This is a genomic window from Pseudarthrobacter sp. SORGH_AS 212 (assembly GCF_030818145.1).
Taxonomy (GTDB): domain Bacteria; phylum Actinomycetota; class Actinomycetes; order Actinomycetales; family Micrococcaceae; genus Arthrobacter.
In genome coordinates this window covers 3,201,087-4,123,832 of the sequence record NZ_JAUTAA010000001.1, presented here as the reverse complement: position 1 = coordinate 4,123,832, position 922,746 = coordinate 3,201,087, and the positions used below count along the sequence as shown (strand labels likewise).

At 66.2% G+C, this 922,746-nt stretch carries 824 protein-coding genes, 19 tRNA genes, 2 other RNA genes, 22 pseudogenes and 5 riboswitches (1 of these 872 cut by a window edge); of the genes and pseudogenes, 308 read left to right on the top strand and 559 right to left on the bottom strand.

The window, feature by feature from the left end; genetic code table 11:
• The 11 genes from aroB to QE394_RS18900 form a co-directional block, all read right to left on the bottom strand.
• Nucleotides 1–133, bottom strand: the 5' end (the start) of a protein-coding gene (gene aroB / locus QE394_RS18950; protein ID WP_056079427.1) for a 3-dehydroquinate synthase. The gene continues 959 nt to the left of window position 1, outside the view; only the first 133 of its 1,092 coding nucleotides appear in the window; its start codon is at nt 131–133; its stop codon lies off the left edge, out of view.
• Entirely contained in the window at nt 130–699 is a 570-nt protein-coding gene (locus QE394_RS18945; RefSeq protein ID WP_349035258.1) for a shikimate kinase, read from the bottom strand. Before QE394_RS18945 ends, aroB begins: the two co-directional genes overlap by 4 nt.
• On the bottom strand, nt 699–1,898 hold the full coding sequence (gene aroC, locus QE394_RS18940; RefSeq protein ID WP_056079429.1) for a chorismate synthase: 1,200 nt from the start codon (nt 1,896–1,898) through the stop codon (nt 699–701). Before aroC ends, QE394_RS18945 begins: the two co-directional genes overlap by 1 nt.
• Before the next feature lie 26 nt (nt 1,899–1,924).
• A complete protein-coding gene (locus QE394_RS18935; protein ID WP_349035257.1) occupies nt 1,925–2,785 on the bottom strand; it encodes a shikimate dehydrogenase in 861 nt (286 codons plus the stop codon).
• Nucleotides 2,782–4,578 carry an endolytic transglycosylase MltG gene (mltG, locus tag QE394_RS18930; protein ID WP_349035256.1) on the bottom strand — a complete coding sequence of 599 codons (1,797 nt, stop codon included), beginning with the start codon at nt 4,576–4,578 and terminating at the stop codon, nt 2,782–2,784. The genes QE394_RS18935 and mltG overlap by 4 nt, the downstream gene beginning before the upstream one ends.
• Complete coding sequence (ruvX, locus tag QE394_RS18925; RefSeq protein WP_349035255.1) at nt 4,575–5,171, bottom strand: Holliday junction resolvase RuvX; 597 nt, start codon at nt 5,169–5,171, stop codon at nt 4,575–4,577. Before ruvX ends, mltG begins: the two co-directional genes overlap by 4 nt.
• A gap of 1 nt (nt 5,172) precedes the next feature.
• Nucleotides 5,173–7,857, bottom strand: a complete 2,685-nt coding sequence (gene alaS / locus QE394_RS18920) for an alanine--tRNA ligase (RefSeq protein ID WP_056079943.1) — start codon at nt 7,855–7,857, stop codon at nt 5,173–5,175.
• Between the two features lie 112 nt (nt 7,858–7,969).
• Nucleotides 7,970–8,200 (bottom strand): DUF6167 family protein, encoded by a 231-nt coding sequence (locus QE394_RS18915; protein WP_015937208.1) that lies wholly within the window; start codon nt 8,198–8,200, stop codon nt 7,970–7,972.
• Nucleotides 8,201–8,216: 16 nt separating this feature from the next.
• Nucleotides 8,217–8,591: a DUF948 domain-containing protein gene (locus QE394_RS18910; protein WP_015937209.1), complete on the bottom strand. Its 375-nt coding sequence runs from the start codon at nt 8,589–8,591 to the stop codon at nt 8,217–8,219.
• 144 nt (nt 8,592–8,735) lie between these two features.
• The gene (gene rpsD, locus QE394_RS18905) at nt 8,736–9,362 is read right to left on the bottom strand and encodes a 30S ribosomal protein S4 (protein WP_015937210.1); all 627 of its coding nucleotides are present in this window, start codon (nt 9,360–9,362) and stop codon (nt 8,736–8,738) included.
• Between the two features lie 172 nt (nt 9,363–9,534).
• Nucleotides 9,535–10,935 carry a replication-associated recombination protein A gene (locus QE394_RS18900; RefSeq protein ID WP_349035254.1) on the bottom strand — a complete coding sequence of 467 codons (1,401 nt, stop codon included), beginning with the start codon at nt 10,933–10,935 and terminating at the stop codon, nt 9,535–9,537.
• A 67-nt stretch (nt 10,936–11,002) separates the two neighbouring features.
• On the opposite strand from QE394_RS18900, the gene QE394_RS18895 reads away from it, so the two are divergent.
• Entirely contained in the window at nt 11,003–11,677 is a 675-nt protein-coding gene (locus QE394_RS18895) for an acVLRF1 family peptidyl-tRNA hydrolase (protein WP_349035253.1), read from the top strand.
• Between the two features lie 99 nt (nt 11,678–11,776).
• Here the strand turns inward: QE394_RS18895 and QE394_RS18890 are convergent, their stop codons facing one another.
• From QE394_RS18890 to hisS, 3 genes are all read right to left on the bottom strand, one after another.
• Nucleotides 11,777–12,595 (bottom strand): GNAT family N-acetyltransferase, encoded by an 819-nt coding sequence (locus tag QE394_RS18890; RefSeq protein ID WP_261619688.1) that lies wholly within the window; start codon nt 12,593–12,595, stop codon nt 11,777–11,779.
• Nucleotides 12,596–12,679: 84 nt separating this feature from the next.
• The gene (gene aspS / locus QE394_RS18885; protein ID WP_056079447.1) at nt 12,680–14,479 is read right to left on the bottom strand and encodes an aspartate--tRNA ligase; all 1,800 of its coding nucleotides are present in this window, start codon (nt 14,477–14,479) and stop codon (nt 12,680–12,682) included.
• Nucleotides 14,480–14,628: 149 nt separating this feature from the next.
• Entirely contained in the window at nt 14,629–16,002 is a 1,374-nt protein-coding gene (gene hisS / locus QE394_RS18880; RefSeq protein WP_261619690.1) for a histidine--tRNA ligase, read from the bottom strand.
• A gap of 246 nt (nt 16,003–16,248) precedes the next feature.
• Here hisS and QE394_RS18875 point away from each other — a divergent pair, with 246 nt between their 5' ends.
• From QE394_RS18875 to QE394_RS18865, 3 genes are all read left to right on the top strand, one after another.
• Complete coding sequence (locus QE394_RS18875; protein WP_056079453.1) at nt 16,249–17,055, top strand: peptidylprolyl isomerase; 807 nt, start codon at nt 16,249–16,251, stop codon at nt 17,053–17,055.
• 67 nt (nt 17,056–17,122) lie between these two features.
• Entirely contained in the window at nt 17,123–18,688 is a 1,566-nt protein-coding gene (locus QE394_RS18870; protein WP_349035252.1) for a DUF349 domain-containing protein, read from the top strand.
• Between the two features lie 308 nt (nt 18,689–18,996).
• The gene (locus tag QE394_RS18865) at nt 18,997–19,530 is read left to right on the top strand and encodes a type IV toxin-antitoxin system AbiEi family antitoxin (protein WP_349035251.1); all 534 of its coding nucleotides are present in this window, start codon (nt 18,997–18,999) and stop codon (nt 19,528–19,530) included.
• Here the strand turns inward: QE394_RS18865 and QE394_RS18860 are convergent.
• From QE394_RS18860 to pdxT, 9 genes are all read right to left on the bottom strand, one after another.
• The gene (locus QE394_RS18860; protein ID WP_315967726.1) at nt 19,411–21,801 is read right to left on the bottom strand and encodes a bifunctional (p)ppGpp synthetase/guanosine-3',5'-bis(diphosphate) 3'-pyrophosphohydrolase; all 2,391 of its coding nucleotides are present in this window, start codon (nt 21,799–21,801) and stop codon (nt 19,411–19,413) included. The genes QE394_RS18865 and QE394_RS18860 overlap by 120 nt on opposite strands.
• A 161-nt stretch (nt 21,802–21,962) precedes the next feature.
• On the bottom strand, nt 21,963–22,979 hold the full coding sequence (gene secF, locus QE394_RS18855; RefSeq protein WP_349035250.1) for a protein translocase subunit SecF: 1,017 nt from the start codon (nt 22,977–22,979) through the stop codon (nt 21,963–21,965).
• The gene (gene secD / locus QE394_RS18850) at nt 22,979–24,736 is read right to left on the bottom strand and encodes a protein translocase subunit SecD (protein WP_056079466.1); all 1,758 of its coding nucleotides are present in this window, start codon (nt 24,734–24,736) and stop codon (nt 22,979–22,981) included. Before secD ends, secF begins: the two co-directional genes overlap by 1 nt.
• Nucleotides 24,737–24,829: 93 nt before the next feature.
• A complete protein-coding gene (gene yajC / locus QE394_RS18845; protein ID WP_056079469.1) occupies nt 24,830–25,258 on the bottom strand; it encodes a preprotein translocase subunit YajC in 429 nt (142 codons plus the stop codon).
• Nucleotides 25,259–25,466: 208 nt separating this feature from the next.
• Nucleotides 25,467–26,552 carry a Holliday junction branch migration DNA helicase RuvB gene (gene ruvB / locus QE394_RS18840; RefSeq protein ID WP_261619696.1) on the bottom strand — a complete coding sequence of 362 codons (1,086 nt, stop codon included), beginning with the start codon at nt 26,550–26,552 and terminating at the stop codon, nt 25,467–25,469.
• Nucleotides 26,545–27,186, bottom strand: coding sequence for a Holliday junction branch migration protein RuvA (gene ruvA, locus QE394_RS18835; protein WP_056079476.1), 642 nt, complete (start codon nt 27,184–27,186; stop codon nt 26,545–26,547). The genes ruvB and ruvA overlap by 8 nt, the downstream gene beginning before the upstream one ends.
• Before the next feature lie 99 nt (nt 27,187–27,285).
• Nucleotides 27,286–27,864, bottom strand: coding sequence for a crossover junction endodeoxyribonuclease RuvC (ruvC, locus tag QE394_RS18830; protein WP_261619698.1), 579 nt, complete (start codon nt 27,862–27,864; stop codon nt 27,286–27,288).
• A 65-nt stretch (nt 27,865–27,929) separates the two neighbouring features.
• Nucleotides 27,930–28,685 (bottom strand): YebC/PmpR family DNA-binding transcriptional regulator, encoded by a 756-nt coding sequence (locus tag QE394_RS18825; protein WP_056079481.1) that lies wholly within the window; start codon nt 28,683–28,685, stop codon nt 27,930–27,932.
• 3 nt (nt 28,686–28,688) lie between these two features.
• Entirely contained in the window at nt 28,689–29,399 is a 711-nt protein-coding gene (gene pdxT / locus QE394_RS18820) for a pyridoxal 5'-phosphate synthase glutaminase subunit PdxT (RefSeq protein ID WP_349035249.1), read from the bottom strand.
• A gap of 90 nt (nt 29,400–29,489) precedes the next feature.
• Here pdxT and QE394_RS18815 point away from each other — a divergent pair, with 90 nt between their 5' ends.
• Together QE394_RS18815 and QE394_RS18810 are read left to right on the top strand one after the other, a co-directional pair.
• Nucleotides 29,490–30,782, top strand: a complete 1,293-nt coding sequence (locus QE394_RS18815; protein ID WP_349035248.1) for a MurT ligase domain-containing protein — start codon at nt 29,490–29,492, stop codon at nt 30,780–30,782.
• A complete protein-coding gene (locus QE394_RS18810) occupies nt 30,779–31,543 on the top strand; it encodes a glutamine amidotransferase (protein ID WP_349035247.1) in 765 nt (254 codons plus the stop codon). Before QE394_RS18815 ends, QE394_RS18810 begins: the two co-directional genes overlap by 4 nt.
• 59 nt (nt 31,544–31,602) lie before the next feature.
• On the opposite strand, the gene QE394_RS18805 is transcribed toward QE394_RS18810, so the two are convergent.
• Nucleotides 31,603–32,913, bottom strand: coding sequence for a CapA family protein (locus QE394_RS18805; RefSeq protein ID WP_349035246.1), 1,311 nt, complete (start codon nt 32,911–32,913; stop codon nt 31,603–31,605).
• A gap of 84 nt (nt 32,914–32,997) precedes the next feature.
• On the opposite strand from QE394_RS18805, the gene QE394_RS18800 reads away from it, so the two are divergent.
• Entirely contained in the window at nt 32,998–35,010 is a 2,013-nt protein-coding gene (locus tag QE394_RS18800; protein WP_349035245.1) for a M3 family metallopeptidase, read from the top strand.
• A gap of 229 nt (nt 35,011–35,239) precedes the next feature.
• Here the strand turns inward: QE394_RS18800 and pdxS are convergent, their stop codons facing one another.
• The 6 genes and pseudogenes from pdxS to QE394_RS18770 form a co-directional block, all read right to left on the bottom strand.
• A complete protein-coding gene (pdxS, locus tag QE394_RS18795; RefSeq protein WP_056079494.1) occupies nt 35,240–36,166 on the bottom strand; it encodes a pyridoxal 5'-phosphate synthase lyase subunit PdxS in 927 nt (308 codons plus the stop codon).
• 139 nt (nt 36,167–36,305) lie between these two features.
• On the bottom strand, nt 36,306–36,935 hold the full coding sequence (pgsA, locus tag QE394_RS18790; protein WP_056079497.1) for a phosphatidylinositol phosphate synthase: 630 nt from the start codon (nt 36,933–36,935) through the stop codon (nt 36,306–36,308).
• On the bottom strand, nt 36,925–37,512 hold the full coding sequence (locus tag QE394_RS18785) for an HIT domain-containing protein (protein ID WP_056079499.1): 588 nt from the start codon (nt 37,510–37,512) through the stop codon (nt 36,925–36,927). The genes pgsA and QE394_RS18785 overlap by 11 nt, the downstream gene beginning before the upstream one ends.
• A 16-nt stretch (nt 37,513–37,528) precedes the next feature.
• Entirely contained in the window at nt 37,529–39,538 is a 2,010-nt protein-coding gene (gene thrS, locus QE394_RS18780; protein ID WP_056079502.1) for a threonine--tRNA ligase, read from the bottom strand.
• 128 nt (nt 39,539–39,666) lie between these two features.
• Nucleotides 39,667–43,152: a DNA polymerase III subunit alpha gene (gene dnaE / locus QE394_RS18775; protein ID WP_349035244.1), complete on the bottom strand. Its 3,486-nt coding sequence runs from the start codon at nt 43,150–43,152 to the stop codon at nt 39,667–39,669.
• A pseudogene (locus QE394_RS18770) lies at nt 43,149–43,497 on the bottom strand (DUF6504 family protein). Before QE394_RS18770 ends, dnaE begins: the two are co-directional and overlap by 4 nt.
• Before the next feature lie 149 nt (nt 43,498–43,646).
• Between QE394_RS18770 and QE394_RS18765 the strand changes: the two are divergent.
• Nucleotides 43,647–44,036 (top strand): hypothetical protein, encoded by a 390-nt coding sequence (locus tag QE394_RS18765; protein WP_015937238.1) that lies wholly within the window; start codon nt 43,647–43,649, stop codon nt 44,034–44,036.
• A 50-nt stretch (nt 44,037–44,086) separates the two neighbouring features.
• Here the strand turns inward: QE394_RS18765 and QE394_RS18760 are convergent, their stop codons facing one another.
• The gene (locus QE394_RS18760) at nt 44,087–44,410 is read right to left on the bottom strand and encodes a chorismate mutase (protein ID WP_056079511.1); all 324 of its coding nucleotides are present in this window, start codon (nt 44,408–44,410) and stop codon (nt 44,087–44,089) included.
• A 19-nt stretch (nt 44,411–44,429) separates the two neighbouring features.
• Here QE394_RS18760 and QE394_RS18755 point away from each other — a divergent pair, with 19 nt between their 5' ends.
• Nucleotides 44,430–44,852 carry a VOC family protein gene (locus QE394_RS18755; RefSeq protein WP_056079514.1) on the top strand — a complete coding sequence of 141 codons (423 nt, stop codon included), beginning with the start codon at nt 44,430–44,432 and terminating at the stop codon, nt 44,850–44,852.
• 24 nt (nt 44,853–44,876) lie between these two features.
• On the opposite strand, the gene QE394_RS18750 is transcribed toward QE394_RS18755, so the two are convergent.
• On the bottom strand, nt 44,877–45,638 hold the full coding sequence (locus QE394_RS18750) for an SOS response-associated peptidase (protein ID WP_082497381.1): 762 nt from the start codon (nt 45,636–45,638) through the stop codon (nt 44,877–44,879).
• 131 nt (nt 45,639–45,769) lie between these two features.
• Between QE394_RS18750 and QE394_RS18745 the strand changes: the two genes are divergently transcribed.
• On the top strand, nt 45,770–46,027 hold the full coding sequence (locus tag QE394_RS18745; protein WP_056079518.1) for a mycoredoxin: 258 nt from the start codon (nt 45,770–45,772) through the stop codon (nt 46,025–46,027).
• 76 nt (nt 46,028–46,103) lie between these two features.
• Here QE394_RS18745 and QE394_RS18740 read toward each other — a convergent pair whose 3' ends face one another.
• The 4 genes from QE394_RS18740 to QE394_RS18725 all read right to left on the bottom strand — a co-directional run bounded on the left by QE394_RS18740 (nt 46,104) and on the right by QE394_RS18725 (nt 50,127).
• Nucleotides 46,104–46,847, bottom strand: a complete 744-nt coding sequence (locus QE394_RS18740; protein WP_349035243.1) for a lipoate--protein ligase family protein — start codon at nt 46,845–46,847, stop codon at nt 46,104–46,106.
• A 128-nt stretch (nt 46,848–46,975) separates the two neighbouring features.
• Nucleotides 46,976–48,688 (bottom strand): AarF/UbiB family protein, encoded by a 1,713-nt coding sequence (locus QE394_RS18735; RefSeq protein ID WP_349035242.1) that lies wholly within the window; start codon nt 48,686–48,688, stop codon nt 46,976–46,978.
• 5 nt (nt 48,689–48,693) lie between these two features.
• Nucleotides 48,694–49,236: a PadR family transcriptional regulator gene (locus QE394_RS18730; RefSeq protein WP_349035241.1), complete on the bottom strand. Its 543-nt coding sequence runs from the start codon at nt 49,234–49,236 to the stop codon at nt 48,694–48,696.
• 87 nt (nt 49,237–49,323) lie between these two features.
• Complete coding sequence (locus QE394_RS18725) at nt 49,324–50,127, bottom strand: thioesterase family protein (RefSeq protein ID WP_056079530.1); 804 nt, start codon at nt 50,125–50,127, stop codon at nt 49,324–49,326.
• A gap of 159 nt (nt 50,128–50,286) precedes the next feature.
• Here QE394_RS18725 and QE394_RS18720 point away from each other — a divergent pair, with 159 nt between their 5' ends.
• Entirely contained in the window at nt 50,287–50,964 is a 678-nt protein-coding gene (locus tag QE394_RS18720) for an endonuclease/exonuclease/phosphatase family protein (RefSeq protein ID WP_045732507.1), read from the top strand.
• On the opposite strand, the gene QE394_RS18715 is transcribed toward QE394_RS18720, so the two are convergent.
• Both QE394_RS18715 and QE394_RS18710 read right to left on the bottom strand, forming a co-directional pair.
• Entirely contained in the window at nt 50,961–51,458 is a 498-nt protein-coding gene (locus QE394_RS18715) for an NUDIX hydrolase (protein ID WP_056079532.1), read from the bottom strand. The genes QE394_RS18720 and QE394_RS18715 overlap by 4 nt on opposite strands.
• 49 nt (nt 51,459–51,507) lie before the next feature.
• Nucleotides 51,508–51,699, bottom strand: a complete 192-nt coding sequence (locus tag QE394_RS18710) for a DUF1918 domain-containing protein (RefSeq protein WP_015937249.1) — start codon at nt 51,697–51,699, stop codon at nt 51,508–51,510.
• Between the two features lie 73 nt (nt 51,700–51,772).
• On the opposite strand from QE394_RS18710, the gene QE394_RS18705 reads away from it, so the two are divergent.
• A complete protein-coding gene (locus tag QE394_RS18705; RefSeq protein ID WP_156368386.1) occupies nt 51,773–52,279 on the top strand; it encodes a metallophosphoesterase in 507 nt (168 codons plus the stop codon).
• A 91-nt stretch (nt 52,280–52,370) separates the two neighbouring features.
• Nucleotides 52,371–53,264, top strand: coding sequence for a glucose 1-dehydrogenase (locus QE394_RS18700; RefSeq protein ID WP_056079535.1), 894 nt, complete (start codon nt 52,371–52,373; stop codon nt 53,262–53,264).
• 3 nt (nt 53,265–53,267) lie between these two features.
• On the opposite strand, the gene QE394_RS18695 is transcribed toward QE394_RS18700, so the two are convergent.
• The 5 genes from QE394_RS18695 to QE394_RS18675 are packed head-to-tail and all read right to left on the bottom strand — an operon-like array spanning nt 53,268 to nt 55,938.
• Complete coding sequence (locus QE394_RS18695; RefSeq protein WP_261619711.1) at nt 53,268–53,708, bottom strand: DUF1810 domain-containing protein; 441 nt, start codon at nt 53,706–53,708, stop codon at nt 53,268–53,270.
• Between the two features lie 2 nt (nt 53,709–53,710).
• Nucleotides 53,711–54,241 (bottom strand): DNA alkylation repair protein, encoded by a 531-nt coding sequence (locus tag QE394_RS18690; protein ID WP_261619712.1) that lies wholly within the window; start codon nt 54,239–54,241, stop codon nt 53,711–53,713.
• Nucleotides 54,238–54,594, bottom strand: a complete 357-nt coding sequence (locus QE394_RS18685) for a TraR/DksA C4-type zinc finger protein (RefSeq protein ID WP_261619713.1) — start codon at nt 54,592–54,594, stop codon at nt 54,238–54,240. The genes QE394_RS18690 and QE394_RS18685 overlap by 4 nt, the downstream gene beginning before the upstream one ends.
• A 20-nt stretch (nt 54,595–54,614) precedes the next feature.
• A complete protein-coding gene (locus QE394_RS18680) occupies nt 54,615–55,556 on the bottom strand; it encodes a lytic transglycosylase domain-containing protein (protein ID WP_349035240.1) in 942 nt (313 codons plus the stop codon).
• Nucleotides 55,495–55,938 carry a hypothetical protein gene (locus tag QE394_RS18675; protein ID WP_349035239.1) on the bottom strand — a complete coding sequence of 148 codons (444 nt, stop codon included), beginning with the start codon at nt 55,936–55,938 and terminating at the stop codon, nt 55,495–55,497. The genes QE394_RS18680 and QE394_RS18675 overlap by 62 nt, the downstream gene beginning before the upstream one ends.
• 101 nt (nt 55,939–56,039) lie before the next feature.
• Between QE394_RS18675 and QE394_RS18670 the strand changes: the two genes are divergently transcribed.
• Both QE394_RS18670 and QE394_RS18665 read left to right on the top strand, forming a co-directional pair.
• Complete coding sequence (locus QE394_RS18670) at nt 56,040–56,996, top strand: hypothetical protein (RefSeq protein ID WP_349035238.1); 957 nt, start codon at nt 56,040–56,042, stop codon at nt 56,994–56,996.
• Between the two features lie 185 nt (nt 56,997–57,181).
• A riboswitch (cyclic di-AMP (ydaO/yuaA leader) is annotated at nt 57,182–57,354 on the top strand.
• Between the two features lie 3 nt (nt 57,355–57,357).
• Nucleotides 57,358–58,203 (top strand): LysM peptidoglycan-binding domain-containing protein, encoded by an 846-nt coding sequence (locus QE394_RS18665; protein ID WP_056079563.1) that lies wholly within the window; start codon nt 57,358–57,360, stop codon nt 58,201–58,203.
• Between the two features lie 92 nt (nt 58,204–58,295).
• On the opposite strand, the gene QE394_RS18660 is transcribed toward QE394_RS18665, so the two are convergent.
• The 4 genes from QE394_RS18660 to QE394_RS18645 are packed head-to-tail and all read right to left on the bottom strand — an operon-like array spanning nt 58,296 to nt 61,679.
• On the bottom strand, nt 58,296–59,771 hold the full coding sequence (locus QE394_RS18660; protein ID WP_349035237.1) for a protein adenylyltransferase SelO: 1,476 nt from the start codon (nt 59,769–59,771) through the stop codon (nt 58,296–58,298).
• A complete protein-coding gene (locus tag QE394_RS18655) occupies nt 59,768–60,694 on the bottom strand; it encodes a ribonuclease Z (protein ID WP_349035440.1) in 927 nt (308 codons plus the stop codon). The genes QE394_RS18660 and QE394_RS18655 overlap by 4 nt, the downstream gene beginning before the upstream one ends.
• The gene (locus tag QE394_RS18650; protein WP_349035236.1) at nt 60,687–61,211 is read right to left on the bottom strand and encodes a DUF664 domain-containing protein; all 525 of its coding nucleotides are present in this window, start codon (nt 61,209–61,211) and stop codon (nt 60,687–60,689) included. Before QE394_RS18650 ends, QE394_RS18655 begins: the two co-directional genes overlap by 8 nt.
• Before the next feature lie 36 nt (nt 61,212–61,247).
• Nucleotides 61,248–61,679, bottom strand: coding sequence for a hypothetical protein (locus tag QE394_RS18645; RefSeq protein WP_056079570.1), 432 nt, complete (start codon nt 61,677–61,679; stop codon nt 61,248–61,250).
• A gap of 255 nt (nt 61,680–61,934) precedes the next feature.
• On the opposite strand from QE394_RS18645, the gene QE394_RS18640 reads away from it, so the two are divergent.
• The 3 genes from QE394_RS18640 to QE394_RS18630 all read left to right on the top strand — a co-directional run bounded on the left by QE394_RS18640 (nt 61,935) and on the right by QE394_RS18630 (nt 64,912).
• Nucleotides 61,935–62,801: a universal stress protein gene (locus tag QE394_RS18640; protein WP_349035235.1), complete on the top strand. Its 867-nt coding sequence runs from the start codon at nt 61,935–61,937 to the stop codon at nt 62,799–62,801.
• Between the two features lie 80 nt (nt 62,802–62,881).
• Nucleotides 62,882–64,402, top strand: coding sequence for a DUF4389 domain-containing protein (locus QE394_RS18635; protein WP_349035234.1), 1,521 nt, complete (start codon nt 62,882–62,884; stop codon nt 64,400–64,402).
• 51 nt (nt 64,403–64,453) lie between these two features.
• Entirely contained in the window at nt 64,454–64,912 is a 459-nt protein-coding gene (locus tag QE394_RS18630; protein ID WP_349035233.1) for a universal stress protein, read from the top strand.
• Between the two features lie 22 nt (nt 64,913–64,934).
• Here the strand turns inward: QE394_RS18630 and QE394_RS18625 are convergent, their stop codons facing one another.
• The gene (locus tag QE394_RS18625) at nt 64,935–65,384 is read right to left on the bottom strand and encodes a universal stress protein (protein WP_056079582.1); all 450 of its coding nucleotides are present in this window, start codon (nt 65,382–65,384) and stop codon (nt 64,935–64,937) included.
• A gap of 232 nt (nt 65,385–65,616) precedes the next feature.
• On the opposite strand from QE394_RS18625, the gene QE394_RS18620 reads away from it, so the two are divergent.
• Nucleotides 65,617–66,297: a response regulator transcription factor gene (locus QE394_RS18620; protein ID WP_349035232.1), complete on the top strand. Its 681-nt coding sequence runs from the start codon at nt 65,617–65,619 to the stop codon at nt 66,295–66,297.
• 15 nt (nt 66,298–66,312) lie between these two features.
• Here QE394_RS18620 and QE394_RS18615 read toward each other — a convergent pair whose 3' ends face one another.
• The gene (locus tag QE394_RS18615) at nt 66,313–67,965 is read right to left on the bottom strand and encodes a GAF domain-containing protein (protein WP_349035439.1); all 1,653 of its coding nucleotides are present in this window, start codon (nt 67,963–67,965) and stop codon (nt 66,313–66,315) included.
• Between the two features lie 247 nt (nt 67,966–68,212).
• Between QE394_RS18615 and QE394_RS18610 the strand changes: the two genes are divergently transcribed.
• The gene (locus QE394_RS18610) at nt 68,213–68,671 is read left to right on the top strand and encodes a pyridoxamine 5'-phosphate oxidase family protein (RefSeq protein WP_056079590.1); all 459 of its coding nucleotides are present in this window, start codon (nt 68,213–68,215) and stop codon (nt 68,669–68,671) included.
• Nucleotides 68,672–68,719: 48 nt separating this feature from the next.
• Nucleotides 68,720–69,586, top strand: coding sequence for a universal stress protein (locus tag QE394_RS18605; RefSeq protein ID WP_056079593.1), 867 nt, complete (start codon nt 68,720–68,722; stop codon nt 69,584–69,586).
• Nucleotides 69,587–69,645: 59 nt separating this feature from the next.
• Here the strand turns inward: QE394_RS18605 and QE394_RS18600 are convergent, their stop codons facing one another.
• The 7 genes from QE394_RS18600 to QE394_RS18570 all read right to left on the bottom strand — a co-directional run bounded on the left by QE394_RS18600 (nt 69,646) and on the right by QE394_RS18570 (nt 81,860).
• A complete protein-coding gene (locus tag QE394_RS18600; protein ID WP_268157421.1) occupies nt 69,646–70,671 on the bottom strand; it encodes an ATP-dependent 6-phosphofructokinase in 1,026 nt (341 codons plus the stop codon).
• A complete protein-coding gene (locus QE394_RS18595; RefSeq protein ID WP_349035231.1) occupies nt 70,668–73,862 on the bottom strand; it encodes an HAD-IA family hydrolase in 3,195 nt (1,064 codons plus the stop codon). The genes QE394_RS18600 and QE394_RS18595 overlap by 4 nt, the downstream gene beginning before the upstream one ends.
• A gap of 42 nt (nt 73,863–73,904) precedes the next feature.
• Entirely contained in the window at nt 73,905–76,322 is a 2,418-nt protein-coding gene (gene ppsA / locus QE394_RS18590) for a phosphoenolpyruvate synthase (RefSeq protein ID WP_268157417.1), read from the bottom strand.
• Between the two features lie 55 nt (nt 76,323–76,377).
• Nucleotides 76,378–78,933, bottom strand: coding sequence for a cation-transporting P-type ATPase (locus tag QE394_RS18585; RefSeq protein ID WP_349035438.1), 2,556 nt, complete (start codon nt 78,931–78,933; stop codon nt 76,378–76,380).
• Nucleotides 78,933–79,394: a universal stress protein gene (locus QE394_RS18580; protein ID WP_349035230.1), complete on the bottom strand. Its 462-nt coding sequence runs from the start codon at nt 79,392–79,394 to the stop codon at nt 78,933–78,935. The genes QE394_RS18585 and QE394_RS18580 overlap by 1 nt, the downstream gene beginning before the upstream one ends.
• Nucleotides 79,395–79,441: 47 nt before the next feature.
• The gene (locus QE394_RS18575) at nt 79,442–81,304 is read right to left on the bottom strand and encodes a heavy metal translocating P-type ATPase (RefSeq protein ID WP_349035437.1); all 1,863 of its coding nucleotides are present in this window, start codon (nt 81,302–81,304) and stop codon (nt 79,442–79,444) included.
• Between the two features lie 85 nt (nt 81,305–81,389).
• On the bottom strand, nt 81,390–81,860 hold the full coding sequence (locus tag QE394_RS18570; protein WP_349035229.1) for a pyridoxamine 5'-phosphate oxidase family protein: 471 nt from the start codon (nt 81,858–81,860) through the stop codon (nt 81,390–81,392).
• Nucleotides 81,861–81,995: 135 nt separating this feature from the next.
• Between QE394_RS18570 and QE394_RS18565 the strand changes: the two genes are divergently transcribed.
• From QE394_RS18565 to QE394_RS18550, 4 genes are all read left to right on the top strand, one after another.
• Nucleotides 81,996–82,466 (top strand): pyridoxamine 5'-phosphate oxidase family protein, encoded by a 471-nt coding sequence (locus tag QE394_RS18565; protein ID WP_349035228.1) that lies wholly within the window; start codon nt 81,996–81,998, stop codon nt 82,464–82,466.
• 4 nt (nt 82,467–82,470) lie between these two features.
• A complete protein-coding gene (locus QE394_RS18560; protein WP_056079625.1) occupies nt 82,471–82,851 on the top strand; it encodes a DUF5655 domain-containing protein in 381 nt (126 codons plus the stop codon).
• Nucleotides 82,852–82,940: 89 nt separating this feature from the next.
• Nucleotides 82,941–83,441, top strand: a complete 501-nt coding sequence (locus QE394_RS18555; protein ID WP_349035227.1) for a GyrI-like domain-containing protein — start codon at nt 82,941–82,943, stop codon at nt 83,439–83,441.
• A gap of 5 nt (nt 83,442–83,446) precedes the next feature.
• Nucleotides 83,447–84,202: a DUF4386 family protein gene (locus QE394_RS18550; RefSeq protein ID WP_056079631.1), complete on the top strand. Its 756-nt coding sequence runs from the start codon at nt 83,447–83,449 to the stop codon at nt 84,200–84,202.
• On the opposite strand, the gene QE394_RS18545 is transcribed toward QE394_RS18550, so the two are convergent.
• Nucleotides 84,199–84,636: a DUF1003 domain-containing protein gene (locus QE394_RS18545; RefSeq protein ID WP_349035226.1), complete on the bottom strand. Its 438-nt coding sequence runs from the start codon at nt 84,634–84,636 to the stop codon at nt 84,199–84,201. The genes QE394_RS18550 and QE394_RS18545 overlap by 4 nt on opposite strands.
• Before the next feature lie 97 nt (nt 84,637–84,733).
• Nucleotides 84,734–86,224, bottom strand: coding sequence for a DUF5129 domain-containing protein (locus QE394_RS18540; RefSeq protein ID WP_349035225.1), 1,491 nt, complete (start codon nt 86,222–86,224; stop codon nt 84,734–84,736).
• 328 nt (nt 86,225–86,552) lie between these two features.
• On the opposite strand from QE394_RS18540, the gene QE394_RS18535 reads away from it, so the two are divergent.
• Nucleotides 86,553–87,608, top strand: a complete 1,056-nt coding sequence (locus QE394_RS18535; RefSeq protein ID WP_349035224.1) for a zinc-dependent alcohol dehydrogenase family protein — start codon at nt 86,553–86,555, stop codon at nt 87,606–87,608.
• Nucleotides 87,609–87,683: 75 nt separating this feature from the next.
• Here QE394_RS18535 and QE394_RS18530 read toward each other — a convergent pair whose 3' ends face one another.
• Nucleotides 87,684–87,956, bottom strand: a complete 273-nt coding sequence (locus tag QE394_RS18530) for a hypothetical protein (protein ID WP_349035436.1) — start codon at nt 87,954–87,956, stop codon at nt 87,684–87,686.
• 38 nt (nt 87,957–87,994) lie between these two features.
• Nucleotides 87,995–89,179: an SPFH domain-containing protein gene (locus QE394_RS18525; protein ID WP_349035223.1), complete on the bottom strand. Its 1,185-nt coding sequence runs from the start codon at nt 89,177–89,179 to the stop codon at nt 87,995–87,997.
• Between the two features lie 261 nt (nt 89,180–89,440).
• Between QE394_RS18525 and QE394_RS18520 the strand changes: the two genes are divergently transcribed.
• The 6 genes from QE394_RS18520 to QE394_RS18495 all read left to right on the top strand — a co-directional run bounded on the left by QE394_RS18520 (nt 89,441) and on the right by QE394_RS18495 (nt 95,776).
• Entirely contained in the window at nt 89,441–90,472 is a 1,032-nt protein-coding gene (locus QE394_RS18520) for an NADPH:quinone reductase (protein ID WP_349035222.1), read from the top strand.
• Between the two features lie 99 nt (nt 90,473–90,571).
• The gene (locus QE394_RS18515; protein ID WP_349035221.1) at nt 90,572–92,341 is read left to right on the top strand and encodes a penicillin-binding protein 2; all 1,770 of its coding nucleotides are present in this window, start codon (nt 90,572–90,574) and stop codon (nt 92,339–92,341) included.
• A 47-nt stretch (nt 92,342–92,388) separates the two neighbouring features.
• Nucleotides 92,389–93,081: a histidine phosphatase family protein gene (locus QE394_RS18510; RefSeq protein ID WP_056079649.1), complete on the top strand. Its 693-nt coding sequence runs from the start codon at nt 92,389–92,391 to the stop codon at nt 93,079–93,081.
• 23 nt (nt 93,082–93,104) lie between these two features.
• Complete coding sequence (locus QE394_RS18505; protein ID WP_349035220.1) at nt 93,105–93,662, top strand: DUF3090 domain-containing protein; 558 nt, start codon at nt 93,105–93,107, stop codon at nt 93,660–93,662.
• A complete protein-coding gene (locus QE394_RS18500) occupies nt 93,662–94,426 on the top strand; it encodes an SCO1664 family protein (RefSeq protein WP_349035219.1) in 765 nt (254 codons plus the stop codon). The genes QE394_RS18505 and QE394_RS18500 overlap by 1 nt, the downstream gene beginning before the upstream one ends.
• A 453-nt stretch (nt 94,427–94,879) precedes the next feature.
• Nucleotides 94,880–95,776, top strand: a complete 897-nt coding sequence (locus QE394_RS18495; RefSeq protein WP_349035435.1) for an NmrA family NAD(P)-binding protein — start codon at nt 94,880–94,882, stop codon at nt 95,774–95,776.
• A gap of 125 nt (nt 95,777–95,901) precedes the next feature.
• Here QE394_RS18495 and nrdF read toward each other — a convergent pair whose 3' ends face one another.
• The 7 genes from nrdF to QE394_RS18460 all read right to left on the bottom strand — a co-directional run bounded on the left by nrdF (nt 95,902) and on the right by QE394_RS18460 (nt 103,876).
• Nucleotides 95,902–96,876 (bottom strand): class 1b ribonucleoside-diphosphate reductase subunit beta, encoded by a 975-nt coding sequence (nrdF, locus tag QE394_RS18490; protein ID WP_056079660.1) that lies wholly within the window; start codon nt 96,874–96,876, stop codon nt 95,902–95,904.
• A gap of 98 nt (nt 96,877–96,974) precedes the next feature.
• Nucleotides 96,975–99,095 carry a class 1b ribonucleoside-diphosphate reductase subunit alpha gene (gene nrdE / locus QE394_RS18485; RefSeq protein ID WP_056079966.1) on the bottom strand — a complete coding sequence of 707 codons (2,121 nt, stop codon included), beginning with the start codon at nt 99,093–99,095 and terminating at the stop codon, nt 96,975–96,977.
• Between the two features lie 20 nt (nt 99,096–99,115).
• Nucleotides 99,116–99,586, bottom strand: coding sequence for a class Ib ribonucleoside-diphosphate reductase assembly flavoprotein NrdI (gene nrdI, locus QE394_RS18480; RefSeq protein ID WP_056079970.1), 471 nt, complete (start codon nt 99,584–99,586; stop codon nt 99,116–99,118).
• A 103-nt stretch (nt 99,587–99,689) separates the two neighbouring features.
• Complete coding sequence (gene nrdH, locus QE394_RS18475; RefSeq protein ID WP_015937305.1) at nt 99,690–99,935, bottom strand: glutaredoxin-like protein NrdH; 246 nt, start codon at nt 99,933–99,935, stop codon at nt 99,690–99,692.
• 397 nt (nt 99,936–100,332) lie between these two features.
• Nucleotides 100,333–101,703, bottom strand: coding sequence for a class I SAM-dependent methyltransferase (locus QE394_RS18470; RefSeq protein WP_349035218.1), 1,371 nt, complete (start codon nt 101,701–101,703; stop codon nt 100,333–100,335).
• Nucleotides 101,700–102,464, bottom strand: coding sequence for a DUF1365 domain-containing protein (locus QE394_RS18465; RefSeq protein ID WP_056079976.1), 765 nt, complete (start codon nt 102,462–102,464; stop codon nt 101,700–101,702). The genes QE394_RS18470 and QE394_RS18465 overlap by 4 nt, the downstream gene beginning before the upstream one ends.
• Nucleotides 102,465–102,478: 14 nt before the next feature.
• The gene (locus tag QE394_RS18460; RefSeq protein ID WP_349035217.1) at nt 102,479–103,876 is read right to left on the bottom strand and encodes an FAD-dependent oxidoreductase; all 1,398 of its coding nucleotides are present in this window, start codon (nt 103,874–103,876) and stop codon (nt 102,479–102,481) included.
• A 138-nt stretch (nt 103,877–104,014) separates the two neighbouring features.
• Here QE394_RS18460 and QE394_RS18455 point away from each other — a divergent pair, with 138 nt between their 5' ends.
• Nucleotides 104,015–104,932, top strand: coding sequence for a LysR family transcriptional regulator (locus QE394_RS18455; protein WP_349035216.1), 918 nt, complete (start codon nt 104,015–104,017; stop codon nt 104,930–104,932).
• A 45-nt stretch (nt 104,933–104,977) separates the two neighbouring features.
• Complete coding sequence (locus QE394_RS18450) at nt 104,978–105,484, top strand: DUF2004 domain-containing protein (protein WP_056079669.1); 507 nt, start codon at nt 104,978–104,980, stop codon at nt 105,482–105,484.
• 123 nt (nt 105,485–105,607) lie between these two features.
• Here QE394_RS18450 and metE read toward each other — a convergent pair whose 3' ends face one another.
• The 8 genes from metE to QE394_RS18410 all read right to left on the bottom strand — a co-directional run bounded on the left by metE (nt 105,608) and on the right by QE394_RS18410 (nt 114,590).
• Complete coding sequence (gene metE / locus QE394_RS18445) at nt 105,608–107,947, bottom strand: 5-methyltetrahydropteroyltriglutamate--homocysteine S-methyltransferase (RefSeq protein ID WP_349035215.1); 2,340 nt, start codon at nt 107,945–107,947, stop codon at nt 105,608–105,610.
• Nucleotides 107,948–108,110: 163 nt separating this feature from the next.
• Nucleotides 108,111–109,073: a methylenetetrahydrofolate reductase gene (locus tag QE394_RS18440; protein ID WP_349035214.1), complete on the bottom strand. Its 963-nt coding sequence runs from the start codon at nt 109,071–109,073 to the stop codon at nt 108,111–108,113.
• Nucleotides 109,074–109,419: 346 nt separating this feature from the next.
• Nucleotides 109,420–110,274, bottom strand: a complete 855-nt coding sequence (locus QE394_RS18435) for a hypothetical protein (RefSeq protein WP_349035213.1) — start codon at nt 110,272–110,274, stop codon at nt 109,420–109,422.
• On the bottom strand, nt 110,271–111,221 hold the full coding sequence (locus QE394_RS18430) for a vWA domain-containing protein (RefSeq protein ID WP_349035212.1): 951 nt from the start codon (nt 111,219–111,221) through the stop codon (nt 110,271–110,273). Before QE394_RS18430 ends, QE394_RS18435 begins: the two co-directional genes overlap by 4 nt.
• Nucleotides 111,218–112,228 carry a hypothetical protein gene (locus tag QE394_RS18425; protein ID WP_349035211.1) on the bottom strand — a complete coding sequence of 337 codons (1,011 nt, stop codon included), beginning with the start codon at nt 112,226–112,228 and terminating at the stop codon, nt 111,218–111,220. Before QE394_RS18425 ends, QE394_RS18430 begins: the two co-directional genes overlap by 4 nt.
• Nucleotides 112,219–112,689, bottom strand: coding sequence for a hypothetical protein (locus QE394_RS18420; protein WP_349035210.1), 471 nt, complete (start codon nt 112,687–112,689; stop codon nt 112,219–112,221). The genes QE394_RS18425 and QE394_RS18420 overlap by 10 nt, the downstream gene beginning before the upstream one ends.
• Nucleotides 112,679–113,572 carry a DUF58 domain-containing protein gene (locus tag QE394_RS18415; RefSeq protein ID WP_349035209.1) on the bottom strand — a complete coding sequence of 298 codons (894 nt, stop codon included), beginning with the start codon at nt 113,570–113,572 and terminating at the stop codon, nt 112,679–112,681. Before QE394_RS18415 ends, QE394_RS18420 begins: the two co-directional genes overlap by 11 nt.
• A 10-nt stretch (nt 113,573–113,582) precedes the next feature.
• Nucleotides 113,583–114,590: a MoxR family ATPase gene (locus QE394_RS18410; RefSeq protein ID WP_056079688.1), complete on the bottom strand. Its 1,008-nt coding sequence runs from the start codon at nt 114,588–114,590 to the stop codon at nt 113,583–113,585.
• A gap of 151 nt (nt 114,591–114,741) precedes the next feature.
• On the opposite strand from QE394_RS18410, the gene QE394_RS18405 reads away from it, so the two are divergent.
• Nucleotides 114,742–114,945: a hypothetical protein gene (locus QE394_RS18405; protein WP_056079693.1), complete on the top strand. Its 204-nt coding sequence runs from the start codon at nt 114,742–114,744 to the stop codon at nt 114,943–114,945.
• 20 nt (nt 114,946–114,965) lie between these two features.
• On the opposite strand, the gene QE394_RS18400 is transcribed toward QE394_RS18405, so the two are convergent.
• From QE394_RS18400 to QE394_RS18390, 3 genes are all read right to left on the bottom strand, one after another.
• A complete protein-coding gene (locus QE394_RS18400; RefSeq protein WP_056079696.1) occupies nt 114,966–116,168 on the bottom strand; it encodes an ROK family transcriptional regulator in 1,203 nt (400 codons plus the stop codon).
• Nucleotides 116,169–116,332: 164 nt separating this feature from the next.
• The gene (locus tag QE394_RS18395) at nt 116,333–117,505 is read right to left on the bottom strand and encodes a methyltransferase (protein ID WP_349035208.1); all 1,173 of its coding nucleotides are present in this window, start codon (nt 117,503–117,505) and stop codon (nt 116,333–116,335) included.
• A 73-nt stretch (nt 117,506–117,578) separates the two neighbouring features.
• Complete coding sequence (locus tag QE394_RS18390; RefSeq protein ID WP_349035207.1) at nt 117,579–118,661, bottom strand: FAD-dependent oxidoreductase; 1,083 nt, start codon at nt 118,659–118,661, stop codon at nt 117,579–117,581.
• An 80-nt stretch (nt 118,662–118,741) separates the two neighbouring features.
• Between QE394_RS18390 and QE394_RS18385 the strand changes: the two genes are divergently transcribed.
• On the top strand, nt 118,742–120,094 hold the full coding sequence (locus tag QE394_RS18385; protein ID WP_349035206.1) for a class I SAM-dependent methyltransferase: 1,353 nt from the start codon (nt 118,742–118,744) through the stop codon (nt 120,092–120,094).
• Nucleotides 120,095–120,153: 59 nt separating this feature from the next.
• Here QE394_RS18385 and QE394_RS18380 read toward each other — a convergent pair.
• From QE394_RS18380 to QE394_RS18320, 13 genes are all read right to left on the bottom strand, one after another.
• A tRNA-Ala gene (locus tag QE394_RS18380) sits at nt 120,154–120,226 on the bottom strand.
• Nucleotides 120,227–120,435: 209 nt separating this feature from the next.
• Nucleotides 120,436–120,508 (bottom strand) — tRNA-Ala (locus QE394_RS18375).
• A 114-nt stretch (nt 120,509–120,622) separates the two neighbouring features.
• Nucleotides 120,623–121,012, bottom strand: coding sequence for a ribosome silencing factor (gene rsfS, locus QE394_RS18370; RefSeq protein ID WP_056079707.1), 390 nt, complete (start codon nt 121,010–121,012; stop codon nt 120,623–120,625).
• 37 nt (nt 121,013–121,049) lie between these two features.
• The gene (locus QE394_RS18365) at nt 121,050–122,495 is read right to left on the bottom strand and encodes a hypothetical protein (RefSeq protein WP_056079712.1); all 1,446 of its coding nucleotides are present in this window, start codon (nt 122,493–122,495) and stop codon (nt 121,050–121,052) included.
• 7 nt (nt 122,496–122,502) lie between these two features.
• The gene (nadD, locus tag QE394_RS18360) at nt 122,503–123,153 is read right to left on the bottom strand and encodes a nicotinate-nucleotide adenylyltransferase (protein WP_268157358.1); all 651 of its coding nucleotides are present in this window, start codon (nt 123,151–123,153) and stop codon (nt 122,503–122,505) included.
• Nucleotides 123,154–123,166: 13 nt separating this feature from the next.
• Nucleotides 123,167–123,406: a hypothetical protein gene (locus tag QE394_RS18355; RefSeq protein ID WP_056079715.1), complete on the bottom strand. Its 240-nt coding sequence runs from the start codon at nt 123,404–123,406 to the stop codon at nt 123,167–123,169.
• Nucleotides 123,407–123,485: 79 nt separating this feature from the next.
• A complete protein-coding gene (locus QE394_RS18350) occupies nt 123,486–124,865 on the bottom strand; it encodes a glutamate-5-semialdehyde dehydrogenase (protein WP_349035205.1) in 1,380 nt (459 codons plus the stop codon).
• A 26-nt stretch (nt 124,866–124,891) separates the two neighbouring features.
• Nucleotides 124,892–126,043, bottom strand: coding sequence for a glutamate 5-kinase (proB, locus tag QE394_RS18345; protein WP_268157354.1), 1,152 nt, complete (start codon nt 126,041–126,043; stop codon nt 124,892–124,894).
• Nucleotides 126,033–127,622 carry a GTPase ObgE gene (gene obgE / locus QE394_RS18340; protein ID WP_056079722.1) on the bottom strand — a complete coding sequence of 530 codons (1,590 nt, stop codon included), beginning with the start codon at nt 127,620–127,622 and terminating at the stop codon, nt 126,033–126,035. Before obgE ends, proB begins: the two co-directional genes overlap by 11 nt.
• Nucleotides 127,623–127,735: 113 nt before the next feature.
• On the bottom strand, nt 127,736–127,999 hold the full coding sequence (rpmA, locus tag QE394_RS18335; RefSeq protein WP_009372867.1) for a 50S ribosomal protein L27: 264 nt from the start codon (nt 127,997–127,999) through the stop codon (nt 127,736–127,738).
• A gap of 60 nt (nt 128,000–128,059) precedes the next feature.
• On the bottom strand, nt 128,060–128,368 hold the full coding sequence (rplU, locus tag QE394_RS18330) for a 50S ribosomal protein L21 (protein WP_015937330.1): 309 nt from the start codon (nt 128,366–128,368) through the stop codon (nt 128,060–128,062).
• 334 nt (nt 128,369–128,702) lie between these two features.
• Nucleotides 128,703–130,232, bottom strand: a complete 1,530-nt coding sequence (gene thiD / locus QE394_RS18325) for a bifunctional hydroxymethylpyrimidine kinase/phosphomethylpyrimidine kinase (RefSeq protein WP_349035434.1) — start codon at nt 130,230–130,232, stop codon at nt 128,703–128,705.
• A gap of 8 nt (nt 130,233–130,240) precedes the next feature.
• A riboswitch (TPP riboswitch) is annotated at nt 130,241–130,339 on the bottom strand.
• A 143-nt stretch (nt 130,340–130,482) separates the two neighbouring features.
• The gene (locus QE394_RS18320) at nt 130,483–133,914 is read right to left on the bottom strand and encodes an Rne/Rng family ribonuclease (protein WP_349035204.1); all 3,432 of its coding nucleotides are present in this window, start codon (nt 133,912–133,914) and stop codon (nt 130,483–130,485) included.
• Nucleotides 133,915–134,352: 438 nt separating this feature from the next.
• Here QE394_RS18320 and QE394_RS18315 point away from each other — a divergent pair, with 438 nt between their 5' ends.
• Nucleotides 134,353–135,024: a vitamin K epoxide reductase family protein gene (locus tag QE394_RS18315; RefSeq protein ID WP_349035203.1), complete on the top strand. Its 672-nt coding sequence runs from the start codon at nt 134,353–134,355 to the stop codon at nt 135,022–135,024.
• 99 nt (nt 135,025–135,123) lie between these two features.
• Here the strand turns inward: QE394_RS18315 and ndk are convergent, their stop codons facing one another.
• The 4 genes from ndk to ileS are packed head-to-tail and all read right to left on the bottom strand — an operon-like array spanning nt 135,124 to nt 140,763.
• Complete coding sequence (ndk, locus tag QE394_RS18310) at nt 135,124–135,537, bottom strand: nucleoside-diphosphate kinase (protein WP_056079733.1); 414 nt, start codon at nt 135,535–135,537, stop codon at nt 135,124–135,126.
• 51 nt (nt 135,538–135,588) lie between these two features.
• The gene (locus tag QE394_RS18305; protein ID WP_056079736.1) at nt 135,589–136,047 is read right to left on the bottom strand and encodes a DUF4233 domain-containing protein; all 459 of its coding nucleotides are present in this window, start codon (nt 136,045–136,047) and stop codon (nt 135,589–135,591) included.
• Nucleotides 136,048–136,050: 3 nt separating this feature from the next.
• Nucleotides 136,051–137,409 carry a folylpolyglutamate synthase/dihydrofolate synthase family protein gene (locus QE394_RS18300; RefSeq protein WP_056079738.1) on the bottom strand — a complete coding sequence of 453 codons (1,359 nt, stop codon included), beginning with the start codon at nt 137,407–137,409 and terminating at the stop codon, nt 136,051–136,053.
• A 3-nt stretch (nt 137,410–137,412) separates the two neighbouring features.
• The gene (ileS, locus tag QE394_RS18295) at nt 137,413–140,763 is read right to left on the bottom strand and encodes an isoleucine--tRNA ligase (protein ID WP_349035202.1); all 3,351 of its coding nucleotides are present in this window, start codon (nt 140,761–140,763) and stop codon (nt 137,413–137,415) included.
• Between the two features lie 379 nt (nt 140,764–141,142).
• Here ileS and QE394_RS18290 point away from each other — a divergent pair, with 379 nt between their 5' ends.
• The gene (locus tag QE394_RS18290) at nt 141,143–142,186 is read left to right on the top strand and encodes an endonuclease/exonuclease/phosphatase family protein (protein ID WP_349035201.1); all 1,044 of its coding nucleotides are present in this window, start codon (nt 141,143–141,145) and stop codon (nt 142,184–142,186) included.
• 46 nt (nt 142,187–142,232) lie between these two features.
• Here QE394_RS18290 and QE394_RS18285 read toward each other — a convergent pair whose 3' ends face one another.
• Nucleotides 142,233–142,994 (bottom strand): SDR family oxidoreductase, encoded by a 762-nt coding sequence (locus QE394_RS18285; RefSeq protein ID WP_349035200.1) that lies wholly within the window; start codon nt 142,992–142,994, stop codon nt 142,233–142,235.
• Nucleotides 142,995–143,144: 150 nt separating this feature from the next.
• Here QE394_RS18285 and valS point away from each other — a divergent pair, with 150 nt between their 5' ends.
• Nucleotides 143,145–145,763, top strand: a complete 2,619-nt coding sequence (valS, locus tag QE394_RS18280; protein WP_349035199.1) for a valine--tRNA ligase — start codon at nt 143,145–143,147, stop codon at nt 145,761–145,763.
• Between the two features lie 346 nt (nt 145,764–146,109).
• Here valS and QE394_RS18275 read toward each other — a convergent pair whose 3' ends face one another.
• The 6 genes from QE394_RS18275 to QE394_RS18250 form a co-directional block, all read right to left on the bottom strand.
• The gene (locus tag QE394_RS18275; RefSeq protein ID WP_349035198.1) at nt 146,110–146,724 is read right to left on the bottom strand and encodes a DsbA family protein; all 615 of its coding nucleotides are present in this window, start codon (nt 146,722–146,724) and stop codon (nt 146,110–146,112) included.
• A 73-nt stretch (nt 146,725–146,797) separates the two neighbouring features.
• Nucleotides 146,798–148,078, bottom strand: coding sequence for an ATP-dependent Clp protease ATP-binding subunit ClpX (gene clpX / locus QE394_RS18270; protein WP_349035197.1), 1,281 nt, complete (start codon nt 148,076–148,078; stop codon nt 146,798–146,800).
• 176 nt (nt 148,079–148,254) lie between these two features.
• A complete protein-coding gene (locus tag QE394_RS18265) occupies nt 148,255–148,914 on the bottom strand; it encodes an ATP-dependent Clp protease proteolytic subunit (RefSeq protein ID WP_056079759.1) in 660 nt (219 codons plus the stop codon).
• A gap of 40 nt (nt 148,915–148,954) precedes the next feature.
• A complete protein-coding gene (locus QE394_RS18260) occupies nt 148,955–149,575 on the bottom strand; it encodes an ATP-dependent Clp protease proteolytic subunit (RefSeq protein WP_015937344.1) in 621 nt (206 codons plus the stop codon).
• 234 nt (nt 149,576–149,809) lie between these two features.
• A complete protein-coding gene (gene tig / locus QE394_RS18255) occupies nt 149,810–151,210 on the bottom strand; it encodes a trigger factor (protein WP_349035196.1) in 1,401 nt (466 codons plus the stop codon).
• An 82-nt stretch (nt 151,211–151,292) separates the two neighbouring features.
• Nucleotides 151,293–151,367: transfer RNA gene (locus QE394_RS18250), tRNA-Pro, on the bottom strand.
• A 130-nt stretch (nt 151,368–151,497) separates the two neighbouring features.
• On the opposite strand from QE394_RS18250, the gene QE394_RS18245 reads away from it, so the two are divergent.
• Nucleotides 151,498–151,571 (top strand) — tRNA-Gly (locus QE394_RS18245).
• A 153-nt stretch (nt 151,572–151,724) separates the two neighbouring features.
• On the opposite strand, the gene QE394_RS18240 is transcribed toward QE394_RS18245, so the two are convergent.
• The 3 genes from QE394_RS18240 to QE394_RS18230 all read right to left on the bottom strand — a co-directional run bounded on the left by QE394_RS18240 (nt 151,725) and on the right by QE394_RS18230 (nt 154,271).
• Nucleotides 151,725–152,678 (bottom strand): DNA-formamidopyrimidine glycosylase family protein, encoded by a 954-nt coding sequence (locus QE394_RS18240; protein ID WP_349035195.1) that lies wholly within the window; start codon nt 152,676–152,678, stop codon nt 151,725–151,727.
• On the bottom strand, nt 152,678–153,172 hold the full coding sequence (locus tag QE394_RS18235) for a ribose-5-phosphate isomerase (protein ID WP_056079767.1): 495 nt from the start codon (nt 153,170–153,172) through the stop codon (nt 152,678–152,680). Before QE394_RS18235 ends, QE394_RS18240 begins: the two co-directional genes overlap by 1 nt.
• A gap of 79 nt (nt 153,173–153,251) precedes the next feature.
• Nucleotides 153,252–154,271 carry a hypothetical protein gene (locus QE394_RS18230; RefSeq protein WP_261619099.1) on the bottom strand — a complete coding sequence of 340 codons (1,020 nt, stop codon included), beginning with the start codon at nt 154,269–154,271 and terminating at the stop codon, nt 153,252–153,254.
• Nucleotides 154,272–154,447: 176 nt separating this feature from the next.
• On the opposite strand from QE394_RS18230, the gene pepN reads away from it, so the two are divergent.
• Together pepN and QE394_RS18220 are read left to right on the top strand one after the other, a co-directional pair.
• Entirely contained in the window at nt 154,448–157,000 is a 2,553-nt protein-coding gene (pepN, locus tag QE394_RS18225; protein WP_056079773.1) for an aminopeptidase N, read from the top strand.
• A gap of 18 nt (nt 157,001–157,018) precedes the next feature.
• The gene (locus tag QE394_RS18220) at nt 157,019–157,492 is read left to right on the top strand and encodes an OsmC family protein (protein WP_261619098.1); all 474 of its coding nucleotides are present in this window, start codon (nt 157,019–157,021) and stop codon (nt 157,490–157,492) included.
• On the opposite strand, the gene QE394_RS18215 is transcribed toward QE394_RS18220, so the two are convergent.
• On the bottom strand, nt 157,489–158,505 hold the full coding sequence (locus QE394_RS18215; protein ID WP_349035194.1) for an NAD-dependent epimerase/dehydratase family protein: 1,017 nt from the start codon (nt 158,503–158,505) through the stop codon (nt 157,489–157,491). The genes QE394_RS18220 and QE394_RS18215 overlap by 4 nt on opposite strands.
• A 66-nt stretch (nt 158,506–158,571) precedes the next feature.
• Here QE394_RS18215 and QE394_RS18210 point away from each other — a divergent pair, with 66 nt between their 5' ends.
• Together QE394_RS18210 and QE394_RS18205 are read left to right on the top strand one after the other, a co-directional pair.
• On the top strand, nt 158,572–159,258 hold the full coding sequence (locus QE394_RS18210; RefSeq protein WP_056079782.1) for a mechanosensitive ion channel domain-containing protein: 687 nt from the start codon (nt 158,572–158,574) through the stop codon (nt 159,256–159,258).
• 2 nt (nt 159,259–159,260) lie between these two features.
• Nucleotides 159,261–159,710 (top strand): globin, encoded by a 450-nt coding sequence (locus QE394_RS18205; protein WP_056079785.1) that lies wholly within the window; start codon nt 159,261–159,263, stop codon nt 159,708–159,710.
• A 4-nt stretch (nt 159,711–159,714) separates the two neighbouring features.
• On the opposite strand, the gene QE394_RS18200 is transcribed toward QE394_RS18205, so the two are convergent.
• Complete coding sequence (locus QE394_RS18200; protein ID WP_056079790.1) at nt 159,715–160,374, bottom strand: hypothetical protein; 660 nt, start codon at nt 160,372–160,374, stop codon at nt 159,715–159,717.
• 63 nt (nt 160,375–160,437) lie between these two features.
• Between QE394_RS18200 and QE394_RS18195 the strand changes: the two genes are divergently transcribed.
• Nucleotides 160,438–161,418, top strand: coding sequence for an acyl-CoA thioesterase II (locus QE394_RS18195; protein ID WP_056079793.1), 981 nt, complete (start codon nt 160,438–160,440; stop codon nt 161,416–161,418).
• Nucleotides 161,419–161,547: 129 nt separating this feature from the next.
• Here QE394_RS18195 and ettA read toward each other — a convergent pair whose 3' ends face one another.
• The 3 genes from ettA to QE394_RS18180 form a co-directional block, all read right to left on the bottom strand.
• Complete coding sequence (gene ettA, locus QE394_RS18190; protein ID WP_056079796.1) at nt 161,548–163,230, bottom strand: energy-dependent translational throttle protein EttA; 1,683 nt, start codon at nt 163,228–163,230, stop codon at nt 161,548–161,550.
• Nucleotides 163,231–163,291: 61 nt separating this feature from the next.
• A complete protein-coding gene (locus QE394_RS18185; RefSeq protein ID WP_349035193.1) occupies nt 163,292–163,711 on the bottom strand; it encodes a hypothetical protein in 420 nt (139 codons plus the stop codon).
• 313 nt (nt 163,712–164,024) lie between these two features.
• Nucleotides 164,025–164,579 (bottom strand): single-stranded DNA-binding protein, encoded by a 555-nt coding sequence (locus tag QE394_RS18180; RefSeq protein WP_349035192.1) that lies wholly within the window; start codon nt 164,577–164,579, stop codon nt 164,025–164,027.
• Between the two features lie 207 nt (nt 164,580–164,786).
• Between QE394_RS18180 and QE394_RS18175 the strand changes: the two genes are divergently transcribed.
• Nucleotides 164,787–164,859 (top strand) — tRNA-Arg (locus QE394_RS18175).
• A 145-nt stretch (nt 164,860–165,004) separates the two neighbouring features.
• Here the strand turns inward: QE394_RS18175 and QE394_RS18170 are convergent.
• Complete coding sequence (locus QE394_RS18170) at nt 165,005–166,180, bottom strand: ROK family transcriptional regulator (RefSeq protein WP_349035433.1); 1,176 nt, start codon at nt 166,178–166,180, stop codon at nt 165,005–165,007.
• 196 nt (nt 166,181–166,376) lie between these two features.
• Between QE394_RS18170 and xylA the strand changes: the two genes are divergently transcribed.
• Both xylA and QE394_RS18160 read left to right on the top strand, forming a co-directional pair.
• Nucleotides 166,377–167,564, top strand: a complete 1,188-nt coding sequence (gene xylA / locus QE394_RS18165) for a xylose isomerase (protein ID WP_349035191.1) — start codon at nt 166,377–166,379, stop codon at nt 167,562–167,564.
• 78 nt (nt 167,565–167,642) lie between these two features.
• Nucleotides 167,643–169,064, top strand: a complete 1,422-nt coding sequence (locus QE394_RS18160) for an FGGY family carbohydrate kinase (RefSeq protein WP_349035190.1) — start codon at nt 167,643–167,645, stop codon at nt 169,062–169,064.
• A gap of 134 nt (nt 169,065–169,198) precedes the next feature.
• Here the strand turns inward: QE394_RS18160 and QE394_RS18155 are convergent, their stop codons facing one another.
• Genes QE394_RS18155 through QE394_RS18145 form a run of 3 tightly spaced genes read right to left on the bottom strand, consistent with a single transcriptional unit; the run spans nt 169,199 to nt 172,418 of the window.
• A complete protein-coding gene (locus QE394_RS18155; RefSeq protein WP_349035189.1) occupies nt 169,199–170,038 on the bottom strand; it encodes a sugar phosphate isomerase/epimerase family protein in 840 nt (279 codons plus the stop codon).
• Nucleotides 170,035–171,249, bottom strand: a complete 1,215-nt coding sequence (locus tag QE394_RS18150; RefSeq protein WP_349035188.1) for a dihydrodipicolinate synthase family protein — start codon at nt 171,247–171,249, stop codon at nt 170,035–170,037. The genes QE394_RS18155 and QE394_RS18150 overlap by 4 nt, the downstream gene beginning before the upstream one ends.
• Entirely contained in the window at nt 171,249–172,418 is a 1,170-nt protein-coding gene (locus QE394_RS18145) for a Gfo/Idh/MocA family oxidoreductase (protein WP_056079820.1), read from the bottom strand. Before QE394_RS18145 ends, QE394_RS18150 begins: the two co-directional genes overlap by 1 nt.
• 169 nt (nt 172,419–172,587) lie before the next feature.
• On the opposite strand from QE394_RS18145, the gene QE394_RS18140 reads away from it, so the two are divergent.
• Genes QE394_RS18140 through QE394_RS18130 form a run of 3 tightly spaced genes read left to right on the top strand, consistent with a single transcriptional unit; the run spans nt 172,588 to nt 175,226 of the window.
• Nucleotides 172,588–173,676: a LacI family DNA-binding transcriptional regulator gene (locus tag QE394_RS18140; RefSeq protein WP_056079823.1), complete on the top strand. Its 1,089-nt coding sequence runs from the start codon at nt 172,588–172,590 to the stop codon at nt 173,674–173,676.
• Nucleotides 173,676–174,452, top strand: coding sequence for an alpha/beta hydrolase (locus tag QE394_RS18135; RefSeq protein WP_056079825.1), 777 nt, complete (start codon nt 173,676–173,678; stop codon nt 174,450–174,452). The genes QE394_RS18140 and QE394_RS18135 overlap by 1 nt, the downstream gene beginning before the upstream one ends.
• 60 nt (nt 174,453–174,512) lie before the next feature.
• Nucleotides 174,513–175,226: a DNA alkylation repair protein gene (locus tag QE394_RS18130; RefSeq protein WP_349035187.1), complete on the top strand. Its 714-nt coding sequence runs from the start codon at nt 174,513–174,515 to the stop codon at nt 175,224–175,226.
• On the opposite strand, the gene mptB is transcribed toward QE394_RS18130, so the two are convergent.
• Entirely contained in the window at nt 175,223–176,749 is a 1,527-nt protein-coding gene (gene mptB / locus QE394_RS18125; protein ID WP_349035432.1) for a polyprenol phosphomannose-dependent alpha 1,6 mannosyltransferase MptB, read from the bottom strand. The genes QE394_RS18130 and mptB overlap by 4 nt on opposite strands.
• A 186-nt stretch (nt 176,750–176,935) precedes the next feature.
• On the opposite strand from mptB, the gene orn reads away from it, so the two are divergent.
• The 3 genes from orn to def all read left to right on the top strand — a co-directional run bounded on the left by orn (nt 176,936) and on the right by def (nt 178,471).
• Nucleotides 176,936–177,562: an oligoribonuclease gene (gene orn / locus QE394_RS18120; RefSeq protein ID WP_082497387.1), complete on the top strand. Its 627-nt coding sequence runs from the start codon at nt 176,936–176,938 to the stop codon at nt 177,560–177,562.
• A 129-nt stretch (nt 177,563–177,691) separates the two neighbouring features.
• Nucleotides 177,692–177,764 (top strand) — tRNA-His (locus QE394_RS18115).
• Between the two features lie 134 nt (nt 177,765–177,898).
• Nucleotides 177,899–178,471 carry a peptide deformylase gene (def, locus tag QE394_RS18110; RefSeq protein WP_261619018.1) on the top strand — a complete coding sequence of 191 codons (573 nt, stop codon included), beginning with the start codon at nt 177,899–177,901 and terminating at the stop codon, nt 178,469–178,471.
• 17 nt (nt 178,472–178,488) lie between these two features.
• Here the strand turns inward: def and QE394_RS18105 are convergent, their stop codons facing one another.
• The 5 genes from QE394_RS18105 to rnpB form a co-directional block, all read right to left on the bottom strand.
• On the bottom strand, nt 178,489–179,286 hold the full coding sequence (locus QE394_RS18105; RefSeq protein ID WP_261619017.1) for an HNH endonuclease family protein: 798 nt from the start codon (nt 179,284–179,286) through the stop codon (nt 178,489–178,491).
• Between the two features lie 113 nt (nt 179,287–179,399).
• Entirely contained in the window at nt 179,400–179,609 is a 210-nt protein-coding gene (locus tag QE394_RS18100; RefSeq protein ID WP_056079844.1) for a hypothetical protein, read from the bottom strand.
• Nucleotides 179,610–179,684: 75 nt separating this feature from the next.
• Entirely contained in the window at nt 179,685–181,163 is a 1,479-nt protein-coding gene (locus QE394_RS18095) for a glyceraldehyde-3-phosphate dehydrogenase (RefSeq protein ID WP_082497388.1), read from the bottom strand.
• A gap of 239 nt (nt 181,164–181,402) precedes the next feature.
• A complete protein-coding gene (locus tag QE394_RS18090) occupies nt 181,403–181,945 on the bottom strand; it encodes a TspO/MBR family protein (RefSeq protein WP_261619016.1) in 543 nt (180 codons plus the stop codon).
• A gap of 44 nt (nt 181,946–181,989) precedes the next feature.
• An RNA gene (rnpB, locus tag QE394_RS18085) (RNase P RNA component class A) lies at nt 181,990–182,375 on the bottom strand.
• A gap of 56 nt (nt 182,376–182,431) precedes the next feature.
• On the opposite strand from rnpB, the gene QE394_RS18080 reads away from it, so the two are divergent.
• Nucleotides 182,432–183,196 (top strand): peroxide stress protein YaaA, encoded by a 765-nt coding sequence (locus tag QE394_RS18080; protein ID WP_056079854.1) that lies wholly within the window; start codon nt 182,432–182,434, stop codon nt 183,194–183,196.
• Between the two features lie 79 nt (nt 183,197–183,275).
• Here QE394_RS18080 and QE394_RS18075 read toward each other — a convergent pair whose 3' ends face one another.
• Both QE394_RS18075 and QE394_RS18070 read right to left on the bottom strand, forming a co-directional pair.
• On the bottom strand, nt 183,276–184,013 hold the full coding sequence (locus QE394_RS18075) for a C4-type zinc ribbon domain-containing protein (protein WP_056079856.1): 738 nt from the start codon (nt 184,011–184,013) through the stop codon (nt 183,276–183,278).
• A 104-nt stretch (nt 184,014–184,117) separates the two neighbouring features.
• Entirely contained in the window at nt 184,118–185,032 is a 915-nt protein-coding gene (locus QE394_RS18070; protein ID WP_349035431.1) for a Nif3-like dinuclear metal center hexameric protein, read from the bottom strand.
• A gap of 110 nt (nt 185,033–185,142) precedes the next feature.
• On the opposite strand from QE394_RS18070, the gene msrA reads away from it, so the two are divergent.
• The 3 genes from msrA (at nt 185,143) to epsC (ending at nt 187,293) form a co-directional block, all read left to right on the top strand.
• The gene (msrA, locus tag QE394_RS18065) at nt 185,143–185,667 is read left to right on the top strand and encodes a peptide-methionine (S)-S-oxide reductase MsrA (protein WP_261619014.1); all 525 of its coding nucleotides are present in this window, start codon (nt 185,143–185,145) and stop codon (nt 185,665–185,667) included.
• 64 nt (nt 185,668–185,731) lie between these two features.
• Nucleotides 185,732–186,667: a cysteine synthase A gene (gene cysK, locus QE394_RS18060; RefSeq protein ID WP_056079866.1), complete on the top strand. Its 936-nt coding sequence runs from the start codon at nt 185,732–185,734 to the stop codon at nt 186,665–186,667.
• A gap of 41 nt (nt 186,668–186,708) precedes the next feature.
• The gene (gene epsC / locus QE394_RS18055; RefSeq protein WP_056079868.1) at nt 186,709–187,293 is read left to right on the top strand and encodes a serine O-acetyltransferase EpsC; all 585 of its coding nucleotides are present in this window, start codon (nt 186,709–186,711) and stop codon (nt 187,291–187,293) included.
• A gap of 114 nt (nt 187,294–187,407) precedes the next feature.
• On the opposite strand, the gene gndA is transcribed toward epsC, so the two are convergent.
• Nucleotides 187,408–188,844 (bottom strand): NADP-dependent phosphogluconate dehydrogenase, encoded by a 1,437-nt coding sequence (gene gndA, locus QE394_RS18050; RefSeq protein ID WP_056079871.1) that lies wholly within the window; start codon nt 188,842–188,844, stop codon nt 187,408–187,410.
• A gap of 202 nt (nt 188,845–189,046) precedes the next feature.
• On the opposite strand from gndA, the gene QE394_RS18045 reads away from it, so the two are divergent.
• Nucleotides 189,047–189,772, top strand: a complete 726-nt coding sequence (locus QE394_RS18045) for an FCD domain-containing protein (protein WP_056079873.1) — start codon at nt 189,047–189,049, stop codon at nt 189,770–189,772.
• Between the two features lie 184 nt (nt 189,773–189,956).
• Here the strand turns inward: QE394_RS18045 and QE394_RS18040 are convergent, their stop codons facing one another.
• The 5 genes from QE394_RS18040 to QE394_RS18020 form a co-directional block, all read right to left on the bottom strand.
• Complete coding sequence (locus QE394_RS18040; protein WP_056079985.1) at nt 189,957–190,247, bottom strand: hypothetical protein; 291 nt, start codon at nt 190,245–190,247, stop codon at nt 189,957–189,959.
• A 122-nt stretch (nt 190,248–190,369) separates the two neighbouring features.
• A tRNA-Val gene (locus QE394_RS18035) sits at nt 190,370–190,445 on the bottom strand.
• A gap of 114 nt (nt 190,446–190,559) precedes the next feature.
• On the bottom strand, nt 190,560–191,480 hold the full coding sequence (locus QE394_RS18030; RefSeq protein ID WP_156368388.1) for a Sir2 family NAD-dependent protein deacetylase: 921 nt from the start codon (nt 191,478–191,480) through the stop codon (nt 190,560–190,562).
• A gap of 5 nt (nt 191,481–191,485) precedes the next feature.
• Nucleotides 191,486–191,977 (bottom strand): peroxiredoxin, encoded by a 492-nt coding sequence (locus tag QE394_RS18025; protein ID WP_056079876.1) that lies wholly within the window; start codon nt 191,975–191,977, stop codon nt 191,486–191,488.
• Complete coding sequence (locus QE394_RS18020; protein ID WP_015937387.1) at nt 191,974–192,393, bottom strand: DUF3052 domain-containing protein; 420 nt, start codon at nt 192,391–192,393, stop codon at nt 191,974–191,976. Before QE394_RS18020 ends, QE394_RS18025 begins: the two co-directional genes overlap by 4 nt.
• A 427-nt stretch (nt 192,394–192,820) precedes the next feature.
• Between QE394_RS18020 and aceE the strand changes: the two genes are divergently transcribed.
• From aceE to fabF, 6 genes are all read left to right on the top strand, one after another.
• Nucleotides 192,821–195,562: a pyruvate dehydrogenase (acetyl-transferring), homodimeric type gene (aceE, locus tag QE394_RS18015; RefSeq protein ID WP_349035186.1), complete on the top strand. Its 2,742-nt coding sequence runs from the start codon at nt 192,821–192,823 to the stop codon at nt 195,560–195,562.
• A gap of 213 nt (nt 195,563–195,775) precedes the next feature.
• Complete coding sequence (locus QE394_RS18010) at nt 195,776–197,032, top strand: helix-turn-helix domain-containing protein (protein WP_349035185.1); 1,257 nt, start codon at nt 195,776–195,778, stop codon at nt 197,030–197,032.
• 88 nt (nt 197,033–197,120) lie between these two features.
• Nucleotides 197,121–198,050: an ACP S-malonyltransferase gene (locus tag QE394_RS18005; protein ID WP_200937956.1), complete on the top strand. Its 930-nt coding sequence runs from the start codon at nt 197,121–197,123 to the stop codon at nt 198,048–198,050.
• On the top strand, nt 198,047–199,108 hold the full coding sequence (locus QE394_RS18000; RefSeq protein ID WP_349035184.1) for a beta-ketoacyl-ACP synthase III: 1,062 nt from the start codon (nt 198,047–198,049) through the stop codon (nt 199,106–199,108). Before QE394_RS18005 ends, QE394_RS18000 begins: the two co-directional genes overlap by 4 nt.
• Nucleotides 199,109–199,191: 83 nt before the next feature.
• The gene (locus tag QE394_RS17995; protein ID WP_009359314.1) at nt 199,192–199,437 is read left to right on the top strand and encodes an acyl carrier protein; all 246 of its coding nucleotides are present in this window, start codon (nt 199,192–199,194) and stop codon (nt 199,435–199,437) included.
• A 189-nt stretch (nt 199,438–199,626) separates the two neighbouring features.
• Nucleotides 199,627–200,862 (top strand): beta-ketoacyl-ACP synthase II, encoded by a 1,236-nt coding sequence (gene fabF / locus QE394_RS17990; protein WP_056085364.1) that lies wholly within the window; start codon nt 199,627–199,629, stop codon nt 200,860–200,862.
• Between the two features lie 120 nt (nt 200,863–200,982).
• Here fabF and QE394_RS17985 read toward each other — a convergent pair whose 3' ends face one another.
• The 17 genes from QE394_RS17985 to QE394_RS17905 form a co-directional block, all read right to left on the bottom strand.
• Nucleotides 200,983–201,486, bottom strand: a complete 504-nt coding sequence (locus QE394_RS17985; RefSeq protein WP_015937393.1) for a DUF3145 domain-containing protein — start codon at nt 201,484–201,486, stop codon at nt 200,983–200,985.
• A 245-nt stretch (nt 201,487–201,731) separates the two neighbouring features.
• Nucleotides 201,732–202,619 (bottom strand): tyrosine recombinase XerC, encoded by an 888-nt coding sequence (locus tag QE394_RS17980; protein WP_349035183.1) that lies wholly within the window; start codon nt 202,617–202,619, stop codon nt 201,732–201,734.
• 167 nt (nt 202,620–202,786) lie between these two features.
• Complete coding sequence (dprA, locus tag QE394_RS17975; RefSeq protein ID WP_349035182.1) at nt 202,787–203,971, bottom strand: DNA-processing protein DprA; 1,185 nt, start codon at nt 203,969–203,971, stop codon at nt 202,787–202,789.
• Between the two features lie 20 nt (nt 203,972–203,991).
• The gene (locus QE394_RS17970; protein WP_349035181.1) at nt 203,992–205,536 is read right to left on the bottom strand and encodes a YifB family Mg chelatase-like AAA ATPase; all 1,545 of its coding nucleotides are present in this window, start codon (nt 205,534–205,536) and stop codon (nt 203,992–203,994) included.
• Nucleotides 205,537–205,893, bottom strand: coding sequence for a YraN family protein (locus tag QE394_RS17965; protein ID WP_056085361.1), 357 nt, complete (start codon nt 205,891–205,893; stop codon nt 205,537–205,539).
• Between the two features lie 148 nt (nt 205,894–206,041).
• Nucleotides 206,042–206,368, bottom strand: a complete 327-nt coding sequence (locus QE394_RS17960; protein WP_015937397.1) for a DUF2469 domain-containing protein — start codon at nt 206,366–206,368, stop codon at nt 206,042–206,044.
• 79 nt (nt 206,369–206,447) lie between these two features.
• Nucleotides 206,448–207,230, bottom strand: coding sequence for a ribonuclease HII (locus tag QE394_RS17955; protein ID WP_056085358.1), 783 nt, complete (start codon nt 207,228–207,230; stop codon nt 206,448–206,450).
• 2 nt (nt 207,231–207,232) lie between these two features.
• Entirely contained in the window at nt 207,233–208,108 is an 876-nt protein-coding gene (gene lepB, locus QE394_RS17950) for a signal peptidase I (RefSeq protein WP_056085356.1), read from the bottom strand.
• Nucleotides 208,109–208,786, bottom strand: coding sequence for a signal peptidase I (lepB, locus tag QE394_RS17945; protein WP_056085354.1), 678 nt, complete (start codon nt 208,784–208,786; stop codon nt 208,109–208,111).
• Nucleotides 208,787–208,871: 85 nt separating this feature from the next.
• Entirely contained in the window at nt 208,872–209,231 is a 360-nt protein-coding gene (gene rplS / locus QE394_RS17940; protein WP_015937401.1) for a 50S ribosomal protein L19, read from the bottom strand.
• A gap of 237 nt (nt 209,232–209,468) precedes the next feature.
• A complete protein-coding gene (gene trmD, locus QE394_RS17935) occupies nt 209,469–210,278 on the bottom strand; it encodes a tRNA (guanosine(37)-N1)-methyltransferase TrmD (protein WP_349035180.1) in 810 nt (269 codons plus the stop codon).
• Nucleotides 210,279–210,824 (bottom strand): ribosome maturation factor RimM, encoded by a 546-nt coding sequence (rimM, locus tag QE394_RS17930; protein WP_156368487.1) that lies wholly within the window; start codon nt 210,822–210,824, stop codon nt 210,279–210,281.
• 108 nt (nt 210,825–210,932) lie between these two features.
• Nucleotides 210,933–211,175, bottom strand: coding sequence for an RNA-binding protein (locus QE394_RS17925; RefSeq protein ID WP_015937404.1), 243 nt, complete (start codon nt 211,173–211,175; stop codon nt 210,933–210,935).
• A 1-nt stretch (nt 211,176) separates the two neighbouring features.
• On the bottom strand, nt 211,177–211,587 hold the full coding sequence (gene rpsP, locus QE394_RS17920) for a 30S ribosomal protein S16 (protein ID WP_056085347.1): 411 nt from the start codon (nt 211,585–211,587) through the stop codon (nt 211,177–211,179).
• Between the two features lie 225 nt (nt 211,588–211,812).
• Nucleotides 211,813–212,253, bottom strand: coding sequence for a hypothetical protein (locus QE394_RS17915; RefSeq protein WP_056085345.1), 441 nt, complete (start codon nt 212,251–212,253; stop codon nt 211,813–211,815).
• A 96-nt stretch (nt 212,254–212,349) separates the two neighbouring features.
• Nucleotides 212,350–213,225, bottom strand: a complete 876-nt coding sequence (locus QE394_RS17910; protein ID WP_349035179.1) for a VOC family protein — start codon at nt 213,223–213,225, stop codon at nt 212,350–212,352.
• A 68-nt stretch (nt 213,226–213,293) separates the two neighbouring features.
• Nucleotides 213,294–214,412: an amidohydrolase family protein gene (locus QE394_RS17905; protein WP_349035178.1), complete on the bottom strand. Its 1,119-nt coding sequence runs from the start codon at nt 214,410–214,412 to the stop codon at nt 213,294–213,296.
• A gap of 92 nt (nt 214,413–214,504) precedes the next feature.
• Nucleotides 214,505–214,612, top strand: a riboswitch (TPP riboswitch).
• Between QE394_RS17905 and thiC the strand changes: the two genes are divergently transcribed.
• Entirely contained in the window at nt 214,607–216,436 is a 1,830-nt protein-coding gene (gene thiC / locus QE394_RS17900; protein WP_349035177.1) for a phosphomethylpyrimidine synthase ThiC, read from the top strand. It overlaps the preceding riboswitch by 6 nt.
• A 45-nt stretch (nt 216,437–216,481) precedes the next feature.
• Here thiC and QE394_RS17895 read toward each other — a convergent pair whose 3' ends face one another.
• Together QE394_RS17895 and ffh are read right to left on the bottom strand one after the other, a co-directional pair.
• Nucleotides 216,482–217,216, bottom strand: a complete 735-nt coding sequence (locus QE394_RS17895; RefSeq protein ID WP_349035176.1) for an alpha/beta hydrolase — start codon at nt 217,214–217,216, stop codon at nt 216,482–216,484.
• 105 nt (nt 217,217–217,321) lie between these two features.
• A complete protein-coding gene (gene ffh / locus QE394_RS17890) occupies nt 217,322–218,905 on the bottom strand; it encodes a signal recognition particle protein (RefSeq protein WP_056085337.1) in 1,584 nt (527 codons plus the stop codon).
• 84 nt (nt 218,906–218,989) lie between these two features.
• On the opposite strand from ffh, the gene QE394_RS17885 reads away from it, so the two are divergent.
• Complete coding sequence (locus tag QE394_RS17885) at nt 218,990–220,393, top strand: glucose-6-phosphate dehydrogenase (RefSeq protein WP_349035175.1); 1,404 nt, start codon at nt 218,990–218,992, stop codon at nt 220,391–220,393.
• A gap of 132 nt (nt 220,394–220,525) precedes the next feature.
• On the opposite strand, the gene QE394_RS17880 is transcribed toward QE394_RS17885, so the two are convergent.
• Together QE394_RS17880 and QE394_RS17875 are read right to left on the bottom strand one after the other, a co-directional pair.
• Nucleotides 220,526–220,864, bottom strand: a complete 339-nt coding sequence (locus tag QE394_RS17880; protein WP_015937412.1) for a P-II family nitrogen regulator — start codon at nt 220,862–220,864, stop codon at nt 220,526–220,528.
• The gene (locus tag QE394_RS17875) at nt 220,861–222,219 is read right to left on the bottom strand and encodes an ammonium transporter (RefSeq protein WP_056085333.1); all 1,359 of its coding nucleotides are present in this window, start codon (nt 222,217–222,219) and stop codon (nt 220,861–220,863) included. The genes QE394_RS17880 and QE394_RS17875 overlap by 4 nt, the downstream gene beginning before the upstream one ends.
• Nucleotides 222,220–222,446: 227 nt before the next feature.
• Here QE394_RS17875 and QE394_RS17870 point away from each other — a divergent pair, with 227 nt between their 5' ends.
• Complete coding sequence (locus QE394_RS17870; protein WP_349035430.1) at nt 222,447–223,712, top strand: MFS transporter; 1,266 nt, start codon at nt 222,447–222,449, stop codon at nt 223,710–223,712.
• A gap of 3 nt (nt 223,713–223,715) precedes the next feature.
• On the opposite strand, the gene ftsY is transcribed toward QE394_RS17870, so the two are convergent.
• From ftsY to coaD, 7 genes are all read right to left on the bottom strand, one after another.
• A complete protein-coding gene (ftsY, locus tag QE394_RS17865; RefSeq protein ID WP_056085331.1) occupies nt 223,716–224,930 on the bottom strand; it encodes a signal recognition particle-docking protein FtsY in 1,215 nt (404 codons plus the stop codon).
• 112 nt (nt 224,931–225,042) lie between these two features.
• On the bottom strand, nt 225,043–228,630 hold the full coding sequence (gene smc / locus QE394_RS17860) for a chromosome segregation protein SMC (protein ID WP_349035174.1): 3,588 nt from the start codon (nt 228,628–228,630) through the stop codon (nt 225,043–225,045).
• Between the two features lie 153 nt (nt 228,631–228,783).
• On the bottom strand, nt 228,784–229,755 hold the full coding sequence (mutM, locus tag QE394_RS17855) for a bifunctional DNA-formamidopyrimidine glycosylase/DNA-(apurinic or apyrimidinic site) lyase (RefSeq protein ID WP_349035173.1): 972 nt from the start codon (nt 229,753–229,755) through the stop codon (nt 228,784–228,786).
• A 6-nt stretch (nt 229,756–229,761) separates the two neighbouring features.
• Nucleotides 229,762–230,496 (bottom strand): ribonuclease III, encoded by a 735-nt coding sequence (gene rnc / locus QE394_RS17850; protein WP_056085327.1) that lies wholly within the window; start codon nt 230,494–230,496, stop codon nt 229,762–229,764.
• A 20-nt stretch (nt 230,497–230,516) separates the two neighbouring features.
• Entirely contained in the window at nt 230,517–230,720 is a 204-nt protein-coding gene (rpmF, locus tag QE394_RS17845) for a 50S ribosomal protein L32 (RefSeq protein WP_009356569.1), read from the bottom strand.
• 36 nt (nt 230,721–230,756) lie between these two features.
• Nucleotides 230,757–231,281, bottom strand: a complete 525-nt coding sequence (locus QE394_RS17840; protein ID WP_082497511.1) for a DUF177 domain-containing protein — start codon at nt 231,279–231,281, stop codon at nt 230,757–230,759.
• 122 nt (nt 231,282–231,403) lie between these two features.
• On the bottom strand, nt 231,404–231,904 hold the full coding sequence (gene coaD / locus QE394_RS17835; protein WP_349035172.1) for a pantetheine-phosphate adenylyltransferase: 501 nt from the start codon (nt 231,902–231,904) through the stop codon (nt 231,404–231,406).
• A gap of 43 nt (nt 231,905–231,947) precedes the next feature.
• On the opposite strand from coaD, the pseudogene QE394_RS17830 reads away from it, so the two are divergent.
• Nucleotides 231,948–233,178 (top strand): annotated as a pseudogene (locus tag QE394_RS17830) (aminotransferase class I/II-fold pyridoxal phosphate-dependent enzyme).
• On the top strand, nt 233,178–233,966 hold the full coding sequence (locus QE394_RS17825; RefSeq protein WP_349035171.1) for a fused MFS/spermidine synthase: 789 nt from the start codon (nt 233,178–233,180) through the stop codon (nt 233,964–233,966). Before QE394_RS17830 ends, QE394_RS17825 begins: the two are co-directional and overlap by 1 nt.
• A 45-nt stretch (nt 233,967–234,011) precedes the next feature.
• Here QE394_RS17825 and rsmD read toward each other — a convergent pair whose 3' ends face one another.
• From rsmD to thiL, 4 genes are read right to left on the bottom strand one after another with little or no spacing between them, the layout of a single operon-like run.
• On the bottom strand, nt 234,012–234,626 hold the full coding sequence (gene rsmD / locus QE394_RS17820; RefSeq protein ID WP_056085317.1) for a 16S rRNA (guanine(966)-N(2))-methyltransferase RsmD: 615 nt from the start codon (nt 234,624–234,626) through the stop codon (nt 234,012–234,014).
• 51 nt (nt 234,627–234,677) lie between these two features.
• Complete coding sequence (locus QE394_RS17815) at nt 234,678–236,951, bottom strand: ATP-dependent DNA helicase RecG (protein ID WP_056085428.1); 2,274 nt, start codon at nt 236,949–236,951, stop codon at nt 234,678–234,680.
• Nucleotides 236,941–237,933, bottom strand: a complete 993-nt coding sequence (locus QE394_RS17810) for a DAK2 domain-containing protein (protein WP_056085315.1) — start codon at nt 237,931–237,933, stop codon at nt 236,941–236,943. The genes QE394_RS17815 and QE394_RS17810 overlap by 11 nt, the downstream gene beginning before the upstream one ends.
• A gap of 22 nt (nt 237,934–237,955) precedes the next feature.
• Nucleotides 237,956–238,984, bottom strand: a complete 1,029-nt coding sequence (thiL, locus tag QE394_RS17805) for a thiamine-phosphate kinase (RefSeq protein ID WP_349035170.1) — start codon at nt 238,982–238,984, stop codon at nt 237,956–237,958.
• A 146-nt stretch (nt 238,985–239,130) separates the two neighbouring features.
• Between thiL and QE394_RS17800 the strand changes: the two genes are divergently transcribed.
• Nucleotides 239,131–239,634 carry a DUF3515 domain-containing protein gene (locus tag QE394_RS17800; protein ID WP_349035169.1) on the top strand — a complete coding sequence of 168 codons (504 nt, stop codon included), beginning with the start codon at nt 239,131–239,133 and terminating at the stop codon, nt 239,632–239,634.
• A gap of 38 nt (nt 239,635–239,672) precedes the next feature.
• Here the strand turns inward: QE394_RS17800 and QE394_RS17795 are convergent, their stop codons facing one another.
• The 6 genes from QE394_RS17795 to leuC all read right to left on the bottom strand — a co-directional run bounded on the left by QE394_RS17795 (nt 239,673) and on the right by leuC (nt 246,201).
• The gene (locus QE394_RS17795; protein WP_056085310.1) at nt 239,673–240,821 is read right to left on the bottom strand and encodes a D-alanine--D-alanine ligase family protein; all 1,149 of its coding nucleotides are present in this window, start codon (nt 240,819–240,821) and stop codon (nt 239,673–239,675) included.
• A 2-nt stretch (nt 240,822–240,823) separates the two neighbouring features.
• Nucleotides 240,824–241,870, bottom strand: a complete 1,047-nt coding sequence (locus QE394_RS17790) for an NAD(P)H-dependent glycerol-3-phosphate dehydrogenase (protein WP_056085308.1) — start codon at nt 241,868–241,870, stop codon at nt 240,824–240,826.
• Complete coding sequence (locus QE394_RS17785; protein WP_056085307.1) at nt 241,867–242,640, bottom strand: lysophospholipid acyltransferase family protein; 774 nt, start codon at nt 242,638–242,640, stop codon at nt 241,867–241,869. Before QE394_RS17785 ends, QE394_RS17790 begins: the two co-directional genes overlap by 4 nt.
• A 9-nt stretch (nt 242,641–242,649) precedes the next feature.
• Nucleotides 242,650–243,975, bottom strand: coding sequence for a UDP-N-acetylglucosamine 1-carboxyvinyltransferase (gene murA, locus QE394_RS17780; RefSeq protein WP_056085304.1), 1,326 nt, complete (start codon nt 243,973–243,975; stop codon nt 242,650–242,652).
• Nucleotides 243,976–244,134: 159 nt separating this feature from the next.
• Nucleotides 244,135–244,737 (bottom strand): 3-isopropylmalate dehydratase small subunit, encoded by a 603-nt coding sequence (gene leuD / locus QE394_RS17775; protein ID WP_056085303.1) that lies wholly within the window; start codon nt 244,735–244,737, stop codon nt 244,135–244,137.
• A gap of 9 nt (nt 244,738–244,746) precedes the next feature.
• On the bottom strand, nt 244,747–246,201 hold the full coding sequence (gene leuC / locus QE394_RS17770) for a 3-isopropylmalate dehydratase large subunit (RefSeq protein WP_261619574.1): 1,455 nt from the start codon (nt 246,199–246,201) through the stop codon (nt 244,747–244,749).
• 113 nt (nt 246,202–246,314) lie between these two features.
• Between leuC and QE394_RS17765 the strand changes: the two genes are divergently transcribed.
• Together QE394_RS17765 and QE394_RS17760 are read left to right on the top strand one after the other, a co-directional pair.
• Nucleotides 246,315–247,034 carry an IclR family transcriptional regulator gene (locus tag QE394_RS17765; RefSeq protein WP_009356552.1) on the top strand — a complete coding sequence of 240 codons (720 nt, stop codon included), beginning with the start codon at nt 246,315–246,317 and terminating at the stop codon, nt 247,032–247,034.
• A 56-nt stretch (nt 247,035–247,090) separates the two neighbouring features.
• The gene (locus QE394_RS17760) at nt 247,091–247,645 is read left to right on the top strand and encodes a DUF1697 domain-containing protein (protein WP_349035168.1); all 555 of its coding nucleotides are present in this window, start codon (nt 247,091–247,093) and stop codon (nt 247,643–247,645) included.
• A 15-nt stretch (nt 247,646–247,660) separates the two neighbouring features.
• Here QE394_RS17760 and QE394_RS17755 read toward each other — a convergent pair whose 3' ends face one another.
• The 8 genes from QE394_RS17755 to QE394_RS17720 all read right to left on the bottom strand — a co-directional run bounded on the left by QE394_RS17755 (nt 247,661) and on the right by QE394_RS17720 (nt 255,824).
• Nucleotides 247,661–249,274, bottom strand: coding sequence for a GTPase (locus QE394_RS17755; RefSeq protein WP_349035167.1), 1,614 nt, complete (start codon nt 249,272–249,274; stop codon nt 247,661–247,663).
• On the bottom strand, nt 249,271–250,986 hold the full coding sequence (locus QE394_RS17750; protein ID WP_349035429.1) for a dynamin family protein: 1,716 nt from the start codon (nt 250,984–250,986) through the stop codon (nt 249,271–249,273). The genes QE394_RS17755 and QE394_RS17750 overlap by 4 nt, the downstream gene beginning before the upstream one ends.
• Before the next feature lie 151 nt (nt 250,987–251,137).
• Nucleotides 251,138–251,213 (bottom strand) — tRNA-Glu (locus QE394_RS17745).
• 127 nt (nt 251,214–251,340) lie between these two features.
• A tRNA-Gln gene (locus QE394_RS17740) sits at nt 251,341–251,412 on the bottom strand.
• A gap of 493 nt (nt 251,413–251,905) precedes the next feature.
• Nucleotides 251,906–252,652, bottom strand: a complete 747-nt coding sequence (locus tag QE394_RS17735) for an HAD family hydrolase (RefSeq protein WP_056085297.1) — start codon at nt 252,650–252,652, stop codon at nt 251,906–251,908.
• On the bottom strand, nt 252,652–254,166 hold the full coding sequence (gene gltX / locus QE394_RS17730; protein WP_268157198.1) for a glutamate--tRNA ligase: 1,515 nt from the start codon (nt 254,164–254,166) through the stop codon (nt 252,652–252,654). Before gltX ends, QE394_RS17735 begins: the two co-directional genes overlap by 1 nt.
• 50 nt (nt 254,167–254,216) lie before the next feature.
• Nucleotides 254,217–254,993, bottom strand: a complete 777-nt coding sequence (locus QE394_RS17725) for a fumarylacetoacetate hydrolase family protein (protein WP_056085293.1) — start codon at nt 254,991–254,993, stop codon at nt 254,217–254,219.
• 3 nt (nt 254,994–254,996) lie between these two features.
• Complete coding sequence (locus tag QE394_RS17720; protein WP_056085291.1) at nt 254,997–255,824, bottom strand: MBL fold metallo-hydrolase; 828 nt, start codon at nt 255,822–255,824, stop codon at nt 254,997–254,999.
• A 119-nt stretch (nt 255,825–255,943) separates the two neighbouring features.
• Between QE394_RS17720 and QE394_RS17715 the strand changes: the two genes are divergently transcribed.
• A complete protein-coding gene (locus tag QE394_RS17715) occupies nt 255,944–256,537 on the top strand; it encodes a hypothetical protein (RefSeq protein WP_056085289.1) in 594 nt (197 codons plus the stop codon).
• A 185-nt stretch (nt 256,538–256,722) separates the two neighbouring features.
• On the opposite strand, the gene QE394_RS17710 is transcribed toward QE394_RS17715, so the two are convergent.
• Both QE394_RS17710 and QE394_RS17705 read right to left on the bottom strand, forming a co-directional pair.
• Entirely contained in the window at nt 256,723–257,835 is a 1,113-nt protein-coding gene (locus QE394_RS17710) for a branched-chain amino acid aminotransferase (protein ID WP_056085287.1), read from the bottom strand.
• A gap of 104 nt (nt 257,836–257,939) precedes the next feature.
• Nucleotides 257,940–258,992: a 3-isopropylmalate dehydrogenase gene (locus QE394_RS17705; protein WP_015937447.1), complete on the bottom strand. Its 1,053-nt coding sequence runs from the start codon at nt 258,990–258,992 to the stop codon at nt 257,940–257,942.
• 152 nt (nt 258,993–259,144) lie between these two features.
• On the opposite strand from QE394_RS17705, the gene QE394_RS17700 reads away from it, so the two are divergent.
• From QE394_RS17700 to QE394_RS17685, 4 genes are all read left to right on the top strand, one after another.
• Nucleotides 259,145–260,338 (top strand): histidine kinase, encoded by a 1,194-nt coding sequence (locus tag QE394_RS17700; protein ID WP_349035166.1) that lies wholly within the window; start codon nt 259,145–259,147, stop codon nt 260,336–260,338.
• 3 nt (nt 260,339–260,341) lie between these two features.
• The gene (locus QE394_RS17695) at nt 260,342–261,070 is read left to right on the top strand and encodes a response regulator transcription factor (RefSeq protein ID WP_056085283.1); all 729 of its coding nucleotides are present in this window, start codon (nt 260,342–260,344) and stop codon (nt 261,068–261,070) included.
• Between the two features lie 102 nt (nt 261,071–261,172).
• A complete protein-coding gene (locus tag QE394_RS17690) occupies nt 261,173–261,949 on the top strand; it encodes an ABC transporter ATP-binding protein (protein WP_349035165.1) in 777 nt (258 codons plus the stop codon).
• A 2-nt stretch (nt 261,950–261,951) separates the two neighbouring features.
• Nucleotides 261,952–264,447: an ABC transporter permease gene (locus tag QE394_RS17685; protein WP_349035164.1), complete on the top strand. Its 2,496-nt coding sequence runs from the start codon at nt 261,952–261,954 to the stop codon at nt 264,445–264,447.
• Between the two features lie 71 nt (nt 264,448–264,518).
• Here QE394_RS17685 and metG read toward each other — a convergent pair whose 3' ends face one another.
• The 8 genes from metG to ilvD all read right to left on the bottom strand — a co-directional run bounded on the left by metG (nt 264,519) and on the right by ilvD (nt 277,250).
• Nucleotides 264,519–266,078: a methionine--tRNA ligase gene (gene metG, locus QE394_RS17680; RefSeq protein ID WP_349035163.1), complete on the bottom strand. Its 1,560-nt coding sequence runs from the start codon at nt 266,076–266,078 to the stop codon at nt 264,519–264,521.
• Between the two features lie 34 nt (nt 266,079–266,112).
• Nucleotides 266,113–266,868 carry an ATP-binding cassette domain-containing protein gene (locus QE394_RS17675; RefSeq protein ID WP_091721010.1) on the bottom strand — a complete coding sequence of 252 codons (756 nt, stop codon included), beginning with the start codon at nt 266,866–266,868 and terminating at the stop codon, nt 266,113–266,115.
• Nucleotides 266,865–269,660, bottom strand: a complete 2,796-nt coding sequence (locus tag QE394_RS17670) for an ABC transporter permease (RefSeq protein ID WP_056085274.1) — start codon at nt 269,658–269,660, stop codon at nt 266,865–266,867. The genes QE394_RS17675 and QE394_RS17670 overlap by 4 nt, the downstream gene beginning before the upstream one ends.
• 229 nt (nt 269,661–269,889) lie before the next feature.
• Entirely contained in the window at nt 269,890–271,479 is a 1,590-nt protein-coding gene (gene serA, locus QE394_RS17665) for a phosphoglycerate dehydrogenase (RefSeq protein ID WP_056085272.1), read from the bottom strand.
• Nucleotides 271,480–271,624: 145 nt separating this feature from the next.
• A complete protein-coding gene (gene ilvC / locus QE394_RS17660) occupies nt 271,625–272,650 on the bottom strand; it encodes a ketol-acid reductoisomerase (protein ID WP_056085271.1) in 1,026 nt (341 codons plus the stop codon).
• Nucleotides 272,651–272,735: 85 nt separating this feature from the next.
• Nucleotides 272,736–273,248, bottom strand: coding sequence for an acetolactate synthase small subunit (ilvN, locus tag QE394_RS17655; protein WP_056085269.1), 513 nt, complete (start codon nt 273,246–273,248; stop codon nt 272,736–272,738).
• 2 nt (nt 273,249–273,250) lie between these two features.
• Nucleotides 273,251–275,158, bottom strand: a complete 1,908-nt coding sequence (locus QE394_RS17650; protein WP_091721016.1) for an acetolactate synthase large subunit — start codon at nt 275,156–275,158, stop codon at nt 273,251–273,253.
• A 373-nt stretch (nt 275,159–275,531) separates the two neighbouring features.
• On the bottom strand, nt 275,532–277,250 hold the full coding sequence (ilvD, locus tag QE394_RS17645) for a dihydroxy-acid dehydratase (protein ID WP_056085264.1): 1,719 nt from the start codon (nt 277,248–277,250) through the stop codon (nt 275,532–275,534).
• A 245-nt stretch (nt 277,251–277,495) separates the two neighbouring features.
• On the opposite strand from ilvD, the gene QE394_RS17640 reads away from it, so the two are divergent.
• The 3 genes from QE394_RS17640 to QE394_RS17630 all read left to right on the top strand — a co-directional run bounded on the left by QE394_RS17640 (nt 277,496) and on the right by QE394_RS17630 (nt 279,087).
• Entirely contained in the window at nt 277,496–278,371 is an 876-nt protein-coding gene (locus QE394_RS17640) for a hypothetical protein (RefSeq protein WP_349035162.1), read from the top strand.
• Nucleotides 278,337–278,708: a hypothetical protein gene (locus QE394_RS17635; protein WP_349035161.1), complete on the top strand. Its 372-nt coding sequence runs from the start codon at nt 278,337–278,339 to the stop codon at nt 278,706–278,708. The genes QE394_RS17640 and QE394_RS17635 overlap by 35 nt, the downstream gene beginning before the upstream one ends.
• A 303-nt stretch (nt 278,709–279,011) precedes the next feature.
• Nucleotides 279,012–279,087, top strand: a tRNA-Lys gene (locus QE394_RS17630).
• A 205-nt stretch (nt 279,088–279,292) separates the two neighbouring features.
• Here QE394_RS17630 and QE394_RS17625 read toward each other — a convergent pair.
• Nucleotides 279,293–279,751 (bottom strand): MarR family transcriptional regulator, encoded by a 459-nt coding sequence (locus QE394_RS17625; RefSeq protein WP_015937461.1) that lies wholly within the window; start codon nt 279,749–279,751, stop codon nt 279,293–279,295.
• Nucleotides 279,752–279,847: 96 nt separating this feature from the next.
• On the opposite strand from QE394_RS17625, the gene bcp reads away from it, so the two are divergent.
• The 8 genes and pseudogenes from bcp (at nt 279,848) to QE394_RS17585 (ending at nt 289,824) form a co-directional block, all read left to right on the top strand.
• Complete coding sequence (gene bcp, locus QE394_RS17620) at nt 279,848–280,321, top strand: thioredoxin-dependent thiol peroxidase (protein ID WP_349035160.1); 474 nt, start codon at nt 279,848–279,850, stop codon at nt 280,319–280,321.
• A gap of 93 nt (nt 280,322–280,414) precedes the next feature.
• Nucleotides 280,415–280,496, top strand: a tRNA-Leu gene (locus QE394_RS17615).
• A gap of 218 nt (nt 280,497–280,714) precedes the next feature.
• The gene (locus QE394_RS17610) at nt 280,715–281,404 is read left to right on the top strand and encodes a fasciclin domain-containing protein (protein WP_056085259.1); all 690 of its coding nucleotides are present in this window, start codon (nt 280,715–280,717) and stop codon (nt 281,402–281,404) included.
• A gap of 181 nt (nt 281,405–281,585) precedes the next feature.
• Nucleotides 281,586–283,256 (top strand): ABC transporter substrate-binding protein, encoded by a 1,671-nt coding sequence (locus QE394_RS17605; protein ID WP_235501606.1) that lies wholly within the window; start codon nt 281,586–281,588, stop codon nt 283,254–283,256.
• Between the two features lie 79 nt (nt 283,257–283,335).
• Nucleotides 283,336–284,838, top strand: coding sequence for a malate:quinone oxidoreductase (locus QE394_RS17600; RefSeq protein ID WP_349035159.1), 1,503 nt, complete (start codon nt 283,336–283,338; stop codon nt 284,836–284,838).
• Nucleotides 284,839–284,901: 63 nt separating this feature from the next.
• Nucleotides 284,902–288,132: pseudogene (locus QE394_RS17595) on the top strand (efflux RND transporter permease subunit).
• A 115-nt stretch (nt 288,133–288,247) separates the two neighbouring features.
• The gene (locus tag QE394_RS17590) at nt 288,248–289,357 is read left to right on the top strand and encodes an LLM class flavin-dependent oxidoreductase (RefSeq protein ID WP_349035158.1); all 1,110 of its coding nucleotides are present in this window, start codon (nt 288,248–288,250) and stop codon (nt 289,355–289,357) included.
• On the top strand, nt 289,357–289,824 hold the full coding sequence (locus QE394_RS17585; RefSeq protein ID WP_056085250.1) for a MarR family transcriptional regulator: 468 nt from the start codon (nt 289,357–289,359) through the stop codon (nt 289,822–289,824). The genes QE394_RS17590 and QE394_RS17585 overlap by 1 nt, the downstream gene beginning before the upstream one ends.
• A 51-nt stretch (nt 289,825–289,875) precedes the next feature.
• Here QE394_RS17585 and QE394_RS17580 read toward each other — a convergent pair whose 3' ends face one another.
• Both QE394_RS17580 and QE394_RS17575 read right to left on the bottom strand, forming a co-directional pair.
• Nucleotides 289,876–290,682 carry a transglutaminase family protein gene (locus QE394_RS17580; protein WP_056085248.1) on the bottom strand — a complete coding sequence of 269 codons (807 nt, stop codon included), beginning with the start codon at nt 290,680–290,682 and terminating at the stop codon, nt 289,876–289,878.
• 70 nt (nt 290,683–290,752) lie between these two features.
• Entirely contained in the window at nt 290,753–291,616 is an 864-nt protein-coding gene (locus QE394_RS17575) for a hypothetical protein (RefSeq protein ID WP_349035157.1), read from the bottom strand.
• Nucleotides 291,617–291,794: 178 nt separating this feature from the next.
• Between QE394_RS17575 and QE394_RS17570 the strand changes: the two genes are divergently transcribed.
• Both QE394_RS17570 and QE394_RS17565 read left to right on the top strand, forming a co-directional pair.
• Nucleotides 291,795–292,457 (top strand): DUF1684 domain-containing protein, encoded by a 663-nt coding sequence (locus QE394_RS17570; protein WP_056085243.1) that lies wholly within the window; start codon nt 291,795–291,797, stop codon nt 292,455–292,457.
• Nucleotides 292,458–292,558: 101 nt separating this feature from the next.
• On the top strand, nt 292,559–293,050 hold the full coding sequence (locus QE394_RS17565) for a GtrA family protein (protein WP_056085240.1): 492 nt from the start codon (nt 292,559–292,561) through the stop codon (nt 293,048–293,050).
• 13 nt (nt 293,051–293,063) lie between these two features.
• Here QE394_RS17565 and QE394_RS17560 read toward each other — a convergent pair.
• From QE394_RS17560 to QE394_RS17540, 5 genes and pseudogenes are all read right to left on the bottom strand, one after another.
• Nucleotides 293,064–294,223, bottom strand: a pseudogene (locus QE394_RS17560) (cysteine desulfurase family protein).
• Nucleotides 294,224–294,227: 4 nt separating this feature from the next.
• The gene (nadC, locus tag QE394_RS17555; protein ID WP_349035156.1) at nt 294,228–295,142 is read right to left on the bottom strand and encodes a carboxylating nicotinate-nucleotide diphosphorylase; all 915 of its coding nucleotides are present in this window, start codon (nt 295,140–295,142) and stop codon (nt 294,228–294,230) included.
• Complete coding sequence (locus QE394_RS17550) at nt 295,135–296,931, bottom strand: FAD-dependent oxidoreductase (protein ID WP_349035155.1); 1,797 nt, start codon at nt 296,929–296,931, stop codon at nt 295,135–295,137. The genes nadC and QE394_RS17550 overlap by 8 nt, the downstream gene beginning before the upstream one ends.
• On the bottom strand, nt 296,931–298,232 hold the full coding sequence (gene nadA / locus QE394_RS17545; protein WP_349035154.1) for a quinolinate synthase NadA: 1,302 nt from the start codon (nt 298,230–298,232) through the stop codon (nt 296,931–296,933). The genes QE394_RS17550 and nadA overlap by 1 nt, the downstream gene beginning before the upstream one ends.
• Complete coding sequence (locus tag QE394_RS17540) at nt 298,229–298,939, bottom strand: NUDIX domain-containing protein (RefSeq protein ID WP_349035153.1); 711 nt, start codon at nt 298,937–298,939, stop codon at nt 298,229–298,231. Before QE394_RS17540 ends, nadA begins: the two co-directional genes overlap by 4 nt.
• Nucleotides 298,940–299,175: 236 nt before the next feature.
• On the opposite strand from QE394_RS17540, the gene QE394_RS17535 reads away from it, so the two are divergent.
• The 3 genes from QE394_RS17535 to QE394_RS17525 all read left to right on the top strand — a co-directional run bounded on the left by QE394_RS17535 (nt 299,176) and on the right by QE394_RS17525 (nt 302,234).
• A complete protein-coding gene (locus QE394_RS17535) occupies nt 299,176–300,552 on the top strand; it encodes an amino acid permease (RefSeq protein ID WP_056085230.1) in 1,377 nt (458 codons plus the stop codon).
• A 108-nt stretch (nt 300,553–300,660) separates the two neighbouring features.
• Nucleotides 300,661–301,488, top strand: coding sequence for an alpha/beta fold hydrolase (locus QE394_RS17530; RefSeq protein ID WP_268157150.1), 828 nt, complete (start codon nt 300,661–300,663; stop codon nt 301,486–301,488).
• A 98-nt stretch (nt 301,489–301,586) separates the two neighbouring features.
• The gene (locus QE394_RS17525; RefSeq protein ID WP_349035152.1) at nt 301,587–302,234 is read left to right on the top strand and encodes a phosphoribosyltransferase family protein; all 648 of its coding nucleotides are present in this window, start codon (nt 301,587–301,589) and stop codon (nt 302,232–302,234) included.
• A gap of 123 nt (nt 302,235–302,357) precedes the next feature.
• Here QE394_RS17525 and QE394_RS17520 read toward each other — a convergent pair whose 3' ends face one another.
• Nucleotides 302,358–303,692, bottom strand: a complete 1,335-nt coding sequence (locus QE394_RS17520; protein WP_056085224.1) for an MFS transporter — start codon at nt 303,690–303,692, stop codon at nt 302,358–302,360.
• A gap of 277 nt (nt 303,693–303,969) precedes the next feature.
• Here QE394_RS17520 and QE394_RS17515 point away from each other — a divergent pair, with 277 nt between their 5' ends.
• The gene (locus QE394_RS17515) at nt 303,970–304,704 is read left to right on the top strand and encodes an IclR family transcriptional regulator (protein ID WP_082497512.1); all 735 of its coding nucleotides are present in this window, start codon (nt 303,970–303,972) and stop codon (nt 304,702–304,704) included.
• A gap of 41 nt (nt 304,705–304,745) precedes the next feature.
• On the opposite strand, the gene QE394_RS17510 is transcribed toward QE394_RS17515, so the two are convergent.
• From QE394_RS17510 to QE394_RS17495, 4 genes are all read right to left on the bottom strand, one after another.
• The gene (locus QE394_RS17510) at nt 304,746–306,026 is read right to left on the bottom strand and encodes an MFS transporter (protein WP_349035151.1); all 1,281 of its coding nucleotides are present in this window, start codon (nt 306,024–306,026) and stop codon (nt 304,746–304,748) included.
• 174 nt (nt 306,027–306,200) lie between these two features.
• The gene (locus QE394_RS17505; RefSeq protein ID WP_261619556.1) at nt 306,201–309,278 is read right to left on the bottom strand and encodes an SMC family ATPase; all 3,078 of its coding nucleotides are present in this window, start codon (nt 309,276–309,278) and stop codon (nt 306,201–306,203) included.
• Nucleotides 309,275–310,453, bottom strand: coding sequence for an exonuclease SbcCD subunit D (locus tag QE394_RS17500; RefSeq protein ID WP_349035150.1), 1,179 nt, complete (start codon nt 310,451–310,453; stop codon nt 309,275–309,277). Before QE394_RS17500 ends, QE394_RS17505 begins: the two co-directional genes overlap by 4 nt.
• Nucleotides 310,454–310,531: 78 nt before the next feature.
• Nucleotides 310,532–311,488, bottom strand: coding sequence for an aquaporin (locus tag QE394_RS17495; protein WP_261619554.1), 957 nt, complete (start codon nt 311,486–311,488; stop codon nt 310,532–310,534).
• Between the two features lie 177 nt (nt 311,489–311,665).
• On the opposite strand from QE394_RS17495, the pseudogene QE394_RS17490 reads away from it, so the two are divergent.
• A pseudogene (locus QE394_RS17490) lies at nt 311,666–312,749 on the top strand (ADP-ribosylglycohydrolase family protein).
• On the opposite strand, the gene QE394_RS17485 reads toward QE394_RS17490, so the two are convergent.
• Together QE394_RS17485 and QE394_RS17480 are read right to left on the bottom strand one after the other, a co-directional pair.
• Complete coding sequence (locus tag QE394_RS17485) at nt 312,730–313,206, bottom strand: DUF4395 domain-containing protein (protein ID WP_349035149.1); 477 nt, start codon at nt 313,204–313,206, stop codon at nt 312,730–312,732. The pseudogene QE394_RS17490 and the gene QE394_RS17485 overlap by 20 nt on opposite strands.
• Nucleotides 313,207–313,324: 118 nt before the next feature.
• A complete protein-coding gene (locus QE394_RS17480) occupies nt 313,325–314,335 on the bottom strand; it encodes an exonuclease domain-containing protein (protein WP_261619551.1) in 1,011 nt (336 codons plus the stop codon).
• 108 nt (nt 314,336–314,443) lie between these two features.
• Here QE394_RS17480 and QE394_RS17475 point away from each other — a divergent pair, with 108 nt between their 5' ends.
• On the top strand, nt 314,444–315,220 hold the full coding sequence (locus QE394_RS17475; RefSeq protein ID WP_056085420.1) for a VTT domain-containing protein: 777 nt from the start codon (nt 314,444–314,446) through the stop codon (nt 315,218–315,220).
• Between the two features lie 88 nt (nt 315,221–315,308).
• On the opposite strand, the gene rdgB is transcribed toward QE394_RS17475, so the two are convergent.
• From rdgB to clpS, 6 genes are all read right to left on the bottom strand, one after another.
• Nucleotides 315,309–315,962 carry an RdgB/HAM1 family non-canonical purine NTP pyrophosphatase gene (gene rdgB, locus QE394_RS17470; RefSeq protein ID WP_056085208.1) on the bottom strand — a complete coding sequence of 218 codons (654 nt, stop codon included), beginning with the start codon at nt 315,960–315,962 and terminating at the stop codon, nt 315,309–315,311.
• Nucleotides 315,959–316,717 (bottom strand): ribonuclease PH, encoded by a 759-nt coding sequence (gene rph, locus QE394_RS17465; RefSeq protein ID WP_349035148.1) that lies wholly within the window; start codon nt 316,715–316,717, stop codon nt 315,959–315,961. The genes rdgB and rph overlap by 4 nt, the downstream gene beginning before the upstream one ends.
• Nucleotides 316,718–316,781: 64 nt before the next feature.
• Entirely contained in the window at nt 316,782–317,579 is a 798-nt protein-coding gene (locus tag QE394_RS17460; protein ID WP_056085206.1) for an MBL fold metallo-hydrolase, read from the bottom strand.
• Nucleotides 317,576–318,655: a glutamate racemase gene (gene murI, locus QE394_RS17455; RefSeq protein WP_056085418.1), complete on the bottom strand. Its 1,080-nt coding sequence runs from the start codon at nt 318,653–318,655 to the stop codon at nt 317,576–317,578. Before murI ends, QE394_RS17460 begins: the two co-directional genes overlap by 4 nt.
• Nucleotides 318,656–318,721: 66 nt before the next feature.
• Nucleotides 318,722–319,288 (bottom strand): DUF2017 domain-containing protein, encoded by a 567-nt coding sequence (locus QE394_RS17450; RefSeq protein WP_056085203.1) that lies wholly within the window; start codon nt 319,286–319,288, stop codon nt 318,722–318,724.
• Nucleotides 319,281–319,643: an ATP-dependent Clp protease adapter ClpS gene (gene clpS / locus QE394_RS17445; protein ID WP_056085202.1), complete on the bottom strand. Its 363-nt coding sequence runs from the start codon at nt 319,641–319,643 to the stop codon at nt 319,281–319,283. Before clpS ends, QE394_RS17450 begins: the two co-directional genes overlap by 8 nt.
• Before the next feature lie 38 nt (nt 319,644–319,681).
• Here clpS and QE394_RS17440 point away from each other — a divergent pair, with 38 nt between their 5' ends.
• On the top strand, nt 319,682–321,010 hold the full coding sequence (locus tag QE394_RS17440) for a nicotinate phosphoribosyltransferase (RefSeq protein ID WP_349035147.1): 1,329 nt from the start codon (nt 319,682–319,684) through the stop codon (nt 321,008–321,010).
• 9 nt (nt 321,011–321,019) lie between these two features.
• Nucleotides 321,020–321,643: an isochorismatase family protein gene (locus QE394_RS17435; protein ID WP_349035146.1), complete on the top strand. Its 624-nt coding sequence runs from the start codon at nt 321,020–321,022 to the stop codon at nt 321,641–321,643.
• A 61-nt stretch (nt 321,644–321,704) separates the two neighbouring features.
• Here QE394_RS17435 and QE394_RS17430 read toward each other — a convergent pair whose 3' ends face one another.
• From QE394_RS17430 to QE394_RS17390, 9 genes and pseudogenes are all read right to left on the bottom strand, one after another.
• Complete coding sequence (locus tag QE394_RS17430; protein WP_056085197.1) at nt 321,705–323,486, bottom strand: DEAD/DEAH box helicase; 1,782 nt, start codon at nt 323,484–323,486, stop codon at nt 321,705–321,707.
• The gene (locus tag QE394_RS17425) at nt 323,486–323,827 is read right to left on the bottom strand and encodes a DUF3039 domain-containing protein (RefSeq protein WP_015937500.1); all 342 of its coding nucleotides are present in this window, start codon (nt 323,825–323,827) and stop codon (nt 323,486–323,488) included. Before QE394_RS17425 ends, QE394_RS17430 begins: the two co-directional genes overlap by 1 nt.
• A 131-nt stretch (nt 323,828–323,958) precedes the next feature.
• Nucleotides 323,959–324,738: a glucosamine-6-phosphate deaminase gene (gene nagB / locus QE394_RS17420; protein ID WP_056085195.1), complete on the bottom strand. Its 780-nt coding sequence runs from the start codon at nt 324,736–324,738 to the stop codon at nt 323,959–323,961.
• Between the two features lie 27 nt (nt 324,739–324,765).
• Nucleotides 324,766–326,338 (bottom strand): annotated as a pseudogene (locus QE394_RS17415) (transporter).
• Nucleotides 326,320–327,138, bottom strand: coding sequence for an ABC transporter ATP-binding protein (locus tag QE394_RS17410; protein ID WP_056085191.1), 819 nt, complete (start codon nt 327,136–327,138; stop codon nt 326,320–326,322). The pseudogene QE394_RS17415 and the gene QE394_RS17410 overlap by 19 nt, the downstream one beginning before the upstream one ends.
• Before the next feature lie 88 nt (nt 327,139–327,226).
• A complete protein-coding gene (locus QE394_RS17405) occupies nt 327,227–327,568 on the bottom strand; it encodes a DUF3253 domain-containing protein (RefSeq protein ID WP_200937944.1) in 342 nt (113 codons plus the stop codon).
• 11 nt (nt 327,569–327,579) lie between these two features.
• Nucleotides 327,580–328,677 (bottom strand): NADH:flavin oxidoreductase/NADH oxidase, encoded by a 1,098-nt coding sequence (locus QE394_RS17400; protein WP_349035145.1) that lies wholly within the window; start codon nt 328,675–328,677, stop codon nt 327,580–327,582.
• On the bottom strand, nt 328,677–329,687 hold the full coding sequence (locus QE394_RS17395; protein ID WP_056085187.1) for a tetratricopeptide repeat protein: 1,011 nt from the start codon (nt 329,685–329,687) through the stop codon (nt 328,677–328,679). Before QE394_RS17395 ends, QE394_RS17400 begins: the two co-directional genes overlap by 1 nt.
• Nucleotides 329,688–329,756: 69 nt before the next feature.
• The gene (locus tag QE394_RS17390) at nt 329,757–331,460 is read right to left on the bottom strand and encodes a hypothetical protein (RefSeq protein WP_261619542.1); all 1,704 of its coding nucleotides are present in this window, start codon (nt 331,458–331,460) and stop codon (nt 329,757–329,759) included.
• A gap of 202 nt (nt 331,461–331,662) precedes the next feature.
• On the opposite strand from QE394_RS17390, the gene QE394_RS17385 reads away from it, so the two are divergent.
• Complete coding sequence (locus QE394_RS17385) at nt 331,663–332,973, top strand: AI-2E family transporter (protein WP_056085182.1); 1,311 nt, start codon at nt 331,663–331,665, stop codon at nt 332,971–332,973.
• Between the two features lie 36 nt (nt 332,974–333,009).
• On the opposite strand, the gene QE394_RS17380 is transcribed toward QE394_RS17385, so the two are convergent.
• On the bottom strand, nt 333,010–333,810 hold the full coding sequence (locus QE394_RS17380) for an alpha/beta fold hydrolase (RefSeq protein ID WP_349035144.1): 801 nt from the start codon (nt 333,808–333,810) through the stop codon (nt 333,010–333,012).
• 71 nt (nt 333,811–333,881) lie between these two features.
• Nucleotides 333,882–334,235 (bottom strand): hypothetical protein, encoded by a 354-nt coding sequence (locus tag QE394_RS17375; protein ID WP_056085177.1) that lies wholly within the window; start codon nt 334,233–334,235, stop codon nt 333,882–333,884.
• A 117-nt stretch (nt 334,236–334,352) separates the two neighbouring features.
• On the opposite strand from QE394_RS17375, the gene nucS reads away from it, so the two are divergent.
• Together nucS and QE394_RS17365 are read left to right on the top strand one after the other, a co-directional pair.
• A complete protein-coding gene (gene nucS / locus QE394_RS17370; protein WP_349035143.1) occupies nt 334,353–335,048 on the top strand; it encodes an endonuclease NucS in 696 nt (231 codons plus the stop codon).
• 296 nt (nt 335,049–335,344) lie between these two features.
• Nucleotides 335,345–335,548, top strand: a complete 204-nt coding sequence (locus QE394_RS17365) for a cold-shock protein (RefSeq protein WP_011692441.1) — start codon at nt 335,345–335,347, stop codon at nt 335,546–335,548.
• A gap of 157 nt (nt 335,549–335,705) precedes the next feature.
• Here QE394_RS17365 and QE394_RS17360 read toward each other — a convergent pair whose 3' ends face one another.
• The 14 genes and pseudogenes from QE394_RS17360 to QE394_RS17295 form a co-directional block, all read right to left on the bottom strand.
• Complete coding sequence (locus QE394_RS17360; RefSeq protein ID WP_349035142.1) at nt 335,706–338,240, bottom strand: DUF2156 domain-containing protein; 2,535 nt, start codon at nt 338,238–338,240, stop codon at nt 335,706–335,708.
• Nucleotides 338,237–339,547, bottom strand: coding sequence for an alpha/beta hydrolase-fold protein (locus tag QE394_RS17355; protein ID WP_349035141.1), 1,311 nt, complete (start codon nt 339,545–339,547; stop codon nt 338,237–338,239). Before QE394_RS17355 ends, QE394_RS17360 begins: the two co-directional genes overlap by 4 nt.
• 4 nt (nt 339,548–339,551) lie before the next feature.
• On the bottom strand, nt 339,552–339,983 hold the full coding sequence (locus tag QE394_RS17350) for a DUF2550 domain-containing protein (protein ID WP_056085174.1): 432 nt from the start codon (nt 339,981–339,983) through the stop codon (nt 339,552–339,554).
• A 10-nt stretch (nt 339,984–339,993) separates the two neighbouring features.
• A complete protein-coding gene (locus QE394_RS17345; protein ID WP_015937515.1) occupies nt 339,994–340,278 on the bottom strand; it encodes a F0F1 ATP synthase subunit epsilon in 285 nt (94 codons plus the stop codon).
• A gap of 1 nt (nt 340,279) precedes the next feature.
• Nucleotides 340,280–341,734, bottom strand: a complete 1,455-nt coding sequence (gene atpD, locus QE394_RS17340; RefSeq protein WP_015937516.1) for a F0F1 ATP synthase subunit beta — start codon at nt 341,732–341,734, stop codon at nt 340,280–340,282.
• Nucleotides 341,735–341,817: 83 nt separating this feature from the next.
• Nucleotides 341,818–342,708 carry a F0F1 ATP synthase subunit gamma gene (locus QE394_RS17335; protein WP_056085172.1) on the bottom strand — a complete coding sequence of 297 codons (891 nt, stop codon included), beginning with the start codon at nt 342,706–342,708 and terminating at the stop codon, nt 341,818–341,820.
• A 73-nt stretch (nt 342,709–342,781) separates the two neighbouring features.
• Entirely contained in the window at nt 342,782–344,419 is a 1,638-nt protein-coding gene (gene atpA, locus QE394_RS17330) for a F0F1 ATP synthase subunit alpha (RefSeq protein ID WP_056085170.1), read from the bottom strand.
• Nucleotides 344,420–344,496: 77 nt separating this feature from the next.
• Nucleotides 344,497–345,324, bottom strand: a complete 828-nt coding sequence (locus QE394_RS17325) for a F0F1 ATP synthase subunit delta (protein ID WP_056085168.1) — start codon at nt 345,322–345,324, stop codon at nt 344,497–344,499.
• Nucleotides 345,324–345,878, bottom strand: coding sequence for a F0F1 ATP synthase subunit B (locus tag QE394_RS17320; protein ID WP_056085167.1), 555 nt, complete (start codon nt 345,876–345,878; stop codon nt 345,324–345,326). Before QE394_RS17320 ends, QE394_RS17325 begins: the two co-directional genes overlap by 1 nt.
• A 51-nt stretch (nt 345,879–345,929) precedes the next feature.
• Nucleotides 345,930–346,148, bottom strand: coding sequence for an ATP synthase F0 subunit C (gene atpE, locus QE394_RS17315; protein ID WP_011775261.1), 219 nt, complete (start codon nt 346,146–346,148; stop codon nt 345,930–345,932).
• 95 nt (nt 346,149–346,243) lie between these two features.
• Nucleotides 346,244–347,045: pseudogene (gene atpB, locus QE394_RS17310) on the bottom strand (F0F1 ATP synthase subunit A).
• An 81-nt stretch (nt 347,046–347,126) separates the two neighbouring features.
• The gene (locus QE394_RS17305; RefSeq protein ID WP_056085163.1) at nt 347,127–347,465 is read right to left on the bottom strand and encodes an AtpZ/AtpI family protein; all 339 of its coding nucleotides are present in this window, start codon (nt 347,463–347,465) and stop codon (nt 347,127–347,129) included.
• Nucleotides 347,458–347,940, bottom strand: coding sequence for a hypothetical protein (locus tag QE394_RS17300; RefSeq protein WP_261619536.1), 483 nt, complete (start codon nt 347,938–347,940; stop codon nt 347,458–347,460). The genes QE394_RS17305 and QE394_RS17300 overlap by 8 nt, the downstream gene beginning before the upstream one ends.
• A 105-nt stretch (nt 347,941–348,045) precedes the next feature.
• A complete protein-coding gene (locus QE394_RS17295) occupies nt 348,046–349,158 on the bottom strand; it encodes an MraY family glycosyltransferase (RefSeq protein WP_056085160.1) in 1,113 nt (370 codons plus the stop codon).
• 289 nt (nt 349,159–349,447) lie between these two features.
• Between QE394_RS17295 and QE394_RS17290 the strand changes: the two genes are divergently transcribed.
• Complete coding sequence (locus QE394_RS17290) at nt 349,448–350,344, top strand: glycosyltransferase (RefSeq protein ID WP_056085157.1); 897 nt, start codon at nt 349,448–349,450, stop codon at nt 350,342–350,344.
• Between the two features lie 36 nt (nt 350,345–350,380).
• On the opposite strand, the gene QE394_RS17285 is transcribed toward QE394_RS17290, so the two are convergent.
• The 10 genes from QE394_RS17285 to argS form a co-directional block, all read right to left on the bottom strand.
• Nucleotides 350,381–351,139, bottom strand: a complete 759-nt coding sequence (locus tag QE394_RS17285) for a WecB/TagA/CpsF family glycosyltransferase (protein WP_349035140.1) — start codon at nt 351,137–351,139, stop codon at nt 350,381–350,383.
• The gene (locus QE394_RS17280; RefSeq protein WP_349035139.1) at nt 351,139–352,011 is read right to left on the bottom strand and encodes an L-threonylcarbamoyladenylate synthase; all 873 of its coding nucleotides are present in this window, start codon (nt 352,009–352,011) and stop codon (nt 351,139–351,141) included. The genes QE394_RS17285 and QE394_RS17280 overlap by 1 nt, the downstream gene beginning before the upstream one ends.
• 12 nt (nt 352,012–352,023) lie before the next feature.
• Nucleotides 352,024–352,890, bottom strand: coding sequence for a peptide chain release factor N(5)-glutamine methyltransferase (prmC, locus tag QE394_RS17275; RefSeq protein WP_268157085.1), 867 nt, complete (start codon nt 352,888–352,890; stop codon nt 352,024–352,026).
• 8 nt (nt 352,891–352,898) lie between these two features.
• Nucleotides 352,899–353,972 (bottom strand): peptide chain release factor 1, encoded by a 1,074-nt coding sequence (prfA, locus tag QE394_RS17270; protein ID WP_056085149.1) that lies wholly within the window; start codon nt 353,970–353,972, stop codon nt 352,899–352,901.
• A 199-nt stretch (nt 353,973–354,171) separates the two neighbouring features.
• On the bottom strand, nt 354,172–356,343 hold the full coding sequence (gene rho, locus QE394_RS17265; protein ID WP_349035138.1) for a transcription termination factor Rho: 2,172 nt from the start codon (nt 356,341–356,343) through the stop codon (nt 354,172–354,174).
• 292 nt (nt 356,344–356,635) lie between these two features.
• A complete protein-coding gene (thrB, locus tag QE394_RS17260; protein ID WP_056085144.1) occupies nt 356,636–357,610 on the bottom strand; it encodes a homoserine kinase in 975 nt (324 codons plus the stop codon).
• Nucleotides 357,611–357,612: 2 nt separating this feature from the next.
• Entirely contained in the window at nt 357,613–358,719 is a 1,107-nt protein-coding gene (gene thrC, locus QE394_RS17255; RefSeq protein WP_349035137.1) for a threonine synthase, read from the bottom strand.
• A complete protein-coding gene (locus QE394_RS17250) occupies nt 358,720–360,036 on the bottom strand; it encodes a homoserine dehydrogenase (RefSeq protein ID WP_349035136.1) in 1,317 nt (438 codons plus the stop codon).
• A complete protein-coding gene (gene lysA, locus QE394_RS17245; RefSeq protein WP_349035135.1) occupies nt 360,037–361,524 on the bottom strand; it encodes a diaminopimelate decarboxylase in 1,488 nt (495 codons plus the stop codon).
• Nucleotides 361,525–361,529: 5 nt separating this feature from the next.
• Nucleotides 361,530–363,194, bottom strand: a complete 1,665-nt coding sequence (gene argS, locus QE394_RS17240) for an arginine--tRNA ligase (RefSeq protein ID WP_056085138.1) — start codon at nt 363,192–363,194, stop codon at nt 361,530–361,532.
• A 187-nt stretch (nt 363,195–363,381) separates the two neighbouring features.
• Between argS and QE394_RS17235 the strand changes: the two genes are divergently transcribed.
• From QE394_RS17235 to QE394_RS17210, 6 genes are all read left to right on the top strand, one after another.
• Nucleotides 363,382–363,870 (top strand): FMN-binding protein, encoded by a 489-nt coding sequence (locus tag QE394_RS17235; protein ID WP_056085136.1) that lies wholly within the window; start codon nt 363,382–363,384, stop codon nt 363,868–363,870.
• 3 nt (nt 363,871–363,873) lie between these two features.
• The gene (locus QE394_RS17230; protein WP_349035134.1) at nt 363,874–364,746 is read left to right on the top strand and encodes an FAD:protein FMN transferase; all 873 of its coding nucleotides are present in this window, start codon (nt 363,874–363,876) and stop codon (nt 364,744–364,746) included.
• Nucleotides 364,743–366,287: an oxidoreductase gene (locus tag QE394_RS17225; RefSeq protein ID WP_349035133.1), complete on the top strand. Its 1,545-nt coding sequence runs from the start codon at nt 364,743–364,745 to the stop codon at nt 366,285–366,287. The genes QE394_RS17230 and QE394_RS17225 overlap by 4 nt, the downstream gene beginning before the upstream one ends.
• Nucleotides 366,288–366,447: 160 nt before the next feature.
• A tRNA-Arg gene (locus tag QE394_RS17220) sits at nt 366,448–366,520 on the top strand.
• A gap of 187 nt (nt 366,521–366,707) precedes the next feature.
• Nucleotides 366,708–367,760: a M4 family metallopeptidase gene (locus tag QE394_RS17215; RefSeq protein ID WP_349035132.1), complete on the top strand. Its 1,053-nt coding sequence runs from the start codon at nt 366,708–366,710 to the stop codon at nt 367,758–367,760.
• A gap of 61 nt (nt 367,761–367,821) precedes the next feature.
• Nucleotides 367,822–368,154, top strand: coding sequence for a protealysin inhibitor emfourin (locus QE394_RS17210; protein WP_056085126.1), 333 nt, complete (start codon nt 367,822–367,824; stop codon nt 368,152–368,154).
• Nucleotide 368,155: 1 nt separating this feature from the next.
• On the opposite strand, the gene QE394_RS17205 is transcribed toward QE394_RS17210, so the two are convergent.
• Nucleotides 368,156–369,124 (bottom strand): helix-turn-helix domain-containing protein, encoded by a 969-nt coding sequence (locus QE394_RS17205; protein WP_349035131.1) that lies wholly within the window; start codon nt 369,122–369,124, stop codon nt 368,156–368,158.
• A gap of 81 nt (nt 369,125–369,205) precedes the next feature.
• On the opposite strand from QE394_RS17205, the gene QE394_RS17200 reads away from it, so the two are divergent.
• The 3 genes from QE394_RS17200 to QE394_RS17190 all read left to right on the top strand — a co-directional run bounded on the left by QE394_RS17200 (nt 369,206) and on the right by QE394_RS17190 (nt 374,467).
• Nucleotides 369,206–369,373: a hypothetical protein gene (locus tag QE394_RS17200; RefSeq protein ID WP_200937942.1), complete on the top strand. Its 168-nt coding sequence runs from the start codon at nt 369,206–369,208 to the stop codon at nt 369,371–369,373.
• A 69-nt stretch (nt 369,374–369,442) separates the two neighbouring features.
• On the top strand, nt 369,443–373,453 hold the full coding sequence (hrpA, locus tag QE394_RS17195) for an ATP-dependent RNA helicase HrpA (RefSeq protein ID WP_349035130.1): 4,011 nt from the start codon (nt 369,443–369,445) through the stop codon (nt 373,451–373,453).
• A 30-nt stretch (nt 373,454–373,483) separates the two neighbouring features.
• Nucleotides 373,484–374,467: a beta-ketoacyl-ACP synthase III gene (locus QE394_RS17190; protein ID WP_056085120.1), complete on the top strand. Its 984-nt coding sequence runs from the start codon at nt 373,484–373,486 to the stop codon at nt 374,465–374,467.
• A 54-nt stretch (nt 374,468–374,521) separates the two neighbouring features.
• On the opposite strand, the gene QE394_RS17185 is transcribed toward QE394_RS17190, so the two are convergent.
• From QE394_RS17185 to QE394_RS17175, 3 genes are read right to left on the bottom strand one after another with little or no spacing between them, the layout of a single operon-like run.
• On the bottom strand, nt 374,522–374,950 hold the full coding sequence (locus QE394_RS17185; RefSeq protein ID WP_056085118.1) for an HIT family protein: 429 nt from the start codon (nt 374,948–374,950) through the stop codon (nt 374,522–374,524).
• Complete coding sequence (locus tag QE394_RS17180; protein WP_349035129.1) at nt 374,947–376,119, bottom strand: NAD(P)-dependent alcohol dehydrogenase; 1,173 nt, start codon at nt 376,117–376,119, stop codon at nt 374,947–374,949. Before QE394_RS17180 ends, QE394_RS17185 begins: the two co-directional genes overlap by 4 nt.
• Nucleotides 376,116–377,012, bottom strand: coding sequence for a sulfurtransferase (locus QE394_RS17175; RefSeq protein ID WP_349035128.1), 897 nt, complete (start codon nt 377,010–377,012; stop codon nt 376,116–376,118). The genes QE394_RS17180 and QE394_RS17175 overlap by 4 nt, the downstream gene beginning before the upstream one ends.
• Before the next feature lie 173 nt (nt 377,013–377,185).
• Here QE394_RS17175 and QE394_RS17170 point away from each other — a divergent pair, with 173 nt between their 5' ends.
• Nucleotides 377,186–378,235: a PLP-dependent cysteine synthase family protein gene (locus QE394_RS17170; RefSeq protein ID WP_349035428.1), complete on the top strand. Its 1,050-nt coding sequence runs from the start codon at nt 377,186–377,188 to the stop codon at nt 378,233–378,235.
• Here QE394_RS17170 and QE394_RS17165 read toward each other — a convergent pair.
• Complete coding sequence (locus QE394_RS17165; protein ID WP_056085112.1) at nt 378,232–378,888, bottom strand: MBL fold metallo-hydrolase; 657 nt, start codon at nt 378,886–378,888, stop codon at nt 378,232–378,234. The genes QE394_RS17170 and QE394_RS17165 overlap by 4 nt on opposite strands.
• A 95-nt stretch (nt 378,889–378,983) precedes the next feature.
• Here QE394_RS17165 and QE394_RS17160 point away from each other — a divergent pair, with 95 nt between their 5' ends.
• On the top strand, nt 378,984–379,448 hold the full coding sequence (locus QE394_RS17160) for a Fur family transcriptional regulator (protein ID WP_349035427.1): 465 nt from the start codon (nt 378,984–378,986) through the stop codon (nt 379,446–379,448).
• A 27-nt stretch (nt 379,449–379,475) separates the two neighbouring features.
• Here QE394_RS17160 and QE394_RS17155 read toward each other — a convergent pair whose 3' ends face one another.
• From QE394_RS17155 to QE394_RS17135, 5 genes are all read right to left on the bottom strand, one after another.
• A complete protein-coding gene (locus tag QE394_RS17155; protein WP_056085109.1) occupies nt 379,476–380,351 on the bottom strand; it encodes a metal ABC transporter permease in 876 nt (291 codons plus the stop codon).
• Nucleotides 380,351–381,166 (bottom strand): metal ABC transporter ATP-binding protein, encoded by an 816-nt coding sequence (locus tag QE394_RS17150; protein WP_056085107.1) that lies wholly within the window; start codon nt 381,164–381,166, stop codon nt 380,351–380,353. The genes QE394_RS17155 and QE394_RS17150 overlap by 1 nt, the downstream gene beginning before the upstream one ends.
• Nucleotides 381,167–382,153 carry a zinc ABC transporter substrate-binding protein gene (locus tag QE394_RS17145; protein WP_349035127.1) on the bottom strand — a complete coding sequence of 329 codons (987 nt, stop codon included), beginning with the start codon at nt 382,151–382,153 and terminating at the stop codon, nt 381,167–381,169.
• A 133-nt stretch (nt 382,154–382,286) separates the two neighbouring features.
• Nucleotides 382,287–383,357 (bottom strand): hemolysin family protein, encoded by a 1,071-nt coding sequence (locus QE394_RS17140; RefSeq protein WP_056085102.1) that lies wholly within the window; start codon nt 383,355–383,357, stop codon nt 382,287–382,289.
• Nucleotides 383,354–384,685 (bottom strand): hemolysin family protein, encoded by a 1,332-nt coding sequence (locus QE394_RS17135; RefSeq protein WP_349035126.1) that lies wholly within the window; start codon nt 384,683–384,685, stop codon nt 383,354–383,356. Before QE394_RS17135 ends, QE394_RS17140 begins: the two co-directional genes overlap by 4 nt.
• A 518-nt stretch (nt 384,686–385,203) precedes the next feature.
• Between QE394_RS17135 and QE394_RS17130 the strand changes: the two are divergent.
• The 4 genes and pseudogenes from QE394_RS17130 to QE394_RS17115 all read left to right on the top strand — a co-directional run bounded on the left by QE394_RS17130 (nt 385,204) and on the right by QE394_RS17115 (nt 391,279).
• A pseudogene (locus tag QE394_RS17130) lies at nt 385,204–389,005 on the top strand (multifunctional oxoglutarate decarboxylase/oxoglutarate dehydrogenase thiamine pyrophosphate-binding subunit/dihydrolipoyllysine-residue succinyltransferase subunit).
• 149 nt (nt 389,006–389,154) lie between these two features.
• Nucleotides 389,155–389,754 carry a GDSL-type esterase/lipase family protein gene (locus tag QE394_RS17125; RefSeq protein ID WP_056085096.1) on the top strand — a complete coding sequence of 200 codons (600 nt, stop codon included), beginning with the start codon at nt 389,155–389,157 and terminating at the stop codon, nt 389,752–389,754.
• 83 nt (nt 389,755–389,837) lie between these two features.
• Nucleotides 389,838–390,665, top strand: a complete 828-nt coding sequence (locus tag QE394_RS17120) for a DUF4097 domain-containing protein (protein WP_261619216.1) — start codon at nt 389,838–389,840, stop codon at nt 390,663–390,665.
• A complete protein-coding gene (locus QE394_RS17115; protein WP_349035125.1) occupies nt 390,665–391,279 on the top strand; it encodes a PadR family transcriptional regulator in 615 nt (204 codons plus the stop codon). Before QE394_RS17120 ends, QE394_RS17115 begins: the two co-directional genes overlap by 1 nt.
• A gap of 354 nt (nt 391,280–391,633) precedes the next feature.
• Here the strand turns inward: QE394_RS17115 and rsrA are convergent, their stop codons facing one another.
• Both rsrA and QE394_RS17105 read right to left on the bottom strand, forming a co-directional pair.
• Nucleotides 391,634–391,894 carry a mycothiol system anti-sigma-R factor gene (gene rsrA / locus QE394_RS17110; RefSeq protein WP_056085089.1) on the bottom strand — a complete coding sequence of 87 codons (261 nt, stop codon included), beginning with the start codon at nt 391,892–391,894 and terminating at the stop codon, nt 391,634–391,636.
• The gene (locus QE394_RS17105; protein ID WP_235501605.1) at nt 391,891–392,655 is read right to left on the bottom strand and encodes a sigma-70 family RNA polymerase sigma factor; all 765 of its coding nucleotides are present in this window, start codon (nt 392,653–392,655) and stop codon (nt 391,891–391,893) included. The genes rsrA and QE394_RS17105 overlap by 4 nt, the downstream gene beginning before the upstream one ends.
• A 295-nt stretch (nt 392,656–392,950) precedes the next feature.
• Between QE394_RS17105 and QE394_RS17100 the strand changes: the two genes are divergently transcribed.
• The 10 genes from QE394_RS17100 to QE394_RS17055 all read left to right on the top strand — a co-directional run bounded on the left by QE394_RS17100 (nt 392,951) and on the right by QE394_RS17055 (nt 401,508).
• Nucleotides 392,951–393,499 (top strand): DoxX family protein, encoded by a 549-nt coding sequence (locus QE394_RS17100; protein WP_056085088.1) that lies wholly within the window; start codon nt 392,951–392,953, stop codon nt 393,497–393,499.
• A 5-nt stretch (nt 393,500–393,504) separates the two neighbouring features.
• Nucleotides 393,505–394,932, top strand: a complete 1,428-nt coding sequence (gene aroA, locus QE394_RS17095; RefSeq protein WP_268157049.1) for a 3-phosphoshikimate 1-carboxyvinyltransferase — start codon at nt 393,505–393,507, stop codon at nt 394,930–394,932.
• Nucleotides 394,916–396,031: a ribosome small subunit-dependent GTPase A gene (locus tag QE394_RS17090; RefSeq protein WP_261619214.1), complete on the top strand. Its 1,116-nt coding sequence runs from the start codon at nt 394,916–394,918 to the stop codon at nt 396,029–396,031. Before aroA ends, QE394_RS17090 begins: the two co-directional genes overlap by 17 nt.
• A 61-nt stretch (nt 396,032–396,092) precedes the next feature.
• Nucleotides 396,093–396,905: a histidinol-phosphatase gene (gene hisN / locus QE394_RS17085; protein WP_015937565.1), complete on the top strand. Its 813-nt coding sequence runs from the start codon at nt 396,093–396,095 to the stop codon at nt 396,903–396,905.
• Between the two features lie 161 nt (nt 396,906–397,066).
• Nucleotides 397,067–397,180: riboswitch (SAM riboswitch) on the top strand.
• A gap of 38 nt (nt 397,181–397,218) precedes the next feature.
• Nucleotides 397,219–398,637 carry an aminotransferase class V-fold PLP-dependent enzyme gene (locus tag QE394_RS17080; RefSeq protein ID WP_349035124.1) on the top strand — a complete coding sequence of 473 codons (1,419 nt, stop codon included), beginning with the start codon at nt 397,219–397,221 and terminating at the stop codon, nt 398,635–398,637.
• Nucleotides 398,638–398,714: 77 nt separating this feature from the next.
• The gene (locus QE394_RS17075) at nt 398,715–399,473 is read left to right on the top strand and encodes a methyltransferase domain-containing protein (protein WP_349035123.1); all 759 of its coding nucleotides are present in this window, start codon (nt 398,715–398,717) and stop codon (nt 399,471–399,473) included.
• A gap of 45 nt (nt 399,474–399,518) precedes the next feature.
• Complete coding sequence (locus QE394_RS17070; RefSeq protein ID WP_056085076.1) at nt 399,519–400,232, top strand: metal-dependent transcriptional regulator; 714 nt, start codon at nt 399,519–399,521, stop codon at nt 400,230–400,232.
• Between the two features lie 15 nt (nt 400,233–400,247).
• The gene (locus QE394_RS17065; protein ID WP_056085074.1) at nt 400,248–400,682 is read left to right on the top strand and encodes a CrcB family protein; all 435 of its coding nucleotides are present in this window, start codon (nt 400,248–400,250) and stop codon (nt 400,680–400,682) included.
• Nucleotides 400,679–401,080 carry a CrcB family protein gene (locus QE394_RS17060; RefSeq protein ID WP_056085072.1) on the top strand — a complete coding sequence of 134 codons (402 nt, stop codon included), beginning with the start codon at nt 400,679–400,681 and terminating at the stop codon, nt 401,078–401,080. The genes QE394_RS17065 and QE394_RS17060 overlap by 4 nt, the downstream gene beginning before the upstream one ends.
• Nucleotides 401,081–401,130: 50 nt before the next feature.
• Complete coding sequence (locus QE394_RS17055; RefSeq protein ID WP_349035122.1) at nt 401,131–401,508, top strand: hypothetical protein; 378 nt, start codon at nt 401,131–401,133, stop codon at nt 401,506–401,508.
• Between the two features lie 15 nt (nt 401,509–401,523).
• On the opposite strand, the gene QE394_RS17050 is transcribed toward QE394_RS17055, so the two are convergent.
• A complete protein-coding gene (locus tag QE394_RS17050) occupies nt 401,524–402,507 on the bottom strand; it encodes a trypsin-like peptidase domain-containing protein (RefSeq protein ID WP_349035121.1) in 984 nt (327 codons plus the stop codon).
• 398 nt (nt 402,508–402,905) lie between these two features.
• Between QE394_RS17050 and QE394_RS17045 the strand changes: the two genes are divergently transcribed.
• On the top strand, nt 402,906–405,056 hold the full coding sequence (locus QE394_RS17045) for an acyltransferase family protein (RefSeq protein ID WP_349035120.1): 2,151 nt from the start codon (nt 402,906–402,908) through the stop codon (nt 405,054–405,056).
• 177 nt (nt 405,057–405,233) lie between these two features.
• On the opposite strand, the gene ssrA is transcribed toward QE394_RS17045, so the two are convergent.
• The 14 genes and pseudogenes from ssrA to QE394_RS16975 all read right to left on the bottom strand — a co-directional run bounded on the left by ssrA (nt 405,234) and on the right by QE394_RS16975 (nt 416,119).
• Nucleotides 405,234–405,602: a transfer-messenger RNA gene (ssrA, locus tag QE394_RS17040) on the bottom strand.
• A 100-nt stretch (nt 405,603–405,702) separates the two neighbouring features.
• Entirely contained in the window at nt 405,703–406,179 is a 477-nt protein-coding gene (gene smpB, locus QE394_RS17035; RefSeq protein ID WP_015937574.1) for an SsrA-binding protein SmpB, read from the bottom strand.
• An 83-nt stretch (nt 406,180–406,262) separates the two neighbouring features.
• Nucleotides 406,263–407,688: pseudogene (locus tag QE394_RS17030) on the bottom strand (peptidoglycan DD-metalloendopeptidase family protein).
• A 27-nt stretch (nt 407,689–407,715) separates the two neighbouring features.
• Nucleotides 407,716–408,630 carry a permease-like cell division protein FtsX gene (gene ftsX, locus QE394_RS17025; RefSeq protein ID WP_015937576.1) on the bottom strand — a complete coding sequence of 305 codons (915 nt, stop codon included), beginning with the start codon at nt 408,628–408,630 and terminating at the stop codon, nt 407,716–407,718.
• Nucleotides 408,627–409,415 (bottom strand): cell division ATP-binding protein FtsE, encoded by a 789-nt coding sequence (ftsE, locus tag QE394_RS17020; RefSeq protein WP_349035119.1) that lies wholly within the window; start codon nt 409,413–409,415, stop codon nt 408,627–408,629. Before ftsE ends, ftsX begins: the two co-directional genes overlap by 4 nt.
• 183 nt (nt 409,416–409,598) lie before the next feature.
• Nucleotides 409,599–410,714, bottom strand: coding sequence for a peptide chain release factor 2 (gene prfB, locus QE394_RS17015; protein WP_261619205.1), 1,116 nt, complete (start codon nt 410,712–410,714; stop codon nt 409,599–409,601).
• A 67-nt stretch (nt 410,715–410,781) separates the two neighbouring features.
• A complete protein-coding gene (locus QE394_RS17010) occupies nt 410,782–411,225 on the bottom strand; it encodes a pilus assembly protein TadG-related protein (RefSeq protein ID WP_349035118.1) in 444 nt (147 codons plus the stop codon).
• On the bottom strand, nt 411,222–411,743 hold the full coding sequence (locus tag QE394_RS17005) for a hypothetical protein (protein WP_056085053.1): 522 nt from the start codon (nt 411,741–411,743) through the stop codon (nt 411,222–411,224). Before QE394_RS17005 ends, QE394_RS17010 begins: the two co-directional genes overlap by 4 nt.
• Nucleotides 411,724–412,140 carry a TadE family protein gene (locus tag QE394_RS17000; protein WP_349035117.1) on the bottom strand — a complete coding sequence of 139 codons (417 nt, stop codon included), beginning with the start codon at nt 412,138–412,140 and terminating at the stop codon, nt 411,724–411,726. Before QE394_RS17000 ends, QE394_RS17005 begins: the two co-directional genes overlap by 20 nt.
• 4 nt (nt 412,141–412,144) lie before the next feature.
• The gene (locus tag QE394_RS16995; RefSeq protein ID WP_056085047.1) at nt 412,145–412,438 is read right to left on the bottom strand and encodes a hypothetical protein; all 294 of its coding nucleotides are present in this window, start codon (nt 412,436–412,438) and stop codon (nt 412,145–412,147) included.
• Between the two features lie 88 nt (nt 412,439–412,526).
• Entirely contained in the window at nt 412,527–413,465 is a 939-nt protein-coding gene (locus QE394_RS16990) for a type II secretion system F family protein (protein ID WP_349035116.1), read from the bottom strand.
• Entirely contained in the window at nt 413,462–414,319 is an 858-nt protein-coding gene (locus QE394_RS16985; protein ID WP_349035115.1) for a type II secretion system F family protein, read from the bottom strand. The genes QE394_RS16990 and QE394_RS16985 overlap by 4 nt, the downstream gene beginning before the upstream one ends.
• On the bottom strand, nt 414,316–415,539 hold the full coding sequence (locus tag QE394_RS16980; RefSeq protein WP_349035114.1) for an ATPase, T2SS/T4P/T4SS family: 1,224 nt from the start codon (nt 415,537–415,539) through the stop codon (nt 414,316–414,318). Before QE394_RS16980 ends, QE394_RS16985 begins: the two co-directional genes overlap by 4 nt.
• 313 nt (nt 415,540–415,852) lie before the next feature.
• A complete protein-coding gene (locus QE394_RS16975) occupies nt 415,853–416,119 on the bottom strand; it encodes a hypothetical protein (protein ID WP_261619201.1) in 267 nt (88 codons plus the stop codon).
• A 124-nt stretch (nt 416,120–416,243) separates the two neighbouring features.
• Between QE394_RS16975 and QE394_RS16970 the strand changes: the two genes are divergently transcribed.
• Entirely contained in the window at nt 416,244–418,643 is a 2,400-nt protein-coding gene (locus QE394_RS16970) for a lysozyme (protein ID WP_349035426.1), read from the top strand.
• Between the two features lie 64 nt (nt 418,644–418,707).
• Here the strand turns inward: QE394_RS16970 and rfbA are convergent, their stop codons facing one another.
• Complete coding sequence (gene rfbA / locus QE394_RS16965; RefSeq protein ID WP_349035113.1) at nt 418,708–419,580, bottom strand: glucose-1-phosphate thymidylyltransferase RfbA; 873 nt, start codon at nt 419,578–419,580, stop codon at nt 418,708–418,710.
• Between the two features lie 55 nt (nt 419,581–419,635).
• Between rfbA and rfbB the strand changes: the two genes are divergently transcribed.
• Genes rfbB through QE394_RS16945 form a run of 4 tightly spaced genes read left to right on the top strand, consistent with a single transcriptional unit; the run spans nt 419,636 to nt 423,209 of the window.
• Nucleotides 419,636–420,634, top strand: coding sequence for a dTDP-glucose 4,6-dehydratase (rfbB, locus tag QE394_RS16960; RefSeq protein WP_091721403.1), 999 nt, complete (start codon nt 419,636–419,638; stop codon nt 420,632–420,634).
• Between the two features lie 3 nt (nt 420,635–420,637).
• On the top strand, nt 420,638–422,062 hold the full coding sequence (locus tag QE394_RS16955) for a bifunctional dTDP-4-dehydrorhamnose 3,5-epimerase family protein/NAD(P)-dependent oxidoreductase (RefSeq protein WP_056085035.1): 1,425 nt from the start codon (nt 420,638–420,640) through the stop codon (nt 422,060–422,062).
• Entirely contained in the window at nt 422,059–422,790 is a 732-nt protein-coding gene (locus QE394_RS16950; RefSeq protein ID WP_056085032.1) for a glycosyltransferase family 2 protein, read from the top strand. The genes QE394_RS16955 and QE394_RS16950 overlap by 4 nt, the downstream gene beginning before the upstream one ends.
• A gap of 8 nt (nt 422,791–422,798) precedes the next feature.
• Nucleotides 422,799–423,209, top strand: a complete 411-nt coding sequence (locus QE394_RS16945) for a DUF2304 domain-containing protein (protein WP_056085031.1) — start codon at nt 422,799–422,801, stop codon at nt 423,207–423,209.
• A 55-nt stretch (nt 423,210–423,264) separates the two neighbouring features.
• Here the strand turns inward: QE394_RS16945 and QE394_RS16940 are convergent, their stop codons facing one another.
• Nucleotides 423,265–424,146, bottom strand: a complete 882-nt coding sequence (locus QE394_RS16940) for a glycosyltransferase (protein ID WP_056085029.1) — start codon at nt 424,144–424,146, stop codon at nt 423,265–423,267.
• A gap of 241 nt (nt 424,147–424,387) precedes the next feature.
• Between QE394_RS16940 and QE394_RS16935 the strand changes: the two genes are divergently transcribed.
• The 4 genes from QE394_RS16935 to QE394_RS16920 all read left to right on the top strand — a co-directional run bounded on the left by QE394_RS16935 (nt 424,388) and on the right by QE394_RS16920 (nt 428,507).
• Entirely contained in the window at nt 424,388–425,317 is a 930-nt protein-coding gene (locus tag QE394_RS16935) for a glycosyltransferase (protein ID WP_056085027.1), read from the top strand.
• Nucleotides 425,314–426,057 (top strand): glycosyltransferase family 2 protein, encoded by a 744-nt coding sequence (locus QE394_RS16930; RefSeq protein WP_268157014.1) that lies wholly within the window; start codon nt 425,314–425,316, stop codon nt 426,055–426,057. Before QE394_RS16935 ends, QE394_RS16930 begins: the two co-directional genes overlap by 4 nt.
• Entirely contained in the window at nt 426,054–427,112 is a 1,059-nt protein-coding gene (locus QE394_RS16925; protein WP_349035112.1) for a glycosyltransferase, read from the top strand. Before QE394_RS16930 ends, QE394_RS16925 begins: the two co-directional genes overlap by 4 nt.
• Before the next feature lie 183 nt (nt 427,113–427,295).
• On the top strand, nt 427,296–428,507 hold the full coding sequence (locus QE394_RS16920; RefSeq protein ID WP_056085023.1) for a hypothetical protein: 1,212 nt from the start codon (nt 427,296–427,298) through the stop codon (nt 428,505–428,507).
• 60 nt (nt 428,508–428,567) lie between these two features.
• On the opposite strand, the gene QE394_RS16915 is transcribed toward QE394_RS16920, so the two are convergent.
• The 5 genes and pseudogenes from QE394_RS16915 to glf form a co-directional block, all read right to left on the bottom strand.
• Nucleotides 428,568–430,583 (bottom strand): DUF6541 family protein, encoded by a 2,016-nt coding sequence (locus tag QE394_RS16915; RefSeq protein WP_349035111.1) that lies wholly within the window; start codon nt 430,581–430,583, stop codon nt 428,568–428,570.
• A 113-nt stretch (nt 430,584–430,696) separates the two neighbouring features.
• A pseudogene (locus QE394_RS16910) lies at nt 430,697–431,423 on the bottom strand (ABC transporter ATP-binding protein).
• A complete protein-coding gene (locus QE394_RS16905) occupies nt 431,424–432,305 on the bottom strand; it encodes an ABC transporter permease (RefSeq protein ID WP_056085018.1) in 882 nt (293 codons plus the stop codon).
• Nucleotides 432,302–434,326 carry a glycosyltransferase gene (locus QE394_RS16900; protein WP_349035110.1) on the bottom strand — a complete coding sequence of 675 codons (2,025 nt, stop codon included), beginning with the start codon at nt 434,324–434,326 and terminating at the stop codon, nt 432,302–432,304. Before QE394_RS16900 ends, QE394_RS16905 begins: the two co-directional genes overlap by 4 nt.
• Nucleotides 434,323–435,510, bottom strand: a complete 1,188-nt coding sequence (gene glf / locus QE394_RS16895) for a UDP-galactopyranose mutase (protein WP_043794670.1) — start codon at nt 435,508–435,510, stop codon at nt 434,323–434,325. The genes QE394_RS16900 and glf overlap by 4 nt, the downstream gene beginning before the upstream one ends.
• Nucleotides 435,511–435,744: 234 nt before the next feature.
• Here glf and QE394_RS16890 point away from each other — a divergent pair, with 234 nt between their 5' ends.
• Nucleotides 435,745–439,818 carry an FtsK/SpoIIIE domain-containing protein gene (locus QE394_RS16890; RefSeq protein ID WP_349035109.1) on the top strand — a complete coding sequence of 1,358 codons (4,074 nt, stop codon included), beginning with the start codon at nt 435,745–435,747 and terminating at the stop codon, nt 439,816–439,818.
• Here the strand turns inward: QE394_RS16890 and QE394_RS16885 are convergent.
• Nucleotides 439,779–440,177 (bottom strand): hypothetical protein, encoded by a 399-nt coding sequence (locus QE394_RS16885; RefSeq protein WP_261619230.1) that lies wholly within the window; start codon nt 440,175–440,177, stop codon nt 439,779–439,781. The genes QE394_RS16890 and QE394_RS16885 overlap by 40 nt on opposite strands.
• Nucleotides 440,178–440,498: 321 nt before the next feature.
• Here QE394_RS16885 and QE394_RS16880 point away from each other — a divergent pair, with 321 nt between their 5' ends.
• Complete coding sequence (locus QE394_RS16880) at nt 440,499–440,747, top strand: WhiB family transcriptional regulator (RefSeq protein WP_015937605.1); 249 nt, start codon at nt 440,499–440,501, stop codon at nt 440,745–440,747.
• Between the two features lie 135 nt (nt 440,748–440,882).
• Here the strand turns inward: QE394_RS16880 and QE394_RS16875 are convergent, their stop codons facing one another.
• From QE394_RS16875 to QE394_RS16860, 4 genes are read right to left on the bottom strand one after another with little or no spacing between them, the layout of a single operon-like run.
• Nucleotides 440,883–442,355 (bottom strand): PAS domain-containing sensor histidine kinase, encoded by a 1,473-nt coding sequence (locus tag QE394_RS16875; protein ID WP_261619191.1) that lies wholly within the window; start codon nt 442,353–442,355, stop codon nt 440,883–440,885.
• Nucleotides 442,356–442,383: 28 nt separating this feature from the next.
• Nucleotides 442,384–447,237: an NAD-glutamate dehydrogenase gene (locus QE394_RS16870; protein WP_268157000.1), complete on the bottom strand. Its 4,854-nt coding sequence runs from the start codon at nt 447,235–447,237 to the stop codon at nt 442,384–442,386.
• Nucleotides 447,238–447,294: 57 nt separating this feature from the next.
• Nucleotides 447,295–448,602, bottom strand: a complete 1,308-nt coding sequence (locus QE394_RS16865) for a P-loop NTPase (RefSeq protein ID WP_268156998.1) — start codon at nt 448,600–448,602, stop codon at nt 447,295–447,297.
• Nucleotides 448,599–449,240, bottom strand: a complete 642-nt coding sequence (locus tag QE394_RS16860) for a hypothetical protein (protein ID WP_056085000.1) — start codon at nt 449,238–449,240, stop codon at nt 448,599–448,601. Before QE394_RS16860 ends, QE394_RS16865 begins: the two co-directional genes overlap by 4 nt.
• A gap of 153 nt (nt 449,241–449,393) precedes the next feature.
• Between QE394_RS16860 and QE394_RS16855 the strand changes: the two genes are divergently transcribed.
• Entirely contained in the window at nt 449,394–449,609 is a 216-nt protein-coding gene (locus QE394_RS16855) for a helix-turn-helix domain-containing protein (RefSeq protein WP_045729765.1), read from the top strand.
• A 48-nt stretch (nt 449,610–449,657) separates the two neighbouring features.
• Here the strand turns inward: QE394_RS16855 and QE394_RS16850 are convergent, their stop codons facing one another.
• Nucleotides 449,658–450,227: a hypothetical protein gene (locus tag QE394_RS16850; RefSeq protein ID WP_268156995.1), complete on the bottom strand. Its 570-nt coding sequence runs from the start codon at nt 450,225–450,227 to the stop codon at nt 449,658–449,660.
• A 140-nt stretch (nt 450,228–450,367) separates the two neighbouring features.
• On the opposite strand from QE394_RS16850, the gene QE394_RS16845 reads away from it, so the two are divergent.
• Nucleotides 450,368–451,324: a hypothetical protein gene (locus QE394_RS16845; protein ID WP_349035108.1), complete on the top strand. Its 957-nt coding sequence runs from the start codon at nt 450,368–450,370 to the stop codon at nt 451,322–451,324.
• 55 nt (nt 451,325–451,379) lie between these two features.
• Complete coding sequence (locus QE394_RS16840) at nt 451,380–451,922, top strand: Rv3235 family protein (protein ID WP_056084990.1); 543 nt, start codon at nt 451,380–451,382, stop codon at nt 451,920–451,922.
• 102 nt (nt 451,923–452,024) lie between these two features.
• Here the strand turns inward: QE394_RS16840 and secA are convergent, their stop codons facing one another.
• The 8 genes from secA to QE394_RS16800 form a co-directional block, all read right to left on the bottom strand.
• A complete protein-coding gene (secA, locus tag QE394_RS16835) occupies nt 452,025–454,775 on the bottom strand; it encodes a preprotein translocase subunit SecA (RefSeq protein ID WP_349035107.1) in 2,751 nt (916 codons plus the stop codon).
• Nucleotides 454,776–454,857: 82 nt separating this feature from the next.
• Nucleotides 454,858–456,099 carry a crosslink repair DNA glycosylase YcaQ family protein gene (locus tag QE394_RS16830; protein WP_349035106.1) on the bottom strand — a complete coding sequence of 414 codons (1,242 nt, stop codon included), beginning with the start codon at nt 456,097–456,099 and terminating at the stop codon, nt 454,858–454,860.
• Between the two features lie 32 nt (nt 456,100–456,131).
• Nucleotides 456,132–456,857, bottom strand: a complete 726-nt coding sequence (gene raiA, locus QE394_RS16825) for a ribosome-associated translation inhibitor RaiA (protein WP_056085400.1) — start codon at nt 456,855–456,857, stop codon at nt 456,132–456,134.
• 199 nt (nt 456,858–457,056) lie between these two features.
• Nucleotides 457,057–457,905 (bottom strand): phosphoribosyltransferase family protein, encoded by an 849-nt coding sequence (locus tag QE394_RS16820; protein WP_261619185.1) that lies wholly within the window; start codon nt 457,903–457,905, stop codon nt 457,057–457,059.
• A gap of 103 nt (nt 457,906–458,008) precedes the next feature.
• Nucleotides 458,009–459,724 carry an LpqB family beta-propeller domain-containing protein gene (locus QE394_RS16815; protein ID WP_056084978.1) on the bottom strand — a complete coding sequence of 572 codons (1,716 nt, stop codon included), beginning with the start codon at nt 459,722–459,724 and terminating at the stop codon, nt 458,009–458,011.
• Nucleotides 459,721–461,514 (bottom strand): MtrAB system histidine kinase MtrB, encoded by a 1,794-nt coding sequence (mtrB, locus tag QE394_RS16810; RefSeq protein WP_349035425.1) that lies wholly within the window; start codon nt 461,512–461,514, stop codon nt 459,721–459,723. The genes QE394_RS16815 and mtrB overlap by 4 nt, the downstream gene beginning before the upstream one ends.
• A gap of 160 nt (nt 461,515–461,674) precedes the next feature.
• Nucleotides 461,675–462,349, bottom strand: coding sequence for an MtrAB system response regulator MtrA (mtrA, locus tag QE394_RS16805; RefSeq protein WP_015937620.1), 675 nt, complete (start codon nt 462,347–462,349; stop codon nt 461,675–461,677).
• Between the two features lie 615 nt (nt 462,350–462,964).
• Nucleotides 462,965–463,201 carry a hypothetical protein gene (locus QE394_RS16800; protein WP_349035105.1) on the bottom strand — a complete coding sequence of 79 codons (237 nt, stop codon included), beginning with the start codon at nt 463,199–463,201 and terminating at the stop codon, nt 462,965–462,967.
• 140 nt (nt 463,202–463,341) lie between these two features.
• On the opposite strand from QE394_RS16800, the gene QE394_RS16795 reads away from it, so the two are divergent.
• The 6 genes and pseudogenes from QE394_RS16795 (at nt 463,342) to QE394_RS16770 (ending at nt 468,919) form a co-directional block, all read left to right on the top strand.
• Nucleotides 463,342–464,022 (top strand): hypothetical protein, encoded by a 681-nt coding sequence (locus tag QE394_RS16795; RefSeq protein ID WP_349035104.1) that lies wholly within the window; start codon nt 463,342–463,344, stop codon nt 464,020–464,022.
• The gene (locus QE394_RS16790) at nt 464,012–464,659 is read left to right on the top strand and encodes a DUF4129 domain-containing protein (RefSeq protein WP_056084975.1); all 648 of its coding nucleotides are present in this window, start codon (nt 464,012–464,014) and stop codon (nt 464,657–464,659) included. The genes QE394_RS16795 and QE394_RS16790 overlap by 11 nt, the downstream gene beginning before the upstream one ends.
• Nucleotides 464,656–465,852: a DUF4350 domain-containing protein gene (locus QE394_RS16785; RefSeq protein WP_349035103.1), complete on the top strand. Its 1,197-nt coding sequence runs from the start codon at nt 464,656–464,658 to the stop codon at nt 465,850–465,852. The genes QE394_RS16790 and QE394_RS16785 overlap by 4 nt, the downstream gene beginning before the upstream one ends.
• 36 nt (nt 465,853–465,888) lie before the next feature.
• Nucleotides 465,889–466,846: pseudogene (locus QE394_RS16780) on the top strand (MoxR family ATPase).
• Nucleotides 466,846–468,138, top strand: coding sequence for a DUF58 domain-containing protein (locus tag QE394_RS16775; RefSeq protein ID WP_056084966.1), 1,293 nt, complete (start codon nt 466,846–466,848; stop codon nt 468,136–468,138). Before QE394_RS16780 ends, QE394_RS16775 begins: the two are co-directional and overlap by 1 nt.
• Before the next feature lie 31 nt (nt 468,139–468,169).
• Nucleotides 468,170–468,919 carry a DUF4166 domain-containing protein gene (locus QE394_RS16770; RefSeq protein ID WP_261619181.1) on the top strand — a complete coding sequence of 250 codons (750 nt, stop codon included), beginning with the start codon at nt 468,170–468,172 and terminating at the stop codon, nt 468,917–468,919.
• A gap of 20 nt (nt 468,920–468,939) precedes the next feature.
• Here QE394_RS16770 and QE394_RS16765 read toward each other — a convergent pair whose 3' ends face one another.
• The 9 genes and pseudogenes from QE394_RS16765 to QE394_RS16725 all read right to left on the bottom strand — a co-directional run bounded on the left by QE394_RS16765 (nt 468,940) and on the right by QE394_RS16725 (nt 479,594).
• Nucleotides 468,940–470,004 carry a hypothetical protein gene (locus tag QE394_RS16765; RefSeq protein WP_349035102.1) on the bottom strand — a complete coding sequence of 355 codons (1,065 nt, stop codon included), beginning with the start codon at nt 470,002–470,004 and terminating at the stop codon, nt 468,940–468,942.
• The gene (locus tag QE394_RS16760) at nt 470,001–470,408 is read right to left on the bottom strand and encodes a chorismate mutase (protein WP_056084961.1); all 408 of its coding nucleotides are present in this window, start codon (nt 470,406–470,408) and stop codon (nt 470,001–470,003) included. Before QE394_RS16760 ends, QE394_RS16765 begins: the two co-directional genes overlap by 4 nt.
• A gap of 98 nt (nt 470,409–470,506) precedes the next feature.
• The gene (locus tag QE394_RS16755; protein ID WP_056084958.1) at nt 470,507–472,222 is read right to left on the bottom strand and encodes an ABC transporter ATP-binding protein; all 1,716 of its coding nucleotides are present in this window, start codon (nt 472,220–472,222) and stop codon (nt 470,507–470,509) included.
• Nucleotides 472,219–473,245 (bottom strand): annotated as a pseudogene (locus tag QE394_RS16750) (ABC transporter permease). Before QE394_RS16750 ends, QE394_RS16755 begins: the two are co-directional and overlap by 4 nt.
• 2 nt (nt 473,246–473,247) lie before the next feature.
• Nucleotides 473,248–474,339 carry an ABC transporter permease gene (locus tag QE394_RS16745; RefSeq protein WP_056084952.1) on the bottom strand — a complete coding sequence of 364 codons (1,092 nt, stop codon included), beginning with the start codon at nt 474,337–474,339 and terminating at the stop codon, nt 473,248–473,250.
• Nucleotides 474,340–474,461: 122 nt separating this feature from the next.
• On the bottom strand, nt 474,462–476,093 hold the full coding sequence (locus QE394_RS16740) for an ABC transporter substrate-binding protein (protein ID WP_349035101.1): 1,632 nt from the start codon (nt 476,091–476,093) through the stop codon (nt 474,462–474,464).
• A 269-nt stretch (nt 476,094–476,362) separates the two neighbouring features.
• Entirely contained in the window at nt 476,363–477,499 is a 1,137-nt protein-coding gene (mnmA, locus tag QE394_RS16735) for a tRNA 2-thiouridine(34) synthase MnmA (protein ID WP_082497507.1), read from the bottom strand.
• A gap of 142 nt (nt 477,500–477,641) precedes the next feature.
• Nucleotides 477,642–478,865, bottom strand: a complete 1,224-nt coding sequence (locus tag QE394_RS16730; RefSeq protein ID WP_056084946.1) for a cysteine desulfurase family protein — start codon at nt 478,863–478,865, stop codon at nt 477,642–477,644.
• A gap of 9 nt (nt 478,866–478,874) precedes the next feature.
• Nucleotides 478,875–479,594, bottom strand: coding sequence for a helix-turn-helix domain-containing protein (locus QE394_RS16725; protein WP_349035100.1), 720 nt, complete (start codon nt 479,592–479,594; stop codon nt 478,875–478,877).
• Nucleotides 479,595–479,681: 87 nt separating this feature from the next.
• Between QE394_RS16725 and QE394_RS16720 the strand changes: the two genes are divergently transcribed.
• Nucleotides 479,682–480,140, top strand: a complete 459-nt coding sequence (locus QE394_RS16720) for a hypothetical protein (RefSeq protein WP_261619176.1) — start codon at nt 479,682–479,684, stop codon at nt 480,138–480,140.
• On the opposite strand, the gene QE394_RS16715 is transcribed toward QE394_RS16720, so the two are convergent.
• Nucleotides 480,137–480,838 carry a hypothetical protein gene (locus QE394_RS16715; protein WP_261619175.1) on the bottom strand — a complete coding sequence of 234 codons (702 nt, stop codon included), beginning with the start codon at nt 480,836–480,838 and terminating at the stop codon, nt 480,137–480,139. The genes QE394_RS16720 and QE394_RS16715 overlap by 4 nt on opposite strands.
• 201 nt (nt 480,839–481,039) lie before the next feature.
• Here QE394_RS16715 and QE394_RS16710 point away from each other — a divergent pair, with 201 nt between their 5' ends.
• The 4 genes from QE394_RS16710 to QE394_RS16695 all read left to right on the top strand — a co-directional run bounded on the left by QE394_RS16710 (nt 481,040) and on the right by QE394_RS16695 (nt 484,135).
• Complete coding sequence (locus QE394_RS16710; protein ID WP_268156964.1) at nt 481,040–481,984, top strand: J domain-containing protein; 945 nt, start codon at nt 481,040–481,042, stop codon at nt 481,982–481,984.
• A 22-nt stretch (nt 481,985–482,006) separates the two neighbouring features.
• Nucleotides 482,007–482,474, top strand: coding sequence for a tRNA (cytidine(34)-2'-O)-methyltransferase (locus QE394_RS16705; protein ID WP_056085388.1), 468 nt, complete (start codon nt 482,007–482,009; stop codon nt 482,472–482,474).
• A gap of 220 nt (nt 482,475–482,694) precedes the next feature.
• Nucleotides 482,695–483,303, top strand: coding sequence for a sigma-70 family RNA polymerase sigma factor (locus tag QE394_RS16700; protein WP_349035099.1), 609 nt, complete (start codon nt 482,695–482,697; stop codon nt 483,301–483,303).
• A 1-nt stretch (nt 483,304) separates the two neighbouring features.
• A complete protein-coding gene (locus QE394_RS16695) occupies nt 483,305–484,135 on the top strand; it encodes an anti-sigma factor (protein ID WP_268156962.1) in 831 nt (276 codons plus the stop codon).
• Between the two features lie 63 nt (nt 484,136–484,198).
• On the opposite strand, the gene QE394_RS16690 is transcribed toward QE394_RS16695, so the two are convergent.
• The 4 genes from QE394_RS16690 to QE394_RS16675 all read right to left on the bottom strand — a co-directional run bounded on the left by QE394_RS16690 (nt 484,199) and on the right by QE394_RS16675 (nt 488,675).
• Nucleotides 484,199–484,978, bottom strand: coding sequence for a PIG-L deacetylase family protein (locus tag QE394_RS16690; protein ID WP_056084931.1), 780 nt, complete (start codon nt 484,976–484,978; stop codon nt 484,199–484,201).
• Between the two features lie 2 nt (nt 484,979–484,980).
• Nucleotides 484,981–485,931, bottom strand: coding sequence for an electron transfer flavoprotein subunit alpha/FixB family protein (locus tag QE394_RS16685; RefSeq protein ID WP_268156959.1), 951 nt, complete (start codon nt 485,929–485,931; stop codon nt 484,981–484,983).
• A 13-nt stretch (nt 485,932–485,944) separates the two neighbouring features.
• Nucleotides 485,945–486,736, bottom strand: coding sequence for an electron transfer flavoprotein subunit beta/FixA family protein (locus QE394_RS16680; RefSeq protein WP_015937642.1), 792 nt, complete (start codon nt 486,734–486,736; stop codon nt 485,945–485,947).
• Between the two features lie 271 nt (nt 486,737–487,007).
• Nucleotides 487,008–488,675 (bottom strand): trypsin-like peptidase domain-containing protein, encoded by a 1,668-nt coding sequence (locus QE394_RS16675; RefSeq protein ID WP_268156957.1) that lies wholly within the window; start codon nt 488,673–488,675, stop codon nt 487,008–487,010.
• Between the two features lie 310 nt (nt 488,676–488,985).
• On the opposite strand from QE394_RS16675, the gene QE394_RS16670 reads away from it, so the two are divergent.
• From QE394_RS16670 to QE394_RS16660, 3 genes are all read left to right on the top strand, one after another.
• Nucleotides 488,986–491,046: a TPM domain-containing protein gene (locus QE394_RS16670; protein ID WP_056085383.1), complete on the top strand. Its 2,061-nt coding sequence runs from the start codon at nt 488,986–488,988 to the stop codon at nt 491,044–491,046.
• Nucleotides 491,047–491,153: 107 nt separating this feature from the next.
• Complete coding sequence (locus tag QE394_RS16665) at nt 491,154–491,945, top strand: PspA/IM30 family protein (protein ID WP_056084922.1); 792 nt, start codon at nt 491,154–491,156, stop codon at nt 491,943–491,945.
• An 88-nt stretch (nt 491,946–492,033) separates the two neighbouring features.
• Nucleotides 492,034–493,461, top strand: coding sequence for a deoxyribodipyrimidine photo-lyase (locus QE394_RS16660; RefSeq protein ID WP_268156953.1), 1,428 nt, complete (start codon nt 492,034–492,036; stop codon nt 493,459–493,461).
• A 22-nt stretch (nt 493,462–493,483) separates the two neighbouring features.
• Here QE394_RS16660 and QE394_RS16655 read toward each other — a convergent pair whose 3' ends face one another.
• The 5 genes from QE394_RS16655 to QE394_RS16635 all read right to left on the bottom strand — a co-directional run bounded on the left by QE394_RS16655 (nt 493,484) and on the right by QE394_RS16635 (nt 499,187).
• On the bottom strand, nt 493,484–494,416 hold the full coding sequence (locus tag QE394_RS16655) for a cytochrome b/b6 domain-containing protein (protein WP_056084918.1): 933 nt from the start codon (nt 494,414–494,416) through the stop codon (nt 493,484–493,486).
• 140 nt (nt 494,417–494,556) lie between these two features.
• Nucleotides 494,557–494,630, bottom strand: a tRNA-Met gene (locus tag QE394_RS16650).
• 161 nt (nt 494,631–494,791) lie between these two features.
• A tRNA-Met gene (locus tag QE394_RS16645) sits at nt 494,792–494,865 on the bottom strand.
• A gap of 170 nt (nt 494,866–495,035) precedes the next feature.
• Entirely contained in the window at nt 495,036–497,993 is a 2,958-nt protein-coding gene (locus tag QE394_RS16640; protein WP_200937957.1) for a UPF0182 family protein, read from the bottom strand.
• Nucleotides 497,994–498,158: 165 nt separating this feature from the next.
• Entirely contained in the window at nt 498,159–499,187 is a 1,029-nt protein-coding gene (locus QE394_RS16635; protein ID WP_349035424.1) for a S16 family serine protease, read from the bottom strand.
• Between the two features lie 297 nt (nt 499,188–499,484).
• Here QE394_RS16635 and QE394_RS16630 point away from each other — a divergent pair, with 297 nt between their 5' ends.
• On the top strand, nt 499,485–500,996 hold the full coding sequence (locus QE394_RS16630) for a zinc-dependent metalloprotease (RefSeq protein ID WP_349035098.1): 1,512 nt from the start codon (nt 499,485–499,487) through the stop codon (nt 500,994–500,996).
• Between the two features lie 30 nt (nt 500,997–501,026).
• On the opposite strand, the gene QE394_RS16625 is transcribed toward QE394_RS16630, so the two are convergent.
• From QE394_RS16625 to nudC, 3 genes are all read right to left on the bottom strand, one after another.
• Nucleotides 501,027–501,638, bottom strand: a complete 612-nt coding sequence (locus tag QE394_RS16625) for a M48 family metallopeptidase (RefSeq protein ID WP_349035097.1) — start codon at nt 501,636–501,638, stop codon at nt 501,027–501,029.
• Nucleotides 501,639–501,658: 20 nt separating this feature from the next.
• Nucleotides 501,659–503,812 carry an ATP-dependent DNA helicase UvrD2 gene (locus QE394_RS16620; protein ID WP_349035096.1) on the bottom strand — a complete coding sequence of 718 codons (2,154 nt, stop codon included), beginning with the start codon at nt 503,810–503,812 and terminating at the stop codon, nt 501,659–501,661.
• Nucleotides 503,813–503,878: 66 nt separating this feature from the next.
• Nucleotides 503,879–504,937 (bottom strand): NAD(+) diphosphatase, encoded by a 1,059-nt coding sequence (gene nudC / locus QE394_RS16615; RefSeq protein ID WP_056084903.1) that lies wholly within the window; start codon nt 504,935–504,937, stop codon nt 503,879–503,881.
• A 133-nt stretch (nt 504,938–505,070) separates the two neighbouring features.
• On the opposite strand from nudC, the gene QE394_RS16610 reads away from it, so the two are divergent.
• Nucleotides 505,071–506,411: a macrolide 2'-phosphotransferase gene (locus QE394_RS16610; protein WP_261619165.1), complete on the top strand. Its 1,341-nt coding sequence runs from the start codon at nt 505,071–505,073 to the stop codon at nt 506,409–506,411.
• 30 nt (nt 506,412–506,441) lie between these two features.
• Here QE394_RS16610 and QE394_RS16605 read toward each other — a convergent pair whose 3' ends face one another.
• From QE394_RS16605 to QE394_RS16595, 3 genes are all read right to left on the bottom strand, one after another.
• Entirely contained in the window at nt 506,442–509,945 is a 3,504-nt protein-coding gene (locus QE394_RS16605; protein WP_261619164.1) for an ATP-dependent DNA helicase, read from the bottom strand.
• The gene (locus QE394_RS16600; RefSeq protein WP_349035423.1) at nt 509,942–513,133 is read right to left on the bottom strand and encodes an ATP-dependent DNA helicase; all 3,192 of its coding nucleotides are present in this window, start codon (nt 513,131–513,133) and stop codon (nt 509,942–509,944) included. The genes QE394_RS16605 and QE394_RS16600 overlap by 4 nt, the downstream gene beginning before the upstream one ends.
• A gap of 155 nt (nt 513,134–513,288) precedes the next feature.
• Nucleotides 513,289–513,705 carry an MGMT family protein gene (locus QE394_RS16595; protein ID WP_349035095.1) on the bottom strand — a complete coding sequence of 139 codons (417 nt, stop codon included), beginning with the start codon at nt 513,703–513,705 and terminating at the stop codon, nt 513,289–513,291.
• Nucleotides 513,706–513,768: 63 nt separating this feature from the next.
• Between QE394_RS16595 and QE394_RS16590 the strand changes: the two genes are divergently transcribed.
• The 4 genes from QE394_RS16590 to QE394_RS16575 all read left to right on the top strand — a co-directional run bounded on the left by QE394_RS16590 (nt 513,769) and on the right by QE394_RS16575 (nt 517,252).
• Nucleotides 513,769–514,479, top strand: coding sequence for a 3'-5' exonuclease (locus QE394_RS16590; RefSeq protein WP_015937658.1), 711 nt, complete (start codon nt 513,769–513,771; stop codon nt 514,477–514,479).
• A 322-nt stretch (nt 514,480–514,801) separates the two neighbouring features.
• Nucleotides 514,802–515,737, top strand: a complete 936-nt coding sequence (locus QE394_RS16585) for an ABC transporter substrate-binding protein (protein WP_056084890.1) — start codon at nt 514,802–514,804, stop codon at nt 515,735–515,737.
• Nucleotides 515,738–515,753: 16 nt separating this feature from the next.
• Complete coding sequence (locus QE394_RS16580) at nt 515,754–516,518, top strand: amino acid ABC transporter permease (protein ID WP_056084887.1); 765 nt, start codon at nt 515,754–515,756, stop codon at nt 516,516–516,518.
• A complete protein-coding gene (locus QE394_RS16575; protein ID WP_056084884.1) occupies nt 516,515–517,252 on the top strand; it encodes an amino acid ABC transporter ATP-binding protein in 738 nt (245 codons plus the stop codon). The genes QE394_RS16580 and QE394_RS16575 overlap by 4 nt, the downstream gene beginning before the upstream one ends.
• 243 nt (nt 517,253–517,495) lie before the next feature.
• Here the strand turns inward: QE394_RS16575 and hemL are convergent, their stop codons facing one another.
• The 10 genes from hemL to hemE form a co-directional block, all read right to left on the bottom strand.
• Entirely contained in the window at nt 517,496–518,827 is a 1,332-nt protein-coding gene (gene hemL / locus QE394_RS16570; protein WP_056084883.1) for a glutamate-1-semialdehyde 2,1-aminomutase, read from the bottom strand.
• Between the two features lie 103 nt (nt 518,828–518,930).
• Nucleotides 518,931–520,034, bottom strand: coding sequence for an LLM class flavin-dependent oxidoreductase (locus QE394_RS16565; RefSeq protein WP_349035094.1), 1,104 nt, complete (start codon nt 520,032–520,034; stop codon nt 518,931–518,933).
• Complete coding sequence (gene hemB, locus QE394_RS16560) at nt 520,031–521,014, bottom strand: porphobilinogen synthase (RefSeq protein ID WP_261619162.1); 984 nt, start codon at nt 521,012–521,014, stop codon at nt 520,031–520,033. The genes QE394_RS16565 and hemB overlap by 4 nt, the downstream gene beginning before the upstream one ends.
• A 56-nt stretch (nt 521,015–521,070) precedes the next feature.
• Complete coding sequence (locus QE394_RS16555; protein WP_349035093.1) at nt 521,071–521,931, bottom strand: uroporphyrinogen-III synthase; 861 nt, start codon at nt 521,929–521,931, stop codon at nt 521,071–521,073.
• Nucleotides 521,932–521,944: 13 nt separating this feature from the next.
• Nucleotides 521,945–522,943, bottom strand: a complete 999-nt coding sequence (hemC, locus tag QE394_RS16550; protein ID WP_056084876.1) for a hydroxymethylbilane synthase — start codon at nt 522,941–522,943, stop codon at nt 521,945–521,947.
• Nucleotides 522,940–524,205, bottom strand: coding sequence for a ferrochelatase (locus QE394_RS16545; protein ID WP_349035092.1), 1,266 nt, complete (start codon nt 524,203–524,205; stop codon nt 522,940–522,942). Before QE394_RS16545 ends, hemC begins: the two co-directional genes overlap by 4 nt.
• Complete coding sequence (gene hemQ, locus QE394_RS16540) at nt 524,202–524,903, bottom strand: hydrogen peroxide-dependent heme synthase (protein WP_056084871.1); 702 nt, start codon at nt 524,901–524,903, stop codon at nt 524,202–524,204. The genes QE394_RS16545 and hemQ overlap by 4 nt, the downstream gene beginning before the upstream one ends.
• A 112-nt stretch (nt 524,904–525,015) precedes the next feature.
• On the bottom strand, nt 525,016–526,017 hold the full coding sequence (locus QE394_RS16535; RefSeq protein ID WP_349035091.1) for a hypothetical protein: 1,002 nt from the start codon (nt 526,015–526,017) through the stop codon (nt 525,016–525,018).
• A 111-nt stretch (nt 526,018–526,128) separates the two neighbouring features.
• On the bottom strand, nt 526,129–527,559 hold the full coding sequence (hemG, locus tag QE394_RS16530) for a protoporphyrinogen oxidase (protein ID WP_349035090.1): 1,431 nt from the start codon (nt 527,557–527,559) through the stop codon (nt 526,129–526,131).
• Nucleotides 527,560–527,563: 4 nt separating this feature from the next.
• Nucleotides 527,564–528,658, bottom strand: coding sequence for a uroporphyrinogen decarboxylase (hemE, locus tag QE394_RS16525; protein WP_056085376.1), 1,095 nt, complete (start codon nt 528,656–528,658; stop codon nt 527,564–527,566).
• Between the two features lie 158 nt (nt 528,659–528,816).
• Between hemE and QE394_RS16520 the strand changes: the two genes are divergently transcribed.
• The gene (locus QE394_RS16520; RefSeq protein ID WP_349035089.1) at nt 528,817–530,142 is read left to right on the top strand and encodes a glutamyl-tRNA reductase; all 1,326 of its coding nucleotides are present in this window, start codon (nt 528,817–528,819) and stop codon (nt 530,140–530,142) included.
• Nucleotides 530,143–530,216: 74 nt separating this feature from the next.
• On the opposite strand, the gene moeB is transcribed toward QE394_RS16520, so the two are convergent.
• Nucleotides 530,217–531,416 carry a molybdopterin-synthase adenylyltransferase MoeB gene (moeB, locus tag QE394_RS16515; RefSeq protein ID WP_349035088.1) on the bottom strand — a complete coding sequence of 400 codons (1,200 nt, stop codon included), beginning with the start codon at nt 531,414–531,416 and terminating at the stop codon, nt 530,217–530,219.
• A gap of 84 nt (nt 531,417–531,500) precedes the next feature.
• Between moeB and QE394_RS16510 the strand changes: the two genes are divergently transcribed.
• From QE394_RS16510 to QE394_RS16500, 3 genes are read left to right on the top strand one after another with little or no spacing between them, the layout of a single operon-like run.
• Nucleotides 531,501–532,166: a TetR/AcrR family transcriptional regulator gene (locus QE394_RS16510; protein ID WP_056084851.1), complete on the top strand. Its 666-nt coding sequence runs from the start codon at nt 531,501–531,503 to the stop codon at nt 532,164–532,166.
• A gap of 48 nt (nt 532,167–532,214) precedes the next feature.
• Nucleotides 532,215–532,439 carry a DUF3107 domain-containing protein gene (locus tag QE394_RS16505; protein WP_056084849.1) on the top strand — a complete coding sequence of 75 codons (225 nt, stop codon included), beginning with the start codon at nt 532,215–532,217 and terminating at the stop codon, nt 532,437–532,439.
• Between the two features lie 37 nt (nt 532,440–532,476).
• Nucleotides 532,477–532,779, top strand: a complete 303-nt coding sequence (locus tag QE394_RS16500) for a hypothetical protein (protein WP_056084847.1) — start codon at nt 532,477–532,479, stop codon at nt 532,777–532,779.
• Nucleotides 532,780–532,894: 115 nt separating this feature from the next.
• On the opposite strand, the gene QE394_RS16495 is transcribed toward QE394_RS16500, so the two are convergent.
• The 3 genes from QE394_RS16495 to QE394_RS16485 all read right to left on the bottom strand — a co-directional run bounded on the left by QE394_RS16495 (nt 532,895) and on the right by QE394_RS16485 (nt 535,291).
• Nucleotides 532,895–533,707, bottom strand: a complete 813-nt coding sequence (locus QE394_RS16495) for a thiazole synthase (RefSeq protein ID WP_056074946.1) — start codon at nt 533,705–533,707, stop codon at nt 532,895–532,897.
• Between the two features lie 4 nt (nt 533,708–533,711).
• Nucleotides 533,712–533,948, bottom strand: a complete 237-nt coding sequence (thiS, locus tag QE394_RS16490) for a sulfur carrier protein ThiS (RefSeq protein ID WP_056074948.1) — start codon at nt 533,946–533,948, stop codon at nt 533,712–533,714.
• Complete coding sequence (locus QE394_RS16485) at nt 533,945–535,291, bottom strand: FAD-dependent oxidoreductase (protein ID WP_349035087.1); 1,347 nt, start codon at nt 535,289–535,291, stop codon at nt 533,945–533,947. Before QE394_RS16485 ends, thiS begins: the two co-directional genes overlap by 4 nt.
• A riboswitch (TPP riboswitch) is annotated at nt 535,285–535,403 on the bottom strand. Its footprint overlaps the gene before it by 7 nt.
• Nucleotides 535,404–535,430: 27 nt before the next feature.
• Between QE394_RS16485 and thiE the strand changes: the two genes are divergently transcribed.
• From thiE to QE394_RS16465, 4 genes and pseudogenes are all read left to right on the top strand, one after another.
• A complete protein-coding gene (gene thiE, locus QE394_RS16480; RefSeq protein ID WP_200937633.1) occupies nt 535,431–536,153 on the top strand; it encodes a thiamine phosphate synthase in 723 nt (240 codons plus the stop codon).
• 51 nt (nt 536,154–536,204) lie between these two features.
• Nucleotides 536,205–537,718 (top strand): annotated as a pseudogene (locus QE394_RS16475) (RNB domain-containing ribonuclease).
• A gap of 300 nt (nt 537,719–538,018) precedes the next feature.
• On the top strand, nt 538,019–539,695 hold the full coding sequence (locus tag QE394_RS16470; RefSeq protein ID WP_349035086.1) for a DEAD/DEAH box helicase: 1,677 nt from the start codon (nt 538,019–538,021) through the stop codon (nt 539,693–539,695).
• Between the two features lie 9 nt (nt 539,696–539,704).
• Nucleotides 539,705–540,577, top strand: a complete 873-nt coding sequence (locus QE394_RS16465) for a site-specific DNA-methyltransferase (RefSeq protein ID WP_261618766.1) — start codon at nt 539,705–539,707, stop codon at nt 540,575–540,577.
• Between the two features lie 69 nt (nt 540,578–540,646).
• Here QE394_RS16465 and QE394_RS16460 read toward each other — a convergent pair whose 3' ends face one another.
• Nucleotides 540,647–541,495 carry a PHP domain-containing protein gene (locus QE394_RS16460; RefSeq protein ID WP_056074963.1) on the bottom strand — a complete coding sequence of 283 codons (849 nt, stop codon included), beginning with the start codon at nt 541,493–541,495 and terminating at the stop codon, nt 540,647–540,649.
• A gap of 79 nt (nt 541,496–541,574) precedes the next feature.
• On the opposite strand from QE394_RS16460, the gene QE394_RS16455 reads away from it, so the two are divergent.
• Nucleotides 541,575–543,170: an aminopeptidase P family protein gene (locus QE394_RS16455; RefSeq protein ID WP_349035085.1), complete on the top strand. Its 1,596-nt coding sequence runs from the start codon at nt 541,575–541,577 to the stop codon at nt 543,168–543,170.
• 82 nt (nt 543,171–543,252) lie between these two features.
• Here QE394_RS16455 and QE394_RS16450 read toward each other — a convergent pair whose 3' ends face one another.
• Nucleotides 543,253–544,245: a general stress protein gene (locus QE394_RS16450; RefSeq protein ID WP_349035084.1), complete on the bottom strand. Its 993-nt coding sequence runs from the start codon at nt 544,243–544,245 to the stop codon at nt 543,253–543,255.
• Between the two features lie 77 nt (nt 544,246–544,322).
• Between QE394_RS16450 and QE394_RS16445 the strand changes: the two genes are divergently transcribed.
• Genes QE394_RS16445 through QE394_RS16435 form a run of 3 tightly spaced genes read left to right on the top strand, consistent with a single transcriptional unit; the run spans nt 544,323 to nt 547,452 of the window.
• Nucleotides 544,323–545,606, top strand: coding sequence for a CBS domain-containing protein (locus QE394_RS16445; RefSeq protein ID WP_015937687.1), 1,284 nt, complete (start codon nt 544,323–544,325; stop codon nt 545,604–545,606).
• Entirely contained in the window at nt 545,590–546,297 is a 708-nt protein-coding gene (locus QE394_RS16440; RefSeq protein WP_268156891.1) for a DUF1003 domain-containing protein, read from the top strand. Before QE394_RS16445 ends, QE394_RS16440 begins: the two co-directional genes overlap by 17 nt.
• A gap of 9 nt (nt 546,298–546,306) precedes the next feature.
• Entirely contained in the window at nt 546,307–547,452 is a 1,146-nt protein-coding gene (locus QE394_RS16435) for an Mrp/NBP35 family ATP-binding protein (protein WP_349035083.1), read from the top strand.
• A gap of 23 nt (nt 547,453–547,475) precedes the next feature.
• On the opposite strand, the gene QE394_RS16430 is transcribed toward QE394_RS16435, so the two are convergent.
• From QE394_RS16430 to sigE, 3 genes are all read right to left on the bottom strand, one after another.
• Nucleotides 547,476–547,889, bottom strand: a complete 414-nt coding sequence (locus QE394_RS16430; protein WP_056074974.1) for a hypothetical protein — start codon at nt 547,887–547,889, stop codon at nt 547,476–547,478.
• A 69-nt stretch (nt 547,890–547,958) separates the two neighbouring features.
• Nucleotides 547,959–548,822, bottom strand: coding sequence for a hypothetical protein (locus QE394_RS16425; RefSeq protein ID WP_056074978.1), 864 nt, complete (start codon nt 548,820–548,822; stop codon nt 547,959–547,961).
• 7 nt (nt 548,823–548,829) lie between these two features.
• Nucleotides 548,830–549,444, bottom strand: coding sequence for an RNA polymerase sigma factor SigE (sigE, locus tag QE394_RS16420; protein WP_045729696.1), 615 nt, complete (start codon nt 549,442–549,444; stop codon nt 548,830–548,832).
• A 228-nt stretch (nt 549,445–549,672) separates the two neighbouring features.
• Here sigE and QE394_RS16415 point away from each other — a divergent pair, with 228 nt between their 5' ends.
• Complete coding sequence (locus QE394_RS16415; RefSeq protein WP_056074981.1) at nt 549,673–550,305, top strand: O-methyltransferase; 633 nt, start codon at nt 549,673–549,675, stop codon at nt 550,303–550,305.
• A gap of 113 nt (nt 550,306–550,418) precedes the next feature.
• Here QE394_RS16415 and QE394_RS16410 read toward each other — a convergent pair whose 3' ends face one another.
• The 4 genes from QE394_RS16410 to QE394_RS16395 all read right to left on the bottom strand — a co-directional run bounded on the left by QE394_RS16410 (nt 550,419) and on the right by QE394_RS16395 (nt 553,323).
• Nucleotides 550,419–550,586 carry a DUF3117 domain-containing protein gene (locus QE394_RS16410; protein WP_009357720.1) on the bottom strand — a complete coding sequence of 56 codons (168 nt, stop codon included), beginning with the start codon at nt 550,584–550,586 and terminating at the stop codon, nt 550,419–550,421.
• Nucleotides 550,587–550,819: 233 nt separating this feature from the next.
• Nucleotides 550,820–552,079 carry a hypothetical protein gene (locus tag QE394_RS16405; RefSeq protein ID WP_056074991.1) on the bottom strand — a complete coding sequence of 420 codons (1,260 nt, stop codon included), beginning with the start codon at nt 552,077–552,079 and terminating at the stop codon, nt 550,820–550,822.
• Nucleotides 552,076–552,501, bottom strand: coding sequence for a DivIVA domain-containing protein (locus QE394_RS16400; protein WP_349035082.1), 426 nt, complete (start codon nt 552,499–552,501; stop codon nt 552,076–552,078). Before QE394_RS16400 ends, QE394_RS16405 begins: the two co-directional genes overlap by 4 nt.
• A gap of 39 nt (nt 552,502–552,540) precedes the next feature.
• On the bottom strand, nt 552,541–553,323 hold the full coding sequence (locus QE394_RS16395) for a TIGR00730 family Rossman fold protein (RefSeq protein WP_056074997.1): 783 nt from the start codon (nt 553,321–553,323) through the stop codon (nt 552,541–552,543).
• A gap of 116 nt (nt 553,324–553,439) precedes the next feature.
• On the opposite strand from QE394_RS16395, the gene QE394_RS16390 reads away from it, so the two are divergent.
• The 4 genes from QE394_RS16390 to QE394_RS16375 all read left to right on the top strand — a co-directional run bounded on the left by QE394_RS16390 (nt 553,440) and on the right by QE394_RS16375 (nt 556,726).
• The gene (locus QE394_RS16390) at nt 553,440–554,195 is read left to right on the top strand and encodes an amino acid ABC transporter ATP-binding protein (protein ID WP_056074999.1); all 756 of its coding nucleotides are present in this window, start codon (nt 553,440–553,442) and stop codon (nt 554,193–554,195) included.
• Between the two features lie 70 nt (nt 554,196–554,265).
• Entirely contained in the window at nt 554,266–555,153 is an 888-nt protein-coding gene (locus tag QE394_RS16385) for a glutamate ABC transporter substrate-binding protein (RefSeq protein WP_056075001.1), read from the top strand.
• An 86-nt stretch (nt 555,154–555,239) separates the two neighbouring features.
• Entirely contained in the window at nt 555,240–555,890 is a 651-nt protein-coding gene (locus tag QE394_RS16380; RefSeq protein ID WP_056075004.1) for an amino acid ABC transporter permease, read from the top strand.
• Nucleotides 555,887–556,726: an amino acid ABC transporter permease gene (locus tag QE394_RS16375; protein WP_056075009.1), complete on the top strand. Its 840-nt coding sequence runs from the start codon at nt 555,887–555,889 to the stop codon at nt 556,724–556,726. The genes QE394_RS16380 and QE394_RS16375 overlap by 4 nt, the downstream gene beginning before the upstream one ends.
• A 94-nt stretch (nt 556,727–556,820) precedes the next feature.
• Here QE394_RS16375 and dapE read toward each other — a convergent pair whose 3' ends face one another.
• The gene (gene dapE, locus QE394_RS16370; RefSeq protein ID WP_261618762.1) at nt 556,821–557,957 is read right to left on the bottom strand and encodes a succinyl-diaminopimelate desuccinylase; all 1,137 of its coding nucleotides are present in this window, start codon (nt 557,955–557,957) and stop codon (nt 556,821–556,823) included.
• Nucleotides 557,958–558,008: 51 nt separating this feature from the next.
• Here dapE and dapD point away from each other — a divergent pair, with 51 nt between their 5' ends.
• Both dapD and QE394_RS16360 read left to right on the top strand, forming a co-directional pair.
• Entirely contained in the window at nt 558,009–559,049 is a 1,041-nt protein-coding gene (gene dapD / locus QE394_RS16365) for a 2,3,4,5-tetrahydropyridine-2,6-dicarboxylate N-succinyltransferase (RefSeq protein ID WP_349035081.1), read from the top strand.
• Nucleotides 559,050–559,056: 7 nt separating this feature from the next.
• Entirely contained in the window at nt 559,057–559,914 is an 858-nt protein-coding gene (locus QE394_RS16360) for a hypothetical protein (protein ID WP_349035080.1), read from the top strand.
• Nucleotides 559,915–559,928: 14 nt separating this feature from the next.
• On the opposite strand, the gene QE394_RS16355 is transcribed toward QE394_RS16360, so the two are convergent.
• A complete protein-coding gene (locus QE394_RS16355) occupies nt 559,929–560,540 on the bottom strand; it encodes a hypothetical protein (RefSeq protein ID WP_056075023.1) in 612 nt (203 codons plus the stop codon).
• Nucleotides 560,541–560,633: 93 nt separating this feature from the next.
• Nucleotides 560,634–561,251 (bottom strand): TetR family transcriptional regulator C-terminal domain-containing protein, encoded by a 618-nt coding sequence (locus tag QE394_RS16350; RefSeq protein WP_056075026.1) that lies wholly within the window; start codon nt 561,249–561,251, stop codon nt 560,634–560,636.
• Between the two features lie 104 nt (nt 561,252–561,355).
• Here QE394_RS16350 and galE point away from each other — a divergent pair, with 104 nt between their 5' ends.
• Nucleotides 561,356–562,369 carry a UDP-glucose 4-epimerase GalE gene (galE, locus tag QE394_RS16345; protein WP_015937706.1) on the top strand — a complete coding sequence of 338 codons (1,014 nt, stop codon included), beginning with the start codon at nt 561,356–561,358 and terminating at the stop codon, nt 562,367–562,369.
• An 89-nt stretch (nt 562,370–562,458) separates the two neighbouring features.
• Here the strand turns inward: galE and QE394_RS16340 are convergent, their stop codons facing one another.
• From QE394_RS16340 to fdxA, 3 genes are all read right to left on the bottom strand, one after another.
• Nucleotides 562,459–563,745, bottom strand: coding sequence for a citrate synthase (locus QE394_RS16340; protein WP_349035079.1), 1,287 nt, complete (start codon nt 563,743–563,745; stop codon nt 562,459–562,461).
• Between the two features lie 249 nt (nt 563,746–563,994).
• Complete coding sequence (dapC, locus tag QE394_RS16335) at nt 563,995–565,134, bottom strand: succinyldiaminopimelate transaminase (protein WP_261618759.1); 1,140 nt, start codon at nt 565,132–565,134, stop codon at nt 563,995–563,997.
• Between the two features lie 13 nt (nt 565,135–565,147).
• Nucleotides 565,148–565,474, bottom strand: coding sequence for a ferredoxin (gene fdxA, locus QE394_RS16330; RefSeq protein WP_009356972.1), 327 nt, complete (start codon nt 565,472–565,474; stop codon nt 565,148–565,150).
• Between the two features lie 133 nt (nt 565,475–565,607).
• Here fdxA and QE394_RS16325 point away from each other — a divergent pair, with 133 nt between their 5' ends.
• Nucleotides 565,608–565,847: a hypothetical protein gene (locus tag QE394_RS16325; RefSeq protein WP_082497259.1), complete on the top strand. Its 240-nt coding sequence runs from the start codon at nt 565,608–565,610 to the stop codon at nt 565,845–565,847.
• Nucleotides 565,848–565,983: 136 nt separating this feature from the next.
• Here the strand turns inward: QE394_RS16325 and typA are convergent, their stop codons facing one another.
• Nucleotides 565,984–567,912, bottom strand: a complete 1,929-nt coding sequence (gene typA, locus QE394_RS16320; protein ID WP_056075034.1) for a translational GTPase TypA — start codon at nt 567,910–567,912, stop codon at nt 565,984–565,986.
• 271 nt (nt 567,913–568,183) lie between these two features.
• Between typA and QE394_RS16315 the strand changes: the two genes are divergently transcribed.
• Entirely contained in the window at nt 568,184–569,098 is a 915-nt protein-coding gene (locus tag QE394_RS16315) for an SGNH/GDSL hydrolase family protein (RefSeq protein ID WP_261618757.1), read from the top strand.
• A 61-nt stretch (nt 569,099–569,159) separates the two neighbouring features.
• On the opposite strand, the gene QE394_RS16310 is transcribed toward QE394_RS16315, so the two are convergent.
• The 6 genes and pseudogenes from QE394_RS16310 to QE394_RS16285 form a co-directional block, all read right to left on the bottom strand.
• Nucleotides 569,160–570,866 (bottom strand): ABC transporter ATP-binding protein, encoded by a 1,707-nt coding sequence (locus QE394_RS16310; RefSeq protein WP_261618756.1) that lies wholly within the window; start codon nt 570,864–570,866, stop codon nt 569,160–569,162.
• An 11-nt stretch (nt 570,867–570,877) separates the two neighbouring features.
• Nucleotides 570,878–571,822, bottom strand: coding sequence for an ABC transporter permease (locus QE394_RS16305; RefSeq protein WP_056075044.1), 945 nt, complete (start codon nt 571,820–571,822; stop codon nt 570,878–570,880).
• On the bottom strand, nt 571,812–572,741 hold the full coding sequence (locus QE394_RS16300; RefSeq protein ID WP_056075047.1) for an ABC transporter permease: 930 nt from the start codon (nt 572,739–572,741) through the stop codon (nt 571,812–571,814). Before QE394_RS16300 ends, QE394_RS16305 begins: the two co-directional genes overlap by 11 nt.
• Nucleotides 572,742–572,865: 124 nt before the next feature.
• Nucleotides 572,866–574,552, bottom strand: a pseudogene (locus QE394_RS16295) (ABC transporter substrate-binding protein).
• A gap of 269 nt (nt 574,553–574,821) precedes the next feature.
• A complete protein-coding gene (locus tag QE394_RS16290) occupies nt 574,822–576,600 on the bottom strand; it encodes an ABC transporter family substrate-binding protein (RefSeq protein WP_349035078.1) in 1,779 nt (592 codons plus the stop codon).
• A 114-nt stretch (nt 576,601–576,714) separates the two neighbouring features.
• Nucleotides 576,715–578,328 carry a cryptochrome/photolyase family protein gene (locus QE394_RS16285; protein WP_349035077.1) on the bottom strand — a complete coding sequence of 538 codons (1,614 nt, stop codon included), beginning with the start codon at nt 578,326–578,328 and terminating at the stop codon, nt 576,715–576,717.
• A 152-nt stretch (nt 578,329–578,480) separates the two neighbouring features.
• Between QE394_RS16285 and QE394_RS16280 the strand changes: the two genes are divergently transcribed.
• Nucleotides 578,481–579,524 carry an LLM class flavin-dependent oxidoreductase gene (locus QE394_RS16280; RefSeq protein ID WP_349035076.1) on the top strand — a complete coding sequence of 348 codons (1,044 nt, stop codon included), beginning with the start codon at nt 578,481–578,483 and terminating at the stop codon, nt 579,522–579,524.
• A gap of 5 nt (nt 579,525–579,529) precedes the next feature.
• On the opposite strand, the gene QE394_RS16275 is transcribed toward QE394_RS16280, so the two are convergent.
• Together QE394_RS16275 and ychF are read right to left on the bottom strand one after the other, a co-directional pair.
• Nucleotides 579,530–580,183, bottom strand: a complete 654-nt coding sequence (locus QE394_RS16275; protein ID WP_349035075.1) for an SDR family NAD(P)-dependent oxidoreductase — start codon at nt 580,181–580,183, stop codon at nt 579,530–579,532.
• A 179-nt stretch (nt 580,184–580,362) separates the two neighbouring features.
• Nucleotides 580,363–581,448: a redox-regulated ATPase YchF gene (gene ychF, locus QE394_RS16270; protein WP_056076350.1), complete on the bottom strand. Its 1,086-nt coding sequence runs from the start codon at nt 581,446–581,448 to the stop codon at nt 580,363–580,365.
• Between the two features lie 90 nt (nt 581,449–581,538).
• Between ychF and QE394_RS16265 the strand changes: the two genes are divergently transcribed.
• Nucleotides 581,539–582,780: a DNA recombination protein RmuC gene (locus QE394_RS16265; RefSeq protein ID WP_349035074.1), complete on the top strand. Its 1,242-nt coding sequence runs from the start codon at nt 581,539–581,541 to the stop codon at nt 582,778–582,780.
• A gap of 11 nt (nt 582,781–582,791) precedes the next feature.
• Here the strand turns inward: QE394_RS16265 and QE394_RS16260 are convergent, their stop codons facing one another.
• Entirely contained in the window at nt 582,792–583,871 is a 1,080-nt protein-coding gene (locus QE394_RS16260; protein WP_056075073.1) for a 4-hydroxy-3-methylbut-2-enyl diphosphate reductase, read from the bottom strand.
• A 9-nt stretch (nt 583,872–583,880) separates the two neighbouring features.
• Nucleotides 583,881–584,732, bottom strand: a complete 852-nt coding sequence (locus QE394_RS16255) for a hypothetical protein (RefSeq protein ID WP_349035073.1) — start codon at nt 584,730–584,732, stop codon at nt 583,881–583,883.
• 221 nt (nt 584,733–584,953) lie between these two features.
• Between QE394_RS16255 and xseA the strand changes: the two genes are divergently transcribed.
• Nucleotides 584,954–586,300 carry an exodeoxyribonuclease VII large subunit gene (gene xseA / locus QE394_RS16250; RefSeq protein WP_349035072.1) on the top strand — a complete coding sequence of 449 codons (1,347 nt, stop codon included), beginning with the start codon at nt 584,954–584,956 and terminating at the stop codon, nt 586,298–586,300.
• Complete coding sequence (locus QE394_RS16245; protein WP_056075081.1) at nt 586,297–586,515, top strand: exodeoxyribonuclease VII small subunit; 219 nt, start codon at nt 586,297–586,299, stop codon at nt 586,513–586,515. The genes xseA and QE394_RS16245 overlap by 4 nt, the downstream gene beginning before the upstream one ends.
• A gap of 25 nt (nt 586,516–586,540) precedes the next feature.
• On the opposite strand, the gene QE394_RS16240 is transcribed toward QE394_RS16245, so the two are convergent.
• From QE394_RS16240 to QE394_RS16215, 6 genes are all read right to left on the bottom strand, one after another.
• A complete protein-coding gene (locus QE394_RS16240) occupies nt 586,541–587,395 on the bottom strand; it encodes a polyphosphate kinase 2 family protein (protein ID WP_056075084.1) in 855 nt (284 codons plus the stop codon).
• A gap of 49 nt (nt 587,396–587,444) precedes the next feature.
• On the bottom strand, nt 587,445–588,665 hold the full coding sequence (locus QE394_RS16235; protein WP_349035071.1) for a pyridoxal phosphate-dependent aminotransferase: 1,221 nt from the start codon (nt 588,663–588,665) through the stop codon (nt 587,445–587,447).
• Between the two features lie 133 nt (nt 588,666–588,798).
• Complete coding sequence (locus QE394_RS16230; RefSeq protein ID WP_056075089.1) at nt 588,799–589,761, bottom strand: ABC transporter substrate-binding protein; 963 nt, start codon at nt 589,759–589,761, stop codon at nt 588,799–588,801.
• Nucleotides 589,758–590,504: an ABC transporter permease gene (locus tag QE394_RS16225; RefSeq protein WP_056075092.1), complete on the bottom strand. Its 747-nt coding sequence runs from the start codon at nt 590,502–590,504 to the stop codon at nt 589,758–589,760. Before QE394_RS16225 ends, QE394_RS16230 begins: the two co-directional genes overlap by 4 nt.
• Nucleotides 590,501–591,226, bottom strand: coding sequence for an ABC transporter permease (locus QE394_RS16220; RefSeq protein ID WP_349035070.1), 726 nt, complete (start codon nt 591,224–591,226; stop codon nt 590,501–590,503). The genes QE394_RS16225 and QE394_RS16220 overlap by 4 nt, the downstream gene beginning before the upstream one ends.
• Nucleotides 591,226–592,326, bottom strand: coding sequence for an ATP-binding cassette domain-containing protein (locus QE394_RS16215; RefSeq protein ID WP_349035069.1), 1,101 nt, complete (start codon nt 592,324–592,326; stop codon nt 591,226–591,228). The genes QE394_RS16220 and QE394_RS16215 overlap by 1 nt, the downstream gene beginning before the upstream one ends.
• Before the next feature lie 218 nt (nt 592,327–592,544).
• On the opposite strand from QE394_RS16215, the pseudogene QE394_RS16210 reads away from it, so the two are divergent.
• A pseudogene (locus QE394_RS16210) lies at nt 592,545–593,565 on the top strand (pirin family protein).
• A gap of 19 nt (nt 593,566–593,584) precedes the next feature.
• On the opposite strand, the gene QE394_RS16205 reads toward QE394_RS16210, so the two are convergent.
• Entirely contained in the window at nt 593,585–594,535 is a 951-nt protein-coding gene (locus tag QE394_RS16205; protein ID WP_349035068.1) for a BadF/BadG/BcrA/BcrD ATPase family protein, read from the bottom strand.
• 71 nt (nt 594,536–594,606) lie between these two features.
• On the bottom strand, nt 594,607–595,584 hold the full coding sequence (locus QE394_RS16200) for a LysR family transcriptional regulator (RefSeq protein WP_349035422.1): 978 nt from the start codon (nt 595,582–595,584) through the stop codon (nt 594,607–594,609).
• 94 nt (nt 595,585–595,678) lie between these two features.
• Here QE394_RS16200 and QE394_RS16195 point away from each other — a divergent pair, with 94 nt between their 5' ends.
• Together QE394_RS16195 and QE394_RS16190 are read left to right on the top strand one after the other, a co-directional pair.
• Nucleotides 595,679–596,923, top strand: a complete 1,245-nt coding sequence (locus QE394_RS16195) for an MFS transporter (RefSeq protein ID WP_349035067.1) — start codon at nt 595,679–595,681, stop codon at nt 596,921–596,923.
• A gap of 155 nt (nt 596,924–597,078) precedes the next feature.
• Nucleotides 597,079–597,576 carry an Lrp/AsnC family transcriptional regulator gene (locus QE394_RS16190; RefSeq protein WP_056076353.1) on the top strand — a complete coding sequence of 166 codons (498 nt, stop codon included), beginning with the start codon at nt 597,079–597,081 and terminating at the stop codon, nt 597,574–597,576.
• Nucleotides 597,577–597,589: 13 nt separating this feature from the next.
• Here the strand turns inward: QE394_RS16190 and QE394_RS16185 are convergent, their stop codons facing one another.
• Nucleotides 597,590–598,828 (bottom strand): MFS transporter, encoded by a 1,239-nt coding sequence (locus tag QE394_RS16185; protein WP_056075112.1) that lies wholly within the window; start codon nt 598,826–598,828, stop codon nt 597,590–597,592.
• A 169-nt stretch (nt 598,829–598,997) separates the two neighbouring features.
• On the opposite strand from QE394_RS16185, the gene QE394_RS16180 reads away from it, so the two are divergent.
• Both QE394_RS16180 and corA read left to right on the top strand, forming a co-directional pair.
• Entirely contained in the window at nt 598,998–599,483 is a 486-nt protein-coding gene (locus QE394_RS16180; RefSeq protein WP_056075115.1) for an Lrp/AsnC family transcriptional regulator, read from the top strand.
• A gap of 10 nt (nt 599,484–599,493) precedes the next feature.
• Complete coding sequence (corA, locus tag QE394_RS16175) at nt 599,494–600,489, top strand: magnesium/cobalt transporter CorA (protein WP_056075119.1); 996 nt, start codon at nt 599,494–599,496, stop codon at nt 600,487–600,489.
• 39 nt (nt 600,490–600,528) lie between these two features.
• Here corA and QE394_RS16170 read toward each other — a convergent pair whose 3' ends face one another.
• From QE394_RS16170 to galU, 7 genes are all read right to left on the bottom strand, one after another.
• Nucleotides 600,529–601,284 carry an NUDIX hydrolase gene (locus tag QE394_RS16170; RefSeq protein ID WP_349035066.1) on the bottom strand — a complete coding sequence of 252 codons (756 nt, stop codon included), beginning with the start codon at nt 601,282–601,284 and terminating at the stop codon, nt 600,529–600,531.
• Nucleotides 601,281–602,387 carry an AAA family ATPase gene (locus QE394_RS16165; RefSeq protein ID WP_349035065.1) on the bottom strand — a complete coding sequence of 369 codons (1,107 nt, stop codon included), beginning with the start codon at nt 602,385–602,387 and terminating at the stop codon, nt 601,281–601,283. The genes QE394_RS16170 and QE394_RS16165 overlap by 4 nt, the downstream gene beginning before the upstream one ends.
• 2 nt (nt 602,388–602,389) lie before the next feature.
• On the bottom strand, nt 602,390–603,052 hold the full coding sequence (gene pnuC, locus QE394_RS16160; RefSeq protein ID WP_349035064.1) for a nicotinamide riboside transporter PnuC: 663 nt from the start codon (nt 603,050–603,052) through the stop codon (nt 602,390–602,392).
• 167 nt (nt 603,053–603,219) lie between these two features.
• Nucleotides 603,220–603,292, bottom strand: a tRNA-Ala gene (locus tag QE394_RS16155).
• 132 nt (nt 603,293–603,424) lie between these two features.
• Nucleotides 603,425–604,366, bottom strand: coding sequence for a hypothetical protein (locus tag QE394_RS16150; RefSeq protein ID WP_349035421.1), 942 nt, complete (start codon nt 604,364–604,366; stop codon nt 603,425–603,427).
• 105 nt (nt 604,367–604,471) lie between these two features.
• Nucleotides 604,472–605,092 carry a GNAT family protein gene (locus tag QE394_RS16145; RefSeq protein ID WP_349035063.1) on the bottom strand — a complete coding sequence of 207 codons (621 nt, stop codon included), beginning with the start codon at nt 605,090–605,092 and terminating at the stop codon, nt 604,472–604,474.
• Nucleotides 605,093–605,096: 4 nt separating this feature from the next.
• Complete coding sequence (gene galU / locus QE394_RS16140) at nt 605,097–606,002, bottom strand: UTP--glucose-1-phosphate uridylyltransferase GalU (protein ID WP_268156816.1); 906 nt, start codon at nt 606,000–606,002, stop codon at nt 605,097–605,099.
• 103 nt (nt 606,003–606,105) lie between these two features.
• On the opposite strand from galU, the gene QE394_RS16135 reads away from it, so the two are divergent.
• From QE394_RS16135 to QE394_RS16125, 3 genes are all read left to right on the top strand, one after another.
• Entirely contained in the window at nt 606,106–606,726 is a 621-nt protein-coding gene (locus QE394_RS16135) for a 5-formyltetrahydrofolate cyclo-ligase (RefSeq protein WP_056075140.1), read from the top strand.
• A gap of 122 nt (nt 606,727–606,848) precedes the next feature.
• Nucleotides 606,849–607,109 carry an FmdB family zinc ribbon protein gene (locus QE394_RS16130; RefSeq protein ID WP_056075143.1) on the top strand — a complete coding sequence of 87 codons (261 nt, stop codon included), beginning with the start codon at nt 606,849–606,851 and terminating at the stop codon, nt 607,107–607,109.
• A 130-nt stretch (nt 607,110–607,239) separates the two neighbouring features.
• A complete protein-coding gene (locus QE394_RS16125) occupies nt 607,240–607,896 on the top strand; it encodes an SAF domain-containing protein (protein WP_349035062.1) in 657 nt (218 codons plus the stop codon).
• A 128-nt stretch (nt 607,897–608,024) separates the two neighbouring features.
• Here QE394_RS16125 and QE394_RS16120 read toward each other — a convergent pair.
• The 7 genes and pseudogenes from QE394_RS16120 to QE394_RS16090 form a co-directional block, all read right to left on the bottom strand.
• Nucleotides 608,025–612,279: pseudogene (locus QE394_RS16120) on the bottom strand (AAA family ATPase).
• A gap of 170 nt (nt 612,280–612,449) precedes the next feature.
• Entirely contained in the window at nt 612,450–614,039 is a 1,590-nt protein-coding gene (guaA, locus tag QE394_RS16115) for a glutamine-hydrolyzing GMP synthase (RefSeq protein WP_056075153.1), read from the bottom strand.
• Between the two features lie 146 nt (nt 614,040–614,185).
• Nucleotides 614,186–614,689 carry a DUF3817 domain-containing protein gene (locus QE394_RS16110; protein WP_056075156.1) on the bottom strand — a complete coding sequence of 168 codons (504 nt, stop codon included), beginning with the start codon at nt 614,687–614,689 and terminating at the stop codon, nt 614,186–614,188.
• Entirely contained in the window at nt 614,686–615,549 is an 864-nt protein-coding gene (locus tag QE394_RS16105) for an SURF1 family protein (RefSeq protein WP_056075159.1), read from the bottom strand. Before QE394_RS16105 ends, QE394_RS16110 begins: the two co-directional genes overlap by 4 nt.
• A 71-nt stretch (nt 615,550–615,620) precedes the next feature.
• A complete protein-coding gene (locus tag QE394_RS16100; protein ID WP_056075161.1) occupies nt 615,621–616,109 on the bottom strand; it encodes a PTS sugar transporter subunit IIA in 489 nt (162 codons plus the stop codon).
• Nucleotides 616,110–616,148: 39 nt separating this feature from the next.
• Nucleotides 616,149–617,890, bottom strand: a pseudogene (locus QE394_RS16095) (glycerol-3-phosphate dehydrogenase/oxidase).
• Between the two features lie 105 nt (nt 617,891–617,995).
• On the bottom strand, nt 617,996–619,132 hold the full coding sequence (locus QE394_RS16090) for a GuaB3 family IMP dehydrogenase-related protein (RefSeq protein WP_056075168.1): 1,137 nt from the start codon (nt 619,130–619,132) through the stop codon (nt 617,996–617,998).
• 172 nt (nt 619,133–619,304) lie between these two features.
• On the opposite strand from QE394_RS16090, the gene QE394_RS16085 reads away from it, so the two are divergent.
• The 4 genes from QE394_RS16085 to QE394_RS16070 are packed head-to-tail and all read left to right on the top strand — an operon-like array spanning nt 619,305 to nt 622,168.
• Nucleotides 619,305–620,198 carry a hypothetical protein gene (locus tag QE394_RS16085; protein WP_349035061.1) on the top strand — a complete coding sequence of 298 codons (894 nt, stop codon included), beginning with the start codon at nt 619,305–619,307 and terminating at the stop codon, nt 620,196–620,198.
• Between the two features lie 51 nt (nt 620,199–620,249).
• Nucleotides 620,250–620,882: a hypothetical protein gene (locus QE394_RS16080; protein ID WP_349035060.1), complete on the top strand. Its 633-nt coding sequence runs from the start codon at nt 620,250–620,252 to the stop codon at nt 620,880–620,882.
• The gene (locus tag QE394_RS16075; protein ID WP_056075175.1) at nt 620,879–621,526 is read left to right on the top strand and encodes a hypothetical protein; all 648 of its coding nucleotides are present in this window, start codon (nt 620,879–620,881) and stop codon (nt 621,524–621,526) included. The genes QE394_RS16080 and QE394_RS16075 overlap by 4 nt, the downstream gene beginning before the upstream one ends.
• Nucleotides 621,527–621,547: 21 nt before the next feature.
• Nucleotides 621,548–622,168, top strand: a complete 621-nt coding sequence (locus tag QE394_RS16070) for a hypothetical protein (protein WP_349035059.1) — start codon at nt 621,548–621,550, stop codon at nt 622,166–622,168.
• Between the two features lies 1 nt (nt 622,169).
• On the opposite strand, the gene QE394_RS16065 is transcribed toward QE394_RS16070, so the two are convergent.
• From QE394_RS16065 to QE394_RS16035, 7 genes are all read right to left on the bottom strand, one after another.
• The gene (locus tag QE394_RS16065) at nt 622,170–624,029 is read right to left on the bottom strand and encodes an ABC transporter ATP-binding protein (RefSeq protein WP_349035058.1); all 1,860 of its coding nucleotides are present in this window, start codon (nt 624,027–624,029) and stop codon (nt 622,170–622,172) included.
• Nucleotides 624,030–624,118: 89 nt separating this feature from the next.
• Nucleotides 624,119–625,630: an IMP dehydrogenase gene (gene guaB / locus QE394_RS16060; RefSeq protein ID WP_056075184.1), complete on the bottom strand. Its 1,512-nt coding sequence runs from the start codon at nt 625,628–625,630 to the stop codon at nt 624,119–624,121.
• Nucleotides 625,631–625,877: 247 nt separating this feature from the next.
• Nucleotides 625,878–627,941, bottom strand: coding sequence for an acyltransferase family protein (locus tag QE394_RS16055; RefSeq protein WP_349035057.1), 2,064 nt, complete (start codon nt 627,939–627,941; stop codon nt 625,878–625,880).
• Nucleotides 627,938–630,001 (bottom strand): acyltransferase family protein, encoded by a 2,064-nt coding sequence (locus tag QE394_RS16050; protein WP_349035056.1) that lies wholly within the window; start codon nt 629,999–630,001, stop codon nt 627,938–627,940. Before QE394_RS16050 ends, QE394_RS16055 begins: the two co-directional genes overlap by 4 nt.
• 37 nt (nt 630,002–630,038) lie before the next feature.
• On the bottom strand, nt 630,039–631,175 hold the full coding sequence (locus QE394_RS16045; RefSeq protein WP_349035055.1) for an NAD(P)-binding domain-containing protein: 1,137 nt from the start codon (nt 631,173–631,175) through the stop codon (nt 630,039–630,041).
• Nucleotides 631,176–631,268: 93 nt separating this feature from the next.
• Nucleotides 631,269–632,915: a response regulator transcription factor gene (locus tag QE394_RS16040; protein ID WP_349035054.1), complete on the bottom strand. Its 1,647-nt coding sequence runs from the start codon at nt 632,913–632,915 to the stop codon at nt 631,269–631,271.
• Nucleotides 632,916–633,037: 122 nt separating this feature from the next.
• The gene (locus QE394_RS16035; RefSeq protein ID WP_056075194.1) at nt 633,038–634,561 is read right to left on the bottom strand and encodes an ATP-dependent DNA ligase; all 1,524 of its coding nucleotides are present in this window, start codon (nt 634,559–634,561) and stop codon (nt 633,038–633,040) included.
• Nucleotides 634,562–634,625: 64 nt separating this feature from the next.
• Between QE394_RS16035 and QE394_RS16030 the strand changes: the two genes are divergently transcribed.
• On the top strand, nt 634,626–635,228 hold the full coding sequence (locus QE394_RS16030) for a dihydrofolate reductase family protein (protein WP_056075197.1): 603 nt from the start codon (nt 634,626–634,628) through the stop codon (nt 635,226–635,228).
• Nucleotides 635,229–635,365: 137 nt separating this feature from the next.
• Here QE394_RS16030 and groL read toward each other — a convergent pair whose 3' ends face one another.
• Entirely contained in the window at nt 635,366–636,976 is a 1,611-nt protein-coding gene (groL, locus tag QE394_RS16025) for a chaperonin GroEL (protein WP_056075200.1), read from the bottom strand.
• An 80-nt stretch (nt 636,977–637,056) separates the two neighbouring features.
• Nucleotides 637,057–637,350 (bottom strand): co-chaperone GroES, encoded by a 294-nt coding sequence (gene groES / locus QE394_RS16020; protein ID WP_003805290.1) that lies wholly within the window; start codon nt 637,348–637,350, stop codon nt 637,057–637,059.
• Between the two features lie 224 nt (nt 637,351–637,574).
• Here groES and QE394_RS16015 point away from each other — a divergent pair, with 224 nt between their 5' ends.
• Nucleotides 637,575–638,504 carry a DMT family transporter gene (locus QE394_RS16015; protein WP_091721818.1) on the top strand — a complete coding sequence of 310 codons (930 nt, stop codon included), beginning with the start codon at nt 637,575–637,577 and terminating at the stop codon, nt 638,502–638,504.
• Here QE394_RS16015 and QE394_RS16010 read toward each other — a convergent pair.
• Nucleotides 638,432–638,809: a hypothetical protein gene (locus tag QE394_RS16010; protein WP_082497262.1), complete on the bottom strand. Its 378-nt coding sequence runs from the start codon at nt 638,807–638,809 to the stop codon at nt 638,432–638,434. The two genes, QE394_RS16015 and QE394_RS16010, sit on opposite strands and share 73 nt — an antisense overlap.
• A gap of 53 nt (nt 638,810–638,862) precedes the next feature.
• Between QE394_RS16010 and QE394_RS16005 the strand changes: the two genes are divergently transcribed.
• On the top strand, nt 638,863–640,098 hold the full coding sequence (locus QE394_RS16005; RefSeq protein ID WP_091721820.1) for a class I SAM-dependent methyltransferase: 1,236 nt from the start codon (nt 638,863–638,865) through the stop codon (nt 640,096–640,098).
• 3 nt (nt 640,099–640,101) lie between these two features.
• Here the strand turns inward: QE394_RS16005 and QE394_RS16000 are convergent, their stop codons facing one another.
• Together QE394_RS16000 and QE394_RS15995 are read right to left on the bottom strand one after the other, a co-directional pair.
• Nucleotides 640,102–640,920, bottom strand: a complete 819-nt coding sequence (locus QE394_RS16000; protein ID WP_349035053.1) for a shikimate 5-dehydrogenase — start codon at nt 640,918–640,920, stop codon at nt 640,102–640,104.
• A 27-nt stretch (nt 640,921–640,947) separates the two neighbouring features.
• Nucleotides 640,948–642,378, bottom strand: a complete 1,431-nt coding sequence (locus tag QE394_RS15995; RefSeq protein WP_349035420.1) for a glycoside hydrolase family 3 N-terminal domain-containing protein — start codon at nt 642,376–642,378, stop codon at nt 640,948–640,950.
• A gap of 399 nt (nt 642,379–642,777) precedes the next feature.
• Between QE394_RS15995 and QE394_RS15990 the strand changes: the two genes are divergently transcribed.
• Nucleotides 642,778–643,929, top strand: coding sequence for a glutamate--cysteine ligase (locus QE394_RS15990; protein WP_056075210.1), 1,152 nt, complete (start codon nt 642,778–642,780; stop codon nt 643,927–643,929).
• A 13-nt stretch (nt 643,930–643,942) separates the two neighbouring features.
• Here the strand turns inward: QE394_RS15990 and tsaD are convergent, their stop codons facing one another.
• From tsaD to QE394_RS15960, 6 genes are all read right to left on the bottom strand, one after another.
• Complete coding sequence (tsaD, locus tag QE394_RS15985; RefSeq protein WP_349035052.1) at nt 643,943–645,034, bottom strand: tRNA (adenosine(37)-N6)-threonylcarbamoyltransferase complex transferase subunit TsaD; 1,092 nt, start codon at nt 645,032–645,034, stop codon at nt 643,943–643,945.
• Nucleotides 645,031–645,522: a ribosomal protein S18-alanine N-acetyltransferase gene (gene rimI, locus QE394_RS15980; protein WP_268160639.1), complete on the bottom strand. Its 492-nt coding sequence runs from the start codon at nt 645,520–645,522 to the stop codon at nt 645,031–645,033. Before rimI ends, tsaD begins: the two co-directional genes overlap by 4 nt.
• 44 nt (nt 645,523–645,566) lie before the next feature.
• Nucleotides 645,567–646,238, bottom strand: coding sequence for a tRNA (adenosine(37)-N6)-threonylcarbamoyltransferase complex dimerization subunit type 1 TsaB (tsaB, locus tag QE394_RS15975; protein WP_056075216.1), 672 nt, complete (start codon nt 646,236–646,238; stop codon nt 645,567–645,569).
• Nucleotides 646,238–646,882 (bottom strand): tRNA (adenosine(37)-N6)-threonylcarbamoyltransferase complex ATPase subunit type 1 TsaE, encoded by a 645-nt coding sequence (gene tsaE, locus QE394_RS15970; protein WP_056075219.1) that lies wholly within the window; start codon nt 646,880–646,882, stop codon nt 646,238–646,240. Before tsaE ends, tsaB begins: the two co-directional genes overlap by 1 nt.
• The gene (gene alr, locus QE394_RS15965; protein WP_349035051.1) at nt 646,879–648,111 is read right to left on the bottom strand and encodes an alanine racemase; all 1,233 of its coding nucleotides are present in this window, start codon (nt 648,109–648,111) and stop codon (nt 646,879–646,881) included. The genes tsaE and alr overlap by 4 nt, the downstream gene beginning before the upstream one ends.
• Nucleotides 648,112–648,216: 105 nt before the next feature.
• On the bottom strand, nt 648,217–649,308 hold the full coding sequence (locus QE394_RS15960; protein ID WP_056076375.1) for a carbohydrate kinase family protein: 1,092 nt from the start codon (nt 649,306–649,308) through the stop codon (nt 648,217–648,219).
• A 70-nt stretch (nt 649,309–649,378) separates the two neighbouring features.
• On the opposite strand from QE394_RS15960, the gene QE394_RS15955 reads away from it, so the two are divergent.
• From QE394_RS15955 to QE394_RS15945, 3 genes are all read left to right on the top strand, one after another.
• Nucleotides 649,379–650,776, top strand: a complete 1,398-nt coding sequence (locus tag QE394_RS15955; RefSeq protein WP_349035050.1) for a 6-phospho-beta-glucosidase — start codon at nt 649,379–649,381, stop codon at nt 650,774–650,776.
• An 87-nt stretch (nt 650,777–650,863) separates the two neighbouring features.
• A complete protein-coding gene (gene mshA, locus QE394_RS15950; RefSeq protein WP_056075228.1) occupies nt 650,864–652,126 on the top strand; it encodes a D-inositol-3-phosphate glycosyltransferase in 1,263 nt (420 codons plus the stop codon).
• 4 nt (nt 652,127–652,130) lie between these two features.
• Complete coding sequence (locus QE394_RS15945) at nt 652,131–653,807, top strand: formate--tetrahydrofolate ligase (protein ID WP_349035049.1); 1,677 nt, start codon at nt 652,131–652,133, stop codon at nt 653,805–653,807.
• 171 nt (nt 653,808–653,978) lie between these two features.
• Here QE394_RS15945 and QE394_RS15940 read toward each other — a convergent pair whose 3' ends face one another.
• A complete protein-coding gene (locus QE394_RS15940; protein ID WP_349035048.1) occupies nt 653,979–654,500 on the bottom strand; it encodes a DUF2306 domain-containing protein in 522 nt (173 codons plus the stop codon).
• An 81-nt stretch (nt 654,501–654,581) separates the two neighbouring features.
• Between QE394_RS15940 and QE394_RS15935 the strand changes: the two genes are divergently transcribed.
• Complete coding sequence (locus tag QE394_RS15935; protein ID WP_349035047.1) at nt 654,582–655,196, top strand: MerR family transcriptional regulator; 615 nt, start codon at nt 654,582–654,584, stop codon at nt 655,194–655,196.
• 84 nt (nt 655,197–655,280) lie between these two features.
• Here QE394_RS15935 and QE394_RS15930 read toward each other — a convergent pair whose 3' ends face one another.
• The 8 genes from QE394_RS15930 to glmS form a co-directional block, all read right to left on the bottom strand.
• Nucleotides 655,281–656,366: an inositol-3-phosphate synthase gene (locus tag QE394_RS15930; RefSeq protein ID WP_056075239.1), complete on the bottom strand. Its 1,086-nt coding sequence runs from the start codon at nt 656,364–656,366 to the stop codon at nt 655,281–655,283.
• Nucleotides 656,367–656,527: 161 nt separating this feature from the next.
• Complete coding sequence (gene mgrA, locus QE394_RS15925; RefSeq protein ID WP_349035046.1) at nt 656,528–657,568, bottom strand: L-glyceraldehyde 3-phosphate reductase; 1,041 nt, start codon at nt 657,566–657,568, stop codon at nt 656,528–656,530.
• Nucleotides 657,569–657,683: 115 nt separating this feature from the next.
• The gene (gene treZ, locus QE394_RS15920; RefSeq protein WP_349035045.1) at nt 657,684–659,453 is read right to left on the bottom strand and encodes a malto-oligosyltrehalose trehalohydrolase; all 1,770 of its coding nucleotides are present in this window, start codon (nt 659,451–659,453) and stop codon (nt 657,684–657,686) included.
• Complete coding sequence (gene treY / locus QE394_RS15915; protein ID WP_349035044.1) at nt 659,450–661,780, bottom strand: malto-oligosyltrehalose synthase; 2,331 nt, start codon at nt 661,778–661,780, stop codon at nt 659,450–659,452. Before treY ends, treZ begins: the two co-directional genes overlap by 4 nt.
• On the bottom strand, nt 661,777–664,035 hold the full coding sequence (gene glgX, locus QE394_RS15910; RefSeq protein WP_349035043.1) for a glycogen debranching protein GlgX: 2,259 nt from the start codon (nt 664,033–664,035) through the stop codon (nt 661,777–661,779). Before glgX ends, treY begins: the two co-directional genes overlap by 4 nt.
• Before the next feature lie 69 nt (nt 664,036–664,104).
• On the bottom strand, nt 664,105–665,715 hold the full coding sequence (locus QE394_RS15905; RefSeq protein ID WP_349035042.1) for an NAD(P)H-hydrate epimerase: 1,611 nt from the start codon (nt 665,713–665,715) through the stop codon (nt 664,105–664,107).
• Between the two features lie 29 nt (nt 665,716–665,744).
• Nucleotides 665,745–666,092, bottom strand: a complete 348-nt coding sequence (locus QE394_RS15900) for a holo-ACP synthase (protein ID WP_013601780.1) — start codon at nt 666,090–666,092, stop codon at nt 665,745–665,747.
• A 4-nt stretch (nt 666,093–666,096) separates the two neighbouring features.
• Nucleotides 666,097–667,989 carry a glutamine--fructose-6-phosphate transaminase (isomerizing) gene (gene glmS, locus QE394_RS15895; protein WP_349035041.1) on the bottom strand — a complete coding sequence of 631 codons (1,893 nt, stop codon included), beginning with the start codon at nt 667,987–667,989 and terminating at the stop codon, nt 666,097–666,099.
• Between the two features lie 103 nt (nt 667,990–668,092).
• On the opposite strand from glmS, the gene coaA reads away from it, so the two are divergent.
• The 3 genes from coaA (at nt 668,093) to mscL (ending at nt 670,446) form a co-directional block, all read left to right on the top strand.
• Nucleotides 668,093–669,088: a type I pantothenate kinase gene (gene coaA / locus QE394_RS15890; protein ID WP_200937636.1), complete on the top strand. Its 996-nt coding sequence runs from the start codon at nt 668,093–668,095 to the stop codon at nt 669,086–669,088.
• A gap of 5 nt (nt 669,089–669,093) precedes the next feature.
• On the top strand, nt 669,094–669,966 hold the full coding sequence (locus tag QE394_RS15885) for a M15 family metallopeptidase (protein ID WP_349035040.1): 873 nt from the start codon (nt 669,094–669,096) through the stop codon (nt 669,964–669,966).
• 90 nt (nt 669,967–670,056) lie between these two features.
• Complete coding sequence (gene mscL / locus QE394_RS15880) at nt 670,057–670,446, top strand: large conductance mechanosensitive channel protein MscL (RefSeq protein WP_056075270.1); 390 nt, start codon at nt 670,057–670,059, stop codon at nt 670,444–670,446.
• A 59-nt stretch (nt 670,447–670,505) separates the two neighbouring features.
• Here mscL and glmM read toward each other — a convergent pair whose 3' ends face one another.
• The 3 genes from glmM to rplM form a co-directional block, all read right to left on the bottom strand.
• Nucleotides 670,506–671,867, bottom strand: a complete 1,362-nt coding sequence (gene glmM / locus QE394_RS15875) for a phosphoglucosamine mutase (RefSeq protein ID WP_349035039.1) — start codon at nt 671,865–671,867, stop codon at nt 670,506–670,508.
• Between the two features lie 136 nt (nt 671,868–672,003).
• The gene (gene rpsI / locus QE394_RS15870; RefSeq protein WP_056075274.1) at nt 672,004–672,510 is read right to left on the bottom strand and encodes a 30S ribosomal protein S9; all 507 of its coding nucleotides are present in this window, start codon (nt 672,508–672,510) and stop codon (nt 672,004–672,006) included.
• Nucleotides 672,511–672,549: 39 nt separating this feature from the next.
• Nucleotides 672,550–672,993: a 50S ribosomal protein L13 gene (rplM, locus tag QE394_RS15865; protein ID WP_015937805.1), complete on the bottom strand. Its 444-nt coding sequence runs from the start codon at nt 672,991–672,993 to the stop codon at nt 672,550–672,552.
• Nucleotides 672,994–673,401: 408 nt separating this feature from the next.
• Here rplM and QE394_RS15860 point away from each other — a divergent pair, with 408 nt between their 5' ends.
• The 18 genes from QE394_RS15860 (at nt 673,402) to QE394_RS15775 (ending at nt 689,007) form a co-directional block, all read left to right on the top strand.
• The gene (locus tag QE394_RS15860; RefSeq protein ID WP_349035419.1) at nt 673,402–673,941 is read left to right on the top strand and encodes a prepilin peptidase; all 540 of its coding nucleotides are present in this window, start codon (nt 673,402–673,404) and stop codon (nt 673,939–673,941) included.
• 279 nt (nt 673,942–674,220) lie between these two features.
• The gene (locus tag QE394_RS15855; RefSeq protein WP_056075279.1) at nt 674,221–674,442 is read left to right on the top strand and encodes a Flp family type IVb pilin; all 222 of its coding nucleotides are present in this window, start codon (nt 674,221–674,223) and stop codon (nt 674,440–674,442) included.
• A gap of 98 nt (nt 674,443–674,540) precedes the next feature.
• The gene (locus QE394_RS15850) at nt 674,541–674,915 is read left to right on the top strand and encodes a TadE family protein (protein WP_056075281.1); all 375 of its coding nucleotides are present in this window, start codon (nt 674,541–674,543) and stop codon (nt 674,913–674,915) included.
• Nucleotides 674,903–675,931, top strand: coding sequence for a TadE/TadG family type IV pilus assembly protein (locus tag QE394_RS15845; protein ID WP_349035038.1), 1,029 nt, complete (start codon nt 674,903–674,905; stop codon nt 675,929–675,931). Before QE394_RS15850 ends, QE394_RS15845 begins: the two co-directional genes overlap by 13 nt.
• Before the next feature lie 19 nt (nt 675,932–675,950).
• A complete protein-coding gene (locus tag QE394_RS15840; RefSeq protein ID WP_349035037.1) occupies nt 675,951–676,718 on the top strand; it encodes an RcpC/CpaB family pilus assembly protein in 768 nt (255 codons plus the stop codon).
• Nucleotides 676,715–677,914 carry an AAA family ATPase gene (locus tag QE394_RS15835; RefSeq protein WP_349035036.1) on the top strand — a complete coding sequence of 400 codons (1,200 nt, stop codon included), beginning with the start codon at nt 676,715–676,717 and terminating at the stop codon, nt 677,912–677,914. Before QE394_RS15840 ends, QE394_RS15835 begins: the two co-directional genes overlap by 4 nt.
• Nucleotides 677,911–679,368, top strand: a complete 1,458-nt coding sequence (locus QE394_RS15830) for a CpaF family protein (RefSeq protein WP_349035035.1) — start codon at nt 677,911–677,913, stop codon at nt 679,366–679,368. Before QE394_RS15835 ends, QE394_RS15830 begins: the two co-directional genes overlap by 4 nt.
• Nucleotides 679,368–680,318: a type II secretion system F family protein gene (locus tag QE394_RS15825; RefSeq protein ID WP_349035034.1), complete on the top strand. Its 951-nt coding sequence runs from the start codon at nt 679,368–679,370 to the stop codon at nt 680,316–680,318. Before QE394_RS15830 ends, QE394_RS15825 begins: the two co-directional genes overlap by 1 nt.
• Nucleotides 680,319–680,328: 10 nt before the next feature.
• On the top strand, nt 680,329–681,201 hold the full coding sequence (locus tag QE394_RS15820; RefSeq protein WP_349035033.1) for a type II secretion system F family protein: 873 nt from the start codon (nt 680,329–680,331) through the stop codon (nt 681,199–681,201).
• A 284-nt stretch (nt 681,202–681,485) separates the two neighbouring features.
• On the top strand, nt 681,486–681,704 hold the full coding sequence (locus QE394_RS15815) for a Flp family type IVb pilin (protein ID WP_349035032.1): 219 nt from the start codon (nt 681,486–681,488) through the stop codon (nt 681,702–681,704).
• Nucleotides 681,705–681,795: 91 nt separating this feature from the next.
• On the top strand, nt 681,796–682,170 hold the full coding sequence (locus tag QE394_RS15810; RefSeq protein WP_349035031.1) for a TadE/TadG family type IV pilus assembly protein: 375 nt from the start codon (nt 681,796–681,798) through the stop codon (nt 682,168–682,170).
• Nucleotides 682,158–683,114 (top strand): pilus assembly protein TadG-related protein, encoded by a 957-nt coding sequence (locus QE394_RS15805; protein ID WP_349035030.1) that lies wholly within the window; start codon nt 682,158–682,160, stop codon nt 683,112–683,114. Before QE394_RS15810 ends, QE394_RS15805 begins: the two co-directional genes overlap by 13 nt.
• A 24-nt stretch (nt 683,115–683,138) precedes the next feature.
• Nucleotides 683,139–683,891 (top strand): RcpC/CpaB family pilus assembly protein, encoded by a 753-nt coding sequence (locus QE394_RS15800; protein WP_349035029.1) that lies wholly within the window; start codon nt 683,139–683,141, stop codon nt 683,889–683,891.
• Complete coding sequence (locus QE394_RS15795) at nt 683,888–685,081, top strand: AAA family ATPase (protein ID WP_349035028.1); 1,194 nt, start codon at nt 683,888–683,890, stop codon at nt 685,079–685,081. The genes QE394_RS15800 and QE394_RS15795 overlap by 4 nt, the downstream gene beginning before the upstream one ends.
• Nucleotides 685,081–686,580 (top strand): CpaF family protein, encoded by a 1,500-nt coding sequence (locus QE394_RS15790; protein WP_349035027.1) that lies wholly within the window; start codon nt 685,081–685,083, stop codon nt 686,578–686,580. The genes QE394_RS15795 and QE394_RS15790 overlap by 1 nt, the downstream gene beginning before the upstream one ends.
• The gene (locus QE394_RS15785) at nt 686,580–687,512 is read left to right on the top strand and encodes a type II secretion system F family protein (protein WP_349035026.1); all 933 of its coding nucleotides are present in this window, start codon (nt 686,580–686,582) and stop codon (nt 687,510–687,512) included. Before QE394_RS15790 ends, QE394_RS15785 begins: the two co-directional genes overlap by 1 nt.
• 8 nt (nt 687,513–687,520) lie before the next feature.
• On the top strand, nt 687,521–688,405 hold the full coding sequence (locus QE394_RS15780; protein ID WP_349035025.1) for a type II secretion system F family protein: 885 nt from the start codon (nt 687,521–687,523) through the stop codon (nt 688,403–688,405).
• A 92-nt stretch (nt 688,406–688,497) separates the two neighbouring features.
• On the top strand, nt 688,498–689,007 hold the full coding sequence (locus QE394_RS15775) for a hypothetical protein (RefSeq protein WP_056075326.1): 510 nt from the start codon (nt 688,498–688,500) through the stop codon (nt 689,005–689,007).
• Here QE394_RS15775 and QE394_RS15770 read toward each other — a convergent pair.
• A complete protein-coding gene (locus QE394_RS15770) occupies nt 689,004–689,798 on the bottom strand; it encodes a response regulator transcription factor (protein WP_349035024.1) in 795 nt (264 codons plus the stop codon). The genes QE394_RS15775 and QE394_RS15770 overlap by 4 nt on opposite strands.
• Before the next feature lie 257 nt (nt 689,799–690,055).
• Here QE394_RS15770 and QE394_RS15765 point away from each other — a divergent pair, with 257 nt between their 5' ends.
• Nucleotides 690,056–691,723, top strand: a complete 1,668-nt coding sequence (locus tag QE394_RS15765) for an ATP-binding protein (RefSeq protein ID WP_349035023.1) — start codon at nt 690,056–690,058, stop codon at nt 691,721–691,723.
• Nucleotides 691,724–691,793: 70 nt separating this feature from the next.
• Here the strand turns inward: QE394_RS15765 and truA are convergent, their stop codons facing one another.
• The 8 genes from truA to QE394_RS15725 form a co-directional block, all read right to left on the bottom strand.
• Nucleotides 691,794–692,687: a tRNA pseudouridine(38-40) synthase TruA gene (truA, locus tag QE394_RS15760; protein WP_349035022.1), complete on the bottom strand. Its 894-nt coding sequence runs from the start codon at nt 692,685–692,687 to the stop codon at nt 691,794–691,796.
• 32 nt (nt 692,688–692,719) lie between these two features.
• Nucleotides 692,720–693,307, bottom strand: coding sequence for a 50S ribosomal protein L17 (gene rplQ, locus QE394_RS15755; protein ID WP_056075337.1), 588 nt, complete (start codon nt 693,305–693,307; stop codon nt 692,720–692,722).
• Between the two features lie 69 nt (nt 693,308–693,376).
• The gene (locus tag QE394_RS15750) at nt 693,377–694,387 is read right to left on the bottom strand and encodes a DNA-directed RNA polymerase subunit alpha (protein ID WP_013601812.1); all 1,011 of its coding nucleotides are present in this window, start codon (nt 694,385–694,387) and stop codon (nt 693,377–693,379) included.
• A gap of 127 nt (nt 694,388–694,514) precedes the next feature.
• Nucleotides 694,515–694,916 carry a 30S ribosomal protein S11 gene (gene rpsK, locus QE394_RS15745; protein ID WP_009358720.1) on the bottom strand — a complete coding sequence of 134 codons (402 nt, stop codon included), beginning with the start codon at nt 694,914–694,916 and terminating at the stop codon, nt 694,515–694,517.
• Between the two features lie 54 nt (nt 694,917–694,970).
• Nucleotides 694,971–695,345: a 30S ribosomal protein S13 gene (gene rpsM / locus QE394_RS15740; RefSeq protein WP_003803743.1), complete on the bottom strand. Its 375-nt coding sequence runs from the start codon at nt 695,343–695,345 to the stop codon at nt 694,971–694,973.
• A 185-nt stretch (nt 695,346–695,530) separates the two neighbouring features.
• Nucleotides 695,531–695,644 (bottom strand): 50S ribosomal protein L36, encoded by a 114-nt coding sequence (gene rpmJ / locus QE394_RS15735; protein WP_009358722.1) that lies wholly within the window; start codon nt 695,642–695,644, stop codon nt 695,531–695,533.
• Nucleotides 695,645–695,713: 69 nt separating this feature from the next.
• Nucleotides 695,714–695,935, bottom strand: a complete 222-nt coding sequence (gene infA, locus QE394_RS15730; RefSeq protein ID WP_009358723.1) for a translation initiation factor IF-1 — start codon at nt 695,933–695,935, stop codon at nt 695,714–695,716.
• Nucleotides 695,936–696,102: 167 nt separating this feature from the next.
• On the bottom strand, nt 696,103–697,161 hold the full coding sequence (locus QE394_RS15725; protein WP_349035021.1) for a P1 family peptidase: 1,059 nt from the start codon (nt 697,159–697,161) through the stop codon (nt 696,103–696,105).
• 176 nt (nt 697,162–697,337) lie between these two features.
• On the opposite strand from QE394_RS15725, the gene QE394_RS15720 reads away from it, so the two are divergent.
• The 5 genes from QE394_RS15720 (at nt 697,338) to QE394_RS15700 (ending at nt 701,543) form a co-directional block, all read left to right on the top strand.
• Nucleotides 697,338–698,300, top strand: a complete 963-nt coding sequence (locus QE394_RS15720) for a sugar ABC transporter permease (protein ID WP_200937640.1) — start codon at nt 697,338–697,340, stop codon at nt 698,298–698,300.
• On the top strand, nt 698,297–699,211 hold the full coding sequence (locus QE394_RS15715) for a carbohydrate ABC transporter permease (RefSeq protein WP_349035020.1): 915 nt from the start codon (nt 698,297–698,299) through the stop codon (nt 699,209–699,211). The genes QE394_RS15720 and QE394_RS15715 overlap by 4 nt, the downstream gene beginning before the upstream one ends.
• A 106-nt stretch (nt 699,212–699,317) precedes the next feature.
• Nucleotides 699,318–700,676 carry an ABC transporter substrate-binding protein gene (locus QE394_RS15710; protein ID WP_261618686.1) on the top strand — a complete coding sequence of 453 codons (1,359 nt, stop codon included), beginning with the start codon at nt 699,318–699,320 and terminating at the stop codon, nt 700,674–700,676.
• 97 nt (nt 700,677–700,773) lie between these two features.
• Nucleotides 700,774–701,265, top strand: coding sequence for a DUF2975 domain-containing protein (locus QE394_RS15705; RefSeq protein ID WP_349035019.1), 492 nt, complete (start codon nt 700,774–700,776; stop codon nt 701,263–701,265).
• The gene (locus tag QE394_RS15700) at nt 701,265–701,543 is read left to right on the top strand and encodes a helix-turn-helix transcriptional regulator (RefSeq protein WP_349035018.1); all 279 of its coding nucleotides are present in this window, start codon (nt 701,265–701,267) and stop codon (nt 701,541–701,543) included. Before QE394_RS15705 ends, QE394_RS15700 begins: the two co-directional genes overlap by 1 nt.
• Before the next feature lie 58 nt (nt 701,544–701,601).
• Here the strand turns inward: QE394_RS15700 and map (QE394_RS15695) are convergent, their stop codons facing one another.
• The 23 genes from map (QE394_RS15695) to rpsJ form a co-directional block, all read right to left on the bottom strand.
• The gene (map, locus tag QE394_RS15695) at nt 701,602–702,429 is read right to left on the bottom strand and encodes a type I methionyl aminopeptidase (protein WP_349035017.1); all 828 of its coding nucleotides are present in this window, start codon (nt 702,427–702,429) and stop codon (nt 701,602–701,604) included.
• Nucleotides 702,430–702,502: 73 nt separating this feature from the next.
• Nucleotides 702,503–703,072 (bottom strand): adenylate kinase, encoded by a 570-nt coding sequence (locus tag QE394_RS15690; RefSeq protein ID WP_171908938.1) that lies wholly within the window; start codon nt 703,070–703,072, stop codon nt 702,503–702,505.
• A 5-nt stretch (nt 703,073–703,077) separates the two neighbouring features.
• Entirely contained in the window at nt 703,078–704,388 is a 1,311-nt protein-coding gene (gene secY / locus QE394_RS15685; RefSeq protein ID WP_349035016.1) for a preprotein translocase subunit SecY, read from the bottom strand.
• A gap of 228 nt (nt 704,389–704,616) precedes the next feature.
• On the bottom strand, nt 704,617–705,102 hold the full coding sequence (rplO, locus tag QE394_RS15680) for a 50S ribosomal protein L15 (RefSeq protein WP_056075360.1): 486 nt from the start codon (nt 705,100–705,102) through the stop codon (nt 704,617–704,619).
• Nucleotides 705,103–705,309 (bottom strand): 50S ribosomal protein L30, encoded by a 207-nt coding sequence (gene rpmD / locus QE394_RS15675; protein WP_056075363.1) that lies wholly within the window; start codon nt 705,307–705,309, stop codon nt 705,103–705,105.
• 2 nt (nt 705,310–705,311) lie between these two features.
• Nucleotides 705,312–706,028, bottom strand: a complete 717-nt coding sequence (gene rpsE, locus QE394_RS15670; protein ID WP_015937840.1) for a 30S ribosomal protein S5 — start codon at nt 706,026–706,028, stop codon at nt 705,312–705,314.
• On the bottom strand, nt 706,025–706,408 hold the full coding sequence (gene rplR, locus QE394_RS15665; protein ID WP_015937841.1) for a 50S ribosomal protein L18: 384 nt from the start codon (nt 706,406–706,408) through the stop codon (nt 706,025–706,027). The genes rpsE and rplR overlap by 4 nt, the downstream gene beginning before the upstream one ends.
• Before the next feature lie 2 nt (nt 706,409–706,410).
• Nucleotides 706,411–706,947 (bottom strand): 50S ribosomal protein L6, encoded by a 537-nt coding sequence (rplF, locus tag QE394_RS15660; protein ID WP_056075367.1) that lies wholly within the window; start codon nt 706,945–706,947, stop codon nt 706,411–706,413.
• A gap of 18 nt (nt 706,948–706,965) precedes the next feature.
• Entirely contained in the window at nt 706,966–707,364 is a 399-nt protein-coding gene (rpsH, locus tag QE394_RS15655) for a 30S ribosomal protein S8 (RefSeq protein ID WP_015937843.1), read from the bottom strand.
• A 79-nt stretch (nt 707,365–707,443) separates the two neighbouring features.
• A complete protein-coding gene (gene rplE, locus QE394_RS15650) occupies nt 707,444–708,025 on the bottom strand; it encodes a 50S ribosomal protein L5 (RefSeq protein ID WP_015937844.1) in 582 nt (193 codons plus the stop codon).
• Complete coding sequence (gene rplX / locus QE394_RS15645; RefSeq protein ID WP_015937845.1) at nt 708,025–708,387, bottom strand: 50S ribosomal protein L24; 363 nt, start codon at nt 708,385–708,387, stop codon at nt 708,025–708,027. Before rplX ends, rplE begins: the two co-directional genes overlap by 1 nt.
• Before the next feature lie 3 nt (nt 708,388–708,390).
• Nucleotides 708,391–708,759: a 50S ribosomal protein L14 gene (rplN, locus tag QE394_RS15640; protein WP_003803789.1), complete on the bottom strand. Its 369-nt coding sequence runs from the start codon at nt 708,757–708,759 to the stop codon at nt 708,391–708,393.
• Nucleotides 708,760–709,227: 468 nt separating this feature from the next.
• Nucleotides 709,228–709,533 carry a 30S ribosomal protein S17 gene (rpsQ, locus tag QE394_RS15635; RefSeq protein WP_015937846.1) on the bottom strand — a complete coding sequence of 102 codons (306 nt, stop codon included), beginning with the start codon at nt 709,531–709,533 and terminating at the stop codon, nt 709,228–709,230.
• A complete protein-coding gene (gene rpmC, locus QE394_RS15630; RefSeq protein ID WP_015937847.1) occupies nt 709,530–709,859 on the bottom strand; it encodes a 50S ribosomal protein L29 in 330 nt (109 codons plus the stop codon). Before rpmC ends, rpsQ begins: the two co-directional genes overlap by 4 nt.
• A 2-nt stretch (nt 709,860–709,861) precedes the next feature.
• Complete coding sequence (gene rplP / locus QE394_RS15625; RefSeq protein WP_015937848.1) at nt 709,862–710,278, bottom strand: 50S ribosomal protein L16; 417 nt, start codon at nt 710,276–710,278, stop codon at nt 709,862–709,864.
• The gene (rpsC, locus tag QE394_RS15620; protein ID WP_056075369.1) at nt 710,279–711,109 is read right to left on the bottom strand and encodes a 30S ribosomal protein S3; all 831 of its coding nucleotides are present in this window, start codon (nt 711,107–711,109) and stop codon (nt 710,279–710,281) included. It abuts the gene before it with no gap.
• Complete coding sequence (gene rplV / locus QE394_RS15615) at nt 711,110–711,475, bottom strand: 50S ribosomal protein L22 (protein ID WP_009358304.1); 366 nt, start codon at nt 711,473–711,475, stop codon at nt 711,110–711,112.
• Nucleotides 711,476–711,513: 38 nt separating this feature from the next.
• Nucleotides 711,514–711,795, bottom strand: a complete 282-nt coding sequence (gene rpsS, locus QE394_RS15610) for a 30S ribosomal protein S19 (RefSeq protein WP_003803803.1) — start codon at nt 711,793–711,795, stop codon at nt 711,514–711,516.
• A gap of 12 nt (nt 711,796–711,807) precedes the next feature.
• A complete protein-coding gene (gene rplB, locus QE394_RS15605; protein WP_015937850.1) occupies nt 711,808–712,647 on the bottom strand; it encodes a 50S ribosomal protein L2 in 840 nt (279 codons plus the stop codon).
• Between the two features lie 29 nt (nt 712,648–712,676).
• On the bottom strand, nt 712,677–712,982 hold the full coding sequence (rplW, locus tag QE394_RS15600) for a 50S ribosomal protein L23 (RefSeq protein ID WP_056075372.1): 306 nt from the start codon (nt 712,980–712,982) through the stop codon (nt 712,677–712,679).
• On the bottom strand, nt 712,979–713,599 hold the full coding sequence (gene rplD, locus QE394_RS15595) for a 50S ribosomal protein L4 (RefSeq protein WP_056075375.1): 621 nt from the start codon (nt 713,597–713,599) through the stop codon (nt 712,979–712,981). The genes rplW and rplD overlap by 4 nt, the downstream gene beginning before the upstream one ends.
• A 4-nt stretch (nt 713,600–713,603) precedes the next feature.
• On the bottom strand, nt 713,604–714,254 hold the full coding sequence (rplC, locus tag QE394_RS15590; RefSeq protein WP_015937852.1) for a 50S ribosomal protein L3: 651 nt from the start codon (nt 714,252–714,254) through the stop codon (nt 713,604–713,606).
• 17 nt (nt 714,255–714,271) lie between these two features.
• Entirely contained in the window at nt 714,272–714,580 is a 309-nt protein-coding gene (gene rpsJ, locus QE394_RS15585) for a 30S ribosomal protein S10 (RefSeq protein ID WP_003803825.1), read from the bottom strand.
• 433 nt (nt 714,581–715,013) lie between these two features.
• Between rpsJ and QE394_RS15580 the strand changes: the two genes are divergently transcribed.
• Nucleotides 715,014–716,453: a GH1 family beta-glucosidase gene (locus QE394_RS15580; RefSeq protein ID WP_349035015.1), complete on the top strand. Its 1,440-nt coding sequence runs from the start codon at nt 715,014–715,016 to the stop codon at nt 716,451–716,453.
• Between the two features lie 57 nt (nt 716,454–716,510).
• On the opposite strand, the gene QE394_RS15575 is transcribed toward QE394_RS15580, so the two are convergent.
• The 9 genes from QE394_RS15575 to QE394_RS15535 form a co-directional block, all read right to left on the bottom strand.
• Nucleotides 716,511–716,636: a hypothetical protein gene (locus tag QE394_RS15575; RefSeq protein ID WP_261618682.1), complete on the bottom strand. Its 126-nt coding sequence runs from the start codon at nt 716,634–716,636 to the stop codon at nt 716,511–716,513.
• 29 nt (nt 716,637–716,665) lie between these two features.
• Nucleotides 716,666–720,862, bottom strand: a complete 4,197-nt coding sequence (locus QE394_RS15570) for a hypothetical protein (protein WP_349035014.1) — start codon at nt 720,860–720,862, stop codon at nt 716,666–716,668.
• Between the two features lie 152 nt (nt 720,863–721,014).
• Nucleotides 721,015–722,205, bottom strand: coding sequence for an elongation factor Tu (gene tuf / locus QE394_RS15565; protein WP_056075385.1), 1,191 nt, complete (start codon nt 722,203–722,205; stop codon nt 721,015–721,017).
• Between the two features lie 263 nt (nt 722,206–722,468).
• Nucleotides 722,469–724,583 carry an elongation factor G gene (gene fusA, locus QE394_RS15560; protein WP_056075388.1) on the bottom strand — a complete coding sequence of 705 codons (2,115 nt, stop codon included), beginning with the start codon at nt 724,581–724,583 and terminating at the stop codon, nt 722,469–722,471.
• A 69-nt stretch (nt 724,584–724,652) separates the two neighbouring features.
• Complete coding sequence (rpsG, locus tag QE394_RS15555; protein WP_013601837.1) at nt 724,653–725,123, bottom strand: 30S ribosomal protein S7; 471 nt, start codon at nt 725,121–725,123, stop codon at nt 724,653–724,655.
• A 1-nt stretch (nt 725,124) separates the two neighbouring features.
• Complete coding sequence (gene rpsL / locus QE394_RS15550) at nt 725,125–725,499, bottom strand: 30S ribosomal protein S12 (RefSeq protein ID WP_011692814.1); 375 nt, start codon at nt 725,497–725,499, stop codon at nt 725,125–725,127.
• 421 nt (nt 725,500–725,920) lie between these two features.
• Nucleotides 725,921–729,820 carry a DNA-directed RNA polymerase subunit beta' gene (locus QE394_RS15545; protein ID WP_056075391.1) on the bottom strand — a complete coding sequence of 1,300 codons (3,900 nt, stop codon included), beginning with the start codon at nt 729,818–729,820 and terminating at the stop codon, nt 725,921–725,923.
• 100 nt (nt 729,821–729,920) lie between these two features.
• The gene (gene rpoB / locus QE394_RS15540; protein ID WP_056075394.1) at nt 729,921–733,430 is read right to left on the bottom strand and encodes a DNA-directed RNA polymerase subunit beta; all 3,510 of its coding nucleotides are present in this window, start codon (nt 733,428–733,430) and stop codon (nt 729,921–729,923) included.
• 306 nt (nt 733,431–733,736) lie between these two features.
• On the bottom strand, nt 733,737–734,210 hold the full coding sequence (locus QE394_RS15535) for a hypothetical protein (protein ID WP_082497265.1): 474 nt from the start codon (nt 734,208–734,210) through the stop codon (nt 733,737–733,739).
• A 247-nt stretch (nt 734,211–734,457) separates the two neighbouring features.
• Here QE394_RS15535 and QE394_RS15530 point away from each other — a divergent pair, with 247 nt between their 5' ends.
• Complete coding sequence (locus tag QE394_RS15530) at nt 734,458–735,657, top strand: acetyl-CoA C-acetyltransferase (protein WP_056075397.1); 1,200 nt, start codon at nt 734,458–734,460, stop codon at nt 735,655–735,657.
• Nucleotides 735,657–736,160: a YbaK/EbsC family protein gene (locus tag QE394_RS15525; protein WP_056075399.1), complete on the top strand. Its 504-nt coding sequence runs from the start codon at nt 735,657–735,659 to the stop codon at nt 736,158–736,160. The genes QE394_RS15530 and QE394_RS15525 overlap by 1 nt, the downstream gene beginning before the upstream one ends.
• Before the next feature lie 125 nt (nt 736,161–736,285).
• Here QE394_RS15525 and rplL read toward each other — a convergent pair whose 3' ends face one another.
• From rplL to QE394_RS15480, 9 genes are all read right to left on the bottom strand, one after another.
• Entirely contained in the window at nt 736,286–736,663 is a 378-nt protein-coding gene (gene rplL, locus QE394_RS15520) for a 50S ribosomal protein L7/L12 (protein WP_056075402.1), read from the bottom strand.
• Between the two features lie 77 nt (nt 736,664–736,740).
• The gene (gene rplJ, locus QE394_RS15515; RefSeq protein WP_056075405.1) at nt 736,741–737,334 is read right to left on the bottom strand and encodes a 50S ribosomal protein L10; all 594 of its coding nucleotides are present in this window, start codon (nt 737,332–737,334) and stop codon (nt 736,741–736,743) included.
• Nucleotides 737,335–737,625: 291 nt separating this feature from the next.
• A complete protein-coding gene (locus tag QE394_RS15510) occupies nt 737,626–738,744 on the bottom strand; it encodes a GNAT family N-acetyltransferase (protein ID WP_056075408.1) in 1,119 nt (372 codons plus the stop codon).
• Between the two features lie 8 nt (nt 738,745–738,752).
• Entirely contained in the window at nt 738,753–739,895 is a 1,143-nt protein-coding gene (locus QE394_RS15505) for a GNAT family N-acetyltransferase (protein ID WP_349035013.1), read from the bottom strand.
• A gap of 111 nt (nt 739,896–740,006) precedes the next feature.
• Nucleotides 740,007–740,714: a 50S ribosomal protein L1 gene (gene rplA / locus QE394_RS15500; RefSeq protein WP_015937867.1), complete on the bottom strand. Its 708-nt coding sequence runs from the start codon at nt 740,712–740,714 to the stop codon at nt 740,007–740,009.
• Between the two features lie 178 nt (nt 740,715–740,892).
• Nucleotides 740,893–741,324, bottom strand: coding sequence for a 50S ribosomal protein L11 (rplK, locus tag QE394_RS15495; RefSeq protein ID WP_003803853.1), 432 nt, complete (start codon nt 741,322–741,324; stop codon nt 740,893–740,895).
• A 128-nt stretch (nt 741,325–741,452) separates the two neighbouring features.
• A complete protein-coding gene (gene nusG / locus QE394_RS15490) occupies nt 741,453–742,256 on the bottom strand; it encodes a transcription termination/antitermination protein NusG (protein ID WP_045729566.1) in 804 nt (267 codons plus the stop codon).
• Nucleotides 742,257–742,370: 114 nt separating this feature from the next.
• Nucleotides 742,371–742,655, bottom strand: coding sequence for a preprotein translocase subunit SecE (secE, locus tag QE394_RS15485; RefSeq protein WP_043794078.1), 285 nt, complete (start codon nt 742,653–742,655; stop codon nt 742,371–742,373).
• Between the two features lie 83 nt (nt 742,656–742,738).
• Nucleotides 742,739–742,811, bottom strand: a tRNA-Trp gene (locus QE394_RS15480).
• Between the two features lie 275 nt (nt 742,812–743,086).
• Between QE394_RS15480 and QE394_RS15475 the strand changes: the two genes are divergently transcribed.
• On the top strand, nt 743,087–744,304 hold the full coding sequence (locus tag QE394_RS15475; protein ID WP_056075418.1) for a pyridoxal phosphate-dependent aminotransferase: 1,218 nt from the start codon (nt 743,087–743,089) through the stop codon (nt 744,302–744,304).
• 135 nt (nt 744,305–744,439) lie between these two features.
• On the opposite strand, the gene QE394_RS15470 is transcribed toward QE394_RS15475, so the two are convergent.
• Together QE394_RS15470 and QE394_RS15465 are read right to left on the bottom strand one after the other, a co-directional pair.
• Nucleotides 744,440–745,120 carry a response regulator transcription factor gene (locus QE394_RS15470; protein ID WP_261619234.1) on the bottom strand — a complete coding sequence of 227 codons (681 nt, stop codon included), beginning with the start codon at nt 745,118–745,120 and terminating at the stop codon, nt 744,440–744,442.
• Complete coding sequence (locus QE394_RS15465; RefSeq protein WP_349035012.1) at nt 745,117–746,562, bottom strand: PspC domain-containing protein; 1,446 nt, start codon at nt 746,560–746,562, stop codon at nt 745,117–745,119. Before QE394_RS15465 ends, QE394_RS15470 begins: the two co-directional genes overlap by 4 nt.
• A gap of 125 nt (nt 746,563–746,687) precedes the next feature.
• Between QE394_RS15465 and QE394_RS15460 the strand changes: the two genes are divergently transcribed.
• From QE394_RS15460 to QE394_RS15435, 6 genes are all read left to right on the top strand, one after another.
• The gene (locus QE394_RS15460; protein WP_349035011.1) at nt 746,688–746,885 is read left to right on the top strand and encodes a hypothetical protein; all 198 of its coding nucleotides are present in this window, start codon (nt 746,688–746,690) and stop codon (nt 746,883–746,885) included.
• A 130-nt stretch (nt 746,886–747,015) separates the two neighbouring features.
• Nucleotides 747,016–748,302, top strand: coding sequence for a PspC domain-containing protein (locus QE394_RS15455; RefSeq protein WP_349035010.1), 1,287 nt, complete (start codon nt 747,016–747,018; stop codon nt 748,300–748,302).
• 1 nt (nt 748,303) lies between these two features.
• The gene (locus QE394_RS15450) at nt 748,304–748,603 is read left to right on the top strand and encodes a hypothetical protein (RefSeq protein ID WP_056075427.1); all 300 of its coding nucleotides are present in this window, start codon (nt 748,304–748,306) and stop codon (nt 748,601–748,603) included.
• A 3-nt stretch (nt 748,604–748,606) separates the two neighbouring features.
• Entirely contained in the window at nt 748,607–748,858 is a 252-nt protein-coding gene (locus QE394_RS15445; protein WP_091722012.1) for a PspC domain-containing protein, read from the top strand.
• 192 nt (nt 748,859–749,050) lie between these two features.
• Nucleotides 749,051–750,076, top strand: a complete 1,026-nt coding sequence (locus QE394_RS15440; protein ID WP_015937876.1) for an ATP-dependent 6-phosphofructokinase — start codon at nt 749,051–749,053, stop codon at nt 750,074–750,076.
• Between the two features lie 68 nt (nt 750,077–750,144).
• Nucleotides 750,145–750,861 (top strand): GNAT family N-acetyltransferase, encoded by a 717-nt coding sequence (locus QE394_RS15435; RefSeq protein WP_261619238.1) that lies wholly within the window; start codon nt 750,145–750,147, stop codon nt 750,859–750,861.
• Here QE394_RS15435 and QE394_RS15430 read toward each other — a convergent pair.
• The 6 genes from QE394_RS15430 to QE394_RS15405 form a co-directional block, all read right to left on the bottom strand.
• Nucleotides 750,823–752,352 (bottom strand): DHA2 family efflux MFS transporter permease subunit, encoded by a 1,530-nt coding sequence (locus tag QE394_RS15430; RefSeq protein ID WP_261619239.1) that lies wholly within the window; start codon nt 752,350–752,352, stop codon nt 750,823–750,825. The genes QE394_RS15435 and QE394_RS15430 overlap by 39 nt on opposite strands.
• Before the next feature lie 49 nt (nt 752,353–752,401).
• Nucleotides 752,402–752,830 (bottom strand): ankyrin repeat domain-containing protein, encoded by a 429-nt coding sequence (locus tag QE394_RS15425; RefSeq protein WP_056075439.1) that lies wholly within the window; start codon nt 752,828–752,830, stop codon nt 752,402–752,404.
• Entirely contained in the window at nt 752,827–753,912 is a 1,086-nt protein-coding gene (locus tag QE394_RS15420) for a folate-binding protein (protein ID WP_349035009.1), read from the bottom strand. Before QE394_RS15420 ends, QE394_RS15425 begins: the two co-directional genes overlap by 4 nt.
• 118 nt (nt 753,913–754,030) lie before the next feature.
• Nucleotides 754,031–754,753, bottom strand: a complete 723-nt coding sequence (locus QE394_RS15415; RefSeq protein ID WP_349035008.1) for a flavodoxin family protein — start codon at nt 754,751–754,753, stop codon at nt 754,031–754,033.
• A 30-nt stretch (nt 754,754–754,783) separates the two neighbouring features.
• A complete protein-coding gene (locus QE394_RS15410) occupies nt 754,784–755,392 on the bottom strand; it encodes an FABP family protein (protein WP_015937882.1) in 609 nt (202 codons plus the stop codon).
• A 170-nt stretch (nt 755,393–755,562) separates the two neighbouring features.
• Nucleotides 755,563–756,330 (bottom strand): hypothetical protein, encoded by a 768-nt coding sequence (locus QE394_RS15405; RefSeq protein ID WP_056075448.1) that lies wholly within the window; start codon nt 756,328–756,330, stop codon nt 755,563–755,565.
• A 246-nt stretch (nt 756,331–756,576) separates the two neighbouring features.
• On the opposite strand from QE394_RS15405, the gene QE394_RS15400 reads away from it, so the two are divergent.
• The 11 genes from QE394_RS15400 (at nt 756,577) to asd (ending at nt 767,048) form a co-directional block, all read left to right on the top strand.
• A complete protein-coding gene (locus QE394_RS15400; RefSeq protein ID WP_056075452.1) occupies nt 756,577–757,275 on the top strand; it encodes a response regulator transcription factor in 699 nt (232 codons plus the stop codon).
• A 31-nt stretch (nt 757,276–757,306) separates the two neighbouring features.
• Nucleotides 757,307–758,278, top strand: a complete 972-nt coding sequence (gene mshD, locus QE394_RS15395) for a mycothiol synthase (protein ID WP_056075456.1) — start codon at nt 757,307–757,309, stop codon at nt 758,276–758,278.
• A 130-nt stretch (nt 758,279–758,408) separates the two neighbouring features.
• On the top strand, nt 758,409–760,658 hold the full coding sequence (locus QE394_RS15390; protein WP_056075459.1) for an RNA degradosome polyphosphate kinase: 2,250 nt from the start codon (nt 758,409–758,411) through the stop codon (nt 760,656–760,658).
• Between the two features lie 10 nt (nt 760,659–760,668).
• Entirely contained in the window at nt 760,669–761,637 is a 969-nt protein-coding gene (locus QE394_RS15385) for an NUDIX hydrolase (protein ID WP_056075462.1), read from the top strand.
• Nucleotides 761,638–761,754: 117 nt separating this feature from the next.
• The gene (locus tag QE394_RS15380; RefSeq protein ID WP_349035007.1) at nt 761,755–763,341 is read left to right on the top strand and encodes a hypothetical protein; all 1,587 of its coding nucleotides are present in this window, start codon (nt 761,755–761,757) and stop codon (nt 763,339–763,341) included.
• Nucleotides 763,338–763,742, top strand: a complete 405-nt coding sequence (locus QE394_RS15375) for a GntR family transcriptional regulator (protein ID WP_056075468.1) — start codon at nt 763,338–763,340, stop codon at nt 763,740–763,742. Before QE394_RS15380 ends, QE394_RS15375 begins: the two co-directional genes overlap by 4 nt.
• On the top strand, nt 763,732–764,226 hold the full coding sequence (locus QE394_RS15370; RefSeq protein WP_056075471.1) for a DUF1648 domain-containing protein: 495 nt from the start codon (nt 763,732–763,734) through the stop codon (nt 764,224–764,226). The genes QE394_RS15375 and QE394_RS15370 overlap by 11 nt, the downstream gene beginning before the upstream one ends.
• 9 nt (nt 764,227–764,235) lie before the next feature.
• Nucleotides 764,236–765,039 carry a thymidylate synthase gene (locus tag QE394_RS15365; protein ID WP_015937891.1) on the top strand — a complete coding sequence of 268 codons (804 nt, stop codon included), beginning with the start codon at nt 764,236–764,238 and terminating at the stop codon, nt 765,037–765,039.
• Nucleotides 765,036–765,620: a dihydrofolate reductase gene (locus tag QE394_RS15360; protein WP_056075474.1), complete on the top strand. Its 585-nt coding sequence runs from the start codon at nt 765,036–765,038 to the stop codon at nt 765,618–765,620. The genes QE394_RS15365 and QE394_RS15360 overlap by 4 nt, the downstream gene beginning before the upstream one ends.
• A 4-nt stretch (nt 765,621–765,624) precedes the next feature.
• Nucleotides 765,625–765,843 (top strand): NF038396 family protein, encoded by a 219-nt coding sequence (locus QE394_RS15355; protein WP_056075477.1) that lies wholly within the window; start codon nt 765,625–765,627, stop codon nt 765,841–765,843.
• A 62-nt stretch (nt 765,844–765,905) separates the two neighbouring features.
• Entirely contained in the window at nt 765,906–767,048 is a 1,143-nt protein-coding gene (gene asd / locus QE394_RS15350) for an aspartate-semialdehyde dehydrogenase (protein WP_268156608.1), read from the top strand.
• Nucleotides 767,049–767,144: 96 nt separating this feature from the next.
• Here asd and QE394_RS15345 read toward each other — a convergent pair whose 3' ends face one another.
• Nucleotides 767,145–768,281 carry a winged helix DNA-binding domain-containing protein gene (locus tag QE394_RS15345; RefSeq protein WP_349035006.1) on the bottom strand — a complete coding sequence of 379 codons (1,137 nt, stop codon included), beginning with the start codon at nt 768,279–768,281 and terminating at the stop codon, nt 767,145–767,147.
• A gap of 54 nt (nt 768,282–768,335) precedes the next feature.
• Here QE394_RS15345 and QE394_RS15340 point away from each other — a divergent pair, with 54 nt between their 5' ends.
• The gene (locus QE394_RS15340; protein WP_156368299.1) at nt 768,336–768,836 is read left to right on the top strand and encodes a hypothetical protein; all 501 of its coding nucleotides are present in this window, start codon (nt 768,336–768,338) and stop codon (nt 768,834–768,836) included.
• Here the strand turns inward: QE394_RS15340 and QE394_RS15335 are convergent.
• The 17 genes and pseudogenes from QE394_RS15335 to QE394_RS15255 all read right to left on the bottom strand — a co-directional run bounded on the left by QE394_RS15335 (nt 768,817) and on the right by QE394_RS15255 (nt 784,918).
• Nucleotides 768,817–769,884 (bottom strand): UDP-N-acetylmuramate dehydrogenase, encoded by a 1,068-nt coding sequence (locus QE394_RS15335; protein ID WP_349035005.1) that lies wholly within the window; start codon nt 769,882–769,884, stop codon nt 768,817–768,819. The genes QE394_RS15340 and QE394_RS15335 overlap by 20 nt on opposite strands.
• 61 nt (nt 769,885–769,945) lie before the next feature.
• Nucleotides 769,946–771,220, bottom strand: a complete 1,275-nt coding sequence (locus tag QE394_RS15330; RefSeq protein WP_349035004.1) for an MFS transporter — start codon at nt 771,218–771,220, stop codon at nt 769,946–769,948.
• Nucleotides 771,221–771,230: 10 nt separating this feature from the next.
• A complete protein-coding gene (locus QE394_RS15325; protein ID WP_261619247.1) occupies nt 771,231–771,668 on the bottom strand; it encodes a MaoC family dehydratase in 438 nt (145 codons plus the stop codon).
• 2 nt (nt 771,669–771,670) lie between these two features.
• Nucleotides 771,671–772,132 carry a MaoC family dehydratase N-terminal domain-containing protein gene (locus QE394_RS15320; RefSeq protein WP_056075499.1) on the bottom strand — a complete coding sequence of 154 codons (462 nt, stop codon included), beginning with the start codon at nt 772,130–772,132 and terminating at the stop codon, nt 771,671–771,673.
• 62 nt (nt 772,133–772,194) lie between these two features.
• Complete coding sequence (locus tag QE394_RS15315) at nt 772,195–772,419, bottom strand: DUF3188 domain-containing protein (RefSeq protein ID WP_045729544.1); 225 nt, start codon at nt 772,417–772,419, stop codon at nt 772,195–772,197.
• Nucleotides 772,413–773,420, bottom strand: coding sequence for a DUF2797 domain-containing protein (locus QE394_RS15310; protein WP_349035003.1), 1,008 nt, complete (start codon nt 773,418–773,420; stop codon nt 772,413–772,415). The genes QE394_RS15315 and QE394_RS15310 overlap by 7 nt, the downstream gene beginning before the upstream one ends.
• 29 nt (nt 773,421–773,449) lie before the next feature.
• On the bottom strand, nt 773,450–774,313 hold the full coding sequence (locus QE394_RS15305) for a CoA ester lyase (protein ID WP_056075502.1): 864 nt from the start codon (nt 774,311–774,313) through the stop codon (nt 773,450–773,452).
• A 171-nt stretch (nt 774,314–774,484) separates the two neighbouring features.
• The gene (locus QE394_RS15300; RefSeq protein ID WP_349035002.1) at nt 774,485–775,426 is read right to left on the bottom strand and encodes an aldo/keto reductase; all 942 of its coding nucleotides are present in this window, start codon (nt 775,424–775,426) and stop codon (nt 774,485–774,487) included.
• 34 nt (nt 775,427–775,460) lie between these two features.
• Nucleotides 775,461–777,173, bottom strand: a complete 1,713-nt coding sequence (locus QE394_RS15295) for a glycoside hydrolase family 13 protein (RefSeq protein WP_056075508.1) — start codon at nt 777,171–777,173, stop codon at nt 775,461–775,463.
• A 139-nt stretch (nt 777,174–777,312) separates the two neighbouring features.
• Nucleotides 777,313–778,884 carry a Na+/H+ antiporter gene (locus tag QE394_RS15290; protein ID WP_349035001.1) on the bottom strand — a complete coding sequence of 524 codons (1,572 nt, stop codon included), beginning with the start codon at nt 778,882–778,884 and terminating at the stop codon, nt 777,313–777,315.
• A gap of 16 nt (nt 778,885–778,900) precedes the next feature.
• Nucleotides 778,901–779,557, bottom strand: coding sequence for an SDR family oxidoreductase (locus QE394_RS15285; RefSeq protein ID WP_056075514.1), 657 nt, complete (start codon nt 779,555–779,557; stop codon nt 778,901–778,903).
• A gap of 16 nt (nt 779,558–779,573) precedes the next feature.
• Nucleotides 779,574–780,149: a dihydrofolate reductase family protein gene (locus QE394_RS15280; protein WP_349035000.1), complete on the bottom strand. Its 576-nt coding sequence runs from the start codon at nt 780,147–780,149 to the stop codon at nt 779,574–779,576.
• 172 nt (nt 780,150–780,321) lie between these two features.
• On the bottom strand, nt 780,322–781,137 hold the full coding sequence (yidC, locus tag QE394_RS15275) for a membrane protein insertase YidC (RefSeq protein ID WP_349034999.1): 816 nt from the start codon (nt 781,135–781,137) through the stop codon (nt 780,322–780,324).
• Nucleotides 781,138–781,203: 66 nt separating this feature from the next.
• Nucleotides 781,204–781,277: transfer RNA gene (locus QE394_RS15270), tRNA-Met, on the bottom strand.
• Between the two features lie 61 nt (nt 781,278–781,338).
• Nucleotides 781,339–781,410: transfer RNA gene (locus QE394_RS15265), tRNA-Thr, on the bottom strand.
• 368 nt (nt 781,411–781,778) lie between these two features.
• Complete coding sequence (locus QE394_RS15260; protein WP_349034998.1) at nt 781,779–783,857, bottom strand: DEAD/DEAH box helicase; 2,079 nt, start codon at nt 783,855–783,857, stop codon at nt 781,779–781,781.
• Nucleotides 783,858–784,260: 403 nt separating this feature from the next.
• Nucleotides 784,261–784,918 (bottom strand): annotated as a pseudogene (locus QE394_RS15255) (MOSC domain-containing protein).
• A gap of 158 nt (nt 784,919–785,076) precedes the next feature.
• Between QE394_RS15255 and QE394_RS15250 the strand changes: the two are divergent.
• Genes QE394_RS15250 through QE394_RS15235 form a run of 4 tightly spaced genes read left to right on the top strand, consistent with a single transcriptional unit; the run spans nt 785,077 to nt 789,600 of the window.
• On the top strand, nt 785,077–785,709 hold the full coding sequence (locus QE394_RS15250; protein WP_268156582.1) for a Tat pathway signal protein: 633 nt from the start codon (nt 785,077–785,079) through the stop codon (nt 785,707–785,709).
• 2 nt (nt 785,710–785,711) lie between these two features.
• The gene (locus QE394_RS15245) at nt 785,712–786,923 is read left to right on the top strand and encodes a glutathionylspermidine synthase family protein (RefSeq protein ID WP_056075530.1); all 1,212 of its coding nucleotides are present in this window, start codon (nt 785,712–785,714) and stop codon (nt 786,921–786,923) included.
• A complete protein-coding gene (locus QE394_RS15240) occupies nt 786,920–788,413 on the top strand; it encodes an APC family permease (RefSeq protein WP_349034997.1) in 1,494 nt (497 codons plus the stop codon). Before QE394_RS15245 ends, QE394_RS15240 begins: the two co-directional genes overlap by 4 nt.
• Nucleotides 788,410–789,600 carry an acyl-CoA dehydrogenase family protein gene (locus tag QE394_RS15235; protein ID WP_349034996.1) on the top strand — a complete coding sequence of 397 codons (1,191 nt, stop codon included), beginning with the start codon at nt 788,410–788,412 and terminating at the stop codon, nt 789,598–789,600. Before QE394_RS15240 ends, QE394_RS15235 begins: the two co-directional genes overlap by 4 nt.
• A gap of 127 nt (nt 789,601–789,727) precedes the next feature.
• Here QE394_RS15235 and QE394_RS15230 read toward each other — a convergent pair whose 3' ends face one another.
• From QE394_RS15230 to QE394_RS15210, 5 genes are all read right to left on the bottom strand, one after another.
• Nucleotides 789,728–790,498 carry an SDR family oxidoreductase gene (locus QE394_RS15230; protein ID WP_349034995.1) on the bottom strand — a complete coding sequence of 257 codons (771 nt, stop codon included), beginning with the start codon at nt 790,496–790,498 and terminating at the stop codon, nt 789,728–789,730.
• A 36-nt stretch (nt 790,499–790,534) separates the two neighbouring features.
• The gene (locus tag QE394_RS15225) at nt 790,535–791,932 is read right to left on the bottom strand and encodes an MFS transporter (protein ID WP_349034994.1); all 1,398 of its coding nucleotides are present in this window, start codon (nt 791,930–791,932) and stop codon (nt 790,535–790,537) included.
• Complete coding sequence (locus QE394_RS15220; RefSeq protein ID WP_349034993.1) at nt 791,929–792,435, bottom strand: helix-turn-helix domain-containing protein; 507 nt, start codon at nt 792,433–792,435, stop codon at nt 791,929–791,931. Before QE394_RS15220 ends, QE394_RS15225 begins: the two co-directional genes overlap by 4 nt.
• Before the next feature lie 38 nt (nt 792,436–792,473).
• Nucleotides 792,474–793,637, bottom strand: a complete 1,164-nt coding sequence (locus QE394_RS15215) for a cystathionine gamma-synthase (RefSeq protein ID WP_056075543.1) — start codon at nt 793,635–793,637, stop codon at nt 792,474–792,476.
• Between the two features lie 67 nt (nt 793,638–793,704).
• Nucleotides 793,705–795,090 (bottom strand): cystathionine beta-synthase, encoded by a 1,386-nt coding sequence (locus QE394_RS15210; RefSeq protein WP_056075546.1) that lies wholly within the window; start codon nt 795,088–795,090, stop codon nt 793,705–793,707.
• A 59-nt stretch (nt 795,091–795,149) separates the two neighbouring features.
• Here QE394_RS15210 and QE394_RS15205 point away from each other — a divergent pair, with 59 nt between their 5' ends.
• Nucleotides 795,150–796,337 (top strand): SLC13 family permease, encoded by a 1,188-nt coding sequence (locus tag QE394_RS15205; RefSeq protein ID WP_268156573.1) that lies wholly within the window; start codon nt 795,150–795,152, stop codon nt 796,335–796,337.
• Between the two features lie 3 nt (nt 796,338–796,340).
• On the opposite strand, the gene QE394_RS15200 is transcribed toward QE394_RS15205, so the two are convergent.
• A complete protein-coding gene (locus QE394_RS15200; RefSeq protein WP_261619258.1) occupies nt 796,341–796,763 on the bottom strand; it encodes a VOC family protein in 423 nt (140 codons plus the stop codon).
• A 120-nt stretch (nt 796,764–796,883) separates the two neighbouring features.
• On the opposite strand from QE394_RS15200, the gene QE394_RS15195 reads away from it, so the two are divergent.
• Entirely contained in the window at nt 796,884–797,894 is a 1,011-nt protein-coding gene (locus tag QE394_RS15195) for a 3-methyladenine DNA glycosylase (protein ID WP_349034992.1), read from the top strand.
• A 48-nt stretch (nt 797,895–797,942) separates the two neighbouring features.
• On the top strand, nt 797,943–798,497 hold the full coding sequence (locus tag QE394_RS15190) for a hypothetical protein (protein WP_261619260.1): 555 nt from the start codon (nt 797,943–797,945) through the stop codon (nt 798,495–798,497).
• A gap of 27 nt (nt 798,498–798,524) precedes the next feature.
• On the opposite strand, the gene QE394_RS15185 is transcribed toward QE394_RS15190, so the two are convergent.
• Nucleotides 798,525–800,201 carry an AMP-binding protein gene (locus QE394_RS15185; protein WP_056075562.1) on the bottom strand — a complete coding sequence of 559 codons (1,677 nt, stop codon included), beginning with the start codon at nt 800,199–800,201 and terminating at the stop codon, nt 798,525–798,527.
• A gap of 102 nt (nt 800,202–800,303) precedes the next feature.
• Here QE394_RS15185 and QE394_RS15180 point away from each other — a divergent pair, with 102 nt between their 5' ends.
• Nucleotides 800,304–800,582, top strand: a complete 279-nt coding sequence (locus tag QE394_RS15180; RefSeq protein ID WP_261619261.1) for an antibiotic biosynthesis monooxygenase — start codon at nt 800,304–800,306, stop codon at nt 800,580–800,582.
• A 68-nt stretch (nt 800,583–800,650) separates the two neighbouring features.
• Here the strand turns inward: QE394_RS15180 and QE394_RS15175 are convergent, their stop codons facing one another.
• A complete protein-coding gene (locus QE394_RS15175; RefSeq protein WP_015937931.1) occupies nt 800,651–801,073 on the bottom strand; it encodes a thioredoxin family protein in 423 nt (140 codons plus the stop codon).
• Between the two features lie 147 nt (nt 801,074–801,220).
• On the opposite strand from QE394_RS15175, the gene QE394_RS15170 reads away from it, so the two are divergent.
• Nucleotides 801,221–802,144: an ABC transporter ATP-binding protein gene (locus QE394_RS15170; protein WP_261619262.1), complete on the top strand. Its 924-nt coding sequence runs from the start codon at nt 801,221–801,223 to the stop codon at nt 802,142–802,144.
• On the top strand, nt 802,141–802,953 hold the full coding sequence (locus QE394_RS15165; protein ID WP_056075568.1) for an ABC transporter permease subunit: 813 nt from the start codon (nt 802,141–802,143) through the stop codon (nt 802,951–802,953). The genes QE394_RS15170 and QE394_RS15165 overlap by 4 nt, the downstream gene beginning before the upstream one ends.
• A 49-nt stretch (nt 802,954–803,002) precedes the next feature.
• Here QE394_RS15165 and QE394_RS15160 read toward each other — a convergent pair whose 3' ends face one another.
• Nucleotides 803,003–803,548 carry an acyl-CoA thioesterase gene (locus tag QE394_RS15160; protein ID WP_349034991.1) on the bottom strand — a complete coding sequence of 182 codons (546 nt, stop codon included), beginning with the start codon at nt 803,546–803,548 and terminating at the stop codon, nt 803,003–803,005.
• Between the two features lie 85 nt (nt 803,549–803,633).
• Between QE394_RS15160 and QE394_RS15155 the strand changes: the two genes are divergently transcribed.
• A complete protein-coding gene (locus QE394_RS15155) occupies nt 803,634–804,368 on the top strand; it encodes a potassium channel family protein (protein ID WP_349034990.1) in 735 nt (244 codons plus the stop codon).
• A gap of 347 nt (nt 804,369–804,715) precedes the next feature.
• Nucleotides 804,716–805,739 (top strand): annotated as a pseudogene (locus QE394_RS15150) (LysM domain-containing protein).
• 96 nt (nt 805,740–805,835) lie between these two features.
• On the opposite strand, the gene QE394_RS15145 reads toward QE394_RS15150, so the two are convergent.
• From QE394_RS15145 to QE394_RS15135, 3 genes are all read right to left on the bottom strand, one after another.
• Entirely contained in the window at nt 805,836–806,261 is a 426-nt protein-coding gene (locus QE394_RS15145) for a CBS domain-containing protein (RefSeq protein ID WP_045729515.1), read from the bottom strand.
• Between the two features lie 198 nt (nt 806,262–806,459).
• Nucleotides 806,460–806,541 (bottom strand) — tRNA-Tyr (locus QE394_RS15140).
• A gap of 179 nt (nt 806,542–806,720) precedes the next feature.
• Nucleotides 806,721–806,975: a hypothetical protein gene (locus tag QE394_RS15135; protein ID WP_056075580.1), complete on the bottom strand. Its 255-nt coding sequence runs from the start codon at nt 806,973–806,975 to the stop codon at nt 806,721–806,723.
• 185 nt (nt 806,976–807,160) lie between these two features.
• On the opposite strand from QE394_RS15135, the gene QE394_RS15130 reads away from it, so the two are divergent.
• Nucleotides 807,161–807,652: a YajQ family cyclic di-GMP-binding protein gene (locus QE394_RS15130; protein ID WP_056075583.1), complete on the top strand. Its 492-nt coding sequence runs from the start codon at nt 807,161–807,163 to the stop codon at nt 807,650–807,652.
• 178 nt (nt 807,653–807,830) lie between these two features.
• Here the strand turns inward: QE394_RS15130 and htpX are convergent, their stop codons facing one another.
• Both htpX and QE394_RS15120 read right to left on the bottom strand, forming a co-directional pair.
• A complete protein-coding gene (gene htpX, locus QE394_RS15125) occupies nt 807,831–808,700 on the bottom strand; it encodes a zinc metalloprotease HtpX (RefSeq protein WP_349034989.1) in 870 nt (289 codons plus the stop codon).
• A gap of 28 nt (nt 808,701–808,728) precedes the next feature.
• Nucleotides 808,729–810,001 (bottom strand): annotated as a pseudogene (locus QE394_RS15120) (MFS transporter).
• A gap of 116 nt (nt 810,002–810,117) precedes the next feature.
• Here QE394_RS15120 and QE394_RS15115 point away from each other — a divergent pair.
• From QE394_RS15115 to QE394_RS15105, 3 genes are all read left to right on the top strand, one after another.
• Entirely contained in the window at nt 810,118–810,603 is a 486-nt protein-coding gene (locus QE394_RS15115; RefSeq protein WP_056076397.1) for a Fur family transcriptional regulator, read from the top strand.
• A 7-nt stretch (nt 810,604–810,610) separates the two neighbouring features.
• Nucleotides 810,611–812,092 (top strand): catalase, encoded by a 1,482-nt coding sequence (locus tag QE394_RS15110; RefSeq protein ID WP_056075591.1) that lies wholly within the window; start codon nt 810,611–810,613, stop codon nt 812,090–812,092.
• Nucleotides 812,093–812,266: 174 nt separating this feature from the next.
• Nucleotides 812,267–812,902, top strand: coding sequence for a DUF2461 domain-containing protein (locus tag QE394_RS15105; protein WP_349034988.1), 636 nt, complete (start codon nt 812,267–812,269; stop codon nt 812,900–812,902).
• 3 nt (nt 812,903–812,905) lie between these two features.
• Here QE394_RS15105 and QE394_RS15100 read toward each other — a convergent pair whose 3' ends face one another.
• From QE394_RS15100 to QE394_RS15065, 8 genes are all read right to left on the bottom strand, one after another.
• Entirely contained in the window at nt 812,906–813,505 is a 600-nt protein-coding gene (locus QE394_RS15100; RefSeq protein ID WP_056075597.1) for a TetR/AcrR family transcriptional regulator, read from the bottom strand.
• An 89-nt stretch (nt 813,506–813,594) separates the two neighbouring features.
• Nucleotides 813,595–815,169: an amino acid permease gene (locus QE394_RS15095; RefSeq protein ID WP_349034987.1), complete on the bottom strand. Its 1,575-nt coding sequence runs from the start codon at nt 815,167–815,169 to the stop codon at nt 813,595–813,597.
• Between the two features lie 192 nt (nt 815,170–815,361).
• Nucleotides 815,362–815,769 (bottom strand): DUF779 domain-containing protein, encoded by a 408-nt coding sequence (locus tag QE394_RS15090; RefSeq protein WP_056075604.1) that lies wholly within the window; start codon nt 815,767–815,769, stop codon nt 815,362–815,364.
• Nucleotides 815,769–816,791, bottom strand: coding sequence for an alcohol dehydrogenase AdhP (adhP, locus tag QE394_RS15085; RefSeq protein ID WP_349034986.1), 1,023 nt, complete (start codon nt 816,789–816,791; stop codon nt 815,769–815,771). The genes QE394_RS15090 and adhP overlap by 1 nt, the downstream gene beginning before the upstream one ends.
• Before the next feature lie 37 nt (nt 816,792–816,828).
• Nucleotides 816,829–818,352, bottom strand: a complete 1,524-nt coding sequence (locus QE394_RS15080; protein ID WP_349034985.1) for an aldehyde dehydrogenase family protein — start codon at nt 818,350–818,352, stop codon at nt 816,829–816,831.
• Nucleotides 818,353–818,500: 148 nt separating this feature from the next.
• Nucleotides 818,501–819,847: a GAF domain-containing protein gene (locus tag QE394_RS15075; protein WP_349034984.1), complete on the bottom strand. Its 1,347-nt coding sequence runs from the start codon at nt 819,845–819,847 to the stop codon at nt 818,501–818,503.
• Nucleotides 819,848–819,958: 111 nt separating this feature from the next.
• A complete protein-coding gene (locus QE394_RS15070) occupies nt 819,959–821,401 on the bottom strand; it encodes an FAD-dependent oxidoreductase (protein WP_349034983.1) in 1,443 nt (480 codons plus the stop codon).
• An 82-nt stretch (nt 821,402–821,483) separates the two neighbouring features.
• On the bottom strand, nt 821,484–822,482 hold the full coding sequence (locus QE394_RS15065) for a DNA topoisomerase IB (protein ID WP_349034982.1): 999 nt from the start codon (nt 822,480–822,482) through the stop codon (nt 821,484–821,486).
• 104 nt (nt 822,483–822,586) lie between these two features.
• On the opposite strand from QE394_RS15065, the gene rarD reads away from it, so the two are divergent.
• Complete coding sequence (gene rarD / locus QE394_RS15060) at nt 822,587–823,612, top strand: EamA family transporter RarD (RefSeq protein WP_349034981.1); 1,026 nt, start codon at nt 822,587–822,589, stop codon at nt 823,610–823,612.
• Between the two features lie 10 nt (nt 823,613–823,622).
• Here the strand turns inward: rarD and QE394_RS15055 are convergent, their stop codons facing one another.
• The 8 genes and pseudogenes from QE394_RS15055 to QE394_RS15020 form a co-directional block, all read right to left on the bottom strand.
• Nucleotides 823,623–824,315 carry an endo-1,4-beta-xylanase gene (locus QE394_RS15055; RefSeq protein WP_349034980.1) on the bottom strand — a complete coding sequence of 231 codons (693 nt, stop codon included), beginning with the start codon at nt 824,313–824,315 and terminating at the stop codon, nt 823,623–823,625.
• A 103-nt stretch (nt 824,316–824,418) separates the two neighbouring features.
• A pseudogene (locus QE394_RS15050) lies at nt 824,419–825,309 on the bottom strand (glycoside hydrolase); the annotation flags it as partial.
• A 42-nt stretch (nt 825,310–825,351) separates the two neighbouring features.
• Entirely contained in the window at nt 825,352–827,142 is a 1,791-nt protein-coding gene (locus QE394_RS15045; protein WP_349034979.1) for a polysaccharide deacetylase family protein, read from the bottom strand.
• Nucleotides 827,143–827,199: 57 nt separating this feature from the next.
• Nucleotides 827,200–829,002 carry a polysaccharide deacetylase family protein gene (locus QE394_RS15040; protein ID WP_156368301.1) on the bottom strand — a complete coding sequence of 601 codons (1,803 nt, stop codon included), beginning with the start codon at nt 829,000–829,002 and terminating at the stop codon, nt 827,200–827,202.
• Nucleotides 828,992–830,329 carry a glycosyltransferase family 2 protein gene (locus QE394_RS15035; protein WP_056075628.1) on the bottom strand — a complete coding sequence of 446 codons (1,338 nt, stop codon included), beginning with the start codon at nt 830,327–830,329 and terminating at the stop codon, nt 828,992–828,994. The genes QE394_RS15040 and QE394_RS15035 overlap by 11 nt, the downstream gene beginning before the upstream one ends.
• Nucleotides 830,330–830,331: 2 nt before the next feature.
• Entirely contained in the window at nt 830,332–830,820 is a 489-nt protein-coding gene (locus tag QE394_RS15030) for a hypothetical protein (RefSeq protein ID WP_349034978.1), read from the bottom strand.
• A 515-nt stretch (nt 830,821–831,335) separates the two neighbouring features.
• On the bottom strand, nt 831,336–832,706 hold the full coding sequence (gabT, locus tag QE394_RS15025; RefSeq protein WP_349034977.1) for a 4-aminobutyrate--2-oxoglutarate transaminase: 1,371 nt from the start codon (nt 832,704–832,706) through the stop codon (nt 831,336–831,338).
• Nucleotides 832,707–832,719: 13 nt separating this feature from the next.
• Nucleotides 832,720–834,150 carry an aminobutyraldehyde dehydrogenase gene (locus tag QE394_RS15020; protein ID WP_056076399.1) on the bottom strand — a complete coding sequence of 477 codons (1,431 nt, stop codon included), beginning with the start codon at nt 834,148–834,150 and terminating at the stop codon, nt 832,720–832,722.
• A 166-nt stretch (nt 834,151–834,316) separates the two neighbouring features.
• On the opposite strand from QE394_RS15020, the gene QE394_RS15015 reads away from it, so the two are divergent.
• The gene (locus QE394_RS15015; RefSeq protein ID WP_261619272.1) at nt 834,317–835,753 is read left to right on the top strand and encodes a PucR family transcriptional regulator; all 1,437 of its coding nucleotides are present in this window, start codon (nt 834,317–834,319) and stop codon (nt 835,751–835,753) included.
• Between the two features lie 36 nt (nt 835,754–835,789).
• Here the strand turns inward: QE394_RS15015 and QE394_RS15010 are convergent, their stop codons facing one another.
• Nucleotides 835,790–836,086, bottom strand: a complete 297-nt coding sequence (locus QE394_RS15010; protein ID WP_056075641.1) for a helix-turn-helix transcriptional regulator — start codon at nt 836,084–836,086, stop codon at nt 835,790–835,792.
• Nucleotides 836,087–836,199: 113 nt separating this feature from the next.
• Between QE394_RS15010 and map (QE394_RS15005) the strand changes: the two genes are divergently transcribed.
• Entirely contained in the window at nt 836,200–836,982 is a 783-nt protein-coding gene (gene map, locus QE394_RS15005; RefSeq protein WP_349034976.1) for a type I methionyl aminopeptidase, read from the top strand.
• A gap of 74 nt (nt 836,983–837,056) precedes the next feature.
• Here map (QE394_RS15005) and QE394_RS15000 read toward each other — a convergent pair whose 3' ends face one another.
• A complete protein-coding gene (locus QE394_RS15000) occupies nt 837,057–838,670 on the bottom strand; it encodes a CYTH and CHAD domain-containing protein (RefSeq protein WP_349034975.1) in 1,614 nt (537 codons plus the stop codon).
• A gap of 150 nt (nt 838,671–838,820) precedes the next feature.
• On the opposite strand from QE394_RS15000, the gene QE394_RS14995 reads away from it, so the two are divergent.
• The 3 genes from QE394_RS14995 to QE394_RS14985 all read left to right on the top strand — a co-directional run bounded on the left by QE394_RS14995 (nt 838,821) and on the right by QE394_RS14985 (nt 842,093).
• A complete protein-coding gene (locus QE394_RS14995; RefSeq protein ID WP_349034974.1) occupies nt 838,821–840,170 on the top strand; it encodes an MFS transporter in 1,350 nt (449 codons plus the stop codon).
• A 6-nt stretch (nt 840,171–840,176) separates the two neighbouring features.
• Nucleotides 840,177–840,857, top strand: a complete 681-nt coding sequence (locus QE394_RS14990) for a FadR/GntR family transcriptional regulator (protein ID WP_268156526.1) — start codon at nt 840,177–840,179, stop codon at nt 840,855–840,857.
• A gap of 105 nt (nt 840,858–840,962) precedes the next feature.
• The gene (locus QE394_RS14985) at nt 840,963–842,093 is read left to right on the top strand and encodes an AI-2E family transporter (protein ID WP_056075652.1); all 1,131 of its coding nucleotides are present in this window, start codon (nt 840,963–840,965) and stop codon (nt 842,091–842,093) included.
• 200 nt (nt 842,094–842,293) lie between these two features.
• On the opposite strand, the gene QE394_RS14980 is transcribed toward QE394_RS14985, so the two are convergent.
• A complete protein-coding gene (locus tag QE394_RS14980; protein WP_349034973.1) occupies nt 842,294–842,830 on the bottom strand; it encodes a hypothetical protein in 537 nt (178 codons plus the stop codon).
• Nucleotides 842,831–842,986: 156 nt separating this feature from the next.
• On the opposite strand from QE394_RS14980, the gene QE394_RS14975 reads away from it, so the two are divergent.
• Genes QE394_RS14975 through QE394_RS14965 form a run of 3 tightly spaced genes read left to right on the top strand, consistent with a single transcriptional unit; the run spans nt 842,987 to nt 845,360 of the window.
• On the top strand, nt 842,987–843,277 hold the full coding sequence (locus QE394_RS14975; protein ID WP_056075655.1) for a hypothetical protein: 291 nt from the start codon (nt 842,987–842,989) through the stop codon (nt 843,275–843,277).
• Between the two features lie 3 nt (nt 843,278–843,280).
• Nucleotides 843,281–844,111, top strand: coding sequence for a DUF1206 domain-containing protein (locus QE394_RS14970; protein ID WP_349034972.1), 831 nt, complete (start codon nt 843,281–843,283; stop codon nt 844,109–844,111).
• 28 nt (nt 844,112–844,139) lie between these two features.
• Nucleotides 844,140–845,360: an SRPBCC family protein gene (locus tag QE394_RS14965; RefSeq protein WP_349034971.1), complete on the top strand. Its 1,221-nt coding sequence runs from the start codon at nt 844,140–844,142 to the stop codon at nt 845,358–845,360.
• A gap of 84 nt (nt 845,361–845,444) precedes the next feature.
• On the opposite strand, the gene QE394_RS14960 is transcribed toward QE394_RS14965, so the two are convergent.
• The 3 genes from QE394_RS14960 to QE394_RS14950 all read right to left on the bottom strand — a co-directional run bounded on the left by QE394_RS14960 (nt 845,445) and on the right by QE394_RS14950 (nt 849,088).
• Nucleotides 845,445–846,911 (bottom strand): FAD-dependent oxidoreductase, encoded by a 1,467-nt coding sequence (locus QE394_RS14960; RefSeq protein ID WP_056075661.1) that lies wholly within the window; start codon nt 846,909–846,911, stop codon nt 845,445–845,447.
• Nucleotides 846,912–847,008: 97 nt separating this feature from the next.
• Entirely contained in the window at nt 847,009–848,271 is a 1,263-nt protein-coding gene (gene cobA / locus QE394_RS14955) for a uroporphyrinogen-III C-methyltransferase (RefSeq protein WP_056075664.1), read from the bottom strand.
• A 199-nt stretch (nt 848,272–848,470) separates the two neighbouring features.
• Entirely contained in the window at nt 848,471–849,088 is a 618-nt protein-coding gene (locus QE394_RS14950; protein ID WP_349034970.1) for a TetR/AcrR family transcriptional regulator, read from the bottom strand.
• 26 nt (nt 849,089–849,114) lie between these two features.
• Between QE394_RS14950 and QE394_RS14945 the strand changes: the two genes are divergently transcribed.
• Complete coding sequence (locus QE394_RS14945) at nt 849,115–849,681, top strand: cupin domain-containing protein (RefSeq protein WP_235501269.1); 567 nt, start codon at nt 849,115–849,117, stop codon at nt 849,679–849,681.
• On the opposite strand, the gene QE394_RS14940 is transcribed toward QE394_RS14945, so the two are convergent.
• The 4 genes and pseudogenes from QE394_RS14940 to QE394_RS14925 all read right to left on the bottom strand — a co-directional run bounded on the left by QE394_RS14940 (nt 849,678) and on the right by QE394_RS14925 (nt 853,156).
• Entirely contained in the window at nt 849,678–850,127 is a 450-nt protein-coding gene (locus QE394_RS14940) for an SRPBCC family protein (protein WP_349034969.1), read from the bottom strand. The two genes, QE394_RS14945 and QE394_RS14940, sit on opposite strands and share 4 nt — an antisense overlap.
• A gap of 194 nt (nt 850,128–850,321) precedes the next feature.
• Nucleotides 850,322–851,276: pseudogene (locus QE394_RS14935) on the bottom strand (ABC transporter permease).
• Nucleotides 851,266–851,991: an ABC transporter ATP-binding protein gene (locus QE394_RS14930; protein WP_056075674.1), complete on the bottom strand. Its 726-nt coding sequence runs from the start codon at nt 851,989–851,991 to the stop codon at nt 851,266–851,268. The pseudogene QE394_RS14935 and the gene QE394_RS14930 overlap by 11 nt, the downstream one beginning before the upstream one ends.
• A gap of 28 nt (nt 851,992–852,019) precedes the next feature.
• Nucleotides 852,020–853,156, bottom strand: a complete 1,137-nt coding sequence (locus tag QE394_RS14925) for an ABC transporter substrate-binding protein (protein WP_349035418.1) — start codon at nt 853,154–853,156, stop codon at nt 852,020–852,022.
• 294 nt (nt 853,157–853,450) lie between these two features.
• On the opposite strand from QE394_RS14925, the gene QE394_RS14920 reads away from it, so the two are divergent.
• Complete coding sequence (locus QE394_RS14920; RefSeq protein ID WP_349034968.1) at nt 853,451–853,888, top strand: SRPBCC family protein; 438 nt, start codon at nt 853,451–853,453, stop codon at nt 853,886–853,888.
• 89 nt (nt 853,889–853,977) lie between these two features.
• On the opposite strand, the gene QE394_RS14915 is transcribed toward QE394_RS14920, so the two are convergent.
• The 5 genes from QE394_RS14915 to QE394_RS14895 all read right to left on the bottom strand — a co-directional run bounded on the left by QE394_RS14915 (nt 853,978) and on the right by QE394_RS14895 (nt 859,800).
• Nucleotides 853,978–855,393, bottom strand: a complete 1,416-nt coding sequence (locus tag QE394_RS14915; protein WP_056075683.1) for a GTP-binding protein — start codon at nt 855,391–855,393, stop codon at nt 853,978–853,980.
• A complete protein-coding gene (gene cysD, locus QE394_RS14910) occupies nt 855,393–856,340 on the bottom strand; it encodes a sulfate adenylyltransferase subunit CysD (RefSeq protein ID WP_056075686.1) in 948 nt (315 codons plus the stop codon). The genes QE394_RS14915 and cysD overlap by 1 nt, the downstream gene beginning before the upstream one ends.
• On the bottom strand, nt 856,337–857,038 hold the full coding sequence (locus QE394_RS14905; RefSeq protein ID WP_349035417.1) for a phosphoadenylyl-sulfate reductase: 702 nt from the start codon (nt 857,036–857,038) through the stop codon (nt 856,337–856,339). Before QE394_RS14905 ends, cysD begins: the two co-directional genes overlap by 4 nt.
• 101 nt (nt 857,039–857,139) lie before the next feature.
• Entirely contained in the window at nt 857,140–858,876 is a 1,737-nt protein-coding gene (locus tag QE394_RS14900; protein WP_349034967.1) for a nitrite/sulfite reductase, read from the bottom strand.
• Between the two features lie 54 nt (nt 858,877–858,930).
• Nucleotides 858,931–859,800 (bottom strand): CbiX/SirB N-terminal domain-containing protein, encoded by an 870-nt coding sequence (locus QE394_RS14895; protein WP_349034966.1) that lies wholly within the window; start codon nt 859,798–859,800, stop codon nt 858,931–858,933.
• Between the two features lie 60 nt (nt 859,801–859,860).
• Between QE394_RS14895 and QE394_RS14890 the strand changes: the two genes are divergently transcribed.
• Both QE394_RS14890 and QE394_RS14885 read left to right on the top strand, forming a co-directional pair.
• Nucleotides 859,861–860,514, top strand: a complete 654-nt coding sequence (locus QE394_RS14890) for a trimeric intracellular cation channel family protein (protein ID WP_056075696.1) — start codon at nt 859,861–859,863, stop codon at nt 860,512–860,514.
• Nucleotides 860,515–860,564: 50 nt separating this feature from the next.
• Nucleotides 860,565–860,990, top strand: coding sequence for a hypothetical protein (locus tag QE394_RS14885; RefSeq protein ID WP_015937984.1), 426 nt, complete (start codon nt 860,565–860,567; stop codon nt 860,988–860,990).
• A 141-nt stretch (nt 860,991–861,131) separates the two neighbouring features.
• On the opposite strand, the gene QE394_RS14880 is transcribed toward QE394_RS14885, so the two are convergent.
• The 4 genes from QE394_RS14880 to QE394_RS14865 all read right to left on the bottom strand — a co-directional run bounded on the left by QE394_RS14880 (nt 861,132) and on the right by QE394_RS14865 (nt 865,609).
• Complete coding sequence (locus tag QE394_RS14880) at nt 861,132–861,947, bottom strand: type IV toxin-antitoxin system AbiEi family antitoxin domain-containing protein (RefSeq protein WP_349034965.1); 816 nt, start codon at nt 861,945–861,947, stop codon at nt 861,132–861,134.
• 456 nt (nt 861,948–862,403) lie between these two features.
• A complete protein-coding gene (locus QE394_RS14875) occupies nt 862,404–863,504 on the bottom strand; it encodes a polyprenyl synthetase family protein (RefSeq protein WP_056075701.1) in 1,101 nt (366 codons plus the stop codon).
• Nucleotides 863,501–864,832 carry a geranylgeranyl reductase family protein gene (locus tag QE394_RS14870; RefSeq protein WP_349034964.1) on the bottom strand — a complete coding sequence of 444 codons (1,332 nt, stop codon included), beginning with the start codon at nt 864,830–864,832 and terminating at the stop codon, nt 863,501–863,503. Before QE394_RS14870 ends, QE394_RS14875 begins: the two co-directional genes overlap by 4 nt.
• A gap of 3 nt (nt 864,833–864,835) precedes the next feature.
• A complete protein-coding gene (locus QE394_RS14865; RefSeq protein WP_349034963.1) occupies nt 864,836–865,609 on the bottom strand; it encodes a demethylmenaquinone methyltransferase in 774 nt (257 codons plus the stop codon).
• Nucleotides 865,610–865,726: 117 nt separating this feature from the next.
• On the opposite strand from QE394_RS14865, the gene QE394_RS14860 reads away from it, so the two are divergent.
• From QE394_RS14860 to QE394_RS14835, 6 genes are all read left to right on the top strand, one after another.
• Nucleotides 865,727–867,175 carry an isochorismate synthase gene (locus tag QE394_RS14860; RefSeq protein ID WP_349034962.1) on the top strand — a complete coding sequence of 483 codons (1,449 nt, stop codon included), beginning with the start codon at nt 865,727–865,729 and terminating at the stop codon, nt 867,173–867,175.
• 168 nt (nt 867,176–867,343) lie between these two features.
• Nucleotides 867,344–868,144 carry an ABC transporter substrate-binding protein gene (locus QE394_RS14855; RefSeq protein WP_056075711.1) on the top strand — a complete coding sequence of 267 codons (801 nt, stop codon included), beginning with the start codon at nt 867,344–867,346 and terminating at the stop codon, nt 868,142–868,144.
• Between the two features lie 116 nt (nt 868,145–868,260).
• Nucleotides 868,261–869,052, top strand: a complete 792-nt coding sequence (locus QE394_RS14850) for an amino acid ABC transporter permease (RefSeq protein WP_015937991.1) — start codon at nt 868,261–868,263, stop codon at nt 869,050–869,052.
• An 11-nt stretch (nt 869,053–869,063) separates the two neighbouring features.
• Nucleotides 869,064–869,852 carry an amino acid ABC transporter ATP-binding protein gene (locus QE394_RS14845; protein WP_349034961.1) on the top strand — a complete coding sequence of 263 codons (789 nt, stop codon included), beginning with the start codon at nt 869,064–869,066 and terminating at the stop codon, nt 869,850–869,852.
• Between the two features lie 281 nt (nt 869,853–870,133).
• On the top strand, nt 870,134–871,345 hold the full coding sequence (locus QE394_RS14840; RefSeq protein WP_349034960.1) for an aminotransferase class I/II-fold pyridoxal phosphate-dependent enzyme: 1,212 nt from the start codon (nt 870,134–870,136) through the stop codon (nt 871,343–871,345).
• A 29-nt stretch (nt 871,346–871,374) separates the two neighbouring features.
• Entirely contained in the window at nt 871,375–872,202 is an 828-nt protein-coding gene (locus QE394_RS14835) for a VOC family protein (protein WP_349034959.1), read from the top strand.
• Between the two features lie 17 nt (nt 872,203–872,219).
• Here QE394_RS14835 and menD read toward each other — a convergent pair whose 3' ends face one another.
• The 4 genes from menD to QE394_RS14815 all read right to left on the bottom strand — a co-directional run bounded on the left by menD (nt 872,220) and on the right by QE394_RS14815 (nt 878,510).
• Nucleotides 872,220–873,911 (bottom strand): 2-succinyl-5-enolpyruvyl-6-hydroxy-3-cyclohexene-1-carboxylic-acid synthase, encoded by a 1,692-nt coding sequence (gene menD, locus QE394_RS14830; RefSeq protein ID WP_349035416.1) that lies wholly within the window; start codon nt 873,909–873,911, stop codon nt 872,220–872,222.
• 312 nt (nt 873,912–874,223) lie between these two features.
• Complete coding sequence (locus QE394_RS14825) at nt 874,224–876,305, bottom strand: PhoX family phosphatase (protein ID WP_349034958.1); 2,082 nt, start codon at nt 876,303–876,305, stop codon at nt 874,224–874,226.
• A 121-nt stretch (nt 876,306–876,426) separates the two neighbouring features.
• Nucleotides 876,427–877,428: an o-succinylbenzoate synthase gene (locus tag QE394_RS14820; protein ID WP_349034957.1), complete on the bottom strand. Its 1,002-nt coding sequence runs from the start codon at nt 877,426–877,428 to the stop codon at nt 876,427–876,429.
• Nucleotides 877,429–877,493: 65 nt separating this feature from the next.
• Complete coding sequence (locus QE394_RS14815) at nt 877,494–878,510, bottom strand: magnesium and cobalt transport protein CorA (protein ID WP_056075730.1); 1,017 nt, start codon at nt 878,508–878,510, stop codon at nt 877,494–877,496.
• 125 nt (nt 878,511–878,635) lie between these two features.
• Here QE394_RS14815 and QE394_RS14810 point away from each other — a divergent pair, with 125 nt between their 5' ends.
• From QE394_RS14810 to QE394_RS14795, 4 genes are all read left to right on the top strand, one after another.
• Nucleotides 878,636–878,983 (top strand): metalloregulator ArsR/SmtB family transcription factor, encoded by a 348-nt coding sequence (locus QE394_RS14810; protein ID WP_349034956.1) that lies wholly within the window; start codon nt 878,636–878,638, stop codon nt 878,981–878,983.
• Nucleotides 878,984–878,994: 11 nt separating this feature from the next.
• A complete protein-coding gene (locus QE394_RS14805; RefSeq protein ID WP_349034955.1) occupies nt 878,995–879,504 on the top strand; it encodes an SRPBCC family protein in 510 nt (169 codons plus the stop codon).
• Between the two features lie 48 nt (nt 879,505–879,552).
• Nucleotides 879,553–880,740, top strand: a complete 1,188-nt coding sequence (locus QE394_RS14800) for an MFS transporter (protein ID WP_349034954.1) — start codon at nt 879,553–879,555, stop codon at nt 880,738–880,740.
• Nucleotides 880,741–880,808: 68 nt separating this feature from the next.
• Nucleotides 880,809–881,699 (top strand): phosphatase PAP2 family protein, encoded by an 891-nt coding sequence (locus QE394_RS14795; protein WP_056075739.1) that lies wholly within the window; start codon nt 880,809–880,811, stop codon nt 881,697–881,699.
• Nucleotides 881,700–882,261: 562 nt separating this feature from the next.
• Here QE394_RS14795 and QE394_RS14790 read toward each other — a convergent pair.
• The 7 genes from QE394_RS14790 to QE394_RS14760 form a co-directional block, all read right to left on the bottom strand.
• Nucleotides 882,262–882,744 (bottom strand): hypothetical protein, encoded by a 483-nt coding sequence (locus QE394_RS14790; protein WP_056075742.1) that lies wholly within the window; start codon nt 882,742–882,744, stop codon nt 882,262–882,264.
• Entirely contained in the window at nt 882,745–883,398 is a 654-nt protein-coding gene (locus QE394_RS14785) for a signal peptidase I (protein WP_349034953.1), read from the bottom strand.
• The gene (locus tag QE394_RS14780) at nt 883,388–883,993 is read right to left on the bottom strand and encodes a hypothetical protein (protein ID WP_349034952.1); all 606 of its coding nucleotides are present in this window, start codon (nt 883,991–883,993) and stop codon (nt 883,388–883,390) included. The genes QE394_RS14785 and QE394_RS14780 overlap by 11 nt, the downstream gene beginning before the upstream one ends.
• A 70-nt stretch (nt 883,994–884,063) precedes the next feature.
• The gene (locus QE394_RS14775) at nt 884,064–884,603 is read right to left on the bottom strand and encodes an alternate-type signal peptide domain-containing protein (RefSeq protein ID WP_349034951.1); all 540 of its coding nucleotides are present in this window, start codon (nt 884,601–884,603) and stop codon (nt 884,064–884,066) included.
• 172 nt (nt 884,604–884,775) lie between these two features.
• Nucleotides 884,776–885,492: an alpha/beta hydrolase gene (locus QE394_RS14770; protein ID WP_349034950.1), complete on the bottom strand. Its 717-nt coding sequence runs from the start codon at nt 885,490–885,492 to the stop codon at nt 884,776–884,778.
• 127 nt (nt 885,493–885,619) lie between these two features.
• On the bottom strand, nt 885,620–886,834 hold the full coding sequence (locus tag QE394_RS14765; RefSeq protein ID WP_349034949.1) for an FAD-dependent oxidoreductase: 1,215 nt from the start codon (nt 886,832–886,834) through the stop codon (nt 885,620–885,622).
• Between the two features lie 88 nt (nt 886,835–886,922).
• Nucleotides 886,923–888,140, bottom strand: a complete 1,218-nt coding sequence (locus QE394_RS14760; protein WP_349034948.1) for an MFS transporter — start codon at nt 888,138–888,140, stop codon at nt 886,923–886,925.
• 206 nt (nt 888,141–888,346) lie between these two features.
• On the opposite strand from QE394_RS14760, the gene QE394_RS14755 reads away from it, so the two are divergent.
• Nucleotides 888,347–888,712, top strand: a complete 366-nt coding sequence (locus QE394_RS14755) for a hypothetical protein (protein WP_349034947.1) — start codon at nt 888,347–888,349, stop codon at nt 888,710–888,712.
• Between the two features lie 154 nt (nt 888,713–888,866).
• The gene (locus QE394_RS14750; RefSeq protein ID WP_349034946.1) at nt 888,867–889,190 is read left to right on the top strand and encodes a hypothetical protein; all 324 of its coding nucleotides are present in this window, start codon (nt 888,867–888,869) and stop codon (nt 889,188–889,190) included.
• A gap of 147 nt (nt 889,191–889,337) precedes the next feature.
• On the opposite strand, the gene QE394_RS14745 is transcribed toward QE394_RS14750, so the two are convergent.
• The 6 genes from QE394_RS14745 to aztB form a co-directional block, all read right to left on the bottom strand.
• Nucleotides 889,338–891,089 carry an EAL domain-containing protein gene (locus QE394_RS14745; protein WP_349034945.1) on the bottom strand — a complete coding sequence of 584 codons (1,752 nt, stop codon included), beginning with the start codon at nt 891,087–891,089 and terminating at the stop codon, nt 889,338–889,340.
• Nucleotides 891,086–891,916 carry an alpha/beta hydrolase gene (locus tag QE394_RS14740; RefSeq protein ID WP_056075771.1) on the bottom strand — a complete coding sequence of 277 codons (831 nt, stop codon included), beginning with the start codon at nt 891,914–891,916 and terminating at the stop codon, nt 891,086–891,088. Before QE394_RS14740 ends, QE394_RS14745 begins: the two co-directional genes overlap by 4 nt.
• Before the next feature lie 145 nt (nt 891,917–892,061).
• Nucleotides 892,062–893,273 (bottom strand): zinc metallochaperone AztD, encoded by a 1,212-nt coding sequence (aztD, locus tag QE394_RS14735; RefSeq protein ID WP_349034944.1) that lies wholly within the window; start codon nt 893,271–893,273, stop codon nt 892,062–892,064.
• 67 nt (nt 893,274–893,340) lie between these two features.
• Nucleotides 893,341–894,318: a zinc ABC transporter substrate-binding protein AztC gene (gene aztC, locus QE394_RS14730; protein ID WP_349034943.1), complete on the bottom strand. Its 978-nt coding sequence runs from the start codon at nt 894,316–894,318 to the stop codon at nt 893,341–893,343.
• Nucleotides 894,315–895,532, bottom strand: a complete 1,218-nt coding sequence (locus QE394_RS14725; protein ID WP_349034942.1) for a hypothetical protein — start codon at nt 895,530–895,532, stop codon at nt 894,315–894,317. Before QE394_RS14725 ends, aztC begins: the two co-directional genes overlap by 4 nt.
• On the bottom strand, nt 895,510–896,418 hold the full coding sequence (gene aztB / locus QE394_RS14720; RefSeq protein ID WP_349034941.1) for a zinc ABC transporter permease AztB: 909 nt from the start codon (nt 896,416–896,418) through the stop codon (nt 895,510–895,512). The genes QE394_RS14725 and aztB overlap by 23 nt, the downstream gene beginning before the upstream one ends.
• A gap of 47 nt (nt 896,419–896,465) precedes the next feature.
• Between aztB and aztA the strand changes: the two genes are divergently transcribed.
• On the top strand, nt 896,466–897,110 hold the full coding sequence (aztA, locus tag QE394_RS14715; RefSeq protein ID WP_349034940.1) for a zinc ABC transporter ATP-binding protein AztA: 645 nt from the start codon (nt 896,466–896,468) through the stop codon (nt 897,108–897,110).
• A 227-nt stretch (nt 897,111–897,337) separates the two neighbouring features.
• A complete protein-coding gene (locus QE394_RS14710) occupies nt 897,338–898,714 on the top strand; it encodes a potassium transporter TrkG (RefSeq protein WP_349035415.1) in 1,377 nt (458 codons plus the stop codon).
• Here QE394_RS14710 and QE394_RS14705 read toward each other — a convergent pair.
• The 4 genes from QE394_RS14705 to QE394_RS14690 form a co-directional block, all read right to left on the bottom strand.
• A complete protein-coding gene (locus QE394_RS14705) occupies nt 898,704–899,171 on the bottom strand; it encodes an Hpt domain-containing protein (RefSeq protein WP_349034939.1) in 468 nt (155 codons plus the stop codon). The two genes, QE394_RS14710 and QE394_RS14705, sit on opposite strands and share 11 nt — an antisense overlap.
• 147 nt (nt 899,172–899,318) lie before the next feature.
• Nucleotides 899,319–899,876, bottom strand: coding sequence for a signal peptidase I (gene lepB, locus QE394_RS14700; protein WP_349034938.1), 558 nt, complete (start codon nt 899,874–899,876; stop codon nt 899,319–899,321).
• Nucleotides 899,873–901,483 (bottom strand): multicopper oxidase domain-containing protein, encoded by a 1,611-nt coding sequence (locus QE394_RS14695; RefSeq protein ID WP_349034937.1) that lies wholly within the window; start codon nt 901,481–901,483, stop codon nt 899,873–899,875. The genes lepB (QE394_RS14700) and QE394_RS14695 overlap by 4 nt, the downstream gene beginning before the upstream one ends.
• A gap of 114 nt (nt 901,484–901,597) precedes the next feature.
• The gene (locus tag QE394_RS14690) at nt 901,598–902,110 is read right to left on the bottom strand and encodes a hypothetical protein (protein WP_349034936.1); all 513 of its coding nucleotides are present in this window, start codon (nt 902,108–902,110) and stop codon (nt 901,598–901,600) included.
• Nucleotides 902,111–902,299: 189 nt separating this feature from the next.
• Between QE394_RS14690 and QE394_RS14685 the strand changes: the two genes are divergently transcribed.
• Nucleotides 902,300–904,582, top strand: coding sequence for a fibronectin type III domain-containing protein (locus QE394_RS14685; RefSeq protein WP_349034935.1), 2,283 nt, complete (start codon nt 902,300–902,302; stop codon nt 904,580–904,582).
• Between the two features lie 154 nt (nt 904,583–904,736).
• On the opposite strand, the gene QE394_RS14680 is transcribed toward QE394_RS14685, so the two are convergent.
• A complete protein-coding gene (locus QE394_RS14680) occupies nt 904,737–906,146 on the bottom strand; it encodes a sensor histidine kinase (protein WP_349034934.1) in 1,410 nt (469 codons plus the stop codon).
• A 15-nt stretch (nt 906,147–906,161) separates the two neighbouring features.
• Nucleotides 906,162–907,514: a BTAD domain-containing putative transcriptional regulator gene (locus QE394_RS14675; RefSeq protein ID WP_349034933.1), complete on the bottom strand. Its 1,353-nt coding sequence runs from the start codon at nt 907,512–907,514 to the stop codon at nt 906,162–906,164.
• Nucleotides 907,515–907,903: 389 nt separating this feature from the next.
• Here QE394_RS14675 and QE394_RS14670 point away from each other — a divergent pair, with 389 nt between their 5' ends.
• The 4 genes from QE394_RS14670 to QE394_RS14655 all read left to right on the top strand — a co-directional run bounded on the left by QE394_RS14670 (nt 907,904) and on the right by QE394_RS14655 (nt 916,180).
• Nucleotides 907,904–909,457, top strand: coding sequence for a HAMP domain-containing sensor histidine kinase (locus QE394_RS14670; RefSeq protein WP_349034932.1), 1,554 nt, complete (start codon nt 907,904–907,906; stop codon nt 909,455–909,457).
• Nucleotides 909,442–910,140: a response regulator transcription factor gene (locus QE394_RS14665; RefSeq protein WP_349034931.1), complete on the top strand. Its 699-nt coding sequence runs from the start codon at nt 909,442–909,444 to the stop codon at nt 910,138–910,140. Before QE394_RS14670 ends, QE394_RS14665 begins: the two co-directional genes overlap by 16 nt.
• A gap of 112 nt (nt 910,141–910,252) precedes the next feature.
• Complete coding sequence (locus tag QE394_RS14660; protein ID WP_349034930.1) at nt 910,253–910,783, top strand: hypothetical protein; 531 nt, start codon at nt 910,253–910,255, stop codon at nt 910,781–910,783.
• Nucleotides 910,784–910,885: 102 nt separating this feature from the next.
• The gene (locus QE394_RS14655) at nt 910,886–916,180 is read left to right on the top strand and encodes a peroxidase family protein (protein WP_349034929.1); all 5,295 of its coding nucleotides are present in this window, start codon (nt 910,886–910,888) and stop codon (nt 916,178–916,180) included.
• A gap of 8 nt (nt 916,181–916,188) precedes the next feature.
• Here the strand turns inward: QE394_RS14655 and QE394_RS14650 are convergent, their stop codons facing one another.
• From QE394_RS14650 to QE394_RS14640, 3 genes are all read right to left on the bottom strand, one after another.
• The gene (locus QE394_RS14650; protein WP_349034928.1) at nt 916,189–917,559 is read right to left on the bottom strand and encodes an MFS transporter; all 1,371 of its coding nucleotides are present in this window, start codon (nt 917,557–917,559) and stop codon (nt 916,189–916,191) included.
• 92 nt (nt 917,560–917,651) lie between these two features.
• Nucleotides 917,652–918,842, bottom strand: a complete 1,191-nt coding sequence (locus QE394_RS14645; protein WP_349034927.1) for a HipA domain-containing protein — start codon at nt 918,840–918,842, stop codon at nt 917,652–917,654.
• A complete protein-coding gene (locus QE394_RS14640) occupies nt 918,835–919,038 on the bottom strand; it encodes a helix-turn-helix transcriptional regulator (protein ID WP_261619929.1) in 204 nt (67 codons plus the stop codon). The genes QE394_RS14645 and QE394_RS14640 overlap by 8 nt, the downstream gene beginning before the upstream one ends.
• A gap of 183 nt (nt 919,039–919,221) precedes the next feature.
• On the opposite strand from QE394_RS14640, the gene QE394_RS14635 reads away from it, so the two are divergent.
• Complete coding sequence (locus tag QE394_RS14635; protein WP_349034926.1) at nt 919,222–919,968, top strand: NAD(P)H-binding protein; 747 nt, start codon at nt 919,222–919,224, stop codon at nt 919,966–919,968.
• Nucleotides 919,969–919,990: 22 nt separating this feature from the next.
• On the opposite strand, the gene QE394_RS14630 is transcribed toward QE394_RS14635, so the two are convergent.
• Complete coding sequence (locus tag QE394_RS14630; protein ID WP_349034925.1) at nt 919,991–921,259, bottom strand: glycosyl hydrolase; 1,269 nt, start codon at nt 921,257–921,259, stop codon at nt 919,991–919,993.
• 202 nt (nt 921,260–921,461) lie between these two features.
• Between QE394_RS14630 and QE394_RS14625 the strand changes: the two genes are divergently transcribed.
• Nucleotides 921,462–922,223 carry an ANTAR domain-containing protein gene (locus QE394_RS14625; protein WP_349034924.1) on the top strand — a complete coding sequence of 254 codons (762 nt, stop codon included), beginning with the start codon at nt 921,462–921,464 and terminating at the stop codon, nt 922,221–922,223.
• A gap of 344 nt (nt 922,224–922,567) precedes the next feature.
• On the opposite strand, the gene QE394_RS14620 is transcribed toward QE394_RS14625, so the two are convergent.
• Nucleotides 922,568–922,705 carry a hypothetical protein gene (locus tag QE394_RS14620; protein ID WP_156368304.1) on the bottom strand — a complete coding sequence of 46 codons (138 nt, stop codon included), beginning with the start codon at nt 922,703–922,705 and terminating at the stop codon, nt 922,568–922,570.
• Between the last annotated feature and the right edge of the window lie 41 nt (nt 922,706–922,746).

Genomic DNA, 922,746 nt, shown 5'->3' with positions numbered 1-922,746 from the left:
TGACCAGCACGCGCCGCACCCGCTCCCCCAGGATTTCCGGAAGGGTTCCCAGCAGGCCCCGCCCCACCACAACGTCGTAGTTGTTGGCTGCGGATTCACCGGTGACCTTGATGACTGTTGATGAGGTGTTCACTTTTCAACTTCCTGTTTGGCAGCTGCGTAGTTGTGCAGCGCTGCTTCCAGCCGGTTGCCGAGCTCGGATACCGAGCCCTGGCGCACGTCCAGGGTGATGTCTGCAAGCCTCTCGTAGACCGGCTTGCGGGCGGCGAACATTTCTGTCCAGCGCCCCATGGCGTCCCCTGCCAGCAGGGGACGCCCGGAGTTGCGGGCAATGCGGGCAGCAACGGTATTCGCATCGCATTCGAGGTAGACCACTGTGCAGCGTCCAATCAGCTGCTGCGTTCCCGAGTCCAAAACAGCGCCCCCGCCGAGTGAGATCACCGTGGCAGTGCCTTCGGCCGCTTCAACGGTGGAGGCAACAGCACGGGCCTCGATCTCGCGGAAGGCGCGTTCGCCCCGGCCGGTGAAGATGTCGGCGATGGAGCCGTGGCCCGCCACGATCACGGCATCCGTGTCTACGAACGGTGCACCGAGTTGTTGGGCCAGTTGCTGTCCGATGGCGGATTTGCCCACGGCCATAGGGCCGATCAGGACGATCGGCCGGTTACCGACGGGCCCGGCACTGCTCTGGGCGGGCACTACTGGCCGATCGAGTCCAGGGACGCCGGAATGTTGTCCAGGTAACCCTTGATGTTGCGGGCGGTCTCTGCCACGGAGTCCCCGCCGAATTTCTCGGTCACGGCTTCGGCCAGGACCAGGGCCACCATGGCCTCGGCAACCACGCCTGCGGCCGGAACGGCACAGACGTCAGAGCGCTGGTGATGGGCCTTGGCCGGTTCGCCGGTGCTGACGTCGATCGTTTTCAGGGCACGGGGCACCGTGGCAATCGGCTTCATCGCTGCGCGGACACGCAGGACGTCCCCGATGCTCATGCCGCCTTCAATGCCGCCTGCCCTGTTGCTGGTACGCACGATCCGGCCGTCTTCATCCCGCACGATTTCGTCGTGGGCCGCAGAGCCGCGGCGGGCAGCAGTCCGGAATCCGTCGCCCACTTCCACGCCCTTGATGGCCTGGATGCCCATGAGGGCAGCAGCCAGGCGGGAATCCAGCCGGCGGTCCCAGTGGACGTAGCTGCCCAGTCCGGGCGGCAGGCCGTACGCCAGGACCTCCACCACGCCACCCAAGGTTTCGCCTTCCTTGTGGGCGGCGTCCACCTCGGCAACCATGGCGTCGGAGGTTTCCCGGTCGAAGCAGCGCAGTGGATCGGCGTCCAGGGCGATGACATCTGCCGGCTCCGGGAGCGGCCGGCCGTCGGGAACGGATACGCTGGCGATGGACACGGTGTGGCTGACGAGCTCGATGCCGAGGTGCTTGAGGAACCGGGCGGCGACGGTACCCATGGCCACCCGGGTGGCGGTCTCGCGGGCGCTGGCACGTTCCAGTACGGGACGGGCTTCATCGAAGCCGTATTTCTGCATGCCGGTGAAGTCCGCGTGGCCGGGACGCGGGCGGGTCAGGGGCGCATTTCGCGCCTGGTCTGCAAGCAGTTCCGGATCCACCGGATCCGGCGCCATGATCTGCTCCCACTTGGGCCATTCGGTGTTTCCCACCTGGACAGCCACGGGACCGCCCTGGGTCACACCGTGCCTGACGCCGCCCAGGATGGTGACGACGTCCTGCTCGAACTTCATCCGGGCACCGCGGCCGTATCCGAGGCGGCGGCGGGCCAGGGAGTCAGCGATGTGCCCGCTGGTGATTTCAACACCGGCGGGGACGCCTTCAATAATTCCCATCAGAGCCGGACCATGGGATTCACCGGCAGTCAACCAACGCAACATATCTTCCATCCTGCCACGTAGGGCGGTTACAAAGCCCGTCGGGGAAGGCCGACTGAGGCGCACATCACATCTATGACAGCTGCGTTAACGTCATCCCCGCGTCCTGTGAAAAGGCGCACCTGTTCCACTGCCTGGTACAGCAGCATCTCCAGTCCGGGGACCACCGCACCGCCGCCCGCCTGCCATACGGAGGCGATCAGGCTGGGCCAGGGGTCGTAGGCAACATCCAGCAGGACGCCCGGGGTTGCCGTTTTCAGGGCGGCTATCTCGGCGGCAAGGCCGTCCGCCGCCCGGGGCGGCAACGTGGAAATGACGACGTCGGCAGCAGCCGTGCGCAGCACGGATTCGGCCAGCGTCAGCACCTCAAGGTTGACGCCGGCGTTTGCGGCCGCTGTACGGACGTCTGCAGTGCGGGCAGGGTCCCGTACGAAGATCTGCACACGGCTGGTTCCGAGCTCCCGCAGTGCGGCGACCGCGGACGCCGCGGTGCCTCCGCCGCCGAGGATGACTGCGGAGGGTGCGGTAGTCGCTCCCGCCTGCCGGAGGGCATTGACTATTCCAGCCACGTCCGTGTTGGAGCCGATGGCCCGCGGCCCCTGTCCGTTGTCCTCAAAGGAAACGGTATTGACCACGCCGAGGGTCCGGGCGATGCCGCGGACCTCGTCCACATGGTCCAGCATGGCGGTCTTCAACGGCATGGTGACCGAAAGTCCGCACCATCCCCGTTGGTGGCGGACCTGCCCCATCAGGCCCGGAAGGAGCTGCTCGGTGACGTCGATTGCCGTGTAGCTGATGTCTGCATCCAACTGCCGGTAGGCAGCAAGATGCAGGGCCGGGGACTTTGAATGGCTGATCGGGTGCCCCAGCACTGCGGCCCGCAAGGTCATGTGCAGCGGCCCGCGTTCGCCCGGCACCAGGAGTTGTACTGCTCCACGTAGACATTGTGTTCGGCCAGGGTTTTGGCGAACTTGGTCTCCTTGGTGTCCAGGTTGACCGTCACCCAGAAGAGGTAGTCGTTGGTCTTGGGCCTGGCGGCGGCGTCGATGGCAGTCTTGCCCGGCGAGCCGATGGGTCCCGGAGGCAGCCCGGGGTTCGCATACGTGTTGTACGGGTTGGACTTGTCCTGGCGCTGCTCGTCCGTGAAGTTGTAGCTCTTCGTCCCAAGCCCGTACGTGACGGCCGAGTCGACCTGCAGGAAGCCGCCGGTCTGGTCGTTGGGCTTGAGCCGGTTGTAGATGGCTCCGGCGACGTCACCGTATTCGGCCTGGCCGCCTTCGGCCTGGACAATGCTGGCCACGATCACGGACTGGTACTGCTTGGCAGGATCGGTGATGCCCTGTGACACCAGCTCGTCCACGGTCACCTTGACCAGGGCCTGCAGGATGTCCTTGGCGGACGTGCCCAGCGGGAAGCGGTGCTCGCCCGGCGCAAGGTAGCCCTCCAGGTTCTTGGCGTTTGCCGGCAAGCCGAACTGCGCCGGCTCGTTGCTGATCGCCTGGAGTTGCTGGATCGATATGCCGGAACCTTCGGAGATGGCCTGGAGGGACTCATTGACCCGCAGGCCCGCACTGAGGGCGAAGTAGATCACCTTGCCCTTGTCCTGGCCAAGGAGGACGTCGACTGCGTCCTTGTTCTTCATTTCAGACTTGAAGGTGTAGTCACCCGGCGCCAGCGTGCCGCCCGAAGCGCTGAACGCCTGAAGGAACGTGTCAGCGTTGGCCACGACGCCTTTGTTTTCGAGGTCCATGGCCACGGACCGGGTGCCTTCCCCGTTGTCCACGGTTACCTGGACCTGGCCCGAGCCTGGGCCCGGGAAATCGCTGGCTTTGGTGCTGCCGAGGAGGGGTTTGAGGAATTGCGCACCAACGGCCACGGCGGTAACGAAAACGGCGAGGGTGAGGAAAAGCGCCAGCAGCCGGCGGCGGCGGCGGACCTTCTTGGAGGGCCTGCCCACTACCTGGGTTGCCGGTGAACCGGCGATGAGGCTGTGCGCTGCGGTATCGGCATGGTGCACGTCCTCCGGGTGGCCGGTGTGGTGGCCGGCCTCTTCGGCGTGGAGGCCGTGGTGGTAGTCGGCGTCGCCGTGGGCCGGACCGTAATGGGCGTTGTCGTGGTACTCGTGACCGTCCGGGTACTGGGCCGGGTCAGCGTAGTGCGGGTCTCCCGCGTACTCATGAACGTCAGTCGCCGGGTGTTCCCCGGCCGCATGCAGGTCCTGGTGGTCGTCGGCAGCGAACACTTCGCCGTGCCGCGACCCGGGTTCGTGGGGGTCACTCACGTTGTCCGCGACGGGTTCAGGCTGCTCAGGCGCACCGTGTGCGGCGGGGTCCTGCTGTGCGGCACCATGGTGACCTCCGTCGTCGGGCGTTCCGTTGCCAGGTATCCCGTGGTCAGGCGTCCTGTTGTCCGGGGCTGTTTCCTGGATGGAAGGGGGCACGGCCGGTGCGGCCGGCAACGGCGCTGCGGCAGTGGGGCCGGTGGCCGGCTGCGCGGGGACGGCGGGAGGATCTGCGGGCTGCGGGGGCACGTCGGCACCAGTCTCGTAGGCCTGCTCAGGGACAGCGCCCTGGCCGCCGGTGTCGAGGCTCTTTTCCCGTGCCCGGATCTCCTTGCGCGTCAGCGGCCTCCCTCCCCCGGAGTCCAGGGGCCCTGAGGCGTCGTCAATGTTGGCAGGGCTCACTGTTGCCTTCCATTATCTGAAAATCGGGCCGTATCCGGGGTGGCGCGGACGGACTCATCCGCCCCGCTGTCCCCCAGGTCCACGGACGGGAATGGCGCTGCCACGCGTGAGCCGACATCCGCTCCCCGGGCTTTCTGCATGTCGATGGCGTGCTGCAGGATGCCTGCCGCCGCGACCTGATCAACTACTTTACGGTGGTTCCTGCTGCTCATGCCAGCTTCGTGCAGGTTGCGGTGCGCCGTGACGCTACTGAGCCGCTCGTCAACCATGTTGACCGGAACGTCCAGGCGGCGGGCGGCGAGCTCGGCCGCCAGCAGCCGGGCATAGTCGGACGCCATCCTGGCCGAGGCGTGTTCCTCGCCCTTCATGGTGCGGGGCATGCCCACGATGACCTGCACAGCTCCCAGCTCCTCCGCCAGCTCCGCGATCAGGCGAACGTCGGAGTTCTTCTTGGTGTTCCGGTCCAGGGTCTTGTACGGCGTGGCCAGGATGGAGTCACGGTCACAGATGGCCACCCCCACCCGGACCGTGCCAACGTCTACCCCCAGTTTGACGCCCTGGGGGTAGCCGCCGGCGGTTGCGGGATCGGTCATGTCAGGACTGGCGCCGCTCGACTGCGTCCAGGATTGCCGCCAGCGCGGCGCCCACCTTGCCTGCATCGGTGCCGCCGCCCTGCGCGACATCGTCCTTGCCGCCGCCGCCGCCGCCGAGGACTCCGGCAGCCAGGCGGACCAGGGCCCCTGCCTTGACTCCGGCGTTCCGGGCGGCTTCGTTGGTGGCTACCAGGACGAGCGGACGGTCGTTGGCCACGCCCGCAACAGCCACTGCAGCCGGTGATGAGCCCAGGCGGTTGCGGAGGTCCAGCGCCAGGCCGCGGATGTCGTCGGCGCCGCTGACGGAACCGGCGTCATGGGCGATGACGCTGACGCCTGCTGCGTCCCTGGCGCTGTTGACCAGCTGGGCCGCTGCGGCTGCCAGCTGTTCCTTGCGGAGCCGGTCCAGTTCCTTTTCCGTGGCTTTGAGCTTGGCAAGCGTTGCGGAGATCCGGTCAGCCAGCTGCCCGGACGGCACCTTCAGGAGGTCGGTGAGCTCGGTGACGAGTGCCCGTTCGGCCGCGAGGTGCCGGAAGGCCTCCATGCCCACGAAGGCTTCCACGCGGCGGTTTCCGGAGCCTACAGACTGTTCGCCCAGCAGGGAAAGGCTGCCGATCAGCGAGGTGTTGGCTACGTGCGTTCCGCCGCACAGCTCACGGGACCAGGCGCCGTCGATCTCGACGACGCGGACTTCGCTGCCGTAGTTCTCGCCGAACAAAGCCATCGCGCCCAGGGCCTTGGCCTCCGCGAGGCCCATGACCTTTGTTTGCACCGCGTAGTTGTTGCGGATGGCCAGGTTGGAAACCTCTTCGATTTCTGACCGGGTTGCGGTGCTCAGGCCCTCGCCCCAGGCGAAGTCGAACCGCAGGTAGCCGGCTTTGTTGAAGGATCCGCGCTGGGTGGCTTCCGGGCCGAGGATCTGGTGCAGGGCGGCGTGCACGATGTGCGTGCCCGTGTGCGCCTGCTCGGCGGCGTGGCGCCGTTCGCGGTCGACGGCGGCGCGCACCAGCGAGTCGGCGCCGATTTCACCTTCGCGGACAATCGCCTTGTGCACGCTCAGGCCCTTGATGGGGCGCTGGACGTCCAGGACCTCGACCACGAAGCCGTCGCCGGTGATGAGGCCGGTATCGGCGGCCTGGCCGCCGGCCTCGGCGTAGAACGGTGTTTCCGACAGGACGAGTTCGATCTCGTCGCCGGTGGCTGCCTGCTGGACCGGACGGCCGCCGGTGAGCAGCCCGCGGACGCGGGATTCGCCGTCGAGCTCGGTGTACCCGGTGAAGACCGTCTCGCCCTGGGCCAGGATCTCCTGGAACGCGCTGAGATCGGCATGGCCGCCCTTCTTGCCCTTGGCGTCGGCCTGGGCACGCTGGCGCTGTTCCTGCATCAGGCTGCGGAAGGCGGCCTCGTCAACCTTCAGCCCGGCTTCCTCGGCCATTTCCAGGGTGAGGTCAATGGGGAAGCCGTAGGTGTCGTGGAGGGCGAAGGCATCCTCGCCGGAAAGCTGCTTGTTGGCTGCTTTGGACTCCTTGACTGCGTCCTCGAGCCTCGCCGTGCCGGACGCAATGGTCCGCAGGAAGGCCTTTTCTTCGGCGTAGGCAATCCGGCTGATCCTCGCGAAGTCCGTGTCGACGACGGGGTAGACGCCCTTCATGGCGTCACGCGAGGCCGGCAACAGGTCCGGGAGGCACGCCTGCTCGACGCCGAGGAGGCGCATGGACCGCACGGCACGGCGGATCAGGCGGCGCAGGACGTAGCCACGCCCCTCGTTCGAAGGGGTTACGCCGTCGGAAATCAGCATCAGGGCGGACCGGATGTGGTCACCCACAACCCGCATCCGGACATCGTCCGTGTGGTGGGGGTCATCCGGGGTTTCGGCGGAGGTGTATTCCTTGCCGGAGAGTTCGGCGGCCTTGTCAATGACGGGACGGACCTGGTCCGTCTCGTACATGTTCTCGACACCCTGGAGGATCATGGCCAGGCGCTCCATGCCCAGGCCGGTGTCGATGTTCTTCTTGGGCAGCTCACCCACGATGTCGAAGTCGTCCTTGGAACGGACGTTGTCGATCTGGTACTGCATGAACACAAGGTTCCAGATTTCGATGTACCGCGTCTCGTCAGCGAGCGGGCCGCCTTCGATGCCGTAGGCGGGCCCACGGTCGTAGTAGATCTCTGAGCAGGGGCCGGCCGGGCCGGGCTGGCCGGTGTTCCAGTAGTTGTCGGCTTTGCCCATCTTCTGGATGCGCTCCGCGGGAACGCCGGTGTTCTTCAGCCACAGTTCTTTGGCTTCATCGTCTTCCTCATAGACCGTCACCCACAGGAGCTCGGGCGGCAGGCCGTACCCGCCGTCGTCAACGCTGGTGGTGAGCAGCTCCCAGGCGAACTTGATGGCGTCTTCCTTGAAGTAGTCGCCAAAGGAGAAGTTGCCGCACATCTGGAAGAAGGTGCCGTGCCGGGCGGTCTTGCCCACTTCCTCGATATCGCCGGTGCGGATGCACTTCTGGACGCTCGTGGCCCGGGTGTAGGGCGCCTCTTCGCGGGCTGTGAGGTAGGGGATGAAAGGCACCATGCCGGCCACAGTGAACAGCAGCGACGGGTCGCTGGACACCAGCGATGCGGAGGGAACCGCCGTGTGGCCCTTGCTGACAAAAAAGTCCACCCAGCGCTTGGTGATCTCCTGCGATTTCATGAGCTGTTTCATACCCTTCTTGGTCCGCGGTTGACCACGCGGAAAGTTCGTTCAGGCGGCAGGGCCTGGTCGGGTTCCCTGCCGGGTTGTTGCGGGCTGATGGCCCGGGGCGTCAGCTGCGGACCAGGTCCGCGGTTTCGACGCCGAGCGCACTCCGCAGGTCGGTTTCGCGTTCCTGCATTCCGGCGCGGACGGCATCGGCGAAGTCATAGACGCCGTCAGCCAGCCTGCCTACAGCCCTGTTGAGGCCTTCCGGGCCCAAAGCGGACTGGGCCTCAGTGACCTTGCGGAAGGCGATAACGCCGATGGCCACGCCGATTCCCATCCAGACAAGTCGTTTCATGGTGTACTTTCGGGGCTTAGCGGCTGCGGCGGCCGGTGGAGGGCTTCTTGCGGTTGGAGAGCGCACTGCGGACGCCGTAGCTGAACGCGGCCACCTTGATCAGCGGCGAACCTACGGTGGCAGCCACCAGCGACGACAACGCTGAAAGGTTGGCGGAAGCATCAGAGACATTGGACGAAATGCCGTCCACCTTCTTCAGCTGCTGGTTGGTGGTGGTCACAGTGGCCGTGACCTCATCCATCAGGGGCGTCGCGCCGTCGCTCAGTGACCGGATGGACGTCCGCACCTCGTCTAACACCTTGCCCAGCTTGAGGATGGGCACAGCGAGCAGCAGCACCAGGAGTGCAAACACTCCGGCAGCGACCAGGCCGGCGATATCGCCACCAGTCATAGACGTTCATCTCCTTGAAATTCTGTGGACCGGAACCATCCTGTGCACCCCGCGAACCGCGCCGGGCAGATGTCCCCCAAGTACCTTACATACAAAGAAGCCCGTGGCGCTTGCCACGGGCTTCTTTGGATACGCTGCTGGTATTTAGCGTGCGTAGAATTCGACGACGAGCTGCTCTTCGCAGGTCACCGGGATTTCAGAGCGCTTGGGGCGGCGGACCAGGCGGGCCTGCAGTGCCTCAAGCTTGACGTCCAGGTAGGCCGGGACGGCAGGCAGGACATCGCGGTGTGCGCCGGCTGCTGCAACCTGGAGCGGAACCATGGTCTCGCTGCGGCTGTGGACGTGGACCAGCTGGCCCTCGCCGACGCGGAACGACGGACGGTCAACGCGGATGCCGTCAACCAGGATGTGGCGGTGCACAACCAGCTGGCGGGCCTGGGCGATGGTGCGGGCGAAACCGGCACGCAGGACCAGGGCGTCAAGGCGCATTTCGAGCAGTTCGATGAGGTTTTCACCGGTCAGGCCCTTGGTGCGGCGGGCTTCCTCGAAGGCACGGGTCATCTGTGCTTCGCGGATGCCGTACTGGGCGCGCAGGCGCTGCTTTTCGCGCAGACGTACGGCGTAGTCGGAGTCCTGCTTCTTGCGGGCACGGCCATGCTCACCGGGGCCGTACGGGCGGCGCTCCATGTACTTGGCGGCTTTGGGGGTCAGAGCAATGCCGAGGGACCGCGAGAGGCGGGCCTGACGGCGAGCACGAGTGTTGTTAGCCACTTGTGTCCTTCCAATATCTGCGGTGTGTCAGTGTTACTGGCCTCCTTGATGGAGAGCATCGGCCAACCGCTGCCTTTTGCTACTGGGCGCAGGGCACAGTTCCATCGAACAAAAATTTCGGTGGATTGTGCGTCCGTGCCTTGCCAGACAAACATCTACCTTAGCACGGCGGTTACTTGCCCCGGACAATCTTCCGCAGCCGCTCCAGCCTGGCGGCGATGTCGCGTTCAGCGCCGTTGCCGGTGGGCTGGTAATAGTCCCGGCCCACCAGATCGTCCGGCGGATACTGCTGCGCAGCCACGGCGTGCGGAGCGTCGTGGGCGTATTTGTAGCCTTTACCGTGCCCCAGCTGTTTGGAACCCGGGTAGTGCGAGTCCCTCAGGTGGGGCGGGATGCCGTTGCCCATGCCGGCGCGTACGTCGGCGACGGCCTTGTTGATGCCCATGTAGGCGGCGTTCGATTTTGGCGCCGTCGCAAGGTGGACCACCGCCTCGGCCAGGATGATCCGGCCCTCCGGCATGCCGATCAGCTGCACTGCCTGGGCGGCGGCCACGGCTGTCTGCAACGCCGTGGGATCGGCCATGCCCACGTCCTCGGCCGCTGAGATGACGATGCGGCGGGCCACGAACCGCGGGTCCTCGCCGGCCTCAAGCATGCGCGCCAGGTAGTGGAGGGCGGCGTCAACGTCGGAGCCGCGGATGGATTTGATGAAGGCACTGGCGACGTCATAATGCTGGTCGCCCGCCCGGTCGTAGCGGACGGCTGCGACGTCCAGGGCCCGTTCGGTGTGCTTGAGTTCCACGGTCACCGGCCCGGCTTCGGCGTCATCGGCGTCACCGAATGCCACGCCGGCCGCGGCTTCCAGGGCGGTAAGGGCACGGCGGGCGTCGCCGCCGGACAGCCGGACCAGGTGCGCCAAGGCTTCGGGGTCCAGTTCAACCTTGCCTTCCAGTCCGCGGGAGTCCGCCACGGCGCGGCTGAGCAGCCCTTCGATGTCCGCGTCGGTGAGCGGCTTGAGGGTCAGCAGCAGGGACCGGGAAAGGAGCGGCGATACCACCGAGAAGGACGGGTTTTCGGTGGTGGCGGCCACCAGGACCACCCAACGGTTTTCCACCCCAGGCAGGAGAGCGTCCTGCTGGGCCTTGTTGAACCGGTGGATCTCGTCAAGGAACAGCACCGTGGTGGTCTTGTACAGGTCACGGGCAGTCAGGGCGTCGTCCATGACGCGGCGGACGTCCTTGACGCCGGCGGTAATCGCGGAGAGCTCCACGAACTTGCGGCCCGGCCCGCGGGCGATCACATGGGCCAGCGTGGTTTTTCCCGTCCCCGGCGGTCCCCACAGGATCAGCGAACTTGGTCCGGCCGGTCCGGCGGCGTCGGCTCCGGCTGCCAGCTGGCGCAGCGGCGACCCCTGGCCCAGCAGGTGCTGCTGGCCCACAACGTCGTCGAGGGTGCGGGGCCGCATGCGGACGGCCAGCGGACTGCGTGGTGAGGAGCTCGCGGGTGCGCTGCCCGCGGCGGCCGAATCGCCGTCGTCGTCATTGCCTTGCCCCGGCCCAAAGAGATCATCCACATAGATAGGCTACTTCCAGTCACCCGGCGATCCCGCCACAGCTATCCGGAAGGAACCCGAACCTGCCATGACCATCAATGCCGCCGGCAGCGGACGCTCCCCCTCGGTCCGGACTGCGTTTGTTTCCGGTTCACGGCTGGCCGGCTGGACCGGGCGGTTCGCCGGCAGCCACGACGGTTTCGTACTAAGGGAAGACGACGACGGCGTGCGGCTCCTGGCGGGTGACGGCGCCGAAGCGCTCCTTGAAGCTCCCTGGCCCGCCCATGGGCGGCCAGGACGGGGAGCCGGCCCGCTGGAACGCCTCGCGTCGCTGGCCGCCCAGCCACGCCGGTGCGGCCTGCTCCTGGTCAGGCGCGGCGGCTATGGTGTCGGCATTGCCACCGAGGGCCTCTTGCTGGCCTCGAAGGCGGGCACCAGGTATGTCCAGTCCCGCACCGCGGCCGGCGGGCAGTCACAGCAGCGGTTTGCCCGGCGCCGGTCCAACCAGGCTGACGCCCTGGTGGATGCCGTGGCGTTGCAGGCCGCCCAGGTGTTTGCGGCCGAACCCTTCGAATATGTCTGCCCGGGTGGGGACAGGGCCCTCGCCGAAGCGGTCCTGGGACACCCGGCGCTGGCCAGATGGGCCGGCCTGCACCGCCTGGCGTACCTGGATGTGCCGGAGCCACGGGCCGCCGTCGTTAAAAAGGCCGCCTTCGACGCCTGTTCCATCCGGATCACCGTCGCGGACCCGCCAGGGCTGTAGCTTCCGCCATTCGACTGTGCCCGTGCACGCACGACGTTCCGCAAATCATCCGGGCAGGGAGCCGTCGAACCGGGTTGACGGGCCGTGACGGTGCTTGGGTCAGCAGCCGGTCAGCTGCCGCTTGGGCCGTTCCTGGCGGTAAGCGTAGCGGCCGGTTTCCCGGAATCCGGCGTTGGCGTACAGCGCCTGGGCTCCGTGGTTCGCTGCGGTGACGAGCAGCCAGTACCCGGCAAGGTCCCGCTCCGCCCCCGCCGTGAGGAGCGCATCCAGGACGGCGGTCCCGTAACCGCGTCGGCGTGCCTCGGGGCTCGTCGCCATGGAGTACAGGCCGCCCCGCGCCCCTGGCCCGGTGTCCGGAAGGGCAAGGCGTCCGACGGCGGCGGGCCGGCCCGCGCTGTCCCGGACCAGGGCGTATACGGCAGGGCAGCCCTGGAGGATGGTCCGGGCGATGGCCAGCGCGTCGTCACCCCCGCGTCCGTCCACCGCCCACCACACGGCAAGCCATTCGGCAGAGGGAACAGAATCGAGCTCGACGGCAGGTCGCCGCTCCCTAATCCGGGCCTGCCGCCATGGCCCCCGGGTCATGATCAGGGTTTCGGACTGCGTGGTGAAGCCCTGCATGTCCAGGAAGGAATTGAGGGCATCCGCTTCGGCGGTTGCGGTGACCTGGAAGATCAGGGGCAGCCGGCGGCTGCGGTACCAGGACCGGGCGTCCCGCAGCAGGCCGCTAAGCTCCGGCTCCCCTGCGCCGCTGGCCGGCCTCGGCCAGACCGAATTTGCCCGCTGGGTCACTCCCCCGGCGGCACGAAGAACCCAGGGGCCCAGGTCATGGCGCTCCGGCGCAGGCCACGCCGCATCCATGGCGGCTTCGAGGCCAGGGAATCCGGCGACGTCGTCGTCAAGGGCGGTGGTGGACACGGCGTTCTCCTCCGAGGTGGGTCAAGCAGGGGCAGGAGGCGCCCCGACGAATCCGGGGAGCCTCCTGCCGCTCAGCGAGGTGCGTTATTTGACCGCTTCGGCTTTCCTGGCCTCGACGGGCTTGACCGCCTCAGGCTTGAAATCGACACCGGCCTCCTTGCGCTGCTGTGCGGTGATAGGTGCCGGGGCAGCGGTCAGCGGATCGAAACCACCGCCTGACTTCGGGAAGGCAATGACGTCGCGGATGGACTCGACACCGGCCAGCAGCGAAACCACCCGGTCCCAGCCGAACGCGATGCCGCCGTGCGGGGGCGCTCCGTACTTGAAGCCTTCGAGGAGGAACCCGAACTTGGTCTGGGCGTCTTCCTTGTCCAGCCCCATCAGTTCGAAAACGCGTTCCTGCACGTCACGCTGGTGGATACGGATGGAACCGCCGCCAATCTCGTTGCCGTTACAGACGATGTCGTAGGCGTAGGACAGGGCAGACTCGGGGTCCTTGTCAAAGGTGTCGAGGAACTCCGGCTTGGGCGAGGTAAAGGCGTGGTGCACAGCGGTCCACTGGCCTGCGCCCACTGCGACGTCGCCCGAAGCGACGGCGGCAGCAGCCGGCTCAAACATCGGTGCGTCGACAACCCAGCAGAAAGCCCAGTCCTTGGGATCGATCAGGCCGGTGCGGTGGCCGATTTCAACGCGGGCAGCACCCAGCAGTGCACGGGACGGGGTCTTTTCGCCGGCGGCGAAGAAGATGCAGTCGCCGGGCTTGGCGCCGACGGCGTCGGCCAGGCCAGCGCGTTCGGTGTCGGTCAGGTTCTTCGCGACCGGACCGGCGAGCTCGCCGTCTTCCTTGTAAAGGACGTACGCCAGGCCCTTGGCCCCGCGCTGCTTGGCCCACTCCTGCCAGGCATCAAGTGCACGGCGCGCCTGCGAAGCTCCGCCCGGCATGACCACGGCGCCAACATAGGGCGCCTTGAAAACGCCGAAGTTGGTGTCCTTGAAGAACTCCGTGAGCTCCGTCAGTTCCTGGCCGAAGCGGAGATCGGGCTTGTCCGAACCGTAGCGGGCCATCGCGTCCGCATAGGTGATGCGCTGGATAGGCGTGGGAATCTCCACGCCGATGAGCTTCCAGACAGCCTTGACGATGTTCTCGCCGAGGCGGATGACGTCGTCCTGGTCCACGAAGCTGGCCTCAATGTCCAGCTGGGTGAATTCCGGCTGGCGGTCCGCGCGGAAGTCCTCGTCGCGGTAGCAGCGGGCAATCTGGTAGTACTTCTCGAAACCGCCCACCTGCAGCAACTGCTTGAACAGCTGCGGCGACTGCGGAAGGGCGTACCAAGAGCCCGGTGCCAGGCGGGCCGGAACCAGGAAGTCTCGGGCACCTTCGGGCGTGGACCGGGTCAGCGTGGGCGTCTCGATCTCCACGTAACCTTCGTCGTGGAGCAAGTCGCGGGCCACCCGGTTGGCTTCGGAGCGCAGCCGGATGTTGCGGCTGGGGCCGGGGCGGCGGAGATCAAGGTAGCGGTGCTTCAGGCGGGCTTCCTCGCCCACTTCCACGTGCTCGTCGATTTGGAACGGCAGCGGATCGGAGGTGTTGAGCACCGTGACGTCCTCGGCGATGACTTCGATCTCACCCGTGCCAAGCGCAGGGTTTTCGTTGCCCTCGGGGCGCTTGGAGACGGTGCCGGTCACCTGCAGGACGTACTCGTTGCGCAGCCCGTGGAACACTTCCTCCTCGCGGACCACAATCTGTGCCACGCCGGACGCATCACGCAGGTCCACGAAGGCCACACCACCGTGGTCACGGCGGCGGCCTACCCAGCCGGCCAGGGTTACGGTTTGTCCAATGTGCTCGGAACGAAGGGATCCGAGGTCATGTGTGCGAAGCACAGCACACCTTTCTAGAGGAAGCAGCGGGAAAACTTAGGGAATAGGTCTCGATGGTTCCGGGACCGGTTCCGTCCGAGTTTACCCGTAGGACGGAAGCCGACGTCCACGGGCGGAGCTCCGGCAGGACGGAGGGCAGCGAGGAGCCCTGCTCAGGGGACCTGGGCAGGAACGGCGTCGGCGGTTGCCACCTGCACCACGAGGTCGGCGGCCGGCGGCATCCACGTCTCCGGGGCGGCCACTACCTGTTCACCGGACCGGATGTCCTTGACCTGGTGAGTGCCGTCGTCGTCCGTGAACCAGACGAACGGGATGCCCCGGCGGTCCGCGAACTTGATCTGCTTGCCGAACTTTTCGGCCTTGGCGGCCACCTCGGTGGGAATCCCCCGGCTGCGCAACTGCGCGGCGACGTCCTGCGCAGCGCCCCAGCTGTCGTCGTGCGCGAGGGCCACAAGGACCGCCGTGGGCACGGAACGGGAGGCTTTGGCCAGCTCCTGGCTCAGGATGCGCGAAACCAGCCGGGTCACGCCGATGGACAGGCCGACGCCGGGGAACTTCCGGTTGCCTTTGGAAGCCAGGGCGTCGTACCTGCCGCCCGAGCAGATGGAACCCAGCTGCTCGTGTCCCACCAGGACGGTCTCCACCACGGTGCCCGTGTAGTAGTCCAGGCCGCGGGCAATACTAAGGTCCGCCAGCACCTTGCCGGGTGCGCGCTGGACGGCGGCGTCGATGACCTGCTCCAGCTCGTTAAGCCCCTCGTCGAGCAGGTCGTTGCTGACGCCGAGGGCACGGACCTGGGCCACGAAGGACGTGTCCGCGGTACGGATGCCGGCAAGCTGCAGGGCCTTCTGTGCCTGCTCATCGGTGGCGCCGAGTTCGGATTTCAGGAGTTCGGCAACCTTGGCCGGACCGATCTTTTCCAGCTTGTCGATGCTGCGCAGGACGCCCGCGGTGTCCGTCAGGCCGATGCCGCGGTAGAAGCCCTCGGCCAGTTTGCGGTTGTTGACCCGGAGCTGGAAGTCCGGGATGGGAAGCGCACTGAGTGCCTCGGCGATGACCAGGGCGATTTCAACGTCATAGCGGAACGGCAGCTCGCCATCGCCCACGACGTCGATGTCCGCCTGGGTGAATTCACGGGCGCGGCCTTCCTGGGGGCGTTCGCCGCGCCAGACCTTCTGGATCTGGTACCGCCGGAAGGGGAAGGCCAGGTAGCCGGCGTTTTCAACAACGTAGCGGGCGAAGGGAACCGTCAGGTCGAAGTGCAGCGCCAGCGCGTGCTGGTCGGCTTTGCCGCCCCGGTCCGGAGTCCCGGCCTCATCGTCCTGGAGCCGGCTGAGCCCGTAGACTTCCTTGTCGATCTCGCCCTTGCGCAGCAGCTGTCCCACCGTTTCCACCGAACGCGTCTCAATCGAGGCGAAGCCGTGCAGCTCAAAGACACGGCGCAGGGTATCCAGGACATGCAGCTCCACCAGCCGCTCCTCGGGAAGCCACTCGGGGAATCCGGACAGGGAGGCGGTGCGTGCCATGGAAGTTCTCTCCTCTTAAGGTGCCGGACGCCAGCCGCGTCCCGCCCGTCGGGGGCGCCCTGCGGCGGCTGTCCAGCCAGTCATGCATAAACTATGTGCGGCAGTCAGTTTATGCGTCATCGGTGTGCATCTCTAATACGCCGGACCTGCAGGGCCTGGCGGTCAGGGGACTGCGCCCGGTGCCACCACGGACCCTGGCGCAACCAGGCAGTACAGAGACAACACAGCCACACATAAGGAGGAGCCTTGGCGGCCAGTTCACGCAGTGCCCGCGAAGCAAAACGGCGTATCCATCAGATGGAGGCCAAACGCGAGCTGAGGCGGGACCAGGAACAGCGGCGCAAGCGCGACAACCTGATCGCCGCCGGCGCCGGAACCGCAGCCGTGGTGCTCGCCGTCGTGCTTCAGCTGACGGCCTTCGCCGGCAACCCCACCGAAGATGAGTTTGCTGCCACCGAAGCCGGCCTCACCAACCCGTCGGCGTCGGCCACTCCGTCAGCACCGGCAACTAACGGGCCCAACATTCCGGCCGCCGACACCGCGGCGGGGAAGACGTTCACCGGGGACCTCGTGCTGAACGGCAAGCCACTGGGCGTCGAACTCAACGGAACCACCGCACCGCAGGCCGCCGCGGTCTTCAAGTCCCTCAGCGACGAGGGCTTCTACAACGGCAAGAGCTGCCACCGCCTCACCACCTCGGATGCCTTCGGGGTGCTGCAGTGCGGCTCCGCGAACGGCGACGGGCAGGGCGATCCCAACTACACGTGGGGCCCCCTGGAAAACACCCCGGCGGACAACTCCTACCCGGCCGGAACCATTGCCGTGGCACGGAGCGGCAACAACGCCTACGGCAACGGAACGCAGTTCTTCATCGTCTACAAAGACACGAACATTCCAGCTGATTCCGCCGGTGGCTACACCGTGGTGGGCAAGGTGACCTCAGGCCTGGACGTGGTGACCGGCATCGCTGCCGAAGGGATCACCCCGGGCAGCAGCGACACGGACGGCGCGCCCGTTCAAGCAGTCACGATAGACTCGTTTTCTCTGAAGTAGGAAGCCCGGCCATGGCGGCCGCGGTGCAGGACGTGAGCAGTTCCCTCCAAGCGAAAGACTTTTAGCGGTGACAGACAGTCAGAAATCCGACGAAACAGCAGCAGACGTGACCGACGCGGCGGCTCCCGCCACGGACGCAGAAACTGCAGCAACCAGCGCAACGGCCCCGGAAGCCGCGACCGAAGGCGTGGAGGAGGCCAGCGCACAGGCAGAACAGCCCGCCGAGGCTCCTGCCCCGGACGCAGAACCGGCAGCCCCTGCCCCGTCTCCGGCACCCGGACCCCGGCCTTCGGCCCCGTCCCCTGCAGCTTTCGCCTCACGTCCCAAGCCGGCGGCTGCTGCACCGGCCGCTGCCGTGGCACCTGCGGCACCAGCCACCTCGCCTGCTGAGGCAGCCAAATGGGGACGCGTGGAAGGCGACGGCCACGTCTTCCTGACGATCGACGGCGGAGAACACGCCGTCGGGCAGTACCCGGGCGTCAGCGATGACGAAGCGCTGGCTTACTTCGCGCGGAAGTACGACGACGTCGTGGCCCAGATCGTGCTCCTTGAACAGCGCGTAAGCTCCAAGGCGCCCAGCACCGACATGCAGAAAACTGTCACCCACCTGCACGAACAGCTTGCGGAACGCAACATGGTGGGCGACCTCCGGGCGGCCGAAGCCCGGTTGGACACCCTGGCAACCCACATTGCCGAGCTGGAAAAGACGGAAAAGGCAGAGCACGACGCCGTCCGGGCGGCTGAACTTGCAGCCCGCGAAGCCATCGTGTCCGAGGCCGAGGAGATCTCCGGGCAGGACCCGGCGCAGACCCAGTGGAAGACCTCAAGTGCCCGGATGAACGAGCTGTTCGAGAACTGGAAGGCCGCACAGAAGAGCGGCGTCCGGTTGGGCCGCAGCAACGAGGACGCCCTCTGGAAGCGCTTCAGGGCGGCCCGCACCGTGTTTGACCGGCACCGCCGCGCCTACTTCTCCCAGTTGGACAGCAACAACTCCGCTGCGAAGACCGCCAAGGAAAAGCTGATTTCCGAGGCTGAGGCCCTGTCCAGCTCCACCGACTGGGGCTACGCCGCGGGCGAATACCGCCGCCTCATGGACCAGTGGAAGGCATCACCCCGCGCCAGCCGCAAGGACGATGACGCACTGTGGGCACGTTTCCGTGCCGCGCAGGATGTCTTCTTCACGTCCCGGCAGGCTGCCAACGACGAGATCGACCAGGAATACTCCGCAAACCTGACGGTCAAGGAAGCCCTCCTGGCCGAGGCCAACACGATCCTCCCGATCAAGGACCTGGCGGGTGCCAAGAAGGCGCTTCAGTCCGTCCGTGACCGGTGGGAAGAGGCAGGAAAGGTCCCGCGGGCCGACATGGGCAGGATCGAAGCCGGGCTGCGCAAGGTCGAAGACGCCGTCCGGCAGGCCGAAGAAGAACAGTGGCAGCGTTCGAACCCCGAGCGCAAGGCGCGTACCAACAGTGCCCTGTCACAGCTCGAGAGCGCCATTGCCGGCCTGCAGGATGACCTTGCCAAGGCAGAACAGAGCGGTGACGAGCGCAAGATCAAGGCAGCCAGGGAAGCCCTTGAGGCACGCCAGGCCTGGCTCGACCAGATCCAGCGTTCCGCCAGCGAATTGAGCTGACGCCTTTCCTGTTTGACGACGCCGCAGGCCCGGTTCCGGTTATCCACATAACCCGAATCGGGCCTGCGTGTATCAGGACCTCCTTGGCAGGATGGAGGAATGGCCTCACCATCTGATTCCACGCCGGCCGGAGCTGGGTTGGAGTATCCGCCACCGCACACCACACGGCCCCGGCGCGGTTCCCGGAACTCTATGCGCCCGGGCGGCCTTTCGCCTGGCCAGAACTGCAGTCACTGGCCGCCGACGGGATCCTGGCCCGCTTCCATCAGCATGGCTACACCCTCCCGGGATCTGCCGCCTCTGCCCAATTGCGTGCCCGTGCTGCCGCCGGCTCCGTGCCGTCCCAGGTCCGGCAGCGCGTCGTGGCGGGACGGATGACTGCAGCCTGGATCTACGGCTGTGCTGACGAGCCGGACCGCCTTGCCCTCCTGGTGGACGCCAAGCGCCGCGTCTCGAGCCTGCGGAATACCCGGGGCTGCACGCTGCACGAGGTGAAGCTGGGTCCCTTCGACGTGGTCAGCATGGGCGGACTTATGGTGTCCAGCCCCCTGCGGACCGCTCTGGATATCGCCCTGCACGTGGACGCCGAACGTGCCGTTCCCACGCTGGCGAACCTGCTGGCCCGCCCCGAAAAGGACGTGCGATTACGGCTGCTGGTGCTCGCGATCGAGGCGACCCCGCGCGTGCCGCATAAAAAGGCGGCACTGGAAAAGCTTTCCCGGCTAGCTCCGGCGCTTGTTCCCGGTGGTGCGGTAGACATCAAAGACCCCGTCGATCCGGCGGACGGCGCTGAGGACGTGGCTGAGGTACTTGGGGTCACCCATCTCGAAAGCAAACTTTGAAATGGCAACCCTGTCGGTGGAGGTGTGGACACTGGCGGCCAGGATATTCACATGGTTTTCCGACAGGATCCGCGTCACGTCCGAGAGCAGTGACTTGCGGTCGAGCGCCTCAACCTGGATTTCCACCAGGAATACGCTGGACTGGGTGGGTGCCCAATCCACGTCAACAATCCTGTCCGGCTGATCCTTGAGGTCCGAGATGTTGGTGCAGTCTGTGCGGTGCACAGACACCCCTGACCCCCGTGTGACAAAGCCGAGGATGGGATCCGGCGGCACGGGCGTGCAACAACGTGCCAGTTTGACCCACACATCACCCACACCGCGGACCACAACACCGGAATCGGAGAACCGTGCCTTGGTGACCTGGGTGGGAATGCTGACTTCGCTGATGTCGTCGTCGGCGTTTTCGGTGCCGCCGAGGCTTTCGACAAGCTTCTCCATGACCGACTGCGCGGACGTGTGGCCGTCTCCCACACCGGCGTACAGGCCGGAAATATCCACGTACTTGAATTCTTCGGCCACGGCGGCGAGGGCCTCGTGCGTCATCAGCCGCTGCAGCGGCAGATTCTGCTTCCGCATGGCACGGGTCAGCAGCTCCTTGCCGCGGTCAATCGCCTCTTCGCGGCGTTCCTTGCTGAACCACTGGCGGATCTTGTTCCGTGCCCGGGCGCTCTTGACGAAGTGTTGCCAGTCCTGGCTGGGCCCTGCGCCTTCCGCCTTGGAGGTGAAGATCTCCACCCAGTCGCCGTGGCTGAGTTCACTGTTGAGGGGAACCAGTTTCCCGTTGACGCGGGCACCGATGGTGCGGTGCCCCACCTCGGTGTGGACCGCGTAGGCGAAGTCCACCGGTGTGGATCCGGCAGGCAGCGCCATGACCTCACCCTTGGGCGTGAAGACGAAAACTTCACGGGCGTTGATCTCGAATCGGAGCGAATCGAGGAACTCGCCCGGATCGGAGGTCTCCTGCTGCCAGTCAACCAGGGAACGCAGCCACCCCATATCGCCGTCCCGGGGGCTCCCCGGGCCCACCGCCGTGCGGTTGGGCTGGTCCTTGTACTTCCAGTGTGCAGCCACGCCGTACTCTGCGCGGCGGTGCATTTCATGGGTGCGGATCTGGATTTCCACGGGCTTGCCGCCGGGGCCGATGACCGTGGTGTGCAGCGACTGGTACATGTTGAACTTGGGCATCGCAATGTAGTCCTTGAACCTGCCGGGCAGCGGGTTCCAGCGCGAGTGCATGGTGCCGAGTGCGGCGTAACAGTCCCGGACGGAGTCAACGAGGACCCGGACGCCCATGAGGTCGTTGATGTCGTCGAAGTCCTTGTCCCTGACGATCATCTTCTGGTAGATCGAGTAGTAGTGCTTGGGGCGGCCCGTGATGGTCGCCTTGATCTTGGCCGTACGGAGGTCGTCGGTGATCTGGTCGCGGATGACGCCGAGGCTCTTCTCACGCTCCGGGGTCCTGTCCCCCACCATCCGGACAATCTCTTCGTAGACCTTCGGATACAGCGCTGCGAAGGACAGGTCTTCGAGTTCCCACTTGATGGTGTTCATGCCCAGGCGGTGTGCCAGCGGCGCGAAGATTTCGAGTGTTTCGCGGGCCTTGCGGGCGGACGATTCGGCGGAGACGAACCGCCATGTCCTGGCGTTGTGCAGCCGGTCCGCGAGCTTGATCATGAGCACCCGGATGTCCTTGGCCATGGCTACGACCATTTTGCGGACGGTCTCGGACTGTGCTGCCTCGCCGAAGCTGACCTTGTCCAGCTTGGTCACGCCGTCCACCAGCATGGCCACTTCGGGACCGAAATCACGCTTCAGGTCCGCCAGGGTGTAAGGGGTGTCCTCAACGGTGTCGTGCAGGAGGGCCGCCGCCAGGGTGGTCCCGCTCAAACCGAGTTCGGCAAGAATGGTGGCCACCGCCACCGGGTGGGTGATGTAGGGGTCGCCGCTCTTGCGTTTCTGTCCCCGGTGGCTGCGTTCAGCGACATCGAATGCGCGCTGGATGAGGTCGAAGTCCTCTTTGGGGTTGTTGGCCCGGACGGTGCGCAGCAGCGGCTCAAGGATGGGTGAATAGGTGGCGGCGCCACGGCCGGTCAGGCGGGCAAGCCTTGAACGGGTGCGCTCCCTGCGGCCGGGGAACGTGGCGCGGGTGCCGGAGTTGTCGACCGGCACCAGGGATCCGGGGCGCGCCGATGCAGCCACCCCGGTATGGCCACCGGTGGAATTGTTTTCTCCCTGAGCCGTTGGCGCCGACGCCGAACGTTCTTCCAATGAAGCACCCCTCACCACCGTCTTAATTACCTCAGTCTATTCCTCCGCACGCAGAGATTTATAACCGGGGCACTTAAACGACCACGGGCCGGACAGTGTGATTTCCACACCGTCCGGCCCGTGGCCGGGAACACCGGCTGGACCGGCGCGGGTTATGTCGATCAGGCCTGGGCAGGCTCCGTTGAAGCGTTGCGTTCGGCGGAGCTGCTGCGCCGCTGCTCCACACGCCGGGCCTGCTTGACCAGGTCCGGTTCGTTCTGCCGCAGCCAGGCGTACATCGGCGCCGCCACGAAGATGGTGGCCGTCGTACCGATCAGGATTCCCACGAACAGTGCGAGCGACAGGTCGCGCAGTGTTCCCGCGCCCAGAAGGCCGGCGCCGATGAACAGGATGGCGCCCACCGGGAGGATCGCCACCATCATGGTGTTGATGGAACGCACCAGCGTCTGGTTCACGGCAAGGTTGACTTCCTCGGCGAACGTGCGGCGGGTTGAGGAGTCAATCTCCGCCGTGTTCTCGCGGATCTTGTCGAAGACCACCACGGTGTCGTAGAGGGAGTAGCTGAGCACCGTCAGGAACCCGATGATGGCGGACGGGGTCACCTCAAAATCGCTGAGGGCGTAGACGCCGGCGGTGATGAACATGGTGACGAGCATGCCGGCGAGGGCCGAGACGGACATTTTCCACGTACGGAAGTACAGGGCCATCAGCACGGCCGCCAGGAGGACGAAAACCACCAGGCCGATCAGGGCCTGCTTGGTGACGTCGGCACCCCAGGTGGGTCCCACGAACGTGGAGGTAACTTCGTTCTCGGTCACACCGTAGGCGGTGTGCAGTCCCTCCTTGATGCGCAGCGTCTCGTCATCCGTGAGCTTGTCCGTCTGGATGCGCATGGTGGTTCCGGCCACGTTGGCCACACGCGGAACACTGCCGGCCACAACATCCGTGACGGCCTTCTCCCCCACCGTGGCGTCCGTGGTCTTCACGTTGGAGACCGTGAATTCCGAGCCGCCCCGGAACTCGATACCCAGGTTGAACCCGCCCTTGGCGACAGGAATGATGATGGACAGCGCCACACCCACCAGCGCGATCAGGAACCAGATTTTCTTGGATCCCACGAATTCGTAGGAGCGCTTCCCGGTGTAGAGCTCGTTGCCGAAATTGGCGAAGCCTGACATTACTTGTTCTCCTTCGCAGCGGTCTTCGAGGAACCGGCGAGCTGTTCCTGCTTCTCCGCCAGCCGCCGTTCGGCAATGGTCATCCTGCGTTCCGCTTCCGCGGCGGCTCCCGCATTCTTGGCACGGACATTGGCCGGACGGTCTTCGGGGGTCCGGACGCGGCCGGCACCGCGGTAGAGCGGTACGGCGCCGAGGCGCTTGGGGTCAAGCCCGGAGAACCGGTGGCCTTCGCCGAAGAAGCGCGTCCGCGCCAGCAGCTGCAGCGTCGGGTGGGTGAACATGAAGACCACAATGAGGTCGGCGATGGCGGTCAGGCCGAGCGTGAAGGCGAAGCCCCGCACGTTGCCCACCGCGACGAAGTAGAGGACCAGCGCGGCCAGCAGGTTGACGGCCTTGGAGGCGAGCACGGTGCGCTTGGCCCGCTTCCAGCCGTTCTCGACGGCGGAGACCAGGCCGCGTCCTTCACGCAGCTCATCGCGGATACGTTCGAAGTAGACGATGAACGAGTCAGCCGTCTGGCCGATGGCCACGATGATGCCCGCAACGCCGGCCAGGGACAGACGGTAATTTTCCGTCCAGCCCAGGATGGCGATGGCCAGGTACGTCAGGACGCCTGCCACCACCAGCGAGGCGATGGTCACGAAGCCCAGGGCACGGTACTGGAAGAGCGAATAGACCACCACCAGGAGCAGGCCGATGAGGCCGGCCAGCAGGCCCATGCGCAACTGCTCGCCACCCAGGGTCGCCGAGATCTGCTGTTCACTCTGGATCTCGAAGCTGATGGGGAGGGCGCCGAAGCGCAGCTGGTCCGACAGTGCCTTCGCTGTCTGCTCGGTGAAGCCGCCCGTGATCTGCGGACGGCCGTCCGTGATGACAGCCAGTGAACGCGGAGCGGAAATGACCTGGTCGTCGAGGACGATGGCGAACTGTGCCTTGGGGTCGTTGCCCGACTCGCCGCCGGCGGCCACGTAGAACTGGTTGAGGCGCTCGGTGACCTCCTTGAACTTCGCGGTACCTTCCTCATTGAACTGGATGTTGACTGCCCAGTCGTTGGTGACGGCTCCCTGGGCGCCCTGCTGCAGCTGGAACGAGGAAGTGACGATGTTGCTGCCCTTCACCTCGACAGGTCCCAGGATGTACTTGATGGCCGGGCTCGTGTCCGTTGCCGGTTCACACGTGACCAGCGGCTTGGTCGGATCCGAACGCTCGGCCTTCTCGGCTGAGGCGTTGTCACAGTCCAGGGCCTCGAACTCGCGGTAGATTTCCGGCGTGATCCAGTTGATGTCGCTGCTGTTGGCGGGCGCCGCGGTTGGCTTGGGCAGCTGATCCTCGGGTGCCCGGGACTCCTCCGGAACAACAGCTCCGGCTCCGTTCAGGAGCACGGGCCGGAAGTTCATGTCCGCGGATGCCTGGATGAGGTCGCGGGTGGCAGTGGACGGCGTGCCGGGGAGGCTCACCACCACGTTGCGGCCTGACTGCGTGCTGATTTCCGCTTCGGCCACGCCGGAACCGTCAACGCGTTGGCGGATGATTGCCACGGCCTGGTTCAGCTGTTCCTCATTAATGTCAGAACCGCCCTCGACCTTTGGCGCCAGGATCATCTGGGTACCGCCTTCGAGGTCAAGTGCCAGCTTGGGCGACCAGCTTGCCTGTCCGGCGGCGGTGCCGGCGGCCAGGACGGCGGTCAACGCGGCGATGATTACGCCCAGCCAGACCAGGACCCTGAGGCCGGGTTTCTTGGGGCCAGTTCGTGCCATTGTCGATCTTTCTCTTATTCACGGAGGAACCGCCGGTGCGCATGTGCACCGGCGGTTGTCCGCAGCGGTAGAGGGGTTAAGGTGCCGGAAGGACTAGCTGTCCTTCTTGCCCTCATCGTTGAGGCGCTTCAGGGTTTCGTCCGGGGTCTCGGCCGGGAACGCTGTTGTCTCGGCGGCCGTGGCCGGCGCAGCCGTGGTGCCGGCGGCTTCCGGAGCGGTCAGGGACGAGGCATCGTCCGGTACGGCGGGAGCAACGGCTTCCGGCGCAACGGCCGGTTCCATCACCTTGGTGACGGACTGCCGGTGCACGGTGGCCAGGTTGCCCGGCGAGAGTTCCAGGGTGACCTTGTTTTCGGCCTCATCGATGTCAACGATCCGGCCGAAGAGTCCGAAGCTGGTCATGACATCGACGCCCGGGCCGAACTTCGACTGGAGCTCCGCCTGCTGCTGCTGCGTCTTCTTGTTGCGGCGGAACATCATGAAGATGAACACGCCGAGCATGACGAACAGGAGAATTGACATTGGATCCAAGGGGAATTCCGTCCTTTGTGGTACCTGGCTGGTTTTCCGGCAGCGCCGGACTTTGTCTGTGCCGGGCGGAACAGTCATGGAAGCCGATCCCTGACGGACCTCCTGCACCGGCAGCGCGGCCAACAGGCCATGCGCACAACAAAGACCCGAACGTGCCGAGCGTCATACCAGTCTAAGGGGAAAAGCTGGAGGGAGCCTGTTATTGGCTCTCCGGGGCCCAGTCCCCCGGGACCTCGGCACCCGTTTCGCGGTCAAAGAGATCCAGCTGTTCCTGGCCGAACACGCCGGCGGGGATGGCGTAGCCAAGGTGTGTCCAGGCCGGCGCCATGGCGATGCGGCCACGCGGGGTGCGGCCCAGGAGACCTTCGCGGACGAGGAACGGCTCCGCCACCGTCTCCACTGTTTCGGTTTCTTCGCCGACGGCGATCGCAAGGGTGGAGAGCCCCACGGGCCCCCCGCCGAACTTGGTGATCAGCGCCTCAAGGACGGAACGGTCCAGCCGGTCGAGCCCCTTCTTGTCCACCTCATACATGTCGAGTGCTGCCGACGCGGACCGGGCATCGATCTGGTCTACTCCGTGCACCAGGGCCCAGTCGCGCACGCGGCGCAGCAGCCGGTTGGCGATGCGGGGCGTGCCCCGGGACCGGCCCGCGATCTCGCTGAAGCCGGCAGAATTGACCTTCAGGTCCAGCAGGCCGGCGGAACGCCGCAGGACAAGTTCGAGCTCCGGAACCGAGTAGAACTCAAGATGGCCGGTGAAACCGAAGCGGTCCCGCAGCGGACCGGGAAGCAGCCCGGCCCGGGTGGTGGCACCCACCAGAGTGAACGGGGGAAGTTCCAGCGGGATGGCGGTGGCGCCCGCGCCCTTGCCCACCACGATGTCCACACGGAAATCCTCCATGGCCATGTAGAGCATTTCCTCGGCCGGCCTGGACATGCGGTGGATTTCGTCGAGGAAGAGGACCTCGCCCTCGGACAGCGAGGACAGGATGGCGGCGAGGTCTCCGGCATGTTGGATGGCGGGGCCGCTGCTGATGCGCAGCGGTGCGTTCATTTCCGCCGCCACAATCATGGCGAGGGTGGTCTTGCCGAGACCCGGCGGACCCGAAAAGAGCACGTGGTCGGCGCTGCGGCCGCGCATGCGGGACGCCTTCAGGACCAGGGACAGCTGCTTCCGCACGCGGTGCTGGCCCACGAAGTCGTCCAGGTTCTTGGGGCGGAGCGCGGCTTCAATGGCGCGTTCCTCAGGCTCCTCCCCCGCTGCCACCAGTGACGGTTCAGCCACGGCTGCCTACGCGGTTGCCTGCCCGCGCACCGTCCTGGCCGAGCCAGCGGAGGGTGGTCCGGAGGATTTCCGGGACGTTGCCGCGGAAGGACACTTCGGGCTCGTCCGCCAGGGCCTTGTCGATGCTCGACGACGCGTCCTTTTCGGACCAGCCCAGGCTGGTCATGGCGGCAACCACCTGCGGTTTCCAGCTGGCCTCCGCCGCGGTGGTGGCGGCAGCGGGAGCCGTGCCGTGCGGAACAAGCTTGCCTGCCAGCTCAAGGACAATCCGTCCCGCTACCTTCGGACCGATCCCGGGAACCTTGGTGAAGGTCTTGTTGTCGCCGGTATGCGCCGCAACGCGGATCGCCTCAGGTTCATGGACCGCCAAAACGGCCAGTGCGAGGCGCGGGCCCACGCCGCTCACACTCAGCAGGACCTCGAAAACTTCACGTTCGTCGTCGTCCGCAAAACCAAACAGCGTCATCGAATCTTCACGGACGATCAGGGAGGTGAAAACTTTTCCCTCTTCGCCAACGTGGAGCCTGCTGAGGGTTTGGGGGGTGGCGTAGACGCTCATGCCCGCACCGTTCAAGTCGATGACGGCCGTGGACAGGCCTACGTGCGCTACGGTTCCGCGGAGGAAACTGATCAAGGCCTGGCTCCTGCTTGTGCTGCCGGCCGCCGCCTGGCAAGAGGCGGAGCCCGGTTATCCGAACATATTTACGAATACCCTAGCAAGCTGCAGGGACATTCAGCGTGCGCGGCGCGCCTTCGCTTCGGCCTCGGCCCATGCCCGCTGGGCCGGTGTCAGTGCCGAACTGCCCGGACCGGTGGTGGCAACCGATGCCCCGCTTCCGGCGCGCCAGGCGTGCGTGATGGCCAGTGCCAGGGCGTCCGCGGCATCGGCCGGACGGGGCGGCGCGTCGAGGCGGAGGATCTTGGTGACCAGCTTGGTCACAGCGTCCTTGTTCGACGAGCCACTGCCCGTTACGGCGGCCTTGACCTCCGACGGCGTATGGAGCGCCACCGGGATCCCCCGCCGCGCCGCTGCTGCAATCACGACGCCGGAGGCCTGCGCCACACCCATCACGGTGCTGACGTTCAACTGCGAGAAAACCCGTTCGACGGCGAGCACCTGGGGCTCATAGCGGTCAAGCCATTCGTCGATGGCAGTCGCGATCACAAGCAGCCGCTGGTCCAGGGATTCGTCGGGCGAGGTGCCGACGACGCCGACGGCCACCATGGTGGCCCGCCGGTTCCGCTCGACGTCCACCACCCCGATGCCGCAGCGGGTCAGGCCTGGGTCCACGCCCAGGACACGGAGCGTCATGGGGACGGAGTATGGCGGGATGGGCGCTGCTGCGGCGGGCGCAGGTCAGCTGGCAAAGCCGCCGCTCACTCTGATTCCAGGGCGGCTTGGACTTCATCGCTGAGATCGGCGTTGCTGTAGACGTTCTGCACGTCGTCCAGCTCTTCGAGGGCGTCGGCCAGCTTCAGGAACTTCCGCGCTCCGTCGACGTCCAGCTCCACCTGCATGGACGGAACGAACTCCACTTCATCGGTGTCGTACTCGATGCCGGCGTCCTTGAGGGCTTCGCGGATGGCCGGAAGGTCCCCCGGCTCGGAGTGGATCTCAAATGATTCGCCGTTGTCCTTGACCTCTTCGGCGCCGGCGTCCAGGACGGCCATGAGGACGTCGTCTTCGCCCAGGCCGTTCTTGGGCAGGTTCACCACGCCCTTGCGGTTGAACAGGTAGCTGACGGACCCGGGATCGGCGATGGTGCCACCGTTACGGGAGATGGCGAGGCGGACCTCGGATGCCGCGCGGTTCTTGTTGTCGGTGAGGCACTCGATCAGCAGGGCGGAACCCTGCGGGCCGCGGGCTTCGTACATGATTTCGGTATAGTCCACCACTTCGCCGGTGAGCCCGGCGCCGCGCTTGATGGCGCGGTCGATGTTGTCGTTGGGGACCGAAGTCTTCTTCGCCTTGGTGACAGCCAGTTCAAGGCCGGGGTTGCCGGCCAGGTCCGGTCCGCCCATGCGGGCGGCAACTTCGATGTTCTTGATCAGCTTGGCGAAGGACTTTGCGCGGCGGCTGTCAATGATCGCCTTTTTGTGCTTGGTCGTCGCCCATTTGGAGTGGCCTGACATGCTTTACGCTTCTCCTCTGATCATGCGGATAAAAAGTTCGTGTACGCGTTTCTCCCCGGTCACTTCCGGATGGAAGGAGGTGGCCAGCAGCCGGCCGGAACGCACTGCGACAATTCTAGCCGCCCCGGGCAGCGCGGCGCTGTGGGATGCATGCTCGGGATCGGCTGGTTCAACCTGGGCCAGGATTTCCACCCCGGGGCCCACACGCTCCACCCATGGACCGCGGATGAAGACGGCATGGACCGGAGCCACACCGGCGTCGGTGGCGCTGAAGTCCAGGCCTTTGAAGTCCAGGTCCGTCTCGAAGGATTCCCGCTGGCGTCCGAAGGCGTTGCGGCGGACGGTCATGTCCAGCCCGCCGAATGTCTGCTGGGGAGCGCCCGAAAGGTCTGTGGCGGGGTCGGCAATGTCCGAGGCCAGCAGGATCATGCCTGCGCAGGAACCGTAAACCGGCAGTCCGCCGGCGATGCGTTCACGCAGTGGTTCCGCCAGCCCGAAGGCACGCGCGAGTTTGTCGATGGCTGTGGACTCGCCGCCCGGGATGATGAGCCCATCCAGGCCGTCGAGTTCCTGGGGACGCCGGACGCTGACCCCCTCGGCGCCGGATTCCGCGGCGGCACGGAGATGCTCGCGGAAGTCGCCCTGAAGCGCCAGGACGCCGATCCGAAGGCCCGGGCCCACGCGTGCGGAATCGGCGGAAAGGGAGTTTGTCATCCGTCCAGCATACGGGCCCGCTGCTGTCCACCCGCCCGGCGCGGGTCACACTCCGGCGGTTGCATGCCGCGGCTGGGATATATTCGAATCATGTCCTTCCTCAGTGTTCCGCTCGGCAAACTGGTGCGCCGGGTATCCCGGCTTCGAGGCGGCGGGTCCGCGCTTCCGGGGCTCATCGTCGAAAAGATCGACCCCGGTTTCATGCGGCGGACACTCACCACGCTGCCGCACGGTGTGGCAGTCGTCAGCGGCACGAACGGCAAGACCACCACTACCAAGATGGTGGTGGAGCTGCTGGAAAGCCAGGGCCTGAAGGTCTTTACGAACCGCACTGGCAGCAACTTCACCCGCGGCGTAGCCGCCGCCCTGCTCGGCGAGGTTGACTGGCGCGGGCGGCTGAACGCCGACGTCGCGGTCCTCGAGCTCGACGAGGCGCACGCCGTGCACTTCGTGAACAGCGTGCCGCCGAAGTACTGCCTGCTGCTGAACGTCCTGCGCGACCAGCTGGACCGGTTCGGCGAGATCGACAAGACAGCCCAGCTCCTGCAGCACATCGCGGCTAAGACCACCGGGACCGTGGTGCTGAACCGCGAAGACCCGAGGGTGGCCAGGATCGCGGAAACCCTCACGGGCCAGGAGGTCCGGTATTTCGGCCTGGACGACTCGCTGCTGGGGACGTTCCCCAACGACGACGATATGCGCGCCGCTCCGGGCAGCCCCGCGCCGGCGGGCCTCCCGGAGAAGCCCGCGGCCGACGTCGTGCTTCGCAAAGTGGGTGCGGACACGGCCGAGTTTGAGTACGACGGCGGTACCGTCAGTACCGCGATGAAGCTCCGCGGGGTGTACAACATCTTCAACGCAGCCGCGGCGCTGACCCTGGCGCGCGGCATTTGCGGCGGAGCCGCAGCGGATACCGACCATGGGACCCTCCTGGCGGCGCTGTCCCAGGTGGCGCCTGCCTTCGGCCGCGGTGAAAGCCTCACGGTGGAAGGCCAGCCCCTGGACCTGGTACTGGTGAAGAACCCCAGCGGTTTCCGCCTTGGCCTGAAGTCCTTCCCGGCGGGCGGCTACGCCACCATGATCGCCATCAACGACAACTACGCCGACGGCCGGGATATGTCCTGGCTGTGGGACGTGGAGTTCGATTCCCTCCGGGACGGCGGCGTAGACCAGCTGACCGGTTCCCGCGCCTACGACATGGCATTGCGCCTGCAGTATGACGACGTCCGCATCGGAGCTGTTGAACCTGACATTGCGCCGGCCCTCGCCGCTTTTATCCGGGGGGCGAAAGGCCAGCCCAAGCGCATTTTCTGTACTTATACGGCCATGCTCGCCATCCGCCGCGAACTGTCGAAGATCACCACTGTGGAGGTTGTCTCTTGAGCCAGGAAACTCCGGGTACATCCGGTCCGGCGCCCGCCGGCAGCAAGGGCACCCTCAGGGTGGTCCAGCTCTACCCGCGCGACATGAACATCTACGGCGACTGGGGCAACGCCCTGGTGCTGCAGCAACGTATCCGGTGGCATGGGTATACGCCCGAACTGCTGGAATACAACGTGGGCGACACCTTCCCTGACGATGTGGACATTATTGTGGGCGGCGGCGGCCAGGACAGCGGTCAGCTGGTCATCCAGGACGACCTGCAGGCCCGGGCGGATTCCCTTAAGGAGCTCGCCGAAGACGGAACACCGATGCTGGTGATTTGCGGCCTGTACCAGCTCTTCGGCCGGTTCTTCAAGACCAGGACCGGCTCGGTGATTCCGGGAATCGGTATCCTCGACGTCGAAACGCATGGCACCGATGAGCGCCTGATCGGTAACGTCAAGGTGGCCACCTCCGAATTCGGCGAGGTGCTGGGCTACGAAAACCACAGCGGCCAGACCACCCTTGGGGGCGGGGTCCGCCCGCTTGGCACCGTGGCGAAGGGAACAGGCAACAACAGCAACGACGGCCACGAAGGCGCCCGCTACCGCAACATTGTGGCCAGTTACCTGCACGGCTCGCTGCTTCCGAAGAACCCGGCCATCGCGGATTTCCTGATCCGCACAGCGGCTGAACGCAAGTTTGGGGCTTTCGAGCCCGGCCTCCCGGACGACCGGTACGCGGAACTCGCACGGGACCACGCGGCACGCAGGCCGCGCTGATCCGCCGGGCCTAGGGTTCTCCCCTTGGCTTCTGGGCGGCCGCCACTCTTAGGCGGCCTTCAGGGTTCGAGGGTGATGAGGAGTTCATGGGCGCCGGCAGCTGCGGCGCCCATGGAGTCGACCACTCCAACGGTCCGCTGCCGCGTGGCGGCGTCAGCCCCTGTCCCGGCGCACGGCCCCTGAGGCGCATCTGCGGCCACCGAACACCACCGGTAGGGAATCCCAAGCATGACGGTCGGCGTCCATGCCAAGTCCGTGACTGTCCAGATTCCGGCGGCGTCCTGGCCGAACTGTACGCGAACCAGCAGGCCCTCGTTTTTGGCTGGATGCGTAGGAGCAACGTCCGTGATCCCGCTCCCCAGTCCGTAGGCGATCCAGGTGCCCTTGTAGTTCTCGATGGGCAGCACCGCCTGGGAGTGGCCATAGACCAGGTTGAACTGCCCACTGTCCGCCAGCGCACGCGCTGCCTCGGTTTGTTGGGCGCCAGGGGTGCCGGCGTTCCCGGTGTGCGCGTCTCCTGCGTACATGGCACCAATCACGACGTCGGCGCCCAGCGTCCGCGCCTTCCTGGCCTTGGCAATCATGGCGCTGGGGTCCAGCACGTCCACCTGCCACGGGTATTCCGGAGTCTTCCCATTGAGGCCGAAGGTTGCCTCGATGACAGCCACCTTCGCCGCAGGGGTCTGCATGATGAGGATCTGTTGGGACTCTGTGGCGGTGCGGTAGGAACCGGTGTGTTTCAGGCCGGCCGCGTCCAGGGCGTCCACGGTCCGCAGGAGTCCGTCGGTACTGCGGTCGAGAATGTGGTCGCCCGCGGTGGTGCAGGCCTGGTAGCCCACATCCTTCGCGGCAGTGACGATCTGCGGCGGTACATTGAACGAGGGGTGGCCGGCAAACGGCCCGTCCGGTTTTGCCACGGGGCTCCCCTGGTGGCAGATGGCCAGGTCAGCCCTCTCCAGGTAGCGACGTTGCCCCTCCAGCATCGGCAGGAATTCCAAGCCTGGCTTCCCGGCGGCAGCGGCTTCCTTCTGCACCTCCTGCCAGATCCCACTGTGGACCAGCATGCCGCCGGTGACCACCACTGACGCGCAGCGCAGCACCGGGCACCGCGGGCCCTTGCCCGGTGTCGGCGAAGGGGCGGGGGCTGTCGGGGCACCGGAAGCCGTGGACGGCATTCCGGGGTAAGCGCTATTGGTGGGCCCGGTGCCAGCGGCAGACTCGCCGGAGCCGCCCCCTTGCGCCATCATCCCGCACCCGGCGAGCGGACCGGCCACGAGCAGCAGGGACGCGACCGACACAGCGCGGATCCGGTGGCGCAGCCTGACACCCGCGTGGGAGCGCGCAGGAGCCCTCCCGGTACTTTTCCCCATACCGCCAAGTCTAAGAATGGCCAGCCTTCGGAGCGGGCATTTGGCTGCATTGAGAAGCGTGCCCTCATGTGAAAGGTTTTCATCATGACTAACCCCCTGCTGGCTCCCAGCCCCCTGCCGTACGGGCTTCCGCCCTTCGCCCGCATCGACGCCGCCCATTACGCCGAGGCCATCGAAGCGGGCCTGTCTGAGCATCTCGCTGAAATAGACCGCATTGCGCAGAATCCGGAGGTGCCCACCTTCGAGAACACCGCTGTGGCGATGGAGCAGTCAGGGCGGTTGCTGGACCGCGCAGCCGCCTCCTTCTTCACCCTGGTCTCGGCGGATGCTTCGCCGGAGATCAGGGAACTGGAAACGAAGTTCTCACCCCGGTTTTCGGCCCACCAGGATGAGCTCTTCCTGAACCATGCACTGTATGAGCGTTTCCGCGGCATCGACACCTCTGCATGTGACCCCGAGTCGGTCCGGCTGGTGGATGAGTACCTGAAGGAGTTCCGGCAAACGGGTATCCAGCTCGATCCCGCCGGACAGGACCGGCTCAGGGCCGTTAACGCAGAGCTTGCCCGGCTGGGCACGGAGTTCGGCCAGCGCGTCAAGGAGGGGATGAAGGCCGCGGCGCTCCTCGTCGTGGATGCGGAAGAACTTGCCGGCCTGCCCGCCGACGACGTCGCCGCCGCGGCTGAAGCGGCCCGGGCAGCAGGACATGAGGGGCAGTTCCTGCTGGGGCTTATCCAGCCAAGCAACCAGCCTGCCCTTGCCTCACTCACGGTCCGGGCCGTCCGCCGTCGGCTGTTCGAAGCGTCTGTTGCCCGGGGCAGCAGCGGCGGCACCCTGGATGTCCTGGCCCTGGCCAGGTCCATGGCCCGGCTGCGCGCAGAGAAAGCCACGCTGCTGGGTTTTGCGAATTACGCGGAACTGGTGGCAGACCGCCAGACGGCGCCCGACTTCGAAGCGGTGCAGTCCATGCTGAACCGGATGGCTCCCGCCGCTATCCGCAACGCGGACCGTGAAGCGGCTGCCCTGGCCGAATCCGCGGGCCATGCCCTGGAACCATGGGACTGGGCCTTCTACTCAGCGAAGGTCCGACGGGAGAAGTACAGCGTGGACGGGCAGGCCCTCCGCCCCTACTTCGAGCTGGAGCGCGTGCTGCGGGACGGCGTCTTCTTTGCGGCCGGATCCCTGTACGGCATCAGCTTCCATGAGCGGGAGGACCTTGCCGGCTATCATCCCGACGTGCGGGTCTGGGAGGTCAGGGACTCCGACGGCGGCGGGCTGGGGCTGTTCCTGGGTGACTACTATTCCCGCGAATCCAAGCGGGGCGGTGCATGGATGAACTCACTGGTGGACCAGAACGCCCTGCTGGGCACCAGGCCCGTGGTGATGAACACACTCAACATCGCCAAACCCGCGCCCGGTGAACCGACACTCCTGACACTTGACGAGGTGCGGACCGTCTTCCACGAGTTCGGCCACGCGCTGCACGGGCTCTTCTCCGACGTGACCTACCCGCGGTTCTCCGGGACTGCCGTCCCCCGCGATTTCGTGGAATTCCCTTCGCAGGTCAATGAAATGTGGATCATGTGGCCGGAGGTCCTCGCGAACTACGCCCGCCACCATGCCACCGGCGAACCGCTGCCGCAGCATGTTGCGGACCGGCTGGAGGAGTCCAGGCTTTGGGGCGAAGGGTTTGCCACCACGGAGTATCTGGGCGCTGCCTTGCTGGACCTGGCGTGGCACGTGCTGGAGCAGGATGCCGTCCCGGACGACGCCCTCACGTTTGAGGCGAAGTCCCTCGCCGCTGCGGGCATCACGCACGCCCTCATCCCTCCGCGGTACCGGACCGGCTACTTCCAGCACATTTTTGCCGGCGCGGGCTACGCCGCCGGCTACTATTCCTACATCTGGAGCGAGGTCCTGGACGCCGAGACGGTGGACTGGTTCACGGAAAACGGCGGCCTCACCAGGGCCAACGGCGACCGGTTCCGGCAGGAACTGCTCTCGCGCGGCAACAGCCGCGACCCCCTGGAGTCCTTCCGGATCCTCCGCGGCCGCGACGCCAAACTCGAGCCCCTGCTGAAGCGCCGCGGCCTGGACTAGCCAAGCTCCCTATCCCACCCCACTTAAAGAAGTACGACGCCGGTCCCCCACCAAAAAAAGGTGAGGAACCGGCGTCGTAAGTTACAGCAAAAAGCAGGCGACGGGCGGTGCGGTCCGGCAGCGTGCGTAAAAGGGGCCCCGCCCCGAACTACCGCCAGTATGGCGGCAGCGGGAGGCGGGGAATAGCACGCAGAGGATCTCGCCGCCCGTCGTTACAACGGGCTGAGACTTACCAGCCGCGCTCAGCGAGGCGGTGCGGCTGGGGGATCTCGTCGACGTTGATGCCCACCATGGCTTCGCCGAGGCCGCGGGAGGCCTTGGCGATGACGTCGGGGTCATCGAAGAAAGTGGTGGCCTTCACGACGGCGGCCGCGCGCTGGGCGGGGTTGCCGGACTTGAAGATGCCGGAGCCGACGAACACGCCGTCAGCGCCGAGCTGCATCATCATGGCGGCGTCGGCCGGGGTGGCGATGCCGCCGGCGGTGAACAGCACCACGGGGAGCTTGCCGGCAGCGGCAACTTCCTTGACCAGTTCGTACGGGGCCTGCAGTTCCTTGGCCGCGACGTAGAGTTCGTCCTCGGGCAGGGCTGCGAGCTTGGCGATCTCGGAGCGGATCTGGCGCATGTGGCCGGTGGCGTTGGAGACGTCGCCCGTGCCCGCTTCGCCCTTGGACCGGATCATCGCCGCGCCTTCGTTGATGCGGCGCAGGGCCTCACCAAGGTTGGTGGCGCCACAGACGAAGGGAACCTTGAAGTTCCACTTGTCGATGTGGTTGACGTAGTCGGCCGGGGTGAGGACCTCGGACTCGTCAATGTAGTCCACGCCGAGGGACTGCAGGACCTGGGCTTCGACAAAGTGACCGATGCGGGCCTTCGCCATGACCGGAATGGACACGGCGTCGATGATGGCGTCGATCATGTCCGGGTCGGACATGCGCGACACGCCGCCCTGGGCGCGGATATCGGCCGGAACGCGTTCCAGGGCCATGACTGCAACAGCACCGGCGTCTTCGGCGATGCGGGCCTGTTCAACGTTGACGACGTCCATGATGACGCCGCCCTTGAGCATCTCAGCCATGCCGCGCTTTACGCGGTTGCTGCCCGTGACGCTGTTCGCGGACGAACCGGCCTCGTTGCTTACATCTGGTGTAGACACAAAAACCCCTATGGGTAGATAGACGATCTTCGCCGGGTATGCAGGCGGGCATGCTGATGCCGGACTCTACACACACGGATTGCCGGGTCCATTGACCGGGCAATCCTTATAGTAGTCCCCCGGCGGCCAGCCGCGGCAATTACGTTTCGTCCGCGGGAAGCGGTTGTGCCAGGGCCTGCCGGCGCACGGAAGAAACGCGCTGGATGATCGTCACGAAGCTCGCCAGCGCCAGCAGCACCAGTGTCACGAGGAGCACCACCGGCGGCAGTCCCACGCCGGTGAGGCCAGTGACCACCAGGACGGAGACGAGCCGCTCGGCCCGCTCCGCGATGCCGACATTTGCCGTGTAGCCAAGTGATTCGGCCTTGGCCCGCGCATATGAGACCACCATGCCCAGGACCAGGCAGACCATGGCCGCCACGGCGATGGCAGCATTTTGCCCGCCCGTGAAGAACCACACCGCCAGCCCGGCGAAGAGCGCACCGTCCGCGACGCGGTCCAGGGTGGAGTCCAGGAAGTTGCCCCAGCGGCTCTTGACGTCCTGCATGCGGGCCATGATGCCGTCCAGGACATCGGAAAAGATGAAGGCCGTGATGAAGACTGTGCCCCAGAACAGGTGCCCGAGGGGATAGAACACCAGGGCACCCACGGCGACACCCGCGGTTCCGATGACTGTTACGGCGTCGGGCGAGACACCCAGGCGCAGGAGCCAGCGGGCCAGCGGGGTGAAAAGCGCGGTAAAGAAGCCGCGGGCGTGCCTATTCAGCATCAGTCTCCCCGGGCCAGGCGTCGGCCACCATTTGCCGGACCTCATCGAGGGTCTGGGTGATGGCCTTGGTCTGGGCAATGATGGGGAAGAAGTTCCCGTCGCCGCCCCAGCGCGGAACAATGTGCTGGTGCAGGTGGGCGGCGATACCGGCACCGCCCACCACACCCTGGTTCATGCCCAGGTTGAATCCGCCCGGGTTGGACACCTTTCGCAGGACGCGCATCGCCGTCTGGGTCAGGTCGGCGAATTCGGCAGTTTCCTCCACTGTCAGGTCCGTGTAGTCCGGTACGTGCCGGTACGGGCAGACCAGCAGGTGCCCCGGGTTGTACGGAAAGAGATTCAGCACGACGTAGCAGGTTTTCCCCCGGTACACGATGAGGGCGTCCTCGTCGGTTCGGCCCGGGCCCACGCAGAACGGGCAGTCATTCTCATTCTTGAACTGGTGCTGCCCGCCCTTGATGTAGGCCATCCGGTGCGGAGTCCACAGGCGCTGGAAAGCGTCCGGGACACCGGCCAGGGCAAAGTCGTCGGTTACACCGGCATCCCCTGGATACCCGGCGCCTGTGTTCTCCTCCACGGTGCTGTTCCGTTCGCTAGCTGGTCCGGTTACGGACGGCTTCGGTGATCCGCTTGACTGCCTCGGCCACCGGCACGCCGTTGTCCTGGCTGCCGTCCCGGAACCGGAAGGAAACCGCGCCGGCTTCAGCGTCGTCTCCGCCGGCGATCAGCACGAACGGGATCTTGTCCTTGCTGGCGGTGCGGATCTTCTTCGGGAAGCGGTCCGAGGTAGTATCCACCTCGGCACGGATACCGGCCGCCTTCAGCTGGTCGACGACGTCGAACATGTACTCGTTGAAGGTCTCCGCCACCGGGATGCCCACCACCTGGACGGGTGCCAGCCATGCCGGGAAGGCACCGGCGTAGTGTTCGGTGAGGACGCCCATGAACCGCTCCACCGAGCCGAAAAGCGCACGGTGGATCATCACGGGACGCTGCCGGCTGCCGTCGGCGGCCTGGAATTCAAGTTCGAAGCGTTCGGGCAGGTTGAAGTCCAGCTGGATGGTGGACATCTGCCAGGTGCGGCCCAGGGCGTCCTTGGCCTGCACGGAGATCTTGGGGCCGTAGAACGCGGCTCCACCCGGATCCGGCACGAGCTCCAGTCCCGATTCCTGGGCCACCTCGGCCAGGGTGCGGGTGGCTTCCTCCCACGCAGCGTCCTCGCCGACATACTTTTCCGGATCCTTGGTGGACAGCTCCAGGTAGAAGTCGTTGAGGCCGTAGTCCTTGAGCAGGTCCAGGACGAAGGTGAGCGTCTTGGTGAGCTCGTCCTTCATCTGTTCGCGGGTGCAGTAGATGTGGGCATCGTCCTGTGTCATCCCGCGGACGCGGGTCAGGCCGTGGACCACGCCGGACTTCTCGTACCGGTAGACAGACCCGAACTCAAACAGGCGAAGCGGAAGTTCGCGGTACGAGCGGCCCCGGGAACGGAAGATCAGGTTGTGCATGGGGCAGTTCATCGGCTTCAGGTAATAGTCCTGGCCGGGCTTGCGGACCGTGCCGTCCTCATTGAGCTCGGCGTCGACGTGCATCGCCGGGAACATGCCCTCCTTGTACCAGTCCAGGTGCCCGGAAACTTCGTACAGGTGGCCCTTGGTGATGTGCGGGGTGTAGACGAACTCGTAGCCGGCCTCGACGTGCCGTTGCCGGGAGTAGTCCTCCATCTCCTTGCGGATGATGCCGCCCTTGGGGTGGAACACGGGTAGGCCCGAGCCCAGCTCATCCGGGAAGGAGAACAGGTCAAGCTCGGAACCGAGCTTGCGGTGGTCACGCCGCTCGGCCTCGGCGATGCGTTCCTGGTAGGCCTTGAGGGCGTCCTTGGTGGGCCAGGCAGTGCCGTAGATGCGCTGCAGCTGCTGGTTCTTCTGGTTGCCCAGCCAGTAGGCGGAAGAGGAACGGGTCAGGGCGAAGGCGTTGGAAATGAGCTTGGTGTTGGGCAGGTGCGGGCCACGGCAGAGGTCGCACCAGACCGTGGTGCCTTCCTTGCGCTCCACATTGTCGTAGATGGTGATGTCGCCGGCGCCAACCTCGACGTTCACGCCTTCGCCGGCCTCGGCGGCTTCGTTTTTCTTGCCCAGCAGCTCAAGCTTGTACGGCTCGTTCTTCATGGCGTCGCGGGCTTCGTCCTCGCTGACAACGCGGCGGACGAACTTCTGGTTCTGGTTGATGATCTTCTGCATCATCTTCTCGAGGGTCTTGAGGTCCTCGGGAGTGAAGGGTTCAGCGACATCGAAGTCGAAGTAGAAGCCATCGGTGATGTAGGGGCCGATGCCGAGTTTGGCGTCGGGGCGCAGTTGCTGGACGGCCTGGGCCATGACGTGGGCGGTGGAGTGGCGCAGGACGTTCAGACCGTCCGGGGATTCGATGGTGACGCCTTCCACCTCGGCACCTTCGGGCAGTTCCTGGTCCAGGTCCTTGAGTTCGCCATTAACGCGGGCCACGACAACTTCGCGGCGCTCAAAGAAGAGTTCCGCACCGGTTGTCCCGGTAGTCACCTTGGTCTCTTCGCCATCGACGAGAAGGGTGATCTGCTGGGCATCTGACACGGGTGTCTCCTATTCAAAGTTGAGGCTTCATAGCTTGTGGCGTACGGGGACCACAGCCAGCCACCGTCAATGCTATCGGTTCGGCGGAGGGCCGACCAACGCGGCACACGGCTGGGGGAAAGCCGAAGTCAGCCGTTGAAACCGGTGATGGCAAGGCTCCTGGCAATGCCGTCCAGCGGGTGCGCCACGTCCTGGAAGGGAGTTTCCGACGCCGGGAACGGCAGCGTTTCGGGCCTGCTGAGGTCCCACGCCATGCTGGCGCTTAGGCTGATTCCCCGCGGGCCGGTCCTGCGGGTGGTGCCCCGGATCAGCAGCATCCGCGTGCCGAACAGGAGCGGGCCGGCGCTTTCCTGGGCTTCGTGGAAGAACACTGAATCGATGCATCCGGTACCGTCGTCGATGCTGATGAACACCACGCGCCTGCCCCCACGCATCGGAGGCGTCTGGGTGGCGACCCGGACGCCGGCCACCAGCACTTCGGTTCCGTTCCGCAGTCCCAGCAGCTTGTCAGCCGTAGTGACGCCCAGCCTTTCCAGGACGGGGCGGTGGCTGTCCATCAGGTGGGTGCTGACATCTACAGCCATCAGGTCAAGTTCAGCCCGAACGGTTTCCACCAGGGTCGGTTGGGGCAGCCCGGGTTTGACGTTGCGCAACTCAATATCGCCCAGCGGGAAGGACAGCTGCCCTTCCAGCACGTCGGTGCCCTTCCGGCTTCCTGAGACCTGGAGTTGTTGCAGGTGCTGTACGAGGTCGGCCCGGTTGGCAGTTCCTCCTGCCTCCCGGTGGAGGGAATCGAACGCGCCAAGCTGGGCAAGCCGCTTGATGCTGGGCTTGCTGATCCTTGAACGCGACCGAAGGTCCGCGAGCGAGTCAAAGGGCTGCCCGGCAACGATCCGCTTAAGTTCAGTTGCCGTAAGCCCGTAGATGCCTTTCAGGCTGAGCCGTATCCCCAGCTTTCCGGAATCGGCTCCGGACAGGATCCGTTCCACCCGGTATTCGTCCTTGCTCCGGTTGATGTCCAGGGGAAGGATGGGAATGCCCAGGCGCCGTGCTTCAGCGACCAGCAACCGTTTGGGGTACATGCCGGGGTCGTGTTCCCACAGCCCCGCCAGGAAGGCTTCCGGGTGGTGTGTTTTGAGCCAGGCGGACTGGTACGTGGGAACGGCAAAGGCGGCGCCGTGGGCCTTGCAGAACCCGAAGCTTCCAAAGGCCTTCAGGGTTCCCCATACTTTGTCCACTACCTCAGGGGCATACCCTTCGGCGCGGGCCGCCTTGCGGAAGAACTCCTCCACAGCGGGTTCGCGGTTTTCATTGCCCAGGGCACGGCGAAACTCGTCGGCACGGGCAAGCCCACAGTGGGTCATGACGTCGAAGGTCTTGAGGATCTGTTCATGGAACACCGTGACCCCGTGGGTTTCGGCGAGTACTGGCTTGAGGTCCGGGTGGGGATATACCTCGGGGGCGAAGCCGTGCCGGTGCTCCAGGAAGGGCCGGACCATGTCTGACTTCATGGGCCCGGGCCGGAACAGGGAAATGTCGATGATGAGGTCGTTGAATTCCCGGGGTGCCATTTTGCCGATCAGTTCCCGCTGGCCGGGTGATTCGATCTGGAAACATCCGAGTGTATGGGTACTCCTGATGAGTTCGAACGTGGCTTCGTCATCCAGCGGAACAGCATTGAGATCGATCCGGCCGTTGGCGGCAATGTAGTCAGGGCCAGCCCCTTCCGGACCGGGCGCATGGTGCCCTGCTGCCACAACGTCGCCCTTGGAGGGATGGATCCGGATGATCTCACGGACGGCAAACGCCATGGCGCTCTGCATCCTGACGCCCAGGACATCAAGTTTCAGCATTCCCATGGGATCCATGTCATGTTTGTCGAACTGGCTCATGGGCAGCCCCAACCCGCTGGGCTGGACCGGGGTGCGGTCCAGCAGGGTGGCGTCACCCAGGATTACTCCGCAGGGGTGCATGGAGATATGGCGGGGCAACCGGTCAAGGCGCTCAGTCAGGTCAACCAGGAGATCCAGTTGCTGGTTGCCGTCCGTGTCCCGTTGTTCCACACGGCCGGCGAAATCGCGCAGTTCAGGTTTTTCCTGGAGCGCTTCCCGGAATTTTCCTGCGGAAAAGCGCCACAGCTGCTTGGCGATCTCGCCCACCTCGTCGCCGTCCATGCCCAGTGCGAGACCGGCGTCGCGGACTGCTCCCCTGGCCCTGTATCCGTTTTGCATGCTCATCAACGTGACCCGCTCAGCTCCGAACCGTTCGAAGATTTTTCGGTAGACGTTGTGGCGTTCGGCGCTTTCGACGTCGATGTCGATATCAGGCAGCGTGGCCCTGTCCTGGGACAGGAAGCGCTCAAAGATCAGGTCGTGCTGCAACGGATTTACCTGGCTGACGTCAATCAGGTAGTTGACCAGGCTGGAAGCGCCCGAGCCCCTTGCTGCGGCGCGGACTCCCATGTCCTGGATCATCCGGGAGACCTCAGCCACCGTCAGGAAGTAGGAGGAGAAGTTGAGGTTGCGGATGATCCTCAGCTCATGCTCGAGCCTTGTGAGCATGGCTTGCTCCGCGGTACCGGTAATGCCCGGGAACCGCCTGGCGATTCCGGCATGGCACCGTTGGACCAGTTCCATGGCGGGGTCCTGGTCGATCCCGATGATGGATGCTTCCGGCACAACCGGCTGCTTCCACCCCATGTCACTGGTTGGATCGATCCGGCAGGCATCGGCGAGCGCCTCGGTCTGTGCAAGGAGTTGCGTGAGGTCTGCGGCGCCGTAGCCTGCCGCGGAAATGATTTCCTGGGCAAGCCGGCGCATATGGCCTGAGGTTTTCAGCCACCCCTGGCCGGTGGGCTGCAGGAGGGGTTCGCCGGCAAGTTCAGGCAGTGATTTGAGCGTGCGGGCGGAGTCGAGGACGTCTGCGGTGGGTGCTCCGTCCGCTCCGCAGTACCGGACGGCATTGGTGAGGACCGCAGGAACACGGTGTTCTTCGGCGAGGCGGAGCATCCTTACCGCGTGGGCGGTGCTCAAGGGTGAGCCGGGGGCGCTGAGCTGGGAAACAATCTCTGCCACCACGGTCCCTGTGGGCATGGTATCGAGCCATTGCTTGAACAGGGTGCGTGGGCGAAGGTACCGCCTTCCGCCCATGGCGCGTCCAACATCGGAATCTGGCCCAATGAGGACCACCAGGACCGGTTTGAGCGTTTGGGGGTCGAGGGTCCTTGAAGCCAGCTCTGCCCGGGTAACGGCCACGGGGACGGTACCTCCTGCCTTGCCGGAAGTCCTGGAGTGGGCGTCCGAGATCAGCCGGCAGAGCGCCCTGTAGCCGGCCCCGTTGTTGTGCCCCTTGGCGAGTACAACAACCCGTCCGGCGACATCTGTGCGGCGGTCGCCGTCGTCGTCAAGCACCGCAAGGTCCACCCCAACAATGGGGTCGAGCCCCGCGGCCATGCAGGCCTTGAGGTGCTTGATGGTGCCGTATAGACCGTCGCGGTCTGTGCAGGCCAGCGCTGAAGCGCCGTCGTCAGCGGCGGCCTGGGCCAATTCCTCCGGCCAGGAGACTCCATAGTGCGCGCTGAAGGCGGTGGAGACATGCAGGTGCGTGAAACTCATGCTGTTCTGGGTCGAAGGGCGTCGTGGATGCGCAGGAGCCGCCACTTGCCGCTGCGGTTGTGCCTGGTGAGGTCCAGCGTGAGTGGTTCAATGGGCTGGCTTTCCATGCCGGAGGGACGCCCTGGCGACATCCGGGGCAGGACCTGAACCCGCCAGATTTCGTGGTCCACCATGCCGGGCCCGCTTCCCAGGGGAAACCCGGCTTTCCTCCGCCCACCACTGGCGGCGTTCGTACCATCGGAGGGGTTCGGCACAGATGTCGTACGTACGCCCGGACCATACAAGGCTCCGGGGAAGGCCGTCGGGGGTGCAGGCGACATCAACTGATTCGCTGAACATGCCCATGGCGCCTCCGGGACTGGCTGGTACTGCAAACTGGGATATTGATTCGAATATGTGTTCGAATAATTCCAGTCTACGCCCGGCTCCACCCAATGCATAGAATCGCGGTTCAGGGGGTGGACTGACAGTTCGGCAGGGAGCAGGATGGGTGCATGAGCACCTCTGACGCACTCCTCAAACAAGTCAGCATCAAGGCACAGGACTCCACGCTGGTGGCCACGTTCGATATAGATGGCAACATTCCCGGTTCCGGCGCCTACGTGGTGGGTCTCGTGGCGGCGAGTCCGGACTACTCATCCCAGCGCCGGCTGGGCATTGAATTCATGAACGGGGAGGCCATAGCCTTCTTTTCGTTTAACCACGAACAGAACTGTGAGGAGAACTATGACCTGGGCGGCGTCAGCCATTCAGGCAGCACCATCACAGGTAACTTTCCCATGGCAGCAATCAATGGCCTCGGCAAGGGCCATGTGATGACAGGCTTCAGCGAGGCTGACGGCCGGGACTTCCAGTCCGGCGTGAAGGTGGACGAAAACCTCTAGGGCTCCCCGCAGCGTTACAGCTGCAGGGGAAGGGATGTGACCCGGGAGGGTCAGCCGTTGTCTTCGTGGTGGACCCGCAGCTCCAGTTCGATGAATCCGGAGATCATGGCCCGGTACGTCGCTTCCACGATGTCCGGGTCGATGTCCTTCTTGTTAGCTGCCGAGCGGACATGCTGGATGATTTTCTCCACGCGGTCTGGGGCGCGGACTTCGGCGTCGTCACCCTTGAGGGTGCCGGCGATCCTGATCAGGCGTTCGCGGCGCGCAATAAGGGTGACGATTTGATCATCCACCTCATCCACGGCAATTCGGACTGCGGCGAGCTGTTCCTTGTCGGCCAGTGCATCCCGGTCGTTTCCTTGAATTGTTGCCATCTTCTGACAGTATCGAAGCATGCAACCCAGAGTCGACTTCATCTCGCTAGGTGTCCGCAGTGTTCCGGCCTCCCGGGCCTTTTATGTCGATGGCCTCGGGTGGCCTGTTCACCGTGAGGTTGCCGGCGAAGTGGTTTTTATCCAGGCCAACCACGGCCTGGTGCTTTCCCTGTGGGATGCGGGCCAGATGCACGCCGAGGCCGGGGTCGATGCTCCCGGCCCGGTCCCCTGCATCACCCTGAGCCATAATGTGCACGGCGCCGATGAGGTGGACCGGGTCCTGGACGAGGCGAAGGCCGCCGGCGCGACAGTCACCGGCGACCCGGTCACCCAGCCGTGGGGCGGCTACACAGGGTATTTCTCTGATCCGGACGGGTTCCGCTGGGAAGTTGCGTACAACCCCACCTGGGCCGTGGACGACGACGGGACGGTCACCGTCTAAGTTCCGCCAGGACGGTCAGGGCTGCTAAAAGAGGGCCTCCACGGGCCGGATGAGTTCCGGCCCGTTGTTGCGGACGTTGCCCACCTCTTTGCCCACGGACTCCACGTGCCAGTCGGCGGCCACATCCTTGACCGCGGACCGCACCATATCCACCAGGGCGGCGGCGTCGTCAGCCTGGGGATCCAGCCAGGCCTGCATGGTGTCCCTGTCCATGGGCAGCGGCACCCGGTCGTGAAGGGCGGTCAGTTTCCCGAACACGGTTGATTCGGAGCCCGGCGGCGGGGTGTCCGCCGTAAGGATGGACGTGGAAAGCACCCACTGGCCGGGCTCGCCAGCCGGTACCGACGGATCGCGCCACCATTCGTAGAGGCCGGCGAAGGCCAGTCCCCTGCCTGCGCCGGGGTGCACATAATACGGCTGCTTGGACTTTCCAGGGCCCTGCTTCCACTCGTAGTAGCCGTCGGCGGGTACGGCGCAGCGCCGTGCCCTGACCGCCTTCCGGAATGCGGGCTTTTCCAGCACTGATTCACTGCGGGCGTTGATCATTTTGGACCCGATGCCCGGGTCCTTGGCCCAGGAGGGAACCAGGCCCCAGCGGGCGACGTGCAGCTGGCGGACCTGCCGGGCGTCCGTGCCGTCCTCTATCAGCCGCTCCAGGACGATGGGGACGGCATCGGTGGGGGCTACATTCCACGACGGCGGAATGCTCACCTCGTCCTCCAGTTCGGCGTCGAACTCTGCCAGGAGGTCCCCCACGGCGCGTGCCATTACGTAGCGTCCACACATGGCTCCAGCATGCCATCGGCGCCACATACTGTCATCCGGGCAGCCCCTCCGCGGCCGGACGCCGGGGAATACCGGTGGGCACGCTACCGTTGTCCCGAACGAAACCTTCACCCAACCCAGAGGAGAACCCTGTGGATTTCACTCCCGAAACCGGCACCATCACCATGTTTTCCACCACCTGGTGCGGCTACTGCAACCGGCTGAAAAAGCAGCTCGACGCGCAAGGCATCGGTTACACCGAAATCAACATCGAGGAAGTGGACGGTACCGCCGAGCTCGTGGAGCAGATCAACGGCGGCAACCGCACCGTGCCCACCGTCCTGTTCCCGGACGGTACGGCGGCCACCAATCCGTCCGCTGCAGAGGTCAAGAACCGCCTGGCGGCCTAGTCCAGGACGGTGCAGCCAACCGGGACATTCCTCCCCCGCCGCCGCACCTGAAGGCTGGCGATCCAGGAGACGCGGGTCATGCCCCCAGGCCGCCGAACGGCGCCGAAGCCAGGGTGGCATGGCCCGCGTACGTTTCGAGCAGGGCATCGGTGACTGCTTCCACCGTCAGCCCGGGGACAAGGTCATCCGCCGCGCCGGCCGTGGCGGGGTCCCAGTCGAGGCCGAGCGCAGCGTAGCTGTCGGTCAGGACCTTCCGGATTGGTGCGGAGTCCTCCACCACGATGACCGAGCTGAAGAGCCAGCCGCCGGCCACCACCCGCTGCGCCGTGCCTACCAGTTTGATGCGGGACCCGTCAGTGGCGGCCGTGCCGTGCACGCTGAACTCGCCGGGGCAGTATTCCCCCGGGATTTCCCCAACGGCTGCGTTCACGCCCACCATTCGCAGGGCGTCTGCGAAGAGCTCTCCGAAGTAGCCGAAGCGGCTTTTGGAACCAGCGATGGCATCGACATCGGGCTCGATGTGGTCTACCACCAGGGTGCCCTGGTGGTAGGCGGCCGCGCGGCCGCCGGCCCGGCGGACCAGGGGTTCGAAGCCGTTGTCGCGGCATGCCTGGGCGGCGGCCCCAAACCCGGGCAGCCGGGTGTCACGCTGGCCGAAGGCCACCGTGGGCGCCGGGCGGTACAGCCGAAGGGTGGGGCCTATACTTCCGTTGCGCGCCCTGGCGAGCAGCTCAAGGCCGAACTCAAGGTCACGGGCGGCACCGAGCGAGACGTCCTGCCGGACCACGGTCAAGGTTCCGGAGTCAGGGTGGTGGGCCATGGCACTGGGCTCCCTTGGTCGTCATGATGCTGTTCCTTGACCCTGCCGCGGCGGTGCCGGACGGGCCCAACCTAGGGTACGCCGTCGTGCGCCCTGCCAGGTGCCCGACCCACCGGCCAGGCGCCCGGCTACCGCCCCCTCCGCCCCACCCAGGCGCCGTGGAGCAGCGGAACCGCTGACGCTGCCATCATGACGGTGCCGAGGACGGAATCGTCGGCCCGGACCACGGTCCCGGCGATGAGCAGCGCCGAGAAGACCACGGCCGACGCCGTCCGGCGGGCCGTGCGGTCCAGCCTTGCCACCTGCCGCTCCAGCCGGGGGTTGGCAACAGACACGTTCCCTTCACCGATGCGGGTGATCAGGTCGTCCACCCTCTCCGGCAGCCGCAACGCAAGTCCCGCAGCCCCGGCCACCTGCCGGGCGGCGTCCTGAACGATGTTTCCGCCCTCTTCCCGCAGCAGGCGGGCAGCATAAGGCTCTACCGAGTCCCACAGGTTGAAGCGCTCATCCAGCGAGCTGCACACCCCCGAAGTGAGGGACATGGCCCGGATGATCAGCAGGAAGTTCTCGGGAAGCTGGAACGGCAGGGAGCGGACAACTTCGCCGAATTCCTCCGCGAAGTCGCGGAATTCGCGGGGGTCCACCTCGCGGAGCTCTGCGAAGCCCATCCCGCCAAACCGGGCAAACAGGTGCGTCATGGCCCGTTCCAGCTCCACGGTGTCCGCCGACGGCACCAGCACGCCGACGCCGCGGATGGCAGCAACCAGTCCCTTGCCGTCGCGGGCTGCGGCCGCGATCAAAAGCTTGCGCAGGCCGCTGCGCGTGGAGGGGGTTACCTCGCCCATCATGCCGAAGTCGATGAAAGTCAGTTTCCAGGGATGGCCGCCGGAACCGGGCTGGACGGGCGTGACGAAAATGTTGCCCGGGTGCGGGTCGGCGTGGAAGAAGCCGTTGGTGAACAGCTGGTCAAACATGACCGAGGCGAACACCGGCGCCACCTCTGCGGGATCGATGCCTGCCGCCCGGAGCGCGTCCGTGTCCGTGATCTTGATGGCTGTGACATCCTCCAGGGTGAGCACGCGGCGGGTGCACCGCTCCCAGGCGGGACGTGGCACGTGGACCCGAACGTCGCCTGCGAAGTCCGCTGCAAACCGCTCGGCACTGGCAGCCTCGTGAAGGTAGTCGATCTCCTCGAGGCTGGTCTGCGCAAATTCCTCCACCAGGGCCGGCATGTCGGCGCGGTCGGCCACGATCCGGAAGTGGCTGAGCCAGCCGCCCACCTTCCGCAGGGCCGCGAGGTCGCCGGCGACGATCGCTTCAATGCCCGGACGCTGCACTTTGACCACCACGTCCTTGACCCCGGCCACCTCTGCGTCGGCAGGCAGCAGCCGCGCCCGGTGCGCCTGGCCGAGGGAGGCTGCGGCCAGGGGCTCCTCCTCGAACATGGCGAACACCTCGTCAAGGGGGAAGCCCAGCTCCGAGGAGGCAAGGGCCCGGATGGCCGGGAACGCGACAGGTGGCACCTCGTCCTGCAGGCCTTGGAGTTCCTCGGTGATTTCCGGCGGGAGGACATCAAGCCGGGACGACAGGAACTGGCCCACCTTGATCATGAGGCCGCCGAGCTCCACAGCCAGTGCATGGAAACGGCGGGCGAAGCGCTGCATCCTGGCCGGGCGCGTCCGCTCAGCAACGCGGGCCAGCCCTATCCGGGGCAGCAGCAGCTCGTACCACCACACGGCGGCCAGGTGCCGTGCGGCAAAGCGCAGGATGCGGCGGTAGCGGGAACGGACATGGCCCGGGAGTACAGCCGGGCCCACCTGCCGGCGAGGGCCGGAAGCCACCCCCGTCAGTCCTGGGCGAGGATCGAGTACATCCGCCGGCGTGCCTCGTCCAGCACTGCCACGGCTTGCTTCACCTGCTCCGGGGTGCCGGTCCGTCCCACTTGCGCCGCTGCCTGGGCCAGTTCAACGCCTGCCTTGGGAAGGGCAGCGAATCCGGTTGTGGATTGCGGCCCCGCCCCTGCCCAGGGATTCGATGCGGCACTGCCGTCCGCCTCGTCCCGGCCGGATTCGGTCAGGGAGTAGATCTTCCGGCCGTTGGATTCCTCCGCCCTGATCACACCCTCATCAGCGAGCAACTGCAGGGTGGGGTAGACAGAGCCGGCGCTGGGCTTCCAACTCCCGCCGCTGCGCTCCTCAATCTCGCGGATGATCTGGTAGCCGTGCATGGGCCGCTCGGCCAGCAGGGCAAGCACCGCCGCCCGCACCTCGCCTTTGCCCGCCCTGGTGCCTTCCGGCTTTTCGAAGCGTGAACGGAAGTCCTCGATGGCCTGCCAGAGGCCATCGATGTTGTTGCTGCCGAATCCATATCCCGGGTATGAGCCACGCATGGGGGTCTCCTCTGGAGATCGTGAACGATATACAACGACACAGTTAACGATACGTCTGGAAGTCCGTGGCAGCCATGGGGCTGACGTTCAGGTTTGGCGCAGGGTGAGAATCTGTTCAGCCCTGCCGAACGGGCCCTGCAGGTCATGCAGGACCGTTGAGGTCAGGCCGATGCCGTCCCGGCCGAACGATACGGCGTTGTCAAGGCCCAGCCACTCCCCCTCGGGGCGGCGGTACATGTGGACCTGCAGGTCCAGGTTGGGGAAAGCGTAGCTGTCCGGTCCCGGCGGAACCCGTGCGGCAATGCCGTTGGCAGTGTCCACCAGTCCCATGAGGCGGGCAAGATCTCCGCTGTCTTCGCGGTCGGTCAGCGGATGCGCTGTGCGAAGCCAGACCTTCCCCGCGCCGGGACGGTGTCCTTCCGCCACCCGCATCTCCAGGGACCGGATGTAGCCGCCGGGCCAGATGGCGGACCCGTCGTAGGGCTTGCAGTCATCCGGGCCGGGGATGGCGGCGTCTTCAACGGCGGCAACCGCTGAGGTGTCGCTGGTGATCATCCGCCAGGCAGTGGCCCGTATGGCAGTCCTGCCCTGGGCCACGAGTTCGGCCTGGAGCAGCTCGATGGTCTTGCCGGGCCGCAGCACCGTGGCCTCGATGTGGAATTCCCCGCCGGGAATCAGGCCCAGGATCTCGTAGCTCAGCCGCGCCATCCTCATCCCGGGCCGCGGCTGGAGCCGCTCCAGGGCGTCCGCCAGCAGGCCGGAGGCCGGGGCCATGTGCTGCTCGTGCGTGTTCCAGGCGCCTTGGGCGTGGATGGTGGAGCGGAAATGACCGCCGCCAAGCGCCTGGTAATAGGCGGTGCCTTCGGCCAGTTCGGGGAGCTCGTCAGTCAACTGTGGCCTTTCAGGAAATCCCAGTGAATTGCCACTAACTCTATCCGGCCCCCGCAGCATCGTGGCCAGCGGGTCGCGTCGAAATGTTTGAGCGCAGGGTCCGGCCGCGGACTAGACTCAGGAATTGGTCCTGTCAGCAACCCTCGGAAGAGGTGTTTCATGCGCGTCATCAGCTACAACCTCCGCAAGCACGCAGCGAGCGGCGAACTGCTCGCCCTCGCCCGGAATCATGACATCGATGCGCTGTGCCTGCAGGAAGTTGATGCGGCGGACCTGCCGGAAACCCTGGGCCCGCTCCATCTGGCGGACGCCACCAAGGGGAACCGGCTGGGGCTGGCAATCTATTACCGGACCAGCCGCTTCACGGCCCTGGATACGCAGTCCTTCGCGCTGCAGAAATCGATGCATGACAGGGTCCTGGCGCCGGCCCATGAACGGCTGATCGGAACGCGTGTGATGGACAACGAAACGCAGCACGAACTGGTCATCGGGTCTTTCCACGCCGCCCCGCTCACCGCGTCGAATTCGTTGCGCCGCAAGCAGATCCACGCCGCCCACGCCGAATTGCTTAGCATGGGCAAGGGCCTGATGACGCTGATGGTGGGCGACTTCAACTACCCGTTCTTCACCAAGAACCTGCATCTGCACATGAAGAACTCCGGCTACGCCCTGTCCCTCAGCAACCGGCGCACATACACCCGCTACAAGGTCTTCAAGGGGCACTTCGATTTCGCCACGTCCCTGGGACTGGACATCACCAGCGTCGAGACGCTGCCCCGGGGCAAGTCGGACCATCTGCCCATCCTGGTCCACGCCGAATACGGCAAGGACTTCTAGGCCAGCCGTTCCCGGAGGCCGGGCCAGGCCGCGCCAAAGCCGGGATGCAGCTCCTTGTCAGCCACCCCGGGCAGCGGCACCCACAGCAGTTCGATGCTTTCGGGGTCGCTGATCACAGGCTCGAAAGGCTCGAGGACCTTGACCACCACCGTGGTGTAGGACCAGTAGCCGAGGTCCAGGACCGACGTAAACAGCACGTCCACGTGTTCGGCCGGGACGGCAGCCTCCTCATGGGCTTCGCGGAGCGCCCCGGACACCGCGTCCTCGCCCTCGTGCAGGGCGCCGCCGGGCAACCCCCAGGTTCCCCCGTTGTGGCTCCATACGGCGCGGTGCTGCAGCAGCACACCCTTGGCCGGGTCCCAGGCCAGGACGCCGGCAGCGCCGAACCGGCCCCAGAAGCGGCCGTGGTCCCCTTCCACCCAGGCGTCGCCCGGGTTGCGGGGGCCGGTGCGGACAGGCGGAATCGACGATGCGGCGACGGATGCGTGGTCCATCGTCCCAGTCTGACAGGTCCGCTGCGCCGGAGGGCGGCCGGCGGACGGGTCAGTTGGCGTGTCCGTGGTCGACGGCGAAATCGCCGCCGGGGTACATGACGGTTTCATGGCCGTCATCGAAGCGGACCACATACGGCGGCGCCCCGCCTTCGCCCCGGACTTCCAGGATCACTCCGTGACGGTCCGTGGCACCCACAGTCCTTCCGTGCACAATGATGCGGTCACCCTGCGCAGCCTCCATGGCACTCACCTCCAAGCCCCCAGATTACGACTCCCGGGCGGGACCGAACAGGCCCCCGTGGCAGGATTTCCCCATGCCGCTGAACATCCTCCTGATCGCCGATACCCACGTCCCCAAACGCGCCCGGGAACTGCCCACCCAGGTGTGGTCCGCCGTCGAACGGGCTGACGTGGTCTTCCACGCCGGAGACTGGGTGGACACCTTCCTGCTTGACGAATTTGAGCAGCGCTCGCGGCGGATGGTGGGCGTCTACGGCAATAACGACGGCCCCGACCTCCGCGCCCGGCTGCCCGAAACGGCAGCCGTCACCCTGGACGGCATCCGCTTTGCGATGGTGCACGAGACAGGCCAGGCCAAGGGCCGTGAACTGCGCTGCGAGGCGCTCTATCCGGACGCGGATGTCCTGGTCTTCGGGCACAGCCACATCCCGTGGGACACCACGTCGCCACGGGGCCTGCGGCTGCTGAACCCGGGCTCGCCCACGGACCGCCGGCGGCAGCCCGCGTGCACCTACATGACGGCCGTGGTTGACGGCAGCCGGCTCACCGGGTTGCAACTGGTGGAGGTACAGCGCGGGTAGCCCGGCTTGGCAGCCGGCCTCCGCATGCCTAGGCTGGAAACGTAAGCATGCTTAGCTTCGAAGAATCCAGCCGTACCAGCAGGAGGAAACCATGACAGACCAGTACACATTCCGCGATCCGGTCACCGCCTACGAGCACATCTCCCCTCCCAAGCAGCACCAGCCGGAGCCCGGGCTGGACGCCGAACTGACTCCCAAGGCCGACCTCGGCGAGGAAACGTACCGCGGCACGGGGCGGCTCGAAGGCCGCAAGGCGATCGTGACCGGCGCCGATTCCGGTATCGGGGCGGCAACTGCCATCGCCTTCGCCCGCGAGGGAGCCGATGTTGTTTTGTCCTACCTGCCTCAGGAGGAAGAGGACGCGGCCAGGATCGCGGGCATCATCGAGGCAGCCGGGCGCAAGGCCATCAAGGTGCCGGGCGACCTCAAGGATCCTGCGGTCTGCCGCGAAGTGGTGGAGACTGCCGTGGCCGTCCTGGGCAGTGTGGACATCCTGGTGAACAACGCCGGCAAGCAGGTGGCCCAGGAAGACCTGGCGGACATCACCGACGAACAGTTCGACCACACGGTCAAAACCAACGTTTACGCCATGTTCTGGCTGACCAAAGCGGCCCTGCCGCACATGCCGGCCGGTTCAACCATTATCAACACCACGTCCATCCAGGCGTACAACCCCTCGCCCACGCTGGTGGACTACGCCACCACCAAGGCCAGCATCAACAACTTCACCAAGGGCCTGGCCCAGCAGCTGGCGCCCAAGGGCATCAGGGTCAACGCCGTGGCGCCGGGCCCCATCTGGACGCCGCTGCAGGTGAGCAGCGGACAGCCCAAGGAGGAACTGCCGGAGTTCGGCCAGTCCACTCCCCTGGGCCGTGCCGGGCAGCCGGCCGAACTGGCACCGGCGTACGTGTTCCTCGCGTCGCCGGAATCCAGCTACGTGGTGGGCGAGACACTGAACGTCAACGGCGGCAGCCCCACGCCATAGCGGTTATTCCCCGTCCCGGTCGGCCAGCAGTGAATCGGTGGACCCGTCCGGCTGGCCGTCGAAGAACTGGGCGAGGACCGTTTTGAACACCGTTTCGCCGGGCGCGGCGCGAAGGAACAAGGTCATGGACGACTGCAGCTTGCGGGCGTCAATGCCTCCCAGGATGTCCTCTGCGGAGCGCCCGGCGTGGTGGGTCAGTGCCTGCGCAGAGTCAAGCAGGCGCGGGCCCAGCACGTCATGTTCCAGATAGGCACGCGCCTCCGCCAGGGAGTCAATGGCGTATTTGCGGGATGTTGCGCTCTGCCCCAGGCCTGCGATCTGGGGAAAGATGAACCACATCCAGTGGCCAGTCTTGTTTCCGAGCTGGAGCTCGGCCAGCGCCTGGTCGTATGTTCCGCCGTCCTGGGCTGCAACGAAACGCTCAAGGTTAAAGGGATCGTCCATCGTCATTCTCCTATTTGGTGGGACAGTGTTGCTGCTGCCGCCCGCAGGTGGGCGTCCGGGTCGGCACCCCATCGGGCCAGGACGGTTTCTGCGCGCTGCCGGTTGCGGTGCTCCAGCCTGTCCAGGAGCGGGCGCAGAACGTCGGTGACGAGCGGATCGGCCAGTTCCGTTGCGTGCGCGGACCGGAGGAAACCCTCAACGCGGGTCAGATCCGAGTGCCGCAGCAGGGCCACCCGCGACTGTAGCAGCACCACCGCCGCCTGGCGGCGTTCGAAGACCGGACGGGCGCCCGGTTTCGGCTGGCCCCACAGTGCCGAGGCAAGCTGGACCACGGCATCGTGGTCCAGGCCCTTGAACTTGCGGAGGGCGTCGCGGATGGTTCCGCGGACCGCACCCACTGATGAACCGTAGGAGCCCAGGGCGCCGCCAAACCTGCTGCCGACGTCGTCCGCGCGGTACCACGCGCCCTCGTTCTGCAGCGTGCGGTCGATGAAACCGGCCGCCTCGGCGACGGCGTCCGAACCGGTGGTCACGAGTGCCCCGCGGCTGCGTGGTCGATGCAGTACGGCGTCCAGGGCCGGGCTTCGAGCCTGCCTTCGGCGATGGGCCTGCCGCATACGGCGCAACTGCCATAGGTTCCGGCGGCGATCCGGTCGAGGGCTGCTTCCACCTGGTCCAGGCCGGCTGAGCTCTGGTTCAGCAGCGCCGAGGCCTGGGACAGCTCGAAGGCGATGGTGGCACCCTCGGGATCGTGTTCGTCGTCCACGTTGGCTCCCTGGCGGGCGGAGTTGGCTGCGGCGATGTCCGCCCGCAACGCCGGCAGCAGGGCCAGTTTCAGCTGCCGTTCCTCTTCGAGCAGCAGCCGGAAGCGTTCGTAGTCAGCCATGGGAAAAGCCTAGTCCTGCGTCAGTACCAGTTGTTCGCCATTGAGTGGCTCCAGGCGCCGCAGGGCGAGCCGTACCTGTCGCGGATGTAACCCAGCCCCCACTCAACCTGGGTCCGGTAACTGGTCAGCCAGTCACTGCCGGCGCTTGCATACTTCCCCGGCGGCAATGCCTGGGGGATCCCATAGGCGCCCGAGTAGGGGTTGGTGGCCGTGGTCTGCCAGTTCGACTCCTTGGTCCATAGCTGCGCCAGGCACAGGAACTGGTCCTGGCCCCAGCCGTAGGCGCCCAGGCGTCCGGCGGCGTAGCTCTTCGCTCCGGCAGGATCGTTGACAGCACCACCGGGAACAGAAGGTACGACGACGGGCGGCGGCACCGGCCGGACCGGCTGTCCGGGGGCCGGGGCCGGGGCCGCCGGTGCGGGGTTCACCGGAGCGGGGTCGACGGGTCCCGGCGGGCCCGCGGGCGCGGGCCGTGGTCCCTCCACGCGGGCGTCTGCTGCGGCCTTCGCTGCCCGGACCGACTCCCGTTGCGCCTGTTCCTGTGCAGCGGCCCGCTTTGCTGACTGCGAGGCCTCATATGCGGCGAGGGCGGCCTGTCCCTGCCGGAACTCCCCCTCCACGGACGCGGTTGTTCCCTTGAGCGAGGCCAGCTGGGCCGTGAGCTGGCCGCCGTGCTGCTGCTCTTCAGTGATGTGGCGGGCCACCGCATCCTGGGCCGACCTGGCCCCGGCAAGCCTGGCTCCGGCCTCCCTGGACAGGTTTTCCCGCTCGGACCGTGCGGCATTCTCCTGCTCGCCCAGGGACGATGCCACTCTTGCGGCCGACGCCGCCCGGTCCACCAGGCCGGCTGTCTTCGCGCCAACCAGCTCCACCATGTTGAGTCCGTGGACGCTGCCGGACTCAAGGGCGTCCAGGGCCATGAAGAATCCGGCCGTGGTTGCACCCGTCTTGTACGACTGCACGGCAAAGGGCTCCGATTTCCCTGCGGTGCTGCCGGAGTTCCCCGTTGGCTGCTGCTGACTGCGCAGCCAACGCATCGACCCGGCTGTTGGCTGCAGTGAGTGCCGCCTCGGCAGCGGCGAAATCCGCCGCAGCGGCAACGGCCGCCCCACCGAGCGCTTCTGAATCCGCCTGCAAAACGGCGAGGAGGCTGCCGATCCGGGTGATTTCCGCCGCTGTGCCCGCTTCAGATTCCCTGGCCTTCCGGACGTCCTCCCAGGAGGGGTACCCCTCCGGCGCGCGCTCCGAGGCCGACGCCGGCGCAAGGGCTGCCGGTCCCAGCAGTGCAAACACCAGAAGTCCCCCGAGCACCGGAGACTTCAGTTTGGTAACGGACAGGGGCATAGTCCCGTAGCCTACCGCCCTCAACCACAGGTTGAGGGCTTGCTGCTGCGGATCGTTATCCAGCAGAGACGGAAGGCACGCCGCGGCCCTAGACTGTGCCCATGGCCGGCGCCAGCACACCAAGCACCACACCAGCCCGCCGGACCCCTGCCCCCGGACGGACAGCAAAACCGGCAACCCCGCGCTGCTTGCTGCCGTTGCTGACCGCAGCAGTGCTGGCAGGTTCGGCCTGCACACCACAGCAGCCCGCCCCGGCGGCGTCCCCCGCTTCCGCGGCGCCCGGACCGGTCACCATCGAGCTAAACCAGTCCCGCGACCAGTACGGGCAGCACGCCATCCTGCTCCAGCTCACCAACACCACGGACAGTCCCGTGGCTGTGGACGTGGCGCGCGTCAGTTCCCCGCTGTTCGACGGGGACATCGAGTGGACGCCACCGGCGGGCAGCCTGGAGCTTCCGCCGCACCAACCCAAGAGCGTGCCCGCACAGCTCCCACCTCCGGCCTGTGCCGAGCCGGCAACGGCATCGTCGCAGGCCAGCGCCACGGTTTCCGTCGCTACGGCCGGACGGCAACCGGCAGCACTGACCCTCCCGGCCCCGGATCCCTTCGGCGTGCTGCCGCGCAACAATTCCGAGCTCTGCCTGGCCGCGGACGCCGCGAAGGTGGCCGGGCTGGCCCTGGACCAGCACCTTGAGGTGGCGGCGGACGGCCGCACCGCCGTCGTCCGCCTCCGCATCAGCCCACGGCAGATGGCCCCCGCCGGGACGCCGTCCCTCACGCTGCACAGCGTGGGCGGCACGCCCCTGCTGGCGGAGGACGGGGTTGAGCCGTGGCCGCGGGACGTAACGGTCCGGCCTGGGGAACCCGAAACGGTCCTGGCCCTGCGGGTGCGTCCCGCCCGGTGCGATCCGCACGCCGTCGCGGAAGACAAAGTGGGAACCCTGCTGCCCCTCACCGTTACCGCCGGAGCGCGGGAAGGTGTCCTGAAAGTGGCAGCCGGCGGGCTGTTGCGTGCGCAACTTTATGACTTTGTTACGTTGGCATGCCACAACGGCTAGGACCCGCGCATCATCCGAGGTCACCGCGGCGTTCCGGAAGGCCCCGCGGAGGAGGCCTTCATCCGAGAGGACTGCCTCGCATGTTATCCAAATGTGACAATCCGGTGTACGCCGGGTTATGGTCATACACGTGTCCCTCCCAAACGGGACATTCCCCTCAGCTTGCCGAGCCCTGCCGCTGAACCGGGATTCAATCGCTTTCCAGCTGGCAGGGACGGGGGAACCAAGTTTCCGCGGCTTCACCGAAGCCTTGGGGTTAAGTCGATATCGCCTTCCGTCCCTGACGAAGTGCGCTACCGGCCGGGCATCTCCAGCCCGAACCCGACAGCTCACCCCGCAGGCATGGGAGAGGCGATCAACCGTGTCAAAAAATTTCACCACCGCCCGTCACCGCGCTACTCCGGCCGGCTCCATCGCGCTGCAGGGCCTGGCCGTGACGGCCAAGGCCCAGGCCCGGACCTTCGGACGCCCGGCACTGGCGGTAGCCGCAGCATCGGGCATTGCGTTCGGCGTCGGAGCTCCGGCACATGCAGGTGTGACCGGCCCGGACAGCACCGAAACCAATAATGTCCAGGCATACTCGGCACCTGCCGCACCCGTAGCGGCTGCACCCGCCGCGGCTGCCGGCAACGTCCACACGGTTGCTTCCGGCGACACCCTCGGCGCCATTGCGTCCGCTTACGGGGTTGGCCTCAACGACGTCCTGGCAGCCAACGGCCTCGACGTTTCCTCGATCATCTACCCGGGTGACCAGATTGCGATCCCCGGCGCCGGCTACGCAGCACCGGCCGCTCCGGCCGTTGCTCCGGCCGCGGCACCTGTCCAGACCGCAAGCGCCGCTCCCGCCAACACCGGCATGAACCTCGGTTACGCCTCTGCAACGCCTGCGGCCACCGGCTCGGGCACCGGCGCTGCCATCCTGGCCAACGCGTACGGCCAGGTGGGCGTCACCCAGGACTGCACCGCCATGGTGGAGAAGGCCCTGCGCGCCGTCGGCAAGTCGGTCGGTGACCTGGCTCCCGGCCAGTTCTACCAGTACGGCACCGTAGTGGGCGCACCCGCCCCGGGTGACCTCGTCATCTCGGCAGGCCACGTCGGCGTGTACGCCGGTGACGGCCAGATGGTCAGCGGCGGGGTCAACGGCAGCCAGACCCAGGTGCACTCCGTCAGCTGGGTTGGTGCAGCCTCGTACGTACGGGTCGCATAGCCTGCTGAGCACGTAGCTTTCAGCGCATAGAGCTGCAAAAGGGCGGTAGCCGGGAGACCCCGGCTACCGCCCTTTTTGCTGCCCTTCCTTGTTCAGGTGCCGCAGAAGGTCATGTACGTCCCGAAGTCCTCCGGGGCGCCCTCGGCGTACCGCTCCAGGCCGGGGCGTTCGCTGTACGGCGCCGCCACCGCTTCCAGCAGCCGGTGCAGTGGCTCCAGGTCCCCGACCGTAGCCGCGGCCAGCGCCTCTTCGACGAGGTGGTTCCGCGGAATGTACGCGGGATTGGTGCGGTCCATCAGCCCGGCGTCCGGCCCCAGCTCCTGCCAGCGTTCAGCCCAGGCATCGTACGCGGCCAGGTCCATGACCATGCCGCGGACAGGCCGGCTGTCACCCCGGGCGGCCTTGGCCAGGTTCCTGAAGAAGAGCGTGTAGTCCACGGGGCCGTCCTTGAGGATGCCGGTAACCCCGTCCACCAGGTCCGAGACCTCCTCGTCTGCTGCCGTCCCCGGCTTCCCCGCCGCAAGGCCCAGCTTGGTGGCCATGCCGCCGAACCACGCCGCACTGTACTGCCGCCGGAATCCACCCAGCGCCTCCACGGCCACCGGAACCGCCGCCTCCTGGTCTTCGTCAATTAGCGGCAGCATGGCTTCGGCCAGGCGGGCAAGGTTCCATTCGGCCATGACCGGCTGGTTGGCGTACGCATACCGGCCACCGACGTCGATGGAGCTGTACACGGCGGCCGGGTTGAACGCGTCGATGAAGGCACAGGGGCCATAATCGATCGTTTCCCCGGAGATGGTCATGTTGTCTGTATTCATCACACCGTGGACGAACCCCACCAGCATCCACTGCGCCACGAGCGAGGCCTGTGCCGCCACCACCGCCCCATAGAGGGCGAGGTATGGGTTGTCCGCCGCAGCAGCATCCGGATAGTGACGGCTGATGGCGTGGTCCGCCAGCCGGCGCAGGAGCTCCGGGTTTTCGGTGGCCCGCGCATACTGGAAACTGCCCACCCGAAGGTGGCTGCCGGCCACCCGGGCCAGCACGGCGCCGGGCAGCATGTCATCCCGGCGTACCTGCCGTCCGGTAGCTACGACGGCAAGGGAGCGGGTGGTAGGGATGCCGAGGGCGTGCATGGCCTCGCTGACCACGTATTCGCGCAGCATGGGCCCCACGACCGCACGGCCGTCACCGGCGCGCGCGAACGGCGTGCGGCCGGAGCCTTTCAGGTGCAGGTCCCTCAACCGTCCGCGGCCATCTTCCAGCTCACCCAGCAGCAGCGCACGGCCGTCACCGAGGAGGGGCGAGTAGCCGCCGAACTGGTGCCCGGCGTAGGCCTGGGCCACGGGTGTGGCACCTTCCGGCACGTGGTTGCCCAGCAGGAACCGCACTCCCTCTTCCGAGCCCAGGTACCCAGGGTCGAGCCCCAGTTCTCCGGCGAGCGGTTCGTTGAGCACCAGGAGTTTGGGGTCCGGAGCTTCCTCCGCCTCCCAGGGCACCGCCAGTTCGTTGAGTTCGCGGGCGAAGCGGCCACCCAGGGCAACAGTTGATTGTGCTGCAGCGGTCATGGTTTTAACCCTATCTCCGCGGCGGCCGTTACAGGCTCCCCGCGGCGGTTCGGAAGGCGGATGCGCTGGAGGTCGTCGGCGGCGATGACAATGGCACCCTTGGCGCGGGCGGACGCCTGCCGGACCATGAGGGTGACGTCGTTGCCGTACCGGGATGAGAAATGCGTGAGGACCAGCGTCCGGGCGCTCCCATGCCCCGCCAAATCGCCCGCCTGCCCGGCGGTGAGGTGGCGGTATTCCTCCGCCAGCCCGCAGTCGTCGTCGCTGAAGGTGGACTCGGCAACCAGGAGGTCGGCGCCGTCTGCAAGGTCTTCGGCACCGTCGCACGGGGCGGTGTCCATGACGAACGCGAAGCGCTGCCCGGGGCGCGGAACGCTGACGTCGGCCAGGCCGACGCCGGCAATGGTACCTTCGCGCCGGAGGCGGCCGACGTCCGGCCCGGCGATGCCCGCTGCCGCAAGGCGGTCGGGCAGAAACGTGCGGCCCTCGGGCTCGGTGAGGCGATACCCGTATGTTTCGATTCGGTGCTTGAGCGGCCGGACGTGGAGGCCGTCCGTCACCTCACCGGCGGCGCCGTGGGGATGGAGCCTCAGGTCAAGGCCGGGAGTGCTGACGGATACCAGCGCCCGCACCACACCGTCCCCCGAGGCCGGGTAGTGCAGGTGGACCGGATGGTTGACGCCGTCCAGCACCATCCGCGACAGCACGCCGGGGAGTCCGAAGCAGTGGTCGCCGTGGACGTGGGTGAGGCAGATCCTGGTGATCTGCGTTGCCGAAACTCCGGCGTGGATCATCTGGCGCTGCGTCCCCTCACCCGGATCGAAGAGCAGCCCCTCCCCGTCCCAGCGAAGCAGGTACCCATTGTGGTTCCGGGTACGGGTGGGCACCTGCGATGCGGTGCCCAGGACCACCAGTTCACGCACGGCCGCTGCCATGGCCGGCGGCCGCCAGGCCTTTCGCATAGGCCGCCTGGCCCGCGTGCTGCAGGCAGTCGGCGAGGGTACTGACCAGCCGGACGCCGAGGGTGACCGGAGGGTCCCAGTTGGTGTCAACGGTCCGGTCAAGGTCCTGGTCTGCCAGTTCCCCGAGGACCTGCATGGTCTGCCGGTGGACGGCGCCGTAGTAGTCCCCCAGTAGACTGGCCGTGGCGCGGACCGACTCCACCTGCTTGCTGGTGTGCCCGTAGCCGGTGTCGCGGTCCGTCAGCGGAAGGCCGAAGCGGTCAGCAAAACCCGCGTGTGTCCACACCTGCTCCAGTCCGGCAGCGGCGGCAACCTGCGCGTCCTCCACCCGTGCCAGGTGCCAGATAAGCCAGGCGATGGGGTTGCCGGTGGCCGCCGGCCGATGGTGCAGGGCTTCTTCATCCAGGCCATCGATCGTCTCCGTCACGGCATCGCTGATGCGCACGAAGGCATCCTGCAGGAGTTCATTGGTTTTCATATCCCCGCCTTTCAGCACCAGCGCCGTTGGCCGTGCCTAACGCTCAAGATCGTTGGGGTCGAATTCGCTCAGCGGCGACCCGCCGAAGTTCTCAGCGTCGTCACTGGCATCGGCCTCCAAGCCAGTGGGATCCTCGCCGAAGTCGACGTCCGCTGCTGCCTGACCGAGGGTGGGTGAATCCGGCGGCACCTGTTCATCGCCGGATTCGTAGCGCGCCTCGGCGGATTCGTCGCGCAGGGCCTGGTCGCTCAGGAAGTCCTGTTCCCCTCCCGGGGCAGCTTCTTCCTGGAGCAGCGGGTCTTCCTGCCAGCGGTCCGGATTGTTTTCGGCGGCGCCGGGATAGTTGTCCGGTTCCCCGTGTACGGGATCAAGCTCCTGTGACGCTGCGCTTCCCGGTGTTTCATCGAGCAGCACGTCATTTTCGTCAACGACTTCCAGGCCATCCTCCGGGAGGTTCTGTTCACTCATGGTCACGCCTTTCCTTGGGGCTGCACCCGGTCTGATGCAGCGTAGATCGGTACCGCCAGACAATAGTAAGCATACTGACCACCCCCGCGGTGTGGAACTGTCCCCTCGACAGCCGTGACTTTCGGCCCTACAGATGGCAGGAGTCCGGCGGCCACTCTTGTAAGCAGGGAGACGCGCTGCCGCTGCGCCATGCTGGGGCGGCCACCGCCTCCCGAGTCCGCCCAAAACTCCACACGAAAGACCAGGAAGCCGGCCATGACATCACGTAAACCGATTGCCGTTGCCACCAACGACTCGGCACAGAGCCGGGCGGCGGTGCTGTGGGCCGCGCACCGGGCCGAAAAATCCGGGGTTCCCCTGGCGGTCCTCCACGTTGTGGACGACCGTTGGGTAGCCGAACCGTACCCCTGGTTCGGTGTACTGGAAGAGGCAGGGGACCAACTGCTGAAAACTGCTGCAGGGCGCGTCCGGGGAGCAACACCGACCCCGGTCACCACACGGCTCCTGACCGGAAGCGTGGGCGGCTCGCTGGCCAAATACTCGGGCAAGGCGTCGATGCTGGTGATCGGTTCCGGCTCCGGACACCTCGGCGGAACCCTGGCAGACCGGGCATTGCAGGTAGCGGCCTCAGCCAAGGTACCGGTAGCCGTCGTCGGGACGCAGGACCTTGCCGGACGGTCCGGCGTGGTGGTGGGAATCGACGGCTCCCAGGAGGCTACGCAGGCCGTCGCTTTTGCGGCGGCGGAGGCCGACCGGGAGGGTGATGAGCTCACAGTTGTCTATGCCGTCAGGATGCCCGACCCCGTAACGGACGCGGGGCTGGCCCCGGACAGCCTGGCCGAGATGGTCTCCGAAGAAGAACGGGTGGTCCTCTCCGAGACGGTGGCTGGGCTCGAGGAGGACTACCCCGGCCTGAAGGTGCGCCGGGTTCTGGAAACAGAACGGGACCCTGTTGACGCCCTGGTCCACGCGGCAAGCGGAGCAAGGATGCTGGTAGTGGGAAGCCGCGGCCGCGGCGGCATCAAGCGTCTGCTGCTGGGTTCCACTGCCCACGGTGTGCTTAAGCACCTTCCGTGCCCCACTGTCATCACCCGGATCCAGGCCGGCAAGAACAAGGTCTGACCAAGAACGGAAGCCGGCCAGGCAGGGCGCCGGATTCCGCCATCCACATTGTCCGCACCATCCGTTCCAGGGGCGACACCATGAGAAAAACCGCAGCAATCATCATGCTCATCCTGGGGATCCTCCTTTCTCTGGTGGGCCTCACAGCGCTCGCCGGAGGCGCCGTAGCCATGGCCGTGGGGTCCGCGCAGGGTGACGGCTTCCTCACCTCCGGCTCGGCGCGGCTGTCCGTCGCATCCCACGCGCTGACATCGCCCCGGCTCGACGCCATCGGCGAAGGTGTTCCGCCCCGCCTCCCCTTCGATCTGGGGACCCTGCGGCTGCGGGCCGCCCCGGTGGACCCGGCCAAGGACATCTTCATCGGAATCGCGTCCCGGGCCGACGTCGAGAAGTACCTGTCCGGCGTGTACCACTCGGAACTGCTCGACGTCGAAATGCAGCCGTTCCGTGCCGAATACCGTGACATACCGGGGACCGCCGTCCCCTCAGCACCCGCCCAGCAGACGTTCTGGGCCGCGTCCGCAACCGGCCCCGGCGAACAGGAACTCACGTGGGACCTGGCGGCCGGCAACTGGTCGATTGTCCTGATGAACGCCGATGCCAGCCAGGGCGTGGCAGCAACACTGCAGGCCGGGGCGCGGTCTGAACTGATCCGGCCGGCCGCCTCGGGCCTGCTGGTGGGCGGCGCCATTGCCCTGGTGATCGGTGTTCCGCTGCTGGTTTTCGGGGCAATGGGCCTCGGCCGCCATACCGGCCCGCCGGCCCGGGGACCGGGAGCGCCGTACCCCGGATACCCGGCTGCCGGTGGCGCCCCGGGACTTCCGGTGCAGGCACAGCAGCCCCCGCAGCACATGGCAGAACTGGCGGACCGGGCCCCCTACCCGGCGCGGCTTTCCGGTGAGCTGGATCCCCGGCTGTCCAGGGGCCTGTGGCTGGTCAAGTGGTTCCTGGCGATTCCCCACTTCGTTGTGCTGGTCTTCCTATGGTTTGCCTTCGCAGTGACCACCATCGTGGCCGGGTTCGCGATCCTCTTCACCGGCCGCTACCCGAGGGCACTCTTCAACTTCAATGTTGGGGTGATGCGCTGGAACTGGAGGGTAGCGTTCTACGCCTATGCCGCCGCCGGAACGGACCTCTATCCGCCTTTCACCCTGGCGCACGCCGACTACCCGGCCGACTTCGATGTGGACTATCCGGAGCGGCTTTCCCGGGGACTGGTGCTGGTCAAGTGGTGGCTGCTGGCCATTCCACACCTGCTGATCGTGGCTGCCCTCGCCGGCACGGCATGGACCTGGCGGGCCGAAACCACGGATCTGGGAACCACGTATGAGCGCAGCACCGGGATTTCGCTGCTGGGGATCCTGGTCCTGGTGGCCGTGGTGGCACTCCTTTTCACCGGCCGCTACCTGCGCCCGCTGTTCGACCTGATCCTGGGCATCAACCGCTGGATCTACCGCGTCATGGCCTACACGGCGCTGATGCGGGACGAATATCCGCCTTTCCGGCTCGACCAGGGACCCGGTGAAGCACCGCCGCCGGCAGGCCAACCGGTCCGGCAGGAGAAACCCGTGCCCGGAACGGGCCCAACACCCAAGCCCTAGCCGCCGGGGTTGGACAACACAACGGTCATGACCGCACCAGAAGGAGTTGAGATGGGTTCAGCCGGAGCACCGTTCGGCCGGATCGTCGTAGGAGTCGACGGCTCGGAGGCCTCCATCGAGGCGTTGCGGCAGGCGCAGCGCCTCGCGGTGCCGCTCGGCGCCAAGGTCGAGGCCCACGCCTATTGGGATTACCCGCAGGCCTACTCCGGCTACATGCTGATGGGCATCGAAGGATTCGAAGAACGTGCCGGCCAAATCCTCGATGAGGCGGTCAGCACAGCCTACGGTGACGAAACGCCGTCGAACGTCATGGCCAGCCTCGTCCGCGGACACCCCCGGGATTCACTGATCGAAGCGAGCCGCCACGCTGACCTGCTGGTAGTGGGCCGGCGCGGGCACGGCGGCTTCAGCGGCCTGCTCCTGGGCTCTGTCAGCTCGGCCCTGGTGGCCCACGCCCACTGCCCGGTGCTGGTGGTGCACACGCCGGAGGCGCCCCCGGAAACCCCGTGACGGAGGTTCGGAACAGGACAGGTCAGCGCCCGCCGTCGGACGCGTCTGCCTGGGCCGGAACCACCAAAACCGGACAGTGGGCATGGCTCACGCAAGCGGAACTCACCGAGCCCGGCACGAAGCCAGCGTGCCCATGCCGGCCAACAATCAGAAGCGCAGCTTCCCTGCTGCCGCCGATCAGGAGGTGCGCAGCGCTGCCCCGCAGGAGCCGCCCGCGGACTTCCGGCGGCACCGGCGACCCGAAGGCATCAGCGAGCGCCTGCCGGAGTGCCTGCTTCGCCGCGACTTCGAATCCCTCAATGCCCACGGCCAGGTAAATCCCGAAACCGGCAGGAACGTCCCAGCACGCCCATGCCTCCACAGCGGCATCCAGCGGCCCTGCGAGGGCGCGGGCAGTCCGCAGGGCCTGGACCGAGGCGGCTGACCCATCCACGCCCACAATGATCCTGGGCTGGCCTCCGCCGGCTTCCATGGTGGGCTCCTTTCCCTTTGCTGATTGGCGTCTGATCCAACCCTGCTGAAGGAGCAGCCGGCCGGGTAGGGCCGTTGGTCACCGGGCGGCGGCAGTGGGATCAGGTACTTTGCGTACTTTGGTCCCTTACATCCACGGACAACGGGCGCAAGAATGGTACTTGCCCCGGCCAGGGGCTGCCCGCACAGCGCAGCGGGTGCAGGTGTGGTCCTTATGAAAATGGGAGCGTAACGTGCAAAGGCTTGAGACTGACTCGGGGGAAGCTGCAATTCCGCAGGAACCGCTCCGCGTCTTCATCCTCGACGACCACGAACTTGTCCGGCAGGGCTTGAAGGACCTGTTGGAAGGTGAAGGGTTCGTGGTGGTGGGCGAAAGCGGATCGGCCGCCGAGGCCACTCGCCGGATCCCGGCGCTTCGGCCGGACATCTCCATACTGGACGGCCGCCTGCCGGACGGTACCGGCATCGAGGTCTGCCGCGATGTCCGTTCGCTCGATCCGCGGTTGAACTGCCTGATCCTGACCAGCTACGACGACGAACAGGCGATCCGCGGAGCCGTCCTGGCCGGAGCGGCGGGGTACATCCTCAAACAGATCAGGAGCGACGACCTCCTGGCCGGTATCCGCAAGGCGGCCACCGGCGCGTCCCTGTTCGAGCCCGGGGTGCGGGAACGGATCGTCTCGGGACTGACCCGGACCCCGACGGACCCGAGGATGGAAGGACTCAGCGCACAGGAAAAAAAGGTGCTCGTGCTGGTGGGGCAGGGACTGACGAACCGCCAGATCGGCGAGGAACTCTTCCTGGCCGAGAAGACCGTGAAGAACTATGTATCGTCCATCCTTGCGAAACTGGGATTCGAGCGCCGGACGCAGGCGGCCGTGTTCGTCACCCGGAACAGCCCGGGGGCCTCCTGATGTGTCGGCACCCTGTCACTGCAGGCCTACACACCATCTGATCCGGGTGCCCGTTCCTGGTGCACTGTCGATGCTGCAGCTGCCGCCCAGCATCTCCGCCCTGTGCCTCATGTTGGCCAGGCCGCTGGTCTGCCCGGGCTCCTCGAATCCGCAGCCGTCATCCTTGATGACAAGCTCCACACCGTCAGCTGAGGCGGTCACCGCCACGTGCACGTCCGCAGCTCCCGAGTGGCGTGCGGCGTTGCTCAGGCCCTCGGACAGCACGGAGAGCAGGTGTCCCGCGACGTCATCATCGACGACCTCGTCAACGGGGCCGCTGAACACTACATCTGGCGCCACTGAGTAGCCCCGGGACGTTTCCTCGGACACCTTGAGGATTCGGCTGGTCAGCGGTTCATGGTTCCCGCCGGTCCGCAGCGAGTAGATGGTGTCGCGGAGCTTCCGGATGGTGTCGTCCAGTTCAGCTGTTACCGCAGCGATCCGTTCATGGGCCACAGGGTCCGGGGTATAGCGCCGCAGGCTTTGGATGCTCAGGCCAGCAGCGAACAGCCTCTGGATCACCAGGTCGTGCAGATCCCGGGCGATCCGCTCCCTGTCGGTGAACAGGAGGTTCTGTTCGCGCAGTGCATGCACCCGTCCCAGTCCCAGCGCCAGCCCCACCCTGCTGCCGAACAGCGCACTGGATTCCAGCTCGGCTTGGCTGAAGGGTCCGCCCCCGGAGGGCCGGGCCAGCAGCAGCACCCCGTTATCGCTGCCGCTGTGGCCCAGGGGGCACACGAGCACGGCCCCCAGCTTTTCGCCGATACCACCACCAAAAACCTCTTGCGGATCCCGGACGACCACCGATTTCCCGGTCTCAATGACCACATCGACGGCGTCGGAAGCCTTGACCTCCTGTCCGGCTTGGAGTCCCTGCACACCAAGCGACGAACGGCAGCGGAGCGTACCGTCACCATCAGGCACGGCGATAACGGCAAGCACGGCTTCCGAGACCCGCAACGCTGTTTCCGCCACCAGATCCAGGTTTTCCGCATCCTTGGGCCGGGGTGTGACGATGAGCCGGCTGCTCAGTTCCATCCCTGCTTCAAGCCACTTCTGGCGGCGTTTGCTGTCGTCAAAATGGCGGGCGTTCTGGATCGCCACGCCTGCCGCGGCGGCCAGGGCCACAGCGAGGTCTTCATCCTCCGGAGTGAAGTCCAGCCCGCCGTTCTTCTCCGTCAGGTAGAGGTTCCCGAACACTTCGTCGCGCACCCGTACTGGTACACCGAGGAACGATTTCATGGGGGGATGGTTTGGAGGAAAGCCCGAAGCGATCGGGTGTTGGCCAAGTTCGTGGAGCCGAAGGGGCCTGGGCTCGCGGATCAGCAGACCGAGAACACCGTGCCCGGTGGGCAACTGGCCAATGGCTTTGATGCCGTCCTTGTCGATCCCCACTGTGATGAAGTGGCTGAGCCGGAGGTCTTCGCCTATAACGCCGAGCGCGCCGTAGCGTGCACCCACCAGGTCACAGGCCGAGCGCACCAGCCTGTCCAGCACGGTTTCGAGGCTGAGGTCCTCGGCGATAGCCATCACGGCGGACAGGAGGCCGTTCATCCTGTCCTGTGTCTGCAGCAGCTCGTCCGCCCTGGAGACGAAGTCGCGAAGGAGGTCTTCGGCCCGCTCCCTCATGGGCGAACGCCATGGCTCAGTGCTCACAACTGACCTCCTGCCGAAGCGGCCCGTGCCATTTCAGGAACCCGGCGGCACGCAGCGCCCCGGTGCGCGCCACGGCCCCCGCCCGCGCCTGAGCACGCAGTGATGGCTTGGCACCATCCTAGGAGACGACGGCGGGCCTTGGAACGCCGTTGCATTGAATATCCGGATACCGGGACCTTCTTCCCTAGTCCGCCGGGTCTCCCGGCCCTAGGCTACGGCCATGGATACAGGTGCGTTGGAAGTGGAAGCCGAAATTTTGGGCGTTCACGACTGCTGGAAATACCTGCAGTCGACGCCGGTCTGCAGGATTGCATTCACGCATGGCACCGACGTCGAAATATTCCCCGTCAACTTCGCTGCCAGCAACGGAACGGTGCTGATCCGCACCGGCGCCGGTAAGACTCTGGACACCGTGGCGAACGCACAACAGGTCTCCCTGGAGGCGGACGGGTTGAACCAGTACGGCACCATCGCGTGGAGCGTCGTGGTCAAGGGACGCGCGGTCACCGTGGAAGATCCGGAAGGTTACCGGGAAGCCGAGTCCGCCGGCCTGTCACCCTGGCAGGCCGGAACCAAGAACCGGCTGGTCCGGGTCACTCCCGGCGAGATTTCCGGCCGGCGTTTTGTTATTGCTCCCCCAACCCGCTGGGCATCGCAGGAGCCTGCCGGCCAAGGTTGATGCTGTCCGGCATGACGGCCGGGCAGCCGTACCAGAGGAAGGTCAACCATGGACACCACCAGGCCCATCGCGGTCGGCGTCACCGACTCCGAAGCATCCCGGGCCGCCCTGGCATGGGCGGCTGCGCGGGCCGCCCGGCTCAAACTGCCCCTGGTGCTCCTGAACGTCCTGGACGACCACTGGATGGCTGGCGAAGCACTGGAAGCCCTGCCCTACATCGATGTGCTGCGAACGTCCGGGGAAGACCTCCTGAAGATGTCCGCGGACCGGCTCCGCACCGAGGAACCCGGACTTCAGGTCTCGCAGGAACAGCTGGAGGGAAGCATTGGGGCATCACTGGGCCGCTACTCCGAAAAGGCATCGATGCTGGTTCTGGGCAGCAGCGGGCAGACACGGGGAGCCTTAACAGACCGGGCGCTGCAGGCCGCGGCCGTGGCGGCATCACCGGTGGCCGTGGTTGGCCCCGGGCAATCCGACGGCAGGGGCGTCGTCGTCGGCGTCGACGGGTCCTCCCAATCGACGCAGGCAGTAGCCTTCGCAGCGTCGGAGGCTGACGCGCTGGGTGAAGAGCTCACGGTCCTTTACGCCTTCACCGGACCCAAAAGATGGGTCGGGGCCGGCCTTCCGTCCAGTAGCTTTTCCCGGCACGTTCTCGAGGAGGAGCGGATAGTCCTTTCCGAAACTGTGTCCGGCCTGCGGCAGGATTTCCCTGGCCTTGTGGTGCATGATGTGCTTGAGACCGTCATGGAGCCCGCCGCCGCCCTTGTCCGTGCCGCCGCCCAGGCCCGGCTGCTGGTGCTGGGAAGCCGCGGGCGTGGCAGCTTCAGCAGGCTCCTTTTGGGCTCTACTGCGCACGCCGTCCTGGCCCAGCCGCCTTGTCCCACAGTCATCACGAGGCTCAGAAAGCCGGCCTGACTCCTCCAGGCCCCTGCACCAAGGGCCGCTACGGGGCAGCGGCCCTTGCCTCACGGGAGTCATCCAAACAGGACAGCCGCTTCCCGGTACCGCGCTTCGGGTACCACTTTCAGGGCTCCGAGGGCCTGTTCCAGGTCAACCGGGATGATGTCTGTGCCCCGCAACGCAACCATCGTCCCCCACCTCCCGTCGGCTGCCAACTGGACGGCGGCGATGCCGAGTCGGGTGGCGAGTACACGGTCGAAGGCGGTGGGTTCACCTCCCCGCTGGATGTGGCCCAGAATGGTGGCCCGGGTTTCGATGCCTGTCCTGGCCTGGAGTTCCTCTTCCAGGAGGCGGCCGATGCCACCGAGACGGGGCCGGCCGAACGTATCCAGCCCGCGCGGCGCATACGGTGCAATCTGGCCCATGGGGGCAAATGCCTCGGCCACCACCACGAGGGGCGCCCGGCCGCGGTCACGGGCCGACAGCACCCAGGCGGCAACCTGCTCCAGGGAGACCGGGTGCTCCGGGACCAAGATGGCGTGCGCACCGGCAGCCATGCCCGCGTGCAGCGCAATCCAGCCTGCGTTTCGTCCCATGACTTCCGCCACCATGCACCGGTGGTGGGACTCACCGGTGGTCCGCAGCCGGTCCATGGCCTCGGTTGCCGTCTGGACGGCCGAGTCGAAACCGAACGTGTAATCCGTTGCACCCAGGTCGTTGTCGATCGTCTTGGGCACTCCGATGATGTGCAGGCCCTGCCGGCACAGCTCGCTGGCCGCCGCCAGGGTCCCCTCGCCGCCGATGGCAATGAGCCCGTCCAGGCCGTTGCGCCGGAAGCATTCGCGGACGGCCCCGGCTCCGCCGTTCCGCAGCGGATTGGTCCGGGACGTGCCCAGGACCGTTCCGCCCAGCCGCGAGATGCCACGTACGCTGTGCCGCGGCAGGGGAACAACCTCCTGTTCCAGGACTCCGCGCCAGCCGTCCCTGAACCCGACGAACCCGTAGCCGTGGACGATGTCTCCGGCGAGGACGGCGCCGCGGATCACGGCATTCACGCCGGGACAGTCGCCTCCACTGGTCAGGATGCCGAGGCGCCTCACGGCAGGGCCGGATCCGCTGCGGCCGCGAGCCGGAAGTTGCCGGACTCGCCCGGCATCAGGGTTGTATCCCTGCCGTTGACCCGCACACTGATGGGCGCGGCGTCCCCGGCTGCAGACACGATATGAAGGTGCCCGCCCTTGAGCCTGACGTTCAGATGGTGCCCCCGGTACCGGATGTGGAAGGCGACGCTCCGCAGTCCTGTGGGCATGTTAGGGGCGAATATGATGGTCTCCCCGCTTAGCCGCAGCCCGGCGAAGCTGCGCTGGATGACATCCACGGTCCCGGCCATGGCGCCGAGATGGATTCCAGACCGGGTGGTGCCGTGCTGGGTGTCGTCCAGGTCGGCGTCGAGCGCTTCACGGAAGCTGTCCCAGGCCCTGTCGGCGTCGAGGGCGGCGAGGACTGAAGCATGCGCAACGCGGCTCAGGGTGGAGCCGTGGGCCGTGCGGCCGAGGTAGTACTCAATGGTCAGGTTCAGCTGCTCCGCGGTGAACGTGTATCCCAGTTCGGCCAGGAGTCCGGTCAGTCCTTCCTGGCCCAGGAGATAGGGAAGCATCAGGACATCGGCCTGCTTGGCGAGCTTGTACCGGTTGGTGTCATCGCCCTCTGCTTCCAGGATCAGGTCCAACCGCTCGATGCTGTCATAGGTTTCCCGGTAGCGGTCCCAGTCCAGTTCGTTGAGCTGCCCGTAGCCGGCAAACTGGCTGATGACGCCGTCGGGGTGAAAGGGGACGAAGAACGCCCGGCCCACGCGCTCCCAGCCGGCGGCCTCATCGGCGCTGATGCCCAGCCGTGCCGCCAGCTCAGCCCGCTCTTCACCCTGGAATATGGCGACGATGTCCGCCGCCCGCAGGCAGGCCCAGGCAGCCATCACATTGGTGTAAGCGTTGTCGTCCAGTCCCGGCTCAGGGTTTCCCGGATACCCGGTGTGGTATTCATCCGGCCCCACCACGCCCTTGAGGTGATAGCGCGAAGTGTCCTGGCTGAACTCGGCACGGGAGGCGAAGAACCGGGCAACCTCGATGACCAGTTCGGCGCCCCGCCTGAGCAGCCAGGGTTTGTCATTGGTGGCCTGGTAGTACTGCCACGCGTTGAACGCCACCGCCAGGCCGGCGTGCAGCTGCAGGTGCGAATAGTCACGGACCCACCGGCCAGAGCGGTCGTTGTAGAGCCAGGTGGGCGTCTCCTCGGTCCCGTCGCTTCCGCTCTGCCAGGGAAACTTCGCCCCCGTGCAGCCCGCCAGTGCAGCGGCGTGGCGTGCGGCCGGCAGCCGGCGCCACCGGTAGTCGATCAGGGCGCGTGCCACGTCGGGCGTGCGCAGCGTCACCAGTGGCAGCACGAACAGCTCATCCCAGAAAACGTGGCCGCGATACCCCTCACCGTGGAGCCCGCGGGCAGTGACACCGGCATCCAGTTCAGCCGTATGGCGGGTCAGGGTTTGCAGGACATGGAAGATATGGAGGTTCAGGACCAGCCGCACCTGCCCTGGCGCGTCCATCTCCACCAGGTAGGGCGCCAACTCCCGGTGCCAGGCGTCGAGGTGGGCAGCCAGGAGCACGCCGGGGTCATCGCCGGCGCGGTGGAGCTCCCACCGCGCTGCGGATGCCGGGGATGAGATGGCGCGGTCCCGGGAGGTCACCACGGCGACAGCCTTGGTGATTGTTGACGGATTCCCGTCGGTGAGCGCCATCCGGAAGGACCGGTAGTGGAGCGCCCCGTCCCGGCCCTCTGCTGCCCCGGCTGCGATGCCGGCTCCCCGGGTGCGGAAAGCCACGGCGATCCGCACCAGGCTTTGCGTCGTTTCGGCCTCGACGACGGAGATGCCGTCATCCGGGACGTCACCGGGTGCGTCCCCGACGGCGGTGCGCTCGCCGGTGCGATCCGTCAGGTGGATCCCGGGACCGGCCTCCGGGCCGGGAATGTTGGCATTCCGGACCCCGGCGTTCACTCCGCTGCGCACCTCCACCGTGCCGCTCCAGCCCAGCGGCGTCACCTGCATGTCCAGCACCAGCAGATGCGGCTCGGCCATGGACGCGAAGCGGGTCTGGACCACCTCCAACCGTTTACCGTCGGCGGCCTCGAGCAGCATTCGCCGCTCAAGTACGGCCCTGCGCAGATCCAGCGAGCGCCGCTCGTGCAGGAGGGTCATGCCGCCGGCGGACCACCAACGCCCGCCGTCCATCTTCAGGTCAAGGGGAAGGCAGTCCGGAGCGTTGACCAGGTGTTCCTCCATGACCGTCTCGCCACCAGCTTCGGCTTCCGCCCTGTTGTACACTCCGGCGAGGTACATGCCGGCGTAGCTGGCGGGGCCGCCTTCCGAAGCTGCTCCCCGGACGGCCAGGTAGCCGTTGCCCAGGGTGGTGAGCGCTTCGCGGTGCCCTTCGTGGTCGGCGTCGAATCCTTCGAAAACCAGGTGCCAGGGATCGCCCAGCACCAGTCCCAGGTCCAGTTCCCCGACGTCGTTCAGGACCGCACCGGCACCTGCAGCTTCAAGGCCCCGCCGGGTGCCGCTCCGGTCAATACCCACCACCAGGCCGAAGCCGCCCCGCCGCGCCGCCTGGACGCCGGCCACCGAGTCCTCGATGACCACGGCATGGGATGGTGGAACACCCAGCCGGAACGCGGCGGCCAGGAAGACATCGGGCGCGGGTTTGCCCCGCAGCCCGAGCTTGGCCGCGGCCGCTCCGTCGAGGATGACGCTGAAGAGGTCAGCGATGCCGGCTGCATCCAGGACGAAGGACGCGTTGCGGCTGGAGGTCACCACGCCCGTGGGCACCCCGGCGTCGGCCAGCCGGTGCAGCAGCTGCATGGTGCCCGGATAGCTTTGGACGCCGTCCCTGCGCAGGTGTTCGAGGAACAACCGGTTCTTCAGGGCACCCAATCCAAATGCCGTCCAGGCGCCGGGCTGATCGTGGTCCGTTCCCCGGTCCACTGCAACTCCCCTGGCGGCCAGGAACTTCATGACGCCCTCCTCCCGGGGCAATCCGTCGATGAACGTCCGGTAATCGGCTTTGGACATCGGCGTGCGGCTGGCCGCGGCCGGGATCCGCGGGTCCTGGAAGATGCGGTCGAATGCTTCCTTCCAGGCGGCCTGGTGGAGCAGTGCGGTGTTGGTGATGACTCCGTCGAGGTCGAAAATGACCGCGTCGAACGGCGGCCTCGCGGCAGCTGCGGTGGGAGAACCGGTCATAGGACAGTGCTATCAGCAGGGTGTCCGGGGCAGCCAGTGCCGTTAGGCCCGCGGGGGCAGGCGCTGCTCGGCTGCAGCAATGACGGGCAGGGTTCGAAGGTAGGTGTCCGGGTTGAGGGACAAGGAATCGATGCCCTGGCCGACCAGGAATTCGGCGAGCTCCGGGTGGTTGCTGGGCCCCTGTCCGCAGATGCCGATTTTGATACCGGCAGCATGGGCCTTGGAAATCGCCTCGGCGATCATGGCGCAGACGGCCGGATCACGTTCATCGAAAAGTCCCGCCAGCTGTTCCGAGTCCCGGTCCACCCCCAGGACCAGCTGTGTCAGGTCGTTTGAGCCAATGGAAAAACCGTCAAACCGCTGGGCGAACTGCCCGGCCAGCACCACGTTCGAGGGGATTTCGCACATCATGTACAGCTGCAGGCCCGCTTCCCCGCGGACCAGACCGTGGCTGGCCAGGGCCTGGATCACTTGGTCGGCTTCGTGGACGGTGCGGCAGAAGGGGACCATCACGACGACGTTGGCGAAGCCGATCTGTTCCCGCACCCTTTTGAGGGCCCGGCATTCGAGGGCGAACCCTTCGCGGTAGTCCTCGCTGTAGTAGCGGGAGGCACCGCGGAACCCGAGCATGGGGTTTTCCTCGGAGCGTTCGAAGGCGCTGCCGCCGATCAGGTGGCTGTACTCGTTGGACTTGAAATCGCTGAGCCTGACGATGACGGGCTTGGGGTGGAACGGCGCGGCAATCTTGGCGATGCCGGTGGCCAGCGCGTCAACGAAGTATTCCTGGGGGTCGCTGTACCCACTGGTGAGTTGGCGGATGAGTGCGGCCTCGTCCTGGTCGGCCACCCGCTCGGGATGGACCAGGGCCATGGGGTGGATGCGGATGAGGTTGCTGATGATGAACTCCATCCGGGCAAGGCCAACACCGGCTGCGGGAAGCCGCCACCATTTGAAAGCCGCAGCAGGGCTGCCGATATTGACCATCACGTCCGTCCGGGTGGCGGGCAGCTGGTCCATATCGACGTCCTCCACCGTGTAGTCCAGCAGTCCCTCGTAGACGCGGCCCTCTTCCCCTTCCGCGCAGGACAGGGTGATGGGGGCGTCCTGGGGCAGGGTGTCCGTTGCGTTGCCGGTTCCGACGACGGCCGGAACGCCCAGTTCACGGCTGACAATGGCTGCGTGGCTGGTGGGTCCGCCGTGATCCGTGACGATGCCGGCGGCACGCTTCATGACAGGTACCCAGTCCGGGTCGGTCATCCGGGTGACCAGGACGGATCCTTCGGTGAATGATTCGATGTCCTTCGCGTCCCGGATGACGCAAACATTGCCCTTGGCGATGCTGTCCCCCACGGCCGCCCCCGCAGCGAGGACGTGCCCCTGCTGCTGCAGGTGGTAGGTGCGGAACATTGAGCTGCTTCGGCGGGCCTGGACCGTTTCGGGCCGGGCCTGGACCATGAACAGTTCGCCGGTCAGTCCGTCTTTGGCCCATTCCATGTCCATGGGGCGCCCGTAGTGCTCCTCCACGGCGGACGCCCACCGCGCCAGCAGGACGGCTTCGGCATCCGTCAACACCAGGGAGGCGCGCTCGCGTTCCGTGGTGTCCACCATCCGGGTGAGCGCGCTGCCGCCATGGCTGTAAACCATCTTCCGTTCCTTGGCACCGGTTTCCCGGGCGATCACCGGTGTGAAGCGGCTGTCAGCGAGCAGCGGCTTGAAAACCTGGTACTTGTCCGGGTTGATGGTTCCCTGCACCACTGTTTCCCCCAGCCCCCAGGCGGCGCTGATGAGCACCGCGTGTGGAAAGCCTGATTCGGTATCGATGGAGAACATGACCCCTGATGCCCCGACGTCGGAGCGCACCATGCGTTGGACCCCTACCGACAATGCAACATCGAGGTGTCCGTATCCTTTGATATCGCGGTAGCTGATGGCGCGGTCGGTGAACAGCGAGGCATAACAGCGCCGGCAGGCGTCGAGGACGGCCCGTTCCCCGGAGACGTTGAGGAAGGTCTCCTGCTGGCCGGCGAAACTGGCATCCGGCAGATCTTCGGCGGTGGCACTGCTGCGGACCGCCACCGGCACCTGCGCATGGCCGGCCCGTCGTGAAAGCTCCCGGTAGTGTCCACGGATCTCCGCGGCAATACCGCCCGGGAAGTCGGCGGCCAGGAACAGCTCCCTGATGGCGGCACCGGCCTGCCGGAGTGTGGCCCGGCCCTCCTGGTACTCCGCGATGCAGTCCCTGATGCGGGGCTCCAGGCCATTGTCTTTAAGGAAGGTCCGGTAGGCGTCAGCGGTGGTGGCGAACCCTTCGGGTACCTTGACCCCGGCCGATTGCAGCGATCTGCTCAGCTCACCGAGTGACGCGTTCTTGCCGCCCACCGAGGCGACGTCCCCGATTCCGGTGTCGCTGAACCATTTGATGTGCAGGTGGGTTCCGGAGGTCACGGACGGAGCAGTCATGCCTTGATTCTGGGCTGGTCTGGCATGCCGGGGCAGGGTCTTAGGTCCCCACGGGTCACGGCCGCGGCCGGCGGGGCCAGGCGGCCTTGTATACCCAGTCCGCTGCCAGGACGGCCGGTATAGCCAGGGACGCGGCAAGGAGGCCGGCCGGCGGGGGCGGGGCCTGTCCCAGCAGGCCCGCGGCCGGTGGAATGAACAGGCATGCTGCCAAGACCGCCAGTTCGGCAGCCACGGCCCACAGCAGCAGCCTGTTGGTGCCCCAGCCCAGCTGCCAGGGCAGTACCGTGGCGCTCCGGCAGGCAAAGGAGTTGGCCAGCTGTCCGAGGACCACCGCCGTAAAGGCCGTACCCGACGCCGCCAGGAGCAGGCCGGCTTCAGGAGGCCCGCCGCGGGTCCAGCCGCCGGCGAAGAGCACAGCGGAGAAGGCGGCCATTTCGACGGCGGCCTCAACGGGGCCAAGTACGCAAAACACGCGCACCATGAGTCGCCGGTCCATCAGGTGCCTCCGTTCCGGCGGCCGTGACAGTACGCGCTTGCCGGGAGCTTCAGCTCCCAGGGCGAGCGCCGGCAGCAGGTCGGTTCCGATGTCCAGGGCGAGGATCTGCAGCACGCCGAGGGCCAGCGGGAATTGGCCGCCCGAGAGCGCCCAGACAACGAAGGGCGTCAGCTCTGCCACATTGTCGGTCAGGTGGTACGTGAGGAAACGGTGGATGTTTGCGTAGGTTGCCCGGCCCTGTTCGATGGCCGCCACAATGGTGGCAAAGTGGTCATCGAGCAACACCAGGTCTGCCGCCTCCCGGGCCACATCGGTTCCGCTGAGGCCCATGGCCACGCCGATGTCCGCTTCCCGCAGGGCCGGCCCGTCGTTCACGCCGTCGCCGGTCATGGCCACCACATGTCCACGCGACTGCAGGGCCTTGGCCACCAGGAGCTTCTGTTCAGGCGACACCCTGCTGACCACAATCCCGTCCCGGTCCAGCAACGCTCCAAGCAGCTGCCAGTCCTCCGGGAGGCCGGAGCCTTCCACCACCATCTCCGGTGTTCCGGCCAGGCCGATCTCGCGGGCGATCGCCGCCGCGGTGGCAGGATGGTCGCCGGTGATCATGGCCACCTTGAGCCCGGCCTGCCGGGCTGTCCTGATGACGTCGCCCACACCGGGCCGGGGCGGATCGTGCAGGCCGATCAGGCCCAGCAGTTCCATGCCGCTCTCCAGGTCCTCCGCAGGCGTTGCCATGCTGTCCCCCGCCAACCCCGCAAGGTTGCGCCGTGCCACCGCAATCACCCGCAGGCCCCCGGACGCCATCAACAGAACCTGTTCCCCGACCAGCGTGCCGACGTCCGCGCACAACGGCAGCACGGCCTCCGGTGCCCCCTTGCAGAAGAGATCCTGGCCCACGATGGCCGACTCCCGGCGTCGTACCGGATCAAACGCCATGCGTCGCGCAGGCGGTGTCTCGGACCCGTGGCTGCCCGAGAGCCGCCGCGCCAGGGCGTCGATTGCTGCCTCCATCGGGTCGCCCGAAGCCTGCCACTCGCCATTGCGGAGCACCGCCCGGCCCTGCGACGCTGCACGGGCGGCGAGCGCCGCCTCCGCGGCCGCCTCCTGCCCGCCGCCCTGTACCGACCCGGCCGGTCCGTATCCCTCCCCCGCCACATGGATGGTTCCGGCGGGCGTGTGGACCTGGACGGCGTTCATCCGGTTCTGGGTGAGGGTCCCCGTCTTGTCGGTGCAGATGAAGGTGGTTGATCCCAGCGTTTCAACGGCCTCCAGGTTGCGCACCAGTGCGTTCCTGGCAGCCATCCGCTGGGCGCCCATCGCCAGCGACAGGGTGACTGTGGGCAGGAGGCCTTCCGGGACGAGCGCGACAGCCACCCCGATGGCGAACAGGAACGAGTCGCGCCAGGCGATTCCCGCCACCAGGGAGACCAGGAAAAACAGGCAGGCGATGCCCAGGGCCACCAGGACCACCAGCCGCACGATCCTGCGCAGCTCGAGGGACAACGGCGTGGGTGGTGGCAGGGCAGCGCTGGTCAGTGCGGCGATCCCGGCCAGGCGAGTTGCGGTGCCGGTAGCGGTAACGGTGGCTTCGGCGTCGCCGTTGACCAGGAAGGTGCCGCCCCAGGCGGGGTCGCCGCCGGTTTTGGGGACCGGCGCGCTCTCGCCGGTCAGCATGGATTCATCAACGGCACAGGCCGCGGCCCCAAGCAGGATGACGTCGGCGGGGATCCGGTCGCCGGCCGTCAGGAGCACCACGTCATCCGTGACCAGGTCGCTGGCGTGGACAGTCCGGTCCTGTCCGTCCCGCCGTACCCGGACGTCGGCGGGCAGCAGGCCCCGCAACCTTGCGGCGGCGTGCTGGGCGCGTTCCTGCTGAATGTGCGCGAAGACGCCGTTGACGATGACGACGACGATGATCGCCACGCCCAGTTGCGGCATGTCGGCAACGAAAGCCAGGGCAGCGGCCACCCACAGCATGAGGGCGAAGAAGTGGGTCAGCTCCGCCCAGAGCTTACGCCACTGCGGGACGGGCTTCTCACCCGGCAGGACGTTGGGTCCGGCACGTTTGAGCAGTTCCGCTGCCTGCTCAGTTGTGAGGCCTGCCGCGGCCATCACACGCTGTCCGGCTCCTGCCCCACCAGGACCACCGGGCACACTGACCGTGCGGCGCAGGCCTTGCTGACCGAGCCCATGGACGTGCCGGGGAAGCCTCCTTCACCATGCCTGCCCACCACCAGCAGCTGCGCCCGTTTGCTCTCTTCCACGAGGACTTTTCCGGGCGCTCCGAACCTGACCGTCACGTCGATGGCCGTGGGCCGGCCGCCGGTGAACGCCCGGCCGAGGGCGTCCTCCACCAGGCGCCGGGCGGTGTCCTCCAGCCCGGCCGTCAACGGGTGCTCGCTGCTCTCAAGGTGGGATATCACCAGGTAGTCGGGCATGCCGATGCAGCTGATGACCTCCAGCCGGGCGCCCAGCCGGGCGGCGAGGGTTCCGGCGTACCGGAGGGCAGCCGAGGAGAATTCGGACCCGTCAACACCCACGATGACGGGCCGGGAAGCTGATTCTTCGTTCATATCCACTACATTCGCCACGACGGTGGGCGGCCCGGAAGTGCCAAAGGTCATGCCGGCGTTGCCGGCCGCACGGTGGCTCCGTGCAGGGCCCGCAGCCCGTTCAGGATGGTGGCCAGGTCCACGAGCTCCTGGAGGAGGGCACCGGTGACGGCGGGAATGTAGCCGGTCATGGCCACGGCCATCAGCCCCACGCTTAGCCCGATGCCTGTCCAGATGCTGACAAGTGCCACCGACATGGTGCGTTGCCCGATCGCCACCGCCAGGGCAACCTTTGACAGGTCATCAAGCATCACCACCACGTCAGCGGATTCGCTGGCAGCTGTAGCGCCCCTGGCGCCCATGGCGATGCCCACGTCCGCTGCCGCGAGCACCGGCGCGTCGTTGACGCCGTCGCCCACCATGAGCACGGGCCGCTCCCGGACGGCCGCCACGGCCTGGACCTTGTCCTCCGGCAGGCAGTCCGCCTGCACCCTGGTGATGCCGGCTTCCCTGGCGATGTATGCGGCGGTGGCGCCGGCGTCGCCGGTCAGCAGCACGGTGTGTTGGACCCCGAGCCGCTGCAGCTGGTCAAGCGTTCCCACCGCGTTGGCGCGCAGTGGGTCTTTCATGATCAGCGCTCCGGCATATGTCCCGTTGATGGCCACGTGCACCGCCAGCTGGCCGCTGCGGAGCGACGCTTCGCGGAACCCGGCCGCGGCTTTCACCAGGCCAGCCTTCCCCACCACCACGGTGTCGTCCCCGCAGACGGCCTCCACACCGTGGGTGGCGTGCTCGATGGCCTCCGTCACCGGCAGAAGCTCCAGGTTGCGCTGGGCGGCCGCCTCGATGACGGAGGCAGCCAGGACGTGGGAAGAATACTGTTCGGCGGAGGCAGCCAGCTGCAGGATACGGGCCGGGTCGAAGGCAGGCCCGGCACCGGATCCCGCGGCAGGTGCCGCCTGCACCGTATCCAGGACGGGGCGTCCCGATGTCAGTGTTCCGGTCTTGTCGAAGACCGCCGTCCGGGCGCGGGCCAGCTGTTCCAGCGTGCCGGTGTTCTTGATGATGATGCCCTTGTGCGCCGCCTGGCTGGTGCCGGCGAGGAATGCCACGGGTGCGGCGATCAGGAGCGGGCACGGCGTGGCCACCACCAGGACCTGGGCAAACCGGACGGGGTCTGCCGAGAGGAACCAGGCGGTGGCGGCCATGGCCACCGCGAGCGCGGTGAAGGGAACGGCGTACCGGTCCGCCAGGCGCACCACCGGCGCCCGGCTGGAGGAAGCCTCCTCCACCAGGGCGATGATGCGGCTGTACTGCGAATCGGCCGCAGTGGCCGCCGCCCGCACCCTGATAGCTGCCTCGCCGTTGACGGAGCCGCTGAGCAGGAGATCTCCGCGCACCCTTTCCACGGGCAGGCTCTCGCCGGTCAGGGACGATTCGTCCATGCTGGCCTCCCCGGACAGGAGCTCGCCGTCCACCGGGACCAGTTCGGAGGGCCGCACCACCAGGATGTCGCCCGGCAGCACGTCACCGATGGGGGTGTCGTCCAGTACCGATCCGTCGGTTTCCCGGTGGGCGTAGCGGGGAGCCCTGTCCAGCAGGGACCTCAGTTCGCGGACGGCGCGGCCCTGGGCGAACGTTTCCAGCGCCTCGCCGCCGGCAAGCATGAGGATGACTACCAGGGCTGCCAGGTACTCGCCCACGGCCACCGTGCTCGCGACGGCCATGAGCGCCAGCACGTCGATCCCCCAGCGCCCCTCCCGGAGGGACCGGACCATCGCCACCGCGCGGAACACGGCCACGAGGGCTGCATAGGCGGACGCACCCAGCCGCGCCGGCTCTTCCCGCCCGGCGAGCAGCAGCCCCAGGGTGGCGGCGAGCACCAGGCAGGTCAGGAACACCAAGGGGTACAGGCGGACCTGGGCCAGCATCCTGGTCAGCAGCGCATTGCGCGGTGCCGGGCTGTCGCCGGCCGTCCCGGGCCCTGCGATCACGCCCGGCGGGGACGGCTGTCCCTTAGGCAAGGTCCGCCCGCGGGGCATCGTCCAGGTGGTTCCACCACGTCAGCGGGGAAGTAACCACGAACCGCCTGCCGGTCACGGACCTGGGGACGATCCGTACAAAGTGGTCTTTGGGTCCCGCCTGCCACGGAAACAAAACAAGCCCCACGCCCTTCATCAGGTCCGGGGACGGTTCCAGGACCACGGCGCGGCCCTTGACCTCCACGCTCCATGCCCGCCGCGGTTCGCCTCCGGTGCCGTCAGCTTCGAGGGCGACGGCGGCGTCCCCGGCCAGGGCGGCCAGTTGTGTTCCTTCGCCGGTACGGAACACCAGGGCCCCGTTGTCCACTTTGTAGTTGACCGGGAAGATTTCAGGATGCCCGTCCACCAGGACCGCCAGGTGTCCCACTGACACTTCGCGCAGGAGCTCCCAGCAGGCATCGGCGCTGAGCACCTCCATCTCCGGGGCGGCTGAACTGTTGTGCATACAGCCGAACGTAGTGGCCGCGGCGCAGCTGCACTAGGGCATTACGGCCCGGGCGCGGTGTGCTGCCGGGGTGCACCGGCACCATACGGTCTTTGGGCCCTGTTGGTACCCCGGCAGGGCTTCTAGGATCTGCACATGACCGATAAGAACATGGTGCCCGAAGCTGAAGTCCTCGATACCGACGAGTGCTGGCGGTTGCTGGAAAACACGAGTGTTGGACGCCTGGCCGTGGTGGTTGATGGCCAGCCGGACGTCTTCCCGGTGAGCTTCAAGCCCGACGGCGGCGGCCTGCTGTTCCGCACCGGCAGCGGAACCAAGCTCGATGCCATGGAAGCGAACTCGCTGGTTGCCCTCGAAGCCGACAGCGTGAGCGGCGAGTTCGGGCTGGCCTGGAGTGTTGTGGTCAAGGGCAAAGCAGTCCAGGACGATGCCTCGGGCACTTCGCTCAACGACACCCGCCGCGGGCTGTTTCCCTGGCAGGGTGTGGGCCAGGAGCACCTGATCCGCATAGTTCCCCAATCGGTAACCGGCAGGAAGTTCACCCTGTCTGCAACAGGGACCTGGCGGACCACCCTGAACGACGCCACCCGGGCAGGGCTCGAATAGCCGCATGCGCCCGGAGCCGGGATGCGGTCCGTGGACTGTGGAGCGGTTCTTTGCCGGCTCCCCTGATGCCCTCGCGGTGTACGGGGAAGTCAGCCGCATCGCCTCATCCTTCGGCGACGTCGAGGTACGTGCCTCCAAAAGCCAGGTCGCGTTCCGGAGGCGGCGCGGTTTTGCCTACCTGTGGCTGCCCGGCATGTACCTGAGGTCCGCGGTTGCCGTTGTCCTTTCACTGGCGCTCCCTTTTGAGTCTGCGTCCCCGCGGTTCAAGGAAATAGCCCATCCCTCACCCTCGATCTGGATGCACCACATTGAAATAACGGACGCCAGCCAAGTGGACGCCGCGGTAGCCGGGTGGATGCGCCAGGCCTACGACTTTGCGGCGTAGATGCAGGCGCCTGCCGGGCCTTGCGTGCCCACCGCTTTAGGGGCCTAAGCCCCTGAAAGGCCCGGCAGCGAAAGCGGCACCATGGTGCCATGAACAGCTCCAGCACCAACGGCGACGCCGGCCTCCCGCTCCGGCAAGTGCACCTCGCAGAGCAGGCGGTCGCCGTCGTCCGTGAACACGTCCGCATGGATGCGCTCCCGGACTTCTTCGGCCGGGCCTTCAGCAGCGTCATGGCGGCAGCGCACCGGCAGGGGGCCACCCCGGCCGGGCCGCCTTTCGCGCGATACCACGGCATGCCCGGCGAAACTGTGGACGTGGAGGCCGGTTTCCCCATCACCGGCACGTTCACCACCGCCGATGGCGTCCAGGCCGGAACGCTGCCGGAGGCCGATGCCCTGGAAGCGATCCACACCGGCCCCTACGACACCCTCCAGCAAACATACGGGGCGATCCAGCAGCAGAAGCGGGCAGACGGGCTCACACCGGCAGACAGCATGTGGGAGTACTACCTCAGCGACCCGGAGAAGGAACCGGATCCGGCCGCGTGGCAGACCAGGGTCATATGGCCTGTTATCGACCGGACCGGTTAGTTCCCATGGCCCGCATCACGTCAGCTGCCGTGAACAAGCGCGCCGCAGGCACCGGCCGGGAGTGGAGACCCCTGTTTGTCTGCGCTGGGGCGGCGGCAATCCTCTTCGTGGTCCTGCTGATCACAGCCCTGGCCCTGGACTTCGCTGCGCCGCCCCCTGTGGATGGCGGCGCTCAAACGCTGGAGTTCATTGCCGGGCACAAGGCGGCTTATGTTGCCGAGCAGATCCTGTGGATCCTGCCGAACATCCTCGCCGTACTGGTCTTCACCGCACTCTTCGTGGCCGTACTCCCAACACAGAAAAGCCTCAGCGTGGTGGCACTGGTGGCCGGCGCCCTGCCCTGGGCGCTGTTCCTGGCCGTTCCGGTCAGCAGCCGCGGATCACTCAACCTGGTCTACCTCAGTGACCGCTACATGGCCGCGTCCACAGCTGAGGGCCGGAGGATCTTCGCCACCGCCGCTGAAGCCATCATTGCCGAAAACAACACCCCCGCACTTATCGGTGCACTGTCGGCCGTGGGCATCCTCCTCATGGCCATCGCGATGAACCGCACGCCGTCCGGGCAGTTCCCCCGCTGGGTTGCGTGGCTGGGCATGGCCACCGGAGCGCTGGGCATCGCCAGTGAAATCCTGCGCTACGCCGTGCCGGAATTCTACTGGGGTTACGGCGTCCTGCTGTGGGCGTGGTTCGTTTCCACCGGCATTGCGCTGATCCGGATGCCGGTCACTGCCACACAGCACCGCGCACCCGCGGAGGACTAGGAGCGGCCCCCGCCCTCCGGCGTCGTACTCCGCTGCTTCAGGAGCGTCCGCAGCTCCTCCAGCAACTCAAGCTGCTGGCTGTTGATGGCCATCAGCGGGTCGATTTCCCCTTTCGACTGCATGTCCGTCTCAAGGTCGTGCCGTGCCATGGCAGCTGCAATCGCATCCTGCCGTTTGGCGGCAATGAGGAGGATGGCGCCCTGCAGTCCCGCCAGCATGGAGAGGAAGAGGTTCAGGAGGATGTACGGGTACGGATCCCAGGCAGTGGCCGTCAGCAGGTAGGTATTCACGGCAGCCCATGCGGCCATAAAGGCCATGAAGAGACCCACGAAAGTCCAGCTGCCCATCCCGTTCCGAAGGACGTCTGCCGCCCGCTCGCCCCGGCTCAGGCCCTCCTTGTGCCGGGCGTGCCACGTTGTTCTGCGCTCGCTCATGAGCCAAGGGTATGCGGCCAGGTGCAACTGATGGCCCCTGCGGCTTGCGGCGACAGATCGCGTGCGGAACGCCACCCCTGGCGGCGCCTGCCGGGCCTCAGAAACTGGAAGAACTTCCGGAACCGGAGAAGCTGCCGCCGCTGCTTCCGTACCCGGTGGTGCTTCCGCCGCCGCCCCGCGCGGAGCTGACACTGTTGACGCCGGTGTTGAGCCCCGAACTGAAGGCCGCGACGTTGAAGAAGTGGTAGGACGGGTAGACGGTCCCCAGGATGCTGGGCTCATACGTCCGGCGGCGGCTGCGCCCCAGGCCGTCCTGGGCCGTCTCCATCTGTTGGCGCATGAGTTTGGCTTCGCGTTCGTTCTTCGCGAAGCCGGCTATCACCGTTGCGGCATGATCCTCCAGGAGCCCGGCCAGCCTGCTGCGTGCTTCGTTGAGGCGGTCCAGCGCAGTTTCGGGGGTGATCCGTTCCTCGGCCAGTTCCGCGGTCCACCGCTCTATGTCGCGCAGGCTGTGGTCCCGGAAGGATCGCAGCGCCGCGGCGGTGGCCGAGTCCCCCTGGCCATGGTGTTTGGTCAGCAGCCGTTCCAGCCCGGACAGGTCTTCGCGGAAGGGCGCGAGCTGGCGGTCCCAGGCGGCGGGCCAGGTGGCGGCCCGGTTGAGGAAGGCGTTAGTGTCCGCGATGACGTCATCGAGTGCATCGAGTTCGGTGGCCGCATCGGCGTATTCGCGGGTGATTTTCAGGTTCCCGCGGCGGCCCAGCGAGCGTTGGCTGAGCGCGTGCACCCTGTTGGAAAGATCGGTGGCGGCGGTGTACCGGTTCAGGAACGTGCGGTGCTTTTCCAGGACCTGGCTGCCGTAGCGGGAGGATTCCGGGATGGTGCCGGCGTTGAGCTCCGTGACGTCCAGGTCCATGCTGACGCTGGCGTAGCTCCGGTCGCCGCGCTCAATCTCCTTCCGGCTGGCGGACCTGGTCACGGCGCGGACAATCAGCCAGGCGCCGGCGCCGAGGGCGGCGATCCCGCCGCTGACCCAGGCCGTGACCAGGAAGGCAGCCGACTGGTACCACGGCTGGTTGATCAGCTGCGCGGCACGCCGTACCCCCGCGATGGTGCCATCCGTCCACTGGGCATCACGGAACAGTTCCTTGGTGGCGTCCTGGATGTCGCTTCGCTGCTCGAGCGAGACCTTGCGGTCTTCACCCATGTACGTCCCCACGTGGCGGCCCACGGGGTCCAGGGCAAAGATGAACAGCCCGTCCGCCCACTTCTGCCCGTCCCCGCTGATCCATTCTGGACGCTCGGCGCGGGCGAACCGCAGCACTTCCTCGTTGAGGTTGTCTTCGGCCCGCCCGTTGTAGGTGTAGACCGCAACAGTAGTGGGCTCGTGGAAGTCCATCGCTTCAACAGCCGGGACCAGGGTGTTCCGGTCAAGCACTCCGGCGGTGTCCTCAACTACCAAGGATGACGGCGGAACCGCGAGCGCCGGGGCTCCGTTGCCAAGCATCAGCGCGGCCAGGAACAGCAGCAGCCCTGCCATCCTGGGCACCGTTTCCCGGCGCCGGGAAGTGTCGTTTACTGTCAGCGGCATCCGTGACCCCCATCGAAGTTGTCCTGGTCCATTCGTATCAGCGGGCAACACTCCTGACCAGCGGGAACAGAACTTCCGGGCGCTGGGTTCAAGCGTCGCCCGGATCCATCCTCCGCGTCCAGGGTCCTTGGTCCCGCAGCGTCACAGGGCCGGGATACGGTCCGGAAGCCCGGGTCCTAAGACCCTTTCCGCGGAAGAACCGGTCTTCCATGCTTAAGGCCCGTGACGCGTCCTGTTCCGCAAACAGGGAAGGGCGCGGCGCGGACAGGCCGCGCATCGGGGCACCAACACCCGATTCGGGGACGCACCCCAACAGCAAGGACCAGAGATGAAAGCGCTTGTTTACGGCGGCGCCGGGAAGAAGTCCTGGACGGATGTACCGGATCCTGCCATCCGGAACCCCGGCGACGCGATTGTCAGGGTGGACACCACCACGATCTGCGGGACGGACCTCCACATCCTCAAGGGTGACGTGCCTGCAGTGCAGGAGGGCCGGATCCTCGGACACGAAGGCGTCGGCACCATCACGGAAGTTGGATCATCCGTCACCAGCCTCAAGCCCGGGGACCGGGTGATCATCTCCTGCATCAAATCCTGCGGCCACTGCGCCAACTGCAGGACCGGCCTGTATTCGCACTGCCTCGGTGATGAGGGCGCCCCGGGCATCGGCTGGATCTTCGGCCACCTGATTGACGGGACGCAGGCGGAGTACGTCCGGGTGCCTTATGCGGAGAATTCGCTGCACCTGCTGCCGGATGGCGTCAGCGATGAGCAGGCGGTCATGCTCTCGGACATTCTTCCTACGGGCTTCGAAATTGGTGTCCAGTACGGCCGGGTGAAGCCTGGCGATACTGTGGCAGTGGTGGGGGCAGGGCCTGTAGGTTTGGCGGCGATTGCCACGGCCGGGCTCTACGGGGCCGCCGGCATCATCGCTGTGGACCTGGACCGGAACCGGCTGGAGCTATCCCGCAGCTTTGGTGCAACGCAGGTGGTGGTGTCCTCCGACGCTGATTGGAAGAGCCAGGTGCTCTCGCACACGGACGGCCTGGGCGTGGACGTGGCCATCGAGGCCGTTGGCATTCCCGCCACGTTCGACATGTGCACCGAGACTGTCCGCCCGGGCGGCAACGTGGCCAACGTGGGCGTGCACGGCAAGCCGGTGGAGCTGCACCTGGAACGGCTGTGGATCCAGAACATCAATGTCAGCATGGGCCTCGTCAATGCCAACACCACCCCCATGCTCCTGCGCCTGGTGGCCCAGAAGAAGCTGCCTGCGGAGAAATTCGCCACCCACCACTTCAGCTTCGACCAGTTCATGGACGCATACGACACGTTCAGCCGGGCGGCCGAGACACAGGCCCTGAAGGTGGTTATCACGCGTTGAAGGCCGCCGGATAGGACACGCAGGAAACGCCGCTGACCGTGGGAACGGTCCGCGGCGTTTCAGGGATGGCGGTGCTTAATCCTGCCCGGGGCCCTGCGGGGTGGCCTGGCCCGGCGACTTGCCGTTGCCGGCTGTACCAACGGGTGTTGTGGCCGGAGTGGGCGTCCCGGCGGTTGCCGCCGCCGGCTGGCCGAAGCCCTTCAGCATCTGGATGACGTCAAATCCAGTGGTGTCCTTGAGGAGCTGAGCCGTTTCGTGGACACCCGAGGAGACGTTCCTGCTCACCTGCCCGGCGCCGTCGTTCGAAATGACCGTCATGTTGCTGATGGCACCCATCGGGGCCGCGATTTCCTTGGCGATGGACGGCAGGACTTCAAGCAGCTTGTTCAGGATGGCTGCCTCGTTGAACTCGCTGTACGCCTTGGCCTACCCTGTGACTTGGTGACTTCCGCCTCGGCCAGGCCGCGGATCTTGTTGATCTCCGTTTCCGCGTTGCCCTTGGCCGTGTTGGCGGCAGCCAGCGCCTGGGCCTCCACCTCGTTGCCGGCGGCCCGCAGTTTCCGGGTCTCCAGCTCGGCGGCTGCCTCCACCTTGGTGGCTTCGGAGATCCGGGTACGGCGGGACAGGTCCGCTGCAGCTTCGGTTTCCACCTTGTACTTGGCGGCGTCGGCGGGCTTGCGGACCTCGATGTCGAGTTCCTTCTCACGGAGTTCCGCCTGGCGTGCCACCACCTGCTGGTTCTTCAGGATGATCGCTTCCTGCTGGTCAGCCTGGGCCAGCGGGCCGGCAGCATCGGCCTCAGCCTGGCGGGCATCGGTTTCCTGCTTGAGTTCAGCGCGGCGGAGCGCCAGCTTCTGCTCCGCCTCAGCCGTCTTCTGGTCCGCAAGGGCTTTCGCCTCGGCGGCCTCACGCTGCGAATTGGCCTCGGCGATGCTCGCGTTACGGGCCACCAGCGCAGCTTCGGGGCGCCCCAGGTTCTTCAGGTAACCGCCGGTATCGTCCACGGACTTGATCTGGAACGTGTCGATCACCAGGCCCTGGTTGGTCATGGAGTGCTCGGCCTCCTCCTTGACCGAGGCCGCGAACTGCGCGCGGTCCTTGATGATCGCGTCAACGCTCAGCGTGCCAACGATCGAGCGCAGTGAGCCTGACAGCGTCTCCTGCGTGTAGTGGTCAATGGCGTCCTGCTGGTCCAGGAACCGCTGGGCGGCCTTGCGGACGGAGACCTTGTCGCCCCCGACCTTGACCTGGGCAACACCTGTCAGCTTGAGCTGGATGCCGTTGTTGGAAATCGCCTCGATGGTCACCTCAACCTGGCGTGAGGACAGCGAGATGTGGCTGACGCGCTCGGTGATGGGATTAACGAACGCCCTGTTGTTGATGATGACCCGCGACTGGTCATCGGAGGTTTCGTTCGTCGTGTTCGGATCGCTCTTGCCGGTAATCAGCATCGCCTCGTTGGGCTTCGCGAACCGGATGCTCTTGGTGTAGAAAATGAATCCCGCGATAAGCAGCAGCACCACTGCTGCTCCGGCGATCAAAACGATCACCATGGTTCCCCCAATAATCATTTCTCCCCTTATTCACATGTTGAATTTCTCCAGTCACTTTACGTGCCAAAGCCTGCGGCGGGAATCCTGCCGGTGTGGCGGCCGGTTGAGCCTGCGCGTCACGGTTGGCGGCCAGGACGTACGACGCCGGCTGGCTGGGTGCGCAACGGAGTGGGCCAGGGAGGGGAAGCCTGCGGATGAACGAAGGACCAGCATGGGTCCCCGTTCGGTAGGTTGGTGCCGTACGGCAGGGCCAGTTTTCGTCGAGGCATGGGAGAACAAATGAAAGCGATCGTGTACGAAGAGACCGGTGCGTCGTCGGTACTGCAACTGAAGGACAAAGCAAAGAGCGATCCGGGTCCCGGCGAGGTCCGCGTCCGGCTGGCTGTTTCCGGGGTCAATCCCACGGACTGGAAGTCCCGCGCCGGCAGCGGGCAGGGCAGCACGAAGCTGAAGGCGCCAAAGGTTCCGAACCAGGACGGCGCGGGAATTGTCGACGCCATCGGGCCCGGGGTGACGGGCTTCAGCCCCGGCGACCGCGTCTGGCTCTGGGACGTGGCCTGGGGCGGCGACGAAGGCACTGCCCAGGAGTATGCCGTTGTTCCGTCGGTAAAGGCGGTTGCCCTTCCCGATGATGAATCCTTTGACACCGGGGCCTCCCTGGGCATCCCGGCCCTGACCGCACACAGGGCCCTGACCTCGAGTGAACACGGACCTGACCGGCTCTCCCCCGGATCGTTGACCGGGCGGACCGTTCTCGTCACCGGCGGCGCGGGAGCCGTAAGCCACGCCGCAATCCAGCTGGCCCGTTGGGCCGGAGCCAGCGTCATTACCACAGTCAGCGACGACCGGAAGGCCGGCCTCGCCCGCCTCGCAGGCGCGCACCACGTCCTCAACTACCGCACCGAAGACGTTGTTGCCGCCGTCAACGCCGCAGTCCCGGAGGGCGTGGACACCATCGTGGACGTCAACGCACCCGCCAACCTGGAGTCCGACGTCCAGATCCTCAAGCCCGGCGGAACCATCGCCATCTATGCGGCGAACCCCGGGGAATCGGTAACCGTCCCCGTCCGGGAAAGCATGGGCAAGAACATCCGGTACCAGTTCATCCTGACCTATACCGTCACTGACGGGCAGAAGGAACACGCCGTGGAGTCGGTGGCCGAGGCGCTCGCGGCTGGTGCGCTTCGCGTCGGTGAGGACCACGGGCTGCCGCTGACCCGTTTCCCGCTTGCGGAAACCGCATCGGCGCACGACGCCGTCGAACACGGGACCGTCGGAAAGGTGCTCATCGACGTCGCCCCACTCTCCTAGGGCAGGGGTCCGCGAACACCCGGCGTGCCAAATCTCACATTCACGGCCACGCCGGGCCTCCGGGCACCGCCCTACAGGGGCCGCGGCTAACGTGGACGGGTGCGAATCCATGACGTGTCCAGCCCGCGATCCACCGCCCGCGTCCGCGTGGGATTCTGCTTCATGGTGGCGCTGCTCCTGGTGGTTGCCGGCCGGGTGTTCGTGGTCCAGGGATTTGATCCCGAGAGTTATGCGTCCAAGGCCGCAGACCGGCGGACCCAGGTATCCGCGCTCGCCTCCGAACGTGGAGCCATCCTGGACATGAACGGCACCATCCTGGCCCAGAGCACCGTCCGCTACGACATCGTGGGCACACCGAAGGTGAACAGCACGACGGAGACTTTCCGCCAGGTAGACGATTCCGGCACCGTCCGGACGGTCAGCCGCGACCAGGGCCTCCAGGAACTCGCCAACCTCCTGGAGATGCCTGAGCCCGAAGTCCGTCAGCTCATGACCGGCGATGCCCTGTTCACCTATCTGGCCAAAGCCGTGGACCCCGGCGTCGAACGTGCAGTCATGGACCTGGGCATTCCGGGAGTGGAGTCGAGGCCGGTCAAAAAGCGCGCGTATCCCCAAGGGGCAGTGGCCGGCAGCATTGTTGGATTCACCAATGACCAGGGCGGCGCCGCGGGCCTCGAACTGACCCTGGACGAACAACTGACCGGCCGTGACGGGGAACGGACCTACCAGACCGGCGCGGACGGGATCATCATCCCCACCGCTCCGCTGGAGGTGGTCCCGGCCACCAACGGCCAGTCGGTCAAGCTGACCATCGACACCGATCTGCAGTACGCGGCGCAGGAAGCGCTGGAGGCCCAGGCCGGCAAACTCAGCGCCGACTGGGCAAACCTGATCGTCGTCGAAGCCAAGACCGGCAAGATCCGGGCCATGGCGGAAACCAATTCCGTGGACCCGAACGACCCCGGTGCCACGGCACCGGAGGACCGCGGGGCGCGGTCCGTGCAGGCTGCCATTGAGCCCGGGTCAACGGAAAAAGCCATCACCGCAGCGGCCGCCATCGAGGAAGGGCTCGTCAGTCCCGGCTCCCGCCTTGTCATTCCGTCCGGTTACACGGTGAACGGGCAGTTCTTTAAGGACTCTTTCGAGCACGGCACAGAGCAGCGGACTTTCGCGGGCGTGATCGGTTCCTCCATGAATACGGGCACCGTCATGGTTGGCCAGGACCTGAGCCGGGAACAGCGGTATGACTACCTTCGAAAGTTCGGCGTCGGCTCCAGCACCGGAATCCCCCTCCCGGGCGAATCCGCGGGGCTGCTGGCCCAGCCGGACCAGTGGGACGGCCGGCAGGAATTCGCCGTTCTCTTCGGCCAGGGCGTATCGCAGACTCCGCTGCAGACCACCATGGCGTTCCAGGCGATCGCCAACGACGGCGTCCTGCTCAAGCCGCAGCTGATCGAGTCCTACCTCGACCCGGACGGCACCGAGCACCCGGTAGAAGCGGAGCCCGGCAGCAGGGCTGTCAGCGAATCGACGGCAAGGCAAACACGCGACATCCTCGAAAGTGTCGTCACCGCCGGGGGCGCCAAAGACATCAAGGTCCCCGGGTACCGGGTTGGCGGCAAGACCGGCACCGCCGAAGCGGTGGCCGATTCAGGCAAGGGCCTGGACGGCTACACTGCTTCGTTCGTGGGCATGGCACCGATGGATGACCCGCAGTACGTGGTCATGGTCAACGTCCAGCGGCCGGCCGGGAACATCTACGGAATTTCCACCGCGCCGGTCTTCAACAACATCATGACCAGGGTCCTCAGCACGTTCGACGTCGCCCCGTCCCGGACACCGTCAGTCAGCCTGCCGCAGAAGTTCTGAGGCACGCGCCGCCGGGTTGGGCGCGCCGGACTGGTTAGGCTGGGTGGATGGCAACAGTAATCCTCGTGCGGCACGGCCGCACCACAGCCAATGCGTCCGGAATCCTGGCTGGCCGGGCTGCCGGCGTGGGCCTTGACCAGACCGGACTTGAGCAGGCGGCTTTTGCCGGAGACCGCCTTGCCGTGCTGCCTCTGGCAGGCGTGGTGTCCAGTCCCCTGGAGCGTTGCCGGGAAACCGCCCGGCTCATCCTCGACCGGCAGACAGGAAGTCCTGCCGCCCCCGTGGAAGCCGACCTCACGGAATGTGATTACGGGCAGTGGCAGGGCCGCAAGCTCAGTGACCTCGCCACCGAGGACCTGTGGGGTGCGGTGCAGTCGCAGCCGTCCACCGTCGTTTTCCCGGGCGGTGAATCAATGGCCGGGATGCAGGCGCGGTCAGTGGCGGCAATCCGGCGCCATGACGCGGCGTTCGAAGCCGGTCACGGTCCGGGAGCCGTATGGGTGGCAGTGAGCCACGGCGACGTCATCAAATCAATCCTGGCCGACGCGCTCGGGATGCATTTGGACCTTTTCCAACGCATCAACGTGGGTCCGGCCTCCATCTCGATAGTGCATTACGGTCCCGCCCGGCCAAGCGTCTACGCCACCAACACAGATGCAGGGGATCTTGCGTGGCTCGCACACGGCATCTCATCCGGTGATGCGCCGGTGGGCGGCGGCGCGGGACAGCCTGCCACCTAGGCCCATGTGCCTAAAATACAGATATGCCCACACTTGTTCACGAATTTGCCTGGCCTGACCGGGTCGTCATCGGCACCATCGGCGTTCCGGGGGCGCGCACGTTCTACCTGCAGGTCCGCACGGGTAAACAGATTGTCAGTATCGCGTTGGAGAAGCAGCAGTCAGCCGAACTGGCTGAAAAGATCGATGACATCCTCGATCAGCTCGGCACCATCGAGGGAAATCCGTTCAGCGTGCCCGCGGGTACGCCCGTCGAGCTGGTTGACAATGACCAGCTCGAGACGGTTGAGGAGCAGTTCCGGACAGGAGCCATGAGCCTGGGCTGGGATCCTGCAACGGCGCAGATCGTCATTGAGGCCTACCCCATCATCGAGGTCGACGCTGATTCGGTTACCGGCGAAATTCCCGATGTCGATGACGCAGACGTTCCCGAAATGCTGCTGGTACGGATGCCGGTGGGCACCGCGCGCGCATTCGCCAAGCGCACCCGTGAGATCGTGGGCGCCGGGCGTCCCGCATGCCCGCTCTGCGGTTATCCCGTAGACCCCGAGGGGCACGTCTGCACCCTGCCCGAGGCCTGATGCCCGCCGACCTGTCGACCGGCGGCCTGACCCTCACCGGGCGGATCACGACGGCGTCGAATGCCACCTTCATGGGGAGCATTGGCGACACGACCGTTGTCTACAAGCCGATCGCCGGGGAGAAACCGTTGTGGGATTTCCCCGACGGTTTCCTTGCCCACCGGGAAGTCGCCGCCTATCTGGTCTCGGAGGCTCTCGGCTGGAATATCGTGCCCCGGACCTGGCTGCGGGACGGTCCGCTGGGCGAAGGAATGGTGCAGCTGTGGCAGGAGACGGACCCCGGCCAGAAGGCGGTGGACATCGTCTCCCCTGACGAGGCGCCCGAGACCGGTTGGCGTCACGTTTTGGAAGGCGAGGATGAGACCGGGCGGACGGTCGCACTCCTCCACGAGGACTCTGTGGCGCTGAGGCGCATGGCGGTGTTCGACGTCGTGGTGAACAACGCCGACCGCAAGGGCGGCCACATTCTCGCCATGGCGGACGGGCACCGGCACGGTGTGGACCACGGGCTGACCTTCCACACGGACCACAAGTTGCGCACCGTGCTGTGGGGCTGGCTGGGCGATGACCTGAGCAGCGAGGAGCTGCAGGGTATTGAGCGCGTCAGCGAGGGCCTGGACGGAGATTTAGGCCGGGATCTCGCGGACCTGCTCAGCGACGAGGAGATCGCATCGCTTTCTGCACGTTGCGCCCGCTTGCGTGCCGCTGGACGTTTTCCGGCTCCGCATGGGCACATGCCCGCAGTGCCCTGGCCGCTGTTTTAACGGCAGATCCCGCGGGAGTATCCGGTGTCACGGTTAGACTTTGCCGGTATGGACGGATTGGGGGAACCAGGCGATGCGATGCCAGCTTCGTTGAGGTTCACGACGGCGGCATCCGCGCTGCGGCGCGTGACGCTGTGACCATCAGGCGATGAAGAAGGGAAGAGTGCCGTCCTGGCCGTGGACCGAGGTTTGGGCCTGGCTTGTCGGGATCCTCATTGTGCTGGTGTTTCTTCTGCCGTGGTCTTTGATGTGGGTAGGGCGTTGCGTTGACTACGCTGAAGGGGCCGGGGAAAGCTTCTGCGAAAGTGGACCGGTCATCGGAGCGCCCGCTGCCACCATTGTCGCCGCAGTCTCGCTGCTCCTCATCGTGTACTGCCTGTATCGAATTCTGCGCATCCTGGTTCAACGCCGAACGTCCCGGCACAAGCCACGGTAGCCTACCGAGAAGAGAAAATCATCACTACAAAAACCGTCCTCGTTGCCGGAGCCACCGGCGACCTCGGCCAGCGCATCGTTCGTGAACTCCTGCGAGGCGACACCCTGGTCCGGGTCCTGACACGGCCCGGGAGTGGAACAGCCGAAGGATTGTTCGGCGGTGAAGATCGGGTGGCGGTTCACGAGGCCGCCTACACAGATCGGGCCGGCCTCGCCACAGCACTGTCCGGCGTCGACACCGTTATATCCGCGGTCAGCGGTGCCCGTCCGGTCATCGTCGACGCCCAGCGGGCCCTCCTCGCGGCCGCGGTCGAGGCTGGCGTGGCACGGTTCATCCCGTCGGACTATTCTGCGGACTACCGCCGGATCACTCCGGGCAGCAACCGCAATTTCGAGCTACGCCGCGAGTTCGCCGCTGAACTTGACGCCGCCCCTATCCGCGTGACGTCCGTGCTGAACGGCGCTTTCGCCGACATGCTCACCGGGCAGGCTCCCATGATCCTGTTTGAACGTCACCGGGTCCTGTTCTGGTCCTCACCGGACCAGATTCTCGATTTCACGACCAAGGACGACGTCGCAGGATTTGTCGCACTGACTGCCCTCGATGAGCACGCGCCCAGGGTCGTTGAGATTGCTGGCGACCGCGTCACGGCCCGTGATATCGCCCGGATCATGACCGATCTCACGGGGACACCCTTTTCCCTGCAATGGGCGGGTACCACCGGGACCCTGTCGGTGATGAGCAAGATCGGCCAACGCTTTTCGAAGGACAAGGACAAGGCTTTCCCCGCCTGGCAGGGAATGCAGTATTTCGTCAGCATGTTCACCGGCGAGGCCGAACTCCGCCATGTGAACAACCACCGCTACGGCCCGCACGCGTGGACCTCAGTCCGGGATGTCCTGAGGCACATGTGAAGGCAACCTGAGCGCTGTTACGCAACGGGCAGGCTTGTCGGAAGAGTTGCCCGGAAGCACAATTGCCTGCCTGGCCGGAAGGCTTCCGACCAGGCAGGCAATCTCCGTGTGGGAGGGGAGGGGATTTAGAAGTCCCAGTCCTCGTCTTCGGTGTTCACGGCCTTGCCGATCACGTAGGAAGAACCGGAACCACTAAAGAAGTCATGGTTCTCGTCGGCGTTCGGGGACAGGGCCGACAGGATGGCCGGGTTCACGTCAGTGACGGAAGCGGGGAACATGGCCTCGTAGCCCAGGTTCATCAGCGCCTTGTTGGCGTTGTAGTGCAGGAACTTCTTGACGTCCTCGGCCAGGCCAACACCGTCGTAGAGGTCGTGCGTGTACTGGACTTCGTTTTCGTACAGCTCGAAGAGCAGTTCGAACGTGTAGTCCTTGATTTCCTGGCGCTTCTCCTCGGAAACCCTCTCCAGGCCCTTCTGGAACTTGTAGCCGATGTAGTAGCCGTGCACAGCCTCATCGCGGATGATCAGGCGGATCAGGTCTGCCGTGTTCGTCAGCTTGGCGCGTGAGGACCAGTACATGGGCAGGTAGAAGCCCGAGTAGAACAGAAAGCTCTCCAGCAGCGTGGAGGCCACTTTGCGCTTCAGGGGGTCGTCGCCCTGGTAGTAGTCCATGACGATCTGGGCCTTCTTCTGAAGGTTCTCGTTCTCGGTGGACCAGCGGAACGCCTCGTCGATCTCCTTGGTGGAGGCCAGCGTGGAGAAAATGGAGGAGTAGCTCTTGGCGTGCACGGACTCCATGAACGCGATGTTCGTGTACACGGCCTCTTCGTGCGGGGTCAGCGCATCCGGGATCAGGGAAACTGCGCCGACGGTCCCCTGGATGGTGTCCAGCAGGGTCAGGCCGGTGAACACGCGCATGGTGAGCTGCTGTTCGGCCGGCGTCAGGGTGTTCCAGGACTGGACGTCGTTGGACAGCGGCACCTTCTCCGGCAGCCAGAAGTTGTTGACCAGGCGGTTCCAGACGTCCACGTCCTTGTCGTCCTGGATCCGGTTCCAGTTAATGGCCTCGACGTGGCTCAGCAGCTTGACCTTCTCGGTCATGTCATCCCCTATGCGTTGGGTGGTTTTTCTCTAAGTTAAAGCGTACGACGGCGGGCGGGCGCCCGCCGTCGTACATCAGGAGTTAGTTGAAGCTTCAACTACAGCATGCAGCTGACGCAACCCTCCACCTCAGTCCCTTCCAGCGCGAGCTGGCGGAGACGGATGTAGTAGATGGTCTTGATGCCCTTCTTCCAGGCGTAGATCTGGGCCTTGTTGATGTCGCGGGTGGTGGCCGTGTCCTTGAAGAACAGCGTCAGCGACAGGCCCTGGTCCACGTGCTGGGTGGCGGCGGCGTAGGTGTCAATAACCTTCTCGTAGCCGATCTCGTACGCGTCCTGGTAGTACTCCAGGTTGTCGTTGGTGAGGTACGGCGCCGGGTAGTACACGCGGCCCAGCTTGCCTTCCTTGCGGATCTCGATCTTGGACGCCACCGGGTGGATCGAGGAGGTGGAGTTGTTGATGTAGGAAATCGAGCCCGTCGGCGGAACAGCCTGCAGGTTCTGGTTGTAGATGCCGTGCTCCATGACCGAAGCCTTCAGCGCCAGCCAGTCAGCCTGCGTGGGGATGTGCACGTCCTTGAAGAGTTCGCGGACCTTTTCGGTCTGCGGCACCCATTCCTGCTCCGTGTACTTGTCGAAGAACTCACCCGAGGCGTACTTGGACTTCTCGAAGCCGCCGAACGTCTGGCCGGTTTCGATTGCCAGCAGGTTGGAGGCGCGGACCGCGTGGTACACCACCGAGTAGAAGTAGATGTTGGTGAAGTCCAGGCCCTCGTCCGAGCCGTAGTGGACCCGCTCGCGGGCCAGGTAGCCGTGCAGGTTCATCTGGCCCAGGCCGATGGCGTGGCTCTGGTCGTTGCCCTTGGCGATGGAGGGCACCGAGGTGATGTTGGACATGTCGGACACGGCCGAGAGGGACCGGATGGCCGTCTCAATGGTCAGGCCGAAGTCCGGCGAATCCATGGTCTTCGCGATGTTCAGCGAGCCCAGGTTGCAGGAGATGTCCTTGCCGGTGTCATCGTAGGACAGGTCATCGTTGTACGTGGTGGGCTGGGAAACCTGGAGGATCTCCGAGCACAGGTTGGACATGATGATCTTGCCGTCGATCGGGTTGGCCCGGTTCACGGTGTCCTCGAACATGATGTACGGGTAGCCGGACTCGAACTGGATCTCGGCGAGGGTCTGGAAGAACTCGCGGGCCTTGATCTTGGTCTTCTTGATCCGGGAGTCGTCCACCATCTCGTAGTACTTCTCGGTGACCGAGACGTCAGAGAACGGCATGCCGTAGACCTTTTCGACGTCGTAGGGCGAGAACAGGTACATGTCCTCATCCTTCTTGGCCAGCTCGAACGTGATGTCCGGGATGACGACGCCGAGTGAGAGGGTCTTGATGCGGATCTTCTCATCCGCGTTCTCGCGCTTAGTGTCCAGGAACCGGTAGATGTCCGGGTGGTGGGCGTGCAGGTAGACGGCACCGGCGCCCTGGCGGGCTCCGAGCTGGTTGGCGTAGGAGAAGCTGTCCTCGAGGAGCTTCATCACGGGGATGACGCCGGAGGACTGGTTCTCGATCTGCTTGATGGGCGCGCCCACCTCGCGGATGTTGGTCAGCGCAAACGCCACGCCACCGCCGCGCTTGGACAGCTGCAGGGCGGAGTTGATGGAGCGGCCGATCGACTCCATATTGTCTTCGATGCGCAGCAGGAAGCAGGAGACCAGCTCGCCGCGCTGCTTCTTGCCGGCGTTCAGGAACGTGGGGGTTGCGGGCTGGAAGCGGCCGTCGATGATTTCGTCCACCATCTGGAGGGCCAGCTTTTCGTCGCCGCGGGCCAGGTGCAGGGCCACCATGCACACGCGGTCCTCGTAGCGCTCCAGGAAGCGCTTGCCGTCGAACGTCTTCAGCGTGTAGGACGTGTAGAACTTGAACGCGCCCAGGAAGGTCTCGAAGCGGAACTTCTTTTTGTACGCGCGGTTGAAGAGCTCGCGGATGAAGTTCATCGTGTACTGGTCGAGCGTCTCGCGCTCGTAGTAATCGTTCTTGACCAGGTACTCGAGCTTCTCTTCCAGGTCATGGAAGAACACGGTGTTGTTGTTAACGTGCTGCAGGAAGTACTGGTGCGCTGCCTCACGGTCGGCGCCGAACTGGATCTCTCCGTTCGGGCCGTACAGGTTCAGCATCGCGTTCAGCTCGTGATAGCCCAAACCCTTGTAGGCGGCAGGCATCTCCGGCTTCTGGGCCATGGTTACTTCTGTGTCTGCGACAGTCGTGTCCAAAACGTGTCCAATCCTTGGTTGACCCGGGTGACGTCTTCCGGCGTTCCCATAAGTTCGAATCGATAAAGGTGGGGTACCTGGCATTTGGCGGCGATGATGTCCGCCGCCAGGCAGTAGTTGTCCCCGAAGTTTGTGTTTCCGGCGCCGATCACCCCGCGGAGCAGCTGCCTGTTCTGCGGGTTGTTCAGGAACCGGATGACCTGCTTCGGGACGGACCCCTCTCCCCCGGTGCCGCCATAAGTGGGCACTACCAGCACAAATGGCCGGGTGGCGAGGAGGGGTGCGTCCTTCGCATAAAGCGGGATCCGGGCCACTTCCCGGCCGAGCTTCACAACGAAGCGGCTGGTGTTCTCGGAAGTCGAGGAAAAGTAGATGAGCTGGCTGCCGGTCCGGACTGCTTCGGTTTCATCCGATGCCCGGACGGGCGGGGACACCTCCACGCGCTGAGCCGCGTGGTTGTGCAGGGCCCTGCGTCCCTGCTGTGCTGCTGGTGCTGCGATGGAAGTCACCTCAGCTGGCTGGTTTGAAGGAAAAGCGGAATCCCTAGGCCACAGAGGAGACTGCGGAGAGCGCGAGTTCCTCGATCTTGTCCGGGCGGAAGCCGGACCAGTGGTCCTGGTCAGTGACCACAACGGGAGCCTGCATGTAGCCCAGCGCCTTCAGGCGGTCGAGTGCCTCGGCGTCCTGGGAGATGTCAACGCTCTGGTAGGTGATGCCCTTTTTATCAAGAGCGCGGTAGGTGGCGTTGCACTGAACACAAGCAGGCTTCGTGTAAACCGTTACGGTCATTGTCCCTGTCCCCTTAGTCGAAATCTTCGCTGGTCCGGTGTCCCCGTCCAAGCTGTATGTCGATACTACATGTAGTGCAGACGCCGCTTAGGAACCCCTAGATGATGTATTACAAGTATGTCATTTAATGCACCTTTAATCCACAGGCGGGCCCCCTCAAAATGTCCGGAATCCCGGCGATTTCGTGGACACCGTCCACACCCTGTGGAGTACTTAGCCACATTTAAAGCCCAGCGTGTCGGGGAAAAGACGGCGTGTCGCGGCCGTCCGCGGGACGGCGCCGGGCAACCGAAAGGGGGTCCCGAAGTGACCTTCGGAACCCCCTTGGGTGAGCAAACGCACGACGGCGGCAGGCCGGCGTCGTGCGCCCCCCAGCTTTCATCCGGGGAGGGTGGCGCTAGAGCTGCGCCTCCCGCCGGTCCAGCACGATCTGCTGGACATCCAGGTAACCGGACTGGAACCCGGCACGTGAGTAGCAGAGGTAGAACAGCCACATCCGCTGGAACACCGCATCAAAGCCCAGCGCGTCCACCTCGGCGGACCTGGCCAGGAAGCGCTCCTCCCACAGGCGGAGGGTGGCGGCGTAGTGGTCCCCCATCCCCATGCGCTCCCGCACGCGGAGGGTGGTGTGCTGCTGCGTGACCCCTTCAATGGCCCGCACGGACGGCAGGAACCCGCCCGGGAAGATGTACTTGTGCACCCAGGTGTAGGCGTTGCGCGTGGCCAGCATCCGGCCGTGGGGCATGGTGATCGCCTGGATGGCCACCTTCCCGCCCGGAGCCAGGACGCGGTCGATGGTCTGGAAGTAGATGGGCCAGTACTCGTAGCCCACTGCCTCGATCATCTCCACGGACACCACGGCGTCGTACTCGCCTTCCACGGCCCGGTAGTCCTGCAGTGCCACCGTCACCTTGTCCGCGTACCCGGCCTCGGCAATGCGCGCCTGGGCCAGCGCCTGCTGCTCGCTGGAGAGCGTCACGCTGTAAACGCTGGCGCCGCGGGCTGCGGCCCGCAGGGCAAGCTCGCCCCAGCCGGTGCCGATTTCCAGGAGCCTGGTTCCCTCGCCCACGCCTGCCTTGTCCAGCAACCTCTCGATCTTCGCCTGCTGCGCGTCCGCCAGGACGCCGAAGTCCACGGAGTCCAGCGGTCCCGCAGACGATGGGAACAGGGCTGACGAGTAGCTCATGGTGGTGTCAAGGAAATTGGCGAACAGCTCGTTGGACAGGTCGTAGTGCCGTGAGATGTTGCTTCGCGTGTTCTGCTCGGCGTTCCGTTCCTGCCGGGGTGTACGCGGCAGGTACAGGGAGCGGAGCTTCTGCAGCGGCATGGGGATAAGGCTGTCCACGGATGCCGCGAAGACTTCCAGGACGGCTGCGAGGTCGCTGGCTTCCCAGTCGCCGGCCATGAAGGATTCGCCGAGCCCGATCAGGCCGTTGTCACCGATCCGGACCTCGAAAGCCTCCGGCCGGACCATCGTCATCACCGGCGCCTCAGGACCGCCCATGCCCAGGACCGTTCCGTCCGGGTACGCCACGCGGAGGGGCAGCCGCCTGGCGGCCCCTTTAAAGAGCAGGCCCGCGGCTTTGCCTGCCACGGCAGCTTTGGCTCCCGACGGCGGCTGGGCAACTCCCGGCCAGATCTCCGGATTGATGGTGGCGGGCGATGCCGGCACTCCGGTGGGCGTCCAGGCGGCGGGGCCGTTGCCCCCGGCCGGGCTGCTTGCCTTGGAGTGGGCTGCGGCGGTGCCGTTGTCGTCCGTCATTGTCATTGAACTGCCTCCTGTGAGGTGTGGTGTGGCTTGGTGACGACGGGCAGGCGTCTTGCCCAGAGTTTAATGCCCTGCACCCTGATCAGGGCGGATACCAGCAGCGGCGCGGCCGGTACCTGGATGGCGGCAGCAACGATGTTCCGTGCGGTGGCGGGACGCCGCCGTCCGTCCATGGTGGCCACGAAGGGCCGCTGGCCTTCGCGTTCCAGCACGATCGATACGGCCAGCCGCTCCCCCGGGGCCGGCAGCTTCATCCGGTACTGCCCGTCGACGTCGTTGAAGGGCGAAACGTAGAAGGCTTTGGGCACGGAGGCCCGGCCTGCCGCATCCGTCCGGAGCAGGTAGCAGTGACGCTCACCGTATGTGTTGTGGACTTCGGCCACGACGCATTGGAGGTCGCCATCGCTCCGGTAGCACCAGAACAGGGACAGCGGGTTGAAGACGTAGCCGAACACCCGGGCGCTTGCCAGCATGCGGATGGCACCGCCGTCGGGCTCGATGCCCTGGGTCCGCAGGTAGCGTTCCACGTTGGAGCGGATGGTTTCGTCCGGATCGCCGAGGTGGTCGCCGGCGTGGAATCCGGCCAGCGGCCGCAACCAGGCGGGCACGCGGGGCAGCCGGTCGACGTCGACGAACCAGCTGTAGCTGCGGTAGGTGAACGCGTTCTTCAGCGGGCTTTGCCGCACGTGTGAAATCGAGGTCCGGTAGATGGCCGCCGCAGGGGCCGCGGCACCATCGGTGATGGCTGTGCCGGCGTTCATGGCTACACCGTAGCTCACGAGGGTTCCGCCGCTTGGGCGAACTCGCGCTCCCCCTCGTCGGCAGCATCCGCGGGACCGGCCTGGACGGAAGCCCAACGGCGGCCCAGCTTTTCCGCGGCGCGGACTCCGGCAAGGGCTCCGTCCTCGTGGAATCCCCACCCCAGGTAGGCGCCGGCAAAAGCAATTTTTCCGTCGCCCAGGGCGGAAATCGCCTCCTGCGCCTTCAGCGATTCCGGCGTGTACTGTGGGTGTTCGTACACCATCCGCTCCAGCACGGTGCCGTCTCCGATGAGATCGGACTCGCCGAGGCTGACAAGGTAGGGGCGGCCGTCCTGCGGTTCAAGCCGCTGCAGGCGGGTGAGGTCGTAACTGACCAGGACCCTGTCCGGCCGGGCATCGCAGGACGGCAAACGGTAGTTCCAGGAGGCCCGGGCGTTCTCCGCGGACGGCAGCACGGCCGGGTCGCGGTGGAAGACGGTGTGGTTCACGGAATACGGCATGCCGCCCAGCGCTTCCTTCTCCTCCGGGGTGGCGTCGGCGAGGAACCCGAGGGCCTGGGCCGGATGGGTGGCAATCACGACAGCGTCAAAGTCTTCCAGCGTGTCTCCGGCCGCGAGCTCCACACCCGAGTCGTGGCGCCGGATGGCGGTAACGGGCGTGTTGAGCCGTACGTCCGGCAGCGTCGCGGCCAGCTTTTGCACGTACCGCGCAGATCCACCCGTGACCGTCCGCCACTGCGGCGAGCCCTTGAGGCCGAGCAATCCGTGGTGGCCGAGGAAGGTGAACAGGTAGCGGGCAGGATAGTTCAGTGCGGTGGTCGGATCGCATGACCACACCGCGCTGACCACGGGCGTCATGAAGTGGGAGATGAAGTACTGGCTGAAGTTTTCGCGGGCCAGGAACTCTCCGAGCGTGGGTTCAGGGGTCTGTGCTTCGCCGCTCACGGCCGAGGCCGGGGCAGTCTTCAGCAGGGCGCGGGCCCTGCTGTAGAACCGGGTGACTTCCAGCAGCATCAGCAGGTAGCGTCCGCGCAGCAGGCTGGAGGGGCGGGCAATGATGCCGCGGGCTCCGTCACGGGCCCCCGCGTACTCCAGGCCGCAGCCGTCGCAGCGGATGGACATGCTCATCTCGGAGTCCTGGGTTTCGACGCCGAGCTCGGCAAACAGCCTTAGGAGAGTGGGATAGGTGCGTTCGTTATGGACAATGAACCCCGTATCCACACCCATCAGGGAGCCGTCCGGCTGGGGCATGTCGTGGGTGTGGGCATGCCCGCCCAGGCGGGAATCGGCCTCGAACAACGTAACGTCGTCCTGCCGGTTGAGGACATAGGCGGCGGTCAGGCCTGCCACTCCGCTGCCGATCACGGCAACGCGCCGCCTCTCGCCCCCACTCGCTGCTGGGTTAGGTGACAATCCATGCTCCTCTGCTGAACATCTGCCGCTGGCCGGCTATACAAACGGCAATTCGGCGCCGGTCCTGCAGCGGATGGGCGGATTGCCGCCTCTTTTTGTCCAACCCTACGGGCAAGGCACTCGGAGTACTGTTGGCAGGTGGTCAATCCGGTACACCTGAAGACTCTGATGGAGGTCACCCGCCTGGGCTCGTTCGCGGCCGCGGCGGCAACCCTGGGTTACACGGCGTCGGCGGTGTCCCAGCAGATGTCTGCCCTGGAGCGGGATACGGGCACCATCCTGTTCCAGCGTTCGGCGCGCAGCGTGGTGCCCACGGAGGCCGCAGTCGTCATGACCAGGCACGCGGCCAAGGTGCTCACCGACATCGAGGCCCTGATGGCCGCCGCGTCCAAAACCCAGGATGCCTCCAGCCAGGAACTCCGGCTGGGCATCTTCCCCAGCCTCGCCACTTACGTCCTCCCCCGGATCCTGAAGAATCCGGCCTGGAAGAACCTCGGCATCGACCTCCGCGTTTCGGTGGCCGAACCGGGACAGACCATCCAGGGGCTGCGCGCGGGAGGAGACCTGGACCTCGCCGTGGCCTTCCAGGTGGGGCAGACAGGGGTGGCGTGGCCGGCCACCATTAACAGGCAGTGGATTGGCGACGACGATTTCCGGGTGGTCCTTCCGCGCGACTGGGGATTCCGGCCGGACGCCGGGGTGGCAGCCGAACACCTGTCCGAGATGCCGTGGATCATGCACCATCCGGGCACCAGCGACGCCATGGTGATCGAACGGCTGTTTGCCGGCTGCAACCTCCACCCACGCGTTGTGGCGCACAGCGACGATTTCCACGCCAGCCTGGAAATGGCGGCTGCCGGATTGGGTGCAGCGCTGGTCCCCGAACTGGCGCTGCGGAACAAGCCCGCCGGCGTCGTGGTGCTCGACGTCCCCGAAATCCGGCTTGCGCGCAACGTTTTCGCGCTCCTGATCAATGACCGGAAAACGGCCAGGGTGCAGCTTTTTGTCGACCTGCTGGCCGAGACTCTGGCCGGAATGCGCACCGCGGTGAATTAGGCCTGAACGCTGGAATGCGCTGCGCTTCGGGGCTATGTTGAATCTATGAACAAGGTAGCCAGCCAGCATTTTGGCGAGATTGAGCTCAATCACGGCAGCGACCACCTCTTCGCCGCCAAGCATGAGCTGCGTGGCCACCCGCTCAAGATCGACCTTAATGTCACCGCCCACGACCACTTCGATGAAGCGGCCCTGCGCAAGGTGGACTACCGGCTCCGCTTCCTGCCCGAACTTGTTGATGAAGTGCGCGAGATGATCGCCGAGGAACTCGACCAGGAAGGCACCAGCCCGCAGGAGTACCTGCATTTCCACTGCAACGCCCTCAAGGATGAGCACCTGCAGAAGGTGTTCGGCGTGGAGGAACGCAGCCAGCTCACCAATGATGTCTTCCTCAAGGCCCTGAAACTGGGCCACCTCGCTATCTACCCCGGGCAGCCCGAGCGCTACTTTGTCCTGGACTTCACGCTGGGCGAGCACTTTACGGACGAGGTGCTGGTTGCCTCCGCCGACGAGGACGGCGTGGTAGACGACGAAATCGTCTGGGAATCCTGAGCTGAAATGCACGACGCCGGCTGGTCACCCAGGTGACCAGCCGGCGTCGTCCCGCTTCTCAAGGTCCGGCGCGCCGGGCGCACCGGACCTTGAGCCTCTGCGGGCTCCCTTAGCCCTGTTGCGTTACTTGGCGCCTTCGAGGAGTTCCGCGCGGACGGCCTGCGTTGCCTTGACCAGGTTGCGCAGCGACTCTTCGGTTTCGGCGTAGCCGCGGGTCTTCAGGCCGCAGTCAGGGTTGACCCAGAGCTGGCGGGACGGGACGTGCTTGACGGCGGTGGACAGCAGCTCCGTGACTTCCGCTTCACCCGGAACGCGCGGCGAGTGGATGTCGTAGACGCCCGGTCCAACGCCGCGGCCGAAGCCGTGGGATTCAAGGTCGTGCACCACCTCCATGCGGGAGCGGGCGGCCTCGATGGAGGTGACATCTGCGTCCAGGCCGTCGATCGCGTCGATGATCACACCGAACTCCGAGTAGCAGAGGTGGGTGTGGATCTGGGTTGCGTCGGCTGCACCGGCGGTGGCCAGGCGGAAGGAGTCAACGGACCACTTGAGGTAGTCGGCGTGGTCTGCCTTGCGCAGGGGCAGAAGCTCGCGCAGTGCGGGCTCGTCCACCTGGATGATCCTGATGCCCGCGGCCTCGAGATCGGCGATCTCGTCGCGAAGGGCCAGCCCCACCTGGTTGGCGGTTTCACCCAGCGGCTGGTCGTCCCGGACGAAGGACCAGGCAAGGATGGTGACCGGACCGGTGAGCATACCCTTCATCGGCTTGCTGGTGAGGGACTGTGCGTACTCTGCCCAGGCCACCGTGATGGGGGCGCTGCGGGTGACGTCGCCCCACAGGATGGAAGGCCGGGTGCAACGCGAGCCGTAGGACTGGACCCAGCCGTGGACGGTGACGTCGAAGCCTTCGAGGTTCTCTGCGAAGTACTGGACCATGTCGTTGCGCTCGGGCTCGCCGTGCACCAGGACGTCGTAGCCAAGCTCTTCCTGCAGGTCCACGACACGCTTGATCTCGTCCTTCATGAGCTTCTCATACTGCCCGTTGGTGAGATCGCCCTTGTTGTTGCGGGCACGGGCCGAACGGATTTCGGACGTCTGCGGGAACGAACCGATGGTGGTGGTGGGCAGCGGCGGCAGGCTCAGGGCCTCTTCCTGGGCGGCTTCACGGACGGAGTACTCCGAACGGGTGAAGTCAGCTGCGGTCAGCCCTTCGGTGCGGGCACGGACGTCCTGGCGGCGGACGCCTTCCGCGGTGGCCCTGGAGGCGATCACGGCGGAGGCCTCGTCGATGGCTGCCTGGGCAGAAGCGGGGTCCGCCAGGTAGGAGGCGAGAGCCTTGACTTCGACGGCCTTCTGGTCGGAGAAGGCCAGCCAGCTGCGCAACTGGTCGGACAGCTGGGTTTCCTCGGCGACGTCGTGCGGAACGTGCTGGGTGGAGGTGGACGTGGACACTGCAAGACTGCCGGCGGCGGCCTTCAGCTCATCCAGCTTTGCAGCGGAAGCGGCGAGGTCGTTGCGCCAGATGTTGTGGCCGTCAACGACGCCGGCAACCAGGGTTTTGTTGCCCAGAGCGGCGAGTGCAGCCGCGGAGGGAACCGCACCCTTGAAGACGTCAATGTGCAGGGCGTCGATGTTGGTGGCGGCAAGCGTACCGAGCTGGCCGTCCAGGGAGCCGTAAGGCGTGGAGACCAGGATCTGCGGCCGGTTGGCAGCCGATGAAAGGACGTCGTAGGCCCGGGCCACGGCTGCCTCGATGTCGGCTGCAGGCGTGTCCTGGTCCACCACAAGGGCGGGCTCGTCGAGCTGGACCCAGCCGGCGCCGGCGGCTGCAAGCTTCTCAAGCAGCTGGGCGTAGACCGGCAGGATGTCCTCAAGGCGGGACAGCGGCGCAAACCCGGCGGGAGCGTCGTCGGAAGCCTTGGACAGCAGCAGGTACGTGACCGGACCAACGATGTAGGGGCGGGTCTCGATGCCGTTCGAAAGGGCGAACGCGAATTCTTCAACGATGCGGTTGGATGCCAGGGCGAACTTGGTTTCGGGACCGATTTCCGGGACGAGGTAGTGGTAGTTGGTGTCGAACCACTTGGTCATTTCCAGCGGCTGCTGTTCCTTGGTGCCGCGGGCAAGGGTGAAGTAGCCGTCGATGTCCAGCTGACCCTCAGCGTTCAGGAGGTTGCCGAAACGTGCAGGAACGGCGCCCAGGTGTGCGGTGGCGTCAAGCACCTGGTCGTAGAAGGAGAACGTGCCGGGAACGGCTGCGGCTTCGGTCAGTCCGAGCTCCTGAAGCCGCCTGGCTGTGGTCAGCTGGATGTCCTTGGCGGCTGCGTCCAGTGCTGACGCGTCGATCTTGCCGGCCCAGTACGCTTCGACGGCCTTCTTCAGCTCGCGGCGGCGGCCGATACGCGGGTAGCCGAGGAGGGAAGCGGCGGGGAACGGAATGCGGGCGGTGTTCTGTTCAGTCATGGGAGATTCCTAAGAATGGGATACAGGCCTCTGTGGGCTTGTATCTGCGGGCATGGCAAATAGCGCTCGGCGTGGACGCAGGGCGAATGGTGCTGTGCTGGGTGTATTTGGGGCTGGTGGTGCCGAGGCAGGTGGTGCTGTCAGGAAAGCGCTGCGAAGCGGCTCAGCTGGCGAACTGGCCCCGGTTGGCGATGCTGCGGCTGCCGGAGCGGGTCTGGCGCGGAAGGGCCAGCTTGTCCAGCACCTCCAGCGCGCTCTGGTGCTCGTTGAACGTGTAGAGGTGGATTCCGGGGGCGCCGGCATCCAGTGCGGCGTTGGCCAGGTCCACGGTGGCATCGACGCCGACGTGAAGGCGCTCGATGTCCGTATCGGCCGCGGCCAGCCGCTCCGTGAGTTCCGCGGAAGGTTCCACGCCTGCGAGTTCTCCCAGGCGCTTGACGCGGCGAAGGCTTGTGAACGGCATGACGCCCGGGATGATAGGGATGGTCACCCCGGCACGGCGTGCCCGGGTAAGGAGGTCCGAGTACTGCGAGGAGTGGAAGAACACCTGGGTGATGGCGAAGTCCGCGCCGGAGCGCTGCTTGGCCAGCAAAACCTCGACGTCGTGTTCCTCGCTGGGTGACTCCGGGTGGCGGGTGGGATACGCCGCCACGCCCACCGCAATCTTGCCGGCGCACAGCAGGGCCGATCGGCGCTGCTCCACACGGCGGATCAGGTCGATCAGGTCCTGGGCGTAGCGGAGGGAGCCGTTCACTGGCTGGCTTGCGTCGTTGGGAAGGTCACCGCGGAGGGCGAGGATCCCGCGGACACCGGTATCCAGCAGCTGGCCGATGATGCCGGCGAGCTGCTCCGGCGTGTTCCCCACGCAGGTGAGGTGCGCCAGCGGCCGGAGGGTGGTTTCCAGGAGGAGCCGGTCGATCAGCTCGATGGCAGTGTCCCGGTTGGACCCGCTGGCACCGTAGGTGACGGAGACGTAGTCCGGTTCCGTGGTTTCCAGTTCCCGGATGGTGGTCCACAGCGTTTCGGCAGCGGCCGGCGAACGGGGCGGAAACAGTTCATAGGACAGCGCCACCGGGGCGGCGTCTGAGAGGTTTGGATGTGTGTCAATAAGGCTTGGTGGTGACATTTGCGTCCTTGGCTTTGGGCCATTGGAGCTCCCTGCGGATAGGGCTGCAGGAAGCCGGCAATGAATTTGAGTTTGGGGAACACGGAAGAACTCCACAGAGACGCAGCCGCGACTGTTACGCCTGTCTTGAAGTTGTCCGTGAGCAAATGTCAGGCCCACATGGGGGCACCCACACCCTCCAAACGGAGGATCGCTGACACGTTACCGGGGTAACTTGTCTATGACTCTATGAGCGGGCCGGCATGTCATTCAAGTCGGCTCCGAATTAAGACGCAGTTTTACGCCCGGTTTCGATGCGCTGGTGAAGATTATTCGCTCCGGCTACCCACCGGGTCCGACCGCAGGGCTACCAGGGCCTGTCCGGGCCCTGGTTGTACCCGGTGTCGTTGAGGTAGTCCTCCCGTTCCCGTCCCTTGTTGCGTTCGCGCTGGGACTGCCGTGCGCTCTCCTCGAGCTGTTCCAGCTGGCTTTGCTGCGGAGAGTCCGCCTCTTCTTCAGCGGGGCCCGCATCTTCAGCGGGCTGCTGTGCAGCGTCACCGTCCTTGCCGGCAGCCTCCAGCTTCCCGGCCAGGCGTCCGCCGGCCTCGTCCAGCCGCTCCCCCACGGAGCCATCACGTGTGTCCGAGGGGCCGGTAAAGCAGCCTTCGGGGGCCGCCTCGACAACTGCCAGCGCGTCGGAGAACAACGCCGCGGCCGACGCCGGATCCTTCCCGCGCAGCTTGTCATCGCCCAGGCGTTCGGTCGCCAGCACGAGGTTCACCCTGATGACACAGGCATCGGCAGACCCGGCGGCGGCTCCGGGAACCAGGTCCAGGGCTTCGGCAAAACGTTGCCGGGCGGCGTCGAAGTTCCCGCCGAGGACTTCGGCGTCCCCGGCGGCAAACGGGGCCTTGTGTGGCTCAGGAACATTGAGGGGCTGCAGCCATCCGGCGGCGCCGGCGGCAGCACGGGCGTCCCTGGCGTCGAATGCCGTGGCTGCCTGGCTGCCAAGGACGCCCAGGCTCAGGAGCTTGGCCGCGATGCCGAGTACCAGGATGACCGGCGCGGCCGAGCCCACCAGCAGCAGGCGCCGCTTTCGCAGCCGCTCAGTTCTCTGCTCAGGTCCCTGGCGTTGGTCCGTCCCGTTGTCCCGGCTCCCGTGTGTTGCTTCCGTGCTGTGGCGCAGAGGCCCGTTGGGCGGCAATGGTTTGGTGGCGCTCATGGGACGCGTTCCCCCCGTTCGGCTGCCCTGGCCGGGGCGGAGGACGCTGCACGGGGCAGTTCCCGGTACCGGCGGATGATCATCACAGCATCCGGGAGGGCAAGCGCGAAGGCTCCCGCCGCGAACAGCCAGTACAGCTCCGTCGGGCCTTCCAGGGAATCGCCGCTGCGCTCGGGGCTGCCCGGGCGGGCCTCCTGCATCATGGGACCAACGGGGTCTCCGGCTTGCCGGTGCACGTACGGTAGGCCCAGTTGCCCGGCAACATCCTGCAGCCGCGGCTCATCGATGCGGGAGAGGGCGTCCGCCCCGCCACCGTCACGCACGTAGGGCCCGTCCGCGCTTTCACCCGGATCACCGGAGTTTTCCTTCATGCGGGCGCCCGCGCCCGTGCCGTATCCCAGTACCGCTCCCCCCGCCACCAGGCTGCCATCCAGGTTTAAGCGTTCCGGCTCCTTGCCGCTGGTCTGCTCGCCGTCGCCCAGGTAGTACACCAGCCGAGGGCGCTCCGGGTGGCTCTGACGCGCGGCGTCGAGACGCTCGGAAAGGACCTGGCGGGCAGCCGTGATGCTGCTGCCCTTGGCGAAGGCGGTTACCTGCGGCTCCAGGACGGTGACCATGGTCTGCAGTGCCAGGGTGTCGGTGGTCAGCGGCATCCGGACGAAGGCTTTCGTGTCGAAGGTAATCAGCGAGAACCGTGCTCCGGGCAGTTCCTTGGCGATGGCCATGATGTCCTGCCGGACACCATCCATCCGAGGGGCTGAGGTCCCGTAGTCTTCAGCCACCATGCTGGTGGTGGTGTCCACCACGAAGAACACGTTCAGGTCCGTCGTGGCTGCCTGCGAGGTGCCGCCCGGCAGGGCGGGGCGGCACAGTGCCGCCACCAGGAACACTGCCAGCACGCAGCGGCGCAGCCAGGCGCGATTCCCCGTCAGCCGGGTCCGGGTCATAGCCGCAACCTCCACAGCGCGGCGCCGAGCGTTATCCCGGACAGGACGGCCACTCCCAGCGGAAGGACCGGCTGGTCCGAGACCACCGCCCTCGGGGCGCCTTTGAGGGCCGTGGCCTCCGTTTGCTGCACAGCGGCAACGATTCCCGGCACCGCCCCGGGATTGTCCAGTGCGTAGTAAGAGCCGCCCGTGGATTCCGCAGCCGTGCGAAGCTGCGCACCCGGCTGCCCGGCGTCGGAACCGTAGTCTAGGTCCCCCGGGTTCAGTGCGTACACGCGAACTGTCCTGTCCCTGGCCAGCGCGGCCGCCTGCGGAAGCGTCAGGATCGGATTGCCGGATACATAGTTGTCAGTGGCAAGCACCACCGACCGGGAGCGCTTCGCTGCGGAGCCGTCTGGGCCCGCGTCACTGCCCTGGGTACGGGGGAACCCGCTGAGGCAGGAGGCCAGCCCGTCGCCGATGAGCGAGGAACCGCGTCCGCCCCAGGTGCCGTCCAGGAAACCGGAGCTTCCCGGCTTGCCGTCGAAGGCGTCGCGTGCCAGCAGCAGCTGGTCACGGGCATAGTCGTAGTCGTCCGTCAGCGGGAAGACCTGGCTTCCGGTGCTGTCGAAGATGGTCAGGCCGATCCGTTCACCGTCGAATTCCCGGGCCAGTTCGGCGAAGACTTCCACCACGGCAGCGTCGGCGCTGCTCATCGAGCCCGAAACGTCCAGGCACAGCATGATGTCCCGGTTTCGCTGCTCCGGCACCGTGGTGGTGAGCTGGACGGGGCGCGCCGCTGCAACAGCGGCCGACGCCAGCAACGCGGCGCAGGCGAGCCCTGCCACGGCAAGCCACCGGCGGTGGCGGCGCAGGGCGTCCCGGTATTCGGGCAGCATGGTGAGGCGGTCGCTGTGGGCGGCAGGTCGGCGTCGGACGTCTGCCTGCCGGTGGCGCAGGGCGATCCAGGCTGCTGCCGCAGCCGCCAATGCCGCTGCGGGGAGCAGCCACCAGAACATCAGCTCCATGCCCGCACCGTCTCCCGGGCAGTGGCCGCGGTGGCCGATACGGGCGGCAGCGGCTCCGGACCGAATTCTCCCGGGTAGATGGCGCCGACGGCGGCGGCGGCCGCGGGCAGGGGATGCCGTTCCAGGTCTGCGTGCGTCATCCGCGGGGCGTCAACTCCTGAGGCGTCCCGGACGAAGCGGCGCAGCAGGTGGCTGATGTTTTGATGGGCCGCGCGGGCATCCGTGGTTCCGGCGGCGGCGTCCTGCTCGGCGTCGTTAATGCGCTGGATATAGGCGGCCTTGAGGGCGGCGAGGTCGGTCAGCTGGGCGGGCCGCCGGTTTTCCGGGGCGGCCCGTGGCGGGCGGGTGGAGGCGAAAGCGAAGACGTACCAGGCTGCCACGAGCGCTAACAGGGCCAAGCCGGCCCACATCCATGCCGGGCTGTACTGGAGGGGGCCGAAAAAGACGGGCTCATCCTGCACGGCGGTGCCTTTCCAGGAGCGCGAAGAGCGCGCTGACCACGTCCTGGCTGCCGTCCACGGTCCCCTCCGTAATGCCGGCCCGCCGCAGCATGGCGTTGCGGGTTGCATCCCGTTCGGCCGTGGCATCGGCGTATGCGGCGGCAATGTCCGCGGTGGCGGCAAGGTGGATCGGGAGGACAGCGGAGTCGCGGACGCTGAAGTACCCGGCACCGTCGCCGGGCCCGGTTCCGGAGGGCACCAGATCCGCGTCCCGGATAGTGAGCCAGAGGATTTCGTGCTGGGCCCGGAGCCTGCGGAGGAGCTGTTCCAAGGCGGGGGACGCCGGGATTTCGTCCGCGACGACGAAGAGGAGGTTGCGTCCTTTGACGGTACGCGCCACGTGGTCCAGCTGGTCCTCGATCCTGCTGGGCGCAGCGTTCAGGCCCGCGCGGGAATCGACGTGCCGGAGGAGCCGTTCCAGGTGGGCTTCGCCGGCCTTCGCGGGGAGGGCTCCGGTGCCGGAAGAGTCACCGCTGACCAGCCCCACCACGTCGCCGTGCCGGTACGCCAGGTATCCGGCCACACCCAGGGCCATGACGGCGATGTCCTTCTTAGCCTCGCCTGACCGCGAGACAGCTGCCATGTTCCGCCCGGTGTCTGTAACCAGGATGACCGTTTGCCTCCGGACCGCGACGTAGCGGCGGATCAGCGGCGATCCGTGCCGGGCCGAGGCTTTCCAGTCGATATCGCGGACTTCGTCGCCGGGGACGTAGGCGCGCAGGTCATCAAAGTCGAGGCTGCGTCCGCGGAAGACTGAACCGTACTCGCCGTCGAGCATTCCCCGGGCTTTGCGGTGGGCGAAGATGGCCATCTTCGATTTCACCCTGTGCAGGAGGCTGGTCATCCCGGCGGCCTCAGGGGGTTTGGACGGCGGCGACGACGGCGTCGATCACCGTTTCGACCGGCACCTGCTCCGCGACGGCGTCAAAGTTGAGGATGATCCGGTGGCGCAGCACCCGGTGCGCCAAAGCCTTGACGTCCTCCGGAATAACATGGTCGCGGCCGTGCAGGAGTGCCAAGGCCCGGGCGGCCTGGCTGAAGGCGATACTGGCACGGGGGCTGGCGCCGAACTCGATGAAGTCCGCCAGCCGCCGCTCAATGTACTGGCCAGCGTTGCGGGTGACGAACACCAGACCCACGATGTAGTTGACGATCGAGGGGTCGAGGTAGATGCGCCGGACCAGGTCCTGCGCAGCCCTGACCGCGTCCAGCGATACGGCGGCGGCCGGCACCTGCTCCGGGCTGAAAACCCCGGCGTCAATGCGCCTGATGATTTCGGCCTCTTCCGCCGGCGATGGATAGTCCAGCACGTCCTTGAGCATGAAGCGGTCCATTTGGGCTTCGGGCAGCTGGTAGGTGCCCTCCTGCTCAATGGGGTTTTGTGTGGCGAGCACCAGGAACGGGGACGGCAGTTTGTAGTCCTGCCCGCCGATGGACGTCTGCCGCTCCTGCATGGCTTCGAGCATGGCGCTCTGGGTTTTTGCGCTGGAGCGGTTGATCTCGTCCAGCAGCACGATATTGGCGTGGACCGGGCCAAGCTGCGTGACGAAGGTGCCCTTGGCGGCGTCGTAGATCTGCGTTCCCACGATGTCGCTGGGCAGGAGGTCCGGGGTGCACTGAATGCGGCGGAATCCGGCGCTGACCGCCTCCGCCACAGTTTGGGCTGCCGTGGTTTTGGCCAGCCCGGGGACGCTTTCGAGCAGGACGTGGCCGCCGGTCAGCAGGCCCACCAGCAGGGATTCGCGGAGCCTGGCCTGGCCCACCACCTTGGCCTCGAAGCTGCGTGAAATGCCGGCCACCACCTGCTGCGCCCGGGCCAGTTCGGCCGGTTCGATTCTCGCGGACGCGCTGGTTTGAAGCACTGGATTCCCCCTGGTGGCTGATCGTGGCGCGGCGGGCCTGCCGGCCGCGCTCCGCCAGCAATCCTATCCACATCCGGTGCGCCGCGTCCCGGAAGGCCGGCCCCGATGGGGACCTCTCCCCATCGGGGGCACGCGGGTCTATCCTTTTGCCATGAGCGAGCTTCCAGCCAGTTACAAGGAATTTCTTTCCGACAAAAGCGCGCTGTTCATCAGCACAGTAAAGCCTGTCCTGCAGCAGTCGGCAGCGGACAAGCTCCACGGCGTCCGGGTCACCTACAACCCCGGATCCACCGGCCACCAGGCGCATGTGGATGACACGCTGCCGTTTGGTGTGGTTTTCGAAGACATCGACTGAACCGGCGGGACGCGGCTCCCCTAGCTCTCCAGCAGGAGCCGCTGCGCCCGGGGCGCCAGGGTGTGTTCGAGGACGAGAGACGCTGCCCCGATGGCACCCACGTCCTCGCCCACGCCTGTACCCACCACCTCGATGGGGTGGATGAGCCGGGCTGCACTGTGTGCTTCGAGCAGCGCCGGTACCTTGGCCAGGAACCGGTCCGCCATGCCGCTCCAGAAGGGGCCGCCGAACACCACCCGTTCCACGTCCAGCGTGTTGGTCACCACGGAAATGGCGCGGGCAACCAGCGTGGCAGATTTGTCGATGATGGCCATGGCGCGTTCGTCGCCGGCGTCGGCAAGTTCGCACAGCCTCGCGAAACTCTGCTGGACCTCCGCGCCGCTGTTGCCGGGCCGGGAGCCGTTCAGGATGCCCGCGGCCTCCGCTTCAGCCACCAGGACCTGCGGGATGCAGGACGATTTCACACAGCCGCGCAGCCCGCAATCGCACGGGGGTCCATCCGGGTCCACCATGATGTGGCCGATTTCTCCGGCATTGCCGGATGTGCCGCGGATGACTTCGTCGTTGAGGACAATGCCGCAGCCGATGCCGGTGCCCATGTACATGAACACGAAGCTGCCGGCGCCGCTTGGGCCGCCGGCCCAGGTTTCCGCCACGGCGGCGCTGGTGACATCCTTGTCCACCAGGACGGAGTATCCGGTGGCCTCGGACAGGGCGTTGCGCAACTCCACCCGGTCCCACCCCGGAAGCAGCGGCGGGTCCACCACCGTTCCATTATCCAGGTCGATGGGGCCGGGCGCAGCCACGCCGAGTCCGGCGATCCGGTCCCGGTCGACGCCGGATTCCTCCACTACCCGGGCAACCTGGGCTGCGATGGTGGCAATGACGGCTGAAGGATCGTTGCCGCCTGGAGTGTCGATCCGCGCGTGCTGGACGACTGATCCCACCAGGTCCATGACGACGAAGGTGGTCACGGCGGGGTCGAGGTGGACGCCGACGGCATACATGCCCTTGGGGTTGAGGCGGAGGATGGTCCGGGGCTTACCCGGGCCGCTGCCTTCCTTCCCTGCTTCGACAATCAGGTTCTGGTCCAGCAGGCGGCGGGAGATGTTGGAGATGGTCTGCGGGGACAATCCCACGATCTGGGCCAGTTCAACCCGGCTGAGCCCGCCCGAGGTCCGGCGGATGGCGTCAAGGATGACTGTGAGGTTGAAATCCCCCATCCGTGGCAGGTTGGTTCCGCGCCTCGGTGAGGATTGGCGGATTTCAGACACGGTTACCCCTAAACGTCTTGGGCCACGTAGTTGTGGTGCTGCTTGAATCGTACGTTACGCGTGGGCACAGACACATAGCCGGGTTGGCTGCCCGGCGTGGCGACGGTCCGTGGCTATCCGGCGGACCTTCGGACACTGCGCGTGACAGTGAATTTGGGGTTGTTTCCCTCCACGGTGGTGGGCCCTACCTCCCGTTCCAGTGCAGGAAGGTAGGGCAGGTGCCTGTTGTAGACGGTCCAGAGTTCACCGCCGGGAGCAAGGACCCTGCCGGCCGCTTCAATCAGCTTCAGGCCCGCTCCCGCGTGGACCCCTGCGCCTACGTGGAACGGCGGATTCAGCAGGACCAGGTCGGCGCTGGCGTCGGCCATGGTGCCCAGGGCATCATCCTGCAGCGCGCTGATCCGCCCGTCGAGCCCGTTTGCCCGGGCGGTGGCAAGTGCTGAGGCAACAGCCGCGGCCGACTGGTCCGTGGCGGTCACCTGCGCCTCCGGGTATTTCCTGGCGTACATGGCGGCGAGGATTCCCGTCCCGCAGCCGAGATCCACCGCGTGCCGGGCCGGTTTCATGGCCGGAAGGAAGGTCAGCAGGAACCGGGTGCCGATGTCCAGTTTGGGACCGGCGAACACGGCTCCATGGGCTGCGACGTCCAGGCCGAGTTCCCCGAGGTGCACGACGACGGGAAAGGGCGCGGGCGGCTGGCCCGCCTTCGCGTGGGAAGCCACGATGACGCGGGACTTTTGCCGGGCGAGCTGGGGCTGGACCGAGTCGAAGTGCCGTTCGAGGACGCCGTTCATGCCGAGCGACATGTGTTTCACCCGTCCGCCGGCGAGCAACAGGACGCCGGGCGCCGCATGGCGGGCAACCGCGGCAACCACTTCATCCAGCTCGGCCAGGGTTTTCGGCAACTGCAGCAGCACCGCCTCCGCCCCGGACAGGAGTTCGGCGCCGAGCGGCAACTGGCGGAACTCCGGCACCCGGACGCTGCCGGCGTCGTCCGTCTCCTGCGCCGCCTGCCATGCGAGGGCATTTTGCTGCAGCGCGCGTTCTCCCGTGACCAGGTCCTGGTGCACGCGCAGCGTGCCCGGCGCCAGCAGATCCAGGGCGCCCAGCGTGAGGGCGCCGTAGCGGTCGCCGATGACGGCGACTGCGCTGCCGGGGCGCACCGAAGCTGCGGCAGTTTCCAGGAGCAGCCTGTCCGTGGCATCCCATGCCTGCAGGTTGGGCGCCTCCACGTCAGGGCGCCGCCGAAGGATCCCGAAGATCCGGTCAATACTGTCTGTTACCACGTGTTCCCTGCCGTTGTTCGTTCGCTGCGGGGTGTCCTCCACCCGCGACCTGGTCGGGGTCCATGCCCCGGGTTCAGCCCCAAGGTACCGGCTCCGCGGCCGGCGCCAGTCCGGGGAGCTTGAGGATGTCCGCCACTGCCGCCCGGCCGGCCCGGTTGGCGCCGATGGTCGACGACGACGGGCCGTAGCCCACCAGGTGGACGCGCGGCTCGGCTGCCACCCGGGTGCCGTCCATGGCGATTCCGCCGCCCGGACCGCGAAGGTGCAGCGGAGCCAGATGCTCCAGCTCTGCCCGGAACCCGGTGGCCCACAGGATGACGTCCGCCGCAAGGAATCCGCCGTCGGCCAGCCGGACGCCGCCGGGCTCGATGGCGGTGAACATGGGTTGCCTGTCGAGGGCGCCGCGGGCCGCCGCGGCCCGGAGCGCAGGAGTCCGGATCAGCCCGGTCACCGAGACCACGCTCTGCGGCGGCAGGCCCTTCCGGACCCGCTCCTCGACGAGTGCGACGGCGTCGTGCCCGGCACGGGCGTCAAATTCGTCGTCGCGCCAGACAGGCTCGCGGCGGGTGAACCAACTGGTGGACGTGACCTGGGAGATTTCGTCCAGGAGGCCAACAGCCGAGATGCCGCCGCCCACGACGATGACACGCTTTCCAACGAATTCGGTGGCGGAGACGTAATCCGCGACGTGCAACTGCCTGCCTCGAAAGCTGTTCCGCCCCGGGTAGATGGGCCAGAACGGCCTGGTCCAGGTGCCCGTGGCATTGATGAGTGCGTATGCGGTCCAGTCCCCGCGGGACGTGCCCACGCGAAGCCGGCCTGCCGGGTCATTGTCTTCGCGGCTGACCGAAGTCACCTTGACCGGCCTCCGCACCGTCAGCCCCAGCTCCTGTTCGTAGTCGCCGAAGTAGCGGGTGAGGAACTCGGAACTGGGTTCGCGGGGATCCACAGCGGGCTTGGCGATGCCCGGTAAATCGCTGATTCCGTTGACGGTGCCCATACGGAGGCTCTTCCAGCGGTGGCGCCATGCGCCGCCGGGCCCGGCCTCGGCGTCGAACATCTCGTATGCAAGCCCCCTGCGCTGCAGGTGGAAGGCGGCGGATAGTCCGGCCTGCCCCGCACCGATCACCACGACATCGGTTTGGGCAGCAATCACTCCCCCATGATAGCCGGGCGGGACGTCCGGGCCTTAGGGTTGGCCCATAGAGGCCCGGCCAGCGATACCGGAGGACGATGATGGCAGGAACAACACGCAGCACGGCGGACGGCGACAGGGGCAGCGCGGCCAGGCTGGCCAAGGCTTTGGCCATTGTTCTTGGCACGGCTGACGTGCCCTTGCGTCTGAAAGCCTGGGACGGTTCCGAAGCTGGCCCCCGGGACGCTCCCGTGCTGGAATTCCGGTCGCGTCGGGCGCTGCGGCGGATCCTGTGGTCACCGGGCCAGCTGGGACTCAGCCGGGCGTATGTGGCCGGGGAGCTCGACGCACCGGGCGACATTTTCGCCGCTTTCACGGCCCTGAGTTCGGCGGGCAAGTTGGCCGAGCCGGGACCGTTCCGCAGGCCGACCGTTGCTGAACTGTGGACGCTCGCGGCCACGGCCGTTCGGCTCGGCGCTGTGGGGTTCAACCCGGCGCCTCCGCCCGAAGAGGCCCGCGTCGCCCGAAAAGGCCGGGTGCACTCCCGCCACCGTGACGCCGCAGCCATCTCCCACCATTACGACGTCGGCAACGACTTTTACGCCCTGGTCCTGGGCAGCTCGATGGTCTACTCCTGCGCCGTCTGGCCGGATGAATCTGGTGGAACCGGAAAGGGCAGCACCGGCGGCAACCGGGCCGGCGTGGACGGGCTCGACACCGCACAGGAAGCCAAGTTGGATTTGGTGTGCCGAAAGCTTGGGCTGCAGCCCGGGATGCGCGTGCTCGATGTGGGCTGCGGCTGGGGCAGTTTTGCCCTGCACGCAGCGCGAAGGTACGGCGTCACCGTGCTGGGAGTGACGTTGTCTTCGGAGCAGGCAAACCTGGCCCGCAAGCGGGCGGCCGAGGCGGGGCTGACCGATAAGGTGGAGATCCGGGTCCAGGATTACCGGGACGTGGCGGACGGGCCGTTTGACGCGATCAGCTCCATCGGGATGTCCGAGCATGTGGGGCGCGAGCAAACGCCCGGCTACGCCGCCTCCCTGTATTCACTGCTCCGCCCCGGCGGCAGGCTCCTGAACCATGCGATTTCCTGGAATGCCGGACCCACCGACCCGGATCCCGATTCGTTCATTCCCCGCTACGTGTTTCCTGATGGGGAGATGATCAGCCTGGGTGAAATGGTGGTGGCGCTTGAGGGAGCGGGGTTTGAGGTACTCGATGTTGAAGCATTGCGGCAGCACTACGCCCTGACGCTGCGTGCGTGGGTGCGTCGGCTGGAAGAAAACTGGGACCGGGCCGTTGCCCTGACCAGCGTTGGCCGCGCCCGGATCTGGCGGCTGTACATGGCCTCGAGTGCCATTGGCTTTGAGAATGGCCTGACCGGGGTGAATCAGGTCCTGGTGCAACGCCCCGGCGGCGCCGAGCCTCCGCTTCGCCGCACGGCGTGGATGTGATCCCACCGCCGGAAACGAGAAAGGGAACCATCACAGGTGATGGTTCCCTTTTCATTCCGTGGAGCTGAGGGGACTCGAACCCCTGACCCCCTGCATGCCATGCAGGTGCGCTACCAGCTGCGCCACAGCCCCGGAACTTCGCTGTTCCGGTCGGTTTCCCCGGAGCAACCTGACCAGCTTAATGCACTTTCCCCGCAGCACCAAATCGCACCTGCGAGCGGGCTGCCGCAGCGCACGGCGGCTGCCCGCGGCCTCTCCGCCAGGACCTCCGGACGCCCCACCGGTCCTGCGGGGCACAAAAAAATCCGCCGGAATCATGATGATTCCGGCGGATTGTCCGGTGGAGCTGAGGGGACTCGAACCCCTGACCCCCTGCATGCCATGCAGGTGCGCTACCAGCTGCGCCACAGCCCCGAACTGCTGCCGCTCCTTGGAGCTTTTTTCGGGTTTCCCCGAAGCAACTCCAATATCTTAGATCAGCGGTTCCAAGAATTCCAAATCGGGAATACTCCACGGAGCGGCGCGGGTTTATTCGCTTTCCGACGTGGCTGCGGCGGCGTCTTCCAGCTGCAGGTCCACCACCGGGCAGTCCTTCCAGAGCCGCTCGAGCGCGTAGAAGACCCGGTCCTCTTCGTGCTGGACGTGGATGACGATGTCGGAGTAGTCCAGGAGGACCCAGCGGCCACCGGAACGGCCTTCGCGGCGGACAGGCCGCAGGTCCTGTTTGGCAAGTTCTTCCTCGATGCCGTCCACGATCGCGTTGACCTGACGCTCGCTGGGGGCCGATGCGATGAGGAAGACGTCGGCCAGTGCCAGGCGTTCACTCACGTCCAGGGCAACAATGTCGTGGGCAAGCTTGTCCGCGGCAGCCTTGGCGGCGTCGCGGGCAATGGTTATGGATGTATCTGATGCAGTCACGGGACTCCTCGTTGATGGAAAAACAGGGTGCGGCAGGTCAGGGGGTCATGCCGCTGATGATTAGGACGACGCCGGACACCAGGGCCACGACGCCGAAGGCCAGGATGCAGAACTGCAGGATGCGGTTGCGCCTCGCGCGGCCCAGGCCGGCGGTGGCTGCATCCAACGGTTCCAGCCCGTAGGCCGAGCTGGCGGGAACCCGCGGAACGTCTTCGAATGTCGCCTGGCTGTCCGGGAAGACAACAGGCTTGGGCCGGGTGGCGGCCTTGGCTGCCGCTTCGGCCCGTGCAATGACCTGCGAACGGCCGGACACCGGCTCAGCCGCGCGGCCGGTCCTGCCGGCCGGCTTCTTTTTGCCTCCGCCGGCTGCGGGAACCCTGGTTCCCGGCCGGGTGGTGACCGGAACATGGGACGTTGCCGGCGGCTTCATGACGGGCCGGTCCACGCCGGGAACCTGGACGAATTCCAGCGGCGTGACCATGGCCAGGTTGTTCGTAGTGGATGGGCCCGGCCGGTCCTTGGGCGGGTTCGCCTTTGGCTGGTTTGCCTTTGGCCCGGAACCCGCGGGCGAAGCTGGCTTGGGTGTGGCAATCCCGAAGTGCGCGGCCTTGGGTTGCCCCGGCTTCGATGGCGCGTCCACGGCCTGGTTGTCGCCGGGGGCTGCAGCGCCGCCGGCCTGCTCAGCGAGTTTCTGCCGGGCCATCGCGCGCCGGTTCAGCACTGCTGCACGTTCCGCCAGGGCGATCTGCTCGGCAAGGATTTCGGGATCCACCGCCTCCGGATCCATGGAGGCGATGTGCTCCATCTTGGCGATCTGGTTCTTGGCCTGCTCGGCAATCAGGGAACGGGCAGCCAGCGCCTGTTCAACAGTCATCCCTGCAGGGCCGGAAGGAGCGCCGGCGGCCTTCTGGGCAGGACGTCCGGACGGCGCATCCGGAGCCGCCTTGCCTTCTCCCCCGGCGGACGGTGCAGCTTTACTGTCGACGTCGGGTCCGGGCCGGGCCGGCGTCCTGGACGGGACAGCAGGCGGCGTGGCGGCGGGAGGAACGATCGGGTTGGCCGCCGTGAGGGCCTGCTCCTTCAGCTGCTGCAGGCGAAGCTGGCGGCGGGTGGGAGGACCGCCAGCGGCCAGCTGGCCTTCCTTTTCCTCCAGGTCCTTGATGGTGCGCAGTGCTGCCCTGTCCCGGGCACGGATTTGCGATGACCGTTGTGTGTGGGCCTGCGCCGCGCTGGGCTGGTCCACGGGCTGCTGGTCCTGGTCAGGAGCAGCGGAAGGCTTCGCCGCAGCAGGTTTGACGGGCGCAGGCGCCGCGGCGGCCACGGGTGTTTGGGGCTTCCCACCTGTCCCCGCTTGTGCGGCGGGCGACGGTTTTGTGGCAGGCGAAAGCTGCTCCTTACCCGTGGGTTCAGCCGACTCTTGGGCGGCGTCCCGCGCCTTCCGGAGTTCCCGGCGGCTGCGGATGGGGGGCTGTTCCTGGCTCATAAAGAACTCATTCAGTGCTGGCTCGTTCGCGTGCTTCGGAAGATTGATCGTCCCCGGCTGCCGGGGCGTACAGGCCATACTTCGCGATGTACTGCACCACACCATCAGGCACCAGGTACCAAACGGGATCGTTTCCCGCTACCCGGGTGCGGCAGTCTGTGGAAGAGATGGCCATGGCCGGCACTTCGAGGAGGCTGACGTCGTCGCGCCCCATGCCGTCAAGGACGTGGCCCGGACGGGTGACTCCAACGAAATGGGCCAGGGACCACAGTTCGTCGATGTCCTTCCAGGACAGGATCTGCGCCAGGGCGTCGGCACCGGTGATGAAGAACAGGTCCGCGTCCGGCCGCTGCGCGCGGAGGTCGCGCAGCGTGTCGATGGTGTACGTGGGACCGGGACGGTCCACATCCACCCGGCTTACCGTAAACCTCGGATTGGACGCTGTGGCGATAACTGTCATGAGGTAGCGGTGTTCCGGCTCGGTAACCCGTTTGTGGGACTTCTGCCATGGCTGTCCGGTAGGGACAAAAACAACCTCGTCCAGGTCGAATTCTGCAGCCACCTCACTGGCGGCAACAAGGTGGCCGTGATGGATGGGATCGAATGTCCCGCCCATCACGCCCAGCCGAATCCGGCCCTTGTCACTGCTCCGGCGCAAAGTGCGGGAAATGTTAGTGGCCCTGCCCGTGATCGTGCTTGTTCGGGTGCTGGCGGTGCGGGTCCGCGTGCTCCTCCGTGGCGGTGTGGCGGTTGCCCAGGTTGTTGTAGGACAAGGTGATGAACATCATGACCAGGAGGATCGCAAACATGACGATGCCGAAGACCCACGGCTCAGCCCACAGCGGGGCGAGTTCCTCGTGTTCTGCTTCGCCTGCTGCGGCGATGGTCGTGGCGATCTGCTGGAACAGCATGTTCTCCCCTAGGTTCAAGTATTTTGGGGCAGCGGACTTTTCCGCTGCTTTTTGGCGTCTGGTCTATGTTACCGCGTTGCTACCCGCGGACCTGGCCTTCACCCTGGACGATCCACTTGGTGGTGGTGAGCTCGGTGAGCCCCATGGGCCCGCGGGCGTGCAGCTTCTGGGTGGAAATGCCCACTTCGGCGCCGAGTCCGAGCTCCCCGCCATCGGTAAAACGGGTGGAAGCGTTGACGATCACGGCAGCGGAGTCCACCTCGGCGATGAACCGTTCAGCGTTGGCGAGGTCGTTGGTCAGGATGGCCTCCGTGTGGCCCGTGGACCACTTGCGGATATGGCGGACGGCTTCGTCCAGGCTGTCCACCATGGCCACGGCGAGGTCAAGGTCCATGTACTCCGTGCCCCAGTCCTCGTCCGTGGCGGCGTCGGCAGCTACCGAAGCCGGCAGGGCCGCGCGGACGCGTTCATCGGCATGCAGCCTGACGCCGGCCTTGCTGAGCGCTTTGGCCACGGCGGGGAGCACGGTGGACCCGGAGTGGACCAGGAGGGTTTCCACGGTGTTGCAGACGCTGGGCCGCTGCGTCTTGGCGTTGAGGAGGATCTCCACCGCCATGTCCTCGTTGGCCGATTCGTCGATGAAGATGTGGACGTTGCCTTCACCCGTTTCGATGACCGGCACGGCGGAGTTGGTCACCACCGACTGGATGAGGTCACGGCCGCCGCGCGGAATCAGGACGTCAACCCTGCCGCGGGCACGCATCAGGACGGTGGCGCCGGCCCGGCCGTACTGGTCCACGGTCTGGACGGCGTCGGCAGGCAGTCCCACGGACTCCAGGGCGTCGCGCAACACCCTCACCAGGACGCCGTTGGTTGACTCCGCTGCGCTGCCGCCGCGGAGGATCACTGCGTTGCCGCTCTTGAGTGCAAGTCCTGCGATGTCCACAGTGACGTTGGGCCGGGCCTCGTAGATTGCTGCTACGACACCCATGGGAACGTTGACCTGGCGCAGGCGCAGCCCGTTCGGAAGGGTCTGGCCGCGGACCACGTTGCCTACGGGATCCGGCAGGTTGGCCAGGTTCTCCAGGGCGGCAACGAGGCCTTCGATGCGGGCATCGGTGAGGGTCAGCCTGTCCAGCAGTGCTGCGGATGTACCGTTGGCTTTGCCGTTGGCGACGTCGCGCGCGTTGGCATCGAGAATGGCGCGGGTGTTCGCCTGCAGTGCCGCCCCCACGGCGCGCAGGCCGCGGTCTTTCCAGGCCCGGTTGGCCATGGCCATCCGGCGGGCGGCGTGGCGGGAACGGTCGGCAATGGCGTGAACAGCGGCCTCGATCCCGGCATCGGTGAGCTGACCGTCGGCCGGGGCAGGAGCTGCTGAGGGGGCCTGCTGCTGCGGGGTGGCCGCGGCGGCGGTGTCTGCGGGGTTGTCGGCAGTCGTGTGGATCAGGGCCTCAGTCATGGTTCAAGTTTAGGCGAGGCCCCGGTTCAAACCAGCACCAGGTCGTCAACATGAACAACTTCACGGTCGTAGCCGGTACCGAGTTCCTCGCCGAGGTCGCGCGTGGACCGTCCCAGCATGCGGGGCAGCTCTTCGGAGGAGTAGTTGACAAGGCCGCGGGCCACGACGGTGCCGTCGGCACCTGCGATCTCGACGGCGTCGCCCGCTTCGAAGACTCCGTGCACCGCTGATATGCCGGCCGGCAGCAGCGAGGTCCGGTGGTGCCGGACGGCCCGGACGGCGCCCTCATCCAGGACCAGCCTGCCCTGGACAGAGGCAACGTGGGCCAGCCACAGCAGGCGTACGGGTTTGCGGGCGCCGTTGACGGTGAACCAGGTGCCAACGTCCTCACCGTTGAGTGCGGCGGCAGCGTTGGGCGTGGACGTCACCAGGGCGTGGATGCCCGATCCTGCGGCCATGCTGGCCGCCTCAACCTTGGTGAGCATGCCGCCGGTGCCAACCCCGGCTTTGCCGGTCTTGCCGATGGACACTCCCTCGAGGTCGTGTGGTCCCGCCACCACGGGAATGCGCTTGGCCCCGTGGGCTGGCGGACCGTCGTAGAGGGAGTCGACGTCGGAGAGCAGCACCAGCGCGTCGGCGCGGACCAGGTGCGCCACGAGGGCCGCGAGCCGGTCGTTGTCGCCGAAGCGTATTTCGTGGGTGGCCACGGTGTCGTTCTCGTTCACCACCGGAACCACGCCCAGGTTCAGCAGCCGGTCCAAGGCCCGGAAGGCGTTGGTGTGCTGGCTCCGCCGCATCAGGTCCTCCGCGGTGAGCAGGACCTGGCTGACGGTGACGCCGTGGGCGCCGAACGCCTGCGTGTACCGGGCCATGAGGAGCCCCTGCCCCACGCTGGCGGCAGCCTGCTGGGTGGCGAGGTCCCGGGGACGCTTCGGGAGGCCGAGCGGGGCCAGCCCGGCAGCGATGGCGCCTGATGAAACCAGGATGATCTCGGTGCCGCTGTTGCGTTTGGCAGCCAGGGCGTCCGCGAGGGCCGTGAGTGACTCCTCGGAAATTCCGCCCTTGATGCTCGTCAGCGAGGAGGAGCCGACCTTCACTACGACCCGGCGGGCGCCGGCCAGCGCGCTCCTGTCCACGGAACCGGAGGCCGGTCCCGTGGCTGTGGCCCTAGGACTCATCGCCGGAGTCCAGGCCACTTTCCTTGGTGGGCTGGGCTGCGCGCCGTCCGCTGACGGACTCTGTCCAGATGCCGGCCTTGCGTTCGGCTTCGAGTTCGGCGCGGGCAGCGGCCTTGGCGTCCCGGCGTTCCTGCTGCTCCTCGCGCTTCTGGGTGCGGGTGGGGCGGTCGCCGGTGTCGGCGAAGCGGATGTCGGTTCCGCGCGGCGACGCGAGAAGTTCTGCACCAGCCATCATGGTGGGCTCCCAGTCGAAGACCACGCCATCGTCTTCACCGATCACCACGGTGTCGCCCGGCTTGGCGCCCATCTTGAACAGCTCGGTTTCCACGCCCAGCCTGGCGAGCCGGTCGGCCAGGTAACCGATGGCCTCTTCGTTGGTGAAGTCTGTCTGCTTGACCCAGCGCACAGGCTTGTCGCCGAGGACCCGGAACAGCGGCTCGTGGGCCTTCTCCTCGCGGCGGATCCGGAATCCGGTTTCGTTGACGGCGCGGGGACGCAGCACAGTGGGGGTAACCTTCGGCGGAGCGGCTTCGACGGCATCGCGTGCCGCCTTGACGATCTCGGCCATGGCGAAGCCGAGCTGCCGCAGGCCTTCGTGGCTGGTGGCCGAGACTTCAAAGACCCGGTAGCCGCGGGACTCCAGCTCAGGGCGGACGAATTCAGCCATATCCTTGCCGTCCGGCAGGTCCACTTTGTTCAGTGCCACCAGGCGGGGCCGGTGGTTCAGCGGGACGACTTCGCCGTCCTGGCCGGCGTAGCTCATGTCCACCGCGTACTTTTCAAGCTCGGTCTCGATGATGGAGAGGTCGGAGAGCGGATCGCGTTCGGATTCGAGCGTGCCGCAGTCCAGGACGTGCACCAGTGCGGCGCAGCGTTCCACGTGCCGCAGGAAGTTGTGGCCGAGGCCCTTGCCCTCGCTGGCACCCTCGATGAGTCCCGGGACGTCCGCGATGGTAAACCGGACTTCGCCTGCCTGGACGACACCCAGGTTGGGGATGAGGGTGGTGAAGGGGTAGTCGGCGATCTTTGGGCGCGCAGCGGACATGGCGGCGATGAGGCTGGACTTGCCGGCAGACGGGAATCCCACCAGGGCGATGTCTGCAATGGACTTCAGCTCAAGGACGATGTCGCTGGATTCACCCTCGATGCCGAGCAGGGCGAAGCCTGGTGCGCGTCGTTTCTGCGACGAAAGGGCGGCGTTGCCCAGCCCTCCCGGTCCGCCGGCGGCGGCGATGTATTCGGCGCCCTCCCCCACCAGGTCCGCCAGGACGGTGCCGTCCTTTGACTTCACCACCGTGCCGTCGGGCACAGGCAGGACCAGGGTTTCACCGTTCTTGCCGCCGCGCCAGTCGCCCATGCCGGGACCGCCGTTGGTGGCGTGCCGGTGCGGGGCATGGTGGTAGTCAAGGAGCGTGGTGGTCTGGTGGTCCACGCGCAGGATGACGTCGCCGCCGTTGCCGCCGTTGCCGCCGTCGGGCCCGCCGAGGGGCTTGAACTTCTCACGGTGGACGGAGACGCAACCGTGGCCGCCGGTACCGCCGGATACGTGCAGTACTACCCGGTCTACAAAGCTGGCCACGTAAATCTCCTCAGTGTCGTGTGGGCGCCCATGGACGCCCTATCGATTGTAATGCGCTTAAAAGAACAGTGGAGCGGGCCAACTGGCCCGCTCCACCGCTTCAGAACTGGTTGTTACTCTGCAGCTGCAGCAGCAACGATGTTGACGACGCGACGACCGCGGCGGGTACCGAATTCAACGGCGCCCGGGGTCAGTGCGAACAGGGTGTCGTCGCCGCCACGGCCAACGCCGGCGCCCGGGTGGAAGTGGGTGCCACGCTGGCGGACGATGATTTCGCCGGCGGAAACTACCTGGCCGCCGAAGCGCTTGACGCCGAGGTACTGTGCGTTGGAGTCACGACCGTTGCGAGTGGAGCTCGCGCCCTTTTTATGTGCCATCTGAAATGCCTGCCTTTAAATTCTGGGGAATCTGCTGAAAACCTGAACAGTAACCGGTGGTTACTTGATGCCAGTGATCTTGACCTTGGTCAGTTCCTGACGGTGACCCTGGCGCTTCTTGTAACCGGTCTTGTTCTTGAACTTCTGGATGACAATCTTAGGACCACGGAGGTCCTGGAGGATTTCAGCCGTAACGGTCACCTTGGCCAGGTCAGCAGCGGCAGTGGTGATCTTGTCACCATCAACCAGGAGCAGTGCGGGCAGCTCGATGGTGCTGCCAGCCCCACCGGCGACGCGGTTCAGGGTAACGAAGTCTCCAACGGAAACCTTCTCTTGGCGGCCGCCTGCGCGGACAATCGCGTACACCACTTGGGAACTCACTTCTCTCGACGTTTATAACTAAAATTGCGTGCGGCACCCGTTGCACTGTTTGGCTGGGTTCCCGCTGTGCCTCAACGCCGTGGATTCCCCGAAGGTCTCCATGAGTTATCCCGCAGGACTGCCTTGTGTTTTCCACGTTGGCATGTTCCCGGGGTCATAACCCAAGTGTTGGCGTAAGCACCGAAGATCCAGAATACGCTAATTCCGTCTCCGGCCGCAAATGAGGCTGGCTCCGGCGGGTCGGCTGTGATAGGAACCACAGACATCGTCCGCCACCGGGGCCGTGCCAGACCATAGTACCGGCAGCACGGCCCGGGCGGGTTCAGGAGTGGAGCCGCGGCGCGTCGAAGAACTCCACTTCCAGCCGGCAGGACTGCCGGAATGCGGTGGCCATGGCGTGCCGTTCGTCAGCGGAGGCCTTGCGCGCCGCTTCGTCCACCACCGCGATGGCCCGCCGCGTTGCCTCCGCGAAATTTTCGTCGGCATACGTGCGGAGCCACTCGGCGTAGGGGTGGCCTGCCGGTTCCCCGTCCGCGAGGAACCTGGCATGGAGCGTCTTCCCCGCGTCCGCGTACAGCCAGAAACAGGGCAGGACAGCTGCTGCCAGGACTGCATAGCTGCCCGACGCCGAAGCGGCGGTCAGGTGGTCCACGTAGGCCTTGGTGACAGGCCCGAGTTCGGGGAGGACGGTGCGGGTGCTGAGCCAGGAACGGTGCAGTTCCGACTCGACTTCGAGGCATTGCTGGGCCGACGCCGCCCAGAACAGCTGCTCGGCCTCCGTGGGGGCCAGCGCGCTGGACCGGGCGAGGACTCGCGAATACCCGTTCAGGTAGATGGCATCCTGCGCAAGGTAATACGCGAACTCGCTTTCCGGCAGTGTCCCCGAGGCCAGGCCCTGGATGAAGTCCAAGGCGTAGATCGACTCAAGGTGTGCGTTGGCATCTTTCCGCAGCTGCGCCGTGAAGTCGCCTGGCCGAAGGGCTTGGCGGATGTGGTGGAAATGGTGGACGGGACCGTTGCCGGTTCCCACCTCCAGCGCCGCGGACGCGGCCAACGCCCCAGCAAGCCAGGGTTTCACTTCCCGAAGAGCTGCTTCCCAGTTGCCCACCTGGGCCTGGACCGTGGCCATGGCGGAGGACAGGGAGCAGCCTGTGCCATGGCTGTTGCGTGTGGCCACCCGCTCCCCCGGGACTTCGACGACGTCCGCGGACAGCATGCCCGGCGGCCCAACCAGGGCGTCCGGGCAGCTGCTGCCCTGCAGGTGCCCGCCCTTGACCAGCACGGCGGCGCCGGTGGCACCAGCCAGCCGCCTGCCCTGATCCAGCGCCGCCTCCCAAGTGTCCGGTACGTCTTCTTCCAGCAGCATGGCCAGTTCGGCCAGGTTGGGGGTGACCAGGTGGGCCAGCGGCACCAGGTTCCGGAGCGCGGCTTCGGCGCTCTCCTGCAGCAGCCGGTCCCCGCTGGTGGCAACCATGACCGGGTCCAGGACCACGACGGCGGGGCGCACCTTCTCCAGCCAGGTGCGCACGGCAGCGATCACGTCGGCATCGCCCAGCATGCCGATCTTGACGGCGTCCACGTCGATGTCGTCGCTGATGGCCGCGAGCTGCTGCGCCAAAAAGGATGCCGGAGGAACATGGACGGCGGTCACTCCGCGGGTGTTCTGGGCTGTGAGGGCAGTGATGGCGGCCATGCCGTAGCCGCCGTGCGCTGCGATGCTCTTGAGGTCGGCCTGGATGCCGGCCCCGCCGGAGGGGTCCGAGCCCGCGATGGCTAGGACGCGGGGCACATCGCGTCCGGCAGCCGGCAGTTCGGTCGCGGAGGGATTCGGGAGCGGGGTGGCTGCAGGCATGGCAAGGGTCGTAGACAAAGAGACATCCCTTCGCCGGTACTAACCGGACAGGTTCAACGGGTGTGGATCTCAGCCGGGCCTGGTGCGCGGCACCCCGTGTCGGTTCCCCAGCCTAGCCGTTGGACAGCAGTCAACCGAAAGGTGACTGCACCTGTGAAGTGTGCTGCTGAGGTCCACTCCCCGTTAACGGCAGATGCCCGGCCCCACCACAGGAGTGGAGGGGCCGGGCATCTGCAGTGCCTGGGTCCGGTCAGAGCTCGGAGGCAGGAACCCCTACGCCCAGGATGATGGGCGCATCGGCTTTGGCTGCCGGTTCTGCCGGCGCGGCAGGCTCGGGCGCCTTGGCGGCATGGGAGTGGCCTTCGCTGGCCGACGGGACGTTCTCATGGTGTTCCACGGTGGTCTCGTTGGCCGCGCCCTGGGCCCTGCTTGCACTGCGGTTACGCCGGGGACGGCGCTGCCGGGACAGGTCGGGGGCGGCAGCGGCGTTCGGCTCACGTGCGGGGGCCGCAGCTGCGACGGGCTGCCGGGGTGCCGCAGCCGCTGCCTCCGCCGGTTCAGGGGTGACTGGCGCGGCCTGGACCGTGGCGGACTCCCGCGACTGGCTGCCAACAGGCGAAGCCGGCTGGCCCAGGTGGGCGAACGCTTCGGCCAGCCGGTCAAGCGACAGCGCAGGTGAGGGCTGCTGCTCGTCTGCGTGCTCAACGAACGGCAGCGCGACTTTCTCGCCGCCGAACGTCAGGACAGCTGCCGGGCGTACCGGCGTCCCGTCGTCGTGCCTCTCCGTTGTGCCCGCGTCCTGCTGGGCAGGGGTTTGACGGGCCGCCACCTCGTCATCGTGCAGGTGCGCAGCGTGGGCAGCTGCGGCAATGTTGGCCAAGGCCAGCCTGGTGGCTTCAGCCTTGGCGTGGCGTTCGGCCTCGTGCGGATCCGGCTGGACTGGGTGGGCTGCCACAGCCGCGGGTGCGGGTGCCGGCTCGGCCGGCTGGCCGCCACGTCCGCGGCGGCGCTTGCGTTCGCCGCGGGTACCTTCCTGGTTGCTGTCGGGGCGCTGTCCCTCATTGCGCTGGCCCTCGCTGCGGTTCCCATTAGGGCGGGCATCGGAGCGGATGTCAGAGCGGTGGACGTGCTGCTCGGCTGCCACGATGTTGGCGCGGCGGTGCTCCACGGGGTCGTCATGGGTGACGACGCCGCGGCCCGCGCAGGCTTCACACTGCTCGCCGAAGACTTCCAGGAGCCCGGTGCCCATGCGCTTGCGGGTCATCTGGACGAGTCCCAGCGAGGTGACTTCCGCCACCTGGTGCTTGGTCCGGTCGCGGCCCAGGCATTCCACCATGCGGCGCAGGACGAGGTCGCGATTCGATTCCAGGACCATGTCGATGAAGTCGATCACGATGATGCCGCCGATGTCGCGCAGCCGCAGCTGGCGCACCACTTCCTCGGCCGCTTCGAGGTTGTTCTTCGTGACGGTTTCTTCGAGGTTGCCGCCGCTTCCGGTGAACTTACCGGTGTTGACGTCCACCACTGTCATGGCTTCGGTCCGATCGATCACCAGCGAGCCGCCGGAGGGCAGGAAGACCTTGCGTTCGAGGGCCTTGTGGATCTGCTCATCAATCCGCCAGGCAGCGAAGATGTCCTGGTCCTTGGTCCACTTTTCGAGGCGTCCCACCAGGTCCGGAGCCACATAGGTGACGTAGGCCTCGATGGTGTCCCAGGCTTCCTCACCGGAGACGATCAGCTTGGAGAAGTCCTCGTTGAAGACGTCACGGACCACCTTGATGGTGAGGTCGGGCTCGCCGTACAGCAGCTCCGGAGCCAGGACCTTCGTGGAGGAGGACTGGCTTTCGATGCCTTCCCACTGGGCGCGGAGCCTGTTGATGTCGTGGGTCAGCTCCTCCTCGGACGCCCCTTCGGCCGCCGTGCGCACAATGACGCCCGCCTGCTCCGGCAGGCGGTCCTTGAGGATGCGCTTGAGCCTGTTCCGCTCGACGTCGGGCAGCTTGCGGGAGATACCGGTCATGGAACCGCCGGGGACGTACACGAGGTACCGGCCCGGAAGGGAGATCTGGCTGGTCAGGCGGGCACCCTTGTGGCCCACGGGGTCCTTGGTCACCTGGACCAGGACGGTGTCGCCGGACTTCAGCGCGTTCTCGATGCGGCGCTGCTTGCCTTCGAGGTTGACGGCTTCCCAGTTCACTTCACCCGCGTACAGGACGGCGTTGCGGCCGCGTCCGATGTCGACGAAGGCGGCTTCCATGGAGGGCAGCACGTTCTGGACCTTGCCCAGGTAGACGTTGCCGATCAGCGAGTCCTGCTGGGTCTTGGAGACGAAGTGCTCGGCCAGAACGCCGTCCTCTAGGACGCCGATCTGGATTCTGTCGTCACGCTGGCGGACGATCATCTGCCGGTCCACGGATTCACGGCGGGCCAGGAACTCCGCTTCGGTGATGACGGTGCGGCGGCGGCCCGTGTCCCGGGATTCGCGGCGGCGCTGTTTCTTGGCTTCCAGCCGGGTGGAACCCTTGACGCTGGTCACCCGGTTGTTGGCCGGTGCCTCGCTGACGGCACGCGGTGCGCGCACGCGGGTAACGGTGTTGGGCGGATCGTCGTCGTTGCCGCCGGTCAGTTCGAGGTCCTGGTCACCGCGGCGGCGGCGACGGCGACGGCGGGACGTCACGCCGTCCTCCGCCGCACCGGTTTCTTCCTCGTCCGATTCGTCAGCGGCGTCATCCGCCTCGGAGCCTTCGGTTCCGGCGTCCTCGCGGTCGTCCAGCCGGCTGCGACCGCGGCGGCCACGGCTGCGGCGCCGGCGGCGGCCGGATGCTTCCTCGGATTCGGTGTCCTCGTCGTCGTCTTCGTCCCCGCCCTGTTCCGCTGCGGCGGGCGTTGCGGGGCGGACGACGGTGCTCAGGTCCGGTGCCTGGAACAGCACGGAGGTGGGCGAGGCGGGCTCGAGGAACAAGGAGGCGAACGCGCCAGGTTCCTCGTCAGCTGCGGCGACTTGGGCCGGCGTCGCAGCGGATTCTCCTGCTGGCGCGGCAGCTGCCGTGCCGTGGGCCTGCGCGGCCTCTGCTGCAGTTTCCCCGGCGGCGGGTTCCTGTGCCGCGGGCTTGGCTGTCTCCTCTACGGCCGCTTCCCGGGCCTCGGCGCCCTGGTCCGCCGTTTCATTGTCCAGCGCGGCAGCGGTGACGGGCAGTTCCTGCGCAGGGGCCGGCGTTTCTGCAGGGCCCCCCGCAGGGGCAGCTTTCCTCGTGGCAACCCGACGGCGGCGGACCGGCTTGGTCCCGGCCGTTTCCGCTGGCACTTCCACGGCCGCAGTCGCTTCTGCGGCCGTGGCAGCTTCGGCGGGAGCAGCGTCAGCTGCAGCAGCGGATTCCGCGGGGGCTGCATCGGTGGCGAAGGCCGGCAGCGGCTCCGCGGCGTCTGCCTTCTTCCTGGCCCGGGGCCGGCGGGCGGCAGCTTTGGCCGGGACTGCGTCGGCGTCCGCGTTTTCGGGCGTGGCCGCCGCGCGAGGGGCACCTTCCGCCGACACCTCTGGAGCGGGGGCTGCGCCGGCTGCGGCTACGGCGTCATCGGCCTTCGGCGCTGCCTTGCGTCGGGTCCGGGGAGCCTTTTTGGGTTCGGCCGCGGCTTCCACAGCCGGTTCAACCTCATTAACGGAAAGCTCTGTTTCATTGTTCATCTGTGGCAACACTCCTGCCCCTGACGTACCGCCACATCCGGCACCCATTGGGGCACATATTGTCAAAACCCGCAGGCGCTGACAGAAGTCAAGTGGATGCTCCCAGGTTCGCACCGGCATTGGGGTGCGGCAGCCCGTAGGAGCCAGTGGAAAGTTCTGAAACCCGTTGTTCTACATGCCACAACCAGGTGCCGTCCAATGGAGATTGCGGGAGTGTCGGAAAATCCGAGGCCTGCCCTGCTCGTCATTGGCGGTCTTGGGAACAAACCACCGGACCGGAGACCGAATGTGGTTCGGCTTCCAGCCACGTTCATTCTCTCACACGCGGGGTAAATCACGTGGGAAGGTGCCGGGGGCTTTCTGTTTCCTGGGCGTTCCGCCCAGCCGCCGGCGTTACAATCAGGCTCAGGAGCACCCGACTAAAAGGACGCCATACCAATGCCCAGCATCTCCGCCGCCAGCGGCACGCCAGCCCAGGAGCGGACCACCACCCCGGACAGCGCCCAGGCTGCAAATACGCCGATGATGGCCCGGAACCGGCCCTTCGGCTGGCTCCTGGTGATTGCCGGGGCTATCGGCTGGTTCGCTTCCGGAACCCTGGTCCTGGAAAAGCTCGCAGTTCTGCAGGACCCGAACCACACCACAGTGTGCGATGTGAACCCGTTCATCTCCTGCGGCGAAGTGATGAAGACCTGGCAGAGTTCACTCTTTGGCTTCCCCAACATGTTCATTGGGATCGTGGCGTTCGCCATCATCATCACCGTGGGCATGGCCCTGCTCTCCGGCGCAACCTTTGCCCGCTGGTACTGGATGGGGCTGCAGGCCGGCGTCACGCTCGGCTTCATCTTCGTGGTGTGGCTGTGGTCCCAGGCCCTGTATGACATCCACGTCCTGTGCCCTTTCTGCATGATCGTCTGGGCCGCGATGATTCCGCTGTTTGTCTGGACAACCATCCGCAACATCTCGGCCGGTGTCATTCCCGTGCCGTCGGGCGCCGCCCGCGTCGTGGCCGATTCCGGCTGGATCATCGTGGCGCTGATCTACGTGGGCGTCATTGCCAGCATCTTCTTCGCCTTCATCCAGGTGTTCGCCGGCACCTCAGGGTTCTAGCCGCCCAAACCACTCGAAGTAACAGGTAAGGCCAATGTTCGCGAAGAACATTGGCCTTACCTGTTGGTCCGCGCCGCCAGGGCGGCGCGGGGGCGGGTACTAGAACCAGATTTTGATCTCGCGCTCAGCGGAGTCGGTGGAGTCTGACCCGTGAACCAGGTTCTGCTGCACCTTCAGTCCCCAGTCGCGGCCGAAGTCGCCACGGATGGTGCCCGGAGCCGCGGTGGTGGGGTCGGTGGTGCCTGCCAGTGAACGGAAGCCTTCGATGACGCGGTGGCCTTCGAAGATCGCGGCAACCACGGGCCCGCTGAGCATGAACTCCACCAGCGGCTCGTAGAACGGCTTGCCCACGTGCTCTTCGTAGTGCTGTTCCAGGAGCTCGCGGGTGGCGTTCACCTTTTTGAGTTCGGCCAGGGCGTAGCCCTTGGCTTCGATCCGGGCCAGGATGGCGCCGGTGAGGTTACGGGCGACGCCGTCGGGCTTGATCAGGACGAGGGTGCGCTCAGTGGTCACAACTGCTCCAATGCGTTGGTGGGGTTTCGGGTCAAGTCTACGGGGACTGCTCTACTGGGCCTGACCGGATCCGGCGGCCTGGTCCGGGTTGGCTGCCTCCCACGCGGCCTGTTCACGTTCGCGTTGCCCGGCCTCGCGGTCCAGCCTGATTCCGGTGCGGATGCCGTACCACCAGCAGATGGCAAACAGTGCGCCCACCAGGAACATGGCAGGTTCGAAGATGCCGGTGAGGATCAGCACCACCTGCAGCACCCAGCCCAGTCCGATGCCCCAGGGCTTGCGGAGGACCGCGCAGGCCAGCACCATGACCACGCTCAGGGCAATCCCGACACCCAGGATAAGCGCCGGTGGAAACTCGCCGCGGCGCAGGCCGAACACTGCCAGGGTGGCAAAGAACATGACGAACGCCTCCAGCAGGAGCACCGTCGAAGCGAACATGACCTTGGTGGAGCGCCGCTTCTTGGGCATGCCCGGGCGCCATTCGCGCTGGGCCTTGGTCAGCCTGGCCATGGGCTACGCCTCCGTCTTTCCGAGCAGGATGCGGGCCTCGGCCACGAGGGTGATGGAGCCGGTGACCAGCACGCCGCCGGAGAGGTCGTCGTTGGCTTCGGCCCGTTCCACCGCCCATTCCAGGGCGTCGTCGAGCTTTTCTTCGACATGGACGTTGTCCTCGCCAAAGCCGAGGTCAATGGCCAGCTCGGCCAGTTCGGCCGCCGGCACGGCGCGGGGTGAATTGGACTGCGTGAAGCAGTATTCCTCCGCCACGTCGCCCAGGGATTCCTTGAGTTCACGGAGGATTTCCTCCGCGTCCTTCTCCTTAAGCACGCCCACCACCGGGACCAGCCGGGAGAAGGTAAAGGCCTCCTTCAGAGCCGCGGCCGACGCCTTGATGCCGTCCGGGTTGTGGGCTGCGTCCACGATGATGGTGGGCGCAGACCGCACCACTTCCAGCCTGCCGGGCGAGGTTGCGGCGGCGAAGCCTTCCTGCAGGACGTCGAAGGGCAGTTCCTTTTCGCCGCCGAAGAACGCTTCCAGGGCTGCCACGGCCACGGCTGCGTTCTGCGCCTGGTGGGCGCCATGGAGCGGTACCAGCAGGTCCGGGTAGCGCCCGGCGATGCCCTGGATGGTGACCATCTGGCCGCCCACGGCAACGGTGCGGGATTCGACGCCGAACTCCACGCCCTCGAAGCGGAACGGCACGCCAAGTTCCTTGGCTTTTTCCAGCAGGACCTGCGCGGCGTCCAGCGGCTGCGCGGCACTGACAAGGAAGCCGCCCGGCTTGATGATGCCGGCTTTTTCGTGCGCGATGTCCTCGGTGGTGTCCCCCAGCAGGTCCGTGTGGTCCAGCGAGATCGGGGTGATCACCGATACCTGTCCGTCGCCCACGTTGGTGGCGTCGGTGATGCCGCCCAGGCCCACTTCGATGATGGCCACGTTGACGGGCTGGTCGGCGAAAACGGCGAAGCCCAGGATGGTGAGGCATTCGAAGTACGTCAGGCGGGGCTGCCCGTCCGCCTCCAGCTCGGCATCCACGATCTGCAGGTAAGGACGGATCTCGTCCCAGATCCGAACAAACGTCTCGTCGGAGACCGGGTGCCCGTCAATGCTGATCCGTTCCGTGACCTTGGACAGGTGCGGGCTGGTGTAGCGCCCCGTGCTCAGGCCCTGGGCCCGCAGCACGGACTCGATCATGCGGGACGTGGACGTCTTGCCGTTGGTTCCGGTTACGTGGATGATCGGGAACGCCTTGTTGGGCTCGCCGAGCACGTCCATGGCGCGGAACAGCGGGGCGAGCCGGGGCTCCATCTTGTTTTCCGGCGCACGCCCCAGCAGCTCGGCGTAGACACTTTCCACGGAAAATTCGTCAGTCATGCCTTATGCCTCCACTTTTTCAACGACGACGGCGGGCTCGGGCACGTCTGCCGGTTCGGCCGTCAGGTCCACCGTCAGCGTTTCCCCCTTGACCAGTTCCGCATTTGCCTGCAGGGCGTCCACGACGTGCTGCGGGGCGGTAACAGTGGTCCGGATGCGGTCGCTGACGTTGAGCCCGGCGTCCTTGCGGGCCTGCTGGATGGCGCGGACCATGTCGCGGGCCAGGCCTTCGGCTTCCAGCTCCGGTGTGACCTCGGTGTTCAGGACCACGAAGCCGCCGCCCGGGAGAACTGCCACAGCAGAAGACGCAGAGGCGGCAGCACCGCCGTCGGACTCTGCAACCACCGTCTCGAGGGTGTATTCCTGCGGCTCCAGTTGCAGGCCCCCTGCGGTGACGACGCCCGAGTCATCGACAGACCAGTCCCCGGACTTTGAGCCCTTGATGGCCAGCTGGACGTTCTTGCCAAGGCGCGGCCCTGCGGCGCGGGCGTTCACCACCAGCTTCTGCTGGATGCCGAACTCCTCCGGGGAGGCAGTCGCGGCGTCGAGGAGGCGGACGGAGCGGATGTTCAGTTCGTCCGCGACGACGGCGGCAAAGCCTTCCAGCGCGTCCGCACCGGGTGCCACCACGGTGAGTTCCTGCAGCGGCAGGCGGACACGCAGGTTGGCGGCTTTGCGGAGCGAGGATCCGGTGGAGCAGATCTGCTGCACCTTGTCCATGGCGTCAACGAGGTCCGGGTTGGCCGGGAAGAGGTCCGCGTCCGGCCAGTCGGCCAGGTGCACGGAACGGCCGCCGGTCAGGCCGCGCCAGATTTCCTCAGTGACCAGGGGCAGCAGGGACGCTGAAGCACGGGATACGGTCTCCAGTGCGGTGTACAGGGCGTCGAAAGCATCCTGGTCCTCGTCGAAGAACCGCTGGCGGCTGCGGCGGACGTACCAGTTGGTGAGCATGTCCAGGTAGCTGCGCAGCGCGTCGCAGGCGCCGGAGATGTCGTAATCGTCCAGCCGGTCCGTCATGGTGCGGACCAGGTCGCCGGTGTTGGCCAGCAGGTACTGGTCCATCGTGTCGGCGTATCCGTCGTAGCGGAGCTTGGCCTCGTAGCCCCTGGCTGTACCGTCAACTACGTTGGCTGCGTTGGTGTAGAGCGTGAAGAAGCTGTACACGTTCCACAGCGGCAGGATGACCTGGCGGACGCCGTCGCGGATGCCCTGCTCGGTGACGATCAGGTTGCCGCCGCGCAGGATCGGGCTGGACATCAGGAACCAGCGCATGGCGTCGGAACCGTCACGGTCCAGCACTTCGGACACGTCCGGGTAGTTCCGGAGGCTCTTGGACATCTTCTGCCCGTCGGAGCCCAGCACGATGCCGTGGCTGATGACGTTCCGGAATGCCGGCCGGTCGAACAGCGCGGTGGACAGGATGTGCAGCATGTAGAACCAGCCGCGCGTCTGGCCGATGTACTCCACGATGAAGTCCGCGGGGTTGTGGGTGTCGAACCAGGCTTCGTTCTCGAACGGGTAGTGGACCTGGCCGTACGGCATGGAACCGGAATCGAACCAGACGTCCAGGACGTCCTCCACGCGCCGCATCACGGACTGGCCTTCTTCGGGCGTGCGGGGATCGTCCGGGTTGGGCCGGGTCAGTTCGTCGATGAAGGGGCGGTGCAGGTCAACCTGGCCGTCCTTGTTCAGCGGCAGCCGGCCGAAGTCCGCCTCGATCTCGGCCAGCGAGCCGTAGACGTCGGTGCGCGGGTACTCGGGGTCGCTGGACTGCCACACGGGGATGGGGCTGCCCCAGTACCTGTTGCGGCTGATGGACCAGTCGCGGGCATTCGCCAGCCATTTGCCGAACTGCCCGTCCTTGACGTTCCCCGGGATCCAGTTGATCTCCTGGTTCAGTTCGGACATGCGGTCCTTGAACTTGGTGACCTCCACGTACCACGAGGACACCGCACGGTAGATCAGCGGGTTGCGGCAGCGCCAGCAGTGCGGGTAGCTGTGCTCGTAGCTGGCCTGCCGGACCAGCCGGCCCTGGGCGCGGAGCACCTGGGTGATGGGCTTGTTGGCCTCGAAGACCTGCAGGCCGGCGATGTCGTGGAGGTCACCGTGCTTGAACAGCGGCAGGAACTTGGCGCCTTCGTCGACGGAGAGCACCACCGGGATGCCCGCCTCTTCACAGACCTTCTGGTCGTCTTCACCGTAGGCGGGGGCCTGGTGGACGATGCCGGTGCCGTCCGTGGTGGTCACGTAGTCAGCCACGAGGAAGCGCCAGGCGTTCTCCATGCCGTATTTTTCGTCGTCGCTGAAGTCGTCCCAGAGGCGCTGGTACTGCAGCCCCTCAAGTTCGGTACCGGTGTGGGTGGACACCACTGCCGCTTCCGCATCTTCGAAACCGTCGTAGCCGAGGTCCTTGGCGTAGGCGGCGATGAGGTCGGCAGCAAGGAGGAAGGTGCCGGCCACAGGAGCATCGGCGGATGCGGCCTTGATGCCGTTGGGCCCGGCGGGCAGCACCGCGTACGTGATGGAAGGCCCGACGGCGAGCGCGGCGTTGGTGGGAAGCGTCCAGGGGGTGGTGGTCCAGGCGAGGGCCTGTACGCCTGCGAGCTGCCGGGAGAGTTCCGAATCACCCGCGAGGATGGGGAACGTGACTGTGACGGTCTGGTCCTGGCGGTTCTTGTAGACGTCGTCGTCCATGCGCAGCTCATGGTTGGACAGCGGTGTCTCGTCCTTCCAGCAGTAGGGCAGGACGCGGTAGCCGTTATAGGTGAGGCCCTTCTCGTGCAGCTGCTTGAAGGCCCAGAGGACGGACTCCATGTACTCGACGTTGAGCGTCTTGTAGTCGTTGTCGAAGTCCACCCAGCGCGCCTGGCGGGTGACGTACGCGCGCCATTCGTCGGCGTACTTCATCACTGAAGCGCGGCAGGCGTCATTGAATTTGTCGATGCCCATGGCTTCGATCTGGGTTTTGTCGGTCATGCCCAGCTGCTTCATGGCTTCCAGCTCTGCCGGGAGGCCATGGGTGTCCCAGCCGAAGCGCCGCTCAACGCGCTTGCCGCGCTGGGTCTGGAACCGGCCCACCAGGTCCTTGGCGTAGCCGGTCAGCAAGTGGCCGTAGTGCGGGAGTCCGTTGGCGAAGGGCGGACCGTCGTAGAACACAAACTCGTTGCTGCCGGGCTCGCCGCCGGGCAGGTCGGCGCTGCGCTGGTCGATGCTGGCCTGGAAGGTACCGTCCCGGTCCCAGTACTTCAGGATGCGCTCTTCGATCTCCGGAAACTTCACGGAGGCGGATACGCCTGCGCGGCCGTCGGACGGGCCGCCGCTGGTGGAGGCTGAGGCCTTGGGATAATACGTCATTCTCGACATCCTGGGTTGAGCTGGGCGAACCGGCAGTTGCCGGACACTTTCCGGGATGCGAGGACGGCTTGCCGTGCGGTCCAAGGACTGCACGCTTACCGCGGTACCACCTCACTTACCGGTGCAGCGTGTTCCACAGGAACGGTGCTGCCCCGGCCTCTCATTACTGCTGTAACGGGCTTACCCGTCCGGTTCTACTGGCACGCGCCGCGGACGGCAGGTGGTGCGTTCTTCCGGAAGCTCACCGGTGATTGCCGGGTCATAGCCTTTGACGAGTCTACTATCGGGTCCCCCTGCATTTCCATTCCCCGGGTCCGGCCCGTGGCGGCGCACCGGTCAGCCGCGGGTTCGGGCGGCTGAAGTGCCTAGACTCACTCTCATGACTGCTTCCGGCTGGCGGGTCCGCTCGCGCCTCCCCACCGTGTGCACGTGGTTGTCGCTCCTGGCCGCAGTGCCGGTGCTGGTGATGTCCGTTTTCCGGGCTGTCGGCGCGGAATGGCCGGTCCTGGTGGTCCAGTTGCTGGCCTTCACGCCGTGGCTGGCGGTCCCTGCGGGCGTGGCCCTGGTCCTGTCATTGTTCGGGGGCAGGAGGTGGCTGCAACTGGTGACGGCAGCACTCCTGGCGTGCCAGCTCTTCTGGCTCTTTCCCCTGGACGTTGCCCGCCCCTCCCCCGCCGCTGCCGCAGCGCCGGCGGCGTCGCCTGCGGAGCAGCAGCCGCCGGCCACGGTGGAGCTGAACGTGATGAGCATCAATTCACAGTTTGGCCGGGCTGACGCCGCCACCATTGTCGGGCTGGTGCGGGAGAAGAAGGTGGCGCTCCTCGCCATCCAGGAACACTCACAGGGCCTGCAGGAACGCTTGGCCGCTGAAGGCCTCGATGCGCTGCTGCCCCACCGGATCAGCCAGCCCACGGACGACGGCGCCGGCAGCGCCGTGTACTCCAGCCATCCGCTGGAGCCGGTGGGTGTGCTGCCGGACACCCCGTTCCTGATGCCGACGGTCAGGCTCACGGCCACCGGAAGCGCGGCTGGTGCCAGTGCCGTTCTTGAACTGACCAACGTCCACACCCTGCCCCCGGTGGACACCCGGGTGGGGCAATGGCGGAGCGACCTCAGGGCCTTGTCCCGGTTGGCGGATCGGCGCGGCCACAGGCTGTTGATGGGTGATTTCAACGCCACCTACGACCATGCGGAGTTCCGGAGCCTTCTCCGGGCCGGGGAGGAGGGCCTGGTGGACGTGGCTGCTGCCTCCGGTTCCAGGCTCCTGCCTACGTGGCCCATGGATGGCACGCACCTGCCCGGCATCGCCATTGACCACATGGTGACAAGTCCCAGGGTGGGAAGCAGCGGCTACCAGGTCCACGGGGTTCCGGGTACCGACCACGCGGCCATCCTCGCAACGGTCGCGGTTCCGGCCGCCTGAAAATTCGACCGCAAGGCCGGGGAGCGCCGCCGACCTTCCGGCGGGCTCAGCCTTTACGGATCAGCTTGTGGTTGGCGGCCTGGGCCACCGGCCGGATGACTATTTCGTCCAGATTGACGTGGTGCGGGACGCTGACGGCGTACCGGACGACGTCGGCCACGTCCGCCGCGGTCAGCGGCTTCTCCACGCCTTCGTAGACCTTGCCCGCAGCCTGTTCGCTGCCCAGGCGGTTGAGCGCGAATTCCTCGGTTTGCACCAGGCCCGGCGCCACTTCGATCACCCGGATGTTGTTTTCCACTTCCTCCAGCCGAAGCGCGTTGGTGAGGGCGTGCTGGGCAAACTTGGCCGCGTTGTAGCCGCCACCGCCTTCGTAGGCTGCAATCGCGGCAGTGGAGGTCAGGTTCAGCACCGTTCCCTCGCCGTTGGCACGGAGCATCGGCAGGAACGCACGGGTCAGTTTCATGGTGCCCAGCACGTTGACGCGGTACATCCACTCCCAGTCCGCAGTGCTGGCTTCCGCCACCCGGTCCGCTCCGCGGGCGCCGCCGGCAATGTTGATGAGCGTATCGATGCCCCCGGCAGCAGTGACCTTTTCCACCAGCCGGGACACGTCGTCGTCCTCGGCAATGTCAGCAGGAACGGCGACGGCGCCGGTCTCCGCTGCCAGGGACGCGAGGCGGTCTTCGCGGCGGGCTACGGCGAACACCGTCCAGCCTTCCGCGCGCAGTGCGCGCACCGTCGCCTCACCAATACCGGTGCTTGCACCGGTCACCAGGGCTGCCTTGCTGTGCTGCAAATCGTCAGTCATGGCACCACCCTAACGGGAGGTTCCGGCATCAGGCGGACCACGCGTTACACAGCGTCAAGCGGGCGCCCCCTCGGGCCGGATCTACGGCAGGATGCTGCCCGCGCCACAAGCGTTTCTCCGGGATTGAACGGAGCATGAAAGAATTGCCCAATGGCTGAAGACATACAGGGTACAGACACGCCCACCACCGCCCCCATCAACGTTCCTGACAAGCCGGCACTGGAAGGCCTCGAGGCCACCCTGACCCGGCGTTGGCTGGAGGAAGGAACCTACAGGTTCAACCCGGACACCACCCGGGAGCAGGTCTACTCGATCGACACTCCCCCGCCGACGGCGTCGGGCTCGCTGCACGTGGGCCACATGTTCTCCTTTACGCAGACCGACGTCCAGGCGCGGTACATGCGGATGACGGGCAAGAACGTCTTCTACCCCATGGGCTGGGACGACAACGGCCTGCCCACCGAACGACGGGTGCAAAACTACTACGGTGTGCGCTGCGATCCCGCCATCCCGTACCACGCCGACTACCGGCCGCCGGCACAACCTGCCAAGAACCAGCGCGACTTCGACGTCGTGTCGCGCCAGAACTTCATCGAACTGTGCGAGGAACTCGCCGTCGAGGACGAGAAGGTCTTCGAAAACCTGTTCCAGACCCTCGGCCTGTCCGTCGACTGGAACCTGACCTACCGCACCATCGATGACACCTCCCGCGCCGTATCCCAGCGCGCGTTCCTGGCCAACCTGGCCGCCGGTGACGCCTACATGGCGGAGGCACCCACCCTGTGGGACGTCACGTTCCGCACCGCCGTTGCCCAGGCCGAACTGGAGGACCGCGAGGTTCCCGGCGCCTACTACCGCTACCCCTTCTTCACCGAAGCCGGGGACAAGATCTTCATCGAGACCACCCGCCCGGAGCTCCTGGCCGCGTGTGCCGCGCTGGTGGCAAATCCCGACGACGAGCGGTACCAGCCGCTGTTCGGCAAGACCGTGCGGTCTCCCCTCTTCGACGTAGAGCTTGAGGTTAAGGCCCACCCGCTGGCCAAGGCCGACAAGGGCTCAGGCATCGCCATGGTGTGTACCTTCGGCGACCTCACCGACGTCACCTGGTGGCGTGAACTCCAGCTGCCCACCCGGGCCATCATGGGCCGCGACGGCCGCATCATCGCCGAAACACCGGACTGGATCACCACGGAGGCCGGCAAAGAGGCCTACGCTGCGATCGCCGGCAAGACGGCGTTCTCCGCGAAGGAAGCAGTGGTTGAACTGCTCGGCGCTGCCGGCCTGCTGGACGGCGAACCGAAGAAGATCACCCATCCGGTGAACTTCTTCGAAAAAGGTGACAAGCCGCTCGAGGTTGTGACCTCACGCCAGTGGTATATCCGCAACGGCGGCCGCGATGAAGAGCGCCGCGAACGCCTGATCGCCAGGGGCCAGGAGATCAACTTCCACCCGCCCTTCATGCGCTCCCGCTACGAAAACTGGATTGCCGGCCTGAACGGTGACTGGCTGGTATCCCGGCAGCGTTTCTTCGGCGTACCCATCCCCGTCTGGTACCCGTTGGACGCCCAGGGCAACCCGGACTACGACAACCCCGTCCTTCCCTCCGATGACATGCTGCCGGTGGACCCCGCGGCGGATGCAGCCCCGGGGTTCGACGAATCCCTTCGCGACCAGCCCAACGGCTTCACCGGCGACGCGGACGTCCTGGACACCTGGGCCACGTCCTCGCTGACCCCGCAGATCGTTGGCGGCTGGAGCCGGGACGAGACCCTGTTCGACAAGGTCTTCCCCTTCGACCTCCGCCCGCAGGGCCACGACATCATCCGCACCTGGCTGTTCTCCTCCGCGGTCCGTGCCGATGCACTGCAGAAAACCGCACCATGGAAGCACGCGGCCATCTCCGGCTGGATCCTGGACCCGGACCGCAAGAAGATGTCCAAGTCCAAGGGCAACGTGGTGGTACCCACGGATGTCCTCAACGAGTACGGCTCGGACGCCGTCCGCTACTGGGCGGCCTCGGCCCGCCTGGGCGCCGACACCGCCTACGAGATCGCCCAGATGAAGATCGGCCGCCGCCTGGCCATCAAACTCCTGAACGCCTCCAAGTTCGTGCTGAACCTCGGTGCCACGGAAAACTCTGTGGTGTCCGGCGATCTCTCGGTGCTGACCAACAAGCTGGACCGTGCCCTGCTGGCCCAGCTGTCCGACGTCGTTGCCCAGGCCACGAAGGCGTTCGATAACTACGACTACGCCCGGGCCCTGCAGCTGACCGAGACGTTCTTCTGGCAGTTCACGGACGATTACGTGGAGCTCATCAAGGACCGTGCCTACGGTGCGGCCGGCGAAGCGGAGCAGGCATCGGTGCTGGCGGCCCTGGCCACCACGCTGGATACGCTGCTGCGCCTCTTCGCGCCGTTCCTGCCGTTTGCCACCGAGGAAGTCTGGGGCTGGTGGCGCACGGGCTCGGTACACCGCGCCGCGTGGCCGGCCGGCGTCGAGGTGGACGGCGACACCACCATGCTGGCCACTGTCGGAAATGCGCTCAGTGGTGTCCGCAAGGCAAAGTCCGAGGCAAAGGTGAAGCAGCGGACAGAGGTCCTCTCCGCGACCATCAGCGCTTCGGAGGCTTTCACCAACCAGCTGAAGGCCGGCCTTTCCGATCTCAAGGCGGCCTCCAACGCCCGGGAGATCACCCTGGTGGTGGGCGAAGGGGAACTGACCGTGAGCGACGTGACCCTGGCTGCGCCCGAGGAGACAGCGGCCGTCTAGTCCGGCCCACGCCCTGTTTCAGGGCAAAGGGGAAGCCCCATCAGCGTTTTGCCGTTGGTGGGGCTTCGACTTTTCGGCCATCTCGTGACGAACTTGATGGTCTGGCAGGATCCGGGGATTTCCAGGTCTTCCTACCTCGTCACTGGTCGCTCGTATCCGGCTCCGCCAAAGGCTGCGTCGAATACATTTCACTGGATCTTTGGTTCCTGCGTCCCCCTTCTTTCGAAGTTGGTAAGAACTATTTTGATCCTGCGCGCAGGCAAGCACAAGGGCCCCGGAAGAACTACATGGCAGTAGTTCTTCCGGGGCCCTTTGAGGACTTCTGCGGCGGCGGCCGCGTACCGGCTCAGCCGAATTCGGGGCGTTCGGTCCGGCTGCGCTTCAGCTCGAAGAAGTGCGGGTAGGAGGCAATCGCAGTGGTGGCGTCCCACAGCTTGCCGGCCACGTCACCGCGCGGGATGCGGGTGAGGACCGGTCCGAAGAATGCCGTGCCGTTGAAGGCGACAACCGGGGTGCCGACGTCCTGGCCCACGAGGGAGATGCCTTCTTCGTGGCTGGCCCGGAGCTTGGCATCGTAGGCGTCAGAATCAGCAGCCTCTGCCAGGGAGGCGGGAAGCCCGCACTCGGCCAGGGCCTTCGTGATGACGACGGTACGGTCCTTTTCGCCGCCCTCGTGGATCAGGGTGCCCATGGCATCGTAGAGAGCCTTGACGGTGGCGTCGCCGTGTTCCTGCTGGGCGGCGATGATCACGCGGACCATGCCCCACGCGTTGTCCATGGACTTGCGGTACTCGGGGTCGAGGTCGCGTCCTTCGTTGAGGACTGCCAGGCTCATCACGTGCCAGACCGTTTCGATGTCGCGGACGGCTTCCACCTCGCCGATCCAGCGTGAGGTGATCCAGGCGAACGGGCACAGCGGATCAAACCAGAAGTCGGCCCGGTTCTTGGCGGTTTCAGTCATGGCTAATCCTTCAGGTAGGGGTGGCTGCGCAGGCGGCAGCCACCGCTGACGGGGGTGTTGCGGGCAACGCGGCTCAGGCGGACTTCCGCCGCTTGGTCACGTGCGGGATCATGGTGGGCTCGGCGCCGCGGAGGACGACATCCTCGGTGATGACCACGCTGGCCACGTCTTCACGGCTGGGAAGATCGAACATCACCGGCAACAGGACTTCCTCAAGGATGGCGCGCAGTCCGCGGGCTCCCGTGCCGCGCTCCAGGGCTTGTTCGGCGATCGCGTCCAGGGCACCGTCGTCGAAGACCAGCTCCACGCCGTCAATCTGGAACATCTTCTGGTACTGCTTGACCAGTGCGTTCTTGGGCGTGGACAGGATCTGGATCAGGGCGTCACGGTCCAGGTTGGAAACCGTGGTGATGACCGGGAGGCGGCCAATGAACTCGGGGATCAGGCCGAACTTAAGCAGGTCCTCCGGCATCACTTCGCCGTAGGAATCCACCTTCTTGCTCGCGTCGTTCAGGGGTGCACCGAAGCCGATACCCTTGCGGCCGGACCGGGACCCGATGATCTCTTCGAGTCCGGCGAAGGCACCTGCGACGATGAACAGGACGTTCGTGGTGTCTATCTGGATGAATTCCTGGTGCGGGTGCTTGCGTCCGCCCTGCGGCGGCACCGAGGCAACAGTGCCTTCGAGGATTTTCAGGAGCGCCTGCTGCACGCCTTCACCGGAAACATCGCGGGTTATCGACGGATTTTCGCTCTTCCGCGAGATCTTGTCGATCTCGTCGATGTAGATGATGCCCTGCTCGGCCTTCTTGACGTCGTAGTCCGCGGCCTGGATGAGCTTCAGGAGGATGTTTTCGACGTCTTCGCCGACATACCCGGCCTCGGTCAGTGCGGTGGCGTCGGCGACGGCGAACGGCACGTTGAGGCGGCGGGCGAGCGTCTGGGCGAGGTAGGTTTTTCCGCAGCCCGTGGGGCCGATCAGCAGGATGTTTGACTTGGCGATCTCGACGTCGTCGTGGTGGCCGCCGTCGCCGAGGTTTCCGGACTTCGGCGCGTGGCCGGCCTGGATGCGTTTGTAGTGGTTGTAAACCGCGACGGCGAGGGACCGTTTGGCCGGTTCCTGGCCAATGACGTATTCCTGCAGGAAGTCGAAGATCTCCCGTGGCTTGGGCAGTTCAAAGCTGCCAAGGTCTGCGACTTCGGCGAGTTCCTCTTCGATGATTTCGTTGCACAGTTCGATGCACTCATCACAGATGTAGACACCGGGCCCGGCAATGAGCTTCCGCACCTGCTTCTGGCTCTTTCCGCAGAAAGAGCACTTCAGCAGATCCGTGCTCTCGCCAATCCGAGCCATATGTGAACCCCTTAGTATCCTGCTGCCGCGCAGCTTGCACCGTTGCTGGAATCTTCCCCGGACCGTGCGGGCCGGTTTGTGACAACTTCCACTCTAGGTCACATTGGCTCCCAAGGGTGGAAGGAAAAGGCCGGCGGGGCCAAAATGAACTGGCCCCGCCGGCGTTTTGGGTACTGCTACCTCGTAATTGCCTGAGGTTTGATCTTGCGTGAATCCAGGACCTGGTCGATCAGGCCGTAGGACTGTGCCTCTGCCGCGGTCAGGATCTTGTCGCGCTCGATGTCGTTGTTGACCTGCTCGGACGTCCGGCCGGAGTGGTGGGCGAGGGTGTCCTCGAGCCAGGACCGCATGCGCATCACTTCGGCTGCCTGGATCTCCAGGTCCGATGCCTGTCCGCCCTGGCCGCCGGACAGCGCGGGCTGGTGGATCAGGACGCGGGCGTTGGGCAGTGCCAGGCGCTTGCCCGGGGTACCTGCAGCGAGCAGGACGGCTGCGGCGCTGGCGGCCTGGCCCAGGCACACCGTCTGGATCTCCGGGCGGATGTACTGCATGGTGTCGTAGATGGCAGTCATTGCCGTGAACGAACCGCCGGGAGAGTTGATGTAGAGGGTGATGTCGCGGTCCGGGTCAGTGGACTCGAGCACCAGCAGCTGGGCCATGACGTCATCGGCCGAGGCGTCATCCACCTGCACGCCGAGGAAGATGATGCGGTCCTCGAAGAGCTTGGTGTACGGGTCCTGGCGCTTGAAGCCGTAAGGTGTGCGTTCCTCGAACTGCGGCAGGACGTAGCGGCTGGACGGAAGATTACCGGCAGACCACCCGAAGTTGTAGTTCATAGTTATTGCTCCTGATCGAAAGGGTTCTGGTAGCCGGGAATTAGTTCTCGGAGGACGACTGGCCGGAGCCGTTGGAGGTTCCGCCGCCGCCGGAGACGGAGCCCGCGTGCGCGGCGATCTTGTCGAAGAAGCCGTACTCGAGCGCTTCGGCGGCCGTGAACCACTTGTCGCGGTCGTTGTCCTTGAGGATGGTCTCGACGGTCTGGCCGGTCTGGTCGGCGGTCAGCTCTGCCATGACCTTCTTCATGTGCAGGATGAGCTCAGCCTGGATCTTGATGTCCGACGCAGTGCCGCCGATGCCGCCCGAGGGCTGGTGCATCAGGACGCGGGCGTTGGGGGTCGCGTAGCGCTTGCCCTTGGTGCCGGAGGAGAGCAGGAACTGCCCCATGGAAGCGGCAAGGCCGGTGGCCACGGTGACGACGTCGTTGGGGATGAACTGCATGGTGTCGTAGATGGCCATGCCGGCCGTCACGGATCCGCCGGGAGAGTTGATGTAAAGGTAGATGTCCTTCTCGGGGTTCTCGGCGGAGAGGAGCAGCAGCTGCGAGCAGATGGCGTTGGCGTTGTCGTCACGCACCTCCGACCCGAGCCAGATGATGCGCTCCTTCAGGAGTCGGTTGTAAATGTAGTTGTCCTGGGCTGCGGGATCGACGGTCGCCATCCGGGGGGCCTCTTGGTGCTGTGACATGTTTACTTACCTCTCGCTGGTGACGGTGACATCACTGAAAATCACTACTTGGACACTAACCGGTTTCACCGACATTTTGTTCGCGCCCCAGCGGCTGTTCGCTGACGGCGCACGATGCCGGCGCCCGGCGCCCTGCCGCGGCGTTTCAACGCGAACGGCCCCCGGATCAGTTGATCCGGGGGCCGTTCGTCTATGCCTGTGTGGAGGCTATGCCTTGGCTTCAGCCTTCTCGTCCTCGGCAGGAACCTCAGTGGCTTCGCCCTCTGCGGCGTCAGCCCCGGTGGCCTCGGCGTCGGCAACCGGAGCTTCCTCTTCGCCGCCGGGGCGGACGAAGTCGCTCAGGTCAACGGTGTTGCCTTCGGAGTCGGTGACCGTGGCCTGGCCCAGCACCACTGCCAGCGCCTTGCGGCGGCGGACCTCGGAAACCATCATGGGGACCTGGCCGCTCTGATCGATGATCTGGGCGAACTGGTTGGGGTCCATGCCGTACTGGCTGGCCGTGGTGACGATGTAGTCGATCAGCTCATTCTGGCTGACGTCGACTTCTTCCTTCTCGGCGATGGCGTCGAGGATGATCTCGTTCTGGAAAGCGCGGGCGGTGTTTGCGCGCACTTCCTCACGGTGCTCCTCGGTGTCGTGCTCGCCTTCGCCGTGGCCGTTGCCTTCCTTGAAGTGGGCCTCGAGCTGCTCTTCGACAACGCTGTCCGGCACGGGAACCTCGACCAGCTCAACGAGCTTGTCCAGGACCTTGTCGCGGGCCTCGACGCCCTGCTCGACAACCTTGGACTCAGCTGCCTGCTTGGCCAGGTCTTCGCGCAGTTCGGCGAGGGTGTCGAACTCGGAAGCCAGCTGGGCGAACTCGTCGTTGGCCTCAGGCAGCTCGCGCTCCTTGACGGCCTTGACGGCAACCTTCACCTGTGCAGCTTCGCCGGCGTGGTCGCCGCCGACAAGGGTGGTGTCGAAGATCGCGTCTTCGTCGACGCTGAGGCCGGTGACGGCCTCGTCCATGCCCTCAAGCATGGTGCCGGCGCCCACCTGGTAGGACAGGCCCGCGGCGGAGTCAACCTCTTCGCCGTCGATCGTGGCGGTGATGTCGATGGTGAGGAAGTCACCGTCGGCGGCCGGGCGGTCAACTGACTTCAGCGTGCCGAAGCGGCCGCGGAGTTCTTCCAGGGCCTTGTCAACGTCTTCGTCGGAGGACTCGGCGGCGGCAACCTCAACCTTGATGCCGGCGTAGTCGGGCAGTTCGATCTCGGGACGGACGTCAACCTCGGCAGCGAACTTCAGGCCGCCGTCGGTGGCGGAGGGGTCCGGAACCTCGGTGATCTCAACCTCGGGACGGCTCAGGGGGCGGATGCCGGATTCCTGCACGGCAGCCTGGTACCAGCCGTTGAGGCCGTCGTTGATGGCGGTTTCGAGGACATAGCCGCGGCCGACGCGCTGGTCGATGAGCTTTGCGGGGACCTTGCCCTTACGGAACCCAGGGACCTGGATCTGCGAAGCAACGGTCTTGTAAGCCGAGTCGATGCTGGGCTTCAGTTCCTCAAAGGGAACCTCAACGTTGAGCTTGACCCGCGTGGGGGTGAGGTTCTCGACAGCGCTCTTCACGGTCTAAGTACTCCTGGGATTGTGGGATGGGTCTCTGCGAAACGCAATGTTCCTGCCCGATCCGAATGGCCGGGCCGCAGAGTCGGGGTGACAGGATTTGAACCTGCGACTTCCTGCTCCCAAAGCAGGCGCTCTAGCCAAGCTGAGCTACACCCCGTAAGTGCACAGGCAAGTCTACGGTGATACGCGTCGCGAATGCACATTTGACACGTGGGCCATGGATTAGGTTTAGTTGTATCCGGCTTGAACAGCCAGCCCGAAGATTCCGCGAAAACGGAGCTTCCTTCGGGGACGTAGCTTAATGGTAAAGCCTCAGTCTTCCAAACTGATTACGCGGGTTCGATTCCCGTCGTCCCCTCCAACCAGCAAAGGCCCCTCCTCGGAGGGGCCTTTGCTTTTTAATGTTGCCGGCGTGCGGTCGTGGGGCACTTTGCCGGCCCGCCTGGGCCGAAGGTACGGTACTGCCCGGCGGGTCCGCGCCAAAGTGCCCTGTTGCGGCCCGGGCGGGCACCAGTTATTCCTGCGGCTGCTGACAGAACGGGCACCAGTACAGGTTGCGGCCGGCGAGTTCGGCGATCAGCACCAGGGTGCGGCAGACCCGGCATGGCAGCCCCTGCCGCTTGTAGACGTAGTGGGCGTCCTCGCCGCGCGGAAAGCTGCCGCCCTTGGCCGGAACGTCCTGCCCGGCACGGACAGCTTTTGCCGCCGTGGTGCCGTTGACCGCCCAGTACCGCGGGGGTGTGGTGATGATCCTGCCGTCCGCCACACCATCAGTCATGACGCTGACGACGTCGCGCCACAGGTTCCGGGCGTCCGGTTCCGTCACGTCCGTCCCCGGCATCCAGGGGTCCAGCCGGCGGCGGAACAGGACCTCGGCACGATAGACGTTGCCCACGCCGGCGATGATCTTCTGGTCCATCAGCAGTGCCGCGACGGGACTCTTGCGGGTGCGGAGGTTCCTGGCGAAGCGGCCGGCGTCACCGCGCAGGTTCCGGAGCGGGTCCGGCCCCAGGCGTGCCAGCACGGCTTCGGCTTCCGCGGCAGTGATGGCTTCGCACGTCGTGGCACCGCGCAGGTCAGCCCAACCATGACCGCTGGCCAGCCGGACCCGGACGGCACCTACGGGGGCGGGCGGCCCCGCGTAGGAGGCGTCGGCGTCGCTGCCGGCAGGCGACTCCTGCTCCCCGACCCGGCGGGGCGCTCCAATGGTGGAAGATCCGGTGAACGTCCGGTCACCGCCAAAGCTCCACGCGCCGTACAGGCCAAGGTGTACGTGCAGCACCAGGGCGTTGTCGAAGTGCAGGAACAGGTGCTTGCCGTGTGCTTCGGCGGCTACCAGGGTGTGGCCGTCCAGCAGGGCCGCTCCCCCGCTGAACCTGCCTTGCGGGCTGGAGACGGAGAGGCGTTCTCCCGTGAAGACGTCCCCGAACTGGCGGGCCAGCCGGCGGACAGAGTGGCCTTCGGGCACTATTCGATGACCTCGCCGGTGGTTTCGTAGGCCGCGATCTTGCCGATCCGGCGGACGTGGCGTTCGTCGTTGCTGAACGGCTCGGCCAGGAACGCCTCGATCAGACCGGTGGCTTCCTCTACGGAGTGCTGGCGGCCGCCGACGGCCACCACGTTGGCGTCGTTGTGCTCACGGGCCAGGGTGGCGGTGGAGAGGTTCCACGCCAGTGCTGCCCGGACGCCCTTGACCTTGTTGGCCGCGATCTGCTCGCCATTGCCCGAGCCGCCCAGCACGATGCCCAGGGCGTGGACGCCTGCCTCCTGGTCGGCCACGACAGCGAGGGCTGCGTTGATGCAGAAGGACGGGTAGTCGTCCTGGGCGTCGTAGGCCTTGGGACCGTGGTCCACCACGTCGTAGCCCTTGGCGGTGAGGTGGGAGACCAGGTGGGCGCTGAGCTCCATTCCTGCATGGTCGGTGGCGATGTGGACCCGCGGGAAGGAAGGGGATGAGGTCACGTTCAGGTTCCGTTCGGTTTGGCGGCGCTGGCGGCCGGCGGGGTGGGCGCCGGCCCGGGAAACAACACGGACAAGGATACTAGGAGCCCGGGACTTGGCCGCCGGATGACGGGCTTCCGCCTTTCCGGGCCCTGGCGGCCACCCGGGTGAGTACGTCGGCAAGGCGCGCGGCGGATGCCTGGCTGCCCCCGCTGACGGCCAGGCGCCGGCCGTCGGTTTTGCTGACGACGACGGCGGGGCCGCTGCCTACGAGCATGGCGTCGGTGCCGCCGTGGTGCCGGTAGCCCCACCCGCCGTAGTCTGCCGCCTTCAGGTCTGCTGCGCTGGCGGCGGTGATGGATCCGGCTGGAACATCCATGACCGGCAGGACGCCCGCCAGGAGGACTTTCAACCCGTACCTGTCGGCCTTCACCCGGGCGAAGAGGAAGCCCGCACCCACCACCGCGAGGAGCACCAGGAGGCCACCAAGCCAAGGCACCGCGATGGCGATGAGCGCGGCGGGGAACAGTGAGGCGATGCCGATCATGACGAAGACCGAGCTGCGCGCGTGCACCCACAACCTGACGGTGTCCGCGGCCAGGTCGGGGTCGGCTTCACGGGTCAGGGCGCGCTGCAGCGCCCGGTCGTCATCCACGGACCAGTGCTGGTCTGCCTTGTAGACGAAAGCGAGCGTGACACCCAGCGACACGGCAGCTCCGCTCCCCAGCGCCAGGACTGTCAGGTCGACGTGGGAGTTGCGCGCATCGGTGACGCCGGCCTGGCCCACCAGGCCGGCGGCGAGCACGGTGGTCACGAAGAGGCTCAGGAACAGCCCCACGCCCATCATGATCCGGCGCATCACAACCGGCCTGCCCAGCGGCAGTGCCTGCGAGAGGACCAGCCAGCCCGCGGCGAGGATCAGCGCTGCTCCGCCGCCTGCATAGGCGCCGAACGGGGCGAAGGCTGCGCCGCCGTCGTCCGTCCACTGGATGGCGAGCGGCTCCGGAAGGTCACGCCGCAGCAGCGACGCGCAGAAGACGAACGCACCGGCCAGGACCACGGGGAAGCCGACGGCGAAACGCAGCGCCTTCCGGTCCACCCTGTCCAGAATCTTTCCCATGGGATTAACGCTACCCCCGCCGGCTGGCCCCCCGGAGGGACCGGAGCGAAAGGTGTGGCGGGGACGTGACCTGCGCAACGTGCCAGGGTCCGGGCAGTGCAAGAATGATCAGAGCCGGAGCCGGCTACCGCCGGCACCGCAGCAGCCAACGTCTTCTGGAGGTCTCCTTGCCAGGCATGAACCTGACGCGCGACGAAGCCCGCGCCCGTGCAGAACTGATAACCGTCGAGTCCTACGAGGTCAGCCTGGACCTGACCCGCGGCAGTGAGGTGTTCGGCAGCACCACGACGGTGAAATTCGGAGCCGCTGCCGGCGCTGAGACGTTCATCGACGCCGTAACGCACACGGTGCACAGCGTGACCCTGAACGGCAAGAGCCTGGACCCCGCCGCCGTGGCCGACGGCGTGCGGATCCAGCTGCCCGGCCTGCAGGACCACAATGAGCTGACGGTGGTGGCGGATGCGCCGTACATGAACACCGGCGAGGGCCTGCACCGTTTCGTTGACCCCGTGGACAACGAGGTCTACCTGTACACACAGTTCGAAGTGCCCGATTCCCGCCGGATGTTTGCCGTCTTCGAGCAGCCGGACCTCAAGGCGACGTTCGCCTTCACCGTCACCGCGCCCTCGCACTGGGACGTCATCTCAAACTCCCCCACACCCACACCGGCCGAAACCTCCGCGTCCGGCGACGGCGGAGCCCGCTCGGTGTGGACCTTCGCACCGACGCCCCGGCTTTCCTCTTACGTCACAGCCCTGATTGCGGGCCCGTACCAGTCGGTCCGCAGCGAGGTCACAAGCTCCGACGGGCGGGTCATCCCGCTGGGCGTTTTTGCCCGCAAGTCGCTGATGCAGTACCTGGATGCGGATAACATCTTCGAACTCACACGCCAGGGCTTCGGCTTCTTCGAAGCACAGTTCGGCTGCCCCTACCCGTTCGAAAAGTACGACCAGCTGTTCGTCCCGGAGTTCAACGCCGGCGCCATGGAGAACGCCGGGGCCGTGACCATCCTGGAGGGCTACGTCTTCCGGAGCAAGGTAACGGGGGCGCAGATCGAACGCCGCGCCATCACTGTGCTCCACGAACTCGCGCACATGTGGTTCGGCGACCTGGTGACCATGCGGTGGTGGAACGATTTGTGGCTGAACGAATCCTTCGCCGAGTACATGTCCCACCTGGCGGCCGTGGAGGCCACGTCCTTCACCAGTGCCTGGACCACGTTCGCCTCGGTGGAGAAGTCCTGGGCCTACCGCCAGGACCAGCTGCCCACCACCCACCCGATCTTCGCTGAGATCAACGACCTGCAGGACGTTGAGGTGAACTTCGACGGCATCACCTACGCCAAAGGCGCTTCGGTCCTGCGGCAGCTGGTGGCCTGGGTGGGTCCGGAGCAGTTTATGGCCGGCGTCCGGGAATACTTTGCCAAGCACTCCTGGGCCAACACCGAGCTGCGCGACCTGCTGGTGGAGCTCGAAAAAGCAAGTGGCCGCGACCTGGACGACTGGGGCCGGCAGTGGCTGGAGACCGCGGGCGTGAACACCCTGGTTCCAGAGCTTGACGTGGATTCCGACGGGACGCTGAGGTCCTTTGCCATCCTGCAGTCCGCCGTGCCCGAGTGGCCCACTATCCGTCCGCACCGGCTGGCCGTGGGGTTCTACAACCTGAATGCCGCCGGCAGGCTTGAACGCGTGCACCGTGAGGAACTGGACGTCGACGGCGAACGCACCGACGTCCCTGCCCTGGCCGGACTCCGGCAGCCGGACCTCATCCTGGTCAACGACGACGACCTCGCCTACGCCAAGGTCCGCCTCGACCCGAAGTCCCTGGCGACCGCGACGGCACACCTGAAGGACTTCCAGGAAAGCCTGCCGCGCACGCTGGTCTGGAATTCGGCGTGGGACGCGGCACGCGACGGCGAAACTCCGGCGCGCGCCTACGTGGAGCTGGTCCTGGCCAACGTCGCCGCCGAAACAGATTCCTCGGTCATCCTGGTGCAGCTGCGCCAGCTGGCCACCACGCTGAACTTCTACGTGGCCGAGGAACACCGCGAAGCCACCACCGCTGCGGCCGCGGACCGGCTCTGGGAGCTGGCGCAGGAAGTTGCCGGCGGTTCCGACGCGCAACTCCAGTTCGTTAAGTCCTTTGCCCTGCTGGCCGGCAGCACTACCCAGCTGGACCGGGTGGCCGGGCTCCTGGACGGGTCAGTCGCTTTGGATGGACTGACCGTGGACCAGGACCTGCGCTGGGAGCTGGTGGCTTCCCTGGTGGCCGGCGGCAGGCTGGGGCAGGACGGGATCGACGCCGAGCTGGAGCGGGACAAGACCGCCAGCGGGCAGAACGCCGCGGCCCTGGCCACGGCGGCCATCCCCACCCCCGAGGCCAAAGCCGCAGCCTGGGAGTCGATTGTGGTCAAAGGCGATCTCTCCAATGCGTTGCAGGGTTCGGCCGTGGCCGGGTTCATGCGGGTGCTGGACCGGTCGCTGCTGGAACCCTACGCCGAGATGTATTTCGCCGCTGTCCCGGGCATCGTGGCCACCCGCACGCACGCACTTGCCCAGCAGGTCGTCGTCGGGCTCTACCCGGCGCTGCTGACCACCCAGGCCACGGTGGACCGCACGGACGGATTCCTGGCGTCACTCCCCCAGGAGAGCGCCGCGCTGCGCCGGATGATGCTGGAAAACCGCGACGGCGTGGCCCGGGCACTGCGCGCCCGCGCCGCGGACGCCTGACAGGAAGGGAACGCAGCCATGGGCCTGCACGAACACAAGTACGCCTTGACAGTCCAATGGACGGGTAACCGCGGTGAGGGGACCTCGTCCTACCGCGGTTACTCGCGGGACCACGACGTCGCCATTCCGGGCCTTCCGGTCCTGAAAGGCTCGGCAGACCCCACCTTCCACGGTGACCGTGGGCGGTACAACCCGGAGCAGCTGCTGCTGGCTGCCCTGGCGCAGTGCCACATGCTGTCCTACCTCCACGTCGCGGTGAAGCATGGCGTGGTGGTCACGGACTACCGGGACGACGCAACCGGAGAGATGGTGCTGAACCGCGACGGAAGCGGCCAGTTCCAGAGCGTGACCCTGCATCCGCGGGTCACCGTGGCGGACCCGGGGCAGGTGGAACTGGCGGCGTCACTGCATCATGAGGCGAACCAGGTCTGCTTCATTGCCCGGAGCGTCAATTTCCCGGTAGGCCACGAACCCGTCACCGTGGCGGCTTAGGCGACGTTGCCGGCGCTGGACTGCCCTCCCGCCCGGAGCCGGCGGACCAGCCCGGCTTCGGTGTCCGGTGCCAGCCCGGCGTTGCGTGGCCGGCGCAGGCCCCGGACACGCTCATCCCGCAGGACGTCCGCGATGGTCTCCTCCCATGGGCGCAGCACCAGCCCCGCGTCCCTGGCTGCCTGGTTGCTGCGGGCCATGAATCCGTCGTGGCCGGGTGGAAGCCACAACGGCAGCGAATCCGGCCCCGACCAGTACGCGATGCCCTGGCCGGCGAGCCACTCCGGCGGGGCATCCAGGATGTGGCCGGTGTGGCCTGCAGCCTCCCGTGACGCGGCCACGTATTGGGCGAAAGGCACCTGGTCCCCCAAGGCGTTCAGGGCTCCCGTGGTCCCCTGGCCGGCGGCTTTGAGGATCCATGCCGCGAGGTCCCGGACGTCGATGACCTGCGTGGGGGCAGCGCCGATGCCGGGGACCACCACAGGCGTGTTGTCCCGGGCGAAGCGGGCCGGCCAGTAGCCGTAGCGGTCGGAGCCGTCGCCAGGACCGGCGATAAGGCCCGCACGGACAATATGGGCCCTGCCGCCAGCCAGCTCCGCGGTGGCCGCTTCAATGGCTGATTTGGATTCGCCGTAGGTCTCCGGCGTCGACGCCTCTCCGTCAGCAAGCGGCGGCAGCAGTGCCGCGTCCTCTGCGGCGCCGGGCACCGAATGGTCCGCATAGACCGAGCAGCTGGACACCAGCGTCCAGTGTCCGGTGCGGGCCCCGAGGCTTTCCAGCGCATCGCGAGCCAGGGCCGGGTCGCGTGCCACCTCAATCACGGCATCCCATTCCCCCGCCGCGTCGTCGTAGGCGTTCGCGCCCAGTGAACGGTCGGCCTGCAGCCACACCGCGCCCTCGGGCGGCCGCCCGGACGTGCCCCTGGCCAGGCACGTTACGCGCTGGCCTGCGGCTATGGCCTGGCGGGCGATTTCTGCTGACAGGAAGGCGGTTCCGCCCAGGACGAGGATGCGCATTGCTCCACGCTACGGCGCTAGGGTTGAAGGTGAACAGAGCCAAGTTTCAAGGAGCACTTCCCCCATATGGTCAGCATGTTGTCAGTCCTTCCGTCCGCCGCCACCGATCCGGACGGCATCAGCATTACCGGGATTGTGATCAGTCTCGGCGTGGGCGTCGCCGTCTGGCTGGTGGCGACCTTCGTCATTTCGCGGATCACCACCCGCGTGGCGGCCGGGAGCAACTTCTTTAAGAAACGCACCTTCAAATGGGTGGCTCCGGCACTGCGGGCACTTGACCACGAACGGCGCGTACAGCGCGCGGAAACCATCGGTTCGCTGCTGAACAGCGTGGTGGGCGTACTGGTGGTGGTCATCACCGGCATGTACGTGCTGCAGAACCTGGACATCAACATTGCGCCGCTGCTGACCAGCGTGGGCATCCTGGGTGTGGCCATCGGCTTCGGCGCGCAGCAGCTGATCCGCGACTTCCTGGCCGGGATCTTCATCACCATTGAAGACCAGTTCGGCATCGGTGACGTGATCGAAACCAGTGAGGTAGTGGGAGTGGTGGAGTCCATGGGCCTGCGCATCACCCGGGTCCGGTCCGACGACGGCGCCATCTGGTACCTGCGCAACGGTGAGATCCTGCGGGTGGGCAACCGCTCGCAGGGCCGATACGTCCCGCTGCATGAAGGGCCCACCGGCACCACTGACCAGGGCTCCAACCACGGCGTCGAGAACACGAAGACCGAGCAGAAAGCCGGAGAGTAGCCATGAGCCTCCCCATTGAGCCGCAGCGGCCCCAGCTGATGCAGAACGATCCCTTCAGCCAGCCGGCCTACACCGACAGCTTCTACGACGCCGTGGGCGGCCACGACACCTTCGTCAAACTGATCGATGTGTTTTACGACGGCGTGGCAACCGACCCGCTGCTGCGCCCCATGTACCCGGAGGAAGACCTCGGGCCGGCCAAGCGGCGCTTCCTCATGTTCCTGGAGCAGTACTGGGGCGGCCCCACCACGTACGGCGAGGAACGCGGCCATCCCCGGCTCCGGATGCGGCACATGCCGTTCAGGGTGACGCCCGAGGCCAAAGACCGCTGGCTGTTCCACATGCGCGCGGCAGTGGACGCACTGGAGCTGCCGGCACTCTACGAGGGCACGCTCTGGGAGTACATGGAGCGCGCGGCGCTGTCCATGATCAACAGTCCGTCGGGCGCGTGACCGGCTAGAGGAGTCCGCTGCCGGTCCGCGCCAGGACATGGCCGCGGCTGCCGGAGAGGCGGAACCAGCGGCCGGCCCGGTAGAGCTTCTGGTCGCCGTCGGCGAGGAAGCCAAGGGCCAGTGCTGCAAATGCGGCACCGGCCGGCAGCCCGGTGGCGTCCAGTTCCCGGCCCCACACCGCGGCGCGGGCGTTGTTCACCATCAGCGCCCCGGGATTGTTGGGCACGGCGCCGGCCACCTCGCCAATACCGGCCTCCGCGGCGGACTTAAGCTCGGCGTCCGGAACCGAACCCAGCAGCTCCCAGCCGCCCCGCGGGGCGCCCACGCCCGTCCACGACTCGGTGACGGTGGTGGGCGGAACGGGCAGTTCGACGTCGTCCGCCCCTGCCCGGGCCAGCCGGTCCAGGACCGCCGCCAGCGGCACCGTGACATCGGTTTCCGATGGCGCGGCAAGCTCCATGGTGCGCAGGCCAAGGATGGTGGGGGTGGCTTCGCCGAGGATCCGCGGCCGCAGCACGCAGACGTAGGCTGCCAGCACGGAGCCTGCAGCCTGCAGCCTGATGGCGCCGTCGTCAATCGCTTTGGCACGGGTTGCAAAGGTCTTCAGGTCGGCAAGATCCCGCGGGTCGGCGAAGCGGAAGGACGAAGTAAGAAGATCAGACACACCAAGAACATTACCGGCTGCGCCTTGTTTGAGCGGTGCCGGGGGTCCGTCTAGAGTCAAACCATGACTGAAGCCGAAGCCGGAATCCTGGCTCTTCCCGGCGGCGACCCCACGTCGTCGCTCATCAACCTCCTGGACCTGGGCGAGCTGGAAGGCGCGCGGACGGACGAGGATATTTTCCTTGGTCCGTCCCAGCAGCAGCCGCACCACCGGGTGTTCGGCGGCCAGGTGCTGGCACAGTCGCTCGTTGCGGCCACGAGGACGGTGGAGGAGGACCGCGCTGTCCACTCCATGCACGGGTACTTCCTGCGGCCCGGTGACGCCAACAAGCCCATCACCTTCGGTGTCCAGCGGCTCCGTGACGGCCGGTCGTTCTCCGCCCGGCGGGTCCACGCCTACCAGGAAGGCACGCCCATCCTGTCGATGATCGCGTCCTTCCAGACTGAGGATGAAGGCATCGAGCACGAGTCTGCGATGCCGGCCGGGATTCCCGACCCCGAGTCCCTCCCCACCACGGCAGACCTGCTGGGGAAGTTCGACCACCCGGTGGCACGGCACTGGGCCTATGAGCGGCCGTTCGACATCCGCCACGTCAATCCCCCGTTGTATGTTTCGGCGACTGGCGAGAAAGAGGCCGCGAACGCCGTCTGGATGAAGACCTTCGGCCCTATGCCGGACAACCCGAACCTTCACCGCGCTGCGCTTGCCTACGCCAGTGATTACACGCTCCTGGAGTCCATCCTTCGGCGCCACGGCCTCAGCTGGATCACGCCGGGCATGAACGTGGCCAGCCTGGACCACGCCATGTGGTGGCACCGTCCGGCGCGCGTGGACGAGTGGCTGCTGTACGTGCAGGAGTCACCGAGTGCTCAGTCGGCCCGGGGCCTGGCAACGGGAAAGATCTTCAACCGGGCCGGACAGCACGTTGCCTCCGTGGCCCAGGAGGGCATGGTCCGCGTGCCCTCTGACCTGAAAAGCAAGGTGGCAGGGGCCGTCCAGTCCAAGGTGCTGGAGCACCAACTCCGCAAGGCCGGCCGGGCGTAGGGCTCCGGCTGCCGCGTCCCTGCCGGCCCGCTGGCGGCGCGTCACCACATGGCAAAGGCCGGCGCAGGTGGACCATAGTCCACCCGCGCCGGCCTTTTCGTGCCCGGAGCCGCGGCCCCGGCGCATGACTTAGTCGCGGGTCAGGCGGCGGTGGGTCACGCGGTGGGGCTTGGCGGCGTCGGGGCCGAGGCGCTCCACCTTGTTCTCCTCGTAGGACTCGAAGTTACCCTCGAACCAGTACCACTTCGACGGGTTCTCCTCGTCGCCTTCGTAGGCCAGGATGTGGGTGGCCACCCGGTCCAGGAACCAGCGGTCGTGCGAAACCACCACGGCGCAGCCGGGGAATTCGAGCAGCGCGTTCTCCAGGCTGCTGAGGGTTTCGACGTCGAGGTCGTTGGTGGGTTCGTCAAGGAGCAGGAGGTTGCCGCCCTGCTTCAGGGTCAGCGCCAGGTTCAGGCGGTTGCGCTCACCGCCGGAGAGCACGCCGGCCTTCTTCTGCTGGTCCGGACCCTTGAAGCCGAATGCTGCCACGTAGGCGCGGGACGGCATTTCGACGTTACCAACCTGGATGAAGTCGAGCCCGTCGGAAACGACCTCCCACAGCGTCTTGTTGGGGTCGATGCCGCCACGGCTCTGGTCAGCGTAGGAGATCTTGACTGACTCGCCGATCTTCAGGTCACCGCCGTCGAGCGGTTCCAGGCCCACGATGGTCTTGAACAGGGTGGTCTTGCCCACGCCGTTGGGGCCGATGACGCCAACGATGCCGTTGCGCGGCAGGGTGAAGGACAATCCGTCGATGAGCGTGCGGTCCTCGAAGCCCTTCTGAAGGTTCTTGGCTTCGAGGACGACGCCACCCAGGCGCGGTCCCGGCGGGATCTGGATCTCTTCGAAGTCCAGCTTGCGGGTCCGGTCGGCTTCGGCAGCCATCTCCTCGTAGCGGGCCAGACGGGCTTTTGACTTGGTCTGGCGGCCCTTGGCGTTGGAGCGGACCCACTCGAGTTCCTCGGTGAGGCGCTTGGCCTGCTTGGCGTCCTTCTTGCCCTGGACTTCCAGGCGGGCACGCTTCTTTTCGAGGTACGTGGAGTAGTTGCCCTCGTACGGGTACAGGTGGCCGCGGTCAACCTCGGCGATCCACTCGGCCACGTGGTCCAGGAAGTACCGGTCGTGGGTGACGGCGAGCACTGCGCCGGGGTAGCTGGAGAGGTGCTGTTCGAGCCACAGCACGCTTTCGGCGTCGAGGTGGTTGGTGGGCTCGTCGAGCAGCAGCAGGTCCGGCTTCTGCAGCAGGAGCTTGCACAGTGCCACGCGGCGGCGTTCACCACCGGAGAGGTTGGTGACGTCGGCATCGGCCGGCGGGCAGCGGAGGGCATCCATGGCCTGTTCCAGCTGGGAGTCGAGGTCCCAGGCGTCTGCGGCGTCAATGGCTTCCTGGAGCTTGCCCATCTCGTCGAGGAGGGTGTCGTAGTCAGCGTCGGGGCTGGCCATTTCCTCGGAGATTTCATTGAAGCGCTGGATCTTGCCGTAGATCTCGCCCACGCCTTCCTGGACGTTGCCCAGGACGGTCTTTTCCTCATTCAGGGGCGGTTCCTGGAGCAGGATGCCCACGGTGTAGCCGGGGCTCAGCCGGGCCTCACCGTTCGATGGGGTGTCCAGCCCGGCCATGATCTTCAGGATGGTGGACTTACCGGCACCGTTCGGACCCACGACGCCGATCTTGGCGCCCGGGAAAAAAGACATGCTTACGTCATCAAGGATGAGTTTTTCGCCAACGGCTTTGCGGGCCTTGGTCATTGTGTAGATAAATTCCGCCATGGTTCCAAATCTAGTGGGTTGGCGGGCATATCTCACATTTGCGTTGAATGGGCCACTGGCCTCATGACCCCACGAAGCATTTGCCGCTCGCGAGAACGGGGAGGACCGTCACGGTGACGGACCCTTCGCGGACCTGGCCGATCACGCAATCCTTTCCCTGCAGCACGGCGGCTTCGATGGCATCTGCTTCAAGCCCTGTGGGTGTCCGGCTTTGCGATACCTGAAGCGCTGCGGGGGCGATACCGGCCGCTGTGAGCACCTCTGTGACCTGGGCAGTTGCGGGTTTGGGCGCGCCTGCCGCCAACCCGGTGAGGGTCTGGGTAACCCTGCGTTTCATCACGTCGGTGGCGGCTTCGTCCGCGTCGGATGTGGCGGCCAGGGCCTGTCCGCTGGGCGTGGCCGCCGCTTCAGGAGAGGCGGAAGGCGTGGTGCTGCCTGACTGCTGCTCCGGGGCCGGCTGGCTCTGCGCCTGCTGGTCCATGGCCGGATTGTCCACGCCCGGCCCGGCAGGCGAAGGGCCACTGACGCACCCGGATAACAGCAGCACCAAAGCTGCTCCCGTTGTGGCGGTGAGACGGGAGGTTACAGAGTGCCGCATGGTGTCATTCTGCCATGTGCCGGGCTGCCGCCCGGTCGCGGCAGCATCCGGCAGTCCGCAGACTGGCATGGGCCGCCGTAACCGGTTGCGGGCTCCGCTTGAGCGCCGGCGGGGTGTGGCGGGCGGACGGAATACGGCCGGGGGGTGCCGCGTTCCGTCCGCCCGGGAATGGCAGGACGGTGAACGCTGATGAGCCCTAGACTTCGGCGAGTTCCCCCGTTTCGAGATCCAGGGAAGCGAGTTCGCCGTTGCTGTCCTCGATGACAACGGCTGGTTGGGCGTCGTCATCGGGGTGGTCGAAGTCGTGGTCTTCTGCCTCGTCCTGGGTCAGGCCCATGGCCGACTGGGGGTCGTCGGGTACGGCGGGTGGCTCCACCAGGGACAGCGAGGGCTTGGATGACGTGCGGGTGAAGTTTGCCGAGCCGAGCGAAAGGTCATGGCCCACAGCATCGGCGTAGATGACTGTCGAATGGTAGACGCGCCCGTCCTTTTCCCAGGTGCTGAGCCGCAGTTTCCCTACCACGATGACCGGCTGGCCCTTCCTGATGCTGCATCCGATGGTCCCCGCGAGTTGGCGGTACCCGTGGACGGTAAACCAGTTGGTGTGTTCATCCACCCATGCCTTGGCGGACTCGTCGAAGCGGCGTGAGGTAACCCCTACGCGGAATGATGCCTTCGCGGTGCCGCGGCCAGTGGTGGAACTCGTTACATCCGTGGCCACGAAGCCCCGGATGGTCATTAGGTCTTTCATCTTTCACGTCCTGTCTCAATGGTGGTGCCCTTGCAGGCAGTACCAGCATTGCGCCGCCGGGCAGCCGGCAGGAGAGGCAGGTTGGGCTATGTGCATAAGGCACCGGCCCAGGCGGATGTGGAGGGAGAGTCATCTGCAGATGACGGCACCGGCACCCCGGGCAGGGTAAACTTTTTGAGGCACTGGCCGAGAGGCCGGAGACCGGATGCCTCAGTAGCTCAGGGGATAGAGCAGCGGCCTTCTAATCCGCCGGTCGGGGGTTCGATTCCCTCCTGGGGCACCGAAAGGAGGTCCTGGCCTTGCGGATGCAGGCCAGGACCTCTATTGCTTAAGCGGCCGCAGGAATCCGGCCGGTTCTTGCGTCCATGTGAGAGCCGGGCCTGACGTTCAAGCAGGATCGTTGAAGCCCCCTGACCGCCCCGCGGCTAGCCCTGCAGCAAGTGCGGCGCGTCCACCAGCGAGCGCAGGACGCTTCCGGCCGCGCCCAGGAGCGCGCCCTCCTCACCCACGGCCGAGGTGACAACATGTTCGGCGGCCAGCTTCCCTGGCGCATAGGTGGAAAGGCTGCCCAGCAGCGGAGCACGCAGCCACTGGTCAAGGACGGCAAAGTGGCCGCCAAGCACCACGGAACCGATGTCCACCACCCGCGCAGTTGATGCGATGGCAATGCCCAGGTACTTGCCGGCACGTTCGACGGCGGATGTCGCCCGGGTGTCCCCCGCCGCGAGCGCGGCAAGGAGGCTGCGCATGGCTGAGGAGCGGCTTTCGCCGGTGGTTTCCACGCACGCGGCCGCGAATATCGCATCCTGGCCGGCAATTGTTTCAAGGCAGCCCGTCCCTCCGCACGAGCAGCGCTTTCCTCCCGGGTCCACCACCACGTGTCCCACTTCGCCGGCGTGGCCGGCGGGTCCGGTGAAGAGTTCGCCGCCCAGGACCAGGCCGCCACCAACGCCCACCTCCCCGGAAACGAACAGGAAGTCGCCTTCATTGGCGGGCCTGTGCCGGAGTTCAGCCAAGGCCGCAGCGTTGGCCTCGTTGAAGAGGGCGACGGCCAGTGGCGCTTCCGGAAGCAAGGCACCAAGGTCAAGGTCGACGTCGGTCCACCCCAGGTTCGGGGCGGTCAGGATTCCCGTCCCTCCGGGTCCCACCAGCCCGGGCACGGCGAGGCCGCCGCCGAGGATTTCCACCCCCCGCTCCCCCGCGTAACTTCGCGCTTTGGCCGCCAGGACTGCGAGTGCCTCCAGGACCGGTTCCGGCTGGCTTCCCCGGTTATCCCGTTCCCGAACCTCCAGGAAGACGACCGCCCCGGACAGGTCCATCACGCCGGCAGCTATGTAGTCGACGTTGACCTCCATACCCATGACGGCCCGCATGGTGTTCAGGTCCAGGCCCACCCCGGGACGGCCGCGCTCCCCCCGTGCGCTGAGTCCAACTTCGCGCACCAGGCCTGCATCCACGAGGTCCATCACCATGCTTGAAACGGACGCCTTGGTCAGGCCGGTGGCGGCAGCAACCTGGGCCCTGGTGGGAAACGCTCCCCGGGGCGAACCCGCGATGGCACCGAGGACCAGGGAGAGGTTGCTCCTGCGCACGTCCCCCATGCTGCCGGGAGCCGCTGGCCCCTGGGGCGTCGACGCCGGAACAGGCAACCTCATGGCACTCCTCGCTGCGGATCCCGCCAAGAAAACCGGTGGCCCGCACCGCCGGACCCTTGACCACAGCCTACGTCCAGACATAAAGTTCAGGCAATAAACTAAAGATCCGCACGTCGCGGACCATCGATCGCAAGGACGCATCATGACTCTCTCCCCCACCCCTGCCGATATGTTCACCTTTGGCCTTTGGACGGTGGGCTGGACCGGCGCCGACCCCTTCGGTGTGGCCACCCGTGCAGCCCTTGACCCGGTGGAAGCCGTCCACAAGCTGGCGGACCTCGGCGCATACGGCATCACCTTCCACGACAACGACCTGGTCCCGTTCGACGCCACGGCCTCCGAGCGCGAACTGATCCTGAAGAACTTCAAGGCCGCCCTGGCCGACACCGGCCTCAAGACCCCCATGGTCACCACCAACCTGTTCAGCCACCCGGTCTTCAAGGACGGCGGCTTCACCTCCAACGACCGCTCCGTCCGCCGCTTCGCCCTGAGCAAGGTCCTCCAGAACATCGACCTCGCCGCCGAGCTCGGCGCCGAAACGTTCGTGATGTGGGGCGGCCGCGAAGGCAGCGAATACGACGGTTCCAAGGACCTGTCCGCCGCACTGGACCGCATGAAGGAAGGCGTGGACACCGCCGCCGCATACATCAAGGACAAGGGCTACGGCCTGCGGATCGCCCTCGAGCCCAAGCCGAACGAACCCCGCGGTGACATCTTCCTGCCCACCGTCGGCCACGGGCTGGCTTTCATCGCCCAGCTCGAACACGGCGACATCGTGGGCCTCAACCCCGAAACCGGCCACGAGCAGATGGCAGGCCTGAACTTCACCCACGGAATCGCCCAGGCCCTCTGGGCAGGCAAGCTCTTCCACATCGACCTCAACGGCCAGCGCGGCATCAAGTACGACCAGGACCTCGTCTTCGGCCACGGCGACCTCACCAGCGCCTTCTTCACCGTTGACCTCCTCGAGAACGGCTTCCCCAACGGCGGCCCCACGTACGACGGCCCGCGCCACTTCGACTACAAGCCCTCCCGCACCGACGGCTACGACGGCGTCTGGGAATCCGCGAAGTCCAACATGTCCATGTACCTCCTGCTCAAGGAACGCGCGCTCGCCTTCCGCGCAGACCCTGAGGTCCAGGAAGCACTGAAGACCTCCGGCGTGTTCGAACTCGGGGAACCCACTCTCGCTGCCGGTGAGACCACTGCGGATCTGCTGGCCGACGCCAGCGCGTTCGAAACGTTCGACGCCGATGCCGCCGCCGAACGCTCCTTCGCCTTCGTGCGGCTCAACCAGCTGGCCGTCGAGCACCTGCTCAACGCACGCTAGGCGCAGGCAACCAACCACCAGCACCACGGTGCCGCCGGAGCCACGATCCGGCGGCACCGTCGCATGAGAAGGAACCACATGGCCCTCGTTGCCGGAATCGACAGCTCCACCCAGTCCTGCAAAGTGGTGATCCGCGACGCGGACACCGGCGCGCTGGTGCGGCAGGGACGCGCCAGCCACCCCGACGGAACCGAAGTCCACCCCGAGCACTGGTGGAACGCACTCCAGGCCGCCATCACGCAGGCAGGCGGGCTCGCTGATGTCAGCGCCGTGTCCGTGGGCGGCCAGCAGCACGGCATGGTCTGCCTCGACGGCACCGGAGACGTCATCCGGCCGGCCCTGCTGTGGAACGACACCAGGAGTGCTCCCGCCGCCCTGGACCTGATCCGGGAAGCCGGCGACGGCGACTCCGCCGCGGGTGCCCGCTACTGGTCCCGCGCCACGGGAACAGTCCCTGTTGCCTCGCTCACGATCACCAAGCTGCGCTGGCTCGCCGGAAACGAACCCGACAACGCGTCCCGCGTCGCTGCCGTCTGCCTCCCCCACGACTGGCTCTCCTGGCGGCTGGCTGGATTCGGCCCCGGCAGCGGCGAGGCGGGCCTGGCGGCACTCCGGACCGACCGGTCCGACGCCTCGGGAACCGGCTATTACTCCGCGGCTGCGGACGAGTACCTTCCTGACGCCCTCGAAAAGTCCCTTGGCCACGTCCCCCGGCTTCCCGCCGTCGTCGGCCCGCTGGACATCGCCGGGAAAACCCCGGAAGGGTCGCTCATCGGTCCGGGCGCCGGGGACAACGCCGCCGCCGCCCTGGGCGTGGGCGCGGGCGTGGGCGATGTTGTCCTCTCGCTGGGCACGTCCGGAACCGTGTTTGCGGTGTCAGCAACCCCTGCGGCCGATGAGTCGGGGCTTGTCGCGGGATTCGCGGACGCCACGGGCAATTTCCTGCCGCTTGCCTGCACGCTCAACGCGACACGGGTGTTCGATGCGACGGCCGCGCTGCTGGATGTCAGCCTGAAAGAATTCAACGAGCTCGCGCTGGCGGCCCCGGCAGGAGCCGGCGGCTTGACGCTCATTCCATACTTCGACGGCGAACGGACACCCAACCTTCCGGACGCGGCCGGATCGCTGCACGGCATCACTAGAACGAATTACACGCCCGATAACCTGGCGCGCGCCGCCGTCGAAGGCGTGGTCTGTTCCCTCGCCGACGGCCTGGCAGCCCTTCAGGCGCAGGGCGTGGAGGCCCGGCGCGTCATCCTGGTGGGTGGCGGTGTGCAGTCGCCGGCCGTGCAGCTGGCAGCCAGCCAGCTGCTTGGCCTTCCCGCCTTTGTGCCGACACCCGGCGAGTACGTGGCCGACGGCGCGGCCCGCCAGGCCGCCGCTGTGCTGGCCGGGTCGATCCCGGAGTGGACCCTCACCGGTGTGGATCTTCCGGCTGAACCGTCCGACGGCGGCATCCTGGCCAGGTACCGCCGGTACGCCGCCGCGTACCTCGCCTGAGCCTGGTGGCGGGCCGTGCCTGTGCATGGACCGCAACGCAAAAGGACCTGCACCGCCGGAGCGGTGCAGGTCCTTTTCTGGTGGGGCGCAGGCTCCTGCCGTGACGTTGGCAGGAGCCCGCGGTCTGCATCAGGTCAGGCGTACGGGAGTACCAGCTCCGCGTAGCGCTCCTTGACCGTGGAAAGCACGGTGTTGCCGTCCGTGTCCCAGATCTCCTGATTGAAGATTTCGACCTCGATGTCGCCGGTGTACCCGGCGTCCCTGACCCAGGTGCCGATCGTGGCGAAGTCAATGACGCCGTCGCCCATGTAACCGCGGGAGAGCAGCGGATCCGCAGCGATGGGCATGTTGAAATCGCACACCTGATAGGACGCAATGCGGTTTTCCCTGCCGGCACGTTCGATCTGCGCCTTCAGTTCCGGATCCCACCAGACGTGGAAGGTGTCGACGGCGACGCCAACATCCTTCGTGTCGAAGGGCGCCGCCAGGTCCAGCGCCTGGCCAAGGGTGGAGATGAGTGCGCGGTCCGCGGCGTACATCGGGTGCAACGGTTCCAGCACCAGCCGGACCCCGTTTTCCGCGGCGAACGGAACAAGGTCCGCCAACCGGTCCGCCACACGCTGCCGTGCCGCCACGACGTCTTTCTCCCCGGGCGCCAGGCCGCCGACCACCAGGAACAGTTCCCTGGTGTCCAATGCCACGGCCTCGAGGATTGCAGCGCGGTTGTCAGCGAGCGCGGCCGCCTGCCCCTCGGCGTCGGCTGCGGTCAGGAATCCGCCCCGGCAGAGCGAGGAGACCCGCAGTCCCGCGTCCTTGATCAGGCGGGCAGCCTTGTCCAGGCCGGCTTCCTCCACGCGGTCGCGCCATGGGCCAATGGAGGGAATGCCGGCGTTGACGCATCCCTCGACCACCTGTGCCAGCGTCCATTTCTTGGTGGTGGCGCTGTTGATGGCCAACCTTGAGAAGTCGCTCACACGCCCACCCCGTTGATCCGCAGGTAATCGGACATCCGGAAGGCGGCGAGGGCGGGATCCTTCAGCAGGCCCGCCCGGTCGGCGAGTTCGAAGGTCTTGGCCAGGTGGCAGACGGAGCGGCCGGAGTGCAGGCCGCCCACCATCTGGAAGCCCGGCTGCTTGCCGTTGAGCCAGGACATGAACGCAATGCCGGTCTTGTAGTAGAACGTGGGGGCGCTGAAGATGTGCTTGCCCAGTTCGCGGGTGGAGTCCAGGATCTCGCGGGCCTTGGCGGCGTTGCCGGCGTCATAGTTCTGCAGGGCTCCCGAGGCGGCCGGGTAGATGGCTGCGAAGATGCCGAGCAGTGCGTCCGAGTGGTGCGTGCCGTCTCCGTCGATGAGCTCGGGGTAGTTGAAGTCATCGCCGGTGTAGAGGCGAACGCCCGCGGGCAGGGCTGCGCGCAGGGCCACCTCGTGGCTTGCATCGAGCAGCGAGACCTTGACGCCGTCAACCTTGTCCGCGTTGTCCTTGATGAGGCCCAGGAAGGTCTCGGTGGCAGCAGCGACGTCCTCGGAGCCCCAGTAGCCGGCAAGTGCGGGATCGAACATGGTGCCGAGCCAGTGCAGGATGACCGGCTGGTCAACTTCCTGCAGCAGCGTGGAGTACACGTTCAGGTAGTCCTCCGGACCCGTGGCTACCTTGGCCAGGGCACGGGAGGCCATCAGGATGACCTTCGGCCCGGCCTCGCTGATGACGGCAATCTGTTCGCGGTAGGCCTCGAGGACAGCCTTGAGGCCGGCTTCGCCCACGGGAAGGGAATCGATGTCCAGCTGGTCGGTGCCGGCGCCGCAGGAGACGAGGTCACGGACGGACTTGCCAGCGGTGGCCGCGTTGTTCGCTGCAACCACGGACGCCGCCTCAACGCCGGTGCGCTTGATGAGCTGCTGGGTGGCTGCCCAGTCAAGGCCCATGCCCCGCTGTGCGGTGTCCATCGCATCGGCGACGCCCAGGCCGTAGGACCACAGTTCGTGGCGGTAGGCCATCGTGGCGTCCCAGTCCAGGCGTGCCGGGGCACCGGGGGTGTTGTCGGCAAGGACCTCCGGAATGACGTGGGCTGCGGCGTAAGCCCGCCGCGCCGTCAGGGGGGCGGAGGGCCGGGCCCAGGTGGTGCCGCCCTGCAGGCGGTATTCCCTGGTGCCGCCGTCGTGGGAGGGAAGGATGAGGGACGTCATTAGAGCGTGATCTCCGGGATGTCGATGGTGCGGCGTTCGTCGTTGGACTGCAGTCCGAGCTCTGCAAGCTGGACACCCCGGGCGGCGGAGAGCAGGCCGAAGCGGTGTTCGCGGCCCGCGACGACGTCACGGAGGAATTCTTCCCACTGCAGCTTGAAGCCGTTGTCGAGTTCGGCGTTGGCGGGAACTTCCTGCCACTGGTCGCGGAAGGATTCGGTGACGGGCAGGTCCGGGTTCCACACGGGCTTGGGGGTGTGTGCGCGCTGCTGGGCAACGCACTTGTTGAGGCCTGCGACGGCGGACCCATGGGTGCCGTCGATCTGGAATTCCACCAGCTCGTCACGGTAGACGCGAACGGCCCAGGACGAGTTGATCTGGCCCACGACTGCGTCTCCCGCGGGGGTCTCAAGCTCGAAGATGCCGTAGGAGGCGTCGTCGGCCGTTGCCTTGTATTCCTTGCCGGCCTCGTCCCAGCGGGCGGGGATGTGCGTGGCGGTCTTGGCGCTGACGCTCTTGACCTTGCCGATGATGCCCTCAAGGACATAGTTCCAGTGGCAGAACATGTCCGTGGTCATTCCGCCGCCGTCTTCCTTGCGGTAGTTCCAGGACGGGCGCTGGGCTGCCTGTACGTCGCCTTCGAACACCCAGTAGCCGAACTCGCCGCGGATGGAGAGGATGCGGCCAAAGAAGCCTTCATCCACCAGGCGGCGGAGCTTGACCAGGCCCGGGAGGTACAGCTTGTCGTGGACGACGCCCGCGGTGACGCCGGCGTCCTTGCCGATGCGGGCCAGTTCTATGGCTTCTTCCAGGGTTTCCGCGGTGGGCTTTTCGGTGAAGATGTGCTTGCCGGCCAGCATGGCCTTCTTCAGGGTGGTCGCACGCAGGCTGGTCATTGAGGCGTCGAAGATGACGTCAACAGTGGGATCGTTGATGACCGATTCCAGATCGGTGGTCCATTCGGCGACCTTGTGCTTCTCCGCCAGTTCGCGGATCTTCGCCTCGTTGCGCCCCACCAGGATGGGCTCAACCTGCACGCGGGTGCCGTCTTCCAGCGTGAAGCCGCCGGCGTCACGGATCGGCAGGATGGAACGCAGCAGGTGCTGGCGGTATCCCATGCGGCCGGTGATGCCATTCATGGCGATGCGGATCGTCTTTGTTTCGAAGCCCATGTGTCCTCCACGGTGAGTGAGCAAGTTTTACTCAAGCCTGATTGGGAAAGCGCATTCCCACTTGTTCCATCATGCACCGCTCCCGCCGGATTTGGCAAGCGCTTTCCGCAAGAACTTTCAACTGCCATAATGTGGTGACCGTTATCTTCCCCGACGTCCAGGAGCTGCTGTGGCTGCTAGTACCCTCACCGAGGTGGCCCGGCTTGCCGGGGTGTCTCCCGCCACCGCCTCCCGCGTCCTCAACGGCTCAGCGCGCAAGCCCGGCAAGGACATCGCCGAGCGGGTCCGCCAGGCGGCAGATTCACTGGGCTACATTCCCAACGCACAGGCACAGGGACTGGCGAAGTCGAGTTCCGGCCTGATAGGCCTGATCGTCCACGACATCGCGGACCCCTACTTCGCGGCAATTGCCAGGGGCGTCCAGGAGGCTGCCCGCGAACAGCGCCGGATGGTGCTGCTGGCCACAACAGGCGGAGCTCCCGGGGAAGAAAAGGAAGCAGTTGCCGCCTTCGCTGCGCGGCGCGCAGACTCGATCGTGATCGCCGGCTCGCGCTCGTCCCGGGCTGAAGACGGGGACGACAACGCGGAACTGGCCGCGGAACTGGACCGCTACTGCCGCAACGGAGGGCAGGTTGCTGTGGTGGGACACCCCGTAGTGGGCGCCGCCGCCCCGGAGGGCTACCACGTGGTGTCTGTCCCCAACCAGGAACTTGCCGCAGACTTGGCCGTGGAACTGGCCGCGGGCTGGGAAGGCGACTTCGTCATCATCGGCGGCCCGGAAGGGCTCTTCACCTCCGATGACCGGATCCGCGGCTTCCAGGAAGGGCTCAGCCGGGCAGGCCGCGGCCCCGCCGAGGTACTGCGGAACTCCTTCAACCGGTCCGGAGGATACGACGCCGGCCTCAAGCTGGCGGCACGGATCAAGGCCGGGGGAACCGGCGAAGGCGGCCGGCCGGCTGGCAACGGGCTGGGTATTTTCGCTGTCAATGACGTCATGGCCATCGGTGCGGCCGCCGCTTTACGGGCAGAAGGCCTCCGCATCCCGCGCGACGCACGGATCGCGGGCTTCGACGACATCGAGACCCTGCGCGATTTCAGGCCTGCACTCTCCACGGTCAGCCTGCCGCTGGAGGAGATTGGCCGGCTCGCCACCAGGGCCACTGCACCACCCACGGCCGACGGCGACGAACAGGATTCCGCACCGCTTCCGGTGACCGGCAGGGTCATGCTGCGCCGCAGCACGGAGGCCACGGACTGATGGCGCCGAACGGCCTGACCTCAGTTCCCGCCCGTTGCCCTGATGGCGGGTTGCGGCCCGCCGTCCTGGTCCTGCCCGGCGGCGGCTATGCGCGGCAGGCGGACCATGAGGCCGAACCCGTGGCCGAATGGCTCGCCTCGCTGGGTATTCACGCATTTGTCCTGCGCTACCGGGTAGCTCCCCACCGGCACCCCGCTCCCCTGGTGGATGCCAAGGAAGCCATGCTGTACATCCGCAGCGGCGCCCATGGCCTGGCGGTGGATCCGGAACGGATCGGGGTGCTGGGATTCTCGGCGGGCGGCCACCTCGCTGCAACACTGTCGACGGCGGTTTCCACGGGAGTCCCGGCCCTCGATGTCCCCGGCTCCGTGCCTGACTTGGCAGTGCTGTGCTACCCCGTGGTGTCGTTGGCCCGGGACGTGCACCAGGGGTCGGTAGACAACCTCGTGGGCCACGCACCGTCCCCGGACCTGCTCTCGACTCTTTCCGCGGACCGTCAGGTGACCTCCCAGACCCCGCCGGCTTTCCTGTGGCACACGGCCGACGACGAGGCGGTGCCCGTCAGCCACAGTCTGGGATACGCGCAGGCGCTTTTCGACGCCGGCGTACCCGCAGAACTCCATGTCTTTCCGCATGGCCGGCACGGCATCGGCCTGGCAGCCGGAGCACCGGGCGCCGAGGAGTGGCCGGCACTGTGCGCGGCGTGGCTGGAGCGAGCCGGTTGGACGAACGCCGGCCAGTCAGCCGCCCCCGAAGCTGCAACAGCGGCGCCCTGAGCGTTACCGGGGCTGTGGAGGTCATGGCTGCGGTGGCCCGGCGCTGGCTAAGGTTGCCTCATGGAAAGCCCAGCAACTTCCAACACCGAGGTGCTCGCCACAATCCGGTCTGAGCTGCGGGAACATGCCGATCCCGCGCGGGCAGCGGGCGCCCAGGCATATATGAGGTCGAGCCTTCCTTCGCTGGGAGTCCGGGTGCCGGAAGTTCGCCGGATCGCGAAGGACGCGGCTGCCGCGGCGCCGTTCCGGTCCGGGGAGGAACTGCGTGCCACCGTCCTCGATCTGTGGCGCCACTCCGAGGTGCGCGAGGAGCGGTACGCTGCCATTGATTTGACCGCGAACAGGATGGTGTCCCGGGACCTGCACATGCTGCCGGTCTACGAGGAAATCATCCGTACCGGCGCCTGGTGGGACTTCGTGGATGGCGTTTCTGGGCGCACCTTCGGCCTGCTTCAGGCCCACCGCGAGGAAATGACTGCGGTGCTGCGCGCTTGGAGCACCGATGAGGACTTCTGGTTCAGGCGGGCCTCCATCATCGCCCAACTGAAGGCTAAGGCCGCCACGGACACCGCACTGCTGGCCGCGGTGATCGAACCAAACCTGGGAGACGGAGAATTTTTCGTCCGGAAGGCCATCGGATGGGCGCTGCGGGAGTACGCCAAAACCTCACCGGACTGGGTGGCGGCCTTCGTGGCTAAGCACTCGGCCGTCATCAGCCCCCTGTCGCGGCGGGAAGCCCTGCGAAGGCTCAATGGCCGGGCTGCGCGCCGCTAAATGACCGGGCGTACAACAACCAGGTCGCCGGTCTTGCGGAACAGCCGTTTCGTCGAGGGATCCCAGAAGATCAGGTAGAGGCCGAACAGCAGGCCTGTCACAGCCGCCGCGACCCGGGCCAGGGTCAACGCGAAGCCCAGGTCATCGGCCTGGAGGTAGGGGAAGACTTCAAGCTGGTCCGAGATGGCGTAGATCATGAAGAAAGACACCACAAAATAGAGCGCCTTGACCTGCCAGTCGTTGCGGATGCCGGTGACCGCAAAGAGCGGAATGAGCCACACCACGTACCAGGACTGGATGATGGGGGCCAACAGGACGATGGCGGCGAATCCGAGCGTAAGCCGCCGCATCAGCCGGTCATAGTCGCCCCGCAAAATCAGCCAGGCCACGATGCCCACCGCCAGGAGCTTTCCGGCGTCGAACACCCACCCTGCGAAGACACTGCCGTCCAGGCCAAACGAATTCGCCAGCGAGGCCACGATCATCCCGACCAGGCCCACCGGGGCGTACCAGATGGCGATGCTGCCGGGGGCCGAGAGCCCATTGATCCACCCGAACCCGAACCCATTCACCAGGCCCATCAGAACCAGGAGGCCCAGGCTGATGCCGGCCGTCAGCGCCCAAAAGGAAAACTTGCGGACCCAGCCGGCATTCTGCCCGGCCCAGAGCAGGCCGATGAAGGGCAGGAAGACTATCGTGATGGGCTTGACCGCGATGGACAGCGTTACCAGGACAATGCCGCGCACCACCCGGTGCGTGGCGCAGTAATACAGGCCGGCGAGGGCCAGGCCGATCATGAGGGAATCGTTGTGGACGCTGGCGATGAAGTTGGTCAGGAACAGCGGGTTGGCCGCCGTCAGCCACAGCGCCCGGTGCGGGTTGACGCCGTGCAGTTCGGCCAGTTTCGGCACGTAGATGACGCACAGCACCACCCCCGCTACCGCCACCAGCCGGAACAGCATCACGCTGGCTTCGGGCTGGACATTGGTTGACCAGACCACGAACTGCTCGATCCACAGGAACAGCTGGCCGTACGGAACCGGCGCTTCGGTCCACATTTTGTCGGCGCCCAGCTGGAAATAGTTCGACAGGGCTGAGATGCCGTTCTCGTAGGGGTTGAACCCTTCAACCATGAGGCGGCCCTGGCCGATGTAGGCATAAACGTCCCGGCTGAACAGCGGGACACACACCACCATGGGCAGGCCCCATGCCAGGATCGCCTTGAGCGTGGCGCTGCGCGCCTGCGCTCCCCACACGTGGACTTTCTGGCCAAGCCGCAGCCAGGCCCGCACCAGGAGCATGCCGCCGACGGCCAGGAGGATGATGGACAGTGCCACCCCGGCGGCCTCGGCGCGCATCCAGATGAACAGGGGCATCCTGCGCAGTTCGGAGACGGGCGCCAGCCAGCCGACCCCCAGGGATCCGACCAGCATGAACATGGAGCCAACGAAGCCTGCAAGGATCGGCGACCGCGGATCGTCCATCTCGGCACCGCCGTTGACGGCCGGGGCGGCGGCAGCCATTCCGCCCGCCGCGGGCAAAGGCGCCGTCATATCAGGGTTGTCCAATCTTCGTGCGTTTTCGCAGGCCGCGCCCACAGGCCGCCGGGCCTGTCCGGGGCGCGTTTCCACACAGCGGGGTGACTCGCCACGTATTCGAAAATCCTAGCACCGGCCGGTTGGCAGGAGGTGTAACGGTAGGCTGGTCCGGTGCCTATAACAAACGAAAGAATCGTCTGGATTGACTGCGAAATGACCGGTCTGGACATCAAGAACGACGCCCTGATCGAGGTGGCCGCGCTGGTCACCGACTCCGAGTTGAACATCCTCGGCGAGGGGGTCGACGTCGTCATCAAACCCGATGACGCCGCCGTCGCGCAGATGAACGACTTTGTCCGGGACATGCACACCAAATCCGGGCTCCTCAAGGAACTGCCGGCGGGCAAGACGATGGCCGAGGCAGAAACGGCAGTGATGGAGTACATCGCCGAATGGGTGCCGGAGCCGCGGAAGGCACCGCTGGGCGGCAACTCGGTGGGAACAGACCGGGTCTTCCTGTCCAGGGATATGCCCGCCATCGTGGAGCACCTGCACTACCGCGTGATCGACGTCAGCACCATCAAGGAACTGTCCCGCCGCTGGTTCGCCCGCGCGTACTTCCAGTCCCCGGCCAAGAAGGGCGGCCACCGCGCCCTGGGTGACATCCGGGACTCCATCGACGAACTCCGCTACTACCGGGACGCAGTCTTCGTACCGGCGCCCGGCCCGGACAGCTCAACGGCGCAAAAGATCGCACGGCGGATTACCAGCCCTGAGGCTGGCCTGCCCGAAAAGTAATCTGCGCCACACTTTCAGGATTTTTGGCTGAAAACGCCAAAAGTGCACGAAGCATCCCCAAAGAGCAGGTAAGCTATTTGAGTTGCCTTTCCAGAGGGCCGGGAAGCCGGTCACACTGCGGGGCACATGGTGGGCTTAGCTCAGTTGGCAGAGCGCCTGGTTGTGGTCCAGGAGGTCGCGGGTTCAACCCCCGTAGCTCACCCTCAGAGGGCGGCATTGCAGCCGCCCAAAGGAGGCCGCATCGGATTTTTCCGGTGCGGCCTCCTTTGTTTTTCACTATTTTTTGCATCACCGCCCTGCGCCCGCTGCGGGGCCGCAAGCCGAAGGACAGCGAAGATGACCGTTTTGCCCATCACCATCTGGGGCGAACCCGTGCTGCACCGCCGGGCTTCCGAAGTGGAAGTTTTCGACGACGAACTGCGCACCCTGATTGCGGACATGTTTGAGACGAACGATGCCGCCAACGGCGTGGGGCTGGCAGCACCGCAGGTAGGGGTGGGCAAGAGGATCTTCGTCTACAAGTACGCGAACGACGACGACGCACCCGCCAGCGGCGTTTTGGTCAACCCTGTGCTCACGCTGTCAAAGATCTCCGGAGCTGCTCCCGACCCCGATGAGGAAGAGGAAGGGTGCCTGTCGTTTCCCGGCGACCAGTACCCGCTCAAGCGCGCCGAGTGGGCACGGGTGGAAGGTTTTGACGGCAACGGCGAGCCCGTGAAGTTCGAGGCCACCGGATGGTTTGCCAGGGTCATCCAGCATGAATACGACCACCTGGACGGCAAACTGTACGTCAACCGACTGATGGACAGGTATGCCCGCAAGGCCAGGAAGACGGCAAAGAAGAACGGTTGGGGCGTTCCCGGCCTGACTTGGCTGCCGGGCGTGGACCCGGACCCGTTCGGGCACTGACCAGCCGGTGACCTGGCTCAGGGTGCCCTGATGGTCTGCTGGCCGGGGCACGAGCCCAGGACCCGCTTCATCGCGTCCTTCTCGGCCTCCGTCACCCACAGCCCGTACGCCGCTTTGACGGACACCTGCCGGGCTACGTAGTGGCACCTGATGGACTTGTTCTTCGGAAGCCAGGTTGCGGCGTCGCCCGCGCCCTTTTGCTGGTTGCTCGGGCCGTCTGCGGCGATCAGATTCAGGGGATCATTCGCCAGGTCTTGCCGCTGGCGCGGGGTCAGGGCCTGGGCGCCCTTCTGCCAGGCGTCGGAGAGGGCCACCACGTGATCGATCTGGACGGCGGCGCTGCTGTCCTGGCCGCGGCGGAACTCGATGGGCTTTCCCGTATAGGGCTCCTGGAAGTGTCCTGCGGAGATGCGGCACTTCGAGCCTTCCGCAAAGACAGCGCCGGCCAGGTCCCGGCGGAGGATGTCATTACGCGTGTCGCAGCCGTTGCGGTCAACGTCGAGCCAGGCCTGCCCGAAAGCCTCGCGGCTGTAGTTGTCCTTGCCTGCCCGGCCCTTGACGGGGAGTGCTTCCAACACGTCCGCAGCTAAGCCCCGGGGGACTTCATGGACCGCTGCCACCGGTTTCATCCACGCGGCATCAAATACGGGAGCCGCTGTGGGGCCGTCCGCCGCAGGGGCGGCAATCTCAAACTGCCCCGCTGTGAAAAACCAGCCCAGTAGCCCCAGGGCAGCGACACCGCCCACTGCCAGCAGTGCCCAGGCCTGCCGGGAACGGCGTCGCGCCCGCCGGTAGGCGGACCAACTGACGGTCACTGGACGGCATTTCGGAGGTGGGGTTGGAGCACCACCTGAGCCTAGGTCACAGGGAACCGCCGCCCATGGATATCCACAGTGTGCAGGACGAGTGATGGGTCACGGCGTCACCGCTACAACTCCCGTGACACCCTCCGGAGGTCCTCCTCGGCGACGGCCAGCAAACTTTCAAGCTGCTGCACCCGTTCAGCGGTGACGTCGCCCGAGGCATGGGCGGCCTTGGCGCCGTCCAGCAGCCGGAGCGCTTCCTTGTGATTGGCCTTCGCTACGTCAAATGCGTGTTCCAGCGTGGTTTCGTGCTCAAGGGCCTGATCGTTTTCCATTCCCCAAGTGTGGGCCCGATTCCCGGCTGATTCCAGAGAACCAGCCGGGAATTCACCCAAAAGGAAGAGGAAAGGTCAGACGGCGATGGCCGCCAGGGCCTTGGCGCTCTCCTTGGCAGGGAACGACGGCGGGTTCACGCCGGCCATTTCTTCCATGACCCGGACCACCTGGCAGCTGTAGCCGAATTCGTTGTCGTACCAGACATAGACCACCAGGTTCTTATCGGTGGAGACCGTAGCGAGTCCGTCGACGATGCCGGCACGGCGGGAACCGACGAAGTCGGTGGAGACGACTTCAGGCGAATCGATGTAGTCGATCTGCTTGCGCAGGTCCGAGTGCAGCGACATCTCGCGGAGGTAGTTGTTGACCTCGTCCTTGGTGGTCCCGTTTTCCAGGCTCAGGTTCAGGATGGCCAGCGACACATCCGGGGTAGGGACGCGGATGGAGCTGCCGGTGAGCTTGCCGAGCAGCTCGGGCAGGGCCTTGGCAACTGCCTTCGCGGCTCCGGTTTCGGTGATGACCATGTTCAGGGCAGCGGACCGGCCCCGGCGGTCGCCCTTGTGGAAGTTATCGATCAGGTTCTGGTCGTTGGTGAACGAGTGGACCGTCTCAACGTGGCCGTGGATCACGCCGAACTTGTCGTTGAGGGCCTTCAGCACCGGGGTGATGGCGTTCGTGGTGCAGGACGCCGCAGAGACGATCGTGTCCGTGTCCTCGATGGTGCCGTGGTTGATGCCGTGGACGATGTTCTTCAGCTCGCCCTTGCCAGGTGCGGTGAGCAGGACGCGGGCGGCGCCCTTGCTCTGCAGGTGCTGGGAGAGGCCTTCGGCGTCGCGCCAGCGGCCGGTGTTGTCCACCACCAGGGCGTTGTTGATGCCGTAGGCGGTGTAGTCAATGGTGGCGGGATCGTTCGAGTAGATGACCTGGATCCGGACGCCGTTTGCCGTGATGGTGTTGGCCTCCTCGTCGACGCGGATGGTGCCTTCGAAGGAGCCGTGCACGGAGTCGCGGCGCAACAGGCTGGCGCGCTTCAGCAGGTCGTTGTCGGAGCCACGGCGGACCACGATGGCGCGCAGGCGCAGGCCGTGGCCGCCACCGGCCTTTTCGACCAGCAGGCGGGCGAGGAGCCGGCCAATGCGTCCGAAACCGTAGAGGACGACGTCGGTGCTGGTGCGGTCGTCGCCGCCCCGCTTGCCCACGACGTCGGCCAGCTCGGCGCGGAGGAACTCTTCAAGGGTGGCGCCGTTGCCCTCTTCCTTGAACTTCTGGTTGAGCCGGGCAATGTCGATGGCCGCGGCGCCGAGCTCCAGCCCGGCAAGGGTGTTCAGCAGGGGTGCGGTCTCCTCCAGGAGGAGTTCGTCCTTGCTCATCCGGCGGGCGAAACGGTGTGCCTTGAGGATGTTCATGGTGGACTTGTTGATCAGGCTCCGGCCATGGATGCTCGTGACCACGTTGTTTTCGCGGTACAGCCGGCCGATCACCGGAATCATGGCCTCGGCGAGGGCCTCGCGGCCCATCCACGTATCAAGACAAGAATCTGACGTCTGGCTCACAGAAATACCTTCCTCGGTTCAGCCGCATACGTCCTCGTATGCGGTTGTAGGCCACCTGATGATGTCCAGGGGCATCCACGCCTGCGGGGTTCGGCCCCCAGGCGCCTGGATCGTGTGCAAAGAAAAACCGCCGGATGCGAACGCAATTCCAGCGGAAGAACCCCTACGTCCGGAATCCATTCTAATTTGGCGCGGCCCGGGGAACAGGCCCGCCGGGCGTGAAATCACTCACACGGCGTTCAGTTGTGAAGTGCGGCGTAGAGGTTGAGGCTGCAGGAGAAGACCACCCAGGAGAAGTAGGGCAGCACCAGCAGCCCGGCCAGGCCGTTCACCGGGCCAAACCGCAGGATCAGGAACACCAGGCATCCTGCCAGTCCGGTGAGGACCACCAGTGCGGCCCAAAGGGCGGCCGGGCCCAGCAGCGGGTAAAGGCCGAAGTAGCTCAGCGGCCAGGCGGCATTGAGCACCAGCTGGATCAGGTAGCCGGCCATGGTGCCGCCGGTGAGCGCCCCTTTCCGCCAGACCAGCCAGGCGGCAACGGCGATGCTGGCGTACAGCAGCAGCCACACGGAGCGGAACATCCACTGCGGCGGCATCCAGGGTGCCTGCACGGAGGCCGCGAACCAGCCGTGCATGTTCAGCAGGATCGGAACCGTGGCCAATGCCCAGGCCGTGACGGAGAGGGCAAGGAAGGCCAGCAGGCCCAGGACCTGCGTGGGCAGGTTGCGGGTCTGGGGTCCGGCGGGTCGGCCGGCCGGCTGCGGATCGGTATTTGCGGGCACGGTTCAGGATCCCCAACACATCTTCCAAGGTCAAACCAGTTGTGCGGATGGGACAGCCGGTACGCCGGGTTCTGTTCCCCCGTGCCGTTGCCGGCACTGGGGCGACGGCCATCCATCTACGGGTACCGTTGCCGGCACCCTCTAGCGGCCTACCCGGACACTCGGGCGGGCAGCCCTCAAACGTGCCCTGTCTGGCCTTGCTCCGGGTGGGGTTTACCTAGCCTTCCCGGTCGCCCGGGAAGCTGGTGGTCTCTTACACCACCGTTTCACCCTTACCTGCTGCTTTCCGAAAACGGAAAAAGCAGGCGGTCTGTTCTCTGTGGCACTTGCCTGCGGGTTACCCCGAGTGGGCGTTACCCACCACCCTGCCCTGTGGAGCCCGGACGTTCCTCGAGCCACTTTCGTGACGCGCGGCCGCCTGGCTGTCCCATCCGCTTCCAGTCTACCGGCGCCGGCGGCTGCTGGTGCCGCCGGTAGGATCGGACGGTGCTGATTCTGCTCCCCCCTTCAGAAGGCAAGACCCCCGCGCTCAACGGTGCCGCCGTCGATTGGTCGTCTTTGGGCTTTCCCGGCCTCAACCCTGCGCGGGCGAAGGTACTGGAGGCGCTGGGAACCGTCAGTGCCCACGAGGACGCCCTCGACCTCCTGGGCGTGGGCGCATCGCTGCATGACGACGTCGTACGCAACACGCGGCTGCACGCTGAACCGGCGGCCCCTGCGCACCGCATCTACTCCGGCGTCCTTTACGATGCCCTTGGTTACCGGACCATGACGCCGGCGCAGCGGCGCAAGGCTGATGAGTCGGTGCTGGTGGTATCGGCCCTGTGGGGCGCCATCCGCTTCGGCGACTCTGTGCCCGCCTACCGGCTGTCGATGGGGACGGCGCTGCCCGACGTCGGACGCCTCGCCACGTTCTGGAAGCCGCAGCTTTCCGAGGCTCTCGCCTCCGTCGTGGGGGACCAACTGCTGGTGGACTGCCGGTCCAGCACCTACGCGGCAGCGTGGGCTCCGCCGGCAGGACAGACGGTGTCCGTGAACGTCTTCACCGAAGCCGGGGGTGTCCGGAAAGTCGTGAGCCACTTTGCCAAGCACACCCGCGGCGAGCTGGCCCGGCACCTGCTCTCGCGCCGCGGCAAAGCGCCCTCAACGCCTGCCGGCCTCCTGAAGGCCGCACAGGAGCGGTGGACTGCGGAGCTCGTGCCCGGAACTGCCCGGAAGCCGCATGCGCTGAACGTCATCCTGCCGGGCTGAGGCTCCCCTGCCCGGTCCAACCCGCAGCGCCACATGCCTTTTTAGCCCCCACCGTGGCGCCAGCTGCTGCATGACCCGGTCAGGCCCACTCCTCCGAGCGGACCAGGATGGCACCTGAGTCGGGGCAAAAGACGATGTCGTCACCGGAAGCGGCGGTGATCTCCGCGAGGTCGCCGGGGCTGAGCTTCATGCCTGAGGCCTCCGATGTGCCGTGGAACAGACGGGCAGCGCCGACGCCGCGTTTGGCCAGGGTCTTCTCATAAATGGCCAGCATCCCGGCGTCCAGTCCGGCGGCGAACTCATTGCGCCTGCCCCGCACGTCTGCAGCCTCCGCGTCGACTGCGGCGAGTTCCTTGTCCAGCTCCGCACGAATGCTGCCGAATGAGCCCTGGATATCGTCCACGATCTGCTGCTGCGCAGACTGCCGCTCACGGAGCGTGTCCAGGCGTTCCAGGACTTCCAACTCCACGTCTTCGAGGTCCGAACGCCTTCTGTTGAGCGAGGCGATGTCCTTCTGGAGTGCCACCAGGTCCTTGGACAGGCCGGTCCCGCTGTTCAGGCGCGCTTCGTCGCGCTCAATGCGTGTGGCCACCTGCTCGACGTCCGCCTCGGCCCGCTTCAGCTCGGCTTCGGCGTCGTGCACGGCAACTTTCGCGGCACCGAGTTCGCCGCTGGCCACGGAGAGGGCAGCTTCAAGGTCTTTGATCCGGGGATCATTTTCCAGCGAACGGCGGCGGCTGGCCAGGGCTTTGAGCTTTGCATCCAGGCCTTGCAGGTCGAGCAACTTGATCTGTTCCGCCGGTGCTGCCTTTGCCACTGTTACCTCCGCTTGATCCCTCCGGCCGGGGCCGGGCACCTTACCGGCGCTTCCTCGACTCTAGCGCCTGGCCCGCTTCCCTGCCTGGCCGGATACGCGAAAGGTCAGCCCGGAGTAAGGATGAAGTCCCACGGATCGCTGTTAGTGGCGCTGACCTGGATTTCGACGTCGTGCCCCTGGTCGGCGAGGACGTTGCCCAGGGCGGCCGCGGCGGCCGGCAGCCAGAGCCATTCGCTGGCGAAGTGGGACACATCCACGAGGTAGGGACGTCCGTTCAGCGCGGCTTCCCGCGCCTCCGATGCCGGGTGGTGCCGGAGGTCGGCCGTGACGTAGACGTCGGCATTGCTGGCCCGGACTTCGTTGAACAGTGAGTCGCCCGCGCCGCCGCACACAGCGATCCGCCGGACCAGGCCGTCCTTGTCACCGGAGACGCGCACTCCCCCGGCTACGGATGGCAGGATACCGAATACCCTGGCCGCGAAATCACCCAGGGTCATGGCGTCCTCGAGGTCCCCTACGCGCCCGATTCCCTCCTCCGGCAACCCGTTGGCCGCCAGCGTCAGCGGGGCGACGTCCTGGAGGCCCAGCGCGTCGGCCAGCACATCAGACACACCCCCGACGGCGGAATCACCGTTTGTATGGACGGTCAGCAGGGCGGTTCCGGACTCGATCAGCCGGTGGACCGCCCGGCCTTTGGGAGTCGTGGCCGCAACGGACGTGACGCCTTTGAGAAGCAACGGATGATGGGTGATCAGGAGCTCTGCACCCCATTCGACCGCTTCCTCGATCACCTCCAGCGTGGGATCGACGGCGAACATCACCTTGGTGACCGGCGCCGCCGGATGGCCCGCCACGAGGCCAACCTCGTCCCAGCCTTCGGCCAGGGATTCAGGCCACAGTTCCTCCACCGCGAGCAGCAGGTCGCCGAGGGTGGGAGCCCCGTCCGGCTCGTCCCCGGCCTGCCCGGCGAAGGGGGCGTCGCCGTCGTGCTCGTCCGGACCGGTAACGTCGGTGTCCACAGGTTCCATAGTCTTAGTTTTACCCCATCGCCCGGCAGGCGCAGGCATGCCACCGGTGCGACGCGGGATGCGCGGGGAATCATCCGGCGCTGCCAACCATTGAAGAGGTCATGAAAACTTTTGTTCTTGGCGGAGGCTGCTTCTGGTGCCTCGACGCCGTCTACCAGAAAACCAAGGGTGTCACGGCGGTGGTGTCCGGCTATACGGGCGGCCACGATCCGTACCCTGACTACTACTCAGTCTGCAGCGGAACCACCGGTCACGCCGAAGTGGTGGCCGTGACCTTCGACGAGGATGTCATCCCTGCCGAGGTGGTGCTTGACATGTTTTTCGCCCTTCACGACCCCACCACGCTGAACCGGCAGGGCTACGACGTGGGGACCCAGTACCGCTCCTCGATGTTCTACGAAACCACCGAAGAGAAGATCCTCTTCGAGGAGGCCATCGACCGGAACCAGGCCCTGTGGAGCCACCCGATCGTCACCGAGGTCAGCCGCCTCCCCCGGTTCCACGTTGCCGAGGAGTTCCACCAGGACTACTACGCAAAACATCCCGAGCAGGGCTACTGCCAGGTCATCATCAACCCCAAACTCGCCAAGGCCAGGAAATATTACTCTGCATGGCTTAACGCTTAGCCAGCATTACGCGGCCTCGTTAGGCTGACCTCAGTATTCACCCCTCAGAGATAGGCGTATCTACATGGCACGGATTTATGACGACGTAACGCAGTTGGTAGGCCGCACCCCGCTGGTCAGGCTGAACCGGCTCAGCGAGGGGCTGGGTGCAACCGTTGCCGTAAAGCTTGAGTTCTACAACCCGGCCAACAGTGTGAAGGACCGCATCGGTGTAGCCATCATCGACGCTGCCGAAAAGTCCGGTGCGCTGAAGCCGGGCGGCACGATCGTGGAAGGCACCTCCGGCAACACCGGAATCGCCCTTGCCATGGTGGGTGCAGCCCGCGGCTACAAGGTCATCCTCACCATGCCCGAAACCATGTCCACGGAACGCCGTGTGATGCTCCGCGCTTTCGGTGCCGAAATCGTCTTGACGCCTGGCTCCGAGGGCATGCGCGGTGCCGTGGAAAAGGCCCAGGAAATCGTGGCCAACACCGAAAACTCCATCTGGGCACAGCAGTTCGCCAACGAGGCCAACCCCCAAGTCCACCGCGACACCACGGCCGAGGAAATCTGGGCCGACACCGACGGCGAGGTTGACATCTTCGTTGCCGGCATCGGCACCGGCGGCACCATTACCGGCGTCGGCCAGGTCCTCAAGGAACGCAAGCCCGGCGTCCAGATCGTGGCAATCGAGCCCAAGGACTCCCCCATCCTTAACGGCGGCGCGCCCGGCCCGCACAAAATCCAGGGCCTGGGTGCCAACTTCATTCCCGAACTGCTGGACACCAACGTTTACGACGAGGTGCTGGACGCAACTCTTGAGGACTCCGTCCGCGTTGCCCGCGAACTTGGCGTCAAGGAAGGCATCCTGGGCGGTATCTCGTCCGGTGCCATCGTCTGGGGCGCCCTGGAGCTGGCTAAGCGCCCGGAAAACGCCGGCAAGCTGATTGTTGCCATCGTCTGCGATTTCGGTGAGCGTTACATCTCCACCGTTCTCTATGACGACATCCGCGGCTGATCAGACCGCGCAGTTCGCCCGTTTCCTGTAGAAAGAACTTTGTGGGCTTTTTCGCAAGACTAAAAGAGGACCTCGACGCCGCCCGGTCGCACGACCCGGCGGCTCGGGGTTCCCTCGAAAACTTTTTCGCTTATTCCGGCCTGCACGCCATCTGGATCCACCGGCTGACACACCGCCTGTGGCAGAAGCCGGCGCTGCGTTTTCCTGCCCGGCTCATTTCACAGCTGGGCAGGTTTACCACCGGAATCGAGATCCATCCCGGCGCCACCATCGGCCGCCGGTTCTTTATCGATCACGGCATGGGCGTGGTCATCGGCGAAACCGCCGAGATCGGCGAGGACGTCATGATCTACCACGGCGTCACGCTGGGCGGCCGTTCGCTGGCCCGGATTAAGCGTCACCCCACCATCGGTGACCGCGTGACCATCGGGGCCGGCGCTAAGATCCTCGGCCCCATTACCATCGGCCGGGACAGCGCTGTGGGCGCCAACGCAGTGGTGGTCAAGGACGCTCCGCCGGAGTCGATCGTGACCGGCGTGCCTGCCAAATGGCGGCACCGTGACGCGCAGCGGGAGACCAAACCCGCAGTCGACCCCGCCGAGTACGATATCGAATACCGCATCTGACGCCCGGCCGGGGTGCCGAGCGAACCTGGACGCACCGCGGCCGGGCAACGCAAAAGGCGGGCAGTTCCAGGAATTTCCGGGAACTGCCCGCCTTCTGCGTTGTATCGGTGGACGCTAGTGGGTGTCTACCGCTTCGATCTCGGACTTGTCTTCGCCCCAGAGCGTGTGGAACGTGCCTTCGGCGTCCACGCGGCCGTAGGTGTGGGCACCGAACAGGTCACGCTGGCCCTGGATGAGGGCGGCAGCGACGCGCTTGCGGCGCAGGCCGTCGTAGTAGGCCAGCGAGGACGAGAACACGGGCACCGGGATACCGAGCTGCACGGCAGTGGCCACGACGCGGCGCCAAGCCGGCAGAGCGTCCGCGATGGCCTTGGTGAAGGCCGGGGCAAACAGCAGGTTGGCAGGCTTCTCGTCGGCGGCGTAGGCCTTGGTGATGTCCTTGAGGAGTTCGGCGCGGATGATGCAGCCGGCACGCCACAGCGAGGCGATCTCGTCCAGCTTCAGGTCCCAGCCGTATTCCTTGGCCGACGACGTGAGCATGTCCAGGCCTTGGGCGTAGGAAACGAGCTTGGAAGCGTAGAGCGCCTGGCGGACGTCTTCGACGAAGGTTTCCGGGATTTCAACTGAAGCTTCGTTGCCGGCCAGCAGTTCCTGGCCGAGCTTGCGCTGGCCCGCCTGCGAGGACAATGCACGGGCGAAGACGGATTCGGCGATGCCGGACACCGGCGAGCCCAGTTCCAGCGCGGAGATAACGGTCCAGCGGCCGGTGCCCTTCTGGCCGGCAGCATCCACCACGACGTCGACGAAGGGCTTGCCGGTCTTGGCGTCCACGTGCCCCAGGACCTCAGCAGAAATTTCGATCAGGAAGGAGGACAGGTCTCCCTTGTTCCATTCCGTGAAGATCTTCGACTGTTCGGCCGGCTCGATGCCTGCGCCGGAGCGGAGCAGGTCGAAGGCCTCGCCGATAACCTGCATGTCGGCGTATTCAATGCCGTTGTGGACCATCTTGACGAAGTGGCCGGCGCCGTCGGTGCCAACCCAGGCGCAGCAGGGCTCGCCGTCGACCTTGGCGGAGATCTTCTCGAGCAGGGGCCCGAGGGCCTTGTAGGACTCCTTGGAGCCGCCGGGCATGATGGACGGGCCGTTCAGCGCGCCTTCCTCGCCGCCGGACACGCCAACGCCCACGAAGTGCAGGTCCTTCTTGGCCAGGGCTGCTTCACGCCGGCGGGTGTCCTCGTAGTGCGAGTTGCCGGCGTCAATGATGATGTCGCCAGCTTCGAGAAGCGGCTCAAGCTGCTCGATGACCGAGTCGACCGGCTTGCCGGCCTTGACCATGATCAGGACCCGGCGGGGCTTCTCCAGCGAATCGACGAGCTCCTGGAGAGTCTCGGTGCGGACGAAGTCGCCTTCGCTACCGTACTTTTCCAGCAGGGTGTCCGTCTTTTCCACGGACCGGTTGTGCAGGGCCACGGTGAAGCCGTTGCGGGCCAGGTTGCGTGCCAGGTTGGCGCCCATCACCGCGAGGCCGGTGACACCGATGTGTGCAGACATCAAAACTCCAATTCATTGCGTACGGCGGAAAATGCGGCAGGCCTGCCCGGACGGGCGGCGCTGCGCTGATCAAGCTGTCGGAATAAAGCATATATATTCTTCGGGTCACAGGAAAGTAACGCCCATACAGTGGACCAGACCGGTCCTGCCGCGGTCCATCCCCGGAGCATGGCCGTGCGCTGCTGCGCACTAGGCTTGCAGCATGACAAGCAGCCTGCACCACCGTGCCATCGAAAATCTTGGCACCCGCATCATCTCGGGTGAATTGCCCGCAGGCCACCTCATGCTTGCAGAACAGCTCGAAGTCGAGCTGAAGGTTTCCCGCTCGGTGATCCGGGAAGCTGTCCGTGTGCTGCAGTCCCTGGGGCTGGTGGAGACCACCAAACGGGTGGGTATCCGCGTCCTGCCCGCCAGCCGGTGGAATCCGTTCGATCCACAGGTCATCCGCTGGCGGCTGGCAAGCAGCGCCCGCGGTGCCCAGCTGCGGTCCCTAGCAGAACTCCGCGCGGCCGTTGAGCCTGTGGCGGCTGAGCTGGCGGCCCAGAATGCACCCGCGCCGCTGCGCCTGGAGCTGGTTGACGTTGCCTACGCCATGCGGGACGCCGGCAACAAAGGTGAGGTGCCCCGCTTCCTTGAGCTCGACATCCACTTCCACTCGCTGCTGCTTTCCGGCTCCGGGAACGAGATGTTCGCGAACCTGATGGGTCAGGTGGCCGAGACGCTGACAGGACGTACCGTCCACGGTCTCATGCCCGACCACCCGCACGAAGCCGCCCTGCAGTGGCACGTGGATGTTGCAGAAGCAATCTCGCGGGGCGACGCGGCCGCTGCCCGAGAGGCATCCGACCACATCATGCGCAGGACGATGTCGCAGATGTCCGATTCCTGGACCGAACAGCCACGGGTTTTCATCCCGGTGAAGCGCTGAGCGGCACGGGCGGCAGCAGGTTAGCGCTTTCTTCGCTTCCCCGGCGGCACACAGTCCGGAATGACTTTTTGTTTCCGGAACTTCACTGTATATTCATTTTAGGCCCTCCACCGCGGCATCCCCCAATAGTCGCGGTGGAGGGTTTTCCAATGCCCGGAAGCCCCGCGCTGCCTGTTCTGGCCCCCTAAGCGGCGTCCGCAACGGCATCCCGCAGCCGCCATCCTCCCCCGAGCCCGTCCCGCTCAAGCAGCATGGTGGTCAGCGCTGAGCCAGCGTTGCTTCCCAGGCGTACCTGGACCTGCAAGACCTCTACGTCCACCCTGCTCCGGCCCTTGGGCATCCGGCGGTTGGTCTCCCACCAGTTGACCCGTTCGAACCACCTGACCGGTTCGGCGCCCAGCAGCCACTCCCGCCCCCGGCAAACCACAGATGCAGGTATTCCATTGCCGCCGTCGCGGACTATCACGTGTTCCATGCCCTGTACGTTATGGCGGGGGTCTGACACCGCACTCCGGCCGGACCATGCCGGCATTGTGCCTGCAAAGGGAAAGGAAAAACCCGCCTGCCGTGCTTCGGGAAGCATGGCAGGCGGGTTATTGGTGGGTCCTACCGGGATCGAACCGATGACATCCACGGTGTAAACGTGGCGCTCTACCAGCTGAGCTAAAGACCCTTGCCATTGGATTGCTTTCGATAAGCCGCAAACCAACGAACATAGACTCTACCGGACAGAGGCGGCTAAACGCGAATCGGGATCACGGGCCTGACTTATGGGTATTCCGGCAGGTCAGAGCGGTGGGAGCCGTTCCGCCAACCATTTCAGTGATTCGCTCACGCCGGCCTCAAGCTTGATGGTGGCTTTGTCGTCCCCGCGGGTCTCGCCGCGGTTGATGATCACCACCGGTTTGCCTTCCTTGGCGGCATGGCGGACAAAACGCAGGCCGCTCATGACGGTCAGGGATGAACCGGCCACCACCAGGGCCGCAGCCTCATCCACCATCGCATAGGACCGTTCCACACGGTCCTTCGGCACGTTCTCCCCGAAGTACACGAAGTCCGGTTTCAGTGTCCCGCCGCACGCAGGGCAAACTGCAACGACGAAGCCGCCGATCAGGCCCAGGTCCTCCACCGTGGCGTCCGCGTCCGGGGCCATCTCCACGAGGCCTGATGCCTCGGCCTGCTCCAGGAAACCCGGATTGAGTTCACCCAGCATGCCGGCCAGGAGCCCGCGGGAGTAGGTGCGGCCGCAATCGAGGCAGACCACCTGGTCATACCGGCCGTGGAGGTCCACCACATTGGTGCTTCCTGCGTCCTCATGGAGCCGGTCTACATTCTGCGTAATGAGGCCCGTCAGGTATCCCCGGCGCTCGAGCTCTGCTGCCGCGAGGTGTCCATGGTTGGGGTCGGCATGGCGGAGGTGGGACCAGCCGATGTGGTTCCGTGCCCAGTACCGCTGCCTGTTGGCCGGGTCCCTGACGAACTCCTGGTAGGTCATGGGCGAGCGTGGCGGGGACCCGGGCCCTCGGTAGTCGGGAATCCCGGAATCAGTGCTCAGGCCCGCCCCTGTGAGCAAGGCGAACGGCGCTCCCGACAGGAGGTCGCGGATCAGGCCCAGGACCTCAAGGTCCCGGCTGGATGGGTGCGCCGGTTCGACGCGCGGCATGCTGGCGAACCCGGTGAGTCCCACCCCATGCCGCCCCTTTTCCACTGCTGTCAGGCCTGTTCCAGCCCGGCCAGCGCGGTGCGGTAGGCGGAGAAGTCACGTGCCTGGCCGCGGGGGTTGACCACGGTGTACCGGATGACGCCGCCGGCATCGATGATGAACGTGCCACGCTTGGCCATGCCACTGTCTTCATCGAAGACACCGTAGGCGCGGGCAACGCCGCCGTGTGGCCAGAAGTCAGCGAGCAGGTCGAAGCTGTAGCCTTCCTGCCCGGCGTATGCCCGGAGGCTGAACTTGCTGTCGACGGAGACAGCCACGACGGCGGCATTCGAGTCCTCAAACGAGGCGAGGTTATCCCTGATCTCGCAGAGTTCGCCCGTGCAGATGCCGGAAAAGGCAAACGGGTAGAAGACCAGAACAACGTTCTGGCCGCGGAACGACGATAGCCGGACCGGTTCGCCAAACTGGTTGGAAAGTTCAAAGTCCGGCGCCGGGTCGCCTGCAGCCAGCAGGGTGGTGGCAGCAGCAGGCGCAGGCGTCACTTGTTCTTCCTGCTGACCAGCCTTGTTGCGCTCCAGTCCTTGGAGACCCCGGCCGACGTAGTGACGTGCAGCCCGGCGGTGGGCGCTGCTTCCTGGATGTCGGCAGGCGAGACGTATCCGTCCCGGCCGGACTTCGGCGTCAGGATCCAGACCACACCGCTTTCGCTGAGGGTGGTCAGCGAGTCCATCAGGCTGTCCACCAGGTCACCGTCGCCGTCACGCCACCAGAAAATGACGGCGTCCGCCACTTCATGGTCATCCTCGTCGAGCATGTCTGCGCCGGTGAGGTCCTCGATGTCGTCACGCAAGTCGAAGTCGACGTCGTCGTCGTAACCGAACTCCTGAATCAGATCCCCATTTTTGAAACCCAATTTTTCCGCCACATTTACCGAAGTGGCGGCGTCGGCCTCGCTCACGTGTTCCTCCAATACGTTTGATATGCAGTCTGCATAGTGATTTCCATTACTCCCAAGCCAACACCCTTTGTGCCTGCGCTTCAAGCTGGCATACCCGGAATTGCGCATATTCTGCGTCACACCGGGGCTTTCTGCCTGCGTCGCAGCGGCCCTTCGTCACACAACCAGTATGACGGCGAAATACAACTGTCGCGCCAAAGCCACGGCTACGCATCGGCTTGCCCCGACGGTTAGAGTGGCTGATGACGACTATGCCTGCAGGACAACAACCTTGTAACTCCGTGCAGACGTAGGAGCTCTAGGAACCCTGCCCGGCACACATGACCGGGCTGATGTAACCGATACGTCGCACACGGCGTACGTTTGCCGGGCAGTCACCCTGCCTGGCCTGAGTGCGCCGATCTATGCGCGCAAAGAGAGGTTGGACGTGGCTGCAGGAGAAGATACCTCCCATATCCTCAGCGGGTTGACTGACCAGCTGCCTGATCGTGATCCGGAAGAGACTGCGGAGTGGGTTGAGTCCCTGGATGCGTTGATCCGGGAACAGGGTACCGAGCGTGCCCAGTACATTATGCGGAGCCTGCTGCAGCGTGCGGGCGCGCAGAGTGTCGGGGTGCCGATGGTCACCACCACCGATTACGTGAACACGATCCCCGTGGACCAGGAAGCACCGTTCCCGGGCAACGAAGAGTACGAACGCCGGTACCGGGCGTACATGCGGTGGAACGCCGCGGTCATGGTGCACCGGGCGCAGCGGCCCGAGATCGGGGTGGGCGGGCACATCTCCACCTACGCCGGTGCCGCGACCCTGTACGAGGTCGGCTTCAACCACTTCTTCCGCGGCAAGGACGCCCCCGGCGGCGGGGACCAGGTCTTCTTCCAGGGCCACGCCTCCCCCGGCATGTACGCCCGCGCGTTCATGGAAGGGCGCCTAACCGAGGAGGACCTGGACGGGTTCCGGCAGGAAAAGTCCCGGGCCGGCCACGCCCTGTCCTCCTACCCGCACCCGCGCCTGATGCCGGACTTCTGGGAATTCCCCACCGTGTCCATGGGTATCGGCCCGATGAACGCGATCTACCAGGCCCAGTCCAACCGGTACCTGCACAACCGCGGCCTGAAAAACACGTCCGACCAGCAGGTCTGGGCGTTCCTGGGCGACGGGGAAATGGACGAGCCCGAATCCCGCGGCCTGCTCCAGCTCGCCGCGAACGAGAACCTGGACAACCTGAACTTCGTGATCAACTGCAACCTCCAGCGCCTCGACGGGCCGGTCCGGGGCAACGGGAAGATCATGCAGGAACTCGAAGCGTTCTTCCGCGGCGCGGGCTGGAACGTGATCAAGGTCGTCTGGGGCCGGGAATGGGATGACCTCCTCACCCAGGACACCAACGGGTCCCTGGTGAAGATCATGAATGAAACCCCCGACGGTGACTACCAGACCTACAAGGCCGAATCCGGCGGGTTCGTCCGCGAACACTTCTTCGGCAAGGACCCCGCCACCAAGGACATGGTCGCGGACCTCACCGACGACCAGATCTGGAACCTCAAACGCGGCGGCCACGACTACCGCAAGGTCTACGCAGCCTACAAAGCCGCCACCGAATTCAAGGGCAAACCCACCGTCATCCTCGCCAAAACCGTCAAAGGCTACGGACTCGGACCGCACTTCGAGGGCCGCAACGCGACCCACCAGATGAAGAAGCTGACCCTTGATGACCTGAAGAAGTTCCGCGACCACCTGCGGATCCCGGTCACCGACGAGCAGCTCGAGCAGGACACCTACCGCCCTCCGTACTACCACCCGGGCACGGACGCTCCGGAAATCAAGTACATGATGGAGCGCCGCGCAGCCCTCGGCGGGTCGGTGCCGGAACGCCGTTCCAAGCACGCCGAGATCGTGCTGCCTGAAGCGAAGACCTACGAGGTTGCCAAGCGCGGCTCCGGGAAGCAGCAGGCCGCCACCACCATGGCGTTCGTGCGGCTCCTGAAGGACCTGATGCGGGATAAGAACTTCGGCAAGCACATCGCCCCGATCATCCCGGATGAGGCCCGTACGTTCGGTATGGATGCGTTCTTCCCGACGGCGAAGATCTACAACCCCAAGGGCCAGAACTACCTCTCCGTGGACCGCGACCTGGTCCTGGCCTACAAGGAATCCCCCGCCGGCCAGCTCATCCACCCCGGCATCAACGAAGCCGGCGCCGTGGCAGCCTTCACCGCCGCCGGCACCGCCTACGCCACCCACGGCGTACCCCTCGTCCCGGTCTACGTGTTCTACTCCATGTTCGGCTTCCAACGCACCGGCGACGCCTTCTGGGCCGCAGCAGACCAAATGACCCGCGGCTTCATCATCGGCGCCACCGCAGGACGGACCACCCTCACCGGCGAAGGCCTCCAACACGCCGACGGCCACTCCCCCCTGCTCGCCTCCACCAACCCCGCCGTAGTCACCTATGACCCCGCCTACGGCTACGAAATGGGGCACATCATCCGCGACGGCCTCGAACGCATGTACGGGCCGGACTCGGATGACCGGAACCTGATGTACTACCTCACGGTCTACAACGAGCCGATCGTCCAGCCGGCAGAACCTGCCGAACTCGACGTCGAAGGCGTCATCAAGGGCATTTACCTGCTCGCCCCGGCAAAGATCGACGGCCCCCGCACCCAGATCCTGGCCTCCGGCGTGTCCGTGCCCTGGGCCCTCGAAGCCCAGCGCATCCTTGCCGAAGACTGGTCCGTCTCCGCCGACGTCTGGTCCGTCACCTCCTGGAACGAACTCCGGCGCGACGGCCTCGCCGCCGAAGAAGAAGCCTTCCTCAACCCCGAACAACCCGCCCGGGTCCCGTTCGTCACCCAGCAGCTCGAAGGCGCCACCGGCCCCGTCGTCGCCGTCTCCGACTACATGAAAGCCGTCCCCGACCAGATCCGGCAGTTCGTCCCCAACGAATTCGCCACCCTCGGCGCCGACGGCTTCGGCTTCTCCGACACCCGCGCAGCAGCCCGCCGCTTCTTCAAAAACGACACCCACTCCATCGTGGTGCGTGCCCTGGAGATGCTGGCACGCCGCGGCGAAGTGGATGCCGGCGCCCCGGTCAAGGCGATCGAGAAGTACAAGCTGCTCAACGTCAATGCCGGCACCACCGGCAACACCGGAGGCGAGGCCTGACCTCACCCTCAGGGAGTTCGACCCGATATGCGGACTTCAGCGGTGCTGAAGTGGCATAACTGACCTCGAACTCCTTCCGGCAGCAGCAACGACGGCGGCCCCCGCACCACGCGCGGGGGCCGCCGTCGTCCGTTTCCGGGCACTGGCCGCTGTGACACAGGGCAAAGCGTGTTGTAGCCTTCGCACAAATGGAGCTTGCCGGTTGCTGGCCGTATGCTCGGAGAATGCCAGCACCATCCACGCAGCCCGCGAAGCGTAAACCGTCCCAGCCGAAGGTCACTCCCCGAAAAGTCCGAAACCCTCAAGAAGCTGCGGGCCAACGTGGGCCAGCTCTCCACCACCACCATGCGGCAACTGGAACAGTCGCTGCCTTGGTACAGCCGGCTGAGCGCCGATGAACGGTCGGCGCTGGGCATGGTGGCCCAGAACGGCATCGCCGCGTTCGTCACCTGGTATGAGCGTCCCAGCTCCCCCTCCTGGATCCTGACCGACGTTTTCGGCACCGCTCCCACCGAGCTGACGCGGTCCATCAGCCTGCAAAAGGCGCTGCAGCTCATCCGGATCGTCGTTGAAGTGGTCGAAGACCAGGTGCCGGTCATCGCGCCCGAGGCGGACCAGCCCTCGCTGCGGGAGGCGGTGCTGCGGTATTCGCGCGAAGTGGCTTTCGCCGCAGCCGATGTCTACGCCCGCGCGGCCGAATCCCGGGGTTCCTGGGACACGCGGCTTGAAGCGCTCATTGTCGATGCCATCCTGCGGGGTGAAAACACGGATGCCCTGCGCTCCCGGATCGCAGCGCTCGGCTGGAAGGCGCAGGAGCGTTTCACCGTAATGGTGGGCAATTCCCCCTCTGAGCCCAGCGCCAGCTACGTCAGTGAACTGCGGCGGATGGCGGGCCGGTACGCCGAAGATGCGCTGGTGGGAATCCAGGGGGACCGTCTGATCCTCATCCTCGGCGGCGTCCAGGACCGCGAAACTGCTTATGTGAAGCTCAGCGAAATGTTCGCCCCGGGGCCGGTGGTGTACGGCCCCGAAGCCAGTTCGCTGCTGGAGGCCAGCGGCTCGGCGCAGTCAGCCTTCGCAGGCCTGACGGCGGCACGCGCCTGGCCCTCGGCGCCGCGTCCCGTGGCCGCGGACGACCTCCTTCCCGAGCGTGTCATCTCGGGTGACGACGCGGCCCGCCGCTCCCTCGTCAAGAACATCTACCGGCCCCTCCTGGCCGCTTCCAACGGCCTGGTGGAGACGCTTGGTACGTACCTTGAACTGGGCCATTCGCTTGAGGCCACAGCACGTGAACTCTTCGTCCACGCCAACACAGTGCGGTACCGGTTGAAGCGGGTTTGCGACGTCACCGGGTGGGATCCGCTCCTGCCGCGCGAAGCATTCGTCCTGCAGGCGGCCCTCGTCGTGGGGCGCCTTTCCGGGCCGCCGAAGTCCGCCACGGAGCGGCAGCCGTCCCGGAATCAGACCTGAGGCGTTGTAGACTTCCTACAACCTGACCCCGTGAGGTTGGTGCGGACAAACACCGCTGGACCACACAGTAATTTGGAAAGCTGGTTACGTGCTTGCAATAGTCTGCCCTGGACAGGGCTCACAGACCCCGGGTTTCCTTGCCCCTTGGCTGGAACTGCCCCCGGTGGCAGGCCAGCTGGCCGCCCTCAGCGAGATCGCGGGGATCGACCTGACGGCCCATGGCACCACCTCGGATGAGGAAACCATCAAGGACACTGCCGTTGCGCAGCCCCTGATCGTCGCCGCCGGACTCATCGCAGCTTCCTCGCTTTTCGACGTCGAACTCAGCTCCCTGCCGGTGGTCCTGGCAGGCCACTCCGTTGGCGAAATCACCGCCTCGGCCCTGGCCGGCGTCCTCACCAAGGACGAAGCCATGACGTTTGTCCGCGAACGCGCAAACAGCATGGCAGCAGCCGCTGCCGTCACGCCCACGGGCATGAGCGCCATCGTGGGTGGCGATCCCGCGGAAGTCCTGGCAGCCATTGAGGCTGCCGGCGCCACGCCCGCCAACGTCAACGGGGCAGGCCAGACCGTAGCCGCCGGTACCTTCGAACAGCTCAAGGCCCTGGCGGATAACCCGCCGGCCAAGGCACGGGTCATCCCGCTCAAGGTCGCCGGCGCTTTCCACACGAGCCACATGTCCCCCGCCGTCAGCGCCCTGCAGGCCATTGCGCCGCAGCTGAAGCCGCAGGCCCCCACCGTGCCGCTGCTGTCCAACTACGACGGCGGCGAAGTCACCGACGGTACTGCCGCCGTCGAAAGCCTGATCGCCCAGGTGTCACGGCCGGTGCGCTGGGACCTCTGCATGGAATCCCTGGTCCGGCGCGGCGTCACCGGAGTCATTGAACTGGCCCCGGCCGGTACCCTGGCCGGGCTGGCCAAACGCGGCATGCCCGGCGTTAAGACAGTGGCGGTCAAGACTCCCGATGACCTCTCCGCCGCGCTGGCACTCTTCGCAGAACTGGAGGGCGGCGCATGAGCGTTCCCACGCTGAAGCAGGCTCCCCTGCAGGAGCACACCCGTATCCTGGGACTGGGCGCCCACCGCCCCGATGTCATTGTCACCAACGACGACGTCTGCCAGTGGATCGACTCGTCCGATGAGTGGATCCGCCAGCGCACGGGCATCGTGACGCGGCACCGCGCAGCGGCCGACGTCAGCGTCATCGACATGGCCGAGGGCGCTGCCCGTGAAGCCCTGGCGAAGGCAGGCATCGAAGCCACGGACCTTGACGCTGTCATCGTGTCCACCGTGACGCACCCGTATGCAACCCCGTCAGCGGCTGCGAGCCTTGCGGACCGGCTCGGGGCAACACCCGCGCCCGCCTTCGACATCTCGGCTGCCTGCGCCGGGTACTGCTACGGCATCGCCCAGGCTGACGCGCTCGTCCGCTCCGGGGCCGCAAAGTACGTCCTCGTGGTCGGCGCCGAGAAGCTGTCCGATGTCATCGACAACCGCGAACGCACCATTTCATTCCTCCTCGGCGACGGTGCCGGCGCCGTGGTGATCGGGCCGTCCGACACTCCCGGAATCGCACCCTCCGTCTGGGGCTCGGACGGCAGCAAGTGGGATGCCATTGGCATGACCCGTTCCTTGCTCGATGTCCGGGACCTGGGCATGGCCGCCCGCCAGTCCGATTCCACCGGCGACCTTGCCCTCCTGGAAGAAGCACAGGAGCTCTACCCCACCCTCCGGCAGGACGGCCAGACCGTTTTCCGGTGGGCCGTATGGGAAATGGCCAAGGTTGCCCAGCAGGCCCTGGACGCTGCCGGCGTGGAGGCCGACGACCTGGTGGCCTTCATCCCCCACCAGGCGAACATGCGCATCATCGACGAGATGGTCAAGAAGCTGAAGCTGCCAGAGACGGTTACAGTTGCACGGGACATTGCCGACGCCGGCAACACGTCCGCGGCTTCCATTCCGCTGGCAACCCACCGCCTGCTGCAGGAAAACCCGGAGCTCAGCGGCGGGCTGGCCCTGCAGATCGGCTTCGGTGCGGGCCTGGTTTTCGGCGCACAGGTGGTTGTCCTTCCCTAGCATCGTCCCATCAAAGGGGCCGCATCCGCGGCCTGATCCATTTCCGGCAGCCCCTGCCGGCAATACAAGAAAAGGAGCCATCAATGGCTAGCAACGAAGAGATCCTGGCCGGCCTGGCTGAAATCGTCAACGAGGAAACCGGCCTGGCCCCCGAGGCCGTGGAGCTGGACAAGTCCTTCACCGAGGACCTGGACATCGACTCCATCTCGATGATGACCATTGTGGTCAACGCCGAAGAGAAGTTCGGCGTCCGCATTCCGGACGAAGAGGTCAAGAACCTCAAGACCGTTGGCGACGCCGTCAGCTTCATCGCCGGAGCACAGGCCTAGTTACAGCTTCCGCCGCTCCTGCGGCATGGCCAGGGCTGCCGGTCCGGATGACCGGGCCGGCAGCCCGCCGTATTTTCCAGCCACTTTTGCTTTACCTGGCGCCGGCCTCCACACCGGCCGCGCCGGCCATCAAGATGCGGGACCCTCCGGCAGACGGAGACGGTTTCCCACCGACGAAAGAGTGATCCCATGACACGCAAAGTAGTCATCACCGGACTGGGTGCCACCACACCCATCGGCGGCGATGTACCCACAATGTGGAAGAACGCGCTCAAGGGGGTCTCCGGTGCCCGCACCCTGGAGGACGACTGGGTGGCCAAGTATGAACTTCCCGTGCACTTCGCGGCACGCTGCAGCACCCCCGCCCTCGACGTCCTTTCGCGCGTCGAGGCAAAGCGCATGGACCCCTCCACCCAGTTCGGCGTGATCGCCGCCCGCGAGGCGTGGGCCGACTCAGGCATCACCGAGATCGACCAGGACCGGCTGGCCGTCGCGTTCGCCACCGGAATTGGCGGCGTCTGGACGCTGCTGGACGCCTGGGACACGCTGAAGGAAAAGGGCCCCCGCCGGGTCCTGCCAATGACCGTTCCCATGCTCATGCCCAACGGTGTTGCCGCGGCCGTCAGCCTCGACCTGGGTGCCCGGGCCGGCGCCCACACCCCTGTCTCGGCCTGCGCTTCCGGCACCGAGGCCATGCACCTGGGCCTGGAACTGATCCGCTCCGGCAAGGCTGACGTGGTCATGTGCGGCGGCGCCGAGGCTGCCATCCACCCCATGCCCCTGGCCGCTTTCGCGTCCATGCAGGCTCTGTCCCGCAGGAACGACGACCCGCAGCGGGCGTCCCGTCCCTACGACATCGATCGCGACGGCTTTGTCATGGGCGAAGGCGCCGGTGCCCTGGTCCTTGAGGCAGAGGAACACGCCCTTGCCCGCGGTGCCCGCATCTACGCCGAACTGGCCGGCACGTCCGTTACGGCTGACGCTTACCACATCACGGCTCCGGACCCTGAGGGCCTGGGCGCCACCCGCGCACTGAAGGCTGCCATGTTCGACGGCCGGATCCAGGCCGAGGACGTTGTGCACGTCAATGCACACGCCACGTCCACGCCCGTAGGCGACAAGCCCGAATACACTGCCCTGCGCGCCGCCCTTGGCTCCCAGCTTGAAAGTGTGGCCGTCTCAGCAACCAAGTCACAGATGGGGCACCTGCTCGGAGCCTCAGGCGCCGTGGAGGCGGTCCTGACGGTTCTGGCCGTCTACGAGCGCAAGGCTCCGGTAACGATCAACCTGGAGAACCAGGACCCCGAGATCCCGCTCGACGTCGTGACGTCCGCACGGGACCTTCCCGCCGGTAACATTGTGGCGCTCAGCAACTCGTTCGGCTTCGGTGGCCACAACGCCGTCGTTGCCGTCCGCAGCGTCTAGGACTTCCGGCCGCCGGCCTTTCGGGCCGGCCATGCCGCAAAAGGAGGAGGCCCCGCCATCAGGCGGGGCCTCCTCCTTTTGCTATGGAGACTTCCGGTGCTGCAGAAGGAACGACGGCGGTCAGCCCACCTGGTGGAGCCAGCGGACGGGCGCGCCTTCTGCGGCGTGCCGGAACGGTTCGAGTTCCTCGTCCCAGGCCTCGCCCAATGCGAGCGACAGCTCGTGATAGACGGCGGACGGATCGCCGGCGCCCGATTCATAGGCATAGCGGATCCGGTCCTCAGAGACCATGATGTTTCCGTGCACATCCGTGACGGCATGGAATATGCCCAGTTCTGGAGTGTGGGACCAGCGGCCGCCGTCGACGCCCTGGCTGGGTTCCTCAGTGACTTCGTAGCGCAGGTGGGCCCACCCGCGCAGCGACGACGCGAGTTTGGACCCGGTGCCGGGAGTACCGGCCCAGGACAACTCGGCCCGGAACATTCCGGGCGCGGCAGGCTGAGGGGTCCACTCAAGATCCGTGCGCTTATCCACAACGGATCCAATGGCCCACTCGACGTGAGGGCACAGGGCCGTAGGGGCCGAGTGAACAAACAGCACACCGCGGGTCATTGCAACAGACATTCCATCCTCCATAGCTATAGGTACGTCTTCCCCAACGACCTGTGCCTGGATGGAACTTCTGCGCCTTGTGCTGCGGCGGCTGTGTCCTGCCTGGTTATTCAGCTGTATTCAGATTAAACAGTGTCCGGACTCGATGTGCCGCATGAGGCCTGAGAGCTTCAAGAGGCACTTGAAAGTTGCCGGACGTGACTCTTATTGTGCCGTACCCCGCCTGGTTACGCCAGTGCGATGCGCCTCACGTCTGTTCAGGCCCTCGGGTGGGCCTGCTGGTAGCTTTTACGCAGCCGGTCCACGGACACGTGGGTGTAGATCTGGGTGGTTGCAAGGCTGCTGTGGCCCAGGATTTCCTGCACGGCACGCAGGTCCGCGCCGCCGTCCAGAAGGTGGGTGGCCGCCGAGTGGCGCAGTGCGTGCGGACCCGACGCCGAGGTGTCCCCCATGGCTTCGAAGAGTCCATGGACAACGGAGCGGACCTGGCGCTGGTCCACCCGGCCGCCCCGGAGCCCGAGGAACAACGCCGGCCCGCTGGTGTCCTTTGCCATCAGCGGCCGCCCCCGGCGCAGCCAGTCATCGACAGCCAGGGCAGCGGGTACACCGTAGGGAACGGTGCGCTCCTTGTTGCCCTTGCCGATCACGCGAAGTGTCCTTCGGTCCGGCTCCAGGTCGTCCACGTCCAGGCCGGTCAGCTCACCCACACGGACGCCGGTGGCGTAGAGCAGTTCGACGATGGCCCGGTTCCGGACGGCCATCGGATCACCATCGGCAGCGCTGTCCTCGAGGTCCTTGAACAGCCGTTCGAGCTGCGACGCCTGGAGAACCCCCGGGAGCGACCGCTCACGCTTGGGTGCTTTGAGCCGGAGGGCAGGATCGGCGTCCAGATGCTCTTCCCGCAGGGCCCAGGCGGTGAAAGCCCGGATCGTGGCGGAGCGCCGCGCCAGTGTGGCCCGGGCCGCCCCGGACTGGCTCTGGGCACCCAGCCAGCGCCGGAGGGTTCCCAGTTCGAGGTCCTGGAGTTCAGTGGCCCCCTCGGACGCGGCGAAAGCCAGGAGGCTTTCAAGATCGCCAAGGTATGCGCGCCTGGTGTGTGGGGATACCGCCCGTTCGCCGGAAAGGTACGCGGCAAAGCCTTCCATTGCCCGCAGGAGATTCGGGGGCAGCCCGGGGGGCTGTTCAGCATGTTCCACCCTCCTACTTTCTCAGGTGCCGGCCCCGCAACGCGGCCGGACACGGCACACCGGCCCTCCGGGGCCTCCGCCGCCGTAATTACTGGCGCATTGTCAGCTGGCGGGGTTGTATTCAGTCAGTCAGTCGCTTTGCCCCGCTTCCAGCCGCCCCGCTCCGAGACGGCCAGCCCCAGGAGTCCCAGGCGGCCCAGCCCGGCCCGGACAGAGTCCTGGCCCAGTCCGGCGACTGCTGCCAGCTTCTCCACCGATGTGGTGGAGCGCAGGGGCAGTGCGTCCAGGAGGATCAGGTCCTCAAGCGTCAGCCCGTCCTGGACCTGCGCAGCAACCTGCCGCTGGTCCGGGAGGGCAGTTCCGCTGGGTGCGGCAAGCTCGGCGACCTCGGCGGCTTCGGTCACGCAGACCGCTCCCCCATCACGGAGGAGCCTGTGGCAGCCGGCCGAGTTGGCGCTGTGTACCGAACCAGGAACCGCGCCGACGGCGCGGCCCAGGTTTTCCGCGTGGTGCGCGGTGTTGAGGGCTCCGGACCGCCACCTTGCCTCAACCACTACCGTGACGGCGGACAACGCGGCAATCAGGCGGTTCCGCTGCAGGAACCTGTACCGGGTCGGTGCCGAACCGGGAGGCACTTCGGCGAGGACAGCTCCCCGGTTGCTGACAGCCCGGAGGAGGTCCTCGTTTCCCGACGGGTAGAAGCGGTCGACTCCACCGGCCATGACGGCGATGGTGGGAACGGCGCCCGAGCCGCCGGCAAGGGCGGCCCGGTGGGCGTGGGCATCAATGCCGTACGCCCCGCCGGAGACAACGGTCATCCCGCGCTGCGCCAGGGAGTACGCAAGGTCACCGGTAACCGACGCCCCGTAGCTTGTACTGTCACGGGACCCCACCAAAGCGATACTGCTCTCCAGGGCGGGCAGGGGCTGTTCGTGGCCCCGCCACCAAAGGCAGATGGGTTCCTGGATGCCGAGATGGGCGAGCTGTCCAGGCCAGAGATCATCCGAAGGAACGATCAGCCGGCCGCCGAGCCGGGCCATGGTGGCCAGGTCCCGCTCGGGTGCGAGATCCGGGATCCGCGGTTGCCACCGCTTCAGGGCCGCGGCCAGTCCGGACCAGCCTGCCGGTGGACCGTTGTCCGCCAGCAGGCCTGAGATTTCCTGTTCGAGCCCCGGCCCCGCGGCCACCTGGCCCGTGGCAATCCGAAGCCCGTCCACTGCTCCTGCCACGTGGACCAATGCCAGGCCTGCGGCATCCTGCGGCTCCATCAGACGCGAGAGCGCAGCGCGGGCAACACGTTCTGGGCTCATGGTTGCTTCACTGGCGCCGGTCATACCGCGGCCGCCGTTGCCTGCCGCAGGGCCAGTGCCTGCCCGACGTCGTTGGCGTCCGGAGCGTCCCTGAGCCCAAGGTCAGCAAGCGTCCACGCCAGCCGGAGGACCCGGTCGTATCCCCGTGCCGTCAGTATCCCGCGTTCCAGCGAGTGGTCCAGAATCCGGGTAACCCCAGGCGCCAACCGCAGCTCGCCGCGGAGGACCCGGCCCGACACCTGGGAGTTCGTCTCCAGCCCGAGGGGACCAAGCCGCTGTACCTGGCGTTGGCGTGCGTCCCTGACCCGACGGGCCACTGATGCGGTGTCTTCCTCGGCGCCTCCCTGCCCGAAGTCAGCAAGCGAAACACGCTCCACCTGCAGCTGGATGTCTACCCGGTCCAGCAGGGGCCCAGACATCCTGGCAAGGTACCGGCGCCGCATTATCGGTGTGCAGGTGCAATCCAGCCCTTTCCCTGAAGCCTTACCGCAGGGGCAGGGATTGGCTGCGAGCACCAATTGGAACCGTGCAGGGTAAGCTGCCGTCCCTGCCGACCGGTGGATCACCAGCTCGCCGCTTTCCAGCGGCTGCCGCAGCGCATCGAGCACCCTGCGTTCATACTCGGGCGCCTCGTCGAGGAAGAGCACACCACGGTGGGCGCGGGATGCTGCCCCTGGCCGAGGCAGGCCGGACCCACCACCAATAATGGCCGCGGCGGTAGCCGTGTGGTGCGGGTTCTCAAAGGGCGGCCGCCGCAGCAGCTGGACCTGCGACGAGGGCAGTCCGCAGAGGGAATGGATGGCTGTCACCTCCATGGACTCGTGGTCTTCCAGGTCCGGCAGGATCCCTGGCAGCCGCTCCGCCAGCATGGTCTTCCCGGCTCCGGGCGGACCGGTGAGCAGCAGGTGGTGGGCGCCTGCCGCCGCCACCTCCAACGCCCTGCGGGCCTCTCCCTGCCCGGACACGTCTGCCATGTCCGGGCAAGGGGCCGCTTCCCCGGACGCTCCTGGATCGTCGTCGGCGTCGTCGGGCTCAAAGTCCAGCGCAAGCTCCTGGGGGTCGGCACCGAAATCCAGGACAAGCCGTGCCAGGGTCCGGTACCCGCTGACGTTGGCTCCGGGCACCAGCGAAGCTTCGGCGAGGTTTGCCTGCGCCACCACAACATCGGGGTACCCGGCCTGCACGGCCGCCATGACCGCGGGGAGTATGCCGCGGACAGGCCTGAGCCTGCCGTCAAGGCCCAGTTCGGCGATGAAAACGGTGCGCCCTGTGGGCCGGATGTCATTGGCCGCCCGGAGCGCCGCCATGGCTACGGCCAGATCGAAGCCGGAACCGCGCTTGGGCAACGAAGCGGGAATAAGGTTGGCGGTGATCTTGCGGCGGCTGAGCGGTATCCCCGAATTCTTTGCCGCGGAGCGGATGCGCTCCCGGGCTTCGTTCAGCGCCGCATCCGGCAGTCCCAGAATCACGAATGCGGGAAGGCTCTGGCCAATATCGGCTTCCACCTCAACCATGTACCCGTTCAGGCCCACCAGCGCCACCGACCAGGTGCGTCCGAGCGCCATTCAGCCCACCCCCTTGAGGTGTTCCACCACGGGGCTGCCGCCGCCGTCGTCCACCACCGCGATGACGTCCACGCGCCGCAGCGGCATCCTCAGCTCACGGTCCCGGCACCAGGCTGCGCCGAGCCGGTGCAGCCGGGCAAGCTTGTCCGGTCCTACTGCCTCGAACGGGTGGCCATAATCAAGGGACCGGCGCGTCTTCACCTCGGCGATGACCAGCACGTCCCCGTCCAACGCGACGACGTCGATTTCGCCCTCGCTGCAGCGCCAGTTGCGCTCCACTATCAGCATGCCGAGGGTCTCGAGATAACCGACGGCGAGGTCTTCGCCATGCCGGCCCAGTAAATCTTTGGCTTTCATTTCTACCTCCGCAACCAGCCTGAGGGCGTGAGGTTGCGGAGGACAGGGAACTCATCCCCTATGTGCATGACGGCGGTGGTGTGGAGGGACAGTCCACGTGGAGGACCAGGCGCCACGGACTCCGTGGCGGTACTGGAACCTGCGTGCCCTAGTTGCCCAGGTCTACGTCTTTCGGCAGTGCCAGTTCCTCGTTCCGCGGAAGTTCTTCCACGTTGACGTCCTTGAAGGTCAGGACGCGGACGCTCTTGACAAACCGTGCGGACCGGTAGACATCCCAGACCCATGCATCAGACAGGGTCAGGTCGAAGTAGACCTCGCCATCGGCGCTGCGGGCCTGCAGGTCCACGTGGTTGGCCAGGTAGAAGCGCCGTTCAGTCTCGACTACGTAGCTGAACAGTCCGACAACGTCGCGGTATTCACGGTAGAGCTGCAGCTCCATGTCGGTCTCATAGTTTTCAAGGTCCTCGGCACTCATGCTTCCATCTTGCACCATGTCCGACGGTGCCGGAGCCGCAACGGCCCGGGAGCAGGCTCTGGGGAGACCCGGAAAGGAGTCAGACTCCGTCCGGCACGTCGCCGGTGCCCTGCAGTTCCCCGCCCAGGAGGCGCCAGCTCACGCGGTGGTAGGGAGTGGGTCCGGCGGTACGCAGCACATCGCGGTGCAGCACCGTGGCGTAGCCCTTGTTGATGTCCCAGCCAAAGTCGGGGTACTCGGCGTGAAGTTCACGCATGGTCCGGTCCCGCTCCACTTTGGCGATGACGCTGGCAGCAGCCACGCTCAGGCACTGCATGTCCGCTTTGACCTTGGTATGCACCGGAGCGTCGCATGCTGCCTCCGGCACCTCCTGGTCAAAGAGCGACAGCTGCCCTGCCGGGGACAGCCAGTTGTGGCTTCCGTCCAGCAGCACCATGTCCGGAATGACCCCGGCCGACAGGATGTCCTGCCAGGCGCGCGTTCCCGCCAGCCGCAGAGCCGCAATGATTCCCAAGGCGTCAATCTCGTGCGCCGAGGCGTGCCCCACCGCGGAGGCCACGCTCCAGCGGCGTACCAACGGCTCCAGCCGCTCCCGCTCCGGGGCGCTGAGGAGCTTGCTGTCGCGGACGCCTGCCAGGGACTTCTGGCGTTCAAGGTCGACGACGGCAATCCCCACGCTTACCGGACCGGCCAATGCCCCGCGGCCCACCTCGTCTACCCCCGCAAGAAGCCGCACGCCCTGCGTCTTGAAGGTCCGCTCGTGGCGCAGTGTGGGCGCCTTGCCGCGGCCCGTGACCTTCGGTGATCCGGACCTCGGCTTGGCGGGCGCCTTGACCGTCCCGGCCTGTACTGCCTGGGTCATGGTCAGGGCGCGGCGGGGACGTTGCGGAAGACGTCCGGATAATTGCCGAGGGTGGTGATGCGGTTGAGCGGCCAGGCGATCACCGCTGCTTTGCCTTCAAGGTCGCTGAGGTCGATGAAGCCGCCATCGGACTCCATGTGGGCGCGGGAGTCGGCGGAGTGGTTCCGGTTGTCGCCCATCACCCACACCTTGCCTTCCGGGACCGTGACGTCGAAGTTGCGGACCTGCGGGACTTCTGCCGGGTTGACATACGTTTCATCGACCGCGGTGCCGTTGATGGTCAGTTTACCGCCGGCGTCGCAGCAGACCACATGGTCGCCGGGCAGGCCGATGACCCGTTTGACGAGGTGCTGGTCTGTGTTGTCGGGGAGCAGGCCAACGAATGTCAGCCCGTCCTGCACCCAGGTAAAGGGTCCCTTTGCCTCGGGTGCTGCCGGCGGGAGCCAGCCCTTCGTGTCGCGGAATACGACGACGTCTCCGCGGTTGAGGGCGAAGGGTTCAGGCACCAGGAGGTTGACGAAGATCCGGTCGTCAATGTCCAGGGTGTTCACCATGGACTCGGAGGGGATGAAGAACGCGCGGAACAGGAAGGTCTTGATGAGGAAGGACAGCACGACGGCGATCACCACCACTGTGGCTACTTCCTTGAGCCAGGCAAACACCGGGCTGCCCGAGTCCTTGCCGGCTGGCTTGCCCGCGGCTTTGGCAGCCGAGCGGCTGGGGGCCTGCGCGGGCTCTGCGTTGCCGCGCCCTGCTTCGGTCGCGGTGTCAGGCGTTGGATCCGGGGCCGCGGCTGCTGCTTCGGGTGTCTGCCCGGCGGGCTCATCCGCGGCTCCATCGCGCCGCGGTTCGGGTGTCCGCGCGTGGTTCTCGGGCATCTACTGTCCGTTCTCTGGGGTTGGTGCAGCCGCAGCCGGCCTTGGTACTGGAGCAAATCTATCAAGCGGCCAGACGATCTGGACGGGCCGGCCGATGACACGGTCCAGCGGAACCATGCCACCACCGGGGGCGCCCAGCAGGCTCCGCGAATCGGCGGACACGGCCCGGTGGTCGCCCATCAGCCAGAGTCTGCCTTCCGGGACCACTGAGTTGAATTTTTGCGTGCTGGGCACGTCTCCCGGGAAGACATAGGGTTCGTCCACGGGCTCACCGTTGACGGTGACTTTCCCGGCCGCATCGCAGCACACCACGGAATCCCCGGGCAGGCCAATGACCCGCTTGACGTACGTGGTGTCGCTCCCCGTGAGCCCCAGCCACCGGGTGGCTGCGGCCGCGGCGTCCGCCAACGGCCCCTTGCCGCTGTTGAGCGGAGCAAACGTGCCGCGTCCATCGAAGACCACAACGTCCCCGTGCCGAATGGGTTCGGCGGTGAAGTCGGTCCGGGACACCAGGATCCGGTCCCCGCCTTCCAGCAGGGGTTCCATCGATTCCGAAGGGATGAAATAGATGTCCAGCCACAGCGACCGGACCAGGCCGCTGATGACGACGGCGAGGAGCAGTGCCAGGAACGCAAAACGCCAGCCCGGTTTCCTGGGCTGGCGTTTTGTCTGGTCCATAAGTCCGTATCCTGGGCGCTGGTGCTGATGGCTCCGGCGCTGGCCGGATACGGCTGCGGCCCAGCCTTCGTAGGTCCGGGAGGACTTACTTGGCAGAGGTGAAGTCGCGCTTTTCCTTAATCTTTGCAGCCTTACCGCGCAGTGCACGCATGTAGTAAAGCTTGGCGCGGCGGACGTCGCCCTTGGTGACAACTTCGATCTTGTCGATGATCGGGGAGTGTACCGGGAAGGTACGCTCCACACCGACGCCGAAGGACACCTTGCGGACCGTGAAGGTCTCGCGGACGCCGTCACCCTGGCGGCCCAGGACGAAGCCCTGGAAGACCTGGACGCGGGAGTTCTTGCCTTCGATGATGTTTACGTGCACCTTGAGGGTGTCGCCGGCGCGGAACGCGGGGACGTCAGTGCGCAGCGAAGCTGCATCGACGGAATCGAGAATATGCATAATTGCACTCCTGGTGAACGCCACAGGTCATTCACTTTAGGTCACGGCCGGGAAAGCCCTGCGCCGATGGCGCATTGGGAGTATCCCGCCCGAAGTTAAGTGGTCCGGCCGCCTCACTGGTTGACGAGGCCGGTTGTCAGGCTGTTGGTTGCGCTCCCCCTGTGGCAGGTGCGGACCCAGCAGACACAAGGACTAATTTTGCCACAGCAGCGCCCGTACAGCCAATCCTGCGCGGCTTCAGCCGGCGGATTCCGCCTTGCCCGGCCGTCGGACCGGCCTGCCGTCGACGATGTCGTAGCCGAGCTCCTGCAGGGCAGAGCGGTCGGCCCTCGGAAGCTTCCCGGCATCGAACGCCTCCAGCAGGTCCGGACGCCGCTCGGACGTCCGGCGGAACTGCTCATGCCGCCGCCACTGGGCGATCTTGCCATGGTTTCCGCTCAGCAGGACGGCGGGCACCTCGCGGTCGCGCCAGACGGCGGGCTTGGTGTACACCGGGTACTCCAGGAGGCCGTCGGAATGGGATTCCTCCACCAGGGATTCGGGATTTCCCACGACGCCGGGCTGCAGCCGCCCAACCGCCTCCACCATGGCGAGCACGGCAACTTCTCCCCCATTCAGGACGTAGTCGCCCAGGCTTACGGGACGCACGTCGAAGTGTTCGCCGGCCCATTCGATCACCCGTTCATCGATGCCTTCGTAGCGTCCGCAGGCGAAGGCAAGATGCTCTTCGCCTGCCAGCTCGTGGGCCAGGGCCTGCGTGAAGCGCTCCCCCGCAGGTGACGGAACGATGAGGACGGGCTTGCCCCGGTGTCCGGGCCGGGCTTCGGCAACAGCGGCAAGCGCCTGCGACCACGGTTCCGGCTTCATGACCATGCCCGCACCGCCCCCGTAGGGAGTGTCATCCACGGTACGGTGCCGGTCCGTGGTGAACGACCTGAGGTCGTGGACATGCAGGTCCAGGATGCCGTCCTGGCGCGCCTTGCCGATCAGGGACAGTTCCAGGGGCGCCAGGTACTCGGGAAAGATACTGACGACGTCGATGCGCATCTAGTCGGTGCCTTCCGGCTCCGCCGGTGCGGCTTCGCCGGAGTTGACTTCGAAGAGCCCGTCCGGCGGGGTGAGGAGGATATAGCCTTCGCTGACATTGACTTCGGGGACAATCTGCTCGACGAAGGGGATCAGGATCTCCTCGCCGTCCGGGGTGGTGACCATCAGCAGGTCCTGCGCCGGCGCGGTGTTGAGGGCAGTCACCTTGCCCACGACCATGCTGCCCACACGGGCCTCGAGGCCCACGAGCTCATGCTCGTACCAGCCGTCTTCATCGTCCTCGTCCAGTTCCGCTGTTTCGATGAAGAGCTTGGCGCCGCGGAGAGTCTCAGCCTGGTTCCGGTCCTCGATTTCCTCGAAGGCCAGCAGCAGGATGTCCTTGTTCCAGCGGGCGCTGCTCACTGTCAGCGGCCCGGACTGCGCCGGCTCCACCACGAACTCCACGCCGGGGACGAACCGGTCCCCGGGAGCGTCGGTCATTACCTGGACCGTGACTTCCCCGCGGATGCCGTGGGGCTTGCCGATGCGGGCCACCTGGAGCTGCATATGTTCCTCTGTTCGGGTTGGTGCACATGGTGTTGGTTCGTGAAAAAACTCCGGCCCCTCCACCAGGTGGTGGAGGGGCCGGAGAGCAAAACTGGTGTTGCCGGACGCTCAGCGGCGGCGGTCGGTGTCGACGACGTCGACCCGGACCGGCTCGCCCCCGGCCAGCGCTGCCACGACGGTGCGCAGTGCACGCGCCGTGCGGCCCTGGCGGCCGATCACCCGCCCCAGGTCATCCTGGTGAACACGAACCTCGAGGGTATCCCCGCGGCGGTTGTTCTTCGAATTGACCGTGACGTCGTCCGGGGAATCAACGATTCCGCGGACCAGGTGCTCCAGCGCGTCTGCCAGCAACTTACTCAGCCTCGGTGGTCTCTGCTTCGGCTTCGGCTGCCTCAGGCTTGGAAGCCTTCTTGGTGATGGCTTCCGGGATGATGACGGAACCCTTCTCCGGTGCGACGAAGGCTTCCTTCTCGCCCTTGGTCTTCAGGGTGCCTTCCTGGCCCGGGAGGCCCTTGAACTTCTGCCAGTCACCGGTGATCTTGAGGATGGCGGCAACCTGCTCGGACGGCTGGGCACCGACGGAGAGCCAGTACTGTGCACGCTCGGAAGCGACCTCGATGTATGAGGGCTCTTCGGTGGGGTGGTACTTGCCGATCTCCTCGATGGCACGGCCGTCACGCTTGGCGCGTGAGTCCATGACGACGATGCGGTAGTACGGGGCGCGCATCTTGCCGAAGCGCTTAAGGCGAATCTTTACGGCCACTTTTGTGGTCACTCCTGTTTCAGAAAAGGGGTGAGCCCGGCGTTCTGCACCCGTGGGGCGGGCCATACTTGCGGGTTCGAAGGACAGGATCCGGACGCGGAGAGAGGGGCCACGCAGATCGAGTACCTGTCTATTGTGCCAGATCATCGGGAGGATTTCGACTTTACCCCCTGCGTCCGCGGGCACGGCGCCGGGTCCCGCCCGGATTGCCCCGCCGGGGAAAGGTCAGGCGGACCAGACGTACAGCCCCGACCGCTCCGAATCGCCGATTCCGCCGGCCAGTTCAGCAACCTGCCGGACGTAGGTTTGCGCCTGTCCGGCGTCGAACGGCATGTCATCCTGCGCCGCCCACTGCGCCGCGACGTCCTCGAGGACATCCCCCTCGCCCTCAGTTTCGTAGGTGAGCAGGTCAGCCAGGGCCCGGACCATGGCCGGCGGGACGGCCAGCAGGGAATCGCTGGCCACGTCCACCATCGTCAGCTCGTAGTCGGCGCCGCCGGCGTGGACTGCGGTGCCGGCCAGGTCTCCGAGCTGCTCCACTTCGAAGTCGCTGATACCGGGGATCCGGACCGCATCGGCGGCCGGTGGGGTGCCCCCGCCATCAAGGGTTCCGGCGCGCTTCAACGCGGCATCGTGGGTGGCTACGAAGATTTCGGTAAAACCCATGGGAAGTGACCTCTTCCGTGTACGGTCCGGCACGCCGGGGATACCTGCCTGGCGTCCCCGGTCTATCGGCTTCAGCCTAGTACGCGGAAGGGGCGCTCAGCGCACCGCAACCCGGATGCTGTTGCGCCATGGGTCCTCGAAGCGCAGCTCAGCGCCGGTGTGGTGCGAGGAGACGCCGGCGACCTTCAGGCGGTCAGCGAGCGCGCCGACGTCGTCACCGGACGGCACCTCGATGAGGACCTCGCCGAGGCCAAGGGTGTCCTTCCGCGGACCGGCACCGCGGCTGTTCCAGACGTTCATGGCCATGTGGTGGTGGTACCGGCCCGCGGAGACGAAGAGAGCCTGCCCGTGCCAGCCGGCGGTCTTTTCGAACCCGAGCGTTCCTACATAGAAGTCCCGGGCGGACTGGACGTCGCCCACTTGGAGGTGGACGTGGCCTACTCCGGCGGTGGTCTGCCGCTGACCCTGGAGGGATTCTTCGGAGAGGTGCTGCTCCAGGTAGCGCTGGGGCGGCAGCGCCAGGCTGTCCATCACCACGTCGGTGCCGTTCCAGGACCAGTTGCTTCGCGGGCGGTCCCAGTAAAGCTCGATGCCGTTGCCTTCGGGATCACTGAAGTAGAAGGCCTCGCTGACCAGGTGGTCGGCGCTGCCCGTGAAGGAGCGGGGCTCGAACTGGGCTGCAGTGGCCACCGTGGCCGCGAGCGCCGCCTGGTCTTCGAACAGGAGGGCCGTGTGGAACAGGCCAGCTTCTCCCCTGCCGGGGATCGTCAGGCCGGGGGCCGGAGCCAGATGGACCAGTGGCTTGCCGAGGCGGCCGAGGTACAGGCCGCCGTCCTGCTCAGCAACCACCTCAAGCCCCAGTGCGCGCTGGTAGTAGTCGGTCATGACCTTCATGTTGCCGACCTTGAGCATCACGGTGCCCATGGCGAGGTCGACAGGAAGAAGATCCTGGCTGGTGGCTTCTGCAGTCATTGAACGCTCCCTCTAATGGAGGCCGTCCGGATGAGGCGGCCTGTCATGAGTTAAAATTACTTGAAGCTTCAATTTATTCCAAGTGCGGGGTGGATGTTTTCCCTATGGCGGACCACCCGGCCACCCAAAACCACGTGGGACGGGTGCGCCACGGTGTCCAGCGTCCTCCGGGGATCGTCCCGGAACAGCACGACGTCGGCACGCGCCCCTTCTGCCAGCCCGTCGGCGCCCAGCCAGGCTCGGGCGGCCCAGCTGGCCGCGTTGAGCGCCTGGGCTGCGGGCAGCCCGGCCGCGTGCAGGGCAAGGATTTCGTCAGCGATCCTGCCGTGGCGGATCACGCTGCCGGCATCCGTTCCGGCGAAGATCTGCACGCCGGCTTCCCATGCCTCGCCCACCCGCTCCAGCCGGCGTTCCCAGAGAGCCAGCATGTGGGCGGCGTACACCGGAAACTTGGGCTTGGCCTGGGCAGCAATATCCGGGAACGTGGCGATGTTGACCAGCGTCGGAACGATGGGTACGCCCTGCTCCACAAACCGCGGCAGGTGCCTGGGCAGCAGGCCGGTGGCGTGTTCTATGCAGTCGATCCCGGCGTCGAGCATTTGGTCCAGGGTGTCTTCGGCGAAGCAGTGGGCGGTGACACGGGCACCTTCATCGTGTGCGGCACTGATCGCATCGCGGACGACGCCGGCGGGAAAGGAGGGTGCGAGGTCGCCGGCGCTGCGCTCGATCCAGTCCCCGACGAGCTTGACCCAGCCGTCGCCGTCGCGGGCTTGCTTACGCACGGCCTCCACAAGCCCTTCAGGCTCGACCTCGTGGGCGAAGCCCCGGAGGTAACGGCGGGTACGGGCGACGTGCCTGCCGGCCCGAATCAGCAGCGGAAAGTCTCGGCCACCCTGCATCCAGCGGGTATCGGCGGGCGACCCCGCGTCCCGGATCAGCAGCGTGCCGGAGTCCAGGTCGGCGCGGGCCTGGGCCTCGGCCTCACCGGCGTCCACCGGCCCGGCAGGGCCCAGGCCGATGTGGCAATGGGCGTCGACGAAGCCGGGCAGCACCCAGCCATCAAGTACAACGTCCGGGCTGGCCTCCGGACGGGTAAATGTCAGGCACCCGTCCACGGACCAGAGACCGTTCCGTTCGCTGTCCGGTCCCGTGAGGACGGTGCCGCTGAAACCGATGATGTATGGCATGGATGCCTCCTCTTCCTGCCCGGTCAGGCTAGCACCGGCAAATATGACAGGGCCGTTAGCGCTTGTCACTGCAGGGCTTGTGGTAGCTTCGTTCCTGACCACACGGGTGCCCCTGCAGGGGCTGAGATCGGGCTGACGCGGCCTGCGACCGTCGAACCTGTCCGGGTAATGCCGGCGAAGGAAGTGAGTATTCCTTGAATACACCCAAAACAGTGCTGCCCCCTGCCCAAAACCACCCGGCCGTCACGCCGGCCGGAGCGAGCCCTGAAGCACCGGTCACCCAATCGCTGAAGTCCCACTCGCTGGCCTACATCGATGATCCGGAGCACGGCATCCGTGTCCCCGTCACGGAAATCGCGCTCGAACCGTCGCCAAACGGGCAGCCTAATCCCCCCTTCCGCACCTACCGGACAGCGGGGCCGGGAAGCGACCCCGTGCGCGGCCTCAGCCCCTTCCGGTCGGAATGGATTGAGGCGCGGTTTGACACGGAAGCGTACGGCGGAAGGGAACGGAACCTGCTCGACGACGGCCGCTCGGCCGTGCGCCGCGGTGCCGCCTCCGCGGAATGGAGGGGCGGGCGCCCGGTGCCCCGCCGCGCTGTCGACGGCCGGACGGTCACCCAGATGCACTATGCCCGGAAGGGCGTGGTGACGCCGGAAATGCGGTTCGTGGCGCTGCGGGAAAACTGTGATCCGGAACTGGTCCGGAGTGAGATTGCCGCCGGACGGGCCATCATCCCCAACAACATCAACCATCCAGAGTCCGAACCGATGATCATCGGGAAAGCCTTCCTGGTGAAGATCAACGCCAACATCGGCAACTCCGCCGTCACCAGTTCCATCAGGGAGGAGGTGGACAAGCTGCAGTGGGCCACGCGGTGGGGTGCCGATACGGTGATGGACCTTTCCACGGGCGACGACATCCACACGACCAGGGAATGGATCATCCGCAACTCCCCCGTGCCGATCGGCACCGTGCCCATCTACCAGGCCCTGGAAAAGGTCAACGGCGAGGCGAACGCGCTCACGTGGGAAATCTTCCGCGACACCGTCATCGAACAGTGTGAGCAGGGCGTGGACTACATGACAGTCCACGCCGGCGTGCTGCTCCGCTACGTGCCTCTGACCGCCAACAGGGTCACCGGAATCGTGTCCCGGGGCGGGTCGATCATGGCGGGATGGTGCCTGGCGCACCACCAGGAGAATTTCCTGTACACGCATTTCGATGAGCTGTGTGAGATCTTTGCCCGGTACGACGTCGCGTTCTCGCTGGGTGACGGCCTGCGCCCCGGCGCCACCGCTGATGCGAACGACGCTGCGCAGTTCGCGGAACTGGACACCTTGGCTGAGCTGACGGAGCGCGCCTGGAAACATGACGTGCAGGTCATGGTGGAGGGGCCGGGCCATGTCCCGTTCCATCTGGTGCGGGAGAACGTAGAGCGCCAGCAGGAACTGTGCAAGGGCGCGCCGTTCTATACGCTGGGGCCGCTGGTCACCGATGTGGCCCCCGGCTACGATCACATCACCTCAGCCATCGGCGCCACCGAGATCGCCCGCTACGGCACCGCCATGCTCTGCTACGTCACGCCCAAGGAGCATCTGGGACTGCCGGACAGGGACGACGTGAAGACCGGGGTCATCACCTACAAGATCGCCGCGCACGCCGCTGACCTGGCCAAGGGCCACCCCGGGGCGCACGAACGGGACGACGCGTTGTCAAAGGCCAGGTTCGAGTTCCGCTGGCGGGACCAGTTTGCGCTCTCGCTTGACCCCGAGACGGCCGAATCGTTCCATGATGAAACCCTGCCGGCCGAGCCCGCCAAGACGGCACACTTCTGCTCCATGTGTGGGCCGAAGTTCTGCTCTATGCGGATCAGCCAGGACATCCGCAACGAGTACGGGTCAGCGGAAGCCCAAGCCGCAATAGCTGAAGCGGCATCGGGGATGCGGGAGAAGAGCCAGGAGTTCCTGGAATCCGGCGGCAAGGTGTACCTTCCCGAGCTGAAAGTCCCGGCCGGCAGCTGACACTGCCGCCGGCGTTGACCGGCGGTTGCCTGTGGCCGGCCCGGGCTAGGACGCCCGGGCCGGTTCACTCCGGCTGACTTCGGCGAGGAACTGCCGGATGGCCCGGTTGCCGTCGGCTGAATCGTGGGGCCGGTGCCCGCCCGCCGCGACGCGGTGCAGGGCGCCGGTCTCCCGCAGATACCCGGCAATTTCTTCGTACAATGGTTCCCATCCGCCGGTAAGGACAAGGGTGGGCACTCCTGGAACGATGTGAAGTGGCGCCTCCCATGACGGCGACTGCAGCCGCAGCCGGCGGGCAGAGCGCTTCTCCTCCGGCGTGGCTGGCTGGTGCAGGTCTGCGGCGTAAATGCGCCGGACGAACTCCCGCTGGAAGTCCTCGTCGCTGAGCTGGTGGCGGACGTCGAACAGCGGCTTCATCATCCGGATATGGGCGGCTGTTGCGGGCAGCTCCGCGGTGAGCGAGAGGCAGGCCGGCTCCACCAGGGTCAGAGAATGAACGAGGTCCGGGCGGTCCACGGCCGCCATCATGGCGGGAATGGCTCCCTGCGCATGCGCCACCACGTGTCCGCCGGCAGCACCCCGCCCGTCATCAGCCAGGGAACGCAGCACGATGGCCGTGTCCTCCGCAAAGGAAGACTCCAGGGGTTCGGCGGTGCTGTGGTATCCGTGCCGGCGGAGGAACAGCGCATCGTACATCAGCCCCATGCCGTGCTGCCGGGGCCAGGCGGCGGCGCCGAAGCTCCCCGAGCCGTGCACGAACACTACCCTCTGCTTGAACATCCCCCAACCCTATTCCACGGCGCCGACATCCCATGTAAGTAGCAGCAGATGTCGTTCTGAGCCCTCATAACGACATCTGCTGCGACTTGGTTGGGCCAGGTGTGCTTAGTTGCCCAGGAACTTGTCGAAGCCCTTGGGCAGGTTCAGCTGGGAAGGGTCAAAGTCACCGGACTGCTGGCCGAAGGAAGCTCCGGTGGGCAGGGCCTTGGATGCGTTGGCGCGACGCGCTTCGGCGTCCTTGCGTTCCTGGGCGGCCTTGGCCGGGTTTCCTGACCGGGCCTTCTTCTTCGGCGCGTTCTTCGCGTTCTTCCGGGCCCCGCCGCCGGCACCGGGGAGGCCGGGCATGCCTGGCATCCCGGGCATGCCGCCCTGGGCCATCTTCTTCATCATCTTCTGGGCCTGCGCGAAGCGTTCCAGCAGGCCGTTGACCTCGGAGACGTGCACACCGGAACCACGGGCGATACGGGCGCGGCGCGAACCGTTGATGATCTTGGGGGCCACGCGTTCGTGCGGGGTCATGGACCTGACGATCGCTTCAACGCGGTCGATCTCGCGTTCGTCGAACTGCTCCAGCTGCTGGCGGATGTTCTGGGCGCCGGGCATCATCATGAGCATTTTCTTCATGGAGCCCATGTTGCGGATCTGCTGCATCTGGGCCAGGAAGTCGTCCAGGGTGAAGTCTTCCTGGTCGGCGAACTTCTTCGCCATCCGGGCAGCTTCGTCTTTGTCCCAGGACTTCTCGGCCTGTTCGATGAGCGTGAGGACGTCGCCCATGTCCAGGATGCGCGAGGCCATCCGGTCCGGGTGGAACAACTCGAAGTCGTCCAGGCCCTCACCGGTGGACGCGAACATGACGGGCTTGCCGGTGACCGAGGAGACGGACAGCGCGGCACCACCGCGGGCATCGCCGTCGAGCTTGGACAGGACGATGCCGGTGAAGTTGACGCCCTCGTCAAACGCCAGGGCCGTGTTGACGGCGTCCTGGCCGATCATCGAGTCGATGACGAAGAGGACTTCGTTGGGCACGATGGCCCGGCGGATCTGGCGCGCCTGCTCCATCATGTCCGCGTCGACGCCGAGGCGGCCTGCGGTGTCCACGATGACGACGTCGTGCAGTTTCTGGCGGGCTTCCTCCACGCCGGCCCGGGCAACGGCCACGGGATCGCCCGCCGGCTGCTCCAGCTCGGTTGAGGTTGCACCCGGGTGCGGGGCGAAAACAGGGACGTTGGCCCGCTGGCCCACCACCTGCAGCTGGGTGACGGCGTTGGGCCGCTGCAGGTCACACGCAACCAGCATGGGGCTGTGGCCCTGGGACTTCAGCCACTTGGACAGCTTGCCCGCAAGGGTGGTCTTGCCCGCGCCCTGGAGGCCGGCCAGCATGATGACGGTGGGGCCGTTCTTGGCCAGGCGGATGCGCCGGGTCTCGCCGCCGAGGATCTCCTTGAGTTCCTCGTTGACGATCTTGACGATCTGCTGGCTGGGGTTCAGCGCCGCTGATACCTCGGCGCCCAGCGCCCGTTCGCGCACGCGGCTGGTGAATTCCCGCACCACGGGAACGGCAACGTCCGCGTCCAGCAGGGCGCGGCGGATCTCCCGGACGGTGGCATCGACGTCGGCCTCCGTCAGGCGGCCCTTGCCGCGGAGATTCTTGAAGGTTGCTGTCAACCGGTCAGAGAGTGAATTGAACACGCGCCGTGAACTTCTTTCAGGAGATGATCGGGACTCGACTATCTAGGGTACCAAGTCGGGCACGCCAGATGGCATGCTGGCAAAATGACGAGCCATACAACTGTCAAGACCCTGCTCATCCTCGGCGCCTCAGGCGACCTCACGGGCCGGCTGCTCCTACCGGGACTGGCCCGCCTGGTGGCCGCCGGCCGGGCGGACGGCCTCCGCCTGGTGGGTGCCGGCTCCGACCCCTGGACGCCGGAACAGTGGCGGGAACGGGTGCAGTCCTCCTTCGCCGCAGCAGCGGAGACCGCGGGGCCGGACGGCAAGGATGCGCTGGCTGCACTGGAAAAGGAAACGGCGTACCACCAGCTCGATGTCACAGCTGCCGGCGCCCTCGCCTCCCTGCTGGAAAGCCTCGAGGGCCCCACCGCCGTCTATTTCGCGCTGCCACCCAGGATCAGCCAGCTGGCGTGCGAGGCGCTGCGGCCCGAGGAGGTGCCGGCGGGGACGCGGCTGGTGATGGAGAAGCCCTTTGGCTCCAGCGAGGAGTCGGCGCGGTCCCTGAACAGGACGCTTGCCCGGCTGGTTCCGGAGGACCATATCCACCGCGTGGACCATTTCCTGGGCAAGGCCACGGTCCTGAACATCCTGGGACTGCGCTTCGCCAACAACTTCCTGGAGCCGGTATGGAACCGCCGGCACGTGGAGAAGGTGGAGATCTTCTTCGACGAGGATCTCGCACTGGAGGGCCGGGCGCGATACTACGACGGTGCCGGCGCCCTGCGGGACATGATCCAAAGCCACCTCCTGCAGGTGATGGCCCTCCTGGCCATCGAGCCGCCGGCAACCCTGGGTGAGCGGGACCTGCGCGATGCCATCGCCGCCGTCCTTCGCGCGGCCAGCGTAGCGCCGCCGTTTACCGGTTCCACCCGGCGGGCGCGCTATGGTGCGGGCACTGTAGGAGGCAAGACGGTGCCCGATTATGCCCGCGAGGACGGCGTGGACGCGGACCGCGGCACAGAGACGTTGGCTGAGATCCGGATTGGAATCGACAACTGGCGCTGGAGCGGCGTTCCCTTCATCCTCCGTTCCGGCAAGGCGCTGGGCAAGAAGCGCAAGGAAGCTGTCATCACCTTCCTGCCGGTGCCGCACCTGCCACAGGGCTTCACGGGCGTCGACTCGCCGAACCAGCTGAGGATCGGTTTCGGGCCGGACACCCTTGAGTTCGATGTTGACGTCAACGGCCCCGGAAACATTTTCAGCCTCGGCCGGGTCACCCTCGAGGCGGAGCTGAGCGCCTCCGACCTCCTCCCCTACGGTGAGGTCCTTGAAGGCGTACTGACCGGGGACCCGCTATTGTCCGTGCGGGGTGACACCGCCGAGGATTGCTGGCGCATCGTTGAACCGGTACTTCAGGCCTGGGCGCAGGGTTCCGTTCCCCTTGAGGAGTACGACGCCGGGTCGGCGGGTCCGGCGGCCTGGGCCACCTCCCGGGAAGGGCAGTGAGCGGGGGCTGATTTTGAGGCCGGCCCGCACTCCTTAAGAGCGGAAGCGGGGTGGGCGGGAACCTTCCGGTTCCCGCCCACCCCGCTTCTGTCTGCCCGTTCCCCTGTGGCAGGGGCCGGCCGGATGACTGTCCTAGATGGCGGCTACGCCGCGTTCGCCGGTCCTGACCCGGACTGCTTCAAAGACATCCATGGTCCAGACCTTTCCGTCACCTGCCCTGCCGGTGTTGGAACTGGCGATGATGACGTCCAGGATGTCATCGGCCTGCTCGTCCGTAGCCAGCACCTCTACCCGGATCTTGGGCAGGAGGTCCACGTTGTACTCGGCGCCGCGGTACACCTCGGTGTAGCCCCGCTGCCGGCCGTAGCCGCTGGCTGCGCTGACCGTCAGGCCCTGCACTCCGTAGGCCTCCAGGCCTTCCCGGATTGCTTCAAGCTTCTCGGGCCTGACGATTGCGGTGATCAGTTTCATGCCCCCACGCTTTCCTTGCCTGTTGCGGTTTCTGGCTTCTTGGCATCTGCTGCAGCGGCGCTGCCGGCGGTTTCTGCCTGGTTCTTGCCGGTGATCATGTCATGCAGCGGCTGGAAGCTTCCGCCGTGTCCGGAGAGGCCGAACTCGTAGGCGGTCTCGGCGTGCAGGCTGAGGTCCACACCCACCGTTTCCTGTTCCTGCGAGACCCGGAAGCCCATGGTCTTGTGGATGGCCAGCGCGATGATCGCCGTCAGGATGGCCGAGTAAGCAATCGCGATGCCTGCCGCTGCGAGCTGTGCCCACAGCTGGGCGAAGCCGCCGCCGTAGAAGAGGCCGCCGCCCACACCGTCGGCGGGCAGTGCGATGAAGCCGAGGGCAACGGTGCCGATGATGCCGGACACGAGGTGGACCCCAACAACATCCAGCGAGTCGTCGAAGCCCCAGCGGAACTTCAGGCCCACCGCCAGCGCGGAGGCCACGCCTGCCACGACGCCGAGGCCGAGGGCACCCACGGGGCTGACGTTGGCGCAGGCCGGGGTGATGGCCACCAGTCCTGCGACCACACCGGAAGCGGCGCCGAGGGACGTGGGGTGGCCGTCGCGGATCCGCTCGGTGACGAGCCAGCCGAGCATGGCAGCGGCGGGAGCGGCCAAGGTGTTCACCCAGATGAGGCCGCCCTGCTCCGCAGTGGTGGCAGCGCCGCCGTTGAAGCCGAACCAGCCGAACCACAGGATGGCAGCGCCCAGCATGACGAACGGGATGTTGTGCGGGCGGTGGTTGGGATCCTTGCCGAAGCCCTTGCGGTTGCCGATGATCAGGACCAGAACCAGCGCCGCAACGCCGGCGTTGATGTGAACCACGGTGCCGCCGGCGAAGTCGATAGCGGGGCCGAGGGCCTTACCCACTGCTCCCTCGGGACCGAAGAGGCCGCCGCCCCACACCATGTAGGCAAGCGGGCAGTAGACCAGGGTGACCCAGACCGGGACGAAGACGCTCCAGGCGCCGAACTTGGCGCGGTCAGCGATAGCGCCGCTGATCAGCGCAACGGTAATGATGGCGAAGGTTGCCGCGAATCCCGCCTTGATGAGCCCGTCCGGCGTATCGATGCCTTCAAGCCCGAAGGTGGCAAACGGGTTTCCCACGATCTGCAGGAAGCCTTCGCCGCCCGTCATGGAAGCGCCCCACAGAATCCAGACCACGCCGACCATGCCGATGGAGATGAAGCTCATCATCATCATGTTCAGTGCTGCCTTGGCACGCGTCATGCCGCCGTAGAAAAATGCCAGGCCCGGTGTCATGAACAGCACGAGCGCTGCCGACACCATGAGCCAAACGTGACCTGCGGTAAGTTCCATGGTGCACGTCCTCTCTTCCGAATCTTGCGGAGTCCTCCGCCTGCCAACGCCCTTTGCGTCCTGTAACGAGTGTGTCGGCGGCGTGTTTCGCCCGCAGAGGATTTAGATTGCCGGACTGTTACAACAACCTCTAGGAAGTAAATGGTGCATATCCGCCTTGTTACGGTTGTGTTTCACCACTCCCGCCGGCAGCCGGCGCCCCACCCTGCAAGGAACCGTGCATCATGATGGCAGAAGCCCGCGCCAGCGGCACCGCTTCAAGGATCCTGGCCCGCCTGCGGCCCGGCCGGGACAAGCTTCCCCGCGATATCAAGGTGATGCTGGCCGCCGCGTTCCTGATCGCGCTGGGATTCGGGCTTGTTGCGCCTGTATTGCCGCAATTCGCCACAACATTCGGTGTGGGCAATACGGAAGCGGCCGTGATCGTGGCCATCTTCGCGTTCATGCGGCTCATCTTCGCCCCGGCCGGCGGTGCCCTGATCGCCAAACTCGGGGAACGGCCGGTCTATGTGTCGGGGTTGCTCATCGTGGCGGCCTCAACGGCGGCCTGCGCCTTTGCCGGGAGTTATTGGCAGCTGTTGCTGTTCCGTGGACTGGGCGGTGCAGGTTCGGTGATGTTTACGGTCGCTTCCATGGCCCTCGTGGTCCGGCTGGCGCCGCCGGAGAGCCGGGGCAGGGTGTCCGGCGCCTACGCCTCCGCGTTCCTGATCGGCAACGTCTGCGGACCGATCGTCGGCGGCCTGCTTGCGGGGTTTGGCCTGCGGGTTCCGTTCCTTGCGTACGCGGCTGCCTTGGTCATCGCGGCAGCGGTGGTCCAAACGCAGCTGAGCCACCAGCGGCGCGGCTCCGGACCGGCGGCCAACCGGGCGCCGGATATGCCCTTCGGCGAGGCCCTGCGGAGCGGGGCTTACCGGGCCGCACTGGCATCCAGTTTTGCCAACGGGTGGGCTACGTTCGGGGTCCGGATGGCCACCGTCCCGCTGTTTGCTGCGGCGGCCTTCGGCGCCGGTCCCGAGGCGGCCGGGCTGGCCCTGGCAGTATTCGCGGCAGGCAATGCAGCGGCGCTGTCATTCTCCGGCCGCCTGGCGGATTCGCTGGGACGCAGGCCCATGATGATGTGGGGGCTGGCGGTGGCGGGGCTGGCCACCGCGGGCATCGGTTTCGCCCCGGGCCTGCCATGGTTCCTTGCCGCCTCCGCACTCGCCGGCATCGGTTCGGGCCTGTTCGGTCCTGCCCAGCAGGCCGCCGTCGCAGATGTAATCGGCAGCGGCCGGTCCGGCGGCAAGGTACTGGCGGTCTACCAGATGACGTCCGACGTCGGTGCGATCGTCGGCCCCGTCCTGGCCGGTGTGCTCGCGGACCGGCTGGGCTTCGGCTGGGCTTTCGGTGTCACGGGCGGGGTCCTGCTACTGGCCGTCCTTGCGTGGCTGGCCACGCCGGAAACACTTCGGCCCGCCACGTCACAGGACGCAGCGGGCCGGAAGAAGGGCTAGCGGCTAGTTCAGCAGCGCGTCCACAAACTGCTCGGCGTCGAACGGGGCGAGGTCGTCCGCGCCTTCGCCCAGGCCGATCAGCTTGACCGGGACGCCGAGGCTCTTCTGGATTGCGACGACGATGCCACCCTTGGCGGTGCCGTCCAGCTTGGTCAGGACGATGCCGGTGATGTTCACCACCTCGGCGAAGACCCGGGCCTGGTTGAGGCCGTTCTGGCCGGTGGTTGCATCCAGGACCAGCAGGACCTCGTCCACTTCGGCGAGCTTTTCCACCACGCGCTTGACCTTGCCAAGTTCGTCCATGAGGCCCACTTTGTTCTGCAGCCGGCCGGCGGTGTCGATCATGACGACGTCGACCTCCTGGTCGATGCCTGCTTTCACGGCTTCGTAGGCCACCGAGGCGGGGTCGGCCCCGTCAATGTCAGATTTGACCGTGGGAACGCCCACCCGCTGTCCCCACGTGGCCAGCTGTTCGGCGGCCGCGGCACGGAAGGTGTCCGCGGCACCGAGGATCACGTCCTTGTCCTCGGCCACCAGCATGCGCGCCAGCTTGCCCACCGTGGTGGTCTTGCCTACGCCATTGACGCCAACCACCATCATGACGGCCGGCTTGTCCCCGTGGCGCTGGACATTGAGGGTGCGGTCCATGGTGGGATCGACCACCTTAATGAGTTCCTCGCGGAGCATGGCCTTGACGTGCTCCGGGCTGCGCGTGCCGAGCACCTTGACGCGTTCGCGGAGGGCATCCACCAGCTGCATGGTCGGTTCCGTGCCGAGGTCCGCCAGGAGGAGGGTTTCTTCCACCTCGTCCCAAACGTTTTCGTCGATCTTGTCGCTGGAAAGCAGCGCCAGCAGGCCCTTGCCCATGATGCTGTTGGACCGGACCAGGCGTTCGCGCAGCCGGGTCAGGCGGCCTGCTACGGGCAGGGGGGTTTCAACCGGAATGGTTTCCAGTCCGGCGGCATCGTCGGGGACCGTGGTGTCAACGCCGTCAAGGTCCGCCTCGGCGGGTGCTGTCCGCTCCGCCGGCCGCTCCGCCGTGGCAGTGTCGTCGGCCACGAGGGTGCCGCCACCGGGCCGGAGTTCGGGGTCGTTCGCGTCACGCGTTCCCGGGTAGCGGTTGATGTTCTTCCGCGTCTTCACCAGGACCGGGATCAGGGCTCCGACAACCACCAGGGCACCGAGAATGGACAGGATTATGGGAAGGATGTCATTCACTCCCCTAGCTTCTCACAACCGCCGGAGCCCTTTTCCCGCGCCGGCAAGGAGCTGACCTGCCGTTACTTAAACGCCTGCCGGGACTGTTCAGCGGTGGACAGCCAACCACCGTTCATTCGTCGTTGCCCAGGCGCTGGCTGATCACGGTGGAGACGCCGTCGCCGCGCATGGTGACTCCGTAGAGTGCGTCCGCCACTTCCATGGTGCGCTTCTGGTGGGTGACGACAATGAGCTGGCTGGACTCGCGGAGCTCTTCGAAGATGGTGATCAGCCGGCCAAGGTTGGTGTCGTCAAGGGCCGCCTCCACCTCGTCCATGACATAGAACGGGGAGGGACGGGCCTTGAAGATGGCCACGAGGAGGGCCACCGCCGTCAGGGACCGCTCCCCGCCGGACAGCAGTGACAGCCTCTTGATCTTCTTGCCCGCAGGACGGGCCTCCACTTCGATTCCGGTGGTGAGCATGTCCGCGGGATCGGTCAGGACCAGCCGGCCCTCGCCGCCGGGGAAAAGCCGGTCGAAAACCCGAACGAACTGTGCCTGGGTGTCCTCGAATGCCTCGGTGAAGACCCGCTGGACCCTGTCATCCACTTCCTTGATGATGTCCAGCAGGTCCTTGCGGCTTGCCTTGAGGTCCTCCAGCTGGGTGCTGAGGAACTGGTGGCGCTCCTCCAGTGCCGCGAATTCCTCCAGTGCCAGCGGATTGACCTTGCCCAGGCTGGACAGGTCGCGTTCGGCCTTCCGGAGGCGTTTCTCCTGTTCAGCCCTCACGAACGGCACGCCCTCGACGATGGCTTCACCGGATTCGTCCACCGGCGCACGGAGGGCAGCCCACTTGTCGCCCGTCTCCCCCGCGGGAACCGGAACTGCAACGTGGGGGCCAAACTCGGCCACCAGCGCGTCAGGGGTGATCCCGAGTTCATCGACCGACCGCGTTTCCAGTGCTTCGATGCGGGCGCGCTGCTGGGCCCTGGCGAGCTCGTCACGGTGGACGTTGTCGGTAAGTTCGGCAAGCTCCTTTGCCAGCCGCTCGTTCGCGGCGCGGAGTTCCTGCAGCTCCCGGTCCCGGCGTTCGCGGTTTTCCTCCGCCACGTCACGCGCGTGCCGCGCCACATCGACGGACACGTCCACGAAGTCCAGTGCCGAGTCCACTGCGGCCCGGACGGCGGCGGCCCGACGGGCCTCGATGCGCCAGCGGCGTGCCCTTTCGGCTGCCTCCTCGCGGGCACGCCGTTCAGCGGCGGCAGCACGTTCCAGTGAGGCAACGCGGTTGCGTGTGGCCGCCACCTGCTCCTCGGTGCTCCGCAGTGACAACCGGGCCTCCACCTCGGCAGAACGGGCGGCCGAGGCAGCCTTCGCGAGGGCATCACGCTCCGCCGTTGATGGTTCCTGCTCAAGCGGCACCTCCTGGGCCGCGGCAAGCCGGGCGGTGATGGCCGCGAGCGCCTGCTCCTCGGACTCCGCGTTGGCCTCGGCACGGGCCAGCGAGGCCGCGAGCCGGTCGCTTTCGCCCACGGCGCTCTTCAGTACTGAGTTGAGGTGTCCCAGCCGCTCAGCTACTGCGGCCAGCCGCGCATCGGACTCGTGCAACCTGTCCAGGGCGGCGTCCGCCTTTTCCTTCGCTCCGGCGCGCTTCGCCTCGGCCCCGGCCAGGGCGAACCTGTTGCGCTCCAGGGCCGCGGTTACCTGCCCAAGCTCCCTGTCGGCGTCGTCCACGGCGGCCTGGACTTCCAGGAGTGACGGCGCCTTCGCCGAGCCTCCTGTGACGGACACGGCGGTGAACACGTCCCCTGCGTGGGTAACGGCTGTCAGGCCGGGCTGTTCCGCCACGAGGGCCGCGGCGGCCCGGATGTCGGGTACGACGGCGGTCCGGCACAGCAGGTGCCGCACCAGCGGGGTGTAGGCGTCGGCGGTGTCCACGAGACCGGCAGCCAAAAGCGCACCTGGCGGGAGTGCCGGGGCCGCTGGGAGGTCTTCGTGCCGTCCGCCCGCGGGGGCCAGCAGCAGAGAGGCCCGGCCTGCGTCGTCGTCCTTGAGCATCTGCACGACGGACTCGGCGGTGGACGGGTCCTCGACGAGAAGCGCCTCGGAGGCTTCCCCGAGTGCGGCGGCGATGGCGGTTTCATAACCGGCCCGCACCCGCAGCTCGCCGGCGAGGGCGCCCTGGACCCCGCCCAGCCCGGACTGCAGGACGTGCCTGGCTGCGTCCTTCCGCTCCAGGCCGAGCTTCAGGGCCTCGAGGCGGGCTGCGAGGGCATCGCGCCGGCGGATGCCCTCGTTGACTTCTGATTTGAGGTCCGAGATTTCCTGCAGCACGGTATCCAGCGTTTCGCTGGCGGCCTCGTATTCTGCGTCGAGGGATTCTTCGCCTTCCTCCACGCCCGCCACCTGGTTTTCCAGGGCGGTGAACTCTTCCTGTGCCCGGGCACGCCGCCCGGCACCCGCGGACAGCGACTCGCGCAGCCTGCCGAGCTCTGCCTGGGCGGACTCCACCCGGGAACGGGCAGCACCAACCTGGCCCGCGAGGCGCGCCAGTCCTTCCCTGCGGTCGGCGACCGCCCGCAGTTCAGCGGTGAGTCGCTGGTCTTCGGCCTGCGCGGCACGCTCCGCTTCCGCCTTGGCCGCTGTTGCTGCTTCAAGGGCCGTCCGCCTGGCCGCGAGTGACTGCTCAAGTCCGGCGAGTTCGCTGCCAACGCGCGCTGCCTGCCGTTCAAGCTGCTCGGGGTCCCGGCCCCCGGACGGTGCGTCGTCAACGGAGCCGAGCACCCGGCTCCGTTCCTGGGCCAGCGATCCGAGGGAACGGAGCCGCTCCCGTGCTGCGGTCAGCCGGTACCACGTGTCCCGGGCCGCGTTGAGTCGCGGCGTTGCCTCTGCTGCGAGCTGCTCCAGGGCAGCCTGTTGCCGGCGCCCGGACTCCAGTTCCTGCCCCACGATGGTTCGCCGTTCCTTCAGCGCGGCTTCGTCGGCGACGTCCTGCTCCAGGACCTGTTGGAGCTGCACCAGGTCATCGGCCAGCAGGCGGGCGCGGGCATCCCGGACGTCGAACTGGACACGCTGGGCGCGGCGTGCCACCTCGGCCTGCTTGCCCAGCGGCGTGAGCTGGCGGCGGATCTCGCCGGTCAGGTCCGTGAGACGCTGCAGGTTCGCCTGCATTGCCTCGAGTTTGCGCACCGTCCGTTCCTTGCGCCGGCGGTGTTTGAGGATGCCGGCAGCTTCTTCGATGAAGCCCCGGCGGTCCTCCGGGGTGGCGTGCAGGACGCGGTCCAGCTGGCCCTGGCCCACGATGACATGCATTTCCCGGCCCATGCCGGAATCGGAGAGCAGTTCCTGGATGTCGAGCAGGCGGCAGCCGGCACCGTTGATGGCGTACTCCGAGCCTCCGGTGCGGAACAGTGTCCGGGAGATGGTGACTTCGCTGTACTCAATGGGCAGCGCGCCGTCAGTGTTATCGATTGTCAGCGACACGTGTGCCCGTCCCAGTGGAGGACGGCCGGAGGTGCCGGCGAAGATGACGTCCTCCATTTTGCCGCCGCGCAGTGTCTTGGCGCCCTGCTCCCCCATCACCCAGGCCAGGGCGTCCACCACATTGGACTTGCCGGAGCCGTTGGGGCCCACCACGGCAGTGACTCCCGGTTCGAAGTCGAAGGTGGTGGCGGAGGCAAAGGACTTGAACCCCCGGACGGTCAGGCTTTTGAGGTGCAAGGCTTTTCGGTTCTCCTGGGCGGGGCTGGGCGGCTGCTTGGCGGTCCTAAATCTACCGGGTTGCCGCCGAAAGTCGCGGATCCGGAGCCGCCAGTCGGGTCCTCTGGAGCTCCGGGGGCCGGCCCGAAACTGTCAGGGTTGGATGCGCGTGCGCTACCAACGTCCGTTGCGGGGGCGCGGCTGGCACACGGGGCACGTGTGGGAGGACCGGTTCATGAACTGTTCACGCCGGATGGTGGCGTGGATTCCTGCAGCCGCGCATCGTTTGCAGGGCTCGCCTTCCCGCCCGTAGGCGTTAAGGGACCGGTCAAAATATCCGGAGGCGCCGTTGACGTTCACGTACAGGGAATCGAAGCTGGTTCCGCCGGCGGCCAAGGCATCGAGCATGACCTCACGGGCGCTTTCGATGAGACGGAAGGCGTCAGCCCGCCGCAGCTTGTCGGTGGGCCGCGCGTAGTGCAGCCGCGCACGCCAGAGAGCCTCATCGGCGTAGATGTTCCCAATGCCCGAAACCAGCCCCTGGTCCAGGAGCGCCCGCTTCAACCCGGTCTTCCGTGCACGCAGGCGCTGGTAGAAAAGGTCGAACGAGAAGGCTGGGTCCAGTGGATCCCGGGCAATATGGGACGCTTCTTCGGCGATCAGCGGAAGGGGCGACTCCGCGAGGCCGCCGGGTCCGCCGTCGTCGGTGGGAACCAAAACGGTGACGAAGAGCCCGCCGAAAATGCGCTGGTCCACGAACCGCAACTGAGCAGGCATGCCGCCGCTGGGGCTGAGATGGAGCCGGACTTTCAGGTGCTTTTCGTCCGGGACGTCCGCACCCTGCATGAGCAGCTGCCCGCTCATGCCAAGGTGGGCCATCAGCGCCACCCCCGGCGGAGGGGTGTGTCCGTTGCCTGCCGCCCGCTGGTGTGCCGAGCTATCGCTTAACGGGAGCCAGAGGAATTTGCCGCGCCGGACAACGTCGGACACTGTGGCACCCTGCAGGTTGCCGATGAAATCCTCCACGCCCAGGGCGTGACGGCGGATGGAGCGGGGGTCCAGGACATCGACGGACTCAATGGTCCTGCCGCGCACCCAGCGCACCAGGCCGCGGCGGACCACCTCCACCTCGGGCAGTTCAGGCACGGGAGCCTACTTGGCGGCGATGGAACCGGAGGACTTGCCGGCGCCGGCGCCGTCGGCGGCACCCGGTCCGGACAGGACGCGCCATGCATCCGACGCAGCTTCCTGCTCCGCTTCCTTCTTGGAATGGCCGGTGCCCTTACCGTAGGGCTTCCCGCCGATATTCAGGACAGCGCTGAAGGTGCGTGCGTGGTCCGGCCCCGCGCCCTCCACTGCATAGTGGATGGTTCCAAGCTGCCGGCTTGCCGCAAGTTCCTGGATGCTGGTCTTCCAGTCAGTTCCGGCGCCCAGCACGGCGGCATCCTTGAGCAGGGGCCCGATCAAACGCATGACCAGCTGGCGCGCGGTCTCAATGTCGTTGGAGACGTAGGTGGCACCGATCAGCGCTTCCATGGTGTCAGCGAGGATGGAGGCCTTGTTTTTCCCCTCCGTGAGTTTCTCGCCCTGTCCCAGGTAGATGAACTCGCCGATGCCAAGGCTCCGCCCGATGTTGGCAAGCGCCCGTGTGCTGACCACGGCCGAACGCCGCTTGGCCAGCTCGCCTTCGGGGAGATCCGGATTGTCCCTGTACAGGGAATCCGTGACCGAGAAGCCCAGGATTGAATCACCCAGGAATTCCAGCCGCTCGTTGGTGGGGATCCCGCCGTTTTCGTAGGCGTAGGAACGGTGTGTGAGCGCAAGACGAAGCGTCCCGGCGTCAATAGTGACGCCGAGACGCTTCAGAAGCTCTTCAGTTGAAGACATCAGTCAGCCTGAGTGGCCGATTAGACGTCAGCGACCTTGCGGCCCTTGTACTCAAGGAACAGCGCAGTGCCAGCAGAGTCGGTAACGACCTTAGCCTGGTGCGGCAGGCTGTAGGTGACCTGGCCGTTTTCAACGGTCTTCACCAGGTGGGGGGCGGTCGCCTTCCACTGCGAGCGGCGGGCGCGGGTATTCGAGCGAGACATTTTCCGCTTGGGAACAGCCACGGCTAACTCATTTCTCTCTAGACAAACACGTACAAATCAATTTTGCCGGTCAGGCTTAGCCATATCAGCTAGGGCAGCCCAGCGAGGATCCAAGACCTCGTGGTGGTGCCCCGGCTCGTCTTCCAGGCGTGCTCCGCATTCGGAGCAAAGGCCCTGGCAGTCTTCCCGGCACACCGGCTGGAACGGCAGGTTGGTGACAACCGCGTCCCGCAACACCGGTTCAAGATCGATTACATCGTGCTCGACTCGACGTTGCTCTTCATCTTCTTCTCCGTCAGAAAGCTCAACACCTTCGTAGAAGAAAAGTTCTTGCACATTGACCTCAAGGTCATACGCAAGGGGATCCAGGCATCGGCCGCATTCCCCGGTTACACCGGCGTTGACGGTTCCTGATACCAGGATTCCTTCGTGTACGGCCTCCAGCCTCAGGTCCAGCCCGATATCCGAGCCTTCCTGAACGCCAATGAGCGCCACACCAAGATCACCAGGTGCGGGTACATGTTCCTTCAGTGTCCGCATGCTTCCCGGGCTGCGCCCGAGGTCCTTGACGTCGAACGCCAGGGGCGAACCAGCATCTCTTTTAATGAGAACTCCTGTTGAACATATGACCGACGTACCATCTTAGCCTGAAGAGCCACGGGGACTCAAACCGGCCGGCGATACCGCCGAAGTACCGGACCAGCCTACCGCCTGGGCTGCTGATTTGCCGAAGGCTCGCACGCCAGCAGCCTCCGCAGCACGGACCTTGGAACGTACTCGGAGACGTTGCCGCCCAGCCCGGCCACCTCCTTGATGAGGGTCGACGACAGGTGGATGTAATGCGCTTCCGCAGGCAGGAAGACAGTTTCCACGCCGCTCAGTTGCCTGTTCATCGTGGCCATGGGCAATTCATAATCAAAATCCGAGGAAGACCTGAGTCCCTTGACGATGGCCGAGACGCCCCGCTGCCGGCAGTACTCAGCCAGCAGCCCCTCACCTACGGGTTCCACCACGATTCCCTTGAGGGACGCGAGGGTTTCGCGCGCCATTTCGAGGCGCTCATCAAGGCTGAACCGGTACTTCTTGGCGTAGTTGGTGGAGATGGCCACAATGACTTCGTCAAAGAGACCGGCAGCGCGGGCAATGACTTCGAGATGGCCGTTATGGATGGGATCAAAGGATCCGGGGCAGACAGCTCGTCTCATGCTCCGAACCTACCCCATGCGAAGCCCGGGATACCATGACTGGATGCACGCGTCACGGGAACTCTCCGCGCCTTCTGCCCCCGCTCCATGGCAGCGGACCGCCCTTGGAGCCAACCTCCTGGCTGCTGACGGCGGCCTCGGCGTCACGATCTTCGAGGAGATGACCAACCTCGCGGTCCACACCGGGGCGATCAACCTGGGCCAGGGTTTCCCCGACGAGGACGGCCCACAGGAAATCCTCGACGCCGCCCGGAACGCCATCGCAGCGGGCGCCAACCAGTACGCACCCGGCAAAGGTATCCCCCAGCTTCGTGCCGCGGTGGCCGCCCACCAGGAACGTTTCTACGGGCTGACCCCTGACCCCGACACGGAGGTCCTGGTCACCACCGGCGCCACCGAGGCCATCGCCGCATCGCTGCTGGCCTTTACCGGGCCCGGAGACGAAGTCCTCACCCTTGAACCGTTCTACGACTCGTACGGCGCAGTGATCGGGTTGTCGGGCGCCACGCATGTCACCGCGCCGCTGCTCGCGCCCGATTTCATGCCGGACCTGGCTGCCCTTGAGGCCGCGTTCAGCGAACGGACCCGCGTGGTCCTGCTGAATAATCCGCACAACCCCACCGGGGCCGTTTTTCCCCGCGAGGTGCTGCAGAAAATCGTGGACCTGGCACAAAAGCACGACGTGCTGATCATCACCGACGAGGTCTATGAGCACCTCACCTTCGGCGTCCGCCACATCCCGGTGGCGTCCCTGCCCGGTGCGGCCGAACGGACCATCACCATCTCCTCCGCCGGAAAGACCTTCTCCCTCACGGGCTGGAAAATCGGTTGGCTGACCGGCCCCGAAGAGCTGGTGGCCGCCGCACGCACCGTCAAGCAGTTCCTCACCTACAGCTCAGGCACCCCCTTCCAGCCCGCCATAGCAGCAGGGCTGGGCCTCACCTGACAGTTTCTACCAGGGAATCGCGGCCTCGCTTGAGCACAAGCGCGACATCCTCAGTGAGGGGCTGCGCGCCGCCGGCTTCGACGTCTACACCCCGCAGGGCACCTACTTCGTCAACGTCGACACGGCGCCGCTGGGTATCACCGACTCGGTGGACCTCGCGCGGCGGCTGCCCGGGCTGGTAGGGGTGGCAGCGATCCCGGTGCCGGTGTTCTGCCACCCTGAAGGAGCTGAACGCACGCGCAGCCTGCTCCGCTTCGCCTTCTGCAAGAAAGCGGACGTCCTCGAAGAGGCGGCCCGGCGGCTGGCCACGCTGAGCAGCAGGCTCTGATGGCGGCAGGCAATCCCGGGCACGCCTCCCGGTTCCTCCGCGCCACCGGCCAACACGCCACCATCGATCCGGACGCGTTCACCGACGGCAGCTATGTGCTCAGCATCGGCGGGGCAGAGCAGTCGCATGTGAACCTGTCCCACCCCGAAGACATCTTCTACGAATACCTTCGCCGGATCGGCCACCTGGTGGACCTGGCGGCCCCCGCCGGAGCGCCTGTCCGGGCGCTGCACCTCGGGGCGGGCGCGCTGACCCTGGCCCGTTATATACAGGCGACCCGGCCCGGCTCCGTGCAGTACGCGGTGGAGCTGGAGCGCGAGCTGCTGGATTTCGTCCTGCGGGAATTGCCCCTGCCTGCGGGAACGGACCTGCACGCCATCATCGGCGACGCCCGGCAGGCACTCGGTGACCTTGACCCGGAGCTCACGTTCGACGTCGTCATCCTGGACATCTTCTCCGGCCCGGAAGCGCCGGCGCACATCGCCTGCGCCGACTTCTACAGCGAGGTCCGGGCGAAGCTGGAACCCTCGGGGCTGATGGTGGTCAACGTGGGAGACGAGCCCGCGCTCACCCTGGTCCGAAGCCAGGTGGCCGCGCTGAGGGAGACCATGGCGGACGTTGCGGCCTTCGCCGAAAACGGCATGTTCGAAGGCCGGTACCCGGGCAACATCATCCTGGCCGGGACCCAGGCGGCCTGGCCGCGGGAGTGGACCGCCCAGCTCACGGCCCTCGGCCCCCACCCGGCGAAGGTACTGGCGGGAGTGGACCTGGACCAACTGGCCCCATAACGGGTCGGCCCGGAACCTCAGCGGCATCCAGGCCGATCGTGGCTGCTAGGACTCCGCAGCGGCCGGGAGGTCATCGCTGTCAATGGCGTCCGGCACGTAGGGCTCAGCAAACCAGAGCCGGGTCTCGCCGTACTTCTTCTCGGCGAACCGTTCCAGTTCGGCGGGCCATTCCGGTTCGGGCGACCGGGAGGACCGTTCCACGACGACGACGGCGGACGGCGCCAGATGAGCGGCGAGTTTCCGCAGCACCGCGGCAAGCGCCACTTCGTCGAGCGGGTAGGGCGGGTCCAGGAATACCAGGTCCCACGCTGCCGACTCCGCGGCGCGGTCCAGGAAGGGCTCCACCTTGGACCGGTGGACGGTTACTGCCTTGCGGCCCACAACGCCGTTGATCAGGTCCGCGTTGCGCTGGCACACCGCGCTTGCCTTGGCCTCGGATTCGACAAGGTCCACGCTGCCGGCTCCCCGGCTGCCGCTTTCAACCCCCAGCGAACCGGACCCGGCGTAGAGATCCAGTACGCGGGCTCCGGCGATGACACCGAAGGCATCGAGGCGGGAGAAGAGTGCCTCCTTGACGCGGTCGGTGGTGGGGCGGGTCAGCGAGCCCGGGACGGAGGACAGTGGGGTGCCGCCGGCCGCTCCTGAGATGATCCGGCTCATGCGGGCACCCGCTGTCCGGCCGCAGTCCTGCTGCTTCCGGCAGGGTCCTTGCTAACCGCGTTCAAGGAACGCCTCCTTTTCGGGGTTGAGGTATCTGTCGATGGCATCCGCCAGCTCAGGGTGGGCGGCGAGGGACGGATCGCCGGTGACGATCTCCTGGGCATCGGAACGGGCCTGGGCAATGATGTCCTCATGCTCCAGGACGCGGAGTAGCCTGAGTGTGGACCGGCCGCCGGACTGGGAGGCGCCCAGGATGTCGCCCTCCCGGCGCAGCTTGAGGTCCTCCTGCGAGAGGACGAAACCGTCGGTTGTGGCGGCTACCGCGTCAAGCCGCCGCCGGCTGGGGTGTCCGCGTTCCAGCGAAGTGACCAGGAGACAGGTCCCGGGAAGCCCGCCCCGGCCAACCCGTCCGCGAAGCTGGTGCAACTGGGAGATGCCGAACCGGTCGGCGTCCAGGATGACCATCATCGTTGCGTTATGGACGTCCACGCCCACCTCGATCACGGTGGTGGAAACGAGCAGTTTGACGGAGTTGGCCGCGAAGCCTGCCATGGTGGCCGACTTGAGGTCCGGGTCCTGGCGTCCGTGCAGCGGGGCCACAGGCACGCCGGCGATGGATGGTTCGTCCTGCAGCTGCTCGACGACGGCTGTCACGGAGGCAAGTTCCCGCCCGTTCTCCTCAAGGTCGGCGGCGGCCGGCTCCGCTTCGCCCGGGCTGAAGTCGCCGTCGTCGTCGGTGCCGATCTTGGGGCAGACAACGTAGACCTGGTGGCCGGCATCAATTTCCTCACGGGCCCGGGCCCAGATCCGTCCGGCCCAGCCCGGGTTCTCCGCCAGGCCGACCAGATGGGTTGAAATGGGGGCACGGCCCTTGGGAAGTTCGTCCAGGGTGGAGGTTTCAAGGTCGCCAAAGACGGTCATGGCCACGGTGCGCGGGATAGGCGTAGCGGTCATCACCAACAGGTGCGGAGGTTTCCTGGCCTTGGCCCGCAGGGCATCGCGCTGCTCCACGCCAAAGCGGTGCTGCTCGTCCACCACGATCAGCCCCAGATCGTAGAAGGACACGTTGTCGCTCAACAATGCGTGGGTACCTATGACGATCCCCGCTGTCCCTGACGCGGCGTCCAGCAGGGCCTGCCTGCGGGCGGCGGTAGGCATGGAACCGGTCAGCAGGGTAACCTGCACCGCTTCCCCGTCCGTGCCGCCAAACGCGCCGAGCAGCCCATCCCTGGACAGCGGGCCGAGGGTCCGGCGAATGGAGTCGAAGTGCTGGGCGGCAAGGACCTCTGTTGGAGCCAGCAGGGCGGCCTGGCCTCCGGCGTCCACCACCTGCAGCATGGCCCGCAGCGCCACGACGGTTTTACCCGAACCTACTTCGCCCTGCAGCAAACGGTTCATCGGGTGGTCCGCGGCGAGCCCCGCCGCCAGGGTTCTTCCGACGGCGGCCTGGCCGTCGGTGAGCGTGAAGGGCAGGTTGCGGTCGAATGCGGCCAGCAGGCCGTCCGGGACCGGCCGCCTCGCTGTTGCTTCCTCAGCAGCCAGCTGGGACCGCCGCCTGGCCAGGGCAGACTGCAGCACCAGCGCCTCCTGGTAGCGGAACCGGTGGCGTGCGCGTTGCCAGTCCGCCGCCGTTTCCGGCTCATGGATCAGCCGGTAAGCCTCCGCGAGCGGCAGGAATTCCTCCCGCTCGGTGACGGTCCCCGGAACCGGATCCGGCAGTGCGCCGAGGTCAACAGTTTCGAGCAGGGTGGCGATGACCTTTTGGATTTTCCAGCTGGGCAGCTTTGCCGTGGCCGGGTACACGGGAATGGGCATGGCCGCGAGTTTCTCCGGGTCATCGCCGCCGGCTGTGAAGGGGTCCGAGTCCAATACCTGGAAATCGGGGTTGGTCAGGCCGAGGGATCCCTTGAAACTGGTGACCTTGCCTGAGAACAACGCCCGGCGGCCGGGCAGCAGTTCGCTCTTTGCCCGGAAGGCGTTGAAGAAGGTGATTTTCAGGGTCCCGGGGGCTTTGCCGTGGAAATCGTTACCGCCGACCAGTTTCACGCCGTTCCTGCCGTCATCGTCCGAGATAACGACGTCGGTGATGGATCCCTTGCGCGCCTGCATGGAGCGGGTATTGCTCGAGAGGACCCGCGCGATCAGGGTTACTTCTTCGTCACGCGGCAGTTCATTGATGGGCGTCAGTTCGCCACGTGTCATGTAACGCCGCGGGAAATAGTTGAGCAGGCCCTCAACCGTGGTGATGTTGAGGTGTTTTTCGATAACCCCCGCTGAACGCTTGCCGATGCGGCGTTCCAGGGCCAGGCCGGGCTCAGCGTTCATGCCCACCGGAGTCCACTGCCTCCTGAAGCGCCTGGCTCCGGTGGCCGGACGTGTCAGACAGGGCGCTGATGGACATGTCAGTGGGCGTACCCAGGGTGCGGATCAGTTCCACGGCCGGACCCGGCGTGGGGACGTGCACGTGGACCCGCCACCGGTAGGTGCCGTCGCCGGCTTCCCCACCGCCCAGCTGGCTCATGATGACCGAATCGCCCAGCTCGTCCAGGTGCTGCCGGAGCGTGGCTGCATCCAGGGGCGAAAGGCTGATGGTGCACATGACCTCCACGCCTTCGTCCACCGGCATGCTGGTGTGGATGTGGGGGTCCTGGACGTTGTAGCCGTGAAGGTCATCGAGCAGCGTACCCTGCAGCTCCTCGCCCAGGACCACGGAGCGGAGGCAGTCCAGGATTAACAGCAGCCCCACGCCGCCGGCATCCACCACCTTGGCTGCCTGCAGGGCATCGAGCTGGTCCTCCGTGGAGACGACGGCGGCCAATGCCGCGGCAACCGCGGCGTCCAGCGTCACCCCGAGGGCGTGGTTACTGTCATCTCCGGGATGCAGGGCGTCGATCTCTCCGGCCGCCAGGGATGCGGCTTCCATGACGGAAAGCATAGTGCCGGGCACGGGATCGCTCAGGGCGGTCCAGGCACGGATCTGGGCCCGGTGCAGGGCTGTTGCCAGCAGGGCCGAGCTGAGGCGCTGCTGGCCTGCCAGGGGTTCCGCCGCCGCGCAGAGGAAGACGGAGAACAGCGTCCCGGAGTTGCCCCGCGCTTTTTCCAGCGCCGCCTGGCCCGCGTGGGTAAGGACGGCGCCGACGTCCGTGACTGACGGGTCCAGCCCGTCCAGGGCATCGGAGGCTGCACGGACCGTGAGGTAGAGGTTGGTGCCGGTGTCGCCGTCAGCGACAGGGAAGATATTGATGGCGTTGAGGCGGTCACTGTGGTTGCCCAGCGCGGTTTCCGCTTTGTTGAGCCACCGCCTCATAGCCTGGGCATTGGCGGCGATCTTAGTCTGCAAAGTGGTCCCATCCCCCGGTGTCCGCGGCCCGGCCCGCAATCGTCACGCGCGGACCTTCGTCGATTCCCAGTGCTTGTATCGAGCCTATCGCAGTGAATCCGGGAGGAAGCTGAACGTCCGGCGGGAAGGTGGCGAGCAATCCATGGTCCTCTCCTCCACCCAGCAACCACGTCCCGGCATCCGTCTGCAGCAGGGCCGCGGCCGGTTCCAGGGCAGCGGCCAGCAGGTCCAGGCTGTCCGGGTCGAGGTCTACGGAGACGCCGCTGGCCAATGCAATCCGGTGTCCATCCCGCAGCAGGCCATCCGAGACGTCCAGCATTGCGGTGGCGCCTGCTGCCCGTGCTGCGGGCCCGGCGCCGAGCGGCGGCACGGGACGGCATTGGAGGTCCACCAGGTTGCGCTGCTGCGGATCCAGCCGCCCTACATGGACCGAGGACTCCAGGAGGGCCAGGCCCGCAGCGGCGCGGCCCGCCGTACCTGCCAGGGCAAGGACGTCCCCCGGCCTGGCGCCAGAGCGGAGGACTGGCTGCCCGCCGTCGAGCGTGCCGAGCACTGCTACGGTCACGGATATTTCCCGGCCCCGTCCCAGGTCGCCGCCCGCCACCGAACAGCCTGACGCTCCCAGTTCCCGGATCCCGGCGGTGAGGCCGTCGGCCAGCTGCTCCACCCAGGCCACAGGTGTGTCCGGCGGCAACGTGAGGCTTACCACCATGGAGGTGGCCCGGGCACCCATGGCGTTGATGTCGCTGAGGTTCTGGGCCGCCGCCTTCCAGCCGACGTCAAAGCCTGTGGTGCAGTATCCGTTGGGCCAGGCGAGGCGGAAGTCCTGGTCCTGGACCTGGGTGTCGATGCTGATGACCGTCCTGGCGTCCGGCGCGCTGATGATGGCGGCGTCGTCACCGGGGCCAAGGAGGGTGGCGGCGGAATGCCCTGCGTCCATCGCCAGGCGGGGGAAGATCCGTGCCAGCAGTTCGGCCTCGGAGAGGACGGCAACCACCGGAGAATCTGCTTCAGTCATAGGCTTTTCAGGCACCCCACTACGCTACAGCGCGGCACTGACATTCCCGGCAGGGCAAGTGTGACCGGAGCTTGGGTGAGCTGCCGGGTGTTCCGGAGGGGTACTGCGGTGTCCGGAACACTCCGTTCCGGCGATAGGCTTGGACCATGCCCCGCCGCCACCTGTCCCTGCCCCGCCGCGCTGCCAGGACGGCGCTTATGGGGGCCATGGTGGCCCTCCCGCTGGCAGGCTGCTCCCCCGCCGTCGACGTTACCGCCGCCCAGGACGCCGCCAACCCTGCCTGCGCGCCCATGATGGTGGCCCTCCCGGACACCATTGGTGAGGCAACGCTGCGGCAGACCAACAGCCAGGCCACCGCGGCCTGGGGTGATCCCTCGCTGGTGATCCTGCGCTGCGGCGTGAACGTTCCTGGCCCCACCACGGACCGCTGCGTCACGGTCAACGGCATTGACTGGGTCATCAAGGAGGGCGATCCGGTGTGGACGCTCACCACCTATGGCCGCGAACCCGCCACCGAAATCCTGATGGACCCGGACAAGATCAGCTCCGCTACAGTGCTGGCCGACCTCGCCACGGCCGCGGGCAAGGTGGCGGCCAGCCGCAACTGCGTAGGCCAGCAGGAACTGCAGGACCTGCCCCAGAGCCAGTAGATAGGCTTCGGCACGCCCAGCCTCCGGGGAAGCGCAGCTCAGCGCAGTCCGGTCTTCCGGTTCAGGGCCAGGTGGATCAGTTCGTCGATCAGATCGGCATAGCCGAGCCCGGACGCAGCCCACATCTGCGGGTACATACTCTTGGGCGTGAACCCGGGCATCGTGTTGATCTCGTTGATGATCAGGTCGCCGTCGGGCGTGTAGAAGAAGTCAACGCGGCTCAGGCCTTCGGCGCCGACAGCATCGAACGCTGCGGCGGCGAGGTCGCGCACCCTGGCGATGGCTTCATCAGGAATGTCTGCCGGGCAGCTCAGCGACGCGGCGTCGTCCTCGACGTACTTGGCGTTGAAGTCGTAGAACTCGTGGCCGCCGCCGGCCACGGAAATCTCGCCGGGCATGGAGGTCCGGGGAGCATCCGTCCCACGGCCTTCCAGCACGGCGCATTCGATTTCCCGGCCGACGATGCCGGCTTCGATGACCAGTTTGAGGTCGTGCCGGCGCGCTTCCTCGATGGCTGCATCCAGCCCTTCCAGCGAGTCCACCTTGGAGATGCCCATGGAGGAACCCGCCCGTGCGGGCTTAACGAACACGGGGAACCCCAGCCGGTCGACCTGCTTCCGGACAGCCTCGGGATCCTTCTGCCATTGCCTGTCGGTAACGGCGACATAGGGCCCCACATGGAGGCCCGCCGACTCGAAGACAACCTTCATGAAGTGCTTGTCCATGCCCACGGCCGAAGCCAGGACCCCGGCGCCGACGTACCGGGTATCCGAGAGTTCCAGGAGCCCCTGGATGGTTCCGTCTTCACCGAAGGGCCCGTGGAGGAGGGGAAAGACCACGTCCACCGTGCCCAGTTCCTGCGGAACTTCGTTGGGGGCAGCCACGATCAGCTGGTGCTCCCCCCCAATCTCGGCCAGCGTGACAGTCTGGTCGGAGGGTGCGACCTCAGGCAGCGCCGTGCCGGCAAGGGACCACTGGGCAGTATCACCGCTGGCCAGTACCCACTGGCCCGATTTCGCGATCCCAATGGGGATGACCTCGTACTTGTCCTTGTTAATGGCGCCGAGTACTCCGGCGGCGGTAACACAGCTGACGGCGTGCTCGCTGGACCGGCCGCCGAACAGGACCGCTACCCGCGGTTTGGGTCGCCCGGCCGGCTCCCCTGACGTCAGGTTGTTGTGGGACATCGTCAGTCATCACCTTCAGGTTTGAGTTCGCGGGACAGCAGGACAGGTCCCAGTTGGTCAACGGACAGCTTGCCGGCCAGCACCGCCACAACGGCGGCGGTGATGGGCATCTCCACACCCAGCTTGCCCGCCAGTTCATGCACGGCCTGGCCGGATTTGATGCCTTCGGCCGTCTGCGTCATCTTCTGGCCCACCTCCTCCAGCGTGAGGCCCTGGCCCAGCAGCCTTCCCGCGGTGTGGTTACGGGACAGCGGCGATGAGCAGGTGGCCACGAGGTCGCCCAGGCCGGCAAGCCCGGCCATGGTTTTGGCTTCACCGCCGAGGGCAAGGGCGAGGCGGGATGTTTCAGCCAGGCCGCGGGTGATGACGGAGGCCTTGGTGTTGTCCCCCATCTCTTTGCCCTCGCAGATACCGACTGCCAGAGCAATGACGTTCTTGACGATCCCGCCGATCTCCACGCCCACCACGTCAGACGTGGTGTAGGGACGGAAATACGGCGCGGTGCAGCTGCGCGCCAGCCAGCCGGCGACGGCGGAATCGGCGCAGGCGACCACCGAGGCGGTGGGCTCCTCGCGCGCAATTTCCATGGCCAGGTTGGGACCGGAGACGACGGCGATCCTGCCGGTATCGAGGCCGAGCTCCTCGCTGATGACCTGGCTCATGCGCGCGTCGGTGCCGAGCTCGAGGCCCTTCATGAGCGAGACCACCACAGCCTCGGGGTCGATCAGGTGGCGCCACTCCCGCAGTTGCGGACGCAACGACTGGGCGGGGACGGCAAGGACCACGAGGTCAGCCCCGTGGAGCACGTCCGCGACGTCGGTGGACGCCGTGATGCTGGCCGGCAGCGGCACGTCCTTAAGGTACTGGTGGTTGCGGTGGCTGTTGTTGATCTGCTCAACCACTTCCCCGCGGCGGCCCCACAGCCTGATCCCACGCGGGGTACCCGCCGCCGCGGCGGCGTCGGCCAGGATCTTTGCGAAGGTTGTTCCCCAGGAACCGGCGCCCAGGACGGCGACGGAGCGGGCTGAACCCGCCAGGTTCAGGGTCACGGCGCGTCCGGCCCGTTGCCGGGATGCTGCCCGCCGCGCTCCATGAAACGCCCGTGCTTGGACTGCTGCTTCCGTGCCGGATCCCAGCGCTCGGCGGGCGGTTCCTCACCCCTCAGGCCGGCGAGGAGGCCGGTGATGGCATCCATGATGGCTTCGGTGGCTTCGGCCAGCGTGGCCTTGTCCATCGGCCGGCCGGCAAACGCGCTGAGGTCCACCGGATCACCGATGACAACCCTGGATGTCTTGCGGGGAAAGATGTGGAACCTCTTCCCATAGCGCGGAAAAACTTCGTGGGCTCCCCAGTGGGCGATCGGGACCACCGGGATGCCGCCTTCGAGTGCGAGCCGTGCTGCTCCCGTGTGGCCTTTCATCGGCCACAGGTCCGGGTCACGGGTGAGGGTGCCTTCGGGGTAGATGATGATGGCGCCGCCCTCCGCCACGATTTCCTGGGCCACCTGCAGCGACCGGTTCGCGCCCGCCGTCGAACGTTCCACCGGGACCTGCTTGGTGGCGTGCAGGAGCCAGCCGAGTGCGGGAACCTTGAACAGGCCCGCCTTGGCGAGGAAATGCGGGGCGCGCTTCTGGTTGTACAGCATGTGCCCCACCACCAGCGGATCGATCTCAGTGCAGTGGTTGGGTGCGGCGATGAATCCGCCGGCGGGAAGCTTTTCAATGCCTTCCCATTTTTTGCCCATCATCAGGTTCAACAGCGGCCGGGCAATGCCGGCGATGAACACGAATGTGGCCCTGCTCTTGGCAGATTCCTTCACGGCAGCCCGCTACTTCGCGGCAGTGATGTCGAAATCGGCACCCAGCCCGGCCAGCTTCTCGGTGAAGCGCTCGTAGCCGCGGTTGATGATGTCGATGCCCGTCACCCGCGAGACGCCGGTGGCGGCCAGTGCGGCGATGAGGTGGCTGAACCCGCCGCGCAGGTCCGGCACGTCAATATCGGTGCCCTTGAGTTGGGTGGGCCCGGAGATGACCGCCGAGTGCAGGAAGTTGCGCTGCCCGAACCGGCACGGAACGCTGCCAAGGCACTCCCGGTGGACCTGGATGCTGGCGCCCATCCGGATGAGCGCGTCGGTGAAGCCGAAGCGGTTCTCATAGACGGTTTCGTGGACGATCGAGACGCCCTCGGCCTGGGTCAGCGCCACCACCAGCGGCTGCTGCCAGTCGGTCATGAACCCGGGGTGCACGTCGGTTTCGAGCACCAGGGGGTTCAGCTTCCCGCCGGGGTGGTAGAAACGGATGCCGTCCTCACCGATGTCCATGCCGCCGCCCACCTTGCGGTAGGTGTTCAGGAAGGTCATCATGTCGCGCTGGGAAGCGCCCTCGACGAAGATGTCGCCGCGCGTGACCAGGGCAGCGGAGGCCCAGGACGCCGACTCATTGCGGTCGGAGAGGGCCCGGTGGTTGTAGCCGCCGAGGTCGCGGACGCCCTCGATGCGGATGGTGCGGTCGGTCTGGACGCTGATGATGGCGCCCATCTTCTGCAGCACGGCGATGAGGTCGATGATCTCCGGCTCCGTGGCGGCACCGCTCAGTTCGGTGATGCCCTCGGCGCGGGTGGCGCTCAGCAGTACCTGCTCGGTGGCGCCCACGGACGGGTAGGGCAAGGAGATCTTGGCACCGTGCAGGCCCTTGGGGGCAGAAATATGGATCCCGCCCGGGCGCTTTTCCACCACGGCGCCGAACTGGCGGAGCACGTCCAGGTGGTAGTCGATGGGGCGGTCGCCGATCTTGCAGCCGCCAAGGTCGGGGATGAATGCTTCGCCAATGGCGTGGATCAAGGGACCGCACAGCAGGATGGGGATCCTGGAGTCCCCGGCGTGGGCATCAATGGCCGTGCTGGACGCCGTCTTCGCTGCCTTCGGATCGAGGGTCAGGTCCCCGTTGACCGGGTCCTTCTCCACCGTCACGCCATGGAGCTGCAGGAGCGAGGTGACAACCTCCACGTCCTTGATCTCCGGAACGTTCCGCAACACCGACGGTTCGTTGCCCAGCAACGCCGCCACCATCGCCTTGGGGACAAGGTTCTTGGCCCCCCGGACGGTGACGCGGCCCGTAAGCGGGACTCCGCCGCGGATTGTCAGAACACTACTCATATACCGGTTTCCTCACGATTACTCGCCCCCAAATCCTTGCAAAGGCTCCACCCAAGCATAGGAGGTCGCGTTACCGAACCGAAATACGCACGCTCCTTGGCCGAGGCGTGGCGGCGAAGTATGTCGCCCCGCGCAGGGCCAAGGAGCAGAGCGCTGGCGCTAGGAAACCTTGGCAGGCAGGGTCTTGGGCTTGAAAGAGGGGCGGGTTGCCTCGTAGGCGGTGATATCCGCCTCATGCTGCAGCGTGAGCCCGATGTCGTCCAGGCCTTCGAGCAGGCGCCAGCGGGTGTAGTCGTCAATTTCGAAGGGGGCCACAATGTTGCCGCACACCACGGTCTTCGACTCCAGGTCCACTGTCACCTGGGTTCCCGGCGCGTTTTCCAGTTCCTTCCAGATCAGCTCGATGTCGTCCTGGGCCACCTGGGCGGCCAGCAGTCCCTGCTTGCCCGAGTTGCCGCGGAAGATGTCAGCGAACCGGGAGGAGAGCACTGCCTTGAAGCCGTAGTCCTTCAGTGCCCACACGGCATGCTCGCGGGAGGACCCGGTGCCGAAGTCGGGCCCGGCCACCAGGACGGAGCCGGCGTTGAACGGCTCCTGGTTCAGGATGAAGGAGGAGTCCTTGCGCCAGGCCGAGAACAGGGCGTCCTCGAAGCCGGTGCGGGTGATGCGCTTGAGGTACACCGCGGGGATGATCTGGTCCGTGTCGACGTTGCTCTGGCGCAGCGGAACGCCGATGCCGGTGTGCTTGGTGAACTTTTCCATGGTTGCGTCCTAGGCTGCGTCGGTGCGGATGGCGGCGGATTCGGGGGCAGGATCAAGGTCCGACGGCGAGCTGAGCGTGCCGCGGACGGCCGTGGCCGCTGCCACCACCGGGGATACCAAATGGGTGCGGCCGCCCTTGCCCTGGCGGCCCTCGAAGTTGCGGTTCGAGGTGGAGGCGCACCGCTCCCCCGGTTCCAGCTGGTCCGGGTTCATGCCCAGGCACATGGAGCAGCCGGCGAAGCGCCATTCGGCGCCGAAGTCCTTGAAGACCCGGTCAAGGCCCTCAGCCTCCGCTTCGAGGCGGACGCGTGCAGAGCCCGGCACCACGAGCATGCGGACCTTCGGATCCTTTTCGCGGCCGCGGATGATGTCCGCGGCGGCCCGGAGGTCCTCGATGCGGGAGTTGGTGCAGGAACCGAGGAACACGGTGTCCACCCGGATGTCCTTCATTGGCGTGCCGGCTTCCAGCCCCATGTACTGCAGGGCGCGTTCCGCGGCGGCCTTGGCGTTTTCGTCGCCGAAGTCCCCGGGGAACGGAACAGCCTGGGACAGGGACACGCCCTGGCCGGGGTTGGTGCCCCAGGTGACGAACGGCTCCAGCGTGTCGGCGTCGAGGTCCACCTCGACATCGAAGGTGGCGTCGTCGTCGGTCTTCAGCGTGTTCCAGTACTCGACGGCGGCATCCCAGTCCGCCCCTTCGGGGGCGTGCGGGCGGCCCTGCATGTAGGCGTAGGTGGTTTCGTCCGGCGCCACCATGCCGGCGCGGGCGCCGGCCTCGATGGACATGTTGCAAATGGTCATGCGGGCATCCATGGACAGGGCGCGGATGGCGGATCCACGGTATTCCAGGACGTAGCCCTGGCCTCCGCCGGTACCGATCTTGGCGATGACCGCCAGGATGATGTCTTTGGCCGTGACGCCGGGGCGCAGGGTGCCCTCAACGTTGATGGCCATGGTCTTGAACGGCTTCAGGGACAGGGTCTGGGTGGCCATGACGTGCTCCACCTCGGAGGTGCCGATGCCCATGGCCAGCGCTCCGAAAGCGCCGTGCGTGGAGGTGTGCGAGTCGCCGCAGACCACCGTCATGCCGGGCTGGGTGAGGCCCAGCTGCGGACCCACCACGTGGACGATGCCCTGTTCGGCGTCACCGAGGCTGTGCAGGCGGACACCGAACTCCGCGCAATTGTTGCGCAGCGTCTGGATCTGGGTCCGGCTGGTGAGGTCGGCGATAGGCTTGTCGATGTCCAGCGTGGGAGTGTTGTGGTCCTCCGTGGCGATGGTCAGGTCCGGGCGGCGCAGCGGGCGGCCTGCCAGGCGCAGGCCCTCGAAGGCCTGCGGGGACGTGACCTCGTGCACCAGGTGAAGGTCGATGAAGAGAAGGTCGGGCTGGGCGTTGGCACCTACGCCGTCGCCTTTGCGCACCACGTGCGCGTCCCAGACTTTCTCGGCCAATGTCTTTGCCATGGCCATCTCCCTTCACTGCTGTTTGGCTGAATGCTTCAACTGAAGCAGGACGGCTCCGCACTGCGCCAGCCGAAAGATTTGCATCTCAGATAATGAGACGGCAATATCATTACATGGACAATTCTAGTGGAGTCGGCGTCATTGATAAAGCAGCACAGGTGCTTGACGCGCTCGAGGCCGGCCCCACCACGCTGGCACAGCTCGTAGCGGCCACCGGACTGGCCCGTCCCACTGTCCACCGCCTCGCCCTCGCGCTGGTCCACCACCGGCTGGTAAGCCGTGACATCCAGGGCAGGTTCGTGCTCGGCAGCCGGCTGGTTGAACTGGCATCGGCCGCCGGCGAGGACCGCCTCATCGCTTCTGCCGGCCCCGTCCTGATGCAGCTTCGGGACGCCACGGGCGAGAGCGCACAGATCTTCCGCCGCCAGGGCGACTGGCGGGTCTGCGTGGCATCGGCCGAGCGCCCCATCGGCCTGCGCGACACCATTCCTGTCGGTACCCAGTTGTCCATGAAGGCCGGCTCCGCCGCCCAGGTCCTGCTTGCCTGGGAAGACCACGACCGCCTGCTTGAGGGCCTGCAGTCGGCGCGCTTCACGCCCACCGTCCTCGCAGGAGTACGACGGCGGGGCTGGGGCCAGAGCCTTGGTGAACGCGAGCCGGGGGTCGCCTCGGTCTCGGCGCCGGTGCGCGGACCGTCCGGCCGCGTCATTGCCGCCGTATCGATCTCCGGCCCCATCGAGCGGCTTACCCGCCAACCCGGGAGGTTGCACGCTGAAGTGGTCTGCAACGCCGGCCGCATCCTCACCGAAGCGCTGCGCAAGAACAACGACTGACCGCCGTCGGGCCAAGCCCGCACCCAACCCGCCCTCCGGCGGTTAGGCTGTGGCCCATGGGCAGCTACGCAGTATTTCTCCGCGGCATCAACGTGGGCGGCATCAACATCAAAATGGCGGACCTTCGGGATGCGCTGAAGAGCAGCGGCTTCGCGGACGCCAAGACACTGCTGGCCAGTGGCAACGTGGTCCTTGCCAGCGGACTGGACGCCGCCGGCGTGAAACGGGAGTGCGAGAAGGCCTTGCGCGCCGCGTTCGGCTACGAGGCCTGGGTGGTGGTCCTGCCGGCCGGCAGGGTGGTTGATCTGGTGGCGGCGTGCCCGTATCCGGAGGACGACAAGTCCACGCATTCGTACATCACGCTGTCCTCCGACCACGCAGTCCTGGACGACCTGGACGCTGCGGGCCGGGCCCTCGGGGGCGGACACAAGCAACACCGGCTTGGCCCGGAAGCCCTCGCCTGGCTCGCGCCGGCCGGCGGAACCCTGGACAGCCCATTCAGCAAGATTTCGTCCAAGGCCAGATTTAAGGTGGCGACCACTACCCGCAACCTGCGCACCATGATCAAGGTGCGGGACGCTGCTGCCGGACTGGAAGCCGCCGGCACCTAGGGATGAGCCCCTCCCCTAGCCCGCCGCCACCTTCAGTGCCGCGTTAAACGCCGCAAGCCTGCTGACTTCTACCTCAACGGGCTCCACTACAAGATTCCGCGCAACACCGCCCACAGCCGCCTCCAGCCGTTTCCGTGCCCCCGATGCCCGTGCCGCGGCGGCTCCTGCGGCGATAAAGCGGCCGGCCAGGGCCAGCACAATCCCCAGCACCACGCCGACGGCGGCCATCAGGGTGGGCACCGGCCACCCTTCCACCCGTGGCGGCTCCGGCGCCGGCATCTGGAAGTACTGCAGTGCCGCGAGGCCGCCCAGCCAGCCGAGGCCACCGAGGACGGTCAGCAGCGCCAGCCACTGGACCACATTGAAGACGCCCCACCACCAGGATTTCCTGTTGGCCCCGAGGTCGGTTCCGGCGATGGCCTGGTCCAGGGCATCCGGAAGCCGCTCCCGGCCCTCGCGGGCTGCGCTTCGGATGGCGGCCCGCCAGGGACCGGGCGCGCCGGCGCTGGCGGCGTCGGCGAACTCCCTGACGGCTGAGTCGGTGCGCGCCCGCTGGGGGGCACTGGCGGGCGGAAGCGAAGTGCGGTTGAGTTCCGCCGGAGCGTCCCTGCGGAGGTTGAGCCTGCGCAAGGGGTCGGGCCGGAACCGCGAAAGCCATCGGGTCGCGGGCCAGCCCGTCCGACGGACTGATTCCAGGCGGTAGGAACGGGCCACAGCAGTGACAACCACCGGCACGTTGGCTGCCGCCGCCAGTTCCGCGCCCAGCCTGGCCGTCGTTTGGTGCCGGACGCCGGCGGCTTCGCCGTCTCCGGATGCCTCCCGCAGTTCCCTGGAAGCTTTCGCGACGTCGGCCTCCAGCCGCTGCGAGCGGGCCTTTCGCTGCACCACCACGCTCCTGATCGCAGCACGCACGCCGTCCACGCCCTGGCCGGTCAGCGCGGAGGCGGCAAGGACCTTTACTTTCCCCAGCCCCTCGGCAGCAAGGATCCCGCGAAGGGATTCCAGGACCGGCGGCACGTCGTGGGCCGGAAGCCTGTCCACCTGGTTGAGGACCACCAGGGTGACGGCGCCGTGCGAGGCCAGCGGGGCGAGGAAATCCTGGTGGACCGCTGCATCCGCGTACTTTTGCGGGTCGAGCACCCAGACGAGGACATCCACCAGTCCCACCATGCGCTGCACCACTTCACGGTTGGCCGCGCGGGTGGAGTCGAAATCCGGCAGGTCCAGCAGGATCAGGCCGGTGTCTTCGCCCGCAAAACCTTCCACAGGACCTGCGTGATGCCTGTTGCGGACATCAAGCCAGTCCAGGAGCGGTTCACTGCCGTCCACTCCCCATACCCCCGCCAGCGGCTCCGACGTGGTGGGGCGGCGCGCCGCCGTCGTCGCGATGTTACCGCCGCTCACGGCGTTGAACAGCGAGGACTTTCCGCTTCCGGTAGCACCGAAGAACCCCACCACGGTGTGCTCCGCGGACAGGGAGCGGCGGGATCCGGCGCGCTCCAGGACCTGGAAAACCTCCTCCAGCTGCGCGTCCGGAAGGACACCACCGGCCAGCTGTCTCGCGTCATTCAGGGCTTCCAGGCGCCGGTCCAGCCGCGATGATTCCCGGGCGCCGCTGTGCCGGCTCACGCGGCGCCCGCCAGGCGGGCCAATGCATCGGCTTGGCTGTCCAGTACACCGGCCGCCATCGTGTCTGCCGCCGGGAGCCGGACCAGGAACCTTTGCTGTTCCTCCTCGAGGAGCCGCTGGCAGCGGGCAGCCAGGTCCGTCCGTGCCTTTTCAGCCATCCGGCGCACAGCGTCTTCACCGAACACGGCCTCGAGCAGGCGCTGGCCCACGACTGCGGTTCCGCCTGCTACGCCGACCTCCAGCCCTGTCAGGCCCGCTGTCATAGAGAAAACAACGATCATCAGTGCAGCACCCAGCCCGTTGATGCCGAAGGAGAGCCACCGGGCCTGGGTCCGCTTTCCCTGGCCCTCCGTGCGGATAAGTTCCATCAGCGCCTCCTGCCAGGCTCGGATCTCCTGGGCCGCCCGGTCCGCGAAACCGGGACCGGTCCCCGAGAGGTCGTCCGTTCCCAACAGTTGCCGGCCGGCGGGGTCGGACCGCCAACGGTGGTCGGTTTCCTCTGCGGCGTTTGCTGCCTCATCGACAATGACGGCCTGCAGGCCCGTTTCGATGGCCGCTTCGACCTTGATGGCCGGCGGTGGTTCACCCCGGAAGAAGGCCCCCAACCGGTCGCGGAAGCGGCCCACGTTCTGCTCGAGTGTCCGGAAGAACTCACCGGTGCCCACAAAGTCCTGCCAGCGGGCCAGCACTTCCCCGCGGAGGAGGGCGCCGTCGCGCGTGGCGTCGAGGATCCGGCTGCCCGCGTCCCGGTAGGCGGCATCAACGCCGGCCTCAAGCGCAGCTGCAGCGCGCTGCTGCTCTGCAGCGGATGCGGAGATCGCTGCAACCCGGCCGGCCAGTGCCCGGACCGCACCGTTCAGGGTGCGGCGCGCGACGCCGGCCCGGCCTGCGGCGTCAGCGGCGAGGCCGGTGAGCCAGTTCCGCAGCGGGAGGACAGCGCCGGCGGGCAGCATGCCCAACGGATCCAGCGTGGACTCAGGGATGACAAAGAGCTGGGCACCGGCCAGGCCCTCGCCGTCGAGGAGTCGCCGCAGGTCCTCGCTGACTTCTTCCTCCGCGCCCGCCGGCACCCTGTCCAGGACCACCGCCACCATGATGTCCCTCGCCGCCGCATCCAGGAGCAGCCGCCAGGGGACGGCGTCGGCGTACCTGTTGGCGGTGGTGACGAAGATCCACAGGTCCGCGGCTGCGAGCAGCTGGCCGGCCAGCTTCCGGTTGTCATCGGAGATGGAATCGACGTCGGGGGCGTCAAGGAGCGCAATGCCCGCCGGAACGGCGTCATCGGCGAGCAGGACCAGCGAGGTGACGGCAGCAGCGTCGGGTCCCGTCACCGTTTGGGCCGCAGGGGCAGGTCCGGCAGACAGCGCACCTCGGATCCGGCCCAGGCCCGGCAGGACCCGGCTGCCCTCGAACCAGGCGGCTTCGGCAGGATGGTGAAGGAGGATCGGCTGGCGGGTGGTCGGGCGGATGGCACCCGAGCGGGTGACAGGATGGCCGGCCAGGGCATTAACCAGGGTCGACTTCCCGGCACCGGTCGACCCGCCGACGACGGCAAGCAGCGGGGCGTCGAGGCTGCGGTAGCGGGGAAGGATGTAGTCGTCGAGCTGGGCCACACCGGCGGCGGCGTCACGCCGCCCCTGCTCGGCCCCAGGCAGGGCCAGGGGCAGTGCCACGTCCGCCAGGGTGCCGCGGACCTGGTCAAGCAGGGTCACGGCTGCCGTGTTTTGCTGCTCCTGCCGGTCCGTGTGGCGTTTCTCGTTCGGTGAGGTCACAGCAACATCATGCCAGCTGAGAGCGAAGGAAGAATTGAATATGGCCGGAAAAACAGAATGGTCCCGGGCATATTGCCCGGGACCATTTCTTTGGTGACCCCAGCGGGATTCGAACCCGCGTTACCGCCGTGAGAGGGCAGCGTACTAGGCCGCTATACGATGGGGCCAAGTAACTTTTTTGGCGTTTCCGCCGTTCAAGCTCAGTGATTGTTTCATACACTTTGCTTTAGTTTCAAATCGGCGAACCGGTTGAAACTGCCTGGCGTGAAGACCTAGAACATCTCCAAACCAGAGCTGGGATACCAGGACTCGAACCTAGAATGACGGTACCAGAAACCGTAGTGTTGCCAATTACACCATATCCCAATGGAACTTTCGGGCCCGGCCTTCAAGGCCTTAGCCTTGCTCCGTGCGCCTCAGCACGAGAAAATACTCTACCCGAGACTTTCGGCTCGCACAAATCGAGGCAGCCAGACCTTCCGCCGCGCCCGAAGCTGCCCCGGAAAATCCCACGGGCGCTGTCCAGGTCAGGGACGGCTCAGCCGAATTGGAGGACGGGACATAGACACTGAACAGTGGCGCTGGGGCCCTCCAATCCGGGGCCGGTGAGATCTACTCCGCGGTCCGGGACAACTTTGCTGACGGCGCCGGGCAATTGGCGGCAGGAACCGGCCGCCTCGCTGCTGCCGCAGGACAGTTGGACACCGGTGCGGGCACCCTCAACAAGCTTGCCGAGGGCGGCCTCAGGCCCTGCTCGGGGGCAGCCCAGCTCACTGCGGGTGGCGGCTGGCTCGACTCGGGGCAGCTGCGCTCAGCGACAGCGCAGGCGCGGACCGGCCGCACTGACCCGGCAATACTCCTAGTGGAAGAGCGGGAGCAATTCCGCCAGCGTGGACACCGCGGCACCAGAGAAATGCGCCGCGGTTTCCGCGTTCCGGTTCAGCCATACGCCCTGCAGCCCGGCCGCCGTCGAGCCCTCCGCATCGAGCAACCTGTTGTCGCCCACGTAAAGGGTTTCGGAGGCTGCCGTACCCAGGAGCCGGACACCTTCGAGGTAGATCGCCGGGTTGGGCTTGGCCACCCCCAGGGTGTCGGTGCCCACGAGGTGCGCCACCCGTTCCAGGCCTGCGCCGTCCAGTTTCGCCCGCTGGTAGTCATGGACGTTGTTACTGACGGCCCCGTACGGGATCCCTGCCCGGTCCAGGACATCGAGCAGCGGCAGGACGTCCGGGAACGGCTTTACGTAGGACGGCTGCTTCTGGATGTAGGCGGTCAGCCACTGGTGCGATTCCTCGCCGTCGGCCAGTTCGATGCCGAAGTGTCCCAGCGCAGCCCGGCCGCGCAGGAGGCGCTGCTCGTTGAACGTCAGCTCCCCCGCAAGGTACTGGTCGTAATAGTGCGTGGTCTCGTGGGTGAAGATGCGGCCGAACCGCTCCCACCCGGACTGGTCGAGGCCGGGCAGGAGATGCTCGCTGACCTCCCGCAATGCAGTGGTCATGGAGTATTCGAGATCCACGAGGGTGTCGTCGATATCGAACAGGACGCCCCGGACGGTACCCGCCTGGGCCTCCAGGATGCCGCCGGCAGCGGAACTGGCCACAGCCATCAGCCGCGGAAAGCCTGAAGCCTGCGGAGTGAGGCATCCTTGCCCAGGATCACCATCGACTCGAACAGCGGCGGCGAGATGCGGCGGCCGGACACGGCGGTGCGGACCGGTCCGAAGGCCAGGCGCGGCTTCAGTCCAAGGTCTTCGACGAGGGCCTGCTTGAGGGCTGCCTGGATGGTCTCCGGAGTCCAGTCCGCGATGGGCTCAAGGGCGCCGATCGCTGCGTCAAGGACTTCGGCCAGGTTTTCCGGCAGGCCCTTGCGCGCGTCGTCGGCAACGTCAATGGCGTCATCGGCCTTGAACAGGAAGGCGATCATTTCCGGCGCCTCGCCCAGCAGGGTGATGCGCTCCTGTATCAGGGGTGCGGCTTCGGTGACGATCTGTTCTTCACGGTCGGTCAGGATCTCCCCCACCAGTCCGGCTTCACGCAGGTAGTGCGCCACCCGGTTCCGGAAATCCTCCGGGGCAAGCATCCGCACATGCGTGCCGTTGATGGCTTCGGCCTTCTTCAGGTCGAAGCGCGCGGGGTTGGCCAGGACATCGTGAATGTCGAAGTTCTCCACCAGCTGCTCCACGGTGAAGATGTCCTCGTCGGCGCTGAGGGACCAGCCCAGCAGGGACAGGTAGTTCAGCAGGCCCTCCGGGATGAAGCCCCGCTCGCGGTGCAGGAAGAGGCTGGACTCGGGATCGCGCTTGGACAGCTTCTTGTTGCCCTGGCCCATGACATAGGGCAGATGGCCGAATTCGGGCATGTACTCAGCAACACCCACTGCGTGCAGCGCGCGGTAGAGGGCAATCTGCCGCGGGGTGGAGCTAAGCAGGTCTTCGCCGCGGAGCACGTGGGTGATGCCCATCAGCGCGTCGTCCACCGGGTTGACCAGGGTGTACAGCGGGTGGCCGTTGGCCCGCACCACTGCGAAGTCGGGAACCGAACCGGCGCGGAAGGTAATCTCGCCGCGGACCAGGTCGGTGAAGGTGAGGTCCTCGTCGGGCATCCGGAGGCGGAGGACGGCCTGGCGGCCCTCTGCCCTGTACTGGGCCAGCTGCTCCTCCGTCAGGTGCCGGTCGTACCCGTCGTAGCCGAGCTTGGGGTCACGGCCGGCGGCACGGTGGCGGGCCTCAATCTCGTCCGGTGTGGAGTACGACTCGTAGATGAAGCCGCCCTCATGCAGCCGCTTGATGACGTCCTGGTAGATGTCACTGCGCTGCGACTGCCGGTAGGGTTCGTGCGGGCCGCCCACCTCGACGCCCTCGTCCCAGTCGATGCCGAGCCACTTCAGCGCATCCAGCAGCTGGTGGTAGCTCTCCTCGCTGTCCCGCGCCGCATCCGTGTCCTCGATGCGGAACACCAGGGTGCCCTTGGTGTGCCGTGCGTAAGCCCAGTTGAACAGGGCGGTACGGATCAGGCCCACGTGCGGAGTGCCGGTGGGTGAGGGGCAGAAACGGACCCGGACGGGTGTTTCCGCGGTAACAGGCGGGATGGAGGCGGCAGGCGACGAAGAAGCGATAGTCATAGTGGCTTCAACTTTACCGTCTGGCGCCTGCCGCCATCGCGGCCTGTCCCTTAGCGGCGGACGATCGGGTTGGACAGCCGGCCGATGCCTTCAATTTCCACTTCATACCGGTCACCGGCGGTGACCAGTCCGACGCCGGCAGGAGTGCCGGTCATGATCACGTCACCGGGCAGCAGGGTGAACGCCTGGGAGACGATGGACACCAGTTCCCGGACGCCGCGGATCATCTGGTTGGTGTTGCCGTCCTGCCGCATTTCGCCGTTGAGCCTGCCCTGGATCTGCAGGTCCTCGGTGTCCAGCTCCGTTTCGATCCACGGGCCAAGCGGCGCGGAGGTATCGAACCCCTTGGCACGGGTCCACTGCAGGTCGGTCTTCTGGACGTCGCGGGCCGTGAGGTCGTTGCCGCAGGTGTAACCGAAGATGACGTCGTCGACGCGGTCCTCCGGGACGTCCTTGCAGATCCGGCCGATGACGACGCACAGCTCTGCCTCGAAGGAGATCTCATCGGAGAACTCCGGCAGTACGACGGGATCGTTCGGGCCGACGACGGCCGTATTCGGCTTCAGGAACAGCAGCGGCTGGGCAGGCACGTCGTTGCCGAGCTCATGGGCGTGCTCCACGAAGTTACGGCCGACGCCGATCACCTTGCTGCGCGGGATAATCGGGGCCAGCAGCCGGACGTCCTCCAGCTTGTGGCGGACCGACGTGCGCTCCACGCCGTTGAAGAACGGGTCACCCTGGATGACAGTAATCTCCTCACTGCCGGCGTCACCTTCAACTACGCCGTACAGGGGATCGGAATCAACGACAAACCTCGCAATACGCATGGTTCATACCCTACCGTTTCCCCGGTGGGCCCCCGCATTGCCGGACTCCTCCCGCAGGTAGTGCAGCTGCGCGGCCACGGACATCTCGGCCGCGCGCCTGACGGAAGGTCCGACGTCGGAATAGACGGCGTCCGCCACGTCGCCGACGGACGCGTCGCGGCCCAGCCGGTCCAGGGCTTCGCGGATCTGGGCCAGGCGTTCATGGCGGTGCGTACGGTAACCACGGACAACCTCTGCCAGGGCGGGCAGGACAGGTCCGTGGGCCGGCAGGACCGTTGCCGGCCCCATGGCCTCAAGCCGGTCCAGGGTGGCCAGGTAGTCCCCCAGCGTCCCGTCGGGATAGTCAAGCATGGTGGTTCCCCTGCCCAGGATGGTATCCCCCGTCAGGACGGACCCGTCCGGCCCATCGCCGGGCAAGTGGAAGCACACCGAATCGGAGGTGTGGCCCGGAGTTGCCAAAACGGTCAGATCGAGCCCCGCGGCGCGGACCACCTCGCCGTCCAGCAACGGCGCTCCCCCACCATGGCAGTGTGCGGGATCGGCGGCGCGGACGGGCGCGCCGGTCAGTTCGTGCAGCCGCGCCGAACCGGCCGTATGGTCGGCGTGCCGGTGGGTAATGAGGACCAGTTCGACGGCGCCCGCGCGCGCCAGCGCCAGAAGGTGGGCTTCATCGTCCGGTCCGGGGTCCACCACCACCGCGCCGGGGCTGCCGGGAGCGGCAAGGACATAGGAGTTGGTCCCGTCCAGGCTCATCGGCCCGGGATTGGGAGCAAGGATGAACCGGGTCAGGTCGGAACTGCGCTGCAGGGTGGCGGCTGGATCGGGAGTCACTGCCCCATCCTCGCACCCATGGACCGGGCCCGCCGGATCAGGGGCCGGAATAGATCGAACACCCCTGCGGGTTGACCACACATGACGCCCCACCCCTCACCAGGAAGCCGGATACATTCATGACCAGCGCACCCACCCTTGCAGAACTCATCGCCAACGCGGAAGCGGACGGCCACGACCACTCCGCCACTGAGAAGAGCACCGGGCTCCTGCACCTCCACAACCATGCGGCAGGTTCCGTGGTCTGGTTTCCCACCTGGAAGACATTCCGCGGGACGGCCGACTGGAGCGAAGCAGTGGAAACCGCCGGCGCAGAACTCACCACGTCGGATGCAGCAGACGCACAGGCGGCCGGGATCCTGGCCGGCGAACTTGAGGAACTGCTGAAGAGTGCCGCTGTGTCAGGTGACGCCGCAGCTTTCGCCAGTGAAAACCTCACCCGGCACCTGACCCGTACCTGGGCGCTGGGTGACGCAGCCGCCAGGGCCACGGGCAGGGATCCGTTCACCGCCGGAGCCATCCCCGCGGCCTTTGAGGGCTACCCCTACGAGGTGTATGCCCAGGACGGCGGCGTCTTTGCCTCGTCGCTGTTCAACGACATCATCGACGCCCGGCGCCACCACGCACTGGCTGAAGAGGCCGCCAGAAAGGCCCTGAAGCCCGTCTCCCGCAAAGCCCAGAAGAACGCTGCGCGCAAGGCAGCCCGGCGCTGACCGCCGTCGTACGCCCTGCTCCGACCCGCGCGAGCAGCGTTCCGAAGCCCTTTTCGCGAAACCCGGCCTCGGCGGTTCTGATACGCGGACAAGCCAAAGACCGGCACCGGGCTTAAGCGCAAACGGCGCCTGCATGGACCGAAGTCCGGCAGGCGCCGTCGAGCGTTTCCAACCCGTCAGCCCGCTCAGGCTAGGCGGGTCAGCCAGCCGTGGGTGTCCGGAACGGTGCCGGTCTGGATGCCCAGCAGCTTCTCGCGGATGGCCATGGTGGTTTCGCCGGCCTTGGCGTCCTCCGAGCCGATGAATTCCGTGGCGTCCTTGAGGACCCCGATGGGCGTGATGACGGCCGCGGTACCGCAGGCAAAGACCTCTGTGATCTCACCGGAGGCTACGCCGTCGCGCCATTCATCGAGGGTGATCTTGCGCTCGGTGACGTCCCGGCCCATGTCCTTGGCCACCTGGATGACGGACATCCGGGTGACGCCTTCCAGGATGGTGCCGGTCAGGGCTGGCGTGACCAGGGAGCCGTCCTTCATGACGAAGAAGACATTCATGCCGCCGAGTTCTTCCACGGCGTCGTCGTTGAAGTGGTCAAGGAAGAGGACCTGCTTGCAGCCGTTGGCTTCCGCTTCCTGCTGGGCGATCAGGGAAGCAGCGTAGTTGCCGCCGCACTTCGCGTCGCCCGTTCCGCCGCGCCCGGCACGGGCGTATTCGCGTGAGATCCAGATGGAGACCGGCTTGAGCTCGCCGCCAAAGTAGTTGCCGGCAGGCGAAGCGATAACCCGGAAGGAGACCTCGCGTGCGGCGCGGACGCCGAGGAACGCCTCGGTGGCGATCATGAACGGCCGCAGGTATAGGGCTTCGCCGTCACCATTGGGAACCCAGTCCTTGTCCGCGGCCACAAGCTCGCGGATGGCGCCGAGGAAGTACTCCGCGGGCAGTTCGGGCAGGGCAAGCCGGCGTGCGGACTTGTTCAGCCGGGCCGCGTTGGCCTCCGGACGGAACGTCCAGACGGAACCGTCGGCGTGGCGGTAGGCCTTCAGCCCTTCGAAGATCTCCTGGCCGTAGTGGAAGACGGCGGCAGAAGGATCCAGGACGATGGGTCCGTAGGCTTCGACCCGGGGGTCGTGCCACCCGCCGTTACCGTCCGCGTCCACGCTGTAGTCGACGACGGCGGTGTGGTCGGTGAAGTAGTTGCCGAATCCCGGGTTCGCCAGGATGGCTTCACGCTGTTCTGCGGTCTTCGGGTTCGCCGAAGGCTGCAGGCTGAATTCGACGCCATGGGCAGTCTGGGTCATGGTTCCTCCACGATCGGCCGCCGGGGGTTCAGCGCTGAACGGAGGTGGCGGCATTTGGTAATTCGAGACAAGCTTACGCCCGATGCCGGTGGCTCCGGCGCGGGTCAGAGTCCGGCGGCGATGGCGTCGCCGACGGCGGTGGTGCTGCGGGCGGTGCCGTCGCGCTTTTCGACGTCGGCCACTACCGCGGCTTCGATCTTCCGGGCCGCTTCGGCGTAGCCAAGGTGGTCCAGCAGGAGCGCGGCGGAGAGGATGGCCGCCGTCGGATCGGCCTTGCCCTGGCCGGCGATATCCGGCGCGGAACCGTGGACGGGTTCGAACATGGAGGGCGCCGTGCGGTCCATGTTGATGTTCCCGCTGGCGGCCAGTCCGATGCCGCCGGTGATGGCGGCAGCCAGGTCCGTGAGGATGTCACCGAAAAGGTTGTCGGTGACGATGACGTCGAAGCGGGACGGATCGGTAACCATGAAAATGGTGGCGGCGTCCACGTGCAGGTAGTCGTGGGTGACCTCCGGGAACTCCTGGGCCACGGCCTCGACAGTGCGCTTCCAGAGGTGCCCGGCGAAAACCAGGACGTTGTGCTTGTGGACCAGGGTGACGTGCTTGCGTTCGCGGGCGCTGGCGCGGCGGAAGGCATCGCGGACCACGCGCTCCACGCCGTGGGCGGTGTTCAGGGACACCTCGGTGGCCACTTCGTGCGGGGTGCCGGCGCGCAGGCTGCCGCCGTTGCCCACGTAGGGTCCTTCGGTTCCTTCGCGGACCACGATGAAATCAATGGTGCCCGGGTTAGCGAGGGGACTGCCGACTGTGCCGTACAGCCGTGACGGGCGCAGGTTGACGTAGTGGTCGAGGCTGAACCGCAGTTTCAGGAGCATCTCGCGCTCGATGATGCCGGACGGGATGCGGGTGTCACCGGGGGCTGCCCCGACAGCGCCGAACAGGATGGCATCGCGGGTCCGCAGGTCCGCGAGGACCTCGTCCGGCAAGGTCTCGCCGGTGGCCAGCCAGTGCTCGGCACCAAGCTTGTAGTGCGTCTGCTTGAGCTCCACTCCCTCCGCGGCCACAGCCTTTTCCAGCACTTTGACTGCCTCGGCAATGACTTCAGGGCCGATGCCGTCGCCGGGAATTACTGCAAGGTCAATGGAGGATGCGCTCATATTTTCAGGGTAGCCAAAACATCCATATGCTGGTCAACATGTCTCAGTATTCAGACACGACCGTGCCTTGTGCCTCCCGGGCGGACCCTCCGGAAGCGAGATCAGCCTCCGGTATGAGGCGTCGTCAGGCCCCAACAGCATAGAGTTCCCGGGTGGAACGACGGCACAAGCTCTATCAGTGGCTCCGGGTCAACACCTTCCGGGTGGACCTGGCGCTCATGTTTGCGGTCCTGGTTTTCTGCGGCCCGGTCTATCTCCTCGCCGACAGGCCAGGCCACTTCGTCCTGTCCAGCGCACTGGTGGTTCCGCTGGCCTGGCGGCGGACCAGCCCGGTCCGCGCCGCAGCAGCCATCGTGCTCGCTTGCCTTGCGCTGTGGGCCGCCGGGCTTGAGCCGCTGGCGGGCCTGGTGGCCGTTCCGCTGATCATCTACGCCGTTGCCGCCTACGGTCCCGTCTGGGCCAGCCGCTCCGTGCTTGGCCTGGGCCTGCTCGGCGGGGTGCTCCTGACCAGCCGCAACCTCAGCAGCACCGCCGAAACCGGAGTCCTTGGCCTGACCATCAGCGCGGTGTATACGGTGCTGATCTGGATGCTGGTCCTGTTCAGCTGGACCCTGGGCGACCTGACCCGGGTGCGGCGCCAGCAGCTCCAGACCCTGTCAGACCGTGCCCGCAGGCTCGAGATCGAACAACAGCAGGAACGGTCACTCGCCGCCGCCGATGAACGCGCCCACATCGCCCGGGAAATGCACGACATTGTGGCCCATTCCCTCTCGGTGATCATCACCCAGTCTGACGGCGCCAGGTATGCCGCCGCGGCCAACCCTTCGGTTGCCACCGAGACTTTGGCCACTGTCGCCGCCACAGCCCGGACCTCACTGGCGGAAATGCGGCGCCTGCTGGGCGTGCTGCGGCACGGCGATGAGGCCGCCACCCGTCCGCTGCCCGGGTTGTCAGACGTGGACGAGCTGTTCCTCGGCTTCCGGGCGGCAGGCCTTCCCCTGGCCTTTGAACAGCAAGGCTCCCCGCGCCGGGTTCTTCCGCCCGGTGCCGAACTCACCGCCTACCGGGTGCTCCAGGAGGCGCTCACCAACGTCCTTAAGCACGCAGGGCCCCGGGCCACCGCCAGTGCCGCCATCCGTTGGCAGCAGCGGGGCCTGCAGATAGAGGTGTACGACGACGGCCGGGGCGCCTCCGCGGACCACGCCGGCGACGCTGCGGAATACGGCGGCAACGGCCTGCGCGGAATGCGGGAGCGAATCAACCTCTACGATGGTTCGTTGGCGGCCGGACCGGCCGCGGGCGGGGGCTTCCTGGTCTCGGCTTTCCTCCCGTACACAGAGGCATGAGCAATGACACTCCTGGAAGAACACGCGCCTGCGGACAGGATCAGGGTTGCCCTGGTCGATGACCAGCAGCTGGTCAGGTCGGGATTTGGCATGCTGATCAACTCCCAGCCCGACCTCGACGTAGTGGTCGAAGCGGGCAATGGCCTTGAGGCGCTGCAGGCGCTCGGCGCGGTGGCGGCCGACGTCGTCCTGATGGACGTCCGGATGCCGGGCATGGACGGAATTGAAGCCACCCGCCGGCTGATGGAAAGCGCGCTTGCCGCCCCGGCCGGCTCGGCCAGGGCAGAGCTCCGGGTGGTGGTGCTGACAACCTTCGACCTGGACGAGTACGCGCTGGCCGCCATCCAGGCCGGCGCCAGCGGGTTCCTGCTCAAGGACGCTCCTCCCGAAGAACTGCTGGAGGCCATCCGGACCGTCCACCGCGGAGACGCCGTCATCGCCCCGTCCACCACCCGGCGGCTCCTGGACCATGTTGCCCCGCTGCTGCGCACCCAAGGCAGCGAACGGCCGGAACACCATGCGGCCGTCCAGCGGCTCACCGCCCGCGAGCGCGAGGTGTTCCAGCTCATTGCGCAGGGACAGTCCAATCCCGAGATCGCGGCCGGCCTGTTTGTGTCCGAGGCCACGGTCAAAACCCATGTGGGGCACATCCTGGCCAAGCTTGGAGCCCGCGACCGGGTCCAGGCCGTGGTGATCGCGTACGAGACCGGAGTGGTCACCCCCGGAGGCTGACAGCGTATGGGCGCGGGCTCAGACCACGGTATGAGCCGGGCCCCGGCAGGACCAGACCGCCGGCCGATCCCCCGGCCGGGTGCCGGCCCATAGCGTGGAAACATGACAACTTCCGTGCATGACCACCCTGGTTTGAACAGGGATAACGCCACTTCCTCCCCCGCTGTCCAGGCACTGTCCCTCACCAAGAACTACGGCCGCGGCGCCACCCGCGTCAGTGCCCTGCGCGAGGTCAGCGTCACCTTCGACGCCGGCCGCTTCACGGCAATCATGGGACCGTCCGGCTCGGGCAAGTCGACCCTGATGCACTGCCTCGCCGGCCTGGACACCGCGGACTCCGGGCAGATCCTGGTGGGCGGGACGGACATCACGGCCCTGAACGACAAGCAGCTCACCGCACTGCGCCGCGACCGGATCGGGTTTGTCTTCCAGGCGTTCAACCTGGTGCCGACCCTGACGGCCGAACAGAACATCACCCTCCCGCTGGCGCTGGCCAACAAAGCCACGGACACCGCCTGGTTCGACACCGTGGTGTCCACACTGGGCCTCAAGGACAGGCTCCGGCACCGGCCGCATGAACTCTCCGGCGGCCAGCAGCAGCGGGTTGCCGTGGCCCGGGCCCTGCTGACCCGGCCCGACGTGGTCTTCGGGGACGAACCCACCGGTAACCTTGATTCGACAGCCGGCGGCGAAGTCCTGTCACTGCTGCGCCGGAGCAGCCGCGAAATGGGCCAGACCATCATCATGGTCACGCACGATCCCGTGGCAGCCAGCTACGCCGACCGGGTGGTCCTGATGAGTGACGGCAACCTGGTGGGCGAGATCGCCAAACCCACCGCCGCATCCGTCCTTGCCGCCCTCGGCAAGCTGGGAGGCTGAGCGTGCTGCGCGTCGCCCTCTCGCAATTCCAGTCCCACAGCCGGCGGTTTATAGCCGTCGGCCTGGCCGTCATGCTGTCGGTGGCATTCCTGTCCACCACACTGATGGTGGGTGCCAGCACCAGGGCGTCGCTGGGCGCCAGCCTTGGCGAGGCGTACAGCAGGGCGGAACTCATCGCCACACCGGACAGGGGTACTTTCAACGGTGCGGCCCTGGCAGCGGCCCGAGGGGTACCTGGCGTCAGCGAAGCCTACGGTCGCCTTCAGGCGTATGCGGAATTCACGGCAGGCGGCCAGGAAGTGTTCGCGCAGGCCCGCAACCTGGCGCCCGATGCCCTGGAAACAGCAGCCGTTACCGATGGCGCCCTGCCGGTGCGTGCCGACGGCGTCGCCGTGGACAGCGACACTGCCGGGCGCTACGGGCTGCATGTCGGCGACGCCCTGGAGCTCAGGGCTCCGGACGGCGCCACCACCACGTCGATGACCGTCACCGGGATCCTCCGCGCCAGCCATGATCCTTTCGCCTCCGCCCTCCCGCAACTGCTGGCCGGAACTCCTGCGGTCAGTGCGCTGGCGGCGGACGGCCAGGCCCCCGGTGCCGGCCCGGGCGCTGCGGACGGCTATGCCAGCATCCAGCTTGCGCTGGCGCCGGGCACCGACGTTGCCGCGGCCAGGGCGGGCGCCCTGGCAGCGATTGCCGGCACCGGAACCCCCGCGCAGGTCAAGACCGCGGACGAGCAGGTCACGGCCCAGGTGGCCCTGATGACCGGCGGCCAGGACGAACTGACGGTGGTCCTGCTGGCTTTCGCCGGAATCGCCCTGCTGGTTTCCGCCCTGGTGGTTTCCAACACATTCGCAGTGCTGGTGGCCCAGCGCACCCGGGAACTCGCGCTGCTCCGGTGCCTGGGCGCCGCCCGGGCGCAGGTGCGCAATTCCGTCCTGGCCGAAGCCCTCGTGGTGGGCCTGGTGTCTTCCGTGGCGGGGGTGCTCGCCGCCGTCGGCCTGATGGCAGCCCTGATTGGCTGGGCCGGGACGCAGCCGGACATGGCCTTTGCCACCATGGCGGTGCCGCCGTCGTCCATCGTGGCGGGCCTCGCCGTGGGTACGGTCCTGACCGTGGCCGCCGCCATGGTCCCTGCCAGGGCGGCGACCGCCGTAGCGCCGCTCGCTGCCCTGCGCCCCGCCGACGATGCCGGCATCGGGAACCGGCGCGGCCGGGTACGGCTGGTCATGGGCCTTGCCGCCCTCGCCCTGGGAGTTCCGCTGCTCGCCTTCGGCGCGGCCAGCGTGATGCTGGTAGTGGCGTTCGCCGGCGGCGTGCTGTCCTTCATCGGGGTGTTGCTCTGCGCCACGCTGTTCGTGCCCCGGCTGGTAGGCCTGGCGGGACGGCTGGCCGCTCCCGCCGGCGTCCCCGGCAAACTGGCTGCGCTCAACGCCGTCCGCAACCCTGGGAGGACATCAGTGACGGCTGCCGCCCTGCTCATCGGGGTCACGCTGGTGGCCCTGATGATGACCGGGGCGGCCACCGCACGCCAGGCATTCGATGACGCCCTCGCCGAGACCTACCCGGTGGACATGGCCGTCACCGCTGAGCACCTGACCGCGGCCCAGCAAGACGCCGTGGCGCGGATCGATGGCGTTGCGGCTGCCGCGCTGCTGCCCGCGGCGGGGCGTTTCGAGCAGCAGGGCGCGGAAAACCCCGTCTACGCGGTCGGCGCAGCGGAGGCCGGACGGCTGCTCCGCGACACCACACTCGTCCTGGAGCCCGGGAAGATCTACCTGCCCGAGGGCGCCCGAGCGGGGCGCGTCGACGTCAACGGCGCATCCGGTACGGCCACCCTGGAGGCAGAGGTCCTGCGGACCCGCAACATTCCGGCGCTCGTCTCCGCGGAGACCGCGCAGCAGTCCGGCCTGCTGGGCGATGCCACGGCGGGCAGCACCGTGTGGGTGCGCCTTGCAGACGCCCCCGGCGGCGGGCAGCTGTCCGGGGACCGCATCAAGGACATCCAGTCCGCCGTTGCCACGGCAACCGGGGTGGCCAGCGGGGCGGTCAGCGGTGCGGCCATCGAGCGTGTCACCTTCAACGAGGTCATCGACGTGCTGCTCCTGGTGGTCACAGGCCTCTTGGGGGTCGCGGTGCTGATCGCGCTGATCGGCGTGGCCAACACCCTGTCCCTGTCCGTGCTGGAGCGGACGCGTGAGAACTCCCTGCTGCGGGCGCTGGGCCTGACCCGTGGCCAGTTGCGCGGAATGCTCGCGCTGGAAGCCGTCCTGGTTGCCGCCGTCGCGGCGCTGCTCGGCTCAGCCCTGGGAACTGTGTACGGATGGCTGGGCGCCCGTTCGGCGCTCGGCAGCCTGGCCGCGGTCACGCCGGTGGTTCCGTGGCTGCAGCTGGCGGGGGTGCTGGCCGTGGCAATCGCCGCCGGGCTGCTGGCATCGGTCCTTCCCGCCAGGCGGGCGTCCCGGCTGTCACCGGTGCAGGGGCTCGCCACCACGTAGATCCGCCGGAGGCACCACTAAAAAGGGCAGGAGTGCGGAAATCCCGCGGCTCCTGCCCTTTCGTGAACCAGCTATGCCTCTGCCGGTTCCTCGTACTTGGGGAACACCGGCGCCGGTGCAGGCAGCGGCGTCCCGGCGGCGATGCGCGTGGGGACTGATGCGAACTGGCGTGCGTCCCCTTCCGGCTGGCCGAGGGCGTCAAGCAGCCGCGCCGTCGAACCCGGCATCACCGGCTGGGCGAGGATTGCCACGATGCGCAGCACCTCCAGGGTGACGTAGAGGACGGTGTTCATGCGTTCGACGTCGGTCTTCCGCAGCACCCAGGGCGCCTGTTCGGCGAAGTAGGCGTTCGTGTCGCCAAGGACCGCCCAGATGGCCTCGAGGGCGCGGCTGAACTCCTGCTTGTCGAAGGCCGCACGCGCTGTGTCCAGCAAGGCACCGGCCTGTTCCAGGATGGCGGTGTCAGCATCCGTGAAAGCGCCCGGGGTGGGAACGGCTCCCCCGCAGTTCTTGGCCACCATGGACAGGGAACGTTGCGCCAGGTTGCCGAAGTTGTTCGCCAGGTCCGAGTTCATCCGGCCCACGATGGCCTCATGGTTGTAGCTGCCGTCAGCTCCGAACGGCACCTCGCGGAGGAAGAAGAACCGCACCTGGTCCAGGCCGTACTGCTCCACGAAATCGGCCGGTGCCACCACGTTGCCCAGCGACTTGGACATTTTGACGCCGTTGTTGTGCAGGAAGCCGTGGATCATGACGCGCTTGGGCAGTTCCAGGCCGGCACTCAGGAGGAACGCGGGCCAGTAGATGGCGTGAAACCGGGAGATGTCCTTGCCGATCACATGGACATCGGCCGGCCAGAACCGGCGGAACTTCTCCGAGTCCACGTCCGGGTAGCCCACACCGGTGAGGTAGTTGGTCAGCGCATCCACCCACACGTACATGACGTGGTTGCTGTTGCCCGGCACCGGGACGCCCCAGTCGAAGGTGGTGCGGCTGATGGACAGGTCCTCAAGGCCGCGCTTGACGAAGCTGATCACTTCGTTGAACCGGGACTGCGGGGCACCGAACTCCGGCTGCGCTTCGTAGAGGGCCAGCAGCTTGTCCTGGTACGCCGACAGCCGGAAGAAATAGCTCTCCTCGGCCGTCCACGTCACCTCGGTGTCCGTCTCTTTCGAGTAGCGCACGCCGTCGTCCTTCACGACTGTCTCATCCTCGCCGTAAAACGCTTCGTCACGGACGGAGTACCAGCCCTCGTACTTGTCGAGGTAAATGTCGCCGTTGGCTTCCATCTTTTTCCAGATGGCCTGAGACGCTGCGTAGTGGTCCTCGTCCGTGGTGCGGATGAAGCGGTCGTACGTGATGCCGAGGGCTTCGTGCGCCGCCTTATAGACTTCCGCGTTCCGGTCCACCAGCTCCTTGGGAGTGATGCCTTCCTTTTCGGCAGTCTGGGCGATCTTCATCCCGTGCTCGTCCGTGCCCGTCAGGAACATCACGTCGTAGCCGTCCAGCCGCTTGAAGCGCGCCATGGCGTCGGTGGCGATGTACTCGTAGGCGTGGCCGATGTGCGGCACGCCGTTGGGGTAGGTGATGGCCGTGGTGATGTAGAACGGCGTTTTCTCTGAAGCAGTCACGTGCGGACAGTTACCTTCGATGCGGAGGGACGGGCTAGATCAGTTCAGTCAGGCTATCGCTCAGCCGGACCAGTTCGTGGTCGTGTGACGCCACCAGGACGGCGATGCCGTCTGAGGTGGTGTCCTTGAGGATGCTGATGATGCGGTTGGCGGAGGCGCGGTCCAGGCTGGCGGTGGGCTCATCCACCACCAGGACGCGGGTGCCCAGGATCAGGGCGCGGGCGATGGCGACGCGCTGCCGCTCACCGCCGGAAAGCTGCGCGGGCCGGTGCCGCATGCGCCGGCCCAGGCCCACCAGGTCCAGGAGGTCCTTGGCCATGTCGCGGCGCTGGTCCACCTCGCCGTCGGGGACGGCGGGCAGGAGGACGTTTTCCAGGGCGCTCATGCCGTCGATCAGGGCACCGCCCTGGTCCACGTAGCCGATCAGCGCGCGACGGCGGTCGGCAATTTCGTCGTCGCCCATGCTTTCAAGGGAATCGCCTTCCCAGAAGACGCGTCCCGACGTCGGCAGGGTCAGTCCCGCGCCGACCGTGAGGATGCTGGTCTTGCCCGAGCCGCTTCGGCCGGCGACGCAGTGCATCTCGCCTGCGTGCAGCGTCAGGTCGAAGCCCTCCACGACGCTGACGGCTTCGGCTCCGCCCTTGCCGCCGCCATAGCGGATGGTGATGTCACTCAGCTCCAGCGGGGTGGCGTGGTCAGCCGCCTTGACGATGGTGTTGGCGCGGGTCTGCAGGGGAACCTCGCCGGAGCCGCCCCTGCGGCTCCGCTGGACATTCGTCGGGTTTGTCATTGGACCACTTTCGTTGCAATTGGAATCCAGCAAAGTACTGCCACGAGGCCGGCAACGCCTGCCCACAGCGCGGCGTAGGGGGCCAGGAGGAGGCCGATGCCGAGGGCGCCCAGCACGCCCAGGGGCAGGGCGACGGTTCCCACCAGCGCGTTTTCGAACAGGCGGACCTGACGCAGCATGTCGGGGTTCCAGCCCATGGCCTCGAGGATGCCCAGGTACTGGCGCTTGGCGTTCAGTTCGAACCTGCCGGTGACCAGGGTGAGGATGAGTCCCACTGCCACGCCCGCGATGGCCAGCAGGATGCTGGGCAGCGCCACGCTGGCTGCGGCAAGCCCGCTCAGCGCGCTGGCGCCGGCAGCGCGGGGAATGTCGATGAGCAGTGCAATCAGTCCGCCCACGGCGGCGCCGAAGACACCCACTGCCACGGCCAGGGACAGGGTGTTGAACTTATTGGTGCCCAGCTGGCGGTTGGCGAAGGTCAGCGGCGAGTCCACCGGGATCAGCCGTTCGTCGTGCTGCGGTTCCTGGTCGATGACGTCGCGGTGCCTGAGCTGCTGTGCGGCAAACAGTGCCGCGGCGGCGTAGAGCACCAGGACTGCGGCGCACACCAGCGCGGTGGACAGGCTCCAGCTGATGAGGCTCAAGACGATGCCTGCCACGGCCAGCAGGACCGCGCCGACGCCGAATTCCTCGAGTACCCAGCTGCGGATCCGCCGCTGGGTCCAGCCCATGGCGCGCAGGGTCCCTGCCTCGCTGCGACGTTTACGGATGTAGCTGACGGTCGATGCCCCGGTGAGCAGGGCGGCACCGCAGAGGGTCAGGAAGAGCAGGGTGACGTTGGTTCCGGACAGCGAACCGGTGACGGCGTCGGCGGCGTTCTGCCGGACCCAGGACTGCTGCACGGTGCCCAGCGGCGATTCCTTGCCGGCGTCGTCCTTGGAGTAGCCGGGTACAAAGATGCTGGCGTCTTCACGGGCTGAACCTGCCACGATGGTGGCTTCCAGTCCCATGTCGCGGATCTCCGCGGCGAGCTTTTCGACGTCGGGCTGTGCTTCCTTCCAGCTGCCCGGCGCCTTGGCGCGGACCCGGATGGCGTCGATGACGTTGGCGTTGTTGGTGTAGCCGCGGGCCGCGGCCAGGCCGTAGTAGTCCGTGATGGCGCCCGCGGACTGGCTGGCCAGTCCGGTGGCGCTGAGGGACGGCTGAAGCTCCGTGGCCGGAACATCCTTGCCTTCGGCGTCCTTGACCATCGTGAACGGCGTGGGGTCGTAGCCGCCCAGGGGCAGCTTGTTGACGTCGCCGGATGCCTCGGCGACTGCGGCGGGGTCGAAGGTGCCGTACACCATGGCCAGCGGGGAGGCCTGCTTCTGTCCGGTGGACAGGTTGTCCCGGTAGGAGCGCTCGTCCACGGGCTCGCGCTGGGTCTGGTCCACCGGGGCGCCGTTGGCGCTCTTTTCGGGCAGGCGGTTGACGGTTACCCATTCACCGGGGACGGCGTTCTTGTCCACGGCACCGTTGGCCGCCGTGCCGGCGTCGGTGTACTTGGGAGCTGCCGCGAAGTCGGTGCTCCATTTTGCGGGCGTGTAGAGGCCCTGGTTGAAGTTTCCGTTGGCGCCCAGCAGCGACGTGTGGTCGGTCGAGCCGGGCCAGGACAGCGCGAAGGGGTCCTTCGAGACGAAGGGAAGGTAGTCCTTGTCGAGCGAGCGGGTGGCGGTGCCCACCTCGTTGATGACCTTGCCGGAGTCGTCGATCTCTTCGATCTTGACGTTGTACTTCAGGTCAAGGGAGGTGCCGGAGCGGACCACGAGGGGGATGGCCTGGGAATCGGTCGTCAGCTGGCCGGTGCGCTTGGCCTGCTGGTACTGGGTCATCAGCGGTGCCCAGTACTTGAGCTTCACGCCGAGGAAGTCAGGCCCGTCCTTGAGTTCATCGAGGCCGATGCCATTGGTGAAAAGGCCTTCGAGGTACCGGCCGACGGCGCCGGCGTTGCGTGCGTCGGCAGGCGGCGCTTTTTCGAGCGGGGCCAGGAAGTCCCCGGCAGTGCCGAGGAGGGCGCGCTCCGATGCGGGGTCAACGGCCACCACGGATTCCGTCACCTCGGGCGCGAGCGGCAGGGAGACGGAAAGGTTGAACAGGTTGTGCTCGGAACCGCCGGCCGGAGACGGGAACTTGATGCCGGTTTCGCCCGCTGGCGCAGCGATGCGGATGCTGCTGCCTCCGGCGGCCTTTTCCTCGACGAGCTTGGCCTTGCCCAGGGTTCCCTCGGCGGTGGACTTGAACAGTGTCTGTTCGGAAACGCCGTCCGAGCTGACTGCGCTGGCGGTCAGGCGGTACTTCTTGGCTTTGTCGCCCAGCACGGATTCGGCGGCGGGCCACTGGTCCGGGGACGTGGCTCCAGCGGCCTGGTCAGCCGTTGCCGTTCCGGCGAGGCCGGCGTTGTAGCCGAGGTAGTCCATGGCGTCCAGCCGGGGCGCTTCGAGGTTCTGCGTCACGCGGGACACGAGGCTGATGGGGGCAGCCACCGACGTTCCGGAGAGCTTCCGGATCGAATCCAGCTGCTCGAAGCTGATGCCGCCGGTGCCGTTGGCGATCTCGGGCTGGAGCAGGGCTCCGGCAGGAGCCTTGGCCTGGACCAGCACGTCGTACAGGCCGCGTGAATTCTCATCCACGGTCCTGTTGAGTGCAGCCTGTGACTGGCTTTGGACGAGGACCGACAAGCACATGGCTGCGATCAGGATGGCCGCGGTCAACAGCAGCACTTTGCTCCTGATGAACCTCTGGACGGCGTTCATTGAACTCCCTGAGACCTGGATTGCGTGGCGCACACCCGTGTCGACCACGTGGCGGCAGCGGACATGGACGATTACGGACGGATGTGCAAAAAGTATTGGCCGGCCTGCCGGACCGGTCCCGAAACGGGACCAGGCCATATTAAGCAGACCGGCCAATCATACGTGGCCGCGCCGGGACGCGCCGAGCGGAGACGTGTCGTTCGGCGTTTCGTGCGGCCGGGCGGACTGGTTAGTCTTCCAGGTCCACTTCGCGGACCATCTCGGCGCCGATGCCGGCCTTGATGGCGTCCAGGACCTGCTGCGGCACAGAGCTGTCGATGGTCAGCAGCGCCAGCACCTGTCCGCCTTCGTCGTGGCGGGCCACCTGCATGCCGGCGATGTTGATGTTGTTCATGCCCAGGATGTGGCCGATGGTGCCGATGACGCCGGGACGGTCGGCGTAAGCCACCACCACGAGGTGTTCGCTGATGGGGATTTCCACCTCGAAGCCGTTGATGCCCACCAGCTTCTGGACCTGCTTGGGACCGGTCAGGGTGCCGGCGACGGAGATCTGGCTGCCATCGCTCAGGGCGCCGCGCAGGGTCAGTACGTTGCGGTAGGACTCGGTATCCGGGGTGGTGATCAGGCGGACGTTGATGCCGCGCTGTTCGGCAATCACCGGGGCGTTGACGTAGGAAACCTGCTCGGTGACAACGTCGGCGAAAATACCCTTCAGTGCAGCCAGTTCCAGGACCTTGACGTCCAGCGAGGAGATTTCGCCGGCAACCTCAATGTCGAACTGCGTCAGCGAGTCGTGGGTCAGTGCCGTGAAGATGCGGCCCAGCTTCTCGATGAGCGGGATGCCGGGGCGCACGTCGGGGGCGATGACGCCGCCGGCCACGTTGACTGCATCCGGAACCAGTTCGCCGGCCAGGGCCAGGCGGACAGACTTGGCAACGGACACGCCGGCCTTTTCCTGGGCCTCATCGGTGGAAGCCCCAAGATGCGGGGTGACCACGACGTTGTCGAGCTTGAAGAACGGAAGGTCCGTGCTCGGCTCCTTGGAGAAGACGTCGACGCCGGCACCGGCGATGTCGCCGTCCTGCAGGGCCGTGAACAGGGCCTCTTCGTCCACCAGGCCGCCGCGGGCGACGTTGATGACGTAGGCGGTGTTCTTCATCTTCTTGAAGGCATCCGCTCCGAGCATGCCCACGGTTTCCGGGGTCTTCGGCATGTGGATGGTGATGAAGTCGGACTGGGCGAGCAGCTCGTCCAGGGTGACCAGCTGGACGCCGAGCTGGGCTGCGCGGGCCGAGGTGATGTAGGGGTCGTACGCAAGGATCTTGGTGTCGAAGCCCTTCAGGCGGGCTGCCACGAGGGCGCCGATGCGGCCGAGGCCGATGATGCCGATCTTCTTTTCGAAGAGCTCGATACCGGTGTACTTGGACCGCTTCCATTCGCCGTCCTTGAGGGCGGCGCTGGCCTGCGGGATGTGGCGGGCAAGGCTGAGGATGTGGCCCACCGTGAGTTCGGCCGCGGAGACGATGTTGGACGTGGGGGCATTGACCACCATGACGCCGGCCTGGGTGGCGGCTTTGATGTCCACGTTGTCGAGCCCCACGCCGGCGCGGGCGATGACCTTCAGGTTCTTCGCCGCTGCGATGGCTTCGGCATCCACCTGCGTTGCGGAACGGACCAGGATGGCGTCAACATCGCCAATCGCCGAGAGCAGCTGGGAACGGTCAGCGCCGTCGGCCTGGCGGATCTCAAAGTCCGGGCCAAGGGCCTCGACGGTAGCGGGGGAAAGTTCTTCGGCGAGCAGTACTACGGGTTTTGACACGGCTGATCCTCTGCGTTGCAGTCCTGGGGATGGGAACAAGTCTAGGCCGACGGAAAGGCCGGGCTCACATTGTTAAGTGTGAACCCGGCCTCATCGCGGCACTTTAGCTGGCTGTCGCGCGTTCGCCTGGCGGCGCGCGGTGGCCTTAGCGGGCTGCGGAACCTTCGACGTAGTCCGCGTCCTGCTGCTGCCAGGAGAAGAGGGAGCGCAGTTCGCGGCCAACCTCTTCGATGGGGTGCTGCTCTGCCTTGGCACGCAGTTCCTTGAACTCAACGCCGCCGTTGTCCTGGTCCTCGATGAACCGCTTGGCGAAGGCGCCGGACTGGATGTCGGCCAGGACTGCCTTCATGTTCTCCTTCACCTCGGGGGTGATGACGCGCGGGCCGGAGACGTAGTCGCCGTATTCCGCGGTGTCGGAGACGCTCCAGCGCTGCTTGGCGATGCCGCCTTCCCACATGAGGTCCACGATGAGCTTGAGCTCGTGCAGCACCTCGAAGTAGGCGATCTGCGGCTGGTAGCCGGCTTCGGTCAGGGTTTCGAAGCCGTACTGGATCAGCTGGGACACGCCGCCGCACAGGACGGACTGCTCGCCGAAGAGGTCCGTTTCGGTCTCTTCGGTGAAGGTGGTCTTGATGACGCCGGCGCGGGTGCCGCCGATGGCCTTGGCGTAGGACTTCGCCAGGTCCCAGGCGGAGCCGGAAGCGTCCTGCTCCACGGCGATGATGTCGGGGATGCCGCGGCCGGCTTCGAATTCGCGGCGCACAGTGTGGCCGGGAGCCTTCGGGGCAACCAGGATGACGTCAACGCCCTCGGGCGCCTGGATGTAGCCGAAGCGGATGTTGAAGCCGTGGGCGAAGGCCAGTGCCTTGCCGGGGGTCAGCTTGTCCTTGATGGAGTCGTTGTAGATCGAGCGCTGGTACTGGTCCGGCGCCAGGATCATGATGACGTCGGCCCATTCGGCGGCGTCGGCAACGTTCTTGACCGTGAAGCCGGCGTCCTCGGCCTTGGCGGCTGACTTGGAGCCGTCCTTCAGGGCGATGACAACCTCGACGCCGGAATCGCGAAGGTTCAGTGCGTGGGCGTGGCCCTGCGAGCCGTAGCCAACGATGGCAACTTTGCGGCCCTGGATGATCGACAGGTCGGCGTCGTCGTCGTAGAACATTTCAGTCACTTGCGTAACTCCTCTTGAGTGGTTTTGTACATGGTGGTCTTGCGGTGCTGCGGTTACGGGCAAACGTCCCGCCGTGGCGTACTGCCTAGGCGGAGCGCAGTGCCCGGTCACTCATGGAGCGGGATCCCCGTCCAACGGCCAGGGTGCCGGACTGCACAATTTCGCGGATGCCGAAGGGCTCCAGCACTGACAGCAGTGCCGTGAGCTTTTCGGGATGGCCGGTGGCCTCGATGACGACGGAGTCTGTGGACACGTCGACCACCGAGGCGCGGAACAGGTCTGCAGCCTGGGTCACCTGCAGGCGTGTTGCGGCATCCGCACGTACTTTGACCAGGATGTGGTCGCGCTGTACGGAAGATTCGGAGGTCAGTTCAACGATCTTGATCACGTTCACCAGCTTGTTGAGCTGCTTGGTGACCTGCTCGATGAGCTCACCATCGGCGTCGACCACCACTGTCATCCGGGAAATGCCCGTGACTTCGGTGGGGCCAACGGCCAGGGAGTTGATGTTGAAGGCCCGGCGGGCAAAGAGGCTTGCCACGCGGGTGAGGACGCCGGGTTTGTCTTCAACCAGGACGGAAAGTGTATGGCGGCTCATGGTCAGTCTTCCTCTTCCCAGTCCGGGGTCATGTTGCGGGCAACCTGGATCTGGTCGTTGCTCACGCCGGCGGGCACCATCGGCCACACCATTGAGTTGGGGCTCACCACGAAGTCGATCACCACGGGGCGGTCGTTGATTTCGAGGGCCTTCTGGATGGTGGCGTCGATGTCCTCGTCGCGTTCGCAGCGGAAGGAAGCGCAGCCGTAGGCCTCCCCCAGCTTGACGAAGTCCGGGATACGGACGGTGTCGTGGCCGGTGTTGAGGTCGGTGTTGGAGTATCGGCCTTCGTAGAAGAGGGTCTGCCACTGCCGCACCATGCCCAGCGAGGAGTTGTTGATGACGGCAACCTTGATGGGGATCTTGTTGATGGCGCAGGTGGCCAGTTCCTGGTTGGTCATCTGGAAGCAGCCGTCGCCGTCGATGGCCCAGACCACGCGGTCCGGCTCCCCCACCTTGGCGCCCATGGCTGCCGGCACGGCGTAGCCCATGGTTCCGGCGCCGCCCGAGTTCAGCCAGGCGTGCGGGCGCTCGTACTTGATGAACTGCGCGGCCCACATCTGGTGCTGGCCCACGCCCGCCACGTAGATGCCTTCGGGGCCCGTGAGGGCGCCGATGCGTTCGATGACCTTCTGCGGTGCGGTGAGCCCGTCCTCGGGTTCGGTAAAGCCCAGCGGGTAGGTTTCCTTGAGGTTGTTCAGGAAAGCCCACCAGGTGGTGAGGTCCGGGGTTCCGGCGGCCTCGAACTGGGCCCGCACGGCCTCGGTCAATTCGGGAATGATCTCCTTGACCGAGCCCACGATCGGAACGTCCGCGGTGCGGTTCTTGGAGATTTCCGCGGGGTCGATGTCTGCATGGATCACTTTGGCGTGCGGCGCAAACGTCTTGAGGACACCGGTGACGCGGTCATCAAAGCGGGCGCCCAAAGTGATCAGCAGGTCCGACTGCTGCAGGGCGGTCACCGCCGAGACAGTGCCGTGCATGCCGGGCATGCCGACGTGCTGCGGGTGCGAGTCCGGGAACGCACCCTTGGCCATCAGGGTGGTCACCACCGGCGCACCGGTGGCTTCGGCCAGCGCCCGCAGCTCGGCGCTGGCGTGGGCCTTGACCACACCGCCGCCAACGTAGAGGACCGGCTTGGTGGCCGCCGCGATGAGCTTTGCCGCCTCGCGTACCTGCTTGTTGTGGCCGCGGGTGACAGGCCGGTATCCGGGCAGGTCAATGCGGGGCGGCCAGGAGAAGGTCATCTGGCCCACCTGTGCGTCCTTGGCAACGTCCACGAGGACGGGGCCCGGACGGCCGGTGGAGGCCAGGTGGAAAGCTTCCGCCATGACATGCGGGATGTCGTTGGGGTCGGTGACCAGGAAGGAGTGCTTGGTGATGGGCATGGTGATGCCCACGATGTCCGCTTCCTGGAAGGCGTCAGTGCCAATGACACCGCTGGACACCTGGCCGGTGATGGCCACCAGGGGCACGGAGTCCATGTGGGCATCCATGATGGCGGTAACGAGGTTGGTGGCGCCGGGGCCGGAGGTGGCGATGCACACGCCCACCCGTCCCGTCACCATGGCGTAGCCTTGCGCGGCGTGGCCGGCTCCCTGTTCGTGACGGACCAGCACGTGGTTCATGGTGGAGGCCATCAAGGGGTCGTAGGTGGGCAGGATCGCGCCACCAGGCAAACCGAAAATATCGTCGACGCCGAGTTCTTCGAGCGAGCGGACAATAGCTTGCGAGCCGGTCATCACCGTTGGGGGTACAACGTTGTTCGGCCCAAGGACAGGAGAGACAGCAGCAAGGTCAGCGACGACGGCGGCATGCTCAGCCGTCCGGTCGGCACGTTCCGGAGCCTTGGGGGCTCCAGGGGACTTGGCAGCCATCAGCGAGGGGCTGATCGGCGATCCTTTGCTCATCGGACTCTTCCTTGTGGATCATCAATAACGGTGAAACTGCGGGGGAATAAAAAAACCCCTCAAGCCGTGCTGGCTCTTCGAGGGGTTTGCGCGTGACAGTTCGTTGCCGGGGCTAGTGAGCCACGCGCTTGGTAAGGACGACGACTGCAACTGCGCAGTTGGTAACGAAAGTCATGCGTTCAGTTTTCCCTCTGGTGTGACGGGTGTCAACGCGGGACAATCCCATCTCACCATGTGGACTCCAATGTCCACCCCTTGATCATATGGCATGGGGACCAAAGGTTTCGCCACCCGCACCCCAACCTCGCCAGCGGTCAGGGTGCGTGTGGCCTCAGCTCAACCGCGGACGGCGCGGTTGGGCTGCCGGAGCCGGTTAGCCGCAGTACGCACCAGTGCTGGCGCTGTGCACCAGTTTGGCGTACTTGGCCAGGACGCCCTTGGTGTAGCGGGCCGGCAGCGGCTCCCAGCCAGCCTTGCGGGCTTCAAGGTCAGCGTCATCCACCAGCAGGTCGAAGCTGCGCGCTGCGATGTCCACGCGGATCCGGTCACCGTCCCTGACAAAGGCGATAGGACCGCCGTCGACCGCTTCCGGCGCGACGTGACCGATGCACAATCCGGTAGTACCGCCGGAGAACCTGCCGTCTGTCAGCAGCAGGACGTCCTTGCCCAGCCCCGCACCCTTGATGGCGCCGGTGATGGCGAGCATCTCCCGCATACCCGGGCCGCCCTTGGGGCCCTCGTAGCGGATGACCACGACGTCGCCGGCATGGATTTCGCCCTTGTCCAGCGCCTGCAGGGCACCCTGCTCGCGGTCGAACACGCGGGCGGTCCCTTCGAAGACGTCGGCGTCGAAGCCTGCACTCTTGACCACGGCGCCTTCCGGAGCCATGCTGCCATGCAGGATGGTGATGCCGCCGGTCTTGTGGATCGGGTTGTCCAGCGCGCGCAGGATCTTGCCGTCGACGTCCGGCGGGTTGATCGCGGCGAGATTCTCTGCCACGGTTTTGCCGGTGACGGTGAGGCAGTCGCCATGCAGCAGGCCGGCGTCCAGCAGTGCTTTCATGATGACGGGAACGCCGCCGATCTTGTCGACGTCGGTCATGACGTAACGGCCGAACGGTTTGAGGTCGCCAAGGTGCGGAATCCTGTCGCCGATGCGGTTGAAGTCGTCGAGGGTCAGCTCAACCTCGGCTTCGCGGGCGATGGCCAGCAGGTGCAGGACCGCGTTGGTGGACCCGCCGAACGCCATGGTGACGGCGATGGCGTTTTCGAAGGCCTTCTTGGTCATGATGTCGCGGGCGGTGATGCCCAGGCGGAGCAGGTTGACCACCGCTTCGCCGGACTTGCGGGCGAATTCATCACGACGGCGGTCTGCCGAGGGCGGGGCGGCAGAGCCGGGCAGGGACATGCCCATGGCCTCACCGATACAGGCCATGGTGTTGGCCGTGTACATGCCGCCGCAGGCGCCTTCGCCCGGGCAGATGGCCTTTTCAATACGGGTCAGGTCTTCCATGCTCATCTTGCCCGCGGCGCAGGCACCCACGGCTTCGAAGGCGTCAATGAGGGTGACTTCCTTTTCGGAACCGTCTTCCAGCTTCACCCAGCCCGGCATGATGGAGCCGGCATAGAGGAACACGCTGGCCAGGTCCAGGCGTGCTGCGGCCATGAGCATGCCGGGGAGGGACTTGTCACAGCCGGCCAGCAGCACCGAACCGTCAATCCGCTCGGCCTGCATGACGGTCTCGACGGAATCAGCGATGACTTCGCGGGAAACCAGGGAGAAGTGCATGCCCTCGTGGCCCATGGAGATGCCGTCGGACACGGAGATGGTGCCGAACTGCATGGGGAAGCCGCCGCCGGCGTGGACGCCCTCCTTGGCACCCTGGGCCAGCCGGTTCAGGGAAAGGTTGCAGGGAGTGATTTCGTTCCACGAACTCGCGACGCCCACTTGGGGCTTCGCGAAGTCGTCGTCGCCCATGCCGACCGCACGGAACATGCCGCGGGCCGGTGCGGCGTGGATGCCGTCGGTAACCACCCGGCTGCGGGGCTTGATGTCAGGCTTGCTCTCGGTTTCGATCTGGCTCTCGGTCATGAGTGAAAGTCTATGACCCCCGTAGTGCCAAACGGACTGAAGGGGGCGGTTAAAACCGGATCGCTGGACCTGCCTCCCGCCGGCGGCCTCCCACGACGCAGCGTGGCAACTCCATAAGCCCGCGCCCCGGCCCTGGCCAGCCAAGGGATTCCCCCGCGCGCCATTGCCGGCAAACCTAGACAGCCATGGTGACCCGACGTAGCGTCGGGGCAGAACGCGTTGTAAGCCAAAGTGAAGGGAATGCCATGGATGTCGTCATGTGGATCGTGGTAGCAGTCATTGTCATCGGCGTGGTGTGGTGGCTGGTCAGCCGCAACAACCGCAACAAGGACGCCGGTGCCGCTGGCCCTGCCGGGAACACCCGGCCCGCCGCGACACGGCCCCCGGGTTCCCCGGCAGACCGTCGGGCGGATGGGGCCCTTTCCGGCGGCAGCGCCGCGGCATCGGCCGAAGCAGCGGGAACAGCCGGGCTTGCCTCCGCTGCCGGCTTCGGGCGTCCCGCCGGGACCGCGGCACCCTCAGCCGCCGACGAGCCTGCCGACTCCGCAGTGGCGTCCGCAGGAGCTACGACCCAGTCAGACGGCGGTCACATGGCAACTGCTGACCACGCAGGGGCCGGCCGGGACAACTCCAGCCCATCCGATACGGAAGCGGTAGCGGATGGCACTGGGGCGTCGCCGCTGGAAGCCACCGACGCGGAATCGGCTTCGATGGCTGAGGCCCACCCGGAAAATCCCCGGGACGAGCGGACCCGCCAGGACCAGGCGGAATGGGAGACGCAGTGGTCCGAGGCCGGCGGTTCGGGTACCCCGGAGTCAGCACGCCACGCCGTACCCGCCGCGGAACAGGCCTCGGTGCAGGCCGCCCAGCCGGTTCACCACGCGGAATACACAGAGTCCCACGCACCGACCCTTCCCGGCGCTGAGACAGCGGCGGTGGAAGAGGACGACGCCGGCCCGTCGGCTGCCGCCCGGACCGGAGCGGACAGAAGCTACTCCCCCGGCGCCGACGTCCCCGTCGGTACGGGCGCAGCGACTGCGCCGGGCTCACCGGACAGCGGTACGGGCAGCACCGCCGGCGACGCCGTTGCTGCCCCCAGCTGCGGAATCCGCCGCTGCTGACTTCGCTGCCGCGGAGACCACGGACCGCACCCAGTCATCTGCCCTGGCCGAGAACGGTGCAGACCACTTGCAGGCACCGCCGTCCGCTCTGCCGCAGGGAGCCCCGGAACCACAGGGGCACCTTGCGGCAGAGGAACCGTACGGAGCAGGATCCGCAGGGGCCGGTGCGGACGGCAGCGGCCCCGCGGAGTACACGGTCAAGGGCGATGCCGGCTCAATGGTCTATTACGAAGAGGGCCACCCGGACTACGACGGGACACGTGCCGACGTCTGGTTTGAATCCGCCGCCCACGCCGAAGCCGCCGGCTTCCGGGCTCCCCGTCGCAGGCGCCTCTGAGGCGGGGCCGGCAGAGGCTGCAGGTGTCAGCAAACCCCGCAGATCCCGCCCGAGCCCCCTGTGTCCCAACTCACAGCGGGGCCGGGCGGCCGGAGCGCCTTCCGCGGGTCACTTTCCACACCTTTGCCGCCAACAGCAAGAGCCCAAAATCCTTGTATTTCCGCGGCTCCTGCACCCGAAGACCCTCCCCATGGAGCTCCCGGACGGGCCGATTTCACATGCACCAAAAGTTCGTGTAGAGTTTCATGTCGTTGCGGAGATCAACGGGAAAGAAAAAGCCCGGGAGATTGAAACAAACAAGATGCACCTCTAGCTCAATTGGCAGAGCAATTGACTCTTAATCAATGGGTTCCGGGTTCAAGTCCCGGGGGGTGCACCACTGGGAAAACAGCCTCTGGCTCGCGGAAACGCAAGCCAGGGGCTGTTTTGTTTTATTCTGCATTCTTTGGCCCATCACGCATCCCCGGCACGCAAGGACGAACGCGGACTCCTCCCGCAAAAGAGGCATTCTGGGAGCACAAAAAACGTGGCCTGGGAGTCCGGGCCACGTTGTCTGTGGAAAGAGTGCGTTTGGGGTGGCGCGTTCAGCTGGAAGGGTTATCCACCAGGGCAGCGGCGTTGCCCGGGGTGGTGGCGAACTGGCTGGCCAGTTCCCGGACCACGGATTTGAGCTCCTGCCTCAGGAGTTCGGGGTCGATGGACGAGGACGCCAGCACCGAACGCTCCATTTCAACAGCCTCGGCCACCGCTTCCTTGCCCCTCTCGGTGAGGGAGACCACGTGGCTGCGGCGGTCCGACGTACTGCGGACGCGGGCAATGTGGCCGTGCGTCTCAAGCCGGCTGAGGGTTTTACCCATGGTTTGGGCCTGGACACGCACGTATTGGGCCAGTTGCGCCTGGGTCATGGGCCCCTGCGCGGCAAGGACCTCAATGGCGATAACGCCGGCGTGGGTCAGGCCGATGGCGCCGAGTTTTTCGTTCCACGAGTGTTCGACGAGGCGTGCGGCAGTGGACAATAGGCGCCCCGTGGGCCAGTGATCCATATCAGGCATAGCAGCAAGTATAGCCAAATGCTGATTAGCGCTGGCTTCCGCTGCTTATTAGGCTGTTGTGTCCCGCCCGCAACAAGGAGAAAAACAATGGCTGAAAGACTCGTTACCGGCGACGACGCTCCCGGATTCACGCTCAAGGATGCAACGGGCAACGATGTTTCCCTCTGCCCCGGCTCGGGCCGGAACACAGTGGTGTACTTCTATCCGGCAGCTGCCACGCCGGGCTGCACCAAGGAAGCCTGCGATTTCCGGGACAGCCTGGCGTCCCTCCAGTCCGCCGGATACGACGTAGTGGGAATCTCCCCGGACCCGGTGGAGAAGCTCGCTAAATTCACTGCCGCGGAAGAACTGACCTTCCCCCTGCTTTCGGATGAGGACCACGCCGTGGCGGAGGCCTACGGCGCGTGGGGTGAAAAGAAGAACTACGGCAAGACCTACCAGGGGCTCATCCGCTCCACCATCGTGGTGGACCCCGACGGCAAGGTAGCACTGGCGCAGTACAACGTCCGGGCCACCGGCCACGTTGCCAAGCTGCGGCGGGACCTGAAGCTCGACGCCTGACGGGTGGCACCGGGCGGTGCACATGCGCACCGCTACAATGGAAGCTGGCATCCGCCGTCGTGGGCATTTTTTTACGCAGCGCAGCGGTGCCGGGCGCGAGTGGTGAAATTGGCAGACACGCAGGATTTAGGTTCCTGTGCCTTCGGGCGTGGGGGTTCAAGTCCCCCCTTGCGCACTCAGTAAATACGGGAATCCCCTGGCTTCGGCCGGGGGATTTTTGTGTTTCAGCAGGTGGACCCCTGAAAAACTTTCCCGAACCGCCCATCCGGATGGACCTGCCGCCCGAATGCACTGTGAGACGCCAGCCACAGTGCAGGTGCCCACCAGCCGGATCAGCACCACTTCCGCAGACATCCAGTCGGCGGCCGGCCCACAACAAACAAGGAGAACGCAATGCAGACAATCAAGCGCACAACTTTCACGGTCGCGGGCGTTGCAGCAGCCGCGCTGCTTAGCCTGACCGCGTGTGGCGGCTCCGGAAGCACCTCCGGATCCTCGTCCGCCCCCTCGGCGGAGCCGTCGGCCTCCAGCATGGCCGCGTCGCCGTCCGCAAGCTCCACTGCCAGCGCCTCCGCCGGCGCCATGGACCCGGCGGCAAACCTGGTGGGCCCGGGCTGCGCCGGCTACGCCGAGAAGGTACCCACCGGCGCCGGATCGGTCCAGGGCATGGCCCTTGACCCCGTCGCCGTCGCGGCTTCGAACAACCCGATCCTGACCACCCTCACCGCTGCGGTTTCGGGAAAGCTGAACCCGAAGGTGGATCTGGTTGACACGCTCAACGGCGGTGAATTCACGGTCTTCGCCCCGGTTGACGACGCCTTCGCCAAGATCGACCCCGCCACCATCGAGACACTGAAGACCGACGACGCCCTGTTGAGCAAGATCCTGACCTACCACGTGGTTCCCGGCCAGATCACGCCCGACATGATCGCTGGCACGCACGCAACTGTCCAGGGCGGCTCCGTGACCGTAACGGGCAGCGGCGACAACCTCAAGGTTGACGATGCCAACGTGATCTGCGGCGGCGTCAAGACCAAGAACGCCACCGTTTACCTGGTCGATTCGGTGCTGATGCCCAAGTAGGCAATGCCGGATTTCCGGCCCAAAACGTTGAAGCTGGGCCCGCTGTGAGCGGGCCCGGCTTCAGCGCGTTGGACCTGTACCCGCCCGGCGGCGGTCACCGCCCGCGCCGGCCCGGTGGCGGCGGCTAGACTGGACCCGGTCCGCAGGCGGCGGAGATCCACGATCCAGGGGTGATAAACGGGTGACCAGAAGTACATCGCGGCGAACGGTCCTCACTGCCGGCGCCGCGCTCCTGGCCTGGGGTGTGACCTCGTGCACCAACGCACCGTCCCCCTCGCCGTCGTCGGATTCCCCCAGCTCCGCGGCCGCTGCCGAACCGGCGGCGACGTTCAACTTCGGTACGGCAGCCCAGCCGCTCGGCCTGGACCCCGCGCTCTCCAGCGACGTCGAATCACAGCGCATCACCCGGCAGGTCCTCGAAGGCCTGGTGGGAGTCGACCAGACCACCGGCAAGCCCACTCCCCTGCTCGCCACCGAATGGTCCGAGTCCAACGAGGGCCGCAGCTACACCTTTAAGCTGCGCGACGGTGTCACCTTCCAGGACGGCACCCCCTTCAACGCCGACGCCGTCTGCACGAACTTCAACCGCTGGTTCGCCTTCCCCGCAGAGCTGCGGCGGCAGGCCCCCGGCAGCTCGTTCAAGGGCGTCTTCAAGGCGCACTCCGACGAAGCGGCGCTGTCCATCTTCAAGAGCTGCACGGCGGTGGACCAGGGCACCGTCCGGATCGACCTCACGCAAAGGTTCACGGCCTTTCTCCAGGCGCTGACCCTGCCTGCCTTTGCCATTGCCTCCCCGGCAGCCCTGGCGGCGGGGAAAGCCGATGTCCTGGACCAGAACCGCGCCGGGCGGCCCGTTTCCGATTTTGCCACCGCGCCAGTGGGTACCGGGCCCTTCAGCTTTGGCTCCTGGGATGACCAAAGCGTCACCCTGCTGACCAACAAGGCCTATTGGGGTGACCGGGGCCAGATTGCCACCATCAATTTCCTGGCCTACGACCACCCGCAAACACGGCTGCAGGCATTGCTCGACGGCCGGATCGACGGTTACGACGCCGTCACCGTGGGCAACTTTGACCAGCTGGTGAAGCGCGGCAAGCAGATCGTCCAGCGCGACCCGTTCTCGGTCATGTACGTGGGAATCAACCAGGACATCCCGGTCCTGCAGAACCAGAAGGTCCGGCAGGCCATCGAGATGGCCATCGACAAGGAGACCCTGATCCGCAGGTTCTTCATCGACAACACCACCAAGGCAACCCAGTTCGTCCCGCCGAAGATCAGCGGCTTCAACAAGGACGCCCCCGAGCTTGGCCACGATCCGGCGAAGGCAAAGGAATACCTGAAGGACGGGGGCTATGCCGGCGAGGAACTGAAGTTCTACTACCCGCTCAACGTCACCCGCCCCTACCTGCCTACTCCCGAGAAGGTGTACGCCGAGATCAGCCGGCAGCTCACCGCCGTCGGCATCAATGTGCGGCCGGTTCCCGTGGACTGGGCCGACGGCTACCTGCAGAAAGTCCAGTCACCCGGCGACCATGCCCTGCACCTCTTGGGCTGGAACGGTTCCTACTCGGACGCAGACAACTTCGTGGGGCCGCTGTTCGGCGAGAAGAACGGCGAGTTCGGCTACCAGGATCCGCAGGTATTCTCCAAGATCAACCGTGCGCGGGGGCTGCCCGAGGGTGAGGACCGTGATGAGCTCTATCACACCATCAACGCCCAGATTGCTGCCACCGTCCCGGCAGTCCCCATCGCTTTCCCCATCTCCGCGCTGGCTTTGTCCGACCGGGTTGTCAGCTACCCTGCGTCACCGGTCTTAAATGAAGTTTTCACGAAGGTGCAATTAAAGCCTTGACGGGCCGGGCCAATTTCAGTATGTCGGCAGGGCGGGGATATTCTGTGACAGCCAGAGCCGCTGCAATCGGAGACTGATCGTGACCTTCATTTCCAAGACCCAACATGCCGACGTCGTCCTGATTGGCGGCGGCATCATGAGCGCAACGCTGGGGGCATTCCTCAAGCAGCTGGAACCGGACTGGACCATCTCCCTGTTCGAGCGGCTGGACCAGCCCGGCCTCGAAAGCTCAGACCCCTGGAACAACGCCGGAACCGGCCACGCGGCCCTCTGTGAGCTCAACTACTCCCCCGCAGCCAAAGACGGTTCGGTCAGCCCGGCCAAGGCACTGCTGATCAATGAGCAGTTCCAGCTCTCCCGCCAGTTCTGGTCCCACCTGGTGGACGGGAACCTGATCGGATCCCCCAAAGGCTTCATCAACACCGTGCCGCACATGAGCTTCGTGATCGGCGACGACCACGCCCGGTTCCTGAAGACCCGCTACGAGGCCCTCAAGCCGCACACGCTGTTCCGGAGCATGGAGTACTCGGAGGACCACGGCCAGATTGCCAAGTGGGCGCCGCTGATCGTCAAGGGCCGCAACACCCAGCAGAAGATCGCCGCCACCCGCGCCGCCGAGGGCACCGACGTCGACTTCGGTGCACTCACCCGCGAGCTGACCACCTACCTCGGGAACAACGGCGTCGAAATCAATTACGGGCACGACGTCACCGGGATCAGCAAGGCGTCCGACGGCGGCTGGGACCTGACGCTGAAGCACCCCAGGTCCGGCGAGCACGGCAGGATCCACGCCAAGTTTGTCTTCGTCGGCGCCGGCGGCGGTGCCCTGCACCTGCTCCAGGCCTCCGGCATCCCGGAGAGCAAGGGCTACGGCGGGTTCCCCGTCTCCGGCCAGTTCTTCCGCTGCACGGACGAGACCATCGCCGCCCAGCACAGCGCCAAGGTCTACGGCCAGGCGTCGGTGGGCGCCCCGCCCATGTCCGTCCCGCACCTGGACACCCGTTACGTCAACGGCAAGCGGTCCCTCCTGTTTGGCCCGTACGCCGGGTTCTCCACCAACTTCCTCAAGAACGGTTCCTACCTCGACCTGCCGTTGTCCATCCGGCCCGGCAACATCATTCCGATGCTGGCGGTAGCCAAGGACAACATGGACCTCACCGCCTACCTGGTCAAGGAAGTGGCCAAGCGCCACGGTGACAAGGTTGAAGCGCTCCGGGAGTACTACCCCGAAGCCAAGGACGGCGACTGGGAACTGATCACGGCCGGCCAGCGTGTACAGATCATCAAGAAGGATCCGCAAAAGGGCGGCATCCTCCAGTTCGGTACTGAAGTGATTGCCGGCCGCGACGGTTCCATCGGCGCGCTGCTGGGAGCCTCACCCGGAGCCTCCACCGCTGTTCCCATCATGATCGAACTGCTGCAGAAGACGTTCCCCAAGAACTTCAAGGGCTGGCAGGGCAAGCTGAAGGACATGATGCCCGGTTACGGGGTGAAGCTGGATGAGAATCCCGAGCTCGCCGCCGAGCTCGAGCGGGCAACTGCCAAGTCCCTTCAGCTGGAGAGTGTTTCCGCCAGCAACTGACCCTGCCGGGGCCAGTGGCTGGCTTACCGGGATCCAGTCACCAACCCTTCCAGGAGACCATCGATGTTTCGGCTGGCACACCTTTCATTGGCGAACCGGGCGCTGATTGCGCTGATCACCATCTTCGCTTCGGTCTTCGGCGTGATCACCATGTCGTCGCTGAAGCAGGAACTCATCCCGTCCATTGAGTTTCCGCAGATCACCGTGCTGACCTCCATGCCGGGGGCCTCGCCGGAGGTGGTGGACAAGCAGGTCAGCGGTCCGCTCGAAACAGCCCTGAACGGCGTGGAGGGGCTTGAATCCACCTCCTCCACGTCCCGCAACGGCGTTTCGCAGATCACGATGGTGTTCACCTACGGTTCCAACCTGGACCGGGCACGGAACCAGATCGACCGGGCCATCTCCAACGCCAAGCGCAGCCTGCCGGCCGACGTCCAACCGCAGGCCATCGCCGGGAGCATCAGCGATTTCCCGATCGTCTTCCTGGCGGTGTCCTCGGATAAGCCGCGCTCAGCGAACTCAACACCGACCTCCAGCGGCTGAGCGTTCCCCGGCTGCAGAAGATCGACGGCGTCCGCGGCGCCGATGTCACCGGCGGCGCCACCCAGCACATCGAGATCCTTCCGCGCCCCGAGGCGATGGCTGCGTCCGGTGCCAGCATCGCCTCCCTCCGCGACACGCTCTCCAACAACGGAGCCCTGGTCCCTGCCGGCACGCTGGAAGAGCAGGGCAAAACGCTCTCGCTGCAGATCGGCAGTCCGGTTGACTCGCTCGACGCCGTCAAAGCCCTTCCGGTGTCCGGTGCCAGGGACGGTGCCACTATCGGGTCCGTGGCCGACGTCGCCATCAAGGACGACGAACGCACGTCCATCACCCGGACCAATGGAGCCGAAACCCTCGCGCTGTCCGTCACCAAAAAGCCCGAAGGCGACACGGTGGCCATCTCCCATGCGGTGCGGGACAGCCTGGATGAGCTGGCAGCGGAGCTTGGCTCCAACGCCACGTTCACCCCCGGTTTTCGACCAGGCGCCCTTCATTGAAAAGTCCATCAAGGACCTCACCACCGAGGGCCTGCTGGGGCTGGGGTTCGCCGTGGCGGTCATCCTGGTCTTCCTGATGTCGGCCCGTTCCACCCTGGTGACCGCGGTATCCATCCCGCTGTCCCTGCTCATCACGTTCATCGGGCTCTCGGCTACCGGCTACTCCCTGAACATCCTCACCCTCGGCGCCCTCACCATCGCCATCGGCCGCGTGGTGGACGACTCGATCGTCGTGATCGAAAACATCAAGCGGCACCTTACCTACGGCGAGGACAAGGTCACCGCCATCCTCACCGCGATCCGTGAAGTGGCCGGGGCCATCACCGCGTCCACCCTCACCACGGTGGCCGTGTTCCTGCCCATCGCCTTCGTGGGCGAACTGGCCGGCGAGCTGTTCAGGCCGTTCGCCCTGACGGTCACCATCGCCCTGCTGGCGTCCCTGCTGGTGTCCCTGACAATCGTTCCGGTGCTGGCTTACTGGTTCCTCAAGAGCCCCGCGCCGTCCGGTGCCGGCGCACGCGCCGACGCCGACGCCGCCCGGGCAGCGGCCCAGGAGAAGGAACAGCGCGGCCGGCTCCAGCGCGGCTACCTGCCCATCCTCACCAAGACGCAGAAACACCCCGTGCTGACCCTGGTGGCCGCAGTGCTCGTGCTGGGCGCCACGGCAGCTATGACACCGCTGCTGGCCACCAACCTGCTGGGCAACTCCGGCCAGAACAGCCTCACCGTACGCCAAGTGCTTCCGGCCGGTACCAGCCTGGCGGACACCAGCGCCGCAGCCGTCCGCCTCGAAGAGGTGCTGCGCGGAATCGACGGGATCAAGGACGTTCAGGTCACTTCCGGCAATGCGCAGGCCGGGTTCGCCGCACTGGTGTCCTCCGGCTCGTCGAATTCAACCTTCACGGTGGTGACGGATGAGAAGGCGGACCAGGACCAGCTGCAGGAAACGGTCCGCACTGAGCTGGCCAAGGTTCCGGACTCCGGCAAGGTGTCCGTGGGTACCCAGCAGGGCGGCTTCGGCACTTCCTCCACCGTGGACATCACCCTCAAGGCTGCCAGCACCCAGGACCTGCAGGCAGCCAGCGACGCCATGGTGAAGGCCATGACGGGCGTGCCGGGCACCAGCGAGGTGGAAACCAACCTCGCCGCGAGCCAGCCGGTGGTCCAGGTCAAGGTGGACCGGGCAAAGGCAGTGGCGGCAGGCCTGAATGAGGAGCAGGTGGCGGGAGTCCTTGCAGCCACCATCAGCCCGGTCCCTGCCGGCACTGTCCGGATCGACACCAACGACTTCCCGGTGAGGATCGGCCAGGGAACCAGGTTCACCAGCATCGACGCCGTCCGGAACATCCCGCTGCCGGCCGCCGGAAGGCCTGTCACCCTGGGCAGCATTGCGTCCGTGGAACAGGTGGATATTCCGGTGTCCATCACGGCCAGCAACGGCCAGCGCACCGCAAAGGTGTCCGTGACGCCGTCGGGATCCAACCTGGGTGCCGTCAGCACCGAAGTACAGGGCCGCCTGGCGGGCGTCGAGCTGCCAGCGGGTGTAACTGCCGAGATCGGCGGTGCCACCACGCAGCAGGCAGAGTCCTTCAGGCAGCTGGGCCTGGCGCTGCTGGCTGCGATCGCCATCGTGTACGTCATCATGGTGGCCACCTTCAAGTCCCTGATCCAGCCGCTGATCCTGCTGGTGTCCGTGCCGTTCGCCGCCACAGGGGCCGTTGCCCTGCTGCTGGTCACCGGCGTTCCCCTGGGGCTGCCGTCGCTGATCGGCATGCTGATGCTGGTGGGCATCGTGGTGACCAACGCCATCGTGCTGATCGACCTCATCAACCAGTACCGGCAGCCACGAACCGGCCCTGCCGGAACAATTTCGCCGGGAATGAACGTCGCGGACGCCATCACCCACGGCGCCCTGCAACGCCTCCGGCCCATCCTGATGACGGCACTGGCGACAGTTTTCGCGCTGACGCCGATGGCGATGGGCCTCACCGGCGGCGGCGGCTTCATTTCGCAGCCGCTCGCAGTGGTGGTGATCGGCGGCCTGGTCTCTTCCACAGCCCTGACCCTGGTCCTCGTTCCTGTCCTGTACCGGCTCGTGGAGGGCCGGCGCGAACGGAAGGCGCTCCTCCGCGACCTGCAGGCACAGCCGGAATTCGAGCCGGCGGCCGACGTCGATGCCGAGTTCCGCGACTGGACCACCGGCGATGTGCCGAGGGTCAGCGGACGCCGCGCCGCGCCCGGCAGCCCCGACTGACACAAACGGAATAAATCCCGCATGGATGCGTTGTATCCGTCGATAGATGCAAATGCATCTAATTTGGACTACACTGGAACCAAGCCAGCAAGTCCAGGAAACGGAAGGGCACATCATGCAGTTCGGTGTTTTCAGCGTCAGCGACATCACCACGGACCCCACCACGGGCCGCACCCCCACCGAGAACGAGCGCATCAAGGCCTCGGTGGCCATCGCCAGGAAGGTCGAAGAGATCGGCATGGATGTCTACGCCCTGGGCGAGCACCACAACCGGCCCTTCTTCTCGTCCTCCCCCACCACCACCCTCGCCTACATCGCCGCGCAGACCGAGCGGATCACCCTGTCCACGGCGACCACGCTGATCACCACGAACGATCCTGTGAAGATCGCCGAGGACTTCGCCATGCTCCAGCACCTGTCCGATGGGCGCGTGGACCTGGTGCTGGGCCGCGGCAACACCGCCCCTGTCTACCCGTGGTTCGGCAAGAACATCCAGGACGGCGTGGAGCTGGCCATCGAGAACTACAGCCTGCTGCGCAAGCTGTGGGACGAGGACACCGTCAACTGGTCCGGCAAGTTCCGCACTCCGCTGCAGAACTTCACCTCCACCCCGCGCCCGCTCGACGGCGTGGCCCCCTTTGTGTGGCACGGCTCCATCCGCACACCGCAGATCGCCGAGGTGGCGGCCTACTTCGGTGACGGGTTCTTCGCCAACAACATCTTCTGGCCCAAGGAGCACTACCAGCAGCTGATCGGGCTCTACCGCGAGCGGTACGAGCACTACGGCCACGGCACCGCAGACCAGGCGATCGTCGGCCTCGGCGGGCAGTTCTTCATGAGGAAGAACTCCCAGGACGCCGTGAAGGAATTCCGTCCGTACTTCGACAACGCCCCTGTGTACGGCCACGGACCCTCCCTGGAGGACTTCACGTCGCAGACTCCGCTGACCGTGGGCAGCCCGCAGGAAGTCATCGAGAAGACCTTGAGCTTCCGCGAGCACTTTGGTGACTACCAGCGCCAGCTGTTCCTGATCGACCACGCCGGCCTCCCGCTCAAGACAGTCCTGGAACAGCTGGACCTCTTTGGCGAGGAAGTCCTGCCCGTCCTCCGCAAGGAGTACGCGGACCGCAAGCCCGCCCACGTGCCGGACGCACCCACCCACGCATCCCGCGTCGCGGCGCACCTGGCAGCCCCGGACGCCGAAAAGGCCACGGCGGAGGCGTAATGGCAACCAGCCAATCCACTTCCCCCGTCCGGCTCGCCGCGGAAACCTGGGAGTCACTGTTCCGGGCGCAGGTGGCCGTGATGCGCAGGCTGCAGTCCGGCCCGGCGTTCCGGAAGCTGGCGGTGAATGAGTACGATGTCCTGTTCACCCTGTCACGCTGCCCGTCGGGCTGGCTCCGGCTTAACGAGCTCAACGACAACGTGCTGCTCAGCCAGTCCAGCCTGAGCCGGCTGGTGGAGCGGCTGGAAAAACGCGGCCTGGTGGCCCGGATGCCCGCGCCGGAGGACGGCAGGGGTGTGCTGCTCAAGCTCACCGACGAAGGCCGGGAGCTCCAGAAGGAGATCGGCCGTGAGCACGTCCGCGACATCTCCGCCCTGGTGGCGCCGGCGCTGAGTCCCGACGAGCAAAAGGAACTGCGCCGGCTCACGGACAAACTCCGGAACTCGCTGGGACAGCTGCCGCGGTAGGGGCGCCGGGCAGGACCTGAGCCGGCCAGCGACAAACCGGTCCGGGACAGGTCAGCCCAGCGCCACCCGGGCGGCGGGATCCTCAACCGGCAGCGTACCGTTGACCACTGCGGTGACGCGGAGCTGGTTGAGTGTCAGGCTTCCCCCCACCGTGGACAGGAAAGCCGTGTCGGACGAGTCACGGCCGGCGGTGATGCGCAGCATCGACTCCCGCGGGGCCAGCCCTGTGGGGTCGATGATGCGCCACGAACCGTTAACGTAGGCCTCTGCCACGGCATGGAAATCCATGGGTGACAGCCCCGGAGCGTAGACCGCGGCAAGCCGTGCGGGGACGTCCTTGGACCGCAGCAGCGCGATGGCCAGGTGGGCGAAATCCCGGCATACTCCGCGGCGGTGCAGCAGTGTTTCCACCGCGCCGTCGGTGCCACGGGAAGAACCGCTGATGTACCGGAGTTCGCCGTAGACCCAGTTCCTGACGGCCTGGACGAGTTCCTCCCCGTGCAGTCCCCCGAATTCCGCGTAGGCGGTGGGGAGGAGCCGGTCAGATTCGGCATACCGGCTGGGCCGGACGTAGCGGATCTGTTCCGCCAGCGTTGCGCCCTCCGGCTCGGCGCGGCCGGCCACTGTGGCTGAGTATTCGACAGTGACATCGGTGGGGTCGGCGAACTCCATGTAGTGGAACCGGCCGCCGTGGTGGTCGGAGATTTCCGTCAGCGGGACTTCCTCCCCGCCTGCCAGCACCGACAGGGATTCCTCGAAGGACGAGTATCCGTTGTTCCTGGCAGCGGCAATGGCCATGGCCACCTTGGTGTTCGCCGCGGTGCGGAAGGCCAGGCGTGCGGAAACAGAGCGTTCCATGAATCTCCGGGGGTGTCGGCGTTGGAAAGCAGTGCCGTGCCTGGGCGCCCTGTGGGGGCCGGCGACGGGACTAGTTTTTGATCTCCAGCGACATTAGCATCCGCTGGACATTGGCAAAGTCCGGGCTCTCCCCGGCGTACGCGGCCGCCGCGCCAAGGGTGTCAAAAGCCTTGGCGGGAGCCACCTTCTCATCAGGCGCAAAAGCCTTCAGAGCCACCAGGTCGCCGAAGGACCAGTCACCTTTGCCGGCCGGACCGCGGACGGTGTTGCGCAGCTCGCAGGCCTGGTTGCCGGCCCCGCCCACCAGGTTGGTGATGCCGTAGGAGCCGAAGTAGCGGTAGCCCTGGATCACCCGGAAGACCACCCGGGGCGGGATGGTGCCTTCCCCGGACCCGGCGGAGGCGCCCGGGGACGCGGGAACGCTGCTGATCACCGTGTAGGGCCGGCGCGAACCTTCAGGGCATTCGGCGGTCGACGGCGGCAGGCCGGTCCGGAGCGCGGCCATGAAGGTCCCGTCGGGCTTCTTCACCTCGATCTTCAACGCACCCGGAAGGGTTCCGTCCTCGGGTTGGACGGATTGGGCGATCCAGTCCTGGGGAAGTTCAAAGCTGACCGTCCTGGCAGGATCGGCAAAAGTCTTCCATGTCGCCGCGGTGGCCGCGGGCCGCGGTTCGGCTGAAGCGGTGCCGGAAGCACCGTCTTCGCCTGACGGGCCCGGCATGCCACCCGAGGGTGTCGTGGCTGACGGCGCCGTCGTCGGCGCACCCGCCGCACCGGTCGAGGGCTCCGCCTGCGTGGTCCAGCCAGAACCGGATCCACCTGCCTGCGGGCCACTGCACCCGGCAAGCAGCAGGGCAACCACCGTCAGGACGACCAGTGACCCCGCCCTGGCCTGGCCCCGCGCCGGTACTGCTGCTGTTCCACTGGCTTCCATGCAGCCAGCCTATCGGCGCCAGGATGTCCGGCCGCCCAGGCGCGTGGAGTTCCCGGCGCCGCACGCAGGCGCACACCGCATCCCACTTCACCCATCGCACCGCAGCCATGGAACCGCCGGAGGTGCCGTCGTCGTTCATTGCGCCCTAGGGACGCTGCCATACGGCTAGGCTGGGGACATGGCGCACGGGCAGCAGGGCATGGACGAAGAGAACCTGGCGGAAATGTCCGCAGTCGACGTCGCCGACTGGAGGCTGCGGACCTTCGCCCTCTACGACAATGTGCGCCGGATCGCCGCCGATAACCCGGCGGAAGCGCATTCGTATTGGCGCCATCAGCGCGACCTGATGTTTGCCACCCACCCGGCCTCGGCGCTGACGCCCGCGGACAAGGCGCAGTTCTCCGGGTTGAAGACCGCTGACTACGATCCCATCTACCGGTTCCATGTTCCCCTCACCAACGAGGGCGCCGGCCGGGAGATGAGCGTGGAAACGGGCACCGACGGCGTAGTCAACTTTGTCCGGCTGGGCACCTTCGACCTTCCCGAGATGGGTCAATTGGCCGTGTGGAAGCTCAAGGGATACGGCGGCGGTATCTTCGTGCCGTTCCGTGATGCCACGGCGGGCCAGCCGGGCGGCACCTACGGGGCCGGCAGGTACCTGCTGGACACCATCAAGGGCGCGTTCCACGGAGTGCAGGGTTCCGGCCCCCACGCCACGTTCGTCCTTGACTTCAACTTTGCCTACAACCCGTCCTGCGCCTACAACGATGCCTGGGCTTGCCCGCTGCCCGGCCCGTCCAACCGGCTGGCCGTGGAGATCCCGGCGGGCGAGCTCTACTGACGCTTAGAGAGCCCGGGCGCCGCCTGGCCTTCGGCACCAATCACTACGCCGCGCCCGCGGACTGAAGCGGGACGGTGCTCCCGGTATGGCAGGGTGGACGGATGGATTCCACCAGCGCGCCGGCAGCCGTCCAGGAGCAGCAGGATGCCCGCCGCAAGCCGGCCGCCCTGCGCCGCCGTGGAATTCTGCGGTTTCCGGTGGTCCGGCAACTCCTTCGCTTCTCGGGCGTAGGGATCATCTGCACCGGCGCATCCCTGGCGCTTTACGCCCTGCTCCGGCCGTGGATCGGCCCGCAACCGGCAAACGCCGTTGCCCTGGTCCTGACGTCCCTGCTGAACACCGCGCTGAACCGCCGGCTGACATTCAAGATCTCCGGAACCCAGCGCCGGGCCAGCGACCACCTGAACGGGCTGGTGGTGATCGTCGTGGCACTGCTGATCACCGGAGGCAGCCTGGGCGTGCTGCACTGGATCAATCCGGAGGCCACCGTGCGGGACGAGCTGCTGACCACCACCCTGTCCGGGTTCGTGGCCACGGCGGTCCGGTTCACGCTGCTCCGCCACTGGATCTTCCGCCGGGCGCGGCACCGCTAGCCGGACCACCGGATCAGTTGGTGCCGAGTGACCTCACTCCGGCCACGGCCGAGCTGACGGCTTTGGCAGCGGTGTCCAGGTCTTCGCCGGTCACCGCCGCGTCGAAGCTGAAGCGGACAGCCGTCTGCGCCACTTCGCGGGGAATGCCAAGGGCCGTCAGCACGGCAGAGGGTTCATCCGAACCCGCCGCACATGCTGAACCGCTGGAACACACCACACCCTGGCGTTCGAGTTCGAGCAGGACCGATTCGCCGCTGGTGCCGGGAAAGCAGAAGGATGCCACCGAAGGCAGCCGGTCCCTGGGGTGCCCGGTGAGGATGGCTTCCGGCACTCCCGTAAGCACGGCGTCAATGAATGCGTCCCTCAGCCGCGAGACCCGCCCGGCCTGTTCCCGTTGCGCGGCCTGCGCCAGGGCAAGTGCGGTGGCGAGTCCCACGGCCCCTGCAATGTTTTCGGTGCCGGACCGGCGTCCGCGTTCCTGGCCGCCGCCGTGGAGCACCGGCTCCAGGCGGACCCGGCCCCTGACGTAGAGCACGCCGCAGCCCTTGGGGGCACCGAGCTTATGGCCGGAGATGCTGAGGGCGTCCACGCCCAGAGCAGCGGTGTCCAGCGGCAGCCAGCCGGCGGCCTGGACGGCGTCGGTATGGAAGGGGACGCCCTGCCCGCGGGCCAGCTCCGCGAGGGCCGGGACCGGCTGGACCGTGCCCACCTCGTTGTTCGCGTACATGATGCTGACCAGCGCTGTTTCCGGTCCCAGCAGCGGCATGAGCGCTTCCGGCGTCACCTGCCCGGCACCGTCCACAGGCACCACGTCAACGGAGAAGCCGTGGAAGCGTTTAAGGTACCTGGCGGATTCCTCCACGGCGGGATGCTCGACGGCGCTGATCACCACACGGTTCAGGGCGGGGTTCGCCGCCTGCCGGGCCAGGGCAATGCCCTTGACGGCAAGGTTATCCGCCTCGGTGCCCCCTGACGTGAAGACCAGCTCGCCCGGCCTGCACCCCAGGACCGCGGCCACGGAGGCCCGGGCACCGGCGAGCGCGGCAGCGGCCGACTCCCCCAGGCTGTGGTGGCTTGAGGGGTTTCCGAAGTCACCGGTCAGGTAGGGCCACATGGCCTCCAGGACTTCGCGGCGGACGGGTGTGTGGTGGCGGCGGCGTCGAGGAAGATCATGGCTTCACCCGACGGTCAGTTCCACGTCCAGGCCGAGGTCAAGGGCGGCGACGGTGTGGGTGAGGGCGCCAATGGAGATGATATCCACGCCGGTGGCGGCGATCGCGGCGACGGTGCCAAGGTTCACGTTGCCGCTGGCCTCCACGCGGGCCCGCCCGGCCACCAGGGCAACCCCTTCGCGCAGTTCATCGAAGCTGAAGTTGTCGAGCATGATGGTGTCTACCCCGGCCGCGAGGACGGGTTCGATCTGGTCCATCCGGTCCACCTCCACTTCAAAGTGCGTAGTGTGGCCCAGCTGGGCCTTCGCCGCCAGGAGGAGCCCGGTGAGTTTGGCGGGGTCGCCGCCGGTCATGACCGCCAGGTGGTTGTCCTTGGCGAGCACGGCATCCGAGAGGCTGTAGCGGTGGTTCGCTCCCCCGCCGCAGCGCACGGCGAACCGCTCGAGGATCCGCAGCCCGGGGGTGGTCTTGCGGGTGTCGGTGATGCGGGCCTGCGTCCCCTCGGCGAGCCGGACAAACTCGGCAGTCCTGGTGGCGATGGCGGACATCCGCTGGACCAGGTTCAGTGCCACCCGTTCGGCGAGCAGCACCGAGCGCGCCGGCCCGCTGACGCGGGCCAGGTGAGTGCCGGCGTCGAACGCCTGCCCGTCGTGTACCAGCAGGTCCACGTCCGTGGCCGGATCCACCAGCTGCATGGCGTCCCGGAACACCGTGGCGCCGCTGAAAACGCCGGGGACGCGGGCGTTCAGCACGGCTGTTGCGCGGGCCTGGGCGGGGATGAGCACCTGGGAGGTGATGTCACCGGCCGGTGCGTCCTCCGCGAAGGCGCGCTCCAGGATGTCGCGGACGGGTGCCGACGGAAGGGTGAGTCCGAGGTCGGCGTTGGTGCGGACGTACCCGATCAAGGTGGGTTCAGTCATGGGAGAGGCTCGCTTTCGGCCGGAGTGGGATGGTCTCGACAGTTTCGTCGCTGCGGTAGTGGGCGCCCAGGGAATCACGCCGCGCCAGCGCGGCGGACACCAGCAGCTGCGCGGCCAGGAGCAGGTTGCGGTCTTCATGCACGGCTGGGTCCGCAGATTCAGGCACGGCATCGGGGCGCACGACGGCGGCCCAGCGGTCCAGCGTCCGGCCCGCCTCGCAGAGCAACGCCCCGGACCGCAGCACCCCGGCCTTGGCAGTCATCAACGACCGAAGACCCTCGCGGGAAAAGGGCTCCAGTACGTCCTCTGCACCTCCCGCACCGAAGCTGGACGGCCAACTCCCGCCTTGCAATATTGGGCGGTCCGCTTCGCCTTCCAAAGCAGCAGGGACCGCGAGGTGCGCCCTCGCGTTTCGTGGCAGGGGTGCGGAAGCGTGCGGCAGTTCCGGAGGTCCCGAAAGCGCCGGTGTCGCGTGAGGGTCCGCGCCGGCCGCCGAGCGTGCGAGGCGTTCGCCGGAGCGAGGCGCGAGCGCAGGCGCCGAGGGATCTGCGGAACTGCCCTCCAGGAAGTCTTCAACGACGCGGCGGCCGAAGACCAGCCCTTCAAGGAGGGAGTTGCTGGCCAGCCGGTTTGCCCCCTGGACTCCGGTGCACGCAACCTCCCCTGCGGCGTAGAGCCCGGGGATGCTGGTGCGGGCATGGAGGTCGGTGGCGATGCCGCCCATCCAGTAATGCGCCGCCGGGGCGACGGGGACCAGTTCCCGGGTCCAGTCGATACCGGCGTCGAGGGTTTTCCGGGTCAGGGTGGGGAAACGCCGGCTCAGGAAGCCTGCACCGTGGGTTTGCTCGATGGGCCTGGCGTCAAGGTAGACATGGCCGCCGGGATTTCCGAGCTTGGCCAAGTGCAGGGCGATGCTGCGTGAGACGACGTCGCGGGGGGCCAGTTCGGCGTCCGCGTGGTAGGCCTTCATGAAGCGGCGGCCGCCGGCGTCCACCAGCACGGCGCCTTCGCCCCGCACGGCTTCGGAGATGAGTAATGGCCCGTCCAGCCGGCCGGGCCGGGGAGCTGCGGCGGCTACAAGGCAGGTGGGGTGGAACTGGAAGAATTCGAGGTCTGCGGGGGCGGCCCCGGCGCGGACGGCGAGCGCCAGGCCGTCGCCGGTGGCCACGGCGGGGTTGGTGGTCTGGCCGAACAGCCGGCCTGCTCCCCCGGTAGCCAGCAGGACGGCGTCCGCGGCCAGGGACCGGAGCATCCCGTCCTGCAGGTATACGACGCCGGTCACCTGCCCGTTGCGCTCCTGCAGGGCGGTGGTGTGGGCGTGGGTGTGGACGGTGAGCGTCCCCCGGGCTGCCCGGGCCAGCACGGCGCCGATCAGCGCGCCGGCGGTCCGGGCGCCGGTGGCGTCGCCGCCGGCGTGCAGGATGCGGGGCGCACTGTGTGCTGCTTCCAGTCCGAGGGCCGGGCCACCGTCGGGCCCTGAATCAAACCGGACCCCGAACTGCTGCAGCGCGGCAATGTCGCTGCCGGCCTCGGTGCACATCAGCCGGACGGCGGCTTCATTGCAGTGCCCGGCACCAGCGCGCAGGGTGTCTGCGATGTGTGCCGCCACGGTGTCGCCCGGAGCTGGCTCCGGCAGTACCGCCGAAATCCCGCCCTGGGCGTACCAGGTATTGCTGTGCTCCAGGCTGCCCTTGGTCAGCAGCACCACGTCCGCACCGGCATCTGATGCCAGCAGGGCGGCGTACAGCCCGGCGATGCCGCTGCCGACGATGGCAAGCCGGCGGCTCATCAGGGCCTCGCGGCGAGCATGCGCTCAAGGGCGGTCCGGGCGTTGTCCTGGACGGCATCATCGACGGTAATGCGGTTGACCACACGCCCTGCCACGAGTTCCTCCAGGACCCACGCGAGGTAGCCGGGGTGGATCCGGTACATGGTGGAGCAGGGGCAGATCACAGGGTCCAGGCAGAAAATGGTGTGCTGCGGGTACTCCGCGGCGAGCCGGTTCACCATGTTGATCTCCGTGCCGATCGCGAAGGTGGTGGGCTTGGTGGCGGCGGCTATGGCCTTCTTGATGAAGTCGGTGGAACCTGCGGAGTCGGCAGCGTCAACCACTTCCATTGGGCATTCGGGGTGCACGATGACCTGGACACCCGGGTGCTCTGCCCGGGCCTGCTCGATCTGCGCCACGCTGAATCGCTTGTGCACGGAGCAGAACCCGTGCCACAGGATGACCCTGGAGTCCAGCAGCTGCTGTTCTGCGTTGCCGCCCAGATCCTTGTTCGGATTCCACATGGGCATCTGCTCCAGCGGCACGCCCAGGGCCTTGGCGGTGTTCCGCCCCAGGTGCTGGTCCGGGAAGAAGAGCACCCGCTGGCCGCGCTCGAACGCCCATTCGAGGACGGTCTTCGCGTTTGAGGAGGTGCAGACAATGCCGCCGTGCTCGCCGCAGAAGGCCTTGAGGGCTGCGGAGGAGTTCATGTAGGTGACGGGGATGACCGGAACCCGGCCGTCGGCGTCTGGCTCCGTGCCAAAGATTTCGGTGAGCTGTTCCCAGCACTCCTCCACCGAATCGGCGTCGGCCATGTCCGCCATGGAGCAGCCCGCCGCCAGGTTGGGCAGGATGACGGCCTGCTCCGGGGTGGAGAGGATGTCCGCCGTTTCGGCCATGAAGTGCACGCCGCAGAAGATGATTGCTTCGGCCTCGGGCCTGGTCAGGGCCGCGTTGGCCAGCTGGAAGGAATCGCCCACAAAGTCCGCGTACTGGATGACCTCGTCCCGCTGGTAGAAGTGGCCCAGGACCACGGCCCGGTCGCCCAGCGTGGCTTTCGCAGCGAGGATGCGGGCCGCCAGTTCGGCGTCGGTGGCCTTTTTGTACTCCTCCGGCAGCTGGCCCTGCCGGGGGGTGGCTGCCGGGGCAACGTCCGCACTGGAGGCACCGGGACCGTAGGCGGGGATGCCGGCCAGGGCTTCGGCGAGGTCATAGTCCCACGGCCCCTTGGCAAGGGCAGGGCTGCAGGTGCTGCCGCGGGCAGCACCGTTTTCAGCCTGCTCGCGCGTGATCAGCTGGATGGCTGTGTTGACGCTGCTCATGGTGTGCTCCTGTTGTCTGGGTCGAGGCCGGGCCGGCCGGTGTAGCGGTAGAGGCGTGGCGGGCGGTGCTTGCCGCCCTGGAGGTATTCGCCGGTTTCTTCGATTTCCGGTGTTGCCTTGAGCTGGCGGCGGAAGTTGGCCGGATCCAGTTGGCGGTCCAGGACTGCCTCATAGACTTCCCGGACCTGTGCCAGGGTGAAGTACTCCCCGAGCAGGTGGTAGGCCACTGAGCCGTAGGCGAGCTTGTTGCGCAGCCGCCAGAGGGCGTAGTCCACGATGGCGTTGTGGTCGAAGGCGAGCTCGCCCAGCCGGTCCGCACGGAACCAGCGCACGTTCTCCGATTCGTCCGCGAGCGCCGCTTCCGTGGGCTGGACCAGGGCCCAGTACGCGATGGACACCACGCGCTGCGAAGGTGACCGGTGCAGCCCGCCGAAGGCGTACAGCTGTTCCAGGTATCTGGGGGCCAGCCCGGTGGTTTCCCGGAGGTTCCGTGACGCGGCGTCCTGCAGCGATTCGTCATGCGACAACGGGCCGCCGGGAAGCGCCCACAGCCCCTTGAATGGCTCTCGGATCCGCCTGACCAGCGGCAGCCAGAGGGTGGGCCGGCCGGAGGTCTCACTCGGACGGAGCGCGAAAATGACTGTCGAGATTGCCAGCGAGGGCGGCGCGGCCTGGCGTTCAGAAACGTTTGCCGAACTGGAGAACATGGCCACACCGCCTTTCATTCATCAGCCACAAGACCCTTTCAGGGCTCCCGTGCTAGTTATAGTCAACCTGACTCGAACTAAGTCTACGGCCTCGCCCGGCCGGATGGGAAATGTTTCTGCCGCCGCGACCGGACGCCGCCGGGCCGGCCATGTGGGCGCGGCCCCGGCGAAGAGAGTAAATTCAAGAAGTCCCACGAGGAACATCACGCCAAACCCCAAGAAGGTTCAACCGCACCATGACGACGAAGTCCGCATACGTACGCCCGGAACGCCACTTGGGCCACACCATGAAACCCCGCCAGCTGACCATGATGGGCCTGGGCAGCGCCATCGGTGCCGGGCTGTTCCTCGGCTCCGGAGCGGGGGTGCAGGCTGCCGGCCCCGCCGTGCTGCTGTCCTACCTCGTGGCGGGCACGCTGATCATCCTGGTGATGTGGGCACTGGGTGAGATGGCCGCCGCGAACCCCAACAGCGGCGCCTTCTCGGTGTACGCCGAACGTGCGCTTGGGCGGACCGCCGGCGCCACCATCGGCTGGCTGTGGTGGCTGCAATTGGTGGTGGTCATCGCCGCAGAGGCACTTGGCGCCGCCGGGCTCCTGTACTCCGTCTGGCCCGTGGTTCCGGTCTGGGCGCTGGCACTTGCCTTCATGGTGGCGTTCACCGCGATCAACCTCGCCGGGGTGCGGAACTTCGGTGAGTTCGAGTTCTGGTTCGCCATCCTCAAGGTGGCCGCGATCGTGCTCTTCCTGGCGGTCGGTGCCGCCCTCCTGCTGGGCTTCCTCCCCAACGTCGCGTCGCCGGGACTGTCCAACATCACCTCCGATTTCGCCCCCCAGGGCCTCGGCGGGGTGGCCGCCGCACTGTTCGTGGTGATCTTTGCGTTCGGCGGCACTGAGATCGTTTCGGTAGCCGCTGCCGAGACCCAGGACCCCGAGCGCAGCGTGGGCAGGGCCATCCGGACGGTGGTCTGGCGCATCCTCGTCTTCTACATCGGCTCCGTGTTCGTCATCGCTGCGGTCCTTCCGGCCACCTCCGAAAGCCTGGCGTCCCCCTTCGCCGGCGTCCTGGACGCCGCCCGGATCCCCGGTGCGGCAACGGCGATCACGCTGGTGGCCGTCGTCGCACTCCTGTCCGCACTCAACGCCAATCTGTACGGCGCGTCCCGGATGGCCTACTCGCTCGCGGAACGCGGGGAGGCCCCGCAGTTCCTGACGCGCCTCAGCGGGGCCAGCGTGCCGATGCTTGCCGTGGCCGTTTCGGTGGCCTTCGGCTTCGTGGCCACCGTCCTGGAACTGCTCTTCCCGGACAGGGTTCTTCCCGCTCTTTTCCAGCTGGTGGGTTCCACCTGCCTGGTGGTGTGGGGAAGCGCCCTGGTGTCCCAGCTGATCCTCCGGCGCCGCGCCGTACGGGACGGCACACCGCTTCCCCTGAAGATGAAGGGGTTCCCCGTCCTGACCGTCCTGGGGCTTGTCCTGCTGGGGCTGATCTTTGCTGTGGGCTTCAGCGCCGAGGAGAGCCGGGTGCAGCTGTTCAGCACGTTTGCGCTGATCGCGGGAATTGCCCTGGCCTGCGCCGCGGGCGCCCGGATCCAGGGCCGCCGCCAGTCGAAGTGACACGAGAAACCCGGCAGCCCGCCCGGTAGAGTTGCTTGTACCTTCGGCGGCCCCGCGCGATCAGCGCGGACCTCCGCCACCGTGTTCGAGTTGATGAGGACTGACACCATGAGCGGCAGGCACACCGGCCAACAGCATGCGCACACCGTGGAGGGCACGGACCCCCAACTGTTCGTGGCGGTGCATGATCCCGCAGACGATGCCGGGTTGCGGCCGGTCCTGCTGCTGCACGGCTTCTCCTCCTCGGGGAAACTGAACTGGGAGGACACCGGCTGGGTGGGCGCCCTCCTGGAAGCGGGCCGCCGCGTGATCACGGTGGACCTGCCCGGCCATGGCCGCAGCGGCGCGCCGGAGGACCGTGATTCGTACTCCCCCAGCCGCATCCGCGCCGACCTGCTGCAGACAGCGTTCGACGCCGGCGTCCGCCCCTTGCAGGACGGCGATCCGTCCAGCGGGCTCGATATCGTCGGCTACTCCCTGGGATCGCGGCTGGCGTGGGAGTTTGCCTCCACCCAGCCCGAGATCGTCCACCGCCTGGTGCTTGGCGGGCCCAACATCTCCGATCCGCTGGCCGAGTTCGACCTGACGGCCGCCCAGGATTACCTGGCCGACGGCACGCCGATCGCCGACGGGTCCACCGCGCAACTGCTGAAGATGGCGCTGCTGCTGCCCACCAACAACATCTTCGCGTTGCTCACCCTCGTGGAGGCCATCAAGGCCGAGCCCTACGATCCCGCCGAAGCCGTCCCCCATGTACCAATGCTCCTGGTGGCCGGCGACCAGGATGAACGGATTGGCAGCCTCCCCAAGCTCGCCGAGCTGGCCAACAGTACCGGGGGCATGGCTGAGCAGCTGGTGCTGCCGGGCCGGAACCACACCAATGCCGTCACCAGCAGGGCCTTCAAACAGGCGGCTATCGCCTTCCTGGCGGTCTGAGGATACCGGCACCCCGGATGACGCCGGCACCCTGAATATCCCGGCGCCCGTCCGGCGGTAGGCTGGAATCGCAGGACCGGAAGAGCCTGGAGGGGCAGATGGGTACGCGATTCGAAGACCGAACCGAGGCAGGCGAGCACCTCGCCGCCGCACTGACCCAATTCCGGGAGCGGCCCGGCGCCGTGGTCCTGGGCCTGGCCCGCGGCGGGATACCGGTGGCTGCGGCCGTGGCCAAGGCCCTCTACCTTCCACTGGGGACCGTCCTGGTCCGCAAGCTGGGCATCCCGGGCCACGAGGAAACGGCGTACGGAGCACTGGCGTGGGCCCGCGGCCGCACCGTCCGGCTGGTCAACAAACAACTGGTGGACCGGGTGCTGGAGCACGGCGTCCGGCGCGAATGGCTGGATGAGGTGGAAGGACGCGAGCGTGCCGAGCTGCAGCGCCGGGTGGACCTCTACCCCGGAACGTCCATTGACCTGGCCGGGAAGACCGTACTGCTGGTGGATGACGGCCTGGCCACCGGCGCCACCATGCGGGCAGCCGTGGAAGCGGTCCGCGAAAGCGGCGCTGCCGTTGTGGTGGCCGCCGCTCCGGTGGGTTCGATCGAAGCCGAGGCGTCAGTGGAGCGCGTTTGCGATGCCGTAATCTGCCTGCACCTGCCTGGCAAGTTCCGGGCGGTGGGCAGTTTCTACCGGCACTTCGAACAACTGTCCGACGACGCCGCCATCGACTACCTCAGGCACTAGCAACGGCGGGCCGGACGCAAAGGTCCGGCCCGCCGTCGTGGTTATGGTTTCCCCGGCCCACGCCTTAAGGTCCCACGCTGCCAGGGCTTCCCTGGCCGAAGCGGAGCGGGGCCAGGCCGCTAATCAGTGGTGGGCGCTGACGCCCAGCGGGCGGCCCTTGGTTTCCTTGGCCAGCACTACCCCGATGGCGGAGATGACGCACAGCACCATGATGTAGATGCCGATGGACCCGGCCCACTTGGTGCTCTGCAGCAGTGTTTCAGCGATGGTGGCCGCAAACGCGCCACCCAGGATGGCGCCGAACGCGTAGCCGATCGAGATGCCGGAGTACCGGACGTTGGCCGGGAACATTTCGGCGTACATGGCGGACATAGGCCCGTAGGACAGTCCCAGTCCGATGGTGAGGACGAACAGTGCCACACCGTAGAGCCAGATGTTCTTCGTATCGATCAAAGCGAACATGGGAAGCATCCAGGCGAACACGATGGCGTAGCCGGCCAGGAACGTCTTGACCCTGCCGATCTTGTCGGAGAGCCAGCCGCCCACCAGGGTGAAGATGAGCCAGCCGAATGATGCCAGGGTGGTGGCCAGCAGGATCTGCGGGGTGGGCATCTTGAGGGTCCTCGTGGCGTAGGAGATGAAGAACGCGATCAGCAGGTAGCCGGCCGCATTGTTGCCGATGAAGATCAGGGTGGAGTACAGGACCGGCAGCTTGTGGTTGCGGATAAGCTCGCCGAGTGGGGCCTTGCTTTCCTTCTTCCGCAATGCCATCTCCTGGAAGACAGGGCTCTCGGCCACAGCGCGGCGGATCAGGTAACCCACCACGATCAGGACGATCGACAGCAGGAACGGGACGCGCCAGCCCCAGGCAGCGAAGTCTTCCTTGGACATGCTGCTGTTGAGGAAGAAGAGCAGGCCGGTGGCCAGGATCATGCCCACGGGAACGCCGATCTGCGGGTAGGCACCGAAGAGGCCACGCTTGTTCAGGGGTGCATGTTCAACGGCCATCAGGGCGGCGCCGCCCCATTCGCCGCCTGCGGAGAAGCCCTGGATGACGCGCAGGAGGATCAGCAGGACCGGGGCCCAGGCGCCGATCTGGGCGTAGGTGGGGAGCATGCCGATGAGGGCCGTTGCAGCACCCATCATGACCAGTGTGAACACCAGCATGGCCTTGCGGCCCAGCCGGTCACCCAGGTGCCCGGCAACCACTGCGCCGAGCGGCCGGAAAAGGAAGCTGATGCCGATCAGTGCGAAGGACAGGATCTGCGCCAGTCCGGGGTTTGAATCGTTCAGCGGCGCCAGGAACAGCGGGGACAGCAGCGTTGCTGTCAGCTGGGCAAAGATGAAGAAGTCGTACCACTCAATGGTGGTGCCGACGAGCGTGCCCGCGAGGACCTTGCGCTCTTCCCTCCGTGTGCTGGGACCGGAGAGTGTATCCACCTGGGAAGGTGTGGTCATTGAAACTCCATTGTTTATTGGCGGCTTGCACCGCCGGACGCCTTCAGGATTACCGACAGAACGGTCAGTTGGTAAGTACACTACTACGAAAATGTGAGGTGCAACACGGATTCCGGACTATTTCTCGCGGTGGACGCCTCAGGAAGTGAGTTCTATATTTGAACTGCATGTTCTTAAATAGAAAATTAGCTTGATCCTGTCTGGTAGACAAGGGCGCGCAGCAGACCGGGCCGCGGCCAACCCCGAACGGGACGGAAGGCGCCCTAGGATGGAAGCCATGAATCCCACCGCGGCAGCCCGGACCGAACCAGCGCCGGCGCAGGCATCAGCGTCCCAGACGCTGTCCCGGGGCATCCGCGCCCTGGAGATCCTTGCTGCCTCACCCGGCCCACTGACTATCGCCGAACTGGCCGATGCCATGGGCGTCCACCGATCGGTGGCCTACCGGATCCTGCGCACCCTTGAGGACCACTCACTGCTGGTGCGCGACGACGCCGGAAAGGTGCAGCCCGGCCCCGGCCTTGCCGTCCTGGCACGGGGAGTGTCGCGAAACCTCCAGTCTGCGGCCCTCCCCGAGCTCACTTACCTCGCCAACACCCTGGACATGACGGCGTTCATCGCGGTCTGGGACCATCATGACTGCATCACGCTGGTCACGGTCGAGCCGCGGCATTCGGGGGCCACAGTGGCCCAGCATCCCGGCACGAGGCATCCCATCAACGCCGGGGCACCGGGCATCGCCATCCAGTCAGCGTTCACCGAGGCTGAATGGGACCGGCTGGACACCGGCGTGGCCTACCGGCAGGAGGCCGGCGAGGCCCGCCGGGTGGGCTACTCAGCAAGCCACGACGAGGTCATCGCGGGGGTTTCCTCCCTGGCTGCCCCCATCAGGGTGCCGGGCGGCCGGCCCGCCGCGCTGGCGGTCGTCTACATCCGTTCCGCCCATGATCCCGGGGCCGTGGGTGCCGCGCTGGCGGGGAGCGCGGCGAGGATCCAGGAGCAGTTGGCCTGACCCGCCCCGACCGTCTTCCCGCCCGCGGAGGCGCGGTGGCATCAGCCGCGGCTGCCGCTTCCGCGCTTCCCAAGGACGACGGCGGCAGCGGCGCCCAGCAGCGCCAACAGCATGGAGGCCGCGATGGGCACCAGGAAAGCAAGGTGGTGGCCACCGGCCTCTGCCAGGAAGCCGCCGGCGGCCGAGCCCAGCGCCGTGCCGGCCACGATACCGCTGGCCAGGGCGGTCATGACCGTTCCCAGCCGGCCGGCGGGCGCCAGGATGCCGCCTGCCGTAAAGACCGTCACCATCACCGGGCCCACCGGGATACCCAGGACCAGCAGCACGGCCACCATGGCGGCCAGCGAATCCGGCAGCAGCAGGAGCAGTGACAGGAGGACCATCAGACCGGCGGACACGATCCACCGCCTTGGCAATGTGAAGCTGCGCGGCCAGTAGGCCACGGAGAGTGCCGCGGCGGCGGAGCTCAAACCCACAGCCGCGTACAGCAGTCCGGCGATTTCCGGCCCCGCGAAGGGCGCAGAGAACGAGCTGAGGGCCGCTTGTGTCGAGCCGAAGAACGTTCCCATGCAGACCATGGCGGCGACAGGCAGGGCGACGGCGGCCGGCAGCTTTCCGGCCCGGGAGGCCGGCTGCCCGGTTGCTGCCTTCCGTGCGGCGGGCCGCACTGCCCGGTGGGTTGGGTGGGCCGCGAACGCGGGTACCAGCGTGGCAGTCATCGCGGCGGCCAGGGCCAGGGGCAGCCACGGCGCCAGGAGGCTGGCCAGGATTCCCACCAGCGCCGGGCCCAGGACGAACGTGACTTCGTCGGCGGTGCTCTCGTAGGACAGGGCAGTGTCAAGGTCGGCGGCCTGCTGCGACGCCGGGCCATGCGATGCCAGCGCCATCCAGCGAACCCGGGCCAAGGGGCCTACCTGCGGGGAACTCGCACCTGAGACAAGCGCCGCCGCGATAACGGCTCCGAACAGTCCGCCGGAAGCCACGGTGGCGGTGGCCGCCAGGATCAGGGCCAGGACCGCCACCGTGTTGATGATCGCCGCGGTCAGCAGGACGGGCCGCTGTCCCCGCCTGTCGGCGAGCGCACCGAGCACCGGGGCGCCGAGGGCCGAGCCAATGCCTACAGCCCCGGCAGCCGTGCCGCCCGCCGCGTAGGACCCGCTGACGGAAGTGACCATGGTGAGGGTTCCCACCGTCAGCATGGCGAGCGGAAGCCGGGCAAAAAGGCCAAGGGGAATGAAGCTGCGGCCAGCGAGCAGGGGAAGCCGGGCAAACCGGCCGGTCCTGGCCGGTTGGGGAACGCCCGCGGCAGTTGCAGGTTGCAACGGGGATCCGGTGTCAGTTGATGCCGGGGATGGCGGCGACGTCGGTGAAGAAGTGTGTGAAGTCAATTCCGGGCTCGTTCAAATCATGCGCATCGTCCCTCCTCCCGATGCGCGCAACCCGGTAACTGAACCAGTCTACGCCTGCATCTTAACCGCGGCCCGGTCAGCTGCGGGTCAACCGGCGTCGAGCGCCTCCGAGATCCTCAGCGTGGATCCGGTCCGGTGCTTGAGCACCTGCAGTTGGGTCCCGATCCGCTGCTTCATCTCGCCGACGTGGCTGACGAGCCCCACCACGCGGCCGCCATCACGCAGTCCCTCAAGGGCGTCCATGACCTGCTCCAGGGACTGCTCGTCGAGGCTGCCGAATCCCTCGTCCACGAACAGGGTTTCGATTTCCACTCCCCCGGATTCCTGCTGCACGACGTCGGCGAGGCCCAGCGCAAGGGACAGGGACGCCATGAAGGACTCGCCGCCGGACAGGGTGGACGTGTCACGGCGGTGGCCCGTCCATTGATCCACCACTTCCAGGCCCAGCCCGGATTTGGCCCCGCGGGCCGCTTTTGCGTCAGTGTGCTGCAGCAGGTACCTGCCGTCACTCATCGCCACCAGCCGCTCGGACGCTGCAATGGCAACCTGTTCCAGGCGGGCTGCGAGGACGTAGCTGTTCAGGCTCATCCGGTACGTGTTCTCGCCCCTGCCGGCCGCTGCGTCCGCCAGCCCCGCCAGCATCCGGGCCCGCTCCGCCGGTTCCCTGGCAGAACCTGCCAACGCGGCGTAGTCCTGGCTGATGGCCGCCAGCGATGCCAGGCACCGTGCGGCCATTCCGGCGGCGAGGTCTGCCTGGCGCGCCCGTTCGCGGGCCTCCGCAGCTTCGTTTTCGAGCCCTGTGAGCCGTTCCTCGCTGGGTTCAAATCCTCCGGATTTCTCTTCCGCGGCGCGCACCAGGTCCTCGGCAGCGAACAGCTCCCGCACCCTGGCTGCCTCATCCTGGCCGGCACGGACTTCGGCCAGGAGTCCGTCGGCCTCCGTGCTGTCGAGGAGTTGGCCGCGTGCCTCGTTGGCCGTCGCGAAGCCGGCCGACGGCAACGCCAGCTCGAGCTGTTCACGGGCGTCGTCCGCCTGTGACTGCGCCGCTGTCAGTGCGGCCTGCGCTGCCACGGCCTTGTCGAGCACAGCCACTGCGCCCTCCAGCGAGCGCAGGCGCCGGGCCAGGCTGGGACGCCCGGCCCGCAGACCGGACAGGGCCTCGTCCAGCGCAGCGGCCTGGTCAGATACCTCTGCCAGCGATGACTCTGCCTGTGCCAGCCCCGCATCAATTCCGGCTTTGGCGGCTGCTGCCTCGGCAATTCCAGCATCCAGTGCCTCAAGTTTTCCGCGGACTTCTGAAAGTTCGGCTGCCGCGCGCTCCGCCTCAGCAGCTGCAGTACGCGCCTCTCCGGCGGCGGCCAGGGCCTCTTCCTCGGGAGTGTCGCCGCCCTGCCCGGCAAGAACTGCCACAGACTGCTCAGCGTGGGCCAGTTCGGCGCCGACCCGGGCAAGGGCCCCGTCCGCAGCCTCGTAGGCGACGTGTGCTGCTTCCTCTGCCTGGGCCAGCCCGGGGCCCTGGCTGCCGCCGGCCGCAGGTGCGGGATGCTCCGCGCTGCCGCACACCGGGCACGGGTCACCGGCCTGCAGTTGGGCGGCAAGTTCCGCAGCGGCATGGGTAAGCCGCTCCTCCCTCAGGTCCAGCCATTGCTGCTTGGCCTCCAGTTGGCGTTCCCTGGCCGCATCGCAGCGCAGCTTAACCGCATTGCGCGCCGCGACAGCTGAAGCGTGGCGGCGCACCACATCCAGGAGCTCTCCTGCTGACGCGGCTTCCTTGCCGCGCAGCGGAGCTGTTCCCGCCAGCAGCTCCAATGGCCCCAGCCCGGCTTCGAGGCCTGCCCGTTCGTCGAGGAGGGCCGCGGAGCGGACCCCGAGCTTGGCTCCGGCTGCCTCCAACTCTGCCTGTTTCCTGCCAAGTTCGGCGTGACGCTTCCGCAGGGCCTGCAGCCTGTCTTCGTCCGGAAGGCGCGCCTCCACGACGGCCAACAGGGAGCGGAGCCGGCCCAGTTCATCGGCGGCAGACGCCGTGACGGATGCCGGCAGGGAAGATGCACTGCTCCCGGCCACGGCGCCGTCCGTAAGTTCCAACGGTGCCAGTTCGGGGTCATCGTCAGCGGCAAGACGGAGGAACGTCAGTGCCGATTCCGCGGCCCGGGACGCACTGGCCACCCTGGCCGCAGCACTGTCAACGTTCTTCAGCTGGCCCTCGAGGACCTCGGCCTTGCGGTGCCGCGCCAGGCGGGCCGCAAGTTCTTCGAGACGGGGAGCCGCATCCGATACAGCATCCCGCCGCGCTTCGGCCGCTTCAAGCCTGCGCCGCCGTTCGCGGCGTCCGGTTTCCTCATCGACAGCCAGCGTCCGCACGGCCGCCGCCGCTTCGGCGTCCGCCGCGGAACCGCGAAGTACCTCCAGGCGTTGCGCGACGGCTCCTTGCAGCCACTCCAGCCGTTCGGCCGCGTTGTCCGCCGCCGGGGCGCCATCCGCCGCCAACTCCAGGGAGGCGGCCTCGGATTCGGCACGCGCAGTGAGCAGTTCCAGTTGTCCCGACAGTGCAGCAACGCTTTCCCGGGCCGCCAGCGCCTCCCGGGAGAGCTCCTGTTCCAGGGCTTCGAAGCGCTGGGTACCAAAAAGCTTCTGCAGCAGCTCGAGCCGGTCGGCAGCCTTCGACCTGAGGAAGGCGGCAAAGTCACCCTGCGGGAGCATCACCACGCGGGTGAACTGATCGCGGTCCATCCCCAGCAGCGCGGTGATCTCCGCACCGGCCTCGTCATTGCGGGCTGACTTTTCCACCCAGGCGCCGTCAACACGCTCCCGCAGGAGCGTCTTTGCCTGCTGCGTGGTAAAGCCGTTCCTGCCGCGCGCGCTCGGCTTGTCCCAGGCGGGCGAACGGGTGACTTCGAAGCGCCGGCCCTGCGCCGAGAATTCCAGGGTCACCGCAGGTTCCTGCGCGGGTTCGGCATGGTCGCTCCGGAGGCGTTTGCCGTCCTGCCGTGCACCAGGCACAGAGCCGTACAGGGCAAAGCAGATGGCATCCAGGACACTGGTTTTTCCTGCACCCGTTGGCCCGTTCAGGAGGAACAGTCCGTGCCCGCTTAGCCGGTCAAAGTCAACGTCCTCGGTTCCGGCGAAGGGGCCGAAGCCAGAGATGCGAAGGTGGTGGATCCTCACAGTGCCGCCTCCTGGAGCCGGACGTTCTCCAGTGCGGCCGCGAGCGCTGCCTTCTCGGCATCGTCCGGCGTTCGGCCACGGACATGTTCGAGGAACCCGCAGCACACTGCGAGGTCGTCCGGGGCTTCGGCGAGCCTGCTGCTGTAGCTGGTGGACAGCGCCGGTGTGCCGCCCTCGGGGTCGAAGCCCAGCACCAAGGTGTCGGGGAACCTCGCCCGGAGCCGCTCCATGGCGCGTGCCGGACGTTGGTCATCCGTCAGTGTGACCTGGCAGTAGGCGGTTTCGGCGCATGCATGCTCCGGTGACTCCAGCAGTTCCGCCAAGGGACCCCGCAGGACCGCCAGGGCGCGCGGCGCGTCCCACAGCACTTCCTCCACAGCCGTGACGCCGTCCGGGCCGAGGTCCACCAGCCAGGCGCCTTTGCTGTGGTTGGCCTCGGAGAAGGAATACGCCAGCGGTGAGCCTGAGTACCGGACCTGCGGCGAAAGGGACTGGCGTCCGTGCAGGTGGCCCAGCGCCGTGTAGCTGAAGCCGTCGAACAGGTCCAGCGGGACTGCTCCCACCCCGCCGATACTGAGTTCACGTTCGCTGTCCGAGCTGATGCCGCCGCTGGCGAAGGTGTGGGCCAGGACCACTGAATGGACCACAGCGGAGCCGGCGCGCCGCGCGATGTCCTCCCGGATCAGAGTGGTGGCAGCGCTGGTGACGTCGAAATGGCTGGCCGCCTCCACACCCAGCGGCTCGGCCACGAGCCGCGGTTCCAGCCAGGGGATGCCGTAGATGGCGGCGACGGCATCCCTGCCGGCCGCATCCGGGCCCAGCGGCAGAAGCAGCGGCTTGTCCAGGTCTTCCACGCGTGTCCGCAGGTGCACTCCCCCGCGTTCGAGCAGCCGGGCCGCAAAGCCCAGGCGGATGGCGGAGTCATGGTTGCCGCTGGTGAGGACCACCTTTGCCCCGGCGGCCGTGATCCCCACGAGGGCCTCATCCAGCAGGCGCACGACGTCGACGCCAGGCAGGGCGCGGTCGTAGACGTCCCCTGCGATCAGGACAACGTCGACCCCGTGATCCGATACCGCCGCCACGAGCTGGCTGACGAAAGCACGCTGGGCATCAAGCATGCCCACCCCGTGGAAAGACCGGCCGAGGTGCCAGTCCGATGTGTGAAGTAACCGCATCGTTCTAAGCTATCGGCTGCCACCGACAGTTTGCGCCAGCGCCGCAACGCGTCCGTGGCATCCCACAGCAAGGGGCCCTCAGCCCCGCTTGCCGTCGAAGAACTCCTGGGCCTCGCTGGCGGCGCCGCCGGTGGACCCGGCCGCACGTTCCGGCTGCCCCGCGCTGCGAGCTTCCCCGGCGGCGCCGGCTGTGGCGTCCGTGCCGGCCTCCGCAGCAACCTCAGGGCGCCCGTCCAAGGCGGCATCGTCGTCGGACGCGTCCCCGGCGGCGGGCGCGGGCGCCGCCGTGCCGCGGAAGATGCGGAACAGCAGGCCTGCGATGGCCGCACCCGCAAGCGGCGCCACCAGGAAGACCCAGACCTGTTCAACAGCCCAGCCTGAGCTGAAGACGGCGGACGCCACCGCCCGGGCGGGGTTGTAGGGCAGGTTTCCCACTGCCTGTCCCAACTGCAGGAGGGCGGCGAAGGTCAGGCCCACGGCAAAAGGTGCGACGACAGCCCCGGCCTTTTCGCGGGCGGCAGCTCCAAGGAAGACGGCAACGACGATGGCCGCACCCAGCACCTCAAGGAGCAGTACCGCGGCCACGGGCGCCTGGATAATCGAGTGCTCACCGAAGCCGGCGGTGACCGTATCGAAGGCCGTGCGGCTGTCCGCGATGCCCGGCAAGGTGCGCAGTACCGCGAACAGCACCAAGGCCCCCACCACGGCGCCGGCCAGCTGGGCAACGGCGTAGGCGGCTGCCGCGCCGGCACGCATCCGCCCGGCGAGAAGGTGGCCCAGGGTGATGGCCGGGTTGAAGTGCCCGCCGGAAACGTGCCCCACCGCGAGCATCGCCGCTGTCACGGCGAGGCCGGCTGCCAGGGCTGCGGGAAGGGGGCTGGACTGCGGGATGCTGAACAGCGGTACGCCAAGGCCGGCGACGGCGATGAAGAGGCTGCCGAACGCTTCGGCGCCAAGCCTGGGCAGCAGGCCCGGACGGACGGCGTCGGAAGTGCCGGGAAGGGCATCGTGTCGGTCAGGAACGGTAGTGCTCATGATGGGACCTTTTGGGTAGGGGCCAGGGGTGCTGCCGCCGGGCAACCCCAGTATTCTTCCAGCCCCGGCTGGGCGTTGGCTGGACACCAACCGGACGCCGGCTCCGCCGCGGGTCAGGCGGAGCAGTCCCGCGCAACTGCTTTCCGGCCCGCGGTACGCCCACGGTAGATTTGCAGCATGAGCTCTGACACTGGCGTGCCCGCACTGAAGTCCCGCATCCACGGATGCCTGCTCGGCGGCGCACTCGGCGACTCCCTCGGCTACGAAGTTGAATTCGATCCGATTGCCGACATCCGGCGCCGCTTCGGCCCGGACGGGCTGAGGGACTTCGCTGCCGTTTCCGGCAGCACCCACATCTCCGACGATACGCAGATGACCCTGTACACCGTGGACGGCCTGGTTGAAGCGCTGGAGTGGGCCAACTCGGGAGTCGGCGCCGACGTCAACGCGTGCCTGTGGCTCGCCTACCTGCGGTGGCTTGCCACCCAGGGCGAGGATGCCGGGCCCGCGGCACCGGCCCCGCAGGCCCGCTGGATCGACGGGCAGGCTGTCCTGCACCAGCGCCGCCACCCCGGCCGGGCCTGCATTTCCGGATTGGTAACCGGAGAAATGGGAACTTCCTTCCGGCCCGTGAATCCGGACTCCAAAGGCTGCGGAACCGTCATGCGTTCGGCACCTTTCGGGCTGGTGCCACACGTGACGCACGACGCCGTCTACAAGTTGAGTGCCGACGCCGCCTCCCTGACGCACGGGCATCCTTCGGCGCGGCAGAGCGCCGGGGTGTTCAGCCTCCTGATCCACCGCCTCATCTCAGGCGAAGCTTTGCACGATGCGGCTGCTGCGGTAACTGCCCACGCCGCCCGGCATCACCGGCGTGGCGCCCGAACTGCCCCAGCGTCTTGAGGTGGCGCTGCGGCTGGCGGCCAAGGGCATTGTCCCGCCCGAGGAACTCGTGGCCGAACTTGGCGAGGGCTGGGTTGCGGAGGAGGCGCTCGCCGTCGGACTTTACGCCGTCCTGGCCACCCGCCCCGCCGATGACGCAGCCGCGGACACTCCGGTGCGGCACTTCCGCGACGCCGTGGCACTGGCCGTGAACCACAGCGGCGACAGCGACTCCACGGGATCCGTGGCGGGCAACATCCTGGGCGCCTACTACGGCGAGGCTTGCCTGCCGGAAGAGTGGCTTGACGTGCTCGAGGCCCCGGAAGTAATCCGGGGCATGGCGGACCTCCTGGTGAAAGTCACAACCGGCGAAGGCTGATGTTGTTGCACGCTTCGCAGACGTCCTCAGGAATCAACCCGCGGCGCTGAAGCCAGCCGAAGACCACGCAGCCCAGGCAGAACGCCAGGAATGCCTCCAGCGAGGCCGCCACGATCAGGACGCCCAGGACAGCCCACGACGCCGGTACGGCACCGGCGATGAACAGGATAAGCGCCGCGGTTGACACCACCGCGCCCATCCCCTGGGCGAACCGTTTAGGCGGTCCGGCCACGAGCTTGACCTTGCCCAGCCGCGGCGTGATGACCTTCACAGACAGCAAGGCCAGCGGCGAGATCCGCGGGCCGAACAGCAGCCTCAGCCAGAACCCCGCGGCGATGGCCGCCAGCCCCCAGACGGAACCGCTCAATGCTGTGCCAATCGCCGCGAGCACCACCAGGCCTGCAGTGACGCGGGCCGCGTACTCGTTAACGGGGTTGGGGAAGGCGAAGAGGCTCATGGTGCAAGGCTAGGATCGGGCCGCTGCCGGGGGAAAGGATTGTTGCTTCCCGTGAACTCCATGCGGTGGGGAAACGCCGCTTGGCCTGCCTGCGGTGGCAACTTGGCATGCAGGGAGGCTACGCGGTTGCTGCGCCCGCCATGCTCCCCACCATCTGCAGGAACTCCCCCTCGGACAGCACCTCAATGGCCTGCCCGCGGTCGTGGAGCTCAAGCACCCTGCGGGCCTTGCCCGTCAGCCGCCCGGAACGGAGGTCCGCGGCTACGAATCCGTCACCGACCACCAGGACTGTGGTCCTGCCGGTCACCCGGCTTTCCGTCCGGGCGCCGGCCTCGGCCGAACGGACCTTCGCCTCCGGCCGCCCGATGGACAACTGACCGGTGAAGACCACTGTCTGTCCGTAGAGGGGATGGCCGGGCTCCGCATCCGGGTTGGGCTCCGGGTTGGGGCCCTCGTCCGGCCAGCCGGACTGGAAGGGCCGGACCAGCGCGGCCCCGTTCCCCGACCCGCCGGCAAGGGCGGTCAGGCTTTGCTTGGACAACTGGTCCACCGCCGGATCGAACGCGTGCTGCCGGGGCATCACGAGCCCCAGTGAAAGATAGAGCTCGGCCAGGCTGTTGGCCCCGTTGCGCCGGGCGATGTCGATCAGGATACCGGCGCAGGCACGGGCATCCTCCGCGGCGTCGTGGTGCCGGAGCAACGGGACGCCGGCCTCCTCCGCAGCGAACGGCAGGGAGTTGGACACCAGGGAGTAGCACCGGCGGGACAGCATCACGGTGCAGACGTAGTCGTACGCGGGGCCGGGAAGTCCGGAGACCTCCAGGGCCGAGCGGATCACACCCAGGTCGAAGGCGGCATTGTGGGCTGCCAGCACGTCGTCGCCGATGAAGGCCCCAATTTCAGGAAACAGGTCACCGAAGCGGGGCCGGCCCGCAACGTCCGCGGCGGTGATGCCGTGGATCCGCACGTTGTGGTACTCGAAGTGGTCATGGTCCGCAGGTGGCCGCATCAGCCACGCCGCTTCCTCCACCACCCGGCCGCCGCGGACTTTCGTCAGGCCCACTGCACAGGGAGAGCCCCTGAAGCCGTTCGCCGTTTCAAAGTCAATCGCCGTAAAGTCCAAACCCACGCCAGCAACCTTACCGCCGGAAGGCGCCCGGACCCGACAGGCTGCAGGCCAGTCCGGACCGCCCGGCGCAGGCCCGTCAAGTACCCTTGAAGGGTGAACTTTCCCCTGATGAACCACCTTGCTGTGTCCATGCTGGGCGGTGCAGGACCGGTCCAGCCGCAGCTGGCTTCCTTCCTCCCCGACTGGCTGAACCCCCAGATCTTCCTGGCAGATCCTGCCCTGGCGCCATGGGTGGTCTTGCTGGTGTGCGGCATCGTCTTCGCGGAGACCGGCCTGCTGGTGGGCTTCTTCCTCCCCGGCGATTCCATGCTGTTCACGGCGGGCCTGCTGGTTGCCACGGACACCATCAAGTTCAACGTGTGGCTGCTTGCCCTGCTGATTGTGATTTCGGCCATCATCGGCAACCAGACCGGCTACTTCATCGGGTCCAAGGCGGGCCCTGCCATCTTCAACAAGCCGAATTCGCGGCTGTTCAAGCGGGAAAACGTGGAGAACGCCCACGCGTTCTTCGAAAAGCACGGCGGCAAGGCACTGATCCTGGCCCGCTTCGTCCCCATCATCCGGACTTTCGTGCCGGTCATAGTGGGCGTGGCGCAGATGGACCGCAAGAAGTTCTTCCTCTACAACGTCATCGGTGCGGTGCTCTGGGGAGGTGGTGTGACGCTGCTCGGCTTCCTCCTCGGTGACAAGGTCCCGTGGGTGCGGGACAACCTGGACGTCATCTTCATCGCCATCGTGCTGGTATCTGTGCTGCCCATCGGCATCGAGGTCCTGCGCGGCATGTCCGCCAAGCGGCAGGCCAGGGCCTACGGTACCGACGCCGTGGACGAGTTCATTGAGGAACACACTCCGGAGGACGAACACAAGACTCCCCGCCACCCCTAGGGGCGGATGGCGAAAGGCGCGGTCCCCCTTGACGGGACCGCGCCTTTTTTCATGCATATTTCCGGGTCGTTCCCGGGTCAGCCCGGCCTCAGGCGGGCTGCGCTTCCAGTGCCGCCACGATGGACGGCAGCAGGGCACGGAAGGCCTTGCCGCGGTGGCTGATGGCGTTCTTCTCCGCGGCCGACAGTTCGGCACAGCTGCGGTCGTGGCCGGCCGGCTGCAGGATGGGGTCATAACCGAAACCGCCCGCCCCGCGGGGCTCGCGCAGCAGGACGCCCTCGAGCTGCCCGTACTCCACCACCTCGCGCGTGTCCTCCCCCTCGGCTGCCGGGACAGCCAGGGCCGCTGCACAGACGAACGCGGCACCGCGGTGCTGGTCCGGCACATCGGAGAGCTGGCCCAGGAGGAGATTGAGGTTGGCTTCGTCGTCGCCGTGCCTGCCGGACCACCGCGCCGAGAAGATGCCCGGCGCGCCGCCCATCACATCGACGGCAAGGCCCGAGTCATCGGCTATGGCCACCAGGCCCGTTGCTTCGGCGACGGCGCGGGCCTTCAGCAGCGAGTTTTCGGCAAAGGTGACGCCCGTTTCGACGACGTCCGGCGCACCCGCCGCAGCCGCATCCACCACCTGGGTATCGACGTCGAGCCCCGGCACCTGGCCGCGCAGGAGCTCGCGCAGCTCCCGCAGCTTGCCCTTGTTGTGCGTGGCAAGGACCAGCCGCGGGGTGGCCGCAGCACTCACAGGGTGTCCGCCAGCGTCTCGCGCTGGATGGCGGCGAGCTGGGTGGTGCCCAGCAGCGCCAGGTCCAGGAGCTGGTTCAGTTCGTCCCGGTCGAAGGGCGCGCCCTCGGCGGTGCCCTGGACCTCCACGAATTTGCCGGAACCGGTGACTACAACGTTCATGTCCGTCTCAGCCCGGACGTCCTCGACGTAGGGCAGGTCCAGCATTGGAACGCCGTCGATGATGCCGACGGAGACGGCAGCGATGGTGTCAGTCATCGGCTGGGCGTTCCGCGCGATCAGCTTGTTGTCGCGGGCGAAGCGGATGGCGTCGGCGAGGGCCACGTAGGCGCCGGTGATCGCCGCGGTCCGGGTGCCGCCATCGGCCTGGAGGACGTCGCAGTCCAGGACGATGGTGTTCTCACCAAGGGCCTTGGTGTCGATGATCGAGCGCAGGGACCGGCCGATGAGCCGGGAGATCTCATGGGTGCGGCCGCCGATCTTGCCCTTGACGGACTCCCGGTCGGAGCGGGTGTTGGTGGCGCGCGGGAGCATGGCGTATTCGGCGGTGACCCAGCCCCTGCCCTCCCCTTTGAGCCAGCGCGGGACCCCGGCGGTCAGGGAAGCGGTGCACAGGACCCTGGTGTTGCCGAATTCGATCAGCGCCGAACCTTCAGCCTGGTTGGACCATCCGCGGGTGATGCTGATGGGCCGGAGCTGGTCGGGGGCGCGGCCGTCGGCGCGCACAATGGGCACTGCAGTTGCTTCAGAAGTCATGCCTTTAGCTTATCGAGTGCCAGGGCCCGGTCCGCCCCGGCAGCCGGGCTAGTTGAACGGGCTGCTAGATGGTGTAGTGCACTCCGGCCACGGCCACGGCAACATCACCCGGGAAAACCGGGCGCGCTTCAGCCATGACGGTGGTCTGCGAGGTCCAGACAGGAATGTGGGTCAGCAGGAGCCTGCGGGCGTTAGCGGCCGCTGCTGCTTCGCCGGCGCGCTTGCCGGTGAGGTGGACATCCTTGATCCCGTCATCGCGGCCTTCCTCGAAGGCCGCCTCGCACAGGAACAGGTCGGCGTTTTTCGCTGCCTCTTCCAGGCCGGGGCAGGAGTCCGTATCCCCGGAGTAGGTGAGCGTCCGGGCCACCGGGTTGCCGTCCTTGTCCGGTTCCACCACCTCTACCCGGAGTGCGTACGCCTCCTCCACGGGATGGTTCACGGCGTAAGGCGTCACCGTGAAGGGGCCAACCGTAACGGGCCGGCGTTCGCTCCAGTTGGTGAAGTCGAATTCCTCGTGCATCCCGGGGTCCAGGTCCAGCCCGTACGCGGTGGCCATCCTGTCGGCGGTGGCGGCCGGCCCCCAGACGGGAATGCGGCCGCGGTCCCAGCCGCCGGGCTTCCAGCGGACGGCGACGTGCAGTCCGCACAGGTCCATGCAGTGGTCCGGGTGCAGGTGGGTGAGGAAGATCGCGTCGATGTCCTCCAGGTCCGTGTAGCGCTGGATGGCGCCGAGCGCACCGCTGCCGAGGTCCATGACCACTTTCCAGGTCCGCTCCCCGTCGGTGGCCGTCAGGAGGTAGCACGATGCCGGGGACCCGGGGCCGGGGAACGAGCCGGTGCAGCCGACGATGGTGAGCTTCACAGGCCGGTCCCCCCGGTGCTGCCGGCGGGGCCGGTGTCCGCAAGAGCGCGGTCCACGAAGTTGGAGATCCGTGGCCGGGTCCGCGCGCTCTGGGCGGCGGCGATCATCTCGGGCGTGATGCGGGCCAGGCTGCCCGTGGGGTACTGGGCGGCAACGTGGTCCACATGGCGGACGGACAGCACCTCGGGCCCGAGGAACCGCCTGGCCAGTGTCTCGAACTGCGCGGCATCGCCGGTGGCCACGAAATGGTGCTCCGGCGGGGCGGCCGCCGTGCGCTGCAGGTTGTTGGTTGCCAAGGCCCGGTAGACGTCCTTGGCGGTTTCCTCGGCGCTGGAGACGAGGGTGACATCCGCCCCCATGACGTAGGAGATGACGCCGGTCAGCAGCGGGTAGTGGGTGCAGCCCAGCACCACGGTGTCCACGCCCGAGGCCTTCAGGGGTGCCAGGTATTCCTCGGCAACGGCAAGCAACTCCGGCCCGGTGGTGATGCCGGCCTCGACGTAGCTGACGAATTCAGGACAGGCCACTGAGGTGATGTGCAGGTCCGGGGCTGCGGCGAAGGTGTCCTCGTAGGCACGGGAGCCGACAGTGGCGGAGGTGCCGATGACGCCCACCCGCCCGGAGCGGGTGGCCGCCACGGCTCGGCGGACCGCGGGCTGGATGACTTCAATGACAGGGATGCCGTACTTGGCCGTGTACCGTTCGCGGGCGTCCCGGAGCACCGCGGCCGACGCCGAGTTGCAGGCTATGGTGAGCAGCTTGACGCCGGAGTCCACCAGTTCGTCCATGACGCCGAGGGCATTGGCGCGGACTTCGGCGATGGGCAGCGGCCCGTAAGGCCCGTGCGCCGTATCTCCCACGTAAAGGATGGACTCATTGGGCAGCTGGTCGATGATGGAGCGGGCCACCGTGAGGCCGCCTACGCCGGAGTCGAAAACGCCGATGGGCCGGGTTTCCAGCGCCGCTGCGGGAAGGGCGCTGGCTGCGGACGCCTGTGCAGCGACCGCTGACGGCTCCTTGCTCGAGGCTGTTGTCATGATTATTCGAGGATAGGTCTTCCCTGAAGCCTCAGCCATCATGTTGTGGCCTGGAACTCGTGTCTGATGTGTCACAGGCCCGGCTGCCAGCGTGGCGGCGGCCGCTCACCGGCGGGTTTCCATCGACTGCAGCATGGCCTGCACCAGTGATTCCTGCAGCCAGGTGGTGAAGTTGTAGACCAGCGCCAGGTAGCTTTCCACGTCTTCGGCCTGGGACCAGTCCTGCATCAGGTGGACGTGTTCGGCATCCTGTTCGTCGCGGATGTCCAGCCGTTCGGCCAGCACCAGGCGGACGTCGTTCAGCGCGGCGGACCAGTGCTTCGCGCCCTCGGTGGTCAGGACGATCTCGTCCTTGTCCAGGTCCAGCGCCGCGGCCCGCAACGCTCCGATCTTGGTTTCCCGCAGCGAGCGCTCGGTGAGCTGGCGGAACTCCAGCGAGGCGGCGCCGTCGTCCTTGACCACGTTCGGCAGCAACCGCCTGACCGCACGGTCGGTGGGCTCCACCACGTCCATGTCCAGCCCGATAAGTGCCGCCAGCGGGTCCTGGCCTTCGCGTTCCTCCGGCTGCAGCATGGAGATGACATCGGCAATCAGGCTCCGCAGGAGTTCGCGCTCGGTTGGTTCCAGGAATCCGGTGATGCCCTTGAGTCCGTACTTGAATGCCTTAGCCACGTTTCCCCTTGCCCTGGCCGGAGTTGCCGGACGTGCCGCTTGCCTTTTCCACGGTGGCCCACAGCCCGAAGCCGTGCATGGCCACCGCGTGGCGCTCCACCTGTTCCTTGCTGCCGTGCGTCACGATGGACCGGCCCTTCTTGTGGACCTCCATCATGAGCTTGTTCGCCTTGGTCTCCGAATATCCGAAATAGCTTTGGAAAACGTAGCTGACGTAGCTCATGAGGTTGACGGGATCGTTCCAGATCACCAGGTTCCAGGGGATGTCCGGGGCGGCCAGGGTGTCTGTGGACTCCGCTGTTCCGGTCCGGGTGCCCTCCTGCGTGTCAGGGCCGGGCGCAACGCTAATGGTCATCTGTCCATTCTATGGGGCTGGCTACTAGAGTGATTTTCGTGAGTACCTCTGCCGGCTGGGACCATCCCCGCACGTCCTTTTATACAGACCACTACGAGCTGACCATGCTGCAGGCTTCGCTCCATTCCGGCGCGGCCCACCGCAAGTCGGTGTTCGAGGCCTTTGCCCGGCGGCTCCCGGACGGCCGCAGGTACGGCATCGTGGCAGGCACGGGCCGGCTGCTGGAGGGCATCGCCAACTTCCGCTTCGGGAAGGCGGAGCTGGATTTCCTGGCCCGCACCAAGGTGGTGGATGACACCACGCTGGAGTACCTGGCCTCCTACCGGTTCTCCGGTGACATCTGGGGCTACGCGGAGGGTGAGGCCTACTTCCCCAATTCCCCCATCCTGATCGTCGAGGGTACGTTCGCCGAAGCCTGCATGCTGGAGACGTACATCCTGTCCGTCCTCAACCACGACAGCGCCATCGCTTCTGCCGCGTCGCGCATGGTCAGCGCGGCCGGCGGCCGCCCCTGCATTGAGATGGGATCGCGGCGCACCCACGAGGAAGCGGCTGCTTCGGCCGCGCGTGCCGCCGTGATCGCCGGCTTCGGCAGCACCTCCAACCTTGAGGCCGGCATCCGGTACGGCATCAAGACGGTGGGCACCGCCGCGCACTCGTTTACGCTGCTTCATGACACCGAACGCGAAGCCTTCGAGGCGCAGATCGCTTCCCTCGGCGAGGGCACCTCCCTCCTGGTGGACACGTACGACGTCGAACAGGCCGTCCGCACGGCCGTGGACATTGCCGGTCCCCGGCTGGGTGCAGTGCGGTTGGACTCGGGTGACCTCGTGGCCCAGGCCCAGTGGGTCCGCCGGCTCCTGGACGACCTCGGCAACGAGAACACCAAGATCATGGTCACGTCCGATCTCGACGAGTACGCCATCGCCGCCCTGCAGTCCGCTCCGGTGGACGCCTACGGTGTGGGCACGTCGCTGGTCACCGGTTCCGGCGCCCCCACCGCCAGCATGGTCTACAAGCTGGTCAGCCGGACGGGCGATGACGGCGCGTATGTGTCCGTGGCCAAGGCCGCCAAGAACAAGGCCAGCGTGGGCGGGCGCAAGTATGCGCTGCGCAAGCTGGACAGCCGTGGAACGGCAACGGCGGAGGTGGTGGGCGTGGGCCACCGCCCTGAAGACGACGGGAACGACCGCGTCCTGCTGCAGCAGTTCATGAAAAACGGCGAGCTCCTCCCGGGGTGGACCGGGCACGAAGGAGTAGTGCGGGCGGCCCGGCGGCACGCCGATTCCATGGCCGAACTGCCGCCGGTGGTCAACCGGCTGCAGCGCGGCGAGGCAGCAATCCCCACCATCTATGAAGAGAACTGAGGAGGACTGATGTCACGCGCACTGATTATTGTCGACGTCCAGAACGACTTCTGCGAGGGCGGCTCACTTGCCGTTGACGGCGGCGCTGCCGTGGCAGGCGCCATCAGCGAATACGTCGACGCCCACCACAACGAGTTCGACCACATTGTCGCCACCCAGGACTGGCACATCGATCCGGGCGGACACTTTTCCGAAACCCCTGATTTCAAGGACAGCTGGCCGGCGCATTGCGTCGCGGGAACCCGCGGGGCGGACCTCCATCGGGACCTGGACACCGAATACATCGAGGCGTACTTCCGGAAGGGCCAATACGCTGCCGCGTACTCGGGCTTCGAGGGACTGCTGGCACCCGAGGACGCGGTCCCCACCGGGGAGCGCCAGGCCGGTTCAGCAGCAGACGCCCTTGAGACCGACGGGGACGCCGTTGGCCTCGACGACTGGCTGCAAAGCCATGACGTCGAGGACGTTGTGGTGGTTGGGATCGCCACCGACTACTGCGTGCTGGCCACCTCACTCGACGCCGTCCAGGCAGGATACTCGGTCACCGTGGTCCGTTCCCTCACGGCAGGCATTGCTGAGGACCTTGAAGAATCCGTCGCAGAGATGGAACTCGGCGGCGTGGACGTCGCCTGAAAGCAGGAACCAAGAGGAATGGCCGGGCCTTAGGGCCCGGCCATTCCTCTTGGCACAGCGGCTACTTGCGGCCGACGAACCAGTCCTGAAGCTTCCGCAACCGCGCCTGCAGCTGTTCCTCGTTGGCCTGGGCCACCGCGGGACCGCCGCAGACGGTGCGCAGCTTCGTGTGCACCATGCCGTGCGGAGTGCCGGTCCGGGCAGCCCATGCCGCCACATTCTTCGCAAGCTCGTTCCGCAGGTCCATCAGCATCCTGTGGTCCGGTACCGCGGGGATGACGGTTTCCGCCGCTGCCGGCCCCTTCCGGTTTTTCCGGTTCAGCTGCTCATGCTGGCGCTGCCGCAACAGCGTGCCCACCTGCTCAGCGTCCAGGAGCCCGGGAATGCCCAGGAAGTCCATCTCGTCGTCGGACCCTACCTCGCCGCCGGTGCCGAACTCGCCGCCGTCGAACAGGACCCTGTCGAAGGACGCCTGCGAGTCCAGCGCCTCGAACTTGCCCTTGGTGAGGCTGTCCGAGGCTTTGTCCTCCCGGTTGGCCTCGGCCATCAGCGAGTCCTCGGGGTTGAACAGGCCGTCGCCGTCTTCTTTCTCCGGCCGGTCCAGGGCGTGGTCCCGCTCCATTTCCATGGAGTTGGCCAGCGCCATCAGCGTGGGGACGGACGGCAGGAACACCGAGGCAGTTTCGCCTCGCTTGCGGGCACGCACGAAACGCCCCACAGCCTGGGCAAAGAACAGCGGCGTGGACGTTGAGGTTGCGTACACACCAACGGACAGACGCGGCACGTCAACGCCTTCGGACACCATCCGGACAGCCACCATCCACCGCTTTTCGCTGGCGGTAAACTCCTCGATCTTGCTCGAGGCCTTGGCGTCGTCGGAGAGGATCACCGTGGGCGACTCCCCCGTGATCCGCTTCAGCTGCCCGGCGTAGGCCCGGGCGTCCTCGTGGTCCGTGGCGATCACCAGGCCGCCGGCGTCGGGCACCGTGCGGCGCACCTCGCTGAGCCGCCTGTCCGCTCCGGCGAGGACGGCGGGGATCCACTCACCGGCCGGGTTCAGTGCGGTCCGCCAGGCGTGCGAAGTGATGTCTTTCGTGACGGCAGCCTCGCCCAGCGACGCCGCCATCTCCTCGCCGGCACTGGTACGCCAGCGCATCTGGCCCGAATACGCCATGAACATGACGGGCCGGACCACATGGTCCCGCAGGGCGTTGCCATAGCCGTAGGTGTAATCAGCCCGGGAGCGGCGGATGCCGTCGCGGTCCTCGGCGTATTCCACGAACGGGATGGGCGAGGTGTCCGAACGGAACGGTGTTCCGGTCAGCGCGAGCCGGCGGATCGCGGGGTCGAAGGCCTCCCGCAGCCCGTCGCCCCAGGACAGGGCCTCGCCACCGTGGTGGATCTCGTCCAGGATCACCAGGGTGCGGGCGGCCTCGGTCTTGGCGCGGTGCAGCATCGGTTTGCTGGCCACCTGGGCGTACGTGACGGCGACACCGATGAATCCGCGGCCGTGCTGGCCGTCCGAGTTCTTGAAGTTGGGGTCAATCGCGATGCCCACCTTGGCCGCGGCGTCAGCCCACTGCCGTTTGAGGTGGTCGGTGGGCGCCACGATGGTCACACGGTTTACCGCGCCGGAATCGATGAGCGTTGAGGCGATGCGCAGGGCGAAGGTGGTCTTACCGGCGCCGGGCGTTGCGACCGCGAGGAAATCCCGGGGGCTTTTGGCCAGGTAGAGGTCAAGTGCTTCCTGCTGCCAGGCACGGAGTTTCGGGGCGGTTCCCCAGGCTGCGCGTTCCGGATAGGCCGGGGGCAGGGTGGGGCCGCCAAAGAGCGTCTCCGTCACTACTTGTTGCTGCCTGAGTCCCCTCCGGGACCCTTGCCGCCGTCATTGCCCGGGCGGAGCCCTTCGTAGACCTCTTTGCACGTGGGGCACACAGGGAACTTCTTCGGATCCCGGCCCGGCGTCCAGACCTTGCCGCACAGCGCGATGACGGGCTCACCGCTCAGCGCCGACTCCATGATCTTTTCCTTGCGGACGTAGTGCGAAAAGCGCTCCCGGTCCCCCGGTTCGACCTCCTGGCGCAGTTCTTCGCGCTCAATGGTGGCCGTGGACGTTCCAGCCCCGGAAAGCTCGCGCATCGGGTCGTTTTCGAGAGGGTCCGTCATGCTAGTCATGCCAACCATCTTAGCCTTTCCGGCAGTGCTGCGTCCGACGGCGGCGCGGCGCCCGGGGGCAGGGCCGCGGGGGCAGGACGCACCCCGGCGATGCCCGCCGTCGTACGTTCCCGGGACGCGCCCGCGTGCCGGAGGTGCCGCTAAATGCCCTGCCAGGAGGGCTTGTTGTCATAGGTATGCCGGTAGAAATCGGCGAGTTTCAGGGCCGAAGCGGCGGCCTCGTCCACCAGGACGGTGGCATGCGGGTGGAACTGCAGGACCGAGGCCGGGCAGATCGCAGCAACGGGGCCCTCCACGAAGTCCCGGACCGCCTGTGCCTTCTGGGCTCCGGTTGCGATCAGGATCACGTGCCGGGCGTCCATGATGGTGCCCAGGCCCTGCGTGATCACATGGTGCGGAACGTCGGCCAGGCTGGTGAAGAACCGCGCGTTGTCCTTGCGGGTCTGTTCGATCAGGCTCTTGATCCGGGTGCGCGAGGCGAAGGAGGAACCGGGCTCGTTGAACCCAATGTGACCGTCGGTCCCAACGCCCAGCAGCTGCAGGTCCACGCCCCCGGCCGAGGCGATGGCGGCTTCATAGGCATCGCAGGCTGCCGGGATGTCGGCGGCGGAGCCGTCCGGCGAATGGACGTTGGCGGGGTCGATATTGATCCGGTCGGTGAATTCGCGGCGGATTACGTTCCGGTATTGCTCCGGGTGCCCTTCCGGAAGTCCCACGTATTCATCCAAGGCGAAGCCTGACGCACGGCTGAAATCCAGCCCTGCTGCATGGCGCCCGGCCAGTTCCTCGTAGACGGGCAGGGGCGAGGAGCCGGTGGCCAGCCCCAGCACAGCGTCCGGTTTGCGCCGCAACAGCTGTTCGATGGCGTCAGCCGCAAGCTTCCCGATGGGACGGCTGCCGCCAAGGATTACAACTTCCACGTCAAGCCGTCCTTCGGAGGTGGTGGATCAACGGTTCACAGTGAGCTGGGCCAGCATTTCCGGACCGCGGGCTTCCAGCCAGCGGCCGCCAATCCTGACGCCCACCACAAAAAAGTACCAGCCCCAGGGCCAGGCCTACGCCAAGGTTCAGCCACCCGAAGAACGGATTCCCGGTGACGCTCTGCACGATGAGCAGCGCGGCCTCCGGAATGACCAGGAGGGCCAGCACCCCCATGCCGCCGAACTGCACCAGCATGGTCTGGCCAACATTTCCCGGTGGCTTCTTGAACGGGCTGTCACCCGGCAGCGGAACGGCGATGTTGTACCGGGCGGACACCACCGATGACAGTCCCAGCCCGCTGAGCAGCATGCCCAGCGACAGGCCCAGCACGCCCGGCAACCACTCCCAGGACCCGGTGAAGGCAAACGGCACCACCGTGAACGCCAGCACCACCGGGACGGAAAGGATCAGGCACGCCAGTGCCCGGCCCAGGCGGTCTGCGGTGCCCCGGACCCCGGTGGCCAGGTGGAGGGCGAAGGCGGTGTTGTCGTAAGAAATGTCGGCCGAAATGGACCAGGCCATAAGGAAAGCCGTGAGCGGCCCGAGCACCGAAAGTACGCCCAGGCTGTCGCCCTGGCTGGCCTGGAAGAACAGCACCACGGCCAGCAGCGGAATGACAATAAGCGATCCGCCGTAGCGGGGGTCCCGCAGCCAGTACGTGAGTGAACGGGCGGCTACGGCTCCGGTGGGCGTTGGCGGCAGCAGGGCGAACATTCCCAGCTTTCCGCCCTTCCGGCTCCCACCGCCTGCGTAGGGAGGGTTGACCAGCGCACGCTCCAGGAGGACTTTCCAGCACCAGGTAAGGCCCGCCAGCGTTGCGGCGGCAATCAGCAGTTTCAGGCCGGCGGCGCCGGGTTGCCCGGCGTCAACATCTCCGCCCAGGGACCAGGCCGCACCCAGCGGTGTCCAGGCAAGGGCACGGGCGAAGTCCGGCAGGAACCCCGCGGAAGCGGTAATCCCCTGTGCCACGCCTGCCACGATGGGTCCCAGCAAAATCAGCGGAATCATGAAGACCACGCCGCTGATGTCCTTGAAGCGCCGGGACGAGGCGAGGCTGGCCGTAGCCGTGGTCACTACCTTGGACAGGAGAATGCAGGTCAGGATTCCCAGGACGGCCCCCACAAGTGCGGCGCCGGCCGAAAGGATGCCCCGTGACCAGGTTGCCACGGTGGCGAGGCCCACCAGAGCGGTGGCCACCCCGGGGATCCCAATCAGGCCGCCCAGTGCGAGGCCGGCCAGCAGCTGCCGCATGGGGACAGCGAAGGTGGTGAACCGCAACGGGTCCAGGGTCATGTCGGCAGAGGATACTGCCACCGGGATGAGCCCCCACCCAAGAATGGCGAGCGATCCGCCCAGCACCACGGCAGTCTGTGCAATTTCGTGGCTTTCGCGGCCCAGCATGATCAGCGCCACAACCAGCGCCCCCACGATTCCCACGGCATAGAGGGCGCCGAAGGCGATACCCACGATCTGCCACGGGCTGCGCTTGAGTCCGTTGCGCAGCAGTGTCAGCTTGAGCCTTAGGAGGTGCGCAACCATTCCAGCCCTTCCGTGTGGCTTCGGCCGCCCACCAGCTGGACGAACCGGTCTTCCAGGGAGGCCCCGGCGCGTACTTCGTCAACGGTTCCGGCGGCCAGCAGGCGGCCACCGGCCACCACTGCCACGTGGTCGCACATGCGCTGCACCAGGTCCATCACATGGCTGGAGACAATGACTGTCCCGCCCGAGGCGACGTAGCTGTCCAGGATTGACCGGATGTTCGATGCCGAGACCGGGTCCACAGCTTCAAAGGGTTCATCGAGGACCAGGAGCCGCGGGGCGTGGATCAATGCGGAGGCAAGGGCGATCTTCTTGGTCATGCCGGCCGAGTAGTCCACCACCAGGGTGCCGGCGTCCTGGGCCAGGTCCATGGCAGCGAGCAGCTCGCCCACCCGGGAAGCCACCACCCCGCGGTCCATGCCACGCAGCAGCCCGGCATAGGTGATGAGCTGTTCTCCGGTGAGGCGGTCGAAGAGCCGGACGCCGTCCGGGAGGATGCCCATCAGCCGTTTGGCCTCCAGTGGATTCGCCCACACATCCACGCCATGCACCAGGGCTGTGCCGAAGTCCGGGCGGAGAAGCCCCGTCGCCATCGACAGGGTGGTGGTCTTGCCGGCGCCGTTGGGACCCACGATGCCGTAGAAGGAGCCGGCCGGGACATCGAGGCTGATTCCGTCGACGGCGATCTTGGTGCCAAAACGCTTGGCCAGCCCCCGGATGGAAAGGGCCGGAACGGCCCCGCCCGGGGGTGGGCCGGCAGGGGTGGGTGGAAGCGCCGGGTGCGGTTGCGGAGCAGTCATGAAGCCAGACTAGCCCGCGGGTGCCGCCCCTGGGGTCCTCCCGGAGGAGTAGCGACAAAGGCGTACGACGGCGTCCGCGGACGGGCCCCTAACGGACCTTGCGGATGCGGATGGGGCCCTTGGCAGTGGCCGGATCCACCACGGAACCGCCTTGGGTGACTTCGGCGTCGCCAGCGTCAACCAGCCGGCGGGCGGCTTGGCGGACCGGCTCCATCAGAGCCCGCCAGTGCTCCCCGCCCACGGCGCGGGCGGCATCGGACGGGCAAATGGTGGACGTGGCTGCCCGGGCGGCCAGCAGCTTCAGGATGGCAGCCTCCAGCTCCCGGCCCGTGGGCTCGGAGGGGGAAGAGCCTGACGCGGAGTTGCCCGACGGGACGGCGCCGCGGGGTGCTGCGTCATCGGATGGTTTCGGACCGGACTGCCCGTTCAAGGACTGTCTCCTCAGAACGAGCGCCGCGGAATGGCGCGCTCATACTGCGGAACCCAGGGCAGGTCATGGCCCAGCTCGAAGGCCGCCCGAAGCCACCAGTGCGGGTCGCGGAGCGCCGCCCTGGCAATCAGCACCGCATCCGCCTGGCCTGTGGCCACGGCATGCTCCGCCTGCCCGGCGGAGGTCAGGAGTCCCACGGTGCCAGTGGGCACTCCGGCTTCCTCCCGGATGGCGGCGGCGAAACCGGTCTGGTAACCCGGTCCCACGGTGATTTCCTGATGGGCCACCGCTCCCCCGCTGGAAACGTCGATCAGGTCCACGCCATGCTCCGCGGCCTCGCGCGCCAGGCGGACAGACTCCGGCAGGCCGATACCGCCCGGCGCCCAGTCGCTGGCGGAAATCCGCAGCAGGAGCGGCATCGAGTCCGGGATGGCGGCCCGGACGGCATCGATGACGGCGAGCATCAGGCGGTTCCGCCGCTTCTCGTCGCCGCCCCATTCGTCGTCACGGGTGTTGCTCAAGGGGCTCTGGAACTGGTGCAGCAGGTAGCCGTGGGCGCCGTGGATCTCCACTGTGTCGAAGCCGGCGTCGACCGCCCGCGCCGCAGCAGTTGCGAAATCCGCGATCACTGCCTGGATCTGGTTCCCGGTCATGGCCGCGGGAACGTCATACCCCTCGAAGGCGAGCGCCGACGGGCCCACCGTGGTCCAGCCGCCCTCGGCTTCGGGCACGGTCCCGCGCCTGCCGGAAAACGGCCAGAACGTGGAGGCCTTCCGGCCGGCGTGGGCCAACTGGACGCCGATCCTGGCCCCGCCGGTACCGTGCTGGTGAACGAACGTGGTGATCCGCCGCCAGGCCTGCACCTGATCGTCGTTCCAGATGCCTGCGTCGCGCGGGCTGATGCGGCCTTCGGGGTTCACGGCTGCTGCCTCGGTGAGGATCAGCGCGGCCCCGCCGGCGGCAAAGGAGCCCAAATGCATCAGGTGCCAGTCGTTGGGAACTCCCGGGCCGGCGTCGGGGTCGCAGCTGTACTGGCACATGGGCGATACCCAGCCCCGGTGCGGCAGTTCCAGCGACCTCAACTTCAGCGGCTCAAAGAGCGCCGGCACTAGAAGAGCACCCTCGCCAGGGCCTGGCGCGCCTTGGCCACGCGTTCGTCCGAGGCTCCTACGACGTCGAACAGCTCCAGCAGCCGCACCCGTGCGGTCTCGCGCTCCGGGCCGAAGTTCCGGCCGATGAACGCCACCACGCGGTTCAGCCCATCTTCCACATGGCCCCCGGCGACATCCAGGTCCGCGACTCCCAGCTGCGCTTCAATGTTGTCCGGCTCGTTGGCTGCGAGGGCCCGGACGGCTTCGCTGTCCTGGGCGGACACCACCTGGAGCCTGGCCATCAGCTCCACCTGTGCCAGGCCGGCCTTGGCCTCATGATCGGACGGCATCTCGTTAAGGGCCTGCCGGTACGCTTCGGCTGCTGACTCATAGTCCCCGGCCTCGATGGCGTCGTACGCGGCCTGGTGCAGCGGCGGCAAGGGCGCTTCTTCCGGTTCGCCGCCGTCCCCGGCGTTCAGGCTGCCGGTGACACCGTTGGCGGCGGCAACTTTCAGCAGCTCGTCGAAGAGGCTCCGAACCTGCTCTTCCTCGGCATGGCCCTGGAAGAGGGGAACCGGCTGCCCCTTCAGGACGGCCACTGCGGTGGGCACGGCCTGGACCTGGAAGGCCTGGGCAAGCTGCGGGAACGCTTCGATGTCCGCGGCGCCCAGGACCAGCCGGCCGCCGTAGCCGGCCACCACACGGTCAAGGACCTCAAGGGCCGCAGCGGATTCCGGGGAGTACGGAGCCCACAGGGCAAAGACCACAGGCACCTGCGCGGAGAGCTCCACGAGCTGCTGGAAGTTCTGCTCCGTCACGTCGACCCTCAGCTCGGGGCCATTTCCGGGCCCGCCCGGCGCACCGGCAGCCGGGGTGCCCGCCGGGCCGTCAAGTGCCGGCGGGGCCGCTGACGGCGACGGCGACGGAGCGGCGGGGCGTTGCTTCAGGCTGGAAAGGTCGACGGCGCCGCGCAGGTTAAGCAGGTTGGCAGCGGCCGGAGGGACTGGACGGGAAGCAGGCGAACTCATGCTTCCCACTCTAGCCACTGCGGCCGCTGCCGGTGGTACTGCGGTAATGGGACTACTTGGTGCGGGCGGTTACTTGAAGCTGGCGCCCACGAGCCCGCGGGTTGCTGCCACAAGCTTCATGGGGTCGGAGGAACCAGCCGGCGGCACATAGACCGCTACCGACTCGGCGAAGCTCAGGACCATGCCGGTGGTGGTTTCCTTGCCTCCGGCCAGGGCTGCAGCGTCGTCACCAATGGAGAGCTTGTCCCCGGCGGCCTTCGGGGTTCCTTCGAAGCCAAAGTTGATGCGGCCCAGCACCAGTGCGCCGCCATCTTCGGTGCGGAACACCACTGTGCCTTCGGGGACCACCTTGTGGGTGAACGAGAAGTTCCCGTTTTCGCCGGCCTTGACCACTTCGGCCTGGTAGGACAGGGTGTCGGCAATGTACGGCGAGGATTCGCCTTCCACGATCTTGTCCTTGAACGCCGAATCGGCATTGCTAAGCCGGTCGGCCAGGCCCGACAGGGCCTCTTCTCCCGTGTACAGCAGGCCGGTCTTGTCCTTCGCTTCCACGGTTTCGGTGCCATTCCGGCTGATGGCGGGGAACGTGGTGCCCGGCTGGAGCGGCGTGGTCTCCATCAGCTTGTAGTTTTCCCGCGGCGACTTCTGGACGAGGGTCAGCAGCTGGGGAACCACGTTGCCGTCGCCCTGGGAAACGGCGAGGACCGAGCGCGGCCATCCGCGGTCCGTGGTGACCGCCGTCGTCAGGAGCTTGGTGGAACGGACCGGCATGCGGGCCTCATATGAGCCCACCTGCGAGCGGATCTTGTAGTTCGAGGTACGGACTTCCAGCTCCGTGCCGCCCACCCGGTCGGCCAGCTTGGCAGCATCCTTGGCGGCGTCGCCGGCGTCGGCGGCACTGGATACCTGCTCCAGGATGCGGCGGAACTGCACGTCCAGCAGGACGGGAGCGGCGTTGCCGCCCTGGGCGGCCGGCGCGGAGGCCGAGCCTGTGGGCGCGGGGGCAGGCGACGTAGCGGCGGTGGCGGCAGTTCCTGTGCCGGCGAGCACCGCGGCTGCCACGCCGGCGGCCGCCATGGTGACCCTGGAGGAGGTGCGGGCCTGCTTGCGGGCACGGGCACGCTGGGCGAATCCGCTGCCCTCGCCGTCGCCGTCACCGTCGCGCCGGCGGGCAGAGAGCACTGCGAGGACAATTCCGCCAAGGATGAGCAGTGCGCCGAGGACCATCAGCGGGATGGCCCAGGGGGTGGCGGTGTCGTTGGGGAAGGTCATCGAGACCGTCGCGGGAGCAGCCTTTGTTCCGTCGGCGGCCAGCAGCAACGTCCAGTCGCCGTCTGCAGGAGGGGTCCAGGAGTACTCGAGCTCACCGCTGGCATTCTCCGTGGTGACCCAAAGGTCGGATCCTGCAGGGTTGGGTGCCGCAGCCTCGCCGTCGGTGTGTTCAACCTGCAGGGACTTGCCGTCCTCCGACGTTCCCGTGATGGTGTTGTGGGCAGCGGTGCCCACCCAGGCCTCGACGTCGTCGGGCCGGCCCGCGGCGAGCATGAAATTGCCGTCGCCCTGCACATCGATCTTGACGGTTCCGCCGTGGAGTGTCCGCAGCTTCTGGTCGAAGACGGTCAGCGGAGCTGCCGCAGTGTCGGCCGGCGCGGACGCCGTAAAGGTCTCGGAAGGGGCCCAGATGGTCTTCTGGCCGATACCGGCCAGAAGTGTCAGGAGGCCGAGCAGCACAAGTGCGGCTGCAGTCTTTAAACGCAAGGGAACACCTATCATCAGCGGGGTTTAGCTTCAATAGTAACCATTTTGTTACCACGAGCCCCAGTTCAGGCCCGTTTAATCGCATTTCGGCTCACCGCGCAAAGCGTCGCCGCGGGGCTCCTCCGCAGGTGTTGACAAGCCTGCTGATAGTGTTTGCGATGATCATCACACCGGCCCGCCAAGGCGGTGCCATGCACGGAACAGGCGCCAAAAACCAGTGACTGACAAGACGGACGGGTCCTCCCAGGCAGCAGGCGATCCACGGGACGTTGGGCCGTCGCCCTCGGTCCCCCAGGATTCCGGAACTGCCGGCCGGAAGGGCGCCGCCGCAGCAGCGCTGGGTTTCCTCGCCCGCCGCCTCCGGCAGCCGCTTCCCGGCGCGCAGCCGCGGCTCCGCTTCGAGATGCCGCCGGAATACTCCCAGCAGGACCAGACCACCGAGGACCCCGACGGCGTAGCGCGTCCCCAGTTCGGCGCGCCCGGGCCACGGATGTCCCCGCAGCACCCGCTCTACATGGGCTTCATGGGGACAGTCGGCGTCGGTGTGGCGCTGCTGGTCTACTGGATCGGGTCCCACACCACCCAACTTCTCCTGTGGATCGTTGCGGCGCTCTTCATCGCGCTGGGCCTGGAGCCTGTGGTCAAGTGGCTCGAGAACCGGAAGATCCCCCGGCCGGCCGGAATCCTGATGTCAGTCTCGGTGCTGGTTATCGCCGTCGTGGGCTTCTTTGCCACCCTGATTCCCACGATCATTCAGCAGGTCACCGAAATAGTGGAGCAGGCGCCCACGTGGGTGCGCGACTTCATGAATTCGGACCTTTTCCGCACCCTTGATGACCAGTTCGGTGTCCGGGACCGGATCGCCGAAGAGCTGAATAAGTTCGTCAACGATCCCAACGCCGTGGGCGGAATCGCCGGCGGCGTCGTGGGGTTCGGCTCCACGGTGGCCAATGGCCTCTTCGGTGCCCTGATTGTCCTGGTGCTGAGCCTCTACTTCCTGGCCGCCCTGCCGGCGATGAAGAAATGGGGTTACCGGCTGGCACCGCGTTCCCGCCGGCACCGGGTGGAGGCGTTGTCGGACGCTATCACCAAGTCCGTGGGCAACTACGTCATCGGCCAGGCCTGCGTTGCGCTGCTCAATGCCACCTTTGCCTTCATCGTTATGTCGATCGTGGGTATCCCGTTCGCCCTGCTGCTCGCGTTCGTGGTGGCATTGCTTGCCTTCATCCCGCTGGTGGGTGCCATGATCGCCGGAGTCGTCGTGGTCCTGATCGCCCTGACGGTGGGCTGGCAGACGGCCGCCATCTACGCCATCTGCTACTTTGCCTACCTCCAGTTCGAGGCCTACTTCATCTCGCCGCGCATCATGCAGAAGGCTGTGGCCGTTCCCGGTGCCGTCGCCGTCATATCAGTGATCGCCGGCGGCAGCCTGCTGGGGGTCCTCGGCGCACTCATCGCGATTCCCACCGCGGCTGCCATCCTGTTGCTGATCAAGGAGATCTACATCGTCCGGCAGGACCAGCACTAGCCTGACAACCGCAGGGATGCCCTATTAAGGGACGGGTCAGGAGGCGGCAGTCGCCGTAGGCCCGTCCCACTCCGTCGGCAGCGCAGCGGCGTTCCCGCCCGCGGCGGACACCCGCCCCACAATCTCGTTCAGGACCCGTGCAGCGTACTTCTCGCCCACCCACAGATGCTTTGCGCCGTCCACGCCCAGCACGTGCGCTTGGGGAACCAGGCTGAAGCGGGCTGCCGCCTCGGCGGGCTGGAGGAAGTCATCGTGCTCCGGCACCAGGACCGTCAGCGGTTTGCCTGATTCGGCCCACAGCTGCAGGTGTTTGTCCGTGGCCCGGTGCAGCGGCGGGGACAGCAGGACAGCACCCTCCACCTGCGAAGCGACAGGTTCGGTGGCCCCGTACATCAGGGCCAGTTCCGTGCCGAAGGACCAGCCCACCAGCCACCGGTTGGGCAGTCCGCGTTCGACGGCGAAGCGGACCGCCGCTTCCACGTCGTGGCGTTCACCGATGCCTTCCTCGAACGCACCTGTGCTGGTGCCCCGGGGGGAGCCGGTGCCGCGCGTGTTGAAACGCAGCACGGCGATGCCGGCCAGCGCCGGCAGCCGGTAGGACGCCTTGCGGTAGACGTGCGAGTCCATGAAGCCGCCGTGCGTGGGAAGCGGGTGCAGCGTGATCAGCGTGGCCCGGACCTCGCCGGACTCCGGCAGGGCGAGCTCGCCCACCAGCGTGTGCCCGTCCGCTGTCTGCAGCTCGACGTTCTCGCGCCTGGCCGGCAGCACTGTGGAGGCACGGATGGGAACGGGGCTAGCGGCCTGGCTGAATTCGTACGACGCCGGATCAAAAGTCATGCCTGCCAGCTTAGCGACAGCGGGCGGCTTCCCGGGCCGGGGCTCCCCCGCGCCGGCCGTTCAGTGCCGCGTCACCGGTACCGGTAGCTGCGTGAATTCCAGCAGTTCGTGTGCCAGTGGCGGCGTTCGGCGAGGCCGGCGGCGGCACCGAACAGGTGGTCGTCCTTCCAAACCACCAGGTGCGCCACCCCGGGCAGCACGGCGGTGGAACATTCGGGGCAGATGTAGGTCTTCGCCGCGTTCCGCGCTGTCATGCTGCGGACCATCCATTCCCCGTCCGGGGCGCTCTCCCGGCGGGCGATACCTGCCCGGGCCCGTTCGAGGTCCAGCTCGGGAATGTCACCGTTCCCCTTTTTCCCGGTTCCCCGCCCGGTTGCCGCAGCCTTCCCGGACACGGGACGGCGGGGACGGTTGGAGCGCGGCATGCCTCCATTCTGCCCCAACGGGACGGGACGCCACTGCAGTCTCTCCGCGACGGGTGATGCACTGCCGCCGGCGTCCACGTCGGTCTTCCCGCGCCGGTACCCGGTAGTGTGTACGGCGTGCGACTTGTGATTGCCCGATGCTCCGTTGATTATGTTGGCCGGCTCAAAGCCCATCTGCCCCTCGCCACCAGGCTCCTGCTGGTCAAGGCGGACGGCTCTGTCCTTGTGCATTCAGACGGTGGCTCGTACAAGCCCCTGAACTGGATGAGCCCGCCGGCCACGCTCCGTGTTTCGTCACCGGAGGACGTAGACCTGGAGCTGGGAGTCGCGGAGCTATGGACGGTCCAGTCCGCCAAGACGGATGACCGGCTGATCATCAATATCCATGAAAAGCTCAGCGAAACCTCGCACGACCTCGGCGTGGACCCGGGCCTGATCAAGGACGGCGTGGAAGCGGACCTCCAGCGGCTCCTGGCCGACCAGATCGAAACGCTGGGAACAGGCTATTCACTGATCCGGCGCGAATACTTCACGGCCATCGGCCCGGTGGACATTCTGGCCCGGGACGGCGACGGCGCAACGGTGGCCATCGAACTCAAGCGGCGCGGGGACATCGACGGCGTGGAGCAACTCACCCGCTACCTCGAGCTGTTGAACCGCGACCCCCTCCTGGCACCGGTGCGCGGCATTTTCGCTGCCCAGCAGATCAAGCCGCAGGCCAAGGTACTCGCCAACGACCGCGGGATTGATTGCGTCACCCTGGATTACGACGCAATGCGCGGTGTCGACGACAGTGAATCCCGGCTCTTCTAACGCCATTTGTCCTTCCGGCATTGGCCAATTGTGTTCGCAGAAGGCCCGCAACCCGGTTTTTACCTAAAATTTGTCCGTTTCCGCCGCCGAAGCGTTGACCTGCGGGAACGGGCATGAAATTCTTAAGTCAGTCTTTGTGTAGGTGTTTTTCATGCTCGCAAGACATGTTGCGAGCGCGAAGCTCCTGCAGGGCCAGTTCCTATTCCGGACGGCTATTCAGGATTCTTCTCGCGGAGTGACCAAGGCCGGTACGAAGTGTGCCGATCTTAAGAAAGTTCCACAATGAGGAGAAATAAATGGCACAGGGAACTGTGAAGTGGTTCAACGCTGAAAAGGGCTTCGGCTTCATTACCCCGGACGACTCCGACGGCGACGTCTTCGTCCACTACTCCGAGATCCAGACCGGCGGTTTCAAGACCCTCGACGAGAACCAGCGCGTTCAGTTCGAGATCGGCCAGGGCGCCAAGGGCCCGCAGGCCACCGGCGTTACGCTCGTCTAGTCTGCGGACAGACTGCTAAGCCTCATCAGCAAAGAATGGTCCCCGGCACACGTGCCGGGGACCATTCTTTTGCCCGCCGCATTGTTTGGGTGGCCTTTGGCCTTTGCTTTATGCCGGCCCGGTCCGGGCGTTTATGTGGCAGCGGACGCCGTCTTTGTCAGACTAAATTCCGGACCAGTCTCGCGCCCTGGGGCAGTGACAGGCCAGGCAGGTAGGCCCGGGTGAGGGCGCGGCCGATTGCCGGCAGCTGCAGGGGGTCCTGGTAGTAGAGGTACAACGCCCGGTACTCCGGCTTGAAACGGGACTTGAAGGCCGCCAATGACCGGAAGCCGTAGACGGGCTCCAGCGCGTGTCCCACCAGGTCCAGGATGCGGACCAGGTTCTTGGCTCCCCCCTGGGCAGTGTCCTCGGAAGCGCCGTCATTCGCGAGCGGTGAGCCGGACAGCGAAATTACCTCCACGGAGTCGCGCAGTTCCAGGACAGCAGAGGCGATCAGGAACTCCATCACGCCGGGGAAACCCTCGGCGCCCCGGCGCATCACGTCCAGCGTCCGGCTGACGAGGCGGCCGTCGTCGTACACGGGAAGCCAACTGGTGAACCCATGGACCCTGCCCTCACCGTCAACGGCAAGGCAGCACAGCACCTCATCGTCGTCGAGCCCGTCCACGCTGCCAAGGGTGAACCCCATTTCCGGAACAGACTTTCCGGCGGCCCATTCCTCGGACACTTCGCTCAGCCGGGTGCGCAAGGCAACCGGCAGCCCGCTGTAGGGACCCCAGACGGCATGGACTCCCAGCTTGGCTGCCCGGTTCAGCGCAGTCCGGACGTTCTGCCACTCCTTGCCCTTGAATTCCAGCTCCCGGATGGCCAGCCGGGTTTCCTGGGCCACCGATACCCGGGAGAAGCCGCGCTCACGCAGGAACGGCCAGACGGTGTCGTCGCAGGAATACAGTGCCGGAATCAGCGCCTCGCGCCGGCAATGGGAGAGGAATCCCTCCGTGACGGCAAGTTGGGATCCGGCGGGGCCGATGGCACATCCGAGGGTGAGGGCCACACTGCCGTGCCGCTGGTAGGCCATGGCGCCCTGGCCGTCCGGGCTGAACCAATAGGTATTCGGTTCCCACAGGGCCATCCAGGACAGCGGGCCGCCGCCCTGGTGGAGCAGCGTCCGCGCCCGTGCCCTGTCCTGCCGGCCGGAGTCGTGGCCATGGTTTCCACCCAGCAGCGCCCACCATACGGCTGCCAGCGCAATGAGCCAGAACACCGGTCCGGAATAGGCGAAGAGGACGGCCTCCACAGTGTTGCGGTCCGCGAAGACACGGTGGTAATGCTGCGGAATCGGCACCGGTACGTACTGCCTGGCCAACTCGGCAAACAGGCCCAGCATGCCGCCGTCGCGGGACATCCCGCCAGAGGCGAACCATGCGGTGGCATACGCGGCAGCCAGCACCCCCCAGGAGCCGCCCACCAGGACGGTAAGCGTGCGCCGGGCGGTGGGGAGGGTCTGCACCCGGAACTGCCTCCGGTTCAGCCACAGGATGACGGACAGCAGCAGCGGCACCACTACCAGCGGAAGCACATGGACAAAGGCGGACCCCATGGGCGCTGCGTGGGGGCCCTGCGGCCGGGAGGGAACGAGGGCGAACAGTGCAAGGTACACGGCGGCCAGGGCCGTCACGGCCAGCTGGATCGCCAACGCAATGTTCAGCGCCATCCTGCGTCCCCGGCGCATCCCGTCGGCGCAAATCAGCAGCAGGACCACCGGGACTACTGCCAGCGCCAGGCCGAACGGACCGGCGAAACCTGCCCTTCCCGCTTCAAGGCAGGACGCTTCCACGGTGGCCCCGCAATTGAAAGCCAGTTGGCCCAGCGTGGGCAGCGGGTTCAGGACAACGTCCCGGAGCAGCGCCAGCGGCCCGGTGGGCGCCCGGGTGATCCCGGTGAGGATGGGCCCGACGGCGAACACGGCCACCATCAGGGCCAGCAGGTTTCGGGCTTCCCTTCCGGTGGAGCGGTGCCGGTGGAGCCTGCCTTCGTCCCCTTGGATCCACCAGCCCACCAGCAGCCCCAGCAGTGCGCCCAGGAGTCCGATCACCGTCTCGGCATGGCCCACGTACAGGACCAGCAGGAGCGAGATCGAGAGTGCCGCCGTCCGCAGGCGCCGCTGCCAGAGCACCGGCAGCCGGGCGCTGCCTGCCATGCCTGCGGCGAGCACCGGGGCGTAGGGGCCAATCAGGATGACGTCGGTCATGGTGTCGAGCCAGCCGTCCCCCACGTAGGCCGCGAGCTGGGTGACCAGGAGGAACAGCGTGACGGCCGCGAACTGGCCGCCCAGGAACAGTGCAGCGGCAGCCCGGAATCCGAGTTTTCGTTCGGCCAGGCCCAGCAGCACAATGATCATCAATGCCGCCACCACATAAGCGGTGGGGTTGGTGGCGAAGAAGAGGCTGGTGAACAGCGACCACCAGCGGCCCTCGCGCAGTCCGGGACCGCTGACGCCGGCCACATCCAGCAGCTGCTCGGAGGGACCGGCCAGGAAGCTGTCCGTCGCCGCGCCGGTCCCCACAAACAGGGCAAGGACGGCAAGCGTGAACGGCATGGCCTTCAGCCCCGCTGCTGCCCTGCCCAGCGCTGGGCGGACCACGGTGTCCCAGGCCAAAGCCATGGTCCGGGTGTCCTGTCCGCCGCTCATCCGCCGGCCGCCCACTGGTCTGCGAGGAACTGCAGGGCATCGCCGAACCGCCTGGACGACGTGTCCCAGGAGTGCCCGGTGTGCTCCACCTCGTAGGCGCGCACGGTGAATCCGGCGTCCTGGGCGGCGGCGGCCAGGGTCCTGAGGTAGCCCACGAACTCAGTATCGTTCTGCCCTGCTGTCAGGTACAGGCCGTGGCCGTCAAAACGCTTGTCCGCCATGATGGCCAGCGGCGTCTGCCGCCGGAACGCCTCGGGGTCCCCCGGGAAGGCGGTGTCGATGGTCTTCTGGCGTTCCTTGGCGATGGCGGGCTCGGCTTCCGCAGAGAATGCGAGGACCTCGGGGAACAGGTCCGGGTGGCGGGTTCCCAGCTGGATGGCGCAGGTGCCGCCGAATGAGAATCCCCCTACCGCCCAGTGCGCATTGTTCGTGTCAACGGCAAGGGTGGAGCTGATCCACCGCGGCACATCCTGCGACAGATAGGTATCAGCGTGGGCGATCTGGCTGTCCATGCACATGGTGTTGGCGTTCTGCGACCCGTTGGCGTCGGGGACCACCACCACGGGAGCCACGCCGCCATGCGCGGCAGCAAAGGAGTCCATGTGGCCGCGGAGGGCACCGCCGGTCAGCCAGTCGGCCGGACCACCGGGCTGGCCGGCGATGAGGACCAAAACGGGCAACGCCGGACGGTTCTGTGCAAAGTACGCCGGAGGAAGGTAGATGAAGGCGTCCCGGGTATCCATGCCGGAGATGGGGCCCGGAATGGCGGCCTTGCGCAGGACTCCCCCGTCCGGGATGTCCCCTTGCGGGCGCCAGCCCTGCAGCGCCACGCCGTCGGGCGTTCCCGCCGGCCTAACGAGGTTTTGTTCCAGGGCAGGAATGCGGGCAAGGGCGGTGCCCATCAGGTCGCTCACCGTGCGGTTGAGGCCGAAGTAGGCGTTGATTTGCACGCTCGACAGGGCAATCACCAGCAGTACGGCCGCCAGGCCACCGCCACGGCGGCGCCAGGAGTTGCGCGGCAGGAGGAACAGCCACAGGAGGACCGCGGCCACAGCGGGCACCAGCCACAGGAGGACCGGGTCCGGGATGTTTTCCGGGAAAACGGAATACAGGTTGATAAGCGCCCAGTGGACAGAGGCCACCAGCGCAAAGGCCACGGCAACGGCGGCAATGACCCGGTAGAGCCAGTGCAGCGGACCGTACGGCGGCGGCGGCAGCAGGAGGAACGCGGCTCCGGCGAGGCCCAGGATCAGCGAGGCCCAGTAGAGGGGGCCGTCGGTCAGCCGGACATCAAAGATCCAGTCCACGCGGCTAACGCCAGGTGCCGACGCCGATGACCGGACCGGCTTCCAGCCACGAAGACAGGCCCGTGTAGGCATCGAACTTCATGGCGAGCCGGAGGTCCTGGCCCTCGTAGCGCAGCTCCACGATGACGACGTCCGGCTGTACCTTGACGGCTTCGGCTTCGGTGGGCTTGCGGCGGCCAAGGAGTTCAAGGGAATGCCGCTTGAACTTGTGTTTTGGGCGGACACTGAGCGAGAGCAGCCGGAACCACTCAAGGTCGTTGTCCTGATAACGACAAACCCCCATCTGCCAGCTGTTTCCAGCCATGCAAATGGAGGCGTCCACCGTGCCGAGGGCACGCCGCAGGTTAAAGCGGCGCACCCCCGAAAGGCACAGTGCAAAAATCAGCAATCCGAAGGCGACTGCCAGTGCGATGAACGAAATACCCGGTGCGTCCATCAAGGTCGTGCTAGCGGATCCCAGCGGTAGCCGAGCCGCCCAGCTGGGCGTTGTCAGCAACAATGACTACCCGGTTGTTGTCGACGGAGAAGAACCCGCCGTCAACATCGACCGCAATACGGTCCCCGGACACCGGCTGAATCGCGAGTTCACCTTCGGCCAGGATCGCCAGCAGGGGCGAGTGGCCGGGCAGGATTCCGATCTCACCATCACTGGTGCGGGCCTTGACCATCGTGGCCGCTCCGGACCACACAAAGTGGTCCGCTGCGACAATCTCAACCTCAAGCTCAGCCATATTACTTGGTCTGTTCCTGGATCTTGGCCCACTGGCGCTCAACGTCATCGAGGCCGCCGACGTTGAAGAACGCCTGCTCCGCAATGTGGTCGAGCTCGCCGTCGCAGATGGCGGTGAAGCCTTCGACGGTGTCCTTGATGGAAACCGTGGAGCCTTCGACGCCGGTGAACTGCTTGGCGGTGTAGGTGTTCTGCGAAAGGAACTGCTGGATACGGCGTGCACGCGACACGACGATCTTGTCCTCTTCGGAGAGTTCGTCAACGCCGAGGATGGCGATGATGTCCTGGAGTTCCTTGTTCTTCTGCAGGATCTGCTTCACACGGACAGCCGTGTTGTAGTGGTCCTTGCCGATGTACTGCGGGTCCAGGATTCGTGACGTGGACGTCAGCGGATCCACGGCCGGGTACAGGCCACGGGATGCGATTTCACGGGAAAGTTCCGTGGTGGCGTCCAGGTGCGCGAACGTGGTGGCCGGGGCCGGGTCGGTGTAGTCATCTGCGGGAACGTAGATGGCCTGCATCGAGGTGATGGAGTGGCCCTTGGTGGAGGTAATGCGCTCCTGCAGGAGACCCATTTCGTCGGCCAGGTTGGGCTGGTAGCCCACGGCGGACGGCATGCGGCCGAGCAGGGTGGAAACCTCGGAACCTGCCTGCGTGAAGCGGAAGATGTTGTCGATGAACAGCAGCACGTCCTGGTTCTGGACATCGCGGAAGTACTCCGCCATGGTCAGGGCGGACAGGGCTACGCGGAGGCGCGTTCCCGGCGGCTCATCCATCTGGCCGAATACAAGGGCGGTGTCCTTGAGGACGCCTGCCTCTTCCATTTCAACCCAGAGGTCGTTGCCCTCACGGGTACGCTCGCCAACACCGGCGAACACGGAAGTACCACCGAAGTTGCGGGCAACACGGGTGATCATTTCCTGGATCAGAACGGTCTTGCCCACGCCGGCGCCACCGAACAGGCCGATCTTGCCACCCTTGATGTATGGGGTGAGAAGGTCAATGACCTTGATGCCGGTTTCCAGCATCTCGGTGGAGCCTTCGAGCGAAGCGAAGGCGGGTGCCTTGCGGTGGATCGGCCAGCGTTCGCTGATGTCCAGCTCCGACTCGGTAACGTCCAGGGGCTGGCCCAGCACGTTGAAGATGTGGCCCTTGACGCCGTCGCCGACGGGGACGGAGATGGGGGCACCGGAGTCCACCACTGAGGTGCCGCGGACCAGTCCGTCAGTAGCCTGCAGGGAGATGGCGCGGACGAGGTTGTCGCCCAGGTGCTGGGAGGTCTCGAACGTGATGGTCTTGGTCTCACCGTTGAGAGTAATCTCGGTGGTGAGGGCGTTATAGATCGACGGGATTGCGTCAGCCGGGAATTCGACGTCGACAACCGGGCCGATTACGCGCGCAATACGGCCGGTGGCACCGGACGTTGCGGCTACGTGTTCGGTAGCAGTGGCAGTCATCTCTCTCACTTCACTCAGTAGATGGCGTGGGGTTAAGTTTATCTGTTGTGGTGCAGGTTCCGCGGAATCCGGGGCAGTGCAGGCTAGGACGCAAGTGCGTCGGCGCCGGCAACAATCTCGGAGAGCTCCTGCGTGATTTCAGCCTGGCGGGCCGTGTTGCGCAGACGCGTGTACTTCTTGATCAGGTCCGTGGCATTGTCCCCTGCCGACTTCATCGCGCGCTGGCGGGCAGCCAGTTCGGATGCGGCGGCCTGCAGCATTGCTGCGAACAGGCGCGACTCGATGTAGCGGGGCAGCAGCGCGTCGAGGACCTGTTCGGTCTCTGGCTCGAACTCGTACAGCGGCAGCAGGTCCGACTCGGAGGCGGCTTCCTCTTCCACTACCTCAAGGGGCAGCAGGCGGATGACCGTGGGCTCCTGGGTGACCATGGACTTGAAGCGCGTGTAGACAACATGGATTTCGTCCACGCCGCCGTCTTCGAACTCCGCAGCAAAGTCGGCCAGCAACGCGGCGCCGATTTCACGAGCGGTGCTGAACTCGGGTGCGTCGGTTCCTCCGGTCCAGACCCGCGCATATTCGCGGTTCCGGAAGTCGAAGTAAGCCTGGGACTTGCGTCCCACGAGGTAGGTCTTGACTTCCTTGCCTTCGGCGTGGAGCAGCTCGTTGAGACCTTCCGCCTGCTTGAGGACGCTGGCCGAGTACGAACCTGCCAGGCCGCGGTCCGAGGTAATTACCAGGACGGCGGCACGGCGGATCTGCTCCGGCTCAGTGGTCAGCGGGTGGTCGATTTCGCTTTGGCTGGCGACAGCAGAAACGGCGCGCGTGATCGCGTTCGCGTAAGGCAGTGAAGCTGCTACGCGCGCGCGGGCCTTCCCGATGCGCGAGGTAGCGATCAGTTCCATCGCCTTGAAGATCTTGCGCATCGACGTGGTCGAGCTGATCTTCTGGCGGTAGACCCGGATCTGGGCTCCCATACTTATCCTTTCCTAACATTCCGTAAACCGGGTGTGCCGGACCCTGCGGGCCCGGCACACCCGGCCGTCGGAACTAGCGCTTCTGCTTGACGATCTTTTCCTGGTCGACTTCGCCCTCGGAGATGGCGTCATGAGCCTCGTGGCCTGCGCCCACCAAGTGGTTGTCGCCCTCGCCGAAGAAGCCCTTCTTGAAGTCGATGATGGCGGACTTCAGAGCTGCAGCGGTGTCATCGTCCATCACGTTGGTCTGCGCCAGCGTGGTGAGGATGGAGGACTTGTGCTTGAGGTGTTCCAGGAACTCGGTTTCGAACCGGTTCACGTCCTCAACCGGGACGTCATCCAGGTGGCCGTTGGTGCCTGCCCAGATGGAGACAACCTGGTCCTCAACGGGGAACGGTGAGTACTGGCCCTGCTTGAGCAGTTCCATCAGGCGGGCTCCACGGGTGAGCTGCTGGCGTGAGGCGGCGTCCAGGTCCGAGGCAAACATGGCGAACGCCTGCATGTCACGGTACTGGGCGAGTTCCAGCTTCAACGTGCCGGAGACCTTCTTCATGGACTTCACCTGCGCTGCACCGCCAACGCGGGACACCGAGACGCCCACGTCGACTGCGGGACGCTGGTTGGCGTTGAAGAGGTCCGACTGCAGGAAGATCTGGCCGTCGGTGATGGAGATGACGTTGGTCGGGATGTAGGCGGACACGTCGTTCGCCTTGGTCTCGATCAGCGGCAGGCCCGTCATGGAACCGGCACCGAGCTCGTCGGAGAGCTTTGCACAACGCTCCAGGAGACGGGAGTGCAAGTAGAAGACGTCACCCGGGTATGCTTCGCGTCCCGGCGGGCGGCGGAGAAGCAGGGACACGGCGCGGTAGGCTTCGGCCTGCTTGGACAGGTCATCAAACACGATGAGGACGTGCTTGCCGCCGTACATCCAGTGCTGGCCGATCGCGGAACCGGCGTACGGTGCCAGGTACTTGAAGCCGGCAGGGTCGGATGCGGGAGACGCCACGATGGTGGTGTACTCAAGCGCGCCGTTGTCCTCGAGGGTCTGGCGGACAGCGGCAATGGTGGATGCCTTCTGGCCGATCGCCACGTAGATGCAGCGGACCTGCTTGGTCACATCGCCGGAAGCCCAGTTGGCCTTCTGGTTGATGATGGTGTCGATCGCGATGGCCGACTTGCCGGTCTGGCGGTCACCAATGATCAGCTGACGCTGGCCGCGGCCGATCGGGATCATGGCGTCGATGGCCTTGAGACCGGTCTGCATCGGCTCGTGCACCGACTTGCGCTGCGTCACGCCGGGAGCCTGGAGCTCCAGGGCACGGGTGGTTTCAGCCTTGATCTCGCCGAGGTCGTCGATGGGCACGCCCAGCGGGTCGACAACGCGGCCGAGGAAGGCGTCGCCCACGGGCACGGACAGGACCTGTCCGGTGCGGTGGACTTCCTGGCCTTCTTCGATGCCGGTGAAGTCGCCGAGGATGATGACGCCGATTTCGCGGACGTCAAGGTTCTGGGCGAGGCCCAGGGTACCGTCCTCGAAGCGCAGCAGCTCGTTCGCCATGACCGAGGGAAGGCCCTCAACACGGGCGATGCCGTCACTAGCGGTGGTTACGCGGCCGACCTCTACGCGTTCTGCGTTTCCGGGTTCGTAGGACGCCGCGAACTCGTTCAGCGCATTACGGACGTCGTCGGCGTTGATGGTCAATTCGGCCATCTGCAGTCCCTGCTCTCCTGTTTTGTGATCACCGTCAGGTGACCGGGGTTTCTATCAGTTTGGTTGTGCTTGTCCGGCTAGCCGGCCAGCTGGCGTTGCAGCTCGCCCAGGCGGCTGATGACCGAAGCGTCGAGCACTTCGTCACCCACCTGGACGCGGATGCCGCCAATGAGTGCCGGATCAACGTTGATGTTGACCTTTAGTTCCCGTCCGTACAGCGCGTTCAGGCCCGCCTGGAGGCGGGACAACTGCGTCGACGTCAGGGGACGGGTCACGCTGACCGTTGCAATCCAGCGCTGCTGCCGCTTGGCCGCCAACTCGGCGAACCGTTCCACCAGGCGCGTCGCCTTGATGCCGCGGGGCTGGGTGACTGCCTGGGTAATGAGGACTTTTGCTTCCTCACTGACACCGGGCACCAGCTTTTCGGCAAGGGCAGCCTTGGCGGCCCCGCTGGCCTGTGGTTCGGACAGAGCACGTTGTACCTCGTGGCTGGACGCCACGGTCTGGTTGAAGGAGAACAGGTCGTTCTCCAGTTCTTCCAGGCCAGTGATGCCGGAGGCAGAAACGGCCGACTTGTTTTCAGCAACGGAAATGACCACCGTTGCGGCAAGAGTCTCGAGTGCATCGCCGATGTCCCGCGCAGATGCCCAGCGTGAACCGGCCAATCCGCCCGCGACCTCTGCAGCATCAGCGGAGACTTTTCCGCCAACCAGCTGCCTGACCAGCGCCGACTTTTCGTCACCGTTACGGGACGGGTCAGTCAGGGCGCGGCGCAAGCCAGCCGAGCTGTCCACCATTCCCAGAATTCCGAAGAGTTCCTTTGCCAGCTGCAGCGACGCGGTGGGAAGCTTTACTTCCAGCGCGGTCAGCGCTGTTGCCAGCGATTCGCTCGATACGCCTGCCATTACTTAGCTGCACCTGCGCTCTGGGTCTCCAGATCTGCCAGGAACCGGTCCACGACCCGTGCTGCGCGGTCGTCGTCGTTGAGCGATTCGCCCACGATGCGGCCGGCAAGAGTGGTGGCCAGGGTGCCAACCTCGGAGCGCAGGGACACAACGGCCGCCTGGCGCTCGGATTCGATCTGTGCGTGTGCCTGCGCAGTGATGCGCGCAGACTCGGCAGCAGCCTTCTCCTTGAGGTCCGCGAGGATCTGCGCACCTTCGGCGCGTGCTTCCTCACGGATGCGGTTTGCTTCGGTGCGGGCGTCGGTCAGCTGCTGCTTGTACTCTTCGAGTGCAGCAGACGCCTCAGCCTGGGCTTTTTCAGCCTTGGCAATGCCGCCTTCGATGGCTTCGGCTCGCTCGGCAAAGGTCTTCTCGAACATCGGGACAACAAACTTGACCACGATGAACATGAGAATCGCGAAGCCAACCAGGACAACGCCCATTTCCCAAAGGTTGGGAACGAGGGGGTTAACCTTTTCGCCTTCAGTGGCGGCTGAGATGATCAGCTGATTCATATTTCACCCGTCCTTATCTACTCGGTTCTGAATGTTCGCTTCGCGCCAGGACTAGGAAAGGACGAAGGCGAAGACGAGACCAAGGATGGCGAGGGCTTCGGTCAGTGCCAGACCAAGGAATGCGATCGGCTGCAGCACGCGCTGAGCCTCCGGCTGACGTGCAACACCGTTGATGTAAGCGGCGAACACGAGACCCACACCGATACCACCGCCGATGGCCGAGAGACCGTAGCCGATGAGGTTGAGGGAGCCGTTGATTGTGCCTTCCATTTTTCTTCCTTTCAAGATGCCACCCATGTGGCAGGTTGTTTGGGTTGCTTCATCCCCGCGAGGGGAAGATTTGTGTGTGCCTGTCGGCAGGGCGCCTAGTGGCTGTCGGCGTGCAGGGCGCCTTCGATGTAGATCGCCGTCAGCAGTGTAAAGACGTACGCCTGCAGGACCATGATCAGGGCCTCAAGCATGTACATGGCGATCGCACCCGCGAGCACCAGGACCGAGGTGCCCTTCAGGAGGATGCTTTCCTGCATGACCAGGTATTCGATGCCGGAACCGGCGATCATCACGATGAGGTGGCCGGCGAGCATGGTGGCGAACAGACGGAGGCTGTGCGTTACGGGCCGGACGACGAAGTTCGAGATGATCTCGATCGGGATAACGATCGGCAGGATGAACCACGGAACACCCGATGGAACGGTGGCCAGCTTGAAGTAGCGCAGGCCGTTCTTCTTGACGCCGATGGCGATCCAGGTGAAGTAGACGATGCCGGCCAGGACGTAGGCTCCGCCGACGTGCGAGAACGTGGGGAGCTGGATGACCGGGATGGCGCCGTAGATGTTGTTCACCAGGATGAAGAAGAACAGGCTGAACAGCAGGGGCACGTACTTGATGAAGTCGCGGCCGCCGATGATGTCCTTGGCGATGCCGTTGCGGACGAAGCCGTATGCGGCCTCGCCGGCGAACTGGAGCTTGCCGCGGTACCAGCTGCTGCTTGCGTGCAGCCAGCACGAAGAAGACGGCGATAAAGACGACAGAGAGGAGGACCAGCAGCATCTGCTTGGAGAATCCTTCTGCGGCACCCCACGGCAGGATTGCCGGCAAATGCATTTCGTTAATACCAGGAGGTGTAAACTCTCCTGAATCTTGGGCCGGGAGCGCAAGCGCGATCAACGCGTTTCCTCTCTGCAGTGTCCATCATTGGGCGTTGGGCGGGGAGCCGGGGCCTTGCGGCCTAACGCTCCCCCTGTGAAATTATTTGGCATTCGTGCCGCCGTCCTGGGACGGACCGCTGGCAGCAGGACGATCACCAGTGTTTTTGCGGGAACTGGTGAGGCCATGCATGTGGGAAAGGTAAAAACCTCCGACGGCTCCAAGCAGAGCGCCTGCGAGCACAATCCAGCGCGTTCCCCACAGAAAATCCAATCCCCACCCTATCAAACTCCAGACGATGATTCCGCCAATGATGTAGCTGAAGACGGCCATCCCGGCGTTGTATCCGCCGTCGGTGTTCTCGCTGGAGACGCCCGCGGCAGAACTGCCCTGCGCACGGTTGCCGTTGCCGGCAGCGTCACGTTTCCTTGAGTTACGCACGGGGCTCCCCTTTGTCCTCTGGATCGTTGTAGATCTGAAGGCGGACTTTGCTGAAACCATAGATTTCGGCCGCCTGCCACAGGACGACAGCCACTACGGCTCCGGCGACGAACCAGCGGCCTTGCAACCATTGGGGCGCCCCCAGTACGAACATCACAATGGCGAATCCCACGACTTTGATGAAGTAGGTGGCCACGAAGACGCCGATGGCCCCGGAGGGGTTGCTTCGTCCAACAAAGTGGCCAACCAGGAGGCTGATTCCAAAGAACAGCATCACCAGCAAACCGCCCAAGGCACTCGAAAGTACGGCGGCGCCACCATTGAGGAACATCGCTGTTGCACCGCAGAGGACCAGGCCAACTGCCGCGGCAGCGGCGCTGATCTTTAGCAGGTGCAGCCACAGCGATGCGGTGGGACCGGAAGCACCAACATGTCCTTTGCCGGACGCAGGTCCGGGCTCGGCGTTGGAGGTCATTCGATCCCAATCGTCGGGGGCATTTGGCGGGGAGCCAGCAGGGTGGAGTGGCAGCTTGTGCTGCCCCTAAATTCTACACGAGATAGAAAATGTTTCCGCACGGCGTCACGTGGCGGGTTCCTCGCCGCTGCGGGACAGGTACGGCCACGCCGTGACGAGGCCCATGACCAGGGTGGCGAAAAGGTCAACGGCGAGGACAATCTGCCAGGGAAAGATTGCAAAGGCGAGGCCGCCGAAGGACAGCACCACTGTCCAGAGGTACATGAGGATCACGGCCGTGCGGTGCGAATAGCCGATGTCGAGGAGTTTGTGGTGCAGGTGTCCGCGGTCCGCAGACCACGGCGAACGTCCGCGTGCGGTCCGGCGGACCACGGCGAGCCCCAGGTCCAGCAGGGGCAGGAAGAGCACAGCGAAGGGAAGCAGGATGGGGATGACCGTGGAAATACCGTTGGCGCGGTCATACAGGCCCGAGGTGATTTGCCCCGTGGACACCACACCTGCCGAGGCCATCAGCAGCCCGATCAGCATGGCCCCGGAGTCCCCCATGAAGATCTTTGAGGGGAACCAGTTGTGCGGCAGGAACCCGAGGCAGCCACCTACGAGGACCGCCGTAATCAGCGTGGCAAGGTCCGAGTAATCCAGCAGGACTGCATTGCGGTGCACCCAGTAGGCGGTGACGAAGAACGCCGTTCCGCCGATGACGGCCACTCCTGCCGCAAGACCGTCCAGGCCGTCGATGAAGTTGAAGGCGTTCATGGTGGTGACGATGAGCCCTGCGGTCAGCACCACCCGGAGCGTTCCGTTCTCCAGGTAGATGGGTTCCGGAACCCAGGGAACGATTGTCATCTGTACGCCCCAGGTGGCCACGGTAAGGGCAGCCACGCTCTGGCCGATGAGTTTCACCCACCAGCGGATGTCCAGGAGGTCATCGGCCACGCCCACCAGGACAATCACCGCGGCCCCGGCCAGCACTCCCCACGGCGAGAAATTGTTCCGGTAGATGTCCTTCACGAAGAAGGACTGGCTCGCGACGATCAGTGCCACCATCACACCCAGGAAGATGGCAACGCCGCCAAGCCTGGAAACGGGTGTGGAATGCATATCGCGGCTGCGGATGGGCTGGTGCAGTTCGAGCCTGTGGCCCACCACCCGGGCACCCCAGGTTGCGGCGTAGGACACGACGGCGGCAATCAGGCCCATGAGCAGGTACATGATCATGGGGTGATGGCCGTTTCAGAGTTGAGGGGGCCGGGAATGGACCGCCGCGCCGGCGGCAGGTCCGGGCCAGGTGGGCTCACTGGCCGGGAATCTGTTCTCCGATAAATGAAACTTCTCCGTCGCCGAGCGCGCAGCAGACAGTACGCAGATAGCCTTACGCAGTGCCTTACAGGGCTGTATTACAGTGGACTCTAGTCAAAGATACTAGCGCCAACGGCTTCATGGCTCCGCGCCACACTCGCGCAGAAGGAGCAGGGAAACCCCTGACAGCCATGCTGAAAGGACCCCCATGACCGCCCGCATTGCAGTTGCAGCCGTGACCTTCGACCGTCCGAAGGAGCTCTCGGTGCTGCTGGATTCGATCAAAGCCCAGACGGCCTCAGTGGACACCATTTGCCTCGTGGACAGTGGCACAACCCCCGCGCGCAGCATAGCGGAACAGCATTCCAACGTGGACTATGTCAGGTCAGAAGCCAACCTTGGCGGCGCTGGCGGGTTCGCCCTCGCAGCCCTCAAAGCGGTGGCCAGCGGTGCCAGGTGGATCTGGATGATGGATGACGACGCCGTGCCGGCCGATCCTGAATGCCTCGCCACCCTGGTGCGGGAGGCCGAAGCCCGCGACCTGGAGGCTGTGGTTCCGCTCGTGACGGCGCCAGGACAACCCGACAGGCTCTCCTTCTTTTTCCGGCTCGATGGCAAGGTCACCCACGACCGCGCCGAGGTGGAGAAATTGGGGTTCCTTCCCAACGACGGGCACTTCTTCAATGGAGCGCTCATCCGGTCCGACGTGTTCTTCAAGGTAGGCCTGCCCGACATGCGCCTGTTTATCCGGGGCGACGAAGTGGACTTCACCATCCGCCTCCGCCAGGCAGGGATCAGGTTCGGCACAGTCACCACCACGGCCATTACGCACCCGCACGCGTTTTCCGAAACCCAGCACGTGTACGGCGCCGGATGGCACGTCATCGTTCCGGAATCGGCCTTCAAGCGCTATTACTACTACCGCAACCGCGGGTACCTCATCCGCCGGTATTTCCGGGTCCGCTCGTTCGTTGCTGACGTAGGCGGCTACCTGGGCTACTTCCTGCAGCGCCGTGACCTTTCCGGGCTGCTGGGCTGGGCCAGGACGTTCAGCGCCGGCCTGCGCGGCAAAGGATTCGGACCGCTGGAGGACCAGAAGTTCTAGCGGCACTCCCCACGTGGGGGCTGCCGGAGGAGCCCGCTAGTCCTTGCGGGACAACCGGCGCGTTGCCAGAAGCCACAGCAGGACCCATGGCTCGCCGAAAACACGGTAGGCAACGCGGCGCGGGTGCAGCAGCAGCCGCCAGGCCCATTCAAGGCCCAGCCGGCCCAGCCAGCGGGGCGCCAGCTTCTGGATCCCGGCCAGTTGTTCGATGGCACCACCCACGGCGCAATAGATGGCCGGCGGCAGGACGTCGAGCCGACGCTGCAGCACCTCCTCCTGCAGGGGCATGCCCAGGCCCAACAACACCAGCTGCGGCTTTTCGCGGTGCAGCCAGGCGACGGCGGCGTCCTCCAGTTCAGGGTTCCAGTCCTCGCCCGGAAAGCCTTCCACGCGCGCACCGGGAACGATGGTCCTCAGCCGGGAGACCGCACCGGAATTGGCTGCATTGCCGGCGCCAACCACGGCAATCCGCTCAAGGCCGCGCACCTGGTCAAGGGCGGGCAGCCAGTCGGTGGAGCCGAGCCGGTAGTCCATGACGGGGGCCGCCGCGTTGCCGGTCCTCCCCCACAGCCACAGCACCGGCGCCCCGTCCAGGAGCACAATGTCACTGGCCTCGTAGAGGCGGCGAAAACCGTCATCGGAGAGGGTGAGCGTGACGCTGTGGAGGTTGTGTCCCAGCACCGTCCGGGTGGAACCGTCCTCGATGAAGCGGCTGAGCTCCTCAACCAGCTCGGGAACCCGCAGCGGCGTGGCGTGGACGTCCAGGACAGGAATCTGCTGGTGGTCCAGTGCCATCAAGGCTGCTGTTCCCTGGCCGGTGTGGCGGCATCCGCCGGCTCGGGCTTCCCGGCAGCATCAGCGGTGGCGGACTCCGCAGCAACGGGCTCTGCGCCAAAGGACTCCACACCGGCAGATTCACCCTTGCCCGCATCGTTCCCCGCGTTCTCCGCACCTGCCGACTCCGCTGCCACGGCCGGCTCGGCCGCGTCCTCCTCGGCCATCGGAATTTCGCCGAGGCCCAGGACACCTGGAACGTGCTCGCGGAGCTGGTCGAGGCTGACCGCGCCGTTGCGGACAACGCGGAGGCGGGGTCCGGTGGCATCAACAATGGTGGAAGGAACAGCGTCTGCACCCTCGGCCGGGCGGAAGCCGCCTTCCAGGTAGACCTCCACGGAGTCCGCCAGCTGCTCGCGCGCCGCGGCGGCGGTCTGTGCCGGGGCGTGTCCGGTCCGGTTCGCGGAGGATACGGCCAAAGGCCCGGTGAGGGTCAGCAGCTCCTGCGCAATCTCATCGGCAGGCATCCGCAGCGCCACAGTCCCCTTGGTCTCGCCAAGATCCCAGTCCAGTGACGGCTGGGCGTGGAAAATGAGCGTCAGGCCGCCGGGCCAGAAGGCCTCCGCCAGCTTCCGGGCATCCGCGGAAATATCCGTGGCCAGCCCGTCCAGGGCGTTGATGCGGGGAATCAGCACGGGCGGCGGCATGGTGCGGCTGCGTCCCTTGGACACCAGGAGCATGGTGACGGCCTGCGGGGAGAATGCGTCCGCGGCGATTCCGTACACGGTGTCCGTGGGCAGGACCACGCATTTCTTCTCGCTGATGGCCCGCTGGGCGTGTTCAAGGGCCTCGGCGCGCTGGTCGTCGGTGCTGCAGTCGTAGGTTGTGGTCACAGGCCTATTCTTTCATTCCGTGTGGCCAGGTGCGGCAAGGAAGGCGCTGGTGGCGCGCTCTTTGCCGTTCAGGTCCACATGCGTGCTGATTCCGGTCCAGGCCCCCTGCCTGCCGAGCATGGCGGTGATCCAGCCCGCCTGGACTTCGGCGTGCTCCATCACGAAGTAGCCGCCGGGCCGAAGGAGCCGGGCAGCGGAGGCAGCGGCCGCCGTCGGGAGCTCCATACCGTCCGCTCCCCCGCCGTACAAAGCCTCCGGCGGGTCGTGCAGTGCCACTTCGGGTTCGTTGGGGATGGCTTCGGCCGGGATGTAGGGCGGGTTGGAAATGACGACGTCGAAGGTTCCGTTCAGCTCCGGAAGTGCGGTCCGCAGGTCCCCCAGAACGAGGTGGACGCCGAGGGGTTCGAGGTTCCGGGACGCCCACGCGTGGGCCAGCGGACTGAATTCGACGGCGTGGACTTCGGCGCCGGGAACTTCATGCGCGATGGAGCCTGCGATTGCGCCGGACCCTGTCCCGAGGTCCACGATCCGTGGCGAGTCCATTCCCGCCACATGGTCGATCACCAGCTGGACCACAGATTCAGTCTCTGGACGGGGAATGAAGACACCCGGGCCTACCGCAAGTTCCAGATACCTGAAGTGGGCCACCCCGGTGATGTGCTGGAGGGGTACACGGCCGGCCCGCTCGGCGACAAGTTCGTCGTACCCCTCGGGCGCCGGGGTGTCACCGAGCATCAGGGCGCGGAGCCGGCCCAGGCCGACCTGGAGCAGGTGGTCGGCGAGGAGTTCGGCGTCGACGCGGGGGCTGGGCACACCGGCCTCGCTGAGGACGGCGGTAGCCGCACTGACGGCGTCAGCGAGGGACTGGCCTGCACTCATACTGAGGACTAGTCGCCGATGGCGTCCAGGCGTGCCTGTTCGTCCATCTCGATGGCAGACTGGATGACCGGTTCCAGGTCCCCATTCATGACCTGGTCCAGGTTGTACGCCTTGTAGCCCGTGCGGTGGTCCGCGATCCGGTTCTCCGGGTAGTTGTAAGTGCGGATCCGCTCGGAGCGGTCCATGGTGCGGATCTGGGATTTCCGCTGCTCGGAGTTGGCGGCGTCAATCTGCTCCTGCTGGTGTGCGAGGATGCGTGCACGCAGCACGCGCATGCCTGCTTCACGGTTCTGCAGCTGCGACTTTTCGTTCTGCATGGCCACCACGATGCCCGTGGGAAGGTGCGTGATGCGGACGGCGGAGTCCGTGGTGTTGACCGACTGGCCACCCGGGCCGGAGGACCGGTACACGTCGATCTTGAGGTCGTTCTGGTTGATTTCGAGCTCTTCGGGCTCGTCCACCTCGGGGAGGACCAGCACGCCGGCGGCAGAGGTGTGGATTCGGCCCTGGGACTCGGTCACCGGGACGCGCTGGACGCGGTGCACGCCGCCTTCGAACTTGAGCCGTGCGTAGACGCCCTCAGCGGGGTCATTGGAGCTGCCCTTGACGGCCACCTGGACGTCCTTGTATCCGCCCAGGTCAGACTCCGTGGAGGAGATGATTTCGGTCTTCCAGCCACGGGACTCCGCGTATCGGGTGTACATGCGCAGGAGGTCGCCGGCGAACAGCGCGGCTTCATCGCCGCCTTCGCCGCCCTTGACCTCGAGGATCACGTTGCGGGCGTCGTCCGGATCGCGCGGGATCAGCAGTCGCCGAAGCTTCGCCGCAGCGGTCTCAAGGGATGCCTCCAGCTCGGGAACCTCTGCAGCAAACTCGGGATCCTCAGCTGCCATCTCCTTGGCAGCGGAAAGATCGTCCCGCAGCGCCTCCCAGCGGTGGTAGGCCTCCACAATGCCATTGAGCTGAGCCGACCGCCGCCCCAGCTTCCGGGCAAGCCGCTGGTCAGCATAAACAGCAGGATCCCCCAGCTGCGCCTGAATGGAGTCATGCTCATCAAGCAGGCCCTGTACGGACTCAAACATTTATAAACCTCTTTCGACTTGTACAAGTCTAATGACGCATACAGCGGCAGGTGACGTGCGACCGCCGTCGCATATTTTGCCGGCCAGGGAGTGGCATCGGGCCTATCGGAGCGTTGCGGCTGACGTACGCAGTATGTCAGCCGCAACGCGAAGGGGCGGGGCCGGCAAAATATGCGACGGCCCCACCCCTATAACGCAGCTACTTGTCGTTATCCGACTTAGCGCCAAGCGTCGTCTTCTGTACCTGCATGAGGAACTCGACGTTGCTCCCGGTTTCCCGGATCTTGTTGGTCAGCAGCTCAAGGCTCTGCTGCGTTTCGAGTCCGGAGAGGACGCGGCGCAGCTTCCACATGATCTTGACTTCCTCGGGCGAGAGCAGGTTCTCTTCGCGGCGGGTGCCCGATGCGTTGACGTCCACGGCGGGGAAGATGCGCTTGTCTGCCAGCTGGCGGGACAGGCGCAGTTCCATGTTGCCGGTGCCCTTGAACTCTTCGAAGATGACTTCGTCCATCTTGGAGCCGGTCTCGACGAGGGCGGTGGCCAGGATGGTGAGCGAGCCGCCGTTTTCGATGTTGCGGGCTGCACCGAAGAAGCGCTTCGGCGGGTACAGCGCGGCGGAGTCGACACCACCGGACAGGATGCGGCCGGAGGCCGGTGCTGCCAGGTTGTAGGCACGGCCCAGGCGGGTCATGGAGTCCAGGAGGACCACCACGTCCATGCCCATTTCAACGAGGCGCTTGGCGCGTTCGATGGAGAGTTCGGCCACGGTGGTGTGATCGTCTGCGGGACGGTCGAAGGTGGAGGCAATGACCTCTCCCTTGACGGTGCGCTGCATATCCGTGACTTCTTCGGGACGTTCGTCAACCAACACCATCATGAGGTGGACCTCAGGGTTGTTGGTGGTGATCGCGTTGGCGATGGACTGCAGGATGAGCGTCTTGCCGGCCTTCGGCGGTGAGACGATCAGGCCACGCTGGCCCTTGCCGATGGGAGCCACGAGGTCGATGACCCGGGGACCGATCTTCTTGGGGTCCGTTTCGAGGCGCAGGCGCTCTGACGGGTAAAGCGGGACCAGCTTGGCGAATTCGACGCGGTCCTTGAGCTCTTCGGCGGTCTTGCCGTTAACGGACGTGACGCGGACCAGGGCGTTGAACTTCTGGCGGGTGGACTGCTGGTTGCGGTCTTCGCCATCGCGCGGTGCACGGATGGCGCCGACGACGGCGTCACCCTTGCGCAGGTTGTACTTCTTGACCTGTGCCAGCGAAACGTAAACGTCGTTGGGGCCAGGCAGGTAGCCGGAGGTGCGGATGAACGCGTAGTTCTCCAGGACGTCCAGGATGCCCGCGACGGGCAGGAGAACGTCGTCCTCGGTGACCTCGACGTCGTCGACGTCCGGGCCCTGGTTGCGTCCGCGGCGGCGGTCGTTGCGGTCGCGGAAGCGGTCGTTGCGGGAGCTGTTGTCCCGGTCCTGGCCACCGGAGCGGTCGTTCCGGTCGTTGCGGTCGCGCCGGTTGCGGCGGTTCCGGCGGCTGCTGCCGTCGGTGTCATCTCCGTCGCGGTTGTCACGGCTGTTATCGCGCTGCCCGGCGTCACGGCTGTTATCGCGCTGGCCGGCGTCACGGCTGTTGTCGCGCTGGCCGGCGTCGCGGCCGCCATCGGCATCGCGGTTGTCACGGCCGCCACGGCTGCGGTCGCGGCGGTCATTGCGCTGGCCGGCATCCACGGTCTCGGTGGACTCGGAGCGCTGTTCAGCAGCTTTCTGGTCCGTGCTGGCCTGATCGGCGGCCTTGGGTTCGCCGGCCGGCTGCTCCGCGGGAGTTTCGGCGGGAGTCTCCTGGGCGGCGGCTTCGCCACGGCGGCGGTTGCGGGTACGGGGCTGGCGGCGCTCGGGGGCAGCTTCGGCGGCTTCCGCAGCAGGAGCGTTCGACTGCGCTGCAGCAGCTTCCGCAACGGGCGCCGCTTCACCTGCGGGAGCGGTTTCGGCAGCGGGGGTCACTACAACACCGTCGCTGCCGGCTCGGCGGCTGCGGCCGCGGCGGGCACGGGTGCCTTCAGCGGCCGGTGCTTCGGCAGCCTCAGGTGCGGCGGCCGGAACGGAAACAGCGGGAGCGGCAACGGGCGCGGTGGCCTTTTCAGCCGCCCTCGCCGGTGCCTTCGTGGTGGGAGTGCCGGCACGGTGGGCAGAGATTGCAGCCACCAGGTCCCCCTTGCGCATGCGGGAACCGCCCGAGATTCCAAGCTGGCTGGCCAAGGCCTGCAGCTGGGCGAGCTTCAGGCCTGCAAGGCCGCTGCTCTTGGCGGGTGCTGCCGGTGACTCGGCAACAGAAGATGATAGTTCCACAGCTGGTGACAGCTCAGTGGTTTCGGTCACGAAGGATCCTTCCCCCTCGACGGCGTCCGGACTGGGAGCTGGACGCGATGATTTGATCTGGGCTGCAGTTCAGATCTGCAGCCGCATTTTGCGGCCTTGCCGGTTGGATTTCGGCCAGCAGGGCCGGTACTGATTCACCTTCCGTACCGCCCGTGGCGGAACGGAGGACTGACGCGTGGGGGGCAGTTGGATGCTGCAAATTCCTGCGACAGACCAAGCAGGTGGCACCGGAATAGATTCGCAGTAGGAGATCAGTTGCAACTGAGTGCAGAAGCAGATCAGATAGGCGGAATTACCGCCGGTGCACGTCCACCTTAGCACCTTCCACGTCCACAGCGAGCTTCAGCACGCGCCAGTTCACTTCCGGCGTGTTGGCTCCTGTAAACGCGCTGATGAACGCCAGGACGTCGGCTGCTTCCGGCTCGCCGTTGGCCAGTACCAGCACGGTGGGTCCGGCACCGGAAACCACTGCGGCATGGCCCGCCCGCCGCAGCGCTGCAATCAATGCCGCACTGGGCCGCATGGCCGACGCACGGTAGCTCTGGTGCAGGTAGTCCTCCGTGCCAGCCAGCAGGAATCCTGGATCCCGGGTCAGGGCGTGGATCAGCAGCGCGGCCCGGCCGGAGTTCATGGCAGCCGCGTGGTGTCCCACCGAGGCGGGCAGGAGGGCCCGCGCCGCTTCGGTGGACAATTCAAAGTCCGGAACAGCCACGATGGGAACCACTGTTCCGGCCACCTCGGCGCGGGTGCTGCTGTACTGGTCACTGTCCTGCCATGACAGCGCCAGTGCGCCGTAAATCGCCGGTGCGACGTTGTCCGGGTGGCCTTCCATCTCGCTGGTGAGCTGCAGGATCCAGTCACGGCCGCGCCGGTTTTCCGCTGGAACCATGGCATTTGCGGCCGACACTGCCGCCACCACTGCCGACGCGGAGGAGCCCAGCCCCCTGCCGTGCGGGTTGACGTTTTCCGCCGTCACCTTCAGGCCGCCGTGGCGGAACCCGAGCCGTTCGAAGGCCGCGTCCATGGCCCGGATCACCAGGTGGCTGCCATCCCGCGGCAGGGTGTCTGCCCCTTCGCCACGCAGATCGAAGACGAGTTCGTCCGTGTCCAGGCTCTCCACCGTCAGGGTGTCGTGCAGGGCCAGGGCCATTCCGAGGCTGTCATATCCCGGGCCCAGGTTGGCCGTGGTGGCCGGGACCCGGACCGTTACGCGCTGGCCGGGCTCAATGAGTTGCAGTCCGACGGCGGCCTGCGAGGTGGCGTTCAAGGCTATTTTTCTTCCAGTCCCAGTTCAGCAGCAACAGTGACGACGTCGTTGGAAACCTTGACCGGCTGGACGTCGCTGCCGTCCTCGGTGCGCAGTGCCCACTGGGGATCCTTGAGCCCGTGTCCGGTGACCGTGATGACGATGGTCTTCCCGGACGGGACTTCACCGGCTGCGTGCTTCTTGAGCAGTCCGGCGACACCCGCGGCGGAACCGGGCTCAACGAAGACGCCTTCCTTGGCGGACAGCCAGCGGTGTGCGGCCAGGATCTCCTCGTCGGTCACGGCATCGATCAGGCCTCCGGACTCGTCGCGGGCGCCTACGGCACCGTCCCAGGAGGCGGGGTTGCCGATCCGGATGGCAGTGGCGATGGTGTCCGGTTCGGTGATGGGGTGGCCGGCAACGAACGGCGCGGCACCGGCGGCCTGGAAGCCCCACATGGTGGGCGTCTTGGTGGACACTGCGGGAAGCGTGCCGGCGGTTTCGGACTCGTACGGTGCGGAGTACTCCTTGTAGCCCTTCCAGTACGCGGTGATGTTGCCGGCGTTGCCCACGGGGAGTACGTGGATGTCCGGGGCGTCGCCGAGGGCGTCAACAACCTCGAACGCTCCGGTCTTCTGGCCCTGGATGCGGGCGGGATTCACCGAGTTCACCAGGAAGACGGGGTAGGACTCCCCCAGCTTGCGGGCGATGTCCAGGCAGTTGTCGAAGTTGCCGTCCACCTGCAGCAGCGTGGCCCCGTGCGCAATGGCCTGGCTCAGCTTGCCCATGGAGATCTTTCCCTCGGGCACCAGGACGGCGCACTTCAGCCCCGCTGCCGTTGCGTAGGCGGCCGCGGAGGCGGAGGTGTTGCCGGTGGAGGCGCACACCACTGCCTTGGCACCGGACTCGACGGCGGCGGTCATGGCCATGGTCATGCCGCGGTCCTTGAAGGAGCCGGTGGGGTTCATGCCCTCAACCTTGAGGTACACCTCGGAGCCGGTGAGCTCGGAGAGCTTCTGTGCGTGCACCAGCGGAGTGCCGCCTTCGCCCAGGGTGATGACCCGGGTGGATGCCGTGACGGGCAGGCGGTCAGCGTATTCGCGGATGACGCCGCGCCATTGGTGAGCCACTTAGACTCCTTCTACCCGCAGAACGGATGTAACTGAATTGATGACGTCAAGGCCCTTCACAGCCTCGACGGTGGCCGCAAGGGCGGCCTCGGACGCGCGGTGGGTGACGATCCTTAGTTCGGCGGATTCCACGTTGGACTCCGCGTCGCGGTGGATGGTCTGCCGCATGGTTTCGATGGACACACCGTTCCCGGCGAACAGCTGGGCGATCCTGGCCAGGACGCCGGGCTGGTCCGCGACGTCGAGTCCGATGTAGTAGCTGGTGACCGAGGCGTCGATAGGCAGCGCCGGGACGTGGCCGGTGGTGGTTTCGGTGCGCTGGGGTCCGCCAAGGACCAGGCGACGGGCGGCGGAGACGAGGTCACCCAGGACGGCAGACGCCGTCGGCGTGCCACCGGCACCCTGTCCGTAGAACATCAGCTCGCCGGCATTTTCCGCCTCGATGAACACGGCGTTGAAGGCGCCGCGGACGGCAGCCAGGGGGTGCTCGCGGGGCAGCAGCGTGGGGTGCACGCGGACGGACACGCCGTCGTTGCCCTCAGCATCTGCCAGCTTCTCGGCGATCGCCAGCAGCTTGATGACAAAGCCGGCGTCCTTGGCCGCAGCGATGTCTGCCGCAGTGACGGAGGTGATCCCCTCGCAGTGGACGTTGTCCAGCGCGAAGCGGGTGTGGAAGGACAACGTTGCGAGGATGGCGGCCTTGGCGGCAGCGTCATGGCCTTCGACGTCGGCTGTCGGGTCGGCTTCCGCGTAACCGAGGCGCTGCGCTTCGGCGAGGGCGTCGGCGAACTGGGCACCCGTTGAATCCATCTGGTCAAGGATGAAGTTCGTGGTGCCGTTGACGATGCCCAGTACCCGGGTGATCCGGTCCCCGGACAGGCTGTCCCGGATGGGCCGCAGGATGGGAATCGCACCGGCGACGGCGGCCTCGAAGGACAGTTGCACGCCGGCTTTGTCCGCTGCTTCATACAGCGTGGGGCCGTCCTGCGCGAGCAGGGCCTTGTTGCCGGTGACCACGCAGGCACCGTTGGTGAGCGCGGAGAGGATCAGCGTGCGGGCCGGTTCGATGCCGCCTATCAGTTCGATGACCAGGTCGGCATCCTTGACCAGGGTCTCGGCGTCCGTGGTGAACAGTTCCTGCGGCAATTCGACGTCGCGCTTGGAGTTCACGTTGCGCACGGCGATGCCGCTGAGTTCCAGCCGCGCGCCGGTGCGGGCGGCGAGGGCGTCGGCGTCCTCAATGAGGATCCGCGCAACCTGGGCCCCAACGTTGCCACAGCCCAGAAGGGCTACTTTCAGGGTTCGCATTTCCGTCATTCAGGCTCCCATGTCGCGGTTCAGCAGATCTTCTTCGGTTTCCCCGCGGACAATCAGCCGGGAAGATCCGTCGCGCACCGCGACAACGCCCGGCCGGGCCAGATAGTTGTAGTTGCTCGAGAGGGCCCAGCAGTAGGCGCCGGTTCCCGGTACAGCAAGCAGATCACCGGCTGCCACGTCCCCGGGCAGATATACATCTCTAACAACTATGTCGCCGCTCTCGCAATGTTTGCCCACCACTCGGGACAGCTGCGGGGCGGCCGTGGAGATGCGGGAGGCAAGGACGGCCGAATAATCGGCGTCGTACAGCACCGGGCGGGCGTTATCGCTCATGCCGCCGTCCACTGAAACATAGCGTCGGGGATACGTAACGTTGTTGTCTGCGTCACCATCGTCCGACGCAGTCGCATCGACGCGGACGGTCTTGAGCGTACCCACTTCGTACAACGTGAAGGTGGTGCTGCCAACGATCGCGCGGCCCGGCTCGATGGAGATGCGCGGCGCCTTGATGGCCAGCTCGGCGCAGGTGGAACGCACGACGGCGGCCATCGCCGCCGCGATCTCCGCTGCGGGGCGGGGGGTGTCCACCGGCGTGTAGGCAATGCCGTATCCGCCGCCGAGGTCCAGCTCGGGCATGGTGATGGAGTACTTGTCCTGCATGGCTGCGAGGAAGCGCAGCAGCTTTTCCGCTGCCAGGGCGAAACCGTCCGGCTCGAAGATCTGCGAGCCGATGTGGCAGTGCAGGCCGAGCAGCTCGATGCCCGGGTGGGCCGATGCTGCGGCCACAGCTTCCTCCGCTGCGGAGAGCCCTGCCTGGTCCGTGGTGTCCGCGGCCATGGAGAGGCCGAATTTCTGGTCCTCGTGGGCAGTGGCGATGAATTCATGGGTGTGCGCGTGCACGCCCGGAGTGAGCCGGAGCATGACCTTGGCCTGCCGGCCACTGGCCCGGGCGATGTCCCCTACCCTGACCAGCTCGTCCAGGCTGTCCACTACGATGCGGCCCAGGCCCATGTCCAAAGCCCGGGTGATCTCGGCGTCGGACTTGTTGTTGCCGTGCAACGCAACCCGCTCCCCTGCGATGCCGGCGCGGGCGGCCACGGCGAGTTCACCGCCGGACGCGGTGTCCAGGCGGAGCCCTTCCTCCTCAACCCACTTCACGACGGCGGTGCACAGGAAGGACTTACCGGCGTAGTACACATCCACGCCACCGCAGATATCGGCGAAGGCGGCATCGAAGGAGTCCTTGAAGGCGCGGGCACGGGCACGGAAATCGGCCTCGTCCATCACGAAGAGGGGTGTGCCGAACTGCTCTTTGAGCTCCTGTACGTCAACTCCGCCCACAGTGAGGGCGCCGGCACTGTTCCGGTCCACGCTGCCTGCCCACATGGGTTCGTGCAGCGCATTCAGGTCGGCCGGGACCTGCAGCCATTCGGGGGCCAGCGGGGACGCCGCGTGCCCGGCGTGCACAGTGCTTCCAGCGTTTGTCATGGCACTCACATCCGTTCCGGAGCGGAAACGCCCAGGAGGTCCAGGCCGTTGGCGAGGACCTGGCTGGTGGCGTCGTTGAGCCACAGCCGCGTGCGGTTGGTATCGGTGACGGCTTCGTCTCCCATGGGTGCGATCCGGCAGGCGTCATACCAGCGGTGGTAGGCACCGGCGATGGTTTCGAGATGCCGTGCCACGCGGTGCGGTTCACGCAGCTCCGCGGCCTTGGCCACCACCGACGGGTAGCTGCCCAGGAAGGAGAGCAACTCGTTCTCGGTGGCGTGGTCCAGCAGGGACGCATCGAAGCTGTCCGCGCCGTCCACCTGGCGTTCCACGCCGGCTGCCACCGCGTTGCGCGCGGCACCGCGGGAGCGGGCGTGGGCGTACTGCACGTAGAACACGGGGTTTTCGTTGCTGTTCTTTTTCAGCAGCTCCGGGTCCAGGGTCAGCGGGGAATCCGCCGGGAAGCGGGCCAGCGAGTAGCGGACCGCGTCCTTGCCCAGCCAGTCGATGAGGTCCTTGAGTTCGATGATGTTGCCCGCGCGCTTGGAGAGCTTGGCCCCGTTGACGGAGACGAGCTGGCCGATCAGCACCTCGATGTTGACCTCGGGATCGTCCCCGGCGGCGGCGGCGATGGCCTTGAGGCGGTGGATGTAGCCGTGGTGGTCGGCGCCCAGCAGGTAGATCTTCTCGGTGTAGCCGCGGTCCTTCTTGGAAAGGTAGTAGGCGGCGTCCGCGGCGAAGTAGGTGGGCTCGCCGTTGGCGCGGATCATGACGCGGTCCTTGTCATCGCCAAAGTCGGTGGTGCGCAGCCAGACCGCACCGCCGTCGTCGAACACGTGGCCCTGCTCGCGCAGGCGCGCCACGGCATTTTCGATCGCGCCGGCGTCGTGCAGCTCCTGCTCGGAGAAGAAGACGTCAAATTCGACGCCGAAGTCCGCGAGCGTGGCCTTGATGTCCTTCATCTGGGCTTCGTAGGCGGCAGCGCGGATGACCGGCAGGGCGGCGACCTCGGTGAGCTCGCGGATGTCCGGGTGCGCCGTCAGGACCTCATGGCCAAGGTCTGCGATGTACTGGCCCGGGTAGCCGCCGTCGGGGACGGGCAGGCCGTGCAGGCGGGAGTACACGGAGTTGGCGAACGTGTTCATCTGCGAGCCGGCGTCGTTGATGTAGTACTCGGCGGTGACGTCGGCGCCCGAGGCGCGCAGCACCCGGGCGATGGCGTCGCCGAGCGCGGCCCACCGCGTATGGCCGATGTGCAGCGGCCCGGTGGGGTTGGCCGAGACGAATTCCATGTTGACGGTGTGGCCTGCGAGCGCGGTGTTGGTGCCGTACTGCGTGCCGGCCTCGACGATGGCCTTGGCAAGTGCACCGGCGGCAGCAGCGTCGACGGTGATGTTCAGGAACCCCGGCCCGGCAATGTCCACGGCGGAAACGCCGCTGATCGTCTTCAACCGTGCGCTGAGGATGGTGGCGAATTCGCGGGGATTCGTGCCGGCCTGCTTGGCGAGCTGCAGCGCGATGTTGGTGGCCCAGTCGCCGTGGTCCCGGTTCTTGGGTCGCTCCACGCGCACGTCCCCGGGGACGGCTGATTCTGCCAGGGCGATTTCGCCGGCGGCGACGGCGTCCTTCAGGCATGCGGATATGGCGAGGGAGAGTTCTTCGGGAGTCACCCTTCTAGGGTACCGGGGGCCCGTCACAGCAAAGAATTGCGGGCCTTTGCTTCGTCAGGCTTCCGCAAAGGACGCCTCCAAGGAAAACCCAGAGAATGCACAGGGTTGAACCAATATGGTGGTTTCAGCGTTGACAAGGTCGTAACGTCCGCCGATACCTGTGATCCCCTACGAAACGAGAGCCTTCATGAGACCCTCAGCACTGAACCGACCAGTACGCAAGAGCATCTATGTTGGAATCGCCGGGCTGTCCCTCATGGGCACGGTGGCCGGCTGTGCCCCCTCGGCGGCCGAAAACAACCCAGTCTCGACCGCGGGTGGCGCCTCTGCTGCCGCAACCACACCTTCCGCAGGGGAATCTGCCCTTGCCAGCAGTGGTTCGAGCTACAAGGACGGTACCTACAGCGCGGACGGCACCTACGTCTCGCCCAACGGGAACGAAACGGTGGGCGTGCAGCTGACCCTGGCGTCGGGCAAAGTGACGGACGTCCAGATCACCCAGCACCCGTCCAACCCCAACACCCGCAAGTTCCAGGGCGAGTTTGCCGGCGGCATCGCCGCCCAGGTGGTGGGCAGGAACATCGAGGACCTCAACGTGTCCAAGGTGGCCGGGTCGTCCCTGACCAGCGGTGGCTTCAACCAGGCCGTGGAGCAGATCAAGTCGGAGGCGCAGTAGGCGGTGCCGCACGGGGACTGGGCTGCTTTTTCCTTCGAGGGAATCGGGACGCACTGGGAGGTTTCCACGCCGCACGTCCTTGCGCCGTCCGCACAGCAGGACCTGCTGGCCCTCGTGGAGAAGTTCGACGCCGCCTGGTCCCGTTTCCGCACCGACTCACTGGTCAGTGCAATGGCCCGGAAGCCCGGCAGCTACAGCTTTCCCGCAGAAGCTGCCGGGCTCGGGGAACTGTACAGGACGCTGTACGGGCTGACCGGTGGCGCCATGACGCCGCTGGTGGGCGCAAGCCTTGAGCGCCTGGGCTATGACGCCGCCTATACCCTCCGGCCGTCGGGTGGCCCACTGCCGGCCCCGCGCTGGGAGAACATCCTGGACTGGAACGGAACCTCGATCAGCACCACCGCTCCGGTAGTGCTGGACGTCGGGGCAGCCGGCAAGGGCCTGCTGGTTGATGTGCTGGCGTCCGCCCTGGAGGCCGGCGGTGTGGAGGCCTTCATGGTGGACGCCAGCGGCGACCTGCTGGTCCGCGGCCCGGGTACCGTCCGGGTGGGGCTCGAACATCCTTATAACCCGGCCCAGGCCATCGGCGTGGTGGAACTGGGCGGCAGGGCACTGTGCGCTTCCGCCGCCAACCGCCGGGCCTGGGGCGACGGACTTCACCATGTCCTTGACGCGACCACCGGGCAACCGGTCCGTACCGCCGTCGCCACCTGGGCGCTGGCGGACACCGCCGCTGTGGCCGATGCCCTCGCCACCGCCCTCTTTTTCGTCCCCGGCGCCGTGCTCGAGGAGTCGTTCGACGTTTCCTGGCTGACGGTTTTTTCCGACGGCAGCGCCGCCTTTTCCGCAGAATTCGAAGGGACACTGTTTGCATGAGCACCGTTGAGACGCCGTCCGCCGGCCCGGCACCCACCATTGCCGGGCGGCTGGACACCGTGCTTGGCCGCTTCACGATGTACCGGCTCATCCTGCTGGTCCTGGCGGGCCTGGTGGCGTACAGCCTGCTGCTGGACGTGCTGGGATGGCTGACGTTCGGCATTCCGGAGATGCTGGCACACCTGGCCCTGTGCCTCCTGCTGACCTACGCCTCGAACCGTGCGCTGGCGGCGTTGTTCAGGGTACGCCCGCACTCCGAGTCCTCCCTCATCACCGGCCTGCTGCTCTACTTCCTGTTCTGGCCTTCCTTCCAGGCCATGGACGTCGCCGGCGTGGCATTGGCCTGTGTCCTTGCTTCCGCATCGAAATACGCACTGGCGTGGCGGGGCAGGCACGTCTTCAATCCGGCAGCCCTCGGAGCCTTCGTAACTGGCCTGACCGGACTCAATATCGCCACCTGGTGGGCGGCCACGCCGGCCATGCTGTGGCTGCTGGTTCCCGGCGTCCTGCTGGTCCTGTACCGGACCCGGAAGGTCCTGATGGCCTCGGTGTTCACGGTGGTTGCAACGTCGATCATCACGATGGAACTGCTTCGGGCCGGTATGGGCGTGGGGACGGGTGCCTGGCAGGCACTGGCTCAGCGTCCTGTGCTGTTCTTCGTGGGCTTCATGCTGTCGGAACCCCTGACGCTGCCGCCGCGCCGCTGGCAGCAGCTGTCCCTGGCGGCAGTGGTGGGCGTGGTGTTCGCAGTCCCGTACAACTTCGGCTTCATTGCCAATTCACCGGAGGCTGCCCTTCTGGTGGGCAACCTTGCGGCCTTCCTGCTGGGCCAGCGCGGCGGCGTAAGGCTCCGCTTTGCCTCCAGCCGGCCACTGACGCCCAGCACCACCGAATTCTCGTTCATGCCGTCGCGTCCCATACGGTTCCTCCCCGGCCAGTACATGGAGCTGGACCTGCCGCACGCGAAAACCGACGGCATGGGCAGGCGGCGCGTGTTCAGCCTTGCCGGCTCGCCAAGGGAGCGCCTCGTGAAATTCGGCGTCCGTACTGCCGAACCCCTTTCTGCGGCCAAAAAGGTCCTGCTGGGGTTGCAGCCCGGTGATGAGCTCACGGCCACGTCCGTGGGTGGCGACTTTGTCCTGTCCCGGGATCCGAACCGCCCGGTGCTCCTGGTCGCTGCGGGTATCGGCATCACGCCGTTCCTCTCGCACGTTGCCTCCGGCGCCCTTGAGGAGCGCGACGCTGTAATGGTCCTGCTGGCCAGGAGCGCGGACGACGTCGCCTACGCGGACGAACTCCGGGCTTCGGGTGTCCGGGTCCTGGTCCGCACTGCCGACGGCTCAGAGCCGCCGCAGGGCCTCGACGCGGCGCCCGCCGGCAATTCCAGGCTCGACGCAGCCGGGCTGAAAGCCCTCGTCCCCGACATCGCAGACCGCGATGTGTACGTGTCCGGCTCGCCCGCCAGTGTGGCGTCGCTGCGGCACGCGGCGCGCCAGGCGGGGGCACGGCGCGTTCACGTGGACTCCTTCTCGGGGTACTGATGCCACGGGGTACTGATGCGCGTGGCTCAGTGTGCCCGGGCGGGCCGCTGCGGCCCGGCCAGGGATTGGCCGGGCTTGAACCCGAGCCGATTTTCCTTTGCGGGGCACCTTCCTGCTAAGCTCTAGGACGTCCCGCCAGCAACGGCAGGAACCCCGGATTGCCCTCGTAGCTCAGGGGATAGAGCGTCTGCCTCCGGAGCAGAAGGTCGTAGGTTCGAATCCTATCGAGGGCACAGCAAACCCCGCCGTCCAGTACGGCGGGGTTTTTTGTTTAACCCGCCGTACAGTAAGGCCGCCCTGCCATGCGTGCACAGCCGCGGCTGCTGCCTGCCGTGCGGCGGGAACGTGGCTGCCGTGTGGCTGCCGCCAAATGTCGGTGCCTCCTCCTAACCTGAAGTTACCTAGTTGAGGGGGTACGCCATGCACGTTCCGTTCTGCACCATCGTTCCGCCGTACCTGCTGCGGCGCCTTGCCCGGCAGGACGCACCGGAGTACTCCGCCGCCGCCCGGGCTGCCAGGGAAGCCCTGGTCCATGTGAAGAGTGTCCAGGCGGCCCGGATAACCGCCCGGCCGGAGACCACCGCCGGGATGCTGGCCGCCAAGCCGGGCCCGGCAATCCGGACTATTTATGACGCCCATGGCGCGGAATCCCTCCCCGGAAAACTGGTGCGGAAGGAAGGCGAACCACAGACCGGAGACGCCGCTGCCGATGAAGCCTATGACGGCCTGGGCCATACCCACCGCCTCTACGCCGACGTCTTTGGCCGGGACTCCATTGACGTCCGCGGGCTCCCGATGGACGCCACGGTGCATTTCGGCAAGCTGTACGACAATGCTTTCTGGGACGGTAAGCAGATGGTCTTTGGTGACGGCGACGGCGCCGTCTTCCAGCGGTTCACCGCCTCACTGAGCGTCATCGGCCACGAACTGGCGCACGGCGTAACGCAGTTTTCCGCCGGCCTGGCGTACCGCAACCAGGCCGGCGCCCTGAACGAGTCCATGTCGGATGTCTTCGGCGCACTGGTGGAGCAGTACGTCAAGGGCCAATCCGCGGCGGACGCCAGCTGGCTCATCGGCGAGGGACTCTTCACCCCGGACGTGCAGGGGCAGGCGCTGCGCTCCATGAAGTCCCCCGGAACGGCATACGACGACGATGTGCTGGGCAAGGATCCCCAGCCTGATTCCATGGACGGCTACGTCCGGACCAGCGCTGACAACGGCGGCGTCCACATTAACTCAGGCATCCCCAACAGGGCGTTCTACCTCGTGGCCCAGGCCCTGGGTGGGAACGCCTGGGACGCGCCGGGGAGGATCTGGTACGAAACCCTGACCGGTGGCTCGCTTCCCACCACGGCCACATTCACCGTCTTTGCCCGCGCCACGCTCGCCGCGGCGGTGGAACTTTTCGGCTCGGACAGCCCGGAGCATGACGCCGTCCGGCAGGCGTGGGAAACTGTGAAGGTCAAGCTTTAACAGATGCCTGGCTGCCGGATTCCAGGCCGCCGGGCTGAGCGGAAGCCCCAGGAACCAGGCCATGAAGATCAGTGTGGAGCGCACGGGCGGCATCGCGGCGATCACCAGGGTGTGGACCGTGGATGCCCGGTCCGAGACCGCCATCAACCAGTGGCAGCCGATCGTTGAGGCGTGCCCCTGGGACGCCGTCCCCCGGACCGCGGTGGCCGCGGCCAGGGAGTTCGCCGACACCCAGCCGGATCGGTTTATTTATTCCATCCGTGCCGGCGGGCGCCGTGCGGCCCTGCCGGAGCGCGCAGTCACCGGCCCGTGGCGGATCCTGGTGGAAAGTGCCCGGGCCGCAGCGGAACAGGACCAGGCGTCAGCGGACGACGCCGGAGCGTCCGGCGCGTAGCCTACCCCGCCTCGGCCAGTTGCCCCCGGAACGCCCGGCGATAGGACTGCGGGCTGGTATCCAGCACTTTTGCGAAATGGTGCCGCAGCAGCACCGGGTGGCCGAAGCCTGATTCCCTCGCCACTTCGTCGATATTCAGGTCCGTGGACTCGAGCAGTTCCTGCGCCCGCATCACCCTTTGGGAATTGAGCCACGCGGCGGGTGTGGCCCCGGTTTCAGACCGGAACTTCCGTGCGAACGTGCGCGCTGACATGTGTACCCGGGCCGCCAGTTCGTTAACCGAGTGCTCACGGTCCAGGTTCTGCACCATCCAGCGCAGCAGTGCCTCCATGGGCGCCGAACCGCAGGTAGGCATTGGCCTGTCGATGAACTGGGCCTGGCCGCCGTCACGGTGCGGCGGAACCACCATGTCCCGTGCGATGGCGGAGGCCACCTGCGCGCCGAGCTCCACCCGCACCAGATGCAGGCAGGCGTCAATGCCTGCGGCGGTTCCGGCGGAGGAGATGATGTTGCCATCCTGGACGTACAACACATTCTCATCGACCAGTGCGTGCGGATAGGACGCGGCCAGCTGGCCTGAGTAATGCCAGTGCGTGGTGCAGCGGCGGCCATCCAGCAGCCCGGCCCTGGCCAGGGCGAAAGCGCCGGAACAGATGGACATGACCCAGGCTCCCCTGGCATCCGCGGCGCGCAGGGCATCCAGGAGCGATTCCGGCAGGTCCTGGTCGCGTCCGAACGGGGCCATGATCACCAGGTCCGCGTCCTTGGTCGCTTCGAGGCCGAGACTGACGTTCATGGACAGGCCGGACTTCAGCGGCACCTCCCCGGGCGATGGCGTGCACACCCGGAATTCGAAACCGGGAACGCCGCGCCCCCGGTCCGAACGGTCGATTCCGAACACCTCGCAGGCGGTTCCGAATTCGAACATCGAGAAGTTGGGAACCACGATCACTGCCACGGTTTTCAGCATGTCTTCAGTGTGGCAGAAATTCTCTCTTTTTGGGCATTTCTGCCACTGTTTCCTGCTGCTCCACAGGAGAAGCATGGAGGTATGGAAATCTTCGCAGCCATCCTCGTCATCGTCCTCCTCCTCGTCGCCGCGGCCACCGTGGCGGCACTCCTCAGCGACGGCCGGGGGCACACGCCTCCCGTTGCTTCGCACCAGGACTGGTCCGCGCTGGACCTGCCCAGCACCAACTACACCCTCCGCATTTTCTAGCCACCAGCAACAGCCGCAGGCAGTCGAACCACAGGGAGCCGGCCCCGCCGCAGTAGACTGTCTGCAGCCATGACTCTTCACATTTCCTATCCCGCCGAGCTGCCGGTCTCCGAGCGCCGCGAGGACCTGATGGCAGCCATCGCGGCCAACCAGGTGACCATCATTGCCGGCGAGACCGGTTCCGGAAAGACCACCCAGATTCCCAAGATGTGCCTGGAACTGGGCCTGGGCGAGAACGGGCTGATCGGCCACACCCAGCCGCGCCGGCTCGCCGCCCGCACCGTCGCCGAACGCATCGCCGAGGAATTGGGCGTGGAGATCGGCCAGGAGGTGGGGTTCCAGGTCCGCTTCACCGGCGAAGTCAGCAAGGCCACCAAGGTCAAGCTGATGACCGACGGCATCCTGCTGGCCGAGATCCAGCGCGACAAGCTGCTCCGCAAGTACAACGCCATCATCATTGATGAGGCCCATGAACGCAGCCTCAACATCGACTTCATCCTCGGCTACCTGAAGCGGATCCTCCCCCAGCGGCCGGACCTGAAGCTCATCATTACCTCGGCCACCATCGATCCCGAGCGCTTCGCCAACCACTTCGGCACGCCGGAAACACCGGCCCCCATTATCGAGGTCTCCGGCCGTACCTTCCCGGTGGAAATCCGTTACCGCCCCCTCTCCCAGCCCAGGGAGGAAGACGATGACGCCTCGGACGACGAACTTGAAGAGGACCGCGACCCCCTGGACGCAGTCTGCGACGCCGTGGACGAACTCGCGGCGGAAGCCCCGGGCGACATCCTCGTGTTCTTCTCCGGCGAGCGCGAGATCCGTGACGCCGCCGAAGCCCTCCAGGCGCGCATCCAGGGGAACCGCCGGCTCGCGGGCACCGAAGTGCTTCCGCTCTTCGCCCGCCTGAGCCTGCAGGAACAGCACAAGGTCTTCCACCCGGGCAGCAAGCGCCGGATCGTGCTGGCCACCAACGTGGCCGAGACGTCGCTGACGGTTCCCGGCATCAAGTACGTCATCGATACCGGCACGGCCCGCATCTCCCGGTACTCGCACCGCACCAAGGTCCAGCGGCTGCCCATCGAACGGGTTTCCCAGGCCTCCGCCAACCAGCGGTCAGGGCGCTGCGGCCGCGTCTCCGACGGTATTGCCATCCGGCTGTACTCGGAGGAGGACTTCGAGTCCCGCCCCCAGTTCACCGATCCTGAGATCCTGCGGACCAACCTTGCCGCCGTCATCCTGCAGATGACCGCGATGGGCGTGGCACGCGGCCCCAAGGATGTGGAGGAATTCCCCTTCGTCGAACCGCCGGAAACCCGGGCCATCAACGACGGCGTCACCCTTCTTCGTGAGCTCGGCGCCCTGGCTCCCCCGCGATCCCAGGGCAAGGGCGGCCAGGCGGAAGCCGGCACCCGGGGCGGGCCCCAGGGCGGCGGCCTCACCGCCGTCGGGCAAAAACTCGCCCAACTGCCCGTGGATCCCCGCCTGGGCCGGATGATCGTTGAAGCCGGCAAACGCAACTGCGTGCGGGAAGTCATGATCCTGGCGGCGGCGCTGACCATCCAGGATCCGCGCGAGCGTCCCACGGACAAGCAGCAGCTGGCGGCCGAGAAGCACAACCGGTTCAAGGACGAAAACTCGGACTTCACCGGCTACCTGAACCTGTGGAACTACCTGCAGGAGAAGCAGCAGGAACTCTCGTCGTCGGCTTTCCGCCGCCTGTGCCGGGCGGAGTTCATCAACTATCTCCGGGTCCGGGAGTGGCAGGACCTGTTCGCCCAGCTGCGCCAGCTCGCCAGACCACTGGGCATCAGCCTGGACAACAAGCGGCTCACGGATCCGGTGGGGAACCACGAAGGTGTCCACATCAGCCTGCTGTCCGGGCTGCTGAGCCACATCGGCATCCTGGACGAACGCAAGCGCGAATATGCCGGTGCCCGGGGCAGCCGGTTTGCCATCTTCCCGGGCTCTGCATTGTTCAAGAAGTCACCCACGTTCGTCATGGCCGCCGAGCTGGTGGAAACCAGCCGGCTGTGGGCCAGGGTGGCCGCGAAGTTCGATCCCGTCTGGGCTGAGCAGGTGGCACCGGACCTGGTGAAGCGCAGCTACAGCGAGCCGCACTGGTCAACGCGCCAGGGCGCCGTCATGGCCTACGAAAAGGTGACACTCTACGGTGTCCCCATCATCGCCCAGCGGCGGATCAACTACGGCCGGGTGGACCCGGTGGTGGCGAGGGAGCTGTTCATCCGGCACGCCCTGGTGGAGGGCGACTGGCGCACCCACCACAAGTTCTTCCACCGCAACCGTGCCCTGCTGCACGAGGTGGAGGAACTTGAAGCCCGGATGCGGCGCCGCGACCTGATGGTCGACGACGACACGCTCTTCGACTTCTACGACGCCCGGGTGGGCGCCGATGTGGTCTCCGAGCGCCACTTCGACAAGTGGTGGAAAGAGGCACGCAGGGACAATCCCGACCTTCTGGACTTCGACAAATCACTCCTGCTCAGTGACGACGCCGAAGACCTTGACGAGGCCGCCTATCCGAAAACCTGGCTGCACAAGGGCTTCGAACTTCCGCTGACCTACGAGTTCCACCCGGTGGCCCCGGGGTCTCCCCCCAACCCCTCGGACGGCGTGACGGCGGAAGTTCCCGTGCTGTTCCTCAATCAGCTCGATGACGCCCCGTTCCGGTGGCTGATCCCCGGACAGCGCGTGGAGTTGGTCACAGCCCTGATCAGGTCCCTGCCCAAACAGGTGCGGAAGAACTTTGTCCCGGCCCCCGACGTGGCACGCCAGGCCGTAGCCCTGCTTGAGGCCGACTTCGATCCCGCCACGGACGGGCTCGAACCGTCACTGGAGCTGGCCCTTCGCCGCCTCCGCGGAGCGGTCATTCCCCCCGGCTCGTGGAACTGGGACGCCGTGCCGCCGCACCTGCGCGTGAGCTTCACGGTGGTGGACAGCAAAGGCAAGGCCCTCGGCGAGGGCAAGGACCTTGCGGTGCTCCAGGAGAGCCTCGCGCCGGCTACCCGCCGTGCCATAGCCGAGTCCCTCGGAGCCACGCCGGCCACAACGACCCGCGCCAAGGCCCAAGGCAAGGGCCAAGGGGCGTCCGGGGCCGCCCCAGCGGGAGCAACGAGCGACGGCGGAGCGGCGCCGGCTGGGCAGCCCGCCTCCACCAACGCCGGCGGCAGCCCGGCAGCTGCCGGATTCGTGGAGCGAGACGGCCTGACGGAGTGGAGCTTCGGCACCGTGGAGCGCAAGGTCAGCAACATGGTCAAGGGCCATACGGTGACCGGATACCCGGCATTGGTGGACCATGGCACATCCGTGTCGCTGCAGGTCTTCCAGACCCCGGATGAGCAGCTGGACGCCATGAGGGGCGGTGTAATCCGCCTGCTGGCGTTGCGCGTCCCGGCGCCGGACCGCTATGTCCTCGAACACCTGAGCAACACCGAAAAGCTCACCTTCAGCCAAAATCCACACGGCTCAGTGTCAGCCCTGATTGCCGACTGCGCACTGGCGGCAATTGACAAGCTCACTCCCGCAGAGCTGCCGTGGGACAGGGACGCCTTCGACCGGCTCTACGAGGTGGTCCGTGCGGAGCTGATCGACACCGTCTTCAGCGTGACTGCCGTCGTGGAGCGCGTACTTGCCAGCACCCGCCGGATCGAAAAGCAGCTTAAGGGCACCACCAGCCTGGCCCTGATCAGCGCCCTGAATGACATCAGGAGCCAGCTGGAGCAGCTGGTCTACCCCGGTTTTGTGGCACGCACGGGCTACGCACAGCTCAGCCAACTGCCCCGTTACCTCACGGCCATCGAAAAGCGGCTGGAACGCCTGCCGGGAAACGTCCAGCGCGACGCCCTCAACATGGCCGTGGTCCAACGCCTCGAAGACGACTACGACGATGCCGTCTCGGCGCTGCTCCCGGGGCGGCGAGCCGGGCGCGAGTTAACCCAGGTGCGCTGGATGCTTGAGGAGCTCCGGGTGAGCCTCTTCGCCGTCGAACTTGGAACTGCCTACTCCGTCTCGGAAAAGCGCATCCGTGCCGTACTCAACAAGGCCCTGGCCCCCGCATAGCGGGCAACTTACCCCACGAGAGGAAAACCCATGGAGATTTCGCTTGCCCACGGGCCTGCCGGCACCGAGATAGCCGGCCTTGGCCACGCACAGCCGGTGCGCGTCATGGACAACCATGAACTCGAAGGCATGATGGACACCAACGACGAATGGATCCGCCAGCGTACCGGCATCATCACCAGGCATATCGTCGCGGAGGGCGAAACCGTAGTAGACCTCGCCGTTCCCGCCGCACGGATGGCGCTGGAAGACTCAGGCGTTCCGGCCGCCGACATCGACCTCGTCGTCGTGGCCACCACCACTGCAGCCGAGCGCTCACCCAACACCGCCGGACGCGTGTCAGCAGCCCTCGGGCTGGGACGGGACGGCCGGGGACCCGCCATCATGGACGTCAACACGGCCTGTTCGGGATTCGAATACGCCCTGGGCATCGCCGACCAGGCCATCCGCATGGGAAGCGCCTCGCACGCAATCGTGGTGGGGGCCGAAACCCTCTCAGCGGTGACTGACTGGACGGACCGTGCGACGGCGGTGCTCACCGCCGACGGTGCGGGCGCCGCCGTCGTGCGTCCCTCCGCCACCCCGCGGATCGGCCCCGTGGTGTGGGGTTCCGAGATTGGCATGGCCGACGCCGTCAAGATCTCCCCGCCCTCGGGACGCTTCGCCCAGAACGGCCGTGAGGTGTTGCGCTGGGCCCTCACCAAGGCACCGGAGCGCGCCCGCGAGACCGTTGCCCGTGCGGGCCTGACGCTGGACGACATCCAGGTGCTGGCCGCGCACCAGGCCAACCTGCGCATCATAGAGCCGCTCGCCGAGGCCTTGGGCATGACGGACCGCGTTGTCATCACCGATGTCACCGAGTCGGGGAACACGTCTGCTGCCAGCGTGCCGCTCGGCTTGAGCAAGTGGTGGCACTCCGGCAAGATCCCGGCGGACGTCCCGGCACTGCTCTTCGGGTTCGGCGGAGGCTTCACCTACGCCGGCATGGTGGCGATGACGCCCCGCCGCAGGTAAAGAACACCACAGGGCTGCTGATTGCCGGCACATGGCGCCGGCAATCAGCAGGGCCTAGTCGGCCGGGACGAATTCCCCGTACCCGGCGGCCCGGAGACCCTCGCGGAGTTTGGCGGCATTGGCGTCGAGCACGGCAGGGTCCGGGCTCTGGTCCGCGGATGCGAAGTCGAAGTCTGCCATGGTCCGGGACGGCCACACGTGGACGTGCAGGTGGTTGATCTCGTACCCGGCCACGATCAGCCCGGCCCGGCTTGCGCCAAAGATCTCCACCTGGACTGCGCCGATCCGCCGCGCCACCTCCATGACTTTCGCCAGCGTCTCGGGCGAGGCGTCGGTCCAACGGTCCACTTCTTCGGTGGGAACCACCAGGGTGTGGCCGTCGGCCAGCGGCCCGGTGGTGAGGAAGGCACCGACGCCGTCCTCACGCCACACAAACCGGCCGGGAATCTCGCCATTCAGGATCTTGGTGAAAAGCGTGCTCATGCGTCTGCCTCCTTGGCGGGTGACTGAAGGGTTCCGGCGTCCAGCACGAAACGGTATTTGACGTCGCCGGCAACCATCCGGTCGTACGCTTCATCAAGCTGGTGCGCACCGACCACTTCGATGTCGGCCAGCACGCCGTGTTCGGCGCAGAAGTCCAGCATCTCCTGCGTTTCTGCGATACCACCGATCAGCGAGCCGGCATAGGCCACGCGGCGGCGGATGAGGGTCCGCGGATTGACCGGAGGCATCTCCCCGGACGGCAGGCCGAGCTGGAACAGGGCGCCGTCCACGCGGAGGGTGCGGAACAGCGCGTTCAGGTCGTGCGGCGCCGCCACGGTGTCGATGATGACGTCGATGGTCCGGTTGGCGCGCGCCATGGCATCCGCGTCCCGGGACAGGACTACCTCGTCGGCTCCCAGTTCAAGTGCGGCGGCCACCTTGGATTCCGAGGTGGTAAAAACGACCACCCGTGCACCCATGGCTTTGGCGAGCTTGACCGCCATGTGCCCGAGTCCGCCCAGGCCCACCACGCCCACCACGTCCCCGTCTTCAACATCGAAGTGCCGCAGCGGCGAGTAAGTTGTCACACCGGCGCAGAGCAGTGGCGCGGCGGCGGCCGGGTCCAGTGCATTCGGTACACGGAGGACATACCGGCGGTCCACCACGACCGACGAGGAGTAGCCGCCCTGGGTCATGGCGTCACCGTTCCGCCGGTCCGTGGCTCCGTAAGTCCCGGTCATGCCGTTTTCGCAGTACTGTTCCAGGCCGTCGAGGCAGCTTTCGCATTCCCGGCAGGAATCCACGATGCAGCCGACACCCACGCGGTCACCCACAGCGAAATCCGTTACGCCGGCACCGACGCGGCTGACCCGTCCCACAATTTCGTGGCCGGGAACCAGCGGGTAGGTTTGGCCGCCCCACTCACCCCGGGCGGCATGGACGTCGGAATGGCAGAGGCCGCAGAAGTCAATGGCGATTTCGACGTCGTCGGTCTTGGGTGCGCGGCGGGCAACCGTCAGCGGAACCAGTCCACTGTCCGGGGACACGGCTCCGCGGGCTGCAGCCAGCAAGCCATCGGCCCCGCTGGCGGGGAGACGGCTGCCGGGGAGGTCGGCTGCGGGTTCGACGGGTTTGGCAAGGGGCGGGGGAACGGGGCGTCCTGGGGTCATAGTGCGACGCTACCCTTGCCTGCGGCGCCGTTTCCAGCCGGCTCCCGGGCGGTGCTTCCGGGTTCGGGGCCTGTGGCCACGGGCAGGTCCGGATGGTTGGACCACTCGGAGAACGAGCCCGGGTACAGTGCCGCCGTAAATCCCGCGGTGGCCAGCGCGGCCACCTGGTGCGCGGCAGTCACCCCGGAACCGCAGTACACGGCCACGGGTGTCCCTTCCCGTACGCCCAGCGCCTCGAACCTGCTCCTCAACACGTCCGCCGGCAAAAATGTGCCGGTCCCGTCGACATTCTCCGACGTCGGCGCACTGACTGCCCCGGGGATGTGCCCGGCACGCGGGTCCACCGGCTCAACCTCGCCGCGGTACCGCTCCCCCGCCCGCGCATCGAGCAGGAGCCCACTGTCCGCCCAGGTGGCGGCAGCATCGGCGTCGGCCACCGGCATGGCACCATCGCCAAGGGCCACATTCCCAGGGACCGACTGCACCGGGCCCGTTTCGACAGCGAGGCCGGCGGCACGCCAGGCGCCCAATCCGCCGTCGAGCAGGTACGCCTCAGGGAAGCCGGCGTTCCGCAGCATCCACCACGCCCTGGCGGCGGCCATGTTTCCGGTGTCGTCGTAGGCCACCACCACGTCGCCGTCGTTGAGCCCCCAGCGCCGGGCCGCCGCCTGGAAGTCCGCCGGCGCGGGCAAGGGGTGCCTGCCCCGCCTGGGCTCTGCGTGGGCAGCGAGTTCCGTGGCCAGGTCCACGAACACGGCGTCGGGCAGATGGCCTGCGAGGTAATGGTCCCTGCCGTGCGGATCCCCCAGCGCCCACCGCACGTCCAGCAGTACGGTGCGCCGGCCTTCCGTGAGAAGCTCCGTAAGCCGGGCGACGTCCATCAGGGGATTCATCGTTCTCCTTGGGTGGGTGCCAATATGCTTCCACTCTAGGCGGGCGCGCTCCCGTCCGCGGGTAGGCTGGTGCGGTGGCAAACGGATACAGCGGCAACGTCGACGACGGCAGCAGGGCGGGTGCGGACGGGAGCCTCCGCGGGCGGCAGGACCGGGAATGGGCCGACCAGGCAATCCGCAGGATTACGGCGGAAAACAACCGCTCCGCCGACACCCATCTCTATTCGATCCCGCTGCCGGAGCACTGGGGCGTCCAGCTTTACCTGAAGGATGAGTCCACTCACCGGTCAGGGAGCCTGAAGCACCGGCTGGCACGTTCCCTCTTCCTCTTCGGCCTGGTCAACGGCTGGATCCGTTCCGATACCACCATCGTCGAGGCCTCCAGCGGCAGCACCGCCGTCTCAGAGGCCTACTTCGCCCAACTGCTGGGGTTGCCGTTCGTCGCGGTCATGGCCCGCAGTACCAGCCCGGAAAAGATCGCCCTGATCGAACAGTTCGGCGGTTCCTGCCTCCTGGTGGACCACGCCTCCGATGTGTACTCGGCGGCAGAAGAGGTGGCCGCCGCCTCCAACGGCCACTACATGGACCAGTTCACGTACGCTGAACGGGCCACGGACTGGCGCGGCAACAACAACATCGCCGAATCCATCTTCGGCCAGCTCAGCCAGGAAGAACATCCGGTGCCGGACTGGATCGTGGTGGGAGCCGGAACCGGCGGCACCAGCGCCACCATCGGCCGCTACCTCCGGTACCACAGCCACCCCACCCAGCTGCTGGTGGTGGATCCGGAGAATTCAGCTTTCTACCCGGGGTGGCTTGGCGGGAGGACTGGCACCGCAGGTCCCGCCACGGGGCTGCCGTCCCGCATCGAAGGGATCGGGCGGCCGCGCATGGAACCGAGTTTCGTGCCGTCCGTGATCGACCGGATGGTCCAGGTGCCGGACGCCGCGTCGGTGGCTGCCATGCGGCACCTCCGTACCCTCGCCGGGCTCCATGCCGGCCCGTCGACGGGAACCAACCTCTGGGGCGTGTGGCAGCTCATCGCGGAGATGGTGGCGGACGGCCGCCGCGGCAGCGTCGTCTCACTGATGTGCGACGGCGGCGAACGCTACGCGGGCAGCTACCACAACGCCCAATGGCTGGCCGCCCGGGGCCTGGAGCCCGCACCGTGGGAAGCGGTCATCGCGGAGTTCTTCGAGACGGGCCGGTGGACGGGAGCCTAGATGTCCACCGATTCCCCTGCATCCAGGTGGGCGTAGTCGGTCCCATACTTCGCACCGATCCGTTTGACGTGGGCCTCCACGATCTTCAGGCCATTGTCGTTGAGCAACCCGTCATGGATCTGGAAGGCTTTCGGCGCGCGCACGCCCACCACGAAGTCCACCACCTCACCGGCCTTGCTCCACGGCGCATGCAGCGGAACCAGCAGGGTCTTCACGCTGATGCCGTCAGGAATGATGAAGGAATCTCCCGGGTGGTACAGGTCTTCATCCAGCAGGTAGCCGATGTTTGCCACCACCGGAATCTGCGGATGGATCAGTGCATGCTGGCCGCCGAAGCTCCGGACATCGAATCCGGCTGCCTGGAAGGAGGATCCTGGTTCCACCGCGTGGATGCGGTCCTGCGCGTCCCCGGCTTCGGAGCGCATCTGCGCTGCGACGCCTGCCGGGGCATACAGCGATAACCCCTTGTTGCTGCGCAGGGCACCTGCCACGGCGTCGACGTCGATATGGTCAGCGTGTTCGTGGGTCACCAGCACCGATTCCGCACCGGCCAGCGCCTCCCCGGTTTCGGAGAAGTTGCCGGGGTCGATCACCAGGACCCGGTTGTCCTTCTCGAGGCGGACACAGGCATGGGTGTATTTCGTCAGCTTCATAGCGCCAGCCTAGGGCGGGCCCCGGAAAGGTGTCCACGGAGCTCCGGCTGGTAATCTTGATCGTTGCCACCAACACCACGGAAGCGAGTTCATCCATGCCGCTCGGCGCCAAGGCTGATTCCACCCCGCCTGCCCCGCCTGCGAGTGCCGGCAAGGAACAGCGCGTCACCAAGCAGCGCCGTGCCGTGAGCGCTGCACTGGACGAACTGGACGACTTCGTCAGCACCCAGGAGCTGTACCGGATCCTGCAGAACCAGGGCGTCTCGGTGTCCCTGGCAACCGCCTACCGCATCCTCCAGTCGCTCGCGGACGAGGGACTGGTGGACGTGCTGCGCAACGGCGAGGGCGAGGCCGTCTACCGGCGCTGTGCTGTCACCGGGCACCACCACCACCTGTTGTGCCGCAACTGCGGCAAGGCCGTGGAGGTGGAGGCGCCCGCCGTGGAAACGTGGGCCGCCCGCACCGCTGCCGAGCACGGCTTTACCGAGGTGGCGCACACTGTGGAAATCTTTGGACTCTGCCCGGACTGCACCGGGCTCAAGGCAGCCGGCCGGCTCTAAGCCCGGAGGCTTTCCGGCCCAAACCCGTCAGCGCGGCTGCAGGACCCGGCCGTTGATGCCCCTGCGCTGCCGTACCGATCCGATGACGCGGCACACCACATAGATCAGGAACGACAACGTGGTCACGTAGGGGCTGATGGGTATCCGTCCGCCGAGGGCCAGCAGGATTCCGCCCACCGTTGCCGTCACAGCGAACGCGACACTCAGCGCCACCACGGCCACCGGGGAGGATGTCACCCGCAGCGCGGCTGCCGCAGGCGTGATCAGCAGGGCCAGCACCAGCAGGGCGCCCACCACCTGGATGGACAACGCCACGCTGACTCCCAGCAGGACCATAAAGACGATGGCCAGGGTCCGCACCGGAACACCCCGCGCTTCGGCAAGCTCGGGATCCACACTGGCGAAGTTCAACGGCCGCCACATGGCTACCAGCGCAATCATGACCACCACGGCGGTCCCTGCGAGCGCCTGAAGCTGTACCGTGTCGACGGACACGATCTGGCCGGTCAGCAGGCCGAATTTATTGGCGGCGCGGCCCTCATAAAGGGAGAGGAAGAGGATTCCCAGGCCGAGCCCGAAGGGCATGATGACGCCGATGATCGAGTTTTTGTCCCGTGCCCTGACGCCCATCAGCCCCAGCAGCAACGCCGCGGCCACGGAGCCGACGAGGGAACCGAACACGATATCCGCGCCGATGAGGAGGGCGAAGGCCGCACCGGCGAATGACAGCTCGGATATGCCGTGAACCGCGAAGGCAAGGTCCCGCTTCATGACGAATGTTCCCACCAGGCCGCCCAGGAGGCCCAGGATGGCTCCGGCCCAGATGGAGTTCTGCACCAGGACCAGCAGCTCACCGTAGTTGTCGAAGTTGAAGATGGCTCCGAGGATGCTGTCAGCGTCCATCAGGCAACCTCGCCCGCGAGAGCATGCGGTTCAGCATGATGGTGGGTTGTGGCGTCAGGGAGCCCAACCACCACCAGCCGGCCGTTGGCGCGGATCACCTCTACATGGCTGCCGTACAGGTCGGACAGCACCTCGGTGGTCATGACGTCTTCCGGTGTTCCCACCCTGAACCGGCCGCCGGCCAGGTAAAGCACCCTGTCCACATAGTCGATGATCGGGTTGATTTCGTGGGTTACGAACACCACGGCGCTGTTGCGTTCGCGGCACTGGTTGTTGATGAGCGCGCTGACTGCCTGCTGGTGGTGCAGGTCGAGTGAGAGGAGCGGCTCGTCGCACAGGAGCACCTGGGGATCCGAGGCAAGGGCCTGGGCCACCCGCAGCCGTTGCTGCTCGCCGCCCGACAGCTGGCCCACCGGCACCTTCGCATAGTCGGCGGCGCCCACCAGGTCCAGGAGCCCGTCGATCCGGCGGTTGGTCTTCGCCGACGGGAGCCGCAGCCCCCAGCGGTGGCCGTCCACGCCCAGTCCCACCAGGTCTCTGGCGCGCATGGGAGTGTCGGGGGCAAAGGATTTTTGTTGCGGGACGTACCCAATCAGCCTGCTGCCGCGCTCTACGGGCCTGCCGCCGATATCGACATTGCCGCGGTGGAGGTTCTGAAGGCCCAGCAGGACCTTCAGGAAGCTCGTCTTACCGCTTCCGTTGGGTCCAAGGACCGCAAAGAACTCGCCGGGGTTGATCTCCAGGTCGAGGTCCTCCCAGAGCGTCCGCTCGCCGAATTTCAGGGACGCCCCGGTAAGGCTGACGACTGGTTCCACCTATTTGCTCTCCAGGATTGTGCTGATGTTGTCAACATTGTCCGTCATCCACTGCAGGTACGTCTTGCCGTCGGGGAGGGTTTCGTTGAAGTCCACCACCGGGACGCCCGCCGCCTCCGCCGCCTTCTTCAGGGCCTCGGTCTGTGGTCCCTCGGTTTGTTCGTTATAGGCGAGCATCCGTACGGACTTGCCCGACACCAGGTCCGTGGCCGCCCTGAGTACGGCGGGCGGCACGTCCGTGCCTTCCTCGATCGCAGCGGTGTAGTCCGCCGGGGTCGCGTTGACCAGGCCGGCGTCTTCCAGGAGGTAGAGCGGCACGGGTTCCGTGACAGCCACCTGGGCTCCGCCGCCTGACGCCTTCAGGGTGTCCAGCTTTCCGTGCAGTTCCTCCAGCGACGACTTGAACGAGGCAGCGTTGGCCTTGAACTCCTGCGCGGAGTCCGGTTCCCGTGCCGACAGTTTGGCTTCCAGCTCATCGGCGAGATGCTCCATGGCATGCAGGCTGTACCAGACGTGTTCGTTGAAATCGCCATGGTCATGCCCGTGGTCTCCTGGCGTGGCATCGGCACTGGCGGAGGGCTCTGCCTCCTCGCCGGAATGCTCCAGGCCGGAAAGTTCGAGGGCGTCAAGCACGTTTCCGGCGTCGAGCTTGCTGCCGTCCACCAGGGTATTCATGAAGTCGTCGTAACCGCCGCCGTTGGTGATCACCAGGTCGGCCTTTGACACCGCCAGCCGGTCCTGGGCGGTTGCCTCGTACGAGTGCGGGTCCTGGCTGGTCTTGGTGATGATCGAGGTTACGTTGACCTTGTCGCCACCCACTGACGACGCGATGTCGCCGTAGACGTTGGTGGAAGCAACCACATTGATCCCAGTGTCACCGGACTGCACCCCCGGCGAAGCATTGTCCGGCTGCGCGCTGCATCCGGAGAGCAGCAAGCCAAGGCCGGCAAGGGCGGCCAGGGACGGACGGACGGCGGAGCGGCGCACGGAAAACCTCGGTTCACTGGGGAGGGGAACAACAGGTGCCAGCTTATACCTAAATGGGAATCATTCCTATTTAGGCCCGGGTAAGCCCGATCCCCTGCACGCGCAAGGGGCCGGGCTCCCGGCACCGCAGTGCCTATCCCCCGTTGGGCTGCCCCAGCCGGCGGATGCCGGTGGCCTGGGTAGCGTCCCGGATCTCACCGACCAGCTGTTCAATCACGTCCTCGAGGAAGAGGATGCCCTGGGTGTTTCCGTCCTTGCCGATGACGCGGGCAAGGTGCGAGCCTGTCCGCTGCATGACGGACATAGCCTTTTCGATCTCATCGCCGAGGGCCAGGTTGGCCAGGGAACGGACCCGGCTTTCTGCGATCGGGAGCTCGTACGCCGCTGCAGGGATGGACAGCACATCCTTGACGTGCAGGTAGCCGTATAAAAGATCGTCCTCGTCCAGCATGGGGAACCGTGAAAAGCCCGTGCGGCTGACGGCCTTCTCAAACTCCACCGGGGTCGTCGCAGCCTTGAGCATGACCAGGCTGTCCAGCGGCACCATGATGTCGCCCGCCGTATATTCGGAGAACTCCAGGGCGCCGGTGATCAGGCCGGCGTCGTCGTCCACCAGTCCGTGCCGGGTGGATTCCTGCACGATGGACTGGACCTCCTCGAGGGTGAAGGACGAGTTGACCTCATCCTTGGGCTCGATCCGCAACAGCTTGAGGATGTGGTTCGCGGACCAGTTGAGCACGGAGATGACGGGGTGGACCAGCCGTGCCACGAAGACCAGCGGCGGAGCCAGGAACATTGCCGCCTTATCAGCGACCGATACCGAGATGTTCTTGGGCACCATTTCGCCAAAGGTGACATGCAGGAAAGTCACGAACATCAGGGCCACGGCGAACGCGGCGACATCGGCTACTTCCACCGGCAGGCCCACCAGCTCCAGCGGCGCGGCGAGGAGGTGGTGGATCGCGGGCTCGGCCACCAGCAGGATCAGCAGCGAGCACACCGTGATGCCGAGCTGGGCGCAGGCCAGCATCAGCGACACGTTCTCCATCGCCTTCAGCGTGGTTTGGGCCCGCTTTGACCCGGCTTCCGCCAGTGGTTCGATCTGGCTTCGCCGGGCTGACATAATGGCGAACTCGGCCGCCACGAAGAACGCGTTGCCGAGCAGCAGGAACGCCAGCCAGACAATGCCGGCCCAGTCGCTCATGATGCGCTCCCGTCGTTGTTGCCGTCCGGTTCAGGGACAGACGGCCGGAAGCAAATACGGTCGATGCGGCGCCCGTCCATCCGGGTGACGCTCAGCGTTCCGCCGTCGACCGCCACGGTGTCCCCCACCGCTGCGATCCGGCCAAGTTTGCTCATCACGTAGCCACCCACGGTTTCATAGGCCGATTCGTCCGGTACCGTCAGGCCGGGGATCTGCTCGGACAACTCATCCGGGCGCAGGAGCCCGGGAAAGTACCAGTCCCCGGAAGCGCTCTGCAGCAGCCCCGGACGCACCTTGTCGTGCTCGTCGGCAACCTCGCCCACAATTTCCTCGACCAGGTCTTCGAGCGTGGCGATGCCGGCGGTGCCGCCGTATTCATCGAGCACCACCGCCAGTTGGAGGTTGCCCTCGCGGAGTTCCGCCAGCAGGGCGTCAAGGTGGATGGTCTCGGGAACCCTGAGGACTTCGGTCATGATGGCTCCGGCCTCGAGCTTGTGCCGCCTGTCCCAGGGCACGGCCACGGCCTTCTTGACGTGGACGAGGCCTTTGATATCGTCCGCGGAATCGCCGATCACGGGGAAGCGTGAATATCCCGTGCGGCGTGCCGCGTCAACGATGTCGGAGACCGGCTGGTCGGCGTCGAGCATCTCGACGCGGATGCGCGGCGTCATGACGTCGGCCGCGGTCCTGGAGGAAAAATTCAGGGTGCGGGCCACGAAGTTCGCCGTACCGGCGTCGAGCGTTCCCATCGCAGCCGACCGGCGCACCAGTGACGCCAGCTCGGAAGGGGTGCGGGCGCCGGAGATCTCTTCCTTGGCTTCGAGCCCGAAAATGTGGAGCACCCGGTTGGAAAAGCCGTTGAGGACCACGATGGCAGGCTTGAAGACCGCGGTGAAGATCAGTTGCGGCCGGGCCAGGGCCTTGCCCACGGGAAAGGACAACGCGATGGCCATGTTCTTGGGAACGAGTTCGCCAAGGAGCATGGACAACAGGGTTGCCAGCACCATGGCCAGGATCAGCGAAATTGATGCGGCCGCAACCTCCGGGAGGCCAAGGGCAGTGAGCGGACCCTCCAGGAGGCGGCCCACCGACGGTTCCATGACGTAGCCCGTGAGCAGCGTGGTGAGGGTGATGCCCAGCTGGCAGCTGGAGAGCTGGGTGGACAGCGACTTAAGGCACCTAAGCAGGGGCACGGCGCCGGCGTCACCAGCATCGACAGCCCGTTGGACCGTCGGCTGGTCAAGGGCGATCAGGGAGAATTCGACGGCGACGAAGAAGCCCGTGCCGGCAATCAGCAGCAGTCCTGCCGCCAGGAGCAGCCACTCCATTCAGCACCCCGCCGGCCCGGACAGGAGTCCGGGAATCACGGGGCTGGAAAATCGGTCCGGCGGAGGATGGTCAGCGGATGCCCTGTCCCCGGGGAATTCGACCGGGGAGGCCGACAGCAGATGATGGGCGCGTGTTCGGGGTTTGCCGGCTCTGCGGGTAGGCTGTGCGGCGCTGTGGTTCCTGCTCCGCTGACAGCCCCCAGGCCGGCACCTAGATTTACTGTCCATAAGGATTTCAGTCTACAGGAGCCCCTGTCCCCGGCCCGTTCCCCGGCAACGGCAGCGGACTCCCGAACCCCATACCCGGGGACACCGTCCAGGGTCTCTTCCAGCCGCCATAATCAACGCCCCGAACGTCACTTCATGATTTGGGTCACCCTTATTGGCAGATACCACATTGGGGTTACTAGACTTGCAGAGGTCTGGGTTCAGAGGACTCAGGGAAACCGGTCCGTCAGAGTGCTGTAGCACCGTATGGCCGGCAGAGAAATCAAACTCATGGAAGAGGCGTATTTCAAGTGCCAGAGCAGCCAAGCCACCGTCTACCAGAGGAATTTGGCGGGAACGAGTGGCTCGTTGATGAACTGTACGAGCAGTATCAGCAGGACAAGAACGCTGTGGATGCCAAATGGTGGCCGCTGTTTGAATCGTTCGACTCAGGCAGCAGTTCTTCTTCCAACGGACACTCGGCGAATGCCGCAGCGAACCCTCCCACAACCAAGATGCCAATTGTGAACGCGGCACCTGCAGCACCGGCACCGTCGCCGGCCGCCGCACCGCCTGCGCCCGCAGCAGCACCGGCCGCAGCACCCGCGGCACCGGCACCTGCGAAAAAGGCGCCCGCTACGGAAGCGCGCGACGGCGGCCGGAAGCCCGCCGCCGGAGCCCAGCCCATCCCGGCCCAGCTGCCCAAGAACGTCAAGGCACCCACCGCTCCGGAAGAGGACGTCGTCTCCGTCCTCCGCGGACCGGCCAAGGCCATCGCCACCAACATGGTCACAAGCCTTGAGGTTCCCACCGCCACCAGCGTGCGCGCCATCCCGGCGAAGCTGCTCATCGACAACCGCGTGGTCATCAACTCGAACCTCGCCCGCGCCCGCGGCGGCAAGGTCTCCTTCACGCACCTCATCGGCTACGCCGTGATCCGTGCCCTCTCCCAGTTCCCGTCCATGAACGTGTATTACGACGAGGTGGACGGCAAGCCTGTCGCAGTCCAGCCGGCGCACGTCAACTTCGGCATCGCCATCGACATGCCCAAGCCTGACGGCACCCGGCTTCTGATGGTCCCGAACATCAAGAAGGCCGAAACCCTCAACTTCGCCGAGTTCTGGCACACGTATGAGGACCTGATCAAGCGTGCCCGCAACGGCAAGCTCACGGCCGATGACCACCAGGGCACCACCGTGTCCCTGACGAACCCCGGCGGCATCGGCACCGTGCACTCGGTTCCGCGCCTCTCCAAGGGCCAGGCCGCCATCATCGGCGTCGGCGCCCTCGATTACCCCGCCGAATTCCAGGGTGCCAGCGAAAAGATCATCGCCCAGAACGCCATCAGCAAGGTCCTCACCCTGACCTCGACGTACGACCACCGAGTCATCCAGGGCGCCGGCAGCGGCGAGTTCCTCAAGCTGGTCCACCAGCTGCTGCTGGGTGCGCAGAACTTCTACGACGAGATCTTCGAAGCACTGCGCATTCCCTACGAGCCCGTACGGTGGAGCCCCGACCTTCAGGTCGACCCAGCCGACGAGATCAACAAGGTTGCCCGGATCCAGCAGCTGATCCACTCGTTCCGCGTGCGCGGCCACCTGATGGCGGACACTGATCCGCTGGAGTACGTGCAGCGCAAGCACCCCGACCTCGATGTCCTGACCTACGGCCTGACCCTGTGGGACCTGGACCGCGAGTGGCCTACCGGTGGTTTCGGCGGCAAGCCGATGCTGAAGTTCCGCGACATCCTGGGTGTCCTCCGCGACGCTTACTGCCGCACCACCGGCATCGAGTACATGCACATCCAGGAGCCGGAAGAACGCAAGTGGTTCCAGGACCAGCTCGAGCACCCCTACTCGAAGCCCAGCCGCGAAGAGCAGCTTCGGATCGTCTCCCGGCTCAACGCCGCAGAAGCATTCGAAACCTTCCTGCAGACCAAGTTCGTCGGACAGAAGCGCTTCTCCCTCGAAGGCGGCGAATCGCTGATTCCGCTGCTCGACGCCGTTATTTCGGAAGCGGCCGACGACGGCCTCGACGAGGTCGCCATCGGCATGGCCCACCGCGGCCGCCTCAACGTCCTGACCAACATCGCCGGCAAGACCTACGCCCAGGTGTTCCGCGAATTTGAAGGTACGCAGGATCCCCGCTCCGTGCAGGGCTCGGGCGACGTCAAGTACCACCTCGGTACCGAGGGCACCTTCACGTCGGAGAACGGCGTCGAGACCAAGGTCTACCTGGCCGCAAACCCGTCCCACCTTGAAGCCGTGGACTCCGTCCTCGAAGGCATCGTGCGCGCCAAGCAGGACCGCCTGGATCAGGGCGAGGCCTTCCCCGTCCTGCCCATCATGGTCCACGGTGACGCCGCGTTCGCCGGCCAGGGCGTTGTCGCCGAGACGCTGAACCTGTCGCAGCTCCGCGGCTACCGCACCGGCGGCACCATCCACGTGGTGGTCAACAACCAGGTGGGGTTCACCACAGCGCCGTCGTCATCGCGTTCGTCCACCTACTCCACGGACGTCGCCAAGATGATCCAGGCACCGGTGTTCCACGTCAACGGCGACGACCCCGAGGCAGTGGTCCGCATCGGCCAGCTTGCCTACGAGTTCCGCCAGCGCTTCCACAAGGACGTTGTTATCGACATGGTGTGCTACCGCCGCCGCGGGCACAACGAAGGCGATGACCCTTCGATGACCCAGCCGATGATGTACAACCTGATCGAAGCCAAGCGCTCGGTCCGCAAGCTGTACACCGAGGCCCTCATCGGCCGCGGCGACATCACCGAGGAAGAAGCAGAGCAGCTGCTCCGCGACTACCAGGAGCGGCTGGAGCGCGTCTTCGCTGAAACGCACGCAGCGCAGACGTCCCCGATCCCGATCGTTACCGCTGACTCCGCAGCTGTCTCGGACATCGAGCGGCCCATCGCCCAGCAGTCCGATTTCGGCACGAACGCCCCGGCCAACACCGCTATCTCTGCAGACACCCTGGCCCGCATCGGCAAGGCACACGTCGAGATCCCTGAGGGCTTCACGGTGCACGCCAAGCTGAAGCAGCTGCTGGAGAAGCGCGAGCAGATGTCCCGCGAAGGCGGCATCGACTGGGGCTTCGGCGAAATCGCCGCGTTCGGCTCCCTGATCATGGAAGGCGTCCCGGTCCGGCTCGCCGGCCAGGACTCCCGCCGCGGCACCTTCGTGCAGCGCCACGCCGTGTTCCACGACCGCGCCAACGGCAACGAGTGGCTGCCCCTGGGCAACCTGTCTGATGACCAGGCCAAGCTGTGGATCTATGATTCGCTGCTCTCCGAATACGCGGCCATGGGCTTCGAATACGGCTACTCGGTGGAGCGTCCGGATGCGCTGGTCCTCTGGGAAGCGCAGTTCGGCGACTTCGTCAACGGCGCCCAGACCATCATCGACGAGTTCATCTCATCCGCAGAGCAGAAGTGGGGCCAGCGCTCCTCTCTGGTCCTGATGCTGCCGCACGGCTACGAGGGCCAGGGGCCGGACCACTCGTCCGCCCGTATCGAGCGGTTCCTCCAGATGTGCGCCGAAGAGAACATGATCGTGGCCAACCCCACCACCGCGGCGTCACACTTCCACCTGCTGCGCCGCCAGGCGTACAGCCGGCCGCGGAAGCCGCTGATCATCTTTACTCCCAAGCAGCTCCTGCGCCTGAAGGCCGCCGCGTCCTCCGTGGAGGACTTCACCACCGGGACCTTCCGCCCGGTGATCGCCGAGCACGAGCACCTGGATGCGAACGCCGTCGAACGCGTCCTCCTGGTGTCCGGCCGCCTGTACTACGATCTTCTGTCCACCCGCCAGAAGACCGGCGACAAGACCACCGCGATCGTCCGCGTTGAGCAGCTGTACCCGCTGCCGAGCGCCGACATTGCGGCCGAGCTTGCCAAGTACCCGAACGCCGAGGTTGTCTGGGCCCAGGACGAGCCCGCCAACCAGGGCCCCGTGGCCCTTCATTGGCCTGAACCTGCCGGACGCACTTGACCGCAGGGTCCGCCTGGTGTCCCGGCCCGCGTCGGCCTCGACGGCGGCCGGCTCGATGAAGCGGCACGCTGCTGAGCAGGATGTGCTCTTGAAGCAGGCATTTGCCCGGAAGTAGGCAGCGGGCTGCCCGGCCGGAGTCGAAATACCAGACTCTGGCCGGGCAGTTCTGTTTAATGGATGGACAGCGCCCTTTGTGTGCCGGTTGCAGCTCCAGGCGGCAACCGGAACGCACCGGCCGGTCAGTACGAACGTTAAGAGGATCGTGTGGAAGACAGGAAGCTGCGCATAGCAGCTGTAGGAGACGAACTGCTGGCCGGACTGGGAGACCCCCGCGCGCTGGGTTGGCTGGGGCGTGTCCTTGCCCGGACGCCACAGGACGGCATGCTGCTGGAAAGCTATGCCTTGCCCTGCCCCCAGGAAGGCACCGAGGGGTTGGCCGCCCGTTGGCTGGGCGAGGCCGGGCGGCGTTTCAGCGACCAGGCGGAGAACCGGCTGGTCATCGGGCTGTCGGGCCGCGACATTGAGTTTGGCCTGTCCACGGCACGGAGCCGGCTTAACCTCGCCAACATCCTCGACTCCGCCTCGCAGAACCGGATCGAGGTCTTCGTCGTGGGCCCGCCGCCCACCCTGGACCCCGCCCAAAACCGGCGCCTGGACGAGCTGAACACTGCCTTCGCCGATGTCACCACCCGCCGGAAGCACCTGTACGTGGACACCTTCTCCCCCTTGCTCAACCATGAGCAGTGGCGCCAGGACCTCGCCGCCAATGGCGGAACTCCCGGGCAGGCTGGCTATGGACTCATGGCCTGGTTGGTCCTGCACCGCGGCTGGTTCCAGTGGCTGCGGATCAGCGCCCCGGAGTAGCCAGGCTTCGCGATATATCTTGACCGGCCCCGGCCCCCCGCGTACGCTGGATGCAACCGCGATATATCGTCTTTGGAGGGGAAATGGCTGAGCAGAGCTGGACAGTCAACAGTCCGCAAACCATCGATGTCGACGCCGTGACGTCGCTGAAGCTCGGCATGGTCAGCGGCAGGTTCGATGTTGTGACCCACGAAGAGCCGGTGACCCGCGTTGAGATCTCCCAGGTTGAGGGGGACCCCGTCGCGGTCTCGGTGGTGGACGGCAGGCTTGAGATCCGCCACCAGCTGCACGGCCCCCAAGGCTGGTTCAAGAACCTGATGGGCACAGTCAGCCACCACAGCGACAATTCCGCGATCATCAGCATCGCAGTCCCGGAAAATGTGGAAGTTGAGGCAGGCACCGTCAGCGGCGACGGACTGGTGTCCGGCATCTCCGGACACACCAGGCTGAACACCGTCTCGGGATCGGTCATGGCGGACGGCACGGCCGGTGAGCTGCACGTCAATACCGTCAGCGGGGATGTGACCGCCCGGAGCCACTCCGGCGTGCTGACCGCGAAGAGCGTTTCCGGCGAGGTCACCGTTTCCGGCACCCTCAGCCACGTCCGGGCCAACACGGTCAGTGGGGACCTCAGCTTCGACCTGCACGGTTTTACCGAGGATTTTGGTTCCAACTCGGTTTCCGGGGACCTGACGATCCGGCTACCGCATGATGTCGGCGTGGACATCGTGGCCAAATCGGCCAGTGGCGCGGTGGTCATCAACAACCACCGGTATGCCCAGGTGGGCGGCAAGGTGGAAACAATCGCCGGGCCGGACCGCCAACTGATGCTGGTCCGGACAAATTCGATCTCCGGCACCACATCGATCTTCCACGGGGCGGAGCGCGGTAACGCGGAAGCAGGGCTCTGATGCCCCCGGTATTCGCACACGGCGCCCTCCGCCTGTATCTCCTTGCACTTCTGGAGTCAGGGCCGAAACACGGCTATGAGCTCATCAAGGCCCTGAAAGACAGGTTTGGCGGCACCTACTCCCCCAGCGCAGGCACCATCTACCCCCGTCTCGGCAAGCTTGAGGAGGAAGGGCTGGTTTCCACTGAAACCGCCGGCAGGAGGACCAATTACCGCATCACCGAGTCCGGCCTTGCCGAGCTGGAGAGCCGCCGCGACGAACTGGCCGGGGTCGAGAACGAGATCTCGGCCTCCGTGCGCCGGCTGGCCGACAATCTCCGGGAAGACATCCGAAGCAACATGCGCGGCCTCCGCGCGGACCTTGCAGCCACGGCAGAGGCCGCCCGCGCCACCGCCACCGCTGCGGAGTTCCGGGGCAGGAGCGGACGAACGCCGGCCGAGGGAAACCGGTCGCTGAAGGAAGCGGAAATGATGCTGCAGGCCTTCCGCGACGACCTCCGGCGGGAGCTGCGGCTGAAGGCGGGCAAGGAGCCGCTCAGCCCCGTGGCACTGGAGACAGTCCGCACCGTCCTGGAGCAAGCCAGGATCGTCGTACTGAACTCCCTGGCGCGCTAGCAGCGGCCGCAGCCGCCTGATCCAGCTGCAGGTCATGAGGCGGTGCCGGTTCGCGGCGGGTCTGATCATGTGGGAGACTGGAGGGCAGCTCTTTTGAGTACCGAAAGTAAGGAGGCCAGCTATGAGCAAGCGTGCACGCAAGCGTCGTGACCGTAAGCGTGGCGGCGCGAACCACGGGAAGCGCCCCAACACCTAGGCAACAGCCAGGTACCACGGTTCAAGTGAAAGACCCCGGACGCCAATCGGCTCCCGGGGTCTTTTACTGTTTAACTTGCTGCTGCTTCCCACACCCAACGTATCCAGTTGAGGGCGGTGGCGTCGCGGCGCGTGGTCAGCGCACCGCTGTGTCCCTGGCTAGGCGTCCACGGGCCTGATGGCGTGAATGCGGTCCAGAATGGCGTTCTTGAGGTTGTCCGGGGCCGCTTCGGTGCAGGAGCGCTTCACCATGTTCCGGATGACGCACTCGAGGTCATACTGCTCCGTGCATTCCGGGCACTCGTCGAGGTGGTTCTTGATCTCTGTGATGTCCTCACGGGTCAGCGCACCATCGAGGTACTCATAGATGCGTTGCATCCGGGCGTCGTCGCAATCGCCCAATCCCTGGCAGTCGCTCATTTCCTGCTCTCCTGTTGTTTGGTGTCGGCCGCGGCCTGCGATTCCACGCCCGTCTTGAATCCGCGCTCCGCGGCGTACTCCGCGAGCATGTCCCGCAACATCTTCCGGCCGCGGTGCAGCCGGGACATCACCGTTCCAATAGGGGTGTTCATGATGTCGGAAATTTCCTTGTATGCGAACCCCTCGACATCCGCGAAGTACACGGCAAGCCGGAACTCCTCGGGAATGCTCTGAAGGGCTCGTTTTACGTCGGAGTCCGGAAGGTGGTCCAACGCCTCTGCCTCGGCGGAACGGAGTCCGCTTGAGGTGTGCGACTCGGCCCGCGCCAACTGCCAGTCCTCGATGGTGTCCGAGTTGGACTGAAGGGGCTCGCGCTGCCGCTTGCGGTACAGATTGATGTAGGTGTTTGTCAGAATCCGGTACAGCCAGGCTTTCAGGTTTGTTCCCGGCTTGTACTGGTGGAAGGCCGAAAATGCTTTGGTGTAAGCCTCCTGCACCAGGTCCTCAGCGTCGGACGGGTTCCGGGCCATCCGCATGGCGGCGGAGTAAAGCTGGTCGACGTACTGCATGGCATCACGCTCAAAACGGAGCCTGCGTTCCTCCACCGATTCGGCGGAAACATCCAGGCCGTTACCGCCCGAATCGCCGGCAGGTACGTCCCGGGTTTCCCCGCTGCCTGCCGGCACCGCAGCGTTTCCGCCCTTAGCTTCAGCGCTGGACGCTTCATACATGGCCGAAACGGCCGGATCCAAGGTACTCATTGCCTTCAAGTCTACTGTCAGGCTCTTCGTCCCGGCGCTGCCGTACTCCGGCAACGCGTCCGATACCAGGTCCAGTGCCACCGGCCCTGGAGCACCTACTCCGTCCAACACCCTCGCCAAGGCCCAACTCCGCTCTCTGTCCGGTGTCCCGATCTGCTGCTTGCTTTCGGGACCAGCCCCCTGTGCGGACCCATGAGCCATAACCGCCGGCCTTGGGCAAATATTCCCTAAAAGTGCAAGACTAGAACGGACTTACGCCGCTGCCGATGCGGTTCGTCCAGCCAGGAGGAAATCCATGTCCTTTGTCCGCACGCTCGCCCGCCCCATGCTGGCTTCCAGCTTCGTCATTGCAGGATTGGACAAGCTCAAGAACGCCGACGACACTGCCCAGCAGTTGTCTCCCCTGCTCCGCAAGGCGGCGGCGTCCCTGCCTTTCCAAACGGACGAGAAGACCCTCGCCCGGGTGATCGGAGGAACCCAGGTGGGCGCGGGAGTGCTCTTTGGACTGGGCAAGTTCTCCCGGGTTTCCGCCACCGTCCTGACGGTGGTCTCGCTGCTTAACACATTCGTTGAATGGCGCAGCGCGGACATCAGCAGCAAGGAAGGCCGCGAAGCCCGCCGGGGCAGGCTGCTCAAGAACCTGTCGCTCAGCGGCGGCGCACTGCTGGCTTCGGTTGACACCGCAGGCAGGCCCGGACTGGCGTGGCGCGCGGAACACCTGGCAGCCGACGCCCGCAAGGGTGCCGCCCACCTCGCCGCGGATGCGCGCAAGACCACGAACAAGAAGCTGACCAAAGCAGACAAGGCCGTGCGCCGCGCCGTGGAGCAGGCTACGGGGGCCTAAAGGACATGATCGCTGCAGCCGCTGCCCGGAATGACTCCGGAACGACTGTCCCCCACTGGCCGGCACCCTACGCAGGCCGTCCGGTAGACGCCACCGTCACGGTTCCCGGCTCAAAGTCCCTGACCAACAGGTATCTTGTCCTGGCTGCCTTGGCTGACGGGCCGTCGCGGTTGCGGGCGCCCCTGCATTCCCGGGATTCGGTCCTGATGATCGAGGCGCTGCGCCAGCTGGGCGCCACGATTACCGAGGTTCCCGGGGACGGCGCCTTCGGCCCCGACCTTGAGGTAGTTCCGCTGCAGCACCAGGACCATGGAGGACAGGAGGACGCAGCGGGCACCGCGGTGCACATCGACTGCGGCCTTGCCGGCACCGTCATGCGCTTCGTTCCACCACTCGCTGCGCTGCGCAGCGGTGCCAGCACGTTCGACGGCGACCCGCACGCACGCAAGCGCCCCATGGGGACGATCATCGAGGCCCTGAAAGCCCTTGGCGTCAATGTCTCGGCGGAAGATGGCGGCACTCCCGCGTCGCTGCCATTTGTCGTCGAAGGAACCGGAGAAGTCCGCGGCGGGCATCTGGTCATCGACGCCAGTGCGTCCTCGCAGTTCGTCTCCGCACTCCTGCTGGTCGGTGCACGATTTACCGAAGGCCTGCACCTGGAGCACGTCGGCAAGCCGGTGCCGAGCCTCGACCACATCAATATGACGGTGGCCGTGCTCCGCGGCGCCGGTGTGCAGGTGGACGATTCCGTTCCCAACCACTGGGTGGTCTCTCCGGGACCCATCCGTGCCTTTGACCAGCAGATCGAACAGGACCTTTCCAATGCTGGTCCGTTCCTGGCCGCCGCCCTCGCATCCGGAGGAACCGTCAGGATCCCGGGCTGGCCGGAGCAGACGCAGCAGGTAGGCGACCTGTGGCGCAGCATCCTGGCCCGGATGGGCGCAGAAGTAACACTGCTGGAGGGGGTGTTGACGGTCCGGGGCGGTCCCGAGATCAAAGGGGCGGATTTCGCCGACACCAGCGAGCTGGCGCCAACAGTGGCCGCGCTGTGTGCCCTGGCCACCGGCCCCTCCCGCCTGAGCGGCATCGCCCACCTCCGGGGGCATGAAACGGACAGGCTCGCCGCACTGGTCACCGAGATCAACCGCCTGGGCGGCGACGCGGAGGAAACCAGCGACGGCCTGGTCATCCGCCCGGCAAAGCTGCATGCCGGCGTCGTCCACAGCTATGCCGACCACCGCATGGCCACTGCCGGGGCAATCCTCGGCCTCGCCGTCGAGGGGGTCCAGGTGGAAGACATCGCGACGACGGCCAAAACCATGCCGGACTTCCCGCGGCTGTGGACGGGCATGCTCGCGCAGCAGGGCACGGCCCCTGCCACACAAGGCTCCGAAAACGGAGCGGGAGGTTCGGCCGGTGCCGCGGAGGACTGACTCCTGGGACGAATCCGACGTCCGGATCCGGCCCAACAAGAAGGGCACCCGGCCGCGCACGAAGGACCGCCCCAGCCACGACGACGCCGTAACAGGCCGCATCATCACCGTCGACCGCGGGCGCTACACCGCCGTCGTTGACGAAGACTCCGGCGATGAACGGACAGTCATTGCCGCGCGGGCGCGGGAGCTGCGCCGGAACCCGGTGGTTGCCGGCGATTTCGTCTCCCTCGTCGGCGACGTGTCCGGGGATCCCAACACCCTGGCGAGGCTCGTCAAAATCCAGGACCGCACCACCCTCCTGCGCCGCAGTGCAGACGACACTGACCCCGTGGAACGTGCCGTCGTGGCCAACGCCGACCAGCTGGTGGTAGTGGTGGCAGCAGCCAACCCCGAGCCCCGCACAGGGTTCATCGACCGCGCCCTCGTGGCAGCGTACGACGCCGGCATCGAGCCGATCCTGCTGGTCACCAAAGCGGACGTGAAGGATCCCGGCGAGTTCCTGGCCAACTACACGCACCTTGACTTCCCGGTCATCATCAGCCGGACCGCCGACCTGAAGGCGTCAGGCATTGACGCGCGCTCCGATGACGGGTTGTCGGCCCGGCTGGACAGTGACGCTGTTGCCGGGCTCAGGGCCCACCTGGGCGGCAAGGTCACTGTGATGCTGGGGCACTCCGGCGTCGGCAAATCCACCATGGTGAACGCCCTGACCGGTGCGGAACGGGCCACCGGCGGTGTGAATGCGGTAACCGGACGGGGACGGCACACGTCGTCGTCAGCCCTTGCCCTGCGCCTGGCCGACGCCCCACCCGGCAGCTGGATCATCGACACCCCCGGCATCCGGTCATTTGGCCTTGCCCACGTGGATCCGGACCGGATCCTGAGGTCATTCCCGGATCTTTCGCCGGGCACTGATGATTGCGAACGCGGCTGCAAGCACACCGCCGCTGCCGTCAACTGCGGGCTCGACGCCTGGGTGGCCGGCGGACACGCAGGACCCACCGGTGAAGCGCGCCTGGCTTCGCTCCGGCGGCTCCTGGGCACCGATCCCAGGATGGAAGCCCAGGAGGCCAAGGAGCTCGGCACCATCAGCTGACAGCACCAACCGGCACGGCCGACCTCCCGGCAGAAACGGCGCCAGACGGTAGTTTGGAACCATGATCCAACCCGCTTCGACCTATAACGACGACCTGCGCCTGGCCCATGTCCTGGCCGACTCCGTGGATGACCAGACCATGAGCCGCTTCAAGGCGCAGGACCTCCACGTGGAGACCAAGCCCGACCTGACGCCGGTCACCGATGCGGACAAAGCCGCCGAGGAAGCCATCCGCGGCCAGCTCTCACGTTCCCGGCCACGCGACGCTGTGCTGGGCGAAGAGTTCGGCAGCACCGGCCACGGCTCCCGGCGGTGGATCATCGATCCCATCGACGGCACCAAGAACTTCGTCCGCGGAGTTCCCGTCTGGGCCACGCTCATCGCCCTCGTTGATGAGGGCGAGCCGGTGGTTGGCGTTGTCAGCGCACCCGCCCTGGGTAAGCGGTGGTGGGCCGCCAAAGGCATGGGGGCTTACATGGGCCGATCCCTTGCGTCGGCCACCCGGCTCCGGGTCTCGGACGTTTCCACCCTGTCCGACGCTTCGCTGTCCTATTCCAGCCTGGGCGGCTGGAAGGAACGCGGCAACCTGGACGACTTCCTGGGCCTGACTGAGGACGTCTGGCGCACGCGCGCTTACGGCGATTTCTGGTCCTACTGCATGGTGGCCGAAGGATCGGTGGACATCGCCTGCGAGCCCGAGCTGAACCTTTATGACATGGCCGCCCTCGTGCCCATCGTGGTGGAGGCAGGCGGCCGCTTCACTTCGCTCGAAGGTGAGGACGGGCCGTTCGGCGGGAACGCCCTGGCCACCAATTCCATCCTGCACACCGAAGTGCTGCACCGGCTCAACCCCGGACTGGACGACCTGCTGTAAGCCGGCCTCCTTCCGAACAATCGACCGCGGGCGCCTCCAAAAGGGGGCGCCCGCCGTCGTATTCTTCGGAGAAAGTCCCGTTTCCGGGCCGCGCGTAACAAAGGCCTTAACAATCCCCCCGGCTTCGGACCGGGCCGCCTGATGTTCTATGGTTTTATCCAGGTCACGAGTGCCAGCGCTAAACCCCGGTTTGCTGGCCGGCAACCCTCCATTCGCGGTGGGGTGCCCCGGGTGACGACCAGGCCGGTCCGGAGCGGATGCGGCAAGCGCGGATTCCAGCACAGCCGGAGTCCTGTCCTGAAGTGAGGTCTCCATGACTACTGCCGTCGACTCCCCCATTACCGCCATCGCCGCCGGGAACGTTCCTGACGAACGACTGGCCGCCGCCGGACGTCCGCTTTCAGCGGTTACAGGCGCCGAAATCCTGGCCCCGTTGATCTCCGGCGGGCACGTCCGCTACGCCAACCTTGACTACGGGGCCTCCGCCCCGGCCCTGACCGTGGTGTCGGCCTACCTCAACGAGATCCTGCCGTTCTACGCCAGCGTCCACCGCGGTGCCGGATACGCATCGCAGATCAGCACTTCGGTCTACGAGAACGCGCGCAACATCGTCCGCGAGTTCGTCGGCGGGCGCCCCGACGATTCCGTGATCTTCACCAGGAACACCACCGATTCCCTCAACCTGCTGGCCGGCTGCCTCCCCGGCACCGACGGCGAACCCGCCGGTGACGTCCTCTACCTGGACATCGAACACCACGCCAACCTGCTGCCGTGGCAGGGTGTCCCCCACCGGAGCATCGTCGCCGCCGACACGATCGCCGGGACCATCGATTCCGTGCGCACCGAGCTTGAGCAGGGCGGCGTCAGCCTCCTGGCCGTGACCGGCGCCTCCAACGTCACCGGCGAAATCCTGCCCATCAGGGAGCTTGCCGCCCTCGCCCACCGTCACGGTGCGCGCATCGTGGTGGACGCGGCCCAGCTGGCGCCGCACCGCCGCGTGGACATCAGCGCCGACGACGTCGACTACCTTGCCTTCTCCGGGCACAAGCTCTACGCACCGTTTGGCGCGGGCGTCCTGGTGGGCCGCCCGGACTGGCTCGACGCCGGAACTCCGCACCTCGCCGGCGGTGGCGCCGTCAAGGAGGCAAAGCTCGACGGCGTCAGCTGGGCCATCGGCCCGGCCCGCCATGAGGGCGGCTCCCCCAACGTACTGGGTGCGGCTACCTTGGCGCGGGCAACACAGGTTATCGCGAGCCTGGACCAGGACCGCTGGCACGCCCACGAGTCGGCCATCCGTTCCTACCTGGTGGAAGGCCTGCAGGCGATCGACGGCGTCACGGTGCACCAGATCTTCAAGGACACCGATCCTGACAAGGACACCATCGGGGTGGTGAACTTCTCTGTGGCGGGTTACGACGCCGGCCTGGTAGCCGCCTACTTGTCCGCCGAACACGGCGTGGGACTCCGCGATGGCCGCTTCTGCGCCCACCCGCTGCTGAAGCGCCTGGGGCTGCCATCGGGATCGCTGCGTGCAAGCTTTGGAGTGGGCTCCCGGCTGGAAGATGCCCAGCGGCTCCTCGCAGGCATTGAAAAGCTCCGCCGGGACGGGCTCGGCTGGGACTACGTGGTCGATGCCGGCCGATGGGTGCCGGCCAACGACACCAGGACCTACCCCCACTGGGCACCGAACACCCCGGGAACGGCCGGCGCAGCGCCCTGCATCGACGACTGACCGCCGGGAGCCGGCACCCGGGTGCATGCTGTAAATTCGGACGGTACCCGCAGGGAATCAGCTGAAGGAGGCCGCACGTGGTTCGGGGTGGGCCCAAGCTCGATCACGGGCGGCGCCGGGAGCTCGGCCAGAGCTTCCAGGACGGCGGCAAGCACTATGACAAGGTCCGTCCGGGGTATCCGGCGGAGTCGGCACGGTGGCTGGTGCCCGCAGGCGCCCATGATGCGCTCGACGTCGGCGCAGGGACAGGCAAATTCACTGACCTGCTGCTGGCGCTCGGATTGTCCGTGACCGCCGTCGATCCCTCCGCGGACATGCTGGCGCAACTCTCCGCCCAATACCCGGCAGCTGCTGCCCTGCGCGGCACCGCCGAGGCCACCGGGCTCGATGACGCAAGTTTCGACGTCGTCAGCGTTGCCCAGGCCTGGCACTGGTGTGACGCCCTCGCGGCCAGCACGGAACTTGCCAGGGTCCTCCGTCCGCAGGGAACGCTGGGACTGGTGTGGAACCAGCTGGACACCTCGGTACCGTGGGTGCACCGGCTTTCCCGCATCATGCATGCCGGGGACGTCTACAAGCCCGGGCAGCGGCCACTGGTGGGCCCGGAGTTCGAGGGCCTCGAAGGACACGTGACCCGCTGGCAGGATCCTGTCACCCCTGCCGACCTGATGGAACTGACCAAATCCCGGAGCTATTACCTCAGGGCCAACGAACAGACCCGGGCCAAAGTCCTGGCGAACCTCACGTGGTACCTCCATGAGCATCTGGGGCATGCCGAGGGTGAAGAACTCAGCCTCCCCTACCTGACGTTGTCCTGGCGCGCCGTCCGCGCGTGAGACGCGGATCCCGGCCGCGTCCCGCCAAAGGGTAGGCTTGAACGTGTGAAGACCAGCGCGCCCTCCTCCTCCATTGAGGACTACGTCAAGGTGGTCTATTCGTTCACGGAATGGCAGGACAAGCCCATCACGTCCTCCCAGCTGGCACAGCGCCTGGGAGTGGCAAATTCTTCAGTCTCGGAGATGGTCCGCAAGCTGAAGGACCAGGGGCTGGTGGACCACAAGCCCTACAGCGCGATTACCCTCACGGATGCCGGACTCCGGCTTGCACTGTCCATGGTGCGCCGCCACCGGCTCATCGAAACGTACCTTGTCCAGCAGCTGGGCTACAGCTGGGATGAAGTCCACGACGAAGCCGAACTGCTGGAACACGCTGTCTCTGACACCTTTATCGACCGGGTGTCAGCGCAGCTGGGCCACCCGGACCGGGACCCGCATGGTGATCCCATTCCCACGGCCGACGGCAAGGTCCACATGCCCGTTGCCCGCCTCCTGGGCGAACTCGACGAGGGCCACACAGGCCGGATCACCCGCATCAGCGACGACAACCCTGAGCTGCTGCGCTACCTTGCGGCCGAAGAGATCGATCTTGATTCCGGGGTTGAAATCCTGGGACGGCGGCCCTTCGGAGGTGCCCTGATCGTGCGGATCAGCAATGCCGGCGGAACCAGGGAATTTGATCTCGCCGACGAGGTCACCTCCGCACTGTGGGTGCACACCGGCCACCCCCACGAGGGTTGCACCCTGACGGAGTCCTGACATGCGCAGGGCCGGATGAGGGAGACGTGGATTCCGTCGGGCCGTGCCTGGCTGGCTGTTGCCGCCGGCGGCCTCGTTGGTTCTGAACTCCGGTACGGACTGGGCCTGGCCTTCCCCGACCCCGCGGGGTCCGTGCCCTGGACAACGCTCTGGATCAACGTCGTCGGCAGTTTTGTCCTGGCCGCCCTGACCACCACCTGGATGGCGCGGCCGCAGACCGCATTCTGGCTCCGTGCCGGTCTGGGGCCGGGACTGCTTGGGTCCTTCACGACGTTTTCGGCGGTGGTGTTTGCCGTGGACCAGCTGGCGCGGGAGGGGCAGCATGTGCTGTGGATCGCTTACCTGGGTCTCTCCTTGCTGCTGGGCCTGCTCTCGGCGGCGCTGGGCTGGCGCCTGGGCAGGCTCACCGGGCGGTTGTCCGCGCGGGGCGGCTCCGGGAGCCGGCAGTGATCAGCGCCGCGTTGGTGGGAATTTTCGGTATCTCCGGTGCACTCCTGAGGTTCGCCACGGACAGCTGGTTCGCCCACCACAGCTCCCGGCGCACCGTACGGCCGGGACTGTCGAAGGAGCGGCTCCACTGGCCTTGGGCAACACTGGTGGTCAACGTGGCAGGCTCCTTCATCATCGGAATCTCGTACGGCCTCACGGCGCAGCTTGGGCTGGGGCACGAATGGAGCATTGGCCTTGCGACGGGCTTTGCAGGCGGCCTGACGACCTTCAGTTCCTGGACCACTGCCACGGTGCGTCTGCTCGGAGAGGCAAGGTTCGGAGCCGCAGCCATGAACGTCGCAGTGAACCTGGTACTGGGCCTTGGCGCTGCCGCCGCCGGCGTCGCGTTGGTGTCCTGAGGGCCCGTCCCGTCCGTGGCGGCCTTTCCCGTTCACGTATTGTGGAGGTGATGATCAGCAGACGCGACGTGGCAATAGCCCTCGATATCCCCATGGAAATGGCCCAGCGCCACGGCCTCCCCAAGTTTATGTCCGAGGAGCAACTCGGCGCGCTGTTGGACAGCCCGCCGGCCTGGCTGGAACAGTCCCGTGCCAACCGGACGGGCAAACGGCCGGTCTGGGTTCACCTCGTGTGCGCGGTGTGCGGTTACGAGGAAGCGGCACGGCCTAAGAAATGGTGGCCGGACTTCACCTATGTAGTGTGCGACCATCACCGCCCGGACGATGTGCCGCCGGCCTCGGCAGGATTTGTCCGCGGCGAGTTCGACGGCGTGGGCACCCGCTTCGTCGGCATCGCAGACGTGGAAGCGCCCGACGGCGGACGCTAACCCGTTCAGTCACGCTCACTTGGGGTTGCTGGTCATTTCGTCAGGGACCGCCACCAGGCGGAGGTCCGCCCCGTCACGGAGCACCGCCAGGTCCAATGGCTGGCCGATGGCATCGGAGAACAGCAGCCGCTGCAGGCTTTCGGCGTTGCTGACAGCCCTCCCGCCGGCGGTCAGCACGATATCCCCTGCAGCCAGGCCGGCCCGGTCTGCCGGAGAACCTGGCAGCACCTCAACGATGCGGAGGCCGTCCCGCGGGCCGCTCCTGATGACTGCGCTGGGAGTGAGCCGGACCGGGGTACTGACGAGTCCCAGGTAGGCCCGCCGCACCCGGCCGTCCGAGAGCAGGGCCGAAATGATCCGCCGGGTGGTGGAGTTGATGGGGATTGCCAGGCCCAGCCCTGCCCCGGCCACAGCGGTATTGATGCCCACGATCCTGCTGTGCGTATCGGCCAGGGCACCGCCTGAGTTTCCCGGATTCAAGGCGGCGTCGGTCTGGATGACGTCTTCGATCACCCTCCTGTTACCGTCCGCCCAGACCGGTATGGCGCGGCCCAGGCCACTGACCACTCCTGCTGTTACGGAACCTGCAAGTCCCAACGGGTTTCCGACCGCGATGACGAGTTGCCCAACGCGGAGGGACTCGGCATCTCCGAACTCTGCGGGCCGGACCTTGGGGCGCCGGCCATGGACAACTGCAAGGTCGGACAGCGGGTCTGCGCCCACTAGCTCCAACTCCAGCCTGCTCCCGTCGGCAAAGACAGCGTGCCCGTTCCTTGTTCCCGCCACTACGTGGGAGTTGGTGACGAGGTAGCCGTCCTCCGTGAAAAGCACCGCTGAGCCCGCTCCAACGCGCATCCGGCCGTTGCGGCGGGTAGCTGACATCTCAATGGCGGCAACATGCGGCGTGACCGCCGCTGCCACCCGCATGACTGTGCGTGAATACGAATCCAAGGCTTCGTCGTCGTACCTGTCCGAAGCCTCTTCCCGTGCGCGCTCCATGACGCACCTCCCTGTCCTGGCACCCCGCACCTGTCGCGCTGGAGGGCTTACCGGATACAACGGGCGGCCGAGCAACGCTAGTCCCTGGCCCGCTACGCCTTCGGTGAACGCCTGCTCTTCGTTCCCCTCCCCTGGTGCAGCCGCGTATCCGCCGCGCCCCGGGCCGCTTGTCACCTTGGCCTGCCCACACCATCACCGCGGTATGTCCGGTGCTAAAGTACCCGAGGGGATTTCCTCCACAACCTCACAGCATGTGGGTTGTCTTGGCTTCACCGACGATGCGGCTTTCATGCCATCCGGGCGTTGTTCCCGGTGGAAAGCACGCCTGGCCGCCACACCTGTGGCGGGACGGGACCACGCTCCCGGTGAACCCACAGGTCGAATAACAAGGAGTACGTGTGACCGGACAGGTCTTGTTCCGAACGCGGTCGGAACTGCGACGGAAAGAATCGGTCAACGCAACGCGCAAGGACATCCAGGCCCTCCGGGCCCTGGCAGTCATGCTCGTGGTCCTCAACCATTTGTGGCCCGTTCGGCTTCCGGGCGGGTACGTCGGCGTCGATGTATTCTTCGTGATCTCGGGTTACCTGAATTCCAAGCACCTGCTCGGCGAACTGGAACGATCAGACCGGATCAACCTTGGTCAGTTCTATGCGCGGCGGATCAGGCGGCTCCTCCCGGCGGCAACCCTTGTGGGCGTCGTTTCCCTCCTGGCAGCCTGGGCGCTGCTTCCGTTCTCACGCTGGGTGGCCATAGCCCATGAGACCATGGCATCTGTCCTGTATGTTGAGAACTGGGTTCTGGCCGCTAAATCCGTGGACTATTCAGCGCACAACGAAGCCGCGTCCACGGTGCAGCATTATTGGTCGCTCTCCGTGGAGGAGCAGTTTTACCTGGTCTGGCCCCTACTGATGCTCGGACTGGTTACGGCCGCGGTCAGGTTCCGGCTCCGCCGTCGGGCGCTACTGACCCTGGGGGTCGCGCTTGCCAGTGTCATCGCGCTGGTGTTTTGCATCTGGTTTACGTACACCAACAAGAGCCCGGCCTACTTTGTCACGCCGGCCCGCGTCTGGGAGTTCGGTGCCGGGGCCCTGGTGGCCATCGGAGGCGCCCACGCTTTGGGATCCTTGCGCCTGCGGCTGCCCTCCTACCATTTGGCACTCTCTGGAACAGCGCAGTGGCTGGGGTACGGCCTGATCGCCTTTTCCGCCCTGACGTTCAATGAGCACACGTTCTTCCCCGGCTTCGCTGCCGCAGTTCCCGTCCTCGGTACGGTGCTGGTAATTGCTTCGGGGCCGAACAGCCCCTTCTGGTCGCCCAACCGGGTCCTTGCCGCCAAGCCAATCCAGTTCGTCGGCGATGTGTCCTACTCGCTGTACCTGTGGCACTGGCCGCTCATAGTCCTGGCGCCGGCCATCCTTAGCCGCCCGCTGGGGACCTTGGACAAACTCGGCATCCTGGCACTGGCCATCGGGCTCTCCTACGCGTCGAAGAAACTTGTCGAAGACCCGGGCCGCACCAAACTCCTGAAGGGGGCCAGACCGCTCCGGGTCGTCCTGGTCACGGCGGCTGCCATGGCCACCGTCTGTGCCTTGTGCGGAGGCCTTTTGCTGAGTTTCGGAAAGGCGCAGGAGGCAGAGACAGCCAAGCTGCAGAACCTTTCCGGGGACCCCTGCTACGGCGCGCGGAGCCTGGACCCGGGAAACGATTGCGGTGATCCCTTTGGCGCTGCCCGGGTTGCCAACGTGGGGCCGAACGAGGCTCCGCGCTTTGACGCCCCGGAATGCCACCCGGCGGCAGACCCGATCGTTTTTGAGGACCAGAAACTCCTGACGGAGTGTGATTTCACGGGCGGCGCGCCGGCCTCGGCAACTGTTTGGCTGATCGGCGACTCGCATGCGGAGCAGTGGAAGAGCGCCCTGTATGAGCTGGCCCGGCTGCACAAGTGGAAGCTGAAGGAATCCATGGTGGGTGGTTGTCCGTTCGTCGACGTAAAGCGTGTCGCTTTCATGGGCGAACCCGCGGATGACGCACGCTCCCAGAAACGGTGCCTGGACTGGAGCAAGCAGGTGACCGACAGGATTGTCCAGGAAAAACCCGGCATGGTCTTCGCTTCCTCCTTCGGCGCCGGGGAAACGATCGACGATGGCACCGGCCGCCCCCAGTTGGAACAGTACGGCGATGCCGTCGCCAAGCGGTTCCTCGCCTGGACAGGTGCGGGCTCCCGGGTCTTCGTCTTCCGCGATCCCCCCTTGACGCTGCGCCACAGCAGCCCGGACTGCGTGGCGCTCAACCAGCAACAGCCCATTAACTGCGCGAACCCCCGGGCCGAAGCCTTGGTGCCGGACCCGATTGCGAGTGCGGCCGTCGGCATGGGCAAGCCCTCGGTGAAGGTGCTCGACATGTCTGACCAGTTCTGTGACGACCGGACCTGCTACGCGGTCATCGGCGGCCTGCAGGTCTACGCCGATTTCGACCACGCCTCACGGAGCTACATCCACTCGCTGATGCCCGTAGTGGCGCAACGGTTCAACGAGGCCCGGCAATAATCCTGCCTCCAGAAGTCTGAGGAATCAGGCCCTGGGTCACAGTGGTCCAGGGCCCGGCCCCGGCCTGGGATACCAGCCCGCTCAATCCGGGCAAAGAAAAACACCCCGGTCCGAAGACCGGGGTGTTTTTTCGGTGACTCGACTCATCCGCAAGGGATGTCCCGAATCACCGCAGGGGTGTGGAGATGGGGGGAATTGAACCCCCGTCCGATGTCGTGTTGTCAGGGCTTCTCCGGGCGCAGTTTGCGTCGGACTTTCTCGGCCCCAGCCATGCTGCAAACAGCTGGCTGATCCGGGCCCAGTCATCTAAGAGTCCCGTTTACCCCGATGACGGGGGTAAACAGCAGTGGCTATCTAAATGACGCCAGGATCCGGGGCAATAGCAACCTCGGGCTGACGGACTGTCTTACTGCTTAGGCAGCAAGAGCGAAGTCAGTGCGCTTAGATTCGGCACTTATTGGTTTGCAGACAGCGTTTACGAGATAATTCTGCATCCTCGGCCCGCTTCACCTGTCGCGACTAACATCGTCGAAACCGATCATCCCCGTATTTTGTTACCAATCGGTGTTACCCAATCCCGCGGGCGTACCCGCCGGACTATTTATAGTAACGCATGTTGTGCCAGATTCATTCCGGGCAACACCGTTCAGCCGCGCCGCCTGTTGCGTTCCCGCATCTCGCGCTGGGCTTCGCGGTTGTCCTGCTGTTCGCGGAGTGTCTGGCGTTTGTCATACTCGCGCTTGCCGCGGGCTACGCCTATTTCAACCTTCGCGCGGCCATCCACAAAGTAGAGCTGGAGAGGCACGATGGTGTAGCCGGCTTCCTGGACCTTGCGGGAGATCTTGATGAGCTCTTCGCGGTGCAGGAGCAGCTTTCGGCGGCGCCGGGCAGCATGGTTGGTCCAACTGCCCTGGTTGTACTCCGGGATATGGATTGCTTCCATCCACAATTCGTCGTTGTAGAAGGTACAGAACCCGTCCACCATGGACGCGTGCCCCTCGCGGAGGGATTTCACTTCGGTGCCCATCAGCGCAATGCCGGCCTCATAGGTATCCAGCACGTGGTAATCATGCCGGGCCTTGCGGTTGGTGGCCACCACCTTACGGCCACTTTCTTTGGGCACGGAACAGCTCCTCAATCAAATCGAAATGTCCTCCGGCCGGGTCGCAGCGGAGTCATACCAGTGTACGGCAGGGCCGCGCAGCCCTAGAGCAGGCCCATCGGGTCGACGGCGGCACCGTTCAGCCAGGTTTCGAAGTGGGCGTGGCAGCCCGTGGAGTTGCCGGTACTGCCGGAGTACGCGATGAGCTGGCCCTGCGAGACCCTCTGCCCATTCGACACCACGATGCTGGAGTTGTGGTAGTAAATGGTGGTCAGCGAGTTGCCCTGCACCACCCCATGGTCCAACTTCACCCGCCAGCCGCCGCCGTCTGCGGAGTTCCAGCCGGAGCTGAAGACTTCACCGGCTGCTGCGGCGTACACCGGGGTACCGCAGGCGGCGCCGAAATCGATACCGGTGTGGACATAGCCGCCCTGGCCGTAGAAATCGATGGTCCCTGGCGGAGTGGTGCGCCAACCAAATCCGGACGTGATGGGAATGCTGCCGTCGAACGGGTGGCGAAGACCAAAGGCCGACGGCGATCCGGCAGCAGGCGGAACGTACGGCTGGACCGGCGGTGCCGGGCGGTTCGCTGCCGCGGCCGCGGCGGCGGCGGCAGCAGCAGCTGCTTCGGCCAACCGGCGCTGCTCGGCTTCCCATGCCTCCCGGGCCCTGCGATCCCGTTCGGCAATCTCGTTGGCCACCTGGTTCTGGCTTGCCTGGACTCCGGCGAGCTGGGCCTGGATTCCCGGCTTGGCGGCCTGCAGTTCAGCGTCGAGTCGCGTCGTATCAGCGATCAGCTGGTCAACCTGGGCTTTCTTGGCGGCGGCTTCATCGCGGGCCGCCTTCTCGCGCTCAAGGGCGGCGTCAGCCTTGGCCTTCAGATCCTTGATTTCCGCTTCCACGGCCTGAAGGCGTGCCTCGGAGTTGACGTTGGTGGCGTTCTGCTGGCTCAACTTGTCCATGGCTGCGTTCTGGCTGCGCATGGCCTGATCCGCCAGGTCCATGGTGTCGGTGAGGCTGCCGCCGTTGTTCGAACCAAAGAACAGGGACAGGTTGGAGGGGACACCGCCTGACTTGTATGCCTGTGTCGCGATCTGGCCGATCAGTTTCTTGGTGTCGGCGATCTTCTGCTTGTCGGTTTCCAGCTGCTGGGTGATTTTCGCCTTGTTCTGCTGCGCCATGTCAACGCGGGCGGGACAGTGCCTCGACTTCCTTGACTGCGCTGGCCACGCGCCCCTGCGCTTCGAGCAGCGCCTGCTGGGCGCCGGGCAGCTGGCCCTGGTACAGGACCAGGTCACCGGCGGCCTTCGCAATCCTCGAGTCAACGAACTCCAATGACTGCTGGACGCGTTGCGCTTCGGCCTGGAGCGCGGCCTGCTTGTCCTCCAGCTCATCGGCAAATGCCGGTGGTATGGACGAGGCGAGCCCGGAAGCGAGGACGACGGCGAGTACCCCGCTCAGGAGCGCCGAGCGGCGCGCTGCATGACGCCTCGGTCGCAGGCGCAAGGGATTTTCTGACGTTACGTTCATCGGCATTCCTCGGTCGGTTTGCATAGCCTAAACGCGCAAATATCTGCGAAGGGTCAAGAGGGACGAAATTCCAGCCAAGGATCCGCCAAGGATCAGCAGTGCAGGCACCAGGATCAGTGTCTGGCCCGAGGAAATAAACGCGGTGTCCGGATACTGCTTGGACATGTACTCCCCCAGGAAGAAGTGGGCCACGGCCCACAGCGTTGCCGAGGCAAGGGCTGCACCGATCACCGCTGCTATGACGCCTTCAAGGATGAAGGGCAGTTGGATAACGGTCTTCGAGGCGCCCACAAGGCGCATGATCCCGGTTTCCCGCCTGCGGCTGAAAGCCGAAAGCCGGATGGTGGTGGCAATCAGCAGGATGGCACACACGATCATGACACCCGCGATGCCCACCGCAACGAGGGAAGCCCCGTTCATCACCGAGAAAAGCCGCTCCAGCAGCTGACGCTGGTCGATCACGGTTTCCACCCCGGGCTGGGAGCTGAAGGTTTCACTGATGATTTCGTACTTTTCCGGGTCCTTCATGTTGATCCGGAAGGAAGCCGGCAACTGGTCCGGGGTTACGGAATCGACGATCGGCGAGTTCGAGAACTGGTCCTTGAAGTGCTTGTAGGCATCTTCCTTGGACTCGAACTGAAAGTCGTTGATGTATTGGGCCACTGCCGGGGACTCGAGCAGGGTGTTGAGGCTGTCCTGCTGCTCCGGGGTGACCGAACCGCCTGCGCAGCCGGTGGCCGTCGAGCCGTCACTGCAAAGGAAGACGGCTACCTGGACTTTGTCGTACCAGTAGCCCTTCATCTGGTTGATCTGCATCTGGAGCATTCCGGCGGCACCCACGAACGTCAGAGAGACGAACGTGACCAGGATGACCGAGACCACCATCGATAGGTTGCGGCGCAGGCCGCTGCCGATTTCGGAAAGGATGAATGCGAGCCTCATCGCTGCGCCTCACCTTCACGGCCTTCGCCCGCCGGGCGGGCGTCGGGTTCGTCCCTGCCGCTGGCGTCTTTGAGTCTCCTGGACTGTCCGATGACCGGAATCATCGAGGTGTAGAGTGCCTTGGCTTCGTCGCGGATCACCACGCCGTTCTTGAGCTCCACCACCCTTTTGCGCATTTCGTTGACGATGTCGTCGTCGTGGGTGGCCATGACCACCGTGGTGCCATTCTGGTTGATCTTGTCCAGCACTCCCATGATGCCCATGGAGGTGGTGGGGTCCAGGTTTCCGGTTGGTTCGTCAGCGAGGAGGATGCCGGGGCGGTTCACGACGGCACGGGCAATGGCGACACGCTGCTGCTCGCCGCCGGAGAGCTCGTGAGGCATCCGGTGCTCCTTGCCTTCGAGCCCCACGGTCTTCAGGACCTCGGGGACGGTGTCGCGGATGACGCTGCGGCCCTTGCCGATGACCTGCATGGCGAAAGCCACGTTAGCGAAGACGTTCTTTTGGGGCAGGAGGCGGAAATCCTGGAAGACCACGCCAATGCCGCGGCGGAGGCGGGGTACCCGCCAGCTCGAGATCTTCGCGACGTTCTGGCCGGCCACGTAGACGGCTCCCGAGGTGGCGCGGTCCTCTTTGAGCACGAGCCGGAGGAAGGTTGATTTTCCGGAGCCTGATGCTCCGACGAGGAACGCGAATTCGCCGCGGTCGATCTCAAGGTTGATGGAGTCCAGCGCCGGCCGGGCCTTCTGGTCGTAGACCTTGGTGACATTTTCGAATCGGATCATGGCCCTAAGTACCCTGCAGGGCATGGCTGATGCGGAATGCAGCCCAGTTCTGCAGCCGGTGCACGGGTGTTCGTTGGGGGAAGTAGGGCCCCGGCCCCTCGACTATACGCAGGATTGGCTGCTTAAGACGCGGCTTTGGGGGCGTGTCGCGGTAGGCCGATCCGCCGTGGCGGTGTTCCGGCCCTACTTCTCAGCGTTACGGTTGTCCGTGCGCCAGCGGATGCCAGCGTCGATGAAGTCGTCGATCTCGCCGTCGAAAACAGCCGAGGTGTTGCCCACCTCGTGTTCGGTGCGCAGATCCTTGACCATCTGGTATGGGTTCAGGACGTATGAGCGCATCTGGTCTCCCCAGGATGCCTTGACGTCCCCGGCCAGCGCCTTCTTCTCGGCGTCTTCCTGTTCCTTCTTCAACAGCAGAAGGCGGGACTGCAGGACGCGCAGTGCTGCTGCCCGGTTTTGCAGCTGTGACTTTTCGTTCTGCATCGACACCACCACGCCGGTGGGAATGTGCGTGAGCCGGACAGCGGAGTCTGTGGTGTTCACGGACTGGCCGCCCGGACCGGAGGACCGGAAGACGTCGACCCGGATCTCGTTATCCGGGATGTCGATCGAGTCCGTCTGCTCGATCAGCGGAATGACCTCCACCGCGGCGAAGGACGTTTGGCGCCGCCCCTGGTTGTCGAAGGGGCTGATCCGCACCAGCCGGTGGGTGCCGGCCTCAACGCTGAGGGTACCGAATGCGTATGGGGCCTTGACCTCGAACGTGGCCGACTTGAGCCCGGCTTCCTCGGCGTATGACGTGTCCATGACTGTGGTGGGATACCCGTGGCGCTCTGCCCAGCGGAGATACATCCGCATCAGCATTTCGGCAAAGTCGGCGGCGTCCACGCCGCCGGCGCCGGCACGGATCGAGACCACAGCCTCGCGCTCGTCGTACTCGCCGGACAGGAGGGTGACCACCTCCAGGTTCTTCAGCGCCTTCTGGATCGATTCCAGCTCTGCTGCCGCCTCTCCCATGGAGTCAGCGTCACCTTCGTCCTGGCCGAGCTCCACCAGGACTTCAAGATCGTCGATGCGCGATGCCAGGGTTGTCAGACGCTCCAGCTCTGACTGCCGGTGCGAGAGTCGGGAGGTGATTTTCTGCGCCGCAGCGGGATCGTCCCACAGGTCCGGCTCCCCTGCACGCTCGCTGAGTTCGGCAATGTCTTCCCTCAGCGCGTCCATGTCGGTAACCCGTTCAATGGACTCGTAGGTGGCGCGGAGCGCGCGGATTTCAGCGGAAAAATCAATATTGGCCATGGTCGTTTAAGCCTACGCTATCCGGCGAAAGGCACGGTTCCTTGCACCCGGCCCTGGGTTTGCCTGCCTACCGCGTTAGCCGCGAGCGCGCTGTCGACGTCGCCTCAATCAGGATTCCGTCTGGGACCAGGAAGTTCACCACCGGCGGATGCACCGCGGCGGTGAGCACCACAACAGCGGTAGAGCCGTCCGGAGTACCGGTTGCCCCGGCAACTGCCAGGGCGTCAAACCGTGCCGAGGCGGGGCTCCGGGCAACAAAGTCAGCCGCGACACTCCGAACACGCGCGGGGTTAAGGACGGCAGATGGGCTGCCGCCCTGGGTCGCCACCTCACCCAGCGTATAGCTGTCCGCTGCAGCAAGGGAGGCGCCGTCAGCCAGGGACAGCAGGCGCTTATGCTCCAGGTAGATGGAAGAAATTCCCATCACGACTGTGGCCACCAGGAGTGCCAAGACCACATATCCGATAATCATTACCGTTATCTGGCCGTCCTCGGATGTCGATTCCCTCACCGGAACCTCCCCACAATTTGGGTAGCGGCGGCCTCCACCTCGGTGGCAGAGAGCCGGACGCCATCCTGGAACGGTACGAACGGCAGCGGGATGGACAACCTGACGGTGACGGTCACAGCAGTGCCCGGCGCGTGACAGTCAGCGGGGTCACAGGTTGTTGCCATCGAGGCCTGGTCCGGGCTGTGTCCAAAGTCGGCCAGTGCCAACGCCACGGCCTGCTCCGCGGCCGCCTGGGCTGACGCGCTGTCGGCTTGGGCGACGTAGACCTTCGCAGCCTGGTCTGCCGCCCCCACCACGGCGAACGAGCCACCCTGCATCTGCGCGACGGTGATGATGAAGTAAACGAGCGGGACCATCAGCAGCAGGGCAAGAAACGTGAACTCCACAACCGCACTTCCCTGCTCACTGCGCCCGGCCGCTTGCAGGCCGGATGGTTCCGGTCCCCGGCACAACGCCTCGAGTAACCGGCAACGGACACGCCGGAACACTCGGCGGACGTCACGGCTGTACGGCGGCATGTCCCGTCACCTCCAACATTCCCCGGGGTCCGATCAACCCCACTACAGGCATGGGAGCCCGGACCGTTACTTCCAGCGTCCTAAGGCCCTGAACGGTCACTTCGTTCGTGCTGATCTCCTCAGCGAAGGATGGGTTCAGGGCAGTAATGATGAGGCCGCGGGTCCGTTCTTCCGCGTCACCAGGGCCCCGGTCTGCGAGTGTTCCGTACCGCGCGCCAGAAGCTGCCGCGTCAATCAGCGTGTTCCGGACGTGCAGTACAAGGGTCAGTTGGAGAATTGCCAGGAAGAACATCGTGAGCAGGCCACCCACCAGCACAAAATCCACGACTGCCGAACCCTGTTCCCGGCCAAGGACACCTGGCTGGCCGCGACCCGAGACCCGTACGGAAGCGGCCATGGGGCTAGTTGCCCACCTTGTCCATTGCCTGGTTGAACATGGCCTCAAGCGCGGGACCGGCAAGCGCCAGCAGAGCAGCTACGAGCACCGCGGACATCAGGGTGATCATTACCCACCCAGGAACATCACCCCTCTCGGGATCATCGGCAACGTGGGACGTTCCTCGCTGTTGCGCGCGGCGATGGACGGCAGGGAAACGGTATCGGGCCGGGCGCCGGACGCCCTTGGTGGCCCAGGCGCCGGGTGAGGCGGCGACCGCAACCAGTAATACTGCCCAGCGGAGTACTTGAGTCTTCATCTACTGTTCCTGTCCCTTGTTGTTTTCCGTGCCGTTGACGGCGTTGTCATGGATTGCATGCTGTTTTCGCCCCGATCAATTGACGCCATTAGAGCCCCAGGCTGATGGCGGCGATGCCGGGAAAGACGGCAAATACCACCGTCAGGGGAAGCACACCAAAGACGAGGGGCACCATCATGGCAATTTCCTTCTTTCCTGCGGCTTCCATCAAGTCCCGCTTGGCTGTGTCGCGGACATCCTGGGCTTGCGCACGCAGTACGTCCGCGAGGGGTGTCCCCCGTTCGACCGCAACAACGATTCCGTCCACAAACCGGACGAGTGGTGCAAGGTCCGTACGCGCGGAGAACTCCTGGAGGGCGTTGGTCAGGGGCTTGCCAGCCCGCGTTTCTGCCAGGATCGTGGAGAACTCCTTGGACAACTCGCCCTTGGCGCTCCGGCACACCCGGTCCAGGGCTCCGGTGGCACTCTCCCCTGCACCGACGGCCAGGGCCATCAGTTCGGCGAGACTGGGAAACTCGGCCATCATCCGTTCTTCCCTCCTGCGGACTTGCATACCCAGCCAGTAGTCCCGAACAGCAAAGCCCGCCACCCCGCTGCCGATGATGGCCACAGCAGCCACCAGGGCGTTGAACCTTCCGGCCGCAGCCGCCACGGCAACAATGGCCGAAGACAGGGCGAATCCTGCAGCTGCCCACATAATCTGTTCGGCGCGAAAATCTATGACCGACTTGCCGATTCCGGCCTGCGCGAGCCGTCGGGCTGTTGCCCCCGGAGCAGGACTCATTTTCCCCAGGGCGGAAATGCTGTCGCGGATAAACGGGCGGAGGATCCGCTCCAACGGTCCGAAGGGCGTCAGGGGGTGTTCTCCGGACAGAAGGCGCGACTCCAGGTTCTGCGATTTAAGCTGGGGCTCTATGCGCTGGGTCAGAGTCATCGCCCGCATAAGCGGAGACCTGAAAATGACCAGCCACAGTCCGATTCCGAGGACCGCGCCGCAAACGGCGGCGGCCGGTGACACAGTCATCATCGAAGCACCCGTTCGTCCTGGGGCAGGGCGCCGATCCTGAGCATCGTTGAGTAGCAGACCAACGAGATCACGAGCCCGCCGAGGAGGACCGCCGCCCCCATGGCTGTGTTGTATGCCTGCACAGCCTCGGGCCGGGTGGCGAGGAGAAGCATCACGATCCACGGCGCTGCGACGGCAAGACGGGCAGCATTGACGGTCCAGGACTGGCGGGCTTCGAGTTCGCTGCGCGTTCGGGCGTTTTCGCGGAGGAACTCGGCGAGGGTTCCCAGTAACTTGCCGAGGTCAGACCCTCCGACCTCACGAGTCAGCCGCAAGGCTTCGACGATCCGGTCGGCCACGGGGTCGGCGAGCCGGTTCTTCAGCTTGTTCAGGGAACCATCAAACTGTCCTCCGGCCCTGTAGTCCGCGCCAAATTCGCGAAAGACCGGCCTGAGCTCTTCGGGCCCCTTATCACCCAATTGGATGAGCGCCTCAGGCAACGGGAGTCCGGCTCGGATCGCTGACCGCAGATGGTCAACGACGTCGGGCCACAGCTGGCGGAGAAGGGCAGTCCGCTTCTTCGCGCGCCACCGAAGGATGGTGAGTGGAAGCCAGCCGGCGAACAGTCCGAAGCACACAGCAATCGGCCACGACCTGCTCACGGCGAAGAAGACCAGGACGACGAACAGTCCCAAGCCAAGGCACGTTCCAAGCAGTCCGCCCAGGGAAACTTTTTCCACTCCTGCGGCGGCCAGCAGATCCGCGATCCGGCTGGGCGGCCGTTGGCGGGGCTTGCGCTCCGGCGATTCCCACAGTGACCACCAAACAAGGAACAGGCCCGTTCCCGCAGTGGCTCCCAGCAGTGCAGACATCATCGTGGGTCCAGCAGGGCTGCAACGTCATAGCCTGCCCGGGCAAACTTCTCTATTGCGGGCATCGCGTTGGCGCGTGCCTGCAGAACGCCGTCCGCCATGGCAAACACCGGTGATGACTCGATGATTCCGTTTTCAACCCGCCGCCCAACTGAAAGGATCTCTGTTACCTCCCGGCGTCCGTTGGCAAGCCGGCTGCAGTGGACCACCAGGTCTATGCAGGATGCCACCGTTGGAACGACGAATGCCGACGAGATGTTTTCGCCCGCCAGCAGGGGAAGCGTGCAGATCTTGGTGACGGCGTCATGGGCGGAATTGGCATGGACCGTGCACATTCCGGGAAGTCCGCTGTTGAGCGCAATCAGCATGTCGAGGCTTTCGGCTTCCCGTACTTCACCGACCACAAGGCGGTCGGGCCGCATGCGCAGGGCTTCCTTGACGAGGCGCCGGAGTGGGATCTCACCTGTTCCTTCAAGGTTCGGCTGCCGGCACTGGAGTCCCACCACGTCCCGCAGGGGAAACTGCAGCTCAAAGATCTCTTCCACCGTGATGACCCGCTCCCGGCTGCCGATGCTGGCGGCGAGGCAGTTCAACATGGTGGTCTTACCGGCCTGGGTTGCCCCTGATACCAGGATGTTCAGCCCACTGGACACAGCCGCGCCGAGGAACCGAGCCGACTGCGGCGTCAGGGTGCCGAGCTCCACCAGGTGTTCGAGCCGGCTGGCTTTGACAACAAACTTTCGAATGTTCACGGCCCAGTGGCGGCGCGTCACGTCCGGAATGACGACGTGGAGCCTGGAGCCGTCAGGGAGGGCAGCGTCCACAAACGGAGATGACATGTCCAGGCGCCTGCCGGAACTCTTCAGCATCCTTTCCACCATGTCGCGCACCTGCTGCTCAGTAAGGCTGAGCGAGGTTAACTCTGATTCCCCATTGCGTGCCACATAGATTTCGTTGGGAGCATTCAGCCAGATTTCTTCTATCGAGGGATCGTCCAGCAGCGGCTGGAGCACGCCGAAGCGCGCAACGGCGTCGAACAGAAACCGCCGCGCTGCGTCCAGGGAACCCAGCGGCGGAAGTGGTCCCATGAGGGCCCGTTCGTCGTAGTCCGTCACCGCGGCGTCGACAAGGCGCCGCACTTCGCCCGATTGGTTGAGCGGGTCGAGTCCCCTGCGCCTGATCAGTTCCCGGACTTCGTCCTCGACTATCCCCAGAGCATCCATGCCAGTTTCCCCCAGTTGACTGCCGCCCCCCCGGCGGAGGCAGTTCAATTGCGTCCAGCCTAGGGAGGCTACCTCATGGCAACAAGTCATATTTCCCGGAATGTGGATAAGCCACCATCGCGAGGCTCTCTATCACTCCAGCCCCAAAAGAACCACTGGTTACGCTGGTCACACCAGTGCTATGGTGAGCGCGTTAATTGTCGAATTACCACGGTCAGGTGCCTCCCTGGGGGGAGCATTTGGCCAGTTATCTAAATGAGCGCTCAGGAGAGCGCCACATTGTCTCCGGAGCCAATATGAAGCGGAACCCGTCTCAGTCCCGTCGCCCCGCCGTGAAATCGCTGTGGGTCATGCTGCTGGCAGCCTCGCTAATGGCAAGCCCCGGAATTACGGGCGCGGCCTTGGCTGTTGAACCGGCGCCCTCACCAACGGCGTCGGCAGCACCCGAAGCAAGTGCGCCGACCACACCGACGACCCCCGCCCCGCCGTCTTCAGGCGTACCTGCCCCGGCTTCGCAGGAGCCTGCGGCAGCCACCGAGCCGCCGGCTCCGGCACCCTCTCCGGAAGCCCAGCAGTCCATGGCTGAAGCCGTCGGGATTGGCGGCGCCGAAATGGGCCAGCGATCTGCACGGGTAGTGCGCTCCGCCCCCTCGGAATCCGTGAGGAAGCTCAGTTCCGAAGCACTGTCCAGCGAAGGCACCTGGATGCCCACGTTCGGCGTCCAGGGGCTCGACGTGAGCGGCCACCAGCCAACCGTGGACTGGAGACAGCAGTGGAACATGGGGGCCCGGTTCGCCTATGTGAAAGCAACTGAGGGGAACTACTACACCAATCCCTCCTACAGTTCCCAATACCAGGGAGCGCGGAACGTTGGCATGGTCAGGGGCGCCTACCACTTCGCCATCCCCAACTGGTCGTCGGGCGCAGACCAGGCCCGCTACTTCGTGCAAAATGGCGGCGGATGGTCCTCGGACGGTTATACGATGCCTCCGGTTCTGGACTTTGAGTTCAACCCTTACGAGGGCCGGACGATCAATGGCTTCTACTTCGGCAACACCTGCTACAACATGTCCGCAGCACAGCTGCAGTCCTGGATCCGGGACTTCGGCAATACAATGCGTTCGTTGACCGGGCGGCTTCCCGTGATCTACACCAATACCAGCTGGTGGAACCAATGCGTGGGCAACCCTGCCGGGTTCGGTGATTATCCACTGTGGATGGCCGCCTACCCCAGCTCTGCCACCAACAATGCCGGCCCTGTCCCGACGGGTAGCTGGAGCACCTACAGCATCTGGCAATACAGTTCCACTGGCCCCCTCGCCGGCGATTCCAACGTCTGGAACGGCGACTACGCCTCCTTGCGGACGTTCGCCGGCGCCGCGGCTCCCGACGGGTCCTTCGACGACCTCTCGGTGCAGCGAGTCGGATCCACCTCGCAGCTGAACGTGCGCGGCTGGGCCGTCGACTTTGCCAATTCCTCTGCCTCGACGCAGGCGCATGTCTATGTCACCGGCCCGGACGGAGTACGCACCGGCTATGCACTTCCCGCCAACATATCCCGCCCGGATGTGAACGCCGCCCTTGGAGTCACCGGGCAACACGGCTTCCAGCAGGGCATCCAGATTCAGAAATCCGGAACCTACAAGGTCTGCGCCTACGCCATTGGCGCCTTCAGCAATACTGAAATCGGCTGCAAGTCGATTGACGCGAAGGGCACCGAACCGCCCATAGGCAGCATTGATGACGCCAAGGAAGTGCGGAGCGCAGACAAGGTCACGCTTTCCCTTCGGGGCTGGGCAATCGACGGCGCCAACCCGGCGACAGCAACAGAAGCCCACGCCTACCTGACGGCGCCGGACGGTACCAGGACCGGTTACGTCATGCCCGCGAATCTGTCGCGACCCGACGTGGACCAGGCGTTGGGGATGGGCGCCAATCATGGCTACCAGCGCGATATTCCCGTCACGGCGCCCGGAACCTACAAACTCTGTGTTTACGCCATAGGCCAGTACGGCAACACCGAGATCGGCTGCAGGCAGCTGAACTTCGCCCCGGCGGCCGCCCCCATTGGCAGCTTCGATGACGCATCCCTGATAAAGACGTCCACCACAGCCGCACTTTCAGTTCGTGGTTGGGCACTGGACCGCGGGGACTCAACACGGTCCATCCCTGTCCACGTCTACGTGACCTCACCGGACGGCACCACTAAGAGCTACCCGTTCTCGGCGTCCCAGGCCCGGGCCGATGTCAACAGCGCACTGGGTGTAACAGGAAGCCATGGCTTTGCTGCCGCCATACCGATCACGGCACCGGGACAGTACAAGGTTTGCACGTACGCAATAGCGCTCAGCCCGCTTGCCCCGGGGAATCCTTTGCTGTCCTGCCGCAGCGTTGATGTTGGAGCGGTCGCACCACCTACCGGGAGCCTCGACAGCCTAACAGTCAACAAGACGACAACCTCTGCCTCGCTGTCCCTCGCCGGCTGGGCCGTGGACAAAGCAGATGCCTCGCGGTCCATCGACGTGCACATATATGTCACCGCACCTGATGGAACCACTAAGGGATATGCCTTCAATGCGTCCCGCCCCAGGGCTGACGTCAATACTGCGTTCGGCGTGACGGGCGACCACGGCTTCGCTCCCTCGATTCCCATCACCAGCCCCGGCGTCTACACTGCCTGTGCCTACGCCATCGCGCCCAGCCCCCTGGCGTCCAGCAACCCGTTGATAGGCTGCCGCACGGCTGACGCCGGCAAGAGCGGGGTACCGGTGGGTGTGCTCGACTCAGTAGCAATCAAGACGGCTGCGGGGGTTACGTCGCTGGAGGCGACTGGGTGGACCTACGACCCGGACATGCCCACCCTTTCGAATCCTGTTCACGCTTATGTCACCGGCCCCGACGGCAAGACCACGGGATACGTGTTCTCAACGACGGTGGACCGGCCCGATGCAAACAAGGCTTTCGGCATCACGGGTACCCACGGATATTCAGTCAACGTCAAAACCACGGTCCGTGGAACATATACGTTGTGCACCTACGGGATCGGAGTGTCCCCCTTCACCACCGGCAACACGGGGCTGGGTTGCCGGACCCTGACGTACTAAGGGCCGCCCGGCCAGCAGAAAGGGGGGTGAAGCTTGGCTTCACCCCCCTTTCTGCTGGCCCCGGCTAGCTGTTGCTCTCGGCCAGCAACTCCAGAAGGTACGCCCCGTAACCGCTCTTGACGAGCGGCTCAGCACGTTCCCGCAACTCGTCGTCCGTCAGGAAGCCCAAGCGCCACGAGATCTCTTCCGGTGCCCCGATCTTGAGACCCTGCCGGTTCTCGACGGTGCGGATGAAGTTGGAAGCGTCGTTCAGGTCATTGAATGTCCCGGTGTCCAGCCAGGCAGTCCCCCGCGGCAGGATCTCCACCTGCAGCTTTCCGGCTTCGAGGTATTTACGGTTGACATCCGTAATTTCAAGCTCTCCGCGGGCGGAGGGCTTCAGGTTTTTCGCAATGTCCACCACGTTGTTGTCGTAGAAGTACAGACCGGGCACCGCGTAGTGGCTCTTCGGAGCAGCTGGCTTTTCTTCCAGGGACAGTGCCTTGCCCTGCTCATCGAACTCCACCACGCCGTAGGCCGACGGATCCTTGACCCAATACCCGAAGACGGCACCGCCGTCGATGGTCTTGAACCGGCGCAGCTGGGTACCCATGCCCTGGCCGTAGAAGATGTTGTCCCCCAGCACGAGGGCCACACTGTCGTCGCCGATGTGCTCTGCACCGAGTACAAAGGCCTGGGCCAGCCCGTCCGGCGAGGGCTGCTGCTTGTACGTGATGGAAACACCGAAACGGGAGCCATCTCCGAGGAGCCGCTCGAACTGCTCGGCGTCATGCGGGGTGGTGATAATTAGAATGTCCCGGATCCCGGCGAGGATGAGGGTTGACAGCGGGTAGTAGATCATCGGCTTGTCATAGACAGGGACCAACTGTTTGCTGACACCCAGTGTGATGGGGTGGAGCCTTGAGCCGGTTCCGCCGGCAAGTATTATTCCGCGCATGTCCCCATCTTTCCCTTCGCTAAGTGCAGCGGCAAATCCGGTACCCTTGGGAATTATGCAGCGACTTCTTGTGACCGGCGGAGCCGGCTTCATTGGCTCAAACTTTGTCCACTATGTATTGGAAAACACTGATGACCATGTCACTGTTCTGGACAAGCTGACCTACGCCGGCAATCTTGAATCACTGCGCGGCCTGCCCGAGGACCGCTTCACCTTCGTTGAGGGTGACATCGCCGACGCCGGCATCGTGGACGGACTCGTCGCGGGCACCGACGTCGTGGTCCACTACGCAGCAGAATCGCACAACGACAATTCCCTGCATGACCCCCGCCCCTTCCTGGACACCAACATCATCGGCACCTACACGCTGATCGAAGCGGCCCGGAAGCACGGCAAGCGCTTCCACCACATCTCCACCGACGAGGTCTACGGCGACCTCGAGCTGGACGATCCCGAGCGGTTCACCGAGCAGACCCCCTACAACCCCTCAAGCCCGTACTCCTCCACGAAGGCCGGCTCGGACCTCCTGGTCCGCGCCTGGGTGCGCTCCTTCGGGCTGCAGGCAACCATCAGCAACTGCTCGAACAACTACGGCCCGTACCAGCACGTGGAGAAGTTCATACCCCGGCAGATCACCAACGTGATCGACGGGATCCGCCCCAAGCTTTACGGCAAGGGCGAGAACGTCCGTGACTGGATCCACGCCAACGACCACTCCTCCGCCGTCCTGGCCATCATCGCCAAGGGAACCATCGGGGAAACGTACCTGATCGGTGCCGACGGCGAGAAGAACAACAAGGACGTCGTTGAACTGATCCTCAAGCACATGGGCCTGGCCCCGGACGCGTACGACCATGTAGTGGACCGTCCCGGCCACGACCTGCGGTACGCCATCGACTCCACCAAACTCCGCAACGAACTTGGCTGGGAACCCCAGTTCTCCAACTTCGACGCCGGCATCGAAGACACCATCGACTGGTACCGCAACAACGAACAGTGGTGGCGCCCGCAAAAAGCCGCCACCGAAGCCAAATACAAGGAACAGGGCCAGTAGTCCATGTCTCTGGAGTTCTCGAAAAAGCTTTCCGGCCACACAACCCCCATTCCCGGCGTCGTTCTCTACGACCTCCCTGTCCACGGCGACAACCGCGGCTGGTTCAAGGAAAATTGGCAACGGGAAAAAATGGTGGCTCTTGGACTGCCTGACTTCCGGCCAGTCCAGAACAACATCTCGTTCAACGAAAAAGCCGGAACCACCCGCGGTATCCATGCCGAACCGTGGGACAAGTTCATCTCTGTTGCCACGGGGCGGATCTTCGGGGCGTGGGTTGACCTGCGTGAAGGGCCCTCGTTCGGCGCCGTCTTCACGGCTGAGCTGGACCCCAGCCAGGCCATCTTCATTCCGCGCGGAGTCGGCAATGCGTTCCAGACCCTTGAGGACAACACGGCCTACACCTACCTGGTCAACGACCACTGGTCCGCCGATGCCCAGGGACAATACACCTTCCTGAACCTGGCAGACGAGACCGCAGCCATTTCCTGGCCGATCCCGCTGGAGCAGGCTGAACTCTCCGACAAGGACAAAGCCCACCCCCGGATGGCAGACGTCGCCCCGATGCCGGCCAAGAAGATCCTCGTCGTCGGCGCCGACGGCCAGCTGGGCAAGGCGCTGCGCGGACAGTACGACGGCGATGCAAGGGTCGAGTTCGCCGGCCGCGGTGAGTTCGACCTCGCCAGGGAGGATTCCTACAAGAACCGGAACTGGAAGAATTACTCCGCCATCGTCAACGCCGCGGCCTACACCGCCGTGGACGCTGCCGAATCCGAGGAAGGCCGGGCTGCCGCCTGGGCCATTAACGTGACGGCCGTCGCCAACCTGGCGCGCACCGCCGTCGAGCATGACCTCACGCTGGTCCACGTCTCGTCCGACTACGTTTTTGACGGGAGCCGCGACAACCACGACGAAGACGAGCCCCCTACACCCCTGGGCGTCTACGGCCAAACCAAGGCTGCAGGCGAGGCGGTGGCAGGTGTCGTCCCCCGCCACTACATTGTGCGTACAAGCTGGGTTATAGGTGAAGGCAACAACTTTGTCCGGACCATGGCCAGCCTCGCAGGCAAAGGAATTAAGCCGGCGGTGGTCAATGACCAGACCGGCCGCCTGACCTTCACCCAGGACATCGCAGCTTTCATCAGCCACCTGCTGACCACCGAGGCCGCCTACGGTATCTACAACTTCAGCAACGATGGACCCGTAAAAAGCTGGGCCGACATAGCGGCGGACGTCTACGAGCAGGCCGGCGCCTCCAGGACTGATGTCACTGGAATCACCACTGCTGATTACTTCAAGGACAAGGCCGCCGCTCCGCGGCCGCTCAAGAGTGCCCTGAACCTGGCGAAGGCACACTCCACCGGATTTGATGTCGCCAATGCCGATGAGCGGCTGACTGCCTACCTAAAGGCGGAAAACGATAAAGCATGACTCCTGCAGAGCAAGCCCACCGCACCCTGGTGATCATGCCGGCCTGGAACGAGTCGGAGGCCATCGGCGGTACCATCCGGGAAGTGTTCGAGTTCGGCCCTGACTGCAGCGTCCTCGTCGTGGACGACGGCTCGCGCGATAACACTGCCCAGGTTGCCCGCGACGCCGGTGCACTGGTGGTGCAGCTCCCGTTCAATATGGGCGTGGGCGGAGCGATGAGGACGGGCTTCAAATACGCGAAAATGCACGGCTACACGCGGGTCATCCAGGTGGACTCCGACGGCCAGCATGATCCTCGTGACATCAAGGCCGTCCTCGACGGCCTGCAGGAAGCGGATATCGTCATCGGGGCCAGGTTTGCGGACAAGGGCACGTACACCGTCCGGGGGCCCCGTAAGTGGGCCATGAACGTCCTTGCCTGGACCATCTCGCGGATTGCGGGCACCCGTCTCACGGACGTGACGTCCGGTTTCCGCGCTGCCAATGCGAAGGCCATCCGCCAATACGTGGACCACTACCCCGCCGAATACCTGGGCGACACCATCGATTCCCTGGTCGTCGCCATCCGGTCGGGATGTACCGTGCGCCAAGTGGGCGTCTCGATGCGCGAACGGCAGGGCGGGACCCCAAGCCACGACCCCGTCAAGGCCGCCATCTACCTGGGCCGGTCAGCCTTTGCCCTCCTCTTTGCGTTGACGCGCAAGAAGAACGAACCGTCGTCCAACTAGGAGTTTCCATGGCCACCCTCGTTGGCTTCATCTTTGTGCTGGTCATTCTGCTGATCATTTTTGAAATGCTGCGCCGCCGCCACCTGCGCGAAAAGTACGCCGTCATCTGGATCATCATCGGGATTGGCGTCCTGGTGCTGGTGGCCTTTCCGCAGCTTCTCTTCTGGTCCAGCGGAGTGCTCGGCGTGAAGGTGCCTTCAAACCTTCTGTTCGCCATGGCGATCGTGCTGCTGGTTTCCGTGTGCCTGCACCTCTCCTTCGAGCAGTCCCAGGCGGAAGACGAAGTCCGCGTCCTGGCGGAGGAAGTAGGTATCCTCCGGCTCAAAGTCCTTCAGCTGGAAGAGAGCCTGGCGCAGGGTGGCACAGCCGCCGGTAACGGCACTCACCCCGAAACGCTCCCTCCCGAACCAGCGCCGTAACGAAAAAGGTGGCTGCCCCCAGGATCTGGGGGCAGCCACCTTTTTAAGCAAACCGCTAGGAAACCACGTGCTTCAGCAGCCTGGGCAGCGAATCGGTTTTCCCGATCATCAGTGATCGTGCTACCAGGGTGGCTGCATTCAACCGCGACGTCGTGTGGAAGGCCGCGGCGCGTGCCGTTCCGTTCCAGCCAAGTTCCCGGAAACGCCGTGCCTGTCCTTCGAAATACGCGCGCTCCTCGTCGAACCGGCGCCCGTCAAGCGCCTTGACCGACGAGTCCGATGCGGAATGGCGGCGGTAGAGGAACGCGAGCGTCGGGTCAACCACCATGGAGCCGCCTTCGGCTGCAATATCCAACAGCAGCGCCAGGTCCTGCACCACGTGCAACCCCTCCGTGAAGCCGATACGGCGGATAACATCCGTGCGCCACGCCAGGGACGGGAAGTACGCCCAGTCGGCCCGGACAAGGCTGGTGGCCATCTTCTCGCCCTGCAGCAGGACTGTGGACTTGGTGGACGGTGCGTACACCTTTTTGACGATGTCCACCAGCGGGGAGCACGCGCGCCCTTGCTCGTCGATAACCTGAACGCCAGGCTGGACAACGCTGGCTTCGGGGTAGGCTTCGAACGCTTTGGATACGACGTCGAGGTAGTTAGGCAGCATGATGTCATCTGCACCCATGACCACAACAATGGGAGCTTCGGCCAGTTCCAGCGCCTTGCGGTAGTTGCCGTTGGCGCCGAGGTTCTCTTCGTTCTTCTGGTAGCTGACCCGGGGGTCTGACATGGATTCGAACCAACGCTGGGGTTCCGGGCTGGGGTAGCCGTCGTCGACCACGATGAGGCGCCAATCCTCGAACTGCTGGCTCATGACGCTTTGCGCGGCAAGTTTCATCAGGTCGACGTCGCCGTAGTACGGAAGCAATACATCAATGGCCATGTGCCAGGTAGGTCCTTTTCTTGAAGATTCACAGGGTTGGATCTGTTTGCCCGGAGATGAGCACCCCGGTCAATGCTACCGCGTCGGCCTGCGCGAGCGGCTTCCAGCCGCCTGTCCCCCGCCAGTTGCCGGGTTCAAATGGAGGCCCCTCCGCCCCGGCGATAGACTGAAGCCTGCTGTCTGACAGTTCCCTGACGCATTGGAACGGTCTATTTGGGTAAGCGAGAAGGAACTATAAGACGTGACGCACCAGAGTGACCCGCGTGTGGTGGCTGTTATTTCAGCCTTCCACCCTCCCCAGGACCTTCCCGAGAGGGTCGAAAAACTCAACCAGCAAGTCGTTCATACAGTTGTTGTCGACGACGGTTCCGACCCCCAGCAAACGAGCAGCGTGCTGAACGGTCTGGAAGCGCTGGGATGCACCGTGCTGCGCATGCCCGAGAACGTGGGAATCGCGGCAGCACTGAACGCAGGCATCGATGAAGCGCTCAAGGCGTGGTCTCCGGATTTCCTCGTCACGCTTGACCAGGACTCCGCGCTTGATGATGGCTACATCGCTGCCGCATTGGCCACCTACACGGAGGCCAGTGCCAACGGCATCGACGTCGGCCTGGTCAGTGCCCAGTCACACAACGGCCTCAACGTTCCGCTGCTGGCCAGGAGGGCACGGTTTCCCGAAGCCTTCGACCCCCTGCAGTCCGGCGCCGTCATACCGGTGTCCACACTCAAAACAGCCGGAATGCTCGACGGCAGGTTATTCATTGACTGCGTCGATTCTGAATACAACCTTCGTGTCAGGTCCCACGGCCTTGCCACCCTTGTGGGCAAGGGGTGCAACATGACCCATGCCCTGGGCCAGGCACAGCCAATGATGCTTTTCGGATGGCATGTCAGCGTCTTGGGCCGAAAGCGCCATGTACACTCACATGCCCCTTTCCGGGTGTACTACATGACCCGGAACAACATCCACCTCTGGCGGCAGTACGGCGCCAGATTTCCGATCTGGCTGATCCGCAGGCTCCGCTTCCAAGTGGAAAGTGACGTCTTCAGGATGCTGTACGGCGCCGATCGAAAGGGGCAGTACCGGGCGTTTGCCCGCGGCTTCGTGGATGGCTGGCTCGGACGGCTCGGCAAGATCGATCCCTCGTTCCAGCGGAAGATCAGCGCATGAACGGGGACGGCGCTGTGCGGGTCTCCGTATGCATGGCAACGTATAACGGCCAGGACTACGTTGCAGAACAGATTCAATCCATCCTTTCCCAACTGTCTCCGGAGGACGAACTCGTCATCGTGGACGATGCGTCAAAGGACTCCACGCTCGACGTCGTCCGTCGCCTTCAGGATCCGCGCATAGTTCTCCTGCCAAGCGCGGAAAACAAGGGTTACGTTGCGAGCTTCGAAAAGGCAGTCTCCTCCAGCAGGGGTGAGTACATCATGCTGTCGGACCAGGACGACATCTGGCTCCCCGGACGCGTGGAGACGTTGGTGAGTGCCCTGCAGACCAAGGATTTTGCCGCCAGTAATTTCACCGTGTTCGGCGGCCCGGCCAACAGGTATCACAAGGTTCAGCTCAAGGAATCGGACAGCGGCAGGTGGGTGGCCAACCTGGTCACCACGTGGATAGGCATTCGTCCCTACTACGGGTGCACCATGGCATTCCGGGCGGCAGCCAAGAAATTGATTCTCCCCTTCCCGGAGTTCCTGACCGAAACCCACGATCAATGGATCGCCATCGTCGCCAACCTCAACCGCAACATGGTCCACGTGGCAGCCCCCACCGTTGCCCGGCGACTGCACGACGAGAATACGACCCCGAAATCCCGCCGCCCGGTCGCGGTGATCCTGCGGGCCAGGATCATGCTTCTTCGCGCCATTTTTGTGGCCCTGGGCAGGAAGCCGGGAACTCCATGACATCGAAAGGGACCCCTGCGCCCCACCCATCCGGGGCGGGCACTTACGCCGGAACCTTCGGCGCGGTGGCGTTGGCCGCCTACAAGCCGGATCAGCCCATGTTTGCGCGCCAACTCCTGTCAATCCAGGCACAGACCCACACGGACTTCGTCTGTCTCATCTCGGTGGACGGCGACTACCAACAGGTTGCGGATATGGTCCGGCAGATTTGTGGCGGCGACGAGCGTTTCCAGGTTCTCGGGTACAGCAGCCGGCTTGGCTTCCACCACAACTTCGAGCGGGCCCTCAAAGCCGTTCCGAAGGAGGCCCGCTGGGTCGCCCTCAGCGACCAGGATGACTACTGGTATCCCGGAAAACTGACGGCGCTTCTCCCCCGCCTTGACGGCGCCGCCCTGGTTACAGGGCAGGCACGGGTAGTGTCGCCGGAAATTTCCGCAACTGACCCGGACCCCGCAAGAGGGACTCTCACCGATAGGAGAAATGTCGGGGCTGCGGACCTTATCGCCACTAACCAGGTCACCGGATCCCTGTGCGTGTTCCGGCGCGAAGTGCTTGAGACGGCTCTCCCCTTCCCGTCGTTGGCAGCGCCATCCCAGTATCACGACCACTGGCTTGCGCTATGCGCCCTCGCCTCCGGGGGCATCAGCATCCTTGATGAGGTGTTGCAGGATTACATCCAGCACGGCGGCAACGTGGTGGGCGAATCGCGGCAAAGCCTGCTCACTTCCATACGGAACACTCTCCGCTTCGTAAAGCGGTACGAAGGAAACACCTCGCTGCGGAGTATCTGCAGCATCATCTACAAGACCGGCCTCGGATGGCGGACGCTCATGGCGAGGACTCTGCTGGCACGCTCTATGCAGGCTGGCATCTCCACGGACCCGGAATTGCAGGATGCCCTGAACCTGTATGCACGGCCACGCGCGTGGCGCCTGTTCAGGGCCCTGTGGGACGGCGTGCGACGCAAGAACGTAGCTCCGATCCGGGCTGCTGAGATTTATCTCGGCGTCGTGCTCCCATGGAAGCGGCACAGCGGGATCAGCGATCCACGGTAACCCAGTGTTGTTCCGGGAGCACCGGCGATGAGGCTTGAGGCGGTGCTCCGGCACGATGTGGTTCGGGGTGATCAAACATCCCCGCACACGGCCCTGGTGCGCACAGCCATGCGGCTCTGGACCACCGGACGAAGCAGCCGCCACGGCCATCCGGCACCACCAACAGAAGGAAGCACTTAAAGCATGAAAGCTGTGTTGTTAAGATTGGCCGGCTTTACGGGGTTACCCCTGGTGTCGATACTGACCCCGTTCCTTCTTGTTCCCATCGTGGCACGCGTCGCCGGGGAGGGCGGCTGGTCCACCGTCGCGTCCGGGCAGGCTATCGGTGCCTTCGGCGGTGCGGTCATAGCTTGGAGTTGGAATACCCTCGGCCCCGTCGAGATAGCCCAAAACCCTTCTCCGCAGCACCGTGCCGAGGTCTACCGGCAAAGCCTGAGAACCAGGCTGGTCCTTTCTGCGCTGGTTTTCCCCTTCGTCTTTATTCTGGCCTGGCAGTTGGCAGCCCCTGGCCATCGGCTGGATGGCGCAGCAATGTCCCTGACGACAGCTGTAACTGGACTATCGCCGGCCTGGTATTGCATTGGCGCAGGAAAGCCCGCCCTTCTGGCAACGTTCGACGCGCTTCCGCGGGTTGCGGCCACAATTCTTGCCGTTCCCGTGATCTTGCTGACGACTCATATTTGGCTGTACGGAGTCATTCTGCTCGCGACTGTTGGCGTAAGCCTGGTCCTATTCCACCGCATCGTAGTCCCGGAGCGGGGTAAGACCTTCACTGCCTGGGGCGGAACTTGGCGCTACCTGCGCCAACACTTCGGACCGGCCGCTATCAGCTTGTCCGGCACAACCTACGCAGCAACTCCTGTCCCAATAGGCCAGGCCTTTGTGCCCAACACCCTTATGGCTGGATTCAGTTCCGCGGACACGGTCTACCGCTTCGGTCTCTTCTCTGTGATGGCTTTGGGCAATACTTTCCAAGGCTGGACTTTGGAGCCGCAGGAAGCCAGCCCGAAGAAGCGCCACGCCGCCGCCATCGTGTCCCACCTTGCACTGGGTCTCGCGGGAGCTGCCTTCCTGGCAATCCTGGGACCCCTGGCTACGGAGATCATCCTTGGATCCGTCAACAAGGCAGGCCAAGCGACATGCGCTCTCTACGGCCTGTCATTCCTTTTCATCTCCGCCAGCACTCCGTTCATCCGCAACCTCCTGCTCCCACAGGGCCGCCAGCGTCTCATCCTTGTCTGGACGCTGATCTCGGCCGTGATCGGCATTACCCTCATGTTTCTCGCGGCGACCCGCGGCTGGGTGGATGGCATCGCGCTGGCAATGGCCCTCAGCGAGGCGATTCTCTTCCTGGGCCTGCTGGTCCCAGGGCTACGCCTGCTGAAGAAGGCGTGAATAAAGCACCAGTTTCCGTCAACGCCACGGCACGTGGAGACGGGCGGGCCGGTCCTGCGTTCAGTTCCCGCAAAGCTGCAACTTGTATAGCTTTGCGTCGCCTTCCGAATCTTCAAGAGTGGCCATGCCCGCGGCAATGAGGCTGTCCAGCCCCTTGTAACCGCTGTCCCGGCCGTGCACTTCACGGTGGCCGAAGTCCAAAATGTAGTCGATGTTCAGTTGTTCGACCGCAGGGCAAACCGCAGGATCGTCTTTGGACGGGGTAGGCCCGTTAAGGAGCGCTCCCGTCCCGTCAGGAACGGCGCTAAGGATGTGCAGCTGGATGAGCTTTCGGTCCGCCAGGGCATAAGCCAGGGAACTGCCGTTCCAGGGATTCCCCACCATCACGGCGTCCTCCGGCACTTCCTCCGAAAGGCGGTCAATCAACTCCAGCTCATCACTCGAGATCAGGGGTGAGTCAGCAGAAAGCCTGTAAGAACCGGCCATTGAGTCCTGCGCCTGGCGCACGCTTCCACGCTGTGTGAGCACACCCAGTGCCAGAACTGCAATCAGGCCGGCAACCACAACGTAGGTTGCCTGCGGTACTCCGGCGCCCTTTTCGAAGGGTCTTCCCCGTTCCGCTGCAGTCTTCCGCTGCACAATGCCCGCGCTGCGAGTGGCTCCCCGAAGCAGTAGTTCCCAAGCGCAAACGGCGCCACGGGTGGCAAGGGGAATCGTGACCAACGGCAAGAGCGCGGCAAGCCGGGGAGGATCGTTGTACCAGATCCCCGTCCAGTAGGTCCGGAAGTCGTCGGCGGGGAAAGAACTGACCACAACAAAGAGGAACCCCGCTACAGCATAGGTTCCCAACCACCACAGCTGCCGGCCGGACCTGACCACCACGAAGATGCCAACGAGGGTCAGTGCCATGATGGCCCATGCTACGGGGCGGCCAATCGCGGAGCTGGCGATGACTTCTCCGATGGCCTGGCCGCTACTCTCAACAGGTGGCCAAAAGGCCGCCTCCGCCGGTGGCCGGACGAGGTCCCAGAGAATGCGTGCAACGACGACGGCGATCACGCCCAACGCCATCAGGGCCGCCGTGGCTGTCCAGCGGGTCCGCCCACGCGACGTGGTCCATGTTCGCACCAGAAAGCGCACGTAGACGAAGACCGCAGGCGGAGTCATCAGGGCAATCCAGGCCATGGCGGCGCTGGGGTGGGCGAGGGCGACGCCCGGGAGTACTGCGAGGAGGACGAGTGCTCCGATGATCCTGGAATGGACCGGCACCGCGGACAATCCGAGTACTTCAAGCGAGATAGCCAGCACGAGGGGCAGGAGGGCAACGGCAAGGAAATTCGGGTACAGCACCCCAAAATCGAGCAATGAAATGGGAAAGGCGCCAAAACCGGCAGACAGGACACCGGCGGACAGGACCACCGCGGGCCGGTCGCCCCAGACGGAGCGAGCGAGATACAGGCAGCCAAGGGGCCAGACAACGGCGGCGACGACAATGTTGATCACATTGACCGAGACCGGTATACCGCCGCCGCCAAGGCTGGCCAGCAACGAAACAAGGTCGTGCCATGCTGCGGGGTACGAGGCCGCACCGGTCATCTCATTGAGCGTCAGGGATGAGCCGGAGCCGGTATCGAGGATGTACCGGATCGCGTTGAGATGAAAGACATTGTCAAATGTCTGTGAAAATGACTCCGGGTGTCCGATGGCTTCCACAAGCCGGCGCGAAACCAAAAAGGCTGCCATGGCAACCGCCAACACGATGGAACCCAGGACCCAACGCGGATTGCCGCCGTCGTGCGGCTGAACCATCGCGCCCTTCTTCGCCACCACAGCCGACGCCGCAAAAGCCATTCCGGCCAAAATGGCAGTGATAGCAAGGACTGGCAGCAGTGACCACCGGATCCCCGCGAACGGAGCCACGATCGCAGCAACGGCCACTACCGACACGCTGATTCCCGGCGCCAGGGCGAAGATACGGAATCCCCTCAGCCTGGCTGCCGCACCCACGGCGAGTCCCGGAATGAACAGCAAAGCCGCTGCCAGGACAAACTGTGGGACTGTATCAAACCAGGACAAGAATCCTCCGAAAATTCAGTGGCACAGCGGCCAGAGCGGCACTCCGTGCCACAGACTTTGACGATAAGGGACCATCATCCGCCCCGAAGCGAACGTCCTCGCGCCGCTAACTGTCAGGCGCGCAGAATCGAAACTGCCTCGTGGATTGGTCCATCGAATTTCACGTTACCGTGCTCCAGGAGGATTCCCCGGTCGCAAATGCGGGAGACCAGATCCAGGTCGTGACTCACCACGACCAGCGTCTTTCCGTCGCGGGCGAGTTCCTGGATCTTGTCGATGCACTTCCGCTGGAAAGGCTCGTCGCCCACGGCCAGAATCTCATCTATGAGGAACACCTCGGGATCAGTATGGACGGCAACGGAAAATGCGAGCCTTAAATACATTCCTGACGAGTAGAACTTGACCTCGGTATCAATGAACTGCCCGATCTCGGAAAATTCGACAATATCGTCGAATCGGTCCTTGACCTGCTGCTCGGTCATTCCCAGGATGGCGCCATTGAGGAAGACGTTGTCCCGGCCGGACAGGTCGGGGTGGAAGCCGGCGCCCACTTCAATGAGGCCCGCCACCCGCCCCCTGGTCCTCACGGTTCCCGAATCCGGCAGCATCACTCCGGAGATGTGCTTCAGCAATGTCGATTTGCCGGAACCATTAAGGCCCAGCAGCGCCACGGTTTCCCCCGTTTTGACATCGACAGAGACGTTCTTCAGCGCATGGAACTTCTCGGACAGGTCGCCTTTACGGCCCTTGACCAACCAAACAACTGCTTTCCTTGATGGAGCGTGTGTGCCGGAGGACGAACTGCTTGCTGATGTCTGAAACTTCAATTGCGTTGACCACTCACAGCTCCTGAGCGAAGCGGCCCTCGAGCCGCCGGAAGGTGAACTGACCCAAAATAACAATGGCCAGGGCGATGACCAGGCCCAGGGGTGTCCACAGGGTGAAGAGATTTGGTGGCATAGCGGTGGTGCCATCTGTCGTGGGGAACCAGAACGCGTAATGGAACAGTTCCACACCAATGGTGATGGGGTTCGCCTGGTAAATGGCAAACCACGTTGAACCGAGTTTTGCTTCCACCATCGACCAGGCATACATCACCGGCGAAGCCCAGGTAGCAACCATCAGGAGCATGTCCACGAGATTCTCCGAATCCCGGAAGTACACATTGGCAGATCCGAAAAGCAGGCCAAGGCCGGTGGCCAGCAGGCCCACGATCACGAAACCTGCGACAGCTGCCAGCAGCTGGAACACGCTCGGATGCCATCCTGCCAGCAGGCACCCAGCCACCAGGACTACCAGCTGCGGGAAAAAGTGAACCGCGGAGACCCACACAGAGGCAACCGGGAAAAGCTCACGTGGCAGGTAAATCTTCTTGATCAGGTTCCCGTTGTTCACAATTGAACGGGACGCATTTCCCAGCGCCTCGGAGAAGAAGTTGATCAGGACGATCCCCGAGAAAAGGTAGACCGCATAGTTCGGAAGACCTTCAGGGTTCCTGGCGCTGCGCTCCAGCCCCAGGAATACACCAAGGGCAACATAGAAGACGACGAACTGAACGCCGGGTTTTACGTAGGACCACAGGAGTCCGAGAACGGACCCGCGGTAGCGGACCTTGAGTTCCTTGCGGACCAACAGCTTGAGGAGGAATCCGGACTGCCGGATGTCCCGCAGTCCACCCCCAAGCCCTGGACTTGTCAGTTCGGCCGGTGACGATGCACTCACTTGATTTCGTTCTGCGTATGTTGCTCGAACGTCTTCCTCCACGACTCCATCGACGTCAGGTCCGCTACAGCTGCCTTGTACTTCCGGCTGAGCGCGGGCCATTCCTTGAGCAGCGCGGAGTGCAGTCGCGCACTCTCTGCCAGCATCTTCCTCAGTTGCTTGGGGTCCCGCTTGTACCAGGACGCACCGGTCCCCTCGGCGTTCGAGACTACTGCACTGTCATACTGCGCCATGCGCCACCACCGGTTGTCCTGGTGGGCAATGGTCGTTTGCGGACGTTCGGTGCTGGTTTCCTTCACCGGGCTCGCCAGCTGGCGGACGACGGTTTTCGCTGCCCAGGGAAGCAGGGAAATCTTGGACGGCTGGGCCGGCCCGTGTCCCCGGCGCGGCGGCTTGTCCATCTTCGCCGCCGGGAAGTCCTCAGGATTCGGTTTGAAGACGGCGTCGGGGTGCGCGGACATCATTTCGCGGATCTGGGGCAGCTTGGCCGGCAGAAGGTCAGGCAGGGCTTCGGGGCCCTTCAGGACATCTTCGAGCGCCCACTGGCGGCCCTGCGCCGTGGCGTACTGCATGGAAACAAGGTGTTTGACATCGGCATACTGCGATTCTTTAATCACGCGCCCGCCGAACTCGTAAGGACTGTGAAGCAGCGCGGCCACCACACGGTTCCGGGCGTGGAAGTACGCCTGCCAACCGACGAGGTCGTCCTTGTCAATCCAGGAAACGTGCCACACGGCCGATCCCGGAAGAGAGACCGTGGAGTAACCGTGGGCCTTCGCACGCAGCCCATACTCCGAGTCGTCCCATTTGATGAACAACGGAAGGGAGAGTCCAATTTCCCGGATTACCTCCGTGGGAATCAGGCACATCCACCACCCGTTGTAGTCAACGTCGCAGCGGCGGTGCAGCCAGGAAGTCTGACGAAGGTTGGAGGACTGGAAGTCGTGACCCAGGATCATTTCGTCGCTGGGCAGCGACGGCTGGAACCGGTAGGGGTTGACCACCTCTCCGAAGGTGTGCAGCACGGTCCGGTTATAGAGGTCGAACATGTGTCCGCCCACCAGCGTGGGCGTCTTGCAGCGATCAGCGAAGGTCAGCAGCCGGATGATGCTTTCCGGCTCCACGACGACGTCGTCATCCATCAGCAGTGCGTAGTCGCTGCCGTTTTCGACGGCTTCGAACATGCCGCGGGCGAATCCGCCCGACCCGCCGAGGTTGGACTGGTTAATGATGCGCAACTTGCCGTTGAGCATCATTTTGATGTCGTCAAACCCGTCCGCATCGGCGAGCTTCTGGGTCCCCTGGTCCACAATCAGGATTTCCTGTACGTGGTCGAGGGCCTCTTTGCTTTCGGCCAGGAGCCGGAGGTTGTTGAGGCAGAAGTCGGTCTTGTTCAGGGTGGTGATCTGGAGCGTTACGGAGCCGGGGCTGCTCTCAACGGCGGGGCCCTGCCATTCCGCATCGAGCATCACCAGTGGCTCAGTTCCTGCCAACAGGTCGAACCAATACCAACCGCCGTCACCGAAAGGTGCCAGCGACAGTTCGAAGAAGTTCTCGGCAGTACCCTCAACGCGGCGCGTGTCTACGCGCTGCAGGGATCCGCGGGCGTTCGACTTGTACACGATGACAGAACCAGCGCCCTGCGTGCGGACCTGCAGCCGGACCTTGTCCACAGTGGTCCAGCGCCGCCAGTAGCTGGCAGGAAAGGCATTGAAGTAGCTGCCGAAGGACACCCGTTCGCCCGACCGTACGGAAGTCGAGTGCCGTGAGAGGAAATCCTCCACGTGCGCTTCCTTGGTGGGGCTGCTGATGGTTCGGGCTTTGGGGGTTTTCCCGTCCCGGTCGCCGGCTGTAGGCAACTGGATCCCTGTGGCAGTGCCCATGTCCATGTAGAGGGGAACAGTGTCCATCTGGCTGGCGCTGGGGAGGATCACGCGCTGCAGCGTCTGCCACTGCTGGCCGGATTCCACGGCGCCGCCCTCGGCCTTGTCCTGGTTCTTGGTATCGGTGGGGACGCTCATGCGTCGACTCCTCCGCTTTCGATGTCGGCTCCCGCCTCGAAGTGAGGACGGATTTTGTTGTCGAACATGGTCAGGGCAGAACCGATGGCCATGTGCATGTCAAGGTACTTGTAGGTGCCCAGGCGGCCACCGAACAGGACGTCCTTTTCGCCGGCCGCGAGATCGCGGTACTTGAGCAGCCGGTCACGGTCTGCCGAAGTGTTGATCGGGTAGTAGGGCTCGTCGCCCTTCTCGGCAAAGCGCGAGAACTCGCGCATGATGACGGTTTTTTCCGTCTGGTACTCCCGCTCGGGGTGGAAGTGACGGGGCTCGATAACGCGGGTGTAGGCCACGTCTTCGTCGTTGTAGTTGACCACGGACGTACCCTGGAAGTCGCCGACATCGAGCACTTCCTCTTCGAAATCAATCGTGCGCCAGGACAGGTCTCCCTCAGCGTAATCGAAGTAGCGGTCAACGGGCCCCGTGTACACGACCGGAATATTGCCGACGACCTTGTTCTTGCTGTATTCGTGCGACTCATCAAAGAAGTCCGTGTTCAGGCGGACCTCGATGTTCGGGTGCTCCGCCATCTTTTCGATCCAGGCCGTATAACCGTTGGTGGGCAGGCCCTCGTACTTGTCGTTGAAGTACCGGTTGTCGTAGTTGTAGCGAACCGGGAGCCGCGAGATGATCCCGGCGGGAAGGTCCTTCGGGTCCGTCTGCCACTGCTTGCCCGTGTAGTGCTTGATGAAGGCTTCGTACAGGGGGCGCCCGATCAGCTGGATTCCCTTGTCGTTGAGGTTCTGCGGGTCGGTGCCTGCAAGTTCTCCGGCCTGCTCCTGGATCAGGTCCTTGGCCTGGCCCGGAGTGAGGTTTGCCCGGAAGAACTGGTTGATGGTGGCGAGGTTGATGGGGAGGGAGTAAACCTCACCCTTGTGGACCCCGTAAACCTTGTGCACGTAGTTGGTAAAGCTGGTGAACCGGTTGACGTACTCCCACACGCGTTCGTTTGAAGTGTGGAACAGGTGGGCACCATAGCGGTGCACCTCGATGCCTGTCTGCTCTTCCTTTTCGCTGTAGGCGTTTCCGCCGATGTGGTGGCGACGGTCGAGGACAACGACCTTCAAGCCGAGCTCAGTGGCGGCCTGTTCTGCGATTGTCAGGCCAAAAAAGCCGGACCCTACGATGACGAGGTCAGCGGTCACAAAATCTCCTGGTTCGAATGCGGGCAGCGCAATGTTGAGCATTGTCTGCTGCTCTAGCCTACCCGAGTGACTGCAGCGCCAGTCGAATCGGCCGCACGCACCGGCCCGGCGAAATGCCCATGAGCCAGCTGCGTCCCAGAGGGCACGGAACGTTTTCCACATAGCCCATGTACAGGCCTGCCCGTACGGAGCCTGTCTCTTAGCTTGGAAACTACGTTCAAAGGAATCCACCACATGACACTCCACTGCACGTTGGTAAGAGCAGCCGGCCCTGGTTCCGGCGACGATCCACTGGAGCTGACCATTGAGGCTCCCGCCGGAACCGCAGGGACGGAAATCCACCACCATCTTGCCCGCCAGTTCGGCACGGGGGAGATTACCGTCCGGGGAATCCGCCTGGGCTCGCTCAACGTTGGCACCGCTCCCCTTGTCACCGGCGCGGTACTCGTCGATGCCGGCGATGCCAGGCCGCCGCTCAGGAAGCAGCTGTCCCGGATTGCGGCCGAGGCGGAGGCTGGGCTGGCACTGGCTGTCCACAGCGGCTCGGGAGCCGGCGCCGTTGTTGCCCTTGTCCGGGGCACCTACACAGTTGGCAGGAGCGGCGCACGGATCTCCATTGCTGACGCCGAAATGTCGCGGGAGCATGCGAAGCTGACCGTCACGGACACAGGCATCTTCATCGAAGACCTGGACAGCTCCAATGGAACGTGGGTGGATGGCCGGAGAGTCCGGAATGCGGCCGTGTCCACGGCCTCCGTCATCCGGTGCGGGACGTCGGTCATGTCCCTGATCTTCACGGACCGCCTGCCGGGGCACCTGGCGGACGCGGGCGCTTCGGTGGCGGACCCCATTCCCGTTACCGCCGGCACCGATCACGGAAATCGCGCAGTCCTCTTACTGACCGCGACGCTCCCCTTGGTCATCGGGGTCGGTTTGGCTGTCTTTACGGGAATGTGGATGTTCCTGGCGTTCGCCGGCGCCTCAGCCGTCTCGGTGCTGATTCCGCTGCTAACGGGGCGAAGGCAGCGGCGGGACAACGCAGCCGCAGTCGCTGCGGCTGTCCAGGAGGACAAGGAACGACGACGACGGGCCGGGCCGTCCCTGGCCTCACTCGCCTTGAGTGCGCCGCGCCTTGGATCCCACGGGAGAGGCGCCGGCGATGGCAGGATCTGGCTTCGACTCGGCTTGGGCGCACAGCCCGCGAATATCAGCGTCCAGCCCGCCGGCGCAGTCCGGGACCTGCCGTCCGCGGGTGCGGTGCCAATCCTCCTCAATCCGTCCCGGCCGGAGACAGTATTTCAAGGAGCACGCCCGGCGCTGGACGCCATGATCAGGGCGCTGGTCATGCAGTTGGCCGGTTATCCCCGGGGTACAGAGACCAGGGTGGTCATCCACGGCCGGCCGGAAGTCCTTCCCCTCGCTGCAAGGTTCCTTCCCCGCGTCGTCCTGACAGCAACCGGGGAGTCATGCCGACGGCATCTGTCCGAGAATTCTTCCGGGGGCTACCCGCACGAAGTCCTCATCATCGCCGGCCCGTCAGACTGCCGGGAAACGGACAACGCCCTTGCCGCTACTGCCATCCAGCTCGGATGGCAGGTCCTCAGGTTCATCACCACGGGAGAGCCAGCCAGTAGCGCTGATGTGGAACTGTCCGAGCCGGAATCCTCCTTACTTTGCCCGGAAGGCGATACGGGATTCGTTCCCGACTTGGCTCCTGCGACGGTCTTTGACGCATTTTGCCGGAACCTTGCAGCCGGAGCGGATGGCAGGGCGCGGGAAGACTGCGTCCCGGATACGTGCGCCCTGGAGGATGTCATGCCCTTATCCGCGGCCGCCACAGCTGCGCGGTGGGAGACGGCGGAACAGGCCACGGGGCTGGCAGTTCCGCTGGGACTCAGCGCCGGAGGCGTCAGGTCCTGGGACCTTGACGGCGACGGGCCACATCTTCTGGTGGCGGGTACCACCGGTTCGGGGAAGTCGGAGCTGCTGCGCACCCTCGTTGTTGCGCTGGCACTAAGTCACCCGCCCGAACTGGTGAACTTCCTCTTCGTTGACTTCAAGGGCGGCTCCGGACTCGGGCCGTTAGCCGACCTCGTGCACTGTGTTGGGCTGCTGACTGACTTGTCCGCCAGTGAGCTGGACCGCACGCTCGCCTCATTGCGGGCTGAGATCCGGCTCCGTGAGGAGGCCCTCGCCGCGGCAAACGTGCCGGATCTGGCGTCCTACCGGTCCACGCCGGATGTTGCAGGCCCCGCGCTCCCCCATCTCGTCATCGTCATCGATGAGTTCAGAATGCTCGTGGATGACGCACCGGAGGTCCTGCGGGAGCTGATGCGCATTGCCGCCATCGGACGTTCCCTTGGCATCCATTTGGTGATGGCCACTCAGCGGCCGCAGGGAGCACTGACAGCCGATATCAGGGCCAACGTGACGTCGAGCATTGCCCTGCGGGTACAGTCCGACATGGAATCCCATGACATTATCGGCACCAAAGCTGCGGCAGGCATCGGAGTGGGCTGCCCAGGGCGCGCGTTCCTTGCACGTGGAACGGAACCTGCCCAGGAATTCCAGGCGGCAACACTGAACCTTTCCGTCGCGGAAACCCGGAACGACGCCCTTCACGTTCAGCGCACTTCTGATTTCCTGAGGGCGGGAGAAGGAGGTGCACCCCGCTGCCAAACGTCAACCCCGGCGCAGGCCGCACGGCCATACGTTGAATTGGTCCGCAGGCTTTGGGCAGCACGGGGTGGGTCACCTCCCCGGCACCCCGTAGCGCCTCCCCTTCCGCATGAGCTCCGGGAACCCGTGGTGCCACCGGTGCAGGCAAACGGCCAGCAGGCATCCGGGTCTCGTCCGGACTGGTCTGTTGAGCTGGGCGCCATGGACCTGCCCCATGCCCAATGCGTCCTTCCCCTGACCTGGGAACCAGCCCGGCACGGCCACCTGGGGCTCGTTGGCTCTGCCTCCTCCGGCGCCGTTGAAGCCTTGGACCTCGCAGTACGCCGCCTGCTGGCGCACCCGCGTGAGTCACACTGCTACTTCCTCGATGCCCCGGGCGGACTCCAGCATGCCGCCGGCCATCAAAGGACGGGGGCCCATGCCGGCCTCCACGAACTCCGCCGCGCGGTCCGTGTACTGGAGCGGCTGGCCCGCGAACTTGGCCACCGCCTCAACCGCCCTGATGATTGGGCCACTCCGTTGGTGCTGGTCATCTCCGGGTGGGGATCCTGGGTTTCTGCCTTCAGGTCCGGACCGCTTGCGTGGGCTGAGGACGTGGTACAGGACCTGGTCCGGGACGGTCAGCGCGCCGGGATATCGGTCGCCATATCCGGGGAACGGGAACTGGCCACCGCCCGTTTTGGCGGCTCCCTGCAAAACCGGCTGTATTTCCCCGCAGCCTCCAACGAGGACAGCAGGCTCGCTTGGCCCAGGATGCCTTCCACGGAAAAGGTGAAAGGGCGGGCGGTGGCCTTCGGACCATTCGCAGGAAGCGAGCCCGTGGTCTGCCAGGTCTATGACCTCGCCATAGCGGACCAGTGGCACCAGGACACGGGCAGGGAGCTGAACGCCAAGCAGGGAACCCTGCCCTTCCGGATTGAGTCATTGCCCCCGCTCGTCTCAGCGACGGACGTTCAGGAGTCTGCAACGAACCCGGTCTCATCCGTGGCCGCCGCCGGGTCCACCCCGCCCGGACTTCTGATCGGCGTGGGTGGGGACGAGCTCTCCCCGGTCCGCCTGCACGTACCCGCCGGCGGCGTTTTCACCATCCTTGGCCGCCCCGGCGGCGGTAAAACGAACAGCCTCCGCGCGCTACGGATCCTCAACCCGGAAACCTGCTGGGTGCATCCGCCGGATGCCGCAGAGCCGGGCAGGTTTTGGACATCACTGCGCCTGGACGCCGCGTCCCGGGCTCCGGCGGGGAGCCGGGTCCTGATCGCCGACGATGCCGACCACCTGCCTCCCGATGCGCTGACTGCACTGGCGGAACTCCAGTCACGGGGCCACACCGTCATGTTGACAGCAAACTACAATCCCCTGCTGCTGCAACGCCTCCCCCTTGTTATGGCGTCCAGGGCTCACGGCGCCGGAATGCTGCTCGCGCCGCGCTCCATGGCGGACGGGGACCTCTTCGGCGTCCGCTTCGAGGCGGAGCCCGCTGCTCCGCCGGGCAGGGCAGTGCTGATTTCCGGAGGAGGGTCCGCCGCCCTCCAGGTTGCCTGGGCGCCGCCCGGGGCTGAGGCCGGCGGCAGCGGCGGCAGCAAAACTGGCTACAAGGCCGGCGGCACTCCGCCGGCCCGGGAAGCATAGGCGATAACGCTGCTGTGGAACAGGAGCACAAGGGCTGCCACCGCAGGGACAACCATCGCCAATCCAGCAAGGACCAGGCCGCTGGTCAGGGTGGGGAAACCGATCGTCAGAACGAACAGTTGGGCCACCAGGGCCGCCGCACGGGTCCACCGGAACCCGCGGTACAGGAAATGACCCACCGCGAACAACCACGCCGAAAAGGCGAGCAAAAGCCCGAGGGTAAACACCGCACCCCAGAACGACAGGACGGGGCTCCCCGATACCAGCTCGAATGCGTACCATGCAGCTGCCGCCAGGAGGGCCGTCGCCTCGGCCGCAACCACCACGGCAATAAGGACAGCGGCGCGGGGAGGCCGCACCTTCCCTGATGCAACGGCACCGTCCTGGCCGGGGTGGGTTCCCCCGGGAGGGGGCGGGGACTCTGCAGGCATGGAAGGGGGTCTTGACACACTGGCACCATACCCGACATAGTCGGAGACTGGTGAGGGCCAGCGCCAGCAGTGTGATGTATCGCTCAGCATTCCCGGGATATCAAGCGTTATTACCCCTTGTTTACACAGCGTTAACATGACAGGCTTGATGGAGATGACCAAGGGGGCCCTGCCGGGCCCTTTTCCTTTGTAGCTACTAGTGAATAATTTCACAAAGGGCGATTCCCAGAAATGGAGCAACTAATCAGCATGGATTGGCGTAACCGCGCAGCGTGCCTCGAGAAGGATCCTGAACTCTTCTTCCCCGTCGGGAACACGGGGCCGGCCCTCCTGCAGATCGAGGAAGCCAAAAGTGTCTGCCGCCGGTGCCCGGTAGTCGATACCTGCCTTCAGTGGGCACTTGAGTCCGGCCAGGACGCCGGCGTCTGGGGGGGCATGAGCGAAGACGAGCGCCGCGCCCTTAAGCGCCGGGCAGCCCGGGCACGCCGCGCTTCATAAGCGGCAGGCCCCCGGACATACAGCGGAAGGATATCCGCCAAATAGAAAGAGCCCCGGCAGCAACCGATCAGGTTGCCGCCGGGGCTCTCTCCATTTAATGCCAGGGGACGCCGCCGGACAGCAGGCGCCGTCCGGCTACCGGCCCAAGAGGCTCAGGCGGATGCGGACCGCTGTGCCGCCGCCTTCGCGGGGCAGCCACTGGATGGTTCCGCCAAGCTCGCTGGTCACCAGGGTCCGCACGATCTGAAGGCCAAGACCCTCGACGTGCGGAGTATCCGGTAATCCCACGCCATTGTCGGCGATGGTCACGGTAAGCTCTTCGTCGTCGCCATCCTCGCCCTCCGCACGGTCGGCAATAAGCCACACCGTCCCTGCCCGCCCTTCAAGGCCATGTTCCACAGCGTTGGTGACCAGTTCGTTGATCACCAGTGCAAGGGGGGTGGCCAGGTCGCTGGGAAGCTCGCCGAAAGTGCCCGAACGTTCCGTCTTCACCTGCTGGGACGGTGAGGCGACCTCGGCGGACAGCCTGAACTGCCGACCAATCAGCTCATCGAAATCGACGCTCTGGGTCAGGCCCTGGGACAGGGTCTCGTGGACCAGCGCGATCGTCGCAACCCGGCGCATCGCCTGCTCCAGGCCTTGTTTGGCTTCCTCGCTCACCATCCGGCGCGACTGCATCCGCAGCAGGGCAGCCACGGTTTGAAGATTGTTTTTCACCCGGTGGTGGATTTCCCGGATGGTGGCGTCCTTGGTCACCAGCTCCATTTCCCGCCGCCTAAGCTCCGACACATCGCGGCACAGCACCAGGGCACCGAACCGTTGCTGTTCGTCACGAAGGGGAATCGCCCGCAGGGACAAGCTAACGCCGCGGGACTCGATTTCACTGCGCCACGGCATCCGGCCGGTAACAACCAGGGGCAAGGTTTCATCGACCATCCGACGGTCCTTGAGGAGGCTGGCAGTTACCTCCGCCAAGGAACGGCCCTCCAGCGATTCACCATCACCAAGCCGGCGGAAGGCAGAAACACCGTTGGGGCTGGCGTACTGCACCACGCCGTCGGCGTCGAGCCTGATCAATCCGTCCCCCACCCGCGGCGCGCCGCGGCGCGACCCCGTTGGCGAAGCGAAGTCGGGCCACAGGCCAAGCGTTCCCATCCGCAACAGGTCATAGGCGCACTGACGGTACGTCAGCTCAAGCCGGGACGGCATCCGTGAGCTGGACAGGTCCATGTGCGTAGTGACAACGGCCAGGGTCCGCCCATTCCGTACCATGGGGACAGCCTCGACCCGCAGTGCCATGTCGCTGCTCCAGTTTGTCTCGCTGGAGCGCTCGATGGCCCTGCTGTTCCAGGCCTTGTCCACCAGGGGCCGAAGGTCGGAGCGGATGCCTTCGCCGACGAAGTCCCCGTGGAACACGGTGTGCGTAGTGGACGGCCGGACGTGCGCCAGCGCCACGTACCCGTATTCCGGATGCGGGAACCACAGTGCGAGGTCGGCGAAGGCCAGGTCCGCAACCATCTGCCAGTCCCCCACCAGCAGGTGAAGCCATTCGGCATCACCCGGGCCGAAATCGGCGTGCTCCCTGATGGGGTCGGTAAAGATTGCCACTGCACCTCCAGTTGCGACGCCTGATTGATCAGCGCCGGACGATAGACCTCAAGAGCCTCAATGCTACCGACAGCGACGCCATATCGTCGGTTTCGAGTGCGTTGACCTCATCGAACATGCTCTTCGCGCGGCCCAGCTGTTCGGCGTTCCGCGCCTCCCACTCCGTGAGCCGCGCCTCGGGCGAGCCGCCCGCGGCCGTGGCGTCCAGCACCGCCGTCGTAATGTCCGACACCGTGGAGTACAGGTCATCGCGAAGCGCTGCCCTTGCCAGTGCCTGCCACCTGTCCTGCCGGGGAAGGCTGCTGATCCGTTCCAGGAGGGAATCGGCGTGGAAACGGTTGAACACCGTGTAATACGCGGCGGCGATGTCCTCAACCGGCTCTTTCCGCAGGCGGGCGATCTTGGCAATGTCCAGAAGGACAAAGCTTTCGAACAGTTCAGCCCAGCGCAGGGCAAGGCCATCCGGAAGTTCCCATTCGCGCGCGTTCTCGAGCCAGCTGCCCACCCGTTCCCGGTCTTCGCCGCGCAAGTAGTCCAGAACGCGTGCACGCAGGGGATCCATCAACGGCTTGAACTCAGCCACCACTTCATCGATGGGCTGGGAGACGGTTCCCTGGGTGAGGAGCCACCGCACTGCGCGGTCAAGCAACCTGCGGATATCCAGGTGGACCGTGCTCCAGTGCTCCGTGGGGAACGACGCAGGCAGGCTGTTGAGCTCCCGGACCATCACGTCCAGCTCGTAAATCTCCCGCAGCGCGACGAAGGCCTTGGCCACGGCCACTTCGCTGGCCGACGTTTCTTCCATGACGCGGAAAGCGAAAGTGATGCCTCCCATGTTGATCATGTCGTTGGCCACCACCGTTGCGATGATTTCACGCCGCAGCGGATGCGTGTCCAGTTCAGCGTCGAAACGTTCACGCAGTTGCGTCGGGAAATAACCGCGGAGGGTCTGCCGGAACCACGGATCGTCCGCGAGATCGCTTTCCCGCAGGGCCGTCGCCAATTCGATCTTGGCGTAGGCCGCGAGGACGGAGAGCTCAGGCGACGTCAGGCCCTGGCCCTGCTGCAGCCGTTCGCGCAGGGTCTCCGTGGTGGGCAGGGCCTCAAGGTCGCGCTTCAGGTCGGCCGATTTTTCCAGCCAGTCCATGAGGCGTTCGTAACTGGGGCTCCACTCCGCAACCCTTGTGCGGTCGTTCAGCAGCAGGATGTTCTGGTCAATGTTGTCTTCCAGGACGAGGCGGGCAACCTCGTCGGTCATCGAGGCAAGGAACTCGGCGCGTTCGGCCGCGTCCAGCCTGCCGGCAGCCACCATCCGGTCAACGAAGATCTTGATGTTGACCTCATGGTCGGAGCAGTCCACGCCTGCGGAGTTGTCGATGGCGTCGGTATTCAGGATGACACCCTGCAGTGCTGCCTCGATCCGTCCGCGCTGGGTCATTCCGAGATTCCCGCCTTCGCCCACCACCTTGACGCGGAGGTCCCTGCCATCAACCCTGATCGAGTCGTTGGCCTTATCCCCCACCGAAGCATTGGACTCGCTGCTGGCCTTCACGTACGTCCCGATGCCGCCGTTGTAGAGAAGATCTGCCGGGGCCAGCAGGATGGCCCGCAGGAGTTCGGGCGGGCTGAGCTCCGTAATGTGGGCGGGAAGTCCCAGGGCGTCGCGTACCTGGGGGGACACCGGGATGGACTTGGCCTGCCGCGCAAAGACACCGCCACCTTCGCTGATGAGGGACTTGTCGTAGTCGTCCCATGATGACCGGGGCAGTTCGAACAGGCGCCGGCGTTCAGTGAAGGACGACTCCTCGTCCGGCGTGGGATCCAGGAAGATGTGCCGGTGGTCGAAGGCAGCGAGCAGCCGGATATGCCGGGACAGCAGCATGCCGTTGCCAAACACGTCGCCGGACATATCGCCCACGCCCACCACGGTGAACGGCTGGGTCTGGGTGTCCAGGTCCAGCTCGCTGAAGTGCCGTTTCACGGATTCCCATGCACCGCGGGCGGTGATGCCCATGGCCTTGTGGTCGTAGCCAACGGAGCCGCCCGAAGCGAAAGCGTCTCCCAGCCAGAATCCGTACTCAGCGGCCAGGCCATTGGCAATGTCCGAGAATGTCGCAGTCCCCTTGTCCGCTGCGACCACGAGGTAGGAATCGTCGTCGTCATGCCTGACCACGTCCGACGGCGGCACCAGCTTCTCGTCCGCACCTTCGGTAACCAGATTGTCGGTGAGGTCCAGCAGGCCCCGGATGAAGGTCTTGTAGCTTTCGACACCTTCGGCCATCCACGCCGCCCTGTCGACGGACGGGTCCGGCAGCTGCTTGGCAAAAAAGCCGCCCTTGGCCCCGGTGGGAACGATGACGGCGTTCTTTACCGTCTGTGCCTTCACCAGGCCGAGCACCTCGGTGCGGAAGTCCTCCCGGCGGTCCGACCAGCGCAGGCCGCCACGGGCGACCTTGCCAAATCGGAGGTGCACACCCTCAACCCGCGGAGAGTAGACCCAGATCTCAAACATGGGACGCGGGAACGGCAAGCCGTCGATCCGCGCCGGATCGAGCTTGAAGCTCAGGTGCCGCTTGTCCTGGTAGAAGTTCGTCCGCAGGGTGGCCTCGATGAGGTTCACAAACGTCCGCAGGACACGGTCAGCGTCAAGTGTTGCAACTTTTTCGATGGACGCTGACAGTTCTTCCCGCACGGATTCCTGGGCGGCCTGCCGTGCATCGCGGTCCAGGGACGGGTCGAACCGTGCTTCGAACAGGGCACTGAGCCCCCTGGTCACATCAGGGTTGGCGAGGAGGGTGTCGGCCATGAACCCGAACGAATTGGTGTTGCCCATCTGGCGCATGTAGCGGGCGTAGGCACGCAGGACGGTGATCTGGCGCCAGTGCAGCCCTTCCCGAAGGACCAGGCGGTCGAAAGCGTCGGATTCTGCCGCACCTGTCACAGCCGCGCTGAAGGAATCCGCCAGGAAGCCTCCGGTTGCCACCGGGTCGACGCCTGCGGGGTATTTCAGACCGAGGTCGTACAGGAAGAAATCGCGGCGGTCCGCGGTCTCGATTTCGAAGGGCCGTTCGTCGAGCACCTCGAGTCCCAGGTTGTGGAAGAACGGAAGGATTTGGCTCAGGCTCTTGGGCTCGAGCATGTAAAGCTTGACCCGCGCATCTTCCTCAAGCGTTGCGCCCGCCCCCTCGGGGAGGTAGACGTGGACGCCCGGGCGCTCCTGCCGTGCCCCCTCGGTGCGTTCGGCCGCCGCTCCGTACTTCTCGAAGCGGGCAATGTCGTCAAGGGCGTCTTCCACTTCGTAGTCCACCCGGTAGCTCGCCGGGAACGCTTCAGCCCAAATTGCCGCCAGTTCCTTGGCTTCCGCCGCGTCGCCGCCGTCGCGCAGCACCTCGGCGATGCCCTCGCTCCAGGACCTGGCCGCACGGACCAGCCGCTTTTCGAGCTCTCCGCTGTCAACGTGGCTGACATCTGCATCCTTCGGCAGGCGGATCCTGAAGAAGAGGCGGGCCAGAGCCGATTCGGTCATCCTGGCTTCGTAGTCAATGGAAACCGCTTGGAAGGTCTCTCGGAGTTCCTGCTCGATCCGAAGCCTGACATTGGTGGTGTAGCGATCCCTGGGCAGGTAGACGACAGCCGACATGAAGCGGCCGTAGATGTCGGGGCGGAGGAAGAGCCGGGTCCTTCGGCGCTCCTGCAGCTTCTGGATGCCCACTGCCGTGGCGGCGAGGTCGGGGACTTCGATTTGGAACAGCTCGTCGCGGGGATAGGTCTCCAGGATGCCGAGCAGGTCCTTTCCGGAGTGCGAGTCCGGTGGGAACCCCGCATTGCGGAGAACGGCGTCGACCTTTTCCCGGACGATCGGGACTTCACGCACTGAACCGGTGTAGGCGCTGGTGGCAAACAGCCCGATGAAGCGCCGTTCTCCATTGACGTTGCCGGCGGCGTCGAAACTCTTAACGCCGATGTAGTCCAGGTAGGCGGACCGGTGGACGGTGGAACGGGAATTGGCCTTCGTGATGACAAGGGCACGCTTTTCCCGCGCCTTTTTGCGTCCTGTATCAGTCAGATGCTGGATGTGGGGGGAATCGGCCGCTGCCCGGAGCAAGCCAAGGCCGCTGTCCTCCCGCAATTCCAGGACGTCCTCCCCGTCCACGTTGATGAGGACGTATTCCCGGTATCCGAGGAAGGTGAAGTTGCCGTCGTCGAGCCAGCGCAGGAGGTCCTGCGCCTGCCGCAGTTCGGCGATCTGGGCCGGGTTGGCTACCTGGTCAAGGCTTTCGGCGATCTCCAGCGCCTTTTGGCGCATTTTGGGCCAGTCTTCGACGGCCGCGCGTACGTCCTTAAGCACTCGCTGCAGTCCTTCAAGCAGCGACGCTTTGGCTTCGTCGGAGATGCGGCCGATCTCGACGGCGATCCATGACTCCATATATGAGGCATTTTCGCCGGTGGCAATCAGGTGGGACAGGCTCGGCATCGCCGCGGTGTCACCGCTGGAAATTCCGATATGCGACGGAACCCTGTTGACCTTAACCAGGTGCCCGGATTCCCGGTTGCGCGTGGCAACGAACATAGGGTGGATGACCAGCTTGATGGCCGCATGCTGACGGACCAGTTCAGCGTTGACTGAATCCACCAGGAAAGGCATGTCGTCCGTGACGACGAATACGACGCTGCTGTCTTCCTCATCGGCAATGGCCACCTTCGCCTGCCCGGGCAGACGCCCCGATGCGACCTCGCGGTGATGGTCCGCCCGCTTAGCCAGCAGCTCCTGCGGATAGCTGCGCGCGTCCTCCTCGGCGAGATGCTGGTAGTAGTCCCCCATGAAGCCTTCAAAGCCTTCTACGGAAAGGGCCTGATCCTCCACGCTGGATCCAGACGACATCAACAAACGCCTCCATCACACGATATGCGCTGCACCTTTGCAGCTCTTATGGCGAGCCTAGTCCTTTGCCCTGCGGCCTGCTGTGGAAGAAAATACAGAGGATTTGGGCTTTTGCTGGACGGATGCACAAACGAGTTCGCGGATTGAGCGGCGAAGGGCTGACTGGGGCGACGATTCGAGCAGCAATGATCCGGCAAGCAGGGCAGCATCCGCGGCAGCGTTGTCGTACGGGAGGAATGCCTGAAGCTCGGATGCCGGACCGTAACGCTCCCAGGCATCCCGCAATTGCCGTTCGGGGCCCCTGCCAACAGAGGACGACCGCACTTTGTTCATCACCACCGTGGGCGAGGCTTGGGGAACAGCGTTCTCCAGTTCAGCAAGGCCCCTAACCAACCTCGGCACGCCCACGGGATCAGCAGCCCCGACCGCGAACACGGTGTCTGCCATCTCCAGTGCACGCAGGGTTGCCCCGTTTCGCCGTGGCGCCATGGTGTCAAAGCTCAGTTCTTCATCCGCTTCCAGGCAGAAGCCGGTGTCCACCACAACAACGTCGGCGATCTGCCGCGCCCGTTCCAGGACGATCGCCAGGGCCGGTGCCCTGAGCTCCGTCCAGCGATCTGCCCGCGTTATGCCGGTGAGTACCTTGAAGGTACCGGCAGTCGTTGCCACAGGAGCGGCAAGCCTGCGGAGGGCGTCTGCATCCAGGGCACCCTGGTCCGCAAGCCGGCAGGCCTGGGCCAATGCAGCCGATTCGTCGAGCAGTCCGAGGACCGCAGCGACGCTCGCCCCGTAGCTGTCGGCGTCGATGAGGAGGACCTGCTCGCCGTCGGCCGCCAGTTCAGCTGCCATGTTGGCGGCGAGGGTGGTCCGGCCCGGAGAGCCGGCGGGACCCCACACTGCGATGATTCGACCTGGTCCTGGCCCGCCCGTATCTGGCTCAGGCTCCGCGGCAACGGGATGCAGGGCTGCACCGGTGTCCGCGAGGGAGCTCATTGCGGCAGTACGGCCCGGCGCTCCTGTCAACTGCTCTACGGCGTCGGCGATCCGGTCCGAAAGTTCTGCGGATTGGACGCCTGTCAGGGCTGATGCAACACCGATCTTGCGGAGCCGCGCTGCTTCCTCGGCGCTGTCGGTGAGGGCGATGATGGCCACGCCAACGGCTCCCAGCCGGTCTACCAACGAAGCCGTGAGGCCTTCGGATCCGTCTGCCACGACGGCCGCCCTGGCCAGCCCGCTTTGGCACGCTGCCAGCAGTTCGGGGAGTTCGGCGCACCTCCTGACCACGGTGACAGGGCCGTGCAGGCGTTCGAGTCCGCCCACCAGATCTTCCCGGCTTTGCCCGACGGTAACGACAGGTATGCTCACTTGGCGCCCCCGGGGTTCCACACGACGGAGATCCGGGCGTCGTTGGCCTGGGCGCCCAGGATGGCCGGCATCCGACTGTCCTCCACCAGCACCATCAGCACTGTGCTCTTGGCGGATCCGAGAGTTGTTGAACCTGCTGTTACCTCGGCGATTTCTGCACCCGGCAGCAGGAGCTTAGGCTCACTGAATCCGTTCTTGGCATCCGGCTGGGCAACCCAGACATCCACGCGGGCCCCGGCGATAACCTGCGCAGGCAGCGTTTCGTCCACCGTAATGGCCACTGGTTTGCGGTCAAGGTCGTCAACCTCCCCGAGGCTGGCACGAGGGACCAGTTGGTCTTTTCCGATGCGCTGCACGGCCACTACGCCCTGGGGCAACCCGGATTCGGCGGTGATGTAGTGCTGTTCCGAATCGCCGAGCCGCACCTTGGCACGGACCACGTTCTCCTCCGTCAGCGCTTCGCCCACGGCTATCCCGTCGCGGGCAGCGTAGACCTCCGTGGTTTGGTCTGCACTTCCGACCAGGAATACAACTCCCGCCACTGACGCAAGCACCAGGAGGATCCCCACCAGCAGGCGCGGATCTTTCCACGACGGGCGCTTCAGGCGTGCTGATGCGGCTGAAGTTTCTGGAACCATGCCGTTTCTCCCCCTCGACGTGCCGGCGGGCCGTTCCGCGGCCGGACACCTCATTGTTGCGGGACGGACGCCGGAACAAAAGTCAAAGCCCCAAATATGGCGGAACTGTGGATAACGCAAGCGTGCACCCCGTTCGGATGGCAAAATGGAGGCATGCCCAGGTTCCTCACACTCGCAGATGTTGCCGAGCAGCTTCAGATCAACTCTCCAGCCGCTTACGCACTGGTACGGAGCGGGGAATTGAAGGCCATTCAGGTTGGTGGACGCGGGCAATGGCGTGTGGAAGAGAAGATGCTGGAACAGTACATCGAGGAACGCTACGCAGAAGCCAGCAGGATGATTCAGGAGTCCAAGTCGAAGTCGGTCTGAGCGGGCGCGTGTTTCGTCCCTGCCGGCAGTGCCGGGCCCGGGCGTTGGCTACAGTCCGGCTTGTTTCCTCGACCTGATGGCCGCAAGCGCGGCGAACGGCACGGTTGATACATCTCCCACGTTCCGGCTCCTCCGGGCTTCACCGGGAGTCACTGCCGCTAAGTCCACATAGTCCTTGCCCACGCGGTCGATCACGCCTTCCAACCGTGTGATGCCCGCGCTGCCACCGAGGCTGATACTCAGCTCAGCTCTGTCCCTGGCAAGGGCACGGAGCGAATGCGCCAACCCAAGCGCGCGCCGCACGGCTGACGGCTCGGTTTGCGCAAGCCTGCCCATGCCCACGTAGCGGGCAACCGCCGGGTATGGAATGAGGACCTGGTACCAGTCTTCGTCAATAACCAGCGCCTCGGCACCAGCGTGGGCAAGGCGGCCATGGACAGATTCTCCGTTCCGGAGGTGGACCCCCAGCGTGCATCCAAGTACTCCGCGGAGCCTGTCGGACAACGCGATGGCCACCAGTTCAGCGCGGGTCCTCTCCCCGATCTCGGCCTCCAGTGAAAGTCGGTCCGATTCCGCCAGCTGGCTTTCGAGGTCGTTGAAGAGTGCATCCCAGCGCATTCGGCCACAGTAAGTCCGACCGGGCAGGCCGTCAATTCCAGGAACTTTTTCTCTCCACCGTATGGACATATGACAGAACACAGGCGCAAACTGAATCAAGCATTACCAAACTGCATCAAACTGCATCAAAAGGATGAATAATGATGAAGCGCGACTCCCACGGAATCAGAATGGACGCCCTTACGGCCCTGGCGTTGTTGGTCCTGGGAGCTGTGCTCGTCTTTATTGGATGCGGTCTTGTCCTGCAGTGGCAGGAGGCATCGGCCAGGCACCAGAGCACGTCCGCCGAGGACATCCTGGGGGCCGTAGCATTATTTTCGGGTTCGTCATTGATCGCCTGGTGGTTCCTGTGCCTTCTGGCCGCCGGCGCGGGCGTGCTCCTGGAGCGGCAAGGAAAGGTCCGTGCAGCTTCGCTGACGCGCAGGCTTTCGCCGGCCTTCATGAGGCGCCTGGTCGTCGCGGCCGTCTCATTACAACTAGTATCGGGTGCAGCGGCAAACGCCGAGACCCCCGCTCCGGGTCCGCAGTGGGCGCCCACGCAGGACTATGCCTCGGCTATGGAGGCAACCCCGGACATGCCGGCCCCGAGCTCGGTACCTTCCACAGGTACGGCAGGCGACCCTATGTCGGACGCCACCTCCACACCGGCTGCGGCCTCTGATGCGAGCATTCCGGAGCAGACAGTGACGCCGGGATTGATCCCGACGTCAACGGCACCGGACGAACTTGCGCAAGCAACGCCCGCTGCTGCCCCAATCACTGCGGACGCGGGCTCCGGCGCCGCGGACCATTCCCGGCTGCAGCCTGGATGGCAGCCCCGCACCACCCCGGTGGTGGACCCAGGACTGATGGCCTCCCCCGCCACGCGCGGAGGGGCCACACCGGTTGGGGGGTCAGTTCACACAACAGGAACCGTGGCAGTCCTCGCGGGGGACACCCTGTGGGACATTGTGCGGGGCCAGTTGGGCAGCAATGCTTCCGACATCGACGTCGCCCTTGAGTGGCCCCGATGGTACGAAGCCAACAGGGCTGTCATCGGCCAGAACCCGGATGTCCTGCTCCCGGGCCAAGTCCTGCAGCCACCCTCACCGTCCTAAGCATCCGTAACCATGCCGGCCGAGTGCCGGCACCGCAAGAACAAAGGGGAAAGCAATGCCAGCAGTAACGCCGATCCGCGCCCTCCAGGGAGGAACCGAAAGTAGTGCTGAAAAGGGCTTCACCCCTGGCGCAGCCAGCCAGGAGGCGCTGCGCCAGACACAGCTGCGACAGGGCCAGTTGCGGGCCCTCGGCCAGGGCCGGCAGGCCCCGCGTCCCGGAGAGCCGGTTCAGCTCCGGGCAGCCGACGAGGAAGCGGAAGTCCGGGCCCTCACCCGGGGAACAGTGCAGGCGGCCATGGAAGTGCTGGCCGGTATCCGGCCCGTCCACCAGCTGGCCCGCCGGCTTGACCCCCGATGCCTCGCTGCCCTCCAGCATCGGGCCGCACTGATTCGGCGGGAAATCACCAGGACCGGAAATCCTGCGCTGGGCCGGCTGCACCGGAACTCCATTGTCAGGTCAGTAAGGATCTGCGAAGTGGCAGAAGGCACCTACGAAGCAAGTGCAGTGGTAGTCGATGACGTACGTGCGCGGGCCGTGGCAGTCCGCCTGGAGCGCAGCAAGCAGGTTTGGCGAGTCACGGAACTCGTCATTGGATAATCACCCGCATGGCCGCCCGGACCAAGGAAGGGCAGGACCCCGGGATGCTGTCTCCCGCTGGCCCTGCCCTTGCCTTACACGTCGTCGTCCGTGGACGCCGCTTTAGCGCCGCTTCTTTTTGGCCGGACGCTTGGCGGCTTCCTTTGCCGCATCCTGCTCCGCAGCCTTCGCGGGGTTGCCTGAGCGCCCTGAGGAACGGGTTTCCACCCGGGTCTGGGTGCCACCGCCCTCGCTGGGTGACGTGTACTGCAGCTGCGCAGGCTTTTCGGGCGCTTCCAGACCGGCCGCCCGGACCTGCGGCTCAACATGCTCGGTGTGTCCGCCGGCGGCGTCCTCCACCACCACGTCCTGGGCCGGAGTCACTTCGACTTCCAGGTTGAACAGGAACCCAACGCTTTCCTCCCGGATGGCTTCCATCATGCTTTGGAACAGGGTGAAACCCTCACGCTGGTACTCCACAAGGGGATCGCGCTGGGCCATGGCACGCAGCCCGATGCCCTCCTTGAGGTAGTCCATCTCGTACAGGTGTTCCTGCCATTTGCGCCCGATGACTGACAGCACGACGCGGCGTTCCAGTTCCCGCATGCTCTCCGACCCGATGCTTTCCTCCCGCGCCTGGTAGACAAGCCGGGCATCCGAAAGCAGCTCTTCCTTCAGGAACTCCACCGTCAGCCGGGACTTTCCTCCGGCTTCTTCGATGATGTCATCCGCGCTCACGCTCACCGGGTACAGCGTCTTGAGATTGGTCCACAGCTGGTTGAAGTCCCAGTCGTCGCCGTTGCCTTCAGCGGTGGCGTCGTCAATCAGGGCCATGATGGTGTCCTCGACAAAGAACTGCACCTTTTCGTGCAGGTCGTCACCCTCGAGGATCCGGCGACGGTCGCTGTAGATCGCTTCACGCTGGCGGTTCAGGACGTCGTCGTACTTCAGCACGTTCTTCCGCTGCTCAGCGTTGCGGCCCTCCACCTGGCCCTGCGCCGAGGCGATGGCACGGGATACAAGTTTGGATTCGAGGGCCACATCGTCAGGAACGGAGCTGTTCATGAGGCGTTCTGCGGCACCCGAGTTGAACAGCCGCATGAGGTCGTCCGTCAGGGAAAGGTAGAACCGGGATTCGCCAGGGTCGCCCTGGCGTCCGGAACGGCCGCGGAGCTGGTTGTCAATGCGACGGGACTCATGCCGTTCGGTACCGAGGACATACAGTCCACCCAGGTTCAGGACCTCTTCATGCTCATCCTTGACGGCCTGCTTGGCTGCTTCAAGTGCAGCCGGCCAGGCGGACTCGTACTCCTCGGAGTTTTCCTCCGGGTCGAGGCCGCGCTTGGCAAGTTCGGCGACCGCAGTAAACTCGGCATTGCCGCCCAGCATGATGTCGGTGCCTCGGCCCGCCATGTTGGTGGCCACCGTGACGGCTGCCTTACGGCCGGCCTGCGCAACGATCGCGGCCTCCCGTGCGTGGTTCTTGGCATTCAGGACTTCGTGGCGGATGCCGTCCTTGGCGAGCAGCCGGGAAAGATACTCGCTCTTTTCGACGCTGGTGGTACCCACCAGGACGGGCTGGCCCTTTTCATGGCGTTCGGCAATATCCCGGACGACGGCGTCGAACTTCACTGTTTCGTTCTTGAAGACGAGGTCGGACTGGTCGATGCGCTGCATGTCGCGGTTGGTGGGAATGGCCACAACGCCGAGCTTGTAGGTGCTCATGAACTCGGCGGCTTCAGTTTCAGCCGTGCCGGTCATGCCGGAGAGTTTGCCGTACATGCGGAAGTAGTTCTGCAGGGTGACGGTGGCCAGGGTCTGGTTCTCCGCCTTGATCTCGACGCCTTCCTTGGCCTCGATCGCCTGGTGCATGCCCTCGTTGTAGCGGCGGCCGGCCAGGATACGGCCGGTGTGCTCATCAACGATGAGGACTTCGCCGTCCATGATGACGTAGTCCTTGTCCCGCTTGAACAGTTCCTTGGCCTTGATGGCGTTGTTGAGGAAGCCGATCAGCGGCGTATTGGCGGACTCGTACAGGTTCGTAATGCCGAGGTAATCCTCAACCTTTTCGATGCCGCCCTCCAGGACGCCAACGGTGCGCTTCTTTTCGTCGACTTCGTAGTCTTTTTCGGGCTGCAGCCGAAGAACAACCTTTGCGAATTCGCTGTACCAGCGGTTCGTATCGCCCTGGGCCGGTCCCGAGATGATGAGCGGGGTACGGGCCTCGTCAATGAGGATGGAGTCCACTTCATCGACGATGGCGAAGTTGTGTCCGCGCTGGACCAGTTCGTTCCTGTCCCAGGCCATGTTGTCGCGCAGGTAGTCGAACCCGAATTCGTTGTTGGTTCCGTAGGTGATATCCGCAGCGTACTGCTCGCGCCGGACCGCAGGGTCCTGGTTGGCGAGGATGCATCCGCTGGTCAGCCCGAGGAAGCGGTAGACGCGGCCCATGAGGTCGGACTGGTATTCGGCGAGGTAGTCGTTCACGGTGACCACGTGGACACCCTTACCGGTGAGGGCATTCAGGTAGGCAGGAGCGGTTGCCACCAGGGTCTTGCCTTCACCGGTCTTCATTTCAGCAATGTTGCCCAGGTGGAGGGCGGCACCACCCATCAGCTGGACATCGAAGTGCCGCATTCCCAGGGTGCGCGAAGACGCTTCCCGAACAGCGGCGAAGGCCTCCGGCAGGAGGCTGTCGAGCTTTTCGCCGTCCTGGTGGCGTTCGCGGAGCCGGTCCGTTTCTTCACGGAGCTCGGCATCGGTAAAGGTCTTGAACGAGTCTTCGAGGGCATTGATGGAGTCGGCATAATTCCGCAGTTGCCGAAGTGTTTTCTTGTCACCCGTGCGGAGAAGTTTTTCAATAAGTGATGCCACGTGAAGATGCTCCCAGTCTCATGCCGCCGAATTCTGGCGTTTTTAGTCTACGGGAGAGACAACCTGCCGGTGTCGGTTTCCCTCAGAGCGGATCGGAGCCCGCGTTGCCGACGGCCCGCGCAAGGTCCGCCGCGAGGTCACCCGACGGCCAGACCTCCACGGACTGAAGGCCCAGCCATTCAGCCATGAGGCGCAGTTCCCCGGCGAGTTCGACGGCGGTGTCCGGCGGGGCGGCCGGCTCGGCGAAGGCGGCCCGGGCCAGCAGTTTTCCGCCTGCCCGGTCGGCCTTCAGGTCCACCCGGGCAACGATGCCGTCCCGGAGGAGGAAGGGAAGGACGTAGTAGCCGTGCCGCCGCTTGAGTTCTGGCGTGTAGATCTCAATCCGGTAGTGGAAGCCGAAGAGTTCTTCCAGCCGGCGGCGCTCGAACACCATGGAATCAAAAGGGCTGAGCAGGGCACGTCCAGTGGCCCGCCGAGGCAGGACAGCATCGGCATGGCGGTAGACATCCCGATTCCAGCCCGTGACGGTCACCGGTTCCAGGGCACCCCGCTCCACCAGGCGTTCCACGGACTGCGCTGTTGCCTTGACGGGCGTCCGGAAGTAATCGGCGAAACACCGGACCGTTCCGATGCCGTGCGCACGGGCGGCAGCGTCCGTCAGCCGGTCCAGTGCCCTGACCCGATCCTGGGTTCCCGTGGGGGCCTCCCCCGTGCCGTTTCCGGCCTGCGGGAGAATTCCCGCCGTGAGGGTGTATTTCCGCTCGAATTGTTCTGTCCGTGCAGCTGCGGAGACGAACCCCGCTTCAAAAAGGTGTTCGAGGACCCTTTTGACGGCGTTCCAGTTCCAGCCCCAATTGCCTGTTTGCCGTTCTTCCACGTGGCCGATCCGGGCGGTCAGTTCGGATGCAGTCAGGGGACGGCTTCCGGCAAGGGTTTCCAGGATCCGTTCCGATATGGCAGCCCGCTGGTCAGGGTCCATGCCCCCGGCACCAACCCACGCACGTTTCTGCCAGAGCAGGAGGTCCGCATAGTGTTCCGGCCGGATGTAGCTGGCCTCGTGTGCCCAGTACTCGATCATCCGGCGTGGGTGAACTCCGGACATCCGTTGCAGAATGCTCCGGTCGTAGTTCCCGAGGCGCGAATAAAACGGAAGGAAGTGGCTGCGCGCGAGGACGTTTACGGAATCGATCTGGACCAGCTGCAAGCGGGCAAAGGTGCGGCCCACCGTCCGCGAAGTTACGGGTCCGGTGGGCCGTCCTTTGTCGAGCCCCTGTGCTGCCAGAGCGATCCGCCGGGCCTGGTTAAGGCTCAGCGAAACCGGCACGCCAGTCCTCTCTGTTGATTGCTGCCAGCACCCTAAGCGGTTGCTGCAGCATCATCCGAACGGTAGGCAAGGATCTTTTCTTCGACTACGGTATCTCCGGGTTCACACTCGTGGTCAAGCGTGATCACACCATAGGTCCAGCCGCGCCGCCGGTAGACAACCGACGGGGTATTGGTGGCCTTGTCGACGAACAGATAGAAGTCGTGCCCCACGAGTTCCATGTTGTCCACGGCGTCGTCGAGCGTCAGCGACGCTGCCGGGAAGACCTTCCGGCGGATCAGGACAGGGGAATCGCCCGCCGGGATATCGTTGTCCACGTCGTAGGGAGACCTGTCGGCGGATGACTCGCTGGCCTCGCTCCGGTGGCTGGCCTCCATGTAAAGGGGCTCGTGCGCACTGGCCGGTTCGAGGGACGCGGTTGCTTCCCTCACAGCCTTGGGGGTGTGGCGTCCGTGATGGACTTTTTTCCGGTCCTTGGCCCGGCGGAGGCGTTCAAGCAGCTTGTTGTACGCGAGATCGAAGGCGGCGAACTTGTCTGCAGCGCTGGCTTCGGCGCGGATCACCGGTCCGCGGCCCAGGACTGTCACCTCAACGGTCAACTGGTCGCCTGTTTGCCGGGCGTTGGTCTCTTTGGAAACCTTGGCATCGACCCGCTGGACTTTGTCGCCCAACGACTCAATCTTTGAGATCTTCTCCCCGGCATATTCGCGGAACCGGTCTGACACTGTCAGATTTCGTCCGCTGATCATAAACTCCATGGTGCCCTCCAAATGACTTCGGTGACACGACGGCGGCGCTTCCCTGGGCCGATCTGCCTGACAGTCGAGCCCCTCTCCGAGCCGCCATCGAAAGGTACATTCTGTCTTGGTACCCATCACCGACGTTAGTTCATCGTCATCCGTTATTCATCCTTTCCCGGTTTATTTTTTTCTAAGTCGCGGTAGTTTCGCTGCTGGCTTAGGATGCGCCGTCCGGGCTGCCCGAGACCGGTGGACGCGTTGCGGCAAGGACCACCGCCCCTGCCACCAGGACCCCGTCGCGGTGCAGGGCACGCGCGGCCTCGGACAGCGTGGAACCGGTGGTGAGAACGTCGTCGACGATGATGCAGCGGCTCCCGGCCACCGTGCCCCGGGCGCGCCGCCGCACCGTCATGGAGCCCCGGACGCGCCTGGTCCGGTCGCCCCTGTCGAGGCCTTTCTGGCCGCCCGCCGTCCGGATACCTCCAGGGGTGGCCTTGGCGAGGACGTCCTGCATAACGGCGCCGGGAAGCTGCCGGACTGCCTCGGCAAGGAGCAGGTGCACGGGGCTGAACCCCCTCGCCAGGTAGGCGGCTGAGCTGGTGGGAACCGGAACCAGGACCAAGGGCTGACGGTCTCCCGTTGCCGTCCGCACCGCGTCTGCGAGCGCCCTGCCCAGGCACTTCCGGAGCCGGTGCTGGCCGTGGCGCTTGAAGGACAGCAAAGCCTGCGCGAGTTCTTCCCTGTAGACGCCTGCTGCAACCACCGGCAGCAGTATTCTTCCGTCCACATCTGTCAGCACGGGTGCGGCAGCTTCGGCACGGAACGGTTGCGCGGTGAGCCGGCGTACCTGCCGGGCGCAGTGCGGGCAGAGATGGTGGTCTTCGGCGCCGCAGCCTACACAGTCGGCAGGGATGGCAAGAGCCAGGAGGTCGGCCGCGGCTCCGCCGACCTGGTCGCCCAACCGAAGAAGGGCGCTCCGATGTTCTGATCGGTGCCTGGCCGCCGGTTGGGACGGGAGGAGGTCAGGGTCTGCCCGGCCACGGCGGGGCGTTGATTCGCTGCTCACGCCTCAACAATTCATCGGGCAGGCAGCAAAGCAAAGCAGTGTGAGTGCCTATGTGGACCCAGCCCAATGCCGCGTTCCCCCTGGGCGGCAGTGCGTGTGGCCCCTACCCCGGGTACGAAGGATCGATGGGGCCTTTGATTTGCGGCGACCAGCCGTTGCCCAGCCGCTGGAAGATGCCCTCGGACGATTGCCCGTAGATCTCCTCCGGCCCGTTTCCTGCGCTGAGCGCCACCAGGCCCGGCCAGGGAGCGAGCTGCTGGGGCTGACCCGAGGTGAGGGAGAGTAATTCCGGCGTCACGTTGGCCGCCGCCGCGCCCTTCATGACCACCACCGTGGAGTCGTTGACCCAGGCACCCTGGTCCGGGTTGCTGTCGGTCGCCAGGGTGGTCGGCTGGGTCAGTTCACGGGGTGTCCCGTCGCCGCCGCGGATGATCCCGGCGACCTGGACCCGGGTCTTACCGTTCTGTTCAGAAATGACCAACGCACGGACGCCTTCCCGGGATATCCGGAATTCCTTGACGGATCGTCCCGCCAGCCAGGCCGGCGCCAGCGTCACCGACGGAACGGATGCCCCTTCCGCGACTCCGGTGGGGCGGAAGGCCACCACTTCAGTGGCGCCGTTTCCCCCGGGGCCAGCCGACCAGACCCAGTCGTTGAGGCTGAAGGAGGGCCGGCTCAGGGTGCTCCGGGTCGTCAGGGCGCGGGCCGGCTGGCCCGGATTGATGCTGTACAGGGTTGTCCGGCTCTCGTTGAGGAAGGCAGCGGTCTGCGAGACCGGCGATTCCGCGGGGAACCGCGGGTCGAGGGCGGAGACGGGCTGCATGTCAGGAAGCGGCGAAATCCTGTTGTTTTCGTACCGCACCAGCTCATTGCCGCTGACGGCGATCTGGCGCGAGGGCGCACTCTTGTCCTGTACCGGCGGGAGGACTGAGCCGTTGTCCTCTACCCTCACCAGGTCCTGGTTGGCCCGCAGCTCGACATTCACGACGTCGGGCTGGCTGCGGAAGGTCAGGGTGAGCTGCATCTGCATCCGAAGGCGGTCCTCCGGGGATGTCTCCGTGAGTTCCTTGGCCGTCAGGTCCACCTGCGCGGCCCCGGAGACTACCGGGACGGACTCGCGGGCGAGTTTGATGCCCGACGGGAAGGCGCTGGCCACCGCGCCGCGAAGGTAGGGGGCCGGCCCCGCCAGCAGGGCACTGGTCATGGCCTTGACCGTCTTGTTCCTGATGAACCAGCGGACGTCGGGGACGGCGTAGGTGAATGTGGGGTCGTAGAAGTAGATGGGATAGGCGCCGTAAATCACCTTGAACGTTTCCTCAGCGATTGCGGTCCCGTCCGGTATTGCCGAGATACGCCATTCCCCGTCCACCTGGGTGACCGTAACGGGGATCCGTTCCACGGTGCCTTCCGGGGACTGGGTGGTGATGCCGTCAGCATCGACGGTGTAGGCCACATCCAGTTCATAGTTGTAGACGTTTTCGATGCCTGTGGCCACCACGCGTGCGTCCCGGTAGACCAAGGCACGCTGGTCCGGCTTCCAGGACACGGACGAGGCCTGCGTGAGGTACTGGCGGGCCACGGCGTAGTCATCCTCGTAGCCGCTGCCTGCGCGGTAGAAGTAGTCAATGATGGTTTCCGGCGATGCGCCCGGTTGGGGCGCAGCCGGGAGGAAGACCGGCGCGTTCAGGTTGCCGGCGCTGCCTTCGCTGCTTTTGCCGACCGGACCCGAGATGGGGATCCGGGCGCAGCCTGCCAGCACCACAACCAGCAGCGCCAGCAGGAAAGCACCGAGCTGTGCCGGACGGCCGCGGCCGGTCATGGGTTCTCCTTCGTCGTCGGCACCGGTGCCAACCGCGCCGCTCCGGTTTCCAGGACCAGGATGTTCCTGGTGTCAGGTTCCCGGGGAACGCTGCCCGGTTCGCCCGTGGTGATGTTGTCTTCGGGTTCGAGCTGGACCGGCGAGTTGCCGATCTCTTCGCCTTGGCGCAGCGGCAGGGTAAGCCGGAAGTTGGCCCCGCTGCCTTTCCTCCCCCACGCCTGCAGCCAGCCGTTGTGGAGCTTGGTGTCCTCCGCGGCTATGGACAGCCCCAGGCCGCTGCCGCCGGTGGTCCGTGCGCGGGCAGGGTCTGCGCGCCAGAACCGGTCGAAGACCCGGGCCGCCTCGGCCGGTTCCATGCCGATGCCGTGGTCACGGACAGCGATGCCGACGGCGGATTCGCTCGCTGCCACAGTGACAGTCACCGGCCTGCCCTCGCCATGTTCGACGGCGTTCAGGATCAGGTTCCGCAGAATCCTGTCGATCCGGCGCGCGTCCATGTCTACGACGATGGCGCCGGCCGGTGCACTCAGAACAATCTCCGATCCGTACTCCGCGGCTACGGGCGACGCGCCCTCAATGACGTGGGCGATGACTTGGAGGATGTCTTCCGGTTCGGCATCGAGCACCGCCACACCGGCGTCGAAGCGGGAGATCTCCAACAGGTCCGAGAGCAGCGACTGGAACCGCTCCACCTGGTTGTAGAGCAACTCGGCAGACCGTTTGTTGATGGGATCGAAATCGTCACGGGCGTCGTACAGCACTTCGGCCGCCATCCTGACCGTGGTCAAGGGAGTGCGCAGTTCGTGGGACACGTCGGACACAAAGCGCTGCTGCATCTGCGAGAGGGTGGCGAGCTGGGTGATTTGCTCCTGCAGGCTGGCAGCCATGTGGTTGAACGAGGCGCCCAGCCGGGCGACCTCGTCCTCGCCGCGGACCACCATCCGTTCCTGCAGTTGCCCGGCGGCCAGTTTCTCCGACACCATCGCCGCGTGGCTGACCGGGCTGACCACGTTGCGCGTGACGTACCAGGCCACCGCACCGATCAGGAGCACCAGCACTGCACCGCCGGCCCAGAGGACGCTTTGGATCTCGTCCAGGGTCTGCTGCGCCGTGTTGAGGTCATAAATCAGATACAGCTCATAGACCGTGCCGTTGAAGGTCACCTTGTTACCGACGGCAATGCCTGGCCGGTCCTCGGTGCCCACAGGGATCACGGTGGACGCCCAGTACTGGTCTTTGCCGGATTCCTGGACCGCTTTGCGGAGCTCCGGGGGGATAACACTGACTGTCAGCTGGTCCGAGGCCCGGGACTCCACCCAGCGGTTTCTTGGCTTGGTCTGCTCCGGCATGGCTTCGAAGACATAGCGGCGCTGGATCACGGAGCCACGGCCTTCCACGGCGTTCAGGGTGTCGTAGACCAGCGTGATGACACTCGACTGGTCGGTGACCTGAGCGCCGTCGAACGTCTCCTGGACCTGCTTGACGTTGTACCGGGTTTCCGATTCGGCCTGTGTCAGCCGTTCCTGGAAAAGGTTGTTGGCGATCTGGTTCGACAGGTACGCGCCAACTACGGCGAACGACGTGACGGCCAGAAGCAGGGTGGTGAGGACAGTCCTGAACTGCAGGGAACGGCGCCAACGCTTTTGCAGGGCGCGTCCGACGTAACGCAGGGCAGGCAGCAACCGGAGGATACCGGTCTTAACGAGCCTGGCCACCCTGAGGCTGACAATGACGGCACGCCGCTGCCAGATCCGCACGCGGAAGGCGAACTTCCTGAATCCGGGGCTGATGGCATCCGTGTGCTCCGGCGCCTGGTGGTGCTGCGCTGTCTGGTGATGCTGCGGTTCCTGGTCCGGCTGTGCCACGGCATGCTGTTCCGAAGCCGCTGCTTCTCCGGGGGTCGCCTGGGCGGGGACGCCGGTCCGGCGTTCCCCCTCGGAGGAAGCGGGGTCAGGCCCCTGCTTTGTAGCCGACACCACGCACCGTCAATACAACTTCCGGAGCTTCCGGGTCCTGCTCGATCTTGGACCGCAGGCGCTGGACATGGACGTTGACCAGGCGGGTGTCTGCCGCGTGGCGGTACCCCCACACCTGTTCGAGCAGCAGTTCACGCGTGAATACCTGCCACGGCTTGCGGGCAAGGGCCACCAGGAGGTCGAACTCCAGCGGCGTCAGGGAGATACGTTCGCTCCCGCGGCTTACTGTGTGCCCGGCAACGTCAATGGTGATATCCGCGATCCGCAGGGTTTCGGGCGCCTTCTGGTCTCCCGGGCGGAGCCTGGCCCGAACACGTGCCACAAGTTCGGCGGGCTTAAACGGTTTTGGTACGTAATCATCGGCGCCGGATTCAAGGCCACGGACGACGTCGGAAGTGTCTGCCTTGGCGGTGAGCATGACGATCGGAACGTCCGACTCAGCGCGGACCTGCCGGCAGACCTCAATGCCATCCACGCCGGGAAGCATAAGGTCCAGCAGGACAAGGTCCGGCCGCGATGACCGGAAGATGTCAAGCGCCTGGGCGCCGTCCGCGCAGAAGACGGGTTCAAAGCCGTCATTGCGAAGAACGATTCCAATCATTTCGGCCAGCGCTTCATCATCGTCAACCACCAGAATGCGTGCCTTCATAGTTATATATTCCCTTATCAGGGGGGCTTTGTCCTGTTGAGCGGCTTCGGCATGGCGGAACGCTAGGACGTCCGACGCCGGAACTATAGGCTGGGACCGTGCCGGACCTTCCCGGCGGCCAGGGGCTGTCAGGGCCCGGTCGCGGGACAACGGTGCGGCCGGAATGGGGGAAGGAAGAGCGTGTCAGGACAGGATTCAGGCCGGGAGGAACCGGCTATACCGGAGCAGCCCTCCGACGGTTCCCGGGAACCCTGGCCCGGCCGGGGCCAGGACGGCAGCGGCGGGTACCAGCGGGACCGGGACGATGACGGATGGGCGGATCCGAACCGGGGAACTGCCGGCGGGGGCAGCGGGACTTGGGGTGGTACGCCGTCGTGGGGTCCCTTCGGGCCATGGGACCAGCAGCCACGCGCCAGCCAGGACCAGCCGGGCCCGCATGGCCAAGCCCAGCCAGGTCCGGGTCAAACCCCACCCGGCCAGCAGGCACCGTGGAACGGTACCCCCGCCGGTTTACCCGGGCGCTGCCTATCCGCATCAGCCCTACGGAACGCCCTATGGACCCGCCTCCGGGATCCAGTACGGCCACCAGTATGGGAGCCCCTACGGACAGCCCCGCTACGTTGCCCCGCCAAAGCCCGGCATCGTTCCGCTGCGGCCGCTGATGTTCGGCGAAATCCTTGACGGCTCCTTCCAGGCGATCCGCCGGAACCCGAAAGCCATGCTGGGTGCCGCCCTGCTGGCGCAGTCGCTCTCGGCGATACTGGCCGCCGTCGTCACGGCCGTGTCCGCCACTTCTGCCGGCTCCATCGAGGCCTGGGTGGAGGGCGCCAGCCCCGCGGATTTGGCCGGCATGGGGTTCGGTTTCGCAGGCGCCATCCTGGTGGTCAGCATCCTGACGCTCGTCATTTCTGCGGTACTGCAGGGGGCCATGGTGGTGCCGGTCGCCCGCTCGATCCTCAACAGGCCCACAGGGTTCCGCCAGATGTGGGCCCTTGCCAAATCCATGGGCCGGTGCACTGATTGGCCTCGCTGCGCTGCTGGTGGCTGCCGTGCTGCTTGCTTTCCTGATATTTGGTGGAGCGGCTTTCGCGCTCATCGCCGGAACCGACCGGGCAGCGGGCGCACTGTTCCTGATTCCCCTTGTCCCTGCCTTCATTGCAGTATTTGCCTGGATCGCCATCAAGGTCATGGTGGCCCCTGCCGCGGTGGTCATCGAGGAAGTCGGTCCGCTCGCCGCCCTGCGCCGGTCCTGGCAGCTGACCCGTGCCAACTGGTGGCGAATCTTCGGAATGACACTGGTGGTAAGTCTGTTGGTGGGCGTGATCAGCCAGGTAGTGATGATCCCGGTCAGCCTGCTGACCAGTTTCCTCGGCACCGTGGTCTCGCCCCACGGCGGATCCGGACAGGACGCGGGGATGGCGGTGGCTTTAGGGATTGCCACCGCTGTCCTTGGCGCGCTGGTGGGCGCGTTGGGTTACGCGTTCCAGACGTCGGTGATGGCCTTGCTGTACATGGACCTCCGCATGCGGAAAGACGGCCTGGACATTACGCTCCTCCGCATGCTCGAGACGGGTGCTGATCCCGACGGCGTCCCTGGCCGGGGTGCGGCATTCACCGCACCGGGCCGCAGTTCCCAGGGGCCGTCCGGAAGTGCATGGCCGGATGTCCGCTGAACCGCCGGTGCTTCCCGACGCGGAACAGGCACGCAGGTGGGCCGCGGAGGAGCTGGCAAAGCCTGAGTACCGGGAGGCCCAGCCGTCCTGGCTGGAGGCCGCGTGGCACGACTTCCTCGAGTGGCTGGGTTCCCTGGACGGCCCCTCGGGACCTGACGGGTCGGTTCCCACCCCGGTCATAGGCATCGTTATCGTCCTGGTCATAGCCGTGGCCCTTGTCCTGGCCCGCCCGCGGCTCAACCCGGCCGCCCGGAAGCCGAAGGATGTCTTTGGTGCCGAGACCATCGTCACTGCCACGGACTACCGCCGGCGCGCCGCTGAGGCCGCGGCCGCCGGAAGGTGGGGCGACGCCGTCGTCGACCGTTTCCGTGCCCTGGTGCGCTCCGCCGAGGACAGGGCCGTCATCGATGCGCAGCCGGGCCGGACCGCGGATGAAACCGCACGCGAACTATCCGTGCCGTTCAGGTCCGAGGCGCAGCGGCTGGCACAGGCGGCCGCGGCCTTCGACGCGGTCCGCTACGGCAACAGGCCTGCCGGCGGTGCGGTGTACCAGGACATGGTCCGGCTCGACGACGCCCTGGCGGCAGCCAAACCCGAACGTCCCCTGGACCGGCACCAGCCGGCGGTCCTGCCATGACCGGATCCGTGTCCGAAGCTGACGTTGCCCGGGATGCCGGCCCGCGGCAAGCTGCCGGCCCGTCCTTCCGGTCACGGCTACGCCGCCACCGGGGACTGGTGGCGTTCGGCGCGCTGGTCGCCGTCGGGCTTGGCCTGGTCATCTGGGGCCAACTGGCGCCCAAGGGAGACGTCGTCCCCCTGTCCGTGAGCAATGCCGGCCCTGACGGCGCCCGTGCCGTCGCCCAAATCTTAGGCAACCACGGGGTGCAGGTCCACGACGTCCGGAACTACGACGCAGCGATGGCTGCCCTGGACGCCAGTTCATCCCCCACCCTCCTGATTTACGACCGGAAAGGAGCCCTCGACGGGCAGCGCCTCCGTGGCCTCGCGGACTCAAGTGCCCGGGTAGTGGTGGTCTCACCACGCCTTGAGACGCTCCGCGCCCTGGACGGCGGCATCCGGCAGGCAGGCGTTGTGCCGGAGGGCACGCCCGCGCTGGACCCCGGCTGCTCCCTTCCGGATGCGCGGGCGGCAGGACAGGTCAGCGGCGGGTCAGGATTCGTGTACGACGGCGGGACCACCTGTTTCCGCCCGTCCGGCTCGGCCGCCGGAGTGCTTGCGGCCGGCGCTGACGGCAGGCTGGTAGTCCTCGGCAGCACCGCAGTCCTGGGAAACGAACGGCTTGACGAGCTGGGAAATGCCGCCCTCGGGCTGCGGCTGCTGGGTGCTTCCCCTGACCTCGTGTGGTACCTGCCGTCATTGGAGGACATGGACCTCACCGGATCGCCGCGCACCCTCGACGAACTGGCCCCGGATTGGGTGCGGTTCGTGGGCCCGTGGCTGGTGGTCGTCGCCCTCGCCGCCATCGCCTGGCGCGGCCGGAGGCACGGGCCGCTGGTCTTCGAGCCCCTTCCCGTGGTGGTCAAGGCAGTGGAGACTGCCGAGGGCCGCGCCCGGCTCTACCACGACAACCGGGCCATGGACCAGGCACGGGACAACCTGCGCGCGGGCACGTTGTCCCGTCTTGCGGCTGCCCTCCGGCTTGGTCCGGGAGCCACCGCGGAGGCCACCGTTGATGCCGCGGCACGGCAGTTGGGTACGGCGGCATCCACGGTCAGCGACCTTGTCAATGATCATCCCCGCAGCGAGGCACGCCTGGTGGCCTGGGCCCGGGAACTGCACACACTGGAGAAAGAGGTCAAAAGACGATGAGGTGAACATGGCAGCGGCCAGCGGGTCCTTGACCCGATGGAGCACGACTCCGCCCGGCAGGCGCTCCTGGACGTCCGGCATGAAGTGGCCAAAGCCGTTGTGGGACAGGACGCTACCGTCACCGGCCTGCTGATAGCCCTGCTGTCGCAAGGCCATGTCCTCCTGGAGGGGGTGCCGGGCGTCGCCAAGACCCTGCTGGTGCGGGCGTTGTCCGCTGCACTGGACCTGGAGACCAAGCGGGTGCAGTTCACTCCGGACCTCATGCCCGGCGATGTGACCGGGTCGCTGGTCTACGATTCCCACACGTCCGAATTCACGTTCCGGGAGGGGCCGGTCTTCACCAACCTGCTGCTGGCTGACGAAATCAACAGGACGCCGCCCAAGACGCAGGCCTCCCTGCTCGAAGCCATGGAAGAACGCCAGGTCTCGGTGGACGGGGAGCCCCGCCCGTTGCCGTCGCCCTTCCTGGTTGCCGCCACGCAGAACCCGGTGGAGTACGAGGGGAACCTATCCCCTGCCGGAGGCACAGCTGGACCGGTTCCTGCTCAAGCTCACCATGCCATTGCCGGAGCGCGGCGACGAGATGGAAGTCATCAGGCGCCACGCCGTTGGTTTCGACCCCCGGGACCTGGCAGCGGCGGGCGTGCGTCCTGTGGCGGATGCCCGTGACCTGGAGCGGGCCAGGCAGGCGGTGGCCACTGTGGACGTGGCCCCTGAAATCATCGGGTACATTGTTGACCTCGTGCGGGCTACCCGGGCTGCCCCGTCCTTCCTGCTGGGCGTATCGCCACGCGGGGCGACAGCACTGCTGAACACGTCGCGGGCCTGGGCATGGCTGTCCGGGCGGGCGTTCGTCACACCGGACGACGTCAAGGCGCTCGCCCTCCCCTGCCTGCGGCACCGGGTCGCCCTGCAGCCGGAAGCACAGATGGACGGGGTGCAGGTGGATGACGTGCTGGGCAGCATCCTGGCGTCGGTCCCCGTCCCGCGCTGATGGCCATTTCCGGGCGTTTCGTCCTGCTGGTACTGCTGGGGCTGGTACCGGTCCTGCTGCTGCCGGGGTGGGGTTCGTTCTTTGCCGTGGCCGCTGTGCTTGCAGCCGTTGCAGGCGCTGACCTTGCCCTGGCCGGATCGCCCGGCTTGCTGCAGGTCGTCCGTGGCGGGCCCGTAAACGTTGCCCTCAACGCGCCGGTGCACGCCGCCCTCACCATCCATAACAACGGCCGGCGCCGCGTGCGCGGCAGTTTCCGCGACGCCTGGCAGCCTTCGGCCGGGGCGGCCGACCCGATCCAACCGGTGGACGTGCCCGCGGGCGAAAGCCGGCGTGCCGCCGTCGTGCTCCGGCCCTTCCGGCGGGGGGACATAAAGTCCCCGCATGTTACCTTCCGTTCCTTCGGCCCCATGGGACTTGCCGCCCGGCAGCGGACCGTCACTTCCGCCGGGTCAATCCGGGTGCTCCCGCCGTTCAACTCGCGGCGGCACCTGCCCTCGAAGCTGCAGAAGCTGCGCGAGCTCGACGGCAAGGCGGCGGTCCAGATCCGCGGCGCCGGCACCGAGTTCGACTCCCTGCGCGACTACGTCCGGGGCGACGACGTCCGGTCCATTGACTGGCGGGCAACGGCGCGGCGCTCTGCCGTTGTGGTACGGACCTGGCGTCCCGAGCGGGACCGCCGCGTGCTGATGGTGCTGGACACCTCCCGTACCGCGGCGGCAAGGATCGATGACGAGACCCGGCTGGACAGCGGCCTGGAAGCTGCCCTGCTGCTTGGCGTCCTCGCCGAGCGCGGCGGAGACAGGGTGGACTTCCTGGCTTTCGACCGCAGGGCACGCGCCCGGGCGGGCACCGCGGGCAAGGGCAACCTGCTGGGCCGGCTTGTCCAGGCGATGGCACCGCTGGAACCGGAACTCATCGAGATGGACTGGGCCGCCGTTCCTGCCCAGGTACGGGCGGTAACTGCCCACCGCTCCCTGGTGGTGCTGCTGACCAGCCTCGACGGCGGGGCACCGGAGGAAGGCCTCATTCCCGCGGCGGCGCAGCTGGCCGTACAGCACGTCGTGGTGGTGGCTGCGGTGCGTGACCCCCAACTGGGCGCCATGCTGTCCGAACGCAGCGATGCTGCAGGGGTGTTCAGGGCAGCCGCCGCCGAGCGTGCGCTCCTCCAGCGGGCCGCCGTGAGCGCTGAACTCCGCCGTTTCGGCGTGGAAGTTGTGGATGCCGAACCGCACCAGCTGCCCCCCGGGCTGGCCGACATGTACATCCGGCTCAAGGCTGCCGGTAGATTGTGAATCAAGCGCCGCAATCCAGCAGGAGGTCCCCTTGAACGCACCGATCTATCAGCAGGCCCTGGGCGCGGATTTTAGCCGGCTCCAGCCGGAACTCCGGGAGTACTTTTCGCTGGTGCCCGGCTCGGGGCGGTACGGCGTCGGTGAGGGAACGTTCGACGTCGTGGGCTGCCGCCAGTCCTGGCTGCGCCCACTCATGCGGCTTACCAGCAGCGAAGAGGCGTTCTTTCCGGAGTACGGCGAGAATGTCCCGTTCCGGATCGAGAACCACGCGCACCTCGATCCCTTCGGCCGTTCCAGCCTCACGGCACGGCGGGAGATCCGATTCCCGGGCCGCACCCGCATGTTCCAGGACACAACCAGCGTCAACCAGTGGAGCGAAGGGCAGGAGCAAGGCGAAGGAAAAGGTCCGCGCGGCGGAAGCCACCTGGTGGACTACGTGGGACGGTACCGGCGGATGGTCACCGACCTGAACCTCAGGGTGACCCCGGAGGGCAGGCTGCGCGGCGTATCCGAGGCGTCCCGCCTCTTCCTGGGGCCGCTGCGCATTCCCCTGCCGTCTGCCCTGGACGCCAAGGCCTACGCCGAGCAATGGTGGGATCCGGCCGTAGGCCCCGCCGGCAGGCACCGCATCCAGGTCAAAGTCATCCAACCGCAGATCGGCCTGGTGCTGGTGTACGCCGGCAGCTTCGATTACCGGCTGCGGCCCTACACCGGCGGCAGCTCCGCCCAGAGTTTCCTGCCCCGCTACGCACAGCCTGACCGGTGGGAAAACCGAACCTGACCGTCCCGGCGCGGTCTGCCCTAGCCGAGGGCCTGCTGGTTCAGGCCGTCGGCCACCTTGGTCAGCTGGCCCAGGAGTTCCTGTGCCCGGGACGGGGTGACGGCGGCGAGCCCGGATGAGGGAGTGATCCGGACGCTGCTGATGGCCGCGGCAGGAAGCCCGAGCTGCCGCCACGGGCGCCAGACTGCGTCAACACAGTCAGCGGTCTTCGTCCGTGCACTGCCGGCAACGTCCAGCGCACCGATCCAGAGCCGCTTTCCCGCTTCAGCGGCACCCGCCAGCTGTTCCCACTGGCGGGTGGTCAGCGCCTTGAGCGGCACGGCGATACCGTCGGCCCCGGCCGCGAGGATCTGTTCGAAAGGCGCCTCCACCTCAGGTACCGCAACAACAGTTTCCACGGAGCCGGCAGCGCGTAATGAATCAAGGACCAGGCGCCACGAATCCCGGGCTTCGGAACCTGCCACCGCACGGAGCGTCCGGTAGCCGCTGGCCGTGGGAATGGTGCCGGCCAGGACCGCAGCGATGTCCGGTTCGTCAAGCTGGACAACCAGCCGGGCTCCGGGCACGGCGGCCGCCACCCTGCCGAGGTACGTTCCCAGGCCGGCAGCCAGCGACGCCGCGAGGTCCCTCCGGGCACCGTAGTCGATCAGGGCACGCTCACCGTTATGCAGGTGCAGTCCAGCTGCGAGGCTCATCGGGCCGACCAGTTGAACCTTGATTTCCGGGGCAGGGCTGTCTTCTGCGCCTGCGACATCGGCCAGGATATTGATGTCCGTGGACAACGCCGAGGCCGCGCGGCGGTAATCCTTGCCGGGCCGGTCCACCAGGCGCCAGCCGAAGGGCTGCACATCGACGGCCAGCTCTTCAAGGAGGGACGCGGTGCGCCCCAAGGCGTCGGACCCGACGCCGCGGGCCGGGAGCTCGGCGAGGAACGGCATGTGCGGGCTGCCGAGTTCGCCACGGATGATCCGCGCTGCTTCATAGGGGTCTTCACCCGGCCACTGCCCGAGTGCCGTGGCGGTCACTTCCGTGGGCAGGAGCTGTTCCGGCGCCGGAGCGGAAGCCCCCGGGTGTTGGGCGGTCACGCGCGCGTCGGCGCCTGCGCCTGCCGGCCGGTCGCCGCCTGGTGGTCCTCGGCAATGGCTTCGTGGTGCCGGATGACTTCGCCAATGATGAAGTTGAGGAACTTCTCGGCGAACGCAGGATCCAGGTGCGCGTCCTCCGCCAGCCTCCGAAGCCTCGCGATCTGCGCCGCTTCCCTCCCGGGATCGCCCGCAGGCAGGCGGTGGTTGGCTTTGAGGAATCCGACTTTCTGCGTTGCCTTGAACCGCTCCGCCAGCAGGTACACCAGCGTCGCATCGATGTTGTCAATACTGGAGCGGATTGACAGCAGTTCAGCCATCACCGACTGGTCGACCTGCCCGGCCAACGAACTGGCGGAGGGGTCAAAATCGTCGGAACCGGAAGAATGGAGGTTGTGCTGCGTCATGCATCCAGTCTATGGGCAGGCAGCGTAATGAAACGGCTGTGAAGCGCCGATGCAGCGTCTGCCGCACCGGCGCTTCACACCGTGGCCGAACCCCGCTCCTAGAGGCCCAGCAATGCCCGGCTTTCCTCCCGCCGCCGGGCCTGCTCGTCAGGATCGGGAACGGGAAGCGATGCGATCAGGCGGCGGGTGTAGTCGTGTTGCGGGCTTCCCATGACCTGGCTGCCGATCCCCTGTTCCACCAGCTTTCCCTTGTACAGCACGCCCACCCACGTGGACAGGATGTCTACCACCGCAAGGTCGTGGCTGATGAACAGGCAGCCGAAACCGAACTCCTCCTGGATGTCCCGGAACAGCTCCAGGACCTTCGCCTGGACCGAGACGTCGAGGGCCGACGTCGGCTCGTCCGCAATCAGCAGCCGCGGGTTCAGGCTCAGCGCGCGCGCCAGCGACGCCCGCTGCCGCTGCCCGCCGGAGAGTTCATGCGGGTACCGTCCCGCATACGACGCCGGGAGCTGGACTGATTCGAGCAACTCGCCGACGCGTTTGCGCAGCTGCGCTTCGCTGGGCCGGGTGTGGATCACCATAGGCTCGGCGATGCAGTCCCCGATGGTCAGTTGCGGGTTGAAGGAAGCGGCCGGGTCCTGGAAGACGAAGCCGATGTCCTTGCGGAGCGGTTTGAAGGTCCTTTCCCGCAGGTCCAGCATCTCGTAGCCAAGGACCTTGAGGCTGCCGCCGGTGGTCCGGTTCAGGCCGGCGATGGCCCGCCCAATGGTGGTCTTGCCGGAGCCGGACTCCCCCACCAGCCCGAATACCTCACCCCTGGACAGGGTGAAACTGACGCCGTCCACTGCCTTGAATGCCGGTGTTCCCAGCCTTCCCGGGTATTCGATGGTGAGGTTTTTCGCCTCGACCAGCACCTCCTCTTCCTGGTGGCGCCGTTCCGTCAGCCCTTCCGACGCCGAGTTCCGGCCCAGGTGCGGCACTGCGGCCAGGAGCTGCCGGGTGTACTCCTGCTTGGGCTCAGCGAACAGCTTCCGCGCCGGGGCCTCTTCCACGATGTCGCCCCGGTACATCACCACCACCCTGTCGGCCAGGTCTGCCACCACACCCATGTTGTGGGTAATCAGGACGATCGAGGTGCCGTATTGGCCGCGCAGGTCGCGGAGCAGTTCCAGGATTTCCGCCTGGACGGTGACGTCGAGGGCTGTGGTGGGTTCATCAGCCACGATCAGTCCGGGGTTCAGTGCGAGGGCTGCTGCGATGACCACCCGCTGCTTCTGCCCGCCGGAGAACTGGTGCGGGTAGTAGTTCACCCGGTGTTCAGGATCCGGGATACCCACCTTGCGCAGGGCATCGATGGCCCGTTCCTTGGCTTCCTTGGCTGAGACCCGCTTGCCGCCGCCCTGTCCGGAGTGGGCGCGGATACCCTCTGCGATCTGCCAGCCGACAGTAAAGACCGGATTCAGCGCCGTGGACGGTTCCTGGAACACCATTGCCACGTCCCGCCCGCGGATCTGGCGCAGGCGGGCAGGGCTGAGGCTGATGATGTTGGTGCCGTTGATGAGGACGGCGCCGGAGCTGGTGGCCGTTTCAGGTAGCAGGCCGAGGATGGTTTTGGCGGTGACGGTCTTGCCCGAGCCCGACTCCCCAACGATGGCCAGGACTTCACCGGCCTTGAGCTCCAGGCTCACATCCTTGACGGCATGAACGTCGCCGGAGTCGGTGGCGAAGGTGACCTGCAAATGGTCGATGCCAAGGACAGTCTTCGGTCCGGGGCCTCCGCTGCCCGATGGCGTATCCAGGTTTTCGGTCACGGGTTGCTCGATTCTGTGTCAGGTCCCGGGGCGGCGTTGGCGGCCGGAGAGGCGACCGGGGCCTTGCGGTTCGCCCGTTTACGGCCGCGCAGGCGGGGATCGTTGAGGTCGTTGATGCTTTCACCCACCAGGGGTCAGTCCCAGGACCACCCACACAATGGCGAGGCCCGGGAAGACTCCCGTCCACCAGATACCGGAGGTGGTGTCGGCAAGGGCCTTGCTCAGGTCGAAGCCCCATTCGGAGGCGGAGCTGGGTTCGATGCCGAAGCCGAGGAAACCCAGTGCGGCGAGGGTGAGGATCGCCTCGGACGCATTGAGCGTGAAGATCAGTGGCAGTGTCCGCGTTGCGTTCCGGTAAATGTGGCGGGTGATGATGCGCAGGTTCGAAGCACCCACCACCTTGGCGGACTCAACGAACGGTTCGGCTTTGAGCCGGATGGTCTCAGCCCTGATGACCCGGAAGTACTGCGGGATGAACACCACGGTGATGGATATGGCCGCTGCCATGACACCACCGAAGAGGCTGGACTGCCCCCCGCTGATCACGATGGCCATGACGATCGCCAGCAGCAGGGAAGGGAAGGCGTAGATGGCGTCCGCCACCACCACCAGGATCCGGTCAAGCCAGCCGCCGATGTAGCCGCTGACGAGGCCAAGGATGACTCCGGCGAAGATGGACAGCACAACGGCGATGATGATGACGAGCAGTGCCGTCTGGGTTCCCCACATCACGCGGGAGAGGACGTCGTAGCCACCCACGGTGGTGCCCAGCGGGTGCTTGCCGCCGGGTGGCTGCTGGGCGGGAAAGTTTCCGTCGCCGTCAGACAGTTGGGCGAACCCGTACGGCGCGATGAACGGGGCAAGCAGTGCGGTCAGGAGAAAGACTGTCGTCAGGACGAGGCCCATGATGAGCATCCCGCGCTGCAGCCCCACGCTTTGGCGCACATGCGACACCACCGGGAGCCGAAGGAAGAAGGAGGCCCGCGGGTTGGCCACGGGTGCTGGAACTTCAGTTGTGGACATGGTCAGTACCTCACCCGCGGGTCGATCAGCGCGGCGACGACGTCCACGATGAAGTTGGTGGTGGCGACGATGACTGCCAGGAGCACCACGATGCCCTGGACGGCAACGTAGTCACGGGCCGTAAGATAGGTTGCCAGCTGGAAGCCCAGCCCCTTCCATTCGAAGGTCTTCTCGGTCAGGACTGCACCACCGAGCATCACGGCGATCTGCAATCCCATCACGGTGATGATCGGAATCAGCGCCGGTTTGTACGCGTGCTTGGTCACCAGCCTGAACTCGCTGACCCCGCGGGAACGGCCGGCCTCGACATAGTCCTTACCGAGCGTGCCGATGACGTTCGTGCGTACGAGGCGGAGGAAGATCCCTGCTGTCAGGAGGCCCAGGGCGATGGCCGGAAGCACAGCATGGGCCATGACGTCGCCCAGGGCAGCCATGTTCCCGCTGCGCAATGCGTCGAGCCAATAGATACCCGTGGGCGCCTGAAGCGAAGTCAGTGCCAGCTCGGTTGATGTCTTTGCCCGCCCGGCCACCGGCAGCCAGCCCAGCCAGACAGAGAACGTCAGCTTCAGCAGCAGTCCGGCGAAGAATACCGGGGTGGCGTAGCAGAGGATGGCGAAGATGCGCAGGACGGCGTCCGGAACGTGGTCCCTGCGGTGTGCCGCCAGCATGCCCAGCGGAATGCCGACGAGGAGCGCCACGATCAGGGCGTTGATGCTCAGTTCCAGGGTGGCGGACCCGTAGGTGCCGAGCATTTCGGTCACTTTGCGGTTGTCTGACAGTGTGGTCCCGAAATTGCCGGTCACCAGCTGTCCCAGATATTCGAAGTACTGCACCAGGATGGGCCGGTCGTAGCCGGCGGCGGTGATCCGCTGCTGCAGCTGGTCGGGCGGCAGCCTGCCACCCATCGCGGCGGTGATCGGGTCGCCTGTGATCCGCATGAGGAAGAACACCATGGTGACCAGGATGAGGATAGTGGGGAAAATCAGGAGGAAACGGATCAGGATGTACTGGCCAAGTCCCCCGCCGGACGACTTCTTCTTGGCCGGCAACAGGCCGTCGGAATCTTCCGGCGGCGCTTCAATCAATGTGGTCATCGGATTACCTAAAAACTAAAGCCCGCGCCATTGCTCCCCCACAGGACTGGCTGGAGGCGGCCAACGGGGCGGGATGCTGATGCATCCCGCCCCATCTCCCGCCGTGGGCAGAATTGGCCGGACTACTTGGAGATGACACCCAGGCGGGTCTTGAACGAAGCGTCCAGGGTGGTCTCCACGCCCTTGACGTCGGCACCGGCCACCAGGACCTGGGCACCCTGGAGCAAAGGCAGGGTGGAGAGGTCCTTGGCGACGGCGTCCTGGGTTTCGCCCAGGATCTTGACGCGCTCGTCCTTGTCCACCGTGGTCAGCTGCTTCTGGATCAGTGCCGCAACGTCGGCGTTGTCGTAGTGGTTCTTCAGGAAGTTACCCGGAACGAAGAACGGGGTGAGGTAGTTGTCCGGATCGGAGTAATCGGGGAACCAGCCCAGCTGGTACACCGGGTAGGCATCGGCGGTGCGGTCCTTGGAGTAGGTGACCCACTCGGTGGACTGCAGGTTCACGGTAAACAGGCCGGACTTTTCAAGCTGTTCCTTGATCATGGCGTATTCGTCGCCCGAGGAGCTGCCGTAGTGGTCCGGGTTGTACTGGAGCTTGATGGTGACCGGACCGCTGATTCCTGCATCGGCGAAGACCTTCTTGGCCTTGTCCAGGCTCGGCTTTCCGCCATCTCCGTAGAGGTCCTTCAACGGCTGCTTTGCGCCGAGGAATCCTTCCGGGACCACGGAGTAGGCAGGCAGGTACGTACCCTTATAGACCTGGTTGGCGATGGCGTCGCGGTCCACAATGTTGGCCATTGCCTGGCGGACGGCCAGTGCCTTTGCGGGGTCGGCCTCGGGAGTCTTCGCACCGAACGGCATGGTGTCGAAGTTGAAGACGATGTACCGCAGCTCGCCACCGGGCCCCTTGTGGACCTTGACCTTGGAATCTTTCTCCAGGTCGGCGACGTCCGTGGCGGTCAGCGACCGGCCGGCAACATCGATGTTGCCCTGCTGGATATCGAGCTTGAGGTTATTGGCGTCGGCGTAGTACTTGATGTTTGCGCCGTCGTTGGCAGGCTTGCCGAGCAGTCCCTGGTAGTCAGGGTTCACGCTAAGGCTGATGAGCTCGTTCTTCTTGTAGCTGTCGATGCTGTAGGGACCGGCGAAGGGCTTGGCCTTGACGATCTCGTCGTCGCCCATGACCTTGTCCGCCGGGAAGACTTCCTCGTCGATGATGGGTCCCGAGTTTGAAGCCAGGACGCCCGGGAAGACCTGGTCGTTTGCGGCCTTGAGCTTGAACACAACGGTGGTGTCGTCAGTCGCCTCAACGGATTCCAGGTTGCTCAGCAGCGACGCGGGGCCGTTGGGGTCCGCGATCTTCACCACGCGGTCGATGGAGAACTTCACATCCGACGAAGTGAGGGCATGCCCGTTGGCGAATTTCAGGCCGGATTTGAGCTTGACCGTGTACTCGGTGGGGGCGGTAAAGGACGCTGATTCAGCGATGTCCGGCGAGGCGTCCGCACTTCCGGGCTTGGCGTTCAGCAGGAAGGGGTAGACCTGGTTCATCACCAGGAAGGAACCGGCGTCGTAAGAACCCGCGGGGTCGAGGGTGACCACTTTGTCAGTCGTCCCGAGGGTAATCGTGCTGCCTCCGCTGCCGTTTGTGGAGGTACCGCCGCCGCCCGACGGGCCCGTGCAGGCCGTCAGTGCGAGCGCGGAGATGCCTGCCAGCGCGATGGCGCCGTGCAGTGCTTTGTTGCTCTTGGTCATCTCTGAACTTTCTGTCCGATGAGTACCTGCGCGCCGGCCACGAAAAAGCGCATGAGCCCGGGCAGCGGCGCGCAGTGCTGATGGGTAGATTCAATCAGAGAGTCAGCACCCAGGAGCGCCAATCCTGTGAGTTGAGACACAAAATTTACCTTGGGCAACAGATGTTTTCCTCCGGCCCGCCAGTCAAGGGGCAGCACGGCTAAAGACGCCGCCCATATTGTGCTGGGCGGCGTCGTGAGTCGGGCGACTGCCCGGCCTGGGGAAATGTCCTAGAGCACTGCGCGCTGCAGCGAACGGGCGGCGTCAATGGTGGCCTGGCCGAGCACCCGGCTGCCCTGGTACAGGACAACCGTCTGACCTGGTGCGACACCACGCAGCGGGTCGGTCAGCGTGACCACAAGCCGAGCCGCGGCGTCCGCGGCGTCGGGATCCGCTTCCATCCGGGCACGCGCCGGCACGGGGTCCCCGTGGGCCCTGACCTGCGCATAGCAATCGAATTCTTCGCCGGTTTCCACTTCCTCGATGGGCAGTCCGGCCCAGGAGACTTTGATGCCCTGGATTTCGTCGATGGCCAGCAGCGCCTCGGGCCCCACCACAACTTTGTTTTCCTTGGGCCGGATCTCCAGCACGAAACGGGGCTTGCCGTCAGCGGCCGGGCGCCCGAGCTTCAGGCCGCGGCGCTGGCCTACCGTGAAGGCGTTGGCCCCGGGGTGCTCGCCAACCTTCGCGCCGGTTTCGTCCACGATGTCCCCGGTGGCCATGTCGATCTTTTCGGCGAGCCATCCGGCAGTGTCGCCATCGGGAATGAAGCAGATGTCGTGGCTGTCGGGCTTGTTGGCCACCGACAACCCCCGGCGCTCAGCCTCCGCACGGACCTCGGCCTTGGACGGCGTGTCTGCAAGGGGAAACATCGAGTGCTTGAGCTGCTCGTGGGTCAGGACGCCCAGAACATAGCTCTGGTCCTTGGCCCAGTCCGCTGCGCGGTGGAGCTCGCGGTTGCCGTGGGAGTCTTCGATGACTTTGGCGTAGTGGCCGGTGCAGACGGCGTCAAAGCCCAGGGCGATGGCCTTTTCGAGAAGCGCTGCGAACTTGATCCGTTCGTTGCAGCGCATGCAGGGGTTGGGGGTGCGGCCCGCGGCGTACTCGTCGATGAAGTCCTGGACCACATCTTCTTTGAAGCGCTCCGAGAAATCCCACACGTAGTAGGGAATGCCGAGCACGTCGCAAGCACGCCAGGCGTCCCGCGAGTCTTCAATGGTGCAGCAACCCCGGCTGCCCGTCCGCAGCGTACCGGGCATCCGGGACAGCGCCAGGTGGACGCCGACGACGTCGTGGCCTGCCTCGACGGCGCGGGCGGCTGCAACGGCGGAATCAACGCCGCCGCTCATGGCTGCTAAAACTCGCATGCTGGCTTTCTGGTGGGAGGTATTCGGCTCGTGGCCCGGGGCGGACCGCCGGCACGAGCCGGAAAACGATCCTCGCCTATCTATTCTACGGCCGGCCGCAAATCGCCGCCCTTGCCCGCCCGCGGCCGGCAGCGGCAAACGGTCAGCGTACGCTTCGGCGGGCCACCGTTGCGGCCGTCTGGATGGAGGACTCGTGGCCGGCCATCCCCGCCTGCCGCGCACGGGCGCAGGCATCCGGAAGCGCTGCCAGCAGGGCCTCCACGTCCGCCTCCGTGGACGCGTGGCCGAGGGTGAAGCGCTGCGCACCACGCGCGGTTTCCTCATCCAGCCCCATGGCCAGGAGGACATGCGAGGGGCGTGGCACCCCGGCGGTACAAGCAGAGCCGGTTGAGGACTCCACCCCGGCGAGATCCAGGAGGAACAACAGGGAATCGCCTTCACAACCCGGGAAGGTGAAATGGGCATTGCCGGGGAGCCGGCCATCGCCGGGCGCACCCCGGAGGACCGCTTCGGGCACCCGCTCCCGAACGCCGTCGATCAACCGGTCACGAAGAGCGGCGATCCGGCTGGACTCGGAGGCCAGGGCGGAGGTGGCTCCCTGGGCAGCAGCGGCAAAAGCGGCGATCGACGCCGTATCCAGGGTTCCCGAGCGGACATCGCGCTCCTGGCCCCCTCCATGCTGGACCGGGGTCAACTTGACTGCCCGGCCAAGGAGCAGCGCCCCCACGCCCACCGGCCCGCCGATTTTGTGGCCGGACACGGACATGGCGTCCAGTCCCGAGCCCTTGAAGTCCACCTCTACCGAGCCGAAGGCCTGGACGGCATCCGAATGGACAGGAACGCCGGCTGCGTGGGCCATCTCGACAATCCGCGAAACGGGCTGGATGGTCCCCACTTCGTTATTGGCCCACATCACGGTCACCAGGGCGATGGATCCGGGATCGCGCGCAAGCTCGGCGCCCAGGACGCCCAGGTCCACTACGCCGTCGCTGTCTACAGGCAGCCACGTCACGTCGGCGTGTTCGTGCCGCTCCAGCCATTCCACAGTGTCCAGTACTGCGTGGTGCTCGACGGCGGAACAGAGGATCCGCCGGCGCGCCGGGTCCTCAGCCACGCGGGACCAGAACAGGCCTTTGACGGCGAGATTGTCGGCCTCAGTGCCGCCGGAGGTGAAGATGACTTCGGAAGGGTGGGCGCCGGCGGCGGCGGCCACCGATTCCCGGGCATCCTCGACGGTGCGGCGTGCCCGCCGCCCGGAGCCGTGCAGCGACGATGGGTTTCCGGTACGGGCCAACTCGCGCGTCAAAGCGGCCAGCGCTTCGGCGGAAAGTGGGGTGGTGGCGGCGTGGTCGAGGTAGGCGGACACGCTGCAATTCTATCCCCGGGGCGTGACGGCCCCTGGCCGGAGGGTCTCCGCAGATGTCTCCGCAGCCGCGTCTGCATTGATTCTGGCGCAACATCCTCCCGGGCCGGCGGCGGCAGCCACATCGTCCCCGCTGCCCCCGCAGGCCTGCGCGGCGCCACGCAGGAAGGCTCCGTTCATGACGCAGACCACGTCCCGGTACTCCCGTGACAGCCGGTGGAACGGGCAGTTTGGCAGCGTGTAGCCGCCACTCCCGTCCGGAACCGGCCGGTATCCCGTGGCCGTCAGGAAGTCCTCCAGCGAGGCGGCGCCGCCGGCCTGGTCGCGGCCCGCCGTAAAGGCTGCTTCCCGAAGCGCATCGCCCACCGTCTCCCCCGTGGTTTGCGCCCGCTCAATGGCCGCAGCAAGGACTTCTCCGGCAAGGTCATAGTTCCGCTCGGGAACCGAGGCCGTAACTTCATGGGCAACGGGCCGGTACATCTTGGCCGGCCGGCCCGATCCGGGTCCGGTGCGCTCCGGCGGCTTGTGGAATTCCACGGACAGGAGGCCGTCCTGGACCAGCCGGTCGAGGTGGAACGAGGCGGTGCTCCTCGGTACACCGGCCGCGCCGGCTACTTCATCGCGTCCCAGCGCATGCGGGGCGGCTGCGACGAGTTCAAAAATCCGGAGCCGCTTGTCGTCGGCCAGCGAGGCGAGGGCCGCCACACGACGCGCCCAGGGAAGCCTACCCATTGTCCACCACTTCCATAGTCAAGATCTCTTGATTATAGACTCCCAACGTTTCTAAAATAGTGGAATCTACTTTTAGAAGGAGTTGCCATGAAAACTTCATCAGCCACCCGCCCCTATCACCTGACGGCCGTTGATCCGGCGCGGCAGGCCTTCCTGCTCCTGCGCACGGTGTTCACCGTTGCGCCCATCCTGTTCGGACTGGACAAGTTCACAAACGTGCTCACGGACTGGACCATCTACCTCGCCCCGCAGGCCACCGCCGTAGTGCCGCTCCAACCCCAGACCTTCATGTACGTGGTGGGTGTCGTGGAGGTTGTGGCGGGCATCGCCGTCGCAGTGCGCCCCCGCTTCGGATCCCTGCTGGTGGCCGCATGGCTGGCCGGCATCATCATCAACCTCCTCGTCCTGGGAAGTTTCTTCGACGTTGCCCTGCGGGATTTCGGCCTGCTGGTGGGTGCACTGGCCCTCAACCGCCTGGCGCAATGGAGCAGCGCCCAGCGGAACGGAGCGTCCCGGCAGGAGCAGACAGCGCCGCGGACCACCTAGTTGGACGGTGGCAGGACCGGCAGGAACTTTACGACGTCTCCACGTGCCGACCCCAAGGATGCGGTATCGGGGCAGGACACACTGACGTAGACCGAAGAACCTGCAGTAGCAAACAGCCGGGCCAGGATTGCCGTGGCCCGGCCGCCCTGCGGAACGGCGGGCTCCAGCGCCAGCACCTCGACGGTACGGGCGGGCGCGTCAGGATCGCCGCCCCACCGCAACTTCTCCGTCTTGAGGTACTCCGGGAGGATGGTGGGATCCAGGTACTTGAAGAGCGCCACTGTGGATTCGCGGTCGTCCCCCTTGGCCAACGCCGACTGGTTGGCCCGGACCTTCGCCGCCACCAGGCAACCGTCCGCCTTAAGATATTGGCTTTCACCGGCGACGTTGTCCTTGACCTGCTTCCACCCCGGGGCCTCCTTCAGGCCGTCCGCCAGCCCCACCGGAACACCGCGCGCCAGGATGCCGCCGGCGCTGAAGGGAAGGTCCTGCGCAGCCACAGCTTCAGCGTCATGGCCTGGAGTGATACTGGGGGTGGCCAGCACCGACGGACTCTGCACCGGTTCGGGAACGGACGGATCACGGACATCTACGCTGCACCCCGCCAGCAAAGTACCCACCACTGCGGCTCCGGCCGCGAGCGCCTGCAGCGGCACCCGCCGAGGCCTTACGCGCGCAGCCCTGTCCGCCGTCGGCATCTCCATCTCCACCCCAGTCAGTTCCCGGACGGCCGCTGCGGCCGTGCCCCAACGAGTCTAAACTCCAGGGCACCGGGAACCGGAGGCGCCCGGACAGACGTTGAAAGAACAGGGTCCGCGGCCGTCTCGCAAGGAAGGTCGCTGGCTAGACTGGGCAGGCCGGATTCCCGCGGGCCGGTGTATGGAGAAAAGGATGAGTGTTTGACTGAGGGCAACAGTTCCCACTACCAGGTCCTCAAGGTGGCCGTCACTGCCACCGACAAGGAAATCAAGCTGGCGTACCGTCGCGCTGCCCGCTCGGCCCATCCGGACCACGGCGGCGATGCCGCGATTTTCCGGCAGGTGACAGCAGCATATGAAACCCTCATCGATCCCCAGCGCCGCAAGGCGTACGACCGTTCCTATGCGGCAGGCTCCTTCCAGAACGGCTCAGCGGACAATGGTCCGCATTTTGACGCTCCGCCTGCTGGCAGCCGGGCCTCCGCCACTGTCCACCGCCAGCCCGGGACGCGCAACACCGCCGGAGACCCGCCCGTTTATGTGCCGCCCTACGACGACGGCGGCATGGTTCCGCTGATTCCCCTCGCCCAGGCCAGCCAGCAGGTCCACGGCATGCCGCGTAAACGGGGCATCTTCGGCGCCGAGGCCAGGATCCAGCGCGAGATGCGCACGGTACAGCTCCTCACCCGGCAGGTGCTGCCGGCCATCCCGGCCGCCAGGCTGATCAACGGCCTCCTGTCCCCCGCGGACAACAGCCACATCGATCACGCGGTCCTCTCCGGCTACCGGCTGGCGCTGGTGGGTTCCATGCTGCTTCCCAAGGGCGCCTACGCGTGGGACGGCCGGACGCTGAACCACGGCGGGCGCGCCATCGCACCACCGCAACTTGGGCAGGTGGTGCGCGCAATGCAGGATATCTTCCCGGAACTGAACGTGACGGGATGGACTGTGGTCCACAGCCCCGGTGGAAACTTGCACGAACCGGTGATTGACCAGCACCGGCGATCAGCGGGAGAACTTGAAACTGTCAGGATCGTCAACGCTGCGGGGCTGACCCGCGGGCTCAAGGAGTTCCTGTCCTCCGGCCCGGCCCCCAACACCGTGAATGTTCCGGTCCTTGCCCGCCTCCTGCGCGGAATGCACTGACTGCGGTAGCTAGGATGGGATGGTGTTCCGCATCCTCTTTCACGAACCCGAGATTCCCGGCAATACGGGCAACGCCATCCGGCTCGCAGCCATCACCGGTGCGGAACTGCACCTCGTTGAGCCGCTGGGCTTCGACTTTTCTGATGCGAAGCTCCGGCGGGCAGGCCTTGATTATCATGACCTCGCCGTCGTCACCGTTCATGCCACCCTTGAGGACGCGTGGCGCCACCTGCAGCCCGAACGCGTCTACGCCTTCACCTCCGATGGCACGGCCAGCTACACGGACATCGCCTACCAACCCGGCGACGTGCTGATGTTTGGCCGCGAATCCGACGGCCTGCCCGCCGAGGTGAAGACCGACCCGCACGTCACGGCAACGGTCCGGCTGCCCATGCTGCCCGCACTGCGCTCCCTCAACCTGGCCAACGCCGCCTCGATCGCCGTCTATGAGGCGTGGCGGCAGCAGGGGTTTGCCGGCGCCAAAGTCTAATCAGGCATCATCACCCCGCGTCGCGCCAGAGCCGGGTGCCTTCAGGAAATCCGCCAGGCGGCCCATCCATGCGCTCCGCAGCCCCGAATTACAGCTGGGAATCGTCGCACGCGTGATGGAGGAGGAGCAGGTGACACTTCTGGAGGCAGGGTCCAGACCCGCTCGGCATGTCAATGGCATTGCTAAAGATTCTCCGCCAGGAGACTTATGCTTGGAAGCAATGGAGACTCCCAAGGCGCCAAACAGCGAGGCTGTGGCAGCAGTAACAGATCCCCCGGCTGACTCCAGCCATCAACTGGCAGTCCTGCTGGAAGGGATAGCGCGCGGCGACCAGGCAGCGTTTGCCGAGTTCTACCGGCTCACGTCACGCAGGGTGTTTGGCATGGCGCGCAGGGTGCTGGTCGATCCCGAACTCAGCGAAGACACCACCCAGGAGGTATTCCTGCAGGTGTGGCAGAACGCAGCAAAGTTCGATTCCTCGGCGGGGAGCCCGCTCTCCTGGCTGATGACTATTTCCCATCGGCGCGCCGTGGACCGGGTGAGATCGGCACAATCCTCCACCGACCGCGAAGCGAAATACGGAGCGAGCTCGCAGGACATCGAACATGACAGCGTTTCCGACGAGGTCAGCAGCAGGCTGGAAGCCGAAGCTGTGGTCCGCTGCCTGGAGACCTTGACCGAAACGCAGCAGGAGTCAGTACGCCTGGCCTATTACGGGGGCCTTACCTACCGGGAAGTCGCTGAACGGCTGAACGCTGCAGTACCAACCATTAAGTCCCGAATCCGCGACGGGCTGATCCGCTTGAAGACCTGTTTGGGGGTGAGTTGAGATGACAGACATGAACCAAGGACACCACGGCCGATCTTTCGGCGATACGGTTGCCGCGGACCTCGCATCAGGCAGGGCCGTGGATCTCGCGGAGCTTTATGCCCTGGACGCCGTGACGGACCACGAGCGGCGCGCCATCGACGAGTACGTCTTCTCCGCACCCGAGCCCGAGCGGCAGGCCTTCCTCGGCAGGGTCCGCCAGGCGCGGGAAACGCTGGCTGCCACCTTCCGCGTCGAGGAAGAACCCCCCGCAGATCTCTTTGAACGGATTGTCGCCCAGCTTCCGGCGCACGCAGTGGCCACCGAAGCCCCACCGGCAACAGTGCCCGCCGCGGCCGATGGCGATGAACTCGCCATGGCGCGCCAGCGCCGGGAAGACCGGCGCCGGCCTTCGGGAACACGCCGCTGGCTCGCGGGCGTTGCTGCTGCCGCGGCAATAGCCCTGGGCGGAGTCGGGTTGGGAGCCTACTTCGCAGACCAGAACGATCCCGTCAACCAGGTCGTCAGGGCATCGGATCTTCGCGAAGCGTCTGTGGACGTTACCGGCGGCGGTACGGCGACATTGCTCATTTCGCCCTCGGAAAACGCCGCAGTGGTGAAGATGAACGGCGTTCCGGCGCCCCCGGCGGGCAAGGTCTACCAGATGTGGCTCATTCCCAAGGACGGTTCAGCACCAGTTTCCCAGGGTTTGATGGACAAGGAAGCCCTGTCCAAGCCGGCTGTGGTTGAAGGTATTTCGTCAGCCGCAACGCTAGGAATCACCGTGGAGCCTGTGGGCGGTTCCCGCACCCCCACCCTGCCCACTGTCGCAGCGGCTCCGCTCGGAGCGTAGCCGGACCCTGAATGCAAAGAACACCCCGCCTCCCGAAGGAGGCGGGGTGTTCTGCTTTGGCGGCTAGAAGCCGGCGATGGTGCCTGGACCGTTCACGGCCACCACATGGAACGCCTCTGCGCTCTGGCCGGCCGGAAGCCCGGCCCGCTGGGCGTTGACGCTCATACCCTGCCTGACGGCTGCCTCCATGGCTGCCACATCGGGGTGCTGGCTCACGTGCACGTGAATGGCCTGAAGCTTCGCGTCCACGTGGCCGGTCACGTCCACAACATGGTTTTCGCGCTCTTCCGGGCCCGCATAGAGCCACAGCCACGGCAGCTTGTAGGCCTCGAGTCCCGCTTCAGCCAGTTCCGGGTAGGCGAAGGGGTTTTCGACCGCCGGGTAGACGGCGCGTGTCACGGCCTCCCCCACCGCCAGATGGTCCGGATGGCTTTTCTGGATGCGCTGCCAGTTACGTTCAGGGTGCATGGAAAGCACGACGTCGGGACGGATTTCGCGGATAAGCCGCACCACTCCCCGCATCACCTCGTGCGTCGGTTCGAGGTAGCCGTCGCGCTCGTGGAGGTAATGGATGTCGGTGACACCCACCAGTTCGGCGGCCCTTCGCTGCTCAGCGTCACGCATGGCGGTGATGTCTGCCCGGTGGGCCGGATCGAATCCCCCGGCGTCGCCGTCGGTCATGATGCAGTAGCTTACCTGCACCCCTGCTGCCGTCCAGGCGGCGATGGTCCCGGCAGCGCCGAAGTCGATGTCATCCGGGTGGGCCGCGAAACAGAGCACCCGCTCCACCCGGTGGATTTCCGGATTGAACGGGCTCTGGTCCTGCTGAATCAGTGCAGCCAAGGTCAGCCTTTGCGCTTCCTGATTTCCGCCGCTGCCTGGGGCAACACATCGAACACGTCGCCGATAATTCCGAAGTCCGCGATTTCGAAGACTGGCGACTCGGCGTCCTTGTTGACGGCCACGATGACCTTGGAGGTCTGCATCCCGGCTTTCTGCTGGATGGCCCCCGAGATGCCTGCTGAGATGTAAAGCTGCGGCGAAACGGTCTTGCCGGTCTGCCCCACCTGGGCGTCGTGGCTGATCCAGCCTGCGTCGGTAGCCGCACGCGATGCACCCACGGCAGCGCCCAGCGCGTCTGCCAGTTCCTCGACGGGGCCGAAGTCACCGTCCATTCCGCGGCCGCCGGCCACCACTACGCGTGCGTCCGTCAGGTCGGGGCGTCCGCTCGCCGCTTTCTGCTCGCGGGCCGTGATGCGGGCAGCGGGAACGGTTCCGGCCGAAACCTCCACAGTGACGGTTTCCGGTGCCGAGGCTGCTGCCGCCGGTTCCGGTACCACGTTGTTGGCCTTGATAGTCAGGACGGACACAGGGGTCTTGGCCTTGCAGGCGGTGGTGTAGGACCCCGCCAGGACCGACTTGTGGGCGGTTCCGTCGGCATCCACGGACACGACGTCTGTGATGACGCCGGCGTTGAGCCGGATGGCCAGGCGTGCCGCTACTTCCTTGCCTTCCGGCGAGTTATCCAGCAGGACGACGCCGGCTCCCGTGTTCTCTGCGGCGTTCGCCAGGAAGGCGGCCTTGGGGGCAACCAGGAAATCGTTCAGGTCCTGGGCAGAGGGCCGCAACACGGCCGCGGCGCCGTATTCGGCAAGGGAGGCGGCGACGGCGTCGGTGAGCTCACCGTTGACGGCGACGGCGGGCTCCCCCAGCGAGCGGGCCAGGGTGAGCAGCTCAAGGCTGCTCTTCTTCAGGGCTGCGCCCGGGTTGTCAATGAAAACGAGTACTTTTGCCATGTCTGTGATCCTCTTAGAGCAGCTTCTGGGCGGCCAGGAAGTCCACCAGCTTGATGCCGGCGTCGCCTTCGTCGGTGATGATGGTGCCGGCGGTCCGCGGCGGCCGTTCTTCGGCGCTGGTCACCGTGGTCCAGGAGCCGGCGAAGCCAACCTGGTCGGGGGAAACTCCGATGTCCGCGAGGGACAGCGTGGCGATGCTCTTGCGCTTTGCAGCGATGATTCCCTTGAAGTTGGGGTACCGGGGCTCGTTGATCTGGTCCGTCACGGACACGATGGCGGGCAGTGGCGCTTCCACGGTTTCCGAGGAAGTGTCCGCGTCGCGTCGCGCAGTCAGGCTGCCGCCGGCGACCTCCAGCGAGGAAGCAAAGGTCACCTGAGGGAGGCCAAGCCGTTCGGCCAGCTGTGCCGGCACCAGGGACGTCTCACCGTCAGTGGATGCCATGCCGGTGATGACCAGGTCCACTTGGCCGAGGTGCCGGATGGCTGCTGCAAGCGCGAGCGACGTTGCGGCCGCGTCGGAGCCTGCCAGGGCGTCGTCGGTGAGGTGGACGCCTTCGGTGGCACCCATCTGCAGGGACTTCTTGACGGCGTTGACTGCGCCGGAGGGGCCCATGCTCAAGGCGATGACCTGGTTGCCGGCCTTGCTGCCGCCGCGTGCCTCGGCGAGCTGCAGCGCCGCTTCGAGCGCGTACTCGTCCAGCTCTGACAGGATGCTTTCATCGCGGTCCGTAGTGTTGCCCTCCCCGTTGAGGTGGCGGTCGAACTGGGCGTCCGGTACATGCTTGACCAGGACGACAATCTTCAAAGTATCTTCCACTGTAGTGACAGCAGCCTTCCATGCTTGTGGACAGCCAGCCGGGTGAGGTCGTGGCCGCGGAGTGCCCGGCATGCGGGTAGGTCTAGCTAACCATATTGCGGCCGCCATGTGACGCCCGGTTAACCCCTGTGTCCGTGCGTTTCCCTGCGCGGACGCCCGCATCCGGAAACCCGGCGGCCGGGTGGTCCACCCGACGGCGGCGCCGCCCCCGAAGGTGCGGCGCCGCCGTCGTTATTGCCGGTTCACCGGTGTAGTTGCCCTAGCTGGCCGCGGTGCCAAGTTTGACGTCGAACGTCTGTTCCTGGCCGCCGCGCAGGACGGTGATCTTCACGGAAGAGCCTGCCGGCTGTTCGCGGACAGCGGCGGTCAGCTGGTTGGGCTCACCGATGGCGAGGTCGTTGAACTTGGTGATGACGTCACCCACCTTGATCCCTGCGTTGGCTGCGGGCGAGTTGGCTTCGACCGTGGCCACGTCTGCGCCGACGGAGAACTCGGAGGATGCTCCGGAGGTCGTCTTTGCCTTGACGCTGACCCCCAGCTGCCCGTGGGACGCCTTGCCGGTGTCGATGATCTCCTGGGCCACGCGCTTGGCGTTGTTGATCGGGATGCTGAAGCCAACACCGATGTTGCCGCTGGACGAGGATGAGGTGCCCGAGCCGGCGGAGGCGATGGCAACGTTCACGCCGATGATCTCACCCTTGCTGTTGACCAGTGCGCCGCCGGAGTTGCCCGGGTTGATGGCCGCGTCAGTCTGGATCACATTGATGGCGATGGATCCCTGGCTTGAATTCTGCTGGCTCTGGCCGCCGCCGGGAGGCGCGAACTGGAAGCCCTCGTCCCCGCCCTGGCTGTTGTCACCGCCTTCGGGCGCTGCCGATGAGGCCACGCTGATGGTGCGGTTGAGGGTTGAGACGATGCCGTCCGTCACGGTGCCGGTGAGTCCCAGCGGTGAACCGATGGCAATGGCGGTGTCGCCCACATTGAGCTTGGAAGAGTCGCCAAGGGTGGCAGGCGTGAGGCCGGATGTGTCATCCACCTTGATCACCGCAAGGTCTGACAACGGGTCGGTACCCACCAGCTTGGCGGGAACCACCTTGCCGCCACTGGTGCGGATTTCCAGGTTGGCATTGGCGGACTGGCCGTCCAGGGTCACCACGTGGGTGTTGGTAAGGATGTGGCCCTGGTCGTCAAGGACGATGCCCGAGCCGGTTCCGCCGGAACTCCCGCTGGTGGCGCTGATGGTGACCACGCTCGGCGAAGCCTTTACGGCTGCCGCGGTGATCTCATTGACGCTGTCCTGGTTATTGACGATCACGGTGCCTGGCTGGCTGTTGCTGCTGGCCGTAGTGGAGGTTCCCGTGCTGCCGAACAGCTCGCCGGAACCCACCGTGGCAACGCCTCCGCCGACGAGGCCGGCAGCAAGGATGCTGGCCACCAGGGTCCCGACGCCGAACGTCGCCTTGCGCCGCGGAGCATCCTTGGCGTTGGGGGCAAGTCCTACGCCGCCGGCCGGCGCCCCGTGGGCAGTTCCGGCAGCGGGCTGGCCGTAGTGGTGCGCGTTCCCGTCGTGCTGGGTCTGCTGGTGTTGCGGATTCTGCCCGTAATAGGCCGACTGGCCGTAGAAGGGCTGGCGCTGCGGGTACTCGGGGTGCTGGCCCCGCGGAATTTCCCGGGTGGGGTTGTCCGTGGCATGCCGGTCAAACTGTTCCGTGGGGTACTGGCGCCCTTGGTCAACTCCCCCGGTGTTCGCGTGGGTAGGAGTATTGCCGTCCGCGCCCTGGTTTCCTGCTTCATCCGGACCGGCACCCGCACTGTCCGCATGCCGAGCGTCCGTGGGACCGTCTCCCGGCATGGTGGGCTGCTGCCAGGGGTTCCGGCTGGTGGACCGGTCCTCGGGGCCGTGTCCGGAACTTTGGTTCTCAGTCATGGGACTTCCTTTCATCCTCGTCTGCATTAACTATGTACCCCGTCGCTGGAACAAGTTCGGATGTTTGCTGGGAGCTTGCTGAACGCGGCTGGCGCCTGATCACCAGCTATCACCTCCCTTGGAAGCCGCCCTGCCCCCAACGTTTCGCTGGTGGCATATTCAGCTCAATGGACGGCCTGTGGGGTGCACCATAGAATCAAGATGAAATGCCACAGCGACCTGCGGCTTCACACCAAGCGTGGGGGCGCTGCTGGATTTCGTGACGACTGATTCGTCCGGAATCGGTGTCAGGCGTGCTGAAGGGTTGCACATGCGGTCAAAGTTCAAACGTATTCTCGCCGTCGTTGGCCTTACCGGCCTGCTTGCGGTGCCCGCCGGCGCGGCCTGGGCCGAAGATCCGGTCAGCCTGGATCCCCAGAGCAAGATCGTCGACTCAGCCGGAGTGCTGGGCGCAGACAAGTCCAAGGTCGAAGCTGCCATCAAGAAGCTTGGTACCGACCACGCCACCGTGCTGCATGTCGTCACCGTGAAGAAGTTCGAAAACCCCACGGATCGCGAAGCCTGGACTGACGAAGTAGCGCAGAAGGCGAACCTGGGGCCGAATGCCCTGATACTTGCGATTGCCACCGACCCCAGTGTCAGGCAGTACACACTGAACAAGGGCGGCAGCAAGTTCACCACCGCCCAAATCGACAACATCAAGTCGACAGCCATCGGGCCGCAGCTCGCCAACGACAACTACGCGCAGGCGGCAATCAACGCGGCATCGGCGATCGGCGACGCCGCGGGCGGCGGCAGCGGCAAGCTCCCGTCCGAAGGCGGCGCCGGTGCCGCGGTGCTCGTGGGCACAGGCGTTGTGGCCGCCGGCGGTGCCGGCGCCTACCTGTACTTCCGAAACCGCCGCAAGAAGGCAGCCGGTCAGGCTTCGAGCGCCAGCTACGGCCCCCAGGGTGGCGAGGTGGACCCGCTGGCTTCCCTCACGGTCGAGGAGCTGCGCCGCAAGAGCGGGTCGCTGCTGATCGAAGCTGATGACGCCATCAAGTCCAGCGAGCAGGAACTCATGTTCGCCCAGGCTCAATACGGCGACTCCGCCGTTGGCAACTTCACCAAGGCCCTAGACGAAGCCAAAGCCCACATGACCGAGTCGTTCAAGCTCCAGCAACAGCTCGACGACCACATCCCGGACACTGAAGAGCAGCAGCGGACATGGCTGGGCGAGATCATCCGCCGGTCAGAGGCCGCGTTGGCCTCCCTGCAGGAGCAGAAGGCAGACTTCGACTCGCTGCGGGAACTCGAAAAGAATGCGCCCCAGGCCCTGGCCGCCGTCAATGCCGGAGCACGCGACGCCGACGCGAAGATTACCAACGCCGAGGCATCGCTCACCACACTGCGCGCCAAGTACGCCGACAGTGCCCTGGCCCAGGTGTCCGACAACATCCTCCAGGCCAAGGAACGCCTCGCCTTCGTCAAGAACGCCAGTACCGCCGCACAGCAGAAACTCGACGAGGGCGAAGCAAGCCTCGCCGCCGTGGCCGTACGCGCTGCCGAGGAAAGCCTCCACCAGACGAATGTCCTGATGGATGCCATCTCCAAGCTCTCGTCCAGCCTGGACGAGGCCCGGAACAGCCTTGAGGCCGCGGTGGTGGACACCTCCCAGGACCTGGCCCAGGCCCGGGCCATGATCCAATCCGGCGCCCATCCCGAGCTTGCCGGCCCGGTAGCAGGCGTCGAGGCTGCCCTTGCCCAGGTCAAAGCCGAAATCCAGGGTGGCAAGATCGACCCCATTGCCACGCTGCAGCGGGTTGAGACTGCCCATCAGTCCCTTGACCAGTCGCTGACCGGAATCCGCGACCAGCAGGAGCAGGCGCGCCGGGCCCAGGCCTCGCTGCAGCAGACCATCATGTCCGCCCAGGCGCAGATCAGCGCCACCTCGGACTACATCACGGCCCGCCGAGGCGGCGTCGGCACTGAGGCACGGACCCGTTTGGCGGAATCACAGCGGAACCTGGACTACGCGCTCTCCATCGCACGGACCGATCCCGTCACAGCCCTCACCTACGCACAGCAGGCACATGCCCTTGCCGCGCAGGCAGCCCAGTTGGCGCAGGCGGACGTGGACCACTTTGACGGCTACGCCAACCAGGGGTACGGCCGTGGCGGCATGTTCGGCGGCGGCGGCGGAGGCGGCGGCCTGGGTGGCGCCATCTTGGGCGGCATCCTGATCAACTCCATCCTCAACGGCGGCGGCGGTGGCGGTTGGGGCGGCGGCCACGGCGACGGCGGTGGCGGTTTCGGCGGAGACTCCGGCGGCTTCGGCGGCGACATGGGCGGCGGCTGGGGCGGCGACTCCGGCGGCGGAGGCGACTTCTGATCACCACAAGCTAGGCGCCCGCCGGAATGCCGGCGGGCGGATAGGCGCAATACACCACTGTTCACCGGCAGCAGTGGCCACAACAGAGCAGGACGAAAGGTAACACCATGGTTAAGCAGTCCATTTTCGGCCGCATCGCTCAGCTGGCGAAGGCAAACATCAACTCCTTGCTGGACAACGCTGAGGATCCGCAGAAGATGCTGGACCAGATGGTCCGGGACTACACCAACAACATCGCCGAGGCTGAGTCAGCCGTGGCACAGACCATCGGCAACCTCCGCATGCTCGAAGACGACTACAACGAGGATGTCCGCAATGCCCACGACTGGGGCAACAAGGCCCTGGCAGCCTCCCGCAAGGCCGATGAGTTCCGCAGCAGCGGCGATGTGACGGACGCCGAGAAGTTCGACAACCTGGCCAAGGTGGCCCTGCAGCGCCAGATGGCTGCCGAAAGCGAGGCCAAGGGCGCGGAGCCCAGCATCGCCTCGCAGCGCGAAGTGGTCGACAAGCTCAAGACCGGCCTCGACCAGATGAAGGGCAAGCTCAACCAGCTCACCAGCAAGCGCAACGAACTGGTGGCCCGGTCCAAGACCGCGGCCGCACAGTCGCAGGTCCACGACGCCATCAAGAGCATCGACATCATGGATCCCACCAGCGAGGTGGGACGCTTCGAAGAGAAAATCCGCCGCGAAGAGGCCAAGGTCCGCGGCCAGCAGGAACTCGCTGCATCGAGTCTCGATGCACAGTTCAACCAGCTGGAAGACCTTGGTGAGCAGGTGGAGATCGAGGCCCGCCTGGCCGCACTGAAGTCCGGCGGCAAGAGCACCCAGGCCATCGGTTCGGGCAATTCGGCCGCTTCCGCATCCCATGTGGATGAGGCGGATTTCGACAAGCTCTGAGCCTGCGAACGCAGGTAATTGCCAACGCTGAGGGGCCGGGACGGAAAGTCCCGGCCCTTTGCCGTTCCCCGGTGTGTAGCGTGGTGGCATGGCTTCCACAGATCTGACGTCACTCGTATGGCTGCGCGACGACCTTCGCCTTGACGACAACCCTGCCCTGTCCGAAGCTGCCCACCTCGGTGCACCGATGACCGTGGTCTATGTACTGGACGAGGAGTCGCCCGGCGTTCGGGCGCTCGGCAGGGCAAGCCGGTGGTGGCTCCACCACTCACTGGCGGCACTGGGCGCCGACCTGGAAGCCAAGGGTTCGCGGCTGGTGCTGCGCCGCGGCAAGGCTGCCGATGTCATCACTTCGTTGGCTACGCAAACGCATGCGGGCCACCTCTTCTGGAACCGCCGCTACGGCGGACCGGAACGCGATATCGACGCCGGCCTGAAGGAATGGGCTGCCAGGAACGGCATCGAAGCCTCCAGTTTCCAGGCCAACCTGCTCTTCGAGCCCTGGACCATCAGGACCGGCGCCGGCGGCCCGTACAAGGTCTACTCACCGTTTTGGCGCGCCTGCCTGGCAGCCGGCGACATCAGGGATCCTTTCGACGCTCCTCAAGACCTTCCCGAACCCGCTTCCTCCGGCCCGGGCCTCCCGTCAAGCGACTCCCTGAGCAGTTGGAAGCTGCTGCCCACATCGCCCGACTGGAGCGGAGGACTGGCCGAAACGTGGGTGCCCGGCGAAAAGGGCGCGGTAGACCGCCTTACTGACTTCCTGGATGGTCCCATCGAGGACTACGGGACCGGAAGGAACATCCCCGGCACTGAAGGAACCAGCCGGTTGTCTCCGTACCTCCGGTTCGGTGAAGTCAGTCCGTTCCGGGTATGGCGTGAGATCCGTCGCCGCCATCCGCGGCAGGTTCCTGCCGACGTCGGCATCTTCCGCTCGGAACTCGGCTGGCGCGAATTCAACTGGCACCTGCTCTACCACAATCCGGAACTGGCCACCCGCAGCTTCCGGCCGGACTTTGAGAAGTTCGAATGGGGATCCCTAAGCCGGAAGGAACTGGCTGCGTGGCAACAGGGCCAGACCGGCTACCCGCTGGTTGACGCCGGCATGCGGCAGCTCTGGCAGACCGGGTGGATGCACAACCGCGTCCGCATGGCAGCGGCATCCTTCCTGGTCAAGAACCTCCTGACCGACTGGAGGGTGGGCGAACAATGGTTCTGGGACACCCTGGTGGACGCCGACGCCGCAAACAATCCCGCCAACTGGCAATGGGTGGCCGGCTCGGGCGCAGATGCCTCCCCCTATTACCGCATCTTCAATCCGGTGACCCAAAGCAAGAAGTTCGACGCCGGCGGCGACTACCTGCGCCGCTTCATTCCGGAGATCGCCGGCCTTGAGGGCAAAGCGGTCCACGAACCATGGACGGCGGAGTTGGACGGCTACCCCCAGCCCCTGGTGGAGCTCCCGGAGTCGCGGGAGCGGGCACTGGATGCCTACCAGAAGCTCAAGGACTCCTGACCGCCTGCACGGGCCGGCAGGGTCAGCGGCTGACCTTACCCATCAGTGAGGCGACGGGGCGCAGGAAAAGCGGGCGGGCGAGGAACCAGGCGCCAACCATGACTGCCACGGAAGCGGCGAAGACCCAGAAGCCGAACCAGCCGTCATCGTCACGCACACCGTACATGTGGTTGAGGTTCCGCAACGCCCCCGTGGCGAAGACCAGGAACACGTGCACCACCACGAAGGCCACGAAGTAGATCATCACCGGGAAGTGCACTGCACGGGCCCACTCGATGGGGTAGGCCTTGTTCAGGCCGGCAGCCTTCTTGGGCCACGCACCGGACATGCGCAGCCCGGTGATGAACGCCAGCGGTGCGGCGATGAAGACGGTGATGAAGTACGTGAGCAGCTGGAGCGCGTTGTAGTTGACCCAGCCGTTCTCGGTGGGCCAATTCAGCGAGGCGTACTGGAGCGCGGCCGAAAGGGCGTTCGGGAAGACATCCCAGCTGGTGGGGACAATCCGCATCCATTGGCCCGTGGCAAACAGGAGAACAGCGAACACCAGCCCGTTGAGGATCCACAGGGCGTCCAGGGTGAGGTGGAACCACAGCTCAAGGCTGATCTTCGTTGGCGCGTTCCTGGTACGGATCAGGCCCTTGTTGTTGCGGGTCCAGTGCGCGCTCGGGCGGGTGGTGGTCCGTACCTGCCAGCCCGTTCGGATAATCAGCAGCAGGAAGAAGGCGTTGAGGAAGTGCTGCCACGCCAGCCACGCAGGGAAGCCCTGCGGGGCCGAGTCCGGCAGCTCCGAATGCCCCGGGTAGTCAGCCACGAAGGAAGCCACGGCGGGAAGGCCCACCAGCCATCGGGCAGCGAGGACCACCAGTACCAGCGCCACGAGGACGGCCGGGACGCCCCAGTAGAGTCGGGACCGCTTACCCGTGGCGGTGCCGGGCTTCTTCGTGGGTGTGGACATCGAACTACATTCCTCTCGAGAATGACTGGCCAGGTGCTCGCAGCACGCAAGCCCTGCGAACGAGAATACTAGGAACTACCCTCATCCACGGAAAAAGAAGACCCCGTCCGGCTGGTATGCCGAACGGGGTCTTTCCATAGTTGCGGGGACAGGATTTGAACCTGTGACCTCTGGGTTATGAGCCCAGCGAGCTACCGAACTGCTCCACCCCGCGTCGCTTGATCAACACTACCCTATCTTTTCGGCCGCCGTGACCACTGGGCCCGAAGCACCTTCCAGCCACGCGGCGGGGGCGTGCCGTGGCACCGCCAACGGCACGCGCAGGGGCACAAAAAAGACCCGGACACTGTTTCCAGTGTCCGGGTCTTTTACCAGTTGCGGGGACAGGATTTGAACCTGTGACCTCTGGGTTATGAGCCCAGCGAGCTACCGAACTGCTCCACCCCGCGTCGCAAGAACTACTTTACCGGGAGGTGAACGCCAGGCCAAATCGACGGAGCGTGACGTCCGTTACGCAAGCGGCACCCGCTTCCCGGAGGAAGCGGATGCCGCGTTACGTCGTCGTACTTTCGTTCAGGTCCTGTGCGCCCGGGGGTACCTCAGGACGCCGCACACCCCGCTAGTTGCTAGGCGACGGTGACGGCGTTGCCGTTGGTGCCGGGCTGGCTTCCGGGGTGGTGCCGGGAATCTTGGCCTCGGCATCCACGGCCTTCTTCAGCGCCGCGGTGATCCGCTTCTGCGCCTCACCGTAAGCGGCGAAGTCACCGGATGCAAGAGCTGACTGGCCGGCCTGGATGGCAGCATTTGCTTCGTCCAGCGCCGCCTTCAGCTCAGCCTTGGCGTCCGCTCCCGGCTCCGACGGAGTAGCCGGCCCCGCAGGCGCCTGCCCGTTGTTGTCCGAATCGCCCGCCGCTGCGCCGGAATTACCGCCGAAGAGCTGCTTGAGTGCTTCGTCCAGGGTGGGTGCGAAGCCCACCTTGTCACCGAATGCCACCAGCACGCGCTGCAGGGTGGGATAGGAGGTCTCACCGGTCGATTTCAGGTAGACCGGCTGCACGTACAGGATGCCGCCGCCCACGGGCAGGGTCAGCAGGTTGCCGTTCAGCACGTCCGAGGCGCCCTGGCGCAACAGGTTCAGGGCCTGGGACACCGTGGGATCGGAGTTGAACTTGTTCTGCGCCTGGCCCGGGCCGGGGACCTGGGTTTCCGGCGGGATATTGAGCAGGCGAAGCTTGCCGTAGCCCTCACCCTTGACCCCTGCCTGGTTTCCGGCGTCGGAATCCGCCGCCAGGAAGCCGTAGAGGACGTTGCGGGCGTTGTTGTTCACGATCTGCGGAATGAAGGAAGACGTGAGCTGGAACGCCGGCTTGTCCTGGTCCGGCATCTGCAGCGACATGTAGAACGGCGGCTGCTTGACGTCCGTGTCCACGGTGGGATCGGCCGGGACGCTCCAGGCGTCGTTGTTCTTGTAGAAGCTGCGGGGGTCCGTCACGTGGTACTGGCCCAGCAGTTCACGCTGGACCTTGAACAGGTCCTCCGGGTACCGGACGTGGCTCATCACTGCACCGGACATCTCCGAATAGGGCTTCAGGGACGTGGGAAACACCTTGTTCCAGGCCTTGAGGATGGGGTCCTGGTCATCCCAGGCGTACAGGGTGACGGACCCGTCGTAGGCGTCCACGGTTGCCTTGACGGAGTTCCGGATGTAGTTCACAGTGCTGTTCGGCAGCGCCACGGCACGGCCGGAGGTGGTCTGCGTATCAGCAGTGGCCTCGGACAGCTGCTTTTGCTGCGAATAGGGGTAGTACTGGCTGGTGGTGTAGCCGTCCACGATCCACTTCACCCGGCCATCAACGACCGCCGGGTAAGCGTTGCCGTCAACGGTGAGGTACGGCGCAACTTTCTGGATGCGTTCGCGGGGGTTGCGGTCGTACAGGACCTGCGACTCGGAGTTCACGCCGTCCGAGAGCAGCAGGTCCGAGGACTGGAACTTGATGGCGTACAGGACCTTGTTGAAGAACGAACCCACATTCGGGCCACCGTTACCGGTGAACGTGTACTGGGTTTCACCTTCGCCTTCCGGCCCGGATGGACGGTCCTGCTCACGCGGAGCGGTGCCTTCCGGGGCACCGACGATGGAGTACTCGGGCGAGGATTCACCGAAGTAGATGCGCGGCTGGTAGGACGCGTCGTTGCCAAGGACACCGTTGGAAGGAATGCCTGACTGCAGGAACTCAGGTTTTCCGTCCACGGTGAACTTGTTGCCCTTGGCCGCCACCACGCCATACCCGTGGGTGTAGACCACGTGCTGGTTCAGCCAGCCCTGCTGGTTGGATGCCACGTTGGTGGGGTTCAGTTCCCGGACAGCGATCACGGTGTCCTGGATCTTGCCGTCCACCTCGTAACGGTCGACGTTGAGGGCCTCGGGGAACTGGTAGTACGGGCGGTACTGTTCCAGCTGCGCGAATGCGTCAGAGATCAGGTTGGGGTCCAGGAGCCTGATGTTCGCGGTGGTCTGCGCGTCCGGGGCCAGGGCGCCTGAGGTTGCGGTGTTGGTGGCGTCGTAGCGGGTCTCCTGGATTCCATCGAGCCCGTATGCGCTGCGGGTGTTGTCGATGTTCCGCTGGATGTAGTCCTTCTCCAGCGTTTCTTCCGAAGGACGGACCTGGAACTGCTGAATCACCCAGGGGTAGACTCCACCGGCCAGGATGGACGTGATGATCAGCATCGCCGTTCCGATAACCGGCAGGCGCCAGCGGCCAATGATGGCTGCCACAATGAACAGCGCAGCTACAAGCACGGCAGCGACGGCGAGTATTGCCTTCGTGGGGATGACGGCGTTGACGTCCGTGTACAGGGCGCCGGCCCAGCGGCCGCCATTGCTCTGGACCGAGGAATACCGGTCCAGCCAGAAGTTGACGCCCAGCAGGATCAGGAACGCGGCACCCGTGACGGCAATGTGGATCTGGGCGGCACGGGCGGTGTAGACGCCGCGCTCCATGAGCCGGATGCTGCCGTAAAGGTAGTGGGTCAGGATGCCCGCGATGCCGGCAATGACAACGACGCTGATCAGGAAGCCCGTGACGAATCCCAGGAAGGGCAGGACCATCACATAGAAGCTGATGTCCATGTTGAACTGGGGGTCCTGCTTGTTGAAGCCCACCTGGTTGAAGAAGAGCAGTACCTTTTGCCACTGGCTCGCAGCAGCGCTTCCGGCGAAGAGGCCGAACAGGATGGGCAGGCCAATCATGACCACCCGGCGCACCGGTTCCAGCTGTGCCTGGTACCGGTTGAGGTTGTCCCGGATATCGGAATCAGGCGCATATACCGGCCGGGAGCGGTAGGCAATGCGGATGGCGAAGAACACGCCGGCAAACATCACGGCGAACCCGGCAGCGAAGATGGCGATCTTGGCCAGGTTCTCGGTGATGAAGACTTCCATGAACCCCAGCTGCCGGTACCAAAGGACATCGGTCCAGACGTTGGCGAAGAAGATGAAGCCCACGACGACGAGGGCAACAACGATCAGGGTGGGCGTCAGCGCGCCGCGTCGGGAAGGGGGTCTGCCGGTGGACATGGTGCTGGCGGGACGGGACAAACTGGGTACCTCATAGCTGGTCGTCAGATATTCGAAGCGTGCGTGCGAGTGACGTACTCCCCCGGCCTGCAGCTGGAATTGTCCGTCACCTTTGCCACGAGTGGCGGTAAGGCTTAGTTCCTGTCGAGTCTAGATGCGCCCAGTCTAGTTGTTTCCGCAGGTGGGCAGGCCCGTTGTGTCCTGGCCGCTGCCCGCACGTTCGACGGCGGACTTCGCCTCAGCGAGCTTTCCCACTTTGACCACCTGGAGCCCGTCCGGGATGTGCCCCACTACTTCCCCGCAGTTTTCCGCGGGTGCCAGGAAGAGGGTGGCTCCTCCGGCGCGGGCGCCCTGCATTTTCTGCACGATGCCGCCGATGGCCCCGACGGTGCCGTCCGGCGAAATGGTGCCCGTACCGGCGATGTGCTTGCCGCCGGTCAGGTCACCGGGGGTGACGGTGTCGATAATGCCCAGGGAGAACATCAGGCCGGCCGACGGGCCGCCCACTTTGTCCAGCGAAATATGCACATCGAAGGGGAACGTAAACAGGTACTTGAGCATCACCCCGAGGATGAACCGGCCTTCTCCGTTGTCCTTGGGGGTAATGGTCTCAGTCACCGGCTGGCCGTCCCGCTCCAGCACCACGGCTGCGGGCGCGCCCTTGCCTGCTGAGAGTTCGTCCTGGATGACGGCCAGTGACGTGATGTCCTTGCCGTTGATGGTTTTGAGGACGTCCCCGGTCCGGATCTTGCCTTCCGCAGCCGACCCGTCGGACAGTCCCGCGGCCTGCAGCTGTTGGCCGAAAGGAATGTCCAGTTCATTCAGGGCCGAGGCGACGGCGTTTTCCTGGGAAGTGGTCATGGCGACGGCGCTCTGCTCGGCGGCTTCTTCCTTCGTGGTCCCCGTGGGGTAGATCAGCTCCACCGGATAGACGGACTTGGACCGGTCAAGCCACGCGGAGAAAGCGGTCACGATGCTGACCGGGCTGCTGGGTCCGCCATCGACATAGACCGTGGTGAGGTCCAGGTTGCCCGCTGCCGGGTAGGACTCATGCCCGGTGACTTTGATGACGGGGGTTCCCTGGCCCTGTCCCAGGGTGTTGTATGTGGGCCCCGGGGACTCGACGACGTACGGCACGGGGAGGACCCCGGCGGCGATGCCCAGGCCCAGCGCCGTCACGCCGGCAAGCATCATGGCCGAAACCCTGGGGCTCGGCCGGGACGCAGGTCCTGTTGCCGCGCCGCCGTCCGCGTCATCGCCACCGGCCGCGCCGCCGTCGTGATCCCCTTGCCGGGGCTGGGAAGGAAGCTCTGAAGCGTGGTCCTCGGAAGGGTACCCGCCACGGGTTGTAGTCACGCAACAACAGTACGCGGTGGCAGGACCCGGGGGCTCTTTGCCCACAGCGAACGTCAAGCCGGTGCGGCAGACAGCCGTGGATGGCCGGGGTACCGTGAAGGTTGAGCAACAGTCACACCGACGATCGGCGGGATCATGACCTCCAACCCACACAATTCTTCGAACGGCGACGACACCCCCAAGGACCCGTTGGCCGAGATGCTGCAGAACCTGATGGGCGGCAAGGGCATGGAAAACTTCGATCCGGCCGAGCTCGCCAAGGCTGCCGGCCTGCCGAACGATCCCAACCTGCTGGCCCAGATGTTCTCCCAGGTCCAGGCCATGATGAGTGCCCCGTCCGAAGGGCCCGTCAACTGGACGCTGGCGCACGACAATGCACGGCGCGTGGCCGCGAGCGGTTCCGATCCTTCGGTGACCTCCCAACAGTCCCGGGAGGTGGACGAGGCCCTTCGCCTGGCGGAGCTGTGGCTGGACCGCGTCACGGACCTGCCGTCCACCGGACTGATCGGGCGGGCATGGTCCCGCGCGGAGTGGGTCGAGGCAACACTGGGGACCTGGAAGCGGCTGACGGAGCCGGTGGCGAACAGCATCGCCAATGCCCTCTCCTCCGCCATGACGGAGCAGATGCCCGAGGAAATGAAGTCCATGATGGGCGGCGCCTCCTCAATGCTGCAGAACATGGGCGGTGCCATCTTCGGGATGCAGCTGGGCCAGGCCATCGGCGCGCTCTCCGCGGACGTTGTCAGCTCCACGGATATCGGCGTACCGCTTGCGGACCTGGAAATGGCCCTGTTGCCGGCCAACGTCGCAGCTTTCGGCGAGGGCCTGTCCCTGCCGGAAAACGACATCCGGCTGTTCCTTGCAGTGCGTGAGGCCGCCCACGCCCGGCTGTTCGTGCAGGTCCCCTGGCTGCGGGGGCACCTCCTCGGGGCAATTGAGGCATACGCCCGCGGCATCCACATCGACACCTCGCGCATCGAAGAACTGGCCCGGGACCTGGACCCGAGCAACCCCGAGGGAATCCAGGAAGCCCTCTCCCAGGGCGTATTCATGCCCAAGCGCACCCCTGCGCAGGAGCAGGCCCTGGAGAAGCTCGAAACGGCGCTGGCCCTCGTGGAGGGCTGGGTCGACGAACTGACGGCCGCGGCCACCGAGAATGTGCTCCCCTCCGCTGCCGCCCTGCGTGAAACCGTCCGGCGGCGCCGCGCAACCGGCGGCCCGGCAGAGCATGCCTTCGCCTCACTGGTGGGGCTGGAGCTGCGGCCGCGCCGCCTCAGGGATGCGGCAACGCTGTGGGCCGCCCTCAAGGAGGAACGTGGCGTCGAAGGCCGGGACGCCATCTGGCACCACCCGGACCTGCTGCCCACCGCCGAGGACCTGGACGATCCCAAGGGCTTCAGCGCCCGCCGCAAGCTGGCCGAGGCCAGCGACAGCGAAGTGGATGATGCCCTGCAGAAGCTGCTCAGCGGTGGTTTTGATGCCCCCGCCGCCGATGATGCCGCTGGAACGTCGGCTGGCCCCGCCGAGAGCGGCGACGGCGGCGCGGGTTCCGGCGCGGCTCCGGGCCCAGCCGGCTCCGGTGCCGACAACACCGGTGACGACGGCGCCGGCGACGACGACGGCGAAGGTACCCAGCCGAAGGCCTGACCTTCCCGCTGCGGCGGCAGCACGCTTCACCTAGTCGGCGTCCTCCGGCCAGCCTTCGGGCTCCGGAAGGGCGCCGGTTTTGTTGTCCCCGGCTCCGCGGCCGGTGGCCAGACCGCGCGCCGAGGCATAGGACACCCCTTCAAGGAAGGCTTTCGCACGCTGCGTTTCCGGATACGCCTCGAGCAGATTCCAGAACGCGGCGTTGTGCCCGGCCACGAGGAGGTGCGCGAGTTCGTGGAGCAGGACATAGTCAATGACCCACTGGGGCATCGGCTTCAGCTTGTCCGAAAGCCGGATAGTGCCCTCCGCCGGCGTGGCAGAGCCCCAACGTGAATTCTGGTTGCTGACCCACCGGACGGAAGCCGGAGTTGACCGCCCACCCAGGTACTGGGCAGAAAGGTGGGCGGCGTGGGCTGCGAGGGCGGCATCGGACGCCGGCCGTTTCCTGCCCGCCGCACTGCGCCGCTCCCCCTGCCGCTGCAGCTTTGTCAGCATGCGCCGGACCCACTCGGTTTCCTGGGCCGACGTAAACCGCGCAGGGATGGCGACGACGGCAGTCCCGTCCTCCCAAAACGCCGCCACCGTCCGGGTCCGGCGGGAAGACCGCCTGACCTCCACCGGCGCGCCGTCGGCTGTGGTCATTGCGGGCGGCCCGCCGGACCTCACAGCTCAGTGCTTTCGGTCAGCACCTTCAGGACGTCTTCGCCGTACTTCTCAAGCTTTGATGGACCTACGCCCGCCAGGCCGGCGAGGTCCTCAATTGATGCCGGCCTCGCCTCGGCAATGGCGGTCAGGGTGGCATCGGTGAAGACCACGAAAGCGGGCACATCGGCAGAGAGGGCAACTTCGCGGCGCCAGCTCCGCAGGGCTTCGAACGTCTGTTCCTCGTAGCTGGGCGGGCACGCATTGCACCGTCCCACCTTGCGCTCCGCGCCAGAGGACAGCATGCTGCCGCAGACCCTGCACACGGCGGGGGCTGCAGCCTTCCGTCGTGGAGCCGGGCCCTTTCCACGGGTGCTGGACGTTGCCACGGAATTGGGGCGGAGTCCGTCAAGGAACCTGGACGGTTTCCGGTTGGCCCGTCCGCCAGGCGTTCGCGCCGTGCTCCAGGACAGGGAAAGGTTCTCCCGTGCACGGGTGATGCCGACGTACAGGAGCCGGCGCTCTTCATCCACCGATTCCGGGGAATCGGCGAAGGAGATGGGCATCAGGCCTTCGCTGAGGCCCACCAGGAACACGGCGTCCCATTCCAGGCCTTTCGCGGCGTGCAGGGACGCCAGGGTGACGCCCTGCACCGTGGGGGCGTGCTGGGCGAGCGATCGTTCCTGGAGTTCGTTAACGAAGTCCGCCAGTCCGAACTCCTGGCCGCGGACCTGGACCAGCTCATCGGCGAGGGCGACCAGCGCCGCCAGGGACTCCCACCGTTCCCGCAGTGCGCCGCCGCTGTGCGGGGCGGAGTCCGTATACCCGAGGGAGGAGACAATGTCCCGGACCAACTGCCCGAGCGGTTCACTGGCCCCCTCTTCGCTCACCGCCCTCGTGGCCGCACGCAACTGGAGGATGGCGTCCCGGACTTCCTTGCGGGCAAAGAACCTCTCTCCGCCGCGTAGCTGGTAGCCGATGCCGGCGGCGGCGAGCGCCTGTTCGTAGGCCTCGGACTGCCCGTTGGTACGGAAAAGAATGGCAACTTCGCTTGCCGGGGTGCCGGCGTCGAGCAGTGCCTTGATTTTTTGGGCGACGGTGGCCGCCTCGGCTTCGTCGTCCGTGCACTCGGTGAACGTGGGCACCGGGCCCGCGGGCCGCTGGGCTACCAGTTGCAGGGGCGCGGCCCACGCTGCATCCGCTGCCGGACCACCGCTGCGACGTCCGGCCAGCAGGTCATTTGCCAGCTTCACCACCTGGGGTGTGGACCGGTAGTCGCGGATCAGCTTGACCACGTTGGCCTGCGGATACCGGGCCTTGAAGTCCAGGAGGTGCCGGGGCGAGGCTCCGGTGAAGGAGTAGATGGTCTGGCTGGCGTCGCCCACCACGCAGAGTTCGTCCCGGCCACCGAGCCACAGCTCCAGCAGCCGCTGCTGCAGGGGCGACACGTCCTGGTACTCGTCCACCACGAAGTGCCGGTACTGCTCCCGGACGGTGGCCGCCACTTTCTCGTCCTCCTGGAGGATCCCCACGGTGATCAGGAGGACGTCCTCGAAGTCGATGACGTTGCGGTCTGTCTTCACGTCCTCATAGGACTGGAAGACGCGCGCCACGGCGGTGAGGTCGAAGCCGCCCGGCGCACCCCTGTCCTGCGCGTTCTCCAAGTAATTGGCCGGGGTCAGCATGGAAACTTTCGCCCACTCGATTTCCGAGGCGAGGTCGCGGATGGACGCCCTGTCCGTGCTGAGCCGCAGCCGGCGTGCCGCTTCGGCCAGGGTCTGTGCCTTGTGCTCCAGGAGGTTCGGCAGCGTGCCGCCAACGGCCTGCGGCCAAAAAAACTGCAGCTGGCGCAGCGCCGCCGCATGGAACGTCCGGGCCTGGACGTTGCCTGCCCCAAGGTCCCGGAGCCGGCTTCGCATCTCCGCCGCGGCCCGCGCCGTGAAGGTCACAGCCAGGAGCCGCTGCGGTGTGTAGACGCCGGAGTGGACCCCGTAGGCGATGCGGTGGGTGATGGCCCGGGTTTTTCCGGTTCCGGCACCTGCCAGCACGCACAGGGGTCCGTTCAGGGTGCTGGCCACCTCGCGCTGTTCGGCGTCTAGCCCGCCCAGGATGCGGTCCTCCAAGGAGGCAGTACCGTCTTGAGAAAGGGCTCCGGTGAAGTTGTCTGTAGTCACGTCTATTGCTCTGTGTCCCGTTGCTGCTTTGTTCGACTGCCGCGCCCAGTCTTGTGAATATGGATCTCAGGCGTCGGCGAGGTCCCGGATCCGGCCGCCGTACCAGTGTTCGATGAGTGCCCGGGCGATGGAGAGCCTGCTGGAAATGGTGATCTCACCGCTGAGGACGGCGTCCTGGAGTTCCTCCCGGCTGAACCAGCGCGCCCTGGTGACCTCCACGCCGTCGGGCGTTGCCACGGCGTCATCGGTGATGGCGGTAAATCCAAGCATAAGGGAGGCGGGGAAAGGCCACGACTGCGAGCCCAGGTACTGGCAGGCTTTCACGCGGACACCCACCTCCTCGAACAGCTCCCTGACCACGGCCTGTTCCAGCGACTCCCCCGGTTCCACGAAGCCAGCCAAGGTGGAGTAGTTTTTGGCGTCAGCCGGCCCCCCGCCGCCCAGGAGCAGGCGGCCGTCCGGGCCCACCACCGTCACGATGATGGCAGGATCTGTCCGCGGATAGTGCTCGGACGAATCCGCGGGGCAGCGCCGCACCCAGCCTCCGGCCTGCACTTCAGTGGGCGTGCCGCACCGCGGACAGTGTGTATGGCCGGCGTGCCAGTTGGCAATGGCACTTGCCTCCACGAAGAGGGCTGTTGCCGTGGGACCCAGACCGGCCGCCACGTCACGGAACCCGGCCCATGAAGCCTCCCGGGGAAGGCCTGCCGTTCCCGGCTCGACAGGGGCGGGCAGCACGAACAGCAACAGTTCCGTCCCGGCGGGAAGATCGGCCGCCGGCAATGCCGATCCAAGATAAACCATCAACTCCGGAACGGTGCCCGCCGCTGCCAGCTCCGTGTGCAGTGCGCGGGCGTTTGCAAGGACCAGGCTGCCCCCGCTCACCAGCCCTTGCCGGCCCGCCAATACAACCGCCAGGGTCTCCGGAGCGGCCAGGAGCTCTTCAACCATTCCTGCCCGCATCCGTTCCGTGGAGCCCCTGTCCACGAGGGCGGGCCGCACCGGAAGCAGGGTGTCGCGAAGATGGTTGGCAGCAAGGAGTCCCGGTCCGTCCGGTGTAATTGCTGGTTGCCCCTGGGCGGGCGTTTCCAGATGGACGGGCGTGGCAGACTCCGCGTGGCTCATGACTCCACCGTACTGACTGGGACTGACATTTGAACATTTTGGCCCCGTTGGGTATCCCCCTGTTTTGCACGTATCTGGAGACTCGCCGCTACCGGACCGGCGTCTTGGACGGCCGGCAATCTACCGTGGAACGGTGAGAAGAAAACCGATTGAACTGGCAGCCGTTGCAACCGCAGCAGTCCCCGGACTGACCCCGACGGCAGTTAGCTCCGCTCCGGATGATCCCGCGGACTTCGACTCGGCGCTGCTCCTTGACTCGGAAGGCAAACGCTGGCGAGTCAGGTCACCCCGCCATGCAGAAGCCAGCGCCCGGCTGGAAACGGAATTCCTCGTCCTTCGTGCGTTCGCTCCTGCCATCCGGGCTGAGCTGCCGTTCCTCATGCCCACGGTGGCCGGCAGCGTCCGGCTGGGGACCCTGAGCACCTTCGTCTACTCGCACCTGGCCGGCAGCACCCGCAGCGTTGAGGACCTCACCGCCGGCCCGGCTCCGCTGGCACGGGAGATCGGCGTTGCCCTGTCAGCCATCCATGACCTCCCGCGGTCGCTGGTCAGCAACGCCGACCTGCCCAGCTACACCCCCAATGAGTTCCGCCAGCGGCGCCTTAATGAGCTTGACCAGGCGGCCACCACCGGCAAGATTCCTTCGGCGCTGCTGCTGCGCTGGGAACACGCGATGGAAGACGTGTCGCTCTGGCGCTTCAATCCCTGCGTGGTGCACGGCGACCTGCACGAGGACAACCTGCTGGTGGAGGGCCAACGCGTCACGGCAGTCACGGGATGGACCGATCTGCGGATCGGCGACCCTGCCGACGATTTCGCGTGGCTGGTGGCCTCCAACGAACAGGACTTTGTGGACGCCGTCCTGGCCGGCTACACCGCCAGCCGCCGCGACACCCCGGACGCGCACCTGCTGCGCCGGGCAGCCCTGTCTGCGGAGTTTGCACTCGCCCAGTACCTGGTCAAGGGCATTGCCGCGGGGGACGCCGAAATGGTGGCCGAAGCAGAGGGCATGCTCGAGACGCTGGCCGCCGATATCGCCGAACACGGCGGCCAACCCATCAGCGTCGAACCCCAGCCGCCAATCCAGCCAGGGCAGACTGCCGGCGTGGCGCCGGCAGATTCGGGCGCCGGCACCGCATCGGACACCCCGTCCCCGGAGGGCCAGTCCCGCACGGGTTCTTCCACGCAGGACGCGCTCGACGACGGCCCGGCGGCGGGGATGCCCGCCGTGACGGTGGTTCCGGTGCCGGTCCAGCCCTCAGTATCCGCCGTTCCCTTGCCGGTGCAGGCAGCAGTTCACGTGAGCAGGATTCCGGTGACGCCTGCCGAAGCAGCAACGGGCGAGGGCATGCCGGCCCCGGAACACGGCGGCGACACGGCTTCCCCGGCCGGCGCGGACCAGGGCGCCGGCAGAACAGGGGACGATACCTCAACTGCGGCCCTTTCCGTCATCAAGACCAACCACGGTCAGTAACCGTTCGCTGCCGAACGCGGCAGCGAACGGTTACTGGTTGGCAACAGCGGCGGCAACGATCGCTTCGAGTTCTGCTGCTGTCCCAAGATCGTGGGGCCGGACAACCTCGTTGTCTCCCACGTAGAAGAATGCTGCCCGTACCGCTTCCAGCGGAACATCCTTGAGCCGCGCCCAGGCAAGCCGGTAGACGGCCAGCTGTACTGCCCGCGTCTTGAGCCGCGCACCGGACGGCCGCCGCCCGGTCTTCCAGTCAACCAGGTCCCAGCGCCCGTCGGCGTCGCGGAACACAGCGTCGATCCGACCGCGCACCACCACGTCGCCCACCCGGGTTTCCACTGGCACTTCCACGAAGGCGGGCGCCCGGCCGGCCCATTCCGAAGCCCTGAAAGTCTCCACCATGGCGTCGAGGTCGTAGGCAGCATCGATGTGGTCATCAGACCCAGGGGCCTCGCCGAGGTCGAGCATGCCCGCGGAGCCGAAGTAGTCTTCCACCCATGCGTGGAAGGCTGTCCCCTTGCGCGCGGACATCCCCGGTTCCCGGGGCACGGGCCGGCGGAGCCTGGCCAGCACGGCCGCCGGATCCTCTTCGAGATCGACCAGGGTCGAAGCAGAGATGTGGGTTGGCAGGTGGACGTCCTGTCCTTGGGACCGGCGCGAACGGCGCTGCAGCAGCAGCGCAGCTTCCCTGGCCCATCCGGCGGCCGGGCCGGTCAACCCGGGGTTCTTGGCCGGTTCCTGCTGGGTCCGGAGATCGGCTGGCCGTTTTTCCAGTTCGGCCCGCACCCGCGCTGCCGCGGCTTCCATGGGTGCCCTGCGCCCTCCGGAGAGACGGAGCCGTTCGCCCGAACGGGGATCAATTGGTCCCTCCAGCGGATCGTAGGGCCAGCCCGCCACTTCCGTTTCCAGCGTCAGCGGGCTGTTTTCCGGCAAGCCTGCTTCATCGAGTGACAGGGGGTGCACGCGGGCACGGGCAGGTGATCCGGCCGCCGGCAACGCCAAGGTTTCCAGCTCGGCAAGGAAGGGGGACATGGTGCTCCGCCCCGACCGCGATCCTACCCAGGCAGCGCTGGACACCCACAAGACATGTTTCGCCCGGGTATAGGCCACGTAGGCAAGCCGGCGTTCCTCGGATTCCCCATGCGCCTGCACGGCTGCCTTGAAATCCTTTTCGGCATCGATCCAGCCCTTCTGGTCAGGCTGGTCCAGGTCCCATTGCGGGAGGTCGGACCGGTCCCCGCGAAGCGGCCACGGAAGCGCAGCCGTTCCGCTGCTCCAGCGCGAATCCCTGTCGGTGGGGAAAGCACCGGCGTTCAGCCCCGGAACGAAGACCGCATCCCATTCCAGCCCCTTGGAGGCGTGAACCGTCAGGAGCTGGACAGCTTCCCTGTTCACGTCCCCGGGCGGGGCTTCGAGGCCGTTTTCCTCAGCCGCCGCTGCCTCGAGCCACGAAAGGAACGCGAGGATGTCAACCCTGTGGGAGGTGCGCAGGAACCCGGCAGCGGCGTCCTGGAAGGCATCGAGGTTCCGCCGGGCCTGGTGGATGCTGACACCGGGCAGGGCCGCAACTTCGATGTCGAGGAGCATGGCCCGTTCAACTTCGCCCAGCAGGGTGGTGAGGTCATCGCCAAGGTAGCCACGAAGCTGGCGCAGCTCGACGGACAGACGGTGGAGCCTTTCGCGGGCAACCTCCGTCAGGCACCGCCCGGCGGATGAGGTCCAGCCCTCGCGGGGCAGCCAGTCAAGGGCTTCGACCAGGCTGGCGCCGTCGGTCAGGTCCGACTCCGGGACCGTTCCGTCGTCGTCCCCAGGCCCATCAACCTCCGGACTTGCTGAAAGCTGCCCGCGCCGGCGGGCCAGGTGGCTGGCCCAGTCGCGCAGTGCCATCAGGTCTGCCGGTCCAATCCGCCAGCGGGCACCGGCCAGCAGGCGCATCAAAGCATCGGACCTGCCGGGGTCTGCCAGGACCCTGAGGGTGGCCACCAGGTCCACCACCTCCGGGGTGTCCAGGAGTCCGCCGAGCCCGACAATCTCATAGGCGATGCCGCGTGCCTCAAACTGCCGGCGGATCGTTTCCATTTGGGCACGACGGCGGCACAGGACGGCGAGCGCCGGGGCCACGGAAGATCCGTCCGGTTTGGTTTCAAAATCAGTGACCCGGTATTTCAGGACATCGTCCGCGAGCGCGGCGGCCTCTTCAGCGTCGCTGGCGAAACGCCCCAGGACCACCCTGCCCTCCACTGCGAATGGACTGGGCTGCAGCGGCGGCACGCTGGCTGCGGCTGTGGCTCCCCCGCCGGCCGGTCCGCGCTGCCCTTCTGCCTTGGCCAGGGATTCAGACATGACATTGGCGGCGGCCAGGATCGACTTGCCGTTCCGCCAGGCGGTTGTCAGGTACGACGTGGGGGCGGGCTTCCACTGGGCGGGGCCTTCCGCCGGGCCGGTGCGTACCGGGAACTCGCGGACGAAGTGGAACAGCTGCCCTGCCGAGGCGCCCCGGAATCCGTAGATGGATTGGTTGGGATCGCCCACCGCCGTGACGGCGTGACCGCCGCCGAAGAGGCGCGAGAACAGGACCAACTGGGCATAGGAGGTGTCCTGGAACTCATCAAGCAGCACCACCTTGTACCGCTGACGCTCCATGTGTGCCGCGAGGGGAACATCCCGGGCGACCCGGGCGGCCAGGGAAACCAGGTCCCCAAAGTCCAGCGCTCCCCTTGCCCGTTTGGCATCCGTGTAGCGGCCCACCATGTCCGCCACGCTGGCCCGTGTCCTCAGCATGCGTGCGATGTCCGCGGCTGCCTGCGGCGGATTTTTCTGCTTCTGGGCAAGGTACGGCAGTGCCTCATAGTCGGCAAGCCGGGCCATCAGCCAGGCCTCAACCTCCTCGGGCTCCTGCAGGTGTTCGGCACATTCGCCGGCCAACTGGATGACGGCCTTCACGAGTGTGGACTTGGCCGCGCGGAAGTGGCCGTACTCGCCGTCGTACGCCTCGACGACTTCGGTGGCGAGCTGCCACGCCTGCGCCCCGCCAAGGAGCACGACGTCCCGCTCGACACCGAGCCGAAGCCCGTAGTCCGACACGATGCCACTGGCGAAGGAATGGTAGGTGGAAACCTTGGGCTCAAGGGCGTCACTGCTGATCATCCCGGCAGGAAACAGCGGTGCGCCGGTACCCCGGGAAGCCACCCGCTGCAAAGCCACCAGTTTGGCCCTGATCCGCGACGCGAGTTCCCCCGCGGCTTTCCGGGTAAACGTCACACCAAGGACTTCCTCGGGCCGGACCCAGCCGTTGGCCACGAGCCACACCACACGGTCCGCCATGGTGGCGGTCTTGCCCGAACCTGCCCCGGCAATGACCAACCGCGGCGTCAGCGGTGAGGAGATAATTGCCGACTGCTCCGCGGTGGGGACGTTCTTCTCACCCAGCAGGACCGAAAGTTCCTCAGGGCTGAACCGAACAGGCGGCGGGGATTCACCGCCGGCAGGTTCGGCGGTTGGCCGGCCGTCGAGGGGCACCTGCACATCCTGGCTCATTCAGTCACCTGCCGCCCGCGGGCACAGAGCGGGCAGACCTCAGGGAGCCGGCAGCCGTGCCCGCCGAAGCTTCCCTTGCCGGGGTCGTGCCGGGCCTCGAACGTATTTCCTCCCATGACGGCTGCGGCCTCCTTGACCATGTCGAGCGCCCAGTTGTCCTGCGGGTCCAGCGGCTCCTGTTCCTGGACAGCCGGCGATTTCGCCGTTGTCCCCAGCTGGGCAAGGACCGCCCCGCCGGGAAGCACCTGCCCGGTGTCGCTGCCATCGTCGAAACCGCCCGCGAGAACGGCGGCCTGGTAGGCGCCCAACTGCGGGTGGCCGGCCAATTCAGTCTTCCCTGGCTGCCGTTTCCCTGTTTTCAGATCGACGATGACCAGTCTTCCCTCGCTGTCGATTTCCAGCCGGTCCACCTGACCGCGAAGCACCGCTTCCCGCGAAGATGCGTCATCGAGCAACACTTCTCCCAGGGCAACGTCAAAGTCCTGTTCCACGCCCAGCAGGCGGCGGCCGCTGCCGCGCATCACCAGCACGTATTGGGCGAGCTTCCGCACCATGGCCTCGGCCCTCTGGTGGTCGAGCCTGCCCTCCCAGTTGTCTTTCATTCCCAGCTGCGGCCAGCGGCGGGCAAGCTCTGCAACGTATTCCTGGCCGGAGGCATCAGGCATGTCCTGGGCGATGGCGTGGACCAGCGTGCCGAGGCTGCGGGCAAAGTCTGTCGCGGCTTCGCCGCCGGCTGCCTGGACGAACCAGTCCAACGGCGATTTCTGCACGGATTCGACCTTTGAGGGGGAGACAAACACCGTGCCGCCCGGCGGCACCACGGCGTCGGTGGATGTGAGCGGCTGAATCCCCCACCAGCTGTCCGGATGGGCGCCTGGGACCGGAGGCTCGGCGGCGGCGAGGCCAGCCAGGACCTTCGCCGCCTCCTGCGCCGGGGCGCCGTCCAGCTGTGCATGCTGGCGCAGCTCCGCGACGAGGGCACGCAGCGTCATGGGCCGTTCCACTGCCGTGAAGCCCCTTGCATCCTCACCCGGGTCCAGCGGTGCGGCGTAGTCCAGGAACGACGACGGCTGGTCGTCTTCGGAGGCCACTGCAGTGCAGATGAGCAGTTCCTCCGCACGGGAGACAGCGGTGGAAAAGCTGCGGAGTTCGTCATACCGGATGTCGCGCAGCCGGCTGAGCGGGTCGCGCTGCAGGGCATAGGACGTCCCGTGCTCAACAGCGTCTGCATACAGTGTGCTGCCCAGGAGCTCCCCCCGAAGCCTGGTATTGGGCCACACCCCTTCCTGCAGGCCTGCAATGAGGACAACTGGCCATTGCCGGCCGGCGGCGCTGGCGGGGGTCATGAGTTCGACGGCGTCGTCCACCTGGGCGCGGGCGGCGAGAGTGTCCATGGGCAGCTCCTGGTTCAGGAGGTATTCCAGGAACTGTTCCGGACCGGCGCCTGGCATCTGGTCCACGTAGCGCTCTGCCGTGTGGAACAGGGCCATCATCGCGTCCAGGTCCCTGTCCGCCCGGGCGCCGTGCGGTCCCCCGGCCAGGGCGGTTTCCGTCCAGGCCGCGGAAAGGCCGGTGGCGCTCCACAGGGCCCACAGCACAGACTCGGCGTTGGCCCCCGGTTGGCTGGCTGCTTCTTTTCCGGATTGGATCATCCGGGCAGTCCGGCGGGCGGCACGGCCTTCAATCCCCAGGCTACCCAGCGCCCCCGGCTCCAGGAGCGCCTCGACCAGCAGGGAGTCGCTGCCGCGGCCGCCGCCAGCCGTCAGCTCCTCGCGCCGAAGCGATTGCCGGAGCCGCCGGAGTTCAAGGGGGGTGGCCCCACCGATCCTGGACGTCAGGAGTGACACTGCCGCTTCGGGTGTCAGGAGCGAGGGGTCCAGCGCGATGGCATAGGCGTCGAGGAGGGGGCGGACGGCCACTTCGTCGCGCACCGCCGACTCAGCCACCGGGACCCGCACCGGGATGCCCTGCCCGGACAGGTATCGCTGCAGTTCGCTGACCTGGCCGCCGTTGCGCACGATGACGGCGATGTCTGTCAGGGGCCGGCCCTGGCCGATGTGCTGGTCGAGAATCCGCTGGGCCACGTACCGCAACTCGTGGACGGCCGAGGGCACCAGATGGGCTTCAACCCGGCCTGGACCGTCGCCGCCGGAGCCTTGCTCCAGGCGGCGCGAAAGCTGGCCGCCGGCCCGCTGGGAAATGCGGCCTGCTACACCGAGCCACGCTTCCGCGACCGCGGGAGCGAGCCGGTGGGCGTGCCATAGGGGCCTTTCGAGCACCAGGGCGTCCGGCGACAGCAGGCGGGGCAACTCGGCCACAAGATCGGGCCGGGCGCCGCGGAACCCCTGGACCACGGTATCCGGAGACGAGGTGACCAGGCAGTCCTTGCCGGCGGCAATGTCTGCCAACAGTTCGAAGACCGCCGGGTTGGCTTCCTGGATGTCATCCACCAGGATCAGCTGCAGCCGTTGCCGCTCCGCGGCGAGGAATTCCGGGGCGTCCTGGAAGATCTGCCGGGCAGCGGTGATGATGCCGGCCGGGTCGAAAGCCTCCGGCATGCGCAGGTCCAGGACATCCCTGTATTCGCTGTAGAGGGCCGCTGCCGCGATCCAGTCCTGCCTGCCGCACACCTTGCCCAGCTCCACCAGGTCGGCGGGTGTCCGGCCGGACTCGATGATGCGGTCGAAGAGCTGGCGGACTTCCTGCCGGAACCCGCGGGTCTCCAGGGCGCCCCCAAGGTCGGCGGGCCAGGGCAGTTCCAGCCCGGGCAGCCGGTGCCCTTCCAGCAGTTCCTTGATAATCAGGTCCTGTTCCGGCCCCGAGAGGAGCCGCGGCGGCCTGGCGAGGGGGATGATGCCCTCAGCCTTGGCCCTCCTGATGAGGTCGAATGCGTAGGAGGCCCAGGTCCGTGCCGGGGTGGTGCTGAGGCTTCTGTCCAGGCGGGCGGTGAAGCGGTCGCGGAGGTGGTCCGCGGCCAGGCGGGTGGGGGCGAGGATCAGGATCCCTGCGGGATCAAGGCCGTCGCGGTGGACGCGCTCCACGGCGGCCTCAACAAGGACGGTGGTCTTACCGGTTCCGGGGGCTCCCGGGACCAGCACCGGCCCGGAACCGGCCGCAACGTCGACGGCGGCTTGCTGGTCCGGGGTCAGAGCGGGCCGTTCGGCATGGGACTGGCTCGGAGGAAGCAGCCTGAGGGGACCCGCTCCGGAGAGCCGACCCTGCGCAGCGCGGCCGTCGGGAGCCTCCCCGCCCGCGCCATCCCGATCGCCAAAACCTTGGCCAGACGGGGCCGGATAGTCCTCTGGGTATCTGCCAGCCGGGCCTGTCAGTGGAAGTGTTACCGTCACACCGACATCCCATCATCAGCCACTGACAATCTATGAAGCTCGCGCTCCAGTTGCTCCGCCACCGCATCCATCCGGTCGAAATCCTCTCCATCGGGTGCCCAGCGCGCCGCCTGGAGGTCCACCCGCCACCGGCCTTCTCCGGTGCGCTGCCACTCCCGGTAGGCGCCGGCCAACGGCGTCCCTTCCTCAAGGTAGCGGCGCAGCGCGTCTGCCTCGTGTCCTTCGGGGGCGTGTCCACTGGCTTTCAGGATCCGCCACCACGGGACGCCACTGCCGTAGTGGCTCATGACCGAACCGACCTGGCGGGGTCCCCCGGAACCCAGCAGTTCCGCGACGTCGCCATACGATACCGCGGATCCCGCCGGCACCATCCTCACGATGGCAAGGACCGCCTGCACATACTCAATCCGCATTGATCCAATGTAGCCGCAGTGGCGTTCCACGGAATTGTCCGGGGGTCCCTTTAGCGTGGAGGTATGAGCACCTGGAACACCCTCCCCCGCGCCGCTTTTGACCTGGAAACCACCGGCCGCAACTCGCGGGCCGCCCGGATAGTTACCGCATCGGTCACCGTTGTGGACCACAGGGGCGAGGTCATCCGGGAGCACGAGTGGCTGGCCGATCCGGGGGTTGAAATCCCCACCGAAGCAAGCGATGTGCACGGCGTCACCACTGAGCAGGCACGCAAGGACGGCCGGCCCGCGCATGAGGTCACCAGGGAGCTTGCCGCAGTGCTGCAGGAGCTTTTCGATACCGGCGTCCCCGTTATCGCGTTCAACGCCAGCTACGACTTCACGGTCCTGGCGGCGGAGTCCGCCCGGTACGGTGTTCCCCAGCTGACCCGGTTCCCCGTGCTGGATCCCTACATCATGAACAAACAGGTGGACCGCTACCGCAAAGGCAAACGCACGCTGACGGCCCTCTGCGAGGAGTACGGCGTGGTCCTCGACAATGCCCACACCTCCGCAGCCGACGCCCTGGCCACCTTGAAGGTCCTGGACGCCATGGCAGGAAAATTCCCTAAACTGATGATGCCCGCAAGCCAGCTCCACCAGCTGCAGGTGGACTGGGCGGTGACGCAGGCCGCGGATTTCCAGGGGTATCTTCGCAAAACGAAGCCCACGGCCGTCATCGAAGGTGATTGGCCCGTGCTGCCCCCGCAGGACGCCACGGGCGGCGGGTTCTAGCTCCCGGAAGCCGAGTGCGAGGCACGTCACAGTAGTGCCGCGTAACATTTGGCGCTTTCAGTATCACCCATCTGTTCGGCTGTACTGGATATGAACGGCCACCCGGCGCTCAACGGTTGCCCAGACTCGAATTTCATGCGGCTTTTTGCCAGCACCTCACCCTGATCTTCGTCTCACGGCGGCATTTGCCCAAGGTGAGAGAATTTAGTTTTGCGGTCACCCCTGCCCTGGCCACGCTGGACCAGCACCGGGCAGGTGCCAGGCGCCACCAGCGCAGCCTTGCGGCCCGGTTGACTTAAGACTCAATGAAAGTGACAACCTGATGAAAATCAAAGCGATGAAGTGGCTGACAACCGCTCCCGTTGCCATTGCACTGGCGGTCTCCCTGGCCGCATGCGGCTCCGGCTCTTCCCAGCCGAGCGGAACGCCCACAGACGCCCTGCAGGGCAGCGACCAGCAGACGCTGGACAAGTACACCACCGCCGATGTCACCCCTGTCGACAAGATCGACAAGACCAAGCTTGGCCTGAACACCGAAGGCAAGCTCGAAGTGGGCACGCTCTCCGACGCCCCGCCGAACATCTTCATCGACCCGTCCGGCAAGTTCACCGGCTACGACAACGAGCTCCTGCGGGCCATCGCCGGCAAGCTGGGCCTTGAGGTCGAGTTCGTGGCTACGGACTTCTCCGCACTGCTGTCCCAGGTTTCCACCAAGCAGTTCGACGTCGGATCCTCCTCGATCTCAACCACGGACGCCCGCCGCCAGAACGTTGGCTTCACCAACGGCTATGACTTCGGCTTCATGGCTGTTGTCGCGAAGAAGGACAGCGACGTCAAAGGCTTCGACGACCTCAAGGGCGACCTCCGCATCGGCGTCGTCCAGGGCACGGTCCAGGACGATTACGTCACCAACACGCTCAAGCTCGAGCCCATCCGCTTCCCGGACTACGCCACGGTCTACGCCAACGTGCGCAACGGCCAGGTCGACGCCTGGGTGGCGCCGTCGCAGCAGGCAACCGGCCAGGTCAAGGAGGGTGACGGCACTGTCATCGCCGAGTCCGTGGTCAACACGCAGAACTTCACGGCCTACGCCGTCGCCAAGGACAACCAGCCCCTGATCGACGCACTGAACTCCGGCCTGGACGCCGTGATTGCCGATGGCACCTGGTCCAAGCTCACCAAGGAGTGGTACCCGGACCGCGAAACGCCGACTGACTGGAAGCCGGGCAGCAAGGCCGCCACGGTTCCCCAGAGCTGATTGAGCCCGGACGTTTATGGATCTCCTCGATCAACTGGCTGACACCTTCTTCAACTGGGAGGAAATGGCCAAGGTCATTCCCTCCCTGTTGTCGGTGGGCCTGCCCAACACCCTGATCCTCGCCGTGGCCTCCGGCATCCTCGGTTCCCTGCTGGGACTGCTGCTGGCCATGATGGGAATCTCACGGAACGCCGGCGCGCGTTGGGTTGCCCGCATCTACACCGACATTTTCCGTGGCCTCCCGGCCATCCTCGTGATCCTGGTGATCGGCATCGGCCTGAGCCCGATTGCCCGGGAAATCACGGGGTCGCGGAACCCGTACCCGTTGGGCATCCTGGCCCTGACCCTGGTCGCCGCCGCGTACATTGGCGAGATCTTCCGTTCAGGCATCCAGAGTGTCGAAAAGGGGCAGCTTGAGGCGTCGAGGGCGCTCGGGTTCAGCTACGGCAGTTCCATGCGCCTGGTGGTGGTGCCTCAGGGTATCCGCCGCGTCCTGCCTGCCCTGGTGAACCAGTTCATCTCGCTGCTGAAGGACTCCTCGCTGGTGTTCATGCTGGGCCTTGCTGCCTCGGACCGGGAGATCTTCCGGATCGGTAACGATGCCATGGCGAACACGGGCAACCTCTCGCCGCTGGTGGCTGCGGGTGTCCTGTACCTGATCCTGACCGTCCCGCTCACCCACTTCGTCAACTTCATCGATAACCGGCTCCGCACGGGCCGGCCGGAGAAGAAGGAACCCGACGACGCGGCAGCACCTATCGGCAAGGGGGCACAGGCATGACGGAATTCGCTTCCGGAACCCTGACCGGCAAGAACCTTCACCTTTCGTTCGGACACAACCACGTCCTGCGCGGCATCGACCTGCACGTCGAGAAGGGCACCACCGCTTCGGTGATCGGCCCATCGGGTTCGGGCAAGTCCACCCTGCTGCGGGTCATGAACCGGTTGATCGAACCGGACCAGGGCGACATCCTGCTGGATGGCCGCTCGGTCCTGAAGGACAACCCGGACGAGCTGCGCCAGCGGATCGGCATGGTGTTCCAGCAGTTCAACCTCTTCCCGCACAAGACGGTGGCGGAGAACGTGACGCTGGCCCTGCGCAAGCTGCGGAAGCTGCCCAAGGACCAGGCGCGTGCCGAAGCCCTGGAGCAGCTGGACCTGGTGGGATTGAAGCACAAAGCGGATGTCCGGCCGGCCAACCTTTCCGGCGGCCAGCAGCAGCGCGTCGCGATCGCCCGGGCGCTGGCCATGAAGCCCGAAGTCATGTTCTTCGACGAGGCCACATCAGCTTTGGACCCCGAGCTGGTCAAGGGTGTCCTCGCGCTGATGACAGACCTGGCCAAGGGTGGCATGACCATGGTGGTGGTGACGCACGAGATGGGCTTCTCCCGGAACGTGTCGGACACCGTGACATTCATGGACGCCGGCGTGGTGGTGGAGTCCGGCCCGCCGGAGCAGATCTTCACGTCTCCCGCCACGGACCGGCTGAGGGGCTTCCTCTCGGACGTCCTCTAGCCTCAGCTACACAAGAAAGATCCCCGGTTGCGCCGCAGCCGGGGATCTTTCCTTATGGTTTGGGCCGTGCGTCCGACGCTTGTTCGCAGGACCCCGCCGTCAAGGCAGGGTCCTGGGAACAAGGCTCAGGGAAGCGCACGACGCCGGCCCTCGCCAATGGGGGGCACCTCGCCTGACGCGGGACCAGCCTGCGCGGGACCGGCCAGGGCGGGACTGTCCACCCACGGGACTGGCCCGGGCGGACTAGCCCTGCGCGGCTGCGGCAGCCCTGGCCGCGGCGGGCAGGGCGTCGAAAATCCGGTTCATGGCAGCGTCGTCGTGCGCGGCGGACAGGAACCAGGCCTCGAATACCGACGGGGGCAGGTATACGCCGGAATCCAGCATCGAGTGGAAGAACGGGGCGTAGCGGAACGCCTCCTGACCCTGCGCATCTGCGTAGTTGTGGACCCCGTGGGCCGAGGTTCCGAACGCCACCGAGAAGAGGTTCCCGGCGAACTGGATGGAGTGGTCCACGCCGGCTGCGTCCAGCGCCGTGGACAGGGCGGACGACAGTTCCAGTGACCGCACGTCGATGTAGGAGTACACATCGCGGGTCGCGTGGGTCAGGGTGGCCACGCCGGCTGCCATCGCTACGGGGTTTCCGGAGAGTGTCCCGGCCTGGTAGACCGGGCCGGTGGGCGCGAGGTAGTCCATGACGTCGGCACGTCCGCCCAGGGCCGCCGTCGGCATTCCGCCGCCGATGACCTTCCCGAAGGTGAGCAGGTCCGGCGTCCACGGGTCTGCTGCGTCCGGAGCACCGCCGGTGAGCCCCCAGTAGCCGGAGTAGCCCGTGCGGAAGCCGGTCAGCACTTCATCCACGATGAGCAGCGCGCCATGCTCCCGGGTGATCTGGGAGAGGCCCAGGTTGAAGCCCTCGCCGGGAGTGACCACGCCCATATTGGCGGGGGCTGCCTCGGTGATGACGGCCGCGATGTTGGGCCCGTGGGTGGCGAACGCCTCTTTCACGGCCGCGAGGTCGTTGTAGGGCAGGACCAGGGTTTCGGCCGCGGTTGCCTCGGTGACACCGGCCGAACCGGGCAGGGCGAGGGTTGCCACCCCGGATCCTGCGGCGGCCAGCAGCCCGTCCAGGTGCCCGTGGTAGCAGCCGGCGAACTTGATGATGAGGTTCCGCCCGGTGAACCCGCGGGCCAGCCGGACGGCGGTCATGGTGGCCTCGGTGCCGGTGGAGACCATGCGGAGCCGTTCGACGGCGGGGACGCGTTCCATGACGATCTCGGCCAGGTTGGCCTCATCCGGAGTGGAGGCTCCGAAGGACAGGCCGCGGTCCACTGCAGCGTGGACCGCGTCAAGCACGGCCGGATGGGCGTGGCCCAGCAGGGCCGGACCCCATGAGCACACCAGGTCCACATATTCGTTGCCGTCGGCGTCCATCAGGTACGGGCCCTTGGCCGAGACCATGAACCGGGGCGTTCCGCCGACCGACCCGAAGGCCCGGACCGGCGAGTTGACCCCGCCCGGCATCAGCTTGCGGGCGCGGTCGAAAAGTTCCTCGTTGCGAGGGGTGCTGGAAGTCATGGTTCCTATTCTCTCAGTTTGCCGGCGCTCCGGGTGCCGCCCTGGTCAGCCGCCGGCAGTGCCGGGGCCGGCGTCGCGGGGCGTCAGCAGGCGGCGCGAAAGGTCAGCCGGCGAGGGCTTCTGCCACCCGGGGCGCAACCGCCGTGCCCAGCAGTTCGATGGAGCGCATCATGGCCGCATGTGGCAGCGGTCCGTTGCTGTACTTGAAGTCGAAGCGGTCCACGCCCAGGTTCCGTTTCAGCTGGACGATCTTGCGCGCCACAGTGTCCGGGGAGCCGACGTACAGGGCGCCTTCCGGGGCGCACAGGGCGTCAAACTCGCCGCGACCTGCCGGACCCCAGCCGCGTTCGGCACCGAGCCGGTTGCGTAGGGCCAGCCAGTGCGGGAAGAACTCCTCCCGCGCCCGCTCGTCCGTGGCAGCGACATGCCCCGGCGAGTGCGTGGCCACCTGCTGCATGGGATGTCCGTACTTGCCCATGGCCTCGCGGTAGAGGTCCGCCAGCGGGCTGAAGGCACGCGGCTGGCCACCGATGATGGCGAAGATGATCGGGTACCCGTACTGGGCGCACCGCAGGACGGATTCGGGTGTGCCGCCCACGCCAATCCACGTGGGCAGCAGGTGGTGTTCGAGCGGCGGGTAGACGCTCAGCCCGTGCAGTGAGGGACGGGTCCGCCCTTCCCAATGCACGGGTTTCTGCGCCCGCACCTTGTCAAAAAGCTCCAGCTTTTCCTCGAAGAGGACCTCGTAGTCGGCCAGGTCAAGGCCGAAGAGCGGGAACGATTCCACGAAGGATCCGCGCCCCAGCATGACTTCGGCGCGGCCGTTCGAGATCGCATCCACCGTGGAGAATCGCTGGAACACCCGGATGGGATCGTCGGAGCTCAGCACGGTCACGGCGGAGCCGAGCCGGATCCGGGACGTGCGCGCCGCGGCTGCGGCCAGGAAAACCTCCGGCGCGGACACGGCGTAGTCCTTGCGGTGGTGCTCCCCCACACCAAAGGCATGGAGTCCGACGGCGTCGGCAAGTTCCGCCTGCTCCAGCAGCTGGCGCAGGACGTGGGCGTGCGGTTGGGGGCTGCCGTCCGGATTCGTGCCGACATCGCCGAAAGTGTTCAGGCCCAGGAGGATGCGGTTCCCGCCCACTGGGGCTGTTGGGGAAGCGGCCGGCGATTCCGGGACAGGTCCTTCGCCGGAAGTCCCGGTCACCGGGCTTCCTTCAGCCAGCCGGCGAGCTCGGCGGCCCAGTAGGTCAGCACCATGTGGGCGCCCGCCCGGCGGATGCCGAGGACGGACTCGGCAATGGCTGCCTTGCGGTCGATCCAGCCGTTGGCGGCAGCGGCTTCGATCATCGCGTACTCGCCTGAGATCTGGTAGGCCGCCACCGGCACGGGGCTCATGGCGGCGACGTCAGCCACAATGTCCAGGTAGCTCATGGCCGGCTTGACCATGACGATGTCCGCGCCTTCCGCGAGGTCCAGTTCCACCTCACGCAGTGCCTCGGTGCGGTTGCCGGCGTCCATCTGGTAGGTCCGCCGGTCGCCCTTGAGCTGTGAATCCACAGCTTCCCGGAACGGCCCGTAGAACGCCGAAGCGTATTTCGCCGAGTAGGCGATCACCGAGGTGTTTGCGTGGCCGGCGTCGTCGAGGGCTGCCCGGATGGCGGCGATCTGGCCGTCCATCATGCCGGATGGCCCCAGCATGTGGGCGCCGGCCTCGGCCTGGGCAACGGCCATCCTGGCGTAGATTTCCACGGTGCGGTCGTTGTCGACGTACCCGTCGGCGTCGAGCACTCCGCAGTGTCCGTGGTCGGTGAATTCATCCAGGCAGACGTCGCTCATGATGACCAGGTCGTCGCCCACTTCGGCACGGACGTCGCTGATGGCCTTGTTCAGGACACCCTCCGGGTCGAGGGAAGCTGTCCCTTCGGCGTCGCGGGTTTCCGGGATGCCGAAGAGCATGATGCCGCCCAGGCCAAGTTCAACCGCCTCGGCTGCAGCCCGCTTAAGGGAGTCGGTGGTGTGCTGCACCACGCCTGGCATGGACGTAATGGGGTTGGGTTCGGTGAGCCCTTCGCGGATGAAGGCAGGAAGGATGAGTTCGGCGGGGGCCAGCCGGGTTTCGGCGGTGAGCCGGCGCATGGCGGGGGTGGTGCGCAGGCGGCGGGGGCGTTGGCTGGGGAAAGTCATGGATGATGTCCTTCAGGTTGTTGCGTGGGTGCTGCTGCGGCGGGTGGTCTGCCCGGTCAGGGTGGGGTGAGGGCTTTCACGACGGCGGCCACCAGCCCTTCCGGCGTGGGCTCCTCCGCCACCGCGGCCACGGGCAGGTCCAGCGCGGCCGCCTGTTCCGCCGTCGAACGTCCGATGGCCACGAGCCGGCAGACGGCCAACGGTGACAGGGCGGCAAGGCGGCGCACGGCGCTCGGGGATGCGGCCACCACCGCGGAGATTTGTCCGCCTTCGATTTCAGCCGCTGCGGCTTCGGGTGTGAGCAGCGCGTACGACGCCGTCGCCTGGCCGGCGCCGGCGTCTTCCGGCTGCACGGCGAGCCTGCGTTCCGCTGCCGCCGGGAAGTCGACCGTGCGGTAGGCCGTTACCGCTGTGACGTCACTGCCGCGGTGGGCCAGTCCGTCAGCCAGTGTGGCGGCGGCAATGTCGGCCTGGGGCAGCAGGACCCTGCCGCGCCCGGTCCAGGCTTCCAGGAAGCCCGCGGCCGACTGTTCGCCGGCCGGCGTCAGTTCCACTGCCAGGCCCTGGGATTCCAGGATCCTGCGGGTGGCGGGTCCGATCGCCCCGATCCTGGTGGCCTGAGGGACCAGGCGGCCCAGTTCCAGTCCGCGTTCCGCTGCCTTTTCCATCAGGACGTGGACGGTGGTGGCGCTGCTGACCACCAGCCAGTCGAAGGCACCGGCGGCCAGTGCGTCGCAGGCTACGTCCAGGGCATGCTGGTCAGGCGCGCGTTCAAAGTCGATCAGCGGCAGCAGGACGGGCGTGGCTCCTGCCCGGGCCAGCGCCTGGACAAGCGCCGCCGACCGTTCCGGGCTGCGGGTTACCAGGACGCGGGTTCCGCTGAGCGGTCCGTGCTGGCCGGGTGCGCTGGAAGGCATCGTCATCGCCCGGTCAGGAGGCCTGGAGGTCGGCAATGTCGGCGGCTCCGCCGGCAAGGAGGACTTCGGCCAGTTCAATGCCCAACAGCGTCGCGCCCACGTCGGTAAGCCCGTCCGTGGCGCGTTTGTCCCGGACGGAAGCTTTCCCGTCCACGGCACACACCACGGCTTCCAGGTGGAGCATGCTGCCCTTGCGGTACGCGTAGGCACCGACGGGAGCGGCGCAGCCGGCTTCGAGCCTGGCCAGCAGGGCACGTTCCGCGGTGACGGCCAGCCGGGTGTCGGGGTCGTCGAGGGCGGCAAGGGCCTGCGCCAGCACTTCCTGGGATCCCTCTGTTGATCCGGGTTTGTGCGGCGCGTCGGCGGTCCGGCACTCGATGGCGAGCGACCCCTGGCCAGCGGCCGGGAGCATCACATCGGGTTCAAGGTATTCGCTGACGGCGTCCAGCCGGCCGATGCGCTCCAGTCCCGCTGCGGCCAACACCACGGCATCGAGATCGCAGGACTTCCCGGGAACCACCTCGGCGGTGGTGTTGCCGGGCAGTCCGGGGACCCGGCCCAGTCGGGTATCCACGTTGCCGCGGATATCCACTATCTCCAGGTCGGCGCGCGCGGCCCGCAACTGGGCTGCGCGCCGCGGCGAACCCGTCCCCACCTTGGCGCCCGCGGGAAGGTCGGCAAGCTTGAGTCCGTCCCTGGCACACAGCACGTCGCGGACATCCACGCGTTTGGGCGTCGCCGCAAGGCTCAGGCCCACTGCGGCTCCCGTGGGGAGGTCCTTCAGGGAGTGCACGGCGACGTCGCATTCGTCGCGGAGCAGGGCGTCGCGCAAAGCGGCCACGAATACGCCCGTGCCGCCCATCTGCGAGAGCGGTCCGGTGAGGACGTCGCCGTCGGTGCGGATGTGGACGAGCTCCACGGGGAAGCCTCCGACGGCGGCGAGCTGGTCCGCGGTCTGCTGCGTCTGGGTCAGGGCAAGCTTGCTGGCCCGGGTACCGATGCGGACTGTCACTGCTGCACTGCTTCCCCGGTTTGGCCCGACGCGGTGTCGGATCCGGCGGCCGGATACGGGTCGTGCCCGGTACCGACGGTCGTGTCCGCTCCTGCGATGGTGGGTTTCCCGCCACGGAAGTTTGCGCAGCAGCCGGGCCGGCACACGTCGTACCAGGGCCCTAGGCCGGTCAGCGCCGGGCGGTCGCTGATGTTGTTGGCCAGCGTGCGTTCGGAGATCAGGTCCACCAGTCCGTTGACGAACTTCCGGTGCGTGCCCGGAGTGGGGACGCGGGTAGCCGCCAGCCCAAGGTTGGCACAGGTTTCCAGGGCCTCGGTGTCCAGGTCCCAGACGACCTCCATGTGGTCGCTGACGAAGCCGAGCGGAACGATGACGATTCCCTTGGTGCCCTTGCCTGCGAGTTCCTCAATGGCGTCGTTGATGTCGGGTTCGAGCCACGGCACGTGCGGGGCACCGGACCGCGACTGGTACACCAGCGACCAGTCCGCGGTGAGTCCGAATTGTTCCTTCACGCGCTCAATGACAGCAGCGGCCGTGGCAAGGTGCTGCGCCACGTAGGCGGAGCCTTCCTCGAATTCGCGCGGTTCGCCCTCCGACCGGCCGGCGGCCTCGGCGTCCCGGGTGGGGATGGAGTGGGTGGCGAACAGGATCTGGACCGGAGCGTCGGGGGTACCTGCATCGGCCAGCTTGGCGCGGACCTCGGCGAGGCCCGCGGCGGTGCCCTCAATGAAAGGCTCAACAAAACCGGGGTGGTCGAAGTACTGGCGGACCTTATCCACTTCGAGGCGGCCGTCCAGGCCGGTGTCCGTCAGGGCCATGCCGATGTCCTCGCGGTACTGGCGGCAGCTGGAATAACAGGAGTAGGCACTGGTGGTGACCATCAGCAGGCGGCGGTGCCCGGCGTCGTACGCGTCCTGCAGCGTCTCCGGGATGTACGGCGCCCAGTTGCGGTTGCCCCACAACACAGGCAGTTCGATGCCGCGGGCACCGAGTTCAGCCTCGAGTGCGGCCTTCAGCTCGCGGTTCTGCTGGTTAATGGGGCTGATGCCGCCGTTGGCACGGTAGTGGTGCGAAACTTCCTCGAGCCGTTCGTCGGGGATCCCGCGGCCGCGGGTGACGTTGCGGAGGAACGGGATGACGTCGTCCTGGCCCTCGGGCCCGCCGAAGGAGGCGAGGAGGACGGCGTCGTAATTCTTGGGAGCCATGCGGCCGGCCTCGGTGACGGGATTGGCGGCGGCGGTCTGGGGGTCGAGCGGGCTCATGCGAGTACCTCGGCTACTTCCTCGGCGGAGACCCGGCGTCCGGTGTAGAACGGGACCTCTTCACGGACATGGTTCCGCGCTTCGGTGGCACGGAGGTGGCGCATAAGGTCCACGAGGTCAACCAGCTCGGGGGCCTCAAGGCCAAGGATCCATTCCCAGTCGCCCAGGGCGAAGGAGGAAACCGTGTTGGAAATGACCTGCGGGAACTCGCGGCCAAGGAGTCCGTGTTCGCGCAGCATTCCGCCGCGTTCCTCCTCGGGCAGGATGTACCACTCGTAGGAGCGGACGAACGGGTAGACACACAGCCATTCGGCCGGGGCGACGCCGCGTGAGTAGGCCGGGGTGTGGTTCTTGGCGAACTCTGCTTCGCGGTGGACGCCCATGGCGGACCAGACAATCTCCGTGCCCGCGAAAAGGTTGCTGCGGCGGATGTCGCGGATGGCCTGCTGCAGGGCCTCCGGCTTGGAGCCGTGGAGCCACACCATCACGTCGGCGTCGGCGCGCATGGCTGAGACGTCGTAGCTTCCGCGGTGCGTGACACCGGCGGCGGCGAGCCGTTCCAGCAGCGTTTCGAACTCAACTGCAGCATCGGCGCTGCGGGCAACCTGCCCTGACCGCTTAAAGACCGTCCAGAGGGTGAAGAACTGCTCGGCTGATTCTTCGGTTTTAGTGACAGATTCGGCAGAAGTGTGGCTCATGGTTACAAGTTTGCCCCTTCGGTACCGCCAAGTCGAAACCGGAGACTTCTACGGCGTGTAGAAGTGCTTAATGTCACAGACGCCGCAGCCTCCGGTGCCGGCGGAGCGCCCGTCAGGGCTTGCGAAGACGCAGGTAAACGAGGCCCGCGGCGCCGCCCACGGCAACCAGCCCTATGCCCAGCCACACCACAGCCGTCTGCATTCCCGACTGCGCCGGCGTCAGCGTGCCGGTACTGCGCACGGTGCTGCTGGCAGCGGCACTGCCTGGCAATGTTGCGGCCCGGGGCACGCGCGTGTCCGCAACCTGTCCAAGCCCCCTCGCCGCAGATGCCAGCCGGTTCGCACCCGGCGACCCGGCAGTGCCCGAAGCACCGTCCGCGGAAGCGCTGCTGCCGGGAACGGCTTCGGCGGACCGGGCGGCGCCGTCCGTGGACGAGGGCCGGGCGGCCGCCGGGGCAACCGTCGTTGCGGGAACCTGCGGCGCCTGCGGCCGGGGAACGGCCGGAGCCTGCCGGGCCGCCTGGAGCTCGGGGACGGCCTGCGATTGGCGGGATTCCGGTGCGGCCTGCGTGGTGGCGTCACCGGCAGGTGCCACGGCGGTTTCCGATGGACCGTTCGGGGTGCCGGACGGCAGCGGCAGGGGCAAGTCCGGAAGCGGAACCGGCGGGAGGGTCACGGCCGGCGCCGTCAGTGCCCTGGCAGTGGACGTGGGAGCAACGGTGGCACTGGCCGTGGGAGAAACACTGGCCGTCGCAGTCGCAGTCGCCGTCAGGGATGCCTGCACCGCCGGGACCAGCGACGCCGGCACCGGGGTAACGGCGGAGGCTGCCGTCCGCCGACGGGCGTCCTTGGCCGCTGCTTGACAGGGTTCGCCGGATTCCTTGGCATCCCCGGAGCCGATCGTGAGGGACACATCCACAGGCAGGAAACCCGCGCCCAGCGTGGCTGACGCGGTGCTGTCGCCGGGGTCAGGCGTCGCTTGGGACGCTTGGGACGCCTGCGCGCCTGTGGTGAGAACCAGTACCGCTCCGACTGCGGCTGCTGCTGCGCTGCGTCGGATTCCCCCATGGATACCGGTCCGGGACGTTGAAAGCTCGGACCTGTGTTGAACCATGGTCATCGACCCTAACCAAAGCCTGCACGCAAAGGAAAGTTTGCAACCGCCGCCTCTGCATGCGCGGGTGGGACCCAAAGCTGTGGCCGCCTTCCTGACCAGCGGCGATGGTCAGGACAGCAGGTTTCGCAGCTGCGTCCGGGTGTCGGACACCACGGCTGCCAGGCCGTTGCCGGCCACCCAGCCGCCCACGACGGCCAGGGCGCCGGTGGCCGAGCAGGCTTCCCGGATGGACGCTGCCCGGGCACGGTGCCCTACCGCGGCAAACGGCAGCGAGCCGCGCCAGCGGACCACGTCCCAGTCCACAACGTCACTGCGCCGGATGGGAACTTCCAGCAGTGCCGAGGCGTCGTGCAGGGCAGCCGCGAGCAGTTCCTCATCGGTCTCCGGACCGCGCTGCTTCTCTGGCCCGCCGTCGCCGTCGGCCCTCCCGTAGGACAACCGCACCACGTGCCGGCCCGGCCCGGCGGCTTCGCGCAGCCATTCCCACTTTCCGGTGGCGTGCGTCAACGCCTTCGCGCCGATGCCGGGCGTTTGCGGCGCCACCAGGACGCCGGTGCCGCGCGGGCGGTTGTCCAGCGCTGCATTGCCAATGACCAGGGTCACCAGCTTCACGTCAGGACCGGCGCCCGGCTTCTTTCCTGCGATTCCCGGAACGGACGGCGCCAGGAGGTCGACGGCGGCGGGACCGTCGGTGGCCACCACCAGGACGGCGGCGTCGTAGGTTGTTTCCCCGGCGGTTACCCGCCATCCCCCGGACGTGCGGTCCGCGGATTCGGCGCGGGTACCCCTCAGGAGGGTCACTCCCCTGGAAGCGAGGTCTGCCACCAGCGCGTCGGTCAGCGTGTGCATGCCGCCCTTGAGTCCGGCGACGGCGGCGCCGGCTTTTGCGGGGCCGCCCGCCTTGCCCTTGCGCTGCGCGGAAACCGCGGCAGCGAGGGAACCCTCCCGACGCAGTCCGGCACGGAGACCGGGCGCCACCATGTCGACGTCGAGCATCCCCGGATCCGCTGAATGGACGCCCCCCACCACCGGCGCCACCAGCCGTTCCAGGACGCGCTTGCCCATCCGCGCGCGGACCAGCGCAGCCACGCTTGTTACGTCAGTTCCGGCACCCACCGACGCCGGAAGGAAGCGGTCCGCTGAGGCCCGGAGCGCACCGAGCAGGCCCAGGGACCGCCGGACTTCCGGGTCCCACGGATTGGCCGGGATACCCAGGACACCGGTCTTCGGCAGTTCGCGGGGGCCTTCGGGCAGCTGCACCCACGCGCCGCCCGGCCGGGGCTGCACGATGTTGGTGCCCAGCGCGAGTTCGGCGGCGAGGGAGGCGACGGCGTCGGACCTGGTGGCGAACGATTCTGCCCCGCTGTCCAAGTTGATTCCGGCCACAGTATGGCTGCCGACGCAGCCGCCCCAGGCGCCGCTTTCCTCGAGCACCGTCACCCGGTAGCCCGCGGCGGAGAGTTCCCTGGCGGCGAGCAGGCCGGATATTCCCCCGCCCACCACCAGCGCCTGGCTGGCTTCTGCCGGCGAGCTGTCCACGCGGCTACTCCGGGGAGATGGAATGGATGAGTTTGACCACGCGGGTCAGGACGTCCGGGTCGGTTTCCGGCGGGACGCCGTGGCCGAGGTTGAGGACGTGGCCGGGTGCCCCGGCTCCGGCGGCAATGACTTGGCGGACGTGAGCTTCAAGTACGTCCCACGGAGCGGACAGAAGAGCGGGGTCAATGTTTCCCTGGAGCGGTACGGAGCCGCCCAGCCGGCGGTTGGCTTCGTCGAGCGGCAAGCGGTAGTCCACGCCCACCACATCCACCCCGACGTCACGCATGGCAACGAGGAGTTCTGAGGTGCCGGTTCCGAAGTGGATCAGCGGTGCGCCAAGTTGGCGGACGTGGTCAAGGGCGCGGGAAGATGCCGCCGCCACGAACCGCTGATAGTCAGCGAGGCCCAGCGAGCCTGCCCATGAATCGAAGAGCTGTCCCGCGGACGCTCCGGCTTCGAGCTGGGCGCGCAGGAAGAGGCCGGAAGCGTCGGCAGCCCAGTTGGCCAGGGCGTTCCAGGTTTCCGGATCGGCGTGCATCATGGTGCGCGGGCCCAGGTGGTCGCGGGAGGGCTTGCCTTCCACCATGTAGGCGGCCAGGGTGAACGGTGCGCCGGCAAAACCGATCAGGGGCGTCTTGCCCAGTTCGGCGACGGTGAGCCGGACGGCTTCGCGGATGGGTTCCAGGGCTTCCCAGGTCAGCTTCGGGAGGGCGGCCACATCTGCTGCCGTCCGGACAGGCTTGTCCAGCACGGGGCCGACCCCGGGGACAATGTCTACGCCCACGCCGGCCAGCTTGAGCGGGATCACGATGTCCGAGAAGAAGATGCCTGCGTCCACGTCGTGCCGGCGGACGGGCTGGAGGGTGATTTCCGAGGCCAGTTCGGGCCGGAGGCAGGAATCCAGCATGGCGATGCCTTCGCGGACCTTCAGGTATTCCGGCAGCGAACGCCCGGCCTGCCGCATGAACCAGACGGGACGGCGGGACGGCTTGCCGCCCCGGTAGGCCGTGATCAGCGGGGAGTCTGCGGTGCGGCCATCCATGAGCGGATGGTCTGCGGCGAGTGTGCCGGCAGCGGAGACGGCGGGGCTAGGAGTCATGCCTTCGATTGTGCCCAAAATCAGCCGCAAAAGATAACGACAGGCTGTCACGGATGGGCCCTGCCGCCGCCCGGTGGCAGGAATCACAGCCCCTCATGGGCCATCTTCGGCGTACCCGTTGTTCTACGGAGCTGCGAAAAAGCTATGATAGGTCTGCTGTGGTTCTTTTTTCATTGGTGGCTACACACGCCGACATCGATCTTGAGACCGTTGCTCAGTTGAGCAACGGTTCCTCCGGGATTGCCGCTTCCGTGCTCTCCGGCTCGCCGGCAGTGTCCGGGGCCGTGGTCCTGGCTACCTGCAACAGGTACGAAATCTACGGCGAGGCTCCGAATACGGACGACGTCGAGGCCGCCCGTGCTGCCCTCGTGGCCCAGATCAGTGCCAAGAGCGGGCTCGCCGAACCACTCGTATCCCGCTCCTTCAGCACCAGGACCGGCCCCGAAGTGACCCGGCACCTCTTCGCCGTGAGTGCGGGACTCGACTCCGCCGTCGTGGGCGAACGCGAAATCGCCGGCCAGGTGCGGCGCGCCCTGATCACGGCCCAGCATGAAGGCACCGCCAGCTCCGGGCTGGTCCGGCTTTTCCAGGCCGCCTCCAAGACCGCCAAGGACGTAGGCGCCCAGACCGCACTCGGCTCGCGGGGCCTGTCCATCGTGTCCGTAGCCCTGGACCTCGCAACCGATCTCTCCGAAAATCCTGACTGGTCCGCCAAGAAGGTTGTCGTTTTTGGAACCGGTGCGTACGCCGGCGCCACCATGGCACTGCTGCGTGAACGCGGCTGCACAGACGTGTCGGTCTTCTCCTCGTCCGGCCGTGCCGAAGGGTTCGTCGCAACCCGGGGAGGCACAGCCCTGGACGCTGACTCACTCCGCCCGGCCGTGGCCGCTGCGGATGTCATGATCGGCTGCAGCGGTTCCGATACCCGCGTTGAAGCCGACGAACTGGCGCAGGTCCGTGCCGGCTCCGCCCAGCCGCTGATCGCCATCGACCTTGCCCTCACCCACGACTTCGATCCCGCGGTGGGCGAACTCGATGGCGTGGAACTGCTGACGCTCGAATCCGTGCGCCTCGCGGCGCCGCAGGAGCAGGCCGAATCGCTGGCGCAGGCCAGCGGCATCGTCAAGGGCGCTGCCAAGGCGTTCGAGCAGGAACGCGAAGCCCGGTCCGTGGACTCGGCCATCGTTGCGCTCCGTCGGCACACCATGGACGTCCTGGACGCCGAAATGGAAAAGGTCCGCGCCCGGCACGGCTGCACTGCAGCGGCCGAGGAAGTGGAGTTTGCCCTGCGCCGGATGGTGAAGCAGCTGCTGCACGTACCCACGGTGCGCGCCCGCGAGCTCGCTGCGAACGGCCAGCAGGACGATTATGTGGCGGCCCTGGAAGCGCTCTACGGCATTACCGTGGAACAGCCGGGGACAGCAGCTCCCGCAGGCGGCCAGGCGGAATGCCCGGTGGACCACAAGGGCCTCGAAAGCGCCTGACCCTTCCAACTTTGCAGTATCAGATATGGCTCCTAAACCGCCGGTTTAGGAGCCATATCTGATAGGGCAACGGGTCAGTAGACGGGCTTTTCCGGCTCCACCTCACGCACCCAGGAGAGAATGCCGCCGTCGAGATGGCTCACGCGCCGGTACCCTGCCTTCTGCGCCGCGGCCAGGACGTTCGCCGAGCGGGTGCCCGCCTTGCACAGGAACACGATGTCCCGGTCCTGGGCAATCTCCCCCCAGGCATCCCCCGCCAGGATCCTTCCCTGCGGAATGAGCACGGCACCCTCGATCCGGACGATCTCAAACTCACCCGGCTCGCGGACGTCCACCAGGTCGAAGTCCTTGAGCCCGGCCTTCCGTGAGGCCAGCATGGTGGCGAGCTGGGCGGCGGTGACGGTGTGTTCGGTGTCCGCCGGCGCCTGGGGCTCGATGCCGCAGAACGCCTCGTAGTCGGTCAGTTCGGTGATGGGAGCGGCGGCCGGGTCCTTGGACACCCGGATCTCACGCCAGCTGCCGCCCAGGGCGTCGTACAGCGCCACCCGTCCCAGCAGGGAGCGCCCGACGCCGGTAATAAGCTTCACTGCCTCTGTCACCATCAGTGATCCCACCGCCGCGCACAGCATGCCGAAGACGCCGCCCTCGCCGCAGGAAGGAACAGACCCGGCCGGCGGCGCCTCCGGGTAGAGGTCGCGGTAGGTGGGTCCGTGCTTTTCCCAGAAGACGCTCACCTGGCCGTCGAACCGGAAGATTGAGCCCCACACATAAGGCTTTCCCAGGATCGCGACAGCATCGTTGACCAGGTAGCGGGTGGCGAAATTGTCTGCGCCGTCCAGGATGAGGTCGTAATCGGCAAACAATTCCAGCGCGTTGGATGCGTCCAGCCGGACCTGGTGCAACCGGACGTCCACGAGTGGATTCAGGGCGGCGATGGCGTCGCGGGCCGATTCGATCTTCGGCCGTCCGACGTCTGCCACACCGTGGATGACCTGGCGCTGGAGGTTGCTCAGGTCCACGGCGTCATCGTCGATGATCCCCAGTGTTCCTATCCCCGCGGCTGCGAGGTAGAGCAACGCGGGCGAGCCCAGCCCGCCGGCGCCGATAACCAGTACTTTCGCATTCTTGAGCCGCCGCTGACCTGTCGAGCCGATTTCCGGAATGATGAGGTGCCGGGAATACCGTTCCACCTCTTCGGACGTGAGTTCCGCGGCGGGTTCCACCAAAGGATCAAGGGAAACTGCTGAAACATTTGCAGTGAAGGACGAAGCCATACTTCAATGTATGCCCCGGGGTACCGCCGGGTCATATTACCCCGCAGTAAAGTAGGGGTAACTGCAATGGAAAGAAGGACAACTGTGGTCCATGAAGCACGGGCTGACCGCCCGCCGGCAGCCGAACCGCAAACTTCCTCGCGACCCGCAGGACAACGGTCGGCCCGGCTCCCCCGCGATGAACGGCGGGCACAGCTTCTTTCCGCAGCGCAGGAAGTCTTCGTGGCCAACGGCTACCACGGGGCCGCCATGGATGAGATCGCCGAGACCGCCCATGTCAGCAAGCCGGTCCTGTACCAGCACTTCCCGTCCAAACGCGAGCTGTACCTGGCCCTCCTGGACAGCCACCTGGCGTCCCTGACCGACCTGATGCTGGGGGCGCTGAACTCCACCACGGACAATAAGGAACGCGTCCAGGCTGTCATGCGGGCGTACTTCCGGTTCATCGCCAGCGATGACCAGGCCCACCGCCTCGTCTTCGAGTCCGACCTCGTCAACGACCCCGACGTCAGTTCGCGCCTCGAGACTTTCAACCGGACCTTTGCCGATGCCATTGCGCGGGTGATTGCCGGGGACACCAAGCTGCCCCACCTCGAAGCGGAACTGCTGGGCCGCGGCCTTGCGGGGATGGCGCAGGTCAGCGCCCGGTACTGGCTGGAAACGGACGGCAACCTGGATCTCGATGTGGCCAGCGACCTCATCTACCGTTTAGCTTGGCGCGGAATCTCTCGCTTCCCCAAAGAGTCCTAGACTACAAATAGAGCATCATCAAAGAACCTGACCGGCTGGGAGGCCCCTGTGGAAATTAAGATCGGCGTGCAGAACGTTGGCCGCGAGATCGTCCTGGAATCAAACCAGGATGCGGAGACCGTGGCCAAGGTTGTGGGAGAAGCCATCAAGGGCGGCGGCGAACTGCGCCTCACCGATGACAAGGGGCGCCTGATCATTGTTCCCGGCAACGCCCTGGGCTACGTGGAAATCGGCGCGGAAGAAGTCCGGCGCGTAGGATTCGGCCAGTTCTAGCACCGGCCGGAACTGCCCTGCTTCCCGGAGGAGACCCATGCTTTCCCTGATCATTGTTGTGCTGGCCACCGTCGCGGCCGGCTTCATTGTCTGGGCCAATGACAAACGTCATGCCAAGTATGGCGCCGGCCTTCCGGCCGGCGTGGCCGTCGGGGTGGCTGCACTGAGCTGGATCATCCTGATGGCGGCCGGATTCGGTTACCTTCCCGGACGGACGTGGATTCCCTGGGTGCTGCCCATTGTGCTGGGCGCGGCGGCATCCGCCGGGACGGTGCTTGTCCTGGGCCGCACCCGCGCAAGGAACGATACCCACCGGTTGACCGCCATCCTGAGGCGTTAGTTACCGTAAACGGCTGTGGCCGCCACCTTCGACGGTGGCGGCCACAGCCGTTTAATAGGGGCAATCCCCCAGGCGGTTCAGTCCTAAAGCGTCACAGTCCCTGAAGCATCACTGGCTAAAGGAACTCGGCCCGGCCCTCCATGGCGGACGACGCCAGCGCGTGCTCGCGGCGGGGAATCCGCCCGGCCTCCTTCGCCAGCCGGCCGGCGATAACGGCGTGCTTGAATGCCTCACCCATCCGGGCAGGGTTCTGGGCACGGGTCACCGCAGTGGCCAGCAGGACGGCGTCGCACCCAAGTTCCATGGCCAGCGCCGCGTCAGATGCCGTGCCGATCCCGGCGTCCAGGACCACGGGCACGTTGGCACGGGACACGATGAGTTCGATGTTGTGCGGGTTGAGGATTCCGAGTCCGGTCCCGATCGGAGATCCCAGCGGCATCACTGCGGTGGCGCCCAGGTTTTCCAGCCGGAGGGCTAGGACGGGGTCGTCATTGGTGTAGGCAAAGACTTTAAAGCCGCGGTTGACCAGCTGTTCGGTGGCGTCCACCAACTCAACGGCGTCCGGCAGGAGCGTGTGCTCGTCGGCGATGACCTCCAGCTTCACCCAGTCGGTTTCCAGCGCTTCCCGGGCCAGTTCGGCGGTCAGGACGGCGTCCCGCGCAGTAAAACAGCCTGCTGTGTTGGGCAGGACCCGGATCCCGTGGTCCACCAGCAGTTGGAACAGGGAGCCCGATTCTGCGGGTGAGTAGCGCCGCATGGCCACCGTGGTAAGGGACGTTCCGGAGGCCACCAGAGCTGCGCCCAGGCCGTCCAGGCTGGGCGCGCCCCCCGTCCCCATGATGAGCCTCGACTCCAGGGCGACGCCGTCAATAACGAGGGAGTCAGGCCTGCTGGGTGCCGCTGGGGTAAGGGTGGTCGATTTGGTCATCGTGTCAGCCTCCCTGTACTGCGGTGACGAGTTCGACGTCGTCGCCGTCCGCGAGCGCGGTGCCGTGCCATTGGCTGCGGGGCACCACTTCGGAATTGTGCGCCACGGCCACGCCCAGCCTTTGTCCGTCGGTTGCCTGGCCGTCGGCCGCAAGCGCGCGTCCGGTTACTTCGCTCACCAATGCCGTGATGGACGCACCGTCCGCCACGGTGCGTGGTGCCCCGTTCAGGGTGATGTTCATGCTGTCTCCTTGATGTTGAAGCTGGGGGCCGGGATCCGGCCGGAAAAGCGGTCCGGACGGAACGGCTGCCACCGGGGGTCTGCCTTTCCCTCCATCAGGTCGCGGCAAATGGCGGCCGCGGCCGGCGTGAGGAGGACGCCGTGGCGGAAGAATCCTGTGGCCACGATCAGTCCGGGAATATGGGCTGCGCTGGCGTCTCCCCCATCCGCGGGTACCCTGCCCAGTAGCGGGGCATTGTCCGGGGTGGCCGGGCGGGCCCGCGCGGTGCATTCGAGCAACTCCAACTCTGCGACCGCGGGCACCAGCACCTGGGCGTCGCGAAGCAGCTGGTACACGCCGCCAGCGGACACCGCGCTGGACCCGGTACTCGGCGGCACAGCTCCGGACGCAGTGCCGGCCCCCGCCGGAGCATCCTCCCGCTGGGTGGCGCCTATGACCACGGTTCCGTCCTCGCGTGGAACCAGGTAGACGGGGACACCGCGCACCAGTCCGCGGACTGTGGACGTCAGCAAGGGCTGAAGGTGCTGGGGGACCGCCAGCCGCAGGATGTCGCCGTGCACGGGGCGCAACGGTAACCGGAGTCCATCCGGCAGGTTCTCGAGGGATGCCGCCGCCATGCCGTTCGCCACCACCGTTTCGCCGGCGAGCACCAATCCGCCTCCGGCAAGCCGGACACCGGCCACGGCGCCATCTGCCCACTCCAGCGACACAGCCCTGTCCGCCACCGCGAATCCATCCAGCGCGCCGGCAACGGCAGTGTCTGCAATGCCGCTGCTTGCCGGGAGGTGGCTGGCCAGGGCGGCCCGGAAGCACTCTACGAGTCGCCGGGGATCCACCTGGTGGTCCGCAGGAGTGTCCAGTGCGCAGGCGATGGCGGGGCTGAGCAGCGGTTCCCGGCGCCGGGCCTCGCGGACCGTCAAGGGTTCCACGGCGAGTCCGTTGGCCTGCTGCACGCCGCGCAGGTCCATCAGTGCCTGCCGGTCGCCGGCGTCGGCGCCAATGGCGAGCGTGGGCGTCGCCAGGTATCCGGAACCGCGGCCTGACACGCGGGTAAGGTCCGCGGCGAACTGCGGCCAGCGCTCCGATGCATCCAGCATGAGGCCCAGGAGCTCTTCCTCCTGGTAATGCAGCTCGCTGACGGGGGCCAGCATGCCTGCCGCCGCCCAGCTGGCTCCGGAGCCCGGTGCATCGTCTATCAGCACCACTGACCGGCCTGAGCGCCTGGCCTCCCAGGCTATGCCGTGGCCAATGACGCCCCCGCCGATCACTGCTACGTGGGCAGAAATTGTTGGAACGATGGAGGACCCTGCGATGGTGTCCGGAGGGCTTTCGGGGATGCCCATGGCGTCTCCTTCCCTACGCCGGTATTAACCGGATCAGGTCAAGCGGTCGGCTCTGACGCCCTCTCAGCCCGGCGCTTTGTGACAGCTGCCGCGGGCTCCCGCAGTACGAGGCAAGTGTAGAGGAACTAGGCTTGCAGCCATGAATGTGTCCCACTCCCCTGCCCCCGCCGCGGCGCCCGGCACCGATGCCTTCACCACTGCGGCCGGTAACGGCGCACTGAAAGCCGCACGCCTCTACCTCTGCACGGATGCGCGCCGCGGCCGGGGCGACTTCGCCGGGTTCGTGGACGCGGCGTTCGAAGGCGGCGTGGACATTATCCAGCTGCGGGACAAGTCCATCGAGGCGGCCGAGGAGCTGGACCTGCTGGCGGTCCTCAAGGAGTCGGCCCAGCGGCACGGGCGGCTGTGGGCCGTCAACGACCGGGCGGACATTGCGGTCCTTTCCGGTGCCCCGGTCTTCCACGTGGGCCAGAAGGACCTTCCGGTAGCAGCCGCGAGGACGCTGCTCAACGGCAACGCCGCCATCGGCCTGTCCAGCCACACGCCGGAACAGGTGGATGCCGCCCTGGCCGACGCCGCAGGACCTGCCGGCCTCGACTACTTCTGCGTGGGCCCGCTCTGGGCCACCCCCACCAAACCCGGCCGGGCCGCCGTCGGCCTGGACCTGGTGAAGCATGCGGCCGCGAAGGCCCCCAGTGATGTGCCGTGGTTCGCAATCGGCGGCATCGACCACTCCAACGTGGACCAGGTGGTCGCGGCCGGGGCCTCAAGGATCGTGGTGGTCCGCGCCATCACCGATGCTGCCGATCCTGCTGCCGCCGCTGCCTCGCTTCGTTCCGCCCTGGACGCCGCGGCGTCCTGAAGCTGACCGATTCCCTGCGTAATCGGATGACTTGGGGTTAGGCTGATTTTCGTGTCACATCATCGGCTGGCTCCCAACGTCCATGAGCGCACCAATGCCCTGGAAGAGGCCTTGGCCGCGCTGCGGACGGAGCTGGAACTTCCGGGCCCATACCCGGGTGAGGCGGTCAAGGACGCCGAGGCCGCGGTGGCCGCGCTGCGCGCCTGCCGGAGTACGACCTGACCGCGGTGGAGTTCGTCACCATCGATCCGGCGTCGTCCACGGACCTGGACCAGGCCCTCTTCATCGAAACGTACGACGACGGCGGGTACCACGTCCTGTACGCCATCGCCGATGTCCCCGCGTTCGTGGCGCCCGGCGGACCCCTGGATGCCGAAACCCGGCGCCGGGGCCAGACCTTCTACGCCCCGGACGGGCGCATTCCGCTGCACCCGGAAGTCATCAGCGAGGGCGCCGGCAGCCTCCTGCCGGACCAGGACTGCTCGGCTTTCGTCTGGGATTTCCGGCTCGACGGCAATGCCGAGGTCACGTCCGTCGGTGTCCGCCGGGCCCGTGTCCGAAGCCGCGCGAAACTCAGCTACAAGGGTGCACAGGCTGACCTGGACGCCGGTACTGCCTCTCCCCTGCTTGCCCTGCTGAAGGAAGTGGGGCTCAAGCGTGTCCGCCTGGAACGTGCCCGGAACGGTGCCAGCCTGAACATGCCGGACCAGGAGATCGTCCAACTGCCCGATGGCGGCTACCGCATTGCTGCTGCACCCCAGCTGCCCGTGGAGGACTGGAACGCCCAGATTTCCCTGATGACAGGGATGGCCGCCGCCAAGATCATGCTCGACGCCAAGGTGGGGATCCTGCGCACCATGCCGCCACCGGACGAGCGCTCCCTGCGCCACTTCCGGCTGCAGACGGAGGCGCTGGGCAAAGCCTGGGACGGCGAGGTGGGATACGGCGAATACCTGCGGACCCTTGACCCGACGGACCCCCGACAGCTGGCCATCATGCACTCGGCCGGCATGCTCTTCCGCGGCGCCGGATACACCGCCTTTGACGGCAACGTTCCGGCTGCCCCGATCCAGGCGGCCATCGGCGATGCCTATGCCCACACCACTGCGCCGCTGCGACGCCTGGTGGACCGCTTTGTGCTGGTGACCTGCGAGGCGCTGAGCAACGGAGGTACCGTCCCCGGCTGGGTGCGGGATGCGCTTCCGTCCCTCCCAGAGATTATGGCGGGCTCGGACCAGCTGGCATCCCGCATGGAGCGCATGGCCCTGGATACGGTGGAGGCTGCCCTGCTGGTCAACCACATCGGCCAGGAGTTCGATGCGATTGTGATTTCAGGATCGAAGCCGCAGAAAGAGAACGGCAACGGCAACAACGGGAACGGTAAAAACGGAAACGGCAAAAACGGGAACGGCAACGGAAACGGGTCCTCAGGGATCATCCAGATCGCCGACCCTGCCGTGACGGCCCGCTGCGCCGGTGAGCTGGAGTCCGGCACCAAGGTCCGGGTCCGCCTGGTGTCGTCGGATATCGCTACCCGGGAAGTGCACTTCGAACTGGTTCAGTGAGCCCGGACCGTCCGGTCCCGGCGTTCCCCACGGCGCGGAAACAGGGTTTCCGGGCTGATGCGGCTAGACTGAAGGGGTAGAAATGGATGCCCGGTCGTTGATTTCCTTGAACTGAAACCAACAAGCCCGCCCCTACGCGATCTTGAGATTTGCCCGCTGGTCGCCAGTGCCAGCGTTAGATAGCCCGCGATCGGCTTCCACTGGAATTGCTTGCGCGCTTCGTTCGTGCTCCGGATCGGCCCCACCGGCCGGCCTGTTGAGCACGCTGCGCGATTGCCCAAATGAATAAGGAAACTCCCTGTGAGTGAATTGCATACGCACCAGCTTTTGACCGATGAGTCCGGCACCGAGACCATCGAGCCCGAAGAAACCATCATTTCGGACGAAAAGCCGCACGAAATTGAGGAAAAGTCGTTCGCCGACTACAACGTCCGGGCAGATATCGTGGAGTCCCTGGCCGACGCCGGGATCACCCACCCCTTCCCGATCCAGGCCATGACCCTGCCGGTGGCACTGTCAGGCCATGACATCATTGGCCAGGCCAAGACCGGCACCGGCAAAACCCTGGGCTTCGGCATTCCCGCGCTCCAGCGTGTGGTGGGCCGCGATGACGCAGGCTTCGACAAGTTGCCCGTCCCAGGAGCCCCGCAGGCCCTGGTGATCGTGCCCACGCGCGAGCTCGCAGTGCAGGTGGCCAGCGATCTCGAGACCGCATCCCGCAAACGCAACGCACGTATCGCCACCATCTACGGCGGCCGCGCCTACGAGCCCCAGGTTGATGCCCTGCAGAAGGGTGTCGAAATTGTGGTGGGCACCCCCGGCCGCCTGATCGACCTTTACAAGCAGAAGCACCTGAGCCTGAAGAACGTCCGCATCGTTATCCTGGACGAAGCTGACGAAATGCTGGACCTTGGCTTCCTGCCGGACGTTGAAACCCTCATCGCCGGCACGCCCGCTGTCCGCCAGACGCTGCTGTTCTCGGCCACCATGCCCGGCCCGGTCATCGCCATGGCGCGACGCTACATGACCCAGCCAACCCACATCCGCGCCGCAGATCCCGATGACGAGGGCCTGACCAAGCGGGACATCCGCCAGCTGATCTACCGTGCCCACGCCATGGACAAGACCGAAGTGGTGGCCCGCATCCTGCAGGCCCGCGGCCGCGGCCGGACCATCATCTTCACCAAGACCAAACGCACCGCGGCCAAGGTGGCAGAGGAACTGGTGGACCGCGGCTTTGCGGCCGCAGCAATCCACGGCGACCTGGGCCAGGGTGCCCGCGAGCAGGCCCTGCGCGCGTTCCGCAACAACAAGGTGGACGTTCTGGTGGCAACGGACGTTGCCGCCCGTGGCATCGACGTTGATGACGTCACGCACGTGATCAACTACCAGTGCGTCGAGGACGAGAAGATCTACCTGCACCGGGTGGGCCGTACCGGCCGCGCCGGCAACAAGGGCACGGCCGTCACCTTCGTGGACTGGGACGACATGCCACGCTGGGGCCTGATCAACAAGGCCCTCGGCCTGAGCGTGCCCGAACCGGTGGAGACGTACTCCTCCTCACCGCACCTCTACGAAGAGCTGGACATCCCCGAGGGAACCAAGGGCCGCCTGCCCCGCAACAAGCGCACCCTTGCGGGCGTCGACGCCGAGGTCCTCGAGGACCTGGGTGAAACGGGCAAGAAGAACAGCCGGGAAAGCCGCGGAAACGATGGCCGGGACCGTGAAGGCCGCGGCCGGTCGCGTTCGGGCGGACGAGACGGACGCAGCCCGGAAGCAGGCCGCTCAGGTGAGCGCCGTCGTCGTACTTCCCCGGACGCTGCCGAAACCCCGGCTGCCGGACCGGAAGCGGCAGTGGCCTCCGACGCTGAAAAGTCTTCACGTACGCGCCGCCCCCGCACGCGTACCCGGCGCCGCAACGGCGAGGTAGTTGCCGGTGCAGACAAGGGCACCCAGCCCGGCAGCACCGAGGGCTGACCTGAGGGAATGACGAACACTGTTTGGGCGCCGGACGGCGGCAGCCTGGTGGTGCACGCGGATAACGCGCAGTACCTCCCCACGCTGCCGGACGGCGCCTTCACGCTGATCTACGTGGACCCGCCCTTCAACACGGGCCGGGCGCAGAGCCGGCAGGAAACCCGCATGGTTGCCAACGCCGGCGGCAGCGGTGACCGCGTGGGCTTCAAGGGCCGCTCCTATGACACCATCAAGGGCGCGTTGCACCGCTACGACGACGCCTTCAGCGACTATTGGTCCTTCCTGGAACCGCGCCTGGTGGAAGCCTGGCGGCTGCTGGCCGACGACGGCACCCTGTACCTGCACCTGGACTACCGCGAGGTGCACTATGCCAAGGTGATGCTGGACGCCATCTTCGGCCGCGAGTGCTTCCTGAACGAGATCATCTGGGCCTACGACTACGGCGCCCGCGCCAGGAACCGCTGGCCCACGAAGCACGACAACATCCTCGTGTACGTCAAGAACCCGTCCAAGTACCACTTCGACAACGCCGAGGTGGACCGGGAGCCGTACATGGCGCCGGGCCTTGTCACGCCGGCCAAGCGGGAGCTGGGGAAACTGCCCACGGACGTCTGGTGGCACACCATCGTTTCGCCCACCGGCAAGGAGAAGACGGGATACCCCACGCAAAAGCCTGAGGGTCTGATCCGCCGTGTCGTCTCAGCGTCCAGCCGGCCGGGCGACTGGTGCCTGGATTTCTTCGCCGGTTCCGGAACCCTTGGTGCGGTGGCGGCCAAGCTGGGCCGCAAGTTCGTGTGCGTGGACCAGAACCACCCGGCCGTGGACATCATGGCCAAGCGGCTGGGTGCGCACGCAACCTTTACGTCTTTCCCACCCAAGTAGGTAGCAGCAGATGTCGTTTTGACGGCTCAAAACGACATCTGCTGCTACCCAGTTGGGAAGGCGCAGGGATCAGGGCCGGACGACGGCGGTTCCCGAAGCCAGTTCCTCGATCCGCGCCAGCACGTCCGGTGCGGTCAGGTTTTCACCGAGCAGGTTCGGCTTGCCCGTGCCGTGGTAGTCCGATGACCCGGTGATGAGCAGGCTATTCTCCGCGGCCAGGCGGCGCAGGAAGCTGCGGCCTTCCTCAGGGTTGTCACGGTGATCGACCTCCAATCCCGCCAGGCCGGCATCGATCATGTCCCGGTAGACCCGCTCCCCCACGATCCTGCCGCGGGAGGACGCCACCGGATGGGCGAACACGGGAACACCGCCGGCAGCGCAGACCAGCTCGACGGCGACCGCCGGGTTGGGTGCGTAGTGCGGGATGAAGTAGCGCGAGCGCGAGGTCAGGATCGAGGCGAAGGCTTCAGAGCGGTCTTCCACCACGCCTGCCGCCACCAAGGCATCGGCGATGTGCGGGCGGCCCAACGTGGCCCCCGGCGCTACATGGTGGATCACGTCGTCCCACGTGAGGGGATAGTCCTCGGCCAGGAGCGTGACCATCCGCTCCGCGCGGGTATGGCGGGCTTGCTTGGCCTTGCTGATTTCCTCGAGCAGCCCTGGGTGCTGGGGGTCGTGAAGGTAGCTGAGCAGGTGGACGCTGATGCCCTCGGCCGTCCGGCAGGAAACCTCCATGCCCGGGACCAGCGCCACCCCCACGTCAATCGCGGCAGCAGATGCTTCCGCCCACCCGTCTGTGGTGTCATGGTCGGTCAACGCCACCACGTCCAGGCCCGCGCGGGCGGCAGAGGCCATGACGTCGGCAGGTTTCTCCGTGCCGTCGGAGACATTGGAGTGGGCATGCAGGTCGATCCTCACCTGTACAGACTAGTTGACCCTGCGCCTCCGGCACCGGAGGCTGTTCGCGCAGGCGGGACGCTGGTGAGACGATGGTCCCGTGAACGATGCCGAAAACACCCCCACCTCTGCTAACCAGCCGCTGGAGGAGCGCGTCAACAACCGCTCGCAGCGGCCCAGTTCCGACGCCTTCAAGGCCTTCATGGCCAGTAACTGGGCGCCGTCCAGCCAGGAACTTCCCGGCCGCGACGACGTCGCAGGCCACGCCGCGACCCGGCGCAAGGCCATCTCCGCCCGGTTCAAAGGTGAACGCCTGGTCCTTCCGGCGGGTCCGCCCAAGGTCCGCTCCAACGACTGCGACTACCGGTTCCGGCCGCATTCAGGCTTTGCCCACCTGACAGGCCTGGGCCTCGACCACGAGCCGGACGCCGTCCTGGTGCTGGAGCCCGTTGATGAAGGAAAGGGCGACGACGGCGGGAACCACCGCGCCACGCTCTACTTCCGTCCGTTGGCCGGCCGGGACACGGAACAGTTCTATGCCGACTCCCGCTCCGGCGAATTCTGGATCGGCGCCCGGCCCACCCTGGCCGAGTTCGAAGCCCGCCTTGGCCTGGCCACCGGCCACATCGACCAGCTGGAAACGGCGATCACCAAGAACGTTGGCGCGCCGGAGATCGGCGGCATCTCCATCCGCCTGGTCCGCAAGGTGGACGAAACCATTGACGCCCTGGTGGATACTGCCCGCTACAACACCGCCAAAGATCCCGAAAACCTCGACATGGGCGTCCTCGATGCCCTTGACGAGAAGCTGAGCGAAGCCCTCTCAGAGCTTCGCCTCATCAAGGACGAGTGGGAAATCGGGCAGATGGAGCTCGCCGTGGCCGCCACGGTGGAAGGCTTCGAAGAAGTGGTCAAGGTCCTGCCGCGCGCACTGACCCATGCCCGCGGCGAGCGGGTAGTGGAAGGCGCCTTCTTCGCCCGCGCCCGCGAGGTGGGCAACGAGCTGGGCTACGACACCATCGCCGCGTCCGGCAACAACGCCACAGTGCTCCACTGGACGCGCAATACCGGCAAGATCCACGCCGGTGAGCTCCTGCTCCTGGACGCCGGGGTCGAGGCGGACTCCCTCTACACCGCAGACATCACCCGCACCCTCCCTGCGAGTGGCAAGTTCAGCGATGTCCAGCGCAAGGTCTACCAGGCAGTCCTGGACGCGGCCGACGCCGGGTTCGCGGCAGCTCAACCTGGCACGAAGTTCCGCGACATCCACACCGCCGCCACCACCGTGCTGGCAGAACGCCTCGCCGAATGGGGACTCCTCCCCGTCAGCGTGGACGAGGCCATCAGCCCTGAAGGCCAGCAGCACCGGCGGTGGATGCCGCATGGCACCAGCCACCACCTCGGCCTCGACGTCCACGACTGCGCCCAGGCCAAGCGGGAGCTGTACCTCGACGGCATCCTGGCCGAAGGCATGGTATTCACCATCGAGCCGGGCCTCTACTTCAAGGACGAGGACTTGGCCATCCCCGAGGAATACCGTGGCATCGGTGTCCGCATCGAAGACGACATCCTGATGACCGCCGACGGGCCGGTCAACCTCAGCGCGGCATTGCCCCGCACGCCGGAGGACGTGGAGACGTGGATGGCCGGCATCTACCGTGAGGCAGGCGAATCCCGGCAGGCACCCCAGGGCTGACACCGGGCTGACCAGCCACGCAACAGGCACAAAAAAGCGGTGCCGCCGGATTTCTCCGGCGGCACCGCTTTTTCTGCTGTTCCTAGTGGCGCGGGTCGGCGGGCCGCTCTGCGTTGCCGGCGTCCTGGCCTTCGCCGGCAGGTGCATCGCCGTGGTGCTGCGGGCCGGCCTCCGGCTGCGCGGGCGCGGCGGGCTGCGGTGTTCCGCCGTCCTGGCCCTGCGGCAGCCTGACGCCGTACTGCGGCCGCCCGTCGGGAAGGTCGGGGTACCGGACCGCGCGGGCCGGTGCGGCCGCGGGCTGCTGGTGCCGGCCGCCGTCGTACTGCTGCCCCGGGTGCTGCTGCGCGTCCGGCTGCGGCGCGGGCTGACCCTGCTGACCCTGCGTGGGTTGGCCGGAGTCCTGCGAATGTCCCTGCTGGCCGTAGGGATCGTTCCAGCCCGTGGGACGCGCCGGGCCCTGCTGGTTGTACGGCTGATTCGGCGGGTTGTAAGGCTGGTTCTGCTGGTCGTAAGGCTGGTTCTGGTAGCCGTGCCGCGGCTGGTGGGCGTTGCCGACTGCGGCGTCCGAGCGGGTCATGGGGAGCTGCTGCAGCAGGCGGCGGGCTTCCTGCGCCGCCTCCGGAGCCACGATCACGTCATAGCTGGTGGCCACCACCTGACTGGTGGACGTGAAGTCCCGCTTCCCACGCTGCATTGCGTAGGTAACGATGCCGAACAGCATGAAGAACGCGGCACCCATCAATACGGAGGTGAGGATGGAGAAGTACCCGGGCGACGGCGCGAAGAAGGAAAGCATCACCCCCACGAACAGGCCGAACCACATGCCGCTGAGGGCTCCGGACAGGGCAACACGGGGGTAGCTGAGGCGTCCGGTGACCCGTTCCACCATCTTCAGTTCATTGCCCACGATGGACACCATCTGCACCGGGAACTGCTGGTCGGCGAGGTAGTCCACCGCCTTCTGGGCATCCAGGTAGGAGGTGTAGGAACCCACGGTGTCGCCGGTCGGGACGGCCCTGGCTTGGTCAAGGCCGTTGGGGCCACCTGTCCGGGGAGCACCAAAAATGTTTGCCATACCCCCATTCTTGCCCATGAGGTTGTGTGCTGCCTGTAAATTCAGCTAAAAGTGAGCAGACTCGGTAGCCTGTACAAGTGAGCACAACACCTACCCGTGTCTTCGTGGCGCGCCTCCTGGGACTCGACGTCTTCGACCCCCTGGGTGACCGGCTGGGCCGGTTACGCGATGTTGTGGTGCTCTCCCGCGGCTCCCAGGGCGCCCCCCATGTGGTGGGTATCGTCGTCGAAGTGCCCGGGAAGAAGCGCGTGTTCGTGCCGATGACGCGTATCACCTCAATTGACCAGACGCAGGTGATCTGCACCGGCCTGGTCAACCTGCGCAGGTTCGAACAGCGCGGCGCGGAAACGCTGGTGGTGGCCGAGATGTTCGACCGCCGCGTGACCCTCCGGGACGGCAGCGGCGACGCCACCATCGAGGACATCGCCATGGACCAGCACAGGTCCCGCGACTGGTTCGTCAGCAAGCTCTTCGTCCGGCGCGGTCATTCCCTGTCCCCGCTCAGCCGCCTGCGCCGCAACGAAACGCTCATCATCGACTGGGCCGACGCCCAGCAGGGCGCGCGCACCGAGCCGCAGGCAGCAACCCAGTTCGTTGCCAACCACGAGGACCTCAAACCGGCAGACTTCGCCGAGGCGCTCCAGGAGATGAGCGATAAGCGGCGTTTCGAAGTGGCCAGCGAACTTCAGGATGAGCGCCTGGCAGATGTCCTCCAGGAGCTGCCCGAGGACGACCAGGTGGAGATCCTCTCCGCCCTGGACATCCAGCGGGCCGCCGACGTGCTCGAGGAAATGGACCCGGACGACGCCGCCGACCTCCTTGGTGAGCTCCCCTCGGCGCAGGCCGAGGAACTCCTTCAACTGATGGAGCCCGAGGGGGCCGAGGACGTCCGCCGGCTCCTGGAATACGACGAGGACACCGCGGGCGGCCTCATGACCCCGGTGCCCGTCATCCTGCCCCCCGAAGCCACCGTGGCTGAGGCGCTGGCACACGTCCGGCGCGAGGAACTCTCCCCCGCCCTGGCCTCGTCCATCTTCATTGCCAGGCCACCCATGGAGACTCCCACCGGCCGGTTCCTGGGCGTGGTGCACATCCAGCAGCTGCTCCGGTTCCCGCCGTTCGAGCCGCTGGGCAACCTGGTGGACAAGAACCTTGAGCCGTTGTCCGACCAGGCCCACATCAGCGAAGTGGCGCGGACCCTGGCGACCTATAACCTGAACTCCCTTCCGGTGGTCAACGACGCCGGCCGGCTTGTGGGGGCGGTGACTGTTGATGACGTTTTGGATCATCTGTTGCCGGATGATTGGCGCGCCCATGATGGCGAGGCCCCGATAAGAAGGCTCGGTGGCCGTATTGGCTGACAACAGCGCTCCGAAGAACCCCAACCAGCGGAATGCCGGCAACGCCGCCGCCAAGAACAACAAAGGCAGCCTGGACACGCCGCTGAGTGGCAGGCAGCGGATCCTGCCCAAGTTCTCCCCTGACCCCGACGCTTTCGGCCACGCCACGGAAGGCTTTGCCCGCTTCATGGGCACACCGCAGTTCCTGGTCTACATGACCATTTTCTGTATCTTCTGGCTGTGCTGGAACACTTGGGCGCCGGTTGACTGGCAGTTCGACTCCCGCGACCTTGGCTTCACCCTGCTGACGCTGATGCTGTCCCTCCAGGCGTCCTACGCGGCACCGCTGCTGCTGCTGGCCCAAAACCGGCAGGATGACCGCGACCGCGTGTCCCTTCAGCAGGACCGCCAGCGTGCCGAGCGGAACCTGTCCGACACCGAGTACCTCACCCGGGAACTTGCCTCGCTGCGGATCGCCCTGCGCGAGGTAGCCACGCGCGACTACGTCCGGGCCGAACTGCGCTCCCTCCTCGAGGACATGCTGGAGGCCCAGGAAGAACTGCGCACGCACGACTCCACCGGCCAAGGCAGCCACGAGTCACCCAAGGACAAAGTCAAGGAAAAGCTCCGCGAACAACGCGACCGGCAGCGCAATCCCCGCACGCAGCAGATCCCCCGGGTCAAGCCCGGCCATTCCACCCAGGACCGGTAAACACCCTTCATGGAAACAGCAACACCCAGCAATTCCCAGCTGCTCCAGGACGTCAACGACGCCCTCGCCACCGTCATTGACCCTGAACTGCGGCGTCCCATCACCGAACTCGGCATGGTGGACGCCGTCCACGTGTCCGGAGACGGCAAGATCAGCCTCACGGTCCTGCTCACCATCGCCGGCTGCCCGCTGAAGGGCACCATCACGTCCGACGCCGAGTCGGCTCTGGCCGCAGTCCCGGGGGTGACCGGCGTCAACGTCGAACTCAAGGTCATGGACCAGGCCCAGCGGGATGCCCTGAAGGAGAAGCTCCGCGGGCCCGGCGGCCAGCGCGGCATCCCCTTCAACCAGCCCGGTTCCCTGACGAAGGTCTATGCGGTTGCCAGCGGCAAGGGCGGGGTGGGCAAGTCCTCCGTCACCGTAAACCTCGCCACGGCACTGGCCGCGCAGGGGCTCCGGGTGGGGATCGTGGACGCGGATGTCTACGGTTTCTCTGTTCCGGCGCTCATGGGCATCACCCAGGCCCCCACACGCGTGGACGACATGATCCTGCCGCCGGTGGCCTATGGCGTGAAGGTCATCTCCATCGGGATGTTCGTCACCGGCAACCAGCCCGTGGCCTGGCGCGGGCCAATGCTGCACCGGGCACTGGAACAGTTCCTCACGGACGTCTACTTCGGGGACCTGGACGCCCTCTTCCTCGACCTTCCGCCGGGCACCGGAGACATAGCCATTTCGGTGGCCCAGCTGCTGCCCAAGGCCGAGATCCTGGTGGTCACCACTCCGCAGGCTGCGGCCGCGGACGTCGCCGAACGCGCCGGCGCCATCGCCACCCAGACGGGGCAAAAGGTTGCGGGCGTCATCGAGAACATGTCCTACCTTGAGATGCCCGACGGCGGGAGGATGGAATTGTTCGGAAGCGGCGGCGGAGCCGTACTCGCCGAGAGGCTGACTGCAGCCGTGGGCGCCGATGTCCCCCTGCTGGGCCAGATTCCGCTGGACATCAAACTGCGCGAAGGCGGCGACACTGGGGCGCCCATCGTGATTGGCCAGCCGGACACGGCGGCGGCTGCGGCGTTGACGGGAATTGCCGCGAACCTGGCTTCAAAGCCGCGGGGCCTGGCCGGGATGAAGCTGGGCCTGCAGCCCCGCTAGCCACCCCCGCGTGGCGGAACGCCTCAGGTGGCTTCGGTGTCGAACGGTGCGGCCTCGCCGGGTGGCAGGCTCTGCACTACGCGTTCCGGCCGTGACGGGGCGGACTCATCTGCCGCCCCTGCAGCTGCTGCGCCCGCAACGGCTGCCACTGCGGCCGGGGCGCCGGAGCTGACGGGCTTGGTGTCGTCATCCAGCAGCGCTTCCTTAATGATGCGCCGCGGGTCGTACTGCCGGGGATCGTACTTCTTCCAGTCGACATCGTCGATGTCGATGCCCACTTCTTCCTTGATCTGCTCGCGGGCACCGGACGCCATGCGCCGGACTTCCTTCACCAGGTTGGCGAGCTTCTGGGTATATTCGGGCAGCCTCTGGGGGCCGATCACCAGGACACCGATGATCAGCAGGAGGAAGAACTCCGGGCCGTTGATACCAAACACTTTAGGAAGATTACCCTCTCCGGGCTGCCAGAGACGATTCGCGCCCGGCGGGGACGGAAACAGCCTGCATTACTGGGTAAAGACGGCCACGATCCTGTTGATCCCGCGCTGTAACCGGTTTTCCAGAGGCTCCCCGGCGGCGTCTTGGGCATTGCCATCGACCCCCGCCGTGAGCCCCTCCGCGGCCACGCCGCCGACCCGCTCCAGAATGGGCCCTGCATCATCCGCCTGGTCGGCGGGCAGGTTCGACTCGATGGTGAAAGTCCGTCCCCCGGACGTGTAGGTGGCTGACCACGGCGAGGTTCCCAGGACCTGGACTGGACTGCCCTGGCGGCCCACCGCCTCCACCGGCGTCGGCACGTTGCCTGCGTGCTGCTCTGTCACGGTGGCGTAATGCGATCCGTCGCTAAGCCGCAGCTCCACCGCTGGCTGTCCGCCCCTGACAACGGCTTTGGCGGACTCCAGGCGGAATCCCATGGCTTCGAGCACCGGGCAGGCCCAGCCCTCCTGGCGCAGGCTGCTGAGCTGGTCCGCGGTGAGGGCCCTGCCGTCAGCGGGAGTGTGTGCCGAGACCTGGGCAAGCGTCGCCGGCGCCGGGGCATTTCCGGGGAAGGGCTCTCCGGCCGCAGCGAGGGCGCCGACGCCGAGGACACCTGCGGCGGCCACGGTACCGCCCGCGGCCATGGCCAGGACACGTGCGGCCGTGCGGGGGGCAGTGCCGGAAGGCGTGGATGGAACCGGCTGGGCTGCCAGCAGCGACGTCCGTTCCAGGAGCCGCGCCGTCAGGTCATTGCTTGCCGGCGGGATGGGAGCCTCACGGAGCCGCTCCAAATACTGGCGTTCCCGGCGCATGGCCAAGGCGCATTCCGGACAGGACGCCACGTGGCTGGAGGTGCGCGCGTGCCTGCCGCCGGAATTGAAGGGGGGCCTCATGAGCCGATCAGAGGATGCCGGCAATGCGCGGCATGGACAGTTTGCGCCGGGCGTGCTGCGGCCGGGGATCCCTGTGCGCGAGCTTCTCCCGCAGCATGGTCCTGCCGCGGTGGATCCGGGAGCGGACCGTCCCCAGCTTGACGCCCAGGGCCGCTGCCACCTCGTCATAGGACAGGCCCTCAAGGTCGCACAGCACGACGGCGGCGCGGAAGTCCGGCGGCAGTTCTTCCAGGGCGGCCTGGACGTCCAGGTCAAGGTTGTTCAGTTCGAAGCTCTGCTCCGGACCCGGCTCGCGTCCGGGAAGGCGGGACTCCGCATCCTCGGCCAGGGCGTCAAACCGGATGCGGGTCTTGCGGCGCGCCTGGTCCAGGAAGAGGTTGGTGGTGATGCGGTGCAGCCAGCCATCCAGCGTTCCGGGCTTGAAGTTTTCCAGCGAGCGGAAGACGCGGACAAACACCTCCTGGGTGAGGTCTTCGGCGTCGAACCTGTTGCCGGTCAGGCGGTAGGCCAGCCGGTAAACTTTGGCCGAATGGTTGGTGACCACTTCTTCCCAGGTGGGCCGGACCCAATCGGCTTCGGGATGTTGTACTGCAGGGACAGGTGCCACAACTGAAGATGACATCGTCCACTCCCCTCGTGGAATGCTAACGCCCGGATACTGTTGACATCTCTGATTCGGCGCCGGTCATCTCTTGGATGAGCGGATAATAATCATTTCAAACTTGGCTGGGAATTTCCTGACTGCCGGAAAGTTATGCCGTGGGCGCAACCGCCCGCCTGCCATGCTGTTTCGCCCCGACCCATTAGGCTGTAGAAGACAACCCCCTCAACGCCCAGAAAGCGAACATTAATGAGCGCCGACAAGTCCATCAGCTGGTCCTTTGCAGAAGATCTGCCCGCTGAGGATGACGTCATGCTTCGGGCCCGGGAGCGTTCCTTTGAACTCGGCGTAACCCCCGTCGGCCCGGGGGTAGGGGCCGTCCTTACCGTCCTGGCGGCCGCCTCCAAGGCACAGACCGCCGTCGAAATTGGCACGGGTGCGGGCGTATCCGGCGTTTGCCTGCTCCGCGGTCTCGGCCCCCAGGCCGTATTGACCACCATCGACGTGGATGTTGAGCACCTGAAAGCCGCCCGCGAGGCCTACGCGGAGGCCGGCAGCCCTGCAAACCGGACCCGCACCATTTCAGGCCGCGCCGGCGATGTCCTGCCCCGTCTCACGGACAACGCCTACGACATCGTATTCATTGACGCAGACAAGCCCGGCCTGCCCGGCTACGTGGAGCAGGCCATCCGCCTCCTGAAGCGTTCCGGGCTGCTGATCATCAATGACGCCCTGGACAAGGACAAGGTTGCCAATCCGGCGGGACGCGAACCGACTACGGTCATCCTTCGGCAGGTGGGCAAGGCAATCCGCGAGGACGAGAGGCTGGCCACCGCCATGCTCCCCACCGGGGACGGATTGCTGGTAGCCGTCAAGAGGTAACGCTGCCGGGTTTTCCGCCACGGCGTCGTGCCCGCTGGGGAAATGCTGCGCGTAAACGCAGCAGGGACGGAACAGGGCCCGCAGCGAAAGGCCGCGGACCCTGTCCGGCACGATTATTCGGTAACGCCTACCAGGCATTCCTTGAGGTTTGCCGCCTCTGCGGCGTTCAGCTCAACCACAAGACGCCCGCCGCCTTCGAGCGGGACGCGCATGATCAGGCTGCGGCCCTCCTTCGTGACTTCCATTGGGCCGTCGCCGGTGCGTGGTTTCATAGCAGCCATGAGGAATTCCCCTCCATTTAGTCCCAGGACTGTTCAGCCCGGTCGGGCTGTGTCCGCATGTCAATCAGGCCGCTATGACGGAGGTGCTCTCCACCGCCAAGGCTGCGCGTATTCTGAATGCTTTTTGTCCTTGCTTACTGACTATTATCCCGGAATTACCCGTACGTAGCTAATCGATGGACATTTTCGGCACGCCTTAATTCCGGCGTTGACCTGCACGGAAGCGCAATTAATCAGGGCGGGTAATCGCCGCCGCCGGGCAACTGCGCCCAGGCCCACAGCCAGACGATCCACACCATCTGCAGCAGCAGGAACATTGTTACGGCAGTCCCCCGGTAAGCCCTCGAACGGCTCAGCAGGACGGCGCCCAGTGCCAGCGGGAAAAGGGGCAACAGCATCCGGAAGGTGCTGGTCTGCGGGTGCAGGAAAACCACCAGGTAACCCATGTAGCAGGCGCACCATATGCGCATTTCAACGCCGAGACGCACCACCGGCGGAAGAAACAGCATGGCGCCGAACAGCGCCACGAAAACGAACGGGGCCAGGACGCCCAGCACGGGGCCGAAAAGGTCGACGCCGGCATCGAACCAGGGCCTGAATGGCACCAGGTCGTGTCCGCGCCACACCGTCTCGGTCTTGGTGTACGCCTCGATGTCGCCCGTGGCAGCCCACGCCGCGGCCGGCCAGGCAAGGGCGGACAGGCCCGCGACGCCGGTCAGTGTCCCCAGGCGGACCAGGTCTCCGGCCGAGTGCCCGGCGGAATGCGGTGTGCTCGCTTGTCCGGGCCGGAACCGGGATACCAGCCGGGCGAGGAAGAGTATCCCGAGCATCGCTGCGAAGGGGACACCCACCGGGCGGGACAGGCACATCAGCACCACGACGGGCATCGCCCACAGGTACTGCCGGCGGACCACCAGCAGCAACGCGGCCGCCAGCAGCAGGAGCGTTAGTGGCTCGGCATAGGGCACCTGAAGGACGGCCGATACCGGGAACGTGGCGAAGAACGCCACCCCCCACAACGCCTCTGCGTGGGCTGCTTTGTGGCGGAAAAGGACGTAGACCACCAGCGCGGCCGCCCAGCCGGACAGCATCGCGACGATGGTCAGCGAGGCCGCGGGGTTCAGCCCGGTCAGGCCGCTCAGGCCGCGGGCCAGCGCCGGAAAGAGCGGGTAGAAAGCCCAGGCATTTTCCTGAACGTTGCCCAGGGCGTCAGTGGGCAGCCGGGACGGATAACCGTTGGCGATAACTTCGCCGTACCACCGGGCATCCCAGATATTGATGAAATTCCAGTAATCGGGCTTGGCCGGGAACCACGGATTGGGGCCCTGGTGCAGGGCGGCAGCCATGAAGATGCAGGCGCTGACGAGCCGGGAAACCACGTAGATGGCGGAGACCTGCGCCCACCACGACCAGCGGCGGAGCATGTCACCCGCCTTGGCGGCCGCAGCCTGCGCAGAACCAAGGTTCGCGCGGCGACTGTCCACGGTGCTCACTGGACGTCCGCAGCGGATGGCGCGGTACCGCCGTCGGACGTCTTTCCGGGCTCGACGGCGGACACCGCGCCTTCGCTGTCCCCGCGCCTGGCCTTGGCCTCCAGGGCCAAGAGGCATGACCGCAGCTCGTCGGACTCCTTCCGGGCCGCCGCGAGCTGGTCCCGCAACTCGTCGAGGACCTGGTCCACCTGGTCCATGCGGTAACCCCGCAGGCCGAGCGCGAAACGCACCCCGTCCACATCGCGGGGCGCAGCGTCGGCGGGGAGCAGGACCGGCGGAAGGTTGGCCGGCGGCTGCTCAAACCCGCCGTCCAGCAGCGCGGGCAACGGCTGCCGGCCGGTCTTCCGCGAGCGCAGCCCGACGCCGGTCCACAGGACTGCCCCAACCAGCACGATGGCCAGGAAAACGAGAAAGAAGCTCACCGTCCCATCGTGCCAGAACCCTGCCGGGCGGGAAGCGCACTACTCCGGCCGCTGCTCCCCGTTCATTGGCGGGATGGGGCCGCCGTGGAGCACGCGCTGGACGGCCTCCGCAGGATCGTCCACCACCTGGATCAGGTCCAGGTCCTTCTCCGAGACCATGCCCTCAGCAACCAGGGTCCCCCTGATCCAGTCGATCATGGGGCCCCAGAACTCAACACCGAGAAGGACGATGGGGAATGACGTCACTTTGCGGGTCTGCACCAGCACCATGGCTTCGAACAGTTCGTCGAGGGTGCCCAGGCCGCCGGGCAGGACGATGAATCCCTGGGCGTACTTGACGAACATGGTCTTGCGGGCAAAGAAATAGCGGAAGTTGATGCCGAGGTCCACCCACTGGTTCAGGCCCTGCTCGAACGGCAGTTCGATGCCGAGGCCCACTGAGACTCCGTTGCCTTCCACGGTGCCCCGGTTGGCCGCTTCCATGGAGCCCGGTCCGCCGCCTGTGATCACCGCAACGCCGGCCTCGGCCAGCTTGCGCCCCACTTCGACACCCATTTCGTAGTATTTGCTGCCGGGTTTCGTGCGTGCTGAACCAAAGACGCTGACTGCCTTGCCGACGTCCGCCAGGGCCCCGAAACCCTCAACAAATTCGCTTTGGATCCGCAGGACGCGCCAGGGGTCGGTGTGGACGAACTGGCCCGGGCCTTTGGTATCAAGCAAATGTTGGTCCGACATTTCCACCGCCGCCTGTTTGCGGCGGAGTTCAAGGGGGCCCTTACGGCGGGGTTGGATGTTCTTGGCCGGATCTGCACTGATGCTCATTCCCCAAGGCTAACGCGACTCCCGCCGGAGCCACGGCAGGTATCTCTTGAATCACGATGTGCAGGAACATGCCGTGATTCGCGTCATAACCCGCCGTTCTTCGCTAGATTCTTCCTATGACTACTCATGTGCCCGGCGATGCCCTCGTCTCCCTGAACGCCGTTAATAAGCATTACGGCCAGCTGCACGTTTTGAAGGACATCAACCTGCAGGTCCGCAAGGGCGAGGTTGTCGTGGTCATCGGGCCGTCGGGCTCCGGTAAGTCCACCCTCTGCCGCGCCATCAACCGCCTCGAGACCATCGAGGACGGCACCATCAGCATTGACGGGAAGGTCCTTCCCGAAGAAGGCAAGGCGCTGGCACAGCTGCGCGCCGACGTCGGAATGGTGTTCCAGTCCTTCAACCTCTTCGCGCACAAGACCATTCTCGAGAACGTGACCCTTGGCCCCATCAAGGTCAAGGGCGTCGCCAAGGCTGCTGCTGACAAGGACGCCATGGCCCTGCTCGAGCGGGTGGGCGTCGGACACCAGGCTCCGAAGCTTCCCGCCCAGCTCTCCGGCGGCCAGCAGCAGCGTGTGGCCATTGCCCGCGCCCTCGCCATGAAACCGAAGGTCATGCTCTTCGACGAGCCCACCTCAGCGCTTGACCCCGAAATGATCAACGAGGTCCTGGACGTCATGGTCCAGCTGGCCAAGGAAGGCATGACCATGATCGTGGTCACCCATGAGATGGGATTCGCCCGCAAAGCCGCGGACCGGGTCGTCTTCATGGCCGATGGCCAGATCGTCGAGGACGCCACCCCCGAGGAGTTCTTCACGAACCCCAAGAGCGACCGCGCCAAGGACTTCCTCTCCAAGCTCCTCACCCACTGATTCCCCTTCGAACAAACACTCCAAGTTCGCACCCAGGCCGTGATCCGCGGCCATCAATGAAAGGAATGTCATGAAGGCATTTTTGACCCGGCGGAAATCATTTGTTGTGGCGGCGACCGCTGCCCTTGCCCTGTCCCTGAGCGCCTGCGGCGGAGGCGACGCCGGCGGCGGAAGCAACCCGGCTCCCGTGGAAAAGCCGACGTTTGCTGCCGGCACCACCATGGAAAAGATCGCCTCGGCAGGCACCATCAAGATCGGCACCAAGTTCGACCAGCCGCTCTTCGGCCAGGTGGGCCTGGACGGCAAGCCCGTCGGTTTCGACGTTGAAATCGGCAAGCTGATCGCCGCCAAGCTGGGCATCGCTGCGGACAAGATCGAGTGGTCCGAGACCGTCTCCGCCAACCGCGAACCCTTTATCGAGCAGGGCAAGGTTGACCTGGTAATCGCCACCTACACCATCAACGACAAGCGCAAGCAGGTTGTCAGCTTCGCCGGACCGTACTACGAAGCCGGCCAGGCCCTGATGGTGAACAAGGACAACGACTCCATCAAGAAGCCCGAAGACGTCAAGGGCAAGAAGGTCTGCTCCGTGACCGGCTCCACCCCCGCCGCCACCATCGTGGACAAGTACGGCGCGGAACTGGTTCCCGCTGCCACCTACTCCGCCTGCCTGGAGCCGCTGCGCAACAAGCAGGTTGAAGCAGTCACCACGGACAACGTGATCCTGGCCGGCTTTGTGGACAAGGAACCCGATGCCTTCAAGCTCGCCTCGGACGAGACCTTCACCAAGGAGCCCTACGGCATCGGCCTGAAGAAGGACGACACCGAGTTCCGCAACTGGATCAACGACCAGCTTGAGTCCTTCGACAAGGACGGCGACTACAAGAAGGCCTGGGAGGCCACCGCCGGTTCGGTCATCAAGACCGCGCCCGAACTGCCTGAGATCAACCGCTACTAAGGCTCAACGGCAGTGCCGGGGCGCGCTTCGGCAGCCCCGGCACTGCACTGTTCCCCTACCCTCCGCTTCTTGAGCCGAAGGAACCCATGGACGTCATCATTGAAAACCTCCCGCTGTACTGGGAAGGTTTTCTCCGCACCCTTTTCCTGTCAGTTGTTTCCGGGGTTATCGCGCTTGTACTGGGCACGCTCCTGGCAGCCGCCAGGGTCTCGCCGGTGGCAGCGCTTCGCGGTTTCAGCACTGCCTACGTTGAAATCCTCCGCAACACCCCCCTGACCATTGCCTTCTTCTTCGCAGCCATTGTGCTGCCACGCCTGGGCGTCCAGTTCGCCCAGTTCGAAGTGGCAGCCATCATTGCACTCAGCACCTACACCGCGGCGTTCATCGCTGAAGCTGTCCGCTCCGGTGTCAACAGCGTGCCCGTGGGCCAGGCCGAAGCCGCCCGCAGCATCGGCATGAACTTCGGCCAGGTCCTGAACCTCATCATCCTGCCGCAGGCCCTCCGGACGGTGATCCCGCCGTTGATCAACATCCTGATTGCTTTGGTCAAGAACTCGTCAGTGGCCGGCGCCTTCTTTGTCCTTGAATTGTTCGGCTACGGCCGCCAGCTGGCCAACGCCAACGGTGACCAGGTCATCACGGTCCTGCTGGGCACCGCGTTCTTCTATCTCCTTCTCACCGTTCCGCTGGGCATCCTTGCCAGCACGGTGGAGCGAAAGGTGGCGATTGCCCGATGAGCTCGGTACTTTACGACGTTCCCGGCCCCAAGGCCCGCCGGATTTCCCTGATCGGTTCGGTGGTGGGCGGCCTGGCCATCCTCGGCCTGCTCGCCTGGATCATCTTTACCCTGGGCCAGCAGGGAATCTTTGAAGGCCGCCGTTGGCAAATCTTCACCCGGGCGGACGTGTGGCGGCTGCTGGGCAATGGTCTGGGGGCAACGTTGTCTGCCGCGGCGTTGGCCGCCGTCATCGCCTTCCCCTTGGGCCTGCTGCTGTGCCTGCTCCGGATCTCGGACGTCAAGCTGATCCGGGTCCCCACCCGAGTGGTCCTGGAGTTCCTCCGGGGCATGCCGGTGGTGCTGATGATGCTGTTCATCCTCCTCGGCTTTGGCACGTCGCAGTTTATTGCCGTCGTTGCGGGCCTGGTGGTCTACAACGCAGCAGTCTTTGCGGAAATCATCCGCGCCGGCATCCAGTCCCTTCCCAAGGGCCAACGCGAGGCAGGCCTGGCCATTGGCCTGACCAGCTTCAAGTCGCGGATGCTGATCGAACTTCCCCAGGCTGTCCGCCGGATGATGCCGTCCCTGGTGGCGCAGCTGGTGGTGCTCCTGAAGGACACCTCGCTGGGCTACATCGTCGCTTACGGAGAACTTCTGCGGGCGGTCCAGCTCATGGCTGACGTCCTGGGACCCGCGTTCCTCTTCCCGGTGTTCTTCGTGGCCGCCGGAATGTACATCGCCATTAACATCGCCATCTCGCGGCTCGCTGTGTGGATCGAACGGCGCGGTTCCAAGAAGGCGGCCGGTGGCACAGCCAAGGCCGACCCGGCTGTGGCGGAAGCCGGGGCTCCCTAGCCCCCGCGCGTTGCCCCTAAACAGTTGTGGCCCGGATCTGGTGATCCGGGCCACAACTGTTTAAGGGCCACGGTGCCTGTGCGGCAGTTGGCGGTCAGCCCTGTAGCCAGTCCCGCAAGGCCCGAAGGCACTCACGGATGGCTTCCGCATCCACGTGTTCGTTGTCCTTGTGGGCCAACAGCGGATCACCTGGGCCAAAGTTCACGGCGGGGATCCCCAGTTCGCTGAACCGCGCGACGTCGGTCCAGCCGTATTTCGGCTTCGGCTCGGCTCCCACAGCGGCTATGAAGGATGCCGCAGCCGGGTGGTTCAGGCCGGGCCGGGCACCCGCGGCCGCATCGGTACGGACCACCTCGAAGCCTTCAAGAAGGTTCCGGACAACGGCCTCGGCCTCATCCGGCGACTTGTCCGGCGCGAAGCGGTAGTTGATCTCCACCACGCACCGGTCCGGAATAACGTTGCCGGCCGTTCCGCCGTTGATCTTCACCGCGTTGAGGCTCTCGCGGTAGTCGAGGCCGTCAACGTTGACGGTCTGTGGTTCGTAGGCGGCCAGCCGGGCGAGGATCGGGGCCGCCGCGTGGATGGCGTTGCTGCCCATCCACGCCCGGGCCGAATGTGCAGCCTCCCCGACGGTGGTGGCCTCGAACCGGCTGGTGCCGTTGCAGCCGCCCTCCACCGTTCCGTGGGTCGGTTCCAGCAGGATGGCGAAGTCGCCGTCCAACAGGTGGCCGTGGTTACGGACCAGGCGCCCCAAGCCGCTCTTGACGGCCTCGACTTCCTCATGGTCGTAAAAGACGAAGGTGACATCGCGCTGTGGCTGGGCGCCGTCGTCGAACATGGTGGCAGCGAGGGCCAGCTGGACCGCGACGCCGCCCTTCATGTCCGTGGCACCGCGTCCGTACAGCACACCTTCCCCCGGTACACCGGATTCCCAGGTGGACGGCACGGTTCCCTTCGACCCCTCCGTCAGCGGCAACGGAACGGTATCGAGGTGCCCGGCGAGGATGACGCGTTCGGCCTTCCCCATCTCTGTGCGGGCGATGATGGAATCGCCGTCACGAACAATCGTCAGCTGGGAAATGTCCGCCAATGCTGCTTCCACGGCGTCGGCAAGTTCCTTCTCGTTGCCCGAGACACTGTTGATGTCCATCACGGCTGCGGTGAGCAGCGCGACGTCCTGACGGAGGTCCAGTGCGGGTACGGATGCGTGGGGGGTGGGTTCGGCAGTCACGAAGCCAGTCTAGTTCGAACCCTGGGGCCACCCCTCGATAGACTGGACCACATGACTGAGACCGCTTCCTCCGCCGTGCCCGAAACCCTGAACGACACCACTGACAGCCGCTCCGCCTATGGCTTTGGCGTTGCCACCATTGCTAGCGCCAGCGGCGATGGTTCGGCTGAAGCAACTGTCCTGGACGTGTGGTTCCCGGCACCGTCGCTGGGTGTTGCCGCGGAGAACCTCCGCGCGGTGGAAAACGCCGATCCGACGCTGGCCCAGATCGCGGCCAACGGTGCCGACGAGGACCGTGGCACCGAACAGAAGGTGGTCTTCGTCCAGATCCACCTCGACGAGGCACCGGCGGACACGGCGGACGCCTACCTCCGCCTGCACCTGCTCTCGCACCGCCTGGTCCGGCCCAACACCATCAACCTGGACGGAATCTTCGGCAAGCTCCCCAACGTGGTGTGGACCAACTTTGGTCCCGCCGCCGTCGAAGGCTTCGAACTCACGCGCGCCCGCCTCCGCCGCCGCGGCGCCGTCACCGTCTACGGCGTCGACAAGTTCCCGCGCATGGTGGACTACGTGGTGCCCGCCGGGGTCCGGATTGCCGACGCCGACCGCGTCCGCCTCGGTGCCCACCTGGCCGCCGGCACCACCGTCATGCACGAAGGCTTCGTGAACTTCAACGCCGGAACCCTGGGCACGTCCATGGTTGAGGGCCGCATCTCCGCCGGCGTGGTCACCGGGGACGGCAGCGACGTCGGCGGCGGTGCTTCGATCATGGGCACCCTCTCGGGCGGCGGCAAGGAAAAGATCACCATCGGCGAGCGGGTCCTGCTCGGAGCCAACTCCGGCGTCGGCATCAGCATCGGCGACGACTCCGTCGTTGAAGCCGGACTGTACGTGACGGCCGGTACCCGCGTTCGCGTCCCCGGCCCCAAGGACGAGGTGGGCGAAGACACCACAAAGATCGTCAAGGCCGCCGACCTTTCCGGTGTGCCCAACCTGCTCTTCCGCCGCAATTCCACCACCGGCGCCGTGGAGGTCCTCCCCCGCCAGGGCCAGACGGTGGAACTGAACGACGCGCTCCACGCCAACTGATTCCACGGTGGCACGCAGACGCGGCCTCCGCCGACTCGCTGTCCTGTTGCTCGTCCTGGTCCTGGTGGCCGGCGGCATGTACTCCGCAGTGTTTTTCGTGCAGCGCTCCGAAACCCTCGTTTCTGAGCGCTGCACGGCTGTGGTGGGCGACAGGAAGGCCGAACTGGCTCCGGACCAAGCCGTCTACGCATCGTTGATCACCGCCGTCGCGGTGCAGCGCGGACTGCCTCCCCGGGCTGCCAGCATCGCGCTGGCCACTGCCATGCAGGAATCGAAGCTGCGCAACATCGGCCACGGCGACCAGGCCGGACCCGACTCGCGCGGCCTGTTCCAGCAGAGGCCGTCACAGGGGTGGGGAACCGAAGCCCAGGTCATGGACCCCTACTACGCCGTCAACGCGTTCTACGACGCCCTGGTGAAGGTGCCGGGCTACGAAACGCTCGAGATTACGGACGCGGCCCAGCGGGTGCAGCGCTCTGCCTTCCCCACCGCCTATGCCGAACACGAGGACATGGGCCGCTCCTTCGCGTCCGGACTGTCCGGCCAGACCCCCGGGGCTGTGCAGTGCACACTCCGATCCGCTGGCACTGCGGGTGACACGGGCGCGGTCCTGGCCGAACTTGGCCGCGCTTACGGAACCCTGCCGGCCACGGACGAAGGGCAGGCACTGGTGGTGGAGGCCAGCGGCAGCGCGGCGTGGTCCGTCGCCCAATGGGCCGTAGCCAACGCCAAGGGCCTTAACGTTGTCCGGGTGGACGTCGCCGGCAGGAGCTGGGACCGCGACGACCGCGCCGGGTGGCAGGACTCGGACGCGGCCGAAGGCCAGGTACGCATAACCGTGTCCCAGGCCTCCTCCGGCGCCTGAGCACCGGCTGCGGATCAGACGAGGATTTCCACCACCGGCTGCACGTAACTGCGGAACAGCTCCGGCTCGCCCATCAGCTGCTGGCTCATAATGATTTTGTCCGGCTCCAGGTACCACGCCCGGTGTTCGTTGAGCGGCAACTCGATGATGGACAGCTTGAAGTCACGCGAATCGCGGCCCACCTCCATGAGCCGGTCATCCACCATGTCGGTGAGCAGGTGATCAGCACCGTTGGCCTCCCGTTCCGCTTCCAGCTCTGCGTACTCGCTCCGCCGTTCCCTGGCCCAGGTCAGGGCGGAACCGAAGTGTGCCTGCAGGACCCGCTGGAGGGCCGGAGAGTTGCCGAACGCCTCGAAGTCCGGCGGCGAGAGGTCCGGCGAGGTGTGCGGGTAGGCCTTGAGCAGTTGTTCCCACCAGGCTTCCCACTCTGTTTTCAAGGCACCCAGACCGCCGACATCGGCGGTGAGGTGGCTGTGGTCGGCAGGGCGGACCTTGGGCTTGGCGTGCGAGAGCGCAGGGTGCCCGGCTCCGTTCAGTCCTGCAGTGTCGCGGAGAAAGAGCGCAATCATCATGGGCCCCGAGGTGTCCGTGGTGATCTGCCACCTGGAACCGCTTGCCTGCTGCATCCGAAGTCCTTCCTGGAGTACTTCCCTGCCCGGGCCGCCTGCACCATCCGCCAGCAGCCCCGGTTCCCAGTCTATTCCCGGTTCCACCCCACGTTAATGTCCTCGGCGCCCCAGTCCGTCAAGATGGCGTTCCAGCACGCCGGTGCACATTTCCGCGGTCATCCACGCGGGCTGCAGCAGTGCGTGCATGCCCAGGCCGTCAAGAGTCGCCAGCAGCCGCTCGGCCTCGATCACCAGATTCTCCTGGGGCTCGTCCGCGGGCATCAGTCCGGCTACGACGCGGCCGGCGATGGCTGCGACCTGCCGGTGGCTGCGGTCCGCCTCAGGCGCCAGGAAGGCTCTGATCCGGGCGGCACTCCTGAAGGCCATCAAGGCACAGATTTCCACGGCCCGCTCTTCGTCGAGCGGCAGCATCCCGCCCAGCAGTGTTAATACGGCCTGGCGGTGGGCAGCGCTGCCGGGAAGTGCAGCATCCGTGGCGGGGAGCATGGCCTGGAGCCGCCCCACCACCCGGTCCACAACGCTGGCAAAGGAGAACGCAAGAAGCTCGTCGCTGCCGGCGAAGTAGTGGCGGACGGACCCGACGGCGAGACCGGCTTCGTCTGCCACCTCCCGCAGCGACGCCCGTTCCAGTCCGTCAACGGCAATAATGCGCAGGACGGCGTCTACTACATCCCGGCGCCGGGCGTCCGGGTCAACAATTTTGGGCACCCTTATTATTTAGCACACTGGTGCCCCAAACGCGGGACCAGCCACCCCTGCCCGGCATCCGGAACGCGGCGGCAGGCGGGGGCTGCGTTGGATAGGGTTGAGGCATGAAAATTCTGGTTACCGGGGGCACCGGCTACATCGGTTCCCACACTGTCCTTTCCCTGCAGGAAGCCGGCCACGACGTGGTCGTCATCGACAACCTGGTCAATTCCAGCGAAGAGTCCCTGCGGCGCGTTGCCGAACTCAGTGGAAAGGAAGCGGAGTTCCACAACGTGGACCTGGTGGATGAAGCCGCAGTGGAGCAGGTGTTCGCCGGTGCCGGCATCGACGCCGTCATCCACTTTGCCGGCCTGAAGGCCGTGGGTGAATCCGTCCGGGAACCGCTGAAGTACTACTACAACAACCTGGTGGGCACGCTGAACCTGATCCGCGTCATGGACCGCCATGACGTCCGGTCCTTCGTGTTCAGCTCGTCGGCCACGGTTTACGGCGAGCACAACCCCATCCCCTACGTGGAAAAGATGGAGATCGGCGCGAACAACCCCTACGGCCGCACCAAGGAACAGATCGAGGACATCCTCTCGGACCTGGGCGATGCCGACCCGCGCTGGCACATCGCACTGCTGCGCTACTTTAATCCGGTGGGCGCCCACCCCTCCGGCAGGATCGGCGAGGATCCCCAGGGCATCCCGAATAACCTTGTGCCGTTCATCGCCCAGGTGGCGGTGGGCCGCCGCGAGAAGCTGATGGTCTTCGGCGGCGACTACGACACCCCGGACGGCACGTGCCTCCGCGACTACATCCACGTGGAAGACCTCGCCGAAGGCCACGTCGCGGCACTGAACTACGTGGCCGGCCGTGCGGGCGTGTTCCGTTGGAACCTCGGTTCCGGCCGGGGTTCATCGGTACTGGAGGTCCTCCGCTCCTTCGAAAAGGCAGTGGGCGAGCCCATTCCCTACGAGATCACGGAGCGCCGCGCGGGCGACCTCCCGGCCTTCTGGGCGGACGCCGCCTCCGCACTGGCGGACCTGGGCTGGTCCACCACCAAGACCGTGGACCAGATGTGCGAGGACCACTGGCGCTGGCAGAAGAACAACCCACAGGGCTACGCTTCCTGACGCTTTTCAACTACCGGTACGACCGACGGCGGCCGCCCACCTTTGGAAAGGTGCGCGGCCGCCGTCGTAATTATCCTGTGCGGTGCAGATTAGCGGACGGGGTAGTCGCGCTTCGGTTCGCCGATGTACAGCTGGCGCGGGCGGCCGATCTTGGTGTTCGGGTCGCTGATCATTTCACGCCACTGGGCGATCCAGCCGGGGAGGCGGCCGATGGCGAACAGCACGGTGAACATCTTCTCGGGGAAGCCCATGGCCTTGTAGATGAGGCCGGTGTAGAAGTCCACGTTCGGGTAGAGCTTGCGCTGGATGAAGTAGTCATCGCTGAGCGCCTTCTCTTCGAGGCGGAGGGCGATGTCCAGCAGTTCGTCGTTGCCGCCGAGCTTGGTGAGGATCTCGTGTGCAGTGGCCTTGACGATCTTGGCGCGCGGATCGTAGTTCTTGTAGACGCGGTGCCCGAAGCCCATGAGGCGGACTCCGTCTTCCTTGTTCTTGACCTTTTCCATGTAGTCCTCGGGCTTGAGGCCCTCGGCCTGGATCTGGCGCAGCATCTTGAGCACAGCCTCGTTGGCGCCGCCATGGGCGGGGCCGAACAGGGCGTTGATGCCGGCAGAAACGGAGGCGAACAGGTTGGCGTTGGACGAGCCCACCAGGCGCACCGTTGACGTGGAGCAGTTCTGCTCGTGGTCCGCGTGCAGGATGAGGAGCAGGTCGAGGGCTTTGGCGACCACCGGGTCAACCTCGTACTGCTCGGCCGGAAGCCCGAAGCTCAGGCGGAGGAAGTTCTCCACCAGGTTGTGGGAGTTGTCCGGGTAGAGCATGGGCTGGCCGATGGACTTCTTGTGCGCGTACGCAGCGATGACCGGCAGCTTGGCCATGAGGCGGATGGTGGAGACCTCCACCTGCTCGGCGTTGAACGGGTCCAGCGAGTCCTGGTAGAACGTGGACAGCGCGGACACTGCGGACGACAGCACCGGCATGGGGTGCGCGTCGCGGGGGAACCCGCCAAAGAAGCCCTTCAGCTCCTCGTGCAGGAGGGTGTGGCGCCGGATCTTCTGGTCGAACTCGTCCAGTTCCGTGGGAGTGGGCAGGTTGCCGTAGATCAGGAGGTAGGACACCTCAAGGAAGCTGGAGTGCTGTGCCAGCTGCTCGATGGGGTACCCGCGGTAGCGCAGGATGCCCGCATCGCCATCGATGTAGGTGATCGCGGACGTGGTTGCCGCGGTGTTCATGAAGCCGGGGTCGAAGGTGACTGCGCCCGTCTGCTTCAGGAGCTTGGAAACGTCGTAGCCTTCGTTTCCTTCAATAACCTGGATGCGCGGCAGCTTGAGCTCTCCGCCTGCGTGGAGCAGGGTGGCCGCGTTGTTGGTCTCAGTCATGGAGTCCCCTTCATGAGGCTTCTCGGCCTCTGTCGAAAGCTTGATCCAACATCAGGTGAGCCGCGCACTTGAGCCTGAGAAGACAGGATCCAACACCCGGACTGCCTTCTTGTAGAAAGCCACCATTGATAGTCACTTAAAAACTACCGCCAGTTGGGCACGTGTCGCTAATCCGGGTCGGCGCTGGGACCCCTAAAATACCGGCAGTGTGTTGCGAGTCACATGATTGTTACGGGATCACACACGTGATCAGGCCAACCGCTCCACAGCCGCGCCGATCCGTTCGTCGGAGCCGGTCAGTGCGACGCGGACGAAGCCGTTGCCGGCTTCGCCGTAAAAGACCCCGGGCCCCACAACGATGCCGCGACCGGCAAGGCGCGCAACGGTGTCCCAGGTGCTCTCCCCCGCGGAGCTCCAGAGGTAGAGCCCGGCGTCGGAATCCTTGATCTCGAGGCCGAAACCGCGCAGGGCGGGTACCAGCTGCTCCCGGCGACCGCGGTAGAGGTCCTTCTGGGCCTCGACGTGCGCATCGTCACCGAGCGCCACCCGCATGGCCTCCTGGACCGGGAACGGAACAATCATTCCGGCATGCTTGCGGCTGTTGACGAGGTTGGGCATCAGCGCCGGGTCACCGGCAACGAACGCCGCCCGGTAGCCGGCCACGTTCGACTGCTTGCTCAGCGAGTACACCGCCAGGAGACCTTCATGGGATCCGCCGGCCACGCGCGGATCCAGGATGCTGGGGACCGGCTGGCCGCCGCGCTGGACGTCCCAATCCCCCCAGCCGAGTTCTGCGTAGCACTCGTCCGAAGCAACCACGGCGCCGAGCTCCCGCGCCTGGACCACCAGCGCCTTCAGGGACTCGACGTCCCGCACGCTGCCGGTGGGATTTCCCGGGGAGTTGACCCAGATGAGGCGCACGCGGGAGCGGACCGCGTCGTCGAGCTCGTCCAAGTTGTCCGTGGCCACGGAGGTGACGCCGGCGAACGTCGCGCCGATGTCGTACGTGGGGTAGGCCACCTTGGGACGTACGACGACGTCTCCCGGCTTCAGGCCCAGCAGCAGCGGGAGCCACGCGACAAGTTCCTTCGAACCCACCGTAGGCATGATGTTGCGGGGGTCGAGGCCGGATACTCCGCGGCGGCGCTCGAACCAGCCTGCAATGGCTTCGCGGAGCGCGGGTGTTCCGTGAACCGTGGGATAGCCCGGGGCGTTGGCTGCAGCCTTCAGCGCGTCCTGGATGATGGCAGGCGTGGGGTCCACCGGTGTTCCGATGGACAGGTTGACTGCCCCGCCCGGGTGTTCGGAAGCCTTCGCCAGGTACGGTGCCATGGCCTCCCACGGGTAGTCGGGCAGGTCCAGGCCGAATGTGCGCACTGCAGCGGTCACCGTTACGCCCGTATCAGTGGTCTTGGTTCTGCGGGGGCAGCGCGGCGATCATCGGGTGGTCCTTGCCGGTGTTGCCGATCTTTGCGGCGCCGCCGGGCGAACCGAGGTCGTCGAAGAACTCGACGTTTGCCTTGTAGTAGTCAGCCCACTCGTCCGGGGTGTCATCCTCGTAGTAGATGGCTTCCACGGGGCACACCGGCTCGCATGCGCCGCAGTCGACGCATTCGTCCGGATGGATGTACAGCGAACGCTCGCCCTCATAGATGCAGTCGACCGGGCATTCCTCGATGCATGCCTTGTCCTTGACATCTACACACGGCTGCGCGATTACGTACGTCACGTCCCTGGCCTCTCCACGTTGGTCCCGGCATCCCGCCGGCTCTTTCGCCCGGCGCGGCCGGACTATTGACATCTGAGCCTATTATCTCCCACGCCGTTCCCGCGAACCTAGCCGGGCCTCCTAGTATGAAGTGGTGACGCTGCCCACCCCCGCTCCCGCCGGTTTCCTGTCCGCTGCCGTCCCCGGAATCCGCGTCGTGGTGCGGTACCGGATCGAGGGAGGCCTCACTGACGCCCTGGGCCACCTTGTCTCGTGCGACGGCGGCGCGTGCACCGTCCGGACGCGGCAGGCCGACGTCGTGATCCCCCTCGCCGCCGTTGTGGCGGCGAAAGAGGTACCTCCGGCGCCGGAGCGGCGCCGGCCGCGCTCCTGAGCAGCCGCCCGTGGCGCACCGTGGCGAAGGGGCTGCCCTGCCCATCCAGTGGCGTCGTGCCCTGAGCCGCAAGCCTCGTTAAACGCGGAATGCCGCCGGCGTGGGAGCCGGCGGCATTCTGCGGTGTTGCGGTGTGTTACGACTTGGCGCGGGCGCGGGCGGCCTTGGCACGCTCGTTGGTGTCCAGGATGACCTTGCGGATGCGGATGGCATCCGGGGTCACCTCAACGCACTCGTCTTCGCGGGCGAATTCGAGGGACTCCTCGAGGGTCAGGTCGCGCGGGGGCGTCAGGTTCTCGAAGGTGTCGGAGGAAGCCGCACGCATGTTGGTGAGCTTCTTTTCCTTGGTGATGTTGACGTCCATGTCGTCTGCGCGGGAGTTCTCGCCGACGATCATGCCCTCGTAGACCTCGGAGGTGGGCTTCACGAAGAAGGAGCCACGTTCCTGCAGGTTGATCATGGCGAACGGGGTGACCACACCGGCCCGGTCAGCAACCATGGAACCGTTGGTGCGGTATTCAATGGGGCCGGCCCACGGCTCGTAGCCTTCGGAGATGGACGCTGCGATGCCGGCGCCACGGGTGTCCGTGAGGAACTTGGTGCGGAAGCCGATCAGGCCACGGGCGGGAACGATGAATTCCATCCGGCACCAGCCGGTGCCGTGGTTGGCCATGTTGGTCATGCGGCCCTTGCGGGCAGCCATCAGCTGCGTGACGGCGCCCAGGTACTCTTCGGGGACGTCGATGGTCATGTGCTCCATCGGCTCGTGGATCTTGCCGTCGATGGTCTTGGTGACCACCTGCGGCTTGCCCACGGTCAGTTCGAAGCCTTCACGGCGCATCTGCTCAACGAGGATGGCCAGGGCCAGCTCGCCACGGCCCTGGACTTCCCAGGCGTCGGGACGCTCGGTGGGCAGAACCTTGATGGAGACGTTACCGATCAGTTCCTTGTCCAGGCGGTCCTTCACCTGGCGCGCGGTGACCTTGGCGCCCTTGACCTTGCCGGCCAGCGGCGAGGTGTTGATACCGATGGTCATGGAGATCGCGGGATCGTCCACGGTGATCAGCGGCAGCGGCTGCGGGTTCTCGGCGTCGGTCAGGGTCTCACCGATGGTGATTTCCTCGATACCTGCAACGGCGACGATCTCGCCGGGGCCTGCGGACTCGGCCGGGACACGGTCCAGGGCCTTGGTGGCCAGCAGTTCGGTGATCTTGACGTTCTTGAGTTCACCGTTGGCGCGTGCCCAAGCGACGGTCTGGCCCTTGCGCAGGGTGCCGTTGTAGATGCGGAGCAGGGCGAGGCGGCCCAGGAACGGGGACGCGTCAAGGTTGGTGACGTGCGCCTGCAGGACACCCTCGGGGTTGTACGTCGGAGCGGGGATGTGCTCGATGATGGTCTTGAACAACGGCTCAAGGTCCTCGTTGTCCGGGGCGGCGCCATCGGCGGGCTGGTCCAGGGAGGCGCGGCCAACCTTGGCGGCAGCGTAAACAACGGGAACTTCGAGGATCTTGTCCAGGTCAAGGTCCGGAACTTCGTCCGCGAGGTCAGAGGCGAGGCCCAGCAGGAGGTCCATGGACTCATGGACGACCTCCTCGATGCGGGCGTCGGGACGGTCGGTCTTGTTGACCAGCAGGATCACCGGCAGGTGCGCGGCGAGGGCCTTACGGAGGACGAAGCGGGTCTGCGGCAGCGGACCTTCGGACGCGTCCACGAGGAGGACGACGCCGTCGACCATGGACAGGCCGCGCTCCACCTCGCCACCGAAGTCGGCGTGGCCGGGGGTGTCGATGACGTTGATGGTGATGGTTTCACCATTGGACGACGGTCCGTTGTAAGCCACAGTGGTGTTCTTGGCCAGGATGGTGATGCCCTTTTCGCGCTCAAGGTCACCGGAGTCCATCACGCGGTCTTCGAGGTGGTTGTGCTCGGCAAAGGAGTTGGTCTGCTTGAGCATGGCGTCAACCAGCGTGGTCTTGCCGTGGTCAACGTGGGCCACAATCGCGACGTTGCGGAGGTCACTGCGCGAGGCAGTGGCTACCGCGGTGTTGGTGGTGGTTTCAGACATGCGTAAAGACTCGATTCCGTGGTCAGCTGTAGTCATCGCGACATTTCCGACCGAAACGCACGACAGATCAGGCCCATAACACAGGGCTCCTTCAACAAGTCTAACCGCAGTGGCAAGTGATGGCCTAAAACCGGTCCGGAACCGGCAGGAATCCGGCGCCGTGCCCATCCCCCTCGGGACAGAAATTGAGAGGTGTCACACTCACTGGATAAATACGGATTTATGCCCCATTATTGCTGTTGATGAGCAGCGAATACCACGAGAAACCAGCATGCGTCCTGCATCCGCTTTAACGCGGATCGCGGTATTTGCTATCGCCGCCGGCATTGTCCTGGCGGCTCCGGGCCAACCGGCACAACTTCCGGCGTCGGATGCACCGGCAGCCTCTGCCAGCCCGGACCAGGTTCCGCCTTCACTGCTCAGGGCCGCTGCCACGGACCCGGCGGACGCGCCCCGATACACTCCGGGCGTCGACCTGTCCGAGGTCCTCTCCCGCCCCGCCATGCGTCCAGGCGAGGTCTACCGGAACCCTGTCTTTGGCCGGAACGAGGTGGTAGTGCCGAACGTCCGGAACACCGCTGTCCTGATCGGCGACTCCCAGTCGGTTCCGGATGACAGCTGGCCCCGCCGCGCCTTGGCCTCCCTTGGCTACAACGTCCACTTCTGCGGTTACGGCGGTACGGGCTTCACGGCAGCCAACGGCAAGGTGGGCAACTACATTGACGCCCTGGAGCGGGGCGACTGGATGCTGCCGGTGGGAACCCCCGGACTGGTGGTGATTGAAGGCGGCGGCAACGATGCTGCCCGCGGCGCCTCGGATGCCCAGATCACCGCCAACGCCAACCGCCTTGTCCAGGCCATGAAAGCCCGCTACCCCACTACCAAGATGGTCATGGTGGGCACGCTTGCGAAGGGCGCCAATAATGGTGGCGGCCGCCGGAGCCAGGTGGATAACCTGCTCTCGAGCATCGCAGCCAAGCAGGGCATCACGTTTGTCAGCGCGGGAGACTGGCTGACCAAGTACAACCTCACGCAGCACCTTGCGGACCCCGTCCACATGGACAGCGAAGGCCGGAAGGCGCTGGGGACGGTGCTGGAACGCCGCCTCCGGGAACTGGGAATTCCGGACATCACGGCCACTGCCGCGGCCACCGCACAGGCCGGAGCCGGCAGCAAGAAGGGCTGAGGCCCCGCTCCTTTCGGAGTGGCGCCCCAGCCCTTCAGCTGTACTGCGACGGATCGCGGCGTTATGCCACTTCCGGCGGCAGCATCAGCTTCGCACCCGGGATGGCGTTCAGGAGTGCCCTGGTGTACTCCTGCTGCGGCGCTTCGAAGACCTCGTCGGTGGTTCCGGTTTCCACCAGGCGGCCCTTCTCCATGACGCAAACATGGTCGGCAATCTGCCGGACGACTGCCAGGTCGTGGGTGATGAAGAGATATGTCAGGCCCAGGTTCGACTGCAGGTCAGCAAGCAGGTTCAGGACCTGCGCCTGGACCAGGACGTCCAGTGCGGACACCGCCTCGTCACAGATGATGACCTCGGGGTCCAGCGCCAGGGCGCGGGCAATGGCAACGCGCTGACGCTGGCCTCCCGAGAGCTCGTTCGGGTACCGCTGCATGGCGGACTGGGGCAGTGCCACCTGGTCCAGCAGTTCCCGCACCTTCTTCTCGCGGCTGGCGGCATCACCGATCTTGTGGACCCGCAACGGCTCCTCGATGGTGCGGTAGATGTTGTACATCGGGTCCAGGGATCCGTACGGGTCCTGGAAGATCGGCTGCACCCGCCGGCGGAACTTGAACAGGTCCCCGGCCTTCAGCAGCGAGGTATCCACGCCGTCGAAGAGAATCTTGCCGTCGGTAGGCTTCTCAAGCTGGAGCACCATCTTGGCCACCGTGGATTTGCCCGAACCGGACTCCCCCACGATCGCCGTCGTTGTTCCCCGTTTGACGTCGAAGCTCACGCCGTCCACTGCCGCGAAGTCCGTGGTTTTACCCAGGCCCTGGCGGAGCTTGTACACCTTCCGCAGGTCCTGGATCTGCAGGACGTTGTCAGCCGCGGCTGCTTCCGCTGCCGGTGCCAGGAGGTCGGCCGTTTCGACGCCCTGTTCCTTGGCTGCCTGGATCCGCCGGCTGGCAAGGGATGGCGCCGACTCAACCAGGCGCTTGGTGTAGGGGTGCTGGGGGTTACGGAGCAGTTCCAGTGACGGTCCTGCCTCCACGACGCGTCCCTGGTACATGACCACCACTTTGTTGGCACGTTCTGCTGCCAGGCCCAGGTCGTGGGTGATCAGCAGCACCGAGGTGCCAAGTTCCGTAGTCATGGTGTCCAGGTGGTCCAGGATCTGCCGCTGGACCGTCACATCCAACGCGGACGTGGGCTCATCGGCAATGAGCAGGCGCGGCTGGCAGGAAAGGCCAATGGCAATCAGTGCACGCTGGCGCATACCGCCGGAGAACTCATGCGGATACTGGTTCGCGCGGCGCTTGGCGTCGGGCAGGCCGGCTTCGGACAGCACCTTGGCAATGTCCTCCGGGCCGCTTGGACGGCCGTTTGCCTTCAGTGTTTCCCTGACCTGGTAGCCGATCTTCCACACCGGGTTGAGGTTGGACATCGGGTCCTGCGGAACCATTCCAATGGTGTTTCCGCGCAGCTCGATCATCCGCTGCTCGCTGGCGTGGGAAATGTCCTCGCCGTCAAGCAGGATCTGGCCGCCGGAGACGCTGCCGTTATTCGGCAGGAGGCCAATGGCCGCCAGTGCCGTGGTGGACTTGCCCGAGCCGGACTCCCCCACAATGGCTACCGTCTCACCGGGCATGATGGTCAGGTGTGCGTTGCGCACGGCCTGGACTTCACCGCTGCCGGTCTTGAAGGTGATCGCAAGGTCGCGGATTTCCAGGAGCGGCTTGTTGCCGTTGGCGCGGGCCTCGCCGATGCTGACGTCTGGAGTTGTCATCTCTTTATCTCTCATCGCTGGCGGCTCTTCGGGTCGAGGGCGTCGCGAACGGCGTCGCCCAGCATGATGAAGCTCAGCACGGTGATGGACAGGGCTGCAGCGGGGAACAGCAGGATTTCGGGCCGGGTCCGGATGGAGGCCTGGGCACCTGCAATGTCATTGCCCCACGACATGATGCTTTGCGGCAGTCCGATGCCCAGGAAGGACAGCGTGGCTTCTGCCACGATGAACACGCCCAGTTCCAGCGTTGCCAGCACGATGATCGGTGCCAGGGCGTTGGGCAGGACGTGCCGGACCAGCGCCTTGAACTTTGACACGCCGAGTGCCTGCGCCGCGGTGACGAAGTCTGCGTTGCGTACTTCTATGACGGCGCCACGGGTAATACGTGCCATCTGCGGCCAGGCCAGGAGCGATATGACGAATACTACTGTCCACACGCTCTTGTTCTCGCGGAACAGCGGCAGCTGGGTGATCACCAGGGCGCCGAGGATCAGCGGCAGCGCGAAGAAGATGTCGCCAAGGCGGGCCAGTACGGCATCGACCCAGCCGCCGTAGTAGCCAGCCAATGCGCCGAGGGTTACACCGATTACCAATACGCAGAGCACCGAAAGGATGCCAACGGACAGTGACGCCTGTGTGCCGTGGATGACGCGCGAGTAGATGTCGCAACCCTGGAACGTAAACCCGAACGGGTGGCCGGCAGTGGGCCCGCCTTCCGAGTTCCCGAGTTCGCAGCCGTCGTTCGGCGGGGTGGACGTGAAGAGGCCGGGGAACAGCGCAATCACGATCAGGGCGAGGATCAGCAGCGACGAGATGATAAAAAGCGGACGACGGCGGAGCTTGCGCCACGCGTCTGCCCACAGGCTGAGCGGGGCCTGGTCAGTCTTGACCGCGTCCGTGGCCTGCAGCGGGGTTTCATCGATGGGCGCCACGAAGTGGCTGTTGTTACTGGTCATAGCGAATCCTCGGGTCAAGCCAGGCGTACAGGAGATCAACGAGCAGGTTGGACACCACGAACACCAGCACCAGCACGCTGACGATGGACACGATGGTGGGGCCCTCAGTGCGCAGGACTGCCTGGTACAGCTTGTTGCCGACGCCCGGGACGTTGAAGATGCCTTCGGTAACGATGGCGCCGCCCATTAGGCCGCCAAGGTTGGCGCCCAGGTAGGTCACCACGGGGATCAGCGAGTTGCGCAGGATGTGTGCCAGGACTACCCGGGGCCGGGACAGGCCCTTGGCGGTGGCGGTCCGGACGTAGTCCGCGTTCATGTTCTCGCTGACCGACGCACGGGTCAGCCTGAGGACGTACGCGAAGGAGACAAGGCCCAGCACGACGGCGGGCAGCAGCAGGCTGCCCCAATCGGCGTTGGCGCCCACGGTGGGTTTCGCCCAGCCGAGTTGAACGCCAAAGACCAGCTGGAACACGAAGCCCAGCACGAAGGTGGGAACTGCGATGACCACCAGGGAAGCCACCAGGACGGTTGAGTCAAACCAGCCGCCGCGGCGGAGGCCGGCGAATACGCCGAAGGCCACACCGAAGATGGCCTGGATGGCCAGCGCTTCGACGGCCAGCATCGCCGTTACCGGGAAGACGCGGGCGAGGCTTGCCGCAATGGGCTGGCCGGTGAAGTCGTTGCCGAGGTTGAACGTGAAGAGGTTCTTCAGGAACAGGCCGTACTGGACAATGAAGGGTTCATCAAGGTGGTACTGGCTGCGAAGGGTGTCGATGACTGCCTGGGGTGGCTGGCGGTCGCCGAAGAGTGCCGCGATGGGATCGCCGGGCAGGGCGAACACCATATAGTACACGAGGAGGGTGGTGCCGATGAAGACAGGGATCACCTGGAGGAGCCGGCGAAGGATAAAGCGGACCACGGTATCACCAGCCTTCCGGGGAGGAAGTGAACAGGTTCATGCATACCTTCCTGCCGTGCAAGCCAATGGGGGCCCGGCCGTAACCGGACCCCCATTTAGCCTTGGCGGCAAGTTAAATCAAGGACTACTTAGCCGTGATGTTGTAGTAGAGGATGCTGCCGTTCCAGCCGGTCTCGGCCTTCACGACGTTGTTGCTCCACACGATCGGACGTGCCTGGTCCCACAGGGGCAGGCCGGGCAGATCCTCGAACAGCACTTCCTGTGCCTGGTTGAACTTGGCGTTTGCATCATCGGTGGATGTGGCAGCCAGGCCCTCCTTGAGGAGCTTGTCGAACTCGGGGTTCGTGTACTTCTCGTAGTTGGAGGAAGCGTTGGTGCCCCAGACCGGGCCGAGGAAGTTGTACAGCGACGGGTAGTCACCCTGCCAACCTGCACGGGTCAGGCCGGGGAGCTGCTGGGACTTGCGCAGGTTCAGGACTTCAGCGAACTTGGCGAAGGGCTGGATTTCAGCCTGGATGCCGAGGTTGTTCTTGAAGCCGTTGGCCACGGCGTCGATCCATTCCTTGTTGCCGCCATCGGTGTTGGAGGCAATCTGGAGCGGCTTGGAGTCGTCGTACGGCTGGATCTTGTTGGCCTGCTCCCAGAGGTCCTTGGCCTTGGCGGCGTCGAACTTCAGGATTTCGCTGCCCTTGAGGTCTTCCTTGAAACCGTCGATGACCGGCGGGACAAAGGCCTTGGCCGGGGTGCGGGTGCCGTTGAAGACTACCTTGGCGATTTCCTCGCGGTTGATGGCGTAGGAGAGGGCCTGGCGGCGCAGCTTGCCGGCTTCACCCTGGAAGTTCGGGTTGTACGGCGGGATGTTCAGCGTGGAGTTGGTGGCAACGGCCTTGGTGGCGTTGCGGTCCTGGAAGTCCGTCTCATAGGTCTTCAGGGCGTTGGACGGCAGGACATCGGTGATGTCCAGGTTGTCCGACTGGAGATCCGTGTATGCGGGGCCCGGATCGGTGTAGAACTTGAAGGTCACGCCGCCGTTCTTGGACTCGCGCGGGCCGCTGTAGTCGGCGTTCTTGACGAGGGAGATCGACTGGTCGTGTACCCAGGCGCCTTCCTTCTCGAACTTGTACGGGCCGTTACCCACCGGGTTCTCGCCGAAGGTCTTCGGGTCCGCCAGGGCAGCGGAAGGAAGCGGGAAGAAAGCGGAGTAGCCCAGGCGCAGCGACCAGTCTGCTTCAGGCTGTGCCAGCTTCACGGTGATCGTGGAGTCATCGGTAGCTGCCAGGCCGGACATGGTCTCGGCCGTCGGGGCAGGGGTGGTCTTGGTCTTGCCGTCGGCCGTCTTCTCGCTGTTGACCGCCGATACCTCTTCGTAGCCGGCGATGGACTCAAAGAAGAAGCCGTTGTTCTGCAGGTTCTTCGAGTTGGCGGCGAAGTTCCAGGAGTCAACGAACGTCTTGGCCGTGATGGCCTCACCGTTGGTGAACTTCTGGCCCTGCTTGACCTTGATGGTCCAGTTCTGGGCATCGGAGGAATCAATGGATTCTGCCAACGCGTTGACCGGCTTGCCGTCGGCGTCGTAGGTCCGCAGGCCTTCGAAGAGGAGCTCGACGACGCGGCCGGCCGTAGACCTCATTGGTGTTGGCCGGCAGCAGCGGGTTCTGTGGTTCGTTGCTGTAGGCCGTGATGACCTTGTTGGGATCGCCCGTGGCGTCGCTGGACCCCTCCGTGGTGCCGCCTCCAGCGCCGCACCCGGTCAGGGCAAGCGCAGCGATTGCCACGATGCCCAGTGCTTTGGAAGTGCGCGTGAAACGCATTCCGCCTCCTATGAGTTGTGGGAGATAACGAGGGGAAATCTGGTGTTTCCCCGCAGGCCGAGGCACAGCTGTGAACTGTGACGGGGCCTACATGTACGAGTAGCCTAACCGCACGAAGTCCAGATACTGGTACTCCGTTGCCAAACCGTGACCGGGGCGTTTTAAACGCGTTAACCGGTTAACGGAAGTTGTGCAAGTCACATGCTACTCGGCGGTAGCGCCACGGCGAAATCGAAGCGTGGCCTGCATCACCCATCGCCCGGTGGGAATCAGTTCTTGGTTCCCTGCTGGGCCAGGCGCCAATCGGAGACGTTCCACCACACGCCGAGGGGACCCGGGCTGGGTTTCACACCGGCCACCCGGGCGTTGAAGGCTATGGCGCCGACCGTCTGGTACAGCGGCAGTCCGTACGCCTTCTCCCAAACGCGTTTATCGATCCCGGCCAGCAGTTCGTCCTGTTTCCCGAGGTCAGTGGTGGTGGCCAGCTGTTCCATCGCCTTGTCCGCGTCGCCGTCGGAAAATCCGTTGAAGTTGCTGCCGGCCCCGGTGCGGAAGATCTGGGGGATGCGGCCCACTCCGGCGCCCGTTCCGATCCACCCCAGCAACGCGGCGTCGTACCCTGCGCCCCCAAGCGACTTTGCCCAGTCCGCGTTTCCCTGGCCGGCGTCGACCACGCGGAAACCGGCCTGCTGCGCCGAATCGCGGATCAGGGTGAATGCCTTGGCCCGGTTGGGGTTGTCCCGGTTGTACAGGATCCGGACCGTAGGGGTGGCTCCGTCGAGAAGTTCCTTGGCTGCGTCGATGTCCACCTTGGCGTAGTCGGCCGAGCCGTTGTTTTTCAGGGTATCCGCGTACTTGGGCTGCCCCGGAAGGAAGACCTGGGAATCGAGCGGCTTGGCGTCCGCAACCAGGTCCCCCACGACCGCGTCCACGATGGCCTGCCGGGGCACGGCTTTCAGGAAGGCCTTTCGGACGTCTTCGTCTGCGAAGGGCCCGGAGAAGTTGAGGTCAAGGTGGTCGTACCCCGACTGGCTGTACTGCTCCACCGTGTTTCCCTGGTCTGCCAGGCCGGCAAAGAGCTTGGCCGTGTCGGCAGAAGGCTGTGGCGAGATGATGTCCGCCTGCCCGCTGCGGAGCGCGTCAACAGCAGTGGGAAGGGCACCGGTGAACCTGACGTTGATCTCGTCAAGCCACGGCTCCGTCCCCCAGACGTAGTCGCGGTTCCGGACGAGTTTCATGGAAACTTCTGGAACGATGTCCCGCACGATGTAGGGGCCGCTGGAAAGATACAGCGCGGGGTCGTCGGGCAGGGATTTCGTGTCGAATCCGTTGTTCCAGAAATCTCCCACGGTTTTCAACGCCGAATTTACTGACGGCTTCCCGGGATTTCCCTTGGGGGCGTCCTTGATCAGGTCAACGAGGTCTTCCTCGTCGCTCAGCCCGGCCTTGGCGGCGACTACGTGGGCCGGCAGGCCGACGTCGAACGCGGTCTGCCAGTCCGCGTAAGGCGCGGCGTACTGCAGCGTGATGGACCGGCCGTCGTCGCCGAGTTCGGGGAACGCCGTGCCCGCCAGGCCGCCGGCGGCTGACGCGGCCGAAAAGTACCTGGTGCCCGTCCCGGCAGCGGGATCGGCGTCGTCGAAGTAACCCGAACCTGCGGCCCAGCTCAGGAGGAGGTCGCCGGCGTCGATCGGCGCGCCGTCGGACCATTTGACGCCTTCGTTGACTGTGTACCGCACCTTGAGCGGGTCATCGGAGACTTTTTCGTAGCGGCCGAACTTATCGTTCCGGACCACCACGGATTTGTCGTCCAGGTAGTAGAAGCCGGAGTGCGTGGCTGAGCCGATCTTGGAGTTGATGTCCGTGTTGCCGTCGGTGCTGAACGGGTTGAAGGAGGAAAAGGCGTTGGCCTCAGCCACGGTGGCGCTGCCTCCGCGTTTGGCTTCCCCCACCACCACTGGCGCGTTGCCGCCGCCTGAGCAGCCTGAAAGGGCCACTGCGGCCACTGCCGCTGCGGTGATGTACTGCATCAGGCGCCTGACTGGCATGCCTTGAGCCTCCTTGTGTATTCCATCCCGGGGAAGGGGGCCTGGAGTCGCCAGGAACGCGCCCTACACAGTCAGGATACTTTGGTGTCGCCAGCTGGGCGGGGAGGAGGAACCCTACGCCCCGGGTTCGCGGTCCGGCCGCAGCAGGCGCGCGCCGCCGTCGTTCGCGTTGAGCAGTGCCTCCGCGCGGCGCCGGTGGCCGTTCCGGGTGTCCGGATCCATCGAGTCCAGCAGGGAAACTGCCATCCGCGACCGGGGGTTGCGCTCAATGACAGGGCGGTGGTCATCGATGAAGGTCCAGTACAGGGCATCCCAGTCGGGGATCCACTCCCCCGGCGGCAGATCGGACATTTTCCGCAGGTAGTTGCTGCCGGAGATGTATGGCTTCGTGGTGATTCCGGCACCTGACGCGAACTGGCTCATCGCGTAGACGTTGGGAACCATGACCCAGTCGTAGGCGTCCACATACATGGCCATGAACCATTCATAGACGTCATTCGGGCGGATGCGCAGGAGGGACATGGCGTTGCCCAGGATCATCAGCCGTTCGATGTGGTGGCTGTACCCGGTGGCTAGCACGCGGGAGATCACCATATCCACGGGGGCCAGCCCGGTGGTGGCGTCCCACCACCCTGCGCCAAGTCCGTTCCCGTGGTTGAGCAGGTTTGCGCTGCGCATTTGCCGGCCCCGGAGACGGTAGGTGGCCCGCATGTACTCCCGCCATCCGATCAGCTGCCGCACAAAACCCTCGAGGGAAGCCAGCGGCGTGTTTTGCCCGGCGCCGTCCAGAATTGCGTCCAGGACCTCGCGGGGGTCCAGCAGCCCGATGTTGAGTGCCGGCGTGAGCAGCCCGTGGTTGATGAAGGGATGCGCGGTGGAGATGGCGTCTTCGTAGGCACCAAATCCGGCAAGCCGGTCGCGGACAAACTCGTGCAGGTGCCGCCGGGCTTCCGCCGCGTCGGTGGGCCAGGCAAAGGAGGCAGGGTCTCCCGGGGCGTCCGGAAACTCCTCCGCTACCCATGCAACGGCGGCCTCTACGTCGCTTGATCCGATATCAGGGGTGGTTTCCCCTCCGCCGCCGTCTTCCATCAGTGCGTCAAGGTCGAACATCGATTGCCCGGCGTTGATTCCGCTGTTGAACCTGCTCACGGCGGCCGGAACGTACCCGCGGGGAAGCTTTTTCCTGTTCTCGGCGTCAAAGGACCACTTGCCGCCAGCGGGGCCGCCGCCGTCCACCAGGACGTTGAGCCGGCGGCGTTGCCACACGTAGAAGTCGTGCATCCGGGCAGGATTTCCGGCGAACCACTCATCGATCCGACGGCGGTCTGTGAGGAAATTGGGAGTCTCCAGGACGTCGCTGGCCTGCATGCGGTAGCCGCCGTCAGCGAGGCCGGCGAACAGGTCCTGCCCAAGCCAGTCGTCCACGACGTCGAACCAGGTCACCTGCCGCGGGCGGCTGCTGCGAATGAGTTGCCCCAGCTGGCTTCGCGACGTGTGGGAGGGGTGGCTGGCCAGAACGGCAACCTCATGGCCATGGCTGCGGAGCCGCCGTGCAAAGCGTGCCATCGATGCCCGGTGCAGGACCAGTTTGTGCGAGTGGAAGGCGTACTGACGGAACATGAGGTCGTGCTCGATCAGCACAAACGCCGTTCCGTCAGCCGGCAGTTCAAGCTGCTGCCCGAAGAGCTGATGCGGCAGGACGAGGCGCAGGTGCTGGCCGGATTGCATGCCCCAACGTTAGTTGGAATGCTTTCCGGACGTTGCCGAGCGGACACCGGCCCCGCTGTCGCAAACGGTAACCTCCACCTGCCCTGTCCACGGGTGGCGGGCCAGGCGAGCATATTCTGGGGTCAACCACCAGGCCCAAGCAAAGGAAGCCCATGCCAGATCAGAACCGTCCCCTGCGAAAGCTTGGTTTCCTCACCATCGGCCTCTTCGATCCGGCCAACCCGGCCGCCGGTCACGAATCCACGTTGCAGGTCATCGAGCTGGGTGAGCGGCTTGGTTTCGACAGCGCGTGGCTGCGGCACCGCCACCTGCAGTTTGGCATTTCCTCACCGGTGGCCGTCATGGCAGCGGCCAGCCAGCGTACGTCCCGGATCGAGCTTGGCACCGCTGTTACGCCGCTGGGCTGGGAGAATCCCCTGCGCCTGGCCGAGGACCTGGCCACCACGGACCTGCTGGCCGGCGGCCGGATCAATTCCGGCCTCAGCGTGGGCGAGCCGATGCGCTGGGACACGGTGAAGCATGAGCTTTACCCCGATTCCGCAGCGGTGGAGGACTTCAGCTACGCCCGTGTGGAGCGGTTTGCCCGGCTGGTTGCGGGCGAACCTGTCCGCGATTTCTCCGGCAAGCAGGGCGTGGTGGAGGAGTTTTCCAACCGCGTGGAACCGCATTCCCCGGGATTGCGGGATCGTCTCTGGTACGGCGCCGCCAGCCTGAAGTCGGCGGTCTGGGCAGGCGGGAACGGCTTCAACCTGCTCTCCAGCAGCGTGATTTTCCCTGACGCAGGCGATGAACCCGACTTCGCCCGGATCCAGCAGTCCCAGATCCGCGCCTACCGGGACGCGGCCGCCGCGTCAGGACAGCCGCAGGAACGGACCCGGGTATCGCAGGGGCTGGTGGTCATTCCCACCGATTCGGCCTCTGCGGCACAGCGGAAGAAGTACCAGCAGTACGTTGACGAACGCACGCCCCGCACGGCCGCCCCGCAGGGTCCGAAGAGGATGCTGTTCGCCAGGGACCTCATCGGCACGAGTGGGCAAATCGCGGAGCAGCTGTACGCGCACGTAGGTTTCCAGGAAGTTGACGAAGTGGCCTTCGCCTTGCCCTTCAGCTTTGAGCACGAGGACTACGTCCAGATCCTCACCGACATCGCCACCCGGCTGGGTCCGGCCCTTGGCTGGGCGCCGGCCGGAGCCTGACGAGCTTAGAAGGCGGTGCTGGGCAGGTCCTTCTCGCCGTCGGCAATGGCAGTAACAATCCGCGCTGCAACCAGGTCGGGATCCAGCGCCGCGCCGAATCGCGGCGCTGTCCCGGCGATCGGATGCTCAGACAGGGCGGTGCCGGTGTGGCCTGGGCGTGCGTCCACGATTCGGATGCCCGCCCGGCGATACTCACGGGCCGCTGCGACAACGAAGGCCGCGAGCCCGGCCTTCGACGCTGAGTAGGCCGCCAGGCCCGCGACGGGTGCCTCGGCGACAACGCCGCTCAGTGTGACAACGAAGGGTTCCCGGCCTTCACGTGCGGAGGCCGCGAGGTAGGGCTGGCTCTGGGTGATGAGGTGGATCGGACCAGTCGTGTTCACCGCGAAGAGTTCGTCCACAGTGGCGGCTTCAAGTTCTGATGCGGCGCCGAAGGCAACGACCCCTGATGCAACCACTAGCCCGTCGAGACGCCCGTACCGCGCATTCGTGTCATCCAGCACCGCCTGGATCGCGGAGGGCGTGCGCAGATCGTGCCCCATTGACTTTGACGACCGGGCGACGATGGCGCCGTTTCCCGCCAGCTGATCGGCGATGCGCGAACCGAGTCCGCCGCTGGCGCCGACTACCAGAACAACCGCTCCCTGAAGAGTCGTCATGGATAGATCCTAGGCCACGTGCTGCAGGTAACGAGCGCGCGTCGGTTCCCTGGGGCTGGACGGCTGCGGTACCGCGCAGGCAAAGAAGCAGGCTTCGCCCGCTCCTCCGGGATCAAGCGAGCCATCAGGAACGGGCCCATCTGCGGAAGCAGATGGGCCCGTCCCGAAATTCTCTGGGCTTAGACGTTGAAGCGGAACTCCACCACGTCGCCGTCGGACATGACGTACTCCTTGCCTTCGATGCGGACCTTGCCGCGGGACTTCGCCTCGGCCATGGAACCGGCCTCGACGAGGTCGGCGAAGGAGACCACTTCAGCCTTGATGAAGCCGCGCTGGAAGTCCGAGTGGATCACTCCTGCGGCCTGAGGGGCGGTGTCACCTTGGCGGATAGTCCAGGCGCGCGCTTCCTTGGGACCCGCCGTCAGGTAGGTCTGCAGCCCGAGGGTGTGGAAACCGACGCGGGCCAGCTGGTCCAGGCCGGACTCTTCCTGACCGTTCATCTCCAGCATTTCGCGGGCTTCTTCCTCGTCCAGCTCGACGAGGTCTGCTTCGAGCTTGGCGTCGAGGAAGATGCAGTCTGCGGGGGCTACGAGGGCCCGCAGTTCGTCCTGCTTTTCCTGGCTGCCCAGGATGGCCTCGTCCGCGTTGAAGACGTAGATGAACGGCTTGGCCGTCAGGAGCCCGAGCTCCTTGAGGTGCTCCATCTCAAGCTTGTCGCTCTTGACCGAGGAGAAAATAGTGTCGCCGCGCTCAAGGACGGTCTGGGCGGCCTTGATGGCAGCCAGTTCGGCGGCCTCCCGCTTCTTGATCTTGACCTCTTTTTCGATCCGGGGAATGGCCTTCTCGATGGTCTGCAGGTCTGCGAGGATCAGCTCGGTGTTGATGGTCTCCATGTCCGAGCGCGGATCAACTTTGCCGTCCACGTGGATGACATCGGGGTCGTCGAACACGCGCACCACCTGGGCGATGGCCTCCGCCTCGCGGATGTTCGCCAGGAACTGGTTGCCCAGCCCTTCGCCCTCCGAGGCACCCTTGACGATGCCGGCGATGTCCACGAAGGACACCGCGGCGGGCAGGACGCGCTGCGAGTTGAAGATCCCGGCAAGCTGCTGCAGCCGGGGATCCGGCAGGTTCACGACGCCGACGTTCGGTTCGATAGTGGCGAACGGATAGTTCGCCGCCAGGACCTGATTGCGGGTCAGCGCGTTGAAGAGGGTTGATTTGCCGACGTTGGGCAGTCCGACGATGCCAATAGTAAGAGCCACGAGTACTGATTCTACCCGCAGCGTCCCGTCCGGCCGTACCGGTGGATGTCACTCCCGTTGATTGTCAGTGCCCCGTGCAACAGTGAACCCATGGATGGATTTGCCTTGATTCTTGCCCTCTTCATGCTTCTGGCCGGCGCCCTCGCCGGTGCGGCCGCCACCTACTTTGTGCTGCGGAAGAACACCCACGGCGTGGAAGCTGACTTTGACGCTGTGTCCGCCCGGCTGTCGGAGGTAAGCGCGCAGTTTGCAGCGGCCGACGCCGAACGCCGGCTTTTGGCGGCACAGAACCGCGAGCTGGGTGAGGCCAGGTCCCAGGACGGCACCGTGCTGCGCGCCCTTGCCCCGGTGGCGGAGAAGCTCACGGCAGTCCAGCAGCAGGTGGCCCTGCTGGAACGGGACCGCGTGGAACAGTATGGCCAGCTTGCCCAGCAGCTCCAGGAAGCGCGCCTCTCGGATGAACAGCTGATGCGCTCCACGCATGCACTGGAATCGGCCCTGCGGTCCAACAGCGCAAGGGGCCAGTGGGGTGAAGTACAGCTGCGGCGGGTGGTCGAGGCCGCCGGCATGCTGCGCCACGTTGACTTCGTGGAGCAGGTGCACAGCGCCGGCGGCGACTCCGCAGTCCGTCCCGACCTTGTGGTTCAACTTCCCGGCGAGAAGATCCTGGTGGTGGACGCCAAGGTCCCGTTGTCCGCCTACCTTGAGGCACAGGAGATGGGCGCCTCCGCGGCACACTTTGCGCATCCCGCCGACGCGCGGCCGGCACCCCAGTCGGTCTCCGAACGCCGTTCACAGCAGGCGCTCCTGGCTGCCCACGCAAAGGCGCTCAGGGCCCACGTGGATGCGCTGGGCAACAAGAGGTACTGGGACATTCCGGGGAACTCCCCCGAACTGGTGGTCTGCTTCATCCCTGCCGAATCAATTCTTGCGGCTGCCCTTGAAGCCGATGCGTCGCTCCTGGACCACGCGCTGTCCAAGAGCGTTGTCCTGGCCTCTCCGGGGACCCTGCTAGCTGTGCTGAAGTCGGTGGCGTTCACGTGGCGGCAGGACGTCCTGACGGACAGTGCGCGGGAACTGTTCGACCTCGCCAGGCAGCTCTATGACCGGATGGGAACGCTGGGAGAGAACGTCACGAAGCTGGGGTCATCGCTGAAGACGTCCGTTGACCGCTACAACTCCCTGGTGGGAACGCTGGAGGCCCGGGTGCTGCCCACGGCCCGCAAGCTGAACAGCCTGGACGAAGCGGGCCTGGCCTCCCCCGCGCCGGTCGAGGTCACACCCCGCGCCCTTGCAGCCCCCGAGCTCCAACAGGACGGGGCCGCCGCGTAGGACGCCGGACGTCAGTCGCGCGGCCGGCGTCCGCCGAGGGCGCGGCTGACGTCGCCGGCCTGCTTCAGGGTTGCGCGGAGTTCCTTGGGCAGCGAAAACAGGAGGTCTTCCTCGGCGGTGACCACTTCTTCCACGCTTCCGTAGCCGTACTCAGCGAGCAGCCGGAGCACGTCCTGGACCAGCACCTCGGGAACGGAGGCCCCCGAGGTCACGCCGACGGTCGCCACGCCTTCAAACCATGCTTCGTCCACCTGGTTGGCGAAGTCGACGCGGTAGGACGCCTTGGCGCCGTATTCCAGTGCCACTTCCACCAGCCGCACGGAGTTCGAGGAGTTTGCGGACCCCACCACAATCACCAGGTCCGCCTGGGGAGAAATCTTCTTGATGGCCACCTGCCGGTTAGTGGTGGCGTAGCAGATGTCATCGCTGGGCGGGTCCTGCAGGGTGGGAAACCGCGCCTTCAGCAGCCGGACCGTTTCCATGGTTTCGTCGACGCTGAGGGTGGTCTGCGAGAGCCAAATAACCTTTTCCGGGTCACGGACTGTCACCTTGTCCACCTCGTGGGGGCCGTTGATGATCTGGATGTGGTCGGGCGCTTCGCCCGCGGTCCCTTCCACTTCCTCGTGCCCGTCGTGGCCGATCAGGAGGATGTCGAAATCGTCCTTGGCAAACCGGACGGCTTCCTTGTGCACCTTCGTCACCAGGGGGCACGTGGCGTCGATGGTGCGCAGTCCGCGTTGGCCGGCCGACTCGACGACGGCAGGTGACACTCCGTGCGCGGAGAAGATGACCAGCGCACCTTCGGGAACCTCGTCCGTCTCGTCAACGAACACAGCACCCTTCTCTTCGAGGGAGCTGACCACATGGACGTTGTGCACGATCTGCTTGCGGACGTAGACAGGGGGTCCGTAGTGCTCCAGGGCCTTTTCGACGGCGATCACGGCCCGGTCCACTCCCGCGCAGTAGCCTCGGGGGGCCGCGAGCAGTACCTTTTTGGCCCCGGTGACGGGCGCTGCAGCTGCTACTTCCTCGGGCGAGCGGCGCCTACGCGGGACGGTTGGCATCGAGAGGGAAACAGCTGTGGAGGTCATCTCTCCATGCTACCGGGTTGACCGGGGCCGCCTTCGCGATACGGCTCCGCCAGCGAGCGCCAGCACCAGCAGCACCCCGCCGGCCACGGCGGTGCCCAGTGTCCAGGCCCCAAAGTTGGATGCGGCAGCAGGCACGAACCCGTCACGGAACAGGTTGGCCACGTCATTGCCCGTGTCTGTTGCGAGGGCCCTGGCCGTTCCGGCATCCGTGGCCAGCTTCCACGCGCCGGCCATCAGGAGCGCACCAAGACCGGCAGCAGCCGCCACTGTCCAGCGGCGGCGGGCCGCCACCAGGGCGAGGAGGAAGGCGACACCTGAACCGATGGCCAGCAGGTACCCCATGGGCGCGTAGGTGGCGAGGCGTTCCACCCACTCCCGGTGTTCCGGCTGGCCGACGTTGATCAGCGTCTCCTGGGGCGCATCGAGGGGAATCCCGCTGGTCCTGGAAATTTCCTCCACCCCCAGGGCCACCAGCGGCGCGACGTCGAGCGTCAGGGATGATGCCTGCCCAGCGGCGCCGGCATCGCCGGCCGTGGAGGCGAAACTCAGGCGGTGGCTCTTGCGCAGTGTCTCGTCCCACGCCGCCGGGTAGCCGGGAAGGCCGGTCAGGGTTGTTGCGGCGTTCTCCAGGACCGGCTGCACGAGGTCGTTCAGGAATCCGGGAACGGCGCTGGCGTCGATGGTCCCGACGGCGGCCGTCGCCAGCTGCTGCCGGAATTCCGGGTCCTGCCCCATAGGCGCCGCAAGGCTCACGAACCCGTCTTCACCGACGATGTTGCGGTCCAGCCAGATGGCAGGAACCGCCACGGCGGCCAGCAGGACGCCCAGCACGGCAGCCAGGGCGGAAACGAAAGTGCGCACAGCAGGTCCTTCAGGTTGATGGCGGTAACCCCATCCTAGGCAGGTAACCTGACCGGGCTCTGTCAGTCCCGCGTGCTATTGCTTATGGATAAGGTTGAAGAACCGGTACCCGCAGCTTTTTCTGACTCAGCTTTTTCTGACGCAGTACTTTCTGACAGCCTGATTTTCACAGCCACCAAAGGACCCCATGCCCGCAGTTCCAGTCCCGCAGGGGCACCCGCATGTCTGAGCAGTCTCCCCTGCCGGACACCGCGCCGACCACCCTGCCGGCCACGGCCGCTGAAACCACGCCGGAGAACCCGTGGCCCCTGCAGTTGCTCTCGCAGAAGCTGAAAATCCACATCGACCGTACTCCGTCTGCCTGGGTGGAGGGCCAGGTTATCGAGATGAACCGCCGGGGAGGCAACGCCTACCTGACCCTGCGCGACGTCGATGCCGAGGTGTCGCTGCCGGCGTCTGTGTGGACCAAGGTCCTGGAACGCAAGAATCTTCCCTTGGAGCGCGGATCACGGGTGGTGGCCCTGCTCAAGCCAGAGTTTTGGTTGAAGACCGGCCGGTTGAACATGCAGGTCCGGGATATCCGCCCCGTAGGCCTGGGGGACTTGCTCGCTCGCATCGAACGGCTCCGGCAGGCCCTCGCAGCGGAGGGCCTGTTTGCTGATTCGAGGAAGAGACCCCTCCCCCTGCTGCCGCACCGCATCGGCCTCATTACCGGCCGGGACTCGGATGCCAAGAAAGATGTCGTGCGCAACGCCGCCCTGCGCTGGCCGGCCGTTGAATTTGAGATCCGCGAAGTGGCGGTCCAGGGCAACAGCGCCGTCTCGCAGGTGGTGCGCGCCCTCCGGGAACTGGACGGCCTCCCGGAAGTCGACGTCATTGTCATCGCCCGGGGCGGCGGGGCACTGGAGGACCTGCTGCCGTTCAACAGCGAAGAGCTGGTGCGGGCGGTGGCGGCGGCAACGACGCCCGTAGTCAGCGCCATCGGGCATGAAGCCGACCGGCCGCTGCTCGACGACGTCGCCGACCTTCGGGCGTCCACTCCCACGGATGCCGCCAAGCGGATCGTTCCGGAGGTCTCCGAGGAGCTGGCCGGTGTCCGGCAGGCCCGGGAACAGCTGCGCCGCTGCATCGAACGGCTGGTGGACCGGGAATCCGACCGGTTGGCCTCCCTCCATTCCCGTCCTGTCCTGGCGTCACCGGAGGGCCTGGTCACTGTCCGCAGCGAGGAAATCGAACGGCTGCTCCGGCGATCGTCCACGGCCGTGAACTCCACGGTGGTCCGTGCCGGTGACCGGCTGGAGCACCTAAGGACCCAGGTACGTGCCCTGTCCCCCCAGAAAACGCTGGACCGCGGGTACGCGGTGGTGGAGCTCGCCGGGGCACACACGGCGTCCCCAGGCTCCGGCCACGCAGTGGTGCGGCGTCCGGCCGATGCCCCCGCGGGGCAGCCACTGGCCATCCGCGTCGCCGAAGGCCGCTTCGGCGCCACGTCCACAGGCACCGGCAGTCCTGAAGACAATCCACCAGCACCTGACCAGCACCATCCGGATACGGGAGAAACAACATGACCGAGCAGACGTCGGAAACCGGCACCGCCGCACTGAGCTACGAGGAAGCACGCGAACAGCTCATCGCCGTCGTTGGCCGCCTTGAGGCAGGCGGCGCCAGCCTCGAGGAGTCCCTGGCCCTGTGGGAACGCGGCGAAGCCCTGGCGGCGCGCTGCGAGGAATGGCTGGAAGGCGCCCGCAAGCGGCTCGCCGCTGCCCGGGACCAGCCGCTGTAGGCTCCAAAGTCTCCCGTCGGAACGCCTAGGAACGGACCACCAGCTCGCGTTCCATGGCGACATCGAATTCTGCCTTAGGCCAATCCAGGTTCAACCCGGCCATCGCGCCCAGCAGCAGCTGCTGGACCGCTATCCGGGCGTACCACTTCTTGTTCGCCGGCACCACGTGCCACGGTGACTCGGGCGTGCTTGTCGCATCGATGGCCGCCTGGTAAGCCGCCATGTAGTCTTCCCAGAACGCCCGCTCGGTAAGGTCCCCGCTGTTGTACTTCCAGTGCTTTGAGGGGTCGTCCAGCCTTGCCAGCAGCCGGGATTTCTGCTCGTCCGCGCTGATGTGGAGCATGACCTTCACCACGGTGGTCCCCGAGTCCGTCAGCCGTGCTTCGAACTCGTTGATGGCGACGTAGCGGCGCTTGATTTCATCCGGGCTGGCCCAGCGGTGGACCCGGTGGATGAGCACGTCTTCGTAGTGCGAACGGTCAAAAACCCCCACCATGCCCACTGCCGGCACTTCCTTCTCGATGCGCCAGAGGAAATCGTAGGACTTCTCCTCAGCCGTGGGCGCCTTGAACGCCTTGAACTGGACACCCTGCGGGTCCATGGCCGCCATCACGTGGTTGACGATCCCGCCCTTGCCGGCAGTGTCCATGGCCTGGAGGATCAGCAGGACCCTCTTGCGGCTCCCAAAACGGGAGGCGGCGAACAGCTTTTCCTGAAGTTCGGTGAGCGTGCTGTCCATCCCGGCCAGAAGCGCCCGGCCGTCTTCCTTGGTTCCGGTGTAACCAGGGGTGGAATCGGGGTCGACGTCGGCGAGGACGAACCCCTTCCCCGCCCGAAGCGTCTCGGACGGATGCTCATCGAATGTCTCGGGGCCGGCCATGGGTTTCCTTTCGCGCTGTGCTCACGGGCGCTGAGCCCGTGAGCACAGGCTAGTTCCCCTGGTACCTGCTGAGGAAGTCCCCCATCCGGCCGACAGCTTCTTCGATGTCCTTGACGTTGGGCAGGGTGACCATCCGGAAGTGGTCCGGCCGCACCCAGTTGAAGGCGCGGCCATGCGATACCAGGATCTTCTGCTCACGCAGAAGGTCCAGGACAAACTTCTCGTCGTCGCGGATGTGATAGACCTCGGGGTCGAGCCGCGGGAACAGGTACAGGGCCCCCTTGGCCTGCTGGGTACTGACACCGGGAATGGCGTTGAGCATCTCATAGGCCTTGTTGCGCTGTTCAAGCAGCCGGCCGCCGGGAAGGATGAGGTCGTTGATGCTTTGATATCCGCCCAGGGCCGTCTGGATGGCGTGCTGGGCGGGAACATTGGCGCACAGGCGCATGTTGGCCAGGAGGCTGATGCCCTCGAGGTAGTCCGCGGCGTCCTTCTTGGGGCCGGAGATTGCCATCCACCCGGCCCGGTACCCGCACACCCGGTAGGCCTTGGACAGTCCGCTGAAGGTCAGGCAGAGCACGTCGTCGCCGGTCAGTCCGGCCATGTTCACGTGGACGGCATCCTCGTAGAGGATCTTTTCGTAGATTTCATCCGCGAAAAGCACCAGGCCGTGCTTTTCGGCCAGGGCAACGATCCGCATCAGCGTCTTTTCCGGGTAAACGGCGCCGGTGGGGTTGTTGGGGTTGATCACCACGATGCCCTTGGTGCGGGGCGTGATCTTCGCTTCCATGTCCTCAAGGTCGGGCTGCCAGCCGGATTCCTCGTCGCAGAGGTAGTGCACGGGCTTGCCGCCGGCCAGGGCCACGGACGCTGTCCACAGCGGGTAGTCCGGAGTGGGGATGAGGACTTCGTCGCCCGAATCCAGGAGGGCCATCAGCGACATGGTGATCAGTTCGCTGACGCCGTTTCCCAGGTAGATGTCATCCACGTGGATGTTCTGGATACCGCGGGTCTGGTAGTACTGCGAGACGGCGGTGCGCGCCGAGAAGATGCCACGGGAATCGCTGTAGCCCTGGGCGTGCGGGAGGTGGCGGATCATGTCGACCAGGATGGCGTCGGGGGCCTCGAAGCCGAACGGGGCGGGATTGCCGATGTTCAGCTTGAGGATGCGGTGGCCTTCCGCTTCCATTTGCTGGGCGGCCTGCAGGATGGGTCCACGGATGTCATAAAGGACGTTGTTGAGCTTCGTGGACTGCCTGAATTCTGCCATTCCTCAAATATGCCACAGGAAGGATGGACAGCCGCTGAGACCTCGCCCACATACGGACGACGGCGGCTGCCGGACTTTTGGAAGTCCGGCAGCCGCCGTCGCCATGGCGAAGCCTTCCCTGAGGGCGGGGGAACTACTTGACGATGCCCTTGTCCTTCAACCAGGCGGCCGCAGCGTCTTTGGCGTTCTGCTTCTGGCTGCCGCTGACTGCGCGGTTAAGGTTGATGAGGTCATCGGTGGTCAGGATGCGGGAAACCGAGTTCAACGCTTCCTTGGCCTTGTCCGTCATGTTTTTTTCGTTGTACAGCGGTACCACCTGCTGGGCAATGAAGTTGTTCTTCGGATCCTCCAGCACCACCAGGTCGTTGTCCGCGATGGACGGCGTGGTGGTGTAGATGTCCGCAACCTGGACCTGGTCTTCGAGGAGCGCCTTCAGGGTCACGGGACCACCGCCGTCGCTGAAGGGTTCCAGCTTCTTGGGCTCGCAGTTGTAATTCTTCTTGAGCCCGGGCAGTCCGTACGCGCGTTCGGCGAACGTTGCAGGGGCACCCACCACAATCTCGCTGCAGACCTTGGCGAGGTCCTCGATGGACTTTAGCTGGTACTTCTCGGCGGTGGCCTTGGTGACCACCATGGCGTCCTTGTCCTCAGCCTTGGACGCATCGGCTACGGCGAGGCCGTCGGCCAGCTTGTCCGGCAGGGCTTTGTAGATGTCGTCGGCGGAAACCTCCGTGGCTGCCTTGTCCACATACAGCAGCAGGTTGCCGGTGTAGTCCGGAACCACGTCAACGGAACCGTCCTGGACGGCCTTGAAGTAGACCTCGCGCGAACCGATGTTGGGCTTGGTGGTGGCGGTGACGCCGGCCGCGTTCAGCGCACCGGCATACAGCTCCGCAATGATCTGGCTCTCGGGGAAGTCGGCCGAGCCCACCGTCAGGGACGTTGCGCCACCGGAGGAACCGGCGTTGCTGGACGGGGCGTTGCTGAGCGGATCAGATGAGCCGCCGCAGGCAGACAGCGCAACGGCAAGGCCAAGCCCTGCCGCGAGGCCGCCGAAGCTCCTCCGGCCCAGGCCGAGTGGACGGTTTTCTTTCATGACTTACCTCCTTGTAGGACAGTCTCCGCAGGGACGGGGTCTGTACGATCTGCCGCGGCCTGCTGGCTGCGGCGTGGCTTGTGCGGGGCCCCGCGTGTGAGGAAGAGCCTCTGGAACAGGGCGAGGACAAGGTCGACGGCGATGGCGAGCCCAGCGATGAGCAACGAGCCTCCCAGCATCTGGGGGAAGTCGCTGAGGACCAGTCCGTCGAAGAGGTACCGTCCCAGGCCGCCCAGGTTGATGTAGGCCACCACGGAGACGGTGGCCACCACCTGGAGCACGCCCGTGCGGAACCCTCCGAACATGACGGTCAGGGCATTGGGCAGCTCCGCCCGGAACAGGACCTGCAGTTCCGTCATGCCCATGGCGCGGGCGGCGTCCACGACGTTGCGGTCCACGCTGGAGATTCCGGCATAGGTTCCGGCCAGGAGTGGCGGAACGGTGAGGATTACCAGCGCCCAGACGGGCGGCATGAGGCCGATGCCGGCCAGCAGGACGAAGAGCGTCAGGAGGCCCAGCGTGGGCAGCGCCCGCAGGGCGCCTGCCAGGGCCACCACCGCCACCCGCCCTTTTCCGGTGTGGCCCACGAACAGGCCGACGGGGACAGCAATCGCTGTGGCGATCAGCATCACCAGGCCTGTGTATTGCAGGTGCTCGGCCAGCCGGACGGGGATCCCCATGCTTCCGGACCAGTGCAGGGGGTCGGCGAGCCAGGCGAAGGTATCTGTGAAGACGTTGCTCATGCGTTGCCCCCTCCGGCCTGCGGCTGGGAAAGGCGCCGGGCGGCATCGGCCGGTTCACCGGCAGCATCCGTGCCCGGCCGGGTGTGTTTTCCGGCCCGTTCCCAGGGCGTGAGGATTCTTTCGAGGAGAACCAGGACGGCATCCATCAGCAGCGCCAGCACCAGGATGGCGACGATGCCTACCACGATTTCGGTGACGAAGTCCCGTTGCAGGCCGGAGGTGAAAAGCATGCCCAGGTTACCGATGCCCAGGAGCGCAGCAACGCTGACCAAGGAGATGTTGCTGACGGACACCACCCGCAATCCCGCAAACATGACGGGCAGGGACAGCGGCAGGTCAACCTGCAGGAACCTCGCGAGTGGCCGGTATCCCATGGCGACGGCGGCCTGGCTCACTTCCTGGTCCACGGAGTCGAATGCGTCCAGCGCGGCCCGCACGAGCAGTGCCACCGCGTAGATGGTCAGGGCCACCACCACGTTCAGGGGGTCCAGGACGCGGGTGCCCAGGATGGTGGGCAGGATGATGAAGAGTGCCAGCGACGGGATGGTGTAGAGCAGGGAGCTCGACGTCAGCACCACGGACCGCAGTGCGGCGTTCCTGCGTGCGAGCTGCGCCAGCGGGATGGACAGCATCAGACCCAGCACCATGGGGACGAGGGCGAGGACCAGGTGTTGCCCGGCCCTTTCGAAGACCATGCCGCTGTTCGACAGGAACCATTCCATCAGAGCGCTGCCTGCCTGACCTGGCGGGCCTCTTCGATCAGGGCCAGGACTTCACCGCCCCGGACGGCACCGAGCACCTTGCCGGAGGCGTCAACGGCTACGCCCAGGCCGGAAGGCGAGGACAGGGCCGAGTCCAGGGCACGGCGCAGGCTTTCTTCCGGCCGGAACAGCGACCCGCCGGGAATGAGGCCGGTGTCTGTGCCGGGGGCCGCCCAACCCAGAGGGCGCATGTCCGCATCCACCACCAGCTGCCAGCCGCCTGCGGCACCGGGATCGGACTCGGTGCCGGCCGCCCCCCGGATGATCGTGGGCACCGGATGGATGGCGACGCCGTCGGACGGGGTGAACCCGAGGTGGCGGAACCCGCGGTCCCTGCCCACGAAGGACGCGACGAAGTCATTGGCCGGTGCGCGGAGGATCTCTTCCGGCGTGGCGTACTGCGCCAGTTTCCCGCCGACAGCGAAAACGGCAACCATATCGCCCAGCACTGTGGCCTCGTCGATGTCGTGGGTGACGAAGACGATGGTCTTGGCCAGGTCCTTCTGGAGGCGGAGGAGCTCCTGCTGCAGCTCTTCCCGGACCACGGGGTCCACGGCGCTGAACGGCTCGTCCATGAGCAGGACCGGCGGGTCGGCCGCCAGGGCGCGCGCCACCCCCACGCGCTGCTGCTGGCCGCCGGACAGCTGGGCGGGGTACCTCTTCCCGAGGGACCGGGCAAGGCCCACGACGTCCAGAAGTTCTTCAGCGCGCTTGCGGGCGTCGGCTTTCGAGACGCCGTTCAGCCGCGGAACGGTGGCAATGTTGTCCAGCACCGAACGGTGCGGCAACAACCCCGCGGACTGCATCACGTAGCCCATGGAACGCCGCAGTTCGGCGGCGGGCGCCGAGGTCACGTCTTTGCCGTCCACCGTGATCACTCCGGAGCTGGGCTCCACCATCCGGTTGATCATGCGCAGCGACGTGGTTTTTCCGCAGCCGGATGGCCCCACGAAGACCGTGATGGAGCCTTTGCGGATGGACATGGTCAAGCCGTCCACGGCAGGCTGTCCGCCCTGGTACTTCTTGGTCACGTTCTGGAATTCGATCATCGATGTGTCCATGGTGCGGACTTACCTGTTCTGCTCGGATGCCACTGAAAGCGACGTGACATGTTCATCAGCACGCTGATAGTTACGGTAGCCCAAGCCGGCCCGGCGCACAGCAGTTTGCGGCACGGATCCGGACAAAGGAATCCCTACTGTGACCATTCGCAGCCGGACGCGGTTCGGATGGGACACCGCTGCCGCACGGCAACACGCCACGGCCCTAAAGTGGGAGGGTGACCAACTTGGAAGTATCGCCGCAGCAGGAAGTCTGTCCCCCGGCCGCCGCAGAGGGTCCGTCCGGCCCGTGCCTGCAGCTGTGGCCTGAGCGGGAAGTGCCGCTCGGCGGGGTGCGCGCCATGAACGTCCGGCGGACCCTCCCGCAGCGCGGCCTGCCGACCATCGGTGCCTGGTGCTTCCTGGACAGCTTCGGCCCGGACCGGACGGCCATGTCGGTCCTGCCGCACCCGCACATCGGGCTGCAGACGGTGACCTGGCCGCTGGCGGGGAACATCCGGCACCGCGACAGCGTGGGCAGCGACGTGGTGGTCCGGCCCGGTGAACTGAACATCATGACGGCGGGCCACGGCGTTTCCCACTCGGAGTTCGCGGTCCTGCCGCAGGACGGCGTCCTGCCTGTACAGCGCGGCCTCCAGTTGTGGGTTGCGCTTCCTGACGCGGACCGGCACTGCGCGCCGGCGTTTGAACAGCACCGGGAGTTGCCGCGGGCCACCGGCGCCGGTTTCACCGCGACCGTCATGGTGGGAACATTCGACGGCGTGTCCTCGCCTGCCACGATGTTCTCACCCATCGTTGGGGCTGACGTCTCCTGCGGCGGCGATGCCGTCCTGCCGCTGGAGCCGGAGTTTGAACACGGCATCCTGGTGCTCGACGGCGGGCTGCGCCTGGACGGGCAGGAGCTTCCGCCGGGGCCGCTGGGCTACTTGGGTACGGGCCGAAAGGAGCTTCGGCTGCAGGCAGATCCCGGTACCCGGTTCCTGCTCATCGGCGGGGAGCCATTCCGGGAGGAACTGCTGATGTGGTGGAAACTTCGTGGGCCGCACCCATGATGAAGTGGAACAGGCACGCGGGGACTGGGAAGCGCAAGCAGGCCTGGCCGGTGACCACGCGGCAGCCGCACGCTACGGGTTGGTTCCCGGCCACGGTCCGGACGCCGGCGCTGAAGCCGGCCGGATACCGGCTCCGCCGCTTCCAGGCGTCCGGCTGACGCCGCGCAAGCGGACCGCCCGGGACTGATGCCGGGCGGCCGTGGCCGTCAGGCGGGCTCGGCCACCAGCTGGAGCACCCCGAAAACAGGTTCCTGGTCCAGCACCCTGACGTCGGCCGCGCCCCCTTCAGCGAGGTGGCGCCGGAACGCCTCCTGGAGGGGTACCACGTTCATGCCCAGGCCGCTGCCGAGGATAACGGGACCGTTGATTCCCAGCTGGCGAAGGACCTGGAGGGCCAGGCCTGCAAGGTCCTTGCCGGCCTGGTCCAGCATGTCCCGGCTTTCCTGGTGCCCCCGGGCGGCTGCCTCCACCACATGCCGTGCCTGCTGGGCCCAAAACCTGCGGCCGGTGTCCGGTGAGTGGAACATGGCAATGAGCCGGTTGGGGTGGTCCACTCCGCATGACTCCAGCAGCGCTGCAGTGAGCGCATCGACAGCCAGTCCCTGGTCCATCCGGCGGAGGCTGTGGCGGACCGCCTCCCGGCCCAGCCAGTATCCGCTGCCTTCGTCGCCGAGCAGGTAACCCCACCCTCCGGCCCGGGCTTCGGCGCCGTCGGCGTTCTTCCCCCACGCTGCCGAGCCGGTGCCGGCGATAACCGCCACTCCGGTTCGGGCCCGTCCGGCTGCCAGCAGCAGGCGGGAATCGTGCACCACCGTGACTACGGCGCCGGGAACGTGCGGCCTGATCAGGGCGGCCAGGGCTTCGGCGTCCTCGGCGGTATCGATGCCGCCGGAGCCGGCGTAGACGCGGGACACCGGCCCCTTACCGATCCGGGCAAACAGCTCAGCAATGTTGCGTGCGGCCTCGTCGCGGCTGACGTTCTGGACGTTGGAGCTTCCCACGGATTCGTCAGCCGCCGGCGTCCCGTCTTCGAACCGGATTCCGCGGGTCTTGGTGCCGCCGATGTCGAGGCCGATAATGATGCCGGCCAGCGGGCCGGCGCCGGGCACTCCGGACTTCTGGGCGGGAACGGCAGGGGTTTGTTCGCTGTTTTGCACGTCACAAGACTACTGTCCGGAACGGGCAGCGAGGCAGCTGCGGCATGCCGGGAATGTCACTGCCGATGCTCTCAGTGTTCGGTGTGGTGCCTTACCAGGCCGGCCAGCAGCCGGGGACCCTCGGTCACCACCATCTCCCGGAACAGGCGCACGGACGCAGGTTCGGCGTCGGCCTTGGCCCGGCGCCAGGACAGGCCCACTTCGCGAACGGCGAGCGCCGAACCCAGCGGTACTTCCACCCACCCGAGGTTGCCGGTTTCCGGGCTCACGGTGCGGCCGGGCGCGTCACCGCCTGGAGGCAGGATGCTGACGCCGAGTCCGGCCGAGACGAGCCCGCGGACCGTGTGGGAGTCCTGGCTTTCGAATGCTATCCGGGGCCGGTAGCCGGCCTCTTTGAACAGCGCGTCAGTCAGGGACCGCAGCCCGTATCCGGAGCCGAGGGCCACGAATGGTTCCGTCATGATGTCGGCAAGCTCCGCCGTCGGCCTGCCCGCGAGGCGGTGGGTATGGTGCACCACCAGGCGCAGCGGCTCCCGGTAGAGCGGCGCCGATTCCAGGTGGCGGCCGGCAGGTGCTGCCGGGGCGGTGAGGGCGAGGTCGGACTCACCGGATGCCAGTTCTTCGAGGCATGCGTTCCGGGCGCCCTGGCTCAGCGTAAAGGCCGCTCCCGGGTGCCTGCTGCGGAAGGCGCTGATGAGCAGGGGCAGTGTCCCCTCGCCGAACGTGTGCTGGAACGACACCGCGATCCTGCCCCTGGCCACATCCGATTCGTTGCGCACCACGTCCAGCCCCGTCCGGAATTCTTCCAGGGCGTTCTCGATGTAGGGCAGGAGGGTCCGGGCGGCGGGGGTCAGGCGGACTCCCCTTCCGTCGCGGACCAGGAGTTCGGTTCCGACGACGGCGCTTGCCCGGGCGATGGCCCGGCTCACCGTGGACTGGGGTACTCCCAGGACTTCCGCCGTCCCGGTGATGTGCTCCGTGCGGCCCAGCTCGGACAGTACGGGGAGAAGCGGAAGCAGCTGCACCAGTTGTTTCCGGTCCGGTTCCATCAGCCCTGCCCTCTCAAACTCATCCAATGTTGCTATGAGTCTTACATGAATAATGCATTGGAAGCATCTATTAGCCCGGGGCTACGCTTACCCCATGCCACCAGACACCAGCCTTGCAGGCACCCACGCCTCGCCGCCGCGCTGGACCGGGCATGCGAAGGGGTCCGCCGCCTACGGGAGGATCCTCGCCGGCCTGTCCTTCGCCGGTGTTGCCACCTTCGCCCAGCTCTACTCCACGCAGGCGGTGCTGCCCCTGCTCGCCTCCGACCTTCGAATCAGCGCCGCAGAAGCGGCGCTGACCATCTCGCTGGCCACCGTGGGACTTGCCGTGACTGTCATCCCCTGGTCTTTCCTCGCCGACAGGATCGGCAGGGTCCGTGCCATGACGTGGGGAATCAGCGTTGCCACAGTCCTGGGCCTCCTGGTTCCCCTGGCCGGCAGTTTCCAGATCCTGCTGGCCCTGCGCCTGCTGGAAGGAATGGCGCTGGGCGGTATCCCGGCCATTGCCATCGCCTACCTGAACGAGGAAGTAACAAAGGCGCACGCCGCCGTCGCTGCCGGAAGCTACGTGGCAGGCACCACCCTTGGCGGCCTGGCCGGAAGGCTGGTGGCAGGACCGGCGGGTGAATTGTGGGGCTGGCGCGCAGCAGCCCTGGCGGTGTCCGTCCTGGCCACGCTGGCAGCTGTGGCCTTCCTGCTGCTGGTCCCCAAAGCGCGGGGTTTCGTGGCATCCGGGGGTACTGGCCTGCGCGGGGCCTTCAGGACGATTGCCGGGCATGTACGCCATGGCCGGCTGCTGGCGCTCTATCTCCAGGCCTTCCTCATGATGGGTGGCTTCGTGGCTGTGTACAACTACTTGGGGTTCCGGTTGTCCGGCGAGCCATTCACCCTGCCCGCCACCCTGATCAGCCTGATTTTCCTTGCCTACCTGTCCGGGACCGTCACCTCCCGCTGGGCTGCCGGGCTGACCATGCGCTTCGGCCGCCGGTCCGTCCTCCTGGCGGGCCTTGCGCTGGCAGTGGGCGGGCTTGCCCTGACACTGACGCAGTCCCTGGCCCTGATCCTTGCCGGCCTGGTGGTCTTCACCGGCGGCTTCTTCGCGGCCCACAGCATCGGGGCCGGGTGGACGGGAGCCATCGCCACGTCCGGCCGGGCCCAGGCGGCATCGCTGTACAACCTGGCCTACTACCTGGGATCCAGCGTGCTCGGCTGGGCGGGTGGCCTGTTGTTCCAGTCCCTGGGCTGGAACGCACTGGCAGCAGCCGTCATGCTGCTGGCCTGCCTCACGGCGGCGATTGTCGCCGTCGTCCATCCCCGGCGCGAGCCCGCGGTGGCCTGAACGCGCCCCGGCGCCTCCATGTGCAACGAATTAAGTCCTTCGCAGGCACTGATGGGAACGCAGATATTCGGTGTGAGTGGCCTTGCAGGGCCCGGGAGGGCGGTTCCGGCGGTCTAGGATGAATGCAGGACCGTTGGAAGGAACCCGCAGTGAGCATGAATCCCCGGCACCCCAGGCCCGGAGCACCCCTGGAACCGCTGGATGCCATCGACGAGCGCCTCCTTGCCGCGCTGGTGGCCGACGCGCGGATCTCGAACAAGCAGCTCGCCGAAATGGTGGGCATCGCGCCGTCCACTGCCCTGATGCGTACCCGGGCGCTCTCCGAACGCGGGATCGTCAAGGGCTATGAAGCCAAGCTGAGCCTTTCGGCCATCGGCAGGTCCGTGCAGGCACTGGTGGCTGTCCGGTTGCGCGCCCACGACCGTGACCAGATCGACCGTTTCACCGCACGGGTCCCGCACCTGCCGGCGGTGCTGTCCACCTTCCACACCTCAGGTTCGGTGGATTACCTGCTGCACATCGCCGTCGGCAGCACCGAGGACCTGCGTGACTGGGTGCTCGACAACCTGGCCACCGATCCCGTGGTGGGCCATACCGAAACCACACTGGTTTTCGAGCACATCCAGGGCAACCACGGGCCACTGCCCAACTGACGGGTTACTGCCGTCAGGAGTGGCGGCCGCGCAACGCCCGCGCCAGCGTAAGGCCGGCCAGGACCAGCGCTGCGGCGCCGCACACCACAACGAAGCCGAGCACGGCCGCAGGCTGTCCCACCATGCCCGACGCCCATCCCAGGCCCAGAACCGGTACGGCGCTGCCCAGGTATGTGATGACGTAAACCGTGCTGATCACCTGGGCATGGCGGGCGGGCTCCACCTTGCCTGCAACGTCATTGAAGACCGTGCGGAAAGCCAGCCCCTGCCCCATCCCCGCGGCCACGCAGGCGGCCACCAGCAGCAGCGGGCTGTGCAGGGCCCCGGCAGTCCCCAGCAGGACCACCGATGCTCCCAGGACGGCAAGGCCCGCCGGAACAACAAGCCGGCCCCGCACGGTGAGCAACTGGCTGAAGGCCGATGCCGCCAGCGGCAAACCGGCCAGGACACCGATCAGGGGCCGGGAATCAGTCTCCAGGACCCGGGCAAAGTACCCGGGCGCGAGGGAAAGGGAAAACCCGAACACGGCGAAACTCAGGAAGCCCACGCCGGAAGCAAGCCAGAAGGCCCCCCGCGCATTACGGGACACCGCCGGGCGGCGCGGGGCGAGGGCCTGGAGCGGCCGGGATACGGCCGGGAGGGCAATGGCCGGACGTGCCCGGATGAGGAAGAGCGGAACCAGCAAACCGGCGAGGACCACGGAATGCACGCCGTAGGGTGCCGTGGTGGCGCCCGGCAGCAGGGACAGCAAACCGCCGATGGCTGGGCCCGCAGCGACTCCCCCGGAAGAAGCCAGCAGCGTGAAGCGCGATGCCCACTCCGGGCGGGAGGGCAGCAGCTCGCGCAGGGCGGCCGCGCTGGCGCCCGTTGCCAGCGCAACAGCGATCCCCTGCAGGGCACGGCCTGCGCACAATCCTGCCAAAGTGTGGGCTTCGGCGAAGACAAGGTTGCCGGCGAGGCCGCCCAGCACAGCCAGGAGCAGCGCGGCCCTGCGGCCGATGTGGTCCGACCAGTGCCCGGCCAGCATCAGGGTGGCCACCAGGGCCAGGACGTAGCTGGCGAACGCCGCAGTGACGTCCAGCGCGGAAAGGCCCAACGATGCCTGCAGCAGCGGGTACAGCGGTGTGGCGAGGTTGGCCCCCACCAGCAAGGCGAAAATCACCGCGCCGGAGATCACCAGCCGGGCAGTGGTCGAGGCGTTCCAGCCGGACGCCGTCGCAGGGCGCATCCGCAGTTCGCTGAAGACCGTCATAGTGCTGCCTCCGGGGTTGGCCGCACGGGTGGTCCTTGTGGGGTGCCGCGCGGGGGAAATTCAGGTGTGGCTCCAGAGTGCGGCACTGCTGCCCCTTTGATCGGAAACAAGTGCGAGAATTGAGCATAATCATCAAAGATGCCGCGAGTGAGTGACGGAGAATGAGCATTTGAACAATCTGGATGCCACCGACCTGAAGATCCTGCTGGCCCTCATCCGGGACCCCCGGATCCAGGTGGGTGAACTCAGCGATGCTGTGGGTATTGCCCGGAATACGGCACAGACGCGGGTGCGGCGCCTGATCAGGACCGGCGTCCTCCGGCCCGGCGGGCGGGAAGTGGACCTGGAAGCCGTGGGCTACGACGTCGTGGCCTTCGTCACCATCGAAGTGTCACACCGGGAACTGGACGGCGTTGTGGGAGCCCTCAGGCTGATTCCGCAGGTACTGGAAGTGCACGAAATTTCCGGGCGCGGCGATGTCTGGTGCCGGGTGGTGGCAACGGATACGCACAACCTCCAGTCATCGCTGCGCCAGGTACTGAGGATCAAAGGCGTCATCCGTACCGAAACAGTGTTGGCCCTGCACACCCACATCCCGTACCGGACCGAACCCCTCATCAGCGGCCTGAGCAGTTCGGCAGCCGCCGGCCGCTAGGATTTCCTGAATGACCATCATCGATAACGCCGTGTACGTGGACGGCGCCCGCCATGCGGAGCCGGAAAGCCTTGAACAGACGTTCGAAACCCTGGCCCGGCACGGCGGCATGGCGTGGATCGGTTTGTACAGGCCCACCGCGGAGGAGATGGCTGCCGTAGCTGCCGAGTTCGGGCTCCATGAACTGGCCGTTGAGGACGCCATTTCGGCGCACCAGCGCCCCAAGATGGAACGCTACGACGACAACCTCTTCACCGTGCTGCGGCCGGCGCGCTACCTCGATGCGAGCGAGACGGTGGAGTTCGGCGAACTCCACATCTTCACCGGAAAGAACTTCGTGGTTACCGTCCGGCACGCGGAGATGGCCGGCGTGGCCCGGGTTCGGCAGCGGCTCGAGGCCCGTCCTGAACTCCTGCGGCATGGGCCCGAAGCGGTGCTTTATGCCTTGCTGGACCGCGTGGTCGACGACTATGCCCCCGTAGTGGCCGGCCTGGAAAACGACATCGATGAGATCGAGGACCAGTTGTTCAGCGGCGACAGCAACGTTTCGCGCCGGATCTACGAACTGGCCCGTGAGGTCATCCAGTTCCAGCGCGCGATCCACCCGCTGCCGGACATGATGCACCAGCTCAAGCGTGGGTTTGCGAAGTACGGAGTGGATACCGAACTCCAGCACAGCTTGCGGGACGTGGAGGACCACGCCGAGCGGGTCATTTCCCGGGCCGATTCGTTCCGGGACCTGCTGCAGAACGCCCTGACCCTGGACGGGACCCTCACCGCCAACCGGCAGAACGAGGCGAGCGCCGAACAGAACGAACAGGTGAAAAAGATTTCGTCCTGGGCAGCGATTCTGTTCGCGCCGTCCTTTGTGGCAGGCGTCTACGGCATGAACTTTGACCATATGCCCGAACTGCACTGGGGTTTCGGCTACCCCATGGCGCTTGTCCTGATGGTGGCCGCCGCAGGACTGATGTACGGAATCTTCAAACGCAAGGGCTGGCTTTAGCAGGGCGGTACCCCAACAGCATCCTGCGGGACGCGGGCGTCACTCCTGCCTGGGCCGTGACAGCGGCGGGTGGACGTACCTGTCCGTTGCCGTAAACAGTGCAGCGGGCGCTCCGCCGGTCGACGCGCGGGCCTTCCTTCCGGTGTCTTCCAACTGGGGTGTCATCTTGCGGGTGAAGTTTCCTGCCGCCAGCGGGGCATTCCACACCGCCTCGTAAACGGTGCGCAGCTGGGTGAGCGTGAACTCTTCGGGGAGGAGCCTCGCTGCGACGGTGGTGTATTCCATCTTGCCGGCGAGCCGCTGCAGGCCCTCCGTGAGGATCTGCAAATGGTCAAAAGCCAGGGATTCGCCAATGCTGCCGGCGAGCACTTCGTGGACCGGGTACCAGTCGGCACCGGCGGCATCGGTCCCGGCCGAGACGGCGGGAAGGGTTGCGCCGTCCGTCGCCAGCAGGACCAGATGGGCAACGGAAACGACCCGCATCCGGGGGTCGCGCCCAGGGGCGCTGTATGTTGCCAGCTGTTCGAGGTGGACCGGCAGTGTTCCCAGGTCCAGCCCGGTTTCCTCGGAAAGCTCGCGACCGGCGGCTGCCTCCGCTGATTCCCGGGGCCCGACGAATCCACCCGGCAGGGCCAGCCGGCTCTTGAAGGGGTGGGTGCCGCGGCGGACCAGGGCGGCGCGGAGGACGCCGCCGGTGACGGCGAAGACCACCAGGTCTGCGGTCAGGGCGACGGACGGGTAGTCACCGGGCCGGTAGGAATCAAGGTAGTCCCGCTCGGCGTTGGAGTCACTCATGCCGGCGCCCCTTCCAGGACGGTCCGGGTGGCCCAGGGCGGGGACGTGTAGGCGTTCCGCTGGGCGAGGACCAGGTCTATGACGTCAGTGGCGGTTTTCATGCGCCGTTCGTGGCTGCCGGTAACCAGGATCCAGGAGTGTCCTTCCGCTGTCAGGGTCTCCTTGAACCATTCGGTCATATCGGCACGGCGGTGTTCACCTTCCCGCCAGCCGTCGTCTTCGAACGGCACGCCTTCATCGTCGGTGACCAGGTACAGATCCCGGCGCGGCAGGGTATCCATGGCGTGATAGGAGCCATAGCTGCGCTCCCCCAGGTAATACCGTTCCCACAAGGTGGTGGCCAAGGCATCGGTGTCGGCGATGACCAGCGGACAGGTATCGGCCGCCGCGTTCTCCAGCTCGTTTTGGCGCGCGCCGATGACGCTGAAGTCCCGCGCAGTCCACACCATATCGGCCAATGCCGCGTCCGGCTTCCCGGCCCGCAGGGCGTCGAACTTTTCATAGGTGTAGGCGCGGCCGTATTCGGGTACATCGGCGATCAGCGGGAACCGCGCCCGGTAGTGATCCATCAGGGCCCGGGTGAGGGTGGTGGTGCCGGTGGACTCCGCGCCGACAACAATGATCCGGGTGGCCAGTTCCTGCCGGGCCGGGGCCACCACGTACGGCCAGGCTGCGGCGGGGCTGTCACGGCAGATGGTGCCGCTGATCGGGTAGGTGGCGCGGGACTGGTCGACGAGCACGTGGTCGGCGCCGAAGTAGCCCGCCAGCCGGGTGCCATAGGCTTCGGAACTGAAGACGGCGTCGACGGCGGTGATCCCATGGGTCTTCAGGGCCAGGCGCATGAGCTCGTTCTGGGCTTTCCAGATGGCGTCGGAGTGGTAGTCCTCCGGGCAGTCGTTCGGCATGCCGATGACCTGGACGTTGGTGTCTTCAAATTCGGCGGCCAGCCATCTGGCGCGATCGGCGACGGTGATGGACTCAAAGCGCGTTCCCAGGACGAGGACCACCACCTTTTCGGACTGCGAGGCGGCCGTGGCAATGAGGTGGGCGTGGCCGGCGTGCGGCGGGTAGAACTTGCCGATGACCATGGACTGGGTAAACATTGTCAGGCTCCTGCCGGGACGGTGATCATGGGGGCCTTCCCGGCGGCCCGGGTGCGCTTCCAGCCGCTGAGCCCGTAAACGCAGAGGGCGAGGAATCCGATGTACAGGATGGCTGTCAGCGCCAGCCCCCGGCTGAAGTACAGCGGAATGGAAACCACATCGATGAGGATCCAGACGTACCAGTGCTGGAAGATCTTTTTCGCCTGCCAGTAGGTCGCAACCAGCGAGGCTGTCAGGACAAAGGCATCCGGCCATGGCACCTGGGAGTCGGTGCCGTGTGTCAGGATCATGGCCACGGCCGCAGTGCCGGCCAGGGTGGCACCGGCGCCGAGGAGGACTTCCTTGCCGGCGGCGTCCCGGATGGGCAGACCATTGCTGGCCTCGGTGGCGGAGCTGCCGCGGACCCAGTTGAACCAGCCATAGACGGCCACGGCAGCGAAGATGACCTGAAGGATAGTTTCGCCGTAGAGGCCGGCACCCAGGAACAGGATAATGAACGCAAGGTTGTTCAGGATCCCCACCGGCCAGTTCCACAGCTTCTGCTTCGCGACGCCGTAGACGCACGCCGCGCCGGTGACGAAGCCGATGACCTCGATCCAGCTCACAGGAGAGCCGAGAAGATCTGGCACTGCAGCGGAGTTCATCCAGTCAAGTAGGGCCGTCATCGCCGGTTCCTTCCGTAATTATCAATCCGATAATTACAACCTAGCGGTTAATTATCAAACTGACAACTAGCGTGTCCAGCCGCGGCTGCCACTCCCGCCATGCCCGATGTTGCCAGGACACGACAAAGGCCATCCCGGAAGGATGGCCTTTGATGAAACGAAAACTGTGGAGCTAAGGAGATTCGAACTCCTGACCTCTTCGATGCGAACGAAGCGCTCTACCAACTGAGCTATAGCCCCGGAACGGTGCGGCCTTTTACGGGATCTGAACCGGTGACCTTAGGCTACACATTTTTCCTGCCCCAATGCCAACCGGCGCTCCCGGTTCCGTCGATGCCCGCCCGGACGGCCGGCGTCGGGCCTGGCTAGGGTCTATGCCCTGCGGCGCTGCAGGACGTCGTCGAGGTTGCTGAGCGCGCTCTGCGCCTTCGTGAGCTGCTGGGCGTCAACGGGTGCCCCACCGGCCGCTCCCGCTGCGTTTCCGGCAGCGCCCTGCTTCAGAGACGGCTTGCCAACTGCTTTCGGTGCTTCCGGAAGCTCAAGCGGCCTGGGCTCTGGCCGCTCGGCCTTGGCAGCCTCCACATACACAGGCTTGGGGACCTCAACAGGCTCCCAGGGGGTGCTGGAGGGAGCGTCCGACGCCGGTGCTGCCGCGCTGGTATCGCCCGCGGCCACGGCTACGGCGATGGCTGCTTCACGCAGTTCGACGGCGGTCAGCGGCTTGGCCTGGGGCTTGTGGGCCTCGGCATCGAAAACGGGGCTTTCCGCCCGGGCAGGCACCGGCGCGGTTTGCGGCTTGGGCGGAATCCGGTCAAGGGGGGCGGCCGTCCGGGCCGGCGCGCTCATGGCCGAGCGGAACGCTGCGTTGACCTTCGCCTTGCGGCCCCGGACAGCGAGGGTGCGCAGAAGAACGACGCAGGCCGCCGTGAGCGCCACGCAGGACAGCGGCAGGACCGCAGAACCCAGGCCGAAGGGCAGCAGGACGCCGGAGACGAATGCCGTAACAAGCGAGATAAGCCCAGCGAGTGCGATGGATGTGCGCCCGTAGTGGATGCGCAGCCGCCCGTTGGCTGCGCTGGCGGGCCCGGCAGCGGCCGCAGGCTTGGCAGCGGGTGCGGCGCTCTTCCTCGTATCCATCGTTTTCTCCTGCTTGGCGGCGACGTTCAGAACCATGCCTTGCGGCCGTTCCGCTTTCTCCTCTGCGGGTGTGTCCGCCACGAAATCGCCGGCCGGCTGGAACTGGTGCCTGCGGTTCCGGAGGACGTAGGGGCCAACCCACACAATCCAGAGCACGACAGCAACCACAAGGATCACAGAACTGCTAAGGGGGAAGTCCACACTCAAAACCGTATGAGCATCACCACTGCCACACTGGCATTGGCTGCGGTGTGTCGCAGGGCGGTTGCCAAATGAGTGGAATTAAGACGTCCGGGACGACATCCATCGCGGCAACAGGCCGTCCGGGACCTCCTCGGAGGTCAGCGCGAAGGACCTGTGGTCAGCCCACTCACCGTTGATGTGAAGATACCGGGGCCGGTACCCTTCATCGCGGAAGCCCAGCTTCTCCACCACCCGCAGGCTGGGTCCGTTTTCGGGCCGGATGTTGATTTCCATCCGGTGCAGCCCAAGGGTCTGGAAGCAGTGGTCCGTCACCAGGGCCACCGCTGTGGGGGCAATCCCCTGGCCAGCCCGTGCCTGGTCCACCCAGTAGCCAAGCGTGGCCATCATTGCTGAGCCCCAGAGGATGGATGACACCGTCAGCTGGCCCACGATGGCCGGGGTCCGGCTGCCGGCCATCCGCTCCGTAATGAGGAACGGCAACGCCGTGGACTGGGCGGCTTGCGAATTCAGCGATCGGACCATCTGCCGGTAGTCCGGCAACCCTCCGCGCGGATCCGGGTTGGATGCCTCCCACGGCGCAAGCCACTGGCTGTTCCGTGACCGCACTTCGGTCCATTCTTTCCGGTCGCGGTAGCGGATGGGCCGCAGGACAAGGTCACCGCATTCAAGCGTGGCCGGCCAGATGGGACCGAAGCGCACGATGCTACTTGGAGAGTTGGGCGGCGAAGCCCGGCAACCACTCCCGCAGGCCTGGGCCCAGGTCATCACTGTCGACGGCCAGCTGCACGCAGGCCTTCAGGTAGCTCAGTTTGTCGCCGGTGTCGTAGCGGCGGCCGCGGAACACCACACCGTAGACGCCGTAGCCTTCACCCTCGCCGGTGGCAAGTTCCTGCAGGGCGTCGGTCAGCTGGATCTCGCCACCACGGCCGGGGCCGGTTTCCTCCAGCACGTCGAAGACGGCCGGGTGCAGCACATAACGGCCGATGACTGCCAGGTTGGACGGCGCCTCGTCCGCCGCAGGCTTCTCGACGAGCCTGTTGATCCGGACGTAGCCTTCGCCGTCGATCTCCTCGATGTCCGCGCAGCCGTAGGCGCTGATCTGGGACGGATCCACTTCGATCAGCGCAACCACCGAACCGCCGGTCTTGGCCTGCACGTCAATCATGGTTCCCAGGAGCTCGTCCCGGGCATCAATCAAGTCATCACCGAGGAGCACGGCAAAGGGCTCGTTGCCCACGTGCTGGCGGGCACGCAGCACTGCGTGGCCGAGGCCGTTGGGGTCGCCCTGGCGGACGTAGTGGATGTCGCCGAGGTTGCTGGCGGCCTGGATGGACTCCAGCTTCTTGGTGTCACCCTTGTCCGAGAGGGCGGACTCGAGCGACGGGACACGGTCAAAGTGGTCCTCGAGCGCCCGCTTGTTGCGGCCCGTAATCATCAGGACATCGTTGAGCCCGACGCCAACGGCTTCCTCCACGACGTACTGGATGGCAGGCTTATCCACCACCGGAAGCATTTCCTTGGGCATGGCCTTGGTGGCGGGAAGGAACCGGGTGCCCAGCCCCGCAGCGGGGATGACGGCTTTGCGAACTCTCGGGTTACTGGTAGTCACCGGACTAATCTAGCGTCAGCGGCAAGCATTAAGTAATCAGCCGTCCGGTCCCGGCGCGGACCTGCACATGAACCAGCCGCCCGCGGCGATGGAGGGAAAACCCATGACTGAATATCAGACCGGTGCCAAGGACGGCATCCGGACTGCCCACCGTGCCCGCCGCGCGGAACTCTCGCCGGCGGCCCTGGAGGAGGCCGGCAACGCCCTGGCGGAACATGGCACAGCCTGGGCCGGCTCCCTTGTGGACGGCGCGACCGCAACCTTCTGCGTCTATCTGGGCGTCGGCGTCGAACCCCCCACCCTCCCGCTGATCCAGGCCCTCCACGCCCGCGGACACCACGTCCTCCTGCCGGTTTGCGAACCCGCGCGCGAGCTGAGCTGGGTATTTTGGTCTCCGGGCATCCCGTTTGCACGCAGCCGCTACGCACCCGTTATGGAACCTGACGGGCCGCGGCACGGGCCGGATGTGGCCGGCGGGGCGTCCGGGCTGTTCATTCCGGCCACTGCCGTTGATCTTTCCGGTAACCGGATTGGCCAGGGCGGAGGCTATTACGACAAGTTCCTGGGCCATTTGGACACTGCCGGGAAGCAAATTCCGCTCGCCGCTGTTATCTACGACGAAGAACTCCTGCCTGCCGGTCGGATCCCCGCCGAGGAGTTCGACCGTCCCGTTCCGGCCGTCCTGACACCGGGCGGACTTCGGGTCCTGGCGGGAGCACCCTGAACCCGGACAGCCGGTGGACGGGGATGATAGAATTAGCACTCAGGCCCTGCGACTGCTAACGGACCATCAGTGGAACGGGTGGCAGCACGGGACCTCTCGTTTGCCCAAGAGGAGGAGCACCAGTGCCAACATATGCTTACGCCTGCAAGGATTGCGGCCATGCTTTTGACATCGTCCAGTCATTCTCGGACAGCACACTGACGTCCTGCCCGGAATGTGAAGGCACGCTGCGCAAGAAATTCAACAGCGTGGGCGTCGTCTTCAAGGGATCGGGCTTCTATCGCACCGACTCCCGCGATTCCAAGGGCAGCACCGTTTCCGCAGCACCCGCGGCTCCGGCAGCCCCCGCTCCGGCGCCCGCCCCGGCGGCTGCCGCCAGCTGACACCGGTCCGCACCCGTCCCAACACACCCGGACTGCCAGCGGCCCCGGACCTAAAGACGGCACCACCATGTTGTCCACATAGGGCCGGGGCCGCTGTCGTCGGCCATGCCTGCCCACCTAGCGTGAAGGCATGCCTGCACATCCCCCCGGTGCCCACCGCAGACCGTCCGTCTTCCAAGCTAAAAAGGGTGCTGCCGCGTCCCGGCGCGGCAGCCCGCTGACCCGTGTGGCCGGGTTGCTCAACCGCAACCGGCGCCTCGCTGTTGCCCTTCTTCTCTGCGCAGCGGCGTCCATCACGGTCCACCAGCTCACCCCTGCGCCGGCCGACACTGTCACAGCCCTGTCCGCAGCCAGGGACCTGCCCGCCGGAACAGCTGTAACTGCCGCGGACCTCGTTCCGGTGCGGGTACCGCCCGGCCTGCTGTCCGAAGGCGTGCTGAGCGGGCAGGCTGAGGCGGCAGGCAAGCAGTTGGCAACCCCGCTGCGAAAAGGGCAGCTGGTCACCGATGTCCAGCTCCTCGGTCCCGGGCTGCTCACCGGCACTCCCCCGGGATCGGCGGCCGTTCCATTGCGGATGGCCGATGCTTCATCCATCCAATTGGTTTCGCCGGGGCAACTGGTGAACGTCGTCCTGACATCCGGAAACGGGTTTGACCAGCAGGGACCCTCGGAAGTCCTGGCCGCGGGAGTCCCCGTCCTCTGGACCGCAGCCAAAGGTGGGCAGGGCGGACAATGGCTGGGCACCGCCCGAAACCGACGGGCTGATCGTGGTGGCAGCCACGGCTGAACAGTCAGCGCGGCTGGCAGGGGCGTCCACGCAGGGCAAATTGTTCTTCGTCCTGGTGGGACCGCCGTCGTGACAGGCCCTGCCGAGCCCGGCAGGGCCTGTCATAACGTCGACAGGGCTATGGGCCTTCAGCCCCAGTGCGGGGGCTTCTGCTCCTTCAACCATGCGTCATGGTCCTCGTCGCGATCGCCCCACGCCCGCGGGTCATCTTCCGCGGCAGTTTTGGGCAATACGCCCTCCACTAGGCTGCGCGCTGCGGATGAGCCGGCCTCTTCCGTGTCCACGGCATCACCGGAACCTTCGGTGCTTTCGGTATCGGCCGCATCCACGGCGCCGTCAGCGTCCTCGGGGTTCACGTCATCCTGTGGCGTCTCAGCATCCTTCGGGGTCACTGTGCCCGCCTCCTCACTGTCTGGTCCTGCAGCGGCGACGCCGGCGCCGTTTGAATCCGGACCGTCCCAGGATTCACGGCGTTCCCCGCCTCCCTGGGCGTCACGCCGGAACCCTGACCCGTTGGTGGCCGGGTATGAAACTGAAGCAGGCTGCGCGGCGTCGATTCCGTTCAGCGCCTGATGGACGTCGTCGTCAAGGAAACCGGCGGACTCTGCCGAGCGGCCCGGAAGAACCACCCGTTCCAGCCCCAGGTACCCTGCTATCCGGTCCGCGCAGGCCGAAGGATCGGTGAACACCTCAATCGTCCACAGCGGCATGTACCGCCACCCCAGCCGCTCCAGCATCTGCGGCCGCAGCCGGCTGCGCTCACGGACGCTCATAGTGCGGTACTGCTCGGTGCCATCGGACTCAATCGCCACCGGCCAGGGAAGGTCTGCCTCATCCTGGCCCATGGTGCCCAGCGGGTCTGCGGCCGCCACCACGTCGATGACGCCGTCGTATTGGTGCCACACCCGGGCGCCGCGTGCACGAAGCCTGTCGCCGAGGTCGGCAACTAGCGGGTCGGCCCCGAGCGCCTGCTCGCTGGCAGCGGCCCGGGAGGCCGGAGTGCCGAGGTCGGTGTTTCCCGAAATCTCCCGGTCAAGCAGCGCGTACAGGTCCAAGGCACCGTGCGACAACCTGGTGTGGTCCAGGTCCTCCGGGCGGAAGCACGTCAGAACGTGGATGGAACGGCGGGCACGGGTCATGGCCAGCGCAAACTTCTCCCTGCCGCCCTCGGCGGACAACGGGCCGAAGTTGTGAAGGGCACGCCCGTGGGGTGTGCGCCCGTAACCGGGAGAAAAAATGACATGGTCGCGCACCAGGCCTTGTGCCCGTTCAAGGTCAACAACCCGGAAAGACTCCGGCCCCGCTCCGAAGAAGCTGGCCAGCCCGGGGTAGTTGGGCAACTGGAGCCGGATGGACTCGCCGATCCTCGCGGCATGCCGCAAGCTTGCGGTGACAACCGCCAGGGAAGTCCTGGGCCGCAGCCGTGCGTGCTCGAACACCAGCTCCACCACGCGGTTGACCTCGGCCACCACGGACTCCACGCCCTCGTGATCGGCGCTGGGCAGGCCGGTTCCGTCCGGCAAGTACTCCACGAGCAAAGACCGGTCCAGCCCTGTGGCTGACTGTCCCTCGGGAAGGCGGCGGAGTCCGCCGTCGTAGAAATTCCTGCTCAGCTGCAGCACCAGGTCCTCGTCCACACCGCGGTAGACATTGGTGAGCTGCCACACCGGCAGCACGGCGGAGAGGGCTTTGAAGGCACTCTCGACCCGCTGGTGCGCGGACTCTCCGGGCGCGAGCCGCTCCACCCCTACGGTGAAGCTGCGCGGACTGGCGATCCTGGCATCGCCGAAGGCTATGACCTGCCGGGCCCTCGCGATGGAGGGCAGGACGGCCTGCAGGCTTGTGGCTTCGGCGTCAAGGATTACCACGGCGTCGAAGTGCTGTTCCGCGGGCAGCAGCCCGCTCATGAGGTAGGGACTCACCGACCAGACGGGAACCAGTGTGCCGATCAGGTCCGGTGCCTGGGCGGTCAGGGCGGGCAGTGAAACCCGGCCGTCCTTGAGCAGGCTGCGGAGGAGGCCGGCCTGCCGGGGCTGTTCCCCGATGGCTGCCCGCCAACGCTCGGCAAGGTCCCAGCGCAGGCGTGCTGCCCCGCTGGCGATGTGGGCGTTGTCCGCGAGCCGGTACTCGGCTTCGAGCTGGCGCAGGGCATCGCCGTCGGACATGGCGAGGTAGTCATCGCCGCTGATCATTGCCTCGAGGGCTGACTGCCACCACGCCAGTTCAAGTTCAGCAGCCACCGATCCGGCGGGAACTTCACGTTCGGCGAGGTCGGCCAGGAGTTCGCCCAGGCCGTGCTCGCGCATGTTCTCCACCAGGAGCGTCCGCTCCGGGAGCGTCTTAAGCGTGTCAGTGTCCGCGACGAGCCGTTCCAGCCGCTCCAGGAGGTCTTCGTAGCGGACGGTGGACAGCGCCCCGCCCCCGGCTGTGTGCTTCAGGCATTCACCAAGGCCCGCAAGCTCCTGGTCCAACTCGCGGTAAAGGGCGTTCATCTCGACCAGTCCGGACGGGACGGCAGGGTGCCGCTGGGTGGTGGCGTAGCCTGCCCAGCGGGCACGCTGTTCCTGGACCAGGACCAGGGACGTGTGCAGGTCTGCGATGTGGACGCCAGGCCGGACGTACTCCTTGGCCACACGGCGGAGCCGCGACCGCTGCATGGAGGTCATCTCGATCCCGCGTTCCCGCCGCCACGCCGAGGGTGCGGTAGCCGAAATGAGGTCCGTGACGGGCCGGTCGAAGATATCCGGCGTGAACTTGTCCAGGCTTCCACGCACGGCAACCAGCAGCTCAAGCTGTTCGCCCCATTCGGCGAAGGATTCACCGAGGCGGATTTCCGCGTGCTCGGCCACGGCATTCATCCGCTCCCGCAGTACGGGAAGACTCTTTGCAACGGCCCGGACCAGGTCCTGGGCCTCTTCCGTTTCCTTGCGCGTCAGGAGCCGGGCGCCATGCCACGGACTGGGTGGTGGACGCCTTGCTGAAGCTGCCCAGCTCCGCTGCGCGCTGGAGCCGGCCAGCCAGCTCCTCGCGGTCGCGGATGTTGTCCAGGACGCTCCGCTTCAGCCGCACGGTGGTGGCTGGTGCGGGATGGATGGATGTCAGCTCGGCCAGCGACTGCATGGCCTGGTACGGCGAGCAGCCCCACCGGTCGCGGACATTGTGCAGGGACGCCACATGGTCCATCAGCGCGTGACGGTGTTCGGTCAGTGTGCTATGCAGGTTCCCCAACTGTGGCTTGAGGGACTTTTCGTTCCGGACAATGGCGCGGACCAACTGGGACTTCAGCTGCTGCGCCGTGACGTTCCCGGACAACTGGAACAGGATCGATTCGAGGCCCAGGGCTTCGAGCTGGCCGGAAACCTCGTTCAGGCTGGCGCGCCGGTCCCCCACCACCAGGACGGTCCGGCCGGCGTCCACCAGGGCGCCGATGGTGTTGATGGCTGTCTGCGTCTGCCCGGTGCCGGGCGGGCTGCTGACCACCAGCGAGTCACCGGCGCGGGCGGCGTCCACTACGTACTGCTGGTCCGTATCCGCGTCCAGGAGGAGCAGTTCGTCCTGGGGATGCCGGCTGTCCAGCGAAGGGAAGCGGGCAGGGTCCGGGGTTTCGACATCCACCACTTCGCCACCGCCGGCCGTGGCGAGGGCGGAGACGATCGGGTTGGAGTCATTGATCCAGGGGTCGTCAAGATTGCCGGAGAGGTCCGCAAACGTGGACACCAGCAGGTTGTGCTGCGCCTCGGCGCCGTGGATGGGCCGGATGAGGGTGCCAAGCCGGTCCAGGACGGGCTGGGGATCGAAACGCGCCGTGCTGTACGCGAGGCGGGTGACGGCGTTGACGTCGAAGACAATGCCGTGGACGGACTTCAGGTGGCGGACCAACGCGGGGTTGATGTGTGCCTGCTCTGTCAGCTGCAGCTCGTAGTCATCTTCCCCGGGCCGGACGGTGAGGGAGATCGCCGTGAGCATGACGGGCGCAGAAACCCGTTGAGGTGTGCCTCCGACAGCGGATGTCCACACCACGGTGCCCGCGGAGAGGTACCCGGCGTCGATGCCGCGGTCATTGGACAGTTCGAAGATCTTGGACCGGATGTTGCGGGATGCCCGGGCGGCCACCACATACTGCTGCTGGTCACGGATCAGTGTGGACAAGCGGGTGCGGCGCCCCGCCATGAGCTGGGCCAGCCCTGACGGGTGGGCAGAGGTGAGGTCTATGGAACCTTCGGGTGTCTTGGTGAAGCGCAGCATCGTGTCTGCCCCGGTGACGGGTTTGAGCCCGGACAGCCATTTACGAAGCTCTTCCGAGCCTTCCGGGTGGCCTTGACCAACTGACACTTCTGCCTTCTTTTCTGCGTTTGCACGTGACGCCCTGGACCATACCGGCATAGGTTCGAGAGTAGCCGCTTCCGTGCCCGGACTGAGAGACCGCAACACTGGAGCCGCGAAATAGGGGAGATTTCACAGGCAGTCCCCGGAAGATTTGCCACCGTTGCCGAAGACAGCGGCAAGACAGAAGTGGCCGGCCTCCGTCAACGGAGGCCGGCCACTTCAGGATGCTATTCCCACTCGATGGTTCCCGGCGGCTTGCTGGTGACGTCCAGCACGACGCGGTTAACGCCGTCCACCTCGTTGGTGATCCGGTTGGAGATCCGGGCCAGGAGGTCATAGGGCAGGCGTGACCAGTCAGCCGTCATGGCGTCCTCGGACGAGACCGGGCGCAAAACGATGGGGTGGCCGTAGGTGCGGCCGTCGCCCATGACGCCGACGCTGCGGACATCTGCCAGCAGCACGACGGGCATCTGCCACACCTCGTTGTCCAGGCCTGCGGCGGTCAGCTCGGCACGGGCGATGGCGTCGGCCTTGCGGAGCAGGTCCAGGCGTTCCTTGGTGACGTCGCCAACGATCCGGATGCCTAGGCCGGGGCCCGGGAACGGCTGGCGTCCCACGATCTCCTGGGGCAGTCCCAGCTGGGCGCCCACGGCGCGGACCTCGTCCTTGAACAGGGCCCGCAGCGGCTCCACGAGCTCAAACTGCAGGTCCTCGGGGAGGCCGCCCACGTTGTGGTGGCTCTTGATGTTTGCTGCACCTTCGCCGCCGCCGGATTCGACGACGTCCGGGTACAGGGTGCCCTGGACCAGGAACTTGATCTTCTCACCGTGAGCCGCGGCCTCGGCGATGATAGCCAGTTCGGCTTCTTCGAAGGCGCGGATGAACTCGCGGCCGATGATCTTGCGCTTGGTTTCGGGATCACTCACGCCGGCCAGGGCGGAAAGGAAGCGCTCCTGCTCGTTCGCGATGTACAGCTTGACGCCGGTGGCAGCAACAAAGTCGCGTTCCACCTGCTCCGCTTCGCCTTCGCGGAGCAGTCCGTGGTCAACGAACACACAGGTCAGCTGGTCACCCACGGCGCGCTGGACCAGGGCCGCTGCGACGGCGGAATCGACGCCGCCGGAGAGGCCGCAGATGACCCGGGCATCGCCGATCTGGTTGCGGATGCGCTCAACCTGCTCTTCGAGGATGTTCCCCGTGGTCCAGTTGGGCTCGATCTTGGCGCCCTTGAAGAGGAAGTTCTCCAGCACCTGCTGGCCGTAGGCCGAGTGCTTGACCTCGGGGTGCCACTGCACGCCGTAGAGGCACTTTTCTTCGTTGGCGAAGGCTGCAACCTCGGCGCCCGCCGTCGTGGCCAGCACCTCGAAGCCGTCCGGGGCCGCGTGGACGGAATCGCCGTGGCTCATCCAGGTGTTCTGGTGCTGGGGCATGCCCTCGAGCACGGAGCGCCCCTCACCCAGGATGGTGGTCTGGGTTGAGCCGTATTCCCGGAGGCCGGTCTTGTCCACCTTGCCGCCCAGCGCGTTGGCCATGGCCTGGAAGCCGTAGCAGATGCCAAAGACGGGTACGCCGGCTTCGAAGAGATCGGCACCCACGCTGGGGGCGCCGTCGGCGTAAACACTGGAAGGTCCGCCGGAAAGGATGATCGCGGCGGGGTTCTTGGCGAGGAGCTGTTCGGTGGTGTAGGTATGCGGAACCACTTCCGAATACACATTCGCTTCCCGGACGCGGCGGGCAATCAGCTGCGCGTACTGGGCTCCATAGTCAACAACCAGCACCGGCTTCTGGGAAGTCTGGGATGCAGTGGGAGTAGTCACCGTAATAGCCTACGTTGCGGCGTTGCACCGGCGCACCTTGAAACGCCGCCCTGTGACGGAGCAAACGTCCGGCGGCGGTGGGCGGCACGGCTGCGGACGCGGGCAGCGCCGGCGTCCAGTTCCGCTAGCCTTCGGTACCGCCGGGTTCAGTACCGCTGCGGGGCCTGCGGGTTCGCGGCGAGCTCGGCTTCCACGTCGGCATGGAACTTCTTCTCGACGATGAAGGAAAGGAACGGGACCACACCGCCCAGGGCCAGCAGGATCAGCTTGAGGAACGGCCAGCGCATGAGCGACCAAAGCCGGAAGTTTGAAATCAGGTACACCACGTACATCCAGCCGTGGACGATCAGCACCGTGATGGACAGGTTCACGCCGTTGAGGACTCCCGGCGGCTCGGCGTCGGCAAAACCGAAGCCGAAGGGCTGCCCGGTGGCGGCATTGGTGCCGCCGGCGAAGAGGTACTGCCCGAAGCCGTACCGCGCCACGAGCTCCGCGCACAGGAGCAGCAGCATGGCGCCGGTCAGGTAGGCCAGCACCTTGTAGAACTTCAGGGCCGACCGGATCTGTGCCTCGGTGCCGCCGAACCGGCGCTTCCTGGTGGCGGCCTTCCCGGCCGTTTCGCTTCCGGTGGCGGGCTTCGGATCAATCATGGCTGTACCTTTTGGTCGGTGTGTTCAGGCTGCCGGGTGGTCCCTGGCTGCTGTTCTGGTTCATGCGCTTCGGCGTGGCCGTCGAGGGCGTCTTCGAGGTCCCGGTGGTAGTCGTCCTTGACCAGACGCCACCAGATGAAGAACGCGAACCCGGCGAAGACCACCCACTCCAGGGAGTAGAAGAGGTTGAGCCAGTTGATCTGTTGCGCGGGCGGCTGGGGGCCGATCTCCAGCGGCAGGAGGTTCCCCGGGACGGCGGCGGCGCTGACGTCCGCTCCCCCGGCAACCTCGGCGGTGGCCGCCACGAAGCCCTGGTAGCTGCTGATTTCCCAGTCGTTGATGAGTTCCGCCACGGAGACCGCTGTGGCCTCTCCTGGGTTGGCGGCTTTACCGGCCACGGGCGCTTCGGAGGGCAGGAGCCGTCCGGTCACCTGCACGGCGCCCGACGGCGGCGCTGTCGCCTCAGCGGCGTCGGCCACCCATCCGCGGGCCACCGGGATCCAGGTCCGGGGTGATGCAGCGGAACCGGTCAGGGTGGGTGCTCCGTCCACGGCGAAAGCGGAGACCACCCAGTAGCCGGTCTTCCCGTCGTGCAGGCGGCCGGGGACCAGGACCTGTTTGGCGGGATCATAGGTTCCGGTGGCGCTGACCATCTGGTCGGCGTCGGACCCGGGGAAGAACCCGCCCGGCTGGAGGGTGTCCGTCAGCGGCTGGACTTTCTCGGTGTCCGGGTTTACCGGCATTTCCGGGCTGGTGGAGCGGCCGAACTGCCATTGGCTCAGCAGCACGAAGACCCCGGACACGGCGATCGCAAAGATGAATCCCGCAATCCATCGGGGCTTAAGGGCTGTTTTCCACACGTCTTAACCGTACTTCGTAGTTCTGTAGAACAACTAAACGCCGGAGCTGCGGGCACGCCCGCAGGCCCCGGTCAGTGGTCGAAGAACACCAGGCTGGAGTTGATGAGTTCGGCGATCACTTCGGCGTCGTAGGCCCGGCGCAGCGATTCGCGGAACGATTCCTTGGACAGCGACCGCGCCAGCGTGGCCAGGACCTCAAGGTGGTCCGAGAAGGAACTGGCGGGGGTGGCGATGAGCAGGATCACTGTTGCCGGGCCGTCGGCGGCGCCGAAGTCCAGGGCATGGCCGTACTTGGTGATGCCCACGGCAATGGAGGTACGGGCGACGAACTCACTGCGGGCATGAGGCAGGCCGATGCCGCCCGGGAGGCCGGTGGCGAGCTGGTGCTCCCTGGCATTGACGTGCCTGAGGAACCCGTCAAGGTCGGACACCCGGCCGGCGGCGAACAACCGCTCGGACAGCTGCGTGGCGGCGTCGTCCTTGTCCGTGGCCTCCAACTCCAGGATGACCATTTCCGGGGTGGTGAGTTCGGCGTCGTACGGGTCAAGCGGTTCCGCCAAGGCGTGTCCCTTCAGTCAGCAGCGCCGGCCATCCGCCCCTCAGCGCAAGGGCACGATGTCTTCCACGCCCAGGCGGGCGGCGTCTGCGGATTCGTCATCCGGCTGTTGCTGGCTGAGCCGTTCTGCCTCAACCCGGGCAATGTAGTGCCGGACCTCATTTTCGCGCTGAGCGTCGCTCCAGCCGAGGACGTCACCCATCAGTTTAGCGACAACCGGAACAGCGGACACTCCGCGGTCCCAGGCCTCGATGGAAATGCGGGTCCGCCGGGTCAGGACGTCGTGGACGTGCCGGGCGCCTTCGTGGGTGGCTGCGTAGACCGCTTCGGCCTGCAGGTAGTCATCCGCTCCCGGCAGGGGCTCGGCCAGTTCCGGATTCTCTGCGATGAGGGCCAATACTTCCGGGGTCATGGAGCCGTAGCGGTTCAACAGGTGCTCGATGCGGGCCACGTGGACGCCCGTTTCCTCGGCCGTCCGGTTGCGGCGGTTCCAGGCTGCCCGGAACCCGCTGGCTCCCAGCAGCGGGATGGTTTCGGTGCAGCTGGGCGGCACCCGCTCGTCCATGGTGCGGGTGGCCTCGTCCACGGCGTCCTTGGCCATCACGCGGTAGGTGGTCCATTTGCCGCCGGCCACCACCACCAGGCCGGGCACGGGGTGGGCCACGACGTGCTCGCGGGAGAGCTTCGCGGTGGAGTCGTTCTCGCCGGCCAGCAGGGGCCGGAGCCCGGCGTAGACTCCTTCGACGTCTTCGCGCGGGTCAGCGGCCGCTTGAGGACCTTGTTGACGTGCTCGAGGATGTAGTCGATGTCCTTGCTGGTTGCGGCAGGGTGGGCCTTGTCCAGGTGCCAGTCCGTGTCCGTGGTGCCGATGATCCAGTGCCTGCCCCACGGGATGACGAACAGCACGGATTTCTCTGTGCGCAGGATCAGCCCGACGGTTGACTGGAAGCGGTCCCTCGGCACCACCAGGTGGATGCCCTTGGACGCGCGGACCTTCAGTTGCCCGCGGTCCGTGACCATGGCCTGGGTTTCGTCGGTCCAGACACCCGTGGCGTTGATGACCTGCTTGGCACGGACGTTGAACCGGGAGCCGTCCTCGCGGTTTTCCACCTTGGCGCCTACCACCCGCTCGCCTTCGCGGAGGAAGTCCACCACCGCCATCTGGTTGACGGCATGGGCCCCGTAATGCGCGGCAGTACGGACCAGATTGGCGACGTACTTGGCGTCATCCACCTGCCCGTCGTAATAGCGGATGGAGCCCACGAACGCATCGTTCTTCAGGCTCGGCGCCGCCCGCAGGGTGCCGCGCCTGGACAGGTGCTTGTGGAAGGGCACACCGCGGCTGTGGCCGCTGGAGACGGACATGGCGTCATAGAGGGCGATGCCCGCTCCCACATAGGGCCGTTCCACAAAGGGCTTGGTCAGCGGGTAGAGGAAGGGAACAGGCCGGGCCAGGTGGGGCGCCAGTTCGGAAAGCAGCAGCCCGCGTTCCTGCAGAGCCTCCTTGACCAGGGCGAAGTCCAGCATCTCCAGGTAGCGGAGCCCGCCGTGGATGAGCTTGGATGACCGGGAGGACGTTCCGGCTGCCCAGTCACTGGCCTCGACAATGCCTACGCTCAGGCCGCGGGTGACGGCGTCCAGCGCCGCTCCGGTTCCCACGATCCCGCCGCCAACAATCAGGATGTCCAACTCCTGGCCGGGTTCCGTCGTGGCGCGCAGCCGCTGGATGGATGCTTCCCTGGCTTCCGGGCCCAGGGCCCCGCCGCCTGCAGGATCAGTCTTCATTGAACGCCTCCAGTGCCTCAAGTGCCGGTAGTAGAACCACCCTACTTGCTTGGGGCACGCTTTGGCAGGGCGCCCTTTCGGGCGCCCTGCCGGAGTGCGTGGGCGTCAGTTTCCTTCGTAAGGGGAAACCACGACGTCGACCCGCTGGAATTCCTTCAGGTCCGAGTAGCCGGTGGTCGCCATGGAGCGGCGCAGCGCACCGATGAGGTTGGACGTTCCGTTCGTGTGGTGGCCGGGTCCGAAGAGGACTTCCTCCATGGGCCCGACGGTCCCCACGTTGGCCCGGTCCCCGCGCGGGAGTTCCAGGTGGTGGGCTTCCTGGCCCCAATGCCAGCCCTTGCCGGGCGCTTCTTCGGCGCGTGCCAGCGCACTGCCGAGCATGACGGCGTCGGCGCCCATGGCGATCGCCTTGACGATATCGCCTGAGGTGCCCATGCCGCCGTCGGCAATGACATGGACGTACCGCCCGCCGGACTCGTCCATGTAGTCGCGGCGGGCGGCGGCGACGTCGGAAATCGCCGATGCCATCGGCGCGTGGATGCCCAGCGCGCGGCGGGTGGTGGTGGTTGCCCCGCCGCCGAAGCCGACCAGGACGCCTGCGGCGCCGGTGCGCATGAGGTGCAGGGCGGGCGTGTAGCCGGCGGCCCCGCCGACGATCACGGGAACGTCGAGCTCATAGATGAACTGCTTCAGGTTCAGCGGTTCGTGGTCCTTGGAGACGTGCTCGGCGGACACGGTGGTGCCGCGGATGACGAAGATGTCGACGCCGGCGGCCAGGACGGTCTTGTAGTGCTCCTGGGTGCGCTGCGGCGTGAGGGAGCCGGCAACGGTGACGCCGGCTTCACGGATTTCGGCCAGGCGGGACGTGATCAGCTCGGGCTGGATGGGGGCCTTGTAGAGCTCCTGCATCCGGCCGGTGACGGCGGGACTGTTGGTCTCGTCCTCCAGGGCACTGATTTCATCCAGGACTGCCTGCGGGTCCTCGTACCGGGTCCAGAGGCCCTCGAGGTCGAGGACGCCCAGTCCGCCGAGGCGTCCAAGCGCAATGGCCGTCTTGGGAGACATGGCTGAATCCATGGGGGCGGCGATGACCGGCATGTTGAACTGGTAGGCGTCGATCTGCCACGAGACCGAGACGTCCTTGGGGTCACGGGTGCGACGGTTGGGGACGACAGCTATGTCATCCAGGGAGTAGGCACGACGCCCACGCTTGCCACGGCCAATCTCGATCTCGTAAGTCACTGCTCTAGGTTATCCCAGCAGGTTCGGCTGCTTCGCCTGGCCTGCCCCTGGCGCGGACAAGCAGGCGCCCGGATGGGCAGGGCTGCCCATGGCGGCGGCGTGGACCGGGCACGTAGCCTAGGGCGGGGGCTTCGGTGAACGCTCCCGTGCCCAGCTTCCGAGGAGAACCACCATGGCCCCTGGCCTTTACGGCGCCGACATTGAACAATTGCGGTCCTTGTCCAAATCCATGGACCGTTCCGGATCACGCCTGATGGATACCGAACGCCAGATCACCAGCCTGGTGTCGGCCATCGACTGGAAGGGAAACGACGGGGGCCGCTTCCGCCGTGAGTGGAGCGACACGTGGCGTCCCATGATGAAACAGACGTCGCAATCCCTCCTTGAAGCCTCCAAGACCCTGCTCACGCAGGCTGATGAGCAGGAGAACGCCAGCACGGGCGGTTCGTCCGGCGGTCCCGGTACGGCGGGTCCGGGCAGTACTGCCCCGGGCACTAACGGGACGAACCCTCTGGACAGTGTGCTCGGCGTCGCCGCGAGTCCTGGCTGGTGGGGCGCCAACGCCGCCGTGACCGGCGCGGGGCTGTACGCGGACAACCTGCTGGCCACCATGGCCAAGGGTGGACTCCTTACGAAGCTCACGAACTGGCCTTGGCTCAGCGCGCAGTACGCGCAGGTGCCGGGGGTCGGCTATGTGCGCGGAACCCAGCTCCTCAATGGCACGTCCATGCTGGGCAGGCTTTCCGGTGGCCTGGGCATCGTCACCGGTGCGCTCCAGGTGGCACAGGGCATGGAGACCGGCAATACCGGAATGGCGATCGACGGAGGCGTCTCCGCGGTCCTTGCGGCCGGAAGCTTCATCCCGGGCGCAGGACCCTTCTTCGCTGTGGCCGGGATCGCCTGGGGCGGCATGGGACTGCTTGCCTCCAACCTCGGCTACGGATCGGCCTCCGAAATGGTGGCGGACGCCGCCAAGAAGACGGCGGATGCCGTGGCCGACGTCGCGAAGAATACCGTCGATGCCGTAGCCGACGGCGCCAAGAAGGTGTGGGGCTGGCTCACCTGAGGGCCGGCTTCCCTAGAATAAGACCCGAGACTTGTCGACCCTAAGGCTGTTGTGACTATCCAAGAAGACGCACCCCTGCCCATTACCGAACACGAACTCATCGCACTGGTTGCCCTGGCCGGAACGCCGGGCGCACTGAAGTGCCAGAGTCTCTTCAGGCTTGACCACGCTGCCGGGGCGCCGCTCGAACAGGCGGGGGTGGCTACCCTCCTGGAACGTGGACTGATGACCGTTGAAGGGGAAAGCCTCGTGCCGGCAGGCCCGGCCGCAAGCGTGGCAGGGGTCCTCGCGGACTCCGACGCCTGGCTGGAGGTCGCCCTGGTAACGCCCAAGGCGGAGCATGTGTACTTCCTGTTCGGTTCGGAAAACGGCGCCCTGGTCCTCAGCCTCAGCAAGTTCGGTGTGCACGAACTGCGCCCGCTGACCGATGCCGACGGCATGTTCACCACCGCCGTCGAGATGGTCACGTTCTACCTTGGGACCGCACCGGACGGACGCCCGGCGGCCGGCACGGTCCGCCGGCACCTCGCGGACGGCACCTTCCACTCCGTCCACGTCAAGACTGAGGCCGACGGTTCCCTGGAGATCGTCGCCGGTGACGACGCCAAACCCTCCCCCGCGCCGCTGCCATCGGAGGACCTTGAGGACCAGCTCCGCCGGGGACTGGGCCTGCTCCCGGCATGACACACCACATTCCCTTCCCTGCCGGCGCGCCCGCGCATTCGCTCGACCACTGGCTCTCGCCCGAGCTGGCCCGCATCAGCCCGCCCAACGCGCCGTCCCGGCTGCGGCAGTTGGCCGATGCCCAGGGCACCATCGCTGCCGGCTGGAGCAGCGCGATCGCGGGTGGACCCGTCCTGGCCCTTGCTGGTGCATTCTTTTCAGCCATGTACGGACATCCGGCCCCGGTACTGGTGTTGGTCCCGCTGGGGGCGGCACTGACGCTGCTGGGCGTGTGGTCCTGGAAACGGGTGCGAGCGTCACTTCCGGATACCGGCAGGCTCCTCATCAGCCGTGGCCCCGGATCGGCCCGCGGCGGCATCGCCATGGTGTCAGTCCTGGCAGTTGCCTTGGCGGGGATCCTGGCGCTGTACCTGCCCTCCGCCGCTGCCAAGGGTGACGGCTCGGCCATCACCCTGGTGGGCGCCTTCGTGCTGCTTTTGGCCCTCCTGGTCGCATGCATCGTGGTCCCGTCCACGGTCATGGGCCGTGCCCGGCAGTCATTCAGGCTGCGGGTTCAGGCCAACCCCGGGCTCCGGAGGGCTGTGGAAGCAGATCTGGCGGTTTGGCGGGACCCCCACGGCAACGCCGGCTACGGCCCGCTGTGAGCCGGTAGCTGGGGCAGCCCGATGCACAATCGCTGGATCTTCGACGGGCACATTGCCGGGATCGGCACCTCATCCGGCCTGCGTGCTGTGGTGGGCATGTGGCAGAGTTCCCCCTTTGGCTCTTTTGCGGATGTCATGGTCCAGCAGCCCTCAGGGCACAGGCGGCTGTTGGCACCCACGCAAGCCATTGCGGAGTTCATCTCCGCCACCTACAGGTTTGACGATGTGCAGGTGGTCGACGTCCGCGCAGTCCTGGCGGACCGGGCCCTGCGGGTCGATGCCGGCCCGCTGGCAATCCGGGCGGCGACCGGGCGCAGGACGTTACTGGGTTCGGCGCTGAGAGTGCTTCCGCACCGGCTGGCCGTGCATCCACGCTGGCTGGGCGCCGTCAGCCCCCTCGCGTCACTGGTGGCTCCGGGTGCCCGGACGTTCGGGACCGCCGGCAGCGGCAGGCTCGAGTACTACGGGGTGAGCGACCTCCACCATGTCAGGTCCGCCGTCGTCAGCTGGGATGGTGCCGATGCCGGGGCACTCGCTCAGGTCCTGCCGCCGGTGACCTTCGGGTTCAGCAGCGTGCCGCCCCGCCCCAGCCTCGCCCGGGTGCGTACCACCGTGGAAGGGCAGGATCCAGTCCGGCGTTGATTCAGGGCTGGCCGGCTTCATCCACGGTGAGCTGGGATTCGAACATCCGGAAGTAGCGGCCGCGGAGGGCCACCAGTTCTTTGTGTGTTCCCTGCTCCACCACTTGTCCGTCCTCCAGCATGTAGACCACGTCCGCCTTCTCGATGGTGGCGAGCCGGTGGCTGATGGCGATGATGGTGCTGCTGCGGTCCGCGAAAAGCCTGGTGAAGATCCGGTGCTCGGCAAGGGCATCGATGGCTGATGTGGGTTCGTCCATCACCATGAACGCTGCGTCCCGGTAGAAGTTGCGGGCCATGGCCAGCCGCTGCCATTGGCCTCCGGACAGGCCGCTTCCCTTGCGGCCGCGCGGGTCCTCCATCCAGTTGCTGACGTGGTTCTCCAGGCCGTTGGGGAGCTTGTTGATGAAGTCCAGCGCCTCCGCGTCTGCCGCCGAACGGCGGATCCTGGCCTCGTCCCGGGGGCTTTGCACATCCCCGAAGTAGATGTTCTCTGCCGCGGTGGCGAACTCGTACTTGAGGAACTCCTGGCTGAGCACCGCCAGGTGCCGGTGCCAGGAGGTGACGTCCACCGCGGCGAGGTCGACGCCGTCGAGCATCACCTGCCCGGAATCCGGACGGTAGAGGCCGGCGAGGATGCGGATCAGCGTCGATTTGCCGGCACCGTTCTCCCCCACGATGGCGATGTGCTGGCCCTCCCGGATGGTCATGCTGATGCCGCGGATCACCTCCACGTCGCTGCCCGTGTAGGTGAAGCGGATGTCCCGGAGGTCCACTTGGCGCGGAGCGGCCGGCAGCGGCGGGGCGTGCCCGGAGTGGACGGGCAGGTCCATGAACAGTTCGTAATCCTTAAGATTGGCAAGGTCCTCGTCGATGGAGCTGAGCGAGGAGACGAGGTTGTTCGCCGTGGACAGGGCCCGGCTGACGATCTGCTGGACGTAGAGGAACTGGCCCACAGGCTGGGCGTGCGCAATGATCTGGCCCACCACCCAGATCAGCGAAACCACCTCAGCACCGTACTGGAGGGCGTCGGCGGCCAGCTGGCGGGGAATGTAGCGCCGCTGGTAATCGAGCCGGCGCCGTTCGTCCGCGTCCCGCAGGCGGGACCTGAGGCCCATCAGGAAACCGACCACGCCGTAGAGCCGCATCTCGGCGATGTGCTGGGGGCGGAGCAGGTTGGTTTCGATCATCCGCCGCTGCCGCCGGGAATCCACCTGGGTGTTCCAGTGCGTTATCTGTTCACGGGACAGCTTGAACTGCAGGTAGACGCTGGGGATGATCGCCACCAGGACGATCACCGCTATCCACCAGCTGACCAGCAGCAGTGCCCCCACCGCCAGGATGACGGAGACCAGTTGCGTGAAGATCGCCGCGATGCGGTCCAGGACCCGGGCATAGGAATCCGAAAAGCGCTTGGCCCGGTCGTAAAGATCGACCGTCTCCTTGTCGTCGTAGCGCCAAAATTCCAGTGCCAGGAACCGTTCGTACATCTGGTCCCCGACGATGGCGCCCACCTTGAAGCTCATGAGCTGCTGGATGTAGCGGTCCACGCTGGTGAAGGCTCCCCAGAAAAGGCCGAGCACTGCGGTGATGACGACGTAGACGATGGCCCGTTGTCCCGCCCCGGAGTCGCCGGCATACGCCGCCGCGAGGGCAGTGGTGGTGAGGGCCGCGAAATAGGTGGTGACGAGCGGCAGGACGGCGGAGATGAGTGAGCCGAGCACCTTCATGACCACGGCCCCCGGGGACGCCCGGAAGCTCACCCGCAGGACCTGGGCCACAGCGCGGGCATAGGGCCGCAGGGCCAGCCTGCGTGCGGGCTCGCGTTTGGGACTTAGTTCGGCCGGATGGCGCGGTTGGGACATGCCATCAGCCTATTACCGCCGGCGGGACGGATTTTCGCAGCAAAAAAGATGGGATGGGCAGGCTGCCCATCCCATCGTCAGTGCCAGCGTCAGCGTGAACCGTAGTTCGGCGCCTCCACCGTCATTTGGATGTCGTGCGGGTGCGATTCCTTGAGCCCCGCCGGGGTGATCCGGACAAACTTGCCGCGGGCCTTGAGTTCGGGAATGGTCGGCGCGCCGGTGTAGAACATGGTCTGGCGCAGGCCGCCGACGAGCTGGTACGCCACGGAGGACAACGGGCCGCGGTAGGCCACGCGTCCCTCGATGCCCTCGGGGATCAGCTTGTCATCGCCGGAAACGTCGGCCTGGAAGTAACGGTCCTTGGAGTAGGACGTGTTTTTGCCCCGGGACTGCATGGCGCCCAGGGAGCCCATGCCGCGGTAGGACTTGTACTGCTTGCCGTTGACGAAAATCAGGTCACCCGGGGATTCGTCACAGCCTGCCAGGAGCGATCCGAGCATGACCGTGTCAGCACCGGCCACCAGGGCCTTTCCGATGTCGCCGGAGTACTGCAGGCCGCCGTCGGCAATCAGCGGGACGCCGGCAGGAATGGCGGCCTTGGCGGATTCGTAGATGGCGGTGATCTGAGGAACGCCGACGCCGGCCACCACGCGGGTGGTGCAGATGGAGCCGGGACCGACGCCAACCTTGATGCCGTCAGCGCCCGCGTCGATCAGCGCCTGCGCGCCTTCGCGGGTGGCTGCCTGGCCGCCGATGACGTCCACGTGGGCAGCCACGGGGTCCGACTTGAGCCGCCTGATCATGTCCAGAACACCCTGCGAGTGGCCGTTGGCGGTGTCCACGAACAGGGCGTCAACGCCGGCGTCGATCAGCGTCATGGCGCGCTCCCAGCCGTCCCCGAAGAAGCCGATGGCTGCGCCGACGCGGAGGCGGCCTTCGTCATCCTTGGTGGCCAGGGGGTACTGCTCGGCCTTGGTGAAGTCCTTGGTTGTGATCAGGCCCTTGAGCCGGCCCTGCTCGTCAACCAGGGGCAGCTTCTCGATCTTGTTGGTGGCCAGCTTGTGCGAAGCTTCATCGCGGCTGATCCCCACATGCCCGGTGATCAGGGGCATTTTGGTCATGACGTCGCTGACGAGCCGCAGCGGAAAGTCGGACTCCGGCACGAAGCGGGTGTCGCGGTTGGTGACGATGCCCAGCAGGCGGTTCGCCTCATCCACCACAGGCAGGCCCGAGACGCGGTACTGCGCGCAGAGGTCATCAAGCTCGCGGAGGGTGGCCTCCGGGCGGATGGTCAGCGGATTGGTGATCATGCCCGACTCGCTGCGCTTGACGCGGTCAACCTGGTCGGCCTGGTCGGCGATGGACAGGTTGCGGTGCACCACGCCCAAGCCGCCCTGGCGGGCCATGGCGATGGCCATGCGGGACTCCGTAACGGTGTCCATTGCAGCTGACAGCAGCGGGGTCTGCACGGTGATCCGCTTGGAGATCCGGGAGGAAGTGTCGGCGTCCGACGGGATGACGTCCGTGTGCCCCGGCAGGAGCAGGACGTCGTCGTAGGTCAGGCCGATGAGGCCAAAGGGGTTGTGTTCGGGCTCGGTCATGAGTGCGCCTCTTACCTTGGTTGCTGGGGCGGGTAGGGGTTGCAGCCGATGACCAGCCCGTCATTACGGAACTGGCCTGTGCAGGACACACTCCGGAAACGCCGCTAGCGTCGGCCGGCCATCCGGAGCAGAAAGTGTTGAGTAAATATTAGAACCTTCGCGCCAATCCCCCTATTCCAGCCGGACGATGTGAGCAACCGCACTCCCCCGGCCCCACGCCTCGGCGTGCGGCCCGCAAGGACCTGGCTCAGGTCCAGCCGGTGGCGGCCAGCATCCGTTGCTCGAACATGGGAATCATGGATTCGGCGTAGGTCCTGCTCAGGTGGTTGTCGTCCTTGTACACATAGACATTGCCCACCACCGCGGGGCAGACGCCGCGGGCGCAGATGAAGTCGCTCATGTCCATCAGGTGCAGGCCATCCACCTTGCCGCGGTAATTTTCCAGCGGCGAAGGCTCCACCAGGGACTCGGCGACGGGCGGGTTGCATTCCGGAGCGTCCGCACCGTTGCGCTGGACGCACTCGGGCATGTTGAACGTGAACCTGGGGTTGTCGCGGATGCCCAGGATTTCGATCCCCGCGTCAGCAAACGGGCGGATGCCGTCCAGGTAGCCGGGGACCTCCGTTTCGAACGGGGCTTCCTCGTGCGTCAGGGATGCCACGGTGAAGACGGCGTCGGGCCGGTGTTCCAGCACGTAGCCAGCGCTTGCCCTGTTGTAGGCGTTGCATTCGGCGGTCCTGGTGTCCGACTCGGCACCGAACCTGCAGGCAGGCATCAGCAGCGTGACCAGTTCCCAGCCTTTGGCCGCCGCGATGGGGGCCAGCGCGCCGAGGTACTGCTGCGAGTGGGAATCGCCCAGGACGACGATGCGCTTGGTGCCGCCGCCTTCGGGGATTTCCTGGCGGCACCCTTCCAGGATGGGATCGTCCGTGGCGTTGGACCCGCTGCAGGGGGTCTGGATACCGGCCCAGTCATTGTCCAGGGCTGAGGGCCCGGGGATGATCCTCGCGGCGGGCGCGGGGTCCGCTTCGATCCCCGGGGTGAGCACCGCGGCGCCGGGCGTCAGCTCCCTCGGCTGGGCCGCCGTCGCGGTTTCCTCCGCGGTGAGGAAGGTCTGCCAGACGGAAACGGGTCCCGCGAGGATGGCACCGCAGGCGGCAATCACGACGGCGGTGCGCCAGGCCCGCAGCTTGGGCCAGTGCCAGTCCCGCAGCGGTTTCTCCACGAACCGGGTGGTGAGGACGGCCAGCAGGACGGACGCACCGACGATGCCCAGCCCCTGCATGAGGTTCGGGGCTTGGACGCCGGTGGCCGCGAGCGCGAGGACCAGTACCGGCCAGTGCCACAGGTACAGGGCGTAGGAGTTGTCGCCCAGCGCCACGGCCGGCTTGCTGCTGAGCACACGGTCCACGCCGTACCGGCTCCCGGTCTGTCCTGCCACGATGATCGCGGCGGCGGACAGGGTGGGCCACAGCGCCACGAAACCGGGGAAGGACCTGTCCACCGTCAGGAGGAGGCCGCACGACACCATTCCGACCAGGCCGGCCCAGCCCAGAACAACACGCAGCGCCTTGCCGGGTTTGAGGTACGGCAGTGCGAGCGCCAGCAGGGAGCCCAGTGCGAACTCCCAAAGCCTGGCCCGGGTGTCGAAGTAGGCGTAGGCCTGGTTGCCTGCCGTTTGTTCAATGGAGTAGGCCAGCGACACTGCGAACACGGCGCCGAAGCCGACACCCAGGAGGCCCCGGTAGGTCAGTCCTGCGCAGGCCGGGAGGCGGCGCAGCACAGCGAGGATGCCGGCGGCGGCCGCGAAGATGAGCGGCCAGAGGATGAATACCTGGCCTTGGATGGACAGCGACCAGAAGTGTTGCAGCGGGCTGGCTCCGGCGTGGTCCTGGGCGTAGTAATCCACGGCGGTGTCGGCAAGCAGCCAGTTCTGCCGGTACAGCAGGGAGGCCCAGGCCTGGTCCAGGATCTGCGGCCAGCGGCCCTGCGGCAGGATCAGCCAGGTGCCGGCCAGCACGCCGAGGATGACCACGACGGCGGCGGGCAGCAGGCGCTTAAAGAGGTGCAGCCAGTGTCCCAGCAACCCGAAGGGGCGGCCCGTTTCGGCTTTCCGGACGAAGGACAGCGTGAGGAGGAAGGCCGAAATCAGCAGGAAGATGTCCACGCCACCGGAGACCCTCCCCAGCCAGACGTGGTAGGCCACGACCATCAGGACGGCGAGGGCCCGCAGTCCCTGGACCTCTGGCCTGAAGGAGGCCGTCCGGGTCTTGGCACCTGCCGCCGGCTGCACCTTATCGCTGCCTGTCATTTCCACCCCGTTGCTTCGAAGAAGCGCCTGCCAAACTCGTCAGCCATGCTTTCGGTGTATTCGGCGGTGAGGTGGTTGTCGTCCAGGTACACGAAGATGTTCCCGACCACTCCCGGACATTCTGTTGCCGTGCAGATACGGTCTGTGAGGTCCAGGATTGCCAGATCCGGCAGGCTGTCCTTGAGGGCGGCCAGGGGATTCTCCGGCGCCAGGGCGTCCCGCACGGCCGGGCGGCATGACTGGGCGTCCGGGCCGTCCGTCACCACACATTCGGCCATGTTGAATGTAAACCGGGGATTGTCCCTGAGTGCCACCACGTCGATGCCCTTGTCCATCCACGGCCCCACAAGGTCCGCGAAGCCCGGCGTCAGTTCCTCTGCGAAACTGGAAGGCGCCGCTGCGGTGCCCAGCAGGATGATGGCATCCGGCTGCTGCCGCTCGATCTCTTTCTGGACGGAAGCGTTGTAGGTTTCGCAATCGTCGCTGGCCGCCTTCCCGGCCGGCGCGACTTTGCAGGCGCCCTTCAGCATGGAGTACAGGAGCCAGTTGTTTTGCGCGGCGATGGGTTTGACGGCTCCGGACCACTGCTGCGCATGGCTGTCCCCCAGCACCAGGACGCGACGCGACGGATTACCGGATGGCTTCTGTTCAAAGCAGGTGTCCTTCACCGCCTGGTCCTGCGGAGTGATGTCGCCCGTGCAGGGCCCGTCGAGTGAAACCCAGTTCTGGGGCAGGTCGGTGGCAGTCGGCAGCAGGGTGACGTCGCCGGCCGGCACGGTGCCGGTGAACGCCGGATCCAGCGCCCGCGAGCCCGGATTGTTCGCCACTTTCTGCTCCTGGGCCACCCGGCGCTCTGTGTCCAGCTGGTTGCGCCACAGCGCCAGGGGCGCCGCCGCCACGGAAACGGCCAGCATGATGGCCAGCACGGCACGGCGTTTCCTGGCCTCGGGCCACTTCCATTCCCGCCAGGGCTTTTCAATAAAGCGTGTGGTCAGGTACGCGAGGGCAAGCGCCGAGACGATGATGACCGTGCCGGACAGCCAGCCCGCATGTTCCTTTCCGGTCCATGCCAGCGCGAGCACCAGCACCGGCCAATGCCAGAGGTACAGCCCGTAGGAGATGTCTCCCAGCTTGACCAGGGGTTTGGAGCTGAGGATCCGGTCCACGCCGGCCGGGCTTTGCGTCTGGCCGGCCACAATGACGAATGCGGCCGCGACGGTTGGCCACAGTGCTGCCACGCCGGGAAAAGCTGCCTGGACGTTGAGCAGGATGCCGCAGGCGAGCATGGCGATGACACCCACCCAGCCCATGGCGATGCGCACAGCACGGGACAGCCGCAGCCCGGGAAGGACAAGGGCCACCAGCGTGCCCAATGCGAATTCCCAGAGCCGGGCGCCTGTGTCGAAGTATGCCTGGACCTGGTTGGTGGCCGTGAAGTAGATCGAATACGCCAGCGAGACGAGGAATACGAGGAAGAACACGTAGGCCAGCAGCGGCCGGTAGGAAAGTCTGAACCGGCGGGCCGCCCAGGCGGCGGCGAGGAAGATCAGCGGCCACAGGATGAACACCTGGCCCTGGATGGACAGCGACCAGAAGTGCTGCAGGGGGCTGGCAAGGCTGTGGTCGTTCGCGTAGTAGTCCACGGCCTGCGCCTGCAGAAGCCGGTTCTCCGAGTAGAACAGCGAAGCCCAGCCCTGGTCGATGAGGTCCAGCCACCGGGTCCGCGGCAGGACCAGGTAGGAGACGGCCAGGGTGGCAACAATGACGGTGACGGCGGCGGGAAGGAGCCTCCGGAACAGGTGCAGCCAGTGCTTGCGCAGGGCGAAAGGCTCCCTGCGCTCGTGGCGCCCGACGAACTGGAAGGTCATCAGGAACGCGGAGATCAGGAGGAAGACGTCCACGCCCCCTGACACCCTTCCGAACCACACGTGGTAGGTCACCACCATGAGGACAGCGAGGGATCGAAGGCCCTGGATTTCGGGGCGATATGACGACTTTCGGGACGCCTGCCGGCGGTCAGCGGCAGGCGCCGTCGCTCCCTTGGTCCACAGTGTTGGCACAATCAAACCCTTCGGAGCGCGTAATCAACCGTCGAGTTTAGCGGAAGGCGGCGCTCCTTCCCGAATCTACAGCGTGTCGTTCCGGCAGCCTGCCGGCCAGATACCGGGCATCGCGGACGCTTCCGGTCACTGTGGCGGACGCCGCGGCGTACTGGAAATTCCGGCCGAGGAAGTAGAGGCCGGGAGTGTCCAGAGCTTCCCCGCGGTACTGCCGCTGTCCTTCCCCGGCGCCGGCCAGGGCCGGGTCAACCCAGTCCAGGTCCTCCTGGTATCCCGTGCACCAGATGACGTTTGCGACGTCTGGGCGCGTCCCGTTTGCGAGGACAGGCAGCCCGCCCTCCACGCCGCTGACCCTGGGGACGAACTGGACACCGGCGGCAGCGAGGTCGCGGCGCTTGGTCCTGATCAGTGGCGCCCCGTGGGCTGTGAACTCCGGCGCAACCTTCCGTCCCACCGGGGTGCCCAGGCTCAGGACGTGCAGGCCTGCGAACCGGACCAGGGGCAGGATGAAGCGGGCTGTTGTCCGGCCGTGCTTGAACGGCATTTCCTTGGGCGCGTTCGCGGCAACAAGTGTTGCGTGGGTGCGGGCCACCTCTTTGGCGATTTCGGCTCCGGAGTTGCCCAGTCCCACCACCAGGACGGGGCCGTCCTGGAGTTGTGAGGGGTTCTTGTAGGCGCTGGAGTGGAACTGCACTATTGAGTCCGTCAGTTCCGCGGCAAACGGCGGAACCTTGGGATGCCGTTCCGCGCCCGTGGCCAGGACCACGTTGTGGGCCTCCCATTGCTGCCCCTTCGCGGCGGCCACAAAGCGGCCGCCCTCACGCCAGAGGCGTTCCACCCTGACTCCCGTCAGCACCGGAAGCTCCAGGCCGGCCGCGTAGCGTTCCAGGTAGTCGGCCATGTCGTCCTTGCCGGGAAAGGACAGCGGATCCGCCGGAAAGGGAACTCCGGGAAGTCCGTTGTATTTTGCCGGGGTGAAGAGGCGCAGGGAATCCCAGCGCAACCTCCAGCCGTCACCGATCCTCGGGTTGGCATCGAGAATCAGGAATTGCCGGCCCTGGCGGGACAGATGGTGGCCGATCGCCAGCCCTGCCTGCCCGCCGCCGATCACCAGGGTGTCCAGCACTTCCGGAGCGCTGTTGGTACCTGCAGTACCGGTGGTGTTCTCGTTCATGCTCTGAGGCTATGCCCGGGCCCGCCCGGCGTGCGTCGGCAAAAGTGTGCAAATCCGCGGTGCCCTCCAATGGGTATTTCTACCCAGCAGCGATCAGCCGGCGAGCCCGTGTTTGAAGGCATAACGCGTGGCGGCTGCCCGCGACGTGAGGCCCAGCTTGAGGAAGATGTTGCTGACGTGGCGTGCCACCGTCTTTTCACTAAGGAAGAGCCCGACGGCGATGGCACGGTTTCCCTGCCCGGACGCCACCAGCCGCAGGACCTGCTCCTCGCGCGGGGTGAGCGGCCCGGCCACCTTGCCACGGCCACGCGGCATCAGCGAGGCCGCCCACGCAGCGGCAGGCGCTGCACCGAGTCCGGCCAGCGCCTCGTGCGCGGCAGCGAGCTCCATGTCGGCCGAAGTTTCGTCGCCAAGCCCCAGGCAGGCCTGCCCGATGAGCACCCTGCACCGCGCGGCCTCATAGGGCACGCCGAGGTCGAACCAGAGGCGCCATGCCCGCCGCAGTGCTGCGCAGGCCCCCAGTGGGTCTGCCTCCGCCAGCCGGACAGCGCCGTCAGCCTGGGCCGCGACGGCGCGCACCATGGGCGTGGCGGACCCTGCGGCGAAGCGGCCCAGTTCATCGGCTCCCTGCCGTGCCGCCGCCACATCCGGAACTGCCAGTTCGATTTCCACCAGTGCAGGCAACAGGTGCCGTCGGATGGCGGCGTCCGCGGTTCCGGCTGCCCTGCGGATCATCGACTGTGCCTGCTGTATGTCTCCGCGCTGGAGTACCAGGAGGGCCAGGCCCGGCTGCGGCTCAAACCCGCTGTTGGCAGCACTGCTGAAGGAAAGGCCTGCCGCGTCCAGCTGGCCGCGAAGCCGCTGCACCTCGCCCCGCTGGTAGTTGGCTCCGAACAGCACCTCGGGGTCGTTGCCCGCAGTGCGTGCATCCGCCGTGGTGGCCGCGGCCAGCGCCTCTTCCCAGGCTCCGTGCCAGCGGAAGAGCTCTGCCCGGTGGGCCTGGCACTGGCCGCTGAATGCCGCCATGTCCGGCTGCCCGGCACACCAGCGGTCAAGTGCTGCCGTCCATTCCAGTGCCCGGCCGAGGTCGAAGGCCAGCTGGCAGGATGCAATGACGGCGCAGTAGGCAATCCCCGACGGTATGGCCGAAACTTCACCGGCTGTGACCGCAACCATGACCTCGTCGAAGATCTGCAGGCCCTCCTCCACCCGGCCCTGTCCCACCGCTGCCTGGCCGGTACCGAGCAGGGCGAGCGCCATGAGGTCCCGGTCCTGGAAGGCCTGGCCAATGCCGGCGGCCCGGGCGAGCAGCTCAAGGGCTCCCCCGGGGTCACCCTGGTGCAGGCGTGCCAGGGACATCGGGATCATCAGGAACCCCTCGACGGCGTCCGGCCGCGGGATCTCCGCCACCAGCCGCTGCCCCCGGGCCAGCCACCCGCCCGCACGTTCTCCCTCGCCAAAGTGCATGAGGTGGATTGCCATCCAGCCCGCACAGCGGGCGGCCCCGGCAAGGTCGCCTACCACCAGGTATTCCTCATGGGCCCGGGTCAGCGACGCAAACCCGGCAGCGGCGCTGCCGGTCAGGATTTCGGCGGTGGCAAGGCGTTCGAGGTCCGCCGCGGGAAGTCCGCCCGATTGGTCTGCTTCCCGCAGGGTTTGGAAGGCATCGGTCCAACGCTGCTCGCGGAATGCCGCGCGGCCGCGGTCCAGGCCGTCATCCAGTCCTGTTTCAGCCGACACCTGGCCTCCTTCCGGATACCCGCCGAGCCGGCCCGCCGCCGTCGTGCGCTGGCCGCAGCGGTGCCTAAGCGTCACCGTACGCCGGGCACCCGCGCCAGACAAGCAGCAGGCCGGCGGCCGAATCAGGGGCGCAGCAGCGCTCGAAGGGCCTGGATGGTGTCGGCCTCAGCGGCGGTCTTGTCCTCGCGGTAGCCCTTGACCCGTGCGAAGCGGAGGGCGATGCGGCCCGGGTAACGCGGGGACTGCTGCACGCCGTCGATGGCAATCTCGACGACGGTGACCGGCTCCACCCAGACGGTGCCGGCGGTGCGCCGCACCTCGATCTCCTGGAACCGTTCGGTCTGCCACTGCAACAGGGCATCGGTGAGGCCCTTGAAGGTCTTGCCCACCATCACGTACCCGCCGGGCTCACCGAACTCGCCGGCAGGGTCGAGGGCACCAAGGTGCAGGTTGGACAGCATCCCGGTGCGCCGCCCCGAGCCCCACTCGCATGCGAGCACCACAAGGTCGTAGGTGAGCACCGGCTTGACCTTGATCCAGTTGGACCCACGGCGCCCGGCCGAGTACACGGACCCCACCGATTTCAGCATCACGCCCTCATGTCCCGCCGAGAGCGCGTCACGCGATATCCGCCCGGCAACCTCCGGGTCCGCGGTAATCTCCCCCGGGATCCGGTGGGCGGGGGCAATGGATTCGAGCACCTTAATCCGCTCGGACAGGGGTTCATCAAGCAGGTCCCGGCCATCAATGTGCAGCACGTCAAAAAACCAGGGATGCAGCACCGTGGTGCGTGCGGCGTCGGCACCGAACCGGGACATGGTCTCCTGGAACGGCCGCGGGGCGCCGTCCTCTCCCAGGGCCAGGGTCTCGCCGTCGAGGATCACATCGTGCACCGGAAATCCGCGCACCACCTCCACCACCTCGGGGAGCCGGTGCGTCACCTCGGCCAGGGTGCGCGTGAAAATGCGGACGTCGTCGCCGGACCGGTGCACCTGGATGCGGGCGCCGTCGAGCTTGTATTCCACGGACGCTTCGCCCGTGGTCTCCAACGCGGCCGTGACGCTTGCGCCGGTCCCTGCGAGCATGGGCTGCACGGGCCGGCCCACCTGCAGGCCAACCTCGTCCAGCTCCGCCGCTGTGCCGGTCAGCGCCAGCCGGGCCGTCGAGCCGAGGTCACCGGACAGCATCGCGGCCCTGCGGACGGACTCGACGGAGCGCTCCGCTGCGCGGGCCACTGCATCGGTCAGGACACCTTCCAGCGCCCCCGTTCGCAGTTCGCCCAGGAGCACGCCGCCGATGAACGCCTGTTCCCGTTCGGTTGCCGCTGCGGTGAGCTCGCGGAGGGTGGCCGCGCGTTCGGCTGCCGAGCCCGCTCCGGCGAGGGCCTGGAGCCGGTCCAGCGCGGCGTCGAGGGCGGCGAGGGTGAGGCCGGGTTCCGCGGCAGGCACTCCCATGGCCGCTGACATGCCGCGCCACCCGACGCCCACCCGCCCTTGGCGGGGTTTGGCGGTGAGGAGGCCGACGGCGGCAGGAATGTCCGCGGGGTCGAGCCGCTTCAGCAGCTGGGCCAGGGCGTCCACCTTCGCCAGCCTGGAGCGGGTGGACGCGACGGCGTCAGTGGTCCTCACAAGCTCGTCCAGCAGCATGGCAACAGTCTGCCACGCCGCCGGACCCTCGACAGGTACGGACGGCCGGTTCCAGAATGGACGGATGGGCATCATCGTTGCGAACCTGTTCATCACCCTTGACGGCGTGTACCAGGCGCCCGGTGGCCGGGAGGAGGACCCCACGGACGGCTTCGCCTTCGGCGGCTGGCAGGCGCCGGTCTCCGATGATGAAGCAGGGGCGGACATCGCCGCGGCCATCGACCGCATGGATGCCCTGCTCCTGGGCCGGAAAACCTACGACATCTTTGCCTCATATTGGCCGCACCAGTCAGACGAGATCGCCGGCGTGCTCAACCGGGTCCCGAAGTTCGTGGTGTCCGGGTCCCTCACCGATCCCGGATGGGAGGGCACCACGGTGCTCCCGGACCCGGCGGCGGCAGGAGAGCTCCGCCGGCAGTATGACGAAGTGCAGATGTTCGGCAGCGGCGAACTCATCCGTTCACTGTTGGCCGCCGACGTGCTGGACCGCCTCCACCTGTGGCTCTATCCTGTGGCACTCGGGCAGGGAAAGCGGTTGTTCGACGCCGGGACCGTCCCTTCCACGTTCCGCCTCGCCGAGCCGGTCCGTTCCTTTCCAAAAGGTGCGGTGTCGCTGGTCTATGAGCGTGCCGGAGTCGTTGAAACCCGGGAGATGGATGCCACTTAGGCCGCCACTAACCTCGCTTCGCCCGGCCAGGGAACCCTGGCGGCATGGGCCCAGCCATTGACGGCACACAAAAAACCGGCCCGGCGGATGCCGGACCGGTTCTCTGTATTCGCGGCTTTACCCGCGGGACAACAGCCTTAGTGGCTGTGGCCTGCGTGCTCGTCCTCGTCAGCCGGCTTCTCCACAACAAGGGTCTCGGTGGTGAGAACCAGGGCTGCGATGGAGGCAGCGTTACGGAGGGCAGCGCGGGTGACCTTGACGGGGTCGATGACGCCTGCAGCGATCAGGTCCTCGTACTCGCCCGACTTGGCGTTGAAGCCGTTGTTGGTGTCGAGTTCGGCCACCTTGGCGGTGATGACGTAGCCGTCGAAACCGGCGTTCTGGGCGATCCAGCGCAGCGGCTGGACCAGGGCCCGGCGGACGATGCCGACAGCAGCTGCAGCGTCGCCTTCGAGCGCTTTGACGGCCGGGTCCTCATCCAGTGCCTTCAGGGCGTGGATCAGCGCGGAACCGCCGCCGGCCACGATGCCTTCTTCCAAGGCGGCGCGGGTGGAAGACACCGCATCTTCGATGCGGTGCTTCTTTTCCTTCAGCTCGACCTCGGTGGCAGCGCCAACCTTGATCACGCCGATGCCGCCGGCCAGCTTGGCCAGGCGTTCCTGGAGCTTTTCCTTGTCCCAATCGGAGTCGGTGCGGGTCAGCTCAGCGCGGAGCTGGGCAACGCGGGCGGAGACGTCCTCGGCCGAACCGGCGCCGTCAACGATGGTGGTGTTGTCCTTGGTGACGGTGATGCGGCGGGCAGTACCGAGCACCTCGAGGCCAACGGTGTCCAGGCTCAGGCCCAGCTCAGGGGAAACAACCTGCGCACCGGTGAGGGTGGCGATGTCCTGCAGCATGGCCTTGCGGCGGTCGCCAAAGCCGGGAGCCTTGACTGCCACCACGTTGAGGGTGCCACGGATGCGGTTGACGATCAGCGTGGACAGGGCCTCGCCATCGATGTCCTCGGCGATGATGAACAGGGGCTTGGAGCTCTGCAGCGCCTTCTCCAGCAGCGGCAGGAATTCCTGCACGGCGGAGATCTTGCCCTGGTTGATCAGGATGAGGGCGTCCTCGAGGACTGCTTCCTGGCGCTCTGCGTCGGTGACGAAGTACGGGGACAGGTAGCCCTTGTCGAACTGCATGCCTTCGGTGAGGACCAGCTCGGTCTGCGTGGTGGAGGATTCCTCGATGGTGATCACACCATCCTTGCCCACCTTGCCGAATGCCTCGGCGAGCAGTTCGCCCACCTCGTCGCTCTGGGCGGAGATGGAGGCCACGTTGGCAACCTGGGTGCCTTCGACCGGACGGGCGTTCTCGAGCAGGCGGGCAGCCACGGCCTCAACCGAAACCTCGATGCCCCGCTTGATCTGGCCGGGAGCGGCGCCTGCGGCCACGTTGCGGAGGCCTTCCTTGACCAGTGCCTGGGCCAGGACCGTTGCGGTGGTGGTGCCGTCACCGGCAACATCGTTGGTCTTGGTGGCAACTTCCTTGGCGAGCTGTGCGCCAAGGTTTTCGTAGGGGTCGTCCAGCTCGACTTCGCGGGCGATGGTGACGCCGTCGTTCGTGATGGTGGGTGCGCCCCACTTCTTGTCCAGGACGACGTTGCGGCCGCGGGGGCCGAGCGTCACCTTGACAGTGTTGGCGAGCTTGTCGATGCCGGCTTCGAGGGACCGGCGGGCAGCGTCGTTAAACGCAAGCTGCTTTGCCATGGTTGTGTCCTTTCAAGACAGAAACCCCGCGCAGCTGATCAGCATCAAGGCTTGACCAGCGGCGCGGGGATCCGGAAGATTTACTTTACGACGATCGCCAGGACGTCGCGGGCGGACAGCACGAGGTACTCGGTGCCACCGGTCTTGACTTCGGTTCCGCCGTACTTGGAGTAGATGACTACGTCGCCGACAGCTACGTCGACCGGGACGCGGTTGCCGTCTTCGAAGCGGCCGGGGCCAACTGCGACAACTTCGCCTTCCTGCGGCTTCTCCTGCGCGGAGTCCGGGATTACCAGGCCGGAAGCCGTGGTCTGCTCGGCTTCGAGCGGGCGGACAACAATACGATCCTCAAGAGGCTTAATAGAGACCGACACTCGGACCTCTCCTTTTCGTCAGCAAATTCGTGGACTTGAAAGCCGTTTGCCGTGGCTGGCAACCGTCGTCGCGGTGCCGGCAGCAGCCAGGCTGGCAGCTCTTCATGTGTTAGCACCCTCCTAGGGAGAGTGCTAATGAAGACTCTAGGCCGGGGTTAGCACTCGGTCAAGGCGAGTGCCAGCCATTTCGTCATCGGAGAACACTTAGCCTGTACATTGAACCGGTGCGAGCCGCCTTCTTCCTGATCCTTGCCACCCTCTTCTGGGCCGGAAACTTCGTGGTGGGCCAGGCCGCCGTTCAGTCCATGGCCCCGCTGCAGTTGACGTTCTGGCGCTGGACACTGGCCGCCCTGCCGCTGCTGTTCCTCGCGCACGTGGTGGACCGCCCCAACTGGCGGGCAGTCCTCCGCCACTGGCCCACGCTGCTCATGCTCAGCGCGCTCGGCATGACCGCCTACACGCTGCTGCTCTACAGCGCCCTCCAGCACACGTCAGCACTGAACGCATCCCTGGTGACGGCCGCAAACCCGGTGCTGATCATGGTGCTTGCCGCGGTGCTGCTGAAGGACAGACCGCGGCCCTTGGGCTGGATCGGCCTGGTATTTGGCCTGGCGGGTGTCCTGCTGGTCCTCACCGGCGGGCAGCTGCAGCGGCTCCTGACCTTCTCGCTGGGCGCCGGCGAACTGCTGATCCTGGCGGCCATCACCGTCTGGGGCCTCTACACGGTCCTGGCCCGCCGCGTAGCCGTACCCGCCGTCACCTCCACAGCCCTGCAGGCGGCCATAGCGGCCGTTGCCCTGGCTCCTGTGGCCGCCGTGACCGGCGCAGGATTCCCGTCCAGCCAGTCCGGAGCCTGGTCCCTGGCGTTCATCGCCATCTTCCCCTCGCTGGGCTCCTACCTGCTGTGGAACCTGGCGCTGAAGCGCACCAGCGCGGCCAATGCCGGAAACTACCTCAACCTCATCGCGGTCTTCACGGCGATCATCACCGTACTGCTGGGCCAGCCCATCACGGCGGCCCAGATTGCAGGCGGCGTCCTGGTGATTTCGGGGGTCCTGCTGACGGGTGCGGGCCAGCGCCCTCAGCGGCCGAGGTCGTCGAAGCCGACGTCCTCGCCGCCATCGGAGGCGTTGCCCCGGTTACGGGCCCGGTAGAGGACCACGGAGGAGGCGAGGACCACCAGCAGCGACGCCACCAGGAGGGCGATTCCTCCCGCCCGCGCACCGGAATACAGGCCGCGGATGTCCTGCGCTTCCTGCGTGTTGTCCTGGATGTTGTTACCGCCCACGGAATAGACAGTGGCGTTGAACGTGTCCAGGAAGAAGATGATGACCAGCAGCGCCAGGCACACCACTGCCAGCACCGCACCGGCGATCAACGCGGGCCGCGCGTACCTAGCCGGACCCTGGACCGGGGGCGGCTGTTCTCCGGACTGTTCGGGACCTGCGCTGTCAACCATGGGTTCAACACTATCGGCATCCCGCCGCAGCCCGGGGCACTAGGCTGGAACGCATGGCTCACGCTCCCCAGGACCAGATTGCACCACTGCTGACCCCCGAAGGATGGGAGTTGCTGGCGTCGCTGGGCCCCTACACCGAGGACGGGTCCTTCGCCCTGAACGGTGAACTCCGGAAGGCCGGCCACAGCCCCGAACTGGTGTCCGCCGTGCTCACCCAGTCCCGGCTCCGCACGAAGGCCGGAGCGAAGTTCGGCGAGTTCGCCCGGCAAATGCTCTTCACCCAGGCGGGGCTGGAACAAGCCACCCGCCTGAATGTTGCCGCCCGGCACGCCCAGCGGTTCGCCGCCGCCGGCGTTAGCCACGTGGCGGACCTGGGCTGCGGGCTCGGCGCCGATTCGCTGGCCCTCGCCTCCCTGGATATCGCCGTGACGGCAGTGGAGCTCGATGAAACCACGGCCGCGTGCGCCACGGTGAACCTCATCCCTTTTCCCAATGCGGCGGTTGTGCACGCCGACGCCACCTCGGTCCCCCTGGACGGGGTGGACGGCGTCTGGCTGGACCCGGCGCGCAGGGTCACCTCCACCTCCGGCACCAGGCGCATCTGGGACCCCGAGGCGTTCTCTCCCCCGTTGTCCTTCGTGGAGTCCCTTGCCGCGTCCGGGAAGGCCGTGGGCGTCAAGATGGGCCCGGGCATGCCCCACGATTCGGTTCCGCAGGGCTGCGAAGCGCAGTGGGTGTCCGTTGGTGGGGACGTCACCGAAGTGGCCCTGTGGTTCAACTCGGTCAGCCGGCCGGGGATACGCCGCGCGGCCCTGCTGCTGGGACCGCAGGGAGCGGCCGAGCTGACCAGCGGGGAGGATTTCGGGGAGGGCCCCGAGGCTCCGGTGGGCCCGGCTGAAGGGTACCTGTATGAGCCGGACGGAGCGGTCATCCGGGCAGGCCTCGTGGCCGACCTCGCGCTCGAACTGCGCGGGCACCTGCTGGACGAGCACATCGCCTACATCTGCTCGCCCGCCCTCGCAGATACCCCGTTCGCCCGCGCCTATAAGGTCCTGCGGGTGATGCCGTACAACGTCAAGGCGCTGAAGTCCTGGGTGAAGCAGGAAGGCATCACCGTGCTGGACATCAAGAAGCGCGGCACCGCCGTCACGCCGGAGGAACTCCGCAAGCAACTGCTGGGCGGCAAGGGCGCGGGCAACAGGAAGGGCGGCCGGACCGCCACCTTGGTCCTCACCCGCATCGGCGAGGACCGGGTGGCCATCGAGGTGGAGCCGGTCAAGCCGGCGTAGGCGTTACTGCGCGCGGGTAAATTCCTCGGCGGCCCGTACCTGGTCCGCCGTGGGACGCACACCGGTGTACAGCACAAACTGCTCCAGCGCCTGGATGGTGGCCACCTCAGCACCGGTGATCACCGGCTTGCCCGCCGCCCGGGCCGCCCGGATCAGCGGTGTCTCGGCCGGCAGCGCCACCACGTCGAAGACGAGTTTCGCGGCGTCGATGGCTTCTGGCGGGAAGGACAGCGCATCGGCGTCCGCACCGCCTGCCATACCAATGGGTGTCACGTTGACGATCATGTCCGCCATACCGCCGTCGAGCGCTGCACGCCAACTAAAGCCGTACTGTTCGGCGAGCGCCCGGCCCGCCGCCTCATTCCGGGCGATGACGGTGACGTCCGTGAAGCCTGCGTCGCGCAGCGCCGCCACGGTTGCTTTCGCCATGCCGCCAGCGCCCTGGACCAGGACCGAGTAGTCGGTGGGCACCGAGTTGGTGGCCAGCAGCTGCTCTATAGCCGTGTAGTCGGTGTTGTAGGCCTTGAGGTGCCCGTTTGTGTTCACGATGGTGTTGACGGAATCGATGGCTTTGGCCGAGGGGTCCATCTCGTCCACCAGCGCGATCACATCCTCCTTGTACGGCATGGACACGGCGCAGCCGCGGATACCGAGGCCCCGGACGCCGGCAATTGCCTGCTCCAGGTTGGTGGGCGCGAAGGCCTTGTAGATCCAGTTCAGGTCCAGCTGCCCGTACAGGTGGTTGTGGAAGCGCGTCCCGTTATTGCTGGGCCGGGCCGAGAGGGAGATGCAGAGGGTCATGTCTTTATTGAGGATAGGCACCTGTCCATTAAACGCGGCCCGGGGAGGTTAGGCGCAGCCGCTGCCGGCAGGATAGGGCCCGACGGCGGCCGGCAGCTTTCCGGGGGCCGTCGTCTTTCCGGCCAGCACGGCGGCCAGGGCATCGAACGCGGCGTCGGTCCGGCCGTACAGTGCGATCTTGACCGGAGCGGGGGAACCCTGCAGCGGCCAGGGGGCATCCAAAGTGACGGCGATGTCGCCGCCGGCGGGCGCGCCGCCGTACCCGATGAGGCTGACCAGTGGTCCCGAGCCGACGGCCAGGCCTGCGCGGGCGGCCGCGGCTTCAAACCGTTCCTTGTCGCCCGGTCCCCCGCCGGTTACCCGGACAGCGCCGGGGACCAGCGGTCCGCTGCAGTTGCCGGCCAGGATGGTGATGGCGGACCCGGAGACCTTGGCGGACAGTGCCGCGCCACTGCCTGCGGGGGCGGGCGCGGACCCCCTCCGCCCCTGCCAGATCATCATGGTGGCCACCCGGGTGGCGGCTTCGTCCAGCCGTTCCTTCGGCAGGGCACCGGAGGCCACAGCCTGGACTATTGCGGCGTGCGCCTGCGCTGCATCGGCCGGCATCAGGAGCAGGTCGGCCCCGGCGGCCAGGGCGGAAACGGCGGCGGAACCGGCCGGGTACTGCTTGGTGACGGCGCCCATGTTCAGGGCATCGGTCACCGCCACGCCCTTGAAACCGAGGCCACGCAGCGCGGCGTAGGTCCTGGACGAGAGCGACGCCGGCACGCCGGGTTCCAGCGCGGGCACGGCGATGTGCCCGGTCATCACTATCGGCAAGCCTGAGTCGACGGCTGACTGGAAGGGCTTCCAGTCCCGGCCGCGCAACTCCTCCACGCCGGCGTTCTGGAGCGGGAGGCTAAGGTGCGAGTCGGCGGTGACCGAACCGTGGCCGGGAAAGTGCTTGACGGTGGGCAGCACCCCGGCGGCCAGCATGCCCTGGGCGAATGACACGCTCTGCGTCGCCGCAGCTGCCGGGTCCCCGGACATGGACCGGGCGCCGATGGTGGGGTCTTTGGGGCCGATGGTGACATCCGCGTCCGGCGCGAAGTCCAGGTTGAAGCCCAGCGGTGCCAGCTCACCTGCCACACCCTGCCCGGCGTCCCGCGTGAGGGCCGCGTTTCCAGCGGCACCGTAGCTCATGGGCGTTGGCCATTCGGTCAGCGGCGCTCCCAGCCTGGCCACGATACCGCCTTCCTGGTCCACGCCGACGATGCCGGGCCACGGGTCACCGTCAGCGGTGGTCGCCCGGGAGAGCCGCTGGTTGGCCGCCGTCATGGCGTCGACGTCCACTTTTCCCTGCGGGTCGCGGGGAACGTTGTCGCCCATGATGATGCTGCCGGCCAGGTGCAAACGTTCGATGGCGGCTGCCTGCGCTTCCACCTGCTGCCCGCCGTAGAAAGGAAGCAGGACCTGGCCGGCCTTTTGCTCTGGCGCCATGGCCGCCACGGCGGCTGCTGCCGCGTCCTGGTCGCGCTGCTGGGGGCCCCAGCCCAGGGGCCGGGAACCCGGATCAGGTGACGGGGACGCCGTGGTGGGGGCCGGCGTCGTACGCGGCGCTGCCGGGGACGTGCCGGGCGACGCCGATGCGGAAGCTGACGGAGACGACGCCGGCGTTGAGGGCGCAGGAGTGGGCGGCCCTGCCGTGCACGCGGCCAGGGCAGCAACGGACAAAGCCGCGATCAGGGGAAGGGTTTTGTGGGTACTGTCACGCAGGCGTTGGAACGGGGACATCATTATGATGCTACCCCTGCGCTATAGACTTGAAACACCCGTTCGTTTGCCGGCACGTCCCGGAAGCGGCACCAGCCAGCGGCATCCCGGACAGTGAGGAAATGCGTGAAGATCGACTTCGCACCATCGAGGCAATCAACCCTTGGTGTTGAGTGGGAACTGGCGCTGGTGGACGGCCGCACCGGCGAACTCGCGTCTGTCGCCAATGAGGTGCTCCGCGGTGTCGCCTCCCGCCATCCCGAGCTGAACGAGGATGACGAACACCCCCACATCAAGCAGGAACTGCTGCTGAACACGGTGGAACTGGTCACGGGAATCTGCGAGACCGCTGCCGAGGCGAAGGAAGACCTCAGCCGCTCCGTGGCCGCCGTCCGGGAAATCACCGATCCCATGGGCGTGGAGCTCTTCTGCGCCGGCAGCCACCCGTTCAGCCCGCCGCAGCTGCAGCCCGTGACGGACAAGGCCCGCTACGCCAAGCTCATTGACCGTACCCAGTGGTGGGGCCGGCAGATGGTCATCTACGGCGTGCACGTCCATGTGGGCCTGGACCGCCGCGAGAAGGCCCTCCCCGTGCTCGACGGACTGGTCAACTATTTCCCGCATTTCCAGGCGTTGTCCGCGTCCAGCCCGTTCTGGGGCGGCGAGGACACCGGCTACGCCTCGCACCGTGCCCTGATGTTCCAGCAGCTGCCCACCGCGGGCCTGCCGTTCCAGTTCCCGTCCTGGTCTGAATACGAGTCCTATGTCCAGGACATGTTCACCACCGGGGTGATCGACACCATCTCCGAGATCCGCTGGGACATCCGGCCGGTGCCGGCCCTGGGAACCATTGAAATGCGCATCTGCGACGGCCTGGCCACCCTGGAGGAAGTCGGCGCCATCGCGGCCCTCACCCAGTGCCTGGTGGACGAGTTCTCCACCACCCTGGACAACGGCGGCACCATTCCCACCATGCCGCCGTGGCACGTCCAGGAAAACAAGTGGCGTGCCGCCCGCTACGGCATGGATGCCATCATCATCCTGGACGCCGCCGGCAAGGAGCAGCTGGTGACGGACCACCTGATGGAAACGCTGAACCGGCTGGAGCCCGTAGCGGCGAAACTGGGCTGCCAGGATGAGCTGGCCGACGTCGAGAAGATCATCCGCCGCGGTGCCGGCTACCAGCGCCAGCGGCGCGTGGCGGAGGACAACGGCGGCAACCTGCAGGCCGTGGTCCTGGACCTGGTCAAGCAGATGCGCAACGGCCCCACCGCCTGACGTACGGGGGTGTTCAGGCCTGGAGGGAGACCGAGGTGACGGGCATCGAGGAGTCCGGTGCGAAACCGATCCCGCTGGGTTCGGCGCCCGCCATGACCAGCTGCGCCCCGAGGGCGGCCACCATGGCCCCGTTGTCCGTGCACAGGTCCAGCGGCGGAACGTGAAGCCGGATTCCGGCCGACGCGCAGCGCTGTCCCGTGAGCTCCCGCAGCCTCGAGTTTGCGGCCACGCCGCCACCCAGCAGCACGTCCTTGATCCCGTGTTCCCTGCAGGCAAGCACGGCCTTTGAGGAGATCACGTCCACCACGGCTTCCTGGAATGCGGCGGCGATGTCAGCCACCGGGATGTCTTCCCCGCGGGCTTCAAACTGTTCCACGCACCTGGCCACGGCGGTCTTCAGTCCGCTGAAGGACCAGTCGTAGCGGTGCTTGCCCGGCTCGTCCGACGTTCCCATGTACTTGGGCTGGCTGAGGCCGCGCGGGAAACGGATCGCCTTCGGGTTGCCGGTGCGGGCCTCCCTGTCGATGGCGGGACCGCCCGGATAGCCGAGTCCCAGGATGCGGGCCACCTTGTCGTAGGCCTCGCCGGCGGCGTCATCGATGGTGGAGCCCAGGAGTTCCACGTCGCTGGTGATGCTGTTGATCCGGAGGATTTCAGTGTGGCCGCCGGAGACCAGCAGGGCGCCGAGGTTCTCGGGGAGGGCCTGCTGCTTTCCGGTTGCCCGGTCATCCAGGAGCCCCACGCCCACATGGGCCACCAGGTGGTTGATGGCGTAGAGCGGCTTGCCGGTGGCTACGGCCAGTGCCTTCGCGGCGCAGACTCCGACCATCAGGGCACCGGCCAGCCCCGGGCCTGAGGTCACCGCGATGGCATCGACGTCGTCCAGGGTGGCGCCGGCTTCCGCGAGGGCCTGTTCCAGGGTGGGTACAAAAGCATCGAGGTGCGCGCGCGAGGCGATCTCCGGGATGACGCCGCCGAACCGGACATGCTCGTCCATCGATGAGGACACCGTGTTGGCCAGGAGCGTGGTTCCCCGGACGACGCCGACGCCGGTCTCGTCGCAGGAGGATTCGATGCCCAGCACCAGCGGCTGCGTGCGGTTCATGGCCGGATTCCTTTGCTTGGGGATTCTGTTTCTGTCTCCGGCACCAGCGCCAGCCGCATGATCAGGGCATCCACGCCGTCGCGGTAGTACCGGGGGCGGATATGGATCTGTTGGAAGCCGAAACGGAGGTACAGCCGCTGGGCGCGGGGGTTGTCGGCACGCACTTCCAGCAGGACGTCCGCGGCGCGCCGCCGGCGGGCCTCGTCGATCAGTTCGGTGAGGAGCGTGCTGCCGATGCCGAGGCCCTCACGGTGGGGCACGACGGCGATCGTCTGGACATCCGCGATGGGTTCAATGCACATGAGCCCGGCATAGCCGACGATGCCGTCCGTTCCTTCGGCCACCAGGTAGCGGCGGGTTTCCGGCTGCGCCAGTTCGTCGAAGAACATCTGCACCGGCCAGGCGTCCACCGGAAACAGTTCCTGTTCGAGGGCGCTGACGGCGGGGATATCGGCCTCCGTCATGTCCCGGATGGCGACGCTTTCCATAGCGGCGGAACGGGGCTCCGGAATTCCTTCCGGCCCGGCGGCACTCACAGGGCCCTCTTCCGCGGCCCCGGGACCTGGGCGTCGGATTCCCGAAGGTACAGGGGCGTGGAGTCCAGGAGCCCCGCGCCGGAGGCCAGCCTGGCCAGGGCGAACTGCCCCAGGTACAGGGCGTCCGGCTGCTCACCGGCAAAGTCCGGGTCCGCCCGGAGTGCGTCCGCGTACAGGCCGGCGCCCGCACCGTACGCGGGCAGGTCCGGCAGGTCCGCGGCGAAGCCGACATGCGGCCCGTCTTCGAGCACCGGCAACTGACCTTCGGCCAGGCTGTAGCGGGCCCAGTAGACCTCCTTGCGGCGCGCGTCGGTGACCACCAGGAACTCGGGGGCGGCCGCCGTCGACTCGGCCACCTCCAGTGCGATTGCGTCGAGGCTCATCAGGCCGTGCAGGGGCTTGCCCCATACGAAGGCCAGGGTGCGTGCCGTGGCGATGCCGGACCGCAGCCCGGTGAACGGGCCGGGTCCCACACCCACCACCAGGGCGTCGATGTCTCCTCCAGCGAGGCCGGCGTCCGCCAGCATTCCTGCGATGCCCGGGGCCAGCACTTCGGCGTGGCTGCGGGTGTCCTCGGTGGAGAAGTTGGCAACGACGCCTTCCAGGGCATCGTCGGAGACCAGGGCTGCGCTGGCCACGGCCGAGGTGTCGATTGCGAGGATCAGCATCAGTTGGCCCCCCCGGCAACGTCCAGCTCCGGAGCGTCGGCCCAACGGGGGCCATACCCACGCATGACGATGGTGCGTGGTTCGTCCGTGTCGTCCGTATCAAAGTCCAGGCTTTCGCGTGCCCCGTCCGGTCCGGCGTTCGCGGTTTCAGTGGTCCCGTCGGCAACGGACCTGTGGCCGAAGCCTCCGCCGAGGCCGATGGCGCGGTGCAGGTCGATCTCCAGCCGGTTCTCGCTCAGGTGTTCCACCCGGTCGTGGCCCCACTCCACCACTGTCACGGACGTGTCCATGGTGTTCTCGAGGTCAATGTCGTCCACTTCGGCGGCCGAACCGAGCCGGTAGGCATCCACGTGGACGAGGTCCGGTCCGCCGGGGCGGGGCCCGTCAAGGAGATTGGGGTGGATCCGCACCAGCACGAAGGTGGGGGAAATGATGCCGGAGCGCACTCCCAGTCCCTCCCCCAGCCCCTGGGTCAGAGTGGTCTTCCCGGCACCCAGCTCGCCGGAGAGCACCACCAGGTCGCCGGCATCCAGGACCCGGGCCAGCCCCGCGCCGAGCGCATGGGTCTGGTCCGCCGTCGTGGCCCGATAGGTTCTTTCCCAGTTCGCCTCGGCCGTGTGGCCGGGCAGGTTCGCGGCGCTCACAGGGCCCCTTCCCTGCCGGGCGCAGAAGCGTTCCCGCCGCCGGACGTGTCCTGTTCGTTGATGAAGCGGCGCGGCACGCGCGGACTGATCCGCGTGACGATCTCATAGTTGATGGTCCCGGCGGCGTGCGCCCAGTCATCAGCCGTGGGACCGCCGTCGGCTCCGCTGCCGAAAAGCTCCGCCTCGGCGCCCAGCAGCGCGGCCCCCCGGACTCCCGGGCCGAGGTCGATGACCATCTGGTCCATGGCGATGCGGCCCACCACCGGGTAGGTGGTGCCGGCCACCCGGACCGGCCCGCCGGTGGCGACCCGCGGGATACCGTCTGCGTAGCCCAACGGGATCAGGCCCAGTGTGCTGGCGCCGGCAGTCCGGTAATGGAGTCCGTAGGAAACCCCCTGCCCTGCCGGGACGGCCTTGCACTGGGACACCTTGGTCCGCAGCGCCATGGCCGGCCGCAGGCCAAGTTCCGCGGAAGTCTGGCCGTCAAAGGGTGAAAGCCCGTAGATGCCCAGGCCCACGCGCACCAGGTCGAAGTGGGTGTCCGGCCGGGACAAGGTGGCGGGAGTGTTGGCCAGGTGCCGGACTTCGGCGTCCACCCCGGCGTCCTCGGCCACTGCGAGCGCGTCGCGGAAGGCCGCCAGCTGGTGGTCGGTTTCGGGGCGTTCGGGTTCGTCAGCGACGGCGAGGTGGGAGAAGATGCCCACCACCCGGAGCACGCCCTGGTCCTGGTACTCCATGGCTTCGCCCACCAGCGTGTCCCAGTACTCCAGGGTGGCGCCGTTGCGGCCCAGCCCGGTGTCCACCTTGAGGTGGATCCTGGCCGGGCGCTCCTGCTCGCGGGCCGCGGCAACAATCCGTTCGAGTTCCCACCCTGAACAGCCAATGTCGACGCCGGCCGCCACCGCCGCGCCGAAGTTGCTGTCCGTGGTGTGCAGCCACGCCAGCAGCGGTGCGTCGATCCCGGCAGCGCGCAGGGCGAGCGCCTCGGAGATGTGCGCCACCCCCAGCCAGGCAGCGCCGGCCTCCAGTGCGGCACGGGCAACGGGGACGGCACCGTGCCCGTAGGCGTCGGCCTTGACCACGGCCATGACCTTGGCCGGCGAGGCAGCCGCAGCGAGCCGGCGGACGTTGTGCCGGATGGCGTCAAGGTCGATCACGGCGGAACGCTCGTAGTGGGGATCGTGCACTGAAGCAGCGCTGATTTCACCGGTTGGGGCGGGGTAAGTCACGGTAGCGATTCTAGTAGGGGTGCCTGCGGCCGAATAATCGGACTCCCGGCGCTGCCGGGATGGCAGTGTTCGGGCGGCAGGGAATATTCAAGCGGCAGCGGCTGCTCAGGCGTCCGAGAGGTGGGCGATGGTGGCGGCGGCCCTCCGCTGGGCTGCCTGCGGGACGTCCTGGATGATCTCGGCCAGGAACCCGAAGCGGCGCAGCCACTGGCTCATCTGGCGTTCGGGCCGGGCGTTGGCGCGCTTCCACCAGTCGGCGATGTCTCCCCAACCGGGAGCGGCCAGCGACCCGCCCACTTCCTGCACGGCCAGGGAGGCGCACAGGTTGGCGAACCTGAGCCTGTTGCCCAGCGGCCAGCCGGCCAGTGAGCCCACAATGAACGCGGCGTCGAAACAGTCACCTGCTCCCGTGGGGTCAAGTGCCTTGACCGGCAGGGACGGAACCCACTCCTCCTCCCCGGTTTCCGAATCGACGGCAAGCGCCCCCTGCGGGCCGAGTGTCACCACAGCCACGGGGACCCGGTCCGCGAGCGCATACAGGGCAGACCAGGCATTGTCCTTCCCGGTCAGCGCCATGGCTTCGCGCTGGTTGGGCAGGAACGCATGGAAGTACTGCAGGTTTTCCAGCCGGACCGGAGCCCACTCCCCGGTGGGGTCCCAGCCCACGTCACCGAAGAGTTTTACGCCGGCCGCGTGGGCGGCGCGTGCCCAGGGTTCCACTTCCAGGCCCACCTCCGCGATGCCGGCCAGGGTGGGCGGCGGCTCCCCGATGAGCTCGGAGGACGTGACCGGGGCGGCATGTCCATGGGTGACCATGGACCGGTCCTTCTCGACGCACAGTGACACCGTCACCGGCGAGTGCCACCCCTCCACCCGGCGGGACAGGCTCAGGTCCACCCGCTCCTGGCCGGAGAGGATCTTCCAGTTGAAGTCGCCATAGCCGTCATCTCCGAACACTGCGGCCAGGCCGGTCCGGAGCCCCAGCCGGGCCGCCGCGATGGCCTGGTTCGCCACCCCGCCGGGGCAGCTGCCCATGCCGTCGCTCCAGATTTCGGTGCCCGGTTCAGGGCCGTGCGGCAGTCCGGTGAAAATGATGTCCTGGTAGACGGTTCCGGCCAGCAGGAGATCGAACCCGGGCCCGGAGTGTTTCCGGACCGAGGCCAGCGGATCAAAAGGGCGTGCCGGCATCGCGTCCATGTCCGGCACACTACGCCCTGCCAACGACATCCGGTAGAGGAGCGCCCGGGCCCGCCCTAGACTGCTGGGTATGCGGCTTCTGATTGCCGGCGGCGGGGGTTTCCGGGTGCCGCTCATCTACCGGGCGCTGGTTTCGGGCCGCTTTGCCGGGCTGGTCACCGAACTGGTGCTGTACGACGTCGATCCCGCCCGCCTTGGAGCCGTCACCGCCGTGCTGCACAGCATGCCGGCAGGCCCCGGCCCGCGGCTGCCGGTCCGTTCCACCACCGATCTGGCCCGCGCCCTGCCCGGGACGGACATGGTGTTCGCCGCGATGCGTCCGGGCGGGACCGCCGGGCGGATCGCGGACGAGAAGGTGGCCCAGGACCTGGGGCTGCTGGGGCAGGAAACCACGGGGGCGGGCGGCATCTCCTATGCGCTGCGGACCATTCCGCACATGGTCCACCTGGCGCGCCTCATGGACCGGCACTGCCCGGGGGCCCGGCTGATCAACTTCACCAACCCGGCAGGCATGGTCACCGAGGCCCTCATCCCGGTGCTGGGGAACCGGGTGGTGGGCATCTGCGACTCGGCGGGTGCCCTGGTGCAGCGCGCCGCACACGCTGCGGGAGCGGACCTGCCGGCGGGAAGGCTCGACGGCGTGGGCTACTTCGGGCTGAACCACCTGGGCTGGCTGTACCGGCTGGAGTCCGGCGGCCGCGACCTGCTGCCGGGTCTGCTCGCCGATCCCGCCGCCCTGGCGTCCTTCGAGGAGGGCCGGCTGTTCGGCCAGCCGTTCCTGGCAGGGCTCGGCATGCTGCCCAACGAGTACCTGTATTACTACTACCGGCGCGACGCCGCCCGGCGCGCCATGCACTTGATGCAGCAGACGCGCGGCGAGAGTATCCACGCGCAGCAGCAGGACCTCTATCCACGCCTCGCCGGCGCCGGTACGGACGCCTTCCGGTTGTGGGATGGCGCCCGCCGGTCCCGCGAGGAGGGCTACCTGGCCGAGGCACGCCCGGAAGGCACGCAGCGGGACGAAGACGACCTCGCCGGCGGCGGCTACGAACGCGTGGCGCTCGCCGCCATGCGGGCGCTCTCCGGGGCAGGCGGGACGCAGCTGATCCTGAACACCCGCAACTCACTGAACCCGGGCGCTCAGGAACCCGCCATTCCGGGACTGCCCGCGGACGCCGTCGTCGAACTTCCCTGCATGGTGACGGCCGACGGCGCGCTGCCGCTTCCCCAGCAGGCGCCACCCGGGCCGCAGCTCCGGTTGCTGCGGCAGGTCAAGGACGTGGAACGGCTCACCGTCCGGGCAGCCACCACCGGCGACCGCGCCGCCGCCCTTGCGGCCTTCGCGCGGCATCCGCTGGTGGATTCGGAGGAACTGGCGGGCAGGCTCCTGTCCGGTTACGAGGAAGCATTCCCGGAGCTGCGGGCGCTGTGGCGTGGTAACGGGGCGGCTGCGGCCCCGGTTGGCTGAAGGAGTAGTGTTTTACCGAGTGCGCACTGAACGGGTACCCGGGGCAGGTGCGCCCGTAATACGCGCCGGCGGCCGGAAGGAGGTCCCTTGGCATTGATTCGCAGGGTGGCCTTGCTGTCACTCCACACCTCGCCCATGGAACAGCCGGGTTCCGGCGATGCCGGCGGCATGAACGTCTACATCCGCGAACTGGCCTCGGCCCTGGCCGAAGCCGGCGTTGAAGTGGAGATCTTCACGCGGGCCACGTCGGCCGGCCAGCCCGCCGTCGAACATCCGGATCCCGGCGTCTGTGTCCACAACGTCCTGGCCGGACCGCCGAAGAAGATCCCCAAGGAAGAACTGCCGGGCCTGCTGCACAGCATGGTTGAAGAGATCGAACAGATCCGCCGCCGGCAGCCGCACGGCCGCTACGACGTCATCCACTCGCACTACTGGGTGTCCGGCATCGCCGGGCTGGAACTGTCCGAACTGTGGGGTGTACCGCTGGTGCACACCATGCACACCATGGCCAAGGTGAAGAACCTCCTGCTCGAATCCGGCGAACAGCCCGAGCCGCGGCGGCGGGAGGTGGGCGAACACCAGATCGTGGACGGGGCGGCACGCCTCATCGCCAACACCAGCTCCGAGGCCGCCGAGCTCGTGTCGCACTACGGCGCGGACTACGACCGGATCGACATCGCTCCCCCGGGCGTGGACCTGGCCACGTTCACCCCGGCCTTCCGGACCAAAGCCCGGAAGGACCACGGCGTGGACGCGGGAGCGTTCCACCTCCTGTTCGCCGGCCGCATCCAGCGGCTCAAAGGCCCGCAGGTGCTGGTCAAGGCGGCCGCCCTGCTGCGGCAGCGGCGTCCGGACATCGACCTGCGGCTCACCATCTTGGGCGAGCTCAGCGGCAACAAGGAATTCAACCTCCGCAAGCTCGTGGCAGACGCCGAGATGGACGACGTCGTCACGCAGCTTCCACCCGTCACGGCGCCTGAGCTGGCGGCCTGGTTCCGCGCGGCCGACGTCGTGGTGATGCCATCCTTCAGCGAATCCTTCGGCCTGGTGGCCCTGGAAGCCCAGGCCTGCGGGACCCCGGTGGTGGCAACCCGGGTGGGCGGACTGTCCCGGGCCATCTTCCACGGCCGGACCGGGCTGCTGGTGGACGGCCACCACGCGGCCGACTGGGCGGACGCCTTTGAGGCGCTCTACGACGATCCCGCTACCCGGGTGGACATGGGCCGGGCCGCCGCCATCCGCGCCCAGAACTCCGGCTGGTCCCGCACCGCCGCCATCACGCTCGAAAGCTACCACGCCGCCGTCGACCGGCACGTGGGCCACCTTGTGCCGGCCGTTCCTGTAACCTGACGCCATGACCGGCGTTCCCAGCGACCTCGAGATAGCACGGGCAGCACGCATCAGGCCCATCGAAGACATTGCCGCTGCCGCAGGGGTGAATGCCGCAGCGCTGGAACAGTACGGGCGTTACAAAGCCAAAATCGATCCCGCCCGGCTGGACGCACCGCCGCCGCACGGCAAGCTGGTGCTGGTCTCGGCCATGTCCCCCACGCCGGCCGGCGAAGGAAAGTCCACCACCACCGTGGGGCTGGCGGACTCCCTGGCGCGGGCCGGCCACAACGTGATGATCGCCCTGCGTGAGCCCTCGCTGGGCCCGGTCCTGGGGATGAAGGGCGGTGCCACCGGCGGAGGCTACTCGCAGGTGCTGCCGATGGATGAGATCAACCTGCATTTCACCGGTGATTTCCACGCCATCACCTCCGCCAACAACGCCCTGATGGCACTGGTGGACAACCACATCTACCAGGGCAACGCCTTGAACATCGATCCGCGGCGGATGACCTTCAAGCGTGTCCTGGACATGAACGACCGGGCCCTGCGGGAAGTGGTGATCGGCCTCGGCGGGCCGGCGCAGGGCGTGCCGCGCCAGGACGGGTTCGACATCACCGTCGCTTCCGAGATCATGGCCGTATTCTGCCTCGCCACGGACCTGGCCGACCTCCGGGAACGCCTGGGCAGGATCACGTTCGGGTACACCTATGAGCGCGTCCCGGTGACAGTGGCGGACCTGGGGGTGCAGGGAGCGCTGGCCCTCCTGCTCAAGGAAGCGGTGAAACCCAACCTGGTGCAGACCATCGCCGGCACCCCGGCGCTGGTCCATGGCGGCCCGTTCGCCAACATCGCGCACGGCTGCAACTCCCTCGTCGCCACCCAGACCGCACGGCGGCTGGCGGACATCGTGGTCACGGAGGCCGGTTTCGGGGCCGACCTGGGTGCCGAAAAGTTCATGGACATCAAGGCGCGGATCGGCGGACTGGCGCCGTCCGCCGTCGTGGTGGTGGCCACCGTGCGGGCGCTGAAGATGCAGGGCGGCGTAGCCAAGGACCAGCTGACCCGGCCGGACGTGGCAGCGCTGGAGGCCGGCGTCGAGAACCTGCGCCGGCACGTCCACAACGTGGAGAAATTCGGGGTGACGCCGGTGGTGGCCATCAACAGCTTCGCCACGGATACGGCGGAGGAACTGGACTGGCTGCTGGCGTGGTGCGCCGCGGAAGGTGTTGCGGCTGCCGTGGCCGATGTGTGGGGCCGGGGCGGCGGCGGTGACGGCGGGGATGAGCTCGCCGCGCTGGTGGTGCGGGCCCTGGAGGCGCCCAACAAGTTCCGCCACCTGTACCCGCTGGAGCTCTCCGTGGAGGACAAGATCCGCACCATTGCGCAGGAGATCTACGGGGCCGACGGGGTGGACTTCTCCGTCCCCGCACTGAAACGGCTGGCTGATATTGAGCGCAACGGCTGGGGCGGGTTTCCCGTGTGCATGGCCAAGACCCAGTACTCCTTTACCGACGACGCCTCCCGGCTTGGTGCCCCCAAAGGATTCACCATCCACGTCCGCGACCTGCTGCCCAAGACCGGCGCCGGCTTCATCGTGGCGCTGACCGGCGCCGTGATGACCATGCCCGGGCTTCCCGCTGTGCCAGCCGCCCTCCGCATGGACGTGGACCCCGACGGCAACCCGGTAGGCCTCACCTAACCTCGTCCCCTGCCGGCGCACCTCGAATCAGTCCCGTTCACGGTTCACGCAGCGCGTGCGGCGAGCCTGCGCAAGGGAAGGCTGCGCTCGTACGACCTGGCACAGGGTTTCCGGCTGGCAGTGCGCCGGGTCCGGGCCACCCTCCGAGACTCCTGAACCGCACTTGCCCTATCACTTAGGGCTGCAAACCCTGGGAGTTGGGGACGTTATCTGATGGGGCAACGGGTGGTTGGAATGCCGTTCGGCGCCGCGAAGAAGGGAAACGTACACGGCTCCAACGGTGAGCAGCACCAAGGCAACCACAAACACGGCGGTGGCCGGGTCCGCCGAAAGAAGCCGCGGGATGCTGCGCCCGGGGACACCTACCGCGAACCCGAATGCGATGGCAATGCCCAGGTAGCTCCCCACCATGTTGCCGCGGTGGGCAGGGATGTTCCGGCGAATTGCGCTGACCAGGCCCAGGGTTACCGTAAGGACCGTGAAAGCAGACAGGCCGTGCAGCCAGGTGAAGTGGCCCTCGGAGACGATCCAGAAGCTGCTGACGCACACGTAATACATCGTCGCCACCCACAGGTACCCCATGGTGCGGTGGATGCGGTCCCGCCGCCGTCGAAGTATTTGAACCGGTCCGATCGCGAGGACATACAGGGCAGCCACCACGTGGCTGACAAGCAGTACATTCCAGTGCTCCATACGTCTAAGATAGTGCCACTATCCAGCTTATGTACATCAGGATAGTTGTCACCCGGACCACTATCCGGCCGAAGGAACTCAATGCAGCTCAAGGAACTAAGCAGCGCAACGGGCACCAGCACGGCCAGCATCAAGTTCTACCTGCGGGAGGGGCTTCTGCAGGCTGGCCATACTGTCCACCCCACGCGCGCCAGCTACACCGCGGACCACATCAAACGCCTCGAGCTGATCCGCTCACTCCGTCAGATCGTGGGCCTCAACATCGGACAGATCCGCAGCATCGTGAAAATGGCGGACGACGGCGTTCCACGCCTGTCGCTGCTGGCGCACGTCCAGCGCGTGGTCCTAAACCTCGAACCTGCTGCGGGCGACGTTGAGCGCACGGCGGCGGCAGACGCCGTCGTACGCATGCGAAGCTGGCCCGATGTGCCCAGCGATGCAAGGGATGCACTGGACCGGCACGTCGCGGCCATGCAGGACCTCGGCATCAACCTGCCGCTTGAGCTCCTTGACCGGTACAGCAGCGCAGTTGACGCGATCGCCGGCCTGGACCTGGAACTGACCACGGCGGGTGAAGACGTCAATGACGTCATCCTGACTGCCGCCGTCGGGATGCACATGCATTCGCAACTCATGCTCAAGCTCCTCGCCGTTGCCCAGGCGAGCCATGCCATCCGCACCCTTGAAGGTGGCTGACGGCCCCTTAAACGCGGGTTGCCCTACCACTTGGAGTTCCTAACAGGGTTTTGGGAACTCCAAGTGATAGGGCAACGCCGGGGGTTAGCGCTCCAGGTCGCCGCGGATGAAGGCCTCGACCTTTTCACGGGCGAGGTCGTCGTTGAACTGCTCCGGCGGGGACTTCATGAAGTAGCTGGAGGCGGAGAGCAGCGGGCCGCCGATGCCGCGGTCCAGGCCGATCTTGGCGGCGCGGATGGCATCGATGATCACACCGGCGGAGTTGGGCGAGTCCCAGACTTCCAGCTTGTACTCCAGCGACACGGGGGCATCACCGAAGTTGCGGCCTTCCAGGCGGACGAAGGCCCACTTGCGGTCATCGAGCCACTGGACGTAGTCGGACGGGCCAATGTGGACGTCCTTGGCGGCGAGCTCGGCCTCGACGTTGGAGGTGACTGCCTGGGTCTTGGAGATCTTCTTGGACTCAAGGCGGTCGCGTTCCAGCATGTTCTTGAAGTCCATGTTGCCGCCGACGTTCAGCTGGTACGTGCGGTCCAGGGTGACGCCGCGGTCCTCGAACAGCTTGGCCATGACGCGGTGCGTGATGGTGGCACCGATCTGGCTCTTGATGTCGTCGCCCACGATCGGAACACCGGCGGCGGTGAACTTGTCCGCCCACGCCTTAGTGCCGGCGATGAACACCGGAAGCGCGTTGACGAAGGCAACGCCGGCGTCGATGGCGGCCTGGGCGTAGAACTCAGCAGCCGCCTGGGAGCCGACGGGCAGGTAGCAGACCATGACGTCAACATCGGCGTCCTTGAGGGCCTGAACCACGTCAACGGGCTCTTCGGTGGATTCCTCGATGGTCTCGAGGTAGTACTTGCCGAGGCCGTCCAGGGTGTGGCCGCGCTGGACGGTTACGCCGGTGGGTGGGACGTCGGCAATCTTGATGGTGTTGTTTTCGCTGGCGAGGATGGCATCGGCGAGGTCGTTGCCCACCTTCTTGCCGTCGACGTCGAACGCGGCCACGAACTGGACATCGCCCACGTGGTACTGGCCGAACTCAACGTGCATGAGGCCCGGGATGGTCGCCGTGGCGTCGGCGTCCTTGTAGTACTGGACGCCCTGCACCAGCGACGCGGCGCAGTTGCCTACGCCGACGATTGCGACACGGATCGGATGTGAAGACACGGAACTCCTTAGGACAAACGTCAGCCGGCCTGATAATGCGTCGGGGAAATTGCGACGGCGGCCGGCTGGGACAGCGCCGCGCGGCGCTTATTCATAGTACCCAACACAGCGGGACCGGCTCTTGTTCCACCGGTCCCGCTGCGTAAGAAAGGGGGTTTTCGTCAGACGGCCTGCTTCCACGGGTTGATGTCCGATTCGACCGCGAATTCATCAATGGCGGTCAGTTCGTCAGCGCTGAATCCGAGGTTGTTGATGGCGGAGAGCGTGTCCTCGAGCTGGCGGACACTGGAGGCCCCCACCAGGGCTGATGTCACCGGGGAGCCCTTCGGCTGGTCCCGGAGGATCCAGGCGATGGCCATCTGCGCGAGCGTCTGGCCGCGGCCTTCGGCGATGGCTTTCAGGCCGCGGATACGGTCGAGCTTCTCATCCGTGATGGCGTCCTCGGACAGGAACCTGGCCTTGGCTGCGCGGGAATCGTCCGGGATGCCGTTGAGGTAGCGGTCGGTGAGCATGCCCTGTGCCAGCGGTGAGAAGGCGATGGACCCTGCCCCCACCTGGTCGAGCGCCTCGTAGAGGTTGGGGCTGCCGTTCTCGGTCCAGCGGTTGAACATGGAGTAGCTGGGCTGGTGGATGAGCAGCGGCGTGCCGAGCTCCTTGAGGATGCGGGCGGCTTCGATGGTCTGCTCCGGAGTGTAGGAGGAGATGCCCGCGTACAGAGCCTTTCCCGAGCGGACGGCGTAGTCCAGGGCGCCCATGGTTTCTTCCAGCGGCGTTTCCGGGTCCGGCCGGTGGCTGTAGAAGATGTCCACGTAGTCCAGGCCCATACGCTCGAGCGACTGGTCCAGGCTGGAAAGCAGGTACTTCCGTGAGCCCCACTCTCCGTAGGGGCCCGGCCACATGTAGTAGCCGGCTTTGGTGGAGATGACCAGCTCATCGCGGTACGGCTTGAAGTCGTCCTTGAGGTGCCGGCCGAAGTTGGTCTCGGCGGATCCGTCCGGCGGGCCGTAGTTGTTGGCGAGGTCGAAGTGGTTCACACCAAGATCGAACGCGCGGCGCAGGATGGCGCGCTGTTCGTCGAAGCGCTTGTCGTCGCCGAAGTTGTGCCACAGGCCCAGCGAGATGGCCGGGAGCTTCAGGCCGCTGCGGCCTACCCGGCGGTAGGGCATGGATTCGTAGCGGTCTTCCGCCGCGGAATAAGTCATGGGTTCCATCCTGCCAGCTGTGACCGGCGCAACAGGCAGGACCGCAAAAGTTACGCCGCGGGCTGACAATGCCAGCCCGCGGCGCAACCCGCGCACGCGGCAAGGAACGTAATCGTCAGGACTTGACGATGGCGGCGCTCCACGGAGCCAGGGCGAGGGCGTCGCCATCCTGGCTTGTCCCGTCGTCGGTGGAGAGCAGGAGGGACCCGCTGACGCCGTCCAGCCGGACTTTCGCGTCGGCGAAGTTCACCAGCACCTCCACGCTGCCGCGGCGGAACCGCAGCCACCCGGAGTCGTCGTCGAACGCCACCTCGGTCTCGCCGAAGCCGAGTCCGGTCAGTTCCGGATGACTGCGCCGAAGTGCAGTCAGCGATTTGTAGAGTTCCAGCAGCCGGGCGTGGTCACCCGTGCCGGCTTCGTCCCAGTCCAGCTTGGACCGGCGGAAGGTTTCCGGGTCCTGGGGATCGGGCACGACGGCGGGATCCCACCCCATGCGCTCGAATTCCTTGATGCGCCCTTCCGCGGTGGCCTTGCCGAGCTCAGGTTCCGGGTGGGAGGTGAAGAACTGCCACGGCGTGGTTGCCCCGTATTCCTCCCCCATGAACAGCATGGGCGTGAACGGCGAGGTCAGCGTGAGCACAGCCGCCACGGCCAGCTGCCCGTAGGACAGCGACTGCGAGAGCCTGTCACCGATGGCCCGGTTGCCGATCTGGTCGTGGTTCTGGTTGCAAACCACCAGAGCTGCCGGGCTCACGAGCGAGGCATTGATGGGCCTGCCGTGGTGCCGGCCGCGGAAGCTGGAGTAGCTGCCGTCATGCAGGAAGCCGTCCTTAAGGACCTTGGCCAGCACGGCCAGGGACTCGAAGTCGGAGTAGTACCCGGTGGTTTCGCCGCTGACGTTGACATGGACCGCGTGGTGGAAGTCGTCGCTCCACTGCCCGGCCAAGCCGTATCCGTTGGCGTCCCGCGGGTAGATCAGGCGGGGGTTGTTCAGGTCGGACTCCGCGATCAGGGTTTTGGGGAGCCCGGTTTCGGCCGAGACAGCGTCACCCAGGGCTCCGAACTCCTCGAGGATGTGCACAGCCCGTTCGTCGCGCAGGGCGTGCACGGCGTCGAGCCGCAGCCCGTCCACGTGGTAGTCCCGGAGCCACAGCGCGAGGTTGTCCAGGATGTACTCGCGGACAACGTCGGAGCCGGGTCCGTCGAGGTTGACGGAGTCGCCCCAGGTGTTGGCGTCGCCCTGTTTCAGGTACGGGCCGAACTTGGGCAGATAGTTGCCGCTGGGGCCGAGGTGGTTGTACACCACGTCCTGGATGACGCCGAGCCCGGCCTCATGGGCGGCGTCGACGAACCGCTGGTACGCGGCGGGTCCGCCGTAGCCTTCGTGGACGGCGTACCACTGCACGCCGTCGTAGCCCCAGTTGTGGGTGCCGTTGAACCCGTTGACGGGCAGCAGCTCCACGAAGTCGACGCCCAGGTCTGCGAGGTAGCCGAGCTTCCCGGCGGCAGCGTCCAGGGTTCCTTCCGGGGTGAAGGTGCCCACGTGGAGTTCGTAGATTACCGAGCCGGTGAGTTCCCTGCCCTTCCAGCCGGAATCCTGCCACGCGTACGCGGCGGGATCGAAGGTCCGGGACAGCTCGTGGACTCCTGCAGGTACCCGCCGGGACCGGGGGTCCGGCAGCGGGTGGCTGTCGCCGTCGAGCTGGTAGCCGTAGTCCACTTCGCCGTCGGCCGGCGCGTCCGGGGCGGTCCACCAGCCCTCCGTGCCGGGCGCGGTGTCCTTCTTCACCATGGGGTACTCCCGGCCGCCCGCCACGAGGGTCACGGAAGAGGCGTCGGGCGCCCAGACGTCGAAGCGTTCGGGTCCTTGGTTGACCAGGGTCATGCGTTTCCTCCATCCACAGGGACCAGCAGCGCCACCGGGTAGGTACCCAGCACGTCAGCCACCAACACGCTGCCCGCACCAAATTCGGCGCCCGTCAGTTCGTCACGCATAGGAGCGGGAAGTTCGACGGCGGTATCGCGCCACCCGCCGCCGGCTGCAAGGCCCGCAGGCAGCCGCGTTGCCAGGGTCACCGCCCCGGGTGTGCCGTCGGCCGCGCCGCGGGAGAACCCGAGCAGGTGTCCGGCGGCGGCACCGTTTGCCGTCACCGGGACATAGCCCCCGAAGAGCTCCGGCCGGTCCCGCTTGAGCCGGAGCGCCCGCGTGGTGGCCAGGAGCTTGCTGGCTTCAGTGCCCGCTTCAGGCAACGTGCCGGCGTCGATCTTGGCCAGCTCGGCTTCCCGGAGTGCGAAGTCCACGGGCCGGCGGTTATCGGGATCGGTCAGGGACCGTTCCCAGAATTCGCTGCCCTGGTAGACGTCCGGAACGCCGGGCATGGTCAGCTGGACCAGCTTGGCGGAGAGGGAGTTGGACGCTGCGAAGGCATCAATGCGTGCCACGAAGTCCTCCACCACCTTGGCTACACCGACGTCGTCGAACACAGCATCCACGGCGGCCTTCACCCGGGACTCGAAGCCCTCGTCCGGGTCAGTCCACTTCGTGGAGTTGCCGGCCTCGCGTGCAGCCTTCTCGGCGTAGCCTTGGAGCCGCTCCCGGCTGGCGGGCCAGGCGCCGACGATGGCCTGCCACAGCAGGTTCTCGTAGGGGCCGTCCGGGATGGGAGCCAGCTTCCGGAGGGTGTCCAGTGTGGCGGCCCACTCCCCCGGCAACTCGGCGATCACGGAGATCCGTGCCCGGGCGTCCTCGCTGCGCTTGGTGTCGTGCGTGGACATGGTGGTCATGGACAGCGGCAACTCGTCCTGCCGCCGGCGCATCCGGTGATGGAACTCCTCCGGGGACACAGCGAACTCGGTGGGTTCTGCGCCCACCTCGGTCAGGGTGCCCAGCCGGGTGTAGCGGTAGAACGCGGTGTCCTCCACGCCCTTGGCCATCACCATGCCGGAGGTCTGCTGGAACCGGACGGCGATGGGGTTGGCCGGGTCCAGCAGCAGCGGGAGGAGCGTCCCCACGGCAACGGCAAGGTCCGGACGGTGTTCGGCGGCAGATTCGCAGGCTTCCTTCAGGACCTCGGCCCCGGTGGGCAGGTAGCTCCGGTACACCGGGAAGGAGGCGATGACCTCTGCCAGGGCATCGGCCGCTTCCTCCAGTGCCACTCCGTGGGATTCCGGGACCAGCCGGGCCAGGCGCAGCACTTCGGAGCGGAGGATGCCGTCGGCGATCATCCGCTTGGTGCCGCGGATCATCTCCGCGTAGTCGGCGGCCTCGGGAGTGCCACGCAACTCAGCGTCCAGCGCGTTCAGGGACTCTTCTCCGGCAGGATCCACGAACACCCGGTCCACGACGGCAAGCGCGTCATAACCGGTGGTGCCCTCACAGGCGAAGTCCCCCGGCAGCACCTCGCCGGGTTCCAGGATCTTCTCCACCAGGACGTAGGCGCCGCCGGTGAGCTCCTTCAGCCACCGCAGGTAGCCTGCGGGGTCGGCCAGGCCGTCCGGGTGGTCGACGCGCAGGCCGTCCACCAGGCCTTCGGTGAACCAGCGGCCAACCTCGGCGTGGGCTTCTTCGAAGACGGCGGGAGTTTCCACCCGGATGCCGGCCAACGTGGTCACCGCGAAGAAGCGGCGGTAGTTGAGCTCGGCGTCGGCGCGGCGCCAGTCCATCAGCTGGTAGTGCTGGCGGCTGTGCACCTCCTGGGGGGAGTCCCCTTCGGAGTACGTTCCTTCGGCGAGGGGGAACCGGTGGTCGTAGTACCGGAGTTCCCCGTCCTTGATTTCCAGCTTGTCCAGGTCCGCATCGGAGCCCAGCATCGGGAGCCGGACCTTTCCGCCGCCCAGGTCCCAGTCGACGTCGAACGCTTCCGCGTACCGTGACCCGCGGCCCTCCTTCAGCAGTGACCACCACCAGGGGTTCTGCACCGGGGTGGCGACGCCCACGTGGTTGGGCACGATGTCCACCAGGACACCCATGCCGTGCTCGCGGGCGGCGCGGGAAAGGGCCAGCAGCCCTTCCGGGCCGCCGCGTTCGGGGTCGACGGCGGAGGGATCGGTCACGTCGTAGCCGTGGTCCGAGCCCTGCTCCGCCGTCAGGATCGGCGACAGGTAAACCCAGTCCACCCCGAGCGACTTCAGGTACGGAACCTTCTCCGCGGCATCGAACAGCGTGAAGCTGCTGCGGATCTGCAGCCGGTAGGTGGAGGCCGGCGTCCTCATGCCTCGGCTTCCTTATCGGCGCCCGTTGCCCTTGCCTCGCTCGCTTCAGCTGCCTTGGTCTGGGCTTCCACCATCTCCTCCTGGGCCTCTTCATGATCGGCCATGGAAGCCAGGGAGGCTGCCGCGGACAGGTCCACTTCGGCTTCCGGGCCGGAGTAGGCGCGCAGCACCACCATGGACTTGGCGTCCAGCGTCAGTGTTGCACCGGCTTTGAGGGGTTCGTAGGCATCAGCCTGGGCTGCGGTGTCGATCAGGACCTCCCAGTACTGCGAGTACTCGTCAGACGGCAACAGGAAGTCCACATCGTCGTCGTGGGCGTTGAAGGCCATCAGGAAGCTGTCGTCGGTGATGCGGCGGCCCCGGGAGTCCTGCTCCTGGATTCCGTCGCCGTTGTAGAAGACGCCGATGGTCCGGCCGAAGCCGCTGCCCCAGTCCTCGGGCAGCATTTCGGTGCCGTCAGTCTTCAGCCAGACGATGTCGGGCAGCTTTTCGCCCTCGCCGCGGCGGACTGGGCGGCCATCGAAGAAGCGGCTGCGGCGGAAGGTGGGGTGGTCGTGCCGGAGCTTGTTCACGAAGGCTGTGAACTCCACCAGGGGCTGGTCCATCGCTTCCCAGTGGATCCAGCTCAGCTCGGAGTCCTGGCAGTAGGTGTTGTTGTTGCCCTGCTGGGTACGGCCCAGTTCGTCGCCGTGCAGCAGCATGGGCACGCCCTGGGAGAGCAGCAGCGTGGCGATGAAGTTCCGCTGCTGGCGGGCGCGGAGGGTCAGCACCTTCTCGTCGTCGGTGTCACCCTCCTCGCCGCAGTTCCAGGACCGGTTGTGCGATTCGCCGTCGTTGTTGCCTTCGCCGTTGGCGTCGTTGTGCTTCTCGTTGTAGGAGACCAAGTCCCGCATGGTGAAGCCGTCGTGGGCGGTAACGAAGTTGATGGATGCGACCGGGCGGCGCGCGGAGCTCTCATAGAGGTCGGCGGAGCCGGTGAGGCGGGAAGCGAATTCACCCAGGGTGGACGGTTCGCCGCGCCAGAAGTCGCGGACGGTGTCGCGGTACTTTCCGTTCCATTCCGTCCACTGCGGCGGGAAGTTGCCCACCTGGTAGCCGCCGGGGCCAACGTCCCAGGGCTCGGCGATCAGCTTGACCTGGGAAACGATGGGGTCCTGCTGGATGAGTTCGAAGAACGTGGAGAGCTTGTCAACGTCGTAGAACTCGCGGGCCAGGGTGGAGGCAAGGTCGAAGCGGAAGCCGTCAACGTGCATTTCGGTGACCCAGTAGCGCAGGGAGTCCATCAGCAGCTGCAGGGAGTGCGGGTGGCGCACGTTGAGCGAGTTGCCCGTGCCGGTGTAATCCATGTAGTGCTTGAGGTCGTTGTCCACCAGCCGGTAGTACGCCTGGTTGTCGATGCCCTTGAAGGACAGGGTGGGGCCCAGGTGGTTGCCTTCGGCCGTGTGGTTGTACACAACGTCGAGGATGACCTCGATGCCCGCACGGTGCAGGTCGCGGACCATGGCTTTGAATTCCTGGACCTGGTGTCCCACGTCGCCGGTGGAGCTGTAGGTGTTCTGGGGCGCGAAGAAGCCGATGGTGTTGTAGCCCCAGTAGTTGTTGAGACCCTTCTCCTGCAGTGTGCCGTCGTTGACGAACTGGTGCACCGGCATGAGCTCTATTGCCGTAACGCCGAGCTTCTTGAGGTGCTCGATGACGGCGGGGTGGGCCACGCCTGCGTAGGTGCCGCGCTGCTCTTCGGGGATCTCCGGGTGCAGCTCGGTGAGGCCCTTGACGTGCGCTTCGTAGATGACGGACTGGTGGTACGGGACGCGGAGCTGCCGGTCGCCGTCCCATTCGAAGAACGGGTTGATGACCACGCCGTGCATGGTGTGCGCGGCCGAGTCGGCGTCGTTGCGCGAATCCGGATCACCGAACTCGTAGGAGAAGAGAGCCGGGTCCCAGTCGATTTCGCCCTGGATGGCCTTCGCGTAGGGGTCCATCAGGAGCTTGTTCGGGTTGAAGCGGCTGCCGTTGGCGGGCTCGTAGGGTCCGTGGACGCGGTAGCCGTATTTCTGGCCGGGCTGGATCTGGGGCAGGTAGCAGTGCCAGACGTAGCCGTCCACCTCGGTCAGTTCGATCCGCGTCTCGGTCAGGTCGTCAGCCAGGAGGCAGAGTTCCACCCGTTCGGCCTGTTCGCTGAACAGTGCGAAATTGGTGCCGGTGCCGTCAAAGGTCGCTCCCAGCGGGTAGGCGGTTCCAGGCCAGACTTCCATCGTGCTCCTCATTTGTTGGTCAGCAGCAGAGGACATCGGAACGCCCCTACTGCCGGTGCGAACTAATGCCTACCGTAATGGTTGGCTGTGACTATTACGTTTCAAGGCTCCAGAGTTACTAAGCATGCTGACTTTACCCCAGATTTCGGGTATGGCGTCAGCGACCGCACCCGCGGTGATCGGACCGCCCGAGCGCGCGTCCGACGCCGCCCTCCCGGCGGTGCCGTGCAGCGCAGCTCCCAGCGCGGCCAGCGCAGCCCAGCGGCCGTCGTCGTCGATGCCCATGGGGCGGAAACGGTCGACGGCGGGACCCACCTGGGCGAGCAGGGCGCCGATGACGCCGGCCAGGACGTCGCCGCTTCCGGCAGTGGCTAGCCAGGGCGTGCCGTCAGCCTGGCTGAAGGCTCCGCCGCCGGGCGCGGCCACCAATGTGGCGGGACCTTTGAGCAGGACGGTTGCCCCGGTCAGGTCCGCTGCTTTACGGACGGCTTCAAAGGTGGCGGCTTCCACGGCCTCGCGGTCGCCAAACCTGGCGTCGGCTTCACCCTCCAAACGCTTCAGCAGCGCCGCGAGCTCGCCGGCGTGCGGGGTCAGCACCACATGCGGAGCGAGCTTTTGGGGCAACGCCGGCAGCGCGCCGGCGTCGGCTACAACGGGCAGGCCGGACTCGATCGCAGCGCGTGCCCGTGCCAGTTGTTCGTTGTCCTCCGGCCCCATGCCCGGGCCCACCAGCCAGGCCTGCACCCGGTTGTCCGCCACGGATCCGTCGCTGCACACCACTTCGGGGCAGGAGTGCCGCACCAGGTCCGCCACCTCGGGCGGGCCAAGGTACCGGACCATGCCCACGCCGGCGGCAAGTGCCCCGCGGCAGGCCAGCACGGCGGCGCCCGGATACTGCACGGAGCCGGCCACGATGCCCAGGACCCCGCGCGAGTATTTGTGCGCCCGCCGGGCGGGATGGGGCAAAAGGCCGGAGAGCTCCGCGTCCCCGAGCCGGCGGAGGACCGGAGCGGGAAGGTGTTCTTCGATGCCGATGGGAACCACGTGCACCCTGCCGGCACGGTCCGAACCGGGGTCAGCCAGCAGGCCCGCCTTGGCGCCGCCGAACGTCACCGTCAGGTCGGCGGGCAGCACCGGCCCGGCCGCCTCGCCCGTGTCTGCGTTGACGCCGCTGGGCAGGTCGCATGCCACCACGAATCCGTTACTGCCGGCAGCGTCGCGCGCCTCAAGGACGGCCTCAACCAACGCGGCAGCACTCCCCCGCAGTCCACCTTTGGCGCCCGTGCCCAGGATGGCATCAATGACGACGCCGGCACGCCGGGTCTCCGCGGCCAGCGGCTTGAGTGCCTCTTCGGTCAGTTCCTCCGCACGGCCGCCGGCACGCCTGAAGGCAGCCAGCGCCGCCGGGTGCGCCGCGCCGCCGGTGAGGACCGCCGTCGTACGCATCCCCCGGGAGGCGAGGAAGGCGGCGGCGTAGAGGCCGTCGCCGCCGTTGTTGCCTTTGCCGGCCAGCACCACCACTCGCGTGCCGTAGACGCGGTCCCCACGCGAACGAAGCTCGGTGACCACCGCGTTAGCGAGGCCGTGGGCGGCGCGCTGCATCAGGACATCACCGAGCCCGGCGGCGAGGAGCGGCTCCTCGGCTGCACGGACCTGTGTTCCGCTGTAGGCGTTGATCATTGACTGAGGTCCCAGCGGGCGGGGCCGGGTCAGCCCTCGGCCAGGACCGTTGCCGTGGCGATGCCGCCGTCGTGGCTGATGGACAGGTGCCAGCGCTTGACGCCCTTGGCCTCCGCGACTGCCAGCACCGTGCCCTTGACCTGCACGGTGGGCCCGTTGTGGTCCAGGCCGATCCAGCAGTCCTGCCAGTTCATGCCGGCCGGCGCGCCGAGGACCTTGGCCACGGCTTCCTTGGCCGCGAACCTGGCCGCCAGGGACCGGGTGTTGAGCTCGCGCTCGGCAGGCACGAACAGCCGGTCCCGAAGGCCCGGTGTCCGTTCCAGTTGGCGGCCGAACCGCTCAATGTCTACTACGTCTACCCCAATGCCAACGATCATGGAACTACTCTACGGTGACGCTCTTGGCGAGGTTGCGTGGCTGGTCCACGTCGTAGCCCTTCGCGGCGGCGAGTTCGGCCGCGAAGATCTGCAGCGGGACGGTGGTCAGCAGCGGCATCAGCAGCGAGGGGGTTTCCGGGACGTAGAAGACGTGCTCGGCGTAGGCCTTCACGGCCTCGTCGCCTTCCTCCGCGATCACCAGGGTCCTGGCGCCGCGGGCACGGATTTCCTGGATGTTGGAGACCACCTTGGCGTGCAGCGAATCGCGGCCGCGCGGGGACGGGACCACCACGAACACCGGCTGGCCCTCATCGATCAGGGCGATCGGGCCGTGCTTGAGCTCGCCGGCGGCGAACCCTTCGGCGTGGATGTACGCGATCTCCTTGAGCTTCAGCGCACCTTCCAGGGCCACCGGGTAGCCCACGTGCCGGCCCAGGAACAGCACCGACTTCTCGTCGGCCATGGACCGGGCCAGTTCCCGCAGCGGGCCGGCGTTGTCCAGGATGGTCTGGATCTTCTCGGGGATCTTGGCCAGGTCCGCGAGGACGTCCTTGATCTGGCCGGAGAAGATGTTCCCGCGAAGCTGCGCCAGGTACAGGCCCAGCAGGTACGCGGCCGTGATCTGGGCCAGGAACGCCTTCGTGGACGCCACGGCGATCTCCGGGCCGGCGTGCGTGTACAGCACGGCGTCGGACTCACGCGGGATGGTGGACCCGTTGGTGTTGCAGATCGAGATGGTCTTCGCGCCCTGCTCGCGGGCGTACCGGACAGCCATCAGGGTGTCCATGGTCTCGCCGGACTGGGAGATGGACACCACCAGGGTGTTCTCGTCCAGGATCGGGTCCCGGTACCGGAACTCGTGCGCGAGCTCCACCTCGGTGGGGATCCGGCACCAGTTCTCAATGGCGTACTTGGCCACCATTCCGGCGTACGCGGCGGTGCCGCAGGCCAGCACCACGATCTTGTTGACCTGCTTCAACAGCTCCGGGTCGATCCGCAGCTCGTTCAGGGTCAGCTTGCCCTCCAGGTCGGACCGGCCCAGCAGGGTCTGCGCCACGGCATCGGGCTGGTCATGGATTTCCTTCTCCATGAACGAGGAGAAACCGCCCTTCTTCGCCGAAGCCGGGTCCCAGTCCACGTGGTATTCCTTGCCCTCGGCCGGGTTGCCGAAGAAATCCGTGATCACCACAGTGTCCGCGGTGATGGTGACAATCTGGTCCTGGCCCAGCTCCACCGCCCGGCGGGTGTAATCAATGAACCCGGACACGTCCGAGCCCAGGAAGTTCTCCCCATCACCCAGGCCCACCACCAGCGGCGAGTTGCGGCGGGCAGCAACCACGACGTCGGGCTGGTCCGCGTGGACAGCCAGCAGCGTGAAGGCGCCCTCGAGGCGCTGGCAGGCCAGCTCCATGGCCTTCGTCAGGCCGCCGTCGGAGACGTCCCCGCCCAGCTGGTTCCGGAAAATATCCGCCACCAGCGCGGCAGCAACCTCGGTGTCGGTCTCGGACAGGAACTTCACGCCCTTGTCGATCAGTTCAAGCTTGAGCTCTGCAAAGTTCTCGATAATGCCGTTGTGGATCAGGGCCAGCCTGCCCTCATCAGCCAGATGCGGATGCGCGTTCCGGTCCGTGGGGCCGCCGTGCGTGGCCCAGCGGGTATGGCCAATACCAGTCAGGGTCTCCGGCAGCGGGTGCTCCTCCAGCTCGGCAATCAGGTTGCTCAGCTTCCCGGACTTCTTCCGCGACTCAATCACGCCATCGGAGACGACGGCGATGCCCGCAGAGTCATAACCGCGGTACTCCAGCCGGCGAAGCCCCTCAAGGACCACATCCAAAGCACTGTGACCACTAACGGCGCCGTCAACAGAACGGCCTACATACCCCACGATTCCACACATAAGGCTAAGAATATCGGGTTCCGGTGCGTTGCCTGTAACCGGACCCGGATTCTTGAGCCCTTCTTGCACGTCCCGCCGCGCCCCGGAGCCGGTTCATTTCGCTATGCGCGGAGTGCGGGGCAGAATCTCTAACGTGACTTTGCAACGCAACGAGGCGAACGGGGAGGGTGCCTCCCCGTTCGTGGAACTGGACCGGCAGACCTGGTCCAGGCTGGCAGCCCAGATGGAACAACCCCTCAATGAAGAGGATATTGTCCGCCTGCGCGGCCTTGGCGATCCCCTGGACATGAAGGAAATCCGCGAGGTCTACCTTCCGCTGTCCAGGCTCCTGCACCTGTACGTCGAAGCGGCAGGGCAACTGCACGCGGCCACCACCACCTTCCTGGGCGAACAGACACAGCGCACCCCGTTCGTCATCGGCGTTGCCGGGTCGGTTGCCGTGGGCAAGTCCACCATTGCGCGCGTGCTGCGGGAGATGCTGCGTCGCTGGCCCGGCACCCCCAACGTGGAGCTCATCACCACGGACGGCTTCCTGTATCCCCTGGCCGAACTCAAGCGGCGGCAGCTGCTGGACCGGAAGGGCTTCCCGGAGTCCTACGACCGGCGGGCGCTGCTGCGGTTCGTCAGCGAGATCAAAGGCGGGGCCGAGGAAGTCCACGCACCCTGGTACTCGCATGTCACGTACGACATCGTTCCCGAAAAGGAAGTGGTGGTCCGCCGGCCGGATGTCCTCATTGTGGAAGGCCTGAACGTGCTGGCGCCGGCGCGCCCGCGGCATGACGGCCGGCAGGGGCTGGCGCTGAGCGACTTCTTCGACTTCTCCATTTACGTGGACGCCAAGACCTCCTATATCGAGGAGTGGTACGTGGACCGGTTCCGGAAGCTGCGGACCACGGCGTTCGCGCAGCCGGAGTCCTACTTCCACCGGTACGCCAGCCTGTCCGATGACGAGGCGGAGAGCACCGCCAGGGACATCTGGAAGCGGATCAACGAGCCCAACCTGGAGGAGAACGTCCTTCCCACCAGGGGGCGGGCGCAGCTGGTTCTCACCAAGGACGCCGACCACACCATCCGCCGGATGCTCCTGAGGAAGGTCTAGCACAGGTGTGCCATAACTGCGCCGTTTCAGCCGTAACGGCCAGCCGCCGGAGCTTCGCCCGCTTCCTCGCAGTGGGGGCCGGGCTGACCGTTCTCACCGCCTGCACCCCTGTGGCACCCGAGGCCGCGCCGCCGTCGTCGGCCCCGCTGCCGGCTGCCCCTGCGCCGTCCCCCACTGTGTCCACGGCACCCGCTGCCGTCTCTGAGGCCGCTCCCACAGGGGCAACGCTTCCCGCGGCTGCTGCAACCCCTTCCTCGTCCGCGGCGCTCCCCCGCCAGTTTTCACTCACCGATCCGGCCAGCCCGTGGGTAGTCGTCAACAAGCACCGGCCGCTGGCGCCTGCTGACTATGCGCCGGCGGACCTGGTGAGTCCCGCCGTCGGGATCTCCGCGTCGGGTGAGTCCGCGCTGCTGAACAGTACGACGGCGGCAGCGGCCGAGGCGATGTTCGCGGCTGCGTCGCGGGACGGCGTGGTCATGGTCCTGGCCAGCGGGTACCGCTCCTATGCCACGCAAGTGTCCACGTACAACGGGTACGTGGCCGCGCGCGGGCAGGCGGACGCGGACACCGCCAGCGCCCGGCCCGGCTACTCGGAGCACCAGACAGGCTGGTCCTTCGACATTGCCGACGGCGGCGGGGCGTGCGCCTTCCAGCCGTGCTTCGCGGAGCAACCGGCCGCGGTCTGGGCGAAAGCCAACGCCCACCGGTTCGGGTTTGTGGTGCGGTATCCGTGGATGTTCCATGAGACCACCGGGTATTACTACGAGCCGTGGCACCTGCGGTACATCGGCGTGGAGGCGGCAACCGACATGTCCGCACGCGGGATTGCCACGCTCGAGGAGTACTTCGGTGTGGGGGCGGCACCGGGATACCCCTAACGGACAATGCGGCCAGTAGGTTCCCAACACGGTTCAAAATAGGGGCCGGGGTTCACACAGGGTTAACAGACGTGGGCTAGCTTTGAACTCATGTTGACCGGATTCAAGAATTTCATCATGAAGGGCAACGTCGTAGACCTTGCCGTCGCTGTTGTGATGGGTGCCGCGTTCGGCGCCGTCGTCACATCGATCGTGGAAGGTCTGCTCACACCGCTGATCGGCCTTCTGTTCCAGGCGAAGGGAATCGAGGAGATGCAGTGGGAGGGCTTCCTCTACGGGCGCGTCATCTCCGCCGTCATTTCGTTCGTGCTGATTGCCGCCGCCATCTACTTTGTTGTGGTCATGCCCATGAACCACATGATCGAGCGGCGCAACCGCCGGCTCGGCATCAACCCTGACGTCAAGGAAGAATCTGCAGAGGATCCGCAGATCGCCCTGCTCACCGAGATCCGCGACGAGTTGCGAAGCCGCTCGTCCTAGCCGATATGCACGTGAGGCCCGTTTCCATTCGTGGAAGCGGGCCTCACGTGTTTGTGCAGCTATTCGCTGAGGAGTTCCAGCGCGAGCTCCGTGCGGACCACCTGTGCTAAGTGTTCTGCGATGGACTGGGCGGTTTCCTCGTCGGCAGCCTCCACCATGACCCGGACCACGGGCTCGGTGCCCGAGGGGCGGAGGAGGACGCGGCCCGTTTCTCCCAGGGCGGCCTCGGCGGCTTTGACGGCTTGGGCCAGGACGTCATTGCTGTTGACCTTGGTGCGGTCCACGCCCTTGACGTTGATGAGGACCTGCGGGAGCTTGGTCATGACGGCGGCCAGGTCCTTGAGGGATGTCCCGGTCAGGGCCACCTGGGCGGCGAGCTGCAGGCCGGTGAGCAGGCCGTCGCCGGTGGTGGCGTGGTCCGAGAAGATGACGTGGCCGGACTGTTCCCCGCCGAGGTTGAAGCCGCCTTCGCGCATGTTTTCCAGGACGTAGCGGTCCCCCACGGCTGTTTCGCGGATGCTGATGCCGGCGTTGCGGAGGGCGATCTTGAGGCCGAGGTTGCTCATGACGGTGGCCACCAGGACGTCGTCGTTGAGCTTGCCGGCCTTTTTGAGGGCGACGGCGAGAATCGCCATGATCTGGTCGCCGTCCACTTCGTTGCCTTCGTGGTCCACGGCCAGGCAGCGGTCCGCGTCGCCGTCGTGGGCGATGCCAAGGTCCGCGCCGTACTGAAGGACGGCTTCCTTGAGCGGGCCCAGGTGGGTGGAGCCCACGCCGTCGTTGATGTTGAGCCCATCCGGGTCGGCGCCGATGACAATGACGTCCGCGCCGGCGTCCTTGAAAACCTGCGGTGAGCAGCCGCTGGCGGCGCCGTGGGCGCAGTCCAGGACCACTGTGAGGCCCTCGAGGCGGTGCGGGAGGGTGCTGAGGAGGTGGACGACGTAGCGGTCCTCTGCGTCGGAGAAGCGCTGGATGCGTCCGACGTCGGGGCCTATGGGCCGGACGGCTTCGTTGTGCATCTGGGCCTCGATGGCGTCTTCCACGTCGTCGGGGAGTTTCTGGCCGCCGCGGGCGAAGAACTTGATGCCGTTGTCCGGTGCCGGGTTGTGCGAGGCGGAGATCATGACGCCGAAATCGGCTTCCAGGTCTGCCACCAGGTACGCGGCGGCCGGGGTGGGGAGGACGCCGGCGTCGTAGACGTCGATTCCCGAGCTGGACAGCCCGGCCTCCACCGCGGCGGCGATGAATTCTCCGCTGGCACGCGGATCACGGGCCACCACGGCGCGGGGCCGGGAGCCGTTGGAGTTGCGGTCGTGGCCAAGTACGACGGCGGCCGCCTGGGCCAGCTGCAGGGCCAGCTCCGCTGTCAGCAGGCCGTTGGCCAGCCCCCGGACACCATCAGTTCCAAATAATCTAGACACCGGTCAAGTGTATGGGATGGCGGTCCTTCAATTTGAAACGGCTGGCCAGCCGGATACGGCCGCCCACCCTGTGGATATGGCTAAACGCAAGAAGCCCGCCCCGCCAACGGCGGGACGGGCTTCTGTGCAAGCGGATTTAGCGCTTGGAGTACTGCTGAGCCTTGCGGGCCTTCTTGAGACCGGCCTTCTTACGCTCGATGACACGGGCGTCGCGGGACAGGTAACCGGCCTTCTTCAGGGTGGCGCGGTTATTCTCGACGTCGATCTCGTTCAGGGAACGGGCGATGCCGAGGCGCAGGGCACCGGCCTGGCCGGAGATGCCGCCGCCGTGGATGCGGGCGATGACGTCGTAGGCGCCTTCGAGATCAAGGATCTTGAAGGGCTCGTTGACGTCCTGCTGGTGCAACTTGTTCGGGAAGTAGTTGTCCAGCGCGCGGCCGTTGATGGTCCACTTGCCGGAGCCCGGAACAACGCGAACGCGCGCAACGGCTTCCTTGCGGCGGCCAACTGCTGCGCCTGCAACGGTCAGTGCCGGGCGCTCCTTCTTGGGAGCGGCTTCAGCAGCTGAGCTCTCAGAGGTGTAGCTGGTGGGGATTTCCTCAGCCTCAACGGCTTCGGTGGTCAGTTCTTCGTTCTGAGCCACGATTCTCCTTGTGTTAAGTAAGTTGTTTGGTGGCCAGGACTACTGGGCGACCTGGGTGATTTCGAAAGTCTTGGGCTGCTGTGCGGCGTGGGGGTGCTCAGCACCGCGGTACACCTTCAGCTTGCCCAGCTGCTGTGCAGCGAGGGAGTTCTTGGGGAGCATGCCCTTGATGGCCTTCTCAACGGCGCGGACCGGGTTGGATTCCAGCAGTTCCGCGTAGTTGACGGAGGTCAGGCCGCCCGGGTAGCCGGAGTGGCGGTATGCGCGCTTCTGCTCCAGCTTGGCGCCGGTCAGGGCAACCTTCTCAGCGTTGATGATGATGACGAAGTCGCCCATGTCCATGTGGGACGCGAAGGTGGCCTTGTGCTTGCCGCGCAGCAGGATTGCGGTCTGGCTGGCAAGACGACCAAGGACAACGTCGGTGGCGTCAATGACGTGCCACTGGCGGTTGATATCGCCGGGCTTCGGGGTGTACGTACGCACGGTGTTTGCCTCGTTCTTGTTCTGGCGTTCTTTGTTTAGGCACCACTCAGGGGTGAGCACCTACTTTCTGCGCGCTACCGGAACAGAGGTGAGGGCTCTATGTAACCAGTCATCCTGAGGTTCCGAATGTGCACGTTGAGTAGTTATCCTGCAACCGGATTCTCAAGCGGGCACGCACCATCGGAATAGGACACGCACAACGACTTACAAGATTAGCGTGCCAGGGGGTTCAGGGTCAAAATGGGGTAGCCGCAGGCCACCACAGCGCCGCCGGCAGGATGAGCGCAGGGGGACGCGGTGTTTACAGAGGGTGCTGGCGTCGGCGCCGGATGGGCTTTCGTGCTGGGCGCAGCACTCTCCCCGGCCGCGGAGGTTCTGATTGCCAGGTTCCTTCCCCGGCTGGGCGGAATGCCGTTGCCCTCGGCAAGGATTACGACGGCCGCACTTACGGGAGTTGCGTGCGCTGCCTTTGCGTTCCGCTTTGGAGTTTCCTGGACCCTGCCGGCATTTCTTTTCCTCGCCGTGCTCGGAGTTCAGTTGGCCAGGATTGATTTCTCACTTCACCTACTGCCGAATCCTCTTGTATTAATGCTCTTGGCCGGGGGAATTGCCCTCCTCCTGGCGCCATCAGCATTTAATCAGCATGCTGACAATATGCTTCGCGCACTCCTGGGCATGGTCATTTTGTTCGCTGGGTATCTAATTCTGGGGCTGATTTCCCCGGGAGCCATCGGAATGGGCGACGTCAAACTCGCGGCACCGGTTGGCCTATACCTCGGGTACCTAGGTTGGAGCCAGCTCCTCTATGGCGGACTCCTCGGGTTCGTCCTCAACGGCCTGGTCACCGTCATCCTGCTGAAGCAAAAAACCCGGAGCAGGGCCTCAGAAGTGCCTCACGGACCTTCCATGCTCGGCGCTACGGCCATCGTCGCCCTGCTCCTGCACTAGCCACCACACGACCGCCGCAGCCGGGGCTTGCGGCGCGGCGCCACATGCCGAATCCAAGTAGTCCGCCCAGTACTCACACCAGATCCTGCGTACTACGGTGTCTTTTCAGGTACGCATATTTGGCCACGCTGAAAAAACTCGAGTACCACTACGCATTGTTGCCGCCAACCCCCCAATGACAATCTCTTCCTAGCGAAGTCCAGCCGCTAAGGAATTATGGGGGCAGCTGGAAATTCGTTGAAATCTATTCAATCCATTTCACCGAATTAAGGAAATACAATGACTTCTCTCATGGTCTCGATGATGGCATTTGTCGCCGGCGTCAAGGATCGCTTCTCCTCCGAAAAGGGCGCCACGGCCACGGAGTACTCCCTGCTGGTCGGACTCATTGCACTTGTCATAGTGGTGGGCGTCGGCGCCTTCGGCGGCGCTCTGAACGATTGGTTTGACACTCTCGGTGACTCAGTGAAGAACAACTTCAAGGCCCCGACCACTCCCTAGCGCGGATTCAACTAGGCATTCCAGGGGTGTGCTGCGCAATTCCGCATAGCACACCCCTGACCGGTAGCAGCCACCATAACCCTGGTTGAGAGGTACCAATGAAACGCCAAAGCGAACAGGGCGCAGTCGCCGTCGAATTTGCTCTCGTTGCGCCGATCTTGATCGCCCTGATCATCGCCGTGGTCGAGTTCGCCAACGTCTACAACGTCCAGGTCTCCGTAACCCAGGCCTCGCGCGAAGCAGCCAGGACGGTGGCCGTCACCAAAGACACCTCCAAGGCAACCGCCGCCGGCAGGGCTGGAGCACCGTCTATCAACTCATCGCTGTTGAACTTTGACTATTCGGCGGCAGCCTGTCCCGCATCTACGGCGAATGCGCTTGTGACGGTTACGTACAACGGACCGACGCTCACCGGCTTCTTTGGGTCAACTCTTTCTCTCACTGGAAAGGGAGCCATGCAATGCGGCGGCTAGAACTCAAACCTACGATCGCGCGTGAATCCGCGGAGCGCGGCGCTGCTGGCGTTACCGTAGCCCTGATGCTCCTGGTCCTCATAGGAGCTGGAGCGCTGGCGGTTGATACCGGCCAAATCTACGCCGAACGCGCACAACTGCAGAACGCCGCTGATTCATCCGCGTTAGCTGTTGCGGCAAGCTGCGCCAAGGGCAGTTGCAACACCGCCCTGAGCGGTGCTTCATCATTAGCGGGGCAACTGGCGAACGCCAACTCCAATGACAGCGCATCGACCGTAAGGAGTATCGACACCTCTGTGGCCCACCAGGTCACCGTTGCAACCTCAACAAAGGACGGCACATCGGGTGCGGGCTTCCTATCAAAGCTGTTCGCATCCGCGCTCACTGATGCTCCGCCGGCCACCGTAGGTGCGACTGCTACAGCCAGCTGGGGCGGCGCTCCGCTAACCGGGCCGGCCACACTCCCGATGACTTTCGCGCCGTGCCAGTTCGATTTTTCAGGTAAGACCATCGCCATGTTCAGCAAGGGCAAGGACGTCAACTGTGCTGGGGATTCTTCTTCATCGGGGAAAGTGATTCCCGGTGGCTTTGAATTCATCAAAACAATCGGCGGTAAGTGCACCTCTCAGGTCTACCCGCCAAGCCCTGCCAATGCCGACCCCACATTGCCCTTCGTCAACTCGGGCACCGGAGCCAGCATGCCATCCGAATGCAGCAAAGGTGCGATGGCCTCGTACGTGGGTCAAGTAGTCCTGATCCCCGTCTTCAGCGGCACCAGCGGCACTGGAGATAAGGCCATTTACTACATCAAGGGTTTCGCTGCCTTCTTCCTGGAGGGGTTCAAGATCGGTGGCAGCGATTGTGCCGGCGACTACTCGCTGATTGCCGCTAAATGCGGCGGGTCAGAAAACGGCATTCAAGGGCACTTCCAAAAATGGGTAGCTGATTCCGGTCAATACACGGGGGGTGGCTACACCGAAGGCGGGGCCACGCTTCCACCTCAACTCATCAAGTAGTCACTACAAGGGGATAGCAATGAAAGCACGCCTACTGGGAGGCATTGCCGCGCTGGTTGTAGCGGTCATAGGTACAGTCCTCCTATTCAATTACGTTCAGGGCGCGGACCGTCGCGCACTTGCCAACACGGAAACGGAAGACGTCCTGATCGTCAGGCAGAACGTTCCGGCCGGCACACCGGCTAGCCAACTCAGCCAGTACGTCGCCACAAAAGCCGTCCCCAAGACCGCAGTGGCGTCGGACGCCCTCGAGGATCTCACCTCAGTCGGATCGAAGGTGACATCAGTTGGCTTGGTACCCGGCGAGCAACTCCTCAGCAGCCGCCTCGTCGAGTCAAGCACCTTCATCGGCCCGGCTCGGGTTGAGGTCCCCGAAGGGCTCCAGGAAATCACTGTCCAGCTCGGGATCGACCGGGTGGTTGGCGGGACAGTACAAGCCGGCGACACCGTCGGAGTGTTCCTCTCCCTCGGAGACACCGCCGGCGAAGGCAACGGGACCCAACTGACATTCCACAAAGTCCTGGTCACCGCAGTGCAGTTCAGCTCAGGACAAGCCGTCCAGACTCAAGGCGAAGCCGCCCAGGCCAGCTCTACAGGTGCCCTGAAGTCCGAGGGCAGCAAGCAGGCCTCCAGCGATTCTTACCTGATCACTCTCGCGAGGAATTCTGTTGACGCGGAAAAGCTCGTGTACGCGGCGGAATTCGGAAAAATCTACCTATCCAAGGAGCCTGACGGAGCCACTGAGGGCACCAGCGGCGTAGTGAACCAGACCAAGGTGTTCCGATGAGCCGCTTCGTTCTCATCACGTCCTCAGCCGACTTCGAACGCTCAGTCCGGTCATCGCTGGCTCCGCTGAGCGGGTCCGTGCAGTCCTTCCAGGCCAACTACCTGCCTGAATCCCCCGAAGACATCCTTCGGCAGCAAGCGGGCGAACCCCCTGAGGTACTCATCCTCGGACCAGGGCTGCCTCGGGAGGACGCGCTGAAGTTCGCCGCCGTCATGGATCTCCAGTACCCGGAAGTCAGCATCGTCCTGGTTGCGGAGGATGACGGCGAGCTGGCCCTTCACGCGATGCGTTCCGGTGTACGGGACATCCTCGCCCCCACTGCCGATATGGAACAGATCCGGGCCCTCGTGGAACGGGCCAGCCTGGCAGCGGCGGGTCGCCGGCGGGGGCTATCGCCCAACACCGCGGAACGGCCGGCAGCGGAAGGCGGCAGGGTCATAGCAGTCATGTCGCCCAAAGGAGGAGTCGGCAAGACAACCGTCGCCACCAATCTTGCCGTCGGCCTGGGCCAGCTTGCTCCCATGAGCGTGGTCCTGGTGGACCTGGACCTGCAGTTTGGTGACATTGCGAGCGGACTGATGATCGAGCCCGAATTCACGATCACCGATGCCGTGGTTGGGGCGGCCAGCCAGGACTCAATGGTCCTGAAAACGTACCTGTCACTGCACCCCGGCAACATCTATGTCCTGTGCGCTCCCCGCAACCCCATCGAGATGGACAGGATCTCCGGAGAGCACATCAGCCACCTCCTCCGTCAACTGCGCACTGAGTTTCAGTACGTGGTGGTGGACACGGCGCCCGGGTTGGGCGAGCACGTTCTGGCAACGCTGGAACAGGCAACAGACGCCGTGTGGGTCTGCGGCATGGACGTGCCGAGCATCCGCGGGCTGCGCACCGGGTTCCAAATCCTTTCGGAACTCGACCTGCTGCCGGACAACCGCCATGTGCTGCTGAATATGGCCGACCGGCGGACCGGGCTGACGGTGCAGGATGTCGAAGCCACCATTGGCGCCCCGGTGGACGTTGTCCTGCCACGCTCCAGGGCCGTGCCGTTTTCAACCAACAAGGGCGTTCCCCTTCTGCAGGACGGCAGCCGCGACGCGACCGCAAAAGGGCTGCGGCAGCTCGTAGAGCGATTCAAACCCAATTGGGAAGGCCCCCGCAAGAAGCTCCACAGAAGGGCGGTTGTACAGTGACTCTCTCAAATCGATTCGCAAAGTTGCGCGGCGAGGAGCCGGATGGTTGGCCTGCTCCCGATGCAACCGAGTCCGCACAGGCGCCCGCCACGCTGGGAGCTATCCAACAGGCGCAGGCAGCCGAACAGGCCCAGACGCCGGCCATAGTTGATGTCACTGCCGGCAGCGCCAGCGAAGCACTCAACGGATTGAAGGAACGGGCAAGCCAGGCACTCTACGAGCGTCTCGGTTCACGGATCACCGATTCTTCCCTCGACGAAGCCGAGCTGCACCAGTTCGTCAAGGATGAACTCAAGGCAGTTGTAGACGACGAACAGGTCCCACTTTCCCAGGGCGAGCGACAGCGCCTGACCCGGGAGATCATCGACGACGTCCTGGGGTACGGCCCCATGCAACGCTATCTCGATGACCCGACGGTCACAGAAATCATGGTGAACCGGGCCGATCAGATCTACGTGGAACGCGGCGGCCACCTCTATCTCACTGACACCAAGTTCGCCAGCGAAGAGGCACTCCGGAAGGTGATCGAAAGGATCGTCACCCGGATCGGCCGCCGGATTGACGAGTCATCACCCCTGGTGGACGCCCGGTTGGCGGACGGGTCACGTGTCAACGCCATCATCCCTCCGTTGGCAGTCAACGGTGCATCTCTCACCATTCGCAAGTTTGGCCGTGAGGCGCTGACAGTCCAGAAGCTGATTGAGTTCGGCAGCCTGTCCCCCGAAATGGCGGAACTGCTTCAAGCCTGCGTCCTTGCCCGCATGAACATCATTGTCTCCGGGGGCACAGGAACCGGTAAGACGACCATGCTGAACGTGCTGTCCTCATTCATCCCCGCCACTGACCGCATCGTGACCATTGAGGACGCGGTGGAACTGCAGCTTCAGCAGGATCATGTGGTCCGGTTGGAGAGCCGACCCGCCAACATCGAAGGGAAGGGCGAAGTCTCCATCCGTGATCTGGTCCGCAACTCACTGCGAATGCGGCCAGACCGCATCGTAGTGGGTGAGGTCCGGGGCGGAGAATCCCTGGACATGCTGCAAGCCATGAACACGGGCCACGACGGCTCGATCTCGACGGTGCATGCCAATTCGCCTCGAGACGCAGTGGCCCGCTTGGAAACACTTGTCCTGATGGCCGGCATGGACCTGCCTTTGCGCGCAATTCGCGAGCAGATTGCTTCGGCCGTGAACCTCATCGTGCATATCTCAAGGCTCCGGGACGGGACCCGCAGGGTTACACACATAACGGAGGTCCAGGGTATGGAGGGGGACATTGTGACCCTCCAGGATGCTTTTGTCTTCGACTACTCGGCGGGAATCGATGCCAACGGCAAATTCCTCGGCAAGCCAGTACCCACTGGCGTCAGGCCTCGGTTTACCGACCGGTTCGAAGAGCTTGGCATCAGGATCTCCCCTGCCGTATTCGGTGCACACACAGTCAGGGGCCGGTGATGGAGCCAGAAGTACCCGCGACAATCGCCGTTCTGGGCGTTGCTGCCATTTTCGCAGCAGTCATCCTGCTGTTTACTGTCGTCCTCAAGCCAGGCAACACCATTCCCCTGTCCCGCCGACGGCCGGACGTTCCGATTGCCTCTTCCAAGCTGACGGTGCTGACCGACTCCGCGGTCGGTGCCATCAACAAGCAGCTCAAGGGAAAGGACGATTTCATCATCAGCCGGGAGAAGCTGGAGCGGGCGGGTCTCAAGACCCAGCCGGCCAACTTCCTGCTCATGATGGGTGCCGGCACTCTGGCCGGTAGCGTCTTTGGTTTCCTTCTGGGCGGCTTCTTCTTTGCGATCTTGATGCTCGCGGTGGTGCCGGCCGGATTCCTCGCCACCCTTTCTGTCCTTGAGTCCAGGCGGAGGAGCAAGTTCGATGAGCAACTCCCGGACACACTTCAAATGCTCACCGGCAGCATGCGAGCCGGGCACTCGCTGCTCCGGGCCATCGACGCATCGGCGCGGGAATCGGACGCCCCGATGTCTGAAGAGCTGGCCAGGATCGTGAACGAAACCAGGATTGGCCGTGACCTCAACGCATCAATGACAGACGTTGCCGGCCGCACTCGGAGCGAAGACTTCGCATGGATCTCCCAAGCTATTGAGATCCACCGGGAAGTCGGCGGCGACCTTGCGGAAGTCCTCGATCACGTGGGAGAGACCATCCGCGACCGGAACCAGATACGGCGCCAGGTCAAGGCCCTCAGCGCCGAAGGAAAAATGTCCGCGGGAGTCCTGATGGCGCTTCCCGTCGTACTCTTCTTCGCCCTGATCTTCATCAACGGCCAGTATGCGAAGACCTTCACCAGCACGGTCCCTGGATTCCTGATGCTCGGGGCCGCAGCAATCATGCTCACGGCCGGCGGCTTCTGGCTCAGCCGGCTCATCAAACCGAAGTTCTAGGAGGCCGGTCATGTCACCATTGGCTTTAGGTGCGATTCTCGCTATCGTCCTGCCCATCACTTACCTGGTGTGGTCGGTCGCGGCAACCGACAGAGTCGCCATCCGCAACATCCAGGCAAACCTGGGGCAGCGGGCAAGGAATGCCGCGCCGCAGAATCTGTCCGCAGAGCTCGCCGCTCTCACCCTCAAGATCACCCCCGCTGGGTATGTTGCCTGGCTGGACAAGCAGCTGGCCGCGATGGGTCGCCCCAAGGAGTGGCCCCTTGAGCGCCTGCTGATGGTCAAGCCGCTCCTGGCGCTTGGCGGTGCCACGCTGGGCATCTTCTATTTCCTCGCTAATCCGGAGCCCTCACGCTTCGCCATTTTCCTGGCGGCTGCCGCCTTCGGCTACTTCGCACCAGACCTGCTGGTCCGGAGCACAGCGGAGAAGAGGCGGGCGAAGATTCGTCAGGAATTGCCGAACACATTGGACCAGATGCTGATCTCGGTTCAGGCGGGACTCGGTTTCGAGGCCGCCATGGCACGCACGGCCCAGAACGGAACCGGGCCACTTGCTGATGAAATGACGAGGACCCTTCAGGACATGCAGGTGGGACGTTCCCGGAAAGAGGCCTACCTTGCCATGTCCGACCGGGTCGACGTCCCGGACCTCCGCTCTTTCATCCGGGCCATTGTGCAGGCTGACGCGTACGGCATTGCTATCGCCAAAGTCCTCAAGGTGCAGGCGCAGGAGATGCGGCTCAAGCGGCGCCAACGGGCCGAGGAACACGCCATGAAGATCCCAGTTAAGATCCTCTTTCCACTGATCTTCTTCATCTTTCCGACCCTCTTCATCATCCTGCTCGGACCGGCAGTCATGAACATCGTCGCGGCGTTCTCCTAGTCGATCAGCAACGGTCAGGCAAGCTCCCCGTATCAACATCGCGTCAGCGTCTCCTCAAAGACCGGACCCCCTCGGCACCCAGAACCGAGGGGGTCCTTTTTGCCTGCCGGGAAGGCTACGCCCAGTGCGAGCGCAGGACAGGACCATCGAACGCACAGCATCTGCGCAGCTCACGAAGCCTTTCCGCAGGATGTTCCAAGATCCGGATCTGGCACCAAATCCCGTTGCTAACTTCGTTTCAGTGCTGGTGAAGGGCCAGCCATCCGTCTCGCACAGGAGTCACAATGCTTGCTCTCTACACCAACCTCATGATCCGTCTTCGCAGTGAAGAAAAGGGCGCAACTGCCGTCGAATACGGCATCATGGTCGCCCTCATTGCAGTCGTTATCATCGTCGCCGTCAGCACCCTGGGCGGTCAGCTCGGTGACCTGTTCACCGGGGTCAACACCGACATCGCGACGCCTCCGGAGCCCACAACAGCGGCTGTTCGTCCGGCCAGCTAAAACCTCTCCAACGTCCGGTTCCGGACCCCATATCGGAACCGCATAGCCCAACGCAGGGAATGAATCAGTCATGCAGGAGGAGGTGCAGCAGATGACGAAAGAATCGGAACGCGGAGCAGCCGCCGTCGAATTCGCCATCCTGCTGCCCCTCCTCCTGATGCTGGTGCTGGGAACCATCGAGTTTGGGCGCGCCTACAACACCCAAATCACCCTCACCAACGCGGCCCGCGATGGTGTCCGGGTCATGGCGATCGCCAACGACCCAGCGGGCGCCAAGACAGCCACAAGAAACGCGGCCGCCGCCGTCAGCAGCGCCATCCCGGATTCGAACATCACCATCAGCCCCGCCACCTGCAGCACCGATAAGCAAGTGACCGTCATCATCAGCTACAACCTCTCCACCATCACCGGCATCGCCGGCCCCTTTCCCATGACGGGCAAGGGGGTGATGCTGTGCGGCGGCTAGGCAGTGACAACGAGAAAGGCGCCGTCTCAGTCATCGTCGCCATTCTCCTGGTGACGTTGCTCGGCTTTGTTGCAATCGCCGTCGACGTGGGGGTCATCTACTCCGAACGCGCGCAGCTGCAGAGCGGGGCGGACGCGTCCGCCATCGCGGTGGCGCAGAAGTGCGCCAAGAACACGGCGGACACGCAATGCTCGACGACGGCGACACTCGCCGGCAGCCTCGCCAACCAGAACGCGCTGGACGGCATGAGCAATGTCTACAGCATCCAACTCGATAAAACCGCCCGGACCGTATCGGTGATCACCAGCGCGAAGGAAACCGGCGGCCCGGACAACTCCGTCTCCCTCTTCTTCGCCAATGCAATCGGAATTCCCAGTAAAGAGGTAGGCGCCAAAGCCTCCGCCACATGGGGAACCCCGGCCAAAGGACCGGTCATCCTGCCGCTGGCCATTGCCTACTGCAAGCTGAACATTCCTCCTGGCGGGGCACAGGGCGCCGAACTGGTGCTGGAACAGTCCGTCAATGGGTGCGGAGGCATCCCGGGCGGTTTCGGCTGGATGCAAACCACCTCTTCAAAATGCGCCATCACCGCAACGGCAGGAGCCTCAACCAACGCGGGAATCTGGTTCGCCAGCGACACCGGTGCCAGCGCTCCTTCCACCTGCACGGCATCGGACTTTAGCCAGATGAACAACCAAACCGTCCTCCTGCCGATGTACGACCTGGCAACCGGAACAGGCTCGAGCGGCAAGTACTACATCAAAGGCTTCGCCGCGTTCCACGTGACCGGATACCAATTCGCCAGTATCGGCTGGACGACGGGCCCCAAAGTGGCCAACAAGACCATCAGGGGCTACTTCGTGAAGTTCGTATCCCTGGCCCAAGGATTTGAACTGGGCAGCACACCTGACTATGGCGCCACCATCGCCCGTCTCACCCTCTGACCACAAACGCCACGGAGAAACACTGTGAAGTCTCGCCTGCTCGCCGGAACGGCCGCCGTCGCACTGGCGCTCGTAGGCGCCCTCCTCATCATTGTCTACGCCAACGGCGCCGACGCACGGGCCATGGCCAATATGGAGGTCAGAGAAGTCCTGGTCGTCGAAAAGGCCATCCCCGCCGGGACCCCGGTGAACGACATGGCATCCTCACTCGTCATCCAAGACGTTCCCGCCGCCGGAATCGCTGCCACCGCCCTGACATCGCTGGACAGCAAAGCCGGAACGGTCGCTGCCGTGGATTTGGTCCCCGGCGAGCAACTGCTCGCCGAACGCCTCATCGCCCCCGAAGACGCCACGGCAAAAGGCACGGTCGAAGTGCCCGCCGGCCTGCAGGAAGTTACTTTCGAACTGGAGCCCAAGCGGGTGGTGGGGGGTCGGATCGAGGCCGGCGACCACGTCGGCATCGGCTTCAGTTTTGCGGCCGGCGCAGACAAGGCGAAACCGCTTGAGTCCAGCACGCAGCTCACCCTCCGCAAGGTCCTTGTCACAGCCGTCCAGCGGGCACCACAGACCAGCGCCGAGAAACCGGCCGACGGCAGCAACCCCCAGGACACTACCCTTCCCCAAGGATCGTTCATGGTCACGGTGGCCGTGAGCGACGTCGACGCCACCAAGATCATCTACTCCTCGAACAACGGTGACCTTTGGCTCACCAAGGAACCCCTCGACGCCAAAGACAACGGCGGCTTCATCGCCCGGAAGGACACGGTGTACAAATGAGCCGCTTCGTCCTTCTCTCCCCCAGCGGCGACTTCGACGCAAAGCTGCGCGCCGCCGTCGCGCACGGCCTCCGCGGCACCGTGCAGACCATCGCGAGCGACATCCTCCCCGCAGGCCCGGCGGAACTGTTCGCCCTCCTCAACCAGGAGCAGCCCGAGGTCCTCATCATCGGCCCGGACGTCCCCTACGACGAAGCACTCCGGTTCGCCAAGGTCTTCGATGTCCAACTTCCGGGCCTCAGCCTGGTCCTGGTCAGCGACGTCCAACCTGAAGCCTTCCTGCAGGCCATGCGCGCCGGCGTCCGCGACATCATCAGTCCGCAGGCAGACCCTACCGAAATCCGGGTCCTGCTGGAGCGTGCCTGCCAGTCGTTCGCCACCCGCCACCGCGGCCCTGAACCCCAGCCGGCAGGAAACGGCAAGGGCCTGGTCATCGGCGTCTTCTCCCCCAAAGGCGGTGTGGGAAAGACCACCCTGGCCACCAACATCGCCATCGGCCTGGGCCAGATCGCGCCCATGAGCGTGGTGATCGTGGACCTGGACCTTCAATTCGGCGACGTCGCCTCCGGCCTATACCTCAATCCGGAGCACACCGTCACGGATGCCGTCACCCCGGCCGCTGCCCAGGACTCCCTGGTACTGAAAGCCTTCCTCACCGTGCATCCCGCCGGCATTTACGCCCTGTGCGCTCCGCCGAACCCCGTGGACGCGGACCACATCACGCCGGATCACGTCAGCCGGCTGCTCGAACAGCTGGCCCAGGAGTTCCAGTACGTCATCCTGGACACCGCCCCCGGCCTGCCCGAGATCGGCCTTGCCGCCATGGAACAGTGCACCGATGTGGTGTGGGTCAGCGCCATGGACATCCCCAGCCTCCGCGGCCTGCGCTCCGGCCTGGAAGTCCTCCGCCAGCTCGAGATCATGCCCGAATCCCGCCACGTCGTGCTGAACATGGCCGACGCCAAGGCCGGCCTCAACGTCCAGGACGTGGAATCCACCATCGGCGCGCCCGTGGATGTCAGCGTCCCCCGTTCCCGCGCCATCGCCCTGTCCACCAACCGCGGCATCCCAGTCCTGCAGGAATCCAGGAAAGACCCGGCCGTGAAAAGCCTCCGCCAGCTGGTGGAGCGGTTCAACCCGGCCTGGCGCACGCAGACCCAGCGCAAGCTTCACCGAAGGGTGGTCATCTGATGAAGCTCTCCGAACGCATCAGCGCGGTCCAGAACCGCAGCCAGGCTCCGGGTGCGGGCACTGCCGTGCTTGACCGCCCCGCCGCCGTCGAGCCCACCCGCCCCGCCGGCCCGACGGCGGATGCGCACCTTCCCGCGCACCCCGCCGTCGTGCCTTCAATGCACGACGCCGACGCGCAGCAGGTGCCCAAGGCACCGGGCGTGGACGTCTTCGCAGCCATGAAGCTCCGGGCGGCCACCGCCCTTTTCGAACGGATGGGTACGCGGTTCAACGACGCCGCCGTCACCGAGCAGGAGCTCCGCAACACCGCCAAGGAAGAGCTGACCCGCATCGTCGACGCCGAGCAGGTGCCGCTGACACCCGAGGAACGCACGCGCCTGGTCCGTGACGTGGCGGACGACGTCCTCGGCTATGGCCCCCTCCAGCGCCTCTTGGACGATCCCGGGGTCACCGAAATCATGGTCAACCGCATGGACCAAATCTACGTGGAACGCGGCGGCCGGCTGACGCTCACGGACTACCGGTTCAGCTCCGAAGACCACCTGCGCAAAGTCATCGAACGGATCGTGTCCAGGGTGGGCCGCCGCATCGACGAGTCGTCCCCGCTGGTGGACGCCCGCCTGGAGGACGGCTCCCGCGTGAACGCCGTCATTCCGCCGCTCGCCGTGGGCGGCTCCTCGCTGACCATCCGTAAGTTCAGCAAGGTACCACTGACGGTCCGCAACCTCATCGACTTCGGCACCCTCACCCCGGAAATGGCCGAACTGCTCAACGCCTGCGTGAAGGCGAAGCTGAACATCATCGTCTCCGGCGGTACCGGCACCGGCAAGACCACCCTCCTCAATGTCCTGTCCTCCTTCCTGCCCGCCGACGAGCGCATCGTCACCATCGAGGACGCGGTGGAACTGCAGATCCAGCAGCAGCACGTGGTCCGCCTCGAAAGCCGGCCGCCGAATACCGAGGGCAAGGGCGAGGTCACCATCCGCGAACTGCTCCGCAACTCTCTGCGCATGCGCCCGGACCGGATTGTGGTGGGCGAGGTCCGCGGCGGCGAATCGCTGGATATGCTCCAGGCCATGAACACCGGCCACGACGGGTCCCTCTCCACCGTGCACTCCAACTCCCCCCGCGACGCCGTGGCCCGCCTGGAAACCCTGGTGCTGATGGCCGGGATGGACCTGCCGCTGCGCGCCATCCGGGAACAGATTGCCTCCGCCGTGAACCTGATCGTCCAGATCTCCCGCATGCGTGACGGGTCCCGCCGCATCACCCACGTCACCGAAGTACAGGGCATGGAAGGGGACATCGTCACCCTCCAGGACGCCTTCGTCTTCGACTACTCCGCCGGCGTCGACGCGCAGGGACGCTTCCTGGGAAGGCCTGTCGCCACCGGAATCCGGCCACGTTTCATCGACCGGTTCGAGGACCTCGGCATCCACGTATCACCCGCGGTTTTCGCCGGGCCGCTCACTGGTACTGAGAAGCCAGGGGGGCACTGATGATTCTCGCCATTGGCGCCGTCATCCTGCTGGCAGCCATCTGCCTGCTCGGTGTCGCAGTGCTCCTGCCGAGCGCCCCCACCGTGCCGCTGGACCGCCGTCGTCCGTTCGAACCCGAGCCGCCGTCCTCACTGACCCGCTTCGCGCTCTCCGCCGTCCGTTCCTTTGAACGCCTCCTTGCCGGACGGAACATCACCTTGTTCTCCCGCCCCCAGCTTGAGAATGCCGGCCTGCGCCTGAGCCAGGCCGAGTTCTTCCTGCTGGTGGGTATCGGCGCCGGCGTCGGCATGCTGGTGGGGACGGTGACAGTCAACCCCCTGGTGGGATTCCTTCTTGCTCTCCTCGCCCCGTTCGTGGGCAAGCTGGTGCTTGGTTTCCTCGCCGGCAAGCGCCGGGCGGCCTTCGACGGGCAACTGGGCGACACCCTCCAACTCCTTTCCGGTGGACTGCGGGCCGGGCACAGCATCCTGCGCGCCATCGACGCCGCCGCCGCGGAATCGCAGAAGCCCACGTCGGAGGAGATGAGGCGCGTCATCACCGAAACCAGCCTGGGCCGGGACCTGCTAGCAGCCCTCAATGACACCGCAGACCGGATGAAGAACGAGGACTTCGTCTGGATCTCGCAGGCCATCCAGATCAACCGGGAGGTAGGCGGCAACCTGGCGGACGTTTTGGACCAGGTCAACGAAACCATCCGCGAGCGCGCAGAAATCAAGGGCCACATCAAGGCGCTGGCCGCCGAAGGCAAGTTCTCCGCGTACATCCTGATCGCCATGCCGTTCGGGATCGTGGCCATGCTGCTCGCCGTCAGCCCCACCTACATGAACTCCATGTTCACGCACCCGCTCGGGTGGGCCATGATCGTCGCCTCCTTCGTACTGATGACCGTCGGCGCCCTGTGGATGCGCAAGATCATCGACCTGAAGTTCTGAGGAGCGCCATGAACCTGATAGTCATCCTCTCCCTACTCCTGGTCTGCGTCCCCCTCGGCTTCGTCGCCTGGTCCGTCCTCACGGCCGACCGGCAGGGCCGAGCCGCCGTCACCAACCTTCTGGCCCGCGGAGCAGCGCCCACCGCACCTGCCGCGGATTACAAACCCGGCCTCCTGGAAGTGATCGGCAGGCGCCTGACTGCCCCCACGTATGTGGCCGTCCTGGACCGGCTGCTCGCACTGGCCGGCCGCCCGGCGTCCATGCCGCTGGGCAAGGTCCTTGGTTCCAAACTCGCACTGGGACTGGCCGGCGTGGGCCTCGGCCTCTACCTGACAGCCAGTGGCAGCACTCCCCTGATGAAGCTGGCCGGTCTCTTTGTCCTGTTCCTGGGCTACTTCATCCCGGACCTCCTCCTCTATAGCAAGGGGCAAGAGCGCCAGAAAACCATGCAGCTGGAACTGGCGAACACGCTGGACCAGATGCTCATCTCGGTGGAGGCGGGCCTCGGTTTTGAGGGGGCCATGGCCAGGGCAGGGGATAACGGCAAGGGACCGTTGGCCGAGGAGCTGGTCCGGACGCTGCAGGACATGCAGGTGGGACGAAGCCGCCGCGAGTCCTACACCGCCCTGGCAGCGCGGACCAACATTCCCGAGCTCCGCAGTTTCGTGCAGGCAGTGGTGCAGGCGGACACCTACGGCATTGCCATCAGCAGGGTTTTGCGCGTGCAGGCCAAGGTCATGCGGGTCAAAAGGCGCCAGCGTGCCGAGGAAAAAGCGATGAAACTGCCCGTCATGATCCTGTTTCCGCTGCTCTTCTTCATATTCCCGGTCCTTTTCATCGCCATCCTGGGTCCGGCCGTCATTAATACTGTGGTCACTTTCGCCGGGCAATAGGCGCCTTGGGAACTGCTGAAGGATCACGCAAGGTTTACACAGGATCAGCTGAAATAGAACACCGCAAGAATTCCAGGAAGTAGCCTTGAACAATGCACAGTCACGATTCCGGCTCCAGCGCAGGAGGGCCGGGTCCGGGTCCGCTGCCCGCCGGGATCCCCGCGGACCGGGTCACCTCCGGCGGACGCCCCTCCCCCGATATATCCCCTCCAGGACAGCCATCGCCCGGCCAGGAAGCAGTGGGACTCTTGCCGCTCGTTGACGCTGCCGTTCTTGAGGAACTGGAGGAAGAACTCGCGGGTACCGGCATGGCCCAGCGCTTCGCCAGGGATTATGCCGCCCTGTGGGACCAGCGCTACTCCCGCCTTGCAGCCGCAGTTCAACAGCACGACGGCGACTCCGCACTGGACGCCGCCATCAGCCTGAAGATCAGCTCGGCCATGGTGGGCGGGCTGCGCCTTGCCAGGCTGGCTGAGCTGCTGGAGGCCATGATCCGCAGCGGTGACTTCGGCCAGGGCCAGGTGCTGATGGAACGGGTTGCCCAGGACGGCAGCCTGACCGTCACGGAACTCCGCAGCACCTACATCCTGGAAACCGGCTAGGATTCCCCGGGCTGCCTGGCCGGCGCCAGCCGGTAGCCAACCCCGCGGACTGTCTGCAGCCACCGGGGCGCCACCTGGTCCTCCTTCAGCTTCCGGCGCAGGTTGCCGATGTGGACCTCGACCGCCCGTTCGTCCGATTCGCTGATGTAGGCGTCCTCGTCGTAGTACTCTCCGCGGACCGCCCGGACCAGGTCCGGCCGCGTGCACACTGCACCGCCGCCCTTCAGCAGCACGTGCAGCAGGTCGAATTCACTGCGGGTGAGGGCCAGTTGTCCACCGTCAACCTCCACGGTGCGGGTGCGGGTGTTCAGTACCAGCCCGTTGTGCTGCAGGACCGCGGAGTTCTGCTGGTGCACCACTGGGACAGCGGAAGGGGGTGCCCACACAGTGGGGGCGGAGTTGTGCGAACCGATCTCGTGCCGCGGCCTGCGCATCATGGCCGAAACCCGGGCCCGCAGTTCCCTGGGCCTGAACGGCTTGGCGATGTAGTCATCAGCCCCGGCATTCAGGGCGGAGAGCAGGTCCGGTTCCTCAGTCCTGCCGGTCAGCATGACCACATATGCGTTGCTGAAATGCCGGATGCGCCGGAGAACTTCAAACCCGTCGATATCCGGCAAGCCGATGTCCAGGGTGACCACGCTGGCCTGCCTGCTGCGGACCACCTCCACCCCGGCACGCCCGTCATTTGCCGTGTGCACTTCGAAGCCGGCTTGGCTGAGAACCCCCTCCAGGAGGTTCCGCACATCCGCATCATCTTCGATTACTACAGCCACACCTAGTTCGTCGTCCATTACTGTCCCTGAGCCAGGCGGAGATGGCCCCCCTCATCGGCCCAGCGCCAATGCCACACCCGCTCCAACCATTTATACGCTACTAGTAAGTCCGGCTGATGACATCCTCTTCAATACTGGTATTCGAAAGTCAATTATTATGACAGGACGTGTGCATTACCGGATGGAAAGGGCGTGGGTAACAGTGGACAGAAGGAATTCGGCGGCGCATCGTGCCCTCGCCGGGACGGTAATCGAAGGGAGCCTGAACACCCTTTATGGCTGATTCCCTTTTCCAGCGCGGACCTGCGCGCTTCTTCCGCGGATTGGGGACCCGTTCACAGGTGGCGCTGTGCCAGTTGCCGCTGACGCTGTTGGTGGCGGCACTCGCAGTTGCCACACCGTTCGCCTGGCCGGTACTGCTGCACAGCACGCTCTACATGGCAGGCATTGTCCTGCACGCGCTTCTTTTCCTTGCCTGCTTCCTGGTGCCGTGGGAGCGGCTCGAGCACCGCCCGTACCTGCTGATTCCGGTCTTGGACTTTGCCGCCGTCGGGTTGCTGCGCAATGGTGCCGCACCACTGCTGCCGGGCCTTGCGGTCCTGGTGGTGTTCCCGGTGATCTGGCTGTCCGCCTCCGGCATGCTGGCCCGCAGCGGGCTGATCCTGAGCTTTGCCGGGCCGCTGTTCATCATGCTTCCCTCTGCCCTGGAAAGGCTGCCGCACTGGACGGCGGCGGACATCACCACGGTGGTCCTCTTCCCGCTGATGATGTTGGCCGTGTCCCTGGCCATCCGGTTCGCCAGTTCCGGGCTGCGGGTCCAGCAACGTGAGCTGGCCAGGAAGGACGCTGAGCTGCGGTCACTGCTGCACCAGAGCCGGGAACGGGAGGAGCTGCTCCAAACGGTACTGGACGCCACGGACGTCGGAATTGCCGCCGTCGACCGTTCCGGGAACTTCCTGGTCTCCAACAACCGGCAACGGACGTTCCGCCGGGCAACTGGCGCCGACGACGCCGTTGCCGGGCAGGGCAACCAGCTGGTCTTCGGGCAGGACAAGACCACGCTGTTGCCGGCAGACAGGCGTCCCATCAGCAGGGCCATCGCCGGCGAATCCTTCTCCGACTACCTCGTGTGGGCCGGGGAGGGTCCGGAGCAGCGGGCGGTGTCCACCGCTGCCCGGCCGCTGGTTTCCGAGGACGGCCGGCTCACCGGTGCCGTAGTGGTGTACAACGACGTGACGGGCTGGGTTGAGGCCCTGGCCGCGAACCAGGAGTTGGTGTCAAATGTCTCGCACGAGTTCAAGACACCGCTGAACTCCATCATCGGCAACGTTGACCTGGTCCTGGACGACGTCGCTGCCCTTCCGCCCCACCTGGTCAAACGGCTCGAAGTGGTGCAGAGGAACTCCGAGCGGCTGCTCGCCCTCGTTTCGGACCTTTCCGCCACCGCTTCGACCGCGCTGAACGTCCACCCGAAACGGACGGACCTGGCCAGCGTGGTGGAAACCAGCATCGGCTCCGCCCAGGCCCTGGCCGAACGGTCCGGCATCGAGCTCGCTGCTGACGTACCGGCACCGCTGTGGGCTTACGCCGACCCCCTGCGCATCGGCCAGGCACTGGACAACCTCGTGTCGAACGCCATCAAATATTCGCCCGACGGCGGCAGGATCAGTATCCGCGCACAGCCCGGCGGCCGCTGGGTGCAGCTCAGCGTCAGCGATACCGGGATGGGCCTGGGCGCACTGGACTCGGCCCGGGTCTTCCAGCGATTCTTCCGCACCGAGGCCGCCCGCAGCGCATCCATCGCTGGCGCCGGGCTTGGCCTGTCCATCACGAAGATGATCGTCGAAGGACACGGCGGCACCATCTCCTGCGAGAGCGTCAAGGGCGAGGGAAGTACGTTCACGCTCACCTTGCCGGCGGATGGACCAACGGCGGCGTTCTAGTTGTGGATGGCTGGGCCCACGCCCGCGGGGTTCCCTGGCCGAGCTTGCGAGGTTAGGGGGCGGGTGGGGATTAGTGTTCCCGCCGTGCCCGGGTGAGTTCGGCCCGGGCCAGCAAGTCACTGTCGGACGGGTACGCCACTTCCTCGAACACCAATGGATGCGGGGCCGCCAGGACGGACTTGGCATCGCGCTTTTGTGCCAGCAGGCGCTCGTACAGCCACCCGGGTTCCACGGCGCCCTCCCCCACGTACAGGGCCGAACCGATCAGGGCGCGGACCATGTTGTGGCAGAAGGCGTCGGCCTGCACGGTGGCCACGATGGCGCCGTCTTCAGCGCGGGCAAATTCGAAGCGCTGCAGTTCCCTGATAGTGGTGGCACCTTCACGGGGCTTACAGAAGGACAGGAAGTTCTGCAGGCCCAGCAGCTTGGAAGCTCCCTCATTCAACAGGGAAACGTCCAGCGGGCTCTTGTGCCACAGCGTGAAAGCGCGCTCCAGCGGATCCCACAGCGCCGGGCCGTCGGCGATCCGGTAGCTGTAGCGGCGCCACAGGGCCGAGAACCGCGCATCGAAACCTGGCGGTGCCGGGGTGATTCTGCGGACCTGCACGGCGCCGGTCAGGTCGCCCAGCACGCGGTTCAGCGCCCCGCGTAGCCTTCGCGTCATCGCAACGGCGGGATCGAGTTCCTGCCCCCGCGCCATCCCGTGCCACTCGCTTTCCGCGAGGTCCAGGTGCACCACCTGGCCACGGGCGTGCACACCGGCATCGGTGCGGCCGGCGACGGTCACCCGAAGAGGTCGCCGGACCAGCAGCTCAAGGGCCTCTTCGAGTGCGCCCTGGACCGTGCGGCGTCCCGGCTGGAGCGCCCACCCACTGAAGGGGCCGCCGTCGTACGACAGGTCTAACCGGATACGCAAAAACCCGCCGCCCCCCAATACGGGGGCCGCGGGTTTTTGGTGGTTCATAGACTCAAGTCTATGCGAAGAAAATCAGCGAATTACTTCGCGTCCTTCTCTTCAGCAGGAGCTTCCTCAGCGGCCGGAGCCTCTTCGGTTGCGGCAGCTTCCTCAGCGGCCGGAGCCTCTTCGGTTGCCGCAGCTTCCTCAGCAGCAGGAGCCTCGGCAGCTTCTTCAGCAACCGGTGCTTCCTCGGCGGCCGGAGCAGCCTTGTCAGCATCGCGCTTGGCAGCAGCAGTAGCTTCAGCAACTACGGCCTGCTTGGCCGAAACCGGCTCGAGAACCAGTTCGATGACAGCCATGGGAGCGTTGTCGCCCTTGCGGTTGCCGATCTTGGTGATGCGGGTGTAGCCGCCGTCGCGGTTCTCCACTGCCTGGGCGATGTCGGTGAACAGCTCGTGGACGACGCCCTTGTTGCTGATCAGGCCGAGAACCCGGCGGCGGGAAGCGAGGTCGCCGCGCTTGGCGAAGGTCACCAGGCGCTCTGCGTACGGCTTAAGGCGCTTGGCCTTGGTCACCGTGGTGGTGATCCGCTTGTGCTCGAACAGTGCTGCTGCCAGGTTCGCGAGCATGAGGCGCTCGTGAGCCGGGCCGCCGCCGAGGCGCGGACCCTTAGTGGGGGTAGGCATATTTGTTTCTCCTCATGTGGAAGCCGTTGGGCGGCACACCGTGGTGCTGCCCGCCGGCCAAGGTCTGGTTTAGAGTTCGTCGTCGCCGAAGGCGGCGTCGTCCTCTTCGATTGCTGCGGCGCGTGCTGCGAGGTCAAAACCGGGAGGCGAGTCCTTGAGGGACAGGCCCAGTTCAACCAGCTTTGCCTTGACCTCGTCAATGGACTTGGCACCGAAGTTGCGGATGTCCATCAGGTCGGCCTCGGAGCGTGCAACGAGTTCACCCACGGTGTGGATGCCCTCACGCTTGAGGCAGTTGTAGGAACGGACGGTGAGGTCCAGATCCTCGATCGGCAGTGCCATATCGGCTGCCAGGGCAGCGTCAGTGGGCGACGGGCCGATCTCGATACCTTCAGCTGCGGTGTTCAGCTCACGGGCCAGACCGAACAGTTCCACCAGGGTGGTACCTGCGGAAGCAACAGCATCGCGCGGGGCGATGGCCTGCTTGGTCTCGACGTCGACAATCAGCTTGTCGAAGTCGGTGCGCTGCTCAACACGGGTTGCTTCCACGCGGAAAGTAACCTTCAGCACCGGCGAGTAGATGGAGTCGACCGGGATACGGCCGATCTCTGCGTCGCCGGACTTGTTCTGAGCTGCCGAAACGTAGCCGCGGCCGCGCTCGATGGTCAGTTCGAGTTCGAACTTGCCCTTCGAGTTCAGCGTGGCAATGTGCAGATCCGGGTTGTGGAATTCGACGCCGGCCGGCGGAGCGATGTCCGCGGCAGTGACGACTCCGGGTCCCTGCTTGCGCAGGTAAGCCACAACAGGCTCGTCGTGCTCGGAGGAAACCGAGAGGCTCTTGATGTTCAGGATGATCTCAGTGACATCTTCCTTGACACCCGGAACCGTGGTGAACTCGTGCAGCACGCCATCGATCCGGATGCTGGTTACAGCGGCACCGGGGATGGAGGAGAGCAGGGTACGGCGGAGGGAGTTGCCGAGGGTGTAGCCGAAGCCCGGTTCCAGCGGTTCGATGATGAAACGCGAACGGTTTTCGGAGACTACCTCTTCGGAGAGGGTGGGGCGCTGTGCAATGAGCACTTAGGTTTCCTTTCGGCGAGCATCCGCTATATGACGCAACACAGGTGGTGGAAATTCGGTCTGAGACTTAACGCGCTGGGCTTGCCCGGCCCATTGCTGGTCCGGGCAAGCTCTGCGGCAGAAAGACTTAGACGCGGCGGCGCTTCGGCGGGCGGCAGCCGTTGTGCGCTGCGGGGGTGACGTCCTGGATGGAGCCAACCTCGAGGCCTGCGGCCTGCAGCGAACGGATTGCGGTTTCGCGTCCGGAACCCGGTCCCTTGACGAAAACGTCTACCTTGCGCATGCCGTGCTCCTGCGCACGCTTTGCGGCGGCTTCGGCAGCCATCTGGGCAGCGAACGGGGTGGACTTACGCGAGCCCTTGAAGCCAACCTCACCAGAGGAAGCCCAGGAAATAACAGCGCCGGTCGGATCCGTGATGGAAACGATGGTGTTGTTAAAGGTGCTCTTGATGTGCGCCTGGCCGAGCGCGATATTCTTCTTGTCCTTCTTACGCGGCTTACGGACGGCGCCACGAGTCTTTGGGGGCATTTCTTCTCCTACAGAAAGTTATTGGGGAAAGCTCCGTTAATCCCGACGGGGATTTTAACGGGCCTTCTTCTTGCCGGCGACGGTACGCTTCGGGCCCTTGCGGGTACGGGCGTTGGTCTTCGTACGCTGACCGCGTACGGGCAGGCCCTTGCGGTGGCGCAGGCCTTCGTAGCTGCCGATTTCAACCTTGCGGCGGATGTCAGCTGCTACTTCGCGGCGAAGGTCACCCTCAACCTTGTAGTTGCCTTCGATGTAGTCACGCAGCTCAACCAGCTGGGCATCGGTCAGGTCCTTGACGCGGACGTCAGCGCTGATGCCAGTGGCGGCCAGGGTTTCGTGTGCACGGGTCTTGCCCACGCCGTAGATGTAAGTAAGCGCAATTTCCAGCCGCTTTTCGCGGGGAATGTCTACGCCAGCGAGACGAGCCATAGTGGCGGTACTCCTTGAATAAACCGGAGGTCGTAGGCAGTACACCCGCACGTTACGTACGGCCCCAGCCTCCGACCGGGGGTTAGCTGTCCGGACTCGTTAGAGCTCAATGTTCCAGATCAGCTTGTGCTGCCTTTATTTACTTGCGTGGGTTAGCAACCCAGGGTTTCCTTCAGGGAAGGAAATTAGCCCTGGCGCTGCTTGTGGCGCGGGTTCTCGCAGATCACCATGACCCGGCCGTTACGGCGGATCACTTTGCACTTTTCGCAGATCTGCTTGACGCTCGGCTTGACCTTCATGGCGTTCCTTTGCGTGTGGCAGTGGTCAACTGGAGCGGCATTCAATTCGCACTGAAGCCGCCCAGCAATTTACTTGTAGCGGTAGACGATACGACCACGGGTGAGGTCGTACGGGCTCAGCTCCACCACTACGCGGTCCTCCGGGAGGATCCTGATGTAGTGCTGGCGCATCTTTCCAGAGATGTGTGCCAGAACGATGTGCTTGTTGGTGAGCTCAACGCGAAACATCGCGTTAGGCAGCGCCTCGGTCACAACGCCTTCGATCTCAATGACCCCGTCCTTCTTGGCCATACCCTCCGCTAACTGTTGTTGCCGCAGCCCTGCCGGATTGCACCGGGCATGGCCACGAACGTTTTTGTTGGATCGATTGTCATCAGCGGGCCCAAAAGGGCGTGGCAGTCCAGACAACCAACAAGCAACACTACGCCATTTAGCAGCGAAAGTTAAATCCAGCCATGCTAGCGCATCTGCCCGCCGTACGCACCATAGTCACCCGCCGGGGTCCTGACCGGTTCCGCGCGTGCCACACCGTCCAGGACGGCCAGGCGTACGACGTCGGCTGCCGTACTTTGCAGGGTGACGAGGCTCAGCTGGCGGGCGGCTTGGTCCGAGCGGTCCAGGGCCGAGGCTCCGGTTGCGAGGCAAAACACCGTGTCCCCGTCCGCCAGGGTGTGCGATGGATTGAGGGCCCGCGCGATCCCGGCATGGGACGCGGCAGCGGTGCGCTTGCACTCCGCCACATCGAGCACGGCATTGGTGGCGACCACGATGAGGGTGGTGTTCAGCGGTCCCTGGCTGGCTTCCGCCTCACCAGCCGAAGCCCTCGGCGTGCTCGCTCGTTCCTCCCCACCGGCTCCCTCGCCTCGCAAGCTCGGCCAGGGAACCCCGCCGTCGTGGCCCCCGCTTAGACGCACGCTGCCGGGCTCCGCCAGCTGGGTCGTTGTGCCGAAAGGAAGTCCCAGCGCATTCACTATGGCCAGTGCTCCGACAACCACGCCGTTCTCCAGCGTGACCGATGCCGTGCCGACTCCGCCCTTGAACTGCCCCCTGCCGATGAGCGCTCCGGTGCCGGCTCCGACGTTGCCGCGTTCGACGACGTGCCCCTCCGGACGTGCCGCAGCCGCCGCCGTCGCCGCGTAGCCCATGTCCGGCGTCGGACGCGCCGAAAAGTCGCCTCCCCTGCCCAGGTCGAAGATCGCCGCGGCCGGGACGATGGGCACCACTCCCCCGGGAACGGCGAAGCCCCGGCCATCCTCCTCGCACCACCGCTGCGCCCCGGCGGCGGAAGCCAAGCCGTAGGCGCTGCCTCCGGTCAGCACCACCGCATCCACCTGCTGGACCAGGGTGGTGGGGTCCAAAGCGTCGGTCTCGTGGGTTGCCGGGCCGCCGCCCTGGACCTCCACTGAGCCCACGGTCCCGCGGGGCGGCAGGACCACCGTCACTCCCGTCAGCCAGCCGTCGCCGGCTTTCTGGACATGGCCTACCCGGATACCGGGCACATCCGTCAAAGATCCCATGCGCCCAATTCTGCTCCTTCACCTGCGCAAACAGTATGGAAACGGCAACGGAAGGCTCGGCCAACAGTTAGTGCCCGGGCCGCTTTTCGGGCTTCCCGCCCGTGGCCGTGTGGTGGAGTGAGAGTCGACTTCCTGACCGCGCGCCTGCCTCCAGGCCCCCTTTCCAGAAGAGACCCATGACTGCTTCCCTCGCCGGGTCCAGGACAGACCTGCCCGCCGGACCGCCGGCCGGCCTTTCCGGACCCGTTCCCCGCCGCCGCTGGTCCGCCAGGTCCCGCCGGGACTTCTTCGTTTTCCTGGCCCTCGCATTTCCCAACCTGCTGCTGATCGGCACTTTCACGTACCTGCCGCTGATTAACAACATCTACTACTCCACGTTGGACTGGACGCTGGGTTCTGCGTCCGCCACCGTCGTCGGACTGGACAACTACCTGACGTTCTTCACCAGCGCGGACGCCGGTAAGGTGCTCGGCACCACCGCGGTCTTTACCGCCACCACCGTGGGCGGATCGATGGTCCTGGGGCTGCTGGTGGCCCTGGCGCTGAACAGCAAGGTGCGCGGCACCACGTTCGCCCGGGCAGCGGTCTTCGCCCCGTACGTGCTCTCCGGCGTGGGAGTGGGCCTGGTGTGGCTGTTCATTTTCGACCCCGGCTATGGTGTCCTGTCCTGGATCCTCCGCGGGCTGGGCCAGCAGAGCCCGCAGTGGATCAACGACCCCCAGCTCTCCCTGGCCATGGTGATCCTGGTCTACGTGTGGAAGAACCTGGGCTATTGCGCGGTGGTGTTCCTTGCGGGGTTGCAGTCGCTGCCCAAGGACGTCATGGAGGCCGCCGCCCTGGACGGGGCGGGAAGCTTCCGCCGCTTCCTGAGCATCTCCGTGCCGCTGCTTTCACCCACCACGTTCTTCCTGCTGATCACCACCATGCTCAGCTCCCTGCAGGCCTTTGACCTGATCCGGATCATGACCCCACTGGGTTCCGGCACCAGCACCCTGATCTACGAGGCGTACCTGCAGGCGTTCGGCGCCTACAACCGCGCGGGCTACTCGGCGGCAGTCTCCGTGGTGCTGTTCGTGATCCTCCTGGTCATCACCGTGCTGCAGCTCCGCTTTGTCGAAAAGAAGGTGCACTACTCATGACAGCGCCCACGGCACCTGCCGCCCGCGAGACAAGCCAGACGCGCGACGGCGGGACCCCGCCCCGGGCGCGTGCCTTCAGCCGGCAAAACCTCGCGGCCACCCTGCTCACCGGATACCTGCCGCTCGCGGCCGCCGTCCTGGTGGTGTTCCTGCCGCTGCTGTGGATGGTCCTCAGCTCGTTCAAGCAGCCCGGGGAGATTGTCACCCTGGACCTCAAGGTGCTGCCTGAAGGCCTCAACCTGGAGAACTACGCGGTAGCCATGACCACCGTCCCGTTCGGACAGTTCTTCCTCAACAGCACGGTGGTCACCGTGGCGGGCTCCGGCATCAAGGTACTGCTGGCTATCCTCACGGCCTATGCGCTGGTGTTTGTCCCGTTTCCGTTCAAGAAGCTGATCTTCGTGCTGATCCTGGTGGCCCTCATGGTTCCCGCGCAGGTGTCCATCCTGCCCAACTACATCCTGATCGCCGGGATGGGTGGGAAGAACACCCTGTGGGGCATTATCCTTCCCGGCCTCGGCACAGCGTTCGGGACCTTCCTGCTGCGCCAGCACTTCCTCACGCTGCCCGCGTCCATCCTCGAGGCGGCCGAGATCGACGGTGCCGGACACTGGCGGCGGTTGTGGCAGGTGGTGGCCCCGGTGTCCCTGCCCTCGATTGCCACCGTGGCCCTGGTGACTGTGGTCAGTGAGTGGAATGAATACATCTGGCCGCTGATCATCACCGACAAGCCCGAAAGCATGACCCTGCCCGTGGGCCTCACCCTGCTGCAGAACTCAGAAGGCAACGGCGCGGGCTGGGGCATCATGATGGCCGGCGCGGTGCTGGTCATCCTGCCCATCCTCGTGGTGTTCGCCATGCTGCAGCGCTACATCGTCGCCGGCCTGACGCAGGGAAGCGTCACCGGCTGACCCGGCCGGCCACCCGGCGTCGGCCCCTGCTCTTTCCTCCTCCGCATCAAGCCGGTTGATGGGCTGCGCCCGCAGCACCCCACCGGCACCACAGAAAGGCACCACCTTGGCACGAAACATCTTCACCTCTCCGGTGGACCGGCGGCTCTTCCTCTCCCTGGCAGGCGCCGGGGCGGGCGCGGCGGCCCTCACCGCTTGCGGCGGTCCCTCCACCTCGGCTGGCCCCGGGCCGGCCACCGCGACGCTGGATTTCGACGGCGTGAAGCCCGCCGCGTCATTCGACTTCTGGTCCAACCACCCCGGCAAGTCGCAGGAGGTGGAGAAAAGCATCATCGCGAAGTTCCAGGCCAAGCACCCGGACATCAAAGTCAACCTGGTCACGGCCGGTGCGAACTATGAGGAGATTGCCCAGAAGTTCCAGACCGCGCAGGCCGCCAAGTCGGGCCTTCCCGCGCTGGTGGTCCTCTCCGACGTGTGGTGGTTCCGCTACTACCTGAACGAAAGCATCATCCCGCTGGACGCCCTCATCAAGCAGCTGGACGTCAAGCTGGACGATTTCCGCACCTCGCTGGTGGACGACTACAAGTACGACGGCCAGCAGTGGGCGCTCCCCTACGGCCGTTCCACCCCGCTGTTCTACTACAACAAGGACCACTTCGCCGCCGCCGGCCTTCCGGACCGTGCGCCAGCCACCTGGCAGGAATTCGCCGAGTGGGCACCGAAGCTCAAGGCAGCCACCGGGGCACAATACGCATTCATGCATCCGGCCCTTGCCGGATACGCGGGCTGGACGCTGCAGAACAATCTGTGGGGGGAAGGCGGCGGCTGGTCCAAGGACTGGGACATCACGTGCGACTCGCCCGAATCGGTGGCGGCGCTCCAGGCGGTACAGGACTCCGTCTACAAGGACAGCTGGGCCGGAGTGTCTTCGAAGGAATCCGCTGACGACTTCGCCGCGGGGCTGGCCTCGGCCACCCTGTCCTCCACGGGCTCGCTGATTGGGATCCTGAAATCGGCCTCTTTCAACGTGGGCGTCGGGTTCCTGCCCGGCGGCTCCCGGGCCAAGACCGGAGTCTGCCCCACCGGCGGGGCGGGCCTGGGCATCCCCAGCGGCGTGACCCGAGAGGAACAGCTCGCAGCCGCGATGTTCCTCCAGTTCGTCACCGAACCCGAAAACACCGCAGAGTTCTCCGCCGCCACCGGCTATATGCCCACGCGCACGTCAGCGGACATGACTGCAGTGCTGGCCAAGACCCCGCAAATCAAGACCGCCATGGACCAGCTGTCCGTCACCCGCGTCCAGGACAACGCCCGCGCGTTCCTCCCCGGCGCCGACCAGGAGATGGCAAAAGCCGCCGCGAAGATCCTCACCCAGCAGGCCGACGTCAAGGCCACCATGACAGAACTGAAGTCGACCCTTGAGGGCCTCTACACCAAGGACGTGAAGCCCAAGTTGAAGGCATAGCGCACCTGCTCAGCGGGGTTCATCGGGCAGGGCAGGGCCGTTGCTTAAGCTATCGATTCTCGATAGTCTTCCATTGTTATTCGATATGGGAGCTGTAATGGGAAAAATGACGGTCCTTGCCCTGCGCGTGGTCATCGCGATGGTCCTGGCAGGTTCACTGTTCGTTCAGGTGCGGATGGTGCCGCTGTTGTCCGCCGATTTGCAAGAGGCCGGCGCACCGAACGGCGCGCGTTTGGGCTTTCTGGCGATTGTGGTGCTGGGCATTGCCTGCGTGCAGGTCACCGCCGTGTGTGTCTGGCGGCTGCTGACCATGGTGCGCCGCGGGACGGTCTTCTCGCAGGGGGCCTTCCGGTACGTGGACGTGATCTTCGGCGCCATCTCCGCCGCCTCTGCACTGGCGTTCGGGATGGCAGTCCTGCTGGCACCCGGGGACGTTGCGCCCGGCGTCGTCCTGCTGGTCTGCGGTGCGGCCCTGATGGTGGCCGGCGTGGCACTCATCGTCCTGGTGCTGCGGACGCTGCTGGCCCAGGCAGTGGCACGGGACGCAGAGGCCACGCACCTGCGCACCGAACTCGACGAGGTCATCTGATGCCCATCATCGTGGACATCGATGTGGTCCTGGCCCGGCGCAAGATGTCAGTAGGGTCCTTGGCCGAACGTGTGGGCATCACGCCGGCAAACCTGGCCGTACTCAAGAACGGCCGGGCAAAGGCAGTCCGGTTCACCACACTGGAAGCACTCTGCGAAGTCCTGGAGTGCCAGCCCGGCGACCTGCTGCGCTGGGTGCCCGGGGACGGCCCCGCCGACGCTGACTCCGACGATGGGCCCGCCGGTGCACGTAGGCCGGTCCCCCACACCCCCAACTGAGTAGCAGCAGATGTCCTTCTGGAGCGTCAAAACGACATCTGCTGCTACTCACGTTGGGCTACGGGATGGGTACCGGGGTGACGCCGAGCGGCACGAGGTGCTCCGCACCGCCGTCGGGAGCCGAAAGCACCCAGATTCCCTTGTCGTGGACCGCAACGGAATGCTCCCACTGGCAGGACCGCTTGCCGTCCGTGGTCACAACGGTCCAGTCATCCTCGAGCACGGCGGTCTCAATGCCGCCGCGGACCAGCATGGGCTCGATGGCAAGGCACAGGCCGGGCTTGATCTTGGGCCCGCGGTGGTTGGTGCGGTAGTTCAGCACGTCCGGCGCCATGTGCATCTCGGAGCCGATGCCGTGCCCCACGTAGTCCTCCAGGATGCCCAGCGGCTTCCCGGGCACGGACGAAACGTAGTCGTCAATGGCAGCGCCGATGTCCCCCACGTGGGTGCCTGTGGCCAACGCCGCGATCCCGCGCCACATCGCCGCCTGCGTGACGTCGGAGAGTCGCTGGTCCTCTGGGTCTGCGGTGCCCACGATGACGGTCCGCGCCGAATCCGAGTGCCAGCCGTTAACGATCGCGCCGCCGTCGATGGAGATGATGTCGCCGTCCTGCAGGACCCTGCCGCCGGGGATGCCGTGCACCACTTCGTCGTTCACGGACGTGCAGATGGTGGCCGGGAAGCCGTGGTAGCCAAGGAAGTTGGACTTCGCGCCTGCGTCGCTGAGGACCGCGGCGAAGACGTCGTCGAGGTGCTTGGTGGTCACGCCGGGGGCGGCCGCAGCCGCGGCGGCGTCCAGGGCCCGGCTCAGGACGAGGCCTGCCTCGTGCATGGTGCGCATCTGGGCGTTGTTCTTGAATTCGATGCGGGGCTGGCCGAAGGCCATGGTGTGTCCTTTCAAATGGCTGAGGCCCCTCCCGGGATGCCGGGAGGAGCCTCGAATAACCAGTGGCCTGGAATCAGGCCGCCTGTGCGGCCTTGATGGCCTGCATGACGCGGTCGGTCACTTCGTCGATGGGGCCGATGCCGTCCACCTGGGTGAGGATGCCGCGTTCCGCGTACTTCGCCACCACGGCTTCGGTCTGCTCGTGGTACAGGTCGAGGCGGTGGCGGATGACGGCTTCGTTGTCGTCGCTCCGGCCCGTTTCCTTGGCCCGGCCCAGGAGGCGGTGCACCAGTTCCTCATCGTCCGCGGTGAGCTGCAGGACGACGTCGAGCTTCTCCTCGTTCTTGGCGAGGATCTCGTCAAGGTAGTCCACCTGGGCGGTGGTACGGGGGTAGCCGTCCAGCAGGAAGCCGGATTCGACGTCGGACTCGCTGAGGCGGTCGCGGACCATCTTGTTGGTCACGCTGTCCGGAACGAAGTCTCCGTTGTCCATGTACTTCTTGGCCTCGATGCCAAGCGGCGTTTCGCCTTTTACATTGGCACGGAAGATGTCGCCGGTGGAGATTGCCACAACGCCGAGGCGCTCCGAAATCCGCTCCGCCTGCGTTCCTTTTCCGGAACCGGGAGGTCCAATAATCAGCATTCTCGTCATCGCAAAAGCCCTTCGTAGTGACGTTGTTGTAGCTGCGCATCAATCTGCTTAACGGTCTCCAACCCAACGCCCACCATGATCAGGATCGAGGTGCCACCGAACGGGAAGTTCTGGTTCGCGTTGATCAGTACCAGTGCCACCAGCGGGATCAGTGCCACGAAGCCCAGATAGAGGGCGCCGGGCAGCGTGATCCGTGAGAGCACGTACTGCAGGTAATCCGCGGTCGGTTTACCGGCACGGATACCGGGAATGAAGCCGCCGTACTTCTTCATGTTGTCCGACACTTCTTCAGGGTTGAAGGTGATGGCTACGTAGAAGTAGGTAAAGAACACGATCAGGGCGAAGTAAAGCGCCATGTAGATCGGGTGGTCGCCGCGGGTCAGGTTGTTGTTGATCCATTCAACCCATGCCTGGAGCTGCTCGCCCTGCTTCGGCTGGTTGAACTGTGAGATCAGGCCGGGCAGGTAGAGCATGGAAGAAGCGAAGATCACCGGGATAACACCGGCCATGTTCACCTTGATGGGGATGTAGGTGCTGGTTCCGCCAACGGTCCGCCGTCCGATCATCCGCTTGGCGTACTGCACGGGGACCCGGCGCTGGGACTGCTCGACGAAGACCACCAAGGCCACGGTCAGCAGGCCGACCACCAGCACGATGAAGAACGTTCCGGGGCCCTGCGAGGTCCAGATGGCACCCAGGGACGTGGGGAACTGTGCAGCGATCGACGTGAAGATCAGCAAGGACATGCCGTTGCCGACGCCCTTCTCCGTAACGAGCTCGCCCATCCACATGATCAGGCCGGTACCGGCCGTGAGCGTGATGATGATCAGGATGGTGGTGATGATGCTTTCATCCGGGATGATCGGCAGCGCACACCCGGGCAGGAGCTGGCCGGAACGGGCCAGGGACACCAGGGTGGTGGCGTTGAGCAGGCCCAGGGCGATGGTGAGGTACCGGGTGTACTGGGTCAGCTTGGACTGGCCCGAAGCGCCCTCTTCGTACAGCTGCTGGAACCGGGGAATGACCACCCGGAGCAGCTGCACGATGATGCTGGCCGTAATGTACGGCATGATGCCGAGGGCGAAGACGGACACCTGCAGCAGAGCACCGCCACTGAACAGGTTCACGAGCTGGTACAGCCCACCCGCCGTCTGTCCGTTCTGCAAGCATTGCTGGACATTCTGGTAGTTCACACCAGGCGAGGGAATGAAGGCACCCAAGCGGAAGATGGTGATGATTCCCAGCGTGAACAACAACTTGCGTCGCAGATCAGGCGTGCGAAAGGCCCGGCCAAATGCGCTAAGCAAGCGTCCTCCTGTGGTGTGAAGAAGAGTGATGTGATGGGGATCTATGAATCCCAACAACCGAGTCTAACGGTTGTATGCGCCATGCGAACAATCCGGGGCAGCGCAACTGCGCCGGATGGCACCGCCCAAGCGACTAACGGAACGGCTGTGGGGATGAAAAAACTCCCGGTGACCAGGGCCTGGGCCCCGGTCACCGGGAGTTCAGCTACGGGCTCGCGCCCCACCGCCCTAGAGGGAGGTGGTGCTTCCGCCTGCAGCAGCGATCTTTTCTGCGGCGCTGGCCGAGAATGCGTGGGCGGTGACGTCAACCTTGACGGTGATGTCGCCGGTGCCCAGCACCTTGACGGGCTGGTTCTTGCGAACGGCGCCCTTTTCGACCAGGTTCTCCACGGTGACTGCGCCACCTTCGGGGAACAGCTCGTTGAGCTTGTCCAGGTTTACAACCTGGAACTCAACGCGGAACGGGTTCTTGAAGCCGCGCAGCTTGGGCAGGCGCATGTGCAGCGGCAGCTGGCCGCCGGCAAAGCCAGCCTTTACCTGGTAGCGGGCCTTCGTACCCTTGGTACCGCGACCGGCGGTCTTACCCTTGGATGCCTCGCCACGACCCACACGGGTCTTGGCGGTCTTGGCACCCTGGGCAGGACGCAGGTGGTGAACCTTCAGGGCGTTCTGCTTCTCAGCAGCCTGACCCTGTTCAGCAGTCTTCTCTGCCATTTACTTCGCCTCCTCAACGTTCACGAGGTGCGGAACCGTGTTGAGCATGCCCACGGTCACGGCGTCTGCGGAACGGACAACGCTGTGTCCGATGCGCTTCAGGCCGAGGGACCGCAGGGTCTCGCGCTGGTTCTGCTTGACGCCAATGACGCCCTTGATCTGGGTGATTTCCAACTTTGCGTCGGAGGGAACCAGGTTCTTAGCCATGACTACACACCTGCCTTCGGAGCCAGGAGGGCCTTCACCAGTGCCGCCGGAGCAACTTCGTCCAGCGGCAGGCCGCGGCGTGCTGCCACAGCTGCCGGCTCTTCGAGGCGCTTCAGGGCATCAACGGTCGCGTGAACGATGTTGATGGCGTTGGAGGAACCGAGCGACTTGGAGAGGATGTCGTGGATGCCCACGCACTCCAGTACTGCACGGACCGGGCCACCGGCGATAACACCGGTACCGGCGGAAGCCGGACGCAGCATAACGACGCCCGCAGCAGCTTCACCCTGCACGCGGTGCGGGATGGTGTTGCCAACGCGCGGAACGCGGAAGAAGGACTTCTTGGCTTCTTCAACGCCCTTGGCGATAGCTGCGGGAACTTCCTTGGCCTTGCCGTAGCCGACGCCAACCATGCCGTTACCGTCACCAACGACGACGAGTGCGGTGAAGCTGAAGCGACGACCACCCTTGACGACCTTGGAAACGCGGTTGATGGTGACAACGCGCTCTACGAACTGGTTCTTTTCGGCGTCACGGCCGCCATCGCGGCCGCCACGGCCACCGCGGTCGCCACGGCCCTGGCCACGGTCGCCACGCTCACCGCGACGGGCGCCACCACGGCGATCGTCGGTGGCGGGGGCAGTGGTCTCAGCAGCTGCGGCCTCGGGTGCCTTCTGATCTGCAGACACAGTGTCCTTTTCGTTGTTTGCTTCGGTCACAGTGACAGCCCACCTTCGCGAGCACCGTCAGCGACGGCTGCAATGCGGCCGTGGTACTTGTTACCACCACGGTCGAACACAACAGCCTCGACGCCGGCAGCCTTGGCACGTTCGGCAACGAGCTCGCCAACGCGCTTGGCCTTGGCAGTCTTGTCACCGTCGAATGCACGGAGGTCGGCTTCCAGGGTGGACGCGCTTGCTACGGTCTGGCCAATGGTGTCATCGACAACCTGGACAAATACGTGGCGTGCGGAGCGGTTGACCACCAAGCGGGGGCGGACAGCCGTACCGGAAATGCGCTTGCGGATACGAAGCTGGCGGCGGCTGCGACCAGCAGCCTTGCTCTTGTTCGTACGCTTCTTGTTAATGGCGATGGCCATGGTTACTTACCAGCCTTTCCGACCTTGCGGCGGATGACTTCGCCGGCGTAACGGATGCCCTTGCCCTTGTACGGGTCAGGCTTCCGCAGCTTGCGAATGTTGGCAGCAACCTCGCCGACCTGCTGCTTATTGATGCCTGAGACAGAGAGCTTGGTCGGACCCTCTACTGCAAAGGTGATGCCGTCCGGAGCCGAAACGTTGACCGGGTGGCTGTAGCCGAGGGCAAACTCAAGGTCAGAGCCCTTGGCCTGCACGCGGTAACCGGTGCCAACGATTTCGAGCTTCTTCTCGTAGCCTGCGGTGACGCCCTGGATCATGTTGGCGATCAGGGTGCGGGTCAGGCCGTGGAGTGAACGGGAGGCGCGCTCGTCGTTCGGGCGGCTGACGGTCAGGGTGGTGTCGTCAAGTGCAACCTCGATCGGGCTGGCCACAGTGTGGCTCAGCTCGCCCTTGGAACCCTTAACGCTGACGACAGAGCCGTCAACCTTGACCTCAACGCCGGCAGGAACGGTGATGGGGAGACGTCCAATACGTGACATTATTCTCTTCCTTTCCCGTTACCAGACGTAGGCGAGGACTTCGCCGCCCACGCCCTTCTTGCCGGCCTGCTTATCAGTCAGGAGCCCGGAAGAGGTGGACAGGATTGCGATACCCAGGCCACCCAGCACGTGCGGCAGGTTGGTGGACTTCGCGTAAACGCGAAGACCCGGCTTGGAGATACGACGGACGCCAGCGATGGAACGCTCGCGGTTCGGACCGAACTTCAGGTCGAGAGTCAGCTTCTTGCCAACCTCTGCGTCTTCTTCCTTCCAGCCGGCGATAAAACCTTCGGCCTTGAGGATGTCAGCAACGCGTGCCTTCAGCTTGCTGTAAGGCATAGACACGGAGTCGTGGTATGCCGAGTTTGCGTTACGCAGGCGCGTAAGCATGTCTGCGACAGGATCTGTCATTGTCATTTGGGCTCTTGCCCTTCCTCGTAACGGTTTCCGCCGCAAGCTTCAGGAAGCTGTGCGGCCGGACCTTTTACGTAGCTAATTAAGCTTCGGTCTTGAACGGGAAACCAAGCGCCTTGAGCAGCGCGCGGCCTTCGTCATCGGTCTTGGCGGTGGTAACGACCGTGATATCCATACCGCGAACGCGGTCGATCTTGTCCTGGTCGATTTCGTGGAACATAACCTGCTCGGTCAGACCGAAGGTGTAGTTGCCGTTGCCGTCGAACTGCTTGCCACTGAGGCCGCGGAAGTCGCGGATACGGGGCAGGGCCAGCGAAACGAGGCGGTCCACGAATTCCCACATACGGTCGCCACGCAGGGTAGCGTGTGCACCGATGGGCATGCCTTCGCGCAGCTTGAACTGTGCGATCGACTTGCGGGCCTTGGTAACCTGCGGCTTCTGGCCGGTGATCTGGGTGAGGTCGCGGACAGCGCCGTCGATCAGCTTGGAGTCCTTGGCGGCATCTCCAACACCCATGTTCACAACAACCTTCACCAGGCGGGGTACCTGGTTCACGTTCTCGTACTTGAATTCATCCTGGAGCGTTGCCTTGATGGATTCGGCGTACTTGGTCTTCAGACGAGGAACGATCTTCGTTGCCGGAGTCTCGAGAGTCTCAGTCATTAGATGTCCTTCCCGGAGCTCTTGGACACGCGGATACGGACGGTCTTCTTGACACCGTTCTTCTCCACAGTGTCGAGGCGGAAGCCCACACGGGTCGGCTTCTTGGTCGACGGGTCAACCAGGGCCACGTTGGAAATGTGGATCGGGGCCTCTACGACCTCGATGCCGCCGGTCTTGGTGCCGCGCTGCGACTGTCCAACACGGGTGTGCTTGGTGACGCGGTTGATACCTTCAACCAGCACGCGGTTGGTGTCGGTGAAGACGCGCAGAACCTTGCCCTGCTTGCCGCGGTCGCCGCCGCGCTCAGCCTTGGCGCCAGTGATGACCTGAACCAGGTCACCCTTCTTGATCTTTGCAGCCATGGACTAGAGCACCTCCGGAGCCAGAGAAACGATCTTCATGAACTTCTTGTCACGGAGTTCACGACCAACCGGTCCGAAGATACGGGTACCGCGGGGGTCACCGTCGTTCTTCAGGATCACAGCTGCGTTCTCGTCAAACTTGATGTAGGAACCATCCGCACGGCGGCGTTCCTTCTTGGTACGGACGATGACTGCCTTGACAACATCGCCCTTCTTTACGTTGCCGCCCGGGATTGCATCCTTGACGGTGGCGACGATGACGTCACCGATGCCTGCGTAGCGACGGCCGGATCCACCGAGAACGCGAATGGTAAGGATTTCCTTAGCACCCGTGTTGTCGGCGACCTTGAGTCGCGACTCCTGCTGAATCACTATTTACTCCTTGCGTCGCGCCGGTTCTCAGGCCGTGGTCTTGCTACGGAATGAGCCTTGCGGAACGGTTGATCGGGGTGTCTCTTGACCCGCCTGGATTTTGCCAGACCAGGCCTAAACGCCTGTGCCAGAAGCAGTTGCTCCCATCCGGTCCGGGACGGATCCCGGGCGCACAGGGGCACTGTGCTGTGGCACGCTTGTTTACGAGGTTGATGACGGCGCACAGAAGGCGCCATACAAACTCAATATCCTAGCATGCTTTTCGCCAGTTCCCATATCACCAGGAAGCACCGCCCCGCAAGCAGCGCAGGACGTACGACGACGCCACGCACGGCAGCCGTTCGCCCCACCCGGGGTGCCGCTCCCCCGCGCCGCCCGCCCGCCGTCGTCGTCCCCCACCCCGGTGGTTAAACGAGGAAGCCCCCGCTCCCGCAACGGGAACAGGGGCTTCCAGCGAAGCAGCAGGTGCTACTTGGCCTTTTCGAGAATTTCCACGAGCCGCCAGTTCTTGGTGGCGGACAGCGGACGGGTCTCGGCGATGACAACGAGGTCGCCGATGCCGGCGGTGTTCTCTTCGTCGTGTGCCTTGACCTTGGAAGTGCGGCGGATGACCTTGCCGTACAGTGCGTGCTTCACGCGGTCTTCAACCTCGACGACGATGGTCTTTTCCATCTTGTCGGAGACCACGTAGCCGCGACGGGTCTTGCGGTAACCGCGCTGCTCAGCCGTGGCTGCAGTAGCAGATTCGGTCACGTTCTGGTCCTTTTCACTCACTTGGCGTCCTCCTCGGACTCAGCCGTTTCAGCCTTCTCGGCCTTCTTGGTTGCAGCCTTCTTGGACTTCTTTTCTTCCTTGGCTTCCACAACCGGTGCGGCAACCTCGGCACGAATGCCCAGCTCGCGTTCGCGGAGAACGGTGTAGATGCGTGCAATGTCCTTCTTTACTGCACGCAGGCGACCGTGGTTCTCCAGCTGACCGGTGGCGGACTGGAAACGCAGGTTGAACAGCTCTTCCTTAGCCTTACGGAGTTCTTCTACGAGACGCTCGTTGTCGAAACCGTCCAGCTGCGCGGGAGCCAGATCCTTGGATCCTACTGCCATTTCTACTCACCACCTTCGCGACGCACAATGCGTGCCTTCAACGGCAGCTTGTGGATTGCCAGGCGCAGGGCCTCGCGAGCTACCTCTTCATTGACACCGGAGAGTTCGAAGAGAACCCGTCCCGGCTTGACGTTGGCGACCCACCATTCCGGTGAACCCTTACCGGAACCCATGCGGGTTTCGGCAGGCTTCTTGGTCAGGGGACGGTCCGGGTAGATGTTGATCCAGACCTTACCGCCACGCTTGATGTGGCGGGTCATCGCAATACGGGCAGATTCGATCTGACGGTTGGTGACGTATGCCGGGCTCAGAGCCTGGATACCCCACTCGCCGAACGAGACCTCGGTGCCGCCCGTAGCAGCGCCGGAACGACCCGGGTGGTGCTGCTTACGGTGCTTGACTCGACGTGGGATAAGCATTTAAGCCTGTCCTCCTTCTGCTGCTGCAGGTGCAGCCTCAACTGCCGGAGCCTCTGCAGCAGGAGCTGCGTCAGCGGCCGGGCGGTCGTTGCGACGACGGCGGTCACCACGGTCAGCGCCACCCGGGCGTCCGCCACGGTCGGAGCGGGGTCCGCGGGACGGTGCCGAAGCAGCCTGTGCGGCCAGTTCCTTGGCGGTGACGTCGCCCTTGTAGATCCAGACCTTCACGCCGATGCGGCCGAAGGTGGTCTTGGCTTCGTAGAAGCCGTAGTCGATGTTCGCGCGGAGGGTGTGCAGGGGCACACGGCCTTCGCGGTAGAACTCCGAGCGGGACATTTCAGCGCCACCCAGGCGGCCCGAGCAAGCGATACGGATACCCTTGGCACCGGCACGCTGTGCGGACTGCATGGCCTTCTTCATCGCGCGGCGGAAAGCCACACGTGAGGTCAGCTGCTCTGCAACACCCTGGGCAACCAGCTGTGCTTCCATCTCGGGGTTCTTGACCTCGAGGATGTTCAGCTGGACCTGCTTGCCGGTGAGCTTTTCGAGCTCGCCGCGGATGCGGTCTGCTTCTGCTCCACGGCGGCCGATGACGATACCCGGGCGGGCCGTGTGGATGTCCACGCGGACACGGTCACGGGTGCGCTCGATTTCGACCTTGGCGATGCCGGCGCGCTCCATGCCCGTGGACATGAGCTGGCGGATGCGGATGTCTTCGCGAACGAAGTCCTTGTACCGCTGTCCGGCCTTGGTGCTGTCAGCGAACCAGTGCGATACGTGATCGGTGGTGATGCCGAGTCGGAACCCGTGCGGGTTTACTTTCTGTCCCACTTAGCGAGCCTCCTCTTTCTCCGGGGTAGCGACTACCACGGTGATGTGGCTGGTGCGCTTCTTGATCTGAAATGCACGACCCTGGGCACGCGGCTGGAACCGCTTCATGGTCGGGCCTTCATCAACAAACGCTTCGCTGATGATGAGGTCGCCTTCGTCAAACGCAACGCCGTCGCGGTCCGCGAGGACCCGGGCGTTGGAGATTGCCGACTGAACTACCTTGAATACCGGCTCCGAAGCTGCCTGGGGGGCAAACTTCAGAATTGCCAGAGCCTCATTCGCTTGCAAACCACGAACAAGGTTGACGACGCGCCGGGCCTTCATAGGCGTTACGCGGATGTGGCGCGCAATTGCCTTGGCTTCCATTGCTTTCCTTCTCTCGTCTTTGACGTAAGTGCAGGCGCCTAGCGGCGCTTGCCCTTACGGTCGTCCTTGACATGGCCGCGGAATGTCCGCGTGGGAGCGAATTCGCCGAGCTTGTGCCCGACCATCGACTCGGTGACAAACACCGGAATGTGCTTGCGTCCGTCGTGTACGGCGATCGTGTGTCCGAGCATGTCGGGGATGATCATCGAACGGCGGGACCAGGTCTTGATGACGTTCTTGGTGCCCTTTTCGTTTTCCCTGGCTACCTTCACAAAGAGGTGCTGGTCAACGAAAGGACCTTTTTTCAGGCTGCGTGGCATGTGTCCAGGCTCCTATCGCTTGTTCTTGCCAGTACGACGGCGACGAACAATAAGCTTGTCGCTCTCTTTGTTGGGGCGGCGCGTGCGGCCTTCACGCTGACCGTTCGGGTTGACGGGGTTACGTCCACCGGACGTCTTACCCTCGCCACCACCGTGCGGGTGGTCAACCGGGTTCATGGCTACACCACGGACGGTCGGGCGGACGCCCTTCCAGCGCATGCGGCCGGCCTTGCCCCAGTTGATGTTCGACTGCTCGGCGTTGCCGACCTCGCCGACGGTTGCGCGGCAGCGCACGTCAACGTTGCGGATTTCGCCGGAGGGCAGTCGCAGCTGGGCGAAACGGCCTTCCCTGGCAACGAGCTGGATGGATGCACCGGCGGAACGGCCCATCTTGGCACCGCCGCCCGGACGCAGCTCCACTGCGTGCACAACGGTACCCACGGGGATGTTGCGCAGGGGCAGGTTGTTGCCCGGCTTGATGTCAGCGTTGGGGCCGGCCTCTACGAAGTCGCCCTGGGACAGCTTGTTCGGGGCGATGATGTAACGCTTGGTGCCATCAACGTAGTGCAGGAGGGCGATGCGAGCCGTACGGTTCGGATCGTACTCGATTTCGGCAACGCGGGCGTCAACGCCGTCCTTGTCGTGGCGACGGAAGTCGATCAGACGGTACTGGCGCTTGTGTCCGCCACCCTTGTGACGGGTGGTGATCTTACCGGTGTTGTTACGGCCGCCCTTTTTGGGCAGCGGACGTACCAACGACTTTTCCGGCGTTGACCGCGTGATTTCGGTGAAGTCCGCTACGCTCGAGCCACGACGGCCCGGGGTAGTCGGCTTGTATTTACGGATTCCCATAATTTATTTCCTCGTTAAAGTGGTCTCCGCTACGCGAGCGGACCGCCGAAGATGTCGATGGTGCCTTCTTTGAGGCTCACAATTGCACGCTTGGTGCTCTTGCGGGTGCCCCATCCGAATTTGGTGCGCTTGCGCTTACCGGCACGGTTGATGGTGTTGATCGATTCGACCTTGACGGAGAAAATCTTCTCCACGGCCAGCTTGATCTCAGCCTTGTTCGAGCGGGGGTCCACCAGGAAGGTGTACTTGCCCTCGTCGATCAGGCCATAGCTCTTTTCCGACACGACGGGTGCAAGCACGACGTCGCGGGGATCCTTGATGGTGGCTGCACTCACTTGGCATCCTCCTCGTTCTTAGCTGCCTTAGCGGCAACGAATGCTTCGTAAGCAGCCTTGGTGAAGACAACGTCATCAGAGACGAGAACGTCGTAGGTGTTCAGCTGGTCTGCGTACAGAACGTGGACACCGGTGAGGTTGCGCACGGACAGTGCAGCAACATCGTTGGCGCGCTCGATGACGACCAGCAGGTTCTTGCGGTCGGAAACGCCGCGCAGCGTTGCCAGTGCGGTCTTGGCGGAGGGCTTGGTGCCTTCAACCAGGTCAGCGACAACGTGGATACGACCGTTGCGGGCCCGGTCAGACAGTGCGCCGCGCAGTGCAGCAGCAATCATCTTCTTGGGGGTCCGCTGGCTGTAGTCACGCGGGGTGGGACCGTGGACAACGCCACCGCCGGTCATGTGCGGAGCACGGATTGAACCCTGACGGGCGCGGCCGGTGCCCTTCTGCTTGAACGGCTTGCGTCCTGCACCGGAAACTTCAGCGCGGGTCTTGGTCTTGTGGGTACCCTGGCGAGCAGCAGCGAGCTGGGCAACGACAACCTGGTGCAGCAGCGGCACGTTGGTCTGGACGTCGAAGATCTCGGCAGGCAGGTCAACCTGGACAGTGTTAGCCATTGAACTAGGCTCCCTTCACGGCGGTACGTACGAAGACGACCTGGCCGCGGGCGCCGGGGACGGCACCCTTGATCAGGAGCAGCGACTTCTCGGCGTCAACCGCGTGGACCGTGAGGTTCAGCGTGGTGTGACGCACGGCGCCCATGCGGCCGGCCATTTTCATGCCCTTGAAGACGCGGCTCGGGGTGGATGCGCCACCGATTGAACCGGGCTTACGGTGGTTCTTGTGGGCACCGTGGGAAGCTCCAACACCGTGGAAGCCGTGACGCTTCATAACACCGGCGAAGCCCTTACCCTTGGTGGTGCCGATGACGTCGATCTTCTGGCCGGCAGCGAAGAGCTCAACGGACAGCTCCTGGCCCAGCTCGTACTCGGCAGCATCTGCGGTACGGAGTTCGACGACGTGGCGGCGAGGCGTGACGCCTGCCTTTTCAAAGTGACCAGCCAGCGGCTTGGTGACCTTGCGGGGATCGATCTGGCCGTAGCCGATCTGAACGGCGACGTAGCCATCTACCTCTGCGTTGCGCAGCTGGGTGATGACGTTCGAGTCTGCCTGGACCACAGTGACGGGGATGAGCTTGTTGTTCTCGTCCCAGACCTGGGTCATGCCGAGCTTCGTGCCCAGCAGGCCCTTTACGTTACGGGTTGCGGTCATAGTTTCTCAGCACCTCCCTACAGCTTGATTTCGATGTTCACGTCGGCCGGCAGGTCGAGGCGCATGAGCGAGTCGACAGCCTTGGGCGTGGGATCGATGATGTCGATAAGACGCTTGTGCGTGCGCATTTCAAAGTGCTCGCGGCTGTCTTTGTACTTGTGCGGAGAGCGGATAACGCAGTAAACGTTCTTCTCCGTGGGCAGCGGCACGGGGCCAACTACCGTTGCGCCTGCGCGCGTGACCGTCTCAACGATCTTCCGTGCTGAAACGTCAATGACCTCGTGGTCGTATGACTTCAGCCGGATGCGGATTTTTTGTCCCGCCATGTCGCCTGACTCTCTTTCAGTCTGTGCTTCCCCGGGTTAGGGCTGCCCTGTTCACTTACCTGTTGTATGGCTGCCGAAGCAATTGAGGTCGTAACCACCATCCGCCGCACAAACTGAATCCGGATGAATCCGGGTTCCTCACCTTGCCGGCGCAACCGACCCCCGCGGTCGGGCGTGTCGCGCTGTACACGCAAACAAATCCGCATTTTCCATTGGGGTGGGTTATGTTTGGGCTTCCACTTGGACCCTGACACCCGGCATTATCCGGATCGGGACACGAAGAAGCGCTTGAACAACTCATCTAGTATGCCGGATATCTGCGGCAGAAGCCAATCGCCTGAATCGGCCCTGGCGCATCGCCTGGCGGGCACTCTTCGATACTCCTGCAAGCCCACCCATTGCCCCGGCTGCCCGGCGAATGGATGATGGGGACATGACGCTGGAGAGCACCGAATCCGTCACCGAACTGGCCACCCGCATGCCGCCGTCGTTCACCCTCGGCGTGGCTGCGGCGGCATTCCAGATCGAAGGCGCGCTGGCCGACGGCGGCCGCGGCCCGTCCGGGTGGGACGCGTTTGCCCAAAAGCCCGGCGCCATCATCGACGGCCACTCCCCCGCCATCGCGTGCGACCACTACAACCGGCTGCCAGAGGACGTCGCGCTACTGAAGGAGCTCGGCGTCGACTCCTACCGGTTCTCCCTCGCCTGGCCCCGCATCCAACCCGATGGCCGCGGCAGGCTCAACCCGGAGGGCCTCGACTTCTACGACCGGCTGATCGACCAGCTGCTGGAAGCCGGCATCGCCCCCATGGCCACCTTGTACCACTGGGACACTCCGCTGCCGCTGGAACACCGCGGCGGCTGGCTCAACAGGGAAACCGCGGAACGCTTTGGCGAGTACGCTGCTGCCGCCGGGGAACGGTACGGCGACCGCGTCTCGCAGTGGGTCACGCTCAACGAACCAGTCTCCGTGACGCTCAACGGCTACGCCCTCGGCGTCCATGCCCCTGGCAGGGCCCTGATGTTCGACGCGCTCCCCTCCATCCACCACCAGCTCCTGGCCCACGGACTGGGCGCCCAGGCACTCCGCGCAGCAGGCGTCCAGGGCGGGATTGGAGTCACGAACCTGCACGCCCCCATCCGTCCGGCGTCCCGCAAGATCGGAGACCGGCTGGTGGCCCACCTGTACGACCTGTTGATGAACAGGATCTATGCAGACCCGGTGCTGCTGGGCCGCTATCCCAACCTTCCGGTATATGCCCGGCCGTGGCTGCGCTCGATCGGGCGCATCTCTGATTCCGACCTGCGCACCATCCACCAGCCACTCGATTTCTACGGACTGAACTACTACTTCCCGGTCAAGGTGGCCCTGGGGCGGGGCGTCGCCCCCATCCCTGCGGACATGCACAAGGCCGTGGCACGGCTGCCCTTCCACGAGGTGGGCTACCCGGAGTTCAGCAACACGGGCTTCGGCTGGCCCGTGGCCCCCGGGCACCTGGGTGTCCTGCTGCAGGAACTGAGGGACCGGTACGGTGCGGCGCTCCCGCCGGTCTACATCACAGAAGGCGGTGCCAGCTTCCCCGAACCGGACACAGTATCCGGAACCCTGCAGGACGGTGAGCGCGTCAGCTATCTGGCCTCGCACTTGGGAGCCGCCCTGGAAGCTACGGCCCCGGGCGGGATCGCCTCCGGAGTGGACCTTCGCGGCTACTTCGTCTGGACCCTCATGGACAATTTCGAGTGGGCGGCCGGGTACTCGCAGCGGTTCGGCCTGGTCCACGTCGACTTCACCAGCCAGGAGCGTACGCCGAAACAATCGTTCTACTGGTATCAGGCCCTCTCCCGGGCCCGCAGGGGGCAGTCCGCCGGGTAAGCAGCCGTGGCCTTGGCAGAGTCACCCCGCAGGGCGTGGAGCATCTGCCGGTGCCGTTTACTGGTTTTTGTTGGCCCTGTTAATCCGCTTTGCCCGGTCGATCTCGTGGCGGAAGTGTTTCTTCGCCCAGAAGACCCCGGCCACCACGGCAGCGGCTACGATCAGGAAAATAAGCCATCCCATGATGAGCTCCTCTCAATGCTGCAACAGTATCAGGGCACTTTCCCGGCCGGAGCGTCGCTGCCGGCATCTGATGGTGCTGAAGGCGCTGAAGGCGCTGAAGGCCGCACAGGTTCCGCGGCCTCCGGGCCGGCGCTCCGGTTCAGCCGCCATACGGCAAAAGCAATCAGGCCGGCGGCGATGAGCGCCAGGAGTACGAACGTGTAGCCGCGCATCGCCCAAAGAATGCAGGCGGCAACACCGGCTGCGCCCCACCTGACGAAGATCTTCTCGCCAGCCAGGAGCCCGCCGACCAGCAGCACAGCGAGCAGCACCAAAAGCCACAGCTGCTGCCCTGCAGTGCCGCCAAAAACGGTTCCTGCCCCGGTCAGGGAGAGCAGGACGGCTGCCGCCACAGCGATACCGCGCCCGGCTTTGGACTGTCCGGAGCGGTACCGAAGGAACGCAAGGGCGGCCCCAAGCACCACATACCACTGCGCCGCCCAGAAGGGATCCGGGAAGCCGGTCCCAAAACTCCGGCGGCCGTCCAGTTCGAAGATCGCCGCGCGTTGAACTCCGGCCATCACCACCACAGCACCCGCCTCGAAGGCCACACGGCGCAGTCCTGCCGGGGCTTCCGCGATGCCGACAGCTGCCGCGCCCGCTAGTGCCGCGGCGGCAACCCAGGCCGTGGTGTCTGCCGGGAGACCCGCAACTGTGGCCAGGGCGAGCCCGGCCAACGCGGCGCCGGCCAGGGACCAGCGGCGCAAGGGGTCAGCTGCCAACCGGGCGGACCTTGCCACTCGCACACCATATAGTGCGGCACCGGCCGCGCCGGCACCGAGCCAGGGCGCATAGGCGGCCCAGACGTCCGGGTTTCCGCCTGCCGCCTCCCGGACCACCATGAAGGTACCGACCAGGACAGCGGCCGACGCCGGCGCGTACAGCACCGCGGCCCGCTCAACGTGGGAGGCGCAGAAGAGGACAGCGGCGAGCACCAGGACGGCGAACCCGGCGATCCAATCATCGGCCTGCGGAGCGAGGACCAGCGCGCTGAGGGTGTATCCCAGTGCGGCTGCGAGCCACAGCCAACGCTCAGTTCCGGAGGGGACCGGCATCCGCCGGAACCACGATACGCCGGCCACCGCTGCCGCAAGCGCCAGCGCCAGCAGGAGAAGTGCCACTCCGGTGTAGCCCAGCACCGGGGACGCTGCAGGCGCCACGAGCGGGCTCAGTGCCAGCATCCCGCCCAGCACGGCAAAGACCGCGAAGTAGAGTGCACCGCGCGCCGCGAACAGGGCCCTGGCGACGACGGCCGAAACAAGAACCAGCCCGAACTCCACCAGGAGGATCCAGCGTTCGCCACCGGTGCCGGCTGCTCCGAATCGGCTGAAGTAGGCCAGCGGAAGGGCGGCCTGGCCTGCGAGGGTGACCCATACCGCCGCCTGCTGGAAAGGAACCATCTGAAGACGGAAGCGCATCAGCCACCTGACGACGTGCTGCGCGGCAAGAACGCCGGCAAGGGTCAGCGACACAAGATCCGGGGAGGCCGATACGTCGTAACTGAGAACCACGGCCAGGGCCGCCGTCAGTACCCTCGCCGCAATAAAGTACCCTCCCTTCTCCACAGCCCGGGCAGCTGCCGCCACCATCACCGCGGCGAAGGCAGCAAAGATGCCCAGCAACACCTCGATCAGGGTGAGGTTACCGGCGGACAGTCCTACCAGCACCACGAATGACGCCGGCGCGAACCACCCGGAGCCCCGTTGACCGCGCAGCAACAGCCCGGCAGCAGCTGACGACAGCGCCGTGGCGCCCGGGATGACCAGATGCTGCCAGCTCCCCTCCGATAACGGCCACAGCATCGTGCACCCAATGAGCTGAACCGCCAGAACCACACCCGCATCCACGGCCGCGCCACGCGGAGAACGCCCAAGCCGGAAAGACACCAGCACCACGGCCATCTGGAGGGCCAACACCGCAACCAGCAGCGTGGCGGGGTCGACAGCTTCGCCGCCTACAACTGGCGCGCCCGCGGAGCCGACCAGCCTGTCGAACAGCGTCAGCGCCAACAATGTGGCGGCGATGCGGCAAAGCCACCAATATCCCCAACGGTGCAGCCGGGACCGCAGCCGACCCCCTGTGACGGCGAGGTATGCCACCACTACAGCCAGTGCGATGTTCCCGGCATCCGGTGTAATCCATCTGAAGGCGAACTCCACCATCACGCTTGCCAGCACCAGCGGCACCACTTCCCCTGCACGGGGACTCCAGGGGCGCTCCCCGCCCGGCCGGGGTACCAGGAGCAGACCCATGGCAACCGCTGCAGCGAGCTGCAGCAGAATCCCGCTCCACGTCAGCGAGTGTCCCGGCGAAGAGTCCACGGCGGCGAGAACAGCGACTCCCACCGTCCCAAGAACGGAGAAGCCAATCAGGGTGGCTTGGGATGCAAATTCCTTGCGACTCCCCCGCTGCACCCACGCAGACAACAACTGCTGTACCACGGATGCTGCGACAACACTGAAGCAGACCGCCTGCCCCTGCATGCGCCCCTCCGTCAAGGCGGCCGTCACGGCGGGAACGGCAACTGTGCCTGCGATCCTGGTGTTGAAGAGGAGGATCTGCCGTTGAATACCGCTTTCACGGAGCCCCCGCATTAACCAGAAGAACGCGGTGAGGAGCACCATAAGGGCGAATTCCCACTCCCCCATCACCCTGCTGACAACGCCCGCCAGGGCAATGCCCGCGAACGGAAGGAACTCAGCGGCCCGGCGCAGCCGGGCCGCCAGGACAAAGCTCGTGAGGAGAAGCAGCAGTACCGGGACCCACAGCGGAACTGCACCGTCGTCAGGCACCCATGCACCGGCAATACTGCGCAGCACAGTGCTGCCCGCAAAGGCTGCCGTCAACGCCCAGTGCACCACGTGGGTCACCATGACGTCGGCACGCCAGCGCGGCGCCCATGCGTCGCTCGGGGCAGGATTGGCCACGTCCGAAGGCAGGGGTTCCTTTTCCCCTTCAAGGCGCCTGGAAGGGAACCAGGCCTCCAGACGGCCGCCGCCTACGGTAACGCCGATGGCCTGCACGGCAAGCAGGACGCCGGCGGCCAGCAGGGCGCCCCTCGCAGTGTCGGTGAGCTCCAGGACAGCCACGGTGCCGGCAACTGTCAGCGCAACACGGGCCGCATAGAAATTGCGGAGCCTGAAGCTTGCTCCCGATACGGCGGCCATCGTGGCGAAGTATGCACCGCTGAGCCCGAGGATCAGTGCGTACTCGGCAAGGCTGGTGCGCACGAGGAACGTTGCAGCCACGGCAACGGCCGGTACCACGACAGGGTGGACAGTTACCAGGGGCCGCAGGAATAGCGGGGGAAGCCAGCCCGGCCTGGCCAGGCTCAGCAGGGTAAACAGGACTGCCACGGCGATGAGCATCACGAAGTACCAGACAAGGGCGGCATCGAGGACTGCCATACCCGACCAAGCGGTGGAAACAAGGAAAGTCAGCGACAGATATGCCAGCACGCGGCTTTCGAGCCGGAGGGCGGCCGCAATGTAGGCAAGGGTTCCAACGAGCGAGGTGGCGAGCCACGCGGCAGGTCCGTTTTGCCAGACAAAGCTGTAAAGGGCCAGGCCGATGACAGGGACGAGCGCCAGCCCGGTGCCAGTGAAGGCCACGGCAGCAGGCTTCAGGCGCGGTACACGGTGGTGCAGGATGAATCCCGAGCCGTAGAACAGGGCAGCCACGGAGCAAACGCCTGCGAACTTCATCATGGGCGGCAGCGCCGTTCCCACAAACAGGGCCGCTGCGGCAACGAGCAGGAGGCTCGCCACATACAGCGTGACGTTGATGTTCTGGCGGTCACGCCGTTCCCGCCGTGCTGCCAGCTCTTCGGCTGATTCTGCCGGCCGGGGCGGAGCATCCGCGTATCCGCGGTATGGAACTGGCTGGGTGGTGGGCTTTGGCCGCGGTTTCGCAACGGCCCCCACGGGCACTGGCTGCGCGCGTGCCGCAGCGCGACTTGGCAGTCCGGGAGCAGGCTGAGGTGCAGAAGCCGTGACCATCGGCGGGGCGAACGTCGGCGGCACTGCCGAAGCCGGTGCCGGGGCGGGTGCCTGGACCTGGGCCTGCACCCGTTCCGGCGGCGAGGTGGTGGATTTCGTCGCCTGGCCCTCTGCCACTTTGGCCATGGCATCCAGCCAGCCCTGCAAGTGACCGGCCCGGTAGCCTGCCTCGTACGAATCGTCCGGCATGAGATGGCCTTTCAGGGAGGGCGTGGCATTAGTCCTGCGATTTATCCAGTGACTGGATTAACGGTAGCAAAAGAAGGCCCCGCTGCACACAGCAGCGGGGCCTTCTGTGGATTACCGGGACATAATCCCGGCTATCCGGTGATCAGCAAGAGTTACTTGATGATCTTGGTGACGCGTCCCGAACCAACGGTGCGGCCGCCTTCGCGGATAGCGAAGCCGAGGCCGTCTTCCATAGCGATCGGCTGGATGAGCGCAACGGTCATCTCAGTGTTGTCGCCGGGCATAACCATTTCCGTGCCCTCGGGCAGGGTGATCACGCCGGTAACGTCCGTCGTACGGAAGTAGAACTGCGGGCGGTAGTTCGAGTAGAACGGGTTGTGGCGTCCGCCTTCGTCCTTGGACAGGATGTAGACGTTTGCCTCGAAGTCGGTGTGCGGGGTGATGGAACCCGGCTTGACGACAACCTGGCCACGCTCGACATCGTCGCGCTTCAGGCCACGGAGCAGCAGGCCACAGTTCTCGCCGGCCCATGCTTCATCGAGCTGCTTGTGGAACATCTCGATACCGGTAACCGTGGTCTTCTGGACCGGGCGGATGCCAACGATCTCGACCTCGGAGTTGATGGCGAGGGTGCCACGCTCGGCGCGGCCCGTAACAACGGTGCCACGGCCGGTGATGGTGAAGACGTCTTCAATCGGCATCAGGAACGGCTTGTCGCGGTCACGTACGGGGTCCGGAACGGACTCGTCGACAGCTGCCATCAGGTCCTCAACGGACTTGACCCAAACCGGGTCGCCTTCCAGGGCCTTGAGGCCGGAAACGCGAACAACCGGAGCCTCATCGCCATCGAAGCCCTGCGAGCTGAGCAGCTCACGAACTTCCATTTCGACGAGGTCGAGGAGCTCTTCGTCATCGACCATGTCGGACTTGTTCAGCGCGACCAGCAGGTAGGGAACACCAACCTGGCGGGCAAGCAGAACGTGCTCGCGGGTCTGAGCCATGGGGCCATCGGTAGCAGCAACCACGAGGATTGCGCCGTCCATCTGGGCAGCACCGGTGATCATGTTCTTGATGTAGTCAGCGTGACCCGGGGCGTCTACGTGTGCGTAGTGACGCTTTTCGGTCTGGTACTCCACGTGGGAGATGTTGATGGTAATACCGCGCTGACGCTCTTCGGGAGCAGAGTCGATAGACGCGAAGTCGCGCTTCTCGTTAAGATCCGGGTACTTGTCGTACAGCACCTTGGAAATGGCGGCCGTCAGCGTCGTCTTACCGTGGTCAACGTGACCGATGGTGCCGATGTTGACGTGCGGCTTAGTCCGCTCGAACTTTGCCTTTGCCACAGGTTCCTCCTAGAACGATTTCAAATGGCTTGCCCTTCAACCGCGCTTTTCGCGGCAGAAACTCAGGCAAGTCTACTTGGGGGCTTTGGATTGGTGAAATTGCAGATTCAGGAACTAATACTAATCCCCTGAGCCTGTTCGTGCAGATGGCCTGGAGCCGGCTTGACCGGGATGGGCCCCGCCTGCCCCGGCCACCTGCACCGGCTGCGCTGTCCGTCTCCGGCTGCGCAGCCGAGGTATTCGCTTTAAGTGCCCTGTACGGACTACTCGCCGCGGCTCTTCTGGATGATCTCGTCGGCGACAGCCTTCGGGACCTCCGCGTAGCTGTTGAACGTCATGGAGTACACAGCACGGCCCTGGGTCTTCGAACGCAGGTCACCGATGTAGCCGAACATGCCGGACAGCGGAACGTGCGCACGGATAACCTTGACGCCCTGTGCATCTTCCATGGACTGCATCTGGCCACGGCGGGAGTTGATGTCACCGATGACTTCACCCATGTATTCCTCAGGGGTGCGGACTTCGACATCCATCAGCGGTTCGAGCAGGACAGGGTTCGCCTTGCGTGCGGCTTCCTTGAAAGCCATACGGCCGGCGATCTTGAACGCCATTTCCGAGGAGTCAACATCGTGGTACGCGCCGTCAACCAGCGTGGCCTTGATGCCCACTACCGGGTAACCGGCCAGGACGCCGTCGTTCAGTGCATCCTGGATACCAGCGTCGACAGACGGGATGTATTCGCGCGGAACGCGGCCACCGGTGACCTTGTTCTCGAACTCGTACAGCTCGCCGTCGGCAGTGTCCAGCGGTTCGATCGCAATCTGGATCTTTGCGAACTGGCCCGAACCACCGGTCTGCTTCTTGTGCGTGTAGTCGTGGCGTTCGACGGCGCGCTTGATGGTTTCGCGGTAGGCAACCTGGGGCTTACCCACGTTTGCCTCGACCTTGAACTCGCGGCGCATGCGGTCCACCAGGATGTCCAGGTGGAGCTCGCCCATGCCGGCGATGATGGTCTGGCCGGTGTCTTCGTTGAGGGACACCTGGAAGGTGGGGTCCTCAGCGGAGAGCTTCTGGATGGCCGTGGAGAGCTTCTCCTGGTCACCCTTGGTGTTCGGCTCGATGGCGACCGAGATCACGGGCTCCGGGAAGCTCATGGACTCAAGCACGATCTGGTTCGCAGAGTCGCACAGGGTGTCGCCCGTGGTGGTGTCCTTGAGGCCGATGGCAGCGTAGATGTGGCCGGCGGTGGCGCCCTCAACGGGCATCTCCTTGTTGGCGTGCATCTGGAACAGCTTGCCGATGCGCTCTTTCTTACCCTTGGTGGAGTTGACCACCTGGGCGCCTGCTTCCACGTGACCGGAGTACACGCGGATGAAGGTGAGCTGGCCGAAGAACGGGTGCGCTGCAATCTTGAAGGCCAGTGCGGAGAAAGGCTCATCAGCGGAAGGTGCGCGGGTCAGTTCCTTCTCTTCGTCGCGGGGGTCGTGACCGACCATCGGCGGGACGTCGAGCGGGTTCGGCAGGTAGTCGACAACCGCATCGAGCATCGGCTGGACGCCACGGTTCTTGAACGCGGAGCCACAGAAGATCGGGTAGAGCTCGGAGTTGATCGTCATCTTGCGGATGCCGGCCTTGAGCTCGTCTACGGTGAGTTCTTCGCCTTCAAGGTACTTCTCCATGAGTTCCTCAGAGGACTCTGCAACAGTCTCAACGAGCGCTGCGCGGTACTCTTCGGCCTTTTCCTGGAGGTCAGCCGGGATCTCGCGGATCTCGTACTTGGCACCCATGGTGACGTCACCCTTGGCATCGCCGGGCCACACCAGGGAGCGCATGTACAGCAGGTCCACGACGCCGATGAAGTCGTTCTCGGCACCGATGGGCAGCTGCATGACCAGCGGCTTGGCGCCGAGGCGGCTGACGATGGTGTCTACGGTGAAGTAGAAATCAGCGCCGAGCTTGTCCATCTTGTTGACGAAGCAGATACGCGGGACGTTGTACTTGTCAGCCTGGCGCCACACGGTCTCGGACTGGGGCTCAACGCCTTCCTTGCCGTCGAAGACAGCAACGGCACCGTCGAGGACGCGCAGGGAGCGCTCAACCTCAACAGTGAAGTCCACGTGGCCGGGGGTGTCGATGATGTTGATCTGGTTGTTTTCCCAGAAGCAGGTCACGGCGGCCGACGTGATCGTGATGCCGCGTTCCTTTTCCTGTTCCATCCAGTCAGTGGTCGAAGCGCCGTCGTGCGTTTCGCCAATCTTGTGGTTCACACCCGTGTAGAACAGGATGCGCTCGGTGGTGGTGGTCTTGCCGGCATCAATATGGGCCATGATGCCGATGTTGCGGACCTTACTAAGGTCGGTAAGCACGTCCTGTGCCACGGGGTCTCCTTTTGGGATGGACTACACGTTCGCCGCCGGCTCGGTTGAGCCGGCGGCGTCCGGGGAGTATTACCAGCGGTAGTGTGCGAAGGCCTTGTTGGACTCGGCCATCTTGTGGGTGTCTTCGCGACGCTTCACAGCGGCACCGAGACCGTTGGACGCATCCAGGATTTCGTTCTGGAGACGCTCGGTCATCGTCTTTTCGCGGCGGGCCTTGGAGTAGCCAACCAGCCACCGCAGGGCAAGTGCGGTGGAGCGGCCCGGCTTGACCTCAACCGGAACCTGGTAGGTGGCGCCGCCGACGCGGCGTGAGCGGACCTCAAGCGAAGGCTTGACGTTGTCCATGGCCTTCTTCAGTGCTGCCACGGGGTCGCCGCCGGACTTGGCACGTGCGCCTTCGAGGGCACCGTAGACAATGCGCTCTGCCGTGGACTTCTTGCCGTCAACGAGCACCTTGTTGATGAGCTGGGTTACCAGCGGGGAGCCGTAAACGGGATCCTGTACGAGCGGCCGCTTGGGGGCCGGACCCTTGCGAGGCATATTACTTCTTCTCCATCTTTGCGCCGTAGCGGCTGCGGGCCTGCTTACGGTTCTTCACACCCTGGGTATCGAGGGCGCCACGGACGATCTTGTAGCGGACACCCGGGAGGTCCTTCACACGACCACCGCGAACGAGCACAATGGAGTGCTCCTGCAGGTTGTGGCCAACACCGGGGATGTAAGCGGTAACTTCAACGCCACCGTTAAGGCGCACACGTGCAACCTTACGCAGAGCCGAGTTCGGCTTCTTGGGGGTGGTGGTGTAAACGCGGGTGCAAACACCGCGGCGCATCGGGCTGCCGTTCAGGGCAGGAGCCTTGGTCTTTTTGACCTTCGGCGTGCGGCCCTTGCGGACCAGCTGGTTAATCGTAGGCACTCTCGTGTTCTCCGTTGGTTTGATCTCTACCGGCACATTCAGGCGTCAGCCGTCTCTGCTCCGGTTTTGGCGTTGTCCCTGCAGCCTTGGTGGCTTGAATCTTGCCTAGGCGTGCAAAATGGTGGCATTCGTTGCGCACCTTACCCGCAACCCGGAAACAAGCTCACACCCAGCATCATGAGAACAAAACCAAAATGATGCTGCGGCGGCCTTCATCCACTGCCACACAGAACAATTACAGAAAAGTCTAGCACGGCTTGATCCTGAGCCTTAATCAGGTGTAGGGCGCACGACGGCGGCAACCGCCCGCCGCCGTCGTCCTCCACCGCCCCGGGTGCCCGTGCGCAAAAGGTCCGGTTAACGGGCCAGGCCCCGCACTCGAAAGTGCGGGGCCCGGCCTTGAAAGGGCTGACAGCCGTTTTTAGCGGAAGTCGTTGCCGAGATCGTAGTCATCCAGCGGGATGGCGTGGAACTCGGGGGCTCCGTCACCGCCCAGGGTGTCGTACGAGAAGTCGCTGAATGCGCTGGGGCCGGTGAACAGGTTGGCCTTCGCTTCTTCAGTGGGCTCCACGGTGACCTCGGTGTAGCGCGGGAGACCCGTGCCGGCCGGGATCAGCTTACCGATGATGACGTTCTCCTTGAGGCCCAGCAGCGGATCGCTCTTGCCTTCCATGGCCGCCTGCGTCAGGACGCGGGTGGTCTCCTGGAAGGAAGCTGCGGACAGCCAGGACTCGGTGGCCAGGGACGCCTTGGTGATGCCCATGAGCTCCGGACGTCCGGATGCCGGCGTCTTGCCCTCGGACACAACGCGGCGGTTGGCATCCTCGAAGCGGCTGCGCTCGGCGAGCTCGCCGGGCAGCAGGTCCGATTCGCCGGACTCGATGACCGTGACGCGGCGCAGCATCTGGCGGACGATAACCTCGACGTGCTTGTCGTGGATACCGATGCCCTGGCTGCGGTACACGCCCTGCACTTCGTCCACCAGGAACTTCTGTGCCGCACGCGGACCCATGATGCGCAGGACCTGCTTGGGGTCCACCGGACCGTTGATCAGTTTCTGGCCAACGGTGACGTGGTCGCCGTCTTCGATCAGCAGGCGTGAACGGCGCAGGACCGGGTAAGCGATCTCTTCCGTTCCGTCATCCGGGGTGATGACCAGGCGCATCTGGCGCTCGGACTCTTCGATGGCGATGCGGCCGGCTGCCTCGGCAATCGGCGCAACACCCTTCGGAGTACGGGCTTCGAAGAGCTCCTGGATACGGGGCAGACCCTGGGTGATGTCGTCGCCACCGCCGGCGGACACTGCACCACCGGTGTGGAACGTACGCATGGTCAGCTGGGTACCGGGCTCACCGATGGACTGGGCGGCGATGATGCCGACAGCCTCGCCGATGTCCACGGTCTTGCCGGTGGCCAGCGAACGGCCGTAGCACAGGGCGCAGGTGCCAACGCTGGACTCACAGGTAAGGACGGAGCGGACCTTGACCTCGGTGATGCCGGCCTTGAAGAGCTCGTCGATGACGACGTCGCCGCAGTCGGTGCCGGCGGCTGCAAGGACGTTGCCCTCGGAGTCCACGACGTCGACTGCCAGCGTACGTGCGTAGGCGCTGTTCTCGACGTTCTCGTCCAGGACCAGCTCACCGTTGGAGTCGGCAACGGCGATCGGCGTGACCAGCCCACGCTCGGTGCCGCAGTCCTCTTCACGGACGATGACATCCTGCGAGACGTCCACCAGGCGTCGGGTCAGGTAACCCGAGTTGGCGGTACGCAGAGCGGTATCGGCGAGGCCCTTACGGGCACCGTGCGTGGCGATGAAGTACTCCAGCACCGACAGGCCCTCACGGTAGGAGGACTTGATGGGGCGCGGGATGATCTCACCCTTCGGGTTGGCCACCAGGCCACGGATACCCGCGATCTGACGGACCTGCATCCAGTTACCACGGGCACCGGAGGACACCATGCGGTTGATGGTGTTCATCGGCGACAGGCTCTCACGCATCACCGCAGCGATGTCGTTGGTGGCCTTGTTCCAGATCTCGATGAGCTCCTGGCGACGCTCGTCGTCGTCGATCAGGCCCTTGTCGTACTGGCCCTGGATCTTGGCGGCGCGTTCCTCGTAACCGGCAAGGATCTGCGGCTTGGCAGCCGGAACCTCGATATCGGAGATGGCAACCGTGACGCCCGAACGGGTGGCCCAGTAGAAACCGGCATCCTTCAGGTTGTCCAGCGTGGCCGCGGTAACAACCTTCGGGTAGCGCTCAGCGAGGTCGTTGACGATCCTGGACAGTTCGCCCTTATCCGCTACAGCTTCAACCCAGGGGTAGTCCTCGGGCAGGGTCTCATTGAAGAGGACCTGGCCCAGGGAGGTTTCCACGATTGCGGGCTGGCCCTGCTCCCAACCTTCGGGGGCTTCCCAACCGGCGTAGGGCACGAAGCCTTCGAGGCGAATCTTGACCTGGGAGTTCAGGTGCAGGTCGCGGGCATCGAACGCCATGATGGCCTCGGATACCGAACCGAAGATGCGGCCTTCGCCGGCCGAACCCTTCCGCTTGGTGGTCAGGTGGTAGAGGCCGATGATCATATCCTGCGAAGGCAGGGTGACCGGGCGTCCGTCGGACGGCTTCAGGATGTTGTTCGAGGACAGCATCAGGATGCGCGCCTCGGCCTGCGCCTCGGGGCTCAGCGGCAGGTGCACTGCCATCTGGTCGCCGTCGAAGTCAGCGTTGAAGGCGCCACAAACCAGCGGGTGAAGCTGGATAGCCTTGCCTTCAACAAGCTGCGGCTCGAACGCCTGGATGCCCAGGCGGTGCAGGGTAGGTGCACGGTTGAGCAGCACCGGGTGTTCGGTGATGATCTCTTCGAGCACGTCCCACACCTGCGGGCGGTAACGCTCAACCATCCGCTTGGCCGACTTGATGTTCTGTGCGTGGTTGAGGTCAACCAGGCGCTTCATCACGAACGGCTTGAAGAGCTCCAGGGCCATCTGCTTGGGCAGGCCGCACTGGTGCAGCTTCAGCTGCGGGCCGACGACGATGACCGAACGGCCCGAGTAGTCGACGCGCTTGCCGAGGAGGTTCTGGCGGAAACGGCCCTGCTTGCCCTTGAGCATGTCGCTCAGGGACTTCAGCGGACGGTTGCCCGGTCCGGTGACCGGACGGCCGCGGCGGCCGTTGTCGAAGAGGCTGTCAACAGCTTCCTGAAGCATGCGCTTCTCGTTGTTGACGATGATCTCCGGAGCACCCAGGTCAAGCAGGCGCTTGAGGCGGTTGTTGCGGTTGATCACACGGCGGTACAGGTCGTTGAGGTCGGAGGTCGCAAAGCGGCCACCGTCCAGCTGGACCATGGGGCGCAGTTCCGGCGGGATCACCGGGACGGCGTCGAGGACCATGCCGAGCGGGCTGTTGTTGGTGGTCAGGAATGCGTTGACCACCTTCAGGCGCTTGAGGGCGCGGGTCTTGCGCTGGCCCTTGCCGTTGGCAATGATGTCGCGCAGCAGGTCGGATTCGGCCTGCATGTCGAAGCCCTCGAGGCGCTTCTTGATGGCCTCGGCACCCATGGAGCCTTCGAAGTACATGCCGTAACGGTCACGCAGTTCGCGGTACAGGCCCTCGTCGCCTTCGAGGTCGGCAACCTTGAGGTTCTTGAAGCGGTCCCAGACCTGCTCGAGGCGCTCGATGTCGGCGTCGGCGCGCTTGCGCACGTTGGCCATCTGGCGGTCGGCGGAGTCGCGGGCCTTCTTCTTGTCGGCAGCCTTGGCGCCTTCGCCCTCAAGGCGGGCAATTTCGCCTTCGAGGTCGCGGGCGATCGCCGCGATGTCCGAGTCGCGGTTGTCGATGAGCTGCTTCTTCTCGATGTCGTGCTCAACCTGCAGGTTGGGCAGTTCCTCGTGGCGGGCAGCCTCGTCGACGCTGGTGATCATGTAGGCAGCGAAGTAGATGACCTTTTCGAGGTCCTTCGGTGCCAGGTCAAGGAGGTAGCCCAGGCGGGACGGAACACCCTTGAAGTACCAGATGTGGGTGACGGGAGCGGCGAGCTCGATGTGGCCCATGCGCTCACGGCGTACCTTGGCGCGGGTGACCTCAACGCCACAGCGCTCACAGATGATGCCCTTGAAGCGCACGCGCTTGTACTTGCCGCAGTAGCATTCCCAGTCGCGGGACGGGCCGAAGATCTTCTCGCAGAAGAGGCCGTCCTTCTCGGGCTTGAGCGTGCGGTAGTTGATGGTTTCCGGCTTCTTAACCTCGCCGTAAGACCAGCCGCGGATGTCTTCCGCGGTGGCGAGGCCGATCTGCATGAGGCCGAAGGAGGATTCGCTGGACATATGGTCCCTGTTCTCTCTTGTTCTCTAAATTCTGAAGTCTTGACGAATGAGGGAGGTCAGGTCCGACGGCGGGTGGGCACCCGCCGTCGGACCGGACCTGCTAGACCTCTTCTACGGAGCTGGGCTCTGCGCGAGACAGATCGATGCCCAGTTCTTCCGCAGCCGTGAAGACTGCGTCATCAGAGTCACGCATTTCAATTGTGGTTCCGTCCGTGGAAAGCACTTCCACGTTCAGGCACAGCGACTGCATTTCCTTGATCAAGACCTTGAAGGATTCGGGAACGCCCGGCTCCGGGATGTTCTCGCCCTTGACGATGGCTTCGTAGACCTTGACGCGGCCGTGGATGTCATCGGACTTGATGGTGAGGAGTTCCTGGAGCGTGTAGGCGGCGCCATAGGCTTCGAGGGCCCACACTTCCATTTCACCAAAGCGCTGGCCACCGAACTGTGCCTTACCACCCAGCGGCTGCTGCGTGATCATGGAGTAGGGGCCGGTGGAGCGGGCGTGGATCTTGTCGTCCACCAGGTGGTGGAGCTTCAGGATGTACATGTAGCCGACCGAGATCGGATCCGGGAACGGCTCGCCGGAGCGGCCGTCAAACAGGCGGGTCTTGCCGGAGGAGTTGATCAGGCGGTCACCGTCGCGGGTCACGTTGGTGGAGTCGAGCAGGCCCGTGATTTCCTCTTCGCGGGCGCCGTCGAACACCGGCGTTGCAACAGTGGTGGGACCACTCTCGCGCGGCAGGTTCGGCAGCTGCTTGACCCACTCGGGCTCGCCTTCAATCTTCCAACCGGTCTTGGCAACCCAGCCGAGGTGCGTTTCGAGCACCTGGCCCACGTTCATACGGCCCGGGACACCCAGCGGGTTCAGGACGATGTCAACGGGGGTGCCGTCGGCAAGGAAGGGCATGTCCTCGATCGGAAGGATCTTGGAGATAACACCCTTGTTGCCGTGGCGGCCGGCGAGCTTGTCGCCGTCGGTGATCTTGCGCTTGGCGGCCACGTAGACGCGGACCAGCTGGTTCACGCCCGGGGGCAGCTCGTCGTCGTTGTCGCGGTCGAAGACGCGGACACCGATGACGGTGCCGGACTCGCCGTGCGGCACCTTGAGGGAGGTGTCGCGCACTTCGCGGGACTTCTCACCGAAGATGGCGCGCAGCAGGCGCTCTTCCGGGGTCAGTTCGGTTTCGCCCTTGGGGGTGACCTTACCGACCAGGATGTCGCCGGCTTCGACCTCGGCACCGATGTGGATGATGCCACGCTCGTCCAGGCCTGCCAGGACTTCCTCGGACACGTTGGGGATGTCACGGGTGATTTCCTCGGCACCAAGCTTGGTGTCGCGGGCATCGATCTCGTGCTCCTCGATGTGGATGGAGGAAAGAACGTCCTCGGCAACAATGCGCTGCGAGAGGATGATGGCGTCCTCGAAGTTGTGGCCTTCCCATGACATGAATGCCACGAGCAGGTTCTTACCGAGGGCGAGCTCGCCCTGGTCCGTTGCCGGGCCGTCAGCAATGATGCCGCCGACCTCCAGGCGCTGGCCTTCGTTAACCAGGACGCGGTTGTTGTAGCAGTTGCCCTGGTTGGAGCGTGCGAACTTGTTGATGCGGTAGTTGGTTTCCGTACCGTCGTCGTTGAGCATGATGACCAGCTCAGCGGAGACCTCGGTAACCACACCTGCCTTCTTGGCGATGGTGACGTCACCGGCGTCGACGGCTGCGGCGCGCTCCATGCCGGTACCCACGAACGGGGCCTCGGAACGGACCAGCGGCACGGCCTGGCGCTGCATGTTGGCACCCATGAGTGCACGGTTGGCATCGTCATGCTCGAGGAACGGGATCAGGGCCGTAGCCACGGACACCATCTGGCGCGGGGAAACGTCCATGAACTCGACGTCGGCGGCGGGAACCAGAACAGGCTCGCCTCCACCACCACGGGCACGGACAAGAACGGTCTCTTCCGAGAACTTCTTGTCAGCATCCAGCGGTGCGTTGGCCTGGGCGATCAGGACCTCGGCTTCGTCGTCGGCCGTCAGGTACTGGACGTCGTCGGAAACGACTCCGTCCTTGACCAGGCGGTACGGCGTCTCGATGAAACCGAACGGGTTGATGCGTCCATAGGAAGCCAGCGAACCGATCAGACCAATGTTCGGGCCTTCAGGAGTTTCGATGGGGCACATACGTCCGTAGTGGGACGGGTGCACGTCACGAACTTCCATGCCGGCACGGTCACGGGACAGACCACCCGGGCCAAGCGCGGACAGGCGGCGCTTGTGGGTCAGACCCGAGAGCGGGTTGTTCTGGTCCATGAACTGCGACAGCTGCGACGTTCCGAAGAACTCCTTGATGGCTGCCACGACTGGACGGATGTTGATCAGGGTCTGCGGCGTGATGGCCTCGACGTCCTGGGTCGTCATACGCTCGCGGACAACGCGCTCCATGCGGGACAGGCCGGTGCGGACCTGGTTCTCGATGAGCTCGCCGACGGCGCGGATGCGGCGGTTGCCGAAGTGGTCGATGTCGTCGATTTCGACGCGCAGGTCCACTTCCTGGCCGTCACGGGTGCCCTTGATGGTCTTCTCGCCGGCGTGCAGCGCAACGAGGAACTTGATCATGGCGACGATGTCTTCAACGTGCAGGACCGAGGCTTCCTTGTCGCCAAGGGAGCGGTCGATGCCCAGCTTGCGGTTGATCTTGTAGCGGCCAACCTTGGCCAGATCGTAGCGCTTGGAGTTGAAGTACAGGTTGTCCAGCAGGGACTGGGCAGCCTCGACGGTGGGCGGCTCGCCCGGACGCAGCTTGCGGTAGATATCCAGCAGGGCGTCTTCGCGGGTTTCGGTGGCGTCCTTCTCCAGCGTTGCGCGCATGGAGTCGTACTGGCCGAACTCTTCGAGGATCTGGCCTTCAGTCCAGCCGAGGGCCTTCAGCAGGACCGTGACGGACTGCTTGCGCTTGCGGTCGAGGCGGACACCGACCTGGTCGCGCTTGTCGATCTCAAGCTCAAACCATGCACCGCGGGACGGGATGATCTTGGCGGTGAAGATGTCCTTGTCACTGGTCTTGTCAGCGGCACGCTCAAAGTAGGCGCCCGGCGAACGGACCAGCTGGGAGACGACGACACGCTCGGTGCCGTTGACCACGAAGGTACCCTTCTCGGTCATCAGCGGGAAGTCGCCCATGAACACGGTCTGCTGCTTGATTTCGCCCGTGTTGTTGTTCATGAACTCGGCCTTGACGTACAGCGGAGCCGAGTACGTAGCGTCCCGGTCCTTGCATTCGGCCATGGTGTACTTGGGGTCAGCGAACTCCGGATCGGAGAAGCTCAGGGACATGGTGCCCTGGAAATCCTCGATCGGGGAGATCTCTTCGAAGATGTCCGACAGGCCGGACGTCGTAGCGACGCTGAGATCGTTTTCTTCGACGGCCTTCGCTACGCGTGCCTGCCAGCGTTCGTTGCCGACGAGCCAGTCAAAGCTGTCCGTCTGCAGGGCAAGCAGATTCGGAACATCAAGGGGTTCGTGAATCTTTGCGAATGAGAGCCGGCGAGTGGCACCATCAGTGCTGTCGGCGGTGTTAGCGGTTTCGTTATTAGAGGTGCTCGAGGCGACCAAGAGGGATCCTTCCACAGACCTTCAGGCGTTTTCAGATCTCCCCCGCTGTGCACCCTGCAGAAGTTACTCCGCAGCGCTACCATCCGGTTCCGCTATATGACCCGGGGCCCGGCTGGCTGTGATGTGACGTATCGACGGCACGTTGATTGCCAGCTGCCAGGCAAAGCCCACCGCTATATGAAGGCTGAAGGTAAACAGGGAAGACGCAAATATCTACGATACGGCAAAACAACCTATGTGTCTACCCCACTTCGCGCAGGATTGCAAGCACCCGTTTCCGGCCGGATCCGGGTTTCCGGCGGCGGGCTAGAGCTTCAGCGTCACGCCTTCGGCAGAGCAGGTCCCCGAGTTGGCGAACACCGCGTCACGCACTGCGTCCTTTGAAGCCTGCGCGGGTTCGCCGCCGCTTTCGGCCGCACTGGAATGGTCAATGGCCAGGAGGCTGAGCGACGCGAACAGGCCCTGGAGGTCGCCGGTGACGGTGTCCTTGGCGTCCTCTGCCTGCAGGTAGATGTTCTCGTAGCCGTTGGCGTCCCCGGAGGGCACAGCGGCGTAGTCGGCAAACAGCGAGTTGAAGCGTTCGCAGGCTTCCTTGGCGCCGCCGGACGTGCCGGAGGACGCTGACGGGCCGTCACTGGCGGAGCCGGTACTGCTGGCAGCCGGGCTCGCGGACTGGCCAGCGTCAGCGGTTTCGGCCGGAGCGGGCGCCGACACCGAGCAGGCAGTCAGCCCGGCTACGCCAACAACTGCTGCCAGGGCGAGGATCTTCTTCACTGTCATTGCTCCATCCGTCCCGGGTGCGGCATGGCTGCCCCCTGCATGAGTTTCCGCCGTCCACCCTACGCAAGCTGCCGCCGTCGTGCACATTCCGGCCATGGGGACCTCTCCCCTGCTGTCTTCCAGCTAACGCGGCTCCAGGCGGCGCAGGCCCGGAATGCACATGCCTGCCGCCGCGTTTGAATAGATGGGTGACCAGGGTCACGATAACCTTGGTGGCTTACACCGGATGAGATCGGAAGAGATAACCATGGGCAACTCCCCCGGCAACAGCGACGTTGTCATCCTTTCAGCAGTCCGCACCCCGCAGGGGCGGATCAACGGGCAACTGGCCAGCTTCACGGCCGTAGACCTTGGCGCGCACGCCATCCGCGCCGCCCTGGACGCCAGCGGCGCAGCGGTGGGTGACGTGGAAGCGGTCATCATGGGCCAGGTCCTGCAGGCGGGGGCGGGCCAGAACCCGGCCCGCCAGAGCGCCATTGCCGCCGGGATCGGCTGGAACGTCCCCGCGGTGACGATCAACAAGGTATGCCTGTCGGGGCTCACCGCCGTCATCGACGCGGCCCGGATGATCCGCGCCGGCGAAGCCGCAGTGGTGGTGGCCGGCGGCCAGGAGTCGATGACCCGGGCTCCCCACATCCTGCCGGGGTCGCGGCAGGGCTGGACCTACGGTTCCATCCAGGCCCTCGACGTGGCCTCCCATGACGGGCTCACCGATGCCTTCGACGGCCAGTCGATGGGCCTGTCCACCGAGACAGGCAACCTCGCCCTCGGCATCGACAGGCCTTCACAGGACAACGTTGCGGCCCAGTCCCACCAGCGTGCGGCGCTGGCCGCCAAGAACGGAACGTTCGACGACGAGATCGTCGCCATCAGCGTCAAGCAGCGGAAGGGTGACCCCCTGGTGGTGGGCACGGACGAGGGCGTCCGGCCCAATTCGTCCGTGGAGTCCCTCGGCGGGCTTCGCGCCGCCTTCGTCACCGACGGCACCATCACGGCGGGCAACTCCTCCCCCCTTTCCGATGGCGCCGCGGCCCTGGTGCTGTCATCGCGGGCTTACGCCGAAGAGCACGGACTGGAATACCTCGCGGTGGTTGGCAAGCCGGGCCAGGTGGCCGGGCCTGACAACTCGCTGCACTCCCAGCCCTCGAACGCCATCATGAACGCCCTGGGCAAGGCCGGCTGGAGCACAGCTGACCTCGACTTCATCGAGATCAACGAAGCCTTCGGGTCGGTGGCGGTGCAGTCGTTGAAGGACCTCGACTATCCGCTGGAGAAGTGCAACATCCACGGCGGCGCCATCGCCCTGGGCCACCCCATCGGGGCGTCGGGAGCACGCCTGGCCGCGCACGCCGCGCACGAGCTGAAGCGGCGCGGAACCGGCAAGGCAGCGGTGTCCCTGTGCGGCGGAGGAGGGCAGGGCGAAGCGCTCCTGCTCTACCGCGACTGATGGCGGACAAAGCGGCAAACGGAAGGGACGGCGTCGGACGCGAACGGTTCCTGGCCGACGCTGCCACCCGCGGCCTCCACGTGGAGGTTGTGGAACGGCCAGCGGCGAGGAGCCTCGAAGAGGCCGCCGGAATCCTTGGCATCACGCCGGCGGACATCGTCAAATCCCTGGTGGTGAAGCACAAGAACGGGACCTTCCTGTTCGCCCTGGTCCCCGGCGACCGGCAGATCTCCTGGCCCAAACTGCGGCAGCTGGTGGGCGTCAACAAGCTCTCCCTGCCGCCGGCGGACATCGCCCTCGAGGCAACGGGCTACGAACGCGGAACCATTACCCCGCTGGGGAGCACCAGCCCGTGGCCCGTATATGCCGACGCCACCATCACGGGGCGGCGGATATCGATGGGTGCCGGCGCCCATGGTTACAGCGCCTTCGTCGACGCCGACGCCCTCACGTCCGCCCTCGGCGCCGTCGTCGCGGATATTTCTGACCCCAACCCGATGTAGGTAGCAGCAGGTGTGGTTATGAGGGCTCATAACGACACCTGCTGCTACTCAGTTGGGGTCCGGACGCAAAAAACCCCGCCCCACTGCCAGGCAGTGGGACGGGGTTTTTAGTGGAGAAACCGTTGTTACTTGACGGTAACGCTGGCGCCTGCAGCCTCGAGCTGCTCCTTGGCCTTCTCGGCAGCTTCCTTGGTGGCGCCTTCGAGAACAGCCTTGGGTGCGCTGTCAACCAGGTCCTTGGCTTCCTTCAGACCCAGGGAAGTGATGGCACGTACTTCCTTGATCACTGCGATCTTCTTTTCGCCAGCGGACTCGAGAACGACGTCGAATTCGGTCTTCTCTTCAGCCTCTTCAGCAGCGCCACCGGCGGCGGGGCCGGCAACGGCTACAGCAGCAGCGGTTACTTCGAAGGTCTCTTCGAAGAGCTTGACGAACTCGGAGAGCTCGATGATGGTCAGTTCCTTGAAAGCTTCAATGAGCTCTTCGTTGCTGAGCTTCGCCATGGTAGGCGTCCTTCCTGTTGTGGTGTCCGAACGGCGCGGAGCCGGACAGACACCGGAGTCTGGTGGGGTAAAGAGAATTAGTTCTCTTCGGCAGCGGGAGCCTCGGCGGGTGCCTCGGCTGCTGCTTCAGCTGCAGAGTCAGCAGACTCTTCAGCGGCCGGCGCTTCGGCAGCTGCCGGTGCACCGTTCTCTTCTTCAAGCTTGAGACGCAGCGCATCGATGATGCGTGCAGCTGCGGCAGCAGGAGCCTTGAGGATGCCTGCAACCTTGGCGAGCTGCAGCTCACGGGACTCGAGGGCAGCCAGTGCGGCGACCTCGCTGGCGTCCAGTGCCTTGCCTTCGAAGTAACCGGTCTTGATGACCAGCTGCTTGTTGGCTTTAGCAAAATCCGTCAGGCTCTTGGCAGCGGCAACTGCGTCACCCTTGATGAACGCGATTGCAGTGGGGCCGGCAAGCTGGCCGTCGAATGCTTCGACGCCGGCTTCCTTGGCTGCAATGGCGGTCAGGGTGTTCTTGACGACCGCGAACTTGGTGTCCTGGCCGAGAGAAACACGCAGCTGCTTGAGCTGTGCAACGGTGAGCCCGCGGTATTCGGTCAGGACAGCGGCGTTCGATTCCTTGAAATCGTTAGTGATCTCAGCTACTGCTGAAACCTTGGTAGGCGTTGCCATAACCCTCCTTCCGGGGATAGTGCCGGTATTCGAGGGTCCCGCTCAGGTGAGCTAAAACTAAAAACGCCCCGCGCAGATGCACGGGGCTTGGCTCAACATGTTTCCATGGAGCGTTGCTTCGTTCACCTGCGCCGGCCGCCCTATGTCAGGGTCCTTCGTCCAGAAAACCACTTCATCTCCCGCGCACAACTGCAGAGTTGAGCAATGCTCGAAAGAGTGGATTTCCAACAACCGACGGTCTTTGGTCCTCCAAGTCTACGGGAGCCCGTGGCAGGACGCCAAATCGGGGCCTCAGCTGGTACTGGTATGGAGCTTCGGCAGCTCTTTCTGCCAGATCCCGGTCACCCCGGCAATGCGGAAGCCCAGCTGCTGGTTGACGGTAAGGAGGTACCTGTTGTCCGGAGCGTTCCAGGTGTAGATGACGCGGGCGTCAGGGAACTGCTCGGTGAGCCGTTCCATGTTGGAGACCTTGATCAGCAGGCCCAGCTTGTTGCCCCGGTGCTCCTGCAGCACCAGCGTGTCGTCCTGGAACACCACGTCCGCCCGGTGTGCCAGCACGGTGATGGTGGTCAGCCCCACCAGCGTGCCCGAGGCGAGATGCTCGACGGCGGTGACCACCGTCCGCCGGCCCTGCGCGATGGCGACGTCCTCGGCTTCGCGCAGGATGCCGCCGTCGAACACCAAGTCCTGCTCCACAGGGACGTCAAGATCGGGGTCAACGTCCGCACCGGCCTGGTTCTCGAGTACCGCGACGGCCTCAAGCCAGCGGTCCGGGCAGCGGTCGGTCCAGTGGTGCAGGCGGTAGCGGCCGTTGTTGGCGTCATCGGCCTCTGCCTGCAGGTCCGCCACAAGCTTCGAATCCAGTGGCAGGATGCAGGCGCTGAACTGCTCAATGTGTTGCAGGGTGTACCCGGTCTTCTGGGCGAACTCCACCTCGCGGCTGTCCAGCGGGACGAAGCCCGGCCCGGTCCCCGGCACCAGGAGGGCCTGTTCGAACTCATCCAGCGATGCGCCGGGATGATTGGTGTCCACCAGGATCATGGTGCGGCCCTCGCCGCGGGCAAGCTGCTCGGCGGCCTCCAGGAGCCGCCGCCCCACGCCCTGCCGCTGGAATTCGGGCAGGATGTCCAGGGTGAATTCCGCCAGGTCCAGGTGATCGGTCAGGGGCAGTGCGATGTCCACGGTCCCGACTATTTCGCCGTCCACTTTGGCGACGAGGATCAGTTGCCGCTCGTACGGATCCTCGAATTCAAGGAGCTTCTCGAGGGGACCGTAGGCGAGGTCGTCACTCCCCCAGGTGGCCATCCGAACTTTCCTGCCCACTTCGAGGGCGGCAAGGAAATCGGCAGCGTCAGGGGCCTCAAGGGAGTCGGGAATCCAGAGCTGCTCGATCTTCACGTCTTTTGCCATACGGGGCATCATCCCAGCCGCTTCTGCCACTCCCCTTCATAGCCGGCAGGCCTGAATCCAAGCGCAATATTAATCGAAAGCATATGCTGGTTTTCGCTGGCGTTCCACGTCAAAACCGAGCGGACCGAAGGCCACCTGGCCTGCGCCCGGCCCAGGTTTGCGGCCTTGACCAGCATGCCCAGCCGGTGGCCGCGGTGCGGCCCGGCCACCAGCGTGTCCTGCTGGGTGGCGGATCCCGGTACTTCCGGACGCCAGTTCAGGACCGTATATGCAACCAGTTCACCCGTCCCGCGGTGCCGGGCCGCTGCCACCACAGACTGCACACCGCCGCGGACCATGGCGGCCTCCTCGTCGCGGACCCGGGCAGGATCCCAGTCCTCCCGTTCCCAGCCCAGGGCGGCAGTGGGGACATCGGTGCTCATGGTCGCTTTAAGCGCGGCAAGGCCGGCAACGAATTCGTCGGGGCAGTGATCGTCCCAGCGGACCACCGTGTAGGCGGCGGCCCGGGCGGCGGCTTCAGCCTCAATCCGGGTCATAAGCCCTGCAGGCACGGGCAGGTCCAGCCGGCCGGACCGTTCCACCTGTTCAAGCGAGTAGCCGGCCGAAGAGGCAAAGGCAGTGGCGGGATCGGCGAGGGGAAGCGCACCTGATCCGGACTTCGCAGGCAGCATGGCCGCACCCGGGCCGACGCGTTCCAGCGGGATCTCGTGGTACCCGTCCAATGAGGTGCGCCCCCGGCTGCGGGCCGCGGCTTCTGCAAACTGCAGCAGCGTGCGGCCAACGCCTTGCCGCCTTTGGGCCGGGTGGACCAGTACATCGATTCCCGCGGTATCGGTGTTCTCCCGCAAGGGCAGGGTGACCGAACACAGCCCCGCAGGACTGCCGTCGCGGCGGGCCAGGAACAGGTGCCGCTCCTCGTACTGGTTCCCCCGCCAGAATTCCAGCGACTCGGCCAGCGTCGGGCACCGGTCCAGGTTGCCCCAGAGCGAGAGTTCGTGGGTTTCGCGCAGGGAATGGCATGCACGGAAGTCTTCGGAAGGTACGACGCCGGGCGGTTGCGTTCGGTTCCCCCGCGAGGGGATCTCCACGCGACTGATGTTGATGCCGACGGCGTCCGCGTCCGGCGGGAAGGGAAGCGGTGTCCCGGGCATTTCCCCAGCTTAGGCAGAACGTGTGAACAAGTTAAGCAAAAACCGCCCGGCGCATGCGCGCCGGGCGGTTTTCAATGCCCCGGAATGATCCGGGCAGATGTTCTGTAAGGCTTAGGCCTCGGTGAGCACCTTGGTGACGTTCGGGTCCACGGAGATGCCGGGGCCGAAGGTGGTGGCAACGGTGGCCTTCTGGATGTAGCGGCCCTTCGAAGCGGAAGGCTTCAAGCGAAGCACCTCTTCCAGCGCTGCTGCATAGTTCTCAGCCAGCTTGACGGCGTCGAACGACACCTTGCCGATGATGAAGTGCAGGTTGGAGTGCTTGTCGACGCGGAAGTCGATCTTGCCGCCCTTGATGTCATTGACAGCCTTGGTGACGTCCGGGGTAACCGTACCGGTCTTCGGGTTCGGCATCAGGTTGCGCGGGCCGAGGACCTTACCGAGGCGGCCAACCTTGCCCATGAGGTCAGGGGTGGCAACAGCGGCGTCGAAGTCGGTCCAGCCGCCGGCGATCTTTTCGATCAGGTCGTCGGAGCCAACGAAGTCGGCGCCGGCTGCGATAGCTGCCTCGGCCTTGTCGCCCGTGGCGAAGACCAGGACGCGGGCGGTCTTACCGGTGCCGTGGGGCAGGTTGACCGTACCGCGGACCATCTGGTCAGCCTTGCGGGGGTCCACGCCGAGGCGGAAAGCAACCTCAATGGTGGCGTCGAACTTGGACGGGTTGGTGTCCTTGGCGAGGGTCACTGCCTCGAACGGCGCGTAGGACTTCTCCGCGTCGATCTTGGCGGCTGCTGCCTCATATGCTTTGCTGCGCTTTGCCATGCTGCTCTTTCTCCTTGTGCAGTTGTGGTCTGCGGACCGCGCTGGGCCCTGCCACAGCCGGTGATCCGGACGGTTATTCGTCCCGGATAACCGGCATTTCAATTGTTGGTGGTGCCGGGATTCCGGCGGTGCCACTCGGCGCCATGCTGATGCGCGGCGTCAGGCGGCGGTAGGGGGATTAGCCCTCGACGGTGATACCCATGGAGCGGGCGGTGCCGGCGATGATCTTCGCTGCGCCTTCGAGGCTGGTGGCGTTGAGGTCTTCCATCTTGGTGGAGGCGATCTCGTTGACCTGTGCCTGGGTCAGCTTGGCAACCTTGACGGTGTGCGGGGTAGCCGAACCCTTGGCAACGCCTGCAGCCTTCTTGATGAGTTCTGCAGCCGGCGGGGTCTTGGTGATGAACGTGAAGGAACGGTCCTCGTAGACGGTGATTTCCACGGGGATGACGTTGCCGCGCTGGGCTTCCGTTGCAGCGTTGTACGCCTTGCAGAATTCCATGATGTTGACGCCGTGCTGGCCAAGTGCGGGACCGATCGGCGGGGCCGGGTTAGCGGCTCCTGCCTGGATCTGCAGCTTGATGAGGCCGGTGACCTTCTTCTTGGGAGCCAATGTAGGGTCCTTCTCTCAATAACTTCCTGGGGCACAGGAGCGTGGCCCAGGTTTTTGGCCGCCATGGCAAGGCGGCCTGCCGTTCCGGAGCCGCTAAGCGGGCGGCGCCGGAACGAATTCTCGGGTAATCAGATCTTGGTGACCTGGTTGAACGCCAGGGTGACGGGCGTTTCGCGCTCGAAGATGGAGACCAGCACCACGAGGGTCTGGGATTCGACCTTGATCTCGGAGATCGTGGCGGGAAGGGTCTCGAACGGGCCTTCCTTGACGATGACGGACTCGCCGACCTCGAAGTCGACGTCCACCGGCGCCTGGTGCTGCTTGTTGACCGGCTTGCCCTTCTCGGCCTGCTCTTCTTCGAAGACCGGCGCGAGCATGGAGAAGACCTCGTCGAGGCGCAGCGGCACAGGGTTGTGGGCGTTGCCCACGAAGCCGGTAACGCCGGGAGTGTGGCGGACGGCGCCCCAGGAAGCGTCGGTCAGGTCCATGCGGACCAGGACGTAGCCGGGAATGCGGACGCGGTTGATGACCTTGCGCTGGGCATTCTTGATCTCGACGACCTCTTCCATGGGCACCTGGATCTCGAAGATGTAATCTTCCATGTCCAGGGTCTGGATGCGGGTCTCAAGGTTGGCCTTCACGCGGTTTTCGTAACCGGCGTAGGAGTGGATGACGTACCAGTCACCTTCCTGGCGGCGCAGCTTGGCCTTGAATTCATCGGCCGGGTCAACGGCAGCGGTGGCTGCCGCGGCGGCGAGGGCGTCAGCGTCGGCATCGCCGGACTCTGCCTCGCTGTCAGCCTCCGCGTCGGCATCGGCGTCATCGGATTCGGGCGCGGAGGACTCAACCTCAGACTCTTCACCGATTTCTGCGGTGATGTCCACGGCCTCTTCCTGCTCAGTCCCGGTTACCTCGAGCTCCTGCTCAGACACTTGGTCTCCTGCTTCCTCATTGCCTAACATGCCTATTTAAATGGCTCAATTCCGCACACCGGCGCTCCCCTCCGGTTTCCCGGATGGAGCGCGCAGCCTGCGGACCCTGCAGCCTTAGTTGTCCGTGGGGCCTGTCCCGCCGAAGAGCCAGCCGACAGCGGTTCCAAAACCGATGTCCAGCAGGCTGACGATGACCATCATGATGGCCACGAACACCAGCACCACGAGCGTGTAGTTGATCAGTTCCTTGCGGGTGGGGGCAACGACCTTCTTCAGTTCGCCAATGATCTGGCGGACGAAAAGTGCAATACGGGCGAAGATGTTTGCCTTGGCATCCTTCTTAGCTGGGCGGCCCTTGGAGCTGCTGGCAGCTGTTTCGGTCACCTGGTCCTCGCTCATCTTTGCAATGGTGGATTACCCGGCCCTGATCAGAACCATGGTTGCTGCGCTTGCCCCGGATTTGTTGCCCGGGGCAGCTTGCGCAGGGCAGACAGGACTCGAACCTGCAACCTGCGGTTTTGGAGACCGCTGCGCTACCAATTGCGCCACTACCCTATGGAGTGAAACCAAACAGCAACGGCGATTCACCAGCTTTCACTGGGGCGCACGCCATCATCTGTGTTTCAACACCGGTGAATCAGTCTACGGCAACATCTTCGCGTTCGTAAAACCGACCCGTTCCAGCCCCTCCGCAAGCCGGTGTGTCCGTGCCTGGCGGGCCAGTCACATTTCACATCCGGCACCCCGGAGGGTCCGGTGAACAGCATAGAGTAGAAAACGTCGAATCCCACATTCCAGCCATCCGGCTGCAAGCGTAGAACGGACCTGCCATGTCTGCCGCCCGCGTTTCCCAGCGCATATCCGCAATTGCCGAATCCGCCACCCTGGCCGTTGATGCCAAGGCGAAAGCGCTGAAGGCTGCTGGGCGTCCGGTTATTGGCTTCGGCGCAGGCGAGCCGGATTTTCCCACCCCGGACTACATTGTCCAGGCTGCCATCGAGGCCGCAGGGCAGCCGAAGTACCACCGCTACTCCCCCGCCGGCGGGCTTCCCGAACTAAAGAAGGCCATCGCAGAGAAGACGCTCCGGGACTCCGGATACGCCGTCGACCCTTCTCAGGTCCTGGTGACCAACGGCGGCAAGCAGGCCGTCTACAACACGTTCGCCACCCTGGTGGATCCGGGCGACGAGGTCATTGTCCCCGCACCGTTCTGGACCACCTACCCTGAAGCGATCCGGCTGGCCGGCGGCGTTCCCGTCGAGGTTTTTGCGGGGCCGGAGCAGGGCTACCTGGTGACCGTCGAGCAGCTTGAAGCAGCCGTGACGGACCGGACCAAGATCCTCCTGTTCGTCTCGCCGTCGAACCCCACCGGCGCGGTCTACTCCCCCGAGCAGGTGGCCGAGATCGGCAAGTGGGCAGCGTCGAAGGGCATCTGGGTGGTGACCGACGAGATCTACGAGCACCTGACCTACGACGGCGTTCCGTTCACTTCCATTGCCACGGCCGTTCCCGAACTCGGCGACAAGGTGGTCATCCTCAACGGTGTGGCCAAGACCTATGCCATGACCGGATGGCGCATCGGCTGGATGATCGGCCCGGCGGACGTCATCAAGGCGGCCACCAACCTGCAGTCGCACGCCACCTCCAACGTCTCCAACATCATGCAGATCGCCGCCCTCGCCGCCGTCTCCGGCCCGCTGACAGCGGTCGACGAGATGAAGGTGGCCTTCGACCGCCGCCGGAAGGCGATCGTGGCCGGCCTGAACGCCATTGAAGGCGTGGAATGCCCGACGCCGAAGGGCGCCTTCTACGTGTACGCGGACGTCCGCGGGCTGCTGGGCAAGGAATTCCCCACGGCCGCCGGCACCGCCACGCCGCAGACCTCGGCTGAGCTGGCGTCGCTGATCCTGGACGAGGTGGAAGTGGCAGTGGTTCCGGGCGAGGCGTTCGGCCCGTCCGGCTTCCTGCGGCTCTCCTACGCACTGGGCGACGACGACCTCGCCACCGGCGTGCAGCGCCTGCAGGATTTCCTCGGCAAGGCCCAGTAGCGCCCGCTCACTCTTGGCGCCTTAAGCACAAACGCCCGCTCACTCTTCTACGGAGAGTGAGCGGGCGTTTGCGTTTTTCCCGCAGAATGTGAGCCCGCGTCGCAGAAATAGCCGCAGGATGTGAGCGCGCTGCGGTTAGAGGAGGCGGCGCTCCGCGGCCCATTTGGTGAGTTCGTGGCGGCTGGAGAGCTGGAGCTTCCGAAGGACCGCGGAAACGTGGGTTTCCACCGTCTTGATGCTGATGAAGAGCTCCTTGGCCACCTCCTTGTAGCTGTACCCCCGGGCGATCAGGCGCATGACCTCCAGCTCGCGGGCCGAGAGCTTGTCCAGCTCGTCATCGGCGATGTCCGCCGGCGCGGTGCCGAAAGCATCCAAAACGAACCCTGCCAGGCGCGGCGAGAAGACAGCGTCCCCGCCGGCAACCCGGAACACGGCGTCGGTGATCTCGGCCCCGGAGATCGTCTTGGTGACATAGCCCCTGGCCCCCGCCCGGATCACTGCCACGACGTCCTCCGCAGCATCGGACACGCTGAGGGCCAGGAAGCGGGTGGTGCCCAGCAGCGGAACGGACCCTGCGATAACCTCACGGCCGCCGCCGCCCAACCCGCCGGGAAGGTGCACGTCCAGCAATACGACATCGGGCCGCTGTTCGGCGATGACGGCAATGGCCTGCTCCACTGTGGCCGCTTCCCCCACCACGTGGATGCTGGCATCGAGATCGGCTTTGAGCCCGGAACGGAAGATGGCGTGGTCGTCCACGATGACCACGCGGACGGAGCTGGCGGCCTGCGCGGCTGCCCCCTGGTTGACGTTCATGACTTTCCTTCCACGTTGTCCGTGCTTGCAACCGGCAGCCGCAGGCGGACCTCCGTGCCGTCCCCGGTGCTGAGGATGGCAGCCGATCCGCCGTGCCGCTTCATCCTGCCGATGATGGACTCCCGTACGCCCAGGCGGTCCTCCGGCACGTCGGCCAGCTCGAACCCGGGCCCGCGGTCCTTGATGAAAATTTCGGCCTGGCCGTCCGAGGCTTCGAGGTACACGGAAACGGCGCCGCCACCGTGCCGGGAGGCGTTCAGCATGGCTTCCCGGCTTGCCTGGACCATGGCCTCGTGGCCTTCGGTCATGGCGGCATCGCCGACGCTGACCACCTCCACGGCGTTGCCCAGGAGATCTTCCACCTCGGCTGCCACGGCCTTGATCCGGTCCGAAAGCTGCCCCGCTTCCCTGCCGGGATCCTGGAACAGCCAGCCGCGGAGCTCGCGTTCCTGCGCCCGGGCCAGCCGGACGACGTCGTGCTCGCTGCCGGCCCGGCGCTGGATCAGGGCGAGCGTCTGCAGCACCGAATCGTGCAGGTGCGCGGCGATCTCGGCGCGTTCGGTTTCCCGGATCCTGCCGGCGCGCTCGGTCTCCAAATCCCGCCAGAACTTCAGCGCCCAGGGCAACAGGACCAGCACTACGCCACCGAGCACTGCCACGGAGGCCAGCAGCGCGAGCCAGGTCTGCTCCCAGGAGCCGGAACCGGACACCATCACCAACACGCCGGCCACCACCAGCGCCAGGCCGGCCGCGAGCCGTGCCCAGCCGCCGGCCTGGTCCGCCTTGGTCTTGTCCACCAGCCCGGCCCGCCGCGTTTCGTCCAGCTGCATCCACGCGATGGACGCGCCGCCCAGGACGGCGGCGGCGGGAATAAGGGTTCCCAGCGGCACGTCGACGCCCAGCAGCTGCGCGATCATGATCCCGGCCACCAGCAGCAGCCCGCAGCCAAGCAGGATCTCCTTGCCGTACTTCATGCTCTGCCAGCGGAACCACGGCGGTTCGCCCGGCTTGCGGGCGCCTGGCGGTGCCGCGCCGTCCTCGCCCTGGGGAGCGCCGCCGTCGGCAGCCTGGCCCAGGGATGCCTGATTCGAGGGTGCCTGGCTCAAGGGCGGCTGGCCAAAAGGTGCCGGGCCGGGTGGAGCGGAAGGCAGCGCCGACAGAGTGCCGGACACGGCGGCGGCAGGTGCCTGGCTCACCGCAGGGGCAATGGGCGACGCCGGCCGCCGGGCATTGCGCCGGGCAGCCTCATCCGCGGTGGGAACCATGATCCACAGCCACGCGTAGAAGACGAGGCCGGCCCCTCCCGCGAGGGTTGCAAGCGCCATGCCTACCCTGACGTTCTTCACCGGCCAGCCCAGATGAACGGCCAGGCCCGAGCAGACACCGGCAATCACGCGGTCGCTGCTGCGGGCCAAAGGGGGCCTGGCCGGGACGGTTGTCATGGGTCAATCCAAGCATGGATCAGGGTTCCCCGGACCCGGATCCGGCCGGAACCGGGGGCAACTCAGGGACCGCTCAGGGTATTCCCCAGTAGAGCGCAGACGGGGCTGGGCGGAAGGATTGAGGTATGAACTCGCAGACCCCCCTCCCCGACGACGGCCAGCCCACCGAGCCTCTGCCCGGCGCACCGCGGCCCACCGAACCCCTGCCGTCCGCGCCGACCACGCCGGACCCGTCCGAGGGCCCTCGGGCCTCCGAATCCAGCCGGCCAACTGCGGACCAGCCCGGCGCTGACCCTGCCCCGCGCTGGAGTCCCCGGCGCTGATCTCCCCGAAACCGGACAGGCATACACAGGCCGTCCCGGCACCGCACCCACCGGCCCGGGCGACGCCGATTTCTTCTCCTGGATCCGCGGCCATGGCATCCAGCGTGGCCGGGACCGGTGGATCGGCGGCGTGTCCAGCGGCATCGCGCAGAAGCTGGGCGTGGACCCGTTGATCATCCGCGGCGTCTTCATCGTCCTGACCCTGTTCGCCGGCATCGGCGTGCTGGTGTACGGCCTCGCGTGGGCGCTGCTCCCGGAGCCCGACGGACGGATCCACGTCCAGGAGGCCGCAGCTGGCCGGTGGACCACCGGGATGACAGGATCCCTGATCGCCACGATCCTGGGACTGACCGGACTGGGGGGCGGCTTCTGGGGCTGGTCGCACAACGGCTTCGGCGGCTTCCTCTGGACGGTCTTCTGGGTGGGCGGCGCCATTTACCTCATCTACTACCTCTCGCAGCGCAACAAAGCAGGCCGGCCGGCGATGGCCGCTCCGCACGCGGGCGGTTACGGTACGCCTGGCGCTTTCGGGACGCCGGGCGCAGCCGGCACCCCAGGGACCGCCTATGCAGCCGGCACTCCCGGGACCGCACCGTTCTCCTCCACGGGCACCTCATATGGAGCGGGCCCCGCTTCCCCCTCCATGCCCTCCTACGGCGACGGCAGCTATTCCGGGAGCGGCTCCTACTCCGGCGGTGGCTCCGGCAGTGGCTCAGGCTCCGGCGGCGGATTCCCGGGCGGTGGCCCCTACGGCGGATCCCCCGCACCGCAACGCACCCCGAAACCACGCCCGGCCGGGCCCGGCGCTCCCGCAGTGGCCGTCGCCGCCGGGTCGGCGCTGCTGGTGGGCGGCGGACTCAAGGCACTCGATGTCACCAACGTCATCGACCTGGGCGATTCCGCCAACGCCATCGTCTGGGCCAGCGCCGCAGCCGTCCTCGGCCTCGGCATCCTCATCGCCGGCCTGCGCGGCAGGACCGCTGGCATCCTGAGCTTCTTCGCCGTGGTGGCGCTGATAGCGGGCGGCGTGTACAACGTGGTGGGCAACGGCGACAGGATGCGGTTCCAGCAGGTGGACTGGGCACCGGCCAGCATCACGGAAGCCACCGGCGGCTTCGACATCACCGCGGGCCGCGGAACCGTGGACCTGACAAACCTTGACGGCGGCGCTCCGCTGCGCTCCGACGTCGTGATTCCCCTGGACATCACCGCGAGCAACGTGACCGTAGTGATCCCGGAGGACGTCCCCGTGGACATCAAGGCGGACATGACCATGGGCAACCTCAACGAGGCCTCGGGCCAGCGCGGCGGAACCACCACCCGGGAAAGCACCTATAACTCCGACCGGCCCGGCAGCCATCTGGTGGTCCAGATCGACGGCACCTTCAGCAACGTCACCATCCAGGAAGGCAATTGAGATGAGCACCAGTAACCAGGCACCGGATCCCACGGGCCGCGGCAGCTACTACCCGGACAGCACGACGACGGCGGGCACAGACCCTGCCGGCCCCTCCACCACAAGGGTGGGGACGGTGGTGTGGGGACTGATCGTCCTGGCCCTCGCCGCCCTGATCATCGTTGCCCAGCTGGGCATCGTGACCCTCAACGCCACCTACGTGCTGATCGGGCTCATGATCGGAGCGGGCGCCGCACTGGTGGTGGGCGGCCTGCTCTCCGCCCGGAAACGTGACAACCAACCGACAACAGGGAAGTCTTGAACCATGGACAAGTTTTTCAGCATCGTCAGGGGCTTCGGCCTGCAACGCGGCCCGCAGCGCTGGGTGGGTGGCGTCCTGGGCGGCATCGCCGCAAAAACGAACGTGGACGTGGCCTTCGTCCGCATCGCGTTCCTCGTGTTCTGCCTCCTCCCCGGGCCCGCAGTGGTCTTCTACCTCCTGGCGTGGGGGATCCTTCCGGACCAGCGGAACGTGATTCCGCTGCAGGCATTCCTGGAGCGCCGGTCCCTCAGCTGACCTGCAGGTGACATCCGAGGGCCTCCGCCGTTCACTACGGCGGGGGCCTTTGCCGTGCCCGGCCGGCGCGCGTGCGGGCGGCGTACCGCGTGTAACGGGTTTGTGTCGTACCCCACACCTCCCACTACACTTCTAGGTGAGCTCAGCGTGGCGCTCTGCCAGTAGACCCTCTTCCAGGATTTGAGCCGAAACATGAAAATTGGAATCCTCACCAGCGGTGGCGACTGCCCCGGACTGAACGCGGTTATCCGCGGCGCCGTGCTGAAGGGTATCGCCATCCACGGCCACGAGTTCGTCGGATTCCTCGACGGCTGGCGCGGCGTGGTGGAGGGCGACATCATCGACATCCCCCGCACCATGGTTCGCGGCATCGCCAAGCAGGGCGGCACCATCCTGGGCACATCCCGCACCAACCCGTTCGAAAACGGCGGCGGCCCCGAGGTCATCAAAGCCCACATGGACCGGCTCGGCATCGACGCGATCATCGCCATCGGCGGTGAGGGAACCCTTGCCGCGGCCAAGCGCCTGACCGACGCCGGCCTGAAGATCGTCGGCGTCCCCAAGACCGTGGACAACGACCTCGACGCCACCGACTACACCTTCGGTTTCGACACCGCGGTGCAGATCGCCACCGAGGCCATCGACCGGCTCCGGACCACCGGCGAATCCCACCACCGCTGCATGATCGCCGAGGTCATGGGCCGGCACGTGGGCTGGATTGCCCTGCACGCCGGCATGGCGGCCGGCGCCCACGCCATCCTCATCCCGGAGCAGAAGGTCAGCATCGAGCAGATCACCGAATGGGTGAACGAAGCCCACGCCCGTGGCCGCGCGCCGCTGGTGGTCGTCGCTGAAGGGTTCGTGCCCGAGCACATGGAATCCCCGCACTCCGAGCGCGGCCTGGACACGTTCGGCCGTCCCCGCCTGGGCGGCATCGCCGACCAGCTCGCGCCCGAACTGGAAGCACGCACCGGCATTGAAACCCGCGCCACCATCCTGGGCCACATCCAGCGTGGCGGCGTCCCCTCGGCCTTCGACCGCGTCCTCGCCACCCGCCTGGGCATGGCCGCCATCGACTCCGTGGTGGAGGGCTTCTGGGGCACCATGGTGGCGCTCAAGGGCACCGACATCCAGCATGTCGCCTTCGAGGAAGCCTTGGGCCAGCTCAAGACCGTGCCGCAGAACAGGTACGACGAAGCCGCTGTCCTGTTCGGCTAAGTACAGCACATTGCCCGGCCGGGCATGATGTCCGGCCGGGACAGCCGCCGGCGCCCTAGGCTGGGACCATGACACTCGATCCCGGCTCTGCCGCCATCATCCAGCTGGCCTGGGCCCGCCGCCTGGGCCTCGACGACGACGCTTTTAGCACTGCGCTTGCCTCCGGCGAACGCATCGTCCGGGCCGATGAATCAGCCGGCACGGTGGAGTTCGTCAGGTTGTTCGGCAGTTCCGTGCTGGTAGGGCCGCAGGACGTCATTGACGCGGCCGCGGACATCCCCGATACGGACATGGCCCAGCACGTCACCCTGCTGACGCTGACCCGGGCCCGTGGCGGGCACGGCCTGGGCGCGGCGGCGCTGTTCTTCGCCGACGACCTGCCGCTGCAGCAGCCCTCCGAAGAGATGACGGTGTCACACGGTAACGCCGAAGCGATCGAACTGGAGGGCCGCTGCCCGCCGGACGACGTCAACGAGGTGGGGCTCTCCGACCTTGAGAACCGCTTCACCATCGTCCATGAGCTCGACGGCAGGCGGGTTCCCCGGGCCTGCGGCGCCTACACAGAGTGGGAAGGACTGCTGGCCCACCTGGGGGTCCTGGTGGATCCGGAGTGGCGGCGCCGGGGCCTGGGGACACTGGCCGCCTCCATCGCGTCCCACGAAGCCTTGGCCGCCGGGCTGACGCTGCAATGGCGGGCGGACGTCAGCAACACGGGATCGCTGGCGCTGGCCCGCAGCCTCGGCTTGTCAGCCGGCGGAATCCAGACCAGCGTCCACCTTGGCTGAGGGAGCCGATCCTTCAGCGGCACCCCACCCCTGAACCGGCTTGGGTTTGGCGAAGAACAGCACCACAACTGCCCCGGCCAGCACCACGGCGGCGGGCAACAGGATGGACTGCGCCATCGCCGTCGAGAATCCTGCATGCAGGAAGTCCGGCAGGGAACCGCCCATGGCCATGCCCTCGCCCGCCCCGCCGGCCTGGCCGCCGGGGCCGGCCGGGAGCTCAGCCGCCAGCCGCGACTGAATCAGGACCGCGATGGCAGCGCTGCCCAGGACCGCTCCGAACTGGCGGGTGGTGTTGTAGACGCCGGAGCCGGCGCCCGCTTGCCGCGGCGGCAGGTTCCTGGTGGCGGTGGTGCTCAGGGGCGCCCAGATGCCGGCGTTGGCGAAGCCGAGAACAGCGCTGGGAAGCAGGAACAGCAGGATGGGGGTGTCCGGCTGCATCAGCAATCCGTTCCACACCAGGGCCACCGCCATGAGTGTCAGGCCCGCGGCTGCCAGGTATTTGGGGTTGACCCGGTCCACGATCTTTCCCACCACGGGAGCCATGCCACCCGAGATCAGCGCCATGGGCACCATCAGCAACGCTGACTGGGTGGGTGTCAGGCCGCGGACCATCTGGTAGTAGAAGATCAGCGGCAGCCCGAAGGACGTTACCGTGAACCCCACCATGGTGATTCCAAGGTTGGCCAGCGAAAAGTTCCGGTCACGGAACAGTCCCAGCGGCAGCAGCGGCTCGCCCTTGTTGAAACGCTGCCAGGCGACGAATCCGGCGAGGATTATGATCCCGGCGATGATCAGGGACCAGACGCTGATGGGTCCGGCGATGGTTCCCCAGTTGTACGTCTCGCCTTCCTGGATGCCGAAGACCAGCAGGAAGAGCCCGACGGCGCTGAGCAGCACACCGGGAATGTCGAACCGGTGCGGGTGGGTGCTGAGTGCGGGCACGTTGCGCACCGCGAGGATGAACCCGACGACGCCGATGGGAACGTTGATGAAGAAGATCCACTCCCAGCCGAGGCTGTCCACCAGGACACCGCCCAGGATTGGGCCCACCAGCGTGGCCATGCCCGCGGTGGCGCCCCAAATGGCCATGGCGGCACCCCTGCGGTCCGGCGGGAAGATGCGGGTGATGACGGCCATGGTCTGCGGTGTCATCACTGCAGCACCGAGGCCCTGCAGCACCCGGGCGGCGATGAGGGTCTCCACATCCTGCGCCAGGCCGCACCACAGCGAGGCCAGGGTAAAGACCACCAGGCCAAGCAGGTACAGCTTCTTGGGCCCGAACCGGTCGCCCAGCCTGCCGGTGATCAGCAGGGGTACCGCGTAGGCCAGCAGATAGGCACTGGTCACCCAGATCACGGAGTTAATATCGGCGCCCAGGCCCTCCATGATCCGCGGGTTGGCCACGGACACGATGGTGCTGTCAATCAGGATCATGAAGAACCCGATCACCAGCGACCACAGCGCCGCCCAGGGCTTTTCTACGTTTTCCATCCGGTCATCCTTCAGAGTCATATGGTGGTTGCCGGGCGGACCCGGGGGCTCAGCCCAGGAGGTCGAGGATCTCCTGGCGGGCAAACATTTGCGCGGCCGCGCGTGCCGACGGTGCTCCGGCGTCGGGATCTGCGCCGGCATCCAGCAGGACCCGGGCCACATCCGTGTATCCCTTGAATGCCGCACCGGCCAGCGGCGTCTGGCCGCGGTCATTGGCGGTGTTTGCCTCGGCGCCGTGTTCGAGCACCAGGCGCACCGTGTCGGCATGGCCGTGGTAGGCGGCCAGCATCAGGAGGGAATCTCCGGCGGCATTGGTAAGTGTGGCCGGAGCCCCGGCGCCGAGGTATGCGCGGAGCAGTTCGGTGTTCCCGTCCCGGGCTGCCTGGAAGAGGCTGTGGGCCAGGGCGACCGCGTCGTCGTCCGACCCTGATCCTGCCGCGGCGTCCTGCGCCGGCGTGGCGTTTCCGTGTTCTGTCATGCGCGTGGCCCCCTGAGGAATCCGGTCTGGCGCCCCACCACCTGGCCGGCGTCAGGGGCGACGATGAGTTCCTGTCCGGCGGTGTACGGCTCGTCCCCGTCCAGGACCGTCAGTATTTCATCCGGAGCGACGGACCGCTTTATGACCGCCAGCGCCACCGGCCCCATTTCGTAGTGCTGCGCCACGGATGTGACAGCCCCTACTTTGCGGTCGCCGGCAAGGACCACACTGCCGGCGGCCGGGAGGGTGTGCTGCGAACCGTCCAGCTGGAGGAACACGAGGCGCCGCGGCGGGTGCCCCAGGTTGTGGACGCGGGCGATGGTTTCCTGGCCCTTGTAGCAGCCTTTGGCCAGGTGGACTGCGGTACGGAGCAGGTCCAGTTCATGCGGAATCGTCCTGTCATCGGTTTCGGCGCCGATCCGGGGACGCCAGGCAGCGATGCGCAGCGCTTCGGATGCCATGACGCCTGCGAGCGGCCGGTCCGCCACCATCCGTTCCAGTTCGGCGGCGGGGACGAGGTATTCGAACCACGGCCGTTCCAGCCCGGGGTGGTTCTCTTCGGCAACGGTGGCGTAGGAGTACCCGCCGGCAGAGACATGCGGCCACGGGTCCTGCCAGGCCACCAGCGTGGCCCACTCAGGAACTGCGGCGGCACTGCCCACCACTGCCCAGCCAGCCGAGGCGTCGGCGATGTCCACGCGCAGCATGAACTTCATCCTGTTGAGGTACTCAGCCAGCGGAGCGGCCTCGGCGCCTTCGACGATCAGCCAGGCGGTGCCGCCGTCGTCAACGATGCGCGCATCGAATTCGATCCGCCCCTGGACGCTCAGCAGGAGCAGTTCGCTGGACTCCCCCGGCTGAAGGGCCGTCACCTGCTGGGATGACAGCGTGTTCAGCCAGCTCAGCCGGTCCGGCCCGGTGACGGTGACAACACCGCGGGAGGAGAGGTCGACGACGGCGGTTCCGGCCGCCAGGGCACGCTGCTCCCGGAGTGGCTCACCGTAGTGGGCTGCGACGCCGGCATCCGCACCGGCTGCCTCGACAGCTCCGGGGCGCGACAAAAGGGGGCTGGGAGTAGTCATATTGGGGAGAACGTCCTTCAGTCAGTCTGTATTCCGCTTTGTCGCCGGAACTTGGAACTCTGGCCCGGAGCGTCTGAACCTTGGCCAGGCCCGGGGGGATTGCGGAGCGGTTGGGTGTTTACCGGTATTCGGGGTTTTCGAAGTCGAACCGGGTCCCGGCGGTCCATTCCTTGGGCAGGTTGCCGTACGCAGGGTAGCCGCCGGCGTCCTTGAGGGTCCGGGCCAGGTGCAGGAGGTTCCACGTCATGAAGGTGGTGTTCCGGTTGGTGAAGTCGCTTTCCGGTCCGCCTGAGCCTTCGTCGAGGTAGCTGGGGCCGGGTCCAACGGGCCCGATCCACCCGGCGTCGGCTTGGGGTGGAATGCTGAAGCCGATGTGCTGCAGGCTGTAGAGGACATTCATGGCGCAGTGCTTGATGCCGTCCTCGTTGCCCGTGATCAGGCAACCGCCCACTTTGGGATAAAACGCCCACTGGCCCTTGCTGTTGAGCTCACCGGAATGGGCATAGAGGCGTTCAATCAGCTTCTTGGTCTGCGATGAGTTGTCGCCCAGCCAGATGGGGCCGGCCACCACCACGATGTCGGCATCCTGGACGGCGGGGTAGAGTTCCGGCCATTCGTCGGTGGCCCAGCCGTACTGGGTCATGTCCGGGTAGACCCCGCTGGCGATGTCGTGGTCCACCGTGCGGATCACCCTGGTGCTGACGCCCTGCTTCTCCATGATCCGCCGGCTGATGTTGATCAGGCCGTCAGTATTGGACGTCTGCGGCGACCTCTTGAGCGTGCCGTTGAAGAAGACAGCCTTGAGATCGCTGTAGTTTCCGGAGGTATCTTCATTTGCCACGGCGGCGCTCCCTGCTGGTGGACCTTCTGGTTATGAAACCCTTGCCAGGAACGCCGAGGCGTGGGCTTCGAGGCCCTTGCCCGCTTCCCCTCCTGTTGCGACGTCCCACCGCCACAACAGGTTGCCGTCCACCAGTCCGAAGATCCGGGTGGCGGCGCTGTAATCCTTGGAGTGGCTGCCGCGCATCACCATGTCGGTGGTGAGCTGGATCTGCGGGCCCTTGATCTGGCCGTAGTACAGCTCCGAGATGCCGCCGGGGTGGGAGATGGACACCGAAATGTCGAATCCGCCCTCGCTGTTGCGCAGGGCTTCCACTTCGTCGGCGCTCTTGAGCGCAGGCACGATGTCCGCGGGTACCAGGCCGGGGCCACCGTCAGCGTCAAGCTGTTTGCGCTCCAGCGCCCAGAAGCCGGTCTCAACCGTGAGGGGCCGCAGGCGCGTGCCGTCGTCGTCCGTCAGCCAGCTCTCCGCCCGGTACTGCAGGTACGGCAGGCCGTTATGGGTGAAGGAGACGTGCTGCAGGAAGTGCTCGGAATCCTCATCCCCGGTGCCGAGGCGGCCACGGCCCTCCCACTCACCAATGAGCCAGGAAAGGGGAACAAGTTCCGGAGTCAGATCTGTGGGAATCTCAATGGGCACGGCATTTACCTCGAGAAACTGCGGGATCGGAAGGCTGGTCTACTTCTGGCCCTTGAAGAGGCGGTAGACCACAAAGCCGGCGAACCAGGCCATGGACAGGCTCGCAATGCCGAGCAGGACAAGGAAGAAAATTTCAAAAGCAAGTACGGACATGATGCCATCCTAACCCGTCAGAAGATGAGTAGTTTGTCTATGAAGTAGGCGAGCGAGCCGACGGCCGAGACCGGCGCAAGGCCCATGCCAAGGGCCGCCGCAAGGTTCAGCGGCGCACCGCGCAGGGTGACCAGGCGCCGGAAGCTGGCAAGGACTGCTCCCACCACCACACCGAAGATGGCAGCCGGCAGGACGGCGATGTCTGAGAGCACCAGCCCGGCAAGCGGGCCCGCCAGACCGGCAAGGACGATGCACAGCGGGGCGATGACGTTATCGGGCCAGCGGATCAGCCCGGCAAGCAGGGCCACTGCCGCGCTGATGGCGGCCACCAGCAGCATCTCGCGGACGCCATTAAACCGGGCGCCGGCAACCCATCCCGCACCCAGGCAGGAAAGCAGGACGCCCACGCAGCAGCCCAGAGTGGACTCCAGCCGCTGCGCCTGTCCCGTACCGCGGATGAGCTGCACTACGAAGACGGCCATCATGCCCATCGCCACGAAACCGGGGGTCCAGTCCAGGTAGCCCGGAGCAGGCGCCCACAAGGCGGCCAGGGCAGACCCGGCGCCGGGCAGGGCAATGACGGCTGCGAGGGTCTTCTTGGCCGGTATCCGGAGGAAGTGCGGCCAGCCGATCCCCACCGCGAAGGCAACTACTACGGCAACGGCGGCCAGGGCTTCACGGGAGACGTAAACCCCGGCGATGATGGCGGCCAGGCCGGCGATGCCGACTACACCGATGGCCCAGGAACCAAGGGAGCGGGCAGGCGCCTGCAGGTCAGCCGTCATATGGAAACCGGCCTGTGAATCGTTACTGCACTCACTGCGCTGTCATCCCGTCCTGGCATTGGCACTAGGCGTGAAACGCCCCTTCGAAGGGCATGTCCGCCCCGTTCAATCCTGCCCTATGTGAACGGGATATGTCGCAAAACGGACTGTTGGGGTGCTGGAATCTCTGGTTCGGGAGGACCTGCCGGGTATACTCAAGCATCAGCTCAGTCGCCCGATGATGCGCGGACAGCCCATGGAGGAACAATGTCGCACATCCTGCTCTTATCGAACAGCACCGGCTCGTCGGTAGACATCCTGCCTGCCCTGGAACTGCTGAACCACCGCGTGCACATCCTCCCCGCAGAGCCAACCGCCCTCCTCGAAACGGACCCTTGCGACATCGTCCTGCTGGACGCACGCAAAGACCTCGTGGGCGCCCGTTCCCTCACCCAGCTCCTGAAGGCCACCGGCCTCAGCGCACCGCTGGTCCTGATCCTGACTGAAGGCGGCATGGCCGCTGTTTCATCGGCCTGGGCCGTGGATGACATCGTCCTGGATTCCGCAGGCCCCGCTGAAGTTGAAGCGCGCATCAGGCTCTCGGTGGCCCGTGCCGTCCCGGAGCAGGACGACGCCCCCAGCGAAATCCGCGCCGCCGGCGTCGTCATCGACGAAGCCAGCTACACCGCCAGGGTCAATGGCGCTCCCCTGAACCTGACGTTCAAGGAATTCGAGCTCCTCAAGTACCTGGCCCAGCACCCTGGCCGCGTCTTCACCCGGCAGCAGCTGCTGACCGAGGTATGGGGCTACGACTACTACGGCGGCACCCGCACCGTTGACGTCCACGTCCGGCGGCTGCGCGCCAAGCTCGGCGCCGACCACGAGAACCTCATCAGCACCGTGCGGAACGTCGGCTACCGGCTCACCCTGGTGCGCCAGCAGGAAGACGAACTGACCGAGGCCTGAGCCGCCGGCCCCGATCCCGTAGCCTAGCTTCATGACTCCAGCGCACCCCGAGAAATGGCCCGTCCATGTTGTCCAAGGCGGGGTTGACCGGCAACTCCTGAAGGACTGCCGCGACCTCCTGGTTGCGGCCGAAGAGTCCGACGGCAACCCCTCGATCTCCGAGCAGACGCTGGTGACCATGCGCTCCGGCGATTCTGCAGACCACTCGCTGCTGACCCTGGCGCTGTACGCCCCGGACGAGGACTCGGATCCGGCAACCGGCCAGGACCTGGCAGGGTTCGCCGTCGTGGTGGAGGAACCGGACCACAGCGGCGTGCTGGAAATTGCGGTGCACCCTTCGTACCGGAACCAGGGCGTGGCCGACCGCCTGGTGCGGGCATTGCAGGACCGGCGGGGGTTCGATGGGCTGAAGGCCTGGTCCCACGGCAACCACGAGGCCGCCGCCGACCTCGCCGCACGGTACGGCTACGCTCCGGTGCGGGAGTTGTGGAAGATGCGGATGACGACGGCGGAGGCGGACCTTCCCGAGGCAGTCCTTCCGGATGGCGTGTCGCTGCGTCCCTTCAGACCGGGCCAGGACGAGGACGCTTGGCTTGCCGTCAACCGGGCGGCCTTCTCGCACCACCCGGAACAGGGCAGCCTCACCCGGGCGGACCTGGCGGCACGGATGGAGGAAGACTGGTTCGACCCCGCCGGGTTCCTCCTCGCGGTGGACACCGCCGGCCGCGTTGTGGGCTTCCACTGGACGAAGGTCCATCCCCGCCATGGCTCGCACCCCGCCATCGGCGAAGTCTACGTAGTGGGCGTGGCGCCCGAAGCGCAAGGCTCCGGACTGGGCAAGGCCCTGACGCTCGCCGGCATAAAGTACCTGCAGGACCTCGGCCTGCACGCCGTCATGCTGTACACCGACGCGGACAACACACCCGCCGTCTCGCTGTACCGCAGGCTGGGCTTCACCCGTTGGGACATGGACGTCATGTACGGGCCGGTGAAGGAAGGTTAGTCCAATCGGCTGATCCACCCGGCGGGGGTGCGGAAATCAGGGGCTCTACCGCGGTGAATGCTTGTAAGGTTGAAACAGAACCGCGCAGGCCGGAAGCGCCAGCATCAAGCGCCAGGCAAAAGGAGATCCCATGAACCCGGAACCGTCCGGAACAGCCACGTCCCAGGATGCTGCAATTCCGGTCCGTGCCCGCTTCGGCTCCTCCGAGGTCCCGGCCTCCCGAGCCACGCAGGACCGCATCGACATCCCTGAGTTCGCACCGAACCTCGAGCCGGAGGGGGACATCAGCCCGGACCGTTTCCTGGACCGCGAGCTCAGCTGGCTCAGCTTCAACTCCCGGGTGCTGGAACTGGCTGAGGACCCCACCCTGCACCTGCTGGAACGGGTCAACTTCCTCTCCATCTTCGCCTCCAACCTCGATGAGTTCTTCATGGTCCGGGTGGCAGGCCTGAAACGCCGGATCGCCACCGGACTGGCTGTCCCCTCCCCGGCCGGCCTCAGCCCGGTGGAAGTGCTGGAACAGATCAGCGCCGAAGCCCACCGGCTGCAGCAGCGGCACGCCCAGGTTTACGCCGAGCAGATCCGGCCGGCCCTGGCGTACGAGCACATCCACCTCATGCACTGGGACGAACTCGACGACGCCGCCCAGCAGCAGCTGAGCGTCATGTTCGCCGAAAAGGTGTTCCCCATCCTCACGCCCCTCGCGGTGGACCCGGCGCACCCCTTCCCCTACATCTCCGGACTGTCCCTCAACCTGGCCGTGGTGGTCAGGAACCCGGTGAGCGACAAGGAACTGTTCGCCCGCGTCAAGGTGCCTGACCAGCTTCCGCGCCTGATCTCCATCGACGGCCCGCGTGCAGGCGCCGTGGCCGGACGGGTGGCACGGTTCATCGCCCTCGAAGACGTCATCGCCGTCCACTTGGACAAGCTCTTCCCCGGCATGGAAGTCCTGGAGCACCACACCTTCCGTGTCACCCGCAACGAGGACGTGGAGGTTGAGGAGGACGACGCCGAGAACCTCCTCCAGGCCCTCGAGAAGGAACTGCTGCGACGCCGGTTCGGCCCGCCGGTCCGGCTGGAAGTCACGAACGACATCAACCCCAACATCCGGGCGCTGCTGATCCGCGAACTCGGCGTGGAGGAGTCCGAGGTCTACTCGGTACCCGCTCCGCTGGACCTCCGCGGCCTCGCCGTCATTGGCGGCATCGACCGCGCCGACCTGCATTACCCCAAGCACGTTCCGCACACCTCCCGGTACCTGAACGAATCCGAAACATCCAAGGCGGCCAACGTGTTCGCGGCCATGCGCCGCCGCGACATCCTCCTCCACCACCCTTACGATTCCTTCTCCACCTCCGTGCAGGCCTTCCTCGAGCAGGCCGCAGCGGATCCCAAGGTCCAGGCCATCAAGCAGACCCTGTACCGCACGTCAGGTGACTCCCCCATCGTCGATGCGCTTATCGACGCCGCGGAGGCCGGCAAACAGGTCCTGGCCCTGGTGGAAATCAAGGCCCGGTTCGATGAGCAGGCCAACATCTCCTGGGCCCGCAAGCTGGAACAGGCCGGCGTCCACGTGGTGTACGGCATCGTGGGCCTGAAAACGCACTGCAAGCTGTCCCTGGTGGTCCGCCAGGAAGTGGATGGCCTGCGCCGCTACTGCCACATCGGCACCGGCAACTACCACCCCCGCACCGCGCGGTACTACGAGGACCTCGGCCTCCTGACGTCCAACGAGCAGGTGGGCCAGGACCTGTCCAAGCTGTTCAACCAACTGTCCGGGTATGCTCCCAAGTCCACCTTCAAGCGGCTGCTGGTGGCGCCCCGTTCCGTACGCTCCGGGCTGATCGACAGGATCGAAACCGAGATCCGCAACGCCCGGGCCGGCAAGCCGGGCCGGGTGCAGATCAAGGTCAACTCGATGGTCGACGAAGCCATTATCGATTCCCTTTACCGCGCGTCCCAGGCCGGTGTGAAGGTGGACGTGGTGGTTCGCGGCATCTGCTCGCTGCGCCCCGGCGTTCCGGGCCTGAGTGAGAACATCACCGTCCGGTCCATCCTGGGCCGGTTCCTGGAGCACTCCCGCGTGTTTGCCTTCGCCAACGGCGGGGACCCTGTGGTCTATATCGGCTCGGCCGACATGATGCACCGCAACCTCGACCGCCGGGTGGAGGCCCTGGTGCAGCTTGCCAGCGCCGATGACATCGCCTACGTCCTCGACCTGCTGCAGCGCTACCTGGCACCGGAAACCTCCAGCTGGCATCTGGACAATGACGGCCACTGGAACCGCCACCACCTCGGGGAGGACGGCAAGCCGCTTGAGGACGTCCAGTCCTGGCTGCTCGCCTCGCGCCCCCGGCAGCGCAGCCTGAGCCGGCGATAGGGCCCCGGCTTTGTCGAGCGATGCACTCATAGAAGACCAGACAGACCATCCCGGGGAACCAGTAGCGGTCACCGCTGCCGGAGCAATCCCCTGGCGGGCCACCCGGGAAGGCCTTGAAGTCCTCCTGATCCACCGCCCACGCTATGACGACTGGTCCTGGCCAAAAGGCAAGATCGACGACGGCGAGACGGTACCGGAGTGCGCGGTCCGGGAGGTGCGGGAGGAGATTGGGCTTGATGCCCCGCTGGGCATTCCCCTGCCGCCCATCCACTACCACGTGGCCTCGGGATTGAAAGTGGTCTACTACTGGGCCGTGAAGGTCAACGGCGCACGCCTCGTGCCGGATGGTAAGGAGGTGGACTCCGTCATGTGGTGCAGCCCGGACAAGGCGGCCGCGCTGCTCTCCAATCCTTCGGATACCGTGCCGCTGCAGCACCTGCGGGAGGCACATGCCCGCGGCGGGCTGGACACCTGGCCGCTGTTGGTTGTCCGCCACGCGAAAGCAAAACCCCGTTCGTCCTGGACCAAGGCCGAAGGTGAGCGGCCGCTGGCCGCCACGGGTATCCGGCAGGCGCAGGCCGTCGGCAGGTTGCTGCAGGCCTGGAAGCCGCCGCGGGTGGTCACCAGCCCCTGGCTGCGCTGCGTAGCCACCGTGGCTCCCTACGCGAAGGCCAGCGGTGCGAAGGTCAAGATGGCGGAGGCACTGACGGAACACCGGCATGAGCGCAGCCCCAAAAAGACGGCCGGCATTATCGAGTCGCTTTTCGACAAGCAGCGTCCCGTGGCAGTCTGCACGCACCGTCCGGCCCTGCCCACGGTCCTCGCCCAGCTGGCCAAGCACATGCCGGCGAGGCTGGGCAGCCTGCTCCCGTCCGCGGACCCGTACTTGTCCCCCGGAGAGCTGGTGGTGTGCCACGTAGCCTTCGCCAAGGGGAGCAGCGTTGTAGCGGTGGAGCGGTTCAAACCCTTCGACGACTGACCGTACTGGCTGGCATGCCCGGTTGACCTTGCGCCGCTATGTATCAAATACTTGATACATAGCCGCACGAATTTGGGGGATGATGTGCCAGGCCTCGACGCCTTAGCGTTCAATGCAATGCAGCCGACGGTGATCCTGTTTCCGTTCCTGCTGGCCGCAGGTGTCTACCTGCTGCTCCGGTGGGTCATCTGGCAACCGGGCAATCCCGGATCAGCCGGCACCGCGGCCAAGCACGCCCTCTGGATCGGGGTCATCGGCTGGCTGGTGAGCTCGCTCCAGCCGGCGGCGAAGGCGGGACTCATCCCTGTCTCCGGCCTGCACCAGGCGCCGTCCGGCGTCGACCTCCTCCCCGTCCTGGCGTGGCCCGTCCTGGGCTGCCTTGCGGTGCACGCCATCGGCCAGCTCAGCTATCCCGGTCCACGGCTTCCCCGCCGGCGGGCGAGCCTCGACGTTCGGCGGATACGCGACTTCCTCCCCCGGAAACTCGCCTGGACCGTGCTGGCCGTCTTCGTCACGGCAGCCGGGCAGATCGCGTGGACGGCGAGCCTGCCGGGCTTTGATCCCGTTCCCTACGCCCCGCAGCCCGAACCGTCCGGCGGCAGCACATACTATGGCGGCGACGGCCGGGTACCCGGCATGGACCTCGCTGCCCCTCTGGGTGGAGCACTGGCGGTCCTCGCGGCCGGAACCTTCGCCGTGCTGGCACTGATCGCCCGCCGGCGGCGGCTGGAATCGCTCACGTCCGGGGACAACGGCCTGCTGCGGACCATCGCCATGAACCGGCTGCTCCGTTCCGTGGCCACGGTAGCCTCCGGCCTGGCCGCAATCGCCGGCAACCACACTGCCCTGCCGAACCCCGCCGAAAGCACCGGAACGTGGGCCAGCCCGGCCGCAGTCCTGAACCTCGTGGTCCTGCTGGCCATGTGGTGGTGGGCGCCGCCCAAACTGTCCCATGGACTGACGGAACGCCGGGCCCGCCGGATCCTTGATCCGCAACCGGCCACGAAGCTGGCGGTTTCGATCGGGCCGGCCATGGGCTTGGCCGCTCTGCTTCCGCTGGTGGCAGCGGCGGTGATGCCTGGCGTCCTCACCGGCCAGCCGGCGCTGTTCGTAGCACTGGCGGCCATCGCTGTCCTGGCGGTAGTGGCAGGCGGCGAGGTCCTCCTGCACCGCAACCACGGCACGGACGGCGAGCCCCGGCACTGGCCCCGCCAGGTGGTCTCCCCCGCACTTATCGCCACGGTCGTTACGGCCATGGCCATCCTGCTCAGCGTCCTGGTCCTCATCGCCGTGCGGCAGGCGGAAACTGGCGTACCGCCGTCGTGGCCGGCAACTGCCTGGACCACCGTTGCTGCAATCGGAACCGCCGCCGTGCCCGTGGCCGTGGCACGGCGCCGCCGCAGCATCCCCGGGGCGGTTCCCGGACTCGACGCCGCCCTTCGTGCCATCACGCTGCACAGGGTAGCCCGCACCCTGGCTGCCCTCTTCGCCGCCCAGGCCGGGGCGCTGCTCATGAGCGCAGCACCGGGGCTGCAGCGCTTTTCCCCGCCGGGCGCCGACGCCACTTCAGTCCTGTGGCAGATAGCACCGGGAGCAGGAGTGATCCTGGCCTCTGCCGGCGTGGTCATTGCGGTGATCCCGGTCCGCGGAATCACCGCCAAACCTGCCGCCAAAGCAGCGCCCGCACCCGAAACGGTGCCGTGAGCGCCGGAATCACCGTGGACCTGCGGTCCGCCACCCCGCCCTATGAGCAAATCCGGTCACAGATCAGCTCCCTGGTTGCCGTAGGCGCATTGCCGCCTGAGAGCAGGCTGCCCACCGTCCGCAGCCTGGCCGCGGATTTAGGCATTGCTGCCGGCACTGTGGCCAGGGCATACAAGGAGTTGGAGGCGGCCGGGGTTGTTGAATCACGACGCCGGGGCGGCACCTTCATCGCCTCCGTTCCGGGCGGTGCCGGGCACGGCAGTCCGGGTGCCATACCGTCCGAGGTGACCGCCGCCGTCGAACGCTATGTGGAGGCCGGCCGGAAGGCAGGACTCAGCGACGGGCTGCTGCTGGACCTGGTCCGCGCAAGGCTCGGAACGGAGCGGACCGATGAACACTGATCCGCGCCCGGCGCCTGAGCGGACCTGGTTTGTGCCGTCCCTACTGCTCCTGGCGGCCGCTGCGGTCCTCGGGGCCTACCTGTACCCGGGGATGCCGGATCCTGTCCCCGTCCATTGGGACGGGGCGGGCATCCCGGACAGGTTCGCCGGCAAGTCAGTTCTTGCCGTCTTTTCGCCGCTGCTGATCGGTACCGGCGTGGTGGCGTTCCTGTGGCTGCTGTACCGGTTCCTTCCCGCCATGGCAGCCAAAGGAGCGCAGGACGCGGCCCGGGCGGCTCTTGAGGCCAGGGCGGGAAAGGACGTTCTGGCTAAGCTGGCGCCGGCCTTGGCCGTTCTTTTCTGTTGGCTGTGCACCACGGGCTGGCTCGGACTGGCAAGCCCCTGGACCATCTGGCCGCCGATGCTCCTCCTGATGGGCTTCACCCTGTGGCTGGTGGTCCGCGCCACCCGCGCGGTCTCCGTCCCGCCGGCTCCGCCCCGGTAGACTGGGACGGTGAGCATCCCCACGCCTTATGAAGACCTTCTGCGCGACGTCCTGGCCCAGGGCACGCACAAATCCGACCGTACGGGCACCGGAACCACCAGCGTTTTCGGCCGCCAGATCCGTTTCGACCTCGCCGAAGGCTTCCCGCTCATCACCACCAAGCGGGTCCACTTCAAGTCCGTGGCAGTGGAGCTGTTGTGGTTCCTGCGCGGCGAAACCAACGTGAAGTGGATGCAGGACCAGGGCGTCACCATCTGGAACGAATGGGCTGACGAGGACGGCGACCTTGGCCCGGTTTACGGTGTTCAGTGGCGCAGCTGGCCCACCCCGGACGGTGGCCACATCGACCAGATCGCCGAACTCGTGGAGAACCTCAAGGCCAACCCGGACTCCCGCCGGCATATTGTCTCGGCCTGGAACGTCTCCGAGCTCAACGACATGGCGCTGCCGCCGTGCCATGCGTTCTTCCAGTTCTACGTTGCCGACGGCAAGCTTTCCTGCCAGCTGTACCAGCGCTCGGCGGACATGTTCCTGGGCGTCCCTTTCAACATCGCCTCCTACGCCTTGCTCACGTACATGCTGGCGCAGCAGGTGGGCCTCGAACCGGGGGAATTTGTCTGGACCGGTGGCGACGTCCACATCTACGAGAACCACATGGACCAGGTCCTCAAGCAGCTCGAACGGGAGCCGTACGAGTACCCGCAGCTGAAGATCAACAGGAAGCCCGCCTCGATCTTCGACTACACGCTGGAAGACTTCGAGGTGGTCGGTTACAAGCACCACCCCACCATTAAGGCGCCGATTGCCGTATGAGCACCGAGAACTCCACCGATCCCCAGTCCTTCACCGAGGAACTTGCCGCCTCCATCACGGGCGTTGGCCTGGTCTGGGCCCAAACACCGAACGGCGTCATCGGCAAGGACGGGGACATGCCCTGGCACCTGCCCGAAGACCTCAGGCACTTCACCCGGCTGACCACCGGGCACCCGGTCATCATGGGCCGCAAAACCTGGCTGTCCTTTCCGGCGAAGTACCGTCCCCTGCCCGGGCGCACCAACATCGTCATCACCCGGCAGAAAAGCTGGGCCGATACGCCCGAGGCGGCGGGCGCCGTCGTGGTCCCCTCGCTGGATGACGCACTGCTGGAGTCCCAGTTCGTCGACGGCGGCGACACCGTCTGGATCCTTGGCGGCGGCGAGATCTTCCGTCAGTCGACAGAGCTTGCCAACGTTGCGGTGGTCACCACCATCGACGTGGAGGCCGACGGCGATACGTACGCTCCGGAGCTCGGCACCAGTTGGGAGGCCAGCTCCTCCCTCCCGCCGGACGGATGGCTGACCGGCGCCAACGGCACGCGCTACCGGTTCACCAAATGGTCACGGACCGAAAGCTAGGACGATGCTGAAGAAACCCGAAACCCTGTTCGTCCTGGGGTACATGCTCCTTCCCCTTCTCGCGCTGCTGTCCGCGATCGTTGGACTCACCATGATCCTGGGGGGCAACAAGATCGCCGGTGCCATCGTGCTGGTGGTGGTGACCCAGGCGTTTGCCTTTGGCGCGTTCTTTGCCCTGCGCGCCCGCAAGACCGCCCTGCTGGAAGAGTCCGACCAGGGCTAGGACCCTGCCGGCAGTGACGTAACCGACTGCGCCCTTACGGTGCCGAAGTCTAAACTGTACGAATGACTACAGCAGCTACCCCTTCCGTCGGCCTGGTCGGATGGCGCGGCATGGTGGGCTCCGTCCTCATGCAGCGCATGCAGGACGAGGGCGACTTCGCCAACATCAACCCGGTGTTTTTCTCCACGTCCAACGCGGGCGGTGCCGCCCCCACCCTTGCTGGTTCAGCAGGAGGGAGCGCCGGCAAGCTCGAGAACGCGTTCGACCTCGACACCCTGGCGAAGCTGCCCATTATTGTCACCGCCCAGGGCGGGGACTACACCAAGCAGGTCCACGGCGAACTGCGCGGCCGCGGCTGGGACGGACTCTGGATCGACGCCGCCTCCACGCTGCGCATGAATGACGATTCGATCATCGTCCTGGACCCCATCAACCGCGATGTGATCGACAAGGGCCTGGTCAACGGCACCAAGGACTTCATCGGCGGCAACTGCACGGTCTCCTGCATGCTCATGGGCCTCGGCGGACTGTTCAAGAATGGCCTCGTCGAGTGGGGCACGTCCATGACCTACCAGGCTGCCTCCGGCGGCGGCGCCCGCCACATGCGTGAGCTCCTCAGCCAGTTCGGCACGCTCAACGCCGAGGTCAGCACCGAACTTGACGACCCCGCATCAGCCATCCTTGAGATCGACCGCAAGGTGCTGGCCCACCAGCGCAGTGACATCGACGCCACCCAGTTCGGCGTCCCGTTGGCCGGCTCGCTGATCCCCTGGATCGACGCGGACCTGGGCAATGGCCAGTCCAAGGAAGAGTGGAAGGCCGGGGTTGAGACCAACAAGATCCTGGGCACCGCCGAGGACAACCACGTGATCATGGACGGCCTCTGCGTCCGCATCGGTGCCATGCGCTCCCACTCGCAGGCGCTGACGCTGAAGCTCCGCGAAGACCTCGCCGTAACCGAGATTGAAAAGCTGCTGGCCGAGGACAACGAGTGGGCCAAGGTGGTTCCCAACACCAAGGAAGCCTCCATGGCCGACCTGACGCCCGTTGCTGCTTCAGGCACCCTGGACATCCCGGTGGGACGCATCCGCAAGATGGAGATGGGCCCCAACTACATCAGCGCGTTCACCGTGGGCGACCAGCTCCTCTGGGGCGCCGCCGAGCCGCTGCGCCGCATGCTGAAGATCGCCACCGGCAACCTCTAAGCCTCCCAGCTGCTTCACAAGCGGCCCTGACCCGCACAACCGTTGCTGCCCTGCACCGGTCATGCGGGGCGGGGCCGCTTCTGTGTTCCGGTGGCGTCAGCGTGCCAGGAAGGCCTCGTACCGGCGGGCGGCCTTCGCCAGGGCTGCCCGCGCTGCCGGACCCAGCGGCGGGATCCCGTCGAAGAGTTCAGGTACGACGGCGGCAGCACGGCCGGTGCCTTCGCGCGCCCAGGTGCCCACCACCTGCCCCGCCGCAACCACAGTCTTCTTGAAGACCCCGTTGCCGCCGGGAACAATGCTGTCGAAGTGCTCCGGGGCCAGCACAAGGCTGCGGTCCTGGTAGCCAAGCACGAACTCGTCGAAGCCGGGCAACAGCAGGACCGACCTGGCTCCCGGGACCCCGCTGTCCAGCAGTGCGGCCGTCTCCGGCGACATCCAATAGCCCACGCCACCGAACTCAACCTCCACTACCTGGCTGCGGATGGCTTCGAGCGCGGCCCTGGCCTCGGTCAGCGGGATCTGCGTCCACCAGGCAAAGTCCCGTACAGTGGCCGGCCCGTGGCTTCGGATGTAGCGCAGCAGGAACTCCGCCACCGCTTCGGCCCGTTCGAGGCGCCGTGACACCGGAATCCATTCGTCGAACGCGACCAGCAGCTGCTGGTTTCCCGCCAGCGGCCCCTGCACCAGCCAGCCGTGCCGGCACAGCGTGCCCAGGATGTGGATACCCCGCTGGCCCGCAGTTGCCTGGCCCGCGGCGTCGAACTCCTTGAACAGGTCTGCACGGCTGACAGGACCGCCCGCAGCGATCCGGGCCAGCGCCACGTCCCGGCTTGCCTCGATATCGGCCCAGCTGATGGTCAGTTCCCGGTGCCTGGCAGCGATGCTCCGGGTGAGCCGCTCGGCCGTGAGGTCCAGCATCCACCCAAGGTCCTCGGGGGCCACCAGGTGCAGGGTTCCGCGCATGGGCCAGGAGCGCACGATCGAGCCGTCATCAAGGGCGGCGCGGACATCGCTCAGGCCACAGCCCGGGTGCCGTACACCCACGGCCCACAGCGCCGCCTGCAGGTCCTGCCCCTGCATCGCCGTCATCCACCGCACCACGTCCCCGGCGGAGCCGGGAACAGCACTGCCAGGCACGGCAGCCGGCGCAGGCCCCGCAGCCGTGAGCCCCTGGGACGCCAGGCGGAGCCGGCCCATGACACTGCGGCTCAGCCGCACGGCGGTTGGTGACATTGCTTCATCCTAGGTGCCGCACCCCTGGGCGCATACGCCGGTTAGGGTGGAACCATGACTTTGGGGAGTTTGTGGCTTTTGCTTGCGCGTAAAACCAGGATGTGGATGATCGGCGGGACCCTCAGCGTCCTGGCCGGAACGGCGCTGGGAGGCCTTTCCCTCACCAGGTTCCTGGGCAGCGGACAGTCTGAACCCCGGTTCCTTCTTCCATCACTGGCCCTGAGCCTGGGCGGAGGCTACGCGGTCCTCTTTCCCGGCCTCCGCACGGGCTGCCAGGGCGTGCGGATCCGCAGGGACTGGCGCCGCCACCCGATGACCGCACGGGTGCTCTGGGTCCTGTCCCTTGCGGTCGCCACCGCCGGCCTGGCCACCTGCATCGTGGCCGGGACAGTCAGCCCGCTGGCGCCCGGGCAGCTGGTATGGATCTTCATGGGCATCTACCTGGTCCTGGCAGGGTGGGCCTCGGCCGTCATGGGTGCGGCGGCATCCCTGCGACAGGACCCGGCAGGAACTTCAGCGGACGCCGAAGAGGACGTTACAGTTCCAGGCCGATAAGCAGCGGCTCGGGGTGCAGCCGGACACCAAACCGGCGTTCGACGCCGGCACGCACCTCGCGTGCCACGGCCACCACGTCGGAGGCGCCTGCGCCGCCGCGGTTGGTGATGGCCAGCGTGTGCTTGGTGGACAGCGAAGCCCGTCCCCCGGACACGCTGTCCGGTTCGAGACCGAAGCCCTTGCCGAAGCCTGCCTGGTCAATCAGCCACGCAGCGGACAGCTTCACCATTCCGTCCTGGCCGGCAGGGTACCGCGGCGCGTTCTCCGGCAGCGACGCCGCTTCCGACTCGGGAACGATCGGGTTGGTAAAGAACGAACCCGTCGAATAGGTGTCCCGGTCCGCAGGGTCCAGGACCATACCCTTGGAGGCCCGCAGCCGCAGCACTTCCCGGCGCACATCGTTCGAGTAGGCCCTTTTACCCGCTTCAACGCCGAGGGACCGCGCCAGTTCGGCGTACCGGATGGGGGCGCTCATCCGGCCCAGCGGGAGCTGGAATTCGACCGTCAGCACCACGTACCGGGGCGATCCGTTCACGGTGGTCTGCTTCAGGATGGAGTCCCGGTAGCCGAACTTCAGCTCGGAGTTGGTGAAGGTCTGCACGGCGTTCCGCTCACGGTCCCAGGTCCGGACCGCGGCAATGGTCTGCGAGACGTCAGCGCCATAGGCACCAACGTTCTGGACCGGCGTCGCGCCCGTTGACCCCGGGATCCCGGACAGCGCCTCGATCCCGGACCACGCGTGCCGGACAGCATAGTCCACCAGCTGGTCCCAGTTGTGCCCGGCCTGGACCACCACCGCCACACCGCCGCAGGAGTCTTCGGCGTTAATCATGAAGCCCTCGGAGGCGATCTTCACCACCGTCCCGGGGTATCCGTCGTCGGAGATCAGGAGGTTGGAGCCGCCGGCGATGATCAGCACCTGTTCCCCGGCTGCATCCGCGGTGCGGACGGCATCGATGATCTCAGCCTCGGTCCGCGCCTCGATGTATTTGCCGGCGGGACCACCGACGGCGGAGGTGGTCAGGGAGGAAAGCAGCGTGGAATTCACCAAACCACAGTACTTGAAGTTACTGACCTAAGGGGGTAATTCCAAGTACCTATGTGAGCAACTATCCAGCGGGCTTCCGGGCCACCGGCGAAAGGAAGAAGCTCACGGCCAGCATCACCATGACGGCCAGCAGCGAGTGCAGGATGCCCACGTGCTCGGCCAGCAGGCCCAGCAGCGGCGGCCCGCACAGGAACGCGCCGTAGCCGATGGTGGAGACCACGGACACCCTGGCGGCGGCCTTGGCGGGGTCGTCTGCCGCGGCGGACATGCCCACGGGGAATCCCAGCGAGGCACCCAGGCCCCAGATGGCGAGGCCAACAAAGGCAAGCCACGGCACCGGCGCGAAGACGAACATGCCCAGCCCCAGGACCGCCAGCGCAGCGCACCAGCGCATTACCGGTACCCTGCCGTAGCGGTCCAGGACGAGGGTTCCGGCGAACCGGCCGATGGTCATGAACGTGACGAACAGCCCGTACCCTGCGGCACCCGCGGCGTCGCTTTGCCCGTGCCCGTCCGCCAGGGCAAGGGCTACCCAGTCCCCCGCTGCACCTTCTGCCAGCGCCAGGCCGAGCACCAGGACACCCAGGAGGAGCGTCCTTCGGTCACGCCAGGCCTGGGCAATCTTGCGCTTGTTGTCGAGGGGGGCTTCCCCCTCCCCGGCGGTGATGAGGGGAATGGGCCCGGTGGTGGGGTCCTCGAAGTGGTCAGGGGTGTAGGTCCGCTCCCCCGCTACCGGGGTGATGTCTGCCCGGAACCAGGAGGCGGCCGTCGCCACGGATACGGCAACCACCAGGCCGGCCGCGCCGAGGTGCCAGGCCACGGGCAGGGACACCGCGGCAGCGGCAGCCCCCAGGCCCGCACCCGCCACGGTCCCGAGGCTGAAGGCGCCGTGCAGCCTGGGCATGATGTGCCGGCCCACGGCCCGTTCCACCGCCGCTCCCTCCACGTTCGAGGCGGTGTTCCAGCTTCCGGTGCCCAGCCCGATGACGGCAAGCCCCGCCGCGGTCACCACGGGGCTGGCCAGCAGGGAGGTGCCGAGGCCGGCGAGCAGCAGGCCGAAGCCCACCATGATGCTGCCGGTCCTGATGGTCTGCTTGGAGCCCAGCCGGAGCACGATCAGCCCCGAGGCAGACACCGACGCAAACGAGCCCAGCGTCAGGCAGAGCAGCAGGACGCCCACGTTGCCCGGGGTCAGGTCCAGGGCGTCACGAATTGCCGGGAGCCGGGACACCCAGGAGGCGAAAGCCAGGCCGCTGGCGCCGTAGGCCACTACGACGGCGTTGCGCCAGTGGGTGACGTTGGCCGCGGTGGCTTGGGCTGCTGCCGTTTTGATCAAGGAGGCGCCGCTAGGAAAGCCTGACGACGGCCTGGGCCTTCATCAGGACTTTTTGCCCGGCTGCGGTGACGGTGAGGTCCACGCGGGCGGTGCCCGCCTCGGCGTCGAGCTTTCCGATGGTTCCGCTGACCTCAATGGTGGCGCCGGGTTCCGCGGTGCCGGTGGTGTCGGTGACCAGGACGGGCTTGGTGAAGCGGGTCTGGAAATCGACGACGGCGGCCGGGTCGCCTGCCCAGTCGGTCACCAGCTGGACGGCCGAGCCCATGGTGAACATGCCGTGGGCGATGACGCCGGGCAGCTCGACGCCGGTGGCAAAGGCCTCGTTCCAGTGGATGGGGTTGAAGTCCCCGGAGGCTCCCGCGTACTTGACCAGGTCCGTGCGGGTGACCTCGACGGTGCGGCTGCCGATTTCCTGGCCTGCAGCCAGGTCGGTGATGCTGGGGCTCATGGTTACTGTCCCTCTCCGCGGACCAGGATGGATGACGTGGTGGTGGTGACCTGCTCGCGGGCGCCACCGTCGCCAAGGGCGAAGATTTCGGAGCGGGTGGTGATCATGGCTCCGCCGCCCATGGCGCGGACGCCGTCCACGTGCAGTTCGGCCACGAGCCGGTCGCCGGCGAAGATGGGACGGTGGTGGGTGAAGCGCTGGTCTGCGTGGACCACGCGGGAGAAGTCGATGCCAGCTTCCGGATCCTCGATGAGCTGGGCGTCGGCGCGCTGGGCGATGATAATGGCGAAGGTGGGCGGTGCCACGAGGTCGCGGTGGCCCAGTGCCGTGGCGGCATCGACGTCGAAGTGTGCGGGATGGGTGGCCTTGACCGCCCGGGCGAACTCGCGGATCTTCTCGCGGCCGACGTCGTACACCTCTGCGGCAGGGTAGCTCCGGCCCTGCAGATCCGGATTGATAGTCATGGCCTCAAGCCTATCGTCCGCGTCACGGCGGGCCGAAAACGGGACGTTCCCTGGCGGCGCGGCTAGCGGCGGAGGTTCTTCCGGATCGACTGGCCGCGGACCACCATACCCACCACGTGGAGGACAAGGCCCAGTCCGATCAGCGGCAGGGACGCCATGGCCAGGCCCTGGTTGCCGCTGGTGTTGCCCACGAGGTTCAGGATGATGCCGACGGCGATCAGGCCCATGGCGCTGAAGACCATGACTTTGTAGGAGGTTGGCGCGGTGGCCCAGAATTCGTTCAGCACCGTCCAAGTCTACCGGGGTTGCCCTGCCCGGACTGCCAGGGCCTACTTCCACGCAGGTCCTGGAACAGCGCTTCCTGCACGGCCGGCACCGCCGAGGCGAAGTCCCCCGGCTCAATGGTCCGTGCCGTCAGGTGCGACAGGTTCACCACGAACAGCGACTCGGTGCCATCCAGCCGGGCCAGGACATTGGCCCCGCTGATGGCTGCGACAGTAAAGCCGTGCTCCCCGCCGTCCAGTGGATGGGGGTAGGCGTGGCGGGCCGCCGGACCGTGGACGGCGTCTGCCTGGGCGGGACGCACCCACGTTTCGTCAACCACGGTGAAGCCGCCGACGGCGGTGCGGGCCAGCAAGTGCCGCACGTCGCCTGCATGGCGGCGGCTGATGGCGTCCAGGTCTCCTGCCGCCAGTGGCTGCAGGAGGGCCTCGGTTTTGGCCCTGGAGCGCACCAGTTGGGTCAGCCCCAGTTCGGCCGTGACCAGGTCCTCCAGGACCCGGACCACCCGGCCGTCGTCTGCCCGCGCCACGTAGCGGGCCACGGTGGCACCCTGCTCGGCCAGCCTGTTCCACTTGCGGGGGCCGGAGGCCGTACCCACCTTCGTGGTGCCTCCGGCGAAGGTGGCCACGTAAAGCCAATGTTCCTGCATCAGGTAGTCACGGAGCCCGGGAGTCACCCGGCCGCCGCGGTGGAAGTCGTGGATCAGCCGGGATTCGTCCAGGACGAAGCAGCGTTCGCATTGCCGCCCCCTGGCGGCCGGGGCGGCTGCCTTGCAGAGGATGTGGTCGCGCCGGGTGGACGAGTGGACCACCAGGCGCCCCAGGCAGGACTTGGCCGGCCCCGCCACGCGAAAGCCGAGCCGTGCGCCCGGGCGGAGGCCCAACTCCCGGAAGTCCCCGGACGGTGACTGGAGGCGCAGGACCGGGGCGCCGCCGTCGTCCGCTGCCGTGGCAGCCGGCGGACCATCCCAAAAGACCCCGTGGACCAGATATCGGGTATCGGTCACGGGGTCTCCTGAAGTGCTGGGGGCGGGCGCTACAGCGCGGGCTGCACCCCAAAGGCTACAGCCAGCTTCATGATCTTTTCGGCGCGGCCCAGGCGGGGAAGGTCCGAGCCGTCGCGGATGACACGGCCGTTGGCTTCGAAGTCGGCCATGAAGTCGGTGGCCCAGGCGACGTCGGACGGCGTGGGGCTGATGACCTCGTTGATCACGGGGGTCTGGTCGATGGCCAGGCACAGCTTGCCGGTCATGCCCATCATCACGGTGATGCCGGTCTGCTCGCGCAGGATGGGGTGGTTGGTGCCCACGGTGGGTCCGTCGATGGGGCCCGGCAGGTTGCCGACGCGGCTGGCGACCACCAGCTTGGCGCGCGGGTAGGCCATGGCCTCGGGGGTGGCGGCCATGCCGGTGTCGCGGCGGAAGTCGCCGGAACCGAAGGCCAGGCGGAAGGCGCCCTGGGCCTTGGCGATGTTGTTGGCTTCCTCGATGCCGACGGCGGATTCCACCAGGGGAATGACCGGGGTCTTGCCGTCCATGCGGTGGAAGCTTTCGGTGACCTGGTCCGCGGATTCGGTCTTGGCGAGCATGACGCCCAGCAGGCCGGGGGTGCCGCGGAGACCGGCAAGGTCATCGGCCCAGAACGGGCTGGTGGCGTCGTTGATGCGGACCCAGGCCTGGCCGCCGCGGGTCAGCCAGTCCACCACGTTGCCCCGCGCCGTGTCCTTCTGGGACGGGTCCACGGCGTCTTCGATGTCAAGGATGATCGAATCTGCACGTGAGACGGCGGACTGGTCGAAGAGCTCGGTTTTCATGGCGTTCACGAGGAGCCAGGAGCGGGCGATCTCTGCGGGGATGTTGCGTTCAGGCCGTACGGTCTCGGCGGCGGTGGTAGACGTCATGGCTTCTACAGTATCTGCCCCGCCACCGGCACGCGGAAAGAAACGGGCTCCGTTGTGAGGATCAATACGAACTAAACGGGTTGTGACCGATGCCTCGGGAAAATGTAAGTAGCAGTAAGTGTCGTTATGAGGCTCCATAACGACACTTACTGCTACCCAGTTGGGGCCGGGTCAGGGGATGTTGCTCCCCCGTGCGGTGACCCACAGCCGGTACCAGTCGGCGCGGGTCAGGGCTTTGGCAACACGGGCCGCGTCCCCGCACGCCCTGATGCGGCCGGGGTTGACGGTGCCAATCACGGGCGCGATGCCCGCAGGGTGCTTCATCAGCCACCCCAGCAGGATCGACTCGCCGGACGTGCCGTGTTCGGCTGCCAGCTCGGTGACGAGTTCCGCGGTGGCGGCTTCGGACGAAGCCGGACTTTCCGGACCAGCTCCGGTATAGAGACCCCGCGCCAGCGACCCGTAGGCCTGAAGGGTGATGTTGTTGCGCGTGCAGTACTCCAGTGTGCCGTGCGGAAAGCTGTAGTCCAGGTGTTCGGCGTGGTTGACCAGTACCTGGCTTTCAAGCCAAGCCCGCTTGAGCAGGCTCATCTCCAGCTGGTTGGCCACCACCGGTGCCTCCAGCCGGTCCTGCAGCACCTCAATCTGCGCCGCGGACATGTTCGAAACCCCCAGCTGCCGCACCTTTCCCTCGGACATGAGCTGCCCGACGGCGGAGGCCACCTCAGCGGGGTCCGCCAACGGATCCGGCCGATGCAGCAGGAGGATGTCCACGTAGTCTGTGCGGAGCCGTTCCAGGCTGCCGTTCACGCGTTCCAGGATGGCGTCCCGGCTGAGGTCGTAGTGCGTCTGCAGGCCGCGTTCGTTCAGCCTGATGCCGCACTTGGTCTGGAGGCGGATCCGCCCCCGCAGGCGCGGTGTGGAGGCGAGCACCTCGCCAAAGACGGCCTCGGACTTGCCGTTGCGGTATATGTCGGCATGGTCGAACAGGGTGATGCCCGCGTCCAGGGCCGCCTGGACGGCAGCTGCGGCCTCGTCCACATGGCCGGGGCCATGCGGTTCGTCGGTCCAGCTGCCGCCCAGGCCCATGCACCCGTAAATGAGTTCCTGCATCAGGAATTCGCGTCCGGCCGGCAGTCAATCACCATCAGCGGAGCCATGCGGTGGTGTTCGCCGGCAGCTTTCCGTCCTCCAGCGGGGCACTGCTGACCAGGACCTCACCGGCGGGAAGCGCCACGGCCGTGCTCCCGAAGTTGGTCACGGACTGCCAGCCGTTGGGGCGCTTGAAGTGCAGGATGTCCGGGTTGCCGCTGTCCACCCACTCGAGTTCCTCGCCGGTCTGCAGTTCCCGGCGGAGCTTCAGCGCCTTGCGGTAGAGCTCCAGGGTGGATCCGTCAGTACCGTCCTGCGCCTCCACGGCGTACTTGCTGAACCAGTCAGGCTGGGGCAGGTGGGAGCCGCCCTCGCCAAACCCGAACGAGGTACCCTCAACCTTCCACGGCAGCGGTACCCGGCAGCCGTCACGGCCGATTTCCACGCCCTTGTTGCGGAAGAAGGACGGGTCCTGGCGCTCCGACTCGGGGATGTCGGCCACTTCCTGAAGGCCGAGTTCCTCGCCCTGGTACAGGTATGCGGAACCGGGAACGGCGAGCATCAGCAGCGTCGCCGCCCGGGCTCGGCGTTCGCCCAGTCCAACGTCCAGCTGATCGGCCGGAGCGCCGGCCAGCAGCCAGTCCTTGCCGTCCTGGCCCTTCGCGCCGGCCTTGGTCTTCGCCATCTGGGGCAGACCGTAGCGGGTGGCATGCCGGACGACGTCGTGGTTGGAGAAGACCCAGGTGGAGGAAGCCCCGGTGGCGGCGGCTTCGGCGAGGTTGCGGGTGATGATTTCCTGGTATTCGGCGGCGTCAAAGTCAGCCTGCAGCAGGTCGAAGTTGAAGGCCTGGCCCAACCCTTGCGGGCTGGCGTAACGTGCCCGGCGGCTGGCGTGCACCCAGGCTTCGGCAACGGCCGTGCGCGGCGGGTTGTACTCGTTGAAGACCTCGCGCCATTCCGTGTAGACCTCGTGGACTTCGTCCCGGTCCCAGAACGGGTGCGTGCCGTCGTCGAAACCGTCCACGCCCGTGTTGGCGGCGCTGAGCTCCAGCTTGGACAGCAGCGGCTCGGTGAGGTCCTTGGTGAGGGCATGCGCCACGTCGACGCGGAAGCCGTCCACGCCGCGGTCGGACCAGAAGCGGAGGGTCTTCAGGAAGTCGTCACGGATTTCGCGGTTGGCCCAGTTCAGGTCCGGCTGTTCCTTGGCGAAGATGTGCATGTACCACTGCCCCGGCGTACCGTCCGGTTCGGTGATCCGTTCCCACGCGGGGCCACCGAAGACCGAGTCCCAGTCCGACGGCGGGAACTCGCCGTTGGGGCCCTTGCCATCGCGGAAGATATAGCGGTCGCGGGCCGGGGATCCCTTGGGCGCGGCCAGTGCCTCCCGGAACCACTCGTGCCGGTTGGACGAGTGGTTGGGGACGATATCGGCAATCAGCTTGATGCCGGCGTCGTGCAGTGCCGTGGCCATGGCGTCGAAGTCCTCGAGCGTGCCCAGCTTGGGGTCCACGTCGCGGTAGTCGTCAACGTCGTAGCCACCGTCTGCGAGTGCCGACGGGTAGAAGGGGCTCAGCCACACGGCGTCGATGCCCAGCGTCTTCAGGTACGGAACCTTGGCGGTGATGCCCTTCAGGTCGCCGATGCCGTCGCCGTTGGAATCGGCGAAGCTGCGGGGGTAGATCTGGTAGACGGAGGCCTGCCGCCACCAGTTCGGATCGGACAGGCGATCGGAGTCGGACAGGGTTGCCAGGGTGGCGGTGGTGGACAAGGAAGGATCCTTTTCTGCTGGTCGCGGTGTTTTTATATTGGATCTAAATTTACTTGCCTAAGTATTATCTGGTGCTTTGCACCGGGAGGTCAACAGTGCTGGCCGGGGACCGCACGTGGCTCCGGCGCTGCCGTCCGGATCACTCCGGCATGATCATGGTCCGCAGGTCCAGCTGGCGCAGCACCCGGTCCGCCACTTCGGGGTCCATGTCAGGTTCGCTCCGCGCGGCCACCACTTCCTGCCGGGCTGCGTCCAGGGCGATGGTCTGCACCGCAATGGCCAGTTCCCGGCCACGCTGGCGTTTCTCCGGCAGGGACTCGTTCCGGAGGCTGCCGTCCAGGAGTTCGGCCTGCAGCCGCTTCATTTTTTCCTTGACCAGTTCCACTTTTTCGGGCGGCAGGTCCTTCATGAGGTCGTGGTCCTTGAGTGCTGCGACGGCGGCACCCTGGGCGCGCTTGGCCAGCAGCCGTGCGGCATCGCGTTCCTCCGACCCGTCGCCGGTGGCCTTCAGGACCCGCATCAGCCACGGCAGGGTCAGCCCTGGCAGGACCAGGGTGGCGAGCAGGACGGCGCAGGCGATGACCAGCAGGTAGTCCCGCCCCGGGAACGGGCTCCCGTCCGCCAGTGTCACCGGCAGTGCCAGGGCGAGGGCCAGCGTTGCCAGGCCGCGCATGCCGCACCAGGTGAGGATGACCACTTCCTTCAGGGACGTGGGCTGCAGCAGGTTCCGCCGTTTCCGGGCTCCGAGGGCCAGCACCGCCAGCCACAGGAAGCGCACGGCGAACACCAGCACGCAGACCACCAGGGCCACGCCGATCATGCCGAAGATTGCCGTTCCCTCGTCCCGGATCACGTGCCGGATTTCCAGGCCCACCAGCCCGAAGGCCAGCCCGGTGACCAGGAGCTCCACCACGTCCCAGAAGGCGTTGCGGGTAACCCTTTCGGCGGCGTCCTGCGGCCGGGAGTGCCGCTGCATCTCCAGGGCGGTGACCACCACCGCGATCACGCCTGAAGCATGCACCTCCTCGGCCAGGATGTACGCCGCGAAGGGCACCACCAGCGTGACGGCACTGCGCGCCACCATCGAGTTCACCAACCGGTACGCGAGGGCAATGAGCCAGCCCATGGCGACGCCGACCACCACGGCAAGTGCCGCGCCCACCACGAACTTCAGGACGACGTCGGCCTCCACTTTGGTGCCGCCCACGGCTGCCGCGACCGCCGCCTGGAAGATGACGATGGCCGCGGCGTCGTTGAACAGCCCTTCGCTTTGGAGGACCGTGGTGAGCCTGCGCGGCATGTGCACACGGCTCGCCACCGATTCGACGGCAACAGGGTCCGGGGGTGCCACCATGGCGCCCAGTGCGATGGCAGCCGGGATGCCAATTCCGGGAACCATGAGCCACGCGGCGCCTGCCACCGTTGCTGTGGTGATGACCACCAGCGCCACGGCCAGCATGATCAGCGTCCGCCACCTGACCCGGAACACGGCCCAGGAGCTCCGCTGGGCCGTGGCGAACAGCAGCGGCGGCAGGAAGATCGGCAGGATCAGTTCCGGCTCGATTTCCAGGTCCGGGAATCCCGGAATGAACGTCAGCGCCACCGCAAGGAGCAGCATCAGGACCGGGTACGGCAGCCGCAGCCTGTCCCCCAGCCCAACGGCTACCACGGTGGCCAGGAGGAGCCCAATAATCAGTGCCAGCTGGTCCATCTGCAGTTTCCCGGTGCTAAGCCTGCGGCTCCAATGCTGCCGCCACCGGAAGCGACCCGTCACGGAATTCGATGGTCCGGCCCGCTGTTTCGGGCAGGTCCAGCACCGCTGCGGCGACGATGGCCGTATTGGCACGGGACGTTTCCCCGCCGCCTTCCTTGGGCGGGTTGACGTCGATGCGGCCCGAGCCCGGATTCTCCGTCAGGGAGCCAGGGCCAAGGATGGTCCACGCCAGGTCCGTGCCGCGCAGGTACTCATCCGCATCCGCCTTGGCTTCGGCGTAGGCGTAGAAGCTGTTGTCCGCCGGCACCCCGTGGTCCTTGCCGGCACCCAGGTAGGACACCATGACGTACCGGTTCACGCCTGCCTGCGCTGCCGCATCCATGGAGCGGATGGCCGCATCCCGGTCCACAGCGTAGGTGCGGTCCGGGTTTCCGCCGCCGGCTCCGGCCGACCACACCACGGCGTCGTGGCCCCGCAGCGCTTCGGCGATGGCCGGCGTCGGGGCGTTTTCTACGTCAAGGACCGACGGCGTGGCACCGGTTGCCGTGACGTCGGCGGCGTGGTCCGGGTTGCGGATGAACGAGGTGACGCTGTGGCCTTCCCCGGTGAGGAGGGTGGACAAATGCAGGGCCACTTTGCCGTGGCCGCCAATGATTGCGATTCGGGTCATGGACCCATTCTGCCCCCTAGCTGGAGTTCCCACTGAGGCTGCGGTAGCGGAGGTACACCACACCGTTGCCGAACCGGCGCTCCTCGAGGAGTTCCAGGTTGAGCTGCAGGCCTTCCGGGAAGAAGCGCAGCCCGCCGCCCACCACGACCGGGCTGACGAACACCTGGCATTCGTCCACCAGCCCTGCTGTGAGCGCCGCCACCGCGATGGTGGCACCGCCGATGCCGATGGTCCCATCGGCTCCGTCCTTGAGCTTCTGCACGGCTTCCGGGTCGAACCGGCGTTCGATCCTGGTCCGCGGGGTGGCCGGCCGTTCGAGCGTGGTGGAGTAGACGATTTTTTCTGCCGCGCGCCAGATGCGGGAGTAGTCCTGGATGACCGGCGGCTCGTCCGAGGGCGGCGCGCCAAAGGATTCCCAGGCGGACATCACCTCGTACATCCGCCGCCCGTACAGGTACGTGCCGGCGTCCCGTTCAAGGTCATTGACGAATGCGTGGACTTCCTCGTCCGGGGCGCTCCAGTCGAAGTTGCCGTTCCGGTCCGCCAGGTAGCCGTCCAGCGAAATGAGGCCGGAGTAAATGAGCTGCGCCATGCCCTATGCCGCTCCTGTACCGGAGGACGGAAGGGGCGGGAGCAGCGCGGCCTGCAGGCCGTCAGATTCGGCTTCGGGGATCATGCGAAGCATGGTCATGGCTGGTCCTCGGGGCAGGGCGATGGCTGACGCGCCCATTGTTGTCCGGGTCCGGGTTTTTGTAAACAGCCCGTCAGGCCTTGCGGTTCACCAGGTACTGCTGGCCGAGCGTCCAGAGGTTCGACACCGTCCAGTAGACCAGGACCCCGATGGGGAAGAACGCCCCGCCGGCGGCAAAGACCAGCGGCAGTGCCACGAGGATGAACCGCTGCTGCCGGAGCAGCGGAGCGGGGACGTCAGCCCCCTGGGCGGTGCGTGCGGTGACGAGCTTATGCGTCAGGAACTGGCACGCGGTCATCACCAGGATCATGGCGAGGGCAAGCACCGCGACGGCGGCGGGGTCGCCTCCGCCATGCAGCAGGGAGGCGGACAGCGGCGCACCGAGAACGGTAGACGCGTTAAACTGCTCCGCCTGGGCGGCCTCCATCGCGCCGATGCCTGTCCCCCGCCCCACCGCGTCCGGGATGCCGGCGAGGACCTGGAAGAGGCCCAGGAAGAACGGTGCCTGGATCAGCAGCGGCAGGCATGCGGAGAACGGGTTGGTGCCGTGCTTCCTGTACAGGGCCATCTGTTCCTGGGCCATGGCCTGCCGGGACTGCTGGTCCGTCCTGCCCGTGTATTTTTCCTGCAGGGCCTTGAGGTCAGGCTGCAGGAGGCGCATGCGCCGCTGGGCCCGCACCTGCGCCAGGAACACGGGGATCAGCGCGGCGCGGACCACCAGCACCAATCCGATGATGGCCAGCGTCCAGGTCCATCCGCCGTCCGCGGACAGTCCCAGGGCAGCCAATCCGTTGTGGAAGGCCACCAGGACGGCGGACATCAGCCACCTGAACGGCTCCATGACCTGCGCGACAACGTCCACCGATTCCCCGTCCGACAGTTGCTGCAAAACTACTGCCCTTCGGACAAACAGGAAAGCCCCCGGAATCTCGGGGGATTCCGGGGGCTTAGCCTGTAGCGGTGGGGAGGCTCGATCTCCCGACCTCACGATTATGAGTCGTGCGCTCTAACCAACTGAGCTACACCGCCACGAATGAGAAAAACCTGCGTCAAGCCGGTCAAAACCGCCTTGACGCAGGCCCTCATTCAGAGCCCCCCACCGGAATCGATCCGGTGACCTCGTTCTTACCAAGAACGCGCTCTACCACTGAGCTAGGGGGGCAACGAGTAAATACTCTACCGGAAGATTTACGCACCAACAAATCGGCCCGAACGGCCGTCCGGGCGGCCCGCAACAGTTGCGATTCTGCGCTGGAAGACCTCCGATTTCCGCGCAATTCCGGGGTTTCCGGGCATGCTGGGTGCTGGCCGGATTACGGCCGGAGGCGCCTTTGGGAGCCTCCCCGCCGCCGCTTGGGCATCCGAATGTGTCCAGCCCCACATGCGGCTGTAGGTGCTGGCCACGGATGCGGACATGCCGGGCCCCGGAACCGTGCCGACGCGGGCGAAGGTTCCGGGCGGTTAAACGGCGATGGGCCGGCTCGAAAGCCGGCCCATCGCCGTCGTGCATGGATCTAACCTGCGGAAGGTTTACCACTTGCCCTTGCGGTTGAAGTCGCGGTGACCGCTGTCGCCGCCGCTGCGGGGCTTGCGGGAGCCGTCGCCGTGGCCGCCGAAGCGGGAGTCGCTGGACTGGCCGCGGTCACCGAAGCTGCGCTCGGAGCGCTCGCTGTAGGAGCGGCCGCCGCGGTCCGCCGAGGAACGCTCGCCGTCGTTCTTCCGGAATTCCTTCTTGAAGCCGCCGTTGCCCTTGAAGTTGCCGCCGCGGTCGCCGCCACGGTTGCCCTGGTAGGCGCCGCGGTCGCCGGAGGGCTTGCGGCCGTTGTCCAGTTCGAGGTGGATCAGCTCGCCGCCGATCCGGGTGCGGGACAGTGCACGCAGCTGCTCGGGGCTCAGGTCCGCGGGCAGCTCCACCAGGGAGTGGTCCGAGCGGATGTCGATGCCGCCGATCTGTGCGGAGGAGATGCCACCCTCGTTGGCGATGGCGCCCACGATCGAACCGGGCATGACGCGCTGGCGGCGGCCCACCGCAATGCGGTACGTGGCGTTGCCTTCGGTCAGCTGGCGGGTGGGGCCGCGGGAGCCGAAGCCGTCCTTGGAGCGCTCGCGCTTCTGGAAGTCAGGAGCTGCAGCCAGTTCCTTGACCAGCAGCGGCTGTCCGCCCTGGGCCATGACGGCCAGTGCCGCAGCAATCTCCGCCGCGGGAACGTTGTGCTCTTCTTCGTAGGAAGCGATGAGGTCGCGGAAAGCCGAGATATCCTCCGAGGCAAGGGTCTCTGTGATCTTCTCAGCAAACTTGCCCAGGCGCAGCGTGTTGACCGTCTCGGCAGTCGGCAGGTGCATCTGCTCCACCGGCTGGCGGGTGGCCTTTTCGATGGAACGCAGCAGGTACTTCTCGCGGGGCGTCATGAAAAGGATGGCTTCGCCGGAACGGCCTGCGCGGCCGGTGCGGCCGATCCGGTGCACGTAGGACTCGGTGTCGTGCGGGATGTCGTAGTTGACCACGTGGCTGATGCGCTCCACGTCAAGGCCGCGGGCCGCGACGTCGGTGGCCACGAGGATGTCGATCCGGCCTTCCTTCAGCGCCTCCACGGTGCGCTCGCGCTGCTGCTGCGGGATGTCGCCGTTGATGGCGGCAGCCTGGAATCCGCGGGAGCGCAGCTTGTCAGCCAGGTCCTCGGTGGCCATCTTGGTGCGCACGAAGGCGATGACGCCGTCGAACTCTTCAACCTCGAGGATGCGGGTCATGGCGTCCAGCTTTTGCGGGCCCATGATCTGCAGGTAGCGCTGGCGGGTGTTGGCACCGGTGGTGGTCTTGGACTTGACCTGGACCTCGGCGGGGTCGTTCAGGTACTGCTTGGACATCCGGCGGATCTGGCCCGGCATGGTGGCCGAGAACAGCGCCACCTGGCGGTCCGAGGGGGTCTGCTGGAAGATCTGCTCCACGTCTTCGGCGAAGCCCATCCGCAGCATTTCGTCGGCCTCGTCCAGCACCAGGTACTGCAGCTCGGACAGGTCAAGGGAACCCTTGGAAATGTGGTCGATCACGCGGCCGGGGGTACCCACAACAACCTGGGCGCCGCGGCGCAGGCCGGCCAGCTGGGGGCCGTACGCGGAGCCGCCGTACACGGGCAGGACGGTGAAGTCGTCAATGTGCTTGGCGTAGGAGGTGAACGCCTCGGCAACCTGGAGCGCCAGCTCACGGGTGGGGGCGAGGACCAGGGCCTGGGTCTTGCGGGACGGGCCGTTGAGGTCGTGGAGTTCAGCCAGGCGGGACAATGCCGGCACTGCGAATGCTGCAGTCTTGCCGGTACCGGTCTGTGCCAGGCCAACAACGTCGCGGCCTTCGAGCAGCAGCGGGATGGTGGCGGCCTGGATGGGCGAGGGCTTCTCGTATCCAACATCCTGCAGGGCGGCCAGGACGCGGCCGTCAATGCCAAGATCGGCGAACTTGACGCTGTTGTCGTCCTCGTCGGCGTCAGCCTTGGCGTCGTTTTCAGCCGTGGCGTCGGTGCTGGTCTCGGCGTCAGCCGCCGGGGCTGCTTCCTCAATCGCGGGGGTTGCTGCCTCGTCGATGGCTTCGGCGGTTTCGTTCTGGTTTTCGGGCATAGGGAGATATTCCTCATCCATAGGTGGCCAGGCGGCACTACCCGGGGTGAGCGGAGCCGCAGTACGCGTGCCGTGGGTGCCGGGCAAACGCTGACCGGCCGGTCACAGAAGTCCGGCGCTTTCGCAATCCCGTGGCAGGACTTCGCGCTGCATCTCTTGGCTGCTATCCCAGCAGTCTGTACAGCGTTTTCTTCAGCCGGCTCTCCCTATGAAAATGCCCGTCAGATGCGGGCCCCAACACTTGCCAGTCCTGCCTCAACAATTGGGCAGGAAAAAGGGATTTCCGGAGTGGGGGATGTTTCAAGTGTAAGGTATGCGAGCCCCGCGTTGGTAATTCAACCGGCGACGACGGCGGTGAGGTTGCGCACATGGCCCCGGCGCAGATCAGTGCTGCCGCCCGGAGCTACTGCCCCAGCCGGCGCAGCAAAGCGTCGAACTTCTTGCCGAACTCGGGCTGCTGGAGCCTGATCTCGCCGTCGGCCTCGGCATCCCGGCAGCGCCTCCATGGACTCCAGGTCCGGATCGCTGAACCACTTGCCCACGGTGACACCGTGCCGCGGAACATAGGTGCGGTGGATGTGGTCTCCCGCCTGGATGCTGCCGGTCCTGATGACCCGCAGGTAGGCTCCCACCCGCCCTTCGTCGGTGAAGCGCTTGACCCACTGGCGCTCCCCCAGCTTCCGCTGGAATGTGGCGCACGGGGTCCGCGGCGACGTCACTTCCAACTCGACGTCGAGCCCGATCCTCCACCGCTCACCAATCACCGCCGAGGTGGCATCGATGCCGGACACCCGGAGGTTCTCACCGAACTCTCCCGGCGGAACCTCCCGCTGCAGGACGCCGCCCCAGTAGTCGGCGTCAGCCTGGGAATACGCGTAAATGGCCTGGTCCGGGCCGCCGTGGTGGACACGGTTCGCCTGGATGTCGCCCGTCAGTCCCAGCCGGTGAACCTTGACCGGGCCCTCCGCCGGGCGCTTGTCGATGGCGGTCACACCCACGTTTGAGGCATCCGGCAGGAGCTGGTGGACGCGGCAGACGGCAAGGAGCGAAGCGGTTTCCATGGCTCCAGTCTAGGGTCCTGCCCTTTGGCCCATACTGTGGGCAGTTCTCCCCTGTTTTAGGCTCGCAGCGGGCACCGGCAGGGACTACGCTGATGTGCAGATCACAACTTGGGGTGCAGCGCTGTGCCCAATTCACGTGGATGACTGAGGGGGACGCCATGGATCCAGACGACAAAGGTCCAAAGAACGAGCCGGACAACCAACCGGGCAGCAACGCCGGCAACGGCCGGCCCGGCGACGGCGCCCTTCCCCCAGGTGGGGAGAATACCCCCAAACCTCCTCCGTGGCAGGTGCCCAAGCCGGAGCTGCGCCCCGACCTCCTCAATGAACCCGTCACTCCGGTGGACCCGTTCGCCCGGGACCGGGAGAAGCAGCAGAACGAGGCAGCTGCCCGGAAGAAGCGCTCCCAGCGGCGCACCGTCGTCGTCGGCCTGGGCGTGACCGCCCTGCTCGCCGGCACCATCACCGCCGTCATAGCGAGCAACCAGGACGATCCCGAATACGCCCAGGTGTGTTTCAACGACGAAACCGGCGAACGCGTGGAGGACGCCAGCTGCAACAGCTCGGCCGGACGCAGCGGCGGCATCTACGCCTGGTACTTCTACTCCCGCGGCGCCTCCGTTCCCGCCGTGGGCCAGAACCGGTCCACGGCACCGAACTACACCCGGACCATGCCCAGCGGCGCGAAAGCCTCCACCGGCTACAGCAGCAAGGGCGGCACCGTCAGCCGCGGAGGCTTCGGCACCAGCGCCAAGAGCGGCACCAGCGGCGGCAAGAGTTCGGGGGGCTGAGCGTGAAGCGGTTGCTGTCAAACCCACGCCCGGACTGGAAACAGAAAATTGAAGAGCAGGGCCTGGTCTTCTCCACCACCACCATGGATGACGGCCGGAAGATCGAGTACTGGAACGAGTCCGCCTACTACGAGTTCACCGAAGCTGAGGTGGAACGGCTCGAGGAGACGGCCGAGGAGATGCACCGCATGTGCCTCGAGGCTGCCAAATTCCTGGCCACCGGCGCCATGGGCCCTATCGGCATCGGACCGCAGGCCCTCGAGCTTGCCGCCGAATCGCTCCAGGCCGGCGACGTTGACGTCTACGGCCGGTTCGACTTCATCTACGACGGGCAGGGCGGCCCGGCCAAGATGCTCGAATACAACGCGGACACCCCCACCGGCCTGATAGAGGCGGCGGTGGCCCAGTGGTTCTGGCTCCAGGACGTGTTCCCGGAAAAGGACCAGTGGAACGGCATCCATGAAGCGCTGATCCGGCAGTGGAAGAAGTTCCAGTACCGCACCGGCATGTCCACCCTGCACGTGGCCCACTCCGAGGTGGAGGAATCCGGCGAGGACTGGATGACCGCCGCCTACATGCGGGACGCCGCCAGCCAGGCCGGCTGGACCACCATTGGCATCAATATGTCCGACATCGGCTGGGACCCCAACCTGAACCGGTTCGTGGACATGGACAACTTCATGATCAGCACCATCTTCAAGCTCTACCCGTGGGAACTGATGATGAAGGAACCCTTCGGACACCGTCTGCTGGAGCGTGCCCACAACCCGCGCTGGGTGGAACCGGCGTGGAAAATGCTGCTCTCCAACAAGGCGCTCCTTGCCGCGCTCTGGCACCTCTACCCCAACCACCCCAACCTGCTGCCGGCCTACCTGGACAATCCCGGCCCGCTGAAGGAATGGGTGGCCAAACCGCTGCACGGCCGCGAGGGTGACAACATCAGGATCCATGCACCGGGGATCAACCTGGAACAGCCCGGCGGGTACGGCCGGGAAGGCTGGTGCTACCAGCAGTACCAGCAGCTGCCCGACTTTGACGGCAACCATCCGGTGCTGGGCCTGTGGGTGGTGGACGGCGAATCCGTGGGCTGCGGCATCAGGGAATCGGACGGACCCATCACCGATTACTTCTGCCGCTTCGTACCGAACACCATCGACGCGCCCGCACCGCTGGGCGCCGGAACTTCCTCCAGCAAGGCAGGTATCACCCTATGAGCACAGACATGACGACGGCGGGAGGCCAGGGCGGCCCGTCCGGCACCGCCGTCCAGGCCAAGGGGCTGCGCGCCGGCATCCTGGACCTCGGCGACTCCGTCATGCTCGGCCTCGCCTCCACGGCACCGGTGTACTCGCTGGCGGCGACGCTGGGCCTGATCGTGGCGGTCAACGGCAACTACACACCGTTCGTGCTGCTGCTCGGGTTCATCCCGGTCCTGTTCATCGCCTATGCCTTCCGGGAACTGAACAGTGCCATGCCGGACTGCGGCACCACCTTCACCTGGTCGCGTCGGGCCTTCGGCCCCTGGGCTGGCTGGATGGGTGGCTGGGGCGTCGCGCTCGCCGGAATCGTGGTGCTGGCGAACCTGGCCCAGGTGGCGGGGCAGTACCTCTGGCTGCTCATCGGTGACGGATCCCTGGCCCAGAACAAGCTGGTGGTTACCGGCACCGGTGTGCTCTTCATCGTGCTGATGACTCTCGTGAATTACCGGGGCATCCGGCTGGGCGAGCACGTCCAGCGGGTGCTGACATACGTGCAGTACATAGCTTTAGGCATCTTTGCGCTGGCCATCGTGATCAGGATCACGGCCGGGCCGCCCGAGGGGCAGGCGTTCGACTTTGAGTGGTTCAACCCGGTGGGCGCGTTCGCGGATCCCGGCGCCGTGGTGCATGGATCCCTGCTGGCCCTGTTCATCTACTGGGGCTGGGACACCTGCCTGGCCCTGAACGAGGAAACCGAAAACCCTTCCAAGACACCCGGCCGCGGCGCCGTCATCTCGGCGTTCGTGCTGGTGGCCATCTACGTCTCGGTGGCGCTGCTGGTGATGATGTACGCCACCGTTGGCAGCGACGGCATTGGCCTGGGCAACGAGGCCAACCAGGCTGACGTCTTCCTGGCGATGAAGGACGTGGTGCTGGGCCCGTGGGGGTGGCTGATCGTCGTCGCGGTCCTTGCCTCGGTGCTGTCCTCCACGCAGACCACCATCCTGCCCACGGCCCGCGGCACCCTGTCCATGGGCACGCACGGGGCGCTGCCGCCCAGGTTCGGCGAAGTGCACCCCCGCAACCAGACGCCCGGCTTCTCCACCAAGGTGATGGGCGCGGCGGCCGCAGCCTACTACGTGGCCATGAGCTTCCTCAGCGAGAACCTGCTGGCCGATTCCATCAGTGCCATCAGCCTGTTCATCGCCTTCTACTACGCGCTGACCGGGTTCGCCTGCTTCTGGTATTTCCGGGGAACGCTCCGCGAATCGGCACGCGACCTGTGGTTCCGTGGCATCCTCCCGCTGCTGGGCGCGCTGCTCCTCACGGCGGCGTTCTTCATCTCTGCCGTCCAGATGTGGGACCCGGCCTACGGCGATACGCAGATCTTCGGCGTCGGCGGTGCGTTCGTCAGCGGCGTGGTGCTGCTGGCCCTGGGCGTGGTGCTCGCCGCCGTCTGCCGGTTCCTGCCCTCCACCCGCGGCTACTTCCTGGCGAAGCGATGACCCGTGACCCCATGACCGCGGGCACCTCGGACATCCTGGACCTCGACGCCCTGCTCAGCGGGGAGGAACTGGCGCTGCGGCAACGAGTCAGGGACTTCACGGCACAGCGGATCAAACCGGACATCGCCCGGTGGTACGAGGACGGCGTTTTCCCCGTGGAACTGGCGCCGGAACTCGGTGAGCTCGGCGTGCTGGGCATGCACCTGGAGGGCTACGGCTGCCCGGGCCGGACCGCCGTCGAATACGGGCTGGCAGCCATGGAACTGGAAGCCGGCGACTCCGGGATCCGTACGTTCGTTTCCGTGCAGGGCTCACTGGCGATGACCGCGATCCACACCTGGGGCTCCGAGGAGCAGAAGCAGGAATGGTTGCCGCGGATGGCCGCCGGCGAGGTGATCGGCTGTTTTGCGCTGACCGAGCCCACGGCCGGATCCGACCCGTCCTCCATGGCCACGTACGCCACGAGGGATGGCAGCGGCGACAACGGCGGGTGGATACTCAACGGTGCCAAACGCTGGATCGGGCTCGCGTCAGTGGCCGGCGTGATGGTGGTGTGGGCCATGACGGAAGACGGTGTCCGCGGATTCCTGGTCCCCGCAGGCACCCCGGGCGTCACCGCCACGCCCATCGGGCAGAAGCTGTCGATGCGCGCGTCGATCCAGTGCGACATAGCGTTCGACGGCGTCCGGCTGGGTCCCGATGCGCTGCTTCCCGGCGCGTCTGGCCTGCGCGGCCCGTTCACCTGCCTGAACGAGGCCCGGTACGGCATCGCCTGGGGCGCCATGGGTGCGGCCCGTGATTCCTACGAAGCAGCGTTGGCCTATTCGCAGGACCGCCTGCAGTTCGGCAGGCCGCTGGCCGGCTACCAGCTCACGCAGGAGAAACTGGTGAACATGCTGGTGGAGATCCAGAAGGGGACCCTGCTGGCGCTGCACCTGGGCCGGCTCAAGGACGCCGGAACCATCCGGCCCGAGCAGATCTCACTGGGCAAGCTGAACAATGTCCGCGAGGCCATCAGGATCGCCCGCGAAGCCCGCACCATCCTGGGCGGCAACGGCATCACCCTGGACTACCCGCCGCTGCGGCACGCCGCCAACCTCGAGTCGGTGCGCACCTACGAGGGCACCGACGAGGTCCACACCCTGATCCTGGGCCAGCACATCACCGGCCTGCCCGCCTTCCGCTGATCTTGGCCTCCCCAGCCCAACTAGGTAGCAGTTGATGTCGTTTTGGTGGCTCATAACAGCATCTGCTGCTACCTAGTTGGGCCGGGGGCACGCAGGGTGGGTTGGGCCGGGGGGCACGCAGGGTGGGTTAGGCCGAGAAGCCGCCGTCGGCCTTGATCAGCTGTCCCGACACCCAGCGGCCCGCCGGCGACAGCAGGAACGCCACGGTCCCGGCAACATCGGCGGGGGTTCCCAACCGTCCCGTAGGCTGGCGCGCAATTCCTGACTCGCGCACCTCGTCGGACATCCAGCCGGTATCCACGGGGCCGGGATTGAGGACGTTCGCGGAAATGCCCTGGGGTCCCAGCTCGCGTGCAGCGGCAATCACAATCCGGTCCAGTGCTCCCTTGGACGCGCCGTAGGGCAGGTTGAAGGCTGTGTGGTCGCTGGTCAGCGCAACGATCGCGCCGCCGTCGTCCGTTGCCTGCCGTGCGAACGCGGCGATCAGCTGCCAGCTGGCCCGGGTGTTGACGGCGAAATGCCGTTCAAAGGATTCGAGACTGGTATCGAGGATCCCGGAATCGATGGATTCGGCGTGGCTGAGCACGAGGCCCTGCAGGGGGCCGGCGAGCTCGACGGCCTCCGCGACCAGGCGATCCGGCACCGCCGGATCCTGCAGGTCCGCTGACAGGACGTGGACCTGGGCGCCAATGGCTTCCAGTTCGGCGGTCAGCCGGACTTCGTCCTCGGGGTCACTCCCCCACGGCATCCGGCCGTCGTAGTCCTGCCAGCCGGCCAGCACCAGGTCCCAGCCGTCGGCTGCGAGCTGGCGGGCGATTCCGGCGCCGATGCCGGCCAGCCGGCCGGCACCCGTCACCAGGGCGACGTTGCGGGCAGGGACCGGAGCCGTGGTTTCCATGCGTCCCAGCCTAGCCGCGCCGGGCCAGCACCCCGTTCACGCCGCTACTTGTTCCACGCCGGCCTGCGCTTGTCCGGCGCCGCGGTGCTTCCGGATGGTGGCACTGATGACGGCGGCGATGGTGCACATGGCAGCGGCACCCAGCCACGCATAGGTGTAGTGCCCGGTGGCGTCGCGGAGCGCACCTGCGGCCAGCGCTGCAGCCGCGGCCCCCAACTGGTGCGCCGCGAACACCCAGCCGAACACCACGCTGCCGTCCGCACCAAAGGTTTCGCGGCAGATGGCGGCCGTAGGCGGCACGGTAGCCACCCAGTCCAGGCCATAGATCACCACGAACACGATCATGCTGGGCTGGACCTCGGCGCTGAGCAGCAGAGGGAGCACCAGCAGGCCGATGCCGCGGAACTGGTAGTAGACGGCCAGCAGGATGCGCGGGTTGAACCGGTCCGTGAGCCACCCTGAGGCGATGGTTCCGAGGATGTCGAAGATCCCGACGACGGCCAGCAGCCCCGCGGCGGTGGTTTCCGGCATGCCGTGGTCGTGCGCAGAGGGGATGAAGTGGGTGCCGATCAGGCCGTTGGTGGTGGCACCGCAGATCGCGAACCCGGCAGCCAGCGCCCAGAACGTACGCACCTTGCTGGCACGGCGCAGCACCTGCAGGGCGCGGACGGCAGCGTTGGCACGCTTGCCGGCGTCCGCCGAAGGCTGTGCATGCGGTGCTGTTGGTGGCTGTGCTGCTGCAGGTTCGGCGCCGAAGGGCAGCACGCCGGCTTCAGCAGGCGAGTTCTTGAGGAACTTCAGCACCAGCGGCACCACGGCCAGGGCACCGGCGGCGATCAGCAGCGAGGCCTGCCGCCAGCCCGGGTCCTGTGCGAGCATGGCGATGAACGGCAGGAAGACCAGCTGGCCCGCCGCGCTGCCGGCCGTCAGGATGCCGATCACCAGGCCGCGGCTCCTGGTGAACCAGGTGTTGGCGATGGTGGCGGCGAAGACCAGTGCCATGGAGCCGGTGCCCAGGCCGATCAGCAGTCCCCAGGTCAGCAGGATCTGCCAGGACTGGTTCACCAGGACGGTGAGGGCGCTGCCCATGCCGATCAGCACCAGTGCCGTCGCCGTCACGGCCCGGACGCCGAAGCGTTCCATCAGGGCCGCGGCGAACGGTGCCGTCAGGCCGAACAGGACCAGGTTGATGCTGACCGCCGCGGACAGGACAGTGGTGCTCCAGCCGAATTCCTGCTGCAGCGGGACCATGAGGACACCCGGGGCTGCCCGGAAACCTGCTGCGCCCACCAGGGCGAGGAAGGCCACGGCCGCCACGATCCAGGCGGGGTGCAGCCGGCGGGGAGGACGTGCCTGCTCCGCGCCGTTGGGGCGTTCCGGGGCATCGGCCGCCTGCTCGTCGGGGGCGGCCGCTTCGTCGGGCAGGGTGCTCATGCCGCTGTTCCGTTGTGGCTGGCGGTGGCAAGGGCCAGGGGCGTGGCGGACCGCGTCTGGCTGTGCCAGCTGGTGTTGGCGGCGGTGAGCTGCAGGCCGCAGGACGTGCAGGTGTCGGCGGACGTGGTGCGCTGCCCGCAGTCCGAATGGACAACGAACATGTGGGCCTTCTCCGATGGCGCCGGCAGGTGCTTCTCCGACCAGATCGTCACGGCATTCAGTACCGGGAGTACGTCCTCGCCCTTGGAGGTGAGGACGTACTCCTGGCGGGTTCGGCCGCCGTCGTCGTAGGCCTGTTTGGTCAGCAGCCCGTCGTCGACCAGGCCCGCAAGGCGCTTGGTGAGCACCGAGTCCGCCGCCTCCAGGCGGGCCTTCATGGCATCGAAGCGGCCGTTGCCGAAGAAGACCTCGCGGAGGACCAGGATGGTCCAGGGGTCGCCCAGGACGTCCAGGCCGCGGGCCATGCTGCAGTTTCGGCGGGACCAGTCGGATCGAAGGGGCATGCCCGAAAGGCTAGCTGACTTCTTTCAAGAAAGCCAGACTACGGGATCGAGGCGAAAGCCTGCTCCAAATCAGCCACCAGGTCCTCTTTGTCCTCGATGCCGCAGGACAGGCGCAGCAGGTTCACCGGCACGGCGAGCTCAGTGCCCTTGACCGAAGCGTGCGTCATTTCGGATGGGTAGTTCATCAGCGATTCGATGCCGCCCAGGGACTCGGCCAGGGTGAACACCGAAGTGGATTCGGCCACCTTCCGGGCAGCCGCCTCGCCACCCTTGAACTGCACCGACACCATGCCGCCGAAGCTCCGCATCTGCTTCCTGGCCAGCTCGTGGCCGGGGTGGGACGGCAGGCCCGGGTACAGGACGGCTTCCACCTCGGGGCGTTCCAGCAGCCATTCGGCCACGGCCTGGCCATTCTCGCTGTGGCGGTCCATCCGCACGCCCAGGGTCTTCAGGCCGCGGGTGGTGAGGAACGCGTCCATCGGCCCGGACACCGCACCCACGGCGAACTGCACGAAACCGATCTTCTCCGCCAGTTCCGCGTCCTTGACCACGACGGCGCCGCCCACCACATCGGAGTGGCCGCCGATGTACTTCGTGGTGGAGTGGACCACGACGTCGGCACCCAGGGCGAGCGGGTTCTGCAGGTAGGGAGACGCGAAGGTGTTGTCCACCACCAGGAGGGCACCGGCGTCGTGCGCTATCTCCGCGAGCGCGGCGATGTCCGTGATCTTCATCAGGGGGTTGGACGGGGTCTCCACCCACACGAAGCGGGTCTTGTTGGCGGCGACGGCGCTGCGGACGGTGTCCAGGTTGGCCATGTCCACCGGGGTGTTGCCGATGCCCCAGTCACCCAACACGCGGCTGATCAGCCGGTACGTCCCGCCGTAGGCATCGTTGCCGAGCACGATGTGGTCACCGGGCCGGGTGAGGGCCCGGATCAGGGCGTCCTCCGCGGCCAGGCCTGAGCTGAAGCTGTAGGCGTGGGTTCCCAGTTCGAGTGCCGCCAACTGTTCCTGCAGGGCGTCCCGGGTGGGGTTGCCGCCGCGGCCGTACTCGTAGCCGGCACGAAGGTTGCCGATGCCGTCCTGCGCGTACGTGGAACTGAAGTGCAACGGCGGAACCACGGCGCCGGTGCGCGGCTCGAAGGCCTGGCCGGCGTGCACCGCGCGGGTGTTGAAACCTTGGTTTTCCTGCAGGGACATGGTGCTCCTTCGTGTGTCTGGTTTCGACAGGCCCAACCACCGCAGGCGGCCGGGCCAACCGCCGGGATTAGTTGCTGAGGTACGCCAGAAGGTCGTGCCGGGTGAGGATGCCGATGGGGGCGCCCACGAACGTGACCATGACGGTGTCCACGTCGGAGAGCAGCTCGCGGGCTGCCGAGATGCTTTCCAGCGATCCGATGACGGGCAGCTTGGGGCCCATGTGTTCGGCGATCTTGTCCGTCAGTTTGGCTTCGCCGCGGAAGAGCTTGGCCGTCAGGGTGCGTTCGTCCACTGCGCCGAGGACCTCGCCCATCACCACGGGGGGTTCCTGCGAGAGCACCGGGATGTGGCTGACGCCGAACTCGTTCATGATGTTGATGACGTCGCGGACCGACTCGTTGGGGTGGATGTGCACCAGGTCCGGCAGTTCACCGTTCTTGGACTTGATGACCTCGCCCACGGAGGTTTCCTCGCCGCCGGCCAGGAAGCCGTACGAGCGCATCCATTGGTCGTTGAAGATCTTGGCCAGGTAGCCGCGCCCGGAGTCGGGCAGGATGACGACGACGACGGCTGACTCGGGGAGGTCCTTCGCCGCCTGCAGGGCGGCCACCACGGCCATTCCCGACGAGCCGCCCACCAGCAGTCCTTCTTCGCGGGCCAGCCGCCGGGTCATGGCGAAGGAGTCTGCGTCGGTGACGGCGATGACCTGGTCCGGGATGGTCTTGTCATAGTTGGCCGGCCACATGTCCTCGCCCACGCCCTCGACGAAGTACGGCCGGCCGGTACCGCCCGAGTAGACCGAGCCCGACGGATCCGCTCCTATGATCCGGACCACGCCGCCGTCGGACTCGGGACGGCCGGCCGAAACCTCCTTGAGGTAGCGGCCGGTGCCGGTGATAGTGCCGCCGGTGCCTGCCCCGATGACCACATGGGTGACCTTGCCGTCGGTGTCCTGCCAGATCTCCGGACCGGTGGTCTTGTAGTGGCTGCCCGGCGCTGCCGGGTTGGAGAACTGGTCCGGTTTGTAGGCGCCCGGCGTTTCGCGGACCAGCCGGTCCGAGACGCCGTAGTAGCTCTGCGGGCTGTCCGGCGGCACGGCGGTGGGCGTCACCACAACTTCGGCGCCGTACGCCTGCAGGACCGCCCGTTTGTCCTCGCCCACCTTGTCCGGGACGACGAAGATGCACTTGTAGCCCTTTTGCTGTGCCACGAGTGCCAGGCCCACGCCGGTGTTGCCGGAGGTGGGTTCGATGATGGTGCCGCCGGGCTGCAGCTTGCCTTCGCGTTCGGCGTCCTCGACCATCTGCGCCGCGATGCGGTCTTTGATGGATCCGCCGGGGTTCAGGTACTCAACTTTCACCAGGACGGTGGCCCTGATGCCCTCGGTCACGTGGTTGAGTTTGATGAGCGGCGTGTTGCCGATGAGGTCCAGGATGGACTGGGCGTACTTCATAGGTATAAAGCTACCGCTTCCTGCACGCGCCACCCGGCCGGGGGTGCGACGATAAGGCGGTGAAGCAGTTCGCATGGGCCAAGGCTGCCCGCAGTTACCTGCTGCCCGGTGCCGCGCTGGCGGCAGGCCTGGCAGCCCTGGCCACAGGCATACTCCCCCTGCCGGCGTTCAGTGAGCTGGCCGGACGCACGGTGCCCATCCTGGGCTTTGTCCTGGCCATGTCCCTGGTCACCGAACTGGTGGACGAGGCCGGGCTGTTCCGGGCCGTGACCGGAAGGCTCGCAGCCCTGGGCCGGGGCAGGGTGTTTACCCTATGGCTGCTGGTGATCGCGCTGGCCACCGTATCCACGGTGTTCCTGTCCCTGGACACCACCGCGGTGCTGGTGACGCCGGTGGTGGTCCTCCTGGCCATGCATGCCGGAATTCCGCCGCTGCCGTTCGCCCTGACCAGCATCTGGCTGGCCAATACGGCCTCGCTGCTGCTGCCCGTCTCCAACCTGACCAACCTGCTGGCCCAGGAGCGGCTGGGATTCAGCCCGGTGGAGTTCGCCGGGCTGGTGTGGGCACCGGCAGTGGTGGGTTTGCTGGTCCCCCTTGTCCTGCTGTGGCTGGCGTTCCGGCGCGACCTCCGGGGGCGGTACCGGCCACGGCCCGTCCGCCCGGCCCGGGACCGGACCCTGCTGGCGATGGCCGCGGCCACGCTGCTGGTGCTGCTGCCGGCGCTGGTGTCCGGCCTGCCGGTCCAGTACCCCGCCCTTGCCGCAGCGGCTTTCCTCATGGCTGTCTTCGCATGGCGCCGGCCGGCGGCATTGAAGTGGTCCATGGTGCCGTGGCGGCCCCTGATGCTGACGGCCGGGCTGTTCATGCTGATGGAAGCCCTGCATGCCAACGGCCTCACCGCCCTGCTCGACGGCGTGGCAGGTTCCCGGGAAGACCTTCCCGCGCTCCTTCAGCTGGCCGGCGTTGGGGCGGGCGCTGCGAACGTGGCCAACAACCTGCCGGCCTACCTCGCCCTGGAGCCCGTGGCGGACTCCCCCGCCCGGCTTGCCGCGCTCCTGATCGGGGTCAACCTTGGGCCGCTGGTCAGCCCGTGGGCATCGCTGGCCACACTGCTGTGGCACGAGCGGCTCCGCGTTCTGAACGTCCCCGTCAGGTGGGGCGGCTTCGCGCTGGCCGGGATCGTGGCGGTGCTGCTGACACTCCCCCTTGCCGTCCTGGCACTGTGGTCCGTGTCAGGGATGCACTGAGCCTCAGGCGCCCCCTGCCGGCTGGCCGGCCTCGCCGGTTTCGTTGGCGGGAAGGTTTTCCCACAGCCCCAGCACGTTGCCTTCGGTGTCCTTGAAGTAGGCGAAGTGGCCCATGCCCGGGATGGTTTCCTTGGCCCGCACCACCGCTCCACCCAGCGATTCGACGGCCTTGAGGGTGGCATCGATGTCCGGGACGTCCACGGTGATGACGGGTGAGGCCAGGTCCGCCTCCCGGTCCATCATGCCGCCGTTGATCGCTCCGGGTTCCGTTGGCCTGCCCGAGGAGTCCATCGGCGTGGTGGTCACGTTGGTGTAGTAATCCATTCCCGGCACCGGTTCCAGTGTCCAGCCCAGGGCCTGCCGGTAGAACTCTGCCGCCCGTCCACGGTCGTCCGCGGGGATTTCGAAATGCACTACTCCGCCCATGGCAATTTCCTGCCTTTCCCGGCCGGGCGCGGCGTCTCCGCGCCTCACGCTGGATTCTAGTCCGGCCCGTCCCCACTGGTAAGGGGCCGCCTTGTCGCAGGGCCGTGGGACGATTAAGGCATGACCATCGCAGCAGCACCTTCCCGGCTTGCCGCCGGCGCGGACGTGTCCCTGTGCTGGTACCCGGAGGGCTCCTACAGCCTGGCCCGAACCCTTGGCCCGCTGCTGCGCGGCCACAGCGACCCCTCCTTCAGCGTCCAGGGAGACGTCATCTGGAACGCGTTCACCACGCCGGACGGGCCGGCCACGCTGCGGCTCAGCCCGGTAGGAGGTACTGCCGCCGGGGCGCACGACGACGGCCCCCGGGTCCCTGCCCGGGTGGACGTCCAGGCGTGGGGACCGGGCGCCGAACTGGCGGCACGGGCAGCTCCCCGGCTGATGGGCGCAGAGGACGACTGGTCCGGCTTCGACGAGCCGGACTTCCACGCCACACTGCCCCGGATGGTCCGCGAAGCCCGGCGGCGGAGCCAGGCGCTGCGGCTTCCCGCCAGTGGCCGGATGGTCGACCAGCTGGTGCCCATCATCCTGGAGCAGAAGGTCACCGTCATTGAGGCCCGGCGGGGGTACCAGTACCTGGGGCAGCGATACGGAACGCCTGCTCCGCCGGCCGGCACGTCAACACCCAAGGGTCTGCTGGTGCCGCCCACGGCCACGCAATGGCTGCAGGTTCCCAGCTGGGAGTGGCACAAGGCCGGTGTGGGACCCCAGCGTTCGGCCACAGTCATGCGGGCGCTGCGCTCCGCCGTCGCGCTTGAACGGCTGGCCGGGCTGCCTGCAGCCGAGGCAGGCCTGAAGATGCAGGCCATTCCGGGCATCGGAATCTGGACGGCGGCTGAAGTGGTGCAGCGGACCCATGGCTGCCCGGACTCCATCGCCGTGGGTGACTACCATTTGGCGGCTTACGTAGGGGCAGCCCTGACCGGACGCCGGACCGACGACGCCGGAATGCTCCGCCTGCTCGAACCCTGGAACGGGCAGCGGCAGCGGGTAGTACGGATGATCCAGAGCACCGGCTTCCGCAAGCCGACCTTCGGCCCCCGGATGACCATCCAGGACCACCGCGGGCACTAGCCACCGGACTCAACGCTTAGGCGGCACTCAGATGGGTAAGGTTTCCGGATGGATGCGGCAACGAATGCGACCCCCGGTACCAACGAGCCCGAAGAGGACAGCCATGTCCAGCTTCAACTGGCCATCTTCGACGTCACCCGGGATGCGGAAGGCAACGACCTCGAGGAGATCAAAGAGAGGCTCCGGGCAGAATTCGCCCGCCGTGGCGTACAGTCCCCGCCAGCCACCTGGCTGGACTCGGTGGCGTCCGCCGCGTTCTACGGGAAGCCATACATCGTCGACCTCCCCTCCGCCCTGGCCGCTGATGATGCGGTGCCCGCGCCCACCGGGGACGTGAGGGAACAGCTCGAACTGCGGCGGGAACTCCGGAACGAAAAGCTGCCCCCGGGCACCCTCCCCGCCGCCTCCGAATGGAAGTTGTCGCCGGACGAAGTCACGACAGCGGGATCCGCCCCATCATCAGGCGGGCCTCCCGCCCACAGCCCGGAAAAGAGCGCCGCCGGCTTCCGCCCGCTGCTCGTGGCCGCCACGCTCGCCGCCGCCGTCGTCCTGGCGTTTGCCGCCGCGCGGGCATCCCGCCGGGGTGCCCGCGGGGCAAAGTAGGGCTGCGCCGCAGGAACGGCAGAAGGGTTACAGGCCCAGCCGGGCCACCGCCTCCTGCCGCATCTCCACCTTGCGGATCTTCCCCGAGACCGTCATGGGAAAGCTGCTGCGGATCTCGACGTAGCGGGGCACCTTGTAGTGGGCCAGCTGCCCGCGGCAGAAGTCGGCCACCGCCGCGGCGTCCAGCGGTTCGGCGCCGGGCTTGAGGATGATGCAGGCCATCAGTTCCTCCCCGTACTTTTCGTCCGGCACACCGATCACCTGGACGTCCTGGACTGCCGGGTGGGTATAGAGGAACTCCTCGATTTCACGGGGGTAGATGTTCTCGCCGCCGCGGATCACCATGTCCTTGATCCGGCCCTCCACCAGCACGTACCCGTCGGCATCCATCCGGGCGAGGTCTCCGGTGTGCATCCAGCCCTCGGCGTCGATGGCCTCCGCGGTCTTGTCCGGCTGGTTCCAGTACCCGTCCATCACCGCGTAGCCGCGGGTGCAGAGTTCGCCGATCTCCCCGCGCTCCACCACCGCGCCGGACACGGGGTCCACGATTTTGCTCTCCAGGTGCGGCATGGTCCGGCCCACCGTTTCGGTCCGGTGCTGCAGGGTGTCGCCCTTTCGCGTCATGGTGGACACCGGCGACGTCTCGGTCATGCCGTAGCAGATGGCCACGTCCGTCATGTTCATGTCCGCGATGACGTGGTTCATCACCTCGATGGGGCACAGCGAACCCGCCATCACCCCGGTGCGCAGGGTAGAGAGGTCGTAGGAGGCGAAGTCGGGCAGCGCGAGCTCGGCGATGAACATGGTCGGCACCCCGTACAGGGACGTCCCGCCGAAATCCTGTACCGCTTCCAGCGCCGCGGCCGGCGAGAACCCGCGGCCCGGGATGATGGTGGCGGCACCGTGGCTCAGGGCGTTGAGGTTGCCGATCACCATCCCGAAGCAGTGGTAGAACGGCACCGGGATCACCACACGGTCGTGCTCGGTGTAGCCCAGCAGTTCCCCGATGGCGAAGCCGTTGTTCAGGATGTTGTGGTGCGTGAGGGTGGCTCCCTTGGGGAACCCCGTGGTGCCGGAGGTGTACTGCAGGTTGATGGGATCGTGCGGATCCAGTTCCGCCATCCGCGCCTTCAGGGCGGAGTGCCCGACGGCGTCAGCCCGCTTGAGCAGCTCGGCGTACGTCAGCTCGGCGTCGCTGAGCGGGGACACGGCGTCGTCCACGTCCCCGCCCGGAACCGGCAGGAACACCAGTTCCCGCAGTTCCGGGGAGCCGGCGAGCGCCTTCCGTGCCATGGCCACATAATCGCTGTTGGTGTCCGAAGGCGCGGTCACAAGCGTCCGCATCCCGTTCTGTTTCACCACGAATTCAAGCTCGTGGCTGCGGTACGCGGGGTTCACGTTGACCAGGATGGCTCCCACTTTCGCGGTGGCGTACTGCAGCAGCGTCCATTCGGCGCAGTTGGGACTCCAGATGCCCACCCGCTCCCCCTTGGCCACGCCCAGGGCGAGGAGCGCGCGGGCCAGCCGGTCGACGTCGTCGTTCATCTTGCTGTAGCTCCAGCGGCGCGCGTCGGCGCCCGGTACCGGAGCCGCCTCGATCAGGGCATCGTGGTACGGGAACCTGGCGGCCACCCGCTCGAAGTTCGAGCCGATGGTCTCCTCGAGCAGCGGAACGTCAGTGTCCCCGGCTGTGTAAGCACGCATGCAGGCACGCTACCAACAGGGCGGCGGCAATGACAGCATCCGGATCGCATGTCCGCCGCAACACGGCGGGAAGCGGCGCCGCTGCCCGGTATTGTGAAAGCCATGAGTGCACCGATCGACCTGCAGGCAACGTTCATCCCCAACGAGGGCGAGTTCTTCCGCGTGAAGCTGGCCCTGGAAATCGCCATCGACGAGGTGGTGAACGAGCCGGGCTGCATCCGCTACGAACTGACGGAAGCCACTGAGGAAAAGCTGGTGCTGACCGAACAGTGGGCTTCGGAGGAGGACCTGGAGAAGCATTCGAAGGGCACCGCGGTGCAGGACCTCAACGAATCGCTGAGCGCACTGCTGGCCGAGCCCGTCAAGGTGGAACGCATCTAGCAGGCCATTGAAACCAAAAGAGCGGGACCTCCCACAGGGAGGTCCCGCTCTTTTTGTTTAAGGATTCTTTACAGGTCCGGGATCTGCGAGCCGTCCTGGGGCCCCGAGGGCTTGGCTGCGGCTGAAGCCTCTTCGCGCTGCTTGGCCACGTGGGCATGGACTTCCTCCATGTCCAGGGCCTTCACGGCGTCCACCACCTGCTCCAGCTGCTGGGCGTTCAGCGCGCCGGGCTGGGAGAACACCAGCACCTTTTCGCGGAAAGCCATCAGGGTGGGGATGGAGGAAATGCCTGCCTCCGCGGCGAGCTGCTGCTCGGCTTCGGTGTCCACCTTGGTGAAGAGGACATCCGGGTGCTTCTCGGAAACAGCTGAGTACGTGGGCCCGAACTGCTTGCAGGGGCCGCACCATTCTGCCCAGAAGTCGACCAGGACAATGTCGTTGCCTTCGATCGTCGATGCGAACTGTTCACCTGTGATGTCAAGGGTAGCCATGGAACAACGGTACGCGTGATGCCGCCGCCGTGCTGGGCTGTTCGCTGGACGCGTCATCGGGAATAACCCGGCCCTGCGCATGTACACAGCCGCTCCGTGGGCCTACCCTGTGGTCATCAGCCCCGCAGCGGCACCCGGGAGGGCACCATGGACATCGCGGTATCCGCGCATTCCCTGACCAAGAGCTTCGGCCGCCGCGAAGTCCTGCACGGCGTCGACTTTGAGGTGCAGGCGGGCAGTGTTTTCGGTGTGATCGGCCCCAACGGCGCGGGCAAGACCACCACCATGCGCTGCCTCCTGGACATCATCCGGCCCAACGGCGGTGAAGTGCGGGTCCTGGGCCAGGACCCCCGGGCGGGCGGGCCGGACCTGCGCCGCCGCATCGGCTACCTCCCGGGCGAGCTCTTCCTCGAAGGCAGGGTGACAGGGCGGAAGCTGCTGTCCCACTACGAGGCGGTCAGCGGACCTGTGCCGCCCGGCAGGATTAATGAACTCGCGCAGCGGCTGGACCTCGACCTGGACCGGCACACCCGCAAGCTGTCCAAGGGCAACAAGCAAAAACTCGGGCTGGTGCAGGCCTTCATGCACCAGCCGGAACTGCTGGTGCTGGACGAGCCCACCAGCGGGCTGGACCCCCTGATCCAGCAGGAGTTCCACGCCATGCTGCGCGAGGCCCGCCGCAACGGCCAGACCGTTTTCCTCAGCTCCCACGTCCTCAGCGAGATCCAGCAGACCGCTGACACGGTGGCCATCCTCCGCGACGGCCGCATCATCGCCGTGGAATCCGTGACCGGGCTGCGGGAAAGCGCAGTGCGGCACCTCCGCTTCACGGCCTCCCACACAGCGGCGCCCGACGCCGTTGCGCTGCTCACGGCGGTGCCAGGCATCGGGAACGTCGAGGTGCTGGAGTCCAACGGCGGCGTCACCCTGTCCGCGGTCCTCGAAGGCGCCATCCAGCCGCTGCTCCATGCGCTGGGACGGCTTGAGCTGACCGATCTTGTGCTGGAGGAGCCCGACCTTGAGGAGTCCGTGCTGAAGATGTACGCCATGCCACGGAAGGAAGTCCGGTGAGGCATCCCGCGGGTACCACGCTTCCACTGTTCCGGCGGGCCTTCGTCGACTCGTGGCGCTCCACCCTTGCCTGGGCCGCCGGGCTCGCTGCGGCGGCGTTCCTGTACCTCCCGCTCTACCCCTCCATCGGCGGCAGTGACCAAATGCAGGAAATGATCAACGCCCTGCCGGCGGAGATGACCCGCGCCCTGAACTACGACCAGATCGCCTCCGGGCCCGGTTACGCGCAGGCCACTTTGTTCGGGCTGATTGGTTTCCTTCTCATGAGCATCGCCACCGTGGCCTGGGGCGCTGCTGCCGTGGGCGGCGATGAGGAGTCGGGACAGCTCGAACTGACCCTGGCCCATGGCGTGCGGAGGGTGCAGGTGGTCCTGGAACGCGCGCTCGCGCTGCTGTTGCGGGTGCTGGTGCTGGCCGCCCTGGCTTTCGTCATCGTCTCCCTGCTGAACGGCCCCTCGCAGCTGGACATCGATCCTGCCAACCTCTTCGGTACGGTGGTGCTGTTCGCCGGGCTTGGCCTGCTCACGGGGACCTCGGCGCTGTTCGTCGGTGCGGCGACCGGACGCCGCACGTACGGACTCGCGGCCGGAGCGGCGGTGGCGGTGCTCGGATACGTGTTCAACGCCGTTGGCAGGCAAAGCCCGGACGTTGAGTGGTTGCTCAAGGTCAGCCCCTACCACTGGGCCTACGGCAACTCCCCCATGGTCAATGGGGCCGACTGGGCCTCGGCCGGGTGGCTCTGGGGCATTTCCGCGGCACTGGTGGCGCTGGCCGCCGTCGCCCTTGAACAGCGCGACGTCGGCGCGTAGCCGGCACCGCTCATTAGGACCCGTTACGGGCTGGCGTCAGGGCCGGTGGTTATGCCCAGGTGTGTGGAGCCGGCGAGCGGCTGCCGGGCAACTGGCTGGATTCGCGCCATTCGTGGATCCATTCGGGCAGCACCAGGTTCGCGGGCGGCTGGCCGAACTCGCGGAGGATCTCCTCCTGGCTGACCGGACCGGACCTGCTGACCAGCCGGGTGGCGATGTAGGCACGCGCGTAAATTTCGCCGTCGGCCACCATCCGCTGCTCGAAGAAGATGGCTTTGGTGTCCAGCCCGATGATCCGGGTCTCGATGGTGTACTGCTGCCACAGCTGCAGCGACTTCCTGAAGGCAATGGTCTCGGCCGCCACCACGGGGCTCCAGCCACGTCCCCGCATCCGCTTCCACACGCCGCTGCGCACCATCAGGTCGAACCGGCCCAGGTCCATGAGGGACAGGTACATGCCGTTGTTGACGTGCATCGCGATATCGATGTCCGTGGGCAGGACCCGCAGCGGCAGCGAAGCACTGTCCCATACGGTGAGCGGACGGCGGCGGGCTGAACGGAACAGCAGGAGCAGGGTCCTCAGGAGAAGGTGCATGACTCGATGTTACCCGCTGGTAACTTTACTGGAGCGGCCTGGTCTGGAGGTCACTGACGCCGGCCGTGCACGTAGGATTTCCAGCATGACGCACCAACGCTACCGGGACCTGGCGGAATGGCCGCTGATGGGCACTGCGCTCGTCTTCCTGGCAGCCTACGCGTGGCAGGTGATCGGCCGTCTTGAAGGCAGCGGCGCGAGCTGGCTGGAAGCCGTCATGTGGGCCACCTGGATAGTGTTTGCCGTCGACTATGCTGCCAACCTGTGGCTGGCACCCCGCCGGTGGGACTGGTTCGTCCGCAACCTCCACGAACTGCTCATCGTGGCCCTTCCGTTCTTCCGGCCGCTGCGCCTGCTCCGGCTGGTCACGCTGCTGTCCGTGCTCCACCGGACGGTGGGCGAGACCCTGCGGGGCCGCGTAGCTACTTACGTGGCCGGTTCCGCGGGAATGCTCATATTTGTGGGTGCGCTCGCCGTCCTGGACGTGGAGCAGTCGGCACCGGACGCCAAGATTGTCACCTTCGGGGACGCGCTCTGGTGGGCCATCACCACCATCACCACCGTGGGCTACGGCGACCTCTACCCGGTGACACCGATCGGCCGGTTGGTGGCGGCCGCGCTGATGATGAGCGGAATTGCGGTGCTCGGCGTGGTCACCGCATCGATTGCTTCATGGCTGGTGCAGCGGGTGGAGGACACGGCGGAGTCAGTGGCCGAGGCCGTCGAGGAACCCGTCCGCGCCGAGGTTGCGGAGCTGGTGGCCGAGATCTCCGCACTCCGCCGGGAAATCGCTGAGCTGAAGGAAAACCGGACCGTCTAAACGGTGCCCGCAGGTATGCGGCAGCCGGTTCCTGAGTACGCGGGCCGGCGGCGGCCAAGTAGCCGGCTGGAAAAGTCGGGTAAGTCCTACTGATGCCGGGCTGTTCCCCGGGTTCCTAGACTCGGGACTCCTAGGAAAGAACCACGCACCGGCTGTTCCCCGGGTTTGCTCCCCGGGCCCTCCGCCGCCACAAGGAGCCCCCCGCATTTTCTGGGTATGCGGCCGGCCTCATCGCACGCATCGCGCGGCCCCCGCTACTGGCGGCCACGGCGCGTCAGATCTTAATCCTTGCTGCCGCCGCCGGCATTTTGCGCCCGGCCGGCGGGAGCGCACCCGGATGGGCCACCATGAACCAGCCATATGTCACCACCGATCCCAGCAGCAGAAGCTTCGCCACCGACGAACCCCGCGACACCATCACGCCAGGCCGCCCGGCTATCAGCAACAGGCTCTGGGCCGGGATGGCAACTGCGGCAGTAGTGGGCGGCTGTGGGGGTAGGAGCCTTAGCAGGACCGTCCACCCCTGTCACAAGTTCGCCGAACCAGGGCACGACGGCGGCCGGCCAGGTTGCCAACGCCGCACCTGCAGCGCAACCCGCCGCTGCCGGGGAGGCGCATGCCGCTCCGTCGGGGCAGGTTTCCCCGGCTGCCGCGCCAGCAGCGGCGGCCGGGGCTGACGCGGCCCCCGCCTCCGCACCCGATCCGGTCCCCGCGCCGGCTCCCGAGCCCGTACCTGCACCGCCACCTGCACCTGCACCTGCGGCCGATTCCAATCGGTACACAGTGGTGGCGGGCGACACCGTCGGCGCCATTGCCGGCAGGTACGGCGTCGACATGAACGCCATGCTGGCCGCCAACGGTCTGGGTTCCTACAGCATCATCGTTCCCGGGCAGGTCCTCGTGTTGTCCGGTCCCGCGGTGGCTGTGCCCGCGGCTGCTCCCGCGGCCAGCCCTGCAGCAGCGCCGGCACCCGTCGCCGCTGCACCGGCACCAGCACCCGTTGCAGCACCGGTTGCCCCGCCCGTTGCGCCGGCCGCCCCTGCCGTCCGCACCATCTATGTTGCCGGCGCCGGCGGGCAGTCCATGGTGGATGCCTGCATCGGCCCCATCCACTACACCCCGAACGACGGCTACTCGCTCTTCATCACCGAGCACGACTTCTGCGGCGGCTGGGCAAGGTTCTCCGGCATCGGTGCCGGCGAGACCGTGAGCATCCCGGGCTACGGGACGTACAAGGTGACGGGCCGGGGCCAGGTTCCCAACCCCGGTACCACCAATGACGTCATCGCCGTTTTCGGCGGCTTCCCCCGGGCCATCCTGCAGACCTGCATTCCGGGAACCAGCCAGATGCTGGTGATTGCCCTGAACTGACGGGGCTTAGAACCCGACGGGTTCTCAGAAGCTTGTCCGCGGGCCCGGACCTTGAGGGTCGGGATCCGCGGACAAGGCCATGAAATGGTGAGCCGGCTACACCCCGTGGCGCTCCGAAATGTGTTCCACCAGTTCGCCCACACGGTGCTCGGAGTAGTTCCGGGCAATGTCACCCTGGCTGATGATGCCGACGAGTTTATGGTCGGCGATTACCGGAAGCCTGCGGATCTGGTGCTTTTCCATCATGTCGATGGCAGCATCCACGTTGGCGTCGGCGTCGATCCAGTGCGGCGTGCCGGAGGCGAGCTCGCGGGCCATCACCTGCCCCGGGTCCCGGCCGGCGGCGACGCACTTGAGCACGATGTCGCGGTCGGTGATCATGCCTTTCAGCTTGCCGTCGTCGCCACAGATGGGCAGCGAGCCGCAATCCATGTCCCGCATTGTCCGGGCAGCTTCCACGAGGGACTCATTTTCCTTGATACATCGCGCATCAGTGGTCATGAATTCGCGTACAGCACTCATTGAATCCTCCTTCATCGATGGAATATCGACGCAGGGCATCGGGGCACGTGCGCCGATGGTGCCAGACTACGCCCGGTCCAACACGGATGTCGACGGCGGGCTGCCGCGGCGGATCAGGCGTCAGCTGACGCGGGAGAAGGTGTCCCGGGGAACGAAAAAGCCTCCGGAACCTGTTGGTTCCGGAGGCTTCTCCTTGGGTGGCAGATGAGGGATTCGAACCCCCGTAGGCGTTGCCAGCTGATTTACAGTCAGCCCCCTTTGGCCGCTCGGGTAATCTGCCGAACTTCATAAGAAGACCCAGGCTACAGTCTGCGAAACACACCTTTTCTGTTTCCAGTCCGGTCCGTTCCGCTTCCAGTAACCGCGGGCAAGACAACTTTACAGAACTTCCGCCCAAGAATCGAATCGGGTGGCCGGATGCCCCGGAAAGCCCGGAACGGCGCGGAAAACGGGGGTGCTTCAGGCCTCGCCCGCGATCCTTCCGGCCAGCCTGGCCTCAAACTTGATGGCCTGTTCCTCGGTGATCTGGTTCAGCTGCACGGCCCGCAACAGGTCCTCGCTGACTCCTGCCATCCGCGAGGATGCGTCAGCCACCGGGCTGAAGACGATGGACGCTGCGACAGCTGCTGCCGCTACGGACGTTGCTGCTGTTGCCACTGCTCCTGCAGCCGCCGAAGTGGTCCGGGTGACGTAACTGACGGCCTTGCGGTGCATGGTGGTTCCCTTCGCGACTTTCCAACACGTACAACTGTTCCCACCCCGCCTTCGTTCCCTCAGGGTGTCCGCTGAGAGGGAACTGTGAATCTTCGGCCCCCCGGCGGGAAGCAACCGTACTAGTCTGGAATGCAGTGAATAGTGCCCTGTCCGCGGACGGGGCTCCAGCCGGAATAAGGAGAGTCATGGCAGGCGAGTCAACGTTCGACGTCGTAAGCAAAGTGGACAAGCAGGAAGTGGCCAACGCCCTGAACCAGGCACAGAAGGAACTGGCCCAGCGCTACGACTTCAAGGGCGTGGGGGCCGAGGTGGACTTCAGCGGCGAGAAGATCCTCATGAAAGCCAACTCGGAAGAGCGCGTCCTTGCTGTGCTGGACGTCCTCCAGTCCAAGCTGATCCGCCGCGGCATTTCGCTGAAGTCCCTGGACACCGGCGAGCCCTACCCCTCGGGCAAGGAGTTCCGCCTGGAATCCACCATCAAGGAGGGCATCGCGCAGGACCTCGCCAAGAAGATCAACAAGATCATCCGCGACGAAGCGCCCAAGTCCGTCAAGTCCCAGATCCAGGGTGACGAGCTGCGCGTGACTTCCAAGTCCCGCGACGATCTTCAGGCCACCATGGCGCTGCTGAAGGATTTCGACGAAGCCGACCTGCAGTTCGTGAACTTCCGCAGCTGAACGTCCAGCGGCCTCATGTAGCCGCCGTTATCGACGCGCAGAATGTCCTGCCGCTGCGCACAAAGGCCGGCGCACCCCTATCCCGGGGCGCCGGCCTTTTGCGCGTCATGGACTGATTCGCGCGTCGCCAACCAGGCGGTCAACTGCGGCAGGCAGGCGTCCGACTGCGGGACGCCGGCTACTGCAGCGGCCGGCCGGCCATGCGTTCCAGCCGCGCGATCCGGTCCCGCATGGGCGGGTGGGTGGCGAACAGTTTGTTCATGGCACCGCCGCGGAACGGGTTGGCGATCATCAGGTGGGAGGCATTGACCAGCCGCTGGTCCGGCGGCAGCGGAACCATGGTGACGCCCCGCTCGATCTTTGCCAGGGCTGAGGCGAGCGCCAGCGGATCGCCGGTGAGCTGCGAACCGTCCTCGTCGGCGTCGTACTCCCTGGTGCGGGAGATGGCCATCTGGATCAGCGACGCCGCAAAGGGCGCCAGCAGGGCCATGGCGATCATGGCCAACGGGTTGGTGTTGCGCCGGTCGCCGCCGCCGAAGAAGAGCAGCATCTGGCCCACCGAGGTGATGACGCCCGCGACGGCGGCAGCCACCGAGGAGGTGAGGATGTCGCGGTTGTAGGCGTGCATGAGTTCGTGGCCCAACACGCCGCGGAGTTCGCGGGCGTCCAGGAGCTGCAGGATGCCTTCTGTGCAGCAGACGGCGGCGTTCTGCGGATTGCGGCCGGTGGCGAAGGCGTTGGGGTTCATGGTGGGTGAGACGTAGATCCGCGGCATGGGCTGGTTGGCCCGGGCGGACAGTTCCCGCACTACCTGGTACAGCTGCGGCGCCTGGGCCTCGGAGACCTCGAAGGCCTGCATGGAACGGATGGCGATCTTGTCGCTGTTCCAGTAGCCGTAGAACGTGGTGCCGACGCCCACGAGTGCCATGATCCAGATGGGCGCCGAGCTGCGCGTCCCCGCCCCGATCAGTGCGCCCAGAGCCAGCAGGACTGCCCAGAGCACGCCGAACAGTGCCGCGGTCTTGAGCCCGTTGTGATGTTTGTGCACGATTCCTCCTTACTAAGGGAACGGACCGCTACGGAGCCGGGTTCCGCGCATCGTAGCTGCGGAAACCCGGCTGCAGCTTCGCCGCGGTCCAGGCCCCTGCAATGCAGAGCAGCCCGCCGAAAAGCAGCACCCAGCCCTCATTGAGGATCTTCGTTGCGCCGCCGGCCAGGAGGTCACCAACCCGCGGCCCGCCGGCCACCACCACGATGAACACTCCCTGCAGCCGGCCGCGCAGGTGGTCCGGCGTGGCGGCCTGGAGGATGGTGTTACGGAAAACGCTGCTGACCGAGTCGGCCACGCCCGCCAGCACGCAGCACAGCGCTGCCGGCAGCAGCCACGGCGTGGCCGTTTCGCCGTCCGCCCTGCCGGCGAGGAGCACCACCAGGCCGAATCCTGCGATGGACGCACCCCAGCCCATCACGGAGAAGACCACCGCGGTGCCCTGGGCGCGCACGGTGCCCAGCGGCCCGGAGAACAGGCCGGCGAGGAAGGCTCCGACGGCGGTGCACGCGAGCAGGATGCCCACTGTCGCCTCGCCGCCGCCGATCATCAGCGCGGCGACGGCGGGGAGCAGGGCGCGAGGCTGGGCCAGGATCATGGCCACCAGGTCGATCACAAAGGTCATCCGTAGGTTGGGCCGGGTTCCAAGGAAAGCGGAATCCCTCGATGACCGACCTGACGCCCGGCTTGCTGCGGGCACCTGCCGGGGCCAGGGGCGGGAGCCGGTACACGGCCCAGAGGACGAAGGCGAAGCTCGCGAAGTCGACGGTGTAGGTCCAGCCGAAGCCGACCCAGGCCACCAGGACGCCGGCCAGCAGCGGGCCGGCGGTCATGGCGAGGCCAAACACCAGCATGCTGAGGGCATTGGCAGCGGGCAGGAGTTCCTTGCGGATCAGCATCGGGATGATGGCGCTCCGGGCGGGCTGGTTGATGGCCTGCGCAGCGCTCTGCAGCGCCACCAGCAAATAGAGCACCCAGACGTTCCCCACGTGCAGCCAGGACTGCAGCGCAATGAGCCCGGTGGTCAGCCACAGCACGCTGGTGGCCAGCAACGCCACCTTGCGCCGGTCATGTGAATCCGCGATGGATCCGCCCAGGAGGCCGCCGATCACCAGGGGAACCAGCGCGAAGATGCCCAGCAGGCCCACGTAGAAGCTGTCCTGGGTCAGCCGATAAACCTCGAGGCTCACCGCCACCAGGGTGAGCTGGCTGCCGACGGCGGATACCGCCGAACCCAGCCAGAGCCGGCGGAACTCCGGGCTTTCGCGCAGCGGTGTAATGTCGGCCAGCAGTTTCCCCACCCTGCCACAGTAGTGGGCTGCCCCCGCCCGGCCGGCAAAACCGCAGGTCCGCCACGCTTTGAAAGTAAGCCACGCCTTATTGTGAGATAGTCAAAATAAGTGGTCTAATGGGTTCCATGACGGAACACTTTGACGGCCAGGACGCTTGGGCTGCAGCCCTGCGTGCCCACGGCCGCAGGGTGACCAAGCAGCGGCTCGCTGTACTCGCCGCCGTCGAACGCCACCCCCACTCCCCCGCCGAAAGCATCCTGGCTGCAGCCCGCACCGAGCTTCCGGAACTGACGGCACAGTCCGTCTACGTGGTGCTCGGAGACCTGACGGACCTGCACATGCTCCGCCGGTTCGAGCCTCCCCACTCCCCCGCCCTCTATGAAACGCGGGTGGACGACAACCACCACCACGCCATCTGCATCAGCTGCGGGCGGGTGGAGGATGTGGACTGCGCCGTGGGCCACGCCCCGTGCCTGACCCCGCACTGGGACGAAAAGTCCAAGCCGATGACCATCCAGATCGCCGATGTCATGTACCAGGGCATCTGCCAGGACTGCCAGCAGTCCCAGAAACAAACTTTCAATCCTCCCCTGCAGATCAACGAGAAATAGGAGAACAATGACTGCCATTTCGACCACCCAGTCAGGTGCACCGGTTACGTCCGACGCCCACTCGAAGTCAGTTGGTGCCGACGGTGCCATCATCCTGACTGACCACTACCTGGTGGAAAAGCTCGCCCAGTTCAACCGCGAGCGGGTTCCGGAGCGCGTAGTGCACGCCAAGGGCGGCGGCGCATTCGGTACGTTCAAGGCCACCGAGGACATCTCCAAGTACACCAAGGCCGCGTTCCTGCAGCCGGGCACCGAGACCGAGATGCTGATCCGCTTCTCCTCCGTTGCCGGCGAGAACGGCTCCCCCGACACCTGGCGCGACCCGCGCGGCTTCGCCGTGAAATTCTACACCAGCGAGGGCAACTACGACCTCGTGGGCAACAACACCCCGGTGTTCTTCATCCGCGACGGCATCAAGTTCCCGGACTTCATCCACTCCCAGAAGCGCCTGCCGGGCACCCACCTGCGCGACGCCGACATGCAGTGGGACTTCTGGACCCTGTCCCCCGAGTCCGCCCACCAGGTCACCTGGCTGATGGGTGACCGCGGCCTGCCGGCCTCCTGGCGTGAAATGCAGGGCTACGGCTCGCACACCTACCAGTGGATCAACGCCGAGGGCGAGCGTTTCTGGGTCAAGTACCACTTCAAGTCCAACCAGGGCGTGAAGAACATGACTTCCGACGAAGCCGAAGCACTGGCCGGTTCGGACGCGGACTTCTACATCCGCGACCTGCACGAAAACATCGAAGCCGGCAACCTGCCCTCCTGGGACCTGCACGTCCAGGTCATGCCGTACGAGGATGCCAAGACCTACCGCTTCAACCCGTTCGACCTGACCAAGGTCTGGCCGCACGCTGACTACCCGCTGATCAAGGTGGGCACCATGGAGCTGAACCGGAACCCGGAGAACTACTTCGCGCAGATCGAACAGGCCACCTTTGCGCCGTCGAACTTCGTGCCGGGCATCGCCGCATCACCGGACAAGATGCTGCAGGCCCGCATCTTCTCCTACGCTGACGCCCACCGCTACCGCGTTGGCACCAACCACGCCCAGATCCCGGTGAACCAGCCGAAGAACGAGGTCAACAACTACAGCCAGGACGGCCAGGGGCGGTTCCTGTTCAACGCACCTTCCGTTCCGGTGTACGCCCCGAACACCTTCGGCGGCCCGGCTGCAGTTGAGCCGCAGAACACGGCCGGCGGCTGGGAGAACGACGGCGAGCTGACCCTCGCCGCGCACTCCCTGCACGCTGAGGACGGCGACTTCGTCCAGGCCGGAGCGCTGTACCGCGAGGTCTACGACGAAGCCACCAAGGCCCGCTTCCTCGAAACCATCACCGGTGCCGTGGGCGGCGTAAAGCGCTCCGACATCAAGGAACGCGCCATCCAGTACTGGACCAACGTTGACGCCGAGCTCGGCGCCAAGCTGCGCGCCAACCTGGGTGCCGCGCCGGTTTCCGACGCCGAAGCAGCCAACAAGATCGGCTAACACGCCGGCATCGGGGCAGGCCCCCGGTTCATGCATGACGGGAACACCCCGCCACGGACTCTTCCGGGCGGGGTGTTCCGCGTTTATCAACATATGCGCCGGCGCCTTCCGCGTTGTGCACATACGGCCGCCGGTCCGCTGTTCCCCGGTGCCTGCCGGCCCTAGGCTCCGTACATGGACACTTTCGCAGGGATTCCGCCGGAAGCCTTCCGCTTCTATGGGGAACTCGAAGACAACAACAACCGCGAGTGGTGGCTGGAGCACAAGTCCACCTACGATTCCGCGGTCCGCGAGCCGCTGGAGCTGCTCTTGGCCGGGCTTGAGCCCGAATTCGGGCCGGCCAAACTGTTCCGTCCCTACCGGGACGTACGTTTCTCACAGGACAAATCCCCGTACAAAACGGCCCAAGGCGCCTTCGCCACCCGGCAGGAGGGGGTGGGCTTCTACCTTCAGGTCAGCGCCGACGGGCTGCTGGTGGGCGGCGGCTACCACTCGCACACGCCTGCCCAACTGGCCCGGTTCCGGGCCTCAGCAGATGCCTCTGCCAGCGGGGCCAGGCTGCAGGACATCGTGGATTCACTGGCCGGGGCCGGGTTCGCCATTGAGGGCGAGAAGCTCAAAACAGTCCCCCGGGGTTTCGGCAAGGACCATCCGCGTGCGGAGCTGCTCAAGCACAAGTCGCTGTCCGCCGGGGTTGGGCTGGGGCAGCCCGGGTGGGCATCCACGACGGCGGCCAGCGAAGAAATTGCCCGCAGGTGGAGGGAGCTGCGTCCCCTGGTGGAGTGGGTGGGACGGTACGCCACCCCGTGACGCCTACTGCCCGGTGGCCGCCAGCCGGGTCTCAAGGTTGTTGAAGAACACCGTCAGCATCAGTTCGAAGGCCCGGGTGGCGGCCTCGGGCTCGTTCATCACCACGAAGTCGAACTGCAGCCCGTAGAACGTGGACGTGAAAAGCCGGGCGTCGGTATCCGCGAATTCTTCCTCGATGCCCTGCACCATCAGCCAGTCGCGCGTCTGGTGGTGCAGCATGCGGAAATGCTCCCGGGAGGTGCCGCGTGGTTCCGCCGCCACGATGTCCTGGGCTGCGGCCTCGAACTCCAGGCGGGTCAGGTGCCGGTTGCGCTGGGCCATGGTCCACTGCCAGGAATCGAGGAGGAAAGCACGCCATGCTGCACGGTCGATCTCACGCACGTCGGTGCTGCGCAGCCGGTCCAGCCTGGACTCGATGGACACCACAATGTCGCTGATCAGCTGGTCCCTGCTGCCGAAGTGGTACACCAGCACGTAGGAACTCATGCCCAGCCCCTCGGCCAGGCTGCGGAACGTCAGCTGGGTGAGGGTCTTGTCCATGAGATAGTCCTGGATGGCGCCCAGCAGTTCGGCTTTGCGTTCGGGTCGTGTGGGGCGTGCCATTCATCCATCCTAAGAGCGGGCTCCATCCCGGAGCGGGACATGCGAATGCCCGCCCGGACGGCAGCCGGGCGGGCATTGGCAGGGGCAGGTCAGGCGCGGGTGAATTCGTCCTCGTCGCCGGACTTGGACCCGGCGGCGCTGCCGTTGACTGCGGCGTCGGCGGCGCTGCCGTTGACTGCGGCGTTGGCGACGCTGAACCGTTCGTTCAGGCGTGAGTGCCGCTGGCCGTAGGCGAAGTAGATTGCCAGGCCGATGGCCAGCCAGATGGCGAAGAAGATCCAGGTCTCCACGGCCAGGTTGGTCATCAGGTAGAGGCACAGCACGGCCGAAACCACCGGCAGGACCTTGCCGAACGGAACCCGGAAGGCCGGCTTCAGGTCGGGGCGCTTGCGGCGCAGCACCAGGATGCCCAGGCTCACCACCACGAAGGCGGAGAGGGTGCCGATGTTGATCATTTCCTCAAGCAGGTCAACGTTCGTCAGGCCGGCCACCAGGGCAACTGCCGCACCGCAGATGATCTGCAGGCGCACCGGGGTGGAGCGCTTGTCACTGGTTTTGGACAGGGAGCGCGGCAGGAGGCCGTCGCGGCTCATGGCCAGGACCACGCGGGACAGCCCCATGAGGAGCACCATGATCACTGTGGTCAGGCCGATCAGCGAGCCGAAAGCGATGACCTTGGCGGCAGAGGTATCACCCACGGCCTCGAAGGCGGTGGTGAGGGTGGGGTTGTCCGCTTCGGCCAGCTGGGTGTAGGACACCATGCCGGTCAGGGCCAGGGAGACAAGGATGTAGAGGAGCGTGACCACGGCCAGGCCGCCGAAGATGCCACGGGGAAGGGTCTTCTGCGGGTTCTTGACTTCCTCGGCGGAGGTGGCAACAACGTCGAAGCCAATGAAGGCGAAGAACACCAGCGCCGCTCCGGCGAAGATGCCGAGGGTGCCGTACTGCGCCGGGGCTGCACCGGTCAGGAAGCCGAAGAAGGACTGCTTCAGGACGTCGGCGGCACCAGTGCCGCCGGTGGGCTCAGCTGCCGGGACGAAGGGGGCGTAGTTTTCGACCTTGACGTAGGTGAAGCCCACGACGATCACGAAGAGCACGACGCCGATCTTGATCAGGGTGAAGATGTTGCCCACGCGGGCGGAGAGCTTGGTTCCCAGCACCAGCAGTACGGTGAAAATGGCCACGATCAGGAAGGCGCCCCAGTACAGGTCCACACCGCCGATAGCCAGCGCCGGCGGAACATCGGCGCCCATCAGTGCGAACACCTTGCTGAGGTAGATGCCCCAGTATTTGGCGATCACTGCCGCGGCCGTGAAGAGCTCAAGGATCAGGTTCCAGCCGATGATCCAGGCGAGGAGCTCACCCATGGTGGCGTAGGTGAACACGTAGGCTGAGCCGGCCACCGGAATGGCGGTGGCGAACTCGGCGTAGCACATGATGGCCAGCGCGCAGGTGACGGCAGCGATGGCGAAGGACACAGTCACGGCCGGGCCAGCGAAGTTGGCGGCGGCTTTGGCACCCACGGAGAAAATGCCGGCGCCGACGGCAACAGCGACGCCCATGATCATCAGGTCCCACGTGCTGAGGGAACGCTTGAGCTTGCGTCCGGGTTCATCGGCGTCGGCGATCGACTGCTCGATGGGCTTGGTCCGGAGAAGGTTCATAGGGATCACAATCCTGATTTGTGAAGGAAACAGACCTATCAACCGTAGTGTCCATCCAGTGGACGGTCACAATCGTCCCGAATAATGAGACAGGGAAAATGCAGAACTTTGTTCTGCCAAAAGCGCTTGGGACCCTCAAAATGAGGGGCCCAAGCGCTTTTGAACCGAATCAAAAGATTCGCCGGTTTCTGCTCAGGCCGGCCAGTCCATCAGGGTAGAGCGGATGAGGAAGCGTTTGCCTTCCGGCGCCTCCACTGAGAAGCCGCTGCCCCTGCCGGGTACCACATCCACGGTCAGGTGGGTGTGGCTCCAGTAGTTGAACTGCTCCCGGGACATCCAGAATTCGAGGGGCTGCGGTTCCAGCCCGTCGGACAGGTCGAACAGCCCGAGCAGGACGTCCGCGTCGCCGGTCTGGAAGTCGCCGGCCGGGTAGCACATCGGCGAGGATCCGTCGCAGCAGCCGCCGGACTGGTGGAACATCAGCGGCCCGTGCTGCAGCCACAACAGGCGCAGCAGGTCCGCAGCGTCCGGCGTGAGCGCCACCCGGGAGAAGTCTTCCCCGGGCAGCGTCACGGCGGCCTGCAGGCTCTCCGGGGACATCAGAACCTCAGGACCACGCGGCCGTCGATCTTTGCGTGCTTCATCTCATCGAAGACCGCGTTGACCTCGGACAGTTCCCGGACTGAGACGGTGGGGTGGATCTTTCCCTGCGCGTAGAAGTCCAGGGCCTCTTCCAGGTCCTGCCGGGTACCCACGATGGAGCCGCGGACGGTCAGGCCCTTGAGCACAATCTCGAAGATCGGTGCCGGAAAGTCGCCCGGCGGCAGCCCGTTGAACACAATGGTGCCGCCACGGCGCACCATGCCGATGGCCTGCCCGAACGCTGAAGGGTGCACGGCGGTAACCAGCACCCCATGGCAACCTCCTGTCTCGCGCTGGATCACCTCTGCCGGGTCTTCGTGCAGGGCATTGACCGTCAGGGCAGCACCGTGGGCCTTCGCCAGGGCGAGCTTGTCGTCGGCGATGTCCACGGCGGCCACCCGAAGGCCCATGGCAACGGCGTACTGCACGGCAATATGGCCCAGCCCGCCGATCCCGGAGATGGTGACCCACTGCCCGGGCTGCGCCTCCGTCATCTTCAGGCCCTTGTAGACGGTGACGCCGGCGCAGAGCACCGGCGCCACCTCGACAGGGTCGGATCCCGCCGGTATGCGGGCGGAGTACCGGGTGTTGACGAGCATGTACTCGCCAAAGGACCCGTCCACGCTGTAGCCGCCGTTCTGTTGTGCCTCGCACAGGGTCTCCCAGCCGGTGCGGCAGTACTGGCAGTCGCCGCAGGCGGACCACAGCCAGGCGTTGCCCACCATGTCCCCGACAGCGAGGTCGGTGACGCCTTCGCCGAGTGCCACCACTTCACCGACGCCTTCGTGGCCGGGCACGAACGGCGGGGTGGGCTTGACGGGCCAGTCGCCTTCCGCGGCATGGAGGTCGGTGTGGCAGACGCCGGTGGTGAGGACCTTCACGAGGGCCTCCCCCGGGCCGGGGGTGGGGATGGGCAGCTCCTGGACCTGGAGGTCGGTGCCGAAGGTGTTGACCACTGCTGCTTGCATTGTCGTCGTCATTGGCGATCCTTGCGTTGATGGAGGTGTGGATCCGGGCCTAGAAGAAGCCCAGCTTGTTCTCGTTGTAGCTGACCAGCAGGTTCTTGGTCTGCTGGTAGTGGTCCAGCATCATCGCGTGGTTCTCGCGGCCGATGCCTGAGGACTTGTAGCCGCCGAACGCGGCACCCGCCGGGTAGGCGTGGTAGTTGTTGACCCAGACGCGGCCGGCCTGGATTTCGCGGCCTGCGCGGTAGGCGATGTTGCCGTTGCGGGACCAGACGCCGGCGCCAAGCCCGTAGAGGGTGTCGTTGGCGATGCCCATGGCGTCGTTGTAGTCGCTGAACTTTGTCACCGCCACCACGGGCCCGAAGATCTCCTCCTGGAAGATCCGCATCCGGTTGTGGCCTTCGAAGACGGTGGGCTGGACGTAGAAGCCGCCGGCCAGGTCGCCGGGCAGTTCGGCGCGGGCACCGCCGGTGAGGATCTTTGCGCCCTCCTGCTTTCCGATGTCGATGTAGGAGAGGATCTTCTCCAGTTGGTCGTTCGAGGCCTGCGCGCCCACCTGGGTCTCGGTGTCCAGCGGGTTGCCCTGCACCATCCTCTCCACCCGGGCCACGGCGTCGGCCATGAAGGAGTCGTAGATGTCTTCCTGCACCAGGGCGCGGGACGGGCAGGTGCAGACTTCGCCCTGGTTGAAGGCGAACAGGGCGAACCCTTCCTGGGCCTTGTCGTAGAACGCGTCGTCTGCCTGGGCAACATCGCCGAAGAAGATGTTCGGGCTCTTGCCGCCGAGCTCCAGGGTGACCGGGATCAGGTTCTGGCTGGCGTACTGGCTGATCAGGCGGCCGGTGGTGGTTTCGCCGGTGAAGGCGATCTTGCGGATCCGGGAGCTGGAGGCGAGGGGCTTGCCGGCCTCCACGCCGAAGCCGTTGACCACGTTGACCACACCGGCGGGCAGCAGGTCACCGATGAGTTCCATGAGGACCAGGATGGACGACGGCGTCTGCTCGGCGGGCTTGAGCACCACGGCATTGCCGGCGGCCAGCGCCGGGGCCAGCTTCCAGACGGCCATCAGGATGGGGAAGTTCCAGGGGATGATCTGGCCTACGACACCGAGTGGCTCGTGGAAGTGGTAGGCGGTGGTGTCGTCGTCGAGCTGTGAAAGGGAGCCTTCCTGGGCCCGGACGGCCGAGGCGAAGTAGCGGAAGTGGTCGGCGGCGAGCGGAAGGTCGGCATTGAGGGTTTCGCGGATGGGCTTGCCGTTGTCCCAGGATTCGGCGACGGCGAGCATTTCGAGGTTTTCTTCGATGCGGTCCGCGATCCTGTTCAGGATGGCGGCGCGCTCAGCCACGGACGTCTTGCCCCACGACGGTGCGACCTTGTGTGCGGCGTCCAGTGCGAGTTCGATGTCCTCTGCGGTGCCGCGGGCCACTTCGCAGAACGCCTTGCCCGTTACCGGCGTGATGTTTTCGAAGTACTGGCCCTTGACCGGGGCCACCCATTCGCCGCCGATCCAGTTCTCGTAACGGTCCTTGAAGGTGACCTTCGAGCCCTCGGTACCCGGCTGTGCGTAAACGGTCATTGCGTAGCTCCTTTGCTGTGCAGAAGGCTTTCCCGTACGGGATGAGCCGATGCAGCCAGCGTAGGAGCAGGGGGGTTGCAGCAAGGTTGCAACAAGGTGATGCAGGTCACCGCGACCTTGCAGGGCGCGTACGACGGCGCGCCAGGCCTTAGGCGCTGAGTTCGGCCTCCAGCCGTTCCAGTTCGGCGACGACGCCGGCCCGCTTGGGTGAGCGCGGCGGCAGGAGGCGGAGCGCGGCACGGCGGATCCCGACGTCGTCCCTCGCCTCGGGGAGCGCGGCGTAGCGCAGCAGCGAATCGGCGCTGCCGTCCGTGAGGACAGCCTCGCGCAGGAGTGACGAGACCTTGTTTCGGAGGTCGACGATGCCCGGCGCCTCGGACCGCGGCAGCACCGCGCCCCGGTAGATTTCCAGCGCAATGCGGTGGGCGCCGCGCTGCAGGCAACTCAGCACCTGGCCACTGTCCGGCACCAGGTCCAGCGGGAGCCGGTAGGGCCGGGATTCGGGCACGGCGCCCGGGTTGAGCTGTTGCAGGACCTTCCGCAACCGCACCATTTCAGCCCGCAGGGTGATGCTGGAACCCTCCGCCGGGTAGAGCAGGACGCACAGTTCCTCGGCGCTCAGCCCGTCCGGGTGCGTACTCAGCAGGGCCAGGATCTCGCTGTGCCGGGCGGACAGCGCAACGGTCTTGCCCTCGATGCTCAGCAGTGCCTGGTCGCGGCCCAGCAACTGGAGGCTGTTGCGGTACAGGCTGCCCTCCCGCGCACCACCGCCCGGTGTGCGGGCAGCGGATGCCGTGGACCGGCGTCGTACGGACGTGCCCGCCAGGTGCGCGGCGGCCTGGAGCCGCTCCACCCGCAACTGCGCTTGGGCCGCCGCCACGGTGGCCTCCACCAGCGACAGGGTGTGCGGGGCCACTGCGGCCGCCGTCCCGGTGATGTCCACAACCCCCAGCAGCGCGCCGGAATCGGGGTCGTGGAAGGGCACGGCAGTGCAGCTCCAGGGATGGACGGCCCGCTGGTAGTGCTCAGCACCGGCGATCTGGATCCCGCGGCCCAGCGCCAGGGCAGTGCCCGGGGCGCTGGTGCCCACGGTAGCTTCGGACCAGTCGGCGCCGGCAACGAACATCATGCCTTCCGCGCGGCGCTGCAGCGAGGGATCCCCGTCCACCCACAGCAGCCGGCCCACCTCGTCACCCACCGCCACCAGGAGCCCGGTGTCGTGGCTGGGCTGGACCAGGAGTTTGTTGATGACCGGCATGATGGTGGCCAGCGGATGCCGGCTCCGGTAGTCATCAAGTTCGTCGTGGTCCATGGCCAGCGGCGCGGCGGGGTTGTCCGGGTTGGCCTTGAACCCGGCGGAGCGGAGCCAGGACTCACGGATCAGGGAGCGCAGGCCGGGAACGTCGGGGGCGTCAGGAAACGGGCCGCCGTCGAGTTTCTCGTGGGCGGCCAGGGCGCTGCGCTGCAGCGGCTCCGGCTGGGTGAGGTTCTTCATCGAACTCCTGTGCTGCTGTGCTGCTGTGCGTTCTGAGGACACGGCGTCAGCACGCCGGCCAGGGGATGCTCGCCATTGTAGCGGGCACCGGTCCCCGGCGGGAGCCCGGTGTCAGCCGCGGGAAATGCGGATCATGTCCTCGCGCGGAACCACCTTGATGCGTTCGCGGACCACATGGTCCAGGCCTTCCGGACCGGTCCAGGCGGCGCCGAGGCCCGCCTCGTGCGCATCGAGCCTGTTCCAGCCCTCCCACGTGGTGTACTCGATGCCGCGTTCCTCAAGCAGGTCGATGATGGCCTGCGGATCAGGGTTGCTGGCCGCCGGCAGGGTGAGGCGGTCTTCCAGCAGGAAGCCGATGGTTTCCAGGGCGTCGCCCTTGGTGTGGCCGATGAGCCCCACCGGGCCGCGCTTGATCCAGCCGGTGGCGTAGATGCCCGGGACGGGGTTGCCTTCGGCGTCCAGCACCCGGCCGCCCTCGTTGGGGATGACGCCGCGTTTGGCATCGTATTCCAGCTCATCCAGCGCCGAGCCGTGGTAGCCGATGGCACGGTAGACGGCCTGGACGGGATACTCCACGTACTCCCCCGTCCCTTTGGCGTTTCCGGTGCCATCCAGCTGCATGCGTTCGAATTTGATCCCGGCCACCTTGCCGCCGGCAGCGTCCCCGCCCCCCGGAAGTATCTCTACGGGGCTGTGCAGGAAGTGCAGGTGCAGCCGGCGGGAGGAGGGATTCTCCGATTCCGCATGCTCCTCCACCAGCCAGTTGGTGAGGGTGTTCACCATGGTCTTGATCTGGTTGTTGCTGCGGATGGCCTCGTCCGAGGCTTCGTCGAACTCGAAGTCCTCGGGGTACAGGACAATGTCCACATCATTCATGTGGCTGAGTTCGCGCAGTTCCAGCGGGGTGAACTTCACCTGGGCCGGGCCGCGGCGGCCAAAGACGTGCACGTCCGTGACCGGGGAGGATTTCAGTCCCTGGTACACGTTGTCCGGGATTTCCGTGGTGAGGAGTTCCTCCGGGTGCTTGACCAGCATGCGCGCCACGTCCAGGGCCACGTTGCCGTTGCCGATGACGGCGATTTCCTTGGCCTCCAGCGGCCAGTCACGCGGAACATCCGGGTGGCCGTCGTACCAGGAGACGAAGTCCGCGCCGCCGAAGGACCCCTGCAGGCTGATGCCCGGGATGTCCAGGTCCGCATCCTTGATGGCGCCCGTGGAGAAGATCACCGCATCGTAGAACGCGCGGAAATCGTGCAGGGTGAGGTCGCGGCCGTAGGTTACGTTACCCAGGAAGCGGATGTCGCCGCGGTCCAGGACCTTGTGCAGGGCGTTGACGATGCCCTTGATGCGGGGGTGGTCCGGAGCCACGCCGTAGCGGATCAGGCCATAGGGTGCGGGATAGGCCTCGAACAGGTCGATGCTGACCTCGAAATCGCCGTCCTTCACGCCGCTGGACTTGGTGAGGATGTCCGCAGCATAGACGCCCGCCGGTCCTGCGCCCACGATGGCGACGCGGAGGGGACGGGTGGAGCTGGTAGCGCTGGGAGTGGACACCGGGAGCCCTTCTGGCCTGATCACATGCATGATTCGCGGAGCGCGCCGGGTTGGGTGGCGCAACAGCTTCCCATTCTAGGCCTCAGCCGCTTTTCGCCAGCGGTACAACGTCACCTTCGCGGTACAGCAGGGCCCGGAGCTCTGCTTCGGCGGACTCGATCCGGTGGGGGTCGATGGTTTCACCGTCGTTGAAGTGGTCCACGACCCGCGGGTCCACATAGCTTTTCCGGGCAATCGAGGGCGTGTTTCCCAGCACTTCGGCCGCATCCATCATGGCCCGGCTGACGGCCCGCTTCCGTTTGGCCACGGTAGGTTGCGTTCCGGTCCGGGCCAGGCTGGCCGCCGCTGCCAGGGTGCCGCGAAGTGTGCGGAAGTCCTTCGCCGTGAAATCGGAGCCGGTGCGTTCCTTGACGTAGGCGTTGATGTCCGCGCTGGTGACCGGCCGCCAGCTCCGGCCGTCCTTGTAGGCCAGCAGCCGGGCGTTGCCACCGCGCCGCTTGAGCAGCCTTACCAGGGCGGCGAGGTCGGCGTCGCGGATTTCCGATTCCCAGTCCTTGCCGCTTTTGGCCGGGAAGCTGAGCAGGATCCGGTCCTTGCGCACCTGGACATGGGCGCACAGCAGGGTGGCCAGTCCGCGGCTGCCGTTCTCGTTGGTGTACCGCTCGGATCCCACCCGCAGGGATCCGCTGTCCAGCATCCGGAAGGCTCCGGCCAGCACGCGTTCCCGGGTGAACCCTTCGCTGCGCAGGTCCATGGTGACCCGCCGACGGGCTGCCGGCAGCGACTCGGCGAGCTGCAGCGACCGGTCGAACTTGAGCCGGTCCTTCCGCTCCCGCCATTGCGGGTGGTAGATGTACTGCCGGCGGCCCACAGCGTCCACGCCCGTGGCCTGGATGTGCCCGTTTTCGAAAGGGGCTATCCACACGTCGGTCCACGCCGGCGGGATACCGATGCTTTCCAGCCGCTCCCGCACCGGGCCGGACGGCAGCGTTGAGCCGTCAAGGTCCCGGTAGCTGAAGCCCTTTCCGGCGGGAATCCGGCGGTAGCCACGGCCCGAGGCGTTGCTGCGCCGGAGCCTCAAGGGGCCACGTCCGGCAGGTAGGCACAATCCATGAAAGCAAGCGTACTGACTAATTGCCGGATTTCGGACCCGCTGCTTGGAATACCGGGCCGGCTGCTGATGTTATGGGTTCCGTGCCGAACCCCGATTCCTCCGTCCCCGCAGCTACTCCCCCTGCTTCCGCCCACGCCCCGGCCCGTCCGGACGCGGCGGCCCCCAAGGCCGCGGACAAGGATACGACGGCGGGCGTCCTCTTCGGCATTGGAGCGTACGGGCTGTGGGGGCTGCTCCCGCTGTACTTCTTCGTGCTCAAGCCAGCCGGCGCCGTCGAGATCGTGGCCAACCGCGTGGTGTGGTCCCTGCTGTTCTGCGCCCTGCTGGTCACCGTGACGAGGGCCTGGCCCGCCCTGGTCACCGCGCTCCGCACCCGGGCCGTCTTCGGTTCCCTGGCGCTGGCGGCCTTCCTGATCGCCGTCAACTGGCTGACGTACACGTACGGCGTGACCACCAACCAGGCGGTGGAAACCTCGCTGGGCTACTTCATCAACCCGCTGGTTTCCGTGCTGCTCGGCGTGTTCGTCCTCAAGGAGAAGCTGCGGCCGCTGCAGTGGGCCGCCGTCGTCATCGGTTTCATTGCGGTGGGGGTGCTGACCTACTCCTACGGCAAGCTGCCTTGGATTGCCCTGACGCTGGCGTTCAGTTTTGGCCTGTACGGCTTCGTGAAGAAGCGCGTGGGGCCCCGGGTGGACGCCGTGACCAGCCTCAGCGTGGAAACCGTGGTGCTGGCACCGTTCGCGGCCGCCGCCATGGTGGCCCTCGGCGTTTCGGGTGCCGCCACCCTGACCACCCAGGGCGCCGGCCACTTCTGGCTGCTCCTGGCCTCCGGCGTGATCACCGCGGTTCCCTTGGTGTTCTTCGGCGCCTCCGCGCGCCGGCTGCCGATGACCACCATCGGCCTGCTGCAGTATTTCGCCCCGGTCCTGCAGTTCATCGTGGCGCTCGTGGTGTTCCGCGAAGCCATGACCACAGAGCGCTGGATCGGCTTCGGCGTGGTGTGGGTGGCGTTGCTGCTGCTCACGGTGGACATGCTCCGGACCGCCCGGAAGAACGCTCTGGCCAGGCGGCGGACTCCGGTGCAGGCCGCCGGCTGAGCGGTCCGGGTCAGCCGCCCAGCACTTTCCTTATCGCGTCGTAGGGTGGGGTCGGCTTCCCGTTTTCGAACAGGTAGTCGTGGCCCTGCTGCAGGCTGCCGTCATCGTCGATCAGCCAGTCGTAGCGGTTGTCCACGCCCCACGTCGTGTAGGAGACGCAGGCGCTCGAGCGCAGGCAGGTGTCCAGGACGGTGGCGTACTGCGCGGCCTGGACGTCTGTGCCGTCGTCGTCCGCCACGTCGTTTTCCGAGATGCGCACGTGCAACCCGGCGTCCTGGAAGTTCCGCAGTGTTTCAATGAGGGCGCCGGCCGGGATGGCGTCGGTTTCGATGTTGTAGACGTGGGCCTGAAGGCCCACGCCGTATATGTGGCCGCCCACCGCGTTCGTGTCCAGGGCGAGCTTGAGCAGCGCGTCCTGGCGTGGCCCCGGGACGTCGGCCCCGTTCTCGTTGATGTACTGCTTCACCTGCGGATCGGCCGCGTAAACGGCCTGCGATACGACGGCCGGGTAGGCCGGTCCGAAGACGCGGTACCAGATGTTCTGCTGGAGGTCCGTGCCCTGGTCGACGTCGAAGGGTTCATTGACGACGTCCAGCGAATCGAGCCGGCCTTCGAAGTGCGATACGACGGCCGTGACGTAGTCGAGCAGGGCCCCCGCACTGGCGCTGCGTTCCGCTTCGGTGCCCGCGGGAAGTTCCTGCATCCAGCGGGGCATTGCCTCCGTGAAGGCGATGGTGTGGGCCGTGCACGGCCATGCCCTTGCTTTGGGCGACCCCGAGGATCGCGTCCGCCTCTTCGAAGGTGTAGACGCCCTGCTGCGGTGAGAGGTTCTGCGCCTTCATGGCGTTTTCCGGGGTGATGGCGCCGAAATTTCCTACGAGCACCCGCGCATATTCGGCGTCCGAGGCCAGCGGGCCGAGTGCCACCGCGGCCCCGATCCTGAAGTCCGGACGGATCCGTGCCGCCAGGGCCTGCAGGCCATCGGGCAACTGGCTTGCCTGGACGACGGCGGGGCCAGCCGTGGTCAGTGAGGCGCCGCCGGGAGCGGTGGCGGTGAGGGAGCTGACCTGGAACGAGCCGCCGTCGCTCGCAAGTCCCAGCCACAGCTGCCCGGAGCCGAAGATGCCGCGAAGGGACTGCGACAGCACAGTGTCCCCTCCGCTGGCCACCTCGAGCTTGTCCCCTGACCGGTGCACTGTAAGTTCGGCCCCGGGGTCCTGGAGCCGAACGTGCTCATCGTGTGCCGGCTGGGGGTTGGTCACGGACTTTTGGCGTGAGCCGTCAAAGACCGCGATGTCCAAGTTATCGCCGCGCAGGGTGAGCCGCAGGCCCGCGGGTTCGATCCGGAATTCGTCGGCGATCACCGGAGGGCTGTCATAGACCGTCAGGGACGCATCGGCTGTCACATCCGTGAACGCTGCGCTGAGGGTGAAATCGCCCGTGGCCACGAGGTGGGTTCCGGCCAGGTTGACCGGCGGGTTCGGCTGCCCTCCCCCGCCGTCCTGGTCCACGATGCTCCGCGACGTGGCCGCCACCCGCAGCCCGCCGCCGTCGGGCGTCACCCCGGGCGTGTGCCGCCAGTCCTGCTGGAGCAGGTTGAGCACCACGTCAGGCTCCGGATTGTCCGGCGTGCAGCCTGCAAGGGCGAGCAGGACGCCGGACGCCAGCACGATCACTACGCGCGGGCGCCTGGCCATCCTGTTTCCTCCCATATGGTGTCCTCGATCCCTGCCCGGACGTCAGGGCCTGGTCCAGCGGACGTCGTCGAAATACGCCTGCAGTCCGGAATTGGCCTGGACGATGACCTGCAGGCTTGCCTTCGCCACAGCGGTGGTGCTCGGTGAGTACGTCAGGTCCACGTTGGTCACTCCAGCAGCTGCCACGCCGAGTTTGTACTGCCCCGAGATCCATTGTCCGGCCGCGTTGTACTCGTCGATGTAGAAGCCCACCTCACCGCTGGTGCGGGCCGCGACATTCAGGTACCCGGCAATGTTGTAGGCCCCCGGAGTCACCGCCACCTGGGGTGAGAACAGGTGCTTGTTCGCCGTCGCGGCCGTCAGTTTGACGGAGTTGACCGGGTTGGCAGGGCTTCCGTGGTTGGCTGCGTCCGCCACGATGGTGGGCGCGGAGTCAGTGGTCCAGCCCGAGCCGATGCCGGCGTCGAAGGTGCCGTTGGCCACCAGGTTGGTGGACGTTGGCGGCGGGGTGGTCCCTGCGGTCAGTGCGAGCAGCTGCACGTTGTCCAGGTAGGCCGTGATGCCGGTGCCGGTCACCCACACCTGAAGGCTCGCCTTGGCCACATTGGTGGAGCTGGGCGTGTAGGTGAAGTTCATGGCCTCCACCCATCTGGTGTTCTCGCGCTTGCGGAACTGTCCGGAGATCCACTGCCCGGCCGCGTTGTACTCGTCCACGTAGAAGCCCACTTCGCCGCTGGTGATGGCGGCAACGTTCAGGTAGGACTTGAACAGGTAGTTCGTGGTCGGTGACACCGCCACGGCCGGGGAGAACAGGTGCCCCGTGGCCGTCCCGGAAACCATCTTGATGGACCTGGCTGCGTCCGGGAAGCTGCCGTTGGTCGCGGCGTCGGCCGTGATCGCGGCAGGTGCATCGGTACGCCATCCGTCGGCGATTCCCGTGTTGAACGTCGGGTTGGGCATCAGGTTCGGTGAACCGGTCACGAGCCCCTTGCTGACGTTGACGTTGCGAATTTGCCCGGCCGCCACCTTGGTCTTCACATAGGCGGCGAGCTGGTCCAGTTCCGCGGTGCCGTACTGGTAGTCATCAGGGACCTGGCTCGGGTTGGGCCGGATGTCATGGAACGTGAAGACGACCCATTGCTTGTTGGCGATGGCCGCATCCACCTGGGCCTTCAGCGCCGCCACCGGCGTGGTGACCTCCTGCACCGGGACGTTGCGGAGCAGGTAGTCGCCCAGGGGCCAGATGTTGTTGCCCGTGTCGGCGAAGCCGCGCATGGAGCTGTAGTACTTGGCTACGCGCGCAATCGTGGGCATGTCGTAGTCGCCGTAGGGCGGCGCAAAGGCCGTGGCGTTGATGCCTTGGGCGGCCAGTGCCGACTTGCTGTTCGCCAGCTGGGCCTCCACCTGGGCTGCGGTGAGCTTGTTCGCCTGGCAGTCATCGCCAACGCTGACGAGGCACTGGTGGTTGACGGTGTGCGATCCGATTTCCCAACCGTAGGTGTTCTGCAGCTGCAGGATCTGGCTCCACGTCATGTAGGGCACGTCCGTGTCGGCACGGCAGGTGTTGGGTACCGTCGTCATGCCGACGCAGCCGGTGGCGACGTAGTTCGTGCCTGTCAGCCCGTATTTCTGGAGGGTCGGCGCTGCCTGCGTCAGCGCGCTTTGGGCGCCGTCATCGAAAGTGAAGGACACGAGAGGTCCGGGTGCGGGGTTGTCCACAGCCGCGTTGGCGGCCGAGGGCGTCAGCAGCGCGGCGGCCATGGCCACCACCGCCACCACGGTGCTCATGAGCTTGACGCGCCACGGCGCCAGGCTGGATCTGGTTCCGGTCATGTGCTGTTCCGTTCCTATTTGGGGCCGGCGGCGCCGGGTTACACCGCCGAAGTCTGGTCAGGGTCCCTGTAGCTTCTCGAAGGCCTGTATGACCGGCTGGACTTCGATATTGCTGTCATCGACAAGCTGCAGCTGGGCGGCGAGAACGTCGCTGGTGATGGTGCTCCGGTCCGCCGCGATGCTGTGCTCCTGGGTGCCGGTGGACTGCGGCGTGGCTATCTGGTGGTAGACGAGGATGAGCCATCCGTTCATCCGGGCCGTCTCGGCGAGCGCTTCGGACAAGGTGGCCATGGTGGTCTGGTCGGTCACGTAGAAGACCTTCAGGTCCTGCTGGTCCAGGCTTTGCCGCGTATTGATGCCATCGTCCGTGCCGCGGACAATGTCGAAGTACTTGTTGGCGTACCAGTCCACCTGCGGGTCGTGGCGGCCGTACGGGGGTGCCAAATCCCGGGTTTCAAAACCGGCCGCTGCCAGCGCCTCTTCGCTCCTGCGCACCTGTTCGTCCAGGCGGTCCGTCCCGATGGAGGTCAGGTCCACGTGCTCGTAGCTGTGCGCGGCGATTTCGTGCCCGGCCTGGTGCAGTTGCTGCACCTCTGCTGCGGTCATGAAGTTGGGCGTCTCGATGGAACTGGCGTTGATGTACTGGGTGGACCGGAAACCGTGCTGGTCCAGCAGCGGAAGTGCGCGGTCGTACACCGATTGCCACCCGTCGTCGAAGGTGATCGAGACCATCGGCTGGCTCCAGCGGAGGGGGCCGGGCTTCGTCGTGTCGGTGAGCGAGTAGTTGCGGACGCTGCTGGTGCCGTCCCCGTGGGCCACCAGGGTGACCATAGCTGAGGTGGCTCCGGCGGGCGCCTGGAATGACTCGCTGACGGTGGTCCACTCTCCAGCCGGCAGCACGGTCTCAAGGCTTTGGAACGCGCGGCCTCCGTTGGCGAGCTCGAACTCGGCCACCACGTCCACCTCCCGGTCCGACCGGTAAGTGGCCCCGAATTCGAAAGACCTGTCACCGGTCACCGGGATGGGCTGGTACTGCCACTTTGCCTCGCCGGCCTTGTAATTGGAGATCCGGTTCCAGAGATAACTGCCGCCTGCGTCCTGGCTCCGGCCGGACTCCGCCGTCAGCGCCCCGGAAGAATAGGGGGACCATGCATCAGGTCCGGCAGGCTGGATCCCCGTGAGGCCAGGGTTCGGGATGAGGTTCGGGCCAGGCGGCGGTGAGGGCAGGAGCGCGACGTCGTTGGCCGGCTCCAGGTAGGCTCCTTCGATCTTGAGTGCGCCGTCCGATGCCAGCCGGAAGACGTACTCGACGGCGATTGTCGCCTCCCCACTGTCGAAGGCATCGCTCACCGTATAAGGGGTGTTTCCCGGCCGCTCCAGCGGGTTCCGGAGTTGCTCCAGCACGGTGCTGCCATCGGCATGGTAGCGGCGGGCCAGCAGGGTGAAGTCGGTGTCGCTGGATGCAAAGGCCTTGAAAAGGTAGGTCTGATGGGGCTTGACGTCGACGCGGGGGGTTGTCAGCGTGACGTCGCCCGCGGCGTAGCCGGAGATGTCCAGCCGGAGCGCCTGGCTTTGCAGCTCTCCGGCGGCCAGGTCGAGCGAGGTCTCTGCGGTCCCGCTGCGCCGGACGGTCCAGCCACCCACCTGCCCGGCCGGGTCCGGCTGGCCGGATGCCGCGGGGGTGATCCCGCCGGCCGGGTCGAAGGCCGGGAGCAGGTTGGCGCCGGGCCGGGCCTGGGCCAGGCTGCCGGTCCCCCGCGTGTACAGCAGCCAGCCGGCGGTGATCAGTGCCACCACCATCAGAATGACCACCAGCGGATTCAGCAGCACCCGCAGGAGCCGCCGGCGCTTACGTGGCACGGGCCACCACCAGGCTGCCGGCCCGCTGCGGTGACTTCCAGGTGTTGATTTCGGGACGCCGGAAAAGGCCCCGGGAACGCAGGATGCAGCGGATTGCCGCCGTCAGCTGCACCAGGTCCATGATGTAGAACAGGAAGTATGCCGTGGGCGAGTAGACGGACAGCCTGCCGCGCTCCCGCACGGTCAGGTTCTCGTCCATCCACACGGTGAGCAGTGTGTAGGCGGTGATGGTGGCGTAGGCACCGAGGATCAGTGCCGGAGTGTGCGTGGCCAGCGACCAGTAGACCGCATACGTCCAGGCCAGTGGCGAGACCAGGAGCGTGAATTCGCTCAGCAGGGCCATCGGCATCCGGTAGTACGTCAGCGCCGGCGTGTACTTGCGGCTCGGGTTGAGCATCATGCCGCGGTACTTGATGAGGTTCTGGATGCTCCCGTACTTCCAGCGGTAGCGCTGCTTCGCCAGGGCGCGGAGCGAGAGCACGCCCTCGGTCTTGGCAACCACGTCGGCGCCGTAGATCATGCGGAAACGCCGGTTGCCCAGGTTGGTGATTTTCGCGCTCAGCCCGATGTCTTCGGTGACCGTGTCAGTGTCGTAGAAATCGACCTTCCGCAGGACGCGCATCCGGTAGGTGGAAGCCACGCCACCCACCACGAACTCGGCGTTTAGCAGCGAGTAGAGCTTCTTGGAGCGGTAACCGATCATGTGCTCGAACCGTTGCAGGATGCCGAGCACGGTCGTCTCGTCCAGGATCTGCACGTTCGCGGCGACACCGGCGACGCAGGGGTCGTCGAAGTAGGACAAAGCGTTGGTGATGGTGTCCGGACCGATGATCGAATCGGCGTCGAGCGTCATGGCGAACTGTCCGCGGGCGTGCCGTCGAAGCACCGCGTTGAGCGCCGCGCCCTTGCCGATGTTGTGGCGCATCCTCACAAGGTGCAGCTCCATCGTGGGATGCCTTACCTGATAGTCGCGGACAAGCCGGCCGGTCAGGTCCGACGAAGCGTCATCGGCGACGAAGACTTCGAAGTTGCGGTAACTGCTCCCGGCGATGGAGTCGAGGGTCCGGACGATGACGGATTCCTCGTTGTGGGCGGCAATGATGATCGACACCAGCCCCGGCACTTCGGGGAGCGCCCGGCGGATCCAGGTGGCCGTCGCAGCGCATTCCGGCTGGAACTCGCCGGGGGCCCGCACACCCCGCATCCCCTTCCGGCGCTGCTGCCAAATGTCGTAGAAGTTGGCACCCGTAAGGTAGAGGCCGAAGTGGATGACGTAGAGGATGCTGACGCCGGCGAACAGCCAAAAGATGGCGAGAGCGAAGTCCATCCTCACCCCTCCGTTGAGCTGGCAAGCGCAGGCATGTGCCTGGTGCGCCGGCTGCGGAAGATGCGGCGGTGTACCTGTGCGGATGCCGCTGCGGTTGCCGGCGCCTGGGCGGGCTGCAAATCTTCCCTGGGGGAGGCGCCTGACGCCATGACCTGGACGGGTCCGCCCGCGGAAAGTTCAGCCTGGGTGTCCGCGGCGGCCACCGGAACGGGAGTGAACACTGCTGGCATCAGTGCCTCGGGTGCCAGTGCAGGCGGCGCCAATACCTCGGGCGTCAGAACAGGCGGCACCAGCGCAGCGGCAAGTGCCCTGCGGGTGGCACCCCTTCGATACAAGCCCACGCCAACGAACCGGATCACCACAGTGAGGACCACCAGCCCCCACAGCACCAGGCTCAGTTGGGCTACGAAATCGAGCAGGCCTTCAAACATGGCCCCGTCCCGGCCGAAGGTGGCCTGTGCAGGCACTGCAAAGCTTTCGATGCCCCTCATCGGAGGCCCTCCGTTGCTGTGTACGACAACTGCATCGCGTCGTTTCCCCTCTGTGTTGTGCAGGATGTCCTTCGCCGGCTTCGGGTGATGCCGCTGCAGCCGCTCAAACCCTGTGCCGCCGTCCGGATGTTGGTAGGCGCTTACTCGCTTCGCTGTGAGGCGTTCGTCATTGTGGAGGGGCTTCGCCGTCCGGAAACTCCTCAAAGTTGCACTCCAGGGGCCGCTTTCCGGGTCCCGGTGTGTCCAAGTTACGAGTAGCTGAGGATGCTTAACACGAGTACCAAGTACTCCAAAAAATTCTTGGGGATACTTACCGCAACCTGCCTTAACTACCGGGTGGTTAGGTGTTTGCCGGGCGGGCAAGTAGGGGGCATTAGGTAGTCCGCCTTCTCCGGGACGGGGAGTGGGTAGTTAGCCCGGGAAAACGGCACCGAAAACCGGGAAAACCTGTTAACCAAAAAGGCAGCACCCCCGCAGTGCGGGGGTGCTGCCTTTGGTTCTTGGCGGCCTGCTGTTTAGGCGTTGGCCTTGATGGCGGCGGCCAGGACGTCGAGGCCGTCGTTCAGCAACTCGTCGGTGATGACCAGCGGCGGGAGCAGCCGGATGACGTTGCCGTAGGTGCCGCAGGTGAGGATGATGACGCCTTCCTTCAGGCAGGCGGCGGCAACGGCCTTGGTCAGTTCCGGGTTGGGCTCCTTGGAGCCTGCCTGGACCAGTTCGATGGCGAGCATGGCACCGCGGCCGCGGATGTCACCAATCACTGCGGAGCCGGCACCGGCCAGTTCCTCCTGCAGGGCGCTGAGCCTGGTGGTGGCCAGTTCCTCGATGTGCTTGGCGCGGGCGTTGAGGCCGTACTCTTCCATGGAGCCGATGGAGGCCAGCGCAGCGGCGCAGGCCACGGGGTTGCCGCCGTAGGTGCCGCCGAGGCCGCCCGGGTGGACGGCGTCGAGCAGGTCTGCCCGGCCGGTGATGGCGGACAGCGGCATGCCGCCGGCGATGCCCTTGGCCATGGTGATGATGTCAGGAACGACGCCTTCGTGGTTGACGGCGAACCATTCACCGGTGCGGCAGAAGCCGGACTGGACTTCGTCGGCAATGAAGACGATGCCCTTGTCCTTGGCCCAGGCGGCCAGTGCCGGCAGGAAGCCCTCGGCCGGGACGATGAAGCCGCCTTCTCCCTGGATGGGTTCGATGATGATCGCGGCCACCTGGTCGCCGCCGATCTGCTTCTCGATGGCGGTGATGGCGCGCTTGGCTGCCTCGGCACCGGTGATCGAGGGGTTTTCCTCGCGGTACGGGTAGCTCATGGGCATCCGGTAGACCTCGGGGGCGAAGGGGCCGAAGTTGGTCTTGTACGGCATGGCCTTGGCGGTGAGCGCCATGGTGAGGTTGGTGCGGCCGTGGTAAGCGTGGTCGAAGGCCACGACGGCGTCGCGCCCGGTGGCCAGGCGGGCCACCTTGACCGCGTTTTCCACGGCCTCGGCGCCGGAGTTAAAGAGCACGGTGCGCTTCTCGTGGTCACCCGGGGTGAGCCGGTTCAGCTGCTCGGCAACAGCCACGTAGCCTTCGTAGGGCGTGACCATGAAGCACGTGTGGGTGAAGTGCTCCACGGCCTCCTTGACGGCACCGACGACGGCGGGATCGGACGCTCCCACGCTGGTCACCGCGATGCCTGAGCCGAGGTCGATGAAGGAGTTGCCGTCGACGTCCTGGATGATGCCGCCGTCGGCGTCCGCCACGTAGACGGGAACGCTGGAGGCGACGCCGGCCGCGACGACCGACTTGCGGCGTTCGGTCAGTGCCACCGATTTGGGGCCGGGGAAGTCGGCCTGGACTCGGCGCTTCTGCTCCAGGCGGTAGGTGAGGTCTGCTGCAGTGGTGGTCATGAGGGGTTTCCTTCTAGGAGTCGAGGGCGGACATCACGTGCTTGATGCGCGTGTAGTCCTCCACGCCGTACATGGAGAGGTCCTTGCCGTAGCCGGACTGTTTGAAGCCGCCGTGGGGCATTTCGGCGGTGAGGAGGATGTGGGTGTTGATCCAGACAGCGCCGAAGTCGAGGTCCCGGCTCAGGCGCATGGCGGTTCCGTGGTTGGTGGTCCAGACGCTGGAGGCAAGGGCGTATTCAACCCCGTTGGCCAGCTCCACGGCTTCTTCCTCGGTGCTGAATTTCTGGACCGTGATGACAGGGCCGAAGGTCTCCTGCTGCACCACGTCGTCGGTCTGCTTGGCGCCGGTGATGATGGTGGGCTCGAAGAAGTAGCCCTTCTCCCCCGCCCGGTGGCCGCCGGTTTCGATGCGGCAGTTGGCCGGGAGGTTTTCCACCACGGACGTGACGGCGTTGAAGTGGTTCACGTTGTTCAGCGGCCCGAAGTAGTTGTCTTCGTCGTTCTGCGAACCGGTGTGCAGGGTCCGGGTGTGCTCCACCATGGCGGCGACGACGTCGTCGTGGACTGAATCCTCCACCAGCACGCGGGTGATGGCCGTGCAGTCCTGGCCGGCGTTGAAGAAGGCGAATTCGGCGATGGCCGCGGCGCTCTTCTTGATGTCGGCGTCCTTGAAGACGATGGCCGGTGCCTTGCCGCCAAGTTCCAGGTGGGCGCGCTTGAGGCCCTTGGCGGCCCCGGAAGCGACGGCAATGCCGGCACGGACCGAGCCTGTGATGGACACCAGGCCGGGGACCTTGTGGTCCACCATCATGGCGCCGGTCTTGCCGGTTCCGAGGACAACGTTCAGGACGCCCGCCGGCAGGATCTCTCCGGCCAGCCGGGCGAGGACCAGTGTGGACTCCGGAGTGGTGTCCGAGGGCTTGAGGACCACGGTGTTGCCGGCGGCCAGGGCCGGACCGATCTTCCAGATGGCCATCAGGAACGGGTAGTTCCACGGAGCCACCTGGGCTACGACGCCAATGGGCTCGCGGCGGACGTACGAGGTGTGGCCCTCGAAGTACTCACCGGCGGACTTGCCCTCAAGGATGCGGGCGGCACCGGCGAAGAACCGCAGCTGGTCGGCGCCGGCGGCAACTTCCTCGGACGCAATCAGGGAGCGGACCTGGCCGGTGTTGCGGTGCTGGGCCTCGACGAGTTCGTCGCTGTTGGCCTCGACGGCGTCGGCGAGCTTGAGCAGCATCAGCTGGCGCTGGCCCGGGGTTGCGTGCTTCCACGACTTGAACGCCTCCGCGGCCGCGGCCATGGCAGCGTCCACGTCCGCCTGCACAGAGATCGGCGAGTGCGCCACGACGTCCCCGTTGGTGGGGTTGACCACGTCCAGCACCTCGGTGCCGGCGGGAGTGACGAACTTTCCGTTGATGAAGTTCTGCAAGGTTTGGACCACGGTGTGCAACCTCTTTCATAGGGGCCAACGCGCCCGGCGGAGACCACGGCGGATGGATGGAACTGCCTTGAGCCTATGCCAGCCCCCAACCCGAGTGAATAGCCACCTGCACACCCTTCGCGCAAGGACTTAGTGCGGTTGTCCAGCATCCCCGTATCCTTGTTCCATGGCCATTTCCCTCGCCGCCCTGCTGGGCGTGAACTCCCTGAAGCTGTCCAAGGCAGGGGTTGCCGAGACCACCTGGCACCAGGACATTAACTGGGTTGCAGTCACGGAGTTGGAGGACCCGCAGCGGTTCCTCAACGGCGGCGAGCTGATCCTCACCACAGGGCTGAGGTTGAAGTCCGCGCCGGAGCAGCGCCGCTTTGTCCGGCAAGTCCAGCGGGCCGGCGCGGTGGGGATCGGGTTTGGGGTGGGACTCTCGCACGATGCTGTGCCGCCGGCGCTGCTGGCGGAGGCAAACCGGTGGGGCCTGCCTGTGGTGGAAGTCCCGTACGAGACCCCCTTCATCGCCATCACCAAGCTGGTGGCGGATGCGCAGTCCGCGGACCATTACTCCAAGCTTGAACGCCTGATCGCCGGGCACCAGATCCTGGCCCGTGCGCTGCTGACCGGCGGCGGCCTCGCGGAACTGCTGAAGCAGCTCGGCAGCATGCTGCGCACGGACATCGCGCTCACACAGTTCACGGCCCAGCTGTACAACAGCAGCACCGCCACCCCCGCAGCCGATTCCTGGTCCTCCTTTCCCATCCCCACCGGCCGCCGCGACGCCTGCACGCTCTGGGTCCGCCAGCCGTTCGAGGACACGGGAATCGTGGGCTATGCGCAGAACCTCATCAGCGTGGAGCTGAACAACATGGTCAAGCAGCGGCAGGCGCAGCGTGCCCTGTGCGGCCAGGTGCTCGAGGACGTCATCCACGGCGCCCTGGAGACCAGCGAGGCGCAGCGGAGGCTGGCCGGGGTGGGCATCAACAGCACCCGCAAGAACGTCGTGCTGCTGGCTGTCTCCCCCGCCCACCACAAGGCCCTGGGGAGCACGTCTGTTCCGCGCGCGCTGGAAGGCGCGGTAGCCGCCGTCGTGGGTAAGGACCTGGTGGTGGTGATCAACGACGACGGCGGGGCGGCGCCGGCCCTGGCCCGCCAGCTCAGCGACCACCTGGCAGAGGCGGGCATCCACGCAACCATCGGCATCGGCGGCGCCTACACGAAGCCGAACGGCCTGCGCTGGAGCTACTTTGAGGCCCGCGATGCCGCAGGCCACGGGCTGCCGGTGAACGAACCTGAAAGGTTGAGCCTGACTTCGCTCCTGCTGGCCAGCGAGGACGTGCCCCTGGCGGACATGGCCCACGAATCGCTGAACCCGCTGCGGGCCTTCGATGCCGCCCACGGCGCCGAGCTGATGACCACCCTGGAGAGCTACCTGACCAACAACGGTTCGGTGGCGGCCGTGGCGGAGCAGCTCACGCTGCACCGGAACACCGTCCGGTACCGGCTGGCCCAGATCACCGAACTGACCGGGTACGACCCCTCGGTCACGCCAGACCGGGTGCAGCTATGGCTTGCCCTGGCCGTGGCGCGCCTGTCCGCGCGGCAGGGCAAATAGCCGCCCAATGACCGGGAGCGGGCCAGGTGCTGGAGCCTAGGACGCGAGGCGCTGTGGAGCCGTTCGGGAAGTAGCGCGGGCCGCTGACGGTGGTTCATTGATCTCTGCCCACACGGCGTCGAGGGACAGCCCCAGGACGTCGGCGATGGCCGCAATGGTGGGGAAAGCAGGCGTGGCCACGCGGCCTGACTCGATTTTCCGCAGGGTCTCCGGTGACACGAGGGCGTCGAGCGCAGTCTCCAGCATCGAGCGGTCCCCCCGGGCACGCCGCAGCAGCGCGCCGAGGCGTTGCCCGCGCTCGACTTCTTCGGGGGTAAGCGGCAGTCTGACCATGGTTCCAATAGTAATACCGGGATAATATGACCGGTATAGTTATTGGCCGTGAACCCTGCTGGAAACACAGCGCACACACCCTGGAACGAGCCAGCCACCGGAAAGGGCACCGCATGATCGAGATCCTCAACCCCGCCGAGATCGCCAAGGCCCGGGTGACGGGCGCCTTGGTGGCCGACATCCTGCAGGCCATGAAGAGCCGGGCCACCGTGGGCACGAACCTGCTGGAGATCGACCGCTGGACCGCGGAAATGATCACGGCGGCGGGCGCGGAATCCTGCTACGTGGACTATGCGCCGTCCTTTGGGCGCGGGCCGTTCGGGCACTACATCTGCACCGGCGTCAATGACGCCGTGCTGCACGGGCTCCCCCGGGACTACGCGTTGGTGGACGGCGACCTGCTGACACTTGACCTCGCCGTCGTCAAGGACGGCATTGCCGCCGACGCCGCCATCAGCTTCCTGGTGGGCGGTTCAGGGCCGGCCGGGAGCGTGGCCATGATCGACGCCACCGAACGCGCCCTGGCCGCAGGCATCGCCGCCGCCGGGCCGGATGCCAAGATCGGGGACGTTTCCTACGCCATCGGCCGCGTCCTCACCGACGCCGGCTACCCCATCAACAGGCAGTTCGGCGGCCACGGCATCGGCTCCACCATGCACCAGGACCCGCACGTGCCCAACATGGGCCGGCCCGGCCGCGGCTTCAAGCTCCGCCCCGGCCTGATGCTTGCCCTGGAACCGTGGATCATGGCGGATACCGCCGAACTCGTCACCGACGCGGACGGCTGGACGCTCCGCAGCGCCACGGGCTGCCGGACGGCCCACACCGAACACACCATCGCCATCACCGAGGACGGGGCTGAAATCCTCACCCTGCCCACGGGAACGCGGCCCTAACCCCCGGTGCCCTGTCGGATCGGGTCCCTAACACAGGGTTTTAGCGACCCTGAGAGATAGCGCAACAGGAGGGGCTACAGGACGCCGCCCCGCAAAAGGTCCCGTGACTTCTTGCGCGCCTTGCGGTATTTCTTCTCCGCCGCCGAGATCAGCTCATGCTGCCTGGCCAACAGGGCCGCCAAGGAGTCCGTGGCCGCCGGCGGCGCTTCGGAGCCCAGCCCGGCCAGCAGGTCCCGGGCAATGACGGCGTCGTGGTAATCGCCGAGGACCTTCTGCTGCCGGTGGGCGGCCTTGGCCACCTTCCGGGCACGCTTGCCGCTGACGGCCGCCGCAGATTCCGCTACATGCCGCAGCCGCTTGGCATCCTTGCGTACCTGGTGGAGGGCGGTCTCACGCTCGATTCCCCGGCGGGTGTGCAGCGCCGCCTTATGGGAGCGCCGGATCCGTTTGGCCGCCTTGTCCACCGCTTTCGCCACCGCGCGCCGCCCCGGCTCCACGGCGGTGCCGCGAACCGGCGGGGTGTCCCGGAAATCCTCGAGGCTGTCCAGGAGGCGGAAGTAGCGCCCGGACACCAGCGCCTCCTGCAGGAGCCGGTACCCGGCGTCGAACTTTGCCCCCGCGCGGCGGTCAAGGAAGTCCCGGGCCGCCTCGGCCCCCTCACCGGGCGGCAGTTCAGCGACCTGGCCCAGCAAACGGGAGCGAAGCACCTCGGCATCCCTGGGCGCACCGAGCACCCCGCCCAGCCATGAGAGCTCATCGCGGAGGCGCCGCACGGGAACGGCACGGTAGAGCTTGCGGTAGGCGGCGAGCGCAGACCGCATCCGGCGGGCGGCCGAGCGCATGTCGTGAATCGCCTCCGGCTCCTCCAGGCGCACTCCGGCGTCGTGTTCAAGAAGCTGATTGAGCTGGCCCGAAAGGAAGACGGTGACGACGGCGGCGGCCGGCGCTTTCTTCCCCGCCAGAAGGGCGGTGCCGCCACCCGCTTCGCCGCCTGCGGCCTTCGAAGTTCTGCCCGCCCCCAAGGCTTTGGCCAGCTTGGACGCATGGCCGGCCGGGCGGGCGCCGGCGGTGGCGAGGACCTGGCCGGCCGGTTCAAAGAGGCTGGTTGATCCATGGACCAGTTCCAGTTCCCATTCGCGCCAGTGCTTCCCGCCGGCGGCCGCGCCGCCGCCGAGGGGTTGGGCGTCCACCCTGTCGTCGGCCAGGTCGGCCAGGTGCACGCCGTCAGGTCCGTAGAGCGGGTAGGTTGTCCGCTCGGTCTTCAGCCGCACCACGGGCACGAGGGGGTTCGCGCGCACAAAGGCCTGCACGTAAGCCAGCAAGCTGTCCGGTACGACGTCGGGCTGGCCCAGTGGGGCGTGCAGCTCGCGCCGCCGCGGGGGTGCGGCCTCCGCCTGGGCCGCCCCTTCAGGAACGGCGCCTTGGGCAGCCGGCGTTTTCTCGGGTGATGCCGCTTCCGCTGGCAGCTTCAGGTGCCATCCGGCGTCCGTCCCTCCTGTCCGCCGCCTCAGAGTGATGCGGCGGGACTGCAGGGTCCGCTGGCCGGTGTCGAAGTAGACGGCCTCCAATTCGGCGGTATGGGCCTCCCCAACCCGCGCTATTCCGGGAAGCTCCTGGAGCTGCGGCACTACGGCATCATCGCCGACGTCGTACTTCTTCTCGACCTCCACGGCCTGTACAGCCTTCACAACCGCTCCTCCCACGCGTCCGTTACCGGCGATGGCCCGGACCGGCCGGGCCGCCGGGCTCCCGCTCGCATTCTATTGCCCCCACCTGCTGGACGGAGAGCTTCCCCACAAAACCCTAGACATCAAACGTCTAACCTTTAGTCTGGAAAAATGTCCGCCTCGCCACCCCCTGCCGCCGCACGCGCATCCCACCCGCCCGCACCTGTCGCCGCCGCTGAGGACGCCCCCAACACAGCGCCGGGGCTGGGCACAGCGGCACAGCCCAGCCCTGTGCAACCCAAAACAGCGCAGCCCGGCCCCCTGCCGGGCAATGCGGCGCACGTATTGGCAGCGCCCAAGACGCGCACCGCCGTCGTGTTCAGCGTCATCGCGCTGGTGCTCATAGGGCTTAACCTGCGCGCAGGCATCACGGGGGCGTCCGCGCTGCTGCACGACCTGCAGCTGGTACTCGGCTACGGCCCCCTGGTGGCGGCGATCATCCCGTCCATCCCTACGTTGTGCTTTGCACTGGCGGGCGCGGCAACGTCGTGGCTGACGGGCAAGGTAGGCGTGGAGAAGGCCATCCTGCTCTCCCTGGCCCTGCTGGCCGGGGGCCTCCTCCTCCGGGGCATTCCCGCAACAGGAATGCTCGTGGCCGGAACCGTGGTGGGCATGTCCGGGCTGGCTGTTTGCAACGTTGCCATGCCGTCCTTCATCCGCGAACACTTCGCCGCCCGCACTTCGCTGATGACGGCGGTGTACACCGTCACCATGACCACCGGCGGCACCCTGACGTCCGTGGCCGTGGTGCCGCTGGCGCAGGCCCTGAGCTCGCCGTCGGCGGCGGTTGGCTCGATCGGCATCATGGCCCTGGCCGCGCTGCTGGGTTTCCTGCCCGTTGCGCTGCACGCCCACCGGCACAGCGCACGGCCCGCAGGTGCCGGCACCTTGCCGTGGCCGCTGCTGCGGACCCGCAAGGGCGCACTCCTCACCGCAATCTTCACGCTGCAGGCCCTGCTCGCCTACGCCCTCCTGAGCTGGTTCCCCTACATGCTCACCACGCTGGGGCTCAGCGCCTCCGAGAGCGGCCTGATGTTCGGCGTGATGCAGCTGGTGTCCGTGCCCGCCGGCGTGCTGCTGATTGCCCTTGGCTCCAGGCCCGGGATGCTGCGGCCCGCGTTCTACCTGGTCAGCACCACCATGGCCGCGGGCGTGGCGCTGCTGCTGTTCCTGCCCGTCAGCCTGTCCATCATTCCGGCCGTGCTCCTGGGATTCGGGCTGGGAATTTTCCCGCTGGTCATGGTGATGATCAGCCGCAGCGGCAGGGACACCGCCGAGACCACGGCGCTGTCCACCCTGGCCCAGTCCACCGGCTACCTGCTGGCCACAGCGGGCCCGTTCGGCATGGGCATGCTGCACAGTGCCACTGGCGGCTGGACGCTGCCGCTGGCGCTGCTGCTGGTGCTGGCCGTGGTGCAGATGGCGGTGGCGCATCTGCTGACGTCCGGGAAAGTAAAGTAACAAGCCATGAGCCTTAGCCCGTCCGTCCGGCCCCCGCTTGCCGACGAGGTCACCGCCAAACTGCGCACCATGATCCACTCCGGCGAATGGCCGCTCCAACAGCGGATCCCCTCCGAGTCCGAGCTCATAGCCCGACTGGGCGTTTCGCGCGGGACGCTCCGCGAGGCGGTCAAGGCCCTGGCACACAGCGGCATGCTGGAGGTCCGGCGGGGCGATGGCACCTACGTGCGCGCCACCAGCGAAATTTCCGGCGCCGCCCGCCGGCTGTTCCAGGACCACACCGCCGAACACATCCTTGAGGTACGGCTGGGCCTGGACACCCAGGCGGCCAGGCTCGCCGCCAAGCATGCCACGGCCGACGACGTCACGGCACTCCGGGCGCTCCTCACCGCCCGGGACCAGGCCTGGCGCAGCGGTGACTGCGAAGCCTGGGCAACGGCAGACTGGGGCTTCCACGCTCGGGTGGCCCAGGCATCGGGAAATCCCCTGCTGCATGAGCTGTACGTCAGCTTTGGCCCGGCCCTGCACCAGGACCTCCTGGCGCAGCAGAAGAGACCGGGCTTCGACGGACTTCCCATGGAGGGGCACGGCATCCTGGTGGACGCGATCGAGCGCGGCGACGCCGATGCCGCGGTGGCCACCGTCAACCGGAACCTGAACTCCTGCGCCGAATGGCTCACTGCCTAGGCAGCCCGTTTCGCCGGAGCGCAACCGGTCAGTAGGCTTACTAGCTGATCCAGCTCCCCCATCCGCCGCGCACCGGTGGAATCCGTTGACTTCTGAGGAGCCTCCATGGCCCTGTTCACCCGCCACCACCGCAGCACGTGCTCCGAACACGGAGCTGCCGCCATCCCCGAGGGCGGCAGCAAGACCCCGCAGCAGCTGTGGGGCGACGGCTACGGCCGCGTGGGCATCCGGGCTGCCCAGACCCTGCTCATCCTCGCGGTGTCGGTAGTGGCCGTTTTCGCGCTCCTGCAGGTCAAGCTGCTGGTGATTCCGGTGCTCATCGCGTTGATCCTGGCCGCTGCGATCAGTCCGTTCGTGAATGTCCTTAAACGGCTCGGGCTCAATGATGCACTTTCCACCGTGACCGCCTTTGTGTCGCTCCTGGCGGTGCTGGGCGGGGTTTTCACCGTGATCTATTTCTCGGTCCGCAGCCAATGGGATGACCTGGTCCAGCAGGCCAGCTCCGGGCTGGACCAGCTGCAGGACTTCCTCCAGAACGGACCGCTGCACGTAGATGCATCACAGATCGATTCAGCCCGGAACGCGATCGTGGACTTCGCTACCAGCAGCCAGGCCCGCTCCGGCGCCATTACCGGCCTGTCTGTAGTGACGGAATTCCTGACCGGAGCCGTGCTTCTGGTGGTCATCCTGTTCTTCTTCCTCAAGGACGGCCAGCGGATCTGGAACTTCCTGATCAGCCCCTTCAAGGGCGAACGCGCCAGCCGCCTGCGCCGCGTTGGCACCCGAAGCCAGGAAGTGCTGGGCGGTTACGTACGCGGGACAGCGATTGTGGCCTTGGTGGACACGGTGGGCATCGGAGCCGCGCTGTTGATCCTGCAGGTTCCATTGGCATTGCCCCTGGCCATGGTGGTCTTCATCGGCGCGTTCATCCCCATTGTCGGTGCCACCATGGCCGGCATCCTCGCAGCGCTGGTGGCCCTCGTGGCCAACGGCCCCGTGGTGGCGCTGATCGTCGTGGCAGTGGTGGTGGCCGTCAACCAGCTCGAGGGCAACCTCCTTCAGCCGGTGGTCATGGGCAAGTCCCTACAGCTGCACGCACTGGTCATCCTGCTCGCCCTTACGGCCGGCACCCTGCTGGCCGGCATCGTGGGCGCGGTCCTGGCAGTGCCCATAACCGCCGTTACCTGGGCGATCATCAAGGTCTGGACGGTGGAGGACCCCAGCCACGCGGCCTAACACCCCCGGGATTTTCGAGCCGGTCCTTCAGTTTCGACGCACGTTTCCCCTGGCGCACCAGTTATCTCCGGCGCGCCATGGAATCAGCGCGTCGGGACCGGATTCGCGCATCGAATCCAGAACGCACGACGGCGGTCCGGCACCTTTCGGGATGAATGGTGCCGGACCGCCGTCGTACGCTGTGGGTATTCTGTGCCGTGCTACTGGCGGAGGCCTGCGAAGACGTTCTTGGGCCGCTGCATCTCGCCGTGCTTGGCGCCCAGGACCACCACTGCCCCCGCGAAGGCGGGGATGACCCACTGGAGGGCCTTAAGCTGCTGCTGCGCGGCCTTCAGTTCATCGGACGCGCCGGGCCGCGGTTCGGTGGCACCTTCGGACCCCTCACCGGCCAGCTTCTGGACCTTCTTGCCGAGGATGCCGGAATAGAGCGTGACAGCAGCGCCAGCCACAGTTACGGCCGTCTTGATGACGGTGTCCCGGGCAACGCCGTCCTGCTTGGCAATGCGGCCCTTGTTCTCGAAGGCTATGGCGAGGTCGGCGGCCAGGTGCGTGGCGAACGCTGCCGTCTGGACCGGAGCCCACCGCATCCAGCCCGCGCTCGAAAGCCGGGTGCGTTCGGATGGATCCTTGGCTTCCGCTGCCGCGCCGTTCAATCCGATGGCGCCCATCAGTGAGCCGCCAAACCATGCTGCTGCCGTCAGATCGTGGACTGACCGGGCAATGAGGTTTCCTGCCATGTTGTACATTCCTAACGTTGAACCGGTTCCGGGCCGCCGCCGGAGCGGCGTTGGCTTTCCGTGACCCAACCGTGGCCACTGTCCGCCTATGGTAAGCACACTTACTAATGTTAAGAAAGCCCGTCCCTGTCGGCGGGAACGCGTAATATCGTGGCCATGGGAAATACAGGGACTTTGTTCGGCTGGGCCTTCGGGGACCCGGCCCGCGAAAGTGATGGCAAGTACGTTGGCGGGCTCCAGGACGAGGCGCTCCGCAACGCCCGCGAGACCGCGCAGGCCAAGCACGTGGACGTTGTGGCAGGCTCGGAGGTCTTCACGGTCCTCAGCGGCAACGATTCCCTGGTGGAGCTGGACAACGCGCCGGGCCGCCTGGTGGTCCGCTGCACCGTCCACGTCGAAGGACCCGGCGCGGAGAAGCTGCGCGCCGAAGGGCCCATGAACGGCTGACCTGTGTCCGATGGCGAATCCACGCTCAGCCAGGCGGCAGATGCCGTCGAGGAAGCGTCGAACCACAAAGTCCTGGACGTCATGGCCCGCCTGGGCTTTGCGGTCATGGCCCTGCTGCATGTGATCGTGGGGGCCATCGCGGTTGCCACTGCCTTCGGCCGGCCCGGCCAGGCGGACGCCACCGGAGCCATCGAACAGCTGGCCGCCAACCCCTGGGGCCCTGCGGTCATGTGGGCCTGTGTTGCGGCCTGCACCGGACTGTCGCTGTGGCAGGCCAGCGAGGCCACCCTCCGGATGCGCGGCGAGCCACGCAAAGAACGTGTGGCAAAGCTGGTTTCGTCCGGATTCCTGGCCATCGCCTACGGCAGCGTGGGGCTCAGCTTTGCCGGCTTTGCCGTGGGGCTCCGTGGGGACTCCGGGGACAGCACGCGGGACTTCAGCGCAGCACTGATGGGCCACCCGCTGGGACCGTGGGTGCTCGTGGCCTTGGGGCTGACCATCATCGGGATCGGCGTCTACTTTGTGGTCAAGGGAGTCACCCGCGGCTTCAAGAAAGAGGAACTTTTCCACTTCAACGGGACCAGGCGCGGCAGGATCGTTGACAGCCTGGGCGTGGTGGGGCATATCGCCAAAGGCATTGCCCTGGGCCTTACCGGCCTGCTGTTCATCATCGCCGCGGCGAAGCACAGCCCGGAAGAGTCCACCGGCCTGGACGGAAGCCTCCAGGCCCTGCGCGACCACCCCTTTGGCCCCTACCTGCTGGTGGCCATCGGTGCCGGCTTCATCGCCTACGGCATCTTCGCCCTGATCCGGGCCCGGTTCGGACACATGTAGCCCGCATGATTATGGGTAGGGAGTAAACATGACCCAGCACCCGGGCGGCGCACCCGCCGCCACACGCAGCGCCGGGCAGGCGTTCGCCGCCCTGTTCCGGCTCCTGAAGGTTGCCCGGCCGGAGCGGCCCATCCATCCGCACGGACTCGGCCTGTCCGGCGAGCTCACCCGCACCGGCAACCCGGCGGCGCCGAGCGGGATCGACTGGCTCGATGAGGCGGGAGTGGATGCCGTGGAAGCCCGCTTCTCCCGCTCAGTGGGCCTTCCCCAGACACTGCCCGACATCCTGGGGCTCGCGTTGAGGGTGACCCCTTCCGCTGACGGCGACGCCCCTCCCGGCCCGGCGGACGTCCTGTTCGCCTCCACCGGATGGCGGGTGCCCGGGAGATTCCTGCTGCGGCCGCGGCTGGACGTTGCCGGCGCCACCATGACCACGCTGATGCCCTACCGCGGCCGGCAGGGCGCTGTCCTCCTGGGCCTGCGCACCCGCAGCCTCCCACCCGGATCCCTCGCGTCGGGCGAGTGGGTCCTGGGACTGCACTGGGCCACCCCGTCCGGGCGGTGGCGGGAGTGCGGCGAGCTGCGGCTGCACGCCGGACCCCATCCAACGGACACTCCCCTGCGGTTCGATCCGCTGGGAAACCAGCCGCCCGGGGCGCAGGCCTACGCGTGGACCCGGCTCCTCCGGAAGCCCTCGTACCGCGCGGCCCAACGGGCCGCACCTCCCGCCGTCGGACACCGCGCAGGCGGGCAGCCGGAACGGCCCAAGCAAAGCACCGCCAGCACCCCCGCAACCGGAAGGAACGCCATGTCCACCGTTTCGCAGCACTTCAGCTCCCCGGCCGGCGACGTCTGGCGGGTCATTGCCGACGGCTGGCTGTATTCCGGCTGGGTGGTTGGCGCGTCACGCATCCGGGATGTGGACGCCGAGTGGCCGAACGTGGGATCCCGGCTGCACCACTCGGTGGGCGCCTGGCCGCTGGTGATCGATGACAGCTCCCGGGTGTCGGCCGTGGAGCCCGGCCGTTCGCTGGAACTGGTGGCCCGTGGCTGGCCAATGGGCGAGGCCAAGGTGGAGATCACCCTTGAGGAGATGGGGGACGGCTGCCGCGTGACCATTGCCGAGGACGCCATCCGCGGTCCGGGCAAGCTGGTACCCAAGGTCCTTCGGAATGCTGCCATTTCCGCGCGCAACCGGGAGACGCTGCGCCGGCTGGAGCTGATGGCGGCCGGCGGGGCGGGCAAATAGCGCAGCAGGGTCAAAAGCGCCCGGCGGCCGGTTAACGGCAAAGGCCCGCGGAACCGGGAGGTTCCGCGGGCCTGCGGTCGGGCTTTAGACCTGTGCAGCGACGCCGTCGCGGGAGATGGCAACCATGTCCTCGCGCGGCACCACCTTGATGCGCTCGCGCTTGACCTCGACACCGTGCGATCCGCCGGCCTCGGTGGCTGCGGCACCGAGCGCAAGCTCATGGGCGTCCAGGGCCAGCCAGCCTTCCCAGCTGGTGAACTTCACGCCGCGGGCGTCCAGGAGTTCGACGACGGCGTCCTCGGCGGGTGCCGCGGCAACGGGCAGGTTTGCGCGGTCCTCGAGCAGGTAGGTCACGGTCTCAAGGGCGTCGCCCTTGGTGTGGCCGATCAGGCCCACGGGTCCGCGCTTGATCCAGCCGGTGGCGTAGATGCCCGGCACGTGGTTGCCGTCGGCGTCCAGGACGCGGCCGCCGTCGTTCGTCACGACGCCCTTCTTGTGGTCGAACTCCACGTCCGGGAGTGCGGAACCGAAGTAGCCGATGGCGCGGTACACGGCCTGGACCGGGTAGTCCACGAACTCGCCGGTGCCGCGGGCGTTGCCCGTGCCGTCCAGCTCGGTGCGCTCGAACTTGATGCCGGCCACCTTGCCGGGGGTATCGGCGTCGTCGTAGATTTCCACCGGGCTGTGCAGGAAGTGCAGGTGCAGGCGGCGGGAAGCCTTGAGCTCGGAGAGGTCCTCGGGCTGCTCGGCGATCCAGTTGGTGAGCGTGCCCACCATGGTCTTGGTCTGGTTGTTCGTCTGGATCTGGCGGTCCGATTCCTCGTCGAACTCGAAGTCCTCCGGGTAAAGGATGATGTCCACGTCCTTGGAGTGGGACAGTTCGCGCAGTTCCAGCGGGGTGAACTTAACCTGGGCCGGGCCGCGGCGGCCGAAGACGTGAACGTCGGTGACCGGAGAGTTCTTCAGGCCGGCGTAGACGTTGTCCGGGATCTCGGAGACCAGGAGGTCATCGGCGTGCTTGGACAGGACACGGGCCACGTCCAGGGCCACGTTGCCGTTGCCGAGCACGGCAATTTCCTTGGCCTCCAGCGGCCATTCACGGGAGACGTCCGGGTGGCCGTCGTACCAGGACACGAAGTCCGCGCCGCCGTAGGAGCCGTCCAGCTCGATGCCCGGGATGTTCAGGTCCGCATCCTTGATGGCGCCCGTGGCGAAGATGACGGCGTCGTAATGGGTGCGGAGGTCCTCGATGGTGAGGTCCGTGCCGTAGTCCACGTTGCCGAAGAAGCGGATGTCGCCGCGGTCGAGGACCTTGTGCAGGGCGTTGACGATGCCCTTGATGCGGGGGTGGTCCGGGGCCACGCCGTAGCGGATCAGGCCGTAGGGTGCCGGGTAGCGGTCAAAAAGGTCGATGCTCACGGTCAGCTCGCCGCTCTTGACGGCCTCGCTCTTGGTGAGGATGTCTGCGGCGTAGACGCCGGCCGGGCCGGAACCCACGACGGCGACGCGCAGCGGACGCTCGGCAGAGCCTACGGTGGTGCTAGATGACACGGCTGTGTTCCTTTTCTTCGTTCCGTCCCATCTAGGTAGCAGCTGATGTCGTTTTGAGGGCTCATAACGACATCTGCTGCTACCTAGTTGAGTGGGGCTAGGTGGTGACGACGGTCTTGCGGGGCTGGTTAGGGCTGGTGGTGCTGTAGTCAGCGGTTTTGAAGTGCGACGGCGCGAACGGGCTCACGCGCACCACGTCACCGATGACAATCACTGCGGGATTCGCGACGCCGGCGGCTTCGGCCTGCTCCGCAATGGAACCGAGCGTGCCGATGGTGACACGCTGGTCCGGCAAATAGCCGTTTTCAACGATACCAACAGGGGTCCCGGCAGGCAGTCCGGCTTCGCCCAGCGCGGATGCCGACTCACGGAGCTGGCCCACGCCCATGAGCAGGACGATCGTGTGGTCGGCGCGGGCTGGAAGCTCGGACAGTTCCTCGTGGCCGGTGACCACGCTGAAGCCCTTGGCGAGGCCGCGGTGCGTCACGGGGATGCCTGCGGCCGCGGGTACCGAGATGGCGGATGTGACGCCGGAAACCACTTCAACTTCGACGCCGTGCCGGCGGCAGTGTTCGGCTTCCTCGCCGCCGCGGCCCAGGACGTAGGGGTCGCCGCCCTTGAGCCGGACCACCCGGTGGCCCTTCAGGGCTTCCTCGACGAGGATGCGGTTAATTTCGGCCTGCGGTACCGGGTGGTGGCCGGGGGTCTTGCCCACTTCGATGACGCGGACGTCCGGGGCGAGTTCGTTGAGGAGTTCGCGCGGTCCCAGGCGGTCGGCCACCACGACGTCGGCCTGACCCAGGAGCCGGCGGCCACGGACGGTGATGAGGCCGGTGTCGCCGGGGCCGCCGCCCACAAGGGCCACGGAGCCGCGGTGGGCGCGGCGGCGGCGGAGCGGAAGGTCCCCGGTTTCGAGGGCGGTGGCGACGGCGTCCCGGACGGCCATGGCGCGGCGCGGGTCTCCCCCGGCGTTGACGGCGATCTTGACGTCATCAACCACGGCGACGGCGGGAGTCCAGGCGGCGGATGCTTCGTGGTCGGAGGCGTTGACACACCACACGCGCTGTGCCTCGGCGTCGGCCGACACGAGGGCGTCCACGGCGGGATCGCCGGTGGCTGTCTGGACGAACCACGCGCCGTCGACGTCAGTGGATTCGTAGGGGCGGGCCGCCCAGGTGAGGAGGCCGGCGCCGGCCATGTCCTGCAGCGCGGGAGAGGCAACGGGTGCCACGACGGTGACCAGGGCCCCGGCGTCGAGCAACCCCTTGGCGCGGCGGGTGGCCACGGGCCCGCCGCCCACCACCAGCACGGGGCGGCCGAGCAGCCGCAGCGCCGTGGGGTAAATATCCTGTATTGCCATGGATCAACGGTAGGGCTGCGTCACAATGGCCCACAAAGGCTCAGCAACACCAGTTCACGTAAGGTAACGCTGCGTCACATAGCCGGGCTGCCGCCGTTGTGCCCGCCACCGTGGGGCAGATTGACGCCGATAAAGGCCGGCGCAGCCTCAATCCGCGGCGTGCCCGTGTCGAAGTGCCCCACGACGGCGGCTGGCCGACCTACTGCGCGGCACCAGGCAGCCCGCGCGCGAGAGCCTCGTTGAGCAGGGCGGTCGCCGTCCACCGTTGGGAGGCGACGGCGTCGTCCCGGCTCAGGCCGCCGATGTCCGTGAGCCAGACCAGGGACTCGATGCCGATGGCACTGCGGATCGCCAGGACCAGCCGCTGAATGTCCTTTTCCGCCATCGTTTCCTGAAGCGGGGAGAGTGCTTCGGCGATCCAGGCGATCGCCCGGCCCTGCCGCAGGGGCAGGCCTTTTTGCTCCTCGGCGGTCTGCTCAAGGGACAGCCTCAGCATGGTTCGCTGCTGCGCTTCCGTTTCGAGGATCATCCGGGTGAACTCCACGACGACGGCGTCCAGGCGCTCGGCGACGTCGGCCGGCGGATCGTCCGGCAGCATCGACGTCCGGGCAGTTTCCGGATGGGCGGCGGCGAGCAATTCACGCTGCCCCGGGAAATACCGGTAAGCGGTGCTGCGGGCGACGCCGGCGACGAGTGCAGCCTCGTCCACCGTGGGCGTGGCGCCGTCTGCGACAAGCTGACCCGCCGCTGCGACCAGGGCATCCAGGGTGCGGCGTTTCTGGCCCGTGCGGCCGACGTCTGCGTAGGGTCTTGACATGCACTTCATGGTACTCCAGTCTTGTTATGGGACTTCAGTCCCATAAACCCATCAGCGTCGAGGCGGCCACCATGGAGACCAGGAATTCAGCATCCGCAATTGTCCGGCAACCCGGCGAAGGTGCCAGGCGCTGGTTCTTCGGCGGCGGCGTACACACCTGGAAGGCCACGGAGGAAGACACCGCCGGGGCGTTCCTGCTGTTCGAAGACGAGATGTCCGTCAATAAGGTCACTCCCCTGCACACCCATGCGGAGTCCGATGAAACGCTGTACGTCCTGTCCGGGGAGATCCTGTTCAACATGGACGGGACCGAGCATCGGCTCGCAGCAGGCGGCGTGGCCATAGCCCCACGCGGCGTCCCGCACGCCTTCAAGGTCACGCAGGAGGGCACCCGTATTTTGTGCCTACAGACGCCCGGAGTAGCCCAGGCTTTCTACGATGGCGCGAGCGAGCCCGTCGGTCCGGGCCCTGACGCTGGGGCTGGCGGCCCCGGCGGAGGCAGCCGGCAAGTGGATTTCGGCAGGATCAGAGAATCCGGCCGGCTAAACGGAGGAATTGAGATCATCGGCCCGCCTCCGTTCCCGGAACCTTAAGGCTGACGAACCGCCAGGAACTTCCCGCGGTCCCGGATGAGCCGTTCCAGGTAGCCCTTGAGGACGAAGCGTTCGACGGCGCGGCCCGCGGCGCCAAACGGGGCACTGAACTCCACCCTGTCCATCATGACGCTGCCGGTTGCCGTGGCCTCGAAGTCGTGGACGTGCCGGAAGGCTTTGAACGGGCCTTTGACCTGTTCGTCCGTGAAGCTGCGGGGGAAGTCCAGGTGCGTGACCCTGCTGGTCATGGTGAGGGGGACGCCGAAGTGCCGTGCCCGCCAGGTGACCTCTTGGCCGTTGCCGATCAGTCCCCCGGTGACGCCAGCTGTGGCCCGCTCCCCTGAGCTCCGTTGGGAATCCACGTGCAGGTCGATGCTGCGGGCCCGGTCGAACAACTGCTCCACCGGAAGCGGGGACTCGGTGCGGCACTCGAAGCTGAGGGTCATGGCGCTAGTCTGCCATGGACACGGGACCCGCCATGGTGGGGCACATTGCGGCGGTTCCGGGGCGGGCCAGCCCCGTTCACCGGCGTGTCCGGGTCGAAGTGCCCCGGTTCCGTCAGCGCCGGACGCAGGAAAACAGTGAGCCCGACGGCGGGAGGTCGCCGTCGGGCTCTGCGGTGCGTTGGGAAGGTGTTGGGTCAGCGGGTGCTGCCGGCCAGCAGGCCGCGGGCGGCGCAGGAGGCGCTTCTCGATGGGCGCGAACACCAGCAGTTCGATCAGGATGCCGACGCCGAGGATGAGCAGGATCGCTGACATCACCACTGTCATGTCGGACAGCGCCCGGCCCTGGTCGAGCAGCGAGCCGAGGCCGAAGCCGATGGTGCCGCCCACGGCGATGATTTCCGCGGCCATGAGGGAGCGCCAGGAGAACGCCCAGCCCTGTTTGAGGCCGCCCAGGTAACCCGGCAGCGCGGCCGGCAGGACCACCTGCAGCGCCATCTGCAGCCGGTTGGCGCCGAGGACGGTTCCCACGCGGCGGAACTGTGGCGGAATCTGGTCCACACCTGAGATCAGCCCGTTGATGATGGAGGGGATGGCGCCCATGAACACCACGAAGTAGACGGTGGCGTCAGTGAGTCCGAACCAGATGATCGCGGCCGGCACCCAGGCCACGGAGGGCAGGACCTGAAGGCCGGAAATCAGCGGCCCGAACGCGCGGCGCAGCGGCGCAACCTGGGCCAGCAGCAGCCCCACCGGAGTGGCGATGGCCACCGAGATCAGGAACCCCACCAGGCCGCGCTGCAGCGAGGTCCACATGGCTTCCTGCAGCTTGCCTTCTGTCCACAGGACTCCCATCTGCCCTGCCACATCCAGCGGACCGGGAACCAGGTCGCGGCGCTTGACGCCCAGGGAGACGTAGAACTGCCAGACGAGCACCAGGACCACCAGCGCGGCCACCGGCAGGAGCACGCGGCTCCAATCGATCCGGTGCTTCCGTTCGGCGTCGGACTGCAGCGAATCGAGCCCCGACTCGAGCTCCCGGAGGTCCTCCTTGCCGGTGGACGTCCGCGTCAAAGCGGCATGCACATACTCCGCCCGGCCCGGCGCGGCGTCCGGCTCTGTTTCCGCAAGGGGTGTGGTGTTACTTGGCATGGCGGCGAATCTCCTCACGCAGCCGGGCGGTGATGACCCCGGTGAGCTGGCCGGCGAGCCCGGCGTCGGTTCGGTGTTCCTCGGTGACGTCCCATTCCTGGACCACACGGCCGGGGCGGGAGGAGAGCAGCAGCACGCGCTGGCCCAGCCGGACGGCCTCGCGGACGTTGTGGGTGACGAAGACGATCGTGCGTCCGGTTTCCTTCCAGATGCGCTCCAGCTCGTCGTGCAGCAGGTCGCGGGTGATGGCGTCCAGGGCGGCGAACGGCTCGTCCATGAGCAGCAGCTGCCGGTCCTGGGCGAGGGATCGGGCCAGCGAGACGCGCTGGCGCATGCCGCCGGACAGCTCGTGCGGCCGCTTGTCCCCCGCCGTGCCCAGGTGGACCAGTTCCAGGAGTTCTTGAGCCTTGGTGCGCCGGTCGGCTTTGCCCACGCCGCGAAGCTTCAGGGCCAGCTCGATGTTTTCCCGGGCCGTCAGCCAGGGGAACAGGGCGGCGTCCTGGAACATGAAGGCGGCACCGTCGCTGGGGACTTCGAGGGCGCCCGACGACGGCGCTTCCAGTCCGGCGATGATGTTCAGCAGGGTGGATTTGCCGCAGCCGGACGCACCGAGGAGGGCGACGAATTCGCCTTTCCCGATGTTGGCGTTGACGTCGTCCAGCACCGGGGCGCCGTCGCCGAAGCGCTTGCCCAGGTTTTCCAGTACGACTGGCATGGTGCCGTCCTTAGGTAGTGGGGGTGGTTCAGTCCTGGCCGAGGCCGGCTGCTGAAATCTTGCTGGTGCCGGTGGCGGCGGCAACCTCGTTAAGGGCACGGAGGTCGAACAGCCCGTTGAGGTTGGCCTGCTTGGTGGTCCCTGCTTCGACGCCGTCCTGCAGCAGCCGCGGGTAGCTTCCGGCCAGCGGGTCCAGGGTGAAGGTGATGTTGGCGAGGGAGCGGGACAGGACGTCGTCGGCGAGCGTGGCTCCGGCAGACTCCTGCAGGCCCGCGTTGATGACACTGGCCTTCTCAGGCTCCGGAGCTTCGTTGAGCCAGGCCACGGACTTTGCGTGGCCGGCCAGCAGCGCCTTGACGGTGTCCGGGTGGTCGGCAGCGTACTTCTGGTTCACGATCAGGACGGTGGTGGGGAACTCGCCCGGCTTGCCCGTGCCGGTCCCGTCCCACAGGTCCTTTTCATCCACCAGGACCTTGGCGCCGGCCTGGAGCACCAGGCGTGAGGCCCACGGCTCCGGCAACCACGCGCCGTCGAGCTTTCCGTCCTGGAACAGCTTGAGCGTCTGGGCGTTGTCCGTGGGGTTGATGGCGACGTCGCCGCTGCCGTCCACGTTGGTCTTGTACCCCTGCCCGGCGAGCCAGGCGCGGAGGGCCACATCCTGGGTACCGCCCAGTTGCGGGGAGGCCAGGGTCCTTCCCCGGAGGTCCGCAGCGGAATTGATCCCCGGCTTAACCACCAGTTGGGCCCCGCCCGCGGCTGCGCCGGCGATGACTTTCACGGACTGGCCAAAGCTTTTGACGAAGGAGTTGATGGCCGGGTTGGGGCCGATGTAGGCAGCGTCGATGGCGCCCGCGTTGAGCGCCTCGATGGCGGCGGGGCCGGCGTTGAACGATTCGGTGCTCAGCTGGGTGCTGCCCAGGGCGTCGGCAAGGAACCCCTTCTTGATGCCCACCAGCGCGGGAGCGTGCGTCACATTGCCGAAGTAGCCGAGCTTCAGTGCGGCCGCCGGCGTTGGTTCGGCCGCCTGGGCCTCGGTGTTGCGGGCAACGGAGGAAGCCACCACCGCGCCGACGGCGATCAGCAGGACCAGCCCGATGGCCAGGGCGGCCTCGATGGCACGCTTGCGCCTGGGAACCGCGCTTTCGCCTGCCACGATGCGGGTCATCCCGGGCTTGGAACTAGTCATTGTTTCACCATAGGGAGTGGCCCAAAGCCGTTCAATGAAGCCTCAACGGAGGGTCACGCGGGTTCATGCGGCGTCATATTCAGCCGCACAGTCACCGGGTTTTGACGCCTCAGCGGCCTTTGACGTTGACCAGCCGGCGCAGCTTGTGCCGCACCGCGACAAGCCCCCACCGCGCCCCTGCCTCCACGGTTCCGCCGCCCAGGCTCCGCGGCTAACGTGGCATCACGGCAACCGCCGCAACATCCCCACCCGGCGGCCGCAAGGAGACGCAACATGGTGAAGGTGCAGACCCGGATCCACATCGACGGGCCCCGTGCCGAGGTAGCGGACTTTGCTGCCAACCCGGACAACGCCCCGCAGTGGTACGTGAACATCCACAGCTCGCAGCGGCTCACCGGCGGGCCGTTGGGGGTTGGTTCGAAAGTGGCTTTCAACGCCGCGTTCATGGGCCGGGAGCTCAGCTACACCTACGAGCTCGTGGAGTATGTCCCGGGAGGGAAGCTGGTGATGCGCACCGCGCAGGGCCCGTTCCCCATGCAGACCACCTACACCTGGACGGACGACGACGGCGGAACGCTCATGACGCTCGGCAACACCGGGAGCCCCTCGGGTTTCCCGCGGCTGGCCGGGCTGGTTATGGCCCCGATGATCCGCCGCCAGACCCGGAAAGACCTGCAGAAGCTCAAGCGGATCCTTGAGGGGCGGCAGTAACCCTGCAGAGACGACAAAACCGCGGCTTGTTCGCAACACCTCGCCTTGAAGGCCGGGTTTTGCGAACAAGCCGCGGTTTCACGTCGGGACTAGATGCTGTAGCGCTCGTCCTCGTGGTCGCCCGGGTGGTCCTTGACCAGGCCGGCTGCCAGCGTGTTGCCGTCCAGCGGGTCGATCACCAGGAACGCACCGGTGCGGCGGTGGTGCAGGTAGTTCTCCAGCGGCAGCGGCGCGGCGAGCCGAAGCTGCGCGTGGCCGATGTCGTTGAGCTCCAGGCTCGAGGCGCCCTCAAGCTTGAAGGAGGCCAGGTCCAGTTTCCCGGAAACACTGCGGACCAGCGCCTGGACGGTGCGGGTACCGTGCTTGACCAGGACCTTCTGGCCTTCACGGAGGGGCTTCGGGGACAGCCAGCACAGCGCCGCGTAGAGGTCTGCGGTGGCTTCGCGGACGGTGCCGGCGGCGGCGATGGTGTCACCACGGGCGACGTCGAATTCGTCAGCCAGGCGGACGGCCACGGACTGCGGCGCGGCGGCTTCCTCCAGGGACTTTCCCGCGAAGTCGATGCCCACCACGGTGGTGGTGCGCGGGGCCTGGCCCGGCGTCAGCACGGATACCTGGTCCCCCACCTTCACGGAGCCTTCGGTGATCTGGCCGGCGTACGCACGGTAGTCGCGGTAGGCCTCAACGTCCAAGCCGGCGGCCACGGCGTCGGGAGCCAGCGCACCCTGCGGCCGGACCACCAGCTGAACCGGGAAGCGGAAGCTCTCGAGGTGGCTTTCCAGCTCATCGGCGGCAGGCAAGGTCTCCAGGACCTCCAGCAGCGCGGGGCCGGTGTACCAGGGGGTGCGCTCCGAGCGTTCCACCACGTTGTCGCCGTCCAGGGCTGACACCGGGATGACCAGCAGGTCGCTGATTCCGTCTGAACCCAGGCCCAGTTCGCGGCCCACCTGCTGCACGTCGGCTTCGATGTCGCGGAACACGGACTCGCTGAAGTCCACCAGGTCGATCTTGTTGACGGCCACAATCACGTGGGCCACGCGCAGCAGCTGCAGCACGGACAGGTGCCGGCGGGTCTGCTCCAGCACGCCCTTGCGGGCGTCGATGAGGACGACGACGGCATCCGCGGTGGACGCGCCGGTCACCGTGTTCTTGGTGTACTGAACGTGCCCGGGGCAGTCCGCCAGGATGAAGCTGCGGCGGTCGGTGGCGAAGTAGCGGTAGGCCACATCGATGGTGATGCCCTGTTCGCGCTCGGCACGCAGGCCGTCGGTCAGCAGGGCGAGGTCGATCCCGCCCTTTTCGCCGCCGAAGCCGCGGTCCGCGGACGTACGGGCGACGGCGTCGAGCGTGTCAGCGAGGATGGCCTTGGAATCGTGAAGGAGGCGGCCCACCAAAGTGGACTTCCCGTCGTCGACCGATCCTGCGGTGGCGAAGCGGAAGAGGGTGGTGGGCAGGGCTGATTCCAGGCCACCGGCAGCGCCGGACAAAACAGTTTCGGTGGTCATTAGAAGTACCCGTCCTTCTTGCGGTCTTCCATGGCGGCCTCGGAGATGCGGTCATCTGCTCGGGTGGCGCCACGTTCGGTCAGGGTGGATGCGGCAACTTCAACCACGACGTCGGCCACGGTGAAGGCGTTGGACTCGACTGCGCCGGTGCAGGACATGTCGCCCACGGTGCGGTAGCGGACGGTCTTGGTGATGACGTCCTCGCCCTCACGCGGCTGGGAGACTTCGCCCACTGCGCGCCACATGCCGTCGCGGGCGAAGACCTCGCGTTCGTGGGCGTAGTACAGGCCGGGCAGCTCGATGTTCTCGCGCTCGATGTAGCGCCAGATGTCCAGCTCGGTCCAGTTGCTGATGGGGAAGGCACGGACGTGCTGGCCCACCGTGTGCCGGCCGTTGTACAGGTTCCACAGCTCGGGGCGCTGGTTGCGCGGGTCCCACTGGCCGAACTCGTCGCGGAGGCTCAGGATCCGCTCCTTGGCGCGGGCCTTGTCCTCGTCGCGGCGGCCGCCGCCGAAGACGGCGTCGAACTTGTTCTGCTGGATGGCGTCCAGCAGCGGGACGGTCTGCAGCGGGTTCCGGGTGCCGTCGGCGCGCTCGGCAAGCTCGCCGCGGTCGATGAACTCCTGGACGGATCCGACGACGAGCTTCAGGCCCAGTCGCTCCACGGTACGGTCGCGGAAGTCAATGACCTCGGGGAAGTTGTGGCCGGTGTCCACGTGCAGCACGGGGAACGGAACCTTGCCGGGCCAGAAGGCCTTGGTGGCCAGGTGCAGCATCACCACGGAGTCCTTGCCGCCGGAGAACAGCAGGGCAGGCTTTTCGAACTCGGCAACCACCTCGCGGATGATGTGGATGGCCTCGGACTCGAGGGTGTCCAGGCTGGAGAGTCGCGTCGAGACGGCGGAGTCAGTCACCTGGGTGGTCTCCTCGGTTAGTGATGTGCTCATACGTGTAGTCCGCATTCTGTCTTGTCGGAGTTCGCCCAGCGGCCGGCGCGGGGATCCTCGCCGGGTGCCACCTTGCGGGTGCAGGGCTGGCAGCCGATGGAGGGGTATCCCTGGGCGAGGAGCGGGTTGACGGGCAGGAGGTTGTCTTCGGAGTACTCGACCAGCTGGTCGAAGGTCCAGGCAGCCATCGGGTTGACCTTGACCAGGCCGTTCTTGTCATCCCAGCTGACCAGCGGGGTGTTGGTGCGGGTGGGGGCTTCATCGCGGCGCACACCGGTGAACCAGAGTTCGTAGCCGGCCAGCGTGCGCTGCAGCGGCGCCACCTTGCGGAGGGCACAGCACTGGGCGGCATCACGGGCGAAGAGGTCCTTGCCCAGCAGCCGGTCCTGCTGCTCCACGGTGGTCTCCGGGAGGACGTCCACCACGTTGACGCGGAGGTTTGCGGCCACCTCGTCACGCGTGGCGTAGGTTTCCGGGAAGTGGTAGCCGGTCTCCAGGAACAGGACGTCGACGCCGGGCATCTGGTCCGCGACCAGCGCCGGCAGGACGGCGTCGGCCATGGAGCAGGCCACGGAGACGGCGGGCAGGTCGAAGTTGCGCTCCACCCAGGCGATCACGTCGCGGGCGGGGGCGTCCCAGCCGAGCTCGGCAGCACCGGCTTCGGCCAGGGCCTTCAGTTCTTGCTTGGAGCGCTTCATGGTTGGGCTCTTCGAAACGGTGGTTGCCACAGTGGCCTCAACCTGGGCCGAAGCCTCGGCCGGCGCAACCACGGGGTCAACTCCGAGTGCGTGCTTGGACATTACTGCAGTGCCTCCTCGTCTGCTGCGTGGGCCCACTCGGCGAAGGTCTGGCCTTCGGCACGCTGGGCCACGAAGGTGCGGACCACGCGTTCCACGTAGTCGGGCAGGTCGTCAACGTAAACCTTGAGGCCGCGGACCGTTCGACCCAGGCCAGCCTCGCCGCGTTCGTTGGATGCCAGCCCGCCGCCCAGGTGGACCTGGAATCCCGGGGAGGGATCGCCGTCGGGCGTGGGAAGCATCATGCCCTTCAAGCCGATGTCCGCGGTCTGGATGCGGGCGCAGGAGTTGGGGCAGCCGTTGATGTGCAGCGACAGTGCCTGGGGCAGTTCGCCGGACGTGGCCAGGTCAGCCAGGCGGCGTTCCAGCTCGGCCACGGCGGTGGCGGCGGTGTGCTTGGTCTCCACGATGGCCAGCTTGCAGTATTCGATGCCGGTGCAGGCGATGGTGCCGCGGCGGAACACGGACGGGCGGGCGGACAGGCCGAGCTTGTCCAGTTCAGCCACCAGCGGCTCCACCTGGTCCTTCTCGACGTCCAGGACAACAAGCTTCTGGTGCGGGGTGGTGCGCAGGCGGAAGGAGCCTCGGGCCTCCAGGGTGTCCGCGAGCTTGACCAGGGCCGAACCGGACAGCCGGCCGGCCAGCGGGGTGGCGCCGATGAAGAACTTGCCGTCCTTCTGCTCATGCACGCCGATGTGGTCGCCGGGGGTGGTGGGCTTGGGCGCGGCAGGACCGTCGGCCAGCTTGTAGCCCAGGTATTCGTCCTCCAGGATCTGGCGGAACTTCGCCGGGCCCCAGTCGGCCATCAGGAACTTCAGGCGGGCCTTGGTGCGCATGCGGCGGTAGCCGTAGTCGCGGAAGATGCTGGTGACGCCGAGCCACACGTCGGCAGCCTCTTCGGGCTTAACGAAGGCGCCGAGGCGCTTCCCCAGCATCGGGTTGGTGGACAATGCGCCGCCGGCCCACAGGTCGTAGCCGATGCCCAGTTCAGGGTGTTCCACGCCCACCAGTGCAAAGTCGTTGATCTCGTGGACCACGTCCTGGCTGGGGTGGCCGGTGATGGCGGTCTTGTACTTGCGGGGCAGGTTGGACAGCAGCGGGTTGCCGATGAACCGCTCCCCCAGCTCGGCGATCAGCGGAGTGGGGTCGATGATCTCGTCCTTGGCGATGCCGGCAACCGGCGAGCCCAGGATGACGCGGGGCACGTCGCCGCAGGCTTCGGTGGTGGACAGGCCAACACCTTCCAGGCGGTTCCAGATCTCGGGGATGTCCTCCACGCGGATCCAGTGCAGCTGGATGTTCTGCCGGTCGGTAAGGTCGGCGGAATCCCGGGCGAAGTCCACGGAGATCTGGCCGATGACGCGCAGCTGCTCGGTGGTGAGCGCACCGCCGTCGATCCTCACGCGCAGCATGAAGTACTTGTCTTCGAGCTCGTGCGGCTCCAGTGTTGCGGTCTTGCCGCCGTCAATCCCGGGCTTCCGCTGCGTGTAAAGGCCCCACCAGCGGAACCGGCCGTGCAGGTCCTGGCCGGGGATCGCGTCGAAGCCCTCTTTGGCGTAAATGGTCTCGATACGCTCGCGCACGTTCAAGCCATCGTCTTCCTGTTTCCAGGTTTCGTTGGCGTTCAGGGGCGTCTTGCCGTCAACCTTCCACTGCCCGTGCGGCTTTGCAGCGGGGCGGGACGGGCGCTTGGGGGCAGCGGAGTCCGCGGACGCTCCGGCTAGAGCTGTATCAGTCATGCATCGACTGTAGGTCGCCCCGGATTTACGTCACAAAGGTCCGGCAATGCGAAGTCACCTAGGGAAATATTTCGTCACGAAACGCCGAACTGCCTTGAAGACGCCACCCTCCTGTGCATCGGCGGCCGCCTGCGAGGCTCCCGTCTCCGGCGCCGCGGGCGCGGCTTCCAGGGCAGTTCCGGAGGGGGCTTCGTGCATCCCGGCGACGGCGGCGTCGTACCTGTCCAGCGCAATCTCCGCGAGCACCGGGGACGGCAGAAGGGGTTCGGTTACGACGTCGGCTCCTGCCTTGGCCAGCTGGTCGTGGAAGAAGCCCGGCGCCAGGAGGTACGAGGCAATCACCACGCGTCCGCCGACGCCGACCGCTCCCGCGGACTCCCCCGCCCCGGCACCCCCGGCGAGTTCCTCGCGAAGCATCGCGACGGCGTCGGGCACGGATGGCTGGGCGGAGGCACCGTAGGCGGCCACTATCCGGTTGGACCGCAGCGCCTGCAACTGGCCGAGCAACTCCTCGACGCTGACCGCGGCGTTGGGGTTGGAGGATCCGGCGGCCGCCAGGACAATGACGTCGTTGTCCGTGGTGCCGGCCTCGCGCAGCCGCTGGTCCAGCAGCCCGGCCAGCCGCGGGTCCGGACCCAGGGGCGCGGCGGCGGCACTGCCTGGACGGCTCTTCACGGCGCGGGCAATGTCCACTTTCACGTGATAGCCCACGCTCAGCAACAGTGGCACCACCACAGCAGGTTCCCCCTCAGGCAGGCCTGCCACCACGTCCACCAGGTCCGGCTGCTGGACATCCACATAGGCCTCCCTGACATCCAGTCCGGGGCGGAGTCCGGCGATGGCCGCGCGAAGGGTGTTAACCTCCGCGGCGCCCTGTGTGCTGGACGTCCCATGGGCGCAGGCGATCATGATGGGGCTGTTCATAGGGGCTAGCGTAACGTTGGAGCCGCACTGTCCGCCCTCTTTGAAATACCGGGACGTCCCATGACATTCGCCTTTGACAACTCCCCGGTATGGCTGGACCTGCTGGGTGTGTTCTTCTTCGCTGTCTCGGGTTCACTGCTGGCGGCGCGAAAACAGATCGACATTGTCGGCTCCCTCCTGCTGGCCTCGCTGGTGGGCCTCGGCGGCGGGGTGATCCGCGACATCATCATTGCGGTGGTCCCGGCCGCTTTCACCAACCCGGCCTACCTCTTCCCGCCGGTGCTTGCCACTGCACTGGTGTACTTCCTGTTCTCCAGCGTCCAGCGCTACACATCCCTGCTGATCCTCTTCGACGCCGCCGGCCTGGCCCTGTTCTGCATGACGGGGACCCTCAAGGCGCTGGCCACGGGCCTGAATCCGGTGGCGTCAGTGCTGCTGGGTGTTACCACCGCGGTAGGCGGCGGCCTGCTGCGGGACATCACGGCCAACGAGGTACCCGAGTTGTTCAACCCCAAGGACATTTACGCGCTGCCGGCATTCCTGGGATCGTCGTTGACTGCTGTGCTGTGGGTGGTGGGCGTGTTCAACGTACTGACGGCTGCGGCTATCGCGGCAGTGGTTTTCACGTTCCGGATCCTTGCCTGGCGCCGGTCATGGCAGGCTCCGCTGGCCGTACGCGGGTGGCACCGGCGCACTGGCGAGACAGGGCTGTAGAGGCTGGTCCGTGGCACTTTGAGGGGCCCGGGATTGGCTAGGATATGAGCATGACTGACATGTTCCTCGAGAAGTTCCGCGCGCTTGTTCCAAAGTATCTCGAGGACGAATGGCAGGAAGAGGACGGCCTGTCCGCCGAGGAGCTGGACAAGGCCCTCGCCGACCACCAGTTCCAGATCCCCCTGGTCCTCCGCGAGTTCTACCTCGCCGTGGGCGGTTGCGAGGACCTGATGGAGGCCTACCACTACTTCTGGGACCCGGACGAGCTCGAAGTCGATGACGAGGGTTTCCTGATGTTCCTCGAGGATGAGGAAGAGGAATACACCTGGGGTTTCCGCACCGGCGACCTCAGCGTCCCGGACCCCATCGTCTACCGCCGCAACAATGCCCGCGGCCAGTGGAAGTCCGAAGAGGGAACCTTTTCCGAGTTCGTGTTCGACATGTTCGAGTGGGCCTTCGGAGACGAGGAAGACTAACACCCCCGCCGCCCGGGTTTGTCCGCGGCGGCGGGGGTGCCCGTGAGCCCGCTCGAATTCTCCACCTTTGAGGACGCCCGACGGCGTGTTCCCCGGTTTTGACGGCGCGCCTTCAGTCCCACAGGCCAAACCTGGGGAGTATCAGCGGATGACTCTGCCCTTAAGCACCTGCCAAACCTCGGCAACCACCTTTTGCGGGTTGTATACAACCTCGGCATAGCCATACCTCAGTACCGCGAAGCCGTTCAGGGTGCTGGCGTTGTTGCGCCACCGGTCCTTCTTGACTTGTCGCGCCTCGAGGTGGCTGCCGCAGTCGATCTCCACAATCAGAAACCCCTCCAGCAGGAAGTCGACTATGCCGATCCCCGGCAGTTCCACTTGGGTCTGCGTGTGGATTCCTTCGGCACGAAAGAGGATCCGGGCCACAACTTCGATGGCTGAATCGGCAGTGCCATCGACTAGGTCCAGCACATTGCGAGCGGCCCCGTTACGGTTTCCCGGCAGCCAATGCCGGAGGTAGGGCAAGGTGGTGACGCCTTGCCGGGCAGCGCTCTCCACCATGACTGCGGCTTCAACTGGAGGGAGGCAGCGCAGGCCGTGGATGAGGATGTCGGTGGTGCTGGCAACGGGCTCCGCCGTGCCATGCACGATCAGGGACTCGCGGTGGACCACCGTATCCGGCGGCCCGCCATGCCGGCAGAGCAGGTGAACCCTATCCGGCCGATGTAACAGCCAAAGTCCTCGGTGGGGTGCACCGGAGGCACAGGTGAGCAGTCCGTTGCCAAGGACCGCAGCGAGGAAATCCGGTGATGCCCCCGGAAGGGCTACTACGCCGTGCCTGAGCCGGCGGACTTCACCCGCTGCCACTGACTTGCGGATGTCCCTGTCGGTGAAGCCGGCCTTCAGGATTGTTGCGGTGCGGGCTACAGAGCCGGCCTGGCGGAGAAAGCGGATCACATCCATCCTGCCAGCACAGCGGATAAGCGTTGGTGGTGGGACGCAGCGGAGTGCCTATGTGCATAACCGGCACCGCTGGGATTCCCCGAGTTTGCGTGGCAACCGCGGCGTGGCGTCGCGACGTGCTGGGGTGGTAGCCACCTTCCGCCGGAAAGATGGGGAATCTCAGCGCGGAAACCTTGTGACACTCTCAGTAAATTTGGACTTGCATTCTGTGACAGATGTGTCATAAGCTGTTCACGGATCCGCTAAACGCCTCCGGCGGATCTGATGCGAACGGAGAGATAGCCCCGGTTCACAGCAGCTTCGGTTGCTGGGCACCGGGGCTATCCCGTTAACAGCAACCTGCAGCCAGGCCGGCAAGGGACCGCCGGCGCAGAAGCCCGCAAAAGCAGCACCCAACAAAAGCAGAAGCCCGGCGCCGTTGGAAGGCACCGGGCTTCGACGCGCAACAGCTCAGCTGGCGCGGTCCACCACGGCAACGGCGAAGTTGGACAGCGAATCCTTGACGACACCCTCAGGCAGGGGCGCCAGCGCAGCGATTGCCTCATCGGCCCACCGGCGGGCAACAACCCACGATTCAGCGGTCACGGCGTGCTCACGCAGCCCGGCCACGGCTGCGGCCAGTGCCTCATCGGAGGAAAGGTCGCCGTCAATCAGGGTCAGGAGCTCGACGGCGGACTGGTCGCCGTCAGCGGCAGCCTTCCGCAGGAGCAGCACCGGCAGGGTGGGGACGCCTTCGCGCAGGTCGGTTCCCGGGGACTTGCCGGACTTCACCTTGACGCCGGTGACATCGATGACGTCGTCGGCCAGCTGGAAGGCCACGCCCACCTTCTCGCCGTATTCCACCAGGACGTCCTCGTAAGCCTCGTCGGCGCCGGAGAAGATGGCACCGAACTGGCCGGAGGCGGCCACCAGGGAACCGGTCTTGTCCGCAATGACGGACAGGTAGTGCTCCACCGGGTCTTCGTCCGGCCGCGGTCCAACCGTCTCGTGCAGCTGGCCCAGGCACAGCCGTTCAAACGTCCGGGCCTGGATGCCCAATGCGCGGCCGCCGAGTTCGGACACCAGGATGGATGCCCGGGCAAAGATCAGGTCCCCGGTAAGGACGGCCACCGAGTTGCCCCACACTTCGTGGGCCGTGGGTGCGCCACGGCGGAAGGGCGCGGAGTCCATGACGTCGTCGTGGTACAGCGTGGCAAGGTGCGTCAGTTCAACCACGACGGCGGCCTGCACCACAGCGGGCAAGGATGCGTCCCCGAGGTGGGCGCAGAGCAGGGTCAGCAGCGGCCGGATGCGCTTTCCGCCGGCTTCCACCAGGTGGCGCGACGTCGCGTCAGCCAGCGGATCCGAGTTGGCGATGGCCTCGCGCAGCTTCTTTTCCACGCGCGCCAGGTTGTTGGTGATGGCCGGGCCCAACTCGGGGTCCCCGGCGATGGCGGCAAAGCCTGCCGGCAGCTGGAGGCCGGTGGCAATGGCGGTGGTGTTGAGACTGGGTTCGGAGTCCGGCAGGCCGTGCCCGGCATGCGTCCAGCTGTGGTCTGCGGAGTTGGTCACGGGTTAACCCTAACTTTTTGTTGCGGATACCGCTGATTCGTCACCGGAGAGGCATTGGATGTGGCAGGCACCAGGGATTCGAGGACCCGGATCATCCGGTCCTCGATGCCCTTGGCGGATGGATCGGTCAGGTTGGCCAGCAGCCGCACCACGAACCGCATCAGCACCGGGATGGGCATGCCCGTCCGCAGCGCGAGCTTCATGACGGCGGGCTTGCCGATCAGCGTGGCGAACGCCCTGCCGAGAGTGAAGTGCGAACCCCACTGGTCCCGCACGTAGTCCGCGTACCCCGCGAGGTGCGCGTCGGCGTCGTACGTTGGCCCCGCGGAAACGGAGCGCGCTGAAGCGTCGATGATGAACTCCGCGGCGAACCGTGCGGACTCCATGGCGTAGGAGATGCCCTCGCCGTTGAACGGGGACACCATGCCGCCGGAGTCGCCGAGCAGCAGCAGCCCGGGTGAGTAGTGCGGGGTGCGGTTGAAGCCCATGGGCAGGGCGGCGCCGCGGATTTCGCCTACCTGGTTTTCCGGCGTGAAGCCCCATTCGGAGGGCATGCCGGCGGTCCATTCGCGCAGGACCTGCTTGTAGTCGAGCTTGCCGAATTCCCTGGAGGAGTTCAGGATTCCCAGGCCCACGTTGGAGGTGCCGTCGCCCACGCCGAACACCCAGCCGTACCCGGGCAGCAGCTTGCCGTCGCGGCCGGGCAGTTCCAGCCAGCCTTCCATCCAGTCATCGTCCGTGCGGGGCGAGGTGAAGTAGGTCCGGACGGCGACGCCCAGTGGGCGGTCGTCACGCCTACGGATGCCGAGCGAGACTGCCGTGCGGGTGGAGTTTCCGTCCGCAGCAAGGACGACGTCGGCACTGAACCCGCGCGTCTCCCCCGTCTTGCGTCCGGACTCGTCCAGGAGCGCTGCGCGGACACCGGTTACCCGGCCGGCGTCGTTCCGGATGGCTTCGGTGACGCTGTGCCGCTCAAGGATGGTGGCGCCGGCGGACTCGGCATGCCGCGCCAGTTCCTCGTCGAAGCCCAGGCGCGTGCGGATGAGCCCGTACTGCGGGAAGTCGGAAACCTCGGGCCAGGGAAGCTCGATGGTGCGGCCGCCGGCAATCAGCCGGAGCCCCTTGTTCCGGCGCCAGCCCTCGCCCTCAGGATGCGGCAGGCCGAGCTTCTGGATTTCGCGGACCGCCCGGGGCGTCAGCCCGTCACCGCAGACCTTCTCGCGCGGGAAGCTGGTCTTCTCCAGTACCGTGACGGAGAGGCCTGCTTTGGCCAGGTAATACGCGGCGGTGGATCCGGCAGGACCCGCGCCGACAATCAGTACGTCCACAGGTCAGCGGGCGATGTTGCGGCGCAGTTTGGCCACGGGGCCCTTGTGCGCCGCGATGGCTGCAGCTGCACTGTCCGGGGCGGCGGCCGGCTTGAACGCGCGGTGGACCGCCACGATGCCGCCGGTGAGGTTGCGGTAGTTGACGTTCTCCCAGCCCTCGTCCTGCAGCCACGCGGCCAGGTGGTCCTGGTCCGGCCAGGCCCGGATGGACTCGGCGAGGTACACGTACGCATCCGGGTTGGAGGCAACCTTCACTGCGATGGCGGGCAGGGCGCGCATCAGGTACTCGGTGTACATGGTGCGCCAGAGCGGAACAACAGGCTGCGAGAACTCGGCAATGACAAGCCGGCCACCCGGTTTGGTGACCCGAAGCATCTCCGCCAGGGCCTTTTTGGGCTCGTTGACGTTGCGCAGGCCGAAGGAAATGGTGGTGGCGTCAAAGGTGTTGTCCGCGAAGGGCAGGTTGGTGGCGTCACCGGCAATAAAGTCGATGTCCGGGCGGCGGCGCTTGCCCACCTTGAGCATCCCCAGGGAGAAATCACACGCCACAACATCTATGCCTGCATCGGCATATGGCTCACTGGACGTGCCCGTTCCGGCGGCGAGATCCAGGACCCGCTGGCCTGTGGAGACTTCCATCGCATCAACCACGATTTTCCGCCAGCGGCGGGTCTGCCCCATGGACAGGACATCGTTGACGACGTCGTATTTCGGTGCGACGTCGTCAAACATCGTGGCTACTTCGTCCGGACGCTTATCCAAGGATGCTCGGTTCACCATGACATTGTCTCAAATGTTCCAGCAGGTCCGGACCAGTACGGCTTCGCCGTGGACCGGGGCGGAAAACTACCGCGAAGTAGCGTGAATTACCGTCGGGGGTACTGTTGATCCATCATGACAAGCACGATCGGCACCGGACTCCTGAAAAGCCTGACAGTCCCCCTGGATGGAAAAGAATTTCCCGGGGGGCTTCCTGCGTTTCTGGTGCGGGACGACGTCCTTTGCTGGACCCGGCGGGAGGCCGGCCTGGCGGGGTTCGGCGAGATCGCCCGGTTTAGCGCGACCGGCCCGGAGCGCTTCCTCGAAGCAGATATCTGGTGGCGCCACCTGGTCCTCGAAGCCCGCGTCACGGACTCCGTGGAACTTCCCGGCACCGGGCCCGTGGCTTTCGGATCCTTCGCCTTCTCCAAAACCTCCGCCCACGAATCCCGGCTGATCGTCCCGGAAATCGTGGTGGGAGTGCGGGACAACTCCGCATGGCTCACCCAATTGACGTTCGACGACGGCCCGCTCACCGAAGCGGGCGCCCTCGCCGCGTTGGAGCGCTGGCTCGGCGGGAAGCCGCTCAGCGCGGCTGCGCCAGTGGCAATTGCCACGGCCGGAGACCCGGCGGCAGGAACCACGACGGCGGGAGCGGACTCAGCCGGGGACGCCCGCCAGGGTGCGGTTCCCGCGAAGGAGGGCGGCGCCGTCGTACGTCCGCTCCCCCTGGCCGCCGGCGCCACTCTGCACACAGGCTCGCTCAGCGAGGAAGCGTGGATGGATGCCGTGGCCGCAGGCGTGGAGGAAATCCGGACAGGTGCCCTGGAGAAGCTGGTGCTGGCGCGCGATGTCGTGGCCACGGTTCCCGGCGGCGTCAACGCCTCCCAGGTCCTGCGCGAACTGGCCGCCCGCTACCGCGAATGCTGGACCTATGGAGTGGACGGACTGGTGGGCGCCACACCGGAAATGCTGATCCAGGTGGAGGGCCGGACCGCCCAGGCGCGCGTGCTGGCCGGGACCCTGGACCGCCGGGACGCCCATGGTGAGGACGGCCTGCCCATGGACTACGCAACACGCGTGTTGGCAGGCTCTGAAAAGCAGCGGCACGAGCATGAGATTGCCATCCAGTCGCTGACCTCCCAGCTGGCCCCGTTCTCCGAGGCGATGAACGCCCACGACGAACCCTTCATCCTTGAGCTGCCCAATGTCTGGCACCTGGCCTCTGACGTCAAGGCCGAACTTGCGGAGGTGGAAGGCCACGTTCCCACCTGCCTGGCCCTCATCAACGCCCTGCACCCCACGGCCGCGGTCTGCGGAACCCCCACCCAGGTGGCCGGGGCCCTGATCCGCAAACTGGAGCACCTGGACCGCGGCCCCTACGCCGGACCGGTGGGCTGGCTGGACGCTGCAGGCAACGGCGAATGGGGCATCGCGTTGCGCGGCGCAGTGATCGAATCTCCGGACACCGTACGCCTGTATGCCGGCTGCGGCATCGTGGACGGGTCGCAACCGGAGGCGGAATTGGCTGAGACATGGGCCAAGTTCAGGCCGATGCTTGAATCGCTCGGCATCCGCAGTTAGCCCAAACGTCCGGTATCCGAGACAGCAGGCCTTCGCCTAGGCTTGAAAGTGCGGGTAATTTAGTTATCCAATAGTGAAACTAAGTTTCCTGTGATGCACATCTCACATTCGGCGCTACACTATGAACCGATTTAGTACCGCATACCCCTGCAACAAAAGGTAAGAAACATGCAGCTCAAGTCCCTGGCCACGGCCAAATTGACCGCCAAGGCAGCAGCACTCTTCGCCGTCGGTGCCCTCACCCTCACGGCGTGCGGCGGCAGCTCCACCCCCGCAGCATCCGAGGGCGGCATCCAGCTCATCAACGCAGGCAAGCTCACGGTCTGCTCCGACGTCCCCTACGAGCCCTTCGAATTCCAGAAGGACGGCAAGACGGTGGGCTTCGACATCGACATCGCCAACGAGGTGGCCAAGGACCTCAAGGCTGAGCTGAACATCGTGGACAGCTCCTTTGAGGCCATCGAGACCGGTACCGCGCTGACCGGCTGCGACGTGTCCATCTCCTCGGTGTCCATCACGGACACCCGCAAGCAGGTCATGGACTTCTCCGACCCCTACATGGATGACGACCTGACCCTCGTGGCGAAGGAAGGCTCCGGCGTGGAGAACATCGACTCCGCCAAGGGCAAGAAGGTGGGCGTGCAGCAGGCCACCACCGGCGCCAAGTACGCCCAGGAAAAGGGCATCGAGGCACAGCAGTTCGAGGACTCCGGCCTCCTGGTCCAGGCCCTCGAAGCCGGCACCGTCGACGCCGCCCTGGGCAACCAGTCCGTGCTCGGCTACGCCATCAAGGACAACACCCAGTTCACCCGCGTAGAGGACTACGCCACCGGCGAGAAGCTCGGCATTGCCATCAAGAAGGGCAACACCGCAATGCTGGACCAGGTCAACACCACGCTCAAGCGCCTGACGGACGACGGCAGCCTGGCAAAGTTCAAGACCACCTGGTTCGGCGAAACCGCCAAGTAGCCACCGCTTGGGGCCACCCCGGGCCCCGGTGAGCAGAGTTTAGGCAATGAGGCCCCGGTCGGCACGCACGGCAGCCGTCCGGGGCCTCAGCCACGCACAACGAATGTGAGCACCCAATGGCAATGACCGCACGCCAGCGAGCCAGAGTAAGCCTGTATGTCCAGGCCGGAATCTTTGTGGTGGCCATCGCCGCCCTGATCCTGGCCACGGACTGGAAGACCATGGCCACCAATGTCTTCAACTTCGGCAAGATCGGGCCGATGTTCCCGGACATCTTCCTGGTGGGCCTGAAGAACACCCTGATCTACACGTTCCTCGGCTTCGTGGTGGGGCTCAGCGGCGGCCTGCTGCTGGCCCTGATGAAACTGTCCAGCTTCCCGCTGTACCGCTGGATTGCCACCGGTTACATCGAGTTCTTCCGCGGCATCCCGGCACTGCTGGTCTTCATCGCCTTCGGCTACGGCGTCCCCCTGGCCTTCGGCGTCCAGTGGAACGTGACCATCATCGTGATGATCTCGCTGGGCATCGTTGCCTCGGCGTACATCGCCGAAACCCTGCGCGCCGGCCTGCAGGCGGTCCCCAAGGGCCAGCTGGAGGCGGCCCGTTCCCTGGGCATGCCGCAGTGGCGGGCCATGGTCACCATCGTCATTCCGCAGGCCTTCAAGATCGTCCTTCCGCCGCTGACCAACGAGGTCATCCTCCTCACCAAGGACTCATCGCTGATCTACGTCCTGGGCCTGACAGCTTCGCAGTACGAGCTCACCAAGTTCGGCCGCGACGGCATCTCCAGCCTGGGCGCCGGCCTCACGCCGCTCCTGGTGGCCGGCGCCTTCTACCTGGTGGTCACCATCCCCCTGAGCCTCCTGGCCCGGAAGTTCGAAAGCCGCTCCGCGCGGACCAAGCGATAGGCAGGGAAGCCATGAACGACGCCGTACATTCCACCACCGTGCACGCAGCCGGCGTGGACATCTCAGACCTCCGTAAGTCCTACGGTTCCAACGAGGTCCTCAAGGGCATCAGCCTGAACGTGAAGCCCGGTGAGGTGGTGTGCCTGATCGGTCCCTCCGGCTCCGGCAAGTCCACCCTGCTGCGCTGCGTCAACCTGCTGGAACAGCCCAACCAGGGCAGCATCCAGGTAGGCGGTTTCGAGGCCACCGATCCCGATGTGGACATCGACAAGATGCGCCGCAAGGTGGGCATGGTGTTCCAGCAGTTCAACCTGTTCCCGCACCTCAACGCCCTGCGCAACTGCTCCATCGCGCAGACCAAGGTCCTCAAGCGCTCCCAGGCCGAAGCGGACAAGGTCTCGATGCACAACCTGGAGCGCGTAGGCCTGGGGCACCTCGCCGACCGCTTCCCGGACCAGCTCTCCGGCGGCCAGCAGCAGCGCGTGGCCATTGCCCGCGCGCTGAGCATGAACCCGGAGCTGATGCTCTTTGACGAGCCCACCTCCGCCCTGGACCCGGAGACCGTTGGTGATGTCCTCTCGGTCATGCGGAACCTGGCCAAGGAAGGCATGACCATGCTGGTGGTCACCCACGAGATGGCCTTCGCCCGCGAGGTGGCTGACCGCGTGGTCTTCATGGACGGCGGCGTTGTGGTGGAGGAAGGCGTGGCCGAGCAGGTCATCGGCTCCCCCGCCCAGCCGCGCACCAAGGAGTTCCTGCGCCGCGTGCTCGACCCCACCCACATCAACATCGAGGACTAGGCCAGGCCTTCCCTCCGGTTTTCGGACACCTCGAATCCCTGGCGCTGCGGATACCCCCGCAGCGCCAGGGGTTTTGTGCGTCTGGGCACCTTTACGCGCCGGGGACACCGCGCCGCGAACGACGGGCTGCGAACGACGGCGGGACCGGGCGTGGGCATTCACGCCAGCCTTTACACGGGGGCAGGCGGAGCCGAGAATGGGTCCCACCACAGCCCTCGCCCCGCAGCGCGCTGCCCGACCGCCTGCGGCCCGGTCCCGGGCCAGCAGAGGAGCGCCGATCCATGAACCATGCAACAGCCGCCCCGCAGGCAGCCTCGCCGGTCTCCGCCCGGGCAGCCCGGCTGGCGTCGATCCCGTCCTTCCTGCGGGTTGACGAATACATCCGGGAGTTCGGCGCACGGAGGGACGCGGTGGCGGGAGGCTGCGATTTCACATTCGGCAATCCCCACCAGATGCCCGCCGGCCGCTACGTCACTGCGCTGCAGGATGCGCTGGTCCCGCAGCATGACCAGTGGTTCGCCTACCAGGCCAACGGCCGCGCCGCCTGTGAGGCCGCCGCTGAGTCGCTTGAGGTGTTACTGGACGTCCCCTTCCGCCCGGAGGACATCTACCTCACCACCGGCGGTTTCGCCGCGATTGCGCTGGCACTGAAGACCGTTGCCGACCCCGGGGATGAGGTGGTCTTCAGCCTGCCGCCGTGGTTCCTGTACGAGCCGCTGATCCTTGAGGCGGGCCTGGTACCGGTGAAGGTCACGGTGGACACCACGTTCGACCTGGACCTGGAGGCCATCGAATCCGCCATCACCGACCGGACCCGGTGTGTCATCGTCAACACGCCCAACAACCCCACCGGCCGCATCTACCCGCCCGAACTGCTGGCCCGGCTCGCGCAGTTGCTGGAGACGGCATCGGCACGGATCGGCCGGCGGATCTACCTCATTTCGGACGAGCCCTACAACCGGATCGCGTTCGACGGCATCCGCTTTCACAGCCCCGTGGAGTTCTACCCTTACACGCTGTTGGCCTACTCGTATGGCAAGACCCACCTGTCCCCCGGCCAGCGGGTTGGCTATCTTGCCCTGCCGCCCGGAATGCCGCACCGGGATGACCTGCGTCCGGCCATCTCCGGCCTGCAGGTGGCAATGGGCTGGATATACCCGAACGCGCTGCTGCAGCATGCGCTGCCGGACCTCGAAAAGTTCTCCATCGACGTAGGCCAGTTGCAGCGCCGCCGGGACCGCCTGGTCGACGCTCTCGGCGGCATGGGCTACCGCGTGCACCCGCCGGAAGGCACCTTTTACTTGTACGTCACCTCCCCCATCCCGGACGACGAGGCGTTCACCGCGCGGCTCGCGGCCCGGGACGTCTTCGTCCTTCCGGGTGCGCTCTTCGAAACCCCTGGCTTCTTCCGGATTTCCCTCACCGCCAACGAGGACATGATTGAACGCAGCCTGCCGGTCTTCGAAGCGGCCCTGAAAGAAAGCCCTGCATGACAACTTTCCCCAACGCACAGGAGTGAAGCATGAATCCCAGGACCTATCCGGCGGGCGTCCCGTGCTGGATCGATACCACCCAGCCGGATGTTGACGCCGCTGCGGCCTTCTACTCGGGGCTGTTCGGCTGGACGTTCGAGGACGTCATGCCTCCCGGCGCCCCCGGCCGGTACCTGATCGCGAAGCTCGATGGCCTGGACGTCGCCGGCCTGGGCAGCGGCGGCGCCGCGGAGGCCTTCTGGAGCACGTACATTGCCGTTGACGACGCCGATGCCGCCGTCCAGGAGCTTGTTGCCGGAGGTGCCACCCTTCTTTCCAAGCCAGAGGACGCCGGCGAGGGCGGCCGGGACGCGGCCCTGGCCGATCCGCAGGGGGCCGGATTCCACGTCTGGCAGGCCAGGCGGAGACCGGGTGTCCAGGTGGCGAACGTGCCGGGAACCTGGAATTTCAGCGACCTGCATACGCCGGACCCGGGCCCTGCCATCAGCTTCTACCAGGAGGCCTTCGGCTGGAAGGTGGACGATCTCGGCTTCGGAATGCTGGTCCGGCGTCCCGGATACGGAGACCATCTGGAAGCCACCGTTGACCCGGACATCAGGAAACGTCAGTCACAGATAGCGGCGCCCATGGGGTTCGAGGACGCGGTTGCCTGGATCGTCACCACCGGTCCGGACAGGCCGCCGCACTGGCACGTCACGTTCACCGTCGCGGACCGGGACCAGACTGCTTCCGACGCCGAGCGGCTGGGTGCCGAGGTACTGCACCGGGACGAATCCGACTGGACACGCGAGGCACTCATCCGGGACCCGCAGGGAGCCATCTTCTCCGCCAGCCAGTTCACTCCCCCGGGTGGCTGACGGCACGGGTTTCCCGCCTACTGCCCCGCCAGCACGCCAGTCACGGCCGCGGACACCGCATCCTTGATCCGCCCGTGGAGCTGCCGCAGGGCGCTGCGGTCGGTGCGGACCTCCACAATGCTGCGCCCCTTGACCGGCCGGCCGAGCGCTTCGGTGAGTCCCGCCGTCGTGGTCACCAGTGAATGGCCGACGCCGTAGGCTGCGGCGAGTGCCGCGATGTCGGCTGAGTGCGGGGTGGCGAAGAGGCGTTCGACGGCGTCTCCATAGCGGCCGCCGTCGCGCACGGCACCGTGCTCCAGCAGGTCGAAGATCGCTCCGCCGGCATCGTTGAGGACCACGATCCGCAGGTCTGGCACCTCCTCGCCGGTGCCGAGGAGCAGCCCGCCGGCGTCGTGCAGGAACGTGACGTCGCCCAGCAGGACGGTGGTTTCCTGGCGGCCGCCCAGGGCCAGTCCGGTGGCGGTGGAGATGGTGCCGTCGATGCCCGCCAAACCCCGGTTGGCGTACACGGTGGCGGCGGGGTCCGGGGCGGGGAGGGCTGCGAGGTCGGCGTCGCGGATGCCGTTGGAGGAGCCCAGGAGCAGCTGGCCGCGGGTGTGCTTCCACACGAGAGATGCCACCGATGGGCCCGTGGCAGCTGCCTCCGCGGCCACCACCTGGTCCACGGCGTGCTGGGCTGCCGAGCCCGCCAGAAGCCAGGTGTCCAGCCAGGCCGCTGATCCCCTTCCCGCAAATTCGGCGAGGTCGGCCAGGTCCGCCAGCGGCAGTTCCGTGCGGCGGCCGGGCTCGTACCAGGCCACGGGTACTGGCTGGTACAGCGCGGACTGGACGTCGGAACGGGCCAGCAGCGCGGCCACCGGCCGGGACAGCGTGGGCCGGCCGAACAGCACCACGCGCTCGATGGGCTGCGCGGCGTCGGTGCAGAAGTGGTCCAGCAGCAGCCGGTAGGGGCCTACTGCGTTTGGACCGAACCGGGCATTGGAGGAAGGCTCGGCGAGCAGCGGCAGGTTGTGGGCGCGGGCGAACGCTTCGGCGACCGGACCGGCGTCGTGCCCTGCCAGCACTGCGGTGCGGCGCTCCGGCAGGTCTCCGGAGGCCGGGGGCAGGTCCATGACCAGCGGCTCGGCACCGATCCGGAAGCGCCGGCGCGCCGCGGTGGCCGGAAGCCCCTCCCCTTCTGCCGGCACCAACGGATCCCGGAAGGCGAGGTTGAGCTGGACCGGGCCCGGCGGAATGTCATCGAATGCACCGGTCGCGGCGGACAGCGCGGTGCTGACGGCACGTTCGGGGCTGGCACCCGCTGGAACGTCGGCGGCGAACCGGACGTGGTCGCCGAACAGGTCCGGCTGGATGGTGGTCTGGTTCGCGCCGGTGCCGCGGAGCTCGTCCGGCCGGTCCGCGGAGAGGACAACCAGCGGGACGGCGGCGTGGTTGGCTTCCATCACCGCCGGCATCAGGTTCCCGACGGCGGTCCCGGACGTGGTCAGCACGGCGGCGGGTGCGCCGGTGGCCAGGGCTAGTCCCAGGGCCGTGAAGCCTGCGGCCCGCTCGTCGATCCGGACCAGCAGCTCCACCCGGCCCGCCGCCGACGCCTCGGCGAGTGCGTAGGCCATCGGTGCCGACCTCGATCCCGGGCAGACCACCACGTGCTGCACGCCGCCGTCGAGCAGGACCCCGACGGCGATGCGCGCCGCGGCAATGGCGCCCAGCGCGGGCGTGTCGAAGGTGGCGGCGTCGCGCCCGTCAGAAGTGGCGGCGTCGTGGGCGGGATCGTTCAGCGAAGTCACCAACCCAGTCTGCCACCCTCCAACGCCCGCTCACTTCCGGTCGTTTAAAACAAAACGCCCGCTCACTTCCGGTCGTTTAAAACAAAACGCCCGCTCACTTCCGGTCGTTTAAAACAAAACGCCCGCTCACTCTGGTCGCCTAAAACACAACGCCCGCTCACCTGCCCCAGCTGACTGGAACTCCGGTGAGCGGGCGTTTGCCCCGAAGGCGCCACAAGTGAGCGCGCGTCGGTATTAGCCGCGGAACACCTGGATGACTGCCGGGCGCGGTGCGCGTACCTGGCCGGCGGCCGGCTTTGCACCCGCACCGACGTAGTCCGGGAAGTAGGAGTGCGGTGCTTCGAAGGTGCCTTCCTCGCCCGGGTGTTGGACTGCGACGAACACGGTCCGCTCCTCATCGTGGATGATGGGGCCGCAGGTCTCGGCGTCGCGCGGGACGGCCAGGAACTGTTCCACCTTGCCACGCTCCGCGCCGTCCAGGGTGACCTTGAACAGGCCGTCGTTGTAGCCAATACCGGAAGGGGCGCCATCGGTGGAGATCCAGAGGTTGCCCACCGAGTCGAAGGCAACATTGTCCGGGCAGGAGATGGGCGAAACCTTGTCCACCGGGTAGCCGGAGAAGTAGGTGACGTCGCCCTGGGCCGGATCGCCGCAGACCATCAGCAGGTTCCAGCTGAAGCTGGTGGACGTCTGGTCGCCGGTCTCGGTAATTTCGACGATGTGGCCGTCGCGGTTCTGGGTGCGCGGGTTGACCTCCGTGGCACCTTCCTTACCGGCCTTGCCGCGGTCGGAGTTGTTGGTGCAGACCACGTAAACCTTGCCGGTGTGCAGGCTCGGCTGGACGTCCTCGCAGCGGTCCATCTTCGTAGGGCCGCCCTTGGCATTGGCCGCCTTATCAGCGGCGATGCGGGTATGAACCAGGACTTCTTCGACGGACATGCCGGCGATGGCTGACTTGCCGTCAACCACCAAGGGCAGCCATTCACCGATTCCGTCAAACGCACCGTCTGAGGGGACCGCGCCGGTGCCGGTGATCTCCGCGGCGGGCGAGTTGCCGGTGAACTGGGCCACGAAGAGGTTGCCCTCGGACAGCAGGCCCATGTTGTTCTTGCGGTTGCCTTCGATGTACTTGCCCTTGGAAACGAACTTGTACAGGTAGTCGAATCGCTCGTCGTCGCCCATGTAGGCCACAACGTGGCCTGATTTGGCGACAATCACGTTGGCGCCCTCGTGCTTGAAGCGGCCCATGGCGGAGTGCTTCTTCGGAGTAGAGGTGGGGTCGAAAGGGTCGACCTCGACGATCCAGCCGAAACGGTTGGCCTCGTTTTCGTAGCCGGCGTTGCGGGTGTCGAAGCGGGGGTCGTCAAGTTCCCACTTGCGGGAGGTGGCGTTGGCGGTCAGGCCGTAGCGCTTGTCGCTGGCCGAGGCGCCGCCTGCCACGAAGTAGCCGTTGAAGTTCTCCTCGCCAGAGAGGATGGTGCCCCAGGGAGTGGTGCCGCCGGAGCAGTTGCCGAACGTGCCCTTGATGGCCTTGCCGGTGGGGTCGGCGACGGTCTTCACAAGGGCCGAGCCCGCAACCGGGCCGGTCAGTTCATAGGTGGTGTCGTCGAGGAAGCGGCGGTTAAGGGGTGCGCCCTGGACGTAGGACCACGGCTTGGTGGTGTTCTTGCGCTCGAGTTCGACGACGGCCAGGCCATGGGCGGCGCGGCCTATGGCCCGGGTTTCCTTGGCGTCGTAGCCGGCGGGAACCATGATGTTCTCGTTCGTGTACTCGTGGTTAGTGAACAGGACTGCGCGGCGGCCCTTGGTGTTGGGGATTTCCAGGATGTCCGTGTAGTCATTGTTGTAACCGAACTGGCGGGCCTGGGCGGCGGCGGTCTGCTTGTTGATGTCGAAGTCCGGCGAGTCACTGAACAACGGGTCGCCCCAGCGGATGACCGGCTGCCAGGTGAAGCCGTCCGGGACGGTAACCGCGTCAACGGCGGCGTCCACCGGCTTGATGGCGGTGAACTGAAGCTTGGACTTACCGAAGCCCTCCTTGGCAGCCTTGGACAGTCCGGCGGCGGAGGACGGTTCAGCCGATGTGACGGCGGAGCCGAGCGCCACGGCGAGGGCACCGGCAGCACCAAGGCCCAGTGCGGCGCGACGGGACATGGTGGCGGAGGCGATATCACGGAAGTAGCTGTTGGAGCTGGTGTTGCAGGTTTCGCCTGCACACGCGTTGTCGCACTTCAGGGCACAGGTTACCGGGCTCCGCTTGCCCTTGGTATGGCCGAGCATGGGCAGCAGGTTAAATTTGCGGGCAGTTTCAGACATGGGGAACCTTCCAAGGAATCTCTCTGGGGTGCCCGATCACCTTTCCAGCCGGTTCCGACGCGGAGCCATCCAGCAGGTGAAGTTGAGGTTAACCGGCCATGACCTGCAGAAACGTCAGCGCCTACCCGGCCAGGAGGGCGTGGACGCGGCGCAGCCGTGCCAGCCACCAGTCCCGGCGTTCGGGCGTTGCCGCGTACTGCTCCAGCAGCCCGGGATCGGCGGCGGCTTCGCGGAGGGTGATGGCGCCGTCGTCGGCCGTCAGCGGGTCCCGGGTGATGTCGGATTCGAACAGGGATACTGTCCCCAGCCCGCAGGCGTAGGGCAGTTCGGGGAGAGCCGCCGCAAGGGCCAGCCCGGCGCGGATGCCCACGGAGGTGTCCAGCGCGGAGCTGACGACGGCGGGCAGCCCGGCCTGCGCCACGATGTCCAGGGCACGCCGCACTCCCCCGAGCGGCGCCACCTTGACCACAATCAGGTCGGCCGCACCGGCCCGTGCCACTTTCAGGGGATCGTCCTCCTTGCGGACGCTTTCATCCGCGGCCACCAGCACCGGCGTTCCCGCCGCACGCAGCCGCGAGCGCACCTCGGCCAGGCCCCCGATGTCCGGGACGGGCTGCTCAGCGTATTCGAGGCCGACGGCGGACAGCCGGGTCAGTGCCCTGACCGCGGCGGGCACGTCCCACCCGCCATTGGCGTCCACCCGGATCGTGGCGCCGGGGAGCTCCGCGCGGACGGCTTCCACCCGTGCGGCGTCGTCCTCCAGGGTTTGGCCGCGCTCCGCAACCTTGACCTTGACGGCATCCACCCTGCCGAAACGCGCCAGGACCTCCGGCACCCGGGAGGCTTCCACGGCAGGGACCGTGGCGTTGACGGGTATCGCCGTGCGCAGCGGCTGGGGAAACCCCTGCCAGGCGGCCTCGAAGGCGGCGGCCAGCCACCGCGAAGCCTCGGCATCGCCATACTCCGGGAACGGGCAGAATTCGCCCCAACCGGCCGGGCCCTGGATCAGCAGCGATTCCCGTTTCATGATCCCGCGGAACTTCACCCGCATGGGCAGGCTGACAACGTGTGCCCCTGCCAGCAGTTCGTCCAGTGGGGGGATCTGTGCGTCGGGGGCATGCATGGGTTCACTGTACCGGCGAGCCGCGCGCGGCCGCCGCGGGCAGCAGAATGCCTGGGTGGATAAGCCTAGATCCACTTGTTGTGCTTGAAGGTGACGTAGAGCCCCAAACCCATGGCAAGCATCAGGCCGATGGCGTAGGGGTAGCCATAAGTCCACGTCAGCTCGGGCATCGCGGTGAAGTTCATGCCGTAGATGGACGCCACGAGGGTGGGGGCGAACAGGATGGCGGCCCAGGACGAGATGCGCTTGACCTGTTCATTCTGCCTAAAGCTGGATTCGGTCATCCGCTGCATCTCCTCGTTTTGCCGCTGCGCCACCAGGGCTGCGTTGACCGCGAGCGCGTTCTGTAGCAGTGCCCGGAAGGCCGCCACGCGTTCGTTGAGCCGCAGGACGTGGTCCAGCACATCGCGGAGGTGGTCCTGGAGGTCGGCATCAGCCGGGCGTTGCGGGGTTCCCGCCATCAGGGCCTGCAGGATCCCTGCCAGCGGGCTGGTGGCGCGCTGGAATGTGATGACCTGGCGGGAGAGTTCGTAGATGCGCCGCGAGACCTCGGGGTCGGCGCCGAAGAGGTCGTCCTCGATTTCGTCGATGTCGTTCTCCAGGCCGGCGGCCACTGGCTCGTACTCGTCCACCACCTGGTCCAGGATGCCGTAGAGCACAGCTTCAGGGCCAAGGGCCAGGAACTCCGGCATCGACTCCATGCGCCGCCGGACCTTGGCCAGGTCCGGTGATTCTGCGTGCCGGACGGTCACCACGTACTCGTCACCGGCAAAGACGTGGATCTCGCCGAAGTCCACCTTCTCCACGTCATCGCGGTACCTGGCCGGCCGCAGAACCAGGAACAGGCATTCGCCGTAGTGTTCCAGTTTGGCCCGCTGGTGGCCTGCGAGGGCGTCCTCGACGGCGAGCGGGTTCAGGTCGAATTCCTCGCCCACCGACTGCAGCTCCTCGGCGTCCGGGCGGTAGAGGCCGATCCAGGCCATTCCCTCGCGCTGCCTCAGCGCAAAGTAGGTTTCGTCCAGGCTTTCCGGGTCCGCTGTCCGCATTCCGTTCACGTAGACGGCGTTGTCGACGATCGTCACGGCTTCGCCTCCTTCAGGAGCCACCGCGGGGCCCGCGCCGGACCCCTTGCACGAAGGGTAGACCTTCGGGACGGGCACGCCAACAGCCCCTTCTTTGCATATCCATATGGGTATACGATGAGGCCATGGCACGGGCAGCGACAACCGCAGATGCGTTCAACGCCGTGGCCGAGCCCCGCCGTCGGGAAATCCTGGACGTCCTAGCCGGCGGCGAGCGGACCGTCAGCGAACTGGTGGAGCTGCTGGAGCTGGCGCAGCCGCACGTGTCCCGGCATCTGCGGGTGTTGCGGGAGGTGGGCGCCGTGGAAGTCCGCGACGCCGGCCGGCAACGGGTCTACCGGCTCCAGCCGCAGGCGCTGAAGCCCATCCACGACTGGGTCTCCAGCTACGCGGACCTCTGGGCGGAGCGCTTCGGCCTCCTCGACGGCATGCTGGATGACATCCGGGAGCAGGAAAAGCAGGACGGACACTAAGGAGCAGGACAATGGCACAGGCAGGCAGCAGGACCATGGATGTAACCTTCCCCAGCGACCAGGAAATCCTCATCACCCGGACGCTGGATGCACCGCCTCACCTCGTCTTCAGGGCCTGGACCACGCCGGAGCTCGTCAGGCGCTGGTGGCCGGGACGGCGCGGCGAGATGACGGTGGCGGAGATGGACTTCCGGGTGGGCGGGAAGTGGCGGTACGTCATGCTGGCGCACGGCGAAGCGGAGGTGGCCTTCCACGGCACCTACCGCGAGATCGTGCCGGACCAGCGGATCGTGCACACGGAGGTGATGGAGTTCCCGGGTATGGCGCAGGACAGCGAAGAAGGCGCGGTGGTCAACACGGTCACCTTCGAAGCGGCCGACGGCGGCGCCGGCACCAGGGTGAGCATCCGCACCCATGCGGGCAGCAGGGAAGTCCGGGACATGATCGCGCAGTCCGGCATGGAAGGCGGCGTCCGCGAACAGTTCGAGATCCTTGGGGAAATCGCGGCTACCCTCGCCTGACGCGGGGGCAGCACACCAGGAGATGCAACAGTTGTTACAGTCCATCGTGTGACTGAGTCCGGAACCCCTTCCCGCCACCAGGTGGCCACCCGCACCGCCACGGCCCCGCTGTACGCCGCCGGGTTCGTGACGGCCTTCGGCGCCCACAGCATCGCTGCCGGCCTGGGCGCGCAAAGCGGGAACATCGGCCTGACGCTGCTGAACCTCGGCATCCTGCTGGCCCTGTACGACGTCGCCGAGGTTTTCCTCAAACCTGTCTTCGGCGCCCTCAGCGACCGGGTGGGGCCCAAACCGGTCATCGTGGGCGGGCTCCTGGCCTTCGCTGCCCTGTCGCTCATCGGACTGTGGGCAGCGGACCCGCTCATGCTCGCCCTGGCCCGGCTGGGCCAGGGCGCCGCCGCCTCAGCCTTCTCGCCGGCGTCGTCCGCCATGGTGGCGAGGCTCGCACGCGGCGGCAAGGCGGGCGCCTACTTTGGCAAATACGGCTCCTGGAAGAGCCTTGGCTACATCATCGGCCCGCTGCTCGGGGCAGGGCTGATCCTGGCCGGCGGCTTCGCCCTGCTGTTCGGCGCCCTGGCCGTACTGGCAGCGGCCACCGCCGTCTGGGTGCTGGCGGCGGTACCGCATCTTGAGCCGCTCCCCCGCCAGCGCTACACGGTCATGGACCTCGCCCGGCAGGTGGGCGAGCGCAGGTTCTGGGTTCCCACGCTGGTCCTCGCTGCCTCCACCGGTGCGCTCGGCGCGGCCATCGGCTTCCTTCCGGCACTCGCCACCCGCCACGGCATGGACGCTTTCGCCGGTACCGCCGCCGTCAGCGTCCTGGCGCTCGGCTCGGTGCTGACCCAGCCGTGGATGGGCAGGCTGCGGGACCAGGGCCGGGTCACGGACAACAGGGGCACGACGGCGGGGCTGCTCCTGATTGCCGCCGGCGTCGCACTGCTGGCGGCCGCCCCCGCCTCGGTCACCATCTTCGTTGCGGCGGCGGCGATCGGAGTGGGCATCGGCGCTGCCACTCCCCTGGGCTTTGCGCACCTGGCGGACAGCACACCGCCGGAACGGATGGGCCGCACCATGGGCTCGGCCGAGCTCGGCAGGGAACTTGGCGACGCCGGCGGCCCGCTCCTGGTGGGTGGCGTGGCGACGCTGACGGCGCTGCCGTTCGGGCTGGGCGCCCTTGCCCTGGTGGTGGCTGCGGCCAGCATCCCCAGGCTGCCCCCACCCAGCCCGCCCGAGTAGCGAACACCGACGGCGCGCCCAGCACACGCGGAGAGGCCTCCCAGCTTTTTATGACACCCTTATCGACGATGACTTCCTCACGGCAGACGCACCCCAGGACGCCTGCCCGGCCCGCACCGGGATCGGGTTTCCTGTTCGTGCTGGCCACTCTGGCCTGTGTTGCCGGGCTCGTGGCCACGTACTACTACTTTGTGCAGACCACCACCGGGCAGTTCATCGATGAGTCCGCGCTGGTGGAAGCAGTGGACATCCACGGCCCGGCCGGCAAGGCAACCACCCGGTTCCTGGACCTGCTGCCCACCATTTCCCTGGTGATGGCCGCCGTCGTGATCCTGTTCGTCACCGTGATCCGGAAGCACTGGACCGAAGCCGGGATCGCCGTGGCCGCGTGCATCGGCGCGAACGTGGCCACGCAGGTGCTCAAGGACCTGCTCCCGGCCCGCCCGGACAAGGGCGTGGTAACCCTGGAGCTGAACTCGCTGCCGTCCGGGCACACCACCCTGGCGGCATCCGCTGCGGCTGCCGTGTTCCTGATGGCATCGCCCCGGTGGCGGCCCATGGCCGGGTTCGTGGGCGGCACGTTCGCCATCGCCTCCGGGGTGTCCACCCTGATCAACCAGTGGCACCGCCCGGCCGATGTTGTGGCCGCGTTCCTCCTGGTGGGGGCGTTCATGATTCCTGCCGGGTGGCTGATCCTGCGGCGCGGAACCTGGATTGCGTGGGAGGGCTTCAACCGGCACATCGGCTCGGCCAGGATCTGGCTGGTCCTTCCCGTGCTGATTGGCCTGGCTTCCGCGGCCGTGGCGGCCTATTCGCTGATCCGGATTGCGCCGAGCCCGTGGCAGGAAACCAGCACCACCAACTACTTCTGGGCCGGGATCTCGCTGATCGTGATCGCCGGCTACCTGGCCACGGTGGCCACCACGTCCCTGTTCGCCTTCGCGGCGCGGCGCCGCTGACGCCAGGACTGGGGCTCTCTGGGTCACCTTGACCACCTCCCCCTTTTCCCTCCCCAACCAGGTAGCAGTAGATGTCGTTCTGAGCCCTCAAAACGACATCTACTGCTACTTAGTTGAAAGGACGATTAGGCAGGTCCCCGCAACGCCTATCTGTAGACCTCGCGTCGACTCAAACCTGACAGGAATTTGAGTGTTCCTTGCGGCAGATCCGGCCCTTCCTTGATCTGCCTACCGGATAGTAACTTTTACCGGGTTGCTGGGACCCGGTCACGCGGCTCCTGTTGGAGGCGCTCCAATTCTCCTGGCGGCGTCTTGAAGTGGGCGCCGCCAGGAACCCACTTCAAGTCAAACGAACCGTTCCCGCCAGGGCAGCGGTTCTTTCGCTTTTAACGGCTTGTTGCCCTGGCGGCGCCTTGCCTTGCCTTGGTGATCCGCAGGGAAATCCGCGGGTTCTTAAACCACACCAGCTCGGCAGAAGCTGGCGCCGCCCTCGGGGGGGTGGTGGCGGCGCCTGCTTCCGCCGAGCTGGCGGACTAACTCGTGGACTTCTGGAGGCCAATTCCTACGAACAGGTGATCTCGCTGTTGCCGTTTCCCTTTCGGATAGAGCGGAGGACCGAAGCTGAAGAATTGTCCTTGTAGGTAACGGTCACCACGATGTCGATCAGCCCGGTGCTCTGGCCGCTGACGAGGGGGTGCCCTGTGGTGAGACTGATCTTGCCGCTCGTGTTGGGCGCTGTAATCTGCCAATCCGAATAGGTTGCCGAGGAGTTGACCGCAGAGACAGAGAGCGTCGCCGGCAGCTGATTCGACGAGAGAGTTGTACTCGGCGCCACCGTAAGTTCCACGGTTTTCTTCGATGGGTCGGCACACGAAAGTGTGAAGGCAGGCCCAGCCCAGGAGCCAGCCGCTGTGACAGTCATGGTGGCGGTGGCGCTTTGCTGCCACAGGGCCGATGCCGCAGTTCCACCGAGCCCCAGCATGACTGTCAGCACGAAAGCACCGACGGCCACCGCGGCCCCTGGCAGGTTCCGGAACGTGCGCATCTAGGCCACGGCTCCGGACGGATCCTTGCTGCCGCGGGGCTTGCGGACTGATTTGTAGACGGTGATGGCGCCGTAGCCGATGAGGCCGACGGCGGCCAGGACGGTCCAGGTGTCCCGGTCCGCGTTGCCCAGGGCGTTGGCCACGAAGCCCACATACGGAACGGCGTAGAACAGCTTGCCCTTGACCTGGATGGCCCGGACGGGCTCGGGATCGTTGGCGCCGTTGTTGTCGCCCTTGGTGATCAGCGTCTTCTCCCCCGCCTGGGTGGATCCGAAACCGACAATCCGGTGCGTGTCCACGTCCGGCCGGCCGGAATACATCTGGAAGGTGATGACGTCGCCGTACTTGAGTTCGCTGAACGCCACCGGCTTCATCACCATGAAGGTGCCCGGCGGGAACTTCTGCGCCATGGACTTGGTCAGGATGGTGTAGGACTGCGAGCCGGTTGCCACGGGAATCACGATCAGGACCACGGCCGCGAACAGTGCCACGAGCATGGCGGACATGCTCAGGATGCGTCCGACGGCGGCCCATGCCCCGGTGCCCTTGCGGCGGCTTGCGTCAGCGTCCGACGGCGACGGGTTGGCGGAGCGGGACTTCTTGCGCGATGCGCGGGCCGGGAAGGCCGGCCCGGCGGTCAGGTCAGCAGCCACCGGACACCCCGCACTGACGGGCGGTGAGCGGAAGGGTGATGTTCACTGCTTGTCCTTTCACGGAGCTGGGGGCCGCCGAGCTGAGGCTGGCCTGGAAGCAAAAGATGGTGGAACCGTTTTTGGCCACAGTGGGCGAGTCAAGCCCGCCTGCGCCGATCGCCAGGTAGCCGGCGCTGTTGCTGCATTCTGTGGTGGAGGTGGCCCGCTTGGCGGTGACACTGATGTAGCTGGCCAGGGTCCCGCCGCTGACATCGGTGATGCTTGGCTGGCCCGCCGTGATGACGGTGTTGAACTGGCCACCGGCGTTGGTGTTGTTGGTGACCTGCACCCCGCCGTACACCGGGGTTCCCGGCCCCAGCGTGCCTGCCGGAGACAGCGTCAGGGTTGCTGCCGTTCCGTTGGCCAGCGTCATGTTGGTGGTTTGGCCCGAGTTGACTGCCGTCATCGCCATATCGAACGATGCCGAGCTGACTGTCCCGGGAGTCGCAACAACTGTGGCATTCCAGAGGGCGTAGCTGCCCTGAACGGTGAGGAGGCCCAGGAGCACTGCTGCGGCGACCAGGGCCGCCGCCTGCAGTGAGCGCTTGATGCGCATGGTGTCTCCTCCTGGTCTGTTTCCTTATTCTGCTGGCCGGGCGGCCCGAGGGCCACCCGGCCGTGTCAGGTCAGGAAAGACCAGTCTGGGCCACCTGCGTCAGCTGGAACGCCACGTTGTTGAAGTTGTAGCTGGCGGTGGTGTCCGCACGGCCCGTGGTGGTGGACAGGAATTCAAAGCTGATGGTTGCGGTGACCGTCTGCGCGGAACCGGTGGGCTTCAGCGGGTTGGCCACGGCCGTCCCACCCAGGGTGAGGGCCGGCGCGGAGACCGACACGTTGGCGGCGGTAAATCCGTTGGTGGCGCTGATGCCGGTGGTGCTGACGTCAGCGGCCATCTTGTTGCCTACCAGGGTGACGGTCAGGTCCTGTGTGAAGGTGAGCTTGTCGCCCGGAACCACCTTGTAGGTGTTGATGTCGATGGTGGTGCCGGCCCGGTCCTTCCAGACGCCGGCGGCGGTCTTCGCGACGTTCAGGTCGCCGGCAACGATGGTGCCGGGAGCCGCAGTTGCCTCGGCGTTCCAGTTGGCCAGCGATCCGCCGCCGCCCAGCAACAGTGCTGCGCCTACGGCGATGGCTGCGGTTCCCTTGATCAGAGTGCTGTTCTTCATGATGTGTCCCCTCAGACTTTGCTTACTTGGGTGGAAGTTGTCTTGCTGGGAACAACAATGCACAGCCAAACGCAGGAACATATCGCGAAAAAAGGCAAAGAAAGCTCAAGTTATTTGAAAGTTAAACCACGGCCTGAACAGGGCTTTTATAGGTTGCAGCCCCGCAGCGGGCTTACAGCGAGGGCCCGGCCGCCGGGAGGGCCAGCTGATCAGTGATGATCCGGGCGGTTTCCGGGTCGCCCAGGATCCGGAAGTGCCCGGCCGTGGGAAGCGCGATATTGGTGGCGCCCGGCAGGACGCTCCCCTCGGGGATGTGCGGATCGAACGGGCCGTAGATGGAGGTGATTCTGCTGTTGATGGCTTCTTCGCGGGCCAATTCGAGGGTCAGGGCATTCCGTGGCGAGAACATCCGCAGGCTGGGCAACAGCATGTACCTGGCGTAGCTGGAGCCGGAAAAGGGGGTGCATACGGTGATCATTTTGCTGATCCGGTGCTCCGGGTCCATCATCAGCATCGCGTACTTGCCGATCAGCCCGCCTTTGCTGTGCGCCACGATGGCGGCGTCACGCAGCCCCGCCTCCTCGATGTGCTGGGCCACCAGCCGGGCCGCCGCCGGGATCTCCAGCTTGTTCCGCTGCAGGACCGTGACCACGTGGACGGGGTGGCCGGCGTCGTGGATCCGCTGGATCAGGGGCAGCATGAACTGCCAGTTTTCGTACACCCCGGGGATGATCACCACGGGGTTCCGTGTGCCCTGGTGGAAAGAACCGGGCTGCACCCGGGACAGGACGCCCTCCACCTGGCACATGGCCGCATACACATAGTCCTGCACCCACCACAGCGCCTTCTGCAGCGGGCTGGTCCGAACCCGAGTCCCCGTTTCACCCATGTGTCGAGGATAACCGCGGTCCGGCGGGTACCCACCAATGCGGCCGGCCAAACTCCCCCGTTGCCCTATCAGATCGCGTTCCAAAAACCGCCGTTTGGGGACCCGATCCGATAAGGCAATGAGAGGGTCACAGAATCTGTGGGTGTTCGGGGCGGAACCCGATGCCGATGAAGCGGGCTGCCGCGCGGTGTATCCGCGGGGCGAAGGCGCGCAGGACCCACTTGGCCGGCCGGGGAACGAAGGAGCGCCGGCCGGGGCGCCGAGCAATGGCCCGGTGGCCCAGGCGTTGGATGCGCTGCATTTTCCGGACAGGTACCTCCCGCCGTTTCTGCACCGCTGCGAGCATGTCGTCGCGCACCTCGCCACGGGCGAGCCCGGGGGCGACGGCGTTGGCGAGTGCCACGGCATCCTGGATGGCGTAATTGACGCCGACGCCGAACATGGGCGACATCGCGTGGGCCGCGTCCCCAATGGCGATGAATCCGGGCCGGTGCCACGTCTCCAGCCGGTTGATCTTCACGGACAGGAGTTTGATCTGGTCCCAGTCCACGAGGCTCTCCGCAGGGACGGCAAGGTGGGAAGCCGCGGCACCGATGCGGGCACGGAACGCCGCAAGCCCTTCGGCTTTGATGCTTTCGAAGCTGTCTTTGCGGATGATCATGCCGGATTGGTAGTAGCTGCCCCGGTCCAGGGTCAGCACCATGCCCTTGCCCGAAACGTATCCGAGCGTTGGCGGAAGCGGGTCGCGGGGTTTGGGCAGGTGGAACCACAGCACGTCAATGGGCACGCCCGACCCTGTTGGGTAGAGCCCGGCGTCGTTCCGGAGCGTCGATCCGCGCCCGTCGGCGGCCACGGTCAGGGGCGCGTGGATTTCCAGGGCGCCGTCAGGATCCGCGGCCCGGACACCGGCCACGCGGCCGCCGTCGTGAAGGACTTCATCTGCCCGTGTGCTCATCCGGAGCTCGAACCCCGGGAGCGCCGAGGCCTCGGCCGCGAGGAAGTTCAGGAAATCCCATTGCGGGGCGAACACCAGGAAGTTGTCCGGCGCCGGCAGGGTGCCAAAGTCCGCGATCGTGAACCGCTCTCCGTCGAAGACCGCGTCCATGGTGGTGATGCGGGTCAGCGGCAGGTCCAGGAACCGCTCCAGCAGCCCCAGCTCGCGCAGGAGCGTAAGGCTGGACGGGTGGATGGTGTCACCGCGGAAGTCGCGGAGGAAGTCGGCGTGCTTTTCCAGGACCGTGACCTGCAGGCCGGCCCGCGCGAGGAGGTAGCCAAGCACCATACCGGCAGGCCCTCCCCCGGCGATGACGCAGTCCCGCTTGATGCTCCGGGGAGTGTTCATGCGTACAGTGTCCACCCACCAGAGCCCGTTGCCCTATCAGATGGAGTCCTTAAGATGCGGTTTTGGGGACTCCAAGTGGTGGCGCAAGTCAGTAGTTGCGGCGGTGCTTCAGGCGGGGAATGACGACGGCGAACACGGCCGCCGCCGCGAACCCCAGGATGCCGGTGGCCGAGATCCCCGCGCCCAGCGATGCCACGGCGGTCACCCCGGAGAGCAGCAGCGGCCCGCCCGTGGAGCCGGCGTCGGCCATGAACCGCCAGAGGCCCAGGAACTGGCCGCGGCCGCGGTCCGGCGAGAAATCGGCCCCCAGCGTCATCACCAGCCCGGAGCTGATGCCGTTGCCGAACCCGATCAGCAGCGAGGCCAGCAGCAATCCCGTGAACGAGCCCGTCAGCGGGATCAGCACCAGCGCCGCGCCCATCAGCAGGGTGGACGGTACGGCCACGAACTGCCGGCCCTTGCGGTCCATGAGCTTGCCGGCCGGATAGAACACCAGCATGTCGATGGCCCCGGACAGGCCGTAAATGAGCGAAGCGGACGTGGCATCCATACCCAGGTGGTCGGCCCACAGCGGGATCACCACCTGCCGCGAGGAGCGGAGGGCGGACAGCAGCAGGATGCCGATGCCCACCGAGAGGAAGACCCCCGCATGGGACACCGCAACGCTCCGGAGCGTGGGCTGCGGGCCTGGTTTGCCGCCGTCGGACGCGTGCGGAGCGGCCAGGTCCGGGATGGTCAGGGACAGCAGCGCGGCGGCCGCCATGGCCACCACACCCACCCAGTAGGCGCCGTTGATGCCGCCAAACTGCATCACCGCAGCTCCCAAGAACGGTCCGATGAACACGCCGATCCTGTTCACGCCGCCCAGCGTGGACAGCGCCCTGGCCCGGAAATCCACCGGCACCGCCTCGGTGAGGTACTTTTGCCGGGCCAGGCCAAAAACGCTTCCTGACATCCCGACGACGGTCATCGCCACGGCGAGCAGCACCAGGCCGTTGGGCGCAAGGGAGGACAACCCGGCGGCGGCGAGCGCCAGGCCGGCGGCGACGGACGCGCCCACGATGGACCAGCGTTCACCGAACTTCAGCGTGACCAGCGACGCCGGCAGGTTGAAGAACCAGGATCCGAGACCCATCAGGGTGACGATGAGGGCCGCTACGGCGACGGTGGCGCCAAGGTCGCGGGCGGTCAGGGCCACCACGGGAAGGATGGCCCCCTGCCCCAGGCCAAACAGCAGGGTGGGGCCGAAGGCGGCCACCGCAATGCTGCGCAGGTTGAAGGGCTGGGCGCCACCGGGGGAAGTCATCAGATTTATCCTAGGGCTGCCCCCTCTCTCACCCCGGCGCGCAACGTCGCCCCGCGCAACAGAAACTACTGCCGGGTCCGGGGTGCGGCGGCGCGGACCTGCCTTCCAAGGGCAATTATTCCGGGGGGTCACAAACGGCCCGCGGAGGAGTACATTTCGCCTTAGGGGTGCTGTTCCGCGCCCCCAGCCAAGGGGAGGTCAACGTCATGGGTGAAGTGTGGATCCGTACGCTCGGCAACGGGCTGGTCCGGGCAGACAGAGCCACGGAAATTTCATCCACCCGCGGATCCCTCCACGAGGACCAAGGGTATTCGCTGAAGGTCATCGTGGACGGCAAGGGCCATGTGCTCATTGACGATGCGGACCTGCAGGGCTCCCTCGGTGATCGGCTGGAGTATGCCCGGCACATGGAGGACGCCCTGCTGCTTGCCATGGATGAGGCCCGCGAGAACGATGCCTCAGTGGTGGTGTCCTTCGAGCCTGAGCGGCAGCGCTGGTCCGCAGCCCCCGTGGCGGTGTTGACCGGAAGGCTTCCGGACCGGGCTGGCAGGGTTCCAGAAGCAGTGGGCTGACCCGCGGTCACAGGATCAGCATCGAAGCCACCGGTAATAAATTCGTCAAAGTGTTGCGTGCATCACATTCAACCCCTACTCTGTATGAGGCTGATGAAAACGGCCACGCAAAAAGCTGCAGCGTCGCAGCCAATGCCGGGGAAGGCTTTACATCTTGAACTCTAAGCTCCACATTGTTGTCCGTATTGATCTCGACCACGCACGTGCGAAGGTGATTGCAAAGGGGCATATCACCGTCCACAGCGTCAACGCCCTTTATGTAGTCGCTAAACGGGCCAACTCCTTGAGGGAAGGGCTTGACCTGGAACTGGACATCTCGCAGGCCTTCGTGGATGAAGCCGCACTGGAGATGCTCCGTACCGCGTCAGAAACCCGACATCTGCCCACCAGGATCGATCCGCTCCAGGCACCCTGCACCATCAGTGTCCTGGCACCACGCCGCAAGGTTCCCGCCGCCGCCACCCGCCTGGCCGCATAGCGAAGACCCTGGCACCACAGAGCCCATGCATCGGGCCCGCGTGCCAGCCATTCCTGAAAGTTCCGCCCCTCGCCCTGTCCCCTTGCCGCTGAACCCACACATACGGGTGGCGGCTCCGGACGGGGCGACGTGCGGTTAAGGGCGCACTCAGGCGTGCGATGCCAACCATTCCCTGAGCTGCGGCACTGGAAGCGGACGGGCGAAGAGGTAGCCCTGCGCAAGGTCGCAGCCCATGTCCTGCAGCGCCTGTGCCTGGCCGGAGGTTTCAACCCCCTCAGCCACGGCCCGGATTCCCACCGCGTGCGCCAGGTCGATGCAGCTGCCCACGATCGCGCCGTCCCCGGTATCCAGTCCCAGCCCCATGATGAACGATCGGTCAATTTTCAGTTCGTTGACAGGGAATTTCTTCAGGTACGTAAGGCTTGAGTAGCCCGTGCCAAAGTCGTCGACGGCGAGCCCCACGCCCAGGTTCTTGAGGGCGTTCAGTGATTCCACGGCCGCGCCGGGATCGGACATCAGTGCCGTTTCGGTGATTTCAAGCAGCAGCAGCGCCGGGTCCATGCTGCGCCGCTCCAGCGCGCCCTCCACCATGTCCACCAGCCCGGGATCGTTGAGTTGCCGGGCGGACAGGTTGACGGCAAATTCCAGTCCGGCACCGTGGTCATTCCGGCGCAGGCTTTCAGCGAGCTTCAGGGTTTCGTCGAGCACCCACGCACCCAGCGGACGGACCAGCCCGGATTCCTCGGCCATGGCAATGAATTCCGACGGCGGCAGCAGGCCTCGGGTGGGGTGCTGCCAGCGGACCAAGGCCTCCACTCCGCTGGCCCGCCCCGTACGAAGGTCGATCCGGGGCTGGTAGTGCACCCGCAGGGCGCCTGCGCCGATGCCGCGGCGCAGTTCGCCGAGGGCTCGAAGCCGGTCTACGGCCGGGTCCGATGGTGCCGGCCGGTGCAGCTCCCAGCGGTTCCTGCCCCGCTCCTTGGCACGGTAGACGGCGATGTCTGCACGGCGGATCAGGTCCTCAACGGTGTCGTCCCCGCCCTGGGCAACCGCGATGCCGATGCTTGCGGAGATGACGATTTCCAAGCCCTCGAGATGCATCGGTGCAGCCATGACGTCCAGCAGACTCGCTGCCAGTGCCGTCGCATCGTCTGTCCCGGCCACCTCGTCCACCACCACGAACTCATCACCGGACAGCCGCGCCACCGCACCGGACGCCTGGACGGCGGCGGCCAGCCGTCCCGCCACGGACACCAGGAGGTTGTCCCCGGCGCTGTGGCCCAGGCTGTCGTTGACCGCCTTGAAATGGTCAAGGTCGATGAAAAGGGCCGCCAGCGATTTCCGCTCGCGCGCTCCGCCGTGCGGTGCTGCGCCGAACCGCGCCTTCAAGCCGGCCCGGTTTGGCAGGCCGGTGAGCGCGTCGTGCAGCGCCAGCCGCCGCAGTTCCTGCTCCGCCAGGGCACGCTTGGCGTCCGATTCTTCAGCCGCCCGCAACGCCGAAACCAGTTCCGTCTCGTACAGCCGTCGCTCGTGGGCGCTGAAGATGATCACACGGATGCTGCCCGATTCCTGGCCAGCGGCCGCAAACCTTGAGGCCGAGAGCAGTGCCGGGCGCCGGATATGGTCCGCGCCAACGATGTCCACTGCGATTTCCGAGACCGAACCGGTGATCCCCAGCTGGGGAATGCAGTGCGTGGCGTAAAGGATCTGATCACCCACGGGCATCAGGGACTGCAGCTTCGTCCCCAGGAGGGTTGTCCTGCTGTAACCGGTCCACCGCACGAAGGTGTCGTTGACGGCGGCGATCCGGCCGCCGTCGTCCGTTACCAGGTATCCGCACGGCGCCTGATGGAAGAGCGCCTCGAAGTTGACCACGGGCCGGCCCGCGGTGTCCGTCACGGGCGTGGGCCGATGTACTGCAGGATCGCTCCTGCAGTGGCTTCGGGTGCGCTCACGTGGGGGCAGTGGCCGGTGGCCTGCAGGTGCACCAAGGTGCTGTGTCCGAGGTGTTGGTGGACATAGGTACCCACCTCCGGAGGAGCCAGGAGGTCATCGGAGCACTGCAGGATCAGGCTGTCGCACTGGACCCGGTCCAGGATTGAACGGCTGTCCGAGAGGAACGTGACCCGGGCAAAATGGCGGGCAATGGACGGGTTGGTCCGGCAGAAGCTGGACCGTAGCTCTTCCGCGTACTCCGGAGAATCGGGGTTGCCCATGGCCATGGGCGCCAGCGCCTCGGCCCAGGCGAAATAGTTGCTGTCCAGGGACTTGAGCAGCCCTTCGATGTCCTCATGCGAGAACCCGCCCACGTAGCCGTCGTCGGCATCGTTCGTATATCGCGGCGACGGGGCCACCAGGATCAGCCTGGCGAACCGCTCCGGTTCGCGGGCGGCAGCGATCAGCGCGATCATGGCGCTGACGCTGTGGCCCACCAGGATCACGTCGGCCAGGTCCAGGGCGGCACAGATTTCCAGGACGTCGGTGGCGTAGCCGTCCAGGGTCCCGTATTTCTCCCGGTCGTAGGCGTCCAGGTCGGAGTGGCCGGCACCCACATGGTCGAAGAGCACCACCCGGTAGTCAGCGGCGAAGTAGGGCACCAGCCGCCGCCACATGTCCTGGTCGCAGCCGTAGCCGTGGGCGAAAAGCATCACCGGACCGTCCGCGCGGCCCAGCACTGTGACGTTGTTGCGCTTTGCAACCGCCTCTGCTGTGAGTGCTCCGAGCATGATCCATCCCCTAGGTCGCAGGCAGGGTGACTTCTTTCTCAGATATTAGTAGCGGCCGGCCAGGAACCAAGCACAAATTTCGCGCAAGACCCCTGGGAGCCGCGGACGCCCCGCCGGCGGCTCCCAGGGGCAGGCCCGGACAGGCTTAGCCGGTGACCCCGCTCAGTTCGTTCGGCGCAGCGTCCAGCGTGCCGGTGCCGGTGACCCTCCCGGTTTCGATGTCGACGGCGTGGATGGCCTTCGACGCCGGGTCCGTCACGTAGGCGGTGTGCCCGTTGACGAACAGGGTGGGCCGGGACTGCTGCCAGTCCAGCGGTTCCTCCCACGGCGCGGTCACCGGGAAGACATTTTTGACAGCCGCCGTTGCGGGGTCGATGACGTGCAGCGCGCCGTCCGTGCCGAGTACCAGGGCCTCGCCGTGCGGGCCGCGGCCCAGGGAACGGAAGCTGTAACTGGTGCCCAAATCCACGAAGGCCAGGGATTTCGTCTCGGTGTTGATCAGGGACACGGTCTCCGGCCGTTCCAGTTCGGCGTCCTTGTCCTGCTTGTAGTCGCCCAGGGTCACCGGGGATTCCTCCGAGCCGGCCTGGTTGCCGATCCTGCCGTATTCAGTGGGGCTCTCCAGTTTGGTGATGGCGCCATCGGCGTAGATCAGGACGCCGGTCTGGCATCCAATGACTACTGCCTCCCCGGCTGCCGTGGCCTCGCCGTGCACTCCCGGGCAGTCCTCATTCCGGGCGATTTCCTTGCCGTCCGCATCCAGCACCACTATTCCGGGCCGTTCCTGGCCGTTCCCGAGGGTGAGGACAAGCTCACCGTTGGAGAGTTCGACGGCGACGCCATGGTGGGCTTCTTCGGCGCGGTGGGTTTCCACCCGGGGCTGTCCGGAGGCCAGGTCCGCGGAGTTGAAGACGCTCACCTCGCCGGTCCCGTCGCTGAAGAGGATGGTCTTTCCATCGTGGCGGACCACGTGGCCGGGCTTGGTGGTGGGGAAGACGATGTCCGTCATGGCCGGGTCCTGGGCGTAGTGCCTGCCGCCGTCGGTCCACGCCCCGGTGTCCAGGACCTCGAATCCCTTGGCGGTGGAGATGACCACGTGGCGGCCGTCGCCGGCGGGGTTGATGCGGTTGAACCCCTCCATGGGAAAGTCGGCCAGCACCTCGAAGGTGGCGGGGTCGAGGACCTGGATGCCGCCGTCGTAGGTGGTGACAAGGCGCGGCGCTGCCGAGTCCACGGTGGCGGCCTGGGTTGGCGCAGGGCTGGCGGGGCTTGAGGCGGGCGTGCCGCAGCCGGAGAGCAGCAGGCCTGCGGCGGCCAGCACCGTCATCAGGCGGACGGGTGCGGTGCGGTGATACATGGTTGGTTCCTTCTTTATGGGTGGGGAGCTCCGGGAGCGGAGCCCAGGAATGTCTGGTGACGCAGGATCAGCCCAGGGCCTGGGTGATGCGTTCGGCGTTGGCGCGCATCATGCCCAGGTAGGTGCCGGCGTCGGACCCCTCAGGGCCCAGGGATTCGGTGAACAGCGGGACCACGGCAATGTCCTCGCCGGCCTCGGCGGCCAGCACCTCGGCCAGCCGTGCGGGCTGCGACGAGTCGGCGAAGATGGCCCGCACCCCGGCGGACCGGATCTTGCCGGTGAGGTCGGCCAGGTCCGTGGGGCTGGGCGAGGCGAGCGTCGTGCCACTCGGGATCACGGCACCCACCACCTCGAAACCGAAGCGGTTGGCCAGGTAGCCGAACACGTGGTGGTTGGTGATGAGTTTTCGCTGGCCGGGGCCGATGCCGGCGAACCCGGCCTCCATGGCCGCCTCCAGTTCCTGCAGTTGCCCGGTGTAGGTGGCCGCCTGCGAGCGCACGGCGCCGGCGTCGGCGCCGCCCACGTGCTCACTCACTGCCGCGGCGATGGCCTCCGCGGCCTTGGCCACGCGGGAGGGGTCGGTCCAGAAGTGCGGGTCCGGAGCGCCCTGTCCGGACTGGGTGAAGGAGAGGGGCCCGACGGCGTCCAGCACCGGCAACGCCGGCACACCTTCGGCCTCGGCTGCTTTCACATGGTTGAGGACGTTCTCTTCGAGGCCGCCGCCGTTGTGGATGATGAGGGCAGCGTTTTCGATGCCGGCGGCCTGCCGGGCGGAGATGCCGAATGAGTGCGGGTCGGCGTTGGCAGCCATGAGGACCACCACATCGGCCTGCTCCCCCACCACGTTGCGGGTGATGTCGCCCAGGATGTTGGTGGTTACCACCACCGTGGGGCGGTCCGCGGCGGCGGCCGAGCATCCGCCCAGCGCAAACCCCAGGCCTAAGCCCAGCACCAGGAGCGCGCCCAGCCGGGCCGGCCAGCCTGATATTCCGGCACGATTCCGGCCTGCAACCAGGTCCCGCCGCGTGGCCAGGCCCCGCCTCACAGTCCGGTCTCCAGCACAATGTCGGCAGCAGGAACGTCGAAGCTCCGTGCCACCCGCAGCCCGTCCGCGTAGTCGATCTCATGTACCGCGGAGCCTGCGGGGTCGCTCACGTAGGCCCGGGAGGTGTCCACCAGGATCCGCGGAGCAGCGCTTCCCGGGGTGGAGGCCGCAAGCAGCGGAACCTGTGCATCAACGGCCCCTGTTGCAGGGTTCAGGGTCCACAGTGATCCATCGGCAGCAACAGCCAGTACCCGGCGTCCGTCGCCCACCGCGGAAGCAGCAACCACCGGAGCCGGTGTGGGCAGGAACGTCCACTTCCGTTTGGCGGCATCGAGGTGCCACACCCCGGCGTCGCCGGCGGGCCCGGCCAGTTCATTGGACCCGGGGCGGTGGTCCAGGTGTACGGCCGGCGGGCGGCCCGCGGCGCCGTCGGGATACGGAATCTTCTCCGCGCTGAAGGTGCCGGCATCCTCAGTGACCAGCAGCGCCCCGTCCGAGCATCCGAACACGATGCCCGCCCGGGTGACGGCGTGTCCGGCCAGGCCCGGGCAGTCCTGCCGGCCGAGCACCGCCGAATCGCCGGCGTCACGCACTTCAATACCATCGGCGGCAGCGGCACGGGCTGCCACGGACGCCAGGAAGTGGCCCCGGTAAGGCACCACCACGCCGGTGTGCGGGGAGGTGGTGATCCGGGCCGACTCCGCCAGGTTGCCGGCGTCGAGATCCTTGTGGCGGTACACGGCCGCGTACCCGCCGGACTCCGAAAACACTGCAATGGACGTGCCGTCGCCGGCCACTGCGCCCGCGTCCGGAACCTGGAGCAGGCCCACGGACCCGGGCTCGGCGCTGTAGTAATGCTTGTGCTCGCCATGGTCAACGGTCCAGGCGCCGGTATCGAAAACCTCCACCCCGGCGCCCGTGGCCATCAGGGCGTACCGGCCGTCGCGGTAGGCGGCGGTGACTGGACCGTCGGTGCCGGCGTCGGACGTCGCGCCGGTGAGGAGCGAAAGCAGCTGCCCCTTCCCCGTGGCTGCGTTGACGGTGAGCAGGCCCGTTTGTGGTTCGGAGTTCTCTTGCGCCCCGGCGATGTAGCCGTGCGGTTCAGCGGTTTCCGGCGCTGAGGCCGCGTCCGGGCCGGGCGCGGCGCAGGCGGATAGCAGCAGGGGCAGGCCGAGCAGGAGGGCGGCGGTTCTAGGCGTAGTGGTGCGGGGCACGGGTTTCCTTTTCCGGGAGTGGGGCGGGGACGACGACGGCGGCGGCGGCCAGCGCGCCGGGGCGCGGCTTGGTGCCGCGGGTGGCGGAGTGGCAGAGGGCTGAGGCGAAGTAGGACAGGGCGGCGACCAGGGCGATGGTTGCGCCGGCGGCAGTGGACGCGTGCCAGGAGATCCACAGTCCGGCCACCACGCTGGAGACACCGATGAGCGCACCGAGGGCCATCACCGCCCCCACCGACCGTGCCCACACCAGCGCCGCCGCGGGAGGGGCGATCAGCAGCCCGAACACCAGGAGCGTCCCCACCACCTGGAAGGAGGCAGCCACGGCAACGGTGACCATGCCCAGCAGTACGGCATGGGTGAGCCGGGGCCGCAGCCCCAGGCTTGCCGCCTTCTGCGGATGGAACGTGGCCGCCGCCAGCGCGCGGTGGAAGCGTCCGGCCACGGCCAGCACCAGGCATCCGACGACGGCGAGCAGCGCCACGTCCTCCATGCCCACCGCCAGCACGTCCCCAAAGAGCGTGGCGGTAAGGTCCACGGCGAACGAGCCGGAGGCGGACACGATGATCACGCCCAGTGAAAGCATGGCCACGAACAGCAGGCCAATGGCGGTGTCCTGGGAGATGCGGCGGTTCCGGGTGATCGCGGAGACGCCGGCCGCCGTGGCCGCAGCGCTGAGCGCGGCACCCAGGAGGAGGTTGCCGCCCAGCAGGGATGCAATGGCAATTCCGGGGAGCAGCCCGTGGGACATGGCGTCGCCGAGGAAGGCCATGCCGCGCACCACCACCCACGTGCCCACCACGGCGCAGACCACAGCCACCAGGCTGCCGGCCAGGACGGCGCGCTGCACGAAGGAGGCGCCCAGGGGTTCAAGTATCCATTCCATCGCCGCCACTGTATCTTAATAAGAATCATTATCAATAAAGGAGCAGTATGGATGCCATCAGGTTCAGCGACGTGGGGTACGCCTATCCGGACCGGCCGGTGGTGTCGGGTGTCTGCCTGGCGTTCGCGCCGGGGACACATGCCGTCCTGACCGGGCGCAATGGCTCCGGAAAGTCCACGGTGCTGGCCATGGCTGCCGGGATCCTGGCTCCGGACAGCGGCACCGTCACCACCCAGGCCCGGCCCGCCTACGTCATCCAGCACATCGAGGCCCCGGACACCATGCCCTGCACGGTGCGCCAGGCGGTGGAAATGGGCCGTTGGCCGCACCGCCGGGGACGCCCGCTCCGGGCCGCGGACCGCCAGGTGGTGATGGACAGCATGGAGCGGATGGGGATCACGGAGCTTGCCGGACGGCAGTTGCGCGAGCTTTCCGGCGGACAGCGGCAGCGCACGCTGATTGCCCAAGGGCTGGCGCAGCAATCCCCCATCCTCCTGCTCGATGAACCCACGGCGGGACTGGATGCCGAAGCGCACCGGCTGATCAGGGCCGCCGTCGGCGATGAGCTGCGGCGCGGCACCACGGTCCTGGAGGCCAGCCATGACGCGGCGGACATCGGCCGGGCCGACCGCGTGGTCACATTTGAGTCCGGGCGCGTTTCAGAAGGCGGCGGCCGTTTGGCCAGGCGTTAAGAAAGCGTCAAGATCCGCCGGATGGCCAAACGGGGACGCGAGACCCGGTGCTAGGCTCCGGTGGTCAGCAGCCGCAACCCTGCCCGTAACGGGCGTCCGGAGACCACACCAGGATGAGCAGGAAAGTCGAGGGCCGGCCGGCCGCGAGTGGGCCCGGCAGGCTCGGTCCCCGGCCCGGCAGTCAGGGTGCCCGGACCCGCTCCGGGCGGGCGCGGGACGTCTTCAGCATGGCTGCACGGGGCGGGGACGGCCCAAGCCGGAGGGAAAGCGCGCTCCGGCGCGTCCTCTCGCACCCGGTCCGCTCGCTTCCTTTGGCGTTCCTGGCGGTCATCATCGCAGGGGCTGGGTTGCTGATGCTGCCCTCATCCCGCATCGGAAATGACCCCGACGTCTTCATGGCGGCAGCCTTCACCTCGGTGTCCGCCGTGTGCGTGACTGGCCTGGCAACGGTGGACACGGCCACGTACTGGACACCGTTCGGCCAGGCGGTCATCCTGTGCCTGATCCAGGTGGGCGGCTTCGGCATCATGACCCTAGCCACCCTGCTGGCGCTTTTGGTACGGAAGAGCATTGGGCTGCGTGGCCAACTCGTGGCCCAGTCCGAAACACACACATTGAACCTGGGCGACGTCCGCTCCGTCCTTCTCCGGGTGGCACGGATCATGCTCTTCTTCGAAGGTTTCACAGCCCTCGTGCTGACGGTGCACTTCTGGATCAGCTACGACAAAGACCCAGTAGCCGCTGCCTGGCATGGCATCTTCCACGCGGTATCGGCATTCAACAACGCGGGATTCGCCCTTTACAGCAACAACCTCATAGGCTTCGCGGAAGACCCATGGGTCATCGTCCCCATCTGTCTTGCCATCATCGCCGGAGGGCTCGGATTCCCGGTCATCATCCAGCTCTCCAGGGGTGGGGTGCATCCCAAGAACTGGACAGTGCACCTGCGGTTGACCGTCTACGGCACGCTGTTCCTGCTGGCAATAGGCATGGCGCTGTTTGCAGCTTTCGAATGGAACCGGGGCGAAACCCTTGGCAATCTCTCGCTCACCGGCAAACTCGTCGGATCCTTTGCCGGCAGCGTCTTTCCACGCACCGCGGGTTTCAACAGCATCGATTACGGCGCCGCGTCCCCGGAGACTCTGATGGTCACCAACATCCTGATGTTCATTGGCGGAGGCAGCGCAGGAACGGCGGGCGGCATCAAAATCACCACGTTCCTTGTCCTCGGGTTTGCCATCTGGAACGAAGTCCGGGGCCGGGACACGGTCACCATCGCGCACCGGTCCATCAGCTCCTCTTCGCAACGCCAGGCCCTCTCGGTTGCCCTGCTGGGCATCGCGGCGGTCATCGGGGGCACCATGATGCTGCTGATGCTCACAGACCACAGCCTGGAGAGGGTGCTGTTCGAATCCATTTCGGCGTTCGGCACAGTGGGCATGAGCACGGGCATCACACCTACCCTGCCGCCCACAGCGCAGTGGGTCCTCATGGTGCTCATGTTTACCGGGCGCATCGGCACCGTTACGGTCGCGTCCGCGCTGGCGCTCTCCGCCCGTCCGCGGCTTTTTCGGCTGCCCGAGGAGCGGCCCATCATCGGCTGACGGACAAGTGCCGCACGCCCGGCGGAACGTCGAAGTGCGGTCCGGGGGGCTGCTTGGACACGGTGGCGAAGGGGGCAGCCTGCAGATGGTCGATGGTCCGCATCGCGCACCGGGTGACCGGCGTGTAGAAATCCACGGCCAGCTTGGGCAGCCTGATGGTTTCCGCCTCGTAAGCAGGTCCCCGGAGCTCCTCCTCCAGGTCAAGCATCAGGCCCGCCAAACGCTCCGCGCCCACCATCTGGCTGGCGACCTTCAACGCCCCGGCCGCCTCAAGGGCGCCAGCCGGGTCTGCAGTGGACAGGGCGAGCCGGAGCCGATCCACCCTGCGCGGCAGGCCCGCAATGAAGTCGGCCACGAAGACCTGCCGGCAGCCGTCGCCCTGCTCACGCTCCAGCCCCAGTTCAAGGAGGAATGCCTTGTCCACGACAGGAGGCTCAGGGGTTGCGGGGATTCTCATGTCCGTCCTTCCGGGCTGCGGTGCCACCACTTTCCAGCAGGCTAACCACTGCTGATTGGGGTTAGCTTGGCGGCGGAACGGCCCGTCCGGTGAGCTTCAAGGAGGCCAAAGGTTCCTCCAAGGTGCCGGCCCCTTGGGCGGGAGCTGCTATGTCCGGCCGGTCAGCAGGGTTCCCTGGACGGCGGTGAGCGGCACTGCGCCGTAGTCCCGGGAATCAATGGACACGCCCCTGTTGTCGCCCAGCACGAAAATGCTGCCGGCAGGAACCGTTACGGGGCCAAAGTAGGTGGCGTCAATGCGGCTGTGGTCGACGAACGGTTCGTCAACGTGCAAGCCGTCCACAAAGAGTTCGGCGTCCCGGATGGCCACGCTTTGACCCGCCACGGCAATGACCCGCTTGATGGCCACATGGCCGTCCTCCGGGTTGGTGAAAGCCACCACCACGCCGCGGCCCACCGTGCCTGACGCCGCCGGCTTGTACATCAGCACCACCGAACCCTGGGCGATGGTGGGTTCCATGCTGTCCGATGAAACCGTGAAGGGCTCCACGAGCCAGGCCCGGGCGCCGAGCAGTGCCAGCGCCGGTACCAGCGCCAGGATGAGGCGGCGCGGAACGCGCCGGTCTGTCCCCTGCTGACGCGACGACGGGCGGCCGCCGGGGTTTTCGCCCCCGCCGCCGCCCGTCGTCGTACGTTGTGTGGTCAATCCTTTTCGTCGTCCCACTCGGCTTTTGCGGCGGTCATGGGATCGTTGACGTCCACATCCGACTCCTTGAGGCCTACCCGGAACTGGACCATCATGTCGTGGTCCTCATGGGGCAGGTTGTGGCAGTGCATCATGTAGAGGCCCTGCTGGGGGGTGAACTTCATAAGCAGCCGGACCTTTTCGTCCTCACCCACGTAGACCACGTCCTTCGGGCCGCGTTCGTGCAGCATGGGCGCCTGGCCATTGCGGCTGAGGATCTGGAAGTCCACCAGGTGGATGTGGACCGGATGGAACCAGCCACCCGATTTGTTTTCGATCTCCCAGATCTCCACCGAGTTCAGCGCCGGATCCGCGGCCACCTTCTTGTAGCCGCTGGCAATGACGTCCTGCCAGCTGTCATCGTTGATGGTCCACATGTTGGTGGCGTCGTTCCGCTTGACCCGGAACGACCTGGTCTTCACCGACTGGCTCGCCTTCAGCGACATCGCTTCGCTCCCTGCCAGGGTGGTGGGAATCCGGTTCCAGGTGGGATCCGTGGTGTCCACGGGCTCGTCGGTGACATCGAAGGCCATGATCTTGTTGGTGTAGTCGTAGTCCACGTTGTTCTTGTTGGACAGGTTCCGGAGCTCGATCCGCTGCCCGGTCTTGTACTTCCGGAAGTCGATCAGCACCTCGTAGCGCTCCGCCCCGCCGTGCCGGTAGCTGGTCACGCTTTGCGCCAGGGGCACCAGGCCTCCGTCGGTTCCAACAACCACCAGCGGATCGCCGGTGCTGAGGGTGGGTCGGAGGGAACGTGAGATGGAGGCGTTGAGGATCCTGAACCGGTAGACGCGCTTCTGGACCTTCATCACCGGCCAGGGCTTCCCGTTAACCAGGATCACGTCCCCCCACAGGCCCGAATGTGTGTTGTCGTCGTAGCCCAGGGCCCCGTTGGAGGCGAACATGACATCGTTGACGGTCAGCGCCACGTCGTAGCGGCCTTGCGGGAGCAGCTGGCGTTCGATCGGATCGTGCATGTGGTACTGCGCAGCGAGGCCCGAGTAGGCGTTCAGTGCGGTGTAGTGGACGCCGTGGTCGTGGTACCAGAGGGTGCGTGCCGGCTGGAAGTTGGGGTAGTGGTAGTCCTTGTAGAAGCCCGGGTGCGTGACGTCTGAGGCGTAGCCGTCATACTGCGGCAGCGACGCCGAGCCATGCAGGTGGGTGGATGTGGACAGGGCATGCCCGTCGAGCGCGTGCTGGGCCGGGAGCTGGTTGCGGACCCGCAGCACGGCCTTCGTCCCCTGGTCCAGGCTGATGGTGGGCCCGGGAAAGATTCCGTTGTAGCCCAGGATCGGCGTGGTGAGGCGCGGCAGGATGTTGGCTGTGGCCGCCATCTCGGTCACCTTGTAGTAGTTGACCGGCAGACCGTCAGCGGGGTCGATGCCGGTGGCGTAGGGCGCCAGGAACGGTGCCTGGACAAAGGTGGACTGGAACGGACGGGGCATCTCCCTGTCACTGAGCCGGCTGGCGGACTTCGCTTCAACCGAACCCGTAGGCAGCATGGCGGCTCCCGCTCCAAGGACTCCCAGTCCTCCGATCAACAGGACCTGGCGGCGTGAAATGGACATTGGGTGTCTCCTTTGCTCAATACCCAGACTGTGCAGGGGCCAGCTTGGGGATTCCCTGCCCTGGTTGCCTGGTTCTTGGAAAATTCATGGAAGTCCCGGAGTTGACGGGGCGGTTCACTTGGCGCCCCGGTGGTGCCCTGCTCCAAGGGACAGTCCCGGGCCGCCGGGCAACTCCAAGGTCAGGTCGATGGCGCGGTCGGGGAGCTCGAACACCAGCGTGGCGTTGATGCTTTCTCCCTGCCGGACAAGGGCCGGGCCGGGCGTTGCCCAGATCGGTTTCCAGCTGCCCGTGCCCAGGGCCGAGACGGCGTACCGGGACGGGTCGAAGGAAATGCCGTCCTTCTCCATGGCTGTCAGTTCCACGAGGATGCGGACGCGGTGCATTTCCCCGTCCGGCGGGCTGGCGAGTGTTGCCGGGGCTGATGGGGGCGTCCAGCCGTCGGCTTCGAGGGGTATGACCCCATTGATTCGTCCCAGCCCGCCGTCGAGGCTTCCTGAGGCACCCAGCATTGCCGGCGGTGTCCGCGGTGCAGCAGTCACGATGCCCGCCACGAGGGTCCCCACCAGTGTGAGGAGGATGAGCGGGACAAGGACCCTGATGCGCCTGATGGTTGCTGTTGATGCCATGCCGGACAGTGTTGCCCGGCCTTCTAGGGAAAGCCTTGGAGTCCGGCGAGGACCTGCGGCCGGACGGCGCGTCGCCAGGCATGACCTTCCATAACGGGCCGGGAAGCCAGCGTTTCCGCAAGGTCTCGTTCCTACCGTCAGGGCATGCGCGAACACCTTGCGCAAGCACCCAGGATCAGTGAGGTTCTCATGAAATCACCACAGCACGAACCGGGAGGGCCGCGGTTCCGCGTCAGTTACGGCAGGGCCGGCACCATTGCCGGCGTATCCGCCGTACTCTGCGCCACTTCCCTGTTGGCCATCCCGTCCGCCAATGCGGCCGTCCCCAGCTTTCCGGATAACCTGGTGGTTTTCCCGGACCGGGACTTCATCACCATCGAGGGCTACCAGGACCGCGTGGGCCAGACCGCGCTGGTGGAAGTCACCCGGAAGGGAGCCGGAGTCGTGGGGTCGGCCCAGGGAGTGGTCACCGCCGGGGACGTGGCGTTCGAAATCAACCACCCCGGAGGATACTGCTGGGGCGCCGGCACCGGCCTGAACGTCACCCCCGATATCCGGCCCGGCGACGTCGTCTCCATCAAATTCAACGGCGCCGAGGCAGGAGCCACCACGGTCCAGGACGCCTACGTCACCGAGCACTCTTCCCTGTCCGGCACGACGCTGACCGTCAAGGGCCATGCAGGAGCCGGCGTCAACCCCGCCCAGATGGAACAGCGGATCGTGGAGCCGGCGCTCAAGGACACCAGCGTGGGCCGCCGCGATGTCCGCGCTGTCCCCGGGCCGCTCACCGCCGACGACGGTTACAGCTCCAGCCTTGCCTTCGGCACCGACGGGACGTTCACGGCCACCTATGTGTTCAACGACGCCGCCACCGCCGAGATCGCAGCCGCTGCCTCCGGCGAGCGCGCCATGGCGTGGGAAGTCGAGGACGCGGACGCGAACCGCCAGGGCCTCACCATCGCCGAATTCGGTGAGCTGGGCGGTCCCGGAATGGGCGGCTGCCCCAACGGCCCCCTGCAGTCCGGTCCCGCCGGGCCCACCAACGTGAAGGTGGCCAAGGCGGGCGGCGACCTGAAGGTCAACTGGACCCCGGCCCAAGCAGTCCCCGGCACGCCCGCCATCACCGGGTACCGCGTCACCGCCGTCGGCCATACCGTCACGGGCCGCGAACAGGCCGAATCCGGGGTGCGCATCAGCGACCCGAAGGCCGCCGGCACTACCATCAAGGGCCTCAACTCCGGCGAGGACTACGACGTCTACGTGGTCTCCGTGAGCAGCGCTGGCGAGACCTTCCCTGCTGTTCCGTTCATCCCGGAGACGGACTCCGCACCACCAACGGTGACCGCCTCACCAAACGGCGGAACCTTCCCGACGGCGCAGGAGCTGACGCTGACCGCCAGCGAACAGGGCAGCGACATCTACTACACGCTGGACGGGACCGACCCCATCGGCAGCGGCGGCGTCGCCGCCGAGGGCGCCATCCTGTACAAGGCCCCGGTCCCGGTGGCTGCAACCAGCAAGTTCACCTACGCGGCCATCGACCCCTCCGGGAACGTCTCGGACAAGGCCACGGTCGAGTTCACCATCACCAACGACCCCGTACCGGCCGCACCCGCCTTCGCCGGAGCCCCGGTGGCAGGCAAGGGCACGGCCACGGTGTCCTGGACGGCACCCAATCCCGGTGCGGAAGGACTGACCATCACCGGCTACACCGTCCAGGCCTACACAGCAGACGGCACAGCATTCGGCTCAGCGAAGAAGGTGGCCGGTGACGTGACCAGCCTCGTCTACGACGGGCTCGCCGGGGACACGCAGTATCGCTTCACGGTGAAGGCAGGTAACAGCAACGGTGACAGCCCTGAATCCGCCATGAGCGCTCCCGTTACTGTCCAGGGCGATGTAGTGGCCAACGCCGGACCCGACCAGAACGTAGCCCGCCGGACCACGGCAACGGCAGTAACCCTGGACGGCACAGGCTCCACCACCGCCGGCGCCATCTACCAGTGGCGGCAGGTGCTGGCCAGCCCCACGGATCCTGACGGGGTCACGCTGAGCGGCAGCACCACGCTGCGGCCCACGTTCAACCTTCCCGTCTACAAGTACCCCATGACCAACAAGCCGCTCACGTTCGAGCTGAAGGTCACGGCAGGCGGCGTCACCAAGACCGACGTGGTCACCGTGACTCCGGTTCCTGACCGGGTGACCGCGAGCCAGGGGCAGTGGAAGAGCCGGGACTTCCGGGTCGATGGCACCAGCAGTGCCGTGGGCGGGACGGTTACCATCCGCGTCGGCGGCCCCGGTGGCACCATCATCGGAACAGCACCCGTAACGGCTGCGGCGGCACCGGCAACCGGCGGCGTCTTCAGCCTCCGCCTGCGGGACGGCAACGCACCGGCAACCAACCCCGGCAACATCTGGATCGAGTCGTCACTGGGTGGCACGGCAGGACCCATCACGGTGGTGAACAAGTAGCACCGGCTTAGCCCAACGAAGGTCCGGCGGCTCCCGCTTAGTGCGGGGGCCGCCGGACCTTTGTGGTGGCACGGGACTGCAGCGTTCCAGGATCTGAGGTGGTCCAGAATCTGTGGCGGCCGGGGGTCTCCCCCGGCTGCCAACGGCGAAAGGCTTAGATGGTTTCCGGTTTCATGGCGTGGTTGCCGTAGAACCTGAAAGGGTACCGGCCGGCCCACCGGACCGCCGGAGTGGCAGTCCGGAACGTGGCCGTAACGAACGTTCCCTGGCCCGGGGCCGAACGGATGTGGAGGGTTCCCCCGGCCTGCTGGACAGTGTCCTTGAGGATTCGAAGGCCAAAGTGGCCTTCCCGGTAGGCGGTGCAGGGATCGAAGCCCTGGCCGTCATCCGAAACAGTGATCTGGGTGAGCTCGCCGGATTGGCGGATCTGGATGTCCACGGCCGAGGCCCCGGAATGCTTGGTGGCATTGACCAGCGCTTCACGTGCCACCCGGTATGCCAGGACCGCCCGGTCCCGGTCCAGTGATACCCGCTCCGGAATGCTGGCGGTGAAGGCGATGCCGCGCTCCACCAAGGGTGCCTCCAGCCTCAAGATGGACGCCTTCAGCCCCAATTCTTCGAGGTCCGGCGGATAGAGTTCGCTGGTCATGGCGCGCAGGGCCCTGATGTTGCCCTGGAGCATGGTCCGCGCGTCGGCGAATACCTGCCGCTGGCCGGGCTGGCCGCGGCGCTCTTCTGACTCCAGGGCATAGGCCAGCCCGGACAGGTTCTGGATGACGTCGTCGTGCAGTTCGCTGGCGATCTGGCGCCGTTCCTGGTCGGAGGCCTCGATGGCGCAGCGCAGCAGGGCGTTTCGCTGCGCCTGGTGGAACTGGATCCGCTTGGCCAGGCGGACCGCCGGAATCAGCAGGACCAGTTGCAGTACCGCCAGTGACAACAGCACGGGCGGGATCATGCTGAGCAGGACCGCCTGCTGTTCCGCGCGCACGGCCGCCCCTGAGGAATACGTTTCGAAGATCATCGGCGCCCCGTCCTTGGCGGCGGAGCGGACGTAAACCTCCACCAGTTCCCCGGACGAGGCCTCAAACTCGTTTTCTTCAGCAGTCTGTGACTCGACAGTGGCTGTGGCCGGCCCGCCTGCAAGGAGGAGGTGCGCCCACTCCTCCTGCTCAAAGTCCTGCCCGATCAGGGACGGAACGTCCGAGTACACCACCCTGCCGTTTTCATCCCACACCTTGATCCTGGTGACGCCTCCGTTGGCCAGCCACGACGCCACCCGCTGGTCCAGTTCCTCGAGGGCTGCGGGCTCCCGGGCCAGGAGCTGCGGGGTAATAAGTGGGCCAACAACGTTGTCGGCCAGGCGCTGGGTGAAATCCCTGGCATTGGCAAGGGCGTGCTGTTCCGCAGCATCGCGGATCCAGAAAGTCACGGGCGTGGCCACCAGGACCAGTGCAGCGAAACCTGCGGCGAGGAACCGGGTCACAGCCATCCGTACCTCGCGCCGCTGGATGACCTCCGGTGCAGCACCGGAACTGCCGCGCGTCCTGCGGCGAAGTGCGTTCACTGTCAGTGGCCTGGGTCAGGCGGCAGATTGCGGCGCGGATCCCGGCCCTGTCCCCAGCCGCGCCACCAGGGATGGATGAACGATCATGTTGCCCGGGCAGGCGTGCCGCAGCGCGTCGAGGATGACGCCCAAAGCGCCGTCCTTCGGCAGGAACCCGCAGATCCCCATGCGCGCAGCCTCCCGCAGGGCCTCCTGTGAGGGGTTGCCGGTCAGCATGACCACCCGGGTTTGCGGGGCTTCGGAGAGGATGCGTTCGGCCGCGTGCAGTCCGGAACCGTCGGCGAGGTGCAGGTCCATGATCACGACGTCGGGACGCAGTTCCCGGAACATAGTCACCGCCGAGTCCACGGACTTGGCGGCGCCCAGGCTTTTGAGGTCCGGTTCCCGGTCCAGCGCACCGGCCAGCAGGTCGGAGAAGATGGTGTGGTCGTCAACGATCAGGATGCGCAACCGGTCAGCAACCGCTGCTTCCGGCCCGGCTGTGGGTGCAGCCACCGGATGAACATCACGCACCGGGCGGACAGCGGCGCTGGTCTTTGGAGCTGCGGCAGGTGTAGCCGTCCGCTCCAGGAGCCGGGCCTGTGCCTGCCTCAGGGCGGGAGACGGCGTGCATCCCAGCTCGGAGTCCATGATCCTGCGGCAGCGTTCGAAGGCACGCAGGGCTTCGTTGTCCTGACCGTTCCGTTCAAGCCCCATGACCAGGACGTTCCATCCCCGTTCGTTGAGGGGATCTTCGTTCGTGGCGGCAAGGCCCCACGCAACGGCCTTGTCTGCTTCCCCCACAGCCAGGGCGCATTCTGCAGCCTGGACCCGGGCCAGTGCAACGCGTGCCGTGTGCAGCGCCCGCTCCTCCTCCGCCCAGGCAGGGAGGAGCTCATCCCCCAGGAGCGGGGCGGAACCGAGCTCAAGGGCTTCACTGAGCAGTGCCAGCGCCGCTGCCGGGGCGGCGTGGCTGGCTTGCTTGATCAGGCAATTGAAACGGTCCAGGTCCAGTTCCACCAGGGAACGGTCCATCGCATAACCCCCGGTGACTGTCCGCAGGGGTCCCGTCCGGCCGGAACCGGGCTGCAGGTTCCGGCGCAGGACGCTGACATAGCTTTCCAAGGTGGGAAGGGCAACGGCGGGATGGTTGTCGCCCCAGAGCAGGTCCATGATGCGGGTCTTGGAGACCGCCGAGCCGAGATTCAGGAGGAGGATCTCGAGGACCTGGCGGGGTTTGGGACCGCCAAGGTCGTTGGCTCGGAGTTCCACGTTCCCGCGCTGGATGGCCAGGGGGCCAAGAACCGAGATTCGGAGCGCCGGCGTCGTCGACGGCGCTCCGGATTCCTGGCCCAGCAGCCCTGCATTCTTTTCCAACGTAACCACCATGAATTCCCCCTAAGTGATCGAACCTTCTGCGCTAATTCCAGTTCCCAGGCAAAAGTCAGACAACAGTAGTAGGTACTCGCATCAGTTTTCGGGCTTTCCGGCCGACTACTTGGGCAGCTTCCAGCGGGTACTTGGCGCCAGCGCCCTGCCAGCCGGTACCGCAACAGGTTGCGGGGACGGCCTGGACCGCGTTTCCGCAGGTCAAAGCGGTGCGGCGTCGGCACTGCGAACGTTGGGAAAACCCTAGGTGGTCACCCGGACATACGTGCCGCCGCTGTCAAAGGAATCCCCAAGCGGGTCCCCCTAATTTGGCAGGAAGACGGCAAGACAGCGCGGTATGACAAACCCGCCCTCCCCATACGCCGGCCGGAAAAGGATTGGAGACGCCCATGAACCTGCGTAGCACCCCCGCCTCTGCCCCTTCCGACAGGTGGGGGGCAAGTTCGCTGGTCCGCTGGTGGCGGGCCATCCCGGCAGCACTTCGGAGCGTCCGGGCGGGCCTGCGGACCGTCCGGGTCCGGGTCCTCGCCACAGTTCTGGCGTTCCTCGCGGCGGGACTGTTCGTTGCCGGCACCACCACCCTTGCGTTGGACCTGCGGGACCTCAACAGCCGGGTCAGCGAAGACCTCCTGCACCAGTCGGCACGCCTCCAGGACATCGTGGACCAGGGCCTTCCCGACGGCACGCCCTACCCGACGCTCGATGACCTGTTCACCGTCTTCCTGCGCGGCGGCACCCTGGGCAGGTACGAGTCCGTGATGGCCACCGTGGCGGGAGGGGACACGTTCCTGCCCGCCGGAGCCCAGGCACGCAACCTCGGCCAGGCGCAGGTGCTCGAAACAGCTCTCGCCGTACCCCTGGACGGCAACACGGCCCTGCGGGACGTCATCCTGGACGGCCACATGGTGCGCCTGGCCATTACTCCTGTTTCACTGGGCGGCGACTCCCCGAAGGGCGTGCTGGTGGCGGGGAACGAGATCGGGCAGCAGCGGGAGCAGATGGTGGCGTCCTTCGGAACCTTTGCCGCGGTCTCGCTGGCCACCCTGCTGCTGGCCGGCGCAGTGGGGTATGCCGTGACCGGACGCCTGTTCGTCCCCATCCGGCGGCTGCGCCAGGCCACCGAAACCACCACCTTCGAGGACGTGAGCAGCCGCGTCCCGGTCCCGCCCGGCGACGATGACGTCTCGCAGCTGGCAACCGACTTCAACCGCATGCTGGACCGGCTGGAAGTGGGCATCGAGGACCAGCGGCAGTTCGTGGATGACGCCAGCCACGAACTGAGGACGCCACTGACCATCATCGGCGGCCACCTGCAGCTGCTGCAGCCTGCAGATGCCATGGACGTCGCTGAAACCCGGGCGCTGCTCCTGGAGGAGGTGGACCGGATGCAGTCCCTGGTGAACGAGCTCCTGGTGCTGGCCAGGAGCGGCCGGCCCGACTTTGTCCGGCCCGACTGGATCGATACCGACTCCTTCCTCGAAGCCGCCATGGAGCGGATCCGCGTCCTGGGAGACCGGCACTGGCAGATTGAACAGCTGCCCGGCGGCTGGTTCCGGGCAGACCGCAACCGCCTCACCCAGGCCGTTGAACAGCTGGCGGCCAATGCCGTGCACTCCACGGAGCCCGGGGACATCATCTCCATCGGTGCAGCATGGGTCGCTGCCGGGGACAGGGCTTCCACCGAAAAGCCCCACGAACCCACGATTGATATCTGGGTTGCCGACACGGGGTGCGGCATCAGCGCCGCGGACCAGGAGCGGATCTTCGACCGGTTCGCCCGGGCCAACGTCTCCAGGGGCGCCGAGGGCTCGGGACTGGGCCTTCCCATCGTCAAAGCGATCGCCGAAGCGCATGGCGGCTCCGTACGGCTCTCATCACGGGTCAACGTGGGCAGCAGGTTTGTCCTCGCCCTTCCGTCAGGAACATCGTGGCTCGCATTCTGATCGCCGACGACGAGCCACGGATCGCCGCCTTCATCGCCAAGGGCCTCACGGCGGCCGGCTACACCACGTCTTCCGTGGAGGACGGCGTCCGGGCGCTGGACTACGGCAGTTCCGGGGAGTTCGACCTGCTGATCCTGGACATCGGGATGCCGCGGATGGACGGCTTCGGCGTGCTCTCGGCCCTGCGCGCCATGAACTGCACCGTTCCGGTCATCGTGCTGACGGCACGGGATTCGCTTCCGGATACGCTGGCAGCGCTCGACGGCGGCGCGGACGATTACATGAGCAAGCCGTTCCGTTTCGAGGAGCTGCTCTCGCGCATCCGGCTCAGGCTGCGGGACGCTCCGGCAATGCCGGCGTCCGCGGCCCCCGCCAGCGGCGACGTCAGCCTGGATGTGGACCTGCGTTGCGCCAACGTCCGTGGCCGGACAGTGTCGCTGTCCGCCCGCGAGTTCGCCATGGCACGCGTGTTCGTGGAGAACGCCGGCAAGCTGCTGAGCCGGGAACAGCTGCTCAGCCGGGTCTGGGGCTACGACTTCGACGGGTCCTCGAACGTGGTGGACGTCTACGTCGGGTACCTCCGCACCAAGCTGGGGCCGGAGCACTTCCAGTCCGTCCGGGGAGCCGGCTACCGCTTCACCCCTGTCATGGCAGGCCCCGCGAGCCCTGAACCGGCCCTATGAACACCCTGAATCACAACCCTGAACCATGGATGAGAGGTCTCTCATGGAAGATTCATTTCCCTTTCACAGCGGCGAGGAAGAGTGGTGGAACCAGCAAATGAAAGGAAGACCAATGTCCAAGCTGTGGTACCTCCCACTCGCCGCCGTCCTCGGCGCTGCCAGCCTGACCGTCTGGGCCCAGGCGAATGCCGGCCCGCCTCCGGCCGTCTCCCCCGGCGTCGTGGTTTCCAACGTTGATTCCGGCAGCAAGCCGGCTACCTTCGAAGACTCGCCCAAGCCCGACGATTCGCCGTCGGCCCTCGCCACTGCCGATCCCACCCCGACCGCCAGCATCACGGCGGTACCTGAGCACACGCCGGAGACCCGGATCGTTCCGGCCGAACCGGTAACCCTGCCTCCGGTCCAGGTCACGCACGCCCCCGGGCCGGTGGATGACAAGGGCGGACTCCGTGCACCGGGAGTCTCCGATGACGGCCCCACCCACGACCTCAACGACGACAAGGGCGGACTCCGCGCACCGGGCGTTTCCGACGACGGCGCCGCCCACGACGCCAACGATGACAAGGGCGGACTCCGCGAACGGGACGCTTCCGACGACGGCAAGGGCCACGATTCGAAGGACGATAAGGGCGGGCTCCGCTAGCGTCCCCTGGAATCACAAGCTTTTCCCTAGAACGGTCCTCCACCATGGCCTTGCGTAGCCGGCTCAACTGGGAAGCCGGCGCTACTGGGGAGCAGTCAAGGCATGGGGAAAGTACGTCGCGTTTCAGCGCGCAAACGAAACCGCACCACCACCGGAGCAGGGCTGCGTGCCTTTGCCGCATCAGGGGCGCTGGCGCTGGTGGCGTCCATGGGCCTGCCTCCGCTGGCAGCCCAGGCCGTCCAGGCCCCGGTCGGCTCGGGGTTCACTGTCACCCCGGCCGACCTGTCCTACATCCTCAAGCAGATCAAGATCGCCGAAGCGCACGTGGCGAACACGACGTCCGCCACAGGCCCGTGCGGGGCGCTGATCGGCACCGGACCCAACCAGCTGGCCAGCCCCCTGCTGTCCCACGGCCTGCGGACCGTGGACGGCAGCTGCAACAACCTGCAGCCGGGCCAGGACACCTACGGCGCCTCGGACCAGGTGTTCCCGCGGCTGGCACCCAAGTCCTTCGGACCCGCCGAGAGCGGCTCCTTCGGTGGGCCGCCGGTGGCCACAAGCTACACGCAGAAATCGGGGAGTGTCTTCGATTCCCGGCCCCGGACCATCAGCAACCTGATCGCGGACCAGACGTCCGCCAACCCGGCCGCGGTGGCTGCCGCCGGCTTCCCCGCGCGCTCCCAGGGCAACACGGGCGTGGTGCCCTGCACCACTGATCCGAACCCTGAGGCCGTTCCCCCGGTCGCGGCGGCGCCCGAAGGCTGCGTCCCCTCGCACAACACGCTGGACATCCCCAACGTCACTACCGACGTCGGCCTGTCACCGCCCTACAACTCGCTCTTCACCTTGTTTGGCCAGTTCTTCGACCACGGCATCGACCAGACCGTCAAGGGCGGCGGAACCGTGTATGTGCCGCTCAAGGCCGACGATCCGCTCATCGCTGGGCCGGACCACGCCTTCGGCACAGCGGACGACCTCGATCCCCACCTGCGCTTCATGGTCCTCACCCGCGGGCAGAACCAGCCCGGCGAAGACGGCATCCCGGGCACCGCCGACGACGTCCAGGACGCGCTGAACACCAACTCGCCCTGGGTGGACCAGAGCCAGACTTACGCCTCCCACTCCTCGCACCAGGTCTTCCTGCGCGAATACACGAACAACTCCGAGGGCCGTCCGGTATCCACCGGCGGCCTGCTGGGCGGCCCGGCGGGCACGGCGGCGGCCGGTGGCATGGCCTCCTGGGCCGACACCAAGAAGCAGGCCCGGGAGATGCTCGGCATCCAGCTCTTGGACAAGGACGCCCTCAACGTTCCCCTGCTGGCGGCCGACGCCTACGGCAAGTTCATCCCAGGCCCCAAAGACGGGCTTCCGCAGTTCGTCACCCGGTCCGGGCTGGTGGAGGCGGACCGGTCCGCGAACGGCGGCAACGGAACGCTGGTGCCCCAGGATGTGCTGTACTTCAACACACCGTTCCTGACGGACATCGCCCACAACGCAGATCCTTCGCCCCAGGACACCGACCACAACCCGGCAACACCGCCGGCCGCACCTGCCCCGGACGCGGACAACACGGCATCCGCAGACTTCGCGGCCCAGGCTCCCGGGACGTACGACGACGAGATGCTCAACGCGCACTTCATCGCCGGCGACGGACGGGTCAACGAGAACATCGGGCTCACGGCAATCCACCAGGTCTTCCACTCCGAGCACGACCGCCTGGTGGGGGACATCAAGAACGTCCTCACCACGGACAAGTCCACCCGGGGTGCTGCTGCCCTCACCGAATGGCAGGCGACGGCGGGCGCTGGCGGCTGGAACGGCGAGCGCCTCTTCCAGGCCGCACGCTTCATCGCGGAAATGGAGTACCAGCACCTCGTCTTCGAGGAATTTGCCAGGAAGATCCAGCCGGCGCTGAACATCTTCGAACCCTTCGCGTTCTCCCAGACCGACGTCAATCCGGCCATCAACGCGGAGTTCGCCCACTCGGTCTACCGTTTTGGGCACTCGATGCTCACCGAGACCATCTCGCGGCGCAACGAGGACAGCCCCGGACCCGACGGCGTCTGGGGCAACCAGGACGACGTGCCGGGTTCGCAGAATGACCTGCCGCTCCTGGGAGGATTCCTGAACCCGCCCGCCTACACCGACGGCGGCCCGGCGGGGCCGCTGACCTCCGAGGAAGCCGCGGGCAGCATCGTCATGGGGATGTCGGACCAGGTGGGCGCCGAACTTGATGAGTTCGTCACGGACACCCTGCGCAGCAAGCTGCTGGGCCTGCCGATGGACCTGGCTGCCATCAACCTTGCCCGCGGCCGGTCCGAGGGTATCCCTTCGCTGAACGTCTTCCGCCGGCAGCTCCACGGCGCCACCAATGACAGCCAGCTCAAGCCGTACGCCAACTGGATCGATTTCGGGGAGAACATCAAGCACCCCGCGTCGCTGATCAACTTCATCGCCGCCTACGGCACCCACCCCTCCATCGTTTCCGCCACCACCCTGGAGGCCAAGCGGAAAGCTGCCCGGCTGATTGTCAGCCCGGACGCCCTGGCCGGGGAGGTGGCGCCGGACGATGCCGTGGCGTTCATGAACAGCACCGATGCGTGGGCCAACGACGGCACCGCATCGACCACCGGCCTGGACGGCATCGACCTCTGGATGGGCGGCCTCGCCGAACGGACCAACCTGTTCGGGGGCCTGCTGGGCAGCACCTTCAACTACGTCTTCGAAAGCCAGATGACGGATCTGCAGAACGGTGACCGGCTCTACTACCTGGCGCGCACCCCCGGGATGAACCTGATGGCGCAGCTTGAAGGAAACTCCTTCGCGGAGCTGATCATGCGCAACACGAATGCGAAGGCCCTGAAGGCTGACGCGTTCGCCACCGCCGACTGCAAATTTGAGCTGAAGAACCTGGCGGGAACCGCCGAAGGGTTTGCCCACTCCGGCAACACCGTGGCGGACGATGCCGGAACCGAGTGCAGCGAAACCGCACTGCTGCTCCGGATGCCGGACGGCACCATCAAATACCGGGCCTCGAACTCCGTGGACCCCGTGGGAATCAACGGCCAGGCCGTGTACAACGGCACGGACCGCGCCGACCGCGTCCACGGCGGCTTGGACAACGACACCTTCTGGGGCGGCCGGGGCAACGACGTCATTGAAGGCGGCGACGGCGCCGACACGGTCCTCGGCGGCGAGGACAACGACGTCGTCACCGATCTAGCCGGCGACGACATCCTCAAGGGCGGCCCGGGCAATGACGCGCTCGACGGCGGCCCGGGCCTGGATCTGATGCTCGGCGGGGACGGCAAGGACTTCATCAACGGCGGGGCGAACTCGAACGAAACCTTCGCCGGCGAAGGCGACGACTTCGTGATCGCCGGCGAAGGCCTGGACGGCGTCTTCGGCGGCGGCGGGGACGATTGGGCCGAGGGCGGCGACAGCCCCGACCTGCTGATCGGCGACTCCAGCAACCTGTTCTTCCTCGACGATTCCCAGAAGCCCGGCCACGACATCCTCATCGGCCAGGGCGGCGATGACGACTACGACATGGAAGGCGGCGACGACATCGGCCTGGCCGGGCCGGGCATCGAGAAGGTGGCCGGGGCGTCAGGCTTCGACTGGGAGATCGGCGCCTACGATCCCCAGCCCCAGGACGCCGACCTGAACCTCCCCATCGCACCGCTGGACATCCTGCAGGTGGGCGTCCGGGACCGGTACAACGAGGTGGAGGCACTCTCCGGAGGTCCCTTCGCCGACACCCTTCGTGGCGACGACCTTACCCCCCGTACGGTGGGCGGCGGCGGTTTCATCGGCTGTGACGTCCTGGACCAGGCCGGGATCGACCGGATCCTGGGACTCGACCAGCTGATTCCTTCCCTGCCGACGCCGGTGGAGGACGTCATCAACGCTTCGGCCTCGAAGGAATGTCCTGTCCTCACCGGATCCCAGGTGTGGGGCGAGGGCAACATCCTCCTTGGCGGCGGCGGCGACGACACCATCGAAGGCCGCGGCGGGAATGACATCATCGACGGCGACCGGTACCTCAGCGTCCGGCTCAGCGTCCGCACGGATCCCGCAGACCCGGCCACCGAGGTGGGCAGCGCCACGTCCATGACGGCCCAGTTCCAGCGTGCCGCGGACGGCACGCTGACCGGTCCGACGCTCCAGCAGGCAGTCTTCGCCGGCAGCATTGACCCGGCGGACGTCGTGGCGGTGCGGGAGATCCTCAACTCGGCCGAGGGCACCGACACCGCACTGTTCTCGGACCTCGAGTTCAACTACACCGTCACCACCACCGGCGGCGACGGCACGCTTGGCTCCCCCGGCTCCGTCACCACCGTCCAGCACAACGGCGGCCGTGACGGCACGGACACCCTGCGTAACGTCGAACTGCTCGTCTTCGGCAATGGGACCGGCACCGGCGGAAACGGCGCGGACGACGGCGTTACCGAACCGCCGGAGGACGAGCCCGTCGAAGGCGACGAGGGCGCAGGTGACGGCATCGGCGAGGTCGTCCCGGGCGACGGCGAGGTGGTGGTCGTCATCGATCCCGTTACCGACCCCGCGACGGATCCCGGCACTCCGCCTGTTGACCCCGCACCCCTGGACCCGGCACCGGTGGACCCGCCAGCCAACCCGGCACCCGCGGACCCGCCAGCCAACCCGGCACCCGCGGACCCGCCAGCCAACCCGGCACCCGCCAACCCGGCACCCGCGGACCCGCCAGCCAACCCGGCACCCGCGGATCCACCGGCCAACCCGGCACCCGCCAACCCGGCACCCGCGGACCCGCCAGCCAACCCGGCACCCGCGGATCCACCGGCCAACCCGGCACCCGCCAACCCGGCACCCGCCAACCCGGCACCGGCTAACCCGGTACCCGCGCCAGTCGGCGTGGCCGTCAGGACAGTTGATGCCACGGGCACCCAGGTGGGCGAGATCATCATGGCCGAGCCCGGCACGTCCCGGGTGGTGGTCCGGGGCCTGGAGAACGGGGAGGAGTACCGGTTCCAGGTAGCCCCCACCACAGGCGACAGCGAGCCGTCGTTCTCGGCACTGAGCGCACCGGTTGTCCCCGGCCCGGCCGCCGGACTCCGCAGCCAGGCCGGCGGCAGCGCCGTGGCACCGGTCCCCGCGGAGCCGGTGACGGAGCAGCAGCCAGCGGTCACCGGTACCCTGCCGCTCGGTGGCCTGGCCGCCGTCGCGCCCGTCCTCCTGACCGCCATGGGGCACTATCTGTCCACCGGGGAAGGAGCCACAACCCTGGGCCTGGTCATCGGCGGATTGCTGGCAGCCGCAGCCTTGCTGGCATTCCGGTTCTACTCCGCCCGTTCCAAGGCCAGGACTGCAGGCAGCGGGACAGCCCGCGGCACGAAGGCCGGCGACAGGGCGTGAGCCGGACCTCAGGCCCCGGCCGTCTCCTCGGCCGGGGCCTGGGCGTAGGACGCCGACACCCGCCGGTATACGGGAGTGAGGAAGGCCAGCAGCGCGGCCACGATCATGACGATTCCGGCCACCAGGAACACCAGGGCGATGCCCCGGGACGTCCCTTCGCCCAGAAGCGGCGCCAGCTGTGCCGCCCCTTCACCGGACCGTGCGTACGGGATGATCCAGAACTGGGCGATCGGTGCGATCAGGAAGGCTGTGATGGGGGCCGCCGCGGATTCGAAGGCCATGGCGAACCCGAACACCCGGCCCTGCTTGTTGAGCGGAACAACCCGTTGGATCACGGTCTGCTCGGCGGCCTCGACGCAAGGCACCAGTGCCAGGTACAGCCAGATTCCCACCACGTACAGCCAGGCCCATTCCCGGATAGTGAACAGGGCCCCGAGCGCACCCATGATGGCGACGGCGATCAGCAGGGTCCGCAGCGGATTGGCGCCGAGGCCGAACTTGCCGATCAGGGCACCACCCACAATGAATCCGGTGGAGCCCACGGCGAAGAACACGCCCCACAGCTCCACGGGGAACATCTCGAGCCCGTACGGGTCCATCAGGGCCATGTAGACGCCGCCGATGAAGTTGTTGAACGTGGAGAAGATGATCAGTGCGAACAACCCGGCAACGGCCAGCACGGCGGCGATGGAGCCGCGGAGGTCGAAGCCGCCCTGGGCGTCGCTGGCTGCCACCTGGCGTTCCTCGGGCAGGCGCAGGGTCAGCAGGTGCAGGAAAGCCAGGGCGGTAAGGACCACGGCGATAGCGATGGTCCAGCCCATGCCCAGGAGTCCCACGGACAGCCCGGACAGTACCGACGTCACGATGAAGGCAAGTCCCTGGACCATCCCCACCATCCCGTTGGCGTTGGCGCGCCGGTCCGGCTCGATGAGGATGGTGACGGTGGTGGACAGGGCCACGTTGCGCATGTTCTCCACCACCGCGCCCACCAGGATGATCAGCGTGAAGACCCAGAACCAGGGCTGCCCGAGGTCCAGCAGGCCGGCGCCGGGCGTCAGCAGGAACATCACGCCGGACAGCACGAACATCACCAGGGTGAACGCGGCGGCGAACCGCATGATGGCCAGCTTCCGGTAGCGGTCCACGAAGGTGCCGAAGCTGATGCTGGAGAGGGCGATCAGCAGCATGTAGGCGCCACCCACCACGCCCGTGGCGATCACGTTGCGGGTTTCCAGATAGACCCAGAACGTGAGGGCAAACCAGAGGTAACTGGTGGTGATGTTGGCCAGTGCCGTGTTGATCAGGATGCCCGCGAAGGTGCGCGAACGCTCCGCAGGGGTTCGTAGGGACGTGTCGGCTGCAGCTTCCTGCCCGGACATGGGTCCCAGTCTACTGAGAACCCGCTGCCGCGGACATGGCTGCCCCTCCCCTGCCTTTGCGGGGCTCCATTGCTCCAGGCACCGGCGCCCGGTCAGGCCGCCAGTTCGCCGCGGCGGAAGCGCAGCTCACGCAGGGCGCCGTTCAATGGCGATCCGGAGAACGGCAGAGCCTCCAGGTTGATTCCTTCAGCCGCCCCGAGGGCCATCTGGTTCGCGGACTTCGCAGCGCGTACAGGGAGTCCGATGTCGGCTGCGAACTGCTCCCAGTGCCGGGCTTTGAGGTTCTTGACCCGGCCGCCGATGGGCAGGGCCAGCGTGTCGTCGCCGTACACCAGGGTGCAGGGAACGTCGTAGACGGGCGACACAGCCCACGCTCCGGTTTCCCCTTGGAGGACCGACATGTTTTTGGCATGCAGGTCGCCGTTGCCGGTCAGCCAGGCGAAGACGCATTGCAGGTACAGGTTCCGGACGGCAACAGCCCTGGCCTTGCACACGCCGGTCAGCGCCAGGATGGCGTCTTCGGCACTGACGGCATACTTGGACGACGGCGGCAGGTTGAGGACCTGGGCAGCATCCTCGAGTGCCAGGCGGGCCAGGCCATCCTTTCCGGTCCGGTCGAAACGCTCCACCAGCAGGCCCTGTAATCCGTTCCGGTCCGTGACAACGGTGCCCTTTGCCACGGGGATCCGCAGGGCCTTGGCCGCGGCAAGGTGTGCGGCCTCGTTGGCCACGAGGTGCCGGTGGCGGGGCGGGTCCAGCTTGAGCAGGTAGCGGCGGCCCGCGAGGGAAAGAGGGGTGGTCAGCATCGATGCGCTGGCCTTGGCCTGGACCCCTGGGAGACCGTGCGGATCGACGGCGTCCGCGAGCGCGGCAAAGTCAAGTGCCTCCGGATGCGACGCTTCCGCCAGTGCCGGAGGTTCCACCGGGTCCTGGCCGGCGGCGACCACCTGGACGTCGCCCGGGGTGTCGGAACCAACCGCCAGGAGCAGGCTGAGTTCGTCCCCAAGGCTGGTTTTGATGGCGTCCTTGAGCACGGTCAGGCGGTGGCCTTCGGGCAGCAGGCCGGCGAAGAATGCGGGAACAGCGCCGCTCGGCGCTTCAACGGGTGCGTCCGTCAGCGGCAGTGAGTGGGATACGGCAGCCCCGCCCGCGGCCAGGTACGCGGGGGTGTAGGTGAAGACGATCCCGCCGTTGCCGCCGCGGTTCAGCTGTCCCGCAAGTACCCCGGCTTTGTAGACGTCCGCTTGGGCAACGAATTTGAGGCGCGCCAGGTCCTCAGTCATCGGCGGTCCTGAGGTGCAGCCCCACCGCGTTGGCCGCTGCGACGACGGTGGTCAGGGACGGATTGCCCGACCCCGTTTCGATGGCGTGAATGGTGCGGGGTGAGGTTCCGATCAGGTCGGCCAGCGTGCCCTGCGTGATTCCCGCTTCTTTTCGGGCCCGCCGGATGCCGGCACCTATGGCTGCCACATCCTCCACGCTGGACCCCTTCGGAAATATATTGCAGATCAATAATCCTGCCAGACAAATTCTGACTCAATAGCATGGATTCCGCAAGATATTGCAGATTTCTGCCTTCGCCGCCGCGGACGCACCTGGCCCAAGGTGCCATCGGCAATATCCTTCCGATTCTCCACCACAGATCAGACATAGGATGCTGCCATGAGGATTGCCGTTGCCGGTGGGACCGGGACCGTGGGACGCCATGTGGTGGACGTCGCCAAGCAGCGCGGGCACGGGGTGGTGAGCCTGAGCCGCGCCGGCGGAGTGGATTTGGCAACCGGCCGCGGCCTGGATGAAGCCCTGGCCGGCATCGACACGGTAATCGACGTTGCCGGCATCAACAGCACGGCCACCAAAAAGGCCGTGGACTACTTCACGAACGCCTCGCAGAACCTGCTGGCCGCGGAAGAGAAAGCCGGAGTGAAGCACCACGTGGTGTTGTCGATCGCGGGGATCGACAACGCACGCTCCGGCCTCTACGCCGGGAAGCTGGTGCAGGAGGACACCGTCCGGCATGGGGACGTGCCATGGACCATCCTTCGTTCCACCCAGTTCCACGAGTTCGTGCCGCTGGTGGTGCAGGTTGCCTCGGCAGGGCCGGTTGTCGTGGTCCCGAAGATGTTCACCGCCCCGGTGGCAGCCCGGGAGGTGGCCGAGGCCCTGGTGGACGCGGCTGAGGCCGGCCCGCGCGGGCGGCTCCCGGACCTCGGCGGCCCGCGCACGGAGCAGCTCGCCGGCCTGGTGCGGACCTACCTGCAAAAGACCGGCCAGCGCAAAAAGGTGGTGGAGGCTCCTTTTCCCGGCCCCATGGGCAAGGCGATGCGCAGTGGTGCGCTGATCCCGGTGGCGGGCGCCGCCGTCGGACGCCAGACGTTCCAGGAGTGGCTGGACGGGCTGCCCCGCTGACAGCGCACCTGCCCAGGCGCGGTCAGCCCGGCTGGCAGGACTGGGCGGGCCCGTAACGGAACCAGTCCGGCAGGGCGGCGGTGAAGGCCTCCCGGATGGCCGGCGTATTGGTGACAGTCCAGTCCACGCGGCCCTTGACCTCCACCTCGTTCTTGTCCCATTCGAACCAGTTGATCATCTTCAGCTGAGGGAATTCGGTGGCCAGGTCCGGGCTGAACAGCTGCTCCCACCAGGCACTCTTGATGTCCAGCTCGGCCGCACCGCCGGCGCCGGGAGCAAACAGCGCCGCGGATTCGGGGATGGCCACGGGTTTGCCGTGCTCCTGCCCATAGACGTGGTAGAAATCCGTCAGCAGGCTGTCGTCACCGTTGGCGCCCACGTAGTTGCCGGTGAGCTGGTCCGTGAACTTGTTGGCCTCGGGCAGTTCGTTCTCGCCCCACGGGTACTTTGCGCCCCAGTGGTAAAGGGACATGCCCACCCAGTCCACCGCGTCGTCGCCCGGGTAATACGGCGCGTAGGAATCGTCGGCCATGGTGACGGTGCCGTCGCCGTCAGTGTCCAGGGCGGCGAAGTCCGCGGTGTCCCGCTTGGCCTCGTACTGGCCGCCGGCGAACGGGTAGCCGCCGCCGTAGTTGGGCGCCCACATCATCGAGGAGCCCGGCGCCGTCGCATGGATGGCCTTTGCCATCCGGGTGAACGCGTCCACGTACGCGGCGGGCTGCTGGGACCACGGGTACCAGGAGCCGTTCATTTCATGGGCGAACCGGACCATCACGGGAACGCCGTCGTCGTTGAACGATGCCAGGTCTGCCGCGAGCGCGGCGACGGCCTCGTCTGTGACGGCGCCCAGGCCCTGCATGGGTTCAAGGGTGAGCAGCATGGTCTGGCCGTCGGCGCGGATCTGGCTGACCGCCTGGTCCAGGTGCGCCTTCTCCTCGGCCGTGTACGGGAACCCCGCGAAGGACACACTGACGGCGGGTTTGTGGCCGAGGTCGGCGGCGTACCGGGACAGGGGCTTGGCGTTCAGGTCCAGGTTCACGCCAAAGAGCGCGCCCGACGCCGGCACCTGGCTCTTGCGGTCCGGCACCTCGCAGCGCGGCAGGGAGGGGGTGGCCTGGGCAGCGTTGTCCCGGTCCGCCTGGTCACGGGAGGCGAGCCCGTTGGCGATGCTGGCAATGCCGATGCCGGCCGCTGCCACTGCTATCACCACGGGCAGGGCGAAGTCCTTGAGCGATGAGGGCGTGAACCGGCGCCGGGCGGGGTCCTTGGATGGGGTTTCTTCACCGGACATGAAGGGGTGGGCCGCCTTTCTGACCTGCGGTTTTACCCCCATCCTAGGGGGTGGCCCGGCAACCTGCCCGTCAAACAGGTGGTGCGGGACGGCAACGCGGCGAAAGTAGAGTACCCACTACTCGTGTTCCCTTTACCGGCGCCGCCTACATTCGAGGGAAGCCGCACATCACCGCGCGGCACGGAGCGTATTGGGGGAACAGGTGACAGTACAACCGGCAGTTGGCAGCAGGCGCATGGACCGGCCGGGGTTCCTGCTGGACCTGATCAGCGGCGCGGACACTGACCTGGAGTCCGTCCAGCGGCTGGCGGACAGCGCCGCTGTGGCACTCGCAGGATCGGCAGGGGTGCCGGTGGACGCCGCCGCAACCCTGACGCGGGCAGGAAACCTGCCTGCCACAGCCGGCAGCGCCACCCTTGCCTACAACGTGGCGTCGTCCGAAGACAGGTACAGCGACGGGCCCATGGCGCAGGCCGCCGCCTCCGCCGCGCCGGTCCAGGTCACCGGGGACAACTCATCGCAACGGTGGGAACCGTACCGCCGCAGGCTGGTGGGCGCCGGTTATGGAACGGCCCTTGCCGTTCCGCTCGCCCTGGATCCCCGGTCGTCCTGCGCACTGGTGTTCCTTGGTCCCGCAGGGTTCGAATTCACGCCGGAGCTGGCGGGCGAGGCCACCTGGTTTGCCGCCGTCGCGTCGCAAAGCATGAAGCTGGCCCTCGAGGTGCGCAGTGTGCGGTCCGCCGGTGACAACCTCAAGGCGGTGTTGGAGAGCCGGACCTCCATTGATGTTGCGTGCGGCGTGATCATGGCGCAGAACCGCTGTTCCTACACGGACGCGTTCGGCAAGCTGGCCGGCGTCTCGCGGCAGCGGAACCTCAAGGTGCGCAGCGTTGCGGAGAACGTCCTCAAGGCGCTGCCCAACGGGTCGCCGGCCACCCGGTTCGAGCCGCCCGCGCTGGCGTAGGGGGACGGAACTTCACATTTAGTGCCGGGCTTTGGCCCGGATGACTCCGGCGGCCAAAAGCCCCACGGCGCCGAGTGAGGCCAGCATGCCGCCAAGTGCTGCAACGTATTCGGTGATGCTCATCGCGTCCACTCCCTTTCCGAACTGCCTGATGAGCCCAACGTACGCGTCAACAGTCAAGGTTCCCCGAAGGATCGCCCGCGGGTTGGGTCAAGATTGGTGCAGACCAGAAGGCCTGGCTGCCCGCTGACGCACTGCATGCCTCGCAACGGCCCACAAACTGGTGCGGGCAATCCAGGTCCTGGCCGTCGGATGACGGCAGCCTCACACGCATGGCGGACCGCCTAACCCGCAACCGCGAACATGGCGATCCCCACAGCCACCAGAAGGGCTATGCCGAGGAACACGAATCCCTGGGCGGTTCCCTTGGCGGCACCGGGCATCCGGCGGCGCCCACGCTTCCTAACAATTATTTCAGCCATGCACCGAATGTACGGTGCGGCAATCCCCCACACACGAGAAG

Bases quoted from the DNA above. Each gene is read 5' to 3' on its own strand.
- aroC (WP_056079429.1), bottom strand. From the start codon at position 1,898: ATGTTGCGTTGGTTGACTGCCGGTGAATCCCATGGTCCGGCTCTGATG.
- QE394_RS18935 (WP_349035257.1), bottom strand. From the start codon at position 2,785: ATGACCTTGCGGGCCGCAGTGCTGGGGCACCCGATCAGCCATTCAAAG.
- ruvX (WP_349035255.1), bottom strand. From the start codon at position 5,171: ATGACCGATCCCGCAACCGCCGGCGGCTACCCCCAGGGCGTCAAACTG.
- alaS (WP_056079943.1), bottom strand. From the start codon at position 7,857: ATGAAATCGCAGGAGATCACCAAGCGCTGGGTGGACTTTTTTGTCAGC.
- QE394_RS18915 (WP_015937208.1), bottom strand. From the start codon at position 8,200: ATGAAACGACTTGTCTGGATGGGAATCGGCGTGGCCATCGGCGTTATC.
- QE394_RS18910 (WP_015937209.1), bottom strand. From the start codon at position 8,591: ATGACTGGTGGCGATATCGCCGGCCTGGTCGCTGCCGGAGTGTTTGCA.
- QE394_RS18895 (WP_349035253.1), top strand. From the start codon at position 11,003: ATGACCATCAATGCCGCCGGCAGCGGACGCTCCCCCTCGGTCCGGACT.
- hisS (WP_261619690.1), bottom strand. From the start codon at position 16,002: ATGGCACGCACCGCCTCCCTGTCCGGATTCCCCGAGTGGCTTCCCGAG.
- secF (WP_349035250.1), bottom strand. From the start codon at position 22,979: ATGTCAGGCTTCGCCAATTTCGGCAACGAGCTCTACACCGGGAAGCGC.
- secD (WP_056079466.1), bottom strand. From the start codon at position 24,736: ATGGCACGAACTGGCCCCAAGAAACCCGGCCTCAGGGTCCTGGTCTGG.
- yajC (WP_056079469.1), bottom strand. From the start codon at position 25,258: ATGTCAATTCTCCTGTTCGTCATGCTCGGCGTGTTCATCTTCATGATG.
- ruvC (WP_261619698.1), bottom strand. From the start codon at position 27,864: ATGACGCTCCGTGTCCTGGGCGTGGACCCAGGCCTGACCCGCTGCGGC.
- QE394_RS18825 (WP_056079481.1), bottom strand. From the start codon at position 28,685: ATGTCAGGCCACTCCAAATGGGCGACGACCAAGCACAAAAAGGCGATC.
- pdxT (WP_349035249.1), bottom strand. From the start codon at position 29,399: ATGACAAACTCCCTTTCCGCCGATTCCGCACGCGTGGGCCCGGGCCTT.
- QE394_RS18815 (WP_349035248.1), top strand. From the start codon at position 29,490: ATGTCCTTCCTCAGTGTTCCGCTCGGCAAACTGGTGCGCCGGGTATCC.
- QE394_RS18805 (WP_349035246.1), bottom strand. From the start codon at position 32,913: ATGGGGAAAAGTACCGGGAGGGCTCCTGCGCGCTCCCACGCGGGTGTC.
- QE394_RS18800 (WP_349035245.1), top strand. From the start codon at position 32,998: ATGACTAACCCCCTGCTGGCTCCCAGCCCCCTGCCGTACGGGCTTCCG.
- pgsA (WP_056079497.1), bottom strand. From the start codon at position 36,935: ATGCTGAATAGGCACGCCCGCGGCTTCTTTACCGCGCTTTTCACCCCG.
- dnaE (WP_349035244.1), bottom strand. From the start codon at position 43,152: ATGAGTTTCACGCACCTGCATGTCTCCACCGCCTTCAGCGCGCACTAT.
- QE394_RS18765 (WP_015937238.1), top strand. From the start codon at position 43,647: ATGAGCACCTCTGACGCACTCCTCAAACAAGTCAGCATCAAGGCACAG.
- QE394_RS18760 (WP_056079511.1), bottom strand. From the start codon at position 44,410: ATGGCAACAATTCAAGGAAACGACCGGGATGCACTGGCCGACAAGGAA.
- QE394_RS18755 (WP_056079514.1), top strand. From the start codon at position 44,430: ATGCAACCCAGAGTCGACTTCATCTCGCTAGGTGTCCGCAGTGTTCCG.
- QE394_RS18750 (WP_082497381.1), bottom strand. From the start codon at position 45,638: ATGTGTGGACGCTACGTAATGGCACGCGCCGTGGGGGACCTCCTGGCA.
- QE394_RS18740 (WP_349035243.1), bottom strand. From the start codon at position 46,847: ATGGCCCACCACCCTGACTCCGGAACCTTGACCGTGGTCCGGCAGGAC.
- QE394_RS18730 (WP_349035241.1), bottom strand. From the start codon at position 49,236: ATGCGTGGCTCATACCCGGGATATGGATTCGGCAGCAACAACATCGAT.
- QE394_RS18720 (WP_045732507.1), top strand. From the start codon at position 50,287: ATGCGCGTCATCAGCTACAACCTCCGCAAGCACGCAGCGAGCGGCGAA.
- QE394_RS18715 (WP_056079532.1), bottom strand. From the start codon at position 51,458: ATGGACCACGCATCCGTCGCCGCATCGTCGATTCCGCCTGTCCGCACC.
- QE394_RS18710 (WP_015937249.1), bottom strand. From the start codon at position 51,699: ATGGAGGCTGCGCAGGGTGACCGCATCATTGTGCACGGAAGGACTGTG.
- QE394_RS18705 (WP_156368386.1), top strand. From the start codon at position 51,773: ATGCCGCTGAACATCCTCCTGATCGCCGATACCCACGTCCCCAAACGC.
- QE394_RS18700 (WP_056079535.1), top strand. From the start codon at position 52,371: ATGACAGACCAGTACACATTCCGCGATCCGGTCACCGCCTACGAGCAC.
- QE394_RS18695 (WP_261619711.1), bottom strand. From the start codon at position 53,708: ATGGACGATCCCTTTAACCTTGAGCGTTTCGTTGCAGCCCAGGACGGC.
- QE394_RS18685 (WP_261619713.1), bottom strand. From the start codon at position 54,594: ATGGCTGACTACGAACGCTTCCGGCTGCTGCTCGAAGAGGAACGGCAG.
- QE394_RS18675 (WP_349035239.1), bottom strand. From the start codon at position 55,938: ATGCCCCTGTCCGTTACCAAACTGAAGTCTCCGGTGCTCGGGGGACTT.
- QE394_RS18670 (WP_349035238.1), top strand. From the start codon at position 56,040: ATGGCCGGCGCCAGCACACCAAGCACCACACCAGCCCGCCGGACCCCT.
- QE394_RS18660 (WP_349035237.1), bottom strand. From the start codon at position 59,771: ATGACCGCTGCAGCACAATCAACTGTTGCCCTGGGTGGCCGCTTCGCC.
- QE394_RS18650 (WP_349035236.1), bottom strand. From the start codon at position 61,211: ATGAAAACCAATGAACTCCTGCAGGATGCCTTCGTGCGCATCAGCGAT.
- QE394_RS18645 (WP_056079570.1), bottom strand. From the start codon at position 61,679: ATGAGTGAACAGAACCTCCCGGAGGATGGCCTGGAAGTCGTTGACGAA.
- QE394_RS18640 (WP_349035235.1), top strand. From the start codon at position 61,935: ATGACATCACGTAAACCGATTGCCGTTGCCACCAACGACTCGGCACAG.
- QE394_RS18635 (WP_349035234.1), top strand. From the start codon at position 62,882: ATGAGAAAAACCGCAGCAATCATCATGCTCATCCTGGGGATCCTCCTT.
- QE394_RS18630 (WP_349035233.1), top strand. From the start codon at position 64,454: ATGGGTTCAGCCGGAGCACCGTTCGGCCGGATCGTCGTAGGAGTCGAC.
- QE394_RS18625 (WP_056079582.1), bottom strand. From the start codon at position 65,384: ATGGAAGCCGGCGGAGGCCAGCCCAGGATCATTGTGGGCGTGGATGGG.
- QE394_RS18615 (WP_349035439.1), bottom strand. From the start codon at position 67,965: ATGAGGGAGCGGGCCGAAGACCTCCTTCGCGACTTCGTCTCCAGGGCG.
- QE394_RS18610 (WP_056079590.1), top strand. From the start codon at position 68,213: ATGGATACAGGTGCGTTGGAAGTGGAAGCCGAAATTTTGGGCGTTCAC.
- QE394_RS18605 (WP_056079593.1), top strand. From the start codon at position 68,720: ATGGACACCACCAGGCCCATCGCGGTCGGCGTCACCGACTCCGAAGCA.
- QE394_RS18595 (WP_349035231.1), bottom strand. From the start codon at position 73,862: ATGACCGGTTCTCCCACCGCAGCTGCCGCGAGGCCGCCGTTCGACGCG.
- ppsA (WP_268157417.1), bottom strand. From the start codon at position 76,322: ATGACTGCTCCGTCCGTGACCTCCGGAACCCACCTGCACATCAAATGG.
- QE394_RS18585 (WP_349035438.1), bottom strand. From the start codon at position 78,933: ATGGCCGCGGCAGGCCTCACAACTGAGCAGGCAGCGGAACTGCTCAAA.
- QE394_RS18580 (WP_349035230.1), bottom strand. From the start codon at position 79,394: ATGAACGAAGAATCAGCTTCCCGGCCCGTCATCGTGGGTGTTGACGGG.
- QE394_RS18575 (WP_349035437.1), bottom strand. From the start codon at position 81,304: ATGCTGGCCCAGGTCCGCCTGTACCCCTTGGTGTTCCTGACCTGCCTG.
- QE394_RS18570 (WP_349035229.1), bottom strand. From the start codon at position 81,860: ATGCACAACAGTTCAGCCGCCCCGGAGATGGAGGTGCTCAGCGCCGAT.
- QE394_RS18565 (WP_349035228.1), top strand. From the start codon at position 81,996: ATGACCGATAAGAACATGGTGCCCGAAGCTGAAGTCCTCGATACCGAC.
- QE394_RS18560 (WP_056079625.1), top strand. From the start codon at position 82,471: ATGCGCCCGGAGCCGGGATGCGGTCCGTGGACTGTGGAGCGGTTCTTT.
- QE394_RS18555 (WP_349035227.1), top strand. From the start codon at position 82,941: ATGAACAGCTCCAGCACCAACGGCGACGCCGGCCTCCCGCTCCGGCAA.
- QE394_RS18550 (WP_056079631.1), top strand. From the start codon at position 83,447: ATGGCCCGCATCACGTCAGCTGCCGTGAACAAGCGCGCCGCAGGCACC.
- QE394_RS18545 (WP_349035226.1), bottom strand. From the start codon at position 84,636: ATGAGCGAGCGCAGAACAACGTGGCACGCCCGGCACAAGGAGGGCCTG.
- QE394_RS18540 (WP_349035225.1), bottom strand. From the start codon at position 86,224: ATGCCGCTGACAGTAAACGACACTTCCCGGCGCCGGGAAACGGTGCCC.
- QE394_RS18535 (WP_349035224.1), top strand. From the start codon at position 86,553: ATGAAAGCGCTTGTTTACGGCGGCGCCGGGAAGAAGTCCTGGACGGAT.
- QE394_RS18525 (WP_349035223.1), bottom strand. From the start codon at position 89,179: ATGATTATTGGGGGAACCATGGTGATCGTTTTGATCGCCGGAGCAGCA.
- QE394_RS18520 (WP_349035222.1), top strand. From the start codon at position 89,441: ATGAAAGCGATCGTGTACGAAGAGACCGGTGCGTCGTCGGTACTGCAA.
- QE394_RS18510 (WP_056079649.1), top strand. From the start codon at position 92,389: ATGGCAACAGTAATCCTCGTGCGGCACGGCCGCACCACAGCCAATGCG.
- QE394_RS18505 (WP_349035220.1), top strand. From the start codon at position 93,105: ATGCCCACACTTGTTCACGAATTTGCCTGGCCTGACCGGGTCGTCATC.
- QE394_RS18500 (WP_349035219.1), top strand. From the start codon at position 93,662: ATGCCCGCCGACCTGTCGACCGGCGGCCTGACCCTCACCGGGCGGATC.
- nrdF (WP_056079660.1), bottom strand. From the start codon at position 96,876: ATGACCGAGAAGGTCAAGCTGCTGAGCCACGTCGAGGCCATTAACTGG.
- nrdE (WP_056079966.1), bottom strand. From the start codon at position 99,095: ATGCCTGCCGCCTACAAGGGTTTGGGCTATCACGAGCTGAACGCGATG.
- nrdH (WP_015937305.1), bottom strand. From the start codon at position 99,935: ATGACCGTAACGGTTTACACGAAGCCTGCTTGTGTTCAGTGCAACGCC.
- QE394_RS18470 (WP_349035218.1), bottom strand. From the start codon at position 101,703: ATGACAATGACGGACGACAACGGCACCGCCGCAGCCCACTCCAAGGCA.
- QE394_RS18465 (WP_056079976.1), bottom strand. From the start codon at position 102,464: ATGAACGCCGGCACAGCCATCACCGATGGTGCCGCGGCCCCTGCGGCG.
- QE394_RS18450 (WP_056079669.1), top strand. From the start codon at position 104,978: ATGAACAAGGTAGCCAGCCAGCATTTTGGCGAGATTGAGCTCAATCAC.
- metE (WP_349035215.1), bottom strand. From the start codon at position 107,947: ATGACTGAACAGAACACCGCCCGCATTCCGTTCCCCGCCGCTTCCCTC.
- QE394_RS18440 (WP_349035214.1), bottom strand. From the start codon at position 109,073: ATGTCACCACCAAGCCTTATTGACACACATCCAAACCTCTCAGACGCC.
- QE394_RS18435 (WP_349035213.1), bottom strand. From the start codon at position 110,274: ATGAGCGCCACCAAACCATTGCCGCCCAACGGGCCTCTGCGCCACAGC.
- QE394_RS18430 (WP_349035212.1), bottom strand. From the start codon at position 111,221: ATGACCCGGACCCGGCTGACGGGGAATCGCGCCTGGCTGCGCCGCTGC.
- QE394_RS18425 (WP_349035211.1), bottom strand. From the start codon at position 112,228: ATGGAGCTGATGTTCTGGTGGCTGCTCCCCGCAGCGGCATTGGCGGCT.
- QE394_RS18415 (WP_349035209.1), bottom strand. From the start codon at position 113,572: ATGACCAGCCTCCTGCACAGGGTGAAATCGAAGATGGCCATCTTCGCC.
- QE394_RS18405 (WP_056079693.1), top strand. From the start codon at position 114,742: ATGAGCGAGCTTCCAGCCAGTTACAAGGAATTTCTTTCCGACAAAAGC.
- QE394_RS18400 (WP_056079696.1), bottom strand. From the start codon at position 116,168: ATGGGGGATTTCAACCTCACAGTCATCCTTGACGCCATCCGCCGGACC.
- QE394_RS18385 (WP_349035206.1), top strand. From the start codon at position 118,742: ATGGCAGGAACAACACGCAGCACGGCGGACGGCGACAGGGGCAGCGCG.
- QE394_RS18365 (WP_056079712.1), bottom strand. From the start codon at position 122,495: ATGAGCCAGGAACAGCCCCCCATCCGCAGCCGCCGGGAACTCCGGAAG.
- QE394_RS18355 (WP_056079715.1), bottom strand. From the start codon at position 123,406: ATGCTGTTCCAGCAGATCGCCACGACCATCGCCGCAGCAGGCGAAGCA.
- QE394_RS18350 (WP_349035205.1), bottom strand. From the start codon at position 124,865: ATGACTGAGGCCCTGATCCACACGACTGCCGACAACCCCGCAGACACC.
- proB (WP_268157354.1), bottom strand. From the start codon at position 126,043: ATGAGTCCTAGGGCCACAGCCACGGGACCGGCCTCCGGTTCCGTGGAC.
- rpmA (WP_009372867.1), bottom strand. From the start codon at position 127,999: ATGGCACATAAAAAGGGCGCGAGCTCCACTCGCAACGGTCGTGACTCC.
- thiD (WP_349035434.1), bottom strand. From the start codon at position 130,232: ATGCCTGCAGCCACCCCGCTCCCGAATCCCTCCGCGACCGAACTGCCG.
- QE394_RS18320 (WP_349035204.1), bottom strand. From the start codon at position 133,914: ATGAACAATGAAACAGAGCTTTCCGTTAATGAGGTTGAACCGGCTGTG.
- QE394_RS18315 (WP_349035203.1), top strand. From the start codon at position 134,353: ATGCCCAGCATCTCCGCCGCCAGCGGCACGCCAGCCCAGGAGCGGACC.
- QE394_RS18305 (WP_056079736.1), bottom strand. From the start codon at position 136,047: ATGGCCAGGCTGACCAAGGCCCAGCGCGAATGGCGCCCGGGCATGCCC.
- QE394_RS18300 (WP_056079738.1), bottom strand. From the start codon at position 137,409: ATGACTGACGAATTTTCCGTGGAAAGTGTCTACGCCGAGCTGCTGGGG.
- ileS (WP_349035202.1), bottom strand. From the start codon at position 140,763: ATGACGTATTATCCCAAGGCCTCAGCCTCCACCAGCGGCGGCCCGTCC.
- QE394_RS18290 (WP_349035201.1), top strand. From the start codon at position 141,143: ATGACTGCTTCCGGCTGGCGGGTCCGCTCGCGCCTCCCCACCGTGTGC.
- QE394_RS18285 (WP_349035200.1), bottom strand. From the start codon at position 142,994: ATGACTGACGATTTGCAGCACAGCAAGGCAGCCCTGGTGACCGGTGCA.
- valS (WP_349035199.1), top strand. From the start codon at position 143,145: ATGGCTGAAGACATACAGGGTACAGACACGCCCACCACCGCCCCCATC.
- QE394_RS18275 (WP_349035198.1), bottom strand. From the start codon at position 146,724: ATGACTGAAACCGCCAAGAACCGGGCCGACTTCTGGTTTGATCCGCTG.
- clpX (WP_349035197.1), bottom strand. From the start codon at position 148,078: ATGGCTCGGATTGGCGAGAGCACGGATCTGCTGAAGTGCTCTTTCTGC.
- QE394_RS18265 (WP_056079759.1), bottom strand. From the start codon at position 148,914: ATGAACTACAACTTCGGGTGGTCTGCCGGTAATCTTCCGTCCAGCCGC.
- QE394_RS18260 (WP_015937344.1), bottom strand. From the start codon at position 149,575: ATGGCGACCGTCGATCCCGCAGCCCAGGACAACTACATTTACAACCGA.
- QE394_RS18230 (WP_261619099.1), bottom strand. From the start codon at position 154,271: ATGGGAAAGATTCTGGACAGGGTGGACCGGAAGGCGCTGCGTTTCGCC.
- pepN (WP_056079773.1), top strand. From the start codon at position 154,448: ATGAACCTGACGCGCGACGAAGCCCGCGCCCGTGCAGAACTGATAACC.
- QE394_RS18220 (WP_261619098.1), top strand. From the start codon at position 157,019: ATGGGCCTGCACGAACACAAGTACGCCTTGACAGTCCAATGGACGGGT.
- QE394_RS18215 (WP_349035194.1), bottom strand. From the start codon at position 158,505: ATGCGCATCCTCGTCCTGGGCGGAACCGCCTTCCTGTCAGCAGAAATC.
- QE394_RS18210 (WP_056079782.1), top strand. From the start codon at position 158,572: ATGGTCAGCATGTTGTCAGTCCTTCCGTCCGCCGCCACCGATCCGGAC.
- QE394_RS18205 (WP_056079785.1), top strand. From the start codon at position 159,261: ATGAGCCTCCCCATTGAGCCGCAGCGGCCCCAGCTGATGCAGAACGAT.
- QE394_RS18195 (WP_056079793.1), top strand. From the start codon at position 160,438: ATGACTGAAGCCGAAGCCGGAATCCTGGCTCTTCCCGGCGGCGACCCC.
- ettA (WP_056079796.1), bottom strand. From the start codon at position 163,230: ATGGCGGAATTTATCTACACAATGACCAAGGCCCGCAAAGCCGTTGGC.
- QE394_RS18185 (WP_349035193.1), bottom strand. From the start codon at position 163,711: ATGGACCAGCAGGCGCAGAGCCAGCCGGCCCCGGAGCAGCAGTCAGGC.
- QE394_RS18180 (WP_349035192.1), bottom strand. From the start codon at position 164,579: ATGAAAGACCTAATGACCATCCGGGGCTTCGTGGCCACGGATGTAACG.
- QE394_RS18170 (WP_349035433.1), bottom strand. From the start codon at position 166,180: ATGGGGGACGTGCGCAGGAGCAACCTCTCCCTGGTCCTCGGTGCCATC.
- xylA (WP_349035191.1), top strand. From the start codon at position 166,377: ATGACTCTCTCCCCCACCCCTGCCGATATGTTCACCTTTGGCCTTTGG.
- QE394_RS18160 (WP_349035190.1), top strand. From the start codon at position 167,643: ATGGCCCTCGTTGCCGGAATCGACAGCTCCACCCAGTCCTGCAAAGTG.
- QE394_RS18150 (WP_349035188.1), bottom strand. From the start codon at position 171,249: ATGACGTCCCTCATCCTTCCCTCCCACGACGGCGGCACCAGGGAATAC.
- QE394_RS18145 (WP_056079820.1), bottom strand. From the start codon at position 172,418: ATGGGCTTCGAAACAAAGACGATCCGCATCGCCATGAATGGCATCACC.
- QE394_RS18135 (WP_056079825.1), top strand. From the start codon at position 173,676: ATGGCGCCGAACGGCCTGACCTCAGTTCCCGCCCGTTGCCCTGATGGC.
- QE394_RS18130 (WP_349035187.1), top strand. From the start codon at position 174,513: ATGGAAAGCCCAGCAACTTCCAACACCGAGGTGCTCGCCACAATCCGG.
- mptB (WP_349035432.1), bottom strand. From the start codon at position 176,749: ATGGCTGCCGCCGCCCCGGCCGTCAACGGCGGTGCCGAGATGGACGAT.
- def (WP_261619018.1), top strand. From the start codon at position 177,899: ATGACCGTTTTGCCCATCACCATCTGGGGCGAACCCGTGCTGCACCGC.
- QE394_RS18100 (WP_056079844.1), bottom strand. From the start codon at position 179,609: ATGGAAAACGATCAGGCCCTTGAGCACGAAACCACGCTGGAACACGCA.
- msrA (WP_261619014.1), top strand. From the start codon at position 185,143: ATGAAAACTTTTGTTCTTGGCGGAGGCTGCTTCTGGTGCCTCGACGCC.
- cysK (WP_056079866.1), top strand. From the start codon at position 185,732: ATGGCACGGATTTATGACGACGTAACGCAGTTGGTAGGCCGCACCCCG.
- gndA (WP_056079871.1), bottom strand. From the start codon at position 188,844: ATGTCTGCACACATCGGTGTCACCGGCCTCGCGGTGATGGGCGCCAAC.
- QE394_RS18045 (WP_056079873.1), top strand. From the start codon at position 189,047: ATGACAAGCAGCCTGCACCACCGTGCCATCGAAAATCTTGGCACCCGC.
- QE394_RS18040 (WP_056079985.1), bottom strand. From the start codon at position 190,247: ATGGAACACGTGATAGTCCGCGACGGCGGCAATGGAATACCTGCATCT.
- QE394_RS18010 (WP_349035185.1), top strand. From the start codon at position 195,776: ATGCTCGGAGAATGCCAGCACCATCCACGCAGCCCGCGAAGCGTAAAC.
- QE394_RS18000 (WP_349035184.1), top strand. From the start codon at position 198,047: ATGAGCGTTCCCACGCTGAAGCAGGCTCCCCTGCAGGAGCACACCCGT.
- QE394_RS17995 (WP_009359314.1), top strand. From the start codon at position 199,192: ATGGCTAGCAACGAAGAGATCCTGGCCGGCCTGGCTGAAATCGTCAAC.
- fabF (WP_056085364.1), top strand. From the start codon at position 199,627: ATGACACGCAAAGTAGTCATCACCGGACTGGGTGCCACCACACCCATC.
- QE394_RS17985 (WP_015937393.1), bottom strand. From the start codon at position 201,486: ATGTCTGTTGCAATGACCCGCGGTGTGCTGTTTGTTCACTCGGCCCCT.
- QE394_RS17980 (WP_349035183.1), bottom strand. From the start codon at position 202,619: ATGGAAGGCTTTGCCGCGTACCTTTCCGGCGAACGGGCGGTATCCCCA.
- dprA (WP_349035182.1), bottom strand. From the start codon at position 203,971: ATGAGCCCAGAACGTGTTGCCCGCGCTGCGCTCTCGCGTCTGATGGAG.
- QE394_RS17970 (WP_349035181.1), bottom strand. From the start codon at position 205,536: ATGGCGCTCGGACGCACCTGGTCGGTGGCGCTGGTGGGCCTGAACGGG.
- QE394_RS17965 (WP_056085361.1), bottom strand. From the start codon at position 205,893: ATGAAAGCCAAAGATTTACTGGGCCGGCATGGCGAAGACCTCGCCGTC.
- QE394_RS17960 (WP_015937397.1), bottom strand. From the start codon at position 206,368: ATGAGTGCCGAGGACCTTGAAAACTATGAGACCGACATGGAGCTGCAG.
- QE394_RS17955 (WP_056085358.1), bottom strand. From the start codon at position 207,230: ATGACCCAGGCAGTACAGGCCGGGACGGTCAAGGCGCCCGCCAAGCCG.
- lepB (WP_056085356.1), bottom strand. From the start codon at position 208,108: ATGCCCGAGAACCACGCGCGGACACCCGAACCGCGGCGCGATGGAGCC.
- lepB (WP_056085354.1), bottom strand. From the start codon at position 208,786: ATGGACCAGACAAAACGCCAGCCCAGGAAACCGGGCTGGCGTTTTGCG.
- rplS (WP_015937401.1), bottom strand. From the start codon at position 209,231: ATGCATATTCTCGATTCCGTCGATGCAGCTTCGCTGCGCACTGACGTC.
- trmD (WP_349035180.1), bottom strand. From the start codon at position 210,278: ATGCGCATCGACGTCGTCAGTATCTTTCCCGAGTACCTGGCGCCCCTG.
- rimM (WP_156368487.1), bottom strand. From the start codon at position 210,824: ATGCAGCTCCAGGTGGCCCGCATCGGCAAGCCCCACGGCATCCGCGGG.
- QE394_RS17915 (WP_056085345.1), bottom strand. From the start codon at position 212,253: ATGGGTTTTACCGAAATCTTCGTAGCCACCCACGATGCCGCGTTGAAG.
- QE394_RS17910 (WP_349035179.1), bottom strand. From the start codon at position 213,225: ATGACTGCAGAAGCCACCAGCCAGGATCTTCTTCCTGTCGACCTCGCC.
- QE394_RS17905 (WP_349035178.1), bottom strand. From the start codon at position 214,412: ATGCCATACATCATCGGTTTCAGCGGCACCGTCCTCACGGGACCGGAC.
- QE394_RS17895 (WP_349035176.1), bottom strand. From the start codon at position 217,216: ATGTTCAAGCAGAGGGTAGTGTTCGTGCACGGCTCGGGGAGCTTCGGC.
- QE394_RS17885 (WP_349035175.1), top strand. From the start codon at position 218,990: ATGACGAGCCATACAACTGTCAAGACCCTGCTCATCCTCGGCGCCTCA.
- QE394_RS17880 (WP_015937412.1), bottom strand. From the start codon at position 220,864: ATGAAACTGATCACCGCAATCGTCAGGCCCGAGAAGCTTGAAGCAATC.
- QE394_RS17875 (WP_056085333.1), bottom strand. From the start codon at position 222,219: ATGGAACTTACCGCAGGTCACGTTTGGCTCATGGTGTCGGCAGCGCTC.
- QE394_RS17870 (WP_349035430.1), top strand. From the start codon at position 222,447: ATGGCAGAAGCCCGCGCCAGCGGCACCGCTTCAAGGATCCTGGCCCGC.
- rnc (WP_056085327.1), bottom strand. From the start codon at position 230,496: ATGTCTTCAACTGAAGAGCTTCTGAAGCGTCTCGGCGTCACTATTGAC.
- coaD (WP_349035172.1), bottom strand. From the start codon at position 231,904: ATGAGACGAGCTGTCTGCCCCGGATCCTTTGATCCCATCCATAACGGC.
- QE394_RS17825 (WP_349035171.1), top strand. From the start codon at position 233,178: ATGGCGGCAGGCAATCCCGGGCACGCCTCCCGGTTCCTCCGCGCCACC.
- rsmD (WP_056085317.1), bottom strand. From the start codon at position 234,626: ATGAGCCGGATCATCTCAGGAGCGGCCGGCGGCACCCCACTGTCCTCC.
- QE394_RS17815 (WP_056085428.1), bottom strand. From the start codon at position 236,951: ATGAACGCTGAGCCCGGCCTGGCCCTGGAACGCCGCATCGGCAAGCGT.
- QE394_RS17810 (WP_056085315.1), bottom strand. From the start codon at position 237,933: ATGAGGCGGTGGCTCAACAAAGCGGAAACCGCGCTGGGCAACCACAGT.
- thiL (WP_349035170.1), bottom strand. From the start codon at position 238,984: ATGACTGAAGCAGATTCTCCGGTGGTTGCCGTCCTCTCCGAGGCCGAA.
- QE394_RS17800 (WP_349035169.1), top strand. From the start codon at position 239,131: ATGCCCCGCCGCCACCTGTCCCTGCCCCGCCGCGCTGCCAGGACGGCG.
- QE394_RS17795 (WP_056085310.1), bottom strand. From the start codon at position 240,821: ATGTCCCACAACAACCTGACGTCAGGGGAGCCGGCCGGGCGACCCAAA.
- murA (WP_056085304.1), bottom strand. From the start codon at position 243,975: ATGAGTAGTGTTCTGACAATCCGCGGCGGAGTCCCGCTTACGGGCCGC.
- leuD (WP_056085303.1), bottom strand. From the start codon at position 244,737: ATGGAAAAGTTCACCAAGCACACCGGCATCGGCGTTCCGCTGCGCCAG.
- leuC (WP_261619574.1), bottom strand. From the start codon at position 246,201: ATGGCAAAGACATTGGCCGAGAAAGTCTGGGACGCGCACGTGGTGCGC.
- QE394_RS17765 (WP_009356552.1), top strand. From the start codon at position 246,315: ATGGACAATTCTAGTGGAGTCGGCGTCATTGATAAAGCAGCACAGGTG.
- QE394_RS17760 (WP_349035168.1), top strand. From the start codon at position 247,091: ATGGGCAGCTACGCAGTATTTCTCCGCGGCATCAACGTGGGCGGCATC.
- QE394_RS17735 (WP_056085297.1), bottom strand. From the start codon at position 252,652: ATGGCTGTGGCCAGTTCCGCTGCCGGCGGCATCCTGGAGGCCCAGGCG.
- gltX (WP_268157198.1), bottom strand. From the start codon at position 254,166: ATGACTATCGCTTCTTCGTCGCCTGCCGCCTCCATCCCGCCTGTTACC.
- QE394_RS17725 (WP_056085293.1), bottom strand. From the start codon at position 254,993: ATGCGTATTGCGAGGTTTGTCGTTGATTCCGATCCCCTGTACGGCGTA.
- QE394_RS17715 (WP_056085289.1), top strand. From the start codon at position 255,944: ATGACCAGCGCACCCACCCTTGCAGAACTCATCGCCAACGCGGAAGCG.
- QE394_RS17710 (WP_056085287.1), bottom strand. From the start codon at position 257,835: ATGACCCAGACTGCCCATGGCGTCGAATTCAGCCTGCAGCCTTCGGCG.
- QE394_RS17705 (WP_015937447.1), bottom strand. From the start codon at position 258,992: ATGAGCGCATCCTCCATTGACCTTGCAGTAATTCCCGGCGACGGCATC.
- QE394_RS17695 (WP_056085283.1), top strand. From the start codon at position 260,342: ATGACACTCCTGGAAGAACACGCGCCTGCGGACAGGATCAGGGTTGCC.
- QE394_RS17690 (WP_349035165.1), top strand. From the start codon at position 261,173: ATGACAACTTCCGTGCATGACCACCCTGGTTTGAACAGGGATAACGCC.
- QE394_RS17675 (WP_091721010.1), bottom strand. From the start codon at position 266,868: ATGACAAACCCGACGAATGTCCAGCGGAGCCGCAGGGGCGGCTCCGGC.
- QE394_RS17670 (WP_056085274.1), bottom strand. From the start codon at position 269,660: ATGAACGCCGTCCAGAGGTTCATCAGGAGCAAAGTGCTGCTGTTGACC.
- ilvN (WP_056085269.1), bottom strand. From the start codon at position 273,248: ATGAGCCGCCATACACTTTCCGTCCTGGTTGAAGACAAACCCGGCGTC.
- QE394_RS17650 (WP_091721016.1), bottom strand. From the start codon at position 275,158: ATGAGCAAAGGATCGCCGATCAGCCCCTCGCTGATGGCTGCCAAGTCC.
- ilvD (WP_056085264.1), bottom strand. From the start codon at position 277,250: ATGACCGAGAGCCAGATCGAAACCGAGAGCAAGCCTGACATCAAGCCC.
- QE394_RS17640 (WP_349035162.1), top strand. From the start codon at position 277,496: ATGGATGTCGTCATGTGGATCGTGGTAGCAGTCATTGTCATCGGCGTG.
- QE394_RS17625 (WP_015937461.1), bottom strand. From the start codon at position 279,751: ATGGATCACTGGCCCACGGGGCGCCTATTGTCCACTGCCGCACGCCTC.
- bcp (WP_349035160.1), top strand. From the start codon at position 279,848: ATGGCTGAAAGACTCGTTACCGGCGACGACGCTCCCGGATTCACGCTC.
- QE394_RS17610 (WP_056085259.1), top strand. From the start codon at position 280,715: ATGCAGACAATCAAGCGCACAACTTTCACGGTCGCGGGCGTTGCAGCA.
- QE394_RS17590 (WP_349035158.1), top strand. From the start codon at position 288,248: ATGCAGTTCGGTGTTTTCAGCGTCAGCGACATCACCACGGACCCCACC.
- QE394_RS17585 (WP_056085250.1), top strand. From the start codon at position 289,357: ATGGCAACCAGCCAATCCACTTCCCCCGTCCGGCTCGCCGCGGAAACC.
- QE394_RS17580 (WP_056085248.1), bottom strand. From the start codon at position 290,682: ATGGAACGCTCTGTTTCCGCACGCCTGGCCTTCCGCACCGCGGCGAAC.
- QE394_RS17575 (WP_349035157.1), bottom strand. From the start codon at position 291,616: ATGGAAGCCAGTGGAACAGCAGCAGTACCGGCGCGGGGCCAGGCCAGG.
- QE394_RS17570 (WP_056085243.1), top strand. From the start codon at position 291,795: ATGGCGCACGGGCAGCAGGGCATGGACGAAGAGAACCTGGCGGAAATG.
- QE394_RS17565 (WP_056085240.1), top strand. From the start codon at position 292,559: ATGGATTCCACCAGCGCGCCGGCAGCCGTCCAGGAGCAGCAGGATGCC.
- nadC (WP_349035156.1), bottom strand. From the start codon at position 295,142: ATGACTGAACCCACCTTGATCGGGTACGTCCGCACCAACGCCGACCTC.
- QE394_RS17550 (WP_349035155.1), bottom strand. From the start codon at position 296,931: ATGAGCCGCCGGCTTGCCATCGTCGGCAGCGGCATCGCCGGGCTGTAC.
- nadA (WP_349035154.1), bottom strand. From the start codon at position 298,232: ATGAGCAGCGTCAACACAGCCATCCAGCTGATCACGCGCGAGCAGGCT.
- QE394_RS17540 (WP_349035153.1), bottom strand. From the start codon at position 298,939: ATGTTCTCCAGTTCGGCAAACGTTTCTGAACGCCAGGCCGCGCCGCCC.
- QE394_RS17535 (WP_056085230.1), top strand. From the start codon at position 299,176: ATGACGACGAAGTCCGCATACGTACGCCCGGAACGCCACTTGGGCCAC.
- QE394_RS17530 (WP_268157150.1), top strand. From the start codon at position 300,661: ATGAGCGGCAGGCACACCGGCCAACAGCATGCGCACACCGTGGAGGGC.
- QE394_RS17525 (WP_349035152.1), top strand. From the start codon at position 301,587: ATGGGTACGCGATTCGAAGACCGAACCGAGGCAGGCGAGCACCTCGCC.
- QE394_RS17520 (WP_056085224.1), bottom strand. From the start codon at position 303,692: ATGACCACACCTTCCCAGGTGGATACACTCTCCGGTCCCAGCACACGG.
- QE394_RS17515 (WP_082497512.1), top strand. From the start codon at position 303,970: ATGAATCCCACCGCGGCAGCCCGGACCGAACCAGCGCCGGCGCAGGCA.
- QE394_RS17500 (WP_349035150.1), bottom strand. From the start codon at position 310,453: ATGCGGTTACTTCACACATCGGACTGGCACCTCGGCCGGTCTTTCCAC.
- QE394_RS17495 (WP_261619554.1), bottom strand. From the start codon at position 311,488: ATGAGCACTACCGTTCCTGACCGACACGATGCCCTTCCCGGCACTTCC.
- QE394_RS17485 (WP_349035149.1), bottom strand. From the start codon at position 313,206: ATGAGCCTCTTCGCCTTCCCCAACCCCGTTAACGAGTACGCGGCCCGC.
- QE394_RS17475 (WP_056085420.1), top strand. From the start codon at position 314,444: ATGAACCACCTTGCTGTGTCCATGCTGGGCGGTGCAGGACCGGTCCAG.
- rph (WP_349035148.1), bottom strand. From the start codon at position 316,717: ATGACTTCTGAAGCAACTGCAGTGCCCATTGTGCGCGCCGACGGCCGC.
- murI (WP_056085418.1), bottom strand. From the start codon at position 318,655: ATGGCTGAGGCTTCAGGGAAGACCTATCCTCGAATAATCATGACAACA.
- clpS (WP_056085202.1), bottom strand. From the start codon at position 319,643: ATGACCATTAGCGTTGCGCCCGGCCCTGACACGCAGGAGGGCACCCGG.
- QE394_RS17435 (WP_349035146.1), top strand. From the start codon at position 321,020: ATGTCACGCGCACTGATTATTGTCGACGTCCAGAACGACTTCTGCGAG.
- QE394_RS17425 (WP_015937500.1), bottom strand. From the start codon at position 323,827: ATGGTTGGCATGACTAGCATGACGGACCCTCTCGAAAACGACCCGATG.
- QE394_RS17410 (WP_056085191.1), bottom strand. From the start codon at position 327,138: ATGACTGCTCCGCAACCGCACCCGGCGCTTCCACCCACCCCTGCCGGC.
- QE394_RS17395 (WP_056085187.1), bottom strand. From the start codon at position 329,687: ATGAGTTCGCCTGCTTCCCGTCCAGTCCCTCCGGCCGCTGCCAACCTG.
- QE394_RS17390 (WP_261619542.1), bottom strand. From the start codon at position 331,460: ATGATAGGTGTTCCCTTGCGTTTAAAGACTGCAGCCGCACTTGTGCTG.
- QE394_RS17380 (WP_349035144.1), bottom strand. From the start codon at position 333,810: ATGACTTTTGATCCGGCGTCGTACGAATTCAGCCAGGCCGCTAGCCCC.
- QE394_RS17375 (WP_056085177.1), bottom strand. From the start codon at position 334,235: ATGCCGCGCTCCAACCGTCCCCGCCGTCCCGTGTCCGGGAAGGCTGCG.
- QE394_RS17365 (WP_011692441.1), top strand. From the start codon at position 335,345: ATGGCACAGGGAACTGTGAAGTGGTTCAACGCTGAAAAGGGCTTCGGC.
- QE394_RS17360 (WP_349035142.1), bottom strand. From the start codon at position 338,240: ATGAGCGGCGGACAGGACACCCGGACCATGGCTTTGGCCTGGGACACC.
- QE394_RS17350 (WP_056085174.1), bottom strand. From the start codon at position 339,983: ATGGACGCACCGGGTATTTCGTTCATCGCACTGGCAGTCGCCTTCGGA.
- QE394_RS17345 (WP_015937515.1), bottom strand. From the start codon at position 340,278: ATGGCTGAGCTTGAGGTTGAGATTGTCGCAGCGGACCACTTTGTGTGG.
- atpD (WP_015937516.1), bottom strand. From the start codon at position 341,734: ATGACTGCCACTGCTACCGAACACGTAGCCGCAACGTCCGGTGCCACC.
- QE394_RS17335 (WP_056085172.1), bottom strand. From the start codon at position 342,708: ATGGGAGCCCAGATCCGGGTCTACCGCCAGAAGATCAGCTCGACCACG.
- atpA (WP_056085170.1), bottom strand. From the start codon at position 344,419: ATGGCCGAATTGACCATCAACGCCGACGACGTCCGTAATGCGCTGAAC.
- QE394_RS17325 (WP_056085168.1), bottom strand. From the start codon at position 345,324: ATGGCAGGCGTATCGAGCGAATCGCTGGCAACAGCGCTGACCGCGCTG.
- QE394_RS17320 (WP_056085167.1), bottom strand. From the start codon at position 345,878: ATGAATCAGCTGATCATCTCAGCCGCCACTGAAGGCGAAAAGGTTAAC.
- atpE (WP_011775261.1), bottom strand. From the start codon at position 346,148: ATGGAAGGCACAATCAACGGCTCCCTCAACCTCATCGGCTACGGTCTC.
- QE394_RS17300 (WP_261619536.1), bottom strand. From the start codon at position 347,940: ATGACCTCCAACGCCGAGCCCGGACCTGCGTCCGGCAAAGGACATGTT.
- QE394_RS17295 (WP_056085160.1), bottom strand. From the start codon at position 349,158: ATGATCATGTACCTGCTCATGGGCCTGATTGCCGCCGTCGTGTCCTAC.
- QE394_RS17290 (WP_056085157.1), top strand. From the start codon at position 349,448: ATGACCGCCCGCATTGCAGTTGCAGCCGTGACCTTCGACCGTCCGAAG.
- QE394_RS17285 (WP_349035140.1), bottom strand. From the start codon at position 351,139: ATGGCACTGGACCACCAGCAGATTCCTGTCCTGGACGTCCACGCCACG.
- prmC (WP_268157085.1), bottom strand. From the start codon at position 352,890: ATGAGTGCAGGCCAGTCCCTCGCTGACGCCGTCAGTGCGGCTACCGCC.
- prfA (WP_056085149.1), bottom strand. From the start codon at position 353,972: ATGTTTGAGTCCGTACAGGGCCTGCTTGATGAGCATGACTCCATTCAG.
- QE394_RS17250 (WP_349035136.1), bottom strand. From the start codon at position 360,036: ATGACGGAAATGCGAACCCTGAAAGTAGCCCTTCTGGGCTGTGGCAAC.
- lysA (WP_349035135.1), bottom strand. From the start codon at position 361,524: ATGACAAACGCTGGAAGCACTGTGCACGCCGGGCACGCGGCGTCCCCG.
- QE394_RS17235 (WP_056085136.1), top strand. From the start codon at position 363,382: ATGAGACCCTCAGCACTGAACCGACCAGTACGCAAGAGCATCTATGTT.
- QE394_RS17225 (WP_349035133.1), top strand. From the start codon at position 364,743: ATGAGCACCGTTGAGACGCCGTCCGCCGGCCCGGCACCCACCATTGCC.
- QE394_RS17215 (WP_349035132.1), top strand. From the start codon at position 366,708: ATGCACGTTCCGTTCTGCACCATCGTTCCGCCGTACCTGCTGCGGCGC.
- QE394_RS17210 (WP_056085126.1), top strand. From the start codon at position 367,822: ATGAAGATCAGTGTGGAGCGCACGGGCGGCATCGCGGCGATCACCAGG.
- QE394_RS17205 (WP_349035131.1), bottom strand. From the start codon at position 369,124: ATGCTGAAAACCGTGGCAGTGATCGTGGTTCCCAACTTCTCGATGTTC.
- QE394_RS17200 (WP_200937942.1), top strand. From the start codon at position 369,206: ATGGAAATCTTCGCAGCCATCCTCGTCATCGTCCTCCTCCTCGTCGCC.
- hrpA (WP_349035130.1), top strand. From the start codon at position 369,443: ATGACTCTTCACATTTCCTATCCCGCCGAGCTGCCGGTCTCCGAGCGC.
- QE394_RS17190 (WP_056085120.1), top strand. From the start codon at position 373,484: ATGGAGATTTCGCTTGCCCACGGGCCTGCCGGCACCGAGATAGCCGGC.
- QE394_RS17185 (WP_056085118.1), bottom strand. From the start codon at position 374,950: ATGAGCACGCTTTTCACCAAGATCCTGAATGGCGAGATTCCCGGCCGG.
- QE394_RS17180 (WP_349035129.1), bottom strand. From the start codon at position 376,119: ATGACCCCAGGACGCCCCGTTCCCCCGCCCCTTGCCAAACCCGTCGAA.
- QE394_RS17175 (WP_349035128.1), bottom strand. From the start codon at position 377,012: ATGAATCCCCTGATGGACGTCGCCCGGCTTACGGAGCTTCTCACGGAA.
- QE394_RS17165 (WP_056085112.1), bottom strand. From the start codon at position 378,888: ATGAAGCTGACGAAATACACCCATGCCTGTGTCCGCCTCGAGAAGGAC.
- QE394_RS17160 (WP_349035427.1), top strand. From the start codon at position 378,984: ATGCCGCTCGGCGCCAAGGCTGATTCCACCCCGCCTGCCCCGCCTGCG.
- QE394_RS17155 (WP_056085109.1), bottom strand. From the start codon at position 380,351: ATGGACGCTGACAGCATCCTCGGAGCCATCTTCAACTTCGACAACTAC.
- QE394_RS17140 (WP_056085102.1), bottom strand. From the start codon at position 383,357: ATGAGCGACTGGGCCGGCATTGTCTGGCTGGCGTTCCTGCTGCTCGGC.
- QE394_RS17135 (WP_349035126.1), bottom strand. From the start codon at position 384,685: ATGGAGTGGCTGCTCCTGGCGGCAGGACTGCTGCTGATTGCCGGCACG.
- QE394_RS17120 (WP_261619216.1), top strand. From the start codon at position 389,838: ATGGCTGAGCAGAGCTGGACAGTCAACAGTCCGCAAACCATCGATGTC.
- QE394_RS17115 (WP_349035125.1), top strand. From the start codon at position 390,665: ATGCCCCCGGTATTCGCACACGGCGCCCTCCGCCTGTATCTCCTTGCA.
- rsrA (WP_056085089.1), bottom strand. From the start codon at position 391,894: ATGAGCGACTGCCAGGGATTGGGCGATTGCGACGACGCCCGGATGCAA.
- QE394_RS17105 (WP_235501605.1), bottom strand. From the start codon at position 392,655: ATGAGTACCTTGGATCCGGCCGTTTCGGCCATGTATGAAGCGTCCAGC.
- QE394_RS17100 (WP_056085088.1), top strand. From the start codon at position 392,951: ATGTCCTTTGTCCGCACGCTCGCCCGCCCCATGCTGGCTTCCAGCTTC.
- aroA (WP_268157049.1), top strand. From the start codon at position 393,505: ATGATCGCTGCAGCCGCTGCCCGGAATGACTCCGGAACGACTGTCCCC.
- hisN (WP_015937565.1), top strand. From the start codon at position 396,093: ATGATCCAACCCGCTTCGACCTATAACGACGACCTGCGCCTGGCCCAT.
- QE394_RS17080 (WP_349035124.1), top strand. From the start codon at position 397,219: ATGACTACTGCCGTCGACTCCCCCATTACCGCCATCGCCGCCGGGAAC.
- QE394_RS17065 (WP_056085074.1), top strand. From the start codon at position 400,248: ATGAGGGAGACGTGGATTCCGTCGGGCCGTGCCTGGCTGGCTGTTGCC.
- QE394_RS17055 (WP_349035122.1), top strand. From the start codon at position 401,131: ATGATCAGCAGACGCGACGTGGCAATAGCCCTCGATATCCCCATGGAA.
- QE394_RS17050 (WP_349035121.1), bottom strand. From the start codon at position 402,507: ATGGAGCGCGCACGGGAAGAGGCTTCGGACAGGTACGACGACGAAGCC.
- ftsX (WP_015937576.1), bottom strand. From the start codon at position 408,630: ATGAGGCTCGCATTCATCCTTTCCGAAATCGGCAGCGGCCTGCGCCGC.
- ftsE (WP_349035119.1), bottom strand. From the start codon at position 409,415: ATGATCCGATTCGAAAATGTCACCAAGGTCTACGACCAGAAGGCCCGG.
- prfB (WP_261619205.1), bottom strand. From the start codon at position 410,714: ATGGCCAATATTGATTTTTCCGCTGAAATCCGCGCGCTCCGCGCCACC.
- QE394_RS17005 (WP_056085053.1), bottom strand. From the start codon at position 411,743: ATGCCGCCGTACAGCCGTGACGTCCGCCGAGTGTTCCGGCGTGTCCGT.
- QE394_RS17000 (WP_349035117.1), bottom strand. From the start codon at position 412,140: ATGGCCGCTTCCGTACGGGTCTCGGGTCGCGGCCAGCCAGGTGTCCTT.
- QE394_RS16995 (WP_056085047.1), bottom strand. From the start codon at position 412,438: ATGAAGACTCAAGTACTCCGCTGGGCAGTATTACTGGTTGCGGTCGCC.
- QE394_RS16990 (WP_349035116.1), bottom strand. From the start codon at position 413,465: ATGATGACTGTGTCACCGGCCGCCGCCGTTTGCGGCGCGGTCCTCGGA.
- QE394_RS16985 (WP_349035115.1), bottom strand. From the start codon at position 414,319: ATGATGTCTGCACTGCTGGGAGCCACTGCGGGAACGGGCCTGTTCCTT.
- QE394_RS16980 (WP_349035114.1), bottom strand. From the start codon at position 415,539: ATGGATGCTCTGGGGATAGTCGAGGACGAAGTCCGGGAACTGATCAGG.
- QE394_RS16975 (WP_261619201.1), bottom strand. From the start codon at position 416,119: ATGGACTGCTGGGCTTCCGGAGAGGGTGCCGGAGCCGGCGGCTCGGTG.
- QE394_RS16970 (WP_349035426.1), top strand. From the start codon at position 416,244: ATGCCCACGTTCGGCGTCCAGGGGCTCGACGTGAGCGGCCACCAGCCA.
- rfbA (WP_349035113.1), bottom strand. From the start codon at position 419,580: ATGCGCGGAATAATACTTGCCGGCGGAACCGGCTCAAGGCTCCACCCC.
- rfbB (WP_091721403.1), top strand. From the start codon at position 419,636: ATGCAGCGACTTCTTGTGACCGGCGGAGCCGGCTTCATTGGCTCAAAC.
- QE394_RS16955 (WP_056085035.1), top strand. From the start codon at position 420,638: ATGTCTCTGGAGTTCTCGAAAAAGCTTTCCGGCCACACAACCCCCATT.
- QE394_RS16950 (WP_056085032.1), top strand. From the start codon at position 422,059: ATGACTCCTGCAGAGCAAGCCCACCGCACCCTGGTGATCATGCCGGCC.
- QE394_RS16945 (WP_056085031.1), top strand. From the start codon at position 422,799: ATGGCCACCCTCGTTGGCTTCATCTTTGTGCTGGTCATTCTGCTGATC.
- QE394_RS16940 (WP_056085029.1), bottom strand. From the start codon at position 424,146: ATGGCCATTGATGTATTGCTTCCGTACTACGGCGACGTCGACCTGATG.
- QE394_RS16930 (WP_268157014.1), top strand. From the start codon at position 425,314: ATGAACGGGGACGGCGCTGTGCGGGTCTCCGTATGCATGGCAACGTAT.
- QE394_RS16925 (WP_349035112.1), top strand. From the start codon at position 426,054: ATGACATCGAAAGGGACCCCTGCGCCCCACCCATCCGGGGCGGGCACT.
- QE394_RS16920 (WP_056085023.1), top strand. From the start codon at position 427,296: ATGAAAGCTGTGTTGTTAAGATTGGCCGGCTTTACGGGGTTACCCCTG.
- QE394_RS16900 (WP_349035110.1), bottom strand. From the start codon at position 434,326: ATGAGCGTCCCCACCGATACCAAGAACCAGGACAAGGCCGAGGGCGGC.
- QE394_RS16890 (WP_349035109.1), top strand. From the start codon at position 435,745: ATGACACTCCACTGCACGTTGGTAAGAGCAGCCGGCCCTGGTTCCGGC.
- QE394_RS16880 (WP_015937605.1), top strand. From the start codon at position 440,499: ATGGATTGGCGTAACCGCGCAGCGTGCCTCGAGAAGGATCCTGAACTC.
- QE394_RS16870 (WP_268157000.1), bottom strand. From the start codon at position 447,237: ATGTCGTCTGGATCCAGCGTGGAGGATCAGGCCCTTTCCGTAGAAGGC.
- QE394_RS16860 (WP_056085000.1), bottom strand. From the start codon at position 449,240: ATGGTTCCAGAAACTTCAGCCGCATCAGCACGCCTGAAGCGCCCGTCG.
- QE394_RS16855 (WP_045729765.1), top strand. From the start codon at position 449,394: ATGCCCAGGTTCCTCACACTCGCAGATGTTGCCGAGCAGCTTCAGATC.
- QE394_RS16850 (WP_268156995.1), bottom strand. From the start codon at position 450,227: ATGCGCTGGGATGCACTCTTCAACGACCTCGAAAGCCAGCTGGCGGAA.
- QE394_RS16845 (WP_349035108.1), top strand. From the start codon at position 450,368: ATGATGAAGCGCGACTCCCACGGAATCAGAATGGACGCCCTTACGGCC.
- QE394_RS16840 (WP_056084990.1), top strand. From the start codon at position 451,380: ATGCCAGCAGTAACGCCGATCCGCGCCCTCCAGGGAGGAACCGAAAGT.
- raiA (WP_056085400.1), bottom strand. From the start codon at position 456,857: ATGGAGTTTATGATCAGCGGACGAAATCTGACAGTGTCAGACCGGTTC.
- QE394_RS16815 (WP_056084978.1), bottom strand. From the start codon at position 459,724: ATGACCGGCCGCGGCCGTCCGGCACAGCTCGGTGCTTTCCTGCTGGCG.
- mtrA (WP_015937620.1), bottom strand. From the start codon at position 462,349: ATGAAGGCACGCATTCTGGTGGTTGACGATGATGAAGCGCTGGCCGAA.
- QE394_RS16800 (WP_349035105.1), bottom strand. From the start codon at position 463,201: ATGCCGGCCAAATCCGCGGGGCTGGCGCCCTCCACCCAGGCCTCGATG.
- QE394_RS16790 (WP_056084975.1), top strand. From the start codon at position 464,012: ATGTCCGCTGAACCGCCGGTGCTTCCCGACGCGGAACAGGCACGCAGG.
- QE394_RS16785 (WP_349035103.1), top strand. From the start codon at position 464,656: ATGACCGGATCCGTGTCCGAAGCTGACGTTGCCCGGGATGCCGGCCCG.
- QE394_RS16775 (WP_056084966.1), top strand. From the start codon at position 466,846: ATGGCCATTTCCGGGCGTTTCGTCCTGCTGGTACTGCTGGGGCTGGTA.
- QE394_RS16760 (WP_056084961.1), bottom strand. From the start codon at position 470,408: ATGACGCAGCACAACCTCCATTCTTCCGGTTCCGACGATTTTGACCCC.
- QE394_RS16745 (WP_056084952.1), bottom strand. From the start codon at position 474,339: ATGACCACATTGATTGAAGCGCCGCCGGAAGATTCCGACGGCCTGTTG.
- QE394_RS16740 (WP_349035101.1), bottom strand. From the start codon at position 476,093: ATGACCAAGAGCAACAAAGCACTGCACGGCGCCATCGCGCTGGCAGGC.
- mnmA (WP_082497507.1), bottom strand. From the start codon at position 477,499: ATGCGAGTTTTAGCAGCCATGAGCGGCGGCGTTGATTCCGCCGTTGCA.
- QE394_RS16725 (WP_349035100.1), bottom strand. From the start codon at position 479,594: ATGGGTAGGCTTCCCTGGGCGCGTCGTGTGGCGGCCCTCGCCTCGCTG.
- QE394_RS16720 (WP_261619176.1), top strand. From the start codon at position 479,682: ATGAAAACTTCATCAGCCACCCGCCCCTATCACCTGACGGCCGTTGAT.
- QE394_RS16715 (WP_261619175.1), bottom strand. From the start codon at position 480,838: ATGCCGACGGCGGACAGGGCTGCGCGCGTAAGGCCTCGGCGGGTGCCG.
- QE394_RS16700 (WP_349035099.1), top strand. From the start codon at position 482,695: ATGGAGACTCCCAAGGCGCCAAACAGCGAGGCTGTGGCAGCAGTAACA.
- QE394_RS16695 (WP_268156962.1), top strand. From the start codon at position 483,305: ATGACAGACATGAACCAAGGACACCACGGCCGATCTTTCGGCGATACG.
- QE394_RS16685 (WP_268156959.1), bottom strand. From the start codon at position 485,931: ATGGCAAAAGTACTCGTTTTCATTGACAACCCGGGCGCAGCCCTGAAG.
- QE394_RS16675 (WP_268156957.1), bottom strand. From the start codon at position 488,675: ATGACTGAGAACCAAAGTTCCGGACACGGCCCCGAGGACCGGTCCACC.
- QE394_RS16670 (WP_056085383.1), top strand. From the start codon at position 488,986: ATGCGGTCAAAGTTCAAACGTATTCTCGCCGTCGTTGGCCTTACCGGC.
- QE394_RS16665 (WP_056084922.1), top strand. From the start codon at position 491,154: ATGGTTAAGCAGTCCATTTTCGGCCGCATCGCTCAGCTGGCGAAGGCA.
- QE394_RS16660 (WP_268156953.1), top strand. From the start codon at position 492,034: ATGGCTTCCACAGATCTGACGTCACTCGTATGGCTGCGCGACGACCTT.
- QE394_RS16655 (WP_056084918.1), bottom strand. From the start codon at position 494,416: ATGTCCACACCCACGAAGAAGCCCGGCACCGCCACGGGTAAGCGGTCC.
- QE394_RS16640 (WP_200937957.1), bottom strand. From the start codon at position 497,993: ATGTCCACCGGCAGACCCCCTTCCCGACGCGGCGCGCTGACGCCCACC.
- QE394_RS16635 (WP_349035424.1), bottom strand. From the start codon at position 499,187: ATGATGCTTGCCGGCGTGACGGCGCTGGGCCTGGGCATCGCCGCCGGG.
- QE394_RS16630 (WP_349035098.1), top strand. From the start codon at position 499,485: ATGACCTCCAACCCACACAATTCTTCGAACGGCGACGACACCCCCAAG.
- QE394_RS16625 (WP_349035097.1), bottom strand. From the start codon at position 501,638: ATGACCACAGCCGACGGCGCGCCGGTGGAGGTCAGGCGGTCTTCCCGC.
- nudC (WP_056084903.1), bottom strand. From the start codon at position 504,937: ATGAGCCACGCGGAGTCTGCCACGCCCGTCCATCTGGAAACGCCCGCC.
- QE394_RS16605 (WP_261619164.1), bottom strand. From the start codon at position 509,945: ATGAGCCAGGATGTGCAGGTGCCCCTCGACGGCCGGCCAACCGCCGAA.
- QE394_RS16595 (WP_349035095.1), bottom strand. From the start codon at position 513,705: ATGCGGATTGAGTATGTGCAGGCGGTCCTTGCCATCGTGAGGATGGTG.
- QE394_RS16590 (WP_015937658.1), top strand. From the start codon at position 513,769: ATGAGCACCTGGAACACCCTCCCCCGCGCCGCTTTTGACCTGGAAACC.
- QE394_RS16585 (WP_056084890.1), top strand. From the start codon at position 514,802: ATGAAAATCAAAGCGATGAAGTGGCTGACAACCGCTCCCGTTGCCATT.
- QE394_RS16580 (WP_056084887.1), top strand. From the start codon at position 515,754: ATGGATCTCCTCGATCAACTGGCTGACACCTTCTTCAACTGGGAGGAA.
- QE394_RS16575 (WP_056084884.1), top strand. From the start codon at position 516,515: ATGACGGAATTCGCTTCCGGAACCCTGACCGGCAAGAACCTTCACCTT.
- hemL (WP_056084883.1), bottom strand. From the start codon at position 518,827: ATGACTTCCAGCACCCCTCGCAACGAGGAACTTTTCGACCGCGCCCGC.
- hemB (WP_261619162.1), bottom strand. From the start codon at position 521,014: ATGACTTTCCCCAGCCAACGCCCCCGCCGCCTGCGCACCACCCCCGCC.
- QE394_RS16555 (WP_349035093.1), bottom strand. From the start codon at position 521,931: ATGCCTTCCAGCGCACCCGGCCAGCACGGACCGCTCAGCGGAACCCGC.
- QE394_RS16545 (WP_349035092.1), bottom strand. From the start codon at position 524,205: ATGAGCCCGCTCGACCCCCAGACCGCCGCCGCCAATCCCGTCACCGAG.
- hemQ (WP_056084871.1), bottom strand. From the start codon at position 524,903: ATGAGCCACACTTCTGCCGAATCTGTCACTAAAACCGAAGAATCAGCC.
- QE394_RS16535 (WP_349035091.1), bottom strand. From the start codon at position 526,017: ATGGTTCAACACAGGTCCGAGCTTTCAACGTCCCGGACCGGTATCCAT.
- hemE (WP_056085376.1), bottom strand. From the start codon at position 528,658: ATGACTCCTAGCCCCGCCGTCTCCGCTGCCGGCACACTCGCCGCAGAC.
- moeB (WP_349035088.1), bottom strand. From the start codon at position 531,416: ATGGCTTCGTCCTTCACTGCAAATGTTTCAGCAGTTTCCCTTGATCCT.
- QE394_RS16500 (WP_056084847.1), top strand. From the start codon at position 532,477: ATGCTTTCCCTGATCATTGTTGTGCTGGCCACCGTCGCGGCCGGCTTC.
- QE394_RS16495 (WP_056074946.1), bottom strand. From the start codon at position 533,707: ATGACCAAATCGACCACCCTTACCCCAGCGGCACCCAGCAGGCCTGAC.
- thiS (WP_056074948.1), bottom strand. From the start codon at position 533,948: ATGAACATCACCCTGAACGGGGCACCACGCACCGTGGCGGACGGTGCG.
- QE394_RS16485 (WP_349035087.1), bottom strand. From the start codon at position 535,291: ATGGGCATCCCCGAAAGCCCTCCGGACACCATCGCAGGGTCCTCCATC.
- thiE (WP_200937633.1), top strand. From the start codon at position 535,431: ATGAATGTGTCCCACTCCCCTGCCCCCGCCGCGGCGCCCGGCACCGAT.
- QE394_RS16465 (WP_261618766.1), top strand. From the start codon at position 539,705: ATGACGAACACTGTTTGGGCGCCGGACGGCGGCAGCCTGGTGGTGCAC.
- QE394_RS16450 (WP_349035084.1), bottom strand. From the start codon at position 544,245: ATGGCAAACATTTTTGGTGCTCCCCGGACAGGTGGCCCCAACGGCCTT.
- QE394_RS16435 (WP_349035083.1), top strand. From the start codon at position 546,307: ATGGAAACAGCAACACCCAGCAATTCCCAGCTGCTCCAGGACGTCAAC.
- QE394_RS16425 (WP_056074978.1), bottom strand. From the start codon at position 548,822: ATGAGGCCCCCCTTCAATTCCGGCGGCAGGCACGCGCGCACCTCCAGC.
- sigE (WP_045729696.1), bottom strand. From the start codon at position 549,444: ATGTCATCTTCAGTTGTGGCACCTGTCCCTGCAGTACAACATCCCGAA.
- QE394_RS16415 (WP_056074981.1), top strand. From the start codon at position 549,673: ATGAGCGCCGACAAGTCCATCAGCTGGTCCTTTGCAGAAGATCTGCCC.
- QE394_RS16410 (WP_009357720.1), bottom strand. From the start codon at position 550,586: ATGGCTGCTATGAAACCACGCACCGGCGACGGCCCAATGGAAGTCACG.
- QE394_RS16395 (WP_056074997.1), bottom strand. From the start codon at position 553,323: ATGAGCATCAGTGCAGATCCGGCCAAGAACATCCAACCCCGCCGTAAG.
- QE394_RS16390 (WP_056074999.1), top strand. From the start codon at position 553,440: ATGACTACTCATGTGCCCGGCGATGCCCTCGTCTCCCTGAACGCCGTT.
- QE394_RS16385 (WP_056075001.1), top strand. From the start codon at position 554,266: ATGAAGGCATTTTTGACCCGGCGGAAATCATTTGTTGTGGCGGCGACC.
- QE394_RS16380 (WP_056075004.1), top strand. From the start codon at position 555,240: ATGGACGTCATCATTGAAAACCTCCCGCTGTACTGGGAAGGTTTTCTC.
- QE394_RS16375 (WP_056075009.1), top strand. From the start codon at position 555,887: ATGAGCTCGGTACTTTACGACGTTCCCGGCCCCAAGGCCCGCCGGATT.
- dapD (WP_349035081.1), top strand. From the start codon at position 558,009: ATGACTGAGACCGCTTCCTCCGCCGTGCCCGAAACCCTGAACGACACC.
- QE394_RS16355 (WP_056075023.1), bottom strand. From the start codon at position 560,540: ATGCAGCAGGCAAGCGGTTCCAGGTGGCAGATCACCACGGACACCTCG.
- galE (WP_015937706.1), top strand. From the start codon at position 561,356: ATGAAAATTCTGGTTACCGGGGGCACCGGCTACATCGGTTCCCACACT.
- QE394_RS16340 (WP_349035079.1), bottom strand. From the start codon at position 563,745: ATGACTGAGACCAACAACGCGGCCACCCTGCTCCACGCAGGCGGAGAG.
- typA (WP_056075034.1), bottom strand. From the start codon at position 567,912: ATGTCTGAAACCACCACCAACACCGCGGTAGCCACTGCCTCGCGCAGT.
- QE394_RS16315 (WP_261618757.1), top strand. From the start codon at position 568,184: ATGCGTCCTGCATCCGCTTTAACGCGGATCGCGGTATTTGCTATCGCC.
- QE394_RS16310 (WP_261618756.1), bottom strand. From the start codon at position 570,866: ATGACAACTCCAGACGTCAGCATCGGCGAGGCCCGCGCCAACGGCAAC.
- QE394_RS16305 (WP_056075044.1), bottom strand. From the start codon at position 571,822: ATGACCAGTAACAACAGCCACTTCGTGGCGCCCATCGATGAAACCCCG.
- QE394_RS16290 (WP_349035078.1), bottom strand. From the start codon at position 576,600: ATGCCAGTCAGGCGCCTGATGCAGTACATCACCGCAGCGGCAGTGGCC.
- QE394_RS16285 (WP_349035077.1), bottom strand. From the start codon at position 578,328: ATGCAATCCGGCCAGCACCTGCGCCTCGTCCTGCCGCATCAGCTCTTC.
- QE394_RS16280 (WP_349035076.1), top strand. From the start codon at position 578,481: ATGCCAGATCAGAACCGTCCCCTGCGAAAGCTTGGTTTCCTCACCATC.
- QE394_RS16275 (WP_349035075.1), bottom strand. From the start codon at position 580,183: ATGACGACTCTTCAGGGAGCGGTTGTTCTGGTAGTCGGCGCCAGCGGC.
- QE394_RS16265 (WP_349035074.1), top strand. From the start codon at position 581,539: ATGGATGGATTTGCCTTGATTCTTGCCCTCTTCATGCTTCTGGCCGGC.
- QE394_RS16260 (WP_056075073.1), bottom strand. From the start codon at position 583,871: ATGACCTCCACAGCTGTTTCCCTCTCGATGCCAACCGTCCCGCGTAGG.
- xseA (WP_349035072.1), top strand. From the start codon at position 584,954: ATGTCTGAGCAGTCTCCCCTGCCGGACACCGCGCCGACCACCCTGCCG.
- QE394_RS16245 (WP_056075081.1), top strand. From the start codon at position 586,297: ATGACCGAGCAGACGTCGGAAACCGGCACCGCCGCACTGAGCTACGAG.
- QE394_RS16240 (WP_056075084.1), bottom strand. From the start codon at position 587,395: ATGGCCGGCCCCGAGACATTCGATGAGCATCCGTCCGAGACGCTTCGG.
- QE394_RS16235 (WP_349035071.1), bottom strand. From the start codon at position 588,665: ATGGCAGAATTCAGGCAGTCCACGAAGCTCAACAACGTCCTTTATGAC.
- QE394_RS16230 (WP_056075089.1), bottom strand. From the start codon at position 589,761: ATGAAAGAAAACCGTCCACTCGGCCTGGGCCGGAGGAGCTTCGGCGGC.
- QE394_RS16225 (WP_056075092.1), bottom strand. From the start codon at position 590,504: ATGAGCAACGTCTTCACAGATACCTTCGCCTGGCTCGCCGACCCCCTG.
- QE394_RS16220 (WP_349035070.1), bottom strand. From the start codon at position 591,226: ATGGAATGGTTCCTGTCGAACAGCGGCATGGTCTTCGAAAGGGCCGGG.
- QE394_RS16215 (WP_349035069.1), bottom strand. From the start codon at position 592,326: ATGGACACATCGATGATCGAATTCCAGAACGTGACCAAGAAGTACCAG.
- QE394_RS16200 (WP_349035422.1), bottom strand. From the start codon at position 595,584: ATGGAACCGGACCGGAAACAACTGGTGCAGCTGCTTCCGCTTCTCCCC.
- QE394_RS16195 (WP_349035067.1), top strand. From the start codon at position 595,679: ATGCCACCAGACACCAGCCTTGCAGGCACCCACGCCTCGCCGCCGCGC.
- QE394_RS16190 (WP_056076353.1), top strand. From the start codon at position 597,079: ATGAATCCCCGGCACCCCAGGCCCGGAGCACCCCTGGAACCGCTGGAT.
- QE394_RS16185 (WP_056075112.1), bottom strand. From the start codon at position 598,828: ATGACGGTCTTCAGCGAACTGCGGATGCGCCCTGCGACGGCGTCCGGC.
- corA (WP_056075119.1), top strand. From the start codon at position 599,494: ATGACCATCATCGATAACGCCGTGTACGTGGACGGCGCCCGCCATGCG.
- QE394_RS16170 (WP_349035066.1), bottom strand. From the start codon at position 601,284: ATGAGTGACTCCAACGCCGAGCGGGACTACCTTGATTCCTACCGGCCC.
- QE394_RS16165 (WP_349035065.1), bottom strand. From the start codon at position 602,387: ATGTTTACCCAGTCCATGGTCATCGGCAAGTTCTACCCGCCGCACGCC.
- pnuC (WP_349035064.1), bottom strand. From the start codon at position 603,052: ATGACGGCCCTACTTGACTGGATGAACTCCGCTGCAGTGCCAGATCTT.
- QE394_RS16135 (WP_056075140.1), top strand. From the start codon at position 606,106: ATGACTGAATATCAGACCGGTGCCAAGGACGGCATCCGGACTGCCCAC.
- QE394_RS16125 (WP_349035062.1), top strand. From the start codon at position 607,240: ATGCCTGCACATCCCCCCGGTGCCCACCGCAGACCGTCCGTCTTCCAA.
- QE394_RS16110 (WP_056075156.1), bottom strand. From the start codon at position 614,689: ATGATTGATCCGAAGCCCGCCACCGGAAGCGAAACGGCCGGGAAGGCC.
- QE394_RS16085 (WP_349035061.1), top strand. From the start codon at position 619,305: ATGGCCCCTGGCCTTTACGGCGCCGACATTGAACAATTGCGGTCCTTG.
- QE394_RS16075 (WP_056075175.1), top strand. From the start codon at position 620,879: ATGACACACCACATTCCCTTCCCTGCCGGCGCGCCCGCGCATTCGCTC.
- QE394_RS16070 (WP_349035059.1), top strand. From the start codon at position 621,548: ATGCACAATCGCTGGATCTTCGACGGGCACATTGCCGGGATCGGCACC.
- QE394_RS16065 (WP_349035058.1), bottom strand. From the start codon at position 624,029: ATGTCCCAACCGCGCCATCCGGCCGAACTAAGTCCCAAACGCGAGCCC.
- guaB (WP_056075184.1), bottom strand. From the start codon at position 625,630: ATGACCGAGCCCGAACACAACCCCTTTGGCCTCATCGGCCTGACCTAC.
- QE394_RS16055 (WP_349035057.1), bottom strand. From the start codon at position 627,941: ATGACAGGCAGCGATAAGGTGCAGCCGGCGGCAGGTGCCAAGACCCGG.
- QE394_RS16045 (WP_349035055.1), bottom strand. From the start codon at position 631,175: ATGAACGAGAACACCACCGGTACTGCAGGTACCAACAGCGCTCCGGAA.
- QE394_RS16035 (WP_056075194.1), bottom strand. From the start codon at position 634,561: ATGCTGCTGGACGAGCTTGTGAGGACCACTGACGCCGTCGCGTCCACC.
- QE394_RS16030 (WP_056075197.1), top strand. From the start codon at position 634,626: ATGGGCATCATCGTTGCGAACCTGTTCATCACCCTTGACGGCGTGTAC.
- groL (WP_056075200.1), bottom strand. From the start codon at position 636,976: ATGGCAAAGCAGCTTGCGTTTAACGACGCTGCCCGCCGGTCCCTCGAA.
- QE394_RS16010 (WP_082497262.1), bottom strand. From the start codon at position 638,809: ATGGTTGACAGCGCAGGTCCCGAACAGTCCGGAGAACAGCCGCCCCCG.
- QE394_RS16005 (WP_091721820.1), top strand. From the start codon at position 638,863: ATGGCTCACGCTCCCCAGGACCAGATTGCACCACTGCTGACCCCCGAA.
- QE394_RS15995 (WP_349035420.1), bottom strand. From the start codon at position 642,378: ATGGCGCCAGAGCAAAAGGCCGGCCAGGTCCTGCTTCCTTTCTACGGC.
- tsaD (WP_349035052.1), bottom strand. From the start codon at position 645,034: ATGAACCGCACGCAGCCGCTGGTGCTGGGCATCGAATCCTCCTGCGAC.
- rimI (WP_268160639.1), bottom strand. From the start codon at position 645,522: ATGGAAAGCGTCGCCATCCGGGACATGACGGAGGCCGATATCCCCGCC.
- tsaB (WP_056075216.1), bottom strand. From the start codon at position 646,238: ATGCTGATCCTCGCAATCGACACCTCGGCCGTGGCCAGCGCAGCCCTG.
- QE394_RS15960 (WP_056076375.1), bottom strand. From the start codon at position 649,308: ATGGACGCGATGCCGGCACGCCCTTTTGATCCGCTGGCCTCGGTCCGG.
- QE394_RS15955 (WP_349035050.1), top strand. From the start codon at position 649,379: ATGCGGCTTCTGATTGCCGGCGGCGGGGGTTTCCGGGTGCCGCTCATC.
- QE394_RS15945 (WP_349035049.1), top strand. From the start codon at position 652,131: ATGACCGGCGTTCCCAGCGACCTCGAGATAGCACGGGCAGCACGCATC.
- QE394_RS15940 (WP_349035048.1), bottom strand. From the start codon at position 654,500: ATGGAGCACTGGAATGTACTGCTTGTCAGCCACGTGGTGGCTGCCCTG.
- QE394_RS15935 (WP_349035047.1), top strand. From the start codon at position 654,582: ATGCAGCTCAAGGAACTAAGCAGCGCAACGGGCACCAGCACGGCCAGC.
- mgrA (WP_349035046.1), bottom strand. From the start codon at position 657,568: ATGACTTATTCCGCGGCGGAAGACCGCTACGAATCCATGCCCTACCGC.
- treZ (WP_349035045.1), bottom strand. From the start codon at position 659,453: ATGACCCTGGTCAACCAAGGACCCGAACGCTTCGACGTCTGGGCGCCC.
- treY (WP_349035044.1), bottom strand. From the start codon at position 661,780: ATGAGGACGCCGGCCTCCACCTACCGGCTGCAGATCCGCAGCAGCTTC.
- glgX (WP_349035043.1), bottom strand. From the start codon at position 664,035: ATGGAAGTCTGGCCTGGAACCGCCTACCCGCTGGGAGCGACCTTTGAC.
- QE394_RS15905 (WP_349035042.1), bottom strand. From the start codon at position 665,715: ATGATCAACGCCTACAGCGGAACACAGGTCCGTGCAGCCGAGGAGCCG.
- QE394_RS15900 (WP_013601780.1), bottom strand. From the start codon at position 666,092: ATGATCGTTGGCATTGGGGTAGACGTAGTAGACATTGAGCGGTTCGGC.
- glmS (WP_349035041.1), bottom strand. From the start codon at position 667,989: ATGTGTGGAATCGTGGGGTATGTAGGCCGTTCTGTTGACGGCGCCGTT.
- coaA (WP_200937636.1), top strand. From the start codon at position 668,093: ATGCGCGGAGTGCGGGGCAGAATCTCTAACGTGACTTTGCAACGCAAC.
- mscL (WP_056075270.1), top strand. From the start codon at position 670,057: ATGTTGACCGGATTCAAGAATTTCATCATGAAGGGCAACGTCGTAGAC.
- QE394_RS15860 (WP_349035419.1), top strand. From the start codon at position 673,402: ATGCCGTTGCCCTCGGCAAGGATTACGACGGCCGCACTTACGGGAGTT.
- QE394_RS15855 (WP_056075279.1), top strand. From the start codon at position 674,221: ATGACTTCTCTCATGGTCTCGATGATGGCATTTGTCGCCGGCGTCAAG.
- QE394_RS15850 (WP_056075281.1), top strand. From the start codon at position 674,541: ATGAAACGCCAAAGCGAACAGGGCGCAGTCGCCGTCGAATTTGCTCTC.
- QE394_RS15845 (WP_349035038.1), top strand. From the start codon at position 674,903: ATGCGGCGGCTAGAACTCAAACCTACGATCGCGCGTGAATCCGCGGAG.
- QE394_RS15840 (WP_349035037.1), top strand. From the start codon at position 675,951: ATGAAAGCACGCCTACTGGGAGGCATTGCCGCGCTGGTTGTAGCGGTC.
- QE394_RS15835 (WP_349035036.1), top strand. From the start codon at position 676,715: ATGAGCCGCTTCGTTCTCATCACGTCCTCAGCCGACTTCGAACGCTCA.
- QE394_RS15825 (WP_349035034.1), top strand. From the start codon at position 679,368: ATGGAGCCAGAAGTACCCGCGACAATCGCCGTTCTGGGCGTTGCTGCC.
- QE394_RS15820 (WP_349035033.1), top strand. From the start codon at position 680,329: ATGTCACCATTGGCTTTAGGTGCGATTCTCGCTATCGTCCTGCCCATC.
- QE394_RS15815 (WP_349035032.1), top strand. From the start codon at position 681,486: ATGCTTGCTCTCTACACCAACCTCATGATCCGTCTTCGCAGTGAAGAA.
- QE394_RS15810 (WP_349035031.1), top strand. From the start codon at position 681,796: ATGACGAAAGAATCGGAACGCGGAGCAGCCGCCGTCGAATTCGCCATC.
- QE394_RS15795 (WP_349035028.1), top strand. From the start codon at position 683,888: ATGAGCCGCTTCGTCCTTCTCTCCCCCAGCGGCGACTTCGACGCAAAG.
- QE394_RS15790 (WP_349035027.1), top strand. From the start codon at position 685,081: ATGAAGCTCTCCGAACGCATCAGCGCGGTCCAGAACCGCAGCCAGGCT.
- QE394_RS15785 (WP_349035026.1), top strand. From the start codon at position 686,580: ATGATTCTCGCCATTGGCGCCGTCATCCTGCTGGCAGCCATCTGCCTG.
- QE394_RS15780 (WP_349035025.1), top strand. From the start codon at position 687,521: ATGAACCTGATAGTCATCCTCTCCCTACTCCTGGTCTGCGTCCCCCTC.
- QE394_RS15775 (WP_056075326.1), top strand. From the start codon at position 688,498: ATGCACAGTCACGATTCCGGCTCCAGCGCAGGAGGGCCGGGTCCGGGT.
- QE394_RS15770 (WP_349035024.1), bottom strand. From the start codon at position 689,798: ATGGACGACGAACTAGGTGTGGCTGTAGTAATCGAAGATGATGCGGAT.
- QE394_RS15765 (WP_349035023.1), top strand. From the start codon at position 690,056: ATGGCTGATTCCCTTTTCCAGCGCGGACCTGCGCGCTTCTTCCGCGGA.
- truA (WP_349035022.1), bottom strand. From the start codon at position 692,687: ATGAACCACCAAAAACCCGCGGCCCCCGTATTGGGGGGCGGCGGGTTT.
- rplQ (WP_056075337.1), bottom strand. From the start codon at position 693,307: ATGCCTACCCCCACTAAGGGTCCGCGCCTCGGCGGCGGCCCGGCTCAC.
- rpsK (WP_009358720.1), bottom strand. From the start codon at position 694,916: ATGCCCCCAAAGACTCGTGGCGCCGTCCGTAAGCCGCGTAAGAAGGAC.
- rpsM (WP_003803743.1), bottom strand. From the start codon at position 695,345: ATGGCTCGTCTCGCTGGCGTAGACATTCCCCGCGAAAAGCGGCTGGAA.
- rpmJ (WP_009358722.1), bottom strand. From the start codon at position 695,644: ATGAAGGTCAAGCCGAGCGTCAAGCAGATCTGCGAAAAGTGCAAAGTG.
- infA (WP_009358723.1), bottom strand. From the start codon at position 695,935: ATGGCCAAGAAGGACGGGGTCATTGAGATCGAAGGCGTTGTGACCGAG.
- QE394_RS15725 (WP_349035021.1), bottom strand. From the start codon at position 697,161: ATGGGATCTTTGACGGATGTGCCCGGTATCCGGGTAGGCCATGTCCAG.
- QE394_RS15720 (WP_200937640.1), top strand. From the start codon at position 697,338: ATGACTGCTTCCCTCGCCGGGTCCAGGACAGACCTGCCCGCCGGACCG.
- QE394_RS15715 (WP_349035020.1), top strand. From the start codon at position 698,297: ATGACAGCGCCCACGGCACCTGCCGCCCGCGAGACAAGCCAGACGCGC.
- QE394_RS15705 (WP_349035019.1), top strand. From the start codon at position 700,774: ATGGGAAAAATGACGGTCCTTGCCCTGCGCGTGGTCATCGCGATGGTC.
- QE394_RS15700 (WP_349035018.1), top strand. From the start codon at position 701,265: ATGCCCATCATCGTGGACATCGATGTGGTCCTGGCCCGGCGCAAGATG.
- map (WP_349035017.1), bottom strand. From the start codon at position 702,429: ATGGCCTTCGGCCAGCCCCGCATCGAATTCAAGAACAACGCCCAGATG.
- QE394_RS15690 (WP_171908938.1), bottom strand. From the start codon at position 703,072: ATGCTGATTATTGGACCTCCCGGTTCCGGAAAAGGAACGCAGGCGGAG.
- rplO (WP_056075360.1), bottom strand. From the start codon at position 705,102: ATGGCAGAGAAGACTGCTGAACAGGGTCAGGCTGCTGAGAAGCAGAAC.
- rpmD (WP_056075363.1), bottom strand. From the start codon at position 705,309: ATGGCTAAGAACCTGGTTCCCTCCGACGCAAAGTTGGAAATCACCCAG.
- rplR (WP_015937841.1), bottom strand. From the start codon at position 706,408: ATGGCCATCGCCATTAACAAGAAGCGTACGAACAAGAGCAAGGCTGCT.
- rplF (WP_056075367.1), bottom strand. From the start codon at position 706,947: ATGTCACGTATTGGACGTCTCCCCATCACCGTTCCTGCCGGCGTTGAG.
- rpsH (WP_015937843.1), bottom strand. From the start codon at position 707,364: ATGACAATGACAGATCCTGTCGCAGACATGCTTACGCGCCTGCGTAAC.
- rplE (WP_015937844.1), bottom strand. From the start codon at position 708,025: ATGACTGAGACTCTCGAGACTCCGGCAACGAAGATCGTTCCTCGTCTG.
- rplX (WP_015937845.1), bottom strand. From the start codon at position 708,387: ATGGCTGCAAAGATCAAGAAGGGTGACCTGGTTCAGGTCATCACTGGC.
- rpmC (WP_015937847.1), bottom strand. From the start codon at position 709,859: ATGGCAGTAGGATCCAAGGATCTGGCTCCCGCGCAGCTGGACGGTTTC.
- rplP (WP_015937848.1), bottom strand. From the start codon at position 710,278: ATGCTTATCCCACGTCGAGTCAAGCACCGTAAGCAGCACCACCCGGGT.
- rplV (WP_009358304.1), bottom strand. From the start codon at position 711,475: ATGGAAGCCAAGGCAATTGCGCGCCACATCCGCGTAACGCCTATGAAG.
- rpsS (WP_003803803.1), bottom strand. From the start codon at position 711,795: ATGCCACGCAGCCTGAAAAAAGGTCCTTTCGTTGACCAGCACCTCTTT.
- rplB (WP_015937850.1), bottom strand. From the start codon at position 712,647: ATGGGAATCCGTAAATACAAGCCGACTACCCCGGGCCGTCGTGGCTCG.
- rplD (WP_056075375.1), bottom strand. From the start codon at position 713,599: ATGGCTAACACTGTCCAGGTTGACCTGCCTGCCGAGATCTTCGACGTC.
- rplC (WP_015937852.1), bottom strand. From the start codon at position 714,254: ATGACCGCAACCCGTAACGTAAAGGGCCTGCTGGGCACGAAGCTCGGC.
- rpsJ (WP_003803825.1), bottom strand. From the start codon at position 714,580: ATGGCGGGACAAAAAATCCGCATCCGGCTGAAGTCATACGACCACGAG.
- QE394_RS15580 (WP_349035015.1), top strand. From the start codon at position 715,014: ATGACGCTGGAGAGCACCGAATCCGTCACCGAACTGGCCACCCGCATG.
- QE394_RS15575 (WP_261618682.1), bottom strand. From the start codon at position 716,636: ATGGGATGGCTTATTTTCCTGATCGTAGCCGCTGCCGTGGTGGCCGGG.
- QE394_RS15570 (WP_349035014.1), bottom strand. From the start codon at position 720,862: ATGCCGGACGATTCGTACGAGGCAGGCTACCGGGCCGGTCACTTGCAG.
- rpsG (WP_013601837.1), bottom strand. From the start codon at position 725,123: ATGCCTCGCAAGGGTCCGGCCCCCAAGCGGCCGCTCGTACAGGATCCC.
- QE394_RS15545 (WP_056075391.1), bottom strand. From the start codon at position 729,820: ATGTCCAGCGAATCCTCCTTCGGCCTCATGCAGATCGGCCTCGCCACC.
- QE394_RS15535 (WP_082497265.1), bottom strand. From the start codon at position 734,210: ATGACAGTGAAGAAGATCCTCGCCCTGGCAGCAGTTGTTGGCGTAGCC.
- QE394_RS15530 (WP_056075397.1), top strand. From the start codon at position 734,458: ATGGGCAACTCCCCCGGCAACAGCGACGTTGTCATCCTTTCAGCAGTC.
- QE394_RS15525 (WP_056075399.1), top strand. From the start codon at position 735,657: ATGGCGGACAAAGCGGCAAACGGAAGGGACGGCGTCGGACGCGAACGG.
- rplL (WP_056075402.1), bottom strand. From the start codon at position 736,663: ATGGCGAAGCTCAGCAACGAAGAGCTCATTGAAGCTTTCAAGGAACTG.
- rplJ (WP_056075405.1), bottom strand. From the start codon at position 737,334: ATGGCAACGCCTACCAAGGTTTCAGCAGTAGCTGAGATCACTAACGAT.
- QE394_RS15510 (WP_056075408.1), bottom strand. From the start codon at position 738,744: ATGGCAAAAGACGTGAAGATCGAGCAGCTCTGGATTCCCGACTCCCTT.
- QE394_RS15505 (WP_349035013.1), bottom strand. From the start codon at position 739,895: ATGCCCGGGACACCGCTTCCCTTCCCGCCGGACGCGGACGCCGTCGGC.
- rplA (WP_015937867.1), bottom strand. From the start codon at position 740,714: ATGGCAAAGCGCAGCAAAGCATATGAGGCAGCAGCCGCCAAGATCGAC.
- secE (WP_043794078.1), bottom strand. From the start codon at position 742,655: ATGAGCGAGGACCAGGTGACCGAAACAGCTGCCAGCAGCTCCAAGGGC.
- QE394_RS15475 (WP_056075418.1), top strand. From the start codon at position 743,087: ATGTCTGCCGCCCGCGTTTCCCAGCGCATATCCGCAATTGCCGAATCC.
- QE394_RS15470 (WP_261619234.1), bottom strand. From the start codon at position 745,120: ATGAACGTCAACCAGGGGGCAGCCGCGCAGGCCGCCAGCTCCGTCCGC.
- QE394_RS15465 (WP_349035012.1), bottom strand. From the start codon at position 746,562: ATGACAACCGTCCCGGCCAGGCCCCCTTTGGCCCGCAGCAGCGACCGC.
- QE394_RS15460 (WP_349035011.1), top strand. From the start codon at position 746,688: ATGAACTCGCAGACCCCCCTCCCCGACGACGGCCAGCCCACCGAGCCT.
- QE394_RS15450 (WP_056075427.1), top strand. From the start codon at position 748,304: ATGAGCACCAGTAACCAGGCACCGGATCCCACGGGCCGCGGCAGCTAC.
- QE394_RS15445 (WP_091722012.1), top strand. From the start codon at position 748,607: ATGGACAAGTTTTTCAGCATCGTCAGGGGCTTCGGCCTGCAACGCGGC.
- QE394_RS15440 (WP_015937876.1), top strand. From the start codon at position 749,051: ATGAAAATTGGAATCCTCACCAGCGGTGGCGACTGCCCCGGACTGAAC.
- QE394_RS15435 (WP_261619238.1), top strand. From the start codon at position 750,145: ATGACACTCGATCCCGGCTCTGCCGCCATCATCCAGCTGGCCTGGGCC.
- QE394_RS15430 (WP_261619239.1), bottom strand. From the start codon at position 752,352: ATGGAAAACGTAGAAAAGCCCTGGGCGGCGCTGTGGTCGCTGGTGATC.
- QE394_RS15425 (WP_056075439.1), bottom strand. From the start codon at position 752,830: ATGACAGAACACGGAAACGCCACGCCGGCGCAGGACGCCGCGGCAGGA.
- QE394_RS15420 (WP_349035009.1), bottom strand. From the start codon at position 753,912: ATGACTACTCCCAGCCCCCTTTTGTCGCGCCCCGGAGCTGTCGAGGCA.
- QE394_RS15405 (WP_056075448.1), bottom strand. From the start codon at position 756,330: ATGACGGCTGACCTGCAGGCGCCTGCCCGCTCCCTTGGTTCCTGGGCC.
- QE394_RS15400 (WP_056075452.1), top strand. From the start codon at position 756,577: ATGTCGCACATCCTGCTCTTATCGAACAGCACCGGCTCGTCGGTAGAC.
- mshD (WP_056075456.1), top strand. From the start codon at position 757,307: ATGACTCCAGCGCACCCCGAGAAATGGCCCGTCCATGTTGTCCAAGGC.
- QE394_RS15390 (WP_056075459.1), top strand. From the start codon at position 758,409: ATGAACCCGGAACCGTCCGGAACAGCCACGTCCCAGGATGCTGCAATT.
- QE394_RS15380 (WP_349035007.1), top strand. From the start codon at position 761,755: ATGCAGCCGACGGTGATCCTGTTTCCGTTCCTGCTGGCCGCAGGTGTC.
- QE394_RS15370 (WP_056075471.1), top strand. From the start codon at position 763,732: ATGAACACTGATCCGCGCCCGGCGCCTGAGCGGACCTGGTTTGTGCCG.
- QE394_RS15360 (WP_056075474.1), top strand. From the start codon at position 765,036: ATGAGCACCGAGAACTCCACCGATCCCCAGTCCTTCACCGAGGAACTT.
- QE394_RS15355 (WP_056075477.1), top strand. From the start codon at position 765,625: ATGCTGAAGAAACCCGAAACCCTGTTCGTCCTGGGGTACATGCTCCTT.
- asd (WP_268156608.1), top strand. From the start codon at position 765,906: ATGACTACAGCAGCTACCCCTTCCGTCGGCCTGGTCGGATGGCGCGGC.
- QE394_RS15345 (WP_349035006.1), bottom strand. From the start codon at position 768,281: ATGTCACCAACCGCCGTGCGGCTGAGCCGCAGTGTCATGGGCCGGCTC.
- QE394_RS15340 (WP_156368299.1), top strand. From the start codon at position 768,336: ATGACTTTGGGGAGTTTGTGGCTTTTGCTTGCGCGTAAAACCAGGATG.
- QE394_RS15325 (WP_261619247.1), bottom strand. From the start codon at position 771,668: ATGAGCCCCAGCATCACCGACCTGGCTGCAGGCCAGGAAATCGGCAGC.
- QE394_RS15320 (WP_056075499.1), bottom strand. From the start codon at position 772,132: ATGACTATCAATCCGGATCTGCAGGGCCGGAGCTACCCTGCCGCAGAG.
- QE394_RS15305 (WP_056075502.1), bottom strand. From the start codon at position 774,313: ATGACGTCTACCACCGCCGCCGAGACCGTACGGCCTGAACGCAACATC.
- QE394_RS15300 (WP_349035002.1), bottom strand. From the start codon at position 775,426: ATGCAGGAACTCATTTACGGGTGCATGGGCCTGGGCGGCAGCTGGACC.
- QE394_RS15290 (WP_349035001.1), bottom strand. From the start codon at position 778,884: ATGGACCAGCTGGCACTGATTATTGGGCTCCTCCTGGCCACCGTGGTA.
- QE394_RS15285 (WP_056075514.1), bottom strand. From the start codon at position 779,557: ATGACCCGAATCGCAATCATTGGCGGCCACGGCAAAGTGGCCCTGCAT.
- QE394_RS15280 (WP_349035000.1), bottom strand. From the start codon at position 780,149: ATGGCGCAGCTCATTTACTCCGGCCTCATTTCGCTGGACGGCTACCTG.
- QE394_RS15260 (WP_349034998.1), bottom strand. From the start codon at position 783,857: ATGCCCGAAAACCAGAACGAAACCGCCGAAGCCATCGACGAGGCAGCA.
- QE394_RS15250 (WP_268156582.1), top strand. From the start codon at position 785,077: ATGGATCCAGACGACAAAGGTCCAAAGAACGAGCCGGACAACCAACCG.
- QE394_RS15240 (WP_349034997.1), top strand. From the start codon at position 786,920: ATGAGCACAGACATGACGACGGCGGGAGGCCAGGGCGGCCCGTCCGGC.
- QE394_RS15235 (WP_349034996.1), top strand. From the start codon at position 788,410: ATGACCCGTGACCCCATGACCGCGGGCACCTCGGACATCCTGGACCTC.
- QE394_RS15230 (WP_349034995.1), bottom strand. From the start codon at position 790,498: ATGGAAACCACGGCTCCGGTCCCTGCCCGCAACGTCGCCCTGGTGACG.
- QE394_RS15225 (WP_349034994.1), bottom strand. From the start codon at position 791,932: ATGAGCACCCTGCCCGACGAAGCGGCCGCCCCCGACGAGCAGGCGGCC.
- QE394_RS15220 (WP_349034993.1), bottom strand. From the start codon at position 792,435: ATGCCCCTTCGATCCGACTGGTCCCGCCGAAACTGCAGCATGGCCCGC.
- QE394_RS15215 (WP_056075543.1), bottom strand. From the start codon at position 793,637: ATGTCCCTGCAGGAAAACCAAGGTTTCAACACCCGCGCGGTGCACGCC.
- QE394_RS15210 (WP_056075546.1), bottom strand. From the start codon at position 795,090: ATGAAGTACGCCCAGTCCATCCTGGACCTCATCGGCAACACGCCGCTC.
- QE394_RS15200 (WP_261619258.1), bottom strand. From the start codon at position 796,763: ATGGGCGGAGTAGTGCATTTCGAAATCCCCGCGGACGACCGTGGACGG.
- QE394_RS15195 (WP_349034992.1), top strand. From the start codon at position 796,884: ATGACCATCGCAGCAGCACCTTCCCGGCTTGCCGCCGGCGCGGACGTG.
- QE394_RS15190 (WP_261619260.1), top strand. From the start codon at position 797,943: ATGGATGCGGCAACGAATGCGACCCCCGGTACCAACGAGCCCGAAGAG.
- QE394_RS15185 (WP_056075562.1), bottom strand. From the start codon at position 800,201: ATGCGTGCTTACACAGCCGGGGACACTGACGTTCCGCTGCTCGAGGAG.
- QE394_RS15180 (WP_261619261.1), top strand. From the start codon at position 800,304: ATGAGTGCACCGATCGACCTGCAGGCAACGTTCATCCCCAACGAGGGC.
- QE394_RS15175 (WP_015937931.1), bottom strand. From the start codon at position 801,073: ATGGCTACCCTTGACATCACAGGTGAACAGTTCGCATCGACGATCGAA.
- QE394_RS15170 (WP_261619262.1), top strand. From the start codon at position 801,221: ATGGACATCGCGGTATCCGCGCATTCCCTGACCAAGAGCTTCGGCCGC.
- QE394_RS15160 (WP_349034991.1), bottom strand. From the start codon at position 803,548: ATGCACCTTCTCCTGAGGACCCTGCTCCTGCTGTTCCGTTCAGCCCGC.
- QE394_RS15155 (WP_349034990.1), top strand. From the start codon at position 803,634: ATGACGCACCAACGCTACCGGGACCTGGCGGAATGGCCGCTGATGGGC.
- QE394_RS15145 (WP_045729515.1), bottom strand. From the start codon at position 806,261: ATGAGTGCTGTACGCGAATTCATGACCACTGATGCGCGATGTATCAAG.
- QE394_RS15135 (WP_056075580.1), bottom strand. From the start codon at position 806,975: ATGCACCGCAAGGCCGTCAGTTACGTCACCCGGACCACTTCGGCGGCT.
- QE394_RS15130 (WP_056075583.1), top strand. From the start codon at position 807,161: ATGGCAGGCGAGTCAACGTTCGACGTCGTAAGCAAAGTGGACAAGCAG.
- QE394_RS15115 (WP_056076397.1), top strand. From the start codon at position 810,118: ATGACGGAACACTTTGACGGCCAGGACGCTTGGGCTGCAGCCCTGCGT.
- QE394_RS15110 (WP_056075591.1), top strand. From the start codon at position 810,611: ATGACTGCCATTTCGACCACCCAGTCAGGTGCACCGGTTACGTCCGAC.
- QE394_RS15105 (WP_349034988.1), top strand. From the start codon at position 812,267: ATGGACACTTTCGCAGGGATTCCGCCGGAAGCCTTCCGCTTCTATGGG.
- QE394_RS15100 (WP_056075597.1), bottom strand. From the start codon at position 813,505: ATGGCACGCCCCACACGACCCGAACGCAAAGCCGAACTGCTGGGCGCC.
- QE394_RS15095 (WP_349034987.1), bottom strand. From the start codon at position 815,169: ATGAACCTTCTCCGGACCAAGCCCATCGAGCAGTCGATCGCCGACGCC.
- QE394_RS15090 (WP_056075604.1), bottom strand. From the start codon at position 815,769: ATGTCCCCGGAGAGCCTGCAGGCCGCCGTGACGCTGCCCGGGGAAGAC.
- adhP (WP_349034986.1), bottom strand. From the start codon at position 816,791: ATGACGACGACAATGCAAGCAGCAGTGGTCAACACCTTCGGCACCGAC.
- QE394_RS15080 (WP_349034985.1), bottom strand. From the start codon at position 818,352: ATGACCGTTTACGCACAGCCGGGTACCGAGGGCTCGAAGGTCACCTTC.
- QE394_RS15075 (WP_349034984.1), bottom strand. From the start codon at position 819,847: ATGAAGAACCTCACCCAGCCGGAGCCGCTGCAGCGCAGCGCCCTGGCC.
- rarD (WP_349034981.1), top strand. From the start codon at position 822,587: ATGGGTTCCGTGCCGAACCCCGATTCCTCCGTCCCCGCAGCTACTCCC.
- QE394_RS15055 (WP_349034980.1), bottom strand. From the start codon at position 824,315: ATGCAGGAACTTCCCGCGGGCACCGAAGCGGAACGCAGCGCCAGTGCG.
- QE394_RS15045 (WP_349034979.1), bottom strand. From the start codon at position 827,142: ATGACCGGAACCAGATCCAGCCTGGCGCCGTGGCGCGTCAAGCTCATG.
- QE394_RS15035 (WP_056075628.1), bottom strand. From the start codon at position 830,329: ATGGACTTCGCTCTCGCCATCTTTTGGCTGTTCGCCGGCGTCAGCATC.
- QE394_RS15030 (WP_349034978.1), bottom strand. From the start codon at position 830,820: ATGAGGGGCATCGAAAGCTTTGCAGTGCCTGCACAGGCCACCTTCGGC.
- gabT (WP_349034977.1), bottom strand. From the start codon at position 832,706: ATGACCACCACTGCAGCAGACCTCACCTACCGCCTGGAGCAGAAGCGC.
- QE394_RS15015 (WP_261619272.1), top strand. From the start codon at position 834,317: ATGGCCATTTCCCTCGCCGCCCTGCTGGGCGTGAACTCCCTGAAGCTG.
- QE394_RS15010 (WP_056075641.1), bottom strand. From the start codon at position 836,086: ATGGTCAGACTGCCGCTTACCCCCGAAGAAGTCGAGCGCGGGCAACGC.
- map (WP_349034976.1), top strand. From the start codon at position 836,200: ATGATCGAGATCCTCAACCCCGCCGAGATCGCCAAGGCCCGGGTGACG.
- QE394_RS14995 (WP_349034974.1), top strand. From the start codon at position 838,821: ATGTCCGCCTCGCCACCCCCTGCCGCCGCACGCGCATCCCACCCGCCC.
- QE394_RS14990 (WP_268156526.1), top strand. From the start codon at position 840,177: ATGAGCCTTAGCCCGTCCGTCCGGCCCCCGCTTGCCGACGAGGTCACC.
- QE394_RS14985 (WP_056075652.1), top strand. From the start codon at position 840,963: ATGGCCCTGTTCACCCGCCACCACCGCAGCACGTGCTCCGAACACGGA.
- QE394_RS14980 (WP_349034973.1), bottom strand. From the start codon at position 842,830: ATGGCAGGAAACCTCATTGCCCGGTCAGTCCACGATCTGACGGCAGCA.
- QE394_RS14975 (WP_056075655.1), top strand. From the start codon at position 842,987: ATGGGAAATACAGGGACTTTGTTCGGCTGGGCCTTCGGGGACCCGGCC.
- QE394_RS14965 (WP_349034971.1), top strand. From the start codon at position 844,140: ATGACCCAGCACCCGGGCGGCGCACCCGCCGCCACACGCAGCGCCGGG.
- cobA (WP_056075664.1), bottom strand. From the start codon at position 848,271: ATGGCAATACAGGATATTTACCCCACGGCGCTGCGGCTGCTCGGCCGC.
- QE394_RS14950 (WP_349034970.1), bottom strand. From the start codon at position 849,088: ATGTCAAGACCCTACGCAGACGTCGGCCGCACGGGCCAGAAACGCCGC.
- QE394_RS14945 (WP_235501269.1), top strand. From the start codon at position 849,115: ATGGGACTTCAGTCCCATAAACCCATCAGCGTCGAGGCGGCCACCATG.
- QE394_RS14940 (WP_349034969.1), bottom strand. From the start codon at position 850,127: ATGACCCTCAGCTTCGAGTGCCGCACCGAGTCCCCGCTTCCGGTGGAG.
- QE394_RS14930 (WP_056075674.1), bottom strand. From the start codon at position 851,991: ATGCCAGTCGTACTGGAAAACCTGGGCAAGCGCTTCGGCGACGGCGCC.
- QE394_RS14925 (WP_349035418.1), bottom strand. From the start codon at position 853,156: ATGACCCGCATCGTGGCAGGCGAAAGCGCGGTTCCCAGGCGCAAGCGT.
- QE394_RS14920 (WP_349034968.1), top strand. From the start codon at position 853,451: ATGGTGAAGGTGCAGACCCGGATCCACATCGACGGGCCCCGTGCCGAG.
- QE394_RS14915 (WP_056075683.1), bottom strand. From the start codon at position 855,393: ATGACCACCGAAACTGTTTTGTCCGGCGCTGCCGGTGGCCTGGAATCA.
- cysD (WP_056075686.1), bottom strand. From the start codon at position 856,340: ATGAGCACATCACTAACCGAGGAGACCACCCAGGTGACTGACTCCGCC.
- QE394_RS14905 (WP_349035417.1), bottom strand. From the start codon at position 857,038: ATGAAGCGCTCCAAGCAAGAACTGAAGGCCCTGGCCGAAGCCGGTGCT.
- QE394_RS14900 (WP_349034967.1), bottom strand. From the start codon at position 858,876: ATGACTGATACAGCTCTAGCCGGAGCGTCCGCGGACTCCGCTGCCCCC.
- QE394_RS14895 (WP_349034966.1), bottom strand. From the start codon at position 859,800: ATGAACAGCCCCATCATGATCGCCTGCGCCCATGGGACGTCCAGCACA.
- QE394_RS14890 (WP_056075696.1), top strand. From the start codon at position 859,861: ATGACATTCGCCTTTGACAACTCCCCGGTATGGCTGGACCTGCTGGGT.
- QE394_RS14885 (WP_015937984.1), top strand. From the start codon at position 860,565: ATGACTGACATGTTCCTCGAGAAGTTCCGCGCGCTTGTTCCAAAGTAT.
- QE394_RS14860 (WP_349034962.1), top strand. From the start codon at position 865,727: ATGACAAGCACGATCGGCACCGGACTCCTGAAAAGCCTGACAGTCCCC.
- QE394_RS14855 (WP_056075711.1), top strand. From the start codon at position 867,344: ATGCAGCTCAAGTCCCTGGCCACGGCCAAATTGACCGCCAAGGCAGCA.
- QE394_RS14850 (WP_015937991.1), top strand. From the start codon at position 868,261: ATGGCAATGACCGCACGCCAGCGAGCCAGAGTAAGCCTGTATGTCCAG.
- QE394_RS14845 (WP_349034961.1), top strand. From the start codon at position 869,064: ATGAACGACGCCGTACATTCCACCACCGTGCACGCAGCCGGCGTGGAC.
- QE394_RS14840 (WP_349034960.1), top strand. From the start codon at position 870,134: ATGAACCATGCAACAGCCGCCCCGCAGGCAGCCTCGCCGGTCTCCGCC.
- QE394_RS14835 (WP_349034959.1), top strand. From the start codon at position 871,375: ATGAATCCCAGGACCTATCCGGCGGGCGTCCCGTGCTGGATCGATACC.
- QE394_RS14825 (WP_349034958.1), bottom strand. From the start codon at position 876,305: ATGTCTGAAACTGCCCGCAAATTTAACCTGCTGCCCATGCTCGGCCAT.
- QE394_RS14820 (WP_349034957.1), bottom strand. From the start codon at position 877,428: ATGCATGCCCCCGACGCACAGATCCCCCCACTGGACGAACTGCTGGCA.
- QE394_RS14810 (WP_349034956.1), top strand. From the start codon at position 878,636: ATGGCACGGGCAGCGACAACCGCAGATGCGTTCAACGCCGTGGCCGAG.
- QE394_RS14805 (WP_349034955.1), top strand. From the start codon at position 878,995: ATGGCACAGGCAGGCAGCAGGACCATGGATGTAACCTTCCCCAGCGAC.
- QE394_RS14795 (WP_056075739.1), top strand. From the start codon at position 880,809: ATGACTTCCTCACGGCAGACGCACCCCAGGACGCCTGCCCGGCCCGCA.
- QE394_RS14790 (WP_056075742.1), bottom strand. From the start codon at position 882,744: ATGCGCACGTTCCGGAACCTGCCAGGGGCCGCGGTGGCCGTCGGTGCT.
- QE394_RS14780 (WP_349034952.1), bottom strand. From the start codon at position 883,993: ATGCGCATCAAGCGCTCACTGCAGGCGGCGGCCCTGGTCGCCGCAGCA.
- QE394_RS14775 (WP_349034951.1), bottom strand. From the start codon at position 884,603: ATGAAGAACAGCACTCTGATCAAGGGAACCGCAGCCATCGCCGTAGGC.
- QE394_RS14770 (WP_349034950.1), bottom strand. From the start codon at position 885,492: ATGGGTGAAACGGGGACTCGGGTTCGGACCAGCCCGCTGCAGAAGGCG.
- QE394_RS14765 (WP_349034949.1), bottom strand. From the start codon at position 886,834: ATGAACACTCCCCGGAGCATCAAGCGGGACTGCGTCATCGCCGGGGGA.
- QE394_RS14760 (WP_349034948.1), bottom strand. From the start codon at position 888,140: ATGACTTCCCCCGGTGGCGCCCAGCCCTTCAACCTGCGCAGCATTGCG.
- QE394_RS14755 (WP_349034947.1), top strand. From the start codon at position 888,347: ATGGGTGAAGTGTGGATCCGTACGCTCGGCAACGGGCTGGTCCGGGCA.
- QE394_RS14740 (WP_056075771.1), bottom strand. From the start codon at position 891,916: ATGCTCGGAGCACTCACAGCAGAGGCGGTTGCAAAGCGCAACAACGTC.
- aztD (WP_349034944.1), bottom strand. From the start codon at position 893,273: ATGTATCACCGCACCGCACCCGTCCGCCTGATGACGGTGCTGGCCGCC.
- aztB (WP_349034941.1), bottom strand. From the start codon at position 896,418: ATGGAATGGATACTTGAACCCCTGGGCGCCTCCTTCGTGCAGCGCGCC.
- aztA (WP_349034940.1), top strand. From the start codon at position 896,466: ATGGATGCCATCAGGTTCAGCGACGTGGGGTACGCCTATCCGGACCGG.
- QE394_RS14710 (WP_349035415.1), top strand. From the start codon at position 897,338: ATGGCTGCACGGGGCGGGGACGGCCCAAGCCGGAGGGAAAGCGCGCTC.
- QE394_RS14705 (WP_349034939.1), bottom strand. From the start codon at position 899,171: ATGAGAATCCCCGCAACCCCTGAGCCTCCTGTCGTGGACAAGGCATTC.
- QE394_RS14695 (WP_349034937.1), bottom strand. From the start codon at position 901,483: ATGTCCATTTCACGCCGCCAGGTCCTGTTGATCGGAGGACTGGGAGTC.
- QE394_RS14690 (WP_349034936.1), bottom strand. From the start codon at position 902,110: ATGGCATCAACAGCAACCATCAGGCGCATCAGGGTCCTTGTCCCGCTC.
- QE394_RS14685 (WP_349034935.1), top strand. From the start codon at position 902,300: ATGAAATCACCACAGCACGAACCGGGAGGGCCGCGGTTCCGCGTCAGT.
- QE394_RS14675 (WP_349034933.1), bottom strand. From the start codon at position 907,514: ATGGTGGTTACGTTGGAAAAGAATGCAGGGCTGCTGGGCCAGGAATCC.
- QE394_RS14670 (WP_349034932.1), top strand. From the start codon at position 907,904: ATGAACCTGCGTAGCACCCCCGCCTCTGCCCCTTCCGACAGGTGGGGG.
- QE394_RS14660 (WP_349034930.1), top strand. From the start codon at position 910,253: ATGTCCAAGCTGTGGTACCTCCCACTCGCCGCCGTCCTCGGCGCTGCC.
- QE394_RS14655 (WP_349034929.1), top strand. From the start codon at position 910,886: ATGGGGAAAGTACGTCGCGTTTCAGCGCGCAAACGAAACCGCACCACC.
- QE394_RS14650 (WP_349034928.1), bottom strand. From the start codon at position 917,559: ATGTCCGGGCAGGAAGCTGCAGCCGACACGTCCCTACGAACCCCTGCG.
- QE394_RS14645 (WP_349034927.1), bottom strand. From the start codon at position 918,842: ATGACTGAGGACCTGGCGCGCCTCAAATTCGTTGCCCAAGCGGACGTC.
- QE394_RS14635 (WP_349034926.1), top strand. From the start codon at position 919,222: ATGAGGATTGCCGTTGCCGGTGGGACCGGGACCGTGGGACGCCATGTG.
- QE394_RS14630 (WP_349034925.1), bottom strand. From the start codon at position 921,259: ATGTCCGGTGAAGAAACCCCATCCAAGGACCCCGCCCGGCGCCGGTTC.
- QE394_RS14620 (WP_156368304.1), bottom strand. From the start codon at position 922,705: ATGGCTGAAATAATTGTTAGGAAGCGTGGGCGCCGCCGGATGCCCGGT.